Source organism: Bacillus sp. VA13 (genome assembly GCF_055710085.1).
In genome coordinates, this window is the sequence record NZ_JBVQPP010000001.1 from 461028 (window position 1) to 1383773 (window position 922746).

At 41.7% G+C, this 922746-nt stretch carries 1020 protein-coding genes, 3 tRNA genes, 3 other RNA genes, 37 pseudogenes, 6 riboswitches and 7 other annotated features (2 of these 1076 running past the window's edge); of the genes and pseudogenes, 263 read left to right on the plus strand and 800 right to left on the minus strand.

Annotated features, from left to right (window positions below):
* The 3 genes from dacB (AC0C66_RS01890) to AC0C66_RS01900 form a co-directional block, all read right to left on the minus strand.
* Window positions 1-299, minus strand: partial view of a D-alanyl-D-alanine carboxypeptidase/D-alanyl-D-alanine endopeptidase gene (dacB, locus tag AC0C66_RS01890; RefSeq protein ID WP_090557896.1) — the 5' end (the start) only. The gene continues 1177 nt to the left of window position 1, outside the view; the window shows 299 of its 1476 coding nt (coding positions 1-299); the start codon lies at window positions 297-299; its stop codon lies beyond the left edge, outside the window.
* Window positions 300-333: 34 nt separating this feature from the next.
* Complete coding sequence (gene galM, locus AC0C66_RS01895) at window positions 334-1311, minus strand: aldose 1-epimerase (RefSeq protein ID WP_014113972.1); 978 nt, start codon at window positions 1309-1311, stop codon at window positions 334-336.
* 132 nt (window positions 1312-1443) lie between these two features.
* A complete protein-coding gene (locus AC0C66_RS01900) occupies window positions 1444-2835 on the minus strand; it encodes an MATE family efflux transporter (RefSeq protein ID WP_014113973.1) in 1392 nt (463 codons plus the stop codon).
* Window positions 2836-3121: 286 nt separating this feature from the next.
* Here AC0C66_RS01900 and iseA point away from each other — a divergent pair, with 286 nt between their 5' ends.
* On the plus strand, window positions 3122-3667 hold the full coding sequence (gene iseA, locus AC0C66_RS01905) for a DL-endopeptidase inhibitor IseA (RefSeq protein WP_061186371.1): 546 nt from the start codon (window positions 3122-3124) through the stop codon (window positions 3665-3667).
* Between the two features lie 87 nt (window positions 3668-3754).
* Here iseA and AC0C66_RS01910 read toward each other — a convergent pair.
* The 3 genes from AC0C66_RS01910 to AC0C66_RS01920 all read right to left on the minus strand — a co-directional run bounded on the left by AC0C66_RS01910 (window position 3755) and on the right by AC0C66_RS01920 (window position 4971).
* Window positions 3755-3827: transfer RNA gene (locus tag AC0C66_RS01910), tRNA-Arg, on the minus strand.
* A gap of 52 nt (window positions 3828-3879) precedes the next feature.
* On the minus strand, window positions 3880-4425 hold the full coding sequence (locus AC0C66_RS01915) for a site-specific integrase (RefSeq protein WP_003220317.1): 546 nt from the start codon (window positions 4423-4425) through the stop codon (window positions 3880-3882).
* 315 nt (window positions 4426-4740) lie between these two features.
* On the minus strand, window positions 4741-4971 hold the full coding sequence (locus AC0C66_RS01920) for an excisionase family DNA-binding protein (protein WP_061186370.1): 231 nt from the start codon (window positions 4969-4971) through the stop codon (window positions 4741-4743).
* 183 nt (window positions 4972-5154) lie between these two features.
* On the opposite strand from AC0C66_RS01920, the gene ggt reads away from it, so the two are divergent.
* Window positions 5155-6918 (plus strand): gamma-glutamyltransferase, encoded by a 1764-nt coding sequence (ggt, locus tag AC0C66_RS01925; protein ID WP_014113977.1) that lies wholly within the window; start codon window positions 5155-5157, stop codon window positions 6916-6918.
* Window positions 6919-7107: 189 nt separating this feature from the next.
* Here ggt and yofA read toward each other — a convergent pair whose 3' ends face one another.
* Entirely contained in the window at window positions 7108-7962 is an 855-nt protein-coding gene (gene yofA / locus AC0C66_RS01930) for a LysR family transcriptional regulator YofA (RefSeq protein ID WP_072183251.1), read from the minus strand.
* A 128-nt stretch (window positions 7963-8090) separates the two neighbouring features.
* Between yofA and AC0C66_RS01935 the strand changes: the two genes are divergently transcribed.
* Window positions 8091-9080 (plus strand): zinc-binding dehydrogenase, encoded by a 990-nt coding sequence (locus AC0C66_RS01935; RefSeq protein WP_072183252.1) that lies wholly within the window; start codon window positions 8091-8093, stop codon window positions 9078-9080.
* Window positions 9081-9135: 55 nt separating this feature from the next.
* On the opposite strand, the gene gltD is transcribed toward AC0C66_RS01935, so the two are convergent.
* Window positions 9136-10617: a glutamate synthase small subunit gene (gene gltD / locus AC0C66_RS01940; RefSeq protein ID WP_014113980.1), complete on the minus strand. Its 1482-nt coding sequence runs from the start codon at window positions 10615-10617 to the stop codon at window positions 9136-9138.
* A 16-nt stretch (window positions 10618-10633) separates the two neighbouring features.
* Window positions 10634-15196 (minus strand): glutamate synthase large subunit, encoded by a 4563-nt coding sequence (gene gltB / locus AC0C66_RS01945; RefSeq protein WP_014113981.1) that lies wholly within the window; start codon window positions 15194-15196, stop codon window positions 10634-10636.
* Between the two features lie 145 nt (window positions 15197-15341).
* On the opposite strand from gltB, the gene gltC reads away from it, so the two are divergent.
* Window positions 15342-16244, plus strand: coding sequence for a glutamate biosynthesis transcriptional regulator GltC (gene gltC, locus AC0C66_RS01950; protein ID WP_014113982.1), 903 nt, complete (start codon window positions 15342-15344; stop codon window positions 16242-16244).
* A gap of 52 nt (window positions 16245-16296) precedes the next feature.
* On the opposite strand, the gene proB is transcribed toward gltC, so the two are convergent.
* The 3 genes from proB to rtp form a co-directional block, all read right to left on the minus strand.
* The gene (proB, locus tag AC0C66_RS01955; RefSeq protein ID WP_014113983.1) at window positions 16297-17412 is read right to left on the minus strand and encodes a glutamate 5-kinase; all 1116 of its coding nucleotides are present in this window, start codon (window positions 17410-17412) and stop codon (window positions 16297-16299) included.
* The gene (proC, locus tag AC0C66_RS01960; RefSeq protein WP_079288164.1) at window positions 17409-18302 is read right to left on the minus strand and encodes a pyrroline-5-carboxylate reductase; all 894 of its coding nucleotides are present in this window, start codon (window positions 18300-18302) and stop codon (window positions 17409-17411) included. The genes proB and proC (AC0C66_RS01960) overlap by 4 nt, the downstream gene beginning before the upstream one ends.
* Before the next feature lie 146 nt (window positions 18303-18448).
* A complete protein-coding gene (gene rtp, locus AC0C66_RS01965) occupies window positions 18449-18817 on the minus strand; it encodes a replication termination protein (protein WP_003220337.1) in 369 nt (122 codons plus the stop codon).
* Between the two features lie 303 nt (window positions 18818-19120).
* Between rtp and AC0C66_RS01970 the strand changes: the two genes are divergently transcribed.
* Complete coding sequence (locus AC0C66_RS01970) at window positions 19121-20338, plus strand: cytochrome P450 (protein ID WP_472973479.1); 1218 nt, start codon at window positions 19121-19123, stop codon at window positions 20336-20338.
* A gap of 31 nt (window positions 20339-20369) precedes the next feature.
* On the opposite strand, the gene AC0C66_RS01975 is transcribed toward AC0C66_RS01970, so the two are convergent.
* Complete coding sequence (locus tag AC0C66_RS01975) at window positions 20370-21086, minus strand: 3-ketoacyl-ACP reductase (RefSeq protein WP_014113987.1); 717 nt, start codon at window positions 21084-21086, stop codon at window positions 20370-20372.
* Between the two features lie 150 nt (window positions 21087-21236).
* Between AC0C66_RS01975 and AC0C66_RS01980 the strand changes: the two genes are divergently transcribed.
* From AC0C66_RS01980 to AC0C66_RS01990, 3 genes and pseudogenes are all read left to right on the plus strand, one after another.
* On the plus strand, window positions 21237-21542 hold the full coding sequence (locus AC0C66_RS01980; RefSeq protein WP_014113988.1) for a DUF948 domain-containing protein: 306 nt from the start codon (window positions 21237-21239) through the stop codon (window positions 21540-21542).
* Window positions 21543-21611: 69 nt separating this feature from the next.
* Window positions 21612-22384 (plus strand): annotated as a pseudogene (locus AC0C66_RS01985) (hypothetical protein).
* 43 nt (window positions 22385-22427) lie between these two features.
* Window positions 22428-22961 (plus strand): GNAT family N-acetyltransferase, encoded by a 534-nt coding sequence (locus tag AC0C66_RS01990; RefSeq protein WP_072183207.1) that lies wholly within the window; start codon window positions 22428-22430, stop codon window positions 22959-22961.
* Between the two features lie 565 nt (window positions 22962-23526).
* Here AC0C66_RS01990 and AC0C66_RS01995 read toward each other — a convergent pair.
* The 3 genes from AC0C66_RS01995 to AC0C66_RS02005 all read right to left on the minus strand — a co-directional run bounded on the left by AC0C66_RS01995 (window position 23527) and on the right by AC0C66_RS02005 (window position 27372).
* A complete protein-coding gene (locus AC0C66_RS01995) occupies window positions 23527-24771 on the minus strand; it encodes an RbtT/DalT/CsbX family MFS transporter (protein WP_461845578.1) in 1245 nt (414 codons plus the stop codon).
* A gap of 94 nt (window positions 24772-24865) precedes the next feature.
* Window positions 24866-26329, minus strand: a complete 1464-nt coding sequence (locus AC0C66_RS02000) for an FGGY-family carbohydrate kinase (protein ID WP_072183205.1) — start codon at window positions 26327-26329, stop codon at window positions 24866-24868.
* 17 nt (window positions 26330-26346) lie between these two features.
* On the minus strand, window positions 26347-27372 hold the full coding sequence (locus AC0C66_RS02005) for a 2-hydroxyacid dehydrogenase (protein WP_072183204.1): 1026 nt from the start codon (window positions 27370-27372) through the stop codon (window positions 26347-26349).
* Between the two features lie 93 nt (window positions 27373-27465).
* Window positions 27466-27557, minus strand: a riboswitch (SAM riboswitch).
* Window positions 27558-27704: 147 nt separating this feature from the next.
* On the opposite strand from AC0C66_RS02005, the gene AC0C66_RS02010 reads away from it, so the two are divergent.
* Both AC0C66_RS02010 and AC0C66_RS02015 read left to right on the plus strand, forming a co-directional pair.
* The gene (locus AC0C66_RS02010) at window positions 27705-29747 is read left to right on the plus strand and encodes a molybdopterin oxidoreductase family protein (protein ID WP_461845579.1); all 2043 of its coding nucleotides are present in this window, start codon (window positions 27705-27707) and stop codon (window positions 29745-29747) included.
* A gap of 106 nt (window positions 29748-29853) precedes the next feature.
* The gene (locus AC0C66_RS02015; RefSeq protein WP_014113998.1) at window positions 29854-30147 is read left to right on the plus strand and encodes a hypothetical protein; all 294 of its coding nucleotides are present in this window, start codon (window positions 29854-29856) and stop codon (window positions 30145-30147) included.
* A 176-nt stretch (window positions 30148-30323) separates the two neighbouring features.
* On the opposite strand, the gene AC0C66_RS02020 is transcribed toward AC0C66_RS02015, so the two are convergent.
* Window positions 30324-30452, minus strand: coding sequence for a hypothetical protein (locus AC0C66_RS02020; RefSeq protein WP_461845580.1), 129 nt, complete (start codon window positions 30450-30452; stop codon window positions 30324-30326).
* 123 nt (window positions 30453-30575) lie between these two features.
* The gene (locus AC0C66_RS02025) at window positions 30576-30989 is read right to left on the minus strand and encodes a UPF0715 family protein (RefSeq protein WP_461845581.1); all 414 of its coding nucleotides are present in this window, start codon (window positions 30987-30989) and stop codon (window positions 30576-30578) included.
* Between the two features lie 294 nt (window positions 30990-31283).
* On the opposite strand from AC0C66_RS02025, the gene AC0C66_RS02030 reads away from it, so the two are divergent.
* Together AC0C66_RS02030 and AC0C66_RS02035 are read left to right on the plus strand one after the other, a co-directional pair.
* Window positions 31284-31406, plus strand: coding sequence for a hypothetical protein (locus AC0C66_RS02030; RefSeq protein ID WP_061186352.1), 123 nt, complete (start codon window positions 31284-31286; stop codon window positions 31404-31406).
* Window positions 31407-31462: 56 nt separating this feature from the next.
* Window positions 31463-31756, plus strand: coding sequence for a YozQ family protein (locus AC0C66_RS02035; protein ID WP_088679190.1), 294 nt, complete (start codon window positions 31463-31465; stop codon window positions 31754-31756).
* 151 nt (window positions 31757-31907) lie between these two features.
* Here AC0C66_RS02035 and AC0C66_RS02040 read toward each other — a convergent pair whose 3' ends face one another.
* Window positions 31908-33593: a methyl-accepting chemotaxis protein gene (locus AC0C66_RS02040; RefSeq protein WP_088679191.1), complete on the minus strand. Its 1686-nt coding sequence runs from the start codon at window positions 33591-33593 to the stop codon at window positions 31908-31910.
* A gap of 311 nt (window positions 33594-33904) precedes the next feature.
* Here AC0C66_RS02040 and hpaB point away from each other — a divergent pair, with 311 nt between their 5' ends.
* Complete coding sequence (gene hpaB, locus AC0C66_RS02045) at window positions 33905-35356, plus strand: 4-hydroxyphenylacetate 3-monooxygenase, oxygenase component (RefSeq protein ID WP_461845582.1); 1452 nt, start codon at window positions 33905-33907, stop codon at window positions 35354-35356.
* A 64-nt stretch (window positions 35357-35420) separates the two neighbouring features.
* Here the strand turns inward: hpaB and exlX are convergent, their stop codons facing one another.
* Together exlX and AC0C66_RS02055 are read right to left on the minus strand one after the other, a co-directional pair.
* Window positions 35421-36119 (minus strand): expansin ExlX, encoded by a 699-nt coding sequence (exlX, locus tag AC0C66_RS02050; protein WP_072183200.1) that lies wholly within the window; start codon window positions 36117-36119, stop codon window positions 35421-35423.
* Window positions 36120-36382: 263 nt separating this feature from the next.
* Window positions 36383-37060: a YoaK family protein gene (locus tag AC0C66_RS02055; protein WP_088679193.1), complete on the minus strand. Its 678-nt coding sequence runs from the start codon at window positions 37058-37060 to the stop codon at window positions 36383-36385.
* Between the two features lie 171 nt (window positions 37061-37231).
* On the opposite strand from AC0C66_RS02055, the gene AC0C66_RS02060 reads away from it, so the two are divergent.
* Window positions 37232-38269 (plus strand): polysaccharide lyase family 1 protein, encoded by a 1038-nt coding sequence (locus AC0C66_RS02060; protein ID WP_014114006.1) that lies wholly within the window; start codon window positions 37232-37234, stop codon window positions 38267-38269.
* 246 nt (window positions 38270-38515) lie between these two features.
* Here the strand turns inward: AC0C66_RS02060 and AC0C66_RS02065 are convergent, their stop codons facing one another.
* From AC0C66_RS02065 to AC0C66_RS02075, 3 genes are all read right to left on the minus strand, one after another.
* Window positions 38516-39289 (minus strand): acetoin reductase, encoded by a 774-nt coding sequence (locus AC0C66_RS02065; RefSeq protein WP_088679194.1) that lies wholly within the window; start codon window positions 39287-39289, stop codon window positions 38516-38518.
* Between the two features lie 243 nt (window positions 39290-39532).
* On the minus strand, window positions 39533-39964 hold the full coding sequence (locus AC0C66_RS02070; RefSeq protein WP_072566379.1) for a hypothetical protein: 432 nt from the start codon (window positions 39962-39964) through the stop codon (window positions 39533-39535).
* A gap of 154 nt (window positions 39965-40118) precedes the next feature.
* The gene (locus tag AC0C66_RS02075) at window positions 40119-40835 is read right to left on the minus strand and encodes an NPP1 family protein (protein ID WP_072183551.1); all 717 of its coding nucleotides are present in this window, start codon (window positions 40833-40835) and stop codon (window positions 40119-40121) included.
* A gap of 256 nt (window positions 40836-41091) precedes the next feature.
* Between AC0C66_RS02075 and AC0C66_RS02080 the strand changes: the two genes are divergently transcribed.
* Window positions 41092-41775 carry an SOS response-associated peptidase gene (locus tag AC0C66_RS02080; RefSeq protein ID WP_072183552.1) on the plus strand — a complete coding sequence of 228 codons (684 nt, stop codon included), beginning with the start codon at window positions 41092-41094 and terminating at the stop codon, window positions 41773-41775.
* A 387-nt stretch (window positions 41776-42162) separates the two neighbouring features.
* Here AC0C66_RS02080 and AC0C66_RS02085 read toward each other — a convergent pair whose 3' ends face one another.
* The 3 genes from AC0C66_RS02085 to AC0C66_RS02095 all read right to left on the minus strand — a co-directional run bounded on the left by AC0C66_RS02085 (window position 42163) and on the right by AC0C66_RS02095 (window position 44533).
* Window positions 42163-42465: a hypothetical protein gene (locus AC0C66_RS02085; RefSeq protein WP_041520976.1), complete on the minus strand. Its 303-nt coding sequence runs from the start codon at window positions 42463-42465 to the stop codon at window positions 42163-42165.
* Between the two features lie 278 nt (window positions 42466-42743).
* Window positions 42744-43922 carry an oxalate decarboxylase gene (gene oxdD / locus AC0C66_RS02090; protein ID WP_088679195.1) on the minus strand — a complete coding sequence of 393 codons (1179 nt, stop codon included), beginning with the start codon at window positions 43920-43922 and terminating at the stop codon, window positions 42744-42746.
* A gap of 122 nt (window positions 43923-44044) precedes the next feature.
* Window positions 44045-44533, minus strand: a complete 489-nt coding sequence (locus AC0C66_RS02095) for a DUF4944 domain-containing protein (RefSeq protein ID WP_472973480.1) — start codon at window positions 44531-44533, stop codon at window positions 44045-44047.
* Between the two features lie 343 nt (window positions 44534-44876).
* Here AC0C66_RS02095 and AC0C66_RS02100 point away from each other — a divergent pair, with 343 nt between their 5' ends.
* Both AC0C66_RS02100 and AC0C66_RS02105 read left to right on the plus strand, forming a co-directional pair.
* Entirely contained in the window at window positions 44877-44999 is a 123-nt protein-coding gene (locus AC0C66_RS02100; protein ID WP_072566384.1) for a PhrK family phosphatase-inhibitory pheromone, read from the plus strand.
* A 234-nt stretch (window positions 45000-45233) separates the two neighbouring features.
* Window positions 45234-45596: a hypothetical protein gene (locus AC0C66_RS02105; RefSeq protein ID WP_072566385.1), complete on the plus strand. Its 363-nt coding sequence runs from the start codon at window positions 45234-45236 to the stop codon at window positions 45594-45596.
* 99 nt (window positions 45597-45695) lie between these two features.
* On the opposite strand, the gene AC0C66_RS02110 is transcribed toward AC0C66_RS02105, so the two are convergent.
* The 3 genes from AC0C66_RS02110 to AC0C66_RS02120 all read right to left on the minus strand — a co-directional run bounded on the left by AC0C66_RS02110 (window position 45696) and on the right by AC0C66_RS02120 (window position 47485).
* Window positions 45696-45890 carry a hypothetical protein gene (locus AC0C66_RS02110; RefSeq protein ID WP_061186341.1) on the minus strand — a complete coding sequence of 65 codons (195 nt, stop codon included), beginning with the start codon at window positions 45888-45890 and terminating at the stop codon, window positions 45696-45698.
* 136 nt (window positions 45891-46026) lie between these two features.
* Window positions 46027-46521 (minus strand): hypothetical protein, encoded by a 495-nt coding sequence (locus AC0C66_RS02115; RefSeq protein WP_088679197.1) that lies wholly within the window; start codon window positions 46519-46521, stop codon window positions 46027-46029.
* Between the two features lie 49 nt (window positions 46522-46570).
* A complete protein-coding gene (locus tag AC0C66_RS02120; RefSeq protein WP_088679198.1) occupies window positions 46571-47485 on the minus strand; it encodes a VanW family protein in 915 nt (304 codons plus the stop codon).
* A 380-nt stretch (window positions 47486-47865) separates the two neighbouring features.
* On the opposite strand from AC0C66_RS02120, the gene AC0C66_RS02125 reads away from it, so the two are divergent.
* From AC0C66_RS02125 to AC0C66_RS02135, 3 genes and pseudogenes are all read left to right on the plus strand, one after another.
* The gene (locus AC0C66_RS02125) at window positions 47866-48348 is read left to right on the plus strand and encodes a DUF2975 domain-containing protein (protein ID WP_079287838.1); all 483 of its coding nucleotides are present in this window, start codon (window positions 47866-47868) and stop codon (window positions 48346-48348) included.
* A gap of 10 nt (window positions 48349-48358) precedes the next feature.
* Window positions 48359-48603 (plus strand): annotated as a pseudogene (locus tag AC0C66_RS02130) (helix-turn-helix domain-containing protein).
* Window positions 48604-48706: 103 nt separating this feature from the next.
* Entirely contained in the window at window positions 48707-49504 is a 798-nt protein-coding gene (locus AC0C66_RS02135; RefSeq protein WP_088679199.1) for a DUF817 domain-containing protein, read from the plus strand.
* A gap of 233 nt (window positions 49505-49737) precedes the next feature.
* On the opposite strand, the gene AC0C66_RS02140 is transcribed toward AC0C66_RS02135, so the two are convergent.
* Window positions 49738-50610, minus strand: coding sequence for a LysR family transcriptional regulator (locus tag AC0C66_RS02140; RefSeq protein ID WP_088679200.1), 873 nt, complete (start codon window positions 50608-50610; stop codon window positions 49738-49740).
* Between the two features lie 100 nt (window positions 50611-50710).
* On the opposite strand from AC0C66_RS02140, the gene AC0C66_RS02145 reads away from it, so the two are divergent.
* The gene (locus AC0C66_RS02145; RefSeq protein WP_088679201.1) at window positions 50711-51589 is read left to right on the plus strand and encodes a DMT family transporter; all 879 of its coding nucleotides are present in this window, start codon (window positions 50711-50713) and stop codon (window positions 51587-51589) included.
* 343 nt (window positions 51590-51932) lie between these two features.
* Here the strand turns inward: AC0C66_RS02145 and AC0C66_RS02150 are convergent, their stop codons facing one another.
* From AC0C66_RS02150 to AC0C66_RS02160, 3 genes are all read right to left on the minus strand, one after another.
* Window positions 51933-52097 carry a hypothetical protein gene (locus tag AC0C66_RS02150; RefSeq protein ID WP_088679202.1) on the minus strand — a complete coding sequence of 55 codons (165 nt, stop codon included), beginning with the start codon at window positions 52095-52097 and terminating at the stop codon, window positions 51933-51935.
* Window positions 52098-53150: 1053 nt separating this feature from the next.
* Window positions 53151-54041, minus strand: coding sequence for a CPBP family intramembrane glutamic endopeptidase (locus AC0C66_RS02155; protein WP_014114023.1), 891 nt, complete (start codon window positions 54039-54041; stop codon window positions 53151-53153).
* Window positions 54042-54280: 239 nt separating this feature from the next.
* Window positions 54281-54910, minus strand: a complete 630-nt coding sequence (locus tag AC0C66_RS02160; protein WP_088679203.1) for a type 1 glutamine amidotransferase family protein — start codon at window positions 54908-54910, stop codon at window positions 54281-54283.
* 341 nt (window positions 54911-55251) lie between these two features.
* Between AC0C66_RS02160 and bla the strand changes: the two genes are divergently transcribed.
* Entirely contained in the window at window positions 55252-56172 is a 921-nt protein-coding gene (bla, locus tag AC0C66_RS02165; protein WP_080376128.1) for a class A beta-lactamase, read from the plus strand.
* Window positions 56173-56200: 28 nt separating this feature from the next.
* Here bla and AC0C66_RS02170 read toward each other — a convergent pair.
* Window positions 56201-56649, minus strand: a pseudogene (locus AC0C66_RS02170) (SMI1/KNR4 family protein).
* A 342-nt stretch (window positions 56650-56991) separates the two neighbouring features.
* Window positions 56992-57612 (minus strand): lytic polysaccharide monooxygenase auxiliary activity family 9 protein, encoded by a 621-nt coding sequence (locus AC0C66_RS02175; RefSeq protein ID WP_014114028.1) that lies wholly within the window; start codon window positions 57610-57612, stop codon window positions 56992-56994.
* Between the two features lie 714 nt (window positions 57613-58326).
* Between AC0C66_RS02175 and AC0C66_RS02180 the strand changes: the two genes are divergently transcribed.
* The gene (locus AC0C66_RS02180) at window positions 58327-58830 is read left to right on the plus strand and encodes a DinB family protein (protein ID WP_072183553.1); all 504 of its coding nucleotides are present in this window, start codon (window positions 58327-58329) and stop codon (window positions 58828-58830) included.
* A gap of 932 nt (window positions 58831-59762) precedes the next feature.
* Here AC0C66_RS02180 and AC0C66_RS02185 read toward each other — a convergent pair.
* Together AC0C66_RS02185 and xynA are read right to left on the minus strand one after the other, a co-directional pair.
* Entirely contained in the window at window positions 59763-60275 is a 513-nt protein-coding gene (locus AC0C66_RS02185; protein WP_088679408.1) for a GNAT family N-acetyltransferase, read from the minus strand.
* Between the two features lie 104 nt (window positions 60276-60379).
* Window positions 60380-61021, minus strand: coding sequence for an endo-1,4-beta-xylanase XynA (gene xynA, locus AC0C66_RS02190; RefSeq protein ID WP_014114032.1), 642 nt, complete (start codon window positions 61019-61021; stop codon window positions 60380-60382).
* Between the two features lie 310 nt (window positions 61022-61331).
* On the opposite strand from xynA, the pseudogene AC0C66_RS02195 reads away from it, so the two are divergent.
* Together AC0C66_RS02195 and bglS are read left to right on the plus strand one after the other, a co-directional pair.
* Window positions 61332-61531: pseudogene (locus tag AC0C66_RS02195) on the plus strand (ATP-dependent DNA ligase); the annotation flags it as partial.
* Window positions 61532-62055: 524 nt separating this feature from the next.
* Complete coding sequence (gene bglS / locus AC0C66_RS02200) at window positions 62056-62787, plus strand: beta-glucanase (RefSeq protein ID WP_072183712.1); 732 nt, start codon at window positions 62056-62058, stop codon at window positions 62785-62787.
* A 183-nt stretch (window positions 62788-62970) separates the two neighbouring features.
* Here the strand turns inward: bglS and AC0C66_RS02205 are convergent.
* The 3 genes and pseudogenes from AC0C66_RS02205 to AC0C66_RS02215 all read right to left on the minus strand — a co-directional run.
* Window positions 62971-63081: pseudogene (locus AC0C66_RS02205) on the minus strand (DNA polymerase); the annotation flags it as partial.
* Between the two features lie 522 nt (window positions 63082-63603).
* A complete protein-coding gene (locus AC0C66_RS02210; protein ID WP_088679204.1) occupies window positions 63604-64839 on the minus strand; it encodes a cytochrome P450 family protein in 1236 nt (411 codons plus the stop codon).
* A 134-nt stretch (window positions 64840-64973) separates the two neighbouring features.
* Window positions 64974-65288, minus strand: coding sequence for a GNAT family N-acetyltransferase (locus AC0C66_RS02215; protein ID WP_088679410.1), 315 nt, complete (start codon window positions 65286-65288; stop codon window positions 64974-64976).
* Between the two features lie 521 nt (window positions 65289-65809).
* On the opposite strand from AC0C66_RS02215, the gene AC0C66_RS02220 reads away from it, so the two are divergent.
* The gene (locus AC0C66_RS02220; protein ID WP_240509963.1) at window positions 65810-66313 is read left to right on the plus strand and encodes a TetR/AcrR family transcriptional regulator; all 504 of its coding nucleotides are present in this window, start codon (window positions 65810-65812) and stop codon (window positions 66311-66313) included.
* A gap of 649 nt (window positions 66314-66962) precedes the next feature.
* Here the strand turns inward: AC0C66_RS02220 and pdxT are convergent.
* Both pdxT and pdxS read right to left on the minus strand, forming a co-directional pair.
* Window positions 66963-67556 carry a pyridoxal 5'-phosphate synthase glutaminase subunit PdxT gene (pdxT, locus tag AC0C66_RS02225; RefSeq protein WP_088679205.1) on the minus strand — a complete coding sequence of 198 codons (594 nt, stop codon included), beginning with the start codon at window positions 67554-67556 and terminating at the stop codon, window positions 66963-66965.
* 1 nt (window position 67557) lies between these two features.
* Entirely contained in the window at window positions 67558-68445 is an 888-nt protein-coding gene (gene pdxS, locus AC0C66_RS02230; RefSeq protein WP_088679206.1) for a pyridoxal 5'-phosphate synthase lyase subunit PdxS, read from the minus strand.
* A gap of 129 nt (window positions 68446-68574) precedes the next feature.
* Here pdxS and pdxR (AC0C66_RS02235) point away from each other — a divergent pair, with 129 nt between their 5' ends.
* A complete protein-coding gene (gene pdxR, locus AC0C66_RS02235) occupies window positions 68575-69975 on the plus strand; it encodes a MocR-like pyridoxine biosynthesis transcription factor PdxR (RefSeq protein WP_165766224.1) in 1401 nt (466 codons plus the stop codon).
* Window positions 69976-70069: 94 nt separating this feature from the next.
* Here pdxR (AC0C66_RS02235) and AC0C66_RS02240 read toward each other — a convergent pair whose 3' ends face one another.
* Window positions 70070-70288 carry a cupin domain-containing protein gene (locus AC0C66_RS02240; protein ID WP_088679207.1) on the minus strand — a complete coding sequence of 73 codons (219 nt, stop codon included), beginning with the start codon at window positions 70286-70288 and terminating at the stop codon, window positions 70070-70072.
* Between the two features lie 34 nt (window positions 70289-70322).
* Between AC0C66_RS02240 and AC0C66_RS02245 the strand changes: the two genes are divergently transcribed.
* Window positions 70323-70802, plus strand: coding sequence for an asparaginase (locus AC0C66_RS02245; protein ID WP_205635564.1), 480 nt, complete (start codon window positions 70323-70325; stop codon window positions 70800-70802).
* 335 nt (window positions 70803-71137) lie between these two features.
* Here the strand turns inward: AC0C66_RS02245 and AC0C66_RS02250 are convergent.
* Window positions 71138-71263: pseudogene (locus AC0C66_RS02250) on the minus strand (LacI family transcriptional regulator); the annotation flags it as partial.
* Window position 71264: 1 nt separating this feature from the next.
* On the opposite strand from AC0C66_RS02250, the pseudogene AC0C66_RS02255 reads away from it, so the two are divergent.
* The 5 genes and pseudogenes from AC0C66_RS02255 to AC0C66_RS02275 form a co-directional block, all read left to right on the plus strand.
* A pseudogene (locus tag AC0C66_RS02255) lies at window positions 71265-71630 on the plus strand (GH32 C-terminal domain-containing protein); the annotation flags it as partial.
* Complete coding sequence (locus tag AC0C66_RS02260; RefSeq protein ID WP_072183118.1) at window positions 71605-72597, plus strand: carbohydrate kinase family protein; 993 nt, start codon at window positions 71605-71607, stop codon at window positions 72595-72597. The pseudogene AC0C66_RS02255 and the gene AC0C66_RS02260, both read left to right, overlap by 26 nt.
* A 251-nt stretch (window positions 72598-72848) precedes the next feature.
* Entirely contained in the window at window positions 72849-73409 is a 561-nt protein-coding gene (locus AC0C66_RS02265; RefSeq protein WP_014114051.1) for a sugar O-acetyltransferase, read from the plus strand.
* 84 nt (window positions 73410-73493) lie between these two features.
* Window positions 73494-73691 carry a DUF8096 family protein gene (locus tag AC0C66_RS02270; protein ID WP_088679209.1) on the plus strand — a complete coding sequence of 66 codons (198 nt, stop codon included), beginning with the start codon at window positions 73494-73496 and terminating at the stop codon, window positions 73689-73691.
* 200 nt (window positions 73692-73891) lie between these two features.
* A complete protein-coding gene (locus AC0C66_RS02275) occupies window positions 73892-74122 on the plus strand; it encodes a hypothetical protein (RefSeq protein ID WP_088679210.1) in 231 nt (76 codons plus the stop codon).
* Window positions 74123-74131: 9 nt separating this feature from the next.
* Here the strand turns inward: AC0C66_RS02275 and AC0C66_RS02280 are convergent, their stop codons facing one another.
* From AC0C66_RS02280 to AC0C66_RS02295, 4 genes and pseudogenes are all read right to left on the minus strand, one after another.
* Window positions 74132-74509, minus strand: coding sequence for a UPF0715 family protein (locus tag AC0C66_RS02280; RefSeq protein ID WP_079288168.1), 378 nt, complete (start codon window positions 74507-74509; stop codon window positions 74132-74134).
* Between the two features lie 594 nt (window positions 74510-75103).
* Window positions 75104-75305: pseudogene (locus AC0C66_RS02285) on the minus strand (hypothetical protein).
* Window positions 75306-75517: 212 nt separating this feature from the next.
* A pseudogene (locus tag AC0C66_RS02290) lies at window positions 75518-75771 on the minus strand (UV damage repair protein UvrX); the annotation flags it as partial.
* A gap of 36 nt (window positions 75772-75807) precedes the next feature.
* A pseudogene (locus tag AC0C66_RS02295) lies at window positions 75808-76361 on the minus strand (SMI1/KNR4 family protein).
* Between the two features lie 128 nt (window positions 76362-76489).
* Between AC0C66_RS02295 and AC0C66_RS02300 the strand changes: the two are divergent.
* Entirely contained in the window at window positions 76490-77926 is a 1437-nt protein-coding gene (locus AC0C66_RS02300; protein ID WP_133063221.1) for a flavin monoamine oxidase family protein, read from the plus strand.
* A 259-nt stretch (window positions 77927-78185) separates the two neighbouring features.
* Here the strand turns inward: AC0C66_RS02300 and csaA are convergent, their stop codons facing one another.
* The 7 genes from csaA to AC0C66_RS02335 all read right to left on the minus strand — a co-directional run bounded on the left by csaA (window position 78186) and on the right by AC0C66_RS02335 (window position 82973).
* A complete protein-coding gene (gene csaA / locus AC0C66_RS02305) occupies window positions 78186-78518 on the minus strand; it encodes a chaperone CsaA (RefSeq protein ID WP_014114058.1) in 333 nt (110 codons plus the stop codon).
* A 64-nt stretch (window positions 78519-78582) separates the two neighbouring features.
* A complete protein-coding gene (locus AC0C66_RS02310) occupies window positions 78583-79308 on the minus strand; it encodes an AraC family transcriptional regulator (RefSeq protein WP_072183765.1) in 726 nt (241 codons plus the stop codon).
* Between the two features lie 14 nt (window positions 79309-79322).
* Complete coding sequence (locus tag AC0C66_RS02315) at window positions 79323-80066, minus strand: GNAT family N-acetyltransferase (RefSeq protein WP_072183764.1); 744 nt, start codon at window positions 80064-80066, stop codon at window positions 79323-79325.
* 77 nt (window positions 80067-80143) lie between these two features.
* Window positions 80144-80719 carry a TetR/AcrR family transcriptional regulator gene (locus AC0C66_RS02320; protein ID WP_014114060.1) on the minus strand — a complete coding sequence of 192 codons (576 nt, stop codon included), beginning with the start codon at window positions 80717-80719 and terminating at the stop codon, window positions 80144-80146.
* Window positions 80720-80724: 5 nt separating this feature from the next.
* Window positions 80725-81426 (minus strand): MBL fold metallo-hydrolase, encoded by a 702-nt coding sequence (locus AC0C66_RS02325; RefSeq protein WP_061188163.1) that lies wholly within the window; start codon window positions 81424-81426, stop codon window positions 80725-80727.
* A 72-nt stretch (window positions 81427-81498) separates the two neighbouring features.
* On the minus strand, window positions 81499-81981 hold the full coding sequence (locus tag AC0C66_RS02330; protein ID WP_014114062.1) for a GyrI-like domain-containing protein: 483 nt from the start codon (window positions 81979-81981) through the stop codon (window positions 81499-81501).
* A gap of 53 nt (window positions 81982-82034) precedes the next feature.
* Complete coding sequence (locus AC0C66_RS02335; protein ID WP_072183763.1) at window positions 82035-82973, minus strand: helix-turn-helix transcriptional regulator; 939 nt, start codon at window positions 82971-82973, stop codon at window positions 82035-82037.
* A 198-nt stretch (window positions 82974-83171) separates the two neighbouring features.
* Here AC0C66_RS02335 and csk22 point away from each other — a divergent pair, with 198 nt between their 5' ends.
* Window positions 83172-83717, plus strand: a complete 546-nt coding sequence (csk22, locus tag AC0C66_RS02340; RefSeq protein WP_014114064.1) for a mother cell-specific sporulation protein Csk22 — start codon at window positions 83172-83174, stop codon at window positions 83715-83717.
* A 25-nt stretch (window positions 83718-83742) separates the two neighbouring features.
* Here csk22 and czrA read toward each other — a convergent pair whose 3' ends face one another.
* Entirely contained in the window at window positions 83743-84066 is a 324-nt protein-coding gene (czrA, locus tag AC0C66_RS02345) for a Zn(II)-responsive metalloregulatory transcriptional repressor CzrA (RefSeq protein ID WP_014114065.1), read from the minus strand.
* Between the two features lie 192 nt (window positions 84067-84258).
* Here czrA and AC0C66_RS02350 point away from each other — a divergent pair, with 192 nt between their 5' ends.
* Window positions 84259-84936 (plus strand): lysozyme family protein, encoded by a 678-nt coding sequence (locus AC0C66_RS02350; protein ID WP_014114066.1) that lies wholly within the window; start codon window positions 84259-84261, stop codon window positions 84934-84936.
* 91 nt (window positions 84937-85027) lie between these two features.
* Here the strand turns inward: AC0C66_RS02350 and AC0C66_RS02355 are convergent, their stop codons facing one another.
* A complete protein-coding gene (locus AC0C66_RS02355; RefSeq protein WP_014114067.1) occupies window positions 85028-85564 on the minus strand; it encodes a DUF420 domain-containing protein in 537 nt (178 codons plus the stop codon).
* Between the two features lie 137 nt (window positions 85565-85701).
* Window positions 85702-86484: a VLRF1 family aeRF1-type release factor gene (locus AC0C66_RS02360; RefSeq protein WP_061188159.1), complete on the minus strand. Its 783-nt coding sequence runs from the start codon at window positions 86482-86484 to the stop codon at window positions 85702-85704.
* A 170-nt stretch (window positions 86485-86654) separates the two neighbouring features.
* On the opposite strand from AC0C66_RS02360, the gene AC0C66_RS02365 reads away from it, so the two are divergent.
* The 5 genes from AC0C66_RS02365 (at window position 86655) to desR (ending at window position 91272) form a co-directional block, all read left to right on the plus strand.
* Complete coding sequence (locus AC0C66_RS02365) at window positions 86655-87152, plus strand: GNAT family N-acetyltransferase (protein WP_072183484.1); 498 nt, start codon at window positions 86655-86657, stop codon at window positions 87150-87152.
* Between the two features lie 63 nt (window positions 87153-87215).
* Window positions 87216-88193, plus strand: a complete 978-nt coding sequence (locus tag AC0C66_RS02370; protein WP_072183485.1) for a S66 family peptidase — start codon at window positions 87216-87218, stop codon at window positions 88191-88193.
* Between the two features lie 167 nt (window positions 88194-88360).
* The gene (gene desA / locus AC0C66_RS02375; RefSeq protein WP_072183486.1) at window positions 88361-89419 is read left to right on the plus strand and encodes a Delta(5) desaturase DesA; all 1059 of its coding nucleotides are present in this window, start codon (window positions 88361-88363) and stop codon (window positions 89417-89419) included.
* A 121-nt stretch (window positions 89420-89540) separates the two neighbouring features.
* Window positions 89541-90653: a two-component sensor histidine kinase DesK gene (gene desK, locus AC0C66_RS02380; RefSeq protein ID WP_072183487.1), complete on the plus strand. Its 1113-nt coding sequence runs from the start codon at window positions 89541-89543 to the stop codon at window positions 90651-90653.
* 19 nt (window positions 90654-90672) lie between these two features.
* Entirely contained in the window at window positions 90673-91272 is a 600-nt protein-coding gene (desR, locus tag AC0C66_RS02385) for a two-component system response regulator DesR (protein WP_014114073.1), read from the plus strand.
* 33 nt (window positions 91273-91305) lie between these two features.
* On the opposite strand, the gene AC0C66_RS02390 is transcribed toward desR, so the two are convergent.
* The 8 genes from AC0C66_RS02390 to AC0C66_RS02425 form a co-directional block, all read right to left on the minus strand.
* Window positions 91306-92895 carry a solute:sodium symporter family transporter gene (locus tag AC0C66_RS02390; protein WP_072183488.1) on the minus strand — a complete coding sequence of 530 codons (1590 nt, stop codon included), beginning with the start codon at window positions 92893-92895 and terminating at the stop codon, window positions 91306-91308.
* Between the two features lie 186 nt (window positions 92896-93081).
* Window positions 93082-93945 carry a LysM peptidoglycan-binding and 3D domain-containing protein gene (locus AC0C66_RS02395; RefSeq protein WP_072183489.1) on the minus strand — a complete coding sequence of 288 codons (864 nt, stop codon included), beginning with the start codon at window positions 93943-93945 and terminating at the stop codon, window positions 93082-93084.
* A gap of 247 nt (window positions 93946-94192) precedes the next feature.
* On the minus strand, window positions 94193-95968 hold the full coding sequence (recQ, locus tag AC0C66_RS02400; protein ID WP_072183490.1) for a DNA helicase RecQ: 1776 nt from the start codon (window positions 95966-95968) through the stop codon (window positions 94193-94195).
* A gap of 141 nt (window positions 95969-96109) precedes the next feature.
* Window positions 96110-96295: non-coding RNA, 6S RNA (ssrS, locus tag AC0C66_RS02405), on the minus strand.
* A gap of 231 nt (window positions 96296-96526) precedes the next feature.
* Entirely contained in the window at window positions 96527-97153 is a 627-nt protein-coding gene (gene azoJ / locus AC0C66_RS02410) for an FMN-dependent NADH-azoreductase AzoJ (RefSeq protein WP_003220143.1), read from the minus strand.
* Window positions 97154-97303: 150 nt separating this feature from the next.
* Entirely contained in the window at window positions 97304-97795 is a 492-nt protein-coding gene (locus AC0C66_RS02415) for a TraR/DksA family transcriptional regulator (RefSeq protein ID WP_072183491.1), read from the minus strand.
* 253 nt (window positions 97796-98048) lie between these two features.
* A complete protein-coding gene (locus tag AC0C66_RS02420) occupies window positions 98049-98393 on the minus strand; it encodes a PH domain-containing protein (RefSeq protein WP_072183492.1) in 345 nt (114 codons plus the stop codon).
* Window positions 98394-98724: 331 nt separating this feature from the next.
* Window positions 98725-98928 (minus strand): DUF6501 family protein, encoded by a 204-nt coding sequence (locus AC0C66_RS02425; RefSeq protein WP_003241656.1) that lies wholly within the window; start codon window positions 98926-98928, stop codon window positions 98725-98727.
* A 230-nt stretch (window positions 98929-99158) separates the two neighbouring features.
* Here AC0C66_RS02425 and dhaS point away from each other — a divergent pair, with 230 nt between their 5' ends.
* The 3 genes from dhaS (at window position 99159) to AC0C66_RS02440 (ending at window position 103480) form a co-directional block, all read left to right on the plus strand.
* Entirely contained in the window at window positions 99159-100646 is a 1488-nt protein-coding gene (gene dhaS / locus AC0C66_RS02430; protein ID WP_014114083.1) for an aldehyde dehydrogenase DhaS, read from the plus strand.
* Between the two features lie 100 nt (window positions 100647-100746).
* A complete protein-coding gene (locus AC0C66_RS02435) occupies window positions 100747-102645 on the plus strand; it encodes a terpene cyclase/mutase family protein (protein ID WP_461845584.1) in 1899 nt (632 codons plus the stop codon).
* Entirely contained in the window at window positions 102635-103480 is an 846-nt protein-coding gene (locus tag AC0C66_RS02440) for a superoxide dismutase (RefSeq protein ID WP_072183650.1), read from the plus strand. Before AC0C66_RS02435 ends, AC0C66_RS02440 begins: the two co-directional genes overlap by 11 nt.
* Window positions 103481-103512: 32 nt before the next feature.
* Here AC0C66_RS02440 and AC0C66_RS02445 read toward each other — a convergent pair whose 3' ends face one another.
* Window positions 103513-104850, minus strand: coding sequence for a sodium-dependent transporter (locus AC0C66_RS02445; RefSeq protein WP_014114086.1), 1338 nt, complete (start codon window positions 104848-104850; stop codon window positions 103513-103515).
* 227 nt (window positions 104851-105077) lie between these two features.
* Here AC0C66_RS02445 and AC0C66_RS02450 point away from each other — a divergent pair, with 227 nt between their 5' ends.
* Window positions 105078-106043 carry a bile acid:sodium symporter family transporter gene (locus AC0C66_RS02450; protein WP_014114087.1) on the plus strand — a complete coding sequence of 322 codons (966 nt, stop codon included), beginning with the start codon at window positions 105078-105080 and terminating at the stop codon, window positions 106041-106043.
* Between the two features lie 49 nt (window positions 106044-106092).
* Here the strand turns inward: AC0C66_RS02450 and odhB are convergent, their stop codons facing one another.
* The 8 genes from odhB to cdaS form a co-directional block, all read right to left on the minus strand.
* On the minus strand, window positions 106093-107346 hold the full coding sequence (gene odhB / locus AC0C66_RS02455; protein ID WP_019714643.1) for a 2-oxoglutarate dehydrogenase complex dihydrolipoyllysine-residue succinyltransferase: 1254 nt from the start codon (window positions 107344-107346) through the stop codon (window positions 106093-106095).
* Between the two features lie 15 nt (window positions 107347-107361).
* Window positions 107362-110196 carry a 2-oxoglutarate dehydrogenase E1 component gene (gene sucA / locus AC0C66_RS02460; protein WP_072183699.1) on the minus strand — a complete coding sequence of 945 codons (2835 nt, stop codon included), beginning with the start codon at window positions 110194-110196 and terminating at the stop codon, window positions 107362-107364.
* A 228-nt stretch (window positions 110197-110424) separates the two neighbouring features.
* Window positions 110425-112341 carry a nitric oxide reductase activation protein NorD gene (locus tag AC0C66_RS02465; RefSeq protein WP_072183463.1) on the minus strand — a complete coding sequence of 639 codons (1917 nt, stop codon included), beginning with the start codon at window positions 112339-112341 and terminating at the stop codon, window positions 110425-110427.
* A gap of 10 nt (window positions 112342-112351) precedes the next feature.
* Window positions 112352-113242 (minus strand): AAA family ATPase, encoded by an 891-nt coding sequence (locus tag AC0C66_RS02470; RefSeq protein ID WP_072183464.1) that lies wholly within the window; start codon window positions 113240-113242, stop codon window positions 112352-112354.
* A gap of 87 nt (window positions 113243-113329) precedes the next feature.
* Window positions 113330-113920 carry a superoxide dismutase family protein gene (locus AC0C66_RS02475; RefSeq protein WP_072183465.1) on the minus strand — a complete coding sequence of 197 codons (591 nt, stop codon included), beginning with the start codon at window positions 113918-113920 and terminating at the stop codon, window positions 113330-113332.
* 93 nt (window positions 113921-114013) lie between these two features.
* The gene (gene cwlS, locus AC0C66_RS02480) at window positions 114014-115249 is read right to left on the minus strand and encodes a D-gamma-glutamyl-meso-diaminopimelic acid endopeptidase CwlS (protein ID WP_087986980.1); all 1236 of its coding nucleotides are present in this window, start codon (window positions 115247-115249) and stop codon (window positions 114014-114016) included.
* A gap of 381 nt (window positions 115250-115630) precedes the next feature.
* Window positions 115631-116848, minus strand: coding sequence for a macrolide family glycosyltransferase (locus tag AC0C66_RS02485; RefSeq protein ID WP_088679216.1), 1218 nt, complete (start codon window positions 116846-116848; stop codon window positions 115631-115633).
* A gap of 230 nt (window positions 116849-117078) precedes the next feature.
* Window positions 117079-117702, minus strand: coding sequence for a cyclic di-AMP synthase CdaS (cdaS, locus tag AC0C66_RS02490; RefSeq protein WP_072183469.1), 624 nt, complete (start codon window positions 117700-117702; stop codon window positions 117079-117081).
* A 265-nt stretch (window positions 117703-117967) separates the two neighbouring features.
* On the opposite strand from cdaS, the gene AC0C66_RS02495 reads away from it, so the two are divergent.
* Both AC0C66_RS02495 and rsbRC read left to right on the plus strand, forming a co-directional pair.
* Entirely contained in the window at window positions 117968-119326 is a 1359-nt protein-coding gene (locus AC0C66_RS02495) for an MATE family efflux transporter (protein WP_072183468.1), read from the plus strand.
* A gap of 15 nt (window positions 119327-119341) precedes the next feature.
* Entirely contained in the window at window positions 119342-120190 is an 849-nt protein-coding gene (gene rsbRC, locus AC0C66_RS02500; RefSeq protein WP_061188145.1) for an RsbT co-antagonist RsbRC, read from the plus strand.
* A gap of 25 nt (window positions 120191-120215) precedes the next feature.
* On the opposite strand, the gene bshB2 is transcribed toward rsbRC, so the two are convergent.
* The 4 genes from bshB2 to rarD all read right to left on the minus strand — a co-directional run bounded on the left by bshB2 (window position 120216) and on the right by rarD (window position 122497).
* Window positions 120216-120881, minus strand: coding sequence for a bacillithiol biosynthesis deacetylase BshB2 (gene bshB2 / locus AC0C66_RS02505; protein ID WP_472973481.1), 666 nt, complete (start codon window positions 120879-120881; stop codon window positions 120216-120218).
* An 18-nt stretch (window positions 120882-120899) separates the two neighbouring features.
* Window positions 120900-121250, minus strand: coding sequence for a YojF family protein (locus AC0C66_RS02510; RefSeq protein ID WP_014114096.1), 351 nt, complete (start codon window positions 121248-121250; stop codon window positions 120900-120902).
* On the minus strand, window positions 121247-121525 hold the full coding sequence (locus AC0C66_RS02515; RefSeq protein ID WP_003220095.1) for a hypothetical protein: 279 nt from the start codon (window positions 121523-121525) through the stop codon (window positions 121247-121249). Before AC0C66_RS02515 ends, AC0C66_RS02510 begins: the two co-directional genes overlap by 4 nt.
* A gap of 75 nt (window positions 121526-121600) precedes the next feature.
* A complete protein-coding gene (gene rarD, locus AC0C66_RS02520) occupies window positions 121601-122497 on the minus strand; it encodes an EamA family transporter RarD (protein WP_072183656.1) in 897 nt (298 codons plus the stop codon).
* Between the two features lie 98 nt (window positions 122498-122595).
* Between rarD and AC0C66_RS02525 the strand changes: the two genes are divergently transcribed.
* Complete coding sequence (locus AC0C66_RS02525; RefSeq protein ID WP_072183657.1) at window positions 122596-123057, plus strand: Hsp20/alpha crystallin family protein; 462 nt, start codon at window positions 122596-122598, stop codon at window positions 123055-123057.
* Between the two features lie 32 nt (window positions 123058-123089).
* On the opposite strand, the gene AC0C66_RS02530 is transcribed toward AC0C66_RS02525, so the two are convergent.
* Both AC0C66_RS02530 and AC0C66_RS02535 read right to left on the minus strand, forming a co-directional pair.
* Window positions 123090-123326: a hypothetical protein gene (locus AC0C66_RS02530; protein WP_014114099.1), complete on the minus strand. Its 237-nt coding sequence runs from the start codon at window positions 123324-123326 to the stop codon at window positions 123090-123092.
* 85 nt (window positions 123327-123411) lie between these two features.
* Window positions 123412-124746, minus strand: coding sequence for a gluconate:H+ symporter (locus AC0C66_RS02535; RefSeq protein WP_072183658.1), 1335 nt, complete (start codon window positions 124744-124746; stop codon window positions 123412-123414).
* Window positions 124747-125100: 354 nt separating this feature from the next.
* Here AC0C66_RS02535 and AC0C66_RS02540 point away from each other — a divergent pair, with 354 nt between their 5' ends.
* Window positions 125101-125490: a tautomerase family protein gene (locus AC0C66_RS02540; RefSeq protein WP_061188142.1), complete on the plus strand. Its 390-nt coding sequence runs from the start codon at window positions 125101-125103 to the stop codon at window positions 125488-125490.
* A gap of 328 nt (window positions 125491-125818) precedes the next feature.
* Here AC0C66_RS02540 and yodB read toward each other — a convergent pair whose 3' ends face one another.
* Window positions 125819-126157 (minus strand): transcriptional regulator YodB, encoded by a 339-nt coding sequence (gene yodB, locus AC0C66_RS02545; RefSeq protein WP_004399427.1) that lies wholly within the window; start codon window positions 126155-126157, stop codon window positions 125819-125821.
* A 129-nt stretch (window positions 126158-126286) separates the two neighbouring features.
* Here yodB and AC0C66_RS02550 point away from each other — a divergent pair, with 129 nt between their 5' ends.
* Window positions 126287-126895 carry a nitroreductase family protein gene (locus AC0C66_RS02550; protein WP_014114104.1) on the plus strand — a complete coding sequence of 203 codons (609 nt, stop codon included), beginning with the start codon at window positions 126287-126289 and terminating at the stop codon, window positions 126893-126895.
* Between the two features lie 43 nt (window positions 126896-126938).
* Here the strand turns inward: AC0C66_RS02550 and AC0C66_RS02555 are convergent, their stop codons facing one another.
* On the minus strand, window positions 126939-127541 hold the full coding sequence (locus AC0C66_RS02555; protein ID WP_072183660.1) for an alpha/beta hydrolase: 603 nt from the start codon (window positions 127539-127541) through the stop codon (window positions 126939-126941).
* A gap of 15 nt (window positions 127542-127556) precedes the next feature.
* The gene (locus AC0C66_RS02560) at window positions 127557-128468 is read right to left on the minus strand and encodes a ring-cleaving dioxygenase (protein WP_072183661.1); all 912 of its coding nucleotides are present in this window, start codon (window positions 128466-128468) and stop codon (window positions 127557-127559) included.
* A gap of 183 nt (window positions 128469-128651) precedes the next feature.
* Here AC0C66_RS02560 and AC0C66_RS02565 point away from each other — a divergent pair, with 183 nt between their 5' ends.
* Together AC0C66_RS02565 and AC0C66_RS02570 are read left to right on the plus strand one after the other, a co-directional pair.
* Window positions 128652-128852: a DUF3311 domain-containing protein gene (locus tag AC0C66_RS02565; protein ID WP_014114107.1), complete on the plus strand. Its 201-nt coding sequence runs from the start codon at window positions 128652-128654 to the stop codon at window positions 128850-128852.
* Entirely contained in the window at window positions 128852-130342 is a 1491-nt protein-coding gene (locus AC0C66_RS02570; RefSeq protein WP_072183151.1) for a sodium:solute symporter family protein, read from the plus strand. Before AC0C66_RS02565 ends, AC0C66_RS02570 begins: the two co-directional genes overlap by 1 nt.
* Window positions 130343-130375: 33 nt before the next feature.
* Here AC0C66_RS02570 and ctpA read toward each other — a convergent pair whose 3' ends face one another.
* Window positions 130376-131776, minus strand: coding sequence for a carboxy-terminal processing protease CtpA (gene ctpA, locus AC0C66_RS02575; protein WP_072183150.1), 1401 nt, complete (start codon window positions 131774-131776; stop codon window positions 130376-130378).
* Window positions 131777-131928: 152 nt separating this feature from the next.
* Between ctpA and AC0C66_RS02580 the strand changes: the two genes are divergently transcribed.
* Both AC0C66_RS02580 and AC0C66_RS02585 read left to right on the plus strand, forming a co-directional pair.
* A complete protein-coding gene (locus AC0C66_RS02580) occupies window positions 131929-132630 on the plus strand; it encodes a class I SAM-dependent methyltransferase (protein WP_472973482.1) in 702 nt (233 codons plus the stop codon).
* Between the two features lie 87 nt (window positions 132631-132717).
* On the plus strand, window positions 132718-132969 hold the full coding sequence (locus tag AC0C66_RS02585; protein WP_014114110.1) for a KOW domain-containing RNA-binding protein: 252 nt from the start codon (window positions 132718-132720) through the stop codon (window positions 132967-132969).
* 82 nt (window positions 132970-133051) lie between these two features.
* On the opposite strand, the gene ldcB is transcribed toward AC0C66_RS02585, so the two are convergent.
* Both ldcB and deoD read right to left on the minus strand, forming a co-directional pair.
* On the minus strand, window positions 133052-133873 hold the full coding sequence (ldcB, locus tag AC0C66_RS02590; RefSeq protein WP_461845585.1) for an LD-carboxypeptidase LdcB: 822 nt from the start codon (window positions 133871-133873) through the stop codon (window positions 133052-133054).
* An 82-nt stretch (window positions 133874-133955) separates the two neighbouring features.
* Window positions 133956-134657 carry a purine-nucleoside phosphorylase gene (gene deoD / locus AC0C66_RS02595; RefSeq protein ID WP_014114112.1) on the minus strand — a complete coding sequence of 234 codons (702 nt, stop codon included), beginning with the start codon at window positions 134655-134657 and terminating at the stop codon, window positions 133956-133958.
* A 200-nt stretch (window positions 134658-134857) separates the two neighbouring features.
* On the opposite strand from deoD, the gene AC0C66_RS02600 reads away from it, so the two are divergent.
* Window positions 134858-134983: a hypothetical protein gene (locus AC0C66_RS02600; protein WP_003218142.1), complete on the plus strand. Its 126-nt coding sequence runs from the start codon at window positions 134858-134860 to the stop codon at window positions 134981-134983.
* A gap of 38 nt (window positions 134984-135021) precedes the next feature.
* Here the strand turns inward: AC0C66_RS02600 and yodL are convergent, their stop codons facing one another.
* The 3 genes from yodL to AC0C66_RS02615 form a co-directional block, all read right to left on the minus strand.
* Window positions 135022-135336, minus strand: coding sequence for a shape determination protein YodL (gene yodL / locus AC0C66_RS02605; RefSeq protein WP_003218144.1), 315 nt, complete (start codon window positions 135334-135336; stop codon window positions 135022-135024).
* A 60-nt stretch (window positions 135337-135396) separates the two neighbouring features.
* Window positions 135397-136008: a phosphatase PAP2 family protein gene (locus AC0C66_RS02610; protein ID WP_014114113.1), complete on the minus strand. Its 612-nt coding sequence runs from the start codon at window positions 136006-136008 to the stop codon at window positions 135397-135399.
* A gap of 79 nt (window positions 136009-136087) precedes the next feature.
* A complete protein-coding gene (locus tag AC0C66_RS02615) occupies window positions 136088-136264 on the minus strand; it encodes a YozD family protein (RefSeq protein WP_003241581.1) in 177 nt (58 codons plus the stop codon).
* Between the two features lie 121 nt (window positions 136265-136385).
* Between AC0C66_RS02615 and AC0C66_RS02620 the strand changes: the two genes are divergently transcribed.
* Window positions 136386-136529 (plus strand): hypothetical protein, encoded by a 144-nt coding sequence (locus tag AC0C66_RS02620; protein WP_003218150.1) that lies wholly within the window; start codon window positions 136386-136388, stop codon window positions 136527-136529.
* Here AC0C66_RS02620 and AC0C66_RS02625 read toward each other — a convergent pair.
* From AC0C66_RS02625 to cgeC, 14 genes are all read right to left on the minus strand, one after another.
* Window positions 136526-137206: a hypothetical protein gene (locus tag AC0C66_RS02625; protein ID WP_014114114.1), complete on the minus strand. Its 681-nt coding sequence runs from the start codon at window positions 137204-137206 to the stop codon at window positions 136526-136528. The genes AC0C66_RS02620 and AC0C66_RS02625 overlap by 4 nt on opposite strands.
* A gap of 150 nt (window positions 137207-137356) precedes the next feature.
* Window positions 137357-137581 (minus strand): YozE family protein, encoded by a 225-nt coding sequence (locus tag AC0C66_RS02630; protein WP_461845586.1) that lies wholly within the window; start codon window positions 137579-137581, stop codon window positions 137357-137359.
* Window positions 137582-137667: 86 nt separating this feature from the next.
* The gene (locus tag AC0C66_RS02635) at window positions 137668-137946 is read right to left on the minus strand and encodes a YokU family protein (protein ID WP_014114116.1); all 279 of its coding nucleotides are present in this window, start codon (window positions 137944-137946) and stop codon (window positions 137668-137670) included.
* Window positions 137943-139358, minus strand: a complete 1416-nt coding sequence (gene kamA, locus AC0C66_RS02640) for a lysine 2,3-aminomutase (RefSeq protein ID WP_461845587.1) — start codon at window positions 139356-139358, stop codon at window positions 137943-137945. The genes AC0C66_RS02635 and kamA overlap by 4 nt, the downstream gene beginning before the upstream one ends.
* Before the next feature lie 29 nt (window positions 139359-139387).
* Entirely contained in the window at window positions 139388-140215 is an 828-nt protein-coding gene (gene ablB / locus AC0C66_RS02645; protein WP_090557989.1) for a putative beta-lysine N-acetyltransferase, read from the minus strand.
* Window positions 140193-141503: a peptidase gene (locus tag AC0C66_RS02650; RefSeq protein WP_088679228.1), complete on the minus strand. Its 1311-nt coding sequence runs from the start codon at window positions 141501-141503 to the stop codon at window positions 140193-140195. The genes ablB and AC0C66_RS02650 overlap by 23 nt, the downstream gene beginning before the upstream one ends.
* Before the next feature lie 8 nt (window positions 141504-141511).
* On the minus strand, window positions 141512-142165 hold the full coding sequence (locus AC0C66_RS02655; protein ID WP_472973483.1) for a 3-oxoacid CoA-transferase subunit B: 654 nt from the start codon (window positions 142163-142165) through the stop codon (window positions 141512-141514).
* Entirely contained in the window at window positions 142150-142839 is a 690-nt protein-coding gene (locus AC0C66_RS02660) for a CoA transferase subunit A (protein WP_014114121.1), read from the minus strand. The genes AC0C66_RS02655 and AC0C66_RS02660 overlap by 16 nt, the downstream gene beginning before the upstream one ends.
* 6 nt (window positions 142840-142845) lie before the next feature.
* Window positions 142846-144180 (minus strand): aspartate aminotransferase family protein, encoded by a 1335-nt coding sequence (locus AC0C66_RS02665; protein ID WP_461845588.1) that lies wholly within the window; start codon window positions 144178-144180, stop codon window positions 142846-142848.
* On the minus strand, window positions 144161-144334 hold the full coding sequence (locus AC0C66_RS02670; protein ID WP_327816606.1) for a hypothetical protein: 174 nt from the start codon (window positions 144332-144334) through the stop codon (window positions 144161-144163). The genes AC0C66_RS02665 and AC0C66_RS02670 overlap by 20 nt, the downstream gene beginning before the upstream one ends.
* Window positions 144309-144458 carry a YjcZ family sporulation protein gene (locus AC0C66_RS02675; RefSeq protein ID WP_412677317.1) on the minus strand — a complete coding sequence of 50 codons (150 nt, stop codon included), beginning with the start codon at window positions 144456-144458 and terminating at the stop codon, window positions 144309-144311. The genes AC0C66_RS02670 and AC0C66_RS02675 overlap by 26 nt, the downstream gene beginning before the upstream one ends.
* Before the next feature lie 43 nt (window positions 144459-144501).
* Window positions 144502-145281 (minus strand): spore maturation N-acetyltransferase CgeE, encoded by a 780-nt coding sequence (cgeE, locus tag AC0C66_RS02680; RefSeq protein WP_087986968.1) that lies wholly within the window; start codon window positions 145279-145281, stop codon window positions 144502-144504.
* Between the two features lie 28 nt (window positions 145282-145309).
* On the minus strand, window positions 145310-146590 hold the full coding sequence (locus AC0C66_RS02685; RefSeq protein ID WP_327816607.1) for a glycosyltransferase family 2 protein: 1281 nt from the start codon (window positions 146588-146590) through the stop codon (window positions 145310-145312).
* Between the two features lie 65 nt (window positions 146591-146655).
* Entirely contained in the window at window positions 146656-146961 is a 306-nt protein-coding gene (cgeC, locus tag AC0C66_RS02690) for a spore maturation protein CgeC (RefSeq protein ID WP_461845589.1), read from the minus strand.
* A gap of 206 nt (window positions 146962-147167) precedes the next feature.
* On the opposite strand from cgeC, the gene cgeA reads away from it, so the two are divergent.
* Both cgeA and AC0C66_RS02700 read left to right on the plus strand, forming a co-directional pair.
* Window positions 147168-147560: a spore crust protein CgeA gene (cgeA, locus tag AC0C66_RS02695; protein ID WP_014114126.1), complete on the plus strand. Its 393-nt coding sequence runs from the start codon at window positions 147168-147170 to the stop codon at window positions 147558-147560.
* A gap of 6 nt (window positions 147561-147566) precedes the next feature.
* A complete protein-coding gene (locus tag AC0C66_RS02700) occupies window positions 147567-148520 on the plus strand; it encodes a CgeB family protein (protein ID WP_072566444.1) in 954 nt (317 codons plus the stop codon).
* A gap of 69 nt (window positions 148521-148589) precedes the next feature.
* Here AC0C66_RS02700 and AC0C66_RS02705 read toward each other — a convergent pair whose 3' ends face one another.
* Window positions 148590-149738: a phytase gene (locus AC0C66_RS02705; protein ID WP_327816608.1), complete on the minus strand. Its 1149-nt coding sequence runs from the start codon at window positions 149736-149738 to the stop codon at window positions 148590-148592.
* A 368-nt stretch (window positions 149739-150106) separates the two neighbouring features.
* On the opposite strand from AC0C66_RS02705, the gene AC0C66_RS02710 reads away from it, so the two are divergent.
* Window positions 150107-150574, plus strand: coding sequence for an SDR family NAD(P)-dependent oxidoreductase (locus AC0C66_RS02710; RefSeq protein WP_472973484.1), 468 nt, complete (start codon window positions 150107-150109; stop codon window positions 150572-150574).
* Here AC0C66_RS02710 and AC0C66_RS02715 read toward each other — a convergent pair.
* Window positions 150566-150736: a hypothetical protein gene (locus AC0C66_RS02715; RefSeq protein ID WP_041336464.1), complete on the minus strand. Its 171-nt coding sequence runs from the start codon at window positions 150734-150736 to the stop codon at window positions 150566-150568. The genes AC0C66_RS02710 and AC0C66_RS02715 overlap by 9 nt on opposite strands.
* Window positions 150737-151327 (minus strand): Holliday junction resolvase RecU, encoded by a 591-nt coding sequence (locus tag AC0C66_RS02720; RefSeq protein ID WP_213420524.1) that lies wholly within the window; start codon window positions 151325-151327, stop codon window positions 150737-150739. It abuts the gene before it with no gap.
* Window positions 151328-151399: 72 nt separating this feature from the next.
* Between AC0C66_RS02720 and AC0C66_RS02725 the strand changes: the two genes are divergently transcribed.
* Window positions 151400-151642: a helix-turn-helix domain-containing protein gene (locus tag AC0C66_RS02725; protein WP_086352606.1), complete on the plus strand. Its 243-nt coding sequence runs from the start codon at window positions 151400-151402 to the stop codon at window positions 151640-151642.
* Window position 151643: 1 nt separating this feature from the next.
* Here AC0C66_RS02725 and AC0C66_RS02730 read toward each other — a convergent pair whose 3' ends face one another.
* The 4 genes and pseudogenes from AC0C66_RS02730 to AC0C66_RS02745 form a co-directional block, all read right to left on the minus strand.
* Complete coding sequence (locus tag AC0C66_RS02730; RefSeq protein WP_437388400.1) at window positions 151644-151829, minus strand: hypothetical protein; 186 nt, start codon at window positions 151827-151829, stop codon at window positions 151644-151646.
* Window positions 151830-151878: 49 nt separating this feature from the next.
* Window positions 151879-152556 (minus strand): DUF559 domain-containing protein, encoded by a 678-nt coding sequence (locus tag AC0C66_RS02735; RefSeq protein WP_437388289.1) that lies wholly within the window; start codon window positions 152554-152556, stop codon window positions 151879-151881.
* Window positions 152557-152596: 40 nt separating this feature from the next.
* Entirely contained in the window at window positions 152597-152776 is a 180-nt protein-coding gene (locus tag AC0C66_RS02740; protein ID WP_153256805.1) for a hypothetical protein, read from the minus strand.
* Between the two features lie 43 nt (window positions 152777-152819).
* Window positions 152820-153639, minus strand: a pseudogene (locus AC0C66_RS02745) (metallophosphoesterase family protein).
* Window positions 153640-153757: 118 nt separating this feature from the next.
* Here AC0C66_RS02745 and sspC point away from each other — a divergent pair.
* Window positions 153758-153976: an acid-soluble spore protein SspC gene (gene sspC / locus AC0C66_RS02750; RefSeq protein ID WP_009967454.1), complete on the plus strand. Its 219-nt coding sequence runs from the start codon at window positions 153758-153760 to the stop codon at window positions 153974-153976.
* 544 nt (window positions 153977-154520) lie between these two features.
* Here sspC and AC0C66_RS02755 read toward each other — a convergent pair.
* The 6 genes from AC0C66_RS02755 to AC0C66_RS02780 form a co-directional block, all read right to left on the minus strand.
* Window positions 154521-154700 (minus strand): hypothetical protein, encoded by a 180-nt coding sequence (locus tag AC0C66_RS02755; protein WP_068947577.1) that lies wholly within the window; start codon window positions 154698-154700, stop codon window positions 154521-154523.
* Window positions 154697-155437, minus strand: a complete 741-nt coding sequence (locus AC0C66_RS02760; RefSeq protein ID WP_437388290.1) for a hypothetical protein — start codon at window positions 155435-155437, stop codon at window positions 154697-154699. The genes AC0C66_RS02755 and AC0C66_RS02760 overlap by 4 nt, the downstream gene beginning before the upstream one ends.
* Window positions 155438-155449: 12 nt before the next feature.
* Entirely contained in the window at window positions 155450-155803 is a 354-nt protein-coding gene (locus AC0C66_RS02765) for a hypothetical protein (protein WP_437388291.1), read from the minus strand.
* 332 nt (window positions 155804-156135) lie between these two features.
* The gene (locus AC0C66_RS02770; protein ID WP_194270506.1) at window positions 156136-157650 is read right to left on the minus strand and encodes a hypothetical protein; all 1515 of its coding nucleotides are present in this window, start codon (window positions 157648-157650) and stop codon (window positions 156136-156138) included.
* 239 nt (window positions 157651-157889) lie between these two features.
* Window positions 157890-158522, minus strand: a complete 633-nt coding sequence (locus tag AC0C66_RS02775; protein ID WP_437388292.1) for a hypothetical protein — start codon at window positions 158520-158522, stop codon at window positions 157890-157892.
* Window positions 158523-158860: 338 nt separating this feature from the next.
* Window positions 158861-159700: a thymidylate synthase gene (locus AC0C66_RS02780; RefSeq protein WP_437388293.1), complete on the minus strand. Its 840-nt coding sequence runs from the start codon at window positions 159698-159700 to the stop codon at window positions 158861-158863.
* Window positions 159701-159746: 46 nt separating this feature from the next.
* On the opposite strand from AC0C66_RS02780, the gene AC0C66_RS02785 reads away from it, so the two are divergent.
* Complete coding sequence (locus tag AC0C66_RS02785) at window positions 159747-160349, plus strand: DUF1643 domain-containing protein (RefSeq protein ID WP_250620414.1); 603 nt, start codon at window positions 159747-159749, stop codon at window positions 160347-160349.
* Window positions 160350-160442: 93 nt separating this feature from the next.
* On the opposite strand, the gene AC0C66_RS02790 is transcribed toward AC0C66_RS02785, so the two are convergent.
* A complete protein-coding gene (locus AC0C66_RS02790; protein WP_153256810.1) occupies window positions 160443-160730 on the minus strand; it encodes a hypothetical protein in 288 nt (95 codons plus the stop codon).
* A 4-nt stretch (window positions 160731-160734) separates the two neighbouring features.
* A complete protein-coding gene (locus AC0C66_RS02795) occupies window positions 160735-160902 on the minus strand; it encodes a hypothetical protein (RefSeq protein ID WP_153256811.1) in 168 nt (55 codons plus the stop codon).
* A gap of 174 nt (window positions 160903-161076) precedes the next feature.
* Here AC0C66_RS02795 and AC0C66_RS02800 point away from each other — a divergent pair, with 174 nt between their 5' ends.
* Window positions 161077-161520, plus strand: coding sequence for a hypothetical protein (locus AC0C66_RS02800; protein WP_153256812.1), 444 nt, complete (start codon window positions 161077-161079; stop codon window positions 161518-161520).
* A 75-nt stretch (window positions 161521-161595) separates the two neighbouring features.
* Here the strand turns inward: AC0C66_RS02800 and dutA are convergent, their stop codons facing one another.
* From dutA to nrdF, 4 genes are all read right to left on the minus strand, one after another.
* Entirely contained in the window at window positions 161596-162024 is a 429-nt protein-coding gene (gene dutA / locus AC0C66_RS02805; RefSeq protein WP_165634530.1) for a dUTP diphosphatase DutA, read from the minus strand.
* Window positions 162025-162096: 72 nt separating this feature from the next.
* Window positions 162097-162459: a hypothetical protein gene (locus AC0C66_RS02810; protein ID WP_437388294.1), complete on the minus strand. Its 363-nt coding sequence runs from the start codon at window positions 162457-162459 to the stop codon at window positions 162097-162099.
* Window positions 162460-162499: 40 nt separating this feature from the next.
* The gene (locus AC0C66_RS02815) at window positions 162500-162742 is read right to left on the minus strand and encodes a thioredoxin family protein (RefSeq protein WP_004399328.1); all 243 of its coding nucleotides are present in this window, start codon (window positions 162740-162742) and stop codon (window positions 162500-162502) included.
* Window positions 162739-163743: a class 1b ribonucleoside-diphosphate reductase subunit beta gene (gene nrdF, locus AC0C66_RS02820; protein ID WP_326145004.1), complete on the minus strand. Its 1005-nt coding sequence runs from the start codon at window positions 163741-163743 to the stop codon at window positions 162739-162741. Before nrdF ends, AC0C66_RS02815 begins: the two co-directional genes overlap by 4 nt.
* A 119-nt stretch (window positions 163744-163862) precedes the next feature.
* On the opposite strand from nrdF, the gene AC0C66_RS02825 reads away from it, so the two are divergent.
* The gene (locus AC0C66_RS02825; protein ID WP_019712228.1) at window positions 163863-164294 is read left to right on the plus strand and encodes a hypothetical protein; all 432 of its coding nucleotides are present in this window, start codon (window positions 163863-163865) and stop codon (window positions 164292-164294) included.
* Between the two features lie 56 nt (window positions 164295-164350).
* Here AC0C66_RS02825 and nrdE read toward each other — a convergent pair whose 3' ends face one another.
* The 15 genes from nrdE to AC0C66_RS02900 all read right to left on the minus strand — a co-directional run bounded on the left by nrdE (window position 164351) and on the right by AC0C66_RS02900 (window position 170641).
* On the minus strand, window positions 164351-166450 hold the full coding sequence (nrdE, locus tag AC0C66_RS02830) for a class 1b ribonucleoside-diphosphate reductase subunit alpha (RefSeq protein WP_437388296.1): 2100 nt from the start codon (window positions 166448-166450) through the stop codon (window positions 164351-164353).
* The gene (nrdI, locus tag AC0C66_RS02835) at window positions 166413-166808 is read right to left on the minus strand and encodes a class Ib ribonucleoside-diphosphate reductase assembly flavoprotein NrdI (protein ID WP_437388297.1); all 396 of its coding nucleotides are present in this window, start codon (window positions 166806-166808) and stop codon (window positions 166413-166415) included. Before nrdI ends, nrdE begins: the two co-directional genes overlap by 38 nt.
* Complete coding sequence (locus tag AC0C66_RS02840; protein WP_437388298.1) at window positions 166808-167155, minus strand: hypothetical protein; 348 nt, start codon at window positions 167153-167155, stop codon at window positions 166808-166810. Before AC0C66_RS02840 ends, nrdI begins: the two co-directional genes overlap by 1 nt.
* A gap of 50 nt (window positions 167156-167205) precedes the next feature.
* A complete protein-coding gene (locus AC0C66_RS02845) occupies window positions 167206-167406 on the minus strand; it encodes a hypothetical protein (protein ID WP_061573833.1) in 201 nt (66 codons plus the stop codon).
* Window positions 167407-167425: 19 nt separating this feature from the next.
* Complete coding sequence (locus AC0C66_RS02850; protein WP_114168545.1) at window positions 167426-167560, minus strand: hypothetical protein; 135 nt, start codon at window positions 167558-167560, stop codon at window positions 167426-167428.
* A 25-nt stretch (window positions 167561-167585) separates the two neighbouring features.
* Complete coding sequence (locus AC0C66_RS02855) at window positions 167586-167852, minus strand: hypothetical protein (RefSeq protein WP_166851988.1); 267 nt, start codon at window positions 167850-167852, stop codon at window positions 167586-167588.
* Between the two features lie 16 nt (window positions 167853-167868).
* Window positions 167869-168081, minus strand: a complete 213-nt coding sequence (locus AC0C66_RS02860) for a DUF1653 domain-containing protein (protein WP_061891149.1) — start codon at window positions 168079-168081, stop codon at window positions 167869-167871.
* A gap of 15 nt (window positions 168082-168096) precedes the next feature.
* Complete coding sequence (locus tag AC0C66_RS02865) at window positions 168097-168285, minus strand: hypothetical protein (protein WP_326225489.1); 189 nt, start codon at window positions 168283-168285, stop codon at window positions 168097-168099.
* A gap of 33 nt (window positions 168286-168318) precedes the next feature.
* Window positions 168319-168681 carry a hypothetical protein gene (locus tag AC0C66_RS02870; protein WP_004399442.1) on the minus strand — a complete coding sequence of 121 codons (363 nt, stop codon included), beginning with the start codon at window positions 168679-168681 and terminating at the stop codon, window positions 168319-168321.
* Between the two features lie 35 nt (window positions 168682-168716).
* The gene (locus AC0C66_RS02875; protein WP_219144940.1) at window positions 168717-168842 is read right to left on the minus strand and encodes a hypothetical protein; all 126 of its coding nucleotides are present in this window, start codon (window positions 168840-168842) and stop codon (window positions 168717-168719) included.
* Between the two features lie 13 nt (window positions 168843-168855).
* On the minus strand, window positions 168856-169203 hold the full coding sequence (locus tag AC0C66_RS02880) for a hypothetical protein (RefSeq protein WP_437388299.1): 348 nt from the start codon (window positions 169201-169203) through the stop codon (window positions 168856-168858).
* A gap of 14 nt (window positions 169204-169217) precedes the next feature.
* Window positions 169218-169613: a hypothetical protein gene (locus tag AC0C66_RS02885; RefSeq protein WP_437388300.1), complete on the minus strand. Its 396-nt coding sequence runs from the start codon at window positions 169611-169613 to the stop codon at window positions 169218-169220.
* 42 nt (window positions 169614-169655) lie between these two features.
* Complete coding sequence (locus AC0C66_RS02890; protein ID WP_109962710.1) at window positions 169656-169841, minus strand: hypothetical protein; 186 nt, start codon at window positions 169839-169841, stop codon at window positions 169656-169658.
* Complete coding sequence (locus AC0C66_RS02895) at window positions 169825-170028, minus strand: hypothetical protein (RefSeq protein ID WP_109962711.1); 204 nt, start codon at window positions 170026-170028, stop codon at window positions 169825-169827. The genes AC0C66_RS02890 and AC0C66_RS02895 overlap by 17 nt, the downstream gene beginning before the upstream one ends.
* 64 nt (window positions 170029-170092) lie before the next feature.
* Window positions 170093-170641: a metallophosphoesterase gene (locus AC0C66_RS02900; RefSeq protein WP_437388301.1), complete on the minus strand. Its 549-nt coding sequence runs from the start codon at window positions 170639-170641 to the stop codon at window positions 170093-170095.
* A gap of 132 nt (window positions 170642-170773) precedes the next feature.
* Here AC0C66_RS02900 and AC0C66_RS02905 point away from each other — a divergent pair, with 132 nt between their 5' ends.
* A complete protein-coding gene (locus tag AC0C66_RS02905; RefSeq protein ID WP_071579003.1) occupies window positions 170774-170923 on the plus strand; it encodes a YjcZ family sporulation protein in 150 nt (49 codons plus the stop codon).
* A gap of 590 nt (window positions 170924-171513) precedes the next feature.
* Here AC0C66_RS02905 and AC0C66_RS02910 read toward each other — a convergent pair.
* The 5 genes and pseudogenes from AC0C66_RS02910 to AC0C66_RS02930 form a co-directional block, all read right to left on the minus strand.
* Window positions 171514-172272, minus strand: a complete 759-nt coding sequence (locus tag AC0C66_RS02910) for a hypothetical protein (RefSeq protein ID WP_147772057.1) — start codon at window positions 172270-172272, stop codon at window positions 171514-171516.
* Between the two features lie 399 nt (window positions 172273-172671).
* Window positions 172672-172899 (minus strand): hypothetical protein, encoded by a 228-nt coding sequence (locus AC0C66_RS02915; RefSeq protein ID WP_437388403.1) that lies wholly within the window; start codon window positions 172897-172899, stop codon window positions 172672-172674.
* 46 nt (window positions 172900-172945) lie between these two features.
* A pseudogene (locus tag AC0C66_RS02920) lies at window positions 172946-173310 on the minus strand (hypothetical protein).
* Between the two features lie 256 nt (window positions 173311-173566).
* Window positions 173567-174472, minus strand: a complete 906-nt coding sequence (gene dcm, locus AC0C66_RS02925) for a DNA (cytosine-5-)-methyltransferase (protein ID WP_114523515.1) — start codon at window positions 174470-174472, stop codon at window positions 173567-173569.
* Window positions 174473-174518: 46 nt separating this feature from the next.
* Window positions 174519-175283 (minus strand): DNA-methyltransferase, encoded by a 765-nt coding sequence (locus AC0C66_RS02930; protein ID WP_326243401.1) that lies wholly within the window; start codon window positions 175281-175283, stop codon window positions 174519-174521.
* 176 nt (window positions 175284-175459) lie between these two features.
* Here AC0C66_RS02930 and AC0C66_RS02935 point away from each other — a divergent pair, with 176 nt between their 5' ends.
* Window positions 175460-175807, plus strand: a complete 348-nt coding sequence (locus AC0C66_RS02935; RefSeq protein ID WP_326145021.1) for a BLB8/JUQZ-1 family protein — start codon at window positions 175460-175462, stop codon at window positions 175805-175807.
* A 32-nt stretch (window positions 175808-175839) separates the two neighbouring features.
* Here AC0C66_RS02935 and AC0C66_RS02940 read toward each other — a convergent pair whose 3' ends face one another.
* The 17 genes from AC0C66_RS02940 to AC0C66_RS03020 form a co-directional block, all read right to left on the minus strand.
* A complete protein-coding gene (locus tag AC0C66_RS02940; RefSeq protein ID WP_326145023.1) occupies window positions 175840-176337 on the minus strand; it encodes a nucleoside/nucleotide kinase family protein in 498 nt (165 codons plus the stop codon).
* Entirely contained in the window at window positions 176337-176492 is a 156-nt protein-coding gene (locus tag AC0C66_RS02945; protein ID WP_010331040.1) for a hypothetical protein, read from the minus strand. The genes AC0C66_RS02940 and AC0C66_RS02945 overlap by 1 nt, the downstream gene beginning before the upstream one ends.
* Complete coding sequence (locus tag AC0C66_RS02950) at window positions 176485-176700, minus strand: YorP family protein (RefSeq protein ID WP_019712328.1); 216 nt, start codon at window positions 176698-176700, stop codon at window positions 176485-176487. The genes AC0C66_RS02945 and AC0C66_RS02950 overlap by 8 nt, the downstream gene beginning before the upstream one ends.
* 11 nt (window positions 176701-176711) lie before the next feature.
* A complete protein-coding gene (locus AC0C66_RS02955; RefSeq protein WP_472973485.1) occupies window positions 176712-177473 on the minus strand; it encodes a 3D domain-containing protein in 762 nt (253 codons plus the stop codon).
* A complete protein-coding gene (locus tag AC0C66_RS02960) occupies window positions 177409-179145 on the minus strand; it encodes a hypothetical protein (RefSeq protein ID WP_472973486.1) in 1737 nt (578 codons plus the stop codon). Before AC0C66_RS02960 ends, AC0C66_RS02955 begins: the two co-directional genes overlap by 65 nt.
* Before the next feature lie 9 nt (window positions 179146-179154).
* The gene (locus tag AC0C66_RS02965) at window positions 179155-180216 is read right to left on the minus strand and encodes a PD-(D/E)XK nuclease family protein (protein WP_437388305.1); all 1062 of its coding nucleotides are present in this window, start codon (window positions 180214-180216) and stop codon (window positions 179155-179157) included.
* Window positions 180217-180232: 16 nt separating this feature from the next.
* Window positions 180233-181249: a hypothetical protein gene (locus AC0C66_RS02970; protein WP_437388306.1), complete on the minus strand. Its 1017-nt coding sequence runs from the start codon at window positions 181247-181249 to the stop codon at window positions 180233-180235.
* Between the two features lie 21 nt (window positions 181250-181270).
* On the minus strand, window positions 181271-182752 hold the full coding sequence (locus AC0C66_RS02975; RefSeq protein ID WP_437388307.1) for a DnaB-like helicase C-terminal domain-containing protein: 1482 nt from the start codon (window positions 182750-182752) through the stop codon (window positions 181271-181273).
* The gene (locus AC0C66_RS02980; RefSeq protein WP_121572603.1) at window positions 182749-183300 is read right to left on the minus strand and encodes a hypothetical protein; all 552 of its coding nucleotides are present in this window, start codon (window positions 183298-183300) and stop codon (window positions 182749-182751) included. The genes AC0C66_RS02975 and AC0C66_RS02980 overlap by 4 nt, the downstream gene beginning before the upstream one ends.
* A gap of 52 nt (window positions 183301-183352) precedes the next feature.
* Window positions 183353-184468 carry an AAA family ATPase gene (locus AC0C66_RS02985; RefSeq protein ID WP_437388308.1) on the minus strand — a complete coding sequence of 372 codons (1116 nt, stop codon included), beginning with the start codon at window positions 184466-184468 and terminating at the stop codon, window positions 183353-183355.
* Between the two features lie 59 nt (window positions 184469-184527).
* A complete protein-coding gene (locus AC0C66_RS02990; RefSeq protein ID WP_437388309.1) occupies window positions 184528-185769 on the minus strand; it encodes a hypothetical protein in 1242 nt (413 codons plus the stop codon).
* A gap of 159 nt (window positions 185770-185928) precedes the next feature.
* The gene (locus AC0C66_RS02995) at window positions 185929-186162 is read right to left on the minus strand and encodes a hypothetical protein (RefSeq protein WP_437388310.1); all 234 of its coding nucleotides are present in this window, start codon (window positions 186160-186162) and stop codon (window positions 185929-185931) included.
* Between the two features lie 133 nt (window positions 186163-186295).
* Window positions 186296-186922 carry an ETRAMP family protein gene (locus AC0C66_RS03000; RefSeq protein WP_243572710.1) on the minus strand — a complete coding sequence of 209 codons (627 nt, stop codon included), beginning with the start codon at window positions 186920-186922 and terminating at the stop codon, window positions 186296-186298.
* Window positions 186923-187208: 286 nt separating this feature from the next.
* Entirely contained in the window at window positions 187209-187589 is a 381-nt protein-coding gene (locus AC0C66_RS03005) for a hypothetical protein (RefSeq protein WP_437388311.1), read from the minus strand.
* Between the two features lie 100 nt (window positions 187590-187689).
* The gene (locus tag AC0C66_RS03010; RefSeq protein ID WP_472973487.1) at window positions 187690-188796 is read right to left on the minus strand and encodes a PIN domain-containing protein; all 1107 of its coding nucleotides are present in this window, start codon (window positions 188794-188796) and stop codon (window positions 187690-187692) included.
* A 216-nt stretch (window positions 188797-189012) separates the two neighbouring features.
* A complete protein-coding gene (locus AC0C66_RS03015; RefSeq protein ID WP_472973488.1) occupies window positions 189013-189831 on the minus strand; it encodes a Gabija anti-defense Gad2 family protein in 819 nt (272 codons plus the stop codon).
* A gap of 253 nt (window positions 189832-190084) precedes the next feature.
* Window positions 190085-190318 carry a hypothetical protein gene (locus AC0C66_RS03020; protein WP_437388314.1) on the minus strand — a complete coding sequence of 78 codons (234 nt, stop codon included), beginning with the start codon at window positions 190316-190318 and terminating at the stop codon, window positions 190085-190087.
* 70 nt (window positions 190319-190388) lie between these two features.
* Here AC0C66_RS03020 and AC0C66_RS03025 point away from each other — a divergent pair, with 70 nt between their 5' ends.
* Window positions 190389-191063 carry an SOS response-associated peptidase gene (locus AC0C66_RS03025; protein ID WP_437388404.1) on the plus strand — a complete coding sequence of 225 codons (675 nt, stop codon included), beginning with the start codon at window positions 190389-190391 and terminating at the stop codon, window positions 191061-191063.
* A 69-nt stretch (window positions 191064-191132) separates the two neighbouring features.
* A complete protein-coding gene (locus tag AC0C66_RS03030; protein ID WP_437388315.1) occupies window positions 191133-191945 on the plus strand; it encodes an ATP-dependent DNA ligase in 813 nt (270 codons plus the stop codon).
* Between the two features lie 66 nt (window positions 191946-192011).
* Here the strand turns inward: AC0C66_RS03030 and AC0C66_RS03035 are convergent, their stop codons facing one another.
* The 3 genes from AC0C66_RS03035 to AC0C66_RS03045 form a co-directional block, all read right to left on the minus strand.
* The gene (locus AC0C66_RS03035) at window positions 192012-192422 is read right to left on the minus strand and encodes a hypothetical protein (RefSeq protein WP_437388316.1); all 411 of its coding nucleotides are present in this window, start codon (window positions 192420-192422) and stop codon (window positions 192012-192014) included.
* Between the two features lie 69 nt (window positions 192423-192491).
* Window positions 192492-192716 (minus strand): hypothetical protein, encoded by a 225-nt coding sequence (locus AC0C66_RS03040; protein ID WP_437388317.1) that lies wholly within the window; start codon window positions 192714-192716, stop codon window positions 192492-192494.
* 76 nt (window positions 192717-192792) lie between these two features.
* Window positions 192793-193083, minus strand: a complete 291-nt coding sequence (locus AC0C66_RS03045) for a hypothetical protein (RefSeq protein WP_003231051.1) — start codon at window positions 193081-193083, stop codon at window positions 192793-192795.
* A 113-nt stretch (window positions 193084-193196) separates the two neighbouring features.
* On the opposite strand from AC0C66_RS03045, the gene AC0C66_RS03050 reads away from it, so the two are divergent.
* Entirely contained in the window at window positions 193197-193571 is a 375-nt protein-coding gene (locus AC0C66_RS03050; protein ID WP_086343969.1) for a YoqO family protein, read from the plus strand.
* 16 nt (window positions 193572-193587) lie between these two features.
* Here AC0C66_RS03050 and AC0C66_RS03055 read toward each other — a convergent pair whose 3' ends face one another.
* A complete protein-coding gene (locus AC0C66_RS03055) occupies window positions 193588-193803 on the minus strand; it encodes a hypothetical protein (protein WP_153256836.1) in 216 nt (71 codons plus the stop codon).
* Window positions 193804-194008: 205 nt separating this feature from the next.
* On the opposite strand from AC0C66_RS03055, the gene AC0C66_RS03060 reads away from it, so the two are divergent.
* A complete protein-coding gene (locus AC0C66_RS03060) occupies window positions 194009-194290 on the plus strand; it encodes an LCI fold-containing protein (RefSeq protein ID WP_153256837.1) in 282 nt (93 codons plus the stop codon).
* 135 nt (window positions 194291-194425) lie between these two features.
* On the opposite strand, the gene AC0C66_RS03065 is transcribed toward AC0C66_RS03060, so the two are convergent.
* From AC0C66_RS03065 to AC0C66_RS03210, 30 genes are all read right to left on the minus strand, one after another.
* Window positions 194426-194623, minus strand: coding sequence for a hypothetical protein (locus tag AC0C66_RS03065; RefSeq protein ID WP_153256838.1), 198 nt, complete (start codon window positions 194621-194623; stop codon window positions 194426-194428).
* Window positions 194624-194704: 81 nt separating this feature from the next.
* The gene (locus tag AC0C66_RS03070) at window positions 194705-194911 is read right to left on the minus strand and encodes a hypothetical protein (RefSeq protein WP_153256839.1); all 207 of its coding nucleotides are present in this window, start codon (window positions 194909-194911) and stop codon (window positions 194705-194707) included.
* A gap of 17 nt (window positions 194912-194928) precedes the next feature.
* On the minus strand, window positions 194929-195603 hold the full coding sequence (locus AC0C66_RS03075) for an SLOG family protein (protein WP_437388319.1): 675 nt from the start codon (window positions 195601-195603) through the stop codon (window positions 194929-194931).
* Between the two features lie 75 nt (window positions 195604-195678).
* Entirely contained in the window at window positions 195679-195876 is a 198-nt protein-coding gene (locus AC0C66_RS03080) for a hypothetical protein (protein WP_235701158.1), read from the minus strand.
* Window positions 195877-196013: 137 nt separating this feature from the next.
* Entirely contained in the window at window positions 196014-196217 is a 204-nt protein-coding gene (locus AC0C66_RS03085) for a hypothetical protein (protein WP_086352587.1), read from the minus strand.
* Window positions 196218-196225: 8 nt separating this feature from the next.
* Window positions 196226-196390: a hypothetical protein gene (locus AC0C66_RS03090; RefSeq protein WP_086352586.1), complete on the minus strand. Its 165-nt coding sequence runs from the start codon at window positions 196388-196390 to the stop codon at window positions 196226-196228.
* Window positions 196391-196426: 36 nt separating this feature from the next.
* A complete protein-coding gene (locus AC0C66_RS03095) occupies window positions 196427-197161 on the minus strand; it encodes a hypothetical protein (protein WP_235701159.1) in 735 nt (244 codons plus the stop codon).
* A gap of 146 nt (window positions 197162-197307) precedes the next feature.
* A complete protein-coding gene (locus AC0C66_RS03100) occupies window positions 197308-197505 on the minus strand; it encodes a hypothetical protein (protein WP_053574298.1) in 198 nt (65 codons plus the stop codon).
* Window positions 197502-197705 (minus strand): hypothetical protein, encoded by a 204-nt coding sequence (locus AC0C66_RS03105; RefSeq protein WP_437388320.1) that lies wholly within the window; start codon window positions 197703-197705, stop codon window positions 197502-197504. Before AC0C66_RS03105 ends, AC0C66_RS03100 begins: the two co-directional genes overlap by 4 nt.
* Window positions 197702-198100, minus strand: a complete 399-nt coding sequence (locus AC0C66_RS03110) for a YopX family protein (protein ID WP_437388321.1) — start codon at window positions 198098-198100, stop codon at window positions 197702-197704. The genes AC0C66_RS03105 and AC0C66_RS03110 overlap by 4 nt, the downstream gene beginning before the upstream one ends.
* A gap of 673 nt (window positions 198101-198773) precedes the next feature.
* Entirely contained in the window at window positions 198774-199013 is a 240-nt protein-coding gene (locus AC0C66_RS03115; RefSeq protein ID WP_437388322.1) for a hypothetical protein, read from the minus strand.
* Between the two features lie 73 nt (window positions 199014-199086).
* The gene (locus AC0C66_RS03120; RefSeq protein ID WP_437388323.1) at window positions 199087-199422 is read right to left on the minus strand and encodes a hypothetical protein; all 336 of its coding nucleotides are present in this window, start codon (window positions 199420-199422) and stop codon (window positions 199087-199089) included.
* Window positions 199423-199806: 384 nt separating this feature from the next.
* Window positions 199807-200778, minus strand: a complete 972-nt coding sequence (locus AC0C66_RS03125; protein WP_326243385.1) for a phage lytic cycle repressor MrpR family protein — start codon at window positions 200776-200778, stop codon at window positions 199807-199809.
* 18 nt (window positions 200779-200796) lie between these two features.
* The gene (locus tag AC0C66_RS03130) at window positions 200797-202143 is read right to left on the minus strand and encodes a DNA sulfur modification protein DndB (protein ID WP_326243384.1); all 1347 of its coding nucleotides are present in this window, start codon (window positions 202141-202143) and stop codon (window positions 200797-200799) included.
* 84 nt (window positions 202144-202227) lie between these two features.
* A complete protein-coding gene (locus AC0C66_RS03135; protein ID WP_326243420.1) occupies window positions 202228-203283 on the minus strand; it encodes a tyrosine-type recombinase/integrase in 1056 nt (351 codons plus the stop codon).
* 211 nt (window positions 203284-203494) lie between these two features.
* On the minus strand, window positions 203495-203740 hold the full coding sequence (locus AC0C66_RS03140; protein ID WP_061187761.1) for a hypothetical protein: 246 nt from the start codon (window positions 203738-203740) through the stop codon (window positions 203495-203497).
* Window positions 203741-203756: 16 nt separating this feature from the next.
* Complete coding sequence (locus AC0C66_RS03145) at window positions 203757-203963, minus strand: hypothetical protein (RefSeq protein WP_041338583.1); 207 nt, start codon at window positions 203961-203963, stop codon at window positions 203757-203759.
* A 150-nt stretch (window positions 203964-204113) separates the two neighbouring features.
* Entirely contained in the window at window positions 204114-204269 is a 156-nt protein-coding gene (locus tag AC0C66_RS03150) for a hypothetical protein (protein ID WP_326235896.1), read from the minus strand.
* 141 nt (window positions 204270-204410) lie between these two features.
* Complete coding sequence (locus AC0C66_RS03155; RefSeq protein WP_202657253.1) at window positions 204411-204542, minus strand: lysogeny pheromone AimP family peptide; 132 nt, start codon at window positions 204540-204542, stop codon at window positions 204411-204413.
* Window positions 204543-204571: 29 nt separating this feature from the next.
* Complete coding sequence (locus tag AC0C66_RS03160; protein WP_472973489.1) at window positions 204572-205723, minus strand: AimR family lysis-lysogeny pheromone receptor; 1152 nt, start codon at window positions 205721-205723, stop codon at window positions 204572-204574.
* A 187-nt stretch (window positions 205724-205910) separates the two neighbouring features.
* Window positions 205911-206495, minus strand: a complete 585-nt coding sequence (locus AC0C66_RS03165; RefSeq protein WP_326243381.1) for a hypothetical protein — start codon at window positions 206493-206495, stop codon at window positions 205911-205913.
* A 49-nt stretch (window positions 206496-206544) separates the two neighbouring features.
* On the minus strand, window positions 206545-206883 hold the full coding sequence (locus tag AC0C66_RS03170) for a hypothetical protein (RefSeq protein ID WP_326243380.1): 339 nt from the start codon (window positions 206881-206883) through the stop codon (window positions 206545-206547).
* A gap of 51 nt (window positions 206884-206934) precedes the next feature.
* Window positions 206935-207531, minus strand: coding sequence for a hypothetical protein (locus tag AC0C66_RS03175; protein ID WP_472973490.1), 597 nt, complete (start codon window positions 207529-207531; stop codon window positions 206935-206937).
* Window positions 207531-208346 (minus strand): hypothetical protein, encoded by an 816-nt coding sequence (locus tag AC0C66_RS03180; protein WP_326243378.1) that lies wholly within the window; start codon window positions 208344-208346, stop codon window positions 207531-207533. Before AC0C66_RS03180 ends, AC0C66_RS03175 begins: the two co-directional genes overlap by 1 nt.
* A gap of 36 nt (window positions 208347-208382) precedes the next feature.
* Window positions 208383-208841 carry a DUF4365 domain-containing protein gene (locus AC0C66_RS03185; RefSeq protein ID WP_326243377.1) on the minus strand — a complete coding sequence of 153 codons (459 nt, stop codon included), beginning with the start codon at window positions 208839-208841 and terminating at the stop codon, window positions 208383-208385.
* 36 nt (window positions 208842-208877) lie between these two features.
* Window positions 208878-209114 (minus strand): 3-ketosteroid-delta-1-dehydrogenase, encoded by a 237-nt coding sequence (locus tag AC0C66_RS03190; RefSeq protein ID WP_326243376.1) that lies wholly within the window; start codon window positions 209112-209114, stop codon window positions 208878-208880.
* Window positions 209115-209439: 325 nt separating this feature from the next.
* Window positions 209440-210675 carry a hypothetical protein gene (locus tag AC0C66_RS03195; protein ID WP_326243375.1) on the minus strand — a complete coding sequence of 412 codons (1236 nt, stop codon included), beginning with the start codon at window positions 210673-210675 and terminating at the stop codon, window positions 209440-209442.
* A gap of 87 nt (window positions 210676-210762) precedes the next feature.
* Window positions 210763-210894, minus strand: a complete 132-nt coding sequence (locus AC0C66_RS03200) for a hypothetical protein (RefSeq protein ID WP_326243374.1) — start codon at window positions 210892-210894, stop codon at window positions 210763-210765.
* Window positions 210895-210904: 10 nt separating this feature from the next.
* Window positions 210905-211120, minus strand: coding sequence for a hypothetical protein (locus tag AC0C66_RS03205; RefSeq protein WP_326243373.1), 216 nt, complete (start codon window positions 211118-211120; stop codon window positions 210905-210907).
* A gap of 3 nt (window positions 211121-211123) precedes the next feature.
* Window positions 211124-211375 carry a hypothetical protein gene (locus AC0C66_RS03210; protein WP_472973491.1) on the minus strand — a complete coding sequence of 84 codons (252 nt, stop codon included), beginning with the start codon at window positions 211373-211375 and terminating at the stop codon, window positions 211124-211126.
* A gap of 70 nt (window positions 211376-211445) precedes the next feature.
* Between AC0C66_RS03210 and AC0C66_RS03215 the strand changes: the two genes are divergently transcribed.
* Window positions 211446-211625, plus strand: a complete 180-nt coding sequence (locus tag AC0C66_RS03215; RefSeq protein WP_326243125.1) for a DUF8096 family protein — start codon at window positions 211446-211448, stop codon at window positions 211623-211625.
* Here AC0C66_RS03215 and AC0C66_RS03220 read toward each other — a convergent pair.
* The 13 genes and pseudogenes from AC0C66_RS03220 to AC0C66_RS03280 form a co-directional block, all read right to left on the minus strand.
* A complete protein-coding gene (locus tag AC0C66_RS03220) occupies window positions 211622-212986 on the minus strand; it encodes a hypothetical protein (protein ID WP_326243126.1) in 1365 nt (454 codons plus the stop codon). The two genes, AC0C66_RS03215 and AC0C66_RS03220, sit on opposite strands and share 4 nt — an antisense overlap.
* A gap of 38 nt (window positions 212987-213024) precedes the next feature.
* Entirely contained in the window at window positions 213025-213963 is a 939-nt protein-coding gene (locus tag AC0C66_RS03225) for a cyclic GMP-AMP synthase DncV-like nucleotidyltransferase (RefSeq protein ID WP_326243211.1), read from the minus strand.
* A 105-nt stretch (window positions 213964-214068) separates the two neighbouring features.
* On the minus strand, window positions 214069-214296 hold the full coding sequence (locus AC0C66_RS03230; protein ID WP_101501658.1) for a helix-turn-helix domain-containing protein: 228 nt from the start codon (window positions 214294-214296) through the stop codon (window positions 214069-214071).
* 259 nt (window positions 214297-214555) lie between these two features.
* A complete protein-coding gene (locus AC0C66_RS03235; RefSeq protein WP_326243127.1) occupies window positions 214556-215872 on the minus strand; it encodes a YopA family protein in 1317 nt (438 codons plus the stop codon).
* A gap of 249 nt (window positions 215873-216121) precedes the next feature.
* The gene (locus AC0C66_RS03240) at window positions 216122-216343 is read right to left on the minus strand and encodes a hypothetical protein (RefSeq protein ID WP_326243128.1); all 222 of its coding nucleotides are present in this window, start codon (window positions 216341-216343) and stop codon (window positions 216122-216124) included.
* Window positions 216344-216467: 124 nt separating this feature from the next.
* Complete coding sequence (locus AC0C66_RS03245) at window positions 216468-216791, minus strand: hypothetical protein (RefSeq protein WP_472973492.1); 324 nt, start codon at window positions 216789-216791, stop codon at window positions 216468-216470.
* 327 nt (window positions 216792-217118) lie between these two features.
* Window positions 217119-218336 (minus strand): hypothetical protein, encoded by a 1218-nt coding sequence (locus tag AC0C66_RS03250; protein WP_326243130.1) that lies wholly within the window; start codon window positions 218334-218336, stop codon window positions 217119-217121.
* An 87-nt stretch (window positions 218337-218423) separates the two neighbouring features.
* Complete coding sequence (locus tag AC0C66_RS03255; protein WP_069684683.1) at window positions 218424-218582, minus strand: hypothetical protein; 159 nt, start codon at window positions 218580-218582, stop codon at window positions 218424-218426.
* Between the two features lie 44 nt (window positions 218583-218626).
* A pseudogene (locus tag AC0C66_RS03260) lies at window positions 218627-218877 on the minus strand (hypothetical protein).
* Between the two features lie 18 nt (window positions 218878-218895).
* Entirely contained in the window at window positions 218896-219072 is a 177-nt protein-coding gene (gene yonT / locus AC0C66_RS03265; protein ID WP_120028258.1) for a type I TA system toxin YonT, read from the minus strand.
* Window positions 219073-219606: 534 nt separating this feature from the next.
* Window positions 219607-220221: a hypothetical protein gene (locus AC0C66_RS03270; RefSeq protein WP_326243212.1), complete on the minus strand. Its 615-nt coding sequence runs from the start codon at window positions 220219-220221 to the stop codon at window positions 219607-219609.
* A gap of 202 nt (window positions 220222-220423) precedes the next feature.
* Complete coding sequence (locus AC0C66_RS03275) at window positions 220424-220750, minus strand: helix-turn-helix domain-containing protein (protein ID WP_326243131.1); 327 nt, start codon at window positions 220748-220750, stop codon at window positions 220424-220426.
* 894 nt (window positions 220751-221644) lie between these two features.
* Window positions 221645-222145, minus strand: coding sequence for a hypothetical protein (locus tag AC0C66_RS03280; RefSeq protein WP_268400775.1), 501 nt, complete (start codon window positions 222143-222145; stop codon window positions 221645-221647).
* Window positions 222146-222519: 374 nt separating this feature from the next.
* Here AC0C66_RS03280 and AC0C66_RS03285 point away from each other — a divergent pair, with 374 nt between their 5' ends.
* From AC0C66_RS03285 to AC0C66_RS03410, 26 genes are all read left to right on the plus strand, one after another.
* Complete coding sequence (locus AC0C66_RS03285; RefSeq protein WP_064814709.1) at window positions 222520-222699, plus strand: hypothetical protein; 180 nt, start codon at window positions 222520-222522, stop codon at window positions 222697-222699.
* 44 nt (window positions 222700-222743) lie between these two features.
* Window positions 222744-225254, plus strand: a complete 2511-nt coding sequence (locus AC0C66_RS03290; RefSeq protein WP_472973493.1) for a hypothetical protein — start codon at window positions 222744-222746, stop codon at window positions 225252-225254.
* Between the two features lie 244 nt (window positions 225255-225498).
* The gene (gene hupN / locus AC0C66_RS03295) at window positions 225499-225777 is read left to right on the plus strand and encodes an HU-related DNA-binding protein HupN (RefSeq protein ID WP_326216552.1); all 279 of its coding nucleotides are present in this window, start codon (window positions 225499-225501) and stop codon (window positions 225775-225777) included.
* A gap of 988 nt (window positions 225778-226765) precedes the next feature.
* Complete coding sequence (locus AC0C66_RS03300; RefSeq protein WP_068947520.1) at window positions 226766-227281, plus strand: hypothetical protein; 516 nt, start codon at window positions 226766-226768, stop codon at window positions 227279-227281.
* Between the two features lie 760 nt (window positions 227282-228041).
* Window positions 228042-228251, plus strand: a complete 210-nt coding sequence (locus AC0C66_RS03305) for a YonK family protein (protein ID WP_068947519.1) — start codon at window positions 228042-228044, stop codon at window positions 228249-228251.
* Window positions 228252-228262: 11 nt separating this feature from the next.
* Window positions 228263-229462: a hypothetical protein gene (locus tag AC0C66_RS03310; RefSeq protein WP_326243133.1), complete on the plus strand. Its 1200-nt coding sequence runs from the start codon at window positions 228263-228265 to the stop codon at window positions 229460-229462.
* Window positions 229463-229475: 13 nt separating this feature from the next.
* Window positions 229476-229931: a hypothetical protein gene (locus AC0C66_RS03315; protein ID WP_041336998.1), complete on the plus strand. Its 456-nt coding sequence runs from the start codon at window positions 229476-229478 to the stop codon at window positions 229929-229931.
* A 125-nt stretch (window positions 229932-230056) separates the two neighbouring features.
* Entirely contained in the window at window positions 230057-231049 is a 993-nt protein-coding gene (locus tag AC0C66_RS03320; protein ID WP_250540177.1) for a hypothetical protein, read from the plus strand.
* The gene (locus AC0C66_RS03325; protein ID WP_032721637.1) at window positions 231049-232797 is read left to right on the plus strand and encodes a hypothetical protein; all 1749 of its coding nucleotides are present in this window, start codon (window positions 231049-231051) and stop codon (window positions 232795-232797) included. Before AC0C66_RS03320 ends, AC0C66_RS03325 begins: the two co-directional genes overlap by 1 nt.
* A gap of 23 nt (window positions 232798-232820) precedes the next feature.
* Window positions 232821-234359: a hypothetical protein gene (locus AC0C66_RS03330; protein WP_119996891.1), complete on the plus strand. Its 1539-nt coding sequence runs from the start codon at window positions 232821-232823 to the stop codon at window positions 234357-234359.
* 18 nt (window positions 234360-234377) lie between these two features.
* Window positions 234378-235526 (plus strand): hypothetical protein, encoded by a 1149-nt coding sequence (locus AC0C66_RS03335; protein WP_219144904.1) that lies wholly within the window; start codon window positions 234378-234380, stop codon window positions 235524-235526.
* Between the two features lie 36 nt (window positions 235527-235562).
* Window positions 235563-236027: a hypothetical protein gene (locus tag AC0C66_RS03340; RefSeq protein ID WP_032721631.1), complete on the plus strand. Its 465-nt coding sequence runs from the start codon at window positions 235563-235565 to the stop codon at window positions 236025-236027.
* 25 nt (window positions 236028-236052) lie between these two features.
* Complete coding sequence (locus tag AC0C66_RS03345) at window positions 236053-237156, plus strand: hypothetical protein (protein ID WP_017696876.1); 1104 nt, start codon at window positions 236053-236055, stop codon at window positions 237154-237156.
* A gap of 49 nt (window positions 237157-237205) precedes the next feature.
* Window positions 237206-237679: a hypothetical protein gene (locus AC0C66_RS03350; protein ID WP_017696877.1), complete on the plus strand. Its 474-nt coding sequence runs from the start codon at window positions 237206-237208 to the stop codon at window positions 237677-237679.
* Window positions 237680-237690: 11 nt separating this feature from the next.
* Window positions 237691-238077, plus strand: a complete 387-nt coding sequence (locus AC0C66_RS03355) for a hypothetical protein (RefSeq protein ID WP_472973494.1) — start codon at window positions 237691-237693, stop codon at window positions 238075-238077.
* A 9-nt stretch (window positions 238078-238086) separates the two neighbouring features.
* The gene (locus tag AC0C66_RS03360) at window positions 238087-238749 is read left to right on the plus strand and encodes a hypothetical protein (RefSeq protein ID WP_326243134.1); all 663 of its coding nucleotides are present in this window, start codon (window positions 238087-238089) and stop codon (window positions 238747-238749) included.
* Window positions 238746-239252, plus strand: coding sequence for a hypothetical protein (locus AC0C66_RS03365; RefSeq protein WP_041352945.1), 507 nt, complete (start codon window positions 238746-238748; stop codon window positions 239250-239252). The genes AC0C66_RS03360 and AC0C66_RS03365 overlap by 4 nt, the downstream gene beginning before the upstream one ends.
* Window positions 239249-239977 (plus strand): hypothetical protein, encoded by a 729-nt coding sequence (locus tag AC0C66_RS03370; RefSeq protein WP_326243135.1) that lies wholly within the window; start codon window positions 239249-239251, stop codon window positions 239975-239977. The genes AC0C66_RS03365 and AC0C66_RS03370 overlap by 4 nt, the downstream gene beginning before the upstream one ends.
* 34 nt (window positions 239978-240011) lie before the next feature.
* Complete coding sequence (locus AC0C66_RS03375; protein WP_202657296.1) at window positions 240012-240806, plus strand: hypothetical protein; 795 nt, start codon at window positions 240012-240014, stop codon at window positions 240804-240806.
* 17 nt (window positions 240807-240823) lie between these two features.
* Window positions 240824-241435, plus strand: coding sequence for a hypothetical protein (locus tag AC0C66_RS03380; protein ID WP_074794686.1), 612 nt, complete (start codon window positions 240824-240826; stop codon window positions 241433-241435).
* Window positions 241435-241662 (plus strand): hypothetical protein, encoded by a 228-nt coding sequence (locus AC0C66_RS03385; RefSeq protein WP_326243136.1) that lies wholly within the window; start codon window positions 241435-241437, stop codon window positions 241660-241662. The genes AC0C66_RS03380 and AC0C66_RS03385 overlap by 1 nt, the downstream gene beginning before the upstream one ends.
* A gap of 63 nt (window positions 241663-241725) precedes the next feature.
* On the plus strand, window positions 241726-242082 hold the full coding sequence (locus AC0C66_RS03390) for a hypothetical protein (protein WP_326243137.1): 357 nt from the start codon (window positions 241726-241728) through the stop codon (window positions 242080-242082).
* Window positions 242082-243551 carry a hypothetical protein gene (locus tag AC0C66_RS03395; RefSeq protein WP_268397247.1) on the plus strand — a complete coding sequence of 490 codons (1470 nt, stop codon included), beginning with the start codon at window positions 242082-242084 and terminating at the stop codon, window positions 243549-243551. The genes AC0C66_RS03390 and AC0C66_RS03395 overlap by 1 nt, the downstream gene beginning before the upstream one ends.
* An 86-nt stretch (window positions 243552-243637) precedes the next feature.
* Entirely contained in the window at window positions 243638-244126 is a 489-nt protein-coding gene (locus tag AC0C66_RS03400; RefSeq protein ID WP_472973495.1) for a hypothetical protein, read from the plus strand.
* On the plus strand, window positions 244126-244545 hold the full coding sequence (locus AC0C66_RS03405; RefSeq protein ID WP_472973526.1) for a hypothetical protein: 420 nt from the start codon (window positions 244126-244128) through the stop codon (window positions 244543-244545). The genes AC0C66_RS03400 and AC0C66_RS03405 overlap by 1 nt, the downstream gene beginning before the upstream one ends.
* A gap of 13 nt (window positions 244546-244558) precedes the next feature.
* On the plus strand, window positions 244559-245566 hold the full coding sequence (locus AC0C66_RS03410) for a tyrosine-type recombinase/integrase (protein ID WP_072183687.1): 1008 nt from the start codon (window positions 244559-244561) through the stop codon (window positions 245564-245566).
* A 126-nt stretch (window positions 245567-245692) separates the two neighbouring features.
* Here AC0C66_RS03410 and AC0C66_RS03415 read toward each other — a convergent pair whose 3' ends face one another.
* Both AC0C66_RS03415 and AC0C66_RS03420 read right to left on the minus strand, forming a co-directional pair.
* Entirely contained in the window at window positions 245693-246379 is a 687-nt protein-coding gene (locus AC0C66_RS03415) for a hypothetical protein (protein ID WP_120028275.1), read from the minus strand.
* Between the two features lie 24 nt (window positions 246380-246403).
* Window positions 246404-246580: a hypothetical protein gene (locus AC0C66_RS03420; RefSeq protein WP_120028276.1), complete on the minus strand. Its 177-nt coding sequence runs from the start codon at window positions 246578-246580 to the stop codon at window positions 246404-246406.
* A gap of 346 nt (window positions 246581-246926) precedes the next feature.
* Between AC0C66_RS03420 and AC0C66_RS03425 the strand changes: the two genes are divergently transcribed.
* The 14 genes from AC0C66_RS03425 (at window position 246927) to AC0C66_RS03490 (ending at window position 265127) form a co-directional block, all read left to right on the plus strand.
* On the plus strand, window positions 246927-247349 hold the full coding sequence (locus AC0C66_RS03425; protein ID WP_120028277.1) for a hypothetical protein: 423 nt from the start codon (window positions 246927-246929) through the stop codon (window positions 247347-247349).
* Between the two features lie 65 nt (window positions 247350-247414).
* Window positions 247415-248041, plus strand: coding sequence for a hypothetical protein (locus AC0C66_RS03430; protein WP_153256875.1), 627 nt, complete (start codon window positions 247415-247417; stop codon window positions 248039-248041).
* Between the two features lie 53 nt (window positions 248042-248094).
* Entirely contained in the window at window positions 248095-254988 is a 6894-nt protein-coding gene (locus AC0C66_RS03435) for a phage tail tape measure protein (RefSeq protein ID WP_437388339.1), read from the plus strand.
* A gap of 40 nt (window positions 254989-255028) precedes the next feature.
* Complete coding sequence (locus AC0C66_RS03440; RefSeq protein WP_326243140.1) at window positions 255029-255790, plus strand: distal tail protein Dit; 762 nt, start codon at window positions 255029-255031, stop codon at window positions 255788-255790.
* A gap of 12 nt (window positions 255791-255802) precedes the next feature.
* On the plus strand, window positions 255803-258445 hold the full coding sequence (locus AC0C66_RS03445) for a DUF7359 domain-containing protein (RefSeq protein ID WP_437388340.1): 2643 nt from the start codon (window positions 255803-255805) through the stop codon (window positions 258443-258445).
* Between the two features lie 15 nt (window positions 258446-258460).
* The gene (locus AC0C66_RS03450; protein ID WP_120028598.1) at window positions 258461-259279 is read left to right on the plus strand and encodes a hypothetical protein; all 819 of its coding nucleotides are present in this window, start codon (window positions 258461-258463) and stop codon (window positions 259277-259279) included.
* Between the two features lie 12 nt (window positions 259280-259291).
* A complete protein-coding gene (locus AC0C66_RS03455) occupies window positions 259292-261079 on the plus strand; it encodes a phage baseplate protein (RefSeq protein ID WP_252360356.1) in 1788 nt (595 codons plus the stop codon).
* 13 nt (window positions 261080-261092) lie between these two features.
* Window positions 261093-261482 (plus strand): hypothetical protein, encoded by a 390-nt coding sequence (locus tag AC0C66_RS03460; protein ID WP_120028282.1) that lies wholly within the window; start codon window positions 261093-261095, stop codon window positions 261480-261482.
* On the plus strand, window positions 261483-261632 hold the full coding sequence (locus AC0C66_RS03465) for an XkdX family protein (RefSeq protein ID WP_120028283.1): 150 nt from the start codon (window positions 261483-261485) through the stop codon (window positions 261630-261632).
* A 229-nt stretch (window positions 261633-261861) separates the two neighbouring features.
* Window positions 261862-262917 carry a peptidoglycan recognition protein family protein gene (locus AC0C66_RS03470; protein ID WP_437388341.1) on the plus strand — a complete coding sequence of 352 codons (1056 nt, stop codon included), beginning with the start codon at window positions 261862-261864 and terminating at the stop codon, window positions 262915-262917.
* Window positions 262918-263032: 115 nt separating this feature from the next.
* Window positions 263033-263425, plus strand: coding sequence for a hypothetical protein (locus AC0C66_RS03475; RefSeq protein WP_086352694.1), 393 nt, complete (start codon window positions 263033-263035; stop codon window positions 263423-263425).
* Window positions 263426-263445: 20 nt separating this feature from the next.
* Entirely contained in the window at window positions 263446-263697 is a 252-nt protein-coding gene (locus tag AC0C66_RS03480; protein WP_437388342.1) for a phage holin, read from the plus strand.
* Window positions 263698-263824: 127 nt separating this feature from the next.
* On the plus strand, window positions 263825-264961 hold the full coding sequence (locus tag AC0C66_RS03485; protein WP_068947494.1) for a Rap family tetratricopeptide repeat protein: 1137 nt from the start codon (window positions 263825-263827) through the stop codon (window positions 264959-264961).
* Window positions 264951-265127: a hypothetical protein gene (locus tag AC0C66_RS03490; RefSeq protein ID WP_019712878.1), complete on the plus strand. Its 177-nt coding sequence runs from the start codon at window positions 264951-264953 to the stop codon at window positions 265125-265127. Before AC0C66_RS03485 ends, AC0C66_RS03490 begins: the two co-directional genes overlap by 11 nt.
* 41 nt (window positions 265128-265168) lie before the next feature.
* On the opposite strand, the gene AC0C66_RS03495 is transcribed toward AC0C66_RS03490, so the two are convergent.
* Window positions 265169-266419 carry a Y-family DNA polymerase gene (locus AC0C66_RS03495; protein WP_437388343.1) on the minus strand — a complete coding sequence of 417 codons (1251 nt, stop codon included), beginning with the start codon at window positions 266417-266419 and terminating at the stop codon, window positions 265169-265171.
* Window positions 266412-266744 (minus strand): YolD-like family protein, encoded by a 333-nt coding sequence (locus AC0C66_RS03500; RefSeq protein WP_437388344.1) that lies wholly within the window; start codon window positions 266742-266744, stop codon window positions 266412-266414. Before AC0C66_RS03500 ends, AC0C66_RS03495 begins: the two co-directional genes overlap by 8 nt.
* A gap of 173 nt (window positions 266745-266917) precedes the next feature.
* On the opposite strand from AC0C66_RS03500, the gene AC0C66_RS03505 reads away from it, so the two are divergent.
* Window positions 266918-267253: a YolC/YozM family protein gene (locus AC0C66_RS03505; protein WP_159376906.1), complete on the plus strand. Its 336-nt coding sequence runs from the start codon at window positions 266918-266920 to the stop codon at window positions 267251-267253.
* A 42-nt stretch (window positions 267254-267295) separates the two neighbouring features.
* On the opposite strand, the gene AC0C66_RS03510 is transcribed toward AC0C66_RS03505, so the two are convergent.
* Window positions 267296-267652 carry a hypothetical protein gene (locus AC0C66_RS03510; RefSeq protein WP_019712874.1) on the minus strand — a complete coding sequence of 119 codons (357 nt, stop codon included), beginning with the start codon at window positions 267650-267652 and terminating at the stop codon, window positions 267296-267298.
* Window positions 267653-267657: 5 nt separating this feature from the next.
* Entirely contained in the window at window positions 267658-268125 is a 468-nt protein-coding gene (locus AC0C66_RS03515; protein ID WP_019712873.1) for a YolA family protein, read from the minus strand.
* 232 nt (window positions 268126-268357) lie between these two features.
* Here AC0C66_RS03515 and bsrG point away from each other — a divergent pair, with 232 nt between their 5' ends.
* The gene (gene bsrG / locus AC0C66_RS03520; RefSeq protein ID WP_009967548.1) at window positions 268358-268474 is read left to right on the plus strand and encodes a type I toxin-antitoxin system toxin BsrG; all 117 of its coding nucleotides are present in this window, start codon (window positions 268358-268360) and stop codon (window positions 268472-268474) included.
* Between the two features lie 245 nt (window positions 268475-268719).
* Here bsrG and AC0C66_RS03525 read toward each other — a convergent pair whose 3' ends face one another.
* The 3 genes from AC0C66_RS03525 to AC0C66_RS03535 all read right to left on the minus strand — a co-directional run bounded on the left by AC0C66_RS03525 (window position 268720) and on the right by AC0C66_RS03535 (window position 271441).
* Window positions 268720-268998, minus strand: coding sequence for a hypothetical protein (locus AC0C66_RS03525; RefSeq protein ID WP_437388345.1), 279 nt, complete (start codon window positions 268996-268998; stop codon window positions 268720-268722).
* Window positions 268999-269112: 114 nt separating this feature from the next.
* On the minus strand, window positions 269113-269685 hold the full coding sequence (locus AC0C66_RS03530; protein WP_437388346.1) for an SMI1/KNR4 family protein: 573 nt from the start codon (window positions 269683-269685) through the stop codon (window positions 269113-269115).
* A 1-nt stretch (window position 269686) separates the two neighbouring features.
* Window positions 269687-271441: a T7SS effector LXG polymorphic toxin gene (locus AC0C66_RS03535; RefSeq protein WP_437388347.1), complete on the minus strand. Its 1755-nt coding sequence runs from the start codon at window positions 271439-271441 to the stop codon at window positions 269687-269689.
* Window positions 271442-271685: 244 nt separating this feature from the next.
* On the opposite strand from AC0C66_RS03535, the gene AC0C66_RS03540 reads away from it, so the two are divergent.
* Window positions 271686-272348, plus strand: a complete 663-nt coding sequence (locus AC0C66_RS03540; RefSeq protein ID WP_437388348.1) for a hypothetical protein — start codon at window positions 271686-271688, stop codon at window positions 272346-272348.
* A 14-nt stretch (window positions 272349-272362) separates the two neighbouring features.
* Window positions 272363-272671, plus strand: a complete 309-nt coding sequence (locus AC0C66_RS03545) for a hypothetical protein (RefSeq protein ID WP_437388349.1) — start codon at window positions 272363-272365, stop codon at window positions 272669-272671.
* Between the two features lie 14 nt (window positions 272672-272685).
* Here AC0C66_RS03545 and AC0C66_RS03550 read toward each other — a convergent pair whose 3' ends face one another.
* The 3 genes and pseudogenes from AC0C66_RS03550 to AC0C66_RS03560 all read right to left on the minus strand — a co-directional run bounded on the left by AC0C66_RS03550 (window position 272686) and on the right by AC0C66_RS03560 (window position 274633).
* A complete protein-coding gene (locus tag AC0C66_RS03550) occupies window positions 272686-273237 on the minus strand; it encodes an SMI1/KNR4 family protein (RefSeq protein WP_437388350.1) in 552 nt (183 codons plus the stop codon).
* 82 nt (window positions 273238-273319) lie between these two features.
* Window positions 273320-273458, minus strand: a pseudogene (locus AC0C66_RS03555) (SunI/YnzG family protein); the annotation flags it as partial.
* A gap of 86 nt (window positions 273459-273544) precedes the next feature.
* On the minus strand, window positions 273545-274633 hold the full coding sequence (locus tag AC0C66_RS03560; RefSeq protein ID WP_282913622.1) for a DUF4238 domain-containing protein: 1089 nt from the start codon (window positions 274631-274633) through the stop codon (window positions 273545-273547).
* A 336-nt stretch (window positions 274634-274969) separates the two neighbouring features.
* On the opposite strand from AC0C66_RS03560, the gene yokF reads away from it, so the two are divergent.
* Window positions 274970-275860 carry an endonuclease YokF gene (gene yokF, locus AC0C66_RS03565; RefSeq protein WP_282913623.1) on the plus strand — a complete coding sequence of 297 codons (891 nt, stop codon included), beginning with the start codon at window positions 274970-274972 and terminating at the stop codon, window positions 275858-275860.
* A 124-nt stretch (window positions 275861-275984) separates the two neighbouring features.
* On the opposite strand, the gene AC0C66_RS03570 is transcribed toward yokF, so the two are convergent.
* Together AC0C66_RS03570 and AC0C66_RS03575 are read right to left on the minus strand one after the other, a co-directional pair.
* On the minus strand, window positions 275985-276518 hold the full coding sequence (locus AC0C66_RS03570; protein WP_163135728.1) for a GNAT family N-acetyltransferase: 534 nt from the start codon (window positions 276516-276518) through the stop codon (window positions 275985-275987).
* A gap of 200 nt (window positions 276519-276718) precedes the next feature.
* Entirely contained in the window at window positions 276719-276916 is a 198-nt protein-coding gene (locus AC0C66_RS03575; protein WP_268458800.1) for a hypothetical protein, read from the minus strand.
* Between the two features lie 806 nt (window positions 276917-277722).
* Here AC0C66_RS03575 and AC0C66_RS03580 point away from each other — a divergent pair.
* On the plus strand, window positions 277723-279357 hold the full coding sequence (locus AC0C66_RS03580; protein ID WP_128751230.1) for a recombinase family protein: 1635 nt from the start codon (window positions 277723-277725) through the stop codon (window positions 279355-279357).
* A gap of 15 nt (window positions 279358-279372) precedes the next feature.
* A pseudogene (locus tag AC0C66_RS03585) lies at window positions 279373-279993 on the plus strand (polysaccharide biosynthesis protein); the annotation flags it as partial.
* Between the two features lie 43 nt (window positions 279994-280036).
* Here the strand turns inward: AC0C66_RS03585 and msrB are convergent.
* The gene (gene msrB, locus AC0C66_RS03590) at window positions 280037-280471 is read right to left on the minus strand and encodes a peptide-methionine (R)-S-oxide reductase MsrB (RefSeq protein WP_014114130.1); all 435 of its coding nucleotides are present in this window, start codon (window positions 280469-280471) and stop codon (window positions 280037-280039) included.
* A complete protein-coding gene (gene msrA / locus AC0C66_RS03595; RefSeq protein ID WP_327816365.1) occupies window positions 280458-281006 on the minus strand; it encodes a peptide-methionine (S)-S-oxide reductase MsrA in 549 nt (182 codons plus the stop codon). Before msrA ends, msrB begins: the two co-directional genes overlap by 14 nt.
* Before the next feature lie 131 nt (window positions 281007-281137).
* Here msrA and AC0C66_RS03600 point away from each other — a divergent pair, with 131 nt between their 5' ends.
* On the plus strand, window positions 281138-281563 hold the full coding sequence (locus AC0C66_RS03600; RefSeq protein WP_003241533.1) for a MarR family transcriptional regulator: 426 nt from the start codon (window positions 281138-281140) through the stop codon (window positions 281561-281563).
* Between the two features lie 51 nt (window positions 281564-281614).
* Here AC0C66_RS03600 and AC0C66_RS03605 read toward each other — a convergent pair whose 3' ends face one another.
* From AC0C66_RS03605 to ilvA, 7 genes are all read right to left on the minus strand, one after another.
* On the minus strand, window positions 281615-282952 hold the full coding sequence (locus AC0C66_RS03605) for an MATE family efflux transporter (protein ID WP_327816364.1): 1338 nt from the start codon (window positions 282950-282952) through the stop codon (window positions 281615-281617).
* 72 nt (window positions 282953-283024) lie between these two features.
* The gene (gene ypmT, locus AC0C66_RS03610; RefSeq protein ID WP_003218204.1) at window positions 283025-283219 is read right to left on the minus strand and encodes a protein YpmT; all 195 of its coding nucleotides are present in this window, start codon (window positions 283217-283219) and stop codon (window positions 283025-283027) included.
* Between the two features lie 12 nt (window positions 283220-283231).
* Window positions 283232-283795, minus strand: coding sequence for a YpmS family protein (locus tag AC0C66_RS03615; RefSeq protein ID WP_014114134.1), 564 nt, complete (start codon window positions 283793-283795; stop codon window positions 283232-283234).
* A 9-nt stretch (window positions 283796-283804) separates the two neighbouring features.
* Entirely contained in the window at window positions 283805-284572 is a 768-nt protein-coding gene (locus AC0C66_RS03620; RefSeq protein ID WP_014114135.1) for an SGNH/GDSL hydrolase family protein, read from the minus strand.
* A 77-nt stretch (window positions 284573-284649) separates the two neighbouring features.
* Window positions 284650-285231 (minus strand): cytochrome c oxidase assembly accessory protein ScuA, encoded by a 582-nt coding sequence (gene scuA / locus AC0C66_RS03625; RefSeq protein ID WP_072183585.1) that lies wholly within the window; start codon window positions 285229-285231, stop codon window positions 284650-284652.
* Window positions 285232-285382: 151 nt separating this feature from the next.
* Window positions 285383-285634 (minus strand): YpmP family protein, encoded by a 252-nt coding sequence (locus AC0C66_RS03630; protein ID WP_003218212.1) that lies wholly within the window; start codon window positions 285632-285634, stop codon window positions 285383-285385.
* Window positions 285635-285720: 86 nt separating this feature from the next.
* Window positions 285721-286989 (minus strand): threonine ammonia-lyase IlvA, encoded by a 1269-nt coding sequence (ilvA, locus tag AC0C66_RS03635; protein WP_014114137.1) that lies wholly within the window; start codon window positions 286987-286989, stop codon window positions 285721-285723.
* A 247-nt stretch (window positions 286990-287236) separates the two neighbouring features.
* Between ilvA and AC0C66_RS03640 the strand changes: the two genes are divergently transcribed.
* Both AC0C66_RS03640 and trhA read left to right on the plus strand, forming a co-directional pair.
* Window positions 287237-288232 carry a sigma 54-interacting transcriptional regulator gene (locus tag AC0C66_RS03640; RefSeq protein ID WP_072183719.1) on the plus strand — a complete coding sequence of 332 codons (996 nt, stop codon included), beginning with the start codon at window positions 287237-287239 and terminating at the stop codon, window positions 288230-288232.
* 20 nt (window positions 288233-288252) lie between these two features.
* A complete protein-coding gene (trhA, locus tag AC0C66_RS03645) occupies window positions 288253-288894 on the plus strand; it encodes a PAQR family membrane homeostasis protein TrhA (protein WP_014114139.1) in 642 nt (213 codons plus the stop codon).
* 33 nt (window positions 288895-288927) lie between these two features.
* Here trhA and AC0C66_RS03650 read toward each other — a convergent pair whose 3' ends face one another.
* The 11 genes from AC0C66_RS03650 to AC0C66_RS03700 all read right to left on the minus strand — a co-directional run bounded on the left by AC0C66_RS03650 (window position 288928) and on the right by AC0C66_RS03700 (window position 297994).
* On the minus strand, window positions 288928-289548 hold the full coding sequence (locus AC0C66_RS03650; protein WP_014114140.1) for a lysophospholipid acyltransferase family protein: 621 nt from the start codon (window positions 289546-289548) through the stop codon (window positions 288928-288930).
* Window positions 289549-290055, minus strand: a complete 507-nt coding sequence (gene dfrA, locus AC0C66_RS03655; RefSeq protein WP_014114141.1) for a dihydrofolate reductase DfrA — start codon at window positions 290053-290055, stop codon at window positions 289549-289551.
* Window positions 290052-290846, minus strand: a complete 795-nt coding sequence (locus AC0C66_RS03660) for a thymidylate synthase (RefSeq protein ID WP_061187676.1) — start codon at window positions 290844-290846, stop codon at window positions 290052-290054. The genes dfrA and AC0C66_RS03660 overlap by 4 nt, the downstream gene beginning before the upstream one ends.
* An 83-nt stretch (window positions 290847-290929) precedes the next feature.
* Entirely contained in the window at window positions 290930-291463 is a 534-nt protein-coding gene (locus tag AC0C66_RS03665; RefSeq protein ID WP_014114143.1) for a phosphatidylglycerophosphatase A family protein, read from the minus strand.
* A gap of 17 nt (window positions 291464-291480) precedes the next feature.
* Window positions 291481-292095: a YpjP family protein gene (locus tag AC0C66_RS03670; RefSeq protein ID WP_041520984.1), complete on the minus strand. Its 615-nt coding sequence runs from the start codon at window positions 292093-292095 to the stop codon at window positions 291481-291483.
* 259 nt (window positions 292096-292354) lie between these two features.
* Window positions 292355-293140 carry a class I SAM-dependent methyltransferase gene (locus AC0C66_RS03675; RefSeq protein WP_327816362.1) on the minus strand — a complete coding sequence of 262 codons (786 nt, stop codon included), beginning with the start codon at window positions 293138-293140 and terminating at the stop codon, window positions 292355-292357.
* Between the two features lie 41 nt (window positions 293141-293181).
* On the minus strand, window positions 293182-293616 hold the full coding sequence (gene brxA, locus AC0C66_RS03680) for a bacilliredoxin BrxA (protein WP_003218231.1): 435 nt from the start codon (window positions 293614-293616) through the stop codon (window positions 293182-293184).
* 105 nt (window positions 293617-293721) lie between these two features.
* Window positions 293722-295398 (minus strand): dihydroxy-acid dehydratase, encoded by a 1677-nt coding sequence (ilvD, locus tag AC0C66_RS03685; RefSeq protein WP_014114146.1) that lies wholly within the window; start codon window positions 295396-295398, stop codon window positions 293722-293724.
* Between the two features lie 290 nt (window positions 295399-295688).
* A complete protein-coding gene (locus AC0C66_RS03690) occupies window positions 295689-296822 on the minus strand; it encodes a conserved virulence factor C family protein (protein WP_061187673.1) in 1134 nt (377 codons plus the stop codon).
* A gap of 59 nt (window positions 296823-296881) precedes the next feature.
* On the minus strand, window positions 296882-297499 hold the full coding sequence (locus tag AC0C66_RS03695; protein ID WP_088679234.1) for an HD domain-containing protein: 618 nt from the start codon (window positions 297497-297499) through the stop codon (window positions 296882-296884).
* Window positions 297500-297511: 12 nt separating this feature from the next.
* Window positions 297512-297994 carry a glutathione peroxidase gene (locus tag AC0C66_RS03700; RefSeq protein WP_014114149.1) on the minus strand — a complete coding sequence of 161 codons (483 nt, stop codon included), beginning with the start codon at window positions 297992-297994 and terminating at the stop codon, window positions 297512-297514.
* Window positions 297995-298349: 355 nt separating this feature from the next.
* Here AC0C66_RS03700 and metA point away from each other — a divergent pair, with 355 nt between their 5' ends.
* The 4 genes from metA (at window position 298350) to cspD (ending at window position 301077) form a co-directional block, all read left to right on the plus strand.
* Complete coding sequence (gene metA / locus AC0C66_RS03705; RefSeq protein WP_041520985.1) at window positions 298350-299255, plus strand: homoserine O-acetyltransferase MetA; 906 nt, start codon at window positions 298350-298352, stop codon at window positions 299253-299255.
* A 230-nt stretch (window positions 299256-299485) separates the two neighbouring features.
* Window positions 299486-300634, plus strand: coding sequence for a diglucosyl diacylglycerol synthase (locus tag AC0C66_RS03710; RefSeq protein WP_088679235.1), 1149 nt, complete (start codon window positions 299486-299488; stop codon window positions 300632-300634).
* Window positions 300635-300714: 80 nt separating this feature from the next.
* Entirely contained in the window at window positions 300715-300861 is a 147-nt protein-coding gene (locus tag AC0C66_RS03715) for a hypothetical protein (protein WP_120698826.1), read from the plus strand.
* A 15-nt stretch (window positions 300862-300876) separates the two neighbouring features.
* A complete protein-coding gene (gene cspD, locus AC0C66_RS03720; protein ID WP_003153604.1) occupies window positions 300877-301077 on the plus strand; it encodes a cold-shock protein CspD in 201 nt (66 codons plus the stop codon).
* A gap of 51 nt (window positions 301078-301128) precedes the next feature.
* Here cspD and degR read toward each other — a convergent pair whose 3' ends face one another.
* Complete coding sequence (gene degR / locus AC0C66_RS03725) at window positions 301129-301311, minus strand: transcriptional regulator DegR (protein WP_003218247.1); 183 nt, start codon at window positions 301309-301311, stop codon at window positions 301129-301131.
* 155 nt (window positions 301312-301466) lie between these two features.
* On the opposite strand from degR, the gene AC0C66_RS03730 reads away from it, so the two are divergent.
* Window positions 301467-301736 (plus strand): DUF2564 family protein, encoded by a 270-nt coding sequence (locus tag AC0C66_RS03730; protein WP_072182324.1) that lies wholly within the window; start codon window positions 301467-301469, stop codon window positions 301734-301736.
* A gap of 28 nt (window positions 301737-301764) precedes the next feature.
* Here the strand turns inward: AC0C66_RS03730 and AC0C66_RS03735 are convergent, their stop codons facing one another.
* Window positions 301765-301947 carry a zinc-finger domain-containing protein gene (locus tag AC0C66_RS03735; protein ID WP_004397944.1) on the minus strand — a complete coding sequence of 61 codons (183 nt, stop codon included), beginning with the start codon at window positions 301945-301947 and terminating at the stop codon, window positions 301765-301767.
* Window positions 301940-302620, minus strand: a complete 681-nt coding sequence (locus AC0C66_RS03740) for a ribonuclease H family protein (protein WP_072182323.1) — start codon at window positions 302618-302620, stop codon at window positions 301940-301942. The genes AC0C66_RS03735 and AC0C66_RS03740 overlap by 8 nt, the downstream gene beginning before the upstream one ends.
* Window positions 302621-302702: 82 nt before the next feature.
* Between AC0C66_RS03740 and AC0C66_RS03745 the strand changes: the two are divergent.
* From AC0C66_RS03745 to sspL, 3 genes and pseudogenes are all read left to right on the plus strand, one after another.
* Window positions 302703-303391: pseudogene (locus AC0C66_RS03745) on the plus strand (queuosine precursor transporter).
* Window positions 303391-303846, plus strand: a complete 456-nt coding sequence (locus tag AC0C66_RS03750) for a reverse transcriptase-like protein (RefSeq protein WP_003218254.1) — start codon at window positions 303391-303393, stop codon at window positions 303844-303846. The pseudogene AC0C66_RS03745 and the gene AC0C66_RS03750 overlap by 1 nt, the downstream one beginning before the upstream one ends.
* Window positions 303830-303958, plus strand: a complete 129-nt coding sequence (gene sspL / locus AC0C66_RS03755) for a small, acid-soluble spore protein L (RefSeq protein ID WP_003218255.1) — start codon at window positions 303830-303832, stop codon at window positions 303956-303958. The genes AC0C66_RS03750 and sspL overlap by 17 nt, the downstream gene beginning before the upstream one ends.
* Before the next feature lie 5 nt (window positions 303959-303963).
* On the opposite strand, the gene exnP is transcribed toward sspL, so the two are convergent.
* From exnP to kdgR, 14 genes are all read right to left on the minus strand, one after another.
* Entirely contained in the window at window positions 303964-304854 is an 891-nt protein-coding gene (exnP, locus tag AC0C66_RS03760; protein WP_061187824.1) for a 5'-3' exonuclease ExnP, read from the minus strand.
* Between the two features lie 100 nt (window positions 304855-304954).
* Entirely contained in the window at window positions 304955-305101 is a 147-nt protein-coding gene (locus AC0C66_RS03765; protein ID WP_003230761.1) for a hypothetical protein, read from the minus strand.
* Between the two features lie 74 nt (window positions 305102-305175).
* Complete coding sequence (locus tag AC0C66_RS03770; RefSeq protein ID WP_072182322.1) at window positions 305176-305433, minus strand: YpbS family protein; 258 nt, start codon at window positions 305431-305433, stop codon at window positions 305176-305178.
* A gap of 64 nt (window positions 305434-305497) precedes the next feature.
* A complete protein-coding gene (gene dynA / locus AC0C66_RS03775) occupies window positions 305498-309079 on the minus strand; it encodes a dynamin GTPase (protein ID WP_461845592.1) in 3582 nt (1193 codons plus the stop codon).
* A gap of 177 nt (window positions 309080-309256) precedes the next feature.
* Window positions 309257-309346, minus strand: a complete 90-nt coding sequence (fbpC, locus tag AC0C66_RS03780; protein ID WP_109491777.1) for a Fur-regulated basic protein FbpC — start codon at window positions 309344-309346, stop codon at window positions 309257-309259.
* A gap of 70 nt (window positions 309347-309416) precedes the next feature.
* Window positions 309417-309923 (minus strand): isoprenylcysteine carboxyl methyltransferase family protein, encoded by a 507-nt coding sequence (locus tag AC0C66_RS03785; protein WP_061187668.1) that lies wholly within the window; start codon window positions 309921-309923, stop codon window positions 309417-309419.
* Window positions 309924-309926: 3 nt separating this feature from the next.
* Window positions 309927-311024, minus strand: coding sequence for a type III polyketide synthase (locus AC0C66_RS03790; RefSeq protein ID WP_461845593.1), 1098 nt, complete (start codon window positions 311022-311024; stop codon window positions 309927-309929).
* Window positions 311025-311096: 72 nt separating this feature from the next.
* On the minus strand, window positions 311097-312413 hold the full coding sequence (gene pbuX / locus AC0C66_RS03795) for a xanthine permease PbuX (protein WP_327816359.1): 1317 nt from the start codon (window positions 312411-312413) through the stop codon (window positions 311097-311099).
* Complete coding sequence (gene xpt / locus AC0C66_RS03800) at window positions 312410-312994, minus strand: xanthine phosphoribosyltransferase (protein WP_327816358.1); 585 nt, start codon at window positions 312992-312994, stop codon at window positions 312410-312412. The genes pbuX and xpt overlap by 4 nt, the downstream gene beginning before the upstream one ends.
* 89 nt (window positions 312995-313083) lie before the next feature.
* A riboswitch (purine riboswitch) is annotated at window positions 313084-313183 on the minus strand.
* Window positions 313184-313325: 142 nt separating this feature from the next.
* Complete coding sequence (gene ypwA, locus AC0C66_RS03805) at window positions 313326-314831, minus strand: carboxypeptidase (RefSeq protein WP_472973496.1); 1506 nt, start codon at window positions 314829-314831, stop codon at window positions 313326-313328.
* A gap of 112 nt (window positions 314832-314943) precedes the next feature.
* Window positions 314944-315936 carry a 2-keto-3-deoxygluconate transporter gene (gene kdgT / locus AC0C66_RS03810; RefSeq protein WP_014114163.1) on the minus strand — a complete coding sequence of 331 codons (993 nt, stop codon included), beginning with the start codon at window positions 315934-315936 and terminating at the stop codon, window positions 314944-314946.
* A gap of 43 nt (window positions 315937-315979) precedes the next feature.
* Window positions 315980-316570, minus strand: a complete 591-nt coding sequence (eda, locus tag AC0C66_RS03815; protein WP_061187663.1) for a bifunctional 4-hydroxy-2-oxoglutarate aldolase/2-dehydro-3-deoxy-phosphogluconate aldolase — start codon at window positions 316568-316570, stop codon at window positions 315980-315982.
* 1 nt (window position 316571) lies between these two features.
* Window positions 316572-317546, minus strand: a complete 975-nt coding sequence (gene kdgK / locus AC0C66_RS03820; RefSeq protein ID WP_014114165.1) for a 2-dehydro-3-deoxygluconokinase — start codon at window positions 317544-317546, stop codon at window positions 316572-316574.
* 37 nt (window positions 317547-317583) lie between these two features.
* Window positions 317584-318603 carry a pectin utilization transcriptional regulator KdgR gene (gene kdgR / locus AC0C66_RS03825; protein WP_461845594.1) on the minus strand — a complete coding sequence of 340 codons (1020 nt, stop codon included), beginning with the start codon at window positions 318601-318603 and terminating at the stop codon, window positions 317584-317586.
* A gap of 221 nt (window positions 318604-318824) precedes the next feature.
* On the opposite strand from kdgR, the gene kduI reads away from it, so the two are divergent.
* A complete protein-coding gene (gene kduI, locus AC0C66_RS03830) occupies window positions 318825-319652 on the plus strand; it encodes a 5-dehydro-4-deoxy-D-glucuronate isomerase (RefSeq protein ID WP_088679244.1) in 828 nt (275 codons plus the stop codon).
* A gap of 1 nt (window position 319653) precedes the next feature.
* Entirely contained in the window at window positions 319654-320418 is a 765-nt protein-coding gene (gene kduD / locus AC0C66_RS03835) for a 2-dehydro-3-deoxy-D-gluconate 5-dehydrogenase KduD (protein WP_061187660.1), read from the plus strand.
* A 42-nt stretch (window positions 320419-320460) separates the two neighbouring features.
* Here kduD and AC0C66_RS03840 read toward each other — a convergent pair whose 3' ends face one another.
* Together AC0C66_RS03840 and AC0C66_RS03845 are read right to left on the minus strand one after the other, a co-directional pair.
* On the minus strand, window positions 320461-322386 hold the full coding sequence (locus tag AC0C66_RS03840; protein WP_088679245.1) for an ATP-dependent DNA helicase: 1926 nt from the start codon (window positions 322384-322386) through the stop codon (window positions 320461-320463).
* 103 nt (window positions 322387-322489) lie between these two features.
* Window positions 322490-322681, minus strand: a complete 192-nt coding sequence (locus tag AC0C66_RS03845; RefSeq protein WP_014114171.1) for a hypothetical protein — start codon at window positions 322679-322681, stop codon at window positions 322490-322492.
* Between the two features lie 162 nt (window positions 322682-322843).
* Here AC0C66_RS03845 and AC0C66_RS03850 point away from each other — a divergent pair, with 162 nt between their 5' ends.
* Entirely contained in the window at window positions 322844-322996 is a 153-nt protein-coding gene (locus tag AC0C66_RS03850; protein WP_010327933.1) for a YpzG family protein, read from the plus strand.
* A 197-nt stretch (window positions 322997-323193) separates the two neighbouring features.
* Here AC0C66_RS03850 and AC0C66_RS03855 read toward each other — a convergent pair whose 3' ends face one another.
* From AC0C66_RS03855 to AC0C66_RS03900, 10 genes are all read right to left on the minus strand, one after another.
* The gene (locus AC0C66_RS03855; protein WP_080490492.1) at window positions 323194-323643 is read right to left on the minus strand and encodes a hypothetical protein; all 450 of its coding nucleotides are present in this window, start codon (window positions 323641-323643) and stop codon (window positions 323194-323196) included.
* 193 nt (window positions 323644-323836) lie between these two features.
* Window positions 323837-324979 (minus strand): THUMP domain-containing class I SAM-dependent RNA methyltransferase, encoded by a 1143-nt coding sequence (locus AC0C66_RS03860; RefSeq protein ID WP_088679246.1) that lies wholly within the window; start codon window positions 324977-324979, stop codon window positions 323837-323839.
* A gap of 100 nt (window positions 324980-325079) precedes the next feature.
* Window positions 325080-325461, minus strand: an RNA gene (gene rnpB / locus AC0C66_RS03865) — RNase P RNA component class B.
* A 65-nt stretch (window positions 325462-325526) separates the two neighbouring features.
* The gene (gpsB, locus tag AC0C66_RS03870) at window positions 325527-325823 is read right to left on the minus strand and encodes a cell division regulator GpsB (RefSeq protein WP_003225629.1); all 297 of its coding nucleotides are present in this window, start codon (window positions 325821-325823) and stop codon (window positions 325527-325529) included.
* A 75-nt stretch (window positions 325824-325898) separates the two neighbouring features.
* Window positions 325899-326444, minus strand: coding sequence for an SLOG family protein (locus tag AC0C66_RS03875; RefSeq protein WP_003225627.1), 546 nt, complete (start codon window positions 326442-326444; stop codon window positions 325899-325901).
* Window positions 326445-326532: 88 nt separating this feature from the next.
* The gene (gene cotD / locus AC0C66_RS03880; protein WP_003225625.1) at window positions 326533-326757 is read right to left on the minus strand and encodes a spore coat protein CotD; all 225 of its coding nucleotides are present in this window, start codon (window positions 326755-326757) and stop codon (window positions 326533-326535) included.
* Window positions 326758-326840: 83 nt separating this feature from the next.
* Complete coding sequence (locus AC0C66_RS03885; protein WP_014114173.1) at window positions 326841-326969, minus strand: hypothetical protein; 129 nt, start codon at window positions 326967-326969, stop codon at window positions 326841-326843.
* 99 nt (window positions 326970-327068) lie between these two features.
* On the minus strand, window positions 327069-328319 hold the full coding sequence (locus AC0C66_RS03890; RefSeq protein WP_072566465.1) for a ribonuclease H-like domain-containing protein: 1251 nt from the start codon (window positions 328317-328319) through the stop codon (window positions 327069-327071).
* A 15-nt stretch (window positions 328320-328334) separates the two neighbouring features.
* Entirely contained in the window at window positions 328335-330584 is a 2250-nt protein-coding gene (mrfA, locus tag AC0C66_RS03895) for an ATP-dependent helicase MrfA (protein WP_088679247.1), read from the minus strand.
* A 102-nt stretch (window positions 330585-330686) separates the two neighbouring features.
* Entirely contained in the window at window positions 330687-331193 is a 507-nt protein-coding gene (locus AC0C66_RS03900; RefSeq protein WP_014114176.1) for a PTS sugar transporter subunit IIA, read from the minus strand.
* A 137-nt stretch (window positions 331194-331330) separates the two neighbouring features.
* On the opposite strand from AC0C66_RS03900, the gene AC0C66_RS03905 reads away from it, so the two are divergent.
* Window positions 331331-331750: an Hsp20/alpha crystallin family protein gene (locus AC0C66_RS03905; protein ID WP_461845595.1), complete on the plus strand. Its 420-nt coding sequence runs from the start codon at window positions 331331-331333 to the stop codon at window positions 331748-331750.
* A gap of 20 nt (window positions 331751-331770) precedes the next feature.
* Here the strand turns inward: AC0C66_RS03905 and AC0C66_RS03910 are convergent, their stop codons facing one another.
* Window positions 331771-332139, minus strand: coding sequence for a YppG family protein (locus AC0C66_RS03910; protein ID WP_087986948.1), 369 nt, complete (start codon window positions 332137-332139; stop codon window positions 331771-331773).
* Between the two features lie 186 nt (window positions 332140-332325).
* On the opposite strand from AC0C66_RS03910, the gene AC0C66_RS03915 reads away from it, so the two are divergent.
* Complete coding sequence (locus AC0C66_RS03915) at window positions 332326-332514, plus strand: YppF family protein (RefSeq protein WP_003225611.1); 189 nt, start codon at window positions 332326-332328, stop codon at window positions 332512-332514.
* Window positions 332515-332553: 39 nt separating this feature from the next.
* Here the strand turns inward: AC0C66_RS03915 and AC0C66_RS03920 are convergent, their stop codons facing one another.
* Window positions 332554-332925, minus strand: coding sequence for a YppE family protein (locus tag AC0C66_RS03920; RefSeq protein WP_044454164.1), 372 nt, complete (start codon window positions 332923-332925; stop codon window positions 332554-332556).
* A 45-nt stretch (window positions 332926-332970) separates the two neighbouring features.
* A complete protein-coding gene (locus AC0C66_RS03925) occupies window positions 332971-333216 on the minus strand; it encodes a DUF5446 family protein (RefSeq protein ID WP_014114178.1) in 246 nt (81 codons plus the stop codon).
* 198 nt (window positions 333217-333414) lie between these two features.
* Here AC0C66_RS03925 and sspM point away from each other — a divergent pair, with 198 nt between their 5' ends.
* Window positions 333415-333519, plus strand: coding sequence for an acid-soluble spore protein SspM (sspM, locus tag AC0C66_RS03930; RefSeq protein WP_003225606.1), 105 nt, complete (start codon window positions 333415-333417; stop codon window positions 333517-333519).
* Window positions 333520-333543: 24 nt separating this feature from the next.
* Here sspM and AC0C66_RS03935 read toward each other — a convergent pair whose 3' ends face one another.
* Window positions 333544-334506, minus strand: coding sequence for a DUF2515 domain-containing protein (locus tag AC0C66_RS03935; protein ID WP_072182234.1), 963 nt, complete (start codon window positions 334504-334506; stop codon window positions 333544-333546).
* Between the two features lie 40 nt (window positions 334507-334546).
* Here AC0C66_RS03935 and recU point away from each other — a divergent pair, with 40 nt between their 5' ends.
* Together recU and AC0C66_RS03945 are read left to right on the plus strand one after the other, a co-directional pair.
* The gene (gene recU, locus AC0C66_RS03940) at window positions 334547-335167 is read left to right on the plus strand and encodes a Holliday junction resolvase RecU (protein ID WP_014114180.1); all 621 of its coding nucleotides are present in this window, start codon (window positions 334547-334549) and stop codon (window positions 335165-335167) included.
* Window positions 335168-335188: 21 nt separating this feature from the next.
* Complete coding sequence (locus AC0C66_RS03945) at window positions 335189-337930, plus strand: transglycosylase domain-containing protein (protein WP_461845596.1); 2742 nt, start codon at window positions 335189-335191, stop codon at window positions 337928-337930.
* Between the two features lie 73 nt (window positions 337931-338003).
* Here the strand turns inward: AC0C66_RS03945 and AC0C66_RS03950 are convergent, their stop codons facing one another.
* The 18 genes from AC0C66_RS03950 to AC0C66_RS04035 all read right to left on the minus strand — a co-directional run bounded on the left by AC0C66_RS03950 (window position 338004) and on the right by AC0C66_RS04035 (window position 354228).
* Entirely contained in the window at window positions 338004-338498 is a 495-nt protein-coding gene (locus AC0C66_RS03950; RefSeq protein WP_014114182.1) for a YpoC family protein, read from the minus strand.
* Window positions 338495-339154 carry an endonuclease III gene (gene nth, locus AC0C66_RS03955; protein ID WP_003225594.1) on the minus strand — a complete coding sequence of 220 codons (660 nt, stop codon included), beginning with the start codon at window positions 339152-339154 and terminating at the stop codon, window positions 338495-338497. Before nth ends, AC0C66_RS03950 begins: the two co-directional genes overlap by 4 nt.
* 18 nt (window positions 339155-339172) lie before the next feature.
* Entirely contained in the window at window positions 339173-339871 is a 699-nt protein-coding gene (gene dnaD, locus AC0C66_RS03960) for a DNA replication protein DnaD (protein ID WP_003225592.1), read from the minus strand.
* A gap of 94 nt (window positions 339872-339965) precedes the next feature.
* Complete coding sequence (asnS, locus tag AC0C66_RS03965; protein WP_003225591.1) at window positions 339966-341258, minus strand: asparagine--tRNA ligase; 1293 nt, start codon at window positions 341256-341258, stop codon at window positions 339966-339968.
* Between the two features lie 141 nt (window positions 341259-341399).
* Window positions 341400-342581, minus strand: a complete 1182-nt coding sequence (gene aspB / locus AC0C66_RS03970) for an aspartate transaminase AspB (RefSeq protein ID WP_461845597.1) — start codon at window positions 342579-342581, stop codon at window positions 341400-341402.
* 22 nt (window positions 342582-342603) lie between these two features.
* Window positions 342604-343089 carry a cell wall elongation/penicillin-binding protein regulator TseB gene (tseB, locus tag AC0C66_RS03975; protein WP_014114185.1) on the minus strand — a complete coding sequence of 162 codons (486 nt, stop codon included), beginning with the start codon at window positions 343087-343089 and terminating at the stop codon, window positions 342604-342606.
* Window positions 343090-343097: 8 nt separating this feature from the next.
* Window positions 343098-343268 (minus strand): YpmA family protein, encoded by a 171-nt coding sequence (locus AC0C66_RS03980; RefSeq protein WP_003225588.1) that lies wholly within the window; start codon window positions 343266-343268, stop codon window positions 343098-343100.
* 141 nt (window positions 343269-343409) lie between these two features.
* Window positions 343410-346205, minus strand: coding sequence for an ATP-dependent DNA helicase DinG (gene dinG / locus AC0C66_RS03985; RefSeq protein ID WP_088679412.1), 2796 nt, complete (start codon window positions 346203-346205; stop codon window positions 343410-343412).
* Window positions 346206-346330: 125 nt separating this feature from the next.
* Window positions 346331-346714: an aspartate 1-decarboxylase gene (gene panD / locus AC0C66_RS03990; RefSeq protein WP_003225586.1), complete on the minus strand. Its 384-nt coding sequence runs from the start codon at window positions 346712-346714 to the stop codon at window positions 346331-346333.
* Window position 346715: 1 nt separating this feature from the next.
* Window positions 346716-347576, minus strand: a complete 861-nt coding sequence (gene panC, locus AC0C66_RS03995; RefSeq protein WP_088679249.1) for a pantoate--beta-alanine ligase — start codon at window positions 347574-347576, stop codon at window positions 346716-346718.
* 1 nt (window position 347577) lies between these two features.
* The gene (gene panB, locus AC0C66_RS04000) at window positions 347578-348411 is read right to left on the minus strand and encodes a 3-methyl-2-oxobutanoate hydroxymethyltransferase (protein ID WP_072182230.1); all 834 of its coding nucleotides are present in this window, start codon (window positions 348409-348411) and stop codon (window positions 347578-347580) included.
* A 244-nt stretch (window positions 348412-348655) separates the two neighbouring features.
* Window positions 348656-349633 carry a bifunctional biotin--[acetyl-CoA-carboxylase] synthetase/biotin operon repressor gene (locus tag AC0C66_RS04005; protein WP_014114190.1) on the minus strand — a complete coding sequence of 326 codons (978 nt, stop codon included), beginning with the start codon at window positions 349631-349633 and terminating at the stop codon, window positions 348656-348658.
* Window positions 349618-350811 carry a CCA tRNA nucleotidyltransferase gene (locus AC0C66_RS04010; RefSeq protein ID WP_072182229.1) on the minus strand — a complete coding sequence of 398 codons (1194 nt, stop codon included), beginning with the start codon at window positions 350809-350811 and terminating at the stop codon, window positions 349618-349620. Before AC0C66_RS04010 ends, AC0C66_RS04005 begins: the two co-directional genes overlap by 16 nt.
* 4 nt (window positions 350812-350815) lie before the next feature.
* Entirely contained in the window at window positions 350816-351949 is a 1134-nt protein-coding gene (bshA, locus tag AC0C66_RS04015) for an N-acetyl-alpha-D-glucosaminyl L-malate synthase BshA (RefSeq protein ID WP_072182228.1), read from the minus strand.
* The gene (bshB1, locus tag AC0C66_RS04020) at window positions 351946-352656 is read right to left on the minus strand and encodes a bacillithiol biosynthesis deacetylase BshB1 (RefSeq protein WP_014114193.1); all 711 of its coding nucleotides are present in this window, start codon (window positions 352654-352656) and stop codon (window positions 351946-351948) included. The genes bshA and bshB1 overlap by 4 nt, the downstream gene beginning before the upstream one ends.
* Window positions 352649-353062: a methylglyoxal synthase gene (gene mgsA / locus AC0C66_RS04025; protein WP_003225572.1), complete on the minus strand. Its 414-nt coding sequence runs from the start codon at window positions 353060-353062 to the stop codon at window positions 352649-352651. The genes bshB1 and mgsA overlap by 8 nt, the downstream gene beginning before the upstream one ends.
* 15 nt (window positions 353063-353077) lie before the next feature.
* A complete protein-coding gene (gene dapB, locus AC0C66_RS04030) occupies window positions 353078-353881 on the minus strand; it encodes a 4-hydroxy-tetrahydrodipicolinate reductase (RefSeq protein WP_014114194.1) in 804 nt (267 codons plus the stop codon).
* A gap of 11 nt (window positions 353882-353892) precedes the next feature.
* Window positions 353893-354228 carry a nucleotide pyrophosphohydrolase gene (locus AC0C66_RS04035; protein WP_003225569.1) on the minus strand — a complete coding sequence of 112 codons (336 nt, stop codon included), beginning with the start codon at window positions 354226-354228 and terminating at the stop codon, window positions 353893-353895.
* A gap of 139 nt (window positions 354229-354367) precedes the next feature.
* Here AC0C66_RS04035 and AC0C66_RS04040 point away from each other — a divergent pair, with 139 nt between their 5' ends.
* Window positions 354368-355240 (plus strand): YitT family protein, encoded by an 873-nt coding sequence (locus tag AC0C66_RS04040; protein WP_003230635.1) that lies wholly within the window; start codon window positions 354368-354370, stop codon window positions 355238-355240.
* Window positions 355241-355280: 40 nt separating this feature from the next.
* Here AC0C66_RS04040 and ypjB read toward each other — a convergent pair whose 3' ends face one another.
* From ypjB to AC0C66_RS04220, 36 genes are all read right to left on the minus strand, one after another.
* Window positions 355281-356075: a sporulation protein YpjB gene (ypjB, locus tag AC0C66_RS04045; protein WP_003225565.1), complete on the minus strand. Its 795-nt coding sequence runs from the start codon at window positions 356073-356075 to the stop codon at window positions 355281-355283.
* Between the two features lie 68 nt (window positions 356076-356143).
* The gene (gene lhaT, locus AC0C66_RS04050) at window positions 356144-356737 is read right to left on the minus strand and encodes a lipoprotein heptaprenylglyceryl N-acetyltransferase LhaT (protein WP_175304911.1); all 594 of its coding nucleotides are present in this window, start codon (window positions 356735-356737) and stop codon (window positions 356144-356146) included.
* Between the two features lie 110 nt (window positions 356738-356847).
* Window positions 356848-357615 (minus strand): menaquinol-cytochrome c reductase cytochrome b/c subunit, encoded by a 768-nt coding sequence (locus tag AC0C66_RS04055; RefSeq protein ID WP_014114196.1) that lies wholly within the window; start codon window positions 357613-357615, stop codon window positions 356848-356850.
* A 34-nt stretch (window positions 357616-357649) separates the two neighbouring features.
* Window positions 357650-358324 carry a menaquinol-cytochrome c reductase cytochrome b subunit gene (gene qcrB / locus AC0C66_RS04060; RefSeq protein ID WP_003225560.1) on the minus strand — a complete coding sequence of 225 codons (675 nt, stop codon included), beginning with the start codon at window positions 358322-358324 and terminating at the stop codon, window positions 357650-357652.
* Window position 358325: 1 nt separating this feature from the next.
* A complete protein-coding gene (locus AC0C66_RS04065; protein ID WP_003225556.1) occupies window positions 358326-358829 on the minus strand; it encodes a ubiquinol-cytochrome c reductase iron-sulfur subunit in 504 nt (167 codons plus the stop codon).
* A gap of 142 nt (window positions 358830-358971) precedes the next feature.
* The gene (locus tag AC0C66_RS04070) at window positions 358972-359418 is read right to left on the minus strand and encodes a YpiF family protein (protein WP_072182226.1); all 447 of its coding nucleotides are present in this window, start codon (window positions 359416-359418) and stop codon (window positions 358972-358974) included.
* Between the two features lie 54 nt (window positions 359419-359472).
* The gene (locus tag AC0C66_RS04075; RefSeq protein WP_003225551.1) at window positions 359473-360012 is read right to left on the minus strand and encodes a ReoY family proteolytic degradation factor; all 540 of its coding nucleotides are present in this window, start codon (window positions 360010-360012) and stop codon (window positions 359473-359475) included.
* Between the two features lie 71 nt (window positions 360013-360083).
* On the minus strand, window positions 360084-361355 hold the full coding sequence (locus AC0C66_RS04080) for a tetratricopeptide repeat protein (protein ID WP_072182225.1): 1272 nt from the start codon (window positions 361353-361355) through the stop codon (window positions 360084-360086).
* Window positions 361356-361701: 346 nt separating this feature from the next.
* Window positions 361702-362988: a 3-phosphoshikimate 1-carboxyvinyltransferase gene (gene aroA, locus AC0C66_RS04085; RefSeq protein ID WP_061187640.1), complete on the minus strand. Its 1287-nt coding sequence runs from the start codon at window positions 362986-362988 to the stop codon at window positions 361702-361704.
* 11 nt (window positions 362989-362999) lie between these two features.
* Complete coding sequence (locus AC0C66_RS04090; RefSeq protein WP_072182223.1) at window positions 363000-364115, minus strand: prephenate dehydrogenase; 1116 nt, start codon at window positions 364113-364115, stop codon at window positions 363000-363002.
* Window positions 364116-364163: 48 nt separating this feature from the next.
* Window positions 364164-365246 carry a histidinol-phosphate transaminase gene (gene hisC, locus AC0C66_RS04095; RefSeq protein WP_014114201.1) on the minus strand — a complete coding sequence of 361 codons (1083 nt, stop codon included), beginning with the start codon at window positions 365244-365246 and terminating at the stop codon, window positions 364164-364166.
* An 11-nt stretch (window positions 365247-365257) separates the two neighbouring features.
* Complete coding sequence (gene trpA / locus AC0C66_RS04100; protein ID WP_072182221.1) at window positions 365258-366061, minus strand: tryptophan synthase subunit alpha; 804 nt, start codon at window positions 366059-366061, stop codon at window positions 365258-365260.
* A complete protein-coding gene (gene trpB / locus AC0C66_RS04105) occupies window positions 366054-367256 on the minus strand; it encodes a tryptophan synthase subunit beta (RefSeq protein WP_072182220.1) in 1203 nt (400 codons plus the stop codon). Before trpB ends, trpA begins: the two co-directional genes overlap by 8 nt.
* On the minus strand, window positions 367237-367884 hold the full coding sequence (locus tag AC0C66_RS04110; protein WP_072182219.1) for a phosphoribosylanthranilate isomerase: 648 nt from the start codon (window positions 367882-367884) through the stop codon (window positions 367237-367239). Before AC0C66_RS04110 ends, trpB begins: the two co-directional genes overlap by 20 nt.
* Before the next feature lie 4 nt (window positions 367885-367888).
* Window positions 367889-368641 carry an indole-3-glycerol phosphate synthase TrpC gene (gene trpC / locus AC0C66_RS04115; RefSeq protein WP_072182218.1) on the minus strand — a complete coding sequence of 251 codons (753 nt, stop codon included), beginning with the start codon at window positions 368639-368641 and terminating at the stop codon, window positions 367889-367891.
* Window positions 368634-369650 (minus strand): anthranilate phosphoribosyltransferase, encoded by a 1017-nt coding sequence (trpD, locus tag AC0C66_RS04120; RefSeq protein WP_072182217.1) that lies wholly within the window; start codon window positions 369648-369650, stop codon window positions 368634-368636. Before trpD ends, trpC begins: the two co-directional genes overlap by 8 nt.
* Window positions 369622-371169, minus strand: coding sequence for an anthranilate synthase component I (trpE, locus tag AC0C66_RS04125; RefSeq protein ID WP_088679252.1), 1548 nt, complete (start codon window positions 371167-371169; stop codon window positions 369622-369624). The genes trpD and trpE overlap by 29 nt, the downstream gene beginning before the upstream one ends.
* A 215-nt stretch (window positions 371170-371384) precedes the next feature.
* Entirely contained in the window at window positions 371385-371768 is a 384-nt protein-coding gene (gene aroH, locus AC0C66_RS04130; RefSeq protein ID WP_014114208.1) for a chorismate mutase, read from the minus strand.
* Window positions 371765-372853, minus strand: coding sequence for a 3-dehydroquinate synthase (gene aroB, locus AC0C66_RS04135; RefSeq protein ID WP_088679253.1), 1089 nt, complete (start codon window positions 372851-372853; stop codon window positions 371765-371767). The genes aroH and aroB overlap by 4 nt, the downstream gene beginning before the upstream one ends.
* Window positions 372853-374025, minus strand: a complete 1173-nt coding sequence (gene aroC, locus AC0C66_RS04140) for a chorismate synthase (RefSeq protein ID WP_072566486.1) — start codon at window positions 374023-374025, stop codon at window positions 372853-372855. Before aroC ends, aroB begins: the two co-directional genes overlap by 1 nt.
* Before the next feature lie 74 nt (window positions 374026-374099).
* Complete coding sequence (cheR, locus tag AC0C66_RS04145; protein ID WP_072566487.1) at window positions 374100-374870, minus strand: protein-glutamate O-methyltransferase CheR; 771 nt, start codon at window positions 374868-374870, stop codon at window positions 374100-374102.
* A gap of 238 nt (window positions 374871-375108) precedes the next feature.
* Window positions 375109-375558 carry a nucleoside-diphosphate kinase gene (gene ndk / locus AC0C66_RS04150; RefSeq protein WP_079287909.1) on the minus strand — a complete coding sequence of 150 codons (450 nt, stop codon included), beginning with the start codon at window positions 375556-375558 and terminating at the stop codon, window positions 375109-375111.
* Window positions 375559-375673: 115 nt separating this feature from the next.
* Window positions 375674-376636, minus strand: coding sequence for a heptaprenyl diphosphate synthase component II (gene hepT, locus AC0C66_RS04155; RefSeq protein WP_003246013.1), 963 nt, complete (start codon window positions 376634-376636; stop codon window positions 375674-375676).
* A 25-nt stretch (window positions 376637-376661) separates the two neighbouring features.
* Window positions 376662-377363, minus strand: a complete 702-nt coding sequence (gene menG, locus AC0C66_RS04160; protein ID WP_088679254.1) for a demethylmenaquinone methyltransferase — start codon at window positions 377361-377363, stop codon at window positions 376662-376664.
* 6 nt (window positions 377364-377369) lie between these two features.
* Complete coding sequence (hepS, locus tag AC0C66_RS04165; protein ID WP_003225519.1) at window positions 377370-378125, minus strand: heptaprenyl diphosphate synthase component 1; 756 nt, start codon at window positions 378123-378125, stop codon at window positions 377370-377372.
* A 163-nt stretch (window positions 378126-378288) separates the two neighbouring features.
* Window positions 378289-378516, minus strand: a complete 228-nt coding sequence (gene mtrB, locus AC0C66_RS04170; RefSeq protein ID WP_003225517.1) for a trp RNA-binding attenuation protein MtrB — start codon at window positions 378514-378516, stop codon at window positions 378289-378291.
* 21 nt (window positions 378517-378537) lie between these two features.
* Entirely contained in the window at window positions 378538-379110 is a 573-nt protein-coding gene (folE, locus tag AC0C66_RS04175; RefSeq protein ID WP_088679255.1) for a GTP cyclohydrolase I FolE, read from the minus strand.
* 187 nt (window positions 379111-379297) lie between these two features.
* On the minus strand, window positions 379298-379576 hold the full coding sequence (gene hbs, locus AC0C66_RS04180) for a non-specific DNA-binding protein Hbs (RefSeq protein ID WP_003153447.1): 279 nt from the start codon (window positions 379574-379576) through the stop codon (window positions 379298-379300).
* Window positions 379577-379950: 374 nt separating this feature from the next.
* Window positions 379951-381429, minus strand: coding sequence for a stage IV sporulation protein A (gene spoIVA / locus AC0C66_RS04185; RefSeq protein WP_041520986.1), 1479 nt, complete (start codon window positions 381427-381429; stop codon window positions 379951-379953).
* Window positions 381430-381617: 188 nt separating this feature from the next.
* Window positions 381618-382346 (minus strand): hypothetical protein, encoded by a 729-nt coding sequence (locus AC0C66_RS04190; protein ID WP_472973497.1) that lies wholly within the window; start codon window positions 382344-382346, stop codon window positions 381618-381620.
* A gap of 21 nt (window positions 382347-382367) precedes the next feature.
* Window positions 382368-382571 (minus strand): DUF2768 domain-containing protein, encoded by a 204-nt coding sequence (locus tag AC0C66_RS04195; protein ID WP_003225508.1) that lies wholly within the window; start codon window positions 382569-382571, stop codon window positions 382368-382370.
* Between the two features lie 338 nt (window positions 382572-382909).
* Window positions 382910-383947 (minus strand): NAD(P)H-dependent glycerol-3-phosphate dehydrogenase, encoded by a 1038-nt coding sequence (locus tag AC0C66_RS04200; protein WP_088679256.1) that lies wholly within the window; start codon window positions 383945-383947, stop codon window positions 382910-382912.
* Window positions 383948-383964: 17 nt separating this feature from the next.
* Entirely contained in the window at window positions 383965-385275 is a 1311-nt protein-coding gene (der, locus tag AC0C66_RS04205; RefSeq protein ID WP_014114217.1) for a ribosome biogenesis GTPase Der, read from the minus strand.
* A 153-nt stretch (window positions 385276-385428) separates the two neighbouring features.
* Complete coding sequence (locus AC0C66_RS04210) at window positions 385429-385623, minus strand: capping complex subunit for YIEGIA (RefSeq protein ID WP_014114218.1); 195 nt, start codon at window positions 385621-385623, stop codon at window positions 385429-385431.
* On the minus strand, window positions 385620-386513 hold the full coding sequence (locus AC0C66_RS04215; protein WP_014114219.1) for a YIEGIA family protein: 894 nt from the start codon (window positions 386511-386513) through the stop codon (window positions 385620-385622). The genes AC0C66_RS04210 and AC0C66_RS04215 overlap by 4 nt, the downstream gene beginning before the upstream one ends.
* On the minus strand, window positions 386510-387109 hold the full coding sequence (locus AC0C66_RS04220) for a YphA family membrane protein (RefSeq protein ID WP_072182211.1): 600 nt from the start codon (window positions 387107-387109) through the stop codon (window positions 386510-386512). Before AC0C66_RS04220 ends, AC0C66_RS04215 begins: the two co-directional genes overlap by 4 nt.
* 77 nt (window positions 387110-387186) lie before the next feature.
* Here AC0C66_RS04220 and AC0C66_RS04225 point away from each other — a divergent pair, with 77 nt between their 5' ends.
* Complete coding sequence (locus tag AC0C66_RS04225) at window positions 387187-387318, plus strand: YpzI family protein (protein WP_003225499.1); 132 nt, start codon at window positions 387187-387189, stop codon at window positions 387316-387318.
* Between the two features lie 42 nt (window positions 387319-387360).
* On the opposite strand, the gene fni is transcribed toward AC0C66_RS04225, so the two are convergent.
* From fni to AC0C66_RS04310, 17 genes are all read right to left on the minus strand, one after another.
* Window positions 387361-388410, minus strand: coding sequence for a type 2 isopentenyl-diphosphate Delta-isomerase (gene fni, locus AC0C66_RS04230; protein ID WP_072182239.1), 1050 nt, complete (start codon window positions 388408-388410; stop codon window positions 387361-387363).
* A 12-nt stretch (window positions 388411-388422) separates the two neighbouring features.
* Window positions 388423-389571 (minus strand): 30S ribosomal protein S1, encoded by a 1149-nt coding sequence (gene rpsA, locus AC0C66_RS04235; protein ID WP_003225495.1) that lies wholly within the window; start codon window positions 389569-389571, stop codon window positions 388423-388425.
* A gap of 234 nt (window positions 389572-389805) precedes the next feature.
* Window positions 389806-390480 carry a (d)CMP kinase gene (gene cmk, locus AC0C66_RS04240; RefSeq protein WP_072182210.1) on the minus strand — a complete coding sequence of 225 codons (675 nt, stop codon included), beginning with the start codon at window positions 390478-390480 and terminating at the stop codon, window positions 389806-389808.
* 78 nt (window positions 390481-390558) lie between these two features.
* Complete coding sequence (locus tag AC0C66_RS04245; protein ID WP_072182209.1) at window positions 390559-390735, minus strand: YpfB family protein; 177 nt, start codon at window positions 390733-390735, stop codon at window positions 390559-390561.
* A gap of 44 nt (window positions 390736-390779) precedes the next feature.
* The gene (locus AC0C66_RS04250; RefSeq protein ID WP_072182208.1) at window positions 390780-391433 is read right to left on the minus strand and encodes a flagellar brake protein; all 654 of its coding nucleotides are present in this window, start codon (window positions 391431-391433) and stop codon (window positions 390780-390782) included.
* A 93-nt stretch (window positions 391434-391526) separates the two neighbouring features.
* The gene (gene ypeB / locus AC0C66_RS04255) at window positions 391527-392879 is read right to left on the minus strand and encodes a germination protein YpeB (protein ID WP_014114226.1); all 1353 of its coding nucleotides are present in this window, start codon (window positions 392877-392879) and stop codon (window positions 391527-391529) included.
* A gap of 35 nt (window positions 392880-392914) precedes the next feature.
* Entirely contained in the window at window positions 392915-393826 is a 912-nt protein-coding gene (sleB, locus tag AC0C66_RS04260; RefSeq protein WP_072182207.1) for a spore cortex-lytic enzyme, read from the minus strand.
* A gap of 152 nt (window positions 393827-393978) precedes the next feature.
* Window positions 393979-394635 (minus strand): glutamic-type intramembrane protease PrsW, encoded by a 657-nt coding sequence (gene prsW, locus AC0C66_RS04265; RefSeq protein ID WP_014114228.1) that lies wholly within the window; start codon window positions 394633-394635, stop codon window positions 393979-393981.
* 119 nt (window positions 394636-394754) lie between these two features.
* A complete protein-coding gene (locus AC0C66_RS04270) occupies window positions 394755-395729 on the minus strand; it encodes a YpdA family putative bacillithiol disulfide reductase (protein ID WP_072182206.1) in 975 nt (324 codons plus the stop codon).
* A 109-nt stretch (window positions 395730-395838) separates the two neighbouring features.
* Window positions 395839-397113 carry an NAD-specific glutamate dehydrogenase gene (gene gudB, locus AC0C66_RS04275; protein ID WP_072182205.1) on the minus strand — a complete coding sequence of 425 codons (1275 nt, stop codon included), beginning with the start codon at window positions 397111-397113 and terminating at the stop codon, window positions 395839-395841.
* 157 nt (window positions 397114-397270) lie between these two features.
* Window positions 397271-397855, minus strand: a complete 585-nt coding sequence (locus AC0C66_RS04280) for a genetic competence negative regulator (protein ID WP_072182204.1) — start codon at window positions 397853-397855, stop codon at window positions 397271-397273.
* 159 nt (window positions 397856-398014) lie between these two features.
* Window positions 398015-398794 (minus strand): metallophosphoesterase, encoded by a 780-nt coding sequence (locus AC0C66_RS04285; protein WP_014114232.1) that lies wholly within the window; start codon window positions 398792-398794, stop codon window positions 398015-398017.
* 83 nt (window positions 398795-398877) lie between these two features.
* Window positions 398878-399321, minus strand: coding sequence for a YpbF family protein (locus tag AC0C66_RS04290; RefSeq protein ID WP_072182203.1), 444 nt, complete (start codon window positions 399319-399321; stop codon window positions 398878-398880).
* A gap of 61 nt (window positions 399322-399382) precedes the next feature.
* On the minus strand, window positions 399383-400135 hold the full coding sequence (locus AC0C66_RS04295; protein ID WP_088679258.1) for a LysM peptidoglycan-binding domain-containing protein: 753 nt from the start codon (window positions 400133-400135) through the stop codon (window positions 399383-399385).
* Window positions 400086-400688: a CPBP family intramembrane glutamic endopeptidase gene (locus AC0C66_RS04300; RefSeq protein ID WP_014114235.1), complete on the minus strand. Its 603-nt coding sequence runs from the start codon at window positions 400686-400688 to the stop codon at window positions 400086-400088. Before AC0C66_RS04300 ends, AC0C66_RS04295 begins: the two co-directional genes overlap by 50 nt.
* Window positions 400689-400719: 31 nt before the next feature.
* The gene (locus AC0C66_RS04305) at window positions 400720-402204 is read right to left on the minus strand and encodes a RecQ family ATP-dependent DNA helicase (protein WP_072182922.1); all 1485 of its coding nucleotides are present in this window, start codon (window positions 402202-402204) and stop codon (window positions 400720-400722) included.
* Complete coding sequence (locus AC0C66_RS04310; protein ID WP_061187620.1) at window positions 402197-403255, minus strand: YpbB family protein; 1059 nt, start codon at window positions 403253-403255, stop codon at window positions 402197-402199. Before AC0C66_RS04310 ends, AC0C66_RS04305 begins: the two co-directional genes overlap by 8 nt.
* A gap of 265 nt (window positions 403256-403520) precedes the next feature.
* On the opposite strand from AC0C66_RS04310, the gene AC0C66_RS04315 reads away from it, so the two are divergent.
* Window positions 403521-403769 (plus strand): ferredoxin, encoded by a 249-nt coding sequence (locus AC0C66_RS04315; RefSeq protein ID WP_003225461.1) that lies wholly within the window; start codon window positions 403521-403523, stop codon window positions 403767-403769.
* A gap of 38 nt (window positions 403770-403807) precedes the next feature.
* Here AC0C66_RS04315 and fmnP read toward each other — a convergent pair whose 3' ends face one another.
* A complete protein-coding gene (gene fmnP / locus AC0C66_RS04320; protein WP_014114238.1) occupies window positions 403808-404377 on the minus strand; it encodes a riboflavin transporter FmnP in 570 nt (189 codons plus the stop codon).
* 152 nt (window positions 404378-404529) lie between these two features.
* A riboswitch (FMN riboswitch) is annotated at window positions 404530-404664 on the minus strand.
* A gap of 206 nt (window positions 404665-404870) precedes the next feature.
* Between fmnP and serA the strand changes: the two genes are divergently transcribed.
* Window positions 404871-406448 (plus strand): phosphoglycerate dehydrogenase, encoded by a 1578-nt coding sequence (serA, locus tag AC0C66_RS04325; protein WP_014114240.1) that lies wholly within the window; start codon window positions 404871-404873, stop codon window positions 406446-406448.
* Between the two features lie 44 nt (window positions 406449-406492).
* Here the strand turns inward: serA and aroD are convergent, their stop codons facing one another.
* The 15 genes from aroD to scpA form a co-directional block, all read right to left on the minus strand.
* Window positions 406493-407260, minus strand: coding sequence for a type I 3-dehydroquinate dehydratase (aroD, locus tag AC0C66_RS04330; protein ID WP_072182920.1), 768 nt, complete (start codon window positions 407258-407260; stop codon window positions 406493-406495).
* Window positions 407261-407373: 113 nt separating this feature from the next.
* Window positions 407374-408480: an Ig-like domain-containing protein gene (locus tag AC0C66_RS04335; RefSeq protein WP_072182919.1), complete on the minus strand. Its 1107-nt coding sequence runs from the start codon at window positions 408478-408480 to the stop codon at window positions 407374-407376.
* The gene (gene sigX / locus AC0C66_RS04340) at window positions 408416-409000 is read right to left on the minus strand and encodes an RNA polymerase sigma factor SigX (protein ID WP_003223881.1); all 585 of its coding nucleotides are present in this window, start codon (window positions 408998-409000) and stop codon (window positions 408416-408418) included. Before sigX ends, AC0C66_RS04335 begins: the two co-directional genes overlap by 65 nt.
* Window positions 409001-409203: 203 nt before the next feature.
* Complete coding sequence (resE, locus tag AC0C66_RS04345) at window positions 409204-410973, minus strand: sensor histidine kinase ResE (RefSeq protein WP_014114243.1); 1770 nt, start codon at window positions 410971-410973, stop codon at window positions 409204-409206.
* Complete coding sequence (gene resD, locus AC0C66_RS04350; protein ID WP_080376113.1) at window positions 410970-411692, minus strand: DNA-binding response regulator ResD; 723 nt, start codon at window positions 411690-411692, stop codon at window positions 410970-410972. Before resD ends, resE begins: the two co-directional genes overlap by 4 nt.
* An 81-nt stretch (window positions 411693-411773) precedes the next feature.
* A complete protein-coding gene (gene resC / locus AC0C66_RS04355; protein WP_072182918.1) occupies window positions 411774-412949 on the minus strand; it encodes a cytochrome c biogenesis protein ResC in 1176 nt (391 codons plus the stop codon).
* Window positions 412950-412968: 19 nt separating this feature from the next.
* Window positions 412969-414597: a cytochrome c biogenesis protein ResB gene (gene resB / locus AC0C66_RS04360; protein WP_014114246.1), complete on the minus strand. Its 1629-nt coding sequence runs from the start codon at window positions 414595-414597 to the stop codon at window positions 412969-412971.
* The gene (gene resA / locus AC0C66_RS04365; protein ID WP_014114247.1) at window positions 414594-415133 is read right to left on the minus strand and encodes a thiol-disulfide oxidoreductase ResA; all 540 of its coding nucleotides are present in this window, start codon (window positions 415131-415133) and stop codon (window positions 414594-414596) included. The genes resB and resA overlap by 4 nt, the downstream gene beginning before the upstream one ends.
* 94 nt (window positions 415134-415227) lie before the next feature.
* Window positions 415228-415962, minus strand: a complete 735-nt coding sequence (gene rluB / locus AC0C66_RS04370; RefSeq protein ID WP_003223894.1) for a 23S rRNA pseudouridine(2605) synthase RluB — start codon at window positions 415960-415962, stop codon at window positions 415228-415230.
* 91 nt (window positions 415963-416053) lie between these two features.
* Complete coding sequence (gene spmB, locus AC0C66_RS04375; RefSeq protein ID WP_003223896.1) at window positions 416054-416590, minus strand: spore maturation protein SpmB; 537 nt, start codon at window positions 416588-416590, stop codon at window positions 416054-416056.
* Window positions 416591-416594: 4 nt separating this feature from the next.
* Window positions 416595-417185 carry a spore maturation protein SpmA gene (gene spmA / locus AC0C66_RS04380; RefSeq protein ID WP_014114249.1) on the minus strand — a complete coding sequence of 197 codons (591 nt, stop codon included), beginning with the start codon at window positions 417183-417185 and terminating at the stop codon, window positions 416595-416597.
* Window positions 417173-418321, minus strand: a complete 1149-nt coding sequence (gene dacB, locus AC0C66_RS04385; RefSeq protein WP_072182917.1) for a D-alanyl-D-alanine carboxypeptidase DacB — start codon at window positions 418319-418321, stop codon at window positions 417173-417175. The genes spmA and dacB (AC0C66_RS04385) overlap by 13 nt, the downstream gene beginning before the upstream one ends.
* Window positions 418322-418443: 122 nt before the next feature.
* Window positions 418444-418983, minus strand: coding sequence for a YpuI family protein (locus tag AC0C66_RS04390; protein WP_014114251.1), 540 nt, complete (start codon window positions 418981-418983; stop codon window positions 418444-418446).
* Window positions 418984-419037: 54 nt separating this feature from the next.
* The gene (scpB, locus tag AC0C66_RS04395; RefSeq protein WP_003223904.1) at window positions 419038-419631 is read right to left on the minus strand and encodes an SMC-Scp complex subunit ScpB; all 594 of its coding nucleotides are present in this window, start codon (window positions 419629-419631) and stop codon (window positions 419038-419040) included.
* Entirely contained in the window at window positions 419621-420376 is a 756-nt protein-coding gene (gene scpA, locus AC0C66_RS04400) for a segregation/condensation protein A (RefSeq protein WP_032727417.1), read from the minus strand. The genes scpB and scpA overlap by 11 nt, the downstream gene beginning before the upstream one ends.
* Before the next feature lie 303 nt (window positions 420377-420679).
* Here scpA and AC0C66_RS04405 point away from each other — a divergent pair, with 303 nt between their 5' ends.
* Window positions 420680-421204, plus strand: a complete 525-nt coding sequence (locus AC0C66_RS04405; RefSeq protein WP_072183495.1) for a DUF309 domain-containing protein — start codon at window positions 420680-420682, stop codon at window positions 421202-421204.
* A gap of 13 nt (window positions 421205-421217) precedes the next feature.
* Here the strand turns inward: AC0C66_RS04405 and ribT are convergent, their stop codons facing one another.
* From ribT to sipS, 7 genes are all read right to left on the minus strand, one after another.
* Window positions 421218-421592: a GNAT family N-acetyltransferase RibT gene (ribT, locus tag AC0C66_RS04410; protein ID WP_003223910.1), complete on the minus strand. Its 375-nt coding sequence runs from the start codon at window positions 421590-421592 to the stop codon at window positions 421218-421220.
* Between the two features lie 111 nt (window positions 421593-421703).
* On the minus strand, window positions 421704-422168 hold the full coding sequence (gene ribH / locus AC0C66_RS04415) for a 6,7-dimethyl-8-ribityllumazine synthase (protein WP_003223915.1): 465 nt from the start codon (window positions 422166-422168) through the stop codon (window positions 421704-421706).
* Window positions 422169-422200: 32 nt separating this feature from the next.
* Window positions 422201-423397, minus strand: coding sequence for a bifunctional 3,4-dihydroxy-2-butanone-4-phosphate synthase/GTP cyclohydrolase II (locus tag AC0C66_RS04420; RefSeq protein ID WP_014114254.1), 1197 nt, complete (start codon window positions 423395-423397; stop codon window positions 422201-422203).
* Between the two features lie 14 nt (window positions 423398-423411).
* Window positions 423412-424059: a riboflavin synthase subunit alpha gene (gene ribE, locus AC0C66_RS04425; RefSeq protein WP_072183496.1), complete on the minus strand. Its 648-nt coding sequence runs from the start codon at window positions 424057-424059 to the stop codon at window positions 423412-423414.
* Between the two features lie 10 nt (window positions 424060-424069).
* Window positions 424070-425155, minus strand: a complete 1086-nt coding sequence (gene ribD, locus AC0C66_RS04430) for a bifunctional diaminohydroxyphosphoribosylaminopyrimidine deaminase/5-amino-6-(5-phosphoribosylamino)uracil reductase RibD (protein WP_242733931.1) — start codon at window positions 425153-425155, stop codon at window positions 424070-424072.
* 129 nt (window positions 425156-425284) lie between these two features.
* Window positions 425285-425429: riboswitch (FMN riboswitch) on the minus strand.
* A gap of 120 nt (window positions 425430-425549) precedes the next feature.
* A complete protein-coding gene (locus AC0C66_RS04435) occupies window positions 425550-425894 on the minus strand; it encodes a hypothetical protein (RefSeq protein WP_003223922.1) in 345 nt (114 codons plus the stop codon).
* A 236-nt stretch (window positions 425895-426130) separates the two neighbouring features.
* Window positions 426131-426685: a signal peptidase I sipS gene (gene sipS, locus AC0C66_RS04440; RefSeq protein WP_472973498.1), complete on the minus strand. Its 555-nt coding sequence runs from the start codon at window positions 426683-426685 to the stop codon at window positions 426131-426133.
* A gap of 366 nt (window positions 426686-427051) precedes the next feature.
* Here sipS and AC0C66_RS04445 point away from each other — a divergent pair.
* Window positions 427052-427289: pseudogene (locus tag AC0C66_RS04445) on the plus strand (hypothetical protein).
* Here the strand turns inward: AC0C66_RS04445 and AC0C66_RS04450 are convergent.
* Window positions 427232-427438: a zinc ribbon domain-containing protein gene (locus tag AC0C66_RS04450; RefSeq protein WP_003223929.1), complete on the minus strand. Its 207-nt coding sequence runs from the start codon at window positions 427436-427438 to the stop codon at window positions 427232-427234. The pseudogene AC0C66_RS04445 and the gene AC0C66_RS04450 sit on opposite strands and share 58 nt — an antisense overlap.
* A gap of 303 nt (window positions 427439-427741) precedes the next feature.
* Here AC0C66_RS04450 and AC0C66_RS04455 point away from each other — a divergent pair, with 303 nt between their 5' ends.
* A complete protein-coding gene (locus AC0C66_RS04455) occupies window positions 427742-427954 on the plus strand; it encodes a spore germination protein (RefSeq protein WP_072183501.1) in 213 nt (70 codons plus the stop codon).
* A gap of 153 nt (window positions 427955-428107) precedes the next feature.
* Here the strand turns inward: AC0C66_RS04455 and AC0C66_RS04460 are convergent, their stop codons facing one another.
* Window positions 428108-428539: a peptidylprolyl isomerase gene (locus tag AC0C66_RS04460; protein WP_003223931.1), complete on the minus strand. Its 432-nt coding sequence runs from the start codon at window positions 428537-428539 to the stop codon at window positions 428108-428110.
* A gap of 255 nt (window positions 428540-428794) precedes the next feature.
* Between AC0C66_RS04460 and AC0C66_RS04465 the strand changes: the two genes are divergently transcribed.
* Window positions 428795-429667 carry a DUF1002 domain-containing protein gene (locus AC0C66_RS04465; protein WP_014114262.1) on the plus strand — a complete coding sequence of 291 codons (873 nt, stop codon included), beginning with the start codon at window positions 428795-428797 and terminating at the stop codon, window positions 429665-429667.
* Window positions 429668-429695: 28 nt separating this feature from the next.
* Here AC0C66_RS04465 and lysA read toward each other — a convergent pair whose 3' ends face one another.
* From lysA to ansA, 23 genes are all read right to left on the minus strand, one after another.
* Entirely contained in the window at window positions 429696-431015 is a 1320-nt protein-coding gene (gene lysA / locus AC0C66_RS04470) for a diaminopimelate decarboxylase (RefSeq protein ID WP_072183508.1), read from the minus strand.
* Between the two features lie 106 nt (window positions 431016-431121).
* Entirely contained in the window at window positions 431122-432603 is a 1482-nt protein-coding gene (locus tag AC0C66_RS04475; RefSeq protein ID WP_041520989.1) for a spore germination protein, read from the minus strand.
* Complete coding sequence (gene spoVAEA / locus AC0C66_RS04480; protein ID WP_072183502.1) at window positions 432548-433162, minus strand: stage V sporulation protein SpoVABEA; 615 nt, start codon at window positions 433160-433162, stop codon at window positions 432548-432550. Before spoVAEA ends, AC0C66_RS04475 begins: the two co-directional genes overlap by 56 nt.
* Before the next feature lie 7 nt (window positions 433163-433169).
* Window positions 433170-433520 (minus strand): stage V sporulation protein AE, encoded by a 351-nt coding sequence (gene spoVAE / locus AC0C66_RS04485; RefSeq protein ID WP_003236718.1) that lies wholly within the window; start codon window positions 433518-433520, stop codon window positions 433170-433172.
* 1 nt (window position 433521) lies between these two features.
* On the minus strand, window positions 433522-434538 hold the full coding sequence (spoVAD, locus tag AC0C66_RS04490) for a stage V sporulation protein AD (protein ID WP_014114264.1): 1017 nt from the start codon (window positions 434536-434538) through the stop codon (window positions 433522-433524).
* Window positions 434539-434550: 12 nt separating this feature from the next.
* Complete coding sequence (spoVAC, locus tag AC0C66_RS04495; RefSeq protein ID WP_014114265.1) at window positions 434551-435003, minus strand: stage V sporulation protein AC; 453 nt, start codon at window positions 435001-435003, stop codon at window positions 434551-434553.
* A gap of 12 nt (window positions 435004-435015) precedes the next feature.
* Entirely contained in the window at window positions 435016-435441 is a 426-nt protein-coding gene (spoVAB, locus tag AC0C66_RS04500; RefSeq protein ID WP_014114266.1) for a stage V sporulation protein SpoVAB, read from the minus strand.
* A complete protein-coding gene (spoVAA, locus tag AC0C66_RS04505; protein ID WP_003223950.1) occupies window positions 435431-436051 on the minus strand; it encodes a stage V sporulation protein SpoVAA in 621 nt (206 codons plus the stop codon). The genes spoVAB and spoVAA overlap by 11 nt, the downstream gene beginning before the upstream one ends.
* 126 nt (window positions 436052-436177) lie before the next feature.
* On the minus strand, window positions 436178-436945 hold the full coding sequence (gene sigF, locus AC0C66_RS04510) for an RNA polymerase sporulation sigma factor SigF (RefSeq protein WP_472973499.1): 768 nt from the start codon (window positions 436943-436945) through the stop codon (window positions 436178-436180).
* Window positions 436946-436956: 11 nt separating this feature from the next.
* Window positions 436957-437397 (minus strand): anti-sigma F factor, encoded by a 441-nt coding sequence (spoIIAB, locus tag AC0C66_RS04515; protein WP_003223955.1) that lies wholly within the window; start codon window positions 437395-437397, stop codon window positions 436957-436959.
* Window positions 437394-437747, minus strand: coding sequence for an anti-sigma F factor antagonist (spoIIAA, locus tag AC0C66_RS04520; RefSeq protein WP_003223957.1), 354 nt, complete (start codon window positions 437745-437747; stop codon window positions 437394-437396). Before spoIIAA ends, spoIIAB begins: the two co-directional genes overlap by 4 nt.
* Window positions 437748-437842: 95 nt before the next feature.
* Window positions 437843-439012 carry a D-alanyl-D-alanine carboxypeptidase DacF gene (dacF, locus tag AC0C66_RS04525; RefSeq protein ID WP_041520991.1) on the minus strand — a complete coding sequence of 390 codons (1170 nt, stop codon included), beginning with the start codon at window positions 439010-439012 and terminating at the stop codon, window positions 437843-437845.
* 159 nt (window positions 439013-439171) lie between these two features.
* Complete coding sequence (locus AC0C66_RS04530) at window positions 439172-439987, minus strand: purine nucleoside phosphorylase I, inosine and guanosine-specific (RefSeq protein WP_014114270.1); 816 nt, start codon at window positions 439985-439987, stop codon at window positions 439172-439174.
* A gap of 12 nt (window positions 439988-439999) precedes the next feature.
* Complete coding sequence (deoB, locus tag AC0C66_RS04535; protein WP_472973500.1) at window positions 440000-441184, minus strand: phosphopentomutase; 1185 nt, start codon at window positions 441182-441184, stop codon at window positions 440000-440002.
* 162 nt (window positions 441185-441346) lie between these two features.
* Window positions 441347-442237, minus strand: coding sequence for a site-specific tyrosine recombinase XerD (xerD, locus tag AC0C66_RS04540; RefSeq protein WP_472973501.1), 891 nt, complete (start codon window positions 442235-442237; stop codon window positions 441347-441349).
* Between the two features lie 7 nt (window positions 442238-442244).
* Complete coding sequence (locus AC0C66_RS04545; RefSeq protein ID WP_003223970.1) at window positions 442245-442472, minus strand: YqzK family protein; 228 nt, start codon at window positions 442470-442472, stop codon at window positions 442245-442247.
* Between the two features lie 124 nt (window positions 442473-442596).
* On the minus strand, window positions 442597-443046 hold the full coding sequence (gene fur / locus AC0C66_RS04550) for a ferric iron uptake transcriptional regulator (protein ID WP_003223972.1): 450 nt from the start codon (window positions 443044-443046) through the stop codon (window positions 442597-442599).
* Between the two features lie 112 nt (window positions 443047-443158).
* Window positions 443159-443803 carry a stage II sporulation protein M gene (gene spoIIM, locus AC0C66_RS04555; RefSeq protein WP_472973502.1) on the minus strand — a complete coding sequence of 215 codons (645 nt, stop codon included), beginning with the start codon at window positions 443801-443803 and terminating at the stop codon, window positions 443159-443161.
* Window positions 443804-443904: 101 nt separating this feature from the next.
* Window positions 443905-444120: a hypothetical protein gene (locus AC0C66_RS04560; protein ID WP_072183676.1), complete on the minus strand. Its 216-nt coding sequence runs from the start codon at window positions 444118-444120 to the stop codon at window positions 443905-443907.
* A 101-nt stretch (window positions 444121-444221) separates the two neighbouring features.
* Window positions 444222-445541: an NAD-dependent malic enzyme gene (locus AC0C66_RS04565; protein WP_072183677.1), complete on the minus strand. Its 1320-nt coding sequence runs from the start codon at window positions 445539-445541 to the stop codon at window positions 444222-444224.
* Between the two features lie 17 nt (window positions 445542-445558).
* Window positions 445559-446965: a malate-H+/Na+-lactate antiporter MleN gene (gene mleN / locus AC0C66_RS04570; protein WP_061187604.1), complete on the minus strand. Its 1407-nt coding sequence runs from the start codon at window positions 446963-446965 to the stop codon at window positions 445559-445561.
* Window positions 446966-447107: 142 nt separating this feature from the next.
* A complete protein-coding gene (gene aspA, locus AC0C66_RS04575; protein WP_014114276.1) occupies window positions 447108-448535 on the minus strand; it encodes an aspartate ammonia-lyase in 1428 nt (475 codons plus the stop codon).
* 45 nt (window positions 448536-448580) lie between these two features.
* A complete protein-coding gene (gene ansA, locus AC0C66_RS04580) occupies window positions 448581-449570 on the minus strand; it encodes an asparaginase (protein ID WP_003223983.1) in 990 nt (329 codons plus the stop codon).
* 181 nt (window positions 449571-449751) lie between these two features.
* On the opposite strand from ansA, the gene ansR reads away from it, so the two are divergent.
* Entirely contained in the window at window positions 449752-450102 is a 351-nt protein-coding gene (gene ansR / locus AC0C66_RS04585) for an HTH-type transcriptional regulator AnsR (RefSeq protein ID WP_014114278.1), read from the plus strand.
* Between the two features lie 8 nt (window positions 450103-450110).
* Here ansR and AC0C66_RS04590 read toward each other — a convergent pair whose 3' ends face one another.
* Window positions 450111-451274 (minus strand): TIGR00375 family protein, encoded by a 1164-nt coding sequence (locus tag AC0C66_RS04590; RefSeq protein WP_061187603.1) that lies wholly within the window; start codon window positions 451272-451274, stop codon window positions 450111-450113.
* Entirely contained in the window at window positions 451271-451828 is a 558-nt protein-coding gene (gene nudF / locus AC0C66_RS04595) for an ADP-ribose pyrophosphatase (protein ID WP_088679261.1), read from the minus strand. The genes AC0C66_RS04590 and nudF overlap by 4 nt, the downstream gene beginning before the upstream one ends.
* 73 nt (window positions 451829-451901) lie before the next feature.
* On the opposite strand from nudF, the gene mciZ reads away from it, so the two are divergent.
* Window positions 451902-452024: a Z-ring formation inhibitor MciZ gene (gene mciZ, locus AC0C66_RS04600; RefSeq protein ID WP_014114281.1), complete on the plus strand. Its 123-nt coding sequence runs from the start codon at window positions 451902-451904 to the stop codon at window positions 452022-452024.
* A gap of 62 nt (window positions 452025-452086) precedes the next feature.
* Window positions 452087-453007 (plus strand): aldo/keto reductase, encoded by a 921-nt coding sequence (locus AC0C66_RS04605; RefSeq protein ID WP_072182158.1) that lies wholly within the window; start codon window positions 452087-452089, stop codon window positions 453005-453007.
* A 31-nt stretch (window positions 453008-453038) separates the two neighbouring features.
* Here AC0C66_RS04605 and AC0C66_RS04610 read toward each other — a convergent pair whose 3' ends face one another.
* Entirely contained in the window at window positions 453039-453263 is a 225-nt protein-coding gene (locus tag AC0C66_RS04610; RefSeq protein ID WP_072182176.1) for a YqkE family protein, read from the minus strand.
* A 163-nt stretch (window positions 453264-453426) separates the two neighbouring features.
* On the opposite strand from AC0C66_RS04610, the gene AC0C66_RS04615 reads away from it, so the two are divergent.
* A complete protein-coding gene (locus AC0C66_RS04615) occupies window positions 453427-454344 on the plus strand; it encodes an alpha/beta hydrolase (RefSeq protein WP_072182159.1) in 918 nt (305 codons plus the stop codon).
* A 35-nt stretch (window positions 454345-454379) separates the two neighbouring features.
* Here the strand turns inward: AC0C66_RS04615 and ftsW are convergent, their stop codons facing one another.
* From ftsW to AC0C66_RS04665, 10 genes and pseudogenes are all read right to left on the minus strand, one after another.
* The gene (gene ftsW, locus AC0C66_RS04620; RefSeq protein WP_072182160.1) at window positions 454380-455525 is read right to left on the minus strand and encodes a putative lipid II flippase FtsW; all 1146 of its coding nucleotides are present in this window, start codon (window positions 455523-455525) and stop codon (window positions 454380-454382) included.
* Window positions 455522-456679 (minus strand): rod shape-determining protein RodA, encoded by a 1158-nt coding sequence (rodA, locus tag AC0C66_RS04625; RefSeq protein ID WP_072182161.1) that lies wholly within the window; start codon window positions 456677-456679, stop codon window positions 455522-455524. Before rodA ends, ftsW begins: the two co-directional genes overlap by 4 nt.
* Window positions 456680-456694: 15 nt before the next feature.
* Window positions 456695-457339 (minus strand): helix-turn-helix domain-containing protein, encoded by a 645-nt coding sequence (locus tag AC0C66_RS04630; protein WP_061187596.1) that lies wholly within the window; start codon window positions 457337-457339, stop codon window positions 456695-456697.
* Between the two features lie 468 nt (window positions 457340-457807).
* Window positions 457808-458047 carry a YqkC family protein gene (locus tag AC0C66_RS04635; protein WP_003226554.1) on the minus strand — a complete coding sequence of 80 codons (240 nt, stop codon included), beginning with the start codon at window positions 458045-458047 and terminating at the stop codon, window positions 457808-457810.
* 13 nt (window positions 458048-458060) lie between these two features.
* Complete coding sequence (locus tag AC0C66_RS04640) at window positions 458061-458384, minus strand: iron-sulfur cluster biosynthesis family protein (protein WP_072182162.1); 324 nt, start codon at window positions 458382-458384, stop codon at window positions 458061-458063.
* Complete coding sequence (locus AC0C66_RS04645) at window positions 458381-459412, minus strand: GNAT family N-acetyltransferase (RefSeq protein WP_461845600.1); 1032 nt, start codon at window positions 459410-459412, stop codon at window positions 458381-458383. Before AC0C66_RS04645 ends, AC0C66_RS04640 begins: the two co-directional genes overlap by 4 nt.
* Window positions 459405-459750: pseudogene (locus tag AC0C66_RS04650) on the minus strand (antibiotic biosynthesis monooxygenase family protein). Before AC0C66_RS04650 ends, AC0C66_RS04645 begins: the two are co-directional and overlap by 8 nt.
* 9 nt (window positions 459751-459759) lie before the next feature.
* Window positions 459760-460230 carry a GNAT family N-acetyltransferase gene (locus AC0C66_RS04655; RefSeq protein ID WP_014114290.1) on the minus strand — a complete coding sequence of 157 codons (471 nt, stop codon included), beginning with the start codon at window positions 460228-460230 and terminating at the stop codon, window positions 459760-459762.
* A 191-nt stretch (window positions 460231-460421) separates the two neighbouring features.
* Window positions 460422-460760, minus strand: a complete 339-nt coding sequence (locus tag AC0C66_RS04660) for a YolD-like family protein (protein WP_014114291.1) — start codon at window positions 460758-460760, stop codon at window positions 460422-460424.
* A complete protein-coding gene (locus AC0C66_RS04665) occupies window positions 460757-461995 on the minus strand; it encodes a DNA polymerase IV (RefSeq protein ID WP_072182165.1) in 1239 nt (412 codons plus the stop codon). Before AC0C66_RS04665 ends, AC0C66_RS04660 begins: the two co-directional genes overlap by 4 nt.
* A gap of 166 nt (window positions 461996-462161) precedes the next feature.
* Here AC0C66_RS04665 and AC0C66_RS04670 point away from each other — a divergent pair, with 166 nt between their 5' ends.
* The 3 genes from AC0C66_RS04670 (at window position 462162) to AC0C66_RS04680 (ending at window position 464339) form a co-directional block, all read left to right on the plus strand.
* The gene (locus AC0C66_RS04670; RefSeq protein ID WP_061187593.1) at window positions 462162-462368 is read left to right on the plus strand and encodes a YqzH family protein; all 207 of its coding nucleotides are present in this window, start codon (window positions 462162-462164) and stop codon (window positions 462366-462368) included.
* Window positions 462369-462896: 528 nt separating this feature from the next.
* Window positions 462897-464129 carry an MDR family MFS transporter gene (locus AC0C66_RS04675; RefSeq protein ID WP_409508974.1) on the plus strand — a complete coding sequence of 411 codons (1233 nt, stop codon included), beginning with the start codon at window positions 462897-462899 and terminating at the stop codon, window positions 464127-464129.
* A gap of 51 nt (window positions 464130-464180) precedes the next feature.
* Window positions 464181-464339 (plus strand): hypothetical protein, encoded by a 159-nt coding sequence (locus tag AC0C66_RS04680; protein WP_165766225.1) that lies wholly within the window; start codon window positions 464181-464183, stop codon window positions 464337-464339.
* Here AC0C66_RS04680 and AC0C66_RS04685 read toward each other — a convergent pair.
* The 5 genes and pseudogenes from AC0C66_RS04685 to AC0C66_RS04705 all read right to left on the minus strand — a co-directional run bounded on the left by AC0C66_RS04685 (window position 464336) and on the right by AC0C66_RS04705 (window position 468926).
* A complete protein-coding gene (locus AC0C66_RS04685; protein WP_072182168.1) occupies window positions 464336-464722 on the minus strand; it encodes a VOC family protein in 387 nt (128 codons plus the stop codon). The genes AC0C66_RS04680 and AC0C66_RS04685 overlap by 4 nt on opposite strands.
* A gap of 4 nt (window positions 464723-464726) precedes the next feature.
* Window positions 464727-465686, minus strand: a complete 960-nt coding sequence (coaA, locus tag AC0C66_RS04690; protein WP_014114300.1) for a type I pantothenate kinase — start codon at window positions 465684-465686, stop codon at window positions 464727-464729.
* 60 nt (window positions 465687-465746) lie between these two features.
* A pseudogene (gene dsdA / locus AC0C66_RS04695) lies at window positions 465747-467103 on the minus strand (D-serine ammonia-lyase).
* 78 nt (window positions 467104-467181) lie between these two features.
* Window positions 467182-467961, minus strand: coding sequence for an SDR family NAD(P)-dependent oxidoreductase (locus AC0C66_RS04700; RefSeq protein ID WP_072182170.1), 780 nt, complete (start codon window positions 467959-467961; stop codon window positions 467182-467184).
* A 5-nt stretch (window positions 467962-467966) separates the two neighbouring features.
* A complete protein-coding gene (locus AC0C66_RS04705; RefSeq protein ID WP_072182171.1) occupies window positions 467967-468926 on the minus strand; it encodes an MBL fold metallo-hydrolase in 960 nt (319 codons plus the stop codon).
* A gap of 154 nt (window positions 468927-469080) precedes the next feature.
* Window positions 469081-469284, plus strand: a binding site (T-box leader).
* 44 nt (window positions 469285-469328) lie between these two features.
* Between AC0C66_RS04705 and proC (AC0C66_RS04710) the strand changes: the two genes are divergently transcribed.
* Window positions 469329-470165 carry a pyrroline-5-carboxylate reductase gene (proC, locus tag AC0C66_RS04710; protein ID WP_072182172.1) on the plus strand — a complete coding sequence of 279 codons (837 nt, stop codon included), beginning with the start codon at window positions 469329-469331 and terminating at the stop codon, window positions 470163-470165.
* A 49-nt stretch (window positions 470166-470214) separates the two neighbouring features.
* On the opposite strand, the gene AC0C66_RS04715 is transcribed toward proC (AC0C66_RS04710), so the two are convergent.
* Window positions 470215-471849, minus strand: coding sequence for a M20/M25/M40 family metallo-hydrolase (locus tag AC0C66_RS04715; RefSeq protein WP_072182173.1), 1635 nt, complete (start codon window positions 471847-471849; stop codon window positions 470215-470217).
* A gap of 172 nt (window positions 471850-472021) precedes the next feature.
* Between AC0C66_RS04715 and namA the strand changes: the two genes are divergently transcribed.
* Both namA and AC0C66_RS04725 read left to right on the plus strand, forming a co-directional pair.
* Window positions 472022-473038: an NADPH dehydrogenase NamA gene (gene namA, locus AC0C66_RS04720; RefSeq protein WP_072182174.1), complete on the plus strand. Its 1017-nt coding sequence runs from the start codon at window positions 472022-472024 to the stop codon at window positions 473036-473038.
* Window positions 473039-473147: 109 nt separating this feature from the next.
* Complete coding sequence (locus AC0C66_RS04725; RefSeq protein ID WP_072182175.1) at window positions 473148-473909, plus strand: alpha/beta fold hydrolase; 762 nt, start codon at window positions 473148-473150, stop codon at window positions 473907-473909.
* A gap of 41 nt (window positions 473910-473950) precedes the next feature.
* On the opposite strand, the gene rpmG (AC0C66_RS04730) is transcribed toward AC0C66_RS04725, so the two are convergent.
* On the minus strand, window positions 473951-474100 hold the full coding sequence (rpmG, locus tag AC0C66_RS04730) for a 50S ribosomal protein L33 (RefSeq protein WP_003325527.1): 150 nt from the start codon (window positions 474098-474100) through the stop codon (window positions 473951-473953).
* Between the two features lie 80 nt (window positions 474101-474180).
* On the minus strand, window positions 474181-475104 hold the full coding sequence (gene rnz / locus AC0C66_RS04735; protein ID WP_014114308.1) for a ribonuclease Z: 924 nt from the start codon (window positions 475102-475104) through the stop codon (window positions 474181-474183).
* 224 nt (window positions 475105-475328) lie between these two features.
* Between rnz and zwf the strand changes: the two genes are divergently transcribed.
* Window positions 475329-476798, plus strand: a complete 1470-nt coding sequence (gene zwf / locus AC0C66_RS04740) for a glucose-6-phosphate dehydrogenase (protein WP_014114310.1) — start codon at window positions 475329-475331, stop codon at window positions 476796-476798.
* 132 nt (window positions 476799-476930) lie between these two features.
* Here the strand turns inward: zwf and gndA are convergent, their stop codons facing one another.
* Window positions 476931-478340: an NADP-dependent phosphogluconate dehydrogenase gene (gene gndA / locus AC0C66_RS04745; protein WP_014114311.1), complete on the minus strand. Its 1410-nt coding sequence runs from the start codon at window positions 478338-478340 to the stop codon at window positions 476931-476933.
* A 110-nt stretch (window positions 478341-478450) separates the two neighbouring features.
* Window positions 478451-479695 (minus strand): DNA polymerase IV, encoded by a 1245-nt coding sequence (locus AC0C66_RS04750; protein ID WP_061187583.1) that lies wholly within the window; start codon window positions 479693-479695, stop codon window positions 478451-478453.
* A 72-nt stretch (window positions 479696-479767) separates the two neighbouring features.
* Here AC0C66_RS04750 and mifM point away from each other — a divergent pair, with 72 nt between their 5' ends.
* From mifM to AC0C66_RS04765, 3 genes are all read left to right on the plus strand, one after another.
* The gene (mifM, locus tag AC0C66_RS04755) at window positions 479768-480055 is read left to right on the plus strand and encodes a membrane protein insertion/folding monitor MifM (protein WP_072182058.1); all 288 of its coding nucleotides are present in this window, start codon (window positions 479768-479770) and stop codon (window positions 480053-480055) included.
* A 29-nt stretch (window positions 480056-480084) separates the two neighbouring features.
* The gene (locus tag AC0C66_RS04760) at window positions 480085-480912 is read left to right on the plus strand and encodes a membrane protein insertase YidC (RefSeq protein ID WP_072182025.1); all 828 of its coding nucleotides are present in this window, start codon (window positions 480085-480087) and stop codon (window positions 480910-480912) included.
* A gap of 164 nt (window positions 480913-481076) precedes the next feature.
* A complete protein-coding gene (locus AC0C66_RS04765) occupies window positions 481077-481805 on the plus strand; it encodes a YqjF family protein (protein WP_072182026.1) in 729 nt (242 codons plus the stop codon).
* Window positions 481806-481853: 48 nt separating this feature from the next.
* Here AC0C66_RS04765 and AC0C66_RS04770 read toward each other — a convergent pair whose 3' ends face one another.
* Genes AC0C66_RS04770 through mce form a run of 3 tightly spaced genes read right to left on the minus strand, consistent with a single transcriptional unit; the run spans window position 481854 to window position 484925 of the window.
* Window positions 481854-482969, minus strand: a complete 1116-nt coding sequence (locus tag AC0C66_RS04770; RefSeq protein ID WP_014114316.1) for a tripeptidase T — start codon at window positions 482967-482969, stop codon at window positions 481854-481856.
* 17 nt (window positions 482970-482986) lie between these two features.
* Window positions 482987-484510 carry an acyl-CoA carboxylase subunit beta gene (locus tag AC0C66_RS04775; RefSeq protein ID WP_461845674.1) on the minus strand — a complete coding sequence of 508 codons (1524 nt, stop codon included), beginning with the start codon at window positions 484508-484510 and terminating at the stop codon, window positions 482987-482989.
* Window positions 484503-484925 (minus strand): methylmalonyl-CoA epimerase, encoded by a 423-nt coding sequence (gene mce, locus AC0C66_RS04780; protein WP_014114318.1) that lies wholly within the window; start codon window positions 484923-484925, stop codon window positions 484503-484505. Before mce ends, AC0C66_RS04775 begins: the two co-directional genes overlap by 8 nt.
* A gap of 89 nt (window positions 484926-485014) precedes the next feature.
* Between mce and prli42 the strand changes: the two genes are divergently transcribed.
* A complete protein-coding gene (prli42, locus tag AC0C66_RS04785; RefSeq protein ID WP_041520994.1) occupies window positions 485015-485107 on the plus strand; it encodes a stressosome-associated protein Prli42 in 93 nt (30 codons plus the stop codon).
* Between the two features lie 20 nt (window positions 485108-485127).
* On the opposite strand, the gene AC0C66_RS04790 is transcribed toward prli42, so the two are convergent.
* The 6 genes from AC0C66_RS04790 to brxB all read right to left on the minus strand — a co-directional run bounded on the left by AC0C66_RS04790 (window position 485128) and on the right by brxB (window position 489668).
* Window positions 485128-485658, minus strand: coding sequence for a L,D-transpeptidase (locus AC0C66_RS04790; protein ID WP_014114319.1), 531 nt, complete (start codon window positions 485656-485658; stop codon window positions 485128-485130).
* A 51-nt stretch (window positions 485659-485709) separates the two neighbouring features.
* Window positions 485710-486678: an aromatic acid exporter family protein gene (locus AC0C66_RS04795; protein WP_003226485.1), complete on the minus strand. Its 969-nt coding sequence runs from the start codon at window positions 486676-486678 to the stop codon at window positions 485710-485712.
* Between the two features lie 73 nt (window positions 486679-486751).
* Window positions 486752-487474, minus strand: coding sequence for an arginine ABC transporter ATP-binding protein ArtR (artR, locus tag AC0C66_RS04800; RefSeq protein WP_014114320.1), 723 nt, complete (start codon window positions 487472-487474; stop codon window positions 486752-486754).
* Window positions 487467-488126 (minus strand): arginine ABC transporter permease ArtQ, encoded by a 660-nt coding sequence (gene artQ / locus AC0C66_RS04805; RefSeq protein ID WP_003226481.1) that lies wholly within the window; start codon window positions 488124-488126, stop codon window positions 487467-487469. The genes artR and artQ overlap by 8 nt, the downstream gene beginning before the upstream one ends.
* 80 nt (window positions 488127-488206) lie before the next feature.
* Window positions 488207-488974 (minus strand): arginine ABC transporter substrate-binding protein ArtP, encoded by a 768-nt coding sequence (gene artP / locus AC0C66_RS04810; protein ID WP_461845601.1) that lies wholly within the window; start codon window positions 488972-488974, stop codon window positions 488207-488209.
* A 256-nt stretch (window positions 488975-489230) separates the two neighbouring features.
* The gene (brxB, locus tag AC0C66_RS04815; protein ID WP_461845602.1) at window positions 489231-489668 is read right to left on the minus strand and encodes a bacilliredoxin BrxB; all 438 of its coding nucleotides are present in this window, start codon (window positions 489666-489668) and stop codon (window positions 489231-489233) included.
* A 159-nt stretch (window positions 489669-489827) separates the two neighbouring features.
* On the opposite strand from brxB, the gene AC0C66_RS04820 reads away from it, so the two are divergent.
* The 3 genes from AC0C66_RS04820 (at window position 489828) to bmrR (ending at window position 492872) form a co-directional block, all read left to right on the plus strand.
* The gene (locus AC0C66_RS04820; RefSeq protein WP_014114322.1) at window positions 489828-490712 is read left to right on the plus strand and encodes a YegS/Rv2252/BmrU family lipid kinase; all 885 of its coding nucleotides are present in this window, start codon (window positions 489828-489830) and stop codon (window positions 490710-490712) included.
* 81 nt (window positions 490713-490793) lie between these two features.
* Window positions 490794-491963 (plus strand): multidrug efflux MFS transporter Bmr, encoded by a 1170-nt coding sequence (bmr, locus tag AC0C66_RS04825; RefSeq protein ID WP_014114323.1) that lies wholly within the window; start codon window positions 490794-490796, stop codon window positions 491961-491963.
* 72 nt (window positions 491964-492035) lie between these two features.
* A complete protein-coding gene (bmrR, locus tag AC0C66_RS04830; RefSeq protein WP_461845603.1) occupies window positions 492036-492872 on the plus strand; it encodes a multidrug efflux transcriptional regulator BmrR in 837 nt (278 codons plus the stop codon).
* Window positions 492873-492932: 60 nt separating this feature from the next.
* On the opposite strand, the gene AC0C66_RS04835 is transcribed toward bmrR, so the two are convergent.
* From AC0C66_RS04835 to AC0C66_RS04870, 8 genes are all read right to left on the minus strand, one after another.
* The gene (locus AC0C66_RS04835) at window positions 492933-494219 is read right to left on the minus strand and encodes a dihydrolipoamide acetyltransferase family protein (protein ID WP_461845604.1); all 1287 of its coding nucleotides are present in this window, start codon (window positions 494217-494219) and stop codon (window positions 492933-492935) included.
* A 21-nt stretch (window positions 494220-494240) separates the two neighbouring features.
* Complete coding sequence (gene bfmBAB / locus AC0C66_RS04840; RefSeq protein WP_061186905.1) at window positions 494241-495224, minus strand: 3-methyl-2-oxobutanoate dehydrogenase subunit beta; 984 nt, start codon at window positions 495222-495224, stop codon at window positions 494241-494243.
* 13 nt (window positions 495225-495237) lie between these two features.
* Window positions 495238-496230 (minus strand): 3-methyl-2-oxobutanoate dehydrogenase subunit alpha, encoded by a 993-nt coding sequence (bfmBAA, locus tag AC0C66_RS04845; protein WP_014114327.1) that lies wholly within the window; start codon window positions 496228-496230, stop codon window positions 495238-495240.
* A 21-nt stretch (window positions 496231-496251) separates the two neighbouring features.
* Window positions 496252-497676 (minus strand): dihydrolipoyl dehydrogenase, encoded by a 1425-nt coding sequence (lpdA, locus tag AC0C66_RS04850; RefSeq protein ID WP_061186904.1) that lies wholly within the window; start codon window positions 497674-497676, stop codon window positions 496252-496254.
* 21 nt (window positions 497677-497697) lie between these two features.
* A complete protein-coding gene (gene buk / locus AC0C66_RS04855) occupies window positions 497698-498789 on the minus strand; it encodes a butyrate kinase (RefSeq protein WP_088679269.1) in 1092 nt (363 codons plus the stop codon).
* 18 nt (window positions 498790-498807) lie between these two features.
* Window positions 498808-499902, minus strand: a complete 1095-nt coding sequence (gene bcd / locus AC0C66_RS04860; protein ID WP_072182032.1) for a branched-chain amino acid dehydrogenase — start codon at window positions 499900-499902, stop codon at window positions 498808-498810.
* An 11-nt stretch (window positions 499903-499913) separates the two neighbouring features.
* Window positions 499914-500813, minus strand: coding sequence for a phosphate butyryltransferase (gene yqiS, locus AC0C66_RS04865; RefSeq protein ID WP_088679270.1), 900 nt, complete (start codon window positions 500811-500813; stop codon window positions 499914-499916).
* 124 nt (window positions 500814-500937) lie between these two features.
* Window positions 500938-503013 (minus strand): sigma-54 interaction domain-containing protein, encoded by a 2076-nt coding sequence (locus tag AC0C66_RS04870; protein WP_079287944.1) that lies wholly within the window; start codon window positions 503011-503013, stop codon window positions 500938-500940.
* 152 nt (window positions 503014-503165) lie between these two features.
* On the opposite strand from AC0C66_RS04870, the gene AC0C66_RS04875 reads away from it, so the two are divergent.
* Window positions 503166-503402 (plus strand): DUF2627 domain-containing protein, encoded by a 237-nt coding sequence (locus AC0C66_RS04875; protein WP_003226453.1) that lies wholly within the window; start codon window positions 503166-503168, stop codon window positions 503400-503402.
* A gap of 43 nt (window positions 503403-503445) precedes the next feature.
* Here the strand turns inward: AC0C66_RS04875 and prpB are convergent, their stop codons facing one another.
* From prpB to AC0C66_RS04920, 9 genes are all read right to left on the minus strand, one after another.
* Window positions 503446-504351, minus strand: a complete 906-nt coding sequence (prpB, locus tag AC0C66_RS04880) for a methylisocitrate lyase (protein WP_061186903.1) — start codon at window positions 504349-504351, stop codon at window positions 503446-503448.
* Between the two features lie 19 nt (window positions 504352-504370).
* Window positions 504371-505789 carry a bifunctional 2-methylcitrate dehydratase/aconitate hydratase gene (locus AC0C66_RS04885; RefSeq protein ID WP_461845606.1) on the minus strand — a complete coding sequence of 473 codons (1419 nt, stop codon included), beginning with the start codon at window positions 505787-505789 and terminating at the stop codon, window positions 504371-504373.
* A gap of 21 nt (window positions 505790-505810) precedes the next feature.
* Window positions 505811-506929, minus strand: a complete 1119-nt coding sequence (mmgD, locus tag AC0C66_RS04890) for a citrate synthase (protein ID WP_072182037.1) — start codon at window positions 506927-506929, stop codon at window positions 505811-505813.
* A gap of 32 nt (window positions 506930-506961) precedes the next feature.
* Window positions 506962-508101: an acyl-CoA dehydrogenase gene (locus AC0C66_RS04895; protein WP_014114336.1), complete on the minus strand. Its 1140-nt coding sequence runs from the start codon at window positions 508099-508101 to the stop codon at window positions 506962-506964.
* Between the two features lie 27 nt (window positions 508102-508128).
* Window positions 508129-508992, minus strand: coding sequence for a 3-hydroxybutyryl-CoA dehydrogenase (locus AC0C66_RS04900; RefSeq protein ID WP_014114337.1), 864 nt, complete (start codon window positions 508990-508992; stop codon window positions 508129-508131).
* A gap of 25 nt (window positions 508993-509017) precedes the next feature.
* Entirely contained in the window at window positions 509018-510199 is a 1182-nt protein-coding gene (locus tag AC0C66_RS04905) for an acetyl-CoA C-acetyltransferase (RefSeq protein ID WP_072182039.1), read from the minus strand.
* A gap of 127 nt (window positions 510200-510326) precedes the next feature.
* The gene (locus tag AC0C66_RS04910; RefSeq protein ID WP_014114340.1) at window positions 510327-511058 is read right to left on the minus strand and encodes a glycerophosphodiester phosphodiesterase; all 732 of its coding nucleotides are present in this window, start codon (window positions 511056-511058) and stop codon (window positions 510327-510329) included.
* 79 nt (window positions 511059-511137) lie between these two features.
* Window positions 511138-511758, minus strand: coding sequence for an N-acetylmuramoyl-L-alanine amidase family protein (locus AC0C66_RS04915; RefSeq protein WP_072182040.1), 621 nt, complete (start codon window positions 511756-511758; stop codon window positions 511138-511140).
* An 18-nt stretch (window positions 511759-511776) separates the two neighbouring features.
* A complete protein-coding gene (locus AC0C66_RS04920) occupies window positions 511777-512073 on the minus strand; it encodes a hypothetical protein (RefSeq protein ID WP_461845607.1) in 297 nt (98 codons plus the stop codon).
* Window positions 512074-512397: 324 nt separating this feature from the next.
* On the opposite strand from AC0C66_RS04920, the gene AC0C66_RS04925 reads away from it, so the two are divergent.
* Both AC0C66_RS04925 and AC0C66_RS04930 read left to right on the plus strand, forming a co-directional pair.
* Complete coding sequence (locus AC0C66_RS04925) at window positions 512398-512532, plus strand: hypothetical protein (protein WP_003236876.1); 135 nt, start codon at window positions 512398-512400, stop codon at window positions 512530-512532.
* 72 nt (window positions 512533-512604) lie between these two features.
* Window positions 512605-513720, plus strand: a complete 1116-nt coding sequence (locus AC0C66_RS04930) for an NADH-dependent flavin oxidoreductase (protein WP_461845608.1) — start codon at window positions 512605-512607, stop codon at window positions 513718-513720.
* Window positions 513721-513936: 216 nt separating this feature from the next.
* Here the strand turns inward: AC0C66_RS04930 and AC0C66_RS04935 are convergent, their stop codons facing one another.
* From AC0C66_RS04935 to AC0C66_RS05070, 28 genes are all read right to left on the minus strand, one after another.
* Window positions 513937-514116 carry a hypothetical protein gene (locus tag AC0C66_RS04935; protein ID WP_072182043.1) on the minus strand — a complete coding sequence of 60 codons (180 nt, stop codon included), beginning with the start codon at window positions 514114-514116 and terminating at the stop codon, window positions 513937-513939.
* A 146-nt stretch (window positions 514117-514262) separates the two neighbouring features.
* Entirely contained in the window at window positions 514263-515066 is an 804-nt protein-coding gene (gene spo0A, locus AC0C66_RS04940; RefSeq protein ID WP_003226427.1) for a sporulation transcription factor Spo0A, read from the minus strand.
* Window positions 515067-515342: 276 nt separating this feature from the next.
* Window positions 515343-516623 carry a SpoIVB peptidase gene (gene spoIVB / locus AC0C66_RS04945; protein ID WP_461845609.1) on the minus strand — a complete coding sequence of 427 codons (1281 nt, stop codon included), beginning with the start codon at window positions 516621-516623 and terminating at the stop codon, window positions 515343-515345.
* A gap of 173 nt (window positions 516624-516796) precedes the next feature.
* Window positions 516797-518527 carry a DNA repair protein RecN gene (gene recN, locus AC0C66_RS04950; protein ID WP_461845610.1) on the minus strand — a complete coding sequence of 577 codons (1731 nt, stop codon included), beginning with the start codon at window positions 518525-518527 and terminating at the stop codon, window positions 516797-516799.
* A 35-nt stretch (window positions 518528-518562) separates the two neighbouring features.
* Window positions 518563-519012 carry an arginine repressor ArgR gene (gene argR / locus AC0C66_RS04955; protein WP_014114358.1) on the minus strand — a complete coding sequence of 150 codons (450 nt, stop codon included), beginning with the start codon at window positions 519010-519012 and terminating at the stop codon, window positions 518563-518565.
* A gap of 96 nt (window positions 519013-519108) precedes the next feature.
* Complete coding sequence (locus AC0C66_RS04960; protein ID WP_072182047.1) at window positions 519109-519954, minus strand: TlyA family RNA methyltransferase; 846 nt, start codon at window positions 519952-519954, stop codon at window positions 519109-519111.
* Window positions 519951-521852 (minus strand): 1-deoxy-D-xylulose-5-phosphate synthase, encoded by a 1902-nt coding sequence (gene dxs, locus AC0C66_RS04965; protein WP_072182048.1) that lies wholly within the window; start codon window positions 521850-521852, stop codon window positions 519951-519953. The genes AC0C66_RS04960 and dxs overlap by 4 nt, the downstream gene beginning before the upstream one ends.
* A 180-nt stretch (window positions 521853-522032) precedes the next feature.
* Window positions 522033-522923, minus strand: a complete 891-nt coding sequence (locus tag AC0C66_RS04970; protein ID WP_072182049.1) for a polyprenyl synthetase family protein — start codon at window positions 522921-522923, stop codon at window positions 522033-522035.
* Window positions 522913-523167, minus strand: a complete 255-nt coding sequence (locus AC0C66_RS04975; RefSeq protein ID WP_003226409.1) for an exodeoxyribonuclease VII small subunit — start codon at window positions 523165-523167, stop codon at window positions 522913-522915. The genes AC0C66_RS04970 and AC0C66_RS04975 overlap by 11 nt, the downstream gene beginning before the upstream one ends.
* The gene (gene xseA / locus AC0C66_RS04980) at window positions 523164-524510 is read right to left on the minus strand and encodes an exodeoxyribonuclease VII large subunit (RefSeq protein ID WP_072182050.1); all 1347 of its coding nucleotides are present in this window, start codon (window positions 524508-524510) and stop codon (window positions 523164-523166) included. Before xseA ends, AC0C66_RS04975 begins: the two co-directional genes overlap by 4 nt.
* A 135-nt stretch (window positions 524511-524645) precedes the next feature.
* Window positions 524646-525497: a bifunctional methylenetetrahydrofolate dehydrogenase/methenyltetrahydrofolate cyclohydrolase FolD gene (gene folD / locus AC0C66_RS04985; protein WP_014114365.1), complete on the minus strand. Its 852-nt coding sequence runs from the start codon at window positions 525495-525497 to the stop codon at window positions 524646-524648.
* Window positions 525498-525508: 11 nt separating this feature from the next.
* Window positions 525509-525904: a transcription antitermination factor NusB gene (gene nusB, locus AC0C66_RS04990; protein WP_014114366.1), complete on the minus strand. Its 396-nt coding sequence runs from the start codon at window positions 525902-525904 to the stop codon at window positions 525509-525511.
* A 264-nt stretch (window positions 525905-526168) separates the two neighbouring features.
* On the minus strand, window positions 526169-526576 hold the full coding sequence (gene yqhY / locus AC0C66_RS04995; RefSeq protein WP_003236896.1) for a fatty acid biosynthesis protein YqhY: 408 nt from the start codon (window positions 526574-526576) through the stop codon (window positions 526169-526171).
* 20 nt (window positions 526577-526596) lie between these two features.
* On the minus strand, window positions 526597-527949 hold the full coding sequence (gene accC / locus AC0C66_RS05000) for an acetyl-CoA carboxylase biotin carboxylase subunit (protein WP_014114367.1): 1353 nt from the start codon (window positions 527947-527949) through the stop codon (window positions 526597-526599).
* 11 nt (window positions 527950-527960) lie between these two features.
* Window positions 527961-528443, minus strand: a complete 483-nt coding sequence (gene accB, locus AC0C66_RS05005; protein ID WP_072182052.1) for an acetyl-CoA carboxylase biotin carboxyl carrier protein — start codon at window positions 528441-528443, stop codon at window positions 527961-527963.
* Window positions 528444-528599: 156 nt separating this feature from the next.
* On the minus strand, window positions 528600-529256 hold the full coding sequence (spoIIIAH, locus tag AC0C66_RS05010; protein WP_014114369.1) for a stage III sporulation ratchet engulfment protein SpoIIIAH: 657 nt from the start codon (window positions 529254-529256) through the stop codon (window positions 528600-528602).
* Window positions 529257-529946 (minus strand): stage III sporulation protein AG, encoded by a 690-nt coding sequence (gene spoIIIAG / locus AC0C66_RS05015; RefSeq protein WP_072182053.1) that lies wholly within the window; start codon window positions 529944-529946, stop codon window positions 529257-529259.
* Entirely contained in the window at window positions 529939-530559 is a 621-nt protein-coding gene (gene spoIIIAF / locus AC0C66_RS05020; protein ID WP_061186888.1) for a stage III sporulation protein AF, read from the minus strand. Before spoIIIAF ends, spoIIIAG begins: the two co-directional genes overlap by 8 nt.
* Window positions 530560-530572: 13 nt before the next feature.
* Window positions 530573-531772: a stage III sporulation protein AE gene (gene spoIIIAE, locus AC0C66_RS05025; RefSeq protein ID WP_072182054.1), complete on the minus strand. Its 1200-nt coding sequence runs from the start codon at window positions 531770-531772 to the stop codon at window positions 530573-530575.
* Window positions 531773-531790: 18 nt separating this feature from the next.
* The gene (gene spoIIIAD, locus AC0C66_RS05030) at window positions 531791-532192 is read right to left on the minus strand and encodes a stage III sporulation protein AD (protein WP_003230228.1); all 402 of its coding nucleotides are present in this window, start codon (window positions 532190-532192) and stop codon (window positions 531791-531793) included.
* 6 nt (window positions 532193-532198) lie between these two features.
* Window positions 532199-532405 carry a stage III sporulation protein AC gene (gene spoIIIAC, locus AC0C66_RS05035; RefSeq protein WP_003153142.1) on the minus strand — a complete coding sequence of 69 codons (207 nt, stop codon included), beginning with the start codon at window positions 532403-532405 and terminating at the stop codon, window positions 532199-532201.
* 22 nt (window positions 532406-532427) lie between these two features.
* The gene (gene spoIIIAB / locus AC0C66_RS05040) at window positions 532428-532943 is read right to left on the minus strand and encodes a stage III sporulation protein SpoIIIAB (RefSeq protein ID WP_003226383.1); all 516 of its coding nucleotides are present in this window, start codon (window positions 532941-532943) and stop codon (window positions 532428-532430) included.
* Window positions 532937-533860 carry a stage III sporulation protein AA gene (gene spoIIIAA / locus AC0C66_RS05045; protein ID WP_072182055.1) on the minus strand — a complete coding sequence of 308 codons (924 nt, stop codon included), beginning with the start codon at window positions 533858-533860 and terminating at the stop codon, window positions 532937-532939. Before spoIIIAA ends, spoIIIAB begins: the two co-directional genes overlap by 7 nt.
* A 75-nt stretch (window positions 533861-533935) precedes the next feature.
* Window positions 533936-534217, minus strand: a complete 282-nt coding sequence (locus AC0C66_RS05050) for a YqhV family protein (RefSeq protein ID WP_003226379.1) — start codon at window positions 534215-534217, stop codon at window positions 533936-533938.
* Window positions 534218-534360: 143 nt separating this feature from the next.
* Complete coding sequence (gene efp, locus AC0C66_RS05055; protein ID WP_003226377.1) at window positions 534361-534918, minus strand: elongation factor P; 558 nt, start codon at window positions 534916-534918, stop codon at window positions 534361-534363.
* Between the two features lie 24 nt (window positions 534919-534942).
* Window positions 534943-536004, minus strand: a complete 1062-nt coding sequence (gene papA / locus AC0C66_RS05060) for an aminopeptidase PapA (protein WP_088679414.1) — start codon at window positions 536002-536004, stop codon at window positions 534943-534945.
* A 2-nt stretch (window positions 536005-536006) separates the two neighbouring features.
* A complete protein-coding gene (gene aroQ, locus AC0C66_RS05065) occupies window positions 536007-536447 on the minus strand; it encodes a type II 3-dehydroquinate dehydratase (RefSeq protein WP_014114377.1) in 441 nt (146 codons plus the stop codon).
* 87 nt (window positions 536448-536534) lie between these two features.
* Window positions 536535-537071, minus strand: coding sequence for a YqhR family membrane protein (locus AC0C66_RS05070; protein WP_014114378.1), 537 nt, complete (start codon window positions 537069-537071; stop codon window positions 536535-536537).
* Between the two features lie 225 nt (window positions 537072-537296).
* On the opposite strand from AC0C66_RS05070, the gene AC0C66_RS05075 reads away from it, so the two are divergent.
* Window positions 537297-538253, plus strand: a complete 957-nt coding sequence (locus AC0C66_RS05075) for a DUF1385 domain-containing protein (RefSeq protein WP_014114379.1) — start codon at window positions 537297-537299, stop codon at window positions 538251-538253.
* A 39-nt stretch (window positions 538254-538292) separates the two neighbouring features.
* Window positions 538293-538688, plus strand: coding sequence for an SA1362 family protein (locus AC0C66_RS05080; protein WP_014114380.1), 396 nt, complete (start codon window positions 538293-538295; stop codon window positions 538686-538688).
* Here the strand turns inward: AC0C66_RS05080 and AC0C66_RS05085 are convergent.
* From AC0C66_RS05085 to lipM, 3 genes are all read right to left on the minus strand, one after another.
* Window positions 538685-539560, minus strand: coding sequence for a patatin-like phospholipase family protein (locus tag AC0C66_RS05085; RefSeq protein WP_014114381.1), 876 nt, complete (start codon window positions 539558-539560; stop codon window positions 538685-538687). The two genes, AC0C66_RS05080 and AC0C66_RS05085, sit on opposite strands and share 4 nt — an antisense overlap.
* Window positions 539561-539684: 124 nt before the next feature.
* Window positions 539685-540113 carry a transcriptional regulator MntR gene (gene mntR / locus AC0C66_RS05090; RefSeq protein ID WP_014114382.1) on the minus strand — a complete coding sequence of 143 codons (429 nt, stop codon included), beginning with the start codon at window positions 540111-540113 and terminating at the stop codon, window positions 539685-539687.
* A 99-nt stretch (window positions 540114-540212) separates the two neighbouring features.
* Window positions 540213-541049 carry an octanoyltransferase LipM gene (gene lipM / locus AC0C66_RS05095; protein ID WP_088679274.1) on the minus strand — a complete coding sequence of 279 codons (837 nt, stop codon included), beginning with the start codon at window positions 541047-541049 and terminating at the stop codon, window positions 540213-540215.
* A 190-nt stretch (window positions 541050-541239) separates the two neighbouring features.
* Here lipM and AC0C66_RS05100 point away from each other — a divergent pair, with 190 nt between their 5' ends.
* Entirely contained in the window at window positions 541240-541620 is a 381-nt protein-coding gene (locus AC0C66_RS05100) for a rhodanese-like domain-containing protein (protein ID WP_014664580.1), read from the plus strand.
* A gap of 37 nt (window positions 541621-541657) precedes the next feature.
* Here AC0C66_RS05100 and gcvPB read toward each other — a convergent pair whose 3' ends face one another.
* From gcvPB to gcvT, 3 genes are read right to left on the minus strand one after another with little or no spacing between them, the layout of a single operon-like run.
* The gene (gcvPB, locus tag AC0C66_RS05105) at window positions 541658-543124 is read right to left on the minus strand and encodes an aminomethyl-transferring glycine dehydrogenase subunit GcvPB (protein ID WP_061186883.1); all 1467 of its coding nucleotides are present in this window, start codon (window positions 543122-543124) and stop codon (window positions 541658-541660) included.
* A complete protein-coding gene (gene gcvPA, locus AC0C66_RS05110) occupies window positions 543117-544463 on the minus strand; it encodes an aminomethyl-transferring glycine dehydrogenase subunit GcvPA (protein ID WP_472973503.1) in 1347 nt (448 codons plus the stop codon). The genes gcvPB and gcvPA overlap by 8 nt, the downstream gene beginning before the upstream one ends.
* A gap of 29 nt (window positions 544464-544492) precedes the next feature.
* Window positions 544493-545581, minus strand: coding sequence for a glycine cleavage system aminomethyltransferase GcvT (gene gcvT / locus AC0C66_RS05115; protein WP_472973504.1), 1089 nt, complete (start codon window positions 545579-545581; stop codon window positions 544493-544495).
* A 173-nt stretch (window positions 545582-545754) separates the two neighbouring features.
* Window positions 545755-545856, minus strand: a riboswitch (glycine riboswitch).
* 168 nt (window positions 545857-546024) lie between these two features.
* On the opposite strand from gcvT, the gene AC0C66_RS05120 reads away from it, so the two are divergent.
* From AC0C66_RS05120 to sinR, 4 genes are all read left to right on the plus strand, one after another.
* Complete coding sequence (locus AC0C66_RS05120; RefSeq protein WP_472973505.1) at window positions 546025-547698, plus strand: DEAD/DEAH box helicase; 1674 nt, start codon at window positions 546025-546027, stop codon at window positions 547696-547698.
* A 20-nt stretch (window positions 547699-547718) separates the two neighbouring features.
* Complete coding sequence (locus tag AC0C66_RS05125; RefSeq protein ID WP_072183697.1) at window positions 547719-548513, plus strand: YqhG family protein; 795 nt, start codon at window positions 547719-547721, stop codon at window positions 548511-548513.
* A gap of 185 nt (window positions 548514-548698) precedes the next feature.
* Window positions 548699-548872: an anti-repressor SinI gene (gene sinI / locus AC0C66_RS05130; protein WP_003226347.1), complete on the plus strand. Its 174-nt coding sequence runs from the start codon at window positions 548699-548701 to the stop codon at window positions 548870-548872.
* A gap of 33 nt (window positions 548873-548905) precedes the next feature.
* Window positions 548906-549241 (plus strand): transcriptional regulator SinR, encoded by a 336-nt coding sequence (gene sinR / locus AC0C66_RS05135; RefSeq protein WP_003226345.1) that lies wholly within the window; start codon window positions 548906-548908, stop codon window positions 549239-549241.
* Window positions 549242-549334: 93 nt separating this feature from the next.
* Here sinR and tasA read toward each other — a convergent pair whose 3' ends face one another.
* The 3 genes from tasA to tapA all read right to left on the minus strand — a co-directional run bounded on the left by tasA (window position 549335) and on the right by tapA (window position 551501).
* Window positions 549335-550120, minus strand: a complete 786-nt coding sequence (gene tasA / locus AC0C66_RS05140) for a biofilm matrix protein TasA (protein ID WP_014114390.1) — start codon at window positions 550118-550120, stop codon at window positions 549335-549337.
* Between the two features lie 63 nt (window positions 550121-550183).
* Window positions 550184-550756: a signal peptidase I SipW gene (gene sipW, locus AC0C66_RS05145; RefSeq protein ID WP_014114391.1), complete on the minus strand. Its 573-nt coding sequence runs from the start codon at window positions 550754-550756 to the stop codon at window positions 550184-550186.
* Window positions 550740-551501 carry an amyloid fiber anchoring/assembly protein TapA gene (tapA, locus tag AC0C66_RS05150; protein WP_090558099.1) on the minus strand — a complete coding sequence of 254 codons (762 nt, stop codon included), beginning with the start codon at window positions 551499-551501 and terminating at the stop codon, window positions 550740-550742. Before tapA ends, sipW begins: the two co-directional genes overlap by 17 nt.
* A 270-nt stretch (window positions 551502-551771) precedes the next feature.
* Between tapA and AC0C66_RS05155 the strand changes: the two genes are divergently transcribed.
* The gene (locus AC0C66_RS05155; protein ID WP_014114393.1) at window positions 551772-552098 is read left to right on the plus strand and encodes a YqzG/YhdC family protein; all 327 of its coding nucleotides are present in this window, start codon (window positions 551772-551774) and stop codon (window positions 552096-552098) included.
* A gap of 41 nt (window positions 552099-552139) precedes the next feature.
* Here the strand turns inward: AC0C66_RS05155 and AC0C66_RS05160 are convergent, their stop codons facing one another.
* The 10 genes from AC0C66_RS05160 to AC0C66_RS05205 all read right to left on the minus strand — a co-directional run bounded on the left by AC0C66_RS05160 (window position 552140) and on the right by AC0C66_RS05205 (window position 557971).
* The gene (locus AC0C66_RS05160; protein WP_003226330.1) at window positions 552140-552319 is read right to left on the minus strand and encodes a YqzE family protein; all 180 of its coding nucleotides are present in this window, start codon (window positions 552317-552319) and stop codon (window positions 552140-552142) included.
* Between the two features lie 71 nt (window positions 552320-552390).
* Window positions 552391-552765: a competence type IV pilus minor pilin ComGG gene (gene comGG / locus AC0C66_RS05165; protein WP_072183695.1), complete on the minus strand. Its 375-nt coding sequence runs from the start codon at window positions 552763-552765 to the stop codon at window positions 552391-552393.
* Window positions 552766-553149 (minus strand): competence type IV pilus minor pilin ComGF, encoded by a 384-nt coding sequence (gene comGF / locus AC0C66_RS05170; RefSeq protein ID WP_072183694.1) that lies wholly within the window; start codon window positions 553147-553149, stop codon window positions 552766-552768.
* Between the two features lie 25 nt (window positions 553150-553174).
* Window positions 553175-553522, minus strand: a complete 348-nt coding sequence (gene comGE / locus AC0C66_RS05175) for a competence type IV pilus minor pilin ComGE (RefSeq protein ID WP_072183693.1) — start codon at window positions 553520-553522, stop codon at window positions 553175-553177.
* A complete protein-coding gene (comGD, locus tag AC0C66_RS05180; RefSeq protein WP_087986880.1) occupies window positions 553506-553937 on the minus strand; it encodes a competence type IV pilus minor pilin ComGD in 432 nt (143 codons plus the stop codon). The genes comGE and comGD overlap by 17 nt, the downstream gene beginning before the upstream one ends.
* Window positions 553927-554223 carry a comG operon protein ComGC gene (gene comGC / locus AC0C66_RS05185; protein ID WP_014114400.1) on the minus strand — a complete coding sequence of 99 codons (297 nt, stop codon included), beginning with the start codon at window positions 554221-554223 and terminating at the stop codon, window positions 553927-553929. Before comGC ends, comGD begins: the two co-directional genes overlap by 11 nt.
* Before the next feature lie 13 nt (window positions 554224-554236).
* On the minus strand, window positions 554237-555274 hold the full coding sequence (gene comGB / locus AC0C66_RS05190; protein ID WP_014114401.1) for a competence type IV pilus assembly protein ComGB: 1038 nt from the start codon (window positions 555272-555274) through the stop codon (window positions 554237-554239).
* Window positions 555261-556331 (minus strand): competence protein ComGA, encoded by a 1071-nt coding sequence (gene comGA / locus AC0C66_RS05195; protein ID WP_072183690.1) that lies wholly within the window; start codon window positions 556329-556331, stop codon window positions 555261-555263. Before comGA ends, comGB begins: the two co-directional genes overlap by 14 nt.
* A 213-nt stretch (window positions 556332-556544) precedes the next feature.
* Entirely contained in the window at window positions 556545-556955 is a 411-nt protein-coding gene (locus AC0C66_RS05200; RefSeq protein ID WP_014114403.1) for a CBS domain-containing protein, read from the minus strand.
* A 62-nt stretch (window positions 556956-557017) separates the two neighbouring features.
* Complete coding sequence (locus AC0C66_RS05205; RefSeq protein ID WP_014114404.1) at window positions 557018-557971, minus strand: magnesium transporter CorA family protein; 954 nt, start codon at window positions 557969-557971, stop codon at window positions 557018-557020.
* A gap of 143 nt (window positions 557972-558114) precedes the next feature.
* Here AC0C66_RS05205 and AC0C66_RS05210 point away from each other — a divergent pair, with 143 nt between their 5' ends.
* The gene (locus tag AC0C66_RS05210) at window positions 558115-559443 is read left to right on the plus strand and encodes a hemolysin family protein (RefSeq protein ID WP_472973506.1); all 1329 of its coding nucleotides are present in this window, start codon (window positions 558115-558117) and stop codon (window positions 559441-559443) included.
* A 40-nt stretch (window positions 559444-559483) separates the two neighbouring features.
* On the opposite strand, the gene AC0C66_RS05215 is transcribed toward AC0C66_RS05210, so the two are convergent.
* Window positions 559484-560323, minus strand: a complete 840-nt coding sequence (locus tag AC0C66_RS05215; RefSeq protein ID WP_014114406.1) for an STAS domain-containing protein — start codon at window positions 560321-560323, stop codon at window positions 559484-559486.
* Window positions 560324-560409: 86 nt separating this feature from the next.
* Between AC0C66_RS05215 and AC0C66_RS05220 the strand changes: the two genes are divergently transcribed.
* Window positions 560410-560480, plus strand: a tRNA-Gln gene (locus tag AC0C66_RS05220).
* Window positions 560481-560546: 66 nt separating this feature from the next.
* Here the strand turns inward: AC0C66_RS05220 and mgsR are convergent.
* Entirely contained in the window at window positions 560547-560924 is a 378-nt protein-coding gene (mgsR, locus tag AC0C66_RS05225) for a transcriptional regulator MgsR (RefSeq protein ID WP_003226302.1), read from the minus strand.
* Window positions 560925-561157: 233 nt separating this feature from the next.
* On the opposite strand from mgsR, the gene AC0C66_RS05230 reads away from it, so the two are divergent.
* The gene (locus AC0C66_RS05230; protein WP_003226300.1) at window positions 561158-561403 is read left to right on the plus strand and encodes a DUF2626 domain-containing protein; all 246 of its coding nucleotides are present in this window, start codon (window positions 561158-561160) and stop codon (window positions 561401-561403) included.
* Window positions 561404-561442: 39 nt separating this feature from the next.
* Here AC0C66_RS05230 and AC0C66_RS05235 read toward each other — a convergent pair whose 3' ends face one another.
* Window positions 561443-562078, minus strand: coding sequence for an MBL fold metallo-hydrolase (locus AC0C66_RS05235; protein ID WP_472973507.1), 636 nt, complete (start codon window positions 562076-562078; stop codon window positions 561443-561445).
* A 156-nt stretch (window positions 562079-562234) separates the two neighbouring features.
* Here AC0C66_RS05235 and AC0C66_RS05240 point away from each other — a divergent pair, with 156 nt between their 5' ends.
* Window positions 562235-562408, plus strand: coding sequence for a DUF2759 domain-containing protein (locus AC0C66_RS05240; RefSeq protein WP_014114408.1), 174 nt, complete (start codon window positions 562235-562237; stop codon window positions 562406-562408).
* 31 nt (window positions 562409-562439) lie between these two features.
* Here AC0C66_RS05240 and AC0C66_RS05245 read toward each other — a convergent pair whose 3' ends face one another.
* The 12 genes from AC0C66_RS05245 to AC0C66_RS05300 form a co-directional block, all read right to left on the minus strand.
* Window positions 562440-562754, minus strand: a complete 315-nt coding sequence (locus AC0C66_RS05245) for an MTH1187 family thiamine-binding protein (protein ID WP_472973508.1) — start codon at window positions 562752-562754, stop codon at window positions 562440-562442.
* Window positions 562755-562756: 2 nt separating this feature from the next.
* A complete protein-coding gene (locus AC0C66_RS05250; protein ID WP_114150378.1) occupies window positions 562757-563812 on the minus strand; it encodes a YqgU-like beta propeller domain-containing protein in 1056 nt (351 codons plus the stop codon).
* Between the two features lie 66 nt (window positions 563813-563878).
* Entirely contained in the window at window positions 563879-565009 is a 1131-nt protein-coding gene (locus AC0C66_RS05255; RefSeq protein ID WP_472973509.1) for a M14 family metallopeptidase, read from the minus strand.
* An 81-nt stretch (window positions 565010-565090) separates the two neighbouring features.
* Window positions 565091-567007 carry an LTA synthase family protein gene (locus AC0C66_RS05260; protein WP_014114411.1) on the minus strand — a complete coding sequence of 639 codons (1917 nt, stop codon included), beginning with the start codon at window positions 567005-567007 and terminating at the stop codon, window positions 565091-565093.
* A gap of 115 nt (window positions 567008-567122) precedes the next feature.
* Window positions 567123-568088: a glucose kinase GlcK gene (gene glcK / locus AC0C66_RS05265; protein ID WP_061186871.1), complete on the minus strand. Its 966-nt coding sequence runs from the start codon at window positions 568086-568088 to the stop codon at window positions 567123-567125.
* 17 nt (window positions 568089-568105) lie between these two features.
* The gene (locus AC0C66_RS05270; protein WP_061186870.1) at window positions 568106-568315 is read right to left on the minus strand and encodes a YqgQ family protein; all 210 of its coding nucleotides are present in this window, start codon (window positions 568313-568315) and stop codon (window positions 568106-568108) included.
* Between the two features lie 135 nt (window positions 568316-568450).
* On the minus strand, window positions 568451-569947 hold the full coding sequence (gene yqgP / locus AC0C66_RS05275) for a rhomboid protease YqgP (protein ID WP_461845612.1): 1497 nt from the start codon (window positions 569945-569947) through the stop codon (window positions 568451-568453).
* 88 nt (window positions 569948-570035) lie between these two features.
* Window positions 570036-570209: a hypothetical protein gene (locus AC0C66_RS05280; protein WP_003226278.1), complete on the minus strand. Its 174-nt coding sequence runs from the start codon at window positions 570207-570209 to the stop codon at window positions 570036-570038.
* A gap of 66 nt (window positions 570210-570275) precedes the next feature.
* Window positions 570276-570839, minus strand: a complete 564-nt coding sequence (locus tag AC0C66_RS05285; protein ID WP_072181768.1) for a 5-formyltetrahydrofolate cyclo-ligase — start codon at window positions 570837-570839, stop codon at window positions 570276-570278.
* An 85-nt stretch (window positions 570840-570924) separates the two neighbouring features.
* Entirely contained in the window at window positions 570925-571074 is a 150-nt protein-coding gene (gene rpmG, locus AC0C66_RS05290; protein ID WP_003153056.1) for a 50S ribosomal protein L33, read from the minus strand.
* An 83-nt stretch (window positions 571075-571157) separates the two neighbouring features.
* A complete protein-coding gene (locus AC0C66_RS05295; RefSeq protein ID WP_072181767.1) occupies window positions 571158-572237 on the minus strand; it encodes a glycosyltransferase family 4 protein in 1080 nt (359 codons plus the stop codon).
* On the minus strand, window positions 572234-572704 hold the full coding sequence (locus AC0C66_RS05300) for a hypothetical protein (RefSeq protein WP_072181766.1): 471 nt from the start codon (window positions 572702-572704) through the stop codon (window positions 572234-572236). Before AC0C66_RS05300 ends, AC0C66_RS05295 begins: the two co-directional genes overlap by 4 nt.
* A gap of 179 nt (window positions 572705-572883) precedes the next feature.
* Between AC0C66_RS05300 and AC0C66_RS05305 the strand changes: the two genes are divergently transcribed.
* The gene (locus AC0C66_RS05305) at window positions 572884-573237 is read left to right on the plus strand and encodes a hypothetical protein (protein ID WP_003226272.1); all 354 of its coding nucleotides are present in this window, start codon (window positions 572884-572886) and stop codon (window positions 573235-573237) included.
* Window positions 573234-573698: an endolytic transglycosylase MltG gene (locus tag AC0C66_RS05310; protein WP_014114420.1), complete on the plus strand. Its 465-nt coding sequence runs from the start codon at window positions 573234-573236 to the stop codon at window positions 573696-573698. Before AC0C66_RS05305 ends, AC0C66_RS05310 begins: the two co-directional genes overlap by 4 nt.
* A gap of 29 nt (window positions 573699-573727) precedes the next feature.
* Here the strand turns inward: AC0C66_RS05310 and pstB (AC0C66_RS05315) are convergent, their stop codons facing one another.
* The 9 genes from pstB (AC0C66_RS05315) to AC0C66_RS05355 all read right to left on the minus strand — a co-directional run bounded on the left by pstB (AC0C66_RS05315) (window position 573728) and on the right by AC0C66_RS05355 (window position 583225).
* Window positions 573728-574510: a phosphate ABC transporter ATP-binding protein PstB gene (gene pstB, locus AC0C66_RS05315; protein ID WP_061186865.1), complete on the minus strand. Its 783-nt coding sequence runs from the start codon at window positions 574508-574510 to the stop codon at window positions 573728-573730.
* A 10-nt stretch (window positions 574511-574520) separates the two neighbouring features.
* A complete protein-coding gene (gene pstB / locus AC0C66_RS05320) occupies window positions 574521-575330 on the minus strand; it encodes a phosphate ABC transporter ATP-binding protein PstB (RefSeq protein WP_072181764.1) in 810 nt (269 codons plus the stop codon).
* 21 nt (window positions 575331-575351) lie between these two features.
* Complete coding sequence (gene pstA / locus AC0C66_RS05325) at window positions 575352-576236, minus strand: phosphate ABC transporter permease PstA (protein WP_461845613.1); 885 nt, start codon at window positions 576234-576236, stop codon at window positions 575352-575354.
* On the minus strand, window positions 576236-577165 hold the full coding sequence (gene pstC, locus AC0C66_RS05330) for a phosphate ABC transporter permease subunit PstC (RefSeq protein WP_013308020.1): 930 nt from the start codon (window positions 577163-577165) through the stop codon (window positions 576236-576238). The genes pstA and pstC overlap by 1 nt, the downstream gene beginning before the upstream one ends.
* 68 nt (window positions 577166-577233) lie before the next feature.
* Complete coding sequence (locus AC0C66_RS05335; RefSeq protein WP_088679284.1) at window positions 577234-578136, minus strand: phosphate ABC transporter substrate-binding protein; 903 nt, start codon at window positions 578134-578136, stop codon at window positions 577234-577236.
* 154 nt (window positions 578137-578290) lie between these two features.
* Entirely contained in the window at window positions 578291-580441 is a 2151-nt protein-coding gene (gene pbpA, locus AC0C66_RS05340; protein WP_061186864.1) for a penicillin-binding protein 2A, read from the minus strand.
* Window positions 580442-580554: 113 nt separating this feature from the next.
* Window positions 580555-581847, minus strand: coding sequence for an MFS transporter (locus AC0C66_RS05345; RefSeq protein WP_061186863.1), 1293 nt, complete (start codon window positions 581845-581847; stop codon window positions 580555-580557).
* A 106-nt stretch (window positions 581848-581953) separates the two neighbouring features.
* Window positions 581954-582562, minus strand: a complete 609-nt coding sequence (gene sodA / locus AC0C66_RS05350; protein ID WP_014114427.1) for a superoxide dismutase SodA — start codon at window positions 582560-582562, stop codon at window positions 581954-581956.
* A gap of 180 nt (window positions 582563-582742) precedes the next feature.
* The gene (locus AC0C66_RS05355) at window positions 582743-583225 is read right to left on the minus strand and encodes a DUF456 domain-containing protein (RefSeq protein ID WP_461845614.1); all 483 of its coding nucleotides are present in this window, start codon (window positions 583223-583225) and stop codon (window positions 582743-582745) included.
* A gap of 110 nt (window positions 583226-583335) precedes the next feature.
* Here AC0C66_RS05355 and AC0C66_RS05360 point away from each other — a divergent pair, with 110 nt between their 5' ends.
* The 3 genes from AC0C66_RS05360 to ispG all read left to right on the plus strand — a co-directional run bounded on the left by AC0C66_RS05360 (window position 583336) and on the right by ispG (window position 585746).
* On the plus strand, window positions 583336-584097 hold the full coding sequence (locus AC0C66_RS05360; protein ID WP_472973510.1) for a DUF1189 domain-containing protein: 762 nt from the start codon (window positions 583336-583338) through the stop codon (window positions 584095-584097).
* Between the two features lie 94 nt (window positions 584098-584191).
* A complete protein-coding gene (locus tag AC0C66_RS05365) occupies window positions 584192-584491 on the plus strand; it encodes a LysM peptidoglycan-binding domain-containing protein (RefSeq protein ID WP_014114429.1) in 300 nt (99 codons plus the stop codon).
* A 121-nt stretch (window positions 584492-584612) separates the two neighbouring features.
* A complete protein-coding gene (gene ispG, locus AC0C66_RS05370) occupies window positions 584613-585746 on the plus strand; it encodes a flavodoxin-dependent (E)-4-hydroxy-3-methylbut-2-enyl-diphosphate synthase (RefSeq protein ID WP_472973511.1) in 1134 nt (377 codons plus the stop codon).
* Window positions 585747-585771: 25 nt separating this feature from the next.
* Here the strand turns inward: ispG and AC0C66_RS05375 are convergent, their stop codons facing one another.
* Window positions 585772-586161 carry a DUF308 domain-containing protein gene (locus tag AC0C66_RS05375; RefSeq protein ID WP_072181758.1) on the minus strand — a complete coding sequence of 130 codons (390 nt, stop codon included), beginning with the start codon at window positions 586159-586161 and terminating at the stop codon, window positions 585772-585774.
* A gap of 133 nt (window positions 586162-586294) precedes the next feature.
* On the opposite strand from AC0C66_RS05375, the gene AC0C66_RS05380 reads away from it, so the two are divergent.
* The gene (locus AC0C66_RS05380; protein ID WP_072181757.1) at window positions 586295-586876 is read left to right on the plus strand and encodes a hypothetical protein; all 582 of its coding nucleotides are present in this window, start codon (window positions 586295-586297) and stop codon (window positions 586874-586876) included.
* Window positions 586877-586917: 41 nt separating this feature from the next.
* Here the strand turns inward: AC0C66_RS05380 and zur are convergent, their stop codons facing one another.
* Window positions 586918-587355, minus strand: a complete 438-nt coding sequence (gene zur / locus AC0C66_RS05385) for a zinc uptake transcriptional repressor Zur (protein WP_014114433.1) — start codon at window positions 587353-587355, stop codon at window positions 586918-586920.
* A gap of 137 nt (window positions 587356-587492) precedes the next feature.
* Complete coding sequence (locus AC0C66_RS05390; protein WP_014114434.1) at window positions 587493-588374, minus strand: YitT family protein; 882 nt, start codon at window positions 588372-588374, stop codon at window positions 587493-587495.
* A gap of 116 nt (window positions 588375-588490) precedes the next feature.
* Here AC0C66_RS05390 and AC0C66_RS05395 point away from each other — a divergent pair, with 116 nt between their 5' ends.
* Window positions 588491-588745, plus strand: a complete 255-nt coding sequence (locus tag AC0C66_RS05395) for a DUF2624 domain-containing protein (protein ID WP_072181756.1) — start codon at window positions 588491-588493, stop codon at window positions 588743-588745.
* 26 nt (window positions 588746-588771) lie between these two features.
* Here AC0C66_RS05395 and AC0C66_RS05400 read toward each other — a convergent pair whose 3' ends face one another.
* Together AC0C66_RS05400 and cshB are read right to left on the minus strand one after the other, a co-directional pair.
* Window positions 588772-589665, minus strand: coding sequence for a deoxyribonuclease IV (locus AC0C66_RS05400; protein WP_032727307.1), 894 nt, complete (start codon window positions 589663-589665; stop codon window positions 588772-588774).
* Between the two features lie 9 nt (window positions 589666-589674).
* Window positions 589675-590991: a DEAD-box ATP-dependent RNA helicase CshB gene (gene cshB / locus AC0C66_RS05405; protein ID WP_014114437.1), complete on the minus strand. Its 1317-nt coding sequence runs from the start codon at window positions 590989-590991 to the stop codon at window positions 589675-589677.
* 168 nt (window positions 590992-591159) lie between these two features.
* Here cshB and vrrA point away from each other — a divergent pair, with 168 nt between their 5' ends.
* Both vrrA and AC0C66_RS05415 read left to right on the plus strand, forming a co-directional pair.
* Complete coding sequence (gene vrrA / locus AC0C66_RS05410) at window positions 591160-591882, plus strand: VrrA/YqfQ family protein (RefSeq protein ID WP_072183566.1); 723 nt, start codon at window positions 591160-591162, stop codon at window positions 591880-591882.
* 122 nt (window positions 591883-592004) lie between these two features.
* A complete protein-coding gene (locus tag AC0C66_RS05415; RefSeq protein WP_014114439.1) occupies window positions 592005-592949 on the plus strand; it encodes a 4-hydroxy-3-methylbut-2-enyl diphosphate reductase in 945 nt (314 codons plus the stop codon).
* A gap of 22 nt (window positions 592950-592971) precedes the next feature.
* Here the strand turns inward: AC0C66_RS05415 and AC0C66_RS05420 are convergent, their stop codons facing one another.
* The 25 genes from AC0C66_RS05420 to rpsU all read right to left on the minus strand — a co-directional run bounded on the left by AC0C66_RS05420 (window position 592972) and on the right by rpsU (window position 616006).
* Window positions 592972-594093 (minus strand): Nif3-like dinuclear metal center hexameric protein, encoded by a 1122-nt coding sequence (locus AC0C66_RS05420; protein WP_072183189.1) that lies wholly within the window; start codon window positions 594091-594093, stop codon window positions 592972-592974.
* Window positions 594086-594736, minus strand: a complete 651-nt coding sequence (trmK, locus tag AC0C66_RS05425) for a tRNA (adenine(22)-N(1))-methyltransferase TrmK (RefSeq protein WP_240509999.1) — start codon at window positions 594734-594736, stop codon at window positions 594086-594088. The genes AC0C66_RS05420 and trmK overlap by 8 nt, the downstream gene beginning before the upstream one ends.
* A 254-nt stretch (window positions 594737-594990) precedes the next feature.
* A complete protein-coding gene (gene cccA / locus AC0C66_RS05430) occupies window positions 594991-595353 on the minus strand; it encodes a cytochrome c550 (RefSeq protein WP_014114442.1) in 363 nt (120 codons plus the stop codon).
* A 326-nt stretch (window positions 595354-595679) separates the two neighbouring features.
* Window positions 595680-596795 carry an RNA polymerase sigma factor RpoD gene (gene rpoD / locus AC0C66_RS05435; RefSeq protein ID WP_003226225.1) on the minus strand — a complete coding sequence of 372 codons (1116 nt, stop codon included), beginning with the start codon at window positions 596793-596795 and terminating at the stop codon, window positions 595680-595682.
* 198 nt (window positions 596796-596993) lie between these two features.
* Window positions 596994-598805: a DNA primase gene (gene dnaG, locus AC0C66_RS05440; protein WP_088679287.1), complete on the minus strand. Its 1812-nt coding sequence runs from the start codon at window positions 598803-598805 to the stop codon at window positions 596994-596996.
* 33 nt (window positions 598806-598838) lie between these two features.
* Window positions 598839-599333: a YaiI/YqxD family protein gene (locus AC0C66_RS05445; RefSeq protein WP_014114445.1), complete on the minus strand. Its 495-nt coding sequence runs from the start codon at window positions 599331-599333 to the stop codon at window positions 598839-598841.
* 253 nt (window positions 599334-599586) lie between these two features.
* On the minus strand, window positions 599587-600399 hold the full coding sequence (locus tag AC0C66_RS05450; RefSeq protein ID WP_003226219.1) for a pyruvate, water dikinase regulatory protein: 813 nt from the start codon (window positions 600397-600399) through the stop codon (window positions 599587-599589).
* A gap of 25 nt (window positions 600400-600424) precedes the next feature.
* Complete coding sequence (gene ccpN / locus AC0C66_RS05455; RefSeq protein WP_003237058.1) at window positions 600425-601063, minus strand: transcriptional regulator CcpN; 639 nt, start codon at window positions 601061-601063, stop codon at window positions 600425-600427.
* 132 nt (window positions 601064-601195) lie between these two features.
* On the minus strand, window positions 601196-603235 hold the full coding sequence (gene glyS, locus AC0C66_RS05460; RefSeq protein ID WP_072183152.1) for a glycine--tRNA ligase subunit beta: 2040 nt from the start codon (window positions 603233-603235) through the stop codon (window positions 601196-601198).
* Window positions 603228-604115: a glycine--tRNA ligase subunit alpha gene (glyQ, locus tag AC0C66_RS05465; RefSeq protein WP_003226213.1), complete on the minus strand. Its 888-nt coding sequence runs from the start codon at window positions 604113-604115 to the stop codon at window positions 603228-603230. The genes glyS and glyQ overlap by 8 nt, the downstream gene beginning before the upstream one ends.
* Window positions 604116-604197: 82 nt before the next feature.
* Window positions 604198-604373 (minus strand) — a binding site (T-box leader).
* A 39-nt stretch (window positions 604374-604412) separates the two neighbouring features.
* Window positions 604413-605180, minus strand: coding sequence for a DNA repair protein RecO (recO, locus tag AC0C66_RS05470; protein WP_014114447.1), 768 nt, complete (start codon window positions 605178-605180; stop codon window positions 604413-604415).
* A gap of 36 nt (window positions 605181-605216) precedes the next feature.
* Complete coding sequence (locus tag AC0C66_RS05475; RefSeq protein WP_003230053.1) at window positions 605217-605360, minus strand: YqzL family protein; 144 nt, start codon at window positions 605358-605360, stop codon at window positions 605217-605219.
* Window positions 605361-605503: 143 nt separating this feature from the next.
* On the minus strand, window positions 605504-606409 hold the full coding sequence (era, locus tag AC0C66_RS05480) for a GTPase Era (protein WP_014114448.1): 906 nt from the start codon (window positions 606407-606409) through the stop codon (window positions 605504-605506).
* Entirely contained in the window at window positions 606390-606800 is a 411-nt protein-coding gene (locus AC0C66_RS05485; RefSeq protein ID WP_003226204.1) for a cytidine deaminase, read from the minus strand. Before AC0C66_RS05485 ends, era begins: the two co-directional genes overlap by 20 nt.
* A 120-nt stretch (window positions 606801-606920) precedes the next feature.
* Window positions 606921-607292: a diacylglycerol kinase family protein gene (locus AC0C66_RS05490; protein WP_461845616.1), complete on the minus strand. Its 372-nt coding sequence runs from the start codon at window positions 607290-607292 to the stop codon at window positions 606921-606923.
* Window positions 607273-607746: an rRNA maturation RNase YbeY gene (ybeY, locus tag AC0C66_RS05495; protein ID WP_014114451.1), complete on the minus strand. Its 474-nt coding sequence runs from the start codon at window positions 607744-607746 to the stop codon at window positions 607273-607275. Before ybeY ends, AC0C66_RS05490 begins: the two co-directional genes overlap by 20 nt.
* Window positions 607747-609882 (minus strand): cyclic-di-AMP phosphodiesterase PgpH, encoded by a 2136-nt coding sequence (pgpH, locus tag AC0C66_RS05500; protein WP_072183154.1) that lies wholly within the window; start codon window positions 609880-609882, stop codon window positions 607747-607749.
* A 78-nt stretch (window positions 609883-609960) separates the two neighbouring features.
* The gene (locus AC0C66_RS05505) at window positions 609961-610920 is read right to left on the minus strand and encodes a PhoH family protein (protein ID WP_003226195.1); all 960 of its coding nucleotides are present in this window, start codon (window positions 610918-610920) and stop codon (window positions 609961-609963) included.
* The gene (gene yqfD, locus AC0C66_RS05510) at window positions 610917-612113 is read right to left on the minus strand and encodes a sporulation protein YqfD (protein ID WP_044428713.1); all 1197 of its coding nucleotides are present in this window, start codon (window positions 612111-612113) and stop codon (window positions 610917-610919) included. Before yqfD ends, AC0C66_RS05505 begins: the two co-directional genes overlap by 4 nt.
* Before the next feature lie 18 nt (window positions 612114-612131).
* Window positions 612132-612413 (minus strand): sporulation protein YqfC, encoded by a 282-nt coding sequence (yqfC, locus tag AC0C66_RS05515; protein ID WP_003226191.1) that lies wholly within the window; start codon window positions 612411-612413, stop codon window positions 612132-612134.
* 56 nt (window positions 612414-612469) lie between these two features.
* The gene (locus AC0C66_RS05520) at window positions 612470-612886 is read right to left on the minus strand and encodes a hypothetical protein (protein WP_072183155.1); all 417 of its coding nucleotides are present in this window, start codon (window positions 612884-612886) and stop codon (window positions 612470-612472) included.
* Window positions 612887-612910: 24 nt separating this feature from the next.
* Window positions 612911-613906, minus strand: a complete 996-nt coding sequence (gene floA / locus AC0C66_RS05525) for a flotillin-like protein FloA (protein WP_003226187.1) — start codon at window positions 613904-613906, stop codon at window positions 612911-612913.
* A 21-nt stretch (window positions 613907-613927) separates the two neighbouring features.
* Window positions 613928-615241, minus strand: coding sequence for an NfeD family protein (locus AC0C66_RS05530; protein ID WP_072183156.1), 1314 nt, complete (start codon window positions 615239-615241; stop codon window positions 613928-613930).
* 130 nt (window positions 615242-615371) lie between these two features.
* Entirely contained in the window at window positions 615372-615818 is a 447-nt protein-coding gene (locus AC0C66_RS05535) for a GatB/YqeY domain-containing protein (protein WP_003226182.1), read from the minus strand.
* A 14-nt stretch (window positions 615819-615832) separates the two neighbouring features.
* Window positions 615833-616006, minus strand: a complete 174-nt coding sequence (gene rpsU / locus AC0C66_RS05540) for a 30S ribosomal protein S21 (RefSeq protein WP_003152957.1) — start codon at window positions 616004-616006, stop codon at window positions 615833-615835.
* Window positions 616007-616178: 172 nt separating this feature from the next.
* On the opposite strand from rpsU, the gene AC0C66_RS05545 reads away from it, so the two are divergent.
* Entirely contained in the window at window positions 616179-617102 is a 924-nt protein-coding gene (locus tag AC0C66_RS05545; RefSeq protein ID WP_014114457.1) for a Na/Pi symporter, read from the plus strand.
* A gap of 35 nt (window positions 617103-617137) precedes the next feature.
* Here the strand turns inward: AC0C66_RS05545 and mtaB are convergent, their stop codons facing one another.
* The 12 genes from mtaB to gpr form a co-directional block, all read right to left on the minus strand.
* Window positions 617138-618493, minus strand: a complete 1356-nt coding sequence (gene mtaB, locus AC0C66_RS05550) for a tRNA (N(6)-L-threonylcarbamoyladenosine(37)-C(2))-methylthiotransferase MtaB (protein WP_014114458.1) — start codon at window positions 618491-618493, stop codon at window positions 617138-617140.
* A complete protein-coding gene (locus AC0C66_RS05555; protein ID WP_072183157.1) occupies window positions 618493-619263 on the minus strand; it encodes a 16S rRNA (uracil(1498)-N(3))-methyltransferase in 771 nt (256 codons plus the stop codon). Before AC0C66_RS05555 ends, mtaB begins: the two co-directional genes overlap by 1 nt.
* 22 nt (window positions 619264-619285) lie before the next feature.
* Complete coding sequence (gene prmA / locus AC0C66_RS05560; protein WP_069149894.1) at window positions 619286-620221, minus strand: 50S ribosomal protein L11 methyltransferase; 936 nt, start codon at window positions 620219-620221, stop codon at window positions 619286-619288.
* 24 nt (window positions 620222-620245) lie between these two features.
* A complete protein-coding gene (dnaJ, locus tag AC0C66_RS05565) occupies window positions 620246-621373 on the minus strand; it encodes a molecular chaperone DnaJ (RefSeq protein WP_014114461.1) in 1128 nt (375 codons plus the stop codon).
* A 198-nt stretch (window positions 621374-621571) separates the two neighbouring features.
* Entirely contained in the window at window positions 621572-623407 is a 1836-nt protein-coding gene (gene dnaK / locus AC0C66_RS05570; RefSeq protein ID WP_014114462.1) for a molecular chaperone DnaK, read from the minus strand.
* Between the two features lie 23 nt (window positions 623408-623430).
* Entirely contained in the window at window positions 623431-623994 is a 564-nt protein-coding gene (gene grpE, locus AC0C66_RS05575) for a nucleotide exchange factor GrpE (protein WP_003237097.1), read from the minus strand.
* A 71-nt stretch (window positions 623995-624065) separates the two neighbouring features.
* A complete protein-coding gene (hrcA, locus tag AC0C66_RS05580) occupies window positions 624066-625097 on the minus strand; it encodes a heat-inducible transcriptional repressor HrcA (RefSeq protein WP_090558124.1) in 1032 nt (343 codons plus the stop codon).
* 80 nt (window positions 625098-625177) lie between these two features.
* Window positions 625178-626317 carry a radical SAM family heme chaperone HemW gene (gene hemW, locus AC0C66_RS05585; protein ID WP_072183546.1) on the minus strand — a complete coding sequence of 380 codons (1140 nt, stop codon included), beginning with the start codon at window positions 626315-626317 and terminating at the stop codon, window positions 625178-625180.
* Window positions 626318-626372: 55 nt separating this feature from the next.
* Complete coding sequence (lepA, locus tag AC0C66_RS05590) at window positions 626373-628208, minus strand: translation elongation factor 4 (protein WP_014114466.1); 1836 nt, start codon at window positions 628206-628208, stop codon at window positions 626373-626375.
* Window positions 628209-628341: 133 nt separating this feature from the next.
* Window positions 628342-628680, minus strand: a complete 339-nt coding sequence (locus AC0C66_RS05595; protein WP_061186856.1) for a YqxA family protein — start codon at window positions 628678-628680, stop codon at window positions 628342-628344.
* A gap of 16 nt (window positions 628681-628696) precedes the next feature.
* Entirely contained in the window at window positions 628697-629902 is a 1206-nt protein-coding gene (gene spoIIP, locus AC0C66_RS05600) for a spore autolysin SpoIIP (RefSeq protein ID WP_014114468.1), read from the minus strand.
* Between the two features lie 62 nt (window positions 629903-629964).
* Entirely contained in the window at window positions 629965-631071 is a 1107-nt protein-coding gene (gene gpr, locus AC0C66_RS05605; RefSeq protein ID WP_088679294.1) for a GPR endopeptidase, read from the minus strand.
* Window positions 631072-631274: 203 nt separating this feature from the next.
* On the opposite strand from gpr, the gene rpsT reads away from it, so the two are divergent.
* Window positions 631275-631541, plus strand: coding sequence for a 30S ribosomal protein S20 (rpsT, locus tag AC0C66_RS05610; RefSeq protein ID WP_003229989.1), 267 nt, complete (start codon window positions 631275-631277; stop codon window positions 631539-631541).
* Between the two features lie 14 nt (window positions 631542-631555).
* On the opposite strand, the gene holA is transcribed toward rpsT, so the two are convergent.
* Entirely contained in the window at window positions 631556-632599 is a 1044-nt protein-coding gene (gene holA, locus AC0C66_RS05615) for a DNA polymerase III subunit delta (protein WP_061186855.1), read from the minus strand.
* 39 nt (window positions 632600-632638) lie between these two features.
* Complete coding sequence (locus AC0C66_RS05620; protein ID WP_003229985.1) at window positions 632639-632788, minus strand: hypothetical protein; 150 nt, start codon at window positions 632786-632788, stop codon at window positions 632639-632641.
* A 40-nt stretch (window positions 632789-632828) separates the two neighbouring features.
* Here AC0C66_RS05620 and AC0C66_RS05625 point away from each other — a divergent pair, with 40 nt between their 5' ends.
* A complete protein-coding gene (locus tag AC0C66_RS05625; RefSeq protein ID WP_003229983.1) occupies window positions 632829-632963 on the plus strand; it encodes a YqzM family protein in 135 nt (44 codons plus the stop codon).
* A 40-nt stretch (window positions 632964-633003) separates the two neighbouring features.
* Here AC0C66_RS05625 and AC0C66_RS05630 read toward each other — a convergent pair whose 3' ends face one another.
* The 3 genes from AC0C66_RS05630 to AC0C66_RS05640 form a co-directional block, all read right to left on the minus strand.
* Window positions 633004-635334, minus strand: a complete 2331-nt coding sequence (locus AC0C66_RS05630; protein WP_072183543.1) for a DNA internalization-related competence protein ComEC/Rec2 — start codon at window positions 635332-635334, stop codon at window positions 633004-633006.
* Between the two features lie 3 nt (window positions 635335-635337).
* Window positions 635338-635907 carry a ComE operon protein 2 gene (locus AC0C66_RS05635; protein WP_061186853.1) on the minus strand — a complete coding sequence of 190 codons (570 nt, stop codon included), beginning with the start codon at window positions 635905-635907 and terminating at the stop codon, window positions 635338-635340.
* 66 nt (window positions 635908-635973) lie between these two features.
* Window positions 635974-636591: a helix-hairpin-helix domain-containing protein gene (locus AC0C66_RS05640; RefSeq protein ID WP_072183542.1), complete on the minus strand. Its 618-nt coding sequence runs from the start codon at window positions 636589-636591 to the stop codon at window positions 635974-635976.
* 83 nt (window positions 636592-636674) lie between these two features.
* On the opposite strand from AC0C66_RS05640, the gene comER reads away from it, so the two are divergent.
* Window positions 636675-637496 carry a late competence protein ComER gene (gene comER, locus AC0C66_RS05645; RefSeq protein WP_072183541.1) on the plus strand — a complete coding sequence of 274 codons (822 nt, stop codon included), beginning with the start codon at window positions 636675-636677 and terminating at the stop codon, window positions 637494-637496.
* 65 nt (window positions 637497-637561) lie between these two features.
* Here comER and AC0C66_RS05650 read toward each other — a convergent pair whose 3' ends face one another.
* Genes AC0C66_RS05650 through AC0C66_RS05685 form a run of 8 tightly spaced genes read right to left on the minus strand, consistent with a single transcriptional unit; the run spans window position 637562 to window position 642574 of the window.
* On the minus strand, window positions 637562-638305 hold the full coding sequence (locus AC0C66_RS05650) for a class I SAM-dependent DNA methyltransferase (protein WP_072183540.1): 744 nt from the start codon (window positions 638303-638305) through the stop codon (window positions 637562-637564).
* Window positions 638302-638658 (minus strand): ribosome silencing factor, encoded by a 357-nt coding sequence (rsfS, locus tag AC0C66_RS05655; RefSeq protein ID WP_003237112.1) that lies wholly within the window; start codon window positions 638656-638658, stop codon window positions 638302-638304. The genes AC0C66_RS05650 and rsfS overlap by 4 nt, the downstream gene beginning before the upstream one ends.
* Window positions 638659-638675: 17 nt before the next feature.
* Window positions 638676-639236, minus strand: coding sequence for a bis(5'-nucleosyl)-tetraphosphatase (symmetrical) YqeK (gene yqeK / locus AC0C66_RS05660; protein WP_072183539.1), 561 nt, complete (start codon window positions 639234-639236; stop codon window positions 638676-638678).
* The gene (locus AC0C66_RS05665; protein ID WP_014114477.1) at window positions 639226-639795 is read right to left on the minus strand and encodes a nicotinate-nucleotide adenylyltransferase; all 570 of its coding nucleotides are present in this window, start codon (window positions 639793-639795) and stop codon (window positions 639226-639228) included. Before AC0C66_RS05665 ends, yqeK begins: the two co-directional genes overlap by 11 nt.
* An 11-nt stretch (window positions 639796-639806) precedes the next feature.
* Window positions 639807-640097, minus strand: a complete 291-nt coding sequence (gene yhbY / locus AC0C66_RS05670) for a ribosome assembly RNA-binding protein YhbY (protein ID WP_003226133.1) — start codon at window positions 640095-640097, stop codon at window positions 639807-639809.
* Complete coding sequence (gene aroE / locus AC0C66_RS05675) at window positions 640091-640933, minus strand: shikimate dehydrogenase (protein WP_072183538.1); 843 nt, start codon at window positions 640931-640933, stop codon at window positions 640091-640093. The genes yhbY and aroE overlap by 7 nt, the downstream gene beginning before the upstream one ends.
* 18 nt (window positions 640934-640951) lie before the next feature.
* Window positions 640952-642052 (minus strand): ribosome biogenesis GTPase YqeH, encoded by a 1101-nt coding sequence (gene yqeH, locus AC0C66_RS05680; protein ID WP_014114480.1) that lies wholly within the window; start codon window positions 642050-642052, stop codon window positions 640952-640954.
* A gap of 3 nt (window positions 642053-642055) precedes the next feature.
* Entirely contained in the window at window positions 642056-642574 is a 519-nt protein-coding gene (locus tag AC0C66_RS05685; protein WP_003226126.1) for a YqeG family HAD IIIA-type phosphatase, read from the minus strand.
* A 360-nt stretch (window positions 642575-642934) separates the two neighbouring features.
* Here AC0C66_RS05685 and sda point away from each other — a divergent pair, with 360 nt between their 5' ends.
* Window positions 642935-643075, plus strand: a complete 141-nt coding sequence (gene sda, locus AC0C66_RS05690; protein WP_003226124.1) for a sporulation histidine kinase inhibitor Sda — start codon at window positions 642935-642937, stop codon at window positions 643073-643075.
* A 305-nt stretch (window positions 643076-643380) separates the two neighbouring features.
* On the opposite strand, the gene AC0C66_RS05695 is transcribed toward sda, so the two are convergent.
* Both AC0C66_RS05695 and AC0C66_RS05700 read right to left on the minus strand, forming a co-directional pair.
* A complete protein-coding gene (locus AC0C66_RS05695) occupies window positions 643381-644112 on the minus strand; it encodes an SGNH/GDSL hydrolase family protein (RefSeq protein WP_003226118.1) in 732 nt (243 codons plus the stop codon).
* A 241-nt stretch (window positions 644113-644353) separates the two neighbouring features.
* Window positions 644354-645106, minus strand: a complete 753-nt coding sequence (locus AC0C66_RS05700) for a peptidoglycan recognition protein family protein (protein ID WP_072183536.1) — start codon at window positions 645104-645106, stop codon at window positions 644354-644356.
* 194 nt (window positions 645107-645300) lie between these two features.
* On the opposite strand from AC0C66_RS05700, the gene AC0C66_RS05705 reads away from it, so the two are divergent.
* On the plus strand, window positions 645301-645927 hold the full coding sequence (locus tag AC0C66_RS05705) for a TVP38/TMEM64 family protein (protein ID WP_461845617.1): 627 nt from the start codon (window positions 645301-645303) through the stop codon (window positions 645925-645927).
* Window positions 645928-645945: 18 nt separating this feature from the next.
* Here the strand turns inward: AC0C66_RS05705 and gnd are convergent, their stop codons facing one another.
* Entirely contained in the window at window positions 645946-646839 is an 894-nt protein-coding gene (gene gnd / locus AC0C66_RS05710) for a phosphogluconate dehydrogenase (NAD(+)-dependent, decarboxylating) (RefSeq protein ID WP_079287983.1), read from the minus strand.
* A gap of 324 nt (window positions 646840-647163) precedes the next feature.
* Here gnd and AC0C66_RS05715 point away from each other — a divergent pair, with 324 nt between their 5' ends.
* Window positions 647164-647880, plus strand: a complete 717-nt coding sequence (locus AC0C66_RS05715) for a YqeB family protein (RefSeq protein ID WP_461845618.1) — start codon at window positions 647164-647166, stop codon at window positions 647878-647880.
* Between the two features lie 32 nt (window positions 647881-647912).
* On the opposite strand, the gene nucB is transcribed toward AC0C66_RS05715, so the two are convergent.
* The gene (nucB, locus tag AC0C66_RS05720; protein WP_014114486.1) at window positions 647913-648323 is read right to left on the minus strand and encodes a sporulation-specific Dnase NucB; all 411 of its coding nucleotides are present in this window, start codon (window positions 648321-648323) and stop codon (window positions 647913-647915) included.
* A gap of 195 nt (window positions 648324-648518) precedes the next feature.
* Here nucB and sigK point away from each other — a divergent pair, with 195 nt between their 5' ends.
* Together sigK and AC0C66_RS05730 are read left to right on the plus strand one after the other, a co-directional pair.
* Window positions 648519-649247 carry an RNA polymerase sporulation sigma factor SigK gene (gene sigK, locus AC0C66_RS05725; RefSeq protein WP_013308023.1) on the plus strand — a complete coding sequence of 243 codons (729 nt, stop codon included), beginning with the start codon at window positions 648519-648521 and terminating at the stop codon, window positions 649245-649247.
* 75 nt (window positions 649248-649322) lie between these two features.
* Window positions 649323-649404 (plus strand): annotated as a pseudogene (locus AC0C66_RS05730) (hypothetical protein); the annotation flags it as partial.
* Here AC0C66_RS05730 and AC0C66_RS05735 read toward each other — a convergent pair.
* The 3 genes and pseudogenes from AC0C66_RS05735 to AC0C66_RS05745 all read right to left on the minus strand — a co-directional run.
* Window positions 649370-649567, minus strand: a pseudogene (locus AC0C66_RS05735) (recombinase family protein); the annotation flags it as partial. The pseudogenes AC0C66_RS05730 and AC0C66_RS05735 sit on opposite strands and share 35 nt — an antisense overlap.
* A pseudogene (locus AC0C66_RS05740) lies at window positions 649525-649703 on the minus strand (hypothetical protein). The pseudogenes AC0C66_RS05740 and AC0C66_RS05735, both read right to left, overlap by 43 nt.
* Before the next feature lie 541 nt (window positions 649704-650244).
* Complete coding sequence (locus tag AC0C66_RS05745; RefSeq protein WP_072183647.1) at window positions 650245-650802, minus strand: helix-turn-helix domain-containing protein; 558 nt, start codon at window positions 650800-650802, stop codon at window positions 650245-650247.
* A gap of 143 nt (window positions 650803-650945) precedes the next feature.
* On the opposite strand from AC0C66_RS05745, the gene AC0C66_RS05750 reads away from it, so the two are divergent.
* The gene (locus AC0C66_RS05750) at window positions 650946-652163 is read left to right on the plus strand and encodes an MFS transporter (protein ID WP_456520338.1); all 1218 of its coding nucleotides are present in this window, start codon (window positions 650946-650948) and stop codon (window positions 652161-652163) included.
* 169 nt (window positions 652164-652332) lie between these two features.
* On the opposite strand, the pseudogene AC0C66_RS05755 reads toward AC0C66_RS05750, so the two are convergent.
* The 3 genes and pseudogenes from AC0C66_RS05755 to AC0C66_RS05765 all read right to left on the minus strand — a co-directional run.
* Window positions 652333-652595: pseudogene (locus AC0C66_RS05755) on the minus strand (ornithine cyclodeaminase family protein); the annotation flags it as partial.
* A gap of 74 nt (window positions 652596-652669) precedes the next feature.
* Window positions 652670-654286: an APC family permease gene (locus AC0C66_RS05760; protein WP_456520339.1), complete on the minus strand. Its 1617-nt coding sequence runs from the start codon at window positions 654284-654286 to the stop codon at window positions 652670-652672.
* A gap of 138 nt (window positions 654287-654424) precedes the next feature.
* Window positions 654425-655408 carry a proline racemase family protein gene (locus tag AC0C66_RS05765; protein ID WP_072183577.1) on the minus strand — a complete coding sequence of 328 codons (984 nt, stop codon included), beginning with the start codon at window positions 655406-655408 and terminating at the stop codon, window positions 654425-654427.
* A 202-nt stretch (window positions 655409-655610) separates the two neighbouring features.
* On the opposite strand from AC0C66_RS05765, the gene AC0C66_RS05770 reads away from it, so the two are divergent.
* Window positions 655611-656987, plus strand: a complete 1377-nt coding sequence (locus AC0C66_RS05770) for a sigma-54 interaction domain-containing protein (RefSeq protein ID WP_072183578.1) — start codon at window positions 655611-655613, stop codon at window positions 656985-656987.
* Window positions 656988-657338: 351 nt separating this feature from the next.
* The gene (locus AC0C66_RS05775; RefSeq protein WP_456520340.1) at window positions 657339-658196 is read left to right on the plus strand and encodes a YitT family protein; all 858 of its coding nucleotides are present in this window, start codon (window positions 657339-657341) and stop codon (window positions 658194-658196) included.
* Window positions 658197-658760: 564 nt separating this feature from the next.
* Here the strand turns inward: AC0C66_RS05775 and pdxR (AC0C66_RS05780) are convergent.
* Window positions 658761-660161 carry a MocR-like pyridoxine biosynthesis transcription factor PdxR gene (pdxR, locus tag AC0C66_RS05780; protein ID WP_456520341.1) on the minus strand — a complete coding sequence of 467 codons (1401 nt, stop codon included), beginning with the start codon at window positions 660159-660161 and terminating at the stop codon, window positions 658761-658763.
* A 350-nt stretch (window positions 660162-660511) separates the two neighbouring features.
* Between pdxR (AC0C66_RS05780) and AC0C66_RS05785 the strand changes: the two genes are divergently transcribed.
* Complete coding sequence (locus AC0C66_RS05785) at window positions 660512-661210, plus strand: GNAT family N-acetyltransferase (protein WP_461845619.1); 699 nt, start codon at window positions 660512-660514, stop codon at window positions 661208-661210.
* Window positions 661211-661973: 763 nt separating this feature from the next.
* Here AC0C66_RS05785 and AC0C66_RS05790 read toward each other — a convergent pair.
* Window positions 661974-663143 carry an MFS transporter gene (locus AC0C66_RS05790; protein ID WP_072183473.1) on the minus strand — a complete coding sequence of 390 codons (1170 nt, stop codon included), beginning with the start codon at window positions 663141-663143 and terminating at the stop codon, window positions 661974-661976.
* Between the two features lie 229 nt (window positions 663144-663372).
* Here AC0C66_RS05790 and rapE point away from each other — a divergent pair.
* The 4 genes and pseudogenes from rapE to AC0C66_RS05810 all read left to right on the plus strand — a co-directional run bounded on the left by rapE (window position 663373) and on the right by AC0C66_RS05810 (window position 667367).
* A pseudogene (gene rapE / locus AC0C66_RS05795) lies at window positions 663373-664500 on the plus strand (response regulator aspartate phosphatase RapE).
* Window positions 664490-664624, plus strand: coding sequence for a phosphatase RapE inhibitor PhrE (gene phrE / locus AC0C66_RS05800; protein ID WP_072183472.1), 135 nt, complete (start codon window positions 664490-664492; stop codon window positions 664622-664624). The pseudogene rapE and the gene phrE overlap by 11 nt, the downstream one beginning before the upstream one ends.
* A 223-nt stretch (window positions 664625-664847) precedes the next feature.
* On the plus strand, window positions 664848-666806 hold the full coding sequence (locus AC0C66_RS05805) for a T7SS effector LXG polymorphic toxin (RefSeq protein WP_072183471.1): 1959 nt from the start codon (window positions 664848-664850) through the stop codon (window positions 666804-666806).
* 18 nt (window positions 666807-666824) lie between these two features.
* Entirely contained in the window at window positions 666825-667367 is a 543-nt protein-coding gene (locus tag AC0C66_RS05810; RefSeq protein ID WP_043857857.1) for a T6SS immunity protein Tdi1 domain-containing protein, read from the plus strand.
* Window positions 667368-667740: 373 nt separating this feature from the next.
* Here the strand turns inward: AC0C66_RS05810 and AC0C66_RS05815 are convergent, their stop codons facing one another.
* Window positions 667741-667977, minus strand: coding sequence for a barstar family protein (locus AC0C66_RS05815; protein WP_461845620.1), 237 nt, complete (start codon window positions 667975-667977; stop codon window positions 667741-667743).
* Between the two features lie 266 nt (window positions 667978-668243).
* Here AC0C66_RS05815 and AC0C66_RS05820 point away from each other — a divergent pair, with 266 nt between their 5' ends.
* Both AC0C66_RS05820 and AC0C66_RS05825 read left to right on the plus strand, forming a co-directional pair.
* Window positions 668244-669125, plus strand: coding sequence for a hypothetical protein (locus tag AC0C66_RS05820; RefSeq protein WP_032725167.1), 882 nt, complete (start codon window positions 668244-668246; stop codon window positions 669123-669125).
* A 16-nt stretch (window positions 669126-669141) separates the two neighbouring features.
* On the plus strand, window positions 669142-669519 hold the full coding sequence (locus AC0C66_RS05825) for a DUF3139 domain-containing protein (RefSeq protein WP_072182658.1): 378 nt from the start codon (window positions 669142-669144) through the stop codon (window positions 669517-669519).
* Between the two features lie 26 nt (window positions 669520-669545).
* On the opposite strand, the gene AC0C66_RS05830 is transcribed toward AC0C66_RS05825, so the two are convergent.
* The 14 genes and pseudogenes from AC0C66_RS05830 to AC0C66_RS05895 form a co-directional block, all read right to left on the minus strand.
* Window positions 669546-670364, minus strand: a complete 819-nt coding sequence (locus AC0C66_RS05830) for a peptidoglycan recognition protein family protein (RefSeq protein WP_072182659.1) — start codon at window positions 670362-670364, stop codon at window positions 669546-669548.
* Between the two features lie 44 nt (window positions 670365-670408).
* Window positions 670409-670831 carry a phage holin family protein gene (locus AC0C66_RS05835; RefSeq protein ID WP_003246208.1) on the minus strand — a complete coding sequence of 141 codons (423 nt, stop codon included), beginning with the start codon at window positions 670829-670831 and terminating at the stop codon, window positions 670409-670411.
* Window positions 670832-670876: 45 nt separating this feature from the next.
* Entirely contained in the window at window positions 670877-671770 is an 894-nt protein-coding gene (gene xepA / locus AC0C66_RS05840; protein ID WP_072182660.1) for a phage-like element PBSX protein XepA, read from the minus strand.
* Window positions 671771-671857: 87 nt separating this feature from the next.
* On the minus strand, window positions 671858-672022 hold the full coding sequence (locus AC0C66_RS05845) for an XkdX family protein (protein WP_072182661.1): 165 nt from the start codon (window positions 672020-672022) through the stop codon (window positions 671858-671860).
* Window positions 672019-672354: an XkdW family protein gene (locus AC0C66_RS05850; RefSeq protein ID WP_072182662.1), complete on the minus strand. Its 336-nt coding sequence runs from the start codon at window positions 672352-672354 to the stop codon at window positions 672019-672021. The genes AC0C66_RS05845 and AC0C66_RS05850 overlap by 4 nt, the downstream gene beginning before the upstream one ends.
* A gap of 9 nt (window positions 672355-672363) precedes the next feature.
* A pseudogene (locus tag AC0C66_RS05855) lies at window positions 672364-673463 on the minus strand (pyocin knob domain-containing protein).
* Window positions 673464-673465: 2 nt separating this feature from the next.
* Window positions 673466-673738 (minus strand): hypothetical protein, encoded by a 273-nt coding sequence (locus AC0C66_RS05860; protein WP_072182663.1) that lies wholly within the window; start codon window positions 673736-673738, stop codon window positions 673466-673468.
* Window positions 673735-674313, minus strand: coding sequence for a YmfQ family protein (locus tag AC0C66_RS05865; protein WP_019712735.1), 579 nt, complete (start codon window positions 674311-674313; stop codon window positions 673735-673737). The genes AC0C66_RS05860 and AC0C66_RS05865 overlap by 4 nt, the downstream gene beginning before the upstream one ends.
* Window positions 674297-675339, minus strand: a pseudogene (locus tag AC0C66_RS05870) (baseplate J/gp47 family protein). The gene AC0C66_RS05865 and the pseudogene AC0C66_RS05870 overlap by 17 nt, the downstream one beginning before the upstream one ends.
* On the minus strand, window positions 675332-675757 hold the full coding sequence (locus tag AC0C66_RS05875) for a DUF2634 domain-containing protein (protein WP_017696792.1): 426 nt from the start codon (window positions 675755-675757) through the stop codon (window positions 675332-675334). Before AC0C66_RS05875 ends, AC0C66_RS05870 begins: the two are co-directional and overlap by 8 nt.
* A gap of 12 nt (window positions 675758-675769) precedes the next feature.
* Window positions 675770-676036, minus strand: a complete 267-nt coding sequence (locus AC0C66_RS05880; protein WP_010330118.1) for a DUF2577 family protein — start codon at window positions 676034-676036, stop codon at window positions 675770-675772.
* Window positions 676033-677013: pseudogene (locus AC0C66_RS05885) on the minus strand (XkdQ/YqbQ family protein). The gene AC0C66_RS05880 and the pseudogene AC0C66_RS05885 overlap by 4 nt, the downstream one beginning before the upstream one ends.
* A gap of 12 nt (window positions 677014-677025) precedes the next feature.
* Window positions 677026-677685 (minus strand): LysM peptidoglycan-binding domain-containing protein, encoded by a 660-nt coding sequence (locus tag AC0C66_RS05890; protein ID WP_032725181.1) that lies wholly within the window; start codon window positions 677683-677685, stop codon window positions 677026-677028.
* Window positions 677678-678771 (minus strand): annotated as a pseudogene (locus AC0C66_RS05895) (transglycosylase SLT domain-containing protein); the annotation flags it as partial. The pseudogene AC0C66_RS05895 and the gene AC0C66_RS05890, both read right to left, overlap by 8 nt.
* A 16-nt stretch (window positions 678772-678787) precedes the next feature.
* On the opposite strand from AC0C66_RS05895, the pseudogene AC0C66_RS05900 reads away from it, so the two are divergent.
* Window positions 678788-678889 (plus strand): annotated as a pseudogene (locus tag AC0C66_RS05900) (hypothetical protein); the annotation flags it as partial.
* 4 nt (window positions 678890-678893) lie between these two features.
* On the opposite strand, the gene psiE reads toward AC0C66_RS05900, so the two are convergent.
* Genes psiE through yrkP form a run of 3 tightly spaced genes read right to left on the minus strand, consistent with a single transcriptional unit; the run spans window position 678894 to window position 681336 of the window.
* Window positions 678894-679310, minus strand: a complete 417-nt coding sequence (gene psiE / locus AC0C66_RS05905; protein ID WP_072182666.1) for a phosphate-starvation-inducible protein PsiE — start codon at window positions 679308-679310, stop codon at window positions 678894-678896.
* A gap of 45 nt (window positions 679311-679355) precedes the next feature.
* On the minus strand, window positions 679356-680654 hold the full coding sequence (gene yrkQ, locus AC0C66_RS05910; protein WP_072182667.1) for a two-component system sensor histidine kinase YrkQ: 1299 nt from the start codon (window positions 680652-680654) through the stop codon (window positions 679356-679358).
* Complete coding sequence (yrkP, locus tag AC0C66_RS05915; protein ID WP_087986853.1) at window positions 680641-681336, minus strand: two-component response regulator YrkP; 696 nt, start codon at window positions 681334-681336, stop codon at window positions 680641-680643. Before yrkP ends, yrkQ begins: the two co-directional genes overlap by 14 nt.
* 264 nt (window positions 681337-681600) lie before the next feature.
* Here yrkP and AC0C66_RS05920 point away from each other — a divergent pair, with 264 nt between their 5' ends.
* The 3 genes from AC0C66_RS05920 to AC0C66_RS05930 all read left to right on the plus strand — a co-directional run bounded on the left by AC0C66_RS05920 (window position 681601) and on the right by AC0C66_RS05930 (window position 683869).
* Window positions 681601-682800 carry a DUF418 domain-containing protein gene (locus AC0C66_RS05920; RefSeq protein ID WP_072183720.1) on the plus strand — a complete coding sequence of 400 codons (1200 nt, stop codon included), beginning with the start codon at window positions 681601-681603 and terminating at the stop codon, window positions 682798-682800.
* Window positions 682719-682967, plus strand: a complete 249-nt coding sequence (locus AC0C66_RS05925; RefSeq protein ID WP_124048084.1) for a hypothetical protein — start codon at window positions 682719-682721, stop codon at window positions 682965-682967. Before AC0C66_RS05920 ends, AC0C66_RS05925 begins: the two co-directional genes overlap by 82 nt.
* A 344-nt stretch (window positions 682968-683311) precedes the next feature.
* Window positions 683312-683869, plus strand: coding sequence for a GNAT family N-acetyltransferase (locus AC0C66_RS05930; protein WP_072183721.1), 558 nt, complete (start codon window positions 683312-683314; stop codon window positions 683867-683869).
* A 436-nt stretch (window positions 683870-684305) separates the two neighbouring features.
* Here the strand turns inward: AC0C66_RS05930 and AC0C66_RS05935 are convergent, their stop codons facing one another.
* Together AC0C66_RS05935 and AC0C66_RS05940 are read right to left on the minus strand one after the other, a co-directional pair.
* Complete coding sequence (locus AC0C66_RS05935) at window positions 684306-684581, minus strand: barstar family protein (RefSeq protein WP_087986851.1); 276 nt, start codon at window positions 684579-684581, stop codon at window positions 684306-684308.
* A gap of 226 nt (window positions 684582-684807) precedes the next feature.
* Window positions 684808-685719, minus strand: coding sequence for an AraC family transcriptional regulator (locus AC0C66_RS05940; RefSeq protein ID WP_072183662.1), 912 nt, complete (start codon window positions 685717-685719; stop codon window positions 684808-684810).
* Window positions 685720-685847: 128 nt separating this feature from the next.
* On the opposite strand from AC0C66_RS05940, the pseudogene AC0C66_RS05945 reads away from it, so the two are divergent.
* The 5 genes and pseudogenes from AC0C66_RS05945 (at window position 685848) to AC0C66_RS05965 (ending at window position 689315) form a co-directional block, all read left to right on the plus strand.
* Window positions 685848-686097, plus strand: a pseudogene (locus AC0C66_RS05945) (Atu4866 domain-containing protein).
* Complete coding sequence (locus AC0C66_RS05950) at window positions 686084-686872, plus strand: SDR family oxidoreductase (protein WP_240508114.1); 789 nt, start codon at window positions 686084-686086, stop codon at window positions 686870-686872. The pseudogene AC0C66_RS05945 and the gene AC0C66_RS05950 overlap by 14 nt, the downstream one beginning before the upstream one ends.
* 349 nt (window positions 686873-687221) lie before the next feature.
* The gene (locus AC0C66_RS05955; protein ID WP_087986849.1) at window positions 687222-687554 is read left to right on the plus strand and encodes a tRNA-Val4; all 333 of its coding nucleotides are present in this window, start codon (window positions 687222-687224) and stop codon (window positions 687552-687554) included.
* A gap of 394 nt (window positions 687555-687948) precedes the next feature.
* Complete coding sequence (locus AC0C66_RS05960; RefSeq protein WP_072183224.1) at window positions 687949-688791, plus strand: sialate O-acetylesterase; 843 nt, start codon at window positions 687949-687951, stop codon at window positions 688789-688791.
* On the plus strand, window positions 688788-689315 hold the full coding sequence (locus AC0C66_RS05965) for a PadR family transcriptional regulator (RefSeq protein ID WP_088679363.1): 528 nt from the start codon (window positions 688788-688790) through the stop codon (window positions 689313-689315). The genes AC0C66_RS05960 and AC0C66_RS05965 overlap by 4 nt, the downstream gene beginning before the upstream one ends.
* A gap of 478 nt (window positions 689316-689793) precedes the next feature.
* Here the strand turns inward: AC0C66_RS05965 and AC0C66_RS05970 are convergent, their stop codons facing one another.
* From AC0C66_RS05970 to bltR, 13 genes and pseudogenes are all read right to left on the minus strand, one after another.
* Window positions 689794-690570: a sulfite exporter TauE/SafE family protein gene (locus AC0C66_RS05970; RefSeq protein ID WP_087986848.1), complete on the minus strand. Its 777-nt coding sequence runs from the start codon at window positions 690568-690570 to the stop codon at window positions 689794-689796.
* Between the two features lie 61 nt (window positions 690571-690631).
* A complete protein-coding gene (locus tag AC0C66_RS05975) occupies window positions 690632-690859 on the minus strand; it encodes a sulfurtransferase TusA family protein (RefSeq protein WP_472973512.1) in 228 nt (75 codons plus the stop codon).
* 33 nt (window positions 690860-690892) lie between these two features.
* Window positions 690893-692027 (minus strand): annotated as a pseudogene (locus tag AC0C66_RS05980) (MBL fold metallo-hydrolase).
* Window positions 692028-692056: 29 nt separating this feature from the next.
* Window positions 692057-692341, minus strand: a pseudogene (locus AC0C66_RS05985) (DsrE/DsrF/DrsH-like family protein).
* 20 nt (window positions 692342-692361) lie between these two features.
* Window positions 692362-692919, minus strand: coding sequence for a sulfurtransferase TusA family protein (locus tag AC0C66_RS05990; protein WP_072183435.1), 558 nt, complete (start codon window positions 692917-692919; stop codon window positions 692362-692364).
* A gap of 64 nt (window positions 692920-692983) precedes the next feature.
* Window positions 692984-693352 (minus strand): rhodanese-like domain-containing protein, encoded by a 369-nt coding sequence (locus tag AC0C66_RS05995; protein WP_072183436.1) that lies wholly within the window; start codon window positions 693350-693352, stop codon window positions 692984-692986.
* A gap of 42 nt (window positions 693353-693394) precedes the next feature.
* Window positions 693395-693877, minus strand: a complete 483-nt coding sequence (locus tag AC0C66_RS06000) for a DsrE/DsrF/DrsH-like family protein (protein WP_072183437.1) — start codon at window positions 693875-693877, stop codon at window positions 693395-693397.
* 146 nt (window positions 693878-694023) lie between these two features.
* Entirely contained in the window at window positions 694024-694284 is a 261-nt protein-coding gene (locus AC0C66_RS06005; RefSeq protein WP_003237170.1) for a metal-sensitive transcriptional regulator, read from the minus strand.
* Between the two features lie 21 nt (window positions 694285-694305).
* Window positions 694306-694623: a sulfurtransferase gene (locus AC0C66_RS06010; RefSeq protein WP_087986846.1), complete on the minus strand. Its 318-nt coding sequence runs from the start codon at window positions 694621-694623 to the stop codon at window positions 694306-694308.
* A 394-nt stretch (window positions 694624-695017) separates the two neighbouring features.
* Window positions 695018-695578, minus strand: coding sequence for a cupin domain-containing protein (locus AC0C66_RS06015; protein WP_072183438.1), 561 nt, complete (start codon window positions 695576-695578; stop codon window positions 695018-695020).
* Window positions 695579-695803: 225 nt separating this feature from the next.
* A complete protein-coding gene (locus AC0C66_RS06020; RefSeq protein ID WP_072183455.1) occupies window positions 695804-695947 on the minus strand; it encodes a hypothetical protein in 144 nt (47 codons plus the stop codon).
* Window positions 695928-696038: pseudogene (locus tag AC0C66_RS06025) on the minus strand (N-acetylmuramoyl-L-alanine amidase); the annotation flags it as partial. The pseudogene AC0C66_RS06025 and the gene AC0C66_RS06020, both read right to left, overlap by 20 nt.
* Window positions 696039-696120: 82 nt before the next feature.
* Entirely contained in the window at window positions 696121-696942 is an 822-nt protein-coding gene (bltR, locus tag AC0C66_RS06030; protein ID WP_087986844.1) for a multidrug efflux transcriptional regulator BltR, read from the minus strand.
* 127 nt (window positions 696943-697069) lie between these two features.
* On the opposite strand from bltR, the gene blt reads away from it, so the two are divergent.
* The 4 genes from blt (at window position 697070) to AC0C66_RS06050 (ending at window position 699709) form a co-directional block, all read left to right on the plus strand.
* Complete coding sequence (gene blt / locus AC0C66_RS06035) at window positions 697070-698272, plus strand: multidrug efflux MFS transporter Blt (protein ID WP_088679364.1); 1203 nt, start codon at window positions 697070-697072, stop codon at window positions 698270-698272.
* Window positions 698273-698618: 346 nt separating this feature from the next.
* Window positions 698619-699077, plus strand: a complete 459-nt coding sequence (bltD, locus tag AC0C66_RS06040; protein ID WP_461845621.1) for a spermine/spermidine acetyltransferase — start codon at window positions 698619-698621, stop codon at window positions 699075-699077.
* Between the two features lie 122 nt (window positions 699078-699199).
* Window positions 699200-699382 (plus strand): CotD family spore coat protein, encoded by a 183-nt coding sequence (locus tag AC0C66_RS06045; RefSeq protein ID WP_461845622.1) that lies wholly within the window; start codon window positions 699200-699202, stop codon window positions 699380-699382.
* A 249-nt stretch (window positions 699383-699631) separates the two neighbouring features.
* Window positions 699632-699709 (plus strand): YjcZ family sporulation protein, encoded by a 78-nt coding sequence (locus tag AC0C66_RS06050; RefSeq protein WP_072175780.1) that lies wholly within the window; start codon window positions 699632-699634, stop codon window positions 699707-699709.
* A 698-nt stretch (window positions 699710-700407) separates the two neighbouring features.
* On the opposite strand, the gene AC0C66_RS06055 is transcribed toward AC0C66_RS06050, so the two are convergent.
* The 3 genes from AC0C66_RS06055 to AC0C66_RS06065 form a co-directional block, all read right to left on the minus strand.
* Window positions 700408-700977: a flavin reductase family protein gene (locus AC0C66_RS06055; RefSeq protein ID WP_014114549.1), complete on the minus strand. Its 570-nt coding sequence runs from the start codon at window positions 700975-700977 to the stop codon at window positions 700408-700410.
* Between the two features lie 25 nt (window positions 700978-701002).
* The gene (locus AC0C66_RS06060) at window positions 701003-701167 is read right to left on the minus strand and encodes an arginase (RefSeq protein ID WP_014114550.1); all 165 of its coding nucleotides are present in this window, start codon (window positions 701165-701167) and stop codon (window positions 701003-701005) included.
* Window positions 701168-701248: 81 nt separating this feature from the next.
* Entirely contained in the window at window positions 701249-702094 is an 846-nt protein-coding gene (locus AC0C66_RS06065; RefSeq protein WP_072183441.1) for a MerR family transcriptional regulator, read from the minus strand.
* 121 nt (window positions 702095-702215) lie between these two features.
* Between AC0C66_RS06065 and AC0C66_RS06070 the strand changes: the two genes are divergently transcribed.
* On the plus strand, window positions 702216-702353 hold the full coding sequence (locus AC0C66_RS06070) for a hypothetical protein (RefSeq protein WP_236827505.1): 138 nt from the start codon (window positions 702216-702218) through the stop codon (window positions 702351-702353).
* A gap of 224 nt (window positions 702354-702577) precedes the next feature.
* Here the strand turns inward: AC0C66_RS06070 and AC0C66_RS06075 are convergent, their stop codons facing one another.
* The 5 genes from AC0C66_RS06075 to AC0C66_RS06095 form a co-directional block, all read right to left on the minus strand.
* Complete coding sequence (locus tag AC0C66_RS06075) at window positions 702578-702910, minus strand: MmcQ/YjbR family DNA-binding protein (RefSeq protein WP_061186629.1); 333 nt, start codon at window positions 702908-702910, stop codon at window positions 702578-702580.
* Window positions 702911-703344: 434 nt separating this feature from the next.
* The gene (locus AC0C66_RS06080; RefSeq protein WP_088679365.1) at window positions 703345-705123 is read right to left on the minus strand and encodes an acid phosphatase; all 1779 of its coding nucleotides are present in this window, start codon (window positions 705121-705123) and stop codon (window positions 703345-703347) included.
* 339 nt (window positions 705124-705462) lie between these two features.
* Window positions 705463-706212: a metal-binding protein ZinT gene (locus tag AC0C66_RS06085; RefSeq protein ID WP_072183443.1), complete on the minus strand. Its 750-nt coding sequence runs from the start codon at window positions 706210-706212 to the stop codon at window positions 705463-705465.
* 307 nt (window positions 706213-706519) lie between these two features.
* Window positions 706520-706876, minus strand: a complete 357-nt coding sequence (locus AC0C66_RS06090; RefSeq protein WP_004398671.1) for an SH3 domain-containing protein — start codon at window positions 706874-706876, stop codon at window positions 706520-706522.
* Between the two features lie 50 nt (window positions 706877-706926).
* Window positions 706927-707286: an SH3 domain-containing protein gene (locus AC0C66_RS06095; protein WP_072183444.1), complete on the minus strand. Its 360-nt coding sequence runs from the start codon at window positions 707284-707286 to the stop codon at window positions 706927-706929.
* 431 nt (window positions 707287-707717) lie between these two features.
* Between AC0C66_RS06095 and AC0C66_RS06100 the strand changes: the two genes are divergently transcribed.
* The 6 genes and pseudogenes from AC0C66_RS06100 to AC0C66_RS06125 all read left to right on the plus strand — a co-directional run.
* Entirely contained in the window at window positions 707718-707963 is a 246-nt protein-coding gene (locus tag AC0C66_RS06100; RefSeq protein WP_061186636.1) for a hypothetical protein, read from the plus strand.
* Between the two features lie 17 nt (window positions 707964-707980).
* Window positions 707981-708349 (plus strand): spore coat protein, encoded by a 369-nt coding sequence (locus AC0C66_RS06105; protein WP_072183445.1) that lies wholly within the window; start codon window positions 707981-707983, stop codon window positions 708347-708349.
* Between the two features lie 18 nt (window positions 708350-708367).
* Window positions 708368-709504, plus strand: coding sequence for a zinc-dependent alcohol dehydrogenase (locus AC0C66_RS06110; RefSeq protein ID WP_072183446.1), 1137 nt, complete (start codon window positions 708368-708370; stop codon window positions 709502-709504).
* Window positions 709505-709523: 19 nt separating this feature from the next.
* Window positions 709524-709721, plus strand: coding sequence for a hypothetical protein (locus AC0C66_RS06115; protein WP_003226012.1), 198 nt, complete (start codon window positions 709524-709526; stop codon window positions 709719-709721).
* Between the two features lie 15 nt (window positions 709722-709736).
* Window positions 709737-710036 (plus strand): spore coat protein, encoded by a 300-nt coding sequence (locus AC0C66_RS06120; protein WP_003226009.1) that lies wholly within the window; start codon window positions 709737-709739, stop codon window positions 710034-710036.
* 77 nt (window positions 710037-710113) lie between these two features.
* Window positions 710114-710314 (plus strand): annotated as a pseudogene (locus AC0C66_RS06125) (helix-turn-helix domain-containing protein); the annotation flags it as partial.
* A 360-nt stretch (window positions 710315-710674) separates the two neighbouring features.
* Here the strand turns inward: AC0C66_RS06125 and AC0C66_RS06130 are convergent.
* Together AC0C66_RS06130 and adhR are read right to left on the minus strand one after the other, a co-directional pair.
* Entirely contained in the window at window positions 710675-710941 is a 267-nt protein-coding gene (locus AC0C66_RS06130; RefSeq protein ID WP_461845625.1) for a MerR family transcriptional regulator, read from the minus strand.
* Window positions 710942-711005: 64 nt separating this feature from the next.
* On the minus strand, window positions 711006-711410 hold the full coding sequence (gene adhR, locus AC0C66_RS06135) for an aldehyde stress transcriptional regulator AdhR (RefSeq protein WP_014114566.1): 405 nt from the start codon (window positions 711408-711410) through the stop codon (window positions 711006-711008).
* Window positions 711411-711599: 189 nt separating this feature from the next.
* Here adhR and AC0C66_RS06140 point away from each other — a divergent pair.
* The 4 genes and pseudogenes from AC0C66_RS06140 to yraA all read left to right on the plus strand — a co-directional run.
* Window positions 711600-711893 (plus strand): annotated as a pseudogene (locus AC0C66_RS06140) (carboxymuconolactone decarboxylase family protein); the annotation flags it as partial.
* A 45-nt stretch (window positions 711894-711938) separates the two neighbouring features.
* A complete protein-coding gene (locus tag AC0C66_RS06145) occupies window positions 711939-712334 on the plus strand; it encodes a cupin domain-containing protein (RefSeq protein ID WP_238528880.1) in 396 nt (131 codons plus the stop codon).
* Between the two features lie 216 nt (window positions 712335-712550).
* A complete protein-coding gene (locus tag AC0C66_RS06150) occupies window positions 712551-713600 on the plus strand; it encodes an NAD(P)-dependent alcohol dehydrogenase (protein ID WP_072183449.1) in 1050 nt (349 codons plus the stop codon).
* Window positions 713601-713750: 150 nt separating this feature from the next.
* Entirely contained in the window at window positions 713751-714260 is a 510-nt protein-coding gene (gene yraA, locus AC0C66_RS06155) for a cysteine protease YraA (protein ID WP_014114569.1), read from the plus strand.
* Between the two features lie 48 nt (window positions 714261-714308).
* On the opposite strand, the gene AC0C66_RS06160 is transcribed toward yraA, so the two are convergent.
* From AC0C66_RS06160 to AC0C66_RS06195, 8 genes and pseudogenes are all read right to left on the minus strand, one after another.
* Complete coding sequence (locus tag AC0C66_RS06160) at window positions 714309-716336, minus strand: glycoside hydrolase family 32 protein (protein WP_072183450.1); 2028 nt, start codon at window positions 716334-716336, stop codon at window positions 714309-714311.
* Window positions 716269-716412: pseudogene (locus tag AC0C66_RS06165) on the minus strand (hypothetical protein). Before AC0C66_RS06165 ends, AC0C66_RS06160 begins: the two are co-directional and overlap by 68 nt.
* A gap of 84 nt (window positions 716413-716496) precedes the next feature.
* On the minus strand, window positions 716497-717324 hold the full coding sequence (gene levG / locus AC0C66_RS06170) for a PTS fructose transporter subunit IID (RefSeq protein ID WP_014114571.1): 828 nt from the start codon (window positions 717322-717324) through the stop codon (window positions 716497-716499).
* Between the two features lie 21 nt (window positions 717325-717345).
* Window positions 717346-718155 carry a PTS fructose transporter subunit IIC gene (gene levF, locus AC0C66_RS06175; protein WP_014114572.1) on the minus strand — a complete coding sequence of 270 codons (810 nt, stop codon included), beginning with the start codon at window positions 718153-718155 and terminating at the stop codon, window positions 717346-717348.
* Window positions 718156-718171: 16 nt separating this feature from the next.
* On the minus strand, window positions 718172-718660 hold the full coding sequence (gene levE, locus AC0C66_RS06180) for a PTS fructose transporter subunit IIB (RefSeq protein ID WP_014114573.1): 489 nt from the start codon (window positions 718658-718660) through the stop codon (window positions 718172-718174).
* Window positions 718660-719100, minus strand: a complete 441-nt coding sequence (gene levD, locus AC0C66_RS06185) for a PTS fructose transporter subunit IIA (protein ID WP_014114574.1) — start codon at window positions 719098-719100, stop codon at window positions 718660-718662. The genes levE and levD overlap by 1 nt, the downstream gene beginning before the upstream one ends.
* Window positions 719101-719289: 189 nt before the next feature.
* Window positions 719290-722097, minus strand: a complete 2808-nt coding sequence (levR, locus tag AC0C66_RS06190) for a transcriptional regulator LevR (RefSeq protein WP_072183451.1) — start codon at window positions 722095-722097, stop codon at window positions 719290-719292.
* A 396-nt stretch (window positions 722098-722493) separates the two neighbouring features.
* Window positions 722494-722793, minus strand: coding sequence for a hypothetical protein (locus AC0C66_RS06195; RefSeq protein WP_240509977.1), 300 nt, complete (start codon window positions 722791-722793; stop codon window positions 722494-722496).
* A gap of 241 nt (window positions 722794-723034) precedes the next feature.
* On the opposite strand from AC0C66_RS06195, the gene AC0C66_RS06200 reads away from it, so the two are divergent.
* Window positions 723035-724423, plus strand: a complete 1389-nt coding sequence (locus tag AC0C66_RS06200) for an amino acid permease (RefSeq protein WP_072183452.1) — start codon at window positions 723035-723037, stop codon at window positions 724421-724423.
* Window positions 724424-724558: 135 nt separating this feature from the next.
* On the opposite strand, the gene AC0C66_RS06205 is transcribed toward AC0C66_RS06200, so the two are convergent.
* On the minus strand, window positions 724559-725191 hold the full coding sequence (locus AC0C66_RS06205) for a LysE family transporter (RefSeq protein ID WP_061186646.1): 633 nt from the start codon (window positions 725189-725191) through the stop codon (window positions 724559-724561).
* Between the two features lie 151 nt (window positions 725192-725342).
* Between AC0C66_RS06205 and AC0C66_RS06210 the strand changes: the two genes are divergently transcribed.
* From AC0C66_RS06210 to AC0C66_RS06230, 5 genes are all read left to right on the plus strand, one after another.
* Window positions 725343-726170 carry a TrmB family transcriptional regulator gene (locus AC0C66_RS06210; protein WP_072183453.1) on the plus strand — a complete coding sequence of 276 codons (828 nt, stop codon included), beginning with the start codon at window positions 725343-725345 and terminating at the stop codon, window positions 726168-726170.
* A gap of 202 nt (window positions 726171-726372) precedes the next feature.
* Window positions 726373-726873, plus strand: coding sequence for an RNA polymerase sigma factor SigV (gene sigV, locus AC0C66_RS06215; RefSeq protein WP_072183454.1), 501 nt, complete (start codon window positions 726373-726375; stop codon window positions 726871-726873).
* Entirely contained in the window at window positions 726873-727730 is an 858-nt protein-coding gene (gene rsiV, locus AC0C66_RS06220) for an anti-sigma-V factor RsiV (RefSeq protein ID WP_088679369.1), read from the plus strand. The genes sigV and rsiV overlap by 1 nt, the downstream gene beginning before the upstream one ends.
* A 112-nt stretch (window positions 727731-727842) precedes the next feature.
* Complete coding sequence (locus AC0C66_RS06225; protein WP_088679370.1) at window positions 727843-729759, plus strand: acyltransferase family protein; 1917 nt, start codon at window positions 727843-727845, stop codon at window positions 729757-729759.
* Window positions 729760-729880: 121 nt separating this feature from the next.
* Complete coding sequence (locus tag AC0C66_RS06230; RefSeq protein ID WP_087986813.1) at window positions 729881-730177, plus strand: YrhK family protein; 297 nt, start codon at window positions 729881-729883, stop codon at window positions 730175-730177.
* Window positions 730178-730419: 242 nt separating this feature from the next.
* Here AC0C66_RS06230 and cypB read toward each other — a convergent pair whose 3' ends face one another.
* The 7 genes from cypB to AC0C66_RS06265 form a co-directional block, all read right to left on the minus strand.
* Window positions 730420-733584, minus strand: a complete 3165-nt coding sequence (gene cypB, locus AC0C66_RS06235; protein WP_072181745.1) for a bifunctional cytochrome P450/NADPH--P450 reductase CypB — start codon at window positions 733582-733584, stop codon at window positions 730420-730422.
* 17 nt (window positions 733585-733601) lie between these two features.
* Window positions 733602-734186 carry a transcriptional regulator FatR gene (gene fatR / locus AC0C66_RS06240; protein WP_041521019.1) on the minus strand — a complete coding sequence of 195 codons (585 nt, stop codon included), beginning with the start codon at window positions 734184-734186 and terminating at the stop codon, window positions 733602-733604.
* 222 nt (window positions 734187-734408) lie between these two features.
* The gene (locus tag AC0C66_RS06245) at window positions 734409-734951 is read right to left on the minus strand and encodes a class I SAM-dependent methyltransferase (protein WP_072181744.1); all 543 of its coding nucleotides are present in this window, start codon (window positions 734949-734951) and stop codon (window positions 734409-734411) included.
* A 190-nt stretch (window positions 734952-735141) separates the two neighbouring features.
* Entirely contained in the window at window positions 735142-735300 is a 159-nt protein-coding gene (locus AC0C66_RS06250) for a hypothetical protein (protein ID WP_014114589.1), read from the minus strand.
* 155 nt (window positions 735301-735455) lie between these two features.
* Window positions 735456-735605, minus strand: coding sequence for a YrzI family small protein (locus AC0C66_RS06255; protein ID WP_003237348.1), 150 nt, complete (start codon window positions 735603-735605; stop codon window positions 735456-735458).
* A gap of 390 nt (window positions 735606-735995) precedes the next feature.
* Window positions 735996-736796, minus strand: a complete 801-nt coding sequence (locus AC0C66_RS06260) for a formate/nitrite transporter family protein (RefSeq protein ID WP_003225944.1) — start codon at window positions 736794-736796, stop codon at window positions 735996-735998.
* Window positions 736797-737059: 263 nt separating this feature from the next.
* Window positions 737060-737428, minus strand: a complete 369-nt coding sequence (locus AC0C66_RS06265; RefSeq protein ID WP_003237353.1) for a Na-translocating system protein MpsC family protein — start codon at window positions 737426-737428, stop codon at window positions 737060-737062.
* Window positions 737429-737742: 314 nt separating this feature from the next.
* Between AC0C66_RS06265 and fdhF the strand changes: the two genes are divergently transcribed.
* Both fdhF and AC0C66_RS06275 read left to right on the plus strand, forming a co-directional pair.
* Complete coding sequence (gene fdhF, locus AC0C66_RS06270; protein ID WP_072182157.1) at window positions 737743-740685, plus strand: formate dehydrogenase subunit alpha; 2943 nt, start codon at window positions 737743-737745, stop codon at window positions 740683-740685.
* Between the two features lie 18 nt (window positions 740686-740703).
* Window positions 740704-741186: a helical membrane plugin domain-containing protein gene (locus AC0C66_RS06275; protein WP_003225938.1), complete on the plus strand. Its 483-nt coding sequence runs from the start codon at window positions 740704-740706 to the stop codon at window positions 741184-741186.
* 36 nt (window positions 741187-741222) lie between these two features.
* Here AC0C66_RS06275 and AC0C66_RS06280 read toward each other — a convergent pair whose 3' ends face one another.
* The 5 genes from AC0C66_RS06280 to AC0C66_RS06300 form a co-directional block, all read right to left on the minus strand.
* Window positions 741223-741453, minus strand: coding sequence for a YrhC family protein (locus AC0C66_RS06280; RefSeq protein ID WP_014114591.1), 231 nt, complete (start codon window positions 741451-741453; stop codon window positions 741223-741225).
* Between the two features lie 82 nt (window positions 741454-741535).
* The gene (locus tag AC0C66_RS06285; protein WP_461845626.1) at window positions 741536-742675 is read right to left on the minus strand and encodes a bifunctional cystathionine gamma-lyase/homocysteine desulfhydrase; all 1140 of its coding nucleotides are present in this window, start codon (window positions 742673-742675) and stop codon (window positions 741536-741538) included.
* Between the two features lies 1 nt (window position 742676).
* Window positions 742677-743600, minus strand: a complete 924-nt coding sequence (locus AC0C66_RS06290; RefSeq protein ID WP_461845627.1) for an O-acetylserine dependent cystathionine beta-synthase — start codon at window positions 743598-743600, stop codon at window positions 742677-742679.
* A gap of 63 nt (window positions 743601-743663) precedes the next feature.
* Window positions 743664-744359, minus strand: coding sequence for a 5'-methylthioadenosine/S-adenosylhomocysteine nucleosidase (gene mtnN / locus AC0C66_RS06295; protein WP_061186654.1), 696 nt, complete (start codon window positions 744357-744359; stop codon window positions 743664-743666).
* Between the two features lie 20 nt (window positions 744360-744379).
* Window positions 744380-745021 carry a class I SAM-dependent DNA methyltransferase gene (locus tag AC0C66_RS06300; protein WP_072566613.1) on the minus strand — a complete coding sequence of 214 codons (642 nt, stop codon included), beginning with the start codon at window positions 745019-745021 and terminating at the stop codon, window positions 744380-744382.
* Between the two features lie 191 nt (window positions 745022-745212).
* Between AC0C66_RS06300 and AC0C66_RS06305 the strand changes: the two genes are divergently transcribed.
* Window positions 745213-745416, plus strand: a complete 204-nt coding sequence (locus tag AC0C66_RS06305; RefSeq protein ID WP_003225924.1) for a YrzA family protein — start codon at window positions 745213-745215, stop codon at window positions 745414-745416.
* A 36-nt stretch (window positions 745417-745452) separates the two neighbouring features.
* Here the strand turns inward: AC0C66_RS06305 and AC0C66_RS06310 are convergent, their stop codons facing one another.
* The 21 genes from AC0C66_RS06310 to cymR form a co-directional block, all read right to left on the minus strand.
* A complete protein-coding gene (locus tag AC0C66_RS06310; RefSeq protein ID WP_003225922.1) occupies window positions 745453-746151 on the minus strand; it encodes a YrrS family protein in 699 nt (232 codons plus the stop codon).
* Window positions 746152-746215: 64 nt separating this feature from the next.
* Window positions 746216-747970 (minus strand): peptidoglycan D,D-transpeptidase FtsI family protein, encoded by a 1755-nt coding sequence (locus AC0C66_RS06315; protein WP_061186657.1) that lies wholly within the window; start codon window positions 747968-747970, stop codon window positions 746216-746218.
* A gap of 53 nt (window positions 747971-748023) precedes the next feature.
* Window positions 748024-748497 (minus strand): transcription elongation factor GreA, encoded by a 474-nt coding sequence (greA, locus tag AC0C66_RS06320; protein WP_003225918.1) that lies wholly within the window; start codon window positions 748495-748497, stop codon window positions 748024-748026.
* Between the two features lie 250 nt (window positions 748498-748747).
* Window positions 748748-749383 (minus strand): uridine kinase, encoded by a 636-nt coding sequence (udk, locus tag AC0C66_RS06325; protein ID WP_003225916.1) that lies wholly within the window; start codon window positions 749381-749383, stop codon window positions 748748-748750.
* A 5-nt stretch (window positions 749384-749388) separates the two neighbouring features.
* On the minus strand, window positions 749389-750657 hold the full coding sequence (locus AC0C66_RS06330; protein ID WP_461845628.1) for a peptidase U32 family protein: 1269 nt from the start codon (window positions 750655-750657) through the stop codon (window positions 749389-749391).
* Window positions 750658-750675: 18 nt separating this feature from the next.
* Entirely contained in the window at window positions 750676-751605 is a 930-nt protein-coding gene (locus tag AC0C66_RS06335) for a peptidase U32 family protein (RefSeq protein WP_072182146.1), read from the minus strand.
* A gap of 5 nt (window positions 751606-751610) precedes the next feature.
* On the minus strand, window positions 751611-752264 hold the full coding sequence (locus tag AC0C66_RS06340) for an O-methyltransferase (protein WP_014114600.1): 654 nt from the start codon (window positions 752262-752264) through the stop codon (window positions 751611-751613).
* Between the two features lie 150 nt (window positions 752265-752414).
* Window positions 752415-753497, minus strand: a complete 1083-nt coding sequence (mltG, locus tag AC0C66_RS06345) for an endolytic transglycosylase MltG (RefSeq protein WP_072182147.1) — start codon at window positions 753495-753497, stop codon at window positions 752415-752417.
* A 140-nt stretch (window positions 753498-753637) separates the two neighbouring features.
* Window positions 753638-753919, minus strand: coding sequence for a DUF1292 domain-containing protein (locus AC0C66_RS06350; protein ID WP_003237470.1), 282 nt, complete (start codon window positions 753917-753919; stop codon window positions 753638-753640).
* A 17-nt stretch (window positions 753920-753936) separates the two neighbouring features.
* Window positions 753937-754353, minus strand: a complete 417-nt coding sequence (ruvX, locus tag AC0C66_RS06355) for a Holliday junction resolvase RuvX (protein WP_461845629.1) — start codon at window positions 754351-754353, stop codon at window positions 753937-753939.
* A gap of 7 nt (window positions 754354-754360) precedes the next feature.
* Entirely contained in the window at window positions 754361-754627 is a 267-nt protein-coding gene (locus AC0C66_RS06360) for an IreB family regulatory phosphoprotein (RefSeq protein ID WP_003225903.1), read from the minus strand.
* 84 nt (window positions 754628-754711) lie between these two features.
* Window positions 754712-757348, minus strand: coding sequence for an alanine--tRNA ligase (gene alaS / locus AC0C66_RS06365; protein WP_461845630.1), 2637 nt, complete (start codon window positions 757346-757348; stop codon window positions 754712-754714).
* Window positions 757349-757681: 333 nt separating this feature from the next.
* Complete coding sequence (locus tag AC0C66_RS06370) at window positions 757682-758743, minus strand: AI-2E family transporter (RefSeq protein ID WP_072182149.1); 1062 nt, start codon at window positions 758741-758743, stop codon at window positions 757682-757684.
* Window positions 758744-758837: 94 nt separating this feature from the next.
* Complete coding sequence (locus AC0C66_RS06375) at window positions 758838-758969, minus strand: YrzQ family protein (RefSeq protein ID WP_003225895.1); 132 nt, start codon at window positions 758967-758969, stop codon at window positions 758838-758840.
* A 21-nt stretch (window positions 758970-758990) separates the two neighbouring features.
* Window positions 758991-759182 carry a hypothetical protein gene (locus AC0C66_RS06380; RefSeq protein ID WP_003225893.1) on the minus strand — a complete coding sequence of 64 codons (192 nt, stop codon included), beginning with the start codon at window positions 759180-759182 and terminating at the stop codon, window positions 758991-758993.
* Window positions 759183-759193: 11 nt separating this feature from the next.
* Window positions 759194-759718 (minus strand): PRC-barrel domain-containing protein, encoded by a 525-nt coding sequence (locus tag AC0C66_RS06385; RefSeq protein ID WP_072182150.1) that lies wholly within the window; start codon window positions 759716-759718, stop codon window positions 759194-759196.
* A gap of 56 nt (window positions 759719-759774) precedes the next feature.
* Complete coding sequence (recD2, locus tag AC0C66_RS06390; protein WP_461845631.1) at window positions 759775-762171, minus strand: SF1B family DNA helicase RecD2; 2397 nt, start codon at window positions 762169-762171, stop codon at window positions 759775-759777.
* Window positions 762172-762196: 25 nt separating this feature from the next.
* Window positions 762197-762817, minus strand: a complete 621-nt coding sequence (locus AC0C66_RS06395; protein ID WP_080376103.1) for a tetratricopeptide repeat protein — start codon at window positions 762815-762817, stop codon at window positions 762197-762199.
* A gap of 85 nt (window positions 762818-762902) precedes the next feature.
* Window positions 762903-764018, minus strand: a complete 1116-nt coding sequence (gene mnmA / locus AC0C66_RS06400) for a tRNA 2-thiouridine(34) synthase MnmA (protein WP_072182153.1) — start codon at window positions 764016-764018, stop codon at window positions 762903-762905.
* Between the two features lie 27 nt (window positions 764019-764045).
* Window positions 764046-765188 (minus strand): cysteine desulfurase family protein, encoded by a 1143-nt coding sequence (locus tag AC0C66_RS06405; RefSeq protein ID WP_072182154.1) that lies wholly within the window; start codon window positions 765186-765188, stop codon window positions 764046-764048.
* Between the two features lie 18 nt (window positions 765189-765206).
* On the minus strand, window positions 765207-765623 hold the full coding sequence (gene cymR / locus AC0C66_RS06410; RefSeq protein WP_003225879.1) for a cysteine metabolism transcriptional regulator CymR: 417 nt from the start codon (window positions 765621-765623) through the stop codon (window positions 765207-765209).
* A 201-nt stretch (window positions 765624-765824) separates the two neighbouring features.
* Between cymR and AC0C66_RS06415 the strand changes: the two genes are divergently transcribed.
* Window positions 765825-767090, plus strand: a complete 1266-nt coding sequence (locus tag AC0C66_RS06415) for a replication-associated recombination protein A (RefSeq protein WP_041521021.1) — start codon at window positions 765825-765827, stop codon at window positions 767088-767090.
* A 43-nt stretch (window positions 767091-767133) separates the two neighbouring features.
* Here AC0C66_RS06415 and AC0C66_RS06420 read toward each other — a convergent pair whose 3' ends face one another.
* The 5 genes from AC0C66_RS06420 to AC0C66_RS06440 all read right to left on the minus strand — a co-directional run bounded on the left by AC0C66_RS06420 (window position 767134) and on the right by AC0C66_RS06440 (window position 771853).
* The gene (locus AC0C66_RS06420) at window positions 767134-767898 is read right to left on the minus strand and encodes a tRNA threonylcarbamoyladenosine dehydratase (RefSeq protein WP_072182155.1); all 765 of its coding nucleotides are present in this window, start codon (window positions 767896-767898) and stop codon (window positions 767134-767136) included.
* Between the two features lie 82 nt (window positions 767899-767980).
* Window positions 767981-768173, minus strand: a non-coding RNA gene (gene ssrS / locus AC0C66_RS06425) — 6S RNA.
* A gap of 61 nt (window positions 768174-768234) precedes the next feature.
* Window positions 768235-770013 (minus strand): aspartate--tRNA ligase, encoded by a 1779-nt coding sequence (gene aspS / locus AC0C66_RS06430; RefSeq protein WP_061186669.1) that lies wholly within the window; start codon window positions 770011-770013, stop codon window positions 768235-768237.
* Between the two features lie 13 nt (window positions 770014-770026).
* Entirely contained in the window at window positions 770027-771301 is a 1275-nt protein-coding gene (gene hisS / locus AC0C66_RS06435) for a histidine--tRNA ligase (protein WP_072182156.1), read from the minus strand.
* A 90-nt stretch (window positions 771302-771391) separates the two neighbouring features.
* Window positions 771392-771623: a binding site (T-box leader), on the minus strand.
* 59 nt (window positions 771624-771682) lie between these two features.
* Window positions 771683-771853, minus strand: a complete 171-nt coding sequence (locus tag AC0C66_RS06440; protein WP_003222701.1) for a YrzK family protein — start codon at window positions 771851-771853, stop codon at window positions 771683-771685.
* Between the two features lie 132 nt (window positions 771854-771985).
* On the opposite strand from AC0C66_RS06440, the gene AC0C66_RS06445 reads away from it, so the two are divergent.
* The gene (locus AC0C66_RS06445) at window positions 771986-773539 is read left to right on the plus strand and encodes an SH3 domain-containing protein (RefSeq protein WP_461845632.1); all 1554 of its coding nucleotides are present in this window, start codon (window positions 771986-771988) and stop codon (window positions 773537-773539) included.
* Window positions 773540-773565: 26 nt separating this feature from the next.
* On the opposite strand, the gene dtd is transcribed toward AC0C66_RS06445, so the two are convergent.
* From dtd to comN, 8 genes are all read right to left on the minus strand, one after another.
* The gene (dtd, locus tag AC0C66_RS06450; RefSeq protein WP_014114616.1) at window positions 773566-774006 is read right to left on the minus strand and encodes a D-aminoacyl-tRNA deacylase; all 441 of its coding nucleotides are present in this window, start codon (window positions 774004-774006) and stop codon (window positions 773566-773568) included.
* Between the two features lie 12 nt (window positions 774007-774018).
* Window positions 774019-776223: a GTP diphosphokinase gene (relA, locus tag AC0C66_RS06455; protein ID WP_014114617.1), complete on the minus strand. Its 2205-nt coding sequence runs from the start codon at window positions 776221-776223 to the stop codon at window positions 774019-774021.
* A 168-nt stretch (window positions 776224-776391) separates the two neighbouring features.
* On the minus strand, window positions 776392-776904 hold the full coding sequence (locus AC0C66_RS06460; protein ID WP_014114618.1) for an adenine phosphoribosyltransferase: 513 nt from the start codon (window positions 776902-776904) through the stop codon (window positions 776392-776394).
* A gap of 5 nt (window positions 776905-776909) precedes the next feature.
* Entirely contained in the window at window positions 776910-779270 is a 2361-nt protein-coding gene (gene recJ, locus AC0C66_RS06465) for a single-stranded-DNA-specific exonuclease RecJ (protein ID WP_072183430.1), read from the minus strand.
* 66 nt (window positions 779271-779336) lie between these two features.
* Entirely contained in the window at window positions 779337-779669 is a 333-nt protein-coding gene (locus AC0C66_RS06470) for a LapA family protein (protein ID WP_061186675.1), read from the minus strand.
* A 77-nt stretch (window positions 779670-779746) separates the two neighbouring features.
* Entirely contained in the window at window positions 779747-780244 is a 498-nt protein-coding gene (locus tag AC0C66_RS06475; protein WP_061186676.1) for a cation:proton antiporter regulatory subunit, read from the minus strand.
* Between the two features lie 146 nt (window positions 780245-780390).
* A complete protein-coding gene (gene secDF, locus AC0C66_RS06480) occupies window positions 780391-782604 on the minus strand; it encodes a protein translocase subunit SecDF (RefSeq protein ID WP_061186677.1) in 2214 nt (737 codons plus the stop codon).
* A gap of 38 nt (window positions 782605-782642) precedes the next feature.
* Window positions 782643-782939: a post-transcriptional regulator ComN gene (comN, locus tag AC0C66_RS06485; protein WP_072183429.1), complete on the minus strand. Its 297-nt coding sequence runs from the start codon at window positions 782937-782939 to the stop codon at window positions 782643-782645.
* A 115-nt stretch (window positions 782940-783054) separates the two neighbouring features.
* On the opposite strand from comN, the gene spoVB reads away from it, so the two are divergent.
* Entirely contained in the window at window positions 783055-784611 is a 1557-nt protein-coding gene (gene spoVB / locus AC0C66_RS06490) for a stage V sporulation protein B (RefSeq protein ID WP_072183428.1), read from the plus strand.
* Between the two features lie 3 nt (window positions 784612-784614).
* On the opposite strand, the gene AC0C66_RS06495 is transcribed toward spoVB, so the two are convergent.
* A complete protein-coding gene (locus AC0C66_RS06495) occupies window positions 784615-785271 on the minus strand; it encodes a DUF421 domain-containing protein (RefSeq protein ID WP_014114625.1) in 657 nt (218 codons plus the stop codon).
* A gap of 197 nt (window positions 785272-785468) precedes the next feature.
* On the opposite strand from AC0C66_RS06495, the gene AC0C66_RS06500 reads away from it, so the two are divergent.
* Window positions 785469-785858 carry a TIGR04086 family membrane protein gene (locus AC0C66_RS06500; protein WP_041521187.1) on the plus strand — a complete coding sequence of 130 codons (390 nt, stop codon included), beginning with the start codon at window positions 785469-785471 and terminating at the stop codon, window positions 785856-785858.
* Between the two features lie 52 nt (window positions 785859-785910).
* Here AC0C66_RS06500 and yajC read toward each other — a convergent pair whose 3' ends face one another.
* From yajC to iolG, 9 genes are all read right to left on the minus strand, one after another.
* Window positions 785911-786177: a preprotein translocase subunit YajC gene (gene yajC, locus AC0C66_RS06505; RefSeq protein ID WP_003222677.1), complete on the minus strand. Its 267-nt coding sequence runs from the start codon at window positions 786175-786177 to the stop codon at window positions 785911-785913.
* A gap of 40 nt (window positions 786178-786217) precedes the next feature.
* Window positions 786218-787363, minus strand: coding sequence for a tRNA guanosine(34) transglycosylase Tgt (gene tgt / locus AC0C66_RS06510; protein ID WP_003237529.1), 1146 nt, complete (start codon window positions 787361-787363; stop codon window positions 786218-786220).
* A 26-nt stretch (window positions 787364-787389) separates the two neighbouring features.
* Complete coding sequence (gene queA / locus AC0C66_RS06515; RefSeq protein WP_088679377.1) at window positions 787390-788418, minus strand: tRNA preQ1(34) S-adenosylmethionine ribosyltransferase-isomerase QueA; 1029 nt, start codon at window positions 788416-788418, stop codon at window positions 787390-787392.
* Window positions 788419-788447: 29 nt separating this feature from the next.
* Complete coding sequence (locus tag AC0C66_RS06520) at window positions 788448-788648, minus strand: DUF2905 domain-containing protein (protein WP_072183426.1); 201 nt, start codon at window positions 788646-788648, stop codon at window positions 788448-788450.
* Window positions 788641-789645: a Holliday junction branch migration DNA helicase RuvB gene (ruvB, locus tag AC0C66_RS06525; protein WP_072183425.1), complete on the minus strand. Its 1005-nt coding sequence runs from the start codon at window positions 789643-789645 to the stop codon at window positions 788641-788643. The genes AC0C66_RS06520 and ruvB overlap by 8 nt, the downstream gene beginning before the upstream one ends.
* A 10-nt stretch (window positions 789646-789655) precedes the next feature.
* On the minus strand, window positions 789656-790261 hold the full coding sequence (gene ruvA / locus AC0C66_RS06530; RefSeq protein ID WP_072183424.1) for a Holliday junction branch migration protein RuvA: 606 nt from the start codon (window positions 790259-790261) through the stop codon (window positions 789656-789658).
* Between the two features lie 138 nt (window positions 790262-790399).
* The gene (gene bofC, locus AC0C66_RS06535; RefSeq protein ID WP_014114631.1) at window positions 790400-790912 is read right to left on the minus strand and encodes a sporulation cell-cell signaling protein BofC; all 513 of its coding nucleotides are present in this window, start codon (window positions 790910-790912) and stop codon (window positions 790400-790402) included.
* Between the two features lie 47 nt (window positions 790913-790959).
* A complete protein-coding gene (locus AC0C66_RS06540) occupies window positions 790960-792267 on the minus strand; it encodes an MFS transporter (protein WP_072183423.1) in 1308 nt (435 codons plus the stop codon).
* A 79-nt stretch (window positions 792268-792346) separates the two neighbouring features.
* The gene (iolG, locus tag AC0C66_RS06545) at window positions 792347-793372 is read right to left on the minus strand and encodes an inositol 2-dehydrogenase (protein ID WP_014114633.1); all 1026 of its coding nucleotides are present in this window, start codon (window positions 793370-793372) and stop codon (window positions 792347-792349) included.
* 236 nt (window positions 793373-793608) lie between these two features.
* Here iolG and AC0C66_RS06550 point away from each other — a divergent pair, with 236 nt between their 5' ends.
* Window positions 793609-794256 (plus strand): phosphotransferase, encoded by a 648-nt coding sequence (locus AC0C66_RS06550; protein WP_061186680.1) that lies wholly within the window; start codon window positions 793609-793611, stop codon window positions 794254-794256.
* Window positions 794257-794301: 45 nt separating this feature from the next.
* On the opposite strand, the gene AC0C66_RS06555 is transcribed toward AC0C66_RS06550, so the two are convergent.
* Window positions 794302-794424 carry a hypothetical protein gene (locus tag AC0C66_RS06555; RefSeq protein WP_014114635.1) on the minus strand — a complete coding sequence of 41 codons (123 nt, stop codon included), beginning with the start codon at window positions 794422-794424 and terminating at the stop codon, window positions 794302-794304.
* Window positions 794425-794696: 272 nt separating this feature from the next.
* On the opposite strand from AC0C66_RS06555, the gene AC0C66_RS06560 reads away from it, so the two are divergent.
* Window positions 794697-796151, plus strand: coding sequence for an alanine/glycine:cation symporter family protein (locus AC0C66_RS06560; protein ID WP_014114636.1), 1455 nt, complete (start codon window positions 794697-794699; stop codon window positions 796149-796151).
* Window positions 796152-796191: 40 nt separating this feature from the next.
* Here the strand turns inward: AC0C66_RS06560 and AC0C66_RS06565 are convergent, their stop codons facing one another.
* The 6 genes from AC0C66_RS06565 to nadB all read right to left on the minus strand — a co-directional run bounded on the left by AC0C66_RS06565 (window position 796192) and on the right by nadB (window position 802547).
* Entirely contained in the window at window positions 796192-796914 is a 723-nt protein-coding gene (locus tag AC0C66_RS06565) for a YebC/PmpR family DNA-binding transcriptional regulator (protein ID WP_072183433.1), read from the minus strand.
* A 101-nt stretch (window positions 796915-797015) separates the two neighbouring features.
* A complete protein-coding gene (locus AC0C66_RS06570) occupies window positions 797016-797612 on the minus strand; it encodes a YhcN/YlaJ family sporulation lipoprotein (protein ID WP_041521024.1) in 597 nt (198 codons plus the stop codon).
* A gap of 147 nt (window positions 797613-797759) precedes the next feature.
* Entirely contained in the window at window positions 797760-798920 is a 1161-nt protein-coding gene (gene safA / locus AC0C66_RS06575; RefSeq protein WP_087986778.1) for a spore coat assembly protein SafA, read from the minus strand.
* A 115-nt stretch (window positions 798921-799035) separates the two neighbouring features.
* Window positions 799036-800142: a quinolinate synthase NadA gene (gene nadA, locus AC0C66_RS06580; protein ID WP_461845633.1), complete on the minus strand. Its 1107-nt coding sequence runs from the start codon at window positions 800140-800142 to the stop codon at window positions 799036-799038.
* The gene (gene nadC, locus AC0C66_RS06585; RefSeq protein WP_041521025.1) at window positions 800129-800998 is read right to left on the minus strand and encodes a carboxylating nicotinate-nucleotide diphosphorylase; all 870 of its coding nucleotides are present in this window, start codon (window positions 800996-800998) and stop codon (window positions 800129-800131) included. Before nadC ends, nadA begins: the two co-directional genes overlap by 14 nt.
* Entirely contained in the window at window positions 800952-802547 is a 1596-nt protein-coding gene (gene nadB / locus AC0C66_RS06590) for an L-aspartate oxidase (protein ID WP_461845634.1), read from the minus strand. Before nadB ends, nadC begins: the two co-directional genes overlap by 47 nt.
* Before the next feature lie 102 nt (window positions 802548-802649).
* Between nadB and AC0C66_RS06595 the strand changes: the two genes are divergently transcribed.
* Together AC0C66_RS06595 and AC0C66_RS06600 are read left to right on the plus strand one after the other, a co-directional pair.
* On the plus strand, window positions 802650-803837 hold the full coding sequence (locus AC0C66_RS06595) for an IscS subfamily cysteine desulfurase (RefSeq protein ID WP_072183418.1): 1188 nt from the start codon (window positions 802650-802652) through the stop codon (window positions 803835-803837).
* Complete coding sequence (locus AC0C66_RS06600; protein ID WP_014114644.1) at window positions 803797-804339, plus strand: transcription repressor NadR; 543 nt, start codon at window positions 803797-803799, stop codon at window positions 804337-804339. The genes AC0C66_RS06595 and AC0C66_RS06600 overlap by 41 nt, the downstream gene beginning before the upstream one ends.
* 24 nt (window positions 804340-804363) lie before the next feature.
* On the opposite strand, the gene pheA is transcribed toward AC0C66_RS06600, so the two are convergent.
* Genes pheA through spo0B form a run of 4 tightly spaced genes read right to left on the minus strand, consistent with a single transcriptional unit; the run spans window position 804364 to window position 807634 of the window.
* Complete coding sequence (pheA, locus tag AC0C66_RS06605; RefSeq protein WP_061186687.1) at window positions 804364-805218, minus strand: prephenate dehydratase; 855 nt, start codon at window positions 805216-805218, stop codon at window positions 804364-804366.
* Between the two features lie 16 nt (window positions 805219-805234).
* Window positions 805235-805678 (minus strand): transcriptional regulator ThrR, encoded by a 444-nt coding sequence (gene thrR, locus AC0C66_RS06610; protein ID WP_003222630.1) that lies wholly within the window; start codon window positions 805676-805678, stop codon window positions 805235-805237.
* A gap of 57 nt (window positions 805679-805735) precedes the next feature.
* The gene (gene obgE, locus AC0C66_RS06615; RefSeq protein ID WP_014114646.1) at window positions 805736-807022 is read right to left on the minus strand and encodes a GTPase ObgE; all 1287 of its coding nucleotides are present in this window, start codon (window positions 807020-807022) and stop codon (window positions 805736-805738) included.
* A 33-nt stretch (window positions 807023-807055) separates the two neighbouring features.
* Window positions 807056-807634 carry a sporulation initiation phosphotransferase Sop0B gene (spo0B, locus tag AC0C66_RS06620; RefSeq protein ID WP_072183417.1) on the minus strand — a complete coding sequence of 193 codons (579 nt, stop codon included), beginning with the start codon at window positions 807632-807634 and terminating at the stop codon, window positions 807056-807058.
* A 77-nt stretch (window positions 807635-807711) separates the two neighbouring features.
* On the opposite strand from spo0B, the pseudogene AC0C66_RS06625 reads away from it, so the two are divergent.
* A pseudogene (locus AC0C66_RS06625) lies at window positions 807712-807835 on the plus strand (hypothetical protein).
* A 120-nt stretch (window positions 807836-807955) separates the two neighbouring features.
* On the opposite strand, the gene rpmA reads toward AC0C66_RS06625, so the two are convergent.
* From rpmA to valS, 16 genes are all read right to left on the minus strand, one after another.
* Window positions 807956-808240, minus strand: a complete 285-nt coding sequence (rpmA, locus tag AC0C66_RS06630; RefSeq protein ID WP_003222623.1) for a 50S ribosomal protein L27 — start codon at window positions 808238-808240, stop codon at window positions 807956-807958.
* Between the two features lie 12 nt (window positions 808241-808252).
* Window positions 808253-808591 (minus strand): ribosomal-processing cysteine protease Prp, encoded by a 339-nt coding sequence (locus tag AC0C66_RS06635; protein WP_061186689.1) that lies wholly within the window; start codon window positions 808589-808591, stop codon window positions 808253-808255.
* Window positions 808592-808593: 2 nt separating this feature from the next.
* Window positions 808594-808902: a 50S ribosomal protein L21 gene (gene rplU, locus AC0C66_RS06640; RefSeq protein ID WP_003229668.1), complete on the minus strand. Its 309-nt coding sequence runs from the start codon at window positions 808900-808902 to the stop codon at window positions 808594-808596.
* A 13-nt stretch (window positions 808903-808915) separates the two neighbouring features.
* Window positions 808916-808991: a sequence feature (ribosomal protein L21 leader region), on the minus strand.
* Window positions 808992-809048: 57 nt separating this feature from the next.
* The gene (spoIVFB, locus tag AC0C66_RS06645; RefSeq protein WP_461845635.1) at window positions 809049-809915 is read right to left on the minus strand and encodes a stage IV sporulation intramembrane metalloprotease SpoIVFB; all 867 of its coding nucleotides are present in this window, start codon (window positions 809913-809915) and stop codon (window positions 809049-809051) included.
* Window positions 809908-810702, minus strand: a complete 795-nt coding sequence (gene spoIVFA / locus AC0C66_RS06650; protein WP_014114652.1) for a stage IV sporulation protein SpoIVFA — start codon at window positions 810700-810702, stop codon at window positions 809908-809910. Before spoIVFA ends, spoIVFB begins: the two co-directional genes overlap by 8 nt.
* A gap of 148 nt (window positions 810703-810850) precedes the next feature.
* Window positions 810851-811657, minus strand: coding sequence for a septum site-determining protein MinD (gene minD / locus AC0C66_RS06655; protein ID WP_014114654.1), 807 nt, complete (start codon window positions 811655-811657; stop codon window positions 810851-810853).
* Between the two features lies 1 nt (window position 811658).
* The gene (minC, locus tag AC0C66_RS06660; RefSeq protein ID WP_003222613.1) at window positions 811659-812339 is read right to left on the minus strand and encodes a septum site-determining protein MinC; all 681 of its coding nucleotides are present in this window, start codon (window positions 812337-812339) and stop codon (window positions 811659-811661) included.
* A gap of 52 nt (window positions 812340-812391) precedes the next feature.
* On the minus strand, window positions 812392-812910 hold the full coding sequence (gene mreD, locus AC0C66_RS06665) for a rod shape-determining protein MreD (RefSeq protein ID WP_014114655.1): 519 nt from the start codon (window positions 812908-812910) through the stop codon (window positions 812392-812394).
* The gene (mreC, locus tag AC0C66_RS06670) at window positions 812907-813779 is read right to left on the minus strand and encodes a rod shape-determining protein MreC (RefSeq protein ID WP_003222609.1); all 873 of its coding nucleotides are present in this window, start codon (window positions 813777-813779) and stop codon (window positions 812907-812909) included. The genes mreD and mreC overlap by 4 nt, the downstream gene beginning before the upstream one ends.
* A 30-nt stretch (window positions 813780-813809) precedes the next feature.
* A complete protein-coding gene (gene mreB / locus AC0C66_RS06675) occupies window positions 813810-814823 on the minus strand; it encodes a cell shape-determining protein MreB (protein ID WP_014114656.1) in 1014 nt (337 codons plus the stop codon).
* Window positions 814824-814914: 91 nt separating this feature from the next.
* Window positions 814915-815610 carry a RadC family protein gene (radC, locus tag AC0C66_RS06680; protein WP_041521028.1) on the minus strand — a complete coding sequence of 232 codons (696 nt, stop codon included), beginning with the start codon at window positions 815608-815610 and terminating at the stop codon, window positions 814915-814917.
* Window positions 815611-815646: 36 nt separating this feature from the next.
* Window positions 815647-816216 (minus strand): Maf family nucleotide pyrophosphatase, encoded by a 570-nt coding sequence (locus tag AC0C66_RS06685; RefSeq protein ID WP_014114658.1) that lies wholly within the window; start codon window positions 816214-816216, stop codon window positions 815647-815649.
* A gap of 151 nt (window positions 816217-816367) precedes the next feature.
* The gene (locus tag AC0C66_RS06690; protein WP_461845636.1) at window positions 816368-817366 is read right to left on the minus strand and encodes an SPOR domain-containing protein; all 999 of its coding nucleotides are present in this window, start codon (window positions 817364-817366) and stop codon (window positions 816368-816370) included.
* A 133-nt stretch (window positions 817367-817499) separates the two neighbouring features.
* Entirely contained in the window at window positions 817500-818246 is a 747-nt protein-coding gene (locus AC0C66_RS06695; RefSeq protein WP_072183412.1) for a prepilin peptidase, read from the minus strand.
* Window positions 818247-818382: 136 nt separating this feature from the next.
* Complete coding sequence (locus AC0C66_RS06700) at window positions 818383-819675, minus strand: bifunctional folylpolyglutamate synthase/dihydrofolate synthase (protein WP_072183411.1); 1293 nt, start codon at window positions 819673-819675, stop codon at window positions 818383-818385.
* Between the two features lie 59 nt (window positions 819676-819734).
* On the minus strand, window positions 819735-822377 hold the full coding sequence (gene valS, locus AC0C66_RS06705; protein WP_461845676.1) for a valine--tRNA ligase: 2643 nt from the start codon (window positions 822375-822377) through the stop codon (window positions 819735-819737).
* Window positions 822378-822436: 59 nt separating this feature from the next.
* Window positions 822437-822659: a binding site (T-box leader), on the minus strand.
* 165 nt (window positions 822660-822824) lie between these two features.
* Here valS and AC0C66_RS06710 point away from each other — a divergent pair.
* The gene (locus tag AC0C66_RS06710) at window positions 822825-823016 is read left to right on the plus strand and encodes a hypothetical protein (RefSeq protein WP_010330262.1); all 192 of its coding nucleotides are present in this window, start codon (window positions 822825-822827) and stop codon (window positions 823014-823016) included.
* A gap of 18 nt (window positions 823017-823034) precedes the next feature.
* Here AC0C66_RS06710 and cotN read toward each other — a convergent pair whose 3' ends face one another.
* From cotN to hemA, 8 genes are all read right to left on the minus strand, one after another.
* A complete protein-coding gene (gene cotN / locus AC0C66_RS06715; protein ID WP_072183409.1) occupies window positions 823035-824060 on the minus strand; it encodes a spore coat protein CotN in 1026 nt (341 codons plus the stop codon).
* Between the two features lie 32 nt (window positions 824061-824092).
* Window positions 824093-826180 (minus strand): LysM peptidoglycan-binding domain-containing protein, encoded by a 2088-nt coding sequence (locus AC0C66_RS06720; RefSeq protein ID WP_472973513.1) that lies wholly within the window; start codon window positions 826178-826180, stop codon window positions 824093-824095.
* Window positions 826181-826313: 133 nt separating this feature from the next.
* Entirely contained in the window at window positions 826314-827606 is a 1293-nt protein-coding gene (gene hemL / locus AC0C66_RS06725) for a glutamate-1-semialdehyde 2,1-aminomutase (protein WP_072183581.1), read from the minus strand.
* A gap of 29 nt (window positions 827607-827635) precedes the next feature.
* Window positions 827636-828610, minus strand: coding sequence for a porphobilinogen synthase (gene hemB / locus AC0C66_RS06730; RefSeq protein WP_014114668.1), 975 nt, complete (start codon window positions 828608-828610; stop codon window positions 827636-827638).
* Window positions 828607-829395 carry a uroporphyrinogen-III synthase gene (hemD, locus tag AC0C66_RS06735; RefSeq protein ID WP_072183582.1) on the minus strand — a complete coding sequence of 263 codons (789 nt, stop codon included), beginning with the start codon at window positions 829393-829395 and terminating at the stop codon, window positions 828607-828609. The genes hemB and hemD overlap by 4 nt, the downstream gene beginning before the upstream one ends.
* Window positions 829385-830326: a hydroxymethylbilane synthase gene (hemC, locus tag AC0C66_RS06740; protein ID WP_072183583.1), complete on the minus strand. Its 942-nt coding sequence runs from the start codon at window positions 830324-830326 to the stop codon at window positions 829385-829387. Before hemC ends, hemD begins: the two co-directional genes overlap by 11 nt.
* Window positions 830327-830362: 36 nt before the next feature.
* Window positions 830363-831193, minus strand: coding sequence for a cytochrome c biogenesis protein (locus AC0C66_RS06745; protein WP_003222575.1), 831 nt, complete (start codon window positions 831191-831193; stop codon window positions 830363-830365).
* A gap of 7 nt (window positions 831194-831200) precedes the next feature.
* Window positions 831201-832568: a glutamyl-tRNA reductase gene (hemA, locus tag AC0C66_RS06750; protein ID WP_472973514.1), complete on the minus strand. Its 1368-nt coding sequence runs from the start codon at window positions 832566-832568 to the stop codon at window positions 831201-831203.
* Between the two features lie 230 nt (window positions 832569-832798).
* On the opposite strand from hemA, the gene AC0C66_RS06755 reads away from it, so the two are divergent.
* A complete protein-coding gene (locus AC0C66_RS06755; protein ID WP_014114672.1) occupies window positions 832799-833296 on the plus strand; it encodes a hypothetical protein in 498 nt (165 codons plus the stop codon).
* 23 nt (window positions 833297-833319) lie between these two features.
* Here the strand turns inward: AC0C66_RS06755 and yihA are convergent, their stop codons facing one another.
* The 13 genes from yihA to ilvB form a co-directional block, all read right to left on the minus strand.
* Complete coding sequence (gene yihA / locus AC0C66_RS06760; protein ID WP_014114673.1) at window positions 833320-833907, minus strand: ribosome biogenesis GTP-binding protein YihA/YsxC; 588 nt, start codon at window positions 833905-833907, stop codon at window positions 833320-833322.
* Window positions 833904-836228, minus strand: coding sequence for an endopeptidase La (gene lon / locus AC0C66_RS06765; RefSeq protein ID WP_014114674.1), 2325 nt, complete (start codon window positions 836226-836228; stop codon window positions 833904-833906). Before lon ends, yihA begins: the two co-directional genes overlap by 4 nt.
* 180 nt (window positions 836229-836408) lie before the next feature.
* On the minus strand, window positions 836409-838067 hold the full coding sequence (gene lonB, locus AC0C66_RS06770) for an ATP-dependent protease LonB (protein ID WP_461845638.1): 1659 nt from the start codon (window positions 838065-838067) through the stop codon (window positions 836409-836411).
* 153 nt (window positions 838068-838220) lie between these two features.
* Window positions 838221-839483, minus strand: coding sequence for an ATP-dependent protease ATP-binding subunit ClpX (clpX, locus tag AC0C66_RS06775; RefSeq protein WP_003222561.1), 1263 nt, complete (start codon window positions 839481-839483; stop codon window positions 838221-838223).
* A 271-nt stretch (window positions 839484-839754) separates the two neighbouring features.
* Entirely contained in the window at window positions 839755-841029 is a 1275-nt protein-coding gene (gene tig / locus AC0C66_RS06780) for a trigger factor (protein ID WP_088679383.1), read from the minus strand.
* Window positions 841030-841256: 227 nt separating this feature from the next.
* Window positions 841257-842261, minus strand: coding sequence for a DNA damage checkpoint antagonist DdcA (gene ddcA, locus AC0C66_RS06785; protein WP_088679384.1), 1005 nt, complete (start codon window positions 842259-842261; stop codon window positions 841257-841259).
* Between the two features lie 117 nt (window positions 842262-842378).
* Entirely contained in the window at window positions 842379-842978 is a 600-nt protein-coding gene (gene leuD / locus AC0C66_RS06790) for a 3-isopropylmalate dehydratase small subunit (protein ID WP_088679385.1), read from the minus strand.
* A 12-nt stretch (window positions 842979-842990) separates the two neighbouring features.
* On the minus strand, window positions 842991-844409 hold the full coding sequence (leuC, locus tag AC0C66_RS06795; protein ID WP_072566640.1) for a 3-isopropylmalate dehydratase large subunit: 1419 nt from the start codon (window positions 844407-844409) through the stop codon (window positions 842991-842993).
* 50 nt (window positions 844410-844459) lie between these two features.
* Window positions 844460-845557, minus strand: a complete 1098-nt coding sequence (gene leuB / locus AC0C66_RS06800; RefSeq protein WP_014114681.1) for a 3-isopropylmalate dehydrogenase — start codon at window positions 845555-845557, stop codon at window positions 844460-844462.
* Window positions 845558-845577: 20 nt separating this feature from the next.
* A complete protein-coding gene (locus AC0C66_RS06805; protein ID WP_079288060.1) occupies window positions 845578-847134 on the minus strand; it encodes a 2-isopropylmalate synthase in 1557 nt (518 codons plus the stop codon).
* Window positions 847121-848149: a ketol-acid reductoisomerase gene (gene ilvC, locus AC0C66_RS06810; protein ID WP_072182697.1), complete on the minus strand. Its 1029-nt coding sequence runs from the start codon at window positions 848147-848149 to the stop codon at window positions 847121-847123. The genes AC0C66_RS06805 and ilvC overlap by 14 nt, the downstream gene beginning before the upstream one ends.
* Before the next feature lie 24 nt (window positions 848150-848173).
* Window positions 848174-848692 (minus strand): acetolactate synthase small subunit, encoded by a 519-nt coding sequence (ilvN, locus tag AC0C66_RS06815; protein ID WP_003222543.1) that lies wholly within the window; start codon window positions 848690-848692, stop codon window positions 848174-848176.
* Window positions 848689-850413, minus strand: a complete 1725-nt coding sequence (ilvB, locus tag AC0C66_RS06820; RefSeq protein WP_072182698.1) for an acetolactate synthase large subunit — start codon at window positions 850411-850413, stop codon at window positions 848689-848691. The genes ilvN and ilvB overlap by 4 nt, the downstream gene beginning before the upstream one ends.
* A gap of 122 nt (window positions 850414-850535) precedes the next feature.
* Window positions 850536-850783 (minus strand) — a binding site (T-box leader).
* A 446-nt stretch (window positions 850784-851229) separates the two neighbouring features.
* Here ilvB and AC0C66_RS06825 point away from each other — a divergent pair.
* The 3 genes from AC0C66_RS06825 (at window position 851230) to AC0C66_RS06835 (ending at window position 853211) form a co-directional block, all read left to right on the plus strand.
* Window positions 851230-851553, plus strand: coding sequence for a hypothetical protein (locus AC0C66_RS06825; protein WP_014114685.1), 324 nt, complete (start codon window positions 851230-851232; stop codon window positions 851551-851553).
* Window positions 851554-851744: 191 nt separating this feature from the next.
* Window positions 851745-852200 (plus strand): GNAT family N-acetyltransferase, encoded by a 456-nt coding sequence (locus tag AC0C66_RS06830; RefSeq protein WP_072182699.1) that lies wholly within the window; start codon window positions 851745-851747, stop codon window positions 852198-852200.
* Between the two features lie 186 nt (window positions 852201-852386).
* A complete protein-coding gene (locus tag AC0C66_RS06835; protein ID WP_072566646.1) occupies window positions 852387-853211 on the plus strand; it encodes a YsnF/AvaK domain-containing protein in 825 nt (274 codons plus the stop codon).
* 64 nt (window positions 853212-853275) lie between these two features.
* Here the strand turns inward: AC0C66_RS06835 and AC0C66_RS06840 are convergent.
* The 12 genes from AC0C66_RS06840 to sdhC form a co-directional block, all read right to left on the minus strand.
* A tRNA-Arg gene (locus AC0C66_RS06840) sits at window positions 853276-853349 on the minus strand.
* A gap of 132 nt (window positions 853350-853481) precedes the next feature.
* Window positions 853482-853991: a metallophosphoesterase gene (locus AC0C66_RS06845; RefSeq protein ID WP_088679386.1), complete on the minus strand. Its 510-nt coding sequence runs from the start codon at window positions 853989-853991 to the stop codon at window positions 853482-853484.
* Window positions 853992-854006: 15 nt separating this feature from the next.
* The gene (locus AC0C66_RS06850) at window positions 854007-854603 is read right to left on the minus strand and encodes an XTP/dITP diphosphatase (RefSeq protein WP_072182702.1); all 597 of its coding nucleotides are present in this window, start codon (window positions 854601-854603) and stop codon (window positions 854007-854009) included.
* Between the two features lie 12 nt (window positions 854604-854615).
* Window positions 854616-855353 carry a ribonuclease PH gene (gene rph / locus AC0C66_RS06855; RefSeq protein ID WP_088679387.1) on the minus strand — a complete coding sequence of 246 codons (738 nt, stop codon included), beginning with the start codon at window positions 855351-855353 and terminating at the stop codon, window positions 854616-854618.
* Window positions 855354-855463: 110 nt separating this feature from the next.
* A complete protein-coding gene (gerM, locus tag AC0C66_RS06860; protein ID WP_061186715.1) occupies window positions 855464-856564 on the minus strand; it encodes a spore germination protein GerM in 1101 nt (366 codons plus the stop codon).
* A gap of 114 nt (window positions 856565-856678) precedes the next feature.
* The gene (racE, locus tag AC0C66_RS06865; RefSeq protein WP_072182703.1) at window positions 856679-857497 is read right to left on the minus strand and encodes a glutamate racemase; all 819 of its coding nucleotides are present in this window, start codon (window positions 857495-857497) and stop codon (window positions 856679-856681) included.
* 7 nt (window positions 857498-857504) lie between these two features.
* Window positions 857505-857945 carry a MarR family winged helix-turn-helix transcriptional regulator gene (locus AC0C66_RS06870; protein ID WP_014114692.1) on the minus strand — a complete coding sequence of 147 codons (441 nt, stop codon included), beginning with the start codon at window positions 857943-857945 and terminating at the stop codon, window positions 857505-857507.
* 248 nt (window positions 857946-858193) lie between these two features.
* Complete coding sequence (gene gerE / locus AC0C66_RS06875) at window positions 858194-858418, minus strand: spore germination transcription factor GerE (protein ID WP_003184172.1); 225 nt, start codon at window positions 858416-858418, stop codon at window positions 858194-858196.
* Between the two features lie 115 nt (window positions 858419-858533).
* Window positions 858534-858977, minus strand: coding sequence for an acyl-CoA thioesterase (locus AC0C66_RS06880; RefSeq protein ID WP_014114693.1), 444 nt, complete (start codon window positions 858975-858977; stop codon window positions 858534-858536).
* A 59-nt stretch (window positions 858978-859036) separates the two neighbouring features.
* Window positions 859037-859798, minus strand: a complete 762-nt coding sequence (gene sdhB, locus AC0C66_RS06885; RefSeq protein ID WP_003222517.1) for a succinate dehydrogenase iron-sulfur subunit — start codon at window positions 859796-859798, stop codon at window positions 859037-859039.
* A 2-nt stretch (window positions 859799-859800) separates the two neighbouring features.
* A complete protein-coding gene (gene sdhA / locus AC0C66_RS06890) occupies window positions 859801-861561 on the minus strand; it encodes a succinate dehydrogenase flavoprotein subunit (RefSeq protein ID WP_041338046.1) in 1761 nt (586 codons plus the stop codon).
* Between the two features lie 33 nt (window positions 861562-861594).
* Window positions 861595-862203, minus strand: coding sequence for a succinate dehydrogenase cytochrome B558 (gene sdhC / locus AC0C66_RS06895; protein ID WP_003222512.1), 609 nt, complete (start codon window positions 862201-862203; stop codon window positions 861595-861597).
* A gap of 291 nt (window positions 862204-862494) precedes the next feature.
* Between sdhC and AC0C66_RS06900 the strand changes: the two genes are divergently transcribed.
* Window positions 862495-862941: a YslB family protein gene (locus AC0C66_RS06900; RefSeq protein ID WP_014114695.1), complete on the plus strand. Its 447-nt coding sequence runs from the start codon at window positions 862495-862497 to the stop codon at window positions 862939-862941.
* A gap of 43 nt (window positions 862942-862984) precedes the next feature.
* On the opposite strand, the gene AC0C66_RS06905 is transcribed toward AC0C66_RS06900, so the two are convergent.
* From AC0C66_RS06905 to zapA, 14 genes are all read right to left on the minus strand, one after another.
* Window positions 862985-864214: an aspartate kinase gene (locus AC0C66_RS06905; RefSeq protein WP_061186718.1), complete on the minus strand. Its 1230-nt coding sequence runs from the start codon at window positions 864212-864214 to the stop codon at window positions 862985-862987.
* A 125-nt stretch (window positions 864215-864339) separates the two neighbouring features.
* Window positions 864340-864519: riboswitch (Lysine riboswitch) on the minus strand.
* 64 nt (window positions 864520-864583) lie between these two features.
* Window positions 864584-866356 (minus strand): excinuclease ABC subunit UvrC, encoded by a 1773-nt coding sequence (gene uvrC / locus AC0C66_RS06910; RefSeq protein ID WP_014114699.1) that lies wholly within the window; start codon window positions 866354-866356, stop codon window positions 864584-864586.
* A 135-nt stretch (window positions 866357-866491) separates the two neighbouring features.
* Window positions 866492-866806: a thioredoxin gene (gene trxA / locus AC0C66_RS06915; RefSeq protein ID WP_003222500.1), complete on the minus strand. Its 315-nt coding sequence runs from the start codon at window positions 866804-866806 to the stop codon at window positions 866492-866494.
* Window positions 866807-867133: 327 nt separating this feature from the next.
* Window positions 867134-868621, minus strand: coding sequence for an alpha-L-arabinofuranosidase AbfB (gene abfB, locus AC0C66_RS06920; protein ID WP_014114700.1), 1488 nt, complete (start codon window positions 868619-868621; stop codon window positions 867134-867136).
* A 213-nt stretch (window positions 868622-868834) separates the two neighbouring features.
* Window positions 868835-869812, minus strand: coding sequence for an electron transfer flavoprotein subunit alpha (gene etfA, locus AC0C66_RS06925; protein ID WP_061186721.1), 978 nt, complete (start codon window positions 869810-869812; stop codon window positions 868835-868837).
* Window positions 869813-869847: 35 nt separating this feature from the next.
* Window positions 869848-870621, minus strand: coding sequence for an electron transfer flavoprotein subunit beta (gene etfB / locus AC0C66_RS06930; protein ID WP_090558195.1), 774 nt, complete (start codon window positions 870619-870621; stop codon window positions 869848-869850).
* Window positions 870622-870635: 14 nt separating this feature from the next.
* On the minus strand, window positions 870636-871412 hold the full coding sequence (locus AC0C66_RS06935) for an enoyl-CoA hydratase (RefSeq protein ID WP_072182850.1): 777 nt from the start codon (window positions 871410-871412) through the stop codon (window positions 870636-870638).
* Between the two features lie 14 nt (window positions 871413-871426).
* Complete coding sequence (fadR, locus tag AC0C66_RS06940) at window positions 871427-872011, minus strand: fatty acid metabolism transcriptional regulator FadR (protein WP_003222489.1); 585 nt, start codon at window positions 872009-872011, stop codon at window positions 871427-871429.
* 124 nt (window positions 872012-872135) lie between these two features.
* Window positions 872136-873815: a long-chain-fatty-acid--CoA ligase LcfA gene (lcfA, locus tag AC0C66_RS06945; RefSeq protein WP_072182848.1), complete on the minus strand. Its 1680-nt coding sequence runs from the start codon at window positions 873813-873815 to the stop codon at window positions 872136-872138.
* Window positions 873816-874003: 188 nt separating this feature from the next.
* Window positions 874004-874408 (minus strand): DUF350 domain-containing protein, encoded by a 405-nt coding sequence (locus AC0C66_RS06950; protein WP_003222485.1) that lies wholly within the window; start codon window positions 874406-874408, stop codon window positions 874004-874006.
* Between the two features lie 14 nt (window positions 874409-874422).
* Window positions 874423-876780 carry an endonuclease MutS2 gene (locus AC0C66_RS06955; protein ID WP_072182847.1) on the minus strand — a complete coding sequence of 786 codons (2358 nt, stop codon included), beginning with the start codon at window positions 876778-876780 and terminating at the stop codon, window positions 874423-874425.
* 20 nt (window positions 876781-876800) lie between these two features.
* Window positions 876801-878513: a DNA polymerase/3'-5' exonuclease PolX gene (polX, locus tag AC0C66_RS06960; protein WP_014114705.1), complete on the minus strand. Its 1713-nt coding sequence runs from the start codon at window positions 878511-878513 to the stop codon at window positions 876801-876803.
* A gap of 72 nt (window positions 878514-878585) precedes the next feature.
* Window positions 878586-879119 carry a CvpA family protein gene (locus tag AC0C66_RS06965; protein ID WP_003222477.1) on the minus strand — a complete coding sequence of 178 codons (534 nt, stop codon included), beginning with the start codon at window positions 879117-879119 and terminating at the stop codon, window positions 878586-878588.
* A 6-nt stretch (window positions 879120-879125) separates the two neighbouring features.
* Window positions 879126-879383 (minus strand): cell division protein ZapA, encoded by a 258-nt coding sequence (gene zapA / locus AC0C66_RS06970; protein WP_003237682.1) that lies wholly within the window; start codon window positions 879381-879383, stop codon window positions 879126-879128.
* Window positions 879384-879516: 133 nt separating this feature from the next.
* Here zapA and rnhC point away from each other — a divergent pair, with 133 nt between their 5' ends.
* Window positions 879517-880458, plus strand: a complete 942-nt coding sequence (rnhC, locus tag AC0C66_RS06975) for a ribonuclease HIII (protein ID WP_061186725.1) — start codon at window positions 879517-879519, stop codon at window positions 880456-880458.
* A gap of 36 nt (window positions 880459-880494) precedes the next feature.
* Here rnhC and pheT read toward each other — a convergent pair whose 3' ends face one another.
* Both pheT and pheS read right to left on the minus strand, forming a co-directional pair.
* Window positions 880495-882909: a phenylalanine--tRNA ligase subunit beta gene (pheT, locus tag AC0C66_RS06980; protein WP_472973515.1), complete on the minus strand. Its 2415-nt coding sequence runs from the start codon at window positions 882907-882909 to the stop codon at window positions 880495-880497.
* Between the two features lie 15 nt (window positions 882910-882924).
* Window positions 882925-883959 (minus strand): phenylalanine--tRNA ligase subunit alpha, encoded by a 1035-nt coding sequence (gene pheS, locus AC0C66_RS06985; protein ID WP_014114709.1) that lies wholly within the window; start codon window positions 883957-883959, stop codon window positions 882925-882927.
* A gap of 81 nt (window positions 883960-884040) precedes the next feature.
* Here pheS and AC0C66_RS06990 point away from each other — a divergent pair, with 81 nt between their 5' ends.
* A complete protein-coding gene (locus tag AC0C66_RS06990) occupies window positions 884041-884247 on the plus strand; it encodes a hypothetical protein (protein ID WP_072182844.1) in 207 nt (68 codons plus the stop codon).
* A gap of 66 nt (window positions 884248-884313) precedes the next feature.
* Here AC0C66_RS06990 and AC0C66_RS06995 read toward each other — a convergent pair whose 3' ends face one another.
* A complete protein-coding gene (locus AC0C66_RS06995; protein WP_088679397.1) occupies window positions 884314-885060 on the minus strand; it encodes a TrmH family RNA methyltransferase in 747 nt (248 codons plus the stop codon).
* A gap of 118 nt (window positions 885061-885178) precedes the next feature.
* Between AC0C66_RS06995 and sspI the strand changes: the two genes are divergently transcribed.
* The 4 genes from sspI (at window position 885179) to AC0C66_RS07015 (ending at window position 889417) form a co-directional block, all read left to right on the plus strand.
* Window positions 885179-885394, plus strand: coding sequence for a small acid-soluble spore protein SspI (gene sspI, locus AC0C66_RS07000; protein WP_003222464.1), 216 nt, complete (start codon window positions 885179-885181; stop codon window positions 885392-885394).
* 70 nt (window positions 885395-885464) lie between these two features.
* A complete protein-coding gene (locus AC0C66_RS07005) occupies window positions 885465-886571 on the plus strand; it encodes a CdaR family transcriptional regulator (protein ID WP_072182842.1) in 1107 nt (368 codons plus the stop codon).
* Between the two features lie 102 nt (window positions 886572-886673).
* Window positions 886674-888086 carry a glycolate oxidase subunit GlcD gene (glcD, locus tag AC0C66_RS07010; RefSeq protein ID WP_472973516.1) on the plus strand — a complete coding sequence of 471 codons (1413 nt, stop codon included), beginning with the start codon at window positions 886674-886676 and terminating at the stop codon, window positions 888084-888086.
* The gene (locus AC0C66_RS07015; RefSeq protein WP_472973517.1) at window positions 888083-889417 is read left to right on the plus strand and encodes a (Fe-S)-binding protein; all 1335 of its coding nucleotides are present in this window, start codon (window positions 888083-888085) and stop codon (window positions 889415-889417) included. The genes glcD and AC0C66_RS07015 overlap by 4 nt, the downstream gene beginning before the upstream one ends.
* A 36-nt stretch (window positions 889418-889453) precedes the next feature.
* Here the strand turns inward: AC0C66_RS07015 and AC0C66_RS07020 are convergent, their stop codons facing one another.
* The 17 genes from AC0C66_RS07020 to AC0C66_RS07100 all read right to left on the minus strand — a co-directional run bounded on the left by AC0C66_RS07020 (window position 889454) and on the right by AC0C66_RS07100 (window position 906769).
* The gene (locus tag AC0C66_RS07020; RefSeq protein WP_236827595.1) at window positions 889454-889822 is read right to left on the minus strand and encodes a VOC family protein; all 369 of its coding nucleotides are present in this window, start codon (window positions 889820-889822) and stop codon (window positions 889454-889456) included.
* Window positions 889737-889925 carry a hypothetical protein gene (locus AC0C66_RS07025; RefSeq protein WP_072182839.1) on the minus strand — a complete coding sequence of 63 codons (189 nt, stop codon included), beginning with the start codon at window positions 889923-889925 and terminating at the stop codon, window positions 889737-889739. The genes AC0C66_RS07020 and AC0C66_RS07025 overlap by 86 nt, the downstream gene beginning before the upstream one ends.
* Entirely contained in the window at window positions 889868-891664 is a 1797-nt protein-coding gene (cstA, locus tag AC0C66_RS07030; protein WP_472973518.1) for a carbon starvation protein CstA, read from the minus strand. The genes AC0C66_RS07025 and cstA overlap by 58 nt, the downstream gene beginning before the upstream one ends.
* A gap of 111 nt (window positions 891665-891775) precedes the next feature.
* On the minus strand, window positions 891776-892669 hold the full coding sequence (locus tag AC0C66_RS07035) for a DUF4097 family beta strand repeat-containing protein (protein WP_472973519.1): 894 nt from the start codon (window positions 892667-892669) through the stop codon (window positions 891776-891778).
* Complete coding sequence (locus AC0C66_RS07040; RefSeq protein WP_061186733.1) at window positions 892666-893220, minus strand: HAAS signaling domain-containing protein; 555 nt, start codon at window positions 893218-893220, stop codon at window positions 892666-892668. The genes AC0C66_RS07035 and AC0C66_RS07040 overlap by 4 nt, the downstream gene beginning before the upstream one ends.
* Complete coding sequence (locus AC0C66_RS07045) at window positions 893217-893543, minus strand: PadR family transcriptional regulator (protein ID WP_003222447.1); 327 nt, start codon at window positions 893541-893543, stop codon at window positions 893217-893219. The genes AC0C66_RS07040 and AC0C66_RS07045 overlap by 4 nt, the downstream gene beginning before the upstream one ends.
* Before the next feature lie 151 nt (window positions 893544-893694).
* Window positions 893695-895197, minus strand: coding sequence for an alpha-L-arabinofuranosidase AbfA (gene abfA / locus AC0C66_RS07050; protein WP_003222445.1), 1503 nt, complete (start codon window positions 895195-895197; stop codon window positions 893695-893697).
* 18 nt (window positions 895198-895215) lie between these two features.
* On the minus strand, window positions 895216-896061 hold the full coding sequence (araQ, locus tag AC0C66_RS07055) for an arabinose ABC transporter permease AraQ (protein WP_003222443.1): 846 nt from the start codon (window positions 896059-896061) through the stop codon (window positions 895216-895218).
* Window positions 896062-897003 (minus strand): carbohydrate ABC transporter permease, encoded by a 942-nt coding sequence (locus tag AC0C66_RS07060; RefSeq protein WP_461845641.1) that lies wholly within the window; start codon window positions 897001-897003, stop codon window positions 896062-896064.
* A 35-nt stretch (window positions 897004-897038) separates the two neighbouring features.
* The gene (locus tag AC0C66_RS07065; RefSeq protein WP_072182834.1) at window positions 897039-898340 is read right to left on the minus strand and encodes an ABC transporter substrate-binding protein; all 1302 of its coding nucleotides are present in this window, start codon (window positions 898338-898340) and stop codon (window positions 897039-897041) included.
* 30 nt (window positions 898341-898370) lie between these two features.
* On the minus strand, window positions 898371-899555 hold the full coding sequence (gene egsA / locus AC0C66_RS07070) for a sn-glycerol-1-phosphate dehydrogenase (protein WP_072182833.1): 1185 nt from the start codon (window positions 899553-899555) through the stop codon (window positions 898371-898373).
* Complete coding sequence (araL, locus tag AC0C66_RS07075; RefSeq protein ID WP_072182852.1) at window positions 899552-900370, minus strand: sugar-phosphatase AraL; 819 nt, start codon at window positions 900368-900370, stop codon at window positions 899552-899554. Before araL ends, egsA begins: the two co-directional genes overlap by 4 nt.
* Window positions 900348-901037 carry an L-ribulose-5-phosphate 4-epimerase gene (araD, locus tag AC0C66_RS07080; RefSeq protein WP_461845642.1) on the minus strand — a complete coding sequence of 230 codons (690 nt, stop codon included), beginning with the start codon at window positions 901035-901037 and terminating at the stop codon, window positions 900348-900350. The genes araL and araD overlap by 23 nt, the downstream gene beginning before the upstream one ends.
* 13 nt (window positions 901038-901050) lie before the next feature.
* Window positions 901051-902736 (minus strand): ribulokinase, encoded by a 1686-nt coding sequence (gene araB / locus AC0C66_RS07085; RefSeq protein ID WP_461845643.1) that lies wholly within the window; start codon window positions 902734-902736, stop codon window positions 901051-901053.
* Between the two features lie 15 nt (window positions 902737-902751).
* Window positions 902752-904242 carry an L-arabinose isomerase gene (araA, locus tag AC0C66_RS07090; RefSeq protein ID WP_472973520.1) on the minus strand — a complete coding sequence of 497 codons (1491 nt, stop codon included), beginning with the start codon at window positions 904240-904242 and terminating at the stop codon, window positions 902752-902754.
* 318 nt (window positions 904243-904560) lie between these two features.
* A complete protein-coding gene (locus tag AC0C66_RS07095) occupies window positions 904561-905529 on the minus strand; it encodes a glycoside hydrolase family 43 protein (protein ID WP_061186797.1) in 969 nt (322 codons plus the stop codon).
* Window positions 905530-905683: 154 nt separating this feature from the next.
* On the minus strand, window positions 905684-906769 hold the full coding sequence (locus AC0C66_RS07100; RefSeq protein ID WP_088679951.1) for a M42 family metallopeptidase: 1086 nt from the start codon (window positions 906767-906769) through the stop codon (window positions 905684-905686).
* A 183-nt stretch (window positions 906770-906952) separates the two neighbouring features.
* Here AC0C66_RS07100 and ysdB point away from each other — a divergent pair, with 183 nt between their 5' ends.
* Window positions 906953-907345 (plus strand): sigma W pathway protein YsdB, encoded by a 393-nt coding sequence (gene ysdB, locus AC0C66_RS07105; RefSeq protein WP_003222423.1) that lies wholly within the window; start codon window positions 906953-906955, stop codon window positions 907343-907345.
* A 16-nt stretch (window positions 907346-907361) separates the two neighbouring features.
* Here the strand turns inward: ysdB and AC0C66_RS07110 are convergent, their stop codons facing one another.
* The 5 genes from AC0C66_RS07110 to AC0C66_RS07130 all read right to left on the minus strand — a co-directional run bounded on the left by AC0C66_RS07110 (window position 907362) and on the right by AC0C66_RS07130 (window position 909336).
* On the minus strand, window positions 907362-907631 hold the full coding sequence (locus AC0C66_RS07110; protein WP_072182830.1) for a DUF1294 domain-containing protein: 270 nt from the start codon (window positions 907629-907631) through the stop codon (window positions 907362-907364).
* A gap of 55 nt (window positions 907632-907686) precedes the next feature.
* On the minus strand, window positions 907687-908046 hold the full coding sequence (rplT, locus tag AC0C66_RS07115; protein WP_014114727.1) for a 50S ribosomal protein L20: 360 nt from the start codon (window positions 908044-908046) through the stop codon (window positions 907687-907689).
* A 31-nt stretch (window positions 908047-908077) separates the two neighbouring features.
* Entirely contained in the window at window positions 908078-908278 is a 201-nt protein-coding gene (gene rpmI, locus AC0C66_RS07120; RefSeq protein ID WP_003222418.1) for a 50S ribosomal protein L35, read from the minus strand.
* Window positions 908279-908290: 12 nt separating this feature from the next.
* Window positions 908291-908812, minus strand: coding sequence for a translation initiation factor IF-3 (gene infC / locus AC0C66_RS07125; protein ID WP_010886591.1), 522 nt, complete (start codon window positions 908810-908812; stop codon window positions 908291-908293).
* A 58-nt stretch (window positions 908813-908870) separates the two neighbouring features.
* Window positions 908871-909001: a sequence feature (ribosomal protein L20 leader region), on the minus strand.
* Window positions 909002-909159: 158 nt separating this feature from the next.
* On the minus strand, window positions 909160-909336 hold the full coding sequence (locus AC0C66_RS07130; protein WP_461845644.1) for a hypothetical protein: 177 nt from the start codon (window positions 909334-909336) through the stop codon (window positions 909160-909162).
* Window positions 909337-909451: 115 nt separating this feature from the next.
* On the opposite strand from AC0C66_RS07130, the gene AC0C66_RS07135 reads away from it, so the two are divergent.
* Window positions 909452-910096: a hypothetical protein gene (locus AC0C66_RS07135; protein ID WP_472973521.1), complete on the plus strand. Its 645-nt coding sequence runs from the start codon at window positions 909452-909454 to the stop codon at window positions 910094-910096.
* A 31-nt stretch (window positions 910097-910127) separates the two neighbouring features.
* Here the strand turns inward: AC0C66_RS07135 and lrgB are convergent, their stop codons facing one another.
* The 4 genes from lrgB to lytS form a co-directional block, all read right to left on the minus strand.
* Window positions 910128-910823, minus strand: a complete 696-nt coding sequence (lrgB, locus tag AC0C66_RS07140; protein WP_014114731.1) for an antiholin-like protein LrgB — start codon at window positions 910821-910823, stop codon at window positions 910128-910130.
* Between the two features lie 20 nt (window positions 910824-910843).
* Window positions 910844-911284 (minus strand): antiholin-like murein hydrolase modulator LrgA, encoded by a 441-nt coding sequence (lrgA, locus tag AC0C66_RS07145; protein WP_014114732.1) that lies wholly within the window; start codon window positions 911282-911284, stop codon window positions 910844-910846.
* 133 nt (window positions 911285-911417) lie between these two features.
* Window positions 911418-912143 carry a two-component system response regulator LytT gene (lytT, locus tag AC0C66_RS07150; RefSeq protein ID WP_072182748.1) on the minus strand — a complete coding sequence of 242 codons (726 nt, stop codon included), beginning with the start codon at window positions 912141-912143 and terminating at the stop codon, window positions 911418-911420.
* The gene (gene lytS, locus AC0C66_RS07155) at window positions 912121-913902 is read right to left on the minus strand and encodes a two-component system sensor histidine kinase LytS (protein ID WP_461845645.1); all 1782 of its coding nucleotides are present in this window, start codon (window positions 913900-913902) and stop codon (window positions 912121-912123) included. The genes lytT and lytS overlap by 23 nt, the downstream gene beginning before the upstream one ends.
* 166 nt (window positions 913903-914068) lie before the next feature.
* Between lytS and AC0C66_RS07160 the strand changes: the two genes are divergently transcribed.
* A complete protein-coding gene (locus tag AC0C66_RS07160) occupies window positions 914069-914851 on the plus strand; it encodes an HAD family hydrolase (protein ID WP_061186744.1) in 783 nt (260 codons plus the stop codon).
* A gap of 40 nt (window positions 914852-914891) precedes the next feature.
* Here the strand turns inward: AC0C66_RS07160 and thrS are convergent, their stop codons facing one another.
* The 8 genes from thrS to AC0C66_RS07200 form a co-directional block, all read right to left on the minus strand.
* Window positions 914892-916823 (minus strand): threonine--tRNA ligase, encoded by a 1932-nt coding sequence (thrS, locus tag AC0C66_RS07165; protein ID WP_072182753.1) that lies wholly within the window; start codon window positions 916821-916823, stop codon window positions 914892-914894.
* Window positions 916824-917217: 394 nt separating this feature from the next.
* Entirely contained in the window at window positions 917218-918063 is an 846-nt protein-coding gene (gene ytxC / locus AC0C66_RS07170; protein WP_041521036.1) for a putative sporulation protein YtxC, read from the minus strand.
* Window positions 918064-918141: 78 nt separating this feature from the next.
* Window positions 918142-918783 (minus strand): TVP38/TMEM64 family protein, encoded by a 642-nt coding sequence (locus AC0C66_RS07175; RefSeq protein WP_014114737.1) that lies wholly within the window; start codon window positions 918781-918783, stop codon window positions 918142-918144.
* 33 nt (window positions 918784-918816) lie between these two features.
* Window positions 918817-919752: a primosomal protein DnaI gene (gene dnaI / locus AC0C66_RS07180; RefSeq protein ID WP_014114738.1), complete on the minus strand. Its 936-nt coding sequence runs from the start codon at window positions 919750-919752 to the stop codon at window positions 918817-918819.
* A gap of 27 nt (window positions 919753-919779) precedes the next feature.
* On the minus strand, window positions 919780-921201 hold the full coding sequence (gene dnaB, locus AC0C66_RS07185; protein ID WP_014114739.1) for a replicative helicase loading/DNA remodeling protein DnaB: 1422 nt from the start codon (window positions 921199-921201) through the stop codon (window positions 919780-919782).
* 114 nt (window positions 921202-921315) lie between these two features.
* Complete coding sequence (nrdR, locus tag AC0C66_RS07190; RefSeq protein ID WP_003223586.1) at window positions 921316-921774, minus strand: transcriptional regulator NrdR; 459 nt, start codon at window positions 921772-921774, stop codon at window positions 921316-921318.
* Between the two features lie 272 nt (window positions 921775-922046).
* On the minus strand, window positions 922047-922427 hold the full coding sequence (gene speD, locus AC0C66_RS07195; protein ID WP_003223584.1) for an adenosylmethionine decarboxylase: 381 nt from the start codon (window positions 922425-922427) through the stop codon (window positions 922047-922049).
* Between the two features lie 238 nt (window positions 922428-922665).
* A protein-coding gene (locus tag AC0C66_RS07200) for a glyceraldehyde-3-phosphate dehydrogenase (RefSeq protein ID WP_461845646.1) crosses the window boundary here: on the minus strand, window positions 922666-922746 show its 3' end. It continues 942 nt past the right edge of the window; only the last 81 of its 1023 coding nucleotides appear in the window; its start codon lies off the right edge, out of view; its stop codon occupies window positions 922666-922668.

Consider the following 922746-nt stretch of genomic DNA (forward strand, 5'->3'; position numbering starts at 1 on the left):
GAATAGTCCTCACTAAGGATAGAAAGTGCCGCGGCAGCTGTCAAAAGCTTCAGAGAAGAGGCGGGCCTCATTCGGATATCTCCTGAATGCTCATATAGAACAGCGCCTGTATCCGCAGAGCGAACAGTGATGCCGGCCATTGCGCCCTCGAGTGCAGGATGATCAGCTAAAATCTTATCGATCTGCCCGGCAAGTGCATCTTGTTTTTCAGCCGCTTGCGCAGCCTGATGCATATAAGGTACCGAAGCAACGACGAAAAGCAGCAAAACAGCAACATAAAGCTTTATGCTTTTTTTCATTTTTTTACCCCGCCTCTCTGCGCCTCATCATTGGCTATTGATGATTCAATTCGATGGTGATACTGCTTTTGGCTGTCGTTTCTTCTCCCGGCTCAAGCACTTGTAAACCAGTGAGTGATGAAGACAAATCAAGATTCACTGCGTTTGTCACCCATGTGTAAGGTTCAGGGCATAAATACCCCTGTTTTCCGTCCGCATTGTATACAACCCAATGTTTAAATTGTTCATCTGCCTTATAAATAATGCTTACATGTGCATGCTGATGATAAATGACTGCCTGATTTTCTCCGCCTCTTTTCTGATAAGCAGATAAAAAGACATCATCCAGCTGCTTGTGGCGTAAATCCATCCCTTCATGCAAAGCTTCTTTATTCGGTACATCCATCAGCTTCCCGGTCGGCAGCAGGCGTTCATCCAACTCCCATTGCTGATCTGCTGTCAGGGAGAATAATGAGCTTTCTTCTGGGAATACAAATGTAGTATGATAACCGATTCCCCAAGGAAACGCTTCCTTTCCTTTGTTCATGACGGTCGCATATTTAAGAAGAGTATTCCCCTTTAGCGTGTATGTCATCCGAACGACGGCATGATGTGGAAATTGCTTATACACATGGGGAAGCTCTGAAAGATCAATTTCCGTTTCAACGATCACTTCTTCATCAGTTTGCTTCATGGTCACTACGTTCCACTTTTCTTGATAAAGAAACCCGTGAAGATGGTTGTGTTTATCCTTTTCGTTGATATCAAAATGATATGTTCTGCCCCGGAAACTGAATGTACCGTCACTTATCCGGTTAGGCGGAAACAGGATCGGAATGCCATACAATGTTGGTGTGTCATGAAAGCTTTCTGCTGTTTCCGGTTCACGCAAAAGCTGGATCTTTGTTGCTTTGTCCATGAGAGAAATGACGTTGCTCCCCCACTCGGGAACGACAATCATTTCTATATGTTCGTTACCTGCTTTGATGGCAGGTGTTCCTAAATGCGTAATCTTCTCAATATAGTTAGCCATGTGTCCTCAACCTCTCCTTGATTCATTGCTCGTATAAGAATTCAATGTACTGTGCCATATTTCCTCCATTTTATGTTTTCCCTATCAAATAAAAAAACACCGTTCAAATCATGAACGGTGTGATTCGGGAGTCTATTGGATGAGACGTGTAATCTGTTTCTTCTTCCACACGAATTGATAATACCCATAAATCAACAGCAAGCTGACGGCAAACGCAGCCGGATAGCCAACCCAGACGCCGAGTATTTCAAGCTTTGTGTAGTGGGATAGTACGAATGCGACAGGCACCTCTACTCCCCAGATGGCAAAAATGCTGATAACGGTCGGCCATAAAACCGTTCCGCTTGCCCGCATCGTCGCAGAAATAATTTGGGCATTTCCAAACAGCAAATAGCTCCACAATGTAATCATCAAGAGACGGTGCGCGATGTAAAGTGTGTCTTTCTCGGTTAAAAATAACGCTAAAATCTGCTGTGAAAACACATAGATCAGAATGATCAACACGCCGCCAATGATATAATTCAGCCAAATCCCGACGCGGATGACCTGCTTTAAGCGGTCAGATTCGTTCGCTCCGATCGATTGCGCGGCGAAAATAGACACCGCAATACCAAGGCTGACGGCCGGCATCTGCACATAGCTGGCTACCTGGTTGACCACGCCGTATGCAGCTGTCGCATTAGAGCCGTAATGGTTGACGAATGAAATAACCGCTATCTCTGATAATGAGACGAGAATCATATTGATGCTTGATGGAATCCCGAGGCGCAGCAGGAGAGCCAGCAGTTCCTTATCCATTTTCAAATAACGCCGTACCGTTTTATCAAATTGCAGCGGATGGTTTCGTTTTCGTAAATACACCATTAACACGAGAAATGTCGCAATCGTGGAAAAGACGGTTGCATATGCGGAGCCGTATATGCCCAGTTTCGGAAAACCGAACATGCCAAGGATTAAGACGGGCAAAAGCGCTATGTTGATGACCGTGCTCACAATCAGCGTATAAAACGGTGTCTTAGAATCCCCTGTTCCGCGCAAAAATGTTGTATATGCAAAATATAAAAACATAAATGGCATAGCGTAAAATAAGATACGTGCATAGCTGGCGCTGACATGAATTACATTTTCAGGCGTGCCCATTAATCGAAGAATATCCAAAGTGAAAATACTGCCGATGACGGCTAATACAACCCCTAATAAAAACGTAAACGTGAGCGTCGTTCCGACAACAGCCTTTAACCGCTCCTCATTCTTCGCCCCGTAGGCTTGTCCGATCAGGATCGAACTTCCTGAACCGATCCCGATTGTAAATGAGATTAAAAGAAAAAATAACGGGAAAAAGGATGATACAGCTGCAACCGCATCAACACCAAGCCATCTGCCTACAGCCATCATCCCGACTAGCTGGCCGACTGATTGCAGCACATTGCTTAGCAGAAGCGGCACTAAAAAGAGTGACATAGACCGCCAGACAGATGGATTGCTTTTCTTCTGAGTGACAAGTTGTTCTTGTGATGTTTCCATATTGAAAGCTCCTTTATTTGAATTCGTTTGTAAACATGCCCCTATTCTTTTGACAAAAACAGGATATGCAACATGTTATTATTCATCACTGTACATATGAAACCCTTCCCGATTCTTCTAATTTTACACATCTTTTTAGCTTATGAAGAATAAACTAGCAAGTAACAGCCTATTTCTTTGTAAGGAAAAGAATAAAAAATAATTTATGCAAAAGTATTGTAATCTATCCGTAATTATTGTAACATTTGTAACATAAGAGAAAGAGATTTTGAAGGAGTGAACCACAATGAAAAAATATCTACTATTTCTAACAACTATTGCACTTATTCTGTCATTAAGCACAAATGCATTTGCGAAAAATAATTCAGGCGATTTATCACAAAAACAAGCACTGCAGCTGGCATTATCAGCAAGAGAGCATTTTTGGAACACAATGAGCGGCCACAATCCAAAAGCGAAAAAAGCAGTTTGTCCATCAGGCACATTTGAGTATCAAAATCTTCAATATGTGTATATGTGCAGTGATCTAGGCACTAAAGCAAAAGCAGTGAATTACTTAACTCCTATTTTCACAAAAACAGCAATCGAAAAAGGGTTTAAAGACTATCATTTCACTGTTTCAAAAGGAAAACTTGCGGTTCCAATCGGTGATGGAGACAACCTATTAAATTGGAAAAAATCAACCGCTAAACTGATTTCTAAAAAAGGCGGCACAGTCACATACGAATTTACCGTTCCTACTTTAGACGGATCACCTTCAGCGAAACGGAAAGTGACATTTGTAAAAGAAAATAAAAAATGGAAAGTCAATCAATTTGACGCAGTTATATAAGAAAAACGCCCGGTATAAGCGGGCGTTTTTTATTTGGCATACAAAAAGACAACAGACGAAAAGCCTGTTGTCTTTTTGTAAATATAACGCTCTAGGAGAGATTCGAACTCCCGACCTGCAGTTTAGGAAACTGCTGCACTATCCGCTGTGCTACTAGAGCTTTTTGTATTTATATAGTAGCTCTGATGAACAAAATTTTCAAGCGGTTTGTATTAAAGCCCTCCAAAAACCTTATACGCGGCCCTTGTCGTGTCTTCATCAATACCGATATACCGCATTGTAATCGAGGGTGATGAATGATTCAGTATTCTCTGCAGCTCGGCAATGTCTTTTGTCCGCTGATAAAAATGATAGCCGAACGTTTTCCGGAGCGTATGCGTCCCTATCTCCTCAAGTCCGCACGCCGCGGCGGCTTCTCTTAAAATCCTGTAGGCCTGAATGCGGGAAATCGGTTTCCTGGTCCGGACAGACTTAAAAAGATATTCGTTTTCTTTCATGTCTTTTGTATACTCGTATATTTCCTGTTTCAGTGATTCTAAAATGAGAATCTTCCTTTTCTTTTTCGTTTTGCTTTCAGTCGCCCATAAATGATCTTTGTTTTTAACGTCCTTCACTTGCAGCGGCAGAATATCAGAAATGCGGAGCGCGCTGTTGATGCCGAAAATAAACAGAAAATAATCCCGCTTGTTTTTGTTTAGCAAATACTGTTTTACATCTTGAATTTTCTCTAAGCTGCGAATCGGCTGTACAATATGCATCAAAAAACTCCTTAAAAACCGTTATGTAACGTTTTGAGGTCTATGTTACTATTATAGCTGAAAAACGTTGAATGTCAAAGTACGGCGGCATTTATGTAACATAATATACATAGTGTTACATAAGGAAATGAAGTAGTTTCTAAAAACCCTCTCCCTCTTAAATGCATTTTAAAGCTTCATATAAAGCTTTTGATCTATTCGATACATATCCCTCTAGATATCATCAAAAAACCTCTTAAAACAAAATCTGACGATTCGGTTTTTCTGATGTTTTTAAAAAGATATACAAAAAAAGACACAATTTGAAATTGTGTCCTAATCCTCATCCTTTACATCAATATCTTCCGGGATCGGTTCATTTAATATTTCCTGCACGAGTGTTTTGTAATTTTCCAGCTGTTCGAGATGTGTTTTGAACTGTCCCTTATAAATCAAAAATTGCTCACCGTCATGAACGGCCCTGATTTTTCCTTCGAGCACCATGCTTTTAATATAATCCTCTGAAAGATTTGCATATTCTGCTGTTTCTTTAATCGTTAAATACATATAGCAGTCCTTTCTTAATCCGTAGCTGATTCTAATATAGCACATGGCTCGTATCAATATAATCAATTTTGCACAGAAAAACTGGTTAATGTTCTATATAATATACCATTTGTCACTTGTGAAAACGCTGTAAATTTTTTACGCTAAGATTGTAACATAACAGCTTCATATAGGAGGGAGAACATGAAAAGAACGTGGAATGTCTGTTTAACAGCTCTGCTTAGTGTTCTGTTAGTCGCTGGAAGTGTCCCTTTTCACGCGGAAGCTAAAAAGCCGCCCAAAAGCTACGATGAGTACAAACAAGTAGATGTAGGGAAAGACGGCATGGTTGCCACCGCGCATCCTCTCGCTTCGGAAATCGGTGCTGATGTGCTGAAAAAAGGAGGAAATGCGATTGACGCGGCAGTTGCCATTCAATTTGCACTCAATGTAACAGAGCCGATGATGTCAGGCATTGGCGGCGGCGGTTTTATGATGGTGTATGACGGAAAAACAAAGGATACAACGATCATTGACAGCCGTGAACGTGCTCCAGCAGGCGCAACCCCCGATATGTTTCTCGATGAGAACGGCAAAGCCATTCCTTTCTCTGAACGTGTGACAAAAGGTACTGCCGTCGGTGTTCCAGGCACGCTGAAAGGCCTGGAGGAAGCCCTGGATAAATGGGGAACCCGATCGATGAAGAAATTAATCACCCCTTCTATTAAACTCGCTGAAAAAGGATTTCCGATTGATTCAGTGTTGGCAGATGCTATTTCTAATTATCAGGAAAAGCTGTCACGGACTGCCGCAAAAGATGTATTTTTGCCAAATGGCGAGCCGCTTAAAGAAGGCGATACATTGATTCAAAAGGATTTGGCAAAAACGTTTAAGCTCATTCGCTCAAAAGGCACTGATGCTTTCTATGAAGGAAAATTTGCCAAAGCACTTTCTGACACTGTACAGGATTTCGGCGGATCAATGACGGAAAAGGATTTAGAAAATTATGACATCACAATCGATGAACCGATTTGGGGAGACTATCAAGGCTATCAAATCGCCACTACTCCTCCTCCAAGCTCTGGCGGTATTTTCTTATTGCAAATGCTGAAAATACTTGATGATTTTAACCTTTCACAATACGATGTCCGCTCATGGGAAAAATATCAACTGCTTGCTGAAACGATGCATTTGTCTTATGCCGACCGTGCGTCTTACGCAGGTGATCCCGAATTTGTAAACGTTCCTCTCAAAGGCCTGCTTCACCCCGATTATATTAAAGAACGCCAGCAATTAATCAATTTAGATCAAGTCAATAAAAAACCGAAAGCCGGTGATCCTTGGAAATACCAAGAAGGATCGGCAAACTATAAGCAAGTCGAACAGCCGAAAGACAAAGTAGAAGGCCAAACAACCCACTTTACAGTTGCCGACCGCTGGGGAAATGTTGTTTCTTATACGACGACAATTGAACAGCTATTCGGAACAGGTATTATGGTCCCTGATTACGGTGTCATTTTAAACAATGAATTAACAGATTTTGATGCGGTTCCTGGCGGAGCTAATGAAGTACAGCCGAACAAACGGCCTTTAAGCAGCATGACCCCGACCATTTTATTTAAGGATGACAAGCCTGTCCTCACCGTCGGATCTCCTGGCGGGGCCACCATTATTTCATCCGTTTTGCAAACCATTCTCTATCACATCGAATACGGCATGGAATTAAAAGCTGCTGTTGAAGAGCCGAGAATTTACACAAACAGCATGAGCTCCTACCGCTACGAAGACGGAGTTCCTGAAGACGTCCTCAGTAAACTAAACGGCATGGGCCATAAATTCGGCAAAAGCCCAGTAGAAATCGGAAACGTACAAAGCATTTCTATCGACCATGAAAATGGCACCTTTAAAGGCGTAGCTGATTCAAGCAGAAACGGTGCGGCGATCGGCATTAATTTAAAACGGAAATAAAAGATAAAAACTGTACTCGCTTCAAATGAGTACAGTTTTTTATATGCAGTCCTTTTTTATATAAGAACGGAAACAATATCCACTTCCATTTAATATGCTTTTGTGTGGTATTCCGTATGCCAGCTTTCTTGACAATCGGCTACGCTCTTTGTTCAGCATAACAGACCGAAACCAATGCATCTTTCTTCATCATTTTATTACGCTTATCTCATCAATAAATCTCTGAAACGCACTTGTAATAAAAAAGTCTTTCCTGTATATAAATACGATCTCTAAGTCTTGATACGCTGCTGGCAGCTGATGAATCCATACATTCGTAGGACGCTCGGAGCAGTCTACAGCGGACTTAGGAAGCAGCGCCGTGCCCAACCCGGCGGATACTCCTCTTATAATGGCTTCCAATGTGCCAAACTCTATGATTTTTTGATTTTGAATGCCTGCTTCCTCCAGCAATCTTTTGACCCTGGCGCGATGAGAACAGCCAGCTCCAAAAAAGAGCATCGGCTGGCGAAGCATGTCTTCTGCCGTTTCTTCCCGCGATGAAATCAATACCAATTCATCATGGGAAACATGGATTTGTCTGACATCAGGGTGCTCAACCGGCCCGTATACAAAAGCGCCATCAACTTTATGATCAAGAACCTGCTGAATCAAATTGTGTGTATCAGCTGTGTTTACTGATAAATCTACTTCAGGAAAGCGCCTGAGGAAGGAGGCAGCATGCTCGGGCAGATGCGTTACCGCCGTTGTTTCCAACGATCCGATCCGCAAAGGCCCTTTCGGATGCTGGCTCATCTGTGCTGATTTTTCAGCTTCGTCTAATAGCGATAATACTTGATCAGCATATTGCAAAAGATTTTCTCCAGCAGCGGTCAGCTTCATCCCCCGATTCGTTCGATGAAAAAGCCTGATATTCAAATTTTCCTCAAGGTTATGTATTCTAGCTGTCACATTCGACTGAACATAATTCAGCATTTGGGCTGCTTTCGTTATGCTTCCTTCGCGGGCAACAGCCCGAAAAATCTTTAAATCTCCGCTTTCCACGGGCTTTCACCTTCTTGCTATGATTAAAAGTGATATCGGCTATCATTTTTGTTCATTTTACTTGAAGAAAACCGCTATGTAAAATATGTAAAGATATGAAAATACAATTCAATGAGGAGGCAGACAGCATGAAAGCTGTAATTCACAACGGAAAAACCGGACTTCAGGGATTATCATTTCAAGAGGTTCCATCAAAAAAGCCCGGATACGGAGAGGTAAAGGTAAAATTAAAATCGGCAGGTCTAAATCACCGTGACCTGTTTCTTATGAAAAACAAGTCAGAACGAGATCCTCATGTGATACTGGGATCTGACGGCGCCGGGATCATTGAAGAGGTTGGTGAAGGCGTCAAAAACGTTGCTATTCAAACAGAAGTAATTATTTTCCCGACATTGAACTGGGATTTGACAGAGAACGTACCGGCTGTACCTGAGATTCTGGGAGGCCCTTCTGACGGAACGCTTGCTGAATACGTGATCATCCCTTCACAAAATGCGATCAAAAAACCTTCTTATTTATCCTGGGAAGAAGCAGGCGTTTTACCTTTATCAGCTTTAACTGCATATCGAGCCCTGTTTACGAAAGCCCAATTAAAAAAAGGCGAGCATCTATTGATACCCGGCATCGGCAGCGGTGTTGCAACCTACGCTTTGTTCATGGCTAAAGCGATTGGAGCAACCGTAAGCGTGACCTCCCGCAGTGAGGAGAAAAGAAACAGGGCGCTGCAATTAGGTGCTGATTATGCATTTGATAGTTACAGCAATTGGGATGAACAGTTGCAGGAAAAAAGGGCTGATGTTGTTCTTGACAGTATAGGCCCTGCCCTCTTTTCGGAATACTTCCGCCATGTAAAACCGAACGGCCGTATTGTCAGCTTCGGGGCAAGCTCAGGTGACGATCTCTGTTTTCCAGTACGTTCTTTATTCTTTCCTCAGATCAATATATTGGGAACATCAATGGGGAGCTGTGAAGAATTTCACGATATGCTGGCTTTTATTGAAAAACATAAGCTGCGACCTGTAATAGACCGAACATATCCTTTAGAAAAAGCATGTGAAGCATATACGAGAATGCAGGAAGGCAGACAGTTTGGAAACATCGGAATCATAATGGAATAAAAAAGAAACCGGCTGGCAATCAGACCGGTTTCCTTTATATCATAATCCCCTTTATTTAAGGAAGAACTGAACTCCCCATCAAGTATCGATCCACTTCACGCGCCACTTCACGGCCTTCATTAATCGCCCATACGATTAAGCTTTGGCCTCTTCTTGCATCCCCTGCGGCGAATACGCCATCGATATTTGTTTGATAATCCCCATATGTTGCGCTGATTTTGTTATTTACAGAATCAACACCGAACTGTTTCAACAGCGGCTGTTCTGTGCCTTCAAAGCCAATAGCGATGAAGACAAGCTGAGCAGGCCATACTTTTTCCGTTCCAGGAAGCTCGCGGAACTCGTATTTTCCGTGCTCATTTTTCACTTTCTCCATTTGAATAGTATGAAGCTCTTTCAGCTTGCCATGTTTATCCGCAACCAATTTTTTCGTTTGAATGGAGTATTCCCTCGGATCTCTTCCGAATTTTGCTTCCGCTTCTTCATACGCATATTCAAGCGTAAAGATGTGCGGCTGTTCAGGCCACATATTGTCATTCGTGCGGGCTGGCGGAAGTTTCGGGTGTTTGCCGAATTGATGCACGCTCTTGGCTTTTTGTCGGAGAGCAGTAGCGACACAGTCAGCTCCTGTGTCTCCTCCTCCGATTACGATGACATCTTTCCCTTTGGCATCAATGAATTGCTTGTCTTTAAAGTTAGAATCTAAATAGCTTTTTGTTGCGAGTGTCAGGTAGTCCATCGCATAATGAACTCCTTTTGAGTCGCGTCCTTCAATTAATAGATCCCGCTGTTTTTGAGCGCCTGTGCACAGAATCACAGCGTCAAATTGCTCCTTCAGCTCATCAGCTGTAATGTCAACGCCGATTTCTGTGTTCGTGACAAAATCAATTCCTTCTTGTGTCAGCAATTTAACCCGGCGTTCTACAATCCCCTTCTCAAGCTTCATGTTCGGAATGCCGTATGTTAAAAGGCCGCCGGCTCTGTCTGAGCGCTCAAAAACAGTGACGGAATGTCCTGCTTGATTCAGCTGGTCTGCACTCGCCAGTCCGGCTGGGCCCGACCCGACGATAGCCACTTTTTTGCCTGTTCGTTTTTTGGGAATTCTAGGCTGAATCCAGCCGTTCTCAAATCCTTTGTCGATAATGGTCCGCTCAATGTTTTTAATTGATACGGCCGGGTCTGAAATCGCTAATGTACATGAACCTTCACAAGGAGCGGGACATACCCGCCCAGTGAATTCAGGAAAGTTGTTTGTTTTTAGAAGGCGTTCCAATGCTTCTTTCCATCTGCCCCGGTAGACAAGATCATTCCATTCAGGAATTAAGTTGTAAATTGGACAGCCGGATGTAAATCCGTTAATGTCCGCACCGATCTGGCAAAACGGCGTACCGCAATCCATACACCGCGCCCCCTGCCGTTTCGATGCTTCTTCTGAAAAAGGAGCAGAATATTCTTTCCAATCCTTTAAACGAGTGAGAGGGTCCCGCTCAGCAGGTTTTTCTCGTTTGATCTCCATAAATCCAGTTGGTTTCCCCATGTTCCTCTCCCCTTCCTTACTGCACTACCGCTTGTTTTTGTCCCGATGTTGCTGTATTCTGCTTTGGCTTCGTGTTGGCTTCAAATGCGAACATGACGGCTTCTTCATCTGATAAACCTGCAGCTTTTTGCTCTTCGATGCTCGCCAGCATTTGTTTATAGTTTTTCGGAATGACTTTGACAAATTTTTTCACGCTGTTTTCCCACTGATCAAGCAGGTCTGCCGCTTTTTGGCTGTTTGTATACCCAGCATGTTTTTCAAGCATTGCTTTAATTTGTTCGATTTCTTCCTCATCCTCTAATGATTCAAATAAAATCATTTCAAGATTGCATTTGCGTTTAAACGCTTTTACATCTTCGGCGAGAACATAAGCGATTCCGCCGGACATACCTGCAGCGAAGTTTTTGCCTACATCACCGAGTACGACAACACTGCCGCCAGTCATGTATTCACAGCCGTGATCACCGATACCTTCTACCACCACGTTCACACCGCTGTTCCGAACGGCAAAGCGTTCACCCGCACGTCCGTTAATGTATGCTTCTCCGCTTGTCGCGCCGTAGAACGCCACGTTACCGATAATGACATTGTCATCTGACGCAGAATTAAATCCTTCCGGTGACTTAACGATGATTTTTCCGCCAGAAAGCCCTTTTCCGACATAATCATTTGAGTCTCCGTCCAAATAAAGCGTCATCCCTTTAGGAACGAAGGCTCCAAAGCTTTGTCCGGCTGATCCGGTAAACTGCAGCTTGATCGTATCTTCAGGAAGCCCTTCTTCTCCGTAGCGTTTTGAAATTTCACTGCCTGTTATCGTTCCGGCTACACGGTTTGTATTGTTAATTGCGATAGAAACATCCGCTTCTTTTCCAGACTCGATGGCTTCTTGTACGGCCGGGAGAATCGCTGTGATATCAAGTGATTGATCAATTTTATGATTTTGCGGCGATTGGAATGTTCGTACGCCTTCAGGCTGATAAAGAAGTGTAGACAAATCAAGCTGGCTTGCCTTCCAGTGCGCCTTCGCGCGTTCACTCACATGAAGTACGTCAGTGCGGCCGATCATTTCATCAAATGTCTTGAAGCCTAACGCAGCCATGTACTCACGAACTTCTTCAGCAATGAACAACATATAGTTCACAATATGATCAGGATCTCCCATGAACTTTTTGCGAAGCTCTGGATTTTGTGTCGCTACCCCGACAGGACATGTATCCAAATGGCAGGCACGCATCATGACACAACCGAGTACAACTAACGGAGCCGTTGCGAAACCGAATTCTTCAGCTCCGAGCAAGGCAGCCATCACAACGTCCCGGCCCGTCATGAGCTTTCCGTCTGTTTCTAATACAACACGGTCACGGAGTCCGTTCAGCATTAATGTTTGATGTGCTTCTGCAAGGCCAAGCTCCCACGGAAGCCCTGTATGTTTAATACTGGTTTTCGGAGAGGCACCTGTACCTCCGTCGTAACCGCTGATTACAATGACATCGGCAGTCGCTTTGGCAACACCTGCAGCAATTGTACCTACGCCTGCTTTTGACACCAGCTTCACGCTGATTCTTGCGTCACGGTTGGCATTTTTCAAATCGTGGATCAGCTGGGCCAAATCCTCAATCGAATAAATGTCATGGTGCGGCGGTGGTGAGATTAATCCGACACCAGGCGTTGATCCACGGACATTGGCAACCCAAGGATATACTTTATTGCCAGGCAGCTGCCCGCCCTCACCCGGCTTAGCGCCTTGCGCCATTTTAATCTGCAGCTCATCTGCATTGACGAGGTAATGGCTTTTGACACCGAAACGTCCGGATGCAATTTGTTTGATTGCACTTCTTCTGTCATCGCCGTTTTCATCTGGAACAAAGCGTTTTGGATCTTCTCCGCCCTCACCGCTGTTGCTTTTTCCGCCAAGACGGTTCATTGCGATTGCTAAAGCTTCGTGCGCTTCCTTACTCAAGGATCCAAATGACATCGCACCTGTTTTAAAGCGTTTGACAATCGATTCAGCGGATTCGACTTCTTCTAATTTCAGCGGCTTGCGGTTTCCGTCAAATCCGAACAAGTTCCGTAAAAATCCGATTCGCTCTTCATCTGCCGCTTTTGTATATTGTTTAAACAGATTGTAATCATTCCTGCGGCACGCCCATTGCAAGGTATGAATCGTTTTCGGGTTAAACGCATGATGCTCTCCGCCGTTTCTCCATTGGAAGTCACTTCCTGATTCAAGCGTTTTGCTGAAATCATCCTGATACGCTTCCCGGTGGCGGCGCTGCGCCTCTTCCGCAATTGTTTTTATGTCGATGCCGCCGAGCTGTGATGCAGTACCTGTGAAATAGCGGTCAATTACATCACGGCTGATTCCTACCGCTTCAAAGATTTGGGCGCCTCTGTAACTTTGTACAGTTGAAATCCCCATCTTGGACATGACTTTTACGACACCTTCAGTAATGCTTTTTCCATATTTGCTGACCGCTTCTTCATAGCTGATATCCAAACGTCCTTCATCAATTTCCTGCTTGTAGGTCGCATAAGCGAGATAAGGATTAATCGCATCTGCGCCGTAACCGATTAATGCTGCAAAGTGATGCACTTCACGCGCTTCTCCTGATTCCACAATAATGCTGACTTTCGTACGCAGCCCTTTGCGGATTAAATGCTGATGCAGCGCGCTGACTGCCAGAAGCGGCGGAATTGGTGTCAGGCGTTCATTCATCTTTTTATCTGATAAAATTAACAGGCTTACGCCTTGGCTGATGGCTTTCTCTGCCTGTGTGAACATGTCCTTTAATCCGCGTTCAAGATCCTCTGAAAACAGCACATCGATTTTTTGGCTTTTTAAATCAGGATGAACAATCGTTTTTAATGCGTAAAATTGTTCGTTTGATAAAACAGGTGTATACAGTTTAATCCGGCGAACGTTTCGCTCACTCGGGTGAAGAAGATCGCCTTCTGCACCGAGCCACGTCATCGTTGATGTCACAAGCTGCTCACGAATCGCGTCGATTGGCGGGTTCGTTACTTGTGCAAACAGCTGCTTAAAGTAGTTAAACAGTGATTGCGCATGGTCTGACAGAACAGCAAGCGGCGCGTCATTCCCCATTGAACCGAGAGGATCTTTGCCTTCTTTAATGACAGGAATTAAATATTTTTGGATATCTTCATATGTGTATCCGAATGCCTTCTGGCGAGTAAGAAGATCTGTAAACTGTTCTTCCTCTCTTGATTCCGGATCAGGATTCACTTGCACAAGCTCTTCTTCAAGCCACTTTTGGTACGGGTACTCCGTTGCAATTTGTGTTTTGACTTCTTCATCCGAGATAATCCGGCCTTCTTCTAGGTCTATTAAAAGCATTTTTCCAGGTTCGAGACGGTTTTTATATAAAACGTTCTCCTGTTCAACTTCAATAACGCCTACTTCAGATGAGAAAATAATATAATCATCTTTTGTTACATAATAACGGGCTGGACGGAGACCATTCCGGTCAAGGATCGCACCGATTTGTTTTCCGTCAGTAAATGAAATGGCTGTCGGTCCGTCCCAAGGCTCCATCAGGGAACTATGGTACTCGTAAAACGCTCTTTTTTCCTTAGACATATGCGTATTTTCTGTCCAAGGTTCAGGAATGAGCATCATTGCTGTATGTGCCGGTTTGCGTCCAGCCATCACGAAAAATTCAAATGCGTTATCCAAAATGGAAGAGTCACTGCCGTCAGCATTTAAAATCGGCAGAATCTTGTTTAAATCCTCACCGAAGCTTTCAGATACAAATTGCTGTTCACGCGCTCTCATCCAGTTGATGTTTCCGCGAAGGGTGTTGATTTCACCGTTGTGAACCAAATAGCGGTTAGGATGCGCTCTTTCCCATGTAGGGAATGTGTTGGTGCTGAAGCGTGAATGGACAAGCGCAAAAGCAGAAACGAACGCTTCATCCTGCAGATCAGAATAAAACGCATCAACTTGTTCAGGTGTCAAAAGGCCTTTGTAAACGATGGTCTGGCTTGAAAGACTGGCAAAATAAAAATCAAAACCTTCCGTTACTCCCCAGTTTTCAGCCTGTTTACGAATGACATACAATTTTCGTTCAAAAGACAAATTGTCCTTCAGATCAGAACTTGCGCCAATAAATACTTGACGGACAAACGGACAGCTTTTTTGCGCTACTGTTCCGATTTTTCCGACATTTACAGGTACAGTTCTCCAACCAAGAACGACTTGGCCTTCTTGTTCAATCAGTGCATTGATTTGCTTTTCGATTTTTTTTCTTTCATCTTCCTTCTGTGAGAAAAAGACCATTCCTACCCCGTAACGCCCTTTTTCCGGCAGATTGATGTCTTTGCACTTTTTCCTAAAGAAAGCATCAGGGATTTGAACCAGTAAGCCGGCTCCGTCTCCTGTATCCGGATCACTGCCTTGGCCTCCTCTGTGGTCTAGCTGGCAAAGCATCTTAAGCCCTTGTTTGACGATGTCGTGAGTCTGCTTGCCCTTTAAGTGCGCATATAGGCCGATTCCGCATGCATCATGTTCAAATTCAGGACGGTAGAGACCTTGAGCTTTTGGCATTTGATTGTACGTCATAATTCCTCTCCCCCGATCAATTTCCGATAATACCGGTCATAAAATCTAACACTCTATAATCATTGTAGGTTTTCAAAACGATATAAACAATATATAATTTAGATCAAAAGAATCTCAAAATGAGATAGATGGATGTGAGAAAAACATGGAGCTGCGCCAACTGCGTTATTTTATGGAGGTGGCTGAAAGAGAACACGTTTCAGAAGCCGCTGATCATTTGCATGTGGCCCAATCAGCAATCAGCAGACAAATTGCAAATCTTGAAGAAGAATTAAATGTGACTTTATTTGAACGTGAAGGGAGAAATATCAAACTCACGCCGATCGGAAAAGAATTTTTAATTCATGTGAAAACGGCGATGAAAGCCATCGATTATGCGAAAGAACAAATTGATGAGTATCTCGACCCGCATCGCGGAACGGTAAAGATCGGCTTTCCTACAAGCCTTGCCAGCCAGCTTTTGCCGACTGTCATTTCAGCATTTAAAGAAGAATATCCGCACGTCGAATTTTTGCTGCGCCAAGGCTCCTATAAGTTTCTGATTGAAGCTGTCAGAAACCGCGATATTGATTTGGCTTTATTAGGGCCGGTGCCGACGAATTTCCCTGACATAGCAGGGAAAATTTTATTCACAGAAAAAATTTACGCGCTTGTTCCATTAAATCATCCGCTTGCCAAACAAAAAACGGTTCATTTAATTGATTTGCGCAACGACCAATTTGTATTGTTCCCGGAAGGATTTGTACTCAGGAAGATGGCAATCGATACTTGCAAACAAGCCGGCTTTGCTCCTCTCGTTTCTACGGAGGGTGAGGATTTGGATGCGATCAAAGGATTAGTGTCCGCAGGAATGGGCGTTACCCTTCTGCCTGAAAGCACTTTTGCTGAAACGACACCTCGTTTTACTGTGAAAATTCCAATTGAGTTCCCTCAAGTAAAACGGACTGTCGGGATCATTAAACCAAAAAACAGAGAGCTTGCTCCGTCTGCGAATGACTTTTATGAGTTTGTCATTCAATTCTTCTCTAAGCTGGAGCAGTATCAATAAAAAAACGAACCCGAGCTTCTATAAAAGAAGCTTCGGGTTTTTTTACTGCAAATTAATTTACAGGCAAAGATAAATCTACATGGCAAACAAATGCTTCCTGATCAATCACAGCTTTGTTTATCAATTCTTCCTTCTTTTCCGGTTCTTGAAGCTGTACAGAAGAATAATTGACGATTCCGAGCCCGATTTCTGCCCCTTGTGAATCCATCAGCCGAACAACTGATCCGCTTTTGAATTTTCCTTTAATCTCCTGTACACCGTCCAGATATAAACTCGATTGGCCGTTTGTTATTTTTCGGGAATAATCATCTGATAAAATCATTTCACCTTCCGGGCCAGAATTAAAAGCGATCCACTGCTCCTTTTGATTCAATGGAAGCGTTCCCTCTGCTTCAAAATAGGTGCCTTCCGCTACTTCATGAACGGCTTGATATAAAATATCACCTGCATCTGCCTGACCAAGAAATCCTTTAATTCCGGATGCCATTACGATTTTAAACGCATCAAGCTTAGAGCGCATACCGCCAGTGCCGACGCCGCTACCAGTGTCACCTGCACACGCTTCGATGTCAGGCGTTATTTCACTTACCCGCTCCATCCTTTTCGCTTCTGGATTTGTACGCGGATTGCCGTCATATAATCCGTCGATATCTGATAAAATCACAAGCATATCTGCATCAATTAATCCGGCGACTTTTGCGGCGAGCGTATCATTGTCGCCAAACTTGAGCCGATTGACGGTAACTGTATCATTTTCGTTGATAATCGGGATGATGCCGCGTTCGAGGAGTACATTCATTGTATTCCGGACATTGTTATACCGATATTCATCAGAAAAATCGCTTCTCGTAATTAAAATTTGGGATGCAACATAGCCGTGTGCCAAAAACAGCTTTGAATAAGCTTCCATCAGCAGGCCCTGGCCGATTGAGGCTGATGCTTGTTTTTCCGGAAGCTTTTCGGGTCTTCGGATAAATCCGAGCTTCCGATATCCCGCCGCCACTGCGCCCGAGGAAACCAAAATCACTTCATAGCCGGCGTCTTTGAGTTTGACGACTTGGTCGACCAACGCTTCTAATTTTCGAATGCTGATTTCTCCATGAAGGCTTGTTAATGAACTGCTTCCAATCTTCACAACGACTCTTTTCATGTTTGTATCAGGCGTCACTTTATCACTCCTGATAGCGGTGCCGCTGTTTTTTCGATATCGTCGCTGATTTCCTTTGAACGCTTAGCCGCATGCTTAATCGCTTGAGAAATCGCTTCTCCGCCGCCGCTTTTTTTCAAGGCTTGCAGTCCGGCAGCAGTCGTTCCGTTCGGTGACGTGATATTGTCTCTTAAGACCTCAGGCTGTTCTCCTGTTTCCATGAGCATTTTTGCGGCACCTAAAAGCGTCTGTGCGCCGATGCTTCGAGATAACTGTTTATCGAGGCCCGCTTCCTCGCCTGTCTTTTCAATGAATTCCATTAAATAATAAAAATACGCGGGGCCGCTGCCGGCAATTCCGGTGAATATGTCCATTTGATTTTCTTGGATGGTATAGACTTCACCCATGCATCCGAGCAATGCTTCAGCCAGCTTTTGCAGGTCTTCTGACACATACTTGCCAAGCGCAATGGCTGTTGCAGAAGCACCGATCATACTGGAGGTGTTGGGCATCACCCTGACAACCGGCTGTTGATTAAGCAATGATTGTTCAATAAAAGAGGTGGTTATGCCGGCAAGGACCGACAAGATTAATTGATGGGGTTGAATACGTGTTTTTAGTGATGACAGAGCGCTTTCGGCGTCTTTTGGCTTCATTGCCAAGATGAGCACATCCATGTCTTCAATACACATTTGGTTCGGTGAGGCGCCTTTGATTCCATATTGAAGTTCAAGTTCAGCTAATCGCTCTGTATTGCTGCGGTTTGTAACGCAGATGTTTTGTTTCGGGATTTTGTTGGCACGAACGATACCTGATATCATTCCTTCCGCCATAGATCCTGCTCCTATAAAGGCTACTTTTTTTTGATCAAAGATCGGTAACATCTCCTTTGTTCGCTTTTTTGTTCGCATTTTCACACGTTTAAAATGTTACCACGTGAGGAAATGATGTCAAGTGTGAAGGTCATCATTGATTTGTATTGTTTCTTTTCGACAAATATGTATAATGTAAAGCAGAAAACACCCGATGCACACTGCTGCGCGGGTGTTTGTTTCTATTAAAAATTATCTGAGAGCGCTTTTTCAATCAGTTTTTTACAGCGGTCCAGCTCAACCTTCAGCTGTTTTTTATATAGTTTGGCAGCCTCGTAATCTTTAAATTGATAGAGTACGACTTCCTGGAGCTTAGCCCCTTCTTTTTTTACTTTGATTTGCTTTAATATCCCGTCATCAAGAAGCTCATGCAAAGACCGGTATACTTCTGTGTGATTTGGTTTAAATCCAATCTCTTTAAATTCAGACCGAAGCACCTCAAGCAGCTTTAGTCCGTAAAGTCTTTCTTGCTCTGTCATCGTTATCATATAAAGTTTTAAAAATGCGCGCTGTTTAACTAAAAAGCCAGTTGAACTTCTTTTTTCCTCTTTCATCATATGCACCCCTTCTTCTGTCACTGAGAACACTATGTACTAAATATTCAATTTTATACTATTGGTTTCCTTCTTTATATTAAGGACTGTTAATCCAGTAATCCTCATATTTGCTGTTTATTATTGCAGCGGAATATAAAATAGGAATTGAACATTTGGTACACAGTTCATTTAGTTTTATTATAGCCGATCTTTACCGTTATCTTCAATGTGAAACGATTGTCCGATTTACATTTTCTTTATTTTGTGTCCATTGAATTGAAAAACAGGGTTTGGTAACGTATGGAGAAAGGAGATGATAGAATGACAAATCAAACTGCACACCCTTCAAAGGAAGAACGTTACGCCAACCTTATTCCGATGGAAGAATTGCACTCCGAAAAAGACCGGCTTTTTCCTTTCCCAATTTATGATAAGCTCCGGCGTGAGTCCCCTGTCCGTTATGACCAACAGCGGGATTGCTGGGATGTTTTCAAATACGATGATGTTCAATTCGTCCTGAAAAATCCCAAGTTCTTTTCATCAAAACGCGGCATACAGACTGAAAGTATATTAACAATGGACCCTCCGAAACACACCAAATTACGGGCTCTCGTCAACAGAGCGTTTACCCCAAAAGCAGTAAAACAACTCGAAACCCGCATAAAAGACGTGACAGCATTTCTCTTACAAGAAGCACGGCAAAAGAGTACAATCGATATCATTGAAGATTTTGCAGGTCCCCTCCCTGTTATCATCATAGCTGAAATGCTGGGCGCTCCGATTGAAGACCGCCACTTGATTAAAACATACTCCGACGTACTTGTAGCTGGAGCAAAGGATAGCTCCGACAAAGCTGTTGCTGACATGCTCCATAATCGGCGTGGCGGCCACGCTTTTTTAAGTGACTATTTCAGGGACATCCTGTCAAAACGAAGAGCTGAACCAAAAGAAGATTTAATGACAATGCTTTTACAGGCGGAAATCGACGGAGAACATTTAACAGAAGAACAGCTGATCGGTTTTTGTATTCTTCTTCTCGTCGCAGGGAACGAAACGACTACAAATTTGATTGCAAATGCAGTTCGCTATCTGACAGAAGACTCAGTGGTCCAACAGCAGGTAAGACAAAATACAGACAATGTTGCCAATGTAATAGAAGAAACGCTTCGCTACTATCCGCCTGTGCAGGCCATCGGGCGTGTCGCGGCGGAAGACACAGAGCTTGGCGGAGTGTTCATCAAAAAGGGATCTTCCGTTATCAGCTGGATCGCGTCAGCCAACCGCGATGAAGACAAATTTTGTGAACCTGATTGTTTTAAGATTGACCGCCCTTCCTATCCTCACCTCAGCTTTGGATTCGGGATTCACTTTTGCCTTGGCGCTCCATTGGCCAGGCTTGAAGCGAACATCGCTCTTTCCTCCCTTTTATCAATGTCAGCCTGTATCGAAAAAGCTGATCATGATGAAAAGCTTGAAGCGATCCCTAGTCCCTTTGTGTTTGGCGTTAAACGTTTACCAGTGCGGATTACATTCAAATAAAAAAGCCTGTCGCAAGACAGGCTTTTCATTTTTACGGATTTGTTGACCATAATCCCGCTGTTTTGATGAAAATTCGCGGATCTAATTTCAATTGTGCCACCATATATTCAGCAAGATCCTCTGGCTGCATAACCTTTTCAGGATTACCGTCAGTTAAGTTCAATTCAATAGACATATCACTAGCAACAGTGCTCGGCGTTAACGCGCTGACTCTGATATTATGCTTTCTCACTTCTTGCATAAGAGACTCTGTTAACCCGAGAACCGCAAACTTAGAAGCGCTGTAAGCACTAGTTGCAGCAGCTCCTCTTTGGCCCGCTGTAGACGAAATATTAATGATGTCTCCGGCTTTGCGTTCGATCATTTCCGGAAGCACCGCGCGAGTGACATGATACACACCCATTAGGTTGACTTGTATAATATTTTCCCACTCGTCAGCTGACAGATCTAAGAATCCGCCAAATTTGCTGATGCCAGCGTTGTTAATGAGGATATCGATATCACCGAGCTGTTCTTTCACTTGAGCTACAGCTTGGTTAACCTCTTCGGCATCTTTTACATCTGCAGCGGCAAATGCTGCTTTTACACCAAGCGCTTTGACTTCTTCAGCCACTTTTTCAACATTTGCGGCAGTCCGGCCGATTAACCCGATATTCACGCCTTCTTTTGCAAGCGCAAGAGCTGTAGCGCGGCCTATTCCTCTGCCTCCGCCTGTGATAAGAGCGGTTTTATTTTGTAAACTTTGCAATTGAAGCACCCTTTCTTTGTTTACATATGTACGATATCACATTATAAGTACAATAAATCCAATACGCAAATCAAACGAACTGTAAAAACATCATTTCTTCTGATTAAAAAAACGCAAACAGGGTAATGACATAAGAAAAGGAGTGAACATATGGTTATTGTTTATATCAGTCTCGCAGTATTGGCTATTTCTATCATTTATTTAGGGGCTAATGTGATTCAAAACAAGAAAAAAATAGATCCCGCACTAAAGGAGCTCACCTCTGTTACGCAGGCTATGCAAAAACAAGTCGAAGGATTAAAAACAGAAGCGCAGCTGCTGACACAGAAACAAAAGAAGATTCAGCAGGATGTCCAAATGAAAAAAAACGCATTTCAGCAGACAGCTGCTGAGGTAAAAGAAGTTCCTCAAGCAGTCAAAGAGGTGTGGCAGGCAGGCCATTTAAATAGCAGATAAAAATGAATGATATCCCATTGTTACGATCAGAATGGACAATGGGATATCATTTTTTGAGGAGGCTTGCGCATGATTGTAAACCCAAGCTGCTTAGAGGAGTTCAGAGAGAAACTGTATTCTCTTCCTTCGTCGCTTACAAAGTCTGATTTACTTGCTTCTCCATTTCGTCTCCATCAAGAAAACGAACTTTGCATCTACTATTCACCTCATAATGAATATATCAACCGGGCTGCCTCTATTGTGATTGCCGGAATCACGCCAGGTTTTTCCCAGATGAAAACAGCGTACAAAACAGCCGCCGAAAGCCTGCGGCAAGGCCGGTCTCTTGAGCAAATGGCAGTAGACACGAAAAAAGCAGCGGGTCTCTCCGGTTCGATGAGGCATAACCTTATCACGATGCTGGATTTTTGCGGGCTGCCGCAGGCGTTCGGCATTCAAAGCGCCGCACAGCTTTTTGGAGACTTACGGCATTTGCTTCATACAACTTCCGTTATCAAATATCCTGTCTTTATTCAGCAAAAAAACTATACAGGTTACAGGCCGGCTATCACTCGCTCACCTATCCTAAGCACCTATGCTTTTGAGCACTTCCCTGCGGAGCTCAATAAAGTGACGGGACCGGCTCTTCTCATTCCGCTAGGAAAAGCAGCCGAAGCAGTCTGTGAAACACTGCTCAGTCAGCACAGCTTCCGGAATTTTTTTTACCTACGCGGATTTCCCCACCCATCAGGCGCGAACGGCCATCGTTTGAAACAATTAAGTAAAAACAAAGAGCAACTAGAAAGACAAATTCGTTCCTTTGCTTCCTCAGGTTTGAATTCACTATAGAAAAGAGGAAATAAAAGGGATATGATAAACGAAAACACAAACTTGGGGAGTGGTGGAATGTTTCCTGTATTAGAAACGGATCGGCTTACACTTAGACAAATCAAAGATCAAGATGCAGAAGCCATTTTTGCTTGTTTTTCAAACCATGAGGTGACACGCCATTACGGAATTGAAAACATGGGATCTATAGAAGAGGCCATGTCAATGGTTCAATCGTTTGCCGGCCTTTATCAAGAAAAACGCGGGATACGGTGGGGAATTGAAAGAAGAGACACCAAAGAACTAATCGGAACAATCGGATTTCATGCTTTGGCTCAAAATCATAGGCGTGCAGAGATCGGTTATGAAATCATCCCGGCGCATTGGCGAAACGGATTTGCATTAGAAGCCATTTCAAAGGTTTTATCCTACGGATTTTCTGCCCTTGGACTGACGCGTATTGGCGCAGTTGTATTTACCGAAAATGAAGCATCAAATCGCCTGCTCGTAAAAATGGGATTCCAAAAAGAAGGGGTCTTAAGACAGTACATGTATCAAAATGGAGTCCCTTATGATACAAATGTGTATTCTATTTTAAAATCAAGAGAATGAACGGATGGCATTCTCTCGATCTGTATGTACATCCCTTCCCTTTAAATGTCCGATTCAGGACCTGTACCAGCTATGACATCTTGATTCTTGATCACTTCCTTCAAGATTTTCACCTCTTATGCTCATATAACTTACAAAAATAAAAAAGATGCATAGTGGTCTATGCATCTCATGTCTTTTTCCTCTATTCATAAATCCCTTTATTGGTCCTTCTTCTTGTGATAAAACCCCCAAGGAAACAAAACACAGCCGACCACATCAAAATATAGACAACCTGAGTTTTGTATTCCCACATTGAATGGCCCATTTCTACCCCGTGAATGAAAGTCATATACGCTTTTTGCGGCAGTATCGCACAAAGGGCATTCAATAATGGATGATGTGGAGCAAAAGAAATAAAACAGCCTGACAATACACACGTGATCACACTGATACCGCTCGTCATCAAACTGATGTTTCGCTCCATCAAAGAAGCCATGAAGATAGCGAATGCTGTTGCAAGCATAGAAATCCTTACATTACTGAACAAATGATAAAAAGCGCCCTAAGACAGGGCGCTTTCTGATTAAGATGCATATTGAGGAGACGTTTCCTCCTGTACTGCTTTTTCCTCAGGTATATGAATGCATTTCGTCATGACTGCACTCGCAAGATAAAGGACCGCAAAGATCCAGACGACGCCTTGCGCACCGACGAGACCGATGAACAGCCAAGCGAGCGCAGGACCGACAAACGCTGATAAACCTGCAGCCAAATTCAACACAGACATGGCCGCTCCTTTGTGTTTTCCGGCCACCGTCGGCACAATCGCACCGATCGGTACATAGCCTGCCAACAAACCTCCCCAAATAAAGCCGATCACGCTGACAACCGCTACACTTCCGCCGGAGAAAACAGGTGCATAATATAATAGGATGGTGAAAATACCGCAGCCGACTCCACCAAACCAAATAACGGTATTTTTCCAGCCGAATTTATCGCCGACAATTCCAAAGATAAGGTTAAACACAATGTTCCCCAGAAAAATCGTTCCCCAAACCTGCAGCCACACATTGGTTGAAATCCCGTGCTGAGCCATGTGCATCGGTAAAAAGACTGGGAAACCATATGTACCAATGCTGTTGATGATTCTGATGATTCCGCCTGTAAGCACCCGAGGATTCGTAAAAAGAATGGTAACTCCTTTTAAAAGTTCCTCGGCTGTTTCCGATCTTTTTCGTTTCTTCTTTTCAAAACGGTCTTTATTGATAAACAATGCGAAGATGGCACCGAGACATACCCAGAATATAGAGCTCCAAAGCGTATTCAAATAGCCGAACGCTTTGATCGCATAGCTTGAGTACCAAGCACCAAACACAAACATGCCGAGACAATATGCAATCCAAAACCAGCCGACAGCAGTGCTCAGTTTGTTTTGGGGTGTTCTGTAAATGACCCATGTCAAGAAAGAATAAGCAAAAAGCGGGTAGCCTAACCCTTTTACGAAGTAAGTCACATACATCACAGGAAGGTTAAGCTGTTCAAATCCAAACACGATAAAGGCAGCTGTACCGATCACATAAAACAACAGCCCCATAAACATCGTCCGTTTTGCGCCAAATGCTTCGAGACATACACCTGAAAACCAGGAAGCTATGGCAAGCGCAATCCCGTAAATGCTAAAAATTGAAGCGGATTGCTGAACCGTAAGTCCGTTTTCAATCAGAAACGGGCTGAGCCAACCTTGTTCAAGCCCGTCTCCCATCATAAACAAAACAACCCCTAAAAACCCCCAGGCAAGCCGCTTCGGTATTCCAATTTTATCTAACATATCTGTCTCCTCCTTAGATGCTGATATCAATTACCGTATTACCTTGTTAAAGCCGAAAATTAGTTCATTCCTTAAAACAGCAGCACATACCGCCTTATATCAACACTTTGCTTTCTGACTCTGAAAAAAAACGCTGTGTTTGCTTCCATTCCTCATATAAAGCCAGTTCGACCCGACAGTCCTGCGGTTCGATCACCCGGATATTTGCTGACATCTCTTCCGTCAATTGAAAGGTTTCATTGCAAATGACTGCAGCGCCAACGACAGATGCCTGATGATATCCCTCTTGAACATAGATTTTTTTCTGAAGAAGGTCCGCGATATATTGAGTGAGTGCTTTGCTTTGGAATCCTCCTCCGCACACCCAAACAAAGTCACGTTCAAACGGAGTAACCTTTGTTAAAATGTCAAAGTTCCATTTGATCGAAAATGCGATCTCTTGCAGCGCCGCACGTACAAAATGTGCTCTCTTTAAATTTGAGGAAAGCGGGGCATCAAAAAGAAATCCGCCTCTCGTTAACGCATTCTTTTCTGCCGATAAGTAAGAACCGAGAGCCGCCACACACGCATTGTCTTCTTTAGCAAGGGCAGAAATCTCTTCCTCCATCACTTCGTACGATTCATTTGGATAAAATATCTGTTTTAATTTTTGATAATTCAGGCCGGTAATTCCCGGATTCGTTTCCACAAGCCAATGTCCTTGATCTGTATGGCAGTTCAGCCATGCTTTATGTTTTGTGTCGCCATGATCAGCAGTAATTTTGGTTATTGGCGTTGTTGTCCCTGATACGATGACAATGTCCTCAAGCGCAGCGCTAGTGCTTTTCACAGCCAGTTGTGTATCACCGCCCCCTGCTATAACCTTAGCAGTTATAGAAAGGCCTAATTCGGTTGCATATTCATTTGTTATCGTTCCAATCGCTGTTCCCGCTCTTACAAGAGGCGGAAGGATGGATGGTGAAAAGCCGAATATGCCGCACATCTCTTCTGACCAAGTGTTTTGCTTCACGTCAAACAACAGGGTTTCAGTTGCCTGCGATGGTTCATATGTCAAAATTCCGCTCAGCTGATATGTCACCCAATCACTGATGCTTGTAAAACTAGCAGTCTTTTCCCATAAAAAGGGCTGACGCTGTTTTAAACCATAAAGCTTGAGCGCAGAAAAAAGTGCAGTCGGGAGGCGGCCTGTGCGGATGTATATTTCTTCCTGATTGGGTATACTCTCCTCCCACTCACGGCCGCGATTATCAATGTTCGGCAGCCCGAGAAAAGAGTCGCCATTTTGATCGATCAGAACAATCCCCTGTCTTTGACTTGTCGATGTCAAACCAATAATGTCAATATCACCTGAACGAGAAAGCGCACGTTTTGCCAGTTTCATCACTTGCTTCCACAGCACCTGAGGAGAAAAATAACGGCTGTCCGGGTAAAGCGTCTCGGTAGCATACACGATGTCCTCCCTTTCAACCGTTTGAACGCTGCCCGATACACTTACGACCGCTACTCTCGCATTCCCTGTGCCGATATCAAAAACGAGATAGCCTTTTTGTTTTTTCATTCCTGTAACCTCCTCTCTTAAACCTCTGTTTTCAGCTCATCTTTGTTATACAGTGTCGGAATATTAAGAGTTTTTTCAACCTTCCACTTTTTGAGGGCTTCGTTCAGGATCGTCACGTGATGATCTTCTACTTCAAAGGTTGCTCCAGCGAGATGCGGTGTTGCCAGAACATTAGGCAATGAAATGTATTCGTAATCTGATTCCTCTGGAGGTTCATGATAAAAAACGTCTAAAATCGCTCCTCTGATTTTTTGTTCTTTTAATACAGATAAAAGATCTTCACGGTTTACCACAACTGCTCTTGAAGTATTGACGAAAATCGCACTCTCTTTCATCAGATCAAAATACTTCCGATCAATAAGTCTCAGTGTTTTCTCAGTACGAGGCAGATGGACAGAAACGATATCACTGTCTGAAAACACCGTTTTGAGAGATACTTTTTCATACAGCGGATGATCGTCTTGTACGTATGGATCGTAATACTTTACTTTACAGTCAAACGCTGTCAGCAGTTTTGCAATCCTTTGACCAACCGCGCCGAACCCAACCATGCCGACCGTTTTTCCCGTTAATTCGTTCCCTTTAAATTTGACATAAGCCTGCAAGTAATCGCTGTCCCATTTTCCATCCTTCAGCCATTGATTAGAGGAGCTGGTATGGCGGAGAAAGGAAATCACATTACCGATAAACATTTCAGCAACCGCTTGTGCATTCCGCCCGGGTGTATAGAAAACGGGTATACCTCTTTTTGATGCTGCGGCCACATCCACATTGGATGGCATTCCTCTGCACACGCCCACAAATGAAAGTTCTGGAACAGATGCAAATACGCTGTCTGTTACTTGATCAAGCTCAGTAATCAAGCCTGTCGCATTTGTTGCTTTTAGCAGCTGAATGAGTTCATCTTCCCCGTATGCCCGGCCTTGTTCCTTCCAGGGATGATAAGTAACTGAGCCGAACAATTTTTCAAGCTCTTTTCGTCCTTCTTCGTTGTACGGTGCCGTAACCAAAACCGTCATGGTGCAAAACATCCTTTTCATCATATTTTTTCATAAAAAAATCTCTTTCCGAAGATGGAAAGAGATTCATGTATAAGCGTGCCCTGTTTACAGACAGACGCTGGTATAAACCTTGCTTTCCTATCTTTCAAGCTGACGCTTGCTGGAATTGGCACAATAATGTTGCCGAGGTTTCATAGGGCCAGTCCCTCCACCTCTCTGGATAGAAAATGTTGAGTATGTAATTTTCAGAATGAAGAATACGTTTATCATAAAGAAGTCTCAGATTGATGTCAATCTCTTTTTTCAGAATTGACGTTATCATCCGAAATGTTATAATTCTTACAAAATATCTAACTAGAGAGAGGAACTGGGCCATGAAATCTTTTGCCACACAACAAAACGGCATTTTTAAATCCGTTTGCTCGCTTGACTGCCCGGATCAGTGCGGATTGTTAATACATAAAAAAGACGGAAAAATTGTGAAAGTCCAAGGTGATCCTGATCATCCTGTCACAGCCGGAAACATATGCAACAAAGTCCGAAACATGACGGAGCGCATCTATGATGAAAAGCGGCTGACTACACCGCTTAAACGGACAGGTGCGAAAGGCCAAGCGATATTCGAACCGATTTCTTGGGAAGAGGCAATCGATACCATTACCTCCCGCTGGAAACAGCTGATTGATGAAGAGGGAGCTGAAAGCATACTTCCGTACAGCTTTTACGGAAATATGGGGAAATTAACAGCTGAAGGTATGGACCGCCGCTTCTTTTACCGCATGGGTTCGAGCCAGCTCGAAAGGACGATTTGCAGCAAAGCAGGATCAGAGGGCTATAAATATACAATGGGTATAAGTGCGGGAATTGATCCTGAGAAAACCATTCATACGAAACTATTTATTTTTTGGGGAATCAACGCGGTCAGTACAAATATGCACCAAATTACTATCGCCCAAAAAGCACGAAAACAAGGTGCCAAAATTGTCGTGATTGATGTTCATAAAAACCAGACAGGACGTCTTGCAGATTGGTTTATTCCCATAAAACCCGGAACCGACAGCGCACTTGCTCTTGGCATCATGCACATCTTATTTAAAGAAAACCTTCATGATGAAGCATTTCTGTCTGAATACACAGTCGGCTATGAAGAGCTCCGTGAACACGTGAAACAGTATGATCCGGAAAAGGTATCACTGATCACCGGTGTCAGCACCGAAGATATGTATCAGCTGGCAAGAATGTACGGCGAAACCTCCCCTGCTTTTATTAGAATCGGAAACGGACTTCAACACCACGATAACGGCGGGATGATTGTACGGACGATTGCCTGTCTTCCGGCGGTTACTGGCCAATGGCTGCACACAGGGGGCGGCGCAATTAAGCATAACAGCGGAATTTTAGAATATAACACAAATGCCTTGCAGCGGCCTGACTTACTGAAGGGGCGCACACCGAGATCATTTAATATGAATCAGCTGGGCAAAGTGCTTTTGGAAACAGATCCGCCGATTCGTTCTCTTTTTATTTACGGGACGAATCCAGCCGTTGTCGCTCCAGAAGCGAATAAAGTCAGACAGGGCTTGCTGCGGGAAGACTTGTTTACTGTGGTTCATGATTTATTTTTAACGGAAACGGCTGCATATGCGGACATTGTACTGCCTGCAACATCCGCTTTTGAAAATACTGATTTTTATACCTCCTACTGGCACCATTACATTCAGCTTCAGCAGCCAGTGATTGAGAAATATGGAGAAAGCAAGTCTAACACCGAGGTGTTCCGATTACTGGCTGAAGCAATGGGGTTCACAGACCAGGAGCTCAAAGATTCAGATGAAGAATTAATCCGCCAGGCGCTTGACCATCCAGATAACCCATATTTGGCGGAGATTGATTACGATTCACTTACTAAGCATTCATTTATGAAAGCGAAACGCGAAAAGCCGCTGTTTCCAGGCGAACTTCCGACTCCAAGCGGAAAAATAGAATTATACTCAGAGAAAATGAAACAAGCCGGTTTCCCGGCTTTACCGACACATACGCCTCTTACATGCGATGACGAATATCCGTTTATGTATGTTCCGGGGCCAAACCATAATTTCTTAAACTCAACGTTTTCCAACAATGCGAAGCACATCAAGCTTGAAAGGACGCCAAAGCTCTTTATCAACACAAAAGATGCTGAAGAACATGGAATCATTGATGGGGATCCTGTACGAATTTGGAACGGTCGGGGAGAATGCGAGCTGGCCGCTGCAGTCGGAGAACAAGTGCTGCCCGGGGTCGTAGTCAGCCAAGGATTATGGGCGGATGAAACAGGAAAAAAACAGCTTGTAAACGCGCTTACCCCAGACCGCTTGTCCGATATGGGCGGCGGCGCCACCTTTTTTTCAGGACGTGTACAGATTGAAAAAGCATGAACAAAAAAATGTCCAAAGCACATTCTGGCAGTTTTTTTGGTTGATAATGAAACCCGGAGTATGCCAAGCCCGTATAACATAACATCGACATAATGGAGGCATGCATATGGACGTTTTTTTAGGAATCGGTGTTGCTTTAGCTGGATATTTTATCGGTGAAGGCTTAAAGCAAATGAACCATCCAAAAGCATATGAAAAAAGTGATACCTTTCTTATAAAAGAACGAGATATTCACTTTTACATCGGACATTTTTTAGGAATAACGACAACTGAGGCTAAACAGTTAGCCGGAGACATGACAGACATTCCATACATTGAAATAAACGGAAAAAAATATGTACAGAAACATATGTTAAAAGAATGGACATTCACATTAATTGAGAAACATCAGGGTGAATAAAGCAAATCTGAGGAGAGCGAGATTCATTGTCACGCTCTTCTCAGTTCAGATGTATAGTCAGCTGATCATCCTCTCAGTTCAAACATCGATTCTATTTTAAGTAAACTTGTAAAGATACATTCTGATTGCCGTAAGACCAAACGGTGTTTTCAATTTTGAGGTTCTGGCTGAATGTTTCAATCCATACCTGTTTTGAGTTTAATAAAAGACAATTGCGCTGAGTTAAGCGTCACTTCTTCAATCTGCTCTTTTTTTGATACACAAATACAACTTTTTATGGTATCTCCGTCTTTCGCCATATTCATCTTCAATGTCTCCCCTTTATGATTCGTAGAATGCCACTCATCTAAAATTTTTTAAACTTTATTTCGATATCCATGTCATTTCTCGTACAGTGCCTCCCCTTTTTTCTAAAACGCGAACCTGATTTACTTTATATTCCCGGTAAGCTGCACACGTTTATAAAGGATTAGAGAATCCCAAAACCAGTAAATCACTGCTGATGCCATACTTAACATATAATAAATATTTGATTGGAATATCCATGATATTGAAGCAGGCTCATTGATAGCATAAAACAGGAATACAGAAATGAAAGCGAGTACAATGTAAAACGATAGATACATTAAACTGAATGTTCTTGCTGTTTTCTGCAAGATCATTTGCAGCGGAAAAGCAAAAAGCCCAAACATCATAAAACCATATAATAAAGCAAGTGCTCCTGTGAATAAAGCGATCATCAGCATGTGATAGGTGACGAGAGAATAAAATCCGAAAAGCAAACCAAAAGAAAGGCTGGATAGTCCTAACGTCATAAGCTGATATGATACCATTTTGTTCATTTTTTCACCTCCTAATTGACTTTTTAATGGTGGCTGTTACGTTTACATGCAGATTCCTTCCCTAACCTGTCCTAATCTCTGCTTCTTTTTCAAACGTTTTGTACAGTGTTTCCCAGCTTTAGACAGCTTCTTCATATACGAAGTGTGCTAATAAAAGGTTTCAAAAACGACCGAAGGTAAAGCCTCTCTGGCTTAAATGGGAAAGAGTCAACGAAAAAAAGCGAATGAATACCTGCCTAACAGACAGAATAAGAAGAGTTGATATTCAACACTTTTCGTAAAGGGGTGACACCAATGAGTAAAAAAGGAATTCAAAATTCAAGTATTGAGCAAATAAGAAATGACCATGAGACTGAAACAGCTTTTAAAGTAGATGATCCTAAAAAACATGGTTCTGATTCTAAAAGAACGAAATAAGTTTCGCCTTAATCCCATATGACACAGTTAAATTTTAATAATTTGGAGTGAGTAAAGTGACTCAAAAAAATGGAGCAGACAGACCGGATGACTACAAAAGATTTTCTTCAATTGACAAGGAATATGATTTCCAGCAGACTTTAAATGAAAGTGGTAAGACAGAAAATGCAAACGCTGAAACGCAAACTCATAATAAAGAAAACATAAATGACACCATAGATGTGGCTGGAAAATATTTCGATCCCTCAGATTATAAAGGAACCACGCAATTGGAAAAAGGATTGGCTGAAACTCATGAACAAGTCAATGATGACTATTTTGAAGGGACTATTGATCAAAATTTGGACTAGTCATTTAATACGGAGCTAACTTTAAAGAAGTAAGTTAGTTCCGTTTTCATAGTGAAAATACCTGTCAATGCTAACATCATACCAGCTTCTGATATTGAGGAAGCTTAAAACCCCACCGAATAAGGTGGGGTTTTAACGTCATGTAACCTAATTAATATTTAAAACGATGAATGACCGTTTGAAGTTCTTCCGCCAACTTGGATAGAGATTCTGCAGCATAAGAGATTTCCTCCATTGAATGAAGCTGTTCCTGTGATGATTTTGCAACCGCTTCTGTATTTGCTGACGTTTCTTTTGTACCAGCGGCTAATGTATGAACTGTATGCTGAATTACTTCAACGCCTGATGTAAGCTGCTGTGTTGCCGCTGCCACTTCTTGTATTTGAGAAGTGACCTGTTCCACCAAATTCAGTATTTCATTGAAATTCCCTGTTGTCTCTTGAGAAAGAACAATACCTGAGCTCACATTTTCTTGAACAACCTTAATGTTATTCACCGTTTCAATTGATTCATTTTGGATGGTTGTGACCACCGATTGGATGTGATGGGCTGATTTATTCGTTTCATCGGCCAATTTCCGAACTTCTTCTGCCACCACAGCAAATCCTTTTCCTTGTTCTCCGGCTCTGGCCGCCTCGATCGCTGCATTCAGTGCCAGCAAATTTGTCTGCTCTGAAATATTTGTGATTAGCGAAGAAATATCGCTGATTTCTGCTGTGCTCGCTACCAATGCCTGCAAGCCACTGCCGGCTGAATCGACAGATTTATCAATGAACTTCATCTGATCTAACATTTTGTTGACGGATTGAGATCCTATTTCAGCCTTGTCTCTCATCGACGAAGAAAGATCCGCTATGTTACCTGTATTTGAAGCAACAGATGATATACTGTCTAATAATTCAGTAATGGATTCCGCGCTCTTTTCTGTCATTGAGCTTTGCTTCACATTGCTGTCGGCAACCATCTGCATTGCTCCGGAAATATGTTCAGAAGTTGATTTCGATTCTTCCGCGCTTGCCGATAATTCCTCGGAAGATGCAGCGACTTGTTCAGATGAGCTGCTGATCTGCTTCACAATTTGAGTTAATGAATGGGTAAAAGAATTGAAAGATTGAGCAAGCTGCCCAAATTCGTCCTTATTTTTCACAATGACTTTTTTGGTTAAATCCGCCTCGCCATGAGCAATTTCCTCCAGCTGCCTATTCATACTTCTTAATGGCACCATAATGGACTTTAACAACAATAAGCTTAAAACAATGCCTACCATTATTGATACCACTGTGACAATGATGATGAACCATTGACTCATTTCCCCATTGCTGTGTATTTCACCTTTTAGATCCTCCACCTCTTGATCCAGGCGATCAGACAGCTTATTGACAGCTGGATCTACAACTTCTTTTCTTAACGTTCTTTCTTCTCCAAAATGAATGGTTTCTGCTTTTTTAGGGTCTGAAGAATAGGCTTTTAATACTTGCTGATTTAAAGCTCTATACTGAATAATACTTGTTTTAATGTCTTCAATATTTGATTGATATTTCTCTTCATCAATCAAGTCATTGACTCGATCCAGGCTCATTAAGGCATCGTCTGCTTTTTCCTTCATTCCCTCTTCATATTCTTTGTCTCCGGTAATCAGAAAACCTCTTTCATCATTTGATAAACCGGCCAATCGATATTGGATGTATTTCATTTCTTTTTGGAATTCCATTTTGTCTTTAAGTTCTTCATTCTTTTTCACAGTAGAAGAAATCATAAAAACGGAGGAACCTCCAATTCCAATCATTGAAAGAACTAATATTGATACAATCCCCAGCAATTTTGTTTTCACTTTCATGTGTCGTTTTCCCTTTCTGCACTATGTATGATCGAAATAGCTATTCGCTTACTCCCATGTCAATAATATCGACATGTTTTATCAAGTTTTATAGTGATGTCTTATCCAGTACATAAGCAAATTGTTTACATCTCTGGACAATGCAGAAAAACACGAAAGACATTTACTGCCTTGTCTACATAGTATTTCAATTTGCTCTTTTTATTCAGACATACTAAAAAAGGCTTTTCCTATCTCAAATTAGCTGAACAGGCTGTTCTTTCGAAAATATAATACAATACGCAGCATGATGTGAAGGAGCGAAACGCCAAATGGGGATCATCAATGGAAAAGAATTCATTGACCGATTAAATAAACTTGAAAACGAAATATGGTATGATGGCGAAAAATTAGAGGGTAACATTTCTGATCATCCTGCATTTAAAGGAATACTCAAAACGAAAAGCTCGCTTTATGATTTGCAAACGAAGGATGAGTTAATCAATGAAATGACTTATCACCTTCCTGGAGATCTTGATCGAATCGGTCTCTCATATCTTCAGCCTAAAACCAAAAGTGATTTGAGAAAAAGAAGGAACATGATAGAACATTGGGCTAGACATACTCATGGAATGATGGGGAGAAGTCCGGATTATATGAATACGGTCATGATGAGCTTTGCATCCTCATCAGAGCTTTTAAGAGATAAAGAAAATTGCTTTCCGGAACATATTCTAGACATGTATCAGAAAGCTGCTAAACACGATCTTTCCTTTACCCATACATTCATTACCCCCCAAGTGAACCGGTCACAGTCCTATTTGGTGCTAAGTGAAAAACCGATATCTGCTAAAGTGATCGATAGAACTGAAAAAGGATTAATTATACAAGGTGCACGTTTGCTTGCGACTCAAGGCGGGTTAACTGATGAAATCTTGGTTTTTTCGGCACCGAAATTTTATTTTGAAAAGGATGAAGCTTTTGCATTTTCGATTCCATCTAATACAAAAGGTGTCAAATTCATCACAAGAGAATCATTTGTATTAAGCGATTCTGCCTTTAATCATCCCTTAAGCTCAAAGTATGAAGAAATGGATTCAATCGTAGTTTTCGATCACGTGTTAGTGCCATGGGATCGTGTGTTTTTTTACGATAATGTTGAAGCAGCTAAAGACTTTATGACGAAAAGCTCCTTTCATGCCTTTACCTTTCACCAGGTCGTCATTAGGCAAATGATCAAAATTGAATTTCTATTAGGAGTTGCACAGCTTCTGGTCGACACTATTAATGTTTCTGAATACCAGCACATACAAGAAAAGCTCTCTGAAATCATTGTTGGATTGGAAACAATTAAAGCACTTATTGACAAATCAGAAAATGATGCTCAGTTAGATGAATACGGCTATATGCGTCCCAGTTTGATTCCTCTTCAAGTCATCAGTACGATCATTCCTGCTCTATATCCTCGATTTACTGAAATCATACAATTAATTGGCGCTAGCGGAATGGTGACGCTGCCGACAGAAAGTGCGTTTGACTCAGAGATACGGGAAGATCTTGACCAATACCTACAAGCAACTAATACAAACGCTGAAGAGCGTGTGAAAATGTTCCGCTTAGCGTGGGATTTAACAATGAGTTCATTCGGAACAAGGCAAACACACTACGAAAGATACTTTTTCGGAGATCCTATTCGGATTTCAAGCAGACTGTACACCAGTTATCCAAAGCAGCAGCAAGTAAACATGATTAAAGCGTTTTTACATGCAGATGTTGATGATTGATATCTAATCTCTTCATGTAACGAAATGAAAAAAACAGCGGGAAAGGTCCGCTGTTTCGTATTTTTTATTCAGGAAACTGTACATGTCCCGGTACTGTATATGCATTAGACGTGCCGCTTTCAGGCAGCTTCGGAATGGTATCTTTCACAATTTTTCCGCGGATGTCAGTCATTCTGACTTTGAGAGAGCCTGTCCCTACATTAGTGCTGACAAAATGGTTATAGTCCATTTTCTCCATGTTAATCCACTTACCATCCTTTTCATATTCCATTTTCATCACAGGATACTTGTGATTTCTGACTTGAATTGCAGCCCACCATCTGCTGCTGCCTTCTTTGATCTGGTACGTAAAGTTGCCGCTGATTGGGGCTTTGACAACACGCCATTTAATATTGATTTTTCCGTCTTTCATATCGCCGATTTTTCGGAAGGCATTAGGTGACAGATCAAGAGCTCCCCGAGCGCCTTCAGGATACAGATCGGTAACGTAGACAATTGTTTTTCCTTTTGGCCCTTCAACTTCCAAATAAGAGCCAGCAAGTGCCGCTTTCACTCCCCCGTAATTGAGATCTGCAGGATTTATTGCTGTAATCTCCATATTGGAAGGAATGGGATCCAGCAGGAAAGCTCCTCCTGAATAACCTGACCCTGTATACGTTGCATAGCCTTCATGCAGGTCGTCATATGCTGCCGAAGCTTGCGGGGAAAAACAAAAGATCATCAACAAAACCATACCAACAATTGCACTGATATTCTTTTTCATAAATCTCCTCCTCAATCCAGACTTCAAATGAGAATCATTATCATTATAAGACTCAATCCATCTGGTTTGAAAGAGGAAATAGATTCATAGATGATTTTAAGACAGATTCACTATCATTCATATATCAAAGGAAGGGTTTTTATGAAAAAGTCAATACGAATGAATGAGTATACCCATCAGCCAAATTCCTTATTTTTATTTGCTGAGCTGTATTCTCATAGCCATAAACGAAATGAAACGAGCTGTTGGCCTGATATCAGTTATTATTTTTCCCCGCTCAGTTTCAACTTAGCTGTCATCATGATGCCAAATATCAGCACAATCGGAACCCAAATGATGATATCATAAAAATCAGGCTCAGCTAAAGCTACAATAATAGCCCCCACACAATATAAGATAATAGCCAGCGCTCTTAACACAGCATCTCTTAAGAATGTCTTCTTCTGCTTCTTAAAAAACAAACGGCCGGATAAATCCTCTAAAAGAGAAGCCAATGTTCCGGTCAACACAGTTGAAGAAATACCTGCGATCCCCAGCTTTTTAGCTGCTATTGTTTGAATCCCCATGGAAATGCTCAAGAGAATAATAAGAATGTATACAGGAACAAAAGCCGAATAAAAAGAAAGACAAGCAAAGACAAACAAAATGAATGCTTCAAGTGCCAGCGCTTTTGTCACAGCAGAAGGCCAAAGGGTATTCTCTGCCTTTCCGACCATCAGTGTTGAAATAATCACGCCGCATATAAATCCGATTAGCGCAGTCAAAGAATTAAAAACTGTAACCTGAAGGGATTTGCCGATCGCTAACCCAAATAATACAATATTTCCAGTCATATTCGCTGTGAACACATGTCCCAGGCTTAAATACCCGATTACATCCACGATTCCAGCTGTTAAACATAAAAGTGAAAGCAAGGTGTTTCGATAAGCTGCTGCAGTCAACGGTGCATCAATCCTTTCTTCTGTTTCAATTGTTAGGTGTGTCTTTTAGCGCAATCTGTATTTTAAATAACCCGGCATTAATTAGGAAGATAGAACCTATCATTCCTTTTTATTTACTGTAATAATAATCCTTGAGAGGAAATTATTACATTTGAAAGGAAGCATATTGTGATGAAACGATTTTGTTTATGGTTTGCCATGTTCAGCTTGTTATTGGTTCTCTTGCCTGGAAAAGCGTTTGGAGCCGTCGATTTTCCAAATACCTCAACGAATGGCCTTTTAGGATTTGCCGGAAATGCTAAAAATGAAAAAGGCATTTCTAAAGCGAGTACAACGGGTGGAAAAAACGGTCAGATTGTTTACATTCAAAGCGTAAATGATTTAAAAACCCATCTAGGAGGATCCACTCCAAAAATTTTAGTGCTTCAAAATGATCTTTCCGCATCTTCGAAAACAACAGTTACCATTGGCTCAAATAAAACACTCGTAGGCTCTTATGCGAAAAAAACGCTAAAAAATATTTACTTAACAACTTCATCTGCCTCTGGAAACGTCATTTTTCAAAATCTAACATTTGAACACAGTCCACAGATAAATGGAAATAATGATATCCAGCTTTATTTAGATTCCGGCATCAACTATTGGATTGACCACGTCACATTCTCAGGCCACAGCTATAGTGCAAGCGGTAGTGATTTGGACAAACTCTTGTATATCGGAAAATCAGCAGATTATATCACCATCAGCAACTCAAAATTCGCGAATCATAAATACGGTTTGATTTTAGGATACCCAGATGATTCACAGCATCAATATGACGGCTATCCTCACATGACAATCGCCAACAATTATTTTGAGAACTTGTATGTAAGAGGCCCGGGTCTCATGAGATACGGATATTTTCATGTTAAAAACAATTACAGCAACAACTTTAATCAGGCGATTACGATTGCCACAAAAGCAAAAATATATTCCGAATATAATTACTTTGGGAAAGGCAGTGAAAAAGGCGGAATCCTCGATGACAAGGGCACTGGTTATTTTAAGGATACAGGCAGCTACCCTTCTCTCAACAAGCAAACCTCTCCGCTGACTTCCTGGAATCCCGGATCTAATTACAGCTACCGTGTCCAAACGCCGGAGTATACAAAAGAATTTGTCACGAAATATGCCGGATCACAAAGTTCAACTCTGGTATTTGGCTACTGACACAAAAGAGGCCTGCGTAAAAAAACGCCGAGCCTCTTTTTGTACTTATAGGCTATTTTTAAGCGATCTTGTTACACTCCTTCAAGTCAAGGGCCGGTCAAACCAATCTTACCAAAAAGCGTATTTTCTTTTTCACAATAACTTCTCAACCGGCTTTCTTATTATATCAGGTTATCGCAAGTAAAAAGAATCCATATGACAAAGTTTCAAAATAGATTCTTCTTTTTGAATGACATTTGTTTTTTATCATCTATAAATTAGACCGCCATCAGTTAATATCGCCTGGCCTGTAATGTAATCTGAATCATCTGAAGCTAAGAATGATACCAGATTAGCAACATCCTCAGGTGTTTGATATCTTTTAAGGGCTATTTCCGAAGAAAATTTTTCAAAAGCTTCCCCCGGCTGCAAATCATCACTGTGTTTCACCATTTCTTCATCAATTCTGTCCCACATTTTCGTTTTTGCGACTCCGGGACAATATGCATTCACTGTTATTTTATACTTCGCCAGTTCTTTAGCAGCTGAATGTGTAAAAGACTTTACCGCGTGCTTCGTCGCTGAATAAGTGCCCAGCATGTCAAATGATTCGTGGCCCGCTATGCTGCATGCGTTAATGATTTTTCCCTTTGTTTTTTGTTTCATAAACTGATCAGCGGCTGCTTGAGTGCCAAAGACAACTCCATTCACGTTAACCTGAAATAATCTATTCAGCTGTTCTTCTGTTATCTCCAAAAATGGTGAAACAGCTTCAATACCCGCATTGTTTACAAAAACATCTAAACGGCCAAACTGATCTACTGCTTCTTTAACCAGATTGAATTGGTCATCACGTTTCGATACATCACCTTTCACTCCAATCACATGAAACTGTTTCTCCTTGAAATCTGAAACAGTTTCATGTAGCAGTGCATCATTGATATCATGCAACACTACACGAAAACCATCTTGACATAGTCGCTCTGCGATGCCTCTTCCTAATCCTCCTGCAGAACCCGTAACTATCGCTGTCTTGGACATAAACATTCCCCTTTCGCAATGAGTTATCGTGACTATATATTTATTTTAACAAATCTTTTTTTCTCTACTTCATTTAAACTGCAGAGACAAAAGAAAGCTTGGCTCTAATGCTCCCCGCCCTAGATGCCCATATCAGAGCTTTCTGCGCATAAAAAAACAATTGAATCAATGCCCTTTTCATTCTTATCTTTAGACAGTAAAAAAAGGCCACGTTTTAGATCGGCCTTCACATTCAAACTTTTATCAATATTCGTATACATTATCAAACTGATAACCGTATAAACCTTTAACTTTCACTTCTCCACAGTCTTGATCTTTCGTTAGCTCTAAATAATGATTTTTGAACGGCATTGCTTCGGCTTGATCAGTTGCGCTTAAATCAAAATGGTTGCCTGTGAAATTTTTCTCACTTAGCGTGATTTCATATCCTGATAAAGACAGGCGGAACATTCTAGCATGAATTGTGCATCCTTCTGCATCATAAATTGTGAATCGGTACCCGAACTGAGACGGAAACCTATTTGGATTTGACTCATCATACATCATGAACGATTTTTGATTTTCTGTCATCGTAAAACTAACTTTTTCCTCATTTTTCACAGTAGCTGCTGAAGCATTCCCTGCATGGATTGTCATCAAAAACAAAGCTAAGATTAACATTAAAAGCTTTTTCATTTCGTTTCCTCCAACCTTTTTATTTCAATATATTGGAATTGGAAACTTTGATCAATATAAACTTTACTAAATAAGTCTTTAGGGTCAGTTTCTTCAGCTTGTCATGAAAATGCTGAATGAATCTAATGACTAATCCAGCATCATACTTTATGAATTATCTAAACCATGCCTTTTCTAAGTGATTTGTGAAATTAGGATCATTAAATGGGACATTCGCTTTACCGAAATCCGTTATATTTAAAGCATTTCTCGCTGCCGGTGTTAAGTCTTCCCACCCGATTAATGGCTGAGTGCCCCCTGCATGATCACTAATATGCAGTTCATGATTTAAAGGCCATGTGCTGTCATAGGCAATTAATGGATGTGTATCCTTCATATTGCTTTCATTTGGTTGAACATTCGTAAATTTTCCGTGTCCGGAGTATGCAATTGATAAAACTTTCGGATTTTGATTAGCCGGATTGTCGATCCAAACTACGATTCCTTCCCAGTCATGTCTATGACCCAAACCTGGGGAAGCCTCATCCTTTGGAAAATACCAAGCATACATAATTGCCCACACATCATTGTACCAGGTAGAACGTGAATAAACTTGTCCAGTATGTTTGCTGCAACCCCCTTCAGGCGCTCCAGTTGGCTGTAACCCGCCACTCGTATTGCCTTGTGCATCTACTGCCGGAAAGGGCACACAGCCGCTATAAACCTTCAAATACGGCTGGAACCGTTTTGCGGCTTTTTGAGTAACAGAGGTTGGAGCCACTTCATTGAACCCTACTACTTTGTCATGATCGATGACAGCAGCATCAACTGTTGGAACTAAGCTGATAAAAGCGAAAAATGTCATCAAAACAGCAAACACTATCTTCTTCATTTCATTTTCCTCCTTATCGCATTCGTTATGTAAAGCCTAAGCTGCAAAGTCATTATACAAATAATGGAACCCCCATTCAATCAAGTTTACAGAATCTTAAAACCAATAAACATAATCTCTACAATTGTTCTGCCACTCTATTGAATGAATACATTGCTTCTTTACATTCAACTGTTAGCCAGCAACCGTTTCGCCTTTTTGATTTTCATGTTTCCAGCCTGTACAATATTCTAAAACCCGAAAAAGGATGATGGACATGTGCGGCAGGTTTACTTTATTCTCTACATTTGATGATATTATTGACCAGTTTGACATCGATCAATTTTTGCCTAAAGACGAATACCATCCAAGCTATAATGTCGCACCATCACAAAACATCCTGGCAATCATCAATGACGGATCACATAATCGCCTAGGCAAGCTTAGATGGGGTCTTATTCCTCCCTGGGCAAAAGATGAAAAGATCGGCTATAAAATGATCAATGCTCGGGCTGAAACAATAACCGAGAAACCGGCCTTTCGAAAACCGCTTGTCAGTAAACGCTGCATCATTCCAGCCGACAGTTTTTATGAATGGAAACGGCTTGATCCCAAAACCAAAATTCCGATGCGGATCAAACTGAAATCATCTGCTCTTTTTGCGTTTGCCGGGTTATACGAAAAGTGGAAAACACATCAAGGGGACCCTCTTTACACCTGTACAATCATCACAACTACGCCTAATGAACTCATGAAAGATATACACGACCGAATGCCGGTTATATTGACTCATGATCATGAAAAAGAATGGCTGAATCCTCTGAATACAGATCCGGATGATCTGCAAAGCCTACTCCTGCCTTATGATGCAGATGACATGGAAGCATATGAGGTTTCACCATTAGTGAACTCACCTAAAAATAATTCACCTGAGCTTCTTGATGCACAGAATCGTATGTAGTGATAGAACAAAGCTTTGTTTCTTAATGCCAATCCACCCTAGATATAATGAATATTTAGTACATAGATCAATTAGTTACAATTAGTTATTTTATACGATTGATTTAAAATAATATTATTATGTAAACAGAAATAAATAAGCAATGTAAACTCCTTCAGACAATGGGGGTTTACATTGCTTATTCATCTAACCCTTTGCAGAACAGCAAAGGGTATTGTAGCATCTAGAATGAAAATCTCTTTACTTTTCAGCTTTGTCAGAAAAATAACTGAACCACATTAAACTTACGAAACCTGCAGCACCCATGATTGTAAATATGATATAAGCCCATGTGGATAAATCCATACACTTCCCCACCTAAGAAAGAAATTAAGGAATCTTTTATCTTCAATTAAGATCTACTTCTTTCTTTTTCGTGTCCAATTTAATACTAATAAAAATGTTGATGATTGCAGCTGGAAGATATAAAATTCCTACTCCCAGAATGCCTGAAATGGTACTTAAACTTACTATGTAACTTTTTGTCAAGGCTTGACTGTCAATCAAAATTAGAAGTGTAATCAATCCAGCTAAAACACCTACAAACCAAGCATTACCAAAAGCATAAGAATCATCCAACACTCCTAGCCATTGCCCCAATATTGAGATTCCAATAGCAGTAAAACTGGATAAGAAAGTGAGTGCTTTCATTCTCGCCCTCCGTATTAAAGCCATTGTCATTTTACGTAATCAACTGATTAAATATTTTGAAAACCGCTATAAATGGTCAATCAGTAATGGTTATCATTTCCACATGAACATTTTAAAGCCCATCACAATACAATGCAAGCAGAAAAACCCTACATAACGTATACATAGGGATTTAATAACTGTTTATTTATTTTAATGAAATACGCATGGCCACATTCAGCCTTACTGAGCTTTTAACTAAACAATAGTGAAAGCCATTGTAAGATCGGTTAACTTCTTTACGTGTCGGAATATTTCACAACAGGCACTTTCTTCTTACGCAGAGAATCGAGCATGACTGATCCAGCATTCAAGTTGCTTTGCACTAATTCTTTAGGCGTCAATGCCATCCACTGATTGAGGGATATATCTGCATAGCGGTCACTTTTGAACATTTCTAAAAACCATAACGTTTCTGTACCAGTGTTTTGTACATAATGTCCAGCATTAGAAGGCACGTATCCAACGTCGCCTGCTCTATAATCAAATGTGCGGGCAGTCCCATTCCCGATAAATACTGTCATGCGTCCCTGCCCTGTCAGATAATACTGCCACTCATCGCTATTGGGATGCCAATGAAGCTCTCTCATCGCGCCAGGCTCAATCTGAACAAGTGCTGCCGCGATGTTTTTAGAAATCGGAAAGTTGGAAGAGTCAACAATTCGCACGCTCCCCCCAGGCGTTTGAATGGGGGTTTGATTCAACAACTCATATTTAAAGGGCAAGGGGACTTTTCCGTATGGTGACTGAATGTCTTCACTGGCGATTGATCCCGGCACATTCCCTTGATAGATATAGACTTGTTCTGAAGGAAGAGAGTGAAAAGCATTCTCCGGCACACCAAAATTTGCAGACAGAACATCTTTTGGCGTGTGCGCAAGCCAATCTGAAATGGTTAACGTTGAAAACTCAGAAAAGTTTCCATCGTCGAAAACGAGGAGAAATTCGCAATGTTCCAATCCTTGAATGGAATGCGGAATTCCTGCGGGAAAGTACCAAAGATCGCCAGGGCTAACATCAGCAATGAAATTTCGTCCTTCTTGGTCAACAGCGGTAATACGGGCCCGTCCCAAAAGCATATAAGCCCATTCCGCTTGTTTATGCCAATGAAGTTCGCGTACTCCTCCCGCAGTTAAGCTCATATTTACTCCTGCAATTGCGGTCGAAATCGGAAGCTGCCTGACGGTGATTTCACGTGACCAGCCGCCGTGATCTAATTTCATGGGAGCATCTGAGAATGAAAATCTCAAGTTAGGAATCATACCTTCGTCTGTAAGAGGCGGAACAAGTATATTCGGATTTTGAATATCCCTCATCATATTTCGCGGACCCGCATCAATAGCTCCGGCTCCATCACTTCGAATAGGCTGCGGCACGTTTCTGTCATCATGATTGATTGGTTGTTTTTCCAACAGCAAGCACCTCGTTTTAGAAATTAACAAGTTTTTATTCCAGCCTATGCAGGGTTTCATATTGCTGTGCCTAGAATTCCGCAAATAAAAAAGTGACCGCCAATGTGGTCATCTATTCATCAAATAAGCTATCTTTTATACCATGGCTTCTTATGTAATTTGATTTTTTCTGTCTGTTTTTTCTCGCCTGTTTTCCACTCCACTTTCACCAATACATCATGTCCTATCACTGCATCTTCAGGCATATAATTAAAGGTAGCGATGTGGTCCTCCATATGTCCTCCCCCTGGCATTTCTTCACCAGTGTATTCTGATGAGTCGTACTCATCTATATTATCATCTTGATACTTTTTGCCATCTACATACAGAGTAATTCTTTCAACAACAGTCCTTTTCTCGTCTTTCTTACTCCCCTGCCAATACAAATTTAAAAAGTAATTAGGTCCAATTGACGTAATGTCTGATTTTTCAAGGTTAGAAACCCACAGTCCGCTTCTTCCGCTACCCTCATATTTCACTTTGTTTCCTGAGATCATTACAGTGATTGCTGCGATGCAGATTATCAAGAATGCAGCAATCATCAACAGCCATTTTTTCATGTTGTTCTTTTTTCTCATGTTTTTCCCCTCTTTCTTCACTCTTTAGTAGAAAAATGTGATCAAAATGTTACTGAAAAGAAAATAAAAAAGGAGCCAGTGATTCAACAGATGGCTACTCTAAACTTTTTGAACTTAAATTAAAGGGTTAGAGACAAAATTATAAACATGCTCTTACATGCATTTTTGTCTCATTGACAATCCTCAAAATCATTACATTATTTTACAAAAATCCCTATGATTAAGATAATATCTCAGAAGAGGAGTTGGTGAGCAAGATTGCTTTAGAAAAGGTTGCTACTGCGCTGAATAAATTGGTATATTGCGATCAAGACAGAGAAAATGAATCAGGTGAGGGAATCTTATGAAAAAACTAGTTCTTTGCGTGTCTATTTTAACTGTGATTTTAAGTGGAGTAGCTTTAACGCAATGGAGTACAGATACACCATCTAGCATCCAAGTATCTGAAAGGCCACTCGGAGGTTAAGGGGATGATCAATCGATATAGCCCACCTCATGAGAGTGGGCTTTTTAATTTTCCATTACTCCAAGCTTCCTACACTTTAAGCAGCATTAAGTTCAAGCTAACAATGGATGTTGAATAATTTTTATTCAATGATAAGTACCTATTATCAGTATATAATTAGACCAATGAATTCTTATCAGCAGAATTACAAAATGGTAAGATCGTGAATTTTCAACAGATAAAAGAGGGATTAATTTGAGAGAAAAATTATATTCATGTTTAATTTGCGGATATAAAGGATTAAGTCAAAATCCTTTGTATAAAGGCGAGTATCAAAAAACGTTTGACATTTGTCCATGTTGCGATTTTGAGTTTGGCTACAGTGAGGATCATGATGTAAGATTAGGCTTTATTGTAACTCCAGATCATTTAATTGAGGCTGCATTTCAATTGTATCGCAAACAATGGATTGAGTCCGGGATGAAAATTGCTCATCCGGAAGATATTCCAGAAGAATTGAAAAATGGTGGTTGCTTAAAATTTGAAGTTCTGTTGAAACAATTGAAAAACATAAATCTCGACATAGAAAATTTTGAAATTAACGGCTTTAATGATTAACTGGGGTGCTTTTTTTAGGTGTGACAGTTTTTATCTTTACAATTTCAAGCTAACATGCGCAGGAAGTGATTCAACTGCTTGTTCATTTTAATACTTTCTCTATTCGTATTCAATAAAGACTTTGTGATCATCAACAAACATTTCACTTCCATCAGATAAGTGTATCCAAAAAGCTTCCTCTGGTTCTTCTCTATAGTCAAAAATTGCAGTAACTTTAACGTTTGACTCATTTTTGATTGGTTTTCCAACTGTTATTTTCGTTTTTTCCTCTGGCAAAGTAATGGATCTAATCATAAAACCATCCCATCTTATTAGTTTTACTCTCCCTCTCCCCTTTCCTTTCTCCGCAGTATGCTTGCTTATCTATATAAGAAATATGAATATTCTATTTCAATGACTGACAAATTTAAAAATAAGCTGCTTTTAACACTTAATGAACACCATCTTCAGTGAACTTAAAGGTCTGTTTTAAACGGCGTCCTTCTTGCCCCTTTTGCGTCCAGATAATCACAACTTCCAATTCAGAGGCTTTATCTGACAGCATAAAATGCTTGAACTTCAACGGCGTGCCATCGTTTAAACTTTCAGCTAACGTTTTAGCATCCTCTATTTGATTTACACAATTTTCATCGGGGCATCCAAAGAGTGAAAACCTTGTGATTGAATCAGGATCATTTCTATACAATTGCACATCTACTGTAGCTGCTTCTTTCCCAATGTTTTTGACTTCCAAGGAATAAACATTATATTTCCCTTTCTTAGGTGAAGCAAAATCCTTTACATTTTTTGCTTCACTTACTTCTACAGACCACTGTTCTGTTTTTTGTGTAATGGGCAACACCGTAAAAGTAAGGGCGTGCGCTTTTAATTGAACAAAAGCAAACACAAATAATATAACATATAAGAAAAATAATACCTTCTTCACTTCATTTATCCCTCCTTTCTTTTTCAATAGCTTGTCCTATAATAGTATCCTATTGCCGATCAGCATTTATTTCTTTCGGTATTTGAGATGGGGCTTTAGGAACTTTTCTCAGCTTGTTGTTGATCACATCAGAAGAGTAAAGCGTAACAATCATACTTCCCCCATGTCGTTTTGCCCGAATGAGTATTGGCTGGTTATATTGGTTTTGAAAGAGAAAGTCAGGACCTCCCCAGCTTACTGTAGCATCACGTCCGGGCGGAACATATGGCACGCTTCTTGTATGAGAATAGCGCTGAACGATTCGCAGCCCTGCGCGATCGACTGCATTAAATAGTGTAGATGATACCTGACAAATTCCTCCGCCCACACCTTCCGACAACTCACCTTTAACAATAATGGGCGCACTCTTATATCCTTTGTCCCGAGTTCTCATTCCGACAACTTGGTTAAATGAAAATGTCTCATTAGGGAAAACAACATGATTGTCAATCGCTTTTGCAGAAAGAGAAATATTATGTGATCGGCTTTTATTATTCGAATTAAAATATGTTACGTACTGACCAAGCCGCTGCGTACTAATGTGAGCAAGCATTTCGCTGTCAACTTTCGGATAAATGTTCAATTCTGGCACTTCTACCTTGGAGGGGCCTTGGCCATAGAAATATGCATAAAACTTTTCCATAAATGCCTGTTGATAGAGTTTGTAACCAACCCTGCCCGGGACGATGCTTCCCTGTTCGTTAAGCACAGCATTTATCGGCTCCCGGTAAACTTGCTGATCCAGCTGTTCGATGAATTTACGGTACTTTTCATGGTCAATCATCGGAGTACCGGGAAGAGGCATTGTAAAGTTTTCACGATTAACAGTAGCAATCGTCCGTCCTTGCTGTGTGACCGTTAAGCTGTCAGGCGGCCCGCTCGGTTGAGCAAATAATAAAAGACCAGTGATCCAAATTTGTATCATAAGTCGGTTTACCTCCCGACCATTAGTATGAACAGCAGCTTATCCTTTGATGTATTTCTTCCCATCGTTTGTTTGAATATTTAGATGTTGATTCACTTTTTTTAGAGAAAATAGAAAAGCCCTCATAAGTGAGCTCTCTAATTATTCTTACCAATTCCCTGAGCTGACTGAAGCACACAGCTCAATTCGTTGTTTCAAGTTTAAAATCGACTAAAGTTATAGAGCATCTCCCTGGAATGAGGAATGCTTTTTTTGCTTATCTAAAATGAAAAAGATCCCTTATAACAACAATAAAATAATCTATTTCAATACTTTTTTATTGTAAAACGATAAATTCCATGTTAAATTCAGAATGACAACAAATCAGTGAGGTGTTTTTTATGAATCGAGTCTCAACACTCTTTTTAAAGATTGCCGTTATTCTTATTGGAATTCCGATTCTTGCTTTGTGCATTTTTGTGGTGCCTAAGATCGCCAATTATGCAGCAGAATTATTACCAAATATGGCTTATATACAATATCTCGTTTTCGTCTTTTTGTATGTAGCGGCGATACCTTTTTACTTTGCTCTTTATCAAGCGTTTAAACTTTTAAGCTATATTGACAAGAATAAAGCTTTCTCTAAAATATCTGTAAAAGCTTTGAAGAATATAAAATACTGTGCGGTCACTATCAGTATCTTGTTTGCTGCAGGCATGCCATTCTTTTATCTGATGGCCGAGATAGACGACGCCCCGGGTATCATAGTCATCGGATTGGTCATTATTTTTGCTTCAATGGTGATTGCAGTCTTTGCTGCTGTTCTTCAAAAACTCTTAAAAGAAGCGATTGATATAAAATCAGAAAATGACTTAACGGTCTGAGGTGATGAACATGGCAATTATTATCAATATTGATGTGATGCTTGCTAAAAGGAAAATGAGCGTAACAGAGCTTTCGGAGAGAGTTGGCATCACGATGGCTAATCTTTCGATATTGAAAAACGGAAAAGCAAAGGCCATTCGATTATCAACTTTAGAGGCGATTTGTAAGGCTTTAGAATGCCAGCCCGGAGATATTTTGGAATACCGAAGTGATGAAGACACACAGGATTCATAAAGAAGACAAAAGAAAAATAAAGTGATTTGGTGGTGATCCTATGGACGCAATCCTATGTCCATTTAGCTGCTATACGAAGCGTGCCTTACAAATATTCAGAGTATACCTTTGGAGGCATACATCATGAGAGCCTTAAAACAACTCGCTCGTTTTGGTTGGGAACAGGCCCTCTCATGTTTGTTTCCTGTCGTTATTTTTGCCTCTTTGGCTATTACACAAATCATCCCTCTTCCCTTCTTGCCACGGTATGACTGGCTGCTCATCATCTGTGTTCTCATGCAGTGGTGGATGGTGCGTTCCGGTCTTGAAACACGGGATGAATTAAAAGTGATCACATTGTTCCACCTTATTGGACTCGCTCTTGAACTTTTCAAAGTACACATTGGCTCCTGGTCTTATCCAGAGGAAGGATATTCGAAAGTTTTCGGGGTGCCTTTGTATAGTGGATTCATGTATGCAAGTGTAGCCAGTTATCTATGCCAGGCGTGGAGGAGACTTAAGGTTGAATTGGTTAAGTGGCCGCCGTTTTATGCAGTTGTTCTGCTTGCCGCTGCGATTTATTTGAATTTTTTCACCCACCATTATTCGATTGACATTCGCTGGTGGTTATCTGGACTTGTCATCATTGTCTTTTGGCAAACTTGGGTCATATACGAGGTGAATGGAACTCGTTACCGTATGCCTCTCGCACTTTCTTTTGTGCTCATCGGATTTTTTATATGGATAGCAGAAAATATCGCAACATTTTTTGGGGCTTGGACGTACCCAAATCAAACCGAGGCATGGAGTCTCGTTCATTTAGGAAAGGTGAGTTCATGGCTTTTATTGGTAATTGTTAGCTTTCTTATAGTAGCGACGCTAAAACAAGTTAAGGGACAGAGTCATATAAAGGCAGAGACCGGTGAACCTTTTTTGGGTTGAAGTTACCCCAGCGTACAAAGACCGAATAAAATGAAAAAGCAACGTTCAATTGTTGCTTTTTTCTTTTAACTCTGCTGGTGAATATTCATCTTCCTCTAAGGTTAACCCTCAGAATAATAGTTAGAAATGTCATTTGCCACTAGATCTTTTTACTGCATTCTTCCTTTAATAACATCGATAAAGCTCCCCGACACTTTTTATAGAACGTTCATAAGACTTGAACGATTACGGATTCAGATGACGACTGCTTTCAACACCTTGATAAATTCATGCGCCGCCGGCGTTACTTCATCAAATGAATGCGCGATGACGCCAATATCACGGGTGATCCGGGGAAAGATGTCCTTTTTAATCAATTGATGCGGGACAGATGAAAGTGTAAAGTTTGAAATAATGCCTACGCCCAAGTTGTTTTTGACCATATTGATCAAGGTTTCGGCATTTTGCACAGTCAAGTTTTCCTTTAATTCAATGTGATGCTGCTGCAACGTATTTGACATTGCAATTTCATGACCGCCTTTGCAAAAAATAAGGTCATCTTGATATGTGTTGAGGTCGACATGCTTTTCCTGTTTTAATTCGTCATCTTGCGGAGGGATGACTGCCACCATATAGTCGTTGCACAATAGTTGATTGTCAAACGGTTCAAATGGAGATGCTGCGATCCCAATATCAACCGCCCGATCCTCGACCCAACCTTTGATTTGATCAGAGGTCCCCTCGGCCAATTCTATGCGGACCAGCGGGTATTTTGCTCTGAATGCCGCAATCGCCTGCGGCATGATATTTGTTGAAACAGCAGGAAATGAACCGATTTTCACCTTCCCGCTTAACAGCTTGTTTTCCCTGTTGGCTACTTGATATATTTTGCTTTCAATCCCCTTCATTTGCCTCGCCAGCAGTAAAATGTCCTTTCCGACGTCAGTCAGCATTAAACCATGATGTTTATCCCTGATCAGTAATTTGAGCTGCAGCGAGCTTTCCAGGTTTTTAATCGCTTTGCTTACCGCCGGCTGAGAGATGAACAATTCTTTTGCCGCTTCTGTAATGTTCAATTTCTCCCCGACTTTTACAAATATGTGAAGATGGTTCATATTCATAACCATATGGTTATACCCCCGATAATAAAAATGTATTTCAGTTATATATAAATGTAACATATGATAGAAACCAGCACGATATTTAAACAAGAAAGGCGGCTTAATAATGGTAAAAGTCATGCTGGGAATCATTTCTGTCACACTTATCTGGGGCTATACTTGGGTTGCGATGAAAGTAGGAATTCATGACATCCCCCCGCTTTTATTCTCGGCTTTGCGCCTGTTCATCGGAGCGGTTCCTTTATTTCTCATTCTCTTCATTAAAAGAAAAAAACTTTCAATGGGAAAAGAACATATCAAAAGCTATATCTTCATGAGCCTGCTTATGGGTTTGGGTTATATGGGGATCTTAACGTATGGAATGCAGTTTGTCGATTCAGGAAAAACCTCTGTTTTGGTGTATACGATGCCTATATTTGTTACGGTGATCAGCCATTTTACATTAAACGAGAAAATGAATGTGTATAAAACGATCGGGCTGATAAGCGGCTTCTTCGGACTTTTATTTATATTTGGAAAAGAAATGCTGAATGTCGATCAAAGCGCTTTATTTGGAGAACTGTGCGTCCTTGCGGCAGCGCTTAGCTGGGGAATTGCGAATGTGTTTAGCAAGCTTCAATTCAAGCATATCGATATCATTCATATGAATGCCTGGCATCTTCTGATGGGAGCCGTCATGTTGTTGGGGTTTTCCTTTATATTGGAACCAGTTCATTCAGCCGAATGGACATATCAGGCGGTTTGGTCATTGCTGTTTAATGGTTTGCTTTCTACAGGTTTTACATTTGTCGTATGGTTTTGGGTGCTCAATCAAATCGAAGCATCAAAAGCATCCATGGCATTAATGTTCGTTCCCGTACTGGCTCTATTCTTTGGATGGCTGCAATTGCACGAACAGATCACCATGAACATTATCATCGGAGCTCTGATGATATGCTGCGGCATTTTTATGAATACATTTACATTTTCACGACAGAAAGTGTGAATTTTTAAAGAAATACTTTTTCCCTGTCGATGTTGGCCTCGTATGACAGGAGACGGCTAGTATGAGAGCGTCTTCTAAGTCCTGACGGCAGTCTATTAAACAATGAAAAAAGCTAATGTCTGAATGTGAGACATTAGCTTTAATGGCTGGCGTTTAGGTTGGTGCGCAGCCACTTGCAGACAGCTTTATTTGCAAAACCGGGTTGCTTTTTATCATATAATTGTACTGCGTTTAAAATCGTTTAAAGTGTCTACTTCGGCAGAATTCAAATAATAATTGCTTATGTATGATCAATTTTTTCCCGCCCTAACTTTTTCCATCAGGCCATAAAAGATTCTTTTATCTAAAAATTCTTAAATGCTGAATGAAAGAAAAACATCAAAATAATGATGGCTAGTACAATCACAATCTCAAAAGTATGTGAACTGCCATCTTCTTTTTCTTGTTCAGTCTTCTCCCTCATTTGTTCCCTATATTTTCTTTGTATTTCATCTTTTTTCTTATCCATCTTACTCGACTCCTTTCAAAGTAAAGCCAAGCAATTCTGAATTAGTAAAAATCAACCATCACCTTTCACCTTCATTTTTTTCCATTATTTTTGTGAAAGGCAATTAAAATCACTGTTGCTAATATTGTTAAGATTGATGTCTTTGTTTATTTCTTGTGCATACGGTTTAATGAAATCCACAATAGGTGTCATATCAAAAGGAAAATCAAAGTCCAGCAACTCAGAATTTGATTTATATACCTGTTCTTTAATAAAGAAGTGACAATCTGGTTTCATGTTTAACAGACCATCTATAAAAGAAAAGGTATCAGCTGTAAAGTCTTCAAGATATCTTTCTTCAGTGAATGTAATGATAAACCTCACTCTGAATAAAACGATTATTCATTTACTTTTACGCCACAATTCTTCACTACATTCTTAAACAAAAAGCAATCTATTCAGATATAATCCTTAGTGTTTTCTTCTCTCATCTTTTTGTTTAGTTCGAAACATTGATAATCGCAGCTGGAAGATATAAAATTCCTGCACCCATAATTCCTATCGCCGTACTTGAACCAACGATAAATGATTGCATTGCTACACTTCTTGCCTTCAAACTAAGTAACACAAGAATTCCTGCTAAAACACCTATAAACCGAGCATTACCCGAAATAAAGAAATCAGATAAGATCCCAAATAATTGTCCAACGATTGATAACAGAATTCCTATAAAGCTGGAAAGCACAACTAGTTTTTTAATGACTTGACACCCCTTTCAAAGCCTTTCATTCAACTACTTAAACCGTTTTTGATATAGATTTTTAAGTATAGAATCCCACACTACAAACACTTCAGCAATCCACCACTCTCTTTCCGTTCAGTCCAATACCAAATGATCCTAATATCCAATATGGTCGCTATGACAATTGGATTACACATTGTTTAAAAGTTCTGTAAACAGGTATTAAAATGAAAAAACTTTTTTACATGATGTATTCTCATTAGTAAAGGTTAACATTTTCACAGTAAACAATTCTATACTTTTGTGTATAAAACTGCCGTTTCATTCAGATATTAATCATCTTGGCCGTTTCCCTTATTTCTACGCCACCAACGAGCTACTACTGCAGGTATTAGCAGTAGAGTACCGACAATAAGCAACATAAACAAGATTACAAACAGTGCTCCTGTTCCCGGAACAATTTCTTCATAGGTAATAAAGCGTTCATCCCCCTGCAGGACGAAGAACCGAGAATTTTCGAGAAAGGCTAGATGAAAGGCTATAGACGTCCATAAGCTTTTTGTTACAATACGCAGGAGTTGAAGGATGAATCCAAAAAACAACAATAAAACAATATAATCTAATGTGATAGCAGGTGATTCAATTCCTGCTATATATTGCAAACCACTTACAGTTAATGGTGCAAGCACAAATAGGATCGGCTGTAGGAGTAAGGCTATGAAACAATTAAATCTCCTGTTCAGAGCATTGTACACCGTCCCACGAAAAGTTAATTCCTCTGGAAAAGCTTCATAAAAAAAAGCGATCATCATGTTTAAGAGCAATACAGTAACTAAATGGGCAGAGAAGTGAAATTGTGTAACTTTGATCCAGCCCAATAAATGGGCGATAGCGAATCCAGATGCTGATAGAACAATCACATACATTGCGCCCATAATGGCTTTCGGAATGGCTTGCCGCCACCCAGACAGTCCGATAGAGTAGAATGGTCTACTAGAAAACCGCTTAAGAAGAATGTAGAGCAACGGGACAGTAATTAATGTCACTAAACCTGCTTGGATACCTTGCTTCAAAAGCTTGGAAGCTCCCGCTTGGCTAGCCATTGAACCGACTAAAGTAGCAAAAAACAAAGCAAAAACAAACGTTCCCCAGCTGAGCAAGATCGTTGCCAACCATTTTGGATGATTGTTTTGTTTTCCGCTTTGGTTATGATAAGTATTCATTTGGATGCCCCTTTCACATCATTCATATAAGCACTAAACAAGAAAATAAATTGCGCAACTTATTTAAACTTTATTATTACGATACGTTCTAGATGCTGTTATTGTTTCAAATTTCTTCATTACCCTACTTCAGTTGCTTCGATTTTTTTTAATAAATAGACATAATCCAGCATTCAAGGTTATTTAGACTTTAACAAAAAAATGCCCTTCCAGTTCAAGGGCATTTGGTAACGATTCTATCAATTTATTGTATTCATTAACTCGAAGAAGTATTCAGGTTTATGGGTCTTATTAAGCTTATACCACGAATGCAATGTATCTGGTGCAAATACATCTAGTTTTTTCAGTACTTCCATCGCAAATTCCAGGGGAGCTATTCCTGATGCAGTTACCAAATTTTCATCAGATACTGCAGATCCCATCTCGTAAAATGTTTCTCCTTTATAAGCAGGACAGACCATTTTCATATACTCTAAATCATTGCTTGTATGCTTTCTAGAATCTAAGTATCCATGATTCGCGAGGCCTAGGGTTGCACCACAAATGGCAGCCACAATCGTGCCAATCTTTAAAGCTTCGCCAACTTTTTTCAAGATCGGTTGATGAATATCTTCTCCCCAAGTATTCCCTCCGGGTAAAATGATAAGATCATTACTCTCAAGAGTACACTCATCAAGCGAAATGTCTGGTTTTATGCTTAGCCCTCCCATCGTCGTAATCATTTCTTTATTAGCTCCTACTGTAACTACTTTTAAAGGTGCAACCTCTTTTTTAAAATATCTCCCTGAATGAAGTTCTGCAATTAAATATCCATATTCCCAGTCTGACATTGTATGAAATACATAAAGATAAACTTTTTTTGTTTGCATCCATAACACTTCCAATCACAATTGATAAAGCCCATTAGAATGACTTCGTGCCCATCCTTTAATGCCGTATGGGTGGCAATAGGAACAATTATAAACATCTCATGCTACACCTGCCCTATTATCATTGATGTAACATTTCGCATAATGTTTACCTTTAAATTGGTGTTTTTCTATTTTCTTGTTCCACTCTTTCCCCTTGTTCTCTTAACTTACTAAAAATCAAAAAAAGATGAACGAATAGGTTTTTATTTAAACATCTCATTGGAAATATATCGATTTCACTCCTATTTTTGTGGTATTAATAGAAGGTGAATACAAAATAAATTGAATGAGGAGGCCCGATTCATTTGAAAAATAAAGCGACATTAAAACTTGGAATATGTATTGGACTTTTATGTTTAAGCCTTACTGGTTTCAAACCCTTTTACGGATCAACGCATGCTGAAGCAAAAGGTATAGGAGACACAAAAATGACAAGCTGCATAACGAATAAAAAATTTGTTCAACTTGAGAAAAAATTTGATGCCAGGCTTGGCGTTTATGCAATTGACACAGGTACAAACAAGACGATCGCTTACCGTCCGAATGAACGGTTTGCTTACGCATCAACCTATAAAGTTCTAGCCGCAGCTGCTGTCCTGAAGAAAAACTCAATTGAAAAACTTAATGAAGTCATCCACTACACCAAAGACGATCTTGTTACATATTCTCCAATCACAGAAAAACACGTAGATACAGGCATGAGCCTGAAGGAAATCTCAGAGGCTGCTATCCGTTACAGCGATAATACTGCTGGGAACATATTGTTGCAACAACTTGGCGGCCCTAAAGGTTTCGAAAAGTCACTGAAACAGATTGGGGATCATGTAACCAAGGCAAATCGATTCGAGACGGATCTAAACTCTGCCATTCCTGGAGATATTCGTGACACAAGCACCGCAAAAGCATTAGCAACCGACCTTAAAGCTTTCACTGTGGATAACACTCTCACGACTGATAAGCGCACGATCTTAACTGATTGGATGCGGGGGAACGCTACTGGTGACGAACTGATTCGGGCAGGCGCTCCTATAGGGTGGGAAGTCGGCGATAAATCTGGAGCCGGAAGTTACGGAACACGAAACGACATTGCTATCGTTTGGCCGCCTAATAGAGCTCCTATTGTTTTGGCAATCCTATCAAAACGGTTTACGAAAGATGCTAATTATGATAATGCTCTTATCGCTGAGGCTGCAAAAGTCGTCCTTAACGATCTGAAATAGTAGATGAAGACTCCTTTTTGGAGTCTTCTTATTCTGAAACCGGTTTATAATACTCTTGGTTTATTCGGACTCACTTCCCAATATTTCGTATCGTTAGAAGACACTAACATATCAAATCATATCTCAAAATTAGAATCTAAGTTAACCGCATCTTCAAAATCATCAATTGAATCGAGGTATAACATATATTCTAATCCATTTCTTGATTTGTGTGTACGTATCTTCCACCATAATAATACCCAATTAAAACGTACCCCTCGGGGAAATCTTGAACTTCATTATATTCAATGATTCCTTCTATACTGAGTATTTCAACCCCTTCAAACATTTCCATCCCATTATGTTGTACAAAAACTCTTTAAAATCATTAGGAAAAGTAACACCTAACTTCTTTTCTAAATTGCTAATTTCTTTAGGACTTGCTGGATCTTTGAAGTGAATGGTTTTTCCATTAGTATCCTTCTTGTTTGATTCCATCAAATGAAGCATATACCAATAGACTTTTGGAGTACACTTCTATTAAGGTTAAAAAAAGATCGGCAGATGCACGAATATCTAACCGATCTGCAATAGAATAGCTCCTCTTAGAAGCTTCCAACACCATTTGATTCTGGAACTTCCATACTCAAACACTCTGTGTTCTCCCAGTTCCGTTACATTTTCCTTCGTTGTTACAGTCAACATTTCACTAGCTGGTGATGCCTTACCTGAAACACTATTCGCTTTTACCGTATCGTTATACACTGTACCAGATGCGGTGCGAATTTTCTGATTAGCTCTGTATACCTCATATTCTTGTCCATTATTGGAGGTTCGACATCATCGCATTAGGTTTACATCAATTACGTTATAAAAGGCATTAGAGGTATCCGCAACATCCCACACCCCTAGTATGACATGATAACCACTGCGATCAGTTGGTACATAAATCTTATGAGATAGATTAGTATCAGCCTTTGAGCCATCATGATCTACAGTTCCAATTAATTCAAACTCATCTCTTGTTAAAGGTTTGTTTGGATTCCAATCTTTCTTGGTTATATAATAGTGCCACTTTGATGTTGCGTGAGGAGCAGTATAGTGCCAAGTAAAGGTGTTTAGACCCCCACGGATGTTTTGTTTTACCCAATGATCTGCAGTTTGCCTGTCTAACCCAAAGTCAATTTGACCCGAGCCTCCATTTGCTGATGCAATTTTCCCATCTGGCGGACCCGCGGACGGAAACCCTTTTGGTCCCTCTACCGATTGAGGATTATCAATTACGGAACCATACTTTTGATTAGCTGCCGTCCAACCAATTATTTGTTTTTCTAATGAACCCATGTACGCTCTACTAGCAGGTTCTTTTATATACCCGTGTGCAGATACATCACCTGCAAATAAAGTAGCACCAACACCTAGAATAGCAGTTAGAACAGCCCCTTTGATAAAACCCTTCATTACTAAATCATTCCTCCCTTTATTGTAAAATATTTCTCTTTCCTACTATAATAATTCATTACGTGTGAGGTAATCTCCTTCTTTATCATTGAAGGCGTAAAATTTAAAGAATTTCATGCTCTCCAGTTCCTTTGTTCTTCAGCTTTTTGACAAAACCTCCTTGCATACAGCTTTCCATTTTTGTCACAGATACCGAACACTTTATCAATCTCTACTTAATCTTTTGGAAACTCTATAAAACTCATATCATCTGCAGTATTATTTAACCCTGCCGCTCGATATGTGTGGTATTGATTCCTCTGCACCCATTTTTAATAAAACACTGCAACTTGAATCAAAAACTGCGCTGGGTTCTTTACTTGTTATGTACTTCCCCTGAATCGTCTTAATTAGAAACAAGGCATTTTCCTCTTTCTCTTTAAAACACTTGTTTTTTTCAGAATCCTTGTAAAAAAGAATCCATTTTGCAATTCAACATCAAGAAAATCTAATTCTTCTTTATTGTCATTTTATTTGGTATTGATCGCACGTATTCTAAATGTAGCTTTGACATAAAGTCACCGATGTTAGAAATAAATTCCCTGACGTTGAAAAGAATGTCGGCGATGCATTTTTCCTTAGATAATGCCTAAAGTTTTGTTCTTTTTAACTAAACAGGGCACTATAATTGAGCTATAGGTTCATAGAAAGAAAACAATTAAAAGGAGGATTTTTGTGTTTCAAACCTTAGACCATTTTTTAAAATCTTGGGAGTTCGAAGCCGATGCAACACAGAAAATACTAAATAGTCTAACTGATGAATCACTTAAACAGGAAATAACTTCACAAAATTGGACTTTAGGCCGTATTGCTTGGCATACTGTCGCTGCCATTCGCATCATTACCTCAAACACAGACTTAACATTTCACGCTCCAGCTGAAGATTATCCTGTTCCTGATTCGGCTCAGTTTATAGCAGACAGCTATCATCAAGCCAGTAATGCATTTGTACAGGCATTAAAAACCCAATGGACTGACCATACACTTCAAGAACATATCAACTTTATTGGCCAACAATTGCCAAATGGTTCACTTTTGATGTTTTTGATTCAACACCAAAATCACCATCGAGGACAAATGACGGTTCTTATGAGACAAGCAGGATTACCTGTTCCAGGTATTTATGGGCCAGCAAAAGAGGAATGGACAAAATTTGGTTTGGAACCCCCGCAAATGTAATCAAACTTTTTATATAAAGAAGTTAACCCATTACAATATATAAAAGCATGTTTTGAACAATCTTATTTCAAAGCATGTTCTTTCCTTTTGTTCATTTATCAATATTGTTATAAACATAAATTTAATTAAGTTTTATTCCAAACTTAGACTAAATAATATTGCCTGAGTGATCAGGATTAAAAAAAGACACTGATAAGGTGACTATATCCGACTTCTTCCATTTTTGTTGAGAACGGCTTTTCACATTGTTTACACTTTATTTGACCTCACCTTATTTAATCCATATTTTCCACGTCGCTTTTCTGATTAAAATTGTTGTTTTATTGGGATTCTTCATCAAAAAAGCGCTCTGCTTTCTGCTGCAGATGCGCTTCATCTCTCGAAATATGGGTATGGACATATACCATCATTCCAGATTATTTGGACTTTATAACTCTATCTTCTAGTTGCTGAATCTTTCTTAAAAACTGCTAACTCTCAAATTTTTAAAAACGTAGACGGTATGCCTCCAATATAGTTACAACATAAGCTAAGAAAATCCTATAACATTGTTCCTCGGGTTTGCATATGGAGGGCTAATTTATTCCTCGAGAGATCCCACAAAGAATGGATCTCCCCTGTATATCACTTTTCTCCGTCATAAGGAATTGAGTAATGGTAAAGTCAAATGTATCTACTAACGATTCAACGCACATAAAAGTTGATCTTAACTAATTGAATCACCTTTAGCTTATTTTTAATATCAATTAAGTAAGTCTCCTGACGGTCAGTTTATTAGATAATTTTTCCAGACTATTTTTTGATGTGTTTATAAATGCTGCTAAAGATTCTATGTTCTAAGTAGGAGGTGATATTTTGTTTGTATTGCCAATGTTGCTACATCCAATAAAGACCTTTTGTTGAAGAGGTAAGATTTAAAAATTTCTATTAGTTCATTTCCACTCTTCCTCTAAAATAGCGTAATAATATTCATCCCGCCATTCATTGCCTTTGGGAATACATTTTTTAAAGAAGCCTTCTCTTCTCATACCGATTTTCTCCATAACTCGGTATGATGGAATATTCTCAGGTTGACACGTAGCTATAATCCTATGTAAGTTCATTTCTTTAAATCCATATTCCAAAATAGCTTCTGCTGCTTCAGAAGCATACCCTCTATTTTGATAATTCGGATTAAACACCCACCCAATCTCAAATGTATGTTCACCAAAATACTTATAAAAAACAATATGGCCTATAAGAGAACCTTCATCTATTAGTACTACAGGAAATTGTTCAGCGTTATCACCTCTGTTTTTATTTACAAATTCTTTTGCATCTTCTACAGTAAAAACCCCTTCTGGTATATACTTCATAACATTAGCATCTGATGTATACTCATATACAGCTTGCCAATCTTTGAATTCAAATTCACGTATCAATAACCTTTTTGTTGTTATATGCATTAAAGTAACTCCCATCACCGTCGCCTCTTAGTAACTCACAATAACAAAAATTTCTCAAGGAACGATCAGCAGCCCGTTAGCTATCCCTGATTAAAGATGATCTGTTACCACACTGTTACGTTAGAACTTCCACTACTTTGATATCCCTCTGTCGCTAAGACTTGGTAAGACCAATTGCTACCCAGATTCATTCCATGACTCTTCCATGCGTTAACATGATTGCTGAAAGTGATTGTAGCGTTGCTTCCAGTTGGTCTCTTCGACTGACGAACACTCCAGTACTGCGTAAAAGTAGTGCTTGGGCCATCAATGGAAGGTGCGTTATAACGTGTAGTTGTATATATGTCATATGTACCCCCATCACTGTTTACAGTACCTTTATACGTTCCTGTTGGTCTATAAGTACCCCATGAATCCACTACATAATATTCTATGAGAGGTGATCTCGTCCAACCATATAAAGTCAAATATCCATTGCCATTCGGCGCCCAAACTCCGGCATTATAGTTTATTGTCCTAAATGGCGAACCTGTAGTCCAACCTTTACCAACAACGAAATTTCCGGTATTAGACCAATTAACACTGTAATTCCCGCCAGACCCATTGACAGCGTTTACTATTCCGCCCCCATCAGTCCAATTTTGCCAGTAGTCTGTGCTAGCTGCAGAGGCGGTTGCCGAAAACAAGCTAATACTCATTAAAGCTGCCGTTAATCCAACTAAGAAATTCTTTTTAAACTTAAACATATGTTACCTCCTTAATATTTTTTCTGACTTTGACATGAGGTAGCACTCGTATATATTTAAAACATTATTAATTACCGACGCCAAAGCTTTAGATCCCGTCCCCTTCAATATTATACCATGAATTCATGAGTGAATATTAAGAATAACTGTAATTTAATTACAAATACCTAAAAAAATCACATTATAAGTGGTCTTGTTTCACCATAGCCTTATCCTTTTTTCATAGAATCACAATTCTTGTTTCTAAATCTGATGGAGTAATATCTGTAATTAATCCCCATTCGAACCATTTCGTACAAAGGAGATATACATTAGAGATTGTGAAGTCTTTTTAGCTGCTTCAGGCAGTGCACCTTACTTTGAAGCTGTATGGAACGTTTCATGTCCAGAAAATCTGCTCATAAGATTGTTTACTGCGTCTTTGATATTATCTACAAAGACGGTCAGTCAAATGCAGCTAGGCCCCTCACTGAGCATAAGACAGTTCTGAACTCACTTGAACTAAATCATCGGTCTGAACTATTTGGATATGGACTACCCTGAAAAAGCGATCCCTCATTTTAAAGATGCTCTAGACAAAGCACGAGAAATCGATATGTCACGATTAATCGGATCATCTCTGTACAACCTTGGCTTATGTTCATTTGCCAAGGAAGCTTATGAAAAGACAGCTGAGTACTTTAAGGAGGGGATTAGAGTATACCAGGATAATGGGTATGAGCACTCAAATCGGTTATTAGACATCGATGTTGACAAAAACCACATTCAAAATGAGGAACAATCAGAAGGAATCTCTTGGTGTGCACACGGGTGTCTTTGCCCAAAAATTTAAACAATGAGATTATGGCCAAAATGTTTGAATTCATTCATGTCTTATATGTAGATAGCGGGAAAGAAAAATTAAATTCGATTCTAAATTATATAGAATTCTAGTAAGAAGATTCGTTATTATCATTATTTTGACTGATTTTCCCTTTTAAAAGAATCATGTATGATCGTTAAAGAAAACGCTTTCAAAGAAAGGGGATGCCAACATGTCTTATCGTATGAAACGAGTGTTGTTGCTTCTTTTTACTGGATTGTTTATGAGTTTGTCTGCAGTCACTTCTACTGCCTCGGCTCAAACAGGTGGATCGTTTTTTGACCCTTTTAATAGCTATAACTCCGGATTATGGCAAAAAGCAAATGGTTATTCGAATGGAAATATGTTCAACTGCACTTGGCGTGCAAATAACGTATCAATGACGTCATTAGGTGAAATGCGTTTGGCGCTAACAAGTCCATCTTATAACAAGTTTGACTGCGGGGAAAACCGCTCTGTTCAAACATATGGCTATGGACTTTATGAAGTCAGAATGAAACCAGCTAAAAACGCAGGGATCGTTTCATCGTTCTTCACCTACACAGGTCCAACGGATGGAACTCCTTGGGATGAGATTGATATCGAATTTTTAGGAAAAGACACAACAAAGGTTCAATTTAACTATTATACAAATGGTGTAGGAAACCATGAAAAGATTGTGGATCTCGGATTTGATGCAGCCAATGCCTATCATACGTATGCGTTCGATTGGCAGCCAAACTCTATTAAATGGTATGTCGATGGGCAATTAAAACATACTGCGACAAGCCAAATTCCGACAACACCAGGAAAGATCATGATGAACTTTTGGAATGGTACGGGTGTAGATGAATGGCTCGGTTCCTACAATGGTGTAACACCTCTATACGCTCATTACGACTGGGTGCGTTATACAAAAAAATAATGTCTAAGAGCCTGCTACCCCGATATAGCCAGGCTCTTATGATTGTAATGAGAAGTTGTTGGCATTCCCTATAGTGAAACTGAAGAGCAAATTAAAGAAACAATTCTATACTTTTTAAATTTATATGAATTAGTTTCTTAACTAAATGATACAAACAGCGATTGTATTTTTAGTCGCTTTTTGTTATGACTTATGCCCACCAGTAAGGCCAACTCTATATAATGCCGTCCCTGCAGGCGTATAAGAAACAGCCCATAATATCGCCTCTGCATCGTACTTATTTCTTATCCCGTCCCCCTGTATAGAAAAGGATGTCTTGAGATATGCGGATGAAGGATTTTCAAACCAGCACTAAAAAGCCCTTTGAGTCGCTTGAAAGAGGACAACTTTTACATAATTCCTGATCACTTGTTCCTCTGTTGATACCTTACATATATTGCTATCACCCTGGGTCTCCTTCCTATAAAGTTTTATTAAATAATGATTGCCATCGCTAATGCATTTGTCAGCTTTGCACTCCCTCGATGATTTTTACCTTCATAAAATGCATCAACCTTGGGTAAGGCTATGTAACAGCTGTTTGTCCAAATGAGGAGAGTTTAAATGAGGTTGAAAACAAAAAAACACCGATAGTATGAAACCATTGGTGTTTACAAGACATTTTCACTCCCAGTAAGCTTAAATAAATCCTAAACTTTGTTTCTGAAAAGCTTTATCATCTAATATTTTTTTATGTTGATTGCAGCGTTTATAATAATTAATCTTATTGGGGAGTAAAAACGAAATATGTTTGAAAATCACTTGTCCCTCAAAAAATTAAAAACTGAGCGGCAGTTCTTCGAGTGCTCTCATCAGAAAATTCCCTTTCCATTTAATTTGTTCCTTTTCGCCTTTTATCTGTATATTTGGACAGCGGCGTAATAAGGTGGAAATAGCAATCTTTGATTCTAAGCGGGCAAGCTGTGCACCAAGGCAAAAATGGCTGCCATGGCCAAAAGCAATATGGCGGTTGTTCTTTCTTTCAATATCAAATATGTCAGCATTCGAAAATATCTTTTCATCACGGTTTGCTGATGCTAAGGAAATGATGATCACATCTTTCCGTTTAATCTCCTGCCCATGCAGTATAAACGGTTCAGCGGTCCAGCGAATAGTCGTTAACTCAACCGGGCTGTGAAACCGCAATGCTTCTTCTATGGCTGAATTAATCAAGCCCGGCTGTTGGCGGAGCTTTTCTAATTGATCATGGTGACACATCAGAGCATATGTCATATTGGTGATTAAGTTTACGGTTGTTTCATGACCTGCAACGATAAGCAGCATAATCATCGAGTACAATTCTTCTGTACTCAATTGTGTGCCTTCACTTTTCACTTGAATTAATACACTGATTAAATCTCCTGCAGGTTCGCTCCTTTTTATACGAACTAAGTATTCCAGATATTCAACAAATTCTCCTAACAAATGGTCATTCTCCTGAAGTCTTTCAGGGGCATCTGAAAAATCAATAATTGCTTGCGACCAAACTCTGAATCTTTGACGATCTTCTAGGGGAATGCCAAGCATTTCACTTATCACGATAATCGGCAAAGGAAACGCATAATCGTCTACTAGGTTCATGAATTTGTTGGGCTGTACTTTATCCAATAAAGAATCTGCTATATGTTGAATTTTGTCTTCCAATTGCAAAATCATCCGATGAGTAAATGCTTTCTGAACAAGAGTTCGCAGGCGACTGTGATCAGGGGGATCTGAATTAAGCATATGCTTTGTTAAAGGCTCTTCATTCTTCAATAGAACAGGACGTTTTTCTTCTTTTGCGGTAATTACATTTTCATAGTTTTTCTTTAATTTTTCATTCTTTAATAAATGTATTGCATCATCATATCTCGATATGAGCCAGCCTTCTCCCAGTTTTCCTAAAGATAATGGGTAGAGCGGGTGTGATTTTCGTGATTCTTTGTAAAAATCATATGCTTCATCTTTAAATGCACTCGAACACAATTGGCTTTCAGTCAAAATGGTTAAACTCTTTTTTTGTTTTGAAGACATGCATTCAACCTCCATCTTCATAAGGGTTATGATAATCTTTACATATAAAATCAGAACGATTTGTAAAACTATTTCTATTGGTCTCAATTGAAAAATATAAATTTTCGAGTCATTATCTATCACAAAAAAGAAATCTAATTATATGTTTGAAGGACTTTTCTTTTAAAACCCCAATTATAAATTTCATGATCAAATCGCCTGATACGGGATTCACTAAATTCTTCAAAGCCGTTCTTTTGGTAAAATGATCTGTTGAGATCAGTATTGGTGATAAGGGCCAAGACGCCGCCCCCACTTTTTGAAATAAAAGGTATTAGACAGTCATTGATCATTTTGCTGCCCAAACTCTTTCCCTGATAAGATGGCGAAACTCCTAATACTTCTAAGTACCATGCTGGCTCTTTTAAGGATTTGTAAGATTTTTTAGCCTCATTAGCCACTGTCAACATGTTCAATACTGAAAATCCCCCATTTTGATTAATTTTATCCCCCCTGCTGCTATATAATCGCTCAAGCTAATATCAGGTTTATCACGATGTTTTAATAGAGCAGCAACAACAATTTCACCATTCTGAATACCAACAAAACAGAAATGCTTTTTAAAATATGCTTTTGTTAGTACTTTATGCATTCAAAAATAAATGAACGATCTTTTTTTCCACGTTTTACGAGTAAATCCATAAAAGGATATTGCTTGAAAGATTCATGGAATAGCTTTGCCACTTTGTTTAATTCATCAGCTCTTGCTTGTCGAAAAAGAAACATTGATACACCCCTTTTCCAATAAACATTTTTTGACTCATGAACACATGTTCATTATAATGGTAAGAAAATTTGAGGATCAATCTGCAATTTAGCTGTACATGTTCATTAATGGACAATACATGATAAATTGTATATTAACGGAGGACGCTATGGGGGATAGACGATCAATCAAGACAAAAAGTGCTATAAAACATGCCTTTTAAAGTTGCTTCAGGAAAAAGAAATCAACAAAATAACTGTTTCCGATTTATCTAAAAAAGCAGATATAGGCCGAGGCACCTTTTATCTTCACTACAAAGATGTTTTTGACTTGTATGAGCAGATCGAAGACGAAATATTTGAACAGCTAGGAAGCATTTATGATGCATCTTTTCCAAGTGAGGATCCACTGAACATACTGACCTTTATAGAAAAAACTACAGAATACATATATCAAAACGTCGAAATTTTTACATTGTTATCAAAACCAAAAATGAATGTTCTTTCAATCAACAAACTTAAAGAATTTTTTAAAACGAAAATGATTGAGGAATTGAGCATGTTACGACAATCAGCAAAATCAATTACGGAAACTGAGAAATTTGAAACAACATTTATCGTTTCAGGTGTAGCAGGAGTTATAGAGGAATGGATTAAGAACGGGATGGTACAAACACCATCGAGTATTTCCGGTATCATACAACAATTACTGTTGAAAATCGAAGCATAGAGACAAAAGGGTATATATACTTTTTTACTATCTTGAGTACTTTCTTGTTTTACATGAGACTAATCTGGCTATATTGAAAGAATCCGTTTACTCCACAAAGCATGTTTTTTAAAGAAGAAAAAATTCATTTAATATTAAAGACAGAGTTAAAAAAGAAGCTGATTAATGTCGATCTGACAATACTCAGCTTCTTTTGTTAACTATATTTTTAATTATTTATTGCCAACCATTAATTTGCATCCAAGTCCAATAAACACTATACCTGAAACTTTATTTAGAATTGAATTTCTTACTATCTTTAAGAGTTTTTGTGGCTAATGTTGAAAAGTATGTTACAAACATGTACCACAGCAACACTATTGTAGCGAAGGTAGCCCCTAAAGCAGAAAGGACATTGATACAGATTGTCCTGATGTTGATGCAAACTGAGGTAAAAATGATAAATAGAACAGAATGTTTTTAGGCATTGCGATATTAGTGATAATCCCTTGCATATAATGTTTTTTAAGCGTTTCGTTAGCTGTATTCTTTAAGCTTATTCCATCACCTTTTTTAAAAGGTAGGAAATAGTTTTCCTTGTATTAACAATTAACAACCAAACAATATATTAGCTTAAAAAAGCAACCACACTGGTGGCTGCTTACATAATTTAACTAACTTTCCCTTCCTTTTGCTTCTGTTCCTCAACCATTTCCACAAATAGCTGAAGAAAACGAGTATCAGCAGTCAACTCTGGATGAAAAGCACAAATAAGAACATTTCCTTCTCTTGCTGCAACAATTTTCCCATCATATTTTGCTAACACTTCTACATTTTGCCCCGCACTTTCAATATAAGGAGCCCGGATAAAAACAGCTTTAAAAGGATCCTCAAGTCCAGTTATATCAAGATCCACTTCAAAGCTGGCAATTTGCCGGCCAAACGCATTTCGCTTTACTGAAATATCTATAATTTCCAAGTAAGATTCATCTGAAGCAAGCTCCTTAGCGACTAACACCATGCCAGCACAAGTTCCAAAGATAACTTTTCCAGCCTTGTAAAATTCTTTTAATGGATCAAAGAAATCGTAACGGTCGATAAGCTTTCTCATCGTTGTACTTTCACCACCAGGAAGAATTAACCCATCAATTTGTTCAAGTTGCTCAGGTTTCTTGATGACAACAGCCTCTAATCCCAATGCTTTAATTTGTTTCACATGCTCTGAAACGGCACCCTGTAGTCCTAAAACTCCAATTATTGCCATCTTACCAACCTCGCTCTTGCATTCTTTCTTCAAGAGATAATTTTGAAATGTCGATTCCTTTCATCGCAGTTCCAAGCTCTTTAGAAAGCTTGCTGATTAGATCATAATCAGTGTAATAAGTTGTAGCTTGAACAATAGCATTTGCAAATTTTTCAGGATTTTCAGATTTAAAAATACCTGAACCAACAAACACTCCATCAGCGCCAAGCTCCATCATTAACGCAGCATCAGCAGGAGTAGCAATCCCTCCAGCAGCAAAGTTTACAACCGGAAGCTTACCCGTTTTTTGAATTTGTTTTAAAACCTCAAAAGGTGCTCCAAGTACTTTCGCTTCAGTCATTAATTCATCTTCGTTCATCACAGAAATTTTGCGGACCTGAGCAGTTACTTTACGCATATGGCGAACGGCTTCCACAATGTTACCTGTACCAGGCTCACCTTTAGTACGTAGCATTGCAGCACCTTCACCAATACGGCGTGCAGCTTCTCCAAGATCACGGCAGCCGCATACAAAAGGTACAGTGAAATCGCTCTTCAATAAATGGAACTCTTCATCAGCAGGTGTTAACACTTCACTTTCGTCAATGTAATCAACCCCCATTGCCTCAAGTACTTTTGCTTCTACAATATGACCAATACGAGCTTTAGCCATTACTGGGATGGATACTGCATTCATTACTTCTTCAACAATACGGGGATCTGCCATTCTTGCAACCCCACCCGCAGCCCGGATGTCAGAAGGAACTCTTTCTAATGCCATTACAGCAACAGCACCTGCTGATTCTGCTACTCTTGCTTGTTCTGCATTGACAACGTCCATAATGACGCCGCCTTTTTGCATTTGAGCCATGCCTCTTTTTACAGTCTCAGTACCTAATGTTTTTTTCATTTGTTACACTCCATTCCATCAACTATTGTATTTAAAGAATATGTTGATTAGTATAAAAAGGAATTGACCACATTGAAAGTACCAGTTTCTTAAAAAACAGAATGTCAGTTTTAAGGAGATGCAATGAAAATGGAAATGCTATCATGTCATTTAGATAGATCAAGTGATATACCTTTATATGAACAATTATATTTATATATAAAAAAAGAAATTATAGCAGGTCGCATACCATACGGGACAAAACTGCCCTCTAAACGAAAATTAGCTGATTTTTTAAAAATCAGTCAAAACCCAGTTGAGACAGCATATGAGCAATTGGCAGCAGAAGGATATATTGAGGCTTCTCCCCGCAGGGGCTATTTTGTTATGACATATGAAGATTTAGAATATGTACAAACAAATCAATACTTACAAGAAAATACAGAAGAAGCTCAGGAATATATAAAATACGATTTCCACCCAAGCGCTATTGACACAAAGAATTTTCCATTTTCCGTGTGGCGCAAATATGCCCGAAATACAATCGACAAAAAGAATCATTCCTTGTTACTGCTCGGAGACTCACAAGGAGAGATGGTGTTGCGGCAAGAAATCGCTCATTATCTTTATCATGCAAGAGGAGTACATTGTTCACCAGATCAAATTATTGTTGGCGCAGGCATAGAAATTTTATTGCAACAGCTATTGCTCTTATTAGATAAAAAAACGGTATATGGTGTAGAAGATCCTGGTTACCATTTGATTTTACGAATTCTGAAGAGCTATCCAAATGAAGTGTACGCTCTTGAAGTAGATGAGGAAGGAGTAAAAGTAGATACGATTCATCATAAAAATATAAATGTCGTTTATATAGCACCATCCCATCACTTTCCATACGGAACTGTACTATCGGTAAATCGCAGAACTAAGTTGTTAAAATGGGCTGCAGCGAAAAAAAACCGCTATATTATAGAAGATGACTACGATAGTGAATTTCGCTATAGCGGAAAATCAATTCCTTCCTTGCAAAGCATGGGTCTTGCTGAAAAAGTGATTTATTTAGGAGCATTTTCAAAATCATTGATGCCATCGATCAGAATTAGTTATATGGTGCTGCCAAGACACCTCTTCAAGCAATATAAAGAAAAGTTGTCATTCTATCACTCCCCCTCTGTCTCAAGAATTGACCAACACATTCTGGCTCAATTCTTGAAGGAAGGAGATTTCGAAAGGCATCTAAATAGGATGCGAAAGCTTTATCGCCGTAAGCTCGAAAAAGTTATAGAATTGCTAAAACCGTATGAAGATAAGCTCTCAATCATAGGAGAACACTCTGGACTTCACATAGTTCTTGTTGTTAATAATGGTATGAGTGAGGATGAACTGGTCAAAAAGGCATCTGAGGCACACATGAAAATTTACCCGATATCCACTTACTCACTCGAGAAAAAGTCTGAAAGTCCTCCAAAAATCATTCTTGGATTTGCCGGTATTCATGAAGATGAATTAGAAGATGCAGTGCAAATGTTGTTAAAGTGCTGGAGACTTTGATTTATTTTCATTCAAACAGAATACCCCTAGACATCCTTATCGGTTGGGATAAAAAAACAAAATAAACGTAGATACTGTGGTTTCCCCTATATTTTTATTGATACACATCTCCTGGGAAAACCACAGCTTCTCCAGAAGAAGCTCTGTAGACTTTATCTTCTATTTCAATTTCTATATTTCCAGAGGAAACGAAAACATATTCTTTAACGCCCTTATAATGAGGATTGGACTTATGTACGCCACCTGATTTTATTTCCATTTTATAAACCTCAAATTTAGTTTCATTATCAAAAGGAATAAATGGACAAGTCATATAAATTCCGTCATCTTCTATCAAGTGGGTAGAATTGTCTGATTTCACTATTTTTATAGATGGTTGCGGCGTTCCTGTACATGGTATTCCCCTTTATAATGCAGCATTAGGTTACGCAAAGCTTGCATGCCCAGATGGATTGAAACCTGAGTTAAAAAATTCATGTGAGAGAGTTTTCTCAGCAATGAATAATGCACCTGAGATGGTAGCTGGTACAGGCGGATTCTGCACTGAACTTATAAAGAAGACTAACGGGAAACTTATTGGAAAGCTCGGATCTGACGGGGTATATTGTGTAGCAATTAAAGGATTTGACATTGGTATTGCAATAAAAATTGAAGATGGGAATTACACTAGAGCAATAGCTCCGATTGTTATAAGATGTCTCGAGGATCTTGGTGTGTTAAATCCCTCGGAAACGAAAAATTTGAGGTCATTTAAAAGTATGAATATAACCAATGCTTCAAATAGCGAAGTTAATGCTGCTTTTCACCTTGACGAGGCAGTTCATTGATCTAAAGTTATGACTCGAACTATAAACGAAACATCCCGGAATGTTACTCTAGCACCTAATCATGAATTCCTCGATTGATTTTACTTCTAAATTAACCGTTAATATAGCGGCTTTTTCTCATCTCTAAGAAGATAAGCGAATCTTGTTTTACAATAGTAATACATTTTTCACTATTGTCTCCTCTGCCCTGCACCATGCAAATAAAACGGCAGGAATTATATTCCTGCCGTTTTATATCGTGTACGTTTCCCAATGAGATCGAACCAGATATCCCTTCCCTGATTATGTGAGAAATAATATTACTCCATTAAATAGAGTACGTACTCCAGCAATTTTTAAGTCGTCCCACCTTCAAAAAGCTGTACGGGCAAATACGTTTCAAGCGGCAAATCATCAAATTCGCCTTCAATTTGTTTTTCTAAAATCTCAATGGCTGTTTCGGAAATTAATTCGATCGGCTGATCAGTAGGTTTGAAGATTCTCGGCCTTGAAGAAGAAGAAACAGCTATCAAATACAGCATAATTGATCAAAAGCTCTCACTCGATTGCTCTAAGATGGGGAAATCGCGAGACAGTGTGAGAAATGCGCCGCTAGAAGCAAATGGAAAGCTGACACTGCGTATATTTATTGACAGATCCTCGATCGAAGTATTCGCAAACCATGGAGAAATAACGATGACTAGCCGCATTTATCCGAAAAAAGATCGATTGGGAATTGAGCTTTTTTCTGAGAAAGGCGCTGTAAGGGTTGAGGAATTCACCTATTGGACTTTAAAAGACATCTGGAAGGAAGATGAATCGCTTGAAAAAGATATTTTGCATCGGTGAAACACTGATTGATTTCATTCCAGTCCAAAAAGAAAAGGCTTTACAAGATGTCACATCCTTTGAACGCGTTGCCGGCGGCGCGCCGATGAATGCGGCAATCGCTGCTGCAAAATACGGCGCACATGCCGTCATGCTGACGAAGATTGCTAACGATCATTTCGGGGATTATATAGTTGGCGTACTTAAAGAAAATGGCGTAGATACTTCTTTTAATATTCAAAGCGATCAAGGTGAAACCGGATTGGCATTTGTATCTGTAGACAAGTCTGGGGAAAGGAGCTTTCATTTTTATCGAAAAAATGCCGCCGATTTGCTGCTTTCACCGGATGAGTTGATGTCGGAAAGATTTAATCAAGGAGATATGCTTCACTTTTGTTCAATCGATTTAGTTGACAGTCCAATGAAACAAGCCCATATCAAAGTTATTGAGGACTTTCAAAGAATCGGTGGAATCATTAGCTTTGACCCCAATATCAGGCTTCCTTTATGGCCTGATGAGGCAAGCTGCCGTGAGACGATTCTGAGGTTTTTGCCTCTTGCGAATATCTTAAAAGTGTCCGATGAGGAACTGCAGTTTATCACAACCATTGATGACGAACAAGAAGCAGTCACATCGCTTTTTACCGGACTTGTTAATGTCGTTGTTCTGACAAAAGGAAACGACGGTGCGGCGATTTATTTAAAAAATGGCGAGTCGTACGAACATAAGGGATTTAAAGTAGCTGTTTGCGATACAACCGGTGCGGGCGATGCCTTTATCGGCGGCTTTATATCTGAATTGATGTCAATCGGCATATCAAAGGAGACGCTGTGCGAACAAATAAGTAAACATCACCGGCGCTTGCTGACGTTTGCAAATGCAAGCGGAGCTCTCACTGCTTCTGTAAAAGGAGCAATTCACGCTGCACCGGGCAGACAGCATGTACTGAACTTTATTTCGGCTAGGACGGAAATCCAAGAAAAATAAGAACTTAGAAATAATCCACTCATATTTACTAAAGAAGAGTGGATTATTTCTCTTGCACTGCCCAACTCTTACAGTAGTTTAATGTAAACGTTCTGCCATGAATTAAAAAATACTGGTGACTTATCTACTGAACTACCTCAATAAAGACTTGCTTATGAGGATAACAAAGTCGTTTTACAGGAACTAACTTAATTTAATTTAAACCTTTTTTAAAATCAGACATTATTAAAACATAACAAGGGGAGATATTAATGATAAAAGAAAAAGAGAAAATGTTAGCCGGGGATTTATATAATCCGTCGGACCCCGAGTTAGCAAAAGACAGACAAAACGCAAGCCAACTTGTTAGAATTTACAATCAATCTACAGAAACCGAAGTAGTTAAACGGGTTAATTTATTGAAAGAGTTACTTGGTTCATCAGGAGAAAACGTATATATGCAACCCAATATTAGGTTTGATTATGGATATAACACTTATGTAGGCGATAACTTTTTCGCAAATTTTGATTGTACAATTTTAGATGTATGTGAAGTCCGATTTGGTGATAACTGTATGCTTGGACCTAGTGTACAAATCTATACGGCTACACACCCACTTCATCCAACAGAACGCAATTCAGGGTTAGAATATGGAAAACCCATTACTTTCGGAAATAATGTATGGATTGGGGGAAGTTCAGTAATAAATCCAGGAGTTACGATAGGTAACAATGTGGTTATTGCTGCTGGTTCTGTTGTTACTAAAAATGTGCCAGATAATGTTGTTGTTGGGGGCAATCCAGCTCAATTAATTAAACATCTCGAAATATAATACACTAGCGTTTTCGATCAGTAAAAGAGGTATGATCCTTAAATAAGTTAGGCTTTATTCTGTTTCATCAGCTGGAACCAGCATATCGCATCTTTTATAACTAACGGGAACGATACTTCAATAATTTATGATTACAAAGATTATCCAGATGTGAAATACGGTCGCTGCGCCAATTGCGATTACACTTTGTTCAAAAGCACTGTAAAAAGTGGTGTATTCTTGCGTGAATGCCGGCGTTGTGGGATGAAAAAGAGCATTTATTTTAATGCTCTTTTTGCTTAAGCTCTTTCTTTCTATTCCTTCTGTAACCTGCATAAGAGCCGCCAAAAATAGCGATAAACATTGCAATCCAAATGAATATATTCAAGTCAAATCCCCCCCATTTTAAATAAAACACTTCTTTTATCTTGATTCTTTATGCTCTCGGATTAAGATGCGTAATCGTGTTAAGGTTAATTCATGACTGCATAAGGAGTGATACCTTGCTAAAAGTTGCAAAAATTTCGGTTTCTTGCTTTGCATTAGTCTTGTGCGTATACTCACTGTTCAATCAAAATGAATTATTGTTGATTGTTGTGCAATTATTTGTTGCCGCCCTTTTATCATTAGTCGGAGTTGAAGCGATATTAAGCAAACAAAAACTGTCTGGATATTTACTGTTTGGATCAGCAGCCTTCTTACTTGTTGTAAACGGTGTGAAATTCATGATTTAATTTAATGTGTTAATTTCGTAGGAATATCGAATCCCAAAACCAATAAATAAACGCAGCTACAATACTCATAATGTAATACTCAAAGCTTCTGAACATGGTAAGAGCATTTGGCGGATAATCAACAAACCAGAACAAAAACACAGCTGAAAAGGCCACTGCAATATAAATTAAAAAATTGATCAAACTGAATTTTCTGTGCCTTCTTCTTAGCCACACTTGCAAAGGGACAGCAAACACCAAGTAAGTGATTAAAGCGTAAAATGCAATGATGCCGATAGTGACTAATGCGATTGCCATAAAACCGGAGTAAACAAACATATACAGACCAAAGATTAGACCATATGACAAACTTGAAATTGCCAGAGTATAAACATAACTGTTTACCATTTTATTAGATAGCAATTTTATCCTCCTGTCGTAGAAAAACCTATAACAGTGCAGAACTTTACTTAAGCCAAATAGCTTTAGCAGCATCCATTTTTGACGTCATGGTGGATGCCCGAATCCAAATTCAAAGGGGATGAAATTTAAACTTGCATTAGCCACCTTGTCAGTTGTCGTAGGGATAGCAATTTTTAGTGGCTTTCCATCCTCGAATGACAAAGGATTCCATAAAGCTAAAAGGAACATTACTTCTATTCAACCAACCAAGTTTCTTGTCTAATGTTTAACCGGTTAGAAGCATTATTGAACAATGGATGCTACTAATTTTGTCAACTCTTGATTAATATTAGCTAATTAAATTAAAAAGGCTGCACTACAAAATACAGTTTCAAAATAAAATTTTAATGGTTAACTTTCAAAAAGGCTTATATGAAATGAATCAGAGGACTATTGAAAAATTGAGTACATTATTCTTCAGTAAATCTTGTACAAGTGATGGATAACATGATATTGCCCGTACCTGGATCATCAGAAACCGGATTTTATTTTAGAGTTAATATGATTAGACATAATAAGTCATATATCGACGCAAGTTTGTTACCACAAATGCAAAGCAAGAAACGAAAGCGCCCATGCCAATATGCCGAACATTACAAAGAACCTAAGAAAAGTCTCATATTTTGTAAGTCTTCGTTCTCTTTTTGTTTTACCCCAATCTCCAATAAAGGGCGTAGCCGGAGAACAATAAAATTATTTGTCCAAGTTGCGACACAGATTCTAAAAATTCTATACCATTCATTGATTTTCACCTCGTTTATTTATGAGAATAGTAAAGTAGATTTTTATTATCTCAGATGAAAAAACCATTTCCAACAGTTTATGTAAAAACTGGAAATCTGTCTAATGGTATGTTTTCTTTATCCAGCAGAATCATTAAGTGTACGGTGGCAGAATACGTTATGTTTCTCCATTAAAGCAACAAATTAACATTAAAGATTTATCATCTTATTTTTATGATTTATGTCCACCAGTTAGCCCAGCTCTATGAAGTGCTGTCCCTGCCGATGTATTAGAAGCTGCTATCGGAATCGCTTTTGATCCGTATTTGCTTCTAATCCCATCCATAACGAATCCAGGCTTCTTCTCTTCTCATTATCCGCTTCAAGTAAACTCAACTGTTGATTAACATCATTCTCAATATTAGAAAGAGTGACTGAGATACTTCGCACTGTCTTTCCCGAATAAAACTTATTGAAGGGCATCAAGCTGAAAAGCCAAACCTGACTGTCTTTTACATTGCACTATCTTGTTCTATAATAATTCTCTGCGGTATAATAGCGCCATTCCCAAAAAGTTGCCCCATTAGATTGTATATACCGCTCTATAAATATCTCAAAGTTTACATTTAATGGTGTATACTCACCCATTTGAAATATAAAAAGATAGTTGGGATCACCTTTGTCCAATTTATCTTTGTCGATCATCAAATGACAACCTTCTAATAAGTGACCAATTGGGATGCCATTGATGCCTTCAAACAAATCCTCATATTTTAATTCTTCTTCAATCTCTTCAAGACTAAATAAATAAAGTCCTCCACCTATATTCTACCCATCAGCAAGAACCTCAAAAATTTCGCACCATTATGTTGTGTAATAAACTTCTGATAATCCTCTGGAAGTTTAAGTTGATACTTCGCTTCAAAGTTGAGAATTTCATTAAGTGCTGCTTGGTTCGGAGAAAAAGTAACAAGACATTCCATGATATACCCTTCCGAACAAAACAATTTAATAGCCCCTTTTTCATCTAAGAGACTTTTCAAACCATTTACAGTCTTATGAACAAAGTTAGTCAAATACCTCACCCCAATATTGTTCTTTTAACGAGAATCAATACAAATTCCAAAAATGTGAATAGATCGTGATAGCTGCCCTTTTCACTGAATATAATGCAATAAATTCAAAAAAGAGGTGCCCCCCAAAAGTGAATTCTCTAATGAATGAAGATATGATAAAGATCATTAGAAATGGCCTTAGCGCATCACATCATCCAAAGCATATTATTGTTGTGGGAGCTGGATTGGCCGGGCTTGTATCAGCATCTTTGCTAAGAAATGCCGGTCACAGAGTAACGATTCTTGAAGCGAGCGGTAGAGCAGGAGGCCGTGTCTGCACGTTGAGATCTCCCTTTAGTGATGGATTGTATTTCAACGTTGGTCCGATGCGCATACCGAATATCCATATGTTAACCTTAGAATATATAAAAAAATTCAGGCTGCCAACAAATGTATTTATCAACAGAACCCCAATGGACATCATTTACACGAATGGAGTCAAAACACGTCTCCATCTTTTTGAACAAAATCCTGGAATATTAAGATACCCCGTTGCACCAAACGAACAAGGGAAAACCGCTGAAGAGCTGATGCTTTCTGTATTGCAGCCTATATTAAATTTTATTAATCAAGATCCTGCAAGAAATTGGCGGATTGTTGAAAAACAATACAAGAATTATTCGTTAAGCTCTTTCTTAAACACTTTCTTTTCATATGGCGCGATCGATATGATTGGTATACTTCTCGATATGGAAGCGTATATGGGGATGTCCCTTGTTGAAGCGTTACGGGAATCCGTCTTTTTTACATCACCATCTCACTTCTATGAGATAACAGGCGGCATGGATCGGCTTCCTCATGCGTTTCTTCCTCAATTAAAAACAAATATTCTATACCATCAAAAAATGATGAAAATTTCTCAAAATGAGAACAGTGTTACGATTCATTGTCAGCATCAACAAACAGCAGAACATGTAACGTTCACAGCTGATCTCGCTATTGTAACCATTCCTTTTTCAACATTGCGATTTGTGAAAGTCGAACCATACCATTCTTTTTCCTACTATAAACGGAGGGCAATTCGCGAACTGAACTATATGAGCGCAACAAAAATCGGCATAGAGTTTAAAAGCCGATTTTGGGAAAAAGCCGGGCAGCGCGGCGGCAAATCTATTACTGATCTTCCGATTCGATTTTCGTATTATCCAAGCACTGGTATTGGAGCAAATGGACATGCTGTTGTTCTGGCGAGTTATACTTGGGCAGACGAGGCACTGATGTGGGACAGTCTTTCAGAAGGAGAGCGCATTCAGTATACTTTACTGAATTTATCTGAAATATATGGCGATATTGTATGGTCAGAATTTGTGTCCGGCGCCTCTTTTAGCTGGAGTCAGAACCCTTATTCTGCGGGAGCCTTTACAGCTTTCGAACCAGGACAAGAGTTAGAGCTGTATCCTTATATCCCTGTCCCTGAGGGAAGAGTTCATTTCGCTGGAGAACATGTCTCACTTACCCATGCGTGGATGCAAGGTGCGATTGAATCTGGAATACGTACCGCTTATGAAGTTAATCGTTTATCTTAGATCCTGCTCTCATCTTGTACTAAAGCTCGTTGAATAACAGAATTTCATATAATCAAGATCATAATCAGATGTACAAATTCAATCACAATAACAAAGTAATCCTTGCATTCCTTCACCCGCCATGCTATATTCATATAGCGATGAGCTGAATTGTGTAAGCCGATGTACATGCCCTTTGCGGCGCACACGAATGTGGCGTGTGGTGCATCGCCTCAATACGCAAAGACGTTTGCCTTAGGCAAACGTCTTTTTTTGTGTGTTATCCGATTATTGTGCCGTTTGGAACGGGCTGATCTGGCTGCAATAGGACGACATCCCTCTGGCCGGGGATGCCCCCAAGAACCAGCACTTCCGATTTAAATCCGGCGATCCGGCGCGGCGGAAAGTTGACGACTGCTATGATTTGCTTGTTGATAAGATCTTCGGGCTGATAGCGGTTCGTGATTTGCGCGCTCGATTGCTTCATGCCGATTTCTGCTCCAAAATCAATCACAAGCTTAATCGCCGGGACTCTTGCTTCAGGAAATTCCTCCGCTTTTACAATAGTGCCTGTTCTAATATCCAATTTCTCAAAGTCCTCAATGACTGCCATATCAATAACTCCTTTTTCTCCTATTATAAAAGAGATATCCAAGGTTCGTTTAACCAAAGAACCATCATTTTTTATCCGAATATAAGGTGTTTCGATATAGCCGGGGCGGCATGCCTGTACTTTTTGTGAACCATCTTGTAAATGAAGAAAGATTTTGAAAGCCCAGCGCCTCGCTCACGACGGTAAGGGTTTCATTTTTCTCTATCAGCATTCGTTTCGCTTCCTCGAGCCGAAGATTGGCAATATAGTGCTGCGGAGACTTCCCCGTCTGCTTTTTGAACCAGTTTGAATAGTAAGCTGGGTGGTAATGCTCGATTTCTGCCAGCTTCTTAATCGTCAGCCGCTCAGATAAATGGCTGTGGATATAAGCAATTGAGGCGTAGGTATGGGATTGCAGCTTTTCTTTTATGTATTGAACAAGCATATGCAACGAGTTCGCTGTTCCGGCCTTTGCTTCCTCTGTCAGCAAGTACCTGATCGAAGACCAGAAAGGATCAATCGCAGCTTCAATGCCCGATCCTGCATGATACTCATCAATTTTCATTGCATGAAGCGGAACATCCAGTACCAGACATTCATTTCTACCGATTGAACGGAAACGATGCTCGCACTCCGGCGGAATATATAAAAAATGATCCGGCTTTAATTTCACCTCGCGTCCCTCTGTCTCAAGATCAATACTCCCTTCAAGCGGAAAAAGAAATTGGCTGTACCCGTGCTTATGTGAATGATAAAGGCGTGTGTATGTCCGTTTTTCGCAAATAATCTCTTGAAGCGAGTCCATCAGCAAGCTCCTTTCTTTGATCATCTTTTAATCCGATAATGGTGTTCAGATATAGGCGAAAATCCGATTTTTTCATATAAAGAAACTGCCACCAGTTTTTCTTTTAGCAATTGTAAAAACATGTGCTTTGCCCCGTTGCTGATTGCCCATTTAGTCAACGCCCTGATCACTTGGGTCCCTGCCCCTTTTCCTCTATGCTCCTTGGCTACAACGATTTTACTGAGTCCGCCATAGCCATCAATGACAGAAGCCGTTCCAACTGCTGTCAGGCTCTCTTGGTCATACATCGTGAAAAAGGTTTTACACGACGGCATACGTTCGAAAATGTTTGTGTAGCCTTGATGCCGCTCCGGAGAAAATCCTTCCAATTGAATAAAATGATCAATCCAAACAGAAGACGGCTCCTCCTCCCACTTGTATGTAAATCGACTGTTGTCATCAGTATGGCTCATAATGTCCCAGCCCAATGCTGTCATCTGAAAGCACTCGTCTGCCTTTTCATATCCGCTGTCTGCCAATACGGCATCAAGCCCTTTCGGAGATGCATTGCTGATATGAAAACAAACAGGCAAGCCTAAGCTTTTGTAAAAATGCTCGGCCTCTTGCTGGAAATCTCCTTCAGGCGTATCCGCAGAGGTCCACACGCTGTTCGCCCTTTTGGTTACGCCAAAGTTCGCTCGAAGAAGCCATTGTCCCATGTTTTTCTGAATATAAGACGGCCATGAAGCTGCCGCTAACTGCTCAATTTTATGAATGTCATCCATAGCCTGATGTCTCTCCTCTGTGTATACTACCATGACATTATACAATATTCAGAAATATAAGACATCTATTTCTTAGTTTACATAACATTTTTATTGTTTATTGATAATCCGGACAAAAACGTCCGAATTGAAAATGACAGACTTTCTGAAATATCCTCTTCACGTTCAAATGCTTCTTTTGCGATTAAAGTCGTAAAGCCATGCAGCAGGCTTCTAAGCCCCCTTGTCGCATGAATGGCAGTCTTTTCGCTTGCATAGCCGTTTTCAATGAGCAGGTTCGTAACAATCCGGACAATTTGGTCTGACACGATTTCCGCCCTCTTATCCTGAACCTTAAGCAAAGCCGCTTCATAATATCCGGGATTTTCAACTGCAAAATCAACATATGCCTGAGCTAAAGAAAGCATAGCGGAATCTCCTTTTTGTTCGGTTACGGAGTCTGCCATTTGATCTAAAAGCCTTGTCAGCCCGCTGACAGCAAGCTCTGTTCTGATCGCTTGCAGCCCGTTGATATGATTATACAGCGACGGAGGGCGTACATTCATTTTTTTAGACAGTGCGGCAAGCGTGACACCATTCAAGCCTTCCTGATCGGCAATCTCCGCTGCGGCGTCTACAATCATTTTTTGGCTCAATCCTATTCTCGGTGACATGCTCATCATCCTTTCTTTGCTTTTTGGATTGCCTGTCTCATCCGCTCTGAGGGTGATTTCAGGAAATTCCCATGTCCGACTGCGAGACAGGAAGGCGCCTTGTCGGCAAGCAATTGTGCGCTTTTAATGGCTTCCTCCTTATTCCATGTGGCGAAGGCTGGAAAAGGAAACGCCCATTTTATCTGGCCTGATACAGCGATTCCTCCGCGCAACTGAAACGCATCTCCTGCTATGATCGTGCCGTTTCTTGTATCAAGAAATGACATGCTGCCCGGTGTATGGCCCGGTGTAGAAATTGCAAGCAAAGAACCAATTGTTTCACCGCCCGTCAACAGATGGTGTGGCTTTGTTTGCACGTGTTTCGGAATACCTCCTTTTATAGGAGTATGCGGCTCATCATGACGCAAAGATGTGTCACCTTTCAGCAGGAAAGAATCCCGTTCTGAGATCATCACCTTTGCATGAGGAAATGCTTGTGTCAGTGCATCCAGTGATCCGACATGATCCCCATGAGCATGGGTCAGTAAAATATGATGAAGCGGTTTTCCTAACTGGTTTACAGCTTGAATAATTCCTTTATAGCTGCCCGGAAGTGCGGCATCAACAAGGGTGACTTCGTTTTCTTCCTCTACTAAATAGCAATTGACCGGAAACAAAGCTGGAAAAAAAGTCAGCTGCCAAACTGTTTGATACTGGGTAATTCTCATTTATTTATCCCCCTAATAAAAACTAATGGTGTTAGTTTTATTATTAACTAACACCATTAGTTTTTCAAGAGTTTATGAATGTTTTATGGCAACATATATGTTAACTTGTGCTCTCTGAGGTACTGTTGCACTTTGATCATACATTTCAAAGTCACCTGTAAATGTACGCAGATGACGCTTATCCCAAGTCCAAATTTCCTTCCAGGTTTCGTACACAACCTCTTCAATAGGGCCGATTTTTGAAGTAAAAACGGCATACGCGGAAGCCGGCAAATCAATGTTTTCATATGGTTCCGGAAGAGTCCGGCTGTCCGCCTGAAACGTTCCGATTGAAAACGTGTAAAACCCTTTCGTCTCCTGTTCGTAATTGGAATATAAGGAAATAATGCTCTGATCTGTTGCCTGTGAGAAAAGAACGCTCATATCCTTCTTCCAGAATTGGTCCCATAGTGCCGGGATCCGCCTTTCTTCCGTCATTTCCAATGCGTTGCTTGTCCGTTGTGACAGTCCGGCAAACCATTTCTGTTCTAAGTGTGTCATATGTGAAAAACTCATACGATCCCTCCTTTTTACCTAGATTATAAAAAAAGAAACCTGACAGCAGTGTGTCAGGTTTCATATACTTTTTGCATTTGACGAATGGTATCTTTTACTTTATCCCGTATATGAAGAGGTTGCAGAACCTCAATATCCTTTCCGAACTGCAGCAAAAAACCGATCAGCCATTGATCTTCAGGAAGAGAAATCACTGCCCGGCAGTTTTCATCTTCATCGTAAAGAAAAACGTCATGTCCGAACCATTCAAATATGCGCTGACGTGCTGACGGCTGAACGAGAATAACCAGTTCAGTTAAACGGTCCTTTTGGTACCAGTTCTTATCCCACGGCAAGGTCTCCAGCTGGATTTCTTTTCTGATAAAGGACTGATGTAATATGGTCAGATCTTTCATTCGGTTAAGTTTAAAAAAGCGAAAATCATGTCTAACCAGACAATAGGCATATAAATACCAGTGCCCCGCCTTGCAAACCAATGTATAAGGTTCCGTTTCACGCTGAAGTGTTTCCCCGCTTGCGTTAGTATATGTAAATGATATCGTTGACAATCGATCGATGGCGGCGCTGATTTTCTCACGAAGCGCCTTTTGATCTTCAGTCTGGCCCCAAGCCGTCATGTCAATAAACCATTTTTCAGTTTGGTGCTTAAATGCTTCAGCTGACTGCTCAGGTATGATGTGCTTGATTTTTTGATAAGCTGTGCTGTGAGAAACAGGTTCATACATAGATGAGACACTTTGCAAAGCGGAAGCGATCGCAAACAGCTCCTCCTCTTTCAGCCACTCTCTCTCAAGCCGATACGTCTCCATAATGCCAATTCCGCCCCCGGAGCCCTGTGAGGTCACAATTGGAATACCAGCTCTATTGATCGTCTCAATATCACGGTAAATTGTTCTGACGGATACTTCAAACAGCTCAGCAAGTTCAGCTGCCTGCATTTGTTTTTTGCTGATTAATAACACAACCATCGCTAACAAACGTTCCAGTTTCATTCTGCGCACCTTTTCTTTCTTTTATTTTACAATCCTAACATTTTTATAAAGCTTGGGCATATCTATTATGCGGCCAAATACACCTTGCATATGTTATGAAAACAGGGGTTTCCCCTTCTTTTTTGTGTTCAGTATTGATTTCAGCTACTATTTCGAACCGGATAAGCATACACTTCTCATCGGAGGGGATTTCACATCATGCATCTTACACTTCAAAGCGTTTATCCTGCCATGATTATCATCTTTTTTCTGTATAAAAAAATTAAAAGGTCCATCGGATATCAGCCGCTGAAGCCTCGCTGGCTGTTCACCCGTATGATTCTTTTCTCGCTGTTTGCTTTTGGTCTTTCAATATTCAGCGTCATTCACCCTTTTTTATATGGATATCTCATTTTCGGCATTCTTGGCGGATGGCTCCTTGTCGTTTTCGCAAAGAAAAACATCTCCTTTGAAAAGCGCAGAGGAAAAATTTATTTTCGGACTCATATTTGGGTAGAAGTCATTCTTTTAACCTTGTTTCTATCAAGATTTCTGTATCGAGTGACAGAGCTTTATCTTACCTCGCCTGATCTCAACAGCCTTGGATCTTACAGTCAGTCAATTGGAACGGACCCTCTGACAATTGGCGTTTTTTTTCTGATAGCCGTTTATTATATCGGTTTTTCTTCTTTTGTCATTAAGCTCAGCAGAAACGAACTCGATCAGAACGGACACAATAAAGAAAAAGACATCCTTGCCCGCTAACAGCGATTAAGCAAGGATGTCTTTTTTAATCATGTTGTGTATGATGGATCATTTGTTGAAGAACATCTAACACGTGTTCATCCTCCGGTGAGTAATAAATGGATGTTCCTTCTCTGCGCGATTTGACAAGCCGGAGATTTTTTAAGAATCTGAGCTGGTGGGAAACAGTGGATTGCAATAAATTCAGCTTCTCTGCAATTCCGTTCACTGCATGTTCACCTTGGGATAATAAATGGAGAATTCTGATTCTGGTAGGATCAGAAAGCGCCTTGAATGTTTGCGCGACTAGAAACAAGGTTTCCTCATCAAGATCAGCAGCCGTTCGGTCCGTTTCTCTAAATTCAGTCATCTGTATCACCTTTCTTTATTCATAGTTTTATCTTATAACAAATGTGCTTGGGTGCAAACCAGCCTGCTTATGTTCCAATTCAATCTCTTAGTTTAAATTTATGTTTCAAATCAGGTTTTTACTTGGTCTGATATATCGTTCTATGTCATAATAAAAAGGTCATACTGCTCCAAACATTGAGGGTGAAACACAGTGAAGAAAAAGAGAAAAGGCTGTTTCGCTGCTGCGGGTTTTATGATGATTTTTGTCTTTGTCATCGCCTCTTTATTATTGGTCTTGCTTTTTTTCAACCGGGATTTGATCAAAAAACTTCCAATCGATACGAAAACGATAGTTTTGGAACGTTTAACCGATTATAAACCGCTGGTGGAAGACGAGCTTGAAAACCAAGGACTCTCTAATTATACATCACTCATTCTAGGCATGATGTATCAGGAGTCAAAAGGAAAAGGCAATGATCCCATGCAGTCCTCTGAATCTCTGGGGTTAAAACGCAATGAGATAACAGACCCTCAACTCAGTGTTAAACAAGGCATCAAGCAATTTACCCTCATGTACAAGACCGGTAAGGAAAAAGGTGTGGATTTGGATACCATTATTCAAAGCTACAACATGGGGGCAGGTTACATTGATTTTGTAGCTGAACATGGAGGAACGCATACTGAGGAATTGGCAAAACAATACTCCGAGCAGCAAGTCAAAAAAAATCCTGATCTGTATACGTGCGGGGGAAATGTGAACAATTTCCGCTATCCGTATTGCTACGGTGATTACACGTATGCGGAAAAAGTAAAAGAAAAAACAAAAACTGTTGAAGAATCTTTGCAGGTTGCAACACTTGAAACCATGGAATCAAAGGCTCATAAATAAGAGTCTATCAATTTACTGACAAAAGCCCAAAACAGATTTGGGCTTTTGTCATGTTTAAAAACGTTTAAAAAAGCCATACGGAGTATGGCTTTTAATAATAAGGTGATATCATCAGATATACAACAACGCCTGTAAGGCTTACATACAGCCACAGGGGCATTGTCCATCTGGCAATTTTTTTATGGCGCTCCACCTGCATGCTGAAGCCTCTGATCAGCGTAAACAGCGCAAGCGGCACAATGATCGCAGAAAGGCAAATATGCGTAATTAAAATAAAGAAGTAGATCGGGCGCATAATCCCTTCTCCGCCATACAGCGTATTCTCCGCAATCGAGTGGTAAACAACATAGCAAATCAAAAATAGTAATGTTGTTGTGAATGCGGCTAAAATAAAGCGTTTATGAGCTTTGATATTTTTCTGTTTAATCATAATCAGCGCGGCCAATAAGAAGATAAACGTAAAGCTGTTGAATATCGCATTCAGCATTGGCAAAATGTGAATATTCGCATGGCTGAACTGATCTAATTTAGGCATAAAAAACAGCACTGCGATTAAACCGTTAATCAGAACTGTCAGCGTAAGGACAATCCCCGTATAATTTTTCGGTTTATTTTCTGTTTGATTCATTTGGTGACCTCTCCTAATTTGTACTGGCTATCCAAATCGTATGCAAATTCAAAGAAGATGTCAACGTTTTCGACTGCTTCGTCAGAAATTAGACACACTTCAAAGGCCGGCGGCTTTTAGCCCCGGCCCTGTTAGGTTTACGCCTCTTTGATCAAATGCTCAACCGCCTTATATTCATTTTCATTCAGCAGGTTCTTTTGAATTTTCGAATGAATAGGTTTATTCATGTGCTGATCCAAGATATCCGCCGTTTCTTTATCACCGGCGATAACCATTCGTTCCCATCTTTTCGCGGCCGCTTTTTGATCTAGATTGGCAGCCAGTCGCTTATACAGTCTCGTTTGGTTCTCCCTTACATGTTCCCTCATCCGGTTCTCTTCAAATGGTACCGCTTTTTTTGCAGAGGAATGGCAATTCTCCCAAGACTCATTGATGATATCGTACTCATAATGCTCAACCGCCTCAATTTTGCCTAAAACGGTTTCAATAATTTTCACTTCATGCTGCTGAGTTAAAATAAACGCCGTACTTGGGTACGTTTGGCGCAAATCCTTCAACTGATCCAGAACAGCTGTTTCTTCCCAGTAAAATCTTGTTTCTACAGGGATTTGAAGCTTAATTGGTTCCCATATACCGCTATCGGAAACAAAAAATACGAGACTGCGGGGCATGTCTTTTCCCATTTCATTGAGGTATTGATCAATTTTCGTTCTGATTCCATCCAGACACTTCTCTTCCTCTGGATCACTTGCTGCCAAATACTCTTTCAATCTGCCGAATCCTGATTTTAGGGCAATTTTCCATTCTCCCCCCTGTTGCTCTGGATCTCTCATGTCTGTATTAAGATATAGGGAGAGAATTTTATCCGGCGGTTCCAATTGGACATACTGTAATTTATTAATCAATGAATCAATCGCCATTCCGATTCCTCCTTTTTCACAGGTTAGTTTTCTTTATCCTCTCTTAAAAACGATCAAACCTTACTTTGCGCTAATTTCTAGTAATAATGGATTTGTTATTTACAATGCCCCTCTCATCTAATACAATTGGTAACTGTGTTTCTAAGCTGATTTTTGAAAGGAGATTGATCTTGTTTACTGTTAAAGAAAAAAATCGTCAAGAACTTGAGGAAGAACTACATGATTTAGAATTTCAAATTTACCGCATGCAGGAGAATATGAAGGATCTATCCAAAGACGCCAAAGTGCTTGGTATTGATCAATCGAAACATGAAGAGTGGATGATCGTTTCCTCGATTGATGATGGCCAAACATGCAAAATTATGCTTACCGATTGTAAAACGGCTTATAGAGGAAAAGGCTGTTTTTCACTTGTAGCGTCTTACAAAGATGATGCCATTCATATCGGCGACATAAAAGGCCCTCCGAATCACGGATTTGGTTCCATTTGCATGAAATATTTAAAAGATATCGCCAGAGAACACAATATACCGAAAGTCACCGGCGACATTGCCAAACGGGACTGGAATCATGTAGACCGGCTGATTCATTTTTATGAAAAACATCAATTCAAAGTATGCGTCGATCATGATACACAATCAGGCTATATTAAGTGGGTTGATTTGTAAAAAAGTCTGGATGAATGTGCCAAGATGTGCTGTAATGGTGTAAAACCATTGATGGAGGGTCCTATGTACGCTTCAAAACTGAAAAAGGGAGACGAAATTCGGATCGTGTCTCCCGCGACTAGCATGTCCATATTATCAAATGAAGCAAAAATGCAAGCAAAAACGGCGTTAGAACGCTTAGGTTATCGGGTAACCATCGCTGAATATGCAAATGAAATAAACGAATTTGATTCATCTTCTATCGAATCAAGAGTCCATGACCTGCACGCTGCCTTTTTCGACCCCGGAGTCAAAGCGATTTTAACGACACTCGGCGGTTTTAATTCAAATCAGTTGCTGCGTTATCTTGATTACGAGAAAATCAAACAGCATCCAAAAATTCTGTGCGGCTATTCCGATATAACGGCTATTTGCAACGCCATTTATCAAAAAACGGGCCTTGTTACGTATTCAGGCCCCCACTTTTCAACATTTGCAATGGAAAAAGGACTCGATTATACAACAGAGTATTTTCTTTCTTGCTGCGCTTCGGACGACCCGTTTGACATTCATCCTTCTAGCGAGTGGAGCGATGACCGCTGGTTTTTGGATCAAGAGAACAGGCACTTTTACCCTAATAACGGCCCTGTTGTGATCCATGAAGGTTATGCTGAAGGCACTTTGATTGGCGGAAACCTTTGCACACTTAATTTGCTGCAGGGAACAGAGTATTTTCCTGAAACAGAAAATGCCATTTTATTGATTGAAGATGATGATATGTCAGACATCCATATGTTTGACCGCGATCTGCAATCACTCATCCACCTCCCCGCTTTTTCTCATGTAAAGGCGATTTTGATCGGCAGATTTCAAAAAGCATCAAACGTATCAATAGAACATGTAAAAGCCATGATTGGAACAAAAAAAGAATTATCCGGCCTTCCAATCATCGCAAATATAAATGCCGGACATACCTCACCAATTGCCACGTTCCCTATAGGCGGAACATGCAGGATTGAAGCTGTTTCGGGAACATCACGAATATGGATCGACAAACATTAATCAGCTTGTAAATTTCTTTTTTACAAGCTTTTTTAGCGCAAACATTTATGCAAGCTACACGAGGAGACATGACAAATGTCATATATGATGCATGATGTGTGCTACTACAAACGACTTCTCTCATTGACGTATACTGAACAGAGACACACAATGAGAGGATACTTACTATGACTGAACAAACCATTGCACATAAACAAAAACAGCTGACAAAGCAAGTCGCCGCTTTTGCTCAGCCCGAAACAAAAAACAGCCTGATTCAGCTTTTGAACACGTTTATTCCTTTCTTCGGACTCTGGTTTCTGGCTTATTTCAGCCTCAATGTCTCCTATCTCCTTACGTTAGCATTAACAGTGATTGCCGCAGGATTTTTGACAAGAATTTTTATCATCTTCCATGACTGCTGCCATCAATCATTTTTCAAACAAAAGCGCTATAACCATATTTTCGGTTTTCTGACAGGTGTGCTGACTTTATTCCCGTATCTTCAGTGGCAGCACAGCCATTCAATTCACCATGCCACAAGCAGCAATCTGGATAAACGCGGAACAGGAGACATCTGGATGTTAACAGTAAACGAATATAAAGCTGCATCCAGACGAACAAAGCTTGCATACAGACTTTATAGAAATCCGTTTATCATGTTTATTCTCGGACCAATTTATGTTTTTCTGATCACCAACCGTTTTAACAAAAAAGGTGCAAGACGTAAGGAGCGTATAAACACATACCTTACGAATCTGGCAATTGTAGCGTTGGCTGCTGCTTGCTGTCTGATCTTTGGATGGCAATCGTTTTTACTAGTGCAAGGCCCTATTTTTCTGATCTCAGGTTCAATCGGTGTATGGCTGTTTTATGTGCAGCATACATTTGAAGATTCTTATTTTGAAGCAGATGAAAACTGGAGCTACGTTCAGGCTGCTGTGGAGGGCAGTTCATTTTATAAACTCCCGAAACTGCTTCAATGGCTGACAGGCAATATCGGGTACCACCACGTCCATCATTTGAGTCCAAAGGTGCCTAACTATAGGCTTGAAGTTGCTCATGAACATCACGAACCATTAAAAAACGTACCGACAATCACCTTAAAAACAAGTCTGCAGTCACTTGCATTCCGCCTATGGGATGAAGATAAAAAACAATTTGTATCATTTCGGGATATCAAACATATACCTTCCAGCCTTCCGCCTGATTCAACAGAAAAACAGAAACTGCGGAATTACGCCTGATGATGAAGGAGGTCTTCTCTTATATACAAGAAGGCTTCCTTTTTATTGTTTTGAGGGTGCATTCTGGCTTTCGCAATGATAAAGTTACATGTAAGATGAAAAGCGAAAATGAGGTAATTTTATGATTAAAAAGCATTTTACATTTCAAAAACTAAGCGGGATTACGCCCTATATATGGACGATATTTTTCATCCTCCCCTTCTACTTTATATGGAAATCATCATCTACAGTTGTTATCATCGTCGGCATCATTTTGACACTTTTATTTTTTTCGGTATATAGATTTGCTTTTGTCTCAAAAGGCTGGGCCATTTATTTATGGGCATTTTTGTTAATCGGCATTTCAACCGCCTCCATTACTCTGTTCAGTTATATTTATTTTGCTTTTTTTATCGCATATTTTATTGGAAACATAAAGGAACGCGTCCCCTTTCATATTTTATATTACGTCCATTTAATAAGCGCAGCCGTCGCAGCTAATTTCAGTCTCGTATTAAAAAAGGAATTTTTTCTGACTCAAATTCCTTTTGTCGTCATTACCCTCATCAGCGCGATTTTATTGCCCTTCAGTATAAGAAGCCGCAAGGAGCGCGAACGGCTGGAAGAAAAACTCGAGGATGCAAATGAACGGATTGCCGAGCTGGTGAAATTAGAAGAGCGGCAGCGAATTGCCCGTGACCTCCATGATACTCTTGGGCAAAAGCTTTCTCTAATCGGTTTAAAAAGCGACTTGGCGAGAAAATTGATATACAAAGATCCTGAACAAGCAACACGTGAACTGAAAAGCGTTCAGCAAACTGCGAGAACGTCTTTAAATGAAGTCAGAAAAATTGTATCCTCCATGAAAGGCATCCGGCTCAGGGATGAAATCATAAATATCAAACAAATTCTTGAAGCAGCCGGCATTACGTTTATCTACGAAGAAGATAAATTGCCTGAAAATATCTCATTGCTTAATGAAAACATATTGAGTATGTGCTTAAAGGAAGCTGTCACTAACGTCGTTAAACACAGTCAGGCTAAAACCTGCCGAGTTGACATTCAGCAGCTCTGGAAGGAAGTCGTCATTACAGTGACTGACGATGGAACGTTTCAAGGTGAAGAGAAGTACTTTTCAAAAGGACATGGCCTGCTTGGCATGAGAGAACGGCTTGAATTTGCAAATGGGAGCCTTCACATCGATACAAAAAATGGCACCAAGCTTACCATGTCAATTCCTAATAACTCAAAATAAACAAAAAAGGATGGCTTACATGATTAGTATATTTATTGCGGAAGATCAGCAAATGCTCTTGGGCGCTTTAGGATCACTTCTAAACTTAGAAGACGATATGGAAGTCGTAGGCAAGGGTACAAACGGTCAAGATGCTGTTGATTTTGTCAAAAAACATCTGCCTGATGTATGCATTATGGACATTGAAATGCCCGGTAAAACCGGGCTTGAAGCTGCTGAGGAGTTAAAGGATACAGGCTGCAAAATTATTATCTTAACCACTTTTACCAGGCCCGGCTACTTTCAGAGAGCCATTAAAGCAGGCGTTAAGGGCTATTTGTTAAAAGACAGTCCGAGCGAAGAGCTCGCAAGCGCCATCCGAAGCGTCATGAACGAAAAACGCATCTATGCACCTGAGCTGATGGAGGACATATACAGCGAGGCTAACCCTCTTACAGACAGAGAAAAAGAAGTGCTCGAACTAGTGGCTGACGGTAAAAACACAAAAGAAATCGCTCAGGAACTCAGCATCAAAAGCGGGACGGTGCGAAATTATATCTCAATGATTCTAGAAAAGCTTGAAGTGAAAAACCGAATAGAAGCCATTACCAGGTCAAAGGAAAAAGGTTGGTTTAAATAAAAAGGATCTTGGCATCTGCCAAGATCCTTTTTGTTAGCCAGCAATTCCCCAAGGAGAAAACAAAAGGTACGTCGCCGCAACCAGAATCAGAATGATACAGGACACCAGCTTTACATGTTTCCAAGGTGTTACATCCACTTGCGGATTGTGATCAAGCTTATAATCCGTTTCCCTCGGATACAGCTTTCCTGTCAGAAGCATCACAGCCACTGAAAATGGAAAGAGTACGGCAAGGATGTACAGAAAATGAATGTGCCCTAAATAGATTTTTGATAAGCCGTATAAAACAATATGGGCTGGTATCGCTATTTTCACAGCTAATGCCGGCACTTTTTTTGTAAAGAAACCAACAACGACCGCTGCTAATATCGGTACATTAAAAAATCCGAACATCTCTTGAAGATAGCTGTACAGCCCTGATGGCGCATATAAAATAAAGGGTGCGATGACAATCGATACTAGCCCGAGAACTGCGACGAAAATTCGCCCTGTTTTGACGAGCTCAGCTTCATCTGCATGAGGCTTACATAACGGTTTGTATATGTCCAGAGTAAACAACGTAATGGTACTGTTCAGAGAGCCGTTAAACGAGCTCAAAATCGCTCCGAATAAAATAGCGGCGAATACACCGGTAAGGGATGCCGGCAATAGATCGACGATTAGCCGGGGATATACACTGTCAGCATTTTCAATGCCGCCCCCATATAAATGAAAGGCAATCACTCCAGGAACGACTAAATAAAAAACGCCGATGAGTTTAAAGAAACCTGCTAAAAGAGCGCCCTTTTGTCCTTCAGCCAAATTTTTCGCTCCTAATGCCCGCTGAACGATCGCTTGGTTAACAGCCCAATAAAAGAGATTATTCACTAATAGCCCTGTTAAAATCGTCGGCCACGGCACATCTGCCGAATTGCTAATATCAATTGAATTGAGTTTTTCCGTATGTAAAGCCGTCAGTTGAGCAACTCCGCCCCCAAAGCTGCCTTGTCCGACTGTAAGAATACCTAATATCACAATAAAAAAACCGCCGAAAATTAATCCAATTCCGTATATGGCATCTGCTGAGGCAGCGGCTTTCAATCCGCCAAAAAAGATATAACAGCAGCTCGTTACGCCAATAATTAAGGATATCAGAAAAACTGCCATAAATGTGCTGATGCCAAACGTCTCTGTAATGCGGAATACTTGATTTAACACAAGAGCCCCTGAATACAGTACTGTCGGCAGGAATGAAACAGCGTAGCCAATGATAAGTAGTACAGAAACGATCTGCCTTGTTCTTTGATCAAACCGCTGCTCTAGAAAATCAGGTATCGTGGTAATTCCCGTTTTCAAATAACGGGGCAAAAAGACAAGTGCCAGGAAAATCAACGCAAGCGGTGCACTCGCTTCCCATGACATCGCTGTCATAGACCCTGCATAGCTTTGTCCATTTAACCCGACCATCTGCTCGGTTGATAAATTAGTTAACAGCAGCGAGCTCCCGATATATAACGCAGTAAGGCTTCTTCCTCCGAGAAAATATCCATCGGGCGATTGCAAGTTAACCCCCTTTGTTCTCTGCCATGAAAATAGAAATATCCCGATATTGATAACCAGAAAAGATACAATGATCCAAAGCAACTGCCAGCAACTCCTTCTGCAAATAGATAGATGATAGGGGCATTTACCATGTACCCATTTTTCACACGTGAAAAACATCGGAACCGCTTTTCTTTTATCAGCATATGATACATTATATACATCTCTAAACAGAACGAAAAAAGACACAAGCCAAAAAGCTCGCGTCTTTTATCACAATCTATATGATTAGTTTAAGATTTTTACATTTACAGTTTTGACGCCCCAATTAGATGCATCACTTTTATTGGGTACAAATACGTCGATTTTATTTCCTTTAATAGCGCCGCCAGTGTCTGCTGCTGTTGCTTCACCGTAACCTTCAACATAGACTTTAGAACCTAGTGGAATCACATTAGGATCAACCGCGATAACTTTCGCGTTCGGGTTCTTATTTAAGTCAACGCCTGTTGCTGTAACGCCGGAGATGCCGCCGTCGTTAGCAGTGTAAGCAGTAGCAGTAACTGTTAGTTCTTTTGAAGCTTCTTGATTATTTGTATTAGATTGAACAGCCTTTTCTTCTGTAGGAACAGAAGTTTCTGCTGCAGCCTTTGTTTCTTGTTTTGGTTGTTGTTGAACTGTTTCTTGTTTAGGTTGCTCTTTTTGCACAGCTTCTTGTTTTGTTTCAGTTTGAGGTGCGCTTGTATGCGTATTCTCAGTAACTGTGTTTGCTGCTGTTGCCTGACCTTTTACTGAAAGTGTTGATCCAGCATAGATCATGTCAGAGCTTAGGTTATTCCAAACTTTCAGGTTATTGACTGTTGTTCCGAATTGCTGAGCAATCTTTGTCAGCGTGTCCCCCGCTTTAATTGTATATTGCCCAGTAGTGGTTGTTTCTTCTGAAGAAATGGTCAGTTTTTCTCCTGCAATGATTTGATCAGAAGTTAACTTGTTCCATTCTTTTAAGTCCTTTAGGTTCACTCCGTTTTTCTGAGAGATCCCCCAGAGCGTATCACCCTTTTGCACCGTGATTTCTTTTGCAGAAGCGTGAGCTCCGAATGCAGTTGATGAAAGTGCAGCAACTGCTACAAAGGACATAATCGTCTTCTTCATAAGTAAATCCTCCCTTGTTAGCTTTTTATTGGCGGCTAACAGGTGATATCGTAACACACGTAAATGTCAAATCAATAACAAAAAGATATGATTTAGATTACAGTTCCTTTACATGAAGGAATTCTCTCTGCTGGAAAGACTTGCTGAACCCTTGATATAATAGGCTTCGCAAGTCTTTTTATTTTGAGGAAAAAAAGAGAAAATAAAATGTGTTTTTTATAGAAAAAAAGATTGATTTACTGTTTTTTTAGTCTGTCATCCCTGCATAAGCTTGTATTTCTTGTAAAAAAAGCCGGCCGTATTTTGCTCTTTTTTGTTCTCCGACTCCTTTTATAGACAAAAGTTCCTCATCATTTACGGGCTGTTTTCCTGACATTTCTTTTAACGTTTGGTCAGAGAAAACGACAAAAGGAGGAACACCCTGCTCTGCCGCGATTTCTTTGCGAACGATGCGCAATCGTTCAAACAGCTCGTCATTTTCAGTAATCGCTGCCGCTTTTAACGCTTCTTTTCTCGTTACTGATAATTCTCCTCTCAGCACATTCCTTCCTTTACTGCTGACAAAAAGAGTCGGAAACGTTCCGTCTGACATCTTGATGAAATCGTCAGAAATAAGAAATTCGATAAAATCACTGATTTCCCCTACTGATTGGTGTTTTAATATCCCGTATGTTGAGAGATCCGAAAAGCCGTTTTCAAGAACTTTTTTATTTTTGGAGCCGGCCAACACCTGGGCAACCATCGTCTTGCCAAACCGTTCTTTCATGCGAATAATACAAGATAAGACCATTTGCGCCTCCCGGGTCACGTCATGGGACGTCCTTGTATCAGTGCAGTTTCCGCACTGTCCGCACGCATCAGGCTCCGTTTCTCCGAAATACATAAGGATAAAACGCTGCAGACAGTCTTCCGTGTGACAATAGTCGACCATTTGTCTCAGCTTTTTTAAATCTTGCTTTTGTTTCTCTTCATGCTCTGATTGTTCAATTAGGAAACGCTGCACCATAATATCCTGCGGTGAAAACTGGAGAACACATTCGCTGGCAAGACCATCCCGTCCAGCTCGTCCAGCCTCTTGATAGTAGCTTTCCATATCTTTCGGAATTTGTGCATGTAGAACAAATCTGATATTTGATTTATCAATGCCCATTCCAAAAGCAGAGGTTGCCACCATCACTTGCAGCTCATCATTAAGAAACCTTTCCTGCTGCTCTTTTCTCACATCATCTGCCAAGCCCCCGTGATACCGGCCTGCACTGATCTGATTTCGTTTCAATCTCTCATAAATTCGATCAGCTTCTTTTCTGGTCGCTGTGTAGACAATCCCTGCTTCATGTTTGTTGTTTTGCACATATTCATCAATAAAACGATCTTTATTTTCTCCTTTTGCTACTTTAAAGGTTAAATTGTCTCGGGAAAATCCGGTATGTACCGTATTTTCTTTTTGAATATGCAGCTGTTTGCAAATATCCTCATGAACCTCAGGTGTTGCTGTTGCTGTTAATGCCATGATGACAGGCTTGTCATGTAATTCTCGGAACAAAATTTCAATATTTCTGTAGCTTGGCCTGAAATCGTGGCCCCATTGAGAAATACAGTGCGCCTCGTCTATTGCGACCAAAGGAACATCAATGTCCTGCAAAATCCGTATAAACTCCGTGGACGTAAGTCGCTCCGGTGTAATGTAAAAAAGCTTATAAGCCCCTTCTTTGAGTCCGTTCAGCCTCTCATATATTTCCTGATTGGATTGTGTGCTGTTAATGTAGGCGGCGTTAATCCCCGCTTCTTCTAACGCATCGACTTGATCCTTCATCAAGGAAATCAACGGTGAAATGACGATCGTTGTCCCTTCAAACATTAGTGCCGGAATTTGATAGCAAATCGATTTGCCTCCTCCCGTCGGCATAATGCAGGCCGTATTTTGTCTCGCTTCCGTCACCGAGCGGATCGCGTCTTCTTGTCCGCTGCGGAGCTTTTCATAACCAAAATAATGGGCCAGAAGGGATTGGGCTCTATGTAACATAACGTGTAAACCTCGCTTTTCCTTGAATTTCTCCCATCATATCATAAAAAAGCGGCCTTCATTTCTTTCACACAGAAATTGAATTTTCACTATACCTATCTTTTTTAGATAAAATAAAAAGCCATTTCCAAAAAGGAAATGGCTTTCGCTACGTCTTGCCGTATGCAAGTAAGAAAGTTTTAAACCACCACTCCTCAAAGTGGGTGTTTGCAGAAACGTTCCTGTCGTCCTCTACAAGGAGGCATGACATTCCAGCTTCGATATAAAACTCCCTATTACAGCTTAAAGGTTAAAACTTAATTAACAATACGCACAAAGTAGCTTCTTTTATATAGTACACCATCAGCCGTTTTTTATCAAGGGGCCAGAACAATTGTTTAGAAAAACTTTTTCCAGCGATTAAAACTGCTTTTTCGCTATTATATCTGATGATTCGACAATCCGAAAAATATATTACAATAAAAAAACAGCTTTTTTCGCTAAGAGGAATGATTACTTTCTTCTATATAATATGTATACAAAAAAACTCCTATCGCAGTGATAGGAGTCTTTGTTCCATTAGAATTTCGCAGCAAGATCTTTTGCTTCTTGTAAACCTTTTTCAACGATTTCTTGTGCTTGATCAGGCGCTGCGTTATGTCCTTCGATGACAACTGTGTGCAAGTCTTGAACACCCCAGAAACCAAGAACTGTTTTCATGAAGTTTAATGACATTTCAAGTGCAGCCATTGGTCCTTCAGAGTAAATGCCGCCGCGCGCGTTAAGGAGTGCCACTTTTTTGTCGCCCATTAAACCAACTGGTCCTTCTTGTGTGTATTTGAATGTAACGCCTGCACGAGACAGGTAATCAACATAAGTATGAAGAACGGCTGGCACTGTGAAGTTCCAAAGCGGGAATGCGAAAACAACTTTGTCAGCTTTTACAAACTGATTCAGATATTTGTCAGCAATTGCTGCTTGTTTTTTCTCTTCTTCTGTCATTTCCATTCCTTGACCTGCTTTAAATGTTCCGTTAATCATATCTCTTCCAAGGTAAGGAAGGTTCTCTTTATGAAGATCTAATTCAACCACTTCATCAGCAGGGTTGTTTTCTTTATAAGCAGCTAAGAAAGCTTCGTAAAGTTTAGTTGAAACGCCTTCTTCAGCTGTACGGTCGCTTGATTTTACAAATAATACTGTAGACATTTGTATTCCTCCCGGTAAACTTTTTATATTTACTTACAAATAGTATGTTACTTTCTTTTTTACGCAAAGTCAATCACTTTATTTTGAATATGAGATTTTTTTTCAAAAAAAAGCAAGTACATCTAATATCGGTGTACTTGCTTGCCATTTTCACTTTGAATCTTGTTCACGATCCAAAATCTCATACGTCTGAGAGCTTTTTTGATCAATGGTTTCTTTATTGGATAGATCTTTTACCTGCTCGTGAAACTCTCTTTCAACTGACGGAGCGTCTGTCTCTACATCATCCTCCATATCAGCTTGGGCCTCCACTGTCATTCTTGCATAGGGAACAGCTTCAAGCCTTTCGTAAGGAATGTCTTGGCCGGTTCTTTCACACACTCCGTATGTTCCATCTTTCATTTTTTGTAATGCATGGTTGATCTCCTCTAACAGCTCCCGGTCGATCTCTCTCACCGTTTGGTCTGTCATCCGGTCTGTGACGAGCGTGCCGTGGTCTGCCATGTGGTTGTCAACCCCATTGGAAAGCTCCCCCACTTCTTCAGTCATTGATTCTGTTTCCTTCTTCTCGCCAGACAATTCTTTTTGCATATCGAGCAATTTATAATAGAGATGCTTCTTTTGTTCTTTTGTCAGCGCCATGTGTATCCTCTCCTTTCTATCCTGTTTCCCGTTTTGCCCCTTGTCAAACATGAGAACTTGATAGAAAGATGAGCGACTGCATCTTTGCACGGATCGCAACCGTTGGCGATAATAGTGTTTCAGGATTTCTTTGGCAGTTTTTTGTCTTCTCTTCTTTCGTAGTTGTAAAAACAGAACAGGGCATGTACGCTCTGCTCTGTTTTTTATATAAAAAAAGCCTAACCATTTTTTGAACGGCTGGCTCATCAAATATTCAGCTGCACAAGTGCTTTGTCAGCACCGCTTGAACTTCGCTTAAATCGGTGTCTTTCGCAAATTCTATTTCGAACGTTTTGCTTCTAGTCATCAATAAAAGCCCAGTGTCCGGGTCAAACATGCCTGCTTCTTGGATCGCAAAGCTTTCAATTGTTTTATATGGAAGAAATACACGAACCTTCTTTTTAGAAAACATTTTATTGTCAAAGAAAATGATCCGCTTATTTGTAAAGCAAATTTGGTCCACTCGGAGCTTATAAATCGATTCTATTCTTTCCCCTTCAACGAGCAAAGCTTCAAGCTTCTTTGCATCCGTTGATCTGCTAACAGAAAAAATACCCAATGAAGAACCCCTCTTTCTGCATTTATCTATTTGTTTATTCATTCACTACATAAAAATAAGTCCTTTATCCCTATATAAGAATACGACATAGAAGACATTTAAACCATTACGAACAGATTACATTTTTCAAATTTTTGATTTGTTTTTCGTCTTTTGTGCTTTGTCATCAAGTAATACGCACGTATAGAGAAAAAAGTTTCAATATTCAGCATTATTTTTTAAAAAAAAGTGGTTTTTAAAGTTTTCATTGATTTTGTTTTATTTTTCCTGTTTTAATTATAAAAAACCGCAGCTCAGCTGCGGTTTTTTTATCCTCTGCTTTCTTCAGGCTTTAAACCTCTTCGAAGTATTCTTTATAATAGCCACCGACTTTATTCGTATTGTCGATCACAAAGAGAAATTCCTCTGTTTCATTTTTCACTTCATATTCTTTTCCCGGAGTTAAAACGCGGTTCACGATATATTTTTTTGCGTTTGTCTGCACACATTTTACCTTTTTGATTGTTTCTTTTTCAAGCCAATTGTTATGAATCATAAATGAAATCTCCTTTTCATATCTATAAGCTTATTGTAGCTTTTTTCTTTTGTAAATTGCAATATCGGTTATTCATTGATTTTGCCTTGTTTTCTATTATAGAATGTTTGTATACGCTTACTCTTACAGCAAATATCACAGCTTATTTCTGCTATTCAAACAATGAATCAATGTGCTATCACCAAGAATCTCAAAACAGACCATAAAAAATGACTGGAGGTTTGTTACAGATGAGTTCTTTAACGATGCAAGTGACGAAAAGGCTGGAGACATTTTTACAGGGAACAAAGAAGCTTTATATTGACGGAAAGTTTGTTCCGAGTGCCTCAGGGGCAACCTTTGACACACCCAACCCGGCGACCGGCGAAACCTTGATGACGCTGTATGAAGCCCAAGCTGCGGATGTGGATAAAGCGGTTAAAGCTGCCCGAAAAGCCTTTGACCAAGGCGAATGGAGAACAATGTCTCCGGCTTCTAGAAGCAGACTGATGTATAAGCTGGCAGACTTAATGGAAGAGCATAAAACTGAGCTTGCTCAGCTTGAAACACTTGATAACGGGAAACCGATAAATGAAACGACGAATGGAGATATACCTCTGGCTATTGAGCATATGCGCTATTATGCCGGCTGGTGTACAAAAATAACAGGACAGACGATTCCGGTTTCCGGCGCTTATTTTAATTATACGCGCCATGAGCCTGTCGGCGTCGTCGGCCAGATCATTCCATGGAATTTCCCGCTCCTGATGGCGATGTGGAAAATGGGCGCTGCTCTTGCAACAGGCTGTACAATCGTGCTCAAACCGGCTGAACAAACACCGCTTTCAGCTCTTTATTTGGCAGAATTAATTGATCAAGCCGGCTTCCCTGACGGTGTCATCAATATCATTCCGGGATTCGGTGAAGATGCGGGAGAAGCGCTGACGAATCATGAAGCGGTTGATAAAATTGCCTTTACCGGTTCCACTGAAATCGGAAAGAAAATCATGTCCACCGCTGCGAAAAGCATTAAGCGGGTTACATTGGAGCTGGGCGGAAAATCACCTAATATTCTTTTGCCGGATGCGAATTTGAAAAAGGCGATCCCAGGCGCTTTAAACGGTGTGATGTTTAATCAGGGCCAAGTCTGCTGTGCGGGCTCGCGCGTTTTCATTCATAAAGACCAATATGATGAAGTTGTTGATGAGATGGTGTCCTATGCTGAATCACTCCGCCAAGGAGCGGGACTTCATAAGGATACACAAATCGGGCCTCTCGTGAGCAAGGAACAGCACGAACGCGTTCTTTCCTATATTCAAAAAGGAAAAGACGAAGGAGCAAAAGCAGTGACTGGCGGAAGCTGTCCTTTTGAAGAAGGATATTTTGTCGCACCGACTGTGTTTGCGAATGTTGAAGACGAGATGACCATCGCAAAAGAAGAAATTTTCGGACCGGTGCTGACTGCTATTCCATACGAAACAGTCGATGAAGTCATTGAACGAGCGAATCATTCAGAATATGGACTCGCAGCCGGACTATGGACAGAGAACGTCAAGCATGCCCACTATATCGCGGACCGTCTTCAAGCCGGAACCGTCTGGGTGAACTGCTATAATGTGTTTGACGCAGCATCCCCGTTTGGCGGTTATAAACAGTCAGGACTCGGACGAGAAATGGGATCATATGCCTTAGATAACTACACAGAAGTCAAAAGTGTATGGATAAATCTCGAAGACTAACATGTATGTCAAAAAAACTGCTGCCTGCCAGCAGTTTTTTTCTTTCTGTAATGGCGGTAAAAGACGCTGAATATATATGCTTCTGAAGGAGTTGAGCGTGATGGGCACACTTCAGGAGAAAGTAAGACGTTATCAAAAGAAAACCATTGCAGAGTTAAAAGACAGGCAAAATGCTGACGGTTCGTGGACATTTTGCTTTGAAGGACCAATCATGACAAATTCCTTTTTTATTTTGCTCCTCACCTCACTAGATGAAGGCGAGAATGAAAAAGAACTAATATCAGCGCTTGCAGCAGGCATTCGCGAAAAACAGCAGCCCGACGGCACATTCATCAATTATCCCGATGAAACGAGCGGAAATATAACGGCTACCGTCCAAGGATATGTCGGGATGCTGGCTTCAGGTTGTTTTCACAGATCTGATCCGCACATGAGAAAAGCTGAACAATTTATCATCTCACATGGCGGTTTGAGACATGTTCATTTCATGACAAAATGGATGCTTGCTGTGAACGGGATGTATCCTTGGCCTGTTTTGTATTTACCATTATCACTCATGGCGCTCCCCCCAATGTTACCGGTTCATTTCTATCAGTTCAGCGCATATGCCCGAATTCATTTTGCTCCTATGGCTGTAACACTCAATCAGCGATTTGTTCTTAAAAACCGCAATATTCCATCTCTTCGCCATCTCGATCCGCACATGACAAATAACCCTTTCACTTGGCTTCGATCTGATGCTTTTGAAGAAAGATATCTCACGTCTATTTGGTCACATTGGAAGCGCATTTTTCATGCACCCTTTGCTTTTCAGCAGCTAGGCTTACAGACGGCTAAAACATATATGCTGGACCGGCTTGAAAAAGACGGAACATTATACAGCTATGCGAGCGCAACCATATTTATGGTTTACAGCCTTCTGTCACTTGGTGTATCACGCTACTCTCCTGTTATCAGGAGGGCGATTAACGGCATCAAATCACTGCTGACAAAGTGCAACGTGATTCCTTATCTGGAAAACTCTACTTCAACTGTTTGGGATACAGCTCTGATCAGCTATGCCCTTCAAAAAAACGGCGTGACCGAAACAGACAGCTCTATTACAAAAGCAGCTGCCTATTTGCTAGAACGCCAGCATACCAAAATAGCAGATTGGTCTGTTAAAAACCCGAGTGCAGCACCCGGCGGCTGGGGATTTTCAAACATCAATACAAATAACCCTGACTGTGACGACACTGCAGCCGTATTAAAAGCGATTCCCCGCAGTTATTCTCCTTCAGCTTGGGAGCGAGGGGTGTCTTGGCTTTTATCGATGCAAAACAATGACGGCGGATTTTCTGCTTTTGAAAAAAATGTGAACCATCCTCTGATCCGCCTTCTCCCGCTTGAATCCGCCGAGGACGCGGCAGTTGACCCTTCAACCGCCGACCTCACCGGACGTGTGCTGCACTTTTTAGGAGAGAAAGCTGGTTTCACTGTGAAACATCAACATATTCAGCGCGCTGTGGGCTGGCTTCTCGAACATCAAGAACAGAATGGGTCATGGTACGGGAGATGGGGTGTTTGCTACATTTACGGCACATGGGCTGCTCTTACTGGTATGCATGCCTGCGGGGTTGACCGAAAGCACCCTGCTATACAAAAGGCCTTGCGCTGGCTCAAATCGATACAGCATGATGACGGCAGCTGGGGAGAATCCTGTAAAAGCGCTGAAGTCAAAACGTACGTCCCGCTTCATAAAGGAACCATTGTACAAACGGCCTGGGCTTTAGACGCTTTGCTCACATACGAAAATTCCGAACACCCATCTGTTGTGAAAGGTATGCAATACCTTACTGACAGCAGTTCTCATGGCGCCGATAGCTTGGCCTATCCAGCAGGAATCGGATTGCCAAACCAATTTTATATTCTTTATCACAGTTATCCATATGTATTCTCTTTGCTGGCTGTCGGAAAGTATTTGAATTTTATTGAAAAGGAGACAGCAAATGAAACGTGAATCTTATCAAACGGAGATGTTCAATTGGTGTGAAGCCTTGAAGAATCAGATTCAAAAGCGAGGACAGCTTGAACAGTTTGAAGATCAATTTGACAAAATGATTGAAGCACTGGAAGATGACCAAACAACTGAAGAAGATTGGTATAAGCAGGCCGCTGCCCTTTATCGGGATATTACAGAATCAGAGGATACAAGTGAAAGACGCGCTTACGTCCCTATAGGAAAACATGTGCTGCCAAAGCTTCCGTACAAATATTCCGCCTTAGAACCTTATATATCACGCGACATTATGGTCCTTCATCATACGAAGCATCACCAAAGCTATGTTGACGGTCTAAACAAAGCAGAAACAGAGCTAAAAAAAGCGAGAGCATCAAAGAATTATGACTTGATCACTCATTGGGAAAGAGAGCTTGCATTCCATGGAGCAGGGCATTATTTACACACTATTTTCTGGTTTTCGATGCATCCAAACGGAAAAAGGCGTCCTACAGGGGCATTGTTCCAAATGATCGATATTTCATTTGGAAGCTATTCGGCTTTTAAAGAACATTTTACTCAGGCCGCTAAAAAAGTGGAAGGTGTCGGCTGGGCCATTCTGGTCTGGGCTCCCCGATCAGGACGGCTGGAGATTTTAACGGCAGAAAAGCACCAGCTCTTCAGCCAATGGGACGTGATCCCTCTTTTACCGCTTGACGTATGGGAACATGCCTATTATTTGCAATATAAAAATGACCGGGCAAGCTATGTCGATCATTGGTGGAATGTCGTGGATTGGCGCGAGGCAGAAAAACGTTTCGAGCAGGCAAAAGAAGTCGTTTGGAAACCCTATTAAAAAAAGCCCCCTTTCCCCGGGGGCTACGTGTTTTAAAAAATGCCTATCACATGCAAAAATACGATGATGATGGCAACAGGAGATAGGTAACGAATGAGCAGCAGCCAAACCGCAAACCACTTTCGTTTGAGATTGGAACCGCTTTTCAGCTCGTCAAACAAATCCTGTTTCGGTATTTTTAACGGGACAAAAATAGAAATCAATAACGCGCCTAACGGCATTAAAATATTGCTTACAAGATAGTCGGCCGCATCAAAAATAGACAAGTGAAATAGAGAGACGTCACTTAAGACACCGTAGGATAATGCAGACGGCACACCGACAATAAAAATAGCAATTCCGCCTAACCAAGCGAATCGTTTTCTCTTATTGACATCGCCTTTTGAAAGCACTGCGACCAAAATTTCCAGCATTGAGAAAGCGGATGTCAATGCCGCAAATAAAAATAGAATTAAAAATGCTAATAAAAAGATAATTCCAAACGGCATTTGATTAAACACAGTCGGCAGCACGTTAAATAACAGGACCGGCCCTTGGTCTGGTTTGAGGCCGAATGAAAATACAGCTGGAAAAATCGCAATTCCTGCCATTACAGCAACAAGCATGTTTAATACAGTTACTGATACAGCGGACTGCACAACGTTTTCCTGTTTCTCTAAATAAGAGCTATACGTTACCATGACTGATACACCGACACTTAATAAGAAAAAGGATTGGCCCATCGCATATAAAATTGTATTGGCGTCAATCGCGGTTAAATCAGGCATCAGGAAAAACTTGAGCCCTTCCATCGCTCCATCAAGTGTAACGGAACGCACCATTAAAATAACAAATAATATAAAAAGCGCCGGCATTAATATTTGGCTTGCTTTTTCAATTCCGCTGCTAACCCCTTTTGCAACAACTAAAATTGTCACCACCATAAAGAGCAGCTGGCCTCCAACAGCCAGGTAAGGATTTGAAATCGTACTTGCAAATATCGTATCAAAACCAGATGTTTGCGATAAACCGCCAGTGAAGCCTTTTGTAATATAAATTAAAATCCACCCGCCGACGACACTGTAAAAAGATAAAAGAATAAAGCACGTCGCCATTCCTAAATAACCGATCCAATGCCACTTCGTTCCCGGAGCAAGTGTTTTATAGGATTGTACGGCATCTTTCTGTGTTTTTCTGCCTATGATGAATTCACCTAACAATAAAGGCAGTCCGATTAAAACCGTAAATAAAATAAAAATAAGTAAAAATGCGCCTCCTCCGCTGGTTCCCGCTACATATGGAAATTTCCATATCGCACCAAGCCCGATAGCTGATCCTGCCGCGGCTAATATAAAGCCGAGCTTCGAAGACCATTGATTCGCTTCCTTCACCCTATCACTCCTATTTTATCAAACCATTAAAGATTCATTGTAAGAATATCTTCCTATATAGTCAAGAACATTTTGATTAGTTTACATAATATAATTATTGTTTTCTATTAAAAACCAATCCATCTATTAATATTGAATTATTCAGAAAATTAATTATAATAAGAGAATGCTTCAAAATCTGTGAGAATTTCTGCTGAAGTTCTTGATAAATGTTAAGGAGTGTTTTTATGGACATCATTAGAAAAATAAGTCATTTCGCGGGACAAACCTTTGGCATATGGGTCATTGTTTTTGCCGTGCTGGGATTTACTTTCCCGTCTTTTTTTACATGGATCAGTTCTTATATTACGATTTTTCTTGGCATTATCATGTTTGGAATGGGTCTTACGCTGCAAGCCGATGATTTCAAAGAGCTGATCAGAAAACCTTGGCATGTCATTATCGGGGTAATTGTTCAGTATACTATCATGCCGCTCGTTGCTTTCGGCCTCGCATTTGGGCTGCACCTTCCAGCTGAAATCGCAGTGGGTGTTATTCTTGTCGGCTGCTGTCCTGGCGGCACAGCCTCTAATGTCATGACATTTTTAGCAAAAGGAAATACGGCCCTTTCTGTTGCTGTTACAACAATTTCTACCTTGTTGGCGCCTGTTTTAACACCGATTTTGATTATGCTGTTTGCCAAGGAATGGCTTCCTGTCTCGCCAGGGGCTTTATTTATTTCAATCTTACAGGCTGTTTTATTTCCGATCATTGCAGGCGTGATCGTCAAAATGTTTTTCAGAAAACAAGTGGCAAAAGCCGTACATGCCCTTCCGCTTGTTTCTGTCATTGGCATCGTTGCGATTGTCTCAGCTGTCGTCAGCGGCAATCGGGAAAATCTGCTTCAATCAGGATTCCTCATTTTTTCTATTGTCATCCTGCATAACGGTATCGGTTATTTGCTTGGATTTCTTTGTGCAAAGCTTTTAAAAATGGATTATCCGTCTCAAAAAGCAATTGCAATCGAAGTCGGCATGCAAAATTCAGGACTCGGTGCTGCACTCGCTACGGCTCATTTCTCACCGCTATCTGCCGTACCCAGCGCGATATTCAGTGTATGGCATAACCTTTCGGGTTCCATGCTTGCAACATACTGGTCAAAAAAAGCGAAAAAGAAACAAACAGCAGCCAACAGCAGCAATCTGTCTCTTTAAATACGCATCAAAAAAGGTACATCACTTTATCGTGATGTACCTTTTTTTATTATCCCTCTAATAAAAGCTGTTCAGGATCTTCCAGTAAATTTTTGATTGTCACTAGGAAACCAACCGCTTCTTTACCGTCTACAATCCGGTGATCATAAGATAAAGCGATATACATCATCGGACGGTTTTCAAAACGCTCTTCATCAATTGCTACAGGGCGCAGTTGAATCTTATGCATGCCCAGTATACCGACTTGAGGGCTGTTTAAAATCGGAGTCGACATCAGTGAGCCGAAAGTCCCTCCGTTTGTAATAGTGAAGGAACCGCCCTGAAGCTCGCTAAGGGTCAATTTATTGTTTCTTGCTTTTTTCGCAAGTTCGCCGATTTCTTTTTCAATTCCTGCAAATGTCAGACGGTCCGCATCCCGTACAACCGGAACGACAAGGCCTTCATCAGCTGCAACAGCAATCCCGATATCGTAGAACTTCTTAACGATCAGCTCATCGCCTTGAATTTCCGCATTCAGCAGCGGATATTTCTTCAATGCAGCAACGACCGCTTTCGTAAAGAAAGACATAAAGCCGAGCTTCACTTCGTTTTGCTCAAAGAATTGATCTTTGCGGCGTTTTCTAAGGTTCATGACAGCCGTCATGTCTACTTCATTAAATGTAGTCAGCATCGCTGATGTTTGCTGTACCTCTACAAGGCGTTTTGCAATCGTTTGTCTGCGGCGTGACATTTTTTGCACTTCGACAGGTTTGTCGAAGCTTTGCTGTGTTTTTTGAGCCTGAGGCTGCTGTTGTTTCTGAGGAGCCGGTTTTGAGGCTGGTTTTTCGTACGCTTCGACATCCTGCTTGCGCACTCTTCCTAACGGATCTCCCGTTGGAACCTGAGACAGGTCAATTCCTTTCTCTCTTGCCAGCTTACGGGCTGAAGGAGAAGCGATCGTTCTTGATTTTGCTTCGGCTTGCGCTTCCTCGCTAACCTCTTTTGCAGCTGGTTCAGCCTGCTTCTCTTCTTTCTCGCTATCTTTGCTTTCAGCTTTCTCTGAAGGTGCAGGGGCAGAACTTTCACCCGCGCCTTCTGAAATCGTACCGATAATTTCTCCAACTTGGACGGTATCACCCGAATCTTTCAATACCTCTTGAAGTACACCCGATTCTTCTGCTGTCAATTCAACATTTACTTTGTCCGTTTCTAGTTCAAGCAGATATTCACCCTGTTCTACATAATCACCAGGCTGCTTCAACCATTGGGCTATTGTTCCTTCTGAGATTGATTCTGCTAATTCAGGTACCTTAATTTCCGCCATTTTTTCATTTCCCCCTTAGTTTTTGCGAGTCAAGCTATCAGATACAATACGTTCCTGTTCTTTTTTATGAACTGTCGGATCTCCCTCTGCAGGGCTGGATCGTCTTCTTCGTCCAATATATTGAACGCTTACGCCCTGTGGTGCAATCTCTGTCAAATATGGGCTGATATAACTCCAGGCCCCCATGTTCTGCGGCTCTTCCTGTACCCAAACGATTTCTTTCAGGTTCGGAAGTTTTGCAAATAATTCTTTGACTCCTTTTGCCGGGAATGGATACAGCTGTTCAATTCTCACAATGTGAAGCCACTCTTTACCGTCTTCTAGCTTATTGAAATGGTCGCTGATGTCTATGGACACTTTACCGCTGGATAATACAAGTCTGGTTACTTTTTCATAGTCATGAGAAAGTCCGGACTGTTCGTATACAGGCTGGAAGCGGCTTTCGCTGAGCTCCTGCACTTCCGAAACCGTATTCGGATTACGAAGAAGGCTCTTCGGCGTCATAATGACGAGCGGCCTGATTTCTTCACGAAGCAGCATTTTGGCCTGTCTTCTTAAAATATGAAAATATTGTGCAGCGCTTGTCAGGTTGGCAACCGTCCAGTTGTTTTCCGCGGCAAGCTGCAGGAACCGCTCGATTCTTCCGCTTGAGTGCTCGGGCCCCTGTCCCTCGTAACCGTGCGGAAGAAGCATGACTAATCCGGATTTTTGGCCCCATTTGGCGCGTCCGGCAGAAATGAATTGGTCAAAATACACTTGAGCAGCGTTGGCAAAATCTCCGTACTGCGCCTCCCACATGACAAGCGTTTCCGGTGAATGCACGTTATAGCCGTATTCAAAGCCGAGAACCGATCCTTCAGACAGCGGGCTGTTATGAACAGCAAAAGATGTGTCACAGTCAGATAAGTGATGCAGCGGCACAAATTCTTCGCCCGTCTCACTGTCATGAAGCACAAGGTTTCTTTGGGCAAACGTTCCGCGCTCGGAATCCTGTCCAGTTAAACGAATCGGTGTTCCGTCTTTCAAAATAGAAGCAAACGCAAGTGATTCAGCCAAAGACCATTCCACTTTTCTATCATCATCGAATGCCTTGGCGCGTCTTTCTAAAATACGCTTAAGCTTGCCGAAAACGTTAAATGACTCCGGCCAGTTGATTAATTCGCCATTCAGCTTACGGAGCACATCAAAATCAATGGATGTGTCCACATCAGGGAAACCGTTTGAAACAGGCTCTGGAAGTTCAATTTCACAGGCGGTATGTTCCTTTTTAGCCGGCACTTTCTGATAAGCATCCTCAATGCGCTTCGTTACCGATTTTTCGATGTTTTGAACAACTTCTTCGCTAAGCATGCCTTCATTTACGAGCTTTTCAGCGAAAATTTGTTTGACGGTCGGATGCTTTCTGACAGCCTCATACAGCATCGGCTGAGTAGTAGACGGCTCATCCATTTCGTTGTGTCCGTAGCGTCTGTACCCGATCAAGTCAATCAGAAAGTCCTTGTTAAATGTTTTTCTGTATTCGACCGCAAACTTAACAGCTGAAAGACAGGCTTCAGGATCATCCGCATTTACGTGAACAATCGGAATTTCATAGCCCTTCGCCAGGTCACTGGCATAGTTTGTCGATCTTGATTCAGCGCTTTCTGTTGTAAATCCGATCATGTTATTGGCGATAATATGAATCGCACCGCCTACTTGATACCCTTTTAAAGAACTTAAATTCAATGTTTCAGCGACGATTCCTTCCCCAGGGAATGCAGCGTCTCCATGAATTAAAATGGCAAGCGATTTTGTTTCATCCTGCACCGGGTATCCGCTTTGTGTTCTCGTTTCCTGTGCCGCTCTCGTGCTGCCTTCAACAATCGGATTGATAAATTCCAAGTGGCTCGGGTTGTTTGCTAACGTAATGCGCGCTGATTTTGTTTCAGCGTCTTGAAGCTCCCGATTCGCCCCCAGATGGTATTTGACATCCCCTGTCCATCCGTAGCTGATTCCGATTGATCCCTCAGACGGGACAAGATCTTTGTTCGGCGCATGCTGGAATTCGGAGAAAATAATTTCATACGGTTTGCCAAGCACGTGTGCCAATACATTAAGGCGCCCCCTGTGTGCCATCCCGATGTTGACACTCGTCGTGCCAGATTTGACAGATTGTGCAATAATGTCATCAAGCACTGGAACAAGTGCGTCCAGCCCCTCGATGGAAAAGCGCTTCTGCCCTACGAATGTGCGGTGCAAAAACTGCTCGAAGCCCTCTACTTCTGTCAGTCTTTCCAGAACAGCCGACAGCTTTTCAGATGAGTTCTTCTGGAACAGCTCGCCGGATTCAATCATCTTTGTCAGCCACTCGCGCTCTTTGAAGTCATGCACATGGTCAAATTCAAATGAGATGGTTCTTTTATACGTATTTCGTAAATACTGAATGGCTTCTAAACCGTTCGTAATGTTTTTAGGAGCGTCTTTGCAAATCACTGACGCAGGTATTGCTTTTATTTCTTCTTCAGTTAGCCCGTAATCGGATAGTGGAAAGAGTTCGCTCTTTTTCCCATCCTTTCTGAGCGGATTGACGGAAGCGTTTAAATGGCCATAGGTTCGGATATCTTCTGCAAGTCTGACTGCGGATGCGATCTTTTGTATCAGATCGGCTGTAACACGTCCCTTTTCTTTTGTTCCCGAGGCCTCTTTTATATCGCTTGGCGGAGCACCGAGCTCGTCGAACATTTCCTTTAGATCCGGATCAATGCTGTTCGGATCCTGGGTATACTGATCGTAAAGCTCCAGCGCATAGCCGAGGTTCGGACCGTAAAAATCTTCCCAATTCATTCGTTGTTTCATACTATTTTGAAACATTTGAATATTACCCCCAACTTAGATAATCAAGTGAATGATTCACTATCTTAAAATAACTTTCGAACGCTGTGTCCAAAATTATGTAATAAAAACGCTTCCAACGATATTTTACCACTGTTTGCAATTTGATTCTACCTTGATTGTTCACAAAATAGTAAAAAACCTTTATAAAAAACAAAAAATTTAATCATTTGAAAAAAGAAACGCCAAAAAGCATAGGATAAAGGACTATCCTATGCTTTTATGGAGCAGTTTTTTCAGCAGCGGATACAGAACATCCGGGAGCTGATCAACATCTGGGACAAATATACTGAATTTTCCGTACATATCCTGAATGGTCTTCATTTGCGATTCTTCTATTTCTGAGTTGGAGAGAAAAACATTTATCACTTCTATTCCTCTCTTTCGGGCTTCAATAACCGCTTCACTTGTATCAACAATCCCGTTTTGTTCATAGCCAAACGCGGCCGGCTCTCCATCTGAAAAAACGATCAAGAACTTTTGTGCTTCGCTGCGCTGCAGCATTTTTTTCGTCATCTGCCGGATCGCATAGCCGTCACGGTTATCTTCCTCAGGCTCAAGCTGCATAATTGCCGGTCCAGCCTCTTGTCTTAATGATGATTGGAAGGGAATAACCGTATTGAAATAGTTTGGCTGGCTTGTTTCGGTCGCATCGTTTGTGTCCTCCCAAAAGCCGACAATCTGATGCGGAACCGCTACCGATTTCAACGCTTCGTGAAACAGCACGATTCCCCGCTTTGTTTCATCCATTTTGTCGAACATGCTGGCAGAACAATCGACCAGCAATGTAAAAACCGCGTCAATTTCTGATGATGGTTCTTGTTTTTTGTAGAAAAGACGCGGATTTCGCTCAGTGAAGTAACGAAGAAGCTTATTGTTCAGCCGTCCGGCATGAAGGTCTGTTCTAGGCAATGTTTTTTTATGCTCCAGCGTTTTTTGAATCATTTGTTTTAAACGCTTTTGATACGATTCAATCGTTTTTGCCTGCTGTTTATAAGAAAGCTCTTCTTCACTCGTTGCCGGCTGCGGTTCTTTATAAATCGGAAATGCGTATTTATTTTCTTTGCCGTCAGCCGTACCCGCACCGTTCGGCTGGTCTTTTTGGGACTCCATCGCTTCCAGCTTGGAATAGTCTTTCCGTTTTGTTTGTCTGGCTGATCCTTGGACAGAGCCAAGGGCTTGATCTCCATCGTCGCCTTCCCTTGAAGCGTCTTTTCCTAAATCTGATTTTGCTCCGTGTTCAATATCAAATTGAAGGAAGCTTTTAGACGGTGCTTCTGTTTCCCGGTGCCATGTCGGCATTTCTTCTTCATGGATATCCTCATCACCGTCTGATTTTTTTGGAAGCGTGATATCATCACTCAGCTTCGGCGCTTTTTTCTCTTCTTCAAATAACGGTTGTTCTGCAGCTTTTGCGTAGTCAAGCTCAGGCAAAAAGAAGTAGGTGTTCAACATGTCTTTATCAAGCACCTCTTCAAGTCCGTCCATAAGGTCTTCAACAATTTTTAGAACCTGCCGTGTCGAATCTGCTTCATACACGCGCAGGAGCTGCTGCTCAATAAACGGGCGCATCAGATCGATATCTTCACGCATAGACGGAAGGATCTCGAGCGGCGATTCCGTTGTTAGCTTGACATAGATCGCGCAAAAGAGGGCATCCGTAAAAATGCTTCGCTCTAAATTTAAAGTCAGCTGGGTGGAGAAATGTTTTCTGTACATGTCTTTTCGCTTCGCAAATACATGTTTCGTACCGGGGCGCTCGTGTTTGATACATTCCTCAATCCTGATGTCCTCAAGCAGCATAAACAGCTGCTTGGCAAAGCTTTTGAACGTAAGATGCTGATGGATATCATTCAAAAAGCTTGCAAACTCGTGCAGCGAGCTATATCTCGTTCCGACCGAACGCAGGTAGACGTCGCTTTTCAGACCCGCTTCCATGTCCTCCGCTGCCCTGTCTTTCCAAAAGTGGCTCATATAGATTTTCTTTTCAAATGGATTGTAATAGGACTGAACGCCATATTCCACTTCTACCGCTTCACTCTTGGTGAGTGTTTTGGCCAAATCAGTGAGCATCATAAATAAAAACGAATCTATTGTGCTGTCGTTAAATTTGATAAATTTCATCGCAGCTCCCTCATTCAAACAGAGTTTCTGCGATATTTCGAACGGCCGCCTTTTCCCGGTCATCATCAAGCTTCTCTACAATTCCCCGCTCAATGGCACGACGCGGCGGAATATAAGCGGCTAAATCACATGTATCAATTAACGCTCTAATGGATGCCGCTTCTTCAGACACCTGTCCATTATTGGCCTGAACGATCAGGTCAGAGGAAAGCGTGATAAACCGGTCAATCAATTTCTCATCTTGCAGGGCTGACTGAGACATGAGAACTTGTTTTAGCAGCTCGCCTTTAATATAAGGCACATCAATGATGACAAAACGGTTTTTCAATGCTTCATTCAGCGGAACAGTACCGACATAGCCTTCATTGATGGCTGCAATGACTCCGAAGCCTTCTTTAGCCCGAATGACCTCGCCTGTAAACGGATTTGTCATCATTTTTCTGTAATCTAATACACCGTTTAAAATGGGCAGTGTTTCCGGCTTTGCCATATTGATTTCATCTATATAAAGAAAATGGCCTTCTTTCATGGCTTTTGTGACAGGCCCTGAAACAAACTCGATCGTCGCCTGGCCAGATTGATTTTCAATCGTTTTATAGCCGACCAAGGCTTCTGCGTCCAAGTCAACTGAACAGTTGACACTGTGCATCGGTTTATGAAAATAGCTGGACAATGTTTCTGCCAGCTTTGTTTTTCCTGAGCCTGTAGGCCCTTTCAGCAGGACATTTTTTCCCATGGCTAATGCGATAATGGTGTCGAATAAAATCGCTTCATCGTCCGCCTCATAGCCTGATGTCCCGATGAGCGACTGAAACTCTGGGGAAATCGGCTGATCTTTATATGATAATAGCTTTTGTTGTATATCTTCCGGCAATGTTAAGTGCTGTAATTGAGTTGTCATAGACAGGTTCCCTTTCCTATTCGTATTCCATTAACGAGTATACTAAAAAAGCCCCTGTATGCTCAATACAAAAGGGCTTGGATGATATTACTGCTTCTCGTTATTGCCGGAAAGGGCTCCGCAGACGATACGCGCACCTGAATTGCCGCTTGGATTTGTCAAATAATCGTCGGCATGCTCATGAATAATAAACGCACTTCCGTCCTGGTCGAGAATATTTAGTTTACTTCCTTTTTTCAGTGAAGTGTCCGGCGCATTCATAATGACATCTACTTTTCCATCAGCACCGACTTCAAGGTTCGGCAGATCTCCGGCATGATGCCCCATCGGATTATTGAAGCCATGTTCTTTGTTCAGCGGATTAAAGTGGCCTCCCGCTGATTCAAAATCCGGCCTGACACATGAACCTTTCTCATGGATATGAAAACCGAGAGAAGCGCCGGGGCGCAGGCTGTTTGCGGAAATATGAATGTCGAGTCCTTCGTCTTCTGATTCTTTGATTTCTATAAAACCGACTGCTTTGCCTTCACGATTAACCAGCTGGACATGATGACCAAACGCTGACGTTTCAATCACTTCTTTTTCCGGTACCCGCTTAGGAGGGTCATGAGTTTTTTTTTGTCCGCATCCCGCAACTCCCAGTGCCGTCACCATCATCAACAGCAAGAGACGGTACATACTGTCTCCCCCTTGTTTTTTCTAACAGTGTGGTCAATCATTTTCTGATATAAACAAAAAAGCCTATAAAAAGGCTTTTTGTCATACTCATTTTTAAAAATAGCTTCTTGCGCCCAAGTAGCGCTGTTTCCAATATGAATTGCTGAGATTGGAAATGTCGACGCCTGATGAGCTTGCATGAATAAAGTCTCCGCCGCCTAGATAAATCCCCATGTGAGACGGGCCAGATTTATATGTGGTAAAGAAGACAAAGTCTCCGACTGACGGCTGGCTGACTTTTTGCATGACATTCCAATATCCTGCCGTACTCAATCTCGATATCGATGATACATTATTAATGAGGTAATAAATGAAGCCGCTGCAATCAAAACCTGCAGGCGTGTTTCCACCCCAGCGGTATGGCACCCCGACATATTTTTTCGCTTCTGTTATCATTCTGTCAATCTTCGAACCTATTTGAATGTTTGATCCTGAGTTGTCTTTTGGCTTTGTTTGATTTGAATTGTTAGACTTTGTTGTTCCCGAGATGGTCAGAACCTGTCCAATTTGCAAGACATCAGATGACAAATTGTTTTTATCGCGGATACTTTGCACAGTGACTCCGAGCTGATTCGCGATTTTCCACAGCGAATCGCCTGCTTTTACCTTATATGTACTTGTTTTTGAGGAATTGGAGTTTGACGGCTTCTTGGAACCGCTGTTTCCGCTCTTAGGTGAACTGTTCCCTTTTATTTTGAGTACCTGCTTAGGGTAAAGGGTATCTGATGTTAAGCCATTTAAGGTTTTCAATTCAGCTACAGTCATATTTAAGCTGTTTGCGATTTTCCACAGTGAGTCACCAAGCTTAACCGTATATGTACTTTTCGAAGAGCCTGAAGAATTGGAACCGCTGTTTTTCTTCGATCCGTTTGAGCCGCTTGAACTGCTTGTCCCTTTGATCTTAAGCTTTTGCCCGGGACGAATCAGGTCGCTGGTCAGGCTGTTTAAGCTTTTAAGCTCAGAAACACTCATTTTATGATTTTTAGCAATCATCCATAGCGAATCACCATATGCAACTGTGTATGTTGATGTTTTGCTTGAGCTTGATGAGGATGTCGTGTTTTTTTTGCTGCTTTCAGGAATTTTAAGGCTTTGTCCGACATAAAGCACTGTTGATTTCAATTTGTTTTCGGATTTCAAAGCTGATATTGTCGTATCATATTGACGGGAAAGCTTCCAAAGAGAGTCACCGCTTTTTACTTTTATCGTTTTTGCTTCCACGGGGGCTGCGGCCATCGATGACCCGACAACTGCGGAAACAGCCAAGCCGGCTACAATCTTTTTTTTCATTCATTCAACCTCCTAAACTGTTTATAGCACAAAAACAGTTAGTATTTTGTTTCCAAAAATGGCACACATCAGTTTTATCGTCACTTTTTCAGCAAGTTACATCCTTTTCAAACATTTGGCTGCGATTTCAGCATCTTTCGACCTTTAAACCTTCAAATAAACACCTAACATTTTACATAAGCTGCATATGTTTTTCGAAAGTCTAAGGAACTAATTAAGCGGGGGTAAAAATGATGGTTTTCTATTGATGAATGGAGCAGATTTTCCTCCTTTCTTGTCTGTTTTTCTAATCAATTCTCTATCGATGTGTCAAATCCCTTCCTCTGCTTTCTTACGAAAATGCCAAAATGCCTGTTCTTTTGATAAGAACAGGCATTTATATTATGCGTTGGCTGATTGAGTTTTGAGTTTCACAACTTCTAGAATGCTGTCGGCCGCTTTTTTAGAGCCGCCTGCCGCTTTCAATGATTGTCCAATGTCTTTCGCCTTTTTAGCATACACAGGATTGTTCATCACTTCTTGAATCGTTTCTTTCAGAAGGCTTTCAGATAATTGTTCTTTTTTCAGCACTTTTCCTGCGCCTATTTTTTCCACTTGATTTCCTACAGCAAATTGGTCAGCTCCCATCGGAATGACTACCAGCGGGGTTTCAAAATACAAACCTTCACTTGTGCTGTTCATTCCCCCATGTGTTACAAATAAACTGGCTCTTTTCAGGATCTCAAGCTGAGGGACATACGGGCGTACAATGAAATTCTCCGGAATGTCGTTTAACTCATTTGCTTTAATATGTTTGCCTATGGAAAGCACAACTTTACCATCAAAGTCTTTACATACCTCGAGACATTGATTAAAAAACTGTTTTTGATTGTTAAAAATGGTCCCCATTGAAATAAACAGCACGTTTTCATTGTCAATCTGATCAAATGGGAAATCATTGTTCCCGGCTCTTTCTGTAATGGAAGGGCCGACAAATACATATCGATCGCCGAATTGCTCAGCCATTGGCTGAAATTCCCTTGATGTGAAGACAATTGTCAAGTCCCCATCTGAAGAAAAAACGTCAAAAGGCTTCTTGATCTCTGTTTGAAAATCAGCATTTAATGTTTCTACAAGCTGCTGGTATGATTCATAATGAGGCGATTCTTCAATTGACCCTTTCATGTAAGAACCCATCATTTCCTTTAGAAATTCCTCATTCATTGCAAAGGTAGTACACAATGAAAATCTCGGCAGCTTCAGCAAGTTGGCAATGATTTTACCGGCCAGTAAATGGTGATCATATATGACATAATCATACGATTCATGTTTGACTTCATCATAAATATGAGTCGCAATATCCTTACAGCCTTTCAAAAAGGCGCAGATCATTTCTGTGAAATCTCTTTCTTCATCTCCTGTTGCGTTTTTTCCGAAGTAATCTTCTCGAAAATCACGATACTCACGAAACTCAATATCAAGAGCTGCAATTTTTTCTTTGTATTCCTTCACTGCGTAGTAAGTAATATGTTCTCCCCGTGATTTCAGCTCCTTCATTACACCGATAGACGGATTAATATGCCCTTCACCGGGAAAACCGATCATTAATACATTAGCCATGCGGCAGCACCCTTCCTTTAAAATTTATGTAATATTTTATACGGTACTACAAATACAAAATCAGGTAAAGTATTTAACTTAATTAATATTCATGTAATATAACTTTTCTACCAGTTTATATTTCCCGCCTTCAAGACAAAAAGCATTCAGCTTAAAGTGAATGCTTTAAAAAAGACCCGAATTCATTTTGTCTCATGATAGGATTCCTAATCAGGCCCTTTTATTTATTTTTACGTTCTTGGCGAAATTAACGGATATAATACACCATCTTTGGCAAACGACATCTTCCCTGTCTCCTCTGAAACAACGAGCACAAGCGCATCCGTATACCCCGACATACCAAGAGCCGCGCGATGCCTTGTTCCCAAATGGACATCCACTTCCTTTGTTGTCAGCGGGAGGACATTGGCTGCTGAGACAAGTTTATTTTCCCTCACCAATAAAGCGCCGTCATGTAGAGGATTTCCGGGGAAAAAGATGCTTTCAATTAATGATGCGCTGATTTCCGCATGCAGGGAGGTTCCTTTTTGAATAAAATGCTCAACAGGGTCCGCTCTTTCAATCACAATTAAAGCACCATGCTTATGCTCCGATAGGGCTTTAATCGCCTTGGCCAGTTCGATAAATGCCGGTGTAAATTGCTCAATGTATGTTTGCAAATAAAAGGATGATGCGATGCCCTGCATGTCCTGAAAAATGTGGCCCAATTCATCTAATTCACAAAGAAGGCACTGGTCTTTTTCGTGTAGCGTTTTCAAGATTAGCGACGCATCACCTAATATTTGCTCTAAATACACTTGTATTTTTCCCTTAAATGCATTTTCTGATATCTGTTCATAACGCATAGACCTCATCTCCTTTTCAAATTTCCAACTTTTCACGCATGCTAATCTTATTGATGCACATTCTATTGGTAAAGGAGGGATGTAAAGAATGGAAATCGAAAGAATCATTCAGTATGTTTGCACCTTTTTAGGCGTGATTTCGCTTTCTTTTATTTATGCCCAAATGTTTAGAAAAACGAAACCGACAAAAAAAGAATAGGTCCGGCGTTCATTGCTTTTTATACATAAAATGTTATAATTTCTCTCGTTATGAAAAAGAAACGGAGATCAATGTATGAAAGAAACTCGAAACGCCCGTCAAAAGATCAAACAGCTTTTGCACATTTTAATTCCGATATTAATTACCCAGGCAGGGCTTTCTCTTATGACCTTTTTAGATACGGTGATGTCAGGGAAAGTCAGCCCCGCTGATTTAGCTGGTGTCGCTATTGGCTCAAGCCTTTGGACACCTGTTTATACAGGACTTGCAGGTATATTAATGGCAGTCACCCCGATTGTCGCCCAGTTTTTAGGCGCTGAAAAAAAACAGCAAATTCCCTTTACTGTTTTACAAGCTGTATACGTGGCCGCGCTTCTTAGCATCGCCGTTTTAGCGATTGGATATGCTGTAGTTGACCTTATTCTTGGCCGATTAAATCTTGAAACTCATGTCCATCAGATTGCCAAACACTTTTTAGGCTTTTTATCGCTCGGAATTTTCCCTTTATTTGTTTACACTGTTTTGAGATCATTCATTGATTCATTAGGGAAAACGAGAGTCACAATGATGATTACACTCAGTTCTCTTCCGATCAATTTTGTATTGAATTACGTATTCATTTTCGGGAAATTCGGAATGCCGGCACTTGGCGGCGTCGGCGCCGGGCTAGCGTCCGCGCTTACATATTGGTGTATCTGCATCATCAGTTTTTTCATTATTCTTAAATCCGCACCGTTTTCCGAATACGGGATTTTCCTTACAATGTATAAATTCTCTTGGAAAGCATGCAAAAATATGCTCAAAATCGGGCTGCCTATTGGGTTCGCCGTGTTTTTTGAAACGAGCATTTTCGCAGCTGTCACGCTTCTGATGAGCCATTTTAATACAGTGACTATCGCGTCCCACCAGGCAGCCATGAACTTTGCTTCACTTTTATATATGCTGCCGCTCAGCGTGTCCATGGCATTAACAATTGTTGTCGGTTTTGAAGCCGGTGCAGCCCGTTTTAAGGATGCGCGCTCATATAGCTTGATCGGCATCATGATGGCGATCGGTTTTTCTTTGTTGACAGCAGCCTGTATCCTTTTATTCAGAGAGCAAATTGCCGGCATGTACACTTCTGACCCCGATGTGCTCCTGCTGACACAGCACTTTTTAATTTATGCCCTGTTTTTTCAGCTTTCTGATGCTGTTGCAGCACCGATCCAGGGAGCGCTCCGAGGGTACAAAGATGTGAACTATACGCTTGCGGCCGCATTTGTCTCTTATTGGGTCATTGGCCTTCCGGTCGGTTATGCGGTCGGTACGTTTACAAGCCTCGGCGCGTTTGGCTATTGGATCGGATTAATTACAGGACTCGCCGCAGGAGCAGTTGGACTGTTTTTCAGGCTGGCTAAACTGCAAAAACGTTATTCGCAAAAACAATACATTTAAAAGAGGTGATCAATCATGGCAAAAAATAAGAAATTATACGAATATCTTTCTCAGCATGCGGAGACGATCAGTTCAACATGGTACGAAACAATCGAGGAGACTGATCCGAATTCCATTTATGCATCAACAGACCCTGCTGTCATTCACAATTTAAAGAGCCAGAATCTCGCCTTCAACTATAAGATAAACCGTATTTTTATAGATGATGAGGAGGTATACCTGCCTATACTGAAAGAATGGGCTTTTGAAGTGACACAGGATCAAGAGCATTTAAAGACTCCTATCCACTATATTATCCGGGAGTTTGTTAGAGTGAGAGATTTATATGTTTCCTATGTGAAAGAATTTGTCCATCACAATCAGGACACTGTGAAAGGCGAAGAAGCCGAAGATTTGTATCACTCCCTTATAAAAGCGTTCGATCTTGTGATTCATATTTTTATAGAAGAAATGTACAAAAACACAAGCCTTCAGCTTCAAGCTCAAAAAGATATGATTACTGAATTAAGCGCACCGGTTATTGTGCTGTTTCACAGCGTCGGACTGCTGCCTTTAATCGGAGATATTGATACAGTACGCGCCAAACTTATTATGGAAAACACCCTGCATCAATGTGCGGAGAAAAAGGTGACACAGCTGTATATTGATTTGTCAGGAGTAGCTGTTATTGATACAATGGTTGCCCACCAGCTGTTCAGTCTGATTGAAGCGCTCCGTTTAATCGGCGTTTCATCCACATTGTCGGGAATCCGCCCGGAAATCGCGCAAACCGCGGTTCAGCTAGGCTTGTCTTTCGAAGATATTTCCTTGAGATCCACCCTCGCTTCGGCGATTGCATCTGACTTAAAATTAAAAAAGGTATAAGGCTTAAGGCCTTATACCTTTTTGATTAATCATTCCATTGATACGTCCAATATACTTCTTCTTCAAACCATGTTGCCATAACAGGTTCATTGTTTTTCAATTTTTCTTCAAGCTCTCTGAGCATGCCTTCTGTTTGAGTGCGGTGAGCTCTTAACGCATTCATCTTAATATCAGCTACTTCTTTGATATCAATTACGACATCAGCTTCGCCAAGAACCTCTTCTCTGTTGCGTGTAATAGCCATGCAGAGCGTGCGCGGACGGTCTTCTTTCTTTTTACGGTACAATGCACGAATAACCGCTTCCCCGCATGCATCATGGTCGGGGTGCACACCGTGTCCAGGATAAAATGTGACAATTAAACTTGGTTTTACATCATCTATGATCTCTTCCATGATATCAGCTAAATACTCATCGTCTTCAAATTCGAGCGTTTTGTCACGGAGCCCCAGCATCCGAAGATCATTGATATCCATTTCTTTGCAAGCGTTAATGAGCTCTTGTTTTCTTAGCAGCGGCAATGTTTCCCGATTCGCGAAAAATGGATCGCCCATATTTCTGCCCATTTCACCTAAAGTGGCACAGGCGTACGTAACGGGTATGTCTTTTTTTCTGTTTAAGGCAATCAGGCCTGCCACTCCGTATGATTCGTCATCAGGGTGAGGCAGGATTACAAGTACGTGTTCTTTCATTATTTTTCACCCTTTTCTTTAAACTGTGAACGGTTTTTCACTGATTTGTAGAGAAATAGCCAGTTTACCGCCCGGCAGGTGTCCCGCCATTAATAAACGGTTATCTTCATCTATCGTGTATTCAGTCAAGCCTTCAGCATAAATCCAGCCTTCTTCTGTTTTTAAGCCAACACGGTAAGGTCCGCTTCCTTTGATTTTTGCCTGATGATAGGTGACTTTTGCATTGCGGATATATGCAACAACCGTCATGTTTTTTTCATTTAAGTGCGCTGAATAAGAACCGGTTGTGGTTTCCAAATGGATATATACAGGGCGGTCCGCATATCGTTCTAAAGATGCTTGCACATCTTCCTTTATGATTGCTTTCATGATTGCTCCCCTCTTTCTTCTTTTAAATGCTCTGCACGTTCTGTATGTAATTTGACCAGCTGATATTTCACAGCCGGTTCGAGCTGTGAATTCACAATGCGCTGAATCGCGGCAAAATATTTTTCCAGCATCGGTTTCCGGAGTCTCGGATGTGTTCGTTTATCCAAGAGCTCAAGATCAATCGCCTCTGCTACCGCTTCTGCGTCATCACTAGTGAGAGATCTGTTGTTCCAAAGTGAAGCGTAGGCTTTCACTATCTCTTTATCATTGTCCATCGTCTTGCTCCTTTATGTCTTACATACATGAAATGATTATACATAATATATGCTTCAGCTGAAAAGCCAAAGGCCTCAATGGCTTTTTGACGCCCGTTTCCACTTTACTTGTGAAAACGTAAACAACAGCAGCGCAGCCCATATACAGCTGAATGTAAAAGCCTTCGAGCTTGAAAATGGCTCATGGTAAACAAACAGCCCGATCAGCAAGGTAATGGTCGGTGCAATATATTGCAAGATTCCGACTTGATACAGCGGCAGCCTTTTCGCCCCTTCCGCAAACAATAATAGCGGCAAAGCCGTAAACACACCAGCAAAAAAGAGAAGCATCCACGTGCCCCCGCTTTCTGCACCAGCTTGCTGAACATGGCCGCTTAGCAGCAAATACCCCAATGCAATCGGCATAATCATGAATGTTTCCAGCGTTAAACCGATGGCGCTCGGCAGACTTGTTCTTTTTTTGCTTAACCCGTACAGACCGAAGCTGAATGCGAGCAGAAGCGCAACATACGGAATGGAGCCGTACTGGAACGCTGAGATGATGACGCCGGCCGCAGCAATCGAAACCGCCACCAGTTGCAGGCGATTCAGTTTTTCCTTTAAAAATAAAATTCCAAGGAGCACTGACACAAGCGGGTTAATGTAATAGCCAAGACTAGCCTCAAGCAAAAATCCATGGTTGACAGCCCATATGTATACAAACCAGTTAATCGAAATCAGGATAGAAGCGAGAAATAAAGAAAGGATGCCTCCGTTTTTTTTCAAAGAGCGCAGCTCCTGCCACCCTGTTTTCCATTGCCGCAAGAAAAAAAGCACGATACACATAAAAACAAAAGACCATATAATACGGTGAGCCAAAATATCAAGAGCCGGCAGCTGTTCGAGAAGCTTCCAATAGAGCGGAAACAGCCCCCACATGATAAAGGAAACGGCTGTATAAAGAACGCCTTTTTTCGTTTCTGAATATTGCATGTAAATCCCTGCCTTTCTTTAGAGCATCTTATATTATATCACGTGAAAGATCTGCCGGGCATATACTATTTTGTCCATGAAGAAAGGGTGTGACGACGATGTTTGAATGGAACAAGTACTTTCCTTTCCACAATCAATTTTCCAAGGAAGCATTAAAAAAAGCAGATCCAAAAGAAGTTGAAACATATGTAAATCGTGTGATGGAAAGTGTGTTCGGCAGTGATTATGCAGCTCAATTTCCTTTCCGCGATCCCCTCCCAAAAAAAGAACAGCCCGCCAAACCGGATGCCAAACCTGATATTGATATATTCGAAACAGCAGACCATGTGTTTGTAAAGGTGCCAATCAGCGAAGGCCTGCTGGAACAGGTGAGAATCAAACACACATCTCACGAATTATTGTTAGAAAACTTTCCTAGTTCAGAGCATCCAAAAAAAGTAAACCTTCCTTGTTTAGTCAAACGCAAAGGAACAAAAGCCGTCTATAAGGATGGCCTTCTGGAAGTCATGTTTCAGAAGCAGCAAGACTACAATATGTCCGAGGTAGAAATCTTCCGATAAAAAACGGCCTGCACCGATGCAGGCCGTTTTTATTAATAGAAGCCGGGGTAACCCCCGTATGGCGCGCCGGCACCAAAACCGTACGGTGCGCCTCCGTATCCGTAAGGGCCAGGCGGATAAGCATAGGGACGAGGATAGTTAAACAGCGCACTCCCGAGAAAACCACCTAATAAACCACCGACTAAAGGAGCTCCAAACAAGAAAGGATTACGCGCCGGGTATCCGACTGGATCTGGGTTCCCGCGATAATACGAATGGTGAGGGTACATGATTTTTCCTCCTTTATGACTGCCTATACATAAGGTATTCAACAAGGAAGAAAAACGATTGGGCTATGAACTGAATCTATGGGTGTTACATCACAAGCCCGGCCAATAACACACAGCCGAGCCCGGTTACTGAGAGAACTGTTGTAAGCAGCGTCCAAGTTTGAAATGTTTCTTTCATGCTCAATCCGAAAAATTCCTTTACCATCCAAAATCCTGCATCATTTACATGACAAGCGATGACACTTCCCGCTCCGGTTGCCAGTACCATTAATGCCGGGTTTACACTGCCCGCCTGCATAAGCGGAGCTGCCATTCCCGCAGTGGTAAGCGCAGCCACGGTAGCAGAGCCCAAACACAGGCGCAGAACCGCAGCAATGATCCATGCAACCAGCAGCGGCGACATGTTTGTTTGACTGAAAAGATCAGCAACATAATCACCGACCCCGCCGTCAATCAGCACCTGTTTAAACGCCCCTCCCCCACCTATGATAAGCAGCATCATCGCGATTTGTGAAATTGATTCCGATAATGATTTGCTGATCTCCTTCATAGATATTTTACGCGCATATCCCATCGTATAGAGCGCAAGTATAAGCGAAATAAGCATTGCCGTTCCCGGTGTACCGATAAATTCTATGATATCTTTTTCTTTTGAATGTTCTTTCAATAATAAAGAAAAAACAGTCGCAATCGCCATAAAGATAACCGGAAATAAAGAAGTGGCAACACTGATTAAAAAGCCTGGTGTTTCATCCAGCTGAAATTCTTTCCGCGGCCCTAATGCTGATAAGTTTCCGCGTTTTTGATACGCACCGGGAAATTGCTTCATCGCAAATTTATTGAATAAAGGCCCGGCGATGACAGTCGTCGGAACAGCGATGATGATTCCCAAAAGCAGCACCTGGCCAATATGGGCGCCGTATGCAACTGAGATGGCAGTTGGCGCCGGGTGCGGGGGCAAAAATCCGTGGGTAACATTTAAGGCGGCTGCCATCGGGATTCCCAGATAGAGAAAAGGCATTTTTAATTCTTTTGCAATTGCATACACAATCGGAATCAACAGTACAAGACCGACTTCAAAAAACAAGGCAATGCCGATGATAAACGAGGCAATAACCACCGCCGCCTGTATTCGTTTCCTCCCGAATTTGTCAATCAGCGTAATGGCAATCCGATAGCCGCCCCCAGCGTCTGAGACAAGCCTCCCGAGCATCGCGCCAAGTCCAAACACTAAAGCTAAATGCCCCAGCTGCCCGCCGATTCCCGCTTCAATTGAAAGAACAATTTTATTGATATCCATCCCAAGTCCGATGGCTACTAAAAAAGAAACAACAATAAGTGAGACAAAGGTATTTAATTTTACTTTAATAATGAGAAATAACAGAATCAGCACTCCGACAGCAACAATTAAAATCGGCATGGTACCCCTCCACCAAATGTGTTTTAAAAATGAATATCATGACAATGTTTCGGCACTTTAAAAAGAAAACGCTTTCACCAATAACTAAAAAAACGTCTTGGTTATATAATTGTCATCTTTTGGTTAACTAGTATATTCATACTAATCTCCTAATCTAGGACTGTCAATTGTTTTATGAGTTTTTCTCGATTACCTATCGCCTGTCTAAATGTTTTTAGTTATATGTTGATTAACTTTTGGTTATGTGTTATGTTTTTTATCAAGTAAGCAGCCAATCTAAATCTATTTATTATCTGAAAGCAAATCACAATGTGAAAACAAACGGATTACAACTTCACAAGAGGAGGAATTCACATGCCATTATTACGTTTCGATTTAATTGAAGGCCGTGACGAAAAATCACTGCAATTGTTATTAGATACTGCCCACCAAGCAATGGTCGAAGCGTTTGGTGTTCCGGAAAGAGACCGTTATCAAATTGTCCATCAGCATCCGGAAAATGAGCTTATTATCCAGGATACAGGATTAGGGTTTCAAAGAAGCAAAGATCTAGTCATCATCAGTATGACAAGCAAAACAAGAACAGAAAGCCAAAAGGAAAAATTGTATGCCCTGCTGGCTGAAAAGCTAGAAGCAGAATGCGGTATTTCCCCAGAAGACCTAATGGTTTCCATTACCGAGAATGGTGACGCAGACTGGAGTTTCGGACTCGGTGAGGCGCAATTTTTGAATGGAAAACTATAAAATAATGAAACATAGTAAAAGAGAGAGCTTCAGCAGAGGCTCTCTCTTTTATTCTCTCATTTCTTTTTGACAAAAGCGGAAATCATCAGAACGAAAACAGCCAGCAAGACGAGGTATAACGGAGTGATCCAAATTTGGTGGATAGAGCCTAGATCTCCTTTTTTACATCCAGTTTCGATGCCAATGTAATTCCAATGGAAGCTGACCGGGTTTAAAAATAAAATTTCAGAATTCATTCTGACAAATATAAAAAGTCATGTAAACGGTATGAACCACCCCTTACATGACTTTATCATTGAAACAAAGGCTCGTTCCCCGAGCCCTTTCCTTATTTCTCTTCTTCGCACACTGTGTCACCGGGCTCGCAAAATTGGTCGGCCCATGCCTGCATCTCTTGGAATACAGCTTGAAGCGCTGTTCCTTTTTCAGTCAGCGTGTAGATGACTTTGACCGGCGTTTCAGGGAGAACCTGCCGTTCGACGATCTCGTTTTGTTCAAGCTCCTTAAGGCGCTCTGCGAGCATTTTTTGGCTGATCATCGGAATTGTTTCCGTTATCTCTTTAAACCGTTTCGGCCCATCCATAAGCACATGGATGATCAGACCGTTCCATCGTTTTCCCAACAATGAGAAAGCGGATTCCATTTTAGGGCACATTGTATTTCCCACAAGTCCTCATCCCTTCATCTATTGATTGACATGTATTCAATGATCCATTACAATAATCTTTCAAGTTACATTTAGTAAGCTTCTAACTTTTCTATTATCATACCACGTTTATCCGAAGGAGGAAACACTATGACGAATACTCTGGATGTTTTGAAAGCACGTGCATCTGTAAAGGAATATGATACAAATGCCCCGATCTCTAAAGAGGAGCTTACCGAGCTATTGGACCTTGCCGTTAAAGCGCCTTCAGCTTGGAACCTTCAGCATTGGCATTTCACTGTATTTCACAGCGATGAATCAAAAGCAACGCTTCTTCCTATAGCGTATAATCAAAAACAAATCGTTGAGTCTTCTGCTGTTGTTGCCATTTTAGGCGATTTAAAAGCAAATGAAAACGGTGAAGAAGTTTACGCTGAATTAGCAAGCCAAGGCTATATTACAGATGAAATCAAACAAACATTGCTCGGCCAAATCAACGGTGCCTACCAAAGCGAGCAATTCGCACGTGATTCCGCTTTCTTAAATGCTTCTTTAGCAGCTATGCAGCTTATGATTGCCGCAAAAGCAAAAGGTTATGACACTTGCGCAATCGGCGGATTTAACAAAGAGCAGTTCCAAAAGCAATTTGATATCAGTGAGCGCTATGTACCGGTTATGCTTATTTCAATCGGAAAAGCAGTGAAACCTGCTCATCAAAGCAATCGCTTACCGCTTTCAAAAGTGTCAACTTGGCTGTAAGGATATGAAAAAACCTTAGTCCGAAATACGGACTAAGGTTTTTTTAAACAATCGCATCTTTGTACCATTCACGAGCCTGTTCAGCTTCATGCTGAGTCAGCTGATGGCCCCCATCCTGCCAGTAAACGGAGGCTGATGCTCCGTTGTCACGTAAATAGCGGTGAAGCTCTTCTGATTCTTCCTTCGTGCAGAGAGGGTCGTATTTCCCGGCACCGATAAAAACAGGGAGTCCCGTCATATCAGGCAGCTTGATACCGCGAATCGGAACCATCGGATGATGCAGAATAGCCCCTTTTAAAACATCTTTATAATGGAAAAGAAGGCTTGCCGCAATATTTGCGCCGTTTGAATAACCGACCACAATCACTCGGCCGCGGTCAAATTGATGCGTTTCTGCAGCCTCATCGATAAAATTTTTCAATTCCCTTGTGCGCTCCACGAGGTCCTTTTCATCAAAGACACCTTCACTCAGGCGTTTGAAAAATCGCGGCATTCCATTTTCAAGCACCGATCCTCTAACACCAAGCAAATGGGCATGAGGGTCTATAAACCGTCCTAATGAAAGCAGATCGTGTTCATTTCCGCCAGTGCCATGTAACAGCAAAAGCACATTGTCAGAAGTCCCTTTTTCATAAATATACTTCATTGTAAAATCCCCTTTCTAAAGTTCAGGCAAAATGTCTGTAATTTGTTGTCTATGTTTCTCCAGCCACTCAGGCAGTTTTAATGAGGTTCCCAGCTCATCAAACGTTTCATCTGTCATAAAGCCAGGTTCATCTGTGGCGATTTCAAATAAGATACCGCCTCTTTCCCTGAAATAAATGGATGTAAAGTATTCTCTGTCAAGGATTTCTGACGAAGGAAGATGGTTTTCCGCAATAATCGGCAGCCAATTCGCCTGTTCCTCTTTTGTTGTCCGAAACGCTACATGGTGTACCGTGCCATAACCTCCTACCCCTCTTTTTTCAGGGTGTAGATGCACGTCAATGACGCCACCAATAGTCGCTGAGGATGTCAATCTGACAATCTGGCCTTCTTCCGCCGCTTTGGTGTATCCAAAGCTTTCCGTTAACAATTGAATGGTCGCCTGCGGGTCATAGGAATACAGCAGCACGCCTTTCATTCCCGTAATCGCTTCATATTGTGAAATGCCGTCAGGCGTCCACTCGCTTTTCCCGCTTTTCGCATCCTCCATAATCGCTAGCGGAAGGTCTTCCGTATCATCAAAAATAAGACCCTTTTCACCGAATAACGTTTTCTCCTCTAAGTTCAACCCGTTTTTCTCAAGACGTTCCTTCCAAAAAGACAGGGAGCCCTTAGGAACTGAAAAGTACACCCGGCCCGCTTGGCCTTTGCCTACCGTTCCCTGTCCGCTTCCTTGGAACGGAAAAAAGGTCATAATTGTACCGGGATCTCCATTTTGATTCCCGAAGTAAAAATGATACGTTCCGGGATCATCAAAGTTTACTGTTTTTTTAACAAGCCGCAGCCCGAGCACTTCTGTATAAAATCGCAAGTTTTCTTGCGGATCTCTGGCAAATGCTGTGACATGGTGCAATCCTTCTGTTTTCATTTTCCCACTCCTATTTATCTCGATTTCAAGATATTTATTATTTTAAACCTTTATTGAAGAGGATGCAAACCATGTGTTTTGATTAAATAATTGAAAAAATCATTTTTTTCTAATAATTATCTTGTGATCTTTTCTTACAACTGCTATTATAGTGAGCATTATCATGATTCAGGAGGAAAGTAAATGGTTAAAAAAGCACTTATTGTTATTCTCATTCTTTTGCCATTCGTTCAACTTGCGCTATTGCCGCTTGTGAATCGAATTGAACCGATTATTTTCGGCCTTCCGTTTTTCCACTTTTGGCTGCTGCTGTGGATTATCATTACGCCGTTATGCTCGTTTGGCATTTACCAGATGCAAAAAAAAGATGGAGGACTTGAATAATGCAAGGGAATCTGACTGCACTTCTCATTACAGCTATTATCGTTTTAACCGTTGTCTGTATCGGGTTTCTCGCTGGAAGAGACAAATCCTCACGCACTTCGGTGGAAGAATGGTCTGTCGGCGGCAGACGCTTCGGCGGTCTTCTCGTCTGGTTTTTAGTAGGCGCCGACCTCTATACGGCCTATACTTTCTTAGGGTTAACCAGTACTGCTTTTACAGGCGGAAGTGTTGCATTTTTCGCCATTCCTTATTCTGTCTTGGCCTACTTTATCGCCTACTTCTTCCTGCCGAAACTTTGGAAAGTTGCGAAAATTCACAAATTAACAACACTCGCAGATTACGCACGGGAACGTTTTGACAGTAAGCTTTTAGCAAGCCTTGTTGCCATCGTCGGTGTGCTCATGCTTATTCCGTACATATGCCTTCAGCTGAGCGGCATTCAAGATACGCTCCAAGTTGCCGGCACCGGGTATATTAACGTAAAATTCGTTGTCATCATCTCATTTATTCTTGTTGCTCTTTACACGTTTTTCAGCGGGATTAAAGGGCCTACCTTTACAGCCATCATTAAAGACATTTTAGTATGGGTTATTATGCTGTTTATGGTGGTGTCCCTCCCTCTCATTCATTTTAACGGCTGGACACCAATGATTGACACGTTAGTGAAGGAAGCGCCGCAAATGCTGACGATACCGGCAGAAGGGCCAAAAGGCATTCCTTGGTTTATCACAGCATCTATTGTTTCCGCCCTGGCGCTTTTTATGTGGGCACATGCCGCTACAGGAGTTTTCACAGCGAAAAGCGCCGATGCAGTAAGAAAAAACAGCATGTTTTTGCCGCTTTATAACATTGTGTTAATTTTGGTCATTTTTCTTGGCTTTATCGCCTTTCTTGTCCTGCCGGAAGATACAAACCCAAGACTGGCGCTGCTGCATTTGATTCAAACATCATACGGCGGCGTGGCACAAGGTTTTGCATATGCCACGATCGCTCTTGCTTCTTTGATTCCTTGTTCCATCATGGCAATCGGGGCATCAAATTTGTTCGCCAATAACTTGTACCGCGATTTGATTCATCCGAATGTGTCTCAAAGCAAGCTGACCCTTATCACACGTTCAATGGTGTTTGTTGTCATCGGCCTTGCGCTTCTGTTTGGAATGCTGTTCCCGACTGCCTTAGTGACACTTCAGCTATTAGGTGTATCAGGCATGGTGCAAATCTTCCCGGCAATTGCTGTCAGCCTATTCTGGAAGCATCAAACGAAAGAAGCGACGGTTATCGGATTATTAGTCGGCCTTGCAGTAACGTTTATTGTGTATACCACTCAATCCGCACATGGCATTTATGAAGGGTTCTGGGGATTGGCTGCCAACATCATCGCTGTGGTTATTCTGAATCCGCTGTTCGTCAAGAAGGCAGGATCCAATCCTGTCATTGAAGGTTTATTTGGTAAAAAACAAGACACTGACCCGAATCAAAAGGGTGCATAAAAAAACCATACGCGGTAGCCGCGTATGGTTTTTTTACATTTCTTTTTTCAGTGTGTCAATTGCCTTTTCCATTTGCGTATCATTATTTGCGAGCTTCTTTTGAAGTTCTGTCATTAATTTCGTTGTTGTATCACCAGTCAGTACACCTGTTTCTTTCAGCTTCTCTTTTTTCTGGAACTGTTTAACCACAGATACAAAATCCTGGTCATACGTACTGTTAACCTTTACCTTGTAGCCAAGTGCTTTGAGCATTTTCTGAGCTACTTTGACGTTTGTGCCTGAATCACCTGATTTGTACGTTTTATCCGCGTCCAAATACGGCAGCTTCGCGTAATCAGGCAGCTCTGCTTTCACTTGAGGCTTGATGCCTTTTTTGTGAATCCATTCACCGTCGGCAGTCAGCCATTTGGCGACTGTCAGTTTGACGGTAGAGCCATCATCATATTCTTTTGCTGTTTGAACCGTGCCTTTGCCAAATGTCGTTTCGCCGATTAACGGTATGCCTGACGATTCATGAAGGGCAGCGGCCATAATTTCCGCGGCGCTAGCTGTGCCGTCATTTACTAAAACAACAGTCGGCTTGGTCACTTTTCGATCTTTTTCGGCCTTCATGACTTCTTTTGAACCGTTTTTGTATTCAACCTGCATGATGTTTTTCCCTTTATCAATAAACAGGTTGCTCATCGTAATCGCCTGGTCCATTAAGCCGCCCGGGTTGCCCCTCAAGTCTAAAATATAGCCTTTGGCGCCTTTTTTCTCTAAACTGTCAATCGCATCTGTCAGCTCTTTAGCAGTTGTTTCAGAGAAAGAAGTGATTTGGATTTCCCCGATGTTGTTGTCTTTCATCTCGGAATAGACGGTTTCTACAGGAATGGTATCGCGCTTAATGGAAAGATCGATATTTCCAACTCCCGCTCTGTTCAGCTCAAGCTTCACTTTTGTGCCCTTTTTGCCTCGGATTAAAGCGACGGCTTCATTTACATTCATGCCTTTAACGCTTTTTCCGTTCACCTTTAGGATTTGGTCCTTCGGTTTGATTCCAGCTTTTTCAGCAGGTGAACCTTTAATTGGCGACACAATAAGGATTTCTCCGTCTTTCTCCTCTACTTGGGCTCCGATTCCTTCAAAGGATGCAGAAATCGTCTCGTCGAATGATTTTGCTGCCTCTTGATCCATATATGTGGAATACGGATCATCCAGAGATTGAATCATTCCTTTAATTGCTCCGTCTACTAATTTGTCATCATCTGTTTTTTGGTAATAATCACTTTTGATTTGCTCATACGCTTTATTTAATTTGTCGAACTTGCTGTCTCCCATGCTTGCTGATGTTTGGCCTAGGATGCTGGAATTGCCCGTAATAAATAAAGTAAGCGCCGAAGCGACAACCGCAGTGATCAGCACAATAAAAAACAGTTTTAATTGCCGTTTCAATTAAACACCACCTTTTTCTTCTTACAATATTATCATGGACGAATACTTATTCGTCAACTCGGAGCAGAAATGAAAGAGAAACGCCCTTCTTTCGCTTTTCATAAACCTATGTCTCTATACGACATATGATAAAGAAAAAGGAGGATTTGATATTGAGCCGATATTTAGAAATGCTGTCCTTATTCGGTGTCGCAGGAGCACATCCAGGTGGGCTCGCTTTTTCAAAAGCGGTCTTGCAAAAGGCTGCGCCCTCCCCGAATCAGCCGATTCTTGATGCCGGATGCGGAACAGGCCAAACTGCGGCTTATTTAGGACATTTGCTGTATCCTGTAACAGTCGTTGATAAAGACCCTATCATGCTTGAGAAAGCAATAAAAAGATTTGCAAATGAAGGGCTTGCCATCCCTGCATATCAGGCGGAGCTGGAACACCTCCCGTTTTCTTCTGAGTCCTTTTCCTGCGTCCTGTCAGAATCGGTCCTCAGTTTTTCCCATCTGACATCCTCACTTCAAGAAATTTCAAGAGTATTGAAGCCCGGCGGGATGCTGATTGGTATAGAAGCAGCTTTAAAAAAACCGATGCCCCCCGCAGAAAAACAGCAAATGATGGATTTCTACGGCTTTACTTGTTTACATGAAGAAACCGAGTGGCATAAAACCCTGAAGTCTTATGGCTTTCAAAGTACTAAAGCGATAACACTACTTCCGGATGACATGGAATTTGAGCCAACGACAGAAATGGATTTATCGCAAACGATTGCTCCTATTTATTACGATACGCTTCAAACACATTATGAACTCATGCAGATATATAGTGAGTATATGGGTCATTGTATCTTTATCGCGTATAAGTAAAACGGCGTATCGCCCCCTGTTTTCGTCCAACCTTTTTTCCCTATCTATCATATGCTGATAGAAAGTCAGTTTAGGAGGGAAACAATATTGGAGAGATATTACCATCTTTGCCGAAACCATCAAGGTAAAGTCGTCAGAATTACAGAGAGAGGCGGAAGAGTTCACGTCGGCAGAATTACCCGTGTCACAAGAGACAAAGTTTATATAGCTCCGACCGGCGCAGGGCCAAGAGGCTTCGGTTACGGATATTGGGGCGGTTATTGGGGATATGGAGCAGCTTACGGTATTTCCCTCGGTTTAATTGCAGGAGTGGCTCTGGCTGGTTTATTCTTCTGGTAAGCGTAGAATAAATATCTGATCAATTGCTAGATTCACCAGACACAATGAAGCCCGCTTATCAATTGTAAGCGGGCTTTCTCTTTTAGATTTTCTTCACTTTTTCAAAGTATTCTTCGAGCGTTAAATCATTATCTTGCATGACCTTTGCGGCCTTTTTGCCTACATAACGCAGGTGCCATGGCTCATATTCATATTTCGTGATATCCTCTTTATTTTTCGGATAGCGAATGATAAAGCCATATTTATAAGCATTATCCTGTACCCATTTTCCGTCGGCCGTGCTTCCGAACGCTTCATTTAGCTCAAAGCCATTGCTCCGGCTCGAAATGTCCATCGCAAGGCCTGTTTGGTGCTCGCTTTCACCCGGGTAAGCGACCGCTTCCTTTGCCTTCTTTTCCCCTTTTAGGCTTACTTCATTGTCAAAAATGACTTTCTGTCTATCGTACGAACGGTACCCCGAGACAGCTGCCAATTCATAGCCTTCCTTTTTCGCAGCATCGAACATCGTTTTTAATGCGTCGGCCGCTTCCTTTCTGATGTAACGCTTTTGAATCTTTTCTTCAAAAGAAAACTCTACATCAGGTATGACTAGATCGCTAGGTTCATAGTTTCCGGGCAGTGCGTATTGTTTATTGACAAGCGCGAGTATATTTTCTGGATTTTGAATGGTTTCCAGACCGTCTACTTTTTTAGTTTCATTGAAATATTTGCTTTCCAATGAAAACTCACTGTCTTGAGTGTTTGTTTTTTTGCTGTCAGTTGTTTTTTGATCTGTTTGTTTTGTTTCTGCTGTGGTTTTCGTATCCTTTTGAGCATCTCCATTCGACATGCTGCAGCCGGCTCCGACTATTGCCGTTACACTCAGAGCAGCAGCCAGTGAGAACCATTTACCGGACTTTTTCATATTACATTACCTTCCTTTTATCAATCGTTTCCGTATTCACAAAGAAGAGGCTGCCGGCACCCAGCACGCCTCTTGATTTATTTTATTGTGATACGGAATGTAAAGCCACTTCTATCATATCATGAAAAGTAGTTTGACGCTCTTCCGCTGTTGTTTCTTCTCCTGTTAATACGTGATCACTCACGGTGAGGATTGACAGCGCTTTTCTTCCGTGCTTCGCTGCTAATGTATACAATGCAGTTGTTTCCATTTCAACGCCCAGCACACCGTATTTTGCAAGCTTTTCGATTTGCGAATCGTCGTTGTAGAACTGGTCAGCTGTAAATACGCTTCCTACCGCCACCGGGACGCCTTTATCTTTTGCAGCATCATAGGCATTTTTTAAAAGCTCGAAATCTGCGCAAGGCGCAAAATCAATGCTTCCGAAAGCGACTCTGTTCATTTGTGAATCAGTTGAGGAGGTCATCGCCAAAATGACGTCTCGCACTTTGACATCTTTACGGATAGCGCCGCAAGAACCTACTCTTATTAGATTTTGCACGTCATAGCTTTGAATTAATTCATTCACATAAATTGAAATAGACGGAACGCCCATTCCCGTGCCTTGCACGGAGATTTTTTTGCCTTTATATGTACCCGTAAATCCATACATGCCTCTGACTTCATTGTAGCATTCTACATTTTCAAGATACGTTTCAGCAATAAATTTTGCTCTGAGAGGATCTCCCGGCAAAAGCACTGTGTCCGCAATCTGTCCTTTTTCAGCACCTATATGTACACTCATCTCATATCCTCCTGTAAATCTAAATTATCATCCAGTCCGTTCATTTTACAACGAATGTCATGATGTGACAAACTTCAGCATTGATTATAAAGGAATCTGGCGAAAAAAGAAATGTTCCAAGGCCGTTTGGACTTCCTGAGAAAAACGGGATAATCGAGGTGTTTATTTGAAAACCTAACCGCAGGAAGGAGGGATGAGACATGGGTAAAAAACAGCGCAACCGGATCACCGGCCAAAAAAAGAACAATCATATACCTGCAAAAGATGTAATTGCAGCTGAAGAAGCACACGGGAAAGAGTATTCCGCGGCCAAACGCAAGCCTTAAACTGCAGAAAACTGCGGAAATCCGCAGTTTTCTTTTCGTTATGTCGTTTGTACAATTAGACGATTAATTTTCCTCCATCCGGCGGGAAGCAGCTTGTAATATGTTTTCCCTTTTCTGCCTTCATCAATCAAAATCACGTCCCCTGTGGCCATAAATCTCGCATCATAATCACTTGGAACGGTGTCAAATACATTAAATAAAGAGAATGCTCTTTTCAGTACGTCTTGATGATCGCTCCCGTTGAGTTCAGTTCGATAGACGGCTCTGTAGCCCTTTTTTTCGCCAAACCGGGGTGTCTGAAATATTGTCACGTCATAGGAACAAGACTTCTTTTTAAACACGGATAACATCATCAAGATCCCCTCCCTTTTATTTCTTTAACATATTGGCGTTTTTGTCACGTTTTCCTCTCTCTATTTTTGTCGAAACCGCTCCATCTTTTCGTCAAAACCTTTTACTAGGAAAAACAGCAGCAAACCAAGACTAAAGCCTCCTAACACGTCGGTTACAAAATGAACCCCAAGATAGACTCTGCTTATGCCGACCAAAACTGTAATTAAACCGGCTATGGTATATACTATTTTTTTATGTTTGGACAAAAATGGAAGGTGTTTCACTAAAAAGTAGGCAATGACAGGATAGACACAGGCAGCATTCATGGAATGGCCGCTCGGAAAGCTGAAGGATGATTCATGAACCAGTGGTGCAAAATCAGGCCTCACTCGTTCGATCCATTCTTTTAAGACTTTGTTTAACAGCCGATCCGCACCGAATACCAAGAGCATCCAAAGGCCGTCCCATGTTTTTCTGTAAAAAAACAGACCCGCTCCAATGATCACGATAAGAGGGAGCAGAATAGAAGAAGCACCAAGCTGTGTTATCCCTGTCATGACATCATTAAGCCATGGCTGACGGATCAAAACAGCTGCCTTGCTTATCGCTTCATCCGCTGATTGAACAGCATTTGTATGAATGGCCACAGCTAGAAAAAGAAAGAAAAGAAACAGACTAACGGGCTTGTACAACAATTTAACCACCTCGATTTTCACAGAAGTCATAGATCACGAATAATAAAACCGGAGCTGATCGCTCCGGTTTTAAACCTCAATCATCTTCATCCAGCTCTTCATCTATCATACATTTTTCTATCAAATAATCAAAGGTAATATCAGCGATTTCAAACAGCTCATCCTCACTCGGTATGTAGCCCCGTCTTGCAAGCTCTCTGTAAAAAAATTCAGCGATTTCTTCCGTATCAATCACAAGATCTATTTCTTTCATCTCCGTACCGCCTCCTTTTTTATGTTTTATGAAAAAACAGGCTGAATTATACCCGGTGTTCTAAACAATTCTTTCAGTCATATACATTGAATAAAAAAACTAGCCATGGGAGGCTGACACAATGATTGCTAAAATGATGGAAGCACTGGACGGAGAAAGATTTGATATCATAATGGAAAAAACGCTCAAAGGAATGACGCATGTGATGATTTGGGGCTGTCTGCCTTATTTTTTATATGTCTTGATCCGTATGTTCACAAACTAACTGAAATGCTCTTTTAAACTTTCCAGAACAAACATCATCATATCTTTATATTCTTCATCTCGAAACATTTCGTACAGAATTTTGTAATCATTATAAATATCCAGAAGTTCATCAACAATTGATACAGCAAGGATGTGAAGGGTATCTTGATCTTCATCATCACCTTCAAACTGAAGAAGAGCAGACGATGCGATATCTTCGCCGATCTCATGGCCAGTTTCTCCGACATAGTGGACAAACAAAAGCTGGTGGACAAACTGGTCCATTTCATATTTTCTCAGCACCAGTGTGAGATCCTCTTCCTCCGTTTCAAGCCACTCTCCATCCTTTAAACGGGTCAGCTCATAAATGATATCTTCCCAGCCATCTTCTAAATATCTCCAAATTTCTGTTCTGTGGCCGATAATGCGAAAGAGTTCTTTTCCATAATCTTTTACATAAACAACGTCCCCAATAAGGAATTCATACTCTATATCAAGCTTTTCCATGTCGACAATGACACCCTCATAATCTTTATAAAGCTGAATGGACGATTCAAAGTATAAGACTTCATTATGATTCACTTCATAAAGATAGTGTTTATCAATTTGGTGTACTTTTGTGATGGTGCCGACTGTTCCATACATAATGACGACTACGATATCCCCTACTTGGAATTTCGGTTTATTTTGCTTCATGGTGTCTCCCCCTCGCCGCAACATTTCTCATACGCTATCGTATGCCGGGTGACGCCAATTCGCATGGGCATGAAAACCAAAGGAAATATCCAATTATGGTATGGGTGAGGACATAAAAAAATCCGCAGTGATCTGCGGATGAAACAGCTATTATCTGCCGTGTACTTCAGCCTCGTATTGATCCCAAGCTTCATCAAACGTCGCCATCGTATGAAGATAATCAGTGTTCAGCTCCAAATATGAACTGATTTCATGGTAATCGGTTGAGGTTTTCGGGAAGCTGTGATCCTCATACGCCTGATTGGCAAATTCACTGATGTCGTCCTTCGGCTTCGGGTGTCTGTATTTCAATAAGTAATGATAAAAGGATTTCATGGGTTTCCCCTCCTGGTGTCTGTCTTTTGTTGTTCTATTATACAGTTCAAGTGTAAAATTACAACAAAAGAATAACGAAACATCATTCAGGAGAAGTCAAAATAGTTGCGTTTCAGAATCCTTTCTGTCTCCATGAGCTGCTGATATGTCAGGCTTTCAGGCAGTTTTTTTGTTTGAATCAAAAGCAGCTGATCCTCAATCTCCTTAATCGTGGCTTCCTCTTGATAGGTCATTCCGCAGGAAGCACACACCATGGCGGGGGTGTCTGTCAGTTCTATAGCTCTTGTTCCGTCAGGGAGCTCCCAGTACACCGTGTTCCTGCCGGATACCGCTTCAAGCTCGCCGCACCATTCGCATGCTTTCATGAAGAATCGCCTCCGATTTCAGCCTCTTTCTGTTTTTTCTGCTGTGCCAAAAATTTCTTTTCTTTTAGCTGGTCTCTTTTCTCACGCCGGTCTTTTAATGTTTCATGCTCCGGATTCGATGTGTAAGCCTCTCTCCTTTTGATTCTGGCTACATTTTCCGGTGTAAATGATACCTCTTTGTCAGCAAAAATAGCACTGAGCCCGATCGGCTCCTTTTTGTCAGCGATTTCAGGGAAAACGGACTCAAAATAGGCGTCGGCCTGGTTAGGGATATAATTCTCCGGTTCCGGATATGACGTAATCACACCTTCAAAATTTCTTAAGATGACTTTGTCAGGGCTTTGCGACAGTACATAGTTTGGCTGCAGGGCGATTTTCCCCCCGCCGCCTGGTGCGTCAACGACAAAGGTAGGAACCGCATAGCCTGAGGTATGGCCTCGCAGCCCTTCAATAATCTCCAAACCTTTGGAAACAGGAGCTCTGAAATGCCCAATGCCCTCTGACAGATCACATTGATAAATATAATACGGACGGACCCTGATTTTTACCAAGTCGTGCATGAGCTTTTTCATGATGGGAACGGAATCATTAATACCGGCTAACACGACGGCCTGATTTCCGACCGGCACTCCTGCGTTCACCAGTTTTTCACAGGCCTCAACTGATTCCTCTGTCATTTCGATGCTAGTGTTGAAATGGGTGTTGAGCCAGACCGGATGATATTTTTTCAAAATCTCGCATAGCTGATCGGTGATGCGCTGCGGAAAGACGACCGGCGCCCTTGTTCCGATTCTGATTACTTCCAGATGCGGAATGCTGCGCAGCTCTTTTAAAATGTATTCTAAAATTTGGTCATTGATTAGCAGTCCGTCACCGCCTGAAATTAAACAATCGCGGATTTCGGGTGTTTCCCGGATATAAGTAATTGCAGCATCAAGCTGTTTTTTAGGGACTCCCATTCCGATTTGTCCGGAAAAACGCCTTCTTGTGCAGTAGCGGCAGTACATGGAACATTGATTGGTGACAAGAAACAGCACACGGTCGGGATAGCGGTGTGTCAGGCCGGGTACCGGTGAATCTTCATCCTCATGGAGGGGGTCTTCCAGATCGTATTTTGTTTTGTGCATTTCTTCAGAAAGCGGTACAGACTGCATGCGGACCGGGCATCTCGGGTTATCGGGGTCCATTAAAGAAGCATAGTAAGGTGTAATATTTAAGGGGATCGTTTTGGTTGAGATTCTGACGCCTTCCTCTTCATCCTCGGTCAAATTGATGACTTTTTTCAAATCATCTAACGTTCTTACCGTATGTGTAAGCTGCCAAAGCCAATCGTTCCATTTCTCTTCCGGAACGTCCTTCCATAACTCTATCTCCTTCCAATGCCGTTTCGGTTTATACCATTTGCTTTCCAAATGAATTCCTCCTCGTGCATCATTTTGACTTACAGGTGCTTGCACCAAATATTCATGTTTTCAAGACCTTCCGCTATATAGCAATTATTGATCAGCCTTCCTCCGTACTGATAACCGGAATGGTACAACACAGCATTCATCCCAAAAGACGCAGCGCGGGCGAGAGAAAATACATGAAAGATATTCTCTTCAGCCATTTCTTTTTCTAATGCCTCGATTAAAAAGCTTGTCAGCGAATGGCCTCGATATTCCGGAAGCACAGCGCAGTCGGTTATTTCTGCATGCCCGAGCTCTGGGTTGATTTCTGCGCTTGCTGCGCTGATCAGGCGGTCATGGTCAAGCATGACATAATACATCGTATTTGTATTCATCGTCTTTTCAATATAAGCAGGGTCAAATACCGGGGTCGGGTACGTGCGAAATACTTTTTTATACAGCATCGATAGCTGGTACATGTCGTTTGTTTCCGCTTTTCTCATCGTAAAGGCGGGTGTATTATCACTGCGGAGGCGAGGTGCTGTGCGATATAAAGCTTCGATCATTTCCTGTTCCTCTATATAAGAATGTGTTCGTCTCCGGTTTTCTGTGAGGTAACGGACCATGACACAAGCCGGGTGGCCGAGATAATAGCCCTTAAGAAAACCCTCCGGCACAAACAATTGTTGGGCAAGCACGGCCTCATCATGCTGTTTCGTATAGACGATGATTTTTTCCGCATCCTCTTCTTTTGCCGCTGCCACGATATCAGACAGAGCCTTCTCAATGGCTCCGTCATAACGAACCACTCTGATTCGTTTATTAAAGCCGTCATGGTCCAGAACTGCTGTAACACCGTTACTCTTTATGGACTTGAGCATCCGCATCCTCCTCGTCTGTATGAAGCCCGCACCAATCCATAACAAAAAGTGCAATAATTTTAGCAGATTCTATCATGGCTTCAACCTCAATGTATTCATTTGCCTGATGAGCCGTTTTTGTTTCCCCAGGACCGAAGACAATCACTGGCGTATCTCCTGCATGGTATAAAAGCCCTCCGTCCGTTCCCCATGGCGAAGCTTCGATGATTGGCTCTGTCTGTTTCGTTTTTTCATAGGCTGATTGCAGCACTGAAATTAAAGGGTGATCATCAGGTAAATCATTCGGCAGCCATTGAGCGCCGAACCATTCTACTGTTACAGGATGGCGTTTAAACCATTCGTCACGGTATTCTAAATCCTTCAGCCAGTTTTCCAATTCAATTTTTACTGCTTCTGGTTTTTCATGGGGAGCAATTCCGCATCTCCCTTCTATGACGACACGGTCTGCAACTGACGAAGGCCATGCTCCCCCTGAGATGGTGCCGATATTCACTGGTACCGGTATTGGGACATTGTCATACAGCGGATCCGAAATTCTGGCATTGCGCACTTTCTCCAGCTCTTGTATCGCTGTGATCACGTGCACGCTTTTTTCAATTGCGCTTACTCCCTCATAGCGTGTGCCTCCATGTGCCGCTAGCCCCTTCACTGTGATTCGAAACCACATCGAGCCCTGCTGCTTTATAAAAAGTTTCATATTCGTCGGTTCCGGAATCAGCGCACCGTCAGCACGATACCCTCTCATGATGGCAGACAGTGTTCCCGCGCCGCCGCACTCTTCATCTACAACACTTTGAAACAATACATCTCCCTTTAATTTAACATCGCAGGCGTGCAGGGCTTCTAAAGCAAAAAGAAGGGCTGTATTGCCTCCCTTCATATCCGTTGAGCCGCGGCCGTATATTTTACCGTTTTCTTCTACAGCTTGAAACGGTTCATACTTCCAATCCTTTACGCTTCCTTCAGGCACAACATCGATATGACCGTTTAAAATCAGCGACCTGCCCCCGCCCGCTCCCGTTTTTTTTGCAACGATGTTCGGGCTCTCATGAAAATCGGAGCGGTCTGATTTAAAGTAGGGATGCTGTTTTAATTGCTTTAGGCTTGGCTCCCACACGTCAATGTCCATATGAAATTGCCGCAGCTTTTCAAGCACAACAGCTTGGGCGTTAAATTCTGCGCCCAAAGTGCTTTTTTCTCCAACCAGTCTTTTGAGAAGACGAATGGCTTTGGCCGAATGCTGATCAAGCCACCCGATTACTTTTCTCTCAATGTCTTGCATCCTCATTCCCCCTTTTAAGAAAAAGGCATATCTATTTTGATTTCAGCTTCAGTCAGCCTCGTCACCTCGTCGATAGTCGAGCCATTCATCAGCTCTTTTAAAATAAAATGATGTCCATTGACCTCAAGAACGGCTTTTTCAGTAATGATCATATCTACACAGCCTGCTGCGGTTAATGGAAGCGTGCATGTTTCCGTTAATTTAGGCCTTCCCTTTTGATCTGTATGACTCATGACGACAACCACTTTTTTCGCTTTTTGGGCCAGTTCCATCGCACCACCCATGCCCGGCACCTTTTTTCCCGGGACAAGCCAATTTGCCAAATCACCTGACTGACTCACCTGTAGGGCGCCTAAAATCGTAATGTCAATTTTGCCTCTTCTGATCATCGCAAAAGACATCGTTGTATCAAAATAAGACGCCCCTTTTACAGCGCGGACAGGATACCCCGCGGCGTTGCACAAATGTTCATCCTCTTCACCCTTTTCAGGGCTTTCACCAATGCCGAGCACACCGTTTTCCGCCTGCAGCATGACCTGCATGTCAGGCGACAAAAAGTTCGGCACCAAGGATGGGATGCCGATACCGAGATTCACAATCATGCCCGGCTTGATTTCAGAGGCGGCCCGTTTTGCGATCTGTTCTCTCTCTGCTACTCCCAAGCCCATTTCCACTTCACTCCTTCGCTACTCACAACCCCCTCGACAAAAACCCCCGGTGTGACAATCATTTCTTCAGAAATCTCTCCCATCGGGACGATCCGCTCAGCTTCGGCAAAGGTTCTCCTGGCAGCCATTGCCATAAGCGGATTCATATTGCGCGCTGTTTTGTCATACGTTAAATTGCCGAATTCATCGGCAATGTGCGCATTGATGAAAGCAAAATCAGCCGTCAGCGCCTCTTCAACCAAATATCGCTTTCCAGCCACAGACACGATGTCCTTTTCCTCACAAACCATTTGATTATCAATACCGACGTCGGTTAAAATGCCGCCGAGTCCCGATCCGCCGGCGCGAATCCGTTCCGCAAGCGTTCCCTGCGGTGAAAATTGAACCTCTAACGTCCCGTCTGTCATCTGTTTTCCGGCTACAGGATTGGAACCGATATGCGATGCGATCAGAGTTTTGACTCGTTGATTGACAATAAGCGGGCCGACCCCTATTTCCGGGAACCCGGCATCATTGCAAATGACGGTTAAATCCGTTACACCGCTGTCCAATATAGCTTCAATCAATGAAGGAGGCGAGCCGACTCCCCCAAAACCGCCAAACATCAGGACCGATCCGTCCTGAACATCTGCAATTGCTGTTTCGATGCTGATTGTTTTTTGAAATGGCGCCATTTGATTTCAATCCTTTTTCAGTATTTTTTCGACCGCTCCAACTGTTTCTGAAAAAATAGATATCAGCTCTTCAACTTCACCGTCTGAAATGGTAAAAGGAGGAGCAATAATGACAGCATCTCCTTCCCCGCTGTCTATTCCCGCTTTGGCAGGATAGACAATCAGCCCGCGTTTTTTCGCCTCGCCTACAATACGCTGGGTAACCGCCTGCTCTTGAGGAAAAACGTTCTTCGTATTCTTGTCTGCTACAAATTCAACCCCTAATAGCAGTCCTTTTCCGCGCACATCACCAATGATCTCGCTTTGAGACGCTGCCTCAACAAGCTTCTTTTTCAGTACAGCCCCCTTTTTCTCTGATTGCTTGATCAAGCCGTGCTTTAACACATACCGCAAAACTTCAAGAGCGGCTTTGGCTGAATAGGGATGTGCACTATATGTGTGGCCGCTCATAATCACACCGGAGCCTTGTTTTATCGTTTCAATAATCGAATCAGATACAACGGCAGCGGCAATAGGTGCATACCCGGCACCGAGACCCTTTCCCAGTACAGCAATATCAGGAACGGTGTGCCAATGCTCTGTCGCGAGCATCCTTCCCGTTCTTCCAAGCCCTGTCATCACTTCATCTGCAATAAAGAGCACTTCGTGTGTGCGGCATACCTCACTTAATCTCTCATAATATCCCGGAGGCGGAGTAATCGCTGCTCCTGCGGCACCAATAATAGGCTCAGCCACAAAGCCGGCGATAAATTGGCTTCCGATTCTTTTGATCGCAGTTTCCAGTTCATCAGCGGCAGTCAGAACAAAGTTTTCTTCCGTCCCATGATTCCGCCGATAAACATGAGGAGCTGAAATAGCGGGATATCGCTCAATCAGATGGGTGAATCGGTATCTCCTTTCATAGAAACCAGATAATGAAAGCGCTCCCAAAGTTATTCCGTGGTAACTGCTCCACCGAGACAAAAAGATGGATTTTTGTGTTTGCTTTTTTTCCTGCCAGTACTGAATGGCGATTTTCATAGCTGTTTCTATCGCTTCTGATCCGCTGTTGACAAAAAAAGACCAATTCACATTTCCCGGAAGCTCCTGTGCCAAGAGAGCGGCTAATTGCTCGGCAGGCTCGCTCGTAAACTGTGAGCGGTAAGCAAAAGACACTTGATCAAGCTGGTCTTTCAGCTTCTCAGTCACATCACGAACCCCGTGTCCGATATTGCATGTCACTGCACCTGATGAGCCGTCAAGATATCTTTTTCCGGTCTGATCATAAACATATGAACCCTTTGCATAGCTAACCACCGGATAGGCCGAACTAAGCTCCGGCTTAATCAAATAACTGCTCATGCTCCCACCTCAAAAACCCTTTTGATATATTGTATGAGTGTCCAAATTGGGGCATGACGTTCCCCGCAAAAACTTTTTCACACAAAAAGAGCCTTCCTGAACGGAAAGGCTCCTTTGATTTTCTACATTTAGCAAATGAAAGCGGCTCCGACAATAATTAATAAAATGAACAAGACAACAATCAATACAAACGTATTGGTCCCGCAACCAAATCCGTAACCGTATCCAGAGTATCCATACATGTGGTTTTCATCCTTTCTTATCACGATATACGGCATTTTATGCGGGCCAAGTCCCAAATGGTTTGTGCAAACGCCTATTTCACGTAAGGAAATAATGAAAAACAGTATGCACCCGCTCATATTTTTTAAATGTCAGCTTTTCGTAAAAATGGGTTGCGCCGTCAGTGCTTGTAGCCACTAAATAGGCTGCTTCCATTCCTAATGATTTGGCGATGGACAGCATTTCTTTTACTAAGATACTGCCATAGCCCCTCCTTTGAAACTGATCCAAAATTGCCACTTCTTCAATTTTAGCCGTTTTCTCTTGCGGATGAATGAACAGCTCGCCGCACCCAATAGGAATCTTCTGTGCCTGGTCGCTGTAACAAACAACAAGGATGATCGTACCCGATTCGTAAAAACGATATTTTCTTTTTAATTTTTGTTCAGCGATCGCTTCTCCAATATATATGGAATCATAAATCTTCATGATAGAAGAGCCATCGCTAAGGCTTTTTGCCGTTCCCCATGCCGTTAACGGATGTCCCATCTGCCCCTTCCAGTCACTAAGCTTCATGTCATATAACAGCTCATCCTCGACGACAAACCCGCTTTTGACAAGTGATTGCTTCAAACCGAGCGGAAAAACATGCTGCGGCGACGCTTTTAAATGGAGATAATTCGCTTCAAGCAGCTTTGGTACGGAGGGCAAAAAGTCCAGTAACCGTTCCAACGGAAACGTATCATGGAGCTGAACAAAGTTATGAGAAAAAATTTGCGGAAGCTTCGGATCTCTGTAAACACTGTAATGATCAAACGATGCCGATTCAGACGTTAACAATATATATTGATGTTCCGTTTTTGAATAATGTCCTGTCATGTACGTCTCCTTTTTATGACCTATACCTTTATTCAGTTGCAATATTCAATTTCTTTATAATCTCATCGTACACCGGATAAAACGGCTTTCCAATTGGAAATTGCTGAATATTTCGGAAAGAAGCGGATATTGGCTTCTGATGTAAAAAGAACTTCCTTGTTACTTGTTCACTAATCGGATGAAAGACGCCGTTTAGAAACAAAAACGGCTCGCGATCTATAAAAAACAGCCTTCGCCCAGGCGGATTTTCGATCCATCCAGATCGTTCCCGCGTAATCGGCAGCCCTTCCGGCAGCGCCTTCAGTTCTTCTTTTTCAATTGTCAGGATGTCTTTTCTTTTAAATTGATAAAATTGAAAAGCATACTGATCCACAATCCGTCTTTTTTTTCCGGCTTCGATATAAAATATTGCAGGATGGTCAGCTTCCTTTACTAAAATGTAATTCGGAATGTTTAAAATTTTTTCAATCCTATATTGGAATAAATACGGGTCTGGAACAGCCACAGTCCGATTTAGATACAAAGAACTCCACCTTTCCCCGACAGGATGTCTTACACCCTGATCAAGAAAATACACATTTTGATCTGATCCTTTTACAAAAGAGCCGTCAATCAAATCGGCGGGCAGAAACCGATATGCATTTTGAAATGAATCGGGGGTTTTATAGGTTGTATCTAATACTTCATTTATCGGCAGAAATGGGGCAAAGTTGTTGAGCCTTGCCCAAAAAATTGAGTCACCATGATTCCAATGCTGCATATCATCATCCCAATAGCTTCCATATTTATGTTGAATACGATCAAGTAACGAACGGCGATGCATAACTGAGCAATGATCGACTTGAAAAGCGGCCTGATCTAGCACTGCATTGGCATTTCTATAGAAATGTGAGATTTCCTCTCCCCGTTCGTTTACATGTACAACTTTTTGTTTTGAATAGACAGCCTGTGCTTCAGGCTTATCTAAAAACGTCTGCACCATACGGCTCAGCCGCTCAGGATGATAAACAGTGTCATCGGTGAGATAGGAAATGTAATCGCCGTCAGCAAATGGGAGCGCTGCGTTAATTAATGTGGCATAACGGGTTGTTTTTAATCGTTCTGCAGGATGTATGAAACTATTTTCATAACGAATGCGTTGGTCATGAAGGTACTTGTGAATCACCGCAGTTGTTTCTTCATTAGAATGATCATCCATGATAAAAAGCTCCCAGAGATCATGCGTTTGCTTCATGACACTTTCAATCGCTTTTTGCAGATAATCAGGTTTGTTGTAACTTGTTAAAATAATAGACACTTTCTCTCCCATCTATACACCCCCCCTATCGTCAAACATAAAAACGGCTCCGCAGCAAGCAGAGCCTCTGTCATCATTTAAAAAGCACCCCAGCTTACAATACTTGAGAGTGCGACATTCGATCTCGTGTGATTTAACGGGTTTTGAAAAATAACCAAATCAGTCAGAACCTCTTTTACGATGACGTTTTGAAGCGTATCTCCATTCGACAGATAAACTGTTGAAACCGGTACGCCAAGCTCTTTTGCAAATACGAGCTGCCGTCTGAGATCAGATGGATTTCCTTCAGAAGATGATTGACGTATGAGCAGAATCAGCAAAAGCAGAATAAAATGCAGTTCATCTTGATTTTCTTCTTGATTCACGTGTTTCTCTAAATCCAAACTATCCCTCTCCCTTATCCTTATACTCTGTTTCACAATATGAACTGACTTTGATTTATGGTATAGGCTATGTCCACTCTTTTAAAAAATCAGCATTTTCCTTAAATGTATGAAAAATAGATCAGGTACGGCGTTCGACTCATACCGATTGGCAATCAGAAGAATATGATTAACGTGAGTTCACTATTGGATAGGAGGTGTGTGTAATGAGCTCTGAAAAAGCACAGTTAAAAAAGGATTTGATTAAAACCCTTTTAAGTCCTTTATTCCCAACTGCAACAGAAGGAGGAGATAACGTGGAGAATCATCTTAAAGACTTGCTTGAAGCTGCGATCGATCAAAAAGTAGATGAAAGTGAAATGATTACGGCTGAATCTACTTCCCTTCCGGCAAGATGGATTTTTGCCAGAGTTACGCCAGGCACGACAATCAGCATTGTGACTGATTCTGGTGATATGATCGGGCCGGTTGTGTTCGTTGCTTTCGATCAAGTTCATGGTATCGTATTTGTAACACAGGAAAGTTCCGTCACTCCGGCAGGTCAAGCTACAACATTAATTGATGTAGACAAAGTAGAAAGCGTTACGTTCTTTTCATAACATCTGATGAAAGTCTTGTATATCCAGTCGAGATACGGAGGAATTTACAGTTATTTTGATCGCTGGGTTGAAGAATGTTTTCGGATCACTCATACAGAGTATATGTCTGCAGATATACCGGAAGCAGAATCTCTGGTGAAGATCGAAGCGTTTCAGCCGGCCTTCGCACTTATGATGGTTGGAGACGCCGTTCCTCACGACTGGCTGACCTGGTTAAAGGGTAAGGGTATACCCGTGTATGTTTGGCTGACCGAAGACCCATTTTATATTGATATCAGTCTTCAGGTGATTAAGCACGCTGACGCCATATTAACGATTGAACAAAATGCCGTTCTCTATTATCAGGAGCTTGGCTTCCAGCACGTCTATTATGTTCCGATTCCAGTTAATCATCGGCTGTTTAAAAAAATGGACACCGAACATTCCTTTCATTCAAATCTGCTTATCATCGGCTATCCTTACCCTAATCGGGTTCAGCTTATGAAAGAAGCGGTACATCTGCCTTTCACGGTTCGAGTAATCGGAAAGGAATGGAGAAAATATCTGCCTAAAAAAGTGCTCAAACAGCCGCATATCGATGTCGTCAGCACATGGATTCCACCCGAACAGGCCGTTCATTATTATAACGGGGCAGACATTGTGATCAATGCGCATCGGCCTTATCATTTTGCTTTCAACAAAAATCATATCCGCATCAAAAATGCCAGTTTTAATAACCGAACGTTTGATATCGCTGCATGCGAAGCATTTCAATTAACAGATTTACCCGCAGCCCATCCTTTTTCATCCTTTATTTCTTATCACAGCATCAACGACTTTAAGGAAAAAGCCGCTTATTATATCAACCATCCTGAGGAACGGCATAAAGCTGCAGCATCCAATTACAAAGAGACTATACCCGCAAATACGTATGATGAGCTTCCTGAAAAACTAAAGGCGATTTACCTGGCGCTTTCTTAAAAAATCGTTCATTGATATGAACGATTTTTTCATTCACAGAAAAAAGCAGCTGAGCAAGCTGCTTTTTTTCTAGCCGTCAGAACGGTCCTTCAGCTTCCGCGGATTCACCTGTTTATGAAGATCAGGCTTTCCGCCAAGATGCTGTGCAATCTGTTCCCATGACACAATTTTGAAGTTTTGATTGACGGCTTGTCCATTGTCGATATTTTCGCCGTCCTGCGCCACAAAAATCCCGTACGGATATTTTGGGCCAAGTCCGAAACCGAGAACATCAATACCGTCCGTGTCACTAGTGCCGTCTATCTTCTCGCCATCTGTGATGTCAAAGTTGGCTACATAGCGATTGCTTCCCTGCCGTTCATACATTGCATAGCTGTTATTTCCCTGACTTGAGGCCATGAGATAACCTTTGCCGTCTGGCGCATAGTAGATCGTCAGTCCTTCAATATCAGCTGTCACATGTTCTCCTGTCGCACGGTCGACAACCTGCCCCTTTGATCCTCCGTCTGGCTCAGCATGAAATTTCCAGATGGCCTCATCTTCCTCTGCTATATACAGGTGCCCGTACTCATCATCCGCAACAAGGCCTTCAGTTTGAGAATTCAATTTAAATTCACGCACTTTTTTCCCTGTTACATAACCCTTTCCATTATCAACAATGTCATACTGCTCAAATTCGCCTTGCTTGCCTGTCACTAGTGCGTAAAATGCTCCTGTTTTCTGGCTGTGATACAGGCTGAATCCGTAAACTTCAGAAATATCAGTGGAAATAGGATGTTTCGGGTCTGTAATGCTTTTCAATTTCCCTTTATCCCCGTCAATTGCATATACTTCGATTGTATTCTTTCCTTCAGACCGATTGGAGGCGGCAGCAATATCAATTTTTTCGCCGTTAAATGGAAAATCATAACGCAGATCGACATTATTGAGCTTGCCAAACTCGTAAGAATGAAGCTGTTTGCCGTCTAAATCATACACGACGAGCCCTGACTTCTTATTTGTCGTGATCAGTTTGCTTTTTTCCGGATGCTTTTCATGAACCCAAATAGCCGGGTCATCTGCTGCGTCAACGCCAGAAGCGACAGGATCTGTCTCCACTTGCGCTGTCACTTTAAAATGATGTTCCGCATTCACATGATGAGCCGACACCGAGTTTGCTGTCAGGCTAAGCAATACACCCGCGGCAGTGCTTAGCAGTATTGTTTTTGAAACCTTCATTTGGTACCCTCCTCTTTATCACTATCACTTCTATTGTAAAATATATACAGGTATTTAACTGTGAGGAAAATGAACCTTTTTTGATAGTGTTTCTGACTCATAAACCATTTGTGCCTACGAGGTACGTGAAATGGCTCTGTAAGATTTGCTTTTGGGGCGCGAAATAAAATCATAATGAATATTTAGTACATTGTTTATTTAGTTATTCTAATCTCCGGCTGCGTCTATTTTTCCATTTTCTATTAAAATAGAACACTTTGTGACATAATCATTCCCCTAAATTTTGTTTTATTGGTTGCTTTCATTAACTCGATTAAAAAGTTGAACATATGATGCATGGTAGAGAAACGAGAGTTGGAGGATAAGCCATGCCTAAACAGCAAACAGCAGAACTAAAACCATTTTTCCATAACAAAACAGTTTTAGTCACTGGCGGAACGGGTTCAATCGGGAGTCAAATTGTCAAACGCCTTTTGCTGCTTACTCCGAAACAGGTGATTGTATTCAGCAAAGACGACAGTAAACAGTATGTCATGAGCCAAAAGTATGCGGAGGATAAGCGGCTTTTATTTGTACTCGGAGATGTGCGCGATTACAGAAGGGTGAATCAGGTGATGAAAGGCGTCGATATCGTCTTTCACGCTGCTGCGCTGAAACAGGTTCCGACCTGTGAAGAACATCCATTTGAAGCGATCCAGACCAATCTCATCGGCGGACAGAATGTGGTGGAAGCTGCCCTTTCACACCGAGTGCAGCATGTCATCAATATCAGTACAGATAAATCTGTATTTAATGATACTGACTACAAATGCACAAAAAAGAAAGGGCTATTCTGATTTTCTCAGAGCCCTTTCAAACAAGAATTGTGCGATCTCCTTATAAAACGCTTCTTTGTCATCACTGCCCTTTGTTTGCTCGATAAACCTTATTGAATAATTCTTCTTATGAACAACCTTAATTGTTTTCTTCTTTAGTTCTTCATATTCTTCATAAGGCATTTATCGTACCCCCGTTTTCACAGGAGTATTATATGTATGTAGGGGTTTGTCTCTTGACTGTTCTTTCTTAATTAGTTCCCCGCAAAGCTTGTTTAAATAATATGTATAATTCACTTTCTTTTTCATCGAGCGCACTTCAGTACCGATTTCTTCACAAATCGCAATCGGGATACTGGCTTTGTTTACTTTATTCTTATATGTATGTTTCAACTGTTTTTCAGCTATGTTCTTATATGTAAGGAAATCATTAATATGTACGAAATAAACTTTGTTTTCCGGCTCTCTAAATTGAAACAGAAATCCTGGAATGATGTTTGGGTATTGTGTTGCTTCCTTTAAATATTTAATCTGCTGCGACTTTATGATCTTCTCGCTAAAGGAAATAGACTTGTCCTTTGTTGATTTAAGCTCAAAAGGAAATAAGTATCCTTTAAAGTGAAGGAAACAGTCATATTTGTTTTTTGATACTGTAGCTCCCTTTTTCAAAAACATTGGATTAACATCTTTAATCCGGTAGAAGAACAGCTTCTGATCTGCTGCTGATTTTTCAATGTTCGCTTCAAAAACTTTCCCTTGATTGTTTACTCCCAATCAATCACTCTCCTAATCTATATTGAAGGTAAATTATGTATGTGCTAAAATCGTTGCTAAGAGGTGTGCATAGTGAAAAAACAATGGAAACCAGTTGATTCAAGACTCAATGAACTCATGCATGAATATAGCGTTTCAATTGAAGATCTTGTTGAGCGTACTGGATTATCAAAACAACGTATTAATGATTATGTAAGTGGTTTTAAATCAAATATGAATATTGGAACAGCAATGACATTTGCTGATGCCATAGGTTGCTCTATAGAAGAGCTATATGTATGGAACTTTAAAGAGCGCAGACAATTAACCAAATAACTTACAATATGGTTCCCTTTTTGATCCACCTGATTTCTTGCATTAATTCCTCATTATTATCAGCTAAGTTAATTAAGTTGCGATGTGCTCTTTGCAAGTCTTTTTCTTCAATGGCCTCCTTTACTGTTTTCATTTGTCTATCCATCTTGTTATACAGTGTTTGAATTGAATGATATACCTCGTTGATTTCCTTCCCCTCCACTAATTTTATTTTTACTCTAAATAAAAGACCGATTTTATTTAGTATTACATGCCAGAAAGACTCTGTTGATTAGCTCAAATACTGAATCCTCACTATCTGGATTAAATCTAATTAACTTATAACCTTTTCTTCTTATGTACTCTTCTCTAACCAATTCTTTTTGTTTCGAATAACTTTTATGTCCGTGCTCATCACATTCAATAGCAACCTTCTCTTCAATGACATAATCAATATAGTAAGTTCCACACTTCACTTGTTCCTTAATACTGAATACGTCTTTAAAAGCTGTACTGATAAACGCCCCTAACTTTTTCTCTTTTGCTTTATATTCTGCATTACCAATCACTATATCTGTAAATCTTTCTGGTAATTCAAGATGCCCAACGTTTTTCTGAAATTGTCTTGCGATAATGCTGTTCCGTAAAAGTAATCCTATTCTAAGTAAACCGTATATATTAACTAAGGATAGCCTTCTTACTTTTTTAAATTTGGGCGACTGAAAAATTGCTGCTTCCTGTTTCAATTTTTTCATTTCAACTGTTCTTATTTCTGAATATTGCTGTATTATTTTCATGTTCCTTTTCAATACTGTCTTAATTGTATCTTCAGGGACTTCGAAGTAATCACTTATCATCTGAACAGTGAATTCCTTTGTTGTTAATGACATTTCTATTGATTTAACTTGGTCAAGTATTTGTAGGTAATTGTCCATCCTCGTCCCCCTTTCTAAATAAAATCAACATTTTATCAAGTCATTTTTCAAACTTTCCTAAGTCATACATTTTGTCAAGTAAATTCATAGAGACATCAAATATTTCACTGTATACTGAATAACTTATTGCTCCTGTTGAGTTTAAACCATTTAAGTAATCAGCCATCTCAGCCTTTAATTTCTCTTTACTTGTCGCACCTGACGATATTCCCCAACTCATTTATTGCGCCCCTTTCTGTATAAAATTAGAATTTTAATTAAATCTAAATCTCGAATGTTTTAAGCTCAAACGTTTTATATGAATCTACTTCTTCACCAGGTATCACATTGACACTCGGATAATTATCATAGTCATACGGGTATCCGATACAATTCATGTGAAAGCTCGTTCCATCTTTGTCAAACTCAGCTTGTAAATGATCAAACCCAATGTCTTGCGTTAATGAACGGGACATCAACCATGTAGCATGTATTTGGCTCAAATGGAGAATAAGGATTGTGAACAGGTGGAACATGTGAGACAAATACATCAACTTGTGCATTTTCAAGCGTTTCATACCAATCCATTGATTCTTTCCACATCGCTCTTACCCCATCTTCTTTGTTATAGCCATTAATACAAATGTAATTTGAGTCATTAGATACTCCTTTAAAGAAATCCCATCCTTCGATTCCTTTTGGAAGGTACCACATTACATCTCCTGCAAAGACTTTACCTTTGTATGTTTCAGTTGTCTTAATTAATGGCGTTACATTTTTCATTTCAGCAGCTTTTTGAATTAGATCATTCAACCTGCCTAACGAGTCTGAGTATTTTCTTTTTTGGCTCTTGCTAAGTAAATAAAGATCATGATTACCATATGTAAAGTAAACCTTCTCGTATTGCTTTGCTGCCTCATCTAAAACCCATAAAGTTTGTTGATTCCATTCGGTAAAATCGCCGGCAATGACTAATACCTCTCCATTACCGTTTGAAATTAACCTATTAACGATTTCTCTTGTTCGCTTTTCCCACTTAATCTGATTTACATTCCAAGGAATCCAATGATTTATATGGAGATCTGAAACATAATCAATTTTCATTTTGTCTCCACCTTTCTTAATGAAAAAATTATTTCTCTGGCATGTATAAATTAAAATAATCTCTCCATAATATGATTCAAACAAGCTTGTTTTCATTACACTTTAGGAGATGTATAAGATGGCTCAACAAAGTAGATCAAGATCAAACAACAATAATGATTTACTAATTCCTCAAGCAGCTTCAGCTATTGAACAAATGAAACTTGAAATAGCTTCTGAGTTTGGTGTTCAATTAGGAGCTGAGACTACTTCTCGTGCAAACGGTTCAGTTGGTGGAGAAATCACTAAACGTTTAGTTCGCTTAGCTCAACAGAACATGGGCGGTCAATTTCATTAAGGAGGGGTAAATCCCCTCTTTTTATGCTCCTCTTCTAAACCCTGCCATTACATTTAACCCTCCCACTTGCTCTACCACATTTTTAAATGGTATGATTTTCTATGTAAATATCATCTAGAGGTGTATTAACTTGTAGCACAAAACAAAGAAAAATAAGCGTTTGGTCAATATAATCATATTATTCTTTAATTTATGGCCTTGTGCTTGATTCCTAATTTTTCATTTACATTACTTTGTTAAAAAAATCACTATTTAAGAAATCAAAGCAGAAAGAGAGCAATACATGTTTAAAAATTTTTTCAATTCACATCCATTTTTTAAAAGTATTTCAGAAATTCTAATCACAGCAATTTCTCTTGGTGTATGGTTTAGTGTGAATATAAATCATTACTTAGGTGTTTTTTTGGGATTCTTAACAGCTGGGATTATTAATTCAGTTTTAGGCTGCAGTTGGGAACCCAAGAAGAAAACTGCTTGATGAAGAGGTTCGACCTCTTCATTTTTTTGTGCCTTAATCTAAATAAAATACAGATTTTATATTAATTTAAAAGTAATAACTAATTTCTTTTTTATCCATAACTTTTCGGATTGTTCGCTCATGTTTCGATCGTTTTCTTTTATCACTGCCTTTCACTCTTGTTTTTTCAAACATTCCGTCGTAAGTCCAATCATATCCGCTATACTTTTTAAACACCGTCGTCTTCAGGCGTCTATGATACGTCACTCACCGCCCGCCTCTTCGCGTGAGTCGTCGATGATTTTATAGCCGTATTTACGCGCATCTTTCAAGTATATTGCTGCACCACCGGAAAAAGGCGGCCAACTGTCGTCTTCAATAACTAGTGCTTTGTGAACCCCGCTATCATCCGATATAAAATCGCCCACCCGAACCTCAGTCGTCTGCGGCGCGTTCAAGTATTCGTCCGGCACCGCCAGGCTTAGCGCACGTCTTAGCGCGATTGCTTTACCGATATGAACGTTGAAGCAGTCGTCAGGGGCGGCTTTGGCGATGCCCCGCGCTAAGACGACCGTACCGCTATAAGCTCCCTTTAATAAGGCGACTACTGTCCGCTTTTCTCGATTTACTATGAACTCCGCATTCGCACCAAAGAGATCGACTTTGTAATCCGAAGTATTTCCGTTCACCATTCTTCCCGGCGATTTTAAAACTTCGATATCCGCCTTCGCCTGCTCAACGATTTCATCACGGCGGGCTTGGACGCTTTTCTCTGGCTTCCATAAACGTTCCTCTAGCGTCGTACAAACCGGAGTCGTTACCGTATTTACATCGCCAGGTACAATAACAACGTCTTGATTCGTTTTTGCATAGTGAACTACGAATCTATAAGAATATGCTCCGCCAATAACGATATCTCCAAAACGAGATTTATAACCGAAATATTTATCGTCCTTCTTTTCAAATACCGTATTCGCATTATTAATCAGCAATTTATTTTCCAATTCGCCAACTCCTTAGATATCATTTAATTTTTGCGTCAGATGAATAAATTGATCATTTAACTCTTTGAATTTTTCCTTATTTATGTATGCTTTATTTTCCCTAAACAAAAATAGATCCCGATATGCTTTTCTATTCCTGTTAATAATTTTAGTCGCAATAGTTGAGCTTACCCATTCTTCATTTACTATCTGGTTTAGGATTTCACCAAGTTCGAAAAGAATTTCTAGTTTCTCTTTGTTTTGCTGTGTTTCAAGTCTTAACAATTTCCTCTGTGTTTCAAGTTGCATTGTTTCAAATTTGTATTTCTTTTTCTTCAAGGCTGCTATCTTTTCATATGCGTTATGTGTTTTATTTCCCCTCTCCAATAAATCACCTCCTTAAAGTTTGAATAAAATATTAGTTGTATAGTAATTTTATTTTTATTCTAAATGTATAAAAGGACAAGCTGTTTAACTTGTCTCTATCTTAACACCTTACACCACATACGTCTATAGTATTTTACTTTTATTCTTTATGTCTTGTGTAGACTTGTTCTTTTTTTAGCATAGCATATGGAAGTTGAGCAGCCTGCTTTATTATTTTGTTAATGAAAAAGCGTTTTGAAAATGAATAAAAGTTATATTTTAAAGAAATTAATAATCCTACGTACAGTTTTAGCTTTTTAAAAAGAAGACACCGTTCTAATTGAACGGTGATACTAGTGTTCTATTTCTAATTCTCCCTCAAAAATGATTTCTGAGTATTTAGATGAAATTTCATATCGCAATACATTTGGTGCAGCATTAAAGTATAACACCGAAGGCAGATAAACATTAGTGTTATGTTTAAGATAATTTTGTTTAAATCTGATAATATCAAAACCATCTTCATTATAGTATTCGTAAACAAACAGTTCTTCTAGTGCCTCTATATACTCCTCCTTATGATCATCATAATCCGACCAATCGAATCGAGGAGTATATGAAGTTTTTTGATAACCATCATACTCTTGAATGGATACTGATTTTTCAGATTTGAAAATAACATCTACGTAATGTAAATCATCATAATGCTTAAGTATGTTGGCTCCTGGCATTGGCAACTCTTCTTTTTTAATTAATAAACCTTCTTCAAAAAATAATTTCACATCTATATCTTCATCATATTGTGTTCCGGTATTAGAAAGACATAAATTAAGCACACATTTTTGATCCAGTTCATTGAAGTAATTCATCCATTCATTATAAAGATTAATCTGTGAATGTAATTCCTTAAGCAGTGTGTATTTTTCCTTCTCTTCATCTTTACCTACTAAATGATATGATGGTGTTCTGGATGATCCTAAAGTTATCGCACCAAGAGGATTTTGTTGTTTTTCAAGATGTCCAACATTATAGAAATCCATATCTTCTATAGTTATGTTCTCATGTGCACAAAAGTTATTAATGGTTTTTTTTACAGAATCATTAATTGTTATTCTCTCTATTTTAAAAAATGCAGTTTGTATTGAGTTAGGAATTTCTTTTTGGCCAACGGGAATATTGAATTTATCCATTTTTTGTATTTTGTCTATTTTACTGATAATCTCTTTCTTAATGCTTAACATAAAGTTAGAATTTGAAAAATCAGTTTCTATTGCATATGGTTTTTCAGTTATTCCTCCATTACAAACACCTTTAATAGACAAATCACTCCGTGTTTTCGTAGCTTTTTCACCACCTTTTTCAAATTGTTTTAAAAAATGCAGAGACAAATGGTTAAGGAATTTCTTTTTAAAATCTTCAGTGCTTGTGAAAGTGTCATAAATATTAGATTTCCCATATCTCTCTTTGAACTGTTGGATTTTTTGATATTGCTCAAAATCAATCTCTGAAGGATTAATGGGTTTTTCACAAAAATATAGAAATACTTGTTTGTCACTTTTAATAAGTTCTTCTATTTCTTCTTCAGTTCCTGAGCCATAGCTGTCTGTAGGTGTACCAAACCTTGTCCAGAAAACTGCTACAGCAGCATCACAATCTAACACGAACTGTTGATTTAGTAATTCTTGTGGTCTTCCGCCAGATTGCGGGTAAGAATCCTTGCTCCAATGTTTAGTATTAATAGTGGCGTTATTTGCATGTCCAAACATCCTGTTAAAATCATCTACTGCTTCATTAATGATTTTTAATTCCTCTTTTACATCAGAAGGACAGGAAATTAATAAGTTATATAGTGTCACACTCTTTGGCATTGATTTCTTCCTTTCAAATAAAATAAGGCTTCAATACCTATTTTATCCTAATAAGCATATCATGACTATTTTTTAAATTGTATAAAAGTCTCCTAGCGCATCCGCCATTTACTTTCTGTAGGGATTGTTAAACGGTGTACCTATACTGCAATCAACAAAGCAAAATGACTTAAGGAATAATCAGAATGTTTTTTCTTGGTTATTCAAAAAAAGAGAGACTTCCAGCAGAAATTTCTCTTTCAAATAGAATAAATAGCCTTAGAGTCTAAACGGTTAATAAAACCTATATAGGTATCGAACATGTGATTGATGAACGTTTCACCAAAGGTGAATGTTTGTTTATCAGATCCCTCATATTTAGTAATTACAACTCCATCTGGTATTTTCCACAAATCCTCAATATAACCATTATGGTGAACAAGTGAATTTCTTAAATAATTAAAAGTTTTAATCCGTTTCCACTCATCAGAAGTGAAAGGCTCGGTAATTTCACAATAATTTCTTAGAAAAATCATTGCCCTTTTTATACCAGACCCATCTAAATCATGATACGACTTTTTTAAATTTAACCCTGTCTTTTTTAAGTTGCAATAATTATTTAAACACGATTCAAAATTAAAATAAGCTTGAAGGAATATTCCTTCTCTGATTAGTTGTGGGTGAATACTAGAATATTCATGATGCTCATCAAAATGAGCATTGTAGAATTCTTCCTTATCTTCAACACTTAAATTTTGTATTGTATCTTCAATCCATTTTTCACCCGCTTTTACAGCTTCAGCATTATGCTCTTCTTGGAACTCATATAAATTCTTTAAAGTAGTTAAACGTAATGCAAAATATTGTAAAGCTATTGTACTTAAATCAGCCAATTGTTCCACCTCAAGTACGTCATTATATAGCAAAAAACTTCTCCCTTAGAGGAAGAAGTTCATTGCCGCAAGAGTTGCTAGAATTTTCACTAGTGTCTCACTTGAGATTTTAATTGTGATCTCCAAAACACTTCACCCTTTAGAGAGGGTTGGATTATCCATCAGGATACCCACTCATTACCTGTAATGCTATTTTATTATAATCTTATATTATTAGAATATCAAGGTTACACATGAAAAATTTGTTAAAGTTAATTGATTTGAAATTTAAAGCTGTGCAAATAGTTCTATTGGCTCCAACGATTCGTTATTACAGAATACAAACGTGTGTACACACATTAAACCGCTACCTCAAAGGAAAGCCTGTCCCCATGTTTATAGTTGATTAACTTGAAATCATCAATGGTAAAGTCATAAAAATCTTTTACTTCAGGATTGATCCATAATTCAGGTGCTTCAAACTGTTCTCTTTCCATTTGAATTTTCAAATTGTCTATATGACGTGTGTACACATGGCAATCACCAATGTTAAAGATATATTCACCAAGCTCATAACAAGTCACTTGAGCAATCATGCGCTGCAAAACATTGTACTGAAATACATTGAAGGGATTCCCCAGAGCCATATCATTGCTCCGTGCTCTTACCTCCAGATGGAGTCTTCCTTGTTTAACATACCATTGCGTCTCGTATACACATGGTGTTAAGGCCATTGAGTCTAATTCATCAGGATTCCAAAGCATTGTTATGTGTCTCCGTGAAGATGGGTTGTTCTTCAATTGATGCAGAAGATAATCAACCTGATCTACCTTTTCTCCATTTAGATTTCTGTTTTTCTTGCTCAGCTGGAATCCATATGCATGTCCAATGGTGCCATCTTCTTGTTTCCATTGATCCCAAATATGTACGCCCATCTTGTTTAATTCAGTAACATCGTTAGATTTAAGCTGCCAAATCCAGAGCAATTCTTTAATGGCTGTTTTCCAGGCAACTTTTTTTGTCGTTAGTATCGGAACCTCTGAGTTGTCGAATCTCATTTGCTTACTAATCACGCTTATTGTATGAGCAGGTGTTCCATCTGAGTCCCACTTTGTTCTTACTTGGAATTCTTCGTCTGAGATTCCATTTTTTATAATTTCCTTTATAATTGAATTGTATTGTTTATCAAATTGAGTCATTTTAGACCTCCTAATAATTTTAATGAAAAGAGTGTGTCAATTGAAAGTGAAATTTCCGATTAAGTCAAAAGGTATCGAGCTTTTGTTAGAAGTGGACAGTGACGAAAAATTCAAAAATGGGATAAAGATAAGAAACCGCTACAGTATTGATTTGCAAAATGAATATACACAAACAGCCTCAATTACTTGTCTGAATCCTAGTAAAGCAACAAAAACAAAATCAGATTACACTATTAACAAGATTGTTAATTTCTTTTATGAAAATAATAAATATGAAATTGGGAGATTGGATATTTACAATTTATACCCTTTTTATTTGACAGATTCAACTGATTTAGTATATATGTTCGCTTCATTAGAAAGTGATTATTACAACGAATTTATAGACGATAATTATGAAGAAATGAAAAAACATATTAGCTGTAAGACTAAAAACATAGTTGCTTGGGGAGGCTATCCTAATGGTTTTAACCAGTTAACTTATGAAGAAGATGTTAAAAGGATGCTAAAATTCCTTCGAAAATTTGGGAAGGTTTACTCTTTTGAGACTAATCGGGGCTGCTGTACACAAAAGGGTAAACATCCATACCATCCTTCATCAAGATTCAATAACCTTGTGGATATTATTGAATATAATCATAAAGAATAATGTAAGTAATTATTTAACGGCATTGTTAGAAAATAAGTTTATGAGGAGGTTATGCCTCCTCACATTTAGTTTACTGTGTCATGACTTAGCGTTTTACACATATCCCTTAATTTGATTTATTTGACCAGCAACACTTTCTCCAATTGTATGGGGCAACTGATCAATCCCCTTTTCAATTCGTTTCTGACCAGTTTTCCTGATTTTTGTTGTCATCTCTTTAAAACGCTCTAAAGCAGTATCTGCAATTTCATCATATAGCCCCTGTATTTTCACTAATACACTTAAATACTCTTCGTCACCTTCTTCAAATAGTGCCAACCCTTCTTCAAGTTTATTGATCTTTTCAATACTCTTTATTATTTTATTTTTATCCTTTAACAATTAATCACCCGCCTATTTTATTTTGGTCATGTATCTTAATGAAGTTAGCCGCTGCCCTTTTGTATCTCAGGTCTTTCTCGTACTCAGCAACTTGTCTCATATGCTCAATAAATTCATCTTCAAGTCCTTGTAACTGAAGAAACCCAAAGCAAAGACCATTTCTATAAAGCATGTCGTCATATTTTGCTTGTAAAGCTCTTTCTTTGCTGTTAATGATCTCTTTCCTCCTTAGATATTAAATAAAAGTATTCTTTTATCTAAAAATCAAGGGTTTTTATTACCATTAAGTCTCAATCATTTGATATAATTTAATTATTATAAAAATTCATACAAAGGTGGTTAATAAATGAAAGTTACTAGACATGATTATGAAAGTACCATTGAAGGCTATATCTACGAAGCAGGTTACGAACAAAAAAGTCGATTTAAATATGTTTATGAACTCGAGAAAAAAATTCTCCATATCTACGATGATATGTCGTATCGTAGCACTGGTGCTGCAAACTCTGTTAATGAAATAGTTGCTGAAATCGATAAAATTACGAAAGATGATTCTAAAGGTTTAAAAGGAATTGCTCAGAACTTTATCTCTCTTTTCTCTAAGAACGAACCCTCTAAAATTATTTTTTACACAGAAGCTGGTTCACATGGTTTTTCCGGTTCAAGCAAATATGGGGAACCCTTAAATATACTTGGATACGACTTTCAAAACAGAGATTACACAGGCTATATTAAAGACGAGCTTTATCACGAATTTGTAGATATCAATTCGATTGTAGAACCTAACTAATTTGATAACTTGGCTGTGATATTCAACAACAAGCTATATTTAAGATCTTATTGTGTACACAGCCAAGTACATTACTTACTTAGTCCCAGTTGATCCGTGCCCTCCTCTATCTTCGTTCCCTAACTGCTCAACTTCAATTAACTCAACTGCCGGCATTTTCTTCATGATTCTAAACTGACAGATACGATCACCCTTCTTAATTTCAGTATCACGCAATGCATAAGCAGGAAAGAACCAAAAATCATTGTCTCCTTTGTATGACTCATCGATAACACCCATTGAATTTGTTTGAATAACACCAAAGTTTTTATATGTACTTGAACGAGGAACGACATGCGCTTCGTAACCTTCAGGCAATTCCATGGCCACTCCTAATGGAACAAGTTTAAATTCATCTTTTTTGATCGCTACATCTTCAGCTGCCCGAAGATCAATCCAGTCTCCCTGCTCAATTTTGCTGATTCTTGTTTGGGTTTCATCTAGATACTTGATTTTAATTTGCATTATGTATTAGCTCCTTTTATTTTTAATGTATGTACGTTCTTTTTGGTCTTCTTCAGTTAAACAAACAACTCATTAATGTTCGAACTTTGCCCTTAACTCTTCATATAGTTTACGATCATTTTCTTCTTTCTCTTTGAGATACTTTTCTCTTTCAGCATCTTGCTTCTTTTTTAGCTCATTCTCATACTCTTCCCACTCTGTTTCATCGATCACACCTTTTTCATGTAATTCTCTTTTCAGAGGGTGTAAGATTTTCTTTGCTTCATGTGCGTATAAAATTCTTGTCTCATAGGTATCATCCCAGTCAGTTTGTTGACAAGCCATAAACACGCCCCCATCTTTAGTAATAATTGCTGTTTGCTCACAAAACTGATTTGCCCAAACATAAGCAACTTCTTTACCAATTAATCCTTCCTGAGTCTCAATGAAATACATAAATAGCTCCTTCTAATTAAGTTTGTTTAAAATTACCCTTTTATCGTAATTCCTTTAGTAACTCATCAAGTTCATTAGGCTTAAAACCAACACTTCGGTTTACTTCTTCTCCCTGATCACTCAGCAGAATGGTTACCGGTACTCCCATGACACCAAATCTTGCTGCTACTTCTGGTTCCTGTGTAACGTCAACAGTCTCAAATTGAATATTTACTTGTTCTAAGTAATTGGACACCATTTTACATGGATTGCAATTAGGCTGCTCTAATTTAATTAATCTCATTGAATACATCCTTTCTCGGTAAAAATGAAATCTGAATCCTTTAAAGGCTCCACTGTTGCTTTTTTGTATCCATTCCCTTTAGTTGAAAAGAAGTCATGGGATTTAGTCTTAGTGCTCAAACCATTGATAACAATTGGATTAACATCCTCTTCTTCAAACCAATGATCAAAGCCCAGATTGTTTAAAGCTTTATTTGCGTTGTATCTGATGAATTTCTTTACATCTGGAGCTAATCCAACCTGATCATAGACATCTTCTGTATACTCCAATTCATTTTCGTAAAGTTCCTGCAGTAAGTTTAAAGCCCATGCATACAGTTCTTTTTGCTTCTGTGGCGTTTGCTTCTTATAAATCTCTTGAGCTAATAGACCGATGTAAACGCCGTGTATCGCCTCGTCACGGATAATTAAATTTACAATTTCACCACTTTGCATGAGCTTCCCTTGTCCGTAAAAGTAAAGTGGATAATAAAACCCTGAGTAGAAAAGAAAACTCTCCAGGAACACAGATGCAACCATTCCTTTAAATAAAGAAATTTCATCGTTTTTCTTGATTGATTTATAGACTGAAACAATTGTTCTAGCTTTCTTTTGAAGAAACCTATTGTTTTTCACCCATTCAAAGACTTCATTGATCTGCTCGGTTGGAGCCAATGTTAGAAAGATGTTGCTGTAAGACTTTGCATGAACAGCATTTTCCATCATGGCCATGAAATTTAAAACTGCCTTTCTTTGATGTCCATCTACATGTTCAGCAATTATAGGCATCCCCGTATTCCCCTGCTCTGTATCAAGAAGCGTAAGTCCGGCCAGTACCTTCATATAAGTGTCCTGCTCATTTTTTCCGAGGTACTTCCATGTGAGGAGATCGCCGTTTAAAGCAATCTCTTCCGGAAGCCAGAACTGTTTCACGTTTTGGTTATAGAACATTTGGGTAAAATCGTCTTCATGCTTTGACCAGTTTGCTGCAGTATACAGCTTGTTTTTGTTGAGTTGTGACAAAAATGTGACCTCCTAAATATTTTTTCCTCCCTCATCACACCTGTAAAAAGAAGGTAATATTTTATAAATGTTGTAAATTTTATAATGCAACATATTCACTATTAAGGGAGGAATAAAAAATGAAAAAGAAATTTATTGCTGGTGCTTTAGTTTTAGGTCTAATACCTACTATTGGTAGTACTGCTGTTTCAGCGAAGTCGATTCAAAATCCTGTGAAAGTCATAAATCCTTTAGAAGATCCTAGATGTGACCGTGGCACTTTAATTTGTGAAACTGGTTATTTTACAGCTGCAGGAAACTTATATTTCGATTATTTTGGAAGTGAAGACGACAAAATAAGAGTTTACATTGCAAATGATGGAGACTACCCTTTTGAGTACAGAATTACGAACCCTGACGGCAAGAGAATAGCAGACGGTATTACAGTGAAACCAGGAAAGTTCAAAGAAACAACCTTTTACGTAAAAGATATAGAAGGTACTTATAAAGTCCGTGTAACAAATAAAGATGGTGAAGATATCCAAGCATTTGTTAAAGCAAGAGGACTATAATTTAGAACCCAGGAGTCAGGCAGCATTACAGAGTGCCGACTCCTTTACTATTTAATTTAAACTACACAAGACAGACACCCTTCCTGCCCTGTATCTTTTGTTCTCGCATAGTACAAAGTCTTAATTCCTCGATGATGAGCATAGAGATCAATTCGGTTCAAATCTCTTGTTGTCATCGTATCCTTTAAGAACAATGTAAATGAAATTCCTTGGTCAACGTGCTGCTGAATTGTTGCAATAAGATCAACTACCTTAAACATATCCATGTCGTATGCTTCTTTGTAGAAGAACCAATTCTGAGCCGATAAACCTGGCATCGGATAATATGTCTTACTGTTTCCGTATGTACGTTCCTCAATTCTCTCCATAATTGGCATTACACCTGCTGTAGATGATTGAACATATGAGATGCTTCCCGTAGGTGCAATAGCCTGCCTATACGAATGGTATAAGCCATATTTCATTACATCTTCTTTAAGTTTCGTCCAATCTTCAATGTTAGGAATATGTTGATCTCCAAATAGCTTTTTAACCTTTTCAAACTGAGGGCTATAATCATTTGTTACGTACTTTTCGAAATACTCACCTGATTTATAAGTTGAACCATCAAACTTGTAGTATTTCTCCCCTGTTTCTCGTGCAATTTCCATAGAACGCTGCAGTGAGTAGAAGTTAACCATCATAAAGTATGTATTTGCAAAATCCTTAGCTTCTTCACTTTCATAAGCAATATTATTTTGAGCTAGAAATCCATGGAGGTTCATCTGCCCTAGACCAATTGATCTCATTAGTGTATTTGCTCTCGCAACTGCTGGAGCATTTACAATGTTTGTTTTCCTTGTGACAGTTGTCAATGAGTCAATTGCTATTCGTACTGTTGAAGCAATTGATTGATTACTCATTACATTTACAATGTTCATTGAGCCAAGATTGCAGGAGATATCTAAACCAATTTCATCCTCTTTATCGTAATCCGTATACACTGATACTTGTGATGATTGGAGGACTTCAGAACACAAATTTGAAAACTTCACTTTTGAAATATGTTCATTTGGATGCACTTTATTTACATTGTCAGCGAACATAATATACGGATAGCCTGATTCGCTTCTTAGAATGGCCAATTGCTCTAACAGCTTTCGAGTATTCCCTTTAGCTTTTCTAACCCTAGGGTTTTCAACAAGCTCATCATACATTTCATTAATATCCATCTCATCAAGATACTGCCCATATTCCTTGTATACTGAATGCGGATAGAACTTGTAATAATCCTTGTCTTCCCTTGCAAGTTCAATAAATTTATCAGGAACAACTACACCAATAGACAGTGTTTTAACTCTGACATCTTCATCAGCACTTATTTTTTTGGTATCCAGGAAGTCTGTTATGTCTGGATGGAATACACTTAGATAAACTGCTCCTGATCCTTGTCTTTGTCCCATCTGATCTGCATATCTAAAAGCATTATCCAATAGCTTCATAACACCTACGACACCTTTAGTCGCATTCTCTACGTCTTTAATCGCTTCACCTTTGGCTCTTAGTTTGTTTAGATTTAATGCTACTCCTCCACCTAGCTTAGAAAGCTGCATGGAGATATCAATAGCACGTGAAATATCATTCAAACTGTCGCCTACTTCAAGTAAGAAGCAGCTCACCATTTCACCTCTTCGCTTACGTCCAGCATTAAGGAAAGTAGGTGTTGCCGGCTGATACTCTTGTTTCATCATAGTATGTACTTCCTCAACAGCTTTCTCATAATCACCATCAGCGCAATATAAAGCCACAATTGAGACACGATCCTCATACCTTTCCAGGATCTTTGTTTTATCGTTTGTCTTCAATGCGTAGTCATTGTAGAACTTAAACGCGCTCATAAAAGATGGGAATCTAAATTTGTAACTGTAAGCAATCTTATAAATTGATTTAATCTGTTCAAATGTGTATTGATCTAAGAATTCTTCTTCGTAATAATCATTTTTAATCAGATAATCCAGCTTCTCTTTTAAATCATGGAAAAAGACTGTGTTTTGATTTATGTAATCAACAAAGTAACTATGTACGGCCTCCTTATCCTTTTCGAATTGATACTTCCCATCTTTCTGAATCATGAACTCATTATTGAGCTTGATCCACTTTGGTATTGTGTTTGTCAATAAGTTGTACCTCCTGAATGAGCTTCTGTAATTCTTGTTTCGTTCCACTAAGTTCAAACTTTAATAACAATGGAATGTGGAACTTTGCTGAAAGCTTGTCTCCAGCTAAACCATAGTTATCACCCCAAACCTTGTTACCACTAACAACAACTCCTCTAATTTTATTTTTATTCTTTTTGATAAAATTCAAAGTCCTTTCAGGTACTTCCCCAAAGCCTATCGTAAATGTAATATGTATGAACTCTTGAGTGATGATCGTATCATCAGTTATTTCAATTGCCTCAATGTCTAGCTCTTGTTGCAACGCTTTTACAAACCTTCTTGCATTGCCAGTTTTACTCTCATATGTAATGATCACTAATCGTTATATGCTCCTGTAATTAATCTTGTAGTTGCAGATTCAGCTTCATTTTCAACATGGTAATATGCTTCAGCTATTTCATTATTAATAGCTCCCATCTCAGCATAACCTTTGGCCATTTGAGCCTCATATGGAGACAACTCCTCTAATTCAACAGGGATATAGTTATCCTTTTGGCTTTGAGGAATAACCATTTGGTGTCCTTCTAAGTCAGTTGCAATAAGTTCTCCCTTAAATACTGTAAATGACTCACCATTTTGCATATGTATCTTCTTATTTTCTTTTGCTTCTTCCATAGTCACCAGATCATTACGCTTTACGTATAGCTGTCTAGCTGCCCCCATTTTACATCTCCTTATTATTTGTTTTTATTTTGAATAAAGCTGTGATTTTATCAAGATTTTTTGTTTGGCCATCCTTCGCCAAGAAGCTTTTTAGCCCCTTCAACATCTGTGAATCTCTCAATCTTGTGTCTATAATCATCGATCCACCGGTAAACACATACAGCATTTTCTTCTACTTTCATGACAGTGTATTGCTGCATAGGATCTTCTAAAAGGTGAAGCTTCTGATCTTTATAAAATCCCGGAATCATATAATATCCTCCTCTTCTTTTATTGAATTTCTCTTACTTCATGTGGTACTCCGCTTTCTTCTTGAGCATAGACAGCATCATTATGAGCCTCAATTGCATCATCATAAGTATTAACAAGTGTTCCCATGCAAAAAAGTCCGTATTTTTTATTCATTTTCATCATCCTTTTGATTTATTTTTTAAAGTAAACTTCCGTCCATAATCAAAACTCTTTCTTCATTACTTTGAAGTTCTTCGAGAACGTCTGATATTGGGGACAGTTCTTGATCCTCGGTTACTGTTCGACTGTGTTTAACTGCTGCGTACAACATACCAACTTCTTTGATCTCATCTCTTAAGTTCCCGTCATCGTCCGCAACTTCTTCTGTATATAGCTTCAATGCTTTTTCCTTTGTATTAGCTTTAATTAATGCATAATATGGGTCACATACCTCAAAAAATTTCATGTTATTACATCAACTCCTAATTTATTTTTGTGAACCTTTTTATCTCTTTTCCATCAACAACAACTGTTCCAAAGAACATGTCTTTAGGCCTTGCCCACAGAATGCCATCCATATCTTCATATGTAACAAGTTTCTCTTCTGTCTCAGTATGAATTACCTCTCCAATACCCTTATATAGACCACCTTTATAATGTCTAAACCGGCAACCAACCACTTCGTATGTATCCATTCGATTGCTCCTTATTTAAACTTCTTCCAAGTGAAACAATAAAGCATCCTCATAAAAGTTCACTTGAATCTCATTTCCAGTATCTTCTCCAGTAATTGTGCACCTAAAAGGAGTATCCCCATAAAAATCAAGTTGCTCCTGTAATACCTTGATAACTTCACTGATTTTTGGATTAATTAATTTGCCTTCATTTGCGATATACACCTTATTGTTACTCCTCTCCTTAACTCTTTAAAATCATCCTTTTATGGAGAACGAATGAATACCAGGTACACCCACAACGCTCTGGAATGGATTGAGTACATTAAATTCTATTTCCACCGCCAAATCTCTGTCTGAGTTCATTTGAATTCTTTCGATTTTCACATTAACTTCGCTTGTTTCATCCTCTAGACTAGTCATTTTCATTTTATAAGTGCCCTTAGATACACCGCCTAGTTCAACCCATTTATAAACCAATAAATCATTACTAATCCTTACTGTGATTTTATCTTCGTTTTCAGTTGCCTCTACATTTTTGTAATGAAGAACCATTCTTGTTTCATTTGGTAAATGTTTATTCAGTGTTTCTTCATATACAGCAATTTCTTTTAAGATCATATCTAACTCTCCTTTTGAAAATTTGGCTTAAAATTTTATTTAGACTTATTGTCGTTTTGCAAAATGGTGTCAGCAGGTAAAGTTGTAACTTTCATTTCGCCGACTATTTCACCAGTTGATTTCTTTTTGAAAATAATCTTTGCAGCATTATCATTACTCATCTTGAGTTCCTCCTTAGATAAACAATGTGCTAACATACAGAACAATCAATGCGAAAGCTGAATGAAGTAAAGACTTACCGGCTTTCTTAAAAATGTTCTCATCTTTTTCTTGATCTGACCGTTTTACACCTTTGACAAATACATTGAGTAAAACGCCAATAACAAATGCATGAGGTAAAGTTACATGGACATTTTGAATGTTGTATGTATCAATAAGCAATGGATTTAACACATGATTCAATCCGTAATAAACAACTAGTGACATAGTCAATGCTTCAACAAAAATAAGTAATCCAACTACAATTAACGAACCTGACCCCATAAAGAATCCGCTCCAAATATCTTTTGTATCCTTATTCAATAAATATCTCTCCTTTAGTCTTTTTTAGTTAGCCTCTTCCACCAGGAAGTTTTTATCTGTCTTTGATTTTGAGTATCATTGTTTTTTGCTTTCTTATTATTGTGTTCTTCGCATTCCTTCAAGCTTTTTTCATCTATAATTGTCTTAACCACTCTGTCAGTTTGATATGTCCACTCGTTATGTATGTTTCGCTGCCTGTCAGTCACTATGACATATTCATTAAGTCCAGGGATATAAACTTTACCTCCAATTTCTATAGGCTCAATATCTATATAGCCCTCGAAGATTGGTTCAGTACGAGTTATCTTACATACCGGCTGAGTAATCCACCTCTCTGTACCTAGGGCACGGTGTGAGTAATAACTATCTATCATAACCAATCCTTCAATCGTTGCTTTATGGCGTCCCACTTATTCACCTCCTTATAAGTCTATGTAAAAATTGAATTTTATTTAGATAATATTGATAATTAATAAAACTAAACTGATTAAGAATGACAACCCAGCTAAAACAGCTAGAACTAATAATACTAAAGCGATTTGAGGTTTTATTCCCTTTTTAGTTCCATATATATCTAGTGTTACTATTCCAATCAACAAAAGACCTACGATTTCAAGAACGTTAATGACTAGCTGCAACTTGCTCCTCCACATGCTGAACGACTTTACACCAGATACCCAAAGTACCTTTTGCTTTAAACTTTTGTGCCTCATTAATTGCTTGTTCTCGTTGATCAAATACTGCTACTTTTCCATCTACGCCAGTCATCTTTCCAGCGAATTCTTTTCCTGCATAGACCTCAACTACCCACTTTTCTTTGTCCATATTAATCTCTCCTCGTTATTTGTTTTGATTTGTCGTATACTGCGCTTGCCCGGGAAATTATTTTCTATTTCCAATACGGATTTCTTGCCCCTTCCCACCTTTTCGAGTTAATCCAATCCATCGTAACTGGTTTAAAGTCGGTATTTTCAACACTTACACAAACATGACTTAGTTTTTCGAGACCAGTTTCCTCTCTGTGTGTATGCCCATGTACATTACAGCAAAGTTGATATTCCTCAATTAATCTGTTCATATTCACCTGAGAAATTGGTTCATGAGTAAGGATGTAATCCTCATAGAGATACATCCTATGTGGATCAAAACCAAGTCTTCTAAACTTTGTATCTGAAATTCCTTTGTCATGATTTCCTCTAATAAGTATGTTTCTAGTTTTCTTTAACCGACTCACTATGTACTCAATTCTTTTTGAATTACAGAAAAACATATCTCCAAGCCAAAAGACTGTATCCCCTTCGCTAACCGTTTTATTGAAATTCTCAATAATCACATTGTCCATATGTTCAATATCTTTAAATGGTCGTTTATCACCATCATATTTGATGATATTCTTATGGCCAAAGTGCGGATCACTGATGAACCATGTATTTGTCATTTGATCATCCCTTTCTTATCAATTGAGCTGAATTTTAGACAAAAACTTCATTTTTTCTTATATAGACTTAAATCCATGTCGAAATATATCGTTCCGCATATCATGTTCTATCTCCCTAAAGGAGGTGGAAATATGGGATTCTTCGGTGGATACTCTAACGGAAATAACGGTTACTCAAACGGTTATGGCAGCTCCTTCGCTTTGATCGTAGTGCTATTCATTTTGTTAATCATTGTTGGAGCTTCTTTCTTTGGTGGTTATCCAGAGGGTGTTCCAATCTAGTTTGGTATAAGCACCTCCCTGTTCGACAGACGCCATAAGAATTTTTATGGCGTTTTTACTTTTGAAAACAAATCACGATAAAAGGAATATTTTATAGTAATTTTATTTTTATCCTAAATATAATTTCAAAAACTTTAATGTCTTTTCTAACTTCATGGTCTTACAATGTTCCAAACATATCTTTTGCAGTTCCTCACCGCATTCTTTATGTACCGGAAATTCTTTATACTCTTTGTCACCTGTAATTCTTAAATAAAAGACGGTTTCATTAATTTGTTCATTACACTTAGTACATTCCAAAGCATCACCTCTCATCTTATGAATATAGCATACTCTTAATTCTCTAAATGGTCAATAGTAAATTTATTTTTATTCTTAATATTTGTTAAAAGGAGGAGAGTTTCCTCCCCTACAGTACTACGGCTGCTGCTAATGGTCTTCAGTTCGTTTATAAAATACACGAACAATTATTGCCGCTATAAAGAATAAGGCGAATAATCCAAAAGCCATTGATCCATTCTTTAAAATTATCCCAAAGATCAACAATGCGCAACCAGACAAAATAAATAGTATTTTACTTAAAATATTGATCATTTACACTTCTCCATACAATCAAAGAATGCATTTACACCAATAATACCAGCTGTATTTACACAAGCATAGCAAGCAGTTCCTGCTGTTGCTGGAACACCAGCTGTGCATGCAGCTCCACATAAAATAGCTAAACCAGTGATTGCCCATTGACTAATATTCTTATCACCTAAACAATCTGACACGCATCCTGTCCAGCTCTGAGTACTCATCATGTTAGATGAGCTTGCTTTGTCTTCTGAGTTTTTTTCTGTTTCAAAGACACCAGACTTGTCCTCATCCTTAACACCATTAACCCAATAAGTCATTTCGTTTTGAGTGCTGCTGATTTTCTTCATATCAACTTCATAGTATTCTTCAATATTCATATCGCTATCAAATGAAACATTGAATGAACTTACTCTATCTACTTTTTCAGTGTCCACATATAAATAAGAAACTGAATATGTTACTGTACCATCATCGTACTTGATGGCTCTAACTGAAGCATTATCAAATACTTTTTCGTTTGATTTATGATACTTAATGTCTCCCTCTTCAATTGCCTTTTCTGTCTTTGAAAGAAGTTTTTCCTTAGTCTTTTTGCTCACATCAATAGTGTGATCTGCAATAAATTCTGCTTCTGATTTTACCTTACCCTTGTCAATATTATCTGTTGAGATTGTACTCTTTGCATCACTATTCTGAGGAAATGTTGCAAAGGCCAGCACAAATACGGCAACTAATGCTAAGATCGTTCTATAAAAAGACTTGTTCATTAAAATAACCCCTTTGTAAAAATATAATTCTCATCTGGCACCAATACTTATCAAACAGACAATCTCATAAATCACCTTCTTTCTTTAATAAATGCTACCAATCATATAAATAATTGTTAAGAAACAAAGGCGATTTTGAATAATAAGTATCACAGATGTCATTAACTCAAAGGGATATTGCTCACCTTTATAAACAACTTATGTAATTTTGTAATTCGTTAGATTTAGTAAAAATCTCACCGAATTTTTTGTCTATCGTTTTCCATTGCCTTTCAGTTGTTGAAGGCAACTCATTTTCAAGGTATATGAACAACTCATCGATTTTACTGCTAAGTTGATCCACATTTTGCTCGAGAGTCTCTTTTATTGGATCAGATATTCGCATGGAGCCGTCCTCCCTTATGAAAAGATGATTATAGCCTTGCCGTTGTCATTTTTTATGTATGGAGAATATTTACGTTCAAGATAATTCCTAGATGTTCCTTCTCCCGGACTTACATTATAAATATTCCTTACCTCATTTACTTCGTATGCTTGTTCTTTTGCATGCTCAGGTGATAGCGCCTCAATAACTAGAGACGCATTTTCACCTTTGCTATCTTTACACCTTACATAATACTTTTTCAATAAACATCCCTTTATCCTTTCGTTTTTTCTTGATTCTTGAAACAATTTAATGAATCAAGCCTCGATATGTATTTGGTTTAATATTGTGTAGATCGATTAGGTTAGTTAACTGCTCGATTTTCTTACTCATTGCATAACATTGATCAACATAAAATTTCTTTGGTATAATCACAAACTGCCCATCTTTAAATCCTTCCGCACCGGCTTCTTGCATTGCTGCTGGAAAGATATCAATTAGATCCCTTTCTTAAAGCTCTCAATATACTCATCTACTGAAATAGTGTGCAAAACCTTAGCTAATACTCTATTGGTCTTTTCATCGTTATGTACGTAAATGCTTTGTGTATGTGGTTCAATAACTACAAAATCAAGAGCGTTTACCAAGTCAATTTTTTCTTGATCAGTTAGCATATTCACTCCCCTTTTTGTCGTAGTATCTCATCCTCAATCGTTTTTTTTCCAGTTTTGAGGACTTCCATGAAATTTGCTGTTGCTTCAATTTCAGCTTCTAATGCAACTACATAACGCTGCGCTTGGTCAGTTTCCCCATTAATGATTTTCTTTCTATAATCTTTGACACTTTGTTTAAACCTCTCAATTATTTGCTTGTTATTAATACCCCGACACTCCTTGTGACATTATTTTTATTCTAAATAAAAGACAAATTTTATACAGTTATTTGTTCAATGTATAATTCATCAAGCTCTATATTTTGTGCTGAATCCAAGTTAACTTCCTTCATTATGTATTCCTCTTTGAGTCCTTTAAATAAGTGCGCAATAACATCTACCGTCCAACCGTCTCCCAAGAGATCCGCTGCTTGATTTCTGTTAAGAATTTTGGTGTAACCAGATGGTACAGTTTGCAACCTTTCGAGTTCAACTTGATTCAAGTACCTAATATTATGTGTATCCTCTATTCCATTTTCAAACACAATGGTTGTAAAGCCTGTGTTTTTATATCTATGCCACATTTTTTCCTTTGATTTTAAAGGTCTTGAATCACTAGCTAACAATGCCCTCGATTTTTCTCGATCAGTAAACCCATTTTCTAAAACATGTTCTAATTTAATGCCCCTGTCATTTGGAAGTGACACGTTAGGTAGGTTTGTCCAATACAATCTATCCCTTAACTGAGCCGAAACAAGTTTTGAATTAATCCTAATTGGCTTTACTCCAAGAGTCTCGTTTATGACTTCTTTATCTTCATTTTTCATTCTAGCTACATTTTCTAACAAGAAGTACTTTGGTTTAATTTTATTTAAAACTCTAATGTATTCCCAAAAAAGTTGAGATTTGCTGCCTTTTAGCCCCTTTCTTTTTTTCATTGCCGGACTTAAATCCTGACATGGACTTCCACCAATCAATAAATCGATTTTTGGGAGGGATTCAAGTTTTTCATCAGTTAACGACTTTACATCTCCAAGTTGAATTGTATTGGGGTAATTATACTGAGTAACCTTAATAGCATTTTCTTTTATTTCACTAGCAAAATAGTTGTCTACGACAATCCCTAACTTATTCAGTGCAATCTGTCCACAGCTCATTCCATCAAATAAACTCAATACGTTCATCTAACCACTCCACTAATTTTATTTTTATTCTATAAAAATTGATCTTTTATTTAGTTCCTATGTAATTCCTCAAACGTTCATTTGCAATATCACAATATTCCTTACTAATCTCCGTACCTATGTATTTACGATTATTTAAAGCTGCCATCTTTGCAGTTGTTCCACTCCCAATGAATGGGTCAAACACAATGTCACCTTCATTTGACCAAGAGAGAATGTGATCTTCGGCAAGCTTTTCTGGAAATATTGCCGGATGATCAAAAGCGATCTTATCACTAGTGCTTTTATGCATGCCAACTAAGTATCCCCATATGTTGCCCTTAGTTTTGTCATCTTTAGTAACCGTACATTTTGATTTTCTTCTCACTGCAGGGTTATTTTCCTTAATAGAAGCTGCCCCACCTCTGTTAGAGTAGTCGTACTTCGTTCCTGCAGTCCGACAGGGTTCTTTTCTAGGGTTAAACACTTTGGGCTTCCCTTTTGAAAAAACAAACATGTATTCAAACTCTTGCTCATATCTGTTATGGTTTTGAGGTAAAGGATTATCTTTTCGATAAATCATTGTGTCGTGAAGATTAAATCCAATTTCTTTAAAGAATAGAGCTTGTCTAAAACTCGTCCCAGTTTCGGAACCTTTGTGTGTTTTATCCCCTACAACCCAAACAACCACTCCACCATCTTTTGTTACTCTATACAATTCTTGAGCTGTTTCCTCAAAGTTAAATGAATATCCGTTGTAATTTCTTAAGTCATCATAAGGAGGAGAAGTCACTGTTAAGTCGATAGAACAATCACCAATATTCTCCTTCATGAATTGGACGCAATCAATATTATGTATTTTGTTTAAATCCTTTCCGTTTATATCTATCTCTCCTTCCTCTATAAAAGAGATATTTTAATCAGTTTCACATACACTTCACACATTTCAAATATTTAACATGCTAGACTAGAGTTGTAATCACAATCAAAACCTAGGGGGTAATTCTTATGAAAAAGTTTTACAAAGGATTGATTGTTTCTGCTTTATCTCTAGCTACACTGGCTTTCCCTGCTTTCACATCACAAGCTTCAGCTCTAACGCCTATCAAATCAGTTGACCAAGTTGTACAACAAGGAGATCCTATAGCTACAGTTGACTACCATATGCTAAGGAATTCTAATGTCTCCCTGTTAAAAGGTTATACACGTTGGGAAATAGTATCTGGCAGCAACCTAATTAGCATAAGTTCAAGTGGTGTTGTATCTTCTTATTCTTCACTAGGCACAGCAGTAGTTTACGCATATGACATTAACGACAATTATGTTATTTATAAAATTACAGTAGAAGCACGTTAGTTTACTAAGGAGTGTTAGTTCACTCTTTTTGTTCACTCAAATAATTGAATCAAATCCTCTACAATCTCATCGCTGCCCCATTGTTCAGTATCCCATGAATATGTATGTAATCCAGCACTGCTCATAACTTCTCTGTATAACTCCAAAATTGAATCGATGTCTTTTCCTTCTATATACTCATCTCCCCGAACGCTTAACCGTTCCTTAATAATGTTTTGATCAGCATGTAAGTATACAACCTTAGCTTTCACTTTAATTTTATCCTCAATAAATCTAAGCTGGTGCTCTGTAAGGATCGAATAATCTTTGAAATTCTTTGCATAAACCAAGTTAGAATAAACAAACCGGTCGATAATCACATTGTCTTCGTCAGCTAATTTGTTGAAGTGTTCAAATAATTTCTCATTTCCACTTGTGGCCAACTCAAAGCTTGAACCTTTGATAATTGGATACTTCAGTTCTTTGCTTAGCTTTGCTGCAACTGTTGATTTAAAGCAGCAATCAGGCCCCTCCAAGATAATTAATGCCATTAATCCTCCACCTTTCTTATTTTATGAAATCCAACAACCTGGTAAGTGCCATCAGGATACTTTACTTCTACCTGGTTGTATCGATAATCAACTTTTGCAACAGCTCCAATCTCATCTGTAAAATCAACAATTACCTTTTGACCTTTTTTAAACATAAGTTAAACCTCCCTTTAGTGGTGTTAATTCATGTTCTTTAAAGTAAGTAATGTCACCTGTTTCATCGCTAACTGCATAGTCATATGTAGCTGAATGCAAATGCTCAATAATCTTTCCTTTTCTTCCAACATGATGAGGACAGCCATATCGTGCATTATTGTTAATTTCTACAGCTAGTCCAACAGGATAACTCCAGTATTTAGGCAATTTAATACCCCCTAATTAATAATTGAAACCGTTCCATGTTGTCTTCCGAAGTTAATTGCATCCTGTTCATTTGATACCAGCAAGTCCACTTTATTGCCAACAATCGCTCCACCTGTATCAATGGCTATGGCCTTAAATGAACTCCCTCCTACTTTTATTAATACTACGGAGTTAAGTGGAATAATACTTGGATCTGTAGCTATTACTCTATAACCTTTATAAAAAATTGATTGTGTTACATCTACGCCAGTTTTGGTTCGACCGGTGCAGCCTTCGGTACAGTTAGCAACATATGCACTAAATTCGATATCTAGTGTATTAGCTTCATCATTTTCCACATATGTAATTTTATTTTTATTCTTTATTTGTTTATTCTTGTTTTTACCCTCACCTCCCTTCTTGATACTTTTCTTTTTCACTAATTTGGGTTTAATAATAGCTGCGTTAAGAATATCATCTCGCCGCTTTTCTTGTTTAGCTTTCTGCTTCTTAGAAACTTCATCGAACTTATTTAGCACCTGATTCTTGTGTTGTGGTAAGTTGATTTGTTTTGGTTTTCCATAAAATGATTCTTTTATTGAGTTTTTATTGTTTCCTGTATCTAAATAATGTTGCTCAGCACTTATGTATGAAAAGGTAACCAATGGGATTAAAATCATCATAGCACATTTAGTTTTTGATTTATATGATATAATTTTATTTTTATCCTTAATGTTGATGCGTATCACTTCTCTTTCTTTGCTTTTTTCTGTTCGATATGCCAAGGTAATCATTGATACGTTTTTTGGCCATTTCAATATAATATTCTTTATCAAGATAATCAGGAACCTTTTCATTTTTAATATTATCATTATTAATAAAGCAGCGAGGTGGAGTATTACCAATCTTCTCAATGCGATCTTCTGTTTTCACTTTAAATACACCTTTGGCATCCTCTTCTTTAGAAGCAAATACCCTCAATACTTTTTCAGGTAACTTATCTTCCCCATGGAGAGCATACATGTACTTGTTTGAAACCTTAGAAATCTTCTGGAATTCTCTAAGTTCATTACATCCATTGATGGTTTCCTCAACTGGAATTGCTTTTGTAAAGTACTCAATCATTGCTTTGTTAACAATAGGCAGGTCATAATCCAGGTTATTAAGTTTCTTTACATATGCCCCCTTGGATTTATACTTTTGATCTTTATCAATAATAATGTAATTGTTTACGTCCTTTTGATAAATCTTTTCATAAACATCCCACTCCAGGTCTAAACGAGTTCTTGTTTCCCACTCTTTAGCAATATCCTTAATCAAATCAATATCAGCTTCTTTATCGACTTTCATGAACAAACCATCTGTATTTGATTGAATCAACTTACAATATGGCTCAATTTTTTCAATTAAATCTAACAACAATAACTGTCCTGCTAAACACACATTATTAGCCATTAAAGGGTCATACAAAGGATTATACTGATCTTTCATAGCTCCATAAGTTGAATTTAAAACGATCTTATAAGGAGCTTGTTTAGGATCTTTTTTTCTTTTCAGATCTAAACGGGTATCTCTAATCTCCGTATACTTTAATGGATTTGTTACATTACGACTTATATAACCATATTCAATCATTATTGAAGGATACAGAGATGCTACATCGCAGCATAAAATAATTCCCTCGTCTTTGTACTTTGGAAGTGCTCCATGTAAACCACCCCATGCGAATATATGAGGAACACCAGCAACATCAACCTCAAGCTTTTTAGAATAATCCAGATTATCAGGATTCTTGTACCAATCCACAATATGTTTGTATTTTTCAATCTTCAAAGCATCCGGGAACACAAGGTTAAACTCATCTCCTCGATTACCTTGTTTTTCAGCCCCTAATATAAATGCTGATAATTGAGCCTTTGTTTTTGTGAACATAGACATCTTTAGATTAAACGCTTCGATTAATGCCAATTGACTTTCGAATTCCTCTTTTTTATTGTCAAATACTTCAATAGTCTGTTTCACGTCATGAATACAATAATCAATTACTTCCCTTATCTCTTCCTCAGTTAACTTTCTGTCAATATCAAAGGGTACAGATGACTCCTTGATTCTTGATCCCATAAAACCTTCAAGCTGCTTTAAACTATGAAAGCCCGTTGTTATATCAAAGTTATTTAAAGGAATTTTATATGCTTCTCTAACAACATTAAATGCTTTTACATTATCCTTAATGATTCTAGTACTGATAAAGTGAGGATTCATCCCCAATAAGATTCCTTTGAGAATATATTGATCATACATTCTTGAGTTATAACCAATCCAAATATCTTCTTTAAACATCCTATAAAACTTTTTAAGTTCTTCTGAATCGTTAACGATAACTTTTCCTTTTTTAGTATCATAATCAATCAAGACAACCATCCAGTCGTGCTTGAAGACTTCAAAGTCATAGAATATTTTTCTCATTAAATCCTCCTAAGAAAATAAGTTATCAAACATATCAGTATTGTTCTTTTTCTTAAATTTATTTGACTCTAAAAACTCTTTATAGAACTTACATGTTTTACGATGTCCACATAATACACTGCAGTAAAAGGAATTAAATTTATTTATTTTTACTGGCTGCCATTGCTTCTCATCTTCACGATCTTTATTTTCGATCCTCTCAACAGTCTCAGTAATATAGTTCTTCAACTCATTAACCTTTTCATCTGTGACCTCATATTCAACTGTACAATCTTCGAGCCAAAACTTATTCTTAACCTCTTTGGGTAAGCTGTTTAGATTGTTTTCTTTTACTGCATTATCTAACATTAGCTCAATTTCAAAGTCGTCATATCTGAGGTTCTTCATTTGTTTTTCCAGTTGCTTGCGCATTTCCTTGACCCATTTACCTCTGTTACACATTTTCTTTATTACTTTGGTTTTTCCATGTGTACAAACATATACATACTTCACCATGAACCACAGGATTTTGTCCACTTTTAAATTTGTTGTCTGCTCAAGCGCAAGCTTGTACATTAACAATTGTCTTCCTGCCTCATTAAGTTTCTTTCCAGTAAATTTACTTGATGTCTTCCAGTCATAAATACTTACATACGGCTTACCTTTTTCACTTGGAAGAATAGCATCCACATAACCCTGAAGGTAAATTCCTTCTGCGATTTCAAATACCATTAGCTTCTCTAAAATCATTTTACTGTCGATCTTATTGAAGTTGTTCATGAAATGACCGACATCAGCTTTCCAGCTGTCTCCGATTGATTCACTTGGAAAACTAACTCCATTCATTTCTAATTCAATTAATCTATTTTCAAAGTCCTTTTTAAACTTCTTAATGTCTAATTCATTTTTATAAATCTTCTCAATTCCATTATGTAATTCAGACCCCATAAGGGTATATATGTTATCGATACCTTTCTTTTTCAAAACGTATGTATTGTAATATTCGTATTCACAGTTATTAAAAGTTCCAAGCTTGGAAAAGGAATAAATGTTTTTTCCTTGTTCCCTTAGTTCATTTAATTTATCTTTCAATCAATCATCCCCTCTTTTATATCCATACCGTACAGTCTCTTATTAAACATTCAAGACTCCTTTTATCTAGATCAGCCGGTGCCATTTTTGAACCTTTCGGCAGGTACTTGTTCTCTCGATCGAATATGTATCCAACCTCATTCTTGAAAAAGTTTTCAAACTTAAGGCTTTTAGCAATTGTTAAACTATGTTCTTCATCAAGCCCTTCATCCATCATTATTAATGACTTCTTTGGAAACATCGATTTTATATTATTTGCTTGAACTTCACTTAAGAAGCTGCCTCCTAATGAAACTCCAACATTTAAACCTTTGCTGGATAAAGCCATAGTATGTTTTTCTGACTCACCAAGCATTATTATTCCTTTTTCTCTAATTGAACTGTAATTCTCAACAAATCCATACAGCGTTTTAGACTTTGGAAAAGGAATGATTGGTAACCACTTGGTCTCATCTTCACTAATGGTCTTTTTATTTAAACGTCCCATAACACCACATAACTCACCACTAGATGTTTTCCAAGGAACGGTAATTCTTCCCGTAACACTATCATAGCCAATCTGAAACATAGATTGAGTTTTTGGTAAAATGCCATCTTTATAAAATAACATATTTGGAATTTGTTCAAACTGATCTAATATGTCTTCAGAATATGTTTCAAGATCTATATCGATGGGATTGCTAAATTTCCTTATCTTCTTATAAAATCCTCCAAATGGAATCTTGGGTGGTTCATACTGCTCTTCATCTTTGTAGTCAATTAATTCAGCTATTTTGTTAATTGTTTTAGGAAAAGTTAAACCTAATTTGTCCTTAACAAGTGTAATTAAGTCACCATTTAAATTTGTTGAGTAACATATCGCACTTAAAGTTGTTTTATTGATTTTAACTGAAGTCGGGTTTCTTCCCTCTTTTCTTGCACACCTATATTCGTTTCCTCTGTTATCGATATTATAAAAACCTGTCTCTTCTAAAATAAGCTCTATGTATTCTGGTTTTTTGATAATATGATTTTTAAGATTATATACGTCCATGATCTCACCTTCCTTTGGTAATCATGTCCGCTCTGATGTTCGCTGATGCTTAGGGGTACAATAGCCAAGTTCAATCCATTTATTCCAGGCACCATCGAATTGATAAAGTAACACTGTATCTCCTTCATCATTCCGTGTCTTATTCAAAAAGAATAACCTATATTTTTTGTTTGTATCTAACTGAATTTCTTCCTTAATGTTTGTATACTTTCCAGAAGAGTCTTTTTTAAATCTATATGGTTTAACATCAAACTTTCCGCCTGGAAACTCGTCATCCCATAATGGTCTTGTAAGTACTAACTCCGATACAATTTCTTTTACTGCCTTGGCATTGGAAAGACAAGATGCTGTTAAATATCTCGTGTTTTCCATATAAATTGCTAATTGCATTGTAATGATGACACAAATGTCTTCCTTCTCTGCAACCTGTAAGAGCTGTTTAGAAGCTTCAATTAGTTCCCCTGTTACATTATTAGAAGAAGCATCTTCTGCTTTAAATGTATCGTAAAGCATGTATCCAAACCCTTGTTTTGCCATTCTTCTCATAATTCTTTTTACATCATTAATGCTGTAATCATAAATTTTTGCAAACTTAATGCGTCCTTTATAATATTTCTCATAGTACTCAACAGCTTTTTGCAGCATTTCTCTCTGCTCTTGTTTTAGGTTACCCATTTTTTGTTTCTTTCGAGGTAAACCATAGTAACCAAGTTTATGACTTAATATTGTTGCCATGAACATATGTTGCCAAGCTCTCTTGTTCATTTCATTGGCTATGATTGTTATCCTTTCTCCCTGATCTAAAATTGAAATCACATAGGAAGATACACAAAAGCTTGTTTTACCAGTTCCACTGAACCCAGCAAAAATTTGAACATTGGATTTATGAAGACCGAGCGTATGATAATTTAACAAAGGACATGCTGCTGCATAACTCAATCCCATTTCTTCGCCGTTTTCAATAGATTCAACAAACTTATCATCCAAGTCGAGCTCTTCAATTTTCACTCCAGATCCGCGACCTAAGAAAACATTATCTAATTGAAATTCAAAGTAACTGTATAATTGCTGACTTGTCATTTTCTTGAATTTTTCAAGTTCATGTATTACATTGAATCCTTTATCATGAAGCTTGAGCAGCATATTATATTTAATAAGCTCATCATAATAGGTATCAACGTTTTCATCGTTCAACACGTTTTTGAGCTCATCTACAGTTTTCATACCACCTCTTCGGATAAAACCGTTCTTTAATGTTTCTTTACCTTCTATATAGCTGAAAACACTTGCATCATCAAAGCTTTTGTAATTCATGTTACTCAGTTCCAAACCAAGAGAGTAATAAAACTTACCATCATCCGTCAAAAAATCTCTGTCTGCTCTAACTTCATCTTTATAGTCTTCATATAAGTCAGGATTTTTCCATAAGCAAAATATAAAACTTCCTTCAATTTGTCCTCTATTTTCCACTAGTTTAGCCGGATATGAATCTAAGTTGTTCAATAATTATCCTCCTCATCAAGAAACGCTGTTATATTTTTCGCGGAATTATTTTGTTTCAAAGATGAAGGTTTTGAATCATTAAATTGATTCATAATTGTTATATCAATTTGATTATTTTCTTCTTTATTTTTACGGTTTTGTTCCAGAGACCATAACTTATAGAAATCATTGATATTACTTTCTATGATCTTAAAAATATAGCTGATCATTCCAAATTCATTGTTAAATTCTTTGTTGATCAACCAATATTGAATTGTTTCTTGGTTCTTCTCAAAGCATTTTTGTATCACTTCATAATCATAAAACTTATTAAGTTCACCTATCTTCTTTAGAAAAACAGGTGGCAGTACTTGTCCATCCTTATAGTGGAATACTTCTTTAGAAAGGTAATATAAAAGATTTTTGCGTTTCAGCTTTTCATTTTTAAAGTTTTCATATTCATCTTTGTTGCAATAATATTTATTCCTACCTTTTGTATCAGTAACCTTATAAAAAACATCTACTGTTCCATTTGCTTTACATAATTGACATACACACTTTCTAGCCAAGAAAACACTCCCTAATTAATTTAATGGGGAGCTAAGCTCCCCTTATGTGTGTTCAGTTAGACAACGCATCGACTATCTTTTCAAATGCATTAGTTGGAATAGTGTCTACGCCTTTGAAATCCTTCATTTTAAACTGATCCATAATCTGTTTCATCTTCTCTTTGGCCTCATCACTGGCATTTGGAAACAGTTTTTTGATTTTGTCTGCTAATTTCTCATTCTCTTCTTGATCAACAAATGAAGCGTTATTAGCTTCATTCTGAATTTTAGTTTCTTTAAGTTGCTCTTGTTCTTTTCTTTCTTCCTCGAAATTGTTAGTGGTATTTTTTTGTTTATCAAAAGCTAAATGAATCGCTTCTTGAATAGCTTTGATAAACTCATTGTCATCTAAAGCAATTGAAGGTGTGATATCTGAGAATCTAGATTTAGAATCGATATTAAAGTTGTCATCTCTGAACGTAATAATTCGTGATTCATCCACAACTGTTCCAATTGTTTTGTCTGGGCCAATTTTTTGCTTAACTGTTTTCTTTTCAATAGAACGATTAATAGAAGCGACTCCTAAAACGTGGAGCTTTGTCTTAATTGAATTAAAGTACTTATGGGTCATGTTTGTTGTTAACATGTCATATTCTAGACCTGTAACTACGTCAGTCATTGTTCTTTTCTTTGTATGACCTAAGATAAACATGCTGATACCCACTTTTTTTAGTTCCCACATCTTATCAAGAATTAACTCAATAGCTTTATCTTCCCCTGCTTGAAACCCCCCAAAAGCAGCTTTGATTGTATTTACTCTTTTTTCAGGATTGGCTTTATTATGTAATCGAATAACCTCTGGTTCTGTGATTTTAATAAGCTCATCAAATGTGTCATATACTAAAACCTTTAAATCCGCATAGTCTGTTGTTCTGTTATTGATAATATCCTTAGTGATTTCATTAAAAGTTATCCAATCTGGGACATCTTCATAAGAAGCATTGGGAATAGCATCAACGCCATCCTCTTTTCCAATATTGAGGATCATATAACCATCTTCACCAACTAATTTTTCACATACTTCTTTGGCTAGAGTGGTTTTACCGATACCTGATTCACCAATAAGTCCAATATTATAGTCCAATGGACTAACTTTAATTTTATTCTTTTTGCCGAATTTTCTTGCCATATGTGACAACTCCTTATGTATTATGTAATAACGATACTGAGGTAAAATCGATTTTTCATTTAAGCAAATAAATCATCAAATGCATTATCTTTTTCTTCTTCAGTTACTTTATTTTCTTCTTTACCTTCTGATGAGGCAGTTTTTTGAGCTTGCTGCGGAATATATGTTAAATCTTCAACTTCATAGGTGCTTGTTAATGCACCTTCTGTAAAGTCATTGAAATCATTGACCTTTTTTAAAATAGGTTTTAAAAGTCGGTTTTCTTCACGGGATTCTCCTAACATTCCCCCTTTAGGTTTAAAATCATCCAATGTATTTAAACCGAGTGCAATCATTTCTTTTTGGTTTGGAGAAAGATCATCTTCAGTAAAATCTACTTCATCTGCTCCTCTAAAAATGTTAACTTCCCAAAGTAGGTGATAAACTCCATCCTCATCTACTTTAAAAAAGTTCTTAATTAATTCTAATCTCTTCAAATGAAGTTCATTATTGAAATCAAGTTTTTTCGCATTGATTACAAGTTGTTGTGGAAAGAAACGATCCCTTTTCGCCTGATTGTCATAACTAAGCACATATGCATCAATGAAGTACTTTTTTTCTTCATCAAATGATGATTCATCCAGTGAATCATTTGTATAAAACACATCCAAATTAGCTCTTAACTGTGATGGTGTATCATTGCTTACAATTTCAATTGTTTGGATTTTAAACTTTCTAAAATTACGGCCTTTCCAAGTGTTATATTCAACACTTCCTGTAATCTTGAATTTTTTATCCTTATACTTTTCTAGGTTTTCAGATAGGAATTGAATTGCATCATATTCGTGGATGAATTCTGCTCCATTTACGTTTAATTCTTTATATTCATCCAGGAGTTTGGAACGTGATTTCTTTTCCTCTTCAGTTAACGAGTCTTTATTATCTAAACCTCTCAATTTATATCTCAAGTCATTTAATTTTTCTTTTACAGATTCATCATTAAAATCAATAATAATTTTTGAAAAATCAGCAACCATATTTACAGTTTCATCTTTTAACCGATCTTCCCACGGAATTTCAAGTTTAGATCCTTTTTTATTTTCAGTTCCCTTACTGAAAGAGTAGACTTTATTGGGTTTACTTTTTGAATAACCACCTTCCAACTCAACAAATACGCTATTGGTTTTAGATTCTTGAACTGCAAAGCTTAATCTATTCTTAACCCAGCCACTATCAAATTCCTTTACCTCATGAAATTTCTCTTTGTCGTTTGAAATGAATATATTACCAATAAATTCAAATTTATTTTGAAGTTTGCTCAACACTATTCCTCCGTAATTAAATGATATTATTTTTATTCTTATTATTTCTATAATGTGACTTACTACTAAACTTACAATCTCTAATACCAAGTAGTTTGTTTAACTCTATGTATCTCTTCTTAGGAAAATGCCAAGGCTCTGGATCGTCTTTAATGTTTCTTACTTTAATGATCGTATTAGTCTTACAGTAATCTTGAGATTTCCATATGAATATGTCTTAGAAATAAAACCCCTCTCAACTCCTTGAGGTCTGAATTCCTTCACCAACATTACATTCCTTGTTAATTTTCTTCTAGCCTGGTCTTCTTCGATGTCATAATTCCTTTTAACATCATTTCTATAGGCTTCGATTGCAGCTGGTTTAATTTTCAATATCTTCAATTCCTTTTTCACTTTACGACCTCCTTTCTCTCTGTGGGATATTCTTATCTTACATCACCCTCACATTATCGTCAATAGTAATTTTATTTTTATTCTAAATAATTTTTAAGAGAAGTTCCGTTCAGAACGGAACACCTGGGCAAAGCTATTCATATTTCTTTTTAAGCTCTTTAAAGGTTACTTTCTTCAAATCGTAATCATCCATTGCAGATGAAGTAGCATTGTCGGTATCCAAAGCCTCTTGTTTATAAGTCTCAAGACTTCCCTTTGGTTCAATAGCCAAATCAGACAATTGCTTTACGTTTTTATATATCTCAAGCAGATAATCATAATTATCATCGAACTCAGAAGGATGATTCTTCATTGATTTAATCTGCTTTTCAATTGTCTTTTGAGTATCTTCTAAATCAGAAATCTTGCCGTCGTCTTCATAACCTGCGTAAAGCTGAACTAATGCATCATTAAAATCGCTAACATATGTTCCATTTACTTTATGTAGGTCATTAAAAATAACATCATGCCATGTTGTCTCAACTTCGTTAATTATTTCTTCTGAACTTGCACCTAAAGAAGTCATATCAGTGACAAGACTTTCTTCTTTCTTAGAATACGCTTCTAGCTGCTCAAGTTTTTTGTTCTTTTTGTAAACTTGATAGCCATAGATTCCTCCAATTATAAGTGCAACCACCGCACAAACTGAAACAATCCAAATAACTTTTTTAGTCTTCTTTGGCTTTTCTAAAGGTAACTCCCCTGTAGCCTCATGATCCATGTTGTTTATCCCCCTATAGTAAAAAAGAATCATTAATTCAATAACATATTACCATGAGGGGAAAAACTTAACAATTCCTTTTGAAATTTAAATAAAATGATAATTTTATTGGGTTATAGATAAAAGAGCCACCTAGTGGCAGCTCCAGAGTTGATCAGCCTCCGACTCTAACTTCCATATTAGCTCATCCCCCAATAATATTAATCACTTTTTAACCCCCAAAACCATTACCATTTTAATTCTCTCCCTTAGGATTAAAGAGAATTATATCATGGATTTATATTATTTAAACAATTTCACTCCATAGCCACATATCCATTGTTTGCAGTGTAAATCCGTCAGGTAGCTGCTTCATTTTCACATTTACATTGTATCTTCTTCCTGTTGTTTTATGTACAATAGCTAATTCTTCACCATTAAAGAAACGTACAATGGCCTCATCAAATGCAATTGGCTGATTAACCACATAACCTTCCTTTAAAGCTCTAATAAACAAATAAGGGTCGTTTTTATAAAGCTCGTAAAGGACATTGGCATATTGTTCGTTCTTGTCTCTAAGTAGTTCAAAATTAATCAACGGTATGTATAAGTCTTTGTCTGATAAATTTAATTTGTTTCTAAAGTATTTAATTGCTTCATCTTGCACTTTAGAAATGATGTTTGGCATTGAGTATAACCTCCTTTCAATCCATGTATTTTTACCTTTTCCTTTCAATCCCAAACTTTCACTATTCTATAAGTCAGTTCAGTAATATCTAGGGAAATATTCATACTCTATCAAGGATAACTTCCCCCACAGTTTTATAATAATCTTTCAGGTCAGGTACTGGCATCGGGAAATTAATTGAATTACTCTCATTGATTTCAATAAGTTCAAACTTTTCTTGTGTTAAGTTATCATCGAATGAGTTAATCTTAACTTTCATCTTTACTGGTAATACAAAGGATGCATTATATTGATTTTTCTCATAAAATTTTAAAGAGTATTTTTCATTGTGAAAATCATACGCAGATGCTTCATCACTAAATACTGAAGCGGTTATTCCTGTTTTAAATTTAACTAATACTGTAAATATTACAGAGGTACTTTCCTCACTTTCTTTGTCTATCTCTAATACCAGCAAGTTGTCGTGGACAATTAGAGGTTTGATATAGTTAACCTGTATATGTTCAAAAGAATCATTTCTAATATCGAAAAAATCTCGTAATTCAACTTTTTCAAGTGCGGATAAAATCTGATCTTTAGATTCTTCAATTACATCCGAAATACGCATATATTCACCATGATTAGTATTGGTCAGTATATAATTAGTTGCTTCATTTATGGTTTTAAAATATCTTAGTTGGACATGCAATTCGCAAAATTTTTCTACATCTTCATCTCCACTGATAACAATCATTTCTTCACCATGATTGTTTGTCCATTTAAGTACTGAGTGTAAAGTAAAAGCATCTGGGAATTCCTTTGGTTTTTTTTGAGTAAATGGTGGTTTTATTTTCAGATAATCTTCTAGAATTACGTCTAGTGAGTTTTTATCTAGAGGTATTATTTCAACTTTATTTTTTCTTACAAAATTCTTAAACTCACTTTTAATTCTTAATTCTTCTGATTCAATATCCTCTTTCCACTTTTTCAGAAAAGCACTGTTCTTATCTATTATGTGTATATCTCTAACTTTATTTACTTGAGATTTGACTTTTTCAATTTTTTTGTGTATGCGGTTATAAACTTCTTTTTCGGTGAACTCACCTAAGAAAATTCTTACATCATTTGTTTGTCTGATTAGTTTAGATAACCGAGAAAGATCATTGCTTTTAAAGTTAAATCCCTGTTTTTCATAAACCTGTGTATCCATAAATATATTAAATTTCAAATTGAGCACCTTCCTGCCTTATTTAAAATCAGAATTTACCAATTTTTATATCGTAAATATTATAACATACGTGGTCTGTTTCTTAGGTAATTTAAATCACATTATCTATTCTGTAAATATCAAAGAATACCAATACTTGTATTGAATTTGATATTTGTATCTAGTATAGAATGAGTAATTGGATTCTATTTAAATTATCGTTTTTAACCAGCTTTTTTAAAATATGTACTCGCCCATTTCTTCAAGCAATGTATTTTTATCATTGATTTTATTTATATTTAACATTAATTTCATATGTTCTTTATTATCGATTTCCCATCCTCTTTTAACAAATCGTAATAACCGCTTTGCAGAGCCAATTGGATTTGTTCCTTGTAGATTGTATATTAATTTATTTTGCTTAATTGCCTTTAGAGATTCTTCCTTAATAAAGAATTTATCTTCACTTGGATTGTAGAATGACATCGTATGAATAAAGTCAAACTTATTTATCGTTTCAAGTGGTGATTCTCCATTATTAATTATCAATTGAACCTGAGAAGGGAAAGTGATCGCTCTTTGACTGAATACAATTGGCAGCATTTCATCATTATCTTCAAAGCTTTTCACAAATTCTCTAGTCAGCCCAAGCCTTAGCTTTCCATCGTTTTCACTTTCCAAAAGGCATAATTTATCATTTTTGTTGCTGACATGACTATTATGTAAACTGCCATAGTAATCTATTATTTCTTTTAGAGCTTCTTTGGAATCAATAAAAATATCGTAGTCTTTGGGACATTCTCCTTTAATCAAAGAAGCAATGCTTCCTCCTGAAATATACCCGTGTTTCTTTAATAATTCTTTAATACGGTTGTCTTTAATGCTCGAAGTGAAGGATTCAAGTTTAGCTTTCAGTTTAGTCTTAATCTTATTCAATTCTTCAATACTTTCATTTATATCCTTAGGCTCTGTTTCCTCAAGTGAATATCCGTAATCAGGATGTACCCAAGCTATAAAATATATATTATTATCTGAGTCAAAGCTGGTCGATTTCATAAATAGATAATTAAAATACTCATATGCAGTGTTACATTCAAACGGGAAGTTCAATATATTTTGTTTTCAATTCACGTTTAAAACAATTGAGATTCACTCTTCTTGAAGTATCGTAAAGCTCTACAGATTGATCGTAAGGATCATAAACAATTGTGTAATTCTCTCTTCGATTAATATCCTCAACTTAAAATGCTTGCCTAGTGTACTTGTCTTTCAATCCAATCCCCCATTTCTAATAAAATCTCTGTTTTATCTAGATTTCTGTTTGCTTACTTCTTCTAATTTTATTTTTATCCAACAAATCAATTATGTAAGTCTCATACATGTCATCCCAATAAGGATCTGTTCTCGCTATGTATTTCTTTGTTCTCCCGTTCTCCTCAATCTTAAAGGTTTGCCCCTTTTGAATGTCAGTGAACTTTTTCTTTTTCCATATTCCTCTGAGTAACACTTCAACTTCCTTAACCTCAACTGTATGCTGCTGCATCACATTCCTCCTTTTTGATTTTCGTGTATCAAGCCTGTACAATATTCAAAAACCCTAAAGGATGATGAACATGTGTGGCAGGTTCACTTTATTCTCTGAGTTTGACGAGATTATTGAGCAATTCAATATAGATCACTTCTTACCCGAAGAAGAATATCACCCAAGTTATAATGTTGCTCCTTCACAAAACATCCTGACAATCATCAATGATGGGTCACACAATCGTCTGGGCAAACTTAGATGGGGTCTTATTCCTCCTTGGGCTAAAGACGAAAAAATCGGCTATAAAATGATTAATGCTCGAGCTGAAACATTGGCCGAGAAACCAAGTTTTCGAAAGCCGCTCGTCAGCAAACGTTGTATCATACCCGCTGACAGTTTTTATGAATGGAAACGCCTTGATCCAAAGACTAAGATTCCTATGCGGATTAAGCTTAAATCATCCAATCTCTTTGCTTTTGCCGGATTATATGAAAAGTGGAACACGCCAGAAGGCAATCCGTTGTACACTTGCACAATCATCACAACAAAGCCTAATGAGCTTATGGAAGACATTCATGATCGGATGCCAGTTATCCTTACTGATGAGAATGAAAAGGAATGGCTCAACCCTAAAAATACTGATCCGGAATATCTAAAAAGTTTACTGCAGCCTTATGACGCTGATGACATGGAAGCATACCAAGTTTCATCTTTAGTGAATTCGCCTAAAAACAATTCACCTGAGCTCATTGAATCCCATTAAGTACCACTGCCATATCGCTTTATATATCACCTTCTCTTAGCTAATATGTTCTAAGTAGGAGGTGATATTTTGTTTGTATCGCCAATGCTATTGCATTCAATAAAAGAGCCATTTGACGACGAGAACTATATCACTGAGCTCAAATTTGATGGAATCAGACTCATTCTTTCTAAATTTGATAATCAGATTAAGTTATACACTCGTCACAACAACGAAGTAACAAGCAAGTTTCCAGAACTCTTGGACTTAGATATTCCAGATGGAACAGTACTCGATGGTGAAATTATTGTAGCTGCCCCAGGTGGTGCTCCTGACTTTGAAGCTGTAATGGAACGTTTCATGTCCAAAAAATCAGCCCATAATATTGTTTACTGTGTCTTTGATGTTATTTACAAAGATGGACAGTCAATAGCAGCTAAGCCACTCACTGAGCGTAAGATAACTCTAAACTCACTTGAACTGAATCATCCTAATGTCTTTGTGATCGAAGGAATTCAAGGTAACGGACTTGCTTACTTCAACCTGTCCAAAGAAAAGAATTTAGAGGGCATCGTACTCAAGAAAGCTGACTCCCCTTATGAAATCAATAAACGTTCGCATAATTGGCTTAAAGTGATTAATTACGATTACACTGAGGTTCTCATAACCGGCTACACAAAGAAGGATATAAAATTCCTTCTGTCTTATCCTGACGGAACTGCAGCTGGATTTATGGAATTCATGCCACATGCTGAACGAAGTAAGTTTCACTCTATGAAACAAGTAAAGTCTGAATCTGTTGAATATGTATTTATTGAACCTATTTTATGTAATGTTAAGCACAGATTTAAGACTAAGCATGGTAAACTTCGCATACCTTCCTTCGATTGCTGGAGAGTATAATCTCTCCGTTACATACCTCCTTAGTGCCTAGCTTTTAAAAATCCAAGTGAAAATTTAGTACATGGATCAATTAGTTTTCATCCATTCATCAAAGCTATAAGGATAATCAACAGTCTCTATAACCCCTATTTCTTTTGCCTTCTGACGGATTTTCATACACCCTTCATAGCTGTAAGCCCATATTTCTTTATAATCCCTCAGCTCGCCGCATTTCCCTGTTATGATGAATTCTCTAAAACTATTGATTAGTTGCCACACATTACCTCCATGTGAGAAGCCGTTTGGTTCGTGGCCTAATTCATACGGGTAAACGTCTTCACCCGTGTAATCATCAACAAAGAATAGTTTATTCTTAAACCTGAAATACGCTATGCGATTCATTGGCTTACAGAAGAAAGTGCGTCTATCAATGTCAGCAATTAGCTTTATCAAGTCATTAATATCATTCATGCGTTTTATTTGTTCTTGATTTGGCACTATGGTTGCCTCCTTCCATCAAAACAAATATTTTATTTTGATTGTAAAAATCCAGAATCGAAAGGGGTTTTACCCCCTTTCAGTATCTGCCCTTTGGACATTCTTATCAATTAGGTGAAATGTTTCTAGCAAGTATGCTTGCATTACAAATTTATTTTCTTTATCTTGATACTTTCTAAGTTGAGTTTCTATTTCCTCATTCGAAGGTCTTACATTTTCAAACACATGTACCTGAACAGGTGCTGTTTGGTCTTGACCTCTTAACACTGCCATTAGCTGATAAAAAGTTTTCATTTAAGCATCCCCCTTTTTCATTATCTTCAATTATACACCTCATAAACAGATAAACTACATAAAAACTATCTTTTATTTAGACTTCATCAGCTTGTCTAATAGTGTCTAATAATTCTTTCTTCTTGAAATATGTCTTTTCCAAACGATTTACTTCCTTTTGCAATTCAGTAGCAGCATCATACTTAAGGATCCATTCTCCTACTCCACAGACTTCTCTTTGTTCTTTCTCAAACGTTTTTATGTGATGGCCTTCAAACCAAACCCTTACTCTTGTTCCGTTTTCAAATTCATTATTAAAAGCAGCTGCTTTCTCAGTTCCCGCATAAATACATTTATACTTGCTGTCATCGACTACATAAGTGTTCATTATCTCCGCTCCTTTAAATCACGATTTTAATTTAACTTTAATGTGTATCATCTTGAGAAAATCCCCTTTAATTGGTAAACTCATACTTAACTTACATAAGAGTAGGTGATTCCTTGAGTAAGACAATCGGTATTACTGGATTTTTCTTAAGCATAGTAGTGCAATCATTTTCGGCGAATGATTCGCTATCCCACAAGATCGCTACGGGTTTATTATTTGTATCAATAGCAATTTATAATTTTGACCACGCTAAAGATTATTCCAAAGCATCCCTTGTCGTAATATGCCTCTCCTTTTTCGTACTTGCCTTGGGTATTCATAAGCTTCTTTCCTTTTCCAGTGACTTATTTGACAATGTGAATATAAATTTCGGAGTAATATTCATCCTCCAAATCACATTAATAATTGGATCTGTTGCAATAGCTATCAGTATAATGAAATTTATCTGTGATCGTCTAAAAAAGAAACCGAACGGTAAAGAGTGTTAATTCCTCTTTGCCTTTTTTATGCTAAATACTTCTTCCTGTGCGATCTTCTATGTACAAAATCAAATGCGATATCAACTTTTGCCGGTTCCTTCTCCTCTACTGCTCGTTCCGTAACAACAATCAATTGTCCATTTTCCTGGCGTTCAATGCTCTGGACTGAATATCCTGCAGCAGCGTAATATTCTGCGATAATCTCATCAACATGGTTGCTAAGCAGATTCCTCTTTATCACTTGGATAACCCCCACTTATTTTATTTTTATTCTATATTTTTTTATGATTCCATCCTATAATCCATCTCTCCATTTGCCTTCTCATCTATCACGACATTAACCGACACACAATTTCCATATGTATGGGAGTAATTTCGCTATTTCCCCAATCAACAAATCCATATAATGTAATTGTAAGAAAAAATTATAAGAATGGGGGATTTACATGAGTTACAAAAAAGTATTAACAGGTGTCGCATTATCTGTAGGTTTACTTGTTTCAGCATCTCCAGCGTTCGCTGCAAGTACAAGCCCAAGCCCGAATCAGGGAATAGCTAATGTTGCAAGTGATGATTTTAAAGCTCAAGCTATCACTTGGGATTTACCTAGCAGTACAGGTATTTTTGCCAACTCATTTGAAGACGGCGGATATCGCTGGTATTTAAAAGGTATTACTAAAGTTTCAGATGGATATTGGATTGGGCACTATGAAGGTGTACGAATATAAGATCGCAATTGGGGGCTTCTAGCTCCCTTTTTAAATTCAATGTTTTTCTTTGAAGTAATATAAAATATGAACTTACGATAGAGTATTATTATTGATTATTTTGTCTAGTCCTCTCTAGATAAAATAATCCTTTTATTATGATTCTGTAGCCTTAATTAAAAATCCCATTCTTTCCTTCTTTGTTTTAGTCAAATCTCTGCTTTCTTTTAAGATGTCCTGAAACAAGTGAAATGGAATTGGGTTTAAACCAAGGCTTCTGACTTTATTACAATAGCCTCCGTAATAGGCTTGCTCGTATTCCCTCTGCTCTGATCTAAAATTAAATGGATTCATTGGCTGTCTCCCTTCCTCTAAATATCTTAATATCATTCTTTCAAACTAAAATGATCCTTTTATTAAAATTTAAGTGGATTACTAGACAGTTAAACTACCAAGATAATTATTGCTAACACTTTCAATAAGCCAAAACTCCATTAATTCTTCTTTTGATTTGATTGACCTTACGTATACTATATGTGGCAGTGCTTCGCTTGATCCAAAAACTTCTACATCAATCGCTCTTAGTTCAGACAAAGCTTGTTCGCTACAGTTTTCTGTTAAACCAATTATATACTGATTCATATTTATTTCTCATCTCCTTACCCCGGCATGTAGGAAATATCTAATTCAAAGTTGAAATTAGGATGAAGCCTCCATAATTGATGACCTAAGTAAGTTCTTCTGGCATAATTTAAGCAGTTCCTTGTGCCACTTTTAGTTCCATCATAAACAGCTACTATTGCTTCACTGTGATCAATCATGTAATCATTTCGCTTTTGCATCTTAGCCGGCGAAAACTCTCCTGGTTTATCTCCACTAACTTTATATTTATCTAATTCTTCAACATTAACAATCTCATCTGCCACATCAAGCATACGTTTGTACCACATTTTTTGGTCTGCAGACCAAACTTTATCTTGTTCTTTGAAAGGTGTAGCAATTATGTTTTTAATATGTGGGTATTTCTTCTTTAGAATATGTACACACCAGCAAGCAGCCTGATCAGTTCCTAATGCTCCTCCAGTTATAAATCTGGACTTCTCTTCTTTTATGATTAACTCCTCAATCACTTCAAGCAGCTTATCTTTGAGTTTGAGAATTGTGGGGTTTTTCATATCATAACCACCCAATTTATTTGGTCTATGACCGGTAAAGCAAACTGTCTTCTTTCTCAGTGTTTCTTGTTCTTCTAATAGCCGCTCACGTTCTTTTCTTTCATCTGCCCACTGCTTTCTCCATTCTGGATCTCTTAACTTTGCAAAATCAATTGCCATAGTTCAGCTCCTTTCTCTTTAAAACAGTCTTTTTATCCAGTCGCTCTCTGCTTACTCATCACTTGTGCCTTCGTTTTACCGCAATTTGGGATTGTTTATTATCTTATTAAAGCAGTTGTCAGTAACTTCAATTCTAGGGAGCAGATACTCACCCGTTTCTGTACGTGAATCCCAACTCACTTCTTTAAGACTGGTAATCATCCCTTTTTCATCAATGGAATACTGAATCGCAATTTTATCAGCTCCACATTCATACCTTTGTCTAATTTTCATCGGTACCCCTACCTATCTTCGAAAAGTTTTTTATTATTTAATTATCCCTTAATCATTTCTTTTAATATAACGTCTGCCGGTTCCGAAGTCATTTCTTTTCTTCTCTTTAAAACTTCAATTTTAATTAAATTCTGTTTTTAATCCCAATTAAAATTTTTGGGTCTAGCAACAAATTCGTAGTTCTCCTCCCAATCAAATTGTTTCAAACCATCTTCTTCAAATTCCCAGCATTCGCCGAGTAAAGGATCATCTAATTCAGGAACTCTTTTTTTTAAAGTTCGAAGTTTGTTGAAATGACTAGCTGTTTTTAATTTAACTTTATCCATTGGTGCAAATTTCATTTTTTCAACTACTTTCTTTTAATTTTTCTAATTTCAAAACGCCATTTGTATGCATCTGAGCCAATTCGATCGAATAACTTTTTTCTTGCTTTTGTTTTTGATGGTTCTGTTATTCCAAAGCAAAACTTTCGTGATCGTGTATTATATACTCCATATAAAACATCATTCTCCATTTTTTAGATCCTCCCTTTCTCAATAAGATTTTACTTTTATTGAAATTTGTGTTTGCTATTCTCCAGTTCTGCTTTGATCTCTGGATAGTCTTTACCAATGTGTATAAGTGCAGCTGCAACCCTCTCTGCTCTTACCACCTTTTTCAGATCCTCTGTAGTAAACAAATCTCTAAGCTTATCTCCTTTTTGACAATCATAAATCTCTTTTAGTTGGTTAGCGGACATATCAAAAACGACTTTATATATCATGTTAGTGAAAGTGGAGTACTCAAAACCTTCTTTTATTGTTCCTATGTAGAACTCCTGAATAGCATCTGTCAATTGTCTTCTTTCACGTTTACTTATTTCTCGTTCAATGGCCCATCTTCGCTGATCATCTTCCGAAACTTCTTCAACATTCAGAAGATAGTTCCTTACACTTTTAGCAACATCTGACTCAGTCAGCATCATGCCTAGTCTGAGAAGTCCTCTGCGATTGAGTAATTGGAGTGAATTGATACCATTTAACGATGGTTCACTTTGAACCACCGTTTTAAATTCAGCCAGACCCTTACCTTTTAGAATTCTTAATTCCCCATATTCATTAAATTCTGCCCTATTACGTTTTACAACTGTTCGTATCGTCTCTATTGGTACTTCATAATAGATAGACGCCATATGTAATGTTACCTCTAGCGTATTAGGCAATTGAGGCAATACCTTAACTTTCTCTAACACTCCATCTCGATAAACATGCACATCTCTCATTGTTTTACTTTCAATAAAAACCATTTGATTACTTTCATTTATAATAGCTGATGTTTGTTTATCCTTTTCCGATTTAGTTTTACTTCCTATAACAATCGCATCCTTTAATTTTATTTTTATTTAAAATGCATCTTTTATTTAGATTATGATCTCAATACTTCTCAGCAAGGTTACCAACCTTCTTCATAGAAAATATCATCATATAAAACTTTTGATTCATCGGCCATTTCTCTCTCTTCTTGGTATTCATCCATATGATTAGTAATAAACTCACTTGCTTCTCTAATTGTGTTACCGGTGAATCTTGCACTTATGTATTGCTCCATGCGTCCGATCAGTCTCAACTGTTTTTCTGTTGCTCTAATCACTCCGCGCCCTCCTTAATTCGTTTCATTCTTCCTGTAAAGCCTTCCTCGACCCTTAAATAGTCACGTGCGCTTTTATAACTAAAAAACCACAAAAGTAAATCTTGACTAATCGGATTTTTCACAGTCAAATCAAAATTTCCATCTGCTCTTTCCGCTATGATATATGTTTGTAGCCCATCTTTCGCCATCCACTTTTTCACTCCGCGCCCTCCAATAACTCAGGATTTTGATAAACGTCGCCGATGACTTCAAGTTCATATCTCGCTAGCCCATAGTCTATTAGCATGCGAAAAAGATATTTCGTATCTTCGTCAACTCTAAAGGCACCATAATAGTCAGACCACTCGACCAATAATGGATGATTCATTCCTCTGCCGATAAGCATATCTCTATCGTAAATCTGACGACCGTTTTTGACTTTAAACCCTGTGCCCCACATGAGAGCCGCATCTTTGTCATCACTGGATACAACACACCCACCGCCAGAGTCGTGCCATAAAAGCCAACTTCCATCATTTTTTATAGTTAGACTTAAATGTTCATCATCCCAATAATGCATCTGCTCGCCGTCCCAAACTCTGTATGCTGTGTTCATTGTCCGCTCTCCTTTGCTCTAACCTTGTATCGTGTTTTACAATCCTTACTAGCTTGTTTCAGTTCAGCAGCGAAACAATCTAAACAGATATTTACTTGTTTTCGATGGTCGCCAGTGTGTTGTTCTAGCTGTTTAATATCTGATCGAAAAGCAAACCTTAAAGGCTTTTCAAAGATAGGCGCAGCATTTTCATGTGTATCTAACCCACACGTTTCACAACATAAATTCTTCATAATAAATTTTCACTCCTCACTATCGCCGGACGCCCTACATTCTGTATTATTAATTGATCCCTTATTTCAATCTCGATAAAACTTACATTTTATTTTAATTCTTAATGAGACTACTCTTTTCCTCATCGTATGTAAAAACAATATCTCTTAATATAAACTGAATCTCTTCCAGGTTGTCTTTAACAAAGTCTAAATCACCAATGGCCATCCTAATTTCGTCCTCATTTAAGTTTTGAAGAGCTTTGTTACATGAAGAGAAGACCTTGAGAAATTTCATCATGACTAGGTTTTTTATTTCTTTATATTGTGGCTCATTAAACAATTAACAGCCTCAACTCCTTTCAATGCCTGTCTTATATTTTGAATTATACAATTACAGATTCTAGTTGTAAACAGTAATTTTATTTTTATTCTTATTGTTTTTAAAAAACAAGCTTTACTTACAGAGTAAAGCCACTTTTAACTAATGATTTTGCATCATCTATTTTCCACAGAGTTTCATTAATCTTGTCTCTAAGATCCAACAAAGCAGCCCTGTCAATCTTCAGCGTTAACTTATTGTCTTTGTTCTGAAAATCAATTTCTATGTAATATTCTCCACTTAATATGCTCTCTGATCCAACGCTAAAGATAATTGCTGCTAAACTTTCTCTCATGTCCATTACGGTGTCCAGTTTCATTGAAAAAACTCCAGTCTGACTATAAGGTCATCAATTTTTTACTTCTAATGATGACTGACGAGATGTCCTGTTCTTACTTCGTTGTTAACTGTTCTGAGTTCCTGTATTCTTCAAGTGTGTCGTCAAACATTTCATCAATCTCTTCGACATAAGAAGCACTAATTTCAGCATCTTCAGTTGAGTTTATATCAACATCAAATAAATGATTATATTTTGACTTTCCATTCTCAAGAAAACCAAACTTTCCACTTTTGTTTTTCAATTTCTTTGTTAAAGCAGCAATAGTCAAAATTATAGCCTGTTCTTCATTTTCAGCTTTAATTCTTCCATGATAAGAAATGCATAAATCTCCTTGAATAAAAAACTCCTTCATTAGTTTCCCTCTCTCTGGTGGTAATTGACCAAACATACGTTCTCTTTTTGATTAAATTCATTATAGCGTTTTGCCTATTTATCTGCAATTCTTTTTTATATAAGTAATTGTGAGTGTATAACTTAAATAAAGTAACTTCTCTGAATTGTTCATACGATTACCTGTATCCTTTATGTACAATAATTCAAGGAAAGAGAATAGGTATTTTGTACCTAACTAACCATTACGATATACATTTTATATATAGTATTATTTTACCATGAGGCCGATTGCATGTCCTTGTCTACTTTTGTCGAATTCTGAAAAATATGAACAAAATCCTACCATCTAATTTATAAATGCCACGATTTAGCTCACACCGAAGTTTGATATTTTATTTTTATTCTTTTTATTATGTAAGATTAATCCCTGAATAGGGATTTAATCAGTAATCTTTTCAGATTGTATACAGTATTTTTCTATGTTCTCCATATTGACAACTTTTCTTAATGATTGTGATGCAAATTTAGCATTCTCATTCAAAAATCCATATTGAGCAGTTATTTTTTTATAATCTGGGACAGTTAGTTCTTTCTTTTCCTTATATATCTTATATGCCATATTCAACTTTCCTGAGTTAGCTAAGTTCTTGGGAGTGAAATAAGGCTCTTCCAGTATCTTCTGAAACGTTTTAAAAGACCTGTGAACTAAGAACTTATCCGCTTGCATACTTTGATCTGGACTTTTATATTTCAATCTAAAAATGTGTTCATTTCGTACTAAATTAGCAAACCTCAATTTACCTGACGCTGATCCATTATTTAAATGGTAAGTGTTTTGCTCATATGCTAACCTAAGTAGTTCATGACATTTTTCGCTGACTTCAATTATTCGTTCGCCATGTTTATCATCTTGAAGTCTTACCTTATTGTCATCAAGTAAATCATTTATTGTTAAGTTAATTAACTCAGAATGCTGATATCCGTCTATACCCTCATATACAGCTTGAACCATAGCTTTATCCTGGTTATTGAATAAATAGCTAACGTATTCCTCTACTTCCTTATTCGTAAACAATGTCTTTTTGTTCTTATCTATAAACTGTTTTAAATCCTCGTCCTTTATTTCGTATACTTTATTGATGTTACTAATTGCTAGACCATGTTCCATTGCCCATGTAGTGTATTGACCAATAACAGCACGTGCACCCCTTAATGATTCAAGTGACTTGCTATCTAAGTCAAAAAATAAAGTGCGTAGTTCCTCTAGAGAGAAATTAAATATGTCTTTATCCAAAATCCTTTCTGTAAAAGAAAAATCTCTGAGTTTTAATCGGTAAAGCTCTTTTGTTGCTTCACTTTCATATCTTTCTAAGAACTTTTCTTTAATTTCAGCATTGTATAGTTCACTCATATCTATTTCTCCTTTAGCCTAACGAACATCAATTTCATCATAGAAAACTTTTTTCATTTTTTTCTTCATAGCAGCATTTAATTGTTCTTCATAATTTCTGCTGCTTAACTCCTTGAATGTCTTACCTTTATCAAAATCAACCTGCTGTAGTATCGTTGCTAGTTTAGCTAGTGGTGTGCCATTCTCTTGCATTTTTTTGGCCAAATAAATGTATCCATAAAATACAGCATTATAGTTAATGTACGATCTGTTTCTTGACTCGCTAAGATCATCTTCAAGGAAATCATCTGGAAAAGCATAAAAAAGCTCAGCAAAGAAGTCCCTTAAATACTTGGACAATTGAATAGCGTCTCTCCGTGAATTGATCTCAAAAGCATCGTCAATTGCTTCAGAAAGTGTATAATAAGTAACCAAGAATGGACTACTCATACCAATTTCACTTTGTACACTAATTTTGTCTTTGAGTTCACTATTATATTTAAGTTGCTCAACAATAGTGGAAGAATAGCGTTTTTGACCAAGTTCTTCAATCCTTGATTTCTCAACAGGATTTATTGTATTCATTTGGGCAAAATGACGTTTTGCTTTTTCTTCAGTATAATTTAAGATATTCAAAATAAAGGTTTGATCTAATTCAGGAGCTTCAGTAATAGCTTTAACAACTCCAGATATTCTATGGTAACCATCTAGAACATCAACTAATGTACCCTTAGTAACAGTTAAGCTTAGGTCGCTTGGATTGTACTCAATTTCTTCATCCTCATCTGATGTGCCAAATCGTGCATTAAATGTAAACATAGACACGATTAAGTCGCCCTTTTTAAAAAGTTCTTTAATCTCTTCAACTGATTTAGGATTAGTCTTTGGCACAGGTATTAAGCTTCCCTTAATGAATCTGCCTTCCCGTTGAGTATTATAGTTGTATTGTAGTATTGAGCTATTATATAGTTCACTTAATTCTTTCGCAGTAATTGAAGTCACATAATTATCTTCATTTATTTTTATTACGTTTTTAAATGTATAAGGAAGTGTTAGAACCTCTTCACCGGCAAAAATTCTTCCGCCCTCTAACTCCTTAGCCAACCTTGGTGGAAAATAACTCAAAGGGTCTAAAGCGGCTACGCCAGTAAGTTTATGTAGTTCTTTAGAGAAAATATAAACTTCCTTTTCATTCAAGCGTTGAATGTTATTATCATTGTTATTCAAAATTTCTTGTACATAACCAGGCAGCGTTTTATACTGCGCTCCCATGATTGCTTTTAATTCCTTTACTTTTCTGGAATCATGTTTAATATCAGATGCAACTTCTTCTATTTTATTTTTAAGCTTTAAAAGCTTATCTGTTGTCAACAAATCCTGAACCACAGTATCACCTCACACATAATCATATTAAATTTATCATTACATTAACATACAAGTAAAGCTTTTATATGATTATTTATATCACTTTTATTTTAATTCTAAAAATTTTTTGAGCTTTTTTAGAGTGGAAACATCACAATCTAAAAAGAACTGTCTAAACTGGTCTAATGTAACAGTATCCAGGAAATCAATATCTATATCTTGATCAATTATAACACCAGGATCTTGAGAATAATCTCTTTCCTTATTTAGATAATGATCATTTAGCACATTGATGTTTTTATGTCCTGAAAATGCTGCCACCTTTTTAATGTCTCCGCTAACATTATAAGAAAAATTAGTGGCTGTATTACGTAAACTGTGTGGCCTAAGATTTCTTTCCTGTGGAATATTTAACACTCTGCAAACTCTGTGCCACATATCATTAATTGAGTCTACAGTTAATTTATGAAAGATCAGCTCATGCTCACCATACTCATTCTTGAGTGTTAATAACTCCTCATAAAAGGAGCTAGAAATACCTACTGGTCTCGCTTTCTTCTGTTTAGTCTTCTTGAAATTGACTAAGTAACAATCGTGCTTCGATGAATACGTTATGTCTTCCCATTTTACTCGTAAGACTTCTGATTTTCTTGCTCCTGTGCGTACACTGAATAAAATAAAGAGCTTTTTCATTAACCTGTTCTGTCTCTCATGGATAAATGCAGCTTCTGCAAACTCTTCAGCTTCAGGAATCCCCTCAAATGAACCAGCTGGATTCTTCTCTGTCGGCAATGGTCTAAAATTAAAAACGCTTAATTCACAGTCGTGTTCTGACTCCAAGAATTTAATTAAACTTTTCAGTGCTGCGATTTTATTATTAATCGTAGCATTAGTATTATTTTTATTTTTAGCCAAATAAGTCCTATAATCCATTAAATCATTCTTTTTAATTATTACATCTTCTTTAGTTAAATATTCAATATCCTTACCAACTTGATAATTAAAGAATTCTCTAATATGCCTTTCATAGGTGGTTCTAGTATTAGACTTTTCAATAAATGCTGATTTGTCATCCCTATTTCTCAAATCTAATTCATCAAACCATCTATTTATGTCATTAAAAATGGAGTAATCCCTAACAGATGGTGTTTGCTTTTTCACTTCCAAGGTTTCCACCTCATTTAATTTTATCCATTAAATAATTATCTAACTCATACCACAATTTTAACCAATCAGTATCTTGCTTAGAGCTTCTTAGCAGCATAATATTTGCATTGCAGATTTCTATTTGCTTCATTAAGTCATAACCGTCTAGCAACTTAATCAAAATAGATAAATTCAATAAAGCACCTACTTTAAGTATATTACTTGCTCAATGAACAGCTGAGTATTGTTTTGTCGCCTTAATCTTGTCCCCTACATTTATCACAGGTTTACCAGTCAGTTCCTCAAAAAACTCATTTTCAAACCCTATCCATTCATCATTATGAATTTCTTCCTGCAAGTAATTAAGATATGCTTCTGATATTCCTGGTTGCTCTAAGAATTTCAAAACAATCATATGCTTTTTCCAGACTTTCTTTTTATTTTCCTCAGTATAATATTTATTGTTAGTCATTTTATTTTTATTCTCCTTATATGCATTTAATTGTGTTATTTTGATCCTTAATAAGCATATGCTCTTTATGATTTCTTCTCATTGTAGTAACATTATTAGGTGTAAACACATCTGGATCTTCCATATGAAGATTAACACGAGTAAAGCTCTTAAGTTGTTTTATGTATTGATACTGTCTTAATGAAGTAACCTTATACTCTTCGTTTTTATTTGATTCTTCCATAGTCCCATCTCCCAACAACGTTATCTTATGTATCTTCATTATATCCGTTGCCAACAGATTATGCAATAATTAATTTTATTTTTATTCTAGACAAATAAACACATGTGCTCGATGTGTTTAAAATGTCTATTTTACTTAGTTTTTATCTTCTTATGAAGCCAAGATTTTATGCCGTGATCTAACAATCTCCGCTTCATTTTCAAGGTGATTATCCTCTTCTGCTATTATTGAATTGATTGCAGCCATTTCTTCATACCCTTTTGCCATTTCTTCATAAGAAAATACTTGCCCTAATTGTTTTTTCATTCTAATTCCCCCATGTTCTCATTTTTCAATTTTAGAATTTCTGGAACTTCCCCTTAAAATTAGAAAAGACGCCTGATCCAATGGATCAAACGCCTAAATGTAGAAAATATGTATCTGTTTAATGAACTATTGAGTTTTATTTTACGCTCCACGGATAATACTTGCAACAGAAATTTCGTCAGAAGTAGATGCTGTGCTTACTGATTGCTGACCAGCAACAAACGAAACTGCTAAGGCTGCAATAATCATTAAACCATAAAATACTTTTTTCAATACATTCACCCCCTTTCAAGGATGTAAGCCTAAAGAGAGATAAGACTTAGAAGATCAAGGTCTGCACCTAATTTTTCAAGTTGAACTAGTGGCAACTGCAGAGAATACTTGTCCTCAGACTTTTTAAAATGCGCAATCGATTTATAAAAGTCCGACTTATCTAATGATAATAAGCCTCTGTAATAAAAATAAAACCCTAATTCATTGTCATCTTGCTCTCTTTTGGACAAATCATCTAAAATTGTTTTAGCCTTCATTAACTCTTTTTGGTTAATGAAGTAGTAAGCTTTTAGCTGCAAATATTTAGTGTCCTGAGAGGTGAAGTTTACCCATTTATTTTCCTTGTTCCAAAAGTTGGCCAAAAAACAAAGAGCTCCATCCATCATTTCTTCTTGAACTGAATTTTTAGCATACTGTTTACCTTTAATATATGAGCGTTTTGCTCTATCATAGCTCTCAAATATTAAAGAGTTACCAATAGTTAGATACGCGAAAAAACAAATTCGATCTATGCTGTTTTTTTCAATTGCATCTAGACAATACTCTCTAGCTTCTTGCAAATTATTTTCATTAAAACTTATATTGGCCTTTAATAAAGAGACCCTTGATGTATACAAATCTTTTATGTATCCCTGTGGTAATTCATCGAAGTCCAACAGCTTTGAAGTACTTTTCATTAACCCAAATTCGCCAATGCTGAGATATCCATACATCAACATGGCATTCGAAAAAAAGAGCATTTCTGGAGTTTTGATTTTGCACTTACCGGTTTCCCTAATCGCCTCAGTTAAACTCAGCTCTCTTTTGTTTAACTTTCTATGTATACTGTAAACTTTGCCCCATTCTTGACTTGTGGAATTTTTAGAGTTGCACAAATTAATAATGATTTCATCAGTCAAATCATCCCGTTGGTTAATATCTGCATATTCAACCGATTGTCTTGCACATTTTTTATTGGGGTCTAATTCTAAGAAGTACTCACTTAATAACTGTTTTTCGTTATCAGGAAACAAGCTTTTTACGATGTTTATTAAACCTTCTATGTTTTCCATTTCTTTTTTTGGGGTGTTTACAAACTTATAAAAACCATTCACTTTTTCATAACCGGCCAATTTAGCAAGTCGAGTTGCAAGCTGATTATCTTTTTCGCATTCGTTCTTAATCATCTGCTTTAATTTCAACTTGTCTCCCCCCTTTATTCACTTATCACTTCCCTTGTTTATAATATACCTCAGAGTTGTCATAATTTCAAGTATATATTTTATTTTTATTCTTTATTTGTTGTTAAATCAATGAAATTCTTATTTTATTTCATATTTAGGAGGCGAAGATATGCCCCCTAGTGAAGAGTCATTTAGAACAATTTCCTTATTTTTTAACTGAAGGAGTTTTCAAGTAATCATGCTTATAAATGATGGTATCCGGCTTTGAATATTCATTGTATGTTACATCAAAACCATTTTTCTGATAAAAGTGTACCAACCTATCATAGTGATCCATATCTTCCGGAGATATCCATCCTGTTATTGGCAATCTCTCTGCATGAGCTACTTTTTTTAAGTAACTCATAGCTATTGTTCCATAACCTTTTGAAGTGTTGTCATCATAAGTAATTATGTCCTGGATATAAATATTATCCTCTCGTATTTGTGTTAAAAATTTTATTAGAAAGAAATCAGTCCTTATAGGTTTTGTTAATTGATAAATTAAAATATCTAAATCAATCCCACCATACCCTTCTCTCTTGTTTTGGATTATAATAATATCATTTCCATATTTGTCTTTCGTTACTTCGAGTATATGGTACCTAGCATCTTTGGTAATTTTAATAATGTTTTTTATTATGATTTCTTTAATAGATAAGGTTCTTTCTGCTTCCTGATTTTTCTTAACCATAAAAGATAAATAGCCCTCTAGTTCTTTAATTCTGTTCTTTTTCTTACCCAAAAACATTTTGGAACCTCCTATATAAAACAATTATTTTACATAGACACAAAAAGGATTAATCCTCTTTGTGCATAGTCGGCCAAAAAAATTTCTCAATCTCCTTTTTCAAGTCTTCCTGTGCTTTGGGCTCAAGTTTATTAAATATGGATTTCATGAGAGAACGTTGCTCAAATATAATGTCAACGAGCTCATCCCTTTTTTGGCTTTTGTAACCGCTTTTTGTTGTAAGCCACTCATCATCATAACCAATACATTCTAATAATAATGTTTGAATATTTTTATTTCTTTTTTTTATATGTTCAGCACGTTTCATTCCTTCTTTAAATCCCCTTTTAAAAGCATTCGCTTCTAATTGGTTTAATTCATACTGCCTCTGAAATTCTTGTTGGTTCATGGTATAATCCTTTCTAATCTAGATACTTTATTTAACTAAAAAACTTTCCAATCAATTCTTTAAAATTCTTAATATCAAAGAATTTCTCCATTCAAAACCCAACTCTTTAATTTTGTGGTCCAACGTTCTAATGACTTGTTTTAAAATAAATTTAAGTTCTGTATTGTTATCTGTATGAGGATTATATAACTTCATTAGTTCAATAATCTCTAGAAGGTTTTTTCTATCCTCCTTAGTGAACTGATTTTCCGAGTCCGTAATAATTAAAAAATCTTTATTTATATCTTCCAATGGAATTTCTTTTTCTAATTCCACATATATTAAGTAGCTTTCAACTTTAGTTTTAAAAGCTGTATAGGAATCTATTCTTAGTGAATCGAACATTTTGAATGTGAAAAATAAGCTAATACGATAAAAAGTGAAACAAAAAACATAATTTCTTATCATTATTGAAAAAGACGCTTCATCTTTTGAAAAACCAAAAAGAATACTTAATCCTGTGGTTACTACGACAGCTTCAATAAGAAATAAACAAGTATTGATGATATCTTTTGCAAAACCACTTTTTTTCTTACCTAGATATACACTTAAAAACAAAACAGCTATGAGAAACAATAAGACTTTCAAAGAGAAATAAATATACGTCATTAAATATCTCCAATATGTTCTTTTTTTGAAGTTTTAATAGAATCCCAATCACATAGGCATTCTGTAAAAAAGTCGAACAAGAGGATAAGTTTCAAAGAATTTATTTGTTTACCATAGTTTACATCTCCGCCATGAAGAATTGCATGTCTGCTTATATCAGATGTTATGTCTTTACCATGTTCAAATCTAACAAGTATGTTTTGTATATAATAATCATATAAAATATCCTTAAAAGTATAAGAATCTGGGATTACTTTTTCTATTAAGAAACATTCGAGATACTTTTTCATTTTCACACTGTTCATCGATCCTTTGTGTTGAAAACAATCTGCAACAAGCCCTTCAAGTTGAGGTAAAAGTGTTGGAATTGAAGCAAAGTACATTTGTTGTTTGTGTGCTTTTATAGCAATTCGTATGATAGGAAGCCTTTTCTGTAAAACAGCTCTACTCTCCCACTGCATAAGCATTTCCTCAATCTCTTTATCATCAAAATAATCTAGCATTATTTGATCAACTTTAACTTTCAACTCTTCTAAATCTGAATCTTCATACGCATCAATTATACTTAACACCAGATCTATTGGATAATCATGATTGGGAGGATACCCAAGTTCAATGATTATTTTTTTGAATTTAATAAAAGCATCATCTAACGAGTCTAAAAACACCTTTAAATAAGAGAAATCTTCTATTAGTTTTTCAAAGTCAATACTTTTTAACTTCTGTTTTATATAATAATCTAATTCCTGAACCGTTGTAGAGAGTGGTTTTATAACTTTATAATAAAGTAACTTTGATAAATCATTATTATGCACTAGGAATTATCCTCCTCTTTTTATAAAAGGATTCTTTTAAACAGATATTTCACTTTCAAGTTTACTCAAGCTATATTGTTCTAGTATGTGCATATTCTTCTTAGAAACATTTATCCCATACTCAGGTTCCTTATAGTTAGGCCTATATTTAAATACTGGATCATTTTCTTCAAGGAAGACGCTCCCTGGTATTAAAAAAGATTGTGGTAAAGATCCTTCAATAAATAACATTAAATAAATATAAAAGCCCTTCTTATAAGGATTGAAATGTTTTTCTTTTAAAAATGTATAAGTTGTTTTAGGAAAACTAAGTGACTTTACTTGTATTTCTAAGAATTCACCGCCAGCCTTCCTTGCAATGAAGTCAATTCCATGATCATCTACCTCGCTACTAAAAATTTGATAACCATATGAGGCAAAATCCATCATTGCGTAATATTCACCATATCTACCTAATTGTAAGTTATTTAACTTACTCCAATTCATATTTGGCATTTCTTCATCTCCGTAAATAAATACTTATGTCGTTGCTTATTTAATCCCTTTATATGTAGATGGGTCTCTATCAGGAAAACTCTTTTTCCAAACATCAAATTTGCTAAACAATTTTCTTGTTCCATTATTTTTATGTAAGTGCACATGTTTGTATCCATAAACATTGCCATTCTTATGGCGAACATGATTGTTCTTTTTGCAGATTATTCTTCCTGTTACAGTAATCCAATATTTCTCTTCATAGTCAATTAAATCTCTTATCTCTTCCTTCATTTTTTCACCCATTTTGAATAAATGATTATTCTATTTGAAAACTTTCTCACAAAAAAACTTACAAGCGAGAAGGCAAAGGCAACTTACGTTTAATTAACCTCATCATAAATAACCCCATCAAGTTTTCCGAATTCGTAATATGCCTGATATTACGTTTTTTATGGCCATAATAATCATTAATTAACAATATCATTCGGCAATAGTCGAAACTCTGGATTATCCATTTATGCCCCTGCCCTATTGATGATGATTTACAACATAAAAGGCTTCTTATCTCATCTGATTATTTTCAATGACGTCTAGGTAATGATCCTGTTCTAGACTATCAGTCAACATCAACAGTATGATACATCATTAATGCTAACTGTATTTCTTTATTCGGGTCACCAGGTAAGTTAAATATATAATTGAGCCATGTTTCATCTTGTTCACCATTAAACCGCACAAAATTTTTATGGTTCTTAATTGCAGACTTTGCTACGTTTAGTGTTTGGGTAAAATCTTTATTTTTAACAAAGATAATTACAGCAGTTTTTGAATCTCTCCAAGTCAAGTATCCAAGTAACTGGTCTATCGTACTCAGAAAAGACCTTTCTCCTTTCCAAAATTTACACTCCCCTACAAACGCGTTATTCCCATCATGTCTTAATAAAATATCAGTTTTCCCTGTTTTGTTAAAGGTTTCACCCGTTGCACTCCCCTCATAATTGGGCTCCAGTTGCATCAAAAAATGATCTCTCAAATCCTCTTCGCCTTTATTTGAATAGACTGAAGGTTTTCTTTCAAATGCTTTGCCCATGTCATTTATTACTCTTAAAATATCAAAATATGTACTTTCGTCTAAAGTTGGTTCGGGCTCAAATGGTTGCAATCCAACGCGTGGTTTTATACTGATTTTTTTCTTAATTTCTGGAGTAGGAATCGCAAATGTAGTTGGAATATTATCTTTTTTCTTAATAGGAATTTTGAGTGAAGCTTCGAGTTCCCTCCTTTTTAGGATTTTTTCTTTTCTCCCAATATATTTATTTTTTATGACCCTTGGCAAGTTTGAATTAAAAATGTCTATATCACTATTTAGACGACTAACAGTTTCTTTCAACTTTTCTAGAGAATTGTTAAATTCCTCCACAATTTCTTCTCTGCTCTGATTAAAAACTATTATTGAAAAGATTAGTTCATTTCCTCCAATAGTTGCTATTGGATTAGTTATTGAATATGTTGTAGGCTGCAGCCTAAGATATGTTCTATCACCCAAGAAAGGCACATAAAAATACACAACATCTTTTTTATATAACGTATTCGGATTTACATTATACAGCCACTTTGGAAAGTGCCTTCCAGGTACCGATTCTTCTTTAATTTGTGCTGTAATCTGATCATCCAAAATAATTAGTGATCCATGTTTATGTTTTTCATATAAATGATTTATATATTGTTCTTGGCCCACATTTAAGATATAGTTTTCATCTTCATTCTCGATTTCTTCAGTTAATCTCTGTTCTATTTTCTTTTCAAGAGAAGAAATACTTTCATTTGAAAAAAGTTTTGTTTTAAATAACATAGTGAGCTCCTTTTTATAGAAGTATTTATATATGTAGGCATTCATCTATTTTTCAATTCAGTTCTTCTATTGGTAAATCGCTCAACTTCAAAGCCGCTTCCATTCAACAAACTCAAACCGCTTCTGATACAGGTCTTCCAGTATAGCAGCCCATTTAATCCATCCTTCCGCAACCATACTTTTCTTTTCCCCATCCTCTATCCACTCTATCCAATACACCTGAACACACCTAACGTTTTACGACTTGTATTTCCCTTATCTCACATTGTACATTACACTTTGTTTTGAGCTCGCTTGCTACCTCAATGACTTCATACATTGTTTGCAATTTAGAAGCGCCGGGGAGGTCACTAGATGTCAAATAACCGTCTTCATCTAACTTAAATGATTTAAAGTATTCTTTGTTCCCAAACTGCAGTACATAAAAATAATCAATCAAAGGCATAAATCAACCTCTTTTAAATAATTTTGTAATCCTCATTGCTAATGGCAGTAAACCAATTAACATGAAAAAAGCAATCACATTAAGCTTATTTTTGAAAAACAGGCTGGCCAAATTCCTTTCCATGCCCGCTGCTGTTTCTTTATCCATGAGTTCTTTAAACTCTTCATCATAGACCTGATCAACAAAAATAAACTTAATGCCAGTCAACAATCCAACTCCTAGCCAGATAATTAAAAAATAAACTAATCCAATCATTTGTTCCCTCCCTATATCGAACGGAATTTGGTATTCTTGAGTATGTTGAATAAATTATGTGGGTGATCTTGTGGAAGAGAAATACGAAACTGACGGGTATGACACTTCAATCGTTTATGATTACAAAGAGTATCCTGATGTAAAATTCGGTCGCTGCGACAATTGCGATTACACTTTGTTCAAAAGCTCTGTGAAGAGTGGAATATTCTTACGTGAATGCCGGCGTTGCGGTATGAAAAAGAGCATTTAAGTTAATGCTCTTTCTTCTTTTTGATTTCTATAATTATCTAGTAGCATCTGTTCCAATTTATAAAAATCGGTTTTTTCATAAGGAATTTTTAGCCCCTTAACCAATTCAATATTAACGTGAACAATGTTATCTTTTGAATTTCTTACTTGTGTTCCTTTATATAACTGAAAAAACTGCCATGGTAAACCATCAGAAATTAATTCAAACTTTCCCCTTAATTCTTCACAATAACCCTTTGATTTTACTTCTTTTACTGGAAGAGCATAATTCCGAAAATAACTTATATTTTCTGAATCATAATCATTTACTTTTGTTGAAAAGTAACATATCCCATCATATATCGAAGATCTTCTAACCCACTGTAAAACTAGCTGAGGTATAATATATTCGGGTTTAAATGGATCGGAAGAATTTTTCACCCTAATTGAACATGAGGCAATTAACGGCCACAAAACTAAATATTTGGAGAAATCCTTAAAAAACTTACCCCTTGTATACGTCATGTCAAATAGAAACTTTTGAGTATCACAAAAAGTTTGTGGTGGTACAGATATGTCTAAATAAACCAAATTAGATTCTGGCATGTAAAGAGACGTTTGAACAGAGTTCAAATTCGGCCTCCCAATTTCCTCCCAGCAAATAAATGTAGAAGTACCAAGATAAACACATGGTAAACCAGGGATACTATAACGGTTTGTTTTCACCATCCCTCGCTTTTCAAACGGTATATGAAACATGTCATTACTTGTATATACTTTGTTATCTCCTATTCTCATTTTAAATAATGATTTTCTAAGGTTATCGTCACTATTAGATGTCAGCAGTTCACTGATTTTATAGTTAGCGTCCAATTCGTTTAATGCTGAATCAATATGATTAAAAGCTAAGGCTGGATCCCCTGACAAATATTCTCTAATAGCTTTAAAGATTAAATTATTTAATGAACTTATAAAAATTATTTCATCAGAGCTGATTATTTTTTCTCCAGGTAATTGCTTCAATTCCTCTAAATAGTCATCTAAGAGTAATTTCATAAATTCTAAAAAATCATCATTTGTTCGATTTAGTGGAAGATTCCCTTTATTTTGCAACAAGCTTAAAACTGGAGATAATTCCAATGCCCAATCCAACATAAAATTAATCCTGTTCCTGCAAGAGAAAAATTCCTCATTTATTTCTTCTATGGGTCTATCATTAAAAACTTTCGCTCTAATTTCACTTGACGAATTTCTGTAATTAGGCTTATTTTCTAATTCATTATATAAATTGTAAGCATCGATTTTTGTCTGATTGTCGATTTCATCATATTTTTCTATATCTCTTCTAAGTTTTTTTAATCTCTCTATCAAATCTTTGTCCATATTTCATCCTCCACATCAACATAAAAGAATGATTTTATTTAAAATTTTGCAGCTAACATTTTATTATCTTGCGTTTGATTCCAATAAGGATGGTTAAAAAATTCACCCCATAAGGTATTGGCTAATTCGCAAGTGCAATTTTCACTAAAAAGGTCGTCCAATTTTGTCACATAGATCAATAACCTTTTATACAAATTTTCCACCTTAACTTCCTCTTCTTTTTTACGAATTAAGCTTTGACCTTGATTTAAAGGATTTGAAATTTCTTTGTTTCTCTTTAAACGCTCTATGATGTTTCGTATCACTATATAAAATGCCTCATCAATTCGATCCACTGCTCTATAGTTTTCAACTGCCAAAATGGTTAGGATTATTCCACCAGGCATTCTCCAGTGCCTTCTCGATTTGCAGAACATTTTGAGTAATTTAACAATAATCCTTAATTGACCACCTGACTCCTCATTTTTTAAATGGAACCACTCTACAATTTTTCTTGGTTCCCAAAACCTCCACTTACTACCACCATGTTCATAAATGTAATCAGCGTCACCTAAATTCAGTTTATACCTTCTGTAAACAGCAAGATCTGCATGCGAGCCATCTCTATAAACACATCTGACACAATTTGTATGGTAATCAATATTTGTTTCTGATTGATTAACAAAGGGTCTTAGCATTGAAAGTAATGCCTTCTTTGCTTTAACAGGACTTTTATCGATTTCATCTTTATCAAAAACGAGTGAAATGTCTATATCATTCTTTGAGAATAATCCGTTCACAGTGGTTTCCATTGCAATACTGCCCTGTACAAATGGTTCTTCCAGAAGCTTATAAGATGATTTATTCATACTGTTGAAATACTCAATGCCTTTTTGCAAATTCAAAATTTCTTTTTCCATTTTCTTAATGAGACAAGTTTTCTCATATTCATTTGCATCAACATTTTGTTTAACAAACTTTAAAAATGACAGATTCATATTAAACAAAATGAATTACCCCACTATTCTAATAAAAGTACGATTTTATACAGACCTAGAAAACTTGTAATTACTTCCTATGCTTGTAACTTTAGTATACCATTTTCATCCTGAGCGATCGATATGATTATGACCTTTTTCGAATTTTAGCAATTCCTGCAACTCAATGTTTAGGTATGTACAGACTTTATCTAACAGATCTCTTGGATACCGCTCCATTTCGTCATGATAAAGCTTTCTGACGGTTGGATACTCATGATCAATATCTCTGGATAGCTGCCTAATACTGATCTTCCTTTCGTCTAATATGTGCTTTAAATTTGATTTAATCATAATTCCACTCTTTTCATTTGTCTTTTATTGATACCTTATAGTAATCAACTGATACATAAAAAAGACCAAGATAAGACTTGGTCAATAATGCATAAATCTAAGTTCGTTTTATCGTTCTTATTCGTGATCTAAATCGAAAACCGTTTAAACCTTTTTAACTTCTTACAACATAGATACTTAGTCAAAGCAAATGTTTTTTGTAGGGCAACTCTGAGAAATTTTTCTCGCCAACTGACTGTAAATCCTTATAAAGACATTTTTAATTGTCTCTTGTTTTCCAAGGGACAAGTTCATATACTCCTTCTATTATAGGTACCTTTAAACGGTTTACATAACTTCCTTCATATCCCAATATTCCAAGTGTTAGTAATTCAAGATACCAAACACCAAGATAAAGTACATGGAGCTTATCTATCGGATTGTCAAAATCAAGTTCCCTTGTAGGGTGGACTATCTTATTCCTAAATACAGTAAAAAGGTGTGGGCCATCGTCATAATTATCCTTAATGTCAATAAAGAGTTTTGGTATTGATAAGTCAATTGAAAATCTAGATAATATTTCTCTAAATTTCTCTGCTGCATTCATATACTTATATTTTGATTTACTAATATTGGATTTTCTTTCTACAATAAGATACACCCACGCCAATGTTTCCAATGCAACCTGAACAGATACCACCTTGTTTTCTACTATACTTGATGAATGTGCTTGGGAGTACCAACTCAACACTTCCCATAAAACTTTATTCCAAAAAGGATCTTCTTGCTTCTCAATCACCTTTGGAAATAAATGTTCTAAGGATGGAGATTTTTGTTTTGGAAACCAAGTAATATTATTAGTCCAGCCATCTATTAATGGAACTTGGTATTTACTCCATATTACCTCCTCGTTGTGGTATCCTTCCAATGTAGGGATAGCAACATGTCTACCTGCTGAAAAGGATAATAACCAATAAAGCCCTGAAATGAGTGGTTCTACTTCTTTAGTATCAAATAATTTATCATCCACTCTTTTTAAATATCCCACATGTGTTATTAAGTATCCGCCCGAATTTTTTAATCTATCAAAGATTTTTTTGTTTGAATAGTCATATCGCTTATCCAAAATTATTTCCCAATCTTTATATTTTAATTTTGTTCTCCCTGAAAATTTAAACCTTCCATGCACAATCCTTCTACCTAAATCATTCACGAAGTTAACCACCGTGAATTCCATTCTATTCACTTTAGTTTCAGCTGAGGTTAAAATAGATCGTTTTAGTATTCCTGATACTTTGTTCCCTTTACTTCCGTCTGTTATACCTGAAATAAGAACTTCAGATTTCATAAATCCAGGTACATTAATCATCATATTATTACTTTTCATTGCCTTTTCAAATTCGAAAAGCTTGCTAAGATTGCCTGAAATGGCTCCTTCAAATATTAGTCTAGCTTTTGGTAAAAATGCAATTTTAACTTCTCCCAAGATTTCAAAAAAATCATCAGCAACTTCAATTGTAAAGTGGCCGGTATAGATTTTAATCGGTTCATTAATATCGTACTCTAAAAAGGAGGATTCAAGAGCTATATTTTCCAAATTTATCACCTAATTATTTTCTCAAATTTTAAAGTCTATTATTTAAGTTCTTCATTACTTTTGCAATTCCTTCACTAAGGAGGTCATTCCCCATAGAGTTCCAAACCTGCTTCTTTTCTTTTAATTCTCTGTCCCTAATTCTATGCGATTATTTAATGAACCTGTCTTCTTGAAGATCAATCATGACCATCTCCAATTTGTTCTGTGCAGCTTTCACTATCCGTATTCTATTTAAAATATGCATTTTATTTAAACAACCTCAACCTGTTCTTCTATAAAGCTAGTAAAATCATCTTGTCTAATTGGTGTGGTAATTTTCTCGTTTATTAATTTCTTATATCTTATAGCCATTGTATTGATCCATATCATGTATTCATAAATTTTATATTCATCACCTGGCTTTATTCCTTGAGATAGCATATAGTATCTGAACCTACTCTGACACTCATCATAAGGAGGCGCAATACTCATGTATTTTGTCCTCCTTGTAAGCATCCCAATGTTTTTTCTTCAATATTCAGTCTCAGAATGATTCTCATAATTTCTTCTTGGAACCCTTCACTGTCTTTTTTAAATGAAAGTTCCGTTAACTTTTTCATATCAGTAAGATTAAGTTTTGGTAATACTCTTTCCACAAAATGATCTTTGCTTTTGCAAAATTTTCTTTTTCTTTTTTTGCCTCTCTCATTGATTTTATGCTTACTACTTTTGTAGATTTAACTTCTTCTTGTACTTCATCTACTTGCTTTGTTTCTTCTGTAATTGGCTGAGGTGCAGGATCTGTAATAAAGCTTTCAACTAACTCAGCTTCACCATTTTCGATTAGTTCTAATGCTTCAACTTTTTTAATTGGGAAACTTCTCATTTGAGCCCAGCTATATCTATAGTATCTGTTTCCTTTTTGTTTAATTAACATCATCTTTAACCTCTCCATTCATCAAGCGATATTATTTTTATTCTAAATTTATGTAATAAAGTCTTATTCCCTTAACTTGTTTTAAGTATAACATGATCATTATAAATTACCAACGGTTATTTTATTTTTATTCTAATGAATTTATATAAGTTTTCGTTCAGCTTGCTGAACAAAACCGGACGTAAAGCGCCCTTCTTTACGGACGTATGTACTTAAAATGTTCTCCCTTTTTTAAAATTTATTTTTATACCCTTTCCCTAAAGACTTAGGCTCTGAAACCCTTGATATGACTGACTTTTTTTCAAGGTTTAAGAGGTTTGTTCTATTAACCTATTCATTTAACCATTCTAAAAGCAGTTTCCTCATCCTTAAAGATGGAAGGAATAATGTTATTTCTTTACCATCTCTTATACCTGATCTCCATATCCACTGTACTAATTCAGATAAAGCAAATAAATCCTGATCAATTTCAATATTATATTTATTCTTAAAGTAACTATAAAGGATTGTATTAACGTATCTGTTTATTGTATAAGCTAAATGTTTCTTATGTTTAAATTCATTTGTAGCACGTGCATTGCAGGAAACAAAACCTTTTGTATATCCATTACCTTTTATTTTATTCTTATGTTCTGAATAGGTCGTCCACATTGCTTCATCACTTGATGACTTAACAATGTTGTTAAAGTAATTGAATACATTATTCTTTACCTTCTTGATTGTATAAGGTGACTTATCTTTATACCAGGTTGACGACAATGAATAATCTAACTGGCCAACAGCATTTAAGTTACCTTCATATATTTTAATCTTATTACGGATCATTTCCTTAACGTTGTTCTCAAAGTCCTTATTGTATTGAGTGAACCGGTATTCCCCATCTATGTAGGATGACACATATTTTTCATAAGCAATTCCATTCACATCATAGTAATACCTTTGTATCTGAGCATCAAACATGTAAGTTAATATGTAAACCTCTTTAAACAATTTGAATACCTCAGCTGGAAAGTTCCAAATCAATATACTGTCTTTAAAATACACAAGATTATTGTTCAATGCCATATCTCTAATGTCATTGTAACGTGTCTCATAACCCCTTTTATCTTCGTTCCATTTAACAAATCCATCTTCAACATAGATAAGATTAGAATCAAATAGTGTTGTAAGATCATGTGTCTTCACTTGTAGCTGCTCAACTACTTCCATAACCTCATCTAATATTAAAGTATAGTTACCTGAAAGGATAAGCTCTTTTGTTTCATCGTTTGCGTTCTTAAATAAGTTATGGGTTGCAACAATGTTTTTATTCTGTGATAAGAGTTCATGAAGTGATTCAAATTTATATTGAGTCTTATCCCCTTTTGTTCTTACTTTAGGTTCATACATTTGTCTGTTGGTTACACTTTTCTTTATCCGCTCAACCTCATTAAGATAAGGTGTGACAAATATAAAGTTATCTTCTGGGTTAGCGTTGTTCATGTAGTTAATAGCTGCTGATGTCTTACCAGATCCCATTATGGAATCAACTACTTTAACTTTATTCATTTAGCATCTCCTTTTGATTTAATTAAAATAAAGGAACGATAAATGTTTACCGCTCCTTATTTACAGTTTGATATTTAACTGGTGTGTTCAAGGTTCATGTTGTTTAACTTTGCTTATCTCTTCTCTGTACTCTAAAAGGTCTGAATCAATTCTGTCAGTTGTTTTCTTGATGGAGTCAATATCTTTCTTGAGCATTTCTAATTCCTTAGCAAGCTGCCGAATAGCATCCAGGAATTTTTTCTCCACTCATCTCACCTCAATGATTTAATTATACCATGAGGCCTATATGATTAGTGTGACTTGTTTCTTAGTTTAAGAAATACAAAATAGATGATCCATAACAGTATGGCAATGATACATGTGACTACAAATATTGTGTTGATTAGTGTTTGTGCTTCGCTGCTGAAGTAATCCTTAATGAGTTGAAACATTAAGAATAAGCCAATGAATGTGATATGGGTAAACCATAAAGAGAATCGTTTCATGTTTACAATGTGCTTGATCATGTTATAATATGGGTAGAACTAAAGGAGAAGTTCATTCCCCTTTAGCTTGGTACTCATCTGCGTATACGTTTGCGTTGTCTCTTGCTACGGAGTCGCTTGCGTATACGCTTTTTCTTTTTGCTTGCCCCATTCTTTAGGTTTCTTATCTTCTCAACTATTGTTAGACTGTTGATTGTAAGAACCGTTAAAGATATGAGGAAAGCAACTATGATACCCACTTTCTCAAGCACTATGTACACCTCCTTTCCTATGACTCTATTATAACATAGTTAACCTATAGAGTCATTTTATTTTTACTCTAAATAATTATATTTTGTTGGTGAATGTGATGATGGTTGGATTCGTCTGTGTGCTTATTTAGATGTTGGGATAGCAAATGATATTGGGATGAATATAGGATGGATTAGAAAGACGTTATATTGATTCTGAGAGCGTGTAAGTATGATTAGGTGGAATGTATGATGGGGTTGATTTATTTAATAAGATGCTTTTATTGTATATTCGTGAATCAAGAATAATGCAAGCCATTCCTAGCAGTTTTGTTGCAGATGAACGGTTTTTGTAATGAACTATTATTTTTAACCTATCTGCAATTAGTTCCAAGTCCCATGAACCAGGCACTGTAATACCGATGCCGGTGTAATTTTTCCGTATTCTTTCCTTTAGAAGTGATAAATGATACAAGGTAAAGCCTCCTACTAACAAAACACAAACTTATGTTCAGTTTTGTTTTCTAAAGAAAAGCCCCAAAATAGGGCTTTTCTTTAATGCTCTAAGTTAATTTTTAAGTCTAGCTTGTCACCTAAATTCTTTAAGTCTTCACTAAATGGAGCAGAGATTCTCAGCCGAATTGAATCTAAATCTTTTATATCCTCTTCGTTATCAAAAACATAAATGATGGATCCACTATCATTTACTTTTCCCACGTACTCGTCGATAAGCCTGTCACTTTCCAACAAAGATGGCTCATCGATTTGTACCCCAGTGCTTGTTGCTAATTGTGCTAGACTTGGTCTGAAACGAACTACTTCGTCAGATGTATTTTCTGATTCAATTTGAACATCAATAAAAGGTAGTTGTTCGTTGGCAACAGCGGCAATTACTTTTTTTACAGTAAATTGCATCGGGCCAGTTTTCACAGTGGTTTCTTTATTGCTGATGGCTATTACTTTAGCTGTACCACCATCAATTTCATAAACATCCCCAACTTTTTCAGGACCATTAACTGAGATGTCTTGGCTTTCTGATGTGTTGGTATCAGTTGCATTGTTTATTGTGTCTTCTGATGATGAAGAAGACTCTTCACTATTTTTGCAAGCTGCGAGCAATATCAGTGAAGTGATTAATAGTAAAATCCCCAATTTTTTAAACAATTTTATTTCCCCTTTTTACTCCAGTTATTTTTTCTTTTCTTTCATTTAACTTAATGGATGTTAAACAGTTTGTTTTACAGTATAAAGCCGTCCTGAACCCTTGGTATATCTATGTTTTTTGAGGGTGTCAAAACTTTAACTTTACACTTAGTTTTCTTTTTATTAAACAAATGTTTTACCAGAAGAATTAAAGAATTAAGAAGAGCTACTAATGTTCGTCGAACTCTTTTTTTAAAAGATAATACAGTAACTCTTTAGCTTGCTCTTCCGAGATCATTCCATTACATCCAGCAATTAAAGTCTCTGGATCATTTAAGATCTCATCGAGATCAAATTGTGGATGTGTGCCTTTTAAAAAAAAGTCAGTAGATACTCCTAATATATTGCTTAATTTAGTAAGGGTTTTTAAATCAGGTTCAGCCTTACCAATTTCATATTTCCCATATCCCTGTCTCGTAATTCCTAAGAAATCCGCCATCCGTTGCTGGCTATATCCTTTGGAGGTACGGCATTTTTTTAAACGTTCTCCAAACATAGTAGGTTCCTCACTTTGACAATTATTATATAAGCAAATAGTTTCGTAAACAAAAAGAAGCAAAAAGTTTCATAAAATATATCGGAAGAAACTAAAGGTTTCTTTAATTGTTAACAGTGTAGAAACAAACTGTTTACAGAAGGAGATGTTGATTTAAAAAAGAGAGCCTTAGTTAAAGACAAGTTGCTGACTACCTTTCAAGGCTGAGATGGTCAGTAAATACAAGGGTTATATATGAAGATATGATATAGTAATATAAGTGGATAAGAATAAATATGTCTTCGATTCCCTCGGATTCGTTATAAATACGATTATTTTTAATGAATGGTTGTTCATTTTAAAACTCACATTCAATATATTTTTTTAAAATTTATTCTTGTGTTTGTCCTGGAATTATGTTAGAGATGTGTTGAATAAACAGATTTAAGGAATTCCCTACATAAGGTATATTATATGGGGTTTTCACTGTCAGTATATAGGGGGTATATTTACATCTAATGGCAAAAACAAGGGAACGAATGTGCCCATAGCACTTCCATTTCCACACCCTATCCAAATTTACATTTTCCCAATTCCACATTAAATCGTCCTTTTTCACATCGTAATCGCTATCGTAAAAATCTATATTATCAATGTTTTTCACTCTTCAAATTTCTCCTTTTTCATCAATTTCTCCTTAAAACGACTTCTTTCCCCTACTCTCACTTACGTTTTACGATCGTTTGCCCCCTGTTCACTAATTAAAGTATCAAATATCCTTATGTTTACTGTCTTTTTTAGCCCTTTATAAATTTTTACGATAAGCATGTTTTTCGTGCAAATAACATTACGATATGCAAACCAAATCCAAAATAAAAAAGGTGATCTTAATTCGATCACCACCTTTTCTTGTGTCTATTCCCACTTTTCATCATCTGATATCCATTTATTTGCCCGTAAATCCAATGATTTATAATGATCATGAATAACAAAGTATGAAGGCAAGTTCATTTTATGACCTTGAGCTGCTTTCCAACACTCATAAAACCACTCTGTGAATGCTTTATGTTCTTCCCTTTCTATTTCAATATCGTTGTTTTCATAAAACTCATCAAATTCCTTTTTATTCTCCCTAGATAGTTGAAAATATTTAATATCAGGTATAACTTGAGTGCTCCCTGAAAAAATTGTTTTGTCTTCTCCTTCATAAAACACTTCACTTGCCTCTTTATCCATTGAAAACATTCTTATTGATATCTCAAATCTTGTTGGATCAATAAAGGCCATGTAGTCCACTAAATCAATATCAATATAAAAATTGTAGTTGATTGTTTTTTTGATTTCCCTTGTTAATAAAGCTGTGTGTTGGCCGAGATTTTGCTTAACTGTTTTGATATAGTCTTCCAGTGAGAACATTTAATTACCCCTTTTTCTTATTTGTTTGCTTAATAAAGTAGTAAACCACCCATCCAATTATGATGACAGACAGCCCCCAATACTTTTGCTCAGTTGGAAGCATGTAAGATATTAAAATAGCTAAGACTAGTGACGGCAACATAATCATGTAGTATTTCTTTCTATTTTTCATAATCTTCTTCCCCTTTTTATTAATAAACTTAATACGCTTATATCGCCTATTAGTTTCGATAATACATCTCGAAATTAAAAATTTTTGAAATTAATGTTTACAAGAATAAAAATAAAATATATAATCAAGTCACCTGCTAAACACAGGGATTTTTATTAGTTTTATTTAGAATAAAAATAATATTACTTATGGAGGTGATTAAATGAAAAAACAGTATATGTTTAGTAACTTAATTGGTTTTCTTGAAACTAAAGTTATTAATGAAACAGCAACACCAGAAGAAGAAAACCTTTATCAAGACTATTTGTGGTACGGAACAGTTAATAAAAAAAGTCATACATACAGAAATTTAGTGTCTCAATATTTAAATAGTAGTTATTAAGGATAAAAATAAAATATTTTATTAATTTACAAGGGGAGAATTTATTGAAAGGAAAAAAAGACGGTCTAAATAAGCAAGTACATATTTACAGTATTGATACTTCTGCTTTTTATAATGATCAAGAAAACAAATTACATAACAAGATTTTAAAATCCATTAGGTACAGAGATCATCTTAAAAAACTCGAAAATATTGATAAAAAACATAAGAAGTACATAACGCAAAGGATTATTTCCTTAAAAGAAAATCTTTATAACGCCTTTAACAATCATAATCAAATAAGAACCCTTAGAACAGATTCCCTGAAAGATAATAATGTGATTGCATTATTTGATTCAGTCTTAACACGGACATTGGGAATCAAAGAAAACACACTCTCTGAAGAGATTATTGTCGTCCAAACTTATCATTTTCAAATTTTAAGGGACATTATAGATAAAGGATTCATACATAACAATGAGAAATACGTTTATTTCACTAGCAGTGCCGGTCAAATACGAACCAAAAAGTCTTGTTTTATCAAGCAAAGCACCTTAGATAAGTATCAAAATGCTTTAACTTGTGGTCTTAGTGTGGAGCAAATCAATGCTCAAGGTGGGAGTAGCATAAACAAATGGAATAGCTACATGGCCTTATCGAATAGTGCCAGCAGTCCATGGGAAATTGATATTGATAAAGCAATTGTCGTAAATGACTTAGAAACAAACGTTTCCAGCCTGGTTGATTACATTGACCGTGATACATATGAAATCACTCGTAAGATTATGGATATTCCTATAGAACATACAGATGGTTGTGGAATGATGCTTCCTAGTTTGAGCCAGAAAAGCTTTATGGTCAGATTACCTTGGGATAAGGGTCTACTAGTTCCATTTGATTTTAGGAAGTTTGCTGAAAAACACAGTTCATTTACAGTTAAAGACGTCTACGGTAAAGAATGGGACATTTTTAAAGATGATATCCAAATAATTTTTACGAAAAGTCAGTTTAAGATGTGGAAGTACTATGATTCATGGGATGACTATCGCCACAAATTCAAAAAGTATGGATGCCTAGGCGCTAAATTAAATGAAGAAGATCCTTCTGTTGAGGGAAAACTGACTTACCAGATGCTACAAACACTCACTGATATCACAGATGAGGAATTGAAACAAATCAGCTCAAAGACTGTTAGAGAGATTACTCAATTAGGCACTGATAAAGAAACCATGATGAAAGTTTTAGGAGCTACCGAGAAAAATAAACATAAGACAAGCCTTCAAGAAGCTCTACTAATATACCCAGAGCTGTTAAATGATGATCACACCAAAGAAATCATTAAGAATAAGAAGAAGAGTATGATTAAGGACGCCAAATCAGGAAAATTACTTGTCAGTGACGCTCGTTATACGTATTTGTGCCCAGATCTATATGCTTTTTGTGAAAGACTGTTTCTTGGAATTGAGAATCCAAAAGGACTTCTCACCAGCAGCAATGTTTATTGTTCTTTATATGATGAAGGGCATATTGATATCCTCCGCTCCCCTCACCTATACAGAGAACATGGAGTTAGGTGGAACAAAAAAGATGAGGAATTTGAAAAGTGGTTTATTACCCCAGGTGTTTATACCAGTATTCATGATCCGATATCCAAGCTGCTGCAGTTTGACAATGACGGGGATAAGGCCTTAATTATTTCTGATGAGCTAATCGTCAATATTGCCAAGCGTAATATGGAGAACATCGTTCCTTTGTATTATGAAATGTCTGTAGCCCAGAAACAAGAGATTAATAGCAGAAACATCTATGAAGCACTAACTCTTGCTTATGGGATCAATATCGGGGAGTACAGTAACAACATCACTAAGATATGGAACAGTGACAATATAAACCTGGACGTGGTCAAGTGGTTATGTATGGAGAATAACTTTACTATCGATTTTGCAAAAACCTTATTCATGCCCACCCGCCCTGATCATGTTGATGAGAAAATCAAAGATTACATAAAAAATAAAGTGCCCCACTTCTTCATCAATGCAAAGGATAAAAAAGAACATAGCGTAGAATTGATTAATGAAAGTACAGTAAATAAGTTAGACTCAATTATCCCATCCGACCGAATTAATTTCGCAGCTGTTGCAGGAAAGTTCGATTATCGTTTCCTGCTTAAGAACAAGGAGATTAAAGTGGACGATGCGATAATAAGTGATTACAAACGATTAGACCAGAATAAGAAATGGCTCATGAATGATGAGGAATTTAAACCTGGACAAAAACTTTATGTCTATAAGATTATTAAAGACAGACTGTTGAAGATTCATGATGACGAGCAATATGTTGCTGATGTTTTAGTCAAGCATCTATATAAAAAGAAAAGCAAGTTCAAAACTACTCTATGGGAGTGCTTTGGTAACATAATTTTAGAAAATATCCGCAATAACTTTACAAAACATAAAGCTTGTATTAATTGTGGAAAGATGTATAAGTCTGTCTCAAATAAATCTAAGTATTGTTCTAAGTGTTCGAAAATAATAAAGAACAAACAAAACAAACAATATTATCATTTAGGAAAATAGAAAGTGCCTTGAGCCTTACTCCCCCAAGGGATACAGCGATTTTACCGAAAAAAACCACAACAAAAAAGTGCCTTTATCCCTTGGTGCTACTGTGTTGAGAGCACTTTTGGAGATAATCGTCATAAGGGAGACAGAAAGCTAATTTCCACATAAAAGGGCTAGTACGTTTCCCCCCGTCTATATAAAAGACAATCTTTATTGTTCATTTAGAATAAATTTAAAATTACTTAGGAGGAAATTGATTATGAATAAAACAGAACTAATCGCTAAAGTGGCAGAAAAACAAGGGGTATCTAAAAAAGAAGGAGCTCCCAGTGTCGAAAAAGTCTTTGACACTATTTCAGAGGCATTAAAAAGTGGAGAAAAAGTAAGTATTCCTGGTTTCGGAACATTTGAAGTTCGTGAACGTGCAGCTCGTAAAGGGAGAAATCCCCAGACAGGAGAGGAAATTGATATTCCGGCTACAAAAGCACCTGCATTTAAGGCGGCAAAAGCACTTAAAGACGCAGTCAAAGCTAAATAATCAGTTAATGAGGGATTAGCACCTCTCCCCTCTCTTCACCTAATAAATACGGTGGCGGAATAGGTAGACGCACAATCTAGGCTTGGATCAATCGATTCATGAGTCAATACTGGTCAGTTAAATGGTGCAGACGTCCCTAGACCATACTGTCATGGGAGGTGCAAATCCTCCCCCGCATTCACTCCAGGTGTTAATAGAGATTATTTGATTGCCAACATGGGGGTGTTGTCAATTAACAAGTTGATTACTGATATATGGGATATCAGTTCTCCACTAATGTTCATTTATGGAGGCACAGACTAATTTGAATGAACATTAGTGGAGATTCCTCTCCTGTGTGTGGACTAGCTTTTCTTGATTAAACAATATCTACTCCCCCTATTTTCTGTATCATTCTGACACAAACTGCGGTTGGTCATTGCAGTTAGTCGGATAATAGTCATTTATGAGGGTGCGAGGTTAACTCGGATGTCTGTATCTAAAGGAGACAGGTAAATGACTATTATCGGGCTAAACATGTCGGTAAGACCTATGCTACTCAAGTTTTTTATATGTAGGGTGAATCCCATCACAGTCTTACTATGGGTGACATGTAGCCTGAATATTAATTGCGGTGTACTGCTTCGGCTTACACTTAGGTAAGGCAGATGCGTCTTCCTTACCTCAAATTCCAATTAACAACATATTCGCTATTTATTCGCTACTTCTCCTTCATTCTGAATGGAGACTTATCTTTCCCATGCACATACCTCCTTACACGGGTCAGAGAAAACTGTGCAAAATAAGAGACTGGCGATCTACACGCATTGTATGTAGATAAGGTGTGTGACCTGACAAGAAAAGACAGGAATGTCTCTGAAAAGGGTTATATGGGTCTTACCTTTTCAAATGTTTTGATTAAAACTAAGGATAAAATTTGTTTTATTGGCAATTTATTTAAGAATCTATTAGAATATAAAAGATGTATGTCTAAAGGAGAAGATAATAAATGTCAAAAATCGCTTTATTTGAAGCTTTACCTTTAAGAAATGCAATCTCAAAACGTATTCAGGAACTTTTACAGGAACGAGATAGTGTTGCATATGTTGAGCATGATAAGGATGAAAAATATACAAAACCAACAAAAACTGTAGACCAAATCACAGCTGAGCTAGAATCGACTAAAAAAGATTATCGTGAATTGGTAGTACTAATAGCTAAAGCCAACCTGGATGCAAAAGTTTTGTGGGATGAAAAGGAATTATCGATCACAGAAGCGCTTGAATTAGCACAGCAACTTAGAGGCGAAGCGAATAAACTCAAAAGCTACGGTCGTTCTCAGAAAACTGAACGAGTAAATTCTTATTCTGATGTTATTAGTTATCGTGAAGCCTTGTTTGATCCTGATAAAATGCAAGCTAAAGGATTAAAGTTAGAAAGAATGGCTAATCGTCTTTCAAACTCTATTGAAAAAGCTAATCATAATTATGAAATTGAGTTTGAAGCTGCAGATAAGTATTTATAAAAGCTAAGGTTTTAACTTAGCTATGAGGGTAAAATCACTTTTATCTTGATAGCTGGGTGTAAAACTGCCCAGCTTGGACAACAGAGAAGTAGAAAGCCGCTTTAGTTTAGAGCGTATCTAAACTGTAATACCAAAACTCATTTATTTCCTAGGTTGGAGACGGATTACGTTTTACAGCTTACGAATTACGAGATTTACGAGTTTACGGACGCAAACCTTTATTAGTGATATTTTAATCAAAAATATACTCTGTTCTCTGTTGTTCCAATAATTTAACTCATGTGCCATGCTGTACAAGGAGTTCCTGAAGACGTCATTATGACGTCTTTTGTTATTTTCAGATTTCCCTGTCAATCCGAAGGCTTACGTTCCTACGTGAGTTACTGATGTAGGTGAGATGGGTTAATTAAAACCGTTGGAAGACGAGGGTTATGACCTAATTCAAATATTCCATTAGTTGGAGGATTAATGCTATACGCATTCTTTCTCAATCTGAAAGCAGTCAGAAAAAGGCTTCCGCACCTTACGGCGGAGGTCTTTTTGTGCTTGCGTTTTACTTTATCGATCAGCCGGAATGTACTTAGGAGCCTTCCGGTACGTAAGCTATCAATAATCTCCTTCGGGCGTTTCCCCAACGCCTATCCGACTTATCTTTCATCTCCTTTATATCCCCTTCTCGGATGTTACCGATGCTTCGGATCATCGGGCTTCCGAAGGAGCTTATTGTACGTAAATAAAACAAATAATTGGAGGAATCGTCTTGGCTAAAGGTAAGAAAGAATATTCTTTTAAAAAATGCACTGTGAACGTTGATGAAGATCAAATTATTGAGTATAAAAATGATGGGATACATATCCACTCATTATCTAAGTACTTAAGAGAAATTGAAAGCAAAACAGAACCGATTGATTTCACTTTAAAAAGCGACAGTGAAGTTGTGCCTCAAGAAACTGAAGGACTCTCTGAGTAGGCGGTGACTAAATGACAGCTATTTTAAACCCTGTGTTGCACCGTGAAAAGGAAGAATCCTTTACCGACTACCACATCCGACTTTTTAAAAATAAAGATACTTATCACATTGATACTAAAACCATTGCCGCTCTCTTAAACAAAGATCAAGGTACAAATTATGATGAGAGTAAATGGCGCAAGGATTATAAGCAATATGAACGATGGAATGATTACATAATGTCCAAGAATTTGGATGAAGAAATTCTAAGGAAATACGAAGAAGTGCGACTTCAATCTGAAAAGGAAAAGATTAGAACTCGTGATCAAAAAAGAGAATACAGAAAAAGTATAGCGAATCAAGCTCGCTTTGAGAAAATCAAGGATGACGTAGTCCAAGCTATTGTTAATTTAGAATCCAAAAGACCTCTTCGTTTCACTTACCCCCTCCCTGCAGCTGCTGAAAAGCATGGGCTTGCTTTATTCAGTGACTGGCACTTCGGAATGGAAATCGATAACCGCATCAATAAGTTCAATAAAAAAATATTCGATGAACGAGTTGAGCATCTCACAAACAAAGTAATTGAGTATGGAAAGAAGAATCATGTCTCCACATTACACGTTGCAAATCTTGGCGATTTAATTGGAGGTCTTATACATGTTTCAACGAGAGTTCAGGCTAATGAAGATGCTGTAGAACAAATTAAATATGTATCAGAAACGCTTGCTGAGGTTTTAACGATGTTGGCAAGTGAGTTTCAAGAAGTTAAGTTCTACAACGTAGCAGGCAATCACGGTCGCCTCTCCCCTTCTAAAAATGATGTCGGGATTAAAGAAAACTTTGAATACCTCATTAATTGGTATCTCGAAGCTAGATTAAGAGATATTAAAAACATTTCAATTGAACCGGAACAAGATGGCTTTATCCCCGCTAAAATCAACAATCATAAAGTCGTGTTTGTCCACGGTCACTATGATCGTGTTGATCAATGCGTAACCCGCCTACCTCAATTACTTGGCTATATCCCTTCTTACATATTTGGTGGTCATATTCATCACAACTATGAAAAAGAATATAGCAGCACAACAGTTGTTGTAAACGGAGCGCTTGTTGGCGCTGATGATTATGCTATGCAGGGTCGCTTTGGTACGAAACCGTCTCAAAAGTTTATGGTATTTAATGATGACGGTGTTGAAGCTACATACATTATTCGTTTTAAAAATAAAAACTAAAGGAGGAACCTGCTTGGATTTAGCAATGCATGAAGTGTATAACCTTCACTTGTATGATAGAAAAACTGAGGAATCTTTAGTTGATTTAACAACACTTCAAGATGTTGAAATTTTTTATAGTGATGAACATGAAACGTATTTGATTTTTGCAAAGAATGCTCTGCTAAATTTTGAGGTGCTTAAATTTTTAGGTGATTATAAAGCTCCTACCTCCTTTGAATCAAAGTTGGGAAAGAAACAATATATTTCTGTTTTAACTGAGACACCTAAGCATGAATTCAAACTGTTGGCTGAAACTGTCGGTTCTCGCCCTGAGTCATCAGAGGCCCATAGAGTTACCTTAGAATTTAACAATGTAGAAATTATTTCTAGAGCTGAATTAAAAGGTGTTAACGGAGAAGTATCGGGTTTAGACTTGATTTTTAAAGTGAACCCAGTAGATAAAGAATTTTTTAAAATTCACTATTGATAAAACTTTAATTTTATCCAAATAAACACCTTTTTAGAACGCCCAGCGATGATTGCGGTACTCCCCTTCCGCTCTATTACTGGGCGTTTCATAAAATGTGTTTACATCAACTTTATGGAGGTGAAATGGTGGGTCGGAAACCTAAAGAAAAAGAAAAACTGTTATGTGCTGCATGTCAAAAGGAAAAAGACAAAGATTCTGGCTTTTATAATTCCCGCAGCAAGCTTTACGAAAAAATAGGAAAAGTACCAATTTGTAAATCTTGTCTCAAGAAAAATATTGATTACAGCAACATGGACTCTGTATACACTGTCTTACAGCAAATCGATGTCAAATTTGATCCTTTATACTGGGAGCAAGCAGTTCAAAGAAAAACTGACACATTTAGTGCATATATGACAATGGCAAATTCTCTAAAGCAGTTTAATGGAACTGGTTGGAAGGACAGTATTCTAGAACAACAAGAAAAAGCTATTGCTGCCGAAACTCAGCGTGATTCAGTAGAACAAGTCTCAGATGAAATAATTGATAAATGGGGAATTGGTTATACACCCGATGAATACCACCAGTTTGAAAGGAAGTACAACAAACTCATTCGAAATTATGGAGAAAAAACCGCTCTCCATACTGAGGGATTACTCTCCTATATTCGCTTTCGTGTCAAAGAGGAATTAGCTACAGCTAAGGGTGAAGTAAAGGAAGCTAAAGAGTGGGGTCAAATGGCTTCAAAAGCAGCTACTGACGCAAAGATCAACGTTTCTCAGTTAAGCAAAAGCGATATTAGTGGCGGTGTGGATGTGCTGTCACAACTCTTCGAAGCAGTTGAAACTGAATTAGGCATCATCCCTCTCCTTCCCCGCCTAACCGCTCAACCTTACGATGATGCTGATTTAATCATTTGGGCCATAATCAATTATTACAGAAGACTAGAGGATAAAGAAAAAGTAGCTTATAAAGACATATATCATTTTTACGATGAGATGCTCGAAGAAGATTTCAAATCAAAGGGGCTAACTACAGAAGAAATTGAAAACTTGAAAAAAGCACGAAACAACGTTTTCCGTGACTTAGAAGATGTGTATAAAGAGCCACTTTACGACACTGGGGATGAAGAATAATGGCAAGCTACAAAAACTTCACCTCTAAGAACAATAAACATACAAAAAATCGAACAGATATTTATGAATCCTCTTTTGAAACTCCAGTAAATCCCAATGATAGCTCTAACTTAATACAGAAAAACATTTCAAAATGGGCAGAATTCACCTCCTTCATTCGTTTTTATCCTGATATTTTCTACGACATGTTAAAACCCGAAGTTGGTGGAATCGAACTTGATTTATACCAAAGAGTTATGATGAGAACCCTAAGTCGCTTCCCTCAAAATTACTTCTGTATTCCTCGCGGCGGATCAAAAACCCTCACTCAAATCATGGTTGCGTACCATACAGCAATCTGCTTCCCAAATGTCACATTAGCAATAACCGCTTCAACCAAAGAATCTGCGGTTAAAATTTGGAAAGAAAAACATGATGAAATTTTAAGGTTCTATCCTTCTATTGCAGATGAAATCAAAAGCGAAAGTTTTTCCAAAGATACTGGAAGAGTTGAATTTCAAAATGGCGCAATTATCGATAACCTAGCCAATGCCCAATCTTCAAAGGGATTACGTAGAAGACGTGGCTCTCTTGAAGAATCTGCATTAATCGATAAAGATCTCTATGATGATGCCATTGAACCAATATTCAATATTCCACGAACTACAATGACTGGTGAAATTGATCCTGCAGAATTAAATGGTCAAATAAACCGTTTTTCAACATCAGGATACAAAAACTCTGATGAATACGAAAAGATTCTTACTATGGTTAAAGAAACTGGTGACTTGAAAGGCTCCTTTGTGTTTGGATCTGATTGGAGAATTCCTATCCACTTTGGTCGTCAAAAAATGTCCACGATTAATAAAGCCAGACAAGGAAACGTTACCCGCTTTCGACAAAACTACCTTTGTGATTGGATTGGTGCAAGTGACGGAGCTTTAATCAACATTAGTAAATTAATTAAAGCCAGAACTATTACACAACCAGAGCTATCTTGTCCTCGGGATAAAAACAAAAACTTTTTGCTTAATGAGTATGTTATTGGTGTAGACGTTGCACGTTCTGCAGCTGAGTCAAACAACAAAACGGCTATTATTGTTTTAAAAATTATTAGGAATAGTAACAACCTTATTAGACAAGTTCAAGTAGTTAATATCATTGAACCACCTAATGGATTAAGCTTTAAGGAACAATCCATCATGGTGAAAAGAGTCTTTAAAAATTATGGCGGAAACCAAGACCTCTCACTCTCTAGAGTAAAAGCTGTTGTTGTTGATGGTAATGGAGTCGGCGGTGGATTAATCGACCGATTATTAGAAGATGTTACTGATCCTGAAACAAATGAAGAGCTTGGATGTTGGGCTACAATTAACACTGATCAAAAACCAGACGTGCCTAATTCACCTGAAGTCGTTTACAATCTAAAATCACAAGGTATAAACCAGGATATTATCACCCAGTTTTTAGACTATGTTGAATCGGGGAAGTTAAAGTTACTCAAAGCTTTCGAAGATATCAAAAACCAAAAAGACATTGCAGACGATGTTATGGTTGAAGCAGCATGTATTCAAACTCAGTTGTTTATTGACGAAGTGGCCAACCTACGGATCAAGAAAAACCAAAATTCTTTTACTGTAGAACAGGTTGTAAAACGTATCGATAAAGACAGATACAGTGCGATTGCTTACGCCTTATATTACATTGCTCAATTTTTAGAGAAAGAGGAATCCGATGAAGAATATTCATTTGGGTTCTTTTTTAATTGAATTTTTTAATCAGGAGGTGAAAAATGGATACCCAAAAAGAGCCGTCCTATGAATATAATACTGATTTATCAAACCTGGATTCGCTATTCTTCAATACCTCAAATACTTCAGTTTCATATGATCGAGTGAAAACTTGGCTTAATAATCACAATCTTTATAACAAACAAATTCGAAATGCCTCAAAATTTCTTTATAATTCAAATGGTATTTACAGGAATGTAATTGACTACATGGTTTCTCTCCCTACCCTAGACAGAGTTGTCTACGGGAACTCAAATGATCATGATCAATTAAAATTGGACAAACGAACATATGGAATCGCATTAAGAAAAATAAATGACAAAAATATTGTTCGAGATTCACTTAGAAAATTAAGTCTTTACGGCACATCTTTCCATTATTTCGAATCAGTTGCAGCTGAGAACTTTCCTAAAACACTTAGTGATTATGAAGTTGATTCAATATCTGAAATCAACGATACAAAAGAGTTCAATTGTTCTATCCTCCCTCTCCCTATCGATTACTGCAAAATTGTCGGGAGAAAAAACTCTTCATATTTGGTGGCTTTTGATGTATCCTACTTTGATCAATTCACAAGCAAAGGGAGATCTTTAAAACTTAAAAGGTGGCCAAAGGAATTTAGACAAGGTTATGTTGAGTACAAAAAAGATCTCAATAAACGTTGGCTCGTATTAGACAACAATAAGACGATCACCGTTAAAGGCAGCGCTGATTTGGAAGATCAATGGGGACGACCGATTGGACTAGCTGCATTTGTTGATATGGTTTATGACGATTATTTTGTTGATACAAAAAGAAACATTCTTGATGATTTGAACAGTACATTAATTTATCAAACATTGCCCGAAGGTGAAAAGAAAGGTGTTTCTTCCTTAACGCAAAAGCAACAAGAGCAACAGCACAACAGCATCAAAAATGCCTTAGTTTCTAAAGGCGCTGTCAAAGGGATAAAATTCTTCTCTTTGGCCTCAGGCACTAAGCTAGACAAGCTTGAGACAAACGTTGATTTCCTTAAAGTCAAAGGTGAAGATGAATTAATAAAACGAATATCAACTAACTTAGGTTTTGCAGGTTCAGCGTTAAATGGTCAAGACGGAAATTATTCCTCTCAATCTACAAACATTGAAATGGTGTCCTCACAAATTTTCTCCTGGTTAGAACAGATCTCTAGTGAGTTTAACAAAGTCATTAATGCAAATATCATTAAAAATCCCAAGTCTTATGTTGAAGTTTACTATCTCCCCCTTACCCACGTTAACCGTAAAGAAAAAGTCCAAAATATGAAGGACTTGTACACGAGTGGTCGAGGAAGTTTAACTGCTTGGATAGCAGCTACTGGGTGGAATCCTGATGCCTACTTGTCATTAATGGAATATGAAAAAGAAGAAGGATTCGATGAGAAGTTCCCTGTTCATGCAACTTCCTACACCATGAGTAAGAATGATAAGTCTGCTGGTCGTCCTGAAGACGATAGTTCTCAAAACGAGAACACCATTAAGTCCAAAACAAATAACAGTAATGGTACGCCCTCTGGCTCATGAAGGGAGGTGAATTAATATTTGAGAAGTGCAATCTTAGAGATTAATAATCAACGAAAAGTAAGTGGACGAACCTTTGTAAAGTGGGTTGTTCTTGAAATACATGAAAACAATGCCCAATACAATAAAAACGGTATTACCTGGATCGAAAAATACGTTAATGCAAACTTAAATTCCATTAAGGATATGCCGCTGTGTGTAGAATTTATTGATTGTGAAAACAGTGAACCATTTGGCCATGGCATGACAGAAATTAAAGATGGGACTCCCCTGTTTGAAAACAGCACTGTAGTTGGTGTTACAACCAATGGATATATCGACACTATAGAAGTAAATGGTCAACAAAAAAGAGTGTTAATTGGTGAAGGTTTTATTTACAACCAAAGGTACCCTAAGTTTGTACAATGGCTTAAATCGAAAATGTTTGATGGCGAATTCCCTGAGACCTCAGTAGAAATTTCTGCAGTTGAAGGCAGCTCTTCAATTGAGTATGACGGTGGGTATAAAGAAAAAGGTCGTATACCTATGAGATTTGATTTCACCGGCGACGCAATTCTCGGAATTGATCCAGCTGATGATGCTGCTGTCTTACTGGAACTAAATAATAATCACAAGGAGGAACAGTCAATGGCAAAAACACAAGATGAAGCATTAGTTGAATTGAATAATAAGCTAAACATTGAGAATAAAGCACTTGAAACAAAAGTGGCTGAACTTAATGAGGCGCTTAAGAAAAAAGATGAGGAGTTAAATGCTGCAGTAAAAGCAGCTAAAGATGAGAAAGCAAAAGTTGAGGAGAAAGAAAAAGAAATCAAAAAAGCAAAAGAAGAAAAAGAAAAAGCTGATGCCGAGTTGAATTCACTGAAAGATTTCAAACAAAACGCAGAAAACGAAAAGCTAAAAAGTGAACTAAATCAAGATCTCAATAAATATACAGAGAAAGAAAAATCGGTCGCGAAAGAAAAAATAGAACTCTTCTCCAAATCTCCTTCTCTTGAGCTAAAGACACAAATTCTCTCGGAAATTAACTCTTCAATTGCTCAATCATTTATTGCACAACGTCAAAAGAATCAATCAACTGAAACAAATAGCACTAATGATAAAGACATTTTTTCAGAAATTAATGATGCTGGACAAGAAAGCTCAGTATCTATTAATGATCTCTATTAAAATAAAATAACACTTTTATAGAAATGAGGAATTTATATGTTCAAGTTTGGAACTATTGGTGCCTTCAAACAGGTGCGAAATAACCCGCGTTGTAAAGCAACAAAAGATTTAGTGCCTGGCTTGGTTGTGTTACCAGATGACTCTACTGGCCTGGCGCCTACCCCTGCCGATGCTACAGCAGCAAAGGGCGACATTTATGTTGTTGGCAATATCATTGATAAACCTGAGGTTAGAAACAAAGCTGATTTTAAAGTATTGAAAGATGAATACGTTCGTGCTTTCCGTGTAACTGATTTGGCTGACCTACCAGTTGAGTTGAGTCAAGATACAGTTCAAGGTTTTGATGCTCTCATTGTGGGCGATGTTATTGTCCCAGCAGGTGATGGAACTGGTCAATGGACTAAAGCTGGAGAAGATGTTGCTGATTATAAAGTTAAGCTTAAAGTTCTTGAAAAAACTACATTCGGTGGTAAAGGTCTGTACTTAAAAGTACAAGCCTAATCCCTAACTTTTGGAGGTAAAACTTATGAAAATTGAACTTAATAACGTAAAACGGGATTCAGATGTGTTTGCTAATCCCAAGTTAAATTCAAAATCGCCAATTATTGAGATCTTCTCTGCAATTGCAACAGGAAAAGATATTTCTAAATTCGGTAATAAAGCCGATACAGTTATGAAACATGTCAAAGATTTAGCAGCTCAAGCTGTACTAGGAAACCCCGTGGCAAAAGCTGAAATAAATACAATTGTTAGATTGGCAATTGAACCTAAACTTATTTCAGCTGTTAAATTATTTGATTTCATGGGTACTTTTAGACAAATCGGTTATGATCAACAACCAATGATGACTACATACGCACACGAATCAATTAGAAGTGGTTTCCAAGCTTCTCGTGGAGACGTTCCTTTTGCTACTACAACTTGGAACGAATACCCTATTGGAACACAGACTATTTCAGCAGGCTATGCTGTTAATTACCGTGAAATCCAAAGTGGAAACCTAGATAAAGTTGCTGAAGGTATGGAACAAGTTCAGACCGATATGATGAATAAAGCTATGTATTATGTCGTAAATGAAATGTACAACGCCATTAAGTCAGCTACCGGTGTTAAATATTTCTCGGAAAATGCCGGTATTCAAAAATCTGCAGTTGATGACACTATTAAGAAGGTTCGTAGATTCGGTCAACCATCTATCGTTGGTGATTATTCTGTTGTTTCTCAGTTAAATGATTTTGCTGGATTCCAAGCAGTCGCCGGAGATGCGACTAGTACAAAATTGCCTGAATCAGTAATGGATGAAATCCGCAAGACAGGTTTACTGAGTACTTATAAAGGTTCTTCTGTTGTTGAATTACCTAATGCATACAACCTCACTGAACTTAACAAGACTGGAGATAACTTCAAAACTTACCTTCCTGAAGGTCTTCTATTCTTCATTCCTCAAGGAGCAAAATCTCCTCTTCAAGTATTCCAACGTGGTGGATTAACTTCTATGACAGGTAACGATATCGTGTCTGGTACAGAAATTACTCGATTTGACATGGAAATCGGTGCAGGTGTAGCTAAAGGGCAAGAATATCAAATCGGATTAATCCGTGATGAAAATTTCGAAATCACACCTGAATAAAATCATTATGGAGGGCATTGTCCCTCCTAAGTAAATTATGGAGGGTATTATGTCAATTAATTTAGATAAGAAAATCGCTATTAAAAATTTGTGTTCGTGGGACTTATATTTCAAAAAATTAGAAAGCCATGGAGATTTCCGTTTACCTGCTAATGGCATTCGTCAAATTACAGTAGGTGAAGTTCAGTCTCAAGTTTTTGATAATGTTAAAATGTTTGTAGGCACTGATGGGCAAGGGTCTCATGCGAAAATTTTCATTGATGATAAAGAAACTAGGGTTCACCTTGGGTTTGAGGCTGCTGAAAATGACAGTGAGCAAGAAGTGATCACACCTGAAAGAATCAAGCAGATTTTAGCTTACAAAACTCAGAAAACATTCGAAGAAAATGTAACTAAAGATATCAAACTAGAATCCGAAAAAGCTCAGTTATTTGAAATTGCAAAGAAAGAAAAAGTAAATGACTATAAAAAGATCAAGTTTATTGAAGAGTTTACTGGTTTTAAGTTTGATACAGAATCATAAGGAGTGATTTAATGACGCCTTATGAAAAAATTATCAATGTTTTTCATTCTTTGTTTCAATCGAACGAAGTGTTGCCGGAGGGTCTTGAAAAACAGTTTTTGATTAATGCTATTAGCGATTACGAAACAGATCTTACATATCTTGGTTTCCATGAAGAAACTAATACGTTTGATGTCACACTTTCAAGAGCTCAAACCCAATTACTCGGAATGCTTATGTACAGAGGATATTTAGGCAGATACAGAGATAGAGCTCTCAAGTTGAATAACGTAATTGGACGAGATATTCAATTAACAGGCTTAGCAAACACAAAAGCACAAGTAAATAGAGCATATGAGAGCTTGTGTGATGATATTGATCAAAAAATTAGTAAGCTTAAAACCAATAATTTCGAGTGAGGTGCTTAGATGTCAATAGATTGGTACCTTTCTTCCTCCTCGAATTATTTAAGTGGCTGGGAAAACGATGAATTTAATACAAACAAATATGAAATATTTAAAGAAATTCTAGCTAATTCACCCGAAACATATGATATTGAGCTCAATCATAAGTCTCAACAGGTAATTATCCAAACAACCCAAGACAGTGAAACTAAGAAAGTGCTTACCGTTTTAGGATTGCTTAATCGAGGCGACTTGATTAAATATGATGATAGTTATTGGATTGTTAATTCAAGACCTACAGACAATAAAATGAACGATAGTGCTACTATGAGACTTTGTAACACCTCATTTTTTCTTACTTCAGAAGACAAGCTAATCGATACTGGCAAAATTAACGAAATCACTGGTAAGCCAATTTATGAAAAAGTACCTGGTGTAAAAACTGAAGTTCCCTGCATATTCAAAAGGACAACTTCAATAAATGGCACTGAATTGGCGGTAAATCTTCCAGATGGTCAAGCAAACATTACAATTCCCTATCTTGTTCATAAAAAATTGAAAATCGGACTTACCCTCACCTTCTTTGGCGAAGATTATCAAGTCGATGATATAGACTATTCTAAAGTTTACGGAGACCACGGAACAATAAAATTGGTTGCCAAAAAGAAAGTTGGTGAAAAGACATGAGCATGACTGTTGAACAGATGACAAAAGTCTTCAGATTAGTTATGGATGATGTTGAACTGAATCGGCTCTTGTATTACAAAACTGATCCTCTCTCCCCTTCTCATCCAGATGTTCAATCACTCGAAAATTATTATGACTCCACAAATGACTCTCCCGCTATAATCAATACCATATTCAAGCGAGCACCTAAAACAGATGATCTATCGGATTCACCATTATGTAGAATGTGTGTTTATTTAGGGAATGCATTACCAAAACCATCCAACCAAAGCGCAATGCTTCTTGATCAAGACTTGATGATTGATGTTTTCACCCACATTAACACCTTTGAAGAAACTGAATTTAGAAATCTTAAGATTAATGACAGGATAAATAAGCTCTTGTTCAATCAAAATTTTGCTGGTATTGGCAAGACAAACTCTTATAAAAGACTGCTAATCACTAATCCTCCTGACGGTTACCTCGGATATAAATTAATTTATACCTTTGGGGCAATGAAATGATTGATAGTGAATTCTTTATAACCGGCGAACCAATTCCTACAGAATTTGGCGATTGTCGATTTATAAAAGTTAAGGAATATGCATTTTTAACTCCGTACCTCAGCTGGTTTAAGATGTCTAAGAAAGAGATTATTTATACTTACAGCAAAAAGGAAAATAATCAATTTGGTCAGTTAGATGGTCTTATTGCTGAACTTAAAAAACTGTCTTTATTTGAAATTACAAGTATCCTTCCGAATTTTAAAGAAGCATATGAAGTAATATTTAGCACAGTTTTTAATGGCGTTGAAATTTTAGAGAAACTTACACCAGAAAATTTCGAATTCCTACGGGAACTAGTCTTGAAAATGTCTTGTCTAAAAGAAGAGAAAATCAGCTCTAACCCAGAGATACAGCGAGCTAACGAGCGCAGCAAAAGGGTGAAAAGTCAGGATTCAGATATGGTTGATATGGCAGATATCATGAGCAGTGTTGCTACTCACACTGGATATTTGTACAAAGATATAAATGAAATGACTCTGTTTCAGTTATACATGACTTACTACAGAGTAGGTCAATTCAAACAGTACGATACCTCCACCCTATTTGCGACAGTTTCACCTGATGCAGCCAAACACATGGAAAGCTGGGGAAAACATATCGACTTATTTGAGGAAGAAAAACACTACATAAGTAGAGAAAATTTCATGAAACAAACTAAAGGTTTTGGTAAAGGCAGCGCATAGCTGTCTTTTTATTATTTAAGGAGGCAACAATTAGATGAAAACAGTTATTCAAGATACAGCTGACGTTTATTTTAAACGAAAATCTGACGGAAAGCTTGTATTCACAGCCGAGGCACAAACAGCATCATTCTCCCAAGCAATTTCCGAAGAAAAACTTAGAGGCGGAATCGGCAATAAACCACTTTACATTCTTAAATCTGAGAAGGAAATTAACCTAACTGTCAAAAATGCTTTCTTTGATTTAGAATGGCTTGCAATGACCCAGGGTGAAACTATTCAGGAAGAAACAAAAGTAAAGGTTTTCGATAGAGAACATGGACTTATTGTAGATGATGCAAACAAAGTTACTCTAAAAGGAAAGCCTGTAAGCGATGTAACTTTCTATAACAAAAAAGGTTTAACGTATAAGATTGCTGTTTCAACTGATGGTACATATACAATTCCAACAGCATTTGCAGCTACTAAAGAAAAACTAACAGCTGTGTATCAAATTGAAAAAGTCGGTAGACGCTTAGCTATTAAAGCCAGCAAGTTCTCAGAACGATATGAAGTTGAATATCGTACTATTTCTTATAATCCTGATACAGAAGAAGTTTACAGTGACATCTATATCCAGTTCCCTAACGTTTCTCCTTCAGGTGAATTTGAAATGTCATTAGAAAATGGAAATGCTCTAGCACCTGAAATTAAGTTTGAAGCATTAGCAGATGCAGATACAGACGAAATGGCTGTAGTAATTGAAGCAAGCAGAGAAGAAAATACTGCAGCTCCGGTTGAGGATACAACAGGTTCAACTCAAAGCTCAGATCTTGGCGGAACAACTGAATAATTAAGGAGGCGTTTATTATTGCTTTTTTAAACCAGGACGGTGATAAATACACCTCTGCAAAAGATGATGGGACAGGTAATCCCATAACAGCTGTATCAATTGAACGTTCCACTGTCCCCTTGGAGGTTGGTCTCAATAATGACCAGCCTCTTAATGTTAATGTGGCCAACACTGCACTTGATGTAAATATAACTAATACGGCTTCTGTCCCTGTTTTGGTTAAAAACACTGCAGCAATTAAAACCCAAGTTCAAAAATCCTATTCTGAATTTGTTGTTACTGATGCTGATACTGTAGCTACAGGTGCAACTAAGTCTTATACAGTTGATCTAATCGATTCACTTGGTGTTTTCAGAACGTACGGTGTTGCTATGTACACAACTCAAACAGACAGTTCAAACAGCAAAGTTTTAGCAAGTATTTATTCCGTACCGAAAAACATCCCATTTTATTCTGCAACTACATCAGGTAATGATAATTCTGTTCTTTTTAACAGCATTGCCTTTGTTCAGAACTATCCTTTGCAAAAACAATTAACATTCACTGCTCCCAAAATACATCTGACAGTTAAAGCAGCCGGTACAGTTGATCTAACTGGGTTAAAAATCGTTGTTTGGGGGATGGAATAATGACATTTGATGAAGTATGCGGTCTGTTCAAACAATTTGATGGCTTGGAACAAAAATTCCTATTGCTATCAGATGGATCCTATATCAGTGTTGATGATTTCAAGCAACTTTTTGAAGGCGACTTCAATGAGTACGAACCTTTAAGTTCGCTTCAGTCATCCCCTTCTTCTACCCCAGCTTGGGAAGGTATATGGAATAAGCTACAAGAGGATGGACTTTTTGAATAAGTCCTCCCCTCTTGTTTTTCTAGATAAAAGACAGTTTTTATTCAAATTAAGGAGGTGGAGTTGTTGACAGAAACGACTGAAAGTGTCGTCATAACGATTCCAGACAAAACTTCATTTACATTTCATGAAGCAACAACTGCCCCATCAGAAGGTGAAGAATTTGTAGTGGGTCATTTTCGGGAACTTACTGTTAAGATCTCTGGTTCCTCAACTTCACGAGAAGTAAAATTTTATGCGATTGACGAAAATGGTGAAAAATCAGTCTTGAGTGGCACTAACAAAAAAGATTTTCAACTGTCATCAAGCACGTTAAATACAAATGAATATTGGGACTTTGATGTTGCTGGAGTGTTTAAAGTTATGTGTGAAGTATCCGCAGTTAATGGTGATGTATCTGTTAAAGGGATTGCGGTGAGCTAATGAGTAGCAGTAAATTTGTTGGTCAATTAAAGCAAAACAATGAACAAATTAACAACCTAAAAGCTTTACTCTCACAAAACGAAAAGCATATGACTGATCATGAACAAGAATTGACCGATAAGGTTAATGATTTTATGGAGTATCAGAATTATGAGCTGAAAAAACACATAGAGAATATAAACAATCCACACCAGGTAACAAAAGAACAAATTGGTTTAGGAAATGTAGACAATGTTCAACAAGCCTCAAAAGCTGAATTTGACGAACATAATAAGGATGCTGTGCGTCATATTACAGACGCCGAACGTTTGAACTGGAATGCAGCAGAAAAAAATGCCAAAGCGTATACGGATGAATTTGCTGCTCGTAGGGACAATCCGAATCAGGTTACAAAAGAACAGGTTGGACTTAATAATGTAACAAATGATAAACAGGCAACAAAAATAGAGTTTGATGCACATGTTAAAGATTCTAAAATACATATTTCTGATGCAGAGCGAACCAAGTGGAATGCTTCGCAATTAAGTAAGATATCGAGTGATGATGGACAGCCATTATTTAATGTAACAACGGATGTCCATACAGAATTATTAAATTATCCGAATTTCACGTATTTCTCTTATGCAGGAACAGCTAAAAACTCACCGGGTCCATCCGGAAGAGGCTTTTGGATGTGCAGCGCAGGGAAGTCTTATGGTCATGTTCTTGTCATGACGAATGACAATAAAACTTTTCGTAAATCATTGGCTAACAGTGTATGGACAGATTGGATTGAAATAGAAAGTACAGAAGGAGCTCAAAAGAAAGTCGATGCACATGCCAATAAAACAGATATCCATGTATCAAAAGCCGAAAAAGATAAGTGGAATGGGAGCCAAATTCATAAGCTCACAGCAGATGCGGGACATCATCTTGTTGGATTAGCAGATAAGGACTTATTTACGGAACTGGCAACGAAGAGAACAACAACTTTTTACTCGAATAACACAACAATAAACCAACCGCCTGTTAGTAGTTCATTCCGCGGTCTTCAAATCGGGCAGGATGGTTTTGGTGAAGTTTTAGCTATGGGAAACGATGGTTCTACTTGGAGAGTATCCAATGTTGATGGATGGAAGACTTGGAAGCGACTCATTACTAATGAGGATTTTGAATTGGCAACATGGCACAACGTCACGTTAAAAAATGGTGCAGCGAATGGAGACAGGCCGTTTCAATATGCCAAGTGGGGGAAACTGCTTTTATTACGTGGTCATATTACAGCAACTCGTGAAGTTGTTTGTGGCACAATTCCATCAGCCGGATTGCCAGTGAATGGAGCTACAGCGATGATTTCAGTATCGGGTACAACCGGCGACAGCAAACTTTTAATTTTTGCAAATGGCGAATTAAAATTAACCGGAATACATTCTAATAATGATAATGCAGTTACAGGTTACTATATGGACGCTGTAATACCATTAGAGTAACCGTTTAAACATTGCTTTAAGCAAGTGTGACACCAATCTGTGTATGGTGTCTTTTTTATATGGAGGATATTAAAGGAGGAAATAAAATGGCATCAAAAAAGTTGAATTTAGGTTTAATCGAGGAAAGTGTCAATAAGTATGACAAGAAAGAAAAAGTCCAATTATCTGATGACGTACATGTATTCGTCTATCCATACTTCTCCCCTTCTCGGTTAACAAAAATGTTAACAGGATTGATTTCTGATCCACAAGAAGCAAAAGAAGCAGGTATCAAATCCTTTAAGGATATAAATCAAGTTCAATGGGCATTCTTTTCACTAATCAAAGAATTTACAGACCTGGGTATTCCAAATGACATTAAAAATAAAGTCAAATGGTATCTTAAACTTGTAGACTCAGAGTATTTCCCTTTGATTATCAATAGCTTTCCTAAAGAGAGCTTAGAAAAGCTGGGTAAAGCCACTGTAATGCTGCAACAAAACATAGATGAGTTATCAAAAAAATCTCAGGAAGAAGCAAATAATCTTATCCTTCAGAAGGATGAAGAAATTGAAGGCAGCGCTGTCTCACAATGATGGCGAAAAATATAAAAGAAATTAAAGTAATGATTGAGAAAGCTGCAATTCAGTCTATACATAAGTCTTCCTCCAATGTTAAGCAAGTCATGATGAAAACTGGTCAAGATCATATTGAAGAGGATGTTTATGGCGCCTATAGCCCCCTACTCTATGAACGCACAGGAAACCTAAAAGGCGCTTTTACAACTATTAATGAAAGTAACGGTATCTCATTAGACAATACCAGAGAAGACGAAGAAAAAGATGTTGCAACAGTCATCGAAACTGGACAGGGCTATACATATCCAGATTCATACGGTTATGGCTACGGGAAACCTCGTCCTTTTATGAAGAATACTGCCGAGACTCTAAAAGATGGACGATTAACAGAGGCATTTAAAAGTGATTTAAAAGCAGATGGAATTAAAACGTACTAATGGTGGTGAATTAATGACCAAAATTAAGAAAAACATGCTTCGGGATAGGGCTAAAAAACTGCCTGAAATCACAGACGAAATGTGGCAACACGTAAATGACGAATTAAGGACAATTGTTGATGAGTTCATTGCTGTTCAAAACTTTAGTCCAGCAACAAAAAGACAATATCAATCTGGACTAAGGCAGTTTGGTTATTACGTATATCAATCGATGAATAACAAACCTTTATACAAGCTCACCAAAAGAGATATTCTTCGTTATTTAAGCTATCTTCGTGATAACCGCAAACTCTCCTCTTCTGCACAAAGTTTTAAAAAAGCTTGTGTTTCATCCATGTTTAACTACATCGAGAATGTTATTGCTGATGACGAGGATTTCAAAGAGTATCGGAGTTTTAGAAATTTAACCCGAGGACTCCCTCCTATCCCCAAAAACAAAGTATATGACAAAGTGAAAATTACTTTTAATGAGTACAAAGATATGATGGATGTACTTGAAAAGGACGAGAACTATTTAGGGATGGCCTGGCTTGCAACAGCCTTTAATGTCGGAGCCAGAAGGAGTGAAATTATACAATTCAAAACAGAAATACTTGATTATCCAATACCTGAAGGTAAGACATTTGTATACAGTCATAATGTGCGACTAAAAGGTCAAGGTGATGATGGAAAAGTAGAGCCTTATATGATTAATCTTGAAGCATTAAAATACATGCGATTATGGGTTGAAAATAGAGGTTATGAATCAGAGTACATATTTTCAACTAAATACGGTGGAGAAGTTAAACAAGCTTCAAAGTCATGGGCTGATTATTTTTGTTCAAATGTTTTGAGCGATATTCTCCAACGAAGAGTTAATCCTCATATATTTAAAGCCTCTTGTGTAACATATCTTCTTGAAAGTGGAGTGGATTTAAAGCTCGTTTCAAAATATGTTGCACACCACGAAGATGTATCAACTACCATTGCTCACTATGATCTCAGGGAATTTGAAGAAGAGAAGAATAAAATATTCTCTTAATAACCCCTCTCCTTCCAAATAAAATCCCTCTTTTATTCAGAATCAAGATTCCTCAAACGAGGAATTTTGCTTATGTATAAAACAAAAAATCACTTTGCCCCTTATAAAGACAAAGTGATTTTAAAATTAGCTATTAGGTAAATCTACTTTTGCAGGAGTACTAGTCCAAGGTTTGCCCATTTTCTTTTTATGAGCTTTATCTTCAAAAAATTGTACTGTAGCATACTGATACCAGCTATCAGTCATTGCTCCTTTTTCATATAAATCATATTTATAATACGCATCAGGGATTTGTTCTTTAGCCCAATAAGAGAATAAAATTGTGGCAGCCTTACTCCCCCATCCCAATCCAGGGACAATACCGACTAATGACATTGTAACTGATAACGCATTTTTAGCTGCTTTTGTATGCCCAGATAAAGTCCCCACATAATGGTATCCTTTTTTAGGTTTTGCAGCCTGTGTTGTGAATTCATTAGATTTCAAATTATTGTTTTCATAATTTGTTCTGTTAGCAACATTTTCATCATACTCAAAGTTTAAGCCTTTTTGTTCTATGCCATCGACTTTTACAGTATGATCATTTCCGTTCATCTGAACTTTGTGAGTTTCATTTCCACTCACATACTCAATTTCAACTAATTTCCTGTTTGACGATATCTTTTCACTTTTCATTTTGTAATGTAGAGCTAGTTCTTCGTAAGAAGGGGTTGTCTTAGAGTCCTCCTTAGCAGAAGCATAACCTGCAGGTAAAAGTGAGCCTAAAGTCAATGATGCAGCCATAACACAAGTAATAACTCTTTTCTTTTTCAATTAAAATCCTCCTTGTGTTACACCTTACGAATCTGAATTACTAAATAGTTGCTTAATTTTATAAGCAATTACAGCGAGGTATAAAATTGCAACAAACACTAAAACTCCAGTGCCATAATCAGTTTTTGCAACTAGAAAAAGACTTAACACACCGAAAATAATGTACATTACAATATCAAAGATATTTTTCTTGTTGTTCATTTAAACTCCCCCGTTTAGCAATTGATTCCAGGTGCATATTTGATTGCAGCCCCAGTGTATTAAAATTTTACAATTTTGTCCAACTCAAACTCTCTAGTGGCATTACTTTATTCATATTGCAAAATAATTTTTTGAATTATTTTCAGCACACCTACTCTAACATGTTTCTTTTTTGATTTACATAAAAAATCAAAAAATTGAGTCATTTTTCCTTGGAGAATGATTGTATATAAAACTAAAAAAGGACTTTTCATTCATTTTTAATTTTATAAAAGCATAATCACATTAATCTGATCTCCATTAAAACCCTTTACATATTTGACGATAATATGAAGAGGTGATAAAAATGTTCGATAAGAAAACAGTTAGACAAAAATTAGCTGAATTAAATATATTGCAGTTAATTCAATTTATTAGTGAAGAGTTCCCTGCTAATGGACAACCGGCATCATCTCAAAATTTTAAAATTGAAGTTTTAAAAACTTTAAGCCATAATGACTTAACTGCAGCTATTGCACGAATGTCAAGAATAAATAATGTATTTGATATCGCTAAGAGCTTATCCGTGGTCACAATAGTACTTTCTGGGGCAACCCTGATATTTAAGAATATATTTGGGGATGGATTAGGCACTGCACTTTTAGGTGCAATTTTTATTATGTCTATATTAACAACAGGCTTTTTTGATAGAAGAAAACATAACACTTCAGTGTTTTTTAAAGAATTATTAATTAGGGTTAAAGAGGATAAGATTAGAGAAGAAAAATAATACCTCTGCCCTACACATTTGGGAACCATGTTATAATGTAGGGAAATGATGCCGGTGGTGATTGTATGATATGGGCAATAATTGTTTTGTTAATAATAGCTGCTTTCTTTATAATAGGAGATTTTGGAGCAGATAAACAAAAAGAAATAGAAAAACAAAATTTAGAGAAAATAATTTCCGCAGGAAATTACCCAAAGGATTATAAGTCATATCTAACACCAGATAAAAATAAAAAGCTGACTTTGGTTGAATCCGAAAATAAGTTTGTAATTCATCATTTCAATGAAGTATTGACAATTGAAGAAAAATCAATCCCATTTAGCAAGATAATCGAAGCTGAGATAGCTATTGACGATCAATCCATAACAAGAGTTTCTAGAGGTAGTCAAATGGCAGGAGCCGTTATCGGAGGACTTGCTGCAGGAGGTATTGGGGCTCTTGTTGGAGGGTTATCTTCAGACAGAACTGAGTCCAAATATTTTAGAAAGATTGATCTTAAGTTAAAACTTGATGATTTTTCTAACCCCATAACTAAAATAGAGTTCTTACCAAGTAAAACTGATACTGGCTTACAAAACACTAAAGGATTTAAACAAGATGATCCAAAAGTTAAGGAAGCTTTATCTAATGTTGAAATTTGGCAAGGGATTATGGAAATAGCAATACGCAAAGGAAGTAAAGTCGCTCAATAACTGAGTGGCTTTTTTCTTTGTCCTCTCCCCTACTGAAAGGAAGTGATTCTTACTTGAGTCAAAACCTCAAAATTATACTAACCCCACAAGCTGATACCTCATCCAAAACTGTCGAACAGTTAAATCAGCAAATCAAATCTTTAGAAAAAAAGCTTAACTCCCTCAAACTAAACACAAATATTGATTCTACAACCTTAAAAGCTCTGCAAGAATTCTCTTCTGCTGTAGATGCGTATCAAAAAAATCTAAAATCCTATAATCAAACAGTAAAAGAAACGTCCACAGTAATTAAGAATGCTGATGGATCAGTTGAAAAGCTCACCCAGCAATACAAGAAAAACGGTGAGATTCTTCAACGTGAAACTAAAATAATTAATAATCGCAATGCTGCTCTAAGGCAAGAAACTCAAGAAGTTAACAAACTCGCTCAAGCCACTGAAAAATTAGGTCAAGCACAAAAAAAGACCGAACAAAAGAACTTACAAGGCCAAACCACAAAGGTTGTACAGAAAAACCGTAACGGTTTTGAAGACATTGTTTATACGACTGACCCTAAAACTAATGCAACTTCTTCAAGAACCACAACCAATTACGATCAACAAAGGAAAGCAATTGAACAACTAAACCAAAGCCTAGAAAAGTTAAGAGAAAAAGGATTAGCCTCTTCCCAGGTGCTCTCTCGACTTTCCACTTCAATTAACGGTGCTCAAACTGCTGCTCAAATTGATCAAATTGCAAATCGTATTAAACGACTTGATGATTCCTCTACCGCTAAAGCAAAAACAAAAGAACTTGAGCATCAAGTTCAATTATATCAACGTCAAGCGCAAATAAATGTTCAAAACCTCAATACTCGTTACGGCAGTTCACTTAGTACCGCTAACTCCTCTGCCCTTCAGAATTATCTCAACTCAGTTAACCAACTTACGGCAAGAACTCCTAATTTAAGAACACAAATGCAGAATCTAAATATGCAGTTCAGAGAAGTATCTGCGAATGCATCATCTGCTTCTTCTAATGTTTCAGGCTTTGGAGAACAATTAGCACAATCATTTAGTCGTATGCCCGCATATTTTCTGAGTGGGACGATGTTCTATTCAGGGATTCAAGCATTAAAGTCAATGGTGGAACAAGTCATTCAAATCGATACTTTAATGACAGACATTAGACGAGTCATGGACTTACCTGATTACAAATTTAATGAACTACTGCAATCCTCAATTGATCTTGGTGATCAGCTATCTAATAAAATTTCGGATATCCTTGAAATCACTGGTTCATTTGGACGAATGGGCTTTAGTGAATCTGAACTTGGAGATGTAACTAAAACCGCTCAGGTCTTACAGAACATTTCTGATTTGAATCCTAACGATACTGTTAACACCTTAACAGCTGCAATGCTTAACTTTAATGTAGCAGCCGGTGATTCTATATCAATTGCAGATAAGTTAAATGAAGTCGATAACAACTATGCAGTTAGTACCTTAGACCTTGCAAACAGTATTAGAAAAGCCGGCTCTACAGCCTCTACTTTCGGTGTTGAATTAAACGACTTGATTGGTTACACAACAGCAATTGCCAGTACTACTCGTGAGTCAGGAAATGTTGTAGGTAACTCACTAAAGACCATTTTTGCTCGTATTGGCAATAACCAAAGTTCAATCAAGGCATTAGAAGAGATTGGTATCTCAGTTAAAACAGCTGGCGGTGAAGCTAAGTCTTCGAGCGAATTAATTGAGGAACTCGCTGGGAAATGGGATACGTTAAGTGATGCTCAGAAACAAAATACATCAATAGGCGTTGCGGGTATTTACCAGTTATCTCGTTTTAACGCAATGATGAATAACTTCTCCATTGCCCAAAGTGCTGCGAATACTGCTGCTAATTCAGTCGGCAGTTCATGGAAAGAGCAACAAAAATATGCCGATAGCTTGCAAGCAAGAGTTAATCGTTTATCCAATGCTTTTACAGAAATGTCTGTGGCATCAGGTGAAGCGTTAATATCTGATAGTATCGTAGTGTTCGCTGATGCGTTAAAAAGTTTAATGCAATTAAGTGCCCAAGTAACCAAGTCCGTTGGATTACTTCCGCAAGTATTTGGAGCAGCGACAGCTGCAGTAATATTATTTAACTCTTCACTTCGTGCAAGTGCTATAACTTCAGGTACTGCAATGGGTGCAGCTCTAAAAAATCTTATCCTTAACTTTAATACTTTTACGGTTGGAGTGACAGCAGCTTCAGCCAAAACAGCAATTTGGAGTAAAATCACAACTGCTTTTTCAACTTCACTAACAAGCTTAAAAAAGGCAGCAATGACTACAGGAGCTTTCTTAGCTGGCAGCTTCCTCCCTATGGCAGCAATGATGGCTTTTGGTGTTGTTATTGAGAAGCTAATATCCTCATATTCAAAATTAAAACAAGCCCGCGAAGACTTTGAACAAGCTAAAATCACAAGTATTGAAGCCATTACAACTAATAAAGACACAACTGATCAATTAATTGCTCAATATAAAGAGCTTCAAAAAGCAAAAGAATCAGGTACCTTAAGTTCTAAAAAAGAACAGGAGTATCTTCAGGTCACGCAACAATTAGCTCAATCGTTTCCTAATTTAGTTGCTGGTTACGACTCACAAGGGCAAGCAATAATTAAAAATAATGATGCTCTACAAGATGCCATCAAATATACACAAGAACTAGCTGACCTCAATAAGAAAGATATTCAAACGGGTGCTAAAGATACTTTTTCTGATAGTTTGAAAGAAATTAAGGATCTTCAGGCTGAAGTTGATCAATATAAAAAGATGGCTGATACATACTCAAAAGGTAAGGGTTTTTGGTCATTCTTTGAAAATCCTTTTGCAGATGACAGCTCAATAAAAAATCAAGGTGTTAAAGCTGAACAAGAAGCTCTTCGTGTTGAACAATCTCTATCTAGCTCACAGTCAAAAATCCGTGAGCAAGTTTCCAAAACAGTCGAAGCATTTAACTCCATAAAAATTAATCCTCAGCTCACCAAAGAAGTCAATGATGCATTTAACAAAATTGATTTCAGCAAAATGGATGCATCACAGTTAGAGTCCTTTTCTATCAATGTATCTCAATATATGGATAAGATACAAAAGGCTCTACAATCAGGAAATCAGACAGACTTTTCTAAAGCATCTCAAGGTCTTGAAAACCTCATAAGTCAATATGTAAATGGCTCTGATAAGGCAAATGGCCTTGTACTTTCTTATGGGGATCTTAAGGATGCTATTGACTCAACAAACAATTCTGCCGAATCAGCTAAAGTAACATGGGATGAAAATGGAGAAGGCGTAGATGCTTTAGGAGAATCTGTTGGCACCCTATCTGACAAACTTAAAGATGCCAAAGGTGACTTCGAAGCAATTAGCTCCATTATTAGTGACCTTGTCGATTCTAAGCAAAATGATTTAGCCATTTCCGCAATGCAAAACGATGCTTATGATGCCATGGCTGATAACATCTCCCCTTTAAATGAATTGCTTGAGAAAATGGCAGAAGGTAAGAGTTTATCAGCTTCAGAAGCTATGAAGCTAATCCAGAAGGAAAATGATCTTGCAGACGCTATTTCAATTGAAAATGGCGTTGTGAAAATAAACAGAGATGCAGTTGTTAAGCTACGTGACGCCAAGCTAAAAGCATACAATGACATGCAACAGTCTGTTAAGCAGGATCTAATAAATCAAGCTAATGCTTTAAACAAGAAGATTAATATGTATAAATCCGAAGTTAAAGCGATTAAGACTGTGCAAGATGCTTATAATTTGAAGTCAGATCTTGAAAAACAAAAACAAAAAATACTTGATGAAATGAAAAAAGGTAATGGCGGAGCAATTCAATACCTTCCTAAAACTCAAGAAGATTTAAATCAAGTTACTGATATTACAGGTCAACTTGAAGAACTTGATAAATTAGCTGATTTAGCTTCCTCTTCCCTATCAGAGACTGGTACATCAATGGAAGATATGTCTTCATCTGCGGAAAAAGCTTCTGAAGAAGTAAAAACTTCCATGTATGTTGTTGATAAATACAAGGAAGCATTAGAAAAAGTTAATGCCGAGATTGACAAGTACAACAAGCAGGTCAATGATTATCCGAAATACTCACAGAAATATCGGGATGCAATCAAGAAAGAAATTAAAGCACTTCAGCAAAAGAAAAAGCTTATGCAGGAACAAGCTAAGCTGCTTAAAGATCAAATTAAATCCGGAAACATTACTCAATATGGTATTGTAACCTCTACAACTTCTTCTGGCGGAGCCCTCTCCTCAACTGGTGGATCATATTCAGGCAAGTATTCAAGCTACATAAATTCAGCAGCTAGTAAATACAATGTTGACCCTGCCCTTATTGCAGCTGTAATTCAGCAAGAATCAGGGTTTAATGCTAAAGCACGATCTGGTGTAGGTGCCATGGGATTAATGCAACTGATGCCAGCAACAGCAAAAAGCTTGGGAGTAAATAACGCTTACGATCCTTATCAAAATGTTATGGGTGGAACAAAGTACCTCGCCCAACAACTTGAAAAGTTTGGCGGTAATGTTGAAAAAGCATTGGCTGCATATAATGCTGGGCCTGGTAACGTAATTAAATATGGTGGTATCCCTCCTTTTAAAGAAACACAGAATTACGTCAAGAAGATCATGGCCAACTATAGCAAATCGCTCTCATCTGCCACTTCTTCAATCGCCAGCTATTATACAAATAATAGCGCTTTTAGGGTAAGCTCCAAATATGGACAACAGGAATCTGGTCTCCGCTCCTCTCCACACAAAGGAACTGATTTTGCTGCAAAAGCAGGTACAGCAATTAAATCTCTTCAAAGTGGTAAAGTCCAAATTGCTGGCTACAGTAAAACTGCAGGGAACTGGGTTGTTATTAAACAGGATGATGGAACAGTTGCCAAGTACATGCACATGCTTAACACTCCTTCTGTAAAAGCAGGTCAATCAGTTAAAGCCGGTCAAACTATTGGTAAAGTTGGTAGCACAGGGAACTCGACTGGGAACCACCTTCATTTACAGATCGAACAAAATGGAAAAACAATCGATCCTGAAAAGTACATGCAAGGTATTGGAACTTCTATTTCAGATGCGTCACAAGCTGAGGCAGAACGGCAACAAGGGATAGCTCAGGCTAAATCTGATCTTCTCTCCCTCCAAGGAGATATCAGTTCAGTCAATGATCAGATTCAAGAACTTCAGTATGAACTAGTTCAATCTAAACTCGATGAGTTTGATAAAAGAATTGGGGATTTTGATGTTCGGATAGCAAAAGACGAATCAATGGCTAACAGATACACTTCTGACAGCAAGGAGTTCCGAAAATACACCTCTGATCAGAAAAAAGCTGTGGCAGAGCAAGCTAAAATCCAACAACAAAAAGTTAATTGGATTCAAAAAGAAATTAAAACAAATAAAGCATTGAACTCCGCTCAACGTGCACAGCTTCAAGAAGAGCTTAAACAAGCCAAGCTAGATTTAATTTCTGTTCAAGACCAGGTTCGTGAGTTACAGAAACAACTTGTCCAATCTAAAGTTGATGAGACACTCAAGTCAATTGAAAAGTCATCTTCTAAAACCCAAGGGAAAATTAAAGATGTTGATAATAAAATATCAATGACTGAAGAAGATGAAGACAAGGTTAAGTACTATAGCAAACAGATAAAGCTCATTCAGCAACAACAAAAGGAAGCCAAAAAATATATCAAACAGCTTGAAGAGCAAAAGAAAGCTGCGAAAGGTTTCCCTGACATCCAGGAACAGATCACTGAAGAAATCGAAAACTGGAAAGATAAACAGAAAGATTTTAACCTTGAGCTTTATAACACCAAGAAGTCGATCAAGGATATCTATAAATCATTGGCTGATGAAGTTGTATCCATCTACAAAGAGATGTACGAAAAAATGCGGGATATTGAGTTAGAAGCCCATCAGAAAGCGACACAAGATAAGATTGATGAGATCGACAAAGAAGACGAAGAAGCTAAATATCAAAAGGAATTGAAGGAGAAAAACCAAGCAATACAGGAAACAAAAGATAAGATCAGTAAACTTTCCATGGACGACTCCTCTGAGGCTAAATCGCAAGTCAAAGACCTAGAGAAACAACTTCAAGAACAACAGGAAGCTTTGGATGAGTATATAAAAGATCGTAGCAACACAAAACGGAAAGAAGCCCTTCAAGATCAGCTTGATAAAGATGAAGAATCAATTAACAACAAGTACGATGACCTGGTAAATGATGAACGAGCATTCAAAAAGCTTGAAGATAAGCTTATGGATGGTAAAATCACTGATATCGCTAAACAGCTTAATGAATTCACCAAGTTCATTAACGAGAATATGAAGTCGATTGGGAAAAGTATTTCCAATAACTTGATTGATAAGCTTAAGGACGCTGCCAGTGCATTAAATACCGTTACAACTGGAAATACAACAGGTAAAAAGGTGTCATCATTTGCTTCTGGTGGATATACAGGCACAGGACTTGGAGCAGGAAAGCTTGCATTCTTACATGACAAGGAACTTATTTTAAACAAGACAGATACTGAAAACATGCTGGAAGCTGTGAAACAAGTTCGTCAAACGTCCACTGATAATTCAGTAAAGACTACCTCTAAATGGGGTCAACCTGGTAAAATTTCAGATGTTTTAAGTAAGAGTATCGCCCTTGTCACCCCAGCAATGAACGCTGCAGTTGCTAGTCAAACAAGTCTAACTAAAGGCTTAATTCCAACTCTTAAGAACTTCTCGACACCTACTGTAACCCCTTCTACACCTCAAGGAAATACATCAAACAATCAGAACTCATTCACAATTAATGTAACAGAAGCTAGTAATGCTAAAGAAACTGCAAGCTTAGTGTACAAACAATTAGCAAATGGTCTTAAAAATACTGGACTGAATTTCAACATAACATGAGTCGGCTAAAGCCGGCTCTTTTTATATTGGGGGTGAAAAATTGATTAGACAGAGCCAATATTTCCTGTTTGACAACGAAAAGTCGATTGACTACGGAGTGGAAAACGTTAATACAGAGTCTGGGTTAGTTGAGGAATCTTTTTTGGGTTCACGATCAGTTAATGAAACTTATGTAAAAGGAAGATCAGAGCCGTACACTGAAGGTGTCAAAAGAGAAGCAAAACAATTTCCTTTAAACTTTTATGTTGGTGAAAATTATGAAGAGAAAAAAATAAGAGCAATTAAGCGCTGGCTAGATGTTGATGATTACAAGCCCTTAGCTTTCAGTGAAAATTTAGACATTGTGTATTATGCAATGCCCGTAGATACCAGTGATCTAGTCCATAATGCGGCTAGACATGGATATGTTCGTTTGACAATGAAATGCAACTCCCCTTATGCATATAGTCGAAACACAAGTACTCATTCCTTTGATATATCATCAGGAATGAAAACCATTGAACTCCATAACAAAGGCGATGTTGCGATTTACCCTACTGTTGAAATTTTTAAAATTGGCGACGGCGATGTAAAAATCGAGAACCTGAGTGATTATACTGATCCCTTTATATTCAGCAATCTAAAAGACAGAGAAATTGTTAAAGTGAATGGTGATAAAGAAATAATCGAGTCGTCTTTATATGGGAATGAAAGATATGATGATTTCAATGACAATTATATTAGATTGGATTACGGAAAAAACCGATTAAAAGTGACTGGAAAATGCAAACTGAGACTCACTTTCAGATTTAAGTATCGGTAAGAAGGTGAAAAATTGATAACTATTCGCAAGGATACAGAGATAAAAAACATACGCTTATCCCTTGCTAAGCCAGATAAGACTAAAATAGCCAACATTGATGAAGTTCTGAATCCAACTGTAACTTTAAATCATGGAAGCAGCGTTCACGAACTCTCCTTCTCTATTCCACTTAAGGCCACCTATGATGGGGTCATTAAAAGGAATCATGTTGTAGATTTACTAAAACCCTGGTACCTAATTAAAACTGAGTTTTATGGGCTCACGATTTGGTTTATTATCACAAAAAGAACCAAGTCATTCAGCAGTGAAATGGATACTGTACAAGTTGAGTGCAGATCTCTTCAACATGAATTGAGCAGAATAAGCGTTCTTAAATATGAGGAGACATCTAAAAACCTCCAGGAAGTAGTTACAGACTGTTTAAAAAATACCAGCTGGACAATTGGATATATAGATACTCTCTTTAACATAAAACGAAGACAATTTGATGTATCATCAACTAACAAGCTTGATTTTTTATATTCAATTTGCGAAAAGTTCGATGCAGTTCCAGTCTTTGATACAGTCAAAGAAACTGTAAGCTTTTATAAAGAATCAGACGTTTCCAAATACAAAGGCCTTAAACTGAACCCTCGGCAATATATGATTAGCATGGACGATTCTGATGATGCAGACGAATTAATAACAAGACTATATGCTACTGGAAAAGATGGTATAAGTATTAATTCAGTGAACCCAACTGGACAATCGTACATTGATGATTTCTCTTATTTCCTCTTCCCTTTTCAACGTGACGAACAACGAAATGTTATTTCCCACAGTGCCTATATGCCAGATGAACTTTGTCATGCTATTCTTGATTACAATGACCTTGTTAATAACGAAGGAAATGCATTTAATAAACTTCTCACTCAAAAGAACGAAGCTGAAACTGGTTTAACCGAATTGAACAATGAGCTTTACACACTTGATCTAGAAGTCCAAAAGTTATTAGATCGAATTGAAGTTGCCAAGAAAGCTGGAGATGACACAAGTCAACTGAAAGCTCAACTTGCCGTAAAGCAGAAAGCAGTTGCAGAAAAGAAAAACCAAATTGCTACAGTTGAATCAACAATTTCTCAAATATCTGCTTCAATTTCCAAGCTTAAAGAAAAGCTCTCTTTCGAGAACAATTTTAGTGAAAATCAGCAAAAACTGCTCTCACGCTTCATTTCAACAACTGAATGGTCAAATGACAGCATCTATGATGAGAATGAACTTTATGATGATGCCAACGAAGAACTCGAAAGTCGCAATACACCACCAGTAAATGTAACACTCGATATAGTAAACTTTTTTAACTGTCTTAGTGAAAAACATAACTGGGATAGACTCAGTTTAGGAGACATAGTACGAGTTCAACAGAACGATTTAAATACCGATATTAAAGCCATACTTACAGCAATATCAATTGATTTTGAACAATCAAATATTAGTGTCACTATAACAAATGGAAAAAGAGTTCAATCTGATTTTGAGAAAATTGTTAAGACCGTTTACAGAACAAACAAAATAAGTACTGAATTAAATAAAAGAAAGATTGAATGGGACAAAGTAACTGAAAACTTCAATATTCGAAATGACAGAATTTCAGTGCAACCGGCATCCCCTGCTATTGCTTCTGATGGCACTGCGATTACCCATAAGGTAAATGATAACGGGTCAGTTGATATTACCATTAAGTGGGATTATGTTGATTCCGATGAGGACAAATACAACATTGATGGATTTGAGGTTTATTTGCACGGTAGTGATGACAATGAGGAGTACACATTTGGGTCTGTGCAAGCTAGTGAGAACTTACAAAATGTTAAGTATGACAGGCGTACAGCCACTTTTACTGGATTACCTTCAAATATGTACTACACTATTGGTGTTCAAGCATATCGAAGGGTAGATGCAGATATAGATATAAATCAGATTCTTTTTTCGGATATAGTTAAATCAAGTCATCCCTCTGAAAACCCCTACCTCCCTTCTCCTTCTGTTGAAGTTAAAGGAAGCCTTAATGGAAAAGTAAATGGTCTTTATACCATCTCTACAGAAGCTAAGCCAGAATATCCAGAGACAGGGACAATTTGGATCAATCCAAAGAATAATAAACAAGAACTGTTTAATGGAGAAGAATGGATTGTCTCATCTGCTGGTTCAGCAGACTCCTTGAATGGTTTTACAGCTTCAACAACGACCTCGCCAAACTCTATACCAGTGCGTAATGAATCAGGGATCATTAGTGGTTCAATAGACGGTAATGCAGAGCTGTTAGGTGGACGAGCAGCCTCTGATTATGCATTAGCTGAAAATATCCCCGTTCCTCCCAAGTTTGCAAAGGGCACTTATACAGGAGACGGCACTCCAAGTAAACAAATCCCCCTCGCCTTTACTCCAGATTTAGTCAAAATAACTCCGATCTCAACTGAAGACACTCAACTAGTAATTGAAAATCAATTGGGGGGCTATGCCTATCAAGTTACTTCAACTGGGCTTTCCCTTATTGGAGGAGATTTGAGCTATGGTGCTCTAGGAACCAATCTTTTTATCACAGGCTCAGACAGTAACTGCAGAGGAAATAAATTAAACGTTAAATATATCTGGGAAGCTTACCAGCAAAATTAAACCGAGGTGATTAATCTGACCGACTTTGCTGAATTGTATAACGATCCAATTTTAAGTAAAAAAAGAAAAGGTTCAGTTGAAGACCCGTATCTAACCTATAGCGAGACATTAACTGTATACAACGGAAGAGCACTCCTCTCTGAGATTCCTAACAGAGAGTTTCGTGTCGAAGTGACTGGAGAAAACAAGGAATGGCGAGAAATTGAAGATGGTGAACTTGAAGACAATTATTTTAAGGTTGATTACCTTATGGGAGTTGTCTTTTTTAATGCTTCAAATGAAGGAAAATCACTTACCTTTAATTATAGTGGTGAAGGTGCTGCCTTCTTCCCCGCCTCTCGAATTTGGATTAAACGTCAAGGTAACATGGTTGTAGAGACTCTCCAAGGACTTATTGATGATGCTGAAGATGCAATAATACGGATGAATGAGAGAATCGCCGAGTGTGAACGAGTAACAAAACGATGCATCGAAATAACAAACTGGTGTAGACAAGCAACTTCCGATTACGAGTATGTAGTTGAAAACACTAGAAAAATATATTTGCCAATGGTTTATACATATCAAGATTTAATGGACACTTATCCAAATCCTCAAATTGGATGGGTTGTTACTGTTAGAGAAACTGGTATTGAATATCGTTGGGACGGTTTTGACTGGATTAATATTAGCATTTCAGATCAATTCGATGGTTATAACGTTGTTTCGAGTTATATCGAACCTTACAATATTCGGACAATATGGCTTAGAACAAATAGCTCACCTAGCAAAAAAAGAGTCAAACCCTCTAAAGATGTCCCTGATAGCAACATGATTTGGATAAGAAAAGGATAAGGAGGAAAATCATTGAGTGACAACCTAATTCCAGTAAATACAATGGGCTATTATGATGAAGAAACTAAACAATGGGTACCTGTTGATTCTATGGCAGTTAAATCCCAAACTAATAGAGTCACAGCCGATGAAATTGTAAATAATTTTAGCTCAATTAAATCTGATTTAAGCTCAGTTACAAACAACTTCAATGAAATCTCAAATAAGTTGTCTTCAGTTAGTTCAGATTTAAGTTCAGTTAGAAATGATTTTGATGAGTTTTACAAAGCAGAAACAACTTTTGATTTTACAACAATATCCCCTGTTTATCACACAACTTTAAATTTAGCTCACACTTCTATCGTACAATGTTTTGTTATTGATGAATTGACTGGTGACATTTATGGTACTCAAGTTGCCTATGTCAATCAAGATAAAAGTGAGAGTTTCACCATTACACGTATGAACCAGAATGGGGTTATGCTGGACAGCATGACACTTGTTCATGGCGGACATGGAACTACCATAGGGTTAGAAAGAGAAGGTGGCAAAGTATATGTGTGGTCTAACTACGATGTTGTAGACACAAACGGCAATACTGTTGGAAATGACTTAGTACGCTTCCCTTATGTGGCAGGTGCAACACTAACTCAAGACAGTAGTTACATCAAGCGATATAACAAATTTAATAATTACTACACTATTCCTGTTATTGATAGAGAGAACGGCCTGATAGCTTTTCGTATTAAGCTTACCGATGGCAATAGTATAGTGGAACTCCGAAAACTGAGTGATGTAAAAAACGGAGTGAATAAAGTTCTGGGCAAAGTCACGATTCCAAGTGACCTTTCTTATCTCCAAGGCCTCGCGATAGATGGATACGATTTGTATTGGTATACAGGCGATACAAACAACCAGACCTACCCGTGTGAATTAACTTTGTTTAGTTTCATAGATGGCAAGTTAAAAAAGCGCATCTCTTGTGATTTTGGTTATGGCCCCACTGGAAAATATGAAGATAGTTTTAGAGAGCCAGAAGCAGTCTTTTTATACAAAGACCCAAAAACTAGTAAGAAGTCTTTATTTGCCGGAGTTGTAACTGGTGCAGTTGGGAAAAGGATCAATAAGTTGTATGCCTACCATTCTAAAGAAAATGCTACTAAATTTACAGCAGATCTTTCACAAGGCTATCAAGGTTATGCACTCACCAGAAATAATGGAAATGCTAATGGTCTTCCAGAAGGTTTAAGTAATTTAAAGGACTTTCGAAAAGTTGGTTCTTATTACATGTACACAGTAGACACAGTTAACTACAAAGACCATCCAAGCCCTGGGGATGCCGGTTGGTGGCTACAAATTGAACCTGCTGATCCTCATGGTACTGTTGTACAAACACTTAAAAGAAACTCAACAGGACGGGATATTAAAATATATACTCGTGTTGTAACAAACAATGGTTTAACTGGTGATTGGGTAGAAATTATGAGTAGCCAAAGTCTTGATTGGAATGATCTTGCTTTAATGAACGGCGCTTCCAACCCAGATTCAGGTGATAAATTACAATTTGCTATAAATGGCGGTCTAGTTCATATTCGAGGAAAAGTAACAATTCCTTTAACGGACGGAGTCGTTTTTGCAATTTTACCATCTGGAGCACGACCAAAGCGTAGTCATTATGCAGCATATGAGGTTGCCGGGACTACAGGAACAAGGAAAATCGGAATTAGAAGTAACGGCGAAATGGAAGCAATGGGATTAGTAGCTAATGGTCGAGAAAACGTTACTTATACATATGTGAACACAAGCTTCCCATTGAATTAAAGGAGGTTAAAATTTGATACAAGTTTATAAATATGATGAAAATCTTATGTTTATTGAGCCCATGCTCATATCTCAAAAGGATGAAGAAGGTAACTATGTCATCCCATCAGATTGTACAACTATCCCTCTTCCCGATTCACCTTCTTTATTCAAAGCAAAGTTTGATGCTGAGAAACAAGAATGGATCGAATCAGCTACCCAAGAAGAGATTGACGCAGTTTTAAGTTCAGTTGGAGATGAAATCTCGGTTGTTGACCTTTTGAAACAGCAAAATGCGGCACTTTCTTTGCAGATTGCTAAGACAGAAAAGGAAAACGAGGAAAGACGCATGAGGGAATCAGAGCAGGCTTTTGTTATTGCTCAGATGCAAAAACAAATCGATGAATTGAAGGGAGCATATTAAATGGCACGATACCCAGAAGTAGCTGACATCAAACAGTTTTATGAGTGGAAATGCTATACAGACGAAAAAATTAAGGAATATGTTTTAATTGAATGGATAACTGAAGATCAATACAAAGAAATTACAGGAAAGGATTACCCCGCTCAATAACATGAAAAACAATTGGATAATTTTCAAAGAATTCACCTGTAACCAATAGGTGTTTTTATTTTGCAAATTTTAAGGTGGTGATTATGTTCTAGATAAAATATAGATTTTATTCAAAATACATACTTGAAAGACAGAGATAACAAGAGCATACGTGAGATAAAGAGAGATTGGGTTTAGTCCCCTTCTCTCTTTTTTGTGCTCAAATTTAATTATTAGGAGAGATGTTTTTATGACAATTCAAGCGAGACAAATGCTGGTACCATCAAGTAAATATACAATTAAATGTCCTTATGCAATGACAGCTGAATATATCACATTCCATAATACGGCCAATGATGCATCAGCAAATAATGAAATTAGCTATATGAGAAATAATAACGCAACAGTATCATATCATTTCGCTGTAGATGATAAAGAAGTTGTACAAGGACTTCCTACAAATCGGAATGCATGGCATTGCGGTGATGGAGAACATGGCACAGGAAACCGCAAGTCAATTGGTGTGGAAGTTTGTTACTCTAAATCAGGTGGAGAACGTTATAGAAAAGCAGAAGCACTGGCAATTAAGTTCATTGCACAACTACTCAAAGAACGTGGCTGGGGAGTTGAGCGAGTTAAGAAGCACCAAGAGTGGTCTGGAAAATATTGTCCTCACCGTGTTTTAGATGAAGGTCGTTGGAATGAAGTTAAAGCTGCAATTGCCGCTGAATTAAAATCTCTCGGTGGCAAATCAACTACTTCAACTAATCCAACATCATCCTCTCCTTCCCCTTCTTCAGCAGCAAATGGTTCCCTCAAATCAAAAGTTGACAGTCTTCGTTTCTACTCAAAACCATCTTGGGAAGATAAAGATGTTGTCGGTACAGTAAACAAAGGCATTGGATTCCCTACAGTTGTTGAAAAAGTTAAAGTTGGCACTGCGTATCAATACAAAGTTAAGAACTCTAAAGGCGCTACATATTACATCACTGCTTCTGATAAATATGTTGATGTTACAGGATCAATTAAAACCTCTTCCTCTGCCCCAAAAACAGCATCAACTTCTTCAAACTCCTCATCTATTAAATCCGTGGGAAAAATCAAAATTGTTGGTGTATCAAGCGCAGCAATCGTAATGGACAAACCTGATCGAAATAGTTCAAAAAATATTGGCACAGTCAAGCTTGGAAGCACTGTTTCAATTTCTGGTTCAGTTAAAGGTAAAAACAATTCCAAAGGTTACTGGGAAGTTATTTATAACGGTAAACGCGGATACATCTCAGGACAGTTCGGTTCAAAAATCTAATTATATTCAATTATCTCGGAGGATATTTATTGATCTAATGTATCATTGACTATCCTCTTAATTTTAGGAGGTGATGTAATGTCACCTTTCTATATTCATTAAAGGTTGGTGACAAATGGATAATTTTGAGCAAAGCACCATTTCAAGATTAAGTGCACTAGAAGAAAAAGCAAAACACACTGATAGCAAGATTGACTCTCTTGAAGAAAGAACAAATGTTATCGGTCGTATAGCTACACTTGTTGAGCAACAAGTCGAAATTAACAAAGACTCTCAAGCACAATCAAGAGAACAGTTCAGTACTCTTAACGAAATGAGTAACAGTTTAAAAAATCTAAGCAAATCATATGAAAAACTAGACAATCGAGTTGAAATATTGGAACGCTCTGATTCCACTCGTAAAATTGATCCCTCTCAGTTTACAAAAGACCTTGTATTCAAGGTGCTACCAAGTGTAATTACCACTATTATCGGTGCATGGTTGCTTATGCACTTTGGCCTCAAATAAAATTAACAGGAGACGATTTAATGAATAAAATCAACTGGAAAGTAAGACTGAAAAAGAAGACATTTCTTGTTGCAATTTTCTCTGCAACGCTGTTATTTGTACAAGCAATTGCCTCTGCTTTTGGGTATGACTTGACTGTATTTGGTGACGATTTAACAGAGAAATTTAATGCATTTCTAACATTTTTAACTGCAATGGGTATCATTGTTGACCCAACAACTCAAGGTATTTCTGATAGTGAACAAGCAATGGATTATGATTCACCAAGATAAAACCCCTACCCTTCTCTTAATCGAGGAGGGTATTTTTTTCGTTATTTAAGATAACATTAATCTTCCTTATTCATTTAAATATGATAAAATATTACATATTTAGATATTTAATATAGGAGGGCTTGTGTTGGAGCAGATGATCTCTTCTTCTAAAGTTGGAGTGAAAATAAATGAGTGGTATAAATACATAAGATTATTTAGTGTCCCAGATTCGGAAATATTGAAAGCTGAGGTCGAGGAAGAAATAAGGCATATGAAAGAAGATCAAGATTTATTGCTGTACTATTCTCTCATGTGTTTTCGCCATCAGCTGATGCTGGACTACCTTGAACCAAAAACATTGAACGAAGAACGACCTAAAATTTCAGACTTATTAGAAAAGATCGAAAGTAGTCAAACTGATTTGAAAGGGATTCTTGAATATTATTTTAACTTTTTCCGGGGAATGTATGAATTTGAACAATACGAATATCTTAATGCCATAAGCTTCTATAAGCAAGCCGAGAGAAAATTATCACTTGTTGCAGATGAAATTGAAAGAGCTGAATTCCACTATAAAGTTGCAGAAATTTATTATCATATGAAGCAAACACATATGTCGATGCACCACATTGTTCAAGCAATCGATAGTTATAAAGCACATGAAAACTACACTGTAAGAGTTATTCAATGCTCATTTGTTATCGGACTGAACTATTTGGATATGGACTACCCTGAAAAAGCGATCCCTCATTTTAAAGATGCTCTAGATAAAGCAAGAGAAATCGATATGTCACGATTAATCGGATCATCTCTTTACAATCTCGGCTTATGTTCCTTTGCTGAGGAAGCTTATGAAAAGGCATCTGAGTACTTCAAGGAGGGCATTAGAGTATATCAGGATAATGGGTATGAACATTCAAATCGCATATTAGATATCTTACTTATGTTGACAAAAACCACTTTTAAAATGAGAAATCACTCCGAGGGAATTTCTTGGTGTGCACACGGTCTGTCTTTGTCCAAAAATTTAAACGATGAGATTATGGCAAAAATGTTTGAATTCATTCATGCCTTATATGTAGATAATGACAATGAAAAATTAAATTCAATTCTAAATTATTTAGAATTAAAGTCAATGCTTTCAGACGTGGAGGATTTAGCATCAGATGCAGCGAAGTATTACAATGAAAAAGAAGACCATAAAGTGGCTGTTGCTTATTATGAAAAAGTGCTTTATGCCCGTAAACAAATTCAGAGAGGGGATTGTCTTTATGAAACTTAAGCATGCATCTGTCTTTATTTTAGCCATTGTTTTAATTGGATTTGTAAGCATTTATTTAACTAACACTCAAAAAGATGTCCAAGAAGCACGCAGAGGACATACAGCCAGTATTGGTTTTACTGATGGTCATTCGTATGAAATTGCAAGCAGAGGACATACTTCTTAATATGTTTTTCTTATCCCCCCTCCAAATTGAGGGGGTTATTTTTATGATTTATGTCCCCCAGTAAGTCCAGCTCTGTGAAGTGCAGTTCCTGCAGATGTATAAGAAACTGCTCTAAGAATCGCTTTCGATCCGTATTTACTTCTAATCCCATCCATTACAAACCCAAGTTTCCTTCTCTTTTCATTATCCACTTCAAATAAACTCAACTGTTGATTAACATCATCCTCAATATTTGATAACGTAACTGAGATACTTCTTACTGTTTTACCCGAGTAAAACTTATCAAACAGCATCAAGCAACATCTATATATGTCTATCGTGATATTTGTGGGAAGATCAATTGTTTTGGATCGATGAAATCCGCCACCAAGCTCATCTTTACTGTAACCAATTCCCAGGCTAATTGTTCGACCAACTTTGTTGTGTGTCCGTGCCCTTCTTGCGACTTCTTCACAAATCTCCAGAAGAACAGCCTTAATCTCTTCTCTCCTTATATAATCCCTCAGTAAAATCTGACTCTTACCAAAACTAATCTGCCCTTGCATCAAAGGAGCTCCTATTTCTGATAAATCGATTCCATGAGCATGATAATACAACTGGTTTCCCATTATTCCGAACTTCTTTTCAAGCAGCTCTAAAGGAAATTTAGCTAACTGACCTACAGTTGATATTCCCATCCGATTCAGATTTCTTTCCATCCTCCCTCCTATCCCCCACATTTTAGACAACGGGTGAACCTTCCAGAGTTTATTTGGCACATCTTCATATCTCCAACGTGCAATGCCGCTTTTCGTTTTCTTACTCTCCAGGTCAAGTGCAAGCTTACTAAGCAACATATTGTCACCAATTCCAACTGTACACATCAGGCCAAACTCTCTCCGCATACTACTTTGAATTGCTTTGGCCATTTCTTCAGGATTTTCTTTTCCTGCATCTAAAAAAGATTCATCAATTGAATACGTATGGACACATTTTTCAGGAACAAATCTGTAAAACAGCTTTGTAATCTCAGTCGAAACTCTGATGAAAAGCTTCATTTGCGGATTTACAATGTGTATTCTTGGATCTTCAGGTATCTCGAACAATCTCGATCCTGTTTTGATTCCAAAATCTTTTTTAAGTGCAGGAGATGCAGCTAACACTACACTTCCCTGTCTCTCCGTATTTCCTACAACTGCAAGGTAGCATGTTAAAGGATTAAGTCCCATTGTTACAGCCGATACAGAAGCATAGAAGGATTTCATATCGACACAAAGTATATTCTTACGTGGAAATTGTGAGTAATCAATCATTGTATCTAACTCCTATGATGTTATTCATGTTGATATATACTGTTTTGTCATGCTGATCTTTTACATGAAGCCTGTGTTGTTCAAAATTAATGTAATGGACTCTGCCGTTGACATTTTCAACGAATCCATTGTTAAAGAGTTTGAATTTCAACTCTTTATTAAATTCAAGTGCCTCAGAGACGAGAAGATCCATCTCTTCAATTTGTTGGTCATCTAAAGATGGTTTTTCAATTTTTGATACATCAATCAAATCTTGTTTAAGTTGTGTTAAATGTTCTGGAAGCATCATTGATGTCCATTTGATTGTTCCTCGATCCCTAAGCATATCGACTCACTCCTTTATTGATCTAATATTAACAGAACAAACGTTCTTTATTCAAGATAAACCAGAACAAAAGTTCGATGTAAATGTTGGTAATAAAATATAAAGGTCAATGATGATTTGCGTAGTATTAATAAAGGAGGGATTCTTTTCCATGAAGGAGAGTGTAATGGTTAATGAAGAAGAGGCTAATCGGATTTTTGGTCTTAGTTCCTGCTTTGATTATGTCGGGTATTACTTTAATCGAAGCAAATAAAAAGTCCCCTTTGGAAGTAATTGATAATATTCGGGATGAATTTGGTATATTCAGTGTGCAAATTGGTCAAACAGATCCGGCAATTACAATTGGCATGGATCAAACCAAAAGTGAAGCAAAGCTCCGTGAGTATTTAAAAGATAATCTGTCTAGAGAAGCAAAGGAAAAATATAAGATCTATATATTAAAAGATGATATTAATAAATTGGAGAAAGAACATCGAGAGTATTTGAATGCAAATAACCCCAATAAGTAAAACGCCCAGCATTTTTATTAAGCTGGGCATTGTTTTCATTATTTAAATAGAATTTCTATAAGCATTAATTGCTTCATTTCGTAACAGCATATTATCTTTATTAACCATGCCTAAGTTATATGCTTTTTTGATAACATCTAATACCTGCGAATCCATTGTAGAAAGGTTTCCGCCTGCAGTAAATCTCATTTTCCAGTCTTCTAAAGACTTATTCAAATCAAGCGTGCTTTTTTTATTCTCGGGTTTAACGATCTCATTTTTCTCAAGTTTTTCGCAAAACTCGTTAAAACCTATGGAAGATTGCTGAGTATTGTTCTGACCATAACCTTCTGTTGCTAAGCTGCAAAAAGCTAAGAATTTTGGATCTTTAGTTACATCATAATTAGAAGTACTAATCACCTGGTTCACTCTCTTTCAAAATCAATTTTTTGACTGTAAACAAAAGTGGTGCCTGAGCTCAATGCTTTAATCTGTATAGAGTTATCTTGAAGTGCGTCCATGGGAATCTCAAAATATTTATCCCAGCCTATTACCACCTTATTTTGACCAAGGATAGCATCAGATTTAAACATTTTAGCTGTGCCGTTATACAACAGATTCTTACCGTCTTTGCCTGTGATAACTGTTAACTTGGTATAACCCATAAAACGAGCTTTCACATATAGTTTATTCCCCTTCAAAACGTTTGGCGCTTTGGTTTGACTAGAAGTGATATTATCCCAAGCAAAATCGTTTCCGTCTGATGTAATCCCTGTAATTTGTAGATAGTAGAGTGGTAATGCTTCTGCCGCTTTTGCTTTTGATGAATCAGTGAAAGCGAAAGCAACAACTGCTAGAAGAGCAAGCAGTGCATATGTAATTCTCTTCTTCATTTCCTAAATCCTCCTTGGTACAAGTTTACATGTTAAATATCGTCATTTGAAGGGAATTGTTTAATATTTGAAATAAAAAAAAGAACCTGCATTTAGCAAGTTCTTTTCATATTGTCAATTTATTGTGAATTTTTAACGACAAGGACATTTATGTATAGTATAATATTTCCTGTACATAAAGTTTGCTCACTCAAGGGAGTCTTGCTCATCCCCTATGAAAGGGGGTGGGAAAATGACTGTTTACGAATCATTAATGATAATGATCAATTTTGGCGGATTGATATTAAATACCGTCTTGTTGATCTTCAATATAATGATGATTGTAACGTCAAGCCAAAAGAAAAAATAGACCTTCCCTTGAGCTTAGGAACCTTAAAGGGTTAGGTCTACGCAGATTGAACATCGAGCAAGCCCTGATGGGCGGCTTTTTGTACAAACAATGACCAGTGGGTGTTAGCGCACCCCAGGTCTTTTTTATTTTATGCATTTCCACAAATCAAAATGCAATAAATAATTATTTGTATCATTACCCTAATTATAACCATATAAAAATGGTATTTGCAATACTATTGCTTTATGGATAAAACCATTATTTTATTTGGATTGAGGATTTAGATTCGACAAGCAACAATACTTTGGTATTGTGTTAATCATATCAGTAGCCTTTTCTTCAACTAAGCCTACAGTACAGCTTCTCAGGCATAAGAATATTTCCAACTTGCAAAAAGTGAGATTATGCAAAATCAAAAGCGAGCTTCCATCAAACCTAGCCATCTTTATAAGTTTCCAAAGCATATAAGCACCAAGAGATAATAAACCAACACCTATTAGAAAAGCTAAAATCAAACCACCAAAGAAATAAAATCCTCCCATGAATCTCACTCCTTTTCAGTATCATTTTCCATTAAAGTCCTTGATACCTTAATGTATTGAGTTCAGATTCAATAAGTACCGGTCTTTAAAAACTGTCAATTGCAATACTTTTGCTTAACTGTTTAGTAAGTCATCATCTAATTCCATGAAAAGAATACCGTCATCTTCGTCATCTTCTTCATCTGAATCCTCTTCAACTGATAAGCTTTGAATAAAGTCTTCAAATGAATCAGCAATCAAAAAGGTGTCTTTTACTCCATTCGTCAACTCATGATCCCAGAAAAAAACCTTTCCTGTTCCTTCCCCTTTTATACCAAGGCATATTTGGTTTCCACCATCAGCGTCAGCTATTGGTATTATCCAATCAGGCATTTGATCATCATATGTGTCAGTAAGAGCTGCAATATTAAAGTCGTCATCGTCCAAGCCAAACCCATAGAATATACCTAATCTAAGTTTGTTATCATCTGCCCATGGGTTTTTCTCAAGGACTGGGAAAACAACATTGTCTGCCAGTATATTACTACCTCCGTAGTACAGTACAAATTGCTTAAATAGTTCATCTATTTCGACCCCTAAGTCTTTTTCAAATTTCTCAATTGCTTCGCTACTTTTTTTATGAGAACCTTCTCCATAGTACTTAAGCTCAAATTCCTTCATTTTATTATTGATATCTTGAAAGCTCATATTAATAACCTCCCCTTAAGTCCGATGCAGACCCTATATGCGGTACATTCTTATGTAGTGCAGTTGGGATCAACTGAATAGTTTTGTTGTCTAGGTGGTGTGGAGTAAGCTTTGCAGTATATTTCAACCAATCTTCTGCTTCGGCCTGTGTTTTAAAACCTTTCATTTTCTTGATACGTTTATAAACTTTAGCGAAGTCAGAGTTTTCACCAGTTAGTTCGCCCTTTTTAAACTTAATTGTTCCCTTAGACCAAGGTGTAAAAATTGGTCTATTGTCTTTAAATACTACAGGTTCTCCTTTAGTTACTGCATTTACTTCTGGTTTATCAGAGTACCATTTACCGTTACCTGGAGTACCTTCCCAGCGCCCTTTAGTTCTTGGCAATCTGGTTCTTGGATTTGCGGATTGAATTAATTGGAGCAGTCTATTTTTTAAACTTTCTCCGTTTACTACATTGTATGGCACGCCCCCAGCCATAGCAAGGTCGTATTTAGGGTTATAAGGCAGCAAATCTGGAATCTTAACGTCCTTGATTTTCTTACCTGCTTGACTTGCTTTATTTATTACCTTGCCCGCTGCATCTGCTTTGTTAATGGCTCCTGCACCTTTGGTTCCAAAAACAGCTACAGCCACTGAACCAACAGCGTAGGTTACCCACCTTGATCTAGAATAGGCATCCCCATTCACCATATCTTTTTGATATGACTCTTCTATTGCTGCTGAAATGGCATCGTAAGTTTTCACTGGATGAATAACTGCATTCCCCAGTGCTGAGAGTGTTTCTCCTGGATCGGTGATGAAATCCCATATGCCGGTTACAGTGTCTTTACCAACATCATATAAGCCTACTCCTACACCTTTTACGATATCCCAGGTGATTTCTCCTGCTCCTTCTAGCTGCTTCGCTTGTTCAATTTGCACTGCAAGTTGCACTTGAGCCGGCTCCAGATTCTCGTACCCTACTTTTTTAGCAATCTCTAAATATTCATCAGGGTCAGAGACACCGTCATTAAGTTTTTTCTTTAATTCCTTGATTTCACGTTCCTTTGCTTCTTCTTTCTTCACGCTTAAGTAAGCTTCAGAATGCTTCTCTATGTCGCCTTTTTTCTTATGTATGTCACTTTCTCTGTACGCTTTAGCGTTATAGTGAATTGGTGTAGCGTTCTTTCCTTTGCCTGTTGACTCCTGCAGCTTTTTAAAATCTTGCTGAATGAATTGTTCGTTAGGCTCTGTTTCAGCATATTCTGTTTTCAAATTCTCATCAAGCTTGTTTAGCTTATCGATTGTTTTTTCACGTTTGTCATCTGCAGAAGAAAGTCTGTCTTTGAAGTCTTCTGTTGAGAATATTTCAAGGGGAAGAATATCATTGATGTCGTTTAATATGTCTTTCATGGCTTTCTTCTGTTCAGACATAATGGACTTTGATTTTGTGTAGGCGTTAGCCAGCTCGTGCTCTAAAAAGGATTCTTCTATGTAAGCATCAGACATCTTAGCATCTTCAAGTTTTGCAGAGATGCTGCTTAAGAAAGCAATCTTCATGTCAATTAAATCAATCCATTGATCAGTAACACCGACATGATCATGATAAAATGCTTTAATGTTGTCAGCACCCTTGCCTGAAAACTCACTGTCATCTAGGTTAGCTACGTTTTGAAAAGCTTTTCTTAGCTTCACCATTTTCGACCTTAGTTCGTTATACTCTTTGGTTCTTTTATCGGCCTCAGAGAGTAATGAATCAGCCTCAAATACCTTCATATCATTCTCCTTTCATGGATTACTCTATATAAATTTTACCACAAATCTCTATGCCACAACCAAATACTGTAACCAATTAACCTAGGAATTTAGAACTTTAAAAGTTTCTTAACTTTCAAATAGTTTATTGTAATTATTTGGTTCATTTGATATTATCCCGTCTGGAGGTGGAATAATATGTAACAATATAACATTAATTAACTGTTCATTTGTAATGTAGCACGGAAAAGGGAGATGATTGTTTATGAATAAGTTTTTAAAGTGCTTTGGATTAACTGCTCTAACTGTTGTTTTACTTCTTTCCGGACTCTTCACACATGAAAAGAAAGTAGCTGCAAGTGAATCATCTAACAAAACAAGTATCCAAGGAATCGACCTTACAAAACGTATATCTTCAGTTAATGGAATAAAGCAAAAAACTGAAGCATCAAAACAACCAATTTCAAACGCTTCTACCAAGCTAACTCAAATTGCAAAAAAAGAAGGACTTGAAGTTGAAAACTCTTATCAAACTTATATTGCTTATGATAAGAAAGATGGCAAAATTTCAACTGGACAAGTTACTTCTGATAGTCAGCGTATAGGAATACAGAAAGGTTCAAAAAGTGTTGTTTACCTAAGCCATACTTTCTTAGGTGGGAAAGTGAACAAAGTTATTCATGGAGTAGAGATTTCAAAAGTAGTTGGGGTTCGACCTGCAACACTTGAAGTTCAACAAGCGTTATGTAAAAGTGGCTACTATAACAAGCAATTTACGTGTCCACATATTATTAGAAAGACCTTTGTTGGAGGACAGATTAAGAAAGGTGCTGAAGTTCATCAGCTTCTTAACGTTATTCTTTTTGGAAATATTCAGGTAGCGCTATTGCAACATGGGCAGGAAAACCTCCTACACTTAGAACTCTAACATGGACTGAAGGTTTGTACTTAACCAATAAAAAAGGTACTTTCTTTCCTGTTTATACAGATAAACAATCAGGCCTAGACTTGCTTGCACCTGCGAACGTATACTTTAAGAAAGTTAAGAAAAAAGTTGACTGGGGTAATAAAGAAAGAAAAGCATACCGCGCATGGTATGAGAAAAAGTATGGGAAAAAGACTTGGGCAAAGTTTGAAATCCACCATCAATTACCTAGAGAATATGGCAGCGGTAACTCCACTGGTAATTTGATTCCATTAGACAGCGCGTTTCATAGAAGTGAAGTTAATCCTTGGTGGAGATCGTATTAATATAAAAGAGACTCCTAATCATAGGGAGTCTCTTCTAAATCCATATTTTCATAATACAGCTTAACGTCTTTGTTTATTTCCCAATATTTGAATCCATTAGAGCATACCAACCTGTCTAACCAAATTTCAAAACTTGGAGCAACCTCAATAGCTTCATCGAAGTGATCAATCGCATCCAAATAAAACATAAAGTCAAGACCCTTTTCATACCGTTGAGTATCAATTACATAACGTCCATCAAAATGATACCCAATTAAAAAACAATTTTCTGGGAGATCTTCTGTTTCATTGTATTCTAAAACATCTTCAATACTAAGTATTTCAACCCCATCAAAAAATTTCATTCCATTATGTAGAGCTAAGAACTCCTTATAATCCTTCGGTAAACTTACATTGAAATGCGATTCTATTTTTCCAATTTCTTCTTCTGTTGCAGGTTCATTAAATTCAAATGTAGCATCTTCTAATACGAAACCGCCTGGTTGAATCATTGGAAAAGTGCCATACTTCGAAATAGCTTCTTTAATACCAGCCAGTGTGAAATGAATAAGTTTACCTTCTTCCATATCCTATCCCCCTAACAACAATTATCTAGATTTTACCATGTTATGATACACAAGGGAAACATTACTATAGGACATTAATTTGTTAGGAAACAATTTTGCTCATAATTGAAGCAGCATTAGCAGTGAACTGTTATTTGCTGTTTTAATTACTACCCTATCCTTACTGCTCTTTTCCTCTCTCCCCCATAGTTTGGATCAAGGAATACATTGTTAATTTCTTTTTTGAAATAAATTGTTAAGTACGATTTTTATGGCGAAAAAGGGATTTCCTCCGTGAAATTAAAAATAATTATGACCAAAAATATCTTTATCGTTGATTTTCAAAGTTAGCCCTAGCGTTCTTCATATATTCTCCGATAATTGGTGATTCCATTCTTTGTAACCCTCCCATATGTCGAGGAAGAACTAAGCTTTTTGCAAATTTAGAATCAGTAATCCATGGAAGAGTAATTTTTTTGGTAACTCTATTGTGTAAGAGACTTATTATTTGGTCGTTATCCTCCGATGAATTGTAAAATTTCACTTCTTTATCTAGTTCATTAATTTTGGAAGTATTCCTATTTTTATTATGAATTTTTCTAATATAGTCTTCTTTTATTCTCTGATTAAAGAAAGTATTATTATAAGAGTTTAAATAGAACAGTTCATTTAAATAATCTATTTCTCGGGCTCTTTTTAATGTTAGAACACCATTTTCTTCCCCTGGAATATCATATGCTAGACTATCGTAAAAGAGTAAACAGTGCTGGGGAGATATTGGGAGGAACAACTGTAGCCCTCTAGTAACAAGGCCAAATCCCCTTCCATAATAGTTCCTTCCAATATAAAATGAGTTGTAACGAACTAATGGATTGTCTGATGTTATGAACTTTCTTGATGTTTTCTGTAATATCAAGATAGGTTCCAAATCATAAATTAGCGGGGTACTTTCTAAGGCAATACCTATAATATTATTAGCAGGTTGATTTATCTTGATTTCAAATTGGTCTAAATCTACTTCTTTAAAATCAGGATGTCCCTTAATCATTGTTTTAATCAGTTTATCAGCTGCATTTTCTGCTGAGTCAGCACTCCGTAAATTTCTTCCCTCACTAACTAATAAAAAAGTAAGTAGATGCTCATAATCTTCTATTTCATTAACAAAGTCTAGGATACTGTTTGTGTCTATAATTTTCTTTATAATTCTCGCGGCTTTTCTTTCAATCTCTTTATCTAAAAAATCCTCAACTACTTTGTCGTCACCGTAGAAATTGTTTCTTTGACACATATCTTTAATCGAAGCATTTTGGATGTATAATGAATTCATGATATTAAATGTGCTAATTGATTTGTCAGTTTCAGAAAAATTTCTCAAATAAAATTTCGGAACATAGTGCTGTCTACTTTTTTGTCCCATACTTGCTCCTCCCATATCCCTTTACTGGACAATTTTACTCCACCTATTATTTGAATTTTAATAACTTCTTTCATTGAATAACAAACCTCTAATATGCCCGAAGGTACAAACACTTAATTAAGTTCCATTTGATATTTCAACTTTAATCCCTAGCATAAGACCATTCCCTTCTGATAACGAACCTAGTAAAATTTTAACATACGCCAACAAAACCTAAACAGAGATGTGATTATATTAAGGAAAAATTAAATTCACAATAATTGGATATAGGATTATAATTATTGATGGTTTACCGATATAAATAGAGAACAAACATTCTAAAAAGGGGAAATGAAGTTGAAGAAAGTATTATTAGGTTTTGCAGCATTCACTTTGAGCTTATCGTTGGCAGCCTGCAGCTCAAATGATTCTGAAAAAGTAAGCACGGAAAAAGAAACACCACAAGCGTCTACGGATGTAGAAAAGAAAACAGAACAAAAGGAATCTACTAAAGAAAAAACTGCTGACAAATCTAAGGAAAAAGACAAAAAGGAATTGGTCGATGTTACATTAGACAGAGCAGTTGATGGAGATACGATTAAAGTTACCTACAACGGAAATGTAGATACAGTCCGCTACTTGCTCGTTGATACACCTGAAACTAAGAAACCAAATTCTTGTGTTCAACCATATGGTGAAGATGCGTCTAAGCGAAACAAGGAATTGGTCAACAGTGGTAAGCTGCAACTGGAGTTCGATAAAGGTGACCGCAGAGATAAATACGGAAGACTATTAGCTTATGTTTATGTGGATGGCAAATCTGTTCAGGAAACATTGCTAAAAGAAGGATTGGCCAGAGTAGCATATGTATATGAGCCAAACACCAAATACATAGACCAATTTAAGAAAGACGAGCAGGAAGCAAAATCAGAGAAGCTTTCAATCTGGAGCAAGAATGGATATGTGACCGACCGAGGATTTAATGGCTGTGTGAAAGAAAAAACCACTGCAGTTAAAAAAGCAACAACAACTAAACCGGCAGCTAAACAGCCTACTACTCCAAAGGCATCAAGTGAAACTTCGACTACAACTGAAAAAGAAGCTTCTTCAGAGACAACTGGAGAAACAGAAACATTTAAAAATTGCACAGAGTTAAGAAAAAAATATCCGAATGGAGTGCCTAGCTCCCACCCTGCTTACCAATCTAAAATGGACAGAGATCATGACAACTATGCATGTGAACGTTAATTGAAAGCCCTTTGTGGCTTTCTTTTTTATTTTTAGGGCTCTTTACAAAAAAAGAGGCTATCCACAGATTAAAAAATTTTCGGGACAACCTCTTTTTAACAATATCTAATCAATCATCTAATTTTTACTCAAAAAAAGCTTTTGAATAATTAACGATACCTTGCACATCTTCAAGAGAATTATCTGCTAATTCTAGAGCCATAAACACTTCATCAGGCACCTCAAATGGGGCTTTTATATTCCATAAGCTAGCTGGCTTAAAACCAAACCTTGGATAATAATCTTTATGTCCTAAAACAATTACTGAACGATAACCAAGCTCTATTGCGTTTTTTAACGCAGTACGAATTAATTTACTCCCAATTCCTTTTTTCTGATAATCAGGCGCAACAGAAACTGGAGCAAGTGCTAAAGAATCGACAGTGTTATCGCCATCTATGATTTTTATTTTAGATAAAAGGACATGACCTACGATATCTTTATCTTGATTTAATGCGACCAATGAAAGTTCAGGAATGAATGCATCTGATTTTCTAATCCTATTTACAAGTAAATGCTCTTTTTTGTCACTATATTCTTCATTAAAAAAAGCTCTTTTAACAATTTCTTCAGTCGTATTATATTCATGTGTGAGTTCTTGTCTAATTAAGAATTCCATTCATAGTCTCCTGTTCTTTTAATTGATTACCATAAGATTTTTCTTCATCCTATAAATTAAAAAAACCAGAGAGCTATATGAGGGAGCTCTCTGGAGTTATAGTGGCTGTTAAACCCCTATGATACATATACAGGGTACCTTATATTTGGTATGCAATCAAGCCACTTTCAGATCTAAATAAAATGGGAATTTTATTTAGATCACCTCCTAATAACTATGTATATTAAAATAGCAATAATCAGCAGCAGAAGGATTATTACCCATACATAAATGTTCAGGCCAAGCAAGAATGATCCGATTGCTGGAAATAATTTCGGGAACATAGCAATTAATAGATCTTTGATCTCACCAATAGCAGCGATGATTAGTGATAAAATTACGATTTGTGTTTGATCCATTATTCTTTCCTCCTATAATTTCATTAGATTTATATTGAAAGTTAAGCAAGGGCGTACAATTTTGCTCACAAGCATTATAGATAGTTAGTTGAGATATTTAACAAGGTTTTAGAAGAACCTTGTTTTATCCAAATGTTACTCATAGTCAACGATTCATCCCCCTCTTATATCCTTCAATAGATAATACTCGCCCGCACAATTCAGCGAAAAAATTTTCCGTCATTATAAGTTGCGTATAGACTTTCCAAGACGGACAACCATTCATTTGAACTTCTACCTACACTTATAAAATGGGTACAGTAACGGTCATTTTGAGACATCAAATTAAAAAATTTCACACAACTGATAATATGCATGTCGAATAAATGTCGCGCAAATTTCTTCTGTCATATATAACTGCGTATCGACCTCCGGAATGGCACAATCTTTTCGCTAATTTTTTTCACCCTTCATAAGAAAACCCCATCGGTGTATTCGATTTTGCATCATCGATCTAGAACTTTTCCTCTGTTATTAATAACTGCGTATAAACTTTTAACATCGGACACTTTTTACTGAAATTTTTTCGTCCTCACTTATAGATGCGTACATACTTCAAAAAATGGACAAAAAATCCCCCGTCTTTAAAAGACTAGAGCTGATAATAATTCACAATACATATGCCTAAATCTAAAACTAGATAGATCAACATTCAAAGAATACAAATCTTTCAAATTATTTTGTTGTTTTCGTATTCAATGTTAGATAGAATGTTTTTACAGATACTTCTGTTTTGACATTAAACACAATAAAGAGGTGCTAAATTTTTGGAGTTAAAAAACATTGTCAATTCTTACAACATCACAAATATTTTAGGTTATCTTAGACGTTCTCGTCAGGACATGGAACGAGAAAAAAGAACAGGTGAAGACACACTCACAGAGCAAAAAGAACTCATGAATAAAATACTTACGGCCATTGAAATCCCATATGAATTAAAAATGGAGATAGGATCTGGAGAAAGCATCGAGGGTCGCCCTGTTTTTAAAGAATGCCTAAAAGATCTTGAGGAAGGCAAATATCAGGCAATTGCAGTTAAAGAAATAACAAGACTTAGTCGTGGGAGTTATAGCGATGCAGGACAGATTGTTAACCTTCTTCAAAGCAAACGATTGATCATAATTACACCATATAAGGTTTATGACCCTAGAAACCCTGTAGACATGCGCCAAATTCGTTTTGAATTATTTATGGCTAGAGAAGAATTTGAAATGACTAGGGAGCGTATGACAGGAGCTAAATACACTTATGCAGCACAAGGGAAATGGATATCTGGACTTGCACCTTATGGATACCAACTAAACAAAAAGACGTCTAAACTAGACCCAGTCGAAGAAGAAGCAAAGGTTGTTGAACTAATATTTGATTTATTCCTGAACGGTCTAAATGGAAAGGATTACAGTTACAACGCAATTGCGACTCATTTAACCAATCTGCAAATCCCCTCCCCTGCCGGAAAGAAAAAATGGAATCGGTTCACTGTAAAAGCCATTCTTGAAAATGAAGCTTATATAGGGACTGTTAAGTATAAAGTCAGAGAGAAAGAAAAAGACGGCAAGAGAACAATTAGACCTGAGAATGAACAAATAATTGTACCTGACGCACACACTCCTATAATTGATAAAGATCAATTCCAGGAGGCAAATAAAAAAATCGAAAACAAAATACCTTTGCTGCCAAATAGAAGCGATTATAAATTAAATGAATTGGCTGGAGTATGTATTTGTGCAGATTGCGGTGGCCCATTGTCAAAATACGAAGCCAAAAGAAAGAGACAAAATAAAAACGGTACAGAAAGCTTATATCACGTTAAAGTGCTCAGATGCCTCAATAACAAGTGTATGAATGTCCGATACAATGATGTTGAAGAATCCATTCTAGATTATTTAAAGTATCTACAGGCGCTAAATGACAATGAACTTACGAAACATCTTGGTAATGTGATTCAGTCTCATGAAAACAAAAACAATATCAGATCAAAAAAGCAAATGAATGAACAATTTGAGCAGCGAGAAAAAGAGTTGAAAAACAAATTGAATTTCATATTCGATAAATATGAAAGTGGCATTTACTCTGATGAAATATTCCTGCAGCGGAAATCAGTCTTAGACAAAGAGCTGCAAGAGCTTAAAAAAGCAAAAGACGAGATAAATGGCCTTGTTGATTTTAAAGGTGGTCTTGATATCAACCAACTTAAAGAGAACATAAAAAATGCAATTGAACTATATGAGTCATCTGAAAACAGAGAAGAAAAGAATAAACTGCTCAGAATTACGTTGCAGAAAGTTATAGTTAAAATGACAGCAAAGAGAAAAGGCCCAATACCTGCACAATTTGAAATTACACCAATTCTAAGATATAACTTCCTAATCGGGGAAACAGTCAGCAGCTACGAATCGTAGTCATCATCTTGATAAACAGATAAAGCTGTATCTCCTGTGAACACAATGGGTGCCACCAAGCTGTTATCTGAAAAGCTGTTTCATCAAGCAAACCGCCACGTTCAAAACAGAGGAACCGTGTTTTGTTCGGTCCGCTTCGGAAATGTTCTCGGCTCAAGGGGTTCGGTCATCCCTATTTTATTTGAACAAATGATGGAAGGTGAACCGCTGACCATCACAGACAAGAACATGACCAGATTTTTCATGTCAATAGACGATGCGGCTACACTGACACTGCAATCAGCTGCTATTACAAAAGGCGGAGAAACCTTTATTTTTAAAATGGAATCACTGAAACTTGAAGAACTGATTCACGGGTTTGAAGAATATGCATCGCAGCACGGGCTCCCGCGGCCGGCTGCAGTAGAAGTCGGCAAACGTCCAGGTGAAAAGCTTCACGAAGAATTAACATCCCCTCATGAAATTGAATCACTGTATGAATGGGGCAATCTTTATGCGATCCTTCCAGAGCCGGAAAAACATCCTGATTTTCGCAAAGTCAATCTGCCCGGGTATCAATCAGATCAAGCCCCTCTCATTACAAAAGACAGAATTGCCCAGATTATCGAAGAATTGCATCAAGAAAAAAAGGCATAAAAACAAGCCTGTCTATCCATTAGGCAGGCTTGTTTTTTGTGTTTTATTTATGAAAGAGATGCAGATAGCTTTCGTATCCTTCTTCTTTCAGCTTATCTTTCGGCACAAACCGCAGCGCCGCTGAATTTATGCAGTAACGAAGCCCGCTTGGCCCCGGTCCATCATTAAATACATGGCCAAGGTGAGAATCCGCAGTACGGCTTCTCACTTCTGTGCGAATCATGCCATGGCTCGTGTCTAGTTTTTCTTCCACCTCTTCTTCTTCAATCGGCTTTGTAAAGCTTGGCCAGCCGCAGTGGGAATCAAATTTATCCTTGGATGTAAACAACGGCTTGCCTGACACAATGTCTACATACAGCCCTTCTTCCTTATGATTCCAATATTCATTTTGAAACGGCGGCTCCGTGCCATTATTTTGCGTCACCTCATATTGTATGCGGTTTAGTGACTGAATTTTTTCTTCTTTATTGTTCGCCATTTATTTCGCCCCCCCAATGCTCGCTGATAAATCCGGCACGTCCAGAACCTGTCCGGTAGCGCTGATAATGTCCTGGATTCTTTTTATAAAAATGCTGATGATAGCCTTCCGCTTCATAGAAAGGTTCAGCTTTTAAAATATCCGTTACAATCGGATCTTTAAATATTCCGCTTTTCGCCAGGCGTTGCTTGGAATCCTCCGCAAGCTCCTTTTGTTTATCATTATGATAAAAAATGGCTGCACGGTAGGAACTGCCGCGATCGGCAAACTGGCCGCCGGCATCTGTCGGGTCAATTTGCTGCCAAAATAATTCAAGCAGTTTTTCATAAGGGAACACATCAGGATTAAACGTGATTTGAACGGCTTCACGATGTCCTGTCGTTTCACTGCACACCTCTTCATACGTAGGGTTTTCAGTATGGCCGCCTGTATACCCGGACACCACTTTTTCAATTCCCGGCTGTTCGTCAAAGGGTTTAACCATACACCAAAAACAGCCTCCAGCAAATGTGGCGATTTCTTTTTTTTCAGACATACTGGTGCCTCCTTTGTTAATACGTGGTATTATTATATTATAGCATGTAAAAATAGAATGAAAATGATTCTGCTTTTCAATAAAATCTATAGGTTTTAAGCAATATGCTTATGTAATGGAGGTTCACAAATTTGAAAGTAAGAACACAGATGATGTACGATATGGAAACTTTACTCCGTAAAGTCTTTAAACAAATACGCAATGAAATCAATGAGATTCTAGATAAAGAGCTGTCACGGAATGAATTCACCATTCTGCGAATCCTCAGTGAACAAGGGCCTAAAAAAGTCACCGAATTTGCGCCTATTTTAGAGGTATCGGCAAGCCACATTACGGCTGTGACTGATGCGCTGGTAGAAAAGGAATGGATTACGAGAATCAGATCGAAGGAAGACAGACGCATCATCCGCATTCATATCACTGAAGCGGGCGAAAAAGTCCTTCAGCATTTCAACGAGAAAAAAACGGAATATTTCTTTAAACGTTTTGACTGCTACAGTGACGCCGAACTTGCCTCATTAATCGAGCTCTTCAGCAAACTAGATAAAAAACGGTGAAAAAAAGCACATACCGCTATATATGGGTATGTGCTTTTCTCAGCGCCTCACTTATTTTTCAGTGAACAGTTTCATTGTTTTCCAGCGGCCGTATCTGTAATACAAAAACGCCGCACAGCTGCTTAATAAAAAACTCATTCCGATTCCGAGCCCGATCCCTTTCTGTCCAAGCCAAGCTGAAAATAGAGCTGTGAAAGGATATCTCAAAACCCAAAACGAAATCAAATTTAAAACCAGGACCTGCAGCATCGCTCCCGCAGCTCTGACGATTCCGTTCAGTACGAAATTAATCCCGATAAAAGGATAGAAAAACGCGATCCACCGCAAATATTGTTCACCAAACGCAACAGCATCTGGCTCACTGATAAATAACCTCATGAGGTATTTACCAAATACCCAAATCATAACTGCAATCACCAGCATGCAAGAAATAACAGCCATCACACCTAGCCTTGCAATCGTTCCCACTCTTTTATAGTTTCCGATTCCGATATTTTGCCCTGCCATACTGTTGACCGCCGTACCGGCAGCCATTGCTGGAAGCGTGATGATGCTGTCGAGCCGCTGTACCGCGCCGAAGCCTGATACCACGTGCTCCCCGTATGAGTTGACAACACTCATAATCGCCATCATTCCGCCTGTGATCACCATCATCTGCAGACCGGCTGGAATCCCGAGTTTCATAATCAGCGCGGACTCTTCCCACTTGGGCACTCGCGGAATTGAGAACGGCACAAGCTTGTGTTTGATGACATAGAACAATCCATACAGAAACGCAATGCCCTGTGACAAAATCGTCGAATAAGCAGCTCCCACTATTCCCATGCGGAACACAGAAATAAAGAGCGGTGCCAACACTGTATTCAGCACAACGGCAAACGCAATAAACCGGAGAGGTGTCTTGCTGTCGCCGAGCGCCCGAAGCACAGTACTGATAAAGTTATAACCAAACAAAAATAAAATGCCGATAAATTGAATCTGTAAATAGGTTTCAGCAAGCGGTATCATTGACTCCGGCGTTTTTAGAAGACGAAGCAAGTGCTCTGACAGAAAAAAACCGGCCGCGCCGAATCCGATGCTTAGACCTGTTAATAAAACGACAAAAGCGTTAATATACGACGCCATTCCTTTTTCATCATCTTTTCCCTTTTGCTGTGACAAAATGGTTAACGTCGCATTGTTAAGGCCCAAAATAAAAGAAAGCACGGTTAAAACAATCGTGCTTGATACTGCTGCTGCCCCTAGAGCCTTTGCCCCCAGTAAATTGCCGATCCACAAACTGTCTATAAATTGAAAGGAAACCTGCAATGCGTTTCCAAGCATAATAGGCGTTGAAAATAGCACAAGCTGTTTCAGCACGTTCCCCTGTGTAAAATCATATGCTTTCATTTTTTCTCCTTGTGTTCTCAAATTTTCGTCAGACCGCACGAAAAAAGAGACGTTGTTTCATGTCTCTTTTTTTCATGATTTATCGGTTTTTTTCCGGTCTCTCATACCGAATGTAAACACCATCACACTTAGGAACAAGGCACAATAGGAAATGTTCAAGTACATTTGGTCCATATCTTCAGCGGCTAGATGATGATAAGCAAGCCAGCCAAAATACAGGGAAAATGTAAAGGATAATAAACTGAAATACTGGTAAATCCGTTTCATTTTCAGTCACCTCTATTGTTTAGGATGGTAATAGGAAAACTCAATTTCATCTTTTTCTAAATTTATTTTATCCGCTTTGACATACATTCCATTCGTTAAAGGCATTTCTGACAGGCGCACTTCAATGCTTTTATCGCCGGGGTGAACGTGGACAAATGACGGCAATTCGTAAAAGCTGTCCATATAATTTAACACAAAGCTAATCGGTATACTCAATTTCCCTAACGAAAATTTCGTAACATTCAACTCCACATCGCCATTTTTTTTCACGGTCGGTTCAAAAGCGACAAACGCATCAATGGACGTGGAAAAAGCCTTGATTTTCCCTGCGACATGAACATCATCATCTATCTCTACTTTATAATCAAGCTTGTTTGATGCTTTGTCGTTTAAATATGAGTTGACAAACGCAGCTAATGATTCTTTTGTGCTTGTCACTTGAAATCCATACTCGCTCTCAGATGAATCCTTCACCTGGGCTTGTTCTCCCGGCAGCATAACAAGTGCCATAAAACCAACAGCAAGGATAATATTGATTGCAAGCAATATAAAAAACAGTCGTTTCCACTTATTCATGATGTCACCCTACTCTTTCGGTAATCCTTCTTTTTTAATGGCTTGATAGACGCGCTTCGCGATAAGGGAATAACCCGTACCATTAGGATGAAAATCATCTTCCTCAGAAATTCGGCTGCTGTCACTTTTTTCATTAAACAAGTCGTCGATATGAATGATTTTTGCATGTTTATCTTTTTTCAGCTCTTTTTCAGCAATATGGTTCCAATCAGTGACAACTCCGTTTATTTCATTTAATTCAGATAACGTAAACGTAAACGGATTATACATGCTGACATAAATCAGCTCAGCGTGATCATTCAGCTCTCGAATTTCAGAAATAATTTTTTCAAAACGCTTTTCAAACGGCTTTTCCGCTTCCTCAAACGGTTCAACGGTTAATTGAAGAAAGTTTTGGCGAAGGACTTTCATCAAATCATTACCGCCAATGGTAAAAAAGACATAATCTGCGTCCTTTATGCCTTTTTGAACCTTTTTATCTTTTAGTTTCTCTAATAAATCATCCGAACGGTTCCCTTTCACGGCATAATTTTTTACGTCTACCGTTTTTACTTGCTTATCTGAACGGATGGAATCCGCCACCTTGCCGACATATCCCTTTCCGTCGGGATCTCCGACTCCTTCTGTCAGCGAATCTCCGACAGCCGCAATGACAATGTCCTCTTTCGTTTTCGGTTCATGAGCTTTTTGCTTTCCCTCAGATGCTGTACGTATACTCGTACAAGCAGTAAGAAGCAAAATCAAACTGGCCATGAGTGAAAAAATGCGCAGCTTCAATCTTGTTGCTCCTTCCCATTCTACTAGTGGAAAGTGTATCATGTTTTAGAAGATTTGCAAATGCCTAGTCTTCTAGCTTACTTGAGTGTACTGGCTGACTTCACATCGGCGATAATATCATCGTACGGTGTATTTTCCACTCCATTGTAATCTTTCAGCACCTTGCCGTTTGGACCTACCAAATAAAAAGAAGATTGATGAATGACTTGGTCCTCTCCCTCCGGTTTCTTCACAATCGCTTTAAAGCTCTTAAGCGCGAACGCCTCAATATCACTCTGGCTGTATCCCGTGAGGAAATCCCAATTATCAAAAGATAATGGATAATTTGCGGCGAATTTCTTCAGCTGTTTCGGCTTATCGTTTTCTGGATCAACACTAAACGATACGATGCGGATATCTATCTTCTCGGCTTTCAGTTTTTTTTGCAGATCAGTCATATGAGCGGTCATCGGCGGACATACAGTTTCACAATTGGTGAAAATAAAATCCGCCAGCCATACTTCTCCTTTTAAACTCTCTAAAGAAACGTTCTTGCCGTCTTGGTTTTGAAATGTAAAAGGCTCCACTTCGTAATTGAGCGGATCTTTAATCTGTTGTCCCCCGCAGGCACACAAAAGCAGAAAAAACAGCCCTGCCGTTAAACCCTTGATAACCTTCATGACATTCACCCTTTCCAGCCAGCATAAAAACGCTTTCTAAAATCGTCCTTACCTGCTGCGTCCCATGTTTGTATTCGATACTGGGCAAAAAAATCCTGCATGCCTCCCAATCACTGATTACAGAGGGAGACATACAGGTATAAACGTCATATTACGCGTTGTGCTTTAACACCTCTTGATGAAAAACAGCCTGATAATCTGCCCATTTCATCCGGCGCTTCATATAATGTCGGAAAGAATACACTTTTGCCCTGCTGTTTGATGAAAACACTTCTTTTAAGTAGAATTGCAAATGGTGATGTAACATAAAGAAATAGTGCTCATCTTCCTTTAATACAGGTATTTCTGTCACTTTCACCTGAATCCCGTCACTGCGTTTGAACTCTAGGCTTTTGAGTAACAAGCTATCAATCCTCTTTTTTTGTTTTTCTTCTATTATATACAATGCCAGCCGGGCTGTCTGTCATTTTGCGCGGTTGTGTAAAAAAATTAGATCAGCAAATGGAACAAGTCCTCATCCTTATTCACCTCTACATAATGAAACGGTTTTCTGTTCATCCGTTCAATCAGCGGCCCATAGTCGGCCTTGTTCTGCAACTCGATGCCGACAAGAGCAGGTCCGTTACTTTTATTATTTTTCTTCGTATATTCAAATCTTGTAATGTCATCATTAGGCCCGAGAACTTCGTCAAGAAATTCGCGGAGCGCCCCCGCTCTTTGCGGAAAATTGACGATAAAATAATGCTGAAGTCCTTCAAAAATCAAGGACCGCTCCTTCATTTCCTGCATTCTTCCGATATCGTTATTGCCCCCGCTGACCACACATACCACATTTTTGCCTTTAATTTCATTCTTGTACAAATCAAGCGCTGCGACAGAAAGAGCTCCAGCCGGTTCAGCAACAATCGCACATTCGTTATATAATTCAAGAATGGATGTACATACTTTTCCTTCAGGCACAAGGAGAATGTCATCAACGACAGATTCCAGCGTTTGGAACGTTTCCTCCCCAATTTTTTTAACAGCTGCTCCATCTACAAACTTATCAATTTTATCAAGTGTGACGACATGTCCAGCTTTGTTTGATTCAAAATAGGATGCCGCTCCCGCCGGCTCAACAGCAATTACCTTTGTATCAGGAGACACATTTTTTAAATATGTACCTACTCCTGAGAGAAGGCCGCCTCCTCCGACACTTGCAAAAAGAAAATGCGGTTCTGTATCAATGTCGTTTAAAATCTCGACTGCCAACGTTCCCTGTCCGGCCATCACATCCGGATCATCGAACGGGTGGATAAACGTCCGGGATTCCGCCTCACAGCATTCAACAGCGCTTTTATACGCATCGTCAAACGTATCACCTGTCAAAATAATATCGATAAACCCTTTACCGAATAGTTCAACTTGAGATACTTTTTGTCTCGGTGTTGTAGACGGCATAAAAATTTTCCCGTGAATGCCAAGATGTTTACACGAGAACGCCACACCTTGAGCGTGGTTTCCGGCACTCGCACATACAACTCCGTTCTCAGTCTGCTCGCTGGAAAGCTGTTTCATTTTATGATAAGCCCCTCTGAGCTTAAAAGATCTGACAACTTGCAAGTCTTCACGTTTCAAATAGATATTGCATTCATATCTCTCAGAAAGTCTGTCATTCCTTTGCAAAGGTGTGTGAATGACAATGTCCTTCACGTTTTGATGAGCCTTCAAAATGTCTTTCACTTGGATGAGAGAGTTTTCTTTAAGCAACGGTTTCATGTACAGATTCCTTTCTTGTTTTAAATCCCTATTTAATATGCCATTATAACACGAATATTCAAAAAATAAGACAATTATTTTTATTTAATAATTAAAAAAATACTGACTATGTTTATCACATCTTGTGTAAAACTTGCTTCACCAATATCCTGGGAGTCCTAAGAAAAAAGATGATCGTAAATAAAACGTGTTTTCAGCCAACAGGCATGATATAATAAAACCAATTAGAACCAAAAGGAGCCAATTGATGAATACCGCAACAATACCTAGCACATTTCAACATCTCATCGGAGAACATCAAACATTCCTGGAAGCGAAGCGAATCGCCAAGCAGTTCTCACTATCAGAGCTTCCTGTCCTGATAACAGGAAAAATCGGAACAGGAAAAGATCATTTCGCACAAGCAATACACCAGGGATCTTCGAGATACAGCGAACCCTTTATTAGCGTCAATTGCAGCACCCATTCGGAAGAAAGCCTTATGCGTGAGCTTTTTGGCCCTAACGGAAACTCAGGTGTGTTTCAAAAAACGGCTCGAGGAACCCTTTTTCTTGATGAAGTATGGCGCATACCTGCCTCTGTACAAGCTCATCTGCTAAAAGTGCTAGATTCAGACACGGAGAAACCGCGAATCATCTGTGCTTCCGCAGATGGATGCGCGGAACATACATTCAGGCAAGACTTATTTTACAGACTGAATATTTTAACGCTCACACTGCCCGAATTGTCTGAACGCAAAAGCGATATACCGCTTTTGACACAATATTTTCTCTCACATTCCGGTCAGCAATTGTTAATTGATCCCTCAGTCTTTTCGATGCTTGAGCAACACACATTTGAAGGCAATGTCAGGGAGTTAAAAAACGCCGCAGATTATATGGCGGCAGTCGCAAACGGGGGAACGATTCATCCATATGACCTGCCTCCATATATTAGGGGCACAATAGACGAAAAAGCGTCGAAGAAAAAAGCGAAGCTGTTGACTTTAATGGAAAAAGCCGAGTTTTTGTTTATTTTGGAAACAATAAAAGCGTTAAACGAAAAAGGAGAACCAGCCAGCAGACGGATCATCTCGGAACACAGCAAAAACACCCAAACCTCGTTATCCCCGCAGCAGGTCAGAAGCCGTCTCGATTATTTGGAGAAAAAAGATTATGTCACAAAAAGCCGCGGACGCGCCGGCACTAAAATTACGTTAGAGGGTTTGAACTTTTTAGAAACACTGAAAAATCAAATGATCTAGCGATCGAAAGGAGAATGCACTTGTTTACAATCAAAGAAGAGATTGCCAATGCGATAACACACGGCATCGGTGTGCTCTTATCCATACCAGCATTAGTGTTTTTGATCATATTTTCGGCTCATTACGGGTCTGCATGGGACATTGTCAGCTTTACAATATTCGGCGTCTCTATGCTGCTGTTATATTTGAGCTCCACACTGCTTCACAGTATCACACATAAAAAGACGAAGGATATTTTGGAGATTATTGACCACAGCGCCATTTACGTACTCATCGCCGGAACCTATACGCCTTTTTTGCTGGGGCCGCTGAAAGGCACACTCGGCTACACCCTTTTGATTATCGTTTGGTCTCTTGCCCTAGGCGGAATCGTTTTTAAAATTTTCTTCGTGAAACGCTTTATCCTATTGTCGACCTTAGTGTATTTGATTATGGGATGGCTGATGATTATCGCGGTTAAACCTTTATACGCTTCGCTGAGCGGAGCGGGATTCAGCCTTCTTTTTCTCGGCGGCATTTTATACTCTGTCGGAACCATCTTTTATATTTGGAAAAAGATCCCCTTCCATCACGCCATTTGGCACAGCTTTGTATTAGGCGGAAGCGCTGCGATGTTTTTCTGTGTGCTGTTTTATTGTGTGAAGGTGCCGTTTATTTCGTAACAGAAAAGCGCAGTCTTAAAGACTGCGCTTTTTTCATGCACGTAATTGTTTTTCATTTGCAGGTATATAAGCTTTTGAAAAGGACAATTCAATGTCTGCTGGTTTTAAACGTTTAAAAAACGATCCCTTTTGCAGGTCATCTGTTCCTTTTGTTTCCACCATCACCAACGGAAGATGATAGCGGATTGCAAGCTCTACAGGATCTATAGGACCATCTAATGAAAGAATCAGGCTTTGTCCTTTTTCCAGCTGTTTCGTCACATCTTCATATACCTTTTCTGAATCACCGTCTGAAATCACATCCATCCGATCTAGCCATTGCCCGATAAAAGGCAAGCGAAATACTTTTGGATTGGCAATAAAACCGGCCGGTTCTTCAATATATCCAGCAATTAAGGCCAGTTCAGCCAAACGCAAACGAGGATGCACATACAAAACAGGACCGCGCGGTATTGGCTCAGGCTGATGGATCGTCACAACTGAACCAGTGATGCCGATACAGCCTTCCAAAAACGCCTTTGGCTGCTCGTAGACAAGAGTCATCTGTTTTTTGTATGACAGACGGGGATCAAGCATCCTTTGATTAAATAATTGTTTCATATTTTTTAACAGCATATACACAATATAAACCACTAGCAAGCTGTAGCGAACCAATTAAAATCCTCCCACTTCAGAAGAATTCTTTTTTTCAAACACCAGAAATTCATAATCGTACGGGTTTTTTTCGTCCTTGATCCCCCGTTCAGAAGAAACCAGCTTCCAATTGGTTTCATCAAATTCGGGGAAGTGGCGGTCACCCTCAAACTCGTGATGAATTTTCGTCATATACAGTCTGTCCGCATAAGGGAACAGTGCTGTATAGAGCTGAGCCCCTCCGATCACAAAGCATTCCTCAGAGCCTGAACAAATGTCCAAAACATCCTTTAACGAACTGACAACCGTGCATCCCGGAAATTCTGAAGCCGGCGCTGATGTGACGACAATATTTTTCCGGTTTGGAAGCGGACGTCCAATCGATTCATATGTTTTCCGGCCCATAATGATTGAATGGCCCGATGTTACTTTTTTAAAGTACGCAAGATCATTGGGCAAATGCCACGGCAAATCATTGTCTTTGCCGATCAGCCTGTTGGCATCCATCGCAAAAATGAACGAAATCATACGCTGACCGCTCCTTTAATATGAGGATGCGGATCATAATCCTCGATGATAAAATCCTCAAATGCAAAGTTGAAAATAGAATCAATCTCTCTGGCGAAACGAAGCTTCGGCAGCGGGCGAACGTCTCTTGTCAGCTGCAAATTGACCTGTTCAATATGATTTTGATAAATATGAACATCTCCAAATGTATGAATAAACTCGCCCGGTTCAAGCCCAGTCACATGAGCAATCATCATGGTTAACAGGGCATAAGAAGCAATATTAAACGGCACACCGAGGAAAACATCAGCAGAGCGTTGATACAGCTGACAGGACAGCTTGCCGTCAGACACGTAGAATTGGAACAGGCAATGGCACGGCGGCAACGCCATTTTATCAATTTCACCAACATTCCATGCGCTCACGATTAAGCGTCTGGAGTTCGGATTTGTCTTAATATCTTCAATAAGTCGGGAAATTTGATCAACGGTTTCCCCGTCAGCTCCCCGCCAAGAACGCCATTGTGAACCGTATACAGGTCCGAGTTCCCCGTTTTCATCAGCCCACTCATTCCAGATCCGCACTCCGTTTTCCTGCAGATAGCGTACATTGGTATCCCCTTTTAAAAACCACAGCAGCTCATGCGCAATTGATGTAAAGTGGAGTTTTTTTGTGGTCAGCATTGGAAAGCCTTCCTGTAAATTAAATCTCATTTGATACCCGAAGGTGCTGATTGTTCCGGTCCCTGTCCGGTCTCCTTTTTTTTTGCCATGCTCTAATACATGTCTGCATAAATCCTTATACTGTTTCATTTTTTTCATCCTTTAAAAGTAGTCTTCTAGTAGTGTAACACAATAAAAAATCATTTCTGAACCCAGAAATGATTTTTTTATAGTCAGCTGATGACAGGTTTTTCATCCTGTTCTTTTTCTTCATCTTGAAGATCCTGATGCGTATGAGCAATTCTGCTCGCCGCTGCTGCCGCAAGAGCTGCCACAATATCATCCAAAAAGGTATGAATACCGTCTGGACTTTCATCAAGTTCCTTAATGATTCCAATCTTCTCTTTATCCAAATAACCGAAGTTGGTCAAGCCGATCGATCCGTACACATTAACGATTGAAAGAGGGATAATTTCATCTATGCCGTAAAGCGGTTCATCCGTTTCAACAAGGTGCTGCAGCGGTTCCGGAAGAAGTTTCTGCTCAGCGAGCTGATCAAGCGCAAGACCTGTTAAAACAGCATGAATAATTTCACGTTTGTTCAGCACTTTATTTACATTCTCCATGCACACACTGAGCGGCAGATTTGGATTGTATTTTTCCTGAAGTTTTTGAACAATCCGCGCAATATCTTCTATCATAACGCCCCGTTTATTTAGCATATCTTTTGTTATATCGACCATTTCATTCATTGTGTACTTTTTCATGTCTAATGGCATCTCCTTTACGCACTCATCCAGTTGGGAGGCGTGTTGCGGTCCCAGTAAATGCTCCCAAGCTCATGATGTGATTGAAATCCATCTTCTGCTGTATGATAGTGAAAATTAAACCAGTAGCCGTCGTGAGGCGGGTGGTCTCTTCGCACATGAAATCTGAGGAGATCTTCTCCAGTCGTCCGATTGTAAACGTTGAAAATTTTTTCCGTTTTGCCCGCTGAAGGCATGCTTGAAATCACAACATCCTGATACGCCTCATCATCTTGCAATGTTGCTAAATAATCACTAATCACGTTTTCAATTTGCGGCAGGATCTCTTTCCGATAGTCATCCTCAATGACCGGAGCGATTTTGCTGCCGAATTTCAAAAAGGACTGATCCTCAGCACTGTCAAAGAGCTGTTCCTTGTAGGATTGAAAAAGCAGTTCAGGGTCTTGCCTGTCTTCCGACTCATCATCATCGTACAGGTCATGCTCATCATAAAAAGCGGTGTAATCATTCTGCTCAAGACTGCTCGGCTGTCCGGAGGGCTTGTCCGCCATAAGAGCAGCCGGAGGAGATACGAGCCCGAATGTTACGATGGTAAATAAAACTACAAGAGTCTTTCTCATCCACAATTTCATGACTGCTTATTCCTCTCTATTTTATTGTCATGTTTCTCTTATTTTAGCACACCCGAAACATGCAAGTCATGTATGATATGAAACTGATATGCAAATTAGGAGATTTGTTGCTTTGCGGTTTGTGTAAAAACGCTTACAATATTATGTGAAAGGAGGCTTTCCGCATGATTGACGCCCTGTTTGCCACAGTTTCACTATTAACATTGTTATACTTTGTCGTCATGGAAGTCACCGATTAACAGAAAGCCCGTGATATCAATCACGGGCTTGTTTTGCTTGCGGCTTGAATAACGCCATAATGGAACAATGCTGTTTTTCTTTTCATGACGTTAAAACCAAACTGTTCAAATCGCGGGCTTTTCCAGTGGTCTTTTAGCACAACGCTTTTTCTGGCAGCGCGCACCGCTTCTTTGATACACCCTTCGTGCAAAACTGAATCCTCTGCCAAATCCCGTAAAGGCGCGATGCCATCAGACGTCTCTACAGGCTCATGAAACATTGGATCGAAATAAACCACATCAACAGAGTTGTCAGGAAGCTGCTTGATGTATTCAAAGCAATCCCCATTCTTCACTTGGATTCTTCTCATTGCTGCCTGAAGCTCTTCTATGCCCGTTTCCCATGAATGCAGTCCCGCCCTCACGAGAACGGACACAAGATGGTTTTTTTCAATCCCAATCACAGAACCCGTTTCGCCTACTGCCATACTTGCGATAATGGCATCCGAACCCAGCCCTAGTGTGCAATCTAAAAACGTGTCCCCTTCCGATAAACCAGCTGCCCGAAGCATCGGCTCCTGCTCCCCCCGTATGAAGCGTTTAGCTCTGAACATCGCTGTATTCGGGTGAAAAAAGAATTTGGCACCTTGTTTCGTATAAAGTTCAAACCGCTCTTTGCCGACCACAAGCACATCACGTTCAGCTGACTTCAGCAGGTTTTCAACCGTTTGTTTATTTCGGCCGCAGTATGGCATATCCAGCTCTAAGGAAAGCTGCTTTGCGGTTTTTATGGTGTGTTCAGACGGTCTATAGCTTGTTGTTATCATCTTCAGTACTCCCAAAAAGAAAATGCCCGGAAAACGGGCATTTAGCAGTGTGCATCAAAAGCAGCGGTCAAATTTTTCATAATCTCTTCCATATCGTGTCCTTCAATTTCATGACGTGGAATAAAGTGTACGACTTCTTTGCCTTTCAAAAGAGCCATTGACGGTGAAGAAGGCTCCTGGCCAGTAAAATACTCACGCATTTTTGCAGTAGCTTCTTTATCTTGACCCGCAAATACAGTCACCGTATTGTCAGGTGTTTTGTCATGCTGGAGGACTGCCTGTGTTGCTGCAGGACGCGCGAGACCTGCAGCACAGCCGCACACAGAGTTAACGACTACAAGTGTTGTGCCCTCTGCCTTTTCCATAAAGTTTTCTACTTCTTCCGCTGTTGTTAATTCATCAAAACCTGCACCAGTCAGCTCGCGGCGCATCGGTACGACAAGCTGGCGCATGTATTCTTCATAAGCCATTGACATAAAAAAAGCCCCCTCTATTATCCTTCATCTGAAGTAAGGATACTATAGAGAGGGCCGGATTTCAAATGTTCACGCCTTAAAATAGAAGAAAGAGTTCCCCGCTGTCTAGATTTTCATGATACCGCCGGTGTTGGCGCTTGTCACAAGTTTAGAATAACGTGCCAAGTAGCCGGTTTTCACTTTCGGTTCAAACCCTTTCCAGTTGGCTTTCCGTTTTTCCCATTCTTCCTCTGGCACTTGTACATCCAAGATACGTTTTTCAATATCAACGATGATATGGTCTCCGTTTTCAACAAAGGCAAGCGGTCCTCCCTCTGCGGCCTCTGGTGATACGTGACCGATTGAGAGTCCTCGGGAGGCTCCGGAAAAACGTCCGTCTGTAATCAATGCCACTTTCGGTCCGAGTCCCATTCCAACGATTTGAGATGTAGGCGCAAGCATTTCCGGCATGCCAGGTCCGCCTTTTGGCCCTTCGTATCGGATGATGACAACGTCGCCTTCTTTTACTTTCCGGTTGATAATGCCGTCAAGCGCCTCATCCTGAGAATCAAATACGACAGCCGGACCTTCGTGTCTCGTGATACCGTTTTGTACGCCGCCTGTTTTAATGATAGCGCCGTCTGGAGCCAGATTACCGAATAAAACAGCAAGGCCGCCCTTTTCAGTGAATGGTTGATCCAGCGGATGGATGATGTCATAATCCTTTACTTCATGTCCAGCAATGGTTTCTCCAAGTGTTTTTCCTGTAACAGTCAGCGCGTCCAAATGAAGCGCGCCTTCTTTCTTGGAAAGCTCATTCAGCGCTGCTGACACACCGCCCGCTTCATGAAGATCTTCAATAAACACATCAGATGCAGGAGCCAGCTTGGCCAAGTGCGGCACGCGCTCAGCGACTTCGTTAATGCGTTCTAAAGAGTATTCAACGCCGGCTTCGTTTGCAAGGGCAAGCGTATGAAGAACGGTATTTGTTGAACCGCCAAGCGCCATATCGAGTGCAAACGCGTTATCAATCGCTTTTACAGTGACGATATCACGCGGTTTGATATCTTTGCGAATGGTTTCCATTAATTGCGCAGCCGACTTTCTGACAAACTCTTTGCGTTCCGGTGATGTCGCGAGAATGGTTCCGTTACCCGGCAAAGCAAGTCCAAGTGCTTCGGACAGGCAGTTCATTGAGTTCGCCGTAAACATCCCAGAACAAGACCCACATGTTGGACATCCGAACTGCTCTAATTCTTGAAGTTCGTTTTCATTGATTTTTCCGGCTTGGTAAGCGCCTACCCCTTCGAATACTGAGGAAAGGGAGATTTTCCGTCCGTCACTTGTTCTTCCTGCCGCCATCGGCCCTCCGCTGACAAAAATCGTCGGAATGTTGATGCGCATTGCCGCCATGAGCATTCCCGGCGTGATTTTGTCGCAGTTCGGAATACAGACCATGCCGTCAAACCAGTGTGCGGATACAACTGTTTCCACGGAGTCAGCGATGATTTCACGGCTCGGCAGCGAATATCTCATACCGATATGTCCCATCGCGATGCCGTCATCTACTCCGATGGTATTAAATTCAAATGGTACGCCCCCAGCTTCTCTGATTGCTTCTTTTACGATTTTTCCAAACTCCTGCAAGTGAACATGACCAGGAACGATATCAATGTATGAATTACAAACCGCAATAAACGGCTTGCCAAAATCCTCTTCTTTTACACCTGCTGCACGAAGCAAACTGCGGTGCGGAGCTCTATCGATTCCTTGTGTGATCATGTTACTGCGTAATTCTGCCATGGTGATCCCCCTAAATTCTTTCAATTGTTAGATTGGATTTTATTTTAACAATTTTCAGTTTATTTTTGGGCTGTTTTTGCAAAAAGATAAAATACAGGCCGCCCTCGCCTTGATTATTTCCTTCATGTTTTTATATTTATATAGCTTTCTATCGATGTGAACCCTCCAACTATTAATATTGTTACTTACTATAAATAGTTTTCGGGTATTTTTCAACAATATTCGAAATAATTTTTATAAAAAGTGAATTCACATAAAAAAGGTGCATGATCTGCACCTTTTTCTTTCTTTTATTCACCTTTTTTTCTACTCTCTGTCATTTGTTTCCAAACAGAACCTTTTGCTTCTTCTCCATGCTCAATACGCTCAAGCGCCATTTTCACTTGAAGGCTGACCTCAAATTCGGGATCATCTTCGGCAGCGCGCAAAGCTTCAATTGCACTTTCATCGCCTACTTCGTACAGGAACATAGCCGCACGCCAGCGGACAAGCTTGCTGGAGTCGCTTAACGACTTGATCATAGCAGGAATAGCTTGAGGGTCGCCGATATCAGATAGGCAGTCTCCGGCCGTTCTTCTGACTGAGACAGCTTTGTCCTCAAGTGCTTTATACAATAGAGGAAGAACATCAGGTGTTTCAATCATTCCTAAGTACACAACAGCCTGTCTTCTGATGGACACCTTGGGATCATCCAATGCCTTTTGTAAAACCGGGATATCCTCCTCTTTCGGATCCATCTGTTCCAGATGTGCATAACGCTTTTTCCAGTCCTCATCATCCAGCATGTCGAGCGTTACTTTATACGCTTTGCGCTGTACTGCTTGTTTTGCTTCGCCCTTTCCTTGAGCGGCTGCTTCTGTCAGCCGTTTCAGCCGATCATCACTGTATGCGGCCTGAAGCTCTTCTGTCACGTCATGACCGATTTCATTAAAGTCGCCGAATCTAACGCCTTGTTCTTTCCAGGCCCGCTCAAACACAACATTTGAGGCTTCAGATCTGAGTTTTAAGATCGCCTGCTGAAAGCGTTCAGGTAAGCCGAAGCGCTCTTCCCGCTCCCCATCCGTCAATTTGACCTGCATAGGAATGCCGCTGAACATCTGTACAAAAACTTTCACCTCTCCAAAAGACTCTTGATCAGAGCGGTTTTCTTCTGCGCTTTCAGCACTTTCCATCCCAAATGCAGTGCGGACTTGCGGTAAAATGTCTTTCCAGTCGTATCTTGCATTTCGTTCAACAGCAAGAAAATCAGCGACGTGATAAACCCCTTTAATCCCTTCTATTTTAAGGATTTCCGCTATAACAGGCGGTGCGCCTTCTGCTTGATCCGGTTTATAGTTATTGCTTTTGCCCGCCGGAAGCTCTTCCGTTAAGATGACCTTCATTGTATTCGGGCTTGGCGTAGGTTCAATTGATTTTATCTTCATGATCGTCCTCCTATAGCATATCTGTGACTTATTCTATCATAGTCGCCCTAAGCCTTCTATTACGACGTTTTGGCATCAATCCCGGGTATATCTTTTTCTAATTGACGGACAAACTGAAGCATAAAATCGTGTCTTTCTTCTGCCAGTTCCCGTGCGGTGTCTGTATTCATCATATCTTTCAGCCGCAGCAGCTTATGAAAAAAATGAGCGTAGGCACTTTGATCATCTCCATAAAGGCCGTGCCCTTTTGCGCCCGCAAACATGAAAGCTCTCGCAATGCCGACAGCACCAATCGCATCAAGCCTGTCAGCGTCCTGTACGGCCTTTCCCTCAATGGAGAGCGCCCCCCCCTCAAACTTTTTCCTGTCCCGAAAGGACATCCTTGTGATAATGTGAATCACTCTGTCAGCATCCTCTTTTCCAATTCCGAAAATAACGAGCTGATCATATACTTCGCTCACAGAAAGCCTGACCGTATCAGGAAGTTTGACATCAATTAAATCATGAACCAACGCCGCTGTTTCAACGATGAACAAATCCGCGTTTTCCTTTTCTCCAATATACAAAGCAAGATCTGCAACTCTTGATACATGAAGCCAATCATGTCCAGAACTTTCGCCTGTTAGGACAGATTGCACCCATGTCCTGATTTGCTCAGCCTGCTTCAATTCCTTCATAAAAACACCTCTTTATTGCCCTAATAGCTTCATGATAACGTCTTCCAGCTCTTTCGGATTTGTATTTGGTGAATATCGGCCAACGATTTCTCCGTTTCTGTCCACTATAAACTTCGTGAAATTCCACTTGATCGCCTTAGTTCCCAGCATCCCTTTCGCGTGCTCCGTCAAATACACAAACAGCGGGTGGGCGTTTTTTCCATTTACTTCTACTTTTGAAAACATAGGAAACGTAACACCGTAATTTGTTTCGCAAAAGTCCTGTATGTCTGCCTCGTCACCAGGCTCTTGGTTCATAAATTGATTGCAGGGGAACCCTAAGATCTCCAGGCCCTCCTGCTGATATGTATCATATAACTCCTGAAGCTGCTTCAATTGGGGAGTAAAGCCGCATTTACTCGCTGTATTCACGATCATCAATACCTTTCCGGCAAAAGGCTGAAGTGTCATGTCTTTCCCTGTTATTGTACGTACCTTCATATCATATATAGACATGTAAGTCCCTCCTATGTCCCTGCTGCTGATTATTTTACCTTTTTTCTATCTCAATTCAAAATGCAAACACCATTTATCAGAACTCTTAAGAAATGAATCAAATAAGTGGTGAGCATCTGCTCATTATAAATTCATGTGGCTCATATTTTTACTTATCATTCTATAAAACAATACAATTCCCTTGTGAGATACATCATGGAAAATCATTTTACTGTGAAACCAAATGATGTATCTATGCGTTTTATTTAAAGAGTTTTCTGTTGTTTCTCCCTCAACACTTATAGATAGATTGAAAATTGGCGTGAAAATTCCTATAATGAAGAAAATCAAACGGGGAAATGATGGAGGTGGCACGTTGCCTATTAATATACCAACACACCTGCCGGCAAAACAGGTGCTTGAGAGTGAACATATATTTGTAATGGATGAAAGCAGAGCATTTCATCAGGATATCCGGCCGCAAAAAATTATCATATTGAATTTGATGCCGAAAAAAATCCAAACAGAGACTCAGCTTCTCAGATTGCTTGGAAATTCACCTTTACAGGTTCATTTTACATTTTTAATCCCAAGCACACACACGCCGAAAAATACTGCAAGAGAACACCTTGACGAATTTTACACGACTTTTTCCAATATCCGTCACAAGAAGTTTGACGGCATGATTATCACCGGTGCGCCGATCGAGCATTTGGCGTTTGAAGATGTTTCATATTGGGAAGAGCTCAAAGAGATCATGGAGTGGAGCAAAACAAATGTCACTTCAACCTTGCATATTTGCTGGGGCGCTCAAGCAGGTTTGTATTACCATTACGGTGTGGAAAAAATTCAAATGCCGAAAAAAATCTTCGGTGTGTTCGAACATTCAGTTCTTTCAAAACACGAAAGATTGGTAAGAGGTTTTGACGAGCTATACTATGTGCCGCATTCCCGGCATACAGATATAAATATGGAACAGCTTCAAGCAGTGCCCGAGTTAAATATTCTTACCGCATCGAAGGAAGCTGGGGTTTGCTTAATTGTGTCTAAAGACGAAAAACAAGTCTTTTTAACAGGGCACCCTGAATATGATACAAATACGCTTCTTCAAGAGTATGAAAGAGATCTTGAACGAAACCTTTCTACTGTCGAGGCGCCTAAACATTATTTTGCAGAAGACAGCAAGCAGCCGGTGAATCGCTGGAAAGCGCATGCGACATTATTGTTTATGAACTGGCTGAATTATTACGTTTACCAAGAAACTCCTTATGAATGGGACTAATTTTTCTTTTTTTAGTGATACGCTGAGCAAAAAATATGATAAAATACATCTGATTCAGTATGCGTATAACAAAAATTTAAAATAATGGAATCCAAATCTTTTAAAATTAGCTTAATTTTTTCACTGCATTAATAATTTGATTATGTATTTGTGTTATGTTTATGTATAGACAATAACTCCTTACGATGCATGAAGCTTGCTTGTTGTTGATTACATTGAGGTGAATTTACTTGAATACCAATAAAAGAGTATTAATTTTGACTGCAAATTACGGAAATGGACATGTGCAGGTAGCCAAAACGCTTTATGAGCAATGTGTACGTCTCGGCTTTCAGCATGTAACAGTTTCTAATTTGTACCAAGAGTCAAATCCGATTGTTTCAGAGGTAACTCAGTACCTTTATTTAAAAAGCTTCTCAATCGGGAAACAGTTTTATCGTTTGTTTTATTACGGAGTTGACAAAATCTATAATAAACGTAAATTCAATATTTACTTTAAAATGGGTAATAAACGATTGGGCGAACTTGTCGATGAACATCAGCCTGATATTATTATTAATACATTTCCGATGATCGTCGTGCCGGAATACAGACGCCGAACAGGCAGGGTCATCCCTACCTTCAACGTTATGACTGATTTTTGCCTTCATAAAATTTGGGTTCACGAGAACGTGGATAAATATTATGTGGCGACAGATTATGTGAAGGAAAAATTGCTGGAGATCGGTACTCATCCAAGCAATGTAAAAATCACCGGAATCCCAATCAGGCCACAATTTGAAGAATCCATGCCAGTGGAGCCGATATATAAAAAGTACAATCTTTCACCAAACAAAAAAGTGCTTCTAATCATGGCAGGCGCCCACGGTGTATTAAAGAACGTAAAAGAGCTGTGCGAAAACCTTGTCAAAGATGATCATGTGCAGGTGGTTGTCGTGTGCGGAAAAAACACGGCTTTAAAAGAATCTTTAAGTGCGCTTGAAGCAGAAAACGGTGACAAATTAAAAGTTCTTGGCTATGTGGAGCGCATTGATGAGCTGTTCCGGATCACAGATTGCATGATTACAAAACCTGGAGGCATTACTTTGACAGAAGCAACTGCCATCGGTGTGCCTGTCATTCTGTACAAACCCGTGCCTGGCCAGGAAAAAGAAAATGCAAACTTCTTTGAAGATCGCGGAGCTGCGATCGTCGTGAACCGTCATGAAGAGATTCTCGAGTCAGTCACTTCCCTTCTCGCAGATGAAGATACTTTACAGCGCATGAAGAAAAACATTAAAGACCTTCATTTAGCAAACTCATCTGAAGTGATTTTAGAGGATATCCTGAAGGAATCAGAAATGATGACGGTCAAACAAAAAACCAGAGCGCTATCTTAATGATGTTTTGGAGAGCACACGAAAATCGTGTGCTCTTTTTATTTATATTCATTCATTTATAAAAGCGGTTACATTTTTTTGTGAAACTTGCTCTTCTTTTGAAAAATAAGCAGTTTCGAAACTTGACGGGTGCTCCCAGATGGTGTATAGTTGAACCATCATTTAACAATGAATCAACGTTAAATGGTGACAAAATTTTTTTTAGCACACGGGTGCTACAGTACTAGGAGGAATTAAGCAATATGCAAAACGGTAAAGTAAAATGGTTCAACAACGAAAAAGGATTCGGCTTCATTGAAGTTGAAGGCGGAGACGATGTATTTGTTCACTTCACAGCTATCGAAGGAGAAGGATACAAATCATTAGAAGAAGGACAAGAAGTTTCTTTTGAAATTGTCGAAGGTAATCGTGGACCTCAAGCTTCTAATGTTGTAAAACTCTAAACTCAATACATGATGATGAGATGACAAATATAGGAGAGGCATTTGCCTCTCCTATTTGATTTTCATCTGGATCTCAATCGCCAAAATATTTTGTTTGCACCTCTGTTCAATCTCTTCAACATGTTTTTCCATTGACGGCTTCCCTTTTTTCGCGATATCCGCCAGTTCTTCTAAATCACTGTATATTTCTATAAATGTTTTGTGAAGGATCGACTTCAAGTCTTTATCATCCATAGCTGCGTTCCCCTTCTCTGCCAAGATACCTCAAATAGTAAAACAGTCCTATTTATTCTGGTTCAATAGTTATATCGGCTTATTTTCATTTTATTTTCTATTTTAGTACATAAATTTTAAAAAAACTCTGCAAAATAATTGCGGAGGTGTTTGTTGTGACTTCAGAATTTCATGATGAGGATCAGACTGGCTTTACGGATAAGCGGCAGCTGGAACTGGCGGTGGAAACAGCGCAGAAAACGACAGGAGCTGCGACGAGAGGCCAAAGCACAACATTAGTCGATTCCGCATACCAAGCCATTGAGGATGCAAGAGAACTGTCACAATCTGAAGAGCTGGCAGCTCTCGATGATCCTGAATTTGTAAAGCAGCAACAGCAACTGCTGGATGACAGCCAGCATCAGCTTGATGAATTTAAAGAATAAAAACCGCAGCTTCTGCGGTTTTTATTTTTTAGTGATTGGTTAAGACATCTCCGTATGCTTTCAGCTTTTCACCAACCGTACATTTATTAATACAAAATGAATGCGCATAGGTTTTGCCAAATTCTTTGCGAAACTGCTTCTTAATAAAACAGTCCTTGCAATATTCATCGTGCAGTTCTGTCAGTTCTTTAAAGATCATTTTCTTATCCAAGATCGTCATCTCCGTTACGGTCTAATTTCGTGTGGCTTTCTACGAATTGATGGGATAGAATTTTTTTAGCGAGCCCGTCAGCTTCCTGGTTGTCTTTCCGCTGTATGGTTTCGTAGGTTGGAGTAAGCTTCATCGATTCAAGGAGTGCGTCTATTTTGTCCAGCCATTCATTATGAGACGGATCATAGCAAGGCCAGCTGCCGTCAAGCTGATTCAGCACCACAAGCGAGTCCCCTTTGATCGTAATTGAATTTCTGCTTGCCCCAAGCTCTCTTACTTCTCTTATTGCTTCATAAAGCGCCGCGTATTCAGCTTCATTATTGGTTTTCAGCCGGAAGCTTTTATTTTTTCTCAAACGATGCCGGATTCCTCCCAATGAATAATAAATGACGATTCCGAGTCCGGCCAGTTCGCTCTCCTTATCGAAACTGCCGTCAAAATAAACAGTAATGTCATCAGGCTCTTGAGCAAGCTCCTCTGTCAGCTTTTCCAATTCCTTCAGCGACCAGCTGCCGCCTTTCTCGTCTTCGAACTCGAGTTCTTTCATGTATGGATAACGGCCAAGTTCTCTTGCGAGCATACGTGCTTGCTGTGCTGTCAGCCAGTCTTCGCCCAAAAATGAGACGGATCCCGTCCCTTTTGCTTCTATTTTCATATGCGGTCTGAGCTTCATTACAATCACCTTACCATTCATTAGTTGCCGGGCTTGTGCTATAATCAAACCAATCATACCCCGGAAAGGAAGCATTTTCATTTTGTTTAATAATTCGTTTTGGATCATTTTTGCGATCATTCATTTTATCATTGTTCTTTTATTTTATAAAGGATTTGGCAAAATGGGACTATTTGTTTGGATCGGTTTTGCGACAGTCTGCGCCAACCTTCAAGTCGTAAAAACAGTCGAACTGTTTGGCTTAACAGCAACGCTCGGGAATGTGATGTACGGCACAATCTTTTTTGCGACAGATGACTGAATGAAAAATACGGACCGGCTGAAGCCAAAAAAGCGGTATGGCTCGGATTCTCAACGCTCCTGACGCTGACATTTGTCATGCAAGGCGTGCTGCTTTTCGAACCGGCTTCCAGCGACATATCACAAACAGCACTGGAAACGATTTTCGGATTCCTTCCACGAGTCGCGTTAGGAAGTCTGCTTGCCTTTATCTTCAGCCAAACGCTGGATGTTTATGTATATTCGGCAATTAGAAGGATATTTCCTTCTGATCGGCTTTTATGGCTCAGAAACGGCGGCAGTACAGCAGTCAGCCAGCTGTTTGATACATTTATATTTACTGGTGTCGCTTTTTTCGGCATTTATCCTGCAGGCGTTTGGCTTCATATTTTTATTTCTACATATTTGATTAAGTTTGCGGTATCTTTGATTTCATTGCCTTATGCCTATGCAGCAAAAAAAATGATACCGAATGATGAAAGGAGTTCCTAATGCCTACAGAAATATATGTAGATGGCGCAAGCGCCGGTAATCCCGGACTTTCCGGCATCGGCATTTTTATCAAACATGAAGGAAAAGCAGAATCTTTCTCTATTCCAATCGGAATGCATACAAACCAGGAAGCGGAATTTCTTGCATTAATTGAAGGGATGAAGTTATGTGCAAAGCGCGGGTATCAATCTGTTTCCTTTCGAACCGATTCAGATATTGTGGAACGGGCCGCTGAGTTTGAAATGGTTAAAAATAAAACGTTTCACCCGTATGTGGAAGAAATCATCCGATTAAAAGCGGCCTTCCCTCTTTTTTTCATCAAATGGATACCGGGCAAGCAAAACCAAAAAGCCGATCATCTGGCAAAAGAAGCGATCCGGCTGAATGACAAGAATGAAATCTCGATCAATGGTCATCCTAATGACGAGGTGAACAAACATGAAAAAGAAAGATAAAGGCCGGCTGACCGGCGGTGTTACTCCGCAAGGCGATCTGGAAGGCAATACACATAATGACCCTAAAACAGAGCTTGAGGAAAGAGCCAAAAAAAGCAATACAAAACGCTAGAAGATCTACACGATCTCTCTAGCGTTCAGCTTTTCAAGCATGCGCTCAATTCCTTTGATTTGGTGGCGGCGAAGCATGTCAGCCGCCTGCTCCATTTGCAGGGTAAATAAAGCGTCTTTCAGTGTGCAGACCAGCGGAACAGAGCAATGAATTTCCGCAAGCTTCCTCGACATCTCCAAATCGCTTAAACCTTGCTGAATTTTCCCCTGCTGTCCCTTCGGAAGAAGAGAAAGATTTTCTAATAAGCGGTCAATTGTTTCATATTCACGAATCAGTTTGTAGGCTGTTTTTTCTCCGATCCCTTTGACGCCAGGATAGTTATCACTGGAATCACCCATAAGCGCTTTAATATCAATCAAAGCCTTCGGCAGAACGCCTGTTTCTTCATAAAAAGTCTCTTTTGTATAGACTTTATAATTTCCTATTCCTTTTTGGAGCAGAGCCACGCTTACTTTATCAGTTAACAGCTGAAGTAAATCTCTGTCCCCTGTTACGATCGTAATGTCAGCTTCATTCGCAAACAAAGCGGCAAGAGTTCCGATACAATCATCCGCTTCATACCCAGCAAAACCGATATTCATGATACCAAGTTCAGCGGCCGCTTCCTTTGCCAAATCAAACTGCGGGATCAGCTCCACAGGCGGTGCACTGCGGTTCGCCTTATAATCTTGGAACAGGTCATTTCGGTACGTTTTGCTTCCCATGTCCCAGCAGCAGACGACGTGTGTCGGCTGGAACGTTTCAACAGCTGTGATCAAATGCTTTAAAAATCCGTTGACGCCGTTCGTCGGCACCCCGCTGTCATTTATCATAAAGTTGCGATGCACGGCCGTGGCAAAAAACGCCCGGAATAAAAGAGCCATGCCGTCAACTAGCAATAGTTTATTATTATTCATAAGATATACTCCCTTTTCTTTCATTCTTTCTATTTTACCATAAAGCGGCGCAAAAATAAAAAACAGCATCTCTTCAGTTAGAGATACTGTTTTAATATCATCAGTCGTTGTGTCTTTTGTTGCTGGCGATCAGCTTTTCAGCTTCGCGTCCTGCGTAAGAGTCAAAATGGGTTTGAAATCCGTTTTTCTTTTTGGCATTGTTATTCGCCTGTGCATTTCTGTTTCCCAGTTTTGTTCTGCCCAACATGAATCCCCCCTTACGTCGGATACATATAGTATATGCTTCCGGCAGGAGATTCACTCGCGACAGGATCATCCAGCTTACATACGGCTTACGTATTCTCTGACCATTTCTTTTGATACAAGGCGTCTTGTAGGGACGATGCCTTTTTTGGCGAGCTGATTGATCTGCTCGGTAATTTCATTAATTGCATCTGTAGTAAAAGGCTCATCGTTTTTGCATTTTGAAACCGCTTCTTCAATGGCCATTTCACGCATGTTTTCAAGACGCATAAATGCTTTGATATGCTTGTGCTGTTTTGATGAATGTGCTGAAATTGCTTTATGTACCTCTGACATGAATCGTTCATCTCGCTTTTTTCTATTTAGTCTATCATGACTTGAAATACAAGCCAACTGAATTTTACATTTTTATTGTATGGTCTGACCTTTGCCAGGCGATACATGCTTGGTATGCCTTTTCAATCTCTTTCGCATGTTCCCCTTCCCCATATCCACCTAAATACGTGTCTTTTTGATCCTTTATTTGTTCCATTGCTTTTTCAGCCATATCCTCCTGTAAACGACTGAGATGATCTGTGTAATGAGAGATAAGGCTTTCTTCTTCGTTTTTCACCCAATCCTCTGTGATTTTCGTGAGTTTCATCCGAACAGCTTCGATGAAGGCCGCTTTTCCTTTCTGTTCAAAAAACTGCTTCGGTGATTTGATCTCTTTTTGTTCCTGCTCAAAGGCACGTTCGTCTAATTCAGGTTCGACTTCCTTAAGCTGTATGCCGTTCGAACGCTGATCACCCGCATAAATGGAAAAATAACCATCCTCGTTTAATGTTTTTTGAAAGCTTTCCAGCCACTCTTCGGCAATATGCCGCTCGATGAAACCGCTCATGCGTACATCAAGCGTTTTGATTTCCTGAACATATTCAAACTGATATTCATGTAAGGCGGTTGTCATCGCCTTGCCGACGTTCTTTTTCCAATCTCCGTTCTGAAGCCCGGGATGAAATGCCGATTTTAATAAATCATTTGCAAAAAAGGATAATCGCTGTGTAATGTGATAAAGCTGCTCTTTTGTGTCTTTTTTTACTTTCTCAATAATGGTTTCTGAGTTCCGCCGTTTCTCGATCTCGGCTGCAGTCCGCTCAAATGACAGCATAAGGCGCTGTTTCTGTGCTTCCTTTTCCTCCCTGGACTGATGCTGGGATTGGTGAAGCTGGAAAACAGTTTCGCATAGTTTGTCTGCTTCCGAACTGAGCTGTGCAGCTGATGCTTTTTTTACATCCACTTCAATAAATCGGTCTAAGTGTTTTCTTACTTTCGGGAACTGGTTATAAAATGATTCCGGTTTGCCGAGCAGTTCCTCTTTACTTGATACAGTAAAGAGCTGCGGTTCATGAATCCCCTCTTTTACAAGCTCTGCGCTGACATAATCGGTCACTGTTTCGAGCTCTGTTTTATCTTTCGCAAGGTCTGCCGCATTAATGACGAAAAACATTTTATCCATACTGAGCGATTCTTTTACCAGCCCGAGCTTTCGCAAAAATGAACGGTCTCCTTTCGAGAAGGAATGCTGATAATAGGTCATATAAAAAAACGCATCGGCATCTTTAATATATTGGAACGCCAGCTCTGTATGCCGTTTATTCATGCTGCTCGCGCCGGGCGTATCAACGATCGTAATCCCTTTTTCAGTCAGCGGACATGTATAATAGACTGTTACCTCTTTCACAGCGCAGGCCGTTGTCTCCTCTGCCACATAGGGTTTTAATTCAGACAGCGGAATTGTTAATTTTTTTTGTTCCTGTATATATTGCTGAACCTTTTCGTATGCAAGCAGGAAATTGCTGATCAATTTGATATGTTCTTCCGGCAGCCGGCTTTTTTTGACTGCCTTTTCCCATTTCTCTGTGAAAGAACGGCCTGCTGGTTCTTCTTTTATTCCGGTGAGCTGTAAAATTTCAGCCGTTATGTCATCTTCCGTCTTAAACACCACATCCGCCGTCTTGTTTATATTTCCATTGGTTGGTTTTGTAATTTTGTTAATTGTCGCTGTGGTTGGCGTTGGTGAGGATGGCAGCACCCTTTCGCCGACAAGCGCATTGGCAAATGATGATTTCCCCGAGCTGAAGCCTCCAAAAAGCGCAAGTGTAAATTTCCGTTCTTCAAGCCTTTTAATTCTTTCCCGAAAGGCTGAAGTTTGCTTTGATAACATGCTGTATTCGCCTAAAAGGTCAGACAAGATGTGAAAGCGTTTGATTTGGTCTTGAAGCGGCAGCTCTTGCTCCATTTTGATTTCTGGTTTCTGCATCGACTGCTGCGTCTGCCGGTCTTGGCTTCGTTTCTGTTTTGGAGCCGCTACTATTTTTTTCTTCGTTTTAAACCAGTCGGTGTCTATGTGCATCGGGTATGCGGACTTCTCTTCCCAAATGGCCCACATGCAATCAGCTTTCTCGCGGGCATTATTCTCTAAACGGGCCTGTTCTTGGAGGTGGGAGAGTTTTTCTGATTCCTGGATGAGACTGCCATTGATGGTTTGCAAGTCTTTGGAAACACGCTCTTTCACCATCGCGGTAAGCGCCTTTATGATGTCTGCCGCTTTTCTTTTCGCCTCTTTGCGGATGAGCTCTGCCAAGTCTTTTGTATATTGCAATACATATTCAGAGGAAAGAGCTGCACCTTGCTTGACCGCGCGCTCAATGATGTCAATTTCAAGCGGGGTGCGATAGGCCTGAATCAGCTGTTCACTTTCAGCTGTATGAACATCAAATGACTTGGCGAGTTTATGGAACGTGTCTATTATGTGCCAATCCGCTTCGGCCTCTGTTCGTTTTTTCACATCAGAGAAAAAAGCATTCCTTCTTCTATCTCTTTCCTGTGCAGTTTTTCCTTTAGAAAAGAAAAAACCGGTTTTAAAAGAAGGCTCTCGCGATTCTAGGAATGCAGCTGCCAACTCACGCATGTCAAAGGGGGTCAGATTGGCGTTTTTTAAAATGCGATTGACTTCTTCCTGCATCCTGTTTTCTGCCTCAGTCGCTTGTTTTGCCGCCTCATCCAATTGATCACGCAGCGATTGGACCAGATCAGTTTGTGTATCAAGCTGTTCAGCAAAGGTTGGACCGTCTGTTTCGTCTTTCAAAAGGATTTCCGTATGTTCCTTCAGCAGATTACGGACTTTTTGTTCTGTTAAAGCCTGCAAATTGCTTTTTGTTTGCTGTTCTATTCTTCTTAATTCTTCTCTCAGGACCCCAATCTGATTGAACGGGTGGTTCAGTTCTGTCACTGACGTAAAATAAAGTGATTCCTTTGAAATGCCTTCATTGCAAAGCATCTCCTCTACCTGTGCTTTATAGTCTCCGAAGTGTGTCTCCGCCTCATCGTGGCGGTCAATTTGATTGACGATAAAATAAACATTCTGAATGCTTTCTTTTATCGACCTGAGAAACTTTACATTTTCCTCAGAGTGCACGTGATTATAGTGAACGACGTAAAACAACGCATCCGCCTGATGAAGAATAGACGCCGCTGATAGAAAATGGGCATCATCTGTTGAATCAATCCCAGGGGTATCAATATACGCAACCCCAGAATCGATCTCAGTATACCGGTCAAAAATTTCAACGCTTTCAATCTGCTCCCCATCTTTGCAATATTGCTGCACCTTGTCTTTCTGGTAAGCCCCCTCCAGCTCAGCACACGCTCCGTCTGTTGTATGAAGCCGAACACGCTTTTCCCCGTTTCTGATCACAACAAGGTTAGCGCTTGTCGGGATCGGGCTTGTCGGCAAAATATTCTCCATTAACAGGCAGTTCAGCAGTGACGATTTGCCCGCTGAATAATGCCCGGTAAACGCAATATAAACCTCTCCATCTACCGCTTTTTTCATGACTGCAGCCAGTTTAGCAGCTCTTTCTTCATCTTGATTCTCGATGAATTGCTTATAAAGTTCCCCTGTTTTGTGCAAAAGCTCTTTTCTGTTATGTTCTGTCATAAATCTGAACCCCTTTGTGCCGTTTCAATTGTGAATCTTTTTCGAAAGATCTGAATACATTCCTCTTTCATTTTACACAAGAATGAGCCAAATTTCTTTAAGAGAATAGAAAAAAGCTGCCATTACGGCAGCTTCTATAAAAGAAAATCTGCAACTTTGACAAGTTCCAGATTCATTTTAAACAGATTTATTAGAGATTCCTTTTAATACAAAACCAATTAATATACTATATGTACAAACCGCCCCAAGCAAAAACAGCATTGTCATTTGCTTCACCATCCTGATTGAGAATCTTTTTCAAATTCATTTTAACATGGATGAGAATGATTTTCAATCTCTATTTTATACTGTATTCCTCTAATGCTTTGTCTTCTGTACGTATCCTGACGGTTAACAACACGGCGTTGACAATGGAAAACAGACACATGGTGACGTACGCTTGGTACAGCAGCGGAATCAATAAGATTTCTAATATAACAACGGTATAGTTTGGATGCTTCATCCATTTATAAGGGCCTTTTTTTACAAGCTCCGCACCTGGAACGACAAGGATTTTCGTATTCCAATATGCTCCTAAGGAACAAAGTGCCCAATACCGTACTGCCTGCACGCTTAAAATAGCCGCAGCGATACAGATCCACCAGCTTGACGGCTGTTTGTTCATCAGCAGCACTTCCGCAATTAAAGACAGGAAAAAAAGGATATGCATGATGATGATATACGGATAGTGGCTCTCGCCGAATTCGATCGCCCCTTGTTTCTTTACCTTTTGTTCGTTTTGTCTGGCTACTGCCATTTCAGCTGCTCGTTGAGCAATGAGAATGGCGATTAACAACCAAAACATGAATCAAGCCCCCTTTTCCCAGCTGAATAACAGCAGCTCTGATGAAAATCCCGGCCCTAGTGCGCCAATCAGTCCCCGTTCTGCTTCTTTTTTATGTCCGTTCAGCAGATGCTCTTTGATCACATACAATATTGTGGCTGAAGACATATTTCCGTGCATTTGCAATATGCTTTGTGCAGATAAAAGCTTTTCTGATGACAGCTCAAGACTTTTGATGTATGCATCGATCACTTTCTTTCCGCCTGGATGTGCCAAAAAAACACTGATATCTCTGAATGACAGCTGATGTTTGTCTAAAAAAACCTGTACATTCGTTTTGAGCCATTTTTCCACCAAAGTCGGAATATCTCTTGAGAAAATGACTTTGAATCCTTGATCAGTAAAGTCCCAGCCCATAACATCTTCTGATTGTTTCATCAACACAGATTGAGAATCTGTTATCTTCGGTACAAGCTTCAGTTTTGATGTCCTGCGGTCCGCCTTCTCTCCGCATAATAATGCTGCGGCAATGCCGTCGCCAAAAAGCGAAGTGCCGATAAGATTGCTTTTCGTTTTATCTTCCGGCTGGAATGTCAGGCTGCACAGCTCAGCAGCAATGACGAGCACGAAAGCCTCAGGATACGCTTTGCAGTATTCGGCTGCGCGCGCTAGTCCGCTGGCTCCTCCTGCACAGCCGAGACCCCAAAGCGGAATCCGCTTCGTATTTGGAGAAAACGGGAGTTCATTCATGAGCCGCGCATCGATGCTCGGTGTGGAAAGGCCCGTGCTGGAGACGAAAAAAACAGCATCCACTTTCTCATAAGGGATGGCTTCTTGAAAAAACTCAGGATGAGAGAGGCACTCGCGAACAGCCTCACTACTGTGCTTAAGTGCTTCTTCTATGTATATTTGATTTTTTTCTTCGAAGCTGTGACCCTCTTTATACCATTCAATCGGCTTGACAAATTGTCTTGAGTGGATTTGCCCATTTTTAAATGAGGTTAACAGCCGGTCAATATCTTTAAAGGAATGCTGAAACATATAGCGGGCGAACTCAGTCGCTCTCTCTTGGTTTACATCGTACGCAGGAAGACTTGTTCCGATGGATAAAATAAACGCCATGCGATCACCTCTTTGCATACATTGTGCCGCAATGATCTTTTTTATATGCAAAAAACTCCGCCGCGGCGGAGTTTAGACTGCTGTTTTTTGCTCAGTGATGTCAGCTTTTTGTTCTGTTTTTTTGGCTTTAGAAAATACGTTATATATAATATTTAAGACTACTGCAGTGAAGCTGCCTGCGACAATGCCGTTTGTTGTAAGAAGCGTTAAGGCACTCGGAAGCTGCTTAAAAATATCCGGCACAACTGTTACACCGAGACCCAGACCGACTGAGCAGGCAACAATCAGCAGGTTTTCCTGTTTTGCAAAATCAATGCGGCTGAGCATTTTGATTCCGTAAGCGATCACCATTCCAAACATCGCCACCATCGCACCTCCTAAAACAGCAGATGGAATAATGGTCGTGAAAGCAGCAATCTTCGGAAACAGCCCAAACGCCATTAAGATTACACCCGTGACAACAATTACGGCATTTTTCTTGATTCCTGTGAGCTGTACAAGCCCGACATTTTGAGAGAATGCCGTGTAAGGAAAAGCGTTAAAAATACCGCCCAGCAGCACAGCCAGCCCTTCAGCGCGATAGCCTTTTGACAAATCTTTCTCTGTCAGACGGCGGTTCGTCAGGTCACCTAAGGCAAAGTAAACACCAGTTGATTCTACAAGGCTGACAATCGCAACGATGGACATCGTAATAATAGGCGCTGCGTGAAAAGACGGCGCTCCGAAGTAAAATGGCTGAATCATTTGAACAACTGCCGCGTCCGAAACGTTTTCAAATTGGACTTTTCCCATAAAATAAGCGATGAAAGTCCCAATTAAAATACCGATCAAAATCGAGATGGATTTGATAAAGCCTTTCGTAAAACGGTATAGAAGCACAATGATACTCAAAACGATAAAGGCGAGAGCAAGATTGGAAAGGTCTCCGAAATCTACACTTCCTTCACCGCCGGCCATGTTATTCATGGCTACCGGCATAAGTGTAATACCGATTATCGTAACAACTGATCCTGTCACCACCGGCGGAAAAAGTGATACGAGCTTTCCAAAGAAAAATGAAATCAGAATGACGAGAATACCTGAAGCGATAATGCTTCCGTAAACCGCTGAAACCCCGTATTCAGATCCAATCGCAATCATCGGCGATACAGCTGTAAATGTACAGCCAAGCACTACCGGAAGCCCGATCCCGAAAAATCGGTTGCTCCACACTTGCAGAAGTGTAGCCACACCGCACATAAAAATATCAATCGATACTAAGTAGGTCAGCTGTTCGACAGTCAGGCCCATTGCTTTTCCAACTATGAGAGGAACGACAATGGCACCAGCATACATGGCGAGCACATGCTGTATCCCTAAAGACAGCGTTTTGCTAAATCCATTTTTCATGAATGAACCTCCTGTACGAAGGACACTTTTCCTTCTTCCAATGATTGAATTCTTGCCAAAGATTCCACTCGGTAGCCTAAGTTCACAAGTTCATCTCTTCCCGGCTGAAATGACTTTTCAATGACAATGCCAAGTCCCGCAATAGAAGCTCCTGCCTGCTTCACAATCGACACGAGCCCGTGCGCTGCTTGCCCATTTGCCAAAAAATCATCGATAATCAGCACATGATCCTGATCCGACAGGTGGGTTCCTGAGACTGCGATTTGGCTTTCTGTTTGCTTTGTAAAGGAATAAACAGACGCTGTCAGCAAGTTGTCGGTGAGTGTTAATGATTTATGTTTTCTCGCGAAGACAACCGGCACACCAAGCTTCAAGCCTGTCATTACAGCGGGAGCGATTCCGGATGATTCGATTGTCACAATTTTAGTAATACCGTCTTTAGCAAATCTGTCGGCAAATTCGTCACCGATTTTCTGCATAAGCAGCGGATCAATTTGGTGATTCAAAAAAGAATCCACTTTCAATACCTGATCAGATAATACGACGCCTTCTTCCTCTATTTTCCTTTTCAGTGCTTCCATCCTGCTTACCTCCGTTATGAGAATAAAAAAAGCATTGCCCGCTCAAAAAAAGAGCAAGCAATGCTGATATAACAAAAAACCGTACACATGCGGTCTCATTGCTCACTCATAGTCGAACATTTACGGTGCCCGGTAGAAACTTGCGTGCCATATCCACGCGATTATATGAGTGTTCCTATGATATTGTAATAAATTATATCAAGATTCTAATCTCTTGCATAGACGAAAAATGAAAATTCCCGAACTTTATTTTCATTTTCTGAAATATCATTCGTCTTTCGAGGAATTCCGATCATAAAAGAGCCTGACGGCCGTGCCGCCAGGCTTTTGATTACGACAGATAAAGATTTGAATATTTGTTTGACAAATATTCAATTAAATAGCGTACATTCAGCTCTTCTCCTGTTGCATCTTTAATAATGTCTAACGGCTTTTTCCGTTTTCCGTGAATGTGCACCTTTTCCGTCAGCCATTGCTTTATCGGATGAAATTCCCCTCTTTCCAAAAGAGTGTCAAATTCAGGAATATCCTCAAGCATTTTTTGTTTCAGCTGAGCCGCATACATGTAACCGAGCGCATAGGATGGGAAATAGCCGAAATCTCCTCCTGCCCAATGGACGTCCTGTAAAATTCCCTCTGCGTCCGTCTGCGGTGTAATCCCTAAATAATCCTGGTATTTTTGATTCCAAAGCGACGGCAGTTCTTCCACTGACACTTCATTGCTAAAAATCGCCTTTTCAATTTCATATCGGATGATAATATGAAGAGGATACGTTAATTCATCCGCTTCAACCCTGATAAATGAAGGTTTTGATTCATTGATTGCCCGGACAAAATCATCCAGAGAGATGCCCTTGAACTGTTCAGGTGATGCTTCTTGAATCTTCTTATAGTACGGTGTCCAAAAATGCTTGTTGCGGCCGATAAAATTCTCGTAAAATAATGATTGAGATTCATGGATTCCCATTGATGCACCGTCTGATAAGTTCGTGCCGCTCAGTGCTTCGTCAATATTTTGCTCGTATACCGCGTGGCCACACTCATGAATGGTGCCAAAGATCGCCGTACGAAAATCTTTTTCGTCGTATCTCGTCGTGACGCGAACGTCTCCGCGGTTCATCGTGGTCGCAAACGGATGAACAGTTTCATCAAGCCGTCCACCATCAAAATCGTAGCCAAGCTCCTGTAAAAAATACAAGCTGAGCTCTTTTTGCTTTTCTTTAGGGAACGCTTTTGTGATAAAGCTTGTATCTGGTTTATTTCCGGAAGCTGTCACCTGTTTAACTAGAGGAATAATCGCTTCCTTAAGCTCGGAAAACAGCTGATCAAGCACCTTTACCGTGACACCCGGCTCAAACAAATCAAGCAATGCATCATAAGGATGTTCTTGATAACCCCAATACGTAATAAAACGTTTATTGCATTCAATCAGCTGCTCTAAATAAGGGGAAAACAAGCTGAAATCAGATTTTCCTTTCGCTTCTTCCCAAGCAGTTTCTGCCTTTGAACACAGAATCACGTATTCCTTGTATTCAGCCTCAGGGATTTTTTTATTCTCTTCATACTCTTTTTTCGCCAGCTCTACTGCCTTTTTCGTATCTTCAGACAAGTCATCAAATCGTTCATACAGGGCATCGATTAGCTCCTTCATCCGATCTGATGTCTGGATATTGAATATATCTGTTGAAAGCTGGCCGATGCTTTCGGCACGGTCCTCTGAGCCGTTTTTTGGCGCGCCTGTTCTGGAGTCCCAGTGCATTAACGCAACTGCTTCGCTGAAATGTGAGATTCTTTTTAAAAGATCAAAAAATTCCTTTTCATATGTATGTATCTCCATATCCATTCCCTCCCTATTCTAGCCGTTCCATTACAGGCTAATGGAAGGGGGTATGAAAGTCAACTTGTTTGTATAAGAGGCTGCCGGCATTTTTGGCGGCAGCCTTCTTTGTTCAGTTGATTGTCATTTGATTTTTTGGCGGCGGTGTTTTCCGTTTTTTCTCATTGATTTTTTTATCCACCCATACTGTTGCCAGCGGGGTTAACAGCGAGGTGACGATAACGCTTGTCGCTATGATTGCGGTTGCTGATTCGGCAACTGGCGCAAACGAAGCATTCGCTTCCGCTAATGCGTATGGCACGGCTACAGCCGCCCCCGCCGTAGAAGAAGCCGCCACTCCCGCGACACCATCTCCCCGCGCGACAAAACGATCAAGCAAAAACAAGGAGCTTCCCGATAAAATGACGACAGAAACACCGATAAAAATGCCGAGAAGCCCTGATTGGATCAGCATTCCAAAATTCAAGGTGTTTCCGAGGGAAAAGGCAAAAAACGGGATGATCGCCGGCACAACCTTGCTGAATAAGTCTCTGAGGTCATGATCAAGATTTCCAAGTATACACCCGAGTAAAAACGGGATGACTGTCGCTGCCAGCGTTTCCCACGGAAATGCGGCAAGTCCCGTCACACCAAACGTCACCATGGTCATAAAAGGCCCTGATTCTGTACTAATAAACGCGAAAGCGCCAGCATCCTCTTTTCTTCCCATATGGTTCATGAGCGCCAAATACAGGCCGCCGTTCGTTTCATTCATCACAGCGACAATTGCTAAAACAGAAAGACCTGCAAAGAAGCCGGATTGTATGCCTTCATCAGGTATAAATTGCGCTGCGATCACGCCAAGCAGCGCCGCAAATCCGACCTTCCCCAATAATAATGTGATTCCTTTCCTTGCGATATAGCCTGAAGAACGAAAATCAATCGTCGCTCCTACGCAAAAAATAAAAACACCCAGTATCGGCAGCGTTCCGGTAATCAAAGCACCCGTAAACCCTCCAAAGAACTCCGCTGTTCCAGGCGCAAACGTATTGAGCGCTGCTCCCAGAAACAGCGGAATAATCATCATTCCGCCAGGTACCCGTTCAATTGTCGCTTTGATTTTCATATGTGGATTCTCCCATCCTCCGGTTATGAAAAAACAATCTCACTTACACTTGGAAAACAGCCTGCAAATCATCTTTTGAACAGCTGCCCAGCTGGCTTCCGACACCGACGGCGCCAGCTCCGGCTTTGAGCCAATTCGGCACTTCAGACGGATGTATCCCGCCTGTCGGAATAAAGGTCACCTGCGGGAAAGGGCCCGCTAAATTTTTCATAAATGGGATGCCAAACACACCGCTTGGGAATAGCTTCAATGTAGTAAAACCACATGTCAGCGCTTGCATGATTTCGCTCGGAGTCAATACGCCAGGGATATAATGTGTCTTTAAAAAAGAAAGGTGTTCAGCAAGGTCAGCTGAAAAACCCGGACTGACAATAAACTGCGCGCCAGCCTCGGCAGCTTCTCCCGCTTGCTGTGCAGTGATGACCGTGCCCGCGCCGATTAAGATATCTTCTCTATTACGGAAGGAATCGATAATATCTGAAGCCCCAGGCGTCGTATAAGTCACTTCAACCGCACGAATCCCTTTATCTAGTAAACTCTCAATCTGCTGACTAGCCTCCTGTTTATCATTTGAGCGGATGACTGCAATCAGCCTTGCTTCTTTCAGACGGTTTTCAACGATTTTAGACTCCATATTAATAATCCCCTTTCTTTTGGTAAACCGTTCTTTGAGCAGATAAATACGCGGCTAATTTCTCCCTGGTCGGCAGGCCGTCCATATCCCCCGGTGCCTGCACTTGCAAAGCGCCAATCGCATTTCCCCTTTGCACCGCATCCTTGTACGACAAACCGTCGAGGATACCACTGATCACACCGACTGCAAATCCGTCTCCGGCACCGACTGTATCAACCACCCGGTCGACCCGGAAGCCTTCTGCAAATCCTTCACTTGTCTTCGTTTTAAAGTAAGCGCCTTCTTTTCCGAGTTTAATAGCGACAAAGCTTACACCTTTTTTCAGATAATAGTCTGCAATGCCTTCAGGTGTTTTTTCTCCGGTCAATAGCTCTCCCTCTGCGATCCCCGGGAAAAACCAGTCTGCAAGCCCAGCCAAATCATTGATTGTGTATACCATTGTTGCTTGATCAGGCCAAAGTGAAGCTCTCAAATTGGGGTCGAGTGAAATCGTCTTCCCGGCGTTTCTCATGTCGTTCATAACATGATACGTGAAGTCTTTCATATCGGCTGATAAGGCAGGCGGAATACCTGTTACATGCAAATGGCCTGCGGATTGAAAATAATCTCTCGGATATTCAGCAGAAGTTAATGTGCTTGCAGCTGAGTTTTTCCTGTAATAGGTAACTTGCGGATCGCCTTCTTTCACTTTTGACTTCAGCAGCAGACCAGTGGGATTTCCGTCCTGCGAGCGGATCACGCGGGACACATCCACTCCCTCTTTTTTAAGCTCCTGTAAAATAAATGTTCCGAGCTGATCATTGCCTACCTTGCTCATCCAGCCCATCTGAAATCCGAGTCTGGCCAGACCGCAAGCGACATTGCTTTCCGCTCCGGCCAGCCCTTTAGAAAAAGTGGATACTTCATGAAGGCCTCCGTACTCATTTGCGTAAAACATGGCCATCGATTCCCCGAATGTCACCGCATCAAGCTTCATCTCTTCCCAACCTCCTCTTAGTTGAGGGCACCTAGGATTAAAGTGACTGTCTCATGATGACTTCTGCCTCTAATTCAATGGTTTGAGGCGCTCCCTTGTCACCTTCAATCCTTTTTAATACACGTTCCATCGCCGTCCTGCCCATATCATGTGACGGCTGGGCGATCGTTGTAATGCCCGGACCAATCAGTTTATACCATTCCGTATCATCGAACCCAGCAATCCCTATATCTTGAGGGATGCGCAGGCCAAGCTCATCCATACAGCTGATGATTTTCAGCATAATTAAGCCGTTCAAAGCCAGAATCGCTTTTTTTTGCTCCTGCATCTCCTTGTGAAAAGAACGAAGCGCCACCTTAAGCTTCTCCTTGTTTTTCACGTCAATTTCATACATTCTTACAAGCCCGTTCGCATTTTGGGCCGAAGCCATTTCCTGATACACAGCTGCTCTTTCTGCACGAGGGCTGATTGATGAAATCGGTTCGGTAAACAGCGCGACATCAGTGTACCCTTTGCTGTAAATCTTCTGAAGAATCTCTTTTGTGATCCTTCTGTTGTCAGTTGTTACCGTATCCAGTTTCAGATCCGGAAGTTTCCGGTCAATTAATATCGTTGGAATTTGCTGTTCGGCAAAGGCGTGCAGCACATCCTTGTTTTCTCCGGTTGCGTTTAAAATCAGCCCTTCAACCGAATGGGCTTCAAGCTTTAAGAGCATTTCCCGCTCTTTTTCAGGACTGTTATCTGTGTTGCACACCATAATGCTGTAGCCATATTGATCACAAACCTCTTCGACTCCCCTGAAAGCCGCGACCGAAAAAGGATTTGTAATGTCAGCTACAACAAATCCGATTAATTTGCTTTTTTTTATTTTCAAACCTTGTGCCATTTTACTTGGTCGATAATTCAATTCTGCAATTGCCTTTTTAATGTTTTTCACTTTTTCAGGAGAAATCGCATCAATTTTTCCGTTGATATAGCGGGAAACTGTCGATTTCGAAACTCCTGCATATTCAGCTACGTCTTTGATGGTCGTATGGCCAGTTGTTTTCTTTTTCATTCAAGTGCTCCTGTATCTCATATATTTGAAACCGATTTCAAAACCGTTACAACAAAAGAATACCATATTTTTAAAATTTGGAAAGAGTTTTTTTAATAATGTGCTTATTCACAATTTTCCCGTTGACTCTTTTCACTATTTATCCTAAAATTTTCTTTGAAACCGTTACCAAAATATTTTCATTCAAGTGATGCCGAAATCCTAACCAAGGGGGAAATACAATGGAAAACCGTTATTCTGTACACCCTGAACAAGTAAAACGCTTTACAACTGAGGAGCTTCGCAGTCATTTCTTAATGGATACTTTATTTACGGAAAACAAACTTACGATGTTTTACTCACATGAAGACCGGGTTGTCATCGGCGGCGCCGCTCCTGGGCAAAGTGACCTGAAGCTTGATGCCGGGGATTTCCTTAAAACAGATTTCTTTTTAGAACGGCGTGAAATCGGGATTATTAATGTCGGCCAGCCTGGCGCTGTCAGGGTTGGTGATGATGAATATGTGCTTCAAACAAAGGATTTTCTCTATATCGGAATGGGCAATCGGGATGTAGCATTCACAAGCCTGAACGGAGAACAAGCTAAGTTTTACTTCGTCTCCGCTTGTGCCCATCAAAGCTATCCGACGCAAAAAGCCGCTCTTTCTGAACTGACACCGGACCGACTTGGCGATGATGCAGCTTCTAACGTCAGAAGCCTGTACAAAGTCATTCATCAAGATGGCATTAAAAGCTGTCAGCTTATGATGGGAATTACGATGTTAGATCAAAACAACAATTGGAATACTATGCCGGCACACGTCCATGACCGCCGGATGGAGGCTTATCTTTACCTTGATCTTGAGAAGGATTCGAAGGTGTTTCACTTCATGGGCCAGCCGGACGAAACCCGCCACCTAGTTGTCGGAAATGAGCAGGCTGTCCTTTCTCCTGCTTGGTCTATTCACTCTGGCGCAGGAACATCAAACTACAGCTTTGTGTGGGCAATGGCTGGAGAAAACTACACATTCACGGACATGGATGTCGTTCCGATGGATGGGCTGAAATAAGATGAGTTATCTACATGACGCCTTTTCATTAGAAGGAAAAACAGCGCTGGTAACAGGACCGGGAACGGGAATCGGTCAAGGAATTGCCAAAGCGCTGGCCGGGGCCGGCGCTGATATTATCGGCACATCACATAAAAGCAGCCTGTCTGAAACACAGCAGCTTGTGGAACAAGAAGGCCGAACGTTTACGTCTTTTACATTGGACATGAGCAAGCCAGAAGCGATAAAGGATTCTGCAGCTGAGCTGTTCGAAAGCCGGCAGATCGACATTCTTGTCAATAATGCCGGCATTATTCACCGAGAAAAAGCGGAGCATTTTGCAGAAGAGAACTGGCAGCATGTACTGAATGTCAATCTAAACAGCTTGTTTATTCTGACACAGCTGGCAGGCAGCTACATGCTGAAAAGAGGTTATGGAAAGATTATTAATATCGCCTCTCTCCTATCTTTTCAAGGCGGTATCCTCGTTCCCGCTTACACAGCGAGCAAACACGCGGTTGCCGGTTTAACAAAATCATTTGCAAATGAGTGGGCGGCGTCCGGTGTTCAGGTCAACGCAATCGCCCCGGGCTATATTTCTACCGCGAATACACAGCCTATTCGGGATGATGAAAAGCGAAATGAGGACATTTTAAAAAGAATCCCTGCCGGCCGCTGGGGCAAAGCAGATGATATCGGGGGAACTGCAGTCTTTTTGGCATCACGTGCTTCAGATTATGTAAATGGGCATATTTTAGCAGTTGACGGCGGCTGGCTATCCCGCTGACACATTAAAAAAGCTGACGAACACGATCGTCAGCTTTTTCTATTACATCATATGCGGTTCAACGGGCAAGACCTTTTTGACTTCATCAATGATGCGTCCATTTTCTCCGCCAGCGTAAATGTGAATCGAGCCGCTGTCTTGATTCGAACGAATCAGGCGCCCGATGCCCTGCCGTACGCGTAATAACATATATGGCAGATCAACTTCTTCGAACGGATCTTTTTTCGCCCCGTTGCGTTTCGCTGTAAATACAGGATCATGAGGCGGGAATGGCAATGACCAAATGGTAACATTCTTCAATGCGTCACCAGGAATATCGAGTCCTTCCCATAAGTGAACCGAACAAAGTACTGTTTCCTCTTCCTCTTGGAATTTCTCCACTAAGCTGCTGATTTCCTCATCACCTTCAAAGAAAATCGGATACGGCAGCTCCCAAGCCGCCGACAGCTGCTTAAACTCGTTTAATTCTTCAAAAGAAGGGAAAAGCACCAGCGTTCTGCCTTTATAACGTTTGATTGTTTCAATCGTTTCAGCCGTTTTTTGTTCAGCAGCCATATCTGTTTTTGCATATAGATTAACGGTCATTTGCTCGTCATAATCATAAGGAGAATCAACGGTTAATGATAAATAATCGTGAATCCCGAGACTGTCGGCAATATAATCAAACGAACCGCCTTCTGACAGCGTGGCAGAAGAAAAGATATAAGGAATTTTCTTAGAAAACACTTTTTCGCCAAGCACTTCCGCTACCGTTCTTGGCATCACAACAAAGGTTGATTCAGCTTCCCTTTTCTCAAGCCAGCTGATCGCATCCTTTTGATATAGAGATAATGAATACGCCATTTGTTCAACATATTCCTCCACAACTGACAGCTCGTATTGATCAATCGTGTACATCTCAGACTCGAACACAAGAGCCTCACCGATTTTATCAAGCAAACGGCAAAGCTCGTCCGCCGCCTTTTTGACACGCTGGTCATTTTTTATTTCTAAACGGTGTGAACCGGCTACTTCTTTTGATTCTTCAGAAAGAACATAGAAAAATTCATCGTTTGCAGCAAGCGCATCTTCTATCAGTTCAGCAAACTCTTCTCTGATGTCATTTTGAAGCAAACGTTCTAAAAACAATTCAAGAGTAGACTGCTTCACTCTGTAGGTTAACGCTTTTTGTGCAGCAAACTCTAACAGATGTCCTTCATCAAATACAACAGCACTATGATCAGGCAAGAGCGGCAGCTGGCCCTCTCGTTTGCGCGATTCTTCCGTCCACACATGCTCCATATAAAAATCATGGGAACAAATGATCAAGTCCGTTGACTTGCGGTAATAATCTCTGGAAAGTGTCAAACCGCATCTATGTCTCATATCACAAGTCAGACAATCCTGAAACGAGTCGTAGCTTACTTCAGACCATTCTTCATTTGATAGATTTGCGTACTGCTTACGGTCGCCATACGGATAAAAGCGCTGCATCGCCTGTGATTCATGAACAAATGACGGTAATGATTCATAAAGATCCAGCCATTTATCATCATCAGATCGCTGCATCGTTTTTTCAAGCTTCTTCAAGCATAAATATTGCTCATGTGACTTCGACAGCCTTGTATCAATTTTCAGATCCAAATGCTCAGCCAGCTTTGAAATATCGCCCTCTTTTTTCACTAGCTGTTCGATTAATGTTTCATCAGCACAAGCGATAATGGCAGGTTTGCCGACATATCTTGCATAGCTGATCGCGAAAAGAAGATAAACCAGCGTTTTCCCCGTTCCCACTCCAGCTTCGGCAAACATGACTTTTTTCTCTTTAAACGCCCGCTCCAGCTGAAAAGCCATAAATACTTGCTCATCCCGAAGATCAAACCCTTTTTCGGGAAGGATATCGTAAAACACGTCACCAATCCAATTGTTCAATTCTTCATAAAAATTCTTTGTTTTCGTTAAAGAAAAAGGCAAACGTGATGTTGTCACCTAGTTCCAACCCCCAACTATTCGACATTCAGACCACCAATAATATCATTTCCTACTGATGAATACAATAAAAAAACTTGGCAATGCCAAGTTTTTTTACAACTTACTTTCGATTGATCACATGCGCCGATAAAAAAGGATGGTCTGTTGAATAAATATGTTCCACCGCTTTTTCTAAATCATTTAGTGCATGCGACATCACAGACGGAGACGAATCAGCCCCGTGCTCCTTCAGCTCGTTGGCTGTTGCGTCAAGCGCCCTTTGAATGAGATTAAAATGTTCGCTGTTCAGCATGAGATCACCTCTGATGGAAATAATCATCATTGTATGCGAACTTTTCATTTTATATACATGCTTTCCGCATGTTATCGCCGAAATATGCACAAACTACACTCGATATTCCGTACCCAGAATATCCGTCTTATCAACAATATTCTATCAGGGAGTGATGTTGACATGAGTTATAGAAATCGATTAGATCAGCATTCTGAACTGTTTCATCACAATTGGACGCGGCCTAAACGTTCTAAGTCTCAAGTAAACGGTCACACTGAAATGTCCCAAACCAACATTATATTGAGAAGCAACGCGAAAGCCCACCGTTGGTAACGATAGAATATGGCTGAAAGATGTGAGAACAAAGGCAAATTATGCCTTTGTTCTTTCTTAACCAGGAAATGTGAAATTCAGATTGAAAATAAAAAATCTTATTAATAACAGTAGATTTTTTAAGAAATGCATGATTCAGTAAATAAAAAACTTGTCAACTTTTAAATCAAAGTTGACAAGTCATATATCAAAATAATTTATTTTCTTTTTTCCACATAAAATATTTTAGATTGTACAGCATCTTTGAATTTACTTCCTTTGTATAACTCTACATTTACTTCCCAACGTTCTTTAGACGCAGGTTTTGCTAATTTACTAAAGTAAAATTTCTTAATAGGCGTTTTTTTAGAAAAAGAACCCTTTATAAAATAATTACCGAGACTCCACTCACCATCTCTAGTTGAGACGCCCATACGATAGTTTAGTGTACCGCATTTACCATTTGTCTCAGCATAGGTATCTATTGAACTTGCTCTTTTGGTATATGTAGAAGCATCAGTATATACCCTAACTTTACAACCTTTAACCCCATTTACAGTTTGCCATGAACTAGTTGCAGCTTCTGCTGTAGAACTAAAAGCAAAAAATGTACTTATTATAAGTAGAGTAGTAATCAATAAAGTGCTTTTCTTTAACAAAAATATCACAAATTCCAACTCCTTCTTTTTTATACAAAATTTATTTTATAATAACTATATATAGAAATCAATCCTATTTGACTATTGATTTTCTTAATTTTTCCTTAAAACAGTAGATAGATGCCTAATCTCCCCAAACAAAAAAGCCAGATATGGAAGACTTGAATATCCATTATCTGGCTAAAAATTAATCAAACTATTTTCAATTGTAAAATTTCTTTTTCTTTGACCAGTATTGATAATAATCCGTTTTAATAAATCCGTTAAAGAGCTTTCGTTTCTTCGTCGCTTTTCTGCCGTATGCTTCCTCAAAATTCTCATTTGATGTCAGCATATACACAGACCAGGTATCAAGCGGTTCGAACGCCTGTCCCATTTCTTTGTACATGTGCTCAACGGCTTTTTTCTCGCCGAGACGTTCTCCGTAAGGCGGATTGCCGACAATTACGCCAAACTCCAGATTTGTCGTGAAGTCTTTGACCTGCATCTGCTTAAATTGGATTAAATCCCCCAAGCCTGCTTCCTCTGCATTCTCTTTTGCGATTTGAACCATACGGTGGTCTATGTCGCTTGCGAAAATCGTAAGCGGCTGGTCATAGTTCGCCTTTTCTTCGACTTCAAGCCGTGCTTTGTCCCACAGCTCTTTACCGATCCATTCCCAATCCTCTGAGACAAAATCGCGGTTAAATCCCGGGGCGATGTTTTGGCCGATTAACGCGGCTTCAATCGCAATCGTTCCGGAACCGCAGAAAGGATCGACAAATGGACGGTCCGGGGTCCAATTGGTTAATTGCACTAAAGCGGCAGCAAGTGTTTCTTTAATCGGCGCGCCGCCCTGGTCGACACGGTATCCTCGTTTATGGAGCCCTGTCCCTGACGAATCCAGCGTAATAACTGCTTGATCTTTCAATAAAGAAATTTCCACCTTATACTCGGCACCTGTTTCTTCAATCCAGTCATTGGCTTTGCCGGACTGCAGCTTGAGCTTTTCGACAATTGCTTTTTTGACGATCCGCTGACAGTCAGGAACGCTTGCAAGTGTTGATTTTACCGATTTCCCAATGACAGGGAATTTCCCGTTCTCAGGTATAAATGAGCGCCAGTTAATCGCTTTCGTTTTTTCAAACAGTTCATCAAATGTTTTCGCTTTAAAAGAAGCAACCTGAACCTTTATGCGGTCGGCTGTTCTAAGCCAAAGGTTCGCACGGCAAATGGCAAGCGCATCACCTTCGAAAATAACTTTTCCGTTATCAACCTTGCATTCGTATCCTAAATCTCGTACTTCCTTTGCGACAACAGCTTCAATGCCCATCGGCGCCGTTGCAATTAGTGTATACTTCTTCATCGTATCACCCTGTCTTTTAAAACTTTTCTCTTTTCAAGATAAAAGCTCTCCTTATACGGGAGAGCTTGTTTTCATCATTTTAAATGTAAGTGATCTAACGTTCTGTAAGCCATGTTTTGTTCCGTCGTACTGCAAACGGCTCATCACCTCGTACTCGGGCGGCAATCATCTATCTACAGAAAGCTTTCTGTCCTTCTCTCCGTTGAATTCCGTCAAGAAGGTTCCCCTACCAAAATTTGGGTTTCTCGCTCGAGGGGTTTACCGCGTTCCACTCTCACCATTTCTAGTGAGACTTCGTCACTGTGGCACTTTCAAGGATACTCAGCCATATCCAAAGGACGTAGGCTTTTTTCCTGCCGTCAGCCTATCAAGGCTGCCCTAGCTTATGACTTCGCTAGGCACGAACACTACGGGCATCTCAGCACCGTGCGAGCATGGACTTTCCTCTACAGATTCAAGATCTGCAGCGATTACCCGAACGTTAAGAACATGAATTATTATATAACAACTGATTGCATTTTACAAGCGCCATTTTTTTCAAGCGCGATCAATCATAAAGCTTGCTGCCAAAAACGTGTTTTTCTAAGTTGGACAGCCGTTTTAAAATATCAAAATTCGTTGTGTTAGATTGCACAGGCTGTTTTTTGCTGGCTTCTTCAAGCTGTTTTTTCAGCTGCAGATTTTCCTGCTGCAGTTCTTCAATTTCTTGATGGAAGGTTTCATAATCCTTAATAATCATATCTAAAAATTTGTCAACGTCTTCTTGCTTGTAGCCTCTAACGCCTGTTTTAAATTCTTTTTCCAAAATTTCTTTCGCAGAAAGCTTTACTTTATCAGCAAGCATCTTTTTCACCTCGTATCGTGAATCATTACATATATTTTTTCAGAAATCTGTACGGTTGTCAAATTTCTCTTATTGCTATGAGTAGCTGTCTTCCTCTACTGTCACTCTCAAGTCATCCATTGTGATAAAGTAAATGGGATAGCCATCCTGTTCGCGTCTCTTTTCAGCCGTCTCAAGCATGTACCTTGGAGATCCTTCCCTCTCAGGATCATATAAAAGCATCAGCGCATCTGATTTTTCTATGAAGAACTGATTTTTTTGTTTAAATTGTAGCGGGCTTTCATACGGCCTGTGAGTCAGGCTTTCTTCATAGTCAGCCTGTGCCAGAACAGCTTCATAAAGCTCTTTATTAGGCTCTTTCCAGTTCTTTTCCTGATCGTAAAAAGGAGTAATCACAGCTACCTTTAAATCAGGGTATTCCTCCTGCAGATCATATGCAGCTTCAGCCGCCCACAGTTCCGCTCCAAGCTGGCCCGATATTAAAATCCATTCTAAGCCCTCATCTAAAAGTCCGATCAACCGGTTTTTGATCGCTTTTTTTATGTAATACAGTGCCTTATCATCCTGTTTAAAAATCCCGAGTTCAAATGGCTTGTATCCTGTTACTGCCAATACTTTCATTACTTCACCTGCTTTAAAAAATGGGGCTCCCATTGGGCCCCATTTTGATGTGCTGTTTGTTTACACCATCAAGCTGCACGTTTCCATACTAGTCGCAGCAAGGTTTTCCTGCTTGAAAATGCTGATGCGTTGCCGGATCAACATTTGAGAAAGTATGTGGAAAGTAGTGAACGTGCTGAAAATGCTGGTGATTTACGTTTGTTGTGTGCTGTGGGTGAATATGCGGCACGATAGTATTTGAAAACGTATGGTGTTCACAGCAATGAGTAGGATGGACAATCGGCGCCATCATGTGCGGTCTGCAGTGATGCATGTTTAAATCCCCTTTCCATAAACTTTATTACAATACTAAGTTATGAAAAATAAGGGGTACATGTTCTAATGCAAAGACCTATTTTAAAAGTGTACAATTAAACTGTCTTTAAAGTTTGAAAACACAAAAGCAATCAAAAATACCACAACAAAGAACAAGTAAAAAACACCCTTATACATACCAACTCTCCCTTTAAAAATAACTACCGTCATTTTACAGGATTCGCCGCTATTCTACAACAAAATCAATGTGAATTCAGCAAAAAAATTCATGGCGAAACAAGTCGTCTTTTGCGCTTTCCCGGGGAATATTTAAGAGGAATATTTCCTCTTCAGCCGGGCAATTCTTACTTGCAGTTTTTCTGATTCTTTTTCTGATAAGAATGCCGCATCACTAAGTAATTGTTCTGCTATATACAATGCTTTGCCAAACTCTTTTTTCTTATGCTCAAAATATTTCGCGAGCTCTATCACAGCAGTGTATCTGCACTTCTGATTTTGGGAGCGGGACAGCTTTTCCCAAAGCGGCACTGCTTCTTCCAACCGGTTTTGTTTTTTGTACAGGAGCGATAAATCCAGCCGTGCTCTGTCCTGATCCTCAAACGACTTTTCTTTAAGCCTTTCCAGCTGTTTGACCGCTTGATCCGTTTCTTTATGGGCCATAAACCATTTCGCCATGGCATAAGCTTCACTGTGCTCAATGTGCTCTTTTGGCGCATAAGATGCTGACAGAATTTTTTTAGACATATGAATGTACAATGAAATGAGCGATAGCACATCCATTTCATTATGATGCAGGACACCTTTTAGAAGATCAGGCTCTTGCGCCTTGATAAAATGAAAGTAAAGCATTGGCGCCAAGTAGCCCGGTGTGTCTTCTTGTCTGTGAATGCCGAGCTCCTCTTTTTCAACCGTGCCAAGTGATACGCGGTCCATTTTGTGTTTCCACAGGCGTCTTGCTCCATGCAGAAGGTCAAAGTGACCGAACTCCGGGAGCTTCGGAAGTCTGTCACGGATCAATGTGTGCCTTGTTTTCACCTGCGGCCAATCAAAGGCTTTTCCGTTGTAGGTTACAAGTGATGTAATGTCAACCTCGCTTAAAAAGCTTTGATACAAGGCGACTTCATTTCCCGGTTTGGGCAAAAGATGCTGTTTGACTGTCACTCGGTCTTCATATACTCTCGCATGGCCAAGCAAAAAAATGGTATTTCCGGCTCCGCCTCCAAGACCAGTTGTTTCTGTATCAAAGAAAAAGAGACTGTTTTTGTTATACCCTTTTGCTGACAAAGTATGCGACAGGCTGCTTTGATTCCACAGTGTAATCACTTCATCAAGCTCAGAAAAACGGTATAACCCATGGCGGTGAGAAAGCGGATATTCTACTTCTCTGATGAGGCAGTATTCATCTTCGAAGAAAAAAGGCTTCATGCCAAAAGCCTCCCACTCTTCTAAAAACGGGATTTCAGCAAAATTGTTTTCTCGTTGGCCTGCTTCTATTTTATGTTCTCCTTCGTCGAGCACCATATGCTTTTTCATTCGCTGGAGTTTCCCTTTTAATGACATATCTGACCTCCCTCCTTACGCCATTTGAACCAACAGCTGCAAAATTCTTTCCTTTGCTTTTATCCCTTCTATTTCGGTACCTATACAAGACGGACAGCCGTCATGACAAGGACATTGCTTAATGAGCTGTTTTGCCGCTTCATTAATGTCTGAAAAACGTTTGAAGACTTCCTCAGCCAAACCGATGCCGCCCGGATAATGATCGTACAAAAAGATCGTCGGTAATCCGGTATGGGCTGCTTTGATTTGAGAAATGACATGAACATCGTTTCGGTCACACATAATATACACAGGGACAATATGCTGCAGCACATTTGAGATGCCAAGAAGCAGCTGTTCCAGTGTCTTTTCCCCGATGTCTTCATCTGCTGTTTTGATTTCGAGCCAAGCTGCACTTGTATGCAGTTCTTCTTCCGGCAAATGAATAGGACCAGACCCGATATTTTCAAAAGTGGTCATTTTAATTTTTTTAAAAATGGTCGGCAGGGCATTGACAGTGACGTCACCATAGTGCAATGACGTACGGCTTTTTTCCTTCGTTTTATCAATTTCTAATACTTTTAGCTGAACTGCCAGGTTGGCATCCGTGTAATATTCGACATCGACTTTTCTGACATAAGCCTTTTTATGGTCCCAATCGAGCTTCTCTACTTGATATTGAACCCCTTCATGCAAATAAATCGCTTCATCATGCAAAAGCGTCATCGCGCTAAAACGATCCATTTCACCGATAATCCTTACATTTGCAATGTCCGATTGATCAACAATAACGACATTTTCCTGTGATGCGGAACGCAAACTGATATTTGATGCAGGAAATGATTCACTTGCCCAATGATACCGTTCGCCATTCCGGTGAAGAACGGCCTCTTCCTGAAGGTACTCAAGAATATCACTTACATCCATCGGCCCAAACTCTTCATCAGCTCTAAAAGGAAGCTCATAAGCCGCACACTTTAAGTGGTCTACTAAAATAATCAAATTCTCCGGGTTGATTCTTGCAGATTCCGGCGAACGGTTAAAGAAATATTCGGGATGCCGCACAATATATTGATCGATCGGCGTTGAATTGGCGACCATGATAATCAAAGACTCACCGTGTCTTCTGCCGGCTCGCCCCGCCTGCTGCCATGCACTTGCCACACTTCCAGGATACCCCGTCATCACACACACTTGCAGCTGGCCGATATCAACACCAAGCTCTAAGGCATTCGTACTGACCACTCCTAAAATTTCGCCTTCTCTCAGACCTCTTTCGATTTCTCTTCGCTCTTTCGGAAGATAGCCTCCTCGATAGCCTCTGATCGACTTTGTCCCAATCTCTTTTTTCACAAGCTCTTGAATATGGCTTAAAATAATCTCCACCCGGACTCTGCTTCTGGCAAAAACAATGGTCTGCACTTTGTTTTTCAGGAACTCTTTCGCCAGTTCATTCACTTCTGCTGTTGCGCTCTTTCTAATATTCAACGGTTTGTTCACAATTGGCGGATTATAAAACACGAAGTGCTTCCGTCCGCTCGGGGCACCGTTGTCATCGACCAGCCTCATCGGTTTGCCCGTCAGCTGCTCTCCCAATTCCTTCGGGTTAGCAATCGTTGCGGAAGTACAAATAAAAACCGGATCACTTCCATAAAACCGGCAGATCCGCTTCAGCCGCCGGATCACATTCGCCACATGGCTCCCGAAAACGCCGCGATACGTATGAAGCTCATCGATGACGATATACTTAAGGTTTTCAAACAAACTGACCCATTTCGTATGATGCGGAAGAATGGCAGAATGCAGCATATCGGGGTTTGTAATGACAATATGACCTGCTTTTCTCACCTTTTGTCTGATTGCCGGAGACGTATCCCCGTCATATGTAAAGCTTTTAATATCAATGCCCATTTCATCAATGATTTCATTTAGCTCGCTCTTTTGGTCTTGTGCCAGCGCTTTAGTCGGAAATAAATATAGCGCCCGGTTTGTTTCGTCTTGGGCGATGGACTGCAGGACTGGGAGATTATAGCATAACGTTTTTCCTGATGCGGTTGGCGTTACGGTAACGATGCTTTCTCCTTTTTGCACATATTGAAAAGCGGAAAATTGGTGGGTATATAGTTCATCAATGCCCCTTTTCGAAAGGGCTGCTTTTATTCTTTCATCTATACTTTCAGGCATCGGCCTTGTTCTTGCTTCACGAGGCTCAATTTCATGCCAATTCACAACGTTTTCATTTCCTTTTAACTCAGAAATGAGCTCAGTCAGTGATTTCTTTTTCATTCTTTACACCTCTTTGTCAAGTACAGTTTACCGAATATTTGTTTGCATGGCTAGGTGCAAATTTTATACAATCGAACAAAAAAAGCAAGGCATACGCCCTGCTTATTTCGCTTTTATTGTAAGGAGCTTTGTTTTACCTTTGTTAGCAGCCTTTTCGCCTGCCGGCACAATTGATCCTACAGCCTCACCATTCATAATAACGATGGGGATGACTGTACTGCTCGCTTTTTCTTTGATTAATTCCAAATCACACGTAATCAGCGGGTCACCGACCTTCACTTTGTCCCCTTCTTTGATGTGGGCAGTAAACCCTTCTCCGTTCATATTGACCGTTTCCAGCCCGACATGAATTAACAGTTCAATTCCTGAGCGAGTCCGAATGCCAACGGCGTGTTTGGTGTGGAAAATCTGAATCACTTCACCTTCAACAGGTGAAACGATTTCACCGTTTGACGGTTCCACCGCTATTCCTTCCCCCATCATTTTCTGTGAAAAAACAGGGTCCGGCACATCTGTCAGGTCCAATACCGTACCGTCTGCCGGAGAATAAATAACCTCTTCTGTCACTTTTTCCTGAGTTTTGCCCATTCCGAATAATTTTTTCAGCAATGTGTTTTCTCCCTTCTCATTCGCTTCAACCGTTATCCCTTCATTCACCACTATTTAACCACACTTTCAATTTTGCTTCAATTTATAACAACATCTGGCATAGGCGCATAATCTGGATAAAAAAGGCGGTGGCAGATTTGGAATTCAATGATGACAAAAAGAACGAACTGCAAAAGAAAGAAGAAATCATCACGGAGGCAATGGATCATCTGTTTCAATCCTCAGCATTCGGCAACCTATTAAACGGATTTCAAAACCTGATCAACTCGAGTGTAAAGGATGTACAGACGACCATACATGTCAGAGAAAGAGACACTGGGCTGTATGTCGATATTACAGTTCCAGCGACGTTTCGTGATGGCGAGATCGTCGTTGATATTAAATCAAGATATCTGCACGTAACTCTCCAAGAGAAACAGAAACAGCAAAATGAGGCCACTTTTACAAGCATGACGAGAACGGTTCAGCTGCCTTATGAAGTACACCAAGAAGATATGGAAACATCTTGGAACGAGCAGACAATGACACTTTTCTTTCCGAAAAATAAGCATGAATGAACGATTCATTCATGCTTCTATCATTTAAAAAAGCTGGTAAATCCCTTTATTAAAGATCCGACCTGATTCATTGCACTCATCACTTGACCTGTCGTATCCATCATTTTATTAAAATCAAACTGCCCATTGGCTTTTTTGAACTGCGATATAATACTTTGGAATTGTGAGGGCTGCTGCTGATTAGGCCTTGGGATTGGATAAGGGTTGGAAAATACAGGCGGCTGCATAGGCATAGACTGGTTCGGAACATACGGCTGATAATATTCCTGCTGCCCATAATGCTGCTGCGGGAAGTATTGCCCAGGTGAAACCTGCTGATAATATCCCTGCATTTGCTGTGGATAATAGTAGCCCATTTGCCGAGGATAGCTTTGAGAACTCCTGTTCATTGCGATTCCCCCTAAACTCTACATGTTTCTCTTCTATATATGTATGAATGAAAACTATTGTTTGTGTCACAGGTCCTGATTCGCGTTTGTCAAATTGTGTCGAAAGTTTAAATTTTTTAAAAACAGAAAAAAGTCGAATCATTATGGTACCATATTTTCAATACAGATGAGAGGGGATGCACCATAATGAACGTATCATACTTAAGCAAACGTTTTGCAGAAATGAAGAAATATGAAACAGACTGTATGAATAAACTGATGGACTTTGCCAAGTTCCTCTATATTCAAGGACATCTCAGCACAACTGAGTTTCGTAACAGTATGAAGGTTCTCGAAGCAAATGGAGCAGAAAGCCCGGCATATGAGTTGAATTAACGTCCGGCCCCCTATAACAAACTTAAAAGAAGACAGCCTTTACCGGCTGTCTTCTCTTGCAATTTCATCCTTTACTGCGTGCAATGTATAAAGGACTGACTCAGTGATGTCCTTGAATCGTTTTTTATGAATATGATGAACATATGATTGAAGGACCAATTCCAGAAAATTATCCTTTACGGTCTCGATTTGCTCTTTATGCACATATTTCGGACGGCGGGCTTTTATCAATTCAAGCGCCCCTTGCGCCCAGTGAGCCGCCAGATCATCATTCTCTTCAACTGCAGGCTTTATCGTCTCAAAAAAATCATAAGAAAGATCACTGTCTTTTCCTTCCTGATATCGATCAGCACCTTTTTCAGCAGCTTCAATCATTTGCTCGGTCATTTCCAGCAACGTTTGTGATTGCAATACCCTTCACCTCAATGCATATCGTACCAAATTTCACTCGCAAATTCAGCCGATACGGTATACCTTTTCAAACGCATACCTGTGTTGAGGCGATTGACAAAGCTCGTTTATACAAATATGAAGGTCCATGAGTTCTTCTTCCAGCACACTCAGGCGATCGTTTTCCGTTTCCCGCATCTCAGCCTCAAAGGCAATTACAGAATGATTCAGGCTTTGCTCAGCTCGGGTTAATTCATCTTCTATATCAGAAAGCATACGGAGAATATCTGTTTTGCTTACATAACCGGACATTCGTGTACCTCCCTTTCCTCGTCTCTCCCGGTTAACATTCTTTGCTCTTCAGGCTCTTTCCTTCCTCATGACAAAACTAGAAGCAAATCGCCAAACAAACAGGCATTCCACGAAAAGCTGAAGTTTTCGACAAAAAGACCCGCAAAAATTGTATGATCCTCTCCCTTAATGCAAACGATACTTGTGAGGAGGTGCCGTATGAAAACAAGACCGAAAAAAGCCGGCCAGCAAAAAAAGACGGAATCAAAAGCAATCGATTCTTTAGATAAAAAACTAGGCGGCCCGAACCGCCCTTCTACGTAAGAAGCAAGGAAATTCCTTGCTTCTTTATTTTTTCAGCCAATGCTCCACCGCAAAAAGCGCATGAAGCTGGCGTTTTTTATGTAAATACCAGTCTGTCAATTCAATCTGCTTCGGCAATTCCTCACGCCTAAAGAACGCTTTCTTGATCTTTCCATGAAACCAATCTGTCTTCTCTCCGTCTAATGAGTGGATTACCTCAGGATAGCATGTCCTTAACATAGGAGATGTTCTTTTTGTGATCCCGATCATTTTTTCCATATCAAAACGGGAGCCTGTGTGCGGCACTGTATGCAAAAAGTGATAAAAAGAGCAGAACAATTCCGGACTGAACAGCAATTGAGACAGCTGCTTTCCCAGCCTTACCCTTTCCTCTGTCTTTGAAAAGCGTTTCACTGAAATGCCGTAAAGAAACCCGTCTGAAGAAGGAAAAATAACCGTGTTAAAATGAAACCAATCACTTAAATAAAAAGGAATCGTGTCAAAAACATTCTTTTTAAACGAAGGATTTTGTATAATAGGTGTTTGGATAGTGTTTTGTTCATTTATAATGAGGGCATACATCAGCCGCTCCGTGTTTCGCTCATGCCAAAAACGGGCCCATTCTTCCGTCATAAATTGCGAGACCCCAAACACATGCAGGTGATGGAACAGCGGTTTCCCGATTTTTTTTGACCAGTGGTACAAAAGAAGCTGCGGATAGGCATCCGAAAAAATAAGCCAGTTCGCTCTTTCATAGGCTAAAAAGAACCACTTTTGCTGTCTCTCACGGAGTCCAAGCTGAAACAGACTGCCTTTTAAGTCAGTCATTGACCAGCCGGCATTGCGAGAAACGAAGGATGCCAAAAGCGACCATTTAATTTCCGGATGACGGTCATAAAACGCTTTATATGCGTTCGTTCTTGAAATGTTATCTGCGTTTTTTGATTTTGTCTGCCGCTCAATCCGGCACAGAAGCTTTCTGATGGTCTGTTGTTCTTGCACGTTCATTCACTTCCGTCATGAATAGTTTAATAAGGAGGATGAGAAAGTGATTCGTTATCCTAACGGAAAAACGTTCCAGCCGAAACATTCGGTTTCATCCCAAAACAGTCAGAAAAGGGCCCCGTCTTACAGTAATCGCGGGATGACCCTCGAAGATGACTTAAACGAAACGAATAAGTATTATCTGACAAACCAAATTGCCGTCATACACAAAAAGCCGACACCAGTTCAAATTGTAAATGTCCATTATCCAAAAAGAAGCGCCGCAGTGATTAAAGAAGCTTACTTTAAACAATCATCGACAACAGATTATAACGGGATTTACAAAGGGCGGTATATTGATTTTGAGGCGAAAGAAACGAAAAACAAGACCTCTTTCCCCCTGCAGAATTTCCATGACCATCAAATCGAGCATATGAAGCAGGTAAAGGCTCAAGACGGTATTTGTTTTGTTATTATATCCGCTTTCGACCAGGTTTATTTTTTGGAAGCCGATAAGCTGTTTTTTTTCTGGGACAGAAAAGAAAAAAACGGCAGAAAATCAATTCGAAAAGATGAGTTAGAGGAATCAGCATACCCGATTTCTCTTGGATACGCACCTAGAATTGATTATATTAGTATTATTGAACAGCTTTATTTTTCGCCATCTTCTAGTGCGAAAGGTTGATTAACGAAAGGTTGAGATGTTATGTCAGATCAATTTAACAGCCGTGAAGCTCGACGAAAAGCGAACAGCAAATCGAGTCCTTCACCGAAAAAAGGCAAGAAACGAAAAAAAGGCGGATTGTTTAAAAAGACCCTTTTTACTTTACTCATTTTGTTTGTTTTAGGCGTAGTCGGCGGTGCGGTAACATTTGCCGTCATGGTTTCAGATGCTCCATCATTGGATGAAAACAAATTAAAGACGCCTTATTCATCGACAATTTATGATAAAAACGGAAAAGAAATCGCTGAATACGGCTCCGAAAAGAGGACCTACGTCTCGATAGATGAAATTCCCGATGTTGTAAAAGAAGCCTTTATTGCGACAGAGGACGCCCGTTTTTATGAGCACCACGGGATTGACCCTGTCCGTATCGGAGGCGCCTTAGTCGCCAACTTTACAGATGGCTTCGGGGCTGAAGGCGGAAGTACGATCACACAGCAGGTCGTCAAGAACTCCCTTCTTTCTCATCAGAAGACGCTGAAACGGAAAGTGCAGGAAGTTTGGCTATCGATTCAGCTTGAACGCAATTACTCTAAAGATGAAATTTTAGAAATGTATTTAAACCGGATTTATTTTTCTCCTAGAGCATACGGAATCGGAAAAGCGGCGGAAGAATTTTTCGGCGTCACAGATTTAAGCAAATTGACTGTGGAACAAGCTGCGACACTTGCGGGTATGCCGCAAAGCCCGACAGCGTACAATCCCGTTAAAAACCCGGATAAAGCGGAAAAACGGCGGAATATTGTACTAAGTCTGATGAAAAAGCAAGGATTTATTTCTGATTCTGAATATAACAAAGCGAAAAAAGTGGCAGTGAAAGACGAAGGCGTTGTGTCACAGAAGGAATATGAAAAAACAAATTCAAATAAATACAGCGCGTTTGTTGAAGAAGTCATGAAAGAAATTGAAGAAAAATCTGATGTCAATCCAGGTACTGACGGATTAAAAATTTATACGACATTAGATACAAAAGCACAAGACAAACTAGATGAATTAATGAACGGAGACACCGTCGGATTTACTGAAGGCATGCAGGGCGGCGTTACGCTTCTCGATACAAAAACTGGAGAAGTAAGCGCGATTGGTGCAGGACGCAATCAGCCTGTCGGAGGCTTTAACTATGCAACTCAAACTGAGGCACAGCCTGGTTCAACCATAAAGCCGATTTTGGACTACGGCCCAGTTATCGAAAACAAAAAATGGTCCACGTACGAACAAATTGATGACTCAGCTTATACGTATTCGAATGGAAAACCAATCCGTGATTGGGACCGTAAATATCTAGGGTCTATCTCTATGCGTTACGCTCTTGCACAATCAAGAAATATCCCAGCTTTAAAAGCATTCCAGGCAGTCGGTAAAGATACTGCTGTAGACTTTGCAAATGGACTTGGACTTGGATTAACAAAAGATAATGTATCAGAGGCCTATTCAATTGGCGGTTTTGGTGGAGACGATGGTGTTTCTCCTCTAAAAATGGCAGGCGCATACAGCGCGTTTGGAAATAACGGAACGTATAATGCACCACATTTTGTAAAGTCTATTGAATTTAACGATGGCACGAAGCTTGACTTAACACCGAAATCAAAATCAGCAATGAGCGATTATACTGCGTTTATGATTACAGATATGCTGAAAACAGCTGTTAAGACAGGAACTGGACAGCTTGCACAAGTACCCGGTGTGGAAGTAGCAGGAAAAACAGGGACAACAAACTTTGATGAAAATGAAGTCCAAAGGTACAATATCGCAAGCGGCGGTGCCCGAGATTCTTGGTTTGTCGGCTACACACCGCAATATACAGCAGCAGTCTGGACAGGTATGGGAGAAAACGAAGCTGGAAAGAAATCTCTTTCAGCTGAAGAGCAAAAAGTTGCAAAGCGCATTTTCGCCCAACTCATTGCCGACGTCGATGACGGAAGCGGATCATTTGAGAAGCCTGACAGCGTGGTGGAAGCCACTGTAGAAAAAGGCTCTAACCCGGCAAAACTGGCAGGACCAAATACGCCAAGCGATAAAAAGCTCACAGAGTACTTTGTAAAAGGCACAGCTCCTTCTACTGTTTCTAAAACATATGAGAAAGAAGAAAAAGAAGAAACAGAAAAACTGTCTGGTTTAAGCGTGAAATATGATAAAGACAATCAATCTTTGACATTAAGCTGGAATTACGATGGAGATGCGACCTTTGCTGTTAAGCAATCTGTTGATGGCGGCAGCTACTCAGAAATTCAAAACAGCTCTGCAAAAGAGGCAGTCATTTCGGGCGTGCAGCCAGGATCTGTATACAAATTCGAAGTAACAGCCGTCAGTGATGATGGCAAAAATACAGCTTCCACATCCTATGAAGTACCGAAAGCTGAAGATGATGAAGATAAAGAAGATCAGCAACAAACGGATGATGAAAATAAAGATGATGAGAAGACTCAGGATGACACACAAACTGATGATTCTCAAACAGATGACAGTCAGACAGATAAAGATAAGACAGATGATTCAACAAACGACCAAGACAAAAAACAAGACAACACGAACACCAATCCGCCCGACAACAATAACCAAGACCAACCTAACAATAACAACAACAATAACAACAACAGCAACAACCAAGATACGTCGGATGGTGATACGAACTCAGATACGAATGATTCATCAGGTTCTGATACAAATAAAAACAAAACAGAAACACAAACGAACTTATCATCAACAACTGAAAAAACAAATTAAACAAAAAGCCATCACCTTTTGGGTGATGGCTTTTCTCTTCATAATAAAAAACCTCTCCTTTTATGGAGAGGTTTTATCGATTCATCGCATGGTATTTATAAAAATGCTTTTTCATTTCAGTAAACAGCTCATCAAGCTGAATAAAGCAATGGTATTGGGTCGGCTTTAGAAGAATAAATTCTACTCGTTCAGCCCAATTGATCGGCTTGGCGGGGAATGATTTCTCCGTCAGTTCTGCCCAATCAAGCGATTTCACCCGCTCACCTGCTGTCCAGTGAAGCGAAGCCAGCAAACACACAATGCCCTTCAGCATATCATTTTGGTCGCATCTCGATTTTCGTGTTTGAAAAACAGGGAGAAGTGATGCTTTAATGTCTTCCCACACATTAAATAATAGCGGAACATACTTACCGCTGTCCTCCCATGGCAAAATGCCTTGAGATTCCGTGCAGAAATCAAAATACACTGGGTTGATCTGCAAGGCTTCTTTCATATCCGAGGAGCTCAGCTGGCCAAGACTGCGCAAGTATTGCTCATAAGAAGCCAACACTTCTTTCGCTTGCGTCATCGTTTCACCAGTCCTTTTTTATCTCTCTTCTGCCCTTCTCTGCACAGAGAAAGCAGCGGGCATTCCGCACAGCGCGGTGACTGGGCCTTACAGTGATATCTGCCGAAGAAAATAAGCCGGTGATGCGTAACGGACCAGTCTTCTTTCGGAACCTTGCGCATCAACGTCTTTTCCACTTCCAGCACCGAGTCCTTCCAACGGCAGATTCCCAAACGCTTGCTGACTCTCTCCACATGGGTATCTACGGCGATGGCCGGCACGCCAAAGGCAACGGATACCACGACGTTGGCGGTCTTTCTTCCGACACCTGGCAGTTTGACAAGCTCATCACGGTCTCGCGGCACTTCCCCGCCGTAATCTTCAATAATCATTTTGCTTAGTTTTTGGATGTTTTTCGCTTTATTGCGATACAAACCGATTGATTTAATATCCTGCTGAAGCTCTTCCAGCGAAACAGCCAAATAGTCTTCCGGCCGTTTATATTTTTGAAATAATGTTTTGGTCACTCTGTTTACAAGTGCATCTGTGCATTGAGCAGATAATGCGACTGCCACCACTAATTCAAAAGGATTGGAATGAACCAGTTCACACTCTGCGTGGGGAAACATGTCGCCTATCTTGTCTAAACAGAATTCAATTTGTTTTAGATTTAACACGATTGTCACCTTTTCACTTTATTGTTCAAGCCAATTGTAAAAAGGAACCTGCCTTTTATACTCTTTTTGCGGTTCATTCTGCTTTGCTTGTACCTTCCGGAATTTTTGGCTGTGGATTTTAGCCTGTTCTACAGTTTTCAGCCCGTTTTTCTTCCACTCAAACAAAATCCGGTCAATGTAGCGGAAGCTGAGTTTCCCTGAGAGTACAGCCTCTTTTAACGCGTGTTTGATCAGCTGTGCGTCATGCTGATCTTGATCCTGCCAAATGGCCAGTGTTTCACACTCCAAAGGTGATAAGGGTCTGGCGAACTCTTCCTCAAAAATGGTATAAAGGCTTTTTTGTTCCCCTTCTGCTTTTCTTTCCTGTGTTTGAGTCTGTGCAAGCTGTATATACTCGTACAGCTTACCCCATAAAGGCTGAAGAGAATATTTCTCAAATTTGATGCCATTTTGGTCTTCGCATTCTTCAATAAACAGAAAACCTTTTTGAATGAACATCCGCAATCTGTTTGTGCATTCCTCAACAGAAATTGACATCCCTTCCTGCAGCTGATTCGGTGTAGGAAAATAAGAGCCTTTTTCTAAATGCATTTTGATTTTTAACAGCAGGATAAGTTCTGTTTCATTAAGCCCGAGCTGTTTATAATGCGTGAGCAGAAGATTAGGGATTGTTGACGTTCCCTGTTCCTGCATGTCAATAAATTGATGTTTTTTCATTGTCACACCTCTTACTGTAAAGGATCACGATTTCCCCTTTACTGTAAAAAGTCTCCCTTGCAGGAGACTCTTTTTCTTGTTTCATTTGAATGTATTACGGATACAGGCGGTTTAATAGTCTTGGGAACGGAATGGTTTCACGAACGTGAGGCGCTCCGCTGATCCAAGCTACTGTCCGCTCTAATCCAAGGCCGAAGCCGGAATGAGGAACTGATCCATATTTTCTAAGTTCAGCATACCATTTATATGCGTCAGAATCCAGTCCATGTTCTTTAAGACGAGCTTCCAAAAGTTCCATATCGTGAATCCGTTCAGATCCGCCGATGATTTCTCCATAGCCTTCCGGCGCAATCAGGTCAGCGCAAAGCACGACATCATCACGGTCAGAGGCAGGCTGCATATAGAATGGTTTTAAGGACGTCGGGTAGCGGGTGATGAAAACCGGTTTGTCATAGTGTTCGGCAATTGCTGTTTCATGAGGCGCTCCGAAGTCATCTCCCCACTCGATATCATCAAAGCCTTTTTCTTTCAGAAAATCAATCGCTTCGTCATATGTGATTCTTGGGAACGGAGCTTTGATTTGCTCAAGTTTTGACGTGTCTCTTCCTAATGTGTTTAATTCAATTTTGCAATTCTTAAGAACTGATTGCACAATGAATGAAACGTAATTTTCCTGTACTTGAAGGTTTTCTTCAAATTCTACAAACGCCATTTCCGGTTCGATCATCCAGAATTCGATCAAGTGGCGCTTTGTTTTAGACTTTTCCGCTCTGAATGTCGGTCCGAAGGAGAATACTTTTCCTAAAGCCATTGCCGCAGCTTCCATGTAAAGCTGACCGCTTTGAGACAGGTAAGCATCTTCATCAAAGTACTTTGTCGCAAAGAGCTCTGTTGTTCCTTCAGGTGCGCTTCCAGTCAGAATCGGCGGATCCACTTTTACGAAGCCTTCATTATTAAAGAATTCGTAAGTCGCGCGAATGATTTCATTACGGATTTTCATGATCGCATGCTGGCGTTTTGAACGCAGCCATAAATGTCTGTGATCCATCAAGAATTCCGTGCCGTGCTCTTTTGGCGTAATTGGATAATCAGTCGCTTCGTGAATGACTTCAATACCTGTCACAGCTAGTTCATAACCAAGCGGAGAACGCTCGTCCTCTTTGACAATCCCTTTTATATAGAGTGACGTTTCCTGCGTCACTGATTTAGCTGTTTGGAAAATGCTTTCTTCCACTTCCGCTTTTACTACGACACCTTGAATAAATCCGGTACCGTCCCGCAGCTGTAAAAACGCGATTTTCCCGCTTGAACGCTTATTAGCGACCCAAGCTCCGATCATTACTTCCTCACCTACGTGCTTGTACACTTGGTTGATTGTTGTTTTCAACATATTTCCCTCCAAAACAAGAAAGACATTCGGAAGCCCATTGCCCCGAACTCTATTATCATCACTTTATTATACCCGCTCTTAACTAACCGGGTCAATGCAGATAAAAAGCGGCTTTTCTTTCAGCCGCTTTTTAATCTGTTAGCTATGTTTTTCGACAAAACGCTTGATTCTTTCAACCGCTTTTTCAAGAAGCTCTAACGATGTTGCGTAAGACAGACGGACATTATCAGGAGAGCCAAAGCCAGATCCAGGAACAATCGCAACTTTTTCCTCCTCAAGAAGCGCTTTAACAAATTCATCTACATCTTTGAATCCGCAAGATTGGGCTGCTTCTCTTGCATTCGGGAACAAGTAAAAAGCACCTTCTGGCTTCACACAGCTGAACCCAGGGATTTCTACGAGCTTTGCATAGATTGTATGTAATCTATGTTCAAATGCTTCTCTCATTTCCTCCAATGGCTCAGAAGGCCCGTTATAAGCAGCAATTGCTCCGTACTGTGCGATTGATGTCGGATTTGACGTACTGTGGCTTGCAAGGTTCGTCATCGCTTTAATAATGTCTCCAGACCCAGCTGCATAACCGATTCTCCAGCCCGTCATGCTGTGTGACTTCGACACGCCGTTAATAATAATCGTCTGCTCTTTCAGACTGTCAGACAGCTGTGCAATGGAAACGTGTTTCTTTCCGCCGTATGTAAGTTTTTCATAAATTTCATCAGACACAATCAGGATGTCATGTTCAAGGCACACTTCACCAAGCGCTGCCAATTCTTCTTCCGTATACATGACACCAGTCGGGTTGCTTGGAGAGTTAATGACGATCGCTTTTGTTTTATCCGTGATCGCATTTTTCAGCTGTTCAGGAGAAATCTTGAAATGATTTTCCTCAAGCCCTTCTACATAAACAGGCTTTCCGCCAGCGAGTTTCACCTGCTCCGGATAGCTTACCCAGTAAGGCGTTGGAATAATGACTTCATCTCCTTCATCCAAAATCACTTGGAAAAGGGTGTACAGAGCATGTTTGGCACCAGTGCAGACAATAATTTGAGACGGTTTGTATTCAATATTCTGGTCACGTTTAAATTTCTCTGCAATGCTGTTTTTCAGTTCAGCCAGACCACCTGAAGGCGTGTATTTCGTATGGCCTTCGTTCATTGAACGTACAGCGGCATCAATAATGTGCTGCGGTGTATTGAAGTCAGGTTCGCCTGCTCCTAAGCCGATGACATCATGGCCCGCCGCTTTCAGTTCTTTCGCTTTCGCTGTGATTGCCAGTGTGGTAGATGGTGTTAATGCGGATACTCTTTTTGCCAGTTTCAACTTGAACTCCCCCTAATTCGTCTTAAGGCGTGATATTTTTGAGAATCTTTCCAGTTGTAAAGTCCACATAACTTAAACTGTATTGACCTTCTTTGTCTAAGTACGTCACTTCCCAAAGCAGGACATTTCCTTCTCTTGCCAGGTGAACCTCTTTTTGCTTTGAAACCAGCCCTTCATCCTGTATGATTTTTGCCGCTTTGTCTTCCGAGATACCCTCTTTTGCTTCTTTTGAGAGAATTTTTGCTTTTTTATCAGCAGGAACCCAGACATATAATGTAGTGCCTTTTTTGTCCGTTCCCTTTACGATATAATATTTTTCTTTTCCGACAAATGTTTCGACTTGATCAACGTTGGCGAGATCGGTTTCTTTTTTAGCTTCAGCAGCTGCTGCTTCGTGCCCCTCTTCCTTTTGTGCCATGGCTGATTTATAAATACTTGCCGAGACAAGAAGTACTGCTAAAAAAATAATACCAAAAATGGCGGTAAATATTAATGCTTTTTTTCTCATCTTCTCACCTACGTACGATAAATGGTAAAAACGGCTTGGTTTTTGTTTTCTTCATCCAGCGCAAGGCCGAACATCAGATTGTCTCTCTTCAGTGTCCGATTCAGTGTGTCTACAATTTTATACAGGTCATCAGAATGCTCTACGTTAATTGTTGAAAGAATTTCGATTTTGCTTTCCATTTTTTCATCCTCCAGTTTGAACAAATATTGTTAGTCATACTCCATTTCAGGACACGCCATACTAGTATCACAGAGCGGCAAAACCGCTTTTAAATAAAACACCATCCTACTCCCACACCGGAAAGCCGCTTTATGCGGCTTTTATTCATTTTCCCCGGCAACGTAAGCCTCAAGCTCGCTGTCAGTCATTTCAGATACGGAGGTTGTCGGCAAGGCATCAAGAAACAGCCGGCCGTAACCAGCCGTTTTAATCCGTCGGTCCAATATGACAATCGTCCCTTTGTCTCCGGCTGTCCGCAGCAAGCGGCCGATTCCTTGTCTGAAGGTCAGCACAGCTTCCGGAAGTGATACTGTTTGAAACGGGTTCCGCCCTTTTTTGCGGGCAAGCTCACATTTTGCAGCATGAAGCGGATGATCAGGGGACCGGAATGGAAGCCTCACGATCATTACCGTTGTCAGCTCATCACCAGGGAAATCAACGCCTTCCCAAAAGTGATTCGTACCAAGCAGGATCGCCTGATTAGATGTTTTAAAAGTCTTCATCAGTTTTCCAGGACTTCCGCCTGTAATTCCTTGCGCTAAGAGCTGAATGCCGGTAGCGCTCATCACGTGCTTAAGTTCCTGATGAACCTTTTTCAGCATATCATGGGATGTTAACAGCACAAGGATTTTAGGCTGTTTTTCCTTTGCCATCAGTTCAATATAACGGGCCGTATCCTGTATAAATTCAGCTTGCCCCGTATCTTGGATTGATTTCATTTCTTTTGGAATCAACACCCGCATGCGCTCATCGTAAGAAAAAGGCGACTCAATTCTCATTGTCCGCGGGAAAAAGTCACCCAGCCCCAGTCGTTCAATCATAAATTGAAAAGTATCTTCGACTGTAAGGGTTGCAGATGTAAGCACCACACTGTTTTTGCGCGCGAAAAACTGATCAGCCAGAAGTTCACCAGGTTCAAGCGGCTGTGCGTAAATGGCCACCGCATTTTTCGCTCCCTTTGCGTCTATTTCAATCCAAACGGCTTCATCGTCTTGAGACTCAAAGAACAGTTTCTGCAACGTCTGACAGTACTGCTGCAAGCCTTTCATGCTTCTTTGATATTCATCCGCTAAAAAGACGGTTTTGCTCTTCATACTCGTCAGATGTTTTTCCATCAGGGCCGACTGTGCCTCAAAAAGCTGCTGCAAATGTGTCAGCATAGAACAAAGCCTCTCCGCTCCATCCGTTAAAATCGACCAGCTTTTATCTTGGCTTTCTTTGTTCACCTTAAAAACTAGACGGTTTAAGTCTTCTTTAGGTTTTCTTCGTTTGACAAAAGAATGCACTGAGCTGAAGAAAGCATCACTTTCTGCTTGAATGTGCTGAATCCACTCTTCCAATTCGAAGAAGGAATCAACCGGCAGGCTGTTTCGCTGGAATAGCTGTCTCATCTTTTTTAGGAGTCCCTGCTCCTTCAAAGTGCCGATTCTGCTCAATTTAGTATGCAATTCTATGTACGTGGCTCTTTTTCCTAAATGTTCGCTTGCCGCACGTTCAAAATGATGTGCTTCATCGATAATAAATGTGCCGCTTTCAGGGAGCCTTTTTTTCTGGCTGCCTTCATCGGTCAGCAAAAGAGAATGGTTGGTGATCACCAAATCGGAACGCATAGCAATCTGTTTGGCCCGCTCATAAAAGCCGGTCACATTCTCATTGCGACTTCTTTTATAGGATTCATCGTCATAAGCCAATCTGTCCCACAGCAATTTTCCGCCTGAAGGCAAATTCAGTTCAGCTACATCTCCTGTGTTAGTCTCTGTCAGCCAAACGAGGAGCTGTGCCTTTGTCAGTACGGCATCATAATTATCATCGTCTTCATGAAGCACCTGCTCGAATTTATACAGGCATAAATAATGCGATTGCCCTTTTAAAATCGCCGCTGTTACCGGAAATGGAAACAGATCTTGGACAATCGGCAAATCCTTTGTCAGAATCTGCTGCTGCAAAAGCGTTGAATACGTACTGATAATGACCGGCTTTTTTGATTTCTTGGCAAAAAGCGCAGCTGGAATAAGATAGCCAATCGTTTTTCCGATTCCCGGAGGAGCTTCAATCAGCGCATGCTCACGATTGGCAAACGCTTCTGCTACCTCTTTCATCATCATCATTTGGCCTTCTCTTTTTTCATACCCAGGCATTAACTCTGACAGCGCTTTTTCATTTCCCGCTTCCCAATTTTCGATCTCAAATGAGAAGTTCCCCTCTTCATTGACACGTTCATCGATTGATTGGGGTTCTCTGACAGAAAAAGAGGAAAAGCGCGCATAACCCGGTATTTCGGTATGTCTGTTTTCATAAATGAACATATCCAACAAATGCGTCAGATCACTGATAAAATGCTGCGAGAGCCTTCTTAACTGCTTTAATGTCGGATAAGGAAGCTGCCGCAGCTTTTCAAGGATTTCCAAAAAAATAAGCCCTGTCACTTCAGCGTCGCTGTCAGCCCGATGCGGCTGATCATGCCGCAGTTGAAGCTCCTCGCTTAATTCGGTCAGCTTATATCCCTCAAATCCCGGAAAAACAATACGGGAGAGCTCGACAGTATCCAGCACTTCACAATCTGGGAGATGAAAGCCCGCCTTATGTAACTCATACTTGACAAACCCAAGGTCAAAATGGATATTGTGGGCGACAAAATAAGCGCCGTCAAGCAAATGGAACACTTCTTCAGCGACAGCCTCAAACGGCTGTTCATGCTCTACCATTTGATTAGAGATTCCAGTAAGCTGCTCAATAAAAGCAGGAATGGATTTATTTGGATTAATATATTTTGAAAACCGCTCAGTAATTTGTCCATTTTCGATTACAACCGCTGCGATTTGTATGATTTTATCGCCTTTCTTCGGCGAATTCCCTGTTGTTTCTACATCTATAACAACGAACCGTTGCTTATTCATTAAAATGGACACCTCAATTCTTGCATACGACAAAAGTGTAACACGTTTTGTACGGAAATGGAGCGGCAAAACCGTTTTACTCCCAAAATCTTAAAAGAAAACCCCCGATAAAGGGGGCTTTTCTTCTACAAAATTGTACGAGCTGGTTCGTTCCCCAGCATTTGTTCAATTTTGTTTTGATCGTTCAAAACAGCCACTTTCGGCTCGTGGCTTGCCGCTTCTTGATCAGACATCATTTTGTAGGAAATAATGATGACCTTATCTCCCTCCTGCACAAGGCGTGCGGCTGCACCGTTTAAGCAGATGACGCCGCTTCCGCGTTTACCAGGAATAATATACGTTTCCAGACGTGCTCCATTATTATTATTCACAATTTGCACTTTTTCATTAGGAAGCATTCCCACCGCATCAATGAGATCTTCATCAATTGTAATGCTCCCCACATAATTCAGATTTGCTTCCGTAACGGTTGCCCTGTGAAGCTTGCCGCTCATCATCGTGCGATACATATTATATTCTCTCCATTTCTCGAATATCAATAATGATATTATCTATTAAACGTGCTTTTGAAAAAGCAACTGCTACAGCCAGAATGATCTTTCCTTCAATTTTGTTCACAGGCTCGAGTTCCGGATAGGAATAAAGCTCCACATAGTCAATGGTGCCGCTTGTCGTATCAATGATTTCTTTCGCAGCTTTTATTACCGCTTCAGGGTCTCTTTCGCCGGCTCTGATCAGCTCCGCACTTGTTTGAAGGGCCCGATACAGCTTAGGCGCTTCTTTTCTTTCCTCAGCTGTTAAATATACATTACGGGAGCTTTTGGCTAACCCATCTTCCTCTCTGACCGTATCGACAGCAACCAATTCAATATCCATGAAGAAATCGCTGATTAAGCCATCAACAACTGCTACCTGCTGTGCATCCTTTAAACCGAAATAGGCGCGGGTCGGCTGCACAAGATTGAACAGCTTCGTCAGTACAATTGCAACACCGTCAAAATGTCCTTCTCTTGAGCGTCCGCATAAAACGCCTGTGCGTCTTTCGACATGAATCGTGACATTCTTTTCACCGGGATACATATCATGAGCATCAGGCGTAAAAAGAATATCGACTCCGGCGTTTTCTGCAAGAGCCGCATCCCGCTCAATATCTCGCGGATATGCCTCAAAATCTTCATTAGGACCAAATTGCGCAGGATTCACAAAAATACTCATAACGACGGCGTCATTGTCTTGTCTTGCTTTGTCTGCCAAGGTTAAATGCCCCTCATGCAGAAATCCCATCGTCGGAACAAATCCGATTGACTTCCCCTCTGACTGATATTGTCTTATGGCTTCTTTTAGCTGTGAAATATCTGTAATCTGTCTCATCTTATTTTCCTCCGTACAAGCCGTCCAGCACTGTCTGATTCATTTGAAAGGAATGCTTTTGTTCAGGGAAAGCACGATGTCTTACATCCTGGACATATCCGCTGATTGCTGATTCGATTGTTTCGTCAATTCGCGTATATTGCTTTACAAATTTAGGTGTTCTCTCAACACCGTGGCCGATAATATCATGATAAACGAGAACTTGCCCGTCTGCTTTCACACCAGCCCCGATTCCGATGACCGGAATGCTTAGCATCTCGGCAATTTTGGCTGTAAGTTCTGCAGGCACACATTCCAGCACAAGCATCATAGCTCCTGCTTCTTCGCATTTTATACTGTCTTCTATTAATTTTTTGGCGCTTTGTTCGTCTTTGCCCTGTACTTTATACCCGCCTAATACACCGACTGACTGCGGTGTCAGGCCTAAGTGACTGACTACCGGAATGCCCCCAAGCGTCAATGCGCGAATGGATTCAAACACGCCTTCTCCGCCCTCAAGCTTCAGTGCGTCAGCTCCGCTTTCCTGAACGATAGCTGCTGCATTTTTCAGCGTATCCTCCTTGGACAGGTGATAAGACATAAACGGCATGTCTGTCACAATAAAAGTATTCGGCGCGCCTCTTTTAACAGCTTTTGTATGATGGATCATGTCCGCAACTGTCACACCGACAGTTGAATCAAGGCCGAGGACGACCATTCCGAGTGAATCACCGACTAAAATCATGTCAACTCCTGCTTGTTCAGCAAGCTTAGCTGCCGGATAATCATAAGCGGTCAGCATCACAATCGGTTCTTCATTCTCCTTCATTTTTAGAAAATCGAGTTTTGTTTTCATGTTTTCTCCTCCTCATGTTTAGAGGAGATGAGCTGCCGTTTTCTTATACAAGCCAAAAAACCTTCCGTTTAACGAGAAGGATTCTGCACTTTCTAAGGTTCGGCGAGTTTCATCCCTCTGTCCCAGTCCTTTTTTGGATCAAGGCAGACTGCTGCAATGTCTATCTATTTTTATAATAGGTGCAGTTCGCAGGCGATACTGCCCAATGGAAGTATACCAAAATCAACGTGCTTGTACCAACACATTAACCCAATTCAATATCGGCAGAATAGATTTTTTTAATGCCTTCCTGCGTTTCTAAAAGAAGAACGCCTTCATCATCTATACCTAACGCCTTCCCATAAAAGGTTCCGTTTAACGTTCTGGCTCTCATATTAGTGCCGATTCCCAGCGCATAGCTTTCCCATAAAAGCTTAATCGGCGTAAAGCCGTGTGTCATATAATCCCGGTACCGTTTTTCAAAGCAAAGTAAAATATGCTGGATGATGCCGGCCCGGTCAATTTTTTCTCCGGCAGCTTGGCTGAGGCTTGTCGCGATGTCCTTCAGTTCATCTGGAAAATCATCAGACTGCTGGTTAACGTTAATGCCGATCCCGATGATAACTGAACGTACACGGTCTTCCTCGGCCTGCATTTCTGTTAAGATGCCGACTGTTTTTTTTCCGTTAATCAAAATATCATTAGGCCATTTAATATCCGTTTGGATGCCTGTTGCCTCTTCTATTCCCTGCACAACAGCTACTGCAGCAAGTAATGTGAGCTGCGGTGTTTTTTGGAGCGGAATGTCAGGCCGCAAAATCAGGCTCATCCAAATGCCGTTTCCCTCTTGGGAATGCCATACCCTAGACATTCGCCCCCTGCCGGCTGTTTGTTTGTCAGCCACCACAAGAGTGCCTTCCGGTGCGTTATTATTCGCAAGCTCATGCGCCGTTTTTTGCGTGCTTGAAATAACGTCTTGATAAATAAGATGCTGGCCCATCACTTCCGTTTTCAATCCGAAGCGAATTTCACTTTCACTGATTTTCCCGGGCTTTTTGATAAGCCGATATCCTTTTCTTCTAACGGCTTCTACTTCATAGCCCTCTTTCCGAAGCTCTTCAATATGCTTCCACACAGCAGTTCTGGAACAGCCGAGCGCATCACTTATTTTTTGGCCGGAAATAAATTCATTTCCAGCCTGAGAAAATAATTCAATAAGGTCTTTTCTTAATGTTGACCGCATGTCTTCAGCCACTCCTCTATGTGTTTCTTTTGATTGGAGAGCTTTCCTGTCACAACAGCCTGCTCGATCCGCTGTAATTCTTCCGACACCCATTTCCCGGCAGGCCGGTTACGAAGCGCAAGCAAATCCTTACCCGTGAAATCAAGATCCCTAAGACTTTTGATCGGCAGGCTTTGATAAGTGTTTTGAATGTCCTTTAGTTTTTCGTCATCCAGTTTTTCGTTTTGCCGAAGCTGCGATATTTTGGCCGCTGATAGAAGTGATTTTTCCCCGGCATTGTACATTGACATAGCGTCAAGGCTCTGGCCAAACGTATGGGCTATGTGAATCGCTTCCTTCATCACTTTTCCCGGGAGCTTCCATGCTTTCAGAAAAAGCGGCGCATCTTTCAAATCTATTTCAAGATCAATTAAAAGCGCAGCCCAAAGCTCTTCACGGGATGTTAAAGAGTAAAAAGGAAACTCACTCGCCGCAAGCAGGTTCTCTCGTTTATGATAAAAACCAGGCAGTTCCTCATACAGCCCCGTTTGAATGAGCGTTTGAAGCGCCTGGCGGGACGCTCTTCCCTGCAGCATTTTTTCAAACTCTATTGTTTTTCGTTCAACTGAAACATGGGATAGGAGTGATTTTTCTTTCGTGATGGCTTCTTTTGTTTCTAGTGAAAGCGTAAAGCCAAGCTGGCTCATAAAGCGTACAGCTCTCAACATACGAAGTGCATCCTCTTGAAATCTGTCCTCAGGCTTTCCGACGGTTCGAATCAGTTTCTGATCAATATCTTTCTTGCCGCCGAAATAATCAAGCACCTTCCCATCCGCTGTCATGGCCATCGCATTAATCGTCAAATCTCTGCGTTTTAAATCCTCTTCTAATGATGTGATAAATTGCACGTCTGACGGTCTTCTATAATCTTCATACTCTGATTCAGTCCGGAATGTAGTGACTTCATAGGTTTCATCTTCCCAGAGCACAATAATCGTCCCGTGCTCTTTGCCTACATCAACCGTCCGCTGAAACAACCTTTCTACTTGATCTGGTGCCGCATCAGTCGCGATATCGACATCTCCGATCGTTCGTTTCATATAGCTGTCACGAACTGCACCTCCGACAAAATAAGCCTGGTGGCCCGCTTCGATTAAGGTGCGGAGCACGGGAAGTGCTTTGATAAAAACTTGTTCCATGTTATCACTCCGGTTCTGCTAAATCGGCATAAATCTGTTCATACTGGCTGACAATTTTTTGTGAAGAAAACTCATTTTTGAGCATTTCCATTGCAGCCTCTGTAAAACGCTTGCTTAGCTGTTCATCTTCTAAAATACTCATCGCGCGGTCTGTTGCGGCTGCAACGTCGCCGACATCCACCAAAAATCCGCTCACATTGTTCTTAATAACCTCCGGAATACCGCCAATGTTTGTTCCGATACAAGGCACCCCGCAAGCCATCGCCTCAAGCAGGACAAGGCCGAAGCTTTCTTTTTCAGACAGCAGCAGCTTTAAATCGCTAATGGAATAAAGCTCCTCAACACGATCTTGATTTCCAAGCATTAAAACTTGGTTTTCCAATCCATATTTTCTGACAAGCTCACAGGCTGTCGATTTCTCCGGACCGTCTCCGACTAACAGCAGCTTCGCTCTCGTTTTGCCGGCGATATTCCGGAACACACGGATGACGTCCTGCACACGTTTAACCTTTCTGAAGTTGGACACATGGATGACAACTTTTTCGTCTGGTAAAATACCATGTTTCTCTTTAATTGCCGCAGTGTTTTTCTTCAGATACACGCGCTCGTCTATAAAGTTATAAATCGTTTCGATTTTTTTCTCCGGTTTAATTAAATCGTACGTTTCAGCTGCAAGCGCTGAGGAGACAGCTGTCACCCTGTCTGATGCCTCAATGGCAAAACGGATAAGATCTTTTAAAGAGGGGTCATAGCCTAACACAGTGATATCCGTGCCATGCAAAGTTGTCACAATGCCGATATTGCGTTTCAGCATCTGCTTTGCAAGATAGGCGCAAACCGCATGCGGGAGAGCGTAGTGAGCATGGATAATGTCTAAATTCTCCCGTTCTGCCACCTCAGCGATTTTGCTTGCTAGTGTCAAATCATACGGAGGATACTTAAAAACAGCATATTGATTAACCTCAACTTCATGAAAATGAATATTGGGGTGATATGTATTTAGTCTAAACGGAATGCTTGACGTGATAAAATGGATTTCATGTCCCTTTTCAGCAAGCTGCTTCCCCAGTTCTGTCGCAATGATACCTGAGCCTCCGACGCTCGGATAGCATGTGATACCTATTTTTAGTTTTTTCATTGTTCTCCCCCAAGCACATCATGATCGAGCATCAGCATCCGTTTTGAAAAGAAACCTTCGGCATACTCCACACCCGCTTCTTTACCGTAAAGCTTTTCTCTCGCTTCAACGATCTCGATATAGCCATTCGTCAGAGGAGTTGAAACTGAATCCTTTGACGGTATAAACTGGCTTTTGTAGGCATTGAGGCTTTGTTTTTTGGCCTCTATTGTATCCGAGATATCAATGACAAAATCAGGCTGATGAAAACCATTTATCATATAATAGTAAACCTTGTTTACTTTATGCGCGGGAAGGCTTTTTTCGTCTTTATATTTGTGGATTCCTGCGGAAAAGATTGCTTCTTCCACCAGTGCAGCCGCATTGCCGTGATCCGGATGGCGATCCTTTTTATACGGCATGAAAACTGCTCTGGGCCGGCAGGTTCTGATGACACTGACAATCGCCCGAATTGCCTGATCACTCATTATCAGACCGCGGTCTGGAAGTGTCAGCTGAATTCTTTTTTCTGCACCTAATACACGGGCTGCTTCAGCTGCTTCCTCTTTACGTAAACTGACCGTTCCGTTTGAAGAGAGTTCCGCTTCAGTCAAATCGCATATCATTACTTTTTTTCCCTGTTTGACAAACTTTGCGATTGTGCCGCCCATTCCGATCTCGACATCATCACTGTGGGCGCCAAACGCAAGAACGTCAGCATTATACATTCGGCTCTTCTCCCCGAAGAAGATCGCGGAATTCGAAAACACCTTCATCAAGTGTGCGGACAAGAATCTCCGCAGTACCCATATTTGTAGCGAGCGGAATGGAATACACATCACATAACCGGATTAATGCCGAGACATCCGGTTCATGCGGCTGCGCGGTCAGCGGGTCGCGCAAAAAGATGACAAGATCAAGTGCATTGGCCGCGATCAGTGCACCGATTTGCTGGTCTCCCCCTAAAGGGCCGGATTGAAAACGTTCAATTTGAAGACCTGTCGCCTCTTGAATTTTCAACCCTGTTGTTCCGGTCGCGTATAGATCATGATGTCTCAAAATATCCCGATAGGCAGTCGTGAATTGAACCATATCCTGTTTTTTCTTGTCATGCGCGATCAAAGCAATTTTCATCATTTATCCCCCTGTCTAATCAATGATATTTTCTAATCCGTACACAAGCTGATCGATCTTCATGACTTGTTCGACTGACAGTTTAACACCTGACATGAAAGAAGCGCGGTTATAGGAATCGTGGCGGATCTGAAGCGTTTGGCCATCCATACCGAACATGACTTCCTGATGTGCGATCAATCCCGGAAGACGGACACTGTGCAAGCGGATACCGTTTTGCTCCGCTCCTCTAGCTCCTGGAAGAATTTCTTTTTCATCCGGGTGTCCTTGCTGCTTTTCTTTACGAACTTCTGAAATCATTTCCGCTGTTTTCAGCGCCGTTCCGCTTGGCGCGTCAAGCTTCTGATCATGGTGAAGCTCAATAATCTCAACATCCTCAAAGTAGTTGGCAGCCATTTTCGAAAATTTCATCATCAGCACCGCACCAAGTGCAAAATTTGGAGCGATGATGGCTCCGATTCCCTTCTCTTCTGTTAAAGACGTAAGCTCTTTTAAATCAGCTTCTGAGAAACCGGTTGTTCCAACAACCGGACGAACTCCGTGTTCTAATGCAATTTTTGTATGTACTTTCCCGATTTCAGGCGTTGTTAAATCAATTAAGACATCCGGCTGTGTTTCCGTAAAGCATGCACAGATATCTGTGTAAATGAGAGCGTCTGACTCAACAGACATCACATCAGATAATTTTTGCTGGTCGTATGTATGGTCTATGGCCCCGACAAGGTCAAAATGAGGTGTTCGTTCTGTCAATTTAACAGCTTCCTGCCCCATTCTTCCACGCGGTCCTGCAATGACTACTTTAATTGTTTCGTTTGACATCTTGATCTCCTCTACTTTCCTTCTTCTTTTCTGGTCCAGCGATCTTTATCTCTAGTATTAAATTTATGCATGACTCGGTCGTGGGCTTCCTCTAAAGAGATATCAAGAGAGTTGGCTAAACAAACCAATACAAACAGCACATCGCCCATTTCCTCTTCCATGCTTTTATCATCTTCAGACGCTTTTTTTGGTTTTTCTCCATAGCGGTGATTCACTTCTCTGGCAAGCTCGCCAAGTTCTTCGGTCAGCCTCGCCATCATGGCAAGCGGGCTGAAATATCCTTCTTTAAATTGGCCGATGTAACGGTCTACTTCAGCCTGTATGTCTTTCATTGTTTTATCACTCACTAAACGAAACCTCCTATCATCCTCTTACATGTTAGCTAATTCAGATACGTTTGACAAATGTTTAAGCACGTTTGCTGTTTTCTTTTTCATCCACTATAATATAAACGCTATCTAATGGAAGGAAAAGGGGTTTTGTGTGATGCTTGGAGAAATTAGATTAAAAAACATATTTTTTATTTTAATCGGAGCGGCAATTTTTTCATTTGGCTTGGTTCACTTCAATATGCAGAACAATCTGGCTGAGGGCGGTTTTACAGGTATTACACTTTTGCTTTATGCCCTTTTCCACATCAGCCCCTCTATCTCGAACCTGGTTTTGAATATTCCGATCTTTTTTATCGGCTGGCGTTTGCTTGGCAGGACAATGTTTGTTTACACCCTTGTCGGCACTGTAGCCCTGTCTTTGTTCCTCAGCATTTTTCAGCGATATGAAATACATATGCCTCTTCAGCACGACTTAGCGCTCGCTGCTTTATTTGCCGGCGTGTTTATCGGAGCCGGATTAGGAATTATTTTTAAGTTCGGCGGTACGACAGGCGGAGTTGATATCATCGCCCGTTTGGTCAATAAGTATTTTGGGATTCCGATGGGCAGAACGATGTTTGCTTTCGATGCCTGCGTTATCATTTTGTCTTTGCTTACTTATCTCTCCTACAAAGAAGCGATGTATACTCTGGTGGCTGTATTTGTAGCGGCAAGATTAATTGATTTTATTCAGGAAGGCGGATACGCTGCTAAAGGCGCTACAATTATCTCTTCGAAAAACGATCTGATTCAGAAAAAGATTCTTGAAGAAATGGAACGAGGCGTCACCATTTTGAAAGGACAGGGTTCCTATACAAAAGAGGATATAGATGTCCTTTATTGTGTTGTGCCGAAGAACGAATTGGTGATGCTGAAAAGTGTGATTAACTCCATTGATCCTCATGCCTTTGTGGCGGTAAGCGATGTCCACGATGTGCTCGGAGAAGGATTTACGCTTGACGAAAATAAAAATCCGCTTCCGCGCTGACATTTGATAGAAAAAAGGCGGCAGCAGCCGCCCCTCATACTTATTTAGGGTAGTCCCGTTTTTTCAGCTTGTTTTTCTCCGCTTTGTACTTTCTGTAGCCGACATAGGTCAGAGCTGTAATGATAATACTGCCGGTTGTGATGATCACCCAGAGTAAAGACGGATCGGCATCATCCTCCTCCACCCTGTCAAATACATTTTTTAGATCATGCTGAAGAAGAGAAAGCCGTTCAAGCTTCGTGCTCTCAGTCATTTGCTGAAATTCCTCTTGCTCAATGACGTCTATATGTTTCCCGACTGTTTCAAGCTGATCCTCTGATACATCGATTGTAAGACTGGGGTAAATCAAATCATATAGACTGATAAATTCATTCCATTTTTCATGAAAGCTCGTACTTTCATTCTTTTGGACATCCTGCTTCAGTTCAGCAAAGGCTTCCATAATCGGTCTCTCCAGTGAGCCCCAAAGCGGATCAGATCGATTGTCAACTGCGTCCATCAGCATTCTGAACTGCGCGGCTGCTCTGAGTTTTTGTGTATCTGATGTATCAGCCTGCTTTAAACTCCGTACCATATCGTTATAGCCCAGTGTGATTTGACGGATTTGGGCTCCAGTTAGCATGGTGTCTTGCTTTTTTTTCTCAGCGGATTTTAATGTTTTTTCAAAATAAGCAAGGACTTGCAGCGCCTCTTCATATTTTGACTGGCGGGTCATTTGAAAGACCGTATCGGATAAATCGTTTAACTCTTCGAGACTTCCCCGCTCTGCAGCCTTGGCATTTCCATTATAAAAAATAAGAGCAATCAACAAACAGATCGTCAGCTTTCGTTTCATGCAGGTCCCTCCCACTCTCTCTCCTTACAGAATATGAAGAAAGGGACAAGGATAGACCAACATTGTCTTTACATCAGCTCAAGCTTTGTTTGCTTTTTCGAGACCACGAGAAAGTAAGCAAGCCCAATTGAAAAAATGCTCAGCCAAAATGTTCCGTACCCTATATCAGTCATATAATCAGAAAGCATAGAGTATTGCGGCATCATGTCAAACAAGTAATCAATGACATCGTTGTGGAGCGTCCAGACTGCAGCAATTGCAAGATGCCAAAAAGAAAAACGAAAATACGGACTGTACAACACGCCTTGGACTGCCATGGCAAAATGCGAGGCAATCAGCATATAGCCCTCCCACGGCAAGTCACCTTCTACAGCCAGCACAAGAAAATTCATAGCGACCGCCCATAGGCCATACTTTACGAGAGTGACTAGCGCAAGCGCCTCAAAGAGCGGAGCGTTCCGTTTCATGATAAAGGCGAGCAGCACAAACAGAAAGAAAAACGTTGCTGTCGGACTGTCCGGAACAAAAATCAGGAAACGGGCCGGTGTCTCCAGAAGCTGCGGCAAGTACCAATAGTATCCGTAAACCGTTCCCAGAAAATTGATGGCTAAGACAAGAATAAGCATCGGCCGCTGTCCTAATACATATTGAAACCATTTCACATTAAATCAACTCTCAGTCTGTAAAAATAATATGTCCATATAAAAAAGCTGACGCCGGGTCAGCTTTTGATAATAAAAGTATATCCTTCCATTTCACAATTCACAACACGTTATTTTGCGGTTGTTTCAGAAATAAATTTCGCAAGTTCTTCGAGCTGCTTATCATTCCCTTTGAATACGCCCGCCGGCATTTTGCCTTTCCCTTCAACAGCTATTTTTTTGATTTCATCCGGCTTCAGCCCGGTGTCAACCAACGAAGGCCCGGCTGCCCCTCCTTGAAGGTTATCCCCATGGCAAGAAATACAGCCCTGCTCTTTAAAAATCTTATATCCTTCTGCATTGGTGTCAATGTCGGCTTCTTTTGTGATTTTCCCCTGTTCTTCTGCCTTGGCCCAGTCGTGAGTAGCAACTGACTGCCACGTCAAAAACACAGCAGCGGAAATCGCTAAAAGCATCATACCGACAGCAACAGGACGCTTCCACGGCCTTCTCTCTGTTCCTCTGTCAAGGAATGGCGCCAAAAGCAGGGCGCCAAAAGCGAGTCCCGGCATAATCATGGCGCCGACCACTGTAAAGCTTCCGGCGGCGTATTCATACTTCAACAGCTGGTATAAGAAAAGAAAATACCAATCCGGCAGCGGTATATATCCTGTATCAGTCGGGTCCGCCATCCGCTCCAAAGGCGGCTGATGCACAATCGTCAAAACAAGAAAACCTATCAGAAAGACAGCTCCAACCATCCATTCCTTCAACAAGAAATTCGGCCAGAAAGCCTCTGTTTTACCAGGATACTCTGAATAATCCTTCGGGATATTCGGCTTTTTTTCAGCCGGTATCCTTGAGTCGCCTACAAATTTCATCCCTTTGCCCCGGTGCATGTCATCCCCTCCCTTTTATTCGCAGATCAAGAGTTTAAAGCGGTCCTGAAATCCCCTGCTTCCGGATCATAATAAAATGTGCAGCCATCAGCCCGAACAATGCGGCAGGAAGAAAGAATACATGGATCGCAAAAAACCTAGTCAGCGTTTGGGCGCCTACAATATCCGGGTGCCCCGCAAGGAGTGTTTTAACTTGCGTCCCGATCAAAGGCGTGGCTTCAGCGATCTGCAGCCCGACTTTTGTTGCAAACAGAGCCTTCATGTCCCAAGGAAGCAAGTAGCCTGTAAAGCCCAGCCCGAGCATGACAAAAAAGATCAGTACACCGACAATCCAGTTCAGCTCGCGCGGCTTTTTATACGCCCCTTGGAAAAAGACCCTCAGCGTATGTAAAAACATCATCACAATGACCAGGCTCGCACCCCAGTGGTGCATCCCCCTGACAATTTGGCCGAATGCCACTTCATTTTGCAAATAATATACCGATTCCCAGGCATTTTTGATATCAGGCACATAGTACATCGTTAAAAACATTCCAGATAACACTTGGATAACGGTTACAAAAAACGTCAGTCCCCCAAAGCAATACACAAACGCAGAGAAATGATGGGCGGGATTCACATGTTCCGGTACTTCGTGATCGGCAATATCCCTCCACATCGGTGTAATATCAAGCCGCTCATCTACCCAGTCATAAATTTTGTTCAGCATGTCACCCTTCCCCCTTAGGCTTTGCTTTTCCAAGATACAGGAAGCCGTCTTTTACTTCTTGCTCATAATGATCAAGAGGCGAAAGCGGCGGCGTGCCCGGGACATTGGTGCCGTCCTTTTCATAGAGTCCGTAATGGCATGGACAAAAGAATTTATTCGGATTTTTAGGATCACTATTCCAGTTCACCGTACACCCTAAATGCTTACAAATTGGAGAAAGCGCTACAATCTCATCCCCGCTTTTGAAGACCCAGGCTGATCTTGACTCTTCTGACTCATACCAGGCATCGACTTGGTTAATTTTGAAATCAAAGCGCTGCGGCTCTTTTGTCAGCTCATCTACGCTGACAACCTGAACCATGTCCTGCTTCCCTGTCGATTTTAATACCGGGTCGAGTGCAAAGCGAACCATAGGCATGAGCATACTAGCCGCCATAAAACCCCCTACGCCTGTGAGCGTATAATTCAAAAATTGACGTCTGGATATATCATGTTTTCCGCCCATAACTTCTCCCCCCTCTAGGTCACCCCTGCAAACTGACTAAAATAGAAAATATTGCAATAACTCTAGACACCCTCATAATATATGAATCTCTCAGCAAGGTCAATATAGCCAAAATATTGTTTATAAGGAAATGTAAGTGTTTTTATTGGATGCTCCACAACTGTAACAAAACGTTCAAAATTTCAGCAGTGCGTTCATCCAATATTTTTCTTTTTAAGGAGTCATTTAAATGCTCTAACGGAACAGACGGTGTCACAATGATTTTGCCTAACGCATCCTCACTTTTCCAATTTTCGTCAGACGTGAGCAGCACAACATGCGGAAATTCTGATATAAGCTCTTCCCGCAAATCCTTAAGTCCTTGAACGGTTATTTCATTTCTATCAACATATGTATATGGAGGCAGTAAATATACCCGTCCCTTTAACTGCCTTTCCAGTTCTTCTGACAGAAGCTGCGTGAATTCTCCTTTCTCCGCCGCCATTTTGAAATGGCCGCCTACCTTTATGTTAATTAATGGAATGACAGCGGTATCAATGTAATCCTTAGCTTGTAAATAGTCCTTGGCATCAGTCATTCTCCACCTCATCGTTCTCCCCCTTTACGACAACAAGCCTTGCAATACACTGCAAGGCTGGTCAAATTATGTGAGCTGATTCAATTGGCGCGATAGTTGTTCAAATGCTTCTTTATCATGACGATCTAGCGCATCGTCAATGTCTTTTAATAATTTTTCTCTTTGGAATGTGGAAATAGCGTGCTCCAAAATTTGTTCAGCCAACCCCTGATCTTTTTTGTTCTCAAACAGATCCTTCGGAATATGAGGGTTGGATTCCAGTACTGCAGCATACTCAGGTGAGCTGTACGCTGAACGGAAATTAAGCTGGATAAACAAATCCTGCTGTTTATTTAATCTAATATCATGAAAAGATTTTTCCGCGTCGGTTGTCATGACATTCTCTTTATAGAACCGAAACGGAACTTCTTCAACACAATGTGTTGACATTATAATGCCTCTCGGGCAAAATTCTGCCTGTTCTACAAAATGAACCTTCTCCATGAGAGAATCATGGCTCATTAAGTAGTTCAAGATCCAAACGCACTCTCGGCGCTTTAACTGATAATGGTTTAAAAACCAGCGGATAAAATCTTTTTTCTCATTGACAGAAACAGGGGTCTGCATGTAATTCCCTCCTCTATCGTTCGTATAATCTATATACTTATATGTTCCACATGAATGGTGAACATTCCTGCTTATCTAGAAAATTCATCCTCGATTCGCAAAATCGTTTCTTCCAGCTCTTCATTGGCCCCGTCAATTTCAAGAACCTTTTTCAAAAGCGGCAGCGCTTCTTTTTGCAGGCCTTCTTCTAATAGGAAGCTTGCGTATTCGTATAAGAAATCTCTGTCCTCCCGGTAGTGAAGAAAGGCAGCCTCAAAGGATTGTTTTGCTTTCTCGTATTGCTCTAATTCGGTATATGCGCTCGCAAGATACCAATTGTATTTCGGGTCTTCTTCCCCATAACCGCGCACCTCTTGAATAAGATCAATGATCTCTTCATAATCCTCTTCTTTATGATACACGGCAAGAAGTGTATGAAGTGCCTCGACGAAGCCCGGATCAAGTGCAAGCGCCTCCTGAAGCAGCTTTTTCCCATCTTCTGACTTCCCGATTTTTAAAGCCATTTTTGCGGCATAGAGGAAAAGCTCTTTGTTATATTCATCATATCTGATACCCTCTTTTGCCGTTTTTAATGCCTCTTCATACATCCCTTCAGCTTCATAGCTTTTCGAAAGCGGCATATAAAGTGAAGAATAAGATGGATCAAGCTCTTTTAAATCAGACAGCTGTTTAATAGCTGTTTTAACAAGCCCCGCCTGTAAGGCTGTAAACCCATAGCCGAAAATCGTATTAGGATCAGGATTCTCATCAATAGCTTTCTCGTACCACGGAATGGCATCCTCAAATTCACCTGAGGCACTTAACGATTCGGCCAGTCTTTGATGGACATTAACGCCTCCGATCTCACTCTGCTCCTCAGCCGTTGTTTTAAAATATTGAACCGCTTTTGCATAGGCTCCTTGAGTAAAGTAAAGTTCACCCAGTGCAAAATCAATAATGGGTTCATTGTCCAGAATGGACTTTGCCTGTAAAAGCTTTTGTTCACTGACTTCGAATAACCCTTGCATCTGATAAAGATCCGCCATAAGCAGCAAACTTTCCGGATATGATGGATCTGTTTCCGGAATGGTTTCCAGCACAGCGAGGGCTTTTTCTTCTTCGTCAATATCTATTAAAAGTTCAGCGTAAAAATTCGTCAGTTCTGTTTCATTTGGATATAAATCATGTAAATCACTGATCAGTGAAATCGCTTTTTCTACATTGCCCCACTCGTAATAAAGCTGGGCGGCAATGGCTTTGTCTTCATCATGGAGCTGGTTTTCAGCTTTCGAGAGAGTGTTGAGGCCTTTTTCTGTTTCACCTGCTTCAACTAATTTTATGGCTTCTTGAATCAATGTATTCAAATCGGACCGGTCCTTTCTTTTCCTATAGAACATCAACCATACAAAAAAGCTTTATTTGTTCGGGTTAATCTTATCATAATTCAGACGAAAGCCCCCGGCAAATAAGATGCTTGCTGTACGGCAGGGAATTATTGAGTCTTATTAGTTTACCAAAAGTTCTTGAGATAGAAAATGAAAAAAGGAAGATCGCCCTCTGTACAGTAAAGCAGTTCTCTGACCTGCCGGCTTGTAAGTAAAGCGCATCCCCCCTTTTCGTTTTTTCTTTTCTATAAGACAAGCTATGTTTTTTGGTCTCGGATTATGATTCTCACAGGCAATCTGCACAAAAAATCCTGAAGGAAAAACTTCAGGATTTGTTTGAAAGCTTATTTAAATGCTCGAAAAAGGTTGGATAAGAAACGTGAATGGCATCTGTCTGCTCAATTTCAATTGGCTCCTCAGTTATACAGGAAGCGATACCAAGCATCATTCCGATTCGATGATCTCCATGGCTGGACACTGTTGCGCCGCCTTTCAGTGTTTGCTTGCCATAAACCTTCATTCCATCTGCTGTCGGTTCAATCTCAGCACCTAGCTTACGAAGCTCAGAAACCACGGTGTCAATGCGGTTTGTTTCTTTTACTTTAAGCTCTGCCGCGTCCTTAATAACGGTTGTTCCTTCCGCCTGAGTCGCAAGAAGCGCGATGATAGGGATTTCATCAATTAAACGCGGAATGATATCTCCTCCGATTTCAACCGCTTTTAGAGATGACGTTTCTATAACCAAATCTCCATAAGGCTCCGCACTGCTGTCAGCAGACGGTTTGATTTCAAGCTTTGCCCCCATGTTTTGAAGGACGTCAATGACACCTGTCCGAGTCGGATTTAAACCTACGTTTTTTAATATAATCTTGCTGTTTGGAACCATTGCACCCGCAGCAAGGAAAAACGCCGCTGAAGAAATGTCTCCAGGAACAAAAATATCTGCAGCTGTCAATTTCTGCCCTCCTGTAATGGAAACACTCGTTTGATCTTCAGAGAGTTTCACGCCAAAAGCAGAAAGCATCCGCTCAGTGTGGTCCCGAGATTTATGAGGCTCTGTGACGGTTGTTGTGCCCTCAGCCTGTAATCCGGCCAGCAAAACAGCAGATTTAATTTGTGCGCTTGCAACAGGTGATACATAATCAATGCCTTTTAATGAAGCGCCGCTCACTGACAGCGGTGTAAATTCTCCGCCGGCTCTGCCGTCGATTTTAGCCCCCATTTGCTTCAAAGGCTCAGTTACACGTTTCATTGGGCGCTTCGCAATGCTCTCATCTCCGGCTACCGCGCTGTAAAAAGGACGGCCCGCCAAAATGCCGAGCATGAGACGAATCGTTGTACCTGAATTTCCGACATCTAAAAGGCTTTCTGGCTCACTCAGGGAATCGATTCCATTTCCGTGAATCACTACATCGCTGCCGTTTTGCTCAATTCGAACACCCATTTTTCTAAAACAATCGATGGTGCTCAAACAATCCGCTCCCGGCAGAAAGTTTTTAACAGTTGTTGTGCCTTTCGCTAGCGCGCCAAACATGACGGAACGGTGAGAAATGGATTTATCACCAGGAATATGTATTTCTCCGTTTAAGGCCTGCACCTTTTCTCTTTTCATTATTTTCCACCTCAATCAGCATAAAAAGTTTCATATTCCGCCCGGGTTTCAATGCATTGTTCTGCCCGTTTGCGGTCATCATCAGACTGAAAACTGATCCTTAAAATCCCGTTAATATCTTCTCGTGTTTCAATAATGCGGATATTCGTGATACTGATGCGCTCCGCAGCTAAGATAGCCGTTATCTCGGAAATCACACCCGGATGATCGGGAACATCCACGTATAAATCGTAAAATGCAGGTATCGCGCCCTTCTGCCGAAGCGGCAGTCCGTCGCGATAATCCTTGGCCGCTTTAAAATAACGAAATAGATTTTCCGCATCTTCTTGTTCTACATATGTCTGGATCGTCTCAATTTCACGAATCCACTCTTCAAAACGGTCCAAGATTTTATCTTTATTATGTAATAGAATATCCCGCCACATTGCGGGGCTGCTCGATGCAATCCTTGTAATATCCCTAAACCCGCCGGCAGCAAAACGCTTAACAAGCGGATAAAGCTCTTCCGAATGATGGGTTTGATGAACTAGGCTTGCTGCGACAATATGCGGAAAATGGCTGATCACACTTGTAACGCCATCATGCTCTTCTGGTGACATTTCCACAAAATGGGCATTCGTCCCCTTCAGCAGGTTTTTCAACTGTTCTACCGCTTGTCTGTCCGTTTTCTGGCCTGGCGTTAAAATATAAAATGCATTTTCAAACAGGAATTCCTTCGCAGCGGCCACTCCTGATTTATGTGAACCCGCCATCGGATGCCCCCCGACAAATTGGTAGCGACCAGGCAGCACTTGCTCAGCGTATCGAACCACTTTTTGCTTTGTGCTTCCTACATCGGTAATCAAAAGCTGATGTTCAATTCCTGAATGAGCCAGCTCATCAAGCATAAGCAGGGTTTGCGCGACAGGTGTCGCAATGATTACTGTAGCTGCCTTTTTTGCACCGCTAATAAACGAATCAGCACGCTCGTCTATCACACCTAATTTTAATGCGGCTACTACCTGTTCATCAGAGATGTCGATTCCGATAATCCGTTTGCCCGGATGCTCTTTTTTGATCGCTAACGCAATCGAACCGCCTATCAATCCGAGACCGGCGAGCAATATTGTATCTTTCATTCGATTCATACGTCATCACCTGGTTTATAGACTAAAGAGGTGATATTTGATCACCTCTTATAAAATTTCAGCTAAAATTGCAAGAATTTCTTCATTTTGCTCTTTTGTTCCGATCGTAATCCGGAGTGATGTCGGGAAACCTAATGCATTTCCTGACCGGACAATATAGCCTTTTTCCAGCAGAGCCTGAAACAGTTCATCAGAAGGACGGTTAAAGTCAATTAACACAAAATTGGTCTGTGAAGGGTAGCACTTTAAACCATGAATCTTCGCAAAATCATAATATTGCTGAAGGCCTGCTTTATTTTGCTCGACACAGGAAGCAATAAACGCTTGGTCATCAAGTGCTGCGATCGCCGCAGCCTGGCCTAGACGGCTCGTATTAAATGGCTCTCTTGCCGGCTCAATCTGGCGAATCAGGTCCTCGTCAGCAATTCCATATCCGACTCTGAGCGCAGCCAGACCGTAAGCCTTTGAAAATGTCCGTAATATGATCAGATTGGAATACTTGTTTAATAACGGCACAGTTTCCGGGTAATCCTCAGCTGTTACATATTCATAATATGCTTCGTCAAGAACAACGAGGACACGAGAAGGAACGCGCTCCAGAAATGCGAGTAATTCCCCTTCTGATGTATAAGTGCCAGTCGGGTTATTCGGACTGCATATCCAAACGACTTGTGTCTGTTCGTCAATTGCTTCAAGCATGGCGTCTAAATCATGTGAGCCGTCAGGACGAAGTGCGATTTCACGAACTTCAGCGCCTTCAATGACCGCATTATGTTTATACTGCGGAAAAGTCGGAGCAGCAGTTATCGTGTTGGTTTTATCGTTTAAAAATGCCCGGCAGATGATCTGAATGATTTCATCTGAACCGTTTCCGAAAATAAGTGATGTTTCACTGACATTGAGGTGCTCACTGAGCCTTGTCCGCAAAGCGGCGCTATACCCGTCCGGATAAAGCGCAAGCTGATGAATCTCATGTTGAAGCGCCTCTTTTGCAGCTTCTGAACAGCCGTACGGATTTTCGTTTGAAGCAAGCTTCACAACTTTATCCAAGCCATATTCTGATTTCACTGCTTCAATCGGCTTACCAGGCTGATAAGGCTTCAGCTGTTTTAAATGTTCTTTGATACGCAAATCCAGTCACCTCATTTTAAACTGTACAAGCCGCCAAACGCCGTTGCGTAATCTTCAAACTCCTGCAGCGCTTGATCTCTCGTTTCAGCGCTGATGAGCCGGTCCTTTAGCTCTTCTATTTTTCTGACGAGCGCACTTCCCACTACGACACCGTCACAAATTTCATTCATCTTCATGACCTGTTCGCGGTTTGATATACCGAACCCTACAGCAACCGGCACAGTGCTAAGATCCTTCACTGTCCGGATGAACGGATACACGGATGAATTGAACTCATTGCGGACACCGGTCACACCTAGAGAAGATACACAGTAGACGAAGCCCTCGGCTTGTTCAATAATGGTTTTCAAACGGCTTTCGCTTGTCGGCGCAACCAAAGAAATATACGTCACCTCATGGCTTTTGCATTCCGCTTGAAGGCTGGCGCTTTCTTCTAATGGCAGATCCGGAACAAGCAGACCGTCAATATTATTTTCCCGCAGTAAAGCGAAAAAGTATTCTTTGTTCAATTGTAACACAGGATTATAATACGTAAAGAGGATAATCGGAATATTCACTCCGTTTTTTTTCATTTCTCCGCCTAATTCGATTGCCTTTACGATATTCATTCCATGATCAAGCGCCCGCTTTGAAGCACGCTGGATCACCAGACCGTCTGCAAGCGGGTCTGAGTATGCAACACCAAGCTCCAGTGCTGTGGCGCCTGCTTTTTGGAGTGACTTCGCCAGTTTAACCGAAACCTCAGGCGATGGATCTCCCGCTGTAATAAACGGGATAAACAATTTTTCTGATGCTTGAAGATCTAATTTAAACATGCGCTTTCACCTCTTCTTCCAATACATTCATTAATGTGTTGACATCCTTATCTCCCCGTCCTGATAAACAGACGAGAATGGTTTGATCGCGATCCATCTCTTTGGCGAGTTTGAATGCTTTCGCTAAAGCATGGGCAGATTCGATCGCCGGCAAAATCCCCTCTTTTTCTGACAAGAGTTTTAATGCATCCACCGCTTCTTCATCTGTGATACTGTCATAAGTGACACGGCCGCTCTTATGCAAATAAGCGTGCTCCGGACCGATTCCAGGATAGTCGAGTCCTGCTGAAATGGAGTAAGGCTCAATAATTTGCCCGAACTCATCTTGAATCAGATAAGTCAATGAACCATGAATAACGCCTACGGTTCCTTTCGACATAGTAGCGGCATGAAGAGGAGTATCAATTCCTTTTCCGGCTGCTTCAGCGCCGATCAGTTCAACATCTTCATCTAAAAACGCCTGAAACATGCCCATCGCATTGCTTCCTCCGCCTACACACGCCACTACTTTATCAGGCAGAGTGCCTTCAATGTGTTTCAGCTGATCCTTCGCTTCCTCTCCAATCATTTTCTGAAATTCTCGGACCACCTGCGGATAAGGGTGCGGTCCGACAACTGATCCAATCATGTAAAAATGATCCTCGCAATGCTGAACCCAGTATCGAATCGCCTCATTTGTGGCATCCTTCAATGTGCCGTTTCCGCTTGTTACAGGCACAACTTCCGCTCCAAGAAGCTTCATGCGGAAAACGTTCAGAGACTGGCGGGCAACGTCCTCCTCGCCCATAAACACAGTGCAGGAAAAGCCGAATTTGGCTGCGACTGTTGCAGCGGCCACACCGTGCTGACCGGCACCGGTTTCAGCAATGATTTTCGTTTTTCCCATTTTCTTAGCGAGCAGCGCTTGACCTAACGCATTATTGATTTTATGAGACCCTGTATGGTTCAAATCTTCTCGTTTCAAATAAATTTTCGCACCGCCTAAATACTCAGTGACTCGATCAGCGAATGTGAGTGCAGTCGGCCTTCCGGAATAGTCATTTAACAGCTTGTAATATTCATTACGAAAAACAGGATCATCCTTGATCTCTTTAAATGCGGTTTCAATTTCTTCTAACGGCTGCATCAGTGTTTCCGGAACAAACTTTCCGCCGAAATCACCGTATCTGCCTATTTCATTCGGATATGGATACATATTGGTTCATCCTTTCTTCTAAAAGCCTCATCAGATTCTGATCTTTTTGTCCGTTTTTTTCGATTCCGCTGGCAAGGTCAATTCCTGCCGGCTCATATTTCAATAAGTCTGCGATAGTGTCCGGATTCACGCCGCCTGCGATAAAACAGCGTTTGCCTATAGCTGCCTGCTTGTATTCCGGCACACAGTTCCAAGAAAAAGCAACACCAGTGCCGCCTCTTGCCCCTTTGACAGATGAATCAATCACAAAGCCGCCTACATTATCTTTAAAGCGGACTATTTCTTGAGTTGTGTTCTCATGATGGTGAAGCGCCTTCCATATTTCACAATCTGTCAGCATGCGAAGCGCATCGGCATCCGCCGGTCCCTCATCACCGTGAAGCTGAATGACATCGAGATTCAAGTCGTCGGCAATGCGTGACATCGTCTCTATCGATTCATTAACAAAAACCCCTGCAACCTGTTTTTCGACACGAACTTGACTCAGCCACTTCTTCACATCTTGCGGAGAAACTTTTCGTTTGCTTTCAGCAAAAATAAAGCCCAGATAATCAGCCTGCGAGTCCGCTGCAAGCTGCAAATCCTGCAGTGACCGTATGCCGCAATATTTTAATGCCGGCTTCTTCACATCCTCACTCCCCGAACAAAGCATGGATTGCTTTTTGCTGTGATGTTTGTCTCATCAATGATTCACCGATAAGCACAGCTCGTGCTCCATGTTCTTTGACAAATGTTAAATGTTCTAAAGAACCGATTCCGCTTTCGCTGACAAGAAGTGATTCTTTCGGAGCAAGAGATGCGATTTGTTCTGTCTGCATTATAGAGGTTTCAAATGTTTTTAGGTTTCGGTTGTTTATGCCGAGAATATCAGGCGTGAACACTTTCAATATTTGTTCTAGCGTTGTTGCATCATGAACCTCCACTAACACGTCCATCTCCTTTTCACCTGCTTCAAGATATAATTCATGAAGGTGTAAGGGATCAAGCACTTCGCCGATTAACAATATGGCATCCGCTCCGATTCTACTTGATTCCTCCACTTGAAGAGAATCAATAATAAAATCTTTTCTGAGTACAGGGATCGAAACAGCGCGCTTTACGTCTGATAAATAGCTGTTTTCCCCTTGAAAAAACGGGGTGTCTGTTAAAACGGAAAGCGCATCTGCTTTCGCAGTTTCATAGTCTTTTGCAATCCGCACAGGGACAAAATCCTCTTTAATGAGCCCTTTTGACGGCGACGCTTTCTTCACTTCAGCAATCAACCCGATAAACCGATTCGGGCTTGCCAGCGCCTCTTTAAATGAACGTTTTTCGAAAGGCTGCTCTTCCGGCAGGACCAGTGTTTTTACTTCTTCCTTCTTTTGTTTGATGATGTTTTCAAGCATAGATCTCTTCCTCTTTCTGCTTTATTCGTTCAAGCTGCGCGGCAGCGCCTCCGCTTGTAATCGTCTCTAATGCTAGCTCCGTTCCTTCCTTCAGTGAGGCGGTGATCCCCGCCGTGTATATCGCAGCCCCTGCATTAAAAGCAGTAATAGATAAAGCGGAACCGCTGCTTTTATTTTCAAAAATATTCTGAATAAGACAGGCACTCTCTTTCGGTGACTGCACCTGTAAATCTTCAAGTCTGCCATTTGTGAAACCGAAATCTTCCGGTGAAACGGTATATTCCCGGCGCTCCCCGTCCTTTAATTCAATCACGTCAGTCGGTGCTGTAATTGAAAGCTCATCTAAACCGTCACGGCTTGATACGAACATGACGTGCTTCGGCTGAAGCGTCTCCAGTGCGCTTGCCATCACTCCAGCTTTTTCAGCCGAATAGACCCCAATCACCTGACGCTTCGCCTGCAAGGGATTGCTGAGCGGTCCGAGCAGATTAAATACCGTTCTGAAACCCAGTTCTTTTCTAGTACCCGCTACATGTTTCATAGACGAATGATAAAGCGGGGCAAAAAGAAATCCCATGTTGTTTGCTTCAATGCTGCTTTTGACTTTTTCGGGAGTCGTTTGAATTGGAACCTCTAACACCTCTAAAACATCAGCACTTCCGCTTTTAGAAGAGACAGAGCGATTGCCGTGCTTAGCGATTTTTGCCCCTGCTGCTGAGGCAACAATTGCCGATGCCGTTGAGATATTAAAAGTGGAAATACCGTCTCCTCCGGTTCCGCATGTATCAACGACATCAGGAAGTCCATCGACTGTAAGAGCGCGTGCCCGCATCGCCTTAATAAAGCCCGTAAGCTCTTCTGGCGTCTCTCCCCGATGAGCAAGAATAGACAATATACCGCCCATTTCAGAAGGCGTCATTTCCGCTGTCATCATCATATTCATCAATGCCTCTGCCTCATCGGCAGTAAGTGTTTTTCCGTCAACGCACAATTGTAGAAATTTGTTCATCAGCTTTATCCTCCTTGCTATGGAACATGTCTTCTGCAATATGAATCGTTTTCAGCAGCGCACCGGCTTTATTACAGCTTTCTTCGTATTCGGCTTCCGGAACAGAATCTGCAACAATGCCAGCACCTGCCTGTATCGATGCAACACCGCCCTTTACGCTCATGGTGCGAATCGTAATACAAGAGTCGATATTACCGTCAAATCCGATGTAGGCGATGCAGCCGCCGTATGTCTCTCTCGGTGTAGGCTCCAGCTCTTGCAAAAGCTGCATGGCACGGATTTTGGGAGCGCCTGTTAAAGTTCCTGCCGGGAAAGCGGACATCAGTGCATCGACTGGGTGAATCCCTTCTTTCAATCGACCTGTAACCACCGAAATAATGTGCATGACATGCGAAAAGGAGACAATTTTTGTGAACTCCGGCACAGAAACAGATCCATACTCTGCTACTCTGCCAATATCGTTCCGGGCAAGGTCAACGAGCATGTAGTGCTCTGCTTTTTCTTTTTCATCCTTCATCAGCTCAACTTTGAGTTTTTCATCTTCCTCTTTATCTGCGCCTCGTTTTCTCGTACCGGCAATCGGATGGATTTCCAAGTGCCCGTCCTTAACATGGATTAAACGTTCCGGAGAGCTGCCGACTATTTCTCTGTCTTTGAGTTTCATATAATACATATACGGAGAAGGATTGACGATCCTAAGCACCCGGTATAACTCAATGGCATCTGATTTTATCGGAATCTCAAATTTTTGTGACAGAACGCCCTGGAAGATATCGCCCGCTTTTATATATTCTTTTATTTTTTCTACATCAGCCATAAAAGCTGATTTTTCATAATTAGAAGATACTGTCTCAAAGCTGGGTGTCTTATATGAATCAGCAGAGAGAAACAGTTCTTTTATGTTTTTTTGATCCATCATTTTTTCTATGAGATCTTGAAGCTCTTGATGATTTTGATGAAATACATCGATTTTTTCGTTTTCTGTTTCCTGTCCATTGAGCCTTGCATATTGGATAAAGTGGACGTTTTTGGTTTCATGATCATACGCGATTAATGTCCGGCAAACAAACAGCATACACTTTTCCATTCCTGCTTCTTTTGAATGCGGAGGAACAGAAGGCTCAATCAGCGGGATCATATCATAGCTTAAGTACCCGACAGCTCCGCCGACAAAAGGAATGCCTAGCTCTGGCGTTTTGATGTTGTACGTGGTATTCATCCAATTCAGAACTTCTTTAAGTTCAATTCCTGTGTAAAGAGATCTGCCGTCCTGATCTGTAGCTGTAAAACGGCTCTGCTCTTCTTTTATCGTGAGGAATGGATTCAGGCCGATAAAAGAATATCTTGACCAGTTGGATGTATCATCCTTGCTTTCAAGAAGATACGTAATCTCCCTGTCGAGCTTCTCTATCATTTGAATGGGTGTCATCGTATCGACTGTGAAGGTCTCCACAATCGGTATGGTGTGGTGGGACAAGCTGTCCTGTAAAAATGAAGAAATGTTGGATTGGAAATACATTGCTCTCACTCCTTATGGCAAGGAGAATGAGAAGATGGCATGAGAGGATAAAACATTATATAACAAATAAACCCAAAAGAAAGGCTTCTTTTGGGTAGAATAAACATACATGTCTCAGCTCAACTACACTCATTCTCTGCTACCCTATTCTCTAACTCAACTCAATCAATCGCTTTATACACACTCTTGTGTATTTCTAAGCTGCTCTTATCGTATTACAATTCAGTATTTTTTGTCAATGATAAATCGGGTCTTAATACAACGGCTTTTTCTAAATATACATGTCTGATCTGATCCTGAGGAACATCTGTCTGGACGGTCATCATGACTCTGATGCACTTTTTCAGACCGCCGATTACGTCCATTTCCTGCATACAGGTTACCGGCACATACTGCCATCCTGAAAGCTCACGAACAGCTTTTGCCGGGAAAACGGAGTGCAAATCAGGTGTCGCCGAAAGAAGCATTTGAACAACATCTTCTGGTTTTGTTTTGTTTTCTTCTATGATTTTCTCTAACAGCTGTTTTGTTTTTTGTAAAATTTCTTCTTCAGTATCTCGTTCAACTGTAGTTGCTCCGCGAATTCCGCGAATCATCATGATGTCTCCTCCAATCGCCATTTGTTCAGCCAGCTCTCAAGTTCATTTCTGGAAAATGTGTGATCAGCAACTTTTCCTAATTCGTTGAGCACGATAAACTGAATCTTCCCGCCACGGGTTTTCTTATCATTCATCATACGGTCCAATAGAACCGAAGTTTCCGTCTCTTTTTTAATTTGACTTGGATAGCCCAGGCTAATTAGCCAGCTGACCAAACGTTTCCTGTCCATTTCACAGCCCGCTGTCTTTTCGCTTATATATAAAGCAAACTGCATCCCGAGGGCTACGGCATCACCGTGAGTGATCTGTCCGTATCCATATTCGGCCTCAACAGCATGGCCAAGCGTATGTCCAAAGTTTAAGTAAGCTCTAATCCCCTCTTCTTTTTCATCCTGCTGAACGACAGATGCTTTTATTGAAATGCCTTTAAAAATCATGTCATTCAGCTGATCACTGGTGATATCGCGCAGTGAGCGGATATTTAGCAGCTCTTCCAGAAACGCTCTGTCATAGATAAAAGCGTGTTTAATCACTTCTGCCATTCCGGATCGAAGCTCTTTTTCAGGCAGAGAACGCAGGAAGTCTGTATCGTAGAGCACGGCCTTCGGCTGGTAAAACGCACCGATTAAATTTTTGCCGAGCGGATGGTTCACGGCTACCTTTCCTCCGACTGCACTGTCATGCGCCAAAAGCGTCGTAGGCATTTGAATGAAATCAATGCCACGCATAAAAGTGGCAGCCACAAAACCGGCAAGATCTCCTACAACACCGCCACCGAACGCGATGATGCATGAGGAGCGATCCATATGAAAACGAATCGCTTCACTCTGCAGTTTTGTGTACATGTCCATGGATTTCGCCTGCTCTCCACTCGGCACCGTCACTTTTTTCACAGGCCATTTTTCTTGCAGCAAATGAAGCATTTCATCACCATACAGGCGGTCAACCTCTTCATCCGTGACAAGCATAATTCGTGTTAAAGGCCTGTTTAAAGAGGTTAATAGTTCGCAAGCCTCTTTTCTGATGCCTTGCCCGATAAAAACAGGATACGACGAGGAAGCGGTTTGAACATGCAGTGTTTTCATTAAAATTCCCTCGACAGTTTTCTCATATTCTCCACATTTTCTCTAATACGGTCGATTTGATCTAAGCCGAATTGTTCAACGACTGCGTTGGCAATTTCCCATGCGACAGCCGCTTCAGCTACTACACTTGCCGCAGGCACTGCACAGCTGTCTGAACGTTCAATGCTGGCAGAAAAGGGTTCTTTCGTTTCAATATCTACGCTTTTCAGCGGTTTATACAAAGTCGGAATCGGCTTCATGACTCCGCGGACAACAATCGGCATTCCTGTCGTCATGCCGCCTTCCAGTCCCCCGAGTCTGTTTGTAGCGCGGGTATATCCCTTTTCCTCGTCCCAAATGATCTCGTCATGGACTTCGCTTCCATTTCTTCCGGCTGCTTCAAAGCCGATGCCGAATTCCACACCTTTAAATGCGTTAATTGACAGAACAGCAGCAGCAAGCTTGCTGTCCAGTTTGCGGTCATAATGGACGTAGCTGCCCACGCCTACCGGCATTCCCTCGACAATGACTTCTACAATTCCGCCGATGGAATCTCCGTTGGCCTTCGCTTCATCAATGGCAGCCATCATTTTTTTGCCCGCTTCTTCATCGTAGCATCTGACCGGAGACTCCTCCGTTACACGCTGCAGGTCATCAATTGACGTATATTCTGTTTTTTCAGCTTTAACTTCGCCAATTTGCAATACGTGACCTGCCACCTTAATGCCGAGCTCAGAAAGAATCTTTTTAGCGACAGCTCCTGCCGCCACTCTGACAGTTGTTTCCCTTGCTGAAGAGCGCTCAAGCACATTTCTCATATCACGGTGATTATATTTAATCGCACCGTTTAAGTCAGCGTGCCCAGGTCTCGGTCTGGAAATTTGGCGCTTCATTTCCTTTTCTTCATCCTCTGTAATCGGAGCCGCGCCCATGATTTTTGTCCAATGCTTCCAATCGTTATTTTCAACGACGAGAGCAATTGGTGAACCGAGTGTTCGTGCATGGCGCACCCCGCTCATAATTTTGGCCTGGTCTTTTTCGATCTGCATACGGCGGCCGCGGCCATGGCCTTTTTGGCGTCTGGCAAGCTCAAAATTGATATCTTCCTCCGTTATGTAAAGCCCGGCAGGCACACCTTCAATAATGGTTGTCAGTTGGGGGCCGTGTGATTCTCCGGCTGTTAAATATCTCATGATTTCTTCTCCCTTCATCGCATTAACGCTTTTAAGTAAAACTACTATAACATATTTTTCAGCAAAAAGTCAGTCTACCTTTTTTGATAAAAGAATGTATCGGCTGGAATCAGGCCAAATTTCTCAGGATTGAAGATTTGCTCGGTGCTGCCGACAAATAGAACTCCATTCTTTTTCAAGCTATGTGCCATTTTTAAATAAAGCTCTTCCTTCGCGCTTTCTGTAAAATAAATAAATACATTGCGGCACACAATTAAGTCAAAGTCTTGTTCATAACGATCAGCCAGTAGATTGTGCTTTTTGAATGTAATATTCTTTTTGATTTCCGGTTTGACTTCATAACTTCTATTTGCGTTTTGAGTAAAATAACGATCCTTCACAGATGACGGCACTTCTTGTAAAGACCTCTCCTGATAGACGCCTTTTTTCGCTTTTTCCAATGCTTTTTCATCAATATCAGTCGCCAGGATCTGAAAGCCGGGAAGACCTTTTTGCTGATCCAAAAGCATGGCAAGCGTATAAGGCTCCTCACCCGTTGAGCAGGCGGCACTCCATATCTTTAAAGGCTTAGAGTTCTTGATTAACGGCAAAATAGCAGTCTCAAGAACTTCCCATCTTTTATAATTACGATAAAATTCTGAAACATTGATCGTCATTCTGTCCAATGTTTCATTTAAGAGGGCTTGATCCTTTTCCAATGCCGCCGCAAAGTCCTTAAAGCTTTGAAACCCCTTTTTCTCATAAAGCGACGTCAGCCTTCTCTTCATTTGTGCTTCTTTATATAATGTCAAATCGACTCCGGTTAATTGTTTCCACTTCGTTGTAAATACGCTGTATGTATCCATCTCTCTACTCTCCCAGTCTCGCTGTCTTTTTGTCCTAGTATAGCTTGTTTTATCAGGAAATTGTATTGTTTCAATAAAAAAATCAGCTTTGCAGCTGATTTTAGATCGTTAGGAAAGACAGGAATCTGATGCATCCTGCCATTAAACGCTTTATTCACTTTAATGTAAACCTTTACAAAAGAAAACGAAAACCGGCGGCATTACATGGTGCCGGCTCTGTTACTTATTTTCATAATGATTAATAGATCCAGCCTGCCATGAGCTGTTGATATGATACTAATTCTTCATTCTTAAAGAAAATGTTAATCTCGCGTTCTGCACTTTCGAGAGAATCAGAGCCGTGGATGATGTTTTTTCCGACAAACATGCCATAATCTCCCCTAATCGTACCAGGCAAAGCTTCTTTAGGATTTGTCTTTCCGATCAGCTGCCTCGTTACTTCAATGACATTTTCGCCTTCCCAAACCATTGCGAATACAGGTCCTGAAGTAATAAACTCAACGAGCTCTCCGAAGAAAGGCTTCCCTTGATGTTCGGCGTAGTGTTTCTCAGCCATTGGTTCAGTCACTCTCATTAACTTGGCACCAGCTAATTGTAAGCCCTTACGTTCGAATCTGGATAAAATATCTCCAATGAGCTGACGTTGGACACCGTCTGGTTTCACCATGATAAAAGTCTTTTCCATCACATTCTCCACCCCATCATTATGTATGTATAGGCTTTCACACTGCACACCGAAATCGTAACATCTTTCTGATAATTAATCAATCCGGGGTGGAGAAATTTCTTAATATCTACAAAAATTAAAATTTTCTTTTACCGATATATTTTGCGATGGCCGCAAGAGACGAACGTGCCCGCCCTCTCGGAAGCGTGTTTAACTTCTGGAAAGCTTTCTGCAAATACATTTCGCTTACTGCCATAGATGCTTCAATCGCATCCGTTTTTTTGATTTCCTCAATGATTGGTTCAAGCTGTTCCTGCGTTGTCTCGCTGTTAATCAATTTAAGCTGATTCTTTAATGCTGGATTTTTCAGAGCATACAGCACTGGCAATGTGACATTCCCTTGAAGCAAATCTCCTCCAACGGGTTTGCCCAGCTCTTCTTCAGTTGAAGTAAAATCAAGGATATCATCAATGATTTGATAAGACATGCCGACGTAATACCCAAACCAGTACAGCGCCTTATGAATCTTTTCATCAGCCCCGGACGCAATAGCACCGAGCTGGCAGCTGACCGCGATCAGGAGCGCCGTTTTTCTTTTGATGCGGCGGAGATACGTTCTGAGATTTTGTTCCATGTTGTATTTGTCTTTGATCTGCTCGATTTCCCCAAGACACACTTCAACAATCGTTTGTGACAAAATCCTATGGGCTTTCGGTTCGTTAATTCTCGTCATCATTTCAAGAGATCCCGCAAGCATATAATCGCCTGTGTACATCGCAATGCGATTATCCCACTTTGCTTTGATTGTCGGCTTCCCTCTGCGAAGCTCCGCATCATCAATGACATCATCATGAACCAAAGATGCCATGTGAATCATTTCCAGAGTGACGGCGACATATTTAATCTTATTAATATCGTAATCGCCAAACATGCCGGAAAGCAGCACGAAAACGGGCCGAATACGTTTCCCTCCGGCCTGCAGCAGGTGAAGACCTGCCTCGCTTAAAAGCGGGTAATCGGAACGTACGGTTTGTTCAAGTTCTCTTTCGATTACATCAATATCGTCATTTAAAAAAGAGTAGGCCATTTTAAATTTCATATCATTCACCCAAACATCTGTGTTTTCATTTCCATCCGATATGCGTGGCAGCGACTCCGCCAGTAAACGAATGATATTTGACATTTTTCAGGCCCGCCTCTTCAAACAGGCCTGCCAGTTCCTTCATTCCAGGGAATTCTCTGGCTGATTCTTGAAGCCAAGAATATTCTTTATAGCTCTTCGCAAACAGTTTCCCGATAAACGGCATAATATACTTAAAGTACATAAAGTAAGCCTGTCTGAATCCGAACATTTCCGGTTGGGACGTTTCCAGACATACCACCTGGCCGCCCGGCTTTACCACACGTCTCATCTCTTTCAATACGGTCAAGTAATCAGGGACATTGCGAAGTCCGAAGCCAATAGTGACATAATCAAATGTATCATCATCAAAAGGAAGCTCCATCGCATTTCCTTGCAGCAGTTCAATTTGACTGAATCCGCCGTTTTTCACTTTCTGCTGTCCGACACTCAGCATATTTTCACTGAAATCCAAGCCCTTAATCTCGCCGCTTTTTCCGGCTGCTTTTGCAAGAGCGATCGTCCAGTCAGCCGTTCCGCAGCAGACATCAAGCGCTTTGGCGCCTTCTTTCACATCCATAATGCGCATCGTTTTATCGCGCCATTTTTTATGCTGCTGAAAACTGATGACGGAGTTCATTTGGTCGTAGTTTTTAGATATTTTTTCAAATACTCCATGTACGCGCTGTTCTTTTGATTCCTGCATAATGGTTTACCCTTCTTCCACTTTCTGATGATAGGTTTGATCTTGGCTGATTGTCTTCAGACGGTTTAATAAAATGTGCTGAACAGGTGAATTTAGAGGCAAAAGTGACTCAATGCTGTTTTTCGCTTTTTTAAAACAATCTTCTAATATCTCTTCTTTTGTTTTTCCCAGCTGTATAAAACTGCCGATCACATCCAGAAATGTATCATTTCCGTTCATAAGCCGCTTAAATACAAAAAAATCACTCGACAGCTTTTTCCAGCGCGGAAGATTGAAGTGTTCCGCAACCCTATGGAATAAAGCTGATTCAACGATGCCGACACTTTCGAAAAAATCGTGTTCGTCCTTGAAAGAACGGTCATATAGACGAATTTTATGTTCATTGATTTCTTTGATGGCTGTAGCAAGCGTCCGAATCATGTAGATATCCTTCATTTCAGATAGTAAAGAGTAGTACAGCCCGCTGAAATAATCGCCTGCGAGAACAGTCAATTGGCGGTTTTTGTTTTCGTCTCGTTTTATGACTCTGGCTGTCGTCACTTCATCATGGGTATCAAGGGCGCTTTGTACAAGCATCGCTGTTACAATATAATTTTCTCTGTCGTTGTTTTTTATGTCGGCTTCTTCAAATAAAGCATGAAAAAGAAGAAGCTTATCCTCATCAATTTTTGGCGCAGAAATATGCTTCGCTAAATAAGGATGAGACAGCTTTTGTTTTAATTTCGTGTTCAGATTGGCTAAAGTTCCGTAGATGTCTTGCAAAAATATCACCCTTGTCCCCAAATTCACATTTATTTCTTAATCTATGTATGAGTCTTATTTTTTCATTCACTTACGCAGGTATCATTATAGCATAAAAAAAAGAAATTGGCTGTATCCTCCCGCTGTTTGCGAACATTTGCTTTTAACAGCGGGGACAGCCAGCTTATTTTTTTTCGCTTTTCATTTCTCCGTATGCGGTTTGAATGAGTGCCTCTCCTCTGACTTTAATGGCAGAAGTATGCTCTGTGAACTGAGCGATGATTACTTCTCCCTTGTCGAGTTTTTCGGAATGGTGAAACTTTGTGTCTGTTCCTCTTGTCAGGCCGATCACATTCACTCCATCCTCAACCGCTTTAATGACGACAAAATCACTTGAATGCTTTTCGTTCATTTATAGCACCCTCTATCTTTATTAGTCCTGGCGTTTAATATGTTCCAATACTTCAGCGCGGGCAGCGGCATCATCTCTGAAAACGCCTCTGACTGCTGAAGTGACAGTTTTTGCACCCGGTTTTCTGACACCGCGCATCGTCATGCACATGTGTTCTGCTTCAACCACTACCATTACGCCATGCGGGTCAAGCGTTTCTACGATGCTTTCCGCAATTGTAGAAGTGATGCGTTCCTGCAGCTGCGGACGCTTTGCAACGGCTTCAACGGCACGTGCCAGTTTGCTGAGCCCTGTGACCTTTCCGCCTCGCGGTATATATGCAACGTGTGCTTTTCCATAAAAGGGAACAAGGTGATGCTCACACATAGAATGAAACGCGATATCTTTTACAAGAACAAGCTCCTCATGGTTTTCACCGAAGATAGTCTGGAAATGTTCTTTTGGATCTTCATTCAAGCCGGAGAATACTTCGGCATACATCTTTGCGACTCTTTTCGGGGTATCAAGAAGCCCTTCTCTATTCGGGTCTTCTCCGATCGCTTCTAAAATTTGACGAACAGCTTGTTCGATTTGTTCTTTATTAACTTCTTTCATGTTCTATGTCCTCCACCAATGAATACATTTAATTTCGATTCTAGCACACATGCCCCGCTAAAAGCAAAGTGAATGCCCTATCAGGAAGCCCATGCTCTTGAAATATGAAAAGCCCCTTAGAAAGGGGCTTTTCTGTGAAGAAATAAAGTGTATGTAAGCTAGATGCATACACGATCTATATTCACAATTATTTTCCGGCAACTGCGTCTTTAAGCGCTTTACCTGGTTTGAAAGCAGGTACTTTGCTCGCTGGAATTTCGATTTCTTCACCTGTTTGAGGGTTGCGTCCTTTACGTGCAGAACGTTCACGCACCTCGAAGTTACCAAAACCGATCAGTTGGATTTTATCACCGTTTTTAAGTGCATCTAAGATCGTATCAAAAACAGAGTCAACTGCTTTTGTAGCGTCTTTTTTAGACAATTCGCTTGCTTCTGCAACCGCATTGATAAGTTCTGTTTTGTTCATGCCTTTCACCTCCTCCCAAAAGGAATACATTCAGTTCGTTTATTATCATTTCTTCACAGTTCAGTCTGATTCTAAACCTGTCTCAGAAAAAAATCAGAGCAGGCAAGAGAAAGACAATTAAACGGCTTTTTAAGAAAAACTGCACTCTGAGGAATGTTTGTCCAACAAAGTGAAGAATTTCTGTATGTAGAGTAACACATATAAAAAGCCATATCAAGCATTTTAAAGCGTCAATCCCTTGCTCGTCAAGGATTTAACGTGATTTACCGAACAAATATTCCTTTTTTTCCTTTTTTCATCCTATTCCTTGATCCTTTTCCATTATTAAGAGCATAGAAAAAAGACCTCCCATTCTATAAAGAGGTCTTCCGGTATTACAGGATGATGGCGATTAAGCCGCCTGAACCTTCATTTATAATTCTTTCTAACGTTTCTTTTAATTTGTACCGTGCATTTTCAGGCATTAATGACAGCTTTGCCTGAATCCCTTCTCTCACAATTGAGCTCAGTGACCTTCCGAAGATATCGGAGTTCCAGATGGAGAGCGGATCATCCTCAAAGTCCTGCATTAAATAGCGCACAAGCTCTTCGCTTTGTTTTTCCGTTCCGATAATCGGCGCGAATTCGCTTTCGACGTCTACTTTGATCATATGGATCGACGGAGCGACAGCCTTCAGCCTCACACCAAATCGTGAGCCCTGCCGTATAATTTCCGGCTCATCGAGACTCATATCAGTTAAAGCAGGCGCCGCAATGCCGTATCCCGTCTGTTTGACCATTTTTAAGGCATCGGACACTTGATCATATTCTGTTTTCGCATGAGCAAAGTCCTGCATGAGCTCAAGCAGATGGTCTCTTCCTCTAATTTCAACGCCAACCACTTCTTTCAGGATTTGATCATATAATTGGTCCGGCGCATACAAGTCAATTTCAGCCACCCCTTGGCCAAGCTCGATTCCGGCTAATCCGGCACTTTCAATGAACTCAAACTCGCTGAATTGGCCGACAACCCTGTCTACGTCCCGGAGACGCTTAATATCCTTAACCGTTTCCTTTACGGATTCCTGATAGCTTTCACGCAGCCAATGGTTTTCTTTCAGCACCATTACCCAGCTTGGGAGATTGACATTCACTTCAAGCACCGGAAACTCATAGAGGGCCTCTCTGAGCACATTCAGCACATCTGATTCCCGCATGCTTTCCACGCTCATTGCCAATACCGGGATATCATATTTTTCGCTTAAATCCTGACGCATGGCTTCTGTTTCCGGGTGATATGGCCTGACTGAATTGATGACCATGATAAAGGGTTTGCCAACCTCTTTCAGCTCTTCAATGACTCTTTCTTCAGCCTCTATATAGTCACTTCTGGCGATATCTCCAATGGTGCCGTCTGTCGTAATGACAACTCCGATGGTCGAGTGTTCTTGAATGACTTTTCGTGTACCGATTTCAGCAGCCTCATGAAATGGGATCGGTTCTTCGTACCAAGGCGTGTTGATCATCCGCGGCCCGTTTTCATCTTCATATCCTTTTGCGCCGGGCACTGTGTAACCTACACAATCTACTAATCTTATATTGACATCGAGTCCGTCTGACACATGAACAGACATCGCCTGATTCGGAACAAATTTAGGCTCTGTAGTCATAATCGTCTTGCCGGCCGCGCTCTGCGGCAGTTCATCCTGCGCACGGGCCCGGTCTGCTTCGTTACTGATATTCGGGAGCACCACAAGCTCCATAAATTTTTTAATGAACGTGGATTTTCCTGTACGGACAGCACCTACGACTCCTAAGTATATATCGCCTCCTGTTCGTTCAGCGATATCCTTGAAAATATCGACCTTTTCCAAGTGATCCCCTCCCGGACTTCCTATCCTTATCAATTTTATTAAACTCTTTCAATCAAACACAGGACACTATATGTGTATGACGTTGTCCTATTTCAATATGACATCTTTAGAAAATTTCCCATCCTCAATCTATTAAAGTATAAAAAAACCTTTCTCCCTATTTGTATGCACTGGAGAAAGGTTCATTCCTATTTGATATCATTTTCTAAAAAAACAGGTTCCTGTTTGTCATTTACCGTATATTTCACAGAAAACGCGGGGACAAAGGGCGTTTCTTGCCAAATCATATCCTGGATTTCAGACCCGGGTTTAAACGTTTTTTTGCTTTTTTTGAGGAAAGAAGCCAGCTCAGACCGGTAATCGGCGTATATTTCTCCGTCTCCGTCAATCATAAGCGGCAAGGAATTCCCTGAGATTGGGCTTGTCACTGTAAGAGAGCTTCCATCTCCCAGCTTCTTCTCATCAAGTGTAAATAAATCACGTGATAGCACATCCTTGTAAGGCGGATATTGATGCTCCTGGCGGTACATTTGGACACGCAATTTTACATCGCGGATTTTTTCAGCCATCCTTAGATCAATCAATTTAACAGTTGGATCGTTCTCTACGTCAACAAGCACGTATTGATAGTCTCCCCCGCTTTCATATGCCGTGCTCGGGGGTTCAGCTATATATCTCGGCGCTAAACGGTTAAAGTCTATCGGATACTTTTGATATAGCGGTGTCGACATATCTTTTGTTTGAATGGGAAGCAGCCCTCCATTTGCCTTTTGAAATTCATCAATAGCAGACTGGACCTGCTTTAGCTGGTCCTGATAAGGAATGGCATGTACACTGCTTTTCCGCTCATTTGGATATAAACAGCCTGATAAAAACACGACTGCCGCAAAAATCATAGCGCACTTCAGTTTACCCATACAGCACTTCCTTTTACAGCTTTATTCATTGACAGGGCCGCTGAATACCACGACAAACACAATAATTCCAGATATGAGCATACACATGAAAGCGAATGACGAAACCGCAATCTTCAAAAAACGGTTTTGGCACTTAAAGCGGCTTAAATAGATGGAAGCTACAGCCAGAAACATCAGACCCATGGACCCTAGTGCAAACCACATTTTCATCAATGCCAGACTCAATGACCTGCGCCTCCCCGATATGTATGATGTAAGCGTTATATTTTAATTTTAATATACAGCCCCGGAAAAGATCAACCAGATTTTCCATCCTTTGATAAAACAAAAAAACTGAAGCAAAGAGGGGGACCTTCGCTTCAGTCAACTTGACTATATTCACCTGCACGTTTAAGAAACACTCTCTTGGACTTCGATGCTATAGTATGCGACTTGGCATACAGATGCATCCTCTATTGCCTAAATCGGCAAAATGTTTCAGGAGATCCCAAGACTTGGGTGTCCTTCTGTTTTTCGGGCTTTCGTTCAATTAAGATATGCGATCTCCCATACGATTGACACTTTTACTTCACTTGATTTTCAAACGTATTGACAAGATCCTCCATCTCGTGGGTTTTCCCTCTCGCCATTAAAGATTCAACAGCAGTTTCCACTTTTTGTCCGTTAAATAGAACTTGATGGAGTGCTTCTGTAATCGGCATTTTCACATCATATTTCTTCGAAAGCTGGTAAGCCGCTTTTGTTGTGCGGACACCTTCGACTACCATTCCCATCTCTTCAAGAACGTCTTCAAGCTTGTACCCTTTTCCGAGCAAATTGCCGGCACGCCAGTTTCTGGAATGAACACTTGTGCACGTCACAATCAGATCGCCTACTCCTGTCAATCCAGAAAACGTCAGGGGATTCCCGCCCATTTTCGTTCCGAGTCTCGCGATTTCAGCAAGTCCGCGTGTAATCAAAGCAGCTTTGGCATTGTCGCCATACCCTAAACCGTCTGTGATTCCTGCGGCAAGGGCAATAATATTTTTTAAAGCCCCGCCGATTTCAACGCCGATAATGTCAGGGTTTGTGTACACCCGGAAATTGTGATTAATAAATAAATCCTGCACCTCTTCTGCTGCCCTCATGCTCTTTGAAGATGAAGTAACGGTCGTTGGATGCCGCAGCCCCACTTCTTCCGCATGACTCGGCCCCGAAAGGACAACAATATCTTTTCTGACATCGCTCGGGAGCTCGATTTCCATAATCTCAGAAATGCGCAGGAGTGAATCCGGCTCTATGCCCTTGCTGACATGAACAAAGACTGCCTTTTTCGTCATAAAAGGCACAGCCTGCCTCAGCACTTCCCGAATTGCTTTTGTCGGAACCGCAACGATAATGAAATCTGCGTCCGAAACAGCTTTCCCGATATTCGTTGTTGCCTCTATTGATTCTGGAAGCTTGACGTTCGGCAAATAATCCTTATTTTCATGCTGATCATTAATTTGATGAATCAGCTCTGCACGGTGCCCCCACATGGTTACATCGTGATGATTATCGGCTAACACTAAAGCCAATGCCGTCCCCCAGCTTCCCGCTCCGAGCATAGTGACTCTTTTCATATTTGCTTCACACCTTTTTATTTTCTAGCTCTTGCAAATATTTTGATTGGTGTCCCCTCAAAACCGAACGCATCTCTGATTCGGTTTTCTAAAAAGCGTTCGTACGAAAAATGCATCAATTCCGGATCGTTTACAAACACAACGAAGCTAGGTGGCTTCACCGACACTTGAGTCGCGTAATAAATCTTCAAGCGAGAACCGTTATGAGTCGGCGTCGGGTTCATTGCCACAGCATCCATGATGACATCATTTAAGACATTCGTTTGAACTCGAAGTGAATGGTTTTCGCTTGCTTTGATAATCGCAGGCATCAGCGTATGGATCCGTTTTGTCGTTAAGGCTGACATGAATAGGATTGGCGCATAATCAAGAAATTGAAAATGATCACGGATATTTTCTTCAAATTCTTTCATCGTGCTTTCATCTTTGTCAACAGCATCCCATTTGTTTACGACGATCACGACGGCTTTACCCGCTTCGTGTGCATAACCGGCGATACGTTTGTCCTGTTCAATAATGCCTTCTTCGCCATCCAGCACAACCGCAACGACTTCTGAGCGGTCAATTGCTTTCAGCGCGCGCAGCACACTGTACTTTTCAGTCGTTTCATAGACTTTCCCTTTTTTTCGCATACCGGCAGTATCGACAATGACAAACTCCTGCTGGTTGTACGTAAATGCCGTATCAACAGCATCTCTTGTCGTTCCTGCCACGTTGCTGACAATGACACGCTCTTCGCCGAGCATCGCATTCACAAGTGAGGACTTTCCGACATTCGGGCGTCCGATTAGGCAAAATTGAATAACTTCTTCATCATATTTCGTTTCAGGAATGTTTTTAAAATGCTCTGCAACGGCATCAAGTAAATCTCCTAATCCGAGTCCGTGTGTTCCCGAAATTGGATACGGCTCGCCAAAACCAAGCGAATAAAAATCATAAATATTCGCTCTCATTTCTGTGTTATCCAGTTTATTAACTGCCAAAACAACAGGCTTTTTCGTGCGGTACAAAATTTTTGCTACTTCTTCATCAGCAGCTGTTACGCCTTCACGGCCGTTCACCATAAAAATAATGACGTCCGCTTCATCCATGGCGATTTCAGCCTGCTGGCGAATTTGCGCTAAGAATGGCTCATCACCGATATCAATACCGCCAGTATCAATCAAATTAAAATCATAATTCAGCCATTCAGCCGAGCTGTATATCCGATCCCTTGTCACACCAGGGGTATCTTCTACTATTGAAATTCTTTCTCCCGCAATCCGGTTAAAGATTGTGGATTTTCCTACATTTGGTCTCCCGACAATGGCTACGACAGGTTTACCCATAGTACCCTTCCTTTCGATCCAGCCGCTTTCATTTTTACATAAATTTTCAACCGGTTATTAAAATCATTTCATTCACTTTTATGAAAAGAAACCCTTCAGAGGAAGGGCTTAACTCATTTATTATATCAGTTTTTACTGGGATCACAACTATTCTTAGAAATGTTTCACGATCAAATACACGTCATCTCCAATTCTATGCGCTATTCCATCAAGGATCGCCTCAAGATTTTTAGCGAAAAGCTCCATCTCCTTTTGGTCATTGCAAAAAAAGACAGGTGCTCCCCCTGCAGTCCGGTTTCGGTTCGTCGTGATCACAGACAAAATCACTTTCGTGAGAGATTCGCTCATCCTATCACCTTATCCTGGTTCTTGATAAATTCTGTCGGCATTCTGATCGCGTTCTCCAAGGTTGGAACATTGCTGATGATCTGAACAGCCGTTTCGGGGTGGTTAATTTGCGGCAGAACAAAGACTGCTACTCTCCCGTCATTTAAATCACGTTTTGCAATGGGTGTCAGAGACGGCTCGCCTGAATCCCGATAAACCCCGAGCACATTGGAAACATCAAATAAAATCGCCTGACGCTGCCCTAAGTTGGCAATCGTCGCTGCTGAATTAAAGTTTTTTGGCGTTAAAATAAAGCCCATGCCATGCTTTAAAATCAGCTCTTGTTTCTCCGGAAGTCCGATATTCATCATATAAATATTATCAACAAACAGTCCCGGACCGTCAAAGTGAGGTTTTATGTACTCGATGTCGACAATATCCTTCAACACACTGCCCGACATAAATTTCATTGCCAGCAAAAAACAAACAACAGCCGCTAAGACTGCAGCCCATATGGATAAAAACACATACGCAGAGGTTGTTAAAAGCGCTGTAAAGATTACGATATAATTTCTGCTTTCAAACGCAATGGCAATTCCCTCAATATATGTGCTTCCCCTTGAGACAAGTTCATATGAATCCATTTGCGTCAGTGTGTTCCGCTCCATGTTTCGGACATCTCTAAATTGTGTCGCTGCCAACGTTAAAAATGTGATGGCCGTAAATTCCTCCTGCAAAAGCGCCGGCATAATAATTGCCCCTAAACCAGCCGCTATCAGCCCTAGTGCAATGTGAATCACTTTCCCATGAACATAGGTCGGATACTGGCGGTAATCCGTTTTGAGCATATAAAGCCTTGTCGCGACGCCGGCAATGACCCCAGCAATAATCGGATAGATGTAATCACTCATGACATTTTGGTAGCTCCTTTGTTTGATCTTTTGCTTTTTTGACCAATCTGGCTTGCGAGCTGTTCGTATTTGGATATGCCAAACAGCAATATCATGCCTGCAGAACAAGCATTCAGCCATTGAAAGCCGCCGACAGCCAAAGTCCCGGCCAACTTTTGAATCACAAATGAATACACCAGTTCGCCTTGGCACATCCCTAAGACAAATAAGGCAAGCTGCTTCTCGAAATTCCTTTCAACCGAAGCTGTCAAAAGCACTATTAATATAACGGCCGCCCACTCAGGTTTTATGATGAACCAAACCGGATCATATAATGCAAAAAGATAAACAAACGCATACCCGCCAACAAGCGTCAGAAAGACCATGAGATAACGAAAACGATACATTCCCAAATACCCGGCATAGGCACACCCGCAGACGAAAAACATCATATAAGCAGCATTTAGGGTAAAATATAAAGTGATGTCATGTATGCTTAAAATAATATTAGTCAAAATAAAGACAGAGACGGCAAATCGTCTTTTCGTCTTTTCAAAAATAAAGGTTGTCAGGACCCACAAAAACCACATTGACCAATAGTAATAAAATTGTTCCATTTTGCTTCCTCCATACTCCCAGTATGGAGCCCAAGCGCATTTTTTAAACAATCCATCTCACATAAAGGAGCATGATCATGGGAAAAGACAGACAGGAGAAAAAACTCAAAGCTTCGGGCAGAGTCGAATCAGACCGCGACCAGTCCATTCACTATGACGGAGCGACAAGCCTTGAACAAAACGGAAGATTTAAAAAGAGAAAATCATAATACAAAAAGCCCAAAACTCATTAGGTTTTGGGCTTTTATCATTTATCTCATACCATAGCTGGACGTATCGATCCCTCTCTCTGTGAGCCAGTGATGGGTTTCACCTTTGATTACAAGAGGCGCCTTTTGCAAATCAGCAATCGTTCTGGCGCCCAGCACGGTCATAATCATTTTTAATTCCTCAAGGATCAGCTGAATCTCCTCAAGCAGTCCTTCCTCTCCGCTATCAGTCAACGCCTTTAAAAAGTGTCCTGCCATTCCGGTGCAAGAGGCCCCTAGCGCAATTGCCTTTGCTACATCAAGCGCACCCTGCAGGCCGCCGGAGGCAATCATTGTGCTTGCAGGAAACGCAGAGCGGATTTCCGCCAAACTTGCAGCTGTCGAAATGCCCCATGAGTTAAAAAAAGTGATTTGCCGCTGCCTTCGGAGATTTTCGATTTTCGAAAAATTTGTACCCCCGTAGCCGCTAATATCAACAGCTGCAGCACCAGCTTCATACAGCTTCCCTGCCGACTCTTTGCTCATACCAAAGCCGACTTCTTTCACAATGACTGGTACACTGACCTGACTGCAAATTTGCTCAATGCGGTCCAGAGCGCCGCTAAAGCTTCTGTCCCCTTCAGGCATCACAATTTCCTGAATCACATTCAAGTGAATTTGCAGGGCATTTGCTTCAATCATATCAACTGCTTCCTTCGCCTGATCAGCTGTCGCCTCGCTTCCCAGGTTGGCAAAAATCAGTCCGTTTGGGTTTTCCTTTCGAACGATTTCATACGAAACACGCTCTGAGGGATCTTTTAATGCTGACATTTGTGATCCGACAGCAAGAGGTATTCCAGCTTGACGAGCCGCTCGTGCAAGCGATTTATTAATTTCATATGTAAGTTGTCCGCCGCCGCCAGTCATTGCATTGATAAAAATCGGCGAACTGCTTGAAAGTTCGCCGATTTTTGTGGAAATATCTACTTGTTCTAATGCAAGATCGGGCAGACTGACATGAACAAACGTAATATCATCAAGACCTGTTTCCCGCCTTTGACCGGTGGACAGGGCATGATTGATGTGTTGTCTTTTCCGTTCTGCTCGAGTCACGTTTATCACCAATTATTTTAGTTTATTCAGCTTATCTCCGATCAAGTCTCCAAGCTGGAAGCCAGTGCTTGTTTCTTCCTTCGCCTGATATTGACGGTAATCCTCTTGATCGGCTTTAGGTGCTTCTTCAAGTTCACGCATGCTTAATGAAATGCGCTCCTCATTTTCATTCACATCAAGAACCTTCACTTTTACAGTCTGTCCTTCTTCAAGGACTTCATGCGGCGTGCCGATGTGTTTATTGGAAATTTGAGAAATATGAACGAGACCTTCAACACCTGGAAGGATTTCAACAAAGGCACCGAAGCTGACAAGACGCTGTACAGTTCCTTCAAGCACATCGCCAGGCTTCACTTTCTCGCCGATTTGGCTCCACGGTCCAGGCAATGTATCTTTGATGGATAAAGAAATACGTTCATTATCACGGTCTACAGATAATACTTTCACTTTTACTTCTTGTCCCTCTTCAACAACATCAGACGGCTTCTCTACATGGGAGTGGGAAAGCTGTGAAATGTGTACAAGTCCGTCGATACCGCCGATATCAACAAATGCGCCAAAATCAGTCAGACGCTGCACTTTGCCATCAAGTACACTTCCAACTTCAAGAGACTGAAGAAGTTCTTGTTTTTTATTCGCTTGTTCACTTTCAACAACTGCACGGTGTGAAAGGATGACGCGGTTTTTGTCACGGTCAAGCTCTACAACGAGCAGAGATAGTGTTTTCCCTTTATAGTCAGTGAAATCTTCAACGAAATGCGCTTCAACAAGTGATGCCGGAATAAAACCGCGAACGCCGATATCAACGACAAGGCCGCCTTTCACGACATCTTTCACTTCAGCTTCAAACACTTCTTTTGTTTCAAATTTTTTCTCAAGGTCTTCCCAAGCGCGGTCTGCATCAACAGCACGTTTAGATAAAATCAAAGCATCGTCTTCCACTTTTGTTACTTTCAGGTCAAGCTCGTCGTCTACTTTAACAACATCCGATGCTTTCTCTACATGAAGACTTGATAATTCACTGATTGGAATAATGCCGGACTGTTTGACATTGATAATTTCAACATCCACATGTTTGTCCTCTACCTTTGTCACAATCCCTTTAACTACATCTCCAACCTCTGGCACTTGAACATCAATTTGATTCATTTCCTCTGTCATTTGAATAACCTCCTTGGTCCAAACCTACACAGCTTAATTAAAACGGTTTGAAAGCTGAACATATAAACATGCCCGCTTTTTAGCCGAATATGTATTAAAGAATCATCCAAAAAAGTTTTTTGAATGATCAATAAAAAGTTTTATTAGTATTAACTTCTAATAAAAGGACAGGTTTGTCAAGCAATAACATTCTTTCTTTGTTGAAAAATTCAAAAAAAGTGGCATTTGCCATAATCAGCGGGACTTTTGTTCCACCGCCTCGAGGATTTTATCAGCTACCTCTTGAATAGAAAGGGAGGTCGTGTCGATTTCAAGAGCGTCCTCTGCCTTGCGCAGCGGAGATACTTCACGCTCTGAATCAAGCTTATCTCTTCTTGCAATTTCCTCGATCAATGTTTCATAGTTGACATCGTAGCCTTTTTTCACATTCTCTTCATAACGGCGTTTCGCTCTCTCTTCAACAGATGCCAAAAGAAAAATTTTCACTTCTGCATTCGGCAGCACGTGAGTCCCGATATCACGTCCATCCATAACGACGCCGCCTTTTTCCCCAAGCTGCTGCTGGCGTTTCACCATTTCTTCTCTAACGCTTCTGTGCTTGGCCGCAATTGAAACTTGGTTGCTGACTTCGGCTGTTCTGATTGCCTCAGTTACATCGGTGCCGTTAACGAGCACTTTTTGTCCTTCTTTTGCTGTAATCAGTTCAATGTCTGTCCGCTTTAGCAGCTCAGCCAATTTTTCTTCATTTGTCAGCTCAACGTTTTCTTGTAAAGCCGCGTACGTTATCGCCCGATACATCGCTCCTGTATCAATATATATGTACGATTTTTTCTCAGCCACAATTTTGGCAACGGTGCTTTTCCCCGCAGCTGCCGGGCCGTCAATTGCAATCGATAATTTCTTGTCCATAATTCCTCTCCTTGCTCTTTTCTCCTCTATGGATTGTATCACGAACTTTATGAAAAAGGGTGAAAAATTGATGAATAATTAATGTTTGAAGGTTTCAATCCTATTGTTCTCCCCCATTTTATCCACCCCTTCATATTGAATCACTTTTGATACATAAGGTTCAATATGCTGATAGTGAAAAAGAATCTGGACACCAAGTAAAATGATGGCCTGAATGAACAATAATTTAATCAGCAGCCGTTCAAATGTTTTCATCGGAGCACCTCCATCACAAATAGTATGGAAGTGTTTGCCGATGTTTATTCCATCCTTGCCTTTCTTCTCTTATTTAACTGGCGCCGGATGCAATATTGAAGCAGGAACTGCTGGTCACTTGCTGCGATTCCTGTATACTCAAGTGTCATTTTACGTTTCCCTGATTTCAGGTCCTCAAAAATTCGTCTGACAACAGCTTCTGTTTCTATTTGACGTGTGTTCTCCTCTTCAGAAAGACTGATAATAAGTCGCAATGATTCCCCGGATTGAAGAGAACGGCCTTCAGCTAAAATTACGGCGATGCCGCCTGCGCTGATGTTATAGGAAAGTGTGCAGAACTCTTCTTTATTTGTCGGCTGAATTAGCACATCCAATACCGCATCAGTTCTTACATACTGGCGGCGCTGGATTCGTTTCATTTTTTCACTGGGAGGCATTTCAAGACAGATCATTTGAAGTTTTTCCTTCACTTTACCTTTTATACGGCTTGTAAAACGGTAAGGAACTTCATCTTTGCCCACAAACTCTACCGTTACTTCTATATCGTTATGTAAAATCACAGTTCGCCCTGTAACTACATCAACCGGATATGCTATCAAAAGCTCATTGTTTTCGATGCTGACTGCCTTGCTCTTTGCTTTTTTTAATTCATTTTCTTCTATATATTCTAAAAGTACATTTTCTCCAATCTCTATCATTGACTTCACTCTTTCGTATTCAATATACTCGCTTTTTTATTAAAGCACGTAATGAAAAAAAGGAAAAGACATTTAGTCCTTTCCTCCTGTTTTTTATAGGTCTTTATATATAGGTTCTGCATTTTTTAGTTTTTCAACCTTTTCTTCTGATCCGTCCTTGGCATTTATATACATTCTAAATGTGTCATTTTCAATTGTTCCGAGCATTTCATAGCATAATACTTCTTGGCCGAGTTCATTTGTAATCAAAGCGAGCCTTGTTTCTCTCACTTGTACATTTTTATTTAATTTAGATTTTGCTTCTGCTTCAGTAATAGCTGGCTTTGGTATATCTCTTTTTCTATGGGCTGTTAGGAAGTCTCTTGCTGAAAACCCGACAACTTCACCGTCATCCAAGGCCACTTTCATACGAATTGCTTCCGGGTACATCCGGACTTTATTTTCAACAGGAACATATGAAAATACGCCGATTTTATCATATTGGGCACTTTCATCAATTTCCAAATCTTCTGTCTCATAACCGTTTTTCTTTAAAAAAGCGAGTGCACGGTTCGATCCGTCATTCAAACTGATTTTCTGATCCTTCACTTCTCTGTTTTGAATCAAGTATACCGGATGCCCGCCCTTTTTCGTAATATCCATATAAATCGCTGCTTTATGGTCTGGGTCTTTCATGCTGATGCTATAAACGTCGCGATTTGTTTTTTTCCCGCTCTTTACTACTTTAATGGAATAATTATTATCCGGGGCAAAGCGCTCAGCAATTTGTTTTGCTTCCTGTTCGGAAATTTCTTTTCCCTTCAGATGGTCGAAGCCTTTCTCTTCTTTTTTTGTGCTGGTGAAACTCGGGCCAAGATCTGTTCCCGTGGAGAATGCACCCACATTCTTTTCAACAGTTTTAAAGCTGTTGATAATCGTATTATCACTTTGTTTTTCATCAGAAGCCAGCGCCATCTCCACGTCCATCCAGCGAAGGTTTTTGCTCATGACAAGGTGCTGAACATGACGCAGTTCATTTTGTATATCTTCGGACTGCTGATATAGCTTATTTAGTGATGTATACTCGTTTTTATCAAGCGGCTTTTGATCTAAATCTCTGACTGACGTTTTATAACTGAAATCCCCGATCTTTGATAATAGCTCTTCTGTTTTGTTAAACGGCATTAATGTAAGCGGCAGCTGGCTGACGCTGTTATGAGCTTCAGATGTAATCCTCCACACATCTATCAATGCAGGTGATAGTGATTTTTGACTGTTCATGGCAAGTGTTGTTCCGATTTTATCATGAAGCTGATCCATCTGATAGGTAAGTTCATGAAACGCCCGCTGATAGTTATTTTCAGCATGAAGAAGAACTGCGTCTTTTTCCTGGTGCTCTTTGTATCCCCAGTAGCCTGTACCGACTATTGCAATACCAAGCAGGGCGATTAAAATTCCTCTGATCATTTATCACACCTCTTTTTATGCTTTCTCATGTCCTGCTACTCACAGAAAATGTGTTTACCGATTCTTTTAATCTGCGGACGTCCCCAAATCCAAGCACTTGTAGCCGTATCCGGGTTAAAGTAGTACAGCGCTTCCTCTGATGGGTCCCATCCATTGATGGCATCCAGCACTGCTTCTCTGGCCGTTTCATTCGGCTGCATGTAAATTTGCCCGTCGGCTACTGCTGTGAAGGCTAGCGGCTCAAAAATAACCCCCGCTACAGAATTCGGAAATAACGGGCTGTTCAATCGGTTCAAAATGACTGCTGCAATGGCAACCTGTCCCTCGTACGGCTCGCCCCGGGCTTCACCATAAACTGCCTGAGAAAGGAGCCTGATATCATTGTTGGAAAATCCGCCAGGCATGTTAGCTGCGACCGCATCCTGTTTTCTTGCTTTTGCAGGTGTATTGTTTTGCTGTTTATTCTCTTTAGGCTGCTGCGTTGTTTTTTCCGCAGGCTGTTTCTGCCGCGCTTCTGCTTGTTGTCTTGCCTTTTGTGTTGCAGCTTTTGATGGTTTCGTCTGGTATTTCAGCGGAATTTTTCCGTAATGCGTAAAGGTATTCCCTTTATTAAGCTGTTCCATGACATATTCACGATAGTATTTAGATTTAGATATTAAGGTTTGCTTTGTTTTAGCCCCGACAAGGCCGTCAACCTCTTTTAACCCGAATTGATCCTGAAAGTTTCGAACTGCCCAGTACGTTCCCCATCCATAAACCCCGTCAATTTTTCCGTTGTAGTATCCGTTGTACTGAAGGCGCGCCTGGAGTTCGACCACATCATCCCCTGTTGCCCCTCTTTGAATGACCTGATTCGAAAAGGCAGAGATGGTTTCAGTATTGATAAACGTCGTGATTGTAAAGGAAAAAAGGATGAGACATGCCATAATCGATCCTTTGGACTTCATCTTTTCAAGCCTCCTACAGCAAATTTTTAAGTGTAATCGTATTTTCTGTAACGAGGTTATTTTTATACACTCTTTCCTTGTTATCCCTCAGAACATAAAATCTGTTTTGATAAATCAACACACAAAAAAGCCGCACGGTTGCTGTGCGGCTTCTATACTTGCATCATATTGACGGAACGGGCTTTTTTCGCTTTTCGCAAACCAAACCACCATAAAAACAACATAAATGGAAACATATAGTAAATCCAATTACTGAGTGCTGTCAGGATAAAGTCATACGATCCATGCAAAAGTGACGGGAGAGCTAAAGAAAGAATAAGCCACTTCACACGCGCCTTATCAGCGGAAAAACGGGCTTTCCCAAGGTAAAATCCCATAATAACGCCTATTAAGGCATGGCATGAAACAGGCAGGAGCGCCCTGACAAACGCATGCTCCACACCGTGGCCAATTAAATAAAGAATATTTTCGAGGGTTGCAAAACCGAGCGACACACTTGCCCCGTATACAATCCCGTCATAATGCTCATCAAAGTGGGCGTGAGGGTAAACACTGACCATCAGAATAAACCATTTTAATGATTCCTCCAAAAACCCTGAAGATAAAAAAGAAACGAAAAAGCTTCCGCCTCCCACATTCTCTTTTTCAAGCACGTACTGGATAAACATTGTGGGAAATACAAGAACAACCCCTAGAAAAAACGACCGAAGCACCATATGTACAGGTTCATTATCATACTGATCTTTTAAATAAAAATAACTTAACAGCGCGATGCCGGGAGCAATTCCTGCAGAGATGATTGCAAACATCAGGCAACCTCTTTCCTTTATATTCCTAAGTCTATCCTACCATGTTGTTTATGATTTTACATCTGTCTGAACCTAAAAAAACAAAAAGAGCATACGAATTCATCATATGCTCCCCTTCTTTAATAATTTTCTCTTTTTGCGATTTCCGCTGCGATATGTCCTCCGTGAAATCTGCCGTTTTCAATAAATATTTCATTTGCATTGTTACCTGCAGCAATGACCCCGGCAATAAAAATACCCTTAACGTTCGTTTCCATCGTTTCTTCATTGAAAAAGGGGCGTCCTGTTTCTTTATCAATTTCAACACCCATTTTTTCAAGAAATTGATGGTCGGGATGATAGCCTGTCATGGCAAATACAAAATCATTTTTAATGGTAATAAGTTCCTTTTTATCTGAGCAGAATACAACTTCATCCTCGGTGATTTTTTCGACACTAGCGCCAAATTCCATACGGATTGTACCGTTTCTGACGAGCGCTTCAAATTCAGGCAGAATCCATGGCTTAATGCTTGGCGAATACTCCTTGCCCCTGTATAAAACTGTGACACGCGCTCCAGATTTCACGAGTTCAAGGGCGGCGTCTACGCTTGAATTTTTCCCGCCGATGACGACAACATCTTTATCAAAGTATGGGTGGCCTTCTTTAAAATAATGAAATACTTTTGGCAAATCCTCACCGTGTACGTTCATATAGTTTGGATGATCATAGTAGCCTGTTGCAATAATACAATATGGCGTCGTGTAGGTCCCTTTTGACGTCTCTATAACGAATGTATCGTTTTCCGCTTTCGTCACTTTATGCACCATCTCAAACGCATTTACACGGATGTTTTTCCTTTTGACGACTTCCCGGTAATACGACAAAGCCTGAATTCTGACAGGCTTTCTGTTTTCCGTAATAAATGCCACGTCTCCGATTTCAAGCTTTTCACTTGAGCTGAAAAAAGTTTGATGCGTTGGATAATTGTAAATACTGTTAACGACATTTCCTTTTTCGATGACGAGGGCATCAATGCCAATTTGTTTTAGGTGAATGGCAGCAGATAGTCCGCAAGGTCCTCCGCCTATAATTATTGCTTTTTCTTGAATCATTTCCGTCAACTCCTGCGATTGGCATTTCACTACATATTTTTCTATTTCCGAATAAAAAAATCTCCTATTTTATCATAGGAGATTTTTTATTTTTATGCAAATCATCAACTTATATCCAGCCTCTAAAACGCGAAGCTTCAGCCATTTTGCGAACGCCGACCATATAAGCAGCGAGTCTCATGTCAATTCTTCGGTTTTTAGCCATTTCATAAATATTGTTAAATGATTTGACCATCATTTTTTCTAATTTTTCTTCTACCTCTTCTTCACTCCAGTAGAAGCCTTGGTTATTCTGAACCCATTCAAAATAAGAAACTGTTACGCCCCCGGCACTTGCCAGCACGTCTGGTACAAGCAGAATGTCCCGGTCTGAAAGAATTTTTGTTCCTTCAAGCGTTGTTGGCCCGTTTGCCGCTTCAACGACAATTTTAGCCCGAATATTATGGGCATTTTCTTCTGTAATTTGATTTTCAATCGCAGCGGGAACGAGGATATCACAATCCAGCTCCAACAGCTCTTGGTTCGTAATGGTATCGTTGAAAAGCTTTGTTACGGTACCGAAGCTGTCGCGGCGGTCGAGTAAGTAATCGATATCGAGACCTTCAGGATCATAAAGTCCGCCATACGCATCTGAAATGCCGACAACCTTTGCCCCTGCATCATGCATAAATTTCGCCAAATAGCTTCCCGCGTTTCCGAAGCCTTGGACAACGACACGCGCACCTTTAATATCGATGCCTTTTTTCTTAGCCGCTTCCTTAATACAGATGGTTACACCTTTTGCTGTCGCAGATTCTCTCCCATGAGATCCGCCAAGCACAAGCGGCTTGCCTGTAATAAATCCAGGCGAATTAAATTCATCAATTCTTGAATACTCATCCATCATCCAAGCCATGATTTGTGAGTTTGTAAATACATCCGGCGCCGGCACGTCTTTCGTCGGGCCGACAATTTGGCTGATTGCTCTGACATACCCTCTGCTCAGACGCTCCAGCTCTCTAAACGACATATCCCTTGGATCACAAACAATTCCGCCTTTACCACCGCCATATGGAAGATCAATTATGCCGCATTTTAAACTCATCCAAATAGAAAGCGCCTTCACCTCTTTTTCTGTTACGTTCGGGTGAAAACGTATCCCGCCTTTCGTCGGACCGACAGAGTCATTGTGCTGCGCACGATAACCTGTAAAAATCTTTACTGAACCGTCGTCCATACGAACAGGTATTTTTACCGTTAATAATCTCATCGGCTCCTTTAACAGTTCGTACACTTCTTCAGGATATCCCAATTTTTCCAGAGCCTTATGTATTACGGTTTGGGTTGATTTTAATACATCAAGTTTGTCCTCTTCTGTATGACCGGTGTTTCGATCGGCTGCCATTTGAGTTAACCTCCTAGAATCTTCTGTTTCTCACATGCTCCCTTTCAGAGAATAGTATACACCTTCATATGATCTGTGCATAGAATAAACGTTATGTTTTTCCATGTTTTTTAACGAAAAAAAACTGCTGTGAAATCAGCAGTTTTCCGTTGCATTCTTATGAAAAATGAGTCTGTATCGTCTCAACGGCATTACCGTCCATTATGATCTTACCATACTCATGCAAGCGATAAATCGTTAAAGTTGTCGGATTGCCGTATTCAGCCAGAACCGCCACAACCCCCTCAGCCGTATGTGACCCCAGATCTTCTAGGCTTAAAAAGTACTGTCCGTCATAGTGGTAGACAGTTCCCCCATTGATACCGATTCGCTGTAAGCTTTCTGCAAGCTGAATGATATCTTCAAAGGAATGGAATTGATAAATGATGTCCGCACTTTCATCAAGCTTGACTTGCATTTCGATGTAATCATCATCATACTCATCGTCTTCTGAATCGGCGCTTTGGTCCTTTGTTACAATCACAACCATCCCTTGTGCTTGGAGAGAATACACTTCCACTGCAATCGGTCCATTCGCTTCAAAGCCGAGCTCTGTATTAGCTTCATTCATCATATCTTTAAATAACTGGTGGACTTTAAATGAGTCCTTCCAGAGGTCTTCTTTTGTCAATCCCCGGTCTGTCAAATCATCGAGGGTCAAAAAGATTTTGATCTTATTATAATTCAGACGCTCAAGCCGCATAACGTTCCCTCCTGCCTCTACTTGCACACAAATCATATAACACATTATATGAGATGATGAGTCATAGGTTCTTAATTGTTATCAGTTTACACTGAGTTCACTAGTAAGACAAGCACAATGCAGTTTTTATTACCTTATGGATTTTTTGCTTTTGAGAAGTTATTCCGGCGCACAAAGCGTCACAATATGCGTTTCCGGCTCAGCACCTAAACGAAGAGGCACTTTTGTTGTGCCGTATCCGTTGCTAATGAGATACGCTGCATTTTTCACAATGCCTGTTTTCCCGAGTTCATACGGGCCGAATTTTCCAAACCTAATCTGACCGCCGTGGGTATGGCCGCTGAATATCGCATCAATACCGTCAGCTTCATTGATTTGTTCATGAATCTCCGGGTTATGGCATATCAGAATATTCAGCTGGTTTTTGTCGAGTTCTTTAATGGCTTCCTCATAATGATCCATCTCCATCCTGATATCATCAACTCCGGCAATCGCAATCGTATGGCCGTTGTACGAAAACGGAATTGACTCATTCCTCAGAGTGATGACACCGTGCGCTTTGAATATGGAATACAGCTTATGCTGCCTGACTTCATAATCATTATTCCCCCACACAAACACGACAGGGACCCCGAAAGCCGTGAGCCTTTTGATGTTTTCCTCGATTCTCGTACTGGGCACACCTCCCTCGGCTAAATCACCGCCGATGATAACCAGCTGAGGGGCATGGCTTCGCGCTTTTTCTAAAAGATCTTCATCGATGAGACGTTTGTGAATGTCCGAAATAAAAAAGATTGTAAGAGGCGGCTTACCCTTCATTTTTGATAAAGGAAACGTATGTGTTTTCAAATGGTTGCCTTTTGCTGTTGAGTACATCTTTGCCGTCATTGCCGCTGCCGCCACAGTTAGCACACCGGCAATTTTCACTGATAGCTTCATAAAAACTCTCCATTCTTTTAGAACTTATCAATAAGACGGACAATAAAAAAAGACGTTTCTATCGTTTGAGAAAACGCCCGATTTTATTTACTTTCAAAATATAGATTAATGTCATATTTGTGCTTCATCATTTGAAAAACAGATTCTCTCGCCTTCCATTTATCCGGCTGCGGCCAAAGATCAGTGCTTTTCTGAATAATTTCGCATCTCAGTTTATGAAAATCGCCCTCAGCTTTTTCTTCCTTTTTCTTAAAATAATATGAAGTGCAGTATGCAAAAGCGGTTGCCATCATCCAAAATAAATAAAAGGTATGGCCAAGCATTTCTTGAAGAACAAGCTGAGGCGCCGGGCTCTTGATCATGATCATAATACATAATAGGCCTAAGCAAATGAGTGAAGTCCATCGCCATCTGCGGCATTGCGTTGCATAATTTTCAAATTTTTGTTTTCGTTTCACCAGCGCTTGGAGCATCTGTTTGGTCGGCGCGTCTGTAAACTGATCCATCTGATTCCATAAGGTTTTCATACGCTTCACACCTTGTCCATTTTCATTTCTATAATATATGAGCGTAAAATAAAAAAATGCCCTATTCATCCATTAAGGGGATGTCCAAAACTTGTCCGGTGTAAACATCATTTCCATTCAGATGATTATACGCACGAATTTTTTCTTCTCCCGACCGGCTTTTATAATACTTCATAGAAATCCGGTACAGCGTTTCTTTCTTTTGGACGGTGTGCTTGACAACACGTTTTGGCTCAGATTGAACTGGTTCAGCCGACTGCTGCTCTTGCGGTGCCGCTTCTTGTTGAGAAGAGGAAGCAGCCGCGGCGGTTGCTTCCTCCTTATTTGCTGAGACTTCTTTTTCCGCTACAGCAGGCTGTTTCTTATCAGTTGTTGTTTTTGCAGGGTCTTTTGCCTTTGTATCCTCAGACTTTTTTTTTGACTCTTGCTGCAGTGCGGTCTCTTTAGTTTCTTTGGTCTCTTTGGTGTCTGCGGTGTCATTTTTATCCTCTGGTTTCGGCACAACCTCATATTTGCTTTGGCTGCTGTCGATAAAAACATCTTCATAATCGTCATGATTATCCGGATGGTTTTTTAGATAAAATAAGCTGACTAACACGATAACCGGCACAAATACAAATAATACAGCGAGTACAGTGAATAATGGCGTTTTTGTTTTGCCTTGCTTTTTTTTCTGTTCTCTTTGATTTTTTACAGATTGTCTTGTCGGAAGGCTTTCTCCATCATCATCGACATAATCGTCCGCCAATGCGGCGTTTTGATCTTCATAAAGATTCTGGGCTTTTCTTCTCTCTACTCTCGACATGTTCGTCATGTTTATCCCTCCTCACATGTTCAAAACGAATCTGACAGGCAAACACGGCATCAATGATAAAATGCGCCGTCACCGGAACAAATAAGTTACCGGTCCATTCATACATCAGACCGAGCAAAAAGCTGATTGCTGTCACCATGATAAATAACAGCCATTTTGACAAATACCGAAAGTGCAGAACGGCAAATATAAGGCTGGCCGCCCATAGACCGATATGAGTCTGCAGCACTCCTCTGAATAACATTTCTTCCGCAAAAGCAATCAGAAGCGTTAAAAATATAATATGAGGGATTGACCTCTTACTGAATATTTTTTTATTGATTCCGCCGTCATTATATAAATGAGGCGGACACCATTTCATCACTGCCATATCGGCTAAAATAACAATAACCGAAATAGAAACACCATACCATATGATTCGCAGATCGTGAATATCCCAGAGTTTTAGTACGTCTCTTACATCCTCAAAAAAGAACAATCCCGCTAAGGCTGCTGCGATGATGATCAAAAGCTGCGTCAAATATAACTGCTTGAGCATATCACGATCAGACATATACTGAATGAAATCCTTTTGCTGTTTCAGTTTACTCACCTACAGTCTGCAAGCTGAATATCCGGTGCAATTCCGAACTCCAGCTGACTAATGGCGCCATTTTACTCCGTTCTCCTTTTTGTTCATACAGGGATAGATCAAAACCGCAATGTGAACAGCACGGAAGATTTCCGTCATCAGGCTCGTATGATTCATCAAAATAGGTTAACAGTGATTGCCTTAAACAGCCGTCATGCTGAAGCAGAAAAGATACGCGGCGCATTTTTTCCAGCTTCAGCTCCATGCGATATGAAATTTCCTGTTTCATCAGTTCAATTGATGTTTTCCCCTGCATAAACAGATGTATCATCATACGTGCTTGTGTCTCTCCGACACCATACTGCATTAATACGTCACGCAACCTTCTCTCATCCTGCTCATCCGTCTTTTCAAGCACACGGATCACATCGGCGATTTCTGCCACTGTGACACTCTCCATTTGGATAATCTGCTCCTGTAATTCAAAATCACCTGGTGCCCGCAGCAAAATGCTGACACTCGGTTTTCCGTCGCGTCCCGCTCTGCCGATCTCCTGCATAAAAGCTTCAGCCGTCTGCGGGATGTGGAAATGAATCACATATCTGATATCAGGTTTATCGACACCCATTCCAAACGCATTCGTACAACATATCACATCAAGCTGATTATGGATAAACTGCTGCTGTATTAAAATCCTGTCGCCAGACTCCATACCGCCATGGTAAAAGTCGGCTCTGCTGCTCGTCTTGCTCTTAATTTCACCCGCTAATTCTTCAGCCCATTTCCGTGTCGGACAATAAACAATTCCCGGTCCTTGCAGGTTTTCAACCAGCTGAATGACCCTATCTATTTTTTCGGCAGTATCCGCCGCATTTTCAACCCGAAGGGCGATGTTTGGGCGGTTGACTGAGTTGAGATACCGTTCGGCATGCTGCAGCTCCAGCAGGTTCGTGACATCTTGCAGCGTATCCTTTGTAGCCGTAGCAGTCAATGCCAGAACCGGAGGATGCCCAAGTTTTTTTCTCAGCTGTCCGAGCTTTGAATAGTCAGGCCTAAAGTCATGCCCCCATTCAGATATGCAATGTGCTTCATCAATAACGAATAGGCTGATCGGGACGTTTTTCAATTTTTCCAATACATATGGCGACTGTAAAGCCTCAGGAGACAAGTACAAAAATTTATAACGATGAATATGTTCCAAAACGAATTGTCTTTCCTGCCTGCTAAGCATGCTATTCAAAGCGGCCGCACGTTTTTCACCCCGTGCTTTCAGCTGCTGTACCTGATCCTCCATTAAAGAAAGCAATGGAGAAACGATTAATACCATGCCGTCAAGCATGTAGCCAGGCAGCTGGTAGCAAAGCGATTTTCCTCCCCCGGTCGGAAGCATCGCAATGGTATCCTTCCCGCTAAGTATGCTTCTAATAATGTCCTCCTGCCCTTTTTTAAAGGAAGTAAAACCAAAAAACTGATGTAACGTTTGCTGTAATTTAGTCATATTGCTGCACCTGCTTTGTCAATGCCAGTCTGATTTGAAAGTAGCTGAACCGCTGCTCCAGCCCGTCTCGAATTTGTTTGATTTTGTTCGTCCGCATCCGTTTGGCAAACTCTGCAATTTGGAGCTGGTCTTCCGCTGATACATAGTCATCAATCACAAACGCAGGCTCGTGAAGAGAAATCTCGACAATATGGTCTTCGATCGTCGCTGTTTTCAGCTTTCTGATTTCAGCAATACGATGTATCGGAACCCCTTGTTTGATCATCTGCCATGTTTTTCTGGTTGACTCTGTCAGAGCATTATCTAAACGCACATCAGAAAGGAGATCCTTTAACAAAGTATCTTCACACTCCGGAAGAGAATGAATAAAATAATGTACCGAAGCCCAAAACATGATATAAACATACCATTCATCTTCTTTCAGCGTGTCAGCAAGCTGCCTGCTCGTATAACCGATCCTATCGTGTGAGGTTAAGGAGTAGACAAATATTTGCGCTGCTTTGTCATCAACCTCATGCAAATGCGCCTCCAGCATGGCAAAAAGACTGCTTGCCATCTCTATATGATCCGTATGCCGGGACAGGTATCTCTTTACCCAGTGAAGTGTCTTATAATCCTTTGTGACAGGGATATACTGCCTGCTCCCTTGCAGTTTATGAGATAAGACCTGCACAAGCAGCGAAAGCCTCTTCCAAAGCACGCCGGCAGCCTGCTGATAATAAGCGCCGTGGCAATGAACTGGCCAAGGCCGCTCACTAAGGGCGTGCCTTAATCCTGCTGCGCCGCTGGCTGTCACTTTGTATGTATCTGTTTCAGACATAGGTTCGAGATATGAATGCTGTTCAAGCTTGGTGAGCGACGCTGAAATATCGCTTCTCGAACATTGCGCCGCCATTCCAAAGTATTTTGCAGTCTGAAATAAGCCGGCATCTTGAATGGTTTGTGACGATCTTTTGCCTTTGAATAGGTGAAAAACAGCGCTTCCCGACCGTTCTCCGTTTATTTTGAAAAGGCAATCGAGAACCATAATATCGAAGTAATTTAATGACAACCTATCCACCCACATTCTTCCTGACAAAAATCGTTGATTTGCTCTCTTTATTTTAACAGATTTTAAACAGAAATCGACGTTTAAAGTCATCATTAAGGGGGATGTTATGTAGATAACCCCTTATGTGATAAGCATTCTCAATCATTTTTCTGTTGAAATGTGGCAGCAACATCATTACAATAAGTAAGAGGAATAGGTGTTAAATTGATTAAATATAAAGATTGATCCATTTGTTCCACCAAGAACAATCTGGGAGGTTTTATTCATGGCAAAGTACACAATCGTAGACAAAGATACATGCATTGCATGCGGCGCTTGCGGAGCTGCTGCACCAGACATTTACGATTACGATGATGAAGGCATCGCGTTCGTAACGCTTGATGAAAACAAAGGCGTTGTCGAAGTTCCTGAGGTACTGGAAGAAGATATGATTGATGCATTTGAAGGATGTCCTACTGATTCCATCAAAGTGGCGGATGAGCCATTTGAAGGCGACCCGCTTAAATTTGAATAGAAGAAACAAAAAAAGCTCCCCTGCGGGAGCTTTTTTATTTAATGGATATGTGCGCGTTGCTGTTCAATCCATGGCTTAAGCTTGATGAAGATAAGTGAGAATACAATCGTAATCACAATGCCTTTTATGATGTTAAAAGGAAGGATACCAGCGACGACCGCTGTTTTCAGCGCGCTGTCAGATAATGCCGGCGAATGTAAAAACCAAGTGTATGCCGGGAGAATCAGAACATAATTTAAAATACTCATCAAAATGGTCATTGCTGCTGTGCCTAGAAGCAGGCTGACAGCCAAGCCCTTTGCTGAGTTCAGTTTCTTAAATAAGAAAGCAGTCGGCAATATAAAGAGTGTTCCTGCGATAAAATTCGCAATTTGCCCTACAGGAACTCCGGCCATGCTACCCTGAATAATATATTGAAGAACGTTTTTTATCGCTTCTACGGCAATACCCGCCAAAGGTCCGTAAATCAGAATGGCAATAATAGCGGGTACGTCGCTAAAATCAATTTTTAAATAATCCGGAAGACCCGGAAACGGGAAATTCAACAGCATCAAAACAAATGCAATGCTGCTCAGCATACTGATCACAACTAATTTTTTTACTTTCACTTCACTCTCTCCTTTTCGATCACATCTTACTCGAAAACGGAAAGGTTCTTTTCCAGCCAATAAAAAAACCGCTTCATGTATAAAAGCGGGGTTTCGAAAATTAGGCTAGGCAAAGAAACGTTTGAAAATCCAATTTCAAAACGCTTATGAACCTCCATCTTCTCCCATCCAGACTGTACTGTCGGCTCCGGAATCTCACCGAATCCTGCTGTAAAAACAGCTCGCGGGCTTAGAGCCATTGGCTCATCACCGCCGGTAGGGAATTTCACCCTGCCCCGAAGATTGATCATATGAATTTAGTTCCATTATAAACGATAACTGGTTGGCTGTATAGAGAATTGCTTCAAATTATATATAATACCTGAAAGCTATAAAAACATTGATTTTTAAGCTTTCCTTTTATCCTTTACTGCGTCAATACACGTTGACACTCTATTGAGAATATGTTAAATTATCAGATATTTAGTTTGTCAATTTAGGAGGAAATCTAACGATGTTTCGAGTATTGGTCTCAGACAAAATGAGCAACGACGGCTTACAGCCACTTATTGAATCAGACTTTATTGAAATTGTTCAAAAAAACGCAGCAGATGCAGAAGATGAATTACATACTTTTGATGCTCTTTTGGTGCGAAGTGCGACAAAAGTAACAGAAGACCTTTTCAAAAAAATGACTTCTTTAAAAATTGTCGGAAGAGCCGGTGTCGGTGTAGATAATATCGATATTGACGAGGCGACTAAACACGGAGTAATCGTGATTAACGCTCCAAACGGCAACACCATTTCGACAGCTGAGCATACATTTGCGATGATCTCTTCTTTAATGAGACACATTCCTCAGGCTAATATTTCAGTAAAATCCAGAGAGTGGAACCGCACAGCTTACGTCGGTTCAGAGCTTTATGGAAAAACGCTTGGGATTGTCGGATTAGGCCGAATCGGAAGCGAAATTGCACAGCGTGCGAGAGCGTTCGGTATGACCGTTCACGTTTTTGATCCTTTCCTAACTGAAGAAAGAGCGAAAAAAATCGGCGTAAACAGCCGTTCATTTGAAGAAGTGCTTGAAAGCGCGGATATTATTACCGTTCACACGCCTTTAACAAAAGAAACAAAAGGCTTATTGAACAAAGAAACGATTGCAAAAACGAAAAAAGGTGTTCGCTTAATTAACTGTGCGCGAGGCGGTATTATCGATGAAGCAGCGCTTCTCGAAGCTTTGGAAAGCGGACATGTTGCCGGTGCAGCGCTTGACGTTTTTGAAGTTGAACCGCCAGTAGACAATAAACTAGTTGATCATCCATTAGTCATTGCGACTCCTCACTTGGGAGCATCGACGAAAGAAGCTCAACTGAATGTCGCGGCTCAAGTATCAGAAGAAGTTCTACAGTTCGCAAAAGGTCTACCTGTCATGTCAGCTATCAACCTGCCTGCCATGACAAAAGATGAATTCGCTAAAATTAAGCCTTACCATCAAATCGCAGGAAAAATTGGCAGCCTAGTATCCCAATGCATGAAAGAGCCGGTACAGGATGTTGCCATTCAATACGAAGGCACAATTGCCAAACTTGAAACATCGTTCATTACAAAAAGTCTTCTGTCAGGCTTTTTAAAACCGCGCGTGGACTCAACTGTTAACGAAGTCAATGCCGGGGGTGTCGCAAAAGAACGCGGCATCAGCTTCAGTGAAAAAATTTCCTCCTCTGAATCTGGATACGATAACTGCATCAGCGTAAAAGTGACAGGAGACCGCAGCACCTTTACTGTAACGGCTACGTATATTCCTCATTTCGGAGAACGTATTGTCGAGATCAACGGATTTAATATCGATTTTTATCCGACGGGTCACCTTGTATATATCCAGCATCAGGATACAACAGGTGTCATCGGCCGAGTAGGACGTATTCTCGGAGATAACGATATTAACATTGCAACCATGCAGGTTGGCCGTAAAGAAAAAGGCGGAGAAGCCATCATGATGCTTTCCTTTGACAGACATCTTGAAGATAAAATTGTGAAAGAACTAACAGATGTTCCTGATATTGTGTCTGTGAAGCTCATTGATCTTCCATAATCCCAAAAAACTCAAGCTTTATAAGCTTGAGTTTTTTTATTGTTCTATTTTCGTGTGTTTTTATGCAAAATCTCTAAGACATTCCTCAGCTCAGAAACAGGTATTTGACCAGGTGCCGATGCCTCTTCTCCCGCGCCAAAAGTGCAAGCTGATCCAAAAACCTCACCGCTCAGCCTGCTGATCAGCCCTGTTTCAGCCATTGACATTGTAATAATCGGACGGTCTGCATATACTGCTTTCATTGTATACGTCGCATCAAGCAGCGTTAAGAGATCTCCTGTATCATTCGGCATGACAGCCATTTTTGGAATATGCGCCCCTAAATCCTGCATTTTCCGAAGTCTTGAAAGAATCTCATCTTTCGCAGGCGTTTTCTCAAAATCATGATTTGATATCACCACATAGACATTGTTTTCTTCCGCCAGTGATACTAACGCTTTGACATTTTCATCTCCTGAAAATAATTCAATGTCAATAAGATCGATGTCTTTTGTTTGGACTGCCGCTTCCAGCAAAGCAATGTATGAGCTTTCATCCATTTCCATGCTCCCGCCCTCTTTATGAGTTCTGAATGTGAATAGAAACAGCTTGTCCGCTAAAGACACCCGAAGCTTAGAAATCATCTTTGTGACGGCTTCTCTGTCATTTGCTTTTTCAAATACGTCGACTCGCCACTCTACAATGTCCGGATTGAGTAATTTTACAGCTTCTGCTTCATTCAAAATTTGTTTTTCCGTTTTTCCCATCAGCGGAACGATGATTTTCGGCATCCCTTCTCCGATGGAAACTCCTTTGATTGTTAACACGTTCACTTTTCTCAAATCCTTTCAATCGTTACCTTGTTTTATTATACACGCACAACTATTTTTTTGAAAATTTCTATTATATGAATAACAACTAAAAAAGAGCCTGAAAAGGCCCTTTTTTAGTTTAAGGAAATCGGATTTGGAGCAGCTGGTACCGAAATTGCATCTGATACGTCATATCTGCCGATTTTTCTAGTTCTGGTTTCCGTAAAAGTCACTTCTGTAAAGCCAAACTCTTTAGCTGTTAACAGAAGTCCCTCAAGCATTAGAATACCGGCAATAGAATCGTCAACTTCTGAGTCTTTTGAGAAACGGATATATAAGTGTTTCTGTTTCTTCGTTACAGATTGGACTGCACCCGCTTGAATTAGAGGTGTTGTCTCTTTTTGGCTGCTCGATTCCATATCCTTAATCGCTTCTTCTACTGTATCAAATGTTTTGTCTGACGGAACGAGAAAGTCTTGTCCTTGTTTATTTTGGTACAAGTAATAGGCTCTTTTCGACTGTTTTGGAATACGGATTTCCGTGTAAGTTCCATATGAGCCAATGATTGCACCGCCCTCATTTTGATCCGATAAAAATTTGATTTTTTCATAAGGACTCCATTTTAAGGATTCTTTCAACATTTTTTTTAACAGTGTATCATCTTTTACTGAAAAAGCCTCAATGGGCTGATGGACTCGTATACTTAATTCCTTTTGCCTTTGATTTTCCTTTACCTCCACTTCATCTATGAAGGAGGGGATCGTAATGGCATGATCAAGGATACCCAGTTCACCACTTTCAAACAGCATATCCTGTATCGTTTGGTCTGCGTTTGTTTTTTTGATGCTGATGGGTATAATTGCAGATGTTTCGGCATCAGCAATCGCTACAGTGATGTAATTGTTCTGTTTTTTTTCAGAAACAACAAATGAAGTCTGATCCAGGGATGAAGCAGCTTTTGGGCTGTCTGCTGTCTCAGTTTTCGTTACAGCGTTCTCTTGGGACGCTTCTTTTTGTTGAGGCTGTGCCTGGTCAAAGAAATGAGGAGAAATAATGAAGGCGATAAAAACCGCAATTGCAGCGGCACACGCGGGGCCAATCCACCTAACAGCGGGCTTTTTTTTGCTTTTTGCCATCGTCAGCCGCTTGTAAATAACCTGAGGCGAACGATGGTCTTTAACTGCCGGAAGTTGACTTAACAACTCCTTTATCTGTTCTTCGTTCCATTCTGACTTCATCATCCATTAGCTCCTCCCTCAAAAGCTCCATATGTTTCCGAAGTACTTTGAGCCCTCTGTGTTGGGTTGTTTTGACTTTGCTTTCCGAGAAGCGCAGAGCATTGGCTGTTTCCTGAATTGAATATCCCTGAATAAACCGCAAGATAATCACAGCTCTTTGATCGATCGTGCATTGATCAAGCGCAGCATAAATTTCCCGAACATTTTCATGTTGAACCGCAAGTTCGTCCGGAAGCAATTGCTGATCTCTGACATCCTGTGTATCCCAATCAAATGTGCCGAGTATACGCTGTCTGATCGTCTGCTGTTTACGGAACCAGTCTATCGCAACATGGCGCGCGATCGACAAAAGCCATGTTTTTTCACTGCTTCTTCCTTCAAACGTATGATAAGAATTTAATACCCGGATATAAACCTCCTGAAGAAGATCTTCTGCCTGGCTTTTATCCTTTACCATATAAAATAAAAATTGGTACAAATCTTGATGATATGTGTCATATAACAATTGAAAGGTTTCTTCCATTTGAAACCCCTCCGTTCACTTTTTTGTCGTATTAATAGCTTGAAAAGTTACATTACAACTATATTACGAGAAACTGGAATTTGGAAGGGAATTTATATTAACATATCCTTAAATTTTATTAATGTTGGCTTTTAAAAAAACACCCGCTCGATTAGCGGGTGTTTCTTATGGAACAAGATTCTTCGGCAAATTCAGACTCGATTTTATGGTTTTGTCGGAATATAAAATGTAAATGTCGTTCCTTTATCCATTCGGCTGTGCACCGTAATCGATCCGTTGTGGGCTTCCACGATATTTTTAACGATAGCCAGCCCAAGCCCGGTTCCTGCTCTGCCTCTTGTCCGCGCTTTATCTGCTTTATAGAACCGCTCAAAGATAAATGGCAGATCTTCTTCCGGAATGCCGGATCCAGAGTCTTTGATATCAATTTTCAATCCATCCTTCACAGAATGGACTGCAATGGAAACACTGCCGCCGGATGAAGTATGCCGCAGCGCGTTATCGATCAAGTTGGTAAATACCTGCTCCATCTTGTCCTCATCAAACATAAATTCCTCTTCTGTGAGAGAAATGTCTTGATGTAAACTTATATTTTTTTCTTTTGCAACACCGGAAAATTTCCGAATGATCTTCTCTAAAAATTCATTGACATTGATTTTTTCGTAATGCAAGCCTGTATGGCCTGATTCCATTCGGGCTAAATCAAGCAAATCATTGACTAGACGGCCCATTCGCAACGATTCGTCATAAATGATTTGAGCAATTTCTTTCCGATCTTCTTCGGAGCTTGCAATGTCATCGACAATTGCTTCACTGTATCCCTGGAGCATAGAGATCGGTGTTCTCAACTCATGGCTGACATTTGCGATAAAGTCCTCACGCAGCTTATCTAGGCGGCGTTCTTCAGTCATGTCGCGAAGCACGGCAACCGCCCCTCTGACATGCGATTCCGCATAAAGCGGCGACATCAAGAGCACCCATGATCTGCCTTGCAGTGTCATCTCAATCATTTGTTCTTTTTCAGTGCTGACAGCGTTTTGAAACAGCTCTTTTGCTTCAGGTGGAAGGTTATCGCCTTCTTTGATATTCATATTCTGCTCATAATACCAAGCCTGAAGAAAACGTTCAGCCGGAGGGTTTGTCACAAGAATTGTACCGTCGATATTAATGGTAATGACCCCGTCAGCCATACTGCTCAAAATGTTAGATAGCTGCTCTTTTTCTTGATTGAGCGCATTAATATGAAAGTTAAGCTGCCGGCCCATTTGATTAAAAGCGGTTGCCAGTTCACCGATTTCATCCTGGGTTAAAATCGGGATTTTTGTATCGAACTTGCCCTTCGCCAAATCCTGTGCGCCTTCTCTCATTTTTCGGAGCGGATACGTGACCCTGCTTGATAAGAAGAAAGCGAAAAACGTGGTCAGTACAATCGCAATCCCCGCGGCCAGGAAAATATAGCGGGTCGTGTGTTTTGTTGTATCTTTAACGGCAAGCAAAGACTGAGATAAAAAGACCATGCCTTTCTTTCCGTCTTTTTCATACGGGACACCTACAATCAGACGTTCATTATCCGTGTCTGTATCGCTCAGCCCCGTTCGTTTGCTTACTTTTTTATGGTCTTGGAGAGCTTTATTTAAGTCTTTGTCATGCTGTATTTGTTCAACCGTAATGGACGACAGGCGATTTTTATCATTCGGAGAATACCAGTACTTTTTCTCATCCTGAATAATGGCAATGCTTGTTAAGTTATCAGCGAGCTCCCAAGTGATTGATCTTGCCAGTGCCTGATCCTCGTGATTTTCTAGGATGACAGCAACTTTATTCGCAAGCTGTGTTAAATCATTCTCGGCTTCTTCCACGTGATAATTCTCAATAAATTCCAGCAAAAGAACCGTTAAAATGAACAATACGATCAAGACAAGTGAAAGGATCGTAAACCACAGCTTGCCTACTACGCTTTTCCAAAATTTCATTCAGTGCCTACCTCAAATTTATAGCCCACACCCCATACGGTGACAATTTTTTTCGCAGCTTCCGGAGATACCTTGTTCAGCTTCTCTCTCAGGCGTTTGACGTGAGTGTCTACTGTCCGCAGATCACCAAAAAACTCATATTGCCACACTTCTTTCAGAAGCTTTTCCCGATCATACACTTTGTCAGGTGTTTTTGCTAAGAAGTATAGGAGCTCATACTCTTTCGGCGTCAGGCTTACTTCTGTTCCATCAGCCGTTACGCGATGGGCATCATGGTCAATGGACAGATGTGAAAACACTAGCACATTTTTCGTCGGTGTATTGGCATTCAAATAAGAGGTTTGGGATGCTCTTCTCAAAAGGGCTTTTACCCGCAACACGACTTCTCTCGGGCTGAATGGCTTGACAATATAATCATCTGTTCCCGCTTCAAATCCCTGCACCCGGTTTGCTTCTTCTCCTTTTGCAGTCAGCATGATGATTGGTGTCGCTTTTTTTTCCCGAACTTGCCGGCACACTTCAATTCCGTCAGTCCCCGGCATCATCAGATCAAGCAAAATTAAGTCATAATTGGCTTCAAGCCCTTTGGCAATGGCTTCATCACCATTTTCCGCTTCGTCTATGACATAATTTTCACGTTCAAGGTACATTCTTAAAAGGCGGCGAATTCTGGCTTCGTCATCAACTACTAATATTTTGGTTTCGTTCATTTGGTCCATCGTTTTCCCCCTGCTTTCCTTCTGTTACTTTCATTTTATCAAATCATGAGAAAGTTTGAGAACTGTATCGCTTTCTAAGGACTATGCATAAGAATGAAGTCCGGCAAGCACTAGATTTACGAATATTAAATTAAACATAATAATAGCAAAACCGATTACGGCCAGCCATGCTGACTTCTCACCGTGCCAGCCTCTTGACAGTCTTAAATGCAAGTAAGCGGCATAGAACAAAAACGTGATCAGCGCCCATACTTCCTTCGGGTCCCAGCCCCAAAATCTGGTCCACGCGAGCTGAGCCCAAATCATCGCAAAGATCAGCGCGCCGAGCGTAAAGATTGGAAACCCGATTGAAACGGCCCTGTACCCAACCTCATCCACCAGATCAAGATTGACGTTTTTCACCAGCGGATGTAACAGAGCGCTGATTCTTTTTCTGATGATCAGACGAAGCGCGCCATACAAAACAAGCCCTGCTCCAAATGACCAAATGACGGTGTTCACCTTTCTGCCTGAGAAAAGGGCAGGCAGCTCAGCAAGCGGCTCCATTCTCCCCTCGGTCAAAAGCTCCCCCTGATGCGGGCCGACAAGCGCAGGCATTTCGTACACCATCACGCTTTTTTCTTTATTTTTATCCACCCAGTTAAACTCCGCTTCATAGCCTGCAATACGAAATGCTGATGTGATTGCAATAAAGGCGACAGTTGTGACCAGGATAAACATAATCGCTTCAAGCCAGAACGTTTTTTTGCTTGGTTTTGTCTGGTCTACATGCTTTAAAAGAAAGATGACACCTGCGACAAAGCTGATGGCAAGTATAGCTTGCCCAAGCGCGGCTGTTGTTACGTGAATATACAGCCAATTGCTCTGCAGTGACGGAATTAAGGGTGAGATATCCGTCGGAAACATGCTTGCATAAGCGATCAGCAATAAAGCGATTGACAGCGTAAACAGGCCCAATGAAGGCAATCTATAGATAAAATATAAAATAATAAACGCCAAAACAAGCATCATGCCAAAGGCGGTGGTAAATTCAAACATATTGCTGACAGGCGCATGGCCGCTGGCAGCCCACCTAGTGATGAAATATCCCAAGTGGCAGAGAAAACCGATAATAGAAAGAGTGATTCCAATATTGGCCCATCGGTTTGGCTTGCCCTTTTTATCTTTATTTCCGCGTATGGCCCCGCCGAAAATCGGGACAGCGATTAAATACACAAGAAAGGCCACATAAAGAAAATTTCCGCTCAGCTCTGCCATGACATCACTCCCTTTTCGCCTATTTCTGTGTTTTGATTAATTCTTTTTGGTCTTCCGGTTCTGTCAGTCCGGAATCAGCCAATACAAAGGCTAAATCCTTCTTCAGGCCATACCAGTTTTTATTCGTATGCCCCGCCACCATGACTGCGCCGTCCTGCGAGTGCAGCCAGATTCTTCGGTGCTGCCAGTACATACCTTGAATGACACCGATCATAAAAATGGCTCCGCCGACGGCAAGCACCCAGAGTGTCAGATCCTTTCTGACTGTAAGTCCGGTAATGTTTTTCGTTTCAACATGGTCAAATTTCAGCTTGTATTTATTGCTGCCGGAGCCTTCGATCGTTTCTTGGATGGCAACAAAGCTTTTTTCACCCTTCGGTTTGTCCGGCGTTATGATATTAAAGACAAAAGCCGGGTTGTTAGGGATTTTTGTTTTTGTGCTAGGCTCTCCATCCTGATTAAAATAGAAGTCTGGCAGGTAGCTGGCAATTTCAACTTTGTAACCGTTACCAAGATCATAAACCGAATCTGGATCCAGAAGGTTGATCTTCAAGCTCCCAAAGGATTTTTTTGTTTTTTTGTCTATTAACTGGAACACCATTTGATCAAGCTGATTCTCTTTATAATCCACCTGGTAAACGGAAAAGGAATCAAAACGCAGCGGCTGATTGACACGGATGTCCTCTTCCGTTACTTTTTTCAGCTTCGGTTTCTCGCCATAAACAATTTTTCCTTCTCTCTTGTAAAGTACGGCATCTGTTTGAAAGTTCTTTGCTACTCTCCCGTCCCCGACTCTGTCAATGGCATCTGCGAATACCTTTTTTTCTGTTTTACTGTTATAGGTCTCTACGCTGAATTGATTGTTTTTCAAATAATATTTTCCGTCTGTTCCCGGAATTGCTGCAGTTTCGCCTTCTCTGACCCAAAGCGTCTCATCGACGTACATGCCAGGCACAAATCTCAGCATCGCACCGATCAGAAAGATAATCAATCCAATGTGGTTGACATACGGGCCCCAGCGTGAAAAACGCCCTTTTTCGGCAAGAATGCTGCCCTCTTTTTCTCTGATTCTATAATGCTTTTTCTTTAAGAGAGCAGCAATCTTTTCTTTTGCTTCCCCGTCTAGTACAGTATCCGTTTCACTGAACAAGCGCTGCCTTCTTAAAAAAGCAGGACTCCTTCTGACACCTTGATTTTTTAACGCTCTGTACAATGGAATGACCCGGTCGAGGCTGCAAATCACAAGTGAAATGCCGATCGAGGCAATGAGCAACAGGTACCACCAAGATCCATATAAATGATGAAACCCGAGCAAATAATAAAGCTGGCCGAACGTGCCGTACTGCTCTTTGTAATAAGTATCAGCCTGTGCGCCCGGAGGCAAATAAGCTTCTTGGGGAAAAATGGTGCCGAACGCTGATGCGGCAAGGGTTATGACGATAAGCCATATTCCCACCTTAACCGAAGAAAAGAAATTCCAAATTTTATCGATGATCGTTTTGTTATAGGTTTGTGAACGTCTTGCACTTCCGTCATATCTCATATCAGCAAGCGGAGGCTGAGTTTCTTGGAGAGCTCTTCCGCACGATTCACATAGAACGGTTCCGACCGGGTTTACATGTCCGCATTCACATTTGACTTGCTTCATCCCGAAGTCTCTCCGGGTTTAATCAGATTCATATAATCGTGTATCATGCTTTCTGTCATAGTGCCGGTCACCACCTTGACAACTTTTCCTTCCGGATTGATTAAAAAGGTTGTCGGAAGCGGAGATACGTCATAGGCATCAAGCACTTGGCGATCTGTATCCAGAACAACCGGGAAATTGACTCCGTAGGATTTCATAAAATTATGTACTGCTATCTTTGACTCCCCAACATTTACCGCGACAATTTCAACACCTTGGTCTTTAAAATGCTTATATTGGTTCGCCATATAAGGAAATTCTTTTTTGCACGGTTCACACCATGTACCCCAGAAATTCAAAAAAACACCTTTCCCCTTTAAGTCACTGAGCTCGACACGTTTCCCATTCGTATCTTCTAGGACAAAATTCGGTGCATCGGACCCTTCGGATATACTCTCTTTACCGGCAAATACAGCGTTGTAAATGGTATAGCCAAGTGCACAGATTAAAACGAGAAGGATGCCGGTCCGAATGAATAAACGCCTTTTTTTCTTCATTGTCCACTGCCCCCTTCCCCCTATTGCAGATCCATTCAATTATATCATTGCACGTTCATTTCACATTTCTTACTTTTTGAAGGTTGTGTGAAATTTAGAAAGCGTTTTTACCGTGATCCGCCAGCGCTCTGAGCCTTTTGACTTCATGCGGTGTTAGCTCTCTGGCATCTCCCGTGTGCAAGCCTCGCAGGTTTAAAAACGCGTATTCTTCACGCTTCAGCTTGATTACCTCATGCCCGATCGCTTCGAACATGCGGCGCACCTGTCTGTTGCGTCCTTCATGAATCGTCAGCTGAATAATGCTCGTTTGCTTTTTCTTATCCAAAGACAGCAGCTTCGCTTTAGCAGGCGCCGTTTTGCCTTCTTCAAGCCTGATGCCGCGCTCCAGCTTTCTGAGCAGCTCTTTAGGCGGGATGCCTTTCACCTTCGCCACGTATGTTTTGTCTATTTCATACTTAGGGTGCATCAGCTTATTGGCAAACTCGCCGTCATTGGTTAAAAGCAAAAGACCGCTCGTATCATAATCCAGACGCCCAATCGGGTAAATGCGCTGCGGGACTTCTTTAAAAAAGTCCGTCACGACTTTGCGCCCTTTGTCATCTTGGGCTGCAGAAATAACGCCTCTTGGTTTATATAAGAGAAAGTAAACCGGCTCTTCGCGTTCAACCTTTAACCCGTTTACCTCAATCTGATCAGAACCGGTAACCTTTACACCAAGCTCTGTTACTACTTTGCCATTCACCTTTACTTTTCCTTCTTTAATCAGCTCTTCTGCCTTTCTGCGCGATGCAACTCCGGCATGAGCAATCACTTTTTGCAGTCTTTCCATGTCTTTCACCTCAAGTATTATCTTACTTTTTTCAACCTTAACAAACAAGCTTTTTCAAATTCCTATGCCAAATCCAAAAAAAACGCCGTTTTCAGGCGCTCCCAAATAATAACGTAACGATGATGATAGATGCAACTACGCCGATTAAATCAGCAAGAAGTCCCACCTTTAATGCATCACCCATTTTTTTGATGCCGACCGCTCCGAAATAAACAGTCAGTACGTAAAGCGTTGTATCTGTTGATCCCTGCATGACCGAAGCCAGCCTGCCGATAAAGGAATCGGGTCCGTATACTGCAATTAAATCTGTCGTCATGCCGAGTGCGGCCGTACCGGAGATCGGGCGGATCAGCGCAAGCGGCACTACCTCAGCGGGGATGCCGATAGCGGAGAAAACCGGTTTTAAAAGGTCCATTATAAAATCAAGCGCGCCTGATGATCTGAAAACAGTTATGGCGACAAGCATTCCGACTAAGTAGGGGATAATGGAAAAGGCGATTTCTATCCCTTCTTTTCCGCCTTCGACGAACGATTCATATGTGGGAACCTTTTTAATAGTTCCATAAAGAAGAATTCCGGCAATTATGATCGGAATCATGGCTAAAGACAGCCAGTTGATGATTTCCATCCGCTCACCTTCCCTTCTTTTTGCGGCGGTAATAAAAATACCGGTCAATGATAATGGCGCCGATTCCGGAAATAAGTGTCGCTAAAATACTAGGTCCGACGATATCTGTCGGCGTTTTGGAGGAATAAGCCATTCGAACAGCGATTACGGTTGTCGGAATGAGGGTGATGCAGGACGTATTCACCGCTAAAAAAGTAATCATCGACCGGCTTGCTTCCGTTCGGTTTCCATTCAGCTTTTTCATTTGCTCCATTGCTTTAATGCCAAGCGGAGTTGCTGCATTCCCGAGACCGAAGAAGTTCGCCATGAGATTCGATAAAATGTAGCCCATCGCCGGGTGATCCGGCGGTATATCAGGGAACAGCTTAGATATAAAAGGCCTGCACATCCGGCTGAAAATATCCAAAAGCCCTGACTGCTCGGCTATTTTCATTAAACCAAGCCAGAAAACAAGCACGCTCATCAGTCCGAATGAAATCGTAACAGCTTCCTTCGCACCCTTAAATACGGCTTCATTTACATCTTGCAGAGTTCCGTTGCACATCGCAAAAACAAGTCCGATCACAGTTAAGCTGACCCAAATTATATTGACCATTTTGCCCCGCCAGCCGCATTCAGAAAGATTGATTTAAACGTTTCAAAAAATTGTTTTTTCGGTTTTTGATGTCGTTCATTTTCATAATAGATCGGCACTTTTGCGATCGTTTCATCGTTGAACATGATCTTCATATGCCCTACGATGTCGGGAATTTTTGAGGCGTCTTTTTCCCATGTTTTTTTCGGCTTAAGGAGCGTGGTTTTAATGTTGACATCTCCTTTTTCCTCTTCGGTTAGCAAATAGGTGATGTCACGTTTGATAAAAGCCTTCGATTCATAAAATGTGCCTTTCAGCTTTGGAATGTCCCCTTTTTTCGCGATTAAATAGGTTTGATAATGATCAAACACATAGTTAAACATCTTCATATGATCATCCCAATCGTTAGGGTCATTTATGGTGACGGCTATCAGGTCAATGCCGTCCTTTGAAGCTGTTGAGACCAGTGTCCGTTTTGCAAGTTTTGTATAGCCTGTTTTTCCTCCTGTGCTGTATCGATAAAGCATGGTCAGCAGTTTATTTTTGTTTTTCCAGACGCTTTCCATCGTTTCTGCTTTGTATATTTTCGTGCCAGAAATCTTTTGATAGTCTTTCAGCTTCATAGCGTATTTGGTTAAAATGGCCATGTCATAAGCTGTTGAATAATGATTTTCATGGTCGTCCAATCCGTGCGGGTTTTGAAAACGGGTATTCTCCATGCCAAGCTGCTCAGCTTTTTGATTCATCATATAAACAAATCCATCGAGGCTTCCACCGACATGTTCAGCAATTGCGACAGCGGCGTCGTTTCCCGATCTCAGCATCAGGCCATACACAAGATCTTTTAATTTCACTTTTTGCCCCTCTGTTAAATAAATGGCAGAGCCTTCTGTTCTGACAGCATTTGCGGACACTGTCACCGTTTCATCCATTTTGCCGGATTCGATGGCGAGAACGGCCGTCATGATTTTTGTGATGCTTGCAATCCGCCTTTTTTCATGCTCATCCTTGGCAAATAACACTCTGCCTGACGCTCCGTCAATAACGATCGCGCTTTTTGCACTGACATCTATAGCAGCATGTGCTGTGTTCACATTTACATTTGCAATAAGAAAAGAAATCATGACCATGAATACTGCTTTTTTGAAAATGCGCATGTTTGCTCACGTCCTTGTGGTGGTTTGTACAAGTTTATGCGCATGTCCACCAGTTATGAATAACAATTATATATCTGCAGGTAAACATAAAAAAACTCTCCCTGAAAAAGGGAGAGTAAAAGTTATCTGATTGGAGCCATGCTTGATCCGGACGTTTCGTAATGGGCCAGCTCTTCCCTCATCTTCAGAAAGGCTGCGCTCAGCGGCAATAATAATTGCTCAAGCGACGCAGGAACAGCATGGTAAAACTCAATTGCGCTGACCCCAGTATAAGATGCCCGGCTATTTTCACACCACGTGTCTTTTTTCGGCATAAAGAACTCTTCAATGCATTGGTGATACACATTATAAAGTGTTTTTTCCGCTCTGGCTTCCTGAAAAGGCTCTTGCATCAGGAGACGGCGGCACGCTTCTGCGCCTCCTTCACAAAATACTGTCATTCTTCTCAGAGTGCTCAGCACATCACAGCAGTATCCTTTCTCAGTAGGCAATTCAGCCTGTAAGGACTCCAGCGTCGTTTGATTTAGGTAATCGTTAACGGTATTGACAACCATTGATAAGAATTCGCCTGTTTTTTGAGTCTGCGCTCGCACAATCGAATGTCCCATTTCGTTTGGTATCTTCCCCTCATGTCTTTGTCTCTCACATTTTGCTTCTTTCATGATAGCTTCTTCCTTATATCTTATGATGATGAAAAAGCGCGATTCATTAAACTTCTATTTTATATCTTCGAAGGTTTGGTTAAAGTTTTCAAAAAATAAATCTGCTTCTTCTTGAAGAACGTCTTCTTCCGCATTTTCGGGCAGCGGCGGAAGCTCGTCCAGCGTTTTTAGACCAAATTGTTCAAGAAAAGTCGGCGTTGTGCCGTATAAAATAGCCCGGCCCGGACCGTCAGCCCGTCCGACTTCACACAATAGCGCCTTCGCGACAAGGCTGTGTAAAATCCGCTCTGATTTTACACCTCTGATTTCTTCAATTTCTGCTCTTGTAATCGGCTGTTTATATGAAACAATGGCCAACACTTCTAAAGATGCTTGAGAAAGGCCCTTTGATGGCACTTCAATCAGTTTTTTCAAGTATGGCGCAAAGTCTTTTTTAGTAGAGAGCATGTACGTATCTGCATATTCAATAAGTTCAATGCCCCTTGTATCCCCGCGGTATTCGTCCGCCACATCCGCCATGATGGTGTTCAGTTCTGGCTCTTCGATTTCAAGCACTGTTAACAGCTGCTTTTTTGTGAGCCCTTCATCGCCTGCCGCATAAAGAAGGGCCTCCACAATAGCTTTCCAATTCACGATATCAAGCCCCATGAATGGATTCACTCCCCGTAATGTAAATATCTGAAAAATTGTGTTCCTGTTCAATGAGAACCAGCTGATTTTTCATCAGCTCGAGAACGGCTAGAAAAGTCACAACCAAATGGTCTTTTTGCTCATATGGAAACAGGTCCATAAAGTTGATTCTCGTTCCTCTTGATTTCAGGCTGTGCACGATTTCGTTCATTCTGTCTTCGATTGGTATTTCCTGTCTGGTAATTGTTGTTTCCATCGGCCTAGTTATTTTTTTGCGTTTCAGCACTTTTTGAAAAGCCCCGATCATATCATAGACCGTGACAGAGAGCTTTTGCTCAGACTGTTTTACTTCTTTTGCATATTCGCTCAAATCACTCGGCGGTTTTGTGAACGATTTTTGTCTTTCTTCTTCCCGTTCTTTTAAATCCTTCGCCGCATCTTTATATTTTCTATACTCGATCAGCTTTTCAATCAATTCTTCCCGTGGATCTTCTTCTTCAAGTAATTCATCTTCAAAAAGCTCCTCCTCTTGCTTCGGGAGCAGCATTCTGCTTTTAATGCTGAGCAGCGTGGCAGCCATGACCAAATATTCGCTTGCAATATCGAGCTCAAGCACACGCATCGTATGTACATATAATAAATATTGTTCAGTGATCTTCGCCACAGGTATATCATATATGTCAATTTCAAGACGATTGATTAAATGAAGCAGAAGGTCCAATGGGCCTTCAAACGTATCAATTTTCACTTGATATTCTTCCATCATCTCACCATTTTCAAGTATCACTCTCATTGCCAGATAAACTGGCTATCCTTTAGTATAAGCCACCAAAAAGCTCTCGTCCAATACTATTTCATTTCCTGTTTTAAAGCAGTTTGTACAGAATATTCAAAACAAAAAAAGGCGTTCGCTCAGACTATAACAAAGGAGGCAGGAGAAAAAAGTCTTAGCGGCGGTTCCCCTTTCAATACCATGCTAAAACAAAGAGTCTATCCGGGCTAAGCGTTCTTTTTTCCTTTTCTCCTTCCTGTGTTACACTAAAGGCAGATTAAAGGAGGAAGCATCTTGTATCCGAAAGCTTATATCGATTATCTCGTTGAATTTCACGCGACACGGGATTATTTTGAATGCCATGAAATATTAGAAGAATATTGGAAGGAAGATCCGCCAAACAATCGAAAAGTTTATTGGGTCGGCTTTATTCAGCTTGCTGTTGCTTTGTATCATCATAGAAGGCAAAATACAGCCGGAGCAAAAAGACTGATGGCGAACAGCATCCGGATTCTTCAAGCGGAAAAACAAGCGGTCGAAGGCTTGGGGCTTGATCATAGTCGCTTACTTGAGCTTATGCAGTCGGTTTACGAACAAATCGAAACGGGCTCTTCCTATGAGAGCATTATGCTGCCGATCAAAGATGAGACGCTGGAGGAAGCATGCCGAATTGAATGCAAGAAAAAAGAGTACACATGGGGGCAGCCCAGCACACTCACCGATACGTTTCTTATCGACAAGCACCGTTTGCGGGATCGGACTGACGTCATCCTTGAACGTGAAAAAGAAATAGAACGGAGAAAAAAAAGCAGAGGCTGATTTCAGCCTCTGCTTAATTATTGTATGAAATGTCTTGATCTTGCTGACCTTGACAACGTTCGAAAAAGCTCTGCGTTAATTCATTTGGAACCAGTACCTGCGTTTTGAATAAATGCTTTAAAGCATCCATCATCTGTTTTCCGATTCCTTGATGGCGATGAGAAGGATTCACACTGATATGCCGGATCTCAACTTCAGAATCCTTTTTTTCGACTCCGATTGCTCCGACGATATCCTCGTCCTCTTTCCAAAGAAAGAGCTGGCGGTCTGTATCCGTTTCGTAGTCCTTAATTGTCTGCTGAAGCTGCTTAAGGTCTTTTTCATTCGGCATGAACGAAAGAAGTCCCATCGCAATCTTTTCAAACGATTTTTTATAACGAATTAACATAAAAACCCCTCTATATCAAAATGTCCAGTCTGCTATTAACGGATACGAATAGGTGATCCGTTTTCTCACATTATATCATTTTCGCCATATTTTTAAACTGTTTTCAGCAAATTATTCAAATGAACGGTTTAAATTTGCCATTTCTATGGCAGAAACAGCACAATCTACACCTTTGTTGCCCGCTTTTGTGCCGGCACGCTCGATCGCCTGTTCGATATTTTCAGTTGTCACAATACCAAAGATGACAGGTACACCAGTAGTGTTTGCTGCTTGCGCGATGCCTTTTGCAGCTTCATTGCAGACATAATCGTAATGTGTCGTCGCGCCTCTGATGACAGTGCCCAATGTGATAATAGCGTCATATTTTTTTGTTTCCGCCATTTTTTTCGCAGCAAACGGAATTTCAAATGCACCTGGAACCCAAGCCACATCGATATCATTTGTGTCTACACCGTGTCTGAGCAACGCATCTTCTGCACCGCTCAGCAGCTTGCTTGTAATAAAATCATTAAATCTTCCTACTACGATTCCGATTTTAAGACCTGTACCAACTAAATTTCCTTGTATGATATTCATATGATTCCCATCCTTTTTTGTGATATTTGTGATTAGAAATGAAGTAAATGACCCAGCTTGTTCATTTTGGTTTGCAAATATTTTTTATTGTGCTCTTTTGCTTCCATTTGAAGAGGCACTCTTTCTGAAATGCTGAGCCCATAGCCTTCAAGGCCGGCAATTTTTCGCGGATTATTCGTCAAAAGCTTCATATTCCGCACACCGAGGTCGCGTAACATTTGTGCACCGATGCCATAGTTGCGAAGGTCAGGCAAGAATCCAAGCGCCTCATTGGCTTCTACGGTGTCATAGCCTTGTTCCTGAAGCTTATAAGCTTTTAATTTATTGATTAAACCGATGCCTCGGCCTTCTTGGCGCAAATACAAGAGCACTCCCCGGCCTTCTGCGGCAATTTGCGTCAGCGCGGCGTGCAGCTGCGGGCCGCAGTCACAGCGATGAGATCCAAACACGTCACCTGTGAGACATTCTGAATGCACCCGGACCAATACCGGTTCTTCACCGAACGGCACATCTCCCATCACAAATGCGACATGCTCTTTTCCGTCTACCTCATTTGTGTATCCGTAAACCTTGAATGTGCCAAAATCAGTAGGCAGCGTAATGTCGACTTCACGCTCGACAAGTGTTGTTAGATTGTAACGGTATTGAATCAAATCTTTAATGGTGATCATTTTTAATTGATGCTTTTTCGCAATTTCAATGAGCTCAGGCACTCTCGCCATCGTTCCGTCTTCATTCATAATTTCACAAATGACGCCGGCTCCTTGAGATCCGCAGGCTTCGGCAAGATCAACAGCAGCTTCTGTATGACCCGCTCTTTTCAGGACACCTCCTTTTTTCGCAATCAGCGGAAAAATGTGTCCGGGACGCTGAAAATCAGACGGCACGGATTTGCTGTCCAGCAATGCTTGAACGGTAAAGGATCTTTCTTGAGCGCTGATACCCGTTTTCGTTTTACGGTGGTCAATGCTTACCGTAAATGCAGTATGGTGAGAATCTGTATTATGCTCAACCATAGGGTGAAGATCAAGCTTGTCTGCGATTTCCTCACTGAGCGGCGTGCAAATCAGCCCTCTTCCGTGTGTCGCCATAAAGTTAATGACTTCTGGAGTTGCATGCTCGGCAAGAGCCACAAAGTCTCCTTCATTTTCTCTGTCTTCATCATCTACAACTATGATGACTTCGCCTTTTTTTAAAGCGTCTAGTGCTTCTTCTATCGGATGAAACATGCAAATCTTCCTCTCTAAAAGCCGTTTTCGCTTAAGAAGGCTTTTGTTATGGTTTGTTGGGTCTTATTTTCATTGGCTTTATGCAAAAATCGATACATGTATTTTCCGATCATATCGCATTCGATATTCACTTTAGAGCCGATCGTTTTTTCTGAAAAAATCGTTTCACTGATCGTATGCGGTATTAAAGAAATTGTCACTGTGTCTTCTGTCAGCCCGAATATGGTTAAGCTCACGCCGTCCACGGTAATTGATCCTTTTAAGACCAGTGTTTTTGTTAAAGACGGGTCCATCTTTAAATCATAGTAAACAGCGTTGCTTTTCTCATCAATTCGTGCAATTTCAGCAGTTCCGTCGACATGCCCTGAGACGAAATGGCCTCCGAAACGGCCGTTTGCCGCCATCGCTCTTTCCAGATTTACTTTGCTTCCTTTTGATAAATCATTTAGTGACGTAGCTTTGACTGTTTCAGGCATAACATCCACTGTGAATTGATTTCTTGTAAAATCAGTGACAGTCAGACAAATGCCGTTCACCGCAATGCTATCGCCCAGATGAACATCCTCTAAAATCTTTGAGCATTTGATTGTTAAGGCCATTGAATGCCCTGCTTTTTTCATGGATTCGATTGTGCCTGTTTCTTCAATAATTCCTGTAAACATGGTCACCATCCTACTCGTTTATCGGTTTTGCCGTCAGTTTGATATCACGGCCGATTTGGGTTATATCAGTGAATTGTAATAAGGGGACATCTTTCATTGATTGAAAACCTTCACCGGAGATTAAGCTGGGAGCATGCGTTCCTCCGATTAGTTTAGGGGCAAAATAGAAGATGATTTCTTGAAAACAGCCTTCTTTGACAAAGCTTCCGTGAACAGCTGAACCGCCTTCCACGTACACCGACATGATGCCTTCTTCCGCAAGGATTTTCAAAACATCGGGAACTTGAATGCGCTCAGTTTCAAGCGTAAATATGTTCACACCTAAAGCTGAAAGCCGTTTTTTCTTTTCCTCGTCTGCGCGCGTTGTTGTAAAAATCCATGTCGGCGCTGCTTGATCGCAAATCACTTGAGTGTCCTCAGGAATCGAGAGTGCGGTATCAAGTATCACCCGAACCGGTTGTTTTGTCACATCCGGCAGCCTGCAAGTTAAACTCGGATTGTCAGCTATCACAGTGCCAACTCCGACTAAAATGCTTTGGTGTGTTTTCCTGTATTGCTGAGCATCCTGTCTTGCAGCCTCTGACGTGATCCATTTGCTGTCGCCCGTGCTGGTAGCTGTCTTTCCGTCAAGGCTTGCGGCAGCTTTTAGTGTGACGTAAGGAAGGCCTGTCCTCATGAAGTGCAGAAATTTTTCATTCAGCTTCTCCGCCTGGTCAGCCAGGATGCCTTCCTCTACTGCAATACCGGCTTTTTCAATCATGCTGATCCCTCTTCCGGCCACAAGCGGGTTAGGATCTCTCATCGCCACGAACACTCTTTTGATGCCAGCGTTGATAATCAGTTCTGCACATGGCGGTGTTTTTCCGTAATGGCTGCACGGTTCGAGTGTAACGTAAATATCCGCACCCTTTGCATGGGATCCGGCCATATGGATGGCATGAACTTCTGCATGAGCTTCGCCATATTTTAAATGGGCGCCCATTCCGACAATTTGTCCGTCCTTTACCACAACAGCGCCGACGAGCGGATTGGATTCGGTCTGTCCTTCGCCCTGCTTCGCAAGATCTAATGCCAGCTTCATATAATACTCTTCCATTTGTTTCCCTCCCCTCTTTTGTTATTTACCGTCAAAAAAGCCCCGAATTTATGAAAAATCCGGGGCTTTAGGTATTTTACGCAATAGGAAATAACACTATGCATTTTTGATACAATTGCATAGCGGCTCATCATCCTTCTCCCATCCAGACTTTCACTGTCGGCTTCAGCTTAAACTGAATCCACCGCGCGCTTATGCACACGGGTCACGGGCTCTAAAGCGAATTCGCTTTACCACCGCCGGTCGGGATTTCCACCCTGCCCCGAAGGATACAATCTTTATTCATTTGTCCTTATTGGCTATTATAGCGATCCTTTTTAAAGTACGCAATGAAATAAACTTACAATTTGAGAAAAACAAAACATCACCCTTCGATCCGAAAGGTGATGTTTTGTTAATCATTCACTTTGGCAACCTTGATTAAACCATCGATCCGCTTTGATTTGCTGAAGTATGCCTTAATCTTGTCGCCTTCTTTTATATCAGACAAATCCTGATTTAATTTTTTTCCGTTGAAGATGATTTTCGTGCCGTTTTCTGCTTCGCCATGATACTCTGAGCCGTCAATTTCCGTCACTTTATATTCCTGGATGGTGTATTCCTCTTCTTCCGAGGACAAGGTTTGTCCAATTGCTGTCGGAACATCCTTCAGCTCAACATCATTTATGTACATATAACCGCCTGCAAGTAAAAGCAAAAGCACTAACAGAATGGTAATCTTGGTTTTTATTCTTCCCATTTTTAAACCTCCAGCCAATATGAATCTATTCATTCATATGAGTTATTCCTTTTTTTCATGAATAAAAAACCGTAAAGTCTCGTAAATTATTAATATAACGATGCATAACGGGAATATGTTTCACATTTCTGCAAAAAATTCTTTTCTATAGTTATACGAATTTATGTTCTGGTTTTGGGGGATGAACGAAAAAAGAAATAAAGAAAGCAGCCTCCTGTTCAGGAAGCTGCTTGATCCTAATTTGTTTTGCGCATTTCGTTAAACGGGAAGAAAACAAACTTAGACTTGCCCGCAATTTGTTTTTTCGTGAAGAGGCCAAGCCCGTTTCGGCTGTCCATTGAGTTCCGCCGGTTGTCACCCATCACAAAATACTTGTCACCAGGCACTTTAACCGGGCCGAAATCATCGGTCAAATGGTCATAACCGTCCTGCTTCGCTCTCTTTTTATTGGCTGCCAAATAAGGCTCGGCCACCTTTTTTCCGTTGATATAAAGCTGGTCGTGCTTCATTTCAACCGTATCTCCAGGCAGGCCGATAATCCGTTTGACATAGTGAACATCATCCCCGTTTAATACGACGATGTCTCCTCTATCAAACTCGCCGATGTATTTGACTGTCATATTGACAAAAACCCTTTCACGGTCATGAAGTGTAGGATACATAGAGTCTCCGTCAACGACATACGGCGCAAAAATAAAATTGCGAATGAGCAGAGCGAGGACGACAGCAATCACAATTGCTTTTGCCCATTCTAACATTGTTTTTTTCTTCGAAACATTTTCTGATTTCAACTGATTTCCTCCAATAAACAACGATCTTCAATTTATGTTATCACGAATCAAAAAGAAATCCCATCAGGACCATTGAAGTGATTTTACAATCTGTTCATCTTCATCTTCTGCCCAAATCATGCCTATCTTTTTCTTGTCGATCACAACCAGTCCTGCATCATATGTCGCTTGAGAAATTGGACTCCAGCTGATTAGTTCAACATAATCGGGCTGAACATCGACATCAGCATTCGTATCATACACATGATCATCCGAAAAATAACGTAAGAAATAATCGCATAGTTCAGAAGCGATGGGCTCGCAAGAAAGAGAGTACTCGTATGCTAAATCTTTAGATCGTATATAAGTCATGAGGTTACGGGCAGTCTGTTCATCTACTGCATTCCATTGATCGCCCAGTCCATGATACCCATGGTGCTTGACAAAATGATTCACGTCATGAAGGTTACTGGAATGTTTGCGGCAGCCTATTTCACAGGTGACATAACCGGCATCCCGTTTTGCTTTCATGATATGTTTAAAATCATTGAAGCCCGAAAACATGGATCAGCCTCCAAAAAACAAATCCAATATATTGCCGGCGGTTGAAGATTCTTTATTATAAAACTCTGAATATCCGCAATTCTTACAGTACACCACAAGAAAACGGTTGTGCTGCACATCAAACAACTTCGATAATCCCGTGCCGGTTGTGGCTATTTCTTTTTGTCCCGCTTCAGTACTTCCGCATTTTATACAGCCTTTGTTGTTCATAACGCCAAGCTCCTTTTCATAACATCACGTTTGTTTTGATTCATTTTACTACAAAATCCCATTTTCAATGAACCATGTAACTTTAAAGTTTTCTTAATTTTATATATGAAGTCCACAGAAATAAAAGCCAATTCTGCCTGCTTGACTTGACGTGACTGGCTAAAAAAGATGCAATGATTGAAGAATCTACCCCTTTTTTTCGACATCATATAAAAGATAAGTATTTTTACCAATAAGTTTACGCTTATTGACTCTAGCAATAATACATATAAAAAATAGTGAATTTGAAAGGAGACTCCGTAAATGATTGATTATCCTATTAATATAAACAACGTTTCCGGGAACAGTGTAGTAAACGTAGGCGGTGCTTTTACGATCAGACCATTAACTGTGTCCAAATCTGTGTTTGGTTCCGGCGGCTCGAATACGGGAATTGTCATTGAAAACAATTTTGTAAGCCAATCCAAAATGATTAACAGTCAATTTTCCGATCAGAATGTGACTAAAATATTGTAATTCCTGTCTGCTTTTAAGTGAGACAAAACTCTCCTCTTTAACCGGATAAATGTCTTTTTGTTCACCGCCTCTAGCACTCAGGCGGTTTTCTATTGGATCATTTTTTGCAAATAAAAAAGCTTCCCCGAGATGGGAAAGCCTTCTGCCTGCCTATTAGCCTTCTACACGAACTTCTTTCATGACGTCGCCATTAGACATGTTTTTCGCGAATTCTAATCCGCTTGTTACTTTACCGAATACAGTGTGAACACCGTTCAAATGAGGCTGCGGCTCATGGACGATGAAAAATTGGCTGCCGCCAGTGTCTTTTCCAGCGTGTGCCATAGAAAGTGCGCCCGCTTCATGTGTATGCGGGTTTCCTTCTGTTTCACATTTGATTGTGTATCCCGGACCGCCTGTGCCAGTTCCGTGAGGGCAGCCGCCTTGGCTCACGAAGCCTGGAATCACTCGGTGGAATGTAAGCCCGTCATAAAAGCCTTCGTTCGCAAGCTTTTCAAAGTTTGCGACAGTACCCGGTGCAGCTTCGGGATAAAGTTCAAATTCAATTTTGTTACCGTCTTCTAATAAAAAGTAACCTGTTTTCAATTGTATGCCTACTTTCTTTATTTTAATTTTCAAAGGAGATTATGTATGATAGGTTATAGCCTGTCTCTCCTTGTCGCGGCTATTATACCACACCTTTCGGGGGAAAACGAATCTCCCGGCTTTACAAAAAAATAAAAATGAAACCTGGATCTCTTTATCTCCGTCTAACCTAACGGAACTGTATTTTCACCATGATTCAGGTCCTCGCAAAGCAGCTCTATAGCTGCTTGTGAAATTGAAGGAGGTCAAACTGCTTTGAAAAAAATATGGATTGGAATGCTGGCGGCGGCCGTTTTGCTGCTGACGATTCCAAAAGTCAGTCTCGCGGATGCCGCAGTTGGAGATGTCATTGTAACACTGGGTGCTGATTTATCAGAATCTGATAAACAAAAAGTGCTTGATGAAATGAATGTCCCTGATAATGCCACAACGGTAACTGTGACCAATAAGGAAGAACATGAATATTTAGGAAAATATATATCGAGCGCTCAAATCGGATCAAGAGCGATTTCTTCATCATCGATAACCATTGCCAAAAAAGGCTCTGGACTGAATGTTGAAACACATAATATCAGCGGCATTACAGATGAAATGTACCTGAATGCGCTGATGACTGCCGGTGTTAAAGATGCGAAGGTGTATGTTACAGCACCGTTTGAAGTATCCGGGACTGCGGCTTTAACTGGATTGATTAAGGCGTATGAAGTTTCTTCTGATGAAGCGATCTCGGAAGATGTTAAGCAAGTAGCCAACCAAGAGCTTGTTACGACATCAGAGCTTGGAGACAAAATCGGTAACGAAAATGCAGCTGCGCTGATTGCAAAAATCAAAGAAGAGTTTGCTAAAAACGGTGTGCCTGACAATAAAGCTGACATTGAAAAACAAGTGGACGATGCAGCTTCTGATTTAAACGTCACACTTACAGACAGCCAAAAAGATCAGCTTGTCTCCCTATTCAATAAAATGAAAAATGTTGACATCGACTGGGGACAGGTCGGTGACCAGCTTGATAAAGCGAAAGATAAGATTACGAAATTCATAGAATCAGATGAGGGCAAAAACTTCATCCAGAAAGTCATTGATTTCTTCGTATCTATCTGGAATGCGATTGTTTCTATATTCAAATAAGAAAAAGCGCCGAGAAATCGGCGCTTTTTTATTGCTTTACACTCGTTTTAAAGGGCAGGTCAAGTTTCACAATATCCTCGTATGTTTCTCGCTTCACGACTAAGTGATCCTCGCCATTTTCTACAAATACAACGGCAGGTCTCGGAATTCGATTGTAATTGTTGGCCATGCTGTATCCGTAAGCGCCTGTACAAAAAACAGCAAGAAGATCGCCTTCTTTTACTTCCGGCAGGTCAATATCCCAAATCAGCATATCGCCGCTTTCACAGCACTTTCCGGCAATCGAAACCGTTTTGTCATGCGCTTCTCCGATACGGTTGGCTGTCGCAGCTTCATACTTAGCCTGATAAAGTGCAGGACGAATATTGTCGTTCATGCCTCCGTCTACAGCTACATACTGGCGGACGCCCGGCACTTCTTTTTGAGAACCAACCGTATAAAGGGTTGTGCCCGCGTCTCCCACGAGAGAGCGTCCCGGTTCGATCCAAATTTCCGGAATGTTAAAACCGTAACGGGCAGCATTTTCTTTCACAGCTTCGATAATTTTTTCAACGTATTCAGTTGCGTGGAGCGGTTCATCGTCTTCCGTATAACGGATGCCAAAACCTCCTCCAAGATTCAATACCTTGGATACAAACGAATATGATTCTCTCCACTCGTCCAGTTTTTTGAAGATTTTTTCCGCGGCTAACACAAAACCGGCCGTATCAAAAATTTGCGAACCGATATGGCAATGGACACCGAGCAGCTGAATGTGTTCTGATTGCAATACTTGCTCAATCGCCCGTTCAGTTTGTCCGTTATGAAGGTCGAAACCGAACTTTGAATCTTCCTGACCAGTTGTAATGTAGTCATGCGTATGCGCTTCTACTCCGGGTGTGATCCGAAGAAGAACATCGATGGAATGTCCCGTTTCTTCACATAGGTCTTCCAAAAGCGAAATTTCATAGAAATTATCCACCACAATGCAGCCGATGCGATGCTCAAGTGCCATCCGCAGTTCTTCCCTGCTCTTGTTATTCCCATGAAAGTGAATGCGTTCTGCCGGAAAGCCTGCGGCAACAGCTGTATAAAGCTCTCCCCCGGACACAACATCTAAAGAAAGTCCCTCTTCCTCAGCGAGCTGAATCATTGCAACTGATGAGAACGCTTTGCTCGCATATGCCACCTGTGCTTTCAGCCCTGCAGTAATAAATGCCTGCTTAAAGCTTTTAGCACGCTCACGTATTAAAGCCACATCATATACGTAAAGAGGTGTACCATATTTTTCTGCTAAATAGAGAGCGTCCACACCTCCGATTTCTAAATGCCCATGTTGATTTTGTCTGCTTGTGCCATGTAAGAACAATGTCATTCCCTCTTTCTCCGCTTATGGGTGAAAAGGACAGTTTTATGGGCTGTCCCTTCATAATTAAGACATACATTATCATACTCTTCAGGCAGTTTCAATGCGATTATGAATTGGTAGGCTGTCTTAAGCGATTTCTTGGGTGAACGATACTTGGTCTTACTTTTGCACCAGGTTTTGCTGTACGGATCAGCACCTGCCACAGTGCCTTGCCGTTAAAGGGAATCAGCGGCCACAAGTACGGTGTCTGGAGAGATTTGATGCTGGCCATGGCAATAATTAACACTGTAAATCCGATAACGAGCCCTTTTACATGAAATATAGCAACGAGTATCATGAGAGTGAGACGGCCCATTTTGTTTGCCAAACTTAATTCATAACTAGGCGTGGCAAAGGTTCCAATTGCTGCAAGTGAAACGTAAAGAATAACCTCTGGCGAAAACAGGCCGACCTCAATGGCAATTTGTCCGATCAGCACAGCGGCAATGATACCCATCGCCGTAGATAAAGCTGTCGGGGTATGAATGGCAGCCATTCTGAGAAACTCGACCCCTAAATCAGCTAAGAATATCTGCAGGATGATCGGAATATGCGTATTCTTATTCAAACCAATAAATTCCATATTCTCAGGAAGCAGGTCCGGCTGCAGGACAAAGAGAAACCAAATCGGAAGAAATATAGTGGATGCAATGATACCGAAGAATCTTACCCATCTTAAAAAAGTGCCGACTGCAGGCGCCTGCCTGTATTCTTCAGCATGCTGAACATGGTGGAACAAAGTCGTCGGGGTGATAATCACGCTCGGTGATGTATCAACCATAATGATGACATGGCCTTCAAGTACATGATTAGCCGCCACATCCGGCCTTTCTGTATAGCGGACGAGCGGGTACGGGTTGTAGCTTTGTTTAATGATAAATTCCTCTACTGTTTTGTCTGCCATTGTTAATCCGTCAACATCAATGGCAGCAATTTCTTTTTCCACGATGTCAACCAGATCCGGATCTGCAATATCTTCTATATAACAAATACTCAGGTCCGTTTTTGATCGCTCGCCAACCTTTGTCATCTTGATGCGAAGACGTTCGTCTCTGATCCGCCGTCTGAGAAGCGCCGTATTGACGACGATGTTCTCAACAAATCCGTCTCTGGCTCCCCTGACCACCTTTTCTGTATCAGGCTCTTCCGGATTTCTGCCCGGATAGCTTCTGACATCAATAATAAATGCGAAGCCTGCGCCTTCAACAATGACTGCAACTAATCCGGACAGCACTTGGTCAGTTGTTTCATCCAGCGTTTTTACTTTTTCAACCTGGGCATTAAGAAGCCTGTTTTCGACAATATCAACCAGATTATCTGGATCCTCATCCCGATTGTTAATGAAAACAAGTTCTCTCATTAAATGAATGATATAAGCGGTGTCGGATAATCCATTCAGATAGTAAAGCTGTATTTCCTTGTCTAAGATATTAAGCTTGCGAACCCCCACATCATAGCTAATTCCCATTCCGACCCGATTTTTAAAATACGCTTCATTTTTGGCTGGATCTCGATAAACCCGGATTTTCTCTTCCTTTTGGTCCGGCATGATACCCGCTCCTTTCTAAAATAAACTCGACCGCTTTCATGGTGATTGGTGACCCTTTTGAGATATCGTCTTTTCTGCCCATTTTGCCGATATCCCCGATACCGACAATAAGCGGGAGATCAAGTTTATCAAGGCAATAGACAGTATCTCCGCTCATTCTGTGTTCATCAAATTCCCTTTCTCCGACTTTATCCACGCCGTATTCTGTTATTTCTCCATTGCGGTCAATGCTTACATCAACTCTGGTCCATTCTGCCTGATGGGTTTTTGACGCGACCGCAATCACACCGAGCACTTCAATTGACGGATGGGTGGCGACATAGGTAAGAGCGGCTTCTCCCGGACCCTCTCCTTGAAGGCCCGAGTCGTCAAACATGACAAAGACAGGATCATACGGTGCAGAGGTGATCAGCTTGACAAGCTCCGCGCCGCTGCGGATGGAAGGGTTGCCTTTTGATTGTGAAATACATCGGCCTCCCACTTGGCTTGCGGCGTATTCAATTGTTTTAGCGGCATACACGTCCCCGTCTGTTACCAGTATGACCTTTCGCTTTGTCATGTTGACATTATCCTTTCGGTTTGAAAATAACAGCTACGAGAAAGGCGAAGAGAATGGCGGCTGAGATACCGGCAGATGTCAGCTCAAAAATCCCCATGCCGATCCCGATAAATCCGTGTATATGCGCCTGATGCATGGCACCATGCAGAAGACTGTGGCCAAAGCTGACGATCGGAACAGTGGCGCCCCCTCCGGCAAATTCAATAAATTTATCGTAAATGCCGAAACCATCTAAAATCGCCCCTATAACGACAAAGGACGTCATGACGTGGGCTGGCGTCAATTTAAATACGTCTAACAGCAGCTGGCCAACAATACAAATGGCCCCGCCGCATACAAAAGCCAAAAGGTAATCCATGTTAAGATGCACCTCCTGCACGCTCAAATACAACCCCGTGGGCGATGGTCGGGATGGTTTCTTTTTGCTGGACCATTGTCGGGCTTAACAGCGCCCCGGTCGCCACGACAAATACACGGTTTAATTTTCCTTCTCTCAGCTGCTTAAAAATGTGAGAGTAAGTAACGACCGCTGAACATGCGCAGCCGCTCCCTCCGGCAAAGACCTGCTGATCCGGCGTATAAACCAGAAGCCCGCAATCATCATGCTTTGTGCCGACCGGATAGCCATCTTCTTTTAAGATGTCTTTTACGATGGGAGATCCGACGCCGGATAGGTCACCTGTCAGGATCAGATCATAGTCATCCGCTGTCCGGTTGAGGTCTTTAAAGTGCTGCTTAATCGTATCAGCTGCAGCCGGAGCCATGGCCGATCCCATATCAAACGGATCTGTAATTCCTAAGTCAGAAACCTTTCCGACAGTCGCGCTTGTGATTTGGATATCACCCGGTGTCTGGCTGATGACAACTGCTCCGCTTCCGGTGACAGTAGAGGTGGCAGTGTCCGGTTTTTGGCCTCCGTATTCTGTGGGATAGCGAAACTGTCTTTCCGCTGTGGCATTATGACTGCTGGTGGCAGCGAGCGCCCTCTTCGCAAACCCGCCGTCAACTAGGGCTGATGCGACAGCCACTGTTTCCATTGATGTTGAACAGGCGCCAAACATACAAAGAAACGGAATGTTCAAGTGTCTTGCCACATAGTTGGCCGTCACGTTTTGATTCAGCAAGTCGCCTGCCAGCAATAGATCAATATCATCTTTTGTCAGATTATTTTTTTGAAGCGCTGAAGTAATAGCATCTTCCATTAACTGGCGTTCAGCCATTTCCCAGCTTTTTTGATTACAGTGCATCTCGTCATAGGTTTTATCATATAAAGAGCCGAGCGGCCCGTCTTTTTCCTTTGGTCCGGCTGCCGTTCCCGCCGAGTTGACAAATAAGGGATGTTCAAATACCCAGGTTTGCTTTCCTGTTAATTTCATTTTCTTCTCCTCCTATGACATCAGTTTCTCAAAAGCAAACCGAATCATTCCGACGATGTAAGCAGCCACAACACCAAAAACGATGACATTTCCCGCCAGTTTAAACATGTTTGTCGCTACTCCGAGCACAAACCCTTCGCTTTTATATTCAAGAGCCGCGCTTGCCATGCTGTTGGCGAAACCTGTGACCGGTACAGCTGAACCGGCGCCTGCAAACTGTCCGATTCTGTCATAGATACCGAACCCGGTCAGCAGGGCTGAAATTAATATCAGTGTTGCCGCCGTTGGATTTCCCGCTGTTTTTTCATTAAAATCAAAAAAATGGATATAAAAATTCTGCAGACCTTGCCCGATCGCACAGATCAGACCGCCTACCAGAAAGGCTTTTACACAGTTCCAGACGTAAGGCGGCTTAGGCTGATATGTTTTCACTTTTGATTTGTAGTTTTCTTTTATGTTTGTCATCTTGAAACCTCCTTATGAATGATCAATAAAATACAGCCAGTGAAATAAAGATCCCGCGATTTTCCCAATCACGATGGCCATTAAGAGAATAATGATTTTACTTCTGAGTCCGATTCGTTTTGCTAAAATCGGCAAGACATTTAAAACCTCTGTAAGGGCAGCTGCAAGCATCCCGACAAACAAACCTGCCAGCAGCCCGACCGGCACGGCAATCCATTTTGTTAAAAAAAGATGGTTCATATGAAGCGTCTCCCATCCCCCGCATACCGCGCCAAGAATAACAGCCGCTTCATAAGCTTGAACAAATCTCATCGTTTTGGTGAGCTGCATCAGCCGCGGAATGATTCCCATTACGGTTAAAAAAGCAACGAAGCCAGCCCCTACCGTGATGCCTCCGCCGAGCCCGACAAAAATAATGAACAATACACTAACGATCATGCAAGTCCTTTATTGTTTCTTGATTCTCATGCATGGCCACATATTGGTCGAGATCAAGCTGGTAGTTAAACATCTCAACCTCCAGCGGGCTGGGCTCTTCATTAAGGCGCTTTTTAAATATGTGGTTAAAAAACACAATCATCCCCAGTCCCAAACCGATGCTGTATGGGATTTGAAGCAAATATGGATAGTCATTTCTCTCTCCGGTTATGATTTCATATAGTGCGATATGAACATCTCTCATGCTTACATCCTCATGAAAGTTCATAATGGCAAGACACGATCCGATAAACAGAAGCAGCCAGACACCGATAAACAGAACCGTTGATAACTGCCGTTTCCGATACTGAATTTCAACAATGGTTTCTGCTCCTCCTACCGTTTGAACATCAAGTGTCGGATCTTGTAAATGAATGGCTTTGAGGACTTGTATGATATCCAGAATTACAATATTTTTATCTTTTTCGCTCACCTGATAAAGCGGCATAGCCGACAGTTTTTTTTTCAACTGAAGCTGTCCTTCAATTTGCGCGGCATCTCCAACCGTGATGATATCTCCCGGATGGGCCAGCACCCTGTGGCGAAGTCGGATAAATATACGTCGTTCCATCATTGATCACCATCTTTCGGTGGTTATATATGTAGTATGTGGTTCGATTTTGTTCTCATTCATCCGCTCGAAAAGACCATAAATTACCATGCTTTTGCACACAAAAAAGCTAGCCTGCATTGCAGACTAGCTATCCGTATGATCCATTTGAACCTTGATCTGTTTTAATATTTTCTTTTCAAGCCTGGAAACCTGAACTTGAGAGATCCCAAGCCGCTCAGCCACCTCGGACTGCGTCTGGTCTTTATAATATCTGAGATAGACGATTAGTTTTTCCCTTTCCTCCAAATCGCTGATCGCTTCTTTCAGCGCAATCTTCTCAAACCATTTTTCTTCTGAGGTGTCAGCGATTTGATCAAGCAGGGTAATCGGATCTCCGTCATTCTCATAAACGGTTTCGTGGATCGAAGACGGAGCCCTTACCGCCTCTTGGGCGAGTACGACATCTTCTGCTTCAATTTCCAAATGGTCGGCGATCTCCTGCACCGTCGGCACTCTGCCTAGTGTTTTTGAAAGCTCATCCTTCGCGCGCCGGATTTTGTTTCCGAGCTCTTTTAATGACCTTGACACCTTTACGGTTCCGTCATCACGAATAAAACGCTGGATTTCACCGATAATCATTGGCACTGCATACGTTGAAAAACGCACATCATAGGTTAAATCAAATTTGTCCACAGATTTTAACAGCCCGATGCAGCCGATCTGAAAGAGATCGTCAGGCTCGTATCCTCTGTTTAAAAACCGCTGTACGACAGACCAAACAAGACGCATGTTTTTTTCTATGAGGAGGTCTCTTGCCTGCTGGTCGCCATCTTGGCTTTGTTTGATTAATTCCTTTACTTCATGATCCTTCAGCTGAGCGTTTTTGCCGTTTTTCTTAACCTCCACATCCATAACAAATCTCCTTAATTACAAAGCGCTTTGCTTTTTGATAAGTGCTTTGTTAAGCGAATCGTTGTGCCCATCTCAGGTGATGAATCGATACTGACATCATCCATGAAATTCTCCATAATAGTAAAGCCCATTCCAGAACGCTCAAGCTCAGGCTTAGTCGTGAATAAAGGCTGGCGGGCTTCTTCAAGATCTGTAATGCCCCTGCCTTCATCACGAATGGTCATATATACGACATGATCTTCCAGCGTCACTGAAATGTAAACTTTTCCGTCACAGTTCTCTTCATATCCATGGATAATAGCATTCGTCACAGCCTCTGACACGACTGTTTTGATTTCGGTCAGTTCGTCCATTGTCGGGTCAAGCTGGGCAATAAACGAAGCAACTGTGACACGGGCGAACGATTCATTCTGGCTGAGGGCGGAAAATTCAAGATGCATTTCGTTTTTCATGATGCCACCCCCAGCGTCAGCAGCGCCTGCTGCTCAGATTGTTCAAAACGGATAATTTTAAACAGACCCGACATATCAAACAACCGCTTCACCGCAGGAGAGATAGCGCAAACGACCATTTCACCGCCAATTTGCTTAATTTGCTTGTATCTTCCTAAAATGACGCCAAGCCCCGAGCTGTCCATAAAGGAAAGGTCCTCCAGATTCAGCACGATATGGCGAATATCATCCTTCTCCAATGATTGAGTCACTTTTTGTTTCAGGGTTTCAGCCGTATGGTGATCGAGTTCGCCTGTTAATCGAATACAAAGCACAGATTCTTTGACATGCATGTCAATTCCAAGGCTCATGCTCATTCCTCCTTGATATGATCGGATAATGAGTGTTTCGATTTCGACGGAATGAATTCCTTCACCGTGACAAAACTAGTGATCATTCGGCATAATTATTTAAATTTTGTCCAGTCTCCCATCGTCCGCTTCAAGAATGTTATGAACCCGGCTTTCTTCATATCTTCTTTAGCAGCAACAGGACTTTCAGCGAGCACTTCTCCATCCTTTTTCAGAACGAGTGTCCCAAGCTCTTGGCCTTTTTGAACAGGTGCACTTACATTGTCATTCAATTTGATTTCTTTTTTTACATTTTTCATATCCTCGCCTTTTTTCGTCAATATTGAAATCGGCTCAGAAGTAGTGAGTTCGATAAATTTTTGTTTGCCTTTTTTGACCTTTACTTTTGCTACTATTTCATTTCGTTTATATAAAGGATGTGTTTCATATTGACTAAAAGCGAAATCAAGCATCTTTGTCACTTGCGCGTTTCTATCTTTAGGTGTGCTCGCTCCGAACACAACCGCAATGGCCCGCATGTTTCCTTTTTTAGCTGAAGCTGTCAGACAATATTTGGCCTCTCCTGTATAGCCTGTTTTTACACCGTCTACGCCAGGATAAAATTTGATAAGCCGATTCGTATTGACAAGCCAAAACTTTTTATCTGTATTTTCGCGCAAATAGTCTTCATACGTGCCGGTAAACTTCGTTATTGATTCGTATTTCAATAATTCCTTAGCCATGATTGCCATGTCATACGCAGAGCTGTAGTGTCCTTCCTCGGTCAGTCCGGTCGGGTTTTTGAAGGATGTATTTTTCAAGCCCAGCTCTTTTGCTTTTTTGTTCATTTTCTTCACAAATTCTTCTTCAGAGCCGGAAATGAATTCAGCCATCGCAACGGAAGCGTCATTTCCCGATGCGATTGCGATGCCTTTCAGCATTTCTTTGACAGTCATTTCCTCACCGGGTTCAAGGAAAATCTGCGAGCCTCCCATTGAAGCCGCGTGCTCGCTCGTACGGACCTTATCACTCATTTTGATTTTGCCTTCATCTAAAGCTTCCATAATTAAAAGCATCGTCATAATTTTCGTCATGCTTGCAGGCGCCAGTCTCTCATTACTGTTCTTGTTGTAAAGCACTTTTCCCGTGTCACGTTCTATCAGCACCGCAGACTTCGCTTCATGAGCAAGCTCCGATGTGCCTTTTCCGTCTTGTTTTGCAAATGCAGACGGTGCAAATGTAAGTAGCATTATACCAATCAACAAAGTGGATAAAAGACGTTTCATCTCAAAAGCCCTCCATTTCATAATCCTTTTTATTTTTTCCAAGCCGGATGGTTTTATACGCCACTGATGGAAAATGTTTCGTATCTTTTTTGGGCATAAAAAAAGACAGCTGCGTCATATCAGACACAGCTGTCTTTTGATCTTGCTATCACTCCATTTTTATTCGTACTGAGCGACGACTGCTTTTACAAGCTGCAAGAATCCTGCTTTTACTTTTTCCGTCACTTCCATTACTTCATCGTGACTTAAAGGCTGATCCAGAATTCCGGCTGCCGCGTTAGAGATGCAGGAAATGCCAAGGACACGCATTCCTGCATGATTCGCCACAATGACTTCCGGAACAGTAGACATGCCGACTGCGTCAGAACCCATTGTTCTTAAGAAACGGACTTCTGCCGGTGTTTCGTAAGATGGTCCTGTCACAGCGGTATACACGCCTTTTTGAATTGGAATGTTAAGGTCTTTCGCAATTTTTTCAGCCAAGCTAGAAAGGTCTTTGTCATAGGCTGAAGACATATCTGGAAATCTGGCGCCGAAATCGGCTTCATTTGGCCCGATCAGCGGGTTTGTTCCCATAAAGTTGATATGGTCAGTAATGATCATTAAGTCTCCCGCACGGAATTCAGTGTTGACACCGCCAGCGGCATTTGTCACGATCAATGCTTCCACGCCGAGCGCTTTCATCACGCGTACAGGGAAAGTGACTTTCTCCATTGAATAGCCTTCATAAAAATGAAAACGGCCCTGCATAGCTATGACGGAAACTCCTTCAAGGGTGCCAAGCACAAGCTGGCCAGCATGTCCCTCAACAGTGGATACCGGGAATTCAGGTATGTCTTCATATTTCAGCTTGACCGGATTTTCGATTTCATCCGCCAAAATACCAAGACCTGAGCCTAAAATAAGGCCGATCTTCGGAGATTCCGGCAGGTTTTTCTTAATAAAAGCGGCTGCGCGTTCGATTCTGTCTTTCAAGAAACAGTCCCCCTATTGTAATAAAGATAAAAAGCTTTTCCCGTATTTCGGTTTATTCGTTTGGAAATTATCAGCGATCGTTGCACCGATATCAGCAAATGTATCTGCAAGCGGCAGCATTTGCGCTTTCTTATGTTTTTTGCTGTAAGCAAGAATCGGCACGTGCTCGCGTGTATGGTCTGTCCCGTGATGAATCGGATCATTGCCGTGGTCAGCTGTAATGATTAACAGATCGTCTTCTTTCATTTTCTCAAACACTTCCGGAAGACGTGCATCAAATTCTTCAAGCGCACGCCCGTAGCCCTCTGGGTCACGGCGATGTCCGAATAAAGCGTCAAAATCAACAAGGTTCGCAAAGCTCAGACCAGTAAAGTCTTCTCCCAGCGTATCGATCACCTTGTCCATTCCGTCCATATTGGAAACTGTTCTCCGTGAAGATGTAATGCCTTCTCCGTCATAAATATCAGAGATTTTTCCGATTGAGATCACATCTAAGCCGCTGTCTTTCAATTCATTCATGACAGTGCGGTCAAACGGCTTAAGCGCATAGTCATGACGGTTTGGTGTCCGTTTAAATTGTCCCGGCTCTCCGACGAACGGCCGTGCGATAATGCGGCCTACCATATACTTCGGATCAAGCGTCAGCTCTCTCGCCGTTTCACAAATGCGGTACAGCTCTTCAAGCGGCACAACCTCTTCGTGAGCGGCAATTTGCAGAACAGAGTCAGCAGATGTGTATACAATTAAAGCCCCTGTCTCCATGTGCTCCTGGCCAAGTTCATCCAAAATCGCTGTGCCGGAAGCCGGCTTATTTCCGATAATTTTGCGTCCAGATCTCTTTTCCAGCTCCTGAAGCAGTTCATCAGGAAAGCCTTCCGGGAACACTTTAAACGGTTTATCAATATACAAGCCCATGATCTCCCAATGGCCAGTCATGGTATCTTTACCGTTAGACGCTTCTTGCATTTTTCCAAAATACGCAAGCGGATGTTCTGTTTTTTCTACACCTTTGATATCTCCGATGAGACCAAGGCCGAGTTTTGCCATATTCGGCATATGTAATCCATTCATATGCTCGGCAATATGCCCGAGCGTATTGGCGCCTTCGTCATTAAAGTCAGCGGCATCCGGCGCTTCGCCGATTCCGACTGAGTCCATCACAATTAAAAACACACGATTATATTTGTATGCAGGCATCTCCTGAAAGCCTCCTTTTTTTCTATACGTCTATTGTATCGCTAAGAGGTCAGACAACTCAAGTATAAACCGTTTTCATTCCCGTTGACAATGCATTCGGAAATAATGAGAAACTTCAATATTTTCTGTCGCCCTAAACAAAAAAGCCGCAGCCACCTGCGGCTAGGCGCGCGGATGAAACTGCTTGTACACATCCTTCAGCCTTGTTTTCGTCACATGCGTATAAATTTGCGTCGTGGATATATCCGCATGGCCGAGCATTTCCTGCACCGCTCTAAGATCAGCACCGTTCTCAAGCAGATGGGTCGCAAAGGAATGCCTGAGGGTATGCGGGGTCAACTCTTTTTTGATCCCAGCTTCCAGCGCGATTTTCTTCAGGTTTTTCCAAAATCCCTGGCGGCTGATCTGTTTGCCGTGATGATTTAAAAAGAGAGCGTCAGACACATTGTTCTTTAACAGTTTTCCCCTGGCTTTTGTCATATATTCCTCAATAGCGGAAGCGGCAGCTTCACCGATTGGCACAATCCGTTCTTTTCTTCCTTTCCCAAAGCAGCGGACAAAACCCATGGATAAATGAACATCTGCCGTTTTCAATTCAATCATCTCACTGACTCGTATGCCTGTCGCATAAAGCAGCTCCAGCATTGCTTTATCCCGATAGCCGAAAGGGCTTGTCAGCTTAGGCGTGTCCAATAATCGCTCGACCTCATTGAGCGCGAGCACCTTCGGAAGCGCCCGTTCGGTCTTTTGTGTTTCGATATGAACGGAAGGATCCTTGTCCGTCACCTTTTCCCTGAGCAGAAATTGGTGAAAAGAGCGAATCGATGCCAAATGCCGCGCCGATGTCTTGCCGGATTTCCCCGAGTCCTTCAAGTGCTTTAAATATTGGATAATATGTATGCGGGTTATGTGATTCCAATCTGTAACATGAAGGGTTTCTGTTAAATAGAGAGAATAGCTTTTCAAGTCACGTTCATAGGATACCACCGTGTTTTGGGAAAGCCCTCTCTCTACCATGACGTAGTGGATGAAATCCTTTATTTGATCTTTCACTCTTGATCTACTCCCCGTTTTGGTAAAAAAAGATCAACCGGTCGAACCATCCGCCTTTTTCATCCTGATCCATTTCAACAACTTTTACAGCGGAGCCTTCCGGTTTATCGTACCGATGATAGTTTTCATACTCTTGATTCACCCATATCATAGCATAATAGAACAGAGCGGTAAAACCGGTAAACAGGATGAAAACTTTCAATGCATCGAGAGCTGTTTTTAGGAATCTTCCCATGTCCTAATCGATCCTTTCCCTATGGTTCCAGTTATTTAAACCATATGCCAAATCAGAAAGGTTTTATACATAGAAACAGCAAAAAACCCTTTCCCCATGAGAAAAGGTTCGCGCTCGGCACCGTTTATTCAGTTTCTTTTCCGTTACAGCGGTGGCATATGCCGTGAAACGTCAATCTATGATCTTTAATCTTAAATTTCCAATCACGTTCAATGATTTCTTCCACGTCTTCAAGCAAATCTTCTTCAATTTCATCAACGGCTCCGCACTCCATGCACACCAAGTGGTGATGAAAGTGAGCTGCGCCCTCTTTCCGAAGGTCGTAACGGGACACGCCGTCTCCAAAGTTAATTTTATCAACGACTTTTAATTCAGTTAATAATTCAAGCGTACGGTATACTGTTGCGAGACCGATCTCAGGAGATTTCTCTTTTACGAGGAGGTATACATCTTCTGCGCTTAAATGGTCTTCTTCGTTTTCAAGCAGCACTCTTACTGTCGCTTCACGCTGAGGCGTAAGTTTGTAGCTGGATGAGTGCAGTTGTTTCTTAATTCGATCAATACGGTTTTCCATGTCTTTCCCTCCTACGCCGCATTCCATGACTCATTATAACAAAATACGCGCAGAGTTCCAACTATAATTATTATAAACTGATAAATAAAACGATTTTCTCTTAATAATCATTTTAAAAAAGTCTCGATGTAAGCTTTTCCATTAAAACTGGAGATAAATATGCTTCAAAGAGTGATGAGATCAGCGCTAAAAACAGAATGACCAGAAGCACAAAGGCATACCGCCCGAACCACTGAATCGGCGCGTCATGAAGGGTTCGTTTCACGAACAGCTGCTTGATTAACTTTAAAGAAAACGCAATCGCACACGTGCCCATAATGAGATAAGCCGGAATCAGCAGCACATTTTGGGGCAAAACGGAGACAAAGGATAAGAAAAAACCGCTGACTCCCATCTGATTGACAAGGAACCCGACAGTAAAGCCGACGACGATGCCTTTTAGAAAGATCATGATAAAAATAATCGGCATCCCAATAACGGAAATTCCCAATATCCACATCAACCCTAAATACTTTGCATTATGAAAGATACTTTGCCCAAACATATCAGATGAACTTGCCTGTTTTCCATCCGAAAGCTGTCCGAAAAATTGGCTTAAATAGTAGTATAAATCTTCTTTCTGGCTGATGGTCATGCTGTTGACAATAATCGCGCCAAAGATGACACCCATGAAAAACAGGACTGAGACAAATATATAAAGAGAGAGATGATCTTTGACATGTCGGAGAAACATGTCCTTATAAGAGATTTTTCGCATACCGTTTCCTCCCGCCCGCTCTAGTGATTTGATTTAATAGATTGTATGAAAGAAACGGAAAAACATGCCCTTTTTCAAAAAAGAAACGATAGAGAAGAATGCTAGGCGGCTTTTTGGAGCACAAAAAAATCCTTATCATCAACTGCCGTATGATCATAAGGATTCTTATGCTTCCGTTTATTCAAAATCTCTTTTTTGCTTTTTGCCATTCTTTCATGTGTGCTGAACGATGGTGTACTGCCTCTTGATAATATGACGTCACGTCCGCCATTTCTAAGCAGATGCTCCCGCTTCTTTTTCGCTCGGCTTTTTGCCATTCTGATCACTCCCTTATTTATTTTCACAACAATTATAGCAAAGATCATCATATGATGAGAAAAAACAGCACCTGTTTAAGCCAGGTGCTGTTTTCCTTCATTTATTTTACTGCGGTAAGAGCGGCGTGCTCAACCGCAGCTGCTACCATATGATGGACTTTTGAATCAAGCGGCTGAGGGACTACATCGCCTTGTTTTGTGCAGGCTGCGATGGCCTCTGCTGCTGCGACAAGCATATCATGATTAATCTCCTTGCTTTTTGCGTTGAGCGCTCCTCTGAAAATCCCCGGGAAACCGAGTACATTATTAACAGAACGCCCGTCAGCGGCATAAGCGGCGCCAGCCTGCAGCGCGGCCTCCGGCTCAATTTCCGGCTTCGGATTCGATAAAGCCAAAATCACCTGGCCAGAACGCACAAATGCTGGTTTAATTAACCCCGGAACGCCCGTTGTGGCAACGACAATGTCACACGTTTCCATGAGCTTCTCAATGCTGGCAACTGCCTGTCCGCCGTATTGTTCGAGACGGTTCATTGCTGCCTCTGATTTGTCTGTTCCGTACACTGCTTTCACGCCGTAGGCCATAAACATCCGGCAGATGGCAACGCCTGCTGCGCCCAGGCCGATTTGTCCCACTTTCGCTTCTTTCAGGTCAACACCCGCACTCCTGCATGCCGAGATGGCAGCTGCCAGCGTGACAACAGCTGTACCGTGCTGATCATCATGCATAACAGGGATGTTCAGCTCCTCTTTTAGGCGGTCCTCGATTTCGAAGCAATGCGGCGAGCCGATATCTTCAAGCAGGATGCCGTTAAAACCCGGAGAAATATGCTTTACCGTTTTGATGATTTCTTCAGGATCACTCGTATCCAGCAATATCGGAATACCGCTAATACCCGCCAGCTGATCAAACAGAGCAGCCTTTCCTTCCATGACAGGCATGCCTGCCACAGAGCCAATATTCCCAAGACCGAGAATTGCCGTTCCATCCGTTACAATCGCCACAGAATTGCTGATCGTTGTATAAATAGACGCTTTTTCAGGTTCTTTTTCGATCAGCCTGCACACGTCTGCTACACCTGGTGTATAGACACGTCCGAGCTCTGCCAGTGAGCGGATCGGCATTTTGCTTTTCATTTGGATTTTTCCGCCTTCATGTGCGGACAGGACTTCATCAGATACGGTGTGAAGCCTGATCCCTTCTCCCAAGGCCTGTACAGCCGCGATCACTTCCTGAAGCTGTTCTTCATTCTCCACTTGAACGGTAATATTCCGCATTGTGTAATTGGGTCCGACTTTTACCGTCTCCACTTCACCAATATCCCCGCCCAGAAGGCCGATTGCCGTAGCTACCCTTCCAAGATTTCCGGGAACCGAAGGCGTTTCGATCATCAGTGTCCGAATCATGTGTTTCGCTATCATTCAGTGATCCTCCCCTATTAGCCTAGTTTTTCGGCTTTAACTGTATTGTTTTTCGTATACCATATAAATTTTCCTGTATAACCATAGATAATAGCAAGACCTATTGCAACAAAACTGAGCCACATAAACGGCAGATAAGAGAAGGTAGAAACTCCTAGTATCCCCGCCATGTAAATACCGTTATCAGACCAAGGAACCATACCTGAAGTTAATGTTCCTCCGACCTCTGAATTACGGGATAGCACTCTTCTGTCGAGATTTAATCGATCATAGCTGTTTTCCATAATCTTCGGTGTCAAAATAAGAGAAACATACATCGCACAGCCGAAAATGTTCGCTAAAAACGCTACAATCAGCGTAGATAAAGTGACGTTGCCCGGTGATGTTAATTTCTTTTCAAACATAGAGACGATCACTTTTAAGACGCCAAGCTTTTCAAGCAGTCCGCCAAATCCGAGACCAAAGATAATGACGACAAGGGAACCGAGCATTCCAACGATGCCTCCGCGATTTAACAGGCCGTTCAAGAATTCAACATCTGTTTTAATCGAGAATCCGTTGTAGGCAGTTGCAATCGCATCCGCTGGATTCATGCCTTGGAAAACAACAGCCCAGACAGCGCCAAGCAAAGCGCCAATTACGATAACCGGCATTGACGGCTTTTTCATCGCCAATAAGATAATCACGACAACAGCTGGGATCAGCATCCAAATATGAATGTCAAACGTATTTTGCAGAGATGATTTCAAGAATTCAACTTTATCAAGGTCAATATTTTTCCCGCCGTACATAAAGCCGGTAATTGTAAATAAAATTGCTGTAATCACATATGCTGGCACAGATAAAAAGAGCATTGCTCTGACATGATCTAAGACATCCACTTTTGATAGCGAAGAAGCCAGAACTGTGCTGTCAGACAGAGGAGACAGCTTGTCCCCGAAATAAGCGCCTGATAGAATAGCTCCAGCTACAAGAGGAAGCGGAAGGCCTAATCCCTCTCCAATTGCAATCATGGCAATGCCGGCAGTTCCGACTGTTCCCCATGACGTTCCTGTTGCTACAGACATAATTGAACAAATAATTAACGTTGCAAGTAAAAAGATGCTAGGGTGAATAAATTCTAAACCATAGTAAATCAGAGTCGGTACAATCCCTCCGGCGATCCATGTTCCAATAAGTGCTCCTACTGAAACAAGAATCAGAACGGCTTCAAGACCGTTTGATATTCCATTCAGGATGGCATTTTGCATATCTTTATAAGAATAACCGAGTCTGATTCCGAGAATCATTGCGATAAACCAGGAAATGAAGAGCGCGAGCTGTATCGGCAAGTCTAAAAAGACTGTAAACGACATGACAAGTGCTAAAAATGATCCTAGGACAATAATAATTTCGAATAGTGTTGGCAGTCTTACATCCTTCAAAAGAAGTCCCCCTTCATGTAAAAAGCTAAAACGCTTTCAATAAATAGTGCAACACGTATACTATACTTCCTCATCCCTATGTTGTAAACAGCTTATTCATCCGGGCTATACGGAGATGAATAAGCTGTATTTTGTTTAAATTTTATTTTTCTAATAGTTCTTTCCCTGCAATACCTGGTTTTGTCATCTCATATGGGTTTAGAATAAGATCTAACTCTTCTTCTGTCAGCACATCATGCTGCAGGCATAGATCACGGACTGATTGGCCTGTCATTATTGCTTCCCGGGCAATCCGGGCTGCCGCTTCATACCCAAGGTGCGGATTGACTGCAGTGATCACTCCTGCGCTTTTTTCCACGTATTGTTTCAAGCGTTTTTCGTTGGCTTCGATGCCTTTTAAGCAATAGTCAGTGAACGAACGGAAGCCGTTGTTCATGATGCTGATGGATTGAAGCAAGTTAAAGACAAGCACTGGCTCCATGACGTTCAATTCAAGCTGGCCGGCTTCTGAAGCAAGGCAGATTGTATTATCGTTTCCAATGACCTGGAATGCAATTTGGTTGATTAGCTCGGCCATAACCGGATTGACTTTCCCCGGCATAATGGATGATCCCGGCTGACGTGCTGGCAGAGAAATTTCCGCAAGTCCGGCGCGCGGGCCTGATGCCATCAAGCGAAGGTCGTTTGCAATCTTAGACATGTTCATCATGCAGACCTTTAATGAAGCCGATACCTCTGTATAGGCATCTGTATTTTGTGTCGCATCAACGAGATGATCAGCTCCGACAAGGGGAAGACCGCTGATATCAGCAAGGTGCTTTACAACCTGTTTGATATATTCAGGATCGGCGTTCAGGCCTGTACCTACAGCAGTTGCGCCCATGTTGACTTCATACAGGTGCTGGCGTGATTGCTTGATCCGTTTGATATCACGCTCCAGAACACGGCTATACGCTTCGAATTCCTGGCCAAGACGAATCGGAACAGCGTCTTGAAGGTGTGTCCGGCCCATTTTAATAACAGAATCAAATTCCTGTGCTTTTTGTTTGAACACACTATGCATATCTTCCATTGTTTTCAGCAGTTTTTCCAACAGCTTCAATGTAGAAATATGAATAGCGGTCGGGAATACATCGTTTGTAGACTGTGACATATTCACATGTGTGTTTGGGCTTAAATGGATATAGTCTCCCTTTTTATGTCCCATGATTTCAAGCGCCCGGTTTCCGATAACCTCATTCGCATTCATGTTCATAGAAGTTCCGGCACCGCCCTGAATCGGATCGACGATAAACTGATCGTGCCATTTGCCTTCCAGAATCTCGTCAGCTGCTTGTACGATAGCTTGGCCAATTCCTTCATACAGCCGTTTCACGTCCATGTTGGCAAGAGCCGCAGCTTTTTTTACAATCGCCAGCGCGTTAATCATTTCTTCATGGATCTTGTATCCCGTAATCGGGAAGTTTTCAGAAGCACGGAGCGTCTGGATTCCGTAATAAACATCAGCTTCAATTTGTTTTTCTCCAAGGAAGTCTTTTTCCACGCGGTATTCTTTTTGGCCGTTTAACATAATCTTTAACCCACTTTCTCTTTGTTGGTCATAGTTTCTGTGATTTTACAGGACAACGTCATCAGCAATCGGTGTTTCCATAATTCTCTTGACGACTGGAAGATCCGAAGACTGGCCGAGTGCCCACATCAATTTTGGCACGATTGCTTCTGTGTTCATATTTCTGGATCGGATAATTAAGTCTTGATTGACTCTGCGGCCGACCTCGTAAATGCTCATGTCTTCGCCTTCTTCCAGACATTGAGTTGTGATCACGACGACAATGCCGCTTTCGATCAGTTCATTCACTTTTGACAAAATGTCTCTGCCTTCAAATGGCACTCCCCCGCTGCCATAACTCTCAATGACAATTCCTCTGTACATGCTTTTCAGGGCATCAAACATTTCAGGCTTTAAGCCTGGATGCAGCTTCAGCAGACATACATCAGTGCATAGTGAAGTATCAACTGTGAAGGTGTCGTTCTCAGGTTCCGTTACTTGTTTGTTGTATTCGATCCCGTCTTCATTGATAAAAGCAATATATGGGTAATTGATGCTTTCAAATGCGTCGTAGCTTTTCGTTCTTAATTTGATCGCACGCGTTCCTTGGATGACTCTGCCGTCAAACACAACATAAACGCCGCCCACGCCTTCACAGGCAAAGCGAATCGCGTCTGTAATATTTTTTTTGGCATCAGTTTTTTGGAATGTGATCGGAATCTGCGAGCCGGTGATGACAATTGGCTTTTTGGCATGCTGTAGCATATATGAGAGTGCGGCAGATGTATAGGCCATTGTATCTGTACCGTGTGTAATAACAAATCCGTCATAGGCATCATAATTTTCCTTAACGGCTTCCGCTATTTCCACCCAGTATTCAGGCTGCATATTGGTGCTGTCTATATTCATAAGTGACTGAGTTTCCATCGTGTAATCGTTATCAAGTTTTGATACGTAACTTAATAATTCATCAGCCTTGACTCCGGGAGCCAGCCCATTTTCCCCTTCAACTGAAGCAATCGTTCCCCCAGTTGTCAACATCAATAATTTTTTCATACCATGCACCTCTTCACTGTATCTAAAGATGGGTTGCGAGAAGGCATTCGCTTTTCGCATACTTTTAATGCAATTATAGACACGGAAAAAAAAATACGCAAGACATTATTATTCAATTCGCGTACACTTCCTAATACCTATATGATATAATCAGCTCAAGGTGAAAAAGGAGCGGAAGTTCATGAATCTAGATCGTTTAACTGAATTGAGAAAAAAGAAAAATTGGTCGCTTCAATATACAGCTGACCTTCTGGGTATCGCAAAAAGCACATATGCCGGCTACGAGTCAGGCTACCGCCGGCCTTCGCTTGAGGCACTTGCCATGCTGGCTGACCTCTTTGACACAACCTGCGATGAACTTTTGGGCCGCGAGAAACAAAAGCAGACTGCTCCTCAGACCATTGAATTGACCACGTGGAGCAGCCTTGACTTTAACATTTCTGTTGATGGCAAGCCGCTGAGTGAAGACGAAATCATCCAGCTGATCACCTTTATCCGGACAAAAAGAAAAGTGCAGGAGGAACTTAGTTAATCTTTAACTCACCGTTTAACTTTCCCGTAGGTTCCTCCTCCTCCGGCTTTCAACTCCAGCTTTCCGGATCTCGCTTTTACAATAAGAGCCGCGGTTTTCGGCGGGACAACGCGAGCCAACTCTTCTTCTGCAGCCTCATGAAGAACAGCCATTTCTGTTCCGAAGGCTTTTTTTAGTTTGTCCAGCGTTTTCGGACCGACACCCGGAACAAATTGCAGCGGGATCTGATGAACATATCGCGGACGCGAGACGCGAACTTCAGTCTGATCACTCAATTCACGCAATCTTTCGCTGACTCCCTTAGTAAATCTGGCATTTCCGCAATTCGCGCACGCCGTTTCCCCGCTCACAGCAGGTTCTCCGCACGCTTCGCAAGCCGTCTGATAATATTTCCCCAATAGCGGGTCCAAGCCGTAATTTGCAGTAATTGTCCTTTCACCCTGCCCCCTTAATGCAAGAGCAAATTCAGTAAAATCAGCTGACTGTACATATAGTTCATTATATTCTCTGCCGATTTTGGCTAACGAATGTGCATCAGAATTTGTTAAAAAAGTATACTGATTCAACTCAGATACGTGTGAAGCCATGTCTGTATCACAGCTTAATCCAAGCTCCACCGCATCTATCATAGTGGGATCAAAAACCTCGGTTAAACTTGATTTAACCCCTTTTCCATATAAGCTTTTATGCGGTGTAAAGATATGGGCGGGGATAAACAGCCCGCCCATTTCCTTCACTTTTTTTTGCAGATTCAAGCCCGTTTCATAAATCCGTTGTGAGCTTAAGTGAATATTTTTCAGCCGCGCTGACAGCCAGTTTGAAAACAGCTTCATATCAGCCAGCGTCGGCATAAAGACGAGCACATGGATCGGCCCGCTGCAGGCTTCATCATAAATCTCCAGTTCGCTTCCTAATAAAAGAGTCGTGCTGCGATAACGAATCCCCCCGCCGTCAAGCTCGTGATATCTTCCAGATGAAATGCCTTCCTCAAGCTCTAGGATGACTTCCGGAGAATGACAGTCGATAATACCAAGAAGTTCAATTCCTTTATGTTCACTGGCTTCAACCAAAATTCGGTCTAGCGTTAGCGTTTTGGCGCCTGTTATTTTGACAGCCCTTCCTGTAAAGGTCCGGCCGATATGAATGTGCAAATCCGCGTAAATCTTTTTCATTTTTGTGCTTGGAGCGCTTCTTTCAGCTGAAGATACTGAATCGCATAGGCTGTTTTAGCATCATATACTTCACGCGACTCAACCAGCTTCAGCGCATCTTCAAGCGTCACCTCCATCACTTCAACAAACTCGTCCTCATCAAGCTCCCGTTTTTCTTCGAGTACAGAAAGCTCTTCAGCAAGAAACACGTGGACTATTTCATCAGCAAAGCCGGGCGATGTATAAAACGCAGTGATTTTTGTCAGTTTTTTCGCTGTATACCCCGTTTCCTCTTCAAGCTCCCGAAGTGCCGTGTACTCCGGCTCCTCCCCTTTTTCAAGCTTTCCGGCAGGAATTTCAACGATCGTCCGCTCAAGCGGCTTGCGGAATTGTTTCACCATGATGATTTTCCCTTCATCTGTGACAGCTAATATGGCTACAGCTCCAGGGTGTTTTACAATTTCACGTTTACTCGTTATCCCGTTTGGCAGCTCAACGTCCTCTACATAAAGATCAATGACTTTACCTGAAAAGATCTGTTCTTTGGCAATTGTTTTTTCTTCTAATGATTTCATTTCTTCATCTCCCGTTCTGTCTCTATATGATGCCCCATACATTTTATCATACTAGAAAAAAGGGGGCTTCCTCGTGAAAGTGCACCGCATGCCAAAAGGTGTTGTCTTAGTCGGAAAAGCATGGGAGATTCGGGCGAAGTTAAAGGAGTACGGACGCACATTCCAATATGTAAAGGATTGGGTCTCTAAGCCGTAAAAGTTGAAACTTTAGCTCCTTTATATTACGGTCAATACAAAGCCTAAAAAAGGAGTGTGCACATGAAAAAGCGCAAACTGGGTACATCTGATTTAGAAATAAGCGAAGTCGGGCTCGGCTGTATGTCTCTTGGAACTGAAAAAAACAAAGCCTTGTTCATCCTGGATGAAGCGATCGAGCTTGGCATCAACTATTTGGACACAGCGGATTTGTATGACCGCGGACGCAACGAAGAAATCGTCGGTGATGCGATCCAAAACAGACGCCAAGATATTATTTTGGCAACGAAAGCGGGAAACCGCTGGAATGACGAAAGCGAAGGCTGGTATTGGGACCCTTCAAAAGCTTACATAAAAGAAGCCGTAAAAAAGAGTCTTGCACGGCTGAAAACGGATTATATCGACCTTTATCAGCTTCACGGCGGCACGATAGAGGACAACATTGATGAAACGATCGAAGCGTTTGAGGAATTAAAACAAGAAGGTGTGATCCGTTACTACGGTATTTCTTCCATCCGCCCAAATGTGATAAAAGAATATGTGAAAAAATCAAACATCGTCAGTATTATGATGCAGTTCAGCCTGTTTGACAGACGCCCCGAGGAATGGCTTCCGCTTTTAGAGGAACATCAAATCAGCGTAGTCGCCAGAGGTCCGGTTGCCAAAGGGCTCTTAACTGAAAAACCGCTTAAACAAGTGGCGGACAGCATCAAACAAAACGGGTACTTATCCTATTCGTTTGAGGAATTGACAAATGCCCGCAAAGCGATCGAGAATGTCGCGCCCGATCTGTCCATGACAGAAAAGTCGCTGCAATATCTGTTAGCACAACCGGCTGTCACCTCAGTCATTACAGGCGCCAGTAAGATTGAGCAGTTACGGGAAAACGTTCAGGCTGCAAACGCACGGCGTTTAAGCGAAGAAGAAATCAAAGCGCTCCAATCTCATACGAAACAAGACGTTTACGAAGCACACCGCTCATAACAGAAAAACCAGCACCTATATGGGTGCTGGTTTATTTATATTGATGCCAATCTATTTGGCTTTCATTAAGGAGCTCTTCAAAGCTTTTGTTTTTTTCTATCTCTTTTTTCTTTCTGATCTGTTCTGCTTTTTCTCTTTCTTGCCTCTTTTCTTCCTCTTCCTTCAATTGGCTCTTCATCTCCATAAGCTTTGCTTTGATGTCGGATTGAAGGTCGTCTTTTAACTGATGTTTGTCAGTGGATGTTTGTTTTTTCATGTACGCTTCCCCCGTGTTTTGTTTTGAGGCCAGTTTATCACGGAGCATATAGACCGAACAAGCGGACTCTCTTCTGAAAACTTTTTTGATCAGCACAGCACTGTTTAGGTATAATGATTTCAAGTATAAATTTCCTGTATTTAGTTGAAAGGTGCTGTGACTTTTGAAGAAAATCCTTTTGGCCATTGGCGCTCTCTTAGCCGCTGTTATCGCAATCGGAATTGTTTTTTCAAATATCATTCTCTTTATCAAGAAAAAGACAGATGAAGACATTATCAAAAGAGAGACAGACGACGGACATGATGTGTTTGAATCCTTTGAACGAATGAAGAAAACCGCTTTTGTGATACCATCCGCTTACGGGTATGATATAAAAGGCTACCATGTCGCACCACATGACACACCAAACACCATTATTATCTGCCACGGGGTGACGATGAATGTGCTGAATTCTCTTAAATATATGCATTTATTTCTTGATCTCGGCTGGAATGTGATTGTTTATGACCATCGCCGACACGGACAAAGCGGCGGAAAAACGACTAGCTACGGGTTTTATGAAAAGGATGATCTCAGCGAGGTTGTCAGCTGGGCCAAGAATAAAACAGGCCATCGCGGATTGATTGGAGTTCACGGTGAATCAATGGGAGCTGCGACTGCCCTGCTTTACGCTGGTGAACACTGTGATGATGGCGCTGATTTTTATATAGCCGATTGCCCCTTCGCACGTTTTGATGAACAGCTTGCCTATCGACTAAAAACGGAATACAGGCTCCCGTCTTGGCCGCTGCTCCCCATCGCCGACTTCTTTTTGAAGCTGAGGGGCGGCTATCGCGCACGCGAAGTATCTCCGCTTGCTGTCATTGAAAAAATCAAAAAACCGGTCCTCTTTATTCACAGTAAGGATGATGACTATATTCCCGTTTCTTCAACCGAGCGGCTTTATGAAAAGAAAACCGGACCGAAGGCACTGTATATTGCCGATAACGGTGAACACGCCATGTCGTATACGAAAAACCGGGACACATACCGAAAAACGGTGCAGGAATTTTTAGACAAAATAAAAATGCCCAAGTCTTAGGCCCTACCTAGTTTTTCAACAAAAAATGAGGCCTTCTATAAAAGATAGGCCTCACTTTTTTTACTTCGCTTAACGTGTGAGGAGATGTTGACCAATATCCCGGCTGAAATCAGCATGAACATTAACGAAGAACCGCCATAACTGACAAACGGAAGAGGAATTCCGGTAATAGGGAGAAGGCCTAAAACAGCGCCAAGGTTAAATAACGCTTGAATCATGATCTGGAAGGTAAGGCCGATCGCCAGCAGCTTTCCAAACGGATCATTGATTTGCACAGCGATCCGCACGCCTCTGAACATCATTAACAGGTAAGCCCCGATGATCATCAAGAGCCCGGCCCCGCCGAGTTCCTCGGTAATGACCGCCATAATAAAGTCCGTATGGGCTTCAGGAAGAAATCCCAGCTTTTGAACGCTGTTCCCCAATCCATTTCCCCAGAACCCGCCAGAATCGATGGCAAGGTAGGAATTGATTAACTGGTAGCCGTCTCCGTTTTCATCCTGAAAAGGATCCCTGAACGATGTCAGCCTTCTTAACCGGTACGGCGCCGTCATAGCAAAATATGCGATGCCGGCCCCGGCCATTGTCCCGAGAAGCAATAAATGCCGTTTTCTGATGCCGGCGCATAGCAGAACAGCTCCGCAGCTTAATAGGATCGAAACGGCGGTGCCCAAGTCCGGCTGTTTTAAGATTAGAAAGAACATGGCCGCCAAAATGAGCAGCGGGGGCATGACGCCCTTTCCGAAATTGGCGATGTATCTCTGCTTTTTTGCATACACGTAAGCAAAATAAATAACCATCACAAGCTTTACGGCCTCAGACGGCTGAATGATGAGCGAACCGAAATGAATCCACCTTTGAGAATTGTTTTTCTCCACCCCAATCCCCGGCAACAAAACGAGAATCAGCATCAAAAAAGAAAGCTTCACTAAAAACCGGATGAGTTTGCCGTAAGCTTTATAAGGGAAAAAGACGGCAGCCGAAAAAAAGGTCAAACCGATGAGCAGCCATTGCAGCTGCTTCACAAAAAAATAGCTGCCATTACCGTACTTTATATATCCGAGGGGGTAGCCGGCGCTGTAAACCATCAGCAAACCAAGCGAAGATAAAAACAGAACCGATGCGATCAAAACATAATCAAGCTTTTTTAGATGGGAAAGAATCACCCTAAGCACCTTCAATCCCACCCCCTGCCGAACATATACTGCTTAGATCTGATATTCACACTGAAAACGAGACCTAAAGCAATCATATTGGTCAACAGCGCACTGCCGCCATAGCTGATAAACGGAAGAGCGAGCCCTGTCACCGGCATTAATCCGATTGTCATCCCAATATTTTGAAACACTTGGAATATAATTAAACCTGCAACCCCCGCAGATATATAAACACCGAACAGACTGTTGGATCGCATTGCAATCCTAATAATTCTGTAGATCATCAGAAAATACAGACAGATTAATGTTACGGCACCCAAAAAACCGAACTCCTCACCAATCACGGCGAATATAAAATCGGTATGAGCCTCCGGAATTTTCCCTCCTTGAACTTGGACTCCATGGGTAAAGCCGCTTCCTGTCAGCTGACCCGATCCTATCGCCAATAACGACTGCGTCAGCTGGTATCCATATGTAGATGCATGTTCATGAGGGCTGAGCCAGCCATATATCCTATCAAGCTGATGAGGTTTAATGATCTTTGAAAACATCTCAAAGTAATAATTGTGCAAAAACGTCAAAAAGGCGATTAATGCTATGAATCCAAGTGACAGGGACATGATCATTCTGCCCGAAATCCCCGAGACCAGCATTAACGTGAATGCAATCGACAAAATCACCAATGCAGAGCCTAAATCAGGCTGAATCAATATGAAGAAAAACGGAATCATTGTGTACACCATGATTTTACCCGTCGGAATGATGCTCTCTGTGAAGGAGAACCTTTTATGCTGATATTGATTGAGTACCGAAGCCAACAGAAGAATCAAAATAATCTTCATAAATTCTGTAGGCTGGATTTCTAACACCCCGAAGCTTATCCACCTTTGTGAACCATTTTTATACGTTCCAAAAAAATGAACGAGAATGAGGAGAAAAACAGTTCCTACAAATAACCTGAGCGCCAATCGTTCGAGCAGCTCGTAATCGATATAAGCTGTTCCTGCCATTATGCCAAACCCGACAAGATACCAAATGACCTGCCGTTTGGCAAAATAAAAAGGGTCCTGTGTTTCATACTGCCCCGATCCGCTGTAAACAGCCAGTAAACTGATACAAAACAGACTAAATAAAATGAGCAGAAGACTGATGTCAATGTTGATTTGTTTTTGTTTCATCTTTAACATGCTCCATTATGATTTAGGTGACAATTGGTTGAAGACGAGTTGAATCGCTGCGGCGTCATCGATATAGCCAATCGGAAAAATATAATCCGGTATAACATCAACAGGAGCAATGAAATACAGCAAAGCACCGCCTATCAGCAGCATTTCACGCGGCGTCCCGCGACCCGTAGTAAATCTGAAATACATGTCTTGCAAACGGGTCAGGAAAGGACCGATGCCGCTGACTTTCTCGACTTTATGTTCAAACTCGTCCTGAATCGTACGCTTCCCTTCCTCTGTCTGAGAATATTGCTGGTACTCAGTCAATTTGCTTTTCAGCTCTTCCATCGTAAAAGACCGGTCATAGACATTTGAGGTTTGCAAAACGTCTTCAATTTCGTCAATTGATGAGTGAATATCCGGACGGTCGTTGTCCTGCTTCTTCTCCATTGTATAGCCTGCAGCCGTCATCAGCTCATCAAAAGAAACGCCAAGACTGTCTGAAAACCTTTGTAAATGGTTCAGGTTTGCTTTTCTTTTGCCATTGATGATTCTCGAAATGGTCGCTTTATCAATTTGTGTGCGTTCGCTCAATTCCCTTAATGATAAAGACCTTTTTCGTAAATGCTCTTTCAGTAGCGCTCCTAGCTGATTTTTCTTTTGTTCCTCCACAATCCTGTTCTCCTTTCACACTAAAAACTTATCAATCTATCAGCCTAAAGACTAAGACGGTATAATGATATAGAAGTGTTGTCATAATGTCAACGAATAACCATAACAGCCCGTAACACCTAGTGTTTCCCACTATGAAGTTGTTGACAATTAAACAAAAAAAGAGTGAGCTATAACTCTCACTCCTTCCTCTATAACGTCAAAACCCTCTTAGTTTTTTACGACACTCCAATGATTTTTCTTCTTTTGGCAGAGTGCCCATGAACATATGGATGTGGCTTTGCACGCTGTTACTTCGATAATCTCGATAACTTTTCTTTCACAACTCCTACGGCAGATATTTTGGTTGGCTAAGCAAACATCGCTAGCACCACGCTGGAAGCTACTCGGAACCTTAGACCTAGCCCGGGGTTTTCTGTCCATAATAAAAAAGCGAAAGGCCTCTTCGGGCTCTTTCGCTTTTCCATTTCACAAAACGTCGGTAATGCCATCCATATTTTCTCTGATCCATTCAATCGCAAGATCTATCGTTGTAAACTCCTGCGTTTCGAATGTCATTTCATCCTGCAATAGCCAAACATCTTTTTTGACGGATTCTGCTCCTCCAATTGACCAGTGGAGCAAAGTATAGGGATGGTTTTGATTTAGGAAGGATACCCACGTTTTATTTTGTGCTGTGTTCTTCATTGCCTTCAGCTTTTGTTCCACGTTTCGTATCTCCCTACTTTACTAATATGCTCATTCTGGGGCTGAGCATTTCAGCTGGGCTTTTCAGCGCCAGTGTTTTGGCTTTTTCATTGTAATCGATCGTCATTTGATCGTCAAAAAACACTTTTTGCGATGATTGGATATACAGCGGGATGCCGTTTGTTTCCAGCCGTTCGCACTGTCCCGTTAATTCTTCAGCCAGCCAGATTGTCGGTACACCGCTTACCGCACAGCCGCATCCTTCTGCATCGTAACGAAGCTGGGCTTTTTTTCCCGGGTTGGCGTCAAACGCCTGCTGCAGTGCCTGTTTTGCTGCATCTGTCACATGTATGTTCATAAGGTGAGACCCCCGTTTTCATCATTTTCGCAATTGTAGCATACAACGCTTCCATTCGCATTGTTTCTGCCTTCTTTCCATCGCTTTGCATTTTCTTCTGCAGTCTTGATCCAATCATCTTTCCCTTGTATGTATAGATTGATGCAGTCCGGATGCTGGGCAGCCAGCTGTTTTTTGAGAACGGCATATTCTTCCGCTATTTCTGGATGAGCTCTGAGATAATCTCTGAATAACAGGTGCCTTTCAATAGCAGGGTTTCCCTTTTCGTACATATGGACATGATGAGTGCGTTTATTTCCGCCCTTTTGGAAATAACGTCTGCCAGCTATGCCGTTTTCTCCTCTCGGTGTATAGCCGATAGCCTTCATTTGTGTATCATATTGGCTCACCGCTTCAATGCTTCTGACTTCAATTAATATATCAATGATTGGCTTTGCTGCCATGTTCGGGATTGATGTGCTTCCGATATGATGAACAGCAATGATCTCCGGTCCGAACACAAGCTTCAGCCGTTCTTTTTCTTCATCGAAACATTCCGTCCATTTTTCATTGTAGAGAACGACTTCAACTTTTCGTTCCGGATACAAATGAAAGACAGACAGCAATAGACCCTCCGCGGCTTTGACGGTTTCTGCCTTTTGAAATCCCGCCTGTGTATAGAGCGATACGGCCGGTGTATTTTTCTCAGCTGTGACTACTTCGATTTTCTCAGCGTCTTCGTTTTGATCGATGACAAATTGCAGAAGTGCTCGTCCAATCCCTTTTCTGAAACCGCTAGGATGCACCACAAGCCTGCAAATGGTGAGATGATGCATGTTTATCTCATATGAAATGACACCGAACAGTTTGCCGTCTTTCCGATATCCCGCAAACTGTTCATGAGATGCTTGAATATCCTTCGGCTTCTCTTGTAAGGCAGGAATACCGTCAAAACCGATAAGCTCCGCTTCTTTTATGTACGCGGGCTGCTGCACGGCAATAATCTCACGCGCTGTGATGTCTCCCTTATGCTCAAGAAATTCAATCATTTCTCTTCTCCTGAAAACAGCCGCTGCCTCTCGACTTTTGCGATGCGGACTGCATACAACTCGTACCAAACGCTTTTTCCTTTTTCTTTTGCCGCTTGATGTTCAGTGTGATGCTTCCAGTGGTTAATGGCGTCGATACTGTCCCAGTAGGAAACAGTTATGCCCCTTCCATCCGCTTCACGAACACTTTCGACGCCTAAAAATCCCGGCTGATCCGCCGCAAGCGATACCATCCGCTCCGCTGTTTCTCCATATCCTATGTCATTTTCGCTTTTGACAGATGAAAAAATGACTGCATAGTAAGGTGGCTCAGGTGTTTTTGATAAAAAATCCATCATATTTCCTCCTCATATGTTTTTGACAAACAGTACCTTATCTTGGCCCGGGCCATCGTAGTTTGCAAACACTGAGATGCCATTTACCGTTTTGGTGCCCTTTTCAATGTCAAATCCCAATTTTGTGTGATACGCGATTGATACCTTATTCACAGGTGAAGTGACGCATTTTACCCGGGTGCAGCCTCTTTGTTTTACCGTTTCAATAAAGACATCGTATAATTGTTTTCCAATTTGCATTTTTCTGAAATCCGGATGCACACCGGAAAAATGGATGTATGCCGTTTCAGGATCCGATTGCGATTGAAACCCGATTAAAAATCCGGTCATGCTGTTATCTTCAGATGTAATAAAGCTTGTGTCCTGAAAATGCTCAAAAAATAGTCTCGGCAATTTTTCTTTCAGCTGTCTGCCGCCCCACCATTCATTCATTACAGACGTTACCATTTCATAATCTGAAGACGTGATTGTTCGAATATCCATTACGATTTGATCTCCCTCCGTCTGGCAAAACGAATGTCAGCTCTTTTTTTCTCACAATATAAAAATTATATTTTGCCTGACTGGAATTGTAAATGCCTTCTTTCCTGTATCATACGTTTCCAGATTGCCGAGGGAACAATGTTTGGTATTTTTACACATATTTCTCCCCCCCAATGCAGGAGGGAGAAACGTTACAGCACAATATCAAGCACCTGATTAAGTTTCAGCTTATAAAGCTGATCCTCGTCTCCTTTTATCCATACTGTTTTTTCAAACTCTTCATAACGGCAGATTTTCCCGGTGCAGCGGACAATTTCACCGTCCTGAAAGCAGCTGACAGTGACATTCTGAGCAAACTCCATCGCGGTGCAAAGCGTTTGATTCATTTCCTCCAGCTTATCAGGATCAAGGATCGGCTTTTGCAGCTTCTGTTTATGGCGCTTTCTCTCAAGCAGGCTTTGTTTATGTTCCGGCAGAAACATCCTGCTCCCTTCCCACAGCAGGTTGCCTCTTTTTAAATGGTCATTCATTTATAGTGCCCTCCTATTTTAGCCGCACGTTCAAATGCCTGGCCTGCCGCTGTCAGTGACGCCGCCCTGATGATGGCTGTGTCGCCGAACCGGTTTTTAATGCCATCCATCACATAGCCAAGGCTCATTTTCTTTGCATAATCCTGAAATAAATTGAGCTGCCATATGTCATCAGATGAGAGCTGAGACAGATTGACCCCGAGGCGGCGGACAGGCTTCCCGTCCCAAAACGTAAGAAACAGCCGGCATACAGCCTCATATACATCCTGGGTAGAATTCGTCGGCTCCGCCAGCTTCACTTGCCGGTTGAAGCCCGTTGGCCAATCAAAATCAGCACCCCGGCAGCTCACTGACACCGTCTGCCCCATTATCCCAGCGTTTCGGCTTCGCCTGCACACCTCTTCACTCAGTTCCAGCAGTACGATCTTGATTTCTTTATCAAAGTGTTCGTAGTCTTTCGGGAGAGTCATTCCATGGCCAATCGCCTTTTGTCCGTCCAGAGACGAAGTTGACACAGGAGAATAGTCGATCCCGTTCGCCGTCATCCACAGCACATGGCCGTTAATGCCCCATTTCTTTTTTAAAAGATCGAGCGGAAAAGCCGCAAGCCCGCCGATCGTGCTGATGCCCATCCGGTTTAAATGATGCTTCATGCGGCTCCCAACGCCAAACATGCTGCCCACCGGAAGCGGCCACATTTCGGTTTTCATATTTTCTTTCGTTAAGGTAAAAATACCGTTCTTATTCTTTTTGGCAAAATTGTCGCACGCGATTTTGGCTAGCGCTTTATTAGGACCGATTCCGACCCGCGCATAAATGCCGATCTCCCGCATGATTCTGCCCTGAATGCTGTTTGCGATCTCTTCCGGCGTCCCAAACAGCTTCTGGCTGCCTGTAATGTCCATGAACTGTTCATCGATGGAATACGGCTCTACAAGGTCTGTATACTCCTCTAAAATGGCCGTAATTTGCAGTGATACATCAATATACCGCTGCATACGGGGCCGGAGCACAACAGCTTCAGGGCACTTTTCCTGCGCCTCCCACAGCCGTGAAGCATTCGCCACACCCTTTTGTTTCGCCAGCGGGCAGGCAGCCAATACGACTCCGCCCCTTTTTTCAGGGTCACCCGAAACAATGACGGGCCTATTTTTCAAATGTGGATTTTCCGCTTTCTCTACAGATGCATAAAACGATTGCATGTCAACGAGAAAAATCACTTTTTCTTTCATCATACACACCTCTAAAAAGAACTTATGTTCGTTTTTCTATTATATGCGAAAGTATGTTCGTTTTATACTGGTAAATCATTCTTGTCTGACAGAAAATATGATCCAAGGGTTTGAGAGAAGAAAAACATTTAGTAGAATAAAAGCGAAGCACAAAGATAGGAGAGTCATGATGGAGAAATTTGTCGAAAAAATGATGGGACAGGCACTGCGTCAATACGGCAGAAATGTTGCCATAGATCCGTTAAGCCCATATGAAAAACAAAGCCTGAAAGCAGCCTTAGAAGAGAGACGGGATGAAGAACCCGATGAGGATCTGCATGCGCATATAGAAGATATCATTTATGACTATGTCACCAACCAAGGGCTGTTCTCTTAAACGCAGGCCATAAAAAAAGAAACGTACAGCCCCTCAAAACTGTCTATTCTCAAGCGTGTCATCATTCAGAAGAGACACGGCCCCTTCTGCTGTTCTGCGGCTAATGTCGGCTTTCAGTGTAAATTTTGACCTCATGTCCGGCATCACTGAGCATTTCCGAAACTTGATCCACATCCTGATGGGTTAAATCACTGCCTGTAATGTTTCAAACGGACTTCCGTTTGCTTCCATGTTCTGCCGAATCGCTTTAAAACGCCCGGCATTCCAGCATCAATTAATATTGTGCTTTCACCACAGACATAAGCGCCGGACATATCGTCATTTTCCTTCCGAATGCTTTAACCTCAATTTCAACGATGTAAACTCCGTCAGCCCCGTATCCTCCACACATGGTATATTGCAATCCTACAATCAGACATGTTTTGTAGTAAATGTCAATAACAAAATATTTTGAATCCCCCATTGGAGAAGGAAATTTTTTCATATATGATAGAAAAAGATTCTTACATACAGGAGAGAATACGATTCATGAAGAAATGGAAAGATATCCACCCCATCAGCTGGACAATTATCATCGGAACCATTTTCGGCAGAATGGCAACATCGATGAGCATTCCTTTTTTAGCGATTTATTTAACAGCCGTCCAAGGCGCATCTGCTTCCTATGCAGGGCTGGTCATCGCCGCAAGCTCATCAGTCGGCATCCTTGCAAGCTTTTACGGCGGATATATCTCAGACAAATTCGGCAGAAAAAACATGATGCTCGTGTCCATTTTCGGCTGGATGCTGGTATTTGCAGGATTTGCGGCGGCATCTCATCTCTGGGTATTTTTTGTGGTAAACGCATTAAACGGACTTTGCAAATCACTGTTCGAGCCCGCTTCAAAGGCCTTGCTGTCTGATATGACAGAAGAAAAAACGAGACTGCTTGTTTTTAATTTACGCTATGCAGCTATTAATATCGGCGTTGTCTTCGGACCGGTGCTCGGCCTGTATTTCGGCTCATCGCAATCGACCGCACCCTTTTTGGTGCCTGCAGTCATTTACGGACTATACGGACTCGTGCTTGCCATCCAATTTAAAAAACATCCATCATCGTCAGCATCAGACCAACCCCGAAATATGAGCGTGCGGGAAGCGTTTATGGTGACGCAAAAGGATCATCTTTTTACAATTGCTTTGGTCGGCATTACGCTATGCACCTTCGGCTACTCACAGTTCAGTTCCACATTCCCGCAGTATATGGCGCAGAACCCCTTGATCGGCAATGGAACGAAGCTGTATGGGTTGATGCTGACATTAAACGCAATCGTTGTGTTGACGACGCAATTTCCCATCGTCCATTTTGCAAAACGTTTTTCGCCGCTTTGCTCCCTGATGCTCGGTAATGTGATGGTTAGTATCAGCATGGCCATTTTCACCATATCACACGGTGTTTCGTCACTTGTGATGATTGTGGTCACATTTACAATCGGCGAAGTGCTTTTATTCTCTATGATGGATTTGTTTGTAGACCAGATTGCAAAACCAGGATTAAAAGGCACTTATTTCGGGGCAATCGGTTTTTCACAGCTCGGAAACGTCATCGGCCCCTGGATCGGGGGTATATGTATAGACCTATTTGGCGCTGGCCGGCCGATTTTTATTTTTTCTGTTCTGAGCGGCATCACCCTGCTCGGCCTGCCATTTTTAGCGTTCGCCTATCGGCAGATGAAAATGGACATCACAAAACACCAAACCAGACTGGAAAAGCCACTTTAAATAAAAAAACGGGAGAGAATCAATCTCTCCCGCAACAATGAGGTGATGAACATGAATATAGGCGATATGATGTTTCAGCTTTTCGTATTTATTATGTTTGCCGCTGTCATCTTTGCAGCTGTTACAAGCTTCAAATATGCGAAGAACCGAAAAGCGCAGCTGGATCGCATTGAGAAAAAGCTTAACAGCCTGTCCGAAGATCACGATTAACCGCTTGGGGCAACGAGCTCTACCTTAATCCGGTCCGGATCCTCACAATAGACTGCATAATGCCCGTCTCCTCCGGCAAAAGGATGCCGATCTCGGTACAACACACGATAGCCTTTTGCCATCAATTTTCCGGTCATCAGGTCTACTTGAAGCTTGGATTCAGCATGAAATGCGAGATGGTTCAGCCCAACACGGCATCTGTGGTATTCCGGCTCTAGAAACTGCTCTTTCGCCTGCACAATCACAAGGTAAAAACAATCTTTCTTCCAACTGATGCCTGAGCTCCATTTTTGATACTCTTTATAGCCAAGTTCTTTTAAGAACCATCCCCAAAATCGTAGAGACGCTTCCAAATCAGAAACATACAGTTCGATATGATGCACGATATTATACCCGCCTTACCAGCACTTCCTCAACCTTATGCCCGTCTCCCTTACGCAAAATGAGATCTGACCTGAATTTAGTCGGCAAAATATTTTCATATAAATTCGGCCGGTTGACACTCTCCCAAATCGATGCAGCCATTTCGTCAGCCTCCTGATCAGACAAGTCTTTAAATTTATGAAAATAAGAATCGGGATTTTGAAAAGCTGTTTCCCGAAGCAGACGAAAACGCTCTAAATACCAAGTGAAAATCCGGCTTTCGTCCGCATCCACATAAATCGAAAAATCAAAGAAATCGGAAACAAAAATACGCGGATTTTTCCGGTCGTCCTCCAGGGTGGGCGACTGAAGAACATTAATGCCTTCAATAATCACAATATCGGCCTGTTCTACAACCTCGAACACACCTTCCTCGCGGTCATAGGTGAGATGGGAATACACCGGGGCCTTTACGCTGTCTTTTCCTGATTTTAAGTCATTCAAAAATTCGAGCAGCGCCTTTACGTCATAGCTTTCAGGAAACCCTTTTCGTGACATCATGTTTTTCTTTTTCAGCTCGGCTGTAGGAAATAAAAAACCATCTGTCGTGATAAGGCTCACTTTAGGGCGATCCGGCAAACGCGAAAGCAGCTTCTGCAATATCCGCGCCGTCGTGCTTTTTCCGACTGCCACACTGCCGGCGATGCCGATAATAAACGGAATTTTGGCTGAATGAGGGTGCTTTAAAAAAACATTGACATGCTTATTGCGTTCGGCTGCAGACTTAACATGCAAATGAAGCAGGCGAACAAGCGGAATATAAATCGTTTCCACTTCTTCAACAGATAGATAATCATTCAGCCCTTCCACGGCTTTTGCCTCTTCTTCAGAAACAGCAATCGACAAATGTCCCCCAAAGCCAGACCAAGACTCACGATTGTGTTTTGTATATAAAGTATGTAAATTAAGCTCTTTATTTTTCACTGTTTACACCTGACTCTCTGAAGGTTAAAACCCTTACAAAGATTGTAACGGAAAACCCTTTCACTGTCTGCTTATTTTTTCATTTCGTTTTCAGCAAATCTGCACCAATTCGGTTATACGCAGCCATTTCTTCTTTTGGAACCATGCTTCCTCCCGTTCCCCAGACGACATGTACAGCATGTTCCATCTTATGTTTCTGACTATAGCGTCTTCCTTCTTCAGTCGAAAAGAGCCGAATCGGTCCAAACATGCCGGCAAGAGCAGAGGGCTCTAAATATTTACTTTCAGAGACAGCCAGCATATGAAGCAAGGCATAAAGCGTATCGTCCTCTACGGTATAACAGCCGCTCAGCAGCGGTTCAATCAGCTTACCGACAAACCCTGACGGCCTCCCTACGGCAAGCCCGTCAGCAGCCGTCCGATTATCCAGGCCGATATCCTTGACAGAAATCTGCTCATGGAGTCCGGAATAAAGCCCTAACAGCATACATGGTGAATGAGTCGGTTCGCCGAAAAACACATGAACATGGTCTCCATATAAAAGCTTCAGCCCAAATGCCACACCGCCCGGCCCTCCGCCGACACCGCACGGCAGGTACACAAACAGCGGCGTTTCAGGTCCTGGCTGTATTTCCATACAGTCGAGCTGCGTTTTTAAACGGCTGGCGGCAACAGCATATCCTAGAAACAGCTGACGGGAGTGTTCATCATCAATGAAATAACAGAATGGATCTTGTTCCGCCTGCCGTCTCCCTTCTTTCACCGCTTCACTGTAATCTGATTCATACTCCATGACAGTGACACCCTTTTGGCGAAGGAGATCCTTTTTCCACTGCTTAGCATCGGCGGACATATGCACTGTCACGCGAAATCCGAGTGCTGCACCGATGATGCCGATGCTTAATCCAAGATTTCCTGTCGAACCGACAGCAATCGAATAGCGGGAGAAAAACGCGGCAAACCGGTCTTCCTGTAACATGCTGTAATCATCGGATTCCTGTAGCATTCCTTCTTGAAGCGCCAGCTTTTCAGCATGCTTTAATACTTCATAAATCCCGCCCCGCGCTTTAATCGATCCTGAAATCGGAAGCTCATGGTCGCACTTTAAAAGCCACCTTCCCGGAAATGGCTGCTGATATGCCGCTTCCAGCTTTTCCTTCATATGCTGCATTTCAAAAAGCGGAGACTCGATCATTCCTTTGGCATCTTTCGTCTCAGGAAACACCTTGGCAATGTAAGGGGCAAACCGCCTCAGCCTTTTTTCTGCCTCCGCTATCTCACTTTCCCACTCATCTGCATGGAATAACAAACCCTCTTTCTTGCCCGGATTTGCCCAGAATACAGGCTCTGCATCAATCAGTTTCTGAATAAACGGATCTTTGAGCAGAACATGAAGGGCTTCTTGATTGATTGACATTCAATGATTTCTCCCTTCCTCTACAAAAAACTGCCTGTGATTATGCCAACAAGCTTCTCACCACAGGCAGTTCCATCGTTATTTTTTCATAAGCACGCGTCCTGCCAGCTTTTCAACGAGAGCCGGAAACAGCTGATACAGCTTGGTGCCAGCATTCATTAAACGCGGAAGATTGATCTCCCGTTTGTTCGTGAAAATAGCAGCTGTAATTTGAGCTGCCACGTCATCAGGATCAAGCATCCAGCGGCCGACATTTTTGACATAGTCCCCACCTTTATCAGCAATGGAAAAAAAGTCCGTCTGAATCGGTCCCGGATTGACTGTTGTCACATGAATGCCGGTTCCCGCCAGCTCCATCCGTAAAGCATTTGAGTAGCCGAGCACGGCATGTTTTGTCGCGGAATAAAGGCTCGACTTCGGTGTTGCAATTTTCCCCGCTTGAGAAGCGATATTGATGATATGGCCCTTTTTTTGCTCAAGCATTTGCGGAAGCACCGCTTTTGTACAGGCGATCAAGCCGAAGACATTCACATCAAACATCGCTTTCATGTCATCTAGTGTCGAGTCTAAAACCGTTTCAAATATACCGAAGCCCGCATTGTTGATCAGTACATCAACCGAGCCAATCTGATCGCGTACACGGGCGATATCCTCTAGGCGGCCGACATCCAGAGGAAAAATCTCGCACTGTCCGCTCCATTCCTCGGTTATTTTCCTTTTTATTTCAATCAAACGATCCTCACGTCTTGCCGACAGCAGGACATGGGCTCCTTCAGCTGCGCATAAATATGCGATTCTTTCACCGAGTCCTCCTGAAGCGCCGGTTATCCAAATTCGCTTTCCCGCTATATGTTTCACCCATTTCACCTCTTCATTGTTCTAAAGTATGCAGTTTTCCCTTCCCAATATGACGTGATGGATTCTTCTGCAGCCAACACATCAAGATGCCCTGCCGTTTCTGACATCGTTAAAAATAATTCCTTTTCATACACAGCAGGGAAAAGCTGCTGACAGACCTGAAAAGCGGTCATCGGCTTTTCATCCAGCATGCGCCGCACATCCTCCGTCCTGTTCCTCTGCTTGTCAAAACGCTTCTCAATCAGCGCCTGTACGCTGGTAATCGTTTCACCGTGGCCGGGAAACACGATTGTTGGCTCAAGTTCAGACAGCCTTCGCAAAGACCGCTGATAGTCGACTAAAGGCTTTGACCTTATGTCTCCCTCTTTCGGGGCTTCTATAATCGGATTAGACGAGCTGTTGGCCAGCAGAAGATCGCCGCCAAGCATTCTCCCGCTTTTTTCATGGAAAAGAACGATATGCGACTCAGCATGTCCAGGCATCTCCAAAACAGACCAGCCCTCAAGTCCATCAATCCTCATCCCTTCTCTGACTGTTTTTGTCAGGGATCTCGTACAGGAAAATGCGTACGCTGACCGAATCAGCTTTTCAGCCTTTCCAGCATCAAATGGAACGCCTAATTCAGGCAGCAGCTTTTGAAAAAAACGTTTTTGCCAATCCATATAAGCTTGATTTCGGCTGATATAAGGTTCGTTGAACGGATGCCCAATCACTTCAATTCCATCAGAAAAAACATCAAGCAAGCCGGCATGATCAGCATGATGGTGAGTCAGTACAACCTGCTCAATATCTGACATTTTCACGTTTACAGCAGCAAGCTGCTCTTGAAGGGCTGCAGCAGCCTCTTTTGTATTCGGCCCCACATCGATAAGTGTCAGCGCATCACCTTTTACTAGATAAACGATAACATCACCGACAGCAAATGGTGTCGGGACGCGGATCGCAATTACATCTGCAGTTGTCATCCTTTTGCTCCTTGTCTTCATTCATTATTCATATTTTAGCTTTTTCTCGGTCTTGTGTCATTATAGCTGAATGAGAATGGCCCTTTTTGAAAAAGCTATTGACATTAGCTTGTCCGCCATTGCATAATGAACAACAAACTAAAACGAGAACCATTGGAACGCTATGACGAGGATTAGTATACAAGGCAATGGTCAAAGAGAGCGATACCCCCTGGCTGAAAGGTATTGCGGCCCGCTTGTTTGTAGAACCTGCCCTCAGAGCGGTTAGGAAAACCTAAACGTTTCCCGCGTTATGGGATTTGAGCTGAGCACAATTTGTGCTAATGAGGGTGGTACCGCGAACCTTTTCGTCCTTTACGTGATGAAAAGGTTTTTTGTTGTTCTGATAGAAGGAGGATACCAATGAAAAAGATAGGATTTGTCGGCGCTGGGTCCATGGCAGAAGCAATGATCAACGGCATTTTGCAAAGCGGCATCACAAAACCAGAACATATCTATATCACAAACCGCTCAAATGACGAGCGTCTGATTGAATTAAAGGAGACGTACGGCGTGCGTCCATGCAGAGATAAAAATGAGTTGTTCACTCACACCGATATCATCATCCTCGCTTTTAAACCGAAGGACGCGGCGGAAAGCATTGACGGCATCCGTTCGTATATCAAGGATCAGCTTGTGATTTCAGTGCTTGCAGGCCTTACCATCGAAACCATTCAGCACTATTTTGGCAGAAAGCTCGCGGTCATTCGCGTCATGCCTAATACTTCAGCAGCCATTAGAAAATCAGCAACCGGATTTTCTGTAAGCGCTGAAGCAAGCCAGGATGATATCACCGCCGCAAAAGCTTTATTGGAAACAATCGGTGATGCCACACTGGTTGAGGAACGGCATCTTGATGCTGTCACGGCGATCGCCGGCAGCGGTCCGGCCTACGTGTACCGTTATATCGAGGCAATGGAAAAAGCGGCGCAAAAAGTAGGTTTGGATAAGGAAACGGCAAAAGCACTCATTTTGCAGACTATGGCAGGGGCAACAGATATGCTCCTTCAAAGCGGCAAACAGCCTGTACAGCTGCGCAAGGAAATTACGAGTCCAGGGGGCACAACTGAAGCAGGCCTTCGCGCTTTACAGGACTCCCGCTTTGAAGAAGCGATTATTCACTGTATTGAAGAAACCGCTAAACGCAGTGCGGAGATCAAAGAGCAGTTTGCCGGTGCCGCCTTAGAGAAGCATTCATAGATATAAGCCAAAAGACAGAAGGTACTGTGCCTTCTGTCTTTGGTGTTTCCTAAAACAGCTGGCCGGCAGTTTCTGATTGTTTTAATAGCGCGGAGATCGTAAATGAAAGCAAGTCCGGAAGCACTTCAAAGGAATAAGGCATATACAGTCTTTCCGTCCATTTGTGCGGGTCTTTTCCAGCCGGACCGACATTGAAAACCGGGACATATAAAGCCTGATCTTTGCCGCTTGGCAGTGAATATCCTCTGTTAAAGAGCGGCATATTGCTTGTGTACGCATCAACCTCCTGCTTTTCCAGCTGTAGATAGCTTAAGTCTGAAAGTCCGGGGAAATACTGGACCTCCCGTAGAGCTATGCCGTACCTGTCAGCCGCATAATGCATAAGCTGATCAGCTGTATTCCTGATCAATTGATCGTCCTTTGAAGAAACCGCCGGATAAAACGGCGGGCTGTAAAAAAGAACAATAAGCGGCGCATCTTCCTTACAAAGTGAAGCAAGCTCTGAAACAATTTTCGTCGAAAAATCCCTGTCCCCAAGATCGCCTCTGTTGGCAAAGGCATAATTAAGAACCCGCTCGGTTTCCGAGTTTCCAACACGCTTTTTTGCACGCGCGACCAGCTCATCAAATGTCAAAACAGTCACGGTGCGTTCAATCGGCTGAAAAGACTCAAATTGCTGAAAATCCTGTGTTTTCTTTCGAATGTTCGCGGTTATTTCCTCCGCCGCCTGTTCTGCGGTTTTAAGCAACATCTGATGCAGCTCACTGGCCGACCGTTTCATTGACAGCACATTAAATAACGTGACAGCTGTATGCGGTGTCTGAACTGAATACGCCTCTTTCAAGTCCTTTTGCATTAAGTTGACCGGCGGCGGAGTGACTTCACCATCAACCTTTTCGCAATAATCCACATTCAGTTCAAGCAAGCGGTTCATCTCAGATACCATTAAATTTGCGTTTATGCCTGAAAATGGCTCTCCGACATGGGTTTCAATCCCCTTACAGAAAAATCCCGCAAGCACCTTGCCAATGCTTCCTGTATAAAAATATTGCTGCTGATCGCCGGGAAATTTTTCAAACATCGGTTCAGCATTCAGGCAAGCGGTTAATGTGATATCATGCTTTTTCTCCATTTCCTTCAGTACAGGGACCGCTTCAATCATGCCTCTTGAATTCACTTCCTCATCAGGAACGGTAATCAACAGCAGATTGCCCTCAAATTGGCCGTTCATTGCCCGCTCCAGCATTGACAGATGAACAGCAAGCCCCGCTTTCATATCCATCGTCCCTCTTCCGAACAGCCAGTCGCCGCTCTCAGCATCTTTTCGCACACGCTCCGGAAGCAGCTCTTTTTTCTCTAAAAAGGAACTCAAAAGCTCGGCAGGCTTACAAGCCATATGTTTGAATTCTCCGTAATCCTCTATGTCCACGACATCAAAATGACTCAGCAAAAGCACTGTCTTTTTGACATTCTTCTTTTTGACTAGAGCCGTTAGAAAGGATCTGCCGTCGTCCATCGGATGAAGTGTTACATCATCAGGATGTTTTTGAAAATAAGGCTTGTCCTTCAAAATAAAATAAAGATATTCTGCAAGTGCTGCCTCTCCCTTCGAACCGGTGATGCTTTCATATTGTACAAGAGAAGTTAAAAGGGTCAGCAATTCGTCCTTCGTCTGCCAATTCATCGATCTCCGCCCCTCCTATGTATAAAAACGCTTCTAAAATGAAAAATAAAATGATTCTCTGTCTATTATACAGAAATGGTTGACAAAAACGGATCTTTTGAGCAGTTTATATGACGGGAAAGAAATGACTTGATATAATCAATCTCTAAAAACCTTACGGGAGGCGAAAGAAATGGCCAGAAAATTATTCACACCTATTACAATTAAGGATATGACGTTAAAAAACCGCATCGTCATGTCGCCAATGTGCATGTATTCTTCTCATGAAAAGGACGGAAAATTGACGCCGTTCCACATGGCACATTACATATCTCGAGCAATCGGCCAGGTCGGGCTGATTATTGTGGAGGCATCAGCGGTGAATCCTCAAGGACGAATCACAGACCAAGACTTAGGAATTTGGAGCGATGAGCATATCGAAGGCTTTGCCAAACTGACTGAGCATGTCAAAGAACAAGGCTCAAAAATCGGCATTCAGCTTGCCCATGCCGGACGTAAAGCAGAGCTTGAAGGAGATATTTTCGCTCCATCGGCGATTGCGTTTGACGAACAATCAGCAACACCTGTAGAAATGTCAGCAGAAAAAATAAAAGAAACGATCCAGGAATTCAAACAAGCGGCTGCCCGCGCAAAAGAAGCCGGTTTTGATGTGATTGAAATTCATGCGGCGCACGGATATTTAATTCACGAATTTCTATCTCCGCTTTCCAACCACCGCACAGATGAATACGGCGGCTCACCTGAAAACCGCTATCGTTTCTTAAGAGAAGTCATCGAAGAAGTCAAACAAGTATGGGACGGCCCTTTATTTGTCCGTGTATCTGCTTCTGACTATACAGACAAGGGCTTAGATATCGCCGATCACATCGGTTTTGCAAAATGGATGAAGGAGCAGGGTGTTGATTTAATTGACTGTAGCTCAGGCGCCCTTGTTCAAGCAGACATTAACGTATTCCCTGGCTATCAGGTCAGCTTCGCTGAGAAAATCCGTGAACAAGCTGACATGGCAACTGGTGCTGTCGGCATGATTACAGACGGTTCAATGGCTGAAGAAATTCTGCAAAACGGACGTGCCGACCTCATCTTTATCGGCAGAGAGCTTTTGCGTGATCCATTCTTTGCAAGAACTGCTGCGAAACAGCTCAATACAGAGATTCCAGCCCCTGTTCAATACGAAAGAGGCTGGTAATGCCCATAAGAGATATCCTCAACCGGATATCTCTTTTTTTATTTTTAGAGAAACGATCAGCTCTGGTTCTCCGTCTCCCTAGTAGAACCAATTAGAGGAGATGACTCCAATGAACTCAGCTTGGATGGAAAAGACATATAAGATTGACGGATGTTCATTCCATACACAACACCGGAGAGGATCAAACGGTGTAACGATTGTCTTTGAGGCCGGCTACGGTACTTCTTCTGAGACATGGAAACCATTAATGGCGGACATTGATGATGAATTTGGCATTTTCACATATGATCGGGCAGGAATAGGGAAAAGCGGGCAAAGCAGCGCTGAACGAACAGCGGAACAAAAGGTGAAAGAATTGGAGAGTTTGCTTAAAGCAGCAGATGTAAAACCTCCATATCTGGCTGTTTCACATTCATACGGAGCTGTCATCACCGGTTTATGGGCCTGCAAAAACAGGTGCGATATTATCGGCATGGTCCTCCTCGATCCAGCTTTAGGAGATTGCGCAAGCTTCTCCTTTATTCCTGAAGAAATGCACAAAGCATATACAAAAAAGATAATGCTTGAGGGCACACATGCAGAGTTTTCTAGAAGCCTGCAGGAACTCAAACAGCGGCAAGTCCATTTAGGGAACATGCCTCTCATTGTACTGTCATCAGGTGAACGGACTGAGAAATTCGCTGCTGAACAGGAATGGCAAAACCTGCACACCAGCATCTTGTCTCTATCGAATCAAAGCAGCTGGATTCAAGCTAAAAACAGCTCGCACAACATCCATCATGATGAACCTCATATCGTTCATTTGGCTATTTATGACGTGTGGTGCGCAGCGTGCCAGCAGGCCGCTCCTCTTTATCAGGCAGTCAATTAACATAAAAAAAGACCGGGCCGTAAAACGCCCGGTCTTTTTTGTTATTTTGTTTCACGATGAATGGTATATTTCTTTAAACGCGGTGAATATTTTTTCAGCTCTAAACGGTCTGGGTTGGTGCGTTTATTTTTTGTTGTGATGTAATTTCTGTCTCCCGTTTCAGTGCAGGCTAAAGTAACATTGACTCTCATATTAGCATCTCCTTATAAAGCGTAATGATTACGTTTTATTATACAACGTAATTACAATTTGTCAAATAGGAGCTCTTCCTTCAGCCCCGCGGAACGTTTACCTCTAAGAAATCATACGCTGCCACGCTGTTTGGGAAAACGTCAGCCGCTTCTTTTTGAAGCTCCAGAGAGGCATCTCCCTGATATCTTGCGCTGATATGGGTTAAAATGAGCTTCTTCGCACCGGCTTCTTTCGCTGTTACAGCTGCTTGTTCCGTTGTACTGTGAAAATAATCGTAAGCAAGTTTCCGATCTTCCTTAGCAAAGGTCGCTTCATGAACAAGCACATCACAATCCTTTGCAAGCTCTTTTAGCTTGTCACTTACTCTCGTATCTCCGGAAAGCACAACAGCTCTTCCCTTTTTAGGAGGCTCCAGAAAATCATTCCCATTGATGATGCGTCCGTCTTCAAGCGTTACCGTTTCCCCTTTTTTGATTCTTTGATACACAGGTCCAGGCGGGATATTCATTTCTTTTAATACATCCGCCTTTAAGGAACCTGGTACATCTTTTTCCTGCACACGGTACCCGAAAGCCTCTACTCCATGAATAACAGATACTGCCGTGACAATAAACTGATCGTCTTCAAACACGATTCCTTCTTCGATTTCCTTGATCACAAGCGGATATGTCAAATGGGTTTTCGTGACAGCAAGACTTGTTTCAATAAACGCCTTGATCCCTTTAGGTCCGTACACCGTCAGCTCGTCCTCTCCCCCTTGAAAGGAACGGCTCCCCAGAAGCCCCGGAAGCCCGTATACATGATCGCCGTGCATGTGGGTAATGAAGATTTTTTCTATTTTACGAGGTTTAATCGTTGTATGTAAAATTTGATGCTGCGTGGCTTCCCCGCAGTCAAACAGCCATACTGAACGCCTTTCTTCAAGCAATTTTAATGCCACCGACGTTACGTTTCTCGTCTTAGCGGGAATACCGGCTCCCGTCCCTAAAAAAAGTAATTCCACGTTTCTTCCTCCTACTAGAACTAGTTACCTACAAGAATACAGGATCAGGCGCAAAATGTGAATCTTGCCTCTGAAAGGAACAATCCTTTCGTTCTAGAAACATTTTTACGGCATTCTGCAAAAAAAGGGCTTAAATGTTTGCTTTCGTTGAATTTTAGATTTAAAATGAAGGAAATATACGGGGTGTACTAAAATAAAGCTTCGAATAAAGTGAGGTACTTTTAGTGAAAACAAACCAACAACCAAAAGCAGTAATTGTCATATTCGGTGCAACTGGAGATTTAGCTAAACGAAAACTGTATCCGTCTATTCACCGTTTATATCAAAACGGACAAATCGGAGAAGAGTTTGCAGTTGTAGGAGTGGGAAGAAGACCTTGGTCCAATGAGGATCTTCGCCAAACTGTTAAAACATCCATTTCCTCATCTGCAGATAAACATATAGATGATTTCACGTCTCATTTTTACTATCACCCGTTTGACGTGACAAACCCTGGCTCCTATCAAGAGCTTAACGTATTGCTTAACCAGTTGGAAGATACATATCAAATTCCGAACAACAGAATGTTCTACTTGGCAATGGCTCCTGAATTCTTCGGGACAATTGCAAAAACATTAAAATCAGAAGGTGTTACAGCAACAACAGGCTGGTCCCGTCTTGTCATTGAAAAGCCGTTCGGCCATGATCTGCCAAGTGCACAGGCACTAAACAAAGAAATCCGCGAAGCATTTACGGAAGATCAAATTTACAGAATCGACCATTATCTAGGCAAACAAATGGTTCAGAACATTGAAGTGATTCGATTTGCCAATGCGATTTTCGAACCGCTTTGGACAAACCGCTACATCTCAAACATTCAAATCACATCTAGCGAATCACTTGGCGTCGAAGACCGTGCAAGATATTACGAAAAATCAGGCGCCCTGCGCGACATGGTACAAAACCACATTATGCAGATGGTTGCCCTTCTTGCAATGGAGCCGCCGATCAAATTGAACACAGAAGAAATCAGAAGCGAAAAAGTAAAGGTTCTGAGAGCACTGCGCCCTATTGCAAAAGACGAAGTAGATGAGTATTTTGTGCGCGGACAGTATCAAGCCGGTGAAATTGACGGTGTGCCGGTTCCTGCTTATACAGATGAAGATAATGTCGCTCCTGATTCAAATACAGAAACCTTTGTTGCAGGCAAGCTCTTGATCGACAACTTCAGATGGGCTGGTGTTCCATTCTATATCCGCACCGGAAAACGAATGAAAGAAAAGTCCACAAAAATCGTCGTTCAATTTAAGGACATTCCGATGAACCTGTACTACGGCAACGAAAACAACATGAATCCAAACTTGCTTGTCATCCATATTCAGCCTGACGAAGGCATTACGCTCTACTTAAACGCTAAAAAGCTTGGCGGGGCAGCACACGCGCAGCCTATCAAACTCGATTACTGCAGCAATTGCAATGACGAGTTGAACACCCCTGAAGCGTATGAAAAATTAATTCACGACTGTCTTCTTGGCGACGCAACAAACTTTGCACACTGGGATGAAGTTGCCCTTTCTTGGAGCTTTGTCGATTCCATTTCTGAAACATGGGCAGCAAACAAAACCTTGTCTCCTAACTACGAGTCAGGCTCTATGGGACCGAAAGAATCAGATGATCTTTTGGCGAAAGACGGCTTGCACTGGTGGAATATATAATACGAAAAAGCCGAAAATGCTTGTGAGCATTTTCGGCTTTTTTTCGGCTGTCAAGACTGCCTTATCCCTTAAGACATTCTAGCATTCAATAAAAAACCCCCAAAGCCCTAAGGCTTCGGGGGTTTCTATTGATTACTTCATCCATTCAGTATGGAAGATACCTTCTTTATCTGTACGCTCATAAGTATGGGCGCCAAAGTAGTCACGCTGCGCTTGGATTAAGTTTGCAGGCAGGACAGCTGTGCGATAGCTGTCATAGTAAGCTAATGCGCTTGAGAATGACGGCACTGGCACACCTTGGGCAACTGCAAGTGAAATCACTTGGCGAAGCGCTCCTTGGTAGCTTTCTACAATATTTTTGAAGTAGCTGTCAAGAAGAAGGTTATCAAGCTCAGGTTCCCGATCGTAAGCTTCTTTGATCTTCTGAAGGAACGCTGCGCGGATGATGCAGCCGCCGCGGAAGATCATAGCGATTTCGCCATATTTCAGATCCCAGTTATATTCTTCAGAAGCAGCTTTCATTTGGGCAAATCCTTGTGCGTAAGAACAGATTTTACTCATGAACAGCGCTTTTCTGACTGCTTCAATCAGCTCTTCTTTATTTTCTGTAACTGGCTTCACGTCTGGTCCTGCAAGAAGGCCGCTCGCTTTCACACGCTCTTCCTTCATAGCTGAGATAAAGCGCGCGAATACAGACTCAGTAATAATCGGAAGCGGAACACCTAAGTCAAGTGCGCTTTGGCTTGTCCATTTTCCTGTTCCTTTTTGGCCTGCTTTATCAAGAATCACATCAACAAGCGGTTTGCCTGTTTCTTCGTCTTTTTTCGTAAAGATGTCAGCTGTAATCTCAATCAAGTAGCTGTCAAGCTCACCTTTATTCCATTCAGCGAAAACTTCGTGAAGCTCATCTGCTGAAAGACCGAGCACCTGTTTCAGAATGAAATAAGATTCAGAAATCAGCTGCATATCTCCGTATTCAATACCGTTATGCACCATTTTTACGTAATGGCCGGCACCGTCGGGACCGATATATGTCGTACAAGGTTCTCCGTCAACTTTTGCAGAAATCGCTTCAAGAATCGGCTTCACAAGCTCATGCGCTTCTTTTTGTCCGCCAGGCATGATAGAAGGCCCTTTAAGCGCTCCTTCTTCTCCGCCGGAAACGCCTGTTCCGATAAAATGAATGCCGCTTTCAGCGAGTTCTTTGTTACGGCGCTGTGTATCTTTATAGTATGTATTTCCGCCGTCAATTAAAATATCATCCTTCTCAAGATGAGGAAGAAGAGATTGAATTGTCGCATCTGTTGCAGTTCCCGCTTTAACCATTAATAAGATTTTACGCGGTGTTTCCAAGGATTGGACAAACTCTTCAATGCTGTATGTGCCAACAACATTTTTTCCTTTTGCCTCCTGCAAAAACTCCTCAGTTTTACTGCTTGATCTGTTGTAAACAGAAACAGAAAATCCCCGGCTTTCGATATTTAAAGCCAGATTTTTACCCATGACCGCAAGTCCGATAACGCCGATTTGTTGTTTTGACATATTCTAACGTCCCTTCTGCAAACGTTTTAATCATTTTAAAATTTAAATTAAAATAAAATGATATTTATAATAAAGAAATTACCATACTTTCACCCTTTTTTTCAAGCAATTCAACTTTTCTTTTCATCCTGAAAAAAATCTTTATTAAAGCTTGTTCCCTTCGTTTTGCTCTCCTCTTTTTTTACCCTTGCTCCTTTTCTGATCAGCTTGGATCCGTACTTTTCATTCAGCTTTTCCATCATCTGCTGAATGGGCTCATCCTTCGCATCTTCATTAAAGCTGAACAAATCAAGCTGCTTATAGGCCTGTTCTTTTTCTACTAAATCCGTTCCGGTAATGCCAAGCAGCCTGACAGGATTTTTATTCCAATGTTTAAAAAAGAGGTGCTCCGCTTCTTTCATAATTTCATTTTTTTGATCGATCGGATTTTTCAGCGTGATGCTTCTGGTGATGGTTTTCCAATCTGCATATCTAATCATAATAAAAAGCTTCGAAGCCATGACTTCCTTGCGCTGTAAACGGTCACTCACGGAAGCGGCAAGCTTTCTGAAAACGCCTAGCAGCTCTTCTTCATCACTGGAATCATGTGAAAGTGTCGATGAATTGCCGACGCTTTTAAATTCGTAAATGCGCTCCGGGTCAACTGGCGCATGGTGAATGCCATTTGCTTTATTTTTAAGGCGCGGCCCATTGATGCCAAGCAAACGCTTCAGCGAGTGTTCATCAGCTGCTGCTAACTCTCCAATCGTATGGATGCCGAGTCCCTTCAGCTTTTCCGCTGTCTTTTTGCCAACTCCGTGCATCTCTCCCACAGGAAGCGGCCAAAGGATATTAGGCACTTGTCTCTTTCTTAAAATCGTAATGCCAAGCGGTTTTTTCATATCAGACGCCATCTTTGCGAGAAATTTATTCGGCGCGATCCCTATGCTTGACGGAAGCAGCAGCTCTTTTTGCAGCCTGCTTTGGATTTCTTTTGCCGTCTCCAGAGCGCGGCTGCTGTATGGTGTATCGGTCATGTCCATATAGCCTTCGTCGATGGAGACAGGCTCCACCAGGTCAGTATATTCGCGGAGTATGTTAAACATCGCTCTTGAAGAGCTTCTATAGCGGTCAAAGTTCGGCGGAAGAACAATGAGCTCAGGACAATTGCGCTTTGCTTCCCAAACCGGCATCGTTGTTTTGACGCCGCGCGCTCTTGCTTCGTAGCTGCATGTTACCACGATGCCCTTTCGCTCCTTTACGTTTCCGGCAACTGCGACCGGCTTCCCCCGGAGAGCCGGATCATATGCCATTTCCACCGATGCATAGAAACTGTTCATATCAATATGGAAAATAATTCGGCTCTTTCCCTGCATAAACAAATCTCCTTTTCGTTCATTAGACAATGGCTTGTACATATAGTAAAATGAAGGTATTGAATGGATGTGATTACAATGTTTGTGGAATCGATAAATGACGTTTTATTCTTAGTCGATTTTTTCACAATTATTCTTCCGGCTCTGACGGCAATCGGGATTGCATTCCTCTTACGAGAGTGCCGTGCCGGCGAGCACTGGAAATCAAAACGAACAGATGAACATCAGACGGTCTTTCACATTAACCGAACAGACTTTCTTATTATTATATATCATCGCATTACAACTTGGATACGTAAAGTCTTCCGCATGAATTCGCCTGTGAACGATGATGAAGACGCCAGTTCTCTTCTTTTATAAACCGCATTTATAAAAAGGAGGAGAACAAATTGTTAAAAACATATCAAAAACTTTTGGCTATGGGTATCTTTTTGATCGTATTATGCTCGGGCAATGCTGCTTTCGCGGCGACTAATCAGGTGGGAGGCCTCAGCAACGTCGGTTTTTTCCACGACTATTTAATCGAACCGTTTTCCGCTCTGCTTAAGGGTGTTGCCGGGCTGTTTCACGGAGAATACGGACTGTCTATTATTCTCGTAACCATTATTGTGCGTGTCGTTGTACTGCCTTTGTTTGTCAATCAATTTAAAAAACAGCGCATATTCCAAGAGAAAATGGCAGTTATTAAACCTCAGGTTGACAGCATTCAGGCCAAATTGAAAAAGACGAAGGACCCGGAAAAGCAAAAAGAACTGCAAATGGAAATGATGAAGCTGTATCAAGAACACAATATCAATCCGCTTGCCATGGGATGCCTCCCCATGCTGATTCAGTTTCCTATTGTGATTGGGTTTTATTACGCGATTCGCTCTACACCTGAAATTGCGTCACACTCGTTTTTATGGTTCAGTTTAGGACAATCTGACATTCTCGTGTCTCTTAGTGCGGGAGCTATGTACTTTATCCAAGCCTATGTCGCTCAAAAACTGAGCGCGAAATATTCCGCTGTCCCGCAAAACCCGGCAGCGCAGCAATCTGCAAAACTGATGGTGTTCATCTTCCCTGTGATGATGACGATTTTCTCACTTAATGTTCCGGCAGCTCTTCCGCTGTACTGGTTTACAAGCGGACTGTTTTTGACAGTGCAAAACATCGTCCTTCAGATGACGCATCATAAAAGTAAAAAAACAGCCGCTCTTACTGAGCCGGTGAAATAATGAAACAACCCCGAGCGAAAAGCCGGGGTTGTTTTTTTTGTTTCGTCGCACCCTTTTCTGTTATGGCTGAGGCGAAAATGGCCACCCTAAAAAAACAGCCGTATCCGTTTAAAATGAAGGAAATCGGGAATACCTTTACTCACATCCCTGAAAGGAGGATATACGTGACGGAACGCTTTCTGCAAAAAAATATTTCTGTGCCTGAAGGCATTTGGATCATGAGACAAACCTGGAATGATGTCTTATTTGCCCACTGGCCTGTTGATGTTTCTACCCTTCGCGCTTTGGTACCGCCGGTTTTAGAATTAGATACATATAACGGGCAAGCTTGGATCAGCATGCTTCCCTTTATGCTCACAAACCTGAGGGCGCGTTTTCTTCCTGCCATTCCCGGTGCACGTGCGTTTCCTGAGCTTAACCTCCGCACCTATGTCACTTATAAAGGTAAGCCCGGCATTTATTTTTTCAGCTTAGATGCTGATCATCAGCTGACGGTCCTGGGCGCTCGCACGTTCTTTCATTTGCCTTATTTTTACGCTAATATGAAAGCTGATAAAAACGGTGATGGCATTGACTATGTCAGCAAGCGGAGAGACGACAGAGAAGCAGCATTCCGCGCCGCTTACCGGCCCATTTCAGCTCCTTTTACAGCGGAAGAGGATTCGCTCGATTACTGGCTGACGGAACGATACAGACTCTACACCGTTTATCGCAACAAGCTCTATTATGAAGACATTCATCATCATCCTTGGCTGTTACAAAATGCCGAAGCCGAGTTTTCCGTCAATACGGTGGCTGATGCTCACAACATCGCATTACCAGAGTCAGACCCTTTGCTTCATTACGCTAAAAAACAGGACGTGTTATTTTGGCCGCTTAGGCAATGGCGCTAAATGCAAGAAAAAACCCGATGCGGGCAAGCGCACTCGGGTTTTCCTTTCTTATTTTCCTGCCTCTTCAATAATGGCAACAACCATTTCTGCCGTTTTAACAAGTTCTTCGATCGGCATTTTTTCATTCTTTGTATGAATTTGCTCGTAACCGACAGCAAGATTGACCGTCGGAATGCCATGACCTGCAATAACGTTCGCGTCGCTTCCACCGCCGCTTGTTTGCAGCTCGCTCGGACGTCCGATTTTAGCTGCCGCTTTTTTCGCGATTTCAACAACTTGGTCGCCGTCTTGATATTTGAAGCCTGGATACATGACTTCAATTTCGACTTCTGCGCGTCCGCCCATATCAGCAGCGGCTTCTTCAAAAGCAGCTTTCATTTTTTGAACCTGAGCTTCCATTTTCTCAGGAACTAAAGAGCGTGCTTCAGCAAGAATATGGACTTCGTCGCATACAATGTTTGTTTGTGTGCCGCCTTCAAACCGGCCGATGTTTGCTGTTGTTTCTTCATCGATTCGGCCCAATGGCATTTTCGAAATCGCTTTGCTAGCGATTGTAATGGCTGAAATGCCTTTTTCAGGTTCAACCCCGGCGTGTGCGGTTTTCCCGTAAATTGCCGCTCTTACCTTTGCTTGTGTCGGCGCGGCCACAATGATATTTCCGACTTTACCGTCTGAGTCAAGGGCATAGCCGTAGGATGCTGTGATCATAGAACGGTCAAGCGCCTTCGCTCCGATCAGTCCTGATTCCTCGCCTACTGTGATGATGAATTCAATCGTGCCATGTTCAATGTTTTCTTCTTTCAGCACTTTAATCGCTTCAAACATTGCAGCCAGTCCCGCTTTATCATCAGCGCCTAAAATCGTAGTGCCGTCTGTTTTAACATAACCATTCTCTACAACCGGTTTTACGCCGTTTCCGGGTACAACTGTGTCCATATGAGATGTAAAATAAATGGTATCTGTTTGTTTTGTTCCTTTTAATGTGCAAATCAGGTTTCCGGCTCCGTGGCCAGTGATATCCATTGTATCGTCTTCCTTTACATCCACACCTAAATCAGAAAATTTTTGTTTCAGCACTTTGCAGATTTCTGCTTCGTGTTTTGTTTCTGAGTCAATTTGGACAAGTTCTAAAAATTCTTCCAGCAGGCGTTTTTCATTCACCATTTGTAAGTCCCTCCATGTTAAAGCGGTATGTTACCGTGCTTTTTTTTCGGTCTCTCTTCTGTCTTATATGCAAGCATGTGAAAAGCTTGAATCAGTCTTTTCCTTGATTCTTCCGGCAAAATGATGTCATCGACCATTCCGCAGGCCGCTGCTTTATATGGCCCGGCGTTTTGCTTTTTGTATTCAGCTGTTTTTTCTCGTTTTGTCTTTTGCGGGTCGGCTGAAGCTTTTATTTCCTTTTCATACAAAATCGATACCGCGCCCTCTGAACCCATCACTGCGATTTCAGCATTTGGCCATGCCAACACAAGGTCCGCTCCGATTGCTTTGCTGTTCATAGCGACATAGGCGCCGCCATACGCTTTTCTGATTATGAGCGTAACTTTTGGGACGGTTGCTTCTGCATAGGCAAACAATAATTTTGCTCCGTGCCTGATAATTCCGTTATGCTCCTGCTGAACACCCGGCAGAAACCCCGGAACATCCTCGACAGTTAGCAGCGGTATATCAAATGCATCACAAAAACGGATAAACCTTGCTGCTTTATCAGCAGCGTCAATCGTCAGGCTGCCCGCCAGATGCTTCGGCTGGCTCGCAACGATGCCGATCGTTTTTTCACCCAGCCTTGCAAACCCAATGACAATGTTTTTCGCAAAAAACGGCTGAATCTCAAAAAAAGACTGCGGATCAGCCAGCTCCTTAATCACCGTCCGAACATCATACGGCTTTGTCGTGTCAGCGGGCACGAGACGGTTTAATAACGGCCTGGAAGCCTCTTTCTCTGGCTTCGTCGCTGCTGTCTGGCCATTCAGCGGCAAATAAGACAGCAGTTTTTTCACTCCTGTCAGAACCTCCTTCTCCGTATGTCCGGAAAAGTGGGCGTTTCCGCTGACGGCATTATGTATTCCCGCTCCGCCTAAGCTCTCCGCATCAACCTGTTCTCCTGTCACTTTTTCAATCACCTTTGGCCCGGTAATAAACATCCGGCCGGTCTGTTCAGCCATAAATATAAAATCTGTGAGTGCCGGAGAATATACAGCGCCTCCAGCGCACGGCCCTAAAATAACCGATATTTGCGGAATGACTCCGGAATATAAGACGTTTCGGTAAAATATGTGACCGTATCCATCTAATGATACCACACCCTCTTGAATTCTCGCACCACCTGAGTCATTCAGCCCGATAATCGGCGCCTTATTTTTTGCTGCCAGGTCCATCAGAGCACAGATTTTTTTGGCATGGGTTTCGCCAAGCGCCCCGCCGAATACAGTGAAGTCTTGCGCAAATACATATACAGAGCGGCCGTCAATTGTCCCGTACCCTGTCACGACCCCATCCCCTAAAATGCGCTGTTCTCTTGTTAACACTTGGCTTTCCATGAAAGAATGCAGCTCGATAAAGCTGTCCTGATCAAGAAGAAACGCGATCCTTTCCCGAGCGGTGAGCTTTCCCTTTTGCCGCTGCTGGGCCAGCTTTTCATGTCCTCCTCCTTGTTCTGCCTGCCCGCGTCTCGTGTATAAATGGTCAATATGCTCATTCATGTTCATTGGTTTGGTCTCCTTTCGGTTCGCAAAGCTCTACAAGAACGCCGTTTGTTTCCCGCGGAGAAAGAAATGCAATCTTTTTCCCGTTTGCTCCCTGTCTCGGATACCTGTCAATCAACTGAACTTTCCGGTCAGACAATGCTTGAAGCTTTTCAGATAGGCTGTTGCACAAAAACGCAATATGATGCAGCCCCTGCCCTTTCTTCTCCAAAAATAAACGGACGGGGCTGTCAGCTGTCAACGGCTCTATCAGCTCCAGCTTGACGCTTCCTGCTTGAAACAAAGCAACATTCACCTTTTGCTCTTCAACCGTTTCTTGATGAAGAAACGCTAGCCCCAATATATCCTCATAAAAGCTTCTCGCTTCTTCTATCGAAAAAACGGCTATTCCGATATGGTCAAGCCTGTTCATTTTTATCCCTGCTTTCCGCCAATAGATATCGCTTGTCCGTCCATTCAAAACACGCTAAAATATAGACAGATTGTCTAAGGAGTGAAATCATGTCTCAAAAATTGATGAAAAGCGTTTTGATTGTGATTTTGGGAGTTTTTATTCTTTCAAGTGTGCTCTCAGGAATCGTCATGTTTTTCTAACGATAAAAAAGCAGGCGGCTCTATTGAATGGGAACATCCTGCTTTTTTATCAGAGCTTTATGCTCGATAGCAATCTCCTCAAAAGAGCGGGTGTCGTCCGTAATCAGCACTCTCGTTCCCACTGGAATCGTTTGAAATAGATGAACGACCTCATCGTTATGCATACGTATACAGCCGTTAGACACAAATTTTCCTATTGAGTCTTCCCTGTTTGTCCCATGAATTCCGTAAATCCGCCCGTCTGTTCCTTTCGCGTCAAATCCGATCCATCTTGCCCCAAGCGGATTGTCAGGAGATCCCCCTTCAATATTTTTCCTTCTGTAGTAAGGATTCACCGCTTTAACCGTTACTGAAAACTCCCCTTCCGGCGTCAGATCGTCTGTTTTTCCGGTCGCCACGCTGTACACGCCTTCTACTTTATTGTCGAGGATGACAGCAAGTTCGTTTGTTCTCTTGTTGACAATGACATACGGATCGCCCGGCAGCGGGTTTTCGCCAAGCGGCCAAATCGGAGAAATCATCATAAAAATCGAACATAAGAAAAAACGCATAAGCTCCTCCTTTTTCATTAGGTTGACCAATGAAGGAAGAGCTCATGCGAATCATGCGAGTGATTTTTGCGCTTTTATTCCTTTAAAATAACTTTTGATTACTAAATATTGTTCCATTTCCCCGAGAAGATGGAAGAGAGCGGCTCTTGCTTCAAATTCCTCTCTTGTCGCCGGGAGCGGCATCTCCTCAAATTCTTTTCTCATATCAGCAAGTCTTTTCAGAAATTTGTACGCTGTATTTCCCGGGTGTATCGCTTCCCGCAAATCGTGAATAAATTCAGCGATCATTTTTCCCTGATCTACCGTAATAGAGATAGAAGTCACTTTAGGGAGAAGCCGTTCGATAATTTCAAATTGCTTTTCTCTCATTTTAAAATAATGATAATGCAGATTTTCGTAGCGCAGAATGTGGTTTTGCACATCTCGGTATGCCAGGTTTTTCGCCTCCGTGATGAGCTGGTGTGTTTCCGGAATTTCTTTTCCAGTCCAATCTTGCTCACCAGTTAACAAATACCGCTCTATTTCCGCGAAAATGACAGCAAAGTTATCCTCTATCTTTTTGCGATAGGCAATCAGCTTCCGGTCAAGGCTAGGCATATACAAGTTCATCAAAAGAGCGACACCGATACCAACCGTAATCAACTGAACTTCATTCCAAATAAAAGCAAGCGTAATGCCGCCGGACATGTATAAATGAAGGATAATAACTGAACTGGTGACAATTCCCTCGTTAATTTTTAAGAGGACGGTTATCGGAATGAATATCAAGAGAAGCGCTCCGATAACAAACGGGTGATAGCCAATCAGCTCGAAAAAAAGATAAGAAAAAAGAATTGCCAGACAGCATGCCGCAAAGCGGGCCCACGATGCCTGAAGCGACCGTTTTTGTGTAATTTGAATGCACAAAATGGTGATGATTCCTGCTGATGCGAAGTTTTGCAAGTGCAAAAGCTGGCTTATATAAATAGCCAAAGCTGTTCCAAGCGCGGTCTTTATTGTGCGGTAACCAATTTTAAACATGTCGGACTCCATTTCTATTTGTTTCTTCAATAAAAAAGAAGAAGCGATCAGCCTTCTTCTTTTTTTCTATATTCTATAATATTTTCTCTAAAAAGTCCTGCGCTCTTTTGGATTTTGGCGAAAGAAAAAATTCTTTCGGATTGCCGTCCTCGACAATCATTCCTTGATCCATAAATAACACGCGGTCAGCTACTTCTTTTGCGAAACCCATTTCATGCGTGACAATCACCATGGTCATACCGGTTTCGACCAGTTCTTTCATAACCTGGAGCACTTCTTTGACCATCTCCGGATCAAGTGCAGAGGTCGGTTCGTCAAACAGCATGATTTCCGGATTCATTGCAAGAGCCCGGGCGATGGCGACACGCTGTTTTTGTCCGCCAGACAAGCGGTTTGGATAGTCATTTCTCTTTTCAAACAAACCGACTTTGCGGAGCAGTTCTTCGGCTTTTTCCTGTGCAGCCTGTTTTGATTCTTTTTTGACATTGATAGGCGCGTACATGATATTTTCGAGAACCGTTTTGTGCGGAAAGAGATGAAAATGCTGAAAAACCATCCCGATGTTTTCCCGGACCTTTAATGTGTTGGTTTTCGCCTCCGTGATCACCTTGTCTTTGATTGTAATGGTTCCGCCATTAGGCTTTTCCAACAGGTTTAAACAGCGAAGGAACGTTGATTTGCCTGAGCCTGAAGGGCCGATTACGGCAACAACTTCACCTTCGGCGATTGTTGTTGAAATGTTTTTTAATACTTCGTGTTTCCCAAATGATTTTGACAGCTTTTCAATCTTAATCATTGGATTTCAGCTTCCTTTCTACAGCCTTGCCGATAAACGTTAAAATCAGGACAAGCACATAATAAATCAATCCGGCAATAATGAGCGGCTCAAGGTAATTATAAGTGGCGGCGCCAGATTGATAAGCGCGCCTCATGACATCACCAAGCCCGATGACGGTGACGATCGCCGATTCTTTTGTTAACGTAATTAATTCATTTACAATTGCAGGTGATATATTTTTGAAGGCCTGCGGCAACAGCAGATCCTTCATCATTTTGCCGTACGGGACACCAAGTGCGACAGCCGCCTCTTTCTGCCCTTTATCAATGGCGTTGATTCCGGCTCTGATAATTTCCGATACATAAGCGGCGGAATTCAATGACAATGCGACAACCGCAGCCCAAAACTGGTCAATTTGAAAGCCGAGCAACTGCGGAAGCCCGAAATAGACAATCATAAGCTGCAGCACTAAAGGCGTACCGCGGAACACTGATGTATAAAAATCAGCGATCCAGATCAGTGGGCGGAATGTGCTGATCTTGCATAAGCTTAGCACAATACCGAGTATAAGTCCGATAATGGCTGATACGATAACAATTTTCAAAGTAATTGCCAAGCCTTCTAATATAAAAGGAATTTGGGGGATCGTTGCTGAAAAATCCAAATTCATAGTCTTTGTCTCCTTTTCTTACAGGAAAAAAGATTTCCTATTCAATAAAAAGGCTCAACGAAAAAGTTGAGCCGCTTTTTTTACTTCTCGCCAGTGAACCATTTCTTCTTCAATTTCTCGAGCTCTCCGTTATCTTCCATTTCCTTGAGCGCTTTATTGAATTTGTCTGTCAGTTCACTGTCCTTTCTGAAAGCAATCGCTGAACCGGCTTCCTCCGCTTTCGCATCAGGAATCACGAAGCCTTGCAGGTCGTCATTTGATTTGAAATACCCCTCTGCTACCATGTCTTCGATAATCGCGGCATCAAAGCGGTCAGATTTGATTTCCTGCACTAAATCAGAAATTCTGTTGCGGTCTTGTGTTTTAAAACCATATTCTGGAGAAAGCTCTTTCCCCTTCTCTTCCTGAATAGAGCCAAGCTGAACGCCGACTGTTTTTCCTTTCAGGTCTTTCAGAGATGTAATGCCGCTGTCTTTTTTGCTGACAATCATATGATTCGCTGTGTAGTACACATCGGAAAAATCAACTTGTTTTTTACGCTCAGGCGTCGGTGTCATTCCTGACAGAACCAGATCCACCTGTTTTGATTTCAGCGCTGTAATTAAGCTGTTGAAGTCCATATCCTGCACTTCAATTTCGTAGCCAGTCTTCTTCGCCAGCGCTTTTGCCAACTCTACATCAAAGCCGACAATATTATCGCCTTCTTTATATTCAAACGGTTTGTAATCCGCCGAAGTACCCATAATTAATTTTTTCTTGCCGCCTTCTGAACCTGAATTGCTTGAGCCGCAAGCAGATAATGCAAAAATGATGCAGGCAGCTACAAGTAATAAGAGCCATTTTTTCATGATCCATTTCCCCCATATTCATTACTTTTCGTGTATTTGAATATTTATTCGTTAATTTGTATTTTAAACAGTTTCTTATTTTTATGCAATACTATTTTTAAAAATTATCTTCAAGCTTATTTTTCCAACGGTATTACTAGATAAAAATAGATTCATTGCATAATTGGATTGAATAATCTCTTAATATTTATTCATATCTCTTTGGGATTTTATGCATAAAAAAACCGGGGCCGCTTAGGCACCCGGGTTTTTCGTCTTATACTTCTTCACAATATTCTTCAAAAGCTTCTTGCAGCTTTGCCACTACTGCCATCGGCTCATGGCCTTCAATTTCATGGCGCTCTACCATTTTCATGATTTTTCCGTCTTTCAAAATCGCAAAGGACGGAGAAGATGGCGGATATCCTTCAAAATAGTCACGCGCTCGCGCTGTCGCTTCTTTATCCTGTCCGGCAAAGACGGTAACGAGCTGATCAGGTCTTTTATCATAGTGAACGGAATGGTATGCAGCCGGTCTTGCAATTCCTCCGGCGCATCCGCAAACAGAGTTTACCATGACTAACGTCGTTCCTTTTTTCGTAAGCGCCTCATCCACCTCTTCAGCGGTTTTCAGCTCAGTGTATCCGGCAGCGGTAATTTCTTGTCTCGCTTGGCGGACAATATCATTCATAAATAAATTAAAGTCGATGTTCAATGAAGACCTCTCCTTTTTCATCATCTGTTCTTATGATAGCAAGGAAACGCCCATATCGGCAAATAACATTGCTTGACCGTACACTTTTTTGGTCTCCGTTTACAGCTTACAGAAAAAGGGGATTATATAACCAGATGTAAAATAAAGGAGCAGTTTTGTATGAGCCACCGGAAAGCGTTACTGATTCATAACGGAAATGCCGGCAACAAAAATATAGAAAAAGCGTTAGGGGCTGTGGTACCGGTATTATCACAAGCTTTAGATGAGGTGATCATTAGACAGACAAAGAAAAAAGACGATGCGTATTATTTTTGCCAATCCATTGATGATTCTGTCGACACCGTCTTTATTCTCGGCGGCGACGGTACAGTCCATCAATGCATTAATGGCATCAGCGCTTTAGAAAGAAAGCCTGCGGTCGGGATTTTGCCCGGCGGAACATGCAATGACTTTTCAAGAGTGCTGGGCATCCCTCAAAATCTCGCAAAGGCGGCGGAAGCACTTGTGTCAGGAAAAAAAACAAGCGTAGACGTATGTCAGATGAACGAGCGTTATTTTTTAAATTTCTGGGGGATCGGTCTGATTACAGAAACGTCGAATCAAATCAACGAAACCTCAAAAGCATTATTGGGAAAAATCAGCTATTTTACAAGTGCACTCCGAACAGTCTCATCTGCCGGATCGTTTCCGATGACATTAAAAATTGATGGAAAAGAAATTAAAGAAGAAGCCGTTATGCTGCTAGTTATGAACGGACAATACATTGGAACGAACCGAATTCCCCTGCCGGATGCCAGTATAGATGACGGCTTACTCGATATCCTCATTTGCCGCGGCACCAATCTCTCCGCATTGCGGGAGCTGATGAGCATGGAACAGGGAACAATTGATCGTTTTACCGGAGAGCTGTCCTATATCCAGGCCTCTCGTATCGAAATTGAAACAGACACTGTCAAAAAGGCTGATACAGATGGAGAAGTCTATACTCATACGCCCGCGGTAATTCAAGTCCTGCCGCGGCACATTGATATGCTAGTCCCGTAAAGATTTTGTAAATCCGTTGACTCTCCTCTAAGAGGAGGCATTAGAGTATAAGGGATACACTTTCGAAAAAGGGGAAGTTACATGGAGAAACAAAATATCACCTTAACAATATTATTAACCAATTTATTTATTGCGTTTTTGGGGATCGGACTTGTGATTCCGGTAACACCTACCATTATGAATGAGTTGCATTTATCGGGTACCGCGGTCGGCTATATGGTTGCCTGCTTCGCTGTTACACAGCTCATTATTTCACCAATAGGCGGACGATGGGTTGACCGCTTCGGACGTAAAATTATGATCGTGATCGGCCTGTTGTTCTTTAGTGTTTCGGAGTTTTTATTCGGCATCGGAAAAACAGTTGAGGTTTTATTTATCTCCCGTATGCTTGGCGGTGTCAGCGCTGCCTTTATTATGCCTGGGGTCACGGCTTTTATCGCGGACATCACGACCATTAAAACGCGGCCGAAAGCGCTAGGTTATATGTCAGCCGCTATTTCAACAGGCTTTATTATCGGTCCTGGCATCGGGGGGTTTTTAGCGGAAATCTATTCCCGTTTGCCTTTTTTCTTTGCGGCAGCCTTTGCCTTACTGGCAGCCATTTTATCAATGCTCACGCTGCGCGAGCCGGAACGAAATCCTGAAAATCAGGACATAAAAGGGCAGAAGACAGGCTTCAAACGAATTTTTGCACCCATGTATTTCATTGCTTTTCTCATTATCCTGATTTCGTCTTTTGGTTTAGCGTCATTTGAATCTTTATTTGCGTTATTCGTTGACCATAAATTCGGATTTACGGCCAGCGACATTGCTATTATGATTACAGGAGGAGCGATTGTTGGCGCCATTACGCAAGTCGTCTTATTCGACCGCTTTACAAGGTGGTTTGGCGAAATCCATTTAATTCGGTATAGCTTAATTCTCTCGACGAGCCTGGTATTCTTAATGACATTCGTGAATTCTTATGTTGCGATTCTGCTAGTTACAGTCACCGTATTTGTCGGATTTGATCTCATGCGGCCTGCGGTAACGACTTATCTGTCAAAGATTGCGGGAAATGAACAGGGGTTCGCCGGCGGTATGAATTCAATGTTTACAAGTATCGGCAATGTATTCGGGCCTATTATCGGCGGAATGCTGTTCGATATTGATGTAAACTACCCATTCTACTTTGCAACGGCAGCTTTAGCCATAGGCATTGCGCTGACCATTGCTTGGAAAGCGCCTGCACATCTCAAAGCCAGCACATAATAAAAAGCGCATTCTTTGTGTACTGCAAAGTATGCGCTTTTTCATTATACTGATCATAGAAGGAGTGGTGGCATGAAAGAATCGTATTACTCAATTGGAGAAGTTTCAAAACTGGCAAACGTGTCGATTAAAGCGCTCCGTTATTACGATAGAATTGATTTATTTAAACCCGCCTACGTCGACCCGGATACCAACTACCGCTATTATACAGATTCTCAGCTCATTCATCTGGATTTGATCAAATCATTGAAATATATCGGCACACCTTTAGAAGAGATGAAAAAGGCACAGGACTTAGAAATGGGAGAACTATTTGCTTTTTATACAGAGCAAGAGAAGCAAATCAGGGAGAAATTGGACTTTTTATCAGCATTGGAAGAAACCATTTCACTGGTGAAAAAACGGATGAAACGGCAGATGGAATACCCTGCGCTCGGCGAGGTGTTTGTTTTAGATGAAGAAGAAACACGCATCATTCAGACAGAGGCAGAGGGAATCGGGCCTGAAAACGTGCTCAACGCCTCCTACAGCAAATTAAAAAATTTTATCGAATCAGCAGATGGATTTACGAACAATAGCTACGGTGCCACTTTTTCATTTCAGCCGTACACCAGCATTGATGAAATGACTTACCGTCATATCTTTACGCCTGTATTGACGAATAAACAAATTTCTGCCATTACGCCGGATATGGAAATCATAACGATTCCTAAGGGCAGATATGTTTGTATCGCGTATAATTTTTCACCTGAGCATTATTTTCTCAACTTACAGAAGCTTATCAAGTATATCGCAGACCACCAATTAACAGTTGCCAGTGATGTTTACGAGTTAATTATACCGATTCATTACTCACCCAAAAAACAAGAAGAATATCGGGTCGAAATGAAAATCCGAATCGCTGAATAATGCTGCATAGAAAAAGAGCATTTTTTGAAGTTATGTTTCAAAAAATGCTCTTTTTGCTTATTAGTAAACAGATGTTTTCTCGTCAATCGATTCTAAAATTTGTTTCACGCGTCCGAGGAATCGTCCGCACACAAGGCCGTCAAGCACTCTGTGATCCAAGGACAGGCACAGATTGACCATATCTCTGACAGCAATCATGCCATGATCCATGACAACCGGGCGTTTGACAATGGATTCCACTTGAAGAATCGCAGCCTGAGGGTAGTTGATGATGCCCATCGACTGAACAGATCCGAACGAACCCGTGTTGTTGACGGTAAACGTTCCCCCCTGCATATCATCTGCTGAGAGTTTTCCATCTCTTACTTTTTTGGCAAGATCATTAATTTCTCTCGCAATGCCTTTAATTGTTTTTTCATCAGCGTTTTTAATCACCGGAACAAATAAAGAATCCTCTGTCGCAACTGCGATTGAAATATTGATATCCTTTTTCTGAATGATTTTATCGCCCGCCCACATGCTATTCATTTGCGGGAATTCTTTTAACGCCTGAGCGACCGCTTTGACGAAAAAGGCGAAAAAGGTTAAATTAAAGCCTTCTGTTTTCTTGAAGGAATCTTTTATGCTGTTGCGGTATGCGACCATGTTTGTGACGTCGACTTCCATCATCGTCCAAGCATGTGGAATTTCTGTTTTGCTTCGTTTCATATTGGAAGCAATTGTTTTTCTTACGCCTGTGACAGGGATTTCTTTATCCCCGGCTGTAGACGCAGGATATGAAATCTCTTCCTTCTTCGGCTCTGGTTTTGGTGAAGCCGCAGGCGCAGGAGCTGCTGTTTTCGGCTCCTCAGGTCGTTCTTTCACGCCGCCTGTTTCAATGATGCGCTGAATATCTTTTCGCGTAATGCGGCCGCCGGCACCTGTGCCTGTCACTTGATCAAGATCAATGCCGTGCTCTCCGGCCAAACGAAGTACAGCTGGCGAGTAGCGCTTTTTATTGGGCTGACTGGCTTCTTCGGCGCGGTTTTCTGAGGCAGGTGCAGGTGTCTCAGCTGCTGCTGCTGACGCCTCCGGCTGCTCTTGTTTTTGTTCAGCCGGATTGGCGCCTTCTGTTTCGATTTTGCAAATGATTTCCCCGACTTGCAGGGTCTGGCCTTCTTCACCCACAAGCTCTGTTATCGTACCTGTAAAAGAAGACGGAACCTCTGCATTCACCTTATCTGTCATGACTTCCGCGATCGGATCGTATTTGTTCACTTTATCACCGGGGGCGACAAGCCATTTGCTGATCGTCCCCTCTGTCACGCTTTCTCCAAGCTGCGGCATCGTCATTTGTTCAATTGCCATGATTGTATCCTCCTTACGTCTTTAAAACTCCGCTAATTCTCTCATCGCCGCTTCCACTTTATCAGGGTTGACCATAAAGTATTTTTCCATTGTCGGCGCATAAGGCATAGCCGGAATATCAGGACCTGCAAGCCGTTTGATCGGCGCGTCTAAGTCGAACAGACAATGCTCGGATATAATCGCGGCCACCTCACTCATGATGCTGCCTTCTTTTGTATCCTCTGTGACCAAAAGGACCTTACCGGTTTTTGATGCGGCTTCGATGATTGCTTCTTGATCGAGTGGATAAACCGTTCTTAAATCCACCACATGCACTGAAATGCCATCTTTTTCGAGACGTTCTGCAGCCTGTAACGCGAAGTGGACACACAGGCCGTATGTAATCACTGTGATATCGTCGCCTTCCCGTTTTACATCAGCCTTGCCGATTGGCAGGACATAATCATCTGCCGGAACCTCTCCTTTTATCAGGCGATACGCGCGCTTGTGCTCAAAAAACAGCACCGGATCTTCATCACGAACTGCGGCTTTTAAGAGGCCTTTCGCGTCATATGGCGTTGAAGGCATCACAATTTTCAGTCCGGGCTGATTGGCGAAAATCGCTTCGACTGATTGAGAATGATAAAGCGCTCCGTGCACGCCGCCACCATAAGGGGCTCTGACAACGATCGGGCAGCTCCAGTCATTATTGCTGCGATAGCGGATTTTAGCTGCCTCAGAAATAATCTGGTTAATTGCTGGCATAATAAAATCAGCAAACTGCATTTCGGCAATTGGTCTCATGCCGTACATAGCCGCTCCGATACCGACACCGGCGATCGCTGATTCAGCAAGCGGCGTATCCATAACACGCTCTTCTCCAAATTGTTCGTACAGGCCGGCTGTGGCTTTAAATACACCGCCTTTTTTTCCTACATCTTCCCCAAGAACGAAGACACGTGAATCTCGTTCCATTTCTTCTTTCATTGCCAAATTGATCGCATCAATATATGACATTACTGACATTTGTACTTCCTCCCTACTTCGCATACACATAATCGAGCGCTGACTCAGGAGCTGCATAAGGAGCGTTCTCCGCTTCATCTGTCGCCTCGTTTATGATTGCCATGATTTCATCCAGCATGGTTTGTTCTGTCTCTTCGGACAGCAGGCCTGCTTCCTTTAAGTAAGCTTGATAAGTAAGCAGAGGATCACTTTTTTTCGCTTCCTCTACTTCTTCACGGCCTCTGTAGCTGCTGTCATCGTCATCACTGGAATGCGGTGTCAGGCGGTAAGAAATCGTTTCAATTAATGTCGGGCCTTCTCCTCTGCGCGCGCGTTCACGCGCTTCTTTCACCGCTTGATAAACCTCCAGCGGATCATTTCCATTCACAGTTACGCCAGGCATTCCATAGCCTACGGCACGGTCGGAAATGTTCTCACATGCGACTTGCTTATCGTAAGGCACTGAGATTGCGTATTTGTTGTTTTCACACATGAAAATCACCGGGAGCTTATGGACAGCGGCAAAGTTTGCTCCTTCATGGAAATCGCCTTGGTTTGAAGAGCCTTCACCAAAAGTAACAAAGGCTGCGATATCCTTTTTCTCCATACGTCCCGCCAGCGCAATGCCGACTGCGTGCGGAACTTGCGTTGTTACTGGAGACGATCCTGTCACGATGCGGTTTTTCTTTTGTCCGAAATGCCCCGGCATCTGACGGCCTCCTGAGTTTGGATCTGCAGCTTTGGCAAACCCGGACATCATTAAATCCTTTGCTGTCATGCCAAATGCCAGCACGACGCCCATGTCTCTGTAGTACGGCAGTACATAATCCATTTCACGGTCAAGAGCAAAAGCCGCCCCTACTTGCGCTGCTTCCTGTCCTTGACAAGAGATCACGAACGGGATTTTGCCAGAGCGGTTTAACAGCCACATTCTTTCATCGATTTTTCTTGCTAATAGCATGGTTCTATACATATCAACGGCTTCCTGATCAGTCAGCCCTAGTGCTTGATGTCGGTTTGTACTCATTCAAGCCCCTCCTTTGTGCTTTTAAAAATGAATGGCTTTGCCGTCTGCGGCAAGCGCTGCTTCTCCAATCGCTTCAGAAAGCGTCGGATGCGGATGAATCGTTTGTCCGACCTCCCACGGCGTCGCGTCCAGTACTTTGGCAAGCCCCGCTTCTGAAATCATGTCTGTGACATGAGGGCCGATCATATGCACGCCGAGGATATCATCCGTGTCACGATCCGCCACGATTTTTACAAATCCGTCGCTATCTCCGTATACAAGCGCTTTTCCTATTGCCATAAATGGGAACTTGCCGATCTTGACATTGTGCCCATTCGCCTTTGCTTCATCTTCTGTTAAGCCGACACTGGCAGCTTCAGGACTAGAGTAGATGCACTTCGGTACAAGCGTTGGATCAAGCGAATGCGGATTGAGACCTGCAAAATGCTCAACGGCAATGATTCCTTCATGCGATGCAACGTGAGCTAACTGAAGGCCACCGATTACGTCTCCGATTGCATAAATATGAGATTCCTTCGTTTGACAGCTTTCATTGACTGAAATGACGCCTTTTTCAGTGACAATATCGGTGTTTTCTATGCCGATGCCTTCGATATTTGCCTGTCTGCCGATGGAAACTAGCATTTTTTCAGCAGAGTAAGTAATGGTTTCTCCGTCTTTTTCCGCTTGTATACTGATGTCGTCTGACGTTTTTGTCATTGTGTCAGGCAGCACTTTTGCCCCTGTAACGAACTGAATGCCTTTTTTCTTAAGCAGACTTTCCATTTCTTTTGAAATGTCTTGATCCTCAGTCGGCAATATGCGGTCCGCGTATTCAATAACCGTTACCTTCACGCCAAAATCATGAAGCATAGACGCCCATTCGATACCAATAACGCCTCCGCCGACGATGATGATCGATTTTGGCAGCTCCTCCATTTGGAGAGCCTCATCCGAAGTCAATACATGCTTGCCGTCCGCTTCAAGACCCGGAAGCATTCTTGGTCTTGATCCTGTTGCAATAATGACTTGTTTCGGGATTAGCATGTCATTTTCTTCGCCATTTCCCCGTTCAACAGAAATCGTTCCCGGCAGCGGGGAGAAGATTGACGGTCCGAGGATACGGCCATATCCGTCGTACACGTCGATTTTTCCTTTTTTCATTAAATGATTCACACCGGCTGCAAGCTTATCCACAACAGCTTGCTTACGCTGCTGCACTTTTTCAAAGTTGAGGGACACGCCAGCCGTTTCCACTCCGAATTGATCGGCTTCACGAGCTGTCCGGTATACCTCCGCGCTTCTAAGCAGCGCTTTACTCGGGATACAGCCTTTATGCAGACATGTCCCCCCGAGTTTTTCCTTTTCCACAACGGCTGTTTTTAAGCCGAGCTGAGCGGCTCTGATGGCCGCAACATAACCGCCGGTACCGCCGCCCAGAATGACTACGTCATACTCAGTTGCCATGGTGACTCACTCCTAGTCTGTCTATTCAATACGATATTGTTTGGATTGCTCTTCGCCCAGCAATACCCTGAGCGCCCCTTGGGCCAGAGACTGCAGTTCATTTTCTCCCGGATAGACTAAAACGTCAGAAATCCAATCTATGTATGATCTGATACTGGAAACAAAGCTTTTGCCGTACGCAAGTCCTCCCGTCAGCACAATCGCTTCAACTTCACCTTTTAATGCAGCGCTGGCTGCCCCGATTTCCTTTGCTACCTGATACGCCATGGCATCAAAAATGAAACGGGCTTTTTCATCGCCCCCCTGAATCATCTGTTCCACTTTTACTGCGTCATTCGTACCGAGATAGCCGAAAAGCCCGCCGGTGCCCACCAGTTTTTTCATGATTTCTTCTTTTGTATACTGTCCTGAAAAACATAAATTCACAAGATCTCCCGCAGGCACTGTTCCTGCACGTTCAGGACTGAATGGCCCCTCTCCGTGAAGGCCGTTATTGACATCTACCACTCGCCCGTGGTCATGGACGCCAATTGTAATCCCGCCGCCCATATGGGTAACAATCATTTTCATGTTCTCATATCGTTTGCCGAGAGAGGCTGCCGCCTTACGGGCGACAGCTTTTTGGTTTAACGCATGGAAAATACTTTTCCGTTCAATTTCGGGCATACCTGAAATTTTTGCCAGCACTGACATTTCGTCTACGACAACAGGATCGACGATATACGAAGGGATATTCAGACCGTCAGCGATTTCTCGCGCGATAATACCGCCGAGATTAGAAGCATGCTGGCCGGCATAGCCGCTTTTCAAGTCCTCAATCATGTCATCGTTCACTTCGTAAGTTCCGCCTTCAATCGGCCGGAGAAGGCCGCCTCTGGCGCAGACTGCATCAAACTTTGAGATATTGATTCCCTGTTCATGAAGCGTTTCGAGAATATGGTTTTTACGAAATTCATACTGATCAATAATATAGTCAAATCGCTGCAGCTCTTCTATGTTGTGTCTCAATGTTTTTTCAAAAATGCTTCGTTCGTTATGAAAAACACCGATTTTCGTTGAAGTTGAGCCTGGATTAATTGTGAGAATGCGTTTTTCATCATGTAGCACTTTCATAACCTCCAGATCAATTTCTTAACGTCTGCTTAATACACTGTGACCGTTTTGCAAAAACTGGCTTCTTGAGCGGCGCATGCGTTCAATCCGTTCCTCTGCCAAGCGGTCAGCCGCTAAATACGTCGGAATGCCGTCACGCTGAGAAATTTCAAGTACACGCTCAATATTGCCGTAAATGCCTTCAACTTTCTTCAATGCGCGTTCTGCATTATAGCCGTAAAGCTCATCTGCCACGTTGATGACGCCGCCAGCGTTAATGACATAATCCGGTGCGTAAACGATGCCCATTTCGTGAATTTGATCGCCATGGCGTGTTTCTTTTAATTGGTTGTTAGCCGCACCCGCGATGACTTTCGCCTTCAGCTGTTTAATGGTGTCGTCGTTGATTGTCGCACCAAGGGCACACGGCGCATAAATATCGCAGTCTTGTGAATAAATCTCTTCCGGATCAACCGCACGGGCGCTAAAATCTTCAACTGCGCGCTGTACTGACTGTTTGTTGATATCCGTAACGATTAAGTTTGCCCCTTCTTCATGCAGGTGGCGGCATAGATTGTAGGCTACGTTCCCTACACCCTGTACAGCAATGGTTTTCCCTTCAAGAGAGTCGGTTCCGAAAGCAGCTTTAGCGGCTGCTTTCATTCCTCTGTACACCCCGTACGCTGTAACTGGAGAAGGATTTCCAGAAGAGCCGAAAGCAGGAGAAATCCCTGTGACATAATCTGTTTCATCATGAATAATGTCCATATCCTCAACCGTTGTGCCTACATCTTCAGCGGTAATGTATCTTCCGTTCAGTCCTTGAATATAGCGGCCAAACGCGCGGAACATTTCTTCATTTTTATCTTTGCGCGGATCGCCGATTATCACTGTTTTTCCGCCGCCAAGGTTTAAGCCTGCTGCCGCGTTTTTATAGGTCATGCCTCTTGCCAGTCTGAGCGCGTCTTCAATTGCCGCTTCTTCATTTTCATATGTCCACATTCTCGTTCCGCCAAGCGCCGGACCAAGCGTTGTATCATGAATTGCGATAATCGCTTTTAAGCCTGATTGTTCATCTTGGCAGAATACCAATTGTTCGTAATCGTATTTCTCCATATATTTAAAAAGTTCCATGTTCGTTCCTCCTAGTGTGTGTATTCTTCAGATGCGCATATCGCCAGCGCAATAGAATACAGTTTATTTTCAGCGGAATCCGCTCTGCTCGTTAAGGCAATCGGCGCTTTTGCTCCCGTAATCACAGCCGCCACGCTGGCCTTCGCAAAATAAATTAGTGATTTATATAAAATATTGCCGGCCTCAATTGTTGGGACGAGAAGAATATCAGCGTTGCCCGCTACATTTCCCGAAATCTTTTTCTGGGCTGCAGCAATTTGTGATACTGCGTTATCCAAAGCAAGCGGTCCATCAACAATGCAGCCTTTGATCTGGCCTCTTTTGCACATTTGAGCAAGAGCAGCAGCATTCACTGTCGCTTCCATTTTCGGGTTCACCGTTTCGACCGCTGCCAAAGCAGCTGCTTTTGGCATATTGTTCCCTACTGCATGAGCCACATGAACGGCGTTTTGCAAAATCTGCCGAAGCTCTTCCAGCGAAGGGGCAATATTCATAGCCGAATCTGTCACAAACATCAATCTGTCAAAGTTCGGTATATCAAACACAGCCACGTGGGAAAGGACACTGGATGACCGAAGCCCCTCCTGTCTGTTCAACACCGCTTTAAGCAAAACAGAAGTCGGCATATTCCCTTTCATTAAAACGTCCGCTGTTTTGTGATGCACAGCACGAACTGCTAATTTTGCCGATTCCTCAGGCGAATCGGCATGAACGATTTCCACATGATGCCCTTGCATAGATGATGTCAGATCGTTTAGTTTCTTGCTGTCGCCCACTAACAAAAAACGGGCGGATAGGTGCTCGGCTGCCAGCTTTACAGCCCGGATCACTTCCTCATCCTCAGCATGGGCAACCGCAATGGTCTTGTTTTTGTACATCGATGCTTTGCCGATCAAATCTTTCAGCTTCATCTGTTACCACCTCTCTTGTTTCGACTCCGCCTTTTATTATGCAAGTTCCATGCCAGCTCCTCGCCATGCTGTCATAACGGATGTATTGAAAAATTCGTGCAGATGTTTGCGTTCATTCTGCAAATTATTGCATGCCTTCATTTGCAAGGCCGTATTTATCCATTTTGTAATATAAATTCCGAATGCTGACACCGAGGGCTTTCGCTGTTTTTGTCCGGTTAAAATGATGCTTTTCGAGCGTTTGCTGGATCAAATGCGCTTCAAATTTTTCTACTGCGACAGACAGCTTTTCGCCTTTAATATCCGGAAAATCAAACCCTGCACCTTGTTCTGTGTCACTTTCTTTTTGCACAAGTTCGAATACAGGCAAGTGATCTTTTTCAATCCATTCCATATGCGGATTCAGAAAAATCATGGCTCGTCCAAGGACATTTTCCAGTTCGCGGACATTCCCAGGCCAATGGTATGCGGATAAGGCACGCAAAGCTTGCTGCGAGAGCCCCTTTACATTCCTGCCGTAATCCCGGTTGATCTTTTGGATAAGCCGGACGCTGAGTGCCTCAATGTCCTCCAGCCGCTGCCGCAACGGTGGAATAGAGATCGGATAGCGGTTAATCCGGTAATACAGGTCTTCGCGGAATGTTCCATCCGCCATCGCCTTTTCGATATTTACATTTGTCGCCGCAATCACTCTGACATTGACAGGGATCGCTTTCGTGCCGCCCACTCTGACGATTTCCTTCTCTTGAAGGACGCGGAGCAATTTCGCCTGCATATTTTGTGTCAACTCGCCGATTTCATCTAAGAAAATGCTGCCGTTATTGGCTTCTTCGAATAAGCCCTTTTTACCTCCGCGCTTCGCTCCTGAAAACGCACCATCCTCATAGCCGAACAATTCTGATTCAAGCAGGTTTTCAGAAAGGGCTGCACAATTCACGCGAATAAATTTATTGTATTTCCGGTCGCTTTCGTTATGGATGGCATGGGCGAACAGTTCTTTTCCTGTTCCCGATTCCCCGCGCAGCAAAATCGTTGCCGGCGTTTTCGCCCCGAGCTTCGCCTGTTCAAGCGCAACCAGCATTTGCTCGCTTTTGCCGATAATGTCGTCAAAAGTGTATTTCGCTTCAAGCGTCCGAATGATTTGCCTTGCGCGGTTAAGCTCCGCTGTCAGCATTTTAATTTCGGACACATCGTGAATCACACCGACGCTGCCTTTCAAAATCCCGTCTACAATGACCGGCGCTACATTTACGATGACCTCTTTTTCATTCGGGCCGACCTTCATTCTGACACCGCGGACAGGCCGTCTTGTTTCAAGCACCTTTAAATGCATGCTTTCACCTTCAGAGATATCAGTGTTTGCAGGCTTGCCGATGACTTCTTTTTCAGAAAGCCCCGTCATTTTCGTATACGCTTTATTGATCAAGAGTCCGATGCCGTTTTCATCAACGACAGAAATTGCCTCGTCGGAGGATTGAATAATCGCCTCCAGCATCGTGCGCACCTGTTTGAGATTCGTCACTTCCTCCGCCAGCTCAACGGCATCCGTTATATCCTTGAATACACAGAGCGCTCCGAGTAAACGGCCGCCTTCATCAATGATCGGCAATCTGGTAGTCACAATTTGATTCTCACCCAAAAGCTGCTTTTGGTTGTATTCAGGCTCTCTCGTTTTTAAAATCCGCGGCATCTTTGTGCTCGGAATGACTTCTTTGATCGGGCGCCCGATGACTTCCTCGCGTTTTTTCCCGACCATCTTTTCGGCCATATGGTTAAAGAGAATGATTTCTTCATTGATATCAATAAAAATCATCCCGTCATGGGTAGAATTAAAAATTCGATCGTGTTTATATGTTTGCTCTTTTAGCATTTGAATCAGGTGCTGCTTTTCTTCCATCAGCTGAAAAACGATGTACGCCATTTTCCCTGGCATAACAATAGTCTCTTCATGCTTTTCCTGAAGAAGTTTGTCAAACACGGCTTGATCGCCGGTGGTATGAATGACGATATCCGGTTTTTGTCGTATGTAAGGTTTCCAATCAGATGAAACGGCAATCCCATACTGTTCTGCTTCTATCAATCCCGGTGCCTCGGGGTCTTTGTCAACCACGGCAATGATCTCTATGATGGCTGTTTTGATCAGAATGTGTAATAACGCCGTTCCCCTTTTGCCGGCACCTACAATCAGTACCTTTTGCATCCCGCTACCCCTTTGCATGAAAAAATTTGCACACCTATTTATTCCGTTGCAATAATTTGCACAACCCTATGTTACCACGTTTTCTTCTCTTGACAAAATATTTTTTCCGCTGGACAATAAAGGAAATGAAAAGATAAAGGAGTTTTCTGAGGATGAGCCGACTTCTTGCGCTTTTGATATTAGTCATCCCCGGTGCCATTTCCGCTTTAGGCATTAAACTGATGAGGGATACGCTTTTCGGCCATACGATAAAGCCATTCGGAGCTCTTTGGCTCCAAGGTTTGTCAGGATTTATCTTTTTTGTGTTCGGCCTTTATGTGCTGGCCGGGTTCATTTTATTCAGAGACAGAAAACGCAATCAAGTCAGCCCGCGATTCAGAAAACGATAGCTGCAAAAAAGCCGGAGAACTCTCCGGCTTTTTTTAGTCGAAACTATTCGTCAGGCAAAACGGTCTTGGCAATTGTTTTATCTAACGCTTCATAGTCATAATAAGAAATCGTCTCGTACAGTTCTTTCCGTGTCTGCAAATGATGAAGCCCTTCTTTTTGTGAGCCGCGCTCCTTCATCAAACCAAACATTCGTTCATAAGCTTTGGCCGCCGCTCGAAGCGATGTGACAGGATAAATCACCATGCGAAACCCCATATCTTCGAATTCATCGGCGCGATAATACGGCGTTTTCCCAAATTCGGTCATATTCGCAAGGAGCGGAACGGAGATGCACTCAGCAAACTGGCGGAATTCGTTCTCCGCCTGAAGCGCTTCCGGAAATATCGCGTCCGCTCCCGCTTCAATGTAAGCCTCTGACCGTTTTATTGCGGCATCAAGTCCTTCCTGTGCCCTAGCATCAGTACGGGCAACAACGACAAGGGAGGGCGCCGCTTGTTTGATCGCTTTTATTTTTTGAGCCATTTCCTTTATCGGAACAAGCTGTTTGCCATTTAAATGTCCGCATTTTTTCGGAAGCTGCTGGTCTTCGATTTGAACGGCGGCTACTCTGGCTTCAAGCATCTCGCGGGCGGTTCGGGCGGCATTTAACACACCGCCAAATCCCGTATCGATATCAACAAGCAGAGGCAGGTCTGCTGCACGCACAAGATCTTTGGCCCGATCAGCCATTTCTGTCGACGTGATGATCCCTAAATCAGGAAGCCCCCTGCTGGCTGTATATGCCGCACCAGACAAATAAATGGAAGAAAAACCGGCCTCCTTTGCAAGCAAGGCGGCCATCCCGTCATGAGCGCCAGGAATTTGCAGAATGTCCGGCGCTGACATCAGCTTGCGGAAACGCCCGGCAAGCTCCTCTTGTGACGATTGTTTATTGACGATCCACGACATGACGCAAGCCCTCCTTCTTTTACATGCAGAACATATCTACGAATTCATTTACGCGCATCGTTTGTAATGTCTCATAGCTGGTACAGCGCTCATAAATGTGTTTGTGCTGTTTATCAGCATAATGAGTTTTGAGATTGGCAGAAAACTTTTCCAGCAGTTTCGGCACTGCTTCGTCTCTTCGAAAACGATGGCCGAGCGGAAATTCACATTCCACCATTTCCGTGCTCGTTCCGTCTTTAAAATAAACTTGGACGGCATTTGAAATGGAACGCTTATCGGGTTTCAGGTAATCCTCCGTATATGTTTTATTTTCAGTCACTTCCATTTTATCCCGTAGCTTATCTATTCTCGGATCACTCGCTGTTTCAGCTTCATAATGCTGCGCGGTAATATCACCAAAAAGCAAACCGATTGCTGTAATGTATTGGAGGCAGTGATCACGATCAGCGGGATTGTGAAGCGGGCCTTTTTTATCAATGATTCGGATAGCGGATTCGTGCGTTCTGATGACAACTCGGTCAATCTCATCAATCCGGCCCTTTACCTGGGGATGAAGAATGACGGCGCACTCTGCCGCTGTCTGGGCGTGAAATTCCGCAGGATAAGACACTTTAAATAACACATTTTCCATGACATAAGCATCGAGCGGACGGGCAAGTTTGATCTCTTTCTTATTGAATAGAACGTCTTGGAAGCCCCATCCCGGTGCGCTTAACGCTGTCGGATAACCCATTTCCCCTTTTAACGCCATCAGCGCCAAATGAACACCTCTGCTAGTTGCATCTCCTGCCGCCCATGATTTACGCGAGCCTGTATTCGGTGAATGCCGGTATGTCCTCAAGGCTGCATTGTCAATCCATGCATTCGAAAGCGCATTTTTGATTTCTGCTCTTCTGCCGCCCAAAAGCTTTGCTACAACAGCAGTTGTCGCAATTTTGACAAACAGTACATGATCAAGGCCGACTCGGTTCAAGCTGTTTTCTAACGCCAGCACACCTTGAATCTCGTGTGCTTTGATCATCATTTCAAGTACGTCGCGTACCGTTAAAGGCTCTTTTCCTTCAGACAGCCTTACTCTCGATACATAATCAGCAGCGGCAAGGATTCCTCCCAGATTATCCGACGGATGCCCCCACTCCGCCGCCAGCCACGTATCGTTGTAATCGAGCCAGCGGATCATGCACCCGATATTAAACGCTGCCCTCACCGGATCGAGAACATATGATGTTCCCGGCACTTTGCTTCCATTCGGCACAATCGTTCCGGGAACAATCGGGCCAAGCAACTTTGTGCATTCGGGATACCGGAGCGCCAAAATCCCGCAGCCCAGCGTATCCAGCAACACATGCCCCGCTGTTGTATATGCCTCTGAGCTTGTAATCTCTTTCTCAAGCACATAGTCTGTAATTTCTTCAATGACATGATCCGTTTTCAGCATGCTACCAGTTCCTTTCATGATTTATGATTCGGCCTGATGGCGCGGGCCCATATAGCTGACACGGGGGCGGAAGAGACGGTTATTGGAATGCTGTTCGATCACATGGGCGCATAAACCGGACGTTCTCGCGCTGAAAAAGACAGGTGTATACAAAGGAATCGGTATGCCGAGCATCCAATACACCGGGGCAGCGTAATAATCCAAATTCGGGTAAAGCCCTTTTTCCTTCTCCATCAGCCGCTCTCCTGCTTCACACATCTTGTATAAACGATGGTCACCGGCTTTATCGCATAATTGTTGCAGCGCCTCTTTCATCATGAGTGCTCTCGGGTCCATTTTTTTCATATACACCCGGTGGCCGAATCCCATAATTTTTTCTTTTCTTTTCAGTTTTATTTGCAGAAGCTGCTCAAAATCGGACGTTGTTTTCGCCTCCAAAAGCATATACATCACAGCTTCGTTTGCTCCTCCGTGAAGATTCCCTTTCAGGGAGGCGACAGCTCCTGTCAAAGCACCATAAAGATCCGAATGTGTAGAAGCAATGACCCTTGCCGCAAAGGTTGAATTCGGCATCTCATGCTCACTGTACAGGACGAGGGAGCGGTCAAAAATCCGTTCTTCCAGTGAGGACGGCAATTTCCCTGTCATCATGTATAGAAAGTTTGCACTGTAGGATAGGGTTTGAAGCGGAAGAAGCGGCTCTTTCTTATTGATGATCCTGTAACTGGCAGCAGTGAGGGCAGGCATTTTCCCGAGAAGCTGATAGGCGCGTTCTTTGTTTGCAGAAGGAGTGCGATCATCTATGTGCCGATCATAGCCGGCAAGTGCCGACAGACCGGTACGCAGGCTATCCATCGGATGAGTGTGCTCAGGGAGTAGTTCAAGCAGACGGAGATGATCAGCAGGCAGGCTTGATGCACTGTTTATGTTTCTTTCCAGCGCTTCCATTTCACTTTCTTCCGCCAGCCTGCCCTCCAGCAATAAATGAACAATCTCCAAGTAGCTTTTTGTTTTAGAAAGATCTATTAAATCATAGCCTCGTATCAAAATCTGGCTGGACTGCGTGTCAAGATAAGAAATATGAGTTTCTGCCGCGATCACACCGTCCAAACCCGGAGAATAATGCTGTTTCTCCTCCATATCCTCAACCTCCGTTTTGCGTTTTTTGTCTATCAGGTTCCGCCAAGCAGATGCTTGGAAATAATCAGTCTTTGAATCTCGTTCGTCCCTTCATAGATTTGCGTCACCTTTGCATCGCGAAGCAGCCGCTCGACCGGATAATCCTTCATATAGCCATATCCCCCGTAAATTTGGACGGCGTCTAACGCCGCCTTCACCGCGGAATCTGAAGCAAATTGTTTAGCCATAGACGCTTCTTTTCCGCAGGCCAAGCCGCGATTATGAAGGTCTGCGGCGTGGTAGACAAGATGCCTTGCTGCCTCAGCCCTTGTCGCCATGTCAGCCAGCTTAAACGATATGCCTTGATTGGCTGCGATAGGCCTTCCGAATTGCACCCGCTGCTTCGCGTAACCAACGGCATGCTCAAGAGCCGCCTCTGCAATTCCGAGCGCTTGGGCCGCAATGCCGATGCGGCCGACATTTAAATTCGCCATGGCAATGTGAAAGCCATCACCCTCTTTGCCAAGCAAATTTTCTTCAGGCACTTCTGCATTATCAAAAATCAGTTCCGTAGTATTGGAACCATAGAGCCCCAGCTTTCTTTCTTTTTTTCCTACAGTAAAACCGGGTGTGCTTTTTTCAACGATAAAAGCTGAAATCCCGTGCCTGCCTCGATCTTGAGCTGTTAAAGCAAAGGTGATATAGATATCGGCGGCTCCTCCGTTCGTAATGAATATTTTCGATCCGTTTAATAGGTATTTGCCGTTCTTTTTGATGGCTGTTGTGCGGAGGCTTCCAGCATCCGACCCTGAGTGAGGCTCCGTCAGTGCAAATGCGCCCAAATGGTCTCCTGAAGCGAGCTTCGGTACATATTTCATCTTCTGTTCTTCGTTGCCGAAGTACAGAATCGGATTTGTGCCGACCGAGGTATGAACGGAAAGAATGACACCGACAGCCGCGCTGATTCTAGAAATTTCATGAATCGCCAAAATATAAGAAATAACATCCGCCCCTGCGCCGCCGTATTGTTCCGGCACCGGTATTCCCAACAAGCCGTGTTCACCCATTTTTTTGATCAACTGAAACGGAAATTCGTCCGTTTTCTCCATGATTTCAGCAGCGGGAGCAATTTCTTTTCGGGCAAAATCACGCACCATTTTTCGCATCATGACTTGCTCTTGGGTTACATGCAACTCGGCCACCCCCGGATGGAATTGACTTCAGAAAGTCCTCTCCTCATATTGATAAAAACCGCGTCCACTCTTTTTGCCAAGCCAGCCCGCTTTGACATATTTGCGGAGCAGCGGGCAAGGACGGTATTTGGAATCGCCAAGGCCGGAATAAAGAACTTCCATAATCGATAAACACGTATCCAGCCCGATAAAATCCGCTAATGTAAGCGGGCCCATCGGATGGTTCATGCCCAGCTTCATCACCTCGTCTATTGCCTCCGGCTTCGCCACCCCCTCATACACGCAATAGATGGCTTCATTAATCATTGGAAGAAGAATGCGATTGGAAACAAACCCCGGAAAATCATTGACTTCTACCGGTGTTTTCCCCATCTTTTCCGCTAATCCCATAACAACTAAGGCCGTTTCTTCTGATGTAGCCAAGCCGCGAATCACTTCAACTAGCTTCATCACAGGGACAGGATTCATAAAATGCATGCCAATGACTCGTTCAGGCCGGGTTGTCACAGCAGCGATTTCAGTAATAGGCAAGGAAGATGTATTGCTGGCCAAAATCGTATGAGGCGGACAAATGTGATCAAGTGTGTTAAACATTTCAGTTTTCGCCGTCATGTTTTCTGCAATAGCCTCAATCACAATGTCCGCATGCTTTGCCTCCTCAAGCGTTCGAGAGAGCGAAATGCGGCTGATCACATCCTTCACTTCCGCTTCGGTCTTTCTTCCTTTTTCAGCATCACGGGTCAGCTGTTTCTTCAACCGCTTCAATCCTGCCTCCGCAGCCTCCGGGTTCACATCGTACATCCGCACATAAAAACCTGCGTCGGCAGCTGTTTGAGCAATTCCGCTTCCCATCTGACCTGCACCGGCCACCATGATATGTTTAATCTCCATTTAAATCCCCTTTTTCGTCATTGTTTTAATGAACCTGCACTAAGACGGCATCTCCCTGAGCCGCACCGCTGCAGATGGCGGCAACTCCCAGTCCCCCTCCCCGGCGCTTTAATTCATAAACAAGCGTCATGAGAATTCTTGCCCCGCTTGCGCCAATCGGATGGCCGAGCGCGATCGCACCGCCGTTTACATTTACTTTTTCAAGATCGAAACCGACGATTTTTTCACATGTCAAAACAACAGAAGCAAACGCTTCATTTACTTCAAACAAGTCAATATCTTGGACAGCTAAACCGTTCTTTTTCAGGAGCTTGTTAATTGCAAACCCCGGAGCTGCCGCTAGCTCATTCGCTTGCATTCCCATAGTTGAAAAACCAAGAATTGTAGCCAGAGGCCGTTTGCCAAGCCCAGCAGCTTCGTCCTCAGACATCAGCACGAACGCACCGGCTCCGTCATTGACCCCGGGAGCATTACCGGCTGTGATGGAACCATCACTTGTATAAATGGGAGAAAGTTTTGCAAGCTGATCCAGACTTGTGTCACGCCGAATCGCTTCATCTTTTTCGACCATATTTGTTTTTCCTTTTCGGTTGGTCCAGCTTACGGGAACAATTTCATCATGAAGCTTTCCTTCATCGGCTGCCTTAGCTGCTCGCGCATGACTTCTCAGCGCCCATTCATCCTGCTCCCTGCGAGAGATTCCATATTCCTTGGCGGCTGTATTTCCGTGAACAGCCATATGCACCTCATCAAACGCGCATGTTAACCCGTCATAAACCATTAAGTCCCTAAGCTCACCGTCTCCCATCCGCGCTCCCCAGCGCCCGGCGGGAACGGCATATGGAATATTGCTCATGCTTTCCATTCCCCCGGCGACAAGAATGTCCGCATCTTGCGCCCGAATCATTTGATCACACAGGGTGACAGCGCGCAGTCCGGATGCACAGACTTTATTTAGCGTTTCTGACGGCACACTCCAAGGCATTCCAGCCAGACGGGCAGCTTGGCGGGAAGGAATCTGCCCTGAGCCGGCTTGGACAACCATGCCCATAACAGTTCCTTCCACCTCATCTCCAGATACTCCAGCGCGATGTAACGCCTCCTTCATCGCAATGCCCCCAAGCTCAGCAGCTTTCACCTCTTTCAATGCACCGCCGAATTTGCCAAATGGTGTTCTTGCGGCACTTACAATGACTGTTTTCCTCATGGTTTCACCTCATTCAGAAGATAGACAGCGCTTACAATTTCTAGTTGTCTTCTATGAATGTATGCTTTGAAACGGGCATGAATGAATGAAAAAAGAAGGCTGCGCCAACAGCCTCCTTCCAACACAACTATTTATTTTTTAGCAATGCCAAAGCCTTTGCAGGAAAATCGGTGAAAATGCCGTCTGCCCCCGCTTCAAAGAGGCGCTTCATATCTTCCGGCCGATTGACTGTATACGGCCTTACCTTGATCGAACTGTTCCTCATTTTCTTCAGTACTTCATCTGCTGTCCCCGGGCTGTTCAGCTTCGGGTGATAGCCGGAAGCTGGAATTGATGTGATATACTGATCAGCCTGATAAAGCACATCTGAAGTCAATGCCGCTCGTTCGATATGGGGAGCAAGCCGGGCGCATAGCGCTAAGCTTTCATGATTAAATGTGGACAGGATGATTCTTTCCTCTATATTGAACCTCTTCACTGCCTCCAGTACTTTTTCTTCCATTCCTTCATAGCGGATCACGCTGTTTTTTAATTCAATGTTGATGAGAAAATCCTTTTTGTCCGCCCACAAGAGCACATCTTCAAGCAGCGGCACTTTGATATCTCTGTACGTTTGATCATAACCAGCGGCGGCATTCGCAGTCTTTATCACATTATACACTGTATCCTTCACGAATCCTTTGAGCGATGTCGTCCGGTCAAGTCTTTCATCATGTATCACAACAATGCGTCCGTCTTTTGTCAGTTGCACATCAAGCTCAATTCCGTCCGCTCCGGCTTCAATTCCTTTTTCAAATGCAAGCATAGTATTTTCGGGATATTGACCTGATGCCCCCCGATGGGCAAAAATCTTTGTCATCGTTTCACCTCAAGCCCTAAAGTTTTCTCCATTATACTGATTTTGGCGGTTCCACTCTAGGATTAAGGCTGTATCAATCTTACTGATCATAATAAGAGTCAATGCCGGTGACAATCGCATCTGCGGCTTTTTGCTGGTATTCTTCACTTCCAAGCTTGTCCGCGTCAGAGCTGTTTGTCATAAATCCAAGCTCCGCCAGCACACTCGGCATTTGTGAATATGTAATGACGTAAAAGTCTGATTCTTTCACGCCCCTGTCTCTCGTTTGTAAGGATGACACCAGCTGGGACTGAATATCTGACGCCAGACGCCGGCTGTTTTCCCCTTCATAATCAGACTGAAAATACGTTTCTGTTCCTGAAGCTGAAGCAACCCCTGAATTCACATGAATGCTAACAAAAAGATCGGCCTGATTGGCACTTGCCTTTGCCACTCTTTCCTCCAGGGTCAGAAAATGATCGTCGGATCTGGACGCAACTGGATTGGCTCCCTCCGCTTTCAGCTTGTCCGTCACATGCTCGGAAACTGCTAAATTAATATCCTTTTCAAAGAGCCCGTTTCCGACCGCTCCACTGTCTTCACCTCCGTGTCCGGCATCAATGTATACTGTTTTTCCTTCTATTGGCTCTGCTGCCTGTGCATAGGGTCCGAGCGTCAAAGCCAATCCGCATAAAGCTAAGCTCCTCCATAACATTCTCAACTTTCTCCCTCCGGTCTTTTATGACGAGTTCTTCTGCAGCTGAATATCTTGCAGTTGTAACGTTCCATTATCCTTTTTTATATATTTCACCAGGACATTTGTGTGATCTGGCAGTGATTCACATTCATCACGTTTATCCTTCGGAACCTGTATCATGGTTTCTTCTCCATTCAAAGAAATCGCAATCGTATGAGGATCAGCCGAGCCAATGTATTTTCCCTCTTCGGTAAACTTTGGGACTGAGTCATCCGCACTTGCAATACTGCACCCTGAGAGAAACAGCACAGTAAACAGCAAAAGAGCCGTTTGTTTCACATGATCACCTCTTCCTGATGTTTGGCTTTTATCTTTGACCAGAATGGCAGATTTGTAAAGCCGACGCGTAAGACGGCACTGGATTCCACATTTTTCAAAAGGGCTATCCGACCTGATCATTTCCTGTTGTTAGAAAGAAAGCAATCGAATTTGTCTATGAGGATGGCTCTAATTGAGGCGCATATTAGAAAAAATTAACGGAAAGAAGCAACTTTTTATTCATTTTAAAAAATTTGAGGAATGATGTGAGCAAATCGTTTGACGAGTGGATCAGCCAGGCGTAACCTTTTAAAGGATATTCACTTTACAGAAAGAGTTACAGCCATGAAAAAATTCGTACTGTTGCTCGCTGCAGCGGTCATCACTTGCACCATCGGCCACCAAATCAGCGGCGGCTACAAAGCCCCCGAAAAAGAGCGCAGAAAACATCACTCTGTTCTCAAGATATTCAGCCGGTAAAGCAGATCAATTGCATTAATTTTTACATATAGGCTAGAATATGTGCGAATCCAAACGAAAGAAGATGATCAAATGAACCCTAAGTATAAACCGCTGTTTGAACCATTTACATTTAAAAGCGGCGTTACAATCGACAACCGGATCACAGTAGCACCAATGACTCATTACGCTTCTAATGAAGACGGTACGATATCTGAAGCAGAGCTTGACTACATCATCCCCCGCTCAAAAGAGATGGGAATGGTGATTACAGCCTGCGCAAACGTCACGCCGGACGGAAAAGCATTTCCCGGGCAGCCGGCCATCCATGATGACTCCAACATTCCAGGTTTAAAAAAATTAGCGCAAGCCATTCAGGCGCAAGGTGCTAAAGCCGTTGTGCAAATTCATCACGGCGGCATTGAATGCCCGTCTGAGCTCGTTCCGCAACAAGTTGTAGCGCCAAGTGACGTGTTTGATGACGGCAAGCAAATTGCCCGCGCCTTAACAGACGAAGAAGTGGAAAACATCGTGAAGGCATTTGGAGAAGCGACAAGACGCGCCATTGAAGCCGGCTTTGACGGTGTCGAAATTCACGGCGCAAACGGCTACTTGATTCAGCAGTTTTATTCTCCGAAAACCAATCAGCGCACAGACCGCTGGGGAGGAAGCGACGAAAAACGATTAGCCTTCCCGCTTGCTATTGTCGATGAAGTGAAAAAAGCTGCTGCAGAACATGCGAAGGGTGCGTTCTTAGTCGGCTATCGCCTGTCTCCGGAAGAACCTGAGACACCAGGATTAACAATGACTGAAACCTTTACGCTTGTTGACGCTTTAGGAGATAAAGAATTGGATTACCTTCATATCTCACTGATGGACGTGAACTCAAAAGCGCGCCGCGGTGCAGATCCGGCTCGCACACGCATGGACTTATTGAATGAACGTGTCGGAAACAAAGTGCCGCTTATCGCCGTCGGTTCCATTCATTCCGCAGATGACGCACTGGCTGTGATCGAAAACGGTATTCCGCTAGTCGCTTTGGGACGCGAAATTTTAGTTGACCCTGACTGGACAGTGAAAGTAAAAGAAGGCCGGGAAAAACAAATTGAAACCGTGATAAAAGGCACTGACAAAGAAAAATATCACTTGCCTGAACCGCTATGGCAAGCAATTGTGAACACACCTGGCTGGGTGCCTTATAAAGATTAATGTGCAAAGACTGCCGAAACGATTCGGCAGTCTTTTTTCAACTTTAAATAAATAGTTTATGTAAACATCTAAACAGCAAAAGAAGGAGCTCGCCAGCTGCTTGGGGCAGCAAATCTAGGAGAAGCCCGTCACGCTTTCTTGCTTTTATCTTTTTCATTCGTACGTCTCCTTTGTTCATGAATGCTTCCTTACTTACGATTTTACAGGGAAAAGGTTTCAATTTGATCCTGATTGTTTGTTTTTTATGATCCAAGCAGCGAAAACACATGAAACCATGACTACAAATGAGATAACGTCAATCAGGGTGCCTAGTATGTGTGATTCTGTCATGATGTTTGAATTGACGCAAAGCGCCAGGATAAATAACGCCATCAGCAGTCCGTATTTTTCAAACACCTGTATCACTCCTCCTTGCGGAAAATAGATCCTTCATATTCATCACCCATGAAACAAATGTCCCCAAAACAAAACGCCTCCTATTTATCAGCGCAAACTAATAAATAAAAGACGTTTGATTTAATCATCACTTAATATGCTCATGTTTAAGAAGCCTTATGTTCTAATCTAAGCTTATCCGCAACCATTGCAATGAATTCCGAATTTGTCGGCTTAGCTTTTGTCATACTGACTGTATAGCCGAACAACGAGGAAATGGAATCAATGTTTCCTCTGCTCCATGCCACTTCAATTGCATGGCGGATCGCTCTTTCTACACGGCTTGCGGTTGTGTTGAATTTTTTAGCGATGTCCGGATAAAGGACTTTTGTAATACTGCCGAGCAATTCGATGTCATTGTATACCATTGAGATTGCTTCGCGCAGATAGAGATAGCCTTTAATATGGGCTGGGACGCCGATTTCATGGATAATGCTTGTGATGCTCGCGTCGAGATTTTTCTTCTTTGGTTCAGGCTGGCTGCTGCGTATAATGCTGCTTTGCGATGATGGCGCACGATGCGTCACGCTGCTGGCATTTCCGCTGACTTGGCGGATATGTCCGACAAGGTTTTCCATATCAAACGGTTTGAGAATAAAGTAGGAAGCGCCTAAATCGACGGCCTTTTTCGTGACATCTTCCTGTCCAAAGGCTGTCAGCATAATGACATTCGGCTGTTTTTTCAGATCTGATTCCCTCAGCCGCTCTAAAACCGCAAGTCCATCCAAATGCGGCATAATAATATCCAATACGAGCACATCGGGATCTTTTTCTTTAAACAACGACAGGCATTCCTGTCCGTTATAAGCAACACCGATCACTTCCATGTCTTCCTGTCCTTCTATATATTCACTCAACAGGCTTACCAGCTCTCGATTATCGTCAGCAACACAAACTTTAATTTTCTCCACGTTTCTTCCTCCCCAAATGTAGTTAACAGGATTCACCCTTGCTACATGTTTACATTCGACAAAACCGCTATATACCCTCTAAAAAAAATCATAATCACCAATATTAGTGGCATATCTTTGTTATTCTATGTTTTTCTCCGTTTTTCGACTAAAAATGAAATTTGACAAACAAGGAAACGTGAATTTGTCGAAAAATCTTCTTTTGTACATTTTACCGTATGTATTCCGAGAAGTGAAGAGGGATCAAAACAAAAAAACTGCCGGAAATACCGGCAGTCAGCTTGCTTTTTCTTTTTCGTAAATATCGATTCCTGCTTCTGACAGCATCCATTCAATATGAACGCCGTAGCCGCTTGTCGGGTCATTTACAAACACATGGGTGACAGCGCCGATCACTTTTCCATTTTGAATGATCGGACTCCCGCTCATCCCCTGCACGATGCCGCCTGTTTCTTTCAACAGCCTCGGATCGGTTATTTTTAAAACCATTCCTTTTGTCGCCGGGAATTTTTGCGGCGTCGTGCTGACGATTTCAATATCAAACTTTTCTACCTTGTCATCATCAATGACCGTTAAAATTTCAGCAGGCCCTTTTTTGACTTCAGTAGAAAACGCAACCGGCAGTGCTTGATCTGAAATGTTGTTTTGAATCGGCTGATGCAGTGTGCCGAAAATGCCAAATGGGCTGTTTCTGTTAATATCCCCGATCGTTTTGCGTTCTGAGGAAAATCGCGCCAGTTTTTCTCCCGGATTTCCGCCTGTCCCTTTTTCAATGGATGTTACAGTTGATTTAACAATTTCTCCATTTTCCACTACGATTGGTTTCTTTGTGTCCATGTCAGAAATCACGTGGCCAAGTGCTCCGTATTTTTTTGTTTTCGGTTCATAAAAAGTCATTGTGCCGATGCCAGCAGCAGAATCCCTGATGTATAAACCAATTCTGTACTTGCCTTCTGCTTCATCCTTTTCCGGAATGAGCTTTGTTTTGATTTTTTGTTTGTCACGTTTAATGAGCAAATCTAAAGATTCTCCGGTTTTACCGGCTTTCTGAATAAATGGGGCCACATCATTCATTTTTTCAATTTTCTGTCCATTCATCTCAATAATGATGTCGCCCGCTTCAATACCGGCCGTTCCTCCCGGAGATTTTTTGCCTTCACTTGTATTGATTTGATGAAATCCGACGACAAGAACACCGACGGAATGAAGCTTTACACCGATTGATTGTCCGCCAGGTATGACCTTTAAATCAGGAAGAACCTGCACTTTTGTTTTTTTGATTGGAAATCCGGCAAGATCGTATACTAACTCTGACTCACCTGATTTTTTGCCTGTCACCTTGATTTCATGCGGGTCTTTCTTTACTGTAAACGCTTCTGATGATTCTTGTGCATGAGCGTTTACTGATAAACCTGTTTCAATCGCTTGTGTTTGGGTTTCAAATACTCTCATTTGCGTTGGAATCAGTAAATACTCTTTTAGCGGTTTGCATAAACCTACACTTAATAACGAAACAAGGAGAATTAAACCTACTGCTTTTCTGATGTTATCGGGCATTCACTACTTCACTCTCCTCGCTCCTATCCCACACCTTCTTTATGTCTTGCTGCTACATCTTTAATTTTGCCTTCTGACACCTTATTTATAACTGTCATATAAAGAAAAACATTGGATATACTGATGAACGAATGGATGTGCGCGAAAAAAATAAGCTGCGCTTCTCGCGCAGCTTACCCAGTTGTTTTGACTTGATCCGCTTGTTTTAGAAGTTCTTTCGCATGGCGTTTCGTCAAGTCTGTTACTTCGACTCCGGCAATCATGCGCCCGATTTCCACTACCTTTTCCTGCTTAGACAGCGGCTTGACACGTGTCGTGGTTCTGCCGTCTTTTAACTCCTTCGCAATATAAAGATGCGTATCGGCCATGGCAGCTACCTGAGGCAAGTGTGTAATACACAGCACTTGTGATCCTATTGAGACTTTATGGATCTTCTCAGCGATTGCCTGCGCGACTCTGCCGCTTACACCGGTATCTACCTCATCGAATATAATCGACGTCACATCCTGCTGTGAGGAAAAAATGCTTTTGATGGCAAGCATCACCCGGGACAGCTCCCCTCCGGAAGCGACTTTCGAAAGGGATTTCAAAGGCTCGCCTGTGTTGGTTGAAATTAAAAACTTGACCAGATCAATTCCTTGGTCAGTCAGCTGAACAGGCTGGCCGTTTACAATCGGCGCCTCCTCATTGCGAGACGCTGTTCTGATCTTAAATTCCGTATCAAAAGTTGATTTTTCCATATAGAGGCTTTTTAATTCTCGATGAATCTCATCGGCCAGCTTTTTCGCCCATGCTTTCCGGATTTGTGAAACATTTGCCGCTTCCACCGCAACATCTTTGCCGACTGAGTCAAGCTCCTTCTTCACGCTTTGAAGATGGCTGTCCCTGTTTTCAATTTGGTCAATCTCTTCTTCAATTTTAGAGGCGTATTCCAAAATCTCCTCAACAGTTGCACCGTATTTTCGTTTCAGCTGTTTGATTTCATTAAGACGCGTCTCAATATAATTCAGGCGTTCCGGGTCATATTCAAGCTCATCCAGCATATTTCTCATCTGAAATGTAGCGTCCTCCAGCAGATAGTAAGAGTTCGACACACTTTCAGACAGTTTTTTCAGCGGTTCGTTAATATCGGATATATCTTCGAGCTGCGCTGATGCCATTCCGACCCAGTCCAGTCCGCCCTGCTCACTGCGAAGCGCGTTATATGCATTTTGCAGCGATTCATAGATCTTCTCAAAGTTTGAAATTTGCTGGCGCTCTTCTTGGAGCTGTTCATCTTCATTAAGCTCGAGCTTTGCCGATTCGATTTCTTCGAGCTGAAATTGAATAAGGTCCAGGCGGTGGGCCATTTCCTGTTCGCTTTCAGAAAGCTGTTTTAGCTTTTTAAGCAGCTTCATATACCGATGGTACCCTTCCTGATATGCTTGAAGCGCGCTTTCTACTTCGGCTCCGGCAAACTTGTCCAAAAGCTGGAGATGATTTTCGTCCTCCATTAACAGCTGGTTATCGTGCTGCCCGTGAATATCTAATAAAAGCCTGCCGATCTCTCTTAACGAAGCAATCGTGACAAGCTTGCCATTAACACGGCAAACGCTTTTTCCGCTCGTGCTGATATCCCTTCTCATGACGATCATTTCGTCTGAAACGTCGATTCCCTGCTCAGTGCATATGTCAAAAACGGGGTGGCCGCTCTCCAATAGAAACAGCCCTTCAAGCTCGGCTTTTGTCTCTCCATATCTGACAAATTCAGATGATCCGCGGCCTCCGACTAAAAGAGAAATGGCGTCTATGATGATGGATTTGCCGGCTCCGGTTTCTCCTGTTAAAACCGTGAGCCCTCGTTCAAAAGAAACCGTCAGTTCCTCAATAATGGCAAAGTTTTTAATCGATAGTTCAGCTAACAAACAGCATTACACCTCTTATCTTTGTTAGATTTCTGTTACAGCAGCTCAAGCAGCCTGTTTTTTACGCCGTCTGTATCTTCAGGAGTCCGGCAAATAATTAAAATCGTGTCATCTCCGCAAATGGTTCCCATAATTTCATCCCAGTCTAAATTGTCCATCAGCGCTCCGATTGCCTGGGCGTTTCCCGGCATCGTTTTCAGCACAATCATATGGCTTGCTGAGTCTATTTTCACAAATGCGTCCATCAATGCCCGCTTCAGCTTGGACAACGGATTGAAACGCTGGTCTGCCGGAAGACTGTATTTGTAAGAGCCGTTATTCGTAGGCACTTTCACAAGGTGAAGTTCTTTGATATCCCGTGAAACCGTGGCTTGTGTTACTTTGTATCCATCCTGCTTCAGCATGTCGACCAATTCATCCTGCGTTTCGATTTCATTGCTTGTAATGATCTCTCTGATTTTAATATGCCTCTGGCCTTTGTTCATGTAAGCACCTCTATTTCCAGCTTATCTGTTCTTTTATGTTATATGATTCTCTGCAAATTGTACATGAATGCAGAAAAAAGGAATAATAGCGCCCTATTATTCCGGTACATCTGCTTTTTTTTCTTTTAACGTCTTATGTGCCTCTTCTACAACGCGGATGATCTCTTCTTCCGGCAGCTCTTGTCCTTCCTGTCCCTCTCCCGGCCAATGCAAATGAAGGAGAAATTCAATATTTCCGTCTCCTCCTGTGATTGGAGAAAATGACAGGCCTTTGCAAATATAGCCTTCAGCCGCAGAGAAACTATTCATTCGCTTGAGAACATCCACATGCACTTTAGGATCTCTGACAATCCCTTTTTTGCCGACGGATTCCCGTCCCGCTTCAAACTGCGGCTTAACAAGAGCCATGCAGTCACTGCCCGGTACAAGCAATGTTTTGAGGACAGGCAGGATGAGCCGCAGTGAAATAAAGGACACATCAATTGTGGCAAACTCCGGCATGCCCTTTGTAAAGTCTGCCGGTGTCGCGTAACGGAAGTTTGTCCGTTCCATCACGACGACACGTTCATCCTGTCTGAGCTTCCACGCAAGCTGATTGTAGCCTACATCCACCGCGTATGACTGTTTAGCTCCGTTTTGCAGAGCGCAGTCCGTAAAGCCGCCGGTGGAGGAGCCAATATCAATCATGATTTTATCCTTAACTGAGACAGGAAACTCCTTCAGCGCTTTTTCAAGCTTTAAGCCGCCTCTGCTCACATATTTCAGCGGGTTTCCTTTGACGGTTAACGGAAGGTCGCGGTCAATCTTTTCCCCAGGTTTGTCCAAGCGGTTTTCGTTTGAATAGACGATCCCTGCCATAATGGCTCTCTTGGCTTTTTCCCGCGTTTCCGCCAGCCCTCTTTCTACTAGTAATACATCTAATCGTTCTTTCTTTGACGTCATGATCCAATTCCTTTGTGTGTCTTTGGCGGCATCAGTAATCTAATACGGTTTGCCACCTGCTGTTTTGTTAGTCCAATCTCTTCAAGAAGCGCCGTTACGCTTCCGTGTTCGATAAACCGATCAGGGATACCCATTCTGTCGATCGGTGTAAGATATTCACCTTGATCATGAGCGAATTCTAAAATCGAGCTTCCGAAACCGCCTTCTAAGACCGCTTCTTCAATCGTTAAAATTGGCAAGCCTTCTTTTAGGATACCCTTCATCATCTTTTCATCAATCGGCTTAATAAAACGCGCATTTACAACGCGCACGGAGAGGCCTTCTTTTTGCAGCTCTTCAGCTGCTTCAAGCGCCATTTCGATTGTTGTTCCAAATGTTAAGATGACAGCATCATTCCCCGGACGCAGCACTTCCCACGTGCCGATCGGAATCGTTTTCAGCTGTTCATCCATTTTTACGCCGAGTCCGTTTCCGCGCGGAAAACGCATCGCAATCGGGCCTTCGTCATAGCTGAGTGCTGTATGAACCATATGCTGTCCTTCATTTTCATCTTTCGGCATCATTAAGACGATGTTTGGAATGTGGCGCATAAACGCAATATCAAACACACCTTGATGTGTCTCACCGTCAGCACCTACGAGTCCTGCACGGTCAATTCCAATAAACACATTGGCGTTTTGGCGGCAGATGTCATGAACCACTTGATCATATGCCCTTTGCAGGAAGGTTGAATAAATCGCCAAAAACGGCTTCATCCCCTGCATTGCCATTGCTGCAGCCATCGTTGCGGCATGCTGTTCTGCGATTCCTACGTCGAACATTCGGTCAGGGAATTCTTTTGCGAAGCCTTCGAGCTTTGAGCCGACAGGCATAGCCGGCGTAATGGCTACAATGCGTCCGTCCTCGCGCGCCATTCGCTGCACAGTGCCACTGACAAGGCCGCTCCATGAAGGAGCTGCTGCTTTCGGTTTTACAAAGTCACCGGTATTGATTTTATATGGTCCGGTACCGTGCCATGTTCCAATCGTATCGGTCTCAGCCGGTTTATACCCCTTCCCTTTTTTCGTGATGACATGCAGGAGAACAGGGCCTTTCGTTTTTTTGGCGTATTGAAGATTCTCAATCAGCTCATGATAAGAATGTCCGTCCACCGGGCCTAAATACGTAAAACCAAGCTCCTCAAAAAACATTCCGGAGACGAGCATGTATTTCAGGCTGTCTTTGATCCGTTCCGCCGTGGCGGCAAGTTTGCCTCCAACTGCCGGAATCTTTTTAAACAAGTATTCGAGTTCATCTTTGACCCACTGGTATTTCCCGGCGGTGCGCAGCCTTCCGAGCATAGAATGAATGGCACCGACATTCGGTGCAATACTCATTTCATTATCATTTAGGATGACAATCATGTCTTTTTTCTCGTCGCCGATGTGGTTCAAGGCTTCAAGCGCCATTCCGCCGGTCAGCGCGCCATCACCAATAATCGGAATAATAAATTCATCCGTTCCTTTAATATCACGCGCAGCTGCCATTCCCATCGCGCCTGACAGAGAAGTTGAGCTGTGCCCGGTTTCCCAAACATCATGCTCGCTCTCACTCCGCTTTGGAAATCCGCAAAGCCCTTTGTATTGGCGAAGCGTCGCAAATTCTTTTCCGCGTCCTGTCAGCAGCTTATGGACATACGACTGGTGGCCTACATCCCACAAAAATTTGTCTTTTGGACTGTTAAATTCCTTATGCAGCGCAACAGTAAGCTCTACGACACCTAAGTTTGGGCCGATGTGGCCGCCGGAAGCGGATAAAGTTGTAATTAAAAATTGACGGATTTCATCACTTAATTTCTCTAATTCATCAATGGACATGTTTTTTAAAAACGACGGGTCCTGTATTGATAAAAGATCCAAAGCGGATCAACTCACTTTCAGCATGAATTTCTGCAATGATACATGTCTTCTGCATGTCGAGCTGGACAACAGCCAGATCTCAGACATAAAAAAAGACAAACGCGCTTTTCCTTTTCATTTTTCATATAAACTGCTTACATTTTACCATATCTCGTGCAGCCGCTTCAAATTAGGATCGGTTTAGTGATCTCTTGCCGCAATTAAATCACAAAGCTCATATAAAAGGTCTTTTTGAAGAGAGAGTCCGCCGATCAAACGCTTCGCCTCTTTTATGTGAACATCCAATTTATGTTTGGCCCCTTCCAGTGAAAGAAGTGACGGGTAAGTCGATTTTTCGTTTGTTGTATCCGAGCCGACACGTTTGCCGATTTTCTCTTCACTGCCTTCTAAATCTAAAATATCGTCTCTGATTTGAAAACCGATTCCAATGTGGCTGCTGAAGGTACGCAGCGTTTCGATATCTTCCTCAGGCGCATCCGCCAAAATAGCACCGGCGATTACGCAAAAACCGAGGAGCTTGGCGGTTTTCCGTTCATGAATGGATTCGAGTTCTTCAAGCGTGACTTGGCGGTTTTCCGCTTCCATATCAGCTACTTGTCCCCCGACCATGCCTTCGGTGCCTGCCGCTGAAATCAGCTCATTCACAAGCCGAAGGCGCTTTTCTGCTGACACCTCGTCTGACACGTGGGAGGTGATCAGCTTAAAACTTTCCGTCAGGAGCCCGTCACCCGCTAATACTGCTGTCGCTTCACCGAACACTTTATGGTTTGTCGGCTTCCCGCGGCGCAAATCGTCATCATCCATACAAGGAAGGTCATCATGAATCAATGAATACGTGTGAATCATTTCGACAGCACACCCGACCGGAATGCCGTCCTTTTCACTTTTCCCATATGCGTTTAAAACGGCTAGTACAATGAGAGGACGCAGCCGCTTTCCGCCAGCCTCAAGGGAATACAGCATAGATTTTTTTAATGAGTCCGGCATATCGAGCTTTTCTGTATAGACAGAAAGCTGATTTTCAATCGTTTTTTTCCGCTCCGCCAGAAAGCTCGTTAATTTATTTGTCACCTTCGTCTTCCTCCTGAACACTGAAAGGTGCCAGTTCGCCGTCTTCTTTTAAAATGAAGTCCATTTGTTTTTCGACTTTTTGCAGCTTTTCGTGACACATTTTTGAAAGAGCCATGCCTTCTTGGAAATAGTTAATCGCTTGCTCTAAAGGCACATCACCCTCTTCAAGCTTTGACACAATGCTCTCAAGCCCTTTCATCGCTTCTTCAAATGTCATGTTTTCATTTTTTTTCACGTCTGTCATTTTTCTTCCCCTCTCTTTTCTAATACTTCACAGGTCAGCACGCCATCCTTCAGCTTGACCTCAAGCTGGTCCTTCTCTTCTATTTGACTGACACTTTTAATGAGTTCGTCTTCTTTATAAGCCAAGCTGTATCCTCTTTCCATCACTTGAAGAGGACTTAACGCATTCAGCTTGCCAAGAACAGTTTGAAATTGGGAATGCAGCTGCTTCATTTGGATATTCATATTTTTTCTCAGCTGATTTGTTTGTTCCTCATATCGTGTTCTCGCTTGCTTCAGCTGTTCATGTGGATGCAGCGCCTCTAATCTGTACGTTTCACGCTCCAGCTGTCTGTTTTTTCGATCTAAAAGAGCGGTAAGCTGTGCTTGAAACTGCTGATAGGCAAGGTCAAACTGCTGCTCTTTTTGCGCATACAAACGCTTTGGAAAACGAAAGGCATACGAGGATTGCAGCGTTTGAATCCGTTCTTTTTTCTGACCGAGATGGTGCTGCATCGCTCTTGTCATTCTGACTTCCGCTGTTTTTGTCCGTTCTATTAAATCAGTGGTATGCGGTACGGCAATCTCAGCTGCTCCTGTCGGTGTCGCAGCTCTAATATCAGCGACAAAATCACTGATCGTAAAGTCGGTCTCATGCCCGACAGCCGATATAATCGGAATGTTAGAAGCAAAGATCGCACGTGCTACAATTTCTTCATTAAATGCCCACAGTTCTTCTATCGAACCGCCGCCTCTCCCGACAATTAATACGTCGCACATCTCTTTTTCATTTGCCTCTTCAATGCGGCTAACGATGGATCTGCTTGCATTTTCGCCTTGTACGAGCGCTGGAAGAACAATGACTTTTACAAGGGGATATCTTCTTTTGAGAGTTGTAATGACGTCTCTAACAGCGGCACCCGTCGGAGATGTCACAACCCCGATTGTGGCTGGAAATGCGGGGATTTGTTTTTTGTAGCGGTCGTCAAATAAACCTTCTCCGGCAAGCTTCTTTTTTAACTCTTCGTACGCTAAATAAAGTGCTCCGACCCCGTCAGGCTGCATTTCTTTGGCATATAATTGGTAGTTTCCGCTCGGTTCATATACGGAAATTCCGCCTCTGACCAGCACCTTCATGCCGTTTTCAGGTTTAAAAGGCAGACGCTCGCTCTGTCTCGCGAACATCACCGACTGCATTCTGGCGTTTTCGTCTTTCAATGTGAAATAAATGTGGCCTCTTGTGTGTATTTTTACATTCGATAATTCGCCTTTAATCCAAATATTTTCAAGGTGAGGATCTACATCGAATTTTCGTTTTATATACTTTGTCAGCGCTGAGACGGTAACAAACGCTGTTTCACCCATGTCTCAAACTCCTCTCATAAGCATTCCTGCACCATAACTAAAGAAAACCCGCTCTGGCTTTAGGAGCCTGAAGAAGCGGGTATCGTGCTCATATTCACGGCGGGCAAAACCCCGCCTGTGAATATCTCCAATTATCTATGATAACGTACGTTTCGCAGATTTAACAGTATTATGCGCAAGCATCGTGATGGTCATCGGACCTACTCCGCCCGGAACCGGCGTGATGAAGGATGCTTTTTCCTTTGCCCCTTCAAATTCAACATCTCCGCAAAGCTTTCCGCTTTCCAGACGGTTAACGCCTACGTCAATGACAACAGCGCCTTCTTTGATCTGGTCTGCACTGATGAAGTTGGCTCTGCCGACTGCGACCACCAGGATGTCCGCTTTTTTCGTATGTTCGGTCATATTTTCTGTTCTTGAATGACAGTAAGTAACTGTCGCGTTTTCATTTAATAAAAGCTGGCCGACAGGTTTGCCGACAATATTGCTTCGGCCGACTACAACAACCTCTTTACCGGAAAGGTCGATATTGGTTTTCTTCAAAAGCTCAACAATTCCGTGAGGCGTGCAAGGAAGAAACGTATCTTCGCCAAGCAGCATTTTCCCTACGTTTAACGGATGAAAACCGTCTACATCTTTATCAGGAGAGATACGTTCGATCACCGCTTTTTCAGAAATATGGTCTGGAAGCGGAAGCTGAACGAGAATGCCGTGAAACTCAGGGTCTTGATTGTATTGATCGATAATGGAAAGCAGTTCAGCTTCTGTGAGGCTGCTGTCAAATTGATCAAGCTTGAAATTCATTCCCATTGTTTCAGCCGCTTTTTTCTTTCCTCGCACGTAAGAGTGAGAAGCAGGATCATCTCCAATCAAAATAACCGCCAGTCCGGGGGTGACCCCTTGCTTTTTAAGCTCTTCTACCTCTTTTGCCAATTGTTCGCGTTTTTCTCTAGCCGTTTCTTTTCCGTCGATGATTGTTGCAGTCATTTTCTTTCCTCCTATGATTGGTCAATATCAGATTTAATGTTAGAAAGAACCCCGTTTACAAATTTTGTCGCTTTGTCATCACCAAACCGTTTTGCCAGCTCAATCGCTTCGTTCATGGAGACATTCACCGGAATATCTTCGGCATATGCCATTTCGTAAGCTGCCAGACGCAAAATCGCGCGGTCAACATTGGCAATCCGATCGAGCTTCCAATTCACCAGATGCTTGGAGATCATTTCATCCAGCTGGACTTGATGTTCCAATACCCCGTGTACAAGCTGTTCAAAGAAAGGATCTGTTTTTTCTTCATCCAGTGCGTGTTCTATGGCTTCATTCACTGCAATATCGCTGACATCAATTTGAAATAGTGCCTGCAAAGCTTTTTCTCTTGCTGTTCTTCTTTTCATTTTCTTTCTCCTTTGATCCTCTTTATCCGCTTGTCGTTAAGCCACAAAGAGATCATAACATATTTTTTTCGTATCCGCATATTGAAATCAAGGTTTTTTCACCCTATTACCGAATATTTTCATGCACCTTAATATGATCATTCGGATTTCACGATCATGAAGAAACTCGGCTGCCTTGAGCCGGCTTTCTTCATGCTTTGAAATAAAGGGTAACGTGTAAAAAAACCAAAGGGCCGCCCTCCCCTTGGTTTCGTGTTAAGCCATTTACATTTCTTCGTCGATTTGGACTTCCTGGGCTTTTGTGTCAAATTGAATGCCGACGATGTGAATATTGATTTCATTAATCGAAAGAGACGTCATATTTAATAAGGTTTGACGAATGTTTTCCTGAACGGAGGCTGCAACTTTCGGTATCGAAACACCAAATGTAACGACACAGTATACATCGATCGTAATTCCATCATCCGCCAGATCGACTTTGACACCTTTGCCATGATTCACTTTACCGAAGCGTTCGACGACGCCTGTCGCAAAGTTTCCGCGCATTTCGGCAACACCGTCAACTTCTGAAGCTGCAATGCCGGCAATGACCTCAATGACTTCCGGGGCAATCTCAACCTTACCCAAATGCGTATCTTCTTGATCCATTTTAAGCAAGCTGTTGTCTTTCATTCAATTCACCTCCGTAAAAATTATGAGCCCATTACATCATATGTTTCTAAAAATTTCGTATTAAACTCTCCGCCAACAAATGTTTCGTGTTCAAGCAGTTTTAAGTGGAACGGGATTGTTGTCTCAATGCCTTCGATGACAAATTCGCTCAATGCGCGCTTCATGCGGGCAATCGCTTCATCTCTCGTTTTTCCGTATGTGATCACTTTTGCAATCATGCTGTCATAGTACGGAGGGATGGAGTAGCCCGGGTACGCAGCTGAATCGATACGGACACCAAGACCACCAGGAGGCAGGTACATTTTAATTTCACCAGGTGACGGCATGAAATTTTTACTTGGATTTTCTGCGTTGATTCGGCATTCGATGGCCCAGCCTTCAAATTCAACATCTTCTTGCTTGAGGCTCAGTTCCATTCCTGATGCCACTTTGATTTGTTCCTTAATCAGGTCAGTTCCCGTCACCATTTCTGTGACTGGGTGCTCTACCTGAATTCTCGTGTTCATTTCCATGAAGTAATAGCGCTGTTCATTGTAGTCATATATAAATTCAACTGTTCCAGCACCTGTATAGCCAACCGCTTTTGCAGCCTTTACCGCTGCATCGCCCATCTGCTCCCTAATTTCTGAATCAAGCGCAGGAGATGGTGATTCTTCCAAAAGCTTTTGCAGGCGTCTTTGGATCGAGCAGTCGCGTTCCCCTAAATGGATGGTATTTCCGTAGTTATCGGCAAGCACTTGGATCTCAACATGACGAAAATCCTCTATGTATTTTTCGATGTAAACACCTGGATTTCCAAATGCAGTTGCAGCTTCCTGCTGGGTAATCTTAATGCCGTTAATCAGTTCCTCTTCGGTGCGGGCAACCCTGATTCCTTTTCCGCCTCCGCCTGCTGTGGCTTTTATAATTACAGGATACCCAATTTCATTAGCAAGTGAAACCGCTTCTTCCACATTTTCTATAATTCCTTGTGAACCCGGTACGATCGGCACGCCGGCCTGTTTCATCGTTTCCCGCGCAACGTCTTTTGTTCCCATTTTTGAAATGGCGTCAGCGCTCGGGCCGACAAATGTGACGTTAACTTCTTCACATAATTCCGCGAAATCAGCATTTTCAGCTAAAAACCCATATCCCGGATGAATAGCATCCGTGCCTGTCAGCTTTGCAACACTCACAATATTTGTAACGTTTAAATAGCTGTCTTTTGATGCTTTCGGTCCGATACAAAAAGCTTCATCGGCCATTTGAACATGAAGGGCATCTTTATCAGCTTCTGAATAAACAGCGACAGTCTCAATTCCGAGCTCTTTGCAGGCTCTGATGATTCTGACAGCAATTTCTCCTCGGTTGGCGATCAATAGCTTTTTAATCATGTTAAGTCTCCTTACTCTGCTTTTACAAGAAATAGAGGTTGTCCGTATTCGACCAGCTGGCCGTTTTCTACTAATACTTCAACGATTTCGCCTTTTACTTCCGCTTCGATTTCGTTGAAAAGCTTCATCGCTTCTACAATGCAGACAACTGTGTTTTCATTTACTTTTGAACCAGCCGTTACATACGGGCCAGCTTCCGGAGATGAAGATGCATAAAATGTTCCTACCATTGGTGAAGTGATTTTATGCAGATTCTCATCTTGCTTAGGTTCTTCTTGGGCAGGTGCTGGCGCTGCTTGCTGCGCTTGCGGCTGAACTGCCTGCGGAGCCTGTGCCTGTACAGGTGCTGCCGGCGCCTGCTGCATGACTTGAACAGTGCCTGCTTCATGTTTTTTCAGTTTTAAGGATACACCTTCATTTTCATATACGAATTCGTCAATTGTAGACTCGTCAATTGCTTTAATCAGCTCGTGGATTTCTTTCATATTTAACATTCAATCGCACTCCTATGTATGAAATTTCTTTTTTATAGGTTACTACTAAAAGTACATACTATGTTCATCTTACAGGAGCGGACTTTTGAATTCAACTCTAATATGATTGGCACGCCAAAAAGCCCGCTGTTTAAGCGGGCGTGTTTTTCCTCTTTTTTACTTGGATGGTTCAAATGTGACAGCGACGTCTTTCATTGTTTTGATTTCTTTTGCCACAAGGTCTATAATGGCTGTCGCCTTCGATTTGGAGTGTTTGTCTGATTTGACTGTAATGTTGATTTTATCTCCTTCAGCATTGACGAGCGCGTCTTCGTAGCCTTGTGTTTTAATAAGCGTTTCCAGCTGTTTTTCTGTTCCTTCCACTTCACTGAGAGCCGTCATTTTATCATATGCTTCGCTCTTTTCCTTTGCTGTTGCATCATCGCTTGACACAATGGCATTCAGTTCTTCTCTTTCTTTGCTTCTGGCATCTTCTAAATCAAGACGGTACGTCGTGAACAGATCATCATCGGCTGTTTCTGTTACAACAGTTCCTTTTTCACTAGCTTCAGCGGATGTCTCCTTGTCTGCTGATGAATCTTTTGTGCCCTTTGTTCCATCCTCTTTTTCTGTTTCAGTTTCTGTACCGTTTTTTTCCTTTGTGTCTTGCTTGGGAGGCGCTTTTTCAGTTGCGACCTCTCCGCTGTCAGACGCGCTTTTTTCACTCTGCATTTGCACGGCATTTTTGCTTTCCGGCGACATGATATAGTAGACGCTTAACACCACGACAAGACTGAGCATTGTTAATAGCCAAACGGTTTGTTTTTTGAGCATTTATGAATCCTCCTTTATTTTTTTAGGGGCAACCGCAACCCGGTGGCTTGGAACATCCAGGACCCGTGTCACCGCTTCAATAATGGTTTGTTTTATTTGAACGTTGTCAACTCCTTGAGCAACAACGAGTACACCGCGTATATCAGGCTTTTTCGTTTGGACGACGACTGGTGTTTCCTTATCGCCGTTTTTGATCATGACGATTTCTTCTTCTGATGTCTGGTCTGTAACGCTTCTTGTTCCGCCTTCTTTGTCTGTTTCTTCAGTGGTTGTATTTTTGTTTGATTTGTTTTTTTCGTATACTTTCAGCGACGTTGCATCAACATTCACGACTACAGAGACATCGTCCACACCTATGATCGTTTCAAGAATTTCTTTCAGCTGATTTTCGTATTCTTTTTCATAATCATCGATCGAGTCCTTAGGTTCATCAGATTTTGAGGCTTTAAACACTTCGGCTGTTTTCTCTTTGCTGACTTTGGTATCTTGTGATGATACTGGCGTTATCGTTTTGGCGTTTTCTGTTTTCTCAGGTGAAGAAAACAGCTGGCTGACAAGCATAAAGGAAACTCCGAGAACAAAAACGAACAGAAAGTAATGATATTTGGTCAGCTTCGGCTTTTCACCGTCCTTCGTTTGCCCCGGAAGAAACTGCTTTTTCAATACATTCCATAATCCGTTTTTATTCATTGCCGACACTCTCCCCGCCTTCCATATGAACCGTAATTTTCTCACTTCCGATTTCCCAAATGTCCGCGAGCTGTGACTGGATCTGTTTGGCTTCTTTTTGTTCGGCTGCTTCTTTCGTTACGTATGCATGATCTGTATCAATGTGGACCGGCGCGACCGTTTGGACCGTTTTTTCAGAAGACGGGGCCATATACACGCTGATTGTTTGAATATCCTCTTCTGAATCTACCTTTTCGCCTGCCGTGAGTTTGATGTTGCCTACTTTGTATTCATCATGACTGAATCTCTCCTCCGCTTTCTTTTTTAGTTGGACAGCCATTTCTTCTAAAATATATGCACGCTGGGAAGCTTGTATTTCTATTTTTTTTGAATTGATTTGATTTTTTATGTCGGCAGACTCTGACTGCCCGTTTTTTGTAAGGTATTCAAAGATGACTGCAGGGTCTGTGTTGAAAAGCTTAAAAATCGGCGTGAGCATGACGACAATTAAGAGCAGGCTGACTACCATTTTTGCGTACTTTTGCATGCTAGAGCTTGGCAGCAGCATATCAATCACAATTGCAAATAGGATAAACAACACGATGGTGGTAAGCCATTCAGTTAAAAAACTCATCCGCCAGCCTCCTTTATTTCATCATCATCGTGAGGTTTCCGGCTGTGATTATGACGGTAAGGCTTAAAAAAAACATGAGAGACACAATGGCGAGAGCTGCAAAAATATAAATGACGCTTTTGCTGATGACGTCGAGGCAGGTTATGACGGGCCCGCCTCCAAGCGGCTGAAGAATCGCGGCTGCCAGCTTATAAATAAAAGCGAGGGAAAGCACTTTGATTGCCGGAAAAGCCGCAATACAGATCAAAATAGCGACTCCGAGAATCCCTACTGTATTTTTCAGCAGTAAGGAAGCGCTGATCACTGTATCTGTCGCGTCTGTAAACATTCGGCCAAGCACAGGAATAAAGTTTCCGGTTATAAATTTAGCCGTCCTGAGCGTAATGCCGTCTGTCACTGCAGCTGAGGCTCCCTGAACAGAGATGACGCCGAGAAAGATGGTGAGAAAGACGGCGAGCGCCCCGATGGCGATATTTCTGAGCAGGTTGGCCAGCTGCGTTACTTTATATTGTTCGGTCATTGTGCTGACAATGCTCAGAATCGCTGATAAGAAAATGAGCGGCATGACAATATTCTGAATCAAAAGACCGCTCGTGTTCATCAGAAAGAGGATAACAGGATGAAAGAAGGCTGCAGATACAGCTCCGCCTGAGGAAGCCAAAAGCGCTAAGAGGAGCGGAATGAGTGCCAGGATAAAGCTGGTCATCGTCTGAATGGCCTCTGTCGCATAATTGATTGCCACATGAAAACTGTTTAGCGCAAGGATAATCAGCACCATGTACACAATTGAGTAAGCGACCTTACTGACGGTGCTTTGTTGAAATGCATTTTGCAGAAGCTGCAGGATAACGCAAAATATCGTGAGCAAAATCAATGTGCCCAACAGCTTTCCGTTGGCAAGCACTTCATGAAACAAATAAGAAAAGAGAGCTTTCAGCCATTCTTGCGGTGAAAATGATTTATCGCCATTGATAAACTCAATTATGCTGCCTTTTTGACTTTCCGGCAGCAGTCCGCCGTACTCTGTCATAATGTCATTCCAAAATTCACTAATCTTGTCTGTTTCAAGCGAGGCCGCTGTCCTTTCCGCTAATTGCTCAGCCGTTTCAGCATGGTCTTCCGTTTGTTCGGCGTCACCGGCTGCTTGTACAATGTCTGCACGGCCTGCTATGATCAGCATGGCCAGAAGCAAAGCCCATTGAAAACGCTTCAATCTACCGCCTCCTTTCGGTTATGACATAGAAGGTATAAGTCCGAGAATCGTTTCGATAATGACGGTTAAAATAGGCACAGCCATAACGAGAATTAAAATTTTCCCCGCCAATTCTATTTTCGAGGCGATGGCCCCTTGTCCGGCATCTTTTGTGAGCTGCGCCCCAAATTCAGCAATATAGGCGATTCCGATAATCTTTAAAATGGTTTCAACATAGACCATGTTGACGTTTGCATTAATCGCGATTTTTTCTATCATTCGAATAATGTCGTAGATTTGGTCTACCAAATAAAGAAAAATGGCACAGCCAGCAAACACGACGATTAAAAACGCAAAAGTCGGCTTTTGTTCTTTTACAATCAAAGAAAGGAAGGTGGCGATCAGCCCTAAACCTACAATTTGAACAATGTCAATCTGCAAGCCCCCCTATCCTTGGAATAAAAACACAGCTTTTATCTTTTTAAAAAGGTCATCTACAATCGTTGCGACCATAAATAAAATATAGATAAAACCTAACAGCGTCACCCACTGAGCGTATTCTTTTTTGCCCATCTGATCCAAAATCGTGTGTAAAAATGCAACCACGATTCCCACTCCGGCGATTTGAAATATGACATTCACGTCTACTCCCATTTTATTTTTGCTCCCCTCACGTTTACATCAATAGAAGAATGAGTAACAAGCCCGCTAAAAAGCCCAAACTTTTTATCATTTTTTCATTTTTCGCTTGTGCCTGCTCAGCATCCGCTTCCGAGGCTTCCAAATGTGTCAGCGCCAGCTTGATGTGCTTTTGCTGCGAGATTCGATCATGAATCCCGAGCGTCTCACCAAATTGCTTCAGCACTTCATATTCGCTTTTTTTCAAAGACATGGTGTCCCACACCTTCTTTAAGCTTTGCTCCCACGCCGTTTTCGCAGAATCACTTCCTTTGTCCAGCTGATCACTGAACGTGATAAAAAGAGCTGAAACAGGCTGTGCCAGCTGCTTGGCAATCTGCTGTGAAGCAATATGAAGCGGTGTATGGCCGTACATGATTTCAGCCTCGAGGGATTGGAGCGCCGCACGCAGCTGGCGGATTTGCCGCGGCCGTTCTGTATAAATCTTCGCCATCTCAAAACCTGTCCATGTTGTCGCCACCACAATGAATACAGCACCCAGCAGCTTCAGCATGTCTTCACGCCCATCGTCCCAGACAGCACATTTCCGTCTTTGTCATAAATGCGGCTTACTGTGCCCGGTCCCTTTGCTCTCGATAATTCCAAATAGCGGTCAAAGGCTCTTTCTTCCCACAAACGCTTCAATGAAGGACGCTTCATCAGGTCGGATAGGCTCCAGCCATGCGCCGAGACGATTACTGAAACACCTGCATGCAGCGCCTCAAGAAGTGCATCTGTATCTTCAATGCGCCCGATTTCATCGACAATGATCACCTCAGGGCTCATGGATCGAATCATCATCATCAGCCCCTCAGCCTTTGGACAGGCGTCTAATACGTCAATCCTCTGTCCAAATTGATGCTGCGGAATGCCGCGCAGGCATCCGGCAATTTCTGACCGTTCGTCGACGATTCCTGTCTTTACGGGCAACATATGGTTTTTGCCGGTGCTCGAGAGTCTCGCAAGATCCCGAAGAAGTGTTGTTTTACCGGTTTGCGGCGGACCGATAATCAGCGTATTCAGCCAGCTTTCTCGATATAAGAATGGAAGCAGCGGCTCCGCAATCCCCAGCTTTTGCCGGGCAATTCGTATATTAAAAGATGTGATGTCACGGAGGCCTTTCACACCTCCGTTTTCCGTGATGACTCTGCCTGCCAGTCCGACTCTGTGACCGCCTCTGATCGTGACATACCCTTTCCTCAGCTCTTCTTCGAGCGTATACATACTATAGTTGCTGAGCCGGCTGAGGATCAGATGGGCATCCTCGACCGTGCCGGCATAGGACAAAAAAACAGGTTGTCCTTTTCGAATCAATTCAACAGGGCGGTTGACCCGAATTCTGACTTCTTCGATTTCCAGCCATTGTTGTTCCGGTATTTCAGAAAGGGCGTTTTTCATGGATTCAGGGAGAACCTCAGCGATTTCATTCAACAGAGCCTCCTCCTTTCTACCGATTGGCTTCTTTAAAATGTATGATGTAAGGCAGACTTTATGACAAGCCTCTCTTTATTTATGAACACCCGCCAAAATCAAAACAACACCTGTAAAAATCAGAATCAGCTTTGCATACGACAGCTGTCCGGCAATTTGATAGATTCCAACAGTCATGGTGATGATAAAAATCAGCGGACCGACAATAGCGAGAATGCTGTTAACCACAACCGCCTTCCGGACATCATTTGTTACAAGCATGATAATCGCTGCCGTCAGTTCAATCATAGAGGATAATACTCGCAATCCGGCCATTGTTAAAACAGTAGAATTGATATTTCCAAGTAAAAATTTCATAGCACTCTCCCAACCTCCCATTTTTTTATAGGATATGCTCTAGCTTGCGGAAGTAGTCTTGTCATTTTCGTATAAAAGAAAGATTCTGTTTTTGGGCACAAAAAAAGCCTGCTCCCATTTGGGAACAGACTTCTTTTTTCTTTCTATGCTCTTGAAACGTAAGAACCGTCTGATGTATTGACAACAAGTGTGTCGCCTTCATTCACAAAGAACGGCACGTTTACAACAAGGCCTGTTTCAGTTTTCGCAGGTTTTGTACCGCCTGATGCTGTATCACCTTTAATGCCAGGTTCAGTTTCAACAACTTTCAGCTCAACTGTGTTTGGAAGTTCGATACCGAGCGTTTCATCTTGGTACATCATGATATGCACAGACATGTTTTCAAGCAGGTATTTTAATTCCTCTTCGATTTGAGTCGCACTCAGTTCAAGCTGCTCATAAGAAGAAGTATCCATAAATACGTGCTGATCTCCGTTTGCATATAGGTATTGCATTGTTTTTGTTTCGATTTGCGCTTTCGCTACTTTTTCACCAGCGCGGAATGTTTTTTCCTGAATCGCGCCAGTGCGAAGGTTGCGAAGTTTAGAGCGGACAAACGCCGCACCTTTACCAGGTTTTACGTGCTGGAAGTCAACGACGCGCCAAATGCCGCCATCTACTTCGATTGTTAATCCTGTACGGAAATCGTTAACTGAAATCATGTTTAATGTCCTCCTATATTCCAATCACAAAATAATAAGTTCTTTTGGGGAATGGGTGATTGTCCTGTTGCCGTTTTCTGTAATCACGATGTCATCTTCTATGCGGACACCGCCTGTTTCTGGTATGTAAATGCCCGGCTCCACTGTGACCACCATGCCCGGTTCAAGGATAGCTGAAGATCTGACGGACAATCCCGGCGATTCATGAACTTCCATGCCGAGCCCGTGCCCGGTTGAATGGCCGAAATATTCACCGTAGCCTTTTGCAGCAATGTGATCCCTTGTAAGGGCGTCAGCCTCTTTTCCTGTCATCCCCGGCTTAATATGTGCGACGCCAAGCGCCTGAGCATCAAATACGACCTGATAAATCTCCTTCAATTGATCACTGGGCTGACCTACAGCGACCGTACGGGTAATATCAGAACAATATCCTTTATAATAAGCTCCGAAATCAAGCGTAACAAGGTCTCCACTTTCAATCAGTTTGTCACTGGCCACACCGTGCGGAAGGCTTGACCGAAGGCCCGATGCGACAATCATATCAAAAGAAGAGCTGTCAGCTCCCTGGCTTCTCATATAAAACTCCAGCTCATTGGCAACAGCAATTTCAGAAATGCCGGGTTTCATAAACGTCAAGATATGTCTGAAGGCATTATCTGCAATCTTCGCAGCTTCCTCTAATATCTTAATCTCTTCACTAGACTTAATCAAGCGCAACTTTTCTACGGATTCAGCCACAGGCACTAATTCAGCCTCACTGATAACCGCGCTGTACGAGGCGTATGTGCCGTATGTCATGCTGTTCTGCTCAAAGCCGAGGCGCTTGATGCCGAACGCTTCAACCGTGTCGGCAGTGGTCTGAATCAAGCTGCCTCCATGTTCAATGATCTCAAAGCCCTTTACCTGAACCTTCGCCTGCTCTGTATAGCGAAAATCCGTAATAAACGCTGCCCTGTCACCTGATATAACAGCCAAGCCCGCGGAACCTGTAAATCCGGTCATATAGCGTACATTTGTGCTGCTTGTTATCAGCATTCCGTCAATCCCCAGCTGTCCAAACAGGTTTCTTATTTTCTCTAGCTTCATCATTATTCTCCCCCTTGCTGGCTTAATAAGTAGCGAACAGCAAGCTTGTAGCCTTCAGCTCCAAGACCGACAATCTGCCCTTTCGCAACCGGAGCGATAACCGACTGATGCCTGAATTCCTCCCTGGCGTATAAGTTTGATAAATGCACCTCAACCACAGGAAGACTGATGCTTGAAACAGCATCCCTGATCGCATAGCTGTAATGACTCAGGGCTCCAGGGTTCAGAACAATCCCGCCGTATTGCTCCTCAGCCTCGTGTATCGCATCTATCAAATCACCTTCGTGATTAGACTGGAAGAAAGTAAGCTGGATATGTAAGGCTTCTGCAAATTGAAAAAGATCTGTTTCAATATCGGTCAGTGTCTGGCGGCCGAATACCTCCGGCTCACGCTTCCCCAGCCGATTGACATTCGGCCCGTTCAAAATTAAAAAATGAGGCACATGAATCTCTCCTTTTCGCGAGGGTTTCTCATGTAAAAAATGTTCACTTCTCGTGAACATTTTATCATACTGCAAAAGGATAATACACTATTCTCTATGTGTTCCCAACGCACGTGCCAGCTTTTCCGAATTCAGCTCATTGTATTCAAATGAAATAGAATAACCAACAAACAGCCCGTAAAGCAAATAGATGCAAATGGTCGTAATAACTGTATCTGCTTTCAGTTCGGTCACCGCGCGAACATCAGGAAAAATCGGATTAAAAACAAAAAACACGATCAGCCAAAGCAGCAAGCCGTATAAAACCCCCGGCCACATTGTTTTTAAACGTTTCAATAGAAGATAATAAAGAAACGCTGCGCCAATTGAAAGAATTCCGATCAAAATAATGCTGATTACGGTTCCCAGTCCATGTTTTTTCCACTCCCCTAGCACAAATGGCTGCAAAATCATATTCGGACTGATTTCGGAAAAATGAAATAAATACGCTATATAAGCAATGAAACTCCATAATACGCCTCCGCAAAAACCTGTTGCCGCCACCCTTCCGGCCATCGGAACAGGCGGTCCTTGCTTCTCATTCAATTGTTGATCTTGTTCTGTATCTTTTTCGCTTGTCATCATGGCACCTCCAGTTAAAGTGTGCCCAAAAAATAAAATGTCAATAAAAAAGCTCACACTTTTTGGCAGCAGCGAGTAAAATTTGAAAATAACGGGTATAATGCATGTAGAAAAAGCAAGGCTATGACAATTTTTCAGCCTGTCAATCTAGAGGTTTAGCGCTGTTTCCTGTACAATAGAGTGAAAGGAAATGGTTAGCAATCCTAAAGAAATAGGCAGGTTGATAATATGTCAAAACATAAAATTCCGCCCGCTTACGGCGGGCAGGCAGTTGTGGAAGGCGTTATGTTTGGCGGAAAGCATCATTACGTTACGGCTATTAGAAGAACGGATGGAAGCATTGACTTCTTTAAGCTTCCCCGCAAACACAATCCGAAACTGAACATCGTGAAAAAGATACCGTTTTTACGGGGGATCGCGGCCATTATTGAAGCGAGCGCAAATGGCACAAAGCATTTGAATTTTTCAAGCGAACGTTACGGGCTCGATCCATCTGAAGACGAGACACTTGAGCAGGAAGAAAAAAAAGTCTCCGGGCTGTCTATGTATCTCAGCCTCGCGGTAATCGGCGTCTTATCATTTTTGTTCAGTAAATTCGTATTTACATTGGTTCCTGTTTTCTTAGCTGAACTGACAAGGCCGATTTTTTCATCGGACATCACTCAGATTGCGGTTGAAAGCCTGTTTAAATTGATTTTGCTGCTCGGTTACATTTATTTTTTGTCCATGACGCCGCTCATTAAAAGAGTGTTTCAATATCATGGAGCCGAACATAAAGTCATAAACTGTTATGAACAGAATTTGCCAATTACAGTGGAGAATGTTCAAAACCAGTCCCGGCTTCATTACCGCTGCGGATCAAGCTTTATTTTATTTACGATTATTGTCGGCATGTTTGTCTATTTGCTTGTTCCGACAGATCCGCTTTGGCTGCGTGTTATAGATCGTGTTGCACTGATACCGGTCGTACTCGGCATATCCTTTGAAGTTCTGCAGCTGACAAATAAAGTTCGTGATATTCCCGGACTGAAATTCCTTGGCTACCCGGGCCTCTGGCTTCAGCTGTTAACAACAAAAGAACCTAAGGATGACCAGGTTGAAGTTGCCATCGAAAGCTTTAACGAGCTTCTCAGACTCGAAGAAATGTCTGGACAAAATCAGAAGCCTTCTCACAACGTCATCTAGTATCCGTTGCCCTGCTATTACTTTCGGAGGTGGACAGTTATGAATCATCGTGTACAACCTATTATTGCTGTATTAATTGCGCTGGGAGCGTTCGGTTTCCTCTATATGTTGGTAACCACTCCCGGAGAAATGGCAAAAATGGCGGTAACCGTCATCGTGGCAGGTATCATTATTTATTTTATTGTGAAATATGTAATGAATCGAAATGCGGGCAGCGAAGGAGCAGCATTCAAAAAAGCGGCGAAACAATCACGGCGCCGGATGAAAGAACAAAAAGCAAAGCACCGCGCCGGACATAAGGGACGTGTCAGCCACCTGCGAAGCGTTCCGAGCGCCAGCAAGCCTAAGCCGATGATTCTCAAGAAAAAAAGCCAGACTCAACTGACTGTTATAGAAGGGAAAAAAAATAAAAAGAAAAACAGAGCGCTCTTTTAATAGGTCCACTGTTTTAAGAACTGCTCTGTCCGTCTTTTACCTAGCTCAATCAGGGCTAGTTTTTTTTGTTGTGTTAAATGAAAATCGGTCGCCATTACGTCGTCAACCGGCAGAAAAATGATGTTTTGTTCATAGCGTGACGCAATATGCCTTGCGTCATGTGCATCCTTCATCGTTTCAAACAGGGCGCCAAACAGTTCGAAAGCGTTGCGGATATTTTTTTTCGGACGCTCTCTTTCACGCGGCGCAAGCGTTACACCGATCACTGGGCGCTTTCTTTCCTTTGAAAACAGCCAGATTGGAAAATTGCTTAACACTCCTCCGTCAACTACCGTGGCGGTGCCTTTGTCCGTTTTTAATTTTATCGGTTCAAAGAAATACGGAATGCTGCAGCTCATTCTTACTGCTCTGGCAACAGGAAACATATCGGGATTTAACCCGTAACGGACCAAATCGTCCGGCAAAACAATCATGGTGCCGTTTGTCAGATCAGAAGCGATCAGTCGCAGAGACCCTTTCTGTAAATCACCGAAAACCCTTATGCCTTTCGCTCTTAACAGATCAGCAATCCATTTTTCTATCGTGTCGCCTTTGTATAAGCCGAGACGCCAGTAGATGGACACCCACTGGAGCATCTTTAAGGGGAGAAATGAGTATCGCTGGTCCAGCAATTTCTCTCCGTCCACTTCTTTAATCAAAGCGTGGATTTCCTTACTGGTGTAACCTGACGCAATGAAAGCGGCAATAATTGCGCCAGCGCTTGTACCCGCAACCCTTTTAAAGCGGAAGCCTTTTTCCTCAAGCACTTCATAAGCGCCTGCCAGCGCAATGCCTTTTACTCCTCCGCCGGAAAACACACCGTCAATATACATCTCATTCTCTCCCCCTTCATCCGATCGTTTACTATCATTTTAAGAAAACACGCGAAGAAATAGACCAACGAATGACGCGAGGCGCAGCGCATCAAAAAAGACGGCCTCCTTTGAGACCGCCTTTTTACTGATTATGATGTTCTGATTTCTTTTGGATTGATTTCAGATCTTTTTTACGGGCATCATCTTCTTCAAAGTATTGAACAAGATCCCCGATGCGATCAATGCTGTTCCAGCTTAAATGATGTTCGATTCCTTCAACATCGTTATATATTTTCTCTTCATCAACACCAATGATTCTTAAAAACTGCTCAAGCAATTCATGTCTGTATACTAGCCGTTTGCCTATTTTTTTCCCTTTAGACGTTAACACGAGACCGCGATATTTTTCATAAATTAAATATTCGTCTTTATCTAGTTTTTGAACCATTTTTGTTACAGAGGAGGGATGGACTGCCAATGCTTCCGCGATATCGGAAACCCGTGCATATCCTTTTTCTTCAATCAGCATATAAATCTGTTCAATATAATCTTCCATACTTGGTGTTGTCATCGAAACCCTCCCAAAAAGCACCTTAACTTTATAAACCATTACAAGTTTACACTAATGAACTTGAAAAAACAAGGATGCTCCGCGGGACAAATGCCCTTTTTACCGCTTATAATTCCATTCATCTGAGGCGTATTTTGTTTCTGCCAAGTGATGAACAAAATCAAGCTCTTCCTGAGACAGTTCGTACGGCTCCAAATGAATGTTAAGGCCTGTTTCAAACCCTTCTTTAAAGGCTTTACGGGCCTCATCCATCGTCACCCGCTTATCAGTGAGTTCATTAATGGCAACCGCTTTATTTTTGAAATTGCGCTGCATCCGCTCTCTAACTCTTTCACTCGGATACAAGAACAGATCGAACAGCTTGTCCTCATCCAAATCAAGCAGAATGGAGCCGTGCTGAAGAATCACGCCTTTTTGTCTCGTTTGCGCGCTTCCCGCCACCTTGCGTCCCTCGACCACCAGTTCATACCACGAAGGCGCGTCAAAACAAACGGATGACCGCGGATTTTTTAAGCTTTCTTTTTCTTTTTCGGTTCTCGGGATGGCAAAGTAAGCGTCCAGACCAAGATTTCTAAAGCCTTGGAGTATGCCTTCTGATATGACCCGGTATGCCTCAGTGACAGTCGCCGGCATTTCAGGATGCTCTTCCGAAACAATCACGCTGTATGTCAATTCCTGATCGTGCAGCACACCTCGCCCGCCGGTCGGGCGTCTGACGAAACCGAGATTATACTTATGTACTGCTTCAAAATTGATTTCCTTTTTAATATTTTGAAAATACCCTACAGAAAGAGTCGCCGGATTCCAGCCGTAAAAACGGATAACCGGGGGAATTTTCTTTACGCTGTGCCAATATAAAAGCGCTTCATCAAGCGCCATATTGAATGCAGGACTTGCATTGCCTGAGTCTATAAACCGCCAAGTTTCTTTTTCCATTTTGAGACCTTCCTTACCGTTTTACTAGAATCAGTTTATCAAACTGCCGGGAAAATGAAAATATTTTAGTTCCATTATGGATGACAATCGCGCTGTGCTTTACTATAATAGTATTTGTCGAAAACGGCTCTATGGCCTTGTTTTTATGAAGCAGGGTTTTGATTTTATATGCTAAAGGAGTAGAATCACATTGTCTAATATGATCGTTTTGATTATTTTTGCTGCGTTTATCGTCTATATGATTGCTTCATATGTTTATCAGCAGCGAATTATGAAAACACTTACGGAAGAAGAATTTCGCGCGGGTTACCGAAAAGCGCAACTCATTGACGTTCGTGAACCGAATGAGTTTGAGGGCGGACATATTTTAGGGGCCCGCAACATTCCGCTTTCCCAGCTGAAACAGAGAAAAAATGAAATCCGTCCGGACAAGCCTGTCTATCTATACTGCCAAAACAGTGTCCGCAGTGGACGCGCGGCACAAACCCTGCGCAAAAACGGCTGCACTGAGATTTACAACCTAAAAGGCGGCTTTAAAAAATGGGGCGGAAAGATTAAAGCGAAGAAATAAAGCAAAACAGCTGTCTGTAATAGACAGCTGTTTTTATTTATCTCTCTTCCTTCTCATACCTGAGCACCGGGTGTCTCGCCGCTTTTGTTTCATCCATTCTTTTTACAATCGTCGTATGCGGCGCCTCCTGGACGAGTTCCGGATTCTCCTCCGCTTCCCTTGCGATTTGAATCATAGCGTCGATAAACGCATCCAGTGTTTCCTTTGATTCCGTCTCTGTCGGCTCAATCATGATACATTCTTCAACATTAAGCGGGAAATAAATCGTAGGCGGATGATAGCCAAAATCGAGCAGCCGTTTTGCAATATCTAGCGTACGCACTCCCAGCTTTTTCTGCCGCTTTCCTGACAATACAAATTCATGCTTGCAATGACGGTCAAACGGAAGATCGTAATAAGGCGCGAGCTTTCTCATCATATAGTTCGCGTTTAACACTGCGTTCTCAGTAACAGCCTTTAATCCGTCAGGCCCCATGGAGCGGATATACGTATACGCTCTGACATTGATGCCGAAGTTGCCGTAATACGGCTTCACGCGGCCGATCGAGTCAGGGCGGTCATAATCAAATGTAAAGTGCCCTTCCTTTTTGATTAAAACTGGTTTTGGCAAATAAGGAATCAGATCTTTCTTTACGCCGACAGGGCCTGATCCGGGACCGCCGCCGCCATGAGGGCCAGTGAATGTTTTATGCAGGTTGAGGTGCACCACGTCAAATCCCATGTCTCCCGGTCTCGCTTTGCTTAAAACCGCATTTAAATTAGCGCCGTCATAGTACAGTTTCCCCCCCGCTTGGTGAACAATTTCCGCCATCTCGGTGATCTGTTCCTCAAACAAGCCGAGCGTGTTCGGATTCGTCAGCATAAGAGCAGCAGTTTCTTCATTCACCGCTCTTTTTAAATCCTCCAGATCGACAAGCCCATTTTCATTTGATTTCACCGTAACCGTTTCAAAGCCTGCTACTGTCGCTGAAGCAGGATTCGTCCCGTGAGCGGAATCAGGAACAATGACCTTCGTCCGCTTGAAATCCCCGCGCGCTTCATGATAGGCGCGGATCATCATCAGCCCCGTCCATTCGCCATGCGCCCCGGCAGCGGGCTGAAGCGTAACCTCATCCATTCCCGTTATTTCCTCAAGGTGCTTGCTTAAATCATATAAAAGCTCTAAAGCGCCTTGCACCGTGTCTTCATCCTGAAGAGGATGAATCGCAGCAAAACCGGGAATTCGCGCGATTTTTTCATTTATTTTCGGATTGTATTTCATTGTGCAAGAACCGAGCGGGTAAAAGCCGGAATCCACCCCGTGATTACGTTTGGACAGCGCTGTATAATGGCGCATAATATCCAGCTCGGACACCTCCGGCAGCTCTGCGTCCTCGGCACGAATATAGGTGTCTGACAATAGATCCTCCAATTCGATTTCCGGTACATCAAGTTCCGGCAGACTGTAGCCGATACGGCCTTCTCTGGAAAGCTCAAAAATAAGTGCCTGATCCTGATTACTCATGGCGATCCCCCAATTCCTGAATGAGTGCATCGATTTCTTCTTTTGTTCTCAGCTCCGTTACAGCAATCAGCATATGACAGTCCATCTCAGGATACGTCAGCCCAAGATCATATCCGCCGATGATGCCTTTTGCCAGCAAACGCTGGTTCACAGCTTTCACCGGTTCATCCAATTTGATGACAAATTCATTAAACATCGGTCCGTCAAACATAACGGTAAGGCCAGCTTTTTTTGCTTCTTGCTTTGCATAGTTGGCTTTTAAGAGATTTTGGCGGGCGATTTCTTTTACGCCGTTTTTTCCGAGAGCAGTCATGGCGACAGAAGCTGCCAGCGCATTTAAAGCTTGGTTCGAGCATATATTTGATGTCGCTTTATCTCGTCGGATATGCTGCTCCCTGGCTTGTAAAGTAAGCACAAAGCCTCTTTTTCCGTTTTCGTCTTCCGTTTGTCCGACGAGACGGCCTGGCACTTTTCTCATTAATTTTTTGGTGGCGGCAAAAAAGCCGCAATGCGGGCCGCCGTATGCTGAAGGAATGCCGAAAGGCTGCGCATCACCGACGACGATATCAGACTGAAACTTGCCCGGCGGAGTGAGGAGACCTAACGCAAGCGGGTTGGCTGACACAATAAACATGGATTTTCCTTGATGAGCGATAGGCTCAATATCCTGTAACGGCTCGACCCGGCCAAAAAAATTCGGGTACTGAACGATCACGGCGGCTGTGTCCTCGCAAACGGTTTGGCGCAAAGCATCAAGATCGGTAACGCCATCTGCAGCGGGAACTTCAACGACTTCAATATATTGACCTTTTGCGTACGTTTTCAGCACTTCTCTCGACTCAGGATGAACGGTTTTTGACACAACGATTTTTTTCTTTTTCGTGTGGCCTGAAGCAAGCATTGCCGCTTCCGCCAAGGCAGTTCCGCCATCATACATAGAGGAGTTGGCAATATCCATTCCTGTTAGTTCACAAATCATCGTTTGGAATTCAAAAATAGCCTGAAGCTCCCCCTGTGAAATTTCCGGCTGATAAGGTGTATACGCCGTATAAAACTCAGAGCGGGAAATGACATGATCCACAATGACAGGCTGATAGTGATCATATACACCTGCTCCTAAGAAAGACGCGTGTTGTACCGTATCACGATTTTTAGAGGCCAGCTTTGTCAGTTCTCTTGTTAATTCCGTTTCTGATTTCGCTTTTTTGATTTGATACTCTTTTTTATATCTGACGTTTTCCGGTATATCAGCAAATAATTCATCGATGCCGCTTACGCCGATAGCGGCAAGCATTTCCTGTTTATCCTCTTCTGTTGCGGGCAAATAACGGTGCTTCATGTGTTGACTCCTCTCCCCAAGAAAAAATATTAGCGTTTATAAAATGGTGTTTTGACAACCTTTGCTTTCACTAATTTTTTGCGAATCTCCACCTCTACGACTGTCCCGATTTCACTCGCTTCCGCAGCAATTAGGGCAAGGCCGACGTTTTTTCCTAATGTCGGTGACTGCGTGCCGGTTGTCACCTTTCCGACAGACTTGCCATTATGGAACACTTCATATCCGTGCCGCGGTATCCCTTTTTCGGTCATTTCGAGTCCGACAAGCTTTCGCTTCGCTCCGTTTTCTTTCTGTTCACTCAATACTGACTTGCCAAAAAAGTCAGATTCTTTTTTGTGCTTTACGGCAAAGCCAATACCTGCTTCAATCGGTGTAATATCCCGGGTCAGCTCCTGGCCGTAGAGCGGGAGCTTCGCTTCAAACCGGAGCGTATCACGTGCGCCAAGACCGCATGGAATTAATCCATGTTCCTCACCCGCATCCATGATTTCTTTCCACAAATACATGGCATCATGAGCACGGCAGTAAATTTCAAACCCGTCCTCTCCCGTATAGCCGGTGCGCGAAATGAGTGCTTTGCAGCCGCTGATATCTGCCTCATCAATAAATGTAAACGGCTTTAATGCAGACAGATCTGCAGACGTTAGCGTTTTTAAAATCGTTTCTGTTTTCGGCCCCTGTACAGCCAAGAGCGCGATTTGATCTGACTGATTGTCAATCTGTACATTACCTGTTACATGCTCTTTCATCCACTCCAGATCTTTATCTATATTAGAAGCATTTATGACAAGCAGATAGCGGTTCTCTCCTTTTTGATAGATAAGCAAATCATCGACGGTTCCGCCATCCGAATAGCACATCGCCGTATACAGCGCACGGCCTGACGTTAACGCGGAAATATCATTTGTCATCAGCCTTTGCAAAAAAGGCAGACTGTCTTTTCCGGACACTTCGATTTCTCCCATATGAGATACATCAAACAGCCCGGCCGCAGTTCGGACAGCCTCGTGTTCCTTTTTTATAGAAGAAAATTGAACTGGAAGCTCCCAGCCCCCGAAATCAATCGTTTTCCCTCCATATTCTTTATACAGTTCAAATAACGGCGTTCTTTTCAGCATCGAATTCCTCCCCTTTTTCAACGGCGCGCTGCTAAAAAACATACAAAAAAGGACAGAGAAACACCTCATGTAAAATGAAGGTTCTCTGTCCTGGCACCTGAAAGTTTACTTTGCATTCGCAAAGACGTCCCCTTTGGTGGCTTGCGCATCCGCGCAAACACTCTCCAGAGTTGCGTCGAGCAAGAGTTCTTTTGCCTGAGAGATTCACTCCGCAGTTTGCTCCTTCGGCGCCTGTATCCCGAGGTTCTCGGTCAGGTCTCTCCCCTTGCTGTCATTCGCTCATATTTTCATGCTGTTATGGACATACTATAGCAATATCTTACATCAAATACTTACTCATATCCTACCATCATCACTATATGCTGGGCAACAGCAATTTGGGCAGATTTTTCTTATAGTGTTCATTTTAAGAATCGAAGAATAAGAAAGGCGGTTTCAAAGCAATGAATGCAGAAATGATCTACGATACAAAATGGCCTAAAAAATTCGCTGAAAGACTGAAAAACGATGGCCCGTGGGCGAACTGGGAACTGTACAAGCTCTCTGCAGAAATCCAGAAAACATTAGCTATTCCTGAATTTGAAGGCTTACGGGCCCCTTTATACCTGCCTTCCTTTACACCGCTTCCCCACCAGCTTGAGGTAGCGCAAAAAGTGGTTGAAAAAATGAACGGGAAAGCAATTTTAGCAGATGAGGTGGGTCTCGGGAAAACGGTTGAAGCCGGACTGATTCTAAAAGAATATATGATTCGCGGTTTAGCCAAAAAGATTTTGATCCTTGTGCCCGCTTCCCTTGTGTCTCAGTGGGTCAAAGAGCTTCAGGAAAAATTTTTGATCCCGGCTGTTGAACAAAAGAAAAGCTACGTGTGGGAGCAATGCGATATTGTCGTCTCATCAATCGACACTGCAAAGCGCTCGCCCCACCGTGAAATTGTGCTGTCAATCCCATATGATCTCGTCATTATTGATGAGGCACACAAACTAAAAAATAGCAAAACGAAGAACTATGAATTTGTCCGGAATCTCGTGAAAAAATATTGCCTGCTTCTTACCGCGACGCCAATTCAAAACCGTATCGAAGAAATTTTCAATTTGGTGTCCTTATTAAAACCTGGCCATTTAGGCAGTCAGAATCACTTTCAGGAAGAGTTCGCCAAAAAGAAATCCAGTTTAGAAGCACATGAGCATTTAAAAGATCTTGTGAATAAAGTCATGATCCGCAACAGGCGGCATGACACCGGGCTGAATTGGAAACAGCGACATGTTGAAACAGTGCCAATTGAATTTTCTCCATCAGAGCAGGCGCTTTACGATGAAATTTCCAGCCTGAAAGAAGGCATCAATAAGCCGGCCAGCATGTTCTCAATTATGACCCTGCAAAGAGAATGCTGTTCGAGCAGGGAAGCTGTGTATATGACGCTGAAAAAAATGCTTGATCAAAAAGAGAAACAAGCACCGGCCATTGATGAACATACCATTTCGGTTTTAATAGACCGCATCAATCAAGTGACACAAAACTCTAAAGCGCTTCAAGTGGTTGACCTGATCAAAAAGATAGACGATAAGGTCATCATTTTCACAGAATACCGGGCCACCCAGATTTACCTGCAATGGTTTCTTCAACAAAACGGTATCAGTTCTGTGCCGTTCAGAGGCGGATTTAAACGCGGGAAAAAAGACTGGATGAAGGATCTTTTCCGCGGAAAGGTCCAAGTCCTGATTGCAACTGAAGCAGGCGGCGAAGGGATCAACCTGCAATTTTGCAATCACATGATCAACTATGACCTGCCATGGAATCCGATGCGTCTTGAGCAGAGAATCGGAAGAATTCACAGGCTCGGGCAGGAGCGTGACGTGCACATTTACAACATGGCGACAAAACATACGGTGGAAGAGCATATTTTAAAGCTGCTTTATGAAAAAATTCATTTGTTTGAAAAAGTGGTCGGCAAACTTGATGATATTTTAACGAAAATTCAAGTGAACAATTTTGAAGAGCACCTGCACGATATTTTGTACCATTCAGCAACAGAAGAAGAAATGAAAATAAAAATGGATAACTTAACCTCATTTTTGTCTTATAAAAAACAGCAGCCTGCTGAAAAAAGAGGATCTTAGCCTGTAAGGAGGTTTTATAAGTGAGACAGCAAGAGGTTCACGATTTTCTGCTTCGTTTTTTTCAGGCAAACAGCTGCCAAATCGTCGATCAAGGTTCAGGCTATATGACAGTGCAGCTTACAGTTGAAATGGACAAACAGATCATGAACCGCCCTTTCTACTGGCACTGGCGCGAGAAGACAGGCGGCGATCCGAATCCGATGAAAATCACTTTTATTACAGATAAAGAATCTGCTCCAAAAGACCTAGATGGCGAATTTATTTATTTTGGGGCACCGCGCCTTTTTCAAATGTTTAAAGCTGTTAAACAAAATGGGAGATTTACCAGAATGTATGAGAAAATTGAATCAGCCGGAGCTAAAGTCCCCCTTCAGCCTTGGCTTGGTATAAATGTCACGATTTCATACCAGTCCGACATGAAAAAGGATAAGCTATTGTCACTAGGTCTTCACCTAGTCTCTGGAACCATAATTGAAGATTTTCACAGCAAGCTGACACAGCTGCCACTGGCGTCTCAAATATGTGACTATTGCTTCACCATATCGCCTATGATCAAACCAGAAAGCGGCCTTAAGCGGATGGAAAACTATATTGCCAAATCCGCCATGCAGGAACCGTCAGACTGGGCAGAACAGGCGGTAAGCAGGTGGAAAAATGATATGACATTGCTTGACAAGTTTTATGAGCATATAGAAGAAAAACCAGAAGAGTATCATCTAGAAAAACAGGCGCTGAAAGCCTTGTATCAACCAAAGATATCAGTTGAAATTGAAAATGGCGGATTATTTTATCTGCAAAATAATATTTCATTCTAACTTTTTTTACCATTCGACATCGTTCTCGTTTTTTTTGAAAAAATGCGATTATAATAAAGGTATATTGGAAAAAAATTCTGGCAATTTCAATGGCAAATGACTTCCAGAGACCAATGAAGGCATACAATGAGTCATGGCCGGACTGGCTGAAATACATAAACAAGTATTTTAGGAGGAGAAACTGCATGAAAAATGCAAAACAAGAGCACTTCGAATTAGATCAAGAATGGGTTGAATTAATGATGAAAGCCAAAGAGGCAAATATCAGCCCGGAAGAAATACGAAAATATTTACTTTTAAACAAAAAGTCTGCTCATCCTGGTCCGGCAGCCAGAAGTCATACCGTAAATCCTTTCTGAATGTGCTATAATATCACAAGGAAGGTGATGACATTGATTGGCCAGCGTATTAAACAATACCGTAAAGAAAAAGGCTACTCACTATCAGAACTAGCTGAAAAAGCTGGGGTAGCGAAGTCTTATTTAAGCTCAATAGAACGAAATCTACAAACGAACCCCTCCATTCAATTTCTCGAAAAAGTCTCCGCTGTTCTGGACGTCTCGGTTCATACTTTGCTCGATGAGAAACATGAAACCGAATACGATGGTCAATTAGATAGTGAATGGGAGAAATTGGTTCGCGATGCGATGACATCCGGGGTATCGAAAAAACAATTTCGTGAATTTTTAGATTATCAAAAATGGAGAAAATCCCAAAAAGAGGAGTAGTGCCTGAGCAGAGGCACTAACTCCTCTTTTGTCAATAAACATAGAAACGGCCCAGTATATCGTATACTGGGCCGTCTCTTTTTATTGCTGCTATTAATTCTTATCCTCACTATGCGCTTTTTCATTTTCTTTCACGTAACCGTCTTTATCAGTATGTTCCTTTTTGATTGTCAAACCATTCCATTGTGTCGCTTCAAACGAAAACTGAAGCTGAATGGAGTTGCCTTGGTATTTATTTTGGACCATTAGCCCGTTTTCATCTTTTGTTTTATCGTCTTTGAATTGAATTTCCATTTGAACTTGATCGAAATCAGTCGGTGTTTTTGGAATACCATCATATTCAGGAGCGGTTTTACCGTCAATTGTTGCTACATTGACTTTACCGCTTGCATTTAAGAATTTAGGGTCAATTTGTTTTTTGATTTTTTCAGCGGCCGCTGCATCATTCTTAGCGGACATCAAATACAAGTCCTTGAGATTGGCATCATCTAAAATAATATTTTTCGGATATCCATTGCCGCCCTCTTTTCCAACTGTCAATAAGGTCACTTCAAACTGGCTCAGAAAATCTTCTGCAGATGTATTGCTGCCTCCGTTTGCTTTAAATTCACCGTAATTCAGCGCCATTAATACCTCTTTGATTGCAAGTGAGCCGTTATTTTCAAATTGGAAATCTTTCGTCAATTTGTCTCCCGGCTTTAGATTTGACAGATTAACACTCGCTGAATTTTCTTTAGCAGATAAATCAAGCGTACCTGACGCAAAAGTAGCATCCGTTGATTTAATGTCGTTAAATGCTGCCCATGTTCCTCCGCCAACTAAAGCTAATCCTAGTGCCGCAGAAGCAACTCCTAAACTTAATTTCTTTTTCATACCCATGGCAAACTCCCCTTTTATTGAATGATATTATATCGAAACCTGTTGCCAGGTTTACAACTGATGTTAAGTGGACATGGTGCTGTCCTTTGTATCTGTTTCCAAGGCTTTAGTCTTTCTTTCAATTTCTCTAATGGCACTGCTGATCGTCACAAAAGCGTACACCAGCAACATCACGCCGGGAACAATCAGTAAAACAGCAGTTCCGATCGGCTGACTGGCAAAATGAAGCATATAGCCGGCATATGGAAGCTGAAAACCTGTATATTGCGCGCGGACATTTTCGTCCGATACAAGCGCTGAATCAGCTGCTGCGTTATTGTCCCCTTTTGTTTTAAATAACAAATGGTCTCCTTGCTTCGTTTTGTCAACAATCCTGTGGGTGACCGCCGTATTTGCATCCTGCATAAATGTAATGACGTCCCCCTTTTGGAGCTCCTTCACATCAGTGATTTCTTTGACCAATATTAATGAACCTGTGTTGAACTCCGGCTCCATTGAACCTGAAAGAACTGATTTCAGCGTGTATCCAAACACTGCCGGCTCTCCCCCGGATGAACGTGTTGAAATCACGACAAGTGTCAGCACAATAATGAGAGTAAAGATGATCACGTAGAGAATATTACTCATCAGCTTCATTGCTTTTTTCATCCTCTTCCCCGCTTTCCTTTTGAACTGATTGAGTTTCTTTTTCTTCTGTTACAGTTTCTTGAGATGTATCTTCTTTATTTGATTTTTCTTGTATATCCTTTTGTGATGTTTCATTCTCCTTTTTGACGGCCGGCTTCGTTTCTTTTTTAGGCACTGTCGGTTTTTCATCGCACTTTGCAAGCGTCATAGGCTCCGACCACTCAAAAGTACTGCCGTCTGCCGGGTACCCGGCCGGTTTATATACTTTAAATGCATAAATGCCGGGTTTCATTTTTTTCTTCGTCTCAATTTTATAAAGTGAATCGCCGATTTGTTTGGAAACGAACCCTTTTTCGATCACGTTCCCATCCTTTAACGGTTTGCGGGCATTTTCCAGCTTATGAAGCTCCCACTTCCACTTTGATTTCCTAAGTCCCTCGCCTGTATTTTCGAGCTCAGCAAACAGAGAAATAGGTGAGCATACAGTGCCTTTCGTATCCGTTTGATTAGACAAGTGCAAATCACTTTGATCCCAGCGTTTATCATAATCGCAGTTTTTATCTGTATGCTGAAAGTCTGTACACGTTTGAAGCGGGACATCAAATGTTTCAATATCATGAAAAGCAGCGCTTGTATCACCGGAAAATTGTAAGCATATCGCGGCAGTCAGACTGAAAATGACTGAAATCTGAAAAATAAGCAAAACTTTCAGTTTCGTCTTCGTCTTTTGCTGATTGCGAAACAATCGAAACATATCTTACCTCCTGTAAAACACTGTCACTTGATATAACAATCGTTCTCTTTAAAGAACCGTACAAATAGAGTATAATCAACGTTTAATCGATTGAAAAACACCAAAATCGTTCATTTTGTTCGTTTAAGAGAATGTTTTCATCATATTACAAAGTCTTGCTCAGTATTGCTCACCTTTTTGTTTTTTTGAAATTTTTGGGATTATTATGTGAAAAATTAAATGCATAGCCAATTATGATTTGGTAATAATAAACAACGAAAGGGTGACAGCATGATGATCAAACAATGTGTGATTTGTCTTTCTCTTCTCGTTTTCGGCACCGTTGCCGCTCACGCAGAAGAAGCACCGCTTGTGACCGCCCGCCACATGTCCAAATGGGAAGAGCTTGCAGTAAAAGAAGCAAAAAAAAGGTACCCGCTCGCACAGGTACTGTTCAAACAAAAAGTATGGGACCGCAAAAGAAAAGATGAAGCAGTGAAGCAATACCATTTAACCCTGAGGGAAGGATCAAAGGAATTCGGCGTATTTGTGACGATTTCATTTGATCCCTATAGCCAAAAGGTTAATAAAATTGCCATATTAGAAGAATATCAATAAGGTCCTCCATTTTTGAAGGACCTTATTCGTTATATTTGCGGTTATTTTTTCCGCTTCAGCCATAGCCTGAAACCATAGGGTAAAATACCGAACCAATGCTGGGAAGCGGGCGTTTTTGTTTCTTTCCGCACCTCTTTTCGTTCTTTTCGCTCATCTCTCGGAGTATCTATATATTTGACAAATTGCTGAGTCATATATTTGACATAATCATTCGTTTTCACGTGATCACCTCATCATTCAATTATTATGAAGTGTTGGCTCACATGACTTTTTTTATACCCTTTTCTTTGCCCTATTCTGTCCAGCTCAGCAGTTTTTTCTGTTTTTGATCAAACACGATCTGTGCAGTTCTTTCTGTTCCCGACTCCGTCAACGCTTTTAGGTTGATTTCTTTTTGCTCTTTTATCGATGTATCGTAAATGTAATAAGAAACCTGCCCATATGGAAACTGCTGTGAATCCTTTTGGCCTTTCCGCTGCTCAAGAACATGCCGAATTGACAGAAGCGCGCCATTCTGAAGCAAATTCTCTCCTGTGTAAAACTCTTTTGTTTCCTTTTCAAACATGCAGCGTGAAATATATTGCGCAGCAGTAAAGTTCACGATCAGCAGCACAAGCGCGGACACAAAAAGAACAGCGGGATAAATAAACCCTTTCGTGCTGTCCATTTACCCTCCTCCTAAATACGGATAAACCGGAAAAGCAGTTTGATACACTTTTTGGTTCTCACTCTCAATTTCCAGCAAAACAACACCATTTTCAATATCGGCACTCATGGCTGCAATATCATCTAGAATCGGAACATGCCCTTTGCCATCTACCCTTTTTCTTATCATTGACTGATAGGTTTCAAAACGTATGTCTTGCCCAGAAGAATTGGTACAGATCAACACGCTCCCATGTTCGGCTGTCTTGACTGCGTGTGACTGCTTGCACTCGTTCATCATCTGTTCCATCGAAATCAGCCATTCTTGCTGTGTGAAACCGTCATGTTCCTGCTGCCGTGACAAAAACAGATGGAAGATCATAGCTAACGATCCCGATATGAGCAAAAAGACGGAAAACGAAAATAATACGTTAAGAAGCGTATAGCCAGTCTGTCCGCAGAATGCTGAGGCAAAATGGTTTTTCTTTATAAGCTGCTGCTGAGATGCATACGTTTTGATATTCCCCCTCCTCCTCCCACTTTAGCGTATAGTTATTATTGTCCATTGTACCCGTTTTCTCCTCAGTTCCTTCACCAGTCATCATATATTTGCTAATGCTTTCATTCATCATTTGGTAGCCGATTTCTCGAGATTCCGCCATATTTTCATCAGCTATCAGCTTGTCCCATAAAGGAACGACTGTCAGCAGCAGAAACAGCCACAGGCTTAGCGCAGACATTGTTTCTATTGTAGAAAAACCTTTATTTTCTCTCCACATTGACTCTTCCGCTCCCTAAATAAACTGTTATGTCATAAGCAACATGTCCTTTTACTCGTATTTTTCCCCCTGCATTCGGGCGCCCTTTCTCATTAAATTCCAAACGGTCTTTTAATGTCTTCGGTTCTATAGAAAGTCCCGTCGCATACGGCCGTTCAATTACCGTATCCCCCATAACTAATTGATATTCTTTTCTCTGAAAGAGAATTTTTGTTCTTTGATGACTGGAAATTGCAGTCTGCTGTGCAAGCATAATATCGTTTTTCAGCTGCCATGCCGCCTGACGGACAGCTGTGTTGTCATAAGCAGGAGGAAGCGTGGTAAACACGGCGATCAAGAGGATAGAGGCGAGGCTTAACACAAGCAAGCTTTCTAAAAGGGTAAATCCCTCCTCCTCGTTTAATTTAATGTTCAACCTTAACTTCTCCGCCAGTGATAATAATGTGCTTCCCATTTGGACAAACTGCATCCTTTTTCACATAACCCTCTGATTGTAAATCAGCAAGACTCGGTGTCTGTCCTTCATGGTCAAGCTCAAATGCAGTCATTTGTGCCTTAATCATGTTTTGAAGGCCTTCACAGCCCTTTTTCTGAATGGTTTGATTATGTTTCGTGACGTTCGGTATCGTAATTAAAAGCAAGATCGAAATAATAAAGAGCACAATTAGCATTTCAACAAGTGTAAATCCTTTCTCATTCATCAGCCTCTTCCTTTCACATTTGATTCATCATCTGATACATAGGCAAAAGCATAGATAAATACACAATTAAGATCATCGCTGCAACAAATCCATAAATCATAGGCTGAAGGATGCCTGTCCATTTTTGCGCCTTGTGTTCCAGCCGCTGCAATATGAACTGACTGTATGTGAAAAGCTCCCGATCAAGACGGCCGCTCAGCTGTCCGTGAGATATGACTTTTGAAAAATCAGTTTCATAAAAAGGGCTTTCACAAATAGCGGTTTCAATTGATTCACCAGCTTTTAGCCGTTCAATCACTTGTTCAGCCTCGCAGCGGTAAAAAGGGAGAAACGTTTGATGTTTAAATGCGTTAAGGCTGTCATATATTGAGAGACCTGATTGTAAAAGGCTGCTTAGCTGCAAAGAAAAAAAGTAGCTGTTAAACAGCCTGACAAGGTTTCCAACTAAAGGAATTCTGACACAAATAAGCATTTGCCGGGCAGGTGATTTTTTCTTAAACACAAGCCAATAATAAAGCCCGATACCTCCTGCAAATAGAGCCAACAATATGATTACAAGATCAATATGCTGAAAAAAAGCAAAAAGCATATCAGTTGAACGTGTGGTTTCCATATTCATCGATTGATAAATACCGGAAAACTGAGGAATGATGATGGCCTGTAACATATAAAACATGACAGCGACTGTGAAGATGAGGAAAAGCGGATATCGCAGCACCCTTTTCAGCTGGTCTGCCTGTGCAATTTTGCGTTCCAGCAGCTCTCCGCTCTGAATCATGGAGGCAGGCAGTTCACCATGTGTTTCAGCAAAATAACAGATACCTACGGCTTCCTTATGAAATGACAAACCCTTTAATACTTGATAAAACGGAGCCCCTTCCCTCAAACGAGTGATCGCATCAGTCAAGTCAGCCGCCTGCCTCTTATTCATCTGAAGTTCCATCAGCCGTATTCCATCCAGAAGCGTATATCCGCCCTCCGTCATTTCACCGAGCCGCTTCAATAACTGGGCTTGATCCTTTAACGGCCAGGTTTTTCTAATCTGTTTCATGATAAACCCACCGGTCATAGTTGTTTGTCGTCAAATAGCCGAGTGCAATTCCTTTTCTGATAATTTGACGTAGCGTTTGATATTGGTAATTTGCATGATTTCCTTTTGCCTCCTGAATACATTGCTGAAGATTTTTTCCGTAAAGGAGCTCATAAACGCTTGCTCTCCTGGTGTTTCGTGACTGGCGGCAATATACTGATGAACATCCGTTTTCACAAAACGGGCAAGCCAAATCAACCAAGCGCTGAGCCGCTATTGCAATGACAGTCTGTTCGATTTCATTCATATTGATGCCGAATTCAAGCAGCCTGTAAATCGCGCCCTTCGCATCTCTCGTATGAAGGCTCGTCAGCACCAAATGCCCTGTCATCGCTGCCCGTACCGCGATTTTAGCTGTTTCCGCATCTCTGATCTCACCTAAGATAATCATATCCGGGTCATGGCGCAAAATAGCCTTCAGCCCTGCGGAATAAGTCACACCGGCTTTTTCATTCACCTGCACCTGAAGAACATCCTCATCCCTTGTTTCAACAGGGTCCTCCAGTGTGACAATATTTCGATTAAAGTGTTTTTTTGCATATTGAACAAGAGAGTATAATGTGGTGGTCTTCCCTGAACCAGTCGGCCCGGTAAAAATGAGCATGCCGTGGGAATGTTTTAAAAATGAGAGTAAAGTGGCTCCTGTCTTCGGAAATAATGACAGCTTATCAATCGAAGGGATATTGTATTGAGGCATTACTCTGATCACGAGGCTTTCTTCATTAATTGTGGGGAGCGTTGACATTCTTAAATGAACATTTCCCTCCTCTAGCTTTAATGTAAGCGAACCATTTTGCGGCTTCCGCCTTTCCCCTATGTCCATCGCTGAGAGAAATTTAAAATGTGAAATCAGTCTTACGCACTCTTCTTTTTTCATGTGCCTTTTTTTCAGCAAGGCATGATCAACCCGAAAATGAATGATGGCGTCCCGCTCCCTCGGTACAATGTGAATGTCAGAAGCCTTTGTTATATATGCCTCTTCAATCAAGGTTCTGCTTATCTTTTCTATTGAATCCAATTTGATTCCCTCTCCTTTCAATGCGTATTGTAGAAAAAGAAGGACCTGTAATCAAACCGTGGAAAGGTGATTTCCGGAGATGTTATATGCAGAAAAATCAATTCCTGCTGACAGAAAAGATTGTTTCAGCTGAATGTACCTCATTGAATTCATTATTTTCTCAATAAAAAAGCAGGCATGATGATCATCATGCCTGCTTCACTCCATCTTTCATTATGCTGATTTAGAAATTTCACTTAATGCTTCTCCGGCTTTTTGATCAGTATCCTTCTCAACGGATAGATCGCCTAATGCCACAATACCGGCAATTCGTTCGTTTTCAAGAATCGGTAAACGGCGGATTTGGTGCTCTGCCATAAGCTGCCCCGCTTCTTCAGCGGACATATCGAGATGGCCGGAAACGATGTCGGCGCTCATGATGTCACTTGCTTTTGCATCCATCTGATTTTCAGCTAAGCATCTCGTCACAATATCCCGATCAGAAACAATCCCCTGAAGTGTGCCATTTTCACAGATTGGAATAGAACCGACATTGGAGTCTCTCATCTTTTTCGCTAGTTCCGTGATTGAAGCGGTTGGTTCACAGCATTCTACATTCTTTGTCATGATGTCTCTTATTTTCATTTCCATTCCTCCTTTACCGTGTTCTATTTATTCTTTATCCGCTGCACAAAAAATGAAACCTCCTACAGTGTCCGCCTTTTCCGGGTTTTCTTTTTCTTCTTCCGCTCCTGCAGCATATCTCCCGTCCAGCCTTTCTTCTTCAAATATAGGTAGATCAGAACCGTCGAAGTGAGAATCAATAAGAGAGAAAAGAGATATCCGTATTTCCAATTCAGCTCAGGCATCACTGAAAAGTTCATCCCCCAGAGGGCACCGAGTGCTGTAACCGGCGTAAAAAGCGTCGTGAAAATGGTCAGCGCTTTGAATATTTCATTTCCCCTGTGAGAGGTAATGACTTCCTCTGAATGCAACAGACTATTAAGCTCCCCTTCAAATTCGCTAATGTATGTAAACCCCCTGTCAATTTTGAGTTGTATCCGCTGATAAACCTTTTTACCTTCATTTTGGGGCAAAAAGGTTTCTTTCAATGCCATTTCAATTTTTTTAGTGCTTAGGATTAAGTTTTTCCAGACCATCAGCTCATGGTGCAGGAGATGGACACGGTTTAAAATGCTTTTGCTATTATCGTCTTTGATTTGCCATCTGAGCTTTCTCAGCTTTACTTCAAATTCATCTAAACCGATTAGATACACATTCATTAACTCGCCGAGAAGGATCAAAAATCCCTCCATGGTACTATCCGCTCTTTCCATTTGCTGGACAACTTGTTTTCCCTTAATCCCCTTCAAAATCGAAAAATCAAAGTTAATTGTGAAAAAATATTGCCTGGTTATATAAAAGTGAAAAACGGTATGGTCTTTTTCCTCACCCAGCCCCTGATCATATACAATCGAGCCAAATACCGCTTCATTTTCTGTTTCAGTCGTGTCTACGCGCAAAAAATTAATATGATGGTTATTTTCAAACCACTTCTCACATTGAGGCCAGTGAGAAAAGTGGATCAGATCTCTTGCTTTATTTCTTTCCTGAGGCCCCATTTGGTACCAAAACCAATCCTTTCCCGTATGTGCCTTCATGTCAAGCTCCTCCAAACTTTTGTTCTTTTATTCTTTAATTGCCCAAGAAAGGCATTGCTAAACCAGTCAACCGCTTCAACGCATGTTTTGTGAGCAATTTCCGGTGGTATGGAATGTAGAAAGACATCGGAAAAGGGAGGTGCATGCCTTCCTTGGAGAAGGCAGTTGTTTTGGAATTTATTAATTTACTAGCAGTCGCTATTCTCATTTTGTTAACAGGTTTTTTTGTTGCCGTAGAATTTTCAATCGTAAAAGTGCGGCGATCCAGAATTGATCAGCTTGTCGCAAAAGGAAAGAAAGGTGCTAAAGCGGCAAAGCATGTCATCACTCATCTTGATGAATATTTATCAGCCTGCCAGCTGGGCATCACAGTCGCAGCTTTAGGACTGGGCTGGCTTGGAGAACCGACTGTGCAAACCCTGCTTCGGCCGCTTTTTCATAAAGCAGGCTTAAATGAATCGCTTACCCACCTTCTTTCACTTGTCATCGCCTTTTTAGTGGTGACGTATTTAAGCGTCGTCATCGGGGAGCTGGCGCCAAAGAGTTTCGCCATTCAAAAAGCAGAAAGCATTACATTGATGCTTGCCAAACCGCTTATTTGGTTTTATAAGATCATGTTTCCATTCATTTGGCTGCTGAACCACTCTGCCCGGTTGATTACAGGGGCGTTTGGACTGAAGCCGGCATCAGAGCATGAGCTGGCATATACAGAGGAAGAGCTGCGGGTTCTTTTGGCAGAAAGCTATAAAAGCGGTGAAATCAGAAAAAGCGAATTAAAATACATGAATAATGTCTTTACCTTTGATAAGCGAATGGCAAAGGAAATCATGGTGCCGCGAAATGAAATGGTCAGTTTGTCACTTGATGAAGACTCCATTCCAAACCTGGAGGAAACAGTGAAGCAAACAAAATATACACGGTACCCAGTTGTCAGAGAGGATAAAGATAATGTCATTGGCGTAATCAATATGAAAGAAGTGCTGTTTTCAATGCTGTCGAAAGATTTCTCATTAAAAAAGCAGCAAATTGAACCTTTCATTCAGCCTGTTATCCACGTTATTGAGACAATTCCGATTTATAAATTGCTGCTGAAAATGCAAAAGGAACGTACTCATCTGGCGATCCTCATTGATGAATATGGCGGGACTTCCGGTTTGGTCACTGTCGAGGATATTATCGAAGAAATTGTAGGAGAAATCCGTGATGAATTTGATGCAGATGAAGTGCCTCATATCCGCGAGCTCGGAAAGGATCATTACTTATTAAATGCAAAATTATTAATCAGCGATGTAAACAACCTGCTTGGAACAGATTTATCAGACGCAGAAGTAGACACCTTGGGCGGCTGGTTTCTCACACAAAACATAGACGCCGAGCCTGAAAGTGTCATTGAATATGACGGCTACTCTTTTAAGGTAAAAGACATCGACAGCCATCACATTTTATTTATAGAAGTAAAAAAAGCTGAATAGCCCGAGGGAGGCTGTTCAGCAGCTTTTTTCAGCAATGGCATCAACACTCTTCTATCTTAAACCCTTTATTGGCCAGGGCTTTAGCAAGACTTTGCTCGGTTTTCACATTCGAAAAATCCAGACCCAGCTTCACCACAGTTTGGGCAATTTCAGGTCTGATTCCTGAAATAATTGTCTCAATGCCGAGCAGTTTGGTGCTGTCAATCACTTTAAAAATTTGATAGGCCACCATTGTATCGACGATGGGAACACCTGAAATATCTAAAAATAAATATGAGAGCTTTAACGCTGAGCACTGCTGCAGCACCGACTCCAAAATCGTCCTCGCTCTGTACGTATCAATTTCACCGACAAGCGGAAGAATCCCTATCCCCTCAGATATCGGCATAATCGGCGCACTCAATTCATTAATCATTTCTTTTTGCGCGTTTAATTGTATCATGGTGACCTGGTAATATTCTTCAGTAAAAACTTCGATGATCTCATCAATGGTTTGATTCAAAATCTGGCTCCACTCACAAATGTCCTGAATGCTGATTTCTTGAGAGGAGGCTTCGCTGAATTTCTGAATCCATTCAAACATGACGTGCCTGAAGGCGTTAAACTGGCCGACACTTTCTGTTACAGTCACTTCATGAACGGCACGGTCTCTGGCACATTGAAGAGACCATCGATTGAGCTCATCCTTTACGTCTTCTGCTTTGCTAAGGGATTTCGCCACGATGGTCACTAATGATTCGTGCTGGTCTAATAACTTTTGTTCTAATTTTTGCTGATCTTTAGCGGTATGCAGCCAGTTTCCTTTTGACGTGCAAGTTTCCAGCCATTGTTTCATAATATCTTCTTTGTGCTCTGTTACATGCTGATCAAGAGCTATCATCTTAATGAGCTACCTCCTGTTTTTTAAAAATATATGCTTCATATGTATAACATGTCTGCCTCTACACATACTATGTTTACATTCAATGGGCTATAGCCAAGCGGTAAGGCAATGGACTTTGACTCCGTGATCGTTGGTTCGAATCCAGCTAGCCCAGTTTCTGAACAGGTGAAAAACCGAAGATAAGCTGATTCGTATAAATCAGCGGATCTTCGGTTTTTCATCATGCAGATTGATGAACTGTTTTCTTCTTCGATAACTTCAACAGTTCTCCCGGATTATAACCAATCACCAGCTTTTTGTTGTCCACAAGAATCGGACGTCGCAAAAGCTTCGGCTTCTCGATTAAAAGTTCCAGCACCTCATTTACCGTCATCTCTTCAATGTTTAGATTTAAATTTTTGAAGGTCTGGCTTCTTGTCGCTAAAATTTCATCAATTCCTTCTGTCGTTAATGATAAAATGTACCTCAATTCTTCCACTGTCGGGGTTTCTCTGAATAAGTGCCGTTCGTTAAATTCAATTTGATGCGCTTTAAGCCAATGTTTTGTTTTTCGGCATGACGTGCAGCTTGGATATGAGTAAAAAATTAATTGTTCCATTCGTTTTTTTCCTCCTCAGTTAACCATCTCTTTGTAGAATAACTACCCGGATCATTTTTTATTTAAACCATTTACAGAACTTTTTTTCGGATTATTTTTAAAAAACCATTCATATAATAGAAAACGCAATCAAAGGAACAAATTCCATTTGTATATCAATAATGAAAATGTTTACATTTATAGGTGTGATCTATTATAATAGCAATCAGAGGGACTCTCGGGAGGGGATAAAAATGAATCGCATGTTCCGGGTGTTAGGATTTTGGACGGGAATTTTTGCAGTCATGTTTTATTTGGGTGATATGAAAGATGCTTCCCTTTTATTTTTTGGACAGACGATCTTATTTGTATTTCTATCGTATTTGAACTTAACTGAACGCATGTATATTTATATTTTTGGGGCTTATTTAACGATTTTCTTCGCCGGCTTTACATATTACTCGATTTTTATTATGGTGCCCGGCGGCGGAGGCCATTAAATGCAAAAAGAGACAAACCTTCTCGGTTTGTCTCTTTTTTTACAATGAAAACCCATTTAAAAACGGATTTTGATCCTGCTCTGTCTGCACGTCTGTTTCAAGGCCATGGCCGCTTAACACCAACGTGTGCTCCGGCAGCGTTAGCAGTTTTTCATGAATGGACGTCAGCAGCGTCTCTTGATCGCCGCCTATTAAATCAGTACGCCCTATGCCGCCTTGAAACAGGACATCACCGGAGATCACCAAGTCTGCATCCTTCACGTAGTAAGAAACACTGCCTGGCGAATGTCCCGGCGTAAATAATGTTTCTAAATGAAACGGTCCGATATTCAGCTCACCGTCTCCTTCAATCAGATAATCTGCAGGCTTAGCTGTGATTTCTATCCCTCGCAGCATGCCGGAGCCGTTTAAAGAGGCATCCGTAAGCCAATTCTTTTCATTCTGATGCAAGTAAACAGGGATATCCCATTTTTCTCTCACTTCATCAAGTGCCCCTATATGGTCAAAATGGGCATGTGTAAGCAAAATGGCTAAAGGCGTCAACCCTTTTTCTTTTATGTATTGATTGATTTTATTTCCTTCGCCGCCCGGATCAAAAATCAGGCATTGATCATCATTGATGAGAAAATATGCGTTCGCTTGAATCGGCCCTACTGGCATTCGTCTCCATTTCACTTATATCACCTCTTTCTTTTTTATGTTCCTATTATGAGGGTTTTTGAAAAAAGATTCAATCAATCGCAATGAAAACGCTATCGACAAACCTATAAAAAACAGGTAGAATAAAAATGGAAAGAATTGCAGGTTTTTCAATGTAAAGGGGGCTGCGTAATGTTACTTGTCGTGATTTTCGGCCTTGTCGCTCTTTTCGCTTTATGGGGAGTCTTGCGTTCTGTTAAAAATAGAAATATACTTGGATTTTTATTGGCCGGAGCCACCTTATTTGTCTTTGGCTGGTTTACCGTGATGACCGTGATAAACAGCGGCTATCCAACTGCACATTAAAACCTGTATCCGATCGGATACAGGTTTATTTTTATTGCTGTAAATGTTTATTGACACTTTCAATTTTGCTTTCAAGCGTCGTTTTTTTGTCACGCCTGTCATCGATGCGGATGTTCGTTGCCACTCTGTGCAGCCCTTTTTGAAACGGCGCTTCGTGAATAGCCTGAATGACTGTGAAAAGGTCACTGAGTTCTCCCTCGATCAGCGTATTCATCGATGTCAGCTGGTATTTGATTTTCCCTTCAGCTTTATACCCTTCTAAAATCTTTTGCACATCGGCCACGTAAGCACTTACACTAGGTGTTTCCGTACCAATTGGGATAATGGTTACATCTGCGATAGCCATCGTTATTCCATCTCCTTTTGATCAATGATGAGTTGCTTCATTTCATGTGATTTCAATAAAATGATCTGCTCAAAATGAAAGCCGTATAACGCATATTCCCCGTTCGGAGATATTTGAATCGGCTCCATTTCCGGCAGAGAGAAAAGGTCTTTTGCCTTTCCCGATGCCACATTGACAGCTGCGAGCTTATATGCATCGCCGCTTTCTCTAAACGTATAAAACAGGCCTTTTGCTTCATCATAGTCATACTCCATTGGAGCCAAACTTGTATATTTCGTTTGGAGCGGCCATTCCGCTGTAACTGGCGATTTTGTTTGCGGCGTTTTAAACTGATACGTCCCTTTTTCTCTGGAAGCTGGTTTGACAGTAAAACTCATTTGATGAAAAGAATCAAAGAAGAGAACGTCATCCTCGAGCTTCTGTTCCGCTTTGGAGACTGTATCGAATGTATATAAAGGCCCTGACTTATCGTCTCTTCCCTCTTTTATATAATCAAATGTGTTTTTGGATGTCCAATGAATAAACGGAACCTGTATTGGACATAAGGAAGTCTCATCTTTTTTAGCATCCACCTGATATGTATGGAAATCCCAGTTTTCAGTGAATACCGTGACCATCATTTGATAAGGATCATATTGATTCCAAGCAGCCTCTAGTTCATACGTTTCGTAATCTTTTTGGTAAAGCGTCTCTCCTTTTGCATTAAGCAAAACAACTGCCGTCTTTTGGCTGTGTGTGATTTGCAGCAAAATCATCTGCTTCCTCGGATTAATTTGAACATCAACGATTTGACCATCCGTTTGATAGAGCTTTTTCGCTTTGCCGGTAAAGATGCGGTACGCAAAAAGCTCCGTTTTCGTCGGATCAGACGCGGTATATAAAATTGTACTGTTATTAAGCCATCCTTCCATTCCATCCGCTTTTTCCGCGGAAAGCGGTATGATGTCTTTTTCCTCATCTTTTGCCGCCGCTGCCTGTTTTTGCTGCTGATGAGATGGTTCGCATGCCGATAAACTAAACAGCAATGCCGACAACAGAATGAAACAAACTGATCTCATCAGCCTTCCCCCCGATCATCTTTATTGTCTCATATTTACTTCGGCAGAAAAAAGAAAAAGTTTCAGTTACTCATGAAAAAATAACGCCCTCCACAAAATGCCGTTTGTGGCGTTATAAATATGTGAAAACTGCTGAAACGGCAAAGGATTTTGGCCTTTTCCAAGTTCCACCGTATATCCTTCTTTAAAATAATGGTGAATAAACCAATCGCGAAATCCCGCATAGCTGTCTATATCCCGTATTCCTTTATAAATGTTCCCGCTTAACTTCTCAAAATCCTTTATGACAGCAGCAGATTCTTCAGGCTCAAGGCCTTTATAGCCCCAATAAATTTCTTCCCCCTGAGTATGGAGAGCCAGCAGTCTGTCAGGCGGATTCTCCGTTATCAGCCGGTACATCGCGATGGATTCCGGCTCCGTGAGTGGAGAGATTCCCGGAAAATCGCGGTAGCTGGGTGCTGTAGGTTTGCGGTATTTTTCAATTTCCCATAGTGACGGAAATTGTTTATTTAAATCGACTCCGTTTATGTTTGCCTTCCATTCATTAAAATTCGGACGATGATCATTTAGCCTTTCAAGCTCATCTTTCCTTGCTCCCATGCCTTCTGGTCCGTTCAAGACAAGATCAACGCCATCCGGATTAACAAGAGGTACGAGAGACAAGGATGTGCTGCTGAACAGCTTCATGGGAGAAAAGCCAAAAAAAGGCGAGTTGCAGCATAATGATATACAGTATTCCTTAAACCATTTCAGCAGGACAGACGTTGTGATCCACTCATTCGCATGAAATGAGGCGTTCATATGAACCTTTTTTGCGGCATGCCCCCCGCCAGTTTTTAGCTCCCAGATTGGCCTGCCGAGTACAGAACGGCCGATTTCCCGGCATGAGACAAACGGAAACACATCAATGATCTTCTTTATTTCCTTTTCAACAGCTGAAGCATCATAGATTTTTTCTTGCTCCACCCAGTTATCAGAAAGGTCCAGCTGCCGAGGCTGTAAAAAGCTCTTTATGTCCTGAATGGTTTGAAGCTCTTTATCGTTATACTCTTCTATAAGATAACCAGGACAATACAATTGATGTTTCTGTGCGGATCGATTTGAACTTCTAAGCAATTCCTCGTCTATCTTCAGTTCTCTCGCCACTCTGGCCAAATTGTGCTTGATCTCAGGTTTCACCATAATAAACGCCATCATCATCCTCCTTTTTTGTTACTATATGACAGCGTATTAAAAAAAAGAAAGCCTCCCGCCACTTTGATGCGGGAGACATTATGATTACGATGCCTGATCAAGCATTTGTTCTTCTTTTCGTTTTGACGAATTGTCCAGCCTTTTTTGATCATAAAATCGTAACAAATCTCCATAAATGATTTCATCAGAAAGTGATAGCTCCTGTTTTGCTTTATCAGCAAATGCTTCACATTGTTTTGCCTCTTTTAGCGGCTTTCCTGTCTCTTTGTCATAACAAGCACCATCTGTATAAACAACCTGATCCGTAATAAAACTCCCGTCCCGTAGTACCGTAAAGTCCAGTTTTTCATCTGAAAGCAGATCGTTTCCGAATTGAATGTGATCTTTCGTATCAATTCCTAAAAGATTCATCAGCGTCGGCCTGATATCAATCTGCCCGCCTACAGTTTCAATGGTTTGCGGCTTTTTATCGGTAATACCGGGAATATGAATGACAAGCGGCACCTTTTGGAGCTGCACTTCTTCAAATGGTGTAATCTCTTTCCCTAAGAATTGCCCCATCGCTTCATTATGGTTTTCCGATATCCCATAATGGTCACCGTATAATACGATAATAGAGTTGTCGTATAACCCGTCTTCTTTCAGCTTTTCGATAAACCGTTTCAACGCCTCATCCTGATAGCGCACTGTCGGGAAATATTTATTTAGCGTCTGGCTGCTTGAATCATATTCATCAATCAATTGATCCTCTTCATCTAGATCAAACGGGAAGTGGTTCGTCAGTGTGATCAGCCTCGAGTAAAACGGCTGAGGCAAATTTTTCATCAGCTCTGAAGACTGCTCAAAAAATTCTTTATCCTTCAGCCCCCAGCCGACAGAATTTTTGTCAGTTACGTCATACGAGTTAATATCAAAAAACGAATCATATCCAAATGAGTCGTACATTAAATCACGATTCCAAAAGCTTTTATTATTCGCGTGAAGCACCGCTGAATAATAGCCGCTGTTTTTCAAAATCTCGGGTGCGGCCATGTATTGATTGCCCGCATTTGTAAAAAACACGGCACCTCGTCCAAGCGGATACAGTGAATTGTCCACGATGAATTCTGAATCCGATGTTTTCCCCTGGCCGGTTTGGTGGTAAACATTATTGAAGTTGTAGCTCTGTTTTATAAAATCATTCAGAAAAGGCGTGATTTCTTCACCATTCATCTTTTCATTAATCACAAAGCTTTGCGTCGACTCTAAGGATACGAGAATGACGTTTCTTCCTTTTGCAGCGCCGAATAAGCTTTTGTTGGCATCTTTCGCATTAGCGGTTACGTAGTTTTCAATTTCCGTCAGGCTGTTGCTGTCAGCCAAGGCCCTTTGTGCGGACTGTTTTGACTGAAGAACACCGTCGTAAATATGAAAATTAAACAGGCTGATGTTTTTAACAAGCATTTCCCTGTCAAATGAGCGTGTCAATAGCTGAGGTCTTTCCGCTTCAGACAGGCCTAAATTGAAGAAATAAACAGAAGCAACAAACAGAAAATATGCCGCCCGTTCATTTTTCGTGGAAGGAATGTCCGATTGAAAAGCTTTTTGCCGGATGTGAAGCCATATTAAAACCGCAATATCTACAGCCAATAGGAGGTCTGTCGGCTCAAGAAGTGTTCCGATGCTGCTTCCGAGATCACCCATATTGCTCGTTTGAAAAAGGACAGGGATCGTTAAGAAATCATTGTAAAATCGGTAAAAAACCATATTAGCCAGCAATACAAACGTAACAAGACAGCTCATCGCGATAATGTAGCGATTTCTGCTTTTGCCTTTTAAAAACAGGCTGAAGCCAAAGATGAGCAGCAAAAAGCTCAATGGGTTGATAAACAAAATAAATTCCTGCGTTAGATTGTCGATTTTAATATGAAAACTGGTTTTGTAAACAGCATACGTTTTCAGCCACATCAATAAAATGGCAATCAGCATAAATGAAATCTTCGAAAAAAACGTTTTTCGCATTTCAACCTCCTATGCAGCACGCTCAAAAAATCAGTCTATTCCCAACATTCTCATTAACACATCAAATTAAATCTTAACCTGAACATAACGAAAAATCAATTTCATTTACACAATTTTAACAATTTTGGTGTTTCAGCCATTCATTTTTAGCGATCCAAGCGCCTCCGATAACGCCGGCATCATTTCCAAGTGCTGCGATTGAAATATCAGCCGCTTCGGCTGCCCGCGGAAACGCACATTTGCGGAATGTTTTCTCGACTTTGGATCTCAGCAGTTCTCCGGCTCTTGAAACACCGCCGCCAAGAACGATTTTTGATGGATTAAGCGAGCTTGCCAAATTTCCCAGCACCACACCAAGATGCTTGGTCACATAATCAACCACTTCAAGGGCAATTTCGTCATTTTCACCCGCCGCTTCAAATACATCCCGCGCTGACAATTGTTCAGTTGCTTTTAAACGTGTCGTCTGCTTAGCTTTTGCAATTTTCTCTTTTGCAATTCTTACAATTCCGGTTGCCGACGCAATCGTTTCGATACAGCCCGTTTTGCCGCAGTTGCAAGGCGCCCCGCCTTCAGGAATGCTACAAATATGGCCGATTTCCCCGCCGGCGCCATTTATGCCATGTACAATTTCACCATTTGCAATGATGCCGCCGCCAACTCCTGTGCCAAGCGTCACGAGAATGACGTCTTTCGCGCCATCACCCGCTCCCTTCCACATTTCCCCGAGCGCAGCAATATTTGCGTCATTTTCTATAACAGCCGGGATTCCGGTTTCTGTCTCGAGATGGTTTTTTAAAGCATAGTTTTTCCACCCCAGATTTACCGTTTCATAAACGACTCCTGCCGCCATATCTACAGGGCCTGGTGCGCCCATTCCGATGTATTTGATGATATGCTTCGGTTTTTGCAGTTCATCCAGCTTACTGTCGATTGTTTTTGCAATTGTAACGGTAATGGTGTCGCCGCTTTTATCAGTCGGGACTTCCCACTTATGCTGAATTTCACCATATTGATTAATAAAAGCGAGTTTAATTGTCGTTCCTCCCAGATCAATGCCCGCAAACCATATTTCGTCCATTTTTATCACCTTAGCCTTTACATCAATCTCTTCCGTTTTTTTGTTTGTTCCAATTCTTTTCGAAGGACCGCTGCCGCTTTGGCCCACTGCTCCTTCTCGATCATGTGATTCATGTATAATTCCTTTAATTCGTCTAGCATAAACTCAATTTCAAGCTCTCTGTCCCCAAAGTAAACAATGTGGCCAAACGTTTTTAAAAGCTGCTGCACATCATAAAATGTATTCATTTTCCTCACCATTCTTGATCTTAACTATCATAAGCGTATTCATATGGAAGCGGCCAGTCAAGAAGAAAACGCTGACAAAAAAGCCAGCCTCCTTACCATCTTCCATTACTAAGATTCTTTATTATTTTCAATTTGCTACTGCAGCTCCTTGTAGCGCTGCTCCTTCGGCTTCAGTTTTACAGCCGACCTGATGGCCTTTTCTGCTTGAGCAAGCTCATTTTTTTCAGCATACAATAAGGCTAAATTGTAATATGAGGCATGGTCTTTAGGTTCTTTTTTCACTGCTCGTTCCAAAAGGGAAACCGCCTGATCATATTCGCCGATTTGAATATCAGAAACAGCCAGAATTTTCAAAAGATCGGCAGAGGCATCTTTTTGCTCTGCTTCTCCGTTCAGCAATTCTGTTACTTCTTCATACTTTCCTTCCTGATACAGCTCATTTGCCTGCTGAATCAGCGCTGACTCCTGGTGTGAAGGCGAATGCAATCCGTAATATAAAAATCCGGCCGCCAAAGCAATCAGCAAAACCGCTGATAACAATCTTTTTCCTAAGGCTCCGCCTTTGGGCAACCCCAGTGCTGCAGCAGCGAAAAAGCCGCCAATCAAGCCGCCAATATGTCCCGAATTGTCTATATTCGAAACCGCAAAACCAAAGCCAAGGTTGATGATAATGATGACAATAATATTGGTTCCAATGGTTCTTAAAAACATTTTCCGATTTGACAAAGCTACATACAGCAATGCGCCTAAGCATCCGAATATGGCTCCTGAAGCGCCCGCTGAAGGATAGGGACTGAACACAAAGCTCGCGATTGAACCTGTAATGCCAGCCGCCAAATAAATCAGCAGAAATCTGCCCGATCCGTACATCCGTTCAACCGCTGTACCAACTGACCATAAAGCAAGCGTATTAAAGGCTAAATGCGTTATGCCGATATGAAGCACAATCGGAGTCAGAAGCCTCCACCATTCTCCGGCTGCAATCAGACTGTTTTCCTTTGCTCCAAAAGCGACCAGTGTCTCCGTATTTGTGCTGCCCCCGTTTATTTCAAGCAAGAAAAACATTAAGACCTGAAACGCGATGAATAAATATGTAAAGATTGGTTTTCCGTTTTGAAAAACCGCCGCTTCATTTTTTCTCTTTTCTTCTTGTTTCAATACGAGCGAAAGGAAGCGTTCTCTCGCCATTTGCACGTCTTCAAATGAATTACGGGCTTCTGTGCATTCTTCTGCAGGAAATGATGGAAAAACAGCTTGAAGATCATCATGAAGCATCGTTCCCCTCACGACCGCCGGCTCAACTGACACAGTTCCGTTCTCAAAGGGCTTTTCGGCAATCTCTTCCCAGTCATCAACAGGGGCTTCCGCTGAAAAAAATACATTCAGCAGCTTCATCTTGCGTCTGCCAAGTTGCTTTCTGACTCGTTCTACCCGCTCAGCCTGCTCTTCGATATCTCTTTCCATTTCTTGACGGAAATCAAGGTCATGCTTATAAAGGCGAACCAGATCATGAGAGGACTTGTCCGGTGCTTCCAGCCATATTTCATCTGACTCACCGGCTTGTATGACGCCATACCCGCTTTTCACTAGGTGCGCCGCGATTTTCCAATATGTATACTCCAGCAAATACATGTTTACCGCTCCAATGGTTTTTTCTCATTATAACAGCTGGCGCTCCGAACGCCTACTGAAAGCAAAAAATCCCGTTTTTCACGGGATTTTAGAAAGCTTGCTGTATAAATTTATTACGGATAAACGGAATTCTTAAAAAGAAATGGATAAAAGACCGCCTGATTCCTGGCTGGCTGAGTACGGTATTCATAAGACGGTAGCGATTTTGATAAAACATGACGGCAGAAACAGCGAAAATGGCATAAATCATAATTTTTTTCATTATATCCCTCCTGCCAATAGGATTTGTCATTCTTTCTTATTTATTCTTAAATAAGGAGCAGGAAAGTTATGAAAAACAAGAAATGATCTGATCCTCTGTTATCAGCTTATGTACTGGGATGTCATGCGGCTGACGGGGAACGTGCGCAAACAACTGGCACTCCAAAAGCAAAGAGACTGTCTTCCCTTTATAATCGCTTAAAAAACGGTCATAATAACCGCCGCCAAAACCGATCCTAAACCCGTCAGTATCAAAACAAACACCCGGAACGACTATCAAGTCAATTTGCGAGGGTTTCACTTCTTTTGTTTTTTCAATCATCGGCTCAAGAAGTCCGGCGTAAACGGTTTCGAGCTGATCATCGGTCTGATATGTGCGGAATTGCATTTTCTTCGTACCAGGGTCGCATTTTGGAATACAAACTTGCTTTCCTTCTTTCCAAGCCTGCTCAATAACTGGACGCGTCGATATTTCCAGCCCTCTGGAGATGGTGACGGCAATGGTGCTGGCATTTTGCCACCCCGGCAGTGAAAACAAATGCTTGTACATACGTGCTGTTTTTTGAATAAGATCTTCACTTGATACAGCAGATAGTGCTTCCATCGTCTTTTTTCTTAATTGTGATTTCATCTCTCATCCCCCCTCGGAATAGAAAAAAAGCCAGAACCTTTTTCAAAGCTCTGGCTTTTTTCTCACACCTCAAACAGCTAGGCTGTTATTTTGTTTCACGGTGTAACGTAGATTTTTTATCACGTGGGCAATATTTTTTAAATTCAACGCGGTCTGGATTGTTGCGTTTGTTCTTTTTAGAAATATAGTTACGCTCACCACATTCAGTGCAAGCCAAAGTAATATTAACGCGCATTATTTTCCCTCCAAACTAAAATCATTTACTTATTCAGACTTATATATAATACCACTATAATGGACGGAATGCTAGGCTGTTTTTCAATGAATTGCTGAATTATTGATGATACGCTTATAAAGCTGTAAATATGATTCCGTAATGAGCCGGGGATGGTGGAGTTTGATCACCTGTTGTCTGCCGGCTTCTTTTATCCGGCGGGCTTTTTCCCGGTCTTTTAACAACCTGTCCAGTAGATCAGCCGCTTCCTGTGCGTGCATAAAATCAACGGCGATTGCCGTTTTGTCATGCAAGGCATAGTCACAAAAGCCGCCCGACTGGGAAACGGCAGTCAGCACACCTTGTTCCATGCTTTCTTGCGCGGCAAGCCCAAACGGTTCATAAAAACTAGGGAAAACAGCCATTTCACAGCGAGACAAAAATGCTCTGAGATCCCTTCTATGCAGAAACGGCAGGAACATGACATGTTCCTTCAGGTTCAATGCCGCAGCCAATTTCTCATAGGAGGACAGAGACGGCCCTTCCCCAGCCAGCACTAAATGCAGATCAGGCTGGCGCTGCCTCAAGATAGCAAACACCTTTAACAGCTGAGAAAACCCTTTTTCCGGAACAAACCTACCAAATGAAAATAGGAACCTTTTATTCATACTCCGTGGAATTTGCCCCTTATCTTCCTCCATAGATGCAGGACTCGGGATAACGGTTAGTTTTTTTCGTGTTGCCTTATCAAGAGCCCGTTTCATAAAAGTGCTTAATACAATCAGTTCATCAGCGGATTCTATAAGGAGCCGTTCGGTCTGAAGTCTGTATGGATGCGGTGCTTCTTGGCACGCCTTCTTCCTTTCGCTTTCAAGACCGTGGATTGTCGCAGCAAGCGGAAGGCCAAGCCGTTGTTTCAAATCATGAGCAGCGGGGGCTGTCATGTCGTCATGGGCATGAATCAGATCAAAGCGTTTATTGCAGGATAACACATGCTGAACGATTGTAAAGTTGGCATCCGCTATAAAATCTTCAAACTGCGCATATGAAAACAGCCGCCTGCTTGGAGTACAAACTGTTATATTGATATGCGGTTTTAAATAGGAAATAAGACGGTTTAAATGGACACCGAGCCCGCTTTTCGGCTCATTGGGATGTTCGAGTGAAAGCATGAGAACGTTCATCGTTCTTTTTCTCCTCTCCCATAACACGTGTAGGCAGAAAATTGCTTCTCCCACCTGATGTGCGCGTCCTCAGTCTGAAAGCTTTTTATATCACTAATCCCATTTTCAGCAAGATAGATGTCCTCTGTACCAGCGAGCTTGAGAGAGACATTCATTGAGTTAACAATTCTATATTCAGCCCGATATACAGCATCACCAGCCGCCTGTCCAATTGTCCATTCCCCTTTATGATACGTTGTGCGCTTTGTCCTGACAGCTTCGATGCCTTTTCTTTTGATGACAATGCGCAATTCTTTTATCATATCCTGCGGCTTTTCGAAAAGCACCGCTTCAGCCAGCTGCATTGTTTCTTCCGAGAGATCCCAGCACACGGTCAAGGTGTGAGCGTTTTGAATAATCATGTCGAATGTGTCCCTAAAAAAAGAAAGCTTATGTCGTATATTATAGGGAAATGGGTATTTATCCATGGACTTCTAACATTCTCCTTTCCTATCGGTCACTCAGTGTTCCTATTAAACCATTACCTAGAGAGGAAGCAAAGAAAGATTTCTCGACAAAATCTCGTTTTTTTCGCGAATTCCTTTAGAATCGATTGGTTTTATGGTATAAAAAAGAAGGATAAAAAAAGAATAGAAGGTGATGAAACGTGGAAATTGCTATTATTGCGTTGTTTATCGTCAGTATAGCGCTAATTGCATTCTCATATTCTCAAAGAGATCCGATGAAAGATGTTGAACAGGAGCTCGAAACACTTCAGCTTTCTGCGATGCAGGAAATTTACAAGCTCAAAAAGAAAATGACAGTGCTTGAGGAAGAATTACTGGAAACAAACCTTGTCATCCGCAAATCAAAGCATAGCGACATCAATCAAAAGATCGCTAAACAAATACTTTCTAAATATAATAACGGCATGTCCGCTGAAGCCATTGCTAAAGCTGAGCATGTATCAGTGGAAGACGTGAATACGATTATCAAAGATAACGAGAAGGTGCTCGTATGACAAAACGGGGCATTCAGGCATTTGCTGGCGGCATCATTTTAGCGACAGCCGTTCTTGCAGCTGTTTTTTATCTGACAGACGAAGATCAGGCCGCTGCTGTAAAAGAAACTAAAACAGTAACCGAACAAGACGTGAACAATTACCTTGATTCTAAAAAAATGGTTTCTGTTAACCGTGATGAATATCAAAAACTTCTCGATTCAAAAGAGAAATCCTTGAACGATGACAGCAGCTCAGACACGAAAACAGACAAAGTCAAAACATACAAGCTCACAATTAAAGACGGCATGAGCACCGCAGATGTATCTGCTATTCTTGAAAAAGAAGGCATCATTTCCTCGGCTCAAGACTTTAACGACTATGTCATTGATGCCGGCTATCACAAAGAAATCCGCGCCGGCGAGTTTAAAGTAAAATCAGACATGAGTTTCAAAAAGATCGTAAAAACGTTAACACGATAAAAAAACAGGCTGACTGTCAGCCTGTTTTTTTATCCAAACTTTCCTGTAATGTAATCAAGAGTTCTTTGATCCTGCGGGTTAGAGAACATTTTATTGGTATTGTCGCATTCAACAAGCTCGCCCATGTAGAAAAAGGCGGTTTGATCAGAAACCCGTGCTGCCTGCTGCATGTTGTGCGTGACGATGACAATGGTATATTTATTTTTCAGCTCAAGAATGAGTTCTTCAATTTTTCTCGTTGAAATTGGATCTAGAGCAGATGTCGGTTCATCCATCAGCAAAATATCAGGATTTGTCGCAAGCGCTCTGGCGATACAAAGACGCTGCTGCTGGCCGCCTGATAGCGAAAGGGCTGATGAATGCAAACGATCCTTCACCTCATCCCATAACGCCACGTCTTTTAATGACTTTTCCACAATTTCCTGAAGCTTCTTTTTATTTTTGGTGCCGTGGACTCTCGGTCCATAAGCAACATTATCAAAGATAGATTGCGGAAACGGATTCCCTTTTTGGAATACCATGCCGATATTTTTTCGTAAATCTACGATATCCACTTTACCCTTTAAAATGTTGCTGCCATTATAGTTCAGCTCACCTGCAAGTTTTACATTCGGCGTCATTTGAATCATTAAATTCAATGTTTTAATAAAGGTCGATTTCCCGCATCCTGATGGTCCGATAATCGCCATGACCTCGTTTTCATGAATGCTTAAATTGATATTTTTCAAAGCATGATGCTGTCCATACCATAAGTTCATTCCATTGACTTGATAGACTTCCTGTTTCATTACAGCTTCGGTAGCAATACTCATTGCAGCCCTCCTATCCGAATTTCCCGTTAATATAATCCTCTGTCTTTTGCTGCTTCGGACTGGTGAAAATCTGTTCAGTCTGTCCGTATTCTACAAGCTCGCCGTTTAAAAAGAATGCCGTCCGGTCAGAAACCCGCAGAGCCTGCTGCATATTGTGCGTGACGATAATAATCGAGTATTCGCTTTTTAATTCTGTAATTAATTCCTCTATTTTTGCATTTGAAATCGGATCTAGCGCTGAAGCTGGTTCATCCAGCAGAAGAACGGCCGGCTTCATCGCAAGCGCTCTCGCGATGCATAAACGCTGCTGCTGGCCTCCCGATAACGAGAGTGCAGATGAATGCAAACGATCCTTCACCTCATCCCAGAGTGCTGCTTTTGTTAAGCTTTCTTCCACAATCTCATCTAAAACAGCTTTATTCCGCTCTCCGGCATATTTCAATGCATGTGTGATATTCGCATAGATTGATTTCGGAAAGGGATTCGGTTTTTGGAAAACCATTCCGATTTCTCTTCTTAAGCTGACAACATTAATATTGCCACCCAGTATATTTAACCCTTCATAAAGGATTTCACCTTCAGCTCTTGCAGACGGAATTAAGTCATTCATTCGGTTAATGTTTCTCAAAAAAGTAGACTTTCCGCATCCTGACGGCCCAATCAAAGCGGTCACCGCGTTCTTTTCAATATCCATATTCACATGGTGAACCGCTTGTTTAGTTCCGTAAAAAATAGATAGATCCTTCACTTCGAGCACGTGGCGCTGTTTTGGAACGAAAACAGCACGCTCTGGCTTTTCTTTTACCATTTGTACAGACATGTTTTTTCGCCTCTTTCCGTTCTAATTTGCCGTAAGCTTTTTGTAGATCATCGTGCCAAGCCATCTTGCTGCGAGATTAAACACAAGAACAGAAATCACCAGCACCGCAGAACCTCCGTTGGCAATCGCTTCAGCATCCGGAATGATTCCTTGCGTATTTACGTTCCAAATGTGAACCGCAAGTGTTTCAGCTGGCCTGAAAATATTAAGCGGCGATGTTTCAGAAAACGGGTTCCACTCCGTAAAATTAAGACGTGGCGTTGTCAGACCGGCTGTAAATAATAATGCCGCTGCTTCCCCGAACACCCTTCCTGACGCTAAAATTGCTCCTGTGATGATAGAAGGAATCGCACTTGGAATTAAAACCGTTTTTACAGTATGCCAGCGTGATACACCTAAAGCGAGAGAGGCTTCCTTCAGATCTTTAGGGACCGAACGGATCGCATCTTCTGTCACACGCACCATGACAGGAAGGTTAAAAACAGTTAACGCAAACGCCCCGCCTATGATCGTATATCCCCAGCCTGTTAAGTTGACAAACATCAATAATCCAAACATTCCAATGACAATAGACGGAAGAGACGAAAGCACCTCTATACATGTTCTGATGAAATCAGTCACTTTGTTATTAGGCGCGTACTCAGCCATGAACACTCCGCCGCCCACACCGAGCGGGATTGTAATCAGCATCGTAATAAACAAAATATAAAAGGAGTTAAACAGCTGGTCGCGTATTCCTCCTCCAGCTGCAATGGCGCTCGATTTTGTCGTAATAAAGTCGAAGCTTAGCTGAGAAACACCGTTTATAATAATATAGGAAAACAAGCCTACTAGAATTGCTGCGATAATGGCTGCGCACAACCCAAACATTCCAGTCACCAGTTTATCTGTTATTTTGCGGTTCATTACACTTTCCTCCTAGATGACAAGTAGCGAATCAGCAAGATGAACAAGAATGACATCACCAGAAGCACAAGCCCCATTGACCACAGCGTATTGTTTTCAACACTGCCGTATGTGGTGTGGCCCATATTCAGCGTAATGATCGTTGTCAGTGTTCCAGCAGTGTCAAACAGGCTTTCTGGCAATACTCTTGTATTTCCAATGACCATCTGAACAGCCAAAGCTTCACCAAACGCCCGTGCCATACCAAGCACAACAGCCGTCATTAATGTTGGAAAGGCTGCAGGCACTAGTACTTTTCTGATCGTCTGCCATCTAGTCGCACCTAACGCGTAAGAACCTTCTCTTAAGCTCTTCGGAAGGGAAGCCATCGCATCAGCAGAGATCGATGTGATGGTCGGCAGAATCATGATAGAAAGGACAATCGTTCCCGCCAATAAACTGTGCCCTGTCCCGCTCGATTTGAACTGGGCGATAAATGGCACCAATACTGTAAGACCTATGAATCCATAAACAACAGATGGAATGCCGACTAAAAGCTCAATTACCGGCTGCAGCACTTTCTTTCCCCAATTCGGCGCAATTTCTGTCATGAAAATCGCACCTGCAATGCCAAGCGGCGCAGCAATGAGAGCAGAAAGAATCGTTACTGCAAATGATCCAAAAATAAATGGCAGCACTCCATATTTCGGATCAGTATCTGTAGGGTTCCAATTTAGGCTCGTTAAGAATTCAATTGGGCTTACACCATTTACAAGAAAAGATTGCAGCCCCTTAACGCCGAGGAAAATAGTGATCGCAACAGATGCCGCTATCATAATAAGCGCACAAGCTGTCACAATCATTCTTCCCCGAACTTCATCCAATTGCCGATTTTGCCTTGAGCTGATCAAACGCTCGCTCACAGACATATTTTCTCTATTGTTTATCATTGTTTTACACTCCTATGAATGTGTTAAGAGGAGAAACGGTTGTCCCCGCACTCCTCTTTTTATTAAGATCAGCTTTGCTTCCCGTTGGCATCGCGTGTCACTTTCATATCAGTAACCGGAATGTAGCCTTGGTCGGTAACAATGCTTTTTTGAATGTCTTCACTCTTTAGATAATCAAGAAATTCTTTAGCTAAATCTGATGCTTCACCTTTTGTGTAAGAATGCTGATAAGCCCAGATCGGATACTCGCCAGTTGCAACATTTTTCGCTTCAGGTTTTACGCCGTCAATTGATAGAGCCGTTACTTTGTCATCTGTTAAATATGAGAATGCAAGATATCCAATCGCTCCCGGTGTGTCAGTAATGATCTTTTTCACTGTGTTAGAAGAATCTTCAGTAATGCCTTCTGCAGGTTCTTCTCCGTCAAGCGCATATTTCACAAATGTAGCACGTGTGCCAGAAGAATCAGGACGGTTTACAAGTGTAATCTTTTGGTCTTTGCCGCCAAGCTCTTTCCAGTTTTTGATTTTGCCAGTGAAGATTTTTTTCAATTCATCTTTTGAAATATCCTTCACTCCAGCATCAGGGTTTACAGCTGCTGCCATACCAACTACTGCGACTTGATGATCGACAAGCGCTTTTGCATCGATCCCTTCTTTTTCTTCAGCAAAAACGTCTGAATTCCCGATCTGAACAGCTCCTTCAGAGACTTGAGAAAGCCCTGTTCCAGAACCGCCGGCTTGTACCTGTATATCTGCATCAGGGTTTTCTTCCATAAATTTTTCTGCCGCTGCAAGTACCAATGGCTGCATAGCCGATGAACCAGAAATGGTTAAAGAACCTGATGCCTTTCCTTCTCCTTTTGCAGAATCGCTATTCGTTTTTTCACTTTCTCCTGCATTTCCGCATGCAGCTGCAATCATCATAAAAGCAGCCATCAGAAGCATAAGCACCAATTTGTTTTTTTTCATTTCCTGAATTCCCCCTGCGTATAATGTGTAATTTGTCCTACACGTATAGAGTAAAGGTTCTGTGTAAAAAGGGTTTGAATCGAATGTTAAGCTTTTGTAAATCAGTGCGTTTTTTTGTATAAAAAAAACGCCCACATCATGTGAGCGTTTCTTTTTAGTTATCAGAAGACGTTGTGTTTTCTGCATTCTCTTCAATTTTATCTTTATTCTTTTGCTGAGTATCTTCTTTGTCCTGTTTCGATTTCAGCTCAAAGTATTTATCCAATACCTCTCTGCCGATTTCGTTCGTAATGGTATATTTAGCGCTGTAATCAACATAAGCCCAAGGTACTACTACAGAGATCGCAATCTCAGGATTATCGGCAGGCGCATATGCAACAAGTGTCGTATTATAAGCCGCTGTTCCTGATTTTGATTTATCTGGCCCATCATAGAACGACTGTGCTGTTCCTGTTTTAGCAGCTGGTTTATAAGATGCTGAGGCAAGTTGACTGGCAGCTGTCCCCTTCGTCGCCACTCGTCTAAATCCTGCTTGAACTTCTTTAATATAATCGCTTTTCATGTCGATTTTATTCAGCACTTCTGGCTGAACGGATTGCACGACAGCACCGATTCCTTTATCAGGATTAGGTTCTCTGACTTCCTTCACAAGCTGGGGCTTTAAGCGGTAACCTCCGTTTGCAATCGTTGATACGTATTGCGCCAGTTCCAGCGGTGTATACGTATCGTACTGGCCGATCGCATAATCCAGCAAGAATCCTGTCAATCTGCTTGTTCCTTTATAGCCTGTCATTTCATTTGGAAGGTCAATTCCAGTTTTTACACCGAGTCCAAATTGACTGAAATAATTTCGGAATGTATCAAAAGCCGCAGTATCAATCGGTAAAGCTTGATGCGGTTTATATTCACCTTTACCGATTGCGATTGCAGTTTTAAACATAAATACGTTGGAAGACTGCTCTAAAGCCCTTTGAATATTAACAGGTCCCAAAGTAGTCCACGATTTTTTACCGTTTTTATCCTGGCCAATATACAATGGTTCATCCTGAAAAACTGTATTTAGGTTGATGGCACCGGTTTGCAGGCCAGTCAGAACGGTTGCACCTTTGACAGCTGACCCCATGGCATAAGATGACGTCATATTTCCTAGCGCGTAATCATCAATTTTATATTTTCCGTTTTCTGTTTTAATCTGCTTGCCCGCCATTGTCAGCACTTCACCATTTCTTGGATCCATCATGACAACGAATGCCCGGTCTAACAATTGAGTGCTTGGTCTTGCTTTAGCAGATTTGAGGTTTTTCTCAATAATTTTTTCCACTTCTTTTTGTAAATCAATATCAATCGTAAGCACGAGATCTTTACCGGCTTTGCCTTCAGAAACCGTTTTTGTTCCCGTCACATTGCCGTTTGAATCGGTGATATTTTCAACTTTTGCTTTTTGGCCCTGCAGAAGGCTTTCGTATTGGTATTCCAGATAACTTTTTCCAACCCTGTCATTTCGGCTGTAGCCAAGCGACAGATAATGGTCGAGCAAGTTGGACGGCAATCCTTCATCAGAGCTGGAAACACTTCCGAGCACTGAGCGAAGAAGGTTTTTATACGGATATTCACGTTCCCAATCGGACGTAACATCAACACCCGGCAGTTCGTCTAAATGTTCACTCACTACTGCCATTTCTTTCGCTGATACATCTTCATTTTTGATATATTGAGGGGTCAATGCATATCCTGAATCCATCTGTCTTTTGATAGCAAGGATCTGCATGTCTTTATCCGTCAGTTCATTCAGCTGCTTATCAGTAATCCGTTTTAGCTGTAGCTGATATAAATCGTCATCGGATAATTTTTTGTCTTCAACCTGCTGTCTTTCTTTAGAGGTAATCAGCTTTTTCGCTTCTTTCGGTCTAGTCAAAATCCAATAATCTTTTTTATCCCGTTCTGTTACTTTTTTTGTGTCGACTTTAATCATTTCAGACAGCTTTTTTGCAATCTTTAAACGCTGCTCTTGCGTGGTCGATTTAGATCTGGTGTATGTGATTGCATTTAAAGCCTTATTTGTCACGATGGCATTGAAGTTTCGATCATAAATTTTCCCGCGCGGCACCGCCGAGCTGACTTCACTTTGTTCCTGCTTATTAGCTTGATTTTTGTAATCATCGCCTTGCACGATCTGCTTGATGCCCAGTTCCACAATGATCCAGGTAAATATGACAAAGGCAGCCAAGAATAAAATATTCAGCCGGATCGGAAGCGACTTCTTTTTCTCTTTATGATTTTGCTTTTTTGGTTTATTTCTCCTCATAACATCACCTTTTTCTATTTACAGAAAGAAAAGACACTCAAGTAAGAGTGCCAGTTTTCATTTTAAAGGTTTTTTCGACTTTTTTCTACAGATAACCCCTTTTTGACAAAAAATTATCTTTCACCTTTTAAAAGATTCGGTTCAGTTACCCGTTTTTGGCCGTCTTCTTCCATGGTTTCATTTCCCTCTTCTTTCTCCTTAAAACGGATATCCTTGACAAAGTAATAAATCAGCGGATGTCCTACGCCCAATATAGCAAGTGCCAAAGGAATTCCCACATCCTCTTTCAGAAGGGCCACAATCAGAAGAAAACATAAAATGGAGACAATCCTGCCGGCGTTTAAAAACAATTCCCTCAGCACGATATATTCAATTCTTGCTTTTCTGGCATGCCTCGCCCGTCCTATCACATCATATGTAAGTGATACATATGGAACGAGCAAAAGTGGATAGCCGATGGCAATAAAAACGCCGTATGTCAATAATGTCGTAAAGCTCATATGAAACAGAATCAAAAACAGCGCTCCATACAGAATAAGTCCGCCCAGCAAAATCGATTTTTTTCTGTTCTTTTTCTTAATCAGCCTGGATGCAAAGTAGTAGGCAAAGAAGGAAACAGCTGAGTTGACGAGGCCAAATGTGCCGAGAGCCAGTTCGCTGTTTGTCTCAATAAATACAAATACACTGATTAAAAAGACAAAAATCCCTTCTCTCAAACCCTGAAAAAAATGCGCATTCGTAATTCTCCGCCAGTTCATATTGCTATGGCGCTCTCCAAATACTTTGCTCAGCATAAAACGGCCCTTTGATTCTCTCCGCTTTAAAAAAAAGCTCATCACGACAGCCAAGGCAAATAAACTGAGGGAGAGACTGAAAATCACTGTGTAACCCGTATTATTTTCAAGCCTCGAGATAACGAATCCCGCTACAATCGGGCCGATCATTCCTGCAGAGGAAGAGAGAATACCCATAAATCCGTTGAAAAAGTCCCGCGTATCCGGCTCTGTTATTTCAAAGGTCAGCACGTTAAACGCAAGCCAATAAAAGCCATAGCCCACTCCGAGCACCGCGCCGATCAGTACAAGCCGGCTGGCCGCCGTTTCTCCGGCTAAAAGAACACTTAAATAAAAGGCAGCTAAAAAAATCACACCGAACCTTAAAATGAACACCCTGTCTATTTTTTTGGCTAACCGTCCAGCCAAATAAAAGGTTATCGGCTGCATTATCACAATGGATAAATTATATATCGCTAAATCAATAAATTTCCCTGACTGCTTCCAAAGATACACATTAACAAATGTATTGGACAGTGCAATTCCTAGCGAATAAAGCCCGCCAATGGTCAGCAGAAAGAGTAATCCTTTGTTTACGTCTACATCGCCAATCACTTTTTTTAGTTTGCTCATTACTGACTCCCCTTTACTATCCCTTAGTCTGTCTCACTCAAACCGAGATATGTAAAAAGAAGACATAAAAAAACAAGGCCCTATATTGAGGACCTTGCTTGTGTCATTATTTTGCTTCGCTGTATAGACGAGCCACTTCGTCCCAGTTCACAACATTCCAGAACGCTGAAATGTAATCAGGACGGCGGTTTTGATAGTTAAGGTAGTATGCATGCTCCCAAACGTCAAGACCTAAGATAGGCGTTTTGCCTTCAGAAAGCGGAGAATCTTGGTTTGGCGTGCTTGTGATCTCAAGTTTGCCGTTGTTCACAACAAGCCATGCCCAGCCAGAACCGAAGCGTCCAGCTGCTGCAGCTGCGAATTGCTCTTTGAATTTGTCAAAGCTTCCAAATACACTGTTGATCTCATCAGCAAGCGCGCCAGTCGGCTCGCCTCCGCCGTTTGGAGATAAAAGCGTCCAGAATAATTTGTGGTTCGCGTGTCCGCCGCCGTTGTTGCGGACTGCAGTGCGGATGTTTTCAGGAACAGAATTAAGATCTGCAACAAGCTCTTCAACTGATTTGTTTGCAAGAGCAGTGTTTCCTTCAACCGCTTTGTTTAAATTTGTAACGTATGTGTTGTGGTGTTTCGTATGGTGAATAGTCATAGTTTCCTTGTCGATATGCGGTTCTAAAGCATCGTACGCATAAGGTAATTCTGGAAGTTCGTAAGCCATGATAATTCCTCCTTAATATATATATGTACTGAAATGCCGCTTCACAGCGAGCCTTTCTTCATTCAATGTAACAAAAGAATGCTTGGTAATCAATGAAAATGCTCACATTTTGGCTCATTTCAGCGGACATATTTCACTTTAACCGATAATCCGCCCGATTAAACCTGCCGCCCACAATTCTTATAGGACCGTCCATAAAAAATATCCGATCATCAAAAGCTGTATGATGCCCTTTGCAATAACCCCTGTTAAAAAGCCAATGAGTGAGCCGAGACCGATTTTAAACGCTGACTTTATGTCCTTTTGATGGACGATAAGTTCTGCACAAACCGCCCCGATAAATGGCCCTAATATGATCCCCGCAACCGGAATGACGAAAGGCCCGATTAATAAACCGATCGTGCTTCCCCATATGGCGGCTTTGCTTCCGCCAAACCTTTTTACTCCAAGCAGATTAGACACGTAATCTGCGGCGAATAATACTGCGGCAAAAACAGCTTCAATGAGCCAGAACATATAAGAATACGGACCGAATGAAAACAAAAATCCATACAATACAAAGCCAGCAACGATAAATACTACACTTGGAATAACGGGATACACCAGCCCAATACAGGCGATGATAAATACCGCCGCAATCACCAGCCAATAAAACAAATCCATGACATCCATCCTCCCTTTTTACATCCATCTTCTTCATGTCTTCCTTGTATTCACACGCAGGCAACGATACAATAAGCAACATATATTAGTATAGCTAGGAAGTGAAGATAGTGAATGTATTTCAGCTTTTCATCAAAAGTACATACTCTCCCCGTGATATTGCAAAAACAAGATTTCAAGGAATCGGAAAAGCGATTCTTTATGTATTTTTGCTCTCTGTCCTTTTTGCAATTCCAACCGCTTATTATGTAAGCTCAGGGACCGTAAAATCAATGAACGGCTTTAAAACCGTTTTAAACAAAGATTTCCCTGATTTCACAATTTCAAACGGCAAACTTCAAACGGATGAGAAAAAAGCCACGGAATCACAGGCAAATGGTTTCGTTATCGTGTTTGATCCGACAGACGCCTACGGCACCGAACAAATTGAAGCAAAGCAAAACGCGATCGGCATCCTTCAGAACAAATTTGTTTTGGCCATTGACGGACAAGCCCAAGAAATGCCTTACTCAATGATGCCGTCAGAGTTAAAGAGAAAAGATGTCATTGCAGGTTTAAATCAAAATAAAACGATGATCGTAACTGTTCTTTCGGCTCTCATTTTTCTCGTAACAGCCGCAGGAAAATTTATTGAAGTATCATTTTTAGCGCTAATCGGGGTAATCATTAAGAATTCACAGAAAAAACATCTGTCCTACCATCAGCTCTGGAAGCTTTCTGCTTATTCCATCACCCTTTCGACTGTATTCTTTACGATTATGCGAGCGTTAGAAGTGACAGTTCCAAGTGAATTTTTGCTGAACTGGTTTGTCAACTTTGTCATCCTGTTTCTTGTTTTAAAAGAGATTCCTTCCAAAAAAACTGCTGTATAATCCGAGACTGCCTTGGCAGTCTCTTTTCTTTTGTCATGAATCTAATTGGACAAGCATACTATGGTATAAAATTTCGTATGCGGGAGGAAAAGCGATGAAGCGTCTCACTTTTGTATGCAGTTTTGTTTTTATTCTTTTTATTCTTTTTTATGATCTCAAAATTGGAACAATACCCATTCAGGACCTCCCTGTCTACGAAGCATCAGCAAAAACGGCTGCACAAGAACCAGCATATAAAACAGTGAAGGTAAAGCCGGGTGATACGGTTATGTCGATTGTCGGATCAGCAGGTTCTCCAGACGACATTGTAAAGGATTTTGAAGCACTGAATCCGAATGTGAAAGCCAACGCCATTCAAGCAGGAGCAGCGTACAAATTCCCGGTCTACCCTTAATTAACGTTAATTTCTTGTCAGTTCGGCGAAGACACTGTTACAATATAATTTGTAAAATAAATTCACATAAACCATACTAGAATTGTTATATCTAGAAGCGGCAACTACAATTAAGGAGCGATTGCAAGTGAGTGAAATCACACATCGTACAAAAACGCGTCCCGTCAAAGTGGGACCTTTAACAATAGGCGGCAACAATGAAGTTGTCATCCAAAGCATGACAACAACAAAAACACATGATGTAGAAGCAACGGTTGCAGAAATTAACCGTTTGGCTGAAGCCGGATGCCAAATCGTCCGGGTAGCATGTCCGGATGAACGGGCAGCAAACGCCATCGCAGATATTAAAAAACGCATTTCCATTCCGCTCGTTGTTGACATACATTTCGATTATAAACTTGCGTTAAAAGCCATTGAAGGCGGCGCAGATAAAATCCGAATCAACCCCGGCAACATCGGCCGCCGCGAAAAAGTCGAAGCAGTCGTTCAAGCGGCGAAAGAAAAAGGGATTCCGATCAGAATCGGAGTAAACGCCGGTTCACTTGAAAAACGGATTTTAGAAAAATACGGTTATCCGACTGCCGACGGAATGGTAGAAAGCGCACTTCATCACATTAAAATTCTTGAAGATCTCGATTTTCACAATATTATTGTCAGCATGAAGGCATCTGACGTGAACCTCGCAATCGAGGCTTATGAAAAAGCGGCGAAAGCATTTGACTACCCGCTGCACCTCGGGATCACCGAGTCAGGAACACTGTTTGCCGGCACGGTAAAGAGCGCAGCAGGACTCGGCGCGATTTTAAGCAAGGGCATCGGGAACACAATGCGCATTTCATTAAGCGCAGATCCTGTGGAAGAGGTAAAAGTAGCAAGAGAGCTTCTGAAATCTTTCGGTTTAGCCTCCAATGCTGCCACGCTCATCTCATGTCCGACTTGCGGCCGTATTGAGATTGATCTAATCAGCATTGCCAATGAAGTGGAAGAATATATTTCTAAAATTAAAGCGCCGATTAAAGTCGCTGTTCTCGGCTGTGCCGTAAACGGACCCGGTGAAGCGAGAGAAGCTGATATCGGCATCGCCGGAGCTCGCGGCGAAGGGCTGTTATTCCGGAAAGGGAAAATTGTCCGTAAGGTTCCAGAGGAAACAATGGTAGAAGAACTCAAGAAAGAAATCGACATTCTTGCTGAAGAACACTATGCAAAGTTTGAAGCTGAAAAAGCAAAATTAAAAGAAGAGACACAAAAAGCTTGACGGGAACCCGTCAAGCTTTTTTGTGTTAGAAGAAAGGAATAATAAATATTCCAAGCACTAATGAGACGACACCGATACCCATCGCCCAAGCTCCAAGGCCTTGGGCACCTCTTCTTCTTGCGATATAGCCGACAATAATACCGGCAGCTCCCAATAAAACAGGCAGTACAAACAATGAAATAATGGACAAGGCTAAAGCAATATACCCTATTCCCCGTCCTTCATTGACATTGCCGCCGCTGCGGTCATTGTCTCGGTCATTGCTGCGGTCAGCAGCACGGTAAGGCTCTGCGATTTCAGCAGCCGTTTCCTCAAAAAAACCATCATTGTCGCGGGTTATATTTGTTCCTTCAGAACCATGATCAACATAGTAGCCGTTGTTATCACGTTTTTCGTAATCGTTTGCCACCTTCAATTCCCCCTTCTGTTTTTATTAAAGGAGCTTTTATAGTTTGATCTATTTCGCCTGATTCATGTTTGCTAAACTTTTCTGTTAATGTCAATTGTTTATGTTACACTTGAAGGGATGAAACTGAAGGAGTGTGGGCATGTTACGCTTAGGAATAGATATTGACGGCACAATCACGGCTCAGGATACATTCGTCCCTTATTTGAACCGCTCGTTTAATCTTTCCATTTCATTAAACGATATGACGGATTATGATTTAACAAAGCTGTTAAACATTACGCAGAAAGAATTTTGGGATTGGATGAATCAAAATGAAGCGATCATATATAAGGAAGCATTGCTTGCACAGCATGCAAAACAGTCACTTGACCTCCTCAAAGAGGAGCACAAGCTTATTTATATTACAGCAAGACGGACTCATTTAACTGATATTACCTATGAATGGTTTGACAGACAAAACATTCACTACGACCACATCGAACTCGTTGGCGGTCATCATAAAGTTGAGGCAGTCAAAAATCATAACATCGACTTGTTTTTTGAGGATCATCACGGAAACGCGATGATGATCGCGAAAGAAGCCGGTATACCGGTAATTTTATTCAATTCCCCTTATAATCAGCTTCCGATTGATTCAAACATCATCAGAGTAAACAACTGGCTAGAAGCCGTTCAATGGATGAATAAAAACAAACATCACTTCATACGTGTCAATAACTGAAAAAGGAGCCAAACTGGGCTCCTTTTCTCATATATATGCAATTAAGCAGTCGTGTTTTCTTGATTTTCCACTGTACAATTAGGGCATGTGCCGTAAATCTCAAATTTATGCCCGCTGACCTGATAGCCATCCAAATCATCACAAAGCTTGTCCATCGGACATGATTCAATTTCCTTGGTTTTACCGCAAGCAAGACAAATAAAGTGATGATGATGATGGGTAAATGAACACTTAAATCGGAAGAGTTTTTCACCGGACAGCTCGGTTGTTTCCAAAATACCAAGTTCTTCATATAAAGAAAGGTTTCTGTAGATTGTATCAAAGCTTAAGCCGGGATAATCATCATTTAATGCAGACAGTACGTTTTTAGCGGTAAGATATCTGTCTGAATCAGCAAAAAGCTGCAGCATATCCTCCCGTTTGTTTGTATATTTATATCCATTTTCTTTCAGTAGGTTCAGCGCTTCTTGTACGTTCATGAAGGTTCCCCCTTTTCGCTTTGCTTAAGAACGTATCACATGTATGAAAAAGAAAATGGCAGCTGTCTGACCAGCAAGCCATTTTCTCTACTGCAGATAAAATTATACCCATAAAATGAATAAAAGTAAATGAAAGCCTAGTGGATTGCGTTTTTGAATTTCCCGCCTCTCGTTTCATGAGTATTCATAATTGTTATGAATGCATTTTGATCGACTTCAAACACGATCGATTTAAGCTTAGTCACTTCCAGCCTTGTGACAACCGCGTAAATCACGTCCTTTTCTTCGTCCGTATATCCGCCTTTCCCTTTCAGCTTGGTTGTTCCGCGACCGAGACGGTGCAAAATCGCGTCGGAAATCTCATCATACTGATCAGACACTATAATGACAGCTTTTGTTTCATCAAGCCCCTGGATTACGGCATCAATTGTTTTCATCGCAATATAATAAGTCATGAAAGAGTACATTGCTTGCTCAGGACCGAACACAAAAACAGCCCAAATGAAAATGAATACATTGATGAACATAACGAACTCACCTACTGAAAACGGCAACTTTTTCGTCAGCAAAATACCGAGAATTTCTGTACCATCCATTGAACCTCCGTTTCGAATAACGAGTCCGACTCCAAAGCCGAGTAAAAGACCTCCGAACACAGTGGCCAAAATAGGCTGAGTTGTAATGGCTTCTACATGGTGAAGCGAGGATTCAATAACGGCAAGCCCAACAATCCCAATCATCGTAGAGACAAGGAAGGTCTTACCGATATATTTATATCCGAAGATCATAAAAGGAATATTTAACACGACAACGAATAAAGCGAAATTCAGAATTGGGGTTGACTTAAAGAGGTGGTCTAAAATTAGTGATACACCGATGATCCCGCCATCAATAAAATCGTTGGGGATTAAAAATAATTCGATACTTACAGCCGCACATGCAGCTCCTGCCAGAATCATGAAGACCCTGAAAATAAAGTGGGAAAATGTTTCTCTCTTATGTTGTTTTGTTGGGGTCATAAAATCTCCTTTCCTGCAATAACTATTTTTAAATACATTATAAATCTATTTTACCATTAAACACTGACACATTTTACTGTTTTGCCCATACATTAAGTCTGGAGGTGGAATGGTCGATGATTTTATTTCAAAGAATTATTTTGCAGCGGCTTAATCAGGCTACTGCTGACGATTTGCTGAAGTACTCAAAACAATACGGAATCAGTTTAACAAGACCGCAGGCCATTGAAGTAGCAAACCTGTTATACGGGAAAAATGTGAACATTTTTAATGAGAGAGAACGAACGCGGCTGCTGAAACAAGTAGAGGCAATTACATCAAAAGAAACAGCCCAAACTGTTGATGAACTATTCAAACAATTTACAACCTAAAAAATGGGGGAGCTATCCCCCATTTTTTATTGCTGTAAAATCTTTTCGAGCAATGTGTCATCAAATTGTTTTTCTTTCAGCATTTCAATCTCGAAACGGTATGGCGGTTTTTTATTCTTTTTATCTTCACCGACATACGGCGTTTCAAGAATTTTTGGAATGTCTTTTAACTGCTCATGGTGAACAACATATTGCAGGGCGTCAAATCCGATTTCACCAAAGCCAATGTTTTCATGGCGGTCTTTTCTTGCACCTTTGACATTTTTGCTGTCATTGATATGAAGTACTTTAATACGGTCAATACCGACGATTTTATCGAACTCATTCAGCACTCCGTCAAAGTCTTCGACAATCTGATATCCGGCATCATGTGTATGGCACGTGTCAAAGCATACTGACAAATGCTCATTGTGTGTAACGCCATCGATAATCTGTGCAAGCTCTTCAAAGCTTCTGCCGCATTCTGATCCTTTTCCTGCCATAGTTTCTAATGCAATCTGGACATTTTGATTCGGATCAATCACTTCATTTAAGCCTTCAATAATTTTTTTGATTCCTGCTTCAGCTCCCGCTCCTACGTGAGCGCCCGGGTGAAGGACAATTTGCTTCGCTCCGATGGCCGCTGTCCGCTCAATTTCAGAACGAAGAAAATCGACACCAAGCTCAAAAGTCGACGGATTTGTCGTGTTGCCAATATTAATAATATAAGGCGCGTGTACGATAATCTCGTCAATGCCGTTTTCTTGCATGTGTGCCCGGCCAGCTTCTATATTTAAGTCTTCAATTTTCTTTCGGCGCGTATTTTGTGGTGCGCCTGTATAGATCATAAACGTGTTCGCTCCATAAGAGACTGCTTCCTGGCTTGCAGCAAGAAGCATATGTTTTCCGCTCATAGAGACGTGTGAGCCTATTCTCAACAACAGGTTCCCCTACTTTCTTTTTTTAGATTGGTTTCTTCTCTGTTTTTTCTTGATTTTCTCCATCTCGTAGCTCATTTTCTTTTTATATCCAGGCTTTACCTTTTTCGGCTTTTTCACAAGACGATGCGCAATTTCATCCGCTTCGTTCGGCGTTTTTTTGCGTTTTTTGCGGCGCTGGCGGTCATCGCCTTTTTTCCACTCGCCTTTTTCAAGCTCTAAGTAATCAAATTCGATGCCCATTTTCTCAAGTCTGGCTAATGAATCCTCATCAGAAAGCTCGAAAATGGTCATCGCTTGTCCTGATGAGCCAGCGCGAGCCGTTCTGCCCACACGGTGAATATAGAAATCGAGATCATCCGGCAGCTCATAGTTGATAACATGACTGACACCTTTAATATCAATGCCTCTTGCGGCAAGGTCCGTTGCAATGACATAAGTGAATTCTAAATCATTGATCTGCTTCATGACTTTTTTCCGTTCACGAGGCGTTAATCCGCCGTGCAGCAGCCCGATTTTCATACCTTTTCCAGTTAAATATTGAGCGATATGGTCAGCAGTGTTTTTCGTATTGGCAAACACAATGCCCAAGTATGGATTCAGATGAGACATGATGTCAAAAAGGAGCTTGTCCTTGTCACGATGTTTCGAAGGAATGAGAATATGCTCGATTTTCGCAGCAGTCACCTGTTTTGGCTCCACGTGGGCGTATTTCGGATTTTCCATATATTTTTTCAAAAATGGTTTCAGCTTTTCCGGAATCGTCGCTGAGAACACAAGCATCTGCAGATCCTCAGGCATGCGAGAACCAATGTAATCTACATCTGCAATAAATCCCATGTCCAGCATTAAATCCGCTTCATCAATGACGAGAGATTCCGCTTTATGAACACTTAACGCCTGTTCTTTGATTAAATCGGCAATCCGTCCGGGCGTACCGACAACAAGATGCGGCTGTGTCTTCAGTTTATCAATCGATTTTTGTTTATCTGTGCCTCCGATAAAACATTTCGAGCGAATCTGGCTGCCTTCCTCACCCTGTGTGATTTTAAGCGCTTCCTGATGAATCTGGTTGGCAAGCTCTCTAGTCGGAGCCGTAATGACAACCTGAACGACATCCTTGGCAGGATCGATTTTGTTTAATAAAGGCAGTAAATAAGCATGCGTCTTTCCAGTTCCCGTCTGTGACTGGCCGATGACGCTTTCTTTTTTTAACACTGCAGGAATCAGCCTTTTCTGAATATCAGTCGGTTCGTAAAAACCAAGGCGGTGTACTGCATCTATAATAAATGGTTTCAATTCATAAAGTTCAAATTTCGTTTCTTTCATTTTTCCCAGCTCCTTAAAGCGGCACATTATGTGTCCATCATCACATTATACCCGATTTTGCATAAAAACACCACGTTTGCAAGGCGTTTGTTTTATTCAGTTATGTAAAGCAAATACCGCAGCCCATGCATATTCTAATAGCAGAGAGAGCTGAAAGGAGGTACAAGTATGTTTTCACCGCAGCAGCCGATGAGAAATTATCCGCAGGCCGGACCGCCCCGCCCCATGCCAAATCAGCAAATGATGGGCAGAAGACCGCCTAATATGCGAAGGCCTTCATTTGGACCGCAGCAGCAAGGTTTTCAGCAATCCGGACAATTTCTTCCTCAGGCAAATGCCGGGGCGAGAAATGGTGCGGGCGGAGGCCTAAAAGGAATGCTGTCAAGGTTCTTACCCGGCGGAGGAGGCGCTGGCGGCGCCGGAGCTCCAGGAGCAGGCACAGCAGCGAGCGGGGGAGCAGGTCTGCAAAGCATTCAAAATATCGCCAATCCTGCATCTTTATCCAGTATGCTTGGGAATGTGCAAAAAGTGCTCGGCATGGCTCAGCAAGTCACCCCCATGATCCAGCAGTACGGCCCATTAGTCCGCAATCTGCCGGCAATGATGAAGCTGTACAGCCAATTAAGTAAAAGTGATGATACAGAGAGCAATGAGGAAAATGAAAATCAAACAGATTCACAAGAAACCTCAGAAACAGAGAACGAGGCTGAAACCAAAAGCTCAGATGGGAACAAAAAATCACAACCAAAAAGTTCTTCTCTATCCAAGAAATCAAAAACATCTGACAATAAAGAACAAAAATCAAAAACATCTGCCCCGAAGAAAAATGAAGCTGCCTCTCCTTCTCCGAAAAGAACATCAGGCAGTTCAAAGCCGAGATTATATATTTAACATTCTTTGATATCTGAAGTGAGATTGGCTATAATGAGATCAGAAGAATGCAAGAATAGAGCCGTTTGATTACGGCTTTTTATATTGCCTTTACTCACTTCAGTATTGGAGGACAACCGAAAATGGACGTAATTAAAATTTCGCCGCGCGGCTATTGCTATGGCGTTGTTGATGCTATGGTCATTGCCAAAAACGCGTCACTAGATAAAAGCTTGCCAAGACCCATCTATATACTCGGGATGATTGTTCATAATAAACACGTCACTGATGCGTTTGAAGAGGAAGGAATCTTTACTTTGGACGGTGCTAACCGTCTGGACATCTTGAAGCAGGTTGAAAAAGGAACTGTTATTTTCACTGCGCATGGTGTTTCTCCCGAAGTCAGAAAAATCGCTGAGGAAAAAGGATTAGTCGCAATTGATGCTACATGTCCGGATGTGACGAAAACCCACAATTTAATTCTAGAGATGAAAGAAAAAGGTTATCACGTGATCTATGTCGGCAAAAAAGGGCATCCAGAGCCTGAAGGAGCCGTTGGCGTAGCGCCTGAGATCGTTCACTTAGTTGAAACAGAAGAAGATGTGAAAAACCTTGATATCCAAGCAGAGAAATTAATCGTGACCAATCAGACAACGATGTCTCAATGGGATGTTCACGACATCATGGAGCTTGTCAAAGAGAAATATCCTCATGTCGAATATCATCAAGAGATTTGCCTCGCTACTCAAGTACGGCAAGAAGCTGTATCAGAACAAGCGAAAAAAGCAGACTTAACAATCGTTGTCGGCGACCCGAAAAGCAACAATTCAAATAGGCTCGCTCAAGTGTCAGAGGAAATAGCCGGCACAAAAGCATACCGAATCGGAGACCTAAGCGAATTAAAACTCGAATGGCTGAAAGGCGTTAATACCGTTGCAGTTACTGCAGGGGCTTCAACACCAACGCCGATCACAAAAGAAGTCATTCGCTTTTTGGAGCAGTATGAGCATGAAGATCCATCAACTTGGACAACGGAACACAATGTACCGCTCAAAAAAATACTTCCGAAAGTAAAAGCAAAAAACTGAGGCTGTATAAGCCTCAGTTTTTTTATAGAAATGCAAATGGATTTGTATCTGTTTCAGAAACAAAGATAGTTACGTCCAGCTTTTTATCATTGCACATTGACGTCAATTTTCTCGCGACGCCTTCTTTCATGATTTTTTCCGCGTAATGTCCCGGATCAACAACATTCAGGCCTAGCATCATCGCATCATGAGCCACATGGAAGTATAAATCTCCTGTGACGTAAACATCGGCGCCCTTTCGTTTCGCATGATGAATATACTTGTTTCCATCTCCGCCTAGAACAGCTACCTTCTTCACCATGCTGTCAGCTTCACCCACCATTCTGACGCCATTCACTTCAAGCTTGTCTTTTACAAATAAAGCGAATTCCTTGAGTGTCATCTCATTTTTAAGTGTTCCGACACGGCCGAGCCCTTTTTCGGCAGGAGACTGTTCGACAGGATAGATGTCGTAAGCGACTTCTTCATATGGATGGCTTTTTATCATTGCATGTATAACACCTTTTTCGATGCTTTTAGGAAACACAGTCTCTAGCCTAACTTCATGAACAAGCTCAAGCTCTCCCACTTCACCGATAAAAGGCTTGGCGTCATCCAATGGCTTAAAGCTGCCGATTCCTTCAGATGAAAATGCGCAATGGCTGTATTCGCCGATATGGCCGGCTCCCGCATTTCCAAGCGCTGTTCTGACCTGCTCTTCATATTCCTTCGGCACGTATACGGCCAGCTTTTTCAGAGGATCAGTATAAGTAGGCACCAACACCTCTGTTTCACTCAGCTCTAATGCTTCAGCAAGCAAGTCATTGACGCCGCCGTCTGCAATGTCTAAATTTGTGTGAGCTGCATAAACAGCGATATCATGCTTCAAACACTTTTCAATTAACCTTCCGGCAGGCTGATCTGTTGAAATATGCTTTAGCGGCCTGAAAATAGGAGGATGGTGTGCAATAATCAAATCAACCTCTTTTTCAATCGCTTCATCGATAACACTCTCCAACACATCAAGTGTAACCATCACATTTTTAATCGGTTTGTTTAAGGTGCCGATTTGCAGGCCGATTTTATCGCCTTCGACCGCATAGGCTTTCGGGGAAAATTGTTCAAACAGCTGGATGATCTGCTGCCCATTTACGCTTTTAGCCATGATCGATAACCTCCTTTAGCAGCTCTATTCGATCCGCGAGCTCCTTTAATTTCTGTTTATTTTGCTCTGTACTTGCAGCTCGGCTGATCTGTTCATAAATGTTTTGCGTGTGCTGAAGCTCTTGTGTCCATTTTTTCAAAAAGACAGCATTCTTTTCTTTTACCAAGAAAGGGCCGACGAGCATACCAGCTGATAATGAAATACCGGCATAAGCCGCATCTCTGTCTCCCGCTTCGGCGACAAGCACCTCATAGCACTTTCCGTCTTCTTCAAGGATCACTTCATCTGTCAGCGCATATCCTTCTTTATAAAGCCACTCCCTGATATGAACAGCATGAATATTCGGCTGTAAAATAAGCCGTTCTTTCCCGGTTAATTTGTCTTTACCCGCTTCTAAAATGTGAGCGATCAAAGATCCGCCCATTCCGGCAATCGTAATGGCATCGGCTTCACCTTTTTTAATGACTTCCAGGCCGTCTCCCTGCCTTACAGAAATGTGCGCGCTTAAGCCTGATTTTTCTACCTGCCGCTTGGCAGACAAAAACGGGCCGTCTGTTATTTCTCCCGCAATTGCCCCGCTGGCTTTATGATTTAGCACCGCATAACAAGGAAGGTAAGCGTGGTCAGACCCGATATCGGCCATCACCGCTCCATTCGGTATGTATTCCGCTACTGTTTGCAATCGTTTAGATAATTTTAATTCGTTCACTTGTCATCACAACTTTTCTCCATCATTTTTTCCTTTACTATCATATAAAAAATCAGCCCGGAATCCAAGCTGAGCGAATGATTTTCAGTTTATTTCTTTTGATGTGTGTCTACATACGCAGACAAAAATAAAAGGCTGTCGAGAACATCTCGGCGGCCTGAGAACGAATAAGGAGAAAGATAGATTTTTTATTTAATTTTTGACACCCACTCTGCCATATCATCTAGCTTATCAGCCGGAACAAGACCGGAAGGCATTCCATTGCCACCTTTTTCGATCTTTGTTTTAATCTCACCGACATCTTTCTTATCCCCTACACCTTTTAAGCTCGGACCTGAAACACCTTCATAATTTTCACCGTGGCACGCGATACAGTTTGCCTTATAAATATCCTCCGGTGAAGCGTTTGCATCTTCCTTTTCAGCAGATTTGCTTTCTCCGCCGCTTGCAATCTCCCGAGAGTCATCAAGCCCCTTTACTGATAAAAAGAAAGTTAGACCAATTCCTAAAACAGCGATCAATAAAAATGGAATAAGCGGGTTCCATTTCATTTCCCTTCCCCCTTTTTGATCCTTCCCCTATGTAAACACTTCTAATTCTAACTTAATTTTACAAAAAGTAAATGGATTGCTATACAAAAGTTTTTTATTCACACTTTATACAAAATTGAATAGAAACATGCCTATTTCTCTGATATCCTTTTTATTCTATTGTATAATGTATTGTATACGCTTACAATAGAAAATATGGAATCATATTTGAAATTTTTCGTCACAATGTCCATTTGCAAATGACATCATTTTTCAGTAAAATAAAGGCATATTATCCATATATCTTTTTGAAAAAAGAAGAACGGATCTGCAAGACCCGTTCCATCTTATTCGAGAAAATCTTTCAAACGTTTACTTCTGCTAGGATGTCTTAGTTTCCGCAACGCTTTGGCTTCGATTTGTCGAATACGCTCTCTCGTTACTCCAAATACCTTGCCGACCTCTTCTAATGTTCTTGTACGGCCATCATCAAGACCGAATCGAAGACGCAATACATTTTCTTCACGATCAGTTAACGTATCAAGTACATCTTCCAGCTGCTCTTTCAATAGCTCATATGCGGCGTGGTCTGAAGGTGAAGTTGCTTCCTGGTCTTCAATGAAATCACCAAGATGCGAATCATCCTCTTCACCGATCGGTGTTTCCAGCGATACCGGCTCTTGTGCAATCTTTAAGATTTCGCGTACTTTTTCAGGTGTTAAATCCATATCTTCCGCAATTTCTTCAGGTGTTGGTTCTCTGCCTAAATCTTGCAGTAATTGACGCTGCACACGGATTAATTTATTAATGGTTTCAACCATATGAACGGGAATCCGGATCGTTCTCGCCTGATCGGCAATGGCGCGAGTAATTGCCTGTCTGATCCACCACGTAGCATACGTACTGAATTTATAACCTTTGCGGTAATCAAATTTTTCAACGGCTTTCATCAGACCCATGTTACCTTCCTGGATCAGGTCAAGGAACAGCATTCCGCGTCCGACATACCGTTTTGCGATACTGACAACAAGCCGTAGGTTCGCTTCAGCCAATCTGCGTTTAGATTCTTCGTCACCCTCTTCAATCTTTTGAGCGTAGGCGATTTCTTCTTTTGCAGAAAGAAGGTTAACCCGGCCGATTTCCTTTAGATACATACGAACTGGGTCATTGATTTTGACGCCAGGCGGTACACTTAGGTCATTAAGGTCAAATTCTTCTTCGGCTTTGGCAAGCTGCTGAATATTAGGATCTTCTGTTTCTTCATTCTCACTAATTAATTCAACACCTTGTTCACCTAAAAATTCATAATACTCATCCATTTGGTCTGATTCAATTTCAAAGCTGGACATACGCTCGGCAATTTCTTCATATGTCAAAACGCCACGTTTTTTACCAGACTCTGTTAATTGCTCTTTTACTTGGTCGAATGTTAATTCTGTCTCGTGGGTTTGTTTATCAGCCATTATGGATCCCTCCTTCCAAAGCTTGCAACGAATTCTATAAGCGGTATGATTCTTATTCGGTCCATTCAGGCGTTTTCTATGTGAACTGCCTTTAACAATGTGCGAATAATGAAATGACAATTCATGATGAGGTTAAGCGATCTATTTGCTCCTCCGCAAGGAATCATTGCCAATAAATGCTTCTCACCGGTTTTCCAGTTATTTTAAAGATCGGTTCAATGTAACGATTTCTTGAGCCAGAGAAGCAGCTCTCAAAAAATCTTTTTGCCTTTCGGCTTCGGCTCTTTCCGCCTCTTTTTCTTTTATCATTGACCAATTTCTTTGATTCAACACTTTTTTTACATAATCTGATAACTCGGCTTCGCTGAGCTCTTGATTAATCTGAAGCATTAATATATCAGACAAGAGCTGGCTAATTTGATCATCCGTCACCCTGGCCATCAGATGCTGAGGCGTCAGCTCGGCACCTTCTTCATAAAAAGCGTAAAGATAGGCGGCTAATGCGCGGTGCTCATCAATATTAAATTGAAAGCCTACCCGGTCAATCACTTTTTTTATAACGCTCCGATCTCGAAGCATGTGGGCGAGTAACAGCCTTTCAGCATTTTCATACGCCGGGCGCAGACGTTTTTGTCTTGCTTTTGTCGTCAGATGCGCTCGCCGCGTTTTCGTTTCACCGCCACTGTCAGCAGGTTTGTTTTGCTTGCTGAAAACAGACAGCTGCTCGGTTAAAGACTCCTGTGACAGCGAAAACTCTGAAGCAAGCTGTTTTACATAGACTTCCTGCTCAAGAGACCCTGAAAGCGTGCTGATTTCTTTCAGTACGTCTTTAATGTAAGCTAAGCGGTCGCCTTCATCAGACAGGTTCTTTCCCTTTCGGAAATATTGCATTTTGAACGCCATTACGGTGACACTGGCGTCGATAATGTCGTTTTTAAATTTTTCCCCGCCGAACTTTTTGATGTAATCGTCAGGGTCCAACCCGTCAGGAATCATTGCAACTCTGACTTTGCAGCCTTTTTTTTGCAGAAGATCTGAAGCTTTTAAAGTGGCTTCATAACCGGCTTTATCAGAGTCATAGCAAAGAATGATTTCTTCGACATTTCTTCTCAGAATCTTGACATGATCATCTGTCAGAGACGTTCCCATCGTGGCTATGCTTTCTTTCACACCCGAGTTTACGGCCGATATGACATCGGCAAATCCTTCAAATAAGACTGCTCTTTCCTGCTTTCTGATATGAAGGCGGGCCTTATAAAAATTGTAAAGCAGTTTACTTTTATGAAAGAGCGGTGTTTCAGGACTGTTCATATACTTAGGCTGCTGGCTGCCAAGAGCCCTGCCAGAGAAAGCAACAACAGACCCGTGGTGATCATGGATCGGAAACATGACACGGTTTCTGAAACGGTCAAAATATCCGCTCCCGTCTTCGCGTCTGATCAGGAGACCCGCTTTTTCCATTTGCACCTCACTAAAGCCTCTCTTTACGAGAAATTTCGTGATGAAGTCCCAAGAATCAAGAGCATAGCCGATCTGAAATTCATCAATCAGCTCTTTCGTAAAGCCCCTTGAAAGCAGATAATCCAGCGCCTCTTGACCTTCTTTTGTATTTATTAACAAATGATGGTAAAATTTCTTCAAGAGCTCATGAGCCTCAGCCATTTTTTGTTCTTCAGAAGATTCTGGCCGGGCTCCGGAATGGACTGTTATATTATCTGGAAAATCAATTTGGTATTTGTCAGCAAGGTGAGAAACCGACTCAGCAAATGAATAGCCTTCCATCTGCCTTAAAAAAGAGAAAACATTGCCGCCCGCTCCGCAGCCAAAGCAATGAAAAATCTGTTTGTCGGGCGATACGGAAAACGAAGGTGTGCTTTCTCCATGAAAAGGACAGAGTCCAAAGTAGTTTCGGCCTTGCTTCTTTAATTGAACATAATCACCTATGACTTCAACGATATCTGCCGACTTTTGTACCTGATCCACAATTTCATCTGGTATCCGATTTCCCATCTTATAACACTCCGTCGTACATTATTCGATGCTTTAGTGCAAAATCCCTTCATCGTTCGACAGGATTTTTTGCAGCAGTGTAATAAATCGTTCTCGATCTTCTTTATTCAATTTTTTAGGCCCTTTGGCGTATATGCCTTTTCTCCTTTGTTTGCCGGAAAAATGACGGCTCTCAAGAGCAAAATCAATCGTGCCCTCTTTGTAAAGACGCCCTCTTTCCGACATGACGGAGACATTTCTGTTCAACAGCAGAGATGCTAATCCGATGTCCTGCGTCACAACAATATCTCCCGGTTTTACGTGATTTGCGATATATAAATCAGCAGCTTCTTTATGAGGATCAACATACTTCCATTTTTCTTCATTGCTTCTCGAAAGCTGATAATGTTCAAATGAAGCGACAAAAAGAACTTGAACTTCATACTTGGATGCTGTTTGTAAAATTTCATCTTTTACCGGACAAGCATCTGCATCGACAAAAATCGTCTTTTCTTGTTCATTAAGAAGAGTAATTCTCCATCCCTCCATTAAACTCCTGCATAAAAGCAAGCAAAATCGCACATCCTTTATCATTGCGGACGTATATGAATTTGTCGAAAAATTTCCGGGAGAAATTCTTGACATCTTACCCATAATAGTTTATTCGTATCACACGAACCTTAAACCTAAAATTAATCATTTTATCACAATTTTTTATTATAATACAAACTTCACAAAGATGCTATTATTTTTCATTATTCCCTTTTGGCATAGCCAAAAACCCAGGATAGAGCGTCCTGAGTTACATGTTTTTTGTTTTGAGATGATGGATAATATTTGCTGTTTCTTCAACCGCTTTATTTGAAACATCAACAACCTGGCATCCGATCCGGTCCACAATCTTTTCGAAATATTCCAGTTCCTCTTTGATTCTGTTGATATTTGCATAGATCGCTTTGTCATTAAGCCCAAGTGATTTTAACCGTTCTTTTCTGATATGATTCAGTTTATCCGGGCTAATCTTTAAGCCGATACATTTTTTCGGATCAACGTTAAAGAGTTCTTCCGGCGGGTCAACCTCGGGAACAATCGGAACATTGGCAACCTTCAGGCGCTTGTGGGCGAGATATTGAGACAGCGGTGTTTTAGACGTTCTGGATACCCCGATCAAAACGATATCAGCTTTTAAAATCCCTCTTGGATCACGTCCATCATCGTATTTTACTGCAAACTCGATAGCCTCCACTTTTTTGAAATAGTCTTCATCAAGCTGGCGCACCCGCCCTGGTTCGTATTTCGCTGTTAAACCGTAGGCTGTTTCCATTTTATCAATTAACGGGCCGATAATATCATAATATAAAACATTTGCTTTATCCGCTTCGGCAATCAAATATTCTCTGATTTCCGGCACCACTAGTGTGAAACAAATAATGCCGCCGTCTGCCTTTGCAAGTGAAATTACTTCATTGATAGTGCCTATATCTTCAACATAAGGAATTCTTCTGACATGTGTATCGTCCGCTGAACCGTTAAATTGGCTGAGCGCTGCTTTTACTACCAATTCAGCCGTTTCACCGACGGAATCCGATACAACATAGATGATGCGGTTATTCATATTATCCCCCCGTTAGTTTGCGATCTTATAGGATTTCATTTTCAGATAAACTGACAAGTATTTTTGTCATATTTGTTTTTGTCACTCTGCCGATGACTTCAAAGCCTTTGTCGGTATCTTTGATGACAGGCAGTGCATCAATTTGTTTTTCTATCAAGTGCTTTGCAATGTCCATCACATAATCCTCGCGTCTGCACACCGTAATATTCGGCATCCTTGTCATGATGATGTGAACAGGGACAGAGGTAAGCTCCTGCTGGCCTATGCTCGCTCTCAGCAAGTCTTTTCGTGAAAGCACCCCGACTAAAACAGCATCGCGGTCCACCACAAACAGAGTACCTACATCTTCTAAAAACATGGTGCAAATCGCATCGTACACAGAAACATTTTCGTGAATCACGACGGGGATAGATTGAAAGTCTTTCACTTGAAGCTTTTTGAGTTTATCTGCCAAAAGCTGGGTGCCGGTTTTCCCAGTGTAGAAATAACCGACTCTCGGGCGCGCCTCAAGGAATCCTGACATGGTGAGTATGGCTAAATCCGGACGCAATGTTGCCCTGGTTAGGTTCAGCTTTTCTGCAATATGCTCCCCTGTAATCGGCCCGTTTTCTTTTACAATCTGCAAAATATGTTCTTGCCGTTTATTTAGTTCGATCGTACTCACCACCTTTTCACTTCATATCTATGTAAAGAATAATAATCCATATTATATCGTAAATATCTTGTAATCAAACAAAAAAACTCATAAATGGGGAAAAGACGATTACCGATCACACAGCAACCGCCTTTTCTCTCTTTATTTTACAATAAGGGCATTCATATTCGCAAAGGACTTGATCTCATCCGCCAAGCTTACCATTTGCGCCAAACGGTTTGCCTTTACTGTCTCATTATCTGCTATAACCATTGTATGATCGAAGTAAGCATCGATCGGTTCTTTTAAGGCTGCAAGTGAAGCAAGCGCCGCCTCATAATCTTTTTTGCTGAAGTTTTCCTGCAGGTTTTGCTTCGCTGTTTGGTAGGCATCAAACAGTTTTGCCTCGTATTCATTTTCAAACAGATCAGGCTGAATGTCTCCGTGGACTCCTTTTTTGCTGATAGAGATCACTCGGCCTAAAGCCTCAGCTGTTTCCTTAAAGCCCGGTGCACCAAGCTTTTGTTCCAGCACTTGTGCTTTATGCAGCGTTGAGTATGGCTCAAGCTCAGAGCTTTCCAGCACGGCGTCGATGACATCGTGTCGAATCTGTTCCGCATTCAAAACAAATTTCAGGCGCTGAGTGAAGAAATCCATCAGTTCATTTTCTTTTTCGGTTTGTACGAAAGAAAGCAGCTCTTCAAACGAGATTCCCCAGTTGCGGTCCAGAAGAATCGCAACAATACCGCTTGCTTGGCGACGCAGCCCGTAAGGATCCTGAGAACCGGTCGGAATAACGCCGATAGAGAAGAATGAAACGATTGTGTCTAGCTTATCCGCCATTGCTACAACAGCTCCGGTGAAAGTAGAAGGCGTTTCTCCGCCTGCTGATCTAGGCATATAGTGTTCGTTGACTGCCGCAGCCACAGCTTCATCTTCGCCAAGCATTCTCGCATACTTTTCACCCATAATTCCTTGGAGCTCAGGGAATTCGTATATCATGTGCGTGACAAGATCAAATTTAGAAATTTCAGCAGCTCGCTTCACATGTTTTAATGTATCTTCATTGGCCTGAAGACGAACGGCAAGCTTTTCTGCGATTGAAGTGACTCTTCTAACCTTATCTGCCAGAGAACCAAGCTCTTCATGAAAAACAATGTTTTCAAGCTTCTTCACGTTTGCATCAATATTTAGTTTCTGATCTTCCTTGTAGAAGAATGAAGCATCAGATAAACGCGCGCGCAGCACTTTTTCATTGCCTCTGGCCACATTTTCGATCGCGTGGCTGTTCCCGTTTCTGACTGTGATAAAGTGAGGCAGCAATTCTCCGTTCTTGTCTTTGACAGGGAAGTAGCGCTGATGCTCTTTCATTGTCGTGACAAGCACTTCCTCAGGAATTGACAGAAACTCAGATTCAAATGAACCATAAAGAGCTGTTGGGTATTCTACTAAATGATTCACTTCATCAAGAAGATCCTCGTCAACTGGAATGCTCCAATTGTTTTCTGCAGCCATCGCTTCCAGCTGAGATTGAATCATTTGTTTTCGGACGTTAGGATCAGCAATAACGTGCTGTTCTTTCAGCTGCTCTTCATAAGCTGAAGGTGATTCAATTGACACTTCATGTCCAAGGAAACGGTGTCCCTGCGTTGTCCGTCCAGACTCAACGTTTGTGATCGAAAATGGAATGACATCCTGTCCAAATAAAGCGGCAATCCATTTGATTGGCCGGATATAACGCAAATCCTCATTTCCCCAGCGCATGTTTTTTGGGAAATGCAAGCTAGTAACTAAACCGCTCAGTTCCGGCAGAAGCGATTTCGTTTCTTGGCCGGCTTGGAATTTTTGCACGAATACATACTCTGTGCCTTTTACTTCTTTGATGTACAGGTCTTTTACGTCTGCGCCTTGGCCCTTTGAAAAGCCGATTGCCGCTTTTGTCCAGTTGCCGTCTGCATCAAGGGCAATTTTTTTCGCAGGCCCTTTCGCCTCTTCTTTTATATCATCCTGCTTTTCTGCTACATCCTTTACGAAGACAGCAAGGCGTCTCGGTGTATTGAAAAGCTTCACTTCACCGTGTGTGATATTTTTTTCTTTAAGCCAGCCTGTCAGCTTCTCACCAAGCTGAACCATGCTATCATTTAAAAAGCGCGCCGGCATTTCCTCTAAACCGATCTCTAAAAGTAAATCCTGTTTACTCATGAGAAGAACCCTCCCCTTTAAGCATTGGGAACCCTAGTTTTTCTCGTTCCTCATAATAGGTTTTTGCTACTTTTCTCGCTAAATTTCGCACTCTTGCGATATAGCCTGTCCGCTCGGTAACAGAGATCGCACCTTTGGCGTCAAGCAGGTTGAAGGTGTGCGAGCATTTTAGCACATAGTCATATGCAGGATGAACAAGTCCGTTATCCATTTGCTTAATCGCTTCTTTTTCATACGTGCTGAACAACTGGAACAGCATATCGACATCTGACGTTTCAAACGTGTAAACGGAATGCTCGTATTCCGCCATCATGAATAAATCTTTTACTGTAAACCCTGACGTCCATTCCAAGTCGAAAACATTTTCTTTATCCTGGATATAAGACGCGAGACGCTCAATTCCGTACGTAATCTCTACAGAAACCGGTTTACACTCTAGTCCTCCGACCTGCTGGAAATACGTAAATTGTGTGATTTCCATTCCGTCAAGCCATACTTCCCAGCCAAGACCTGCGCAGCCTAAAGACGGATTTTCCCAGTTGTCTTCAACAAAGCGAATATCGTGCTCAAGCGGATCAATTCCAAGCGCGCGCAAGGAATCTAAATACAGCTCTTGAATGTTATCAGGAGACGGTTTAATAATGACCTGAAACTGATGATGCTGATACAGTCTGTTCGGGTTCTCCCCGTATCGTCCGTCGGCAGGGCGTCTGGAAGGCTCTACATAAGCCACTTTCCACGGCTCAGGGCCGATACTGCGCAAAAACGTATACGGGCTCATCGTGCCGGCCCCTTTTTCTACATCGTAAGCCTGCATAAGCACACAGCCCTGACTGGACCAATGCTTTTGCAATGTTAGAATCATGTCTTGAATATTCATTTCAAGCACCTCCACTTTTCCTTCATAAAATGACTGCGGCAGCAACCAAAAAACTCCCGTCTCTATGCTTGCCAGCCGCAAACATAGGGACGAGAGTTCTCCCGCGGTTCCACCCTAGTTGCTGAGAACAAAATCCCAGCCTCTTTTTTTGAAATTGCTCAAGAATGCCTTTCGTTGCGTGCTCATCCTTAGCTTACACCGCCCTAAGGTCGCTTTCATGAGGTAAACGCAAGTACTTCTTTCTCTCACTGCAACATATTTTATAATAAATGATCATATAAAAAGATGGACCAGATGTCAACTTTTGTTTTCACCCATCAGATGTTTCATGCTTTCCATTTGATCTAAAAAGCGCTTTGATTTTAAATATAACCCTGAATATTCTTCATAATATAAATCAATCACTTGCTTTAATTCAGCTTTTGTTTCCTGCTTTAAGGACACATTGCCCAGCCTCGACAGATCGAAGTAATAAAACAGTCTCAAAAGCCTTGCCGTTTGCGGTTTAATTGGAACCCTGTAGGGATCTTTTTCAAAGCAGCGATGGCAAATAAAACCGTTATCACGAACAGAAAAATGAAAGGTCCCATCCTGGCTTTTACAATGCACACAGTGATTCAGCTCAGGGTACAGCCCCATGACACCGAGCATCTTCATTTGAGCAATGAAGATGATGACATCCGGATCTGTTCCTTCATTCAGCTGTTTAAACGATTCTAAAATGAATTCAAACAAATAAGGGTTTGGCTTCTTTTCTTCTGTGCCTTTGTCGACTAGCTCAGCAATATAAGCAGCATATGCTGTTAAAAACAAATCTTCCCTGATGCCTCTCATGCTGAGGATCATTTCACCCTGCTGAAGCGTTCCGAGGCCCGTTGTTTTTTGCATTAAAAATGAACCATACAAAAAGGGCTGGCTGACTGCTGATAAACGGCTGTTCGGTTTTTTGGCGCCTCTTGCCATAACACCTATTTTTCCGTGTTCTCTTGTCAGTAATGTAACGATTTTATTCGTCTCTCCGTAATCATTTGTGCGAAGAACGATTCCTTCACATTTTGTCAGCATTTCCGCACCTTCCTAAAGCAGGAGCGGCCAAGAGGTTTATAAAATTGGATAATCAAATCGGGCTAGCTCATCTTCTAGTTCTTCGGGTCTTTCCATGTTCTCTTTTTCCAGCTCTTTAAAAAGAAGATACGTATCAACATTTCCTGTTTGAGAAAATACGTTCCAGGTAAAATTCAACACAAGAAACCCACCTTTCTGTAGTTAAACTAGCTTACCTAACTCCAAATTCTTACCTTTATCTTGACCAGATGTCCTCCATTTCATGTTAAACAAAATTTGCTAATGTATCCCTGTTCCTGTGAGAAAATGACACAGCAAGGAGATTAATATTCGTCCTCTTTAAAGCCAAAATCGCGAAGCTGGGACATTTTATTGCGCCAGTCTTTCTGCACTTTGACCCACAATTCAAGGTAGACACGGGAGCCTAACAGTGCTTCAATATCCGCTCTCGCTCTTTTTCCAACCTCTTTCAGCAGGCTTCCTTTTTTTCCGATCACAATGCCTTTCTGGGAATCCCGTTCGACCACAATCGTTGCCGCTACGTGCACAGAACCGTTGTCCTGTCCTTTGATGGATTCGATGGCCACCGCAATGCTGTGCGGGATTTCTTCTCTCGTCAGATGCAGCACCTTTTCCCTGATTAATTCAGAAATGATAAAGCGCTCTGGATGGTCGGTTACCTGATCACTCGGATAGAATTGCGGCCCTTCCGGCAAATACGCTTCAATCTGTGTGAGCAATGTTTCGATATTATTTCCCTCTAAAGCAGAAATCGGAACAATTTCCTTAAAAGGATAACGTCCCCGATATTCGTCAATTAACAAAAGCAATTGATCGGGATGAATTTTGTCAATTTTGTTTACGATTAAAAATACAGGCGTAGACATATTCTGCAATTTCTCAATGATGAATTCGTCGCCCTTCCCGTAGCCTTCCTCGGCGTTGATCATAAACAAGATCAAATCGACTTCTTTTAATGTATTTTGCGCCACTTTCATCATAAAGTCCCCAAGCTTATGCTTAGGTTTATGAATCCCTGGTGTGTCAATAAAAATCGTTTGTGATGTGCCTGTCGTCAAAACTCCTTGCACCTTGTTTCTCGTCGTTTGGGGCTTATCGCTCATGATCGCGATTTTTTGTCCAATGACTCTGTTCAAAAATGTAGACTTTCCTACGTTTGGTCTTCCAATAATGGATACAAATCCTGATTTAAAGCTTTCGTTCGTCATGTAAATCCTCCGATGAAAATGCGCCTGGCAATAATTCTTCCACAGTCATTTCTTTTATTTGTCCTTGTAAATTAGTCAGCACGACTATAACGTCCTTTGTGCAAAGCTCAGAAATCACCTGGCGGCAGGCTCCGCACGGAGATACCGGTCCAGGGGTGTCAGCCGCAACGGCCAGCATCTGAAACTCTGTATCCCCTTCAGAAACAGCTTTAAATAAAGCGGTACGCTCAGCGCAATTGCACATGCTGTATGCAGCGTTCTCGATGTTGCAGCCTCTGTACACTTTTCCATCCTTGGTAAGAAGAGCGGCTCCTACTTGAAACTTGGAATACGGCGCATATGCCATATCACGTGCTTTTAAAGCTTCTGTTATCAATTCTTGTTTGTTCATGTGTACATGTTCCTCTCTTACCTATAATGGTACCGCTATCACTTTATATTTTACATAATCGCGCGCTTTTTTTCACGCCCATTTCTAAAAATGTAAAATAAATGTAAGAATCTTCAGCCATTACAGCTTTGGCAAAAAAATAAGTAAACCAATGATACACGAAATGACGGCAAAAACGCAAACAGCCCCGGCGGCAGCGTCCTTAGCCGCTTTAGCAAGTGGGTGATTTTTGTCTGTTATTAAATCAACCGTATGCTCAACGGCTGTATTTAAAAGCTCCAGCGAAAACATTCCTCCGATCAAAAGGATAATAATCGCCCACTCAATTAGGCTGAGCTCTACGAGGAAGCCGCAAATGAGAACAGCGCAGGCGGCTGCGACATGAAATTGGAAATTCCGCTCCGTCCGCGCTGTTTCCCAGATGCCCCGGCCTGCATGCACGAAGCTTTTGAAGAATCGCTTCAGCTCATTTCTATGATCTCTTGAGTCCATAGGCGTCCAGCAAATCCTTTTGCTTAGTAAACATCTCCTTTTCTTCCTCTTTCGTCATATGGTCATATCCTAAAAGATGCAGAAATCCATGGACGGCAAGAAATCCGAGCTCTCTTTTAAAAGAATGATTATATTCCTCTGCCTGCTCCCTTGTGCGATCCGCACTGATGATAATATCACCTAAAACCGGCGGCATTTCTGCGCCTACGATTTCAACCTCGCCTTCTCCCTCTTCTTCAAGAGCAAATGAGATGACGTCTGTCGGCGTATCCTTTCCGCGGTAATCTTTATTGATCTGCTGGATGTCTTCATTGGTAACGATCGTGACAGAAACTTCAGCCTGATCCTGAACGCCTTCACGTTCAGCGGCAAATTGAAGCAGATTTTCTACTTCTTTGAGCATCTCTTCAGAGACACTCCCCGTTTCATCAACAATATCAATCAGTAAACTCATCTATTTCACCTTCTTAGTAGCCTCCGGATATTCAATCCGGGAGTGGAAAATTCCTTTTAATGTTGCACAGAGCGTTTTTGCGATTGTATCCAGCTCCTTAAATGTCAAATCGCATTCACTGAACTGTCCGTCCTGAAGCTTATCGGATATAATACCCCGGACAAGCTTTTCAATTCGTTCAGGATTTGGATTATGCATGGATCTGACTGCCGCTTCAACACTGTCAGCAACTGATATAATCGCGGCTTCCTTTGACTGCGGCTTTGGTCCTGGATAACGGAACTCTTCTTCTGTAATCTGGTCGCCTTTTTCCTTCGCTTTATAATAAAAGAACTTTAAAAGCGAGGTTCCATGATGCTGCTCAGCAATATCGACAAGCTCTTTCGGAAATTTATAGCTTCTCAGCATATTCGCACCGTCAGTGGTATGAGAAATGATGATATTTTTACTCAGCTGAGGAGACAGCTTGTCATGCGGATTGTCAATATTCATTTGGTTTTCAATAAAATATTGCGGACGCTTTGTTTTCCCAAGATCGTGGTAATACGCGCCGACTCTTGCAAGCAAACCATTGGCTCCAACCGCCTCACAGGCTGCCTCTGACAAATTGGCGACCATTACACTGTGATGATATGTACCTGGTGTTTCTGTTAATATTTTTCGCAGCAGCGGATGGTTAGGATTAGACAGCTCAAGCAGCCTCATAGTGGATAAAATGCCAAAGCCTGTCTCAAAAAACGGCATCAGGCCGATGATCAATACAGACGAAGCAAATCCCGACACAACGCCCATCAGCATTAACGTGCCGATTTCAAGACCCGATAGCGCAGTGTTTTGGATCAATAACAAAGAAAGAACGACAACCATATTAATAAACGCTACGAAAAGCCCGGTCTGCAAAATCTTTGATCTTGCATTGTGTTTTCCTAAAAATAAAACACCTGAAATCCCGCTGATCAAATAATAAATTCCTATGACATAATTGAATGTTCCTGTCACACCCTGATTAAACATCATACTTCCGCAAATCGCAAGAATGATACTTCCCAAAATGGCAATGCGTTCATTCATCAGCAGTTTGATTAAGATCGCGCCGGCCGCAATGGGTACCAGGTAGCCGATATTATGATATTCCATCTTCTGGAACAAACTGACAACCTCCATAATAACAAGCAAAAGCGTTGTGATAATGGAGAACAGCAGGATGGATTGGTTTTTAAACTTCAGGTTTTGTTTCTGTTTTTCAAAATAATATACAAGTGTTGCAATGAAAAGTCCGATCATAATCAATAGGCCGCTGATCGGTTTAAAGAGATTTGAGTTATTTAATAACCCGGTCAGCTCGAGTTTTCTGTACACTTCCCGATCAATAAGGTCATTTTCTTCCACGAGCACCTGACCCTGTTTGATCTGAACCTGCTGGACATTGTCTGACGCTTCCTGCCGCTTTGCCTCTGTCGCTTTCGGATCGAAGACGTAATTCGGGATAATAGCAAAACGCCCGATTTCTGTCGCAGCTCCCAAGTATTTTGATGGGATAGAATTGCCCTTTAGCTCTTTTTCTACTTTATCCTTTGCATCAGATAGTTTATCCGATGAGATTTCACTGCTCATGACCGTATTCACTGCCGTGATGACCGTATCTCTGACAAAAGAAAAGTCTTCACTGTCTGCTTTCAGCAATGTCTTGATGGAATCCTCAGATATGGAATCATTCACATCTGACGTTAATTTGTTCTTCACAGACTTAACCATTGATTTTTCCGATGGTGATTTGCTGTCTTCTTCTGATGATTTTTTCACTTCGCTGATACTGTCAAATATAGATGACACAAGGTCAATCCGGTTGTCTGTGTATTCTTTTTTTAATGTATATTGATCTTCAACCGCGTCCTCAGCGGCTTGCTTTTTTTCCTCTGTGGCTTTTTGATCTTCCACGGTTGCCGGAGCATAAATGGTCTTGTCGCTGACTGAAAATAGGTCTAAATCAAGTGTTTCCGGCTTAACATGTACAAAGAGCAAAGCAAACATAATGGCAGCCAGCAGAAGATACAGCAGTACATGCATGGAGCGGGCATTTTTAAAGCTGCTCCATTTTTTTGAGCTGCTTTTGGTCTTCCCCTTCTTTTTCAACACAAGAACCTCCTCTTGAAACATCAAGCCCATAAGCAATCATAAAAATGACCCGATAACGCGCGATCGGGTCATTCAGCATTAATTTTGCTTATCGTATGCTTCAATAATTTTCGCAACAAGCGGATGTCTGACCACGTCTGTTTGGTCTAGCTCAATCATAGAAATGCCGTCTATTCCTCTCAGCATCTCCTTCGCTACTGCAAGTCCCGATTTGACGCCTTTCGGCAGATCAATTTGGCTAACGTCACCTGTAATGATCATTTTAGAGCCAAAACCCAGTCTCGTCAAAAACATTTTCATTTGAGCAGGCGTGGTATTCTGTGCTTCATCAAGTATAACATAAGCATCATCAAGCGTCCGTCCCCTCATATATGCAAGCGGAGCAATTTCAATAATGCCTCTTTCCATCAGACGTTCTGTATGATCTGCCCCAAGCACATCATGAAGAGCGTCATACAGCGGGCGCAAATAAGGATCTACTTTTTCTTTGAGGTCACCTGGGAGAAAACCGAGGCTTTCACCGGCTTCTACGGCAGGTCTTGTTAAAATGATTTTTTTGATATGTCCGTTTTTTAAAGCATGGACTGCTTTTACGACAGCCAGGTACGTTTTCCCGGTTCCCGCTGGGCCGATGCCGAATACAAGGTCATTCCGCTTCATAGCGGCCACGTACTCCCGCTGTCCCATCGTTTTTACACGGATTGGTTTGCCTTTTGCGGTTTTTGTAATTTCTTCTTCATACATGCTTTCAAAGTATTCAAGTTCATTCTTCTTTGCCATTTTGACGGCGTAAATCACATCACGTTCAGAGATCTCTATCCCCTTGCGAATTAAAGCGAGGAGCGATCCCAGCAGCCTGTCTGCAATCTGAAACGATTCTTCATCGCCTGAAACATAAATCGTTTCGCCGCGCGTAATGATATTTACATTCAGATCTTTCTCCATCAATTTCAAAAAAGAATCTTGGTTCCCGAACAGTGAAAGCGCCTCGTCCGGGCTTTTCAGTTTTTGATTCATCGCAAGTAAATGTTCTGTCATTCTTCAGTCTCCCTGACAATAGGTGTGGTTTGAACGATATCTTCTATAACTTGGTAGAGAATAATCAACTTTACTTTACCATTCTCAACAGTCTGGTGCAAAACTTTTTCACTTTTCACCTCGCCGTCTTCGCCTATTTTATTCTCTACATCCTGTTTACCCAATTTAATGCCTTCTTGAACTGCTTCTTCTTTTGTATATTTTCGCAAAGCCTCTTCACTTTCTCTCGTTTGCTCTTTGATATAGGATACAGGGAGCTTAAATCCAAGAAAATTCAGCGAATGCTTTTCTTGTTCTGTTTTTGGGTGCTTCAATTCCTCTTTTTTAAACGTCATCCCCCAGATCGGGATTGCCAAAGAGCCAAAAGAAAGCTTGTGCTTTGTCCTTACTTTGCCCGTATAGACGTTAAATAATGTTTCAAGCGGGACGGTCACTTCGGATCTGTACCAGGTTTCTCCGTAAATTTCTGCCTTTGAGGCGACTTCCTGCTGATGCTCTTCACTGCCGATCAGTCCCGAAACAAGCAGCTGTCCCTTTTCTACATGATCGTGGATTGCGGCCATCGGCTGTCCTTTTTGCACAAACATTCTTGTAATGGTTGCTTTCTTTTTGGCGACAATATCGCGCGGGCTAACATACTTTTCTTTTTCGGGCTCATTTTTCTCCACGACTTTCATATGAATGGTCGTCCCCTTCAGATCAACTCCGACCCAGGTGATATTGTCTATTCCATTGGTTAACGATTTTTGTATTTTTTCAGGCGACATCATTAAAAACTGAAGACGCCCCTTCTTGACGCCGATTTCATTAAGATGTTGCATCATTTGATGTTCCGTTTCAGGCTTAGCGCCTGTCACATCAATTTTCCACACCATATTGGAAAGCAAAAACAAAAGGATGAAAAACATTGCAAAACCAATCGTAAACCCAATATTCAGCTTTGATTTCAGCAACAGGAAAGGAAAACCCTTCCGATTGATAAATCGGGCTTTACATTCAAATTTTCTTCTCACCCGCCGAAAGGCATGTACATCCTGAAGCTGTATATATAACGATACGGCTTCTTTCTTTTTTTTGACATGAAAGACCGGAATCCCCTGTCTTGTGCATTCATTAAGGAGCCGTTCAATCCCTCTTCCCGTCAATTCAAGCTGGACCTTACCCGAAAAAAAAGACAGCCATTTATTTTTCACAACATTTCCCCCTCGGCTTTATGACTCAACATATCGAACGACATCAATCGTACCCTCCAAAAGAATTTCTTCCGGAAGAATCGCCTTGATGACAAAATTTTTACCAGATATGATGCACTGGCCCTGCTTCAGCATGAGCCTCACTTCATTCTCACTGAAAAGCAAAAGGCCTCTGTGGTTTTCTATGTAGATATGAAGTCTGCCAACCATTGTAATCCGCGGCAGATCCATCATAACGTCCGGGGGAATTTCCAATGCTCTAGTCAGCCAAGCTTTCATACGATTCTTTCTTTGCCCCATACAAAAAGAACCCCCTTTCATCTCATATGTATGATTTGAAAGGAGGTTCTAACACTTTAATTTTTACGGGCCGAGCGCATCGTATGGTGAGGTTTTTTCGCCCTTGGAGGCCCGAATACCTCACCTAAGACGATCCCCTGTACCACAGTGTCTTTATTAACCTGGAGCATTTTTTGTTTTGTGTATACTGCTTTTTGTTTAACTGCAGTAAGATCACGTTCCAGCCCTTCCAGGTTTCTTTCTGTTTCCCTGCGTCTTTCTTCCGCTTCCCGTCTTACCTGTTCCATTCGGTTAGGAATAGGTGCAGGAGCATCTTCAAACTGCTTCTTTTGAGGAGAAGCCGTTTGCACCTGCTGAGGTTTATTTCTGTTTTGGCTGTTTTTGTTTTCCTCTTTGCTCTTTTTACCGAAAATCATAGAAATGATTCCGATAACCGCTGCGATAATGAGCGGATTGGTCAGAATATCTTCCATCAGCGTTCTCCCTTCTTAGAGAGATTATGATTTTTTGTCTTCATCAGACGAATCTTTCGTCAGCTTGCCGAATGAATCACGCATTTCTGTGTCAGCATCAATGTTCTTGATATTCATGTAGTCCATGACGCCAATATTCCCTTCACGCAAAGCTTCTGCCATCGCAAGCGGCACTTCCGCTTCGGCTTCTACCACTTTCGCGCGCATTTCCTCTACGCGGGCGCGCATTTCCTGTTCTTGAGCGACAGCCATCGCACGGCGTTCTTCCGCTTTTGCCTGCGCGATGTTTTTATCAGCCTCGGCCTGATCGGTTTGTAAAATCGCTCCGATGTTTTTGCCAATGTCAACATCAGCAATATCGATTGAGAGAATTTCAAACGCAGTTCCTGAGTCCAATCCTTTTCCAAGCACTGTTTGAGAGATCATATCAGGGTTTTCAAGCACTTTTTTGTGACTTTCCGATGAACCAATTGTAGAGACAATCCCTTCGCCGACACGGGCCACAATGGTTTCTTCCCCTGCTCCCCCAACGAGACGGTCGATATTCGCTCTTACTGTAATTCTTGCTTTCGCCTTTACTTCAATCCCGTCCATAGCCACACCGGCAATGAACGGTGTTTCAATCACCTTAGGATTAACACTCATTTGAACGGCTTCCAATACGTCGCGGCCGGCAAGATCGATGGCGGCACAGCGTTCGAATGATAGTTCAATGTTGGCTCGCTGAGCAGCAATCAGCGCGTTGACGACTCTGTCAACATTTCCTCCGGCGAGATAATGGCTTTCAAGCTGATTGGTGGCAACATTAAGCCCAGCTTTATGCGCTTTAATCAGTGGGTTCACCACTCGGTTTGGTATAACGCGGCGAAGCCTCATTCCGATTAAAGTGAATATGCTGATTCTCACTCCGGCTGCTAATGCGGAAATCCAAAGCATAACAGGCACAAATGTAAAAAATACAGCTAAAACAATGATCCCTACTACGATAATAGCCAGAATCATAAGTGTTGATGGATCCATATCAATTCTCCTCGTTTCTGTTTAAATTTCTCTCACGACGATGCGTGAGCCTTCCACCTTTACTACTTTTACTTTCTTATCTTTTTCTGTAAACGATCCCTCCGAAACAACGTCAAGGCGTTCATCATCAATAATGACAGTACCAGCAGGACGCAGCGGTGTAAAGGTTACTCCTACTTTGCCTATTAAATCCGTGCGCGTTTGATTTGATACGTAGCCGCTCTCCGTATTTGTAGAATCATTTAATACAAATTTCTTAAAGAATTTCATACGCTTTCCCAACACCCTTGTCAGTAAGATGAAAGCTGTTATAGAAACAGCTGAGGCGATCAAGAGAGAAACCGCCATGACAGTGAAGCTCCCCGCGGCTAAAAACAGGCTCGCAATAATCGCTCCTAAGCCCAGTAATCCAATGATTCCCCCGGGAAGGAAAATCTCAAGCAGGATGAGGATCACCCCTGCTATAAAGAGAAGAACTGTCTCGTATCCGGCAAAGCCGGCTGCAAGATGCCCGTAAAAGAACAGCAACAAGGCGATGAATCCAACCGTTCCAGGAATGCCGACGCCCGGGGAAAAAAGCTCTACTGTCAGGCCTAAAAAAGCGATTGTCAACAGAATAGGAACAATGACCGGATTCGTCAGCCATCTTGCTGTCTTTTCTGCAAAGCTTTCCTTTGCATAGATGGTTTCCGCCTTTTCGAACCCTAGCTTCTTTACGAGCGCGGATAAATTGTCAGCCGTACCTTCTGAATAACCTACATCAATCGCCTTATCAGCGTTGAGTGTCAGCAGATCTCCCTTCGGCGCGCCGGCTTCCTTGGCATCTATATCCGGATCAGCCATTGCGAGCGCATATTTTGGATCGCGATTATTTTTCACTGCGGCATCTTCCAGCTCTGCCAGCCAAAGTGATTCAGCTTTTTGGTCAGCGGCATTGCCTTTACCGTCAATAATCGCGGCTGCTCCCATTTTTCCGCCGGGCGCCATATAAATGTTATCGGCTTGCAGGGCAATATATGCACCAGCTGACAACGCACGTTTGTTTACATATGCAGTTACGGGGATCTCGCTTTCGGTTACCGAGTCCGCTATATCAATAGCTGATTTGACCAATCCTCCCGGCGTATTGATATCAAGAATAATATGATCTGCATGTGCTTCTTTTGCATCCTGTAACGAACGGGACAAAAACGAGGCGAGGCCCTGTTCGACATTTTTTTCAACCGGGATCACATAAACCGTTTGTTTTTCTGCTTTGGCGTTCAGCTGTACGCCTAATAAAGAAAGTAAAAATATACTCAAAAGAGCAGCACGAAATCCTTTGATCTGAAGCAAGGGCGGTGTATCCCTCCTTCCATTTATAATAGGTGCCTTCTCTTCATACGTAACAAATGTATCAAAGGTTTCATTTTTTTATGTATAAAAAAAGACATCTCTCTTAGAAAGATGTCCTTTTTTACGCCATTTAAGACAATTGACTGCTGACAAGCTTATTAATTAAGCTTCCGTCAGCTTTACCTTTTACTTTAGGCATAATTGCACCCATTACTTTTCCCATGTCCGCTTTTGAGCTCGCACCAACCTCAGCAATGGTTTCATTTACGATTGTAAGCAGTTCTTCTTCTGACAGCTGCTCGGGTAAATAAACTTCTAAAATGTCCAGCTCTTTTTGAACTTTATCTACTAAATCTAAACGATTAGCGTTTGAAAATTCCTGGAGGGAGTCTTTACGTTGCTTAAGTTCACGAGAAAGGACAGTGAGTTCCTCATCCTCGGTCAAACTGTCTTTCTTAAGCTTAATTGCTTCATTTTGAAGTGAAGCCTTAACCATTCGAACGACAGTCAGTTTGTCTTTCTCACGGTTTTTCATATATAGCTTCATATCCTGGTTAAGACGCTCAAGAAGACTCATAAATCCACCCTCTTTTAGAATTTGCGTTTTCTAGCAGCTTCAGACTTTTTCTTGCGCTTTACGCTAGGTTTTTCATAAAATTCGCGCTTTCTTGCTTCTTGCAAAGTACCTGTCTTTGATACACTGCGTTTGAAGCGACGAAGAGCATCTTCAAGCGATTCGTTTTTTCTAACGACCGTTTTTGACATTCTCTTTCCCTCCCTCCGAATACACCAATCGACTACCTTTAAGTTACACATATAAACATGTACTTTGACATTATAATATAAGCCTTCAGTCAGGTCAACTAAGTGAGTTCACTTTTCCGTCATGTGTGCGACTGCCTGTCTATATAATGATAGAAAGGGGTTGATGAATAGGATGTTAATTCTGATTAGCTTTACTGTTCTTATATTATTCTTTCTCGCAGGCATGAACATGCTTCGAAAAGGCTTAATTTCAATGGCGTACTCAAAAATTGAAGAACGTTTGCTTTTATTTACGGACCATCCGTTAAAAGCGTTTCTGATCAGCATTGTATTTACAGGGATTCTTCAGAGCAGTTCAGCCTTTATGGTTATTGTCATCGGCTTTGTCAGTGCGGGCGTTCTTTCTTTTAAGCGGACGATACCGATGATTCTGGGAACAAATGTCGGATCTACCTTTACAACTGAGTTTATTGCTATCAAAATGGATGTTTTGATTTGGGTTCTTTTAATAGGAGGTTTATTGTTTTTTCTGACTGGCAGATATCCGTTGAAACAGCTCGGAACAAGCTTCCTCGGTCTCGGCATCATCTTTTTTTGCATCAGCGGGTTCAGCCACCTTGCAGGGCCGCTTACAAAGCTGAAAACGGGAGCTGAAGTTCTATACCATGTTAACGATTCAAACTGGTCCGCTTTGCTTATCGGTATGGTGTTGACCGCAATCATTCACTCAAGCTCTGTCTGTATCGGCATTTTGATGAGCTTTATGAATGAAGGCATTATCGGACTGACACAGGCGATGAGCGTCGTGCTCGGTTCAAACATCGGGACATGCATTACAGCTGTCATGGCTGCTGTATCCGGCGGATATGCGGCGAAACAGACAGCGTATGCCCATGTGGTGTTTAACGTGCTGGGCGTGGCTCTTGTATTTCCTTTTCTGACGGCAACGACCGGTTTTGTAGAACAGTTATCACCTGATCCCGCACAAAGGATCGCACATTTCAGCCTTTTATTTAATGTGGTGACAGCTCTTTTATTTCTTCCGCTTACAAACTTGTTTTACCGCTTGATTCACTTTCTTATTCCAGCTAAATAAAAAAACCCGGTACATGTAGATGCACCGGGTTTAGATTAAGAAGACAAACGCATGTGTTCAGTTATTTCATCCTCAACAACACGGACAAATTGCCCTTCGTTGTAAGGATAGCCGGCTTTTAGGATTTTGACTTTCACGATTTTGCCGATCATATCTTCCGTACCTTTAAAAACAACCTTCATATAGTTATCTGTGTAACCGACAAACATGTTCTCTTCTTCCGTTTCCTTATACGCTTCCTCAGGGATGATCTCAAGCACTTCATTTTCATACTGAGAAGCATATTCCTTCGCAAGCTGGTCAGATAGAGCAATCAGGCGGTGTACACGTTCATTTTTTACGTTTTCATCCACTTGGTCTTCCATTCGCGCAGCTGGCGTTCCTGTACGTTTACTGTAAGGGAAAACATGCAGTTCAGAGAATTTATGTTCTTTAATAAAGTTATAGGTTTCCATAAATTCTTCTTCTGTTTCGCCAGGGAACCCTACAATGACATCAGAAGTAACAGCTAAGCCTGGCAATGCTTTTTTCAGTTTGTTTAAACGGTCTGCAAAAAACTCCATCGTATATTTACGTCTCATCCGTTTAAGAACTGTGTTTGATCCAGATTGAATAGGAATATGCAAATGATTTACAATCTTATCTGAGCGGTCTAAGACTTCGATCACTTCGTCTGTGATTTGGCTGGCTTCAATTGAAGAAATTCTAATTCGTTTAACACCTTCAACACGAGTGTCTAATTCGCTCAAGAGCTTCGCAAAGTTGTAATCTTTCATATCTTCGCCGTAGCCGCCTGTATGAATACCTGTAAGAACAATTTCTTTATATCCGGCATCGACGAGCTGCTGCGCTTGTTTAATGACTTCTTCAGGGTCACGGGAGCGAAGTAGGCCGCGCGCCCACGGAATGATACAGAATGTGCAGAAATTATTGCAGCCTTCCTGTATTTTCAATGACGCTCTTGTCCGGTCAGTGAAAGCAGGTACATCAAGCTCTTCATACACTCTTGCTTTCATGATGTTGCTGACGCCGTTAATCGGCTGGCGTTCTTCACGGTATTGGTCGATGTAGCCGAGCATTTTTTCCCGATCCTGCGTTCCGACTACAATATCGACACCAGGGATCGCCATAATCTCAGCAGGCGAGGTTTGCGCATAGCAGCCTGTGACACAGATGACACCGTCAGGATTTTGACGAATGGCGCGTCTGATCACTTGGCGGCTTTTTTTATCCCCCGTATTTGTTACCGTACATGTATTAATGACATATACATCAGCTGTTTGTTCAAAGTCTCTTCTTTCATAGCCCGCTTCTTTGAAAAGCTGCCAGATTGCTTCTGTTTCATAATGGTTGACTTTACAGCCAAGCGTATGGAAAGCAACAGTTGCCATTACTGATCACCTCTTAATAACTCTGTTTGATAAGAAATCGAACTCAACGCGTATAGCGGAGCGGTTTCTGTCCTTAAAATTCTCGGTCCAAGGCCGCACGGCACACTGTCTTTCTCTGTGAGCCGTTCAACCTCCGCTTCTGTTAAACCGCCTTCGGGACCAAATACGATCAAAAGGGATGATCCTTTCGGAAGGCTTCGTACAACTGCGCTGAATGCGCTTATTTCACCTTTCTTCGATGACTCCTCGTATGCAACGACACATTTATCGAAATCTTGCATCCGTTGAAGAAGCTGCTGAAAAGAATGGACATCCATCACTTGCGGCACTTCGTTACGGTACGATTGTTCAGCCGCTTCCTTCGCAATTTTCGCCCATCTTTCCCGCTTTTTCTTTGCCTTTTTGTCATCCAGCTTAACAACAGAACGCGCGGCTTGAAAAGGAATAAAGGCGTGAGCTCCGAGCTCAGTCCCCTTTTGGATAATCCATTCAAGCTTATCTCCTTTCGGGAGGCCGCTCGCAATATAGACCTTTATCGGAAGCTCTCTGTTTTCATTCGTCCATTCTACCACAAGGCAGGACACATTATCTTTGGAAACAGATTGAAGTTCACATTTTGCCTCTAAGCCGTCCTGAGAACAGCAGATAATCTGATCTCCCTCATTCATTCTCATCACGTTCACAATATGATGAACATCTTCGCCGGTAACCGAAAAAGCCGGCGCTTCCTCCATTTGCTGCTTCGTGAGCTCGATAAAATATCGTTGCATACGCAGTGACACCTACTAACTGTTATTTTTTCGCAATAATGCTGACCCAATCTTCCATTGAAAGGATTTCTACAATGGTAAAGCCAGCTTGTTCCAGTGCTTCTTTTACTTCTTGTTTTTTATGCCCGATGATTCCTGACGTAATAAAATGGCCGCCTTCTTTTAACAGGCTGTACGCTTGTGAGGTAAAGCGAAGAATGACTTCAGCCAAAATATTGGCAACAATCACATCATGCTCCCCTTCAATCCCGTCTAACAAATTGTTTTGCTTGACTTGAGCAATATCGCTCACTTTGTTCAGCTTGAGATTGAGGCGTGCACTTTCTACAGCCACGGGATCAAGATCGTAAGCATGGACCGATTCAGCCTCAAGCATTGCAGCCGCAATACTTAAAATGCCAGAACCTGTACCGACATCAATCACCTTATCACCCTTTTGCACAATGCGTTCAAGCGCCTGAATGCAGAGGACGGTTGTCGGGTGTGTGCCTGTGCCGAAAGCCATACCAGGGTCCATTTCTATAATCAGTTCATCAGTATGGACCGGCGTATATTCCTCCCACGTCGGCACAATTGTAAACTTTTCAGAAATTTTCACAGGATGATAATACTTTTTCCAGGCAGTCGCCCACTCTTCTTCATTCACTTCAGAAATGGTGATGTGATTTCTGCCCAAATCAATATTATAAAGAAGCAGATTATTAATCGTTTCTTTAATGCCGTCCACCGTTTCGCCTAGAAAACTGTTAACCGGCAGGTATGCTTTGACAATGACACCCTCGTCTGGATAATCATTGGGGTCGAGCTGGTAGATTTCCCCGTACACATTCTCACGTTCTTTAATTAAATCAAGCGGGTCCTCTATCACAACCCCACTTGCACCAGCTTCATGCAATATATTTGAGATAGGTTCGACCGCTTCATGTGTTGTGTGAATGCTTAATTCGGACCATTTCAAAACTACCAACTCCTCATCCAATAATTAATCGCCTTTAAACGCGCGTTTTACCTTGTCAAAGAAACTCATTTCCTGTTCGTCAGGCAAGTTTCCGCTGACCTCGGCAAATTCGCGGATAATGTCTTTTTGTTTATCTGTCAGGTTTGTCGGCGTAACGACGCGGACGACGATATGCTGGTCACCCTGTCCATAGCCTCTGACATTTTGAACGCCTTTGCCTCTTAATCTGAATTTTGTCCCTGTTTGTGTACCGGCAGGAATTTTCAATTTCACTTTTCCATGCAGCGTCGGAACTTCCACTTCATCACCAAGAGCAGCCTGAGCAAACGTTAACGGCATTTCACAGTAAATATCATCGCCGTCACGCTCGAAGAACTCGTGGGCGCGCACGTGGAACACGACAAATAAATCCCCGGCAGGGCCGCCGTTTACTCCTGGTTCACCCTGTCCCGAGAGACGAAGCTGCTGCCCGTCATCTACACCGGCTGGAATTGTCACGTTGATTTTTTTGCGTTTTTTGATTTTTCCTTTGCCGCCGCAATCCGCACATTTGTCTTTAATAATTTTGCCCGTACCTTCACAGTGGTGGCAGACCCGTCTGTTCACGACTTTTCCAAACGGCGTATTTTGCTCCACGTTTAACTGGCCGGAGCCTCCACAGTGGGAGCACGTTTCCGGGTTTGTTCCAGGTTTCGCACCTGAACCTTTACATGTGTCGCACGTTTCCTCACGCGGAATTTCGATGGTTGTTTCTTTACCGAAAGCGGCATCCTCAAACGACAAGGTCATCGTATATTGCAAATCGGCACCTTGGCGCGGTGCGTTTGGATCTCTTCGTCTAGTGCCTCCGCCGAAAATACTTGAAAAAATATCATCGAAACCAAAACCGCCGAAATCGCCGCCGCCAAAACCTCCGCCGCCGAAGCCCTGATTAGGATCAGTATGCCCAAATTGGTCGTAATGTGCACGTTTTTGGTCATCTGACAGCGCTTCGTACGCTTCTTTTACCTCTTTAAATTTTTCATCTGATCCGGCTTCTTTATTAATATCTGGATGATATTTTTTTGACAGCTTCCGATAAGCTTTTTTAATTTCATCCTTTGAAGCGCTCTTACTTACTCCCAGCACTTCATAGTAATCACGCTTACTCATCTCGCTTCACTCTCCCGAATTTCTCACATAAATTAGATTGTATCATTTTGAATTATGATTTTTCAATTCCTTTTATCCCGGGCAAGAAAAAAAGTCAAAGCCAAGAGATGCCTGACTTTGACTTTCTAATCATTGAATCAGATTATGAAATGTGCTCTTTTGGTCAGCCCCAGAAGCGGGACTGACTCGGAGAAGAACTTATTTTTTGTTTTGGTCGTCGTTTACTTCTTCGTATTCAGCGTCAACAACGTTGTCATCCGCTTTGCCTTCAGCGTTTGCTCCGCCTTGAGCTTGCTGTGCTTTGGCAGCTTCTTCATAAAGCTTCATAGAAAGCTCTTGAACGATTGCTTGAAGCTCATCTTTTTTCGCTTTGATCTCTTCAAATTCATTTTTCTCAATCGCTGCTTTTAAAGCGTCTTTGGCATCATTGGCTTTTTTCACTTGTTCTTCGTCCACTTTGCCTTCAAGATCTTTTAATGTTTTCTCAGTTTGGAAAACAAGCTGATCTGCTTCGTTGCGGACTTCGATTTCTTCTTTTTTCTTCGCATCAGCGTCAGCATTTTCTTCCGCTTCTTTTACCATGCGTTCGATCTCATCATCAGAAAGACCTGAAGAAGATTTGATTGTAATGTTTTGCTCTTTTCCTGTGCCTAAGTCTTTTGCTCTTACGTTTACGATACCGTTTTTGTCAATATCGAAAGAAACTTCGATTTGAGGTACGCCGCGCGGTGCTGGCGGGATATCAGTAAGCTGGAAGCGGCCGAGTGTTTTGTTGTCGGCAGACATAGGGCGCTCACCTTGAAGAACATGGATATCAACAGCTGTTTGGTTATCAGCAGCAGTTGAGAACACTTGAGATTTGCTTGTCGGGATCGTCGTATTGCGGTCGATCAGTTTTGTGAACACGCCGCCCATTGTTTCGATACCGAGAGAAAGCGGTGTAACGTCAAGAAGAACTACGTCTTTTACGTCACCAGTGATAACGCCGCCCTGAATCGCAGCACCAAGCGCCACAACTTCATCTGGGTTTACGCCTTTATGCGCTTCTTTTCCAGTTTCTTTTTTGATTGCTTCTTGTACGGCAGGGATACGAGTTGATCCGCCGACAAGGATAACTTTGTCGATTTCGCTTGCAGAAAGTCCTGCATCTTGAAGCGCTTGACGGACAGGACCCATTGTGCGCTCTACTAAATGAGAAGAAAGCTCTTCGAATTTAGCGCGAGTTAATGTAAGTTCAAGGTGAAGCGGTCCTGCTTCTCCAGCTGTGATAAACGGTAAAGAAATTTGCGTAGAAGATACGCCGGAAAGATCTTTTTTCGCTTTTTCAGCTGCGTCTTTCAAACGTTGAAGCGCCATTTTGTCTTTTGACAGATCAATGCCGTTTTCTTTTTTGAATTCAGACACAAGGTGATCGATGATGACTTGGTCAAAATCGTCACCGCCCAGACGGTTGTCACCGGCAGTTGAACGAACTTCGAATACACCGTCGCCAAGTTCAAGGATTGAAACGTCGAATGTACCGCCACCAAGGTCGTATACTAGGATCGTTTGATCTTCATCTGTTTTATCAAGTCCGTATGCAAGCGCTGCTGCAGTCGGCTCGTTGATGATACGTTCTACTTCAAGACCTGCAATTTTACCAGCGTCTTTTGTCGCTTGACGCTCAGCATCGTTAAAGTAAGCAGGAACTGTGATAACTGCTTTTGATACTGTTTCGCCAAGATAGCTTTCAGCGTATGATTTAAGGTGTTGAAGGATGATAGCAGACACTTCTTGAGGAGTGTAATCTTTTCCTTCAATTTCCACTTTATAGTCAGTACCCATATGGCGTTTAACAGACATGATTGTGTTAGGGTTTGTGATAGATTGGCGTTTAGCCACTTCCCCTACTTGGCGTTCGCCGTTTTTGAATGCAACAACTGATGGCGTTGTGCGGTTTCCTTCAGCGTTAGCAATAACTTTAGGCTCGCCGCCTTCAAGCACTGCCACACATGAGTTTGTTGTTCCTAAGTCGATTCCGATAACTTTACTCACTTGAATAACCTCCTGCTATGTAATTATTGATTCACTTTTACCATGGAAGGGCGAATGACGCGATCCTTCAGCTTATAGCCTTTTTGCATTTCCTCAACAACAATGTTGGAGCCATAGTTTTCATCTTCAGCCTGCATAACGGCTTGATGCAGATTAGGATCAAATTCCTGCCCTACAGCTTCGATGGCTTCCACGCCTTCTTTTTTCAAGGCTTCTACGAGCTGACGGTGGACCATTTCCATTCCCTGGAGCAAACTTTTCGTCTGTTCATTGTCGGCTTCAACTTGAAGCGCTCTTTCAAAGCTGTCAAGAGCCGGCAGCAAATCAGCCACGATGTTTTGAGAACGGTATTTTTGGGACGCTTCCATCTCTAAACGGCTGCGTCGTTTATAGTTTTCAAAGTCTGCTTGAACACGCAAAAGTTTGTTTTCTTTTTCCTCAAGCAAACCTTGCAATTCGTTAATTTGATTTTGAAGAAGTTCGCTTTCATTTGTTTCTTCCTGCTGTTCTTCAGCGGCAGCTTGTTCTTCAATGACTTCTTGCTCTTCTGTTTCGTTTTGTTCAACGGTTTGTTTTTCTTCTGACATTGTGTTCACCTCCCTCAAAGTGTAAGGAGAAGGGCGGGTGCTGCCCTTCGATAAAATTTGCCAAAATTCCCTTATTCATCATACAAATTTGTTAATGCTTTTGACAAGTCCGAAGTCACATGCTGAAGCAGGCTGACAACCCTGGAATAATTCATGCGGGTCGGACCGATGATCGCAATTGAGCCGATCTGCTTCTGATCAACGGAATAAGAAGCCGTAATCAGACTGCAGTTTTCCATCTCTTCATAGTCGTTTTCTTTCCCGATTTTAATCGAAATTCCCGTGTGTGGGGATTGAACGAGCTTTAAAACATCCTGTTCTTTTTCAATTAATGAGAGAAGCGACCGAACTCTAGTGATATCATGGAACTCCGGCTGGTTCAGCATATTGATTTTTCCGCCGAAAAACAATTTTTCAACGTGATTTGTGGAATGAAAGGTTGAATGAAGCGCGTCAAGAATATTGTCATAGTTCTTAATGTGCTGTCTTAGGTACATGACCACTTCCTTAAATATGCGCTCATTCAGTTCATCCATTGGAACGCCGCTTAAACGGTCGTTCAATATATTTACCAGCTTTTCAATATCAGACAGATCCATTTTGGCTGGAAAATTAATCGTTTTGTTTTCCACATGCCCTGTATTGGTAACGAGAATTGCTACCGCCATATCAGGCTGAATCGGTATGATTTGAATCTGTTTAAGGTAATTCTCACTCAGCTTCGGCCCGAGTACGATGGATGTGTAATTCGTCAGATCGGACAATATTTGCGCTGATTTTTGTACTGTCTTCTCCAGCTCGAAAATTTTCTCTTTGAAGATCGAGTGGATTTGGTCCAGGTCGCTTTTTGTCAGTTTGACGGGTGAAAGCAAATGGTCAACATAGTACCGGTACCCTTTTTCCGACGGAACACGTCCTGAGGATGAATGGGTTTTTTCAATGAAGCCCAATTCTTCCAAGTCAGCCATCTCGTTTCTTATTGTTGCAGAGCTAAATGTGATTTCATCTTTTTTTGAAAGAGTTCTTGATCCTACCGGCTGTGCCGATTTAATAAAATCGTTGATTATGACCTGAAGGATCAGCAGCTGACGATTTGTTAACATCATCATCACCTCTGTTAGCACTCTCAATAAGCGAGTGCTAATTCTATAACAAAAGTATCAAACCACAAGAAAAATGTCAATTATAACTCACCCAAAAAAGCGCCAAAAACTTCATTACCTAATAATTTCCCTTGATGAGTCAAACAAACGGCAGACTCCGAATTGTGAATCAGCCCTTTTTCAGTGAGATCTTTTAATACGTTTGGAAAAAGTTCATCCAGTGAACGACCGTATTTTTCTGCAAATCGTTTTTTGCTGACACCGGCTGTTTTTCTCAAGCCTAAAAACATTTCTTCTTCAATTTGTTCCTCTGTTGTCACGTCATGTGTATCTCTGTACGGAAAGCCTTTTTCGGCTATCAGGTCAATGTAATGTTTGACAGGTCCTACGTTGACTGTCCGTGTGCCGCTGAAATATCCGTGGGCCCCTGCTCCGAAGCCGAAATATTCCTCGTTGCTCCAATACGTCAGATTGTGCTTTGATTCCAAACCTGTCTTGGCAAAGTTGCTGATTTCATATTGATGAATGCCGTGAGCTTCCATGCGTCTCATCACCATTTCATACATTTCGGCTTCCTGCTCCTGCGGCGGAAGGTGAAGCCGCCCTTTTTGCATCAAATTATAAAATACCGTTTTCGGCTCTACAATGAGGGAGTATACGGAATAATGCTCGGCATCCAGCGATAAAGCAGTGTTTAAAGAATGATCCAGATGCTTGAGGGTTTGTCCCGGGAGCCCGAACATTAAATCAAGACTGATATTGTCAAAGCCGATTTCCCGCGCCCTTTCAAAAGAGGCAAATACATCTTTTTGCTTGTGCACCCGGCCGATTTTTTCTAACAGATCGTCTTCGAACGTTTGGACACCAAAGCTGAGGCGATTTACGCCGGCTTCTTTTAATATTTTTAATTTCTCTGCGGACAAGTCGTCCGGATTCGCTTCAACCGCAAATTCCGATAATGCGCTTGAGGGCTTCAGCACTCGTATGATCATGTCCATCAACTTTTTGAGCTGTTCCTCAGAGAGAGAGGTCGGCGTGCCCCCTCCGATAAAGATCGTTTTGAGGTCAGGCTCCCCTGCTTTTGCTATTGTATTTATCATTTCCTGTTCGAGTGCGTTTAAATACTCGTCAACAGGCTGGCTTTGAATAAAATATTTATTGAAATCGCAGTAGTGGCAAATGTGCTCACAAAATGGGATATGGATATAAGCTGATTTCAACGAATTCACCTTCTTTACAGAAAGAAGCCGCAGTACAGGACTGCGGCGGCTTCTATTATTTTTTCGGACTGTCGTCCATTTTCAGGACCGCCATAAATGCTTCTTGCGGCACTTCAACTGAGCCGACCTGCTTCATTCGGCGTTTTCCTTCTTTTTGTTTTTCAAGAAGCTTCCGTTTCCGCGAGATGTCTCCGCCGTAACATTTAGCCAATACGTTTTTACGCATCGCTTTAATTGTAGAGCGGGCCACGATTTTCTGGCCGATCGCCGCTTGAATCGGTACTTCAAAGTGCTGGCGCGGAATGAGCTCTTTCAGTTTTTCTACAATTACTTTTCCGCGTTCGTACGCATAATCGCGATGCACGATAAATGAAAGGGCGTCGATTTTTTCTCCGTTCAGCATAATGTCCATCTTGACAAGTTTAGACGGTTTGTAGCCGATCAGTTCGTAATCAAAGGACGCGTAGCCTTTTGTGCTTGATTTCAGCTGATCAAAAAACTCATAGACGATTTCCGCTAATGGCATGTCATAAACAATGCTGACGCGATTAGCGTCTAAATATTGCATGTCGATAAAATTGCCGCGTTTTCCTTGGCAAAGCTCCATCACTGCACCGACATAATCGTTCGGCACCATCATTGTCGCTTTTACATACGGCTCTTCTATCCGTTCAATCTTTTGAGGGTCAGGCATATTTGACGGATTATCAACCACCACTTTTTCTCCGTCTGTCATATACACATCATATATAACACTCGGTGCCGTGGTGATCAGGTCAATTTTAAACTCACGCTCAATCCGCTCCTGGATGATTTCCATGTGAAGCATACCTAAAAATCCGCAGCGGAAACCGAATCCGAGCGCTTGGGATGTCTCTGCTTCATATTGAAGCGATGAGTCATTCAGCTCAAGCTTTTCAAGAGCTTCCCTTAAATCGTTGTATTTGGCCGTATCGATCGGATATAAACCGCAATACACCATCGGGTTCAGCTTGCGATATCCAGGCAATGCTTCGGCAGCCTGATCGGCCGCGCTTGTTATCGTGTCACCGACGCGTGTGTCACCGACATTTTTGATCGCGGCAGTTAAAAAGCCTACATCACCGACCGTCAGTTCATCTGTCGGAGTTGCTTTCGGCGTGAACACACCGACTTCTGTCACTTCAAACTCTTTGCCGGTCGCCATCATTTTGATTTTTTGCCCCGGCTTTACCGTTCCTTCAACAACTCTGATATACGCCACGACACCGCGGTAAGCGTCATAAAGCGAGTCAAAGATCAGCGCTTTGAGCGGCGCCTCCGGATCTCCGGTCGGAGCGGGCACCTTTTCTACGATCTGTTCTAAAATCTCCTCAATCCCGATACCGGCTTTTGCTGAAGCAAGCACGGCTTCTGATGCGTCAAGGCCAATAACATCCTCTACCTCTTGGCGCACGCGTTCCGGCTCGGCGCTCGGCAGATCGATTTTATTGATGACCGGAAGTATTTCAAGATCGTTGTCAAGCGCTAAGTAGACATTGGCGAGCGTCTGCGCTTCAATTCCCTGTGCTGCATCCACGACAAGAATCGCTCCTTCGCAGGCAGCAAGGCTTCGGGATACTTCGTACGTGAAGTCGACGTGTCCTGGCGTATCAATCAGATGAAAAATGTATTCCTCTCCGTCTTTTGCTTTGTATTTAAGCTGAACAGAGTTTAACTTAATCGTTATACCCCGTTCACGTTCAAGATCCATAGAATCGAGCAATTGTTCTTTCATTTCTCGTTGAGTGATTGCCGACGTTTTTTCTAAAATACGATCCGCTAAGGTCGATTTTCCGTGGTCAATATGGGCAATGATAGAGAAGTTCCGTATTCTCGACTGCCTCTCTAAACGCTTTTCTTTATCTGTCACAATCTATCACTCCTACTATTAAACGCAAAATACACTAGCTTAGATTATATCAATAGGATTGTAAAGATTCAATGTAAAACAAGAAAGAGAAAAGTTCCCTGCCATACCTGGGCTGCTTTTCTCTTTCACGCACCTATTGATTCAGATCCCGTATCCATTCATACATTGACTGGGCTGTGTTGGTTACGGTGTCCGAAAGCGCTTTTCCGGCTTTAGAGAACACATTGAACGTTTCCACCTGTTCCAGTTCTTTTTGTTTTTCTTCTAAATCTTTCGCCGTGACTGTTTCTCCTAAGATCGAGGCTTCTTTTTCATTGTTTTTTCCGTCAGTGAGCGTAAACGCCCCCTTAAGTGAAGGGTCATGATAACCTTTCATACTGAGCATCCCGTTATTCGCCTGCTGCATGCCGAACAGAACACCTAAAAACATGATTGTGACAAGCAGCAAGCATTTGCCAAAGTATGCAATCAAATCAATCACCTATTTCTTATTGTTTTTTCGTCTCGCCGCTCTCCGCGTTGACCTTTTCAGCATCCCAGTACAATTCGCTGAATACATCCGCGGCTGCGTCAGCCGCACGCTGCAGCTCTTCGAGATTATTATCCACTCCGCCAAATTCGAGCAAAAGCGCTCTGTCAGTTAAATCCTGGTTGTAAACACCATTATCGCCTGGCGAGCCTTTTGAAAAGACACCTGTGCTGAGTCCGGGGTATTTTTTCTCCATCAGCTTATGAAGCTCGCTCGCAATTTTATAGTTTTCTTCGAAGTTTTTGCTTTTTTTGCCAACGACAAAGGCTACCCGGGCATAGCTTTTCCCCTTAATCGTTGCCGTCGTATCTTTTTTGCGCCGTGAGTCTCTGTGGATGTCAATGATATATTGCAGATTTTTGTTTGAGGCGAGCGCATCTTTGACGACCGGTCTTGATTCATCATAGGATCTGGCATAGTTTAAGCCTTTTTTGTTCAGCTTTGCCTGTATGTCGGTTTTGTTCACTGTGGCTCCGATGCCTTGAGATTCAAGCGCTTTTCCGAACATATCTCCTACGAGCGTGACGTTGGCTTTAGAATGGCGCGCCATATCAGGATCGGTCTCGCCTTTTAATAGAGGAAGATATGATTCCGTATTGTGCGTGTGATAGATAAAGACAACCTTTTTATCACCAGTTGTTTGTTTCGGCGGATCTTTTTGCGCATTGTCTGATTGTGTTTGCTGTTTTTCAATCTCTGCCAAATTCGCTTCTCTTTCTTCCTCCATTACCTTAGACGGCGGCGGGGATTCCGCCGGCATATTCGTATAGTCCGTGCCTTGTCCAGCTAACAGAATCTCAGTATCAAATTGCGCAAACCCCGGCAGCTCCCGGCCGAGAAAGCTCCGCGGATCTTCGAGGTTAATACTTGTCGCCAGCTTCAAAGAAAGACGCGAAAGATGAAATGAACTATCGGTTTGAGATAGATCAGAAGCGAAATAATGGTTTTCCATCCGCAGCAAGTGTGCAAACACGTCACCCGGCAATTCTTCAGCAATTCCGTAAAAAGAGTCAGACGACGGCCTGAGTTCCGGCCGGAGAGACGTCAGCACACCGGATAGAACAAAAATCACGATAAGGCTTACGATAAATAGAAAGATGGCTTTTACCGCTTTCCCGCCATTTACCGCAACAACAATTTGTCTGTTTCTGCGTTTATTTCTCATTGAATCCCTCCAGCGCTTGTCTAGTAATTACTCTATGAACAAGCTAGAGGAAGTAGAACTGTTTAGTGATTGTAGGAGCCTTTGTTTTCTTGTGACACTTTTTCGTGAAGCGCTGTGTTTAACCCATTCGCCAGCACATTTGCCATATCGTCGATAAAAGAATCAACTTCCTTCGGCGTAACCATTAAGTTGTGGCCTAAAGGCGAAAGCACCTCGTGAATGAGCTGTCGTTTTTCATCTTCTTGAAGGGTTCCGACAATGCCGAGGAACGATTGACGCTGCTCTTGATCAGGAAGATCTTCTTCAGTGAGCACTTTCTTTTTCCCAAACGTCATGCCAGCCGGAACAAGCGATCTTGACGGCCTGTTATCCTTCATTTCTCTGCCAAAATGTTTTAATATGTAGTCCACCGTATCGCTGGCAATCGTCACGGCATCAACGACCGTCGGAACTCCGATTGCAATCACCGGTACGCCAAGGGTGTCTTTGCTTAAATCTTTTCGTTTATTCCCTACCCCTGATCCCGGGTGAATGCCTGTATCCGATATTTGAATGGTAGTGTTGACCCTTTCCACCGCCCGCGCCGCCAATGCATCAATGGCAATGACAAAATCAGGCTTCGATTGCTCAATCACACCTTTAATAATGTCGCTTGTTTCGATTCCCGTAATCCCCATCACACCAGGTGCAAACGCACTGACGGGCCTGTAGCCCTCCTGCACATTTTCCGGCTGAAGCTTAAACAAGTGCCTTGTGACCAATAGATTTTCTACAGCCATCGGTCCCAGCGCGTCAGGTGTTACGTTCCAATTGCCGAGCCCGACGATCAAACAGCTCGCATCTTTTGAGAGATTAAGGCTTTCAAGAAAAGCCGAGAATTCCTCCGCAAAGACAGCAGAGACCTTTTCCTGCATTTCCGAATCATTCTCTCTGATTCCTTGTGCCTCAAGCGTTAAATAGCGCCCTTCTTTTTTTCCCGAGAGCTCCGCGCCTTCCTTTGTAATATCAACAGTGCGGATTTTAATGCCGCCGCGATCGCGTTCTTTTTCAATAAAACCTTTAATTTCTTTTGTCGGCACAGCCTGCTGATTGGCCATCGCTTCCTTCGTTTCAACTGCTAAATCGGTACGTATCAAATATTGATTAACATCTAGCTCACTCTTTTTCATCAAGGGGCCTCCTTCACATTAAGTACCTATATTGTTGCCATTTGCTGAATGAATCATGCTAAAAAGAGACCCTTCAATGAAAAATACTTTACATTTATATTGCAATCTAAAGATGTGTTTGATAGAATACAATTTGTTCTATTGTGAAGAAGATTTAACCTTAAGACACTGTGCTACAGGTTGTATCTTAGGAGGTGAAACACATGCCAAACATTAAATCAGCGATTAAACGTACAAAAACAAACAACGAACGCCGCGTTCATAACGCGACAATCAAATCTGCTATGCGTACTGCAATCAAACAAGTTGAAGCTTCTGTTGCCAACAACGAAGCTGACAAAGCGAAAACTGCTCTTACTGAAGCAGCTAAACGTATTGATAAAGCAGTGAAAACAGGTCTCGTACACAAAAATACCGCAGCTCGTTACAAATCAAGACTAGCGAAAAAAGTGAACGGACTTTCTGCATAATATAAAAACGATCCTCAATAATGGGGATCGTTTTTTTCATTTCTTTTTAACAGCTGTAAAAGGAACAGTTCGAGCAGGAGCTGCTTGTCCTTTTTCCCTGTTTTCATCTCATAGTCCATGACGGCAAGCTGTTCAATAATTGACCGGAGCTCGGCTTCTGAAAAAAGCCTTGCTTGATCCATCGCCAGCTTTACCCGAAATGGATGAACTTTTAAGTTAGAAGCGATTTGCTTTTGTCCGTATCCTTGTTCCGCGAAGTACTTTGTTTGCAGGATCAGCCGGAACTGGTTCGAAATAAGCGCCATGATTTTGATTGGTTCTTCATTTTGTTTGAGCAAATCATAAAAAATTTGCAGACTCTCCGTTCGTTTTCGGTTGACGATTTTATTAATCAGCTCAAAAATATTTTGTTCAAGGCTTCTCGCAACAAGCATTTTCACATCATCCAGCGTAATTTCTTCACGATCTCCAATAAACGTGCAGAGCTTTTGAATCTCCTGAAAAATCGATGACAGATGTCCATTCACAAGCAGAACCAAATGCTCCGCCGCTTCCGTGCCGATTGTTTTCTGCTCGGTTTTTGCAAGGTTGACAGTAAAATCTGTCGTCTCCTTTGCGTTTAATTCCTTCGCCTCCATCATAAATGCGTGCTTCTTTAGCGCTTTCGTCAGTTTTTTCCGCTCATCCAGCTTTTCATACGGGGCAAGCAGGACAAAGACCGTGTAAGGCGCAGGAGATTGTATATATGTTTCAAGCGCACTGACGTTGTGCTCAATTTTTTCTTTTTTCTTTTCACCTGTTAAAAAGTATGGATTTTTCACAATAACAAGACGCCGCTCCCCCATAAACGGGAACGTTTCAGCATCTGCAATTGCTTGATCCAGCGGGTCCTCTTCCAGATCAAAAACGGATAGATTGAAATCCTTTGTCTCCTGATCAATGACCGTCTGTCTGATCCTGCTGACGGTTTCTTGCAACAGATACGTCTCTTTTCCGTATAAACAATAAACCGGATGAACATCTCCCTTTTTCAGGCTTTTCCACACATCAAATACCATTGTTGTACGACTTCCTCTCTTTCATCATCCCCTTCTATCCTAAATTGAGTTTGCAAAATAGTAAAGAGGAAGCCTGACTGCTGCTTCCCCATTTATATTAAACGCCTGTTCGCAAGCCCCCGGGACAGCTTGTAAAAAGGCGATAATCACCAGAACAGAAAACGTTACCTTAGCTTCTAGATTTTTCAAAACGATTCCATTATACTTAAATCAGTCAGGAGGGATAAAGTTGAATGATTTTGAAAAAAACGTTCAAAGCAAACGAAATGATGCTGTAGATTCAGCTGTTGGTTTTGTTGTGTCCTTCGGATTTTTCGCCTTCTTGTTTGTTATGGCAACGGTTATTCACCTGGTTGGTTCATAACAGCGACTGCCCGGGCTGCTGATTTCTCAGCAGTCTTTTTTTAGTTCGTCTCTGTTATATCTGATGTATCATATGGAGGATAGACAGAAAAGGTTCCAACTCTGTTTTTATATCTATATTGGATTGTTCCGTTTTGATCGGTGCGGAGCACGCGGATGGAATGTCTCTGTAATATTTGCAGAACTTCTTGATGGGGATGATGGTACCGATTGTTTGCCCCCGCCGAGATAATGGCCGTTTTCGGCTGAAGCTGTTTGATGAATTCTTCACCGGTAGAGCCTTTGCTTCCATGGTGCCCCACCTTTAATACGTCCGCTTTTATATTCGGAAACACGTTCATTACCTCCTGTTCCCCTTCTTTCTCCAGATCCCCCGTCAAGATCCAGCTCATACCGCCCGTTTTCATCCACAGAACAAGAGAAGAATTATTTTTGCTTGCCGGATCAGGTGTTTCCGGTGACAGTACATGGAACTGCAAATCCTTTATTTGCAATACATCGCCTCGCTTCACCTCTTCAATTGGCACTCCCTCCTCTCTGGCAGCCTGCAGCACTTTTTCGTCTTTAGGTTCCGACACGAACCCTTTCGGAATCACGAGGCGTTTCACTTTATGATGCTTCAGCAGAGTCTCCGCCTCTCCAATATGATCTTGGTCAGCATGCGTCAGAATTAAAGCATCAAGCTGTTTAATTCCCTTAGCAGTTAAAAACGGAATCAGCACCTTTTCTCCCAGTGAAAACGGGTGCTGTTTTTGCCGCCAAGGCTCTGACAAGTAAGACAAAGTGCCGCCAGTATCAATTAAGACATGGCCCCGCTGATGCGGAGCACTTACATACATGCTGTCACCCTGTCCAATATCAATCATATCGACCTCTCCTTCAGAACTAAGACGAGGATAAATAAAGAGAAGACTGAGCACAGCGCAGCACATGCCGCCAGTTACCATCAGCTGCGAAAAGGAGCGTTTTTCAATCGCCATAAGCAATAGGATGATCGTGACCGTGAACAAAAAGAGCAGAGCAGGTGCGGGACGTGCAATGATGATCGTGAATACATCAATCTCTGCAATTTTTGTGATGAGCTTGTTGGTCCAGCTCATCAAGAAATCAAACCAGCTGAAAAACAATCGACCGGCCGAAGCGGAAAGGCTTAATAGAAAAACACCTGCTACAGACCCCGGTAAAACACAGAAGGTATAAAAAGGAACCAGCACCATGTTCATCGGTATGCTGATCATGGAAAACTGCTGGAAATGATACAGGAGAACAGGAAGTGAGCCCAGCTGAGCGATCATCGATACCATTGCCAGCTGACCTAATAAGGTTTTGACTTGCTGAAAAATAGAAGAGGAAAGTATTAAAGAAAAACTGACGGCGAACGACAGCTGAAAACCGGCTTCGAAGAGATGGTAAGGATTGAAGAGCAAGAGGACGATATATGAAAGGCAGATTGCACCGGCTGAATGCACACGCCATTTCACGAGACTTCCAGCCAAGTAAATGCCCGACATCAGAGCGGCGCGAAGCACTGAAGGAGCTGCGCCCGTCAACATCACATAGAGCGGCAGAAATAACAGCAACATGATTGCCGCCTTTTCTCTTGTTACCCCAATACGGATCATGATATAAAACAAGCCGGCTGTCAAAATGCCGATGTGGAGTCCTGAAATCGCCAAGAGATGGACGACACCAAGCTTTTGATACGCGTTAAGCACTTCGTCTTCCACATAAAATCTGTCACCGACTGTAAGTGCTTGTACGATTCCTGCCGAATTAGGAGGCAGCAGGTCGTTTGTGAATGATACAATGTATTTTCTCAAACTGGGCAGCTTATGCTTAAAATTTGCAGGGTCGCTGCAATTTTGGATCGATGTGACAGAATAGTTCCAGTGAATATGCTGTCGGTAAAGATATTCGTTATAATCAAATGTACCCGGCACTGTTGAATGTTTCGGTTCTTCCAATGAACCAGTTAATTCACATGCCATTCCTGGTTCTATGTATGAAAGCCGATCTTTTTCATCAGCAGACTGAATACGATACGATGCGGCCCATTTTTCACTATCAGGCGTCTTAACGACCATAGACATACGGTCGCCATCAATTTTAGGGATACTGTCAATCACTGCCTTAAATTGATAGGTGCCCCGCTGATATAAAGAGACATTCTGGGAATCTGTCACTGCATACAGTGCAAAAAACAATATAAAAGAGAAGAAACAAACAAAAATGAGAAAAGCGTGTCTCGTTTTGATTAAAACGATGAGGAGAAAGAGGAGGAAGAGAAAAACAGCGGAGAAATAAGCGGCGGCAGTAATTCCAGCCGTTGCCGAAGCTGCCGCCAAAGGCAATAACAAACGCGAATTACGCATTAATCACACGTAGCTCGTGAAAAGTCTATTAGCCTGTTCATGTATCTTTTTCAAATCTTCCTCTGCTAGACCGGCATCCGCTAGTTTCTCTAAAAGACCCGCTACAAATGAAAGCTTTTCTCTGTTTTTCAGATCAACGATCATTTCATCGAGTTCAACCTGTTCAACAGTTACACCCGCCTGTTCAAATAATTCCTGTGCATAAGGATTTGATTTGTAATCCTCAGCATAATAAACCGTTTTGATACCAGCTTGAATGATAGATTTGCAGCATTGAATGCATGGATAATGCGTTACATAAATCTCCGCTCCATCAGTCGGCACTCCGAACTTAGAGCATTGAAGAATTGCATTCATTTCCGCATGAATCGTTCTTGCGCAATGATCATCTATCATCAGGCATCCTTCATCTGCACAATGCACGCCGCCCGCGATTGACCCGTTATAGCCTCCAGCAATCATGCGTTTGTCTCTGACTATAGTAGCGCCGACAGACAATCTCGGGCAGGTGCTGCGCAGCGCCAGTAAATGGCTTTGAGCCATAAAGTATTGATTCCATGAAATTCTTTCCACGTTGTTCCCTCCAAATGTTGTGTTGCCTGACCTTTAGTTTACCTATCAATATGCATGACCGTCAAATCACTTTACTGTAATGGAAGACTTTATTTTCTCAAACGACTTTTCACCGATTCCTGAAACCTTCGTGATATCTTCAATTGTCTGGTAACGCCCATTTTCTTCCCGGTATGCAATAATAGCTTCAGCTTTGGATGGCCCCACCCCTGAGATGCCTTGTAATTCCTCCAAGGTTGCAGTATTGATATTTACCAGCGCCCCCTTCCCTCCATCACTTTGGATGGCGCCTCCGACTCCTTGCTGCACCGCTGTCTCCTCACCCCTTTTAGGGATGTACACCACTGTCCCGTCCTGCAGCAGCTCCGCCAAATTCACTTGCATTTCGTCTGCTTGTTCACTGGTCCCGCCGGCTTTCTCAATTGCCTGAGATAATCTGTCCCCTGTTCGCATTTCATAAACACCAGGATGCTTAACAGCACCTTTGATGTCAATCACAATCGTTTCGTTTGACTCGTCTTTGAATGCTTCCTGCTTTACCTCCGTATTTTCTGTCTCAGTTGATACAGTCTGCTTCATCGGTTCTTTGTTTTTCCCACTGGCCAGGAAGAAAATAACCGCTATGAAAACAGCCGCAGAAGCCGCTAAAATAATTGCTTTCTTATGCTGGTTCAACCAATTCATCGTGCATGTTCCCCGCTTTCGTCATATTTTATTTTGGTAACACATATGGTTTAGAGGATAATAGCTAAAAGGAGGGGAAACCATTGAAGATAGGCTTTATCGGCACAGGAAATATGGGTACGATCCTTATAGAATCATTTATTGAATCAAAAGCAGCCGATCCCTCAAACATGACAATCACAAACCGCACAATTGAAAAAGCGTTGCACATAAAAAACCGCTACAACAGCATAAACGTAACAGAAAGTCTGGAAAAGCTTGTATCTGAGAATGAGATGATTTTTATTTGTGTTAAGCCGCTTGATATATACCCTTTACTTGCAAGAGCGTTACCTTATTTGAGAAAGGATCATATTCTCATTTCAATTACAAGCCCAGTTCAAACCGAACAGCTCGAACAGTATGTGCCATGTCAAGTAGCGCGAGTGATCCCAAGTATTACGAACAGGGCGCTGGCAGGCGTTTCTCTCGTCACTTTCGGCACAAGCTGCGGAGACTCTGCAAAAGCGAAAATCAATGAGCTGATGAAGCATATCTCTCATCCGCTGCAAATTGAAAGTGACATCACGAGGGTGGCATCAGATATCGTAAGCTGTGGTCCCGCTTTTATGAGCTATCTGATTCAGCGGTTTATAGATGCAGCCGTTTCTGAAACGTCAGTGTCCAAACAGGACGCCATTCTGATGTGTAAGGAAATGCTTGTCGGAATGGGGAAACTGTTAGAAACCGAATTGTATACCCTGCCTGCATTACAGGAAAAGGTTTGCGTTAAAGGCGGAGTGACCGGAGAAGGCATTAAAGCGCTGGAAAGCGGTGTGCAGGATATGTTTCACCGGGTATTTCAAAATACTCATTTGAAGTACGAAGAGGATATATCCGCAGTGAAGAAGCAGTTTCATGTGTAGACGAGTATGTCATACGTTTGTCTGTACTGCAAAAGCATAAAAAAGCATTTTAAAAAACCATCGTCTTAGGAAACGATGGTTTTTGATTTCTGCGCCTTGAAAAATAGGCGTTCTGATTGTGCTGATGGCTCTGAATCCGTAAAATCAGCTGTCACGCGATGAAGCTGAAAGCCGCAGCTCTTCAGCATTTCTTCGTATTCATCCACTGGGAATGTTCTTTGCTCGTGCGTCTCATCAAAGCGGTCATACGCTTCTCCGTTCCACACAAAAAACGACATGTCATGAATGACAGACAGCTCTTCACTTCCGGCAAAGCTCTGCCAAATATAGCTGATATCTTCGTCCTGGTCAGCAAATGTGCTATCCGGAAAGACTTCGGCCATTTTATAAGATGAATGAACATCAAACAGCAAAATGCCTTCGGGCTTCAACACCCGAAATACACTTTTAAAGGTTTCGATTACATCATTTTTCGTTTTTAAATAATTTAACGAGTCACAGCATATCGCAACAGCGTCAAACTGGCCGTCAAAGCCGGTAATCTCTCTCATATCCTGCTGCAGAAAAAGAATAGGCTGGTTACTAGAGACCTTTTGCTGGGCATAGGAAAGCATTTCTTCACTGAGGTCGATCCCCGTGACCTCGAAGCCTTTTTCGGCAAGCCGGATTGAGATTTCTCCCGTGCCGCATGCCAAATCGAGGATACGTCCTTTTTCCGGGAGAGATGCTTCAACCCACTTTGTCCATTGATCGTAAGGTGCGTGTGACATTAACTCGTCATACACGCTTGCAAAGCCTTGGTAAATCATTGGTTCATTCCAAGCTCAAGATCTGCGAGCGGAGCGTCTCCCCACAGCTTTTCAAGGTTGTAGTAGCTTCTTTCGTCCTTGTGGAAGACATGGACAATCACATCGCCAAGGTCAACGAGCACCCATCTTGCTTCATCGAAGCCTTCCATCTTTTTGACTTGAATGCCGTTTTCTTCAGCCTGATCCTTGATTTCACGGGCGATCGCCTGCACCTGTTTATCTGAATTCCCGTGGCAGATCAGAAAATAATCAGCAACCAGAGAAATGCCTTCCATATCCAGTGCTAAAATATCCTCTGCCCGTTTATCATCGCAAGCCGCAGCTGCGATCTTTAAAATGGACTTTTGATTCATTCACAAATTCCTCCTGTTCAGTTGCCAGACACAAGCCAGTTATATGTTGAAAATGTATCTGGAAAAACCGGTTGATTTTTTTTCATAAGAAACATCATGGTATTTTTGATGGATTGAATCAGCGCTTGATTCAAATCTGTCTCAGCAAGCTTACGCACCTCATCGACCCCAGGAAATGCCCGATTGGGCTCAATGTAATCGGCAACGTAAATGACTTTTTCTAAAAGTGTCATGCCAGGCCGCCCAGAGGTATGATACCTGATGGCGTCAAGAATGTCTTCATCTTGAACCCCCGCTTCTCTTTGGACCAAATAAGCGCCGACCGGAGCGTGCCACAGCTCCGGATTATGATCCAATAAATGCGAAGGCATTTTTTCACGCGCAATAATTTGTTTCAGCTCTTCTTTCGGACGGAATTTGGCGTAATCATGAAAAATAGCCGCTGTTTCCGCTTTTTTAGGATCGGCTCCAAAACGCTCCGAAAGTTCGATCGCCGTGTTCATCACGCCAATCGTGTGGATATATCGGTGTTCGGTCAATTGCTGCTTAACGCATGCAAGTGCCTCCTCACGATTCATATAAACCATTCTCCTCTACATACTTCTTCACTTTATCAGGGATTAAGTAGTCAGTGGGCTTCTTGCTTTTAAACCGTTCCCTTATCATAGTTGATGATACCTCAAATTCCGGAACGTCTGCAAAGAGAAGCGGATAAGGGGTTTCAATATGAAAACCGGGGCGCTTTACTCCAATAAATTGAATGAGGTTCAGCAGCTCGTCCAGCTTATACCATTTCGGCAAATATTCAATCATATCAGCACCGATAATAAAGAACAGCTGATCATTCGGATAACGCTGCTTCAGTAAAGTAACGGTATCAAAGGTATATGAAGGCCCTTCTCTTTCCATTTCAGCCAGCTCCAGCTTAAAGGACGGATTAGACTGAATCGCAAGCTTCAGCATTTCCACGCGATGAAAGCTGTCCGTATAGTCCTCGTCCTGTTTATGCGGCGGAATTTGATTGGGCATAAACCAAATTTCATCAAGCCCCGCTTGATACAGCACCTCATTGGCCATTAAGAGGTGACCGTTATGCGGAGGATCAAACGTGCCTCCGAAAATTCCGATTTTCTTCATTTCAACCACCTTTAAGGAAGCTCGATTTGTTTATTTTCCTTTGATTCTTTATATAACACAATCGTATTGCCGATTGTCTGCACCAATTGAGAGCGGCTTCCTTTTACCAGGGCTTCCGCTACATCGTTTTTATCCTCTTCGCAATTCTGAAGAACACTGACTTTAATCAGCTCTCTCGCTTCAAGCGCCTCAGCAATTTGCTTAATCATGTTGTCGTTTACTCCGCCTTTACCTACTTGAAAAATCGGCGTTAAATGATGCGCTTTTGAACGCAAAAAACGTTTTTGTTTACCTGTTAACATTCTGTTCCTCCTAATTTTCCTATGACAATTGATCTCATTTTTTCAATATCAGGCTCTTGTCCAGTCCACAGCTGGAAAGACAATGCTGCCTGTTCAACAAACATGCCCACTCCATCGAGTGTTTTCAGGCCTTTTTGGTGTGCTTCTTTTAAAAGAGCCGTCTGAATTGGATTATACACGATATCACATACGACGGCACTGCTTGCAGCACGCTGTAATGAAATCGGCACATCGTCCACGTTCGGATACATGCCCACAGACGTTGTATGGATAATTACATCATACTGCTCAAGCCGTTCTTCTGCTTCTTTTATGCTTAACACTTCTTTATTGTGAAACGAGGGAGTGGATTCTGTAAGCTGCTTTGCTTTTTCCAACGTCCGGTTGCAAATGTCAAACTTTTTCGGGACATTGCGGGCAATTGTTGTAAAGATGGCTCTTGCCGCCCCGCCCGCGCCGATCATTAAGAATGACAGTTCAGAGATGGGCTTGTCCAATACCTTCATTAATGACTTCACAAAGCCTTCCCCGTCGGTATTGTATCCGACAAGTTTGTCTCCCTCTCTTCTGACCGTGTTTACGGCACCGATCACTTTTGCACTATCGTCAATATGATCCAGATAATCCATAATGGAAACCTTATGCGGAACAGTGACATTGATTCCATGTACGCCGAGTGCTCTTATTCCTTTTACCGCATCTTCCAGATCATCCTCTTCTACTTTGAAGGCATGGTAATGTCCGTCTAGACTGAGATCTTTCAATGATGCGTTATGAATATCAGGTGACATGGAATGGCCAATCGGATTTCCGATAACCCCGTACAGCTTTTTCATACTCCTCTCCCCTTTTCATTAAATTAATGAGCGCCGAACAAATACGTGAACGCCTTTTGGCGCGTAAGCAGTTACTTTTTTATCGGCGTCATGCACTGTTACCCAGCCTAACCCTGAGAAAACGATATCTGTCTTTGTGTCTTTTATCGTAAACGTATGGGCGACCAATTCCGGAAACTCATCCATTTCATCTTTTCCCGGAGGTGTGAGCAATTCCCCTGCATGCTTTTCATAAAGTGCATCTGCATTTTCCAGTTTTGTTCTATGAATCATCAGCTCATTCGGCATATAGCAAATAAAAGGAGACCTTTCCCCTGACACATAATCAAACCTTGCAAGTCCGCCGAAATACAGTGTTTGCTGATCATTAAGCTGGAATGTGCGAGGTTTCAGCTCCTTTTTAGGAGATAGTATTTTCAGGTCCTTTTTATTGACATAATGCGCCATTTGATGGTGGTTGATAATTCCCGGTGTATCATAAAGCGCTGAGCCGTCGTCCAGCGGGATTTCAATTGCATCAAGGGTTGTGCCAGGAAATTGGGATGTCGTAATAATATCTTCTTCACCTGACACTTCTTTAATAACCCGGTTAATAAAGGTTGACTTCCCTACATTGGTACATCCGACAACATAGACGTCTTTACCGTTTCGATAATGCTCAATCGCATCAATTACTTCTCTGATCCCCTGGCCGCGTCCCGCACTGACCAAAAACACGTCAACCGGTTTTAAGCCAAGCTCTTTCGCTTCACGCTTCATCCACTGGATCAGACGCTCCCTTTTCAAAGACTTAGGCAAAATATCCGCTTTATTGCCAACCAATAAGATAGGGTTTCCACCCACTAAGCGTTGCAGCCCATTGATCCAGCTGCCGTTAAAATCAAAAATATCAACAATTTTAACAACAAGAGAATCCGTTTCCCCAATACCGTGAAGAATGTTTAAGAAATCATCATCCGTTAAGGAAACATCTTGTATTTCATTATAGTTTTTCAGTCTGAAGCAGCGCTGGCAAATCACATTTTCTTTCGTAAGCGATGCAGGCGGCGCGTATCCCAGACCTGTTTTGTCCTCGGTTTGGATTGTAACTCCGCAGCCGATACAAACAACCTTATCCATTTCTTACTCCTCCCACTGAATGTGCCCTTTTCGTTTGAGAGCACTAAGTATTCTGCGTTCGACCTGGCGGTTAAAGCGCGTAATGAATCCGTCAGAAGAAGCGACAGGCACGACCAAAATTGTATGGTAGCCATTTCGGTTTCCTCCGAGTACATCAGTCAGCAGCTGGTCTCCGATGACAACGCAGTCCTCTTTTTTCAGCTCCATATTGCGCACCGCTCTGTTAAAGGCTTTGCCCATCGGTTTTCTTGCTTTATAAATGAATGGGATTCCAAGCGGTTCTGAGAAAAGTTTTACTCTTCTCTCATTATTATTAGAGACAATTGTCACTTTAATGCCGTGCTCCTTCATTTCTTCAAACCACTCGATCAAACGCGGCGTCGCGTTCGGTCTGTCCCACTCAACAAGCGTATTATCCAGGTCAGTAATAATTCCTTTTACATTTCGTTCCTTTAATTTCTCAGGTGTAATATGAAAAATATTTTTTACAAACTCGTCAGGTAAAAAAAACTTTTTTAACAAAACCCGCACCCTTCCCTTTTCTTTCTCTCAAAATGATTGTCGAAAAAAATCGAACTTGCGCCTAAAGAAAAACTGAGCAAAAAAATTTCGACAAAAATTGGGTTTCTTCACCAGGTGTGGATAAAATTACACACACTATCCACTCTTATTACATCACTCTTTAGACAAATTATAAACACGATACTCACAAGTTATCCACTTTCTGGTGTGGATAACAGAACGATTGTTCTTATATGCAATTCATGGTAGATTAAAGATAACTTCAGCCACAGATGAACGCAACTTATCAATGTATGCGTTAAAATCATGAATGATTCCAACTTTTAAGGAGGTGTCTCTCCCATTAATTGGGTTCCTAGCATGAGAAAACTGTCTGATGAATTACTAATAGAATCTTATTTCAAAGCCACCGAAATGAATTTAAACCGTGACTTTATCGAGTTAATTGAAAACGAAATAAAAAGAAGATCGCTCGGACATATTATTTCCGTATCTTCTTAATAGGAACTTGTCTATTTTTTCCGGGCGTATTTCCTTTTTTTACTCAGATGACTGATATTATATCACTTCGGTTACGGGCTTTACTACTGTTTTCAGTAAAAAACACCCCTAAAAAGAGGTGTTTTAAAGAGCTGGTTACTATGCTAACCAATATATGCCGCCCACAACCAGGAGAACAACAACTAAAACAACGATAAAAGCGTATCCATATGCTCTGCCTGCGCCATACATGTGAAGCGCCTCCTTAAATAAGGTTTATAACAGCCTATGTAGGAGAAATAAAACGGCTTAGGCCGTTGTTCGGCTCAGTACTTCAAAACCTGCCCATCTTGTATTCCTTCATATACAATCCTTGCCCCTTTAGGTGTCATATGATTGCCTGAAGGATCTATCAGACCGGATTGGATAAGCGCTTCATCAGTTGCTTTTCCGCCGTCTGCTTCTATAAAATGCTTCCAGTTGTCTACAAGAGGGACATCCAGGCGCTTCGACACATCTCTTGTAATATCGTTGTATGAGTTGTGCCATTTCCTCGCCCCGCCTTTCGGTTCAAAAGCAGCTGCTTTATATCTCGAATAGTAAAACAGATGATGCTTCCCGTTTCCTTCAATAATTGGGATACATGTCATTAGGATGGGCTTGATCCCGTGTTTTCTGCTTTCTTTAATAAAATAAACCAGATTTTCTCTAAAACGCTGCTTCGACACTCGCGGTTTCCCCTCAGTCAGTATCGCGGCATCATTCGTGCCGAACATAATAAACAAATGCTTCGGTTTTTGATCCAGAACATCTGTCTGAAACCGCAGACGGGCATCCTCTGTCGTCTGTCCGCCGATTCCCGCATTGAGTATATCAAGCTTTCCGCGCTCAGCCGTTTTTAATATATTGACCCACTGTTGTGCTTTTGGATAATCGCGATAATCCCAATTAGAGCCTCGCGTATTGCTGTCACCAAATGCTACAACGTCTTCATATCCCCTTCCTTCGCATCCTGCTGTAACAAACAGCAGAAGAAAAAGGATAAAAAAATGCTTCATCTTTACACCCCCAAAAGCCTTACCTTAATGTTATACCTCTGTTTCCCTTCATTCAACGAAGAGTTTTTTTCGTTATCACTATTGTTAACGTGTCCCCCTCTATGAAAATCATTCTTTTAATGCGGCATATCAGGTGATTCTTTTCAAATTCCCTTCTCCTCAATCTAAAAAACACGCAATTAATAGGAAAGAAAATAACCTGAATCCACACTGGAAACAGGCTATCCCTTAAGTCCCACATTCACTTTAACTTCGATTTGAGCTTGGCCTTCGTTCTTGGTCCATAGATACCGTCTGCCGTTAATCCGTTCATGAGCTGAAAACGCTTGACGGCATTCGCTGTTTTCGGTCCATAAACCCCGTCTATTCCATTATTTTTGGCGCCCTTATCAGGATAAAAATGAAGCGCGGCTAAAGCCTTTTGCAGCTGCAGGACGTTCGTGCCCTTTCGATAAGGCGAAGTGAGTTTGATAACCCCTGACGGCAGCGGATATGTTGGAGATGACTCCTTTGGAGGCGTATTGGAGGAAGAAATTCCGTTTATAAAAGAACTCCACTGATCCAAGAGTTTTCGCGGACATTCTTTCCCGGACCATTTTTTATGGGGAACGACATGTTTCAGCGGAATATTGTTTTCCTTCATTAGTTTTCGGATCAGCCACTGGGCATTTGCTGTTGCTTTTTCAAAATCGCCGTCAGCATTTTCGCAGATTTCAATCCCAATCGATTTGCGGTTCCCTGTCCCATTTGTGCCGTCACCCGCATGCCAGCCGTTTTCATCTATCGGGAGATGCTGATAAATGACTGAATCGTCAACTGTATAATGCCAGCTTTCAGATGTGCTTGGATTTTTCACATAATTGGCATGCATTTTCGCATCCGCGCCTTTTGCGGTATTCGCCGTATTATGCACCGTAATGTAAGCTGGTGTCATCGCATAGCCAGGACGATTATCGTTCGATGCCGGTATAAAATCCTTTTTTATCGTGACCATTTCTATCCCTCCCTACTATTAAGAAATGCAGAAAACAGAAAGTTGGACAGCCTATTTTACAAGATAAAAAAGAATTGTGTTCCTAATCTAAACACGGTTTTCAGTTGAACCGCTGAAATGACACCAGTTATACTAATCCTAGATGACGGAGATTTTGGCTCCTGACATCACCTTAGTTGGGAGTGACCATAGAAATGTTAAAAAAGATACTAGGTATCATCGTGATGATTACTATCATTGCAGTCGGTTTTTTTCAGAAAAAAGCTTGGCTTGATGCAATCAAAGCAGGAGGGCTGTTTTCTGTTTTATTCAGTATGCTGCTGATTGCCGCTGATGTCTTTTTTCCAATTGTGCCGTTTGCTTTGGTTGCCGCTTTAAATGGCGCTGTGTTCGGAATGGCCAATGGGATTTGGATTACATTAACTGGCTCAATGCTTGGTACAATGATGCTGTTTTTTTTCGCCAGGTACAGCTTTAGAGACTGGGCCAGAAAAAAAGTTCAGGCCTATCCTGCCATCCAAAGCTACGAGGCTTCCTTCCACAAAAATGCTTTTGCCGCTGTTTTACTAGGAAGACTCATTCCGGTTATTCCTTCTCTTGTCATGAACGTAATATGCGGACTGAGTCAGGTTCGCTGGCATGTTTTTTTCTTCGCGTCTTTCATAGGAAAAATCCCGAATATTATCGTTGTCACTATTGCAGGCGCTCATTTTACCAGCAATAAATTACTGTCTTTCAGTATTTACGGAGCCTACATTCTGATCATGATGCTGATCATTTATAAAAAGTTCCCTCATCTGCTGAAAGTGCAAAAAAAATAAGGAGGCCTGTTCGCCCCCTTACTTTTTCTCTGTCGCATGGCCTCCGAATTCATTTCGAAGCGCAGCGACAACCTTTCCTGTAAACGTATCGTTTGTTAAAGAACGGTATCTCATCAGCAGCGACATAGCGATCACCGGAGTTGCCGTCTGCAGATCAAGCGCGGTTTCCACCGTCCATTTCCCTTCACCTGAGGAATGCATAATGCCTTTGATCTGATCCAGCTTCGCATCTTTAGAGAACGCTCGCTCAGTCAGCCCCATGAGCCAAGAGCGAATGACAGAGCCATGATTCCACACTCTCGCAACCTTTTCGTAGTCAAAATCAAATTGGCTGTTTTCAAGCACTTCGAATCCTTCACCGATCGCCGCCATTATTCCGTACTCAATGCCATTATGGATCATCTTTAAGAAATGTCCGCTTCCCGCTTCACCTGCGTATAGATATCCGTTTTCGACAGCAGTATCCCGAAACAGCGGCTCTACAATCTCCCATGCTTCGGGGTCACCTCCCACCATAAAACAGGCTCCATGGCGCGCACCTTCCATTCCGCCCGACGTTCCGGCATCGAGATAATGAATACCCGCTTCTTTCATTTGATTGTAGCGGCGAATCGATTCTTTATAATGAGAGTTTCCGGCTTCAATGACAATATCGCCTTTGCTTAATAAAGGTGTCACATCACGCAAAACAGCATCGACAACGCCATGCGGCACCATAACCCATAGTATACGCGGCGTGTCTAATGAAGAAATCAACTCTTTTAGATTCGTTGTCCCCTCAGCCCCATATGCTTTCAGTTCATCAACAGCCGCTTGGTTTACATCATACCCGACCGCTTGATGATTGCGGTCTATGAATTGCTTTCCTATGTTTATGCCCATTTTCCCTAAGCCGATTAATCCGATTTTCATGTCTGTTCCTCCTGGTTGTCTAAAAAGCCTTTACTCTTTATGTTCCCTTTGAAATGTATTGTGATACGCAAAAAACAAAAGGCTTACAGGATTTCACTGTGCCTTCCTCCATTTTAATTTGCGTTGTTCAGCATCAGATTTTTTTCCGAAGCGCTTTATCGATTTTACTTGCACGACTGCAAAATCAGGTGCATTTCTTATGTTTTTGTTCCCCCATTACCGACTCTCCTTTTATAACAAAAACCATCAGTTTATCCTTGATTTACCACCACTTTAAGTTAAAATATGGGAAGAGAATTCGATTTTTTCAGTAAAGAAGGTGACATGTTGCGCGATCAATCTCACACTCTCATTGGAGTTACGAAAACCACTGCATACTTTTTATACGCCTTACTTGCAATCATCGGACTTACAATCGGGTATTTTATCCCGCAATTTGCGAAATGGGCATTATCCCTCCCGTGGATTCCTTTTGAAGGACCGCTCCGGCTGGTCACCTCTTTTCAGGCAGCTGCATTTATTACTGCCCTGCTCGGAATGTCTGCGGGGATTTGGTTCGCTTACTCTGTTATTGCAATGCTGTTGTCTGTAAAGATAACAGATGACACAGTGGAATTAACCAAAGGAAAGAAAGTACAGACGATTCGTTCCGACGACATCGCTCTTGTGTTTATCGATCACAAACGGCTTGTCCTCTTAGGAACAGCCGGATATGAATTAGTACGGGAAGAAATTGATGAAAAACCAGTAAACGTCGAGAAGGCCTTTAGACAGCATCATTACGAATGGTCAACAGATGGTGATCCGTTTAAAGATCAATTTCGCCGGTGGATACCTGATGCACCAGACCTCTCGCCAGGCGCCCATGCTTTATTGAAAGCTCGTCACCATGCACTGAAAGACGAGGAAACAGACGATGTGGAAGAATTCCGTCTCGAACTGGCACAGCTGGGTATCGTTGTTCGAGACGAAGGAACACGCCAGTATTGGAGAAAAGCACAAACCTATCCTCCGAACATTCAGCATCGCGAAGGAACGTAACAACAGAGGCTCAAGAAAGAGCCTCTTCTTGATTACTGCACAATAAAGAGCACTCTGGTGCCGTCAGGATAACCGCTCATTTGATTCCCTACCCACGAGCCGGCCCCGCGATTATCAGAAGGCGTGACATATCGGACATCAGCTCCTGCGCCGCCTTCCTCACAAACCGCCATCGGCCACTCATCCCGATCATAGCCCGGCTTCGTCGGAATTCCTTTTAATGATTCCTGCCGCCTTTTGTCCGCTCCATCCCTGTCGATGGTGCAAATATCAGAATGACCATCTGCAATCGCATCTTTAATATGATCCCCCGTTTCCGGATAACGAGACAACGGAAAATACAACACTTTGTCATACAAAGAAGCGCCTTGGATCTGTTGCGGAACCATTAAACAAAGAAGAACTGCTGCAGCAAGAAACAGGCCTGCCATCCATTTTTTCATTCTCATCCCCCCATACATTTGTTCATTTCAATGTATGGGCGCTTGATAAAGATTATTTTTAAAATTTGAAATTCATATGCTGCTTACAAAAGCCAAGCTCCCCTGCGAGAAATTTCCCGGTACAGACACAGACAGCCTCCCGCTCACATACATTTACATATAGGCTTTTGCCTACATACTTTTGTGGAGGTGACGATGGTGACAGGTGTTTTCGCAGCGCTCGGCTTTGTTGTTAAAGAGCTTGTCTTTTTAGTATCTTACGTGAAAAACAATGCCTTTCCACAACCGCTCTCAAGCAGCGAGGAAAAAAAATACTTAGAGCTCATGGCTAAAGGGGATGAACATGCCAGAAACATGCTGATTGAGCATAATCTTCGCTTGGTCGCCCATATTGTGAAAAAGTTCGAAAATACAGGTGAAGATGCAGAGGACTTAATCTCCATCGGAACAATCGGGCTGATCAAAGGAATTGAAAGCTATTCCGCCGGAAAAGGGACAAAGCTGGCGACGTATGCCGCGCGGTGTATTGAAAATGAAATCCTCATGCATTTGCGCGCATTGAAAAAAACAAAAAAAGACGTTTCCCTTCATGATCCGATCGGGCAGGATAAGGAAGGGAATGAAATAAGCCTGATTGACGTTTTGAAATCAGAAAACGAAGACGTGATAGATACGATCCAACTCAATATGGAGCTTGAAAAAGTGAAACAATACATTGACATTTTAGATGACCGTGAGAAGGAAGTGATTGTCGGGCGGTTTGGGCTTGATTTGAAAAAGGAAAAAACGCAGCGTGAGATTGCCAAAGAACTCGGTATTTCGCGCAGCTATGTATCGCGGATTGAAAAGCGGGCGCTGATGAAGATGTTTCATGAGTTTTACCGGGCGGAGAAGGAAAAGCGGAAGAAAGCGAAGGGGAAATGATTTGGGGAGGCCGGGTTTAACATTCCGGCTTTTCTCTATTTCATTAAAGTTTCTTTTAAAAGAATTAGAGAAAGAATATATGAAAGAGTTATAAAAATCATTTTTTGTCATCACTGATAAGCTCTCCGAGAAAGACGGTCAGGATCGTAACAAATGACTTGACTTATAAGTCCCTTGCTTGCATCCTCCCTCAAGCGATTCAAAGCCGGACGTTCTAAAAGCTCCCCAGAAAATCCTTCATCGGCATACTTCAGCACATCTTTAGTCCCTGCTTTCTTTATACAGGCCTCAATCTGGCTGTCGATGCTCGACCCCTTGATCGCTTGTTCCTCGGTTGATACCCTTACATATATTGCTATCACCCTGGATCTCCTTCCTATAAAGTTTTATTAAATAATGATAGCAATCGTTAATGCATTTGTCAGCTTGCGGTCCCTCGATGATTTTCACCTTCATAAAATGCATCACCCCTTGGGTAATGCTATGTAATAACTGTTTGTCCTAATGAGGTGATTTTAAATTTAAACTACAGTTCTATTAACGTTTCAATGAATATGCAAACAAATAACAAAACACCGATAGTTTGAAACAATCGATGTTTTGTTGAGACATTTCTATACTCCTTAGATCCTCAAGGAAAGATTTTATTTTCTTTTCAAAGCCTATTAAATCAACATTCGCTTATTATCGTTTACAAAGATTTATTCTTATTTGAGAGTAAAAATGGGAGTAGTGTTTTCATTTCAGCTAATTAATGCAATTTAAACATTACAAATTTTTGTTGAAGGGACTATTTAAGAAAACATGAAAGAAAGAGGGCAAGAATTAGAAGAAACCCTGGTATATAACAGAATAATGCCCCTATTGTAAATAAAAAGCTACCACATTAGTAGCCTGATCTTAAATTAACTTGCTTTTCGAATTAAGATTATCCTTATTCGATAGTATTAAAATAACCAGTGATAAACAAAAAATCCCTCTCTTGAAAAGTTTGGGCTTAAGGGCTTGTATAGGTTAAAGAAATCATTAAGTACACTTTTTCGTCTGAACGGTTTATGTACGTATGAATCTCTTCACCTTTAAATTTAATGACGTCCCACTTGTTTAGTTGGTGTTTTTCCTCTCCAACTTTCATTTCCAATTGACCATTTAATACAAGTACGATTTCTTCAGATCCAGCCAAATGTGTCTCACTGTACTCACTGTTTGGATCGATACATGCTCTATACCATTCAACCGTGCCAAGTGCCTTAAACAATGGGTTGATAAACCAATCATTATTTTGTCCCGCAAAGTGATGGGGAGGCACAAATCGGTGTACTTCAATTTCCTCTTCAAAAGTTAGTAAAGATGCTAATGGAATATTTAATCCTCTACATATTTTCCATAAGACATTTATTGTTGGGTTCGCTTCGCCTCTTTCAATTTTACCCAGAGTTAATTTACTGACATTGCTTAAGTTAGACAACTCTTCCAAGCTAATTTTTTTACTTCTTCGAATTTCTCTAAGTTTAATCCCTACCTGATTGGATAAGTCAATATTTTCTTCCTTCACTTTTTCACACCTTTCGCATTGATTCTATCCACAAAATATATTATAGTATACCAAAGATGTAACTATAGTATACATTCAAACAAAAAAGTTAACTATATTATATCAAATAATCATCTAAAATCATAAAAGGAGCGTTTATAATTATGAAAAAAAAGGGAAACATTTATATAATTTGGAGCATCTTTTCTTTGTTTGTTATATCCATGAGCTTACGTGCTTCCATTACATCAATCTCTCCAGTTTTAAAAACTATTCAGTCAGACTTACAAATGTCTAATGTTTCGGTTAGTTTACTTACAGCCCTCCCAGTTTTTTGTATGGGGGTATTTGCTCCTGTGGCTGCAAAGCTTAGTCAACGATGGGGAATTGAATTGACCATTGCATTTTCAGTCTTATTAATTGGACTAGCAACAGCGTTGCGCTTTATGGCAACCTTCCCTTTTCTATTATTAATGACAGCTGTACTTACCGGAATTGGGATTGCAATAGCCGGTCCACTTATCTCTGGATATATAAAAAAACAATTTCCTAAATATTCATCTTCAATGATTGGTGTTTATTCAGCTGGCATGGGCGTTGGAGCATCCTTAAGTTCTGGGTTGGTAGTGCCCGCTATGCATTCTTTTAATAATTCTTGGAACATCGCTTTAGCAATATGGGCTTTATTCGCTGGAATTGGAATAATTGTTTGGATGCCAATCATTAAAAAATCTAAACTAAAGAAAAGTGTAGAAGGGGAGTCTGTAAAACAAAAAAACCAATTACCTTGGAGAAATCGATATGCATGGCTGCTAATGGTGATTTTTGGCCTACAGTCTGGCATGTATTATTCTTTTGCAACATGGCTAGCTCCAAAAGTACAAGAAGTAGGTTTTAGCGCCACATATGCAGCAACAACTGCTACTGTTTTTTCAATCATACAGATGATTTTCAGCTTCATCATCCCTATTTTAATTAATAATAGTTCAAATAGAAAACCTTGGATTATTCTATGTTCTTTATGTTATTTTATCGGGATAATCACGTTAATAGCTGGAAGTATATCACCCATTATTAGTGCTATTTTGACTGGGATTGGTGCCGGAGGGTTATTTCCAATAGCAATGATCCTTCCTTTAGACGCAACAACTACACCAAGAGATGCTAGTCAATGGACTGCTATGATTCAATTCGGTGGTTACATTATAAGTGGCGCTGTCCCTATACTCGTCGGGGCTGCAAAAGATATGACAAACTCTTATAATTTTGCATTCTTATTATTACTTTTTATTTCAATCATATTAATGCTATTAACTTTAAAGGTTAGGAAGAAGAAAGAATTTAATTTTCAAATAAATAAGTTGAAAACAACAAGTATGTAATATTTTTAACACATTAAAAACTATCTGACATCTAAACCCAGCTTCTCTATTGTAAAGATGAAGTTGGGTTTATCATTTGGAAAATTACTCAAAACTATGTTATGCACCAACTCGATCTGCGGCAATTTTGAATCCATCCTTAAGCGAATCAAAGCCGGACGTTCTAATAGATTACAACACCGTTCATTGTTTTCTTACCCAGTTTCTGGTTGCCAGCATCTACGTTTACGAACTTTACCCCTACGCTATTAAGTTTTTCAGCTACAGATGGCATGATCAAAGAAATATTTTGATCATTATGAAAAGAAAGAGCAGCACGTATAGGTGTTATAATTCTCTCTGCTGAAAATTCCTTTAGTGCGATGGCTGCATATTCAATAAATTCATTCATATCTACTAGTTTTTTTGTTCATCTGCGTTTATGATTAACATGCTTCCTTCATCTCCATTCCTATTTATGTTCTTGTTTAACCGGTTAAGATGTTAAAGAACATAATCATATTTCTTTAACTCCCTATTTTTCTATCTCTATCTGCTATATTCATTTGATCACTATTCATTTCTTCTTCAACTTCATCATAGTCAATGATTGCTTTAGGCAAAGCTGTGTACTGACTCCAGATGAAAGCTAAAAGAGCAATAGCTCCTACACTAATAAGGTCAAAAGGATTTTTCAGAAAACCGATTCCTCCAAATGATCCTAAATAAGAAACAATCATCATTCCTAGATAAAAAGCTAACATCCACCATACAGACTTTAATTGCTGTTTAAAGCTAACATCCTGAACAGGAACTCTCTTTTTAGAAGCACAGTAGAAAAGAAACATTAAAAATTGAACACCTAAAATCCATGACACTGTTTGCCATCCGGCCCAGTATACGATAAAGGCAGTAAAGATAAATGCCAATGGAGCTACTATCTTCATACCTCTAACTCGATAAGGCCGCTCAACATGTTTGGCATTCTTTCTTAAAGCTCCAGCAGAAACTGGTGCAATGGCGTAAGAAAGAATAAGAGCTACTGAACACACGTTGACTAAAGTATTCCAAGAAGGGAATGGTAGTGTCCAAAAAACTGACATTATAAAGGTTAGAAACAGTGATGCTTGGGGTACACCGGTTTTATTATTAATTGAAGCGAACTTTTTAAAGAAAGTTCTGTTTTTCGCCCATGCATACATTAAACGGGAAGTTGTAGACATATATATGTTTCCATTTCCACCAGGAGATATAATTGCATCTAATGCTACTAAATTAGCTAACCAACCTAGGCCAAGGATAATGGCTATGTCTTTGAAAGGTAAACTAAATTCTTTATGGATATCCCCCCAACCATTTGTCAGCATATTAGTAGGAATACTGCCTATAAAAGATAGTTGTAAAAGCAGATATATGACTGTTGAGACAATAATCGTTAGAATTAAAGCAACTGGTATCGTTTTTTTAGGATTTTTCACTTCACTGGCAGCTGCAACAATTGGATGTAAGCCAAGATAAGCAAAAATAACACCGCCAGCTGATATAGCTGACTGAATACCATATGTACCAAATGGTGCAAATCCTTGAATAGTGTAATTTGCTTCATTAAAGTGCATAAACAAAATAACAATAATTAGTATAGGAACGATATATTTAATAAACGATATTAATGTATTGAATTTAACAAATGCTTTTACGCCCCTAAAGTTAAGGAAGAAAAAAGCAGCCAGTAACATAAATTGTACAAACCAGCCAAAAAGAGTGGGAGAATCTGAACCTTCAATTGTTAATGAAGGCCACCAAAATGTGGCATATTGACGAACTGCCACAACCTCAAGTGCAATAAGACTTGTATAGGCAATGATTGTGATAAAAGAAATCATATACCCCACTAGAGGTCCATGAGAATATACAGGATACCGTATTATACCTCCAGCTCTTGGCAAAGAAGAACCGAGCTCTGCATATACAATTCCAAGGACCAAGATGATCAAACCAGCGATAAGCCAAGAAATCCAGCCAGCTGGCCCTGCCATAGAGGCAACATTACTTACAGCAAACAGCCATGCTGATCCGAAAATGGCCCCTAAACCTATCAAGAATAGATCTAGTAAGGATATTTCTCTTTTGAATTTCCCGTTCATATAGTTATCCCCCCTGTTTGTCTCTAAGAAATTAATTAATCTGAAAACCCATCATTTATGAGTCACAAAGTATCCCCATATTAGGTGAAGTTTAGAAAATTGCCTTTGAACTCGTGACATCAGCGATAAACAACCTACCTATTTTAATAAAAAGCCTTCCTTATACGGATCAGTTGCCTCCAATGAGAACTTATGAATCCCAGTCATCCACGCAGCTCCTGTAATTTTAGGTATGATAGCTCTAAAATTCCCAACCTTCGTATAGTCAATGACTGTCCCTTTAAACGTGGAGCCAATGATGCTTTCCTGAATGATGTACTCATCCGGTTTAAGTTCTAATGTTGATAGCTTGGCGCATGTACCTGTTCCACAAGGGGATCTGTCGATTTGTCCATCTCCAAACACAACTGCATTCTTATAATGATTCTTGCCTAACTCTAAACTAAATTCGACGAGATCAATTTTATTTATTTCTGGTATGTTGGGATGCCTGATGTTTAATTGTTTATTTGCAGCCTTTCTAATGGCCATACCGAGGGTTGCTATTTTGTCTTGTTCTTCAATGTTAAGTTCAAGACTTAGCTGTGCGGCATCGACTATTGCAAAAAAACTTCCTCCGAAGGCTACATCTATCGTTATATTGCCAATGTCTTCAACGAATATGCTTTTATCCTTTTCTAATAAAAATGCTGGCACATTAATGAAAGATACTTCTTTCACTTTTTCATTATCATAGACTACATGGCATTCAACTATTCCAGAAGGCGTATCAAGTAAAACTTTGTCCTTTCTGTCAATTAGGCCATTATTAATGGCAATTGTAATAGATGCAATTGTTCCATGACCGCACATATTCAAATAACTGTCGCTATCCATAAATAAAACACCAAGGTCGCATTTTGAATGACACGGCTCAGTTAAGATGGCACCAAACATATTGAGATGCCCCCTTGGTTCATGCATAAGAAGTTTACGGATATGGTCCATTCTAGCTATCATAAAATGCTTTTTTTCCATCATAGACTTACCTTGGATCTTTGGTATTCCCCCTACTACTATTCTTGCTGCTTCCCCCATGGTATGAGCATCAATAGTCTCAATATAACTTTGCAGTAATTCCATTAATCGATAACCTCCAATTTACAAATTTAAAAGGATACCAATTAATAATGCAAATATTGTGCCAATTTTAAGTATTGGTATTAGTGACGTAATTGCAACTCTTTCGCCAATTGATTACAATAAAATCGTTAATTAACTTTACATTTTTGTAAACAAAGTGACATTTACACTTTACAACCATTTCCTCAAAAGGATGTATGCCATGAAAGATATATCAATCGAGCATTTGCTCTATTATTTGAATACATTAATAGAAACCAGCTCTGATGCGATTACAATTATCAATTCGTCCGGAAAAGTAGTTTATTGGAATTCACATGCACAGGAAATGTACGGGATACCGCTTGAAGATATCAAAAATAAGAAGATTAGTGATTTTTTCAAAAAAGAGGATTTGAAACTGTTAGAAATACTAGAAACCAATAAACCGGTCTTTAATGTCTATCATCAGCCTAGGCCTGATAAACATGTATTAATAAGCTCTTCCCCTATTTTCGATGAAAAGGAAGAATTAATAGGAGCCATTTCAATAGATCAAGATATAACGAATATTGTAAAGTTAAACGAAAAATTGACATTGCAGACTACGGAGCTACAGAAAATAAAGCAGCAATATAAATTACAAAAACATTTAGATCCTTTATCTGAAATAAAAGGACATAGTGCTGCTATACAAAATGCAAAGGGATTGGCGCTGAAGGTGGCAAAAACTGATGCTACGGTTTTAATTTATGGGGAAAGTGGAGTTGGAAAAGAACTTTTTGCGCAAGGCATCCATGAAGCCAGTTTAAGAAAGGAGCAACCATTTATTCCAATTAACTGCGGTGCGATCCCAGAAGCCCTTTTTGAAAGTGAATTTTTCGGCTATGAAAAAGGGTCTTTTACTGGTGCCCACAAATCTGGAAAACCAGGGAAAGTGGAAATGGCTGATGGCGGCACTTTATTTTTAGATGAGATTGGCATGCTGCCGCTCGATATGCAAGTAAAATTATTAAGGATATTGCAAGAGAGAGAAGTGTATCGGATAGGAGGAAATACGGCCATAAAAGTTGATATCAGAATTGTTGCGGCAACTAATAGCCACCTAGAGGAAATGGTCAAAAAAGGAGCATTTCGTGAAGACCTATATTATCGTTTAAATGTTGTTACTCTGAATATTCCTCCTCTCCGAGATAGAAATGAAGATATTTCTCTATTGGTTAAAAACTTTGCACAAGAATATTCAACAAAATATCAAAAAGAAACACCGGCTTTAATGGATTGCGCAATGGAATTGTTTACAAGCTATAGATGGCCTGGGAATGTCAGAGAACTTAGGAATGTAGTAGAAAGAATGATTATATTTACGGATAAACTAAATATTAGCGCTGAGGATATTAAAAATGTGTTTCCTGTGGTGACCATAGATAAAAATATAAATAAAGAAGGATTAGCCCATGAGAAAGCTTTATTAGAAAAAGATAAGATCAGGGAAGTTTTAAAAGAAACGTATGGAAATAAAAGTGCTGCAGCTAAAATACTTGGGATTTCAAGGGTAAGTCTTTATAACAAAATAAAACAATATAATATTAAAATATAATGATAATCTGCTTTACACTCATATTCATAATATTATTCACACCCGATAACAATCGAAGCAACTTATAGCTTATACAGCGAAAAACTCTATAAATTTACTAATAATCTATTTACAATTAATATTGACATCAATTGGGGAAATTTATATAATCATCGGGGATATTAAGCAACCCTCTCAAATGATTTTTTAAGATGTTCTTTTAATTGAATAAATTATTTTGAGGAAAGTAGAGAAATAAATAAGTATCGTAATTCTTTCGTCTTAGAAATTGATTATGTTTTTAACATAACAATATCTGAGACGTTTTTTATTATTTTTTATAAAAAGCCTATAGAAAAGGAGGTTCTTATAATGAAAAATATTTACAAAGATGTTCTTTTAATTATTGTGGGAACATTTCTAATTGCTGCGTCTATTGAGTTTTTTGTTATTCCAAATAAATTAGGAGATGGCAGCACAGTTGGTATTGCTTTGGTTTTATATTATTTATTTCATATTCCAACTAGTATAAGTACGTTTCTAATAAACCTTGTTTTCATCGCTGCAACTTATAAATTCTTAACTAAGAAAACGATCCTTTATACCACATTCGGGGCCATTATGACGTCTGTTTTCCTTAAGATTGTCAGCTTTATTCCATTTGCCATCCATGACATCATGTTAGGTATTGTGTTTGGAGCTTTATTAATGGGTGCAGGGCTAGCCATGATTTTTATTGCAGATGGTTCTACTGGAGGAACCACTCTTATGGCTTATTTGTTAAATTATACGAAAGGATATAGTATTTCAAAAAGTTTATTCTATATGGATAGCTTCATTATATTCGCCTCCATATTTGCTGTAGGAATTAATAACACATTGTACACGTTTATTTTTGTTTATTTGTGCGTTAAGATCGTAGATATCATGATTGAAGGTTTTCATAATAAGAAAGCAATGACCATTATGTCAGATCAATATGAAAAAATTGCTCAGTTCATTACTAGTGAGTTCGGCAGCGCCGCAACTATTTTTTATGGATATGGTTATTACGCTAATAAAGATAAACGTATTATCTATGTTGTCATTAAAAAGAATGAGTTGCTAAGAATGAAGAAGAATGTTCAAGACATTGATCCAAACTCCTTTATTGTTATCCATGAAGTGAAAGAAGTGGTAGGCGGGAAGTTTGGATTGATGAGCAATAAGTTAGCTAAAAAGGCAAATTAAAATGGTTGACCGTGGTTTAATTTTTGGAGAAGATTCATAGTAGAATAGAGGAAAAGTATAGGGAGTGTTTGATAAAAAAGTACACTCCTGCCTCAATAAAGTGGAAGCTTATCACTAATTATAAAAGTCTGTTATTTCAAGCATTTTAAGTCATTCATTACACTCAATTACACGAGTTTATATTCGTTTGGCGCAAAACAAAATGGGAACTGTTTTAGATTATAAAGAAATCACTGAAACTTGTGTATTATATGCGTTCTAAACAATTGACCGTCCCGTTTAAATCTTTACATGTTTAGTATCGAATGCACCTTTAGCTATAATAGTCATATAGTCATCACAATCAAACACCCGTTTATCAAGACTAAATTAAAAAAGTCCTTAAAAAATATAAAAGAGCACATATTTCACATGAATAATATGTGCTTTTTATTTCTTCAATTGAAGCGTCCGATTGTTGAATAAACCACTCTTCCTATTTATGATTCAGTTCACCTTAACGTTATAAATGAGTTTTTTCTACTATCCTCTTATTTGGATATATTGATTGAGCCAACATGTTTATTACTTACTGTTCTCTCTTGATGGGATGCAGCTAGCAAGTAATCTGACTCCATTTTCAATTTCTTCAATTGATAATCCACCAAATCCCAACATGATATAGGAATCACCTTCGGGATTTGGATTAAGCCAAAACCTTGACGGAGAATAAACTTTGACACCTTTTTGTAAACCAGCTTTGGTCAACTCGAAGGCTGTTACGCCTTTTAGTTTTAATAAGATATGTAAGCCTGACTTTTCTCCAACAATTTTTACTTGAGTACCCATATACTGTTCAATGCTCCTTAGCAGAGTCTGATGTTTTCTTTGATAAATCTTGCGCATTCTTCGTATATGCCTCTCGAATTCCCCGGATTGCATAAACAGGGCCATAGCCCTCTGAATAATAGGAGAGGCAGATTGTTTGTAAGCTGCGAACTTTCGTGAATATTGAACCATTAGAGAAGATGGAAATACAATATAACTTAATCGGGCTGAAGGTAGAAATGATTTAGAAAATGTACCTAAATAAATAACCCTTTCCTCTTCATCCAAGGATTTCAGTGACGGAATCGGCTGTCCCCTGTATCGAAACTCGCTGTCATAATCATCCTCAATAATGTATCCCCCAGTTTGATAAGCCCATTTTAATAATCGCATTCTTTTCGATACGGACATAATCATACCAAGTGGGAATTGGTGAGAAGGCGTTAAATACACGGCTTTTGCCTTGCTCATTTGAATATGTTCCATTGACAATCCATCCTTTTCAAGAGGTACTGGTTCAATCTGGCATCCCTGGTCTTCTAAGACTGATCGAACTCCACTGTAACCGGGTTCTTCCATGGCCACGATTTTTTCCTGGAGTGCTAAAAGACGGCAGATTAACGCCATGGAGGCTTGTGTTCCGGCCGTTACAAGAATCTGTTCTGGTGTGGAGCGTACACCTCTGGATTGCAGTAGATAGTTTGAAATCTCTCTCCTCAATGCAAAGTCACCCAGATTTTCCCCATAATGAAATACTTGATCAACTGCGTCTGACAGACATTTTTTCCACTGCTTCAAGGGAAACTTGTCAAGATCGATGTTCCCATATTTAAAATCCACAAGGACCTCGCTTGATTGTATACTTTCCAACCTGATAGGATGTTCCACTACAATCGGATGTAGTAAAGGTTTCTCAATCTCAGCTACCCATATTCCACTTTTAGGGACACTTTCTAGGTACCCCTCTGATTGTAGCTGCTGATATGCTGTCTCAATCGTATTTCGGCTAACCTTTAAATGAGCCGTTAGTTGACGAATTGATGGCATCTTCATTCCTGGCAAGAGCCTACCTTCCTCAATTTCATTCTTAATCCAATGATACAATTGACTATATAATGGCTCGGACGACTTCCTATGTAAAAATGGAGTAATTTCCACTGTTAACCCTCCATCTGTCCCTATTGTTTTTTAAAATTCTGTCACTTTTATTAGGTACAGAAATTCTCTAAAATGATTTTATCATTTATAAAGAAAGTTGGGATAAAAAAAATGCATAAGATCCGCCAACAAAATTAATATGTACAGATAATAAGAGGATTGCTTTTACTCAAGATACGATCGGATAAATTGTTTGGGTTATTCTTGAACTAGGTACTTTATTGGGAGAATTCTTACGCTGATGGAATCCCCAAATGTTAGAGAAATCAACCTTATTAAACATTCAATGTAATATTAACAACCATAAGTCCCTTACTTCGTGGGTTGATCTAAGAAAGGATATGTTAAATATGCAAATTAACCAATTTGGACAAAAAATCGGTGAGCCAATTGAGGGGTATCAACACCCTCTAGTTCCAACAAGAATCACAATAGCAGGAAAATACTGTACGTTAGAAAAGGTATCAATGAAGCATTTTGATGATCTGTACAAAAATGTTTATGGGCCCGATAGTGACGATAAACAGTGGACCTATCTGCCAACCGAAAAATTTACAAGTGAAAAGGAATTCGAAATTTTCTTATCAAAATTAATAAAATCAGAAGACCCTTTTTACTATACAATAGTTGACAATGACACTAACGAGGCACTGGGCTCTTTTTCACTAATGAGGATCAATATCGAAAATAGTTCAGTGGAAGTTGGACATGTAATATACTCTGAAAGACTAAAAAAAACTAGAATTGCTACTGAAGCACAATTTCTACTGGCGCGTTACGTATTCGAAGAGCTGCACTTTAGACGTTATGAATGGAAGTGTGATAGTTTAAACGACCCTTCTAGAAAGGCAGCTCTAAGATTGGGATTTCAATATGAAGGAACTTTTAGGCAAGCACTTGTATACAAACAAAGAAATAGAGATACAGCTTGGTTTTCGATAATTGATAAAGAATGGCCCAATATAAAAAATCGGTTCGAAAAGTGGCTTTTGGAAAGCAATTTTGATGAATATGGAAATCAAATTTCAAAACTAGACAACCAGTTTTGAAACGAGAAATTACTTTATCCATTTTTATATGTTTCAAAACAGATCCGCGGCTTCTTGCTCTCGAAGTTTTTTCATGGCCACCGGCGTTGCAAGTGGGAATTCCCCCACAGATTTGACTCCACCAACCGTGGAAGAAATCGGCAGCACCTGGTATGCAGCTTCGTTTCAACGTACTGGTGTTAATATAGAGTGCAAGCTTCTGATGCTTCCCCATGCATTTGATTCGTGGAATCGATCAGAGTCACACTGAAAACTGACGCTCTCAATATACGTTCACGTTCTGCTATACAAAGCCTTGGTGCTACTTTTGAAGGCATTCGCAGGGCACACCTCCCTGCAAGTGATGGTCACATTAGGGATACAGCTTATTTTTCAAATCATTGCCGAGGAATGGCCTGCGGTGCGTACAAATCTCAAAGATCGGTTTGAAAAATATAACTGAGTAAAGCGAACGAGAATCAGAGTGTAATGCACATAAGCCGGAGCCTCTAGTTAAACAGGAATCCGGCTTTTTATGAAAAGTGGCTTAGCGTGCGAAATCCGCAATTTTAGTGGCCACCTTGAAGAAGTCAAATAAAAAAAGTCAGCCTCCCTTAAAAACGCATAGGAAATTTGACTTTTTTAGTTTAAAGTTAAGCTTTGTGCAAAAAATCCATGTTTCCTAATGTCACTTTTGGTATTTTGGGATTTGGAAATAAAAACAATCCTATGACCCATTTATACATGTATCTCGGCTGAACCCCAAATAGACTTCGTTCCGTGGTCATGTATCTGTTGAAAAAGATGAATCTTTTTTGGCTTCTTGTACCTTTTGGGTACTAAGCACAAAACTTACGATTGCTGCAACGCTACAAACATATGGAAGTAAGGAATATCCCCAATTAGATATGACATAACCTCCAATCATTGAACCAATGGTAATACCAATATACAGAGCCGTATTATTCCATGCCATAACAATTCCTCGTTCTTTTGAATATTCCACAGCTAATCGCGCTTGGTATGATGTAAATCCTGCATACCCAACTAAAGCCCATATAAATAGAAAGAAATAAACCCAATCACCAGATGAGAAGAATATCCCTAAACAAATGAGTATTAAAATTAAGAAAATTAGTGTAACCTTCGAAATTTTCACTTCTCCGAATTTATCTGTTAATTGCCCACTTGTAAGGCTCCCTAAAACAGCACCGATACCATAAAAAGCAACAGCTAATGCAATTTCTGATGATGAGAATTTATTTTCGGAGTAAAGAGCTGCACCTAAATAAACATAAAGAGTATACATTGAAATCGCCCAAATGGTAGTAACACTTACAGAACCAAGTATTCTTAGCAGACTTCCTTCTAATAGGTTTCTTGTTAAATCTTTTTTAGGAATAGATTCCCATGTTTTAACATTCACTGCCGCCAATATGGCTCCTATGATTGCCATTACAACAAATACTGAACGCCATCCAAGAAAATGCTCTAATAACGTACCGATTGGCGCTCCTGCCCATAGAGCCGTCAAGTGCCCTGAGACAACAATCGAAAGCCATGTTCCTCTTCGATTGGGTGGGGCAGTATCTCCAATGATTGCGTATATCAAAGGAGTGATTGAAGCAACGGCTAAACCAGCTAAAATACGGCTAACAATCAGGCATAAAAATGAAGGAGAAAATGCAGTTAGCGTATTAGAAATAGCGAACAGCAATAAGCCAAATGTAATCAATGTTCTCCGTTCTTTGATATCTGAAAGCCAACCAAAGAAAGGAGCCGAAAAAGCATATGTAACTGCAAATACAGTTACCATCCATCCAGTGGTTGATGCACTAACTTTATATACTTCCGAAATAAACGGTAATAATGGGGATACCACAAATAAATCAGTACCCATTAGAAACAAAGTTATCCAACCAACGCTTAAACTTATCCTCCCTTGCAACTTCATATAATCCCCCATATAAAAAATATTTTTACATGTATATTCTCTAGGAGGCATAAAAGAACTTTATGTGTGTGGAACTTCCCCATAAAATGAGACAAATAAAAAACGGTGAGCCAAAAAGTTATTGCGGTCTCACCGAAAATTTAAATTGCGGTGCCCTATTGCCTTTTTCTGCGGATGAAAACTTGTTAATATTTACATTACTAGTAGAATTAAGGGAAGGGTGAATATCTTGATATCAATCACATCAGCTGAAGTGGGAATGAAGATTAATGAATGGCATAGGCATATTCAAAAATTCAACGTTACTGATGCTGAAATGTTAAAAGCTGAAATAGAACGTGATATAGAGGTTATGGAAGAAGATCAAGATTTGCTTATTTATTATCAATTGATGGCCTTTCGCCATAAGATCATGTTGGAATACCCGCTGCCATCTGATGAAAACCGAATGGAACTTTCAGAATATTTAAAGAAAATCGAAGGCCATAAGAAAAAACTAGACAATATGCGGGCATATTATTATAACTTCTTCCGCGGGATGTATGAGTTTAGAAACGGTGAATACACAAAGGCCATTACAAATTACAAAAAAGCTGAACGCAAAATTCCAACGATCTCCGACAAGATTGAAAAAGCTGAGTTTTATTTTAAGTTATCCGAAGTCTATTATCATATGAAAATGACTCATATCTCAATGCACTACGCTGAACTTTCATACAATATCTATAAATAACATGAACTTTATTCTGTTCGGCGTATTCAGTGCCATTTTGTCATTGCCGGTAACTACGATGACCTTGAAAACCATGAAAAAGCGCTCCCCCACCTTCAAGAAGCTTTAAAAGGTGCCGAGCTGCTTAAAAGTAAAAATACTCACATCTATGCCACTGCATTTTTCAATCTCGGCAACTGCTATCACAAAATGGACAACTTAAATAAGGCTGCACGTTACATCGAACAAGCCTTGGTTCAATACAGAAAAATAAACTCTGACGTACTCCCACAGGCCTATCATGACCTAGCTTTGATTTATTTTAAACAAGGCAAAAAAGAACAGGCATTGGAGTGTTTCCGCAAAGGAACTAGAAACGCTGTAGACTTTAAAGACGAACTTTTTATGAACTTATTTGAAGCATTAGATGTTCTTTATATAAGAAATGGCGATACACCTAAACTCCTCAACATTTTTTCTCGTTTAGAGAACGGCAAAGGATACCCTTATCTGGAAGAGCTGGCATTGTTAGGAGGAAACCTTTTCGATTATAATGGAAAAATAGAGGATAGTATCATCTGTTTCAAGAAGATGGTATATGCTCAAAAGCAAATATCGAAAGGGGAATGCATGTATGAAATCTAAATTGTTTATCAGTTTATCTGCCGTTTTAATTGGACTTGCCTTTTTCGGATTTATGTCTAATGGCGAAATGAAGGAAGCATCCCGGAATGTAACTCTAGCACCTACTCATGAATTCCTTGTTTGATTCGATAAACAACATTAGTTCTGATTCCCTTTAGCCGTTTCATAACGGCTTTTTCTTATTTTAGCCATGAAAAGCATTTCACAAAAGCTGGTCAAACCCCAAAAACTAGATCAAAAGACACAGATCGAATGATTCATTTCCACCCTTTGATCCACATAACACTTAGTTTCATCATTCTTCCATGGTAATATTTTGTTATATGATTAAATGAAAGGGTATGATTATGAAAGTCTTTGAAGCTAAAACACTTATGTCTGAAGCTACAGACCGCGCCAAAGAATATAAAGAACTAAGGACGCAAATGGTCAACTTGAGAAAAGCTTTACAAAGCGTTGCTGAACTTGACGACAGCGAATTCTCAGGTAAAGGCGCTAATAACATTAAAGCATTCTATCACGATCATGTTGGTGTCACTGATCAATGGATTGACTACATTGACATGAAAATCGCATTCTTTAACAGCATTGCCGGAGCTGTCGAGGACAAGGGCCTCTCTGATGCTTATATTGAAGAATCCTTTTTAGAACATGAACTGGCTAACGCCCATAAAAAATCAAAATCCATCATGTCTGAGCAGAAAAAAGCCATGAAAGATATCCTAAATGACATTGACGACATCCTTCCGCTCGACCTGTTTTCAACAGAAACCTTCAAGGATGAGCTTGCAGATGCCAATGATAAACGCAAAAAAACAATTGAAAAACTAGGTGACCTTGACGAAGATTTACTGACAGAATATGCCCTGTCAGAACCTAATGAACAATTCATTAAGTCAGATTTCCAAAAGCTCCAAGAAGCAACGGGAAAAGGCAAAAACGCTACGCCCATCCACTACAACGCCAAGGCGTACCGTGAGAGTGATATACATAAGAAAAAAGGCGATATTGAAAAGCGAACGGAAGCTTATTTGACGATTAAAAAGAAAGAAGAAAAAGAACGGGAAATTAAAGATTTAAAGAAAAAGCTAGCTGACGGAGTGACTGACCCGGATGAATACTTAAAAATTGCCAAGAAGGTCGGCTATGAGAATCTTACCCCTGCACAGCTTGAATTTGTTTCATTTCTTGAACAGCGTAAAGCTTTCATGGATAACGGAAAAGAAGTGTTGCGAATCATAGGTGATGGCGCTAAAGGGGCAATTGTTGGTGTATACGATCTTGCCAAGGATACCGGTGAAGGAGCTATTCAATTCGGATGGAATATCGGTTGGACAATTGATAACTTAAACAAGGATCCTCAAAAAGTGCTGGATACAGTTTTGGAATACGACTATCAAGCTGCCTTTCAAAGCATGGTTGACACATTGAAGGATAATTGGGATAAAAAAATGATTCACGGAGATGCATACACGCGGCTACACTATGTTACTTACTTGGGAGGAAGTCTTCTGTTATTGAAAGGTGGAAAGTCATCTGTCTCAACAGGCTCGAAGGATCTTGCTAAAGTTGGGAAAACAGCTAGTGGTACAATTAAGAAAGGCGGAAAGTCTGTAAAACAGTTTGTCAAATCTCCTGTTAACAGGTATACTCCTGCATTAGAAGGAATCCTTCAAGATGCTGAGAAAACCATTAATGTGAAAAATACTCCACTACTAAAAAGTATTGCGGAAGATAAAAAAGAGAGTGTTCTCAGAAGATCTGAACGTTCTAACAATAAGGGTACGGGTAATGTAAGGCATTTAGATGATGTGCCGAGAATAAAAGAAGTTGAAGTTAATTTTAAAAGAAATATAAAACATGATCCTGAAGAATTTGCAAGACAACTAAAAGACCAAGAAAAAGGGATGAACGAATTAACAGTTGACGAATATTTGAGAAATAGAGAAAGATATATTGCTGAAGGTAGAGCTATTGAAGGAAATGCTGCTCAAAAAATGGCTAGACAAGAAGCACTTAAAGATAAAATTGCTGAACTACGAAAGCAAGGACTTTCAAGAGCCGATGCGACTAAGCAGGCTTCAGAATGGATGGATACACAAGCTGCGCTTCACAATCCAGATCAAATAGCAGGAGGAAGGGCAGACAATATTGGTGGTTTAGGAGATAAAAGAGTTAATTCCTCCTTGGGATCACAATGGAAATATAGAATTGATATTATTGATGAGCAAATTAGGGAAATGGCAAAGAATATGTCACCTGAAGAAATAAAGAATACTTATTTGAATGTAAAGTTGAGCCAATAAATAAAGGGGGCATTTTAATTGGATACCTTTAAGAACTTTATAAAACACAATACAGTTGATGAAAGGATTATCTTAAAGTATAAAGATAAACTTCCTGGAGAACTGATAGAAGTATGGGATAAATATGGTTTTGGAACATTATTAAACGGTTTTTTAAAAGTAATTAATCCAGATGAGTATTTGGATATTTTAGAAAGGTGTTATATAAGGTACGAGCAAGCAATTCCTATTTTCACCACCTCAATGGGTGATATTATAGTGTGGGAAAAAGATAAATATGTTAACTTGCTGAACTTTAGGAAAGGATTCGTTCACGTTGTTTCATCGGGCTTTGATTTCTTTCTTGATGATTTAAAGGATAATGATTTTATGAATGATGAATTAATGTGGGCACCATATCCTGAAGCTTGTAGTAAATATGGTAGACCTGATTATGACGAATGTTTCGGATACACTCCCTTACTAGGTCTAGGTGGATCTGAAAAAGTGGAAAATCTAAAAAAGGTAAAAATAAGAGAACATATTCTTATTATTACAGAATTTATGGGGCCGGTTGAATAGAGTTAATTTCAAGATAAGCACTTGTATGCATTTAAGGTATCAAGTGCTTTTTCTATGTAATATAATTAATTGAGCGCAATAAATAATACCTGCTTGAATAGAGACCTCATGCCGGCTATACCATCAGGGAGTACAATGAAAGGCCCCCATTTTATGAGAGGGCCTTTTTAATTCAAAGATGCTTCAAGTTTCGCCTTAGTTTTTGAATCGTAAAATGTTATTATGGGTACCTACTTACTCAATAAACATTTTTAATGAAAATAAAATACTCAGCAGCATTCTTGAACAGCCTAAGGTACTCTTTTCAAATTCACACAAAACTAAAAAAGAAAGTCTACTCTACTATTATTTTAAACTCACCTTCTAATTCCTCTTAAACCTCTTGTAAAACTTCTAATACATCATCAGCGTATGAACCTAAAAACTTTTTACTCAACTCAAAATTTCTCCAAACTAAAGTTTGCGGCAATTCTATCCACCCTGTAAGGCAATCCCATAAAGCGTCTAAATTTTTCCCATAGTAGTCTGGGAAGTCTAATTTATATTTTAATGCATCATGTAATCCTTCTTTATTTTCAAAGTCTTTCCCATCTGCAATTATTTTTCCCATCGAAAACTATGTCCTCCATTATTTTATTCTAACTAATGTTTTAGAATAATCTGTCGTTTTATTTATTTCATCATTCGAATAAAGTATTCTCCCATACCTACAAGCCTGTTTTCCTTAAAAAACTTTTCTTAATTATTATTTTAGTTTGTTAAGGGAATTTTAAGGAAATTGATAGCAAAAATATGGTATCGTTATTTCTGTTACTTTAGACCCTTACAAATTAGGGTTTGCAGTAATAGAAATAAAATAGAATTGAGGTAATAAGTATGAAAAAAAGCAGTATTATTCTAATTTTAATGCTGGTAACCATTTGCTCTGGTATAATACCAATGCACATAAAGGCAGAAGAGCAAATCGATTATAACGCAATTTATAATCAAGCAATTAAAGAGGGAGTTATTAATCAACAGGAGTTAAGTTATGATGACTGGTTAAAGGAAAATAAAGAATTCAAAAAAGTATACGATGCCGGTATCGAGCAGAATGTTTTAGAGCCTTCGCTAAGCTATGCAGAATGGATTAAATTAAATAATTATGGTCAAGAACCTAAAGACGAAAATATCGATTTTACATCTTATACGTTAAGTGAACAATCTAACTCAAGCCCTGCTGTATCGCTACTATCAACAAAGAAAACAAGCGTTAAAGTTTCCCAACTATCTAGTTTTAAGGTTAAACCCGGAGATATATTCATAACAAATTCGACTTCTGCTGCTGGTATCTTAGGCCACTCTGCTATTGCTAATGGCTCCAATCACATTCTAGATATGCCTGGTTATGGAAACAAAAACGATAATAATAGACAACTAACTGTCTCACAATGGGTGTCTAAATATAATAAGGGTTGGATAAAGGTTTACAGATTAAAAAATAGTAGTTTAGCAGCTAAAGTAGCGAAATATGCTGATAGACATTATTGGTCTACTAAAGGAGCTGCTACAAAGAATATACATATTGCTTATAAATTAACGCCACATCTTTATAGTGTGTCACCTAGTTATTGTTCTAAGTTGGTTTATGATGCTTATTGGTATGGTTCTGGTTCAGCTAGTGTTTTGGTTAAACGTTCAGGGTATGTTATGCCTTATAATTTAATCAATAATGACTTCACATCAAAGTATAGACCATCTTTAGTACATAGATATTAAATTGGAGGAGCATAATATGAAAAAAATAGCTCTTGTTCTTTTAGCTCTAATCATTATTATCGGAGGCATCACCCTAATTGTTCATTTTAACAGTCGAAAAGTAGCTGAAGATAAGATCGACCAGTATATTGCTGATTATGGTATTCCCAAAAAAGAGATTAAATCAGAGGATTACCCTATGTTTAATTCTTTGAGCGCACCTAAAGGATTCTTTAAAACTGTTTATGTAAAGAACGAAACTGACAAAAACAACTATTACATTTTTCACTACGATCCTTCTAACAAAAAAGTTACGTTTTCAGGTGTTGTGGATGGAAATGAAGTATCAATCAATGATAAATTAGTTAAAAAACTGAAGTATCAACCTTCTGATAAGGTACTGAATCAAAAATAAAAAAAGCCCTCGCTTGAGGGCTTTTTTTATTTCAATAATGCTTCAAGTTTCACTCGAGTCTTAGGTCCATAAATCCCATCAGCAGAAAGCCCATGCATCAACTGAAATCGTTTAACCGCGTTCGCCGTTTTCGGACCATAAAAGCCGTCTATGCCGTTATTTTCCGCTCCTTTATCCGGGTAGAAATAAAGAGCCGCTAGAGCTTTCTGAATCTGCGTGACAGACACGCCTCTCATCATTGGGTTCTTCACTTTAAAAATACCGGAAGGCAGCGCATATGACGTTTTTTTGCTGCTTAATTTTGTTGTTTTCTTTTTAGCTGTACTTGTTTTACTTGTGCTTGTTTTCCCACCTAGCGCTTTCAATTCTTTTTCAATGGCAGCCTTAACCTCGTCCCATCTTCTTTCTGACAAAATACGGTGCGGGCAATACTTGCCGTTCCAGTCTTGGTGCTTGCGGACTCGATCAACACCCCATCCGCGTTCTTTAAGTAGTTGCGCTACAAACTTAATAGCGAGTTTTTCCGCTGCCTTATATCGTGCCCCTCCTGATTTGCTATAACAAATTTCGACACCAATCGACTTACGATTCCCTGTACCGTTTGTTCCATCTCCTGTGTGCCAAGCGTTACGATTAGTTGGAATCCCTTGAATGACTTGTTTATCGTCTACTGCAAAGTGAAAACTCGTTGAGCTAGAGTTATTCTTCATGTAAGAAATCTCATTGGCTGCTGAAGCATCATTCGCAGTGTTATGGATAGTGATATACTCAGCTTTCATTGGATTAGGACATTTCAATCCATACTTTGATTTAGAGACTAGATTCTTTACAACTTTAATGGCCATATACCCTCTCTCCTTCTGTCAGTAAGATAAAAAAAGCCACTGACTTAGCCAGCAGCTTTGTCTGCGTTATTCTTACTCTGTTCTTTTTCGTTCTCAATTGTTTGTAATCGATCTGTTATTGATGATGGTATTTTAACACCGATCTGTGCTAAGTTTTCAGTTATTGACAAACCTTCATTAGCGATATAAAAAAGAACGGTACCAAAGGTTAAGACACCGTTCAAATTGAGTACTGTATCAATCACGTTTGCTAAAATGACCGCAAAGAAATTGAGTAGCTTGCGGACATAGCCAAACCATGCGCTTCGGCTTCGCAGTTTTTTGAATTTCCATGCCTTGATTACTCCTGTTAAAACGTCAATTATGCTAAGTACTAGAAGTAAATCAAGGTACTTCACCCCTCCAAATAAATATACTCTTGCTAAATCTAATGTTTCAAAATTGATAAACAAACTTGTCTCCTCCATTTCTAATCACCTCCTCCGAGGCAAATAAAAAAGGACAGCCGGATCTTATGAGACGGCCGTCCCTCTAACTGAAAAGTTTCCATTTGTTAAAGCTGTAAGCTCCATAACAATTTCTTTAAAGCCAGTAATGTTAAAAGACCAAGCTTCTGATTTCCCTTTGGTGCTAGTGGCAAATGTTCCGTCATCTACTTTCTGCCCTCTAAGGGCTCTTTTTGTTCCCGATAAGGATTTACCCCAGAACTTCAATTCACTTGTCTCAGCCGTCCCATAAACCTCAATGAGTAACGTTTTGAATGATCCAACGGTGAATGGGTTACCCTCACCTATGGTTTCTGTTTTATCGTGAAAGACAATATCCATTGTTTTTGCTTGAGTGTCTAATGAGCTAAGGTTCAAGCCTTCAGTTTGAACTTTTAAACGACCATCATTAGTTAAACCGCTTTTATCTAACTGGACTGACAACGGAGCAACTGCTGTAATAGGAACAGCTTGGTTTATGTTTATATCCTCTTCACCTGCGCCCAGTGACTGGTACAGTAAAAATTCAGATTGCTGTAGGTTACCATTTGCGTATCTGAAACGGAAATAGCGTTTAGTTAAATGAATCCATTCAGTCTCGCCAAGCGTATTTGCTTTAACTACCAATGAAGAGACAGTGGTCCCTGTATTCATATCATTACTTTCTTCGATGAATAAGGTTCCTTCACGATCAGAATAAGCGTGACCTTTTACTTTTGAAATTAAAACCTGACCTAATCGATCTTGTCCATATTGCGTGTATACTTCAGTGGCTTTTAAAACTGCGTTCGTCAGCAGCTCTGAATTACCGGAGATTGTAGCTACCGGCACAACAAAATCTCTGTTTCCTTCTCTATATGGCTTGGCTGCCCCCGGCTTACCGGTTGCATCTGTTGGAAACTGAAAACTATATGATACCATTAAAAATCCTCCTTGCTATTGTAGATCATTAGTGATGAGCATGGATTTACAATGGAACCACCCCCTTTAAGGCAAAATAAAAAAGCCCTAAATGGCTTCTCCTGTGATCTCTCTATAATGTTCAGCTGTAATGAGTTTTTTCTCTACCCCTTTTTGTAAATCCTCAGTCGAGCAATCTTTATAATGAATTGCCTGTTTCACCATTTCAGAAGAAGCCCAGTTATAATGCAAAGCCAGCACCCAATAATTCATGAATCTTTCCCTCCTTGTAGAGTAAGCAGTTGCAACTTTATTTTTGAGAGCTCGCTTCCCAAAGTTTGGTTTAATTCTTCAAGCTGTTTACGAGCTAGCTTCTCCTGAGATAACTCTTTCGCGAGTAGATCCACTTGAACTGGTGGTTCATATGCAGATGTATTCTGAAGCTCTTCCCACCAAGATTTTAACTCTGCTTCAGTTGGTATAGGTGCCCTAATATTCCACTCTGCTATATATGAAGGAGTTCCATCACCATTATTCTGGACAATAAAATCCTTTGTGGGATCAGCTGTTGGGTATTTAAAAAGAATAGCTTCGCCTATATTCATCGTTACCTCCTAAAATCTTGGATAGTTTCGGCCTCCAAGTTCTTGTATATCAAAAAAGTTAAATACGCCGTTTTTATCATCTACTGCTCTTTTCAGAATTTCGTCTCCTCCATAATTACAATAGCACCAGATTTCAATGTAATCCCCTTTATTCATGGGTACAGTCGCATTGCCGTTTAGACCAAGATTCATCCCATTTTCCTTTTCTTGAAAGTCTCCTCTTACATGATGCAGTGTTTTATACGCTTTTCCATTTAGGTAAACTTTCAAATGAAAGTTAATATAAGATGTGTAGTTTAAGGTGTATATACTTGCACCGATTAAGTACATTCCATCATTCGGAGCAATAAATCGATTGTTTTTAGTATCAAATGCATTATGGCTATCTTTTATGACCCTGTTAAATGCAATTTTAGTGTGATCAATTTTTTTCAAATATTGAACCCAGTAGTTCCAATATTCGCATGAGCAAAACCTGATATCTTTTGCCAAGGAGTCCAGCCTGAACCACTCCACCAGTGTCTAATCCAAACTCCTGTACTGTCGTAGTAAGTCCCAGACTCATTTCCTGTCCCATAAAAGTATTGCGTAAATCGGTAATTATTATATTTTTCATTTTTGACAATGCCATAACCTAAAGGGTAGCCAGTAGTATTGCCCTGACCAATGTCCATTAAGGTCAGTCCTAACGGATATTCTTCCCCTCCTGTTCTTGCATCTTGAATAGCATTGTCTCCAGTAATTAACGTCAGATTGTTATTTTTGTAGTTGGTATCCACGTAATGTTTTGCATCCGATAAAGCCTTATCCGCTTTTTCCTGAGCTCCGGCAGTTGTTTCTTTTGCATTCCAATTCTCCCGCTCTACTGGTGTTATGTGCCGTTGTGAATCATTAAGATGCTCTTCAAATTCTTTTTTCGAAGCTTGCTGTACATTATCAACGTTCCCTAGCCCGATTTGCGCCTTTGTTGTATTGTGAGGGTTGTTCATGTCATTTTTATGTACAGCTAAATCTTTATGCGCGTCTTGAATACCTTTCTCCCAACGGTTCACATCATCTTCATTAATCGGATCGTCCGGGAGCCAATCTGTTTTTGCATCATAAGCCATTGTTACACCACCTCAAAAGTAATTCTAAAATCTAGCGTTCTGTTATTACTGACGTCTAAATCTGTTGTTCTTTCCGTAATTACGTTGTTTTGTTCATCAAGGATCTGCACACTCTTAATATGCTTGATATCTTCCTCTCGTTGAGTAAGCACCGTGACAACGGCACCCTGAATGGTGAGTTCCGCAATTTTTGTTTCATTTCCATTCAGCAGCACTTTCGATATTCTACTTTTCAAATCTGCAGCTGTACGCTCTCTATAAACTTGCGTAATCATGGTAAAACCACCTCGTTATTATTGAGCGTGACGGAATAACCCACCATCAGCTCACTTACCTTTCGATATCGTCTGTTATTCAAAATAACAGTATCTTTTATCTGGAGTGGCTCATTTAAAGCAGCTCGCAAGGTATATGCCAAATGAGCTGGCTTCATATTCTCCAGTGTTTCTATGAGCTCGCTCATATGCTGCATATCATCTATATCAATATCAACATTAAAGCGGTACTCACCGGGAAGCAGCCGGACCTGAGCAGACGGATTCTTTAGAAACCGGTTCAATGCCTGTTCAATAGCTTTATACGTTGCCGGCGGGATATTGGACATTTTTGAGATAAGACGCAGCCGGCGGATCTCATACGTATCACCGGACTCTCTCGGAACGTTCAATATTTTTTCCCAACGTTCAAGCCCCCAGGTTGCTGTTGTGACAAATAGCTGATCTGTCAGATCAAAGATGCCGTTATTTTGCTTTTCAAATTCTGGAGCTTCTGCCTGAAGAAGTTCAGCCATTTCCTTTAACTTGGTAAGGAACGGCGGCAGGTAAGCGGTCATTTCATCGAGTTTGCTCAATGATTGTCACCTTCCCAAGCTTAGGAATTTCTACGTCACTAAGAATTAAATTTTCAGCCATGCCGTTGATTTTGATATCTGCATAATCACTTACTGAGGGTGAATTATAAACAATATTATTGATCTGCGATAAGCGGATGACATTATCTTCGAACGCCATCTTTTTAAAGAGATTTAATACACCTGATTCGATTTCTTTCTTCACCTGATCAATAGAGCTATTGACCTCGGGAAGCACCTCTGCTGATATCTCAATCTCTTTCCAAACAGCACTCTCCACCATGACAAAGGCACCTATTGGCGCTTGTCCCTCGCCTTGTCCGGGTTCAGGGTCAATATAGTTTTTAACCTTAGAAATCAATATATCGGAAGCTCCAAGTTAGCATTGGTCACAACAATTTTGACTGTGCCGTCCCCGTTCCAAAGCGGAAAGATCTTTGCCTTCCCTACTCCGTCAACTTCTTCCGCCCACTGTTTATAATGCTCTTTATTTGCACTGACAGCTTCCCGACGAACGCGGGTAAAATATCTAGCTCTTAAACTGTCATCATCCTCTTCTTCACGACCGGGAATCAGAATCTCTTTCACAATAGCCTTTTGAAGCCCAGGTATAGTGTCTAATGACAATAGATTCTGACCGGATATGTTTGCGTTCCCTGCTTCTCCAGCTGTTTCACATTCCAACGTCCCGTCAGCTGTGTATTGAAAATACAAGTTATCTACAAAAAAGCGGGAACCCACTGGAATGGTTACTCCTTCAGTAAACTCCGCTGCCCGGACTGCTTTCGTGGCAGCCGTTCGCTCAATGCCGGCTTCAGTAGCCCGACGATCTAAAAATTCCCCTTGTGCTGTGTCCGAGAAGACAAGTTCCAGCACAGTATCGAGCCAAATATAAGACTTGGCCAATTCTGCGGCTGCAGAAGCTAACGCGTTATAAATCACGCTTCCTTCCCTTGTATCAATGTCCGCTGAAATTCTGTTCAGCATCCGGTCCATAATTTCTTCAAAAGTTTGATCTTCAAACATCTTCACCAAGCACCTCCTCGATCTCCAGTTTTCCCTCGTCCGTTTCGACTGTAAAGGAAACATGGAACGAATCACCTTGTTTTTCTATTTCAAAATCTGATACAGAGGAAACACGATCGTCATAGATCAGCGCTTCCTCTATTAGCCGCGGAATCTCCATTTTCTTATATGCGTCTGTTGTTTCATTATCTGCCAAGATGTCTTGAAGCTCATTTCCAATGTCATGGCTGAAAACAGAATAGGCGTATCGTTCAGTATGAAGGGATAAATATACAAACTGCCTGATTGCTTCAAGGCCTGTAATCATTTCATTTGTGATACGGCCATTTTCAAAATCTATTTTGTAAGTTTGCGAGGTCTCTATGACTTCGCTGTCATCTTCAATATCATCAAATTCAATTTCTGGCGAAAGGGCCAACTCAAGCACCCCCTATATTTTGTCGAGAATAAAAAATGATTGTCCGCCTTTTAAGGAGACAACCATCACATTCTCACCCATCTTTAGTTCTTCATCTCCTCCAGCGCGCAGCCGCTTAGGAATAATAATCAAATCAGACGGAATAATTAGCTTTTCATTTTCATTGAGTTTAATTTCAACAGGAGAAACGGAAACCACTTCAGCCGGCATAATATCCACCGGTGACTCAGAATCAACTGCACCGACAGCCAAATGTTTGATTGCTTCACTTAATCTCATGAGGAAACACCATCCGGAATAGAGTTTTTCTCCACAACATCAATGGTCATCGTATGCGTGGATCCTTTAAATTCATGTTTGTCTGTATCGATCCAGTATGTTTTCTTAATCCCGACTTCCGGAATTGAGATATAGACAGGCAAGCCGCTCTGAAGATCCGGAATTCCGATCGCCTGAATACTTTTGAGTTCTTTTTTGACGCCTTTTTTCTGCGCCTGTTTGACTTTCGCACGCTACTGAAGCTGTGCTTGGTTAATGTTACCTGATATTGTTTCTACATACTGAAGCACGCCGTATTTGCTGATACCCGTGTTGTCTCTTGCGGTAGCAGTATAAGTTTTATTGTCTTTCTGACGCCGCAGCTTTACTCTTGTGGCTGTGTCATTAATGGAAGTGCTGTATTGATAGCCGGTGATGTTTACCCCTGTTTCCAATACCCATATTTCCGTAGGATCCGGCCAAGCTCGCAGGCCAAGCTTCCCCTTCGCCGAATATAATTGATAATTCCTTCCGGTTTGGCTCTTCGTTTGTTTCAAGGCTTTCAGAATCATGTCATAAAGGCTCGTATCATCTTTAAACACTAATGATTTAATGGTGTAACCCGTATTTGCAATGGACGTCGTCGGGATCTGAAAATCCCTCGCCAATCGTTTTATAATCTCGTCTGCACGCTTATTGGAGAACACATAAGCATCTTTGTTCTTAACCAGATATTGCAGCATGTCATAAGCCGTAAAGGTCAGCCCATGTTCTTCCGGATTGCGAGAAAACACAATACCTCGAAACAGCTCTTTCCCTTTCCACTTAAACAGAACCGTATCTCCTTCTGATACGCTGTAATATGAATGGGTTCCTTGTTTCGTTATGATCTTTGCTGTGATTGATCGCGGCGCCTGATACCGTTGTCCTTCGAGTGAAACACTTTCAGTTACCAGCTCAAGCCATTCCGTTTCTTTAATGACGAAAAGTTCTATCATGTCATCACCTGCTTACTGCGGTATCTTTAATTTTTGCCCAGGAAAGATCCAGTGCCCTGGCTGCCTGATATTCCGTTTGCTTCGTTTGATCATAGCCTTTTTATTGACGTTCCAGATCTTGCGCCATTTTGTGCTGTCTCCATAAAATTTGCCGGCAAGGTCCCACAGTGTATCGCCTTTCTTAACGGTGTACGTTTTAGGAGAAGCCTTCGACGGACGTTTCTTCTTCGTCTTTTTCTTCTGCTTGATCTTCCGCGGCGAAGCAGTTTTGTATTCCTTCAGCTTTATTTCATAATCACGATCACCTATATCTTTTTGGCCCTCGCTATAAGAAAAAACCTCGATACTGCAAGTTAAATTAATTTTCGTTCCAGTAATTAAGAATTGAACCGGCTTTTTAGATTTCACCCATTTCTCGACCTTTGCAATAGCATTTTCAGGAGAAGGAAATCCTTTATACTCAGCAAGCGGGCTATGTTTCTTTGGAAAAAAAGAAGAGAACGAAATTTCTTTCGCTCCCGGTTTATCAATAAAAGTGATCTCCCCAAAACTAGCCACTTTTACTGATTCATTTTGAATTGTGTTTGAAATATCAATTTGTTCAGGAAGGACAGGAAGCCGCAGCTTATCCTTCCCTTGTGAAATCCAGAATTCATATATGGATTTAGTCAAAAGCAACGACTCCCTTCGTTCCAATGTTAATATCTTGTTCAAGCTCATCGACAAGGGCCTGCTTAATCTTAGCTATAAGACTGTTCATGTCTTGGTCATTGTGAAAATGCTGATCGCCATTAAACTGAATAATAACCTCTTTACCTCCTGATGCTGTAACAGTTGTTTGCTGACTACTTGTTGTAGCTGCTGTTACCTGACCGGAAGATAGTTCAGTTTGACCTTTTTGAGATGGGTCTGTGACTTCCATTCCGAGTGCCTTAGCTGCTTGGGCTAATAAATAACGTCCACGGATGCCTCGCTCCTCCGGAATGATCCATTCCCTTTTGTTTCCTTCACCGACACGTGCAATCTGCTCTTTGGTAATAAGTCCGCCGTTAGCGTAGCCAACATATGGACCTCCGTGCCTCATGCTTCTAATGCCTGGTACATTATTAATTGATCCATATCTGCTTTTGATATAACCAATCGCAGCAGCAGCGTTGTGTATCGGGTTAAGAATGTTATTCATGCCTGGCAATTTGTGTGCGTTGAAGGTACTTGGGATTGTCTGCATGAGCCCCTGAGATGGATGTCCTGCTTTCGCATTACTATCCCATAAGTTGATTGCCTTCGGATTACCGCCTGACTCATGCTGAGCAATTGTCATCAGCCCTGGGAGCCAGCTCACCGGCGTCTTTGTAGCCATGATAGCAGCCATAAGCCATTGCTTCACATTTCCGCTTACTGCTCCCATTCCGGAATAAGCAGCAGCTAGTGAGCCTGCTTGTTTTTCAGCAAACTTTTTCACATCAACTGAATCCAGACCTTTTACAATACCTATAGAGGCAAAACGCCAAGACTCATCATGACACGGGAAGGTGAATGAATATCCAGCTCTTCACGAAATGCCTTCTCAACTTTTTTCGCCAGTTCCTTGGCAGCCTCATTGACTTCACTTGCCTTAGAAGTCATGCCTGAAACAAAATTCCCGATCATACTGCTTCCCCATCCGTTTGATGATTCTTTAGATCGGATAAACGGCTTGTTAATATGAGTGCTGACGTATTGATCAGTACCAGTTTGTGAACTATTTTGTCCGGAAGCACCGTTCTGCTTCCCTAAGAAAACATACTGGATTGATACAGATAAACACGAATTTAAAGGATCGACACACACGATGACTACGGACATTTCGGCGGCGTATCGGCATAAAGTGAACTAATTTATTAATGTTCAACAACAGAATTTCGTCTAGTGGCAATAAAGAATCCACAAATCATTGCAAGAATGGCCATCGCCCACCAGAACGTTGAGATCGCCTGATCATGATCGATGATAATCAAACGAATGACAGCTGTGATGCCAATATAAATGAAGTAGCGAAGCGGAAAATGAAAGTCTGATTTGAAGTATTTGATAATCAAAGCAATGAACTCAAAGTACATGAAGAATATAAGCAGTTCTCCAAGCATCTCATAATAGCTGTCCACTTTGTTGAACAGTGACTTGTATACGAATTGCACAATGTACCATGTCTCGCTGATCAGAAGTGCGCTTAAGGCTAACGCCAGGAAGAACAGACAGACATTGAGAAGCGCTTGTAACAGGTAAGGCACCTTTTTGAATTTGTTGGAAAATCTCATCATGTTGTCTCCTATTTCAATATATTCGTGGTTTTTATTCTCAGCCTACATCTTGGTGTTCCAAAATCGTAGCACAATGTAGTACTTAGAATTCTTTTGTATACTGTGAAACTGTCCCTGCATGCGGGACATCATTCGTGCAATGCTTCTTTCACCGAGTCCGTTGCTTTCCGGTATTATATCCGCAAGTTTAATCGTATTGCTAACATGGATCTCAAATATCTCTTGATCCGATACAAACGTGATGCTGATTTCTTCTTCCGGATCTGCATATTTAAATAAGTTTGACATCACATTATCAAATACACGACAAAGCTCCTCCAAATTCACGTTAATATAGGTTTCCGGCAGCTCGCCTGAAATATGGACCCGAAAATGCTTCTGATGAAGGATAGCAACTTGATCTGATATTAGATCGTAGATCACTTCTTTCACTGCAACGGTCTCCAGATCGGCCTCATATTCCTTATCCAGCAGGAAATACGCAAACAGATTGTCAGACAAGCTTTTTAATTGCAGTGCTTTACCATAAGCATTGGCTACATACCGATCTTTGCTGGTACCCGCTTCGCCTCCCTCTTTTTTGGCAAACTCCAGATTCATGATCAGCGACGTCAGCGGTGTGCGCATATCGTGCGACATTTCGGTAACCAGGCTGCGGCTCTCAGCTTGCAATTCCTCGATAGCTTTAAGTTTGTCCAGGAAAGCTTTCCGCAGATCCTCAATGCTCTTTGCAATCATCGCTAATTCATCATGCCCTTTTATCGTCATCTCGTAGTCTAGCTCGCCCCCTTCAAGAATATGAATCTCTTGGTGAATCGTTTTAAGGTAGCGAAGACTTTGGCGAATGCCGAAGAGAACAATGATTAAAAAGATGAGGGTTGCCCCGAGCAACTCCAATGTAAAGGCCAGATCATAATATCTGGAAGAGTAGAAACCGTCGATAATGACTCGTCCTTCACCATCGCTAAACTTGACAGGATGTGAATGATTTTGAGCGTACTGAGTCAGCTTTTCCTTTCCATAATCCGATTCAGAATAAATGGAATCATATTGCAGCTCCTGATCCTTGAATATGGTGAGGTTAATGTAATTTTCTTTTTTGACCCACTCGCCAAACGCTTTTCTATCTGATGTAGACAACTCATTTTCTGAAACGTACTTGCTGAATTTTTGAATGTATCTTGCTGACTCCTCGTGATAATACTCATCCGAACTCAGATATCCCTCGATCAGATCATCTGTAATCTTTTGCAACGTCAGAAAGATCACACCACTCACAATCGCAGCAACCATGATCAGCAAAGCCAGTTTTTTGGTTAGCGTAAATTTACGATGCGCCAAATCGATATCCTCTTCCCCATTCAGTTCTTATATAAACCGGACGTGCCGGATCATCCTCAATTTTGGAGCGCAGCTTCCGAATATGCACCATCACCGTATTGTTGGAACAGTAAAAGTAAGGCTGTCCCCACACACTCTCATATATATTTTGGGCAGAAAATATTTTGTTGCGTTTGCTCATCAGAAGTTTCAGGATACGATACTCCAGATCTGACAACTTGATTTGCTGCTCCTCTTTCCAGACCTCATTAAATTCTTCGCTCACTCTTAGTTTGCCCCCGATAAGAAATGTTTCTTCCTGTTCCTTCTTTTCCTGATAGATAGTATATCTGCGTAATTGAGCAATCACTCTAGCGTGAAGTTCCTCTTCCGAGAATGGTTTAGTCATATAATCATCGCCGCCTGCGAGTAATCCCTCAGTTTTATCGAGTGTACTCGATCTGGCCGTCAGAAACAAAATCGGGACGTTAGAGGATTTCCTGATGTGCTGACATGTTTCAATTCCCGAAATGCCTGGCATCATAATATCCAAAATAACCAAATCAAGCGAGTCATTCACAAGTTGCAATGCTCGCTTTCCATCCTTGGCTCTTAGCACCTCGTAGCCTGCACGCGTAAGGGATTCCTCCAAAAGATCACCAATATCCTGATCATCCTCTACGACTAATATTCGATGGGTCATGTCTCTCTCACCTCATGATTCTTGATGTTATTTCTCGTGTGTCCTTACTATATATCGTTCATAGTTAAGTACGTTATAAGGTACTACGTAAATCTTAACAATTTATGAAAGCTGATGTCCGCCACAAACTTATCACATTTTCTAAAAAAATGATGACTCTTCATAAATTGTTAAGATTCGGTCTTTATATTTATCCATTGTAAGGCTCAGGCTTTTCAGATCCGCACTACACATTGCAATGGTAAATGTGAAAGGAGTATTGATATGATTGTACAAAAAGAAGGACGCGGGCAACCAGTGAGTCTGCGGGAACGGGTTCATTTTCTGGACATCGTACGTGGATTTGCCTTGCTTGGCATTATTATTGTCAATTATTTTCTGATCGTAGATTCAGTAAAGGGATTCGAAATGGCCTCCGATGACGTACTGCACAATCTGGTTTCCTGGTTTGCCGAAGGGAAATTCGTTACATTATTCTCCTTCTTGTTCGGAGTTGGGTTTATGATCTTTATGGATCGAGCCGCGCAGAAGGTAGATAGTCCCAACAAGCTGTTTGCCCGTAGGTTATCTATCCTGTTGGGATTTGGCATTTTGCACATCACATTTGTTTGGGTCGGTGACATATTGACCTTTTATGCCGTAAGCGGCTTCCTGTTACTCGCCTTCTATAAACGCACAGCCAAAACGGTGCTTAGATGGATTATCGCACTTATCGTGTTTCAATTCCTGACTCCTGTTTTCACAATGTTGTACAATGTCATCAATACTGCAGGGTCAAAGAACCCGAATTTTTCAGAGTTTACTTTGTTTAGCCACAGCAGCCTTACCTACATGGAATCCATCAGCACTCGGTGGACAGATATGGTCACGATGGCTGCTAGCTCTTTCTCTATGATCTATTCCATGTTTCTCATGTTTCTGCTGGGCGTGTACTTTGTTAAGATGGAAATTTTCAAAGACATGGAAGCGAAAAAGCCTATATGGAAGCGTATCTGGATCATTAGCACAATCGCTTTTCTAATAACACAAAGCAGTATATTGCTAGACATGTTTAATTTTTCGGACATTTCCTCTGTCCTGGGTCAAAATGGCGGCTTAACCGGAAGTATGTTTTATATGAGCACTTTTGCAATGCTGTTTCTGTACGTTCCTCAGCTGCGAGGCCCTATGATGATATTCACCAAAGTCGGACGGATGTCATTGACCTGTTATCTGCTTCACTCTATCATTGGAACAGTTCTGTTCCTCAGGTACGGATTCGGGCTTGCGGATCATATTCAATCTGCCGGCACGTTCATGTTCAGCCTGGCCGTCTATTTCGTGCTTATGATCTTTAGTACATTGTGGTTGAGACGGTTTAAGTACGGTCCGATGGAATTGATATGGCGCAAGCTGACGTACGGCAAAGTAAACGGGAGTCCCAAAGCAACTCCGCTGCATTCGGAAAAATCTATTCAGAAATAACCCCCTTGCACAGATTGCATGACTTCAAATTAGTGTTGTTGAATGAAGCGGGCATTAAACGGACAGATTTGATATATGGACTAGTTATTTTTATATCATTTAGGCTTCTTTGGGCTAATAAATCCACCAGAGTTTACCCAATGTGCATTGCTCATGATCGAATCTAAATTGAATCTTTTACGCATGTTCATAGTCAAAGGCGCGCCATTCGACTATTTTTGTAACTTTTCGCAGGAAAAATTCGAGAATGATGACAAATCCTGCCTACGACACTTAATACGGTAGTGAACAATAGTAAATTAGGGTTACATGCAGCTTGTTTTCCAATGAAACAAAGAAAAAGAATCATACAAAAAGACAGGAGAAAGCTTTTGAAGTATTTTAACGCCAAATTTACCGCGGAAGAAAGAGCGATGGAATCACTTTTTTGTGAAAAGGCCTCGCAGAGCAGCTCGAATGTTTTACTGAACGACTGAACTCGATATTTTAGCAACTGAGGGAGTGAACAATCATGAAAACAAAAAAGGAACCAAAAGTTATTCTGGAACTAGCAAAGGAATCTGATCTGCCAGAATTCCAAAAAAAATTACAAGAAGCCTTTGCGATCGCCGTGATTGAAACGTTCGGTGATTGCGAAGATGGGCCGATTCCATCGGACAATGATGTTCAGGAGTCTTTCAATGCTCCCGGAGCAGTGGTATATCATATTCTTCAGGATGGTAAGAATGTCGGTGGTGCAGTAGTACATATCAACAACCAAACAAATCATAATTCGCTAGATTTATTCTATGTATCTCCAGAATATCACAGCCAAGGAATTGGTCTTTCTGCTTGGAAAGCCATTGAAGCACAGTATCCGGATACTGTGCTTTGGGAAACCGTCACACCTTATTTCGAAAAGCGAAATATCAACTTCTATGTGAATAAGTGTGGATTTCATATCGTAGAGTTCTACAATGAACATCACTCTGATCCGCATATACATCGCAATGGACGCGAAGATGACAAGCCCCTGCCGGATGATGATGACTTTTTCAGGTTTGTAAAGATTATGAAAAAAAAGGACTAAACAATTGAACATGACGAGATGCCGCAGAGAGTTGCTGGTAACTTTTTTAAAGATGTTTGTTTGGATCGAGTAAAATCCTAAAAATATATTAGTGTCAATAATTATTTTCACAGACATAAGTATACTCCTAACAATGCTCACTTTAACCAATTAATGCAAATTATCCATGTTTATATAATCTATATTTCATTATCAGAGGAAGGTAATAATGCTGTTTAAAAGGTGTTTTGATCCCTGTCTCAAAAACAGGGGTCAGTCCCCCCTTTCAAGCGGGCCTTTCTTATTTCAAGAACTCTTCAAGTTTCGCTTTAGTTTTTGACTCATAAAGTCTGAATGAATATTTATTAATAAAAATAAAATACCTCTGCTGCATTCTTGAACCCCAAGTAAAGCCGCTAAGGTACTCTTTCAAATTCACAAAACCAAAATAAAAAGTCTACTCTACTATTATTTTAAACTCATCTTCTAATTCCTCTTGAGCCTCCTGTAAAACTTTTAATACATTATCAGCGTATGAACCTAAAAACTTTTTACTAAACTCAAAATTTCTCCAAATCAAAGTTAACGGCCCATCTATCCACCCTGTAAGGCAATCCCATAAAGCGTCTAAATTTCTCCCATAGTAGTCTGGGAAGTCTAATTTATCTTTTAATGCATCATGTAACCCTTCTTTATTTTCAAAGTCTTTTCCATCTATAATTATTTTTTTCATAACAAACTATGCCCTCCTTTATAATAACTAACGTTTTATTGGTTTACACAAGATTCACCATTCGAATAAAGTATTCTTTTAGACCTAAAATTTTAAAGGGATTGACAGCAAAAATGTGGTATCGTTATTTCCGTTGCCTCAAACCCTAAAATTTCAGTCACAGATATTAAATTGGAGGAGTGTTAATTGATAGAAGTCGCATCTGTATGCGACTTCTTGATTTGGACTATACATTATATAAATTCAGGTTCTCTTTACGATCTTTCCCTGGAGGCTTTCCGAACATCTTTCTATACTCTCTATTAAAATAAGAAGGGCTTTCATAACCAACTTGAAAGGCAGCGTCAGCAACCCTCATATCTTTCCCGATAATCAACCGTCTTGCTTCATGAAGACGTAACGCTCTCTGGTATTGGATCGGAGTCATGGTTGTCACTTGTTTAAAATGGTGATATAAAGCTGATGGGCTAAGGTTTACTTTTTGAGCTAGTCCATCTATCTTTATTTCATGAGAAAAATGATTTCTTAAATAATCCAGAGCAACAGCCACTTCAGATAATTTACTCCCCTTGGCAACAAGGCTTTTTACTGTGTGACCATGCTTTCCCTGCATAATGCGGTATAGAATTTCCTTAATGATTAAAGGTGCAAGTATTTCTGTATCTTCAGGGGTATGAAGTAGTTTCACGAGTCGGATAAGTGCATCCAGAATGACCTCATCTGTCTGATCAACAAATATTCCTCGCCCTGTAACATTATGATTAGTGCTATGTTGCTTATACTCTTTTGAGACCTCTGCAATTTGCATTAAGTTAAAATTCAATCGAAGACATAAATAAGGTTCCATCTCACTTGCTTTTAAAATTTCCCCGATAACTGGCAGATCGACTGCCACGACTAAGTATTCCCCTTTTCCGTAAAAGAAGTCTTTTCCAATCATAGAAATCACTTTTCTTCCTTGCAGAACAATACACAAAGCAGGTTCATGCATAGTATGTACAGGCACCAGCGGCTTGGCAGATCGAATAAATTCCAACCCAGAGATTGACGTTACGTTCGTACCCTCCTTGGTAGCAAAGGATGACACAAGGTTTGTAAGCTCCTCTTCTTTCGATTGCAATTGCACTTCTAGAGACATGAAATCCCTCCTTTTATAAAACTTATCGACACTTGGAGGATAGGGCAAGAATTAAAGAGATACCGGCTACCACTCCATATTCACTTTACCTGATACTAATAGTAGAACAGGAAAGGAGTTGATGAAGTATGAAAAAAACCACTCATTCTTATGCTGGACTTTGGGTTACCAAAGATCGGTATATTAGGCATGAACTGCTGCCCCAATGGACGCTATGTTGAAGCTCGCGGCAATGTCGAATGTGCATATACAGGTCATTACCAAATAACAGATGACCACATTGAATATCAAGATAATACAGGATTCACAGCTGATGGAGATTTTATAAACGGAATTCTATATCACGCAGGGATGGTCCTGCATCGTGAAAGAAGCTAAAGATTCCTTAAAGAAAAATTACTTAAAAGAGGATGATACAAAGATGAGTATAAAGAATAAAGTTGTTCTTGTCACCGGCGGAAGCAGCGGTATTGGAGCAGCAACAGTTGATTTATTAGCTGAGAATGGAGCTACGGTAATAGCAGCAGCGCGACGAACAAATAAGTTAGAAACACTCGTATCCACTCTTCTCCAAAAAGGATATCATGCAGATTACAAGCAACTGGATGTCACAGACTTTGAACAAATGCAGCATACCGTCCAAGAAATTATAGAAGCATACGGAAAAATCGATGTCATCGTAAATAATGCGGGTGTAATGCCATTATCTAAATTGGAATCTCTGAAAATCGCTGAATGGAATCGTATGATTGATGTAAATATCCGTGGAGTCCTGCATGGTATTGGTGCAGTTTTGCCTGTAATGAAAGAACAGAATAGCGGACATATCGTCAATATAGCTTCCATAGGCGCATATGAGGTTACCCCCACTGCAGCAGTTTATTGCGCAACCAAGTATGCTGTCCGTGCCATCACAGAAGGCTTACGACAGGAAGCAACGAATAATATTCGAGCAACTGTAATTGCACCGGGCGTAACGGTATCAGAACTAGCCGACCATATTACCGATAAACAGGCGAGTGAAGCTATGATCGAATACCGAAGACAAGCGCTTCCTGCTTCTGCAATTGCACATGCAATTCTTTATGCAATCTCGCAGCCACTAGAGATCGATGTAAGTGAATTAATTGTAAGACCTACTCTATCACTATAAAAAAGTCTCATTGGAGAAATAAATAAACGCGGTAAAGCAGTTGGTTATCACCATGATAGTGTGATGGACGGAAAAATAATTAAGGGTACGAAAAAAACCTGATAAAAACGGAGTTTATATGGCAAAGGTTGAGGGTTAAAAAAATAGCTGATTCTAGTTTCTTCCCTAGAGAGTGGAACCGTGCAGATGTATTAAAAGCTATTAATGAAGCTTACCAAACTATAGCAAATTGGTTCGAAGGGGCATCTCTGCGTCGGGTATTATATTAGAAATGTATTTAAATAAGGATGGAACAATATCAACTGCATATCCGTTATATAAAAAATAATCTTGAAGAGAAAAATAACATATGAAATATTCATACAAATTTAAAGAAGATCCATTTGGTGATTTAGGAATAGTATTGCCAGAAGAAATCAGTATTTTCTCTGATTTCATTGAAAACATCGCTACAGAAGAACAAGCCAACGAGTATATAGATTACATTGAGAAGGTTTCAGAAGGGATATATGAAGACTTTGAGATTGAGTTAAATGCTACAAGTGTTCTCATCAAGAAAGATGTGACAATTGTTGAAAATTCTTTTAGGATAGAAGAACCTGAAAACTCAATTGAAACCGATCAATTTAGAGAATTGCTATTAATATGGCGAGATAAAATTCCAGATATATTTAAAGGTTGAATAAATTTAAAACCCTTCTTACATAAAGAAGGGTTTTACATATCGAGGCGTAGATACCATATGGTTGAATGGGATTTCGGAGAGCAACCTGTTAATAACGAGGAAATTATTGAAGTAGAAAACACGTTACCAGGAACTCCTGGAAAAGTCAGCCCGCTTTTTTCGCGCCCGATTGTGTGAAAGATCGTTATTGAACTAAAGCCCCCGATAGTTAGATAAGAAAAAGCAAAAGAACTTGCTATTTCTCAAATACATCCATCAAATTTTCAATGTTAGTTTGTTTTTCATACATACTAATAATAAAAGTAAAACCTTAATAAAACTTTACAAGACAAAATGAATTGACTATAGTCTAATTAGACTAAAATATTGATGTAAAGAAGTGAACAATTAGATGATAAAGTCTTTTTTAATGTTGGGGCAGTCGAATATGGCGGGCCGTGGATTTTTGAATGAAGTAGACCCTATCTATAATGAAAAAATAAAAATGCTGCGCAATGGACAGTGGCAGATGATGACAGAACCGATTAATTACGACCGTCCGGTTTCCGGCGTTGGCCTGGCGGCATCTTTTGCAGATGCATGGTCGAAAGCTCATCCCGATGAAGAAATTGGCTTGATCCCTTGTGCGGAAGGTGGCAGTTCATTGAATGACTGGCATCCGGAAGGCATCCTTTTTCAGCATGCTTTGTCCGAAGCCCGCTTCGCCCTCCGGTCCAGTCAAATTTGTGGAATCCTTTGGCACCAAGGTGAGAGTGACAGTTATCGTTCGCTACATGAAACTTATTACGAGAAATTAACTCTTATCATCGAGACGCTAAGAAACGAGTTGAAACTTGATGAGGTACCGTTGATTATTGGAGGGCTTGGTGACTTTCTTGGGAAGACCGGTTTTGGACAGCACGCGACTGAATTTCGACAGGTTAATGAACAATTGCTGCGTTTTGCTAATGAACAACAGAATTGTTATTTTGTTACTGCAGCAGATTTGACTGCGAATCCTGATGGCATTCATTTAGACGCAGCTTCACAACGCAAATTCGGTTACCGCTATTTCGAGGCTTTTTCGAAAAAGTACCATATCCTGAAACCCATTTCGGGAGAGGAGCAATCACTGAAAGTGAATGGTGACTATTCTAAAACAGAACAGATTTACCTTCATAGTATGGATTTGGCTTCGGGTAAAATCACGTACGCGGAATTTGAGGCGCGGATGGCGAAGGTGATGAAACCATAATTCCCTTACTTATCCTTGGCTTGCTAATCCAAAACCCCGGAGCTCACGGCTATGAACTTCTGGCCTTAATGGAAAAACGTCATTACAAATACATTGTTAACTTCACGAAAGGTTCATTTTATTACAATCTGCAGCAACTTGAAGAAAAGTGTTTTATTGAACAGATTCAGCAGAAACCCTCAACCAGTGGGCGTGAAATCCGTAACTTTAAAGTCACAGAATCGGGAAGGGCAGAATTCGAAACATTAATGATCAAATACGGCACCAAATCGGAATATGTGAACCTGCAATTTTATGGGGCGTTACTATTTGCCGATGAATTCGACAAAAATAAATTACTGGATCTGATCCAATCACAAATCGATCAGACTAAAACTCGAATCGAGCTCCTTGATGAATACCTGTCCATCACTCAAGAAATTCCCGGCACAATCAATTACTTTCGCCGTATGAACGAAAATTCCCGTTCACATCACTTGGTTAATTTAGAGTGGTTCGAAAAATTGAAAGCAGAAATAGAGTGAACTATTGCATAATAAAAAAATGCAATGTTAAATATATAAGAATTTAGTTACCTAAATATAAAACCTGTGTCGTAGATATCTAGTAACATCATTGATACAGGTTTTATACTTCTTCTTTAATTAAACCAGTAATAGGGTTGTCAACACTTGCCCCCCCCCCAACAAGAGCAAGTGAATCTGCTGCGTGTTCTTCTTTTTCAATCCTTCGTATTATCCTTCTTTTAAAATACTCAAATTCTTCTCTGTTTAAATATTCCGTGTATAAAAATGCTAATTGACAGTAGACAATACTAATTCAAATACTTTATATGGGTCTATCATATAGATTGGTACGAGTCATCCATTATCAAAAAGAATTTCATCCTGTACTTGAAACATTTATTGAACGTTATGTAAATGTCTTAACATAAAAAAGAAAGGCCAACATTTAAAACACTCTGTTGATCTTTCTTTTAATTATACGTAAGAAAGTGATCTGTTACAGAATATCCAACCAAATTTTAACGGTCGTCACCAAAATCAGTAAAGCTAAGATCCACCGCAGGATTTTTTCATTTACTTTTTGCCCCAGTTTTGCTCCTAGAGGCGAAGCGATTAAACTTGAGATAATAAGAATCAAAGAAGGTAAAAAAAGTACCTGACCTGTGATCACCTTTCCAACTGTTGCGCCAATAGATGAAAGAAATGTAATCGCAAGAGATGAAGCGACGGTGATTCTTACAGGAATATTTAAAATCGATAACATAATAGGGACTAGGATAAAGGCGCCGCCAGCTCCTAAAATACCTGATACGCCGCCAATGATAAAGGCTAAGAACGAAGCTAACCATTTATTAAATAACACTTCTTTGCCCTCTCTATGTTCTTGTCCTCTTTTAGGTATCAACATTAAAATAACAGCTATAATGGCCAGAATTCCGTATATAAAGTTAATTCCTTTTTCAGATATGAGATGAGAAAGGTAACTCCCCAATACACTCCCTATAAGAATACTGCTTCCCATGTAAATGATTAATTTTTTATTTAAAAACCCACTCTTACGATAAGCCCAAACACCACCAAGTGTTGCAAAGAAAACTTGAATAGCTCCTATCCCTGAAACTTCATGGGCTGTTAATGACATCACTCCTACTAAAGAAGGAACGTATAATAACATCGGGTAATTAATAACAGATCCTCCAATACCAATCATTCCAGAAATAAAGGAGCCAATAAACCCTATGATGAAAAGAGTGATAATAAAGGCAATGTCCATTCGGGTTTCCTCCTTTTCAAAGGAAAAGGGTATCTTTTTATTCGATACCCCTTCATATTCATTAGCCTTTTTGAACCCAGAATTTCAATACATCTCCATCTTCAGCTTGCTCTAAGATGTCATGTCCACCTGATTTAGACCATGCTACTAGGTCACTTTTGAATCCTTTATCAGTTGCATGCACTTCTAATATTTGACCTGATTCCAGTTCATTCATCGCTTTCTTTGTTCTGACGATTGGCATTGGACATGCCAGGCCTTTAGCATCTAATACTTTATCTGATTTCATGTTCTTCTCTCCTCTTTTTAGCAGAAACTTGTGTTACCGTATTGCACAGCGGTTTGGGCCAATCTCCATTTCACGCTGTTTTTCTTCATCTGGGCTGATTTTCCCCATGTTTGTTTCTCGGATCTCTTGGTATGCATTTGGTTGCGGAGGCAAATGATCTGTTACTAGGTGTCTAAATTCTGTTTCATCCGCAATGTTCAAACCATGGTTCTCGCTAAATAATGTACTTAGTTTTTTACCAACACTTCCATTCTCATTTAGCTCGTCAATGATCATAAAGTGTGCCGGTAATACAATTAAATCCTTTGATAACGCTTTGTAACGGCTATAAAGCGTTTTTCTTAAATCTCCTACCCAATCTTCTGCCATACCGGCTAAGTCTGGTCTGCCGATTGAATCAATAAACAAGATATCACCTGAAAGAAGATACTGGTCATCGACGATGAAAGAAGTGGAGCCAATCGTGTGCCCCGGAGAATAAATCGGTTGAATTTTAATCGTTGTATTTCCAATAATAATGTCATTTCCTTCTTCCAACGGCTGATAATCGAATTCCACTTCTTCAGCATCTTTAGGCGGTAACCAGTAGGTTGCTTTTGTTTTTTCAGCAATGACTCTGCCGCCTGAAATATGGTCCGCGTGAAGATGTGTATCAAATACGTGAGTAATCGTTGCACCCTTCCCCTTCGCAAAATCTATAAAGAAATTCACCATACGTGTCGCATCAATAATTGCTGCTTCACCATTGGAAATGACCATGTAAGACAAGCAGCCTTTACCGATTCGAACAAACTGATACATCTCACCGCCATCTTTTAAATCCCCGACTTTTACCGGCTCTAAATGTTCGCTCCATGCTTTCATTCCACCCTTAAGGTAGGATACAGAATGACCTGCTTCAGAAAGCATTTCGGATACCATGACGGATGAACCTTCTTTTGCGCAAACGACCAGCACTTCTTTATCAGAAGGAATTTTCTCCAAGATATCTTCTACGCCATCTAAAAGATCAAAATAAGGAACATTCAAATGGTCAAAGTCATGCCCTTCTATCTTCCAATCACTAAAATCATTTTCATTACGCACATCCAAAATAAATAAAGGTTCTTTGTTAAAGATTTTTTTTGTCACTTCTTTTGGGGTCATTGCCTTTATTGTCATGTTTCAATACCTCCTATACCAAATCTTTTAGCGGGACTAAAACGTTAAGGATACATCAGCATCTTTAGCAAAACCAAAAAAGGTAACAGCCCCGCCTACTTCGATTCCTTCCATAAAATCATCTTTTGTTAAACCCATAACGTCCATCGTTATTTGACAACCAAATCATTCAACTCCCATTTCAATCAGATAAGAATAGAAGGCACATTTGCGTTCATACAACCTTCTGCGACATGCTCTTTTCCTTGTCGCAATATTACAGACTTTATAAGCATCAAACAGACCGCTATTTGCCGCAATAATCGCTACTCTTGTACTCATCTGTTCATCATGCTTTTTATTTATTCGGTTTTACCTGTCCAATCCCGCATACCCGGGACAACATTAATAACCTTTTTAAAACCTTGTTTCTTCATGGTGCGGGCCGCCATTTCACTCCTTCTTCCCGAATGGCAGATAATATAAATTTCATCATTTTCGTTTAATTCGTTAGAGCGCTTTTCCACTTCACCAAGAGGGATATGCACAACTCCTGGGATATGAGCTTTTTCATATTCCTCTATCTCTCGAACATCTAAAATGTTAAGAGACTCGTCACTATCTACTTTCTGTTTGAAAGCTTCTAATGAAATCTCAGGAATTGAAGATGCATTTTCTGATGAATGCTCTCCTCCTTTTCGAAGAAAATGACGAAGTATTTCTCCCTCTGCTTCAGTACCTAGATATTCATGGCCTGTACTTTTTGCCCATGCTTCCAGATCTGCTGTAGAACCTTTATCTGTCGCATGAATTTCCAATACTTCACCAGCTTTTAAATCCTTCATTCTCTTCTTCGTTTTTACGATAGGCATTGGACACGCCAAACCTTTAGCGTCTAGTACAATATTTGCTTTCATCATTTTTTCCTCCTTTTCTCATGAGGGGTGGGGGTATATAAATATACAAAAAGTTTCTCCCTAGAAGTTAATACCATGTATTCATACCCCCTTTTATATTTGTGATCTTTTTAAATCCTTGTTTCTTCAATATTTTACTTGCCTTTAAACTTCTCATTCCGCTTTGACAGATAACAAAAACTTCTTTATCTTTCGAAAGCTGATTCGTTAGACGAGGCAAGTTAGTCAAGGGAAAATTTTTGAACCCTTTAATATGCTTTGTACGAAACTCATAAGGTGTTCGCACATCTATAAACTGTATGTCTTTATTTTTCAGCTCTGACTTTAAATCAGCAGTTGTTATTTGTTTAACACCTTGCAATGATAAAAAACGTCGAAATACGAACCATAGTAAAAATAAAATGAGTAAGATATTGAACATTGCGCCACTATCCATAGTGTTTATAACTTCCCTTCATTTATTTAGCAATGAGTAACATTAGATAAATAAGTTGACACTGCCTTCCTCAGCATCTGCCAAATAGGCTGCTACACCAGCATAGTCGATATCATCTAATAGTTCTTTTTCCTGTAAACCAAGAAGATCCATTGTCATCGTGCAAGCTACGAGCTTTACCCCCTGTTCTTGAGCCATCTCAATCAACTGAGGCAAAGGAAGTGCATTATGCTTTTTCATCACATTTTTAATCATTTTAGGGCCCATACCTGCAAAGTTCATTTTAGATAAACCCATCTTATCAGCACCACGAGGCATCATCTTTCCAAACATTTTTTCAAGAAATCCTTTTTTCATTGGAATCAGCTCTTCTTTACGTAAAGCGTTTAATCCCCAAAAAGTATGGAAGATCGTCACTTCATGATCGTAGGCAGCTGCACCATTTGCAATAATATAGGCTGCCATTGCTTTATCATAATCCCCGCTAAATAAAACAATTGTTGTGCGTTTTGTTTGTTCTGTCATGTTTATTCTCCTAACCAATTACCCCCACGGGTATATTAAAGTCAAAAAATTTTTTCGAAAGATCTGCTATTATTCAACTCTTTATATACCGGTAGGGGTATAATATAACGCATATAAAAATTCGTCAACCTTAGGTTGATGAATTTTTATCGGCTCTTTACCAATAAGTCGACTGCTTCTTTTACTAAATTTTGTGTGTCTTCGCCTTTTTCTAAACTTTCACGAACACAATGTTCAAGGTTTGTGCTCACAATTAAACCCATCGCTCGATCGATCGCATTACGGGAAGCTGCTAATTGGGTCACAACCTCTCTACAATCTTTTCCTTGTTCCATCATAGTCAATACACCTTTAATTTGTCCTTCAATCCGTCGTAAGCGGTTTTTAATCTTTTGATCATACTCCATATATCAATGAAATCCTTTCTTTCATTTATTTTTACATTTACATGTTACCAGTTCATAACTGTTTACATGGATACCTTTGCGCTTTAGAAAACGCACTCCTAAATTTAATTCCACCCGATCACGAGCTATTATGTGTATTTTATCACGTGGAATCTCTAAATAAAAACGTTTTAGATACGCATATGGGATGTTTAAAATAATATTATCCGAAAAATTGGGTACATCGTTATAATGGCGAATATCTAATATTGTCATGTCTATAGCCTTTAATTTATCTTTATGGATACAAGAGATTCCGGTTATAGGATAATAACGTCTATACGTTGCAATGATAATCACAAAAATAAGCAGGAATGCAATAACTAAATAATTGATACTACTTACACCACCTTATTAACTCTTTGTTATTCACAAAACTATAATATACCCCTATGGGTATATAGTCAAGTGTGAAAGTTACTTACTTTGAGCTGATAGATTCATTTCAATATCCGCGGATTGAAAAAATACTTACATTTCGATAATGCCAATTCTGCTAAAAGTAACTCGAATAAAGAAATAAGCCGATTTTATTTTAAATCGACTTTATTTTATCAATTACTTTTAAAATTAGCACAAGACTGCTTGGATATTACATTGGGTTTCATTTGCATAAAACAATTCTTAGGTACTGGTTCCCCATGTTTCATGCTGGATGTGACTCCAATTACTCAGAAATCTGCGAATAACTATGCTAATCTTCCGCAGCCACTGCATCTGCTTTGGTTTTATGAATTGTACCAAATGGATGGTTAGGAGGAGCATAAATGGAGTAAAGTTTTAATGGCGTATTACCTGTATTAATCACGTTATGCCAAGTGTCGGCAGGTACAACAATGGCAGAATCATCATAAACATTTCTTTGAAAGTTCAAATGATCTTTGCTCTTTCCCATTTTGACGATCCCACGCCCCTGCTCAATCCGTAAGAACTGGTCAACGTTAGGATGGATTTCCAAACCAATGTCTTCTCCAATACCAAGACTCATCAAAGTAACTTGAAAATGCTTTCCTGTCCATAAAGCAGTACGGAACGTATTGTTTTGTTTTGTGGCTCTATTGATATTTACAACAAATGGTTTTGGTCCATAATCCTTCAAAAGAAGGTTTCTATCTTCATATGAAGAGCGCAAATCGGCACCTCTGTGTACGTTCTCCATCTCATTTGGAATAGTCCAATAAACAGATCTTCCATCATTATACATCGGCACAGTCACATAATAATAACATTGAGGCGAAAAAGGGTTATAGTACATTTTTTGATCCCCGCAATTATAAATTTTTGTGATAGTATCTTATGCATTTATTAAGGGAGTGTGCTAAATCAAGAAAACTCATATTAAACACAAAAATGAATGTTCGATCACCGTTTGATTCACGGATGAATAATTTATCACCGACCTTGTAATCGTTTTCTGGATATTGAATTTCACTAGCCTTTGTTAACAAGACATCGAATGACACTTTTATATGATGGATTATCAAAGGTCGACGACCCTAAATGGCTTTTGAACATTTACATAGCACAACAACAGAGTATACGGAATTCTGTTGTTTGTCCCCCCTATCCCAGCTCTTTCAGATTTATCCCTTTGGATGCGCCTTGATGGCCAGCTTTTCAGCAGCGTAGTATTTAGCGCCTCCTGAATCGTTATAGCATATTTCAACGCCGATAGACTTGCGGTTCCCAGTGCCGTTTGTACCGTCACCTGTATGTGGGCTCGCTTTTAGTAAACCAGTTTATATTCTTTTTGGGCACACAACAGAAACAATTTTCCCATATGAAAATCTCGTAATCTTACACCTCTTTAACTTGAAGAAGGATTTTTGCATATGTATTTTCATACCCGTCAACTACCATCTCATCCAGCATATATTCCTCATATGCATTTTCCCCTATTTGCATTCCATTTCTTTCAATGAACTCAATGATTCTCCGGTATGCCTCTTCAGTATTTCCGCCTATTTCATATCCAACTGCATACAGGCCTTTTGGCCGTATATGATAATTTATGTTCTCTGCCCCATCTTTTACTTTTATATAAAAGTAACTGTAATTGTAGAAGTCTTTTTCTAAGATTTGTTCCCGTGCAAAGATTCCGCCTATCGGATATCCTTCATCTAATTCATATTGCTGAACTTCATGAATGAGTTCTGAAATGGCTGCCACATATTTTCGTTCCGGTAAGTTTAATGTTTTTCGGCTTAACATGAATGTTTCTTCATTTAAATATTCAAAAGAAATTGAGGAAAAATCAGTCTCAAGTGCTTGTTCAGTAAGCGCCACTTTTGTATGTAAGATCGTTTGCAATTGCTTAAGCTCATTTATTTTTTTATCAATCTCAATAGACTTTTCTTTTAGAACATGCAATATTTTGTCTGGTGTTTTGTCTTTTATTAGACGCTTTATTTCTTTTAAAGGAACGCCAAGCTCTTTAAATAGACTGATGACTTGAAAAATCTCAAATTGATGATAGGAATAATACCTATACCCATTTTCTTTTTTTATTTCCGGAGAGAATAGACCAATCTCGTCATAATGAAATAAGGTTTGTTTTTTTACACGACAGAGCTTCGAAAACTCACCTGTTGTGAAATACTTCCTCACATCTTCGCTCATAAAAACCTCCTTGACTATACGGTAACCATATACCTTATGATTTGATTGTACTTGAAAAGAGCTTCAATCTACAAAGAAAAGGATAGGATAGGTAACAAGGGTTTCAATTTAGTAAAGGGGACTTCAAGTGAAAAAATCAATAAATGATCAAAAAACGATATTCATTATACTATTAAGCAACATCTTCGTAGCATTTCTTGGTATCGGTTTAATTATCCCAGTTATGCCTTCTTTTATGAAAATCATGCATTTATCTGGTAGCACTATGGGTTATCTTGTTGCGGCTTTCGCCATTTCTCAGTTAATTACTTCACCTTTTGCGGGAAGGTGGGTTGACCGTTTCGGGAGAAAAAAAATGATTGTTCTCGGGTTGCTTATTTTCAGTTTATCAGAGTTGATTTTCGGATTAGGGACTCATGTTTCAATATTTTATTTTTCGAGGATACTGGGTGGCATAAGCGCTGCTTTTATCATGCCCGCGGTAACAGCATATGTAGCTGATATTACAACCGTAAAGGAAAGATCAAAGGCTATGGGATATGTTTCGGCTGCAATTAGCACCGGCTTTATTATTGGACCAGGTGCGGGAGGGTTTATTGCCGGCTTTGGCATCCGCATGCCGTTTTTCTTCGCTTCCGCCATAGCATTAATAGCAGCTGTATCTTCCGTTTTTATACTAAAAGAGTCATTGTCAAAAGAAGAACGCCATCAGCTCTCGTCTCATACAAAGGAATCAAATTTTTTAAAAGACTTGAAGAGGTCCATTCATCCAGTCTATTTTATTGCATTTATTATCGTCTTTGTAATGGCTTTCGGTTTATCAGCTTATGAAACGGTATTCAGCTTGTTTTCTGATCATAAATTTGGCTTCACGCCAAAAGATATCGCAACCATTATTACGATAAGTTCCATTGTTGCGGTAGTTATTCAAGTTTTACTATTCGGGAAATTGGTCAACAAACTTGGAGAGAAAAGAATGATTCAGCTTTGCTTAATAGTCGGTGCGATCTTAGCTTTCGTGTCTACTGTTATGTCAGGATTTATAACTGTTTTGCTTATAACTTGTTTTATTTTTCTGGCGTTCGATTTGCTACGCCCGGCCTTAACTACTCATTTATCCAATATGGCCGGTAACCAGCAGGGGTTCGTAGCAGGCATGAACTCCACATACACCAGCCTGGGAAATATATTTGGTCCTGCTCTAGGCGGCATACTATTTGATCTTAACATTCATTATCCTTTCCTTTTTGCAGGTTTCGTTATGATTGTCGGTCTTGGTCTTACAATGGTTTGGAAAGAAAAATGGAATGATGTTTCAACCTTGAATTAACTCTACTCTCTATAAAATCAAATTTTGACATTTGAATAGCAGGGAATGCCTCAGATTAGGCACAAGAAGGAAAGGTTCTTTATTTGATCGGCTACATGTTCCTTGAGGTGAATATAGTTTATGCTGAGTATTGTCAAGCTGTCAGCAATCTTAGGATTTCATCTGCCATCACCCTAAGCAGAGGCCTCATTTTATTGATACCTTTCCTCTTGATTCTTCCTATATTTCTCGGAAGCATGTCCATATGGCATGCTTTTCAGTTAGCCTGAAGTATAACAAGGTTATTTATTATCATCCTTGAAAATATATTATCCTTTTCGGAATAAGAAAATAAGGAGAATGTAGTATGAGTATAAAAATAAAAGCAGTTACTGACGATAATCGTACTGCAATTCTTGCTCTACATGTCAGCGAGAATCAAATATCATATATTGAATCAACAAAAGCATGTTTAGAGGATGCAAAAGAATGCCACTTTTATAAACCTGTCGGGCTTTACTATGAAGGAGATCTAGTCGGTTTTGCAATGTATGGATTGTTTCCTGAGTATGATGAAGATAATAAAAATGGAAGAGTCTGGCTTGATCGATTCTTTATTGACGAACACTATCAGGGAAAAGGATTAGGAAAGAAAATGCTTAAAGCTCTCATTCAACACCTTGCTGAGTTATATAAATGTAAGAGGATTTATTTAAGTATATTTGAAAATAATATTCATGCTCTTCGCCTTTATCAAAGGTTTGGTTTTCAATTTAATGGTGAACTCGATTTTAATGGCGAAAAAGTAATGGTAAAAGAGCTATAGGTTTTTAAATGGTTTCCAATCCCCCGCTGCAACGGTGGATATGCGGACGAGTTCATTCTTAGGCCTGTCGTGGGAACAATGGCGGTTTTAATGGAAACAACGGTTTCAATGGAGGCAACACCGTGGAAACGGTTGTTTCTCCTACTCAAAATGTTGTTAATACAACAACCAATCAACGTACGATTAGACGTGGTCATCCAACTCATATTGTGAATGTGAACAGAAATATGACGAGAGTAGAGAATTACTATCCAGTGACACAATCTATAGAGAACGAAAACATCGTTAAGGCTCTACGTTTATGAATTAACATGCTTCTTTCATCTCTTATTCCTAAATTGGAGTAACCCCGGCAGATTAACAAAAGATTGACCGGAAACAACACATTTTTTGAAACAGATCAAAATCAAAAAGATAAGTATAATGCAACAGCTAAAAAACCAGTAATACCGCTTAGACTAAAAAATCATTTTAAAATCAATTAAACTATCATCACTATCGAATGAGCTCGATCAGCATATCATGTATTATCCTCTTTTAAGGAAGGTGATGTTATGCGGTCATTTCCATTAATAGTGGTGCTATTCATCCTGTTAATCATCGTTGGGACTTCTTTCTTCGGTGGCTATTAAGAACTCACCTTACCCCATATCCAACAGACGCCATAAGAAATCTTTATGGCGTTTGTTTTGTTATGTGATTAACTCACCATATGCTGACAAAGTTTCTTAACCAGTGAGTGAAAATTAGACCATTTTTCACAAACTTCATCTATTTTCCTGCCCATGAGCTTTTTTAAATTATCCACAGTGTTTACCTTAATACAATTCACTATTGATTTAGAAGCCATTTTATACGCTCAGCTTGTTTTTCCTAATTCAGAATATCCTCCTTCAAAGCTAAGGGCTGCTCCTGCTAGAAATGCTAATAAAAGAGAAATAACGCATTACATGATTCTCCTTTTTCTCAAAATATTGATAAGAACTATGCAAATATAAGTCCTACCGTAACTATAGTGTCAAGTACCTTCATTTTGTGAGGAAGTGTTCTTTCCTTTATGAACTATAGTTGATAGGAAGAAATAGTTGGAATATATATTTCCACGGTAAGATGAATTGAGTCTTAGAATATAAAAGACCGCAAAGCTATCTTAAATAAGCTTTGCGGTCTTTGGGTCTCTTTTTTCTTAATATCAGTCAATGGTTCCAGCGGAATCCACTGCACATACATCCACTGATTTTTTATTTTGATAAAGGTTTCCTCTACTCTATCGTGTGAGATGAACTCAAGGTATGCCACGTAACCATGAAGGTGGAGGAACCTGCATGTTTCAATCAGTTTTGGGGTAAAAGGCGTGTTGACGTTCCTCTGCTTTACTATTTAATATTCGGTAGCTAGACTTTCCAATATGAAGCGGAATATCCAATTTTTCTAAATTTGGCATTCCATTTTTTAAGAAAAGCTCTTTATCTTGATATCTCTGTAAAACTTCTCCCACAATCCACTCTTGATCGCCCAAAGTGGAAATACTGTGTACTTTACACTCATAAGCAAAATACGCATCAGTTAAAATCGGTATCTCAGCTTTTAGCCCTTCTTCGTATTGAATATTAAATTCTTCAAACTTATTGATATCTCTACCACTATGGGTGCCTAATGCTTGGATTAATTCCGAATACCTTCCTGGAAGAAAATTCACACCGAAAACACCACTTTTCTCAATCATTTTGTAAGTATATGTCTCTTTGTTTACTGATATCCCATACATCCCAGGAGAAGATCCGATATACGTATGCCAACCGGAAGCCATTGCGTTTTTTTCACCTTCATATTGAGCCGTAACGACAGCTACCATTCCAGGGTAGGCGTACCAAATAGGTTCATCTATCGGTGCTCTCATCTTCATCGCTCCTTTTGTTTAAGATTCATTTTTTATTAGAACTTGAGAGGCTCGCATCTAAATCGTCAGGTACTTCTTCAAATGGACCATTCGTTTTAGATGCAGACCAGTTTAATAAATGGGCTCCCGGCAGATTGGTTTCGACTTGCCATTGCGGCATGAGTAACCGAAGCGTCTTATCTTCTGCCATCTTATACATCCTTCCTTTCAAATATTCATAAGAAGATGCACAAATCATAAACCCTATAGCAACTATAGGGTCAAGGGTTAGTTATTTTTTTAGCACTCTTAATTCTGTGAGGAAGTTTTCTTCTCTTAATGAGTTAAAGTCGATTGGAAGAGAAACTTGATATACGTTTCCATCTGTTTGAATGCCATGAGATTCAATATATTGATAAAGTTTTTGATAATATTCATCATAATTTTTTGCAGACCAATCAAATGCGATACATACATATTCACCTGACGGGATCGTGTCTAACCTTATGTTTTTTTCTCCTATGTCTATCTTTTTTTCATTGCAAACAGTGGTATAAATACTGTTGCAATAAATGTTACGAGAATCCTTATAGGGCTTGAAATCATAAATGAATCCATAATAGTTATCTACTACATCTCCTATTTTTTCAATAACATCAGCCAGCTTTCTGTAATACAAATCCGATTGATCATGAGGATTAACTTGAGGCGTCTCTACTTTTAATATGGTTTGTTCATCTATATACCGAAAATAAACGAAACCTTCATCTTTTTTCCTGCATATGTCTAATTGTTCATTAAGCTGATTCCTTCTCCTATGAAGTAATTGACGAGCACGTTCGAGTTTCTCCATTTCTTGCACAATAACGCTTTCTTGCTCCTCAAGAAAGTGTTGTATATCTTCAGGGGTACAAGTATATGAGCCGAAACGCTTGATTTCTTCCAGAGGTGTTCTAATATATTTTAGATACTTGATAATATCTAAATAAAAGAACTGTTTCACATGGTAATATCGATAGCCATTCTCCTGATCTGTATAATAAGGCTTGAAAATTCCGATCCTATCATAATAGCGCAATGTTTGAATTGAGATGTTATTGAGACGGGCTGTTTCTCCAATTGTAAAATATTCCTTCATCAATCTCATCCTTTCTTCTAAGTTCTAAGAATTCTTTCTTCCACTATACACGGTTACCTTCAAAATCCTAACTGAACGAACTTGAGAAAAAACCTGTTTAAGAAAACCTGCCGAGGAGGAAATGAGTCTTCTTCCAGGAATGCTAGAAGGAAAGCTGGATGAAGGAATTATTTCTATGAACACAGCTATTGATGTCATTACTGAAGTAAAGAGCTGTGAAGACATCGTTAAGGAATTAATGGCTGACTTTATGAAGTAATATATTTAAGATTGATAGGCATAGATTATGCATATGGGTCATTCCTTCAGACGTTAAATATAATTGAACTTTTTAAAAAAAGCTTAATCCTTAAAAAGATTAAGCTTTTTCCCTTTACTATGTTCAAACCAGTTGCCATCTTACACTTTATAGATTCCATATAATGCGACACAATGCTCTTGTAGCACTTCAAGGTTTTATACCCTCTCCCTCGGGTCTATCCCTTACTTCGTTTTAGTTAACATGTAGCTTTGTTTTATCATATCGTATATGTCTTCATCTGGAACAGTTCCGTCAAGAATGATAGAATTCCAATGGTCTTTATTGAGATGAAATGCTGGAACTACCGAAGTGTATTTGTGTCTCCAGAAATCGAGAAAACCGGGTTCACACTTCACATTGATCCAAATATGATCATTTTTTTCAAATATCCACGCAAACACTTTTCTGTTTTTAGCGTGTCGCATTAATGTCCAATTCTTATCACGAAATGGATAATCTTCATATGCATCTTTAAAACTCAAACAATAATCAATTGCTTCCTCTCTATTTTTCATTGGTTGTCTCTCCTTCAACAGTTAACTGCCTAAGTTTTTTCTCTACTTTATTTAACCAAAAATGAATAAGTGAATAAAACAACCTTATTGGTCAATTTGCAAGATCAGCACTATCTAAATCATACCTCTATACTCTTTCCCGCGCATAAAAAAATTTTCCAACGCTAAATTGTTAGTTGCTTTTTTCAACGTTTTTGCTATGTTCCTACTCAAAGGGAGCATTGAACAAATAGAAGCTCTCGTTGGTTCTACTGACTATGTATTTTTCCCGGCGGTCCGTCAGCCTGTTCACCGTCATCAATCATCACGAGCTCCGATAAACATAAAACAAGCTGGCGGCAATAAGCACCAGCTTGAAAACTATTCTTATTGAATAAACTCCCCCAAGTAATGACCATTGCTCATTTTTTAAGTTGCAGATACTGGGATACAAACTAATTTGCCCTGACTTTTAATTGGATACTGTTGGACTTATAGACGATCTTCACTTTGTACTTGCTTGGTAAACCTACAGTCTCAATTGATGAAAATGATCCATGACGTTTATGATAGGTGATGATCGTGGATCCGTCTGCCGGTACATAATTGTTCGAAAAATGGAGTCGTAATGTTCCTTTCATTTTTGCCTTGCCTTTAATGTGAAGCAGGTCATTTTTCCCGCTGAGATTCAGCTCAAGTATACCCTTGGCAGATTGTTTATAGTCTCCTCCGATGATCAGTTTTCCTGACACATCTTCCTTCAGGGTGCCTCCGTTGTTTGAAACATCACCTCTTCCAAATGCTGTCTTCGAGTCGCCCTCAAGTGTCCCCTGATCAATCCGCGTACCGCCGGAATATGTATTGTTCCCCTCCAGCTTTAACGTGCCTGTCCCCTTTTTGGTCAGCTTTCCGGAGCCGGAGATATCGTTGCGCCAGCGATCCAATGCATGGAAGCCGCCTTTTGAAGAATCCATATTCACGGTAACGTTTTTGGCAAAAGCGCCATATCCATCGGCAGCCGAAAAGAGATTAAGCCGTCCCCATCCTTCAGCGTCATCAAGAACAGGATAGCCGGCAGGAAGACCGGTCGTAGCTAAAATCCAGCGGCGCTGCGTTTTATCAAGGTAAGGAAAACGGGTTTCCAGCAGGACTTCAGCTCCCTTAGGAACCACCATTGGTTTAGCAGTTGGATTGATTTGCCCAAATCCGTATGTCAATCGTTGAAAATATTGTTTTTTATTCATGTCATAATCGCTGAATCGGTCTTCAGCTGTACCAGTTTGTGTTAACAACTTACTGTGAGCTTCATCATAAGCAGCCTTTTTCAAACGATTATTGGCTGGATCAGATAAAATAGCAGCCGCCAAGCCAGTTGCCATGACACGTCCTCCCATTATATCAAGCGGGGAATGCATACCGGCGACAATGCGGTTATTGCCGAGTTCCGAAGCTCGGGTAAGGAGTTCCTGGTAACGCTCCGGTACGGCATAAGCCATAGCAAAAGCGCTGAGATATGCAGCATTCGTATGCCCGCTGGGAAAACCTCCGTCTTTGTTTGGATCAGGATTGATAGCAGGAACAAGGGTCGGAACAAGAATAGAATTGCTTTCCCAGCGAAACGGGCGGGGATAATGAAAGTATCCCTTAGCCGGGTTCGTTGAAGAATAAGGGCCGCGTAACGTATTGACCAAACTCACGACGCTGCCGAGACTGGAACTCGTGCTGCCAGAATTAGTTCCTTCATCATGATATTTTTTGATCGTGGCATCTGCCGGAATACTGTTAATCGTTGTTGTCGCCTCCGCCTTCATTCGATATACATCAGTAAGCGGACCAAGACCGTCAATCACACTGTAGCTCTGATTCCTGCGATCATCAAAATATGCGGCATTTTCCTCACTGAAAGTACGGCGTTCTGCAATGTCTACAACTTTTTGAATGTTGGCATCCAATACGCTGCTGTTCAGTTTGGCTCCGCTATCCCAGGTATTTCCGGGCGTCCAAAGCTTATTAAATTCGGAAAGCACCCCGATTGCAGGATTAGAATTCACTGTAGTATTAGCAGAGCTGTTATTTTTGTAATGATCTACGAAGTATCCTGAAGCAGGGGGCGGCGGCATTACTGTTTTTGCTTTCGCTGTTGTGCTCGCATAACATACACTCACAGAACTTTGAAATAATATCAGAGAAAATAAAGCCACTACTAAATGCTTCTTCATCCTTAGTAATTTCATTTTTTCATCATACTCTCCCTTACTCTTAATCGATCTCTCCAAAACACTTTTTCCCACTCGTCAAGTTATTATTGATCGTATCTTAACTTTGTTAATGAAATAGCGCTGTTTTATTAATGTTTTGTTTATTTTATCTAGGCGCCATTGCTATAGAAGTTGCCCTCGGGCTGAGAGAAAGGAAAAAAAGAAAATTAAAAAGGGCAAAAAAGCTGCTGACGAGGAGTCAGCAGCTAACACAGGCTATCTAAGTATTCAATCTACTTAAAGGCTAGGCGTGTTTCCCAAAATGACCGTTTGTGTAAAAGAAATACCATACTTCATGGCCATGTTACTCCTCAATTAATGCGCCATCATCTCATGGGCAATATCGTGGCCGTCCATTTCTGACGGGTAGTAGGTAGGCCAGTTTTTAACTTCATCGAGTAAAGCTTTACGGTCATCACCCCAATACAGATGGTAATGACTAGCTTTAGTCGGATAGATACTATGATCACTAAACTGAATATACTGAGGAAGTCCTTCAGCTTTTTTAGCTAGTTTGAATATGTATCTTACCCCTCTATTTCCCGCATCATATGTTAGAATTTCGTACCCATCATACGTATACTTACCAGAATATTCTTTTCCATTTTTGAAGAACGTTACAGTATCTTGTTTGATTAAGATACGGTCAACATCTGTTTTATACCCTTTTTTATAGTACTCTTTATATTCTTCAGCTGTCTTGTCACCTTCATGTTCTGATTTATATGAAAATACTTCGTCAAGAGTACCATCTTGCAGGTATGGATATACAGATTGCCAGTCTCCCTCCCAATCAGAAAGTGGCCGATCCTTTACTTGACTGTCTTTAAAATAGCCTTCATAAATTTTTTCTGTTTCTTCATCATGTGCATGACTATGATCGTGATCATGATTATGAGATTCTGATGTTTGTTCTTGCGTTTTAGAAGAGTCTTCTTCAACTGCTGAGGATGATGCTGTTTTATTAGACTCACCTTTAGATGAACCTGAAGTCTGACATCCTGCCAATACTAGTAATGAACCAATCGCTAATATCCCTAACCTCTTTGCAAATAAAATTTTCATTATAACACTCCTTCTCCTCAAACCGAAATTATTACGATTTGTATTATACATTTATCTTATGCAAAGATCAAAGGGAAAATGAGATGTTTTCATGATTTCATCATCTTACTTTCTGCCCTCTTGACTGTTCATACAAATACAAACACAATTTCCTCGGTCTTTCATTTATGTACTTAAAGTTATCATTAATGAGTGGGCTATCCTAGCGATTGAGGTATTTATAAACAGGAAAAACCACACCAACAAAGTTGGTATGGTTTATTCAGATAGGCCCTGTAGAAGAGACTCAATTGTACGGAGTATACAGCTAATTGCATTTGTAACCGACAGGGCCGTCTGAACCTGTGTACACATATGTGTCAGAAACATATCCAATATTCACGACACCCCGAGAATCTTTCCACTGGATTTGATCCCAAATATTACTCGTTCCATACTTCCCTGTAACAGTCGTTCCATAAGCATAACAATAGTAAGGAACACGCGAGCCGCTTGGAATGGAAAGCATAATAGGATAATTTGTACCTGGACCGCTACGCATATTTACAGGCGCACCGCTGCTTGTTGAGACCGTAAAGTACTGAACGGCAAGTGCTTGACTGGAAAAAATGAACAATGATGCTATCATAACGGTTAACATACTCAGCATTTTCAGTTTTGTCAATGTCATCCCTCTTTCTTCAATTCCTTCATTTTAAAGCGATAGAACATATGCTACCAGCTGCATTTAGGAACAACCGGACCGTCTGAACCCGTGTAGACATATGTATCAGAGACAAACCCATAAACGACCTCTCCGCTGGCAAGCGTCCGCTCTGTGTAATTCCAAATATTACTCGTTCCATACTTTCCAGTTACAGTTGTACCGGTTTTGTAGCAAAAGATCGGGATACGGCTGCCGCTCGGAATAGTCGTTACAATCCCCCAACTTGTACCTGGGCCGCTGCGCATATTTACAGGCGCACCGCCGCTTGTTGAGACCGTATAATACTGAGCGGCAAGTGCATGACTAGAAAAAATGAGCAATGATGCAATCATAACCGTAAGTGTACTTAGCATTTTTAGCTTATTCACCTTATACTCTCCCCCTTATAATACGTCTGCTTTCTTACATCCAGTAAAAGAAATTACCTTTCAGAAAACCACGCCCCTCCCCTTCCATATATTTATCAATGTACCATAAACTAGATCTTTAAAAAGTGGAATTACTCCTATGTTTTCGACAAAAAAAACGTGACATTTCGCATTTTCAGAATGTGCAAATATGACCTGTCCATTTTTAATAAGACAAGGCTTTTATACACTTTTTGTGATCATTTCATTAACCGGCGCAACAGAAGCTGTTTAGATAAACAACTCTGTGTATAAGCGTTTTGTGTGCTTGATGAGAATAATGCGACTTGTGATCATTCCGTATATGTCATTTTTAGCGGAGAAAAGTTCTTTCTGTATGCTACACCCTAATTTCGGGAAATGTAACGTTGATTAAAGGAGGTTAAATCACTATGGATCATCAAACATTAGCTGCCCATGAGGCTGTAGACTTACATGAAATCGTTAACTTTAAAACACTTTGTATAGCGAAATCGAAGTTGATGCAGGGACTTGTATTTGACCAAGATCTTAAGGACTTGATGCAAAAAGATGTGCAGCAATCCATTCAAGACCTTACTGATTTACAAGCGGTTTATGAGCGTGCCCCATTTCAGGCCCCTGTCCCACAAAGCCGCCCAACGCCAATCATCAATTGAAAGGAAGGTAAGCACCTTTGAATCATGATCACTTAGACCCTATTAATTCGCTACATGTGCCTGAACTTGCAGACACTACATTTGCGATGGATTTTCTTATTCGAACAAAAGAAGGCGTGAGAAATACTGCTGTCGCTTTGACTGAAACCGCTTCACCAGATGTAAGAGCCTTGTTGCGGAAGCAGCTGATGCAAGGAATCGCGATGCACCAAGAGATTACGGAACTGATGATAAGCAAAAAATGGTTCCATCCGTATGAGCTGAGCGAACAATATAAGCTGGATCAGCTCTCTGCAAAAAACACGATCATGGTCGGCAACATGAACCTTTTTCCTGATGAAACAAATCGAAAAGGGATGTTTGACCGGACACCTGATGAACACTAACACTGGAGGTTTTACAGCATGAAGGCAGTAACGTATCAAGGCATTAAAAATGTTGTTGTCAAAGATGTGCCAGATCCAAAGATTGAAAAGTCAGATGACATGATTATAAAAGTCACCAGTACAGCCATTTGCGGATCAGATTTACATTTAATCCATGGATTGATTCCCAATCTGCATGAAGACTATGTCATCGGCCATGAACCAATGGGAATCGTTGAAGAAGTTGGGCCAGGGGTTACAAAGGTGAAAAAAGGTGACCGTGTCATTATTCCTTTTACGATCGCCTGCGGTGAATGCTTTTTTTGTAAAAACCAACTGGAAAGCCAATGTGATCAATCTAATGACAATGGAGAAATGGGTGCCTATTTCGGCTATTCAGGTCATACTGGCGGTTATCCAGGCGGGCAGGCTGAATATTTAAGAGTGCCATTTGCGAATTTTACCCATTTTAAAATTCCTGAAACTTGTGAGGAGCCCGATGAGAAATTAAGCGTGATTGCCGATGCCATGACCACCGGCTTTTGGAGTGTTGACAACGCCGGGGTAAAAGACGGTGATACAGTTATCGTTCTCGGTTGCGGACCTGTCGGCCTGTTTGCCCAGAAGTTTTGTTGGCTAAAGGGCGCAAAACGCGTCATAGCAGTTGACTATGTAAACTATCGCTTACAGCATGCCAAACGAACCAACAAAGTCGAAATCGTTAATTTTGAAGACCATGAGAATACAGGGAGTTACTTGAAGGAAATCACCAAAGGCGGAGCAGATGTTGTCATTGACGCTGTTGGGATGGATGGGAAAATGAGCGACCTCGAGTTCCTTGCCAGCGGATTAAAGCTTCATGGCGGAACGATGAGTGCATTGGTCATTGCTTCCCAAGCCGTTCGCAAAGGAGGAACCATACAAATTACAGGAGTGTATGGCGGCAGATATAACGGTTTTCCGTTAGGTGATATCATGCAGCGAAACATCAATATACGCTCTGGACAGGCTCCGGTGATCCACTACATGCCATACATGTTTGAATTAGTGTCGACGGGTAAAATTGATCCTGGAGATGTTGTAAGCCATGTCCTGCCGCTTAATGAAGCAAAGCATGGTTATGACATTTTCGATTCAAAAATGGATGATTGTATAAAAGTTGTGTTAAAACCTTAAAAAAACGGGGGTGACAGAAATGGAATACGCCTTACATGAAGTGCTTGAGGTCCAAGAAATGACTGCATTTAAGACACTTTGTTTAACAAAATCCAAAACAATGAAGGCGCTGGTATCTGATCCGAAGCTTAAAGAAATCATGCAGCAAGACGTTGACACAACCACACGGCAGCTACAGGAATTTGCCTCTATTTTATCTAATGCAAAGCATGAATGAGGAGATGAATGATTAATGAATCCTATCATTGAATATCTGACCGGCATGAATGTTTTAACAGACCAAATCATTGCCATGGACTTATTAATTGCAGCAAAAAACGGAGTCAGAAATTATGCGATGGCCGCAACGGAAGCTGGAACGCCTGAAGTGAAAGAGATCCTTACCCGGCATTTAGAGGAAGCCCTCGATATGCACGAACAAATCTCAAGCTATATGATGGAAAAGGGCTGGTACCATCCTTGGAACACAGACGAACAAGTCAAGCTGAATTTACAAAATATCGAAACCGCGATTCAGTTGCCAACCCTTTAACATACCATTGATTTGCTGAGGAATAGTATTGATTGACCACAACTATCCCTCAGCTTCTGTTTTTTAAAAGTTGAATCGCCATGAGCCCGATTCAATTCCAAAAACAGCTGAGATTGCAGGAAGCCAGACGCCTGTTATTCATGAAGTCAACAGATGCCGCAGATGCTGCATTCCGGGTCGGCTATGAAAGCCCATCACAATTCAGCCGTGAATACTCCCGCATGTTTGGTTTTCTGCCTAAAGAAGATATCAAACGGCTGAGGGGAAAATCTGACTAAATGAACAACGGGGATCTATATTTTTTATAAACTATACTAACTGTTTTTTTGATAGCTAAAGTAAACGTTCGACTTAACGTCAAATATAAAAGCTGGTTTCCTTCTCATCAATAAACAATAAAATAGGCTGAAGGGAATTATCATTTTTAAAAATCACCTTCAGCCTTAAACCATTTGTTTTTATGACTGTTCCTCTTCATTTGGATAAAGGACAAACTCATATTGATCCCCCTTTATCTGGTCCTTATAGAATTCAATCTTACGGTTTAAACTTGCAGGTTTTGCTGTAAAGCTTGAATTTCTATTTCTACCATGTGCTTACGCTTTTCAAGTAAATGCATTCTCTCATGAATCGTTTCCTCACCCATTGCTCGCCCATGCTGTATATTGTTTTAGCTCTGTCATCGTCATTCCTGAATCTTTCAAATGGAGCAAAAACCGCACCCAGCCGATATCATGATCCGTAAATTCCCGTATATTATTCTCATTTCGATGAGGATTCAGGAGCCCTTCCTTTTCATAATACCTTAGTGTACTTGTTGTCACACTGATGATGTTTGCAAATTCTCCAATCGAATAAGGAATATAACCACCTCTTTCGGTATCCATTTCTTGTCGGAGAAACAAGTTTAAATCAAATCCTTATTTTTAACCTGCCCCCTCGGACACAAAGAATGCTATCTTGCATCACTTATCCGTGAAGACTTTCCGTTTTAGGCCTGCTTTTGAGTTTAGCCTCATTTTCACGCAATTTCCCATCATAATCGTCAATTTTTGTATCTAATCTTTTAATTGTTTCATCAATTTCTTTCCGCTTCTCTATGAGCCGCTGTCTTTCATCAGCCAAGATATTTTTGCGAGCTTCTACCGTACGATCTCCTTCAGTAAATAACGTTGTATATTCAATTAACGCTTCTATCGATAGTCCTGCATTTCGCATGCATTTAATGAATTCAATCCATTTGATATCTTCTTCATCATAATCGCGAATGCCGCTTTCTTTTCGTTTTACCGGCGGGATCAATCCTACACGTTCGTAATATCTGAGTGTTGCAGCTGTTAGGCCAAACTGCTTTGCCACCTGCGCAATATTCATACTCTTCACCTCTCTGTCCTCGTCCTGCATGTTTTGAAGGTAACACTTAAAGTTAACTTTAAGTCAAGCAGAAACAAGTTTTAGCTGCTGAAATCTTTTTTTCAAAAATACAGGGCTTGCCTTAAAGCACACTTTAAGCTCTATACTTCACCATGCAATAAAAAACAGTTTAGATGGAGGGATTGCTAAATGGCAAAAAAACAAACTGCTGGACGAGATCTACTAGGAGAATTCGCGCCAAAGTTTGCTGAACTAAACGATGATGTTCTGTTCGGTGACATTTGGGCAAGAGAGGAAGAACTGTCTCCGCGGGATCGCAGCATGATTACAGTTTCTGCGTTAATTGCTGGAGGAAGCTTCGAACAATTGACTCCGCATCTTCAAAAAGCGAAGGAAAACGGATTAACAAAAGAGGAAATTGCAGAAATCATCACTCACCTCTCGTTTTATGCCGGATGGCCCAAAGCTTGGTCAGCATTTCATATCGCAAAAGACATCTTTAAAAATGAAAAGAAAACAGGTCAATACATGACATCTGATCAATTAAGCAATAGCACAATCTTTCCGATAGGTGAAAAAGTTGAAGCGAACTTTACCGGGGATGCATATTTACAAATGATATTTACCGATGAGACGCCTCTCAATGCTTCAATCGGGAATGTCACCTTTGCTCCGGGGGCCCGCAATTACTGGCATTCTCATAAAATTGGGCAAGTTTTGTTAGTGACAGGCGGTGAAGGCTGGTATCAAGAAGAAGGAAAACCAGCTCAATTACTCAAAACCGGAGATGTCATAAATATTCCGCCCCATGTAACACATTGGCACGGTGCGGCGAAAGACAGTTGGTTTGTGCACTTAGCCATTACGCCGGGGGCAACGGATTGGTTAGAGCCTGTTCATGATGACCTGTACCATACCTTATAAAAAATGTACGCCTCGGATCAAATAATTCGGTGCGATTTTACTATAAGGGTTCAACCAAGCCGATCATATGAGATTCATTTTAAGATGAGATTTTTTCAAAAAATCCTTGCCTTAAAGCGGACTTTAAGGTTTATCGTTATGTTGAAGACACGATAAAACTTAAATAAGTGCATGTTTTTATTCACAGCACTTATGATGAAGAAAGGATAGGTTCATATGTGTAATCAACATCATACCCGTGTATTAAGCGTATCACATGCAAAAGCCAAATTTGAGCAAACGACGATTGAACGAAGAGAATTACGGCCGCATGATGTCTTAATTGATATTCAATTCAGCGGTATTTGCCATTCAGACATCCATAGTGCATTTGATGAATGGGGCGGGGGCATCTTCCCCATGGTACCCGGACATGAAATAGCCGGTGTCGTAACAGCCGTTGGAGCAGAAGTTACCAAGTTTGCTGTCGGGGACCGAGTTGGTGTCGGCTGTTTTGTTGACTCCTGCGGAGAATGCGAATACTGTCTCAGCGGTGAGGAACAGTTCTGCACAAAGGGTGTTGTGCAGACTTACAACTCATTAGACTACGATGGAAATCCGACGTATGGCGGGTACAGCCAAAAAATCGTTGTCACTGAGAGATTTGTTGTCCGAATTCCAGACAGTTTGGAAATGGATGTTGCCAGTCCGCTGTTGTGTGCAGGTATCACAACGTATTCCCCGCTGAAACACTGGAATGTTGGGCCTGGTAAAAAGGTTGCCATTGTAGGAGTTGGAGGTCTTGGACATTTGGCAATTCAATTTGCACATGCGATGGGTGCAGAGGTAACCGTCCTGAGCCGCTCCATGAATAAAAAAGAGGAAGCTCTGGAACTTGGGGCAGATCATTACTTTGCAACTAGCGACCCAGCTACATTCACTGCATTGGCCGGGCGGTTTGACGTGATCTTAAATACAGTATCCGCGAATCTTGATGTAGACGCCTATTTATCAATGCTTCGTATAGACGGAACACTTGTAAATGTCGGAGCACCTGCTGAGCAGGACACATACAGTGTGTTTTCTTTAATCATGGGACGCCGCAGCCTTGCAGGTTCTCTTGTCGGCGGAATTGCAGAAACTCAAGAGATGCTTGATTTCGCTGCTGAGCATGGCATCGCACCTAAAATCGAAGTCATCCGCGCTGACCAAGTGGACGAAGCATACGAACGTATCCTCCGAAGTGATGTCCGTTATCGATTTGTGATTGATATTTCCACATTGTAAGTCTAAAAAATGGGTTAGTCCTTAAATGGGCTGACCCGCTTTTATTTACTGGAAATTCACGAAAAACGATCTCCTTAAGCAAATGGTTTGAAGGCCGGTCAATCTTCCTGTTATTCTATGGGCATAAAGAGGTTATAGGAGGTTTTTGATATGAGCAAAAAAATTGCAGTTCTCGTTACAGACCAATTCGAAGATATCGAATATACAAGTCCGGTAAAAGCATACGAAGAAGCTGGCTACAGTGTCGTAGCTATCGATTTGGAAGCCGGCAAAGAAGTTACCGGTAAGCATGGCGAGAAAGTGAAGATCGAAAAAGCAATCTCAGATGTGGATGCTAATGAATTTGATGCACTTTTAATTCCTGGGGGATTCTCTCCAGATTTGCTTCGTGCAGATGATCGTCCGGGAGAATTTGCGAAAGCGTTTGTCGAAAATGAAAAGCCTGTTTTCGCTATTTGCCACGGTCCGCAAGTATTGATTGATACGGATCTTCTGAAAGGCAAAGATATCACAGGCTACCGCAGCATCCGCAAAGATTTAATCAATGCCGGCGCAAACTACAAAGATGCAGAAGTAGTCGTCAGCCACAACATTGTTACAAGCAGAACACCTGATGATTTGGAAGCATTTAACCGCGAATCATTAAATTTGTTGAAATAAACGAGAAGGCACAGACTGTTTAGGTCTGTGCCTTTTTTCAAGTTAAGACTATTTGTTTACATTCTGAAAGACAGCAGTCGCATCCCACACATTTAAGCCAAAATGACCTTCTGAGAATGCGGAATCATTTGCATCGATCACAAGACGGTCATCTAAATAGATTTTAAAGTGATCGCCTTGAGCTTCCGTTTTCAGATGATACTTTTTATTTACGTCTATCGGCGTTTTGTATTCGGCAATAACAGAAGCGACACCGTTCTCAAATTTAAAGAATTTCACTAGGTCATGCTTCGCATCCACGTTGGCAAGATAACCGTTTTTGGCATCTTTGTCAGAGCGGAACATAAGCGCTCCTGCTCCTCTTCCGTTTCCATCCTTAATGGTAATATCAGATTCATAGGTGAAGTCAGATCCGGATGCTGAAGACATGATAAAGGAATCGCCGTCCGATCTCCCTAGTTTCCCCTCAATTGTGTCGGCCCACGTGCCATTTACATTCGTCCAATCAGTCAAATTTGAGATAAAAGGTGACGTTCCCCACACCTTTTTTAAAGGATATATCGTTAAAGATTTTAGCTTTACACTGCCATTTGCAGCAAATAATTCAAGACCCTTGCTAGATCTATCCGGGAGAATGATATCGGTTATGACCTGCTGTCCGTCATTCCCAAATACTTCAACTGAAGAGCGGTCGACAAAAATGCGCATCTTTACCTTTCCATTTACCGGTTTCAGCGGAGCTGTTTGTTTTCCGGTGTTAAAGGTCGGATTAAAGGTGACGTTCCCCGACTCGCTCCGGTCAACGAACAGTTTGGCGTTCTTTTGATCATAGCCGACTTTTGTAAATTGATTTCTGCCTGTTCGGACTTTAAAACCAAATTCAGTTGCTGAACCTGGGGTCACTTGAAATTCTGCATGTAATTCATACGTATCTCCAGATAGGCCTGCTAACAAATTTTGGCTTGCGGGCGATATGGTCTGATTCTTCCACCTCTTAGAGGTCCCGCGAATGGTTTGCAGCTCTTTTACTGGTGTTTGGACGATCCTCACTCCTCCAGTAAGCGTTTTCAATTTCACCTCTCTTGGAATGGAGGTTGCACTTCTCCATGGGGATGTAGGAACATCATTCGCATATTGCCAATTGCTCATCCAGCCTAACCAAAGCCGCCGGCCGTCTGAGGATGGAATATCAGACCAGGATACAGCCGCATAAAAGTCTTTGCCGTAATCCGTCCAGAGAACTTTGTCTGACGGATTTTCATTGTTAAAATGAGTTCCATCAAAGTCCCCTATGAAATATTGCATGCCTGATCCTCCCGAAACCGCTCCGTTTCCGACACTGACCTGCATCACCCATTTTTTTTGATTCGGATTGCCGTCTACCGGAAGCTCAAACAAATCCGGGCACTCCCATACTCCCCCATGACTTCCTTGCCCCTGTCCAAATTCACTTGCATACGTCCACTGCTTCAGATTTTTGGACGTATAAATGAGGATTCGGTCTCCGGCCGCAAGCACCATCACCCACTTGTTTTCTTTTTCATACCAAAAGACTTTTGGATCGCGAAAATCTTTTTTTCCCGGGTTTGGAATGACAGGGTTGCCAGCGTATTTCGTCCACGTTCTTCCTTTGTCATTGCTATAGGCGATACTCTGCACTTGATGGCCTTCTCGATCCTGTGTATAAATAGCCACTAGCGGCTTCTCTTTGCCTGTCTGAAAACCGCTTGTGTTATTCCTGTCTACAACTGCGCTTCCTGAAAAGATCGTGCCTTTGTCATCCGGAGCCAGCGCAACAGGAAGGTGCTTCCACGTAACCAAATCTTCGCTCACGGCATGCCCCCAATGCATGGGGCCCCACTGAAGCCCGTATGGATGGTATTGATAGAACAAGTGATATTCTCCAGCATAATATACCATCCCGTTTGGATCATTCATCCAGTTTGCTTCCGGCGTGAAATGATATTGAGGACGATAATCCTCGTCATAGTAGCTTGAATCGGCTGCCTCAGCCGGAAATGCCATAGTCAACAGCAGGATGAACATGATCATGACTTGAATAAGTCTCTTTTTCATTTGTTCCTTCGCTCCTCTCTTCATGTTTGAACATTTACAAGAGAGACTGCTGCACAAGTTGATCCGTTTCTGGCAATTCTCCTCTGTTTCTCTGTTATCCGAATGATTGACTATATGATGGAGTGCTGCAGTTTCCCTCTTCTTTCTTACATCACACAGCTTATGCTAAGAATCCAGCCCAATATCCAAGAATCCCGATAATAAAGATCCCGCAAATAATGAGAAGAGGATTCACCCCTTTGCGCAGCATCCATGCCACCAATAACGTTAACCCTAGAGGCAGCGCACCCGGCATAATGCTGTCTAACACATTTTGTACGGTTTGAACATCCACTTTTCCACTTTCATCCTTAATCCTGGACACAACGATTGGAATGTTGATCGTGGTCCATTTGGAAACGAGAGCCCCCATTACAAATAACCCGAGAATCGAAGCACCCTCTGTAAGCTTTTGAATGCGATTCCCCGCTAAATCCTGCAGAATCTCCATTCCTTTCACATAGCCATACTTTAACCCGTAATATTTTGTGCTTAATCTTATGGCGTTCAGCAAGAAAAAGAATAGCAAAGGGCCGGCAATGTTTCCTCCTAAAGCAAGGGATGCCCCTAACGCAGCTAAGACCGGACGAATCGTTCCCCAGAAAATCGGATCGCCTACACCCGCTATCGGGCCCATCAAACCTATTTTCATTCCGCTTATTGCTTTTCCATCAATTCCTTTATTGTTCGCCATTTCTTCTTCCATGGCTGCCGTCACGCCAAATATAGGCGCAGTCAGCCACGGATGTGTATTAAACCATTCCAAATGCCGCTGCAAGGCTTCGTTTCTTTTCGCTCCGGGTCCGTACAGTTTTTTGATCGCCGGAATCATGACATAGCAATATCCCATGGCCTGCACACGTTCGAAGTTAAAGGAGCCGAGCAAAAAATTCGAACGAATAAACATGCTGAAAATTTCTTTTTTCGTTAATCTTTTTTCTTTCTCCATTTTTTCATCCCCCCTTATGGTTTAGGCATCAAGGTCATCATCATCGTCATCATAAACAGCCACATGGCCACTGTCTGATGCGGCGGCGACTGCTCCGTGCGCGTTATGTTTTTGCATCACCTGCTGGTATAAAAGCGCCAGACAGAGACCAAGTGCTCCAAACCCTACTAAGTTAAAATCGGTAAACGCTGCCAATAAGAAACCTATATAGAAAAATGGCTTTAAATAAGGAATATTCATCATATTGATTACCATGGCATATCCGACAACAACGATAATGCCTCCGCCTATTTGCAGCCCTTTTGTAATGACATCCGGGATATTGCCCAAGAACGCCTGAACAGCGCTGACACTGATCAATGCGACAATTAATGTCGGTATCATTACGCGCAGCGCTTGAAACACCATCGCGGTAATATGCATAATTTCAATTCCTTTTATATTCCCTTTTTTTGCGTATTGATCAGCGCGGTGAATGAAAAAGACAGTGATCGTCCGCACAAAAATAGTCAGCGCCTGCCCCGCAGCTGCCAAAGCAACAGCGACGGCGATGCCTTCGCCAATTCCCTGATCAGCGGTAATAACTAAAATGGTTGAGATGACAGAGGCAATCGCTGTATCAGGCGCCATGGCAAGGCCGACGTTCATCCAGCCCAGCGCCATCAGCTCTAGTGTGCCTCCGAGAATAATTCCTGTTTTTAAGTCCCCGAGGACCAAGCCAACTAGCGTGCAGGCCACAAGCGGCCGGTGTGTCTGCCCTTCATCCAATACACTTGCGATGCCGGTGATTGCTGCAATAATTAACAACAAAATAATTTGTAATGAAGACATATTCTCATCCCCTTGATTATTTTGTTACGTTCCGTAAAATCTGTACAAAATCCTCGCTGGCATCTGAAGGCAGCTGCCTCAATTCCAGTGTCACGCCCAAGTCACTTAATGCTTCAAACGCCTTTATATCTTGCTCTGTGACGCTGACTGATTTTGTGATTTGCCTGCGATGATTTTCAAAACGCATTCCCCCGACGTTTACGGTTTTGATCGGCACACCTGCTTCAATAAGAGATACAATATCGGACGGATTTTCAAACAAGAGCATTGCCGTTACTCCTTCATAGCGCGGACTATGAAACGCTTTTGCCATTTTTGAAACCGAAACGGCACTAGCCTTTACATTTGAAGGTGCAACAGAAAGGATCAACGTTTTTCTCATTTCGTCCTGTGCAACATCATCGGAGACAACGATAATTCGGTCTGCTGCATGGACTTTAATCCATCTTGTCAAGATTTGGCCGTGAATAAAGCGGTCATCAATTCTGGCTAACACAATGTTCATTACAATTCATCCTCTCTTGTTTCCTGATTGGCAGTTTTTACTTTTTCTAAATGTTCACTGCACACTTGAAAGCTTTGCTGGCTCATTGCTTTTAAGTTGTTCAGCAAATCTTTAAGTGTCAGATGTTCTCTCAGGCTTAATACCTCCAGCAGAATCGGCAGGTTTACACCGGCTGCCATATCCATTCTTTGATCCTCAGCAATGAAAGAAGCTGCCGCGTTATATGGCGTTCCTCCAAAAATATCGACTAAAAAAAGCACTTCATTTTCTTCCGGAATGTCCTTGAGCGCCTGACGATATTTTTCTTGCAGCGTTTGAATGCCTTCCCCTTTAAAAAACGGCACTGCAAGCAGGTTATTTTCTTCACCGAATATCATCCCTGAAGACTCTTTTAATGCTATGGGAAAATCTCCATGACCACTGATAATAACTGAAATCATATACATTGCTCCTTTCCTGTTTTGTACATCCATATATAATGCAAGGATCGTGCCAACAAAGTTGTGTTAAGCGTTTTCATTAAGTTTTCAGCCAATGATAGTCTGTTGTTGAAACACTTGGAATCAAAAAAATAAACCTGTATTAAAATGACGTTCCATTTAATACAGGTTCACATTAAAAAACTGCTTTTAAAACAGCTGGCCATGCACTTCTTCAGCGAAGATGGCGGCTATAAATAATTTTTCATCATCACTTATGCGAAGTCCAAGCTTTTGTTCATATGGCGCTAATGTCCGCTCTGTCACATTCACCATTTCTTTCATCTGATCATTTATTTCTTCTTCCTCTGAGAAAGCAATCGGATTCTGCTTAATCACCCTTTCAAAGGCGAACGCCGTATGCATGATGACTTTGATCAAAACTGCATTATTGAATATGGCTCCCAGCTCATCCTGAACAGTTTGCAGCCACTCTAATAACATTTCGATAATATGGTGGGGGTTCAAGAAGACAAGGTACTTTTTTAAGCTATCCTCACAAAGCTCTCTGACAATGATATTTGCTTCGTTCAATCCATTGCTCAAGGGGATGCTGCCTTTGGTAATCGCCTGTTGAATCAGCTTCTCTCCCTCCCCTTCAATTAACACTTCTAAAGATACATGCGGAGCATTGATTTTAGGGTCTTTCGTTCCGACTGTCGCAAGGATCTCATACTCTTTTTCGATTTCTTTTATCCGGTTTGCCAATTTAATAGATGAAACGGTCAATATGTGAATCGGGGTATCGGAGGCTTTGTTTACGATCGTGGTCAGGATGTCTTCCAGCTTTTTGGCCGTTCCGCTGCCTGTCGTGCAGATGGAGACCAGTGCTTTCTTTTTGCCAGATGCTGCTGGCTGCCGCTCCCATAATTCAATAAAATCCTTCGTGACCGATTGATAGATCGCATACAAATTCAAATCCAAATAATTCACCTTTCTGACAGCATCCAGCACCATTGAGGTCGTAACATTGCTGATTGTTTTGATAGCAATGCCTGTTTTTTCCTCCAGCTTGCTCTCCAGCATTGCAAGTGACCCCATGTCTACCAGCATTAAAACACCTTCGCCTTCGTCAACCTGTTTCATTTTTTCCGCTACGCATTCGATAATGTCCGAAGGTGAAACAGAAAGCGGCATATCAACTGCTGCAATTGGAGTGCTTCCTAACAGTTCTGTCGCAACTTCAACCATTGAACTCGCCGTGCTATTTCCATGTGCAGCCACGATAATACCGACCCTTTTGTTCTCTTTTAACGATTTAATGGAGTGAATCAGCATCGTTAAGTAGATGACCTCTATTTCCGGAATAGCCACTTTAAAATATTCCTGAATTTTATCTTTAAAAATCATCGCCACCCGATATTCCTTCACATGAGTATCACGGATTTCATCAGTCTCCTGTGTGTTTAAAACATCAATTTGCTTACCGCGCTTTAAAAATGCGTCAATATGCATACTCAAGAAATAAATAAATTTACGGTCAAATGTGCAATCCAGCTCATGTTCAGCTATTTCTTTTAACTGTTTGGTCATTTGAATCACGTCATCTTCAACGAATGTCAGCAGGCTGTCCTTTTGAAACGCCCGATGCTGAAAAAAACTTCTGACATGCAAATGGATATCAGTCAAGATGTATTGATTAATATCCTTTTTAGATAACCCTTCTTTCATGAGGGTTTTCACTTTTTCCTCGATCAAATGATACAAGTTAAATGAGAGATCTTCGTCAATTTTTGTTGTTTCATCTTCTACAATCGGAGAGATGATCGTTGTGATATTTACATATTCAGAAATCGCTTTGCTTCTTTGCATGTTTTTGCTGCTGGACATCCAGTCTTGCTTGATTTCATCCGGCAGATCCCGAACAGTCAGTTCAATAACCTCATTTCTGTCAAGGTTGTGCAAAAACCCGTGTGCACAAACTAACTGGACATTTGATTTCAGCTGTCCCACATTCCCGAATTTTGCAGAATGAATAAGCGCATTATAGACATCTATGTGCACACTCAGATTTTTCTTAATTCGCTCTGCTTCTTTTCCTAATAAAAACGTCGTCAAATCCACTCTTTCTTTAAGCGATCGTTCTTCAAGCGAAGGAATATGAATAGTCATTGGGATTCTTCGCAAAAATGTTTTTAAAAGTGCAGAACTCGGATTTTCTGTAGTGGCGCAAATAAACAATACGTTTGATGTTCGTTTATGTTCAGATTCTCCAAGCCGGTTATAAGAACCGCTGTCAATAAAATAAAACAGCATTTCTTGTCCCTCAGGAGGGAGACGATGGATTTCATCCATAAAAAGAATCCCTCCATTGGCCTGTTCGACTAAACCAGCTTTATCCTCGCCGGCACCTGTAAATGAGCCTTTTTTGTGTCCGAATAATTGAGAAAGCAATAATTGAGGATTGTTGTAGTAATCTGCACAGTTAAATGTAATAAATGGAGCACTGGTCTTCAAAATGTCAGAGTAAATGGCAAACTGGTAAATCCGGTTTGCAAAAAGGGATTTACCGGAACCTGTTGGCCCTAAGAGGAGCATATGCAGACCGTTCGGCGGATAAAAGACAGCTGCCTTTGCCTGGGAGATTGCTTTCTTCAAGCTGCCTTTTGCCCCAATCATAAGCTCTAGAGGATTCGTGGAAATGTTTTGAGGATTCTGTTTTGGATTCCCGGAAAACAGCTCCAGGCCTTTCACTTCCATCATCTCTGTATCCCATTTCTTGTTATATAACCTTTCCACTATTTCGACTGGGATATATCGCACAGGAAACGTTTTAATTTTTATGACCTTTTTAGATCGGACGAGATTGTTCAATTCAAAACTGACATTGGACCGCTCCATTTTCAGCTGCTCAGCAATTTCCTTTGCTGAATTCCCCTGTACTTTTAAAAGTTGATCTAAGCTGGAGTCATGAAAATTATGCATGAGCTGATGGTATATTTTATCTATTCTTTTCACGTCTATCATCCTTTGCCCTTATTAGATAAGCCCTTAACAAGAATATTCCGAATCTTTATGACAGACAGCCTTGAGATTATCTATTGATGCACTTCCAGAAAGGTCTTTATAGCAGATTGACATACTGACCTTTTATGCCTATGTGTTTATCACTTCAAATTATTTATGTTTGATATTAGTATTTTAGATTCGCAGTTCTTCAAGGCTGTGCTCCTTCCAAAGTAATAATCAGTAAACAGTTTATCATTCTTCAGGAACGTAATGATGGAAAAATCCCGAATGACAGAAAATAAATCTAATAGATCAGGACATTTTTCTCAAAATACATTCCCACTAGACATGACATCAATTGAAAACAAAAAAATGCCGGACACTCTATGTGTCCGCCACAGTGATTCACGATAAAAGAATAAATAATGATGATTTCTTGCAGCCATCTTTGCCCAGGATTGAAAAATCACCGATATGATCGATTTGATATCCCCTGCTGTTTTCAAGCAAAGTGGGCGTATGATCATACAAATCGTTATCTATTAAAAAAGCCTTATATTCTTCATAAACCTCAGCAAACTCATCATCCATCATATCGTCCAGATGACATCCTCCCTCCCAGTCATTACTTAAAAATGGCGTAACAACTGTTTGGCCGAAAGTTGATAGATAAGGAGATATCCATTGAAAAAATAGATCTTCCATATGGACCCACTGTTTTTTCGTGATTTCTATGTTTGTATAAGGATTCTTGACTGAGTCAAAACCGAATGATTGATAAAAATCTTTTGTGATAAGCATATTCTTCGGGAGACATTTGGCACCTTTACGCACAAGCAAATGAAAATTATATTTTTAAAATTTAAAAATCAAACATTGTATTCTCTTAGATGGTATAATATCCGATAAAACTTTATTCATCTTTTATTATTGGAGGAAAACAAAATTGATAGGCAATTCTAACAAAGACAATTTTGGACAACAGCAAAAATTGTCTAGAGGCCTTAAAAACAGGCATATACAATTAATGGCGATTGGGGGTGCAATCGGGACAGGTTTATTCTTAGGCTCAGGAAAATCCATTCACTTTGCGGGACCATCCATTTTATTTGCTTACTTGATCACTGGAGTCTTTTGCTTTTTCATTATGCGTTCGCTAGGAGAACTGCTCTTATCAAATACGGGATATCACTCTTTCGTTGATTTTGTAAGGGACTATTTAGGCAACATGGCAGCGTTTATCACTGGCTGGACCTACTGGTTCTGCTGGATTTCTCTCGCGATGGCTGATTTAACCGCGGTCGGCATTTATACGCAATATTGGCTTCCCGATGTGCCTCAATGGCTGCCGGGTCTTCTTGCGCTTATCATCCTGCTGATCATGAATCTTGCCACCGTTAAACTTTTCGGAGAATTAGAATTCTGGTTTGCATTGATCAAAGTCATTGCCATACTGGCTCTTATCGTAACTGGTATTTTCTTGATTGCGAAAGGTTTTTCCACAGCTTCCGGCTCAGCCAGCCTCACGAATCTTTGGAAACACGGCGGCATGTTTCCAAATGGATGGCATGGATTTATCCTTTCATTCCAAATGGTTGTCTTCGCTTTTGTGGGAATTGAACTTGTTGGACTGACAGCAGGTGAAACAGAAAATCCCCAAAAAGTGATCCCTAAAGCCATCAATCAAATCCCTGCCCGGATTTTACTTTTTTATGTCGGCGCACTTTTTGTCATTATGTGTATCTACCCTTGGAATGTTTTGAACCCAAATGAAAGCCCATTTGTTCAAGTCTTTTCTGTTGTAGGCATCGTTGCCGCTGCCAGTATGATCAATTTTGTTGTATTAACATCAGCGGCATCAGCGGCTAACAGCGCTTTATTCAGCACAAGCCGCATGGTCTATTCTCTAGCCAAGGATCATCACGCACCTGGATTATTGAAGAAATTGACTTCTTCTAAAGTTCCAAGTAATGCGCTGTTCTTTTCAACCATCGCCATTCTAATTGGCGTCAGCCTGAATTATATAATGCCCGAGCAAGTCTTTACACTGATTACAAGTGTTTCTACAATATGTTTCATTTTTATTTGGGGCATCACGGTGATTTGCCATTTGAAATATCGAAAAACAAGGCAGGATGAAGCGAAAACAAACAAATTTAAAATGCCTTTTTACCCATTATCCAACTACTTAACACTCGCATTTCTCGCGTTCGTTCTTGTCGTATTGGCACTGGCGAATGATACACGTGTTGCTTTGTTTGTCACTCCGGTCTGGTTTGTTTTATTGATTATTTTATATAAGGTGCAAACCCGCAGAGGATATAAGATGAAATAATAAAAAAGACAAGGGATACTCACTCCCTTGTCTTTTTTGTATGGGTCAGACATTAAGCTAAGCTTGAATATGAAATGTCAGCTTTTATTTGGCCTCTAAAATCGTTTACTTCATTTAGGCGTATCACCTCGAATATTAACTCAAACCAGTTTTGATGCCAAAACCTACTAATATCATTCCGGTTATTTTTTGAAACACTTTCTGGAACTTCGAGTTTTTCATCCATTTTTTTGCGAAATCAATAATATAAACGAGAAAGAGGAACCATAACACCGCTAATAAGGTTAGGATTGAAGCTAAAATGATGAGCTGCTGGTTTATATTCCCCTTCAGATTGATAAATTGGGGCATGATTGTAACATAAACCAAAACAGTTTTAGGATTGAGAATGTTACTAAGTGATCCTTGCATAAAGGAAGTTTTATAATAACGTTTCGGAGAATTTCCCGCAGTTGTTGCTTGGGATTGCATGTCATCTATAGAAAACATGCTTTTGGCAAAAAAACTTTTGATACCTAAATAAATTAAGTACGCTGCTCCCAAATATTTGATCGTTGTGAAAAGAAACACCGACTTTGCAATAACGACTGATAAACCTAAAATGGCGATAACGGTCCAAAAGGAAAGTCCTGTTGCTAATCCAAGAATGTTATAACGGCCAGCCTTTGCGCCGTATCTAAGGGTATTTTTCATCACAAGCATTGTATCTGCACCCGGTAAAATAACCATCATGGCAGCTATCGGTATGTATGTGAGTAAGCTGTGCATTTCTTCTCCCCCTTTAAAAAATCCTAACAACATATAGTGACTACAAAAGTAACTACTCATAAAATTGTATCAATGGGTTTGGAATAAATCAATATGGTTTGTTAAAATAGCGATTACAAAGGCAGCGATTGCTCTTTATATTGGAGGATATATGAAAGAAAATATGTTAGACATTTTAAAAAACCTCAATTTTACCGAATATGAATCAAAAGCATATCTTGCTTTATTGCAAGAATCACCTTTAACAGGCTATGCCGTCGCCAAAAAATCCGGAGTGCCCCGTTCTAAAATTTATGAAGTCCTGGAAAGCCTTGTCATTAGAGGAGATGTTTTTGTAAGTCATGGAAATACGCCTCAATATGTCCCTGTACCCGCTAAAGAACTGATTAAAAACCGCCGGCTCAAAGCGGAAGAGCATTTTGATCAGGCTGAGAAATACTTTGAAAAATTCGAGCAGACTGCAAATGACCGGGAAAATATCTGGAATATCACCGGACGCAATGAAATTCTTGAAAAGGTGAAGGCTTGTATCTTATCTGCCAAAAAAAGAATCCTCTTAGAAATATGGAAAGAGGATTTTGATGAGATAGAATCAGAGCTAAAACAGGCGGCAAATCAAGGTGTCATTGTCACCATTATTGCGTACGGAGACATCGTATCTGATTTTGCTACTGTTTACCTTCATGATATGAGCAGTGAAATTACAGAAGAGTATGACGGACGGTGGCTTGTCTATAGCGGGGATGATTCAGAAGTGGTAGCAGGTATCGTCTCTCTTGGCAACGACAGCCGTGCTGCATGGACAATGCATGTAGGTTTAGTCATGCCTATAACTGAAGTGATTATTCATGATCTGTACCTCATGGAAATTCTGAAAAAGCATAGAGGGCTTTTAGAAGAAAGCTTTGGAGAAAATCTCATTCTGTTACGCCGCAAATTTTCTATCCACTCAGATTTCAAAAAACATTATTTGGAATAGAGCAATAGTACAAAAACATGGCTTGTTGATACAAGTCATGTTTTTTTATGCATTCCTTTCTACAAAGTTTTTAGGCTCCTCCCCCTCTGATCATTTCTTTTAAAAAAATGCGATTCTGCGCAAACTATTTTTCAGCCTTCCGCGTCTATCCTAGGTAACAGCCTATGATATACGTATATTCAAAAAGGAGCCCTTTATTGCAATGAAGAAAAAACAAACAACAAAAGCGTTGCTTGTCACATGCATAACTGATCATAAGCAAGATTTCTACAGGTTGGCTTTCAGTTATGTGAAAAATCAAGATGACGCATTAGATATTATTCAGGAATCTATAAAAAAAGCGCTGAGCTCAGTAGAAACGGTTAGAAACCCTGAGACGATAAAAAGCTGGTTTTATAAAATTTTAGTACGGACAGCTATTGATTTTTTGCGCAAACAAAAAAAGGTAAAAGTGATGGATGACGAAACGATAGAGTTTTTAAGCAAAGGAAAGGAAGACCATTACAAGGATACTGATCTCCATGAAGCGCTTGACGAATTGCCGTACCGCTATAAAACCATTATTATTTTGCGTTTTTTTGAAGACCTCAAATTAGAAGAAATTGCGGAAATTACAGGAGAAAACACGAATACCGTCAAAACGCGCCTCTACAGAGCATTGAAGCTGATGCGCATTCAGTTGACGAAGGAGGATCTTTCTTAATGGATAAGAGATTGCAGCAGTTAAGAGAAGAATATAAAAATGTTCAGATTCCTAAAGAACTTGATATCATTGTTGAAAAAGCCCTTCAGCAAGAACCAAAAAAGAAAAGAATCGTCATGTGGCCGACATCGGCAGCTGTCGCGGCGGCTATTTTATTCACTGCACTTGTTAACATCAACCCTGACGCAGCTCAAGCGATGGCGAGAATCCCTGTCATCGGCAAGATTGTCAAAGCCATCACTTTTATTGAGATCAAAGAAGAGAAAGATCAATCGAGCATCGATGTCAAAACACCTGCTCTGTCCGGACTTTCTAATAAAGAGCTTGAAAACAGCATTAACCAGAAATACTTGAAAGAAAGCAAGCAGCTGTACAAGGAATTTATACAGTCCACATCCAAAAACAAAAAAGGGCATCTCAGCATCTATAGTGATTACGAGACAGTGACAGATACGCCAGATTTACTCTCTATCCGGCGAGATATTGAAAAAACACAAGCATCATCTTACACCCAAAGCCGTTATATCACAATTGACAAAAAGAATGATATCTTACTGACATTAAAAAGCTTATTCAAAGATGAACGCTATATCAACGTCATCAGCCAAAACATCAAAGAACAAATGAAACAGCAAATGAAGGAAGATCCAAATAAAATCTATTGGCTCACTGAAGAAGATGCAGAACCATTCAAAAAAATTCTTCCTGATCAAACGTTTTATATTAATGAAGACCATAAACTTGTGATCTCATTTGATGAATATGAAGTCGCTCCCGGCTATATGGGCGTTACCGAGTTTGAAATTCCAACAAGCGTCATATCAAGCTTGCTCGTGGGAGATCGTTACGTTCGATAATATAAAAAAACATCCAACTCATATGATGGATGTTTTCTCTCTTCTCTAAGTGAGATCGTAACCTAGCTATCAAAAACAACGAGAATATCTGCACACTATTGGAGGAATACCCATGTATCACAAGACACAACATCATCGATACATCCCTGGACTCGATGGCCTTCGGGCTTTTGCCGTCCTGTCAGTTATCGCTTATCACCTAAACCTCAATTGGGCTAACGGCGGCTTCATTGGAGTTGATATCTTTTTTGTTTTATCCGGCTATTTAATTACATCTATTCTATTGCCGGCACATGGAAATGATATCAGTCTTGATTTTCGGGATTTTTGGGTGCGCCGAATTCGGCGGCTTCTGCCAGCGGCTTACCTTATGATCTTTTCTGCTGTTATTTGGGTTGTATTGTTTGATAGGGAACTATTGCATACTGTACGCGGAGATGCCATTTCTTCTCTCTTTTATATAAGTAATTGGTGGTTTATTTTTCACAAACTATCATATTTTGATAGTTTCGGTTCCCCATCACCTTTAAAAAATCTTTGGTCGCTGGCGATTGAAGAACAATTTTATATGATATGGCCGATGTTCTTGGTTGTTGGGATGTACATATTTAAAAGCCGTGCCAGATTGGCGGCGGTGGTATCATTGCTTGCGCTTTGTTCAGCCGTGATGATGAGCATATTGTATGAACCCGGCGCAGATCCGAGCCGCGTGTATTACGGTACAGATACTCGGTCGTTTGAGCTTCTCATCGGATGTGCCTTGGCTTTGGTTTGGCCTATGAAAAGACTGTCTTCCAACAGGCTGTCAAACAAACTGAAGCACACTTTGCACGCTACTGAACTTTCGGCGTTTTGTATTTTAGTGTTATGTGTCTATTTCACAGATGAATATGAGCCTTTTCTTTACAGAGGCGGAATGCTTTTGATTGGCTTGATTGCCGCAATCCTTATTGCATGTGTATGCCATCCGAGCAGCTTTTTAGGCAATCTGCTTTCATGGAGGCCGCTTCGTTGGCTTGGAACGAGGTCTTACGGTATTTATCTTTGGCACTACCCTGTTATTGTGTTAAGCACGCCAGTTCAAGAAATCGGAAACCCTGTTTTTTGGCATATCGTGCTAAAGGTTATTGTTACATTTATACTCGCCGAGCTATCCTATCATTTTATTGAGAAGCCGATACGAACACAGGGATTTAGATTCTTTTTCCGCCGCGTTTTTATACATAGAATCAGGGAATGGAAAACGACAACTGTCCTCAGTAAAATGTCAATTGGTTTCGTCATTCTCGCTGTACTTATTTTTGCGGGAGGGCTGTCTGGACTAGCCGGAGAGCAAAAGCACCCCACCAAATGGACGTATAGCTCACAAGAAACAAACGCTGATACCAGCCAGGCTTCTGAGGACAGAAAGAATGCTGCAGTCGATAAAGACAAGGAAAACAATGCTGAACAAAAGACAACAGACTCCCATCAAGATCAAAAGGAAAACAAAAATAATGGACAAGAGACTAGCAAAAATAAAGACATGCAATCTCAGCAGGAGAAAGAACCCGCAGACTCTGACAAAGAAGTGTTAGCTATAGGAGATTCCGTCATGCTTGATATTGCCTCACACCTTCGGCAGTCACTTTCACATGTTACGATTGATGGAAAGGTGGGGAGACAAATGTCTCAAGCTTTGGAGCTCACAAAGGAATACAAGTCTTTTAATCAGCCGAACAAAGCTGTTATCATTGAGCTGGGAACCAATGGTTACTTTACAGACAGCCAAATTGAACAATTGCTTCAAGCTTTCTCAAAAGCTCATATCTACCTTGTCAATACACGGGTCCCCCGCCAATGGGAAAGCAAGGTAAATGAATCTTTGAAGCACCAGGCAAGCGCACATAAAAATGTTACGTTAGTTGACTGGCATACAGAAGCTCTTCAGCATCCAGAATACTTTACACCTGATGGCGTACACTTGGTTCCTCAAGGGGCTAAAGCTTTGACTGGTCTTATTGTTGAGGCGATGGAATCGTCTTTGTAAAAAAGAAGTCCTATTTAAAAACATTGTTGATCATTCTCTGACCCCTCCATTTCCCAAGGCAATTCTTATGTTTACATGTCGTTTACGTGAGGGTAAGCCAAAATAGAATGGAGGGATGACAGTGGCAGCTAATGAAGAACATGACATCAAAAAAGAACTGCAACGATACGAACTTTTTTTCAAAAAACAATACAAGATTCTTTATACCGTAAACGATTTTATCATTGGTGCTTTGTTTCTCGTCGGGAGCCTTTTCTTTTTTTATGACCAATTAATGTCGGCAGGGATATGGCTGTTTGCGATTGGGAGCTTGCTGCTGTTAATCAGGCCCACGATTCGGCTGATTCATGACTTTCATTACCGAAAACATGTGGAACGCCAATTTAAACATCGCTCTACAACAGATGGCTCATCTTGAGGAATAGGCGAGAACAAAACACCAAAAAAAGATGTGCAAATCACAAAAACAAGACTTTTAGACTATTTAATTTAAAAATAAGGCAAAAAACCTAAACTTTTGTCCCTGTGTGACGATATTAACAATAAGGCCGGCACGATACTCCCTATAACATCCTTTTCAGTAGATTTCATTATCGTGCCGGTTTTCTCACATGCAAAGCAATCCCGCCAATCTAATTGATGGCGGGATTTGATTTTTTATTACATTCCTGTCCAAACGTCTTTTACATAACGTTTTTGATCTTGCAGCTTTTGCAGCCAATCGGCAGATTCTTCCTGACTTGCTCCTTTTTCAGCTTCATATGCCTGACGCAAAGTATTCTCTACATCAGGAGCCATTTGCGATCCATCACCGCATACGTAAATGTGAGCCCCTTTTTCAATGAGCGACATCAATTTCTGCGTATCTTGTTTGAGCAAGTGCTGGACATATCCTTTTGATTCGTTTTCGACGCGTGAGTAGCATCGGCGGATTGTTACCAAACCATCCTGTTCCGCTTGATCCAGCTCTTCTCTGTAAAGATCATCATGATCGGGGCGACGGCAGCCGAAGTATAAAAGAGCTTCACCAAGTGTGCTTCCTTCCTTCTTCAGAACAGATCTTGCCTGAATAAAGCCCCTGAATGGCGCAATTCCTGTACCTGGCCCGACCATAATCATAGGCGTTTCAGGGTCATCTGGCATCTGGAATCCGGATTGCGGCGTTCGGATGAAACAGGCTGCTGCATCACCTGTATTCAGCTCTGCTAAATAATTAGAGGCGACGCCCCGGTATTCGCCTCGCCCACTCCAGGCTGAGGCTTTAACAACGCCTACTGTCATGCTCACGATATTGGCATGGACTTTCGGTGAGCTTGAAATGGAATAATATCTCGGTTTTAGTGATGGCAAAAGTGCTAAAAAACGCTCAAACGGCATTTCGCAGGCAGGATAATCCTCTAAAAGATCAAGCATGGTAAGACGTTTTGCCAATACCTGCTCTTTATAAATGCCATCATCTGAAACGAGCTGTTCCAGCTCTTTTTTATGCGGCGGACAGACTGTATAAGAAGCCAGCTCCCGCAGCTGAAGCCTTGAAGCCGGGTCCTGCAGCTCCACATAGGACGCCAATAAATCCGTCACTTTGATCGGCCGATCCATCGGAAGATGAGCCATATGAGAGCCGCCGCTCATTTTCATCACATGATTGGACTGCAAATCGAATCGGCTGAGGACCCGCTGAACAAGCTTCTGGCTGTTTTTTGGCAATATGCCGATATGATCGCCTTCCTTATATGTTTTGGCGTCAGGAATCTGCAATTCAATATGGCGGGTGGAACGCGGGCTATCAGCCGTCTGGAGCTCCCGGTTCTCTAAAACATTCCCTTCAAACGCGCCATATGCTTTGGCAAGCGGCGTTTCCGTCGCTTCACTGAGAAAAGTAATTGATAATGAAGGCCTGTCTTCTTTCTGAGCTATTTCGTTTATATGAAATGATTCCATCGTTCCCTTCCAGAAGCGGTTTTCCCACGACTCGCGATGGCTTTCAAAATCATCGGCGGCATCGCCTTCCCCAATCGCTGTTAAACGTGATGCCCCCTTTGCTTTCATCATGTCATCTATCAGGCGGGGAATCCGCTGATACGTGCTGGCCCAGCTCCGGTTTCCGCAGCCGAATACCGCATAAGAGACACCTTTCAATTGTCCTTCCTCAAGCCCTTCCAGCCACTCTACAAAGCCTGCAGCATTATCAGGCGGCGCCCCATTATAAGAAGCCGTAACGATGACGACTGCGCCTTGTTCTGGAAGCTTGCCGATATAATCATCAAGCGGCGCCGTTTCGGCTGTAAAACCCATCTGGCGGCCGTAAGCAGCCAGTTCACCGGCTATTCCTTCTGCTGTCCCAAGATTCGAGCCGTAAAGAACGAGTAATGGGGTGCCGTGTTTAGGCTTTGTTTCTTTTGGCTTCGTTTCTGTTTTGATGTCAGCCTGTTCTTTTCTCTGTACATTGACTGCCGCTGTTTTCCGCGGTTTCACAGTAATCTTAAATTCATCCGGTTTGATCGTTAATGCCTCTTTGATTTTCAGTTCGTATCCAGTATGGTTCATCACATCAAAATGCTTTAATACAAGACCGAGAACCATCGTCGCCTCTTGTAGAGCAAACTGCATGCCGATACAAGCACGCTGCCCGTTTCCAAACGGCTTATACGCATGGTGAGGAATACGCGAAGGGTCTTCAAACCGTTCCGGACGAAAATCTTCTGCATCCTCTCCCCAAGCGTTTTGATCCCGGTGCAGTTTCGGAATCAAAACGGTGACAGGCTGCCCTTTACTGATCGGATATTCCCCGCCTAAAACAGTATCTTCCTTGGCATAGAGAGAAAAGGCCGGAGCTGTTGGATACAGCCTGAGTGTTTCATTTAAAACCATCCGAATGTATTTCAGCTGCTGGATTTGTCTATATTCCGGCGTGTCATCCGTTAACACGCGATCCACTTCCTCTTGCGCTTTTTTCAGTTTTTCCGGATGTGTAAGCAGACAGTAAATCGCAAAGGAAAGCAAACCGCTTGTTGTTTCATGCCCTGCAATTAAAAACGTTATGATTTGGTATCGAATGTTTTCATCATCGAGCGTTTCACCTGTTACAGGATCTTTGGCATAAAGCATGAGTGATAAAAGATCCTTAATGTTTTCATCCGGATTCGCTTTTCGCTCCGCTATCATTCTATCGACCAGGGAGTTCATGACTTCTATATCCTTTTGGAACTGCAGCTTCGTTTTCACCATCATCTTATCTTGCAGGCCCAGTCTTTTCGATTGATTCATCGCCTCTTTTAAGGCACGGAGCATACTGGTGATAAACGGATGCTGAGAATCACGGTAAAAGCTGTTGAAGCGATAGTTAAACCCGCATAACCCGATCGTATCAAGCGTCAGACGGGTCATGTCGTCCGCTACATCAATTTCTTCATTAGGATTAAGCCGGCTCCATTTTTGAACCAGCTGGGTTGCGATATCCAGCATCATAGAATGATAGCCTTTCATCGCTTTTTGACTGAAACTCGGCAGCAAAATGCGGTGGGCTTTTTGCCAATTCGGTTCGTGCGTCCAGCTTGTAAATAAGCCGTCTCCGCCGAATTCGCGCACCTTTAGCAAGCCTTTGCCAAGGTTTTTGTCAAAGCGGCTTTCATCACACACTTCAGCCACAAGATTGTGGCCGGATACAAAAACACTGGACACCCCTGGAAAATCGAAACGGAAAATCGGCCCCAATTCATCGGCTATCCGCCATAAGGATTGAGAAAGCTGCTCTTTTTCCAGATGCGGAAGATTTTTTAAAGGTCCGTATGTTTTGGGCTGAGGTATTGCACTTGCCTGTTTCATTAATACATCTTCCTTTCCTAATTTTGTGATGAATGAAGCTTAATGGCGTCCCAGCAGCATTGTTCCAATTCAGTAATTAAATCCATGTCCATCTCTATATCACCCGTTTGGACGAGCTGATATATCTTGAGAAATGCCCCTAACACAATCGCAATTAACACATTAGAGGGCAGGCTGCGAATTACACCTTCTGCTTTTCCCTTATTAAAATAGTCATCAAGCATATGAGTCAGATTTTCTATCATTTTTCTGCTTGTGTCATTTAAGTAATGAGCGTTTTTTTTCGTTTCAAGAAAAAAAAGCGCATAGTCACTCTCTTTCGTAAATTGAACGAGACAGCAAAATACGTGGTGGAAGCCTTCTCTGACAGGCAATTCCGAAAAATCTTGCTTTAGCTTTTCCGTAAATCGCTGGATGCTTTCCTGAAACAATACGTTGACGAGTGTTTCTTTACTGTCAAAATAACGATAGATCGTTCCTGTTCCCACATGAGCTCGTTCAGCTATCATAGGGATAGTGGTAGCATTAAATCCCCTTTCCGTAAAAAGTGAGACCGACGCTTTCATAATCATGTCGTATTTACTGCTGGATGCGGATAACATGTAATGTTACAACCTCCGATTTATTACGGAATGAATATTCATTCCGCTTGTTCATAATGAATGCCCGATCTGTCTGATATCACCTCTTTACCCTTTCTTATGTTATCAGTTTATATGAAAAAAACTTTTTTTAATATAAAGTATATGCAAAAAATAAAAAATTAAGAAAATATACCCAAATCTCCATATAAGGGTACTGGATATATTTCCCGAGAAATGATTTTATTTAACAGCCACAATGCAAAGACAAGAATCACGCCTAATGACAGAAAGATCCCTGAAATGCTGGTCTTTCAGCAGTTGAATATACATTATCTCTTTTACATCAGTATTTGCATCAATACTGATGTAAAATCGGCCATCAATTTGAAGCACCCGGTAAATTTCTCTTAATGCAAGCCTAATATCAGTGCAGCTCTGAACCGTATGTAAGGAAAACACTTTATTAAAGGTACGGTCATCAAAGGGAATGTTCTCCGGATAGCCATGAAAAATCTCCCCTTTTCCGATGTTTTTTCGATTCGCGCGTGATATTTGCCTTACCTTTCGCTTTGATGGGTCAATGCTTTTTAAGCTTCCCTTTTCCAGTTTCTCGGTTATGCTCTTAAAGACAGTGCCTTTTCCGACTCCAATTTCTAAAATTCTGTCATTTTCTTGTATGTCTATAGAGTCAATCATCATATGCTCAATTGTTTTGGTTTGCTTATATTTCCGAGAAAATAATTTCAAAAGATTCGATCGTTTATAGAGTCTATTTTCTAGCATTTTAAACACCTGCTTTTGGTTTCCTATGTTTATTTATTATATTCGAAAAATAAACATCACCTTCATTTCTAAATGGGAATGAAGATATCAACTAGACGGCAATGTGTTTAAAAATGTTTCAATTGAACTGAACTTTTTCATTTTTTTCCGCAAAAAAAAAGCAGAAAACAAAATGTTTTCTGCCCTATTTCTAGTGCCAATGATAAGGGAATACATACAGCCTATGCTGCTGCATGGCCATTAGCCTCTGCTGACGGAATGGATTTCCATAACCATGTTTGAAGGAATGCGGCATGGACGCATAACCATGGCCTATCGACGGCAGCCTTTTTTGATAATCGTTCATCATGCCATCACCTGCCTTACCGTAACGTTGATTTATCATATGCAGGCAGGCATTTTCTTGACAGCTGTTTCGCTAAACTTGGTCCTTCTCCATTGTATAATGCATCAATAATTCCATTCTAAGCATATGTCATCTCCTCCTTCAGCTTTTCATTGCTTTTAGCGCCAGTTTGTTAAATAAAGATGCTTTAACTGAGACTCTTTCATTTCATCATAAATCTGCTCAATCTGCTGTTCTCGTTCGAATTCTTCCGGGCTTTTAAACCGTTTGTTAATCGTTAACGTTAAAAAGAATAGGTTAATCGTCATATCGCTCACCCCCTTTCAAAGTCCGCTTCAAGCGAAATAACCCGCGGCATCAGTCCTTCTGCCGCGGGCAAATAAAAACCGCAGACAAAAGAAGACACCAATGCCTCTACTGCCTGCGGGGAGTTGCGTATGTCCGACTAATTCCGAATTTAATGCGTGCGATAAGCATCGGTTAAGGAAGGACACGAACTCTTCCACAGGCTGAATGAACCATGAACTTTTACTTGTGCATCACGTACAGGTTGACGTCGTTGTCTCATTGTCATTTTGTTCAGCCTCCTTTGCTTTTTTCTTACTTTGTAAGTATATCCACCAAATTCCATTTTGTAAACATCTTTTTCTAAAAATGGACGGAAATTGTGCAAATCATCGAATAGATTTGTCCTTTGGTCATGATACCTGCTTCATTTCTTTTCTGGAGCGGTCTTTCTTATGATATGCGATAAAGTAAATGAGACCGACAAATACCGCTCCGCCGATGACATTGCCGATAAAAGCCGGAATGATGTTTCCGATAAACTGCCCCCACGTGAACGAGCCAGCAAAAATGGCAGCGGGAATCACAAACATGTTAGCGACAACGTGCTGAAATCCGATTGCCACAAAAGCCATTATTGGGAACCAGATGCCAAGAATTTTTCCTGCTCCGTCTTGAGCGCCGAAAGAAAGCCAAACGGCAAGACATACAAGCCAGTTACAGCCGATGCCGGAAACGAGAACCTTGCCGAAGCTCATATCGAGCTTTCCTTGTGCAACGGCGATTGTTTTTTCTAAATAAGGGCCTGTTTCAGTCAATCCAACCAAATGCCCAAAAAAGTAAGCAACAAACAATGCGCCGATTAAGTTCATAATTGTGACGATTCCCCAGTTAACCGCCAATTCTTTTACTGATATTTTTCTCGAAAATAAAGCCATCGCAACGGACATCATATTTCCTGTGATCAGTTCAGCGCCAGCGAGAACCACAAGGATCAGACCGACGGGAAATACTGCAGCCCCGATCAAGCTGGACAGGCTTCCCCATTCTTTCGGAAGGTCGCCGATCACCCTGATATCAAGCAAGTACCCAAGCGCGATAAATGCGCCTCCTAAAAACCCCAGCACAAGCAGAGACGGCAGCGGAAGCTTTATTTTTTTCACCCCTGCTTCAATTGCTGCATCCGCTATTTCATCCGGTTTCCGAAAAGCCATACTAAAACGCCTCCATTATTTCTTCTTTTCTCACAGTTATGGCAGAAAGGCAATAAAAAAGGCAGCACTCAAATAACCTGTGTAAAACCAGGCGTTTGAATGCTGCCTAACTTGTATGCATACCCATACAACAATATCAAGCAGAATTAAGATATTGAAAGAGAATATATACAGTTCGTGCATACAATCCCATTGCTTTTTGCCTTCTATAACTGTAGCAACATCATATCAAATGTGACAAATTTGTGTCAATGATAAATATGCTAGCTTTGCAGAGCTTCTTTTTGATCATCTATTTTTTTGTCAAAGACAAACACAGATACAGCGATATTTTCCTCAATTTTAATATCAGAAAACAAATGGACAAGCTTAGCCCCCATCAGTTCCTCCATTCCTTCCGGCGTTTGTTTGGAATAAAGATCTTGAATCAGGCTTGTCCTGGCCGCATGTACCATTTCTCTTCCTTCAGGCGTGCGGGCGATAAACTGCTCGCTTGCACTCAGATTTCCGTACAGTGTTGAGACTGCCATGTTTTCTACAAATACAGTATGAATCCGTTCAGGCCCTTTTCCGAACAATTCTTTGCGAAGTTTTCGAATAATATCATTGAACTCATGAATTTTTTTAGACATGCTGATTACCCCTTCCGATACTGCCTCATCAGGCTTTTCCCGGTTCCCCTCAGGACATTTCACTTGGTTAAAATTTTCCTGATATATTGTATTATAATAAATATCACTTTATAATAAAAGCAGTGTTGATGGATTTGTAATAAGATCTTGTTATGAGTCTATCGGTTTATAAAAATCAAGGATTGGTCTGTTAGTAAGACTTGCTAGTGAACTATTCCGCCATGTGTGTTTACACCTTCTTAGAATTAAGGACAGGTGTATCTATACATGGCTTTTTTTGACTTCTTGAAAGAAAGATGGAGGGGAATATGAATATGATGGACGTTAAGTCGATCAGTGTCCGTGTTGACGGAACAGAAATTCAAGCACGAGCAGGGGCCACAATTTTAGATATTTTAAATGAAAACGGAATTGAGTACCCACAGATTTGCCACGTTCCAGAGGTTGACCCGATTCAAACTTGTGATACTTGCATTGTAGAGGCAAATGGCAAGCTGGTTCGTTCATGCTCTACGGTCGCAGAAAATGGAATGTCAATTGACCTTTCCGGAAATCGGGTGAAAGAAGCACAAACCGAAGCGATGGACCGCCTTCTTGAAAATCACTTGCTGTATTGTACGGTTTGCGATAACAACAATGGGAACTGTACGCTGCATAATACAGCGGAAATGATGGGGATCGAGCATCAAAAATACCCATACACGCCAAAAGAAGATCCGTCTTGCGCGGTTGACATGTCTCACCCGTTTTACCGCTATGATCCAAACCAATGTATTGCCTGCGGCCAGTGTGTTGAGGTGTGTCAAAACCTTCAGGTAAATGAAACACTCTCAATCGACTGGGAACGCGAACGTCCTCGCGTGATTTGGGATGAGGGAGTTTCGATCAATGAATCTTCTTGTGTCAGCTGCGGCCAGTGTGTCACAGTGTGCCCATGTAATGCGCTGATGGAAAAATCAATGCTCGGGCAGGCTGGCTTTATGACAGGCATTAAAGAGGATGTCATGGAACCGATGATTGACCTCGTGAAAAACGTTGAACCTGATTACGGCAGCATTTTTGCCATTTCTGAAGTCGAGGCGGCAATGCGTGAAACGAGAACGAAAAAAACCAAAACTGTATGTACGTTCTGCGGTGTCGGATGTTCTTTTGAAGTATGGACAAAAGGACGGGATATTTTAAAGATCCAGCCTGTTTCTGACGCTCCGGTTAACGCGATTTCTACATGTGTCAAAGGGAAATTCGGCTGGGATTTCGTCAATTCTGAAGAGCGGATCACAAAGCCTTTAATCCGTAAAAACGGGGCATTTGTGGAATCTTCTTGGGAAGAAGCCCTCGATCTTGTCGCAAGCAGATTAGGCTCGATTAAAGAGCAGTACGGCAATGGATCTGTTGGGTTTATTTCTTCTTCTAAAATTACGAATGAAGAAAACTATGTCATTCAAAAATTAGCGCGTCAGGTATTTGAAACAAACAACGTCGATAACTGCTCACGCTACTGCCAGTCTCCTGCTACCGACGGATTGTTCCGCACTGTCGGCATGGGCGGTGACGCCGGCACGATTAAAGATATTGCCAAGGCCGGTCTCGTCATCATTGTCGGCGCCAATCCGGCGGAAGGACATCCGGTGCTTGCAACACGTGTCAAACGGGCGCACAAGCTCCACGGTCAAAAACTGATCGTTGCCGACTTGCGCAAAAATGAGATGGCTGAGCGGTCTGATCTATTCATCAGCCCTAAACAAGGCACAGACCAAGTTTGGCTGATGGCTGTTACGAAATATATGATCGACCAAGGCTGGCACGATCAGGCGTTTATTGATGAGAACGTGAATTACTTTGAAGATTATAAAGAAACGCTTAAAACCTATACGCTTGATTATGCAGAACGCATCACAGGCCTTTCTAAAGAAAACATCATTCGAATTGCCGAAATGATTCGTGACGCTGATGGAACTTGTGTCCTTTGGGGAATGGGTGTCACACAAAATACAGGCGGTTCTGATACGTCAGCAGCGATTTCAAACCTGCTTCTTGCTACGGGCAACTATCGCCGTCCGGGTGCCGGCGCTTATCCTCTGCGCGGACACAATAACGTACAAGGCGCTTGCGATATGGGAACACTGCCTGGCTGGCTGCCTGGATATCAGCATATAACAGATGACAAAGCCCGCGCTAAATTTGAAGAGGCTTATGGTGTCGAGATTGATGGAAAGCCTGGTTTAGATAATATTCAAATGCTTCATTCCATTGAAGAAGGAAAAATGAAAGCAATGTATCTTGTCGGTGAGGATATGGCACTTGTCGATTCAAATGCGAACCATGTGCATGATATTTTATCAAGCCTTGATTTCTTCGTGGTTCAGGATATCTTCTTGTCAAGAACAGCTCAATATGCTGATGTCGTCTTGCCGGCTACTCCTTCACTTGAGAAAGACGGAACATTTACCAATACTGAACGCCGCGTGCAGCGATTATATCAGGCGCTGCCGACACTTGGTGACGCGAAACCGGATTGGTGGATCATTCAAGAGGTGGCAAACCGCTTAGGAGCAAACTGGAATTACAGCCATCCAAGTGACATTTTCTCAGAAATGGCGAGCCTTTCTCCTCTGTTTGCCAAAGCAAGCTATGAGGTGCTTGAAGGCTGGAACAGCTTCCTATGGGGCAGCTACTCAGGTGAAAGCACACCGCTTCTGTATGAAGACGGATTTAATTTCCCTGACAAAAAAGCCCGCTTTGCCCTTTCTGATTGGACTGAGCCAGCGGCATTTCCGGAAGAATATGATCTTCATATTAATAACGGCCGGATGCTGGAGCATTTCCACGAAGGAAACATGACAAATAAATCGAAAGGCATTCAAGCAAAAGTGCCGAATGTATTTGTTGAAATCTCGCCTGAGCTTGCACAGGAGCGGGGTGTTTGTGACGGTTCGCTTGTACGGCTCGTTTCTCCGTTTGGAGCAGTCAAATTAAACGCGCTGATCACAGACCGTGTGCGGAAAAATGAACTTTATCTGCCAATGAACTCAACAGACAAAGAGTCAGCGATTAACTTCCTGACGGGGCCTGCAGCTGATAAACGGACGAACACGCCTGCTTATAAACAGACGAAGGTCCGCATGGAGGTGCTTGGAGGCTGCGAAACAGCGCCGCTTCCGAAAACAAATCCGCGGAACAAAAAACGGCACCCGCAAAACGGGGTCGAAGCAGAAAGAAAATGGAACCGTCCGGGCTATGTCCATCTGACTGATTAAACGAAAGGAGGAAAACGAATGGCCACTCCGATTACGACGATCAAAAAAGAAACAAAAACAGCAGAACAAATCAAGCTTGAAAAAATAGAAGAGCTGAAAGAGCTGCTGGCGGAAAATGAGGATGCCGTCTCTAAAACGATGACGTTAATGAATGAACTGAATGAACTTGGAATTTTTGACGCGGCAACAAGCATGCTGAGAGCGAAAGAAGACATCGCCAAGATTGCGCTTGGCCAGGTTTCGCGTGAGCCTGTCACCAATCTCATCAACACGATGATGGCCGCCGGAGGCGCATTAACAAAAGCAGATCCTGAGTTCACAGGAAAGCTTTTAGAAAGCGTGATGGCTGGAACTGAACAGGCGCAAAGCTTTTTAAAAGAAGACAAGAAAGTAGGAATTCTTGACCTTTTAAAAGCCATGAACGATCCTGATATCAACAGAGCCGTCGGCTTCGGCCTTCAGTTTTTAAAAGGAATGGGAAAAGAACTCCAAGAAAAATAATAAAAAAACAGCCATCGCTGAGTTGATGGCTGTTTTTTATTCGTCGGCTTCTTCCAAACGCTTCTTGTAAATCAATGAACGATCAACGCAAAAGAAGGCACCCGCTAAAAACACGCAATCCGCCAAAAACATCATCGATTTCTGGCCTAACGTTAAGCCTTGATCGGGAAGAACTGCGCCTATATATAAAAAAGTGCTGACTGCAAGCAATGTAAAAGCAAAATGCTTGTAGTCTTCTTTTAAAGATTTCATTCTATTTTTATTCAAAAGAATCACCTGCCAGATTCATAGTATACGACTATTATAATATAATCTGGCAGCTTACAGAGAAAGTAATTCTATCCATTTGTTATATATTTTCAAGCGCCTGCTCAATATCTTCCAGCAAATCCTCCGCATCTTCAATTCCTACAGAAATTCTAATCAATCCGTCCGTAATGCCTAATTCAAGCCTGCGCTCTCTCGGAATAGAGGCATGTGTCATTCTTGCCGGAACAGAAATTAAGCTTTCTACCGCGCCCAGGCTTTCAGCAATGTTAAACAGTTTCAGATTCCCTAAAAATGCATCAACCCGCTCTTCACTGCCGATATCAAAGGAGATCATGCCACCGAAGCCAGACCCTTGTGTTTTTGCCAGCTCATGTCCGGGATGATTTGAAGAACCAGGATAATATAACGTTTGGACACCAGGATGATTCTCCAGAAAACTTGCGATTTTCCGCGCATTTTGATCGATCGCTTCCATTCTGAGTCCCAATGTTTTGATTCCTCTCATTAACAGCCAGGAATCTTGAGGGCCAAGGACGCCGCCTGTGGAGTTTTGTACAAAATGCAGCTCTTCTCCAAGCTCTTTCGAAGCTGTCACAACTAAACCGCCGACGACGTCACTGTGTCCGCCAAGATATTTTGTCGCACTGTGAAGCACGATATCAGCTCCTAAAGTAAGCGGCTGCTGAAAATAAGGAGTGTTAAAGGTATTGTCGACGATAAGCAGAACACCCGCTTTTTTTGCGATATCTGCCATGAGCGCCAAGTCGGTGATTTTGAGCAGCGGGTTTGTCGGTGTCTCAATATAAATGGCTTTTGTGTTTGGGCGAATCGCTTTTTCAACTTCTTCTCTGCTGCTTGTATCGACAAATGTTGATTCAATGCCAAGACGATTAAGTACCTTTGTCATCACGCGGTATGTTCCGCCATACACATCATCAGTCAACACGACATGATCTCCGCTGTTAAACAGCATCATAACCGCTGTAATAGCAGCCATTCCAGAACTGAACGCATAGCCTGCTTCCCCGCCTTCCAGCTCTGTCACAAGTGCTTCGAGAGCGGACCTTGTCGGATTGGCCGTTCTTGAATACTCATAGCCGGTATGCTGCCCTGCTTTAGGCTGCTTGTACGTGCTTACTTGATAAATGGGCACGGACACTGCGCCTGTTTTCTCATCACCTGTGATTCCCCCATGAATCATCAATGTTTTTTTCTTCATATCAGATGCCTCCTTCGTAAATTTGTTTGCTGATATATCGATCACTGCTGTCAGGAAATACGGTGACAATGTTTGTTCCTGCGGATGCTTTTTTCGCTTCCTCCAATGCTGCATAAAGCGCTGCACCTGAAGAGCTTCCGATCAGCAGACCTTCTTTTTCTGCCGCTTCTTTCACAAGTCTAAACGCATTCTCATCTGTTACGGTGTAGATCTCATCAAAATGGCTCTCATTCATATAATCGGGGATGAACTCCATGCCGATGCCTTCTGTTTTATGAGTGTGTGGTTCTCCGCCATTTAAAATGGAGCCCTCTGGTTCAACAATCACTGTTTTGACTGCTGGATGTTTTTCTTTTAAGAAGGAAGCAGTTCCTGCGAATGTGCCCCCTGATCCTGCCCCTGCGACAAACGTATGAATATTGCCGTCAAGCGCTTCCCATATTTCAGGTCCAAGCGTCTTGTAGTAAGTCGATGGATTTACTTGGTTTTTAAATTGCAAAACGCAATAAGAATTTTCAATTTCTGTCTCCAGCTGAATGGCTTTTTGAATGGCTCCCTGCATTCCGTCTTGACGCGGTGTATGAATAATTGATGCTCCAAGCGCTTGCATAATTTGCTGTTTCTCTGTGCTGAAATGTTCAGGGACACAGAAAATCGCTTTTAATCCATATTTTCTGGCACTCAGCGCAAGGCCGATCCCTGTATTGCCTGCCGTGGCTTCTATAATCACTCCGCCGGGCTTCACCTTTCCCGACTCCAGGGCGTCACGGATCAGCATATCTCCCAGTCTGTCTTTGATGCTTCCACCGGGATTCATCATTTCAAGCTTGGCATACACTGCGACTCCTTCAGGGACATCAAAGTTCTTCAGGCGGAGAAGCGGTGTGTTCCCAATCAGCTCGGTAATGTCCGTAATAACAGTCATATATGTCCTCCTCCTTGATAGAGGTTGTTTTTAGGGAAAACGGAGGAGAATTCTCCCCCGTTTTTAATGAATTCGTTTGATCACTTTTAACACAAGCTCTGTTGAATTGACAGCCGCCTGCTCTAAAAATTGGTCAAATGATACATGTGATTCTTTTCCTGCGATATCAGATAACGCTCTGATGACGACAAACGGCGTTTTAAATTGATGGCACACTTGAGCTACTGCCGCAGCCTCCATTTCAACCGCGTACAGATCAGAAAATCTCGCACGCACCTCTTCAACCCGCTTTGGATCGTTCATGAAAGAATCGCCTGTTGCGATCGTTCCTTTTGCGACCTGAATGCCGTCTAGTTCAGAAATTGCTTCTTCAGTGATGCTGATCAGCTTTTCATCTGCCGCATAAGCAGCAGGAAGACCCGGAACCTGACCGTATTCATAATCAAAGGCTGTTACATCTACATCATGGTGGCGAACATCAGTAGAAATAACGACGTCTCCTACATTCAGTGTATGATGAAATCCGCCCGCTGAGCCTGTGTTAATGACATAATCAGGCTTGTAACGGTCAAGCAGAAGCGTTGTGCTGATGGCAGCATTTACTTTTCCAATTCCTGATTTTAAAAGAATCACTTCGGTTCCTTCATATTCGCCTGTTGTAAATTCACAGTGTGCGATTGTTTCTGTTTTTGCATTTTCAAGTTTGCTTCTTAGGATGGTAACTTCCTCTTCCATTGCTCCGATGACTGCTAGTTTCATCTATTCACATTCCCTTCACTTTACCGTTTGATCGCCTCCATTATCCACACGAAGTCGTTTTGCTGAGTGAATTGGACTGCAAAACCTTCAGCTGTAAACATCGCTTTCAACGCATCCAATGTAGGATAATGCTCCGTCTCTAAATCATTTGCCAGCTGATAGAAGCCTTGAGAACGGGCTTTATCAATAGCCTGTTGATATGCTTGCACATCTTCAAAGACGGTATCGGCAAACACTATTCTATCATGCAAGTGAAGGTATTTGCCATATTGCTTTATGGCAGCCCGCTTTTCTTCGTCGGTCAAGTGATGAAAAGCATATGAACTGACAATTGTGTCAGCATGAAATGGCGGTTCAGGAAATGCCAGGAAGTCTCCGTCAACGATTTCCGCCCTGCCTGAAAGCTTGTCAGAAGCCAATTTGCGCATTGCGGGAGACGGTTCAATTCCAAATACAGATTTGCCCGCCTCCAGCAGCTTGGCTGTCAAATTCCCCGTTCCCGGGCCAAATTCTAACACATGCGTTCCAGACCTGCTGACGATGGCATCAAGGATATCATCGTAGCCTCTGAACGCTTCTTTATACTGAATATCAAAACCTTGTACTGTTTGGTCATAAGTTGCTGCCCAATCTTCAAAGAGAGGGATAAATTCACGCCCCATATTTGTCACACTCCATATTTTATAATTCCTATATGCATACTATGAATTAATGATGGAACAGTTCCTATAATACCACATCTTCTGGAAAGCAGGTACTAAAACACTTTGTGTATTTTATGCCATCTATATTGCGCGTTTACCGCAAAAAAGCTTATACTTCATATGACTTGTGAAAGCTGGAGGGTCGAGAGATGAATTTTCAATTAGATTTGATAAAAGACAAAGTGGAATTTTTCGAAGCGGCTTCATTGCAGGAGCTTGAAAAGAAAATCAATACACAAATTGAAAACAATAAAGCCATCATGCTCCGGGTGAAATCTGTATCACACCAAACTGCTGTGGCAGACGGAAGAATATTGTACAGCGCGGTTGTTCATTTCGCAGCTGAGGCCTAAAACAAAAGCAGCCGGCTCTTAACCGGCTGCTTTTGTTTATTTTAGTTTTTCTACTTTTGTCGGCTTCCAGCCTTTTTCATCAACCCATGTAATCGTGACTTGATATTTATCCCCAGTCGTCTTGTCTAAAATCTTGCCTTTGGCATCCTGAGGGCTGCCGTTGTTTCCGAGCCAGAGCACCGTCATGTGATCTGTTGAAACACCAGTTGCATATGAAATGGCTTTTAGCATCTCAGCCCAGTCTTGTGAGCTTGAGTCATAAGTGGCTGCGTGCTCGCCCGTCTGCTCAGTTCCGACTGCTTTCCAGTCAGGATTTTCATACGTTTTTTCAACGTCGCTTGATGAGCCGCCTTCAGTAACTTTTGCGTCTTTAAGCGGGTCATCTGAATCTGAGCTTGAGTCTGAATCAGAATCATCACTTTTAGAAGAAGAATCATCTTTTTTGGAATCTGAGTCAGAAGATTTCTCAGAATCCTTTTCGCTGTCAGATGTATCTTTCTTGCTGTCTTTTATATCTTCGTCCGATTTCTTTTCCGTCTTTCCTGAAGCCGGAGATTCCTGTTTTTGCGCTGTTTCAGAATCCTTGCTGACATCTTTGCTAGAAGGACTGTTAATGAAGAGATTAGCTGCTACTACGACAATTAGTATGGATACGATTGCGATTAAAATGTTAAGCACTAAATTAGCTTTCCTGCGCTTATCACGGTTTTCATAACGAGATTGATTATTGCTCAATAATTCTGCACTCCTTTATCCCTCTTGGCTCAGCATATATTTTACCATGTGCTGAGAAGTTGTTCTATTTCTTATTGATTTCAATTTCGTGTACTTTTTTAACAATATCATAAAACACCGAATTTGTCAGAGCCTTATCCCCCGGCGTATCCATGTGTAAAACGACAAGAGCGTATTTCGGCTTATCCGCCGGAAAATATCCGGCAAACCATTTTTCATAGAGCGTTTCTTTCTCCTTTGAAAGCTTGCCTGTCTGGGCTGTGCCTGACTTCCCTGCTACAGTATACGGAAGATCCTGAAACCTTCTGCCCGTTCCGGAAGGAGATTCCACCACCCGCCGCAGCATTTTTTGAAGCTGCTGTGCCGTATATTTATCTATCGTTTCTCCTTTGAGCTTTTGATCTTTAAACTTAACGAGTGTTGTGCCGTTTTTATATTCAATTTGTTCAGCGATTTTCACCTGCCGCTTGTCTCCGCCGCGGGCGATTGTCGCCATCATATTGGCTACCTCGAGTGGCGTTACCCTTACATTTTTCTGCCCGATCGCTGTTTGCGCAATGGCTTTTTTGACTGATTTGTCTTTTTCATCCCCCCAAATCACGCCGCTTTTTTCGTTATACAACTGGCGGAAATCTGTTTCGTGATACAGTTTTCCTTCCCAGCCTGCCCGATCAGTGAGAGCCAGCTTTTCGGACATGTCTTCAATAACCGAGCTGTCTTTTTTCATTAATTGTTCTGCAAGACTCGTAAATGTGTAATTGCAGCTTTGGGCAAAACTTTCATCAAAAGACAAGGTTCCTTTGTCGTCGCCCGGTTCCCCGTACAGGTTTAAATTACAATTAAAGGTTTGGCTCGGCTTCACCGTATCATTTTCGATCGCAGCTGCGGCAATGACTGTTTTAAAAACAGAACCGGGATAGATTGGCGTCAGCATATAATTTTGAAGCGTGTTTTGCCGTGAGACATCGGCATCCGGTTTGCTTACAATTCCCAGAACGCTGCTATTTTCGATGTCCAGCAGCACAGCTCCTCCTTTTTTCAGCCCCTGTTCATCCAATACCTCCTCCATCGCTTTTTGAATGCTTTGATCGATCGTTGTTTTGATCTGGAGCGGATAAAATGTATTGGCTTCAGCTGTATATTTGACGTCCATGCCAAACAAAGGGTTTCCTTTTCCGTCCACATGATATAAAAGCTTTGTGTCTTGTTCCGGAAGCAAAAACTCATCAAATGTCCGTTCTAAACCGGTTGTACCGATTTTTGTTGTAATCGGAAGGTTCTCCATATCAGGATATTTCTTGCGGAGAAGCGCCGGATCTTGATTCGTGCTCCCTATTGTATGTGAAGCAAGGCTGGGCTTGTCTTCATTCTCCATATATACGCCGTAAACGCCGGGATATTTCAAAGAATTGATTTTTGTGATGGATTGTTTCGAAAGTGTTTTGATTTTCTTTTGTTGCAAAATGACCGGTTTTTTCGCTTTTGCGAGTGTCTGGTGCAGTTCATCTTCAGACATGCCGAGGATGTCCGCAACCTTTTTGATCGGCCAATCCTGCGTCAGCAGAAAAGGAAACAAAACAACCGCAGGCTCGCTTTGGCCGGTCAGCGCCTGCCCGTTTCGATCTAAAAAGGAGCCTCTTCCGTCAGAAATGAGCACTTCCTCCGTCCGCTGTTTCACGCTTTCCTGGATCAAATTGATTTTCTTTTTTGAAAATGATTCTGTGAAAAACAGCTGGATTTCCGCCAGCCTTAGCAGAAGCAGAAAAAACACGATCAAAAAAGCAATGACTGCCAGCTTCATTCGTTTCGATATCTTCATAAAAAAACACCTCACCCACATTGTGGACGAGGTGTTTCTTTGCTAAACGGATATTATGAAATTTTCACAATTTTCACAAGCATTTCTCCACCCGGTGTTTGAACTGTGACTTCTTCATCTACTTTTTTGCCCAGCAGGCTTTTTGCGATCGGTGAATCGTTTGAGATTTTCCCTTCAAACGGATCAGCTTCAGCGCTTCCAACGATTGTATATGATTCTTCATCACCGTCAGGCAGTTCGACGAAAGTGACGGTTTTACCCAAACCGACAACGTTAGAGCCGCCGTCATCTTCAATGATTTTCGCGTTGCGGATCATATTTTCAAGAGTCGTCACACGACCCTCTACGAATGCCTGCTCTTCTTTCGCTGAATCGTATTCAGAGTTCTCGGAAAGGTCTCCGAAACTTCTCGCAATTTTGATGCGTTCTACTACTTCTTTTCGTTTAACCGTTTTCAAATATTCTAATTCTTGTTCAAGTTTTTGTTTTCCTTCTTCAGTCATAGGAAAAACTTTCTCTTGTGCCATGTCCCTTCACTCCTTCTGGTTGTCCCTCAACATCTTCGATTATGTATGAGAGCATAAACTAAAAAATACAAGAATGAGAACACAGGGCAGTCCTCGTTCTTCTCTCCCATATAGGTACTGTTTATCTTAAACTGAATCTTGTCGTTCTGCAAATATTTCGCGTTTATAAACAGGGAAAGAAGGGAATTTGCACATCCCCTTCCTGCCTATACATAATATGGTCAGAGTTATTTATGTCTATGCTATGGTATTACAAAATCGCGTTTTGTTCAAGAATGGTTTGGATTTTTGTGACCATCAGATCAATTGCGACGTGATTCTGTCCGCCTTCCGGGATAATAATATCAGCGTATCGTTTCGTCGGCTCGACAAATTGGTTATGCATCGGGCGGACAACTGACACATATTGTTCAATGACAGAGTCAATAGAGCGGCCGCGTTCATTAATATCTCTCATAATCCGTCTGATGATACGCAAGTCAGCGTCTGTATCAACGTAAAGCTTGATATCCATCAGATCACGGAGCCTTTTGTCTTCAAGAACTAGAATGCCTTCAAGGATAATAACATCCTTGGGCTCTACGTGAACCGTTTCTTCTGAACGTGTGTGAAGCTTATAGTCGTAAATCGGCTTTTCAATCGGGCGGTAATTCAATAGATCTTGAATATGCTCGATTAAATAGTCATTATCAAACGCAAGTGGATGATCATAGTTTGTGTTGAGCCTTTCTTCAAATGGAAGATGGCTTTGGTCTTTATAATAAAGGTCTTGCTGGATCATTAAAATCGAGTGCCCTTTAAATTGTTCATAGATGGACCGTGTGACACTCGTTTTTCCTGAACCGGAACCTCCTGCGATTCCAATGACTACTGGATTCTTACCCATGGGTGTTACTTCCCCTTTCTCATCATGTTGCTCGGATAAATCTTTTTGTCTAGTTTGAATTTGACAATTTGCAGGGGATGGCGGGCAGCATCTAGCTCATTACCGTCTTCGTCCCAAATGGTTTCAATCGTATTTGTAAAGTTTTCGATTTCCGGACCGAAAAATTCCACTTCGTCGCCTTTTTTGAAGAAATTGCGCTGCTGAAGTGTGACCATTTGTGTGTCTTCATCATAATTCAGCACTAAGCCGACAAAATCAAACGTCGTTTTTTTGGCGTGCTCACCGAACATTTGCTCTTCATAGCCTGGCGTTCCTTCAAAGAAAGCTGTCGCAGTGTCCCGGTTGGCACACTTATCAAGCTCTTCAAGCCATTCTTTTTGAATCACAAAGTTATCCGGATCAGCGCAATAGGCGTCAATGACTTTGCGGTATACGCTGACAACTGTTGCTACATAGTGAATTGATTTCATGCGACCTTCAATCTTTAAGCTGTCAATGCCCATTTCGATCATTTTCGGAATGGATTCAATCAGCTTCAAATCTTTCGGGCTCATCGCAAATGGCGCATCTTCTTCACCATACAAGGCAACGGCGTTGGCACCGTCTGTTTGATAAAGATCATAATCCCAGCGGCATGACTGGCAGCAGCCTCCGCGATTGGAATCCCGCGCTGTCATGTGATTGCTCAGGACACAGCGGCCGGAATATGCGATACACATCGCGCCGTGAATAAAGGATTCGATTTCGATATCTACTTTTTCTTTCATTTCTCTGATTTCCAGAGCGCTTGTTTCACGTGCCAGCACGACGCGGTCAAGGCCTTCTTCCTTCCAGAACTGGACAGCCTTCCAGTTTGAAAGAGACTGCTGTGTGCTCAAGTGAACCTCAACATTCGGCGCCACTCTGCGGCATGTTTCGATAATAAGCGGATCTGCCACAATGATGCCGGCAACGTTGGCGTCTCCAAGTGCTTTCAAGTATTCTTCAAGCCCGTCCATGTTTTCATTATGGGCGAAAATATTTGTCGTTACGTAGATCTTCGCGCCATATTGTTTCGCGAATTCAACGCCTTCTGCAATTTCTTTGATCGTAAAGTTATCGGCATTTGAACGCAGCCCATATTCCTGTCCTCCGATAAAGACCGCGTCCGCTCCGTAATGAACAGCGATTTTCAGCTTTTCAAGATTACCCGCAGGTGCGAGGAGCTCCGGCTTTTTTGTAATCACACGCTTCCCATTGACGATTGTGGATATTTTATCATTTACGGCAGTCATAGCTTAACCTCCTTTTGATTAATAAACCGTTTCTTTGAAGAAGAATCCGGTATCGATTTTTCTGTTCACTGGCTGGATGCTTTCTATGCGTTCAATCCAGTCTTCTTTTTTCGCTTCGTATTCGTCACGGTTTTCCACACACAGATCAATCGCTTCTCTGTACATTTTGGTGACTTCTATTAGGTATTCAGGCGTTTTCAGGACACCATCGATTTTGAAAGAATCAATGCCTGCATCAATCAATTCCTCAAGCTCATCAATGATGCACACATCATTCGGGCTCATGATGTGCGTGCCGTTTTCGTCTTCGAAAATCGGATATTTATTATCACGTTCTTTATCATGCAAGAACATGCCCGATTCTTTTTTCTTTCCTTCAATGTCCATGACTTTGCCTTGGTATTCAAAATAGTTTCCAATCAAAGAACGCTTCGATTGGAACATGCACGTCATTCCATGCACGTGGATTTCAATTTCGACTTCAGCGTTTTCTTTAATCTCCACAATGCTGTCCATGTTTAACTCTCTGGCAAGCACAGAACGCGCCGCGCCTTTTCGTCCCCAGTAGTTGCATGTATAGTAGTTGGTGCCTGTCGTTTCTGTGCTCCAATGAAGCTTCATGTCAGGCGCAGATTCACGAGCAGCCATAAGCACGGCAGGATCACCGAATACCGCTGCATCGACACCGGTTTCCGCTAAGAAAGCCAGATATTCGCCAAGCTCACCTACTTTATCGTTATGGAAAATTGCATTTACAGCAACGTATACTTTTGCCCCTTCTTTGTGAGCCATCTCTACGGCTTTTGTTACATCTTCACGAGAAAATTCTCCGGCTAATCTCAAGCCGTATCTCTGTTCCCCAACTAAAAACGCAGTTGCTCCCGCCTGTATCAGCGGCAAAATGTCCGCCGTACTCGTCGGCGTCACTAAGAGCTCTGGTTTTTTCATGACGTTCACCTCTTCTTTTTACTAATTGCAAGTCCATCCCCGACAGGAATAATCGCAGTTTGATAATCGGGATGATTCATCAGCCAATGATTATATTCATCAATTTTTGTTACCAGCCTGCGCCTTCTTTTCGGTTCTATTTTGCTGTAATCCTCTGCCACCAGACCTTTAAACAGCACGTTGTCTGTTAAAATCACCCCGTCCGGTGAAAGCATCGGTTCATATAAATGAAAAAAGTTTTGATACTGACCTTTTGCAGCGTCAATAAAAATGACATCGTAAGGCGCGGTTACATGAACGGCGTCGGCTAATTCAAGCGCGTCTCCGTAAAAAACATGAATCCGGTCATCAAGCTGAAATTCCTTGATATTGTTTACCGCTTCTTCATGCCGTTTCTCATTGCGTTCAATTGTATATATTTCAGCAGACGGCAGCTCCAACGCCATTCGAATGGCGGAATAACCAATGGCCGTTCCGATTTCTAGTATTTTTTTCGGCTGTTTCACAGACAAAATTTGAAGCAACACCTCCATGCCCGCTTTTTCCATGATCGGGACATGATGTTCTTCTGCATATGCTTCAAGCTTCTTCACGTTTTCCGGCCGAGGCTTCAATAATGCTTCTATATAGTCATTTATTTGTTCATACCGGTCAGTCACAACAAACAGCTCCGTTCTAAAAAGGAGTGCCCCAGTCTTTTTACACAGGACACTCTCTGAATACATCATGATACATCGGTAAACAACCCGATATATTTTATCATAAAACCTTGCGGAAAGCGAATAAAAGGAGAGCTTTTTGCTCTCCTTTTATTTCTCATTTTTTGAGGTAATGTATTTTTCTTTTGCTTTATTATGCTCTTTTAGCGTTTTTGTAAATACGACCTCACCATTTGATTTGGCCAAGAAGTACAGATAGTCCGTTTGATCTGGATGCAGCGCCGCTTCCCATGACGACATGCCAGCATTGGCAATCGGCCCTGGCGTCAGTCCTGTGTTTTTGTACGTATTGTACGGTGAATCGATTTCCAGATCCTTATAAAGTACCCGATCTTTATGCTTGCCTGCCGCGTACAGCACGGTCGGATCTGTTTGGAGCGGCATTTTCTTCTTCAGGCGGTTATAAAAGACACTCGCAATTTTATGGCGGTCGGCTTTTTCAGTCGCTTCTTCTTCAATCAAAGAAGCCATCGTCAGCAGCTTATGCACAGATAGTTTATTTTTCTTCATTTCTGATTTGTATGTTTCCACGTAAGAATTTGTCTGTTTGATCATTGCCGTGATAATGTCTTCAAGTGACGTGTCAGGATCGTCAAAAGGGTATGTAGCCGGGAACAGGTACCCTTCCAGCGGATGCTTAATGTTTTTATTGAAAACATCGTTTGTCACAGTGTCCGGGAATTCTTTCTTCAGCTGATTGATAAATGTTTCATCGTCCAGCTTCGCTATGATTTGTTTTTTAGAGTATTTCGTTTCATCAGCAATAGCGGCCGCAATTTGTGTCAGCTGTGCTCCCTCAGTCACGGTAATTTGAAAGGCATAGCTTGTGGCCCCGCTTGTCAGCTTATGAATTATCTCATCCAAATCCATTCCTTTATTCAGATGGTAGAATCCCGCCTGAAACCCGGAAGCGCCTTTATATTTCACGTAATACTGAAAAGCCTTCTCGCTTTTTATGACATCGTTTTTCTTTAATATCGATGCGATGGACGAAACAGACGAGCCGCTCGGAATGTGAATGTTAACTGTCGTTTTACTGTCTTTTTCTACAGGTTCAAGCAATGATTTCCCATATAAAAATGCCCCGCCAATGATGAGAAGCAGCACAATAATGGAAGACAGTATGATTCTTTTTTTATTGAAAAATGATTTTTTTTGCTGATTGATATACATTAGGTCTCCTCCCATCAGCTCTTATACTACATGATTCATTGTATTTCGGCAATTTATTACAAAAAAAGGTGGAAAGGGGCCTTGATACAGCAGAAAAAAGCCGGAGCAGTATGGCTCCGGCTTTGGTTTGGCGCGGTGTTTTATTCTTCGTCTTCGTCCGCTAAGAACGTGTTTAGTGTTTCTTCGATCATATCCCATTCTTCGTCAGTTTCGATCGGGAATAGCTCACCGTTTTCACCGTCTTCGTTTGGCGTGAAGCTGGAAGCAAGAATTTCTACTTCTTCATCATCTTTTGTTTCGATTGGGTAGTACAACACATAAGACTTGTCAAACTCTTCGTTTTCAAATGTAAACAGCACTTCACAAAGCTGTTCATTTCCTTGATCGTCAACAATTGTAATATTTTTTTCGCCGTGTTCCATTTCCTTCACCTCTGGCTTTAATTTAAGCTGTCAAGATATCCTTGCAAAATCATAACAGCCGCCATTTTATCAATGACTTTTTTTCGTTTTTGCCTGCTGACATCAGCGGCAATCAGCATTTTTTCAGCCGCCATTGTGGTAAGACGCTCGTCCCACAGCACAACAGGAACATTGTACGTTGATTCAAGCACTTTCGCAAATGTTTGGCTGGCTTCGCCTCTCGGACCGACTGTTCCGTTCATGTTCTTAGGAAAGCCGAGCACGATTTTATCTATAGTATACTCCTTTATCAGTTCAGATAAACGGGATAAACCATAATCGCCTTCCGCTTCATTGATCTTTATGGTCTCAATGCCTTGGGCAGTCCAGCCCATTTCGTCGCTCAGAGCAACACCGAGTGTTTTGGTTCCTAAATCGAGTCCTAATATTCTCATTTTTTATTTACGCCTCTTTATGCTGTTCTAAATAAGACTTCACCAATTCCTCGATTAATTCGTCTCTTTCAAGTTTGCGAATTAAATTGCGAGCGTCACGATGCCTAGGAATATAAGCGGGATCACCTGACAGCAAGTATCCGACAATCTGATTGATTGGATTGTAGCCCTTTTCCTGAAGCGCGTCATACACTGTAATCAGCACCTCATTTACGTTAGTCTCAGCAGAATCATCGGAGAAATTAAATTTCATCGTTTTATCAAACGAGCTCACCGTTTTGCACCTCTTTCCCAAATTCGCAGGCAAAGTTCAGCCTGGGGTCCTAATCTTACCATCATTCTACACTACATGGGCAAATTATAAAACGGATTTCACCCAATCTTCTACAGAAGCCAAAGCTTCTTCTAATTTTTCCGGCTGTTTGCCGCCTGCCTGTGCCATATCCGGACGGCCTCCGCCGCCTCCGCCGCAAACTTCCGCAGCTTGTTTGACCAGCTTGCCGGCATGTAGGCCTTTCTCAATGAGATCCTTTGTGACTCCGGCAGAGATATTGACTTTATCGTTTTGTACCGCACCAAGCACGATCACCGCAGAGCCAAGCTTTGCTTTGAGTTCATCCACCATTGTGCGCAGATGGTTCATATCTTTCGCATTTACTTTTTCCGCAAGCACACTCACGCCGTCAACTTCTTTTACTTTCGACAGGATCGCTCCTGCTTCCACGTTGCCGAGTTTCGCAAGAAGAGATTCATTTTCTCTTTGTGCTTCCTTCAGTTCAGCCTGCAGAGCCGCAACCCGTTTCGGCACTTCTTTGATATTTGTTTTCAGCTCGTCAGCAGCCTGCTGTAATACTGAAATCTGGCTGTTCATTTCGACGTAAGCGCCTTGTCCCGTTACAGCTTCAATCCGTCTTGTGCCTGCTCCGATTCCAGATTCAGAAACGATTTTAAACAGACCGATTTCTGCTGTATTTCTGACATGACAGCCGCCGCATAGCTCTAAACTATAATCTCCGACTTGAACGACCCGGACAATATCGCCGTATTTTTCGCCGAACAGAGCCATCGCGCCCATTTCTTTTGCTTCAGCGATCGGCTTCAAGTCGATGCTGACCGGGATGCTCGCCCAGATCTTTTCGTTTACGATTCTTTCAATTTGCTCAAGCTCTTCTTTTGTCACTTGGCCAAAATGCGAGAAGTCAAAACGAAGACGGTTTTCAGTCACAAGAGATCCTGCCTGATTGACATGAGTTCCTAGAACGTCTTTTAGTGCCTGATGCAATAAATGCGTTGCCGTATGGTTTTTAATGACGCTGCTTCTCATATGGTCTTCAACTTCAGCAGTTACATGCAAGCCTTTTTGTACAGTACCGCTCTCGACAACACCTTCATGCACATGCTGGCCGTTCGGCGCTTTTTGCACATCTTTAACTCTCACTATTGCCTGTTCGCTGCGGAGATAGCCTTTATCCCCGATTTGGCCGCCGCTTTCAGCATAGAATGGTGTTTCATTAAGAATAATTTGTACGCTTTCTCCTTCATGAGCCTCATCAATTAATTGGCCGTCCTGAAGAAGCACAATGACATTGGCATCAGCTTTTGTTTGAGAGTACCCGACAAATGTGCTTTCATCGGTCACCTCGCGTAATGCGCCGCCCTGCACCTGCATGCTGCCGACATCCTGGCGAGCGTTTCTTGCCCGTTCACGCTGCTGATTCATTTCTTCTTCAAAACCTTTATGGTCAACCGTCATGTTCTCGTCTTCTGCGTATTCCTCAGTCAGCTCAACCGGGAATCCGTACGTATCGTACAATTTAAACACGTCAGCACCTGAAATAACGCTGCTGCCCTTGTCTTTTTCTTTTTTGATCATTTCTGACAGGATGGCAAGCCCTTCATTAAGTGTTTCGTGGAAGCGCTCTTCCTCGGTTTTGATGACTTTTGCGATGAAATCCGCTTTCTCTTTCACTTCAGGATAGAAATCAGCCATGATTTCAGCGACAACCGGCACTAAATCGTACATGAACGGGCGGTGGATGTTGATCGTTTTGGCATAACGCACAGCCCGGCGCAATAAGCGTCTTAATACATAGCCGCGGCCTTCATTTGACGGAAGCGCTCCGTCACTGACAGCAAAGGCAACCGTTCTGATGTGGTCGGCAATCACTTTAAACGCAGTATCTTTCACATTGTTTGTGCCGTATGTTTCACCGGAAATGGTTTCTGTTGCTTTGATGATTGGAACAAATAAATCGGTATCAAAGTTTGTCGGGACATTCTGGATGACTGATACCATTCTTTCAAGCCCCATGCCCGTATCAATGTTTTTCTTCGGAAGCGGCGTGTACGTACCGTCAGGGTTATGGTTGAACTCAGAGAACACAAGATTCCATACTTCCAGGTAACGGTCGTTTTCTCCGCCTGGGTAAAGCTCCGGATCTTCTGGATCGTTTCCGTATGCCTCACCGCGGTCGTAGAAGATCTCCGTGTTCGGTCCGCTCGGTCCTTCACCGATGTCCCAGAAGTTCCCTTCCAGGCGAATAATTCTTTCCTCAGGAATACCGATTTTTTTCGCCCAGAATTCATACGCCTCTTCATCTTCAGGGTGAACCGTAACAGAGAGAAGCTCTTTGTCGAAACCGATCCACTTGTCACTCGTTAAAAACTCCCACGCCCATGTAATGGCTTCTTCTTTGAAATAATCGCCGATGGAAAAGTTTCCGAGCATTTCAAAGAATGTGTGATGGCGCGCAGTTTTACCTACATTTTCTATATCGTTTGTTCTGATCGCTTTTTGAGCGTTTACGATTCTTGGATTTTCCGGAACAACACGGCCGTCAAAATATTTTTTCAGCGTCGCAACACCGCTGTTGATCCAAAGCAATGAAGGATCCTCATGAGGCACTAATGACGCGCTTGGCTCTACCGCATGTCCTTTTTCTTTAAAGAAATCCAAAAACATTTGACGCACTTCCGCAGAAGTTAAGTGTTTCATTGTATTTCCTCCTCTATAAAAATCGAAATTCTCTTTAGTGACAGCAAAAAAGCCCTCCCCCTATGCAAACCACGCGTTTACACAGGGACGAGAGCTGTCTCGCGGTACCACCCTGATTACGGGCCTTAACATTCGCCCGTCACCTTTTACCCTGTAACGCAGGATATGCGGCAGTGATTAACTGCACTCAGGATTAGCTTCCTCCGATCTTCTGATAAAGCTCCTTTCAGCTTACGGAGCTTCTCTCTTTAACAGGGCTTCGGCGTACTCAGATCCGTCACTCGAGATTCGTATGTATTCTACGAGAAATTATAGACAAGCTGCACGCCAATGTCAATGCTCCGTCCTCATCCGTAAAAAATGGATCATCATCACTTTTAAAACAGCCGTCGCAGGAACAGCCAGAATCATTCCGACGATTCCCGCAAGCTCTCCTCCGGCAAGCAGTGCAAGCATGATGACGACAGGATGCATTTTAAGGCTTCTGCCGACAATGAACGGACTGAGGATATTCCCTTCCATAAACTGCAGAATAAACACTGTAATCACCACAACAAGAATCGCTTTGACTGAGACCGTCATCGCAATTAAAAGCGCAGGAATCGCTCCGATAAACGGACCAAAATACGGTATGACATTCGTTATCCCAGAAATAAGACCTAAGATCAACGGATACGGAAGTCCGAATATCCAGAACGTAATGCCCGCCATCACGCCGAGAATCAAGCAGACCAGAAGCTGGCCGCGGATGTAATCGCCAAGGGAGTCATCCACATCCCGCAAAAAGGCGCTTCCCCGCTTTCTCCACGACTTCGGAGTCAAATACCATACTGTCTTTTTCATCAACTCAATATCCTTTACCATATAAAACACGAGAAAAGGAATTGTTGCCGCAATTAAGAAATAATCAAGCACGTTGCGGATCCCGCTGATTGCACCTTCTATCGTTCCCGCAAAAAACGCCTCCGTCTGGCGGATCATTTTATCTATACGATGGTGCATGCCGTCAGGCCAGTCATCAGTATGGTTATGCACATGAAGAAGGAGCCCGTTATACGTTTCGGCAAACATAGGTATATTTTCTGATAAATCCGTCAGCTGCACAATTAAAACAGGCACCCCTTTATACAGCGCCCAGCCAATTCCGCCAAAAAAAAGAACATAAATCACCAGGATGCTCAAAGTCCTCGGCAATCCTTTGCCGTGCAGCCACTCCGTGACCGGAAGTAATAAATAAGAAATAAAAATAGAAATGATTAAGGGAATAAAGATCGTTTTTATGACGAGCCAAAGAGGCGACCATAACATATCAAGCATAAAAAAGACGTAAACTGTTAACAGGACCAGCAAACAAATTGCCACCCACAACAAAAGCTGCACCGGTTTTTGAAGCATCTGCTTTCACCTCTTCTATATCTTTTGAGGAACGGTGGGAATTATTCTCTCTCCTCATAACAAAAAGGATACTCAAAGAGTATCCTTTTTCACATTAAAACATTTTCGTTATTCTTCTTCTCATCCGCTTCATGCTTCGATTATTCAGCATATCGGATTGAGTCGCCATTCGGTACACGAGAGCCCCGGCTCCTAATGCCAAAAGAGAAGTCATCGTCCGATTCATCCTGCGCATCTCCCTTCATGATCAAAAATTGATGCTGCGTTCATCCTCAGAAAACAAATCATCCAAGCTGCTTAACGTTCCGTCCTCTTCCACCTGATGAGTTGCAATCTTCCCTTTCGCGACTGTCAGTTCAATAAAACAACCCCAGCAATAATATTGGTTCACGCCAATTTTCCCGATATCCTTACTTTTGCAGTTCGGGCATATAAGCATATCTCACACCTCTATCCGTTCAGAACGATCTCATCTTTCCGCACCTCGACAAGCGAATCCGCTTTTTGGATCTGGCGCTTGCTTCCCGCCAGGTCAGAAAAGAAACCGTCCGAGAGTTCATATGCTACGATTATGCCCCTGTCCAAACAAAAGTATACATCTTCCAGCATCCCCAATATATCTCCCTCTTGCGATTTCACAAGCTTCATTTTCATCTGCTCGTATGTGAAGCATGACTTCGGAAGAGGCAGAAGCTGGTCAGAACTGACCGAGGTCAATATGCGGTCATCAAGAATGCAAGAGATATCACACGCCCGTAAAAGCGCATGATGATGATGCAAAAACCGTTTTTGTGCAAGAATAAACCCGAGACAATCTCCTGTCAGAGAAAAACAAATATCGGAAATTGTCCCAAGATAACAAGAAGTTCGTTCTGAGTATACTGGGAATCCTTCTATCTCATGGCATGTTCTCAAAGTGTGATCAACCACCTTTTGTTGAACAGGCTTAGGTTTTGCTTTGCGCCTTTGACTCATACGATGAAATCACTTCCACTGCAAATGAAAAAACTCCCGCTAACACGGGAGCCTTTTTACAGCTGTTCTTCTTTCATAAAATCGAATGGTGTAATGCCTTCCATACCAATATTGGCATCGTGCACACTGAACGGGAGCTCTTTTTGCAAAGCCTCAAGCTCGGCATCCATTTCCTCAATCTGTAATGACAGCCTGTTTTTTAAGGAAGTCTGCCTGACAGTTGCGTCATTATTTTTTACGCCCCACTCCAGCGCCTCCTCTTCCCCGCATAAAATGAGAAATTTCTTTGCTCTTGTAATAGCTGTATAAAGAAGGTTTCTTCTGAGCATTTTATAGTAGCCTTTCACAACAGGCAAAACCACAATCGGAAATTCACTTCCCTGCGATTTATGAATAGAGCAGCAATACGCATGGGTAAACTGGTTAAAATCTTTTTTCGTAAATGTCATTTCATTGCCGTCAAAATTAACAACGGCCATGTCTTCTTTTTCTGTATTTTCCTTCGCATAAAATATCGACGTGATTTCGCCAATATCTCCGTTGAACACATTGTTTTCCGGCTGATTGACAAGCTGCAAAATTTTATCTCCCGTTCTGTAGACAACATCTCCGAACTTCAATTCTCTCCGTTTTTCTTTAGGAGGATTCAAGATGTCCTGCAGCATCACGTTCAGTTCATTGATGCCTGCTTTCCCTCTGTACATCGGGGCGAGAACCTGTATGTCCTTTGCCGTATAGCCTTTTTTCAATGCATTGGCGACAACCTTTTCGACTACTTCTTTTATTTGCGAGCCACCGCAGCGAATAAAGGAACGGTCCTTCGTCGGGGCAGTCAAATTGTTCGGCAGCAATCCATTTTTCATCTGGTGGGCAAGCTCAACGATTGATGACCCCTCAGCCTGGCGGTAGATGTCTGTCAGTCTCACAGTCGGAATTACCTTAGATGCCAAAAGGTCTCTCAGCACTTGGCCCGGACCGACAGAAGGCAGTTGATCTTCATCTCCGACAATGATGATTTGAATATGATCAGGGATCGCCTTGAACAAGTGGTTCGCCAGCCATATATCAAGCATGCTGGCTTCATCGATAATTAACAGCTTTCCTTCGATCGGCTGATCCTCTGTATGGGTAAAGCCTTCAGCGCCGTTCCAGCCAAGCAGCCTGTGTATCGTGACTGCCGGAAGACCCGTTGATTCACTCATCCGTTTCGCCGCTCTTCCTGTCGGTGCGGCCAATACAACCGGAAAAGCTTCATCCTTTTTATAAGCTGACGGGTCTAGTGACACGCCGTGAAGCTCTCCGTATAGTTCGACAATTCCTCTGATTACCGTCGTTTTCCCTGTTCCCGGGCCTCCAGTTAAAAGAAGCATTGGTGAGGAAAGGGCTTTTTGAATCGCTTCCTTCTGGCTTGGGGCATACTGAACATTCATCCGTTCTTCCAGTTCTCCTAAAGCGAGCAGAAATTCTGATTCAGGAAACTGGTCATCATATTCGGTTTGGCTTGCGATATGTTTCACACGCTTTGCAACGTTTTGTTCTGCGTAAAACAGCGATGGAAAATAACAGCGGCCGTCTTCTATGACAATGTCTTTATTTTCTCCAAGGGCAATAATCGCGTTAGCGGCATCCATTTCTGTGATGCGCTGTCCTTCCCTTGCTGACTGGTTCAACAGTGATTGGGTGTCGATAATCAGCTGCTCCGTTTCTATGTACGTATGCCCTTCTGACAGACAAGTCGTTTCAAGCGTGTACAAAATGGCGGCTTTTACCCGCTCAGGATGATTACCCGAAAGTCCCATTCTGCTGCCAAGCTCATCCGCTTTCCCAAACCCGATCCCTTCTACATCTTTCACAAGCTGATAAGGGTTTTCCTGAATCTTTTCAAGCGTCTCGGATTCATAGGCCTGATAGATTTTCATAGACAGCTGAGGGCCAAAGCCGAACTGATTCAGGGAAATCATGATTTGCTCAAGTCCCTGATGCCGCTGCAAAGCGCCGGCTAGCGTATCAGCTTTCTTTTTTGACAGTCTCGGAACATCATAAAGCACGGAAGCGTCGGCCAAAATTTTATTAATGGCACTGTCGCCCAGCTTTTTCACAATTTCTTCAGCTGTTTTTTTGCCGATTCCCTCGAACAAATCACTCGATAAATACTGAATGATGCCTTCCTTAGTCGTCGGGATCTCCTTTTTGAAATGCTCCGCCTGAAATTGGAGCCCGAATTTTGGATGGGTTACGATCTTTCCGTAAAACGTGTAGGTCTCTTCTTCTTGAAGCGCAGGGAAGTAGCCCGTCACGGATACGGCTTTATCTTCAATCGCTTCGGAGGTCTCTGTGACTTTTACTTTCAGAACCGTATATAAATTGGTGTCATTATGATAGATGACTGTGTTGACTGTCCCCTTTAAATAGGGCTCTTCCTCCAGTTTAAGCTGATCCGGATGCTGCTGCACGAGCTTTTCCCTCCTCCTGTGCCTGTTATGATGGGTCGATTAGTTTTTTAGCATGAAGCGCAAGCATATGATCTGGCTGGATGTCGATCGCCTTGTCCAGCATTTCCAGTGCTTTTTCTCGATTTTCTTTATAAGCATAAGCAACACCCGCATTATAAAATGCATCGGCGTGGTCCGGATCTTGCTCTGTTACAGCTTCGAATTGGCTGAGCGCTTCGTCCAGCATGCCCTCGTTCGCTAAGCACATCCCAAATTGAAAGCGCGCTTCCGTATCATTTTCATTCAGTTCGACCGCTCTTTGTAAATACGGCAGTGCAAGCTTAGGCTGTTCGAGCTTGACAAGAACCGTTCCGAGCATGTAAAACAGGTCGCCGTTTTCCATCCCGGCTCGAAGCGCTTTTTCAAACATGTCTTTCGCTTCTTTGTACATTTCTTTTACAACATAGACATTTCCTGCTCCATAATAAGCAGTGGCTGCGTTATTGTCTAATTCAAGCGCTTTATCATAAAACGCAAGCGCCCGTTCCAGCTCGTTTACGGATGAAAGCAGGTTAGCAAAATTGATATAAGGAATTGCGTCTTCTTTATGTTCTTCAATCGCTTTTGTAAATGCCTCTGCCGCTTTCTCGTAATCGCCTTCCTGCATCGCCTCTATACCGAGTTGATTATAATCCACCGATCATCTTCCTTTCATTAAAAAACCCCAACTCAGTGTTGAGGTTTTTCATCTTTTATACGTACCACAATTTTGTTCCGTCTTTGTACACATCATCAATTGTTCCGCCGCCAAGGCATTCTTCGCCGTCATAGAAGACAACGGCTTGTCCAGGCGTTACAGCGCGGACTTGTTCATCAAAGATGACTTCCGCTTCGCCTTCACCTGTCATGCGCACCGTTACTTTATGATCTTCTTGGCGGTAACGGAATTTTGCCGTGCAGGCAATCTCTTCGCCCTTCATGATATCCGAACGAACCCAGCTGATATTTGTTGCTGTGATTTTGTCGGAATAAAGAAGCGGGTTATGGAACCCTTGATCCACGTAGAGAATGTTTTTTTCAAGATCTTTACCAACTGCAAACCACGGCTCTCCGCTTCCGCCGATGCCAAGGCCGTGACGCTGTCCGATCGTGTAGTACATTAACCCGTCGTGGCGTCCTTTTACTTCTCCGTCCATCGTCATCATATCGCCCGGCTGTGCAGGGAGGTATTGGCTGAGAAACGTTTTGAAGTTGCGTTCGCCGATAAAACAGATGCCCGTACTGTCTTTTTTCGTCGCTGTTGCAAGATCTGCTTCTTTGGCAATTTCACGCACACGGCTTTTTTGAAGCTCGCCGATCGGGAACATGACTTTGCTTAGCGTATCTTCTGTCAGCTGATTCAAGAAGTACGTTTGATCCTTGTTTTCATCAATGCCGCGCAGCATTCTGACTTTGCCGCCGCTTCTGTCTACCCTTGCATAGTGGCCAGTCGCTAAATAATCAGCGCCAAGTGACAGGGCGTGCTCCAAAAATGCCTTGAATTTAATTTCTTTGTTGCACAGCACATCCGGGTTTGGTGTTCTGCCTGCTTTATATTCATCAAGGAAGTATTGAAATACCTTCTCGTAATATTGCTTTTCAAAATTAACGGCATAGTACGGAATTCCGATTTGGTTGCAGACGCGGATCACATCTTCATAATCCTCTGTCGCCGTGCAAAAACCGTTTTCGTCCGTATCATCCCAGTTTTTCATAAAGATTCCGATTACATCATAGCCCTGTTCTTTTAACAGCAGGGCCGCCACAGATGAGTCCACTCCGCCGGACATGCCGACGACGACTCTAGTATTTTCCGGCCGTTTTTCCATTTCATTCACTCCAATAACTAAGCCGCCTTATTGTGTGAGCCGTTTTACAACGTCAGCCACATGTTTGGCAGCAGTTTTCACTTGCTCAGCCGTATTGCCGAGGCCGAAGCTGATCCGAATCGAGGACGTCAGCCGGTCACATTCTTCTCCGAACATGGCAGTCAGAACATGTGACGGCAGGACTGAACCGGCCGTGCACGCTGATCCGCTTGAGACAGCGACTCCCGCCATGTCAAGATTCACCAGCAGGGCTTCCACTGATACACCGGGGAAATAAAGATTCAGAACATGCGGCAGACTATGCTCTTTGTCCCCGTTAATCTCGAATGCCACACCGGCATTTTCAAGCGTGTCAGCAATGATAGTTTTAAACGATTGATACTTCTCGTTTTTTTCGTCCCGTTCTTCACTTGACAGCTTGATAGCTTCTTTCAGCCCGACAATGCCGGGAACATTTTCTGTTCCGGCCCGGCGTTTTCTTTCTTGCTCTCCTCCGAATAAGAGCGGGGAAAGTTTCACATCTTTACTTGCATATAAAAAGCCTGTCCCTTTTGGCCCGTTGAGCTTGTGCCCAGAAACAGACAGAAGGTCAATATGGCTGTTTTTTACGTCAATTGACAGCAATCCGAATGCCTGAACAGCATCGGTATGAAAATATGACTGGTGTTCCTTCAGCAGCTCACCGATTTCATCGATCGGCTGCACTGTTCCGACTTCATTATTTCCATACATCACTGTCACAAGGATTGTATCATCACGCAGTGCTTCTTTCACCTGTTTTGCACTGACTCTTCCATTTTGGTCAACGTCTAGATACGTTACTTCAAATCCGTCTTCCTCAAGTTTTTCACATGTGTGAAGCACAGCGTGATGCTCAATTTTTGTCGTGATGATATGTCTGCCCAGATCTTTTCTTGCAAGCGCGGTTCCCATAATCGCCAAGTTATCGGCTTCCGTTCCCCCGCTTGTAAAAATGATCTCCTGCTCTGCCGCTCCGATTTCTGCTGCAATCTGCGCTCTTGCTTCGTCCACCCATTTTCTAGATTCTCTTCCAAATGAATGAATACTGGATGGATTGCCGAAATTGCCGGAGAAATGCGGTATCATTTTTTCCAGCACACGCTCATCCATCGGAGACGTTGCGGCATGATCTAAATAAATCCGTTCCATTATGTTTACACCTCTGATCTAAATATAGAACATATAAGCTTCTTGCTCTCCGTCTGTATAGCTGGCAAGATCCTCTAATGTTGTACTGTCTAAAACCTCTTTCACGGCATCCCGTATGCGAATCCAGAGCTCGCGCTTGGCAGGCTCCTCGTCTTCCAGCACTTCAACAGGACTGATCGGCCCCTCGAGTACACGGATAATATCTCCCGCCGTAATCGCATCCGGCTCGCTGCCTAATACATATCCGCCATATGCGCCTCTGATGCTTTTCACTAAACCGGCATTTCTGAGCGGCGATACCAGCTGCTCCAAATAATGCTCGGACAAATTATTCGTCTGTGCGATGCTTTTTAATGAAGTCGGGCCTTCACCATGTTTTTTTGCAAGCTCGATCATAATCGTGAGACCGTATCTTCCCTTAGTTGATATTTTCAACATGAACACCTCTGTTATTTCATGATTTTCCACATTTATAATGGTAATTTCTATATGATTCGTCCGTTTATTATCTAATAGACCAACTGTTATTATAACATACCTTCAGCTAATTTTCATTGAGGCAGGCGGAAACGGGCCTTCCCCCTTTTCTAATGTCCGCTTTTCCGTTACCCTGTAATTAAGTAAGGAGAGATGATGATGAAGCCATTGGCATATCGGATGCGTCCGACAAAAATAGAGGATATTATCGGCCAGCAGCATCTGGTGGCTGAAGATAAAATTATCGGCAGAATGGTTCAGGCAAAACATTTGTCATCCATGATTTTGTACGGACCGCCCGGGATTGGAAAAACATCAATCGCAACAGCAATCGCCGGTTCAACAAGTATTGCTTTTCGAAAGCTCAATGCTGTCATTAACAATAAAAAAGATATGGAAATCGTAGCCCAGGAAGCTAAAATGTCAGGCCAGGTGATTTTGATTCTGGATGAAGTTCACAGGCTGGATAAAGGGAAGCAAGATTTTCTTTTGCCCTATTTAGAAAACGGGATGATCATTTTGATTGGAGCAACCACGGCAAACCCATATCATGCCATTAATCCGGCAATCAGAAGCCGGACACAGATCTTTGAGCTTGAACCGTTAACACCGGAACTGATTAAACAGGCTCTGGAACGTGCGCTTCATGATGAGCATCGGGGCCTTGGCACATATTCTGTATCCATCGATGATCAGGCGATGGAGCATTTTGCCCGCGGATGCGGAGGAGATGTCCGCTCCGCTTTAAATGCGCTTGAGCTGGCCGTCTTGTCAACGAAGGAGTCAGCCGACGGCGTGATTCATATTACATTAGAAACCGCGGAGGAATGTTTGCAGAAAAAGAGCTTTTCTCACGATAAAGATGGTGATGCGCATTATGATGTATTGTCCGCTTTTCAAAAATCGATCCGCGGCTCTGATGCCAACGCCGCTCTTCACTATTTGGCAAGATTAATTGAAGCCGGTGATCTGGAAAGCATCGCAAGACGACTGCTTGTCATCGCATATGAAGATATCGGCTTAGCAAGCCCGCAGGCCGGTCCAAGAGTGCTGCACGCTATTCAGACCGCGGAGCGAGTCGGATTTCCCGAAGCGCGAATCCCGCTGGCCAACGCAGTCATTGAACTTTGCCTCTCACCAAAATCAAACTCAGCCATTCTGGCAATCGATGAGGCGCTTGCAGATATCAGAGCCGGAAAAATCGGGGATGTTCCGAAGCATTTAAAAGACGCGCATTATAAAGGAGCTCAGGAATTAGGAAGAGGAATCGACTATAAATACCCGCACAATTACGACAACGGATGGGTCGAACAGCAATATCTCCCTGATCCTTTAAAGAACAAGCAATATTACAAGCCGAAACAGACAGGAAAGTTCGAGTCCGCCTTAAAGCAGGTGTATGACAAATTAATAAAAAGAAAATAAAACAAAAACAGCCTTGCGAATAATCAAGGCTGTTTCTTATGCGTTATTTATCCTTCACGCGTTTGATATCAATGTCTTTCAAAAGATCCATGACAACATGTCCGCCCATAATCAAACCGGCAACTGACGGCACAAAAGCATTAGAGGATGGCGGCATTTTTGCTTTGCGGATTTTCGCTTCGTCATTCCCCACTTCTTTTCTGACATCTTCCCGAATGACAATCGGGCTTTCGTCGGAGAAAATCACTTGGACGCCCTTTTTGATGCCCTCTTTGCGTAATCTCGTACGGACGACCTTCGCAATTGGATCAGTGTGCGTTTTTGAAATATCAGCGATTTGGAAGCGTGTCGGATCCGTTTTATTCGCGGCACCCATGCTGGAGATGAGCGGAATATCGCGTTTTAAACATTCTTTCATTAAATGGATTTTGTAATGGATAGTGTCTGACGCATCAATGACATAGTCAAGATTATATTCGAAAAATTGCTCATACGTTTCTTCCGTATAGAACATTTTTAACGCGATCACTTCACACTCAGGGTTAATGTCTGCGATCCGCGCTTTCATTAAATCAACTTTCGGCTGTCCGACTGTTGAAAGAAGCGCGTGAAGCTGACGGTTTACATTTGTAATGTCCACATCATCTTTGTCGACAAGCAGAATGCGGCCGACGCCTGACCGCGCGAGAGCTTCCGCCGCGAACGATCCGACCCCGCCGACCCCAAGCACAGCAACCGTGCTGTTTTTCAGCGTTTCAAGGCCTTCTTTTCCGATAGCTAATTCATTGCGTGAAAACTGGTGTAACAAGAACCTCACTCCACATTCGTATTCTGGTTTCATCTATAAAATGGCTGATCCATGAGCAGCCGTTTTTTCTGCGCACAAAAAATAAAGTCCCAATAGTGCCGTTGCAGCTTTCCTTTGTTTTGAACCCGCTCTCAGCAGGTGGGTGCCCTCTTTTAAATCTTGTAAGTCCTCTTTACCGAATGAAAAGAGGCATGTACGCCATTTAAAAATGCGGGCTCCCAAATCAAAAAAATGTTCGGTCAAAACTAGGTGTACAACTAACACATCAGGACTTTATTTAACTTGTCAAAATCATATCACAGACGATTTTGATTTTCAAGAATCGAACTGCTCAATTTAGTTCTTAACTTTTTTCTTGATAGAAAGATGAAGCTCATCAAGCTGGGCGTCGCTTACTTCCCCTGGCGCTTCTGTCATCAGGCAGCTTGCGCTTGCGGTTTTCGGGAATGCAATTGTATCTCTTAGGTTCGTACGTCCTGCGAGAAGCATGACGAGACGGTCTAAGCCGAGCGCGATTCCGCCATGCGGAGGAGCGCCGTATTCAAATGCTTCCAGTAAGAATCCGAACTGCTCAGCCGCTTCTTCTTGGGAGAAGCCGAGGAGCGCAAACATTTTTTCCTGAATATCCTTTTCGAAAATACGGATCGAACCGCCGCCAAGCTCATAGCCGTTTAAGACGAGGTCATAGGCTTGTGCTTTCATGTCTTCAGGCGCTGTTTCAATCAACTCAAGGTCTTCACGGACAGGCATTGTGAACGGATGGTGGGCTGCGTAAAAACGGCCTTCCTCCGCATCATGCTCTAAGAGCGGCCAGTCGATGACCCATAAGAAATTGAACAGATTTTCGTCAATCAGCCCTCGTTCTTTCCCAAGCTTTAAGCGCAGGGCGCCGAGTGATGCGGCTACAACTTCGAATTTATCCGCTCCGAATAGCAGCAAATCACCTTCAGCAGCATCAAGTGCTTCAATCAGCTTAGACTGCTTTTCATCATCAAAGAATTTGGCGATCGGGCCTTTCACTCCGTCTGCCTCTACTTTCACCCAGGCAAGTCCTTTCGCCCCGTAGTTAGCTGCAAAAGCGCCAAGAGCGTCGATGTCTTTTCTGGAGTAATCGCCGGCTCCGCCTTTTACATTGATGGCTTTTACCACACCGCCGTTTGCCACAGCGGATGAGAATACTTTAAATTCTGTGTCCTTCACAATGTCAGATACATCTGTCAAAAGCATATCAAAACGCGTATCCGGTTTATCCGAACCATAACTGTTCATCGCCTCGTCATACGTCATACGCGGAAGAGGAAGCTTGAGTTCCACACCTTTTGTTTCACGCATAATCTTTGCCATCATATCTTCAGCCAATGACATAATGTCTTCCTGGCTCATAAAGGACATTTCAATATCAATCTGCGTAAACTCAGGCTGGCGGTCTGCACGCAAGTCTTCATCGCGGAAACAGCGGGCAATCTGATAATAGCGTTCAATGCCGGATACCATCAGAAGCTGTTTAAATAGCTGCGGAGACTGAGGCAGCGCATAGAATTCACCTTCGTGCACACGGCTCGGCACCAAGTAGTCACGTGCGCCCTCAGGTGTGCTTTTTGTTAAAATCGGCGTTTCAATATCAAGAAACCCGTTATCATCTAAAAAGCTGCGGACAGCTTTCGTCACGTTATGTCGCATCTGCATCGTTTGAAACATAGCTGGTCTGCGCAAATCTAAGTAACGGTGTTTTAAACGGACGTCCTCTGATACGTCTTCAGCTTGATCAGAAATCGCAAACGGAGGTGTCTTTGCAGCACTTAATACGGTCACTCCATCAGCGTGAATTTCGATCGCGCCTGTTTTCAAATTCGCATTGACTGTGCCTTCTTCACGCGCCACCACTTTTCCTTGAATATCAAGCACGTATTCGTTTCTGATGCCTTCCGCAATAGCAAGCGCTTCTTTTGACACATCAGGGTTAAACACGACTTGAACAATTCCTGTACGGTCACGTAAGTCAATAAAAATCAATCCGCCGAGATCCCGTCTTTTTTGGACCCAGCCTTTTAGCGTTACAGATTCACCGATTGCTTTTTCAGTTATATCACCGCAATAATATGTTCTTCCAAACAATACATTCCACTCCTTATCCCTTTTGGTTTGCCTTCATCACATGTATAAATTCATCAAGTGCCACTTCAATCTGTTCGCCCGTCTGTGCATCCTTAACATTGATTTTATTTTGGGCAAGCTCATCTTCACCCAAAATCGCAATAAATCTGGCATTCAGGCGGTCAGCTGTTTTAAACTGGCCTTTCATTTTCTTATTTTCATAATCGATTTCGCTGGAAATGCCTGCTTCTCTCAGTTTGTACACCAATGAAACAGAATAATCCTTGGCTTTTTCGCCGAGTGTGACGATATAGCAGTCGATTCCCTGATCAACAGGCAGCTCTCTTTTTTCAGCATCAATTGCGGCAAGCAGGCGTTCAATGCTCATCGCAAATCCGATGCCCGGCGCTTCAGGACCGCCGATTTGTTCGACAAGTCCGTCGTAGCGTCCGCCGCCGGCAAGTGTCGTAATCGCGCCAAAGCCCTCCGCATTGCTCATGATTTCAAATGCGGTATGGTTGTAATAATCCAGCCCTCTCACAAGGTTAGAGTCAATTTCATACGAAATGCCAAGATCGTTTAAGTATTGTTTCACTTTCTCAAAATAAGCGGCTGATTCTTCATTTAAATATGTCAGAATCGAAGGTGCCGATTTCATCAGCTCATGATCGCGGTCTTTTTTGCAATCCAAGATTCTGAGCGGGTTTGTGTGCAGACGTGACTGGCAGTCTGAACAAAACTCTTCGATGCGAGGCTCAAAATGTTTTACGAGCGCTTCTCTGTAGCTTTTGCGGCTTTCTTGGTCGCCGAGGCTGTTTATGACAAGCTTAACGTTTTGCAAGCCTGCTTTTTGATAAATACTCATCGCTAGCGCCATTACTTCGGCATCGATTGCAGGATCTTTCGAGCCTATCGCTTCAATTCCAAACTGATAAAACTGGCGGTAGCGGCCCGTCTGCGGACGTTCATAACGGAACATCGGCCCGACATAATAAAGCTTTGTCGGCTGGACAGGATTTGCGAATAGCTTGTTTTCATTAAAAGCGCGAACCGCCGCTGCTGTTCCCTCCGGACGAAGCGTCAGGCTTCTGCCTTTTCGGTCCTGAAAGGTATACATTTCTTTTTGTACGATATCCGTCGATTCTCCGACACCTCTGGCAAACAGTTCTGTATGCTCAAAAATCGGTGTGCGGATTTCTTTATATTGATAAGTGCGGCAAGTGTCTCTCATAATTTGTTCAACAAACTGCCAGCGATCTGATTCTCCAGGCAGAATATCCTGTGTTCCTCTTGGAATGCTATATCCCATATGTAGACCTCCTTATGTATTCCTTATAAAATATACAATGATCGTTAATGATGAAAATGAAAAAAACTCTCGTCCCTACTATACATGTATAGTAGGGACGAGAGTTATACCCGTGGTGCCACCCTAGTTGGAATATGTTCATATTCCCGCTCGATCCTTTAACGCAGGTTCACGTTCACTGCCTAATGACGGGATTAACGCGTTCAGCAGGAAACCTCCGGAGTGTTGTTTCGAGAAAGACGCAATGGGATCCGCTTTCAGCCTGGGGCGGTTCCTCTCTAGCCATGCAATCTGACCTACTCTTCTCCATTATTGGTTCAAATCTTTCATCATTTGCTATGTACTCAATTTCTATTATAATAATGGGATTGGGGTTCTCTGTCAAGCTTTATTCCGGTTGTTTTTCCTCATCGCTGCTTCTTTGGACATAAGACCAAATTCAGATGCTGTTTCAGTAAGATAACCGGTCGTTTCGGGATCTGCGTGATCGCTGTAATGCAGATTTGCTTCACCGTCGTGAAATGCACGTCCCATTTTTGGATGATATTTCATGATTTGCACACCTTTTTGATTGTATTTATGCCTAGTATAAACAAATCATTTTATTTTTATTTAAAAATCAGAAAGGACTTTACGATAATAAGCAAGAATGCTTTTTTAATGATCATCAGAAAGGAGGACACAATGAGCAAGAAATACTTTGTTCTTATTGTATCTATTATTTTCGCCGGGGCGCTTTTCCCGCCACTTTCCTCCGTTACAGCCGCTCAAGGAGAAGCGGTCATCGCAACAGATGAAATGAACGTCAGAAGCGGTCCGGGGCTTAGCTACGGGATTACAGCGGAAGCGAAAAAAGGAGAGCGCTACCCGATTTTAAAGGAAGAGGGAGACTGGGTGCAGATACAGCTTGGTTCCGGAGAAAAAGGATGGGTGGTCTCCTGGCTTATTACAAAGGAAGACCAGGCCAGCACAAGCTCTACGGAAAGCAGTGATACTGTGACATCAACAGACCCCGATCTGCGGATGAGAACCGGACCGGGCACTTCATACGAAGTCATCGGCAAATTCCCGCAAGGCAGCCAAGCGTCTGTCATCGATAAAGATTCAGGCTGGATCAAGATATCCTATCAAAATGCCACTGGGTGGGTGTCATCTGAATATGTTACATCAGGCCGCAGCAGTTCAGCGTCTTCTGAGAGTGCTCAAACCGAATCTTCCGGTGCTTCAACGGGCACGGTCGGTGTATCTTCACTAAATGTAAGAGCCTCCGCCTCACATGACGCAGCGATTTTAACGAAACTTGATCGCGGAACGAAGCTTACGATTCTCAACGAGAAAAACGGCTGGGCCCACATCGAGGTGAATGGGCTGAAAGGCTGGGTTGCAAGCCATTACCTTTTATCTAGTTCTGATCCAGCTGAAAGTTCGGCAAATGCCGGCAGTTCATCCTCCGCTAAAAAGGCCTATATTGTATACGGAGGAACGAATGTAAGAAGTGATGCATCTACATCAGCTTCGATCGTTGAACGTGCTGCCAAAGGCGATTCGTTTACCATTACAGGTTCAAAGGGCAGCTGGTATGAGATTAAGCTTGATAACGGGCAGACTGGTTATGTAGCCAATTGGGTGGTCCAAACGTCTAAAAGCGCAGAAGAAGCAGGTGAACCCCCTGTCTCTGATTCCCCGTCCGGAAACGGTTCTCTGAACAATAAAACGATTATTGTTGACCCGGGACACGGAGGAAAAGACAGCGGAACGATCGGCTATTCGGGTAAATTCGAGAAAAACCTGACGATCAAAACGGCAAAACTGCTTGCCAGTAAACTCAGATCAGCTGGAGCCGATGTGTATGTGACACGCCAGGATGATACCTTTGTCAGCTTACAGTCACGTGTTTCTACGTCTCACTATCGCAACGCTGACGCATTTATCAGCATTCACTATGACAGCTATGCGGATACTTCCACGAGAGGCAGCACTGCTTACTACTACAGTCCTGCCAAAGATGAGGAACTGGCATCAGATGTACACTCTGAAGTGGTGAAGCGTTCTTCCATTCCTGACCGCGGCGTATTATTCGGAGATTATTATGTGCTTCGGGAAAATAGACAGCCCGCTATGCTGTATGAGCTGGGATATGTAAGCCATCCGCAGGAAGAAGCCATTGTACATAGCAATTCATACCAAGAAAAAGTTACAGACGGGATTGAAAGCGGACTAGAGAAATATTTCCAATAAAAAAAGCTGCCTTTTGGCAGCTTTTTTTATTTTGAATCCATAATGAGCGTGACCGGTCCAGAGTTTGTAAGCTGAACATCCATCATCGCTCCAAACGTTCCAGTCTCCACTTTGATTCCTTTTTCACGAAGCAGGTCGTTCCATTTTTCATAAAGACCTAAAGCTTTATCAGGTTTGGCGGCGTTCATGTAGTTCGGACGGCGCCCTTTTCTCGTATCTCCATAAAGCGTAAACTGTGAGACAGATAAAATCTCTCCTCCTATATCTAAAAGAGACAGATTCATTTTTCCTTCACTGTCATCGAAAATACGAAGATGAACAACTTTATCAGCTAAATAAGCTGCATCCTCTTCTGTATCATCGTGAGTGATGCCGACCAGCACCATGAGGCCTTGTCCAATTTGGCCGACGACCTCTTCATCCACTGTAACGCTTGCTTTTGTTACTCGCTGAACAACTAGTCTCATTTTCTAACCCCTTTAGTTCATGACGCGGCGCACAGAATAGATATCTCTTATCTGTTTAATACGCTCGACGACTTTGTGCAAGTGATTAATGTTCTGAATAAAAATCGCCATATGAATGGTTGCCACTTTATTGCGGTCCGATTTGCCAGAGACGGATGAAATATTTGTTTTCGTTTCATTTACTGCCTGAAGCACCTCGTTCAGCAATCCACGGCGGTCATAACCAAGAATCTCTATCTCAACATTGTATTCCTTGCGCTTTTGAACCTGTGACTCATGTTCCCACTCTACCGGAATCAGCCGCTCCTGGGCTTCATTCGTTTTGACATTCGGACAGTCTTCACGATGGACCGAAACCCCTCTGCCTTTTGTGATAAATCCGACAATATCGTCACCCGGTACAGGATTGCAGCATTTTGACAAACGGACAAGAAGATTGTCGATGCCCTTGACACGAACGCCCGCTTCCCGTTTTCTGCCCTGCGGGTATGGTTTAGGTTCCGCATTGACTTCTTGAACGATCTTTTCCTGTTCTTCCTGATCGCGCTGCTTTCTCTCTTTTTCTGTCAGGCGGTTTGCCACCTGTAAGGCTGTAATGCCGTTGTAGCCGACCGCTGCGTACATATCCTCTTCATTTGAGAAATTAAACTTGTCAGCAACCTTCTGGATATTTTCCGGCGTTAAGACTTCCTTCACTTCGAAATCCAGATTTTTAATTTCTTTTTCGACCAGCTCACGGCCTTTTTCGACATTTTCTTCGCGCCGCTGTTTCTTAAAGAATTGACGGATCTTATGCTTCGCCTGGGATGTTTGCGCAAGCTTGACCCAATCCTGGCTCGGACCGTAGGAATGCTTAGAGGTGAGAATTTCAACGATATCACCTGTCCGAAGCTTATGGTCCAGCGTTACCATTTTTCCGTTTACTTTGGCACCGATTGTTTTATTGCCGATTTCCGAGTGAATCCGGTAAGAAAAATCAATCGGAACAGAACCGGACGGAAGCTCGATTACATCTCCTTTCGGCGTAAAAACATACACCATGTCAGAAAACAAATCGATTTTGAGCGATTCCATAAATTCTTCTGCATCTGTTGATTCATTTTGAAATTCTAAAATTTCACGGAACCAAGAAAGCTTTTTCTCAAAGGTTGCGCCTTCGTTGGCCGCTTTCCCTTCTTTATAAGCCCAGTGAGCCGCAACCCCGTATTCCGCAATTTCATGCATTTCAAAGGTGCGGATCTGCACTTCCAGCGGATCGCCTTTAGGCCCGATAACCGTTGTATGAAGCGATTGATACATATTCGGCTTCGGCATTGCGATATAATCTTTGAATCTGCCGGGCATCGGCTTCCAGCATGTGTGAATGATGCCGAGCACCGCATAGCAGTCCTTTATGCTATTCACAAGAATGCGGACAGCCAGCAAATCGTAAATTTCGTTGAATTGCTTATTTTGCAGCACCATTTTGCGATAAATGCTGTAAATATGTTTCGGACGTCCCGAGAAGTCAGCCTTGATGTTCACTTCTTCGACACGTTTCTTCACTTCATTGACAACCTCATCGACATAAAGCTCACGTTCTGCGCGTTTCTTCTTCATGAGGTTGACAATTCTGTAATATTGCTGAGGATTCAAATAACGGAGCGCCGTATCTTCCAATTCCCACTTAATTTTTGAAATCCCGAGACGATGCGCCAAAGGAGCAAAAATCTCCAGGGTTTCATTGGAAATTCTCCGCTGTTTTTCCTGAGGCAGATGTTTCAGCGTCCGCATATTGTGGAGACGATCCGCCAGCTTGATCAGTATGACCCGGATATCTTGAGCCATAGCGACAAACATTTTGCGATGATTTTCCGCCTGCTGTTCCTCTTGAGATTTATATTTAATTTTACCGAGCTTCGTTACGCCGTCCACAAGCATTGCCACTTCTTCGGAAAATGCTTCTTTCAGGTCATCGAGCGTCACATCTGTATCTTCCACGACATCGTGCAGAAATCCGCCCGCAATTGTGGAAGGGTCCATTTCAAGATCAACGAGAATCCCCGCAACCTGAATCGGATGAATAATATATGGCTCGCCCGATTTGCGGTATTGCTCGCGATGAGCATCTTCAGCGTACAGATATGCTTTTTCGACAAATGCGATATGCTCATCAGATAGATAGCTGCGCGCTTTATCTATAACTTGCTCGGCAGTCAATACTTGTTCGTTCGCCATGGAATCACCTTTTTTAGAATGTAAACTGTATTGTAGTTTATTATCAAGAAAAAAACGAAAGATGTAAAGAGCAGAAGTTCAAATAGCCAAATATTATATAAAATAAATGCAAAACAATAGGAAAAAAGCACCCTGACATGGAGTGCTTTTTTCGTTATGCGATTATCTTTAGTATTTCATCAATGTTAATATGTCATAATCTTCAAGCTTCTTTCTGCCGTCAAGGTAAGAAAGCTCGATTAAGAAAGCGATACCAGCAACAACGCCGCCAAGCTCTTCAACAAGTTGGATTGTTGCTTCAATTGTGCCGCCTGTCGCAAGCAGGTCATCTGTAATAAGCACACGCTGACCCGGTTTAATCGCATCTTTGTGGATCGTTAATACGTCTTTCCCGTATTCCAAGCCGTAGTCCACTTTGATCACTTCACGAGGCAATTTGCCTTCTTTGCGGACCGGCGCAAAACCTACGCCAAGCGCGTAAGCAACGGGACAGCCGATAATAAAGCCGCGCGCTTCAGGGCCGACGACCAAATCAATTTGCTTTTCTTTCGCATATTCAACAATTTGGTCTGTAGCATAGCGGTATACGTCGCCTTTATCCATCAGTGTCGTAATATCTTTAAATTGCACGCCCTCTTTCGGGTAATCCGGTACAATTGTTACGTATTGTTTTAAATCCATCTGTTTTATGTCCTCCTCGTACTTTCATAAGCCTCTGAATCTTGTTTCATCAGCTTATTCAGCCATTCCTTCAGCTCTTCAGCAGAAGAATAATTCAGCTTTTGATCCAGTTCCATCAGCTGCTGTTTCGCCTGATATGTTTGTGAGTCTGTTAGGTCGCGTTTCTTTACTCCGCTAACCACAGACAGCACACCATTCTCTATTTTAACAAAACCTAGATCAAAAAACACCTTTGTCATGAAATTGATTGTTTCAACAGACCAGCCTTTATGTCTCGCAAGCTCTGATCCGTGTTTTTTTACGTCAAAAGCGCCTCTTTTCAGCAAGAACGCATAATACCATTTAAAATGGTCTCTTGCGGGAAATGTTGATAAAAAGTGGTCCTCTTGATTGAGAAAAATGAAATATATCCGCTCAGGCGTCTTGCCTTCCAGCAAACGTGCGAGCATGTCCAACGAAGGCGGCGGATCCAGCAATACAATATATGCACCATCAAGGTCAAACGCCTTCGCTTGATCTTCAGAGCTGATGACGTGCACTTCACGGCGAAGATCTTCAGTCTGAAGAAGTGTTGTTGAGTCTTCTTTGAAAGAGACAATGGCCCGTTTAGCAGATGGAAGGACGGAAACTGTGTCTTCCCACATCCGTTTTCCCCTTAAATCAAACAGCTGCCATTCAGAAACAGCGGCATCCTTAATCATTAACTGCGGTTTTTTTCTATTGTTCCATTCGTTGATAGACATCTCACCGACAATTGAAATTCTTGAACCCGGGACGATGCCTTCTTCGAGCTCACCTTTATTAAAACCGACGCAATCAAGCTGAGACGACTCGTTTCTGACCGTCATTTTCACATGATTTTTATTAGCGCCGATCTTGCGGACATCTTCCAGCACAGCGTTTTCTACGAGAACGTGCGGTTTCGGGTTCAGCATGCCAAATGGGGACAGCAGGTTCATTTCTGTGATGCTTTCAACCGTAATGTCCTCGACACCGCAGACGAGATCGACTTCCTGTACAGGAATAAAATCCTCTTCCGTGAGCGTATTGTCTGCTATTTCATTCAGCCTGTTTCGCAAATCCGGCACATCTTCGGCATTCAATGTCATCCCCGCAGCCATTGGATGGCCGCCGAAATGAGGAAGAATATCTCTGCATTCAGAAAGGCTCTCGAATAAATTAAAGCCTCTGATGCTTCGGGCCGAACCTTTAGCGATCCCTTTTTCTTCATCAATGCCAAGCACAATGGCCGGACGATAGAAACGGTCCACAAGCTTTGAAGCCACAATCCCGACGACTCCTGGATTCCACCCGGCTTTGGCCACGACGATTGCAGTTTGATCGAGACCTTGCTGTTCAACCATTTCAATCGCTTCATCCGTCATTTTGCTGACCATTTTTTGGCGCTCTTTGTTCAGCTGGTCAATTTCAGCGGCAAGCTCTTCCGCTTCAAACGAATCCTCTGACATGAGCAAATGAACAGCGGGATCCGCCTGTTCGATTCGTCCGACGGCATTCAGCCTTGGTGCTATCTGGAACCCGACTGTTTCTTCGTTCGCTTCTCCGATGTTTCCGCCTGACAGCTTGACCAGCTCTTTTAAGCCCAGCCGATTCGTCCGACGAAGCCTTTCAAGTCCTAGTGTTGCAATTAATCTGTTTTCGTCATGCAACGGGACAAGATCGGCAATGGTGCCGATTGCCGCCAAGTCTAGCAGTTCATCCGGGAGTTCGCCCAATAAAGCGTGGGCAAGCTTAAACGCAACTCCGACCCCGGCAAGTTCTTTAAACGGGTAGGTGCAGCCAGGCTGCTTCGGGTGGACGATCGCATGGACATCCGGAAGCTCCGGTCCCGGCTCATGGTGATCGGTAATAATGACATCCAGCCCGAGTTCCTTTGCCACCTTCGCTTCATGCACAGCGGCAATTCCTGTATCAACCGTAATAATCAGAGAGAAGCCCCGTTCTTTAATCGAACGAAACGCCTGTTCATTAGGGCCATATCCTTCTTTAAAGCGGTCAGGTATATAAAAATCAACTTGAGCCGACAGCTTTTGCAGCGTGTGAAGCATCACTGACGTACTGGTAACTCCATCGGCGTCATAATCGCCATATATCATAATCTGTTCTTGTTGTGAAATCGCCTGTTTTATTCGATCTGCCGCTTCTTTCATGCCCTTCATTTCGAAAGGATCATAAAAATCGGCATCCTTTGTATGTAAAAACAGCCTTGCGCTTTCTGCCGTATCAAAGCCTCTTTTTACAAGCAGGGACGCAACAAGAGGTGTTATATGCAATTGTTCTGTGAGTGATTTGACCTTATCCTGATCTGGTCGCTGGATTTCCCATCGCATTTTTGACGCTAACATAAATTCACCCCTCAACCACCCTATTATACTAGAGCAGGCTGAGGGGTTTCAAATATTATTCGAAAACTAGTCTTTTTTCTCAAGTCCGGTTGATGTATCCTGTATGTCGTTCTGTTCAGCATACAGTGTATCTTCTTGTTTATGTATCGTCTCTTGTGATGTTTTGTTTTCTTTCCGCAACGCTTTTATTTCCCGCTTTAATTTCATCACCTGAAAAATGCCGGCAGAAAATACGATCAGCGCGCCCATTAAAACTGAGCCTAAAATGACAAGAATGAGCGGCCACTCCGATCTGCCAAACAGGTAATCAACTTCTACGGATCTTACATTAATGACTGCAAAAATAGCGACAATTAAGGTAAAAATAAGTGCGAAAATTATTGTCCATTGTTTATTCATTCTCTTTCCCCCAAAGTTTATTTACCTGAGGTAACTTTCCCTGTCAAGACTGGTTTTAAACATGACTTGACGCTCGGTCAAGCCTCAATTGCGGTTAATTTTTCCCGGATCAGTCTCTTCAGTCCGTTTCCATCACCGGACATCACAAGTGTATCACCTTCATCAATGACTGTTTCAGATCCCGGATTTAGTTGTTTATCCTGATTCTTCTTAATAATCGCGATGACCGTCACATGATATTCCTGTCTCGCATCCAAATCACCAATTGTATGATGAATAGCAGGCGCGCCCGTCTCTGCTTTACACCACTCTATGATTAAATCATCAAGGGCTGCCTCGACCCTTTCTAATTCTTTCGGTTTATATGCCATTCCGCCGAGAATTGCAGAAATCTGCCTCGCTTCAGCGTCATCAAACTGCACGGAGGCAATACATTCTTCATGATCATTTTCGTCAAAATAGTACAGCTCTCTCCGGCCGTCATGATGAATGATAATTGAAATTTTATCGCAGTTTCTAGTTATGATTTCAACTTTATGCCCTATGCCCGGCAGCTGCGCTTCGCGAACCCTCATATATAAACCCTCCTACATATCTGAAAACCCACTCTTAACACCATTTATATGTGTAAATGTAAGCGTATGTCATTATAGCAAATGTCTATTTTAAGTTCAACGAAACTTCAAAAACAGGCTGCCCTGCAAAGGACAGCCTGAATTTTTTATTGCACCGAATCTTTTTTCAGTTCTTTTCCTTTCCATACAAGCCAAATTTGTGCGGCAATGTAGAGAGAGGAGTAAACGCCTGTTAACAGCCCGACCAATAAAGCGACTGAGAAGTTTGTAATCGAAGATGCTCCAAAGATGAGCAGTGTCACTACAACAATTACGACAGTTAATACAGTGTTAATTGAACGTGTAAAGGTTTGCTGCAGACTCAGGTTTACAATATGGTTGAGGTCGGCAAATGTTTTCGGCTTGCGCTTCTTCATATGCTCGCGAATCCTGTCAAATGTAACGATTGTATCGTTAATCGAATACCCGATAATCGTCAGTATAGCGGCGATGAACGTAACATCTACCTCCAGCCTTGTAATACTGAAAACCGTGACGATAAAGAATGCGTCATATAGCAGTGAAGCTATCGCGGCGATCGCCATTCTATATTCGAATCGGATCGAAACGTAAATAATGATTCCAATAGAAGCTATAGCAAGTGCGTACAGAGCATTTCTCGCCAGCTCTTTACCGACTGTCGGTGAAACTGTGCTGACATTTGGCTCTGTCCCGTATTTGTCTTTAAAGTGCGTTTTTACTTTGGCGATCGTCTCTTTATCTGGCACTCCAACAAAACGGGCAACACCGATATTTTTCTTTTCGCCTGACAGAACAATGGTGTCAGGGTCCATGCCAAGTGATTCAAAATCTTTCTCCACCTGCTCTGTTGTCAGCTTATGGTCACTTTGGACTTCAATCCGTGCACCGCTCGCAAAGTCAATGCCCAGATTCAACTTAAACACAAGCAGGATAATAATCCCGGCAATTGTGATTGCACTTGAGATGATAAAAAAATATTTGCGTTTGCTCGTGAAATCCCATTTTTGGAACGGCGTATGCGGCTCTGTATTTTCATCTGTATCCTGAATATTCATAATGTGCTTCTTGTTGACGCCGAACCAGCCTTTTTTCCGATCAAGCCATCTGCTTTCCACAAGGAGAGCAAGGAGAAATCTTGATAAGAAAACGGCAGTGATAAAGCTTGTCAAAATCGACAGAATCAGCATCGTCGCAAACCCTTTTACAGAGCTTGTCCCAAAGATGAAGAGCACAACGGCCGCAATAATCGTTGTAACATTCGCATCAAGAATCGTCGCGAATGACCGTCTGTTTCCTGAACGGAAGGCAGAGCGGACTGACTTTCCTAGCTTGAGCTCTTCTTTAATCCGCTCATAGGTGATGATGTTGGCGTCGACAGCCATCCCGACACCTAAAATGAGCGCGGCAATTCCCGGAAGCGTGAGCACAGCATTCATCCAGTCAAAGACCTGGAGTGTAATGTAGATATAAACCGATAGCGTAATCACCGCAATAAATCCCGGCAGGCGGTAATAGAAAAGCATAAATAAGAAAATAATTGCGATACCGACAATACCGGCAAACACCGTCTCATGGAGCGCCTGCTGCCCGAATTGTGCACCTACTGATGTTGAATATTTTTCAGTCAGTTTCACAGGAAGCGCGCCGGCGTTTAAAATGCTGGCTAAATCTTTCGCTTCTTGAACAGTAAACTGTCCTTCAATTGTAACGTCTGTTGTGTTCAATTCCTGACTTACATTTGGAGCTGATACATATTTAGGATGTTCTTTTTGAACTTCTTTTTTAAAGGAGTCCCCTTTTTCGTAATCCATCCAAATGACAAGCTGGTTATTTGGCGCCATTTTCATGACCTTTTTGGTCACTTCGCCAAATTTATCAGCATCCTTCAGTTTAATGCTGACAATCGGTTCATTTGTTTTGGCGTCATAGGTTTGTTTAGCCCCGTTTTCGACGAGGTCAGAGCCATTCAGCAATTCCTTATCATTTGTATCTCTGAAAGAAAGCTGCGCTTCAGTGGCTAAGATTTCACGCGCTCTGTTTTGGTTTGTCACCCCAGCGAGCTGAACGCGAATCCGGTCATTTCCTTCAATTTGAATATTCGGTTCGCTGACACCGAGGACATTGGCCCTGCGGTTCAACGCCTCTACTGTGCTGACCAGAACGTCTTTTGTGATTTTGTCACCTTTTTTTACGGGCTGTACATCATACAGCACCTCAAATCCGCCTTGCAAATCCAATCCTAACGTAATATTGTTCGCGGCAGGCTTCGTAAAGTAGCCCAAGCCTGTGCCGATCAATAAAACGAAAAGGAAAAACGCAATCAAGCGTCCTTTTTTCATTATGTATATCCTCCCTTAAACCTGTGCGAATCAACCTGCTATCTCAGCAGTTCTTCCAATGCTTCCTGGCCTTCTTCACTGCCCAGCCAATTAGACGTTTTAAATGACTCAACAGTTGCATAGTTCATAAATTCGCCAATTTTTACTGATAAAATATCGCTCGTCATTTCATAAATGTGCAGTTCCGTTTTCTTTTTCCACTTCTTACCTGTTAAGTATGACCACAAACTTTCGAGTTCAACATCATCATACCCGAGAATCTTAAACTCTTCCAGTTTGCTGTAAAGAAACGGCCTGACGTGGTCTTTATATAGATCAGCAGGATGCCTCTCCATGAATTCCACGCTCCTTTTTTATTGTTTTTCAAGAAGACTTGTCATGCTTGGACGATATATACGCATATCTTTATTGTATATGATTACAGGTAGTTTGAGAAGGCAGGGGGTAAAAATGGCGAAACAGACGTTTTTAAGGGGCACTCTTATTCTTATCGCAGCGGGAATGGTTACAAGAATGCTCGGGTTTGTCAACCGGGTGGTTATCGCCCGTTTTATCGGTGAAGAAGGAGTCGGGCTTTACATGATGGCGGCGCCTACCTTCTTCTTGGCCACTACACTAACTCAATTCGGTCTGCCGGTAGCGATCAGCAAGCTTGTCGCTGAAGCCAGCGCGCGCGGAGACCATCAAAAAACAAAAAATATTTTAGTCATGTCTCTGACCATCACAGGAGTGCTCAGCCTGATTTTTACACCGCTGTTTCTGTTTTTCGCCCCGGTTATGGCTGAAACGATGCTGACAGATAAAAGAACACTGTATCCGCTCCTGGCCATTACGCCGGTTGTGCCGATTATCGCCATATCAAGTGTGCTGAGGGGATACTTTCAAGGAAAACAGAATATGAACCCGCTTGCTGTATCCCAAGTCCTTGAACAGGTCGTCCGCATTTCACTCGTCGCTGTCTGTACGACGATTTTTCTCCCTTACGGAATTGAATACGCCGCAGCGGGGGCAATGCTATCCTCAGTTGCAGGGGAGCTGGCGTCACTTCTGTATTTATTTGTTTGTTTTAAATATAAAAAGACAATTAAAATCAGAAAGCACTTTTTCCAGTCGATTAAAAACGGAAAACAAACATTTTCCCAATTAATGAGCGTGTCCCTTCCAACGACCGGGAGCCGCTTTATCGGCAACCTCTCTTGGTTTTTCGAGCCGATTGTCGTCGCTCAGAGCCTTGCCATCGCTGGTGTGGCGACAGTTGCCGCTACAAAGCAATACGGGGAGCTGACCGGCTTTGCCATGACCCTGCTGACTCTGCCCAGCTTTATTACATATTCTTTATCGACCGCGCTTGTTCCTGCGATCAGTGAAGGAATGGAGCAGAAAAAATTGCAGGTGGTGGAATACCGCTTGGAACAGGCCATGCGTCTGTGTCTGCTCAGCGGAGGCATTTCAGTTGTCATTTTATTTGTATTTGCGGATGAGCTGATGAGGGTGATGTACGGTTCCTCAGGCGCTGCTGTATTTATAAAAGTGATGGCCCCGTTTTTTCTGCTTTATTATTTCCAGGGCCCTCTTCAAGCTGTGCTGCAGGCGCTAAATTTAGCAGGGGCTGCGATGATGAACAGTTTAATCGGAGCGCTTGTCAAAACCGGCCTTATTTTTGTCCTCGCCACCAGGCCGTCTCTCGGTATTATGGGCGCGGCATTAGCCATTGTGACAGGTATGGTGCTCGTCACGCTTTTACACGCGGCAACCGTAAGCAAGGTGCTGCCGATCAGTATTAAAATCAAGGAGTACGCGCTCAGCTTCGCTGTTATTATAATTTGCGGATTCATCAGCTCCGGCATTAAACAATATGTAAGCTTTGGATCGTCCGAGGCTGTGAATGTCGCCGGATGGATTGCAATAAGTACTGCCATCTATATCATCCTCTTGCTCGCTTTCCGTTTAATTAAAAAAGATGAGCTTCGCCGCATTCCTATTATCGGACGTCTGATCGTCCGCTAAAGGTCACGTGCGGTGCCCATCTTTTTTATCTATAAATAACTCACCGTCAGTAAACGAGCAAAATGAAATATCTGAAGGGTTTGCATATCCGTGTTTTCTTAGTTTTTCAAGCAGCCACTGTTGATCTTTTTCAATCCTGGACAGGTTTTCCATTTGAATAGAGCCATCTATAATAAGCGGCATTTCGAGCTGCCGATGCTCTCCGCTGTTTTCTTTCTTTACAACAGTCAGTTTGCCTGACGGCTCTAAAATGGCAAATGACACATCAGCCACTCTGTCGATGTTATTTTCTCTGAGCTGAACCATTAAATCATCGAAATTATAACGCTGTGATTTCATGGCGTCTTCGTCAATTTTCCCATATTTAATAATAATGGTCGGCTTTCCGTCAAGAAGCTGGCGGACTTTTCGGTTTTTTAAAGAAAAGTATGCCAAAGTCACTTGGATGATCATTAATACAAGCATTGGCAAAATGGTGTGAAATAGATGATCTTCTACGTTTTCTATGGCTAAAACGGCAATTTCAGCCATCATGATAAAGACAACGAGATCTAAAATGCTAAGCTCCCCGATCTCCCGTTTGCCCATAAAACGAAAAATGACCAATATTACAAAATACAATATGATTGTGCGAAACGTAATAGTGAGAAGCTCTTCCATCATGCACCTCCAACTCACTATAGGATGCAACAAAACGAACAATTTATGTAAGGAAAAGCGATCGTATTTCATAAAGCTTTTACGTCTAATTCATGGGATAGGGGAATACATTTTTACAAAGACGAGCCATCAGCATGTCTGGCGGCTTTGTTCAAAAAGAACAGAAGCCTTTTAATACAGGCAGAGAGGAGACATTTATGGAGGAAACGAAACAAGTTGGAAAAGGCATTCTTTACGGCTTAATCGCCATTTTCTCAGCCATGCTCCTGACAAGTTTAGCCGTTTCACTTTTACTGACGGCAACCTCGCTGGAAGAGTCATCATTCAACTGGCTAATCACCGCCATCTCATTTCTTTCTTTGTTCATCGGCGGTTTCATTTCTGGCGGTAAAGGAAAGGAAAGAGGCTGGATGATCGGGGCATTGACTGCCTTAAGCTTTTCTCTGATTATTTTATTGTTTCAGTATTTAGGATTCGGAAAGACATTTACAGCGGAACAGCTGCTCTTCCATCTTGGATTTTTAGGGGTGTGCATGCTGGGCGGGGTTTTCGGCGTGAACATGAGGGGAAACAGGTCTTCCACATAAAAAAGAGCGGGCTCACCCGCTCTTTTTTGTTTGCTATGTATAGCTCCTGCTGTTATTCAGCAGCAGAAACTTCTCTGATCGCGCGGCGGTCGAACGTAAGACGTGTGTTTTCACCAGTCTTAATGACGACTTTGCTTTCGTCGATAGAGTCAACAGTACCGTGCAATCCCCCGATTGTCACTACTGAATCGCCTTTTTTCAGTTCCTCCTGCATTCGGCGTACTGCCTTTTGCTGTTTTTGCTGAGGACGAATCAGCAAGAAGTAAAGGACCGCAAACATTAAAATAATAGGAACCAATGTACCTAAAGTGCCTGTCATGATTTTCACCCCTTTCTGTAAGCCTGGTTTTCATTTTTATTTAGAAGCTTTTCGCATTTGGCTTGTTGTAGCCGTAACGCTCAAAGAACTCTTCTCGGAAATCACCCAGACGATCCTCGCGAATAGCCTGTCTTACCTGCTCCATTAAGTGTAACAGAAAATGAAGGTTATGGTAAGTTGTTAATCGAAGGCCAAATGTTTCATTGCAGCGGATCAAGTGTCTGATATACGCGCGAGTGTAGTTTTTACATGTATAGCAATCACACTCTTCATCAATCGGACGGAAGTCTCTTTCAAATTTCGCATTTTTCATATTGAGACGGCCTTCAGCTGTAAACACAGTGCCGTTTCTTGCAATCCGGGTAGGCAGCACACAGTCAAACATGTCGACCCCGCGGATCGCTCCGTCGATCAGCGCGTCCGGAGAACCAACTCCCATCAGATATCTCGGTTTATCCTTCGGCAAAAGCGGTGTTGTAAACTCGAGCACACGGTTCATGACATCCTTCGGTTCACCGACAGATAACCCGCCTATAGCATATCCCGGAAAATCAAGAGAAATCAAGTCCTTCGCGCTTTGCGTGCGCAGATCTTCATATTCTCCGCCTTGTACAATGCCAAACAGCCCTTGTTCATCCTGACGGTTGTGGGCATTCAGGCAGCGTTCTGCCCAGCGGCTTGTCCGTTCTACTGACCGCTTCATATAATCGTACTCTGCCGGATATGGCGGGCATTCGTCAAACGCCATCATAATATCAGAGCCGAGTGCGTTTTGGATCTCCATCGCTTTTTCCGGAGATAAAAACAGCTTGTCTCCATTTAGGTGATTGCGGAAATGAACGCCCTCTTCCTCTATATTACGAAACTTGCTTAAAGAAAAGACCTGAAAACCGCCTGAATCTGTTAAAATCGCGCGGTCCCAGTTCATAAATTTATGGAGCCCTCCGGCTTCTTTGACAATATCGTGACCCGGGCGGAGCCATAGGTGATAGGTGTTGCTTAAAATGATGCCCGCATCCATTGCTTTCAGCTCTTCAGGTGACATCGTTTTGACTGTCGCCAGTGTGCCGACCGGCATAAAAACTGGCGTTTCAAAGGAGCCGTGAGGGGTATGCACTTTGCCCAGCCGCGCTCCTGTTTGTTTGCATTCTTTTATAAATTCATAGCGTATTGGTTGTTCAGCCACTTTTGATGAGGCCTCCTGTTCTTAAATTATAGAATCAGCATCGCGTCTCCGAAGCTGAAGAAACGGTATTCCTCTTCCACCGCATGATTATAAGCGCGCAGAACGTTTTCTCTTCCAGCAAGCGCGCTCACCAGCATAATCAAAGACGATTTCGGCAAATGGAAGTTTGTAATCATTCCGTCAATGGCTTTAAATTCATAGCCCGGATAAATAAAAATAGATGTCCAGCCGCTTGATGCTTTAAATTGCCCGTCATGTTCCCCGGCAATCGTTTCAAGCGTGCGTGTCGATGTCGTGCCGACGGAAATGATCCGGCCGCCCTTTTCTCTCACTTTGTTTAAGGCTGCAGCCGTTTCTTCTGACATTTGATAAAACTCCGCATGCATATTATGCTCTTCAACGTCATCGGCACTCACAGGGCGAAACGTTCCAAGGCCTACGTGCAGAGTGATGAACTCAATTTGCACACCTTTGTCTTTCAATTGCTGTAAGATTTCTTCCGTGAAGTGAAGGCCTGCAGTAGGCGCGGCCGCTGAGCCGATTTCTTTAGAATACACGGTCTGGTAGCGCTCTCTGTCATCAAGCTGTTCTTTAATATATGGCGGGAGCGGCATCTCTCCAAGGGATTCCAGCACTTCGTAGAAAATACCGTCATACTGGAATTCCATTTTTCTGCCGCCATGCTCAAGCTCTTCCGTGCAGACAGCCTTCAACCTTCCGTCTCCAAATGTCACAATGGTTCCTTTTTTTACCCGTTTCGCCGGTTTGGCAAGTGTTTCCCACCTGTCACCAGCTTCCTGTTTCAGCAAAAGCAGTTCCACTTTCGCGCCAGTATCCTCTTTTGTGCCGAATAACCGCGCAGGCAGCACACGGGTATTGTTCAGCACAAGACAATCTCCTTCTTTAAAGAAGCTGATAATGTGTTTAAACGAGCTGTCAGTCAGCTCTCCTGTATGTTTATCAAGCACCATCAGCCTTGAAGCATCACGCTGCTCCAACGGCACTTGTGCAATTAAACGTTCCGGTAATTCAAAATCAAATAAATCGACTTTCATGATGATTTCACCTTTATTCTAGTCTTTTGTTATTTCATTTTGCCGAATAGATTAAGCAAAATTGATAATACCACACTTATGATGATACAAGTGACAACCGGGAAGAAAAACGTGACATTTCCTTTTTTCACAAAAATATCTCCCGGCATCTTGCCGACAAAATGCAACACTGCTCCGATGATAAGCAAAACAGCACCAAGAATCATAATGATCTTAGGGAATTCAGTCATATCGGGGAGCCTCCATTTGGAAATGATGATAAACGGCCGGTGTCACGATCCTTCCCCGCGGCGTTCTTTGGATAAATCCGATTTGCAGGAGGTACGGTTCGTACACGTCTTCAATCGTATGCGGTTCTTCGCCGATTGTGGCTGAAATGGTATCAAGACCCACCGGGCCGCCGTTAAATTTTTCGATCATGCCCATCAGCAGCTTGTGATCAATATGATCCAAACCGAGACGGTCAACCTGAAGCCGCTCAAGCGCATCCTGTGAAATCTCTTCCGTAATCCGGCTGTCACCCAGCACCTGGGCGAAGTCACGGACCCTTCTCAGCAAACGGTTCGCTACGCGGGGCGTACCTCTCGATCGCCTCGCGATTTCGAGAGCAGACGGGTTATCAATTTCAACCTCGAATACATCAGCGGTTCTTGTGACAATGTCCGCCAGCTCTTCTTGCGTATAGTACTCAAGGCGAGACATGACGCCGAAACGATCTCTTAACGGCGCCGTCAAAAGCCCTACCCTCGTCGTTGCGCCTACCAGCGTAAAAGGAGGAAGATCGAGCCGGACTGAGCGGGCAGAAGGGCCTTTGCCGATCACAATATCCAGACAAAAGTCTTCCATCGCAGGATACAGCACCTCTTCAATCGATCTATGAAGCCTATGTATTTCATCGATAAATAATACATCTCCCGGCTCCAGCGCCGTTAATATGGCAGCCAAGTCACCAGGTCTTTCAATCGCAGGTCCTGATGTCGTCCGCAATTCCACTCCCATTTCATTGGCAACGATGGAAGCAAGCGTTGTTTTCCCGAGTCCGGGCGGCCCGTACAGAAGAACATGATCAAGTGTCTCCTGTCTCATTTTTGCCGCATCTATAAACACGCGCAAATTTTCTTTCACCTTATGCTGCCCGATATACTGAGCCAAATTTTGCGGCCTCAGGCTTTGCTCTATCACTGATTCATGGTTGTCTGCTTCACTTGAGACGAGCCGTTCATCCATGAACATCACCTTACTTCAATAGTTTTTGTAATGCTTTTTTCACATATTGGTCTGTTGTGAGTCCAGTATCTTCTTTTAAGTGAGGAAGCACCTTTTTGATTTCTTTTTCAGCATATCCGAGAACCCTGAGGGCCTCTAGCGCTTCTTCGAGAGCTGTTTCTGCTGTTTGTTGTTCAAGCCTTTCTTCATGATTAAACAGATTTTCAATCATTTCAGGCACAACATCAGCGAGTTTTCCTTTTAAGTCAAGAATAATCTGGCGAGCAGTTTTCTTTCCTACACCAGGAAACTTGACCAAAAAGGCTTCATCCTCATTTTCAATCGCTTGGATTACCGCTCCCGGATCACCTGAGCCCAAGATGGCGAGTGCGCCTTTTGGACCGATTCCGGTCACGTTTAACAGTTTTGTAAAGAGCGCCTTCTCCTCTCTTGTTGAAAAACCGTAAAGCGAAAAAGCATCCTCTCTGATATGATGGTACGTAAAAATCGTTTCTTGGTTTCTCTCCTTATATATAAATGGATTCGGCGTGAAAATCTGATAGCCAATGCCGCCGTTCTCTATCACAATATATTGGGGAGATACATAATCAATCGTCCCTTTAACAAATTCAATCACGCAAATTCACCTCTTTGACTGTTCTTCATTGTACCATAAAAACAGCCAAAGTCTTATAGAAAAGTTAACATACGTTCGCTTCTCTCTCATTCTTCCACGAAAAAAAAGACATGATTACATGTCTTCAATCAGCGGACGTTACCCGCTGTATGTCTTTATGTGTTCTATGACATCCTCAAACTCCGCTTTTGTCCGAAATGGAATGCCTTTCAGCAGATTTTTTTGCATATGGCTTTCCAGCCTTTCTAAATCAATTTGAAAAAAAGACTGAATCGGTTCGGAAGCTGACTCAGGCCGACCATGAAAAGTGGAGATCACTCCATTATCCGATACACCGATATACCCATTTACCTTACTGAGCGGTGAAATATCGTCCATTTGCTTCCGGAAGAGCACATATCCCTTTTTTTGTTCGACAAGCGTCCAGCCGGCATAGGCTGCCCAAAAATCATCCATAGAAAGCACTTTTTCACGTTTATGCTCAATGCTGACATCTCCGTCCAAATACACTTTCTCAAGCTGCACATGCACTTGCAGCGGTTCATAGTGCTCCACTTCCGCCCCAAGCGCGCGGGGAGGAGCATCTATTAGAAATGCTGCGGCTGAGCAAAGAATGCCCAGCAAAAGATACGCCGTGCTGAATCGTTTCACCCTCTACACCTCTTTGCACACGTTTATGACTAGTTTGACCAAAGAGGCTACTGCTTAACCGTTTTCTCGAAATTTGTTTGCACGTTTTCTCTGACAAGCCGTTCCTCCGTATACACACCGGCGCTTTTCTCAGAAATCGTCAAGAATTGTGTCAGAAAAGCGCTGAAAAAATACAATACCGCAAAGATCCAAATGACCCCGCCTGCGCCGAGCGGTCCAATGAAAAGACTTACGATGCCCGGCGCGATAAACGCACATAAACCAGATCCCAGATTCAACACTGACATGGCAGCGCCTTTATTATCAGGTGCAAGCGTCGGCAAAAGCGCGCTTAATGGAACGTAGCCAGCCAATGCCGCACCGTAACAGCAAGCGATAATCATCAGCACCCAATACTGATGCCCGATCAACTGTGGCGTGTAATAAAGCGCCAGCGTAAAAATACCGCACCCGACACCGCCAAACCACATCACGGTATTCCGCCAGCCAAGTTTATCTCCGACTGCACCGAAAATGATATTAAACACTATATTCACAAAAAATAACGTCCCCCATATTTGCAGCCATTCCGAAACGGAATACCCGTAACGCGCTAAATAAGTAGGGAGAAAGATGGCAAATCCGAATTGTCCTATGGCATTAATCGTCTTGACCACTCCGCCGATGCCGACTTTAGGGTTTTCAAACATAATTGTAAATGCCTTCGACAGTTCTTTCCATTTCGGCTGATCTTGTTTTTGTACCGGTGTAAATTTATCTTTGTTAAAAAATAGGGCGAGGAATCCGCCTGCCGCCACAAACAGTAAAGCGCTCCAAAGCGTATTGATTTCTCCAAAGACCGGAACCGCATAGCTGGAATAGAACGGACCGAGTACGTTAAGGCCGCACGTAAACATAAACCAAAACCAGCCGACGGCTTTTCCGAGAATATGATGAGAGGTGCTGTATGACACCCACACGAGAAAAGAGTATGCAAACAGCGGATATCCTAATCCTCTAAGTGCATAGCTGCCTAAGAGAGCCGGATAATGCATATGAGGAATCGCCCAGCCGATAAAAGCGGCCGAACCGAGGATAAATGCAAGCAAGCCGACAGTCATCGTTTTTCTTGGCCCCCAAGTTTGGACAAACGTGCCTGATAGCCAAGCCGAGATGGTGACAGCAATGCCGTACATGGTAAATAACGTTGCGGATTGCTGCATGCTGAGACCATGATCAACGAGAAAAGGAGACAGCCAGCCTTGTTCGAGCCCGTCTCCAACCATAAAGATGACAACGCCAATATAACCCCAAACCATGTGAGAAGGAATTCCAATTTTATCCAAAACATTTCCTTTAGCATGTGCTGTATTCATTTTCTCCACCGCCTACTTTTTTTCTAAAGTATCAATGGAGGTTCTATACCCAAGCTTGCTGAAATGTAATCCCGTTTGGTCAAAAAGCGACTTTTTCAGTATGCTCAATACTGACAGGCATGCCAAAAGCAAGCGATTGCTGTGCCGCTCTGGCGATCCGTTCCGCCTGAAAACCGTCATTGCCGGTGCAGGCAGTTTCCCGGTTTGTTTTGATCGCTTCTGCAAACCGAAGAATCTCCTCCTCATACGCATCTTTATAACGTTCAAGGAAAAAGAAATGCGGTTTATCCTTCATCACAAAATCAGCAGTTGACACTTCAACCGTCGTCGGCCTGCTGTTGTCCGCCGCTGCAGAGCCTTTCGTCCCGAAAACCTCGACCCGCTGGTCATATCCGTACACAGCTTGGCGGCTGTTGTCAATCACAGCCATGGCACCGTTTTCAAAAGTCAGTGTAATGACAGCCGTATCAATATCGCCCAGCTCTGCAAAAGAGGGATTCACCAGAGCCGCCCCTTTTGCATACACTTCCGTCACTTCGCTTCCCACAATATACCTGGCCATATCAAAATCATGGATCGACATATCCATAAACAAGCCGCCTGAAGTACGGACATAATCTATATTCGGGGGCTCTGGGTCCCGCGACGTAATTTTTAATAAATGGGGCGTACCGATTTCACCATTTTCAACAATTGTTTTGATTTTCTTAAAATGAGGATCAAAACGGCGGTTGAATCCGACTTGGAGTGCAACCCCGTGTTTCCGGACGGCCGCAAGCGCTTCTTTTGTTTCGTCCAGAGAGAAACTGACGGGCTTCTCACAAAAAATATGCTTTTTCGCCTCGGCTGCTTCTCTTATCATCTGTGCATGTACGGCTGTCGGCGAGCAAATAAAAACAGCGTCAATATCCGGGTCATGTAATAACTCACGATAATCAGAGGTTATGTATTCAATCTGATGACTGTCGGCCCAGCTTTTTATACGGCTTACCTGAATATCAGAGACTGCTTTTATTTTCATATGAGGAATCCGGCGTATATTTTGAACATGAAGTTTGCCGATGCGCCCTGCACCGATAATCCCTGTCACAATCTGTTTTGTCATGGCTTGTTCCCCCTTGAACATTTACGAAAGCGCTTTATTTAAAATTAATACTATCCCATTTGTAAGCGCTTTTCAAGAATAGAAATGAGCGCTCTATGTCTCTTTTATCACAATTAATGCTTATAGGTAGCCTTCTTCTTCAAGACCAGATACACTAGAATTAGGCTCTTTTTCCTGAACAGTTTATGATTTTCCTATAAACAACTGCATAAAATAGAGCAAAGAAGGTGAATGAAATGCTGACAAAAGCAGAGGCACTGGCCCATTCAGTCATATACCGCAAGAACAGCAGATTTGATAAAGTCAAAGAAAAACCCGAGGAATTAACACTAATCGGCAAGGGAAGAAGCGCCTATGTGTTTGCCTTAACAGAAGGCGATCGAAAAATGGCGCTGAAAGTATTTTTTCCGGAGTATCAAGCGACAGCCGTCAAAGAAGCCGCGATCTATGAAAAATTAGCCGGGTCCGCATTCTACCCTGACATTTACGAAACTGGTGATTCATTTATTCTCATGGAATATATTAAAGGCGAAACCTTTTATAACTGTCTGAAGAAAGGCATTGTGATTAGTGATGACATGATTCAGCAGGTTGAAGAAGCACTTTCTGACGCCCGGGCAGCTGGCCTGAACCCGTCAGACATTCATTTGCGGAATCTGATTCTGACAGAAACCGGGACAGTGCGGGTGATTGATGTTGCAAGATTCGAACAGACAAAAAAGTGCACCCAGTGGGACGATTTAAAATCAGCTTATCATGCACTCTATAAAAAACCGATATTCCCCAAAAAGATTCCGGGTTTTTGGCTGGAGATCATCGCATTTTTATATAAGAAAAATTGGTTACAAAAGCATTTCGCACAACGGAAAAGAAAATATTCTTAAATCAAAAAGGCAGCCGCACAAGCGGCTGCCTTCGTCCATATATTTTTACTTTCTAAAGGCAGAAATCAGTTTCATTTGTTCAGGCGACAGCTTAATTCGATAGCCTCTCACAGTTAAGTAGACCGCTTCTGAGCCTTTCTCGCTGGAATGACAAGTCGTTTTCTCCATTTCTGTCTCCCCTCACCCTTTATTTGTTTTATTTCATCATACCACCGCTTTATTGAGGGAATTTTAAGGAAATGTAAAGATAGTATGAACCTGATATGTGGTGAAATTTAGAAAAACGCAGCGTAATCAATACGCTGCGTTTTTCTTTTTTCCTTCCTCTTCTTATTGATAATTACCGGTCATATAATGTGACAAATCGATTGTAGAAATAGTTCAATTAGCCCAAAATCCTTTTTATACATGTATTCGAAATGAAGTGAGGAGGAAGCTTAATGGCAGATTTTGTTACTAGTTTAAACGAGGTCTTATGGAGTACCCCTGTCATTTATATTTTATTGGGGATTGGATTAATCTTTTCTATTATGACCCGTTTTTTACAAGTCAGACATTTGAAAGAAATGATTGTTCTGATGTTCAAAGGAAAGAGCTCTGAAGCCGGCGTTTCTTCTTTTCAAGCATTATCGATTGCGCTGTCCGGACGAGTGGGGACAGGAAACATCGCGGGTGTGGCGACAGCAATTGCATTCGGCGGACCCGGTGCGGTGTTCTGGATGTGGGCGATTGCCTTTATCGGTGCGGCGAGCGCCTTTGTTGAGTCAACTCTTGCCCAAATTTACAAAGTGAAACAAGGCGGCCAATATCGAGGGGGTCCGGCTTATTATATTGAAAAAGGCTTAGGCATTAAGTGGTTTGCCGTCTTTTTTGCCGCTGCTGCCCTTATTGCAATGGCCCTTCTGATGCCGGGCGTACAGTCCAACTCCATTGCGGCTGGCGTCAAAAATGCATTCGGCATCTCCCCTGCCATTACAGGCTGTGTTCTCGTTTTATTATTAGGGTTTATCATTTTTGGCGGTGTCAAACGAATTGCCAGTGCCGCGCAAATGATTGTTCCGTTTATGGCCATTGGCTATATCCTGCTGTCTTTGATCATTATTGTCATGAATGTTTCTGAATTGCCTGCTGTGATCTCATTGATTTTCAAAAGCGCTTTTGCTTTAGATTCCGCTTTTGGCGGCCTGATCGGCATGGCGATTTCCTGGGGTGTCAAACGAGGCATTTACTCAAACGAAGCTGGCCAGGGAACCGGCCCGCATCCGGCGGCCGCTGCAGAAGTTTCCCACCCGGTCAAGCAGGGGCTGGTTCAGGCATTTTCTGTTTATATCGACACGTTATTTGTATGTTCCGCTACAGCTTTCATGATCTTGTTTACCGGCATGTACAATACTCAGGCTGCAGATGGTTCCTTTATCGTTCATCAACTTAAAGGCGTAGAGGCGGGGCCCGGTTTCACACAAGCGGCCATTGACAATGTTCTTCCCGGATTCGGTGCAGGCTTTGTTGCCATTGCTTTATTCTTCTTCGCATTTACAACAATTATGGCATATTACTACATCGCAGAAACAAATATCGTCTATTTAGCCCGAGGCAGAGAAAGCAAATGGGCAATGCTTGGCTTAAAACTGATTATTTTAGCCGCGACGTTCTATGGAACAGTGAAAACCGCTTCTCTTGCTTGGGCATTAGGCGATGCAGGGCTTGGCATTATGGTATGGCTGAACGTCATTGCAATTGTGCTGTTAGCCAAACCGGCGCTTCTCGCTTTAAAGGATTACGAGCGCCAAAAGAAGCAGGGCTTAGACCCGGTCTTTGATCCGAAAGCGCTGGGGATCAAAAACGCTGATTTCTGGGAGAAAGAATACACACAGGAAAATGAGCGTGTCTCTTGAATATACAAAAACCGGCCCGATATGACATCGTGCCGGTTTTTTATGAGCGATAATTGGTATATACTTCTTGAACATCATCGTCATCCTCAAGGATGTCGATCAATTTTTCCAGCTTCTCAACAGCCTGATCATCGGCATCTGCATAGGTTTTCGGAAGCATGGTCACCTCTGCCGAAGAAATTGGATATTTCGATTCGAGAGCTGTTTTTACCTTTTCAAAACGCTCGGGCTCTGTTAATACCTCATATTGGTCTTCTTCAGTCTTCAGTTCTTCTCCCCCTGCTTCCAGCACATCCAGCATGAGCTCATCTTCTTCTATTTGCCGATCTGTACGGTCGATTGCAATAAATCCCTTCCGTTCAAATAAAAAGGCTACACATCCGCTTTCTCCCAGACTTCCGCCATTTTTATTAAATGCTGTCCGCACATTTGAGGCCGTTCGGTTTTTGTTATCTGTTACACATTCAACCATCACGGCAATCCCTGATGGGCCATAGCCTTCATAGGTAATTTCCTCATAGCTGCTTCCATCTAAGCTCCCCGCAGCTTTTTTAATGGCACGGTCTATATTTTCATTCGGCATATTAGCGCCTTTTGCTTTTTCGATGACAAGACGCAATGCTGAATTTGCTTCAGGATCAGCTCCGCCTTCTTTCGCTGCCACATAGATTTCTTTCGCAAGCTTCATAAATATTTTCCCGCGCTTTGCATCCTGCGCATTTTTTCTTTTTTGTATGTTTTTCCACTTGGAATGGCCTGCCATGTTTTCACCTTCTTTTACATTTTCTATGTACACTTTAATGGGTATTGTCCGTTGATGCAATGAAAAAGGCTGCCGAACATCACTTCCGGCAGCCTTCATCCTTAGCGGGCGTTCATTTTATGAAGTCTTCTGAACAGTCCTTTATCTGTGGACACTTGGACGTCACGGTCATTCGCATAGTTGCGTGCCGCTTTTGCAACGTTTTCCCTGTCGGACTTTGTGAAATCTGTATGGCTTCTGACCGCGACGACTACTCGGTCATCTGTTACCATCACTTGTGTGTCATTGACGTTTTTCACTTGTTTCACACGGTTGGCAATTTTTGCAGCCAGTCTTCTGTTTTCTTGGTTGTTATATCCGTTGTTCGTCACGTTCCGATTCATGTTTCTGTTATTCGTGTTGTTATATGTTCCGTCAGTTGCCAAAGGAACGCGATCGTCAGCAGTAACACGGTCACGGTTATTCACATTCGTTGTGTTTCGGTTACCGCCGTTCTGGTCCTCCATTAATTCAGTAACAGGACCATCATTGTCGATTCCTTCTCCCTGTCTGTCAGCGTCATTTTCATTTGTATAATATCCGATTGGACGGGTGTTGCCGTTATTGCGTGTATCATTCATAGCATTATCGTTTGCTCCGCATGCTGTTAAGCCCGCTGTCATTAGAATCAAGCTTGCGATCGTCATTTTTTTACCCAATGGAAAAACCCCCCGTGGACGAATTGAGCATGTTTGCTCGTTTTTATCATGTGCCTCCGAGGGGAATGTTAAGCGTGTAAGTTCTGTCCATTTGACAGTGACCTGCGCCGAAACAAAAAAAGGAACGATTTACATCGTTCCGCACAATCACTCATTTTCTTCTTCCGGCCGGCCAAACATTTGGTTTACAGAAGGCTGATTCGCCATTGGCATAGAAACTCCGGCCGCATATGGATTTGGATTCGCTCCGCCGTAAGGCATATTAGGGGTACCATAAGCTCCGCCTCCAGAATAGCCAGGTGCGGAATAATATGGCTGATGATCATCATCACATCCGCAGTCGTCATGATCTTTATACGGCATGTATCCTGGGGCCGCTGGCGGCTGGTATGCACCCATCACTTGAGGAGTGCCATAATGAGGGCCATACGGCATATGTCCATACGGAGATCCATAAGCCGGAGATGCGTATTGAGGCGCTCCGTATGAACCGAAATGTCCGTGATGGCTGTTTTCATGATACTGGTTTTCATATTGACCCGGATCATACTGAGGCGATACAAAACTTGGCTGGTATCCATGTGGCTGATACATTGGATAAGCTTGTGCCGGATAGTACGGGTAGCATAATCCTGACCCTGGAAGAATTGGTGAAACAGGAACCGGACATGGCACGAAATGAGCCGGATAATGATGATAAGGCTGAACAGCCGGCATATTCGGAACTGTGTGATGAACGTTTTCTTCCTCCATACCGCCTACCTCTGGCGCCTTTGGCATATTAGGCATATTCGGATAATTTGCATTTTCCATATTACTCATAGCCTCCTGTTGTGGAAATTGATCTTGGTCTTGCATGTGATACATCTGATCCATATTTCCGTCATGATGTTTTTTCGGCTCCTCCGGTTTAGGAGGCGACCAAGGCTGGAAAAGCTGTTTCATATCATAATAATCGTTCACATCAGCTTCAGGATACACATTTTCCTGCAAATTAGGCATCGGCGGGACATACGGCACAGACTTCTTTTCTTTCGGCTTTGTGTCTTCTACGTCGACAACGGATTTAGGCTTCTCTTTCGCATATGGATGATCTTGCTTCACACTCCCGGGTGCCGGACTTTTGCCCGCTTTTGGCTCTTTTCTGACCGGGACACCTTCAGACGGCACTTTTATTTTCATTCCAGGCATGACTAAGTCTGGATTGCTGAGCTGTGTATTAAGCTTCTTCACTTCCTCAATATCGACTCCGTACTTTTCAGCTATTTTCAAGAGCGAATCGCCTTTTTGAACGATATGGATTTTCAACGTTTTCCCCTCCTATGCAAAACGTGAACAGTTCAGCTGTGTTTACAATATGTTTCTTCACAACATATGCCTGAACAAAAGAAGTTATGAGTACAGGAGGGGAAATATTTCTGATTTACGTGATCGAAAGCATTCGATTCAGGGCGAGGAGGGCATCTTGCTGAATGGCTTTTGGCACCTTGATCACGCCCGAAGGTTCTCCTTTTTCTATTTGTTCCAAAGACCACAGCAAATGCGGCAAATCGATTCGGTTCATTGTCAGACATGGGCACATGTCAGGATTAAGTGATTCGATTTGTTTATCAGGGTGATCGTGAATAATCCGCTGAACAAGATTCATTTCTGTTCCGATTGCCCACTTGCTTCCCGCCGGAGCCTGGTTGATTGTATCGATAATATATTTTGTTGATCCGCTGTCGTCACTTAGTGTCACGACTTCATGTGAACACTCCGGATGCACAATGATCCGAATGTCAGGATCATGGTCCCTCACATTTTGGATATTTTTCGCGGTGAATTTTTCGTGAACAGAGCAGTGCCCTTTCCACAAAATCACTTTCACATTCTTATGCTCAGATTCAGCTACTAATTCATCTTTTATCGGATCCCACACAGCCATATCCTCAAGCGCGATGCCCAGATCATAAGCAGTATTTCTCCCTAAATGCTGATCAGGCAAAAATAAAATTCGTTTTTTCTGTGTAAACGCCCATTTAAGCACTTTTTTCGCATTCGAAGAAGTCACAGTCGCTCCGCCATGCTTACCGACGAAAGCCTTGATCTCTGCAGTGGAGTTCACATAAGTTAAAGGTATGATCGTATCTCCAAATATATGCTGGAGTTTCTCCCACGCCCTATTGGTCTGCTGCATATCAGCCATGTCGGCCATAGAACACCCTGCTCTCATATCAGGCAGGATGACCGTTTGTTCCTCGCCTGTCAGCATATCAGCGGTTTCTGCCATAAAGTGTACGCCACAAAAAACAATATAATCCGCTTCTTTGTTTTTTTCCGCAATTTGGGCCAGCTGCAGGGAATCGCCTGTTTGGTCAGCAAATTGTATCACTTCATCTTTTTGATAATGATGGCCTGGTATAAAGAGCCTGCTGCCGTACTTTTTCTTAATGGCGGCAACACGCGTTTCCATATCCTTTCTCGACATTCCTTTGTAACCTTCAGGCATCATATCATTCGATCGTTTTATCACATCAAGAATTGACATAACGGCATTCCTCCGCAGATTCATTTGATAATGTAACATCCATGCTGATATCTAAACTTTTGACGGAATGAGTCAGAAACCCTAATGAAATATAATTCACGCCCGTCCCTTTAAAAGCAGCCAAAGATTCTAACGTAATCCCGCCCGAAGCTTCAGTTTTTATATGGTCCGGTGTGAGAGTTGCAAAATGACGGACCGTCTCAGGCGGGCAGTTGTCAAACATAATAACATCTGCGCCTGCTTCAATTGCTTCTCGCAGTTGTTCCTCCGTTTCAATTTCCACCTCGATATTTACCATATGTCCCACGGTCTGACGCGCTTTTTGGCATGCCTCTAAAATAGAGCCGCATGCTGCAATATGATTGTCTTTAATCATGACGCCGTCATACAAGCCGAATCGATGATTATACCCGCCGCCCGCTCTGACAGCGTATTTTTCCAGCATTCTCAGCCCCGGTGTTGTTTTTCTCGTGTCACAAATTTTAATCTGTTCATCATCCAGCCTACGGACTGCCTCCCTTGTCATCGTCGCAATTCCTGACAGCCTCTGAATAAGATTTAATACGACCCGCTCTCCTGACAGAAGCGCAGCCGCCGGACCGCGTAACACGGCAATCACTTCACCTTTTCGCAAAATGTCTCCATCTGTTTTGTGTAAAATGGTTTGAACATTTTCATCTAATAAAGCAAAGCCCTCTTTTATCACCGCAGCTCCTGCAAAGATACCGTCTGACTTTGCAACAATCTCCGCTTCACAGCTCTGTTCTCTAAAGATGGCCTGCGATGTTAAATCCCCCATCCCTATATCCTCAAGAAAAAAGTGATTCAGCAATTTTTTCAGCTGTAAATGATTCATTTTTCCAAATCCCCTCGTTTTTTCTAATCTTCGTTCCCTTTTTTGTATGGACAATTTGTCTTCCTTGCCAGCGCACATCAGCTTGAGGAAAATCGGTGCGGAAGTGAGCCCCTCTGCTTTCCTCCCGCAAAAGCGCAGAAGATGTCATCAGCTTTGCAGCCTGCCATAAATGAGAAAGCTCCAGCTGAGGTATTGTGATTTCCTTCACATTCATTTCCTGAAAAGGCAGCATATGAAGCCAGTTGCTCAGCTCAATCAGACTGCCTTGTTCCCGCAAGATAGACATGTGGTTTGTCATTCTGCTTTGCAATTCATACACCTCTGTATTCGGCACCTTGTAGATTACGCTGGTTTCTGATGATGATTGATATTGCCTGTTATAAACCGGTTTTTGCATAATATGCTCTGCTGCTCTTTTTCCAAACACCAGTGCCTCCAACAAGGAATTGCTCGCAAGCCGATTGGCTCCATGTAAACCGGTACATGCAGTCTCTCCAATCGCATAAAGCCCCGGTACTGTCGTTTCCCCCCAGCAACTAACTGAAACACCTCCCATTAAGAAATGCATTCCCGGTGCCACAGGGATTTTTCCGCTTTGGATATCAACCCCTGCTTTTTCACAAATAGCGGTGATGGTAGGGAAACGTGCTTCGAAATCAGAAATCGCACTGCAGTCAATGTAAACGCGGTTTCCTTTTGCCATTTCTTCATGAATAACCCGTGAGACGATGTCCCTTGGAGCCAAGTCACCTAAAGGATGTCGTTCAGCCATAACCCGGCGGCCATTTTCGTCAACTAAACATCCGCCTTCCCCTCTGACAGCCTCTGAAACAAGCCCGTAGGAAACACCATTTTTTACAAGCAGTGTCGGGTGAAACTGGGTAAACTCTAAATCAGTTAATTCCGCTCCGGCCCGGTAAGCTAAAGAAAGGCCGTCACCTGTGACAGATGAATCGTTCGTATGGTGAAGAAACAGACTCCCGCATCCGCCAGCCGCCAGCACAACTTCATCCGCATGTCTTACCTTGATCTGCCCCTGGCTGTCTTTTGTCATGACGCCGATACAGCGTCCATTCTCAACAAGCAAATCTGCTGCTGTTTCATGCTCGATTAACTCGATGTTGCTGTCGATCTGTTTCAGCAAATAATCAACAAGCAGTCTGCCTGTTGCGTCTCCGCCTGCATGAAAAATACGGTTGTATGAGTGGGCTCCTTCTCTGCCAAGACAAACATCGCCTTGCTCATTGCGGTCGAATGGAAATTCACTCTCCAATAGGCTTTGAATCATGATTTTTCCATCATGTAAAACGTCTGCTGTAATAGCTAGATCATTATGTCCGCATCCTGCATATAACGTATCCTCCAGATGGGCTTCAATCGAGTCACCTTTTGCATAAGCCGCAGCAATGCCGCCTTGCGCGTAGACAGAGTTGCTATTTTTGACGCTTTTTTTAGTGATGACAGTCACTTCATATGAGGGCGGGAAAGCTGACGCTAAAGAAAGTGCCGCCGCCCCTGAACCGATGACTGCAATCGTCTTTTTAGACATATGCCACCCTCCTGTTGTTTACACCTGTCTTGACACCTATATTTACACAAGGATAAAATAAACTCAAGAGTTTTTTATGGAGAACGGATGGAGGAAGACCGGATGATTTATTTAGACTTTGCAGCGACAACGCCTATTTGTGAGGAAGCCCTTAACGTATATCAGAAACTCAGCATGGATATGTACGGAAATGCCAGCAGCCTGCATGATGCGGGAGGAAAAGCAAAGCACATACTGGAGTACTGCCGTGAAAAAATCGCCAATATCATTGGCGGAGAAGCAAGCGGCATCTATTTTACAAGCGGCGGCACTGAATCCAATTTTCTGGCCATTCAATCATTGCTAAACGGCCTGCCAAAAGCAAAAAGACATTTCATTACGACTGCCATGGAGCATCAGTCCATTCATAGCTGTGCTGCTTTTCTAGAACAGCATGGATTTGATGTAACAATCATTGAACCGGATGAATACGGGCTTATTACCGAGGAAATATTGGCAGCTCATATCCGGCCGGAAACAGGCCTGGTATCTATTCAGCATGCCAATTCTGAAACCGGGATCATTCAGCCCATTCAACGTCTGTCTTCATACCTCCACAATAGGGGTATTCTTCTTCATAGCGACGCTGTTCAAACGTTTGGAAAAATCCCAATCGATACAGAAGAATTGGGGGTGGATGCACTCTCTTTGTCCAGCCATAAAGTCCACGGTCCTAAAGGGGTGGGTGCGGTCTATATTCGGCCAAATGTCCCTTGGAAACCCGTTTATCCTCTCATCACTCACGAACATGGATTCAGAGCCGGCACCGTGAATGTCCCCGGAATCGGAGCCTTCACTGCTGCTGCGGAGCTAATAATAAGCGAAATGGAAAAACAGATATCCCGCAATGAGGCGTTAAGAACATACTTTCTAGACCAAATCCGCATCCGGTCTCTCCCTGTAACTCTTGCGGCAGACACTTCACAAGCAGAATGTCTTCCGCATATTATAGGGTGTTTTTTTCACTCATTTGAAGGACAATATGTTATGTTAGAATGTAATCGGAGTAATATTTGCATTTCAACGGGCAGCGCTTGTTCTGCCGGTTATCACGGTCCGTCTACAACGATGAAAGCATTAAGAAAAACAGAACAAGAAGCCCTCCAATTTATCCGCATCTCTTTTGGAAGGCATACAACGGCTGAACAGCTGGATAAGTTATTACATACGTTTACAGCGCTTTGGGAACAAAAGAAAGGAGAATTCGATATTGACCGAAGAATTAAAGCTTATGGGCGCCAACAGGCGTGACCAGCTTCTTCTGTGGCTGAAGGAATCCACATCACCGCTGACAGGAGGAGAACTCGCAAAAAAAGCGAACGTTTCAAGACAGGTTATTGTACAGGATATATCGCTCTTGAAAGCGAAAAATGAACCGATTATCGCCACAAGCCAAGGATATGTATACATGGATGCAGCAGCTCAGCAGCACCAGCAGGCCGAAAGAATCATCGCTTGTCTGCACGGTCCTGAACGGACAGAAGAGGAACTGCAGCTCATCGTGGACGAAGGTGTTACAGTAAAAGACGTAAAAATCGAACATCCCGTATACGGAGATTTAACTGCTGCCATCCAAGTAGGCACCCGGAAGGAAGTTAGCAATTTCATTAAAAAAATCAATTCTACGAATGCAGCCTATTTATCACAGCTGACTGACGGCGTGCATCTCCATACACTGACAGCACCCGATGAACACCGCATCGACCAAGCCTGCCTAGCACTCGAGGAAGCAGGTATTTTAATTAAAGACTAAAAAAAGCCCTTAAAGGGGCTTTTTTTATAATTGGTAGGACTGATATGCACCAAGAAGTTTCACTTTGCAGCCGAGTGCTTCGAGCTCCTGCATGGCACCTGGAATCAACACCTCATCAAACGCTTTCTCAATATCAATAATAAAGAAATAATGGCCTAATCCGGTTTTAGTCGGACGTGACTCAATTTTTGACAAGTTTAAGTTTCTCCAAGAAAAAGCAGACAGCACTCTGTGCAAAGCCCCTGATTCATCCTGCGGAAGCATTACCATCAGGGTCGTTTTGGGCCTTGAACTCAATTTTGAATTGACTTCAAATGATATGTTTTCATCAGGAGACAGGATAACAAATCTCGTATGATTATCCCTATAATCCTGTATATCTCGTTTCACAATTTTTAATTCGTATGTAGAAGCTGCCATGTCATTGGCAATGACCCCGATATTCAGCTCGGGATGGTCACTGACAAATTTTGCTGCCGCCCCGGTTGAATTGGCGTATTCATATGGAACGGAAGGAAATTGTCGATGGAGAAATTTATGGCATTGCGCAATCGCGTGTGAGTGCGAGTAAATTTTGTCGAGCTCTTTCCATGCATTCTCTCTGGAAGGATGGACAAGCAAGTGCTGATGAATCGGCAATGTCATTTCACCCACAATTGGCAAGGGCTGTTCATGTATTAAATAGTCAATCGTTAAATTTACTGATCCTTCTAATGCATTCTCTAAAGGAACAAAAGCAAAATCAACTTCGCCTGCAACTGCCGCATCTATACACTCCGGTATGGTTCGGTAAGCAACATGTTCGGCGCCGTTTTGAAAACAAGAACTGACTGCTAGATGTGTGAATGTAGCTGCTGGACCTAAGTAACCGACTTTCATGACGATATTCTCTCCCTTATGCACCTGAACCTAATATTTCAACCTTTTCAACAAAATCAAACTTCCTGAGCTTATTCATTAACGTATGAATGTCCTCTTCCATGGCAGACGTACTGATAGACAGTGTCACATTTGCTCTGCCCTGAAGCGGAATCGTCTGGTGAATGGAAAGAACGTTGCTTCCAGAATCCGCTACAGCCTGCAGGAGCTGAGATAACGCACCTGACCTATCCTCCAAATGAAAGAAAAGTGTGATAATTTGTTCTTTAACCATAGTGTAGAATGGAAAAACAGCATCTCTGTATTTATAAAACGCACTTCTGCTTAAATCGACCTTTTGAACGGCATCTGCCACTGAATCTGCTTTTTTTCGATCAAGCAGCTTTTTGACTTCCAATGTTTTTCTCATCGCATCGGGCAATACATCTTCACGGACAAGATAAAATGTCTCCTCTTTCATTTGCATCCCCCCTTTAAAATAGAGAGCCTGACATCCAGGCTCTCCTTTCTGCCATCATTAATCAATAAATTCAAATTCAAACTCCAGAAGCCTGATAATATCTCCATCCTTGGCACCGCGTTCTCTGAGTGCTTCATCAACACCCATTCCGCGCATTTGTCTTGCAAACCGTTTAACCGATTCATCACGTGAGAAATCAGTCATCTTGAATAACCGCTCAAGGCTATCTCCTGAAAGTACAAATACACCGTCTGGATCGCGAGTAATGTTAAATGGCACTTCTTCATTCTCGATCGTGTACATGACACGGTTTTGTGTAAGCTCTTCCTCGTCATACAGCGGGAATTCCGGTGTGTTCTCCAGCTGATTGGCGACTTCAAACAGAAGCTCACGTAGGCCTTCTCTTGTCACCGCACTGACCGGGAATACCGGGTAATCATCCGTCAGCTTTTCTTTAAAGGCTTCAAGATTTTCCGCAGCCTGCGGCATGTCCATTTTATTTGCAACGATAATTTGCGGACGTTCCGTGAGACGCAAGTTGTACTCGCTCAGCTCCTGGTTAATCGTCACATAATCCTCATACGGATCGCGGCCTTCTAAGCCTGACATGTCAATGACGTGAACGATAACCCGTGTCCGTTCGATATGGCGCAAAAACTGGTGGCCAAGTCCGACGCCTTGGTGTGCACCTTCAATCAGTCCCGGTAAATCGGCCATAACAAAGCTGCGTCCGTCATCCGTTTCAACCATGCCGAGATTCGGGACAAGCGTTGTAAAGTGATAGTCCGCAATTTTCGGTTTTGCAGATGAGACAACAGACAGCAAAGTGGATTTTCCAACACTCGGGAATCCGACAAGCCCGACATCCGCAAGCACTTTTAATTCAAGAACAACGTAGCGTTCTTTTCCCGGCTCGCCGTTTTCTGAAAGCTGAGGCGCAGGATTAGCCGGCGTAGCAAAGCGGGAATTTCCTCTTCCGCCTCTTCCGCCCCTTGCAATGACAGCCTGCTGTCCGTGCTCTGTTAAATCAGCGATGACCTGCTTTGTATCATCGTCTGTCACAACGGTGCCTGGCGGAACTTTAATGACCATATCATCAGCATTTCGCCCGTGCTGGTTTTTGGACATGCCATGCTCGCCGCGAATCGCTTTAAAATGTTTTTTGTATCTAAAATCCATCAGGGTGCGGAGACCTTCATCCACTTCAAAAACGACGTCTCCTCCCTTTCCTCCGTCACCGCCGGCAGGGCCGCCTTTCGGCACATATTTTTCACGGCGAAACGCAACCATTCCGTTGCCGCCGTCGCCGCCTTTTACATATACTTTGACCTGATCTACAAACATAATGTCCTCCGTTCTAAACCGTTAAAAACTCCGCTAGTCCAACCCAATTTCAATCAGGCATTCGTGACTTGTGATTTCAAAACGCAAGATATCAACGTCCTCATATCCATTCTGCCGAATATCATCAAAAGCAGATGGATCGGCTAAGGCGCCGTGAAAATCAAGGTACAGAATCAGCTGTCTGTCAGGATGATCCGTTTGAAGCGAAACCGTTAAATGATTTTCGCTCTCTCTGCTGACTGCTTGATCAAACAGATAAAACAGCTTTCTCATCAGTTTCGCCAGCTTTTGATCATAGGCCGACAAATCCTTAATTTCTCCAAGAACTTCATATTCAAGCGTCATATAATGGGTTTTCCAATTAAACGTAAGAAAATCAAACGCCAAATGCGGTGTTTTCAGGTTTGAGAGCTTTGATTCGTGCTTTGCGTCTATAACCATTTCTTCAATCATTTCAAAGACGCGGTCATACTTCTGCAAGCTTAAGTTTCCTTTAATCAGCTGCAGCTTATTCATCCAATCATGCCGGGAATGGCCGAGCAGATGAATCAGTTCGTTTGTTAATGCCGTGTCGCTTATATTTTCTTCTTGATTTTTTGAAACATCCTTCATTTTCGCACTCCCAATCATTTAATTTCTTATTTAGGAGTCTGTATAAGTGTGTATTATGAATTATAACAGAGAAGGCTTTGTTAGAAAAACAATTGTTTTTCCCAGAAATATCATGTTCCTTTTTTTCTGACTAAGGTTGATTTGCAGCCAGGCAGAACATTTTATGTATTACTGCTTGGGGAACATATCCAGTGGGTTTGAGATGTTTATTCTCATTCTTGGCGGGGTCTGCTCGCACATACTCTGCATTTCATTCTTGGTGTTTACTCCGCATATTGCAAAAAAAACTCCAGTCATCATCGACCGGAGTTTTTTGAATCATTATTGAGCTACAGGATATACGCTCACTTTTTTGCGGTCACGACCGAAACGTTCGAATTTAACAGTTCCGTCGATTTTAGCAAATAGAGTGTCATCTCCGCCGCGGCCCACGTTTTCACCTGGGTAAATTTTTGTTCCGCGTTGACGGTAAAGGATAGAACCGCCTGTCACGAATTGACCGTCAGCACGTTTAGCACCTAAACGTTTAGCCTCAGAGTCACGTCCGTTCTTTGTAGAACCTACTCCTTTTTTAGAAGCGAAAAACTGAAGATCTAATCTAAGCATGTAGCTCACCTCCTATATTATGTTTGTGGTCACACGCAAGTTATCTTTGTAATCCCGTTCGATTGTCTCCAGCGAAACAATCATGCCTTCAATCAGCAGCTGAGCTTTTTGACGCGCCTCCGGATCAAGAGATTCAGGGAATTCAAAGTAAAAATAACCCCCGTCCTCCCCTATATCAAGAAGCGGCTCGAAGCCCGCGAGCACAATAACCGCGTTAACGGCTCCAAACACAACGGCTGTTACTCCGGCACAAACAAGATCTTGTCCATGTTCAGCAAAATTCGCATGGCCCGTCATTTCAAAAGACAATACGCCTTTATCATGAGACCTTCTGATTGTTGCCTGAATCATGCTTACGCGTTGATTTTTTCGATCGTCACTTTAGTGTAAGGCTGACGATGACCTTGTTTTTTATGAACGTTTTTCTTAGGTTTGTATCTGAAAACAGTGATTTTTTTCGCGCGGCCTTGTTTTTCAACTTTAGCCGTTACTGTTGCGCCTTCAACTGTAGGGTTGCCGACTTTCACGTTGTCTCCGCCAACAAACAAAACGTCTTCAAAAGTAACTGTTTCACCTGCTTCAGCAGCAAGTTTTTCGATGTAAACAGTTTGGCCTTCTTCAACTTTGATTTGTTTACCGCCTGTTTTAATGATTGCGTACATTCTCTGCACCTCCTATTAGACTAAGACTCGCCAGATACCAGGGGGCTGTAAAAGCTCTTAACACCTGTACTGAGCGGTTGTAGCAATGGTGCTACATCCATAACATTAAAAAATATACCAAAATACAAGGCGTTTGTCAATCAATTTTAGTAAGGCAGCAGCAGTTCCTCCATGGAGGAATTCGTCCGCTTATCGGCAAAGTAAGCGTGGAGCACTTCATTCTCGTCAAGCTGGCTCAGCTTTTGGCCTGATTTCTCTATGATAATCGGGTGTTTACAGCCGCGTTTGAACTCGGCCATCACATGATAGACTTTATCCTCTGCCTTTACTGTCAGCGGCAGCAGTTTTTCAAGCTCACGGTTTTTTCCGTAATACCTTTCAAGGAGAAATCTCACATGGATATAATGCCTTTGCCTGTATTCCTCAAACAAAGAAACAGCCAGAAAGACAAACAAAACCCATGCGCTGATTTGCAGAGGAATCACAAATAAAACCCAGCACCCGAGCAGCAGGCAGAAGCAGAGCGACGTTTTTAAATTGAGCCGGTGAGCCTTTTGAAAAGGCATCTGCTTGGAAAACAGCAAAAATAACAGTTTTCCGCCATCAAGCGGCCAGATCGGCAGCAGATTCACAAATAAAATAGAAAGATTATAAAAGGTGAAGAGTTCAAAGGTATGCTGATGAATCACTGAGAGTTCTGCAAGCATCCAGGCAGCAAGCTGAAGCCAGATGTGCTGAAGAGGGCCGGCAATAATCACTGCAAACTCTTCCTTTAACGGCCGATTTCCGTGTTCTTCCACTTCCACCGTTCCGCCAAACGGCAGCAAAAATACACGCTTGATTCTCCAGGAAAAAAACACGGCCAGAGCAGCATGCCCCAGCTCATGGACCAGTACAATCAGGAGCAGACATAATAATGCTTTTATGTGGCCTGTGAGCAGTCCCAGCGCCGCGATAATCCATAGAAAAGGATGTACATGAATCTTCAAGATAAGGTCAAGCCATTTATTCAAATGAAATCACCTGAATCGGATCAATAAATTTATCGCCGTCTTTCATGGCAAAATAATAGACCCCTTTATTATGATCATCAAGTTTAATTGAGCCGAGCTTTTTTCCTTTATCTACAAAATCATATAAAGCAACATCCACATCTTTGAGCTCGCCATAAATACTATAGGTATTGTCAGCATGCTGCACCTTAACTGTCAGTCCCGTCTGGCTGTCTTTGCTGACTTCAATTACATAGCCTTCTTTTATGCTATCAATTTTATCGCTGCTTGTTTCGACTTTAATCCCTTCCCCGTTGTCCTGAAAATCCTGCTGCACTTTCCCGGATGCAGGTGCGACCAGGTCTTGGCCCACTTCAACCTGCTGTTCTTTATTTTTATGTTCAGGAGCCAGAAAAGCGAGCGGATTGCCAAATTTCGTTTCAAACCAATGGCTTGCTGAGGCAAATTGAAATTCAGTTTCGAAAGTTTTGGCAACGGCGGGTTTAATCTGGCTGACGGGCCCAATGTTTGTTTTATAGGCTATGGCGGAAACAAGAACAAGACAGGCCGACAGAAGACATTTCAGGATAATTGAATCTGTTTTAACCAAAGGGTGTTTTCCGTTGAATGTTGAAATGTTATCTTCATAGACCGGAAGAGTTCCGTGCTTTTCCTGGTCCGTTACCATTACCCAAGACGGGGGTTTCTGCTTTTCAGAAACTGTCTGAGTAGAGAAACGTTTTGAGCCGGAAAGCTGTTTTCTTCTTTTCTCTAATCGTTTTCTGATTTCATCTGCTCTGTGACTCATTGCCATCATCCTTTGCATTCGTTGGGTTTGTACATCATATGTCTTGTCCATGGCAAATATTCGATTTACTCAAGCACAAAGCAGACAAAAACAAAAAAACCTGACACAGCAATTGCTTTGTCAGATTCTTCTCTTTGATTCTATCACATTAAGATCTTACTCCGAAAAATGATTTAATCTTAGCCATCATTCCTTTGTTTTGCTCTTCAAGCAACTGTAAAGGAACCGATTCACCTAAGATGCGGCGGGCAATATTGCGATATGCAATGGAAGCGCGGTTTTTCGGGTCCATTGCAATCGGTTCGCCATGGTTGGAAGCTTTAATGACTTCATCATCATCAGCCACGATTCCGAGCAAATCGATCGACAAATGCTGTACGATTTCGTCGATATCCATCGTGTCACCGTTTTTCATCAGGTGATTTCTGATTCTGTTTACAACGAGCCGCGGCGGTTCAATATTTTCCTCTTGCTCCAGCAGCCCTATAATACGGTCAGCATCACGAACAGCTGAGATTTCAGGCGTTGTGACCACAATCGCTTTATCAGCTCCGGAAACGGCATTTTTGTATCCTTGCTCAATTCCGGCAGGACAGTCTATGATGACATAGTCAAATTCCTGTTTGAGCTCTTGGACCATATTTTTAATTTGTTCAGGAACAACGGCTGTCTTATCACTCGTTTGAGCAGCGGGCATTAAATAGAGCAGATCATCGAAACGTTTGTCTTTTACGAGCGCCTGATGCATTTTGCACCTTCCCTCTACAACGTCTACAAGATCGTAAATAATTCTATTTTCAAGACCCATTACAACATCAAGGTTGCGCAGTCCTATATCAGTATCTACTAAACATACTCGCTTCCCTAAAATGGCTAAGGCGGTACCGAGGTTCGCAGATGTTGTCGTTTTACCTACTCCGCCTTTTCCCGAAGTTATTACGATAGCCTCACCCAATTCACATTCCTCCCTCAAGCCTTGTTAGATCAGGTCTTAAATGAGCCAAATGTTGAAGGCGTTCAATGACCATATTTCCGTCTGTATCTAAATAAGCACATTCCATTTCGTTCCCTTTTTGAATGTGGTCTGGGGAGCGATTTAACACGTGATTGATTCTTAATTGTGTCGGCAGCATTTCAGAGGCGGCGATGACCGCTTGATTATTTCCGTTGAATCCGGCGTGCGCGATTCCTTTCAGTGAGCCCAGAACAAAAATGTTCCCTCCGGCCATGACTGTTCCGCCGGGATTCACGTCACCGATCAGGAGCAAGTCGCCTTTCACCTGCAGCACCTGGCCTGAACGGACAATTTTTGAAACAGAAATAATTTCAGCTTCCTCTTTCATACGCTGTGCTTCTTTTTTAGTAATGACTTCACTGTCAATAGAATGAACAAACAAATCTTTCTTTGACGCAATCAATTCGGTCAGCTGTTCCTCTTGCTCCTTATATAAAAAGCGATTTCCCAGCTTAACATGGACGCTGATTTTCTGGCCTTTTCCATCCGTATATTGTTCAATTGACAGCATATTCTGAAGACCATCGAGAAGCTCATCAAAAGAACACGCATCATCCAGATGCAATGTTAATCCATTCTTTGTTCCTTTTATTGTTACATATTGCTGCTTTTTGGTCTTCACAATATTCACCTCAACAACATACTCATTTCGTCAAAAAAAGATAAAATCCTTTTTACTCATCTCTCAATTCTTTCTTTAGACTCATAAAAAACAATCTAAATGGCAGAACCAGAATAAGAGCGGCTACAATATTTAATAAAATTGTCGGTATAAACCGGTCAAGCACAAACCCGTTAAACGTCATGATGTCTTTATGAATCAACGACTGAATGCCGAATACATAAAATTCGAGCACGCTGACAGCGAGAACTGCTATCAATATCACCACAAATGCGTTTGTATGAAGCACTTTAAACGCTTTTGAAGCCAAATAGCATAACCCGGCAAAACCAAACATATAAACGCCTAATAGACTTGTATAGTTCATGTCATATAGAAGGCCAAAAATAAATCCGTAAATCATTGCGTGTTTTTGATTGATGAAAGCCGACATAAATATCAGTACAAGCATCAGAAAACGCGGGGCAAGCACCTGATCATCAGTAACGAACGGAAAATGCACCAGATCGGTAAAAATGCTTTCCGCAGAAAAAACAAGCATCATAACGAAAGGGAGAAGGAAACGTTTCACGATCCTTCCTCCTCTGTATCGACAGTCGGCACATCACGGTTAACAACGATCACATTATTTAAATCGGTAAGGTCAGCAGCAGGTTTTACATAAGCAACTTTCGTTAATCCGTAGGAATCTGACTCGATATCAGTCACTTCACCGATTGTCAGCCCTTCTGGGAAAACACCGCCTGTGCCTGATGTTTCAATAAGATCGCCTTTTTTCACGTCTTGTTTATCCTTACGCTCAATAATGGTCATCTTAAGACGTTTTTTCTCTTTGTCATATCCTTCGATCAGGCCGTAGCCTTTGCTGCCTTTTTTTCCGGAAATTTTCGTCGCGACTCTGTTATTGCGGTCAGTATCACTTAAAAGCTGAACAGTAGACGTAAAATTGTTAAGACCGGAGCTTTTGATCTTGCCGATTAATGCGCCTTTTTCGTTTGTTACAGCCATATCTTTCGCTACGTTTTGCTGAGTCCCCTTATTAATGGTGACTTGTTTCGCCCAATTATCAGGACTTCTGGCAATGACTGTCGCTAAAATCGGCTTGTAATCTTTAATCGATTTGACATGGCCAAGCTCGTCACGCAAGGATTTGTTTTCTTCTTCAAGTTCTTGAAGCTTGGCTTCATATTGTGTCTGTCCGTCAAGCTTCTCTCTCAGACGCTCGTTTTCTTTGTATGTGTTTTTTAAATCATTAATGTTCTCAAATATCCCTGCAAAAAATTCGGCAGGCGTATGAAAAATATTTTGAAATACTCCCGTCGTATCGCCGATCACTTTCTCAGGCCAGGTGGTATTGCGGCCGCCCTTCAGCGAAAAACCAATCATAGCCACCAATATGATAATACACAGAAGTAATAGCATTAACCGTTTATTCGGCATCGTGTTACACCTCTTCTATTGAACTCCCGATTATCTAGTTTTCCCTTTGAAAAGATGGATGTGCTCCAGTGCTTTCCCTGTTCCGATCGCTACACAATCAAGCGGGTCTTCGGCGATAAGGACCGGCATTTTCGTTTCTTCACTGATGACTTTGTCTAAATTGCGAAGAAGCGCTCCGCCGCCGGTTAACACAATACCTCTGTCCATAATATCTGCTGCAAGCTCAGGCGGTGTTTTTTCAAGTGTGCTCTTCACTGCTTCGACAATTGTAGATACAGTGTCGCGCAATGCGTTAGAAATTTCTTTTCCTGTAATTTCGATTGTTTTCGGCAGACCTGTCAGTAAATCGCGTCCGCGGATTTCCATTTTATCGGAATCTTCAGGAGCTTCTGCAGATCCGATCTCCATTTTAATCGCTTCAGCCGTACGGTCACCGATCATCAGGTTGTACGTTTTTCTGATGTAGTTGATAATCGCATCATCCATCTCATCACCGGCTACGCGGATCGATTGAGACGTTACAATGCCTCCGAGGGAAATAATCGCAACCTCTGTCGTACCGCCTCCGATATCGACAACCATGCTTCCAGTCGGTTCCCAAACTGGCAGATTGGCTCCGATTGCTGCGGCAAACGGCTCTTCAATCGGATACGCGTCACGCGCTCCTGCCTGTCTTGTCGCATCAATGACAGCGCGTTCCTCAACAGCCGTAATGCCTGAAGGGACACAAACCATCACATATGGTTTTCTGGCAAACATGCCTTTATTTTTAATGGCCTGATTGATGTAATATTTCATCATCGTCGCCGTTGTTTCATAATCAGCGATAACGCCGTCTTTCATCGGGCGAAGTGCCACCACGTTGCCCGGTGTCCGTCCGATCATATTTTTCGCATCATTTCCGACAGCAACAATCGACTTCGTATCCGTTTGCAAAGCGACAACTGACGGCTCTCTCACAACAATTCCTTTTCCTTTTACAAAAACAAGCGTATTCGCAGTTCCAAGATCTATACCAAGGTCTCTTGCACCAATTCCAAACATATGTATGTATCTTCCTTTCTTAAAGCAAAAATACCCTAAAGGGAAAAACTCATAAACTCTATTATAGCTTAATTCGACGAAAAAAAAAGTGTTACAAATATCCTTTTTCCTTTAAACTCACAAATTTTTTGTCCCCGATCACCAAATGGTCAAGCAGCTCAATGCCAATCAGGTTTCCACATTCAAACAGCCGTCTTGTCACTTCAATATCTTCCCTGCTCGGCGTCGGATCTCCAGAAGGATGATTATGAACACAGATAAAGGAAGCGGCAGATCGTTTAAACGCTTCTTTAAACACCTCTCGCGGATGGACAATAGATGAATTCAGACTTCCGATAAATACAGTGCGTTTATGGATGACTTGGTTTTTTGTATTTAAGTATAAACAGACAAAATGCTCCTGGGTTAAAAAGCGCATATCCTCCATGACAAGATTTGCGCCGTCTTCCGGGGAGCGAATGACGAAATGTTCTTCGTTGGCTAATTTATGAATACGGCTTCCAAGCTCTACTGCCGCCAGGATTTGGACCGCTTTTACCATACCGATTCCCCGAATGCTCGACAGCTCTTCAACCGATGCTTCTTTCAGCAATCGAAGTCCGTCAAAAGAGCGAAGCAACCGGTTTGACAGATCCATAACAGATTCGTGTTTAGTGCCTGTCCGCAATAATATAGCCAATAGTTCATGATTCGCTAAGTTCTCGGCTCCGACTTTCAGGAGCCGTTCTCTTGGCTTTTCTTTCGTTGGGAAATCTTTGAGTTTCAATGGCAGATCGTGTATGATCAAGCACTCCTTTTCTTTCCCTTCCCGTTTATAGAACCGTCATGCCTTTATATCAAAATGGCGAAGAACTCTCATCGTTTTTGATATAGGAAGGCCCATGACTGAATAATAATCTCCGTCTATTTTCTTTACAAAAAGCGCGCCTCTTCCTTGGATACCGTATGCACCTGCTTTATCCATCGGCTCTTTTGTTTCTATATAAGTCCAAATCTCTTCTTCACTGAGGGGCCAAAACGTAACTTCTGTCTTATCATAAAAAGTCTCGCTGTGATTTTCGGCTTGTATGCTGACCGCGGTAATTACTGAATGACTTCGGCCTGAAAGCCTCCGCAGCATAGAAGCAGCTTCTTCTTGATCTTTCGGTTTGCCGAGGCATTCGCCGTCCAGGCATACCATTGTATCAGCGCCGATAACGATTGCATGCGGGTGGAGATCAGCTACAGCCTTAGCTTTTTGTTTTGCCAACCATTGGACGTTTTCTTCAGGTGAAAAGTTTCGATTTAATTTTTCCTCTACTTCACTGACAATAATGGAGTAGGGCAGCTGGAGAAGATCGAGGAGTTCTTTCCTGCGCGGAGATTGTGATGCAAGTATTAGCGGCTTAGTCATGTTCGTCATCCTTTCAGGGTTTGCTTAAGAAAAAAAGATACTCGTTTATCCTACCAAATCACGAGGCTTGTCACAATTTCAGAAAAATAACTTTTTCATGACAAAATAAAAAAAGCCTGTCACTAAAGGACGAAGGCTCAGGCACTTTCTCTTATTTAATGACGGCTAATAGCTGCTGCTGAGCCTTCCACCCGGCTTCAGCATTTGGGTCCTCTAATTCCTTTAATGCCTGCAAAATCGCTTTTTTCTCTCCTGCTTCTGATGCTTCTGTTTCACCAAGCGACTTTTCTATTTTCTCTACACTCGCTTTTGTAATGTCTTCGCCGAGAATCGCCTTTGCTGCAAGCTCCGCTGTTTCTTTGAAGGAATCTGTCATATCTGACTCTATTGATAAGGAAAGCTCTTTGCCTCCCCAAGCTTCAAAATCGCTGTCGATTAAAAGCTGCCCTAACTGCTGTGACACGTCCTTATCACTGGCTAAGCCTGCGATGACATACGTGTACCCGTCATCCTTTGACAGCGACACGGCGGAATAACCTTTTTCAGTCAGTTGTTCTGTCAACGTTTCGGCACCCTTTTCATTTGAGAATTTTCCGGCTTGTACAGCGTACGTTTTATATGTACCTTCAGTTTGTGCCGCCTGTTTTTCTGCGCCTGAGCTTTGTTTATCAGCAGAAGTATTTCCGGCTTTTGCCGTTTGGCTGCCCAGGGAATCATCTAAAGAGGCTGGTGCTGCCGCTTCTTTATTGCCCGAGATGTTCAACGCGAATAAGCCTAATCCGGTGCCTATGACAGCTGCAAAGGCAATCGTCGCCGCCACTCTTTTTACCGGTTTGGCCGCCCCGGCCTTTCCTTTTGCATACAGCTTTGTTTTTTTCTTTTGATAAGGCGGAACGACTTTTGGATCCTCTTTAAACACCTTGTCCTCTTCTGAATCCCAGTTAAATTCATCTTCATCGGGATGTTCATGGGAAGCTGCGACCTCCTGTTCTGCCTTTCTCTTTTCCTCCCAATTTGAAAATGTCATGTTTTTATCCGTCACAGTCTCAGGCGTTTCTTGTTCGTAAACCGTCTCTTCTTTTCCATTAATCGTCACCTTGAGGGCTTTTTCTGCGGCTTTACTGTTTTTTTTATTCTTCCTTTTTTTCAATTCCGCTTCCTCCCTTCATTTGCTTGACCGTTCTTGTCGGCTTTTCATGCTACACACTTTAGCACAGGCGAAAAAAAAAAGAACAAGACTTTTGTCGTCTTGTCCAAAAAACGTTCGTCAAATTTTTCAGCGGTCAGCCCAATGCCATTTTCATATAAAAAGAAATAATAGACTCACCGTATAAATAGGCTAAAATGCTCCCTGCCGCAATTGCGGGGGCAAAGGGAAGCGGCTGCCTTTTGGCGAGTCTTCCAGTCAGGACAGCTGCCGCTCCATACAATGCACCTATCAAAACAGAAAAGAAAAAGGCAGCTGCCAGCATTTTCACACCAAGCATAAAGCCAATCACCGCAAATAATTTAATATCTCCTCCCCCTATTCCTCCATGGGTGATTGCGGCAATTAAGGACAGGAAAAGAAATCCGGCGGCCGCGCCTAACAGGCTGGCATACCAGGAATCAAGCGGAGAAATCAATCTTGCTGCCGCCAAAAAGGGAAGAAAGAAAATCAATATTCGATTTGGAATCAGCATAAAATGAATATCTGTCACTACAACAATGATGAGAAGAGAGATAAATACAACAGCAGGCAATAGTTCCGGAGATGAGCCAAAGCGTATTCCTGCGGCGGCAAATAAACACGCTGTCACAAGCTCTGCCGCGGGATACATAATTGAAATTCTACGTCCGCAGCTTTTACATTTGCCCTTTTGGAAAAAGAATGACAGGATGGGAATTAATTCTGCCGCGGTTAATGTCCGCCGGCAAAACGAGCATGCCGAACGGGGCGTGATAATGGATATATGCAAGGGGATACGGCACCCGGCCGTATAGTAAAATGAACCAAGGATCAGCCCGAGGAGAAAAAGAATGGGAAGCATAGACAACACACCTTTACAAGATACTGGTATGGATTGTAGCAGAGTGAGCGGGCTGAACTCTAATCGGGAATATTCAATTTTACACATAAAAACCCCGGCAGAATCTCATTTTCGATACTGCCAGGGCTGGACGCCTTTACTTCAACCTTTTGCGAATGTCAGAAATAAAATAGAGTGATCCGGTAATCAGCACAATTTCATTTGAGCCCTTTTTGCTTTCTATGAGTTCGAGCACATCGCCCGGATCTTCACTCCAGCTTTTATTGCTGATTTCACTTGCATCATAGAGATCTTTTGCAAGAGAAGCACGCGGGAAATCAAAAGAAGCAAAATGAATCGCATGCGCTATGGTTTCCAGTCTCCTAATCATGTTTTGATACGGTTTGTCCTTTAATGCGCTAAACACCACAGAAATGCGGGAATCAGGGAAACGCTGTTTCATCGTTTCCGCCAGATTTTCAACACCTTCTTCGTTATGCGCACCGTCTAAGTATACCGGCGGATGTTCCTGAACAAGCTCTAACCGCCCCGGCCAAACAGCCTTTACAAGTCCGCTTCTTAACGCCTCATCACTGATACGGGCAATGTTCTCTCTATTAAGCCACTCAGCAGCCAAAATGGACAAAGCCGCATTTTGTCTTTGATGTGTGCCGATCAGAGATGTCCGAATATCTTCATAACACTTCTCAGCCGTTTTGAATGAAAACTGCTCTCCGGCAGGCAGAGCCTCTTCATTGAAAATAACACATGTATCATGTAATGACTGGAACGGCGCAGCATGTCGTTCAGCCTCATGACGAATAACCTGTAAGGCTTCCGGCTGAGTAACAGCTGTAACAATTGGAATACCTTCTTTAATAATTCCGGCCTTTTCCCCAGCAATTTCTTCAATGGTGTTTCCCAAAATGTTCATATGGTCGTGTCCGATGCTTGTGATTACAGTTAAAAGCGGTTCAACTACATTCGTAGAGTCGAATCTCCCGCCCAGACCTGTTTCAAAAATAACAAAGTCGACCTTATGAAACTCTGCAAAATATAAAAATGCACACGCCGTCATAATTTCAAATTCTGTCGGCTGTCCGTATTCCGTTTGATCAAGCGCTTCAACGTGCGGTTTCATCTGATTGACGAGTGCTGTCCATTCCTCATCTGAAATCGGTGTCCCGTTTACGCTGATCCGTTCATTAAACGTAATGATATAAGGTGAGGTAAACGTTCCTACCGTATATCCGGCTTCTTGCAGCATAGAACGGATAAAAGCCACAGTTGATCCTTTACCGTTTGTTCCTGCGACGTGGAACGCGCGGATTTTCTTTTCAGGATGCCCTAACCGCGCCATCAGCTGCTCCATTCGGCCGAGTCCGGGCTTCACTCCGAATTTCAGCCGCCCGTGAATCCAGCTGCGCGCTTCTTCATATGCAGTAAACAATGATAATCCCCTCTTTTATAAGACAAGGCGGTTTCTCTAGAAACCGCCCCGGCTTTTCATTAGCCCTTCAGCTCAGCCATTCGTTTTTGAACAGCGTCACGCTTTGCCACATAATCTTTTTCTTTTTCACGTTCTTCATCAATTACGTGCGCAGGCGCTTTTTTCATAAATCCTTCATTTCCAAGTTTCTTTTGGACACGCTCGACTTCTTTCGTCAGCTTATCAAATTCTTTTTGCAGACGGACAATTTCTTCATCAATATTAATTAAGCCTTCAAGCGGAAGAATAACCTCCGCTCCTGAGACAACGGCCGTCATCGCTTTATCAACAGCCTCGATATCCGTGCCGATTTTTAGCACGCTCGGATTCGTAAAGCGTTCAACATATGAACGGTTCGCTTCGAGACGGGCTGCTATTTCGTCTGTGCTTGTTTTAATATACAGTTCAACCTGCTTGCTCATTGGCGTATTGACTTCACTGCGGATATTACGTACAGAACGGATCAGCTCAACAAGAAGCTTCATGTCAGCTGCCGCTTCAGTATCAGTATGCTCCGGTACGACAACAGGCCATTGACTTACTGTAATCGACTCCCCTTGATGAGGAAGGTGCTGCCAAATTTCCTCCGTTAAGAATGGCATAAACGGATGGAGCAGGCGCATCGTTTGATCCAGTACGTAAGCAAGGATGGAACGGGTTGTTTTCTTAGCCGCTTCGTCTTCTCCGTAAAGCGGAAGCTTCGCCATTTCAATATACCAATCACAGAAATCGTCCCAAATAAAGTTATATAAATGGCGTCCGACTTCACCAAATTCATATCGATCAGCAAGCTGAGTCACATGCTCAATCGTTTCATTTAATCGCGTTAAAATCCACTTATCAGCTACTGATTTTTCGCCTGACAGATCAAGCTCACCGTATGTCATGCCGTCCATGTTCATTAATGCAAAACGGGAGGCATTCCAAATTTTATTGGCAAAATTCCAAGTCGATTCCACTTTTTCATAGCTGAAGCGCAGATCTTGGCCAGGAGAGCTTCCAGTCGCAAGGAAATAACGCAGAGAATCGGCTCCGTACTTGTCAATGACATCCATCGGATCGACACCGTTGCCAAGAGATTTACTCATTTTCCGGCCTTGCTCATCACGGATTAAGCCATGGATTAAAACATCTTTGAACGGGCGCTCGCCTGTAAATTCAATACCTTGGAAAATCATGCGTGACACCCAGAAGAAAATGATGTCGTACCCTGTCACGAGAACGTCTGTCGGATAGTAGCGTTTAAAGTCTTCAGCCGTTACATCAGGCCAGCCCATAGTGGAGAAAGGCCAGAGCGCAGAGCTGAACCATGTATCCAGTACGTCTGTATCCTGTTCCCAATTGTCGCTGTCCTCAGGCGCTTCAAGCCCGACATATAGCTCACCTGTTTCTTTATGATACCAAGCAGGAATACGGTGGCCCCACCACAACTGACGGGAAATACACCAGTCGCGGATGTTTTCCATCCAGTGTAAATACGTTTTTTCGAAACGGTCAGGCACAAAGTTGACTTTTTCTTCTTTCTTTTGCAACTCAATCGCTTCATCAGCAAGCGGCTGCATGCGCACAAACCATTGGGTAGAAAGATAAGGCTCAACTACAGCCCCGCTTCGTTCACTATGGCCGACAGAATGCATATGATCCTCAATTTTGAAGAGGACTCCCGCCTCCTGTAAATCTTTTACGAGCTTTTTGCGGCATTCAAAACGATCCATACCTTGGTAATGCAGGGCATTTTCATTCATTGTTCCGTCTTCATTCATGACAAGAATACGTTCTAAATTGTGGCGGTTGCCAAGCTCGAAGTCGTTCGGATCATGGGCAGGCGTAATTTTCACCGCACCTGAACCAAATTCCATATCAACGTAGTCATCACCGACAATCGGAATTTCACGATTTACAATCGGCAGGATCACCGTTTTTCCGATAAGATGCTTATAGCGCTCATCTTCAGGATGAACGGCAACCGCTGTATCACCGAGCATCGTTTCAGGACGTGTCGTTGCAATTTCAATTGAACCTGAACCGTCAGCGAGCGGATAGCTCATATGATAGAACGCACCTTGAACATCCTTGTAAATGACCTCAATGTCGGATAGAGCTGTTTTTGTCGCAGGGTCCCAGTTAATAATATATTCGCCTCTGTAGATCAGGCCCTTTTCATAAAGCTTAACGAATACTTCGCGAACCGCTTTGCTTAAGCCTTCATCCAGCGTAAAACGTTCACGGGAATAATCAAGGCCAAGGCCTAATTTCGCCCACTGGCTGCGAATAAAGTCAGCATACTCTTCCTTCCACTTCCACGTTTCTTCGAGGAATTTCTCGCGGCCAAGATCATATCGGGATTTGCCCTCTTCACGAAGTTTCGCTTCCACTTTAGCCTGTGTCGCAATGCCGGCGTGGTCCATACCCGGAAGCCACAGTACATCATAACCCTGCATGCGTTTCATTCTTGTTACAATATCTTGCAACGTTGTGTCCCACGCGTGGCCAAGGTGAAGTCTTCCTGTTACGTTTGGCGGCGGAATGACTACAGAATATGGCTCTTTTGTCTGGTCACTGCCTGCTTCAAAAAATTTACCTTTTAGCCAAAAATCATATCGGTCTTTTTCAACCGCTGCCGGATCGTATTTCGTCGGCATTGTTTGTTCATTCGTTTCCATCATAACCCTCCAGCATGTTTAAAAATGGCTGAGAACAAAAAAAGAGCTCTTCATCCCTGTAAAAGGACGAAAAGCTCTTTCGCGGTACCACCTTTTTTCATGAACTCTATCAGTTCATGCACTTACAACGGATAACGGGTGTTTCCCGAATTTCTCTACTCTTCTTTCAAGAAATTATGCTCCCGGGCGACCTTCCAATCAGACAACATAAGAAGCCTTTCAGCAAACGGCTTCTCTCTCTGCATGCGCCTTTTTTGTACTCTTCCCGTTCTAAGCAGGTGTATTTATCAGCTCATTATATACATTATTTATGTTCTTTATTATAGTAAAAGTGTTTTTGATTCGTCAATCATCTTTTCCAAAAACACCGCTTTCTATACAAATGGGCAGGCACCTATTGCCCAAGTTTACATATAATGCTTGTAAATGCGTAGAGGAGGATGCACCTTGAAGAAACGATTCAGCTCTTATTCCCTGCCGCCGTGGGTCAGGCAAATTCGGCTTGTATCCGCGCAAGTGATTATCCCCATTACAATTTTTCAAGGGATCAGAACCATTTTCTTTCCGACAACCTTTGATGTTTTGCTGCTCGCAATCCTGATCTTGTTAGCTTGCGCCCTTCATTTAGACTGGATATAAACAAACAAGTCCGCGCCATTAAGACGTGGACTCGTTTTCAGCCTGAAATTTTTTCTCTTGTTCAATCTGATGAACTTTCATCACAAACGGCTCTATATTTTTCATTTGCCAATAAGCCTTTAATAATTGCGTACATTCATTTTTTTCATGCTGTCTTTTCCCGGTTTGATAACGGTTCAGCACCTTGTACATGGCTGCCGGAAATGCCATATAGCTGAGAAAAAGACTGACTTCCGCTTCACGCAAAGGGAATGATTTCGTGTATGCATAAAACCATTCGACGCATTCCGGACAAGCTTTCGGAAAGCCTCTGAACATTTTTGTATAAAAGCCGAGTAAGTCGTTTTGCGGCGGGCCGACAGACGCTCTTTCGAAGTTTGTGAAATACCCGGTCCCTGTATCATTATACAGAAAATGGTGTATAGACAGGTTGCCGTGGTTCATCACAACCCTTGAGTCACCCTTCTCTTTTGCCGACTCATACCAGTCCTCCAACCGCTCCAGCGCAAAATTCACCGCCGAAATGGTTTCTGAAAAATAGGTTACGGCCTGAAGTTCAAAAGGGGAAAGGTACCATTCCTTTTCCGCTCTGTCTACAAACTGTTCATAAAAAATTTTATCATGTTCCCACTTTTTTTTCGTTTGTCCGTAATAACGTTCAATATCATCACGTCTGATCTTTATTTCCTGAGTGGTTCTCTCGTGAAGGCGGGCTGTTTCTCTAAATAAATAAACATGTTTCTGATCCCGTTCTTCCTCCTGGTCAAATTGAAGCCATGGCATTAAATAATAGGAATCTCCGGATTGTATGCCTTCTGATAAAAACTCACCGCTATTTGTTCTGTAAACAGGAACAAATGAACGAAAACCTTTTTCCTCAATCGCCACCATATGATCTGTAAATTGTTTGCTGCGAACCGATTTCAATTTTTTCAGGGCAAATACGCCGTAGTCTGTATACACTTTCCACACAAGAGGACTGACAGGCTCAATAAATTGAGCAGTCAGTCCGTATTTCTGAAGAACCGATAGGGTATCTTCCATTCCATTCACCACATTTTCCGATCGCTTACGGCTTACGCATGGCTGTTGTTATATTGAGGAATATAGAGGATCTGTCCTGCTTTCAATTCATCGTCCAAGGCCAAAGAATTCATCCTGATCAGCTGCTGGGATGTGATTTCATACCGTTCGCATAAGCGTTCGATCGTATCTTCCTGCTGAACAATGCATATTTTCATTCTCGAAAACTCATCCTCTTCTTTCGTAAAGAGTTTTGTTAAATAAAGAGAATTATCACTTTCCTTCGTTTCAGCAGCAGGAGCAACCCTAGGAACAGCATTCGCTTCCTTCCTTTCAGTCTCTGAGGTATCAGTCAGCTGGAAGGATTGAAGAGCTGTTTCTTTCTCAGGCTCTTCAGCCGGTGGTATTTTTCTCACTTCAATTTCAAAGCTTTCTTCCTCTTGTTCTTCCTCTTCCAGCAGCTTAGGCGCTGAATAAAAAGAATCCTCCTCTTCATGTTCGGGCAGGAAGGTGCGGTATGCCGGTGCAGACTCTTCTTGATGTGCCTCCTCCGAGCTTGCTTTTTGCTTGAAATGAAGCTGAAAAGCAGTTTCGTCATTCTCCACATATGGATCTGAGGCTGATTTCTTCTCTCTGCTTTCTTCTATGGAGAGAACGGGCTGAGATTCAGTTTCAAGAGCCTCTTCCGCTTCTTGACCAAGCGCGGGCTCAGCATGTTCCGGTTGTGCTGTTTCTTTCTCTTCTTGACGAAGCGCAGGCTCAGTGTGTTCCGGTTGTGCTGTTTCTTTCTCTTCTTGACGAAGCGCAGGCTCAGCGTGTTCCGGTTGTGCCGCTTCTTTCTCTTCTTGACGGAATGCAGGCTCAGCGTGTTCCGGTTGTGCTGCTTCTTTCTCTTCTTGACGGAATGCAGGCTCAGCGTGTTCCGGTTGTGCCGCTTCTTTCTCTTCTTGACGGAATGCAGGCTCAGCGTTTTCCGGTTGTGCCACTTCTTCCTCTTCTTGACGAAGTGCAGGCTCAGCGTGTTCCGGTTGTGCCGCTTCTTTCGCTTCTTGACGAAGTGCAGGCTCAGCGTGTTCCGGTTGTGCCACTTCTTTCTCTTCTTGACGAAGTGCAGGCTCAGCGTGCTCCGGTTGTGCCGTTTCTTCATTTTGAGCCTCTTGGCGCAACGCATATTCTAGAATAGGAGACACTGGGGTTTCTGCTTTTTCCTCTGCAATCACAGTCTCTGCATGTAGTTCAGCTTCCAAAGCAGGCGATTTTTCCGCTCCAGAATCTTCACGAAGATCTGCCTCCGCTGGGGGGGCTGCTTCTTCACGAACATCTGCTATTGCAGCTGCTGGCTCAGGCGTTTCATTTTCTGTTTTTACGATCTCTTGAATCTCTATTTCTGAAGCATCGGGTTCTTCTGTTCCCGATGCTTCACGACTCTCTGCTTCCGGCTCCACAAGCTCTAACGGCTCGGCACCTTCTCGCGCCTCTGGTTCTGAAGCAACCGATTCCGGCGGCGCAGATCCTGCTTTTTCTGTTTCCAGTTCTTCACGGAGCCCCGCTTTCGAGACAAAAAGTTCTGGCGGTTCGGCTGGCGTTTCATCCTGCAGAACTGCTTCCGTTGCCGAAGGTGAACCCGTTTCTACTGCACTTTGTATCGGCGGCTCTGAAATCTCTTCCTCTCTGAATGCCGTTGGAGCCTCATATAGAGGAATCTCCGGCTCTTTGTCTGCCGTATCATCCAAAAGCCCTTCGATCGCTAAATCAGCTTGAATCGTTAAAATGCGAGAATCCGTTAATTGATAGTCAAATGCGTCAATAAAGACGAAGACATCCTGTAAATGGCTCACTTTATTTTTCGGAATGGTAATATCCACAGGAAAACAGTGAGTCAGTTCTGCGCTTCCATCCTCTCTCTTTCTGACTTCTTCAACAAACCGCTTATCGGTATAAAACTCTTCGGTATGTTTGTTTTGATCTATGTTGTACTCACCTGTAAGTTCAAGCGATCCTCTGATTGATACATAATCATTTACTTCCTGAACCCTAATGTCAGGATCTAATGAAATAGAAAGCAGTTCAGAAACTTCCTGTCCTTTTTGGAAACAGATCGATTCTTCTACAGAAAATTGCAATCGATGATTTTGCGGCAAGTTCATATCCTCCTTTCATCTAATCCTTAAAATTAGATGTCACTAAAGGTGTATGTATGAACTGGGGAAAATATGAGTTGGCGAACACAGAAAAAAACCGGTACAAGGATGTCCTTGATACCGGTTTTTGCTCTTATCCGCGGCTGATCTCAGCAAATACTTTCTCAGCTGCCTGGATTGTTTTTTCAATATCTTCCTCAGTATGGGCCGTTGAAAGAAAAAGGCCTTCGAATTGTGATGGCGGAAGGAATACACCTTCATTTGCCATGCCTTTATAGTAGTTAGCAAACAGCTTCAAATCAGATGCTTTGGCTGTTTCATAATTGATGACAGGTTCGTTTGTAAAGAAGAAGCCGATCATTGAACCTGCGCGGTTAAAGGTATGCGGAATGCCGTGAGCCTCGGCGGCTTTTGAAATGCCTTCTTCCAGCCTGTCGCCTTTTTTGATGAAATTCTTGTAGGATTCAGGTGTCAGCTGCTTCAATGTTTCTAAGCCAGCCGTCATCGCAAGCGGGTTGCCTGACAATGTGCCGGCCTGATAAATCGGACCGCTCGGAGCGATCTGCTCCATGATTTCAGCCTTGCCGCCATAAGCACCGACAGGAAGCCCGCCCCCGATCACTTTTCCTAAACAAGTCAGATCAGGCGTTATGCCGAAGTATCCTTGAGCACAATTATAATCGACGCGGAAGCCTGTCATTACTTCATCAAAAATCAGCAGGGAACCGTATTGCTCAGTGATATCACGCAGCCCTTGCAGGAAGCCTTCTTGCGGCGGAACAACTCCCATATTTCCGGCAACCGGCTCTACAATAACTCCCGCAATGTCTTCACCGAATTGCTGGAAAGCAAGCTTTACACTTTCTAAATCATTGTACGGAACGGTGATGGTGTTTTTCGCAATGCCTTCAGGCACACCAGGGCTGTCAGGCAGACCGAGAGTGGCCACTCCTGAACCCGCTTTAATCAAGAGGGAATCGCCATGCCCGTGGTAGCAGCCCTCAAATTTTAAAATCTTGTTGCGGCCTGTATAGCCTCTTGCCAAACGGAGGGCACTCATAGTAGCCTCTGTCCCGGAGCTGACCATTCGTACAATTTCTACAGATGGCACACGATCAATGACGAGTTTTGCCAGTTCATTTTCCACTTCAGTAGGGGCACCGAAGCTTGTCCCGTATTCTGCCACTTTTTTGAGGCTCTCTACGACGCGGTCATTTGTATGCCCTAAAATTAAAGGACCCCATGACAAGACGTAGTCAATATATTCATTTCCGTCAATATCATAGATTTTTGAGCCTTTTCCGCGCTCCATAAAAATCGGGTCCATGTCTACCGATTTAAATGCGCGAACGGGACTGTTCACACCGCCCGGCATGAGTTTTTGCGCTTCTTTAAAAGCCGCTTTTGATTTTTCATAGCTTCTCATCTGCCTCAACTCCTGTCAACTGAATAAAATTACTCCGCAAGCCATTTCGCTGCGTCTTTGGCATGATACGTAATAATCAGGTCAGCACCTGCACGCTTCATGCTTGTCAAAATTTCTAACACGATTTCCTTTTCTTTGATCCAGCCGTTCTGCGCTGCAGCCTTTACCATTGAATACTCTCCGCTTACATTATAAGCGACGAGCGGCAAAGTAAACTCATTTTTTACGTCACGCATGATATCCATATATGAAAGTGAAGGTTTGACAATCAAAAAGTCCGCGCCTTCCTCGACATCTGATTGTGCTTCGCGGAGTGCTTCCATACGGTTGGCAGGGTCCATCTGATATGTTTTGCGGTCTCCGAATTGCGGCGTGCTGTTTGCTGCATCACGGAACGGACCGTAAAACTCACTTGAATATTTCACAGCGTAAGACATGATTGGAATATTGACGAACCCTTCTTTATCAAGCGCTTTTCTGATTACCGTAACAAATCCGTCCATCATGTTTGAAGGCGCAATGATATCCGCACCTGCTTTCGCTTGGCTGACAGCTGTCTGCGCCAAAAGCTCCAGCGATTCATCATTGAGGATGACGCCGTCTTTGACAAGTCCGCAATGGCCGTGGTCTGTATATTCGCATAAGCACGTATCAGCGACAACAACCATCTCAGGGAAGTGTGTTTTAATTTCTGTGATGGCTTTTTGAACGATGCCGTGATCATGATACGCTTGCGTTCCGCAATCATCTTTTTCTTCCGGGATGCCGAACACGATGACAGATTGAATGCCCAGTTTAACCAGCTCTGCCACTTCATCCTTCAATAGATCTAATGATACATGGTAAACATCAGGCATTGACGGAACAGCTTTTTTGCCTTCCAGCCCTTCAACGACAAAAATCGGATAAATAAAATCCGATGGGTGCAAACGTGTTTCCTTTACCATCTCTCTCATTGCTTTTGATGACCGCAGGCGGCGGTGTCTGTTAAATGATTGACTCATATTCTCTCTTCCTCTCTTGACATGCTGCACATTAACTCAAGCATGCCATCTATTGTAAATGTATCAGGCGTATGCGATGTGATGCCATACGTCAGCAGAGCGTCCCTTGTTAAAGGTCCGATGCTGATACAGGCCGATCTGTTCGCCTGCCACTTTTTCAATTCTTCTCCCAAGACATGCATAAACGTATGTACGGTTGATGAACTCGTAAATGTCACATAGTCAAATGAATATTGGCCCGCAACCTTTTTCAGTGCCTCGATGCCATCTTCATCCGGAATCGTTTCGTAGACAACCCATTCTTCCACTTCAAAACCGAGCGGGACAAGCTCCTGTTTTATCACATCACGTGACAAATTGCCTTTCACCACTGTAATCCGTTCCGCCGGTTCAGCATGCTGCTTAAGGGCCTCCGCCAACTGTTCAGCGATATAGTCCTTAGGCATCACATCAACCGATACGTTATGCGTTTCCAAACGGCGAGCCGTTTTCTCACCGACAGCTGCAATTTTTTTATGCGCTGGAAGAATTAGCTGATTTTCGTTTAAATAAGAAAAAAAGAAGTCTGCTCCGTTCACACTTGTAAAAACAAGCCAGCCGGGGGCGGCAAGATCCTCTTTCACCTGTTTTGCAAGATTATTCGGCAAAGCGCGGCGAAACGTAATCAAAGAGGTCAAAACCGCTTTTCCGCCAAGTGCCTCCACTTTTTGCTGAAACGATTTTGCCTGCGCCTTATTCCGGGTGACAAGCACTGTTTTTCCTTTCAGCGGAAAATCATTTTCCATCCTCATCAAGCTCCCGTTTTACACGATCAATTAATTCTTTGGCTCCTTTGTCAGTCATAAGAGCGGCACAGCGCTTTCCGACTTCCTCCGGATCGTTTCCGGTGACGGTTTCTTTAAAAATGATTTTGCCGTCAGGAGAAGCGACAAGCCCAGTCAATTCAATTTCATCCTGCTCGTTTAACACTGAGTAGCCTGCGATCGGAACCTGGCATCCGCCCTCCATCGCGTTTAAATAAGTACGTTCCGCCAACACAGTCCGTTTTGTATACTCATCCGTAAACTGAGAAAACAACGCCAATAGCTCTTCATCCGATTCTCTGCACTCAATCGCCAGTGCTCCCTGGCCCACAGCAGGCAAACAGCGCTCAGGCTCTAGGAATTCGGTTACGATATCTTGCTTCCAGCCCATTCTGGAAAGGCCGGCAGCGGCTAAAATAATCGCGTCATAATCCTCAGTTTCCAGCTTTTGAAGTCTCGTGTCTATATTACCTCTAATCCATTTAATTGTAATGTCAGGGCGCTCAATTAAAAGCTGCGCACTTCTTCTTAAACTGCTTGTGCCGATGACAGCGCCTTCCTTCATTTCTGAAAGCTTTACGCGATTCTTTGAAATAAGGGCATCACGTGGGTCTTCCCGTTCAGGAATACAGCCGATCACAAGGCCTTCAGGCAAAACAGCAGGCATGTCCTTCATGCTGTGCACCGCCATATCAATGTCTTCATTCAAAAGCGCTTGTTCAATCTCTTTGACAAACAGGCCTTTTCCTCCCACTTTTGAGAGCGTAACATCGACGATCCGGTCACCCTTTGTCACGATTTCTTTGATTTCAAAGGCAAATGAAGGATTGATTTCCTTCAGTTTTTGAATAACCCATTTTGTTTGAGTCATAGCGAGTTTGCTCCGTCTGGAACCTACTTTTATTGTTCTCATCGTTTTCTTTCCTCCCGAATCTGCTTGGGACATCATTTAACTGAACCAATGGAATTGCGATAGGCTTCCAAGCAGGAAATAATTGATCATCAGCACGAGAAAACAAGCCGTATTCCACAATGCTGCGACCTTTCCTTGCAGCTCTTTAATCAGCCTGATATAAAGATAATAGCTGTACAGCAGCAGGACGACAAACGAACCAAGCACTTTGGCGTCGAACCAATACAGCGTTTCTAATGATACATACGCCCAAATAACGCCGAGAATCAAACTCAGCAACAGCATCGGGACTCCGATGACATTCAGAACATATGCCATATAATCAAGTTTAGACAAATCTTCTATTCTCAACAGCCATTTTCCCCACTTTTTCTTTTTCAGCAAATGATATTGAAACATATACAGGACAGAAAAAACGAAAGAAAGGGAAAAAGCGCCGTATGAAAGAATCGCCATTGTAATATGAATCACCAAAAGCTCGGATACAAGCTGCCCGGAAAAAGCGGCAGACTGCTGCTCTGTCGGTGAAAATGTATGAATGGCGATCATAGAAAACCCTATTACATTTGTAAAAAACACAATAAAGTCAACTCGTAAAAGCTTTGTCAGTACAAGTGACAGCGTGACAAGCACCCAGGCATAAAAATAAAGCGCCTCCGTCACATTTAATACCGGAAACCGCCCCGTCACCCACATAAAATAGGCCAAATACACGGTTTGCAGAGTCCAGACAATAGAAAGCAACCAGAAGGCCATTTTTCCAGCCTTCCGGTTGTGTTGAAGAAAATCTATAAAATAAAAGAGTACACTTAATGCATAAATGACGATTGTTCCCTCATTAAGTCTTGCCATTGCAGTATCAATCATTCAGCATTCACTCACTTACAAGTGGGGCAAAGCCCGCTTTTGATTCAGCCTTCTTAAAAGAATGGACCTTTTGGCTGCTTTCAACAGTTTTCATCATTTGACGGCCCGCAGCTTCTTCAATATCAAAAATCTGCATAAACAAGGCAAGCTTTTCTTCAGAATCAGCATCTGCCGCAAGCTCTTTCACCTTTAAGATCGGATCACGCAGCATTTGATTAATGATACTTTTGGTGTGTTTGTTCAACAGTTTTTTCTCTCTTGTGCTTAAGTGAGGCAGCTTCCGCTCGATGCTGTCCATTGTTTCTGACTGGATCGCAAGTGCCTTTTCGCGCAATGCGGAAATAACTGGCACAACACCAAGTGTATTCAGCCATTGTTTGAACTCCACAATGGTTTCTTCAATTAACAGTTCAACTTTTTCAGCGGTTTCTCTCCGTTCTTTCATGTTCGCTTCTACAATGCCTTCGAGATCGTCGATATCATAAAGGAATACACCTTCAAGATCATTCAGCGCAGGATCAAGGTCTCTAGGCACGGCAATGTCCACCATAAACAGCGGACGTCCCTTGCGAAGCTTATTCGCGCTTTCCATCATCTCTTTGGACACGACAAAATCACTTGCACCGGTTGAACTGATTAGGATATCGGCCTCCGCAAGCGCGCTTTCAAGCTGATTCAAGCTTCTCGCTTCACCAGAGAAACGGTCTGCAAGCTCCTTCGCTTTCAAGTATGTTCGGTTAATGACAGTGACCTTGCCGATTCCCTGTCCGTGCAGGTTTTCCGCAGCAAGCTCGCCCATTTTTCCCGCACCGAGAATCAATATATGCTTGCTTGAAAGGTTTCCGAAGATTTTTTTAGCAAGTTCAACTGCTGCATAGCTTACTGACACTGCATTTGAGCCAATGTCTGTTTCAGCATGAGTCCGTTTGCCCACTGTAACGGCCTGCTTAAACAGCTCATTAAAAATAGTCCCGATCGTTTTTTCTTGCTGAGCTGTTTTAAAGCTGTCGCGTACCTGGCCGAGAATCTGCGTTTCACCAATCACCATAGAATCAAGTCCGCAGGCTACACGGAATAAATGCTCAACAGCCGCATCGCTTTCATAAAATGTTAAAAACGGCGACAGTTCTTCTTTGCTTAATTGAAACCAATCAGCTAAAAACTTTTTTATATAATAACGGCCGGTATGAAGCTGGTCGACTACCGCATAAATTTCAGTGCGATTGCATGTGGAAACGATGATGTTTTCAAGAATGCTTTTCTCTTCCTTCAGCTGCACCATCGCTTCTGCCAGCTCATTCGGCTGAAAGCTTACTTTTTCACGTATCTCAATAGGGGCGGATTTATAATCTACTCCCACAACAAGTATATGCATCGCTTTAATTACACCCCCAACACCCAATCTTTTATTTATAATCATTCTAACATAGAACTCATTATTTATAATAATTATAACATAGTTTCTTTCACAAAATGTGAACAGATTTTAAAATTCTTATGCTATATTAGAAAAAGCTTCACGGAAAAGAAGCATTCCTATTGACAATACCAAAAACAGCAGAAATTTACTACACATCAGCTCTAAAAAACAAGAAGGTGATATGCATGAAACAAAAATCAATTTTATTCCCTTGTCTGCTGCTTGCCGCTTCTGTATATGCATGGCTTGAAAGCGGCCAAGCCGAACTGTTTTCAGGGCAGGGTCAATGGCCTGTTCTCCTCATGCTGTTAGGCGCAGCCTTTGTATATCAAGGAAAAAAAGAAGCCGTTACACCACACTTCTTTATCGGTTTGCTTCTTTTCGGGATCGGCTTGCACTTTTTCGCCAAGCCGAAATGGCCATGGTGGCCGGATGATTTTGAAATGCTCGTATTTATCATCGGCTTCTCGCTCTTGGTGTCAACCGTTCAGAAAAAAGAATATGTATATGAAGCTGTATCAATGATTTGTTTTTCCCTGTTTTTGTACTTTTTCAAACAAATTATGGCATGGCTAGAATCTGCTCATATTCCGACAGCGCTTCTGAAAGAGTATTGGCCGTTTGTCTTTATTGGAATCAGTTTATTGTTATTATTGATAAAACGGAAAAAATCTATACGATAAATAAAACCGGCAGAGAGTTTTCTCTACCGGTTTATCATTTTTTTGATCGCTCCCCAAGCTTCGTCTTTCCCCTTTTTCGTTTCTGAGGAGAAGAGAATCAGCTCGTCTTCCGGATCAATATTTAGTGTCTGTCGGACAACCTTCGCGTGTTTGTCCCATTTTCCTTTCGGGATCTTATCTGCCTTTGTAGCGATAATAATAACAGGAATGCCGTAATACTTTAAGAATTCATACATCTGCACATCATCATTAGACGGCGCATGCCGCAAATCAACGATCTGCACTACTGCTTTCAATTCCTCGCGTGTCGTGATGTAGGTTTCAATCATTCTGCCCCAAGCTTCACGCTCGGATTTTGACACTTTGGCAAAACCGTAACCCGGTACATCCACAAAATGCAGCTCATCATTGATAATGTAGAAATTGAGCGTTTGTGTTTTTCCCGGTTTAGATGATGTTCTCGCAAGATTTTTGCGATTGATTAATGAATTGATAAAAGACGATTTTCCCACGTTCGATCTTCCGGCCAGTGCAATTTCCGGAAGCCCGCCCTCAGGGTACTGTTCCGGCTTAACTGCACTGATCACGATTTCTGATTTTGTGACTTTCATTTCTTCTCTCCTACTAAGGCATGTTCCAAAACTTCGTCTAAGTGGGACGCCAATATAAATGTGAGCCCCTCTCTGACGCTTTCAGGAATATCCTCTATATCTTTTTCATTCTCTTTAGGCGCAATAATGGTCGTTAATCCCGCTCTATGTGCGCCAAGCGCTTTTTCCTTCAATCCGCCGATCGGCAGCACGCGCCCGCGAAGCGTAATTTCCCCAGTCATGCCGACTTCACGCGAAACGGCACGTCCCGTTAAAGCAGAAACAAGCGCTGTCGCCATCGTAATACCGGCTGACGGACCATCTTTAGGCACCGCACCCTCAGGTACATGTATATGAATATCATACTTCTCATGAAAGTCAGGTTCAATGCCAAGTTCTTCTGTTTTTGAACGCACATAGCTGAATGCAGCCTGAGCTGACTCTCTCATGACATCTCCAAGCTTTCCTGTCAGGATCAATTTCCCTTTCCCTGGAGATAGAGATACTTCAATCGACAGCGTATCTCCGCCGACGGTTGTATAGGCAAGCCCTGTAACTACACCAACCTGATCTTCTGTTTCAGCTTGTCCGTACCTGAAAATGCGTTTTCCGATAAAGTCCTGAAGATTCTTCTCAGTGACCGTAATCCGTTTTCGCTCTTCAGCAACAATGGCTTTTGCAGCCTTACGGCAAATCGTGGCAAGCTGGCGTTCAAGGCTTCTCACACCCGCTTCTCTCGTATAGTACCGGATAATATCAAGAATCGCCTGGTCACGCAGCTGCAGGTTGCTTTTCTTCAGCCCGTGTTCCTTGATCTGCTTTGGAAGCAGGTGGTCTTTCACGATTTCGAGTTTTTCTACTTCTGTGTAGCCCGCAATATTAATAATCTCCATTCTGTCTCTTAGCGGACCCGGGATCGTGGCCAAATTGTTTGCCGTTGCAATAAACAGCACTTTTGATAAATCAAAGGTTTCTTCAATATAGTGATCACTGAAGGTGCTGTTTTGCTCTGGATCAAGCACTTCAAGCATAGCAGATGACGGGTCGCCTCTGAAATCAGATGACATTTTGTCAATTTCATCTAATAAAAAGACAGGATTTAGCTTGCCGGCTTTTTTCATCCCTTGAATAATGCGTCCAGGCATTGCTCCAACATAGGTCCGTCTGTGTCCGCGGATCTCTGATTCGTCACGCACTCCGCCGAGTGAGATTCTGACGAATTCCCGTCCCATGCTTTTTGCAATTGATTTGGCTAAAGACGTTTTTCCGACACCTGGAGGTCCTGCCAAGCAGAGAATCGGGCCTTTCAGGGATTTTGTCAGCTGCTGGACAGCCAAATATTCTAAGATACGTTCCTTCACTTTTTCAAGTCCGTGATGCTCTTCATCTAAGAGACGTCCTGCCTCTTTCAAATCAAGCTTATCATCTGTCTCATCCGTCCACGGAAGAGCGATCAGCCAGTCAATATAGTTGCGTATCACAGAGCTTTCCGCAGAACTTGACGGAATTTTTTCGTATCTGTTCAATTCCTTAAGTGCGGTTTCCTTCACATGGTCAGGCATGCCTGCTTCTTCAATTTTTTCCGTCAGCGTCTGAACTTCGCCTGTTTTACCTTCTTTATCGCCAAGCTCTTTTTGAATCGCCTTCATTTGTTCACGCAAGTAGTATTCCTTCTGCGTACGCTCCATCGAACGTTTGACGCGCTGGCCGATTTTTTTCTCGATCTCCAGCACTTCTTTTTCATTATTGATAAAATCAATGACCTTGTTCAGTCTGTCTTTGACGTCAGCCGTTTCTAAAATATCCTGCTTATCCTTTAGCTTAAGGGGCAGGTGAGAAGCAACGATGTCTGCCATTCTCCCTGGCTCTTCGATATCAGTAACCGCGGCGTAAGTTTCAGCCGAGATTTTTTTGGAAATTTTTATGTACTGATCAAAGTGGTCTAACAAAGTCCGCATCAATGCTTCGTCTTCTGTATCTTTTGAATCATCTTCATGAATCAGCTGAATGTCGACGGACGTGTAATCCTCATGCTCATTGTATTTGACGATTTGGGCACGCTTGAGGCCCTCAACCAACACACGAATCGTACCGTTCGGAAGCTTCAGCATTTGCTTAATTTTTGTATAAGTGCCTACAGTAAAAATCTCATCTTCACCTGGTTCGTCTATCGAAATATCCTGCTGAGTGGCTAAAAATATCATATGGTCATGCATCATTGCCTGTTCAAGGGCCTGAACCGACTTGTCACGTCCTACATCTAAGTGCAAAACCATCGTCGGGTACACCAATAAACCTCTTAAAGGGAGGAGCGGGATGCTGCGTTTTAATTCTTCTGCCATGTGACTGACACCTCCGTGACTTTAGTATGAACCATTATAATACAACTTTTTCATCCTTGTACAATAAACGGCATGGTTCCATTTTCTATAAAACAGTCTCCTCGTAGTATACCCTTTCTTCCTGATATGAAAAAGGAAAAGATGTCCTTCATGAAAAAAACCCTATTATAAAAATAGGGTTTAAACGGATTCTTTATTGATTTCAATATGAAACGGTTTTTGTTCTGTTGGAGGATTCACTAAAATTTCATCAAGTACTTCCTGGAACGTCTTCACTGCAATAATTGTGATTCCGTCAATTTGCTTTAAGATCGACTGCTGATTTTCATGTGGGATAATCACTTTTTTCGCACCGGACTGCTTGGCAGCTTTTATTTTCGGAATGACGCCTCCAATGGGCTTCACAAGACCATTCAGGCTGATTTCGCCCGTCATGGCAACGGTATTGTCAATTGGGATTTTGTGAATCGCCGAGAAAATTCCCGCTGCCATCGCGATGCCTGCCGACGGTCCGTCAATCGGAATCCCTCCTGGGAAATTGATGTGAATATCATAATCAGACGGGTTCATCCCCATTGTCCGGAGCACGGTTAACACGTTTTCAACCGAACCCTTCGCCATGCTTTTTCGCCGGATTGATTTTGATTGGCTGCCGATGCTTTCTTCTTCAGCTATTCCTGTGATATTAATTGATCCTTTATCCTGAGCCGCGGTTACGCTCACTTCGATTTCCAGAAGCGATCCGCTGTTAGGTCCATATACTGCAAGCCCATTTACAATGCCGACTTGCGGTTCGGCGCCGATTTTCTGCTCGTGCTTCGGAGTAAGCTGGCTGGAATGGATAACCCATTCAATATCTTCAATCGTAATGTCTTTCCGATTCTCCGTCACTGCCATCCCTGCGGCGATTTGAATCATGTTAACGGCTTCGCGCCCGTTCCGCGTATAGCTGGTCAGCAGGTCCAGACTCTCGTCAGAAATGTTTTTTTCAATTTTATCCGCTGCTGTTTTGGCAACTGTTTTCAGCTCATCCTTTTCAAGCTCGCGGAAAAACACCTCTAAACAGCGGGATCGGATAGCTGGCGGAATTTCGTTCGGCATTCTTGTCGTCGCGCCAATCAGGCGAAAATCTGCCGGCAGCCCATTTTGAAATATATCGTGAATATGATTCGGGATTTGTGTGTTTTCCTCGCTGTAATACGCACTGTCTAAAAAGACTTTTCTGTCCTCAAGGACCTTCAGCATTTTATTCATTTGAATAGGATGCAGCTCCCCTATTTCATCAATAAACAGCACACCGCCGTGGGCATGGGTAACAGCTCCCTGCTTCGGCTGCGGAATCCCCGCCTGTCCCATTGCTCCGGCCCCTTGGTATATGGGGTCATGGACAGAGCCGATGAGCGGATCGGCAATACCTCTTTCATCAAAACGTGCTGTTGTCGCATCGAGTTCCACAAAAACAGCCTGCTCTTTAAACGGCGATTGATTATGTTTTTTCGCTTCTTCTAACACAAGCCGTGCAGCAGCTGTTTTTCCGACGCCCGGAGGTCCATAGACAATGACATGCTGAGGATTCGGCCCGCATAAAGCCGCCTTTAAAGCTTTAATGCCATCTTCCTGTCCGACGATATCTTGAAAGCTTTTGGGGCGGACCTTTTCAGATAATGGCTCGGACAAGCTGATAGCGCGCATTTTCCGAAGTTGCTCCATTTCCTTCTTTGATTCCTTATCTATCGTGACCTTTTGTGTCCTTTGATTTTTAAGCAAATTCCAAAAATACAAACCAATGATGATCCCAAAAAACAGCTGAATAAATAACGCGATCCCTGTCCAACTCATGATGGTCCCTCCTGAAAAACAATTTATGTATCCAATTCATTCCTCTGATTGCTAGTATCTCCCACAGAAGGCGGGAATAAACGTTTTTCCGGAAGAGATTGCATGACAAAAAAACCTCCTGAATGTCACCATTCAGGAGGTTCGTGCTTATCTTTATGCAGATGTTTTATCTTGGCTTACCTCAGTGCCGTCTTTTAATAAAAGGCGAGGCGGCTCTCCATGTGTCACAGTTGCCCCAGTAATCACACATTTTTCAATGTCATCACGAGAAGGCAGCTCAAACATCACATCAAGCATGATACCTTCAATGATAGAACGGAGTCCACGTGCTCCAGTCTTGCGTTCAATTGCTTTTTTAGCAATTTCAGAAAGCGCTTCTTCTTCAAACTCAAGCTCTACATTGTCAAGCTCAAGCATTTTCTTGAATTGCTTAACAAGAGCGTTTTTCGGTTTTGTTAAGATCGCAACCAACGCTTCTTCGTCGAGCTTTTCAAGACTTGCAATAACAGGAAGACGTCCGATAAATTCAGGAATTAACCCGAAGCGGAGCAAGTCTTCAGGAAGCACTTTTGAGAGAAGATCTTCTTTCTCAAGATCAGCAGCTTTATTGTCCCCGCCGAATCCAATCACTTTTTGGCCTAAACGGCGTTTGATGATTTGTTCGATACCATCGAAAGCACCGCCGCAAATGAACAAAATATTTGTTGTGTCAATTTGAATGAATTCTTGATGAGGATGCTTACGTCCTCCTTGAGGCGGCACGCTTGCCACTGTACCCTCAAGAATTTTAAGCAATGCCTGCTGTACACCTTCACCTGACACGTCACGTGTAATAGATGGGTTTTCTGATTTTCTTGCCACTTTATCGATTTCATCGATATAGATAATGCCTTTTTCTGCTTTTTCCACATCATAATCAGCAGCTTGAATGAGCTTCAAGAGAATATTCTCTACATCTTCACCCACGTAACCAGCTTCAGTCAAAGACGTAGCGTCCGCAATCGCAAACGGCACATTTAAAATGCGAGCCAATGTTTGAGCCAGAAGGGTTTTACCGCTTCCTGTAGGGCCGATTAATGAAATGTTACTTTTCGAAAGCTCAACATCATCAACCTTGCTGTTGGAATTAATGCGCTTATAGTGGTTATACACAGCAACAGCGAGTGATTTCTTCGCTTGATCCTGGCCGATGACATATTCATTCAGAATTTCGCGGATTTCCTGAGGCTTCGGTACGTCTTTAAATTCTACTTCTTCTTCTGTTCCGAGCTCTTCCTCTACAATTTCAGTGCAGAGTTCGATACATTCGTCACATATATATACACCAGGTCCAGCTACAAGCTTACGAACCTGATCTTGTGTTTTTCCACAGAACGAGCATTTTAATTGTCCTTTTTCCTCGTTAAATTTAAACATTCTTTCACCCCTTAATCTTGTCTCACTTTTTCTTTTACCGGCAGAGCAAAAGAAAATGATTCTTGAAACGAACGAGTATGTATTGCATTTTACCATACTTTCCAAAAAGACGGTAACAATGTGTTTCTGACTTGCACATTATATATGTATGACAAAAAACAGCCCTGCATTAATTATCTTGCCCCAAGAAAAAGAGATAAATCATAATTGTACAAAACAAGGCACGAATCATTCGCGCCCTGTTTTATTATTACTATTATTATGCACCATATTAACGGTTTTCTACAAGAAAATCAATTGCTTTGCGAACTTTTAAATCTTCTTTCATCGCGTCAGTAGAACCGATGGCTTGTTTAATATTTTCAACAGGCATGTTGTATGCTTCAGCCATTTTAGTAAGCTCAGCATCAACTTCCTCATCTGTTGCTTCAAGGTTTTCCGCTTTCGCGATCGCCTCAAGAGTCAGGTTAGATTTTACGCGTTTTTCAGCATCTTCTTTCATTTGCTCTTTTAACGCAGCTTCATCTTGGCCTGAGAATTGAGTGTAAAGCTCAAGGTTCATGCCTTGCATTTGCAGACGCTGTTCGAATTCTTTCAGCATGCGGTCAAGCTCAGTGTCAACCATTGCTTGAGGTACATCCATTTCAGCATTTTCAGAAGCTTTCAGTACAAGCTCTTCACGCAATTTAGCGTCAGCTTCGTTTTCTTTTGCTTCTTCTAAACGTTTCTTTGTTTTTTCAGTTAGTTCAGCGAGTGTTTCCACTTCTTCATCGATATCTTTTGCGAACTCATCGTCAAGCTCAGGAAGCTCTTTCGCTTTGATTTCGTGAATTTTCACTTTGAACACAGCCGGTTTGCCTGCAAGCTCTTCAGCGTGATACTCTTCAGGGAATGTCACTTCAACATCCTTCTCAGCACCTGCTTCAAGGCCAACTAACTGCTCTTCGAAGCCAGGGATGAATGAACCAGAACCTACTTCAAGAGAGTAGTTTTCAGCTTTTCCGCCTTCAAATGCTTCGCCGTCAACGAATCCTTCGAAATCAAGAACAACTGTGTTTCCTTCTTCAACAGCGCCTTCTTCTTTCACAACAAGCTCCGCTTGACGCTCTTGAAGCGCTTTGAGTTCGTTTTGAACATCTTCGTCAGTTACAGTTGCATCGTCTTTTTCAACGCCCAGGCCTTTGTAGTCGCCAAGCTTCACTTCAGGTTTTACTGTTACTTTCGCAGTGAAGATTAAGCTTTCGCCTTTTTCGATTTTTTCAACATCGATTTCAGGACGGTCTACAGGCTCGATTCCAGCTTCTTCAACCGCTTTAGGGTATTCTACAGGAAGAAGAATATCCAAAGCATCTTGGTAAAGAGCTTCTACGCCAAAGCGCTGTTCGAATAATCCGCGAGGAATTTTACCTTTACGGAATCCAGGAATTGAAACTTGTTTTACTACTTTTTTAAATGCATCATCAAGTGCTGTTTTAAACGTTTCAGCATCAACTTCAACCGTTAAAACGCCTTCGTTGCCTTCTTGTTTTTCCCATTTTACAGACATGTGTTTCCCTCCAAAAATCTATTCAGGTTGTGTCGGTCTTCCATTCTAAAGCAATCATTCGGCTTCGTCCAACAAAAACAAAGCTGCCAAAGATCAGAATCATTATGTATAGATGTTAATAATGAACTGCAAAGCCTGTCCAACCGTATTTCTTATAACCCGTTATACACAAATACAACCATTATATTATAACATAACACATAGCGCTTTCAACTATATGGCGCGATTTACAAATAAGAAATTTCTTCAATATCTTTTATCATTGTGCACGCTTCATCGAGTTCTCTGTCTGTAAACTCATACATCATATGAAGTTCTTCCCTTTCAATTTCAATTCCGTGCATCTCGTAACCGACTTTATGCAGGGCAGCCGCCCAAAGATCGGCCGACAGCAATTTCGGCTGGAACGGATATAAAACGTACAAATGTCTTCTCCACAGTTCTTCTACTGCCGCATATAATGTTGGATTTTCATTTCCAAGCGTCTCATCCAGCACCCGGAGAACACGGTGTAAAATCGGTGCGGCATCAGGCGGGACAATCTCAGACGGTTCAATTGTCAAAGACTCGCCAAATTTAGTAATGTGCACGGGTTTGCTGTACTCATGCTCGGCCAATAGCATAACAATCATCGTTTTAATAATCGGGTGAGCTGAGGGGTCTTGAAGGATTGTTTTGAGCAGGCCTGTATACTTCGCTATATTGCGGTCTTTTAAGGAATGAATTAAATTCATTTGCTCCTCAGGGCTTGCCAGCACTTTCTCAGTATCAATTGTATCCTCATATTCCTCGGCCCAAGCCTCGTCCTCACGTTCCGGATCGGTCATTTTCCGGCTGAAATCAAGCAGCTTATAAAATTGCTCGGCACTTTCTGCAGGCAGTTGATTTTCTTCCAAAACGGCTTCAATGGTGCTTTTGACTTCTTCGTATTTTTTGAGCTGAATTAAGATGGTCATGTACACCTGCAAAACCGTAAAATAATGGCCATAGCCTTCTTTTAGCATCTTCTCGCAGACGCTTTTTGCCTCTTCCAATTCTCCCAGCTCTAAAAAGCAGATAGCCATCCCTAAGTGAAGATCGGAGTCAGTATCATCATATTTCATCGCTTCCGAAAACAGCTCAAGTGCTTCTTGATACTTTTTTTCCTTTAGTGATGCCATCCCTTTTTCCACAAGACGGTCTTTCAGATGAGGAAAAGGAATAATTTTTGCGTTTTTCTTGTCATGCGTCATACCTATATTCCTTTCAGGCATTTATTTTGTTCAAGTGTATCAACACCTGTGAACAAACACAAGAAATGAAAGGTTTCACAAGGCAAAAAAAGCCGCCGGACAAATGCCGGCTGCTTTTTAGGCTTGAAGCCAAGAGCTTCTTTGTGATTCAAATTGCCTGATTTCATCTTCAAGCAAAAGCGTTAATGAAATTTCATCATAGCCGTTGATGAGCATCTCTTTCCAATGCGGATCAACTTCGAATGAAATTTGATTGCCTTCACTATCATGAATTAGCTGATTTTCAAGGTCAACAGCCATTTGCAATGACTGGTTTTCATACTGGCCGACAAGCTTTTTCCAATTGTCATATGGCATGCGGATCGGCAGCATACCGTTTTTAAAGCAGTTCTGGTGAAAAATATCAGCAAATGAAGGTGCAATGATAATTTTAAACCCATAATCATCAAGCGCCCACGGAGCGTGTTCACGCGATGACCCGCAGCCGAAATTTTCTCCTGCTATTAAAATGGAAGCGCCTTGATAAGCAGGCTGGTTTAATTCAAATTCAGGGTTCGGTTCACCTTTCTCATCATATCTCCAGTCAAAGAATGCAAAACGGCCGTAGCCTGTTCTTTCAATCCTCTTCAAAAATTGTTTAGGAATAATCTGGTCTGTGTCAACATTGATTCGATTTAATACGGCTGCTTTACCCGTATGTGTTTTCAAAGGTTCCATCTCGCGCACTCCTTACACAACTGTTTTTTCCTGATAAAACTTTCTGACATCAATGAAGTGTCCGTGAATGGCAGCCATCGCAGCCATTGCCGGGCTGACGAGATGTGTTCTTGCACCTTTTCCTTGTCTGCCCTCGAAGTTGCGGTTAGAGGTTGACGCACAGCGCTCTCCCTCAGGAACAACATCATTATTCATGCTCAAACACATGCTGCAGCCTGACTCTCTCCATTCAAATCCAGCTTCCAAGAAAACCTGGTCAAGCCCTTCTTTTTCAGCCTGAAGCTTCACGCTTTGGGATCCGGGAACGACGATGGCTCTTACGCTATCAGCTACCTTCTTCCCTTTGATCATATCAGCAGCCTGGCGAAGGTCAGTCATGCGAGAATTTGTGCAGGAACCGATAAACACGTGCTCCACTTTAATGTCTTCAATTTTCTGATGAGGGGTCAGTCCCATATATTCATAAGCGCGAATCGCTTCTTTTTTGTCATCTTCTGCGGAAAAGCTTTCCGGCGCAGGAACTTCTGAATCGACAGGAAGAACCATTCCCGGGTTGATGCCCCATGTCACCATCGGAGAAATTTCGTTGCCGTCAAGGACGATAGATTTATCGTAAACAGCGCCCCGATCTGTGCGCAGCGCCTTCCATTCCTCTACGGCCTTGTCAAATTCTTCGCCTTTTGGCGTATACTTGCGGTTTTTGCAATATTCAAATGTCACCTCGTCAGGTGCAATCAAACCTGCTCTTGCCCCTGCTTCAATTGACATGTTACAAACGGTCATTCGTTCATCCATCGTCATATTTCTGAATACTTCCCCAGTGTATTCAATGACATAGCCAGTGCCGAATTTCACCCCGTATTTGCCGATGACAGCAAGAATGACATCCTTTGCCGTTACCCCTTTTTGAAGTGTTCCGTCTACGCGCACTTCAAGTGTTTTCGGACGTTGCTGCCAAAGTGTCTGTGTGGAAAGGACATGTTCAACTTCACTCGTCCCGATTCCGAATGCAAGAGCGCCGAATGCGCCATGGGTTGATGTATGGCTATCGCCGCATACAATCGTTTTCCCTGGAAGCGTTAAGCCCAGTTCAGGACCGACGACATGGACAATCCCTTGATCTACACTATGAAGATCAGCAAGGCGCACACCAAATTCTTCACAGTTTCGTTCAAGCGCGGTCACTTGGCGTTTCGCAACTTCATCCTTTATCTCAAAACGATTGACGGTCGGGATGTTGTGGTCCATTGTCGCAAACGTGTTCTGGGGTCTTCGGACCTTTCTTCCCTTTTGTCTCAACCCTTCAAATGCCTGAGGAGACGTGACCTCATGAATAAGATGCAAATCAATATAGAGAAGATCCGGTTTTCCCCCACCATGTTTTACAATATGCTGATCCCAAATCTTTTCGATGATTGTTCGAGGCATCATCTTTTATTTCCTCCCTCTACCTATGAACTAAGACCGCTTAACGTAAGCTGTCACATATTAGAAATTGTATTTTCACTCATGATCGCTGCCTTGACTTCCTCTGTGATGGCATGAGTGCTGCTAAACTCTTCGCCTCGCGCCAAGTCTCTTGTTCTTTTTCCGGAAGTTAAGACTTTGTTAACCGCATCTTCTACAGCTTTCGCTTCCTCTTCAAGGCCGAAAGATGTTCTCAAAAGCATTGCCGCTGACAATATGGCCGCAAACGGATTTGCCATCCCTTTACCGGCTATGTCAGGCGCGGAACCATGAACAGGCTCAAACAGATGAAGACCTGAACTTGATAGGCTGGCTGACGGGAGCATTCCAAGTGAGCCTGTAAGCATGGACGCTTCATCGCTTAAAATATCACCGAACATGTTTTCAGTCACCACGACATCAAATTGATTCGGTGCATAAATCAGCTGCATGGCCGCGTTATCCACAAGCATGTGCTCTAGCTTCACATCAGGAAAGTCTTTTGCAACGTCCTCAGCCACTTCACGCCACAGTCTGCTTGATTCAAGAACGTTCGCTTTATCAACGGAGGTTACCTTGCCTTTTCTGGCTGCCGCCATTTTAAAGCCCTCTCTGATCACGCGTTCAATTTCCGTCCGCTTATAAAACAGTGTGTCTACTGCTTCCTGCTCACCTTCAGTGTTTACATAGCGTTTGCTCGGCTGGCCGAAATATAAGCCGCCTGTCAGCTCACGGACGATAACGAAATCAACGTTATCTATATATTCTTTTTTCAAAGGTGATGCGTCAGATAGGCTTTCAAACACCTTCACAGGCCGCAAATTCGCAAACAAATCAAGCTGTTTTCTGATGCTGAGCAGACCTTTTTCCGGTCTCAACTCCGAAGGATTTTGATCCCATTTCGGTCCGCCGACAGCGCCAAGCAATATAGCGTCGGCATTTTTACAAGCGGCAACGGTTTCCTCCGGGAGGGGGTTGTTATGTTCATCAATCGCCGCCCCTCCAATCAGGCCATATTCAAATTCAAATTCATGATTAAAGCGTTCGGCAACACTTTTCAGTACGTCTGTCGCTGATTCTAATACTTCAGGGCCGATCCCGTCTCCGGGCAATAGAGCAATACGTTTCTTCAAGTTATCCGTTCTCCTTTCTTTTATGATCCGACAGCTGTATGGTTTTTAAGTCCGCTCATATTCGATTGGAAAACCAATTGACGGTTGACTGCGTTCAAATAGGCTTTCGCTGATGCTTCTAATACGTCTTGCGCTATGCCCCGCCCTGCTGATTCTTTTCCGTTCACCAAAACTCTTACATACACCTGGGCAAATGCGTCTTCGCCTTTTCTATTAGACTGAATGCGGTAGTCCAAAAGCTCCACGTCTTTATCGATGCAGCGCTCAAGCGTGTTGTAGATCGCTTCCACGCTTCCCGCTCCAGTTGCCGCTTCCTGAATAAGCTCTGCGTTTTCTTGGTTTCTCAAAGAAAGTGTAGCTGTAGGAACCTGACTTGTTCCGTAATGCACTTGCAAAGAAAGAAATTCATACCCAATCTTGCGGTCTGTTACTTTTTCTTCTAAAATAAGAGAAACAAGATCCTCATCAGTGATTTCTTTTTTCTTCTCAGTCAACTCTTTGAACATCGTAAAAAATTTATTAATCTCTTCACTTTCAAATTGGAATCCTAAAGCAGTCAGCCGGTCTTTAAATGCGTGGCGTCCGGAATGTTTCCCTAGGACAAGCGCATCTGCTGTTACACCGACAAGTTCCGGTGAAATAATTTCATAAGTCGATTTTTCTTTTAAGAAGCCGTCCTGGTGGATGCCTGATTCATGAGCAAAGGCATTATCGCCTACAACCGCTTTATTGCGCGGAACAGCCATACCTGTCAGCTTGCTTACTAAATCGCTTGTTCGCTTAATCTCGTTCAATGTAATGCCTGTTTCAACTTGATAGAAATCTTTTCTGATATGGAGGGCAACGGCAATTTCCTCTAATGCCGCGTTTCCGGCTCTTTCACCGATTCCGTTCACAGCGCATTCGATTTGATCAGCGCCATTTTCAATCGCAGCAAGAGAGTTTGCGACTGCCATTCCCAAATCATCATGACAGTGGGCCGAAAGCTTTGCTTGGTGAATGTTCGGAACGTTTTCCTTCATATATTTAAAGATATTTCCGTATTCCGCTGGAGCCAAGTAGCCGACCGTGTCCGGAAGATTGATAACACTGGCGCCTGCGTCAATGACTTTCTCGACGATTTCCGCTAAAAACGGCAGTTCAGTCCGGCAGGCATCTTCAGCTGACCATTGCACAACCGGAAAGCGCTCTTTTGCGTATTTCACCATTTCAACTGCTCTTGCAATCACTTGCTCACGAGTCATTTTCAGCTTGTGTTTCAAATGAATGTCCGACGTGGCGATAAATACGTGAATTCTCGGATGAGCACCGTCCTTTAACGCTTCCCAAGCAGCATCAATATCACCTTTTACGCAACGGGCAAGACCAGTTACTGAACAATTTTTAATGGTTCTTGCAATTTCCTGAACAGCTAAAAAGTCACCTCGGGACGAAGCGGGAAACCCCGCTTCAATGATATCTGCCCCGAGTCTTTCGAGCTGCTTTGCTATGGCAAGTTTCTCCTGGGTATTTAAGTTCACGCCAGGGGACTGTTCACCATCACGAAGCGTCGTGTCGAAAAAATTAATTTTGCGCAACGGAGACCACCGCTTCCTTCTTCTTGCCTTGTTTCACAAATGGCATCATTTCACGAAGCTTTCTTCCAACAACTTCGATTTGATGTTCGTTTTCGCTCGCATTGATGGCGTTGAAACGAGGACGGTTTACTTGGTTTTCAACGATCCACTCTTTTGCGAATGTACCGTTTTGAATATCTTTTAATACTTCTTTCATAGATTCTTTTACTTTAGCATCAACAACGCGAGGTCCTGATACGAAATCTCCCCACTGCGCTGTGTCAGAGATTGAATATCTCATTCCCGCCAAGCCTTCTTCGTACATAAGGTCTACGATTAATTTCAGCTCGTGAAGACACTCAAAGTATGCAAGTTCAGGCTGATAACCTGCTTCAGTTAATGTTTCAAATCCAGCTTTTACCAGCGAGCTCAATCCGCCGCAAAGAACTGCTTGCTCACCGAACAAATCTGTTTCTGTTTCTTCTTTAAATGTCGTTTCCAAAACGCCCGCTCTTGCGCCGCCGATTCCTTTTGCATATGCAAGGGCTTTGTCTCTTGCTTCTCCAGTCACATCTTGATAAATCGCGAACAATGCCGGTACGCCAGCTCCTTGCTCATATGTTCTTCTTACCAAGTGTCCCGGACCTTTAGGCGCTACCAAGAATACATCTACATCCGCAGGAGGAACAATTTGATGGAAATGAACGTTAAATCCGTGAGCGAACACCAATGATTTTCCAGCTGTCAATTCATCTTTGATTTCAGCTTCGTATACTTTTTGCTGCTGTTCATCCGGAAGCAGAACCATGATGATTTCAGCTTGAGCTGCCGCTTCTTTTACTGAAAATACTTTATGTCCGTCTTCTTGGGCTTGAGTGAAAGATTTTCCTTGTCTAACACCAACGATTACGTCAACTCCGCTTTCTTTAAGGTTCAGGGCATGTGCGTGACCTTGCGACCCGTATCCGATAACTGCTACTGTTTTTCCAGCCAATACGTTCTCTTTGATATCACCGTTATAATATACTTTTACCATTTCAAATCTCTCCCTTGTTATGTTTTATACAATAGATATTGTTTTATTGGATGACGCCTTTTGCTGGGTTCCCCTCGCAAAAGCCGTTGTACCTGTTCTCGCGATTTCTTTAATGCCATAAGGTTTTAACAATTCAATAAGCGCTTCAATTTTGTTAGATTCGCCTGTCACCTGAACAACGATGCTATCTCTGCTGACATCAACGACAGAGGCTCTGAACGGTTCTATGATTCCATTAATCTCTGATCTCGTTGACGGTGCGGATACGACCTTGATTAAGGCCAGCTCCCTCTGGACAATCGATTGATTCGTGATGTCGGTGACCTTCAGCACATCAATCTGTTTGTTGAGCTGTTTTGTCAACTGTTCAACATCATTTTCTCCTTCAACGTGAACGACAAAGGTGATTCTGGAAACGCCGGTTGTTTCTGTGTGTCCAACTGTAATGCTTTCAATGTTGTAATGTCTTTTAGTGAATAGACCGGTGATCCGGTTTAACACGCCGGAACGGTTCACCACAGTCAATGTGATAATTCTTTTCAAGGTTTCACCCCCACCATTTCATGCAGCCCTTTCCCCGGAGCCACCATCGGAAATACTTTTTCTTCGCTGGCAACCCGCACGTCAATGACAACCGGTTCTTTTGATGTTAATGCCTCTTCCAGCTTATCTTTCACTTCTGCTTCTGATGAAATTCTAATGCCTTTAATGCTGTATGCTTCTGACAATTTGACGAAGTCAGGCTGAGAAGCAAATTTAGATTCTGAATAGCGTTCTTCATAGAAAATTTCTTGCCACTGTCTGACCATTCCGAGACAAGCGTTATTTAAAATCACGACTTTGACCGGAAGATTCAATTCGCGAATGACATCGAGTTCTTGGAGCGTCATTTGAAAACCACCGTCTCCGAGAACCGCGACTACAGTAGCATCTCTATCTGCAAGCTGTGCACCGATCGCTGCCGGAAGGCCGAATCCCATCGTTCCAAGTCCGCCTGATGTGACCCATTTATCTGCTTTCTGGAACGGATAAAATTGCGCTGACCACATTTGATGCTGGCCGACATCCGTTGCGATAATCGCCTCGCCTTTTGTAAATTGATGAATATATTCAATCAATTTCTGAGGTTTAAAGCCTTCTTCTTCATTATCCACGTACCAGAGCGGGTACTCTTCTTTCCATTTGGCGAGCTTTTTTTTCCATTCGCTTGAATTGCTTTGCCTGCCGTCTTGTTTGATCAGCTCCTGCAGGACAATTTTGCTGTCTCCTACTACAGGAATCTGTGTTTTCATGATTTTTCCGATTTCAGCCGGATCAATATCGATGTGGGCAATCTTTGCGTTTCTTGCAAAGTGCTTCAGGTTTCCTGTGACGCGGTCATCAAAACGTGCGCCGATACTAATTAAAAGATCGCAATCATGAAGGGCCATATTGGCTGTGTAAGTACCGTGCATTCCCGCCATCCCCAGGAAAAGCGGATGGTCAGCCGGGAAGCCTCCGAGCCCCAAAAGGGTGTGTGCCACAGGGATTTGCTGCTGTTCTGCATAATTTTTTAATTCTTCTGACGCTTTTCCGTGCAGTACGCCCGCACCCGCCAGGATCACCGGTTTCTTTGCACTGCTCACGGCTTCTACAAGCTTGCGGATCTGCAAATAATTCGGCTCTGTTGTCGGCTGGTAGCCCGGGAGATTCATCTCATGATCGTAACTGAATTCTCCTTCAATTGTTGCTACATCTTTCGGAATATCAATCAAGACAGGTCCGGGCCTTCCGGTTGTTGCAATATGGAACGCTTCTTTAATGATGCGCGGCAGATCTTCCGGCTGGCGAACTTGGTAGCTGTGTTTTGTCACCGGCATCGTAATCCCTAAAATGTCCGCTTCCTGAAATGCATCGCTCCCGATAACAGAGGTTGCTACCTGCCCGGTAAAAACGACTAATGGCAATGAATCAATCATGGCATCCGCAAGGCCTGTAACAAGGTTTGTCGCTCCCGGGCCTGACGTGGCGATGACGACACCCGGTTTTCCAGATACTCTTGCGTATCCTTCCGCCGCATGGATCGCACCTTGTTCGTGACGGGGAAGGATATGTACCATCCCTGAATTGTAAAGCTTATCGTAAATCGGAAGCACAGCCCCGCCCGGATAACCGAAAATCATTTCTACTTTCTCTTTTTTTAATGATTCAATCAGCATTAATGCTCCGCTCATCGTCTGTGTACATTTGGCAGATGCTGAATCCACCTGTACATTAGTCCCCATTTTAGTTCCTCCTTTTGGATTTTCATCCTCTAAAGATCAATCTTTTTATTAGCTTTATAGCTGATTATTCAATAAAAAAAGCCCTTCCGCCCACAATCAGCCGCGCAGTGAATGCGATAGCTAAAAGGGGCGAAAAGGCTCTTCTTTCCGCGGTACCACCCTTGTTTACAGCCTGTTAAACCGGCCGTCTCATGGATATTTCTATCCGCTTTAATAACGAGTGAATCAAGTTCACCCGGCCAAGTCCTACTATCATTTCAGACTGGCACTCTGAGGCGAGTTCACCTTGTAAAGCTTCGCCGGTTCTCAGCTAACCCGGTTCTCTGTGGAAAGCTTTATCAAGGCTACTTATCCTCATCTGCGCTTTTCATATTCAGTCTCCGGAACAGCTTAGAGCTGTTCAAGGAGGTCGTTTGTTTTTTCACTTTTCAGAATCATATTGCGATCATTTTTGCTTGTGAAGCTTGCGTTTATCTTTTGTTGAACTCATATTACGCCGCTTTGGACGCAGTGTCAACAGCATTTTTTAAAATTATTAGACAATTTTGATTAATCAATCTATATTGTATACGCTTTCATTATTGATGCATAAGGAATCGCAAATGTTAAAAGTTTTTATAATTTTTTCATTAATCTATCAAGGATACACCAGAATTTTTCAATATCATATAAACATGTCATATTTTATAACATTCTATCATTTGGATATAGGTTGCAACCTGACAGATCGCCTTGCAAACCCTTTTAATTCGGATAGGCACTTCCATTATTCCTCCGGCATACATTGATGGTATCTTGCAAAGAAAAGGTGATACAATGAATAAATCATTAGCAGATATGCAAGGATTCCCCGCAGGCTTTCCCAGCTTTCCGCAACCGTATTACCCTACTGCCCCTGCCTTTTACCAGCAAAGCCATCAGCCATTCGGAGGCTATGGATACGGTCAGCCGTACAGCCAGGCATACAGCCCGATAAGCACTCCCTCTGCTATGTACTCCTCCTATCCATATGCTTCAGGATTTTACGGGCAGCAATTTGCAGGTGCTGGCTATAGCGGCCATGGCGGCGGTTTCAGTATCCCGGCGACACACGCCGGCGGATTCGGCGGAGCAGGCGCACACGGAGGCTTTAGATATTAACGAAGACCCAGGGCCGAACATCTATTTCGGCCCTTTTTTGCTTTGAAACGTCTTTCACAAATCATATCATTCCAAAGAATGATCTATACTGTCAGATTTTCTGTCTTTATATTTGGAAACAGGATGAAATATGATTAAGATGAAATGAAAATATGTTCTGCAAACCTGCAAGTTTTTGAGGAGGAATAGAATTGTATATAAAAATAGATGATGTAACTGGACAACAGGTGATCTCACTTGTGAATGAGCATTTACATAGCATGACACTCATGTCCCCGCCAGAAAGCATCCATGCCTTAGGTTTAGAAAGGCTGCGAGGGCCTGAAATCACATTTTGGAGTGCCTGGGAGGGTGATGAACTAGCCGGCTGCGGAGCGCTTAAAGAACTGGACAGCCGGCACGGAGAAATCAAATCAATGCGCACGTCTGCATCCCATTTAAGAAAAGGCGTTGCCAAACAAGTTCTTCAGCACATCATAGAGGAGGCTGCAAAGCGAGGCTATGAGCGGCTAAGCTTAGAAACGGGTTCAATGGCTTCATTTGAGCCGGCAAGAAAATTGTATGAAAGCTTCGGTTTTCAGTACTGTGAACCGTTTGCAGACTATGTTGAAGATCCAAACAGTGTGTTTATGACGAAGAAGCTGTGAGGCATTTTTATAGGGTAGATAAGTGCAGAGAGCATTCTGTCTTGTCTATCCTTTTTTATTTTCACACACCTAATTCGCGTGTATGAAACACACCCGGTGTTTTCAATTTTGTTTATTTTAAAGAGCAGCGGGAATTAAAAACGACATGAACGATAAAATGCAAAATTGATAAAGGAGGAGATTAATATGAAAAGTATAGTTGGTGTATACGAAACTCCGCAGGAAACCATTGCAGCGATTGAAGGCTTGTTAACAAAAGGCTATGATTCTGACGACATCTCTGTTGTGACAAGCCGGCGAGATACAGATTATCTTGAAACACGCACAGGAACAGAAGTCAATCAGGCCATCGATGCACGTGAGGGCGAATCTGAATCTTTTTTCGATAAACTAAAAGATTATTTCACAATGGATGATACCGCCGCACACAGCAAAGCATTATCCGATTTGGATATCACCACTAACGAAATAGACAAGTACCAAGAAGATTTGGATGACGGCAAACTCCTTGTGGCCGTTGAGACAGATGCAGATGTAAATGCTCCTATCGATAACGGCAATGCCCTTTCAGGCGGCTTTTCAAGCACAAATGAAACGGCGGATTATACAACGAAAGAAGAAAAAACAATGCCGCTGCGGGAAGAACAGCTGAAAGTCGACAAGGAAGACGTTCAAACCGGCGAAGTAGAGATAGGAAAAGAAGTGAAAACAGAACAAAGAGATATGGACATCCCGGTGAGACACGATGAAATTTATGTCGAACGCCGCCCAGTGGATGAAAACACAGCGGACGCTTCTCCTGTAAACGATGCAGAAACTGTCAGAGTTCCAATCGTTGAGGAAAAGCTGGAAGTGACTAAAAAACCGGTTGTCACTGATGAAGTGGTTGTCGGTAAACGCACTGTTGAAGAAAATGAGCATGTTTCTGAAACTGTGAAAAAAGAAGAACCTCGTCTGAATAAAGAAGGAAAAGTTGACGGCTTGGATGATGATACGTTAAATAACAAATGAAAATCATAAGCCGACAACAAAAAAACCTCAAATCCATTTAGGATTTGAGGTTTTTCTTTTGGTACGTCCCAGGAGAGATTCGAACTCCCGACCGACGGCTTAGAAGGCCGTTGCTCTATCCAGCTGAGCTACTGGGACATGTTTTGTTTTTTTGTTTTTCGCTTTAACTATCAGCGACAAGATTTATTATATATGGGATGCAACAATAAGTCAACGGTTTTTTTAGAATTTTTTTCATGAGGAAGAAAAATTTCTTCCTCATGTGATATTTCATAGGGTTACACGGTGTTGCAAATCAATGATTTCATCGCCTGCTTGGTTATAAAAACGCACTGTTGCTGTATCATTTTCTAAAGACAGTATAGCATAGCTTTCAGTCCTGCGCACCCTCGGAAGCCGGATGCTGCCTGGGTTAATCAGCAGTTTTCCGCGCAGCACTTCGCTTCCCGCGATGTGTGAATGCCCGAAACAGATAATATCCGCTCCGAGCTCCTCTGCACGATAGTATACGTTTAACAAGGTCTGTTTTATACCGTGAAGGTGGCCGTGCGTGACCAGTATTTTTTTTGAACCGGCAGTCAGAAGAAGCTCGTCCTTAAAATCGCCTACAAAATCGCAATTGCCTTTTACAACCGCATAAGGATTTAATGCCGGATGCCCTGTTTCAAGCTCAGAGTCTCCGCAATGAATCATGAGATCAACTTCTGCTTCATGCCGTTTCGCAATGGTTTGGAGTTCTTCTTTAAGCCCATGGCTGTCACTGATAATCAGCACGTTCATGTACAAGCTTCCTCCTTATGCCTCCAAAAGCTTAGACAGCTTTTTAAGCGCGTCAGCCCTATGGCTGATTTTATTTTTTTCATCACTTGTCAGTTCGGCCATTGTCTTATCTTTATCTTTCACAATAAAGATCGGGTCATAGCCAAAGCCGTATTCTCCTCTCGGTTCTTCAGCAATATACCCTTCAACATGGCCTTCGACAGTTTTTGTTTCCTCACCGGGGATACTCACAGCCAGCGCGCACCGGAAACGGGCCGTGCGCTGTTCTTTTTCGATTCCTTTCAGCTCACTGAGCACTTTATCGATATTTGCCTGGTCGTCTTTCTGTTCTCCTGCATAGCGTGCGGAATAAACGCCGGGTCTGCCCCCAAGGTTATCGACGGACAGACCGGAGTCGTCCGCAATCACCATTTTGTTCACTGCTTTGGCAACAGCTTCAGCTTTTAAAATGGCATTTTCTTCAAACGTATGGCCTGTTTCCTCAATTTCTTCTGTGAATCCAATTTCAGCTAAAGATTTGACATCATAGCCTTTTGGCTCAAGGATTTCTTTGAATTCCTTCACTTTTCCCGGATTATGTGTCGCAATAATTGCTTCTTTCATGATGATCAAGCCTTTCTGTCTTTATTTCAGTTCTGGCAGAGAATCACCCAGCACTTCTTTTTGCTTGTCAATCAGTTCCTGAATGCCTTTTTCTGCAAGACCGAGAAGACCGTTCAGATCCTCCCTTGAAAAAGTCGCCTCTTCCCCGGTTCCCTGCAGCTCTACAAAACGTCCGCTGCCAGTCATAATGACATTCATGTCAACTTCAGCGGAGGAATCTTCTTCATAATTTAAATCTAACAAAATTCCCTGTTCCTTATCAATTCCGACAGAGATCGCAGCAAGAAAATCAGTGATCGGATTTGTCTTGATCGTTCCCGCTTTGATCAGCTTGCCAATCGCAATCGCCATAGCAAGAAATGCGCCTGTAATCGAAGCGGTTCTTGTCCCGCCATCGGCCTGAATGACATCACAGTCAATCCAAATCGTCCGTTCACCGAGCTTTTCTAAATCTACGACTGCCCGAAGCGCGCGGCCGATCAGGCGTTGAATCTCCATTGTTCTGCCGGAAATTTTCCCCTTAGAAGATTCTCTGATTGTTCTTTGGTTTGTTGCCCGAGGCAGCATGCTGTATTCAGCTGTAATCCAGCCTTTTCCTCCGCCCCGCAAAAATGGCGGCACGCGATCCTCAACAGACGCGTTGCAGATTACTTTTGTATTTCCTGCTGTTATTAGAACAGAACCTTCCGGATGGCTGATAAAATCCAAATCGAATGTGATTGGACGCAGCTCATCATATTGTCTTCCGTCATGTCTCATGTTTTACCTCCGATTGTATGTACATAAACCATTTTTGTCCCGGAATTGAATAAAGAAAGAGGCAGCCGGAACGCTAACCTCTTTCTTTCTAGTATATCAAAAATCCCAATTTAAAAACTACCCGTATTCACTTGAGAAGGTCTGGAGACCGGTTCTGTGAGCTTTTCGCCTTTTTCATTTACAAGCTCTGATTTCCCGTTTACTTTAACAGAGACACTTTTTACCTCCGGTTGCTCCGTTAACGTCAGCACAATGCTATTCAGCACTTCTGAAGAAATCATTTTCGTCTTTTCATCGGCGCTGCCGAATATAGATTGATTGAAATCTAACGTCACCCGTCCGTCTTTGATTTTCGGTTTGCTGACCAGCTTTACATCTTCACTGAAGTCTGTTAACAGCCCGCTCACCTTGCTTGGGCCTTTAGCCAATTCATTGATCGCTGCTGTGATGTCGTCTTTTTCCGAATTGTCGATCCGTTTCGTCACCGGCACGTAGTACTCACTGTCTTCGTTTTCCGCCAAATAATAAACTGTGAGCGGATGTGTTGCAGTGAGATCATTTACGCCAGATGTTTCCATATTAATTCCGTCTTTTCGGCTTAAATCATCTGAGATCGGCGTGCCGCCTACAGGCATCTCCTTCAGTTCATGGCCGTTTATTCTCAGCTTCACTTTATCTATCGAACTGAATTGCGTAAGCGTCCATGTCACAGATTGAACGATTTTCTGTTCGTCTTCCTTCTTATAATTTTTAAATTCACTAGAGAAATCAGCTATTGCTGTCCCATCTTTTTTGATGTCAACGTTAACGGTTGTGTCAGCCGGCAATACGGCTCTGAAGCCATTCGGAAGAATTTCTGACACAGGTCCGCCCTGAACGAGGTATTCAAGCGCCTGTTTGGCCGTGCCTTCACTTTTCGGAAGGGGCAGCGTTTGGGCAACGACATACCCGTTTTTATCAATGAGATAAAGCTCCCTCATGACTGTAGATGAGGCTTGATCCGCTTTGGCGGTATCGTTTTTTTCACTTTCTGTTTTTTCGGCTGCTGTTGTATTTGAATTGGCCCCCGCTTCATCGTTCACGTATGTAACGTCTTGAGGCGGATCAATTTCCTCGGCTGCCTTATCAGATTGAAACAAACCGCATCCGGATAAAAGCAAGGCAGAGGTGAGACAAGTGGCACCAATGACTGCAGGTCCTTTTTTCAGCATACTTTTCCCTCCTAAGGCTGTTTGTACTATTATGTATACGAGCCTTATTAGGAAATAGACCGAAGAATTCCGGCAAAACAGAAAAAAACCCGCAACATGCTGTTGCGGGGAAAACTATCTTCTAATCGGTTCTTGCAGTGAGATGCATTCCACATAGCCCACCTCATGGCCAAACCAGTCATCTGCAATTTTTGCAAACTGATCACGTGCTCCTGTTGTCAGGAACTGATGATCCGGAACAATCGGAGACTGGTTCAGCAGCCCTTTATATGAGAGAATCGTGCTGACTTCCCTTGCTGTTTCATCGCCGGACGAAATAATGTTTACGTGCTCTCCCATATATCTCTGAATGGATTCTTTTAAAATAGGATAGTGGGTGCAGCCTAAAATCAGCGAATCAATCGATGTGTCTTTTAACGGGTACAGCGATGTTTTGACAATCTCGTCTGCTGTTTTGTCAAGAAACTTCCCGCTTTCCACAAAAGGCACAAGCAGCGGGCAGGCAAGGTTCTCAACCTTCAGATCAGGATTTAATGCCAAAAGCGCCTCTTCGTACGCATTGCTCTTAATCGTATTCTCTGTACCGATGACACCGATATGCTGATTTTCTGTTACTTTTATCGCTGCTCTCGCACCCGGCTGGATCACTCCGACCACAGGTATACCGACACTGCGCTGGATGTCTTCCAATGCGATCGCTGTTGCTGTGTTGCAGGCGATCACGAGCATTTTGATGTGGTGGTTTTCGAGTAAATAATTCGTCAGCTCCCACGTATATTGAAGCACTTCTTCTTCAGGGCGCGGCCCGTATGGACACCGTTTCGTATCCCCGACGTAGATAATATTTTCTTTTGGTAGCTGTCTCATGATTTCCTTTGCAACGGTTAAACCGCCAACCCCGGAATCAATGACTCCTATTGGTTGTTCCAACAAAATCGCCTCATTTTCTCTTCATTTCATGCTGCAGTTTCATCAATGATTTTTCGAAGATGGCTATTTCTTCATCTGTAAACGTTTCGAACATATCACGCAGATATTCCTGCCTTTTGGTAATGACCTCTTGGATAATCCGTTCTCCTTCTGGCAGCAAATGTATCCGAACAACGCGTCTGTCCGCCGGGTCCTTGACCCGCTCAACAAGCTTATTTTTTTGCATGCGGTCGATTAAGTCCGTTGTCGTGCTGCATGCCAGATACATTTTGCCCGATAGTTCGCCGATTGTCATATCTCCTAATTCATAAAGCCATTGCAGGCCGACAAATTGCGGCGGCGTAATCGCATATTGGTTAAGGATTTCTCGTCCTTTTTGCTTAATGATCGCGGCAATGTGGCGGAGTGACTTTTCAATATCCGCAACATGCTCCAAAGGTTTTGATGTCATTTGTCCATCCCTCACTCAAGGATCTCTTACGCTCAAAAGCGTTCCGTGTCTATTTTCCTTCTTTTTTGAAGAAAATGCAAGACTCGCTGGAGAGAAATAGAGGACTTTAGGCAAACAACATCAAATAGAAAAATTTGTTTTACGCCTTGCCATCCAAGTTTTGCACAGCATTCCAAATATGGTTTCGAACGTTCCAAACAAACAGCAATAACCGGCTCCTTCCTAAAAAGAAGGAATACCGGCAAGGATTAAAGCTCTAGCTCACCCATTCTAAGAAGCTCAACAACGGCTTGCGAACGCCCTTTCACACCCAATTTCTGCATGGCATTTGAAATATGGTTTCGAACGGTTTTCTCACTGATAAATAGCTCGCTTGCAATCTCCTTTGTTGTCTTATCTTGAACGAGCAATTCGAACACTTCTCTTTCTCTTTTCGTTAGCAGCGGCTTCGATTGAAATTCTTTCTCCTTCAAGTATTGTAACCCTCCTTGCTAAGGTGAGAGCGAATCAGAAACGAATGGGTTTTGATATAGTCGAGATATCATATGTAAGAAGGGCACAGGAGGTGACGTTTACAAGAGAATTAGTTTATGGTGTATGGAGAAGCGTTTCTTTCTCCTCATCCGTCCAGCTGACAGCCTTGCCGCTTTCCTTTGAGACTTGGACCATCACAACTGCTCCAGTAAAGCAGGGCTCGCCATTGCGGTTCTCTCCGAGATAATGCAAGGTAAGGGATGAGCTGCCGACGGCACTTGTTTTCACATAGATGCGCAGCTCTTCATAAGGCATGACTTGGCGCAAATAATCGCATTGCTGGCTTGCCACGACTGTCATGGTCTGTTTGTTTTCATTCATCATATTCAGCTTTTTAAAATAAGAAATCCGCGCCTCCTCAAAGTATATGAAAGGGACTACATTATTCATATGGCCAAACATGTCCGTCTCGGAAAAACGCACGGATACTTCATTAAAAAAAGAAAAGGACTCTTTCCATTCTTGAAACGGCTCATCAATATAAGCGGGAAGCTTCATCTTTATTCATCTCCTTATTGTTAAAAAAACCTCTCCCATGCGGAAGAGGTTGTTTCTTCTTATACTCTGTCGCTTCCGAAGAAATTGCGGAACGCTTGTAAGTTTGTATCTCTGTTTAAGGCTGCAATGGAAGTAGTGAGCGGGATGCCTTTCGGACAGGATTGAACGCAGTTTTGCGAGTTGCCGCAATCTGCAAGGCCGCCTTCATCCATCAGTGCTTCTAATCGGTCAGATTTATTCATGGCGCCTGTCGGATGTGCGTTAAACAGGCGGACCTGAGACATCGGTGCCGGCCCCATGAACTTCGATTTGCTGTTCACATTCGGGCAGGCCTCGAGGCAGACGCCGCACGTCATGCATTTTGATAATTCATATGCCCATTGACGGCGTTTTTCCGGCATTCTCGGTCCCGGTCCTAAATCGTACGTGCCGTCAATCGGTATCCACGCTTTTACCTTTTTCAATGAATCAAACATTCTGCTCCGGTCAACCTGCAAATCACGCACGACTGGGAATGTTTTCATTGGTTTTAAGCGGATCGGCTGTTCAAGCTGATCGATAAGTGCCGTACAAGACTGGCGAGGCTTTCCGTTTATGACCATTGAACATGCGCCGCATACTTCTTCAAGACAGTTCATATCCCATGTGACAGGGGTTGTCTTTTCACCTTTCACGTTAACCGGATTCCGGCGAATTTCCATCAGGGCGGAAATGACGTTCAGGTTCGGGCGGTATGGAACCTCAAATTCTTCATCGTAAGGCGTGCTGTCAGCTGTATCTTGACGTGTGATAATAAATCGTATGGTTTTTTGTTCACTCATGATTATTTCGCCACCTTCTTCTTCGAGTAATCCCGCTTCCGAGGCGTTATCAGTGATACATCGACATCCTGATACTCAAATTCCGGCGCTTCATACGGGCTTACATGTTTAGCCATTGTTGTTTTGAGCCATTCATCATCATTACGTTCAGGATAATCCGGTTTATAATGGGCGCCCCGGCTTTCATTGCGGTTGTATGCGCCAAGGGTAATCACCCTTGCAAGCTGAAGCATGTTCGAGAACTGGCGTGTGAACATTGCCCCCTGGTTGCTCCATTTTGTTGTGTCATTGATGTTGATCTTTTTAAATCGCTCCATTAATTCCTGAATTTTGTCATCCGTTTTCAAAAGCTTGTCGTTATGGCGGACAACTGTGACGTTCGCCGTCATCCACTCACCAAGCTCTTTGTGAAGAACATAGGCATTTTCGGTTCCGTCCATACTCATAATCTCAGCCCATTTTTCTTCTTCTTTTTTAACGTGAGCGTCAAATAAAGATGAGGACATGTCTTCTGCTGAAGATTCTAAGCCGTTTACATATTTCACCGCATTCGGTCCGGCCACCATTCCTCCGTAAATCGCGGAGAGCAGAGAGTTTGCCCCCAAGCGGTTGCCGCCGTGCATAGAGTAATCACATTCCCCGGCTGCAAACAGTCCCGGGATGTTTGTCATTTGATCGTAATCCACCCATAAACCGCCCATAGAATAATGGACCGCCGGGAAGATTTTCATCGGAAGCTTCCGCGGGTCGTCTCCCATGAATTTCTCATAAATCTCAATGATGCCGCCAAGCTTGATATCAAGCTCTTTCGGATCTTTATGAGACAGATCGAGATACACCATGTTTTCGCCGTTAATGCCGAGCTTCTGGTTGACGCATACATCAAATATTTCGCGTGTCGCAATATCACGCGGCACCAGGTTTCCATAAGCCGGATATTTTTCCTCTAAGAAATACCACGGCTTACCGTCTTTATATGTCCACACGCGACCGCCTTCACCGCGCGCTGATTCACTCATCAGTCTTAGTTTGTCATCGCCCGGTATGGCTGTCGGGTGGATTTGAATGAATTCTCCGTTTGCATAATACGCTCCCTGCTGATAAACGATCGACGCAGCAGACCCTGTATTAATCATGGAGTTAGTCGATTTCCCAAAAATGATTCCCGGTCCGCCCGTCGCCATGATGACAGCGTCTGAACGGAAGGATTCAATTTGCATGTTTGTCAGGTTTTGCGCAACAATTCCGCGGCAGGTTCTGTCATCATCTAATACAGCGCCAAGGAATTCCCAGCCTTCGTATTTTGTAACCAGACCCGCAACTTCGTATCTGCGCACTTGCTCGTCCAGTGCGTAAAGCAGCTGCTGTCCCGTCGTCGCACCCGCATAAGCTGTTCTGTGGTGCTGTGTACCCCCGAATCGGCGGAAATCAAGCAGCCCTTCAGGCGTCCGGTTAAACATGACGCCCATCCGGTCTAATAAGTGGATGATAGAAGGCGCCGCTTCACACATCGCTTTAACCGGCGGCTGGTTTGCAAGAAAGTCTCCTCCGTATACAGTGTCATCAAAATGTTCCCACGGAGAGTCACCTTCCCCTTTTGTATTGACCGCTCCGTTTATGCCGCCTTGCGCACAAACCGAATGAGAACGTTTGACAGGAACGATGGAAAACAGCTTAACCGCCATTCCTGATTCCGCTGCTTTAATTGTCGCCATGAGGCCGGCAAGACCCCCGCCGACTACGATAATGCTTGATTGACTCATGATAGCCCCTCTCCCTCTAGTAATCTAGTACTCTTAAACAAATGCAAAAATCGCTTTTAAGCCTACGTAAGACAGTGCAACAAAAATAATCAGCGTAACGTAAGTCGAAATTCTTTGAGAACGAGGCGTTACCGTGATGCCCCATGTAACAGCGAAAGACCATAAACCGTTCGAGAAGTGGAAAATTGTTGATAAAACACCGACAATGTAAAAGCCAAGCATAGCCGGAGAGCTCAAAATATTCGCCATCATGTCGAAATTGACCTCAGCGCCCATTTGTGCGGCAATACGGGTTTCCCACACGTGCCAGCTCACGAAAATGAGGGTGATGATACCGGTTACACGCTGCAGGACGAAGAGCCAGTTTCTCATATAGCTGTATTGACCTGCGTTATTTTTTGCAGTAAACGCTATGTACACACCATAAACTGCATGATAAATTAATGGTAAGAAGATAATAAAAATTTCCAAGGCATACCTGAAAGGCAGACTATCCATAAAATGAGCAGCACTATTGAATGCTTCAGCGCCCCTTGCGGCAAACTGGTTGACGACTAAATGCTGAATGAGAAAGATGCCGACCGGTATGACGCCAAGCAAGGAATGCAATCTTCGAAAATAAAACTCTCTGTTCCCAGACATTACTTTACCCCCTGTTTGATAAGTGCGAAATGTGCTAAATCTCTTCCCCCACTTCTTTCAATTGTAAGCACTTTATTAAGATTTATTGACAATTTCATTTTACTCCTCCCTCAAAAGGGCGTCAAGAAAACGCGTACATAAATTATAATTTTCCGAATTGAATAGTTGATTTAAAAATTTTATTTTATCAATATATGTTTCTGTTTAATTTTTCATAAGAATTATAGGATCATTCTGTAATCCTCCCCCCTGTTTGGGCTATAATATACCAAGGAGAGAGGGGAGACAGATATGAAGTCTAAATTTGAAGCATCTATTGACAACCTAAAAGAAATTGAAATGAATGCCTATGCCTACGAACTAATACGAGAGATCGTTCTCCCAGATATGCTTGGCCAAGATTACTCTTCCATGATGTATTGGGCTGGGAAACATCTCGCCCGTAAGTTTCCTCTTGAATCATGGGAGGAATTTCCGGCCTTCTTTGAAGAAGCGGGCTGGGGAACCCTCACCAACGTAAGCGCTAAAAAACAGGAGCTTGAATTTGAACTTGAAGGGCCGATCGTTTCCAACCGGCTTAAACATCAGAAAGAACCATGCTTTCAGCTGGAGGCTGGTTTTATTGCTGAACAAATTCAATTGATGAATGACCAGATTGCCGAATCATATGAACAAGTGAAAAAGAGAGCCGATAAGGTGGTTCTGACTGTGAAATGGGATATGAAAGACCCAGTGTAATCAAAAAGGCGGTGACTATATAGTCCCGCCTTTTTGATTGTCATTACACAGCTGAAGGGTGTTTTGAAAGCTCAAATGCATCGTGCAGCGCTTCAACTGCTTTCACCATGTCATTTTCACTTACGACTGTTGATACTTTGATTTCAGATGTGCTGACCATTTTGATTAAAATGTTTTTTTCCGCCAGTACAGCAAACATTTCAGCTGCTACACCAGGATTTGAGACCATGCCGGATCCAACAATGGATACTTTAGCCAATTTGCTTTCTGTCTCGATTTTCTCGAATTCAAGCGCGTCTTTATACTCTTCAAGCACCGCAACGGTTTGGTCTGCGTCTTCTGTTTTAACTGAGAAGGAAATTCCGGTCTGATGGTCTCCGGCCTGCGTTTGGATAATGATATCGACGTTAATGTTTCTTTTGGCAAGTGTTGTAAAGATAGTAGACAGGGTTGTCAGGCCGCTAGTCAGACCGTAAATGGTTACTCTTGTGATTTGATCTTCGAACGCAATGCCTCTGACAATTAAATTTTGCTCCATGGATGATTCCTCCTCAATTAATGTTCCCGCTTCTGTTTCTGTACTTGAACGCACTTCTAACGGCACTTGGTAATTTTTCGCGAATTCAACGGCTCTCGGATGAAGAACGCCGGCGCCCAAATTGGCAAGCTCAAGCATTTCATCGTATGAGATGCCGGCAAGTTTTCTCGCTGATTTCACATAGCGCGGATCGGTTGTAAACACTCCGGGCACGTCCGTGTATATGTCACATTTATCCGCTTTTAATGCGGCAGCCAAAGCGACTGCTGTTGTGTCTGAACCGCCCCGGCCCAATGTCGTGATTTCGCAATCCTCTGCCATGCCTTGGAATCCTGCCACAATGACAATCTTTCCTTGCTCAAGCTGGTCTGCTAAAACCGAAGTGTCGATATCTGTAATTCTGGCGTTTCCGTGAACGGCTTCCGTGCGGATTCCCGCCTGCCAGCCAGTATAGGACACAGCGTCATAGCCTTTTTCCTGCAGCGCCATTGAAAGCAGGGAAATGGTGACCTGCTCGCCCGTCGCCAGCAGCATATCCATTTCGCGTTTGCTCGGCTGGTCAGAAATTGCTTTTGCAAGGCCGACCAATTCGTCAGTGGATTTTCCCATAGCTGAAACGACAACAACGACTTGATGGCCCTTCTGCTTTTCTGAAATCGCGCGGTTTGCCGCATTTTGAATTTTTTCGACTGAGCCGACGGAAGTACCTCCGAATTTTTGTACAATAAGACCCATGTATTACCACCCTTTACATTTTGGTTCGTGCGGGTGAGGAGAAAGAGCGCTTTGTCCACAATAAAAAAAGCAATGAGAGGAATGCTCTCATTGCTTATCAATTAATCATCATAAATGATTATGAACAACGAGATAGCCCTCCAAGAAAATGATTTCTTGACAGCCCTACATTTATTCAATGCACGGCCAGCAAATAATACCGATGGGGTTTTATTTGCTTCGGCGACGCTCCCCTTTCAGCCTTTTTCACAGAATCCATCTTTCTCCAAAGGCTTACTCTTGAAGTTCGCACCTCTATCTTCACCATATAACACGATCTAACTATGAAATTAGTTCACATTTTATCAGATCTTTTTTAAAAGGACAACATTATTTTTGCAATTTGTCGTAAAGCAGCTGAGCAGCCGCTGCGGGAACACCCGCTTTTTGGATGTCCTCAAGGCTTGCTTCCTTCATTTTTTTAACCGAACCGAAATGCTTTAACAGCATTTTCTTTCTTTTCTCTCCGATACCCGGGATGTCGTCCAATACGGATTGAAACGCGCTTTTTCCGCGGATTTGCCTGTGAAAACTGATCGCAAAACGGTGCACCTCGTCCTGAATGCGCTGCAGGAGATAAAATTCCTGACTGTTTCGTTCCAGATACACCGTCTCCAGCGGATCTCCGATTAATAAATTTGAAGTTCTGTGTTTTTCGTCTTTGGCTAAACCGGCGATCGGGATATCCAAGCCGAGTTCATTTTCAATGACATCCCTTGCAGCGTTGATCTGCCCTTTTCCTCCGTCAATGATGATCAGATCAGGCAGCGGCAGATTTTCGCGAAGCACTCTCGTATAGCGCCTCCTAACAACCTCTCTCATTGAGCCGTAATCATCCGGTCCCGTAACGGTTTTGATTTTATATTTGCGGTATTCCTTTTTGTTCGGTTTGCCGTCGATAAACACGATCATCGCGGAAACCGGGTTTGTCCCCTGTATGTTTGAGTTATCAAACGCTTCAATTCTGTGCGGGGTATAAATATTCAATGCTTCACCAAGTTTATGGACAGCCCCGATTGAGCGCTCCTCGTCCCGTTCGATTAAGGAGAATTTTTCTTTCAGCGCGATTTTCGCGTTTTTATGGGCCAGCATAAGCAGTTCTTTTTTCGAGCCTTTTTTCGGCTGATGGACGTTTGTTTCCAGCAGCTGCTCGATCATGGATTGATCAACGCTGTCCGGAACTAAAATTTCCTTTGGAAGAAAGTGGTTGTTTTTTGAATAGAACTGCCCGATGAACGTAAGAAACTCTTCATCTGCTTCCTGATAGAGCGGGAACATGCTGACATCGCGTTCAATGAGCTTTCCTTGGCGGATAAAAAAGACCTGTACGCACATCCAGCCCTTATCATATGCGTACGCGAATACGTCACGGTCGACTAGATCGTTCATCGTCATTTTTTGTTTTTCCATCGTTGATTCAATATGGGCGATTTGGTCACGAAGCTCTTTTGCCCGTTCAAACTCAAGATTCTCAGCAGCCTCATGCATTTTCTCTTCAAGCTCTTTTTTGACCTCATTATAGCCGCCCTTTAAGAAACGGGTAATGCTCTCAACCAGTTCTCTGTTCGTCTCTTCGGAAATATCCTTTACGCACGGAGCGAGACATTGGCCCAGATGATAGTAGAGGCACACTCTGTCCGGCAGCTTGGAGCATTTTCTGAGAGGGTACAGACGGTCGAGCAGTTTTTTTGTTTCCCTTGCGGCCTGTACATTCGGGTACGGCCCGAAATAGCGCCCTTTGTCTTTTTTGACATTGCGGGTGACAATCAGCCTTGGGTGGCGTTCATGGGTGAGTTTTATGAAAGGATAGGTTTTGTCGTCTTTCAGCATGACGTTGTATTTCGGATCATGCTTTTTGATCAAGTTCATTTCTAAAATAAGCGCTTCAAGATTGGAGGACGTCACGATATATTCAAAATCCTCGATTTCCGTCACAAGCCTTTGTGTTTTCGCATCGTGAGAACCGGTGAAGTAGGAGCGCACTCTGTTTTTCAGCACTTTTGCTTTTCCTACGTAGATCACAGTCTGCTGCCGGTCCTTCATGAGATAACACCCGGGCTGATCGGGAAGGAGGGCGAGTTTTTCTTTCAGTTGTTTGTTCATATATTACCCTTCCTTATGTTTAATCCTTTGTTTCCAGTTTAACACGAACGTTTGTTTTTCTCTATGCTTCACGATTGGCGAATAAAAAGAGCGATCCCTCAATCGGAATCGCTCTGGCATGTAAGCAGCCGAGAATTAAAGATGTTTGTTTACAAGCTCTTGCAGCGCTTCTTTCGGTTTGAAGCCGACAGAAGTTTCAACTACTTCTCCGTCTTTTAACACAAGAAGTGTCGGGATGCTCATAACGCCGTATTTTCCGGCTGTTTCTTGGTTTTCGTCCACGTCGATTTTTACGATTTTCAGTTTGTCTCCCATTTCTTGATCTAGTTCTTCAAGAACAGGTGCAATCATTTTACAAGGTCCGCACCAAGGAGCCCAGAAGTCAGCCAGTACGACGCCTTCGCTTGTTTCAGCTGAGAAAGATTGATCAGTTGCTTTTACGATAGCCATTATTGAATTCCTCCAATTGTGAAATGATGATTTTTAGTATAGCATCTCCCATTCGTTCACGCTATTTTAATGCTTACAAATTATTTTTTCCTGATCACAATCGGTTTACTCATGTTTATCTGGATTGAATGGGTTATGTCACTTTGCATTAAAACACGAATCTGATAATGGCCCCAATGACTACAATCGCCCCGATGATCATTAGAATGGTACGAAGCATAGAATAACATCTCCTCTTCACTGTCATGTACCTTTACCATGCCCTGGCGGAGCTGTTTTAAAACATGAAAAAGAGCGCCGGCATGAAGCTCCGGCGCTCTCACGCGATTAAGAATCAGCACGCAGCGTGAGTAAGACGACTGACATTGGCGGGAGTTTTACTTTCAGTTTGTTTTTGTTGAGCGTGTATTGGCTGAAAGATTCCGGTTTGACGTGATGAGGATCGTCAAACGTGTTATGCGCATTCATTTTGTCAGCCGTCAGAATGACTCCGGAATGGTCCGCTGTCTTGTGAATGCCTCTCAACTCGATCTCAGCCTCCGCTTTGTTTTGGTGATCAATGTTGCAGATCGTGATATTGATATCGCCTTCTGCATGTTTCGAGGCTGAAATACTGATTTGCGGCAGCGTTTCACCCTTCCATTCATAGTCAGCAGACGTTGTTTCAGTGTTTAAAAGAGAAGCGTCCTGGTGTACCTTAAACATATCAAATACATGGTACGTCGGTGTCAAAAGCATCCGCTCTCCCTCAGTCAAAATCATCGCTTGAAGAACGTTTACTGTTTGGGCGATGTTGGTCATTTGCACTCGGCGGCAATGCTGATGGAAAATGTGGAAATGAGAAGCCGCCACCAGTGCATCACGAATGGTGTTTTGCTGATACAGGAAACCAGGGTTCGTGCCTGGCTCAGGATCAAACCACGTGCCCCATTCATCAATAATCAGCCCGACCCGCTGCTCCGGATCGTACCGGTCCATAATCGTGCCGTGTTTTTGAATCAATTCATCGATGTATTTGGCTTTTTTCATCGTAATGAACCATTCGTCCTCCGTGAATTCTGTGGCTGATCCTTTGCCTTTCCAGAAATCACCCGGAATCGTGTAATAATGAAGACTCAATCCGTCCATCAGGCCAGCGGCTTTTTTCATGAGCACGTCCGTCCAATGAAAATCGTCCACATTTGCGCCGCCTGCAATTTTGTATAGTTCATTCCCGCTGTAATTGCGGACATAGGTTTGAAAACGCCGGTATAGATCTGCGTAGTATTCAGGATGCATGTTGCCGCCGCAGCCCCAGTTTTCATTGCCTACGCCGAAATATTTCAGCTTCCAAGGCTCCTCTCTTCCGTTTTGTTTTCTCCAGTCTGACATCGGCGTGCCTTCTTCAAACGTCATATACTCGATCCATTCCGCCATTTCCTGAACCGTTCCGCTTCCGACATTGCCGCAAATATAAGGCTCGCATTCAAGCAGCTCGCAAAGCATCATAAATTCATGCGTTCCGAATTCATTTGATTCAATTGTACCGCCCCAGTGCGTGTTAAGCATCGTCTTACGGTCACCGACACCGTTTGCCCAATGGTATTCGTCTGCAAAACACCCTCCCGGCCACCTGAGGACAGGAATATTCAGCTGTTTGAGCGCTTCCAGCACATCCTTTCGTATTCCGTTTATGTTGGGAATGTTCGAGTCCGTTCCGACCCAAATGCCCTCATAAATCCCTCTTCCTAAATGTTCCGCAAAATGACCGTATATATTTTTGTTAATGGTTCCTTTTACAATATCTGTTTGGATCACTGCTTGATGTTCAGACATGCATGATCATTCCTTTCATACGAATATGAAAAGCACCACAGTCAAATATGTGATCTGTCTTTTGCCTGAGGAGTCAGCATGAATGTAAGCGCTTTTAAAGTAACCATATTATATATGTTCGTACATGTCAACGACATTTTTTCTAAAATTTATATTTGTACGTATGTATTCAAATATATAAAAACCCCGAACTTCAGCAGTCCGGGGTTTTCTTTACGAGTGTATATTTAATTGCTTGAATTCCTCAGTTAATAACGGGACAACTTCAAATAAATCGCCTATGATGCCGTAATCCGCTATTTTAAAGATATCCGCTTCAGGGTCTTTATTGATGGCGACTATCACCTTGCTGTTTGACATGCCGGCCAAATGCTGGATGGCGCCGGAAATGCCGCAGGCAATGTACAAATCCGGGGTAACGACTTTCCCGGTCTGCCCGATTTGGAGAGCGTAATCGCAATAATCAGCGTCACACGCCCCGCGAGATGCCCCGACTGCGGCCCCCAGCACCTCGGCAAGCTCTTGCAGCGGCTGAAATCCTTCCTTGCTTTTGACTCCGCGGCCGCCTGCAACGATAATTTTGGCTTCGGAGAGATCAACGCCGTCCGCTGTTTTTTTCACGACCTCTTGAATAACGGTGCGGAGGTCAGTAAGAGAAACATCAACGCTTTCGATATTCCCCGACCTGCTGGCGTCTTTTTCTGAAGCTTGAATATTATTAGGGCGAATCGTTGCAAAAATCAGCGGATCGGTTGAAATGACGCGTTCAAATGCTTTCCCCGAGTAAATCGGCCGCGTGAACACGACATTCTCTCCGGTAACGCTTACATCTGTAGCATCTGAAATTAAGCCTGTTTGCAGCCGGGCCGCGAGCTTCGGTGAAAGGTCTTTGCCCATGGCCGTGTGCCCGCATATGACTGAATCGGGTTTTTCTTGGTCAATAATGGCCCTCATGACCTGGCTGTATCCGTCTGCCGTGTATGCTTTCAGCTTCGGATCCTCAGCTGTGAGAACTTTATCGGCTCCGTAATGGATAAGCTCTTGTGCAAGGCTTTGTACATTTTCTCCGATGAGAACACCGATGACTTCTCCATCGCCTGAAATGGTTCTTCCTGCAGCTAATGCTTCAAAGGTGACATTCCGCAATTCTCCATCGCGTATTTCTCCGAGTACGATCACTTTTTTTCCCATTCTAACATCCCCCTGTTTCTTTGAATGTCCAAGCTTTAAATGACTTTAGCTTCGCTGCGGAGCAATGAGACGAGCTCTTTTGCCTGTTCGGCAGGCTCACCTTGGAGAAGCTTCCCGGCTTCTTTTTTCGGCGGCAGAAAACGTTCAATGGTTTTCATCTTAGGTTCGGCATCCTCTTCGTCCAGATCAAGATCATCAAGTTCTAGTTCTTCAAGCGGTTTTTTCTTGGCCTTCATAATTCCCGGAAGCGATGGATAGCGCGGTTCGTTTAAGCCCTGCTGAGCTGTGACAAGCAATGGGAGTGTCGTTTTGATTTTTTCAACATCCCCTTCGACGTCCCTTTCTGCTTCTGCATCAGTGCCGCTGATTTCGAGTTTGGTGATCGTTGTGATGCACGGAATGTCCAGTAGCTCGGCAAGCCGAGGCGCTACTTGTCCTGAACCTCCGTCAATGGCAACATTTCCGCCGAGAATCAAATCAAACTCCTGATCCTTCATATAGTGGTATAAAACTTGAGAAATGGAATATTGGTCGGGCTCTTCGAGATCATCTTCTATGTTGATTAAAACGGCTTGGTCACATCCCATGGCAAGCGCAGTGCGCAGTTCCTTCTCCGCTTCTTCGCCGCCGACAGTGACGGCGGTGATCGTGCCGCCGTGCTTTTCCTTTAGCTGGATGGATTCTTCTATCGCGTACTCATCGTATGGATTAATAATCCATTCCGCTCCGTCATCCTGAATCTTTCCTGCTTCAATGACGATTTTTTCTTCTGTGTCAAACGTCCGTTTCATCAGTACAAATAGATTCATGATCATATCCCCTTTTATTCGCCTTTGAACTGAGGCTTTCTTTTTTCGAGAAATGCCTGGATGCCTTCTTTGGCGTCCTCTGACTCAAATGCTTCTCCAAATCGTTTTGCTTCAAGCTTTAAGCTGCCTTCATAGGAATACACCTTATTGGAATAAAGAAGCTCAAGTAGAGATGCCAGCGTTTGCGGGCTTTTTTCTGCAAACTTAGCGGCAAGTGCTTTTGCTTTTTCAAGCACTTCTCCTTCATCTTTTGCTCCAAGTGACACAAGTCCGAGATCAAGCGCTTCTTTTCCGGATATCGGTTCTCCTGATCCGATGAGCTCTAGTGCTTTGGCTGTACCGACATATCTCGGAAGACGCTGTGTTCCCGCAAAACCCGGTATAATACCGAGGTTAAGTTCCGGAAGCCCCAGCTTGGCGTCTTCTGCCGCAATTCTGATATGACAAGCCATCGCAAGCTCCAGCCCGCCTCCAAGAGCAGCACCGTGAATCGCCGCGATAATCGGTTTTGGGAAGCCTTCAATTCTTTCCATCAGCTGCTGGCCGCGCTCAGCCAGCAGTGAGGAATCTTCATTGCCTTTAAGCGATGTAAATTCTTTAATATCAGCCCCGGCTGAGAAAAATCTTCCCTCACCGTGAATGATAATGCTTCGTACGCCTGCATCTGTCTCACATTGATCAAGACAGGAGGACAGCTCTTCTAATATCCGGGTGGAAAGCGCATTTGCCGGCGGATTGTGAATCGTCAAGACTGCCACAAATTGATCAACCGCAAGTGAAATTGCATTCATAGGACAGAACCCCTTTACTTATTGTGAATTCCGGACACCAACAATTCTAAAACGCTGTCTGACAAGGCAGCGAGATCGTACTTTTGGTCATTCATAACCCAAGTTGTCACGGTTTCGTCAATCGTTCCAAAAATCATCTGCCGGGCGAGGCGGACATCGAGGCCTTCTTTTAACTCGCCTGATTGTATGCCTTCCATCAAAATACTATCCAAAATATTTAAGTAGCCTTTTAATATTTCATTGATTTTCTGGCGCAGCTCCAAGTTTGACTGGCGGAGCTCAAGCTGAGTGACAATCGCGAGATTATGATCATCCGCTAAAAGGGAAAAATGCTTTGAAATCACAAGCGCCAGTTTCTCTTTCGCTGTTGTCTTTTCTTTTATGTCCTCTTCCATCCGCTCAATAAATTGGCCCATTTTTTCTTTGAAAAGAGAAATTAAAATGTCTTCTTTGTTTTTGAAATAGAGGTAGATGGTGCCGTCCGCCACTCCGGCTTGTTTGGCAATTTTGGATACCTGTGACTGGTGGTAGCCGTTTTCCGCAATGACTTCTACTGCTGCATCAATAATCTGCATATACTTTGGCCGTTTTTGCTTCAATGTTCATCGTTCCTTCCTATAGAAATGAATGACTATTCATTCATAATTTCATGATAAAAAGGATTTTCGGCTTTGTCAAGTTTATTCGCAGGTATTCTCTTTTTCTTATGTCATTTGTCATTTGTTATTTGACATGATGATTTTCGGCTTCTTCAAGTAAACGCCTTCTTAAAATTTTTCCGACTGCCGTTTTCGGCAGCTCTTTTCTGAACTCATAGGCTTTCGGCACCTTGTAGGGAGCGAGGCGGGATCTCGCGAAAGTGTCCAGTTCTTCTGCATCAGCTTTTGCGCCTTTCTTTAACACGACAAATGCTTTTACTGTTTCTCCTCTATAGGAATCAGGCACACCGGCAACCACAATTTCCTGGATGGCTTCATGTTCATAAAGCGCTTCTTCTACTTCACGCGGGTAAATATTGTAGCCGCCGGCAATGATGATGTCCTTCTTCCTGTCGGCAATATAGAAAAAGCCCTCTTCATCCATATAGCCCATGTCTCCGGTGAACAGCCAGCCGTCTCTCAGTACAGCGGCAGTTTCCTCCGGTTTGTTCCAATATCCTTTCATGACTTGCGGACCTTTTACAATGATTTCTCCATGCTCATATGGAGCAGCATGCTTACCCATCTCTTCCGAATAGATCGCGGCGTCAGTACTCGGCCAAGGACAGCCAATACTGCCTGGCTTGTTTTTCCCCCAGATAAAATTGGCATGTGTCACTGGGGATGCCTCAGACAAGCCGTAGCCTTCCACAAGCTTTCCGCCAGTCACCTTTTCAAATTTCTGCTTTACCTCCACAGGCAGTGCGGCTGATCCGCTAAGACAGCTTTTAATGGATGACAGATCATAATGCTGCAATTCGGGGTGATGCAAAAGGCCAATGTAAATTGTCGGTGCGCCCGGAAAGAGCGTCGGTTTTTGTTTGTCGATGATTTTGAGCGTTTCGAGCGGATCAAACTTAGGAAGAAGAATCATTTCGAAGCCTAGTTTAATCGAATAATTCATCACTGCCGTCAGTCCGTAGACATGAAAAAACGGGACGATGCCAAGCACTTTTTCAGCCCCTTCCTTCACATCGTACATCCAAGCGGAGCACATTTCAGTATTGGCCAAAATATTTTGGTGCGTGAGCATGACTCCTTTTGGAGCCCCCGTTGTTCCTCCGGTATATTGGAGGACAGCGATATCATGTTCAGGATCGATCTTCGGGATTGTCAGGAGCTCAGTTTTTTCCTCCTTCATGCTGGAAGCGAACATGTGAATGTGATCTTTTCTGTCAAAGTCGATGTGCACTTTTTGTTTTTGCGTCAGCGGGTAAAGAATATTCTTCGGAAAAGGCAAATAATCTTTTACGCTGGTGATCAAAATCTGATCTACAATTGATAACGTTTTCATTTTTATTGCCTTTGGGAAAAGCAAATCTAAGGTGATGATCACGCTTGCCTCAGCATCTCTCAGCTGGTATTCAAGCTCGTGCTCGGTATAGAGCGGATTCGTCTGCACCACGATGCCACCGGCAAACAAAACGCCATAATAAGAAATCACTGCTTGCGGGCAATTGGGCAGCATGACAGCCACTCTGTCTCCTTTTTGCAGGCCGTTGCCCTGCAAAAAAGCTGCGAGTTTAAGAGCATCCGTCAGAATGTCATGAAAGGTGAGTTTTTTTCCATAAAAAGATATTGCGGTTTTGTCAGGAAATCGTGCGGCGGAGTCTGTCAGGATGGATTGCAGGGTTTTGTTCGGCAATGGAAGCTCATGCGGGATATCGTCGGGATACTCGGCAAGCCACGGCTTTTGAGACTGCATAAAACCTCCCCTTTCGGTTTTAGAGTTCCACCCTATCATTATAGCAGATGGACGGCAAAAAAAAGAAAAAGAAAGGTAAATCTTTCTTTTTCTCATAATACGAACAGATATATAAGACCAATTAACAAAAAGATTCCCGCCGCGGCGAGCAGTACTTTTGCAAGCTTTTCCATCTATTCTCCGTCCCCTTATATTCCGGCTGCCACCACAAATGAAAGCCCGACAGAAATGACAAATGAAATAAAGCCGACAGCCCGGTTATCATTTTCGATTTCCTTATCAATTTTAAACCGCGGAGTCAAAAACTCAAAAATAAAGTAGCTTAGAAGAAGCATAACAAATCCGTAAACGCCCCAGCCGATCATTTGCAGCAGAGAATTGTGCTGGGAGATGGAATGCTGAAATACGTTTGCAATTCCTAAAATTTTTCCGCCGGTTGCCATTGCCACCGCAAGATTTCCTTTTTGAATCTCTTCCCAGTTTTTATAAGCCGTCACCAGCTCAAACACAGTCAAAAAGAGGACGAGGCAGAGAACCGCGACACTGTAATACGCCGCGATTTCCACAAGCTCGTTTTCCCAAAAATCACTCATGGCCATACTCCCTTTTATTTTAGTTCAACAACCGTAACGCCTGATCCTCCCTCACCTGCTTCACCGAAACGGGAGCTTTTGACGCTGCGGTGGTTTTTCAGAAGATCCTGCACGCCTTTTCTTAAAGCGCCGGTTCCTTTTCCGTGGATGATTGACACTCTTGGATATCCGGCTAACACTGCATCGTCCAAGTATTTTTCAACACGGCTTAGGGCATTTTCATAGCGTTCGCCGCGAAGATCAAGTTCAAGCGATACGTGATAATCCTTTCCCTTGACCGCCGTAATGATTTTTTCTTTTTTTGGTTCCGGAGCAGATTTGATAAACTCCAGGTCTTTTTCTTTAACTTTCATTTTTAATATGCCGATTTGAACATTCCACTCATTGCCGCCGGTTTTTTCAAGCAGTGTTCCTTTTTGCCCGAAGGTGAGGACTTTCACCTCATCACCTGGCTTGAAGTCACGTTTTTGCGTTTTCGTTTTTTCCGGTTTTTTGGACTTTTCAAAAGTAGGAACTGCGCCTTCTAACCGTTTCTTCGCGTTGATCAGTTCGTGATCCTTGAAGGATTTGTGTTCTTCTTTTATTGAGCGCAATTCATGAATAATGTCTTCGGCTTCTTTCATTGCCGCTTTTACTTTATCAGCCGCTTGCTGTTCAGCCTCCTCGAGCATTTTGTCTTTTTTGCTGTTGAGCTCGATGATTTGCTGCTGCAGCTCTTTATGCAGTTTTTCTGCTTCTTTTCTGATTGATTCTGTCTCAGAAAGCTCTTCTTCCGCACGTTTTTTGCTTTGTTCCAGCGACGCAATCATCGTATCGACTTCGTTATGCTCGGCCGTCATTTCTGACTTCGCCTGCCCGATGATATGGTCCGGGAGCCCAAGGCGTTTTGAAATTTCGAAGGCGTTGCTTCGTCCCGGCACACCAATTAAAAGTTTATAGGTCGGCGACAGCGTTTCGATGTCAAATTCCACACTGGCATTCATGACGCCTTCTCTGTTATAGCCGTACGCCTTCAATTCCGGATAATGCGTCGTGGCCAACACTCTTGCATGAGTGCGGTGCACTTCATCCAAGATGCTCATAGCGAGGGCCGCCCCTTCTTGCGGGTCTGTCCCTGCGCCCAGCTCATCGAAGAGCACTAGGCTGTTTTCATTGACCTGTTCTAAAATGCCGACAATGTTCACCATATGGGATGAGAACGTACTTAAGCTTTGCTCAATCGACTGTTCATCGCCGATATCAGCGAATACATGTTCAAATACCGCGGCTTCTGATCCTTCATCTGCCGGAATATGAAGACCGGATTGCGCCATCAAGGTTAACAGGCCTAACGTTTTAAGGGTGACTGTTTTCCCCCCGGTGTTTGGCCCTGTAATGACAATGGTTGAAAAGTCGCCGCCAAGCTCGATGTCATTGGCAACCACCTGATCAGGCGGAAGCAATGGATGGCGGGCTTTTTTCAAACGGACAAAGCCGTTGTCGTTCATGATCGGTTTTGTCGCTTTAACCGCTTTTGCGTATCTTGCTTTTGCAAAAATAAAGTCAAGCGTCTGCAGTACGTGCAAATCTTGAAAGAGCTCTTCTGTGTGCTCCGCCGTTTGCTCTGTCAGCACGCGCAAAATCCGTTCAATTTCTTGTTTTTCTTTCACTTTCGCCTGCTGAAGCGAGTTGTTCATATCTACAATTGCCTGTGGTTCAATGAACAGTGTCGCGCCTGAGGAAGAAGTGTCGTGCACAATTCCTCCGTAGCTTGATCTGTACTCTTGTTTGACTGGAATCACAAAGCGGTCATTCCGAATCGTAACGATCGTATCAGACAGCATTTTTGAAGCGGAAGAGGAGCGCAGCATTGACTCTAACCGGTCTCTGATTCTCGATTCAAGTGTTCTGAGCTGTGTGCGGATTCCTCTCAATGTTTCCGACGCGTGATCAAGCACTTCTCCGTGATCATCAATGCAGGAATTAATGTCCCGCTCTAAATCGGACAGCGTGATAAGCTGTTCAGCATGCTGTTGGATCAGCGGAATGTCGACGCCATCTTCAGCCATTTGGCTGATAAAATGTTTCATTTGTTTAACTGCATATAGCAGTCCTGAGATTTCAGTGAATTCTGAGGGACTGAGAACGCTGCCGATTTCCGCCCGTCTTAACGCTCCTCTGATATCAGTAAGGCCGCCAAATGGCGCCTGGCCTCTCAGCCTGATAATGGCAGAAGCTTCGTCTACTTCATCCAGCTGTTTTTTGATTTCGTCTATAGAAGAAGAAGGCTTAAGCTCGAGAAGCATTTCTTTTCCGAGCGATGAAGCGGCATGCTCAATAACCTGTTCTTTCACTTTATGAAATTCAAGAGCTGATAATACTTTTTGCTGCACGATTGTGTGAGCCTCCTTACTTAATCGTTGCGCTTCAGGAATGCCTCTACGTCTTCAAGTGACCGGGCATTCAGAACGTTTTTCGTTTCCGTCCATCCTTTGCGCGCGGCAGTAACGCCGGTTTTCATATCGTCTAACATCTCAATATTATGGGCATCGGTATTAATCACCAATGTAACCCCTTGTTCGTTTGCTTTGATTAAATGTTCTGTGCGCAGATCGAGACGCGCAGGGTTGGCGTTGAGTTCCAGCGCCGTATTTGTTTTCTTCGCAAGCTCAATCAGCTTATCAATATCAATTTCGTAACCGGCCCGTCTGCCGATCAGGCGTCCGGTCGGATGTGCGATAATGTCAACATGCTTGTTGGTCAGTGCCGTCTCAAGCCGTTTCATAATGACGTGTTCCGGCTGATTAAAGCTGGAATGAATCGATGCAATGACGATATCCATTTCCGCCAGCACGTCGTCATCATAATCAAGCGTGCCATCAGGCAGGATATCCATCTCGACACCTTTCAAAATACGGAAATTCTCAAATTCACCATTGAGCGCGTCAATTTCTTTTGCCTGCTGTTTGAGCCTTTCTGCAGTCAGCCCGTTGGCGACCTTTAAATATTGCGAGTGATCGGTGATCGCCATATATTGATAGCCTTTATTCATGCATGCTTCAGCCATCTCTCTGATCGAAAACGCACCATCGCTCCACGTTGAGTGCATGTGGAGATCTCCTTTGATTTGCCCGGGCTCTATCAGTTCAATGCTGTCGCTGTATGTTTCCACTTCTTGCCCGCTTTCACGGAGCTCCGGCGGAATCAGCGGCAGGCCGAAGTGCGCATAAAATTCACGTTCACTCGGGAATGTTTTGATGTCTCCGGTTTCAACTGTCTCGACGCCGTATTCACTGATCCGCTCGCCGCGTTCTTTCGCGATTTGGCGCATCTTAATATTGTGATCCTTTGATCCCGTAAAATGATGAAGTGTTGTCGGAAACTGCTCTTCCGTCACAAGACGGAAATCGACGCTCGTTTCATATTCAAAGGAAAGGATGACAGATACCTTCGTATCTCCGCTCGCGATCACGCTTTTGATATTTGGCAGAGCAAGAAGCTGCTCTCTTACTTCAGCCGGGTGATCTGTGGCAATGATATAATCCAGATCCTTCACCGTTTCCCGCGCTCTGCGGAGACTTCCGGCACGAGAAAATTTGATGATATCCGTAAATTGAGAAAGGTGCTCTTCAATGTCCCGGGCGATCCGAAGGGCGTAGCCGATCGGGAACCGTTCAGGCTGTTTTCCGGCTTCTCCGAGCGCCTGTAATATTTTTTCTTCTGATTTTTTGCCGAAGCCCGCAAGACCTTGTACCTTTTGCTGTTCACAGGCTTCCTTCAGGGATTCTGCATCATGTACGCCGAGCTCTTTATACAGCTTTGCGATTTTTTTGCCGCCAAGCCCTGGCAGCTTCAATAAAGGCACGAGCCCTTCCGGCACTTCTTTCTGCAGCGATTCGAGCGTGCTTGACTTTCCTTCATCTATATACTCTTTAATGACGCTGTACGTTCCTTTTCCAATTCCGGACAGCGACATCATATCGTCCATTTCTGATAAGCTGCGGTCGTCCTGTTCCAGGGCTGCCGCTGCTTTTCGGAAGGCAGATACTTTAAACGGGTTGTCCCCTTTGAGTTCCATGTAGACTGCAATGGTTTCAAGCAGCCGGATAATGTCTTTTTTATGCATACAATAACCCCCAGACGTTCACATATGTTTCCATCATACTCGAAAAAAACTTCTCCGGACAAGAGAAGTTTTTTATGCCCCGTACTGTGTCCACAGCTCTTCTAAAAGCCCTGACAAATACGGTGTATGGTTAATGATCACATTTGCGAGAGACGATTGCCCCATCATTTGCTGCAAAGCATCTACCGGAAGCACGGATGCGACATACAGCAGCACAAATGTAAATAAATAGACTTCTAGAAAACCGAGAACGGCGCCCAGCACCTGGTTGATTTGTTTGATCACCGGAATGCCGGCGACAATACTCAGGAATGAGCCGATGATTCTCAGTAAGATTTTAGCGATGATAAATAAAACGATAAACGCAATCGCATTATAATAGGCTGCTTCCAAATTTCCCGTAAAAAAAGAAAGAGCCGGCTGTCCCGCTGAAAAGTCGGGTGCGGGAATCCACTTTAAATGCGGCGCCACATTTTTATAGAATAAAGCCGCAAAGGCGATCGATAAAATAAAGCTCGTTAAGCGGATAAACTGCAGGATAAAACCGCGTTTTAACCCCAGTAAAGTCCCCATCAGGAGCAAGATTAAGATGATGATATCTAGCATAGTTGTTCAATCCTTTTCTTTAAGCTGACGCTCCAGTTTCTCATATTTCTCTTGTAATTTAACATAATCGTGCACCACATTTACCGCTGTCAGCACTGCAAGTTTATTTATATCAAGGTATGGATTTTTTTCATTGATTTCTCTCATTTTATCATCAACAATTCCGGCGACATACCTCATATGGGCTTTGCTTTCTTCACCGACAATCGTGAAGTGCTGGCCGTAAATGTCAACGGTTGTTTTTGTTTTTTTGCCGTCAGACAACGTTTCTCCTCCATTCCGCGAGAATCCTAGTTCTTATCATAACACGTTTATTAAATGAATGGAAAGACGAGCCTCCCGCTGTTATGATACACTGGTATATACAGCGAAAAGTGTAAAAAAAGGAGATTATTACGTGTCCCATTCTGTGATAAAAGTATCGTTGTCTGCTATTGACCAAATGAAAACGACGTACAGCGGTTCGCTTACTGCCTCTGTTCCGCAGGGAGCCGTTTTTCAGGCGAAACCGCCAGGCTGTACCATTACAGCATATAAATCCGGCAAGGTCTTGTTTCAAGGCAAAAACGCAGCGGCAGAATCCGCGCGCTGGGGAACAGCAGAGCCGCAGGAAAAGAAGAAAACGGCCAAAAAGCCGGCTGACCCCCGTTATGCCCCTCCGGCAGATATCGCCGGCATGTCTGTTATCGGCTCTGACGAGGTCGGAACCGGAGATTACTTTGGCCCGATGACGGTTGTATGCGCGTACGTCGACAAAACAATGCTTCCTTTAATGAAGGAACTCGGTGTTAAGGATTCTAAAGACTTAAAGGATCCGCAAATCATTGAGATTGCACGAAACCTGATCAAAACCATTCCATACAGCCTGTTGGTTTTAAAGAATGAAAAGTACAACAGCATGCAGGAAAAAGGCATGAGCCAAGGGAAAATGAAAGCTTTGCTGCACAATCAAGCCATAACCCATTTGTTAAGAAAAATGGATGGGGTAAAGCCTGAGGCCATTTTGATTGACCAATTCGCTGAGCCAGGCGTCTACTTCAATCATTTAAGGGGCAGAGACATTGTGAGGGAGCGGACCTATTTCAGCACAAAGGCTGAAGGCATTCACTTGTCAGTCGCCGCTGCTTCAATCATTGCAAGATATTCGTTTTTAATGGAAATGGATAAACTGTCGCGTGAGGCAGGAATGACACTTCCGAAAGGGGCCGGCCCGCACGTGGATGAAGCGGCAGCCAAGCTGATCCTCAAAAAAGGGGCATCTGCTCTCAGAACCTTTACAAAACTCCATTTTGCCAATACACAGAAAGCACAGCGCCTTGCCGATAAAAAACGCTCATAGAAAAAAGCTTGCAGAGAAATCTGCAAGCTTTTTTTATTAGCCTCTCAAAACAGCCTGATATGTGTCTTCTAACGCTTTCAGCACTTTGCTGTGCGCCTTTGTCACTTCTTCTTCAGTCAGTGTTTGTTCAGGGTTGACATATTGAAGTGAGAAAGCGACTGACTTTTTGCCTTCCTCCATATGCTCGCCTTCGTATACGTCAAAGACGGATACTTCTTTCAGAAGCTGGCCGCCAGCCTCTTTAATGACGCTCTCGAGCTGGCCGCTTGTGACGGATTTATCTGTTACAAGCGCGATATCACGTGTCACAGACGGATATTTTGGAATCGCCGTGTAAACAAGCGGCGCTGTATTCCCTGCGAGCAGTGCATGAAGATCAAGCTCAAACACGTATGTCTCTTTTATATCCAGTTCTTTTTCTAATGAAGGATGGACTTGGCCGATGAAGCCGATAAGAGAACCATTCAATAGAATGTTCGCTGTTCTGCCCGGGTGCAGCTGTTTGCGTTCAGATTGAACAAATTCAATGCTGTCGAGGACGTTCAGTTTGTCTAACAGCCCCTCCACAATTCCTTTGGCGACAAAGAAATCAACCGGTTTTTTCTCGCCCTGCCACAGCTGCTTGCGCCATAATCCGGTAACAGCTCCTGCCACGCGTTCTGTTTCAACAGGTTTTGTGTCCTCTTCCTTCGTCAGGAAAACGGAGCCGACTTCGTACAGTGCGACTGAGTCCGCCTGTCTCGCCAGATTGTAAGAAACGGACTCAAGCAGATTAGGAACAAGACTGTGTCTGAGAATGCTTCTTTCTTCACTCATTGGAAGCGCAAGCACAGTGTTCAGTGATTTTTCAATCGCAAACGCTGCCGCTTTCTTTTCGTTTGTCAGTGAGTAAGTGATAGCTTGTGACAAGCCTGCGCCTTCAAGAAAACGTCTGACCTTACGGCGCTTTGCCTGATATGGCGTTAATCCGCCTGTTGTTCCTGCTGTCTCAGGAAGCGTGGACGGAATGTTATCGTAGCCGTACAATCTTGCCGCTTCTTCAATTAAATCCTCTTCGATTGTAATGTCACCGCGGCGTGATGGTACGGTCACAACGAGAAGGTCATTCGCTTCACCGACAGTAAAACCGAGACGCTTGTAAATGCTGATGAGTTCTTCTTTGCTGATTGTCATGCCGAGAACGCTGCTCACTTTGTCAGCAGATACATGAATGTTATTTGCTTCGATTGTCAGGTGATCTTCCTCAACCGTTCCAGTGAGCACTTCACCGCCGGCATACAGATGGATCAGCTGTGCAGCCCGTTCTGCTGCAAGACGTACGCGGGCTGGATCAATGCCTTTTTCAAATCTTACGCTTGATTCACTTCTCAAACCAAGGTCTTTGGAAGCCTTGCGAACTGTCTGTCCATTGAAATACGCAGCCTCCAGCAAAATCGTTTTCGTATCTTCCTGAACTTCTGACTCTGCTCCTCCCATGACACCGGCAACGGCTTGCGCTTTCGTTCCGTTCGTAATGACAAGGTGATCGGCAGAAAGCTTTCGTTCTTGATCATCAAGGGTTACGATCGTTTCATTTTCAGCTGCTTTTCTTACTACAACTTCCTTGGAGCCGAATCTGTCATAATCAAACGCGTGAAGCGGCTGTCCGTATTCCAGCAGGACAAAGTTTGTGATGTCGACGACGTTGTTGTGCGGGCGAATGCCTGCATTCATCAGCTTCGTCTGCATCCAAAGCGGTGACGGAGCAATCGTGACGTTTTTAATGATTTTTGCAGTGTATAGCGGGTTCGCTTCTTGATCTTCGACTTTGACAGCGATGTAATCAGACGCTTGTTCTGAAGCAGCCGGATAATCCGTTTTCGGAAGTTTTACCTCTGTATCTAAAATCGCTGCAACCTCGTAAGCAACACCAAGCATGTTCATGGCATCCGCGCGGTTTGGCGTTAAACCAAGCTCAAGAATCGCATCGTCAAGCTGTAAAGCCGCTAAGGCATCCCTTCCTGTTTCAGCGTCATTCGGGAATACGAAAATGCCTTCCGCATACTCTTTCGCCACAAGCTTGCTTTCAATGCCAAGCTCCTGTAAAGAACAGATCATGCCGTTAGATTCTTCACCGCGAAGCTTTGCTTTTTTGATTTTGAAATTGCCCGGAAGCACTGCTCCGACTGTTGCAACTGCGACTTTTTGCCCTTTTTCCACATTCGGCGCGCCGCAAATGATTTGTACAGGTGCATCCGCTCCGATATCCACAAGGCACTTATTCAGCTTATCAGCATTCGGATGCTGCTCGCGCTCCAGCACGTGGCCGATGACAACGCCTTTGATGCCTTCCCCTTTGTATTCAATTCCTTCAACTTCGATACCGGCTCTTGTAATTTTCTCAGCAAGAACAGCCGGGTCCATGCCTTTTATATCAACATAATCCTCTAACCATTTATAAGAAACAAACATCCTAGCATCCTCCTCTTACGCCTGTTTAAACTGCGAAATAAATCTGACATCATTTGTATAGAAGTGGCGGATATCATCAATGCCGTATTTCAGCATCGCGATGCGCTCAACACCCATTCCGAATGCGAAGCCCTGATATTCCTTCGGATCAAAGCCTGCCATTCTCAGCACGTTTGGGTGAACCATGCCAGCACCGAGGATTTCGATCCAGCCTGTTCCTTTACATACTGAACAGCCGTTTCCTCCGCACTTAAAGCATGTTACGTCTACTTCTACTGAAGGCTCAGTAAACGGGAAGAAGCTTGGGCGGAGTCTGATTTCACGGTCTTGCCCGAACATTTTTTTCGCAACGAGTTCAAGCGTTCCTTTTAAATCACTCATGCTGATGTTTTTATCAACGACAAGCCCTTCAATTTGCATAAATTGGTGTGAGTGCGTCGCATCATCGTTATCGCGGCGGTATACTTTACCTGGACAAATGATTTTCACCGGCCCTTTGCCTTCATGCTTTTCCATCGTCCGTGTTTGCACAGGAGAAGTTTGCGTTCTCATCAAAGTTTCCTCTGTGATGTAAAAGCTGTCCTGCATATCGCGCGCAGGGTGTTCTTTCGGCAGGTTGAGTGATTCGAAGTTGTAGTAATCCGTTTCAACCTCAGGTCCTTCCTCGACTGTGTAGCCCATACCGATAAATAAATCCTCAATTTCTTCAATGACAACAGTGAGCGGATGGCGGCCTCCGACTGCGACAGGGTTCCCAGGCAGCGTGACGTCGATTGTCTGTCCAGCAAGCTTCTGCTTCATTTCCTCTTCCTCAAGCTTCTCGTTTTTGACAGCAATTGCATTGGCGATACGCTCTCTTACTTCATTCGCGAGCGCGCCCATTTTCGGACGTTCCTCAGCAGAAAGTTTGCCCATTCCACGCAGCACTTCTGTAATCGGCCCTTTTTTTCCGAGATATTGCACCCGAATATCATTGACAATCTTTAATGAGCTTGCCGCTTCTACTTGTTCTAAAGCTTCTTGTTCCAGCTGTTTTAGCTTTTCTTCCATTTTGCATCCTCCTTTTATGTAAACAAACCGTCATATGTCTTTGGAAAATAAAAAAAACCCGCCCCTTATACAAGGGACGAGTTGTGGCCGCGGTACCACCCTTATTTCAGACAGACTAATGCTGTCGTCAGCTTCATTGACATAACGGAATCAGATTCCGGTTCACCTTTACGCGCAGTGTACGCGGTCCCGGCGACAACTCAAGAGGTGAAGCCAATTTCCGGCTGCGTTAAAAATGCTCTCAGTCAGCGGCATTTTCTCCCTGGAAAGCAGTTGATCAGAAATTGAGGTCCTCTGTCACGGTTTTTGAAATATTATGTTCTATTATAGAGAAATCCACCGCTTGGCGCAACACTATCCTCGCAAGTGATACACGAGGATGGCAGCCGCAATGGCAACGTTCAGTGATTCCGCCTGTCCGTAAAGCGGCACATACAGGTTCAAGTCCGTTTTTTCCAGCAAGGCGGCATCCACCCCTGCCCCTTCATTTCCTACAATAAGCCCAAAGGATTCAGCCTGGGACATGTCCCGGTAAGGCGCCCCGTTTTGCAGCGCCGTGCCGTACACTTTTACGCCCTCTGCCTTCAATTCATCCACATAAGTATGCAGGTTTCTTCTCACCACAGGAATATGAAAGTGTGATCCTTGCGCAGATCGCAGTGTTTTTCCGTTATAAGCGTCCGCCGTGCCGTCACCGAGCACAACCGCATCTAAACCGGCCGCATCAGCCGTCCGAATCATCGTGCCGAGATTCCCCGGATCTTGAACAGCGTCAATCAGCAGCACCCGCTGAGGCGACGCCAGTTTTTCTTCAGGCATATGGCACACAGCGGCGATCTGCTGCGGCGTTTCGGTTTCAGTAACAGCTGAAAAAGCATCCTCACTCAGCACGTAGCACTGGATGCTCACATCAAGATCTGACGGAATTTTCGTTTCATCCTTTACAAGGATTTCTTTCACCATGCCCGGGCTCTTCAACGCCTCTTCAACAAGATGTTCTCCCTCTATCAGAAATGTATTCGTTTTTGTTCGTTCTTTTTTCGTGTGAAGCTTTTTCCAATCCTTCACTTTTTGGTTTTTTGCCGATTCTATTTGTTTCACTGTCTGTGTGGCTCTCCTTTTTTTAACATGATGTTATTATATCGCAAGATCAGCACATAATAAACCAGGTGCAGGGTTAGAATATACGTATTACATTTTAGGAAAAGGAGCGTTTTACATGGATCTTAATTTACGTCATGCCGTCATAGCCAATGTAACCGGCAATAATCAGGAACAGCTTGAGCATACAATCGTGGATGCGATTCAAAGCGGTGAAGAAAAAATGCTTCCAGGGCTCGGCGTTTTATTCGAGGTTATCTGGCAGCACGCATCCGAAAGTGAGAAAAACGAAATGCTAAAAACGCTTGAAGGCGGATTAAAACCCGCCCAATAAGACTCATGAAACCGGGTGACAGCGCCCGGTTTTTTTCTTATATAATAGAAACATGATGAGGAGGAACGCCATGTTTTTACAGCCGTTATTAGCGAAAAAAATCATTGCTGAAGTCAAAAAAATGTACGAACGTGAAGTCATTATTGTGAACACAGACGGCCTTATTATGGCAAGCACAAATGATGAGCGGGTCGGACAATTTCATGAAGGAGCGCTCATCTGCGCAAAAGAGAAACGCAACGTCATTATTACAAAAGAAGATGAAAAGAGACTAAAAGGAGTGAAAGCAGGTCTGAATCTCCCTGTATTTTCTGACCGTGATGTGATCGCCGTCTTCGGGCTCACAGGTGAGCCTGCTGAGATTCAGCCTTACGGGGAGCTGCTTCGGAAAATGACAGAGCTGTTCATTAAGGAATCGTGGCATTTAGAGCAGTCCCAATGGCGTGAGAGAATGCTGGAGTCCTTTATGATCGATTGGCTGCAATTAAAAGAGTGGTCTCCCGGTTTTCTTGAGAAAGCCCAGCTTCTCGGTGTTGACCTTTCCTCCCGGCGCCAAATGATTCTCATTCAAGGATATGAGTGGTCACCTCATGATATTAAGCAAATGACACATATCTGGAAATCTGCGTACCCTTCGGATTTGTTCATCAGGTGGGGAAATGAACGGATTCTGATTAATCACGAAGTGCCAAAGCATGAACAAAGGGATCGGCTTTTGCGGGAGCTCCTTCATATTTGTTCGTTTGCTCATACCGCAAATAGCCGATTTGCGGCAGCTGGTGCCGGAAGGCCTGTGGCAAGCTCCAGCCTGACGGACTCATACGAGCAAGCGGAAAAAGCGCTGGCTGTCAGCCTTAAGCGAAAAACGCCCATCTTCGAAGAGGATCTGAAGCTTGATATGTGCCTGACTGAGATCAGCCCGGGTACCCGAAATGAATTTCCGCAAAGAGTATTCCGGGAGGCGCTTCAGCATCAGGAGCTTATGTATACCATACGGACTTTCTTTCATCACGATTTGTCTTTGAAACAAACCGCTAAAGACATGCATATTCACATCAATACATTGCGTTATCGCCTGTCTAAGGCTGAACAGCTGACGGGTTTGCGTTTTGACTGCACAGAGGATATTGTCACGATGTATGTTGCACTCTATTTTTTAGATCAAGATACAAAATAAAGAGAGTTTCAGTTTCATTTTTTGTATGTTTCTCCATGGAAGGCTTTGCTTTTTTTCTTTTACAATAGATTGAAAGCGTTTTTTGACAGGGGGATGGGTGAAATGATCACCAAAGATGTAAAAGAACAGCTGATCCGAATCGTCGGATCGGAAAACTTTGATGACTCCAATGCCGGCCGTCTCGTCTATTCATATGATGCGACGCCGCAGTTTCAGTCTATGCCTGATGCCGTGATTGCACCGAGGAATACAGATGAAGTATCACGAATTTTAGCGGTTTGCAGCGAACATCAAGTGCCGATCGTTCCAAGAGGATCAGGGACAAACCTGTGCGGCGGCACGTGCCCGACCGAAGGCGGACTAGTTCTTCTCTTTAAGCATATGAACCGGATTCTTGAGATTGATGAAGAAAATTTGACCGCCACAGTCCAGCCGGGCGTCATTACGCTGGATATGATCCGCGCAGTTGAAAGCAAAGGTTTGTTTTATCCGCCTGATCCGAGTTCTATGAAAATATCAACCATAGGCGGAAACATCAATGAAAATTCCGGTGGGCTCCGCGGATTAAAATACGGCGTCACCCGCGACTATGTCATTGGACTGGAGATTGTGCTCGCAAATGGAGACATCATCCGCACCGGCGGAAAACTCGCAAAGGATGTGGCCGGATACGATCTCACACGCCTTTTTGTCGGCTCAGAAGGAACACTCGGCATCGTGACAGAAGCCATCGTCAAACTCGTTCCAAAGCCGGAAACAAAGAAGACGCTGCTTGCTCTTTATGAAAATATCGATGCCGCTGCTCAAACCGTATCAGACATCATTGCCGCAAAAATCATACCCGCCACGCTGGAATTTCTCGACCAGCCTACACTTTTGGTCATTGAGGATTATGCCAAAATCGGACTTCCGACAAACGCAAAGGCCGTTCTGTTAATTGAGCAAGACGGGACGCTTGAAACCGTTGCACGGGATATGGAAAAGATTGAGGCGATCTGCAAAAAAGGCGATGCTGTTTCCGTTCAGACCGCCCAAACGGAGGAGGAAGCATTTGCCCTGACTGAAGCCCGGCGTTCTGCGCTTTCCGCCCTAGCCCGCCTCAAGCCGACGACCATTTTAGAGGACGCGACCGTTCCTCGCTCAGAAATCGCCAATATGGTAAAAGCCATTAATGATATTGCCGCCAAATACGGTATTTCCATCTGCACCTTCGGCCATGCGGGAGATGGGAACCTTCACCCGACATGCACGACAGACATAAGAAATGAGGATGAGATGGAGCGTGTCGAACAGGCTTTTGCCGAGATTTTTGAGAAAGCGATTGAACTTGGCGGCACGATTACCGGAGAGCACGGGGTCGGGACCATGAAAGCGCCCTACTTGGAGATGAAGTTGAAAAAAGAAGGCATTGCCGCGATGAAAGCGATGAAAGCGGCATTTGATCCCTGTAACATATTAAATCCGGGCAAAGTGTTTGCGAAAGACGCCAGAAAACGTGTGGTGACGGAAAGATGACAACAAATAAAGAAATGAAACAGATCCAAGATGAATTCAAAGAGCGTATGGATGAAGGCGAGCTTTTGAATTGTATGCGCTGCGGCTTCTGTCTTCCTTCCTGCCCGACCTATATCGAATCGGGTTTTCAGGAAACTCACTCTCCGCGCGGGCGCATCGCCTTAATGAAAGCCGTAGCTGACGGTATGATTGAACCGGATGAAGATGTCGAACGTTCGCTATCACTTTGCCTCGGCTGCCGCGCCTGTGAACCTGTATGCCCGTCAGGCGTGAAATACGGACAGCTGCTTGAGGAAGCCAGAGATATTATCCACCAAAATAAAAAACATTCGCTCGGCGCACGTGTCATGCGAAAGGCGGCTTTTCACGAGCTGTTTCCGCATCAAAACCGCATGCGCTCAGCAGTAAGCCTTATCGGTTTGTATCAGCGGTCAGGACTGCAAACCGCTGTGCGTAAAACCGGTATGCTTCGCGTCCTGCCTGAGCATTTGCGGACGATGGAAGCTGTTCTACCTGATGTCCCTAAAAGTAAAGACATGAAGCATCGGCCGCGTTTACTGCCGTCAATCGGCCCCATGAAAAAACGGGTCGCCTTTTTTTCCGGCTGCTTAATGGATACAATGTTTTTACCGACCAACAATGCCACACTGAAGCTGCTGCAGTTGGCAGGCTGCGACATTGTCATTCCGCCTGAACAGGCTTGCTGTGGGGCACTGCATGGTCACAGCGGTGAAAAAAACGCGGGGAAAGAGCTCGCTAAACAAAATATTGCTGCTTTTGAAGCGTTAGACGTGGATGCTGTCATTACAAACGCAGGAGGATGCGGAGCCTTTCTCACTGAATATGATCATTTGCTGAAGGATGACCCCGAGTGGTCGGAGCGGGCCACTGCATTTGTTCAGAAGCTGAAAGATTTTTCATCCGTTTTGGTTGAACTCGATTTTCATCAAATGGACTTAGCGCTCGAGACGCCCCAGGTCATTACCTATCAAGATTCATGCCATCTAAGAAATGTGATGCATACGTCGCTCGAACCCCGCCAGCTTCTTCAAAGCATCAAGGGGGCCGAATTCAGAGAAATGGAGAAAGCAGACAGCTGCTGCGGATCAGCGGGAATTTATAACATCGTGGAAGCTGAAATGTCTATGAAAATACTGGACAGTAAAATGGCTGCCGTCAAAGCAACCGAAGCGATCGTCATTGTGACAGCAAATCCCGGTTGCCTGCTGCAGATGAAGCTCGGCATTGAGCGCGAGGGACTAAGCGGTAAAGTCAAAGCCGCTCATCTGGCTGATTTGCTGCTGGAAGCAGCTGGACACAAAACATCATAAGAAAGCCCAAAACAGAAATTGTTTTGGGCTTGTTCGTTATTCCATCGGACTGCAAATTTCAATATAATGTCCATCCGGGTCAGCGATATAGGCGACCGTCTGCCCCCATGGCTTCACTTTCGGCTCCCCAATAATCGTGACACCTTGTTCTCTTACCCTTTTAATAACCTCTTCTACGTTTTCAGTGACAAATCCGATTTCAAATGTGTTTGAAGCAGATGTATCTGGAATGTCTAGCTGCGTGATTTCTCTGGCGCTTTCTCGCGTATTAAGCGCCAATATCGTAGATCCTGTTTCAAATTCGACATACGTTCCGTGTTCAGCACGAATCGGCAGTCCTAAAATATCCCGATAAAAATGAATGGCCCGCTTGCTGTCTGATACGTATAGAATAAGATATTTCATTGATAGATTCATTCCCAATCCTCCTCAACATTTTCATTAGCCCTTCTATCCCGGGATAGAAGTTTCCATCCTTAAGCTCGGATCTCTCCACATCTGCGCCCATTTTTTCACAGCCGCCACGATAATGATGAAGCCTAACAGCAGCATGATGATCGATAATACGCCATTCAATACACTGTAGCCTGCTGCTTCAGGATTGAGATACACATTGCGCACCATCCAATAGCCTGCATAATTGACAGTGACATATAAATAGGCAAGCGGGACAAGGCAGGTCAGAATGTAACGGCGTTTATCAGCGATTTTCAGCACTATAGTCGCTCCGATAATCAGCCCAACTGAAGCCATCAGCTGATTGGACACGCCAAACAGCGCCCAAATAGAACCGATTTCCCCTGAATACAGCAAATAGCCCCACATGAAGCAGGCAAGTGCGCTGGCAAATACAGAACCCGGAATCCAGTCTGTTTTCTTCAGCGGTTTATACATCTCTCCAAAGAAATCCTGGATCAAATACCGGGCAACACGTGTCCCCGCATCAATCGCTGTTAAAATAAATACGGCTTCAAACATAATGACAAATTGGAAAAAGTATGAGGCCAAATGGCTGAAAAACGGCATTCCCGTAAAAATATAAGTCATTCCCACCGCAAGCGTGACGGCTCCCCCTGTTCTTCCTTCTAAGTCCAAACCGATTTCCCTGCTCAATTCAGGCAAATGGACGACATCCATACCGAGCGTACGGAAAACCTCAGGCGTACTGTTAATCGCAAAGTAATCAGCAGGCTGCAAGGCGGTCGCTGCAATCAGCGCCATGATGCCGACAAGGCACTCGACAAGCATTGCACCAAACGCAACCGGTTTCATATCACTCCATTTATTCAGCATTTTCGGCGTCGTACCTGAACCGACAAAGGCATGGAATCCCGAGATCGCACCGCAGGCGATGGTTATTGAAATGAACGGCCAAACAGGGCCAGCCAGCACCGGACCGCCGCCTTTTACGAATTCTGTAAACGCAGGAAACGGGATGGACGGATTGACGACAAACACCCCTGCAATCAAAGCGATAAAAACACCGATTTTCATAAAGCTGCTTAAATAGTCACGCGGTGCAAGAAGCAGCCAAACGGGAAGCGCAGCTGCAAAGAACGCATAAACAGGGAGCGCTATTGCAAGCGTTTTCGTATCTAGCGTTAAAAAGTCACCGAGCGCGGTAGTCTGCACCCATGGGCCAATAAAGACTCCTGCCATTAAAAAGAGAAAGCCGATCGTTGACGCAAGCTTTAAATTTCCCGTTTTCTTATAAAATAAGCCCACGCCCATCGCAATCGGAATCGTAATCCCTACCGCAAATGTTCCCCATGGATTGCGTTCAAGCGCATGCAGCACAACCATCGACAGACCCGCCATCGTAATCGTGATAATAAACAGCATGGACAGTCCCGTACAAAATCCGGCAACAGGGCCGAGCTCGTCCTTCGCTACTTCTGACAGCGATTTTCCATTTTTGCGCATCGAGGCAAACAGCACAACAATATCATGGACGGCTCCCCCTATTACCGCCCCGATTAACAGCCATAACAACCCCGGCAAATAGCCGAACTGCGCCGCCAGAATCGGTCCGACCAACGGCCCAGCCGCTGCGATTGCCGCAAAATGATGGCCGAACGAAACCCATTTATTTGTAGGCACATAATCTTTTCCATCCTCAAGCGCGTGAGCAGGTGTTGGCTTGTCATCATTCACTTTGAGAACCTTCACCATCATAAATGTTCCGTATAAACGATAGGCGATAGCCAAAATACACATTGACGCTATCACAATTGTAACCGCATTCATTTTCTCCCATCCCCTTTGCTGTTTTTCATAAATATATCATAATTTCATGGTGAAAAGCGGTCATTTTTTCCTATACAAAAAAGCCGGCTGGAATGGGCCGGCTTGTGGCAATTAGTTTAGTTCAATGTCTCCAGATGTTGTACGAACTTTTAAACGGTTAGAGGTCCCGCTATCACCTACATAACCTACAATACGATGCTCTGATTTTTCTTTATACAAGATGTGATCGAGATTGGCCGCGGCATCACCTGAGTCTGCATGAAAATCCACTGCCAAAGATGCAGGTTCTTTCTGATACTCTACTGACACACTTCCGCTCGTAGTGACGATGTCGATCTCTTCGTTCTGATGATCCTGAAGAAGATCAATATCCCCGGAAGTTGTCTTATAGTTCACCTTTTCAGCTGTTGTGCGGCTGCTTTTTATTGATCCGCTTGTTGTCTTTACCTCACCTTGGCCGAATGAATTTTGGTCAGTTTGAATTTCTCCGCTCGTTGTTTTTAGCGTCAGCTCGTTTTCGATGCGTGTATGCTTCAGCTCAATATTTCCTGATGTAGAGTCAGCAGCTGCTTGATCCGTTTGCGCATTTCCTATCAGAATATCGCCAGAGGTTGTCGTTACAGTTATCTCATCATACTTCTTTTCCGGAATCGTGATTGTGATTTTCATATCCTTTTCGCTGCCCCACGGTATAAAAGAGATGATATTCTCGCGTGCTATTTGATTGATTTTTAATGATTTGCCATCCTGGCTCACATCGAACAGCTTTTTGCTTTTATCACTGACTTGTCCTTCAGCAGCTACCTGAATATCATCCGTTTGCCCGCTTTTGACCTCTGCATGCATCGAGCTCGTTGTTACCACAATTTTTTTAATATCTGCAGCATCATATGTTTCGGCAGCTTTCACCTCTTCTTTTGTAAAATCCGAGGCAGCTGCAGAGATGACAGCCCCGATTACCCCGACTGCAAATACTGCGATCAATCCTATTATGATTTTTTTCATGTCTGCGCCCCCGTCACCAGCTTTAAATTATATCTGATATATCGCAAACTCATGCCATACAGCAGCTTGCCTAAATGCCACAGCCCTATACACAAGAGCAGCCCCAGACTGCCAAACACGAGTGATAAAAAGAACTCCAGCATCATGTGCGTATTCATTTGAAACATCACCATGCCGACAAACATAATTGGTGATACAGAAAGTGCAAGCGCCGCCCCGCATAAACCCACGTACACTCCAAAAATGCCAATAGCTGGTCCCAGCACAAAAATCAAATTTAAGATGCTTATTGCTGCTGCTGAACATGCCATCTGAAAGAGGTTCTTCTTAGGGCGCTGCACTGCTGGAGCAGTTTCCGTGACATCTGGCACCAATTCCTTTGCTATTTGTTTTGGGGAGCCGAGTTCCCTGATGATGTCCGCTTCCGGCCTGCCTTCTTTCATCCCTTCTGTAATATGTTCTTCAAAATCAAATAAGATCTCATTCCGCTCTTCTTTAGAAAGCGGCTGTAACGCTTTACTTAACTCCTGTAAAAACTGTTCTTGATTCATCGTTCTCCTCCCCTTGCCGCATCAATGATTTGATTGACAGATGCTGTGAACTGATCCCATTCTGCCAGCAGCAGTTTCATTCGCATGAAACCAAGCTTTGACATCGTGTAATATTTTCTGGCAGGCCCTTCGGAAGACGGCGCCATATATGTTTCTAAATACTCTTCTTTCGTCAGTCTCCTGAGAAGAGGATATAAGGTGCCTTCAGCAATCGCCATGTGCCTGGAAATGTTTTGAGAAAGCTCATATCCGTATTGGTCTTTTTCGGATATTAATACAAGCACACATAGCTCTAATGCTCCCTTTTTGAATTGAGCATTCATCATAAGATCCTCCCTGCGGCTGGTCAATTTTGTTTATTTTTCCCACCACTTATCCATATGGTAACATCCACTACTGAACATTACAAGGTACTGAATGATATCTACTGACAAAAAAAGAAAAACCGGAGAGAGATCTCCGGCTTTGTTTCTCTTATGATTGTTTTTTCAGGCGGATCACATTCCAGGAAAGCGGCGTGAAATGCGCGGTTAGGCCGTTTTCGCTGACAGACGATGTTCCGTTGGAATGCGGGACGACATTTTTTCTGTTATGCTGGTTTGTCGCTTTGATATCCTGATGCTCGAGTACGATGTGCTCTGCGATTTGATAGGATTCAAAGCCTCTGAGCGAAATCTCCGTCTCCATCTGATCCTCAGCTTTGTTTACCGCAAAAATGGTGAGTGTTTCTTCCTCTTCTGAGTACACAACAGCTGCATCAACATATGGCACATCAGTAAAATCTGAGCAGTCGTACTTCGGAGAAGAAATAAGCGGTTTCAGCGACTCACCTCTTCCGTACACAGAAGCATGCATGTACGGATAGAAAATCGGCTGTCTCCATGCTTCTCCGCCTTTTTCCGTCATGATCGGCGCGATGACATTGACAAGCTGTGCAAGACACGCGATTTTCACACGGTCTGCGTGCTGCAGCATCGTAATGAGCAGAGAGCCGACCAATAAGGCATCTTCAAAATTATAAATATCCTCTAAAATAGGCCGCGCAGTAATCCACGGTTCTACTTTTTTATCAGCCTCATTTGAGTGATACCAAACGTTCCATTCATCAAGAGAGAGATTGATTGTTTTCTTGCTGCGTGTTTTTGCTTTTACATAGTCACAGGTTGCAGCGACAGATTTAATAAAATGATCCAGATCCATGGAACGGGCCAAGTAGTTTGGCAGATTGTTATCTCGGTTTCCGTAATACGTATGGAGAGAAATATAGTCGACATGCTCGTACGTATGCTCCAGTACCTTTGCTTCCCAATCGATAAAGGTCGGCATGCCGCTGTTTGAGCTGCCGCAGGCAACAAGTTCAATTGATGGGTCAACCCATTTCATGACCTTTGCCGTCTCCGCGGCAAGCCGCCCGTATTCGTCAGCTGTTTTGTGGCCAATCTGCCACGGGCCATCCATTTCGTTACCTAGGCACCATGTCTTGATGCCGTATGGCTGTTCATAGCCATGTGATCTTCTTAAATCACTCCAGTACGAGCCTTTCGGGTGGTTGCAGTATTCAACGAGATTGCGGGCAGCATCTATGCCTCTTGTGCCAAGGTTGACGGCCATGTTGACTTCTGTGTTGACCTTTTTTGCCCAAGATAAAAATTCATTTGTTCCCACTTCATTGGTTTCTGTCGTTTGCCATGCCAAGTCAAGCCGTCTTGGGCGGTTTTCTACAGGCCCGACACCGTCCTCCCAGTTGTATCCGGATAAAAAGTTTCCGCCCGGATAGCGGATGATCGGAACCTGCAATTCTTTGATCAGCGACTGGACATCCTTTCTAAACCCGTCTTCATCCGCTTCAGGGTGATCTGGCTCATATATGCCTTCGTATACCGCACGCCCCATATGTTCGATAAACGATCCATAAATCCGTTTGTCTACTTCACCGATTTTGTATTCTTTGTCTACAATCATTCGCGCTTTTTTCATCACACGTTTCCTCCCTTTTTAACCTTTGACTCCGCCTACTGTCAGGCCGGAGATAAAGTACTTTTGGAAAAACAAGAAAATGATAATCACCGGCAAAATCGCAAATACTGAGCCGGATATGAGCATGTCATAGTTGTTTCCATAAGGGCTCAGCAAGCTGGACAGCCCAATTGGAAGCGTAAACATTTCTTTCGAACGAAGCACGATCAGCGGCCATAAGAAGTTGTTCCAGCTGTTTAAGGACTGGAGGATAATCATCGCGCCGAAAGCCGGTTTCATCAGCGGCGCCATAATCCTGAAAAAGATGCCGAATTCCGTACAGCCGTCCATTCTTGCAGAGTCCAGTAGATCTCTTGGCAAACCAAGCGCATACTGCCTGAAAAAGAAAACAGCAACAGGCGAAACGATGAACGGCAATATGACACCCGTATACGAATCAATCAAATGCAGTCCGACGGTAAGCTTAAACAACGGAAGCATCATCACTTCCAGTGGAACCATCATAATAATCAGCACAAGAACAAAGATGATATTTCTGCCCTTAAAATCATAAACCGCAAGCCCGTACCCGATCATCGAAGAAAAAAACAGAGTGAGCACGGTCGTAAAAAGTCCGAGCACAAGACTGTTAAAAAACCATTTGAAATAAATGCTGCCGCCATTAAACAGAAATGTGTAGTTATCAAAACTCATCACTTTTGGATCAATATCAAGATTCAGCCCCACACGCAAAAGCTCAGATGACGGCTTTAATGATCCTAAAAGCAAACAGAAAATCGGAAAAATATACAATAGGCTCAGCATAATAAAAAACAGGGTTAGTGCGATTCTGTAAACGCTAAACTGAGGACTGTGCCGCAACATTTATCCCTCCCCCTTAAACGAGCCTGACAGCTTTAATGAAATCAGGCTGACAACAAGTATCACAATCAAAAGCACAATGCCGATGGCCGCTCCGTATCCCATTTCGTTGTAGGCAAGCCCCTGCTGATACAAATATCCGACAAGCGTCAGACCGATATTACCCGGGGAATTATTTTGCCAAAGGACGTAGCTTTCCTCAAACATCCTGAATCCGCCGATGATACTGATGGTCAGCACATATACGGTTACTGGCTTGAGAAACGGCAGCGTAATGTGCCGGAATTTTTTCATCGTATTCGCGCCGTCAATATCGGCGGCTTCGTACAGCTCTTTCGGCACATTTTGCAAACCGGCCAAAAAGTAAAGGATGTTGATTCCCATCCATCTCCACGAAGCAAGCAGCACCATTAAAAACATGCCGGTATGCTCATTGTTCATCCAGTTCTGAGGTAAAAAGCCAAGTTTAAGTAAGATGGAATTGGCCAGCGATGTTTCCATTTCTCCGAAGATCAGCCGAAAAATGATCCCCGCCACAATTGTAGAAGTCAATGCCGGAATGAATAGCGCTGATTTGAATATATTTCTGAATTTGACCAGCTTTGAATTCAGGAATATGGCCAGAAGCAATGGAACAGGAATCAGCACAATCAGCGTCCAAAAGGTGTATTCCAGCGTATTCCAAAGGGCGGTATAGAACGTCGGGTTGTTTAGTGCTGTATAATTAGACAATCCGACAAACGACACCTCTCCCGGCAAAATTCTTTGAAAGCTCATGATGAAGACACTAATGATGGGGTATAGAAAAAATACGAGAAAGGATAAAACAAATGGCGCAGTAAACAGATAAGGCGCCGCTTTTTTCGAATAAAATAATTCTCGCCAGCCTGATTGTTTCTCAGCTGAAGGAACGGGATGAACCGTTCCCGTTTTCACAGGTTTCATGAGAACCTCCCCGCTTTCACTTTTTGAATGGGATTCTATTTCTGTTTCAGTTCACCTGCCGCTCTGTCCAAGGCTTGTTTAGGCGTTTTTTGCTGAGATTTAAGTGCGTCGAACAATACACTTCTGTTGACAAGGTCTGAAGCCTTGGCAAAATCCTCATGTAAATATATCGGATTGATTTCATCCTTGATATCGAGCAGCATAGAAAAAATGCCTGTTCCGTTTTGGAAGTAATCCGTGTATTTGTTTTTCTCTTTCAATTCCTTTGAGCTCCAGACATCCCAGCGAAGCGGGTCAAACCCGAGTACGCTCCAAAGCTTTTTGTTTCCTTCTTTAGAACCCTTCGCAAAAGCCAAAAACTCTTTTGCTAACTCAACATGCTTGGATTGCTTCGGTACAACAGTTGCCGTACCGCCCAAACCTGCCGAACGGTCGCCTCCCTCTTTCCATGCCGGAAGCGGCCGGATGGCAATCTTCCCTTTCAGATCAGGCATATAATCTATGAATCTTCCCATATACCAAATCGGCATCAGAACCGACGCTGCTCCGCCTTGGTTCATAAAGCCGTAATATTCTTCACTATGATGCCCGCCGCCTGGTGCGGCAATCATCGTTTTATCATTAATCATGTCCTTTAAATATTGAAGTGTTTTTACATTGGTGTCATTATTGAGGATCAGCTTGCCATTTTTATCAAAATAGCCTGAGTTTTGCTGTGAAATCATGGATAAGAACGTTCCCGAATCATTTGTTTCCACCGTTCCCATCGGCTTTCCGGTTACTTTGCGCACTTTCTGCCCGGCTTTATGGTAATCATCCCATGTTTTAATATCATCGGGATCGACGCCGGCTTTTTTCATAACATCCATGTTATAAAACATCACTGTCGTCCCTACATGCGTATCCAGCCCGTAAAGCTTGCCATTTTTGCTGTACAGGGTAAGCCGTGCCTCAACGAATTTATCGCGGTCCTTTTCAATCAGCGGAGTCAAGTCGGCAAGCGGGATATCAGAGCCCTTCAAAAAGTTTGAAAAACGAGCCAATTCGACATCGGCAATATCAGGGACACCTTCTCCCGCGATTAAGGAGATAGACAAATTATCGTGCATTTGCCCATATGGATAAACGACCGTATTCAGTTTAATTTTGCGGTCAGGATATTTTTTGTTCCATTCCTTCACCATTTCCACATAAAATTGCTCATGAAGTCCGTTAAATGTCCAAAAGGTCAGTTCGGTTTCACCCGATTTCCCGGATGATCTTTCTGCTGAACACCCAGCAATGCATAATGTCAGCAGCAGCATGAGCACAAGAAAACAGGCAGTCATTTTTTTCATTTGCGTTACCCCTTCCATTCGAGGTGCGGGCTATTCATATAGACCATGATTGATCAGCGTCTTGTTTTCATTGATGATTCTTAATCCGGTGCAGCGGTCTCTTAAGGTGTGCGCGTGTCTGAAGGCATTCTTGACGGAATCCTGCCCGACACCGATTTCGTCAAAAAACGCAGGGCCTCCGGCTGATCTCAGCCAATTGGCCAATACTTCTCCTTCTGGGAGCGTTTCATAAGCCGATTGAATGGCTTGCCGCTGGCGCGGAGAAAATTCGTTCAGCCCGTCATCCTGGGCGAGCTTTCTGTATGTGTCAGTTAATAACACAGCGGCACAGCCCACCTTTGCCCCATGGAGAATCTGAGGCCGATTTTTCTCCATTAATTCCATCTCAATCCAATGGGAAATATGATGCTCTCCCCCTGATGCCGGGCGGGAATGATCTAAAGCCAGCATGACAAGCCCCGACACAATTAAAGATTCCATTAAAACCTGTATGCCTGTTTCCGTTTTCATCGCAATGTCTTCTGTGTGTTCGATACAGGCATCAAGTGCCTCCTGAACGATCTTAGCCCCTGCTGGCGAATAAGGCTCGCCGGCAAGATGGCGGGATATTTCCCAATCAGCTAAAGACGTTATTTTACCGAGCATGTCGCCAAATCCAGCCGCCACCATTGACTGGGGTGCCGTTTTTAATAGATCCAGATCAGCGAACAGCGCACACGGAGCCTTCGTTTGGATGGTTGTTTTCGTACCGTATAAAATAAGCGGCGCTCCGGCTGATGTAAAACCGTCTACAGATGGGGCAGTCGGATAAGAAATAAACGGCAAATCCCTCTGAAACGCTGAGAAGCGCACAATATCATGAATCGTGCCCGAACCGACTGCGATCATGACATCCGTTGTTTTTTTCATATGGATCAGTACATGGATGAGAGACCGTTCATCAGCCGTCACATCTCCGGCTTCATTTTCCGGAATGATCAGGCACTCGGCCTGGAATCCTTCTTGATTCAAGCGGTCTTCCAAATCAATTCCTGCAATGCGATGTGTATTCGAGTCGCAGACTAGGACGATCTGTTTGTGTTTTTTTCTTTTTACATACTCTAAAAGCGAATCGGCTGCTTGTTTTTCGAGAGCAATTTCTTCCATTTCGATAGGAAACGTCTTTTCTCCGGCTTGTTCAAAAGCACGCTGAACGTCAGCTGCGATACGATTCATAACAGAATCCCCTCCTCAGCTAATTTGGTTACATCCTTAATAGACTCCAGCACATAATCCGGTGTGTACAAACGCTGTTCACCCGGTTTCGCAGAACCAGTAAGCACTAAGGCGCTTTTCATGCCATAAAGCTTCCCCATCGCAATGTCTGATTCAATGCTGTCTCCGATAATCATGCATTCATGTGCGGACAGCCCCATTGCTGTACATGCAGCCTCCGCCATCAGCCATGACGGCTTTCCTACAACAAGCTCCGTTTTCGCTTGAGCGGAAGCCTCTATCGCCCCAATCATTCCGGCCACATCGATGGCATTGCCGTCTTCATTTGGAAAAGAGCGGTCTTTGTTCGTAGCAATGATACGAGCTCCGCCTGCGGCCGCTTGAAAGGCTTGATTTAAATCTTTGTATGTGAGCGTTTCATGAAGGGAGATCACGAGCCAATCCGCTTCCTTCGGTTCGTTCGCGTGCTGCACGCCGGCCAGCCTCAGCTCGTCAACCAAGCCTTGTTCTCCAAGCACCCACACCTTTGCAAAACGATAATGGTTTTTCAGAAAAGCTGCTGTGACACTTGACGACAGAACAATATCGCTTACATCCGCCTCTATCCCCGCGCCGAGAAGCTTTTTTCTGCACATGGCACGGGAGATATTCCCCCGATTGCTCAAAAAGACGATTTTCTTCCCCATTTCTCGGAGTGTATTGATCGCTTCTCTTGCCCCTTCAATCAATTCATTTCCTCTGAATACAGTACCGTCCAAGTCAATCAGAATGCCGGCCGGTGACACAGCGGAATCATGACTGGCCATAATACGCATTTGCTCCGTGTTTTCGATAAAAATGCTTTTCATGAAGGACTGTATTAATTGGATTTACATCCTTGTTCAACATAATGGAGTGATAGGCCATTTCCGCAACCGTTTCTAATACAACGGCGTTATGAATGGCATTTAAGGCGTCCGTGCCCCAGCAGAACGGGCCGTGATTATTCACAAGCACACCCGGAACCTGTTCGTAGTTATGATGCTGAAAGGTTTCCGTTATGACTTTTCCTGTATTCAGTTCGTAGTCATGAATGATTTCTTCATCGTACATTTCTCTTGTACACGGAATCGCACTGTCAAAGTAATCAGCATGGGTCGTGCCTAAAGGCGGTATGTCTCTGCCCGATTGCGCCCAGCTTGTTGCCCATTGGGAATGGGTATGGACTATTCCCCCGATGTTCGGAAAGGCTTTGTACAAATAAACATGAGTAGGTGTATCTGATGAAGGCTTGAGCGAACCTTCGACGACCTCTCCTTCAAGATTCAAAACAACCAAGTCATCAGCTGTCAGGTCGCTGTATTCGACTCCGCTTGGTTTGATGACAATTCTTTCTTTTTCACGGTCAATACCGCTGACATTTCCCCACGTAAAGGTTACCAGCTGATGCTCTTGAAGCTTCAGGTTGGCAGCCAGCACTTCTTTTTTTAATGTTTCAAGCATGCTCCATCACCCTTTATGAATTCTTTTTGGCGGCAGATGAAAATTGAAGATTTTTAATTGTTTTCATACGTTTCATGACATGGTTTTCTTTTCCGAAGTAGTGAACAAGCTCTTTATATTCAGCGTACAATTTTTCATACACCGCAGCGTTTTCGGCGTTTGGCGTATAAGAAATATCTTTCAGTTTTCCCATGTGCGCCGCTGCCTCTTTGATGTCGTCGTATCCGCCGTTTTCTTTACCGGCAGCAAGCGCGCCGAAAATGGCAGATCCTAAGGCAGGGGCTTGCGGGGAACCAGAGATTTTAATGTCCATGTTTGTCACATCCGCATAAATTTGCATGACAAACGGGTTTTTCTCAGCAATTCCGCCAGCTGCGTACAGCTCCTCAATCGGAACCCCGCTTTCTTTGAACGTTTCGATAATCATCCGGGTTCCGTAAGCCGTCGCTTCAACTAATGCTCTATACATCTCTTCAGGCTTCGTCAGCAGCGTCATGCCAAGCAGCATCCCAGTTAAATCAGCATCAACAAGGGTTGAACGGTTTCCATTCCACCAATCTAAAGCAAGCAGGCCGCTTTCACCTGGCGCTTGAAGGTTTGCCTTCTCACTCAGCAGCTCATGAACGCCAATGTTTTTTTCCTCTGCTTCCTCTCGATACGCTTGCGGGACACATGTTTTTACAAACCAGTCAAAATGATCGCCAACACAGGACTGCCCGGCTTCATATCCCGCGTAGCCCGGGAGAATTCCGTTGTCCACAACACCGCACATACCCGGCACGATATGTACCTCTTCGCCCAGAAGAACATGGCACGTTGAAGTTCCCATAATCATCAGCATTTTTCCTGGCTCTGTGATGCCGACCGCTGGCACGGAAACATGAGCATCAACATTGGCAACCGCAACAGCCGTACCTGGAAGAAGGCCTGTAAGCTGTGCCATTTTTTCAGTCAGTCCGCCGGCTTTTTCCCCTACCGAATGAATAGAACCCGCTAATTTGTCATTTGTAATCGTTTTCATTAAAGGATTTAATTTGCCAAAGAAATCTTCTGACGGATACCCCGCTTTTTCACTCCAAATTGCTTTATACCCTGCAGTACAGTTGCTTCGCTTAAGCGAGCCGCACAGCTGGTACACGATCCAGTCTGCAGCCTCGATAATCCGGTCAGCCGCTTCATAAATGTGAGGCGCTTCTTCGGCAATCTGCATGACCTTCGGAATCATCCATTCTGATGAAATTTTTCCACCGTACCGCTGTAAAAAAGCTTCTCCTTCTTCTTCCGCGATTTGATTGAGCCGATCAGCATGCTTTTGGGCCGCATGATGCTTCCAGAGCTTCACATAGCTGTGCGGCTCCTCTTCATATTCCGGCAGCATGCATAACGGCTGCCCTGTACTGTCAACTGGCAGGATCGTACAAGCCGTAAAATCAATACCGATCCCGATAATGTCTTTCGGTTCAACGTCCGTCTGTTCGAGTAAAGACGGAATGGTTGTTTCCAAGACTTCAAGGTAATCAGCCGGATCCTGCAGCGCCCAGTCCCGCGGCAGCTTATGACCCGTTTTTGGAAGGACTGTATCAATGACCGCATGCCTGTATTCTTTCACAGCAGACGCCAGTTCCTCCCCTGTTTCGACATGAACGAGCACCGCTCTTCCTGATAAAGTTCCAAAATCAACCCCTATTGTGTAAGCCAAGTGACATCCCCCTCTCTACTTTTGAAGCCGGTAAAGCGCCTCGTTCCATTTTAATTCGTGTTTCAGCTTGTGAATTGTCGTATCACGGGAAATGAGAACACTTTCGATGCCCGCCATTTCCGCCCAATCGAGCATTTGCTCCACTGTCAGTTCATAAGACAAGCAGGTGTGGTGTGCGCCGCCGGCTAAAATCCATGCCTCCGCCGCTGTTTTCAATGACGGCTCCGGCTTCCAGAGAACACGGGCCACCGGCAGATTCGGCATGTCTTTTTCAATTTCCTGTCCGTTGACCTCATTCAAAACAAGACGGAAACGCCCACCAATATCAACAAGGCTTGCTTGAATGGCTGAACCGCTGATGCCGTTAAATACAAAACGTGCAGGGTCCTCTTTTCCGCCGATAGAAAGCGGATGAACCTCAATTTTCGGCTGATCCAAAGCGACAGTCGGACACACTTCAAGCATGTGCGAGCCCAGAATCATTTCATTTCCCGGTTCAAAATGATACGTATAATCTTCCATGAAGGACGTTCTTTTTCCTTGAGCCATGATTTTCATCATCCGTACAAGAGCCGCTGTCTTCCAATCTCCTTCACCTGCGAACCCGTAGCCTTTCTCCATCAGGCGCTGAACGGCAAGTCCCGGCAGCTGTTTCATTCCGTGCAGCACTTCAAACGATGTCGTAAAAGCTGAGTATCCGCCTTGTTCAAGGAATGCGGTTAAGCCAAGTTCAATTTTCGCCTGTTCTTTAATCGACGCTACCTTTGCTTCGTCGCGTTTTGTTTCCTCGCTGATGACATAAAGCCTGTCATACTCCGCATAAAGCGTGTCCACCTCGTCGTCCGTAATTCGGTTCATCACTTCAACAAGGTCTCCGATGCCATATCCGTCAACTTGCCAGCCAAATTGAATATGCGCCCCCACCTTGTCTCCGTCCGTTACCGCGACGTGACGCATGTTATCTCCGAATCTGGCAACCTTAATATGTCGGCTTTCATTTAATGCAGCCGCCGTATCCATCCACTGTGAAATCTCTTTCTTCACTTCTTCATCATCCCAGTAACCGGCAACGACTTTTCGGCTCAGCCCCATTCTCGAGTTGATGTAACCATACTCACGATCGCCATGTGCGGATTGGTTGCTGTTCATAAAATCCATGTCAATCGTACCCCACGGAATATCGCGATTATATTGAGTATGCAGATGCATAAGCGGTTTTTGATAAGAAGAAAGGCCTTCTATCCACATTTTCGCGGGAGAAAATGTGTGCATCCATGTAATGATGCCCGCGCATGTCTCACTGTACTCCGCTTCTCTTAACAGTTGTCTGATGGTTTCCGATGAAGTGACGACAGGCTTGTGAGTGATTTTATATCTAGAAGAAACCCCGCTAAGCCTCTCACAAATGCTTTTCGCATGCTGATCGACCAGTTCCAGAGTCTCTTCCCCGTATAGGTGCTGGCTTCCTGTTACAAACCAGAATTCATAATCCTTTGTCTGAAGCATGTAAACTGCCCCTTTCTTCCTATAGTAAAACGCTTTCAATTATCCAAACAGATACGGACTAATAACAAAAAATAAACTATTTTCAATCAATTTGTACGAACAACTTTATTATATTAGTAGGTTTATTTACTGTCAATCATTTTTGTATTCTTTTACAAAAAGAAATGATTCGTTACTAGGTTTTCAGGTAAAAAAACGTGTTCTTAAGAACTACGATTGTTCTGTCAATCAATCTTCCGATTCGTTTTTCCATTAGAAAAAGCCCTGATGTATCAGGGCTAAACAAAGATGATAAGATGTGCATGATTAAGCTTTCTCTTAATAAGACGGCCAGCCTGAGCTCCAATTCAAATCATTGATTAACATCTTTGGAGTGCCGTTGTCTTTTGCATCATAAGCATGACGCACGAGTATGTTCCCGTTTACGATATCCTGTCCGCCCGGCCCTTTCCACTGTTCATTGCCGGCATCAAGAATTGTACCTCCTCCGTCCATCATGCTTCTACCGTTTCTGTCTACATAAGGACCTGTAATATTTTTTGATCTGCCGTAAGCAATTTTGTACGTACTATTTACGCCTTGACAGCATTTATCGAATGAAACCATTAAGTAATAGTAGCCATTATTGTATGTTAATGTAGGGGCTTCCAGAGCGCCGCCGTTATTTGGTCTGGCTGCTATTGAATATAATGAACCGGTGGGTTTCATTGTATCTTTATTTAATTTTGTTAATTTAATGCCACTCCAAAATGAACCAAATGCTAGCCAAGGGTTTCCATCTTTATCAATAGTTAATTCAGGATCAATGGCATTGTAATTATTGGCACTTGTCGACCGAGTAACAAGTCCCTCATCCTTCCAGCTGCCCGAACTGAGACTTGTAGTTGAAGCAAGCCCAATTAAAGAGGTATTGCTGCCAAATGAAGAAACTGAATAGTAAAGCCAGTACTTTCCGTTATAGTATGTCACATCCGGTGCCCATTGGTTTCGTTCGTAATTAGGCACATATTGCTTCCACCAAGATAAAGGACTAGTGAAAATTGACTTTTGAACCCTCCATACTCCGTTACTGTCCGCTTTTAGAACACGTAATCCGTTTTCCTCAGCAAGACCTGTCCCAAAAGCATACCAAGTATTCCCTTCTTTTGCCATTGTCGGATCATGCAGAAGCTCGTTCGATGCCCCCCAAAAAGCCGCTGATGCCGGTAAAGCGGACAACATTACAGCACCAGCTGTTAAAGCTGCACAAGAAAAACGCAATAATCCAGAAAACGCTTTCTTTTTCATATTCATCAAATCCCCCTTTTTTGGAATATAGAAAACTTGTCTATCATCCAGACTAGCACAAATTTTCTATATATATCCTTATTGTAGAGTTGCTTATTGAATTTGTACAGACAAAAAAATAGAATCCGCCTTTTACAGCGGATTCTGATGGTTTTTATTCATATGTGATTTGGTCAACTGTCTTTCGGTCTAATTTCTTAATCACTTCTGTAATTAATTTGACCGCGTTTTCATAATCATCACGGTGCAGCATGGCCGCGTGCGTATGAATGTAGCGGGTTGCAATGGTAATAGAGAGCGCAGGAACGCCATTTGCCGTCAAATGGATGGCTCCCGAATCTGTTCCGCCGCCGGCGATGGCATCAAACTGGTACGGAATGCCTGCTTCCTCTGCGGTAGCGACAACTACATCGCGCAAGCCTTTATGAGAGACCATGGATGCATCGTAAACGATAATCTGCGGGCCTTTGCCCATTTTGCTTTGCGCTTCCTTCTCGGAAATGCCAGGCGTGTCTCCTGCTATTCCTACATCAACACCAAACGCAATATCAGGCTGAATGGTGTGCGCAGCCGTTTTCGCTCCCCTCAGGCCAACTTCCTCCTGCACGGTTCCGACACCATACACAATGTTTGGATGATCTGTATTTTGTAAGTTTCTTAACACATCAATTGCAATCGCACAGCCGATACGGTTGTCCCAGGCCTTCGCCAGTAAGAATTTTTCATTGTTCATGACCGTAAATTCAAAATGAGGTACGACCATATCTCCCGGGATTACCCCCCATTCCAAGGCTTCTTCTCGGCTTGAAGCTCCAATATCAATAAACATGTCTTTTATTTCCACTGATTTTTTTCTCGCTTCAGGAGATAAAATATGCGGCGGCTTGGAGCCGATTACCCCTGTAATTTCGCCTTTTTTTGTCACGATGGTGACACGCTGGGCCAGCATAACCTGAGCCCACCAGCCGCCAACGGTTTGAAAACGGATAAAGCCTTTATCGGTGATTTGTGTCACCATAAAGCCGACTTCATCCAAATGCCCGGCGATCATAATTTTCGGGCCGTTTTGCGCACCTGTTTTTTTGGCAATTAAACTGCCCAGCCGATCTGTTGTCACCTCATCAGCAAATGGTTCTATGTATGATTTCATCACTTGCCTTACTTCTCTCTCATTGCCCGGTATGCCTTTTGCATCTGTTAAATCTTTCAGCATGGTCAATGTTTCATCTAATTTTGCCATGTTTCAAAACCTCCTTCATCAGTCCTGCCTTCTTATTATACAAAACCTGGCGCTAACCATACGACTATTTCACTTGAAAATCGGGTATATGTTTTTAGAACTTTCTTTTTAAAAAAGTGAAACCTTTTTCTATGCTCTTCGTATTACATCAGATCATCACAATAAGGGAGGTGCCTTCACACAATGTTTGTCATGGTTTTAAGGATTATATTGCTTGCACTTTTTGCTTATTGTATTTATGCCGCAGTCAAATATGTCGCGAATCCAAAGAGAAGGCTCAAGCTGGCCCAATCAAAAGAACATTTTTATATTATTGATGAACAGAACAATACCCGAAAGAACTTTCAGCTGACGTATAAAGGCGTGCTTTTTGAAGGAGAAAAGCATATTCCTTCCAAGGACCATCCGCTGTTTATCCACACCATCTTTGTCTGGACAGAATCTCCTGAGAAGCTGAAACATTTCTCTGCAAAAGATTTTGAGAACATTGAAGAAAAAGTGCTGGAACGCTATCCGAATTGTAAGATTGACTGGGACCAGCCCATTAAACTCGCAAAAAAAGCAGAAGAGCGTTAAAACGCTTTTCTGCTTTTTATAAATCAAACGGGCTGTAATAAATGCCGATCAAGATCGCTTCAATGACCAAAAGAAGTGGCACTCCGTACTTAAAAGACGTGTGTTTCGTTTTATGTCTGAAGGTTTGCATGCCAAGCCAGACACCGAGCGCTCCAAACACGATCGCTATCAGCCACAGCCGTTCTTCAGAAATTCTCCATTTGTGCTGCTGCGCTTTTCGTTTGTCAACGCCCATCACCCAAAAACCGCATAGATTAATCAGCACCAAATAGATAGCAATAACCATGTGGCCTCATCCTTTATATAAAAAAGCCGCTCTGCTGGAGAGCGGCTCTATATGATTACTTGTTTAATTGAGCTTTAGCAGCATCAGCAAGCTGATTGAATGCAGTAAGATCGTTTACAGCAAGATCAGCAAGCATTTTACGGTTTACTTCGATACCAGAAAGCTTAAGACCGTGCATTAAACGGCTGTAAGAAAGACCGTTCATGCGAGCAGCTGCATTGATACGAGTGATCCAAAGTTTACGGAAATCACGTTTTTTCTGACGACGGTCACGGAAAGCATAGTTTCCAGATTTCATGACCTGCTGGTTAGCTACTTTGTATAATGTATGTTTTGAACCGAAATAACCTTTTGCTAATTTAAGAACCTTTTTACGACGCTTACGCGCAACAGTTCCGCCTTTTACTCTTGGCATTAAATTTCCCTCCTAATTGTTCCTTATCCGATTACTTGATGTTAGCAAGCATTTGTTTGATACGTTTGAAGTCTCCTGCACTTACAACAGCACTCTTGCGAAGCTTACGCTTTTGCTTTTGAGATTTGTTAGCGAATAAGTGACTTGTATACGCGTGAGAACGTTTTAACTTCCCAGAACCTGTCTTTTTAAAACGTTTAGCAGATCCGCGGTGAGTTTTCATTTTTGGCATGGGATTTCCTCCTTATTGCTTTTCGTTTTTCGGCGCGAGCATTAAGAACATGCTACGGCCGTCCATTTTTGGTTTTGTTTCGACAGTCGCAACCTCAGCACATGCTTCAGAAAAACGGTCTAACACACGCTGACCGATTTCTTTATGAGTGATTGCGCGTCCTTTAAAGCGGATAGAAGCTTTCACTTTATCGCCTTTTTCAAGGAATTTAATCGCATTGCGCAATTTCGTGTTAAAGTCATGCTCATCGATTGTCGGACTTAACCGAACTTCTTTTAAGTTAATGATTTTTTGATTCTTGCGTGCTTCTTTTTCCTTTTTCTGCTGCTCAAATCGGAACTTACCGTAGTCCATGATTCGGCAGACAGGCGGTTTTGCATTCGCTGCAACTAACACAAGGTCAAGATTTGCGCGGCCGGCGATTTCAAGTGCTTCCTGACGGGACTTGATTCCAAGCTGGTCGCCATTTTGTCCGATCAAACGGACCTCACGTGCACGGATACCCTCATTAACCAATTGATCTTTGCTAATAATGAGCCACCTCCATAGTTTCTTCGAATTGATTCACAACTCATTTTGACTGCATTCTGCAGGCAAACAAAAAGTGTGGGCATTATAAAACACCCACACTACGAACATCTGTATCAATAAAAATGTACGGTCAACCTGCCAACTACATGCATGTGTCAATCAGGTGAGAAGCGGGTGCTTCTGCTTGTGATTTATATTCAATTCAATAACTATTCTACACAATACCGGATCTTTAGTCAAGGACGACTTATCCGGAACAACTTTTACATTGTAACATGGGTTTTCTATGAGCGCAAGAGAGAAAAAGAAAATCTTTCATCCTCATCCAGAATGTAAAGTTTCTGAACGGCTTAGCCACGCATCAAGTGTTCTGTTGAATAACATCGGTTCAGCCAGCGGTGGCCGATCCCCGGATATGCCGAAAATAGCTGATTTGCTGTTCCCACATCCGCCGCTGACACCCCCGCCATGAATAAAGACCATGCGCCGAGGATAGTGTACCCTGATTCTGTTATATGAAGAATCAATAGTCTCCCCCATCCTTCTCCTTATTTCACAGTTTATCATGAAACCACTGACAGGAAAAAATGTAAAGTAAAGTTAATCCCTAACCGATATAGGAAGCAGAAGGGAGTCTGACACATGAACAAACTGATACAGCTTGCTTTATTTTTCACATTGATAGTAACCGGTTGTTCGAATAGCAGCAGCACATCTTCCGAACCAAAAGCTGAAACGGTTAAGACAGCCGTAGCATTTAACCAAAAGGAACTGGAGAAAGAGCTGAAAAAACTAAAACCCGTTTCATTGGAAATGAAGTTTGAAAGTCCGCTCGCTGCTGAATTAGGAAAGCTGAAAGCAAAAGAAGAAGCAGAGAAACAAAGACAAATCGAGGCCGCAAAAAAACGTAAAAAAAAGCGAGAGGCGAAACGAAAGAAACAGCAGGAGGAAGAAGCGGAGAGACAGCGATTAGCAGAGCGGCAGGCGGAAGCTGAAAGACAAGCTGAGCTTGAAAGACAGAGACAGGCAGCAATCCAAAAAGAGCAGGAAGAGAATGCTGAAAAAAAGCGGCAATCGCAAGCACAACGGCAGCAGACCGAAGCACACTCATCTAATAGCCAACATGCACCACCTTCCTCGAAACAGACAGATGATACCATTCAACAGCCGGCTTCAGAGCTTCCTGATGACGATGGCTATGGTTATGAAGAACGAAAAAAGTGGCATGACGATCAAGTGGAATGGGGCATTAAACAAGGATATATCGATCCCGAAGACGCACCATAAAATAGAAAAAGCCAAGGCTTTCAGCCTTGGCTTATCCTCCGATTAGCTGCACGAACACAGGAATGACAAGAACCGTTACCACTCCTACTACGACAACCGCAATACTTGCCATCGCAGCTTCGACTTCTCCCATCTCGATCCCGACGGCTACACCGAGTGCATGTCCGGACGTTCCGAGAGCCAATCCTTTAGAAATGGGATTCTTTACTTTAAACACCTTCAAGAACAATGCTCCGAGCGCATAAACAATTACAGCGTTAAAGATGACCGCAAAGGCAGTGATGTCGCTGATGCCTCCAATGTCTTTTGATAGAGGAAGCGCAATTGCCGTTGTAGCCGCCTGCGGAAGCATGCTTTTCATCACTGCCGCATCGAGGTGAATACCTTTTGCGAGCAAATAAACAATCGTGACAGAGCAGATAGAGCCGACAATAATGGAGGACATGATTTGCCACCAGTATTTTTTCAGCTTATCTCTTTGTTTGTAAAGAGGAATTGCAAAAGCGATCGTCGCCGGTTCAAGGAAAAACTTAATGATTTCTCCCCCATTATGATAGTCTGCATAGGAAAAACCGCCGATTTTTAAGAATGCGATCCCAAGCACCATGGCAACAAACAAAGGAGTGAAAAGGAAGAAGCCTTTCGTTTTCTTAAATAAAAAGGTGCCGATGCCGAATGCAGCAAGTGATACGACAATTCCGAAATAAGGACTCATTGTGCTTTCCATCTGATGAACCTCCTGTTTCCTTAATGGTGAACGAGTTCTTTATTGTTCTGCGGGCTTTGCACTGTTTTTGTTTTCATGTCCGCTGCGGATTTGCGTTTTCCGCTCAGCGAAAGAATCAGCTGAGAAAACAATCCTGTAGCCCCTAGCAAAATGATCGTTGCGAGCAGAATGACAAGAACAATTTGCAGACCGTATTGCTGCATCACACCTAGCGAATTCATAACAGATATACCTGACGGGACAAATAAAAACCCGATCAGAGAGGTTAAAGACGTTCCGAGCGTTTCTACTTGTTCCAATTTAATGACTTTCAAACATAATAGAAGAAATAATAAGACCAACCCTACAACCGATGCCGGGATAGGTATCGGGACAATAGCTGCAATCATATTCGAAACCAGCATAATGACGGCAAAAATAAATGCTTGTGTTAAAAACCCGTACACTTTTTTAGCACTCATTTTCTTCACCTCTTTCTCTTTGGTACCCTCATTATAAATAAGAATCCCCTGTTATGAAGCGCTTACAAGATAACATGCCAAATAGCGGGACTGAGTTGCAGAATCAAATGGCTGAAATGCAAAAAGCCGCCCATCAAATATGGAGCAGCTTTTTCAATTCCTTTGCATATGTCCGGCTGACCGGTATTTTTGATCCGTCTTTCATGATCAGATTGTACGTTGAATTAAACCACGGCTGAATTTCTTTAATATATTCGGTATTGACGACAAAGCTTCGATGGACGCGGATAAAGTCAGCATCAGGCAGCTTTTTCTCAATCACAACGAGCGTATCGCTGACCGAATAAGATGTATCGAAGGTTTTTACATTGACATGACCATCTTCCGTCCCAGCATAGATAATGTCCTTCGTATCTATGATTACAATTGATTCTCCGACAGATAGCGCGAGTTTATGCTGGCCGGCATGGCTGTTCTGTTCTATTTCAACGACATCCCGATTTACTTTTTTATATTTTTTCAGCGTTTGCTGAATTCTTTCCTCATCGAAAGGCTTAGTTAAATAATCAAGAGCGTCCACCTCAAACGCTTTGAGCGCATATTGGTCATACGCTGTCGCAAATACAACAGCAGGTGGATGCTTCATTTTTTTCAATCGCTTTGCGATATCAAAACCGTTTTCTCCGGATAAATCAACGTCTAAAAACAGCAAATCAGGTTTTTGATCCATCATTTGGTCAAAAGCAGATTCGATATTTTCCGCTTCATTGATTTCTATTTCCTCATTGGTCCGCTTGAGCAAGTAAGCCAGTTCATCCCTTGCCAGCATCTCATCATCAACTATTAACACCCTGAGCATGTTCTTCTCCCTCTTTCATCTGTTGCATTGGCACTCGAAAGGAAACCTCTGTCCCTTTCTGAACCTCACTCCTGATATTCAGTGCGGCTTGCTGTCCGAATAAACCGACCAGCCGCTGATTCAGGTTATAAAGCGCTGTACCGGTTCCCTCCTTAGACGGAAACGGTTTCTTTCCCAGCTCCGGCAGGATGTCCGGCGGAATTCCCCGTCCGTTATCCGTCACCTTCATATAGACGAATGTATCATCAGATAAGACACAGACCGTAACTTTGCACATGTCTTGTTTTTTCGGAAACGCATGACGAAGCGCGTTTTCCACAAGCACCTGTAAAACAAACGGAGGGATTTCAATCTGTTCCAGCCTGCTGTCGATATTCAGCTCAATCTTATATTTCCCGGGAAAACGCGCCTGTTCTAATGATAAATAGGCGTGGAGGTGGTTCAGCTCCTTTGAGAGCGGAATCAGCAGCTGCCTCGCTCCTTGAAGGTTTGAACGAAAATAAACACTGAGCTGCAATAAGAGCTTACGTGTTTTTTCAACATCCGTGCGGCATAACGCAGAAATCGTATTGATCGCATTAAATAAAAAATGCGGATTCACCTGTGCTTGAAGCGCTTTGATTTCAGCATCCTTGAGAAGCTTGCTTTGCAGCTCTGCTTCCCCAAGCTCAAGCTGTGTCGAAAACAGCATGGCCAGCCCCTCAGCAAGCTCCTCCTCTACTTGGCTCAGGCCAGCCGGGTTTTTAAAATACATTTTTAAAGTGCCGATTGTATTGCCGTTTGATGTCAGCGGCAGGACAATCGCCGCATGCAAAGGACATTCAGAATGCGTGCATTCAATCTCTTCCTGGGAAATCGCCTTCATGATTTGCCCTGTTTTTATCACCTTTTTGGACAGGCCGGTGATCAAGCTTTTTGATGGGATGTGGTGATCCATTCCCGCGCCGACATGCGCAAGGATCTTCTCATTGTCAGTGAGAGACACCGCATCTGTTCCGGTCAGCTTATGGATAATAGCCGCCACACTTTTACAGGAGTTTTCATTTAGACCTTGGCGAAAAAAAGGAAGCGTCTGGTCAGCAATTGTCAGCACTCTGTGCGTTTCAAGCGCCCTTGCCTGCTCTTCCTTGCGGATGATCGCTTGAATAATCGACAGGAAAATAAAACTGCCTGTTCCGTTGATGAGTATCATCGGAATCCCGATCATGCTGACAAGCTCCCAAGCGTCACTGAATGGCTTCGCCATCAGCAAAATAATCACCATCTGCAGTGACTCCATGCCGATTCCCACAAGAGCGGCGATACGCGGTGTCGGCATTCGGTACCGCTTCGTAAAATACCTTCCGATCAAGCCTGCAAGAACACCCGCTAAAACGGATGATACCGCACAGCTTAAGGCCGTGCTGCCGCCGAGCGAAAAACGGTGCAGGCCTGCCAGTATACCGATCCCCGCTCCTACAAACGGACCTCCGAGAAGGCCTCCGATTTCCACGCCCAAAATACGGGTATTCGCGATAGAGCCCGTCGGATCTATCGCAAACACCCAGTCATTGTTTACAATCATATTTTTTTGAATTTCGATGCCTGTATAATTGCTGATGATACTAAAGAGAGAAAAAATAGAGATTAAAACCACTTTTCCTTTATAGCCGTCCTGATTTTGCAAAGCTTGTCTGAAAAGCTTCGTATGGGCGAGAATGAAGCCCAATATAACGATAATCCCTACCCTCTCAAGCATCATAATCATTAAATGAATCATGCATGTCACCTGTTCTTTCCGTTTTCATTCTAGCATGTTTTCGTTTCACGGCTGACTGTTTTTTTAAAATCGTCTGAAAACATATTTCACAAGGCTTTTATCTATTGTAAAATAAAATGTGAGCCTTTTGGCAGAAAGATTTGAATCTGTAGCAGAGGAGAAGATCATGAAAGCCGTATTTTTTGATTTAGACGATACACTACTTTGGGACGAAAAAAGCGTCAGAACAACATTTGCAGAAACTTGTTTACAGGCGGAGAAAAAATATGGCCTTGACCCGCAGGCATTCGAAGCAGCTGTTCGCGAAGCGGCGAGAGAATTGTACATGTCATATGAGACGTATCCATATACAGTGATGATCGGCATTAACCCGTTTGAAGGACTGTGGTCCAATTTCTCCGAACCGATCAGTGAAGGCTTTCAGAAGCTGAACAAGATTGTGCCGGAGTACAGAAGAAACGCATGGACAAACGGGCTGAAAGCGCTTGGCATCGATGATCCTGCATATGGCGAATACTTGGGAGAGTTTTTCGCGGCAGAGCGCAGAAAACGCCCCTTTGTATATGATGAAACATTTGCTGTACTCGATCAATTAAAAGGCAAATATGAATTGCTGCTTTTGACAAACGGCGATCCGAGTCTGCAAAAGGAGAAGCTCGCCGGCGTGCCTGAACTCGCCCCTTATTTCAATGAAATCGTCATCTCGGGCGCTTTCGGAAAAGGGAAACCAGATGTTTCAATTTTTGAACACTGCCTTAAGCTGATGAATATTGAAAAAGACGATGCGATCATGGTCGGCGATAATTTGAATACTGATATTTTAGGCGCTTCAAGAGCCGGTATCAAAACTGTTTGGATTAATCGGACAGATAAGAAAAACGAAACCGATGTGACGCCTGATTACATCATCAGCAGCCTTCATGATTTGTTTCCTATATTAGAGAAATAAAAAAAGCATGATCTCTTCAATGAGATCATGCTTTTTTATGTTATTTTTTCGCTTCAGATACTGCCTTTTTCACAAAATCATCTAGTGAAATGGTTTCAGAGTTCTGCTCTCCGTACTTACGGACGTTTACTGCCCCGTTTTCTGCTTCTTGGTCACCGACCACAAGCATGTACGGAATTTTTTGCATTTGCGCTTCGCGAATTTTGTAGCCGATTTTTTCATCGCGGCTGTCGACTTCTACACGCAGGCCTTCACGCTGCAGGCGTTCCTGCACTTTTTTCGCGTAGTCTAAGTGCACAGCCGGAGACACCGGGATGACTTGGAACTGAACCGGTGCAAGCCATGTTGGCAGCGCACCTTTGTGTTCTTCGATTAAGAAGGCAACAAATCGTTCCATTGTTGATACGACACCTCTGTGAATAACAACCGGACGGTGCTGCTTGCCGTCTTCACCGATATAGGTTAGATCGAAACGTTCAGGCAATAAGAAGTCAAGCTGAACCGTAGACAATGTTTCTTCTTTGCCGATCGCTGTTTTCACCTGAACATCAAGTTTAGGGCCATAGAATGCCGCTTCACCTTCTGCTTCGTAATAGTCATGGCCGATTTCGTCCATTGCCTCTTTCAGCATGGATTGTGCTTTGGTCCACATTTCATCGTCATCAAAATATTTCTCTGTATCTTCCGGATCACGGTAAGACAGACGGAATGTGTAATCACTTAAACCGAAATCTTCATATACATCCTGGATTAAACGGACTGTACGGATAAACTCATCCTTAATTTGATCCGGGCGCACAAAGATGTGTGCATCATTTAACGTCATGCCACGTACGCGTTGAAGCCCTGACAGCGCACCTGACATTTCATAGCGGTGCATCGTTCCCAGCTCCGCAATACGAATCGGAAGCTCGCGGTAGCTGTGAATGTCTTGTTTGTAAATCATCATATGGTGCGGGCAGTTCATTGGACGCAACACAAGGGTTTCATTGTCCATTTCCATCGGAGGGAACATGCCTTCTTGATAATGATCCCAGTGTCCTGATGTTTCATACAGCTCTTTGCTCCCAAGCACAGGTGTGTATACATGCTCATAGCCGAGGCTGATTTCTTTATCAACAATGTAGCGCTCGATGACGCGGCGGATTGTCGCGCCTTTTGGCAGCCAAAGCGGCAGGCCTTGTCCGACTTTTTGAGAGTTCGCAAACAGCTTTAATTCTTTGCCGAGCTTTCTGTGGTCACGCTCTTTCGCTTCTTCAAGCATGCGAAGATGCTCTTCAAGATCAGCTTTTTTGAAGAAAGCTGTGCCGTATACGCGCTGAAGCATTTGGTTGTTGCTGTCACCGCGCCAGTATGCGCCTGCAAGGCTTAACAGCTTAAACTCTTTGATTTTTCCTGTTGAAGGAACGTGCACGCCGCGGCACAGGTCAAAGAATTCGCCTTGCTCATAGATCGAAACGGTTTCTCCTTCAGGAATGGCATCCAATAGTTCAAGCTTCAGGTCGTCGCCGATTTCTGCAAAACGGGCTTTCGCTTCTTCACGGCTGACTTCTTTTCGAACGATCGGGAGGTTCGCATTGACGATTTTTTTCATTTCTTTCTCGATTTTCGGCAGATCCTCCGGTGTAATCGCTTCTTCCATTTCTACATCGTAGTAAAAACCGTTTTCGATGACCGGACCGACACCGAATTTGACATCTTTATAAATGCGTTTAATCGCTTGAGCAAGCAAGTGAGCCGTACTATGGCGCATAATTTGAAGACCTTCTTCTGAGCCTTCAGTAATGATTTCCACTGTACCGTCTTCATTGATCGGTGTTCTCAAATCGATTTCTTTTCCGTTCAGTTTTCCGGCTAATGATTTTTTCTTTAATCCCGGACTGATGGATGCCGCGATATCTTCTGTTGTTGTTCCTTTCGCAAACTCCTTGACTGCTCCATCAGGAAATGTGATTTTTACCATATCTGACATCTATGTCACTCCTTTTTTGCATATAAAAACCCCGCCCCCTATGAAAGGGACGAGGTTGAATAAACGGAATCGTGGTTCCACCCTTTTTTCCGCAAAGCCAATACTCCGGCAACTGCGGCTCTAAGCTCTGTAACGGGAGTTCCCGTCAGCCATTACTGCTCCTTTAAAGGGGTTCACAGCTGAAGTTCAAAGGCGGTAAAGTGAATGGTCCTTAGCTGGGAAGCTTGCAGCCGGGGCTTCCCTCTCTTTGAGCCGGTATCATTCCTTCGTGTCCTTATCAATACGTGTGTCTTTCTTAATCTCCTATGTATTATAAATTGTTCAATCCAAAAAATCAACACGATCGTATTTCCTTTTTCAAACCGACAGCCTTATATATACAGGCTGCCGGCCCTTATCCTTCCGAGTGCTTCACAGGTATTTCTGCGTCTGAAAAAGCGTGCAGCGGAAGCATTTCCATTCTCTCTTGAAATACGTTTTGAATGGTCCTTGCCATCATGTGCTCGGGCTGGTCGGTGTAAAGCACCACTTCATCAGGCGCAATGGAAATCAGCGGCGCGAGCAAATGAGAATCAATGTACATAGGATGATCGCGGACGAATCGCCTGTCTATGTATTTCATTTTTTCCCGTTCCGGCACATAGCGCAGTTCCCATAATGTAAATGAACCATCATGGACAATATGCACCTTTTTGATTCGCGGCTGTTTTGCTGTTACATAGTCTCTGAGTGTTTGAATAAAGTTTTGATATTCCTGTTCCATCTTATATTCATCTATCGCCGCTTCCGTAATGTCTCTAAGCTGCTTGTAGTATTGTCCGAGTCGGAAGGTCTGAAAGGAACGAATGGAAAATAAGCCTTCCTCTAAACAAATCGTTTGGAGTTCATCCAAAATTGATTGTTTCCGCGAAAGCTTTAGCGGCTCAAACGGCAGATCGTCCGCTTCTCCTTCAATAATACTGTGTGCGAGCTGAAGGATTTGCTGCTGTTCATCCTGGTCCGTGAAGCAGTATGTTCCCTCAATCAATGACAGCATATGCTCGTCTTCTTTGCATTCTAAAAAAAACTTGACCAGAATCGGCTCCATAAAATGCTGAATAGAGAAAGCCGGCTTAGCTTTTTCAATCCCGATTTTCCGTATGCCTTCACGGACAATGATATTGTTCCGATCGTCCGAATGCTGAATGAGATGTAAAAAAGCGGCTGCATCATGGTCATCTTCAAAGATTATTTCAAGCATGTTTGTCCCCCCTTACGGCATCTGTTACAAGTATATGGGGGATGTTTTTAAAATAGACGTAAAGGTCATTGGCAAATCTTAATTTGATTCTTGGAACAGGTTTTGCATTTTCTTTCTGAAGATGAACGGCAGCGAGATAAACACGATATACAAAGCGAGCACCATAAAGAAAGCGGGCAGATTGCCAGCCAAAAAGCTCGCACCCAGCACATTAAGCGCAATGGTCCCAGGGATGATTCCCGCGGCCGTCGCCGCAAAATATGGCAGCGCTTTGACATTGGAAAGACCTGCCGCATAACTGACGAAATCAAAATTGATCGGCAGGATTCTTAAAAGAAAGATATAAAAAAATCCGTTATCCTCCATCTGCTTCTGAATGGCTTCCAGCTTTTCGTAATGGCCGTTCTTTTTCGCAGCAAACAAACCCGCTGCAAAAAACGAAACAGCTGAGGCGCACATCGAACCGAATAACGTGTAAAGCGTGCCGAGAAGCGGGCCAAACGCAAGCCCGCCCGCTATAGAAATAACAGACACCGGAAATAAAACAAGAGGTCTGACGATGGATATCCCGATAAACATCAGCGGTGCAAAGACCCCGAATGACAATATCCATACCCTGATCTCTTTCGGCGATACATTCAAATACCTTTTATTTCCCCAAAAGATTAAACCTGCAACGGCCAGCACTGCCAGCCATTTAAGAGCGGTTTTTCGTTTCATACCCTCAGTTCCTTCCCCTTTGAACCGCAGCGATTACGGATGGCGGCGGTTTTCTCCGTCAAGGCGGATTGGAGCAGCCAAATATAATATCCGCTCCATTAATCTTGCCGCTTTTACTTCTTCCTTTTCTCCCCTTTGCGAATACGTAAAATGATGCTTCAGTTCGTCAGGTGAGAAATTAGAAGAAAAGAACGTCGGAAGCTGCTGGGACATTCTGTGCTGAAGCACTGTTCCGATGACTTCATCCCTTACCCAGCTCGTCATTGATTCCGCTCCGATGTCATCAAGCATCAATACAGGTGTTGTTTTGACCATATTGAGCTTCTCTTCCAATGAATGGTCTTGAAGCGAATTCTTGAGCTCTCTCACAAATTCGGGTACATATACGATCATGGAGGAATACTCTTTTTCCGCCAGTTCATTGGCAATCGCAGCGAGCATAAACGTTTTTCCTACCCCGAATTTCCCGTATAAATACAGTCCTTTCCCTTTTCCCGTCTCATTATAGCTTTTCAGAAAATCCGTAACATGCTGGAACATCGCGAGCCTGCTCGGATCACTGATATCAACCTGCTGGAATGTCGCTCCGAGAAGGTCCTGCTGGATATACATGCTTTTCATAAGAGACTTTTGTTTTTTCTGTTGGTCGAGCTTCCGTTTGACCGGACATTCATAATACTCGATATCAATAGAACGGCCATTGACAACAAGCTTCGGATGGTAGCCCTCCAACAGATTGTTGCAATCTTCATCTTCTGAACAATAGGAGCAATTCTTGCTTTGTCCGCTATATTCATAAAGCTTATTTAAGCTCTTTTCAATCATTTTTTGATCAATCATTTCTTCGTTTTCCTTCAAAAATGCCTGAACATCTTGATCCTTCATGACTTTTTCCTTCATTTGTTCAAGACGTTTTTGGAAATCCGGTCTGCCGGTTACGCCCTGCAGGGAACGGCCGATTGGTTCCATCTATTACTTCACCCCGCATCTCTGTCTTTAATAGGCAGAGTATTTTTTCAGTTTTTGCATCTCTTCCATCATCTTTTTCTTCTGTTCTTCCAAATCCTGAGGTTGCAGCTTCTGCTGTCCGGATTCTGAATCGGATGCTGTTTCCTTTTCTTTCATCCAGTCAGGAAGTTTTTCTTCGCGAATCACTTTTGAGTTTCGTTTTGATGGCTGATTTGCTTTCCCTTCAGCCCATTCAAGGTATTGGCGGTTTTCTTCTATCGCGAGCTTCATCGCTTCTCTGACCGTTTTTACCTTTTTGCGCGCCCAATGCGACGCGATTTTTTGGATATAGTTTTTCGACAGCTTCATATCGGTTTTCAGCATGACGTAATAAATTAACACATTTGTAACGCCTGGCTCGAGCTTCTGTTCAAACATAATTTCTTCTATGATTTTCAGATCAGCTTTTGACGGCTCAGTTCCGTCGGCAATGTCCTGCAGAAGCTTCTTCGGAGAAATCGCCTCAAGCAATGCGATCAGTTTCCCGTCCAGCGAATCCCCTTCCGCCGGTTTTTCGCCTTCACGCAGATGCACCGGCTGTGTTTTTTCCACTAAGTCAGGCAGTTGTCCGTTTCTTTCGATTTGATACCAGTCACTTGCCGCTTTTCTTAAAGCCTCCGTCGTAATGACGTCACGCTCATCAATCGCGCTCATCACGACATTTTGCATTTGCAAAGGATCTATGCCGTACAGATAAGAAAGCTTTTTGATTGTGTCCCGCACCTGCTGAGTCATTGCTTTTCTCGGAATCATCGTCTCAGAAAGTCCCGCTAAAAACAAATCAAAATCAAACACATCCTCCGTTATGGTGTAGGACGGTGCCTGTCCGACAGAAGTATACTCTGTGCCCTGCGCAAGTTTCACCGTTTCCTCCATATCAGATGTGAGCTTCCATTCACTCGGCTGCAGCGATTCAAACGCATGATTAAACGGCCGCGTAATGTCCTTCGCATCTTCTGAAATGGCCGGGTGCGTGAAAAATTGTTTTAATTGCTGATATTTTGTTTTTCCGACTCTATTGTACAGAAAAACATTCAGCATTCCGTCTTCAAAAAAATCATTTGGCCTGAGCGGCGGAAGGAGTTCATATATAAAGAGGCGCTCCTGCCGCTCGGATTCCTTCATATATACTTTTAGCAATCCGATGCCTTCGAGCTTCCCCTGTTCCTGATGGATCGTTTTTAAGTTAGACTGTGTCATCCCCATCAGCTGTCTATGTGTGGACTCTCCGCCCCACAGACGGTTTTGTTCAAGCTCTCCCCACAATGTCATATAAAGAGAGAATGCAACAGGGCCGATTAAGGGCTGATACAGTTGTGTAATAATTTGTCTGTCTATATCCTGCAGCATCGATCTGCTTTTGACCACATACGGATCTACAGGCAGTACATCTTTCCAATAGTCAGCCATACATTCTCAAACCTTCCGAATTTGTTTCTACCTTTCATTTTACACCGTTTCTCATATCTATCAAATGCCAATTTTGCACATGAGAAAAGAGCTAGAAGAATCCTCTTAGCTCTTTTAACGCTCTTTCTTTATTAAATCTTTTAATTCATCGATAAAGACGTTTATATCTTTAAACTGCCGATAGACTGACGCGAACCGTACATATGCGACTTCATCAATCTTAGCCAGCCGGTCCATCACCATTTCTCCGACGAGCTCGCTTTTCACCTCAGAGCAGCCTTGATTGCGAAGTTCTTTTTCAATATCAAAGCACATGTCTTCAAGCGTTTTGAGTGAAACAGGTCTTTTTTCACATGCTTTTATGAGGCCGCGCAGCATTTTTTCTCTGCTGAATTCCTCACGCACACCTTCTTTTTTCACGACGATGAGCGGGGTTTCCTCCACTTTCTCAAAGGTCGTAAACCGGTAGTGGCAGGATTCACACTCGCGTCTTCGGCGAATCGATTTTCCGTCATCCACAGGCCGTGAATCGAGGACTCTCGTTCCGTTATGCTGGCATGAAGGACATTTCAATAAAATCAGCTCCCAACTATTTCGTTCCCTGCAATGTATTTTCGGCAGCCTCCGCCTTTTAAAATAGATGTGAAAGCATCTGTCGGGAGAGCCGTTGTGTAAAGCTGTGTCTACAGCATCTGGTGGTTTGTGAAAATCTCTTTCTTATTTTACAAAAAAAACGAAAAAAGAAAAAGCTGGACCACCCTTGTTTCTTTATAAAAATAAAAGGAGCATAAGCTAAAAAGCGCAAAATGGCTTTCTAGCTTCAGCTCCCTTTGTGTTCGTGTTTACTATAGTACTTTCGCTTGCGCCTGTTTAATTTGCACAGGCCCCATTCCTCTTGGTATTTCAATGTTTTCTCTTGTATCAGCATGTAATGCCTCTGCGATGTAATCAGCAGCGACATTAGGATCTAAGTCTCCACAAGTATAAACATCAATGCTCGCATATCCGTGCTCAGGAAAACTGTGAATTGTTAAGTGTGATTCAGAAATAATCACAACTCCGCTTACGCCTTGCGGTGCAAATTTGTGAAATGCAACCTCGCGCACCTCAGCACCTGATTTTAGAGCAGCATTTACAAACGTTTTTTCAATAAAATCCATGTCATTCAGCTTATCAAAATCGCATCCCCATAGCTCGGAGATAACGTGACGCCCCATTGTTTCCATAGTCATGGACCCCCCTTAACAAGAATTAAAAAGTGAAATTCCAACAACTGGGTCGGCCATTTACCACGGGGGAAAGTTAGTCCGGAGAGGTCCTAACCCTTTAAGTAATTCCGAAACAGTCTCAAGCAAGAAGTTCACGAAAAATAGTATACTGTGTTTAAGTCTAATTTGCAAGGTGCGTTTTTTCAGAAATATGCTGTTAAGGGTTTTTTCTTCAAAATGCGTCCATGACCTTATTTTATACAGCAGACGGATGTTTCATTCGTGCCGCTACATGGCGGATCAGATCAACGACTCTGCATGAGTAGCCCCATTCGTT

Bases quoted from the DNA above. Each gene is read 5' to 3' on its own strand.
- galM (WP_014113972.1), bottom strand. From the start codon at position 1,311: ATGGCTAACTATATTGAGAAGATTACGCATTTAGGAACACCTGCCATC.
- AC0C66_RS01900 (WP_014113973.1), bottom strand. From the start codon at position 2,835: ATGGAAACATCACAAGAACAACTTGTCACTCAGAAGAAAAGCAATCCA.
- iseA (WP_061186371.1), top strand. From the start codon at position 3,122: ATGAAAAAATATCTACTATTTCTAACAACTATTGCACTTATTCTGTCA.
- AC0C66_RS01915 (WP_003220317.1), bottom strand. From the start codon at position 4,425: ATGCATATTGTACAGCCGATTCGCAGCTTAGAGAAAATTCAAGATGTA.
- AC0C66_RS01920 (WP_061186370.1), bottom strand. From the start codon at position 4,971: ATGTATTTAACGATTAAAGAAACAGCAGAATATGCAAATCTTTCAGAG.
- ggt (WP_014113977.1), top strand. From the start codon at position 5,155: ATGAAAAGAACGTGGAATGTCTGTTTAACAGCTCTGCTTAGTGTTCTG.
- AC0C66_RS01935 (WP_072183252.1), top strand. From the start codon at position 8,091: ATGAAAGCTGTAATTCACAACGGAAAAACCGGACTTCAGGGATTATCA.
- gltD (WP_014113980.1), bottom strand. From the start codon at position 10,617: ATGGGGAAACCAACTGGATTTATGGAGATCAAACGAGAAAAACCTGCT.
- gltB (WP_014113981.1), bottom strand. From the start codon at position 15,196: ATGACGTACAATCAAATGCCAAAAGCTCAAGGTCTCTACCGTCCTGAA.
- gltC (WP_014113982.1), top strand. From the start codon at position 15,342: ATGGAGCTGCGCCAACTGCGTTATTTTATGGAGGTGGCTGAAAGAGAA.
- proC (WP_079288164.1), bottom strand. From the start codon at position 18,302: ATGCGAACAAAAAAGCGAACAAAGGAGATGTTACCGATCTTTGATCAA.
- rtp (WP_003220337.1), bottom strand. From the start codon at position 18,817: ATGAAAGAGGAAAAAAGAAGTTCAACTGGCTTTTTAGTTAAACAGCGC.
- AC0C66_RS01970 (WP_472973479.1), top strand. From the start codon at position 19,121: ATGACAAATCAAACTGCACACCCTTCAAAGGAAGAACGTTACGCCAAC.
- AC0C66_RS01980 (WP_014113988.1), top strand. From the start codon at position 21,237: ATGGTTATTGTTTATATCAGTCTCGCAGTATTGGCTATTTCTATCATT.
- AC0C66_RS01990 (WP_072183207.1), top strand. From the start codon at position 22,428: ATGTTTCCTGTATTAGAAACGGATCGGCTTACACTTAGACAAATCAAA.
- AC0C66_RS01995 (WP_461845578.1), bottom strand. From the start codon at position 24,771: ATGTTAGATAAAATTGGAATACCGAAGCGGCTTGCCTGGGGGTTTTTA.
- AC0C66_RS02000 (WP_072183205.1), bottom strand. From the start codon at position 26,329: ATGAAAAAACAAAAAGGCTATCTCGTTTTTGATATCGGCACAGGGAAT.
- AC0C66_RS02005 (WP_072183204.1), bottom strand. From the start codon at position 27,372: ATGATGAAAAGGATGTTTTGCACCATGACGGTTTTGGTTACGGCACCG.
- AC0C66_RS02010 (WP_461845579.1), top strand. From the start codon at position 27,705: ATGAAATCTTTTGCCACACAACAAAACGGCATTTTTAAATCCGTTTGC.
- AC0C66_RS02015 (WP_014113998.1), top strand. From the start codon at position 29,854: ATGGACGTTTTTTTAGGAATCGGTGTTGCTTTAGCTGGATATTTTATC.
- AC0C66_RS02020 (WP_461845580.1), bottom strand. From the start codon at position 30,452: ATGAATATGGCGAAAGACGGAGATACCATAAAAAGTTGTATTTGTGTA.
- AC0C66_RS02025 (WP_461845581.1), bottom strand. From the start codon at position 30,989: ATGAACAAAATGGTATCATATCAGCTTATGACGTTAGGACTATCCAGC.
- AC0C66_RS02030 (WP_061186352.1), top strand. From the start codon at position 31,284: ATGAGTAAAAAAGGAATTCAAAATTCAAGTATTGAGCAAATAAGAAAT.
- AC0C66_RS02040 (WP_088679191.1), bottom strand. From the start codon at position 33,593: ATGAAAGTGAAAACAAAATTGCTGGGGATTGTATCAATATTAGTTCTT.
- hpaB (WP_461845582.1), top strand. From the start codon at position 33,905: ATGGGGATCATCAATGGAAAAGAATTCATTGACCGATTAAATAAACTT.
- exlX (WP_072183200.1), bottom strand. From the start codon at position 36,119: ATGAAAAAGAATATCAGTGCAATTGTTGGTATGGTTTTGTTGATGATC.
- AC0C66_RS02060 (WP_014114006.1), top strand. From the start codon at position 37,232: ATGAAACGATTTTGTTTATGGTTTGCCATGTTCAGCTTGTTATTGGTT.
- AC0C66_RS02065 (WP_088679194.1), bottom strand. From the start codon at position 39,289: ATGTCCAAGACAGCGATAGTTACGGGTTCTGCAGGAGGATTAGGAAGA.
- AC0C66_RS02070 (WP_072566379.1), bottom strand. From the start codon at position 39,964: ATGAAAAAGCTTTTAATGTTAATCTTAGCTTTGTTTTTGATGACAATC.
- AC0C66_RS02075 (WP_072183551.1), bottom strand. From the start codon at position 40,835: ATGAAGAAGATAGTGTTTGCTGTTTTGATGACATTTTTCGCTTTTATC.
- AC0C66_RS02080 (WP_072183552.1), top strand. From the start codon at position 41,092: ATGTGCGGCAGGTTTACTTTATTCTCTACATTTGATGATATTATTGAC.
- AC0C66_RS02085 (WP_041520976.1), bottom strand. From the start codon at position 42,465: ATGAAAGCACTCACTTTCTTATCCAGTTTTACTGCTATTGGAATCTCA.
- AC0C66_RS02095 (WP_472973480.1), bottom strand. From the start codon at position 44,533: ATGAGAAAAAAGAACAACATGAAAAAATGGCTGTTGATGATTGCTGCA.
- AC0C66_RS02100 (WP_072566384.1), top strand. From the start codon at position 44,877: ATGAAAAAACTAGTTCTTTGCGTGTCTATTTTAACTGTGATTTTAAGT.
- AC0C66_RS02110 (WP_061186341.1), bottom strand. From the start codon at position 45,890: ATGATTAGATCCATTACTTTGCCAGAGGAAAAAACGAAAATAACAGTT.
- AC0C66_RS02120 (WP_088679198.1), bottom strand. From the start codon at position 47,485: ATGATACAAATTTGGATCACTGGTCTTTTATTATTTGCTCAACCGAGC.
- AC0C66_RS02125 (WP_079287838.1), top strand. From the start codon at position 47,866: ATGAATCGAGTCTCAACACTCTTTTTAAAGATTGCCGTTATTCTTATT.
- AC0C66_RS02135 (WP_088679199.1), top strand. From the start codon at position 48,707: ATGAGAGCCTTAAAACAACTCGCTCGTTTTGGTTGGGAACAGGCCCTC.
- AC0C66_RS02140 (WP_088679200.1), bottom strand. From the start codon at position 50,610: ATGGTTATGAATATGAACCATCTTCACATATTTGTAAAAGTCGGGGAG.
- AC0C66_RS02145 (WP_088679201.1), top strand. From the start codon at position 50,711: ATGGTAAAAGTCATGCTGGGAATCATTTCTGTCACACTTATCTGGGGC.
- AC0C66_RS02150 (WP_088679202.1), bottom strand. From the start codon at position 52,097: ATGGATAAGAAAAAAGATGAAATACAAAGAAAATATAGGGAACAAATG.
- AC0C66_RS02155 (WP_014114023.1), bottom strand. From the start codon at position 54,041: ATGAATACTTATCATAACCAAAGCGGAAAACAAAACAATCATCCAAAA.
- AC0C66_RS02160 (WP_088679203.1), bottom strand. From the start codon at position 54,910: ATGCAAACAAAAAAAGTTTATCTTTATGTATTTCATACAATGTCAGAC.
- AC0C66_RS02175 (WP_014114028.1), bottom strand. From the start codon at position 57,612: ATGAAGGGTTTTATCAAAGGGGCTGTTCTAACTGCTATTCTAGGTGTT.
- AC0C66_RS02185 (WP_088679408.1), bottom strand. From the start codon at position 60,275: ATGCATATAACAACAAAAAGGTTATTGATACGTGAATTTGAATTCAAA.
- xynA (WP_014114032.1), bottom strand. From the start codon at position 61,021: ATGTTTAAGTTTAAAAAGAATTTCTTAGTTGGATTAACGGCAGCTTTA.
- bglS (WP_072183712.1), top strand. From the start codon at position 62,056: ATGTCTTATCGTATGAAACGAGTGTTGTTGCTTCTTTTTACTGGATTG.
- AC0C66_RS02210 (WP_088679204.1), bottom strand. From the start codon at position 64,839: ATGTCTTCAAAACAAAAAAAGAGTTTAACCATTTTGACTGAAAGCCAA.
- AC0C66_RS02215 (WP_088679410.1), bottom strand. From the start codon at position 65,288: ATGTTGACAGTGGCTAATGAGGCTAAAAAATCTTACAAATCCTTAAAA.
- pdxT (WP_088679205.1), bottom strand. From the start codon at position 67,556: ATGGCAATAATTGGAGTTTTAGGACTACAGGGTGCCGTTTCAGAGCAT.
- pdxS (WP_088679206.1), bottom strand. From the start codon at position 68,445: ATGAAAAAAACATTAGGTACTGAGACTGTAAAAAGAGGCATGGCTCAA.
- pdxR (WP_165766224.1), top strand. From the start codon at position 68,575: ATGGAAATGCTATCATGTCATTTAGATAGATCAAGTGATATACCTTTA.
- AC0C66_RS02240 (WP_088679207.1), bottom strand. From the start codon at position 70,288: ATGACTTGTCCATTTATTCCTTTTGATAATGAAACTAAATTTGAGGTT.
- AC0C66_RS02265 (WP_014114051.1), top strand. From the start codon at position 72,849: ATGATAAAAGAAAAAGAGAAAATGTTAGCCGGGGATTTATATAATCCG.
- AC0C66_RS02280 (WP_079288168.1), bottom strand. From the start codon at position 74,509: ATGGTAAACAGTTATGTTTATACTCTGGCAATTTCAAGTTTGTCATAT.
- csaA (WP_014114058.1), bottom strand. From the start codon at position 78,518: ATGGCAGTCATTGAGGACTTTGAGAAATTGGATATTAGAACAGGCACT.
- AC0C66_RS02315 (WP_072183764.1), bottom strand. From the start codon at position 80,066: ATGGATGACATTCATAAAATTGAGCAGTTAGCGGCAGCTTCATGGCCG.
- AC0C66_RS02320 (WP_014114060.1), bottom strand. From the start codon at position 80,719: ATGTCACCGAGAATAGGATTGAGCCAAAAAATGATTGTAGACGCCGCA.
- AC0C66_RS02325 (WP_061188163.1), bottom strand. From the start codon at position 81,426: ATGAGAATTACCCAGTATCAAACAGTTTGGCAGCTGACTTTTTTTCCA.
- AC0C66_RS02330 (WP_014114062.1), bottom strand. From the start codon at position 81,981: ATGAGTTTTTCACATATGACACACTTAGAACAGAAATGGTTTGCCGGA.
- AC0C66_RS02335 (WP_072183763.1), bottom strand. From the start codon at position 82,973: ATGAAACTGGAACGTTTGTTAGCGATGGTTGTGTTATTAATCAGCAAA.
- csk22 (WP_014114064.1), top strand. From the start codon at position 83,172: ATGCATCTTACACTTCAAAGCGTTTATCCTGCCATGATTATCATCTTT.
- czrA (WP_014114065.1), bottom strand. From the start codon at position 84,066: ATGACTGAATTTAGAGAAACGGACCGAACGGCTGCTGATCTTGATGAG.
- AC0C66_RS02355 (WP_014114067.1), bottom strand. From the start codon at position 85,564: ATGAATCAAACAGAAAATAAACCGAAAAATTATACGGGGATTGTCCTT.
- AC0C66_RS02360 (WP_061188159.1), bottom strand. From the start codon at position 86,484: ATGGCGATTGATTCATTGATTAATAAATTACAGTATGTCCAATTGGAA.
- AC0C66_RS02370 (WP_072183485.1), top strand. From the start codon at position 87,216: ATGTACGCTTCAAAACTGAAAAAGGGAGACGAAATTCGGATCGTGTCT.
- desA (WP_072183486.1), top strand. From the start codon at position 88,361: ATGACTGAACAAACCATTGCACATAAACAAAAACAGCTGACAAAGCAA.
- desK (WP_072183487.1), top strand. From the start codon at position 89,541: ATGATTAAAAAGCATTTTACATTTCAAAAACTAAGCGGGATTACGCCC.
- desR (WP_014114073.1), top strand. From the start codon at position 90,673: ATGATTAGTATATTTATTGCGGAAGATCAGCAAATGCTCTTGGGCGCT.
- AC0C66_RS02395 (WP_072183489.1), bottom strand. From the start codon at position 93,945: ATGAAGAAGACGATTATGTCCTTTGTAGCAGTTGCTGCACTTTCATCA.
- recQ (WP_072183490.1), bottom strand. From the start codon at position 95,968: ATGTTACATAGAGCCCAATCCCTTCTGGCCCATTATTTTGGTTATGAA.
- azoJ (WP_003220143.1), bottom strand. From the start codon at position 97,153: ATGTCTACAGTATTATTTGTAAAATCAAGCGACCGTACAGCTGAAGAA.
- AC0C66_RS02415 (WP_072183491.1), bottom strand. From the start codon at position 97,795: ATGGCGCTGACAAAAGAACAAAAGAAGCATCTCTATTATAAATTGCTC.
- AC0C66_RS02425 (WP_003241656.1), bottom strand. From the start codon at position 98,928: ATGATTCATAACAATTGGCTTGAAAAAGAAACAATCAAAAAGGTAAAA.
- dhaS (WP_014114083.1), top strand. From the start codon at position 99,159: ATGAGTTCTTTAACGATGCAAGTGACGAAAAGGCTGGAGACATTTTTA.
- AC0C66_RS02435 (WP_461845584.1), top strand. From the start codon at position 100,747: ATGGGCACACTTCAGGAGAAAGTAAGACGTTATCAAAAGAAAACCATT.
- AC0C66_RS02440 (WP_072183650.1), top strand. From the start codon at position 102,635: ATGAAACGTGAATCTTATCAAACGGAGATGTTCAATTGGTGTGAAGCC.
- AC0C66_RS02450 (WP_014114087.1), top strand. From the start codon at position 105,078: ATGGACATCATTAGAAAAATAAGTCATTTCGCGGGACAAACCTTTGGC.
- odhB (WP_019714643.1), bottom strand. From the start codon at position 107,346: ATGGCGGAAATTAAGGTACCTGAATTAGCAGAATCAATCTCAGAAGGA.
- sucA (WP_072183699.1), bottom strand. From the start codon at position 110,196: ATGTTTCAAAATAGTATGAAACAACGAATGAATTGGGAAGATTTTTAC.
- AC0C66_RS02465 (WP_072183463.1), bottom strand. From the start codon at position 112,341: ATGAAATTTATCAAATTTAACGACAGCACAATAGATTCGTTTTTATTT.
- AC0C66_RS02470 (WP_072183464.1), bottom strand. From the start codon at position 113,242: ATGACAACTCAATTACAGCACTTAACATTGCCGGAAGATATACAACAA.
- AC0C66_RS02475 (WP_072183465.1), bottom strand. From the start codon at position 113,920: ATGTACCGTCTCTTGCTGTTGATGATGGTGACGGCACTGGGAGTTGCG.
- cwlS (WP_087986980.1), bottom strand. From the start codon at position 115,249: ATGAAAAAAAAGATTGTAGCCGGCTTGGCTGTTTCCGCAGTTGTCGGG.
- AC0C66_RS02485 (WP_088679216.1), bottom strand. From the start codon at position 116,848: ATGGCTAATGTATTAATGATCGGTTTTCCCGGTGAAGGGCATATTAAT.
- cdaS (WP_072183469.1), bottom strand. From the start codon at position 117,702: ATGAGGTCTATGCGTTATGAACAGATATCAGAAAATGCATTTAAGGGA.
- AC0C66_RS02495 (WP_072183468.1), top strand. From the start codon at position 117,968: ATGAAAGAAACTCGAAACGCCCGTCAAAAGATCAAACAGCTTTTGCAC.
- rsbRC (WP_061188145.1), top strand. From the start codon at position 119,342: ATGGCAAAAAATAAGAAATTATACGAATATCTTTCTCAGCATGCGGAG.
- bshB2 (WP_472973481.1), bottom strand. From the start codon at position 120,881: ATGAAAGAACACGTACTTGTAATCCTGCCTCACCCTGATGACGAATCA.
- AC0C66_RS02510 (WP_014114096.1), bottom strand. From the start codon at position 121,250: ATGAAAGCAATCATAAAGGAAGATGTGCAAGCATCTTTAGAACGATAT.
- AC0C66_RS02515 (WP_003220095.1), bottom strand. From the start codon at position 121,525: ATGGACAATGATAAAGAGATAGTGAAAGCCTACGCTTCACTTTGGAAC.
- rarD (WP_072183656.1), bottom strand. From the start codon at position 122,497: ATGCAATATTCAGAAACGAAAAAAGGCGTTCTTTATACAGCCGTTTCC.
- AC0C66_RS02525 (WP_072183657.1), top strand. From the start codon at position 122,596: ATGTTTGAATGGAACAAGTACTTTCCTTTCCACAATCAATTTTCCAAG.
- AC0C66_RS02530 (WP_014114099.1), bottom strand. From the start codon at position 123,326: ATGTACCCTCACCATTCGTATTATCGCGGGAACCCAGATCCAGTCGGA.
- AC0C66_RS02535 (WP_072183658.1), bottom strand. From the start codon at position 124,746: ATGCCGATTTTAATTGTTGCTGTCGGAGTGCTGATTCTGTTATTTCTC.
- AC0C66_RS02540 (WP_061188142.1), top strand. From the start codon at position 125,101: ATGCCATTATTACGTTTCGATTTAATTGAAGGCCGTGACGAAAAATCA.
- AC0C66_RS02550 (WP_014114104.1), top strand. From the start codon at position 126,287: ATGACGAATACTCTGGATGTTTTGAAAGCACGTGCATCTGTAAAGGAA.
- AC0C66_RS02555 (WP_072183660.1), bottom strand. From the start codon at position 127,541: ATGAAGTATATTTATGAAAAAGGGACTTCTGACAATGTGCTTTTGCTG.
- AC0C66_RS02560 (WP_072183661.1), bottom strand. From the start codon at position 128,468: ATGAAAACAGAAGGATTGCACCATGTCACAGCATTTGCCAGAGATCCG.
- AC0C66_RS02565 (WP_014114107.1), top strand. From the start codon at position 128,652: ATGGTTAAAAAAGCACTTATTGTTATTCTCATTCTTTTGCCATTCGTT.
- AC0C66_RS02570 (WP_072183151.1), top strand. From the start codon at position 128,852: ATGCAAGGGAATCTGACTGCACTTCTCATTACAGCTATTATCGTTTTA.
- ldcB (WP_461845585.1), bottom strand. From the start codon at position 133,873: ATGAAAAAGTCCGGTAAATGGTTCTCACTGGCTGCTGCTCTGAGTGTA.
- deoD (WP_014114112.1), bottom strand. From the start codon at position 134,657: ATGAGTGTACATATAGGTGCTGAAAAAGGACAGATTGCGGACACAGTG.
- AC0C66_RS02600 (WP_003218142.1), top strand. From the start codon at position 134,858: ATGGGTAAAAAACAGCGCAACCGGATCACCGGCCAAAAAAAGAACAAT.
- yodL (WP_003218144.1), bottom strand. From the start codon at position 135,336: ATGATGTTATCCGTGTTTAAAAAGAAGTCTTGTTCCTATGACGTGACA.
- AC0C66_RS02615 (WP_003241581.1), bottom strand. From the start codon at position 136,264: ATGAAAGAAATAGATCTTGTGATTGATACGGAAGAAATCGCTGAATTT.
- AC0C66_RS02620 (WP_003218150.1), top strand. From the start codon at position 136,386: ATGATTGCTAAAATGATGGAAGCACTGGACGGAGAAAGATTTGATATC.
- AC0C66_RS02625 (WP_014114114.1), bottom strand. From the start codon at position 137,206: ATGAAGCAAAATAAACCGAAATTCCAAGTAGGGGATATCGTAGTCGTC.
- AC0C66_RS02630 (WP_461845586.1), bottom strand. From the start codon at position 137,581: ATGAAATCCTTTTATCATTACTTATTGAAATACAGACACCCGAAGCCG.
- AC0C66_RS02635 (WP_014114116.1), bottom strand. From the start codon at position 137,946: ATGAAAGCATGCGAATGGTGCGGCGAGCTTGAAGCGGTATCCGGCAGG.
- ablB (WP_090557989.1), bottom strand. From the start codon at position 140,215: ATGCTCAAGTCCATAAAGAGTAACGGTGTTACAGCAGTTCTGGACCAT.
- AC0C66_RS02650 (WP_088679228.1), bottom strand. From the start codon at position 141,503: ATGAGGATGCAAGACATTGAGAGAAAAGTAATCGGGTGGCTTGATCAG.
- AC0C66_RS02655 (WP_472973483.1), bottom strand. From the start codon at position 142,165: ATGGGCTTGGGAGTAGCAGAGAGAGAACAGATCGCAAAACGGGCCGCC.
- AC0C66_RS02660 (WP_014114121.1), bottom strand. From the start codon at position 142,839: ATGGCGCCATTTCAAAAAACAATCAGCATCGAAACAGCAATTGCAGAT.
- AC0C66_RS02665 (WP_461845588.1), bottom strand. From the start codon at position 144,180: ATGAGCAGTTATTTGATTAAGCCGGAGCTTAGTTCGGCCTATCCGGTG.
- AC0C66_RS02675 (WP_412677317.1), bottom strand. From the start codon at position 144,458: ATGCCGTATATCGTGATAAGAAAGGATGAAAACCACATGTATGGATAC.
- cgeE (WP_087986968.1), bottom strand. From the start codon at position 145,281: ATGACAGGACATTATTCAAAAACGGAACATCAATATATATTGTTAACG.
- AC0C66_RS02685 (WP_327816607.1), bottom strand. From the start codon at position 146,590: ATGGGAGAGAAAGTGTCTATTATTTTAACAAGTTACAACAAACCTGAT.
- cgeA (WP_014114126.1), top strand. From the start codon at position 147,168: ATGAGCTCTGAAAAAGCACAGTTAAAAAAGGATTTGATTAAAACCCTT.
- AC0C66_RS02700 (WP_072566444.1), top strand. From the start codon at position 147,567: ATGAAAGTCTTGTATATCCAGTCGAGATACGGAGGAATTTACAGTTAT.
- AC0C66_RS02705 (WP_327816608.1), bottom strand. From the start codon at position 149,738: ATGAAGGTTTCAAAAACAATACTGCTAAGCACTGCCGCGGGTGTATTG.
- AC0C66_RS02710 (WP_472973484.1), top strand. From the start codon at position 150,107: ATGCCTAAACAGCAAACAGCAGAACTAAAACCATTTTTCCATAACAAA.
- AC0C66_RS02715 (WP_041336464.1), bottom strand. From the start codon at position 150,736: ATGCCTTATGAAGAATATGAAGAACTAAAGAAGAAAACAATTAAGGTT.
- AC0C66_RS02735 (WP_437388289.1), bottom strand. From the start codon at position 152,556: ATGGACAATTACCTACAAATACTTGACCAAGTTAAATCAATAGAAATG.
- AC0C66_RS02740 (WP_153256805.1), bottom strand. From the start codon at position 152,776: ATGAGTTGGGGAATATCGTCAGGTGCGACAAGTAAAGAGAAATTAAAG.
- sspC (WP_009967454.1), top strand. From the start codon at position 153,758: ATGGCTCAACAAAGTAGATCAAGATCAAACAACAATAATGATTTACTA.
- AC0C66_RS02770 (WP_194270506.1), bottom strand. From the start codon at position 157,650: ATGCCAAAGAGTGTGACACTATATAACTTATTAATTTCCTGTCCTTCT.
- AC0C66_RS02780 (WP_437388293.1), bottom strand. From the start codon at position 159,700: ATGACTCAATTTGATAAACAATACAATTCAATTATAAAGGAAATTATA.
- AC0C66_RS02795 (WP_153256811.1), bottom strand. From the start codon at position 160,902: ATGCTTTATAGAAATGGTCTTTGCTTTGGGTTTCTTCAGTTACAAGGA.
- AC0C66_RS02800 (WP_153256812.1), top strand. From the start codon at position 161,077: ATGAAAGTTACTAGACATGATTATGAAAGTACCATTGAAGGCTATATC.
- dutA (WP_165634530.1), bottom strand. From the start codon at position 162,024: ATGCAAATTAAAATCAAGTATCTAGATGAAACCCAAACAAGAATCAGC.
- AC0C66_RS02810 (WP_437388294.1), bottom strand. From the start codon at position 162,459: ATGTATTTCATTGAGACTCAGGAAGGATTAATTGGTAAAGAAGTTGCT.
- AC0C66_RS02815 (WP_004399328.1), bottom strand. From the start codon at position 162,742: ATGAGATTAATTAAATTAGAGCAGCCTAATTGCAATCCATGTAAAATG.
- AC0C66_RS02825 (WP_019712228.1), top strand. From the start codon at position 163,863: ATGAAAAAGAAATTTATTGCTGGTGCTTTAGTTTTAGGTCTAATACCT.
- AC0C66_RS02840 (WP_437388298.1), bottom strand. From the start codon at position 167,155: ATGGGGGCAGCTAGACAGCTATACGTAAAGCGTAATGATCTGGTGACT.
- AC0C66_RS02845 (WP_061573833.1), bottom strand. From the start codon at position 167,406: ATGATTCCGGGATTTTATAAAGATCAGAAGCTTCACCTTTTAGAAGAT.
- AC0C66_RS02850 (WP_114168545.1), bottom strand. From the start codon at position 167,560: ATGAATAAAAAATACGGACTTTTTTGCATGGGAACACTTGTTAATACT.
- AC0C66_RS02855 (WP_166851988.1), bottom strand. From the start codon at position 167,852: ATGAAATTTTTTGAGGTATGTGACCCATATTATGCATTAATTAAAGCT.
- AC0C66_RS02860 (WP_061891149.1), bottom strand. From the start codon at position 168,081: ATGGATACATACGAAGTGGTTGGTTGCCGGTTTAGACATTATAAAGGT.
- AC0C66_RS02870 (WP_004399442.1), bottom strand. From the start codon at position 168,681: ATGATCTTAAAAGAAATTGCTGTATATGAAGAAACACTGAATAAACAT.
- AC0C66_RS02875 (WP_219144940.1), bottom strand. From the start codon at position 168,842: ATGAGTAATGATAATGCTGCAAAGATTATTTTCAAAAAGAAATCAACT.
- AC0C66_RS02895 (WP_109962711.1), bottom strand. From the start codon at position 170,028: ATGGACAAAGAAAAGTGGGTAGTTGAGGTCTATGCAGGAAAAGAATTC.
- AC0C66_RS02900 (WP_437388301.1), bottom strand. From the start codon at position 170,641: ATGACAAATACATGGTTCATCAGTGATCCGCACTTTGGCCATAAGAAT.
- AC0C66_RS02905 (WP_071579003.1), top strand. From the start codon at position 170,774: ATGGGATTCTTCGGTGGATACTCTAACGGAAATAACGGTTACTCAAAC.
- AC0C66_RS02910 (WP_147772057.1), bottom strand. From the start codon at position 172,272: ATGAACAAGTCTTTTTATAGAACGATCTTAGCATTAGTTGCCGTATTT.
- dcm (WP_114523515.1), bottom strand. From the start codon at position 174,472: ATGAACGTATTGAGTTTATTTGATGGAATGAGCTGTGGACAGATTGCA.
- AC0C66_RS02930 (WP_326243401.1), bottom strand. From the start codon at position 175,283: ATGAAGGAGAATATTGGTGATTGTTCTATCGACTTAACAGTGACTTCT.
- AC0C66_RS02935 (WP_326145021.1), top strand. From the start codon at position 175,460: ATGAAAAAGTTTTACAAAGGATTGATTGTTTCTGCTTTATCTCTAGCT.
- AC0C66_RS02940 (WP_326145023.1), bottom strand. From the start codon at position 176,337: ATGGCATTAATTATCTTGGAGGGGCCTGATTGCTGCTTTAAATCAACA.
- AC0C66_RS02945 (WP_010331040.1), bottom strand. From the start codon at position 176,492: ATGTTTAAAAAAGGTCAAAAGGTAATTGTTGATTTTACAGATGAGATT.
- AC0C66_RS02955 (WP_472973485.1), bottom strand. From the start codon at position 177,473: ATGATTACCTTGGCATATCGAACAGAAAAAAGCAAAGAAAGAGAAGTG.
- AC0C66_RS02960 (WP_472973486.1), bottom strand. From the start codon at position 179,145: ATGAGAAAAATATTCTATGACTTTGAAGTCTTCAAGCACGACTGGATG.
- AC0C66_RS02970 (WP_437388306.1), bottom strand. From the start codon at position 181,249: ATGGACGTATATAATCTTAAAAATCATATTATCAAAAAACCAGAATAC.
- AC0C66_RS02985 (WP_437388308.1), bottom strand. From the start codon at position 184,468: ATGGCAAGAAAATTCGGCAAAAAGAATAAAATTAAAGTTAGTCCATTG.
- AC0C66_RS03000 (WP_243572710.1), bottom strand. From the start codon at position 186,922: ATGGATCATGAGGCTACAGGGGAGTTACCTTTAGAAAAGCCAAAGAAG.
- AC0C66_RS03005 (WP_437388311.1), bottom strand. From the start codon at position 187,589: ATGCCAAACATCATTTCTAAAGTGCAAGATGAAGCAATTAAATACTTT.
- AC0C66_RS03015 (WP_472973488.1), bottom strand. From the start codon at position 189,831: ATGAAATCGACCAGCTTTGACTCAGATAATAATATATATTTTATAGCT.
- AC0C66_RS03020 (WP_437388314.1), bottom strand. From the start codon at position 190,318: ATGCAGCAGCATACAGTTGAGGTTAAGGAAGTTGAAGTGTTACTCAGA.
- AC0C66_RS03025 (WP_437388404.1), top strand. From the start codon at position 190,389: ATGTGTGGCAGGTTCACTTTATTCTCTGAGTTTGACGAGATTATTGAG.
- AC0C66_RS03040 (WP_437388317.1), bottom strand. From the start codon at position 192,716: ATGAAAACTTTTTATCAGCTAATGGCAGTGTTAAGAGGTCAAGACCAA.
- AC0C66_RS03045 (WP_003231051.1), bottom strand. From the start codon at position 193,083: ATGAACACTTATGTAGTCGATGACAGCAAGTATAAATGTATTTATGCG.
- AC0C66_RS03060 (WP_153256837.1), top strand. From the start codon at position 194,009: ATGAGTTACAAAAAAGTATTAACAGGTGTCGCATTATCTGTAGGTTTA.
- AC0C66_RS03065 (WP_153256838.1), bottom strand. From the start codon at position 194,623: ATGAATCCATTTAATTTTAGATCAGAGCAGAGGGAATACGAGCAAGCC.
- AC0C66_RS03070 (WP_153256839.1), bottom strand. From the start codon at position 194,911: ATGAATCAGTATATAATTGGTTTAACAGAAAACTGTAGCGAACAAGCT.
- AC0C66_RS03075 (WP_437388319.1), bottom strand. From the start codon at position 195,603: ATGGCAATTGATTTTGCAAAGTTAAGAGATCCAGAATGGAGAAAGCAG.
- AC0C66_RS03080 (WP_235701158.1), bottom strand. From the start codon at position 195,876: ATGAAAATTAGACAAAGGTATGAATGTGGAGCTGATAAAATTGCGATT.
- AC0C66_RS03085 (WP_086352587.1), bottom strand. From the start codon at position 196,217: ATGAAATTTGCACCAATGGATAAAGTTAAATTAAAAACAGCTAGTCAT.
- AC0C66_RS03090 (WP_086352586.1), bottom strand. From the start codon at position 196,390: ATGGAGAATGATGTTTTATATGGAGTATATAATACACGATCACGAAAG.
- AC0C66_RS03095 (WP_235701159.1), bottom strand. From the start codon at position 197,161: ATGGTTTTTATTGAAAGTAAAACAATGAGAGATGTGCATGTTTATCGA.
- AC0C66_RS03110 (WP_437388321.1), bottom strand. From the start codon at position 198,100: ATGAACACAGCATACAGAGTTTGGGACGGCGAGCAGATGCATTATTGG.
- AC0C66_RS03115 (WP_437388322.1), bottom strand. From the start codon at position 199,013: ATGAAACTGGACACCGTAATGGACATGAGAGAAAGTTTAGCAGCAATT.
- AC0C66_RS03120 (WP_437388323.1), bottom strand. From the start codon at position 199,422: ATGTTTGGTCAATTACCACCAGAGAGAGGGAAACTAATGAAGGAGTTT.
- AC0C66_RS03125 (WP_326243385.1), bottom strand. From the start codon at position 200,778: ATGAGTGAACTATACAATGCTGAAATTAAAGAAAAGTTCTTAGAAAGA.
- AC0C66_RS03140 (WP_061187761.1), bottom strand. From the start codon at position 203,740: ATGACTAACAATAAATATTATACTGAGGAAAATAAAAAGAAAGTCTGG.
- AC0C66_RS03145 (WP_041338583.1), bottom strand. From the start codon at position 203,963: ATGGAAGAATCAAATAAAAACGAAGAGTATAAGGTTACTTCATTAAGA.
- AC0C66_RS03150 (WP_326235896.1), bottom strand. From the start codon at position 204,269: ATGAAAAAACAATTAGGGCAAGTATTTTCTTATGAAGAAATGGCAAAA.
- AC0C66_RS03165 (WP_326243381.1), bottom strand. From the start codon at position 206,495: ATGTTTTTGGGTAAGAAAAAGAACAGAATTAAAGAACTAGAGGGCTAT.
- AC0C66_RS03170 (WP_326243380.1), bottom strand. From the start codon at position 206,883: ATGAACCAACAAGAATTTCAGAGGCAGTATGAATTAAACCAATTAGAA.
- AC0C66_RS03175 (WP_472973490.1), bottom strand. From the start codon at position 207,531: ATGACGTATATTTATTTCTCTTTGAAAGTCTTATTGTTTCTCATAGCT.
- AC0C66_RS03185 (WP_326243377.1), bottom strand. From the start codon at position 208,841: ATGCCAAATATGAATTGGAGTAAGTTAAATAACTTACAATTAGGTAGA.
- AC0C66_RS03190 (WP_326243376.1), bottom strand. From the start codon at position 209,114: ATGAAGGAAGAGATAAGAGATTTAATTGACTATGAAGAGAAATATTGG.
- AC0C66_RS03195 (WP_326243375.1), bottom strand. From the start codon at position 210,675: ATGTTATTTAAAACAAAACTTTTTTCAAATGAAAGTATTTCTTCTCTT.
- AC0C66_RS03205 (WP_326243373.1), bottom strand. From the start codon at position 211,120: ATGCCTTTGATTGATTATTTTTATGTACTGCAGTTTGGGAACAAAGAA.
- AC0C66_RS03210 (WP_472973491.1), bottom strand. From the start codon at position 211,375: ATGATTGGATTAGTTTATTTTTTAATTATCTGGCTAGGAGTTGGATTG.
- AC0C66_RS03220 (WP_326243126.1), bottom strand. From the start codon at position 212,986: ATGGACAAAGATTTGATAGAGAGATTAAAAAAACTTAGAAGAGATATA.
- AC0C66_RS03225 (WP_326243211.1), bottom strand. From the start codon at position 213,963: ATGAATCTGTCATTTTTAAAGTTTGTTAAACAAAATGTTGATGCAAAT.
- AC0C66_RS03230 (WP_101501658.1), bottom strand. From the start codon at position 214,296: ATGATTAAATCAAATTTAAAGCACATATTAGACGAAAGGAAGATCAGT.
- AC0C66_RS03240 (WP_326243128.1), bottom strand. From the start codon at position 216,343: ATGAGTATTGCGCCTCCTTATGATGAGTGTCAGAGTAGGTTCAGATAC.
- AC0C66_RS03245 (WP_472973492.1), bottom strand. From the start codon at position 216,791: ATGATGTTAATTAAACAAAAAGGAAACAGATACTATAGATATAGCTGG.
- AC0C66_RS03250 (WP_326243130.1), bottom strand. From the start codon at position 218,336: ATGAATAAAGTTAAAGTAGTTGATTCCATAATGGGATCTGGTAAGACA.
- AC0C66_RS03275 (WP_326243131.1), bottom strand. From the start codon at position 220,750: ATGTTTGGAGAACGTTTAAAAAAATGCCGTACCTCCAAAGGATATAGC.
- AC0C66_RS03280 (WP_268400775.1), bottom strand. From the start codon at position 222,145: ATGTTCTCACTGGAAGACTATATCAAAACAGTTAAGCAAAATCTCGGC.
- AC0C66_RS03285 (WP_064814709.1), top strand. From the start codon at position 222,520: ATGAAAAAACAGTATATGTTTAGTAACTTAATTGGTTTTCTTGAAACT.
- hupN (WP_326216552.1), top strand. From the start codon at position 225,499: ATGAATAAAACAGAACTAATCGCTAAAGTGGCAGAAAAACAAGGGGTA.
- AC0C66_RS03300 (WP_068947520.1), top strand. From the start codon at position 226,766: ATGTCAAAAATCGCTTTATTTGAAGCTTTACCTTTAAGAAATGCAATC.
- AC0C66_RS03310 (WP_326243133.1), top strand. From the start codon at position 228,263: ATGACAGCTATTTTAAACCCTGTGTTGCACCGTGAAAAGGAAGAATCC.
- AC0C66_RS03320 (WP_250540177.1), top strand. From the start codon at position 230,057: ATGGTGGGTCGGAAACCTAAAGAAAAAGAAAAACTGTTATGTGCTGCA.
- AC0C66_RS03325 (WP_032721637.1), top strand. From the start codon at position 231,049: ATGGCAAGCTACAAAAACTTCACCTCTAAGAACAATAAACATACAAAA.
- AC0C66_RS03330 (WP_119996891.1), top strand. From the start codon at position 232,821: ATGGATACCCAAAAAGAGCCGTCCTATGAATATAATACTGATTTATCA.
- AC0C66_RS03340 (WP_032721631.1), top strand. From the start codon at position 235,563: ATGTTCAAGTTTGGAACTATTGGTGCCTTCAAACAGGTGCGAAATAAC.
- AC0C66_RS03345 (WP_017696876.1), top strand. From the start codon at position 236,053: ATGAAAATTGAACTTAATAACGTAAAACGGGATTCAGATGTGTTTGCT.
- AC0C66_RS03350 (WP_017696877.1), top strand. From the start codon at position 237,206: ATGTCAATTAATTTAGATAAGAAAATCGCTATTAAAAATTTGTGTTCG.
- AC0C66_RS03355 (WP_472973494.1), top strand. From the start codon at position 237,691: ATGACGCCTTATGAAAAAATTATCAATGTTTTTCATTCTTTGTTTCAA.
- AC0C66_RS03360 (WP_326243134.1), top strand. From the start codon at position 238,087: ATGTCAATAGATTGGTACCTTTCTTCCTCCTCGAATTATTTAAGTGGC.
- AC0C66_RS03365 (WP_041352945.1), top strand. From the start codon at position 238,746: ATGAGCATGACTGTTGAACAGATGACAAAAGTCTTCAGATTAGTTATG.
- AC0C66_RS03370 (WP_326243135.1), top strand. From the start codon at position 239,249: ATGATTGATAGTGAATTCTTTATAACCGGCGAACCAATTCCTACAGAA.
- AC0C66_RS03375 (WP_202657296.1), top strand. From the start codon at position 240,012: ATGAAAACAGTTATTCAAGATACAGCTGACGTTTATTTTAAACGAAAA.
- AC0C66_RS03385 (WP_326243136.1), top strand. From the start codon at position 241,435: ATGACATTTGATGAAGTATGCGGTCTGTTCAAACAATTTGATGGCTTG.
- AC0C66_RS03395 (WP_268397247.1), top strand. From the start codon at position 242,082: ATGAGTAGCAGTAAATTTGTTGGTCAATTAAAGCAAAACAATGAACAA.
- AC0C66_RS03400 (WP_472973495.1), top strand. From the start codon at position 243,638: ATGGCATCAAAAAAGTTGAATTTAGGTTTAATCGAGGAAAGTGTCAAT.
- AC0C66_RS03405 (WP_472973526.1), top strand. From the start codon at position 244,126: ATGGCGAAAAATATAAAAGAAATTAAAGTAATGATTGAGAAAGCTGCA.
- AC0C66_RS03410 (WP_072183687.1), top strand. From the start codon at position 244,559: ATGACCAAAATTAAGAAAAACATGCTTCGGGATAGGGCTAAAAAACTG.
- AC0C66_RS03420 (WP_120028276.1), bottom strand. From the start codon at position 246,580: ATGAACAACAAGAAAAATATCTTTGATATTGTAATGTACATTATTTTC.
- AC0C66_RS03425 (WP_120028277.1), top strand. From the start codon at position 246,927: ATGTTCGATAAGAAAACAGTTAGACAAAAATTAGCTGAATTAAATATA.
- AC0C66_RS03430 (WP_153256875.1), top strand. From the start codon at position 247,415: ATGATATGGGCAATAATTGTTTTGTTAATAATAGCTGCTTTCTTTATA.
- AC0C66_RS03465 (WP_120028283.1), top strand. From the start codon at position 261,483: ATGGCACGATACCCAGAAGTAGCTGACATCAAACAGTTTTATGAGTGG.
- AC0C66_RS03470 (WP_437388341.1), top strand. From the start codon at position 261,862: ATGACAATTCAAGCGAGACAAATGCTGGTACCATCAAGTAAATATACA.
- AC0C66_RS03475 (WP_086352694.1), top strand. From the start codon at position 263,033: ATGGATAATTTTGAGCAAAGCACCATTTCAAGATTAAGTGCACTAGAA.
- AC0C66_RS03480 (WP_437388342.1), top strand. From the start codon at position 263,446: ATGAATAAAATCAACTGGAAAGTAAGACTGAAAAAGAAGACATTTCTT.
- AC0C66_RS03490 (WP_019712878.1), top strand. From the start codon at position 264,951: ATGAAACTTAAGCATGCATCTGTCTTTATTTTAGCCATTGTTTTAATT.
- AC0C66_RS03495 (WP_437388343.1), bottom strand. From the start codon at position 266,419: ATGATTGATTACTCACAATTTCCACGTAAGAATATACTTTGTGTCGAT.
- AC0C66_RS03500 (WP_437388344.1), bottom strand. From the start codon at position 266,744: ATGCTTAGGGATCGAGGAACAATCAAATGGACATCAATGATGCTTCCA.
- AC0C66_RS03505 (WP_159376906.1), top strand. From the start codon at position 266,918: ATGAAGAAGAGGCTAATCGGATTTTTGGTCTTAGTTCCTGCTTTGATT.
- AC0C66_RS03515 (WP_019712873.1), bottom strand. From the start codon at position 268,125: ATGAAGAAGAGAATTACATATGCACTGCTTGCTCTTCTAGCAGTTGTT.
- bsrG (WP_009967548.1), top strand. From the start codon at position 268,358: ATGACTGTTTACGAATCATTAATGATAATGATCAATTTTGGCGGATTG.
- AC0C66_RS03525 (WP_437388345.1), bottom strand. From the start codon at position 268,998: ATGGGAGGATTTTATTTCTTTGGTGGTTTGATTTTAGCTTTTCTAATA.
- AC0C66_RS03530 (WP_437388346.1), bottom strand. From the start codon at position 269,685: ATGAGCTTTCAAGATATCAATAATAAAATGAAGGAATTTGAGCTTAAG.
- AC0C66_RS03535 (WP_437388347.1), bottom strand. From the start codon at position 271,441: ATGAAGGTATTTGAGGCTGATTCATTACTCTCTGAGGCCGATAAAAGA.
- AC0C66_RS03540 (WP_437388348.1), top strand. From the start codon at position 271,686: ATGAATAAGTTTTTAAAGTGCTTTGGATTAACTGCTCTAACTGTTGTT.
- AC0C66_RS03550 (WP_437388350.1), bottom strand. From the start codon at position 273,237: ATGGAAGAAGGTAAACTTATTCATTTCACACTGGCTGGTATTAAAGAA.
- AC0C66_RS03560 (WP_282913622.1), bottom strand. From the start codon at position 274,633: ATGGGACAAAAAAGTAGACAGCACTATGTTCCGAAATTTTATTTGAGA.
- AC0C66_RS03570 (WP_163135728.1), bottom strand. From the start codon at position 276,518: ATGGAATTCTTAATTAGACAAGAACTCACACATGAATATAATACGACT.
- AC0C66_RS03575 (WP_268458800.1), bottom strand. From the start codon at position 276,916: ATGGATCAAACACAAATCGTAATTTTATCACTAATCATCGCTGCTATT.
- msrB (WP_014114130.1), bottom strand. From the start codon at position 280,471: ATGGCGAACAATAAAGAAGAAAAAATTCAGTCACTAAACCGCATACAA.
- msrA (WP_327816365.1), bottom strand. From the start codon at position 281,006: ATGTCTGAAAAAAAAGAAATCGCCACATTTGCTGGAGGCTGTTTTTGG.
- AC0C66_RS03605 (WP_327816364.1), bottom strand. From the start codon at position 282,952: ATGAAAGCATATGATTTTACACAGGGGAACGTGCTGAAACAGCTTGTG.
- ypmT (WP_003218204.1), bottom strand. From the start codon at position 283,219: ATGAAACGGATTTACCAGTATTTCAGTTTATTATCCTTTACATTTTCC.
- AC0C66_RS03615 (WP_014114134.1), bottom strand. From the start codon at position 283,795: ATGAATAAGTGGAAACGACTGTTTTTTATATTGCTTGCAATCAATATT.
- scuA (WP_072183585.1), bottom strand. From the start codon at position 285,231: ATGAAGGTTATCAAGGGTTTAACGGCAGGGCTGTTTTTTCTGCTTTTG.
- ilvA (WP_014114137.1), bottom strand. From the start codon at position 286,989: ATGAAACCGTTGCTTAAAGAAAACTCTCTCATCCAAGTGAAAGACATT.
- AC0C66_RS03640 (WP_072183719.1), top strand. From the start codon at position 287,237: ATGAATACCGCAACAATACCTAGCACATTTCAACATCTCATCGGAGAA.
- dfrA (WP_014114141.1), bottom strand. From the start codon at position 290,055: ATGATTTCGTTCATTTTTGCGATGGATGCCAACAGGCTGATCGGCAAA.
- AC0C66_RS03660 (WP_061187676.1), bottom strand. From the start codon at position 290,846: ATGAAACAGTATAAGGATTTATGCAGACATGTATTAGAGCATGGCAAA.
- AC0C66_RS03665 (WP_014114143.1), bottom strand. From the start codon at position 291,463: ATGAAAAAGTACACAATGAATGAAATGGTCGATATAACAAAAGATATG.
- AC0C66_RS03670 (WP_041520984.1), bottom strand. From the start codon at position 292,095: ATGAAATTGTGGATGAGAAAGACTCTTGTAGTTTTATTTACCATCGTA.
- AC0C66_RS03675 (WP_327816362.1), bottom strand. From the start codon at position 293,140: ATGATAACAACAAGCTATAGACCGTCTGAACACACCATAAAAACCGCA.
- brxA (WP_003218231.1), bottom strand. From the start codon at position 293,616: ATGTCAATGGCTTATGAAGAATACATGCGCCAGCTTGTCGTACCGATG.
- ilvD (WP_014114146.1), bottom strand. From the start codon at position 295,398: ATGGCAGAATTACGCAGTAACATGATCACACAAGGAATCGATAGAGCT.
- AC0C66_RS03690 (WP_061187673.1), bottom strand. From the start codon at position 296,822: ATGAAGATAAAATCAATTGAACCTACGCCAAGCCCGAATACAATGAAG.
- AC0C66_RS03695 (WP_088679234.1), bottom strand. From the start codon at position 297,499: ATGAAGGAATTGAAGCAGGCTGAGCAAATCAGGACATGGGTGCAATCT.
- AC0C66_RS03700 (WP_014114149.1), bottom strand. From the start codon at position 297,994: ATGTCTATATATGATATGAAGGTACGTACAATAACAGGGAAAGACATG.
- cspD (WP_003153604.1), top strand. From the start codon at position 300,877: ATGCAAAACGGTAAAGTAAAATGGTTCAACAACGAAAAAGGATTCGGC.
- degR (WP_003218247.1), bottom strand. From the start codon at position 301,311: ATGGATGATAAAGACTTGAAGTCGATCCTTCACAAAACATTTATAGAA.
- AC0C66_RS03740 (WP_072182323.1), bottom strand. From the start codon at position 302,620: ATGAAGCTCAGACCGCATATGAAAATAGAAGCAAAAGGGACGGGATCC.
- AC0C66_RS03750 (WP_003218254.1), top strand. From the start codon at position 303,391: ATGCCTACAGAAATATATGTAGATGGCGCAAGCGCCGGTAATCCCGGA.
- sspL (WP_003218255.1), top strand. From the start codon at position 303,830: ATGAAAAAGAAAGATAAAGGCCGGCTGACCGGCGGTGTTACTCCGCAA.
- exnP (WP_061187824.1), bottom strand. From the start codon at position 304,854: ATGAATAATAATAAACTATTGCTAGTTGACGGCATGGCTCTTTTATTC.
- AC0C66_RS03765 (WP_003230761.1), bottom strand. From the start codon at position 305,101: ATGTTGGGCAGAACAAAACTGGGAAACAGAAATGCACAGGCGAATAAC.
- AC0C66_RS03770 (WP_072182322.1), bottom strand. From the start codon at position 305,433: ATGTCAGAGGTACATAAAGCAATTTCAGCACATTCATCAAAACAGCAC.
- dynA (WP_461845592.1), bottom strand. From the start codon at position 309,079: ATGACAGAACATAACAGAAAAGAGCTTTTGCACAAAACAGGGGAACTT.
- fbpC (WP_109491777.1), bottom strand. From the start codon at position 309,346: ATGACAATGCTGTTTTTGCTTGGGGCGGTTTGTACATATAGTATATTA.
- AC0C66_RS03785 (WP_061187668.1), bottom strand. From the start codon at position 309,923: ATGTTTTGGTTGTTAATCGCCATTCTCATTGCTCAACGAGCAGCTGAA.
- AC0C66_RS03790 (WP_461845593.1), bottom strand. From the start codon at position 311,024: ATGGCGTTTATTTTATCCATCGGAACAAGTCTTCCTGCGTACGATGTA.
- pbuX (WP_327816359.1), bottom strand. From the start codon at position 312,413: ATGAAAAATGGATTTAGCAAAACGCTGTCTTTAGGGATACAGCATGTG.
- xpt (WP_327816358.1), bottom strand. From the start codon at position 312,994: ATGGAAGCACTGAAAAGGAAAATAGAGGAAGAAGGCGTCGTATTATCT.
- ypwA (WP_472973496.1), bottom strand. From the start codon at position 314,831: ATGGAGATACATACATATGAAAAGGAATTTTTTGATCTTTTAAAAAGA.
- kdgT (WP_014114163.1), bottom strand. From the start codon at position 315,936: ATGAAAATCAAAGCGACAATTGAACGGGTACCTGGCGGAATGATGATT.
- eda (WP_061187663.1), bottom strand. From the start codon at position 316,570: ATGGAGTCTAAAATCGTTGAAAACCGTCTGAAAGAAGCAAGGCTGATT.
- kdgK (WP_014114165.1), bottom strand. From the start codon at position 317,546: ATGAAGCTTGATGCGGTGACATTCGGGGAATCGATGGCCATGTTTTAC.
- kdgR (WP_461845594.1), bottom strand. From the start codon at position 318,603: ATGAAAAAGAAAACAACTGGCCATACGACCATCAAAGACGTAGCTGAA.
- kduI (WP_088679244.1), top strand. From the start codon at position 318,825: ATGGAAAACCGTTATTCTGTACACCCTGAACAAGTAAAACGCTTTACA.
- kduD (WP_061187660.1), top strand. From the start codon at position 319,654: ATGAGTTATCTACATGACGCCTTTTCATTAGAAGGAAAAACAGCGCTG.
- AC0C66_RS03845 (WP_014114171.1), bottom strand. From the start codon at position 322,681: ATGCTGAACAGCGAACATTTTAATCTCATTCAAAGGGCGCTTGACGCA.
- AC0C66_RS03850 (WP_010327933.1), top strand. From the start codon at position 322,844: ATGAGTTATAGAAATCGATTAGATCAGCATTCTGAACTGTTTCATCAC.
- AC0C66_RS03860 (WP_088679246.1), bottom strand. From the start codon at position 324,979: ATGAAGAAGTATACACTAATTGCAACGGCGCCGATGGGCATTGAAGCT.
- gpsB (WP_003225629.1), bottom strand. From the start codon at position 325,823: ATGCTTGCTGATAAAGTAAAGCTTTCTGCGAAAGAAATTTTGGAAAAA.
- AC0C66_RS03875 (WP_003225627.1), bottom strand. From the start codon at position 326,444: ATGAAAGTATTGGCAGTAACAGGATACAAGCCATTTGAACTCGGGATT.
- cotD (WP_003225625.1), bottom strand. From the start codon at position 326,757: ATGCATCACTGCAGACCGCACATGATGGCGCCGATTGTCCATCCTACT.
- AC0C66_RS03885 (WP_014114173.1), bottom strand. From the start codon at position 326,969: ATGACGGTAGTTATTTTTAAAGGGAGAGTTGGTATGTATAAGGGTGTT.
- AC0C66_RS03890 (WP_072566465.1), bottom strand. From the start codon at position 328,319: ATGTCATTAAAAGGGAAACTCCAGCGAATGAAAAAGCATATGGTGCTC.
- mrfA (WP_088679247.1), bottom strand. From the start codon at position 330,584: ATGAAAAAGAAATCACTGACTGAGCTCATTTCTGAGTTAAAAGGAAAT.
- AC0C66_RS03910 (WP_087986948.1), bottom strand. From the start codon at position 332,139: ATGAACAGGAGTTCTCAAAGCTATCCTCGGCAAATGGGCTACTATTAT.
- AC0C66_RS03915 (WP_003225611.1), top strand. From the start codon at position 332,326: ATGAACGTATCATACTTAAGCAAACGTTTTGCAGAAATGAAGAAATAT.
- AC0C66_RS03925 (WP_014114178.1), bottom strand. From the start codon at position 333,216: ATGTCCGGTTATGTAAGCAAAACAGATATTCTCCGTATGCTTTCTGAT.
- sspM (WP_003225606.1), top strand. From the start codon at position 333,415: ATGAAAACAAGACCGAAAAAAGCCGGCCAGCAAAAAAAGACGGAATCA.
- AC0C66_RS03935 (WP_072182234.1), bottom strand. From the start codon at position 334,506: ATGAACGTGCAAGAACAACAGACCATCAGAAAGCTTCTGTGCCGGATT.
- AC0C66_RS03945 (WP_461845596.1), top strand. From the start codon at position 335,189: ATGTCAGATCAATTTAACAGCCGTGAAGCTCGACGAAAAGCGAACAGC.
- AC0C66_RS03950 (WP_014114182.1), bottom strand. From the start codon at position 338,498: ATGACGCAAGCGAAAGAAGTGTTGGCTTCTTATGAGCAATACTTGCGC.
- dnaD (WP_003225592.1), bottom strand. From the start codon at position 339,871: ATGAAAAAACATCAATTTATTGACATGCAGGAACAGGGAACGTCAACA.
- tseB (WP_014114185.1), bottom strand. From the start codon at position 343,089: ATGAGAAAAAAAGCATTAATATTTACCGCCATTTTTGGTATTATTTTT.
- AC0C66_RS03980 (WP_003225588.1), bottom strand. From the start codon at position 343,268: ATGGAAAGCAAAATCGAAATTCTTTCAACAATTAACGTAGAGCATTCT.
- dinG (WP_088679412.1), bottom strand. From the start codon at position 346,205: ATGAATAAGCAACGGTTCGTTGTTATAGATGTAGAAACAACAGGGAAT.
- panD (WP_003225586.1), bottom strand. From the start codon at position 346,714: ATGTATCGCACGATGATGAGCGGCAAGCTTCACAGGGCAACCGTTACG.
- panC (WP_088679249.1), bottom strand. From the start codon at position 347,576: ATGAGACAGATTACAGATATTTCACAGCTAAAAGAAGCCATAAGACAA.
- panB (WP_072182230.1), bottom strand. From the start codon at position 348,411: ATGAAAACAAAACTCGATTTTCTAAAAATGAAGGAGAATGAAGAACCG.
- AC0C66_RS04005 (WP_014114190.1), bottom strand. From the start codon at position 349,633: ATGCGGTCAACATTAAGAAAAGACCTTATTGAATTATTTTCTCAGGCT.
- AC0C66_RS04010 (WP_072182229.1), bottom strand. From the start codon at position 350,811: ATGGAACAAGTTTTTATCAAAGCACTTCCCGTGCTCCGCACCTTAATC.
- bshA (WP_072182228.1), bottom strand. From the start codon at position 351,949: ATGAAAAAACTAAAAATAGGTATCACATGCTATCCGAGCGTCGGAGGC.
- bshB1 (WP_014114193.1), bottom strand. From the start codon at position 352,656: ATGTATAATGCTGACGTTCTTGCGTTTGGCGCCCACAGTGATGATGTC.
- mgsA (WP_003225572.1), bottom strand. From the start codon at position 353,062: ATGAAAATTGCTTTGATCGCGCATGACAAGAAAAAACAGGATATGGTT.
- dapB (WP_014114194.1), bottom strand. From the start codon at position 353,881: ATGTCAAACGAAACAATTAAAGTAGTCATTGCAGGACCGCGTGGAAGA.
- AC0C66_RS04040 (WP_003230635.1), top strand. From the start codon at position 354,368: ATGCTTGGAGAAATTAGATTAAAAAACATATTTTTTATTTTAATCGGA.
- ypjB (WP_003225565.1), bottom strand. From the start codon at position 356,075: ATGAAACGAAAGCTGACGATCTGTTTGTTGATTGCTCTTATTTTTTAT.
- AC0C66_RS04055 (WP_014114196.1), bottom strand. From the start codon at position 357,615: ATGCACCGGGGCAAAGGGATGAAATTTGTAGGCGACTCAAGGATACCG.
- qcrB (WP_003225560.1), bottom strand. From the start codon at position 358,324: ATGCTGAACAAAATTTATGACTGGGTAGATGAGCGGCTTGATATTACA.
- AC0C66_RS04065 (WP_003225556.1), bottom strand. From the start codon at position 358,829: ATGGGCGGAAAACATGATATATCCAGACGTCAATTTTTGAATTATACG.
- AC0C66_RS04070 (WP_072182226.1), bottom strand. From the start codon at position 359,418: ATGAGGTGGAGAATGACTGATGCCAAGGACTATTTACAAGCTAAGGAT.
- AC0C66_RS04075 (WP_003225551.1), bottom strand. From the start codon at position 360,012: ATGCAGACCCCTGTTTCTGTCAATGAGAAAAAAGATTTTATCCGCTGG.
- aroA (WP_061187640.1), bottom strand. From the start codon at position 362,988: ATGAAAAGAGAAAAGGTGCAGGCCTTAAACGGAGAAATACATATTCCT.
- AC0C66_RS04090 (WP_072182223.1), bottom strand. From the start codon at position 364,115: ATGAATCGAATGAAAGATACAATATTGCTCGCCGGTCTCGGATTGATA.
- trpA (WP_072182221.1), bottom strand. From the start codon at position 366,061: ATGTTTAAATTAGATCTTCAAGCATCAGAAAAATTGTTTATCCCGTTT.
- trpB (WP_072182220.1), bottom strand. From the start codon at position 367,256: ATGTATCCATATCCGAATGAAATAGGCAGATACGGTGATTTCGGCGGA.
- trpC (WP_072182218.1), bottom strand. From the start codon at position 368,641: ATGCTTGAAAACATCATCAAACAAAAGAAGGAAGAAGTAAAAACACTG.
- trpD (WP_072182217.1), bottom strand. From the start codon at position 369,650: ATGAACAAATTTCTACAATTGTGCGTTGACGGAAAAACACTTACTGCC.
- trpE (WP_088679252.1), bottom strand. From the start codon at position 371,169: ATGTATTTCCAATCCAACATTTCTTCATTTTTACAGGACAGCTTGTCC.
- aroH (WP_014114208.1), bottom strand. From the start codon at position 371,768: ATGATGATTCGCGGAATTCGCGGAGCAACTACAGTTGAACGAGATACT.
- aroB (WP_088679253.1), bottom strand. From the start codon at position 372,853: ATGAAAACACTGCATGTTCAAACCGCTTCCTCGTCGTATCCTGTTTTT.
- aroC (WP_072566486.1), bottom strand. From the start codon at position 374,025: ATGAGATATTTAACAGCCGGAGAATCACACGGCCCCCAACTGACAACC.
- cheR (WP_072566487.1), bottom strand. From the start codon at position 374,870: ATGGATACATACAGCGTATTTACAACGAAGTGGAAACAATTAACCGGA.
- hepT (WP_003246013.1), bottom strand. From the start codon at position 376,636: ATGAAATTTAAAATGGCCTACTCTTTTTTAAATGACGATATTGATGTA.
- menG (WP_088679254.1), bottom strand. From the start codon at position 377,363: ATGCAGGAATCAAAAGAACAGCGCGTACATGGAGTATTTGAAAAAATA.
- mtrB (WP_003225517.1), bottom strand. From the start codon at position 378,516: ATGAACGAAAAGCATTCAAGTGATTTTGTCGTCATTAAAGCGGTTGAG.
- folE (WP_088679255.1), bottom strand. From the start codon at position 379,110: ATGAAAGAAGTTAATAAAGAACAAATCGAACAAGCTGTTCGTCAAATT.
- hbs (WP_003153447.1), bottom strand. From the start codon at position 379,576: ATGAACAAAACAGAACTTATCAATGCGGTTGCAGAAGCAAGCGAATTG.
- AC0C66_RS04190 (WP_472973497.1), bottom strand. From the start codon at position 382,346: ATGGGTAAACTGAAGTGCGCTATGATTTTTGCGGCAGTCGTGTTTTTA.
- AC0C66_RS04200 (WP_088679256.1), bottom strand. From the start codon at position 383,947: ATGAAAAGAGTCACTATGCTCGGAGCGGGAAGCTGGGGGACGGCATTG.
- der (WP_014114217.1), bottom strand. From the start codon at position 385,275: ATGGGTAAACCTGTCGTAGCCATTGTCGGGAGACCAAATGTAGGAAAA.
- AC0C66_RS04210 (WP_014114218.1), bottom strand. From the start codon at position 385,623: ATGAGCGAATCTCTCACGAAAGTGATTTTGTCTGTGATCACGACGAAC.
- AC0C66_RS04215 (WP_014114219.1), bottom strand. From the start codon at position 386,513: ATGAGTGATTACATCTATCCGATTATTGCTGGGGTCATTGCCGGCGTC.
- AC0C66_RS04220 (WP_072182211.1), bottom strand. From the start codon at position 387,109: ATGGAACAATTTTATTACTATTGGTCAATGTGGTTTTTGTGGGTCCTG.
- AC0C66_RS04225 (WP_003225499.1), top strand. From the start codon at position 387,187: ATGGGAAAAGACAGACAGGAGAAAAAACTCAAAGCTTCGGGCAGAGTC.
- rpsA (WP_003225495.1), bottom strand. From the start codon at position 389,571: ATGACAGAGGAAATGAATCAAATTGATGTTCAAGTGCCAGAGGTTGGA.
- cmk (WP_072182210.1), bottom strand. From the start codon at position 390,480: ATGGACAAGAAATTATCGATTGCAATTGACGGCCCGGCAGCTGCGGGG.
- AC0C66_RS04245 (WP_072182209.1), bottom strand. From the start codon at position 390,735: ATGAAAACATTTGAACGGCTGCTGATTAAATTATTGTTCATTCAGGCC.
- AC0C66_RS04250 (WP_072182208.1), bottom strand. From the start codon at position 391,433: ATGATAGAGATTGGAGAAAATGTACTTTTAGAATATATAGAAGAAAAT.
- ypeB (WP_014114226.1), bottom strand. From the start codon at position 392,879: ATGATCAGAGGAATTTTAATCGCCCTGCTTGGTATTGCAATAGTCGGT.
- sleB (WP_072182207.1), bottom strand. From the start codon at position 393,826: ATGAAGTCCAAAGGATCGATTATGGCATGTCTCATCCTTTTTTCCTTT.
- prsW (WP_014114228.1), bottom strand. From the start codon at position 394,635: ATGTTTGCAATCATCTCTGCAGGAATTGCTCCCGGCATCGCGCTGTTA.
- AC0C66_RS04270 (WP_072182206.1), bottom strand. From the start codon at position 395,729: ATGATTCAAGAAAAAGCAATAATTATAGGCGGAGGACCTTGCGGACTA.
- gudB (WP_072182205.1), bottom strand. From the start codon at position 397,113: ATGGCAGCCGATCGAAACACCGGTCATACAGAAGAGGACAAACTTGAT.
- AC0C66_RS04280 (WP_072182204.1), bottom strand. From the start codon at position 397,855: ATGCGGCTTGAGCGTCTGAATTATAATAAGATCAAAATCTTTTTGACC.
- AC0C66_RS04285 (WP_014114232.1), bottom strand. From the start codon at position 398,794: ATGAAGCTATCAGTGAAAATTGCCGGTGTGCTAACTGTGGCGGCAGCG.
- AC0C66_RS04290 (WP_072182203.1), bottom strand. From the start codon at position 399,321: ATGAAAACCTTATGGAATCAGATGGATCAGTTTACAGACGCGCCGACC.
- AC0C66_RS04295 (WP_088679258.1), bottom strand. From the start codon at position 400,135: ATGACGAACATGTCGAGAGTAGAGAGAAGAAAAGCCCAGAATCTTTAT.
- AC0C66_RS04300 (WP_014114235.1), bottom strand. From the start codon at position 400,688: ATGTCTGATCGTGATATGCTCAAGCAGTTATATTTGACGCAGCTTTTG.
- AC0C66_RS04305 (WP_072182922.1), bottom strand. From the start codon at position 402,204: ATGACTAAATTACAGCAAACGTTACATCAGTTTTTTGGTTTTACTTCC.
- AC0C66_RS04315 (WP_003225461.1), top strand. From the start codon at position 403,521: ATGGCAAAGTACACAATCGTAGACAAAGATACATGCATTGCATGCGGC.
- serA (WP_014114240.1), top strand. From the start codon at position 404,871: ATGTTTCGAGTATTGGTCTCAGACAAAATGAGCAACGACGGCTTACAG.
- AC0C66_RS04335 (WP_072182919.1), bottom strand. From the start codon at position 408,480: ATGATGAAGTCAGAATGGAACGAAGAACAGATAAAGGAGTTGTTAAGT.
- sigX (WP_003223881.1), bottom strand. From the start codon at position 409,000: ATGGAAGAAACCTTTCAATTGTTATATGACACATATCATCAAGATTTG.
- resE (WP_014114243.1), bottom strand. From the start codon at position 410,973: ATGAAATTTTGGAAAAGCGTAGTAGGCAAGCTGTGGTTTACGATCCTT.
- resD (WP_080376113.1), bottom strand. From the start codon at position 411,692: ATGGACCAAATGAACGAAACCAAAATATTAGTAGTTGATGACGAAGCC.
- resC (WP_072182918.1), bottom strand. From the start codon at position 412,949: ATGGCAGAGCTGAGCGGAAATTTTCTTTATGTGGCCTTTCTTGTGTAT.
- resB (WP_014114246.1), bottom strand. From the start codon at position 414,597: ATGAAGCAAGTCAAATGTGAATGCGGACATGTAAACCCGGTCGGAACC.
- resA (WP_014114247.1), bottom strand. From the start codon at position 415,133: ATGAAGAAAAAAAGGCGTTTATTCATTCGGACCGGCATCCTTCTCGTT.
- rluB (WP_003223894.1), bottom strand. From the start codon at position 415,962: ATGGAAAGACTGCAAAAAGTGATTGCTCATGCCGGAGTTGCATCGCGC.
- spmB (WP_003223896.1), bottom strand. From the start codon at position 416,590: ATGGAAATCATCAACTGGCTGTCTTTAGCCATGATTCCGATCATAATT.
- spmA (WP_014114249.1), bottom strand. From the start codon at position 417,185: ATGGTCAATATAATTTGGGTCAGCTTAACTGTGATCGGACTTGTTTTT.
- dacB (WP_072182917.1), bottom strand. From the start codon at position 418,321: ATGCGCATTTTCAAAAAAGCAGTATTCATGGTCATGATTTCTTTTCTT.
- AC0C66_RS04390 (WP_014114251.1), bottom strand. From the start codon at position 418,983: ATGAAAGAAGCAAAATGTGAGAGACAAAGACATGAGGGGAAGATACCA.
- scpB (WP_003223904.1), bottom strand. From the start codon at position 419,631: ATGGGGCTTGATATCGTGAATTGGAAAGCTATTGTGGAGGCCCTTCTT.
- scpA (WP_032727417.1), bottom strand. From the start codon at position 420,376: ATGGAAGAATATCAAGTGAAAATTGATACGTTTGAAGGCCCATTGGAC.
- ribT (WP_003223910.1), bottom strand. From the start codon at position 421,592: ATGTTAATTCGTTATAAAAAATCGTTTGAAAAGATTGCGATGGGACTT.
- ribH (WP_003223915.1), bottom strand. From the start codon at position 422,168: ATGAATATCATACAAGGAAATTTAGTTGGTACAGGTCTTAAAATCGGA.
- AC0C66_RS04420 (WP_014114254.1), bottom strand. From the start codon at position 423,397: ATGTTTCATCCGATAGAAGAAGCACTAGACGCTTTAAAAAAAGGCGAA.
- ribE (WP_072183496.1), bottom strand. From the start codon at position 424,059: ATGTTTACAGGAATTATTGAAGAAACAGGCACAATCGAATCCATGAAA.
- ribD (WP_242733931.1), bottom strand. From the start codon at position 425,155: ATGGAAGAGTATTATATGAAGCTGGCATTAGATCTTGCGAAGCAGGGC.
- AC0C66_RS04435 (WP_003223922.1), bottom strand. From the start codon at position 425,894: ATGGGAAGAATAAAAACCAAGATTACCATTCTGTTAGTGCTTTTGCTT.
- AC0C66_RS04450 (WP_003223929.1), bottom strand. From the start codon at position 427,438: ATGAACAACAAAGGCTGTATAAAATGCGGAAGTACTGAAGCGGGACAA.
- AC0C66_RS04455 (WP_072183501.1), top strand. From the start codon at position 427,742: ATGATTGATTATCCTATTAATATAAACAACGTTTCCGGGAACAGTGTA.
- AC0C66_RS04475 (WP_041520989.1), bottom strand. From the start codon at position 432,603: ATGCCGGACCAAAAGGAAGAGAAAATCCGGGTTTATCGAGATCCAGCC.
- spoVAEA (WP_072183502.1), bottom strand. From the start codon at position 433,162: ATGACAAAGCGAAAGGTCATACTGGTAACAGACGGGGACGTGTATGCC.
- spoVAE (WP_003236718.1), bottom strand. From the start codon at position 433,520: ATGGATTACCTTTTGGCTTTTGTATGCGGCGGGGCCATTTGTATTGTT.
- spoVAD (WP_014114264.1), bottom strand. From the start codon at position 434,538: ATGAAATTAACAGGAAAGCAAACCTGGGTATTTGAACATCCCTTATTT.
- spoVAC (WP_014114265.1), bottom strand. From the start codon at position 435,003: ATGACAAACATAAAAGAAAACTACAAATCAAAAGTGAAAACATATCAG.
- spoVAB (WP_014114266.1), bottom strand. From the start codon at position 435,441: ATGATCGTTAGTGTATTGTTCATTATTTTTGTCGGGCTCGGCGGAGGC.
- spoVAA (WP_003223950.1), bottom strand. From the start codon at position 436,051: ATGGAACGACGTATATTTATCCGACTTCGCCACAGGGTGCTGGCCCAT.
- sigF (WP_472973499.1), bottom strand. From the start codon at position 436,945: ATGGATGTGGAGGTTAAGAAAAACGGCAAAAACGCTCAGCTGAAGGAT.
- spoIIAB (WP_003223955.1), bottom strand. From the start codon at position 437,397: ATGAAAAACGAAATGCATCTTGAATTTTCCGCCCTCAGCCAGAATGAA.
- spoIIAA (WP_003223957.1), bottom strand. From the start codon at position 437,747: ATGAGCCTTGGAATTGACATGCATGTCAAAGAATCTGTGCTTTGTATT.
- dacF (WP_041520991.1), bottom strand. From the start codon at position 439,012: ATGAAACGTCTTTTATCCACTTTGTTGATTGGTATAATGCTACTTACA.
- deoB (WP_472973500.1), bottom strand. From the start codon at position 441,184: ATGCCTGCATACAAATATAATCGTGTGTTTTTAATTGTGATGGACTCA.
- AC0C66_RS04545 (WP_003223970.1), bottom strand. From the start codon at position 442,472: ATGGGAAGATTCCTAAAAACAGCTCTCGATGCATTGAAAGTTTTCATC.
- fur (WP_003223972.1), bottom strand. From the start codon at position 443,046: ATGGAAAACCGTATTGATCGAATTAAGAAACAACTGCACTCATCCAGC.
- spoIIM (WP_472973502.1), bottom strand. From the start codon at position 443,803: ATGCGAAAAATCTCTTATAAGGACATGTTTCTCCGACATGTCAAAGAT.
- AC0C66_RS04560 (WP_072183676.1), bottom strand. From the start codon at position 444,120: ATGGCAAAAAGCCGAGCGAAAAAGAAGCGGGAGCATCTGCTTAGAAAT.
- AC0C66_RS04565 (WP_072183677.1), bottom strand. From the start codon at position 445,541: ATGATAGCGAAACACATGATTCGGACACTGATGATCGAAACGCCTTCG.
- aspA (WP_014114276.1), bottom strand. From the start codon at position 448,535: ATGTTAAACGGCCAAAAAGAATACCGCGTGGAAAAAGACTTCCTTGGA.
- ansA (WP_003223983.1), bottom strand. From the start codon at position 449,570: ATGAAAAAATTATTGATGTTGACAACTGGGGGAACGATTGCTTCAGTT.
- ansR (WP_014114278.1), top strand. From the start codon at position 449,752: ATGAATCTAGATCGTTTAACTGAATTGAGAAAAAAGAAAAATTGGTCG.
- AC0C66_RS04590 (WP_061187603.1), bottom strand. From the start codon at position 451,274: ATGAAAAAGATTTACGCGGATTTGCACATTCATATCGGCCGGACCTTT.
- nudF (WP_088679261.1), bottom strand. From the start codon at position 451,828: ATGAAATCATTAGAAGAAAAAACAATTGCCAAAGAACAGATCTTTTCA.
- AC0C66_RS04605 (WP_072182158.1), top strand. From the start codon at position 452,087: ATGAAAAAGCGCAAACTGGGTACATCTGATTTAGAAATAAGCGAAGTC.
- AC0C66_RS04610 (WP_072182176.1), bottom strand. From the start codon at position 453,263: ATGAAAAAACAAACATCCACTGACAAACATCAGTTAAAAGACGACCTT.
- rodA (WP_072182161.1), bottom strand. From the start codon at position 456,679: ATGAAACAAAAACAAATCAACATTGACATCAGTCTTCTGCTCATTTTA.
- AC0C66_RS04640 (WP_072182162.1), bottom strand. From the start codon at position 458,384: ATGAACATACATGTGACAGATGCAGCAAAACAGGCACTGCAGCAGGCG.
- AC0C66_RS04645 (WP_461845600.1), bottom strand. From the start codon at position 459,412: ATGATTGAATTTCTTGAGCATAAGGGAGACATCACAGCGCGTGAGATT.
- AC0C66_RS04655 (WP_014114290.1), bottom strand. From the start codon at position 460,230: ATGGATATTCGAACAATCACGTCTTCAGATTATGAAATGGTAACGTCT.
- AC0C66_RS04660 (WP_014114291.1), bottom strand. From the start codon at position 460,760: ATGAATGACCATTTAAAAAGAGGCAACCTGCTGTGGGAAGGGAGCAGG.
- AC0C66_RS04665 (WP_072182165.1), bottom strand. From the start codon at position 461,995: ATGATGAAAGAAAAAGTGATTTTTCTCGTTGACATGCAATCGTTTTAT.
- AC0C66_RS04670 (WP_061187593.1), top strand. From the start codon at position 462,162: ATGGAGAAATTTGTCGAAAAAATGATGGGACAGGCACTGCGTCAATAC.
- AC0C66_RS04675 (WP_409508974.1), top strand. From the start codon at position 462,897: ATGAAGAAATGGAAAGATATCCACCCCATCAGCTGGACAATTATCATC.
- AC0C66_RS04680 (WP_165766225.1), top strand. From the start codon at position 464,181: ATGAATATAGGCGATATGATGTTTCAGCTTTTCGTATTTATTATGTTT.
- AC0C66_RS04705 (WP_072182171.1), bottom strand. From the start codon at position 468,926: ATGACAACTGCAGATGTAATTGCGATCCGCGTCCCGACACCATTTGCT.
- proC (WP_072182172.1), top strand. From the start codon at position 469,329: ATGAAAAAGATAGGATTTGTCGGCGCTGGGTCCATGGCAGAAGCAATG.
- AC0C66_RS04715 (WP_072182173.1), bottom strand. From the start codon at position 471,849: ATGAATTGGCAGACGAAGGACGAATTGCTGACCCTTTTAACTTCTCTT.
- namA (WP_072182174.1), top strand. From the start codon at position 472,022: ATGGCCAGAAAATTATTCACACCTATTACAATTAAGGATATGACGTTA.
- AC0C66_RS04725 (WP_072182175.1), top strand. From the start codon at position 473,148: ATGAACTCAGCTTGGATGGAAAAGACATATAAGATTGACGGATGTTCA.
- rpmG (WP_003325527.1), bottom strand. From the start codon at position 474,100: ATGAGAGTCAATGTTACTTTAGCCTGCACTGAAACGGGAGACAGAAAT.
- gndA (WP_014114311.1), bottom strand. From the start codon at position 478,340: ATGTCAAAACAACAAATCGGCGTTATCGGACTTGCGGTCATGGGTAAA.
- AC0C66_RS04750 (WP_061187583.1), bottom strand. From the start codon at position 479,695: ATGCAGGGAAAGAGCCGAATTATTTTCCATATTGATATGAACAGTTTC.
- AC0C66_RS04770 (WP_014114316.1), bottom strand. From the start codon at position 482,969: ATGGTGAATGAAAAACGCCTGCTGGAAGAATTTTTAGAACTTGTCCAA.
- AC0C66_RS04775 (WP_461845674.1), bottom strand. From the start codon at position 484,510: ATGAATGAGCATATTGACCATTTATACACGAGACGCGGGCAGGCAGAA.
- mce (WP_014114318.1), bottom strand. From the start codon at position 484,925: ATGAACAGGCTTGACCATATCGGAATAGCCGTTTTTTCGATAGAAGAA.
- prli42 (WP_041520994.1), top strand. From the start codon at position 485,015: ATGTCTCAAAAATTGATGAAAAGCGTTTTGATTGTGATTTTGGGAGTT.
- AC0C66_RS04790 (WP_014114319.1), bottom strand. From the start codon at position 485,658: ATGCGTTTTTTCTTATGTTCGATTTTTATGATGATTTCTCCGATTTGG.
- AC0C66_RS04795 (WP_003226485.1), bottom strand. From the start codon at position 486,678: ATGTTTAAAATTGGTTACCGCACAATAAAGACCGCGCTTGGAACAGCT.
- artR (WP_014114320.1), bottom strand. From the start codon at position 487,474: ATGATTAAGATTGAAAAGCTGTCAAAATCATTTGGGAAACACGAAGTA.
- artQ (WP_003226481.1), bottom strand. From the start codon at position 488,126: ATGAATTTGGATTTTTCAGCAACGATCCCCCAAATTCCTTTTATATTA.
- artP (WP_461845601.1), bottom strand. From the start codon at position 488,974: ATGAAAAAATGGCTCTTATTACTTGTAGCTGCCTGCATCATTTTTGCA.
- AC0C66_RS04820 (WP_014114322.1), top strand. From the start codon at position 489,828: ATGAGCCACCGGAAAGCGTTACTGATTCATAACGGAAATGCCGGCAAC.
- bmr (WP_014114323.1), top strand. From the start codon at position 490,794: ATGGAGAAACAAAATATCACCTTAACAATATTATTAACCAATTTATTT.
- bmrR (WP_461845603.1), top strand. From the start codon at position 492,036: ATGAAAGAATCGTATTACTCAATTGGAGAAGTTTCAAAACTGGCAAAC.
- AC0C66_RS04835 (WP_461845604.1), bottom strand. From the start codon at position 494,219: ATGGCAATTGAACAAATGACGATGCCGCAGCTTGGAGAAAGCGTGACA.
- bfmBAB (WP_061186905.1), bottom strand. From the start codon at position 495,224: ATGTCAGTAATGTCATATATTGATGCGATCAATTTGGCAATGAAAGAA.
- bfmBAA (WP_014114327.1), bottom strand. From the start codon at position 496,230: ATGAGTACAAACCGACATCAAGCACTAGGGCTGACTGATCAGGAAGCC.
- lpdA (WP_061186904.1), bottom strand. From the start codon at position 497,676: ATGGCAACTGAGTATGACGTAGTCATTCTGGGCGGCGGTACCGGCGGT.
- buk (WP_088679269.1), bottom strand. From the start codon at position 498,789: ATGAAAGTGCTACATGATGAAAAACGCATTCTCACAATTAATCCAGGC.
- bcd (WP_072182032.1), bottom strand. From the start codon at position 499,902: ATGGAACTTTTTAAATATATGGAGAAATACGATTACGAACAATTGGTA.
- yqiS (WP_088679270.1), bottom strand. From the start codon at position 500,813: ATGAAGCTGAAAGATTTGATCGGCAAAGCATCGATGTACAAAAACAAG.
- AC0C66_RS04870 (WP_079287944.1), bottom strand. From the start codon at position 503,013: ATGCAAAAGGTACTGATTGTAGGTGCCGGCAAAAGGGGAACGGCGTTA.
- AC0C66_RS04875 (WP_003226453.1), top strand. From the start codon at position 503,166: ATGAGCCGACTTCTTGCGCTTTTGATATTAGTCATCCCCGGTGCCATT.
- prpB (WP_061186903.1), bottom strand. From the start codon at position 504,351: ATGTCGTGGATCGTCAATAAACAATCGTCACAAGAGGAGCTTGCCGGG.
- AC0C66_RS04885 (WP_461845606.1), bottom strand. From the start codon at position 505,789: ATGCTGAAAACGGATCATGTCATTGAAGAAATTACAGACTATGTGCTT.
- mmgD (WP_072182037.1), bottom strand. From the start codon at position 506,929: ATGGAGGAGAAACAGCATTATTCTCCGGGTTTGGACGGTGTGATCGCG.
- AC0C66_RS04900 (WP_014114337.1), bottom strand. From the start codon at position 508,992: ATGGAGATTAAACATATCATGGTGGCCGGTGCAGGTCAGATGGGAAGC.
- AC0C66_RS04905 (WP_072182039.1), bottom strand. From the start codon at position 510,199: ATGAGGAAAACAGTCATTGTAAGTGCCGCAAGAACACCATTTGGCAAA.
- AC0C66_RS04910 (WP_014114340.1), bottom strand. From the start codon at position 511,058: ATGACAAAGATTTTTGCCCATCGGGGGGCATCAGGTCAATATCCCGAA.
- AC0C66_RS04925 (WP_003236876.1), top strand. From the start codon at position 512,398: ATGAAAAAATTCGTACTGTTGCTCGCTGCAGCGGTCATCACTTGCACC.
- AC0C66_RS04930 (WP_461845608.1), top strand. From the start codon at position 512,605: ATGAACCCTAAGTATAAACCGCTGTTTGAACCATTTACATTTAAAAGC.
- spoIVB (WP_461845609.1), bottom strand. From the start codon at position 516,623: ATGCCCGATAACATCAGAAAAGCAGTAGGTTTAATTCTCCTTGTTTCG.
- argR (WP_014114358.1), bottom strand. From the start codon at position 519,012: ATGAACAAAGGCCAGAGGCATATTAAAATCAGAGAGATCATTACAAGC.
- AC0C66_RS04960 (WP_072182047.1), bottom strand. From the start codon at position 519,954: ATGACGTCAAAGAAAGAACGATTAGATGTATTACTAGTAGAAAGAGGG.
- AC0C66_RS04975 (WP_003226409.1), bottom strand. From the start codon at position 523,167: ATGACAGACGTGAAAAAAAATGAAAACATGACATTTGAAGAAGCGATG.
- xseA (WP_072182050.1), bottom strand. From the start codon at position 524,510: ATGGGTGAAACAGCGTTTGTTACCGTCTCAGCGCTGACAAAGTATATA.
- folD (WP_014114365.1), bottom strand. From the start codon at position 525,497: ATGACTGCAACAATCATCGACGGAAAAGAAACGGCTAGAGAAAAACGC.
- nusB (WP_014114366.1), bottom strand. From the start codon at position 525,904: ATGAAAAGAAGAACAGCAAGAGAAAAAGCTTTGCAGGCACTATTTCAA.
- yqhY (WP_003236896.1), bottom strand. From the start codon at position 526,576: ATGAAAGACAACAGCTTGCTTAAAATGGATCAAGAAGATACGCATTTG.
- accC (WP_014114367.1), bottom strand. From the start codon at position 527,949: ATGATTAAAAAGCTATTGATCGCCAACCGAGGAGAAATTGCTGTCAGA.
- accB (WP_072182052.1), bottom strand. From the start codon at position 528,443: ATGTTAAATATGAAAGAAATCCACGAGCTGATTAAAGCAATTGACGAG.
- spoIIIAH (WP_014114369.1), bottom strand. From the start codon at position 529,256: ATGCTCAAAAAACAAACCGTTTGGCTATTAACAATGCTCAGTCTTGTC.
- spoIIIAG (WP_072182053.1), bottom strand. From the start codon at position 529,946: ATGAATAAAAACGGATTATGGAATGTATTGAAAAAGCAGTTTCTTCCG.
- spoIIIAF (WP_061186888.1), bottom strand. From the start codon at position 530,559: ATGAGTTTTTTAACTGAATGGCTTACCACCATCGTGTTGTTTATCCTA.
- spoIIIAC (WP_003153142.1), bottom strand. From the start codon at position 532,405: ATGGGAGTAGACGTGAATGTCATATTTCAAATCGCCGGAGTGGGAATC.
- spoIIIAB (WP_003226383.1), bottom strand. From the start codon at position 532,943: ATGCTGAAGCTGCTGGGTGCTGTATTCATTGTGGTGGCGACAACATGG.
- AC0C66_RS05050 (WP_003226379.1), bottom strand. From the start codon at position 534,217: ATGAAATTTTTACTTGGAAATATCAATTCTACTGTTTTAACAATGGCC.
- efp (WP_003226377.1), bottom strand. From the start codon at position 534,918: ATGATTTCAGTTAACGATTTCCGTACAGGATTAACAATCGAAGTAGAT.
- papA (WP_088679414.1), bottom strand. From the start codon at position 536,004: ATGAAGCTAGAGAAAATAAGAAACCTGTTTGGACAGCTGGGGATTGAC.
- AC0C66_RS05070 (WP_014114378.1), bottom strand. From the start codon at position 537,071: ATGATGACAAGCGAAAAAGATACAGAACAAGATCAACAATTGAATGAG.
- AC0C66_RS05075 (WP_014114379.1), top strand. From the start codon at position 537,297: ATGTCAAAACATAAAATTCCGCCCGCTTACGGCGGGCAGGCAGTTGTG.
- AC0C66_RS05080 (WP_014114380.1), top strand. From the start codon at position 538,293: ATGAATCATCGTGTACAACCTATTATTGCTGTATTAATTGCGCTGGGA.
- AC0C66_RS05085 (WP_014114381.1), bottom strand. From the start codon at position 539,560: ATGTATATTGACGGTGTGTTTTCCGGCGGAGGAGTAAAAGGCATTGCG.
- mntR (WP_014114382.1), bottom strand. From the start codon at position 540,113: ATGACAACACCAAGTATGGAAGATTATATTGAACAGATTTATATGCTG.
- lipM (WP_088679274.1), bottom strand. From the start codon at position 541,049: ATGGAAAAAGAAACTTGGCGGTTTATAGACTCAGGCAATGCAAGTCCT.
- gcvPB (WP_061186883.1), bottom strand. From the start codon at position 543,124: ATGAGTAATCAGGATCAGGCACTTATTTTTGAGCTTTCCAGAGAAGGC.
- gcvPA (WP_472973503.1), bottom strand. From the start codon at position 544,463: ATGAAGCACCGTTATTTGCCCGCAACAGAAGAGGATAAACAGGAAATG.
- gcvT (WP_472973504.1), bottom strand. From the start codon at position 545,581: ATGCTGAAAAGAACGCCGTTATTTGAACTGTATAAAGAATATGGAGGG.
- AC0C66_RS05120 (WP_472973505.1), top strand. From the start codon at position 546,025: ATGAATGCAGAAATGATCTACGATACAAAATGGCCTAAAAAATTCGCT.
- sinI (WP_003226347.1), top strand. From the start codon at position 548,699: ATGAAAAATGCAAAACAAGAGCACTTCGAATTAGATCAAGAATGGGTT.
- tasA (WP_014114390.1), bottom strand. From the start codon at position 550,120: ATGGGTATGAAAAAGAAATTAAGTTTAGGAGTTGCTTCTGCGGCACTA.
- sipW (WP_014114391.1), bottom strand. From the start codon at position 550,756: ATGAAGCTGATGAGTAATATTCTCTACGTGATCATCTTTACTCTCATT.
- tapA (WP_090558099.1), bottom strand. From the start codon at position 551,501: ATGTTTCGATTGTTTCGCAATCAGCAAAAGACGAAGACGAAACTGAAA.
- AC0C66_RS05155 (WP_014114393.1), top strand. From the start codon at position 551,772: ATGATGATCAAACAATGTGTGATTTGTCTTTCTCTTCTCGTTTTCGGC.
- comGG (WP_072183695.1), bottom strand. From the start codon at position 552,765: ATGGACAGCACGAAAGGGTTTATTTATCCCGCTGTTCTTTTTGTGTCC.
- comGE (WP_072183693.1), bottom strand. From the start codon at position 553,522: ATGTGGAGAGAAAATAAAGGTTTTTCTACAATAGAAACAATGTCTGCG.
- comGC (WP_014114400.1), bottom strand. From the start codon at position 554,223: ATGAATGAGAAAGGATTTACACTTGTTGAAATGCTAATTGTGCTCTTT.
- comGB (WP_014114401.1), bottom strand. From the start codon at position 555,274: ATGAAACAGATTAGAAAAACCTGGCCGTTAAAGGATCAAGCCCAGTTA.
- AC0C66_RS05200 (WP_014114403.1), bottom strand. From the start codon at position 556,955: ATGAAAATAAGAGACATCATGACAAAGAATGTAGAATGCTGTGAACCA.
- AC0C66_RS05205 (WP_014114404.1), bottom strand. From the start codon at position 557,971: ATGAAGGCACATACGGGAAAGGATTGGTTTTGGTACCAAATGGGGCCT.
- AC0C66_RS05210 (WP_472973506.1), top strand. From the start codon at position 558,115: ATGCCTTCCTTGGAGAAGGCAGTTGTTTTGGAATTTATTAATTTACTA.
- AC0C66_RS05215 (WP_014114406.1), bottom strand. From the start codon at position 560,323: ATGATAGCTCTTGATCAGCATGTAACAGAGCACAAAGAAGATATTATG.
- mgsR (WP_003226302.1), bottom strand. From the start codon at position 560,924: ATGGAACAATTAATTTTTTACTCATATCCAAGCTGCACGTCATGCCGA.
- AC0C66_RS05230 (WP_003226300.1), top strand. From the start codon at position 561,158: ATGAATCGCATGTTCCGGGTGTTAGGATTTTGGACGGGAATTTTTGCA.
- AC0C66_RS05240 (WP_014114408.1), top strand. From the start codon at position 562,235: ATGTTACTTGTCGTGATTTTCGGCCTTGTCGCTCTTTTCGCTTTATGG.
- AC0C66_RS05245 (WP_472973508.1), bottom strand. From the start codon at position 562,754: ATGGCTATCGCAGATGTAACCATTATCCCAATTGGTACGGAAACACCT.
- AC0C66_RS05250 (WP_114150378.1), bottom strand. From the start codon at position 563,812: ATGAGATCAGTTTGTTTCATTCTGTTGTCGGCATTGCTGTTTAGTTTA.
- AC0C66_RS05255 (WP_472973509.1), bottom strand. From the start codon at position 565,009: ATGATGGCGTTTATTATGGTGAAACCTGAGATCAAGCACAATTTGGCC.
- AC0C66_RS05260 (WP_014114411.1), bottom strand. From the start codon at position 567,007: ATGCGAAAAACGTTTTTTTCGAAGATTTCATTTATGCTGATTGCCATT.
- glcK (WP_061186871.1), bottom strand. From the start codon at position 568,088: ATGGACGAAATATGGTTTGCGGGCATTGATCTGGGAGGAACGACAATT.
- AC0C66_RS05270 (WP_061186870.1), bottom strand. From the start codon at position 568,315: ATGAATACATTTTATGATGTGCAGCAGCTTTTAAAAACGTTTGGCCAC.
- yqgP (WP_461845612.1), bottom strand. From the start codon at position 569,947: ATGTATTTGCTGGAGTATACATATTGGAAAATCGCGGCGCACCTAGTG.
- AC0C66_RS05280 (WP_003226278.1), bottom strand. From the start codon at position 570,209: ATGAAAAAAATTATGATTTATGCCATTTTCGCTGTTTCTGCCGTCATG.
- AC0C66_RS05285 (WP_072181768.1), bottom strand. From the start codon at position 570,839: ATGAAATCACAATTAAGAAAAAAGACGATGGAAGCACTATCTGCTGTA.
- rpmG (WP_003153056.1), bottom strand. From the start codon at position 571,074: ATGCGCGTTAATATTACTTTGGCTTGCACTGAATGTGGTGAGCGTAAC.
- AC0C66_RS05295 (WP_072181767.1), bottom strand. From the start codon at position 572,237: ATGAACGTTCTCATGCTTTCACTCGAACATCCCAATGAGCCGAAAAGC.
- AC0C66_RS05300 (WP_072181766.1), bottom strand. From the start codon at position 572,704: ATGGATAAATACCCATTTCCCTATAATATACGACATAAGCTTTCTTTT.
- AC0C66_RS05310 (WP_014114420.1), top strand. From the start codon at position 573,234: ATGACAAAACGGGGCATTCAGGCATTTGCTGGCGGCATCATTTTAGCG.
- pstB (WP_061186865.1), bottom strand. From the start codon at position 574,510: ATGAGTATTGCTACCGAAGCTGTAATGAAACAGGAAGTCTATCAAGTC.
- pstB (WP_072181764.1), bottom strand. From the start codon at position 575,330: ATGTCTGTACAAATGGTAAAAGAAAAGCCAGAGCGTGCTGTTTTCGTT.
- pstA (WP_461845613.1), bottom strand. From the start codon at position 576,236: ATGAACCGCAAAATAACAGATAAACTGGTGACTGGAATGTTTGGGTTG.
- pstC (WP_013308020.1), bottom strand. From the start codon at position 577,165: ATGATAAACAATAGAGAAAATATGTCTGTGAGCGAGCGTTTGATCAGC.
- AC0C66_RS05335 (WP_088679284.1), bottom strand. From the start codon at position 578,136: ATGAAAAAAAACAAATTGGTGCTTATGCTTCTGATGGCTGCTTTTATG.
- pbpA (WP_061186864.1), bottom strand. From the start codon at position 580,441: ATGAGGAGAAATAAACCAAAAAAGCAAAATCATAAAGAGAAAAAGAAG.
- AC0C66_RS05345 (WP_061186863.1), bottom strand. From the start codon at position 581,847: ATGAGCAAACTAAAAAAAGTGATTGGCGATGTAGACGTAAACAAAGGA.
- sodA (WP_014114427.1), bottom strand. From the start codon at position 582,562: ATGGCTTACGAACTTCCAGAATTACCTTATGCGTACGATGCTTTAGAA.
- AC0C66_RS05355 (WP_461845614.1), bottom strand. From the start codon at position 583,225: ATGGATTTGTTTTATTGGCTGGTGATTGCGGCGGTATTTATCATCGCC.
- AC0C66_RS05365 (WP_014114429.1), top strand. From the start codon at position 584,192: ATGAAGCGTCTCACTTTTGTATGCAGTTTTGTTTTTATTCTTTTTATT.
- AC0C66_RS05380 (WP_072181757.1), top strand. From the start codon at position 586,295: ATGTTACGCTTAGGAATAGATATTGACGGCACAATCACGGCTCAGGAT.
- zur (WP_014114433.1), bottom strand. From the start codon at position 587,355: ATGAACGTACAAGAAGCGCTGAACCTACTGAAAGAAAATGGATATAAA.
- AC0C66_RS05390 (WP_014114434.1), bottom strand. From the start codon at position 588,374: ATGACCCCAACAAAACAACATAAGAGAGAAACATTTTCCCACTTTATT.
- AC0C66_RS05395 (WP_072181756.1), top strand. From the start codon at position 588,491: ATGATTTTATTTCAAAGAATTATTTTGCAGCGGCTTAATCAGGCTACT.
- cshB (WP_014114437.1), bottom strand. From the start codon at position 590,991: ATGAAAGAAACGAAATTTGAACTTTATGAATTGAAACCATTTATTATA.
- vrrA (WP_072183566.1), top strand. From the start codon at position 591,160: ATGTTTTCACCGCAGCAGCCGATGAGAAATTATCCGCAGGCCGGACCG.
- AC0C66_RS05415 (WP_014114439.1), top strand. From the start codon at position 592,005: ATGGACGTAATTAAAATTTCGCCGCGCGGCTATTGCTATGGCGTTGTT.
- AC0C66_RS05420 (WP_072183189.1), bottom strand. From the start codon at position 594,093: ATGGCTAAAAGCGTAAATGGGCAGCAGATCATCCAGCTGTTTGAACAA.
- trmK (WP_240509999.1), bottom strand. From the start codon at position 594,736: ATGGCCGATATCGGGTCTGACCACGCTTACCTTCCTTGTTATGCGGTG.
- cccA (WP_014114442.1), bottom strand. From the start codon at position 595,353: ATGAAATGGAACCCGCTTATTCCATTTTTATTGATCGCTGTTTTAGGA.
- rpoD (WP_003226225.1), bottom strand. From the start codon at position 596,795: ATGGCTGATAAACAAACCCACGAGACAGAATTAACATTCGACCAAGTA.
- dnaG (WP_088679287.1), bottom strand. From the start codon at position 598,805: ATGGGAAATCGGATACCAGATGAAATTGTGGATCAGGTACAAAAGTCG.
- AC0C66_RS05445 (WP_014114445.1), bottom strand. From the start codon at position 599,333: ATGGAGGGATGGAGAATTACTCTTCTTAATGAACAAGAAAAGACGATT.
- AC0C66_RS05450 (WP_003226219.1), bottom strand. From the start codon at position 600,399: ATGAATAACCGCATCATCTATGTTGTATCGGATTCCGTCGGTGAAACG.
- glyS (WP_072183152.1), bottom strand. From the start codon at position 603,235: ATGAGTAAACAGGATTTACTTTTAGAGATCGGTTTAGAGGAAATGCCG.
- glyQ (WP_003226213.1), bottom strand. From the start codon at position 604,115: ATGAATATTCAAGACATGATTCTAACATTGCAAAAGCATTGGTCCAGT.
- recO (WP_014114447.1), bottom strand. From the start codon at position 605,180: ATGCTGACAAAATGTGAAGGAATCGTTCTTCGCACAAATGATTACGGA.
- era (WP_014114448.1), bottom strand. From the start codon at position 606,409: ATGACGAACGAAAGCTTTAAATCAGGATTTGTATCCATTATTGGAAGA.
- AC0C66_RS05485 (WP_003226204.1), bottom strand. From the start codon at position 606,800: ATGAACAAACAAGAATTGATAACAGAAGCTTTAAAAGCACGTGATATG.
- AC0C66_RS05490 (WP_461845616.1), bottom strand. From the start codon at position 607,292: ATGGACTCAAGAGATCATAGAAATGAGCTGAAGCGATTCTTCAAAAGC.
- ybeY (WP_014114451.1), bottom strand. From the start codon at position 607,746: ATGAGTTTACTGATTGATATTGTTGATGAAACGGGGAGTGTCTCTGAA.
- AC0C66_RS05505 (WP_003226195.1), bottom strand. From the start codon at position 610,920: ATGACAGAACATTTACTTGCGATGAATCAAAAACTGAAAAGCCCGGAC.
- yqfC (WP_003226191.1), bottom strand. From the start codon at position 612,413: ATGGGGCAAAGAAAGAATCGTATGAAAGCTTGGCTGACTAGAGCATTG.
- AC0C66_RS05520 (WP_072183155.1), bottom strand. From the start codon at position 612,886: ATGGAAGATATTCTGACCAATCCGCTCATTATCGCAGCGGTTATCGGA.
- floA (WP_003226187.1), bottom strand. From the start codon at position 613,906: ATGGATCCATCAACACTTATGATTCTGGCTATTATCGTAGTAGGGATC.
- AC0C66_RS05535 (WP_003226182.1), bottom strand. From the start codon at position 615,818: ATGAGTCTTCTTGAGCGTCTTAACCAGGATATGAAGCTATATATGAAA.
- rpsU (WP_003152957.1), bottom strand. From the start codon at position 616,006: ATGTCAAAAACGGTCGTTAGAAAAAACGAATCGCTTGAAGATGCTCTT.
- AC0C66_RS05545 (WP_014114457.1), top strand. From the start codon at position 616,179: ATGTTAATTCTGATTAGCTTTACTGTTCTTATATTATTCTTTCTCGCA.
- mtaB (WP_014114458.1), bottom strand. From the start codon at position 618,493: ATGGCAACTGTTGCTTTCCATACGCTTGGCTGTAAAGTCAACCATTAT.
- AC0C66_RS05555 (WP_072183157.1), bottom strand. From the start codon at position 619,263: ATGCAACGATATTTTATCGAGCTCACGAAGCAGCAAATGGAGGAAGCG.
- dnaJ (WP_014114461.1), bottom strand. From the start codon at position 621,373: ATGAGTAAGCGTGATTACTATGAAGTGCTGGGAGTAAGTAAGAGCGCT.
- grpE (WP_003237097.1), bottom strand. From the start codon at position 623,994: ATGTCAGAAGAAAAACAAACCGTTGAACAAAACGAAACAGAAGAGCAA.
- hrcA (WP_090558124.1), bottom strand. From the start codon at position 625,097: ATGTTAACAAATCGTCAGCTGCTGATCCTTCAGGTCATAATCAACGAT.
- spoIIP (WP_014114468.1), bottom strand. From the start codon at position 629,902: ATGAGAAATAAACGCAGAAACAGACAAATTGTTGTTGCGGTAAATGGC.
- gpr (WP_088679294.1), bottom strand. From the start codon at position 631,071: ATGAAAAAGAGTGAGCTAGATGTTAATCAATATTTGATACGTACCGAT.
- rpsT (WP_003229989.1), top strand. From the start codon at position 631,275: ATGCCAAACATTAAATCAGCGATTAAACGTACAAAAACAAACAACGAA.
- holA (WP_061186855.1), bottom strand. From the start codon at position 632,599: ATGGTATTTGATGTGTGGAAAAGCCTGAAAAAGGGAGATGTTCATCCG.
- AC0C66_RS05630 (WP_072183543.1), bottom strand. From the start codon at position 635,334: ATGCGTAATTCGCGTTTGTTATTGCCTTTGGCGGCAGCTTCGGCAACG.
- AC0C66_RS05640 (WP_072183542.1), bottom strand. From the start codon at position 636,591: ATGAATTGGTTGAACCAGCATAAGAAAGCAATTATTTTAGCGGCTTCT.
- AC0C66_RS05650 (WP_072183540.1), bottom strand. From the start codon at position 638,305: ATGATTTACCAAGGCTTTGCAAGCGTGTATGACGAGTTAATGTCACAC.
- rsfS (WP_003237112.1), bottom strand. From the start codon at position 638,658: ATGAATCAAAAGTCCATTTTAAAGATCGCAGCTGCGGCTTGCGATGAT.
- yqeK (WP_072183539.1), bottom strand. From the start codon at position 639,236: ATGAATCGTGAGGAGGCACTTGCATGCGTTAAGCAGCAATTGACCGAA.
- AC0C66_RS05665 (WP_014114477.1), bottom strand. From the start codon at position 639,795: ATGAAGAAAATCGGAATTTTCGGAGGCACGTTTGATCCTCCGCATAAC.
- yhbY (WP_003226133.1), bottom strand. From the start codon at position 640,097: ATGTTAACAGGTAAACAAAAACGTTTTTTGCGTTCAAAAGCGCATCAT.
- aroE (WP_072183538.1), bottom strand. From the start codon at position 640,933: ATGAAAAAGCTGTACGGGGTTATCGGAAATCCGATTGGCCATTCCATG.
- yqeH (WP_014114480.1), bottom strand. From the start codon at position 642,052: ATGGATAAGGTTGTTTGTATCGGCTGCGGAGTTACAATCCAAACCGAG.
- sda (WP_003226124.1), top strand. From the start codon at position 642,935: ATGAGAAAACTGTCTGATGAATTACTAATAGAATCTTATTTCAAAGCC.
- AC0C66_RS05695 (WP_003226118.1), bottom strand. From the start codon at position 644,112: ATGAAGCATTTTTTTATCCTTTTTCTTCTGCTGTTTGTTACAGCAGGA.
- AC0C66_RS05700 (WP_072183536.1), bottom strand. From the start codon at position 645,106: ATGGTCACGATAAAAAAGGATTTTATACCGGCATCGAACGATAATCGT.
- AC0C66_RS05705 (WP_461845617.1), top strand. From the start codon at position 645,301: ATGTTAAAAAAGATACTAGGTATCATCGTGATGATTACTATCATTGCA.
- gnd (WP_079287983.1), bottom strand. From the start codon at position 646,839: ATGAAAATCGGATTAATCGGCTTAGGGAAAATGGGCATAAACATAGGA.
- AC0C66_RS05715 (WP_461845618.1), top strand. From the start codon at position 647,164: ATGTTGCGCGATCAATCTCACACTCTCATTGGAGTTACGAAAACCACT.
- nucB (WP_014114486.1), bottom strand. From the start codon at position 648,323: ATGAAAAAATGGATGGCAGGCCTGTTTCTTGCTGCAGCAGTTCTTCTT.
- sigK (WP_013308023.1), top strand. From the start codon at position 648,519: ATGGTGACAGGTGTTTTCGCAGCGCTCGGCTTTGTTGTTAAAGAGCTT.
- AC0C66_RS05750 (WP_456520338.1), top strand. From the start codon at position 650,946: ATGAAAAAAAAGGGAAACATTTATATAATTTGGAGCATCTTTTCTTTG.
- AC0C66_RS05760 (WP_456520339.1), bottom strand. From the start codon at position 654,286: ATGAACGGGAAATTCAAAAGAGAAATATCCTTACTAGATCTATTCTTG.
- AC0C66_RS05765 (WP_072183577.1), bottom strand. From the start codon at position 655,408: ATGGAATTACTGCAAAGTTATATTGAGACTATTGATGCTCATACCATG.
- AC0C66_RS05770 (WP_072183578.1), top strand. From the start codon at position 655,611: ATGAAAGATATATCAATCGAGCATTTGCTCTATTATTTGAATACATTA.
- AC0C66_RS05775 (WP_456520340.1), top strand. From the start codon at position 657,339: ATGAAAAATATTTACAAAGATGTTCTTTTAATTATTGTGGGAACATTT.
- AC0C66_RS05785 (WP_461845619.1), top strand. From the start codon at position 660,512: ATGCAAATTAACCAATTTGGACAAAAAATCGGTGAGCCAATTGAGGGG.
- AC0C66_RS05790 (WP_072183473.1), bottom strand. From the start codon at position 663,143: ATGAAGTTGCAAGGGAGGATAAGTTTAAGCGTTGGTTGGATAACTTTG.
- phrE (WP_072183472.1), top strand. From the start codon at position 664,490: ATGAAATCTAAATTGTTTATCAGTTTATCTGCCGTTTTAATTGGACTT.
- AC0C66_RS05805 (WP_072183471.1), top strand. From the start codon at position 664,848: ATGAAAGTCTTTGAAGCTAAAACACTTATGTCTGAAGCTACAGACCGC.
- AC0C66_RS05815 (WP_461845620.1), bottom strand. From the start codon at position 667,977: ATGGGAAAAATAATTGCAGATGGGAAAGACTTTGAAAATAAAGAAGGA.
- AC0C66_RS05820 (WP_032725167.1), top strand. From the start codon at position 668,244: ATGAAAAAAAGCAGTATTATTCTAATTTTAATGCTGGTAACCATTTGC.
- AC0C66_RS05825 (WP_072182658.1), top strand. From the start codon at position 669,142: ATGAAAAAAATAGCTCTTGTTCTTTTAGCTCTAATCATTATTATCGGA.
- AC0C66_RS05830 (WP_072182659.1), bottom strand. From the start codon at position 670,364: ATGGCCATTAAAGTTGTAAAGAATCTAGTCTCTAAATCAAAGTATGGA.
- AC0C66_RS05835 (WP_003246208.1), bottom strand. From the start codon at position 670,831: ATGGAGGAGACAAGTTTGTTTATCAATTTTGAAACATTAGATTTAGCA.
- xepA (WP_072182660.1), bottom strand. From the start codon at position 671,770: ATGGTATCATATAGTTTTCAGTTTCCAACAGATGCAACCGGTAAGCCG.
- AC0C66_RS05845 (WP_072182661.1), bottom strand. From the start codon at position 672,022: ATGAATTATTGGGTGCTGGCTTTGCATTATAACTGGGCTTCTTCTGAA.
- AC0C66_RS05850 (WP_072182662.1), bottom strand. From the start codon at position 672,354: ATGAATATAGGCGAAGCTATTCTTTTTAAATACCCAACAGCTGATCCC.
- AC0C66_RS05860 (WP_072182663.1), bottom strand. From the start codon at position 673,738: ATGATTACGCAAGTTTATAGAGAGCGTACAGCTGCAGATTTGAAAAGT.
- AC0C66_RS05880 (WP_010330118.1), bottom strand. From the start codon at position 676,036: ATGAGATTAAGTGAAGCAATCAAACATTTGGCTGTCGGTGCAGTTGAT.
- psiE (WP_072182666.1), bottom strand. From the start codon at position 679,310: ATGAGATTTTCCAACAAATTCAAAAAGGTGCCTTACCTGTTACAAGCG.
- yrkP (WP_087986853.1), bottom strand. From the start codon at position 681,336: ATGACCCATCGAATATTAGTCGTAGAGGATGATCAGGATATTGGTGAT.
- AC0C66_RS05920 (WP_072183720.1), top strand. From the start codon at position 681,601: ATGATTGTACAAAAAGAAGGACGCGGGCAACCAGTGAGTCTGCGGGAA.
- AC0C66_RS05925 (WP_124048084.1), top strand. From the start codon at position 682,719: ATGGCGCAAGCTGACGTACGGCAAAGTAAACGGGAGTCCCAAAGCAAC.
- AC0C66_RS05930 (WP_072183721.1), top strand. From the start codon at position 683,312: ATGAAAACAAAAAAGGAACCAAAAGTTATTCTGGAACTAGCAAAGGAA.
- AC0C66_RS05935 (WP_087986851.1), bottom strand. From the start codon at position 684,581: ATGAAAAAAATAATTATAGATGGAAAAGACTTTGAAAATAAAGAAGGG.
- AC0C66_RS05940 (WP_072183662.1), bottom strand. From the start codon at position 685,719: ATGTCTCTAGAAGTGCAATTGCAATCGAAAGAAGAGGAGCTTACAAAC.
- AC0C66_RS05955 (WP_087986849.1), top strand. From the start codon at position 687,222: ATGAAATATTCATACAAATTTAAAGAAGATCCATTTGGTGATTTAGGA.
- AC0C66_RS05960 (WP_072183224.1), top strand. From the start codon at position 687,949: ATGATAAAGTCTTTTTTAATGTTGGGGCAGTCGAATATGGCGGGCCGT.
- AC0C66_RS05970 (WP_087986848.1), bottom strand. From the start codon at position 690,570: ATGGACATTGCCTTTATTATCACTCTTTTCATCATAGGGTTTATTGGC.
- AC0C66_RS05975 (WP_472973512.1), bottom strand. From the start codon at position 690,859: ATGAAATCAGATAAAGTATTAGATGCTAAAGGCCTGGCATGTCCAATG.
- AC0C66_RS05990 (WP_072183435.1), bottom strand. From the start codon at position 692,919: ATGATGAAAGCAAATATTGTACTAGACGCTAAAGGTTTGGCGTGTCCA.
- AC0C66_RS05995 (WP_072183436.1), bottom strand. From the start codon at position 693,352: ATGGATAGTGGCGCAATGTTCAATATCTTACTCATTTTATTTTTACTA.
- AC0C66_RS06000 (WP_072183437.1), bottom strand. From the start codon at position 693,877: ATGACAGAACAAACAAAACGCACAACAATTGTTTTATTTAGCGGGGAT.
- AC0C66_RS06005 (WP_003237170.1), bottom strand. From the start codon at position 694,284: ATGGAGTATGATCAAAAGATTAAAAACCGCTTACGACGGATTGAAGGA.
- AC0C66_RS06015 (WP_072183438.1), bottom strand. From the start codon at position 695,578: ATGTACTATAACCCTTTTTCGCCTCAATGTTATTATTATGTGACTGTG.
- bltR (WP_087986844.1), bottom strand. From the start codon at position 696,942: ATGAGCGAAGATGTGAGGAAGTATTTCACAACAGGTGAGTTTTCGAAG.
- bltD (WP_461845621.1), top strand. From the start codon at position 698,619: ATGAGTATAAAAATAAAAGCAGTTACTGACGATAATCGTACTGCAATT.
- AC0C66_RS06050 (WP_072175780.1), top strand. From the start codon at position 699,632: ATGCGGTCATTTCCATTAATAGTGGTGCTATTCATCCTGTTAATCATC.
- AC0C66_RS06055 (WP_014114549.1), bottom strand. From the start codon at position 700,977: ATGAGAGCACCGATAGATGAACCTATTTGGTACGCCTACCCTGGAATG.
- AC0C66_RS06060 (WP_014114550.1), bottom strand. From the start codon at position 701,167: ATGGCAGAAGATAAGACGCTTCGGTTACTCATGCCGCAATGGCAAGTC.
- AC0C66_RS06065 (WP_072183441.1), bottom strand. From the start codon at position 702,094: ATGAAGGAATATTTTACAATTGGAGAAACAGCCCGTCTCAATAACATC.
- AC0C66_RS06070 (WP_236827505.1), top strand. From the start codon at position 702,216: ATGAGTCTTCTTCCAGGAATGCTAGAAGGAAAGCTGGATGAAGGAATT.
- AC0C66_RS06075 (WP_061186629.1), bottom strand. From the start codon at position 702,910: ATGAAAAATAGAGAGGAAGCAATTGATTATTGTTTGAGTTTTAAAGAT.
- AC0C66_RS06080 (WP_088679365.1), bottom strand. From the start codon at position 705,123: ATGAAATTACTAAGGATGAAGAAGCATTTAGTAGTGGCTTTATTTTCT.
- AC0C66_RS06085 (WP_072183443.1), bottom strand. From the start codon at position 706,212: ATGAAAATTTTATTTGCAAAGAGGTTAGGGATATTAGCGATTGGTTCA.
- AC0C66_RS06100 (WP_061186636.1), top strand. From the start codon at position 707,718: ATGGATCATCAAACATTAGCTGCCCATGAGGCTGTAGACTTACATGAA.
- AC0C66_RS06110 (WP_072183446.1), top strand. From the start codon at position 708,368: ATGAAGGCAGTAACGTATCAAGGCATTAAAAATGTTGTTGTCAAAGAT.
- AC0C66_RS06115 (WP_003226012.1), top strand. From the start codon at position 709,524: ATGGAATACGCCTTACATGAAGTGCTTGAGGTCCAAGAAATGACTGCA.
- AC0C66_RS06120 (WP_003226009.1), top strand. From the start codon at position 709,737: ATGAATCCTATCATTGAATATCTGACCGGCATGAATGTTTTAACAGAC.
- adhR (WP_014114566.1), bottom strand. From the start codon at position 711,410: ATGAATATTGCGCAGGTGGCAAAGCAGTTTGGCCTAACAGCTGCAACA.
- AC0C66_RS06145 (WP_238528880.1), top strand. From the start codon at position 711,939: ATGACATCTGATCAATTAAGCAATAGCACAATCTTTCCGATAGGTGAA.
- AC0C66_RS06150 (WP_072183449.1), top strand. From the start codon at position 712,551: ATGTGTAATCAACATCATACCCGTGTATTAAGCGTATCACATGCAAAA.
- yraA (WP_014114569.1), top strand. From the start codon at position 713,751: ATGAGCAAAAAAATTGCAGTTCTCGTTACAGACCAATTCGAAGATATC.
- AC0C66_RS06160 (WP_072183450.1), bottom strand. From the start codon at position 716,336: ATGAAAAAGAGACTTATTCAAGTCATGATCATGTTCATCCTGCTGTTG.
- levG (WP_014114571.1), bottom strand. From the start codon at position 717,324: ATGGAGAAAGAAAAAAGATTAACGAAAAAAGAAATTTTCAGCATGTTT.
- levF (WP_014114572.1), bottom strand. From the start codon at position 718,155: ATGTCTTCATTACAAATTATTTTGTTGTTAATTATTGCAGCAATCACC.
- levE (WP_014114573.1), bottom strand. From the start codon at position 718,660: ATGAACATTGTGTTAGCCAGAATTGATGACCGCTTTATTCACGGCCAA.
- levD (WP_014114574.1), bottom strand. From the start codon at position 719,100: ATGATTTCAGTTATTATCAGTGGTCATGGAGATTTTCCCATAGCATTA.
- AC0C66_RS06195 (WP_240509977.1), bottom strand. From the start codon at position 722,793: ATGGAAGATCTATTTTTTCAATGGATATCTCCTTATCTATCAACTTTC.
- AC0C66_RS06205 (WP_061186646.1), bottom strand. From the start codon at position 725,191: ATGCACAGCTTACTCACATACATACCGATAGCTGCCATGATGGTTATT.
- AC0C66_RS06210 (WP_072183453.1), top strand. From the start codon at position 725,343: ATGAAAGAAAATATGTTAGACATTTTAAAAAACCTCAATTTTACCGAA.
- sigV (WP_072183454.1), top strand. From the start codon at position 726,373: ATGAAGAAAAAACAAACAACAAAAGCGTTGCTTGTCACATGCATAACT.
- rsiV (WP_088679369.1), top strand. From the start codon at position 726,873: ATGGATAAGAGATTGCAGCAGTTAAGAGAAGAATATAAAAATGTTCAG.
- AC0C66_RS06225 (WP_088679370.1), top strand. From the start codon at position 727,843: ATGTATCACAAGACACAACATCATCGATACATCCCTGGACTCGATGGC.
- cypB (WP_072181745.1), bottom strand. From the start codon at position 733,584: ATGAAACAGGCAAGTGCAATACCTCAGCCCAAAACATACGGACCTTTA.
- fatR (WP_041521019.1), bottom strand. From the start codon at position 734,186: ATGTTATCCGCATCCAGCAGTAAATACGACATGATTATGAAAGCGTCG.
- AC0C66_RS06245 (WP_072181744.1), bottom strand. From the start codon at position 734,951: ATGCTAGAAAATAGACTCTATAAACGATCGAATCTTTTGAAATTATTT.
- AC0C66_RS06250 (WP_014114589.1), bottom strand. From the start codon at position 735,300: ATGATGAACGATTATCAAAAAAGGCTGCCGTCGATAGGCCATGGTTAT.
- AC0C66_RS06255 (WP_003237348.1), bottom strand. From the start codon at position 735,605: ATGACGATTAACCTATTCTTTTTAACGTTAACGATTAACAAACGGTTT.
- AC0C66_RS06260 (WP_003225944.1), bottom strand. From the start codon at position 736,796: ATGGCTTTTCGGAAACCGGATGAAATAGCGGATGCAGCAATTGAAGCA.
- AC0C66_RS06265 (WP_003237353.1), bottom strand. From the start codon at position 737,428: ATGTCTAAAAAAATTCATGAGTTCAATGATATTATTCGAAAACTTCGC.
- fdhF (WP_072182157.1), top strand. From the start codon at position 737,743: ATGATGGACGTTAAGTCGATCAGTGTCCGTGTTGACGGAACAGAAATT.
- AC0C66_RS06275 (WP_003225938.1), top strand. From the start codon at position 740,704: ATGGCCACTCCGATTACGACGATCAAAAAAGAAACAAAAACAGCAGAA.
- AC0C66_RS06285 (WP_461845626.1), bottom strand. From the start codon at position 742,675: ATGAAGAAAAAAACATTGATGATTCATGGGGGAATCACAGGTGATGAG.
- AC0C66_RS06290 (WP_461845627.1), bottom strand. From the start codon at position 743,600: ATGACTGTTATTACGGACATTACCGAGCTGATTGGGAACACACCGCTT.
- mtnN (WP_061186654.1), bottom strand. From the start codon at position 744,359: ATGAAACTAGCAGTCATCGGAGCAATGGAAGAGGAAGTTACCATCCTA.
- AC0C66_RS06300 (WP_072566613.1), bottom strand. From the start codon at position 745,021: ATGGGGCGTGAATTTATCCCTCTCTTTGAAGATTGGGCAGCAACTTAT.
- AC0C66_RS06305 (WP_003225924.1), top strand. From the start codon at position 745,213: ATGAATTTTCAATTAGATTTGATAAAAGACAAAGTGGAATTTTTCGAA.
- AC0C66_RS06315 (WP_061186657.1), bottom strand. From the start codon at position 747,970: ATGAAGATATCGAAACGAATGAAGCTGGCAGTCATTGCTTTTTTGATC.
- greA (WP_003225918.1), bottom strand. From the start codon at position 748,497: ATGGCACAAGAGAAAGTTTTTCCTATGACTGAAGAAGGAAAACAAAAA.
- udk (WP_003225916.1), bottom strand. From the start codon at position 749,383: ATGGGTAAGAATCCAGTAGTCATTGGAATCGCAGGAGGTTCCGGTTCA.
- AC0C66_RS06330 (WP_461845628.1), bottom strand. From the start codon at position 750,657: ATGACTGCCGTAAATGATAAAATATCCACAATCGTCAATGGGAAGCGT.
- AC0C66_RS06335 (WP_072182146.1), bottom strand. From the start codon at position 751,605: ATGAAAAAACCAGAGCTCTTAGTGACGCCGACGAGTACGGCGGACATT.
- mltG (WP_072182147.1), bottom strand. From the start codon at position 753,497: ATGTATATCAATCAGCAAAAAAAATCATTTTTCAATAAAAAAAGAATC.
- AC0C66_RS06350 (WP_003237470.1), bottom strand. From the start codon at position 753,919: ATGGAACACGGCGAAAAAAATATTACAATTGTTGACGATCAAGGAAAT.
- ruvX (WP_461845629.1), bottom strand. From the start codon at position 754,353: ATGAGAATATTAGGACTCGATTTAGGAACCAAAACACTCGGTGTTGCT.
- alaS (WP_461845630.1), bottom strand. From the start codon at position 757,348: ATGAAACACTTAACTTCTGCGGAAGTGCGTCAAATGTTTTTGGATTTC.
- AC0C66_RS06370 (WP_072182149.1), bottom strand. From the start codon at position 758,743: ATGCTTCAAAAACCGGTGCAGCTTTTGTTGTGGGTGGCAATTTGTTTG.
- AC0C66_RS06375 (WP_003225895.1), bottom strand. From the start codon at position 758,969: ATGAATCGGACGATGACTTCTCTTTTGGCATTAGGAGCCGGGGCTCTC.
- AC0C66_RS06380 (WP_003225893.1), bottom strand. From the start codon at position 759,182: ATGCTTATATGCCCGAACTGCAAAAGTAAGGATATCGGGAAAATTGGC.
- AC0C66_RS06385 (WP_072182150.1), bottom strand. From the start codon at position 759,718: ATGAGTCAAAGGCGCAAAGCAAAACCTAAGCCTGTTCAACAAAAGGTG.
- AC0C66_RS06395 (WP_080376103.1), bottom strand. From the start codon at position 762,817: ATGCAGGAAGGCGATTACGAGAAAGCGGCAGAGGCATTTACAAAAGCG.
- mnmA (WP_072182153.1), bottom strand. From the start codon at position 764,018: ATGGAAAAACGGCCGGAAAATACTAGAGTCGTCGTCGGCATGTCCGGC.
- AC0C66_RS06405 (WP_072182154.1), bottom strand. From the start codon at position 765,188: ATGGAACGGATTTATTTAGATCATGCCGCAACGTCTCCGATGGATGAG.
- AC0C66_RS06415 (WP_041521021.1), top strand. From the start codon at position 765,825: ATGAAGCCATTGGCATATCGGATGCGTCCGACAAAAATAGAGGATATT.
- hisS (WP_072182156.1), bottom strand. From the start codon at position 771,301: ATGGGATATAGCATTCCAAGAGGAACACAGGATATTCTGCCTGGAGAA.
- AC0C66_RS06440 (WP_003222701.1), bottom strand. From the start codon at position 771,853: ATGAAATATCATCCAAAAATGGGACGTGCATTTCACGACGGTGAAGCA.
- AC0C66_RS06445 (WP_461845632.1), top strand. From the start codon at position 771,986: ATGAGCAAGAAATACTTTGTTCTTATTGTATCTATTATTTTCGCCGGG.
- dtd (WP_014114616.1), bottom strand. From the start codon at position 774,006: ATGAGACTAGTTGTTCAGCGAGTAACAAAAGCAAGCGTTACAGTGGAT.
- relA (WP_014114617.1), bottom strand. From the start codon at position 776,223: ATGGCGAACGAACAAGTATTGACTGCCGAGCAAGTTATAGATAAAGCG.
- AC0C66_RS06460 (WP_014114618.1), bottom strand. From the start codon at position 776,904: ATGGATTTAAAACAATACGTAACAATTGTACCGGATTACCCGAAAGAG.
- recJ (WP_072183430.1), bottom strand. From the start codon at position 779,270: ATGTTAGCGTCAAAAATGCGATGGGAAATCCAGCGACCAGATCAGGAT.
- AC0C66_RS06470 (WP_061186675.1), bottom strand. From the start codon at position 779,669: ATGAATAAACAATGGACAATAATTTTCGCACTTATTTTTACCTTAATT.
- AC0C66_RS06475 (WP_061186676.1), bottom strand. From the start codon at position 780,244: ATGAGGGTTCGCGAAGCGCAGCTGCCGGGCATAGGGCATAAAGTTGAA.
- secDF (WP_061186677.1), bottom strand. From the start codon at position 782,604: ATGAAAAAAGGACGCTTGATTGCGTTTTTCCTTTTCGTTTTATTGATC.
- comN (WP_072183429.1), bottom strand. From the start codon at position 782,939: ATGGAGAGGCATCCTGCTGATCTATATAAAGACCACGTCAGGCCGTTT.
- spoVB (WP_072183428.1), top strand. From the start codon at position 783,055: ATGGCGAAACAGACGTTTTTAAGGGGCACTCTTATTCTTATCGCAGCG.
- AC0C66_RS06495 (WP_014114625.1), bottom strand. From the start codon at position 785,271: ATGGAAGAGCTTCTCACTATTACGTTTCGCACAATCATATTGTATTTT.
- AC0C66_RS06500 (WP_041521187.1), top strand. From the start codon at position 785,469: ATGGAGGAAACGAAACAAGTTGGAAAAGGCATTCTTTACGGCTTAATC.
- yajC (WP_003222677.1), bottom strand. From the start codon at position 786,177: ATGACAGGCACTTTAGGTACATTGGTTCCTATTATTTTAATGTTTGCG.
- queA (WP_088679377.1), bottom strand. From the start codon at position 788,418: ATGAAAGTCGATTTATTTGATTTTGAATTACCGGAACGTTTAATTGCA.
- AC0C66_RS06520 (WP_072183426.1), bottom strand. From the start codon at position 788,648: ATGACTGAATTCCCTAAGATCATTATGATTCTTGGTGCTGTTTTGCTT.
- ruvB (WP_072183425.1), bottom strand. From the start codon at position 789,645: ATGGATGAACGGCTCGTCTCAAGTGAAGCAGACAACCATGAATCAGTG.
- AC0C66_RS06540 (WP_072183423.1), bottom strand. From the start codon at position 792,267: ATGAATACAGCACATGCTAAAGGAAATGTTTTGGATAAAATTGGAATT.
- iolG (WP_014114633.1), bottom strand. From the start codon at position 793,372: ATGACAAAACAGATTGTGACAGGGATTATCGGTGCAGGGCGCATCGGC.
- AC0C66_RS06550 (WP_061186680.1), top strand. From the start codon at position 793,609: ATGCTGACAAAAGCAGAGGCACTGGCCCATTCAGTCATATACCGCAAG.
- AC0C66_RS06555 (WP_014114635.1), bottom strand. From the start codon at position 794,424: ATGGAGAAAACGACTTGTCATTCCAGCGAGAAAGGCTCAGAAGCGGTC.
- AC0C66_RS06560 (WP_014114636.1), top strand. From the start codon at position 794,697: ATGGCAGATTTTGTTACTAGTTTAAACGAGGTCTTATGGAGTACCCCT.
- AC0C66_RS06565 (WP_072183433.1), bottom strand. From the start codon at position 796,914: ATGGCAGGCCATTCCAAGTGGAAAAACATACAAAAAAGAAAAAATGCG.
- nadA (WP_461845633.1), bottom strand. From the start codon at position 800,142: ATGTCAATTCTTGATGTGATAAAACGATCGAATGATATGATGCCTGAA.
- nadC (WP_041521025.1), bottom strand. From the start codon at position 800,998: ATGAATCATTTACAGCTGAAAAAATTGCTGAATCACTTTTTTCTTGAG.
- nadB (WP_461845634.1), bottom strand. From the start codon at position 802,547: ATGTCTAAAAAGACGATTGCAGTCATCGGTTCAGGGGCGGCGGCACTT.
- AC0C66_RS06595 (WP_072183418.1), top strand. From the start codon at position 802,650: ATGATTTATTTAGACTTTGCAGCGACAACGCCTATTTGTGAGGAAGCC.
- pheA (WP_061186687.1), bottom strand. From the start codon at position 805,218: ATGAAAGTCGGTTACTTAGGTCCAGCAGCTACATTCACACATCTAGCA.
- thrR (WP_003222630.1), bottom strand. From the start codon at position 805,678: ATGAAAGAGGAGACATTTTATCTTGTCCGTGAAGATGTATTGCCCGAT.
- obgE (WP_014114646.1), bottom strand. From the start codon at position 807,022: ATGTTTGTAGATCAGGTCAAAGTATATGTAAAAGGCGGCGACGGCGGC.
- spo0B (WP_072183417.1), bottom strand. From the start codon at position 807,634: ATGAAGGATGTTTCAAAAAATCAAGAAGAAAATATAAGCGACACGGCA.
- rpmA (WP_003222623.1), bottom strand. From the start codon at position 808,240: ATGCTTAGATTAGATCTTCAGTTTTTCGCTTCTAAAAAAGGAGTAGGT.
- AC0C66_RS06635 (WP_061186689.1), bottom strand. From the start codon at position 808,591: ATGATTCAGGCAACAATCAGAAGGTCTCATGATAAAGGCGTATTGTCT.
- rplU (WP_003229668.1), bottom strand. From the start codon at position 808,902: ATGTACGCAATCATTAAAACAGGCGGTAAACAAATCAAAGTTGAAGAA.
- spoIVFA (WP_014114652.1), bottom strand. From the start codon at position 810,702: ATGAGTCACAGAGCAGATGAAATCAGAAAACGATTAGAGAAAAGAAGA.
- mreC (WP_003222609.1), bottom strand. From the start codon at position 813,779: ATGCCGAATAAACGGTTAATGCTATTACTTCTGTGTATTATCATATTG.
- mreB (WP_014114656.1), bottom strand. From the start codon at position 814,823: ATGTTTGGAATTGGTGCAAGAGACCTTGGTATAGATCTTGGAACTGCG.
- AC0C66_RS06685 (WP_014114658.1), bottom strand. From the start codon at position 816,216: ATGACTAAGCCGCTAATACTTGCATCACAATCTCCGCGCAGGAAAGAA.
- AC0C66_RS06695 (WP_072183412.1), bottom strand. From the start codon at position 818,246: ATGCTTCCCATTCTTTTTCTCCTCGGGCTGATCCTTGGTTCATTTTAC.
- valS (WP_461845676.1), bottom strand. From the start codon at position 822,377: ATGGAAACGAATGAACAAACAATGCCGACGAAATACGATCCGGCAGCG.
- cotN (WP_072183409.1), bottom strand. From the start codon at position 824,060: ATGGAAGATACCCTATCGGTTCTTCAGAAATACGGACTGACTGCTCAA.
- hemL (WP_072183581.1), bottom strand. From the start codon at position 827,606: ATGAGAAGCTATGAAAAATCAAAAGCGGCTTTTAAAGAAGCGCAAAAA.
- hemB (WP_014114668.1), bottom strand. From the start codon at position 828,610: ATGAGTCAATCATTTAACAGACACCGCCGCCTGCGGTCATCAAAAGCA.
- hemD (WP_072183582.1), bottom strand. From the start codon at position 829,395: ATGGAAAATGATTTTCCGCTGAAAGGAAAAACAGTGCTTGTCACCCGG.
- hemC (WP_072183583.1), bottom strand. From the start codon at position 830,326: ATGAGAACAATAAAAGTAGGTTCCAGACGGAGCAAACTCGCTATGACT.
- AC0C66_RS06745 (WP_003222575.1), bottom strand. From the start codon at position 831,193: ATGATTGATACTGCAATGGCAAGACTTAATGAGGGAACAATCGTCATT.
- hemA (WP_472973514.1), bottom strand. From the start codon at position 832,568: ATGCATATACTTGTTGTGGGAGTAGATTATAAATCCGCCCCTATTGAG.
- AC0C66_RS06755 (WP_014114672.1), top strand. From the start codon at position 832,799: ATGAAACAAAAATCAATTTTATTCCCTTGTCTGCTGCTTGCCGCTTCT.
- yihA (WP_014114673.1), bottom strand. From the start codon at position 833,907: ATGAAAGTCACAAAATCAGAAATCGTGATCAGTGCAGTTAAGCCGGAA.
- lon (WP_014114674.1), bottom strand. From the start codon at position 836,228: ATGGCAGAAGAATTAAAACGCAGCATCCCGCTCCTCCCTTTAAGAGGT.
- lonB (WP_461845638.1), bottom strand. From the start codon at position 838,067: ATGAGTTGGACAGGGATCGCGTTATTTATTCAGCTGTTTTTTGGGATC.
- clpX (WP_003222561.1), bottom strand. From the start codon at position 839,483: ATGTTTAAATTTAACGAGGAAAAAGGACAATTAAAATGCTCGTTCTGT.
- tig (WP_088679383.1), bottom strand. From the start codon at position 841,029: ATGTCTGTAAAATGGGAAAAACAAGAAGGCAACGAAGGCGTTTTAACG.
- ddcA (WP_088679384.1), bottom strand. From the start codon at position 842,261: ATGACGCATGACAAGAAAAACGCAAAAATTATTCCTTTTCCTCATCTG.
- leuD (WP_088679385.1), bottom strand. From the start codon at position 842,978: ATGGAACCTTTGAAAACACATACGGGTAAAGCAGCCGTATTAAATCGA.
- leuC (WP_072566640.1), bottom strand. From the start codon at position 844,409: ATGATGCCTCGAACAATCATCGAAAAGATTTGGGATCAGCATATTGTA.
- ilvC (WP_072182697.1), bottom strand. From the start codon at position 848,149: ATGGTAAAAGTATATTATAACGGTGATATCAAAGAGAACGTATTGGCT.
- ilvB (WP_072182698.1), bottom strand. From the start codon at position 850,413: ATGGGGACTAATGTACAGGTGGATTCAGCATCTGCCAAATGTACACAG.
- AC0C66_RS06825 (WP_014114685.1), top strand. From the start codon at position 851,230: ATGAATAAATCATTAGCAGATATGCAAGGATTCCCCGCAGGCTTTCCC.
- AC0C66_RS06835 (WP_072566646.1), top strand. From the start codon at position 852,387: ATGAAAAGTATAGTTGGTGTATACGAAACTCCGCAGGAAACCATTGCA.
- AC0C66_RS06845 (WP_088679386.1), bottom strand. From the start codon at position 853,991: ATGAACGTGCTGATTATCAGTGACAGCCATGGGCTTAAAGAAGAACTC.
- rph (WP_088679387.1), bottom strand. From the start codon at position 855,353: ATGAGACATGACGGAAGACAATATGATGAGCTGCGTCCAATCACATTC.
- gerM (WP_061186715.1), bottom strand. From the start codon at position 856,564: ATGCTGAAAAAAGGACCTGCAGTCATTGGTGCCACTTGTCTCACCTCT.
- AC0C66_RS06870 (WP_014114692.1), bottom strand. From the start codon at position 857,945: ATGACATCAAAACCTTTGGAGCATGTTGCGGATATTGAAAAGTCACTC.
- AC0C66_RS06880 (WP_014114693.1), bottom strand. From the start codon at position 858,977: ATGAAGCTTCCCGCTTATATTGATGAGCCGTTTCAAGAATGGAAAGAG.
- sdhB (WP_003222517.1), bottom strand. From the start codon at position 859,798: ATGAGTGAACAAAAAACCATACGATTTATTATCACACGTCAAGATACA.
- sdhA (WP_041338046.1), bottom strand. From the start codon at position 861,561: ATGAGTCAATCAAGCATTATCGTAGTCGGCGGGGGTCTTGCCGGCCTC.
- sdhC (WP_003222512.1), bottom strand. From the start codon at position 862,203: ATGTCTGGGAACAGAGAGTTTTATTTTCGAAGATTGCATTCCTTGCTT.
- AC0C66_RS06900 (WP_014114695.1), top strand. From the start codon at position 862,495: ATGAAGTCTAAATTTGAAGCATCTATTGACAACCTAAAAGAAATTGAA.
- AC0C66_RS06905 (WP_061186718.1), bottom strand. From the start codon at position 864,214: ATGGGTCTTATTGTACAAAAATTCGGAGGTACTTCCGTCGGCTCAGTC.
- uvrC (WP_014114699.1), bottom strand. From the start codon at position 866,356: ATGAACAAACAACTGAAAGAAAAACTCGCCCTCCTTCCCGATCAGCCC.
- trxA (WP_003222500.1), bottom strand. From the start codon at position 866,806: ATGGCTATCGTAAAAGCAACTGATCAATCTTTCTCAGCTGAAACAAGC.
- abfB (WP_014114700.1), bottom strand. From the start codon at position 868,621: ATGTCTGAACATCAAGCAGTGATCCAAACAGATATTGTAAAAGGAACC.
- etfA (WP_061186721.1), bottom strand. From the start codon at position 869,812: ATGGGAAAAAAAGTGATCGTACTCGGAGAAATACGCGATGGAGAATTG.
- etfB (WP_090558195.1), bottom strand. From the start codon at position 870,621: ATGAATCTATTTGTACTGATGAAACGGACGTTTGACACAGAAGAAAAA.
- AC0C66_RS06935 (WP_072182850.1), bottom strand. From the start codon at position 871,412: ATGAATGCAATTTCACTTGCGGTTGATCAATTTGTGGCAGTCTTGACG.
- lcfA (WP_072182848.1), bottom strand. From the start codon at position 873,815: ATGCAGTCTCAAAAGCCGTGGCTTGCCGAGTATCCCGACGATATCCCG.
- AC0C66_RS06950 (WP_003222485.1), bottom strand. From the start codon at position 874,408: ATGAGTGATTTTTGGGAAAACGAGCTTGTGGAAATCGCGGCGTATTAC.
- polX (WP_014114705.1), bottom strand. From the start codon at position 878,513: ATGCATAAAAAAGACATTATCCGGCTGCTTGAAACCATTGCAGTCTAC.
- AC0C66_RS06965 (WP_003222477.1), bottom strand. From the start codon at position 879,119: ATGCTAGATATCATCATCTTAATCTTGCTCCTGATGGGGACTTTACTG.
- pheT (WP_472973515.1), bottom strand. From the start codon at position 882,909: ATGTTTGTTTCTTATAAATGGTTAGAGGATTATGTTGATATAAAAGGC.
- pheS (WP_014114709.1), bottom strand. From the start codon at position 883,959: ATGGAAGAAAAGCTAAAACAGCTGGAACAAGAAGCTTTAGAACAAGTA.
- sspI (WP_003222464.1), top strand. From the start codon at position 885,179: ATGGATCTTAATTTACGTCATGCCGTCATAGCCAATGTAACCGGCAAT.
- AC0C66_RS07005 (WP_072182842.1), top strand. From the start codon at position 885,465: ATGTTTTTACAGCCGTTATTAGCGAAAAAAATCATTGCTGAAGTCAAA.
- glcD (WP_472973516.1), top strand. From the start codon at position 886,674: ATGATCACCAAAGATGTAAAAGAACAGCTGATCCGAATCGTCGGATCG.
- AC0C66_RS07015 (WP_472973517.1), top strand. From the start codon at position 888,083: ATGACAACAAATAAAGAAATGAAACAGATCCAAGATGAATTCAAAGAG.
- AC0C66_RS07020 (WP_236827595.1), bottom strand. From the start codon at position 889,822: ATGAAATATCTTATTCTATACGTATCAGACAGCAAGCGGGCCATTCAT.
- AC0C66_RS07025 (WP_072182839.1), bottom strand. From the start codon at position 889,925: ATGGGCGCAGATGTGGAGAGATCCGAGCTTAAGGATGGAAACTTCTAT.
- cstA (WP_472973518.1), bottom strand. From the start codon at position 891,664: ATGAATGCGGTTACAATTGTGATAGCGTCAATGTGTATTTTGGCTATC.
- AC0C66_RS07035 (WP_472973519.1), bottom strand. From the start codon at position 892,669: ATGAAAAAAATCATAATAGGATTGATCGCAGTATTTGCAGTCGGGGTA.
- AC0C66_RS07040 (WP_061186733.1), bottom strand. From the start codon at position 893,220: ATGAATCAAGAACAGTTTTTACAGGAGTTAAGTAAAGCGTTACAGCCG.
- AC0C66_RS07045 (WP_003222447.1), bottom strand. From the start codon at position 893,543: ATGAATGCTCAATTCAAAAAGGGAGCATTAGAGCTATGTGTGCTTGTA.
- abfA (WP_003222445.1), bottom strand. From the start codon at position 895,197: ATGAAAAAAGCGCGAATGATTGTAGACAAAGAATACAAAATCGGTGAA.
- araQ (WP_003222443.1), bottom strand. From the start codon at position 896,061: ATGTTGCGGCACAGTCCTCAGTTTAGCGTTTACAGAATCGCACTAACC.
- AC0C66_RS07060 (WP_461845641.1), bottom strand. From the start codon at position 897,003: ATGAAACCTGTGAAAACGGGAACGGTTCATCCCGTTCCTTCAGCTGAG.
- AC0C66_RS07065 (WP_072182834.1), bottom strand. From the start codon at position 898,340: ATGAAAAAAATGACTGCCTGTTTTCTTGTGCTCATGCTGCTGCTGACA.
- egsA (WP_072182833.1), bottom strand. From the start codon at position 899,555: ATGAATCGTATCGCAGCTGACGTTCAGCGTGCTTTTGAACAAGCCGGA.
- araL (WP_072182852.1), bottom strand. From the start codon at position 900,370: ATGCGTATTATGGCCAGTCATGATTCCGCTGTGTCACCGGCCGGCATT.
- araD (WP_461845642.1), bottom strand. From the start codon at position 901,037: ATGCTTGAAACATTAAAAAAAGAAGTGCTGGCTGCCAACCTGAAGCTT.
- araA (WP_472973520.1), bottom strand. From the start codon at position 904,242: ATGCTTCAGACAAAGGATTATGAATTCTGGTTTGTAACAGGAAGCCAG.
- AC0C66_RS07095 (WP_061186797.1), bottom strand. From the start codon at position 905,529: ATGAAAAAGAAAGCGTTTTCTGGATTATTGCGTTTTTCTTGTGCAGCT.
- AC0C66_RS07100 (WP_088679951.1), bottom strand. From the start codon at position 906,769: ATGGCAAAATTAGATGAAACATTGACCATGCTGAAAGATTTAACAGAT.
- ysdB (WP_003222423.1), top strand. From the start codon at position 906,953: ATGTTTGTCATGGTTTTAAGGATTATATTGCTTGCACTTTTTGCTTAT.
- AC0C66_RS07110 (WP_072182830.1), bottom strand. From the start codon at position 907,631: ATGGTTATTGCTATCTATTTGGTGCTGATTAATCTATGCGGTTTTTGG.
- rplT (WP_014114727.1), bottom strand. From the start codon at position 908,046: ATGCCAAGAGTAAAAGGCGGAACTGTTGCGCGTAAGCGTCGTAAAAAG.
- rpmI (WP_003222418.1), bottom strand. From the start codon at position 908,278: ATGCCAAAAATGAAAACTCACCGCGGATCTGCTAAACGTTTTAAAAAG.
- AC0C66_RS07135 (WP_472973521.1), top strand. From the start codon at position 909,452: ATGAACAAACTGATACAGCTTGCTTTATTTTTCACATTGATAGTAACC.
- lrgB (WP_014114731.1), bottom strand. From the start codon at position 910,823: ATGGAAAGCACAATGAGTCCTTATTTCGGAATTGTCGTATCACTTGCT.
- lrgA (WP_014114732.1), bottom strand. From the start codon at position 911,284: ATGAGTGCTAAAAAAGTGTACGGGTTTTTAACACAAGCATTTATTTTT.
- lytT (WP_072182748.1), bottom strand. From the start codon at position 912,143: ATGCTCAGGGTGTTAATAGTTGATGATGAGATGCTGGCAAGGGATGAA.
- lytS (WP_461845645.1), bottom strand. From the start codon at position 913,902: ATGATTCATTTAATGATTATGATGCTTGAGAGGGTAGGGATTATCGTT.
- AC0C66_RS07160 (WP_061186744.1), top strand. From the start codon at position 914,069: ATGAAAGCCGTATTTTTTGATTTAGACGATACACTACTTTGGGACGAA.
- thrS (WP_072182753.1), bottom strand. From the start codon at position 916,823: ATGTCAGATATGGTAAAAATCACATTTCCTGATGGAGCAGTCAAGGAG.
- ytxC (WP_041521036.1), bottom strand. From the start codon at position 918,063: ATGCTTGAAATAATCTTTGAAGATGACCATGATGCAGCCGCTTTTTTA.
- AC0C66_RS07175 (WP_014114737.1), bottom strand. From the start codon at position 918,783: ATGAAACGAAAAACCGCTCTTAAATGGCTGGCAGTGCTGGCCGTTGCA.
- dnaI (WP_014114738.1), bottom strand. From the start codon at position 919,752: ATGGAACCAATCGGCCGTTCCCTGCAGGGCGTAACCGGCAGACCGGAT.
- dnaB (WP_014114739.1), bottom strand. From the start codon at position 921,201: ATGGCTGACTATTGGAAAGATGTACTGCCTGTAGATCCGTATGTGGTC.
- speD (WP_003223584.1), bottom strand. From the start codon at position 922,427: ATGGAAACAATGGGGCGTCACGTTATCTCCGAGCTATGGGGATGCGAT.